This window comes from Achromobacter sp. ESBL13, from assembly GCF_036668755.1.
Classification (GTDB): Bacteria; Pseudomonadota; Gammaproteobacteria; order Burkholderiales; family Burkholderiaceae_B; genus Achromobacter.
This window is the reverse complement of the sequence record NZ_JAZEVT010000002.1, coordinates 450311-1188616: the sequence shown is the minus strand read 5'-3', so window position 1 is coordinate 1188616 and position 738306 is coordinate 450311. Positions and strand designations below refer to the sequence as shown.

Genomic DNA, 738306 nt, shown 5'->3' with positions numbered 1-738306 from the left:
CCGGCATCGTTTACGACGCGAAGTGGTTTGCGCTGTCCATCGTGATCGCCGTGGCCGCCTCGGGCGCTGCCTTGTGGATCACCTATCGCCTGCGCCACGACGGCCCGCGCGTGGCGTTCTCGCGCCCGCTGGCCTCGGTGGTCATGGGCATCGCCATCGTCGGGATGCACTACTCGGGCATGGAAGCCGCCGGTTTCCCGGCCGGCAGCATCTGCATGGCGGCCGACGGCGGCATCTCGGCGGGCTGGCTGGCCATCGCCGTCACCGCCGTCACGCTCAGCGTGCTGGCGATTGCGCTGGTGGTGGCCGTGCTGGACAACCGGCTTGAAGCCCGCACGTCGGCGCTGGCCTCGTCGCTGGCCGAGGCCAACGAAGAACTCGTGCAGCTGGCCTTGCACGACACGCTGACCAAGCTGCCCAACCGCATCCTGCTGGAAGACCGCATGGAGCAGGCCATTGAAAGCGCCGGTCGCCGCAAGGGCTATTTCGCAGTGCTGTTCTTTGATCTGGACGGGTTCAAGGCGGTCAATGACGCCTATGGGCATCACACCGGCGACGCCTTGCTGATCGACCTGGCACAGCGCATCCGCCAGGCCTTGCGGACGCAGGACACCGTGGCGCGTCTGGGCGGCGACGAATTCATCGTGCTCAGCGAAGTCATCGAGCCCACCGATGCCGCCAGTGTGGCGGACCGCCTGATCGAAGCCATCGCGCGGCCGGTCATGGTTTATGGCCACGAAGTGCTGGTGACTTCCAGCGTGGGCATTGCCGTCTACCCCAACGACGGCGAAGACACGCATTCCCTGCTGACCAACGCCGACGCCGCGATGTACCACGCCAAGCGTCTGGGCGGCACCGGCTACAGCTTCTTCGAGCCGTCCATGAACGCGGACGCCCACGAACAGATCGAACTGCTGCACGACCTGCGGCTGGCGCAGGAGCGCGACCAGTTCGTGCTGCACTACCAGCCCAAGTACGAAGCGCCGTCCGGTCCCATCATGGGCGCCGAGGCACTGCTGCGCTGGAACCATCCGACGCGTGGCCTGGTCGGCCCGGATCAGTTCATTCCCACGGCCGAGAAAACCGGGCTGATCTTGTCGATCGGCGAATGGGTCATCAACGAAGCCTGCCGCCAGATGCGCGAGTGGATCAACGCCGGCCAGGGGCACTGGACCATCGCGGTCAATATCTCGGCCTTGCAGTTCGCCCACGCCAGCCTGGTCGAAACGGTGCGTTCGGCGCTGGCCCGGCACGACGTGCCGCCCGCCTGCCTGACGCTGGAAGTGACGGAATCGACCGCCATGCGCGACGCCGAAGCCAGCCTGGCCGTGCTCAAGCGCCTGTCGGGCCTGGGCGTCACCATCTCTATCGACGACTTCGGCACCGGTTATTCCAGCCTGCTGTACCTCAAGCGCCTGCCGGCTACGGAATTGAAGATCGACCGCGGCTTTGTCAACCAGCTGGAAAACGACAACGAAGACGCGGCCATCGTGTCGGCGATTGTCGCCCTGGCCCAGCAGTTGAACCTGCGCATCGTGGCCGAAGGCGTGGAGACCGCCGCGCAGCAGAAATTCCTGACGGGGCTGGGTTGCGATTCGCTGCAAGGCTTCCTGCTTGGCCGCCCGATGCCCGCCACCGAATTTCTGGAACACGCGGCGACCTGAGCGGCACCGGGGTCGAACCGCAAAAAGCGGGGCTGCCCCAAGCGCCCTTCTTCAGGCAAGCGCCCGAATTTGCTACGCTTACGTCGTTCCGCGGGCCGACTTCCGGCCGCGCACCCACCGTAGCCAGCCCGAATGCCCGCCAGCCTGACCCTGATCGTCGCCTACTCCACCAACCGCGTCATCGGCCGCGACAACACGCTGCCCTGGAAGCTGCCGGGCGATCTGGCGCATTTCAAGCGCAGCACGCTGGGCCACCCGATCATCATGGGCCGCAAGACCTGGGATTCGCTGGGCCGCCCGCTGCCCGGCCGCGGCAACATCGTCATCAGCCGCAACCCCGATTTCACCGCAACGGGCGCCACCGTCGTTCCCAGCCTGCAAGCCGCCATCGACGCCTGCGGCGATGTAGACGAAGCGTTCGTGATCGGCGGCGCACAGATCTACGCCCAGGCGCTGCCGCTGGCGCAACGCGTGTTGGCCACGGACGTGCACGCCGACGTTGAAGGCGACGCGTTCTTTCCGTTGCTGCCCTCGTTCCAGTGGAAGGAAACGGCGCGCGAACCGCAGCCCGCTGAAAACGGCTACGACTACGACTTCGTGACGTATCAGCGTCAGGCCTAGCGGTAGGGGCTATCCCCGCATTCGCTTCACGCCGCGCCCGCGTTCCTGATAAAGCGCCACAACGCCGGCGCTTCCGAATACGCCACGTTAAAGCGCACCCAGGGCGTGTCGGCTTCGTCCACTTCAAAGTAAGACCCCGGCGCCAGCCAGATGCCGTCTTTCAGCGCCAGCTCCGCCAGCCCGTTGGCGCCGCGTTCGCGCCACGTGCCGGCCACCTTGGCCCACAGGAACAGCCCGCCCTGGGGCCGCCCATGGATTTCAAAACCGTGTTGCCGCATCTGTTCGGCCACCACGACGTGCGCCTGGGCCAGCCGTTCGCGAGTGCGCGCGATGTGCGCGCGGTAGCGGCCTTCGCGGATCACCTGGTGCACGATGCGCTCCATGATCTCGGGCGAGGTCAGCCCCACCGCCATCTTGGTGCGCGCAATGTCACGCACCAGATCGCGGTGCGCCACCACGTAGCCCACCCGCACCGACGGGCTGATGACTTTGGAATAGCCGCCCAGGTAGACCACCCGCTGCCCGCCGTCCAGCGCGGCCAGCATGGGCGTGACGCCGGGCGCGAGTTCGCGCGAGATATCGTCTTCGATCACCCATAGCCCATGGCGCTCGGCCGTTTGCAAGATGCGAAAGGCGTTGGCCATGCCGATGCTGGCGCCCGAGGGGTTCTGCAATACGGTGTTGATGAACAGCGCGCGCGGCCGGTGCTGCGCCGCCACCGCTTCCAGCGCCTCGCAGTCCAGGCCATCAACCGTGCGCGGCACCGACACCACCCGCAGCCCCGCCAGGCGCAGCAACTGCAACAGGTTGGCGTAGGCCGGCTGCTCGACGACCACGGTGTCGCCCGGCCGCAGCAAGGTGCGGATCACCATGTCCAGCCCGTGCGTCACGCCCTGTGTCAGCAGCACCTGCGAGGCATCCACCTCCATGCCTTGCGCGCTGAGGCTGGCCGCGATGGTTTCGCGCAGCGGCGCGTAGCCGTACGGGTGTCCGTAATTGGCAATGCGCATCGCCGGCACGCGGCCCATGTGGCGCAGCGCAACGTGCAGGCCTTCTTCGTTGAGCCATTCGCCGGGCAGCCAGCCGCAGCCGGATTTGATGGGGATGGAATGGTCGGCAAAGATGTCCGACAGCAACCAGCCGGCGTTCAGGCGCGGCGGTTCCCAGGACAGGGGCTCGCCCCGGCGCGCGGGCGCGTCCGGCGACGCCACCCGATAGCCCGCGCCCGGCCGCGCCGCCAGCCAGCCCAGCGACACCAGCCGGCTATAAGCGCTGGCAACGGTGAAGGTGCTGACGCCGTACTGGCGTGCAAACTCGCGCACCGACGGTAGGGACATACCCGGACGCAGGGTGTGTTCCTCGATGGCGCGCAGGATGGCCGCCACCAGTTGTTCCACCAGGGTGGGCGCCAGTCCGCGAGCGCGGTTGGGCTGAAAATCGATCACGGGGATAACTGTACAGTTGAGCCACTTGTGACTATACAGTTAGCGGGCTTTGCGCAGATCGTATATTTTCATTCCCCGCGCGACAGACCAGAATCATTGAATCCCGGCGGCCGCGCTTTTCCTTCTGTTGCGGCGCCGCCGTTTCGTTCTACTGGAGCCGCCATGAACGCCCCCGCCAATTTGCCCGACCTGTCCCATCTCTGGATGCCGTTTACTGCCAACAAGCAGTTCAAGGCTCATCCGCGCATGCTGGCAGCGGCCAAAGGCATGTATTACACGTCGGCCGATGGCCGCCAGATCCTGGACGGCACCGCCGGCCTGTGGTGCGTGAACGCCGGCCACGGCCGCCAGGAAATCGTCGAGGCCATTTCCCGCCAGGCCGGCGTCATGGACTACGCCCCCGGCTTCCAACTGGGCCACCCGCTGGCTTTCGAGGCCGCCACCGCCGTGGCCAGCCTGATGCCGCAGGGCCTGGACCGCGTCTTCTTCACCAACTCGGGTTCGGAATCGGTCGACACGTCCCTGAAAATCGCGCTGGCTTACCACCGCGCGCGCGGCGAAGGCCAGCGCACCCGCCTGATCGGTCGCGAACGCGGTTACCACGGGGTCGGCTTCGGCGGCATTTCGGTGGGTGGCATTTCCACCAACCGCAAGACGTTCTCGGGCGCGCTGCTGCCCGCCGTGGACCATCTGCCGCACACCCACAACCTGGAACAGAACGCCTATTCCAAGGGCCAACCCGCCTGGGGCGCCAACCTGGCCGACGAACTGGAACGCATCGTGGCGCTGCATGATGCGTCCACGATCGCCGCCGTGATCGTCGAACCCATGGCCGGCTCGACCGGCGTATTGATCCCGCCCAAGGGCTACCTGGAAAAGCTGCGCGAAATTACTTCCAAGCACGGCATCCTGCTGATTTTTGACGAAGTCATCACCGCCTACGGTCGCCTGGGCGCCGCCACCGCATCCGAGTTCTTCGGCGTCACGCCCGACATCATTGCCATGGCCAAGGGCGTCAGCAACGCCGCCGTGCCGGCGGGCGCGGTCGCGGTCAAGCGCGACGTGCACGACGCCATCGTCAACGGTCCGGCGGGCGGCATCGAATTCTTCCACGGCTATACGTATTCGGCGCACCCGCTGGCCGCCGCCGCCATTTTGGCGACGCTGGACATCTACCGCCGCGAAGACCTGTTCGGCCGCGCCCGCAAGTTGTCGGGCGCCTTCCAGGAAGCCGCGCATGGCTTGAAGGGCGCGCCGCACGTCATTGACGTGCGCAACCTGGGCCTGGTCGCCGGCATCGAACTGTCACCGCGCGCCGGCGCACCCGGCGCACGCGCCGGCGAGGTCTTCCAGAAGTGCTTCGACAGCGGGCTGATGGTGCGCTATACCGGCGATATCATCGCCGTGTCGCCCCCGCTGATCATCGACGAAGCCCAGATCGGCCAGATCTTCGACCAGATCGGAAAGATCCTGAAAGAAGTCGCCTAACCCCGATGACGACGCAGCCCTTGCGGCCGCGCCGCTCTTGATGACACCTCTTGCGGGCGGCCATGTGCCGCCCGCAAGAAGTTTTGAAGAATCCCGCAGAGAAGCCCCCGCACCATGAAGAAGATCCCCCATTTCATCAACGGCCAGCATTTCGATGGCCGCAGCAGCCGCTACGCCGACGGCTTCAACCCCGCCACCGGCGAAATCTGCTCGTCCATTCCGCTGGCGTCCAACGAAGACGTGGCGCTGGCCGTTGCGGCCGCCAAGGCCGCGTTCCCGGCCTGGTCCGAAACGCCCGCGCTCAAGCGCGCCCGCATCCTGTTCAACTTCAAGGCGCTGCTGGATCAGCACCAGGACGAACTGGCCGAGCTCATCACCCGCGAACACGGCAAGGTGTTCTCGGATGCCAAGGGCGAAGTCATGCGCGGCATCGAAATCGTCGAATTCGCCTGCGGCATTCCGCAGTTGCTCAAAGGCCAGTATTCCGACCAGATCGGCGGCGGCATCGACAACTGGAGCATGCGTCAGGCACTGGGCGTGGTGGCCGGCATCACGCCGTTCAACTTCCCGATGATGGTGCCGTGCTGGATGTTCCCCGTGGCCATCGCCTGCGGCAACACCTTCGTGCTCAAGCCTTCCGAACGTGATCCGTCGGCGTCCCTGCGCCTGGCCGAACTGCTGACCGAAGCCGGCCTGCCCCCCGGCGTGTTCAACGTGGTGCACGGCGACAAGCTGGCCGTGGACGCGCTGATCAATCACCCGGACGTTGAAGCGCTGTCGTTCGTGGGGTCTACGCCCATCGCCGAATACATCTACGCCGAAGGCACCAAGCGCGGCAAGCGCGTGCAGGCGCTGGGCGGCGCCAAGAACCATCTGGTCGTCATGCCCGACGCCGACCTGGACCAGGTAACCGACGCCTTGATGGGCGCCGCGTATGGTTCGGCCGGCGAGCGCTGCATGGCGATCTCGGTTGCCGTGGCGGTGGGCGATGTGGCCGACAAGGTCGTTGAACGCCTGACCCCGCGCGTCAAGGCGCTAATCGTCAAGGACGGCATGAACGCCGACGCCGAAATGGGCCCGCTGGTCACGGCGCAGCACCGCAACAAGGTCATGGGCTACATCGAAGACGGCATCGCGGCCGGCGCCGATCTGGTCGTGGACGGCCGTGGCCTGAAAGTGCCCGGCAACGAAAAGGGCTACTTCCTGGGCGGCACGCTGTTCGACAACGTCAAGCCCACCATGAACATCTATCGCGAAGAGATCTTCGGCCCGGTGCTGTGCATCGTGCGCGTGCCCGACTTTGCCAGCGCCGTTGAGCTGATCAACGCGCACGAGTTCGGCAACGGCGTGGCGTGCTTCACGTCCGACGGCGGCGTGGCGCGCGCGTTCGCACGCCAGATCAAGGTCGGCATGGTCGGCATCAACGTGCCGATTCCCGTGCCGATGGCCTGGCATTCGTTCGGCGGCTGGAAGCGTTCACTGTTTGGCGACCACCACGCCTACGGCGAAGAAGGCATCCGCTTCTACTCGCGCTACAAGAGCGTGATGCAGCGCTGGCCGGACAGCATCGCCAAGGGCGCCGAATTCACCATGCCCGTGGCGAAGTAAACCCGCCCGCTTCACGACTTCAATCACCCGCTTTCCAGAAGGACGCATTACCCGGCTTTGCAAGGGCGCGGCTTCGGCCGCGCCCGGCCAGTACCACGACACAGCAACATCACATGACACAAGGGGATGCCCGATGCGCATCGGTATAGGCGGCTTTCAGCACGAAACCAATACGTTCGCGCCGTCGCGCGCGACGTGGGAAGATTTTGCCGAGAAAGGCGGCGGCTGGCCCAAGCTGGTCAGCGGCCCCGCAATGTTCCAAGCCGTGGCAGGCGCCAACATTCCCGTGGCGGGCTTCATCGAAGCCATGAACCAGCACACGCTGGTGCCCACTACCTGGGCCGCGGCCAGCCCGTCCGGCCCCGTCACCAAAGACGCTTTTGAACGCATCAGCGCGCTGATCCTGCAAGGCCTGTCCGACGCACTGCCGCTGGATGGCGTATACCTGGACCTGCACGGCGCCATGGTCACCGAACACCTGGACGACGGCGAAGGCGAACTGCTCAAGCGCGTGCGCGAGCTGGTCGGCCCGGACGTGCCCGTGGTGGCCAGCCTGGACCTGCACGCCAACGTCACGCGCGCCATGGTGCGCCATGCCGACGCGCTGGTCTGCTACCGCACGTATCCCCACATCGACATGGCGGAAACCGGCCAACGCGCCGCCGCGCTGCTAGCCCTGCGGCTGGCCGGCATGCCGCGTCCCTATGTGTCGTTGCGCGCCCTGCCCTACCTGATTTCGCTGTGCTGGCAATCGACCGACATCGAACCGTCGCGCAGCCTGTATGCGCTGGTGGGCGAGATCGAAGCGCGCGGCGCCACCAGCCTGTCTTTCGCCACCGGATTTCCCGCTGCCGACTTCCCCGAATGCGCGCCCACCGTATGGGCTTACGGCACCACGCAGGCCGAGGCCGACGCGGCCGCCGCCGAAATGGCGCGCGCCGTGTTGAATGCCGAACGCGACTTTGGCGGCAAGCTGTACACGCCCGACGAAGCCGTGCAGGAAGCGATGCGAATCGCGCACGGTGCGGACAAGCCGGTCGTGATCGCTGACGCACAAGACAACCCCGGCGCGGGCGGCAGCTCGGACACCACCGGCGTGCTGCGCGCGCTGATCCGCCACGACGCGCGCGACACCGCCATCGGCCTGATCGTCGACCCGGCCGCCGCGCTTGCCGCGCACCGCGCGGGCGTCGGAAACAAGGTACGGATTGCACTAGGTGGACACTCGGGTATTCCCGACGACGAACCGCTGGACACGGAGTTCATCGTCGAGAAAACTTCAGATGGACGCTTCGATACGCACGGCGCTTTCTACCGCGGATTCCACATGGATCTGGGCCCCAGCGCCTGCCTGCGTATTGGTGGCGTGCACATCATCGTCGCCTCTAACAAGGTGCAGATGGCGGACCAGGAAATGTTCCGGTTCGCGGGCGTCGAACCCACGCGCGCCGCAATTCTGGTGGTGAAGAGTTCCGCGCATTTCCGCGCGGATTTCACATCCATCGCGCAAACGATCCTGGTGTGCGCCGCCCCTGGCTCCATGCTGATGGATGCGGCAAAACAACCATGGACACGGTTGCGTCCCGGCATCAGAATGGCGCCTTGCGGGCCGGTGTTTTCGGGCCGACCCGCAACCGCCTGACCCTCCCACGCCGCCATCGAGCGGCGCGTTAACGACGTAGCGGCCAACCGTGCCGCTCACACCGCTTCAAGGGGAATCTCCATGCTCAAGTTTGTTCGAGCGGCCGCGTTGGCCGGTGCAACGTTGATGATGGCTCACGGCGCTTACGCCGAAACCGTCATCAAGTCCGTCATGCACTCGCCGTTGCGCTTGACCGACCCGCACGCCACCACCGCATACATCACGACGTGGCACGGCTACATGATCTACGACACCTTGCTGGCCACCGACGCCGACAACAAGATCCAGCCGCAAATGCTTGAGAAATGGGAAGTCTCGCCGGACGGCAAGACCTACACGATGACCTTGCGCGACGGCCAGAAGTGGCACGACGGCAAGCCCGTCACGTCCGAAGACTGCGTGGCCTCGATCAAGCGCTGGGCCGCCGGCGACGGCATGGGCCGCACGCTGCTCAAGTTCACCGACAAGATCGAAGTCATCGACGACAAGAATTTCCGCATCGTCATGAAAGAACCCACGGACCTGGCGCTGCGCGCGCTGTCCAAGCCGACGGGCACCGCGCCGTTCATGATGCCCAAGCGCATCGCCGAACAGGCCATCGGCCAGCCCATCACCGACATGACCGGCTCCGGCCCGTTCAAGGTCATCGAATTCAAGCCCGGCGTGAAAACGGTGTATGCCAAGAACGCCGACTACGTGCCGCGCAAGGAACCGGCCAGCGGCCTGGCCGGCGGCAAGGTCGTGAACGTGGACAAGGTCGAATGGGACGTCATGCCCGATGCGCTGACCACCGCCAACGCGCTGCTGGGCGGCGAAATCGACTTCGTCGAACAGTTCCCGTATGACCTGTTGCCGATGATCGAAGGCAACAAGGACTTGAAGGAAGAGTCCCTGAGCCCGGTCGGCTACTTCACGATGTACCGCTTCAATTTCAAGTACCCGCCCTTCAACAACAAGAAGATCCGCCAGGCCGCGATGTACGCCATCGGCCAGGAAGACGTGATGAAGGCGCTGGTGGGCAATCCCAAGTACTGGAAGACGTGCGCGTCGCTGTGGGGCTGCGGCACGCCGATGGAAAGCGACATCGGCAAGGAAGTCGTGGTGCCGTCGAACATCGAAAAGGCCAAGGCCTTGCTGAAGGAAGCGGGCTACGACAACACCCCCATCCTGGTCATGCACGCCACCGACGTGGGCACCCTGTCCGCGCAACCGGTGGTGATGGCGCAGGCGCTGCGCAAGGCCGGCTTCAACGTCAACCTGGCCGCCATGGACTGGCAAAGCGTGGCCACCCGCCGCGCCTCCAAGGCCGCGCCGGCTGAAGGCGGCTGGAACATCCACAACACCAACTGGTACGCCACCGACGTGATGGACCCCGTGCGTTCCGCGCCCGCCGCCGCCAACGGGGACAACGCCTGGTTCGGCTGGCCCGACATGCCGCAAGTGGAAGAACTGCGCACCAAGTTCGCGCTGACGTCCGATCCGGCCGAGCAAAAGAAGATCGCCGACGAATTGCAGCGCATCGGCATCGACGAAGGCCTGTACGTGCCGCTGGGCCAGATGTCCGTGCCCACCGTCTACTCGACCAAGCTCTCGGGCCTGGTGCATGCACCGGTCTTTGCGTTCTGGAACGTCAAGAAAGCTCCTTAAAAGAGCAAGCAGTTCAGGGGGAAATACATGCTGGCATTTGTCTCACGCCGGCTCCTCGCGACCATCCCCGTTCTGGTGATGGTCGCGGTGGTGGTCTTCGCGATATTGCGTTTCAGCCCGGGCGATCCGGCCATCATCATGGCGGGCGACGGCGCCACGCCTGAACGTATCGTCCAGATACGGCAGACGATGGGCCTGGACCAACCGGTCATCAAACAGTTCTTCATCTGGGGCGGCAAGCTCCTGCAAGGCGATCTGGGCACCTCGCTCATGTCCGGCGTGCCGGTCACCAAACTGATCGCGCAACGCCTCGAACCGTCCTTGAGCCTGGCGGTGCTGACCCTGGTCTTCACGCTGCTCGTCGCCATTCCGCTGGGCATCCTGGCGGCATGGCGGCAAGGCAAACTGCTGGATCGGGCCGTGATGGGCTTTTCGGTGCTGGGCTTTTCGGTGCCGGTGTTCGTCACGGGGTATCTGCTGATCTGGCTGTTCGCCATCAAGCTGGGCTGGTTCAACGTGCAGGGCTATGCGCCGCTGGAAAAGGGCTTCTGGCTATATCTGCACCGGCTCATCCTGCCGTCGCTGGCCTTGTCCACGGTCTATGTGGCGTTGATTGCGCGCATCACGCGCACCAGCGTCATCGAGGTCATGGGCGAGGACTTCATCCGCACGGCGCGCTCCAAGGGCCTGGGTGAAACCGGCGTGCTGCTGGGCCACGCGCTGCGCAACGCGGCGGTGCCCATCGCCACCGTGGTGGGCCTGGGCATCGCGCTGTTGATCAGCGGCGTGGTCGTGACCGAATCGGTGTTCAACATCCCCGGCCTGGGCCGTTTGGTGGTGGAAGCCGTGCTGGCGCGCGATTATCCCGTCATCCAGGGGCTGACGCTGTTCTTCGCGTTCGTCTACGTGTTCATCAACCTGATCGTCGATTGCGCCTACACGGTGTTCGACCCGCGCATCCGCTACTAGGGAAGAGCCATGCACACGCCAACCGATGCCGCCGCGCAAGCGGCCGCCGACCTCCCCGGAGGCGGCAACCCTCAAGTCACCGCCTGGCGGCAAGTGCGCCAGGGCCTGAAAAGCTGGCCGGTCATGCTGGCGCTGGTGGTGCTGGTCACCATCGTCGCCATCGCCGTGTTTGCGCCGCTGCTGGGCACGGTGGACCCCACCTACATCAACCCGGGCGCGCGCCTGAAGCAGCCCTTTACCGACTACCTGTTCGGCACCGACGCCTTTGGCCGCGACGTCTGGTCGCGCGTGGCCTACGGCGCGCGCATCTCCTTGATCGCGGGCTTGGGCGCCGCCGTCGTCAGCGTGGCCATCGGGCTGGTCATCGGCGTCATTGCCGGTTGGTTCCGTTCGCTGGACGGGCTGATCATGCGCACGATGGACGCCATCATGGCCATTCCCGGCATCCTGCTGGCAATTGCCCTGGTGTCCGTTACCGGCGCCAGCATCACGACCGTGCTTGTTGCCATCACCATCCCGGAAATTCCCCGTGTGGTGCGGCTGGTGCGCGGGCAGATCCTGACGGTGCGCGGCGAACCCTATGTGGAAGCCGCGCTGGCGTTGGGCACGCCGCTGCCACTGCTGCTGTGGCGCCACATGGTGCCCAGCACCATCGCGCCGCTGACGGTGCAAGGCACCTACGTGTTCGCGTCGGCGATGCTGACCGAGGCCATCCTCAGCTTCCTGGGCGCGGGCATCCCGCCCGAGATCGCGTCGTGGGGCAACATCATGTCCGAAGGCCGCATGTATTTCCGCATGCTGCCCGGCCTGATTCTCTTCCCTGGCCTGCTTCTGTCGCTGACCGTGCTTAGCGTGAACATCCTGGGTGACGCCCTGCGCGATGCGCTGGACCCGAAAATGGTGCGCAGGATCTGATGCCGATGACCTACTCTCCTACTCCCCCCGCTGGCGACACCTCGTCCGCCATCCTGGCGATCCGCAACCTGTCCGTGGAAGTGGCCGGCGCCGGCAACCGCGTCGTGCGCAATCTGAGCCTGGACGTGCATGCCGGTGAAACGGTGTGCGTGGTCGGTGAATCCGGCTCCGGCAAATCGGTCACGTCGCTGGCCGTGATGGGCCTGTTGCCGCAAGGCATCCTGTCCATCAGCGCCGGTTCCATCCGCGTGGAAGGTGAAGACGTCGCCACCGCGTCGCAGCGCCGCCTGCGCGAGATGCGCGCGACCCGCATGGCCATGGTGTTCCAGGAACCCATGACCGCGCTAAACCCCGTGCATACCGTCGGCAAGCAGGTTGACGAAGTGCTGCGCCTGCATCGCAAGGGCATGAGCGCCGCCGAACGCCGCGCCAAGGTGCTGGACATGTTCCAGTCGGTGCACCTGCCCGATGTGGAACGCATCTTCGAGGCGTATCCGCATCAGCTGTCGGGCGGCCAGCGCCAGCGCATCGTGATTGCGATGGCGCTGATCCTGGAGCCCAAGCTGCTGATCGCCGACGAACCCACGACCGCGCTGGACGTCACCACGCAAAAGCAGATCCTGGCGTTGATCAAGGAATTGCAGGTCAAGCACAAGACGGCCGTGCTGTTCATCACGCATGACTTCGGCGTGGTGGCCGAGATTTCGGATCGCATCGTGGTGATGAACCGGGGCGACCTGATCGAAAGCGGTACCCGCAACGAAATCCTGGCCGAACCCAAGCAGTCGTACACGCGACGCCTGGTGTCGTCCGTGCCCAGCCTGGTGCCCAACCGCCGCGACGCGCCGGACGGCCAGCCCGTGCTGCACGTCAAGGGCCTGGGCCGCACCTATGCGGGCAAAAGCTCGATGTTCTCGCGGCGCGCCGCGCAGCACGTGGTGGCCGCCACCGACGTCAATCTGACGCTGCGCAAAGGCGAAATCCTGGGCATCGTGGGCGAATCCGGCTCGGGCAAGTCCACCGTGGCGCGCTGCATCGTGCGCCTGATCGAGCCCACCGCCGGGCACATGATGATGGGCGGTGAAGACTTGAGCACGTTGTCGGGCTCGGCGCTGCGGCCGGTGCGCCGCCGCATCCAGATCGTGTTCCAGGACCCGTACCGGTCGCTGAACCCGCGCCGCACCGTGGGCGAATCCATCATCGAAGGCTTGCTTAACTTTGGCATGCCGCGCGATCAGGCCCTGAAACGCGCGGGCGAAACGCTGACCGTGGTGGGCCTGAGCCCGGACGCCATGCAACGCTACCCGCATCAGTTTTCAGGCGGACAGCGCCAGCGCATCTGCATCGCGCGTGCGCTGGTCATGGACCCGGAGATCCTGGTGGCCGACGAAGCCGTATCGGCGCTGGACGTATCGGTGCAGGCGCAGGTGCTTGAACTGCTGGAGCAAGTGCGCCAGCGCACCGGCGTGGGCGTGCTGTTCATCACGCACGACCTGCGCGTGGCCGCGCAGATCTGCGACACCATCATGGTCATGCAGCGCGGCAAGGTGGTCGAGACCGGTTCGGCAGAGACCGTGCTGACCGAGCCGCGCCACGAATACACGCGCGCGCTGATCGACGCGGCTCCGGGACGCGACTGGGACTTTCGCAACTTCCAGCCCGTCGCCGCCACCTTGGCGCAAGCGGCCGCGGCCGCATCATGATGTGCTGATGTGCTGATGCCCTGAACACCCGAATTGCCTTCCTTTGCAACACAGGAACCCAGATGTCACAACCGCACGAATTGTCCGCCCAGGAACTGCTGCAAGCGTATCGCGACAAGACTTTGTCGCCCGTTGAGGTCACGCGCTCGGTGCTTGACCACATCCAGCGCTGGGAACCGCACCTGAAGGCCACCTACGCGCTGGACCCCGAGGGCGCGCTGGCAATGGCGCGGGCCTCGGAAGCCCGCTGGATGAAGGGCCAGCCGCAATCGGCGGGCGGCTACAGCCTGGACGGCGTGCCCGCCACCATTAAGGAAAACATCGCCACGCGCGGCACCCCCGTGCCGCTGGGCACCGCCGCCACCGACCTGACCCCGGCCGCCGCCGACGCGCCGCCCGCCGCCCGCATGCGGGAAGCGGGCGCCGTGCTGCTGGGCAAGACCACCATGCCGGACTTCGGCATGCTGTCCTCTGGCCTGTCCAGCTTTCACGAACTGACGCGCAACCCCTGGGACCTGAGCAAGAACCCGGGCGGCTCCAGCGCCGGCGCGGGCGCGGCGGCGGCGGCCGGATATGGCCCGCTGCATATCGGCACCGACATCGGTGGCTCGGTGCGCCTGCCGGCCGCGTGGTGCGGCATCGCCACGCTAAAGCCCAGCCTGGGCCGCATTCCCATCGACCCGCCCTTCATGGGACGCTGCGCCGGCCCCATGACGCGCACCATTACCGATACCGCGCTGATGATGGGCGTGCTGTCGCAGCCCGACGCGCGCGACCACATGAGCTTGCCTTTCCAGGACTTCGACTGGCTGAACCTGGCGCAAGACGTCAAGGGCCTGCGCATCGGCCTGCTGATGGATGCGGGCTGCGGCCTGCCGCTGGACCCGGAAGTGCGCGATGCCGTGCAAGCGGCCGCGCAGGCCTTCGAAGCCGCCGGCGCCATCGTCACGCCGATGCTGCCCTGGATGACGCCCGACATGCTGGATGGCGTGGACCGCTTCTGGCGCACGCGTTCGGCCATCGACCTGGCCGCGCTGCCCGAGGCGCGCCGCGCCAAGATCCTGCCGTTCATTCGCACGTGGGCAGAAAGCGGCGGCGGCCAAAGCGGCGAAGCCGTCTTCAAGAGCTACTACGAAACACTGAACGTGCGCGCCAAGACCGTGGCCGCCTGCGCGCCGTTCGACTACGTGCTGTCGCCCGTGGCGCCCGTGGTGGCCTACAACGCCGAGTGGCCGTCGCCCACCAATGAAGTGGCCACGACCATGCACCACATCGGCTTCACGCTGCCCTTCAACATGAGCGAACAGCCCGCCGCGTCGGTCAACTGCGGCTATACGCGCGCCGGCCTGCCCATCGGCCTGCAAATCGCCGGCGCGCGCTTTGACGACCTGGGCGTGTTGCGCGTGGCGCGCGCGTGGGAACAGATGCGGCCCGCGCAGCACCCGTGGCCGCAGCCGCCCAAGACGAACTGACTTTCCACAGCAACCACAGGAATTCCCATGCGTTGGCTATTGGCAATGATCAAGCACGAGACGAATACCTATTCGCCCGTGCCGACCCCGCTTGAACGCTTTTTCCGAGGCAGCCCCGACATCCTGGCCGGCGATCTAGCCATCAAGGCCTACGAAAACACCGACAGCGGGCTGGGCGGCTATATCGAAGTGGCGCGCCGCGAGGGCGCGGAGATGGTCGTGCCCGTAGCGGCCGAGTCCTGGCCCAGCGGCCCCACCAGCGCCGAGACCCACGAACGCCTGTGCAAGCTGGTGCTGGACCAGGTCAAGCTGGGGGGCTTTGACGCCATCTTGCTGGACCTGCACGGCGCCATGGTGGCCGAAGGCGTGGAAGACGCCGAGGGCGACCTGCTGCGGCGCCTGCGGGAAATCGACCCGACGACGCCGGTGGCCGTCACGCTGGACATGCACGCCAATATCTACGACGACATCGTGCGCAACGCCACCGTCATCAGCGGCTTTCATACGTATCCGCACGTGGATATCCGCGCGGCCGGGGTGCGTGCCGCCAACGTCATCGCGCGCACGCTCAAGGGCGAGATCAAACCCGTCATGACCTGGGCCAACAAGCCCATGCTGCCGCACATCATGTGCCAGGGTACCCATGCGGCGCCCAACGGGCCCTTGCAGGAACGCTGCAAGGAACTGGAAGCGGGCGGCGTGCTGGCGGCGTCGGTCTTTGTGGGGTTTCCGCATGCCGACATCCGCGAAGCGGGCCTGAGCGCCGTCGTCTGTACGGACGGTAATCTGCAACAGGCCGAGAAGCACCGCGACGAACTGCTGGAACGCGCCTGGGCCGGTCGCGCCGATTGGGTGTTTCACCCGGAGCCCCTGGCCCCTACCATCGCGCGCGCCAAGCAGATCGAACAAGGCCCTGTCGTGCTGCTGGACCACTACGACAACACGGGCTCGGGCGGCACCATGGATACCACCGCCGTGCTGGCCGAAGTGCTGCGCCAGGAATTGGACAACGTGGTGTTCTACGCCATCTGCGACCCCCAGGCCGCTGAACAGGCGGCCGCCGCGGGCGTGGGCAAGACCATCACGATCAAGCTGGGCGGCAAGCTGGCCATGCCGGCCATCAAGGAACCCAGCGAACCGCTGGAAGTCACGGGCCGCGTCAAGCTGGTGTTCGACGGCGTGTACCTGAGCCGCGGCCCGATGTACCGGGGCGTGCGCAACGACACCGGGCTGACGGTGGTGATCGATACCGGCCGAGTCGAAATCGTGGTGGTATCGCGCCACCAGGAACCCTTCGACATCAATTGCCTGTCGTCCGTTGGCGTTGACCCGTTGCAAAAACGCTATGTGGTGCTGAAAAGCCGGGTGCACTGGCGCGCGGGCTTCTCGGCAATGGCCACCGAGGTCATCGAATGCACCGGCGTGGGCGTCACCACGTCGGACTACAGCCAGCTAGAGTTCAAGCACGTGCGCCGGCCGATATACCCGCTGGACCCGCTGTAACCCCACATTCAGCAAAATTGTCGACAAAAAGGCCGGCGTGGTTCGCCGGCCTTTCATTTTGAAATCTTCAGTAACTGCGCGCACGGTCGGGCGTCGCACCGCGTCGGTATACTCCGGCGCGGGCCCTTACAGGCCGATGAATACGTGTATGCCGGCAGCCGCGTCTGGAAGACCAGCCGCGACGGCGCAAAGCGCTGTCTGCCGGATATGACTCGATAATCAACGAAAAAAGCAGACGATGAAAAAGAGCGTAGCGATCACCCTCGGTGTGGTCATAGTGGGAGCGGGAAGCTGGGTTGGCGCCACGTGGTACACCGGCAAACGCATTGAGGAAAGCTCGCAACGCCATCTGGCAGAAGCCAACGAAAAACTGGCCAAGCTGACGCCGCTGTTCGGCCTGCGCATCGACCAGCTCAAGTACGACCGCAGCCTGTTCTCGACGCAGGCGCGCTATGGCCTGTCGCTGGTCAAGAACGACAAGAGCCCGGACGCCATGCCTGCCGGCATGATCGAATTCGATGCCGTCATCGAGCACGGCCCCTTCCCCAAGACCGCCCTGTCGCAAGGCGCGCTTGCGCCCAAGCTGGCGTTCGTGCACGCGGAAATCGCCAAGACCGACAACCTGAAGGAAGTGTTCGCACTGACCAAGGATGTGTCGCCGCTGATCAGCGACGCCATGGTGAGCTACAGCGGCACGACCACCTCCACGGCGAAGATCGCGCCGGTCTCGACGGCGCTGCAAGGCAACGCCATCGACTTCAGCGGCATGGTCATCACCGGCAGCTTCGACCGTACGCTGCAAGCCGTCGTCGCGCATGGCGTGATGGACAAGCTGGCCATCGACGGCTCCAAGAGCAACGACCCCGTCATCATGTCCATCGCCGGCCTGACGATGGACGTGAACAGCCGCATGGGCAAGTTCGGCGTGTCGATGGGCGATTCGGACCTGAAGATCAAGCGCGTCGACGTGACGCGCAAGGGTGACGACGTCAAACTGTCGCTGGATAACTTCGGCTACGGCGTGAAGCTGTCCGAAGACGACAAGTCCATCAACGTGCAGGCCGCCTATCAAACCGGCGACATCACCGTCAACGACGTGGCGCTGGGCAATGGCCAGGCCGTGATCAAGCTGGCCAAGCTGGACGGCCAGGCCGTCAAGCAACTGTCGGACACGTACAACCAGCTGTTGCGCCAATACATGGCGCAAACCGAAGACGAAGGCCTGAAGGACGAGCAGTTCCAGACGATGCTGGACAGCGCCGGCAAGTTGTTGGCGGGCAACCCGTCGTTCAGCATCGACCCGATCAGCTGGAAAACCGCCAAGGGCGAAAGCAAGCTGAACTTCACGCTGGACCTGGCCAACCCGCCCGACGTCAAGAACCTGACGCCGCAGGAAATTGCCGCCAAGGCCATCAAGCGCATCGACGCCACGCTGATCATTTCCAAGCCGATGGTGCAGGACCTGGTCGCACAATACGCCGTCAAGAAAGAAGGGCTGACCCCGGAGAAGGCCGCCGAGGACGCCGACCAGACCGTGCGCCAGATGTCGGGCATGGCTGAAATGTTCAACGTGGGCAAGAACGACGGCGACAACATCGTTGGCAAGTTCACGTTCGCGGACGGCATGGGCAACTTGAACGGCAAGGAAATTCCCGCCGACGAATTGTTCAGCGGCCTGCTTGGCGCCGCCGGCATGAATTCCATGGACGACGACGAAGAAGAGTCCATGCCCGGCATGAACGAGCAAGAGCCGGCCGACGGGGCAACGCCCGCCGTCGGCGTGATGCAGGACTTCAGCCTGGACACCGTCAGTGCCCTGCTGGACGACATGGGCATCACCGCCAACAAGCAGGATGGCGACGAAGGCCCCGTGCTGATCCTGGACCCGGGCACGACCGGCGCCAGCGATCTGCGCCTGGAATTCCTGTGCAACGACTTCACTGAAAAGTGCCTGGACCTGGTCATGACGGCCACGTACAAGACCAAGAAGCCGATGTCGCTGAAGACGCTCAACAGCTGGAACCAGGAATACCGCTGGACCCGCGCCTACCTGGACAACAAGAACCAGGCCGTGCTGCAAATGGACATGAACGCGGAAGGCGGGATCGGCAAGGACAACCTGCAAATCCTGTTGAACACGTTCATCAGCATCGCCGAAGACTTCAACGCGGCGGCCCAGGCGGCGCCGGCCAAGTAAGACGCACGGCCGATATCGATACGGGCAAGCGCCCAACAAAAAGCCTCCATCGCAAGATGGAGGCTTTTTTTATTGCCGGGCGCCAGGGCCCGGCGTGACGTCGTTACGCGTAATGCACTACGCGTAGGCTTCGATCGGCAAGCACGCGCAGACCAGGTTGCGGTCGCCGTAGGCGTTGTCCACACGGGCCACCGGCGGCCAGTACTTGGCCTCGCGCAGCGACGCCACCGGGTAGGCGGCCTGCTGGCGCGGGTAGTCGTGCAGCCATTCTTCGGCCAACAGCATCTGCGCGGTGTGCGGCGCGTTCTTCAGGACGTTGTCCTCGCGGTCGCGTTCGCCGCGCTCGACCTGGGCGATTTCTTCGCGGATGGAGATCATCGCGTCGATGAAGCGGTCAAGCTCGGCCACGCCTTCGGATTCCGTGGGCTCGACCATCAGCGTGCCCGCCACCGGGAAGCTCATGGTGGGCGCGTGGAAGCCGTAGTCCATCAGGCGCTTGGCGATGTCCTCGGCGCTGATGCCGCTGGTTTCCTTCAACGGGCGCACATCCAGGATGCACTCGTGCGCCACGCGGCCATTGCGGCCCGCGTACAGCACCGGGTAGTGGTCGCGCAGGCGGGTGGCGATGTAGTTGGCGTTCAGGATGGCCACTTCGGTGGCGCGGCGCAGGCCGTCGGCACCCATCAGCGCGATATACACGAACGGAATTGGCAAAATGCCGGCCGAACCGAAAGGCGCGGCCGACACCGGGCCGACCTTGGCTTCGCCGGGCAGCTTGCCCTGTTCGTTCACCACGCCCGGCAGGTACGGCGCCAGATGCGCGCGCACCGCCACGGGGCCCACGCCGGGGCCGCCACCGCCGTGCGGAATGCAGAACGTCTTGTGCAGGTTCAGGTGCGACACGTCGGACCCGAACTTGCCCGGCTGGGCCACGCCCACCATCGCGTTCATGTTGGCGCCGTCCAGGTAGACCTGCCCGCCGGCCTGGTGGACCAGTTCGCAGATTTCAGTGACGGCTTCCTCGAACACGCCGTGCGTGGACGGGTAGGTGATCATCAGCGCGGCGAGCTTGTCGCCCACTTGTTCGATCTTGGCGCGCAGGTCGGAAAGATCGACGTTGCCGTTGGAATCAGACGCCACCACCACCACGTCCATGCCGGCCAGTTGGGCCGACGCGGGGTTGGTGCCGTGGGCCGAGGCCGGGATCAGGCAGACATTGCGCTGATGCTGGCCGTTGGCCTGGTGGTAGCCACGAATGGCCAGCAGGCCGGCGTATTCGCCTTGCGCGCCCGAGTTGGGTTGCAGGCTGATGTTGTCGTAGCCGGTAATTTCGCACAGGGCGGCGGACAGGCGGTCGATCAGTTCGTTGTAGCCCTGGCTTTGCGAGGCGGGCGCAAACGGGTGGATCAGCGCGAATTCGGGCCAGGTGATGGGGATCATCTCGGCCGTGGCGTTCAGCTTCATGGTGCACGAACCCAGCGGGATCATCGTGCGGTCCAGCGCCAGGTCCTTGTCGGCCAGCTTGCGCAGGTAGCGCAGCATGTCGGTTTCGGATTGCACGCTGGAGAAGACGGGGTGCTTCAGGATGGCGCTTTCGCGCGCGACCGATGCGGGAATGCCGCCGGCGGCGGCCGCGTCCAGTGCATCGATGTCCAGTTCGACATCATCGCGTTCCAGGCCGGCGGCAAACACGTTGACCAGCGCTTGCAGGTCGGCGACGGTGACGGTTTCGTCCAGCGACACGGCCAGGCGCGCGCCATCGACGCGGCGCAGGTTGACGTGCTCGCACTCGGCGGCCGTCAGGATGGCCGGGGTGGCGGCGCCCGTTTCCAGCAGCAGCGTGTCGAAGAACGTGTCGTTGACCACCTTCACGCCCAGCTTGATGAGTTCACCGCGCAAGATGGTGGTGCTGCGCTGCACGCGCTGCGCGATGCGGCGGATGCCTTCGGGGCCATGCCACACCGCATACATGCCGGCCATCACGGCCAGCAGCACCTGCGCGGTGCAGATGTTGGACGTGGCCTTCTCGCGGCGGATGTGCTGTTCGCGCGTTTGCAGCGCCAGGCGCATTGCCGGGTTGCCTTGGGCGTCTTTCGACACGCCAACCAGGCGGCCGGCCATGTTGCGCTTGAACGAATCCTTGCAGGCCATGAAGCCGGCGTGCGGGCCGCCAAAACCGAACGGCACGCCAAAGCGTTGCGCCGATCCGATGGCGATGTCCGCGCCCCACTCGCCCGGGGCGGCCAACAGGGCCAGCGCCAACAGGTCGGTGGCGCAGGCGACCACGGCGCCTTGCGCGTGGGCGGCTTCTGCCAGCTTGCGGTAGTCGGACACCGAGCCGGTGCTGTGCGGGTATTGCAGCAGCACGCCGAAGCATTCCGGCAGGCCCTGGGCTTCGTCGCCCACGGTGATTTCCAACCCCAGGCCTTCGGCGCGCGTGCGCACGACTTCGATGGTCTGCGGATGCACGTGGCGCGAAATGAAGAACACCGGGCTTTGGGACTTGGCGCCACGGCGGGCCAGCGTCATGGCTTCGGCGGCGGCCGTGCTTTCGTCCAGCAGCGAGGCGTTGGAGATGTCCAGCCCGGTCAGGTCGGCGACCATGGTCTGGTAGTTCAGCAGGGCTTCAAGGCGGCCTTGCGAGATCTCGGGCTGGTAAGGCGTGTAGGCCGTGTACCAGGCGGGGTTCTCAAGAATGTTGCGCAGCACGACGTTGGGCGTCTGCGTGCCGTAGTAGCCCTGGCCGATGTAGTTGCGATAGACCTTGTTGCGGCCCGCGATCTGCTTCAGTTCAGCCAGCACGTCGGTTTCGCTGCGCGACGGCGGCAGCGCCAGGGGGGCCTGGCTGCGGATCTTGGCGGGAACGACTTCGTCGATCAGGGCGTCCAGGCTGGGGCTGCCAATTACTTGGAGCATGGCGGCCTGGTCGGCGTCGGACGGGCCGATGTGGCGGGGAATGAAGTCGGTATGGGTGTCTAGGGCGCGCGACATGGGGACTCTCGGGTGGTGGTGCATCAGGCCGGCGCGCCACGAGGTCGGCGCGCCCGGCTCGAACCGGCTTCTTAGCCGTTGGCGACGGCTTCGTAGCCGGCGGCGTCCAGCAGCTTGTCGGCATCGGCGGCGTTGACCGGCTTGATCTTGAAGATCCAGGTGGTGAAGGCCGATTCGTTGATCAGGCTGGGGTTGTTTTCCAGCTCGTCGTTGAAGGCAACGATTTCACCGTTGACGGGTGCGTAGATGTCCGAGGCGGCCTTGACCGACTCGACCACGCCGGCGGTTTCGCCTGCGTTCAACTTGGCGCCAACCTTGACGTCGCCAACAAAAACCAGGTCGCCCAATTGGTCCTGGGCGGTATCGGTGATGCCGACGACGAACACGTCGCCTTCAGCTTTGACCCATTCGTGGGACTGGGTGTACTTGCGATCGGTGGGCAGGCTCATGGGAAATCCTCTAGGGAATGCGGGTAGATGAATGGTGTTGCGCGCCTCGTGCGAGCGGCGTGTGCATCAACTGGCAAGGCCGTTCGCGCGAAGCTTCGAGTTTACGAGTGTTCGACGGCTTTGCCGTTACGCACGAAGGGCAGCTTGCAGACCAGGGCGGGCACCCATTTGCCGCGGATGTCGACTTCGACCGTGTCGCCCGGACGCACGCCTTGCGGCAGGCGGGCAAAGCCGATCGACACGCCCAGCGTGGGCGACATGGTGCCGCTAGTGAGTTCGCCCGTGCCTTGCGCGCAGCGCACGGCCATGTGGGCGCGCATCACGCCGCGCTCTTGCAGCTTCAGGCCGACAAAGGCGGCGTGGGTGGCGAATTGTTCCAGCGCCTCGCGGCCGATGAAGCGGCGCTCGGCGTTCTTGAGCGACACGGTCCAGGTCAGGCCGGCCTGGTCGGGCTGGGTCAGCTCGTCCATGTCCTGGCCATACAGGTTCATGCCGGCTTCCAGGCGCAGCGTGTCACGCGCGCCCAGGCCCGCCGGGCGCACGCCCTGGGCGGCAAGGTCGCGCCACAGTTGCACGACGTCAGAGGCGGGCAGGACAATTTCAAAGCCGTCTTCGCCGGTGTAGCCGGTGCGGGCGACCAGCGTGTCGTCGCCCACGCGGGCGGCGACAAACGGCGTCAACGCTTCGGAGGCGGCTTGCCAGGCCGGGCGGGCGGCCCAGACCTTGGCGCGGGCGTTCGGGCCCTGCACGGCCACCATGGCCAGATCGCGGCGCGGGGTGATGGTGACATCGAAATTGCCGGCCTGCTTCACGCGCTGCATCCAGGCCACGTCTTTGTCGGCGGTGCCGGCGTTGACGACCACGCGCCATTCGTCAGCGGCAAAGAAATAGATGATCAGGTCGTCGATGACGCCGCCCTGCGGGTTCAGCATGCACGAATACAGCGCCTTGCCCGGCACGGTCAGCTTGGCGACGTCGTTGGCGACCAGGCGTTGCAGGAAGGCGTAGGCGTCCGGGCCGGAGACGTCGACATTCAGCATGTGCGACACGTCGAACATGCCCGCATCCTGGCGCACCGCGTGGTGTTCCTCAAGCTGCGAGCCGTAGGCCAAGGGCATGTCCCAGCCGCCGAAATCGACCATTCGGGCGCCGGAGGCGATGTGTTCGTCGGCCAGCGGGGTGCGTTTCAGGGTTGCGGACATGCGCGGAAACTCCGGGACGGCAATGGCTTGCCAGGGTTACGGAATGCCGGTCGTGACAAGCGGACTGCGCCCGCACGGCATCGGCTGAATCTTCCGCCCCTCTGTCCTTTTGCCTGAGAGTTGCCCCGCGCGTGGCGGGTTTGCACCTTCGGCGCCTGGGCTGCTCGCTGTGTCCCGAATTCGGGGCGGCGCCAGGTCTCTCCAGAGTACTGTTTTGCCGCATCCACACGGTAAAACCGGGACGGGGCAAGCATGTGCGATATCGGTTACCTGAGCGATTCTGGGCGAATTGCGCCTTCGGCGGCGACCCTGCTGGCAGGGGCGCTCTCTCCCGCAAACATGCGTGACAGCGGCGCCAAGCATACAACGAAAACAAGCACCGGAAAAGCGCGATTTCGGGGCCCGGCCCCTTGGTAAACCGCTGCCGGGAACGCGCGCCAAGCGTGGCGCCAGCGCCGGAACTAGCCCAGCGCCGTGTCCAGCAGCATCATCAGCACAAAGCCCAGCATCAGCCCGCAGGTGGCGTAGACCTCGTGCCCCTTGCGGTGCGATTCGGGAATGATTTCGTGGCTGATCACAAACAGCATGGCGCCCGCCGCAAAGCCCAGCCCCCAGGGCAGCAGCAAGACGGACCAGCCGACGATGGCGGCGCCAAGCACCGCGCCCAGCGGCTCGACCAGACCCGACAACATGCCCAGCGCCACGGCGAAGGCCCGCTTATAGCCGGCGGCCAGCAGCGCCACCGCAACGACCATCCCCTCGGGAATGTCCTGGATCGCGATGCCCGTGGCCAGGGCGGTGCCCGCCACCGGGTCGCCCCCCGCGTAGCCGACCCCGATGGCCAGGCCTTCGGGCAGGTTGTGCAAGGTGATGGCGATGACAAACAACCAGGCGCGCCGCATGCGGCGCGCCTCGATGCCTTCGCGTCCCTTGATGAAGTGTTCGTGCGGCAGCGTGCGGTCCATGATGAGCAGCACCGCCGCGCCCAGCAGGATGGCCGCCCCCACCGTCAGCCCGGCGCCCCAGGGGCCCATGCCCTGCCTTTCGGCCGCCTCGATGCCCGGCGCCACAAGCGAAAACGCGCTGGCCGCCAGCATCACGCCCGCGCCGAAGCCGAACATGCTGTCCTGGACCTTTTGCGGGATGGTGCGGGCGAACAGGATGGGCACGGTGCCCAGCGCGGTGGCGCCCGCCGCCACCAGCCCGCCCAGCAGGGCATCGGCGACGTGCGGCGCGCGCACGTCCAGGTAGGCCCACAGCTGGTGCATCGCCAGGCAGGACACCAGCACGGCCAGGGTCCAGACGCTGATGCTGGTGGCCGCGGGACGCACGCGGTGACGGCTGAATGTGTTCATGGGGCCGATGCCTCCATCACAAAGCGGGCTTAACCCTTTGCGGCCGCATAACGGCGAGCCACCTCGGGCCAATTCACGACATTGTAGAAGGCGCCAATGTATTCAGGGCGACGGTTTTGGTACTTGAGGTAATAGGCGTGTTCCCAGACGTCCAGGCCCAGGATCGGCGTGTTGCCCTGCATCAGCGGGCTGTCCTGGTTGGCGCTGCTTTCCACCACCAGCTTGCCGGCGGGCGTGACCGAGAGCCAGGCCCAGCCGCTGCCGAAGCGGGTCAGGGCCGCTTTGGTGAAGGCCTCGCGGAAGGCAGCCAGGCCACCCAGTTCGGATTCGATAGCGGCGGCCAGCGCGCCATCGGGTTCACCGCCGCCCTGGGGCGACATCACGGACCAGAACAAGCTGTGGTTGGCGTGGCCGCCGCCATGGTTGCGTACCGCGCCACGGACGGCCTCGGGCAGTTGATCCAGCCGGGCCACCAGGGTTTCAACAGGTTCGTCGGTACTGATGCCCGCCCCATCCAGCGCCGCATTCAGGCTGGTCACATAGGTTTGATGATGCTTGCTGTAGTGAATCTCCATCGTCATGGCGTCGATGTGAGGCTCCAGGGCGTCGTAGGCGTAGGGCAGCGTCGGCAGGGTATAGGGCATGAGCGTCTCCGAAACGGGAAACACAAATGATATGTATTTTTATTTGATAAAACAATCGCGGCGTTTCTTGTGCGCCATCACCGCGCCATTGCTTCGTTGAAGACAGCGCGCCTACAGCGCCTTGCCGCAGGCCACGCCGGATGCCCAGGCCCATTGGAAGTTGTAGCCGCCCAGCCAGCCGGTCACATCCACGGCTTCACCAATGAAATACAGGCCGGACGTAGTCTTGGCCTGCATGGATTTCTGGTCCAGGCCGCGTGTATCGACGCCGCCGCGCATCACCTCGGCCTTTTTGTAGCCGGCGGTGCCGCTGGGCACCAGCGTCCATTGATGGATGTCTTGCGCCAAGGCCCGCAGCGTTTTGTCCGGCGCGTCGGCCAGGCGCATCGCGGCCAGGCCGGGCTTGCCGCCCTGCTCCGCCAGATGCAGCCAGCGGTCGGCCAGGCGCTTGGGCCACAGGCCCGCCAGCACGGTATGCAGTTGCTGCCGGTTGCCCGACTTGGACGCCAGCAATTCTTCGGCCAGGTCGCGGCCCGGCGCCAGGTCGATCACGATGGGTTCGCCCGGCTTCCAGTAGCTGGAAATTTGCAGGATGCCCGGGCCGGACAGGCCGCGATGGGTAAACAGCAGGTCTTCCAGGAATTCACCCCGCGCCTTGCCCTGCCCCGTGTGCAGGCCCACTTCCAGCGCTACGCCCGACAGCTCGGACAGCGCCTGCCATTGCGCCGGGTCAAAGGTCAGCGGCACCAGCGCGGGCCGGGGCTCGACCACCTTCAAGCCGAATTGGCGCGCGATCTTCAGGCCAAAGTCAGTGGCGCCCAACTGCGGAATCGCCATGCCGCCCGTGGCCACGACCAGCTTGGCCGCGCGGATCACGCCCTGGCTGGTATGCAGTTCAAAGCCCTGCGCGCCATGGCTGATCTCGGCCACCGAACAGCCCATGCGCCATTGCACATTGCCTGCGTCGCACTCCGCGCGCAGCATGTTGATGATGGATTCGCTGGAATCGTTGCAGAACAGCTGACCACGGTGTTTCTCGTGCCAGGCGATATGGTGACGCTGCATCAGCGCCAGAAAATCCTGCGGCGTGTAAGCCGACAGTGCCGAGCGGCAGAAATGCGGGTTTTCGGACAGGAAATTGGCGGGTCCGGTGCCGATGTTGGTGAAGTTGCAGCGGCCACCGCCGGAAATGCGGATTTTCTCGGCCAGGCGCTCGGCATGGTCGACCAGCACCACGCGCAAGCCGCGCTGCCCGGCCACCGCTGCACACATCATGCCAGCGGCGCCGGCGCCGAGTACGGCTACATCAAACATCAGGACTCCAGACCCGCCGGGTCTTACTCTTCGATCAGGCAATCAACGTAGTAGCGCTTTTCGCCATCCGGACCCGCTTCATCGGCCAGGCCGTGAATATAGGTTTCGAAGCCGGGGAAGCGCTCGTTGAATTCACGCGCGAATTGCAGGTACTGCACGATGGTGCGGTTAAAGCGTTCGCCCGGAATCAACAGCGGAATGCCCGGGGGATACGGCGTCAGCAGCACGCCCGTGACGCGGCCTTCCAGCTTGTCGATGTCGACACGCTCGACCTCGCGGTGCGCCATGCGGGCGAATGCGTCCGACGGCTTCAACGCCGGCACCATGTCGCTCAGGTACATCTCGGTGGTCAGGCGGGCAACGTCGCGGGCGCGGTAGGCTTCGTGGATTTCCTGGCACAGATCGCGCAGGCCCATGCGTTCGTAACGGCGATGCACGCGGCAGAAGTCCGGCAGGATGCGCCACAGCGGCTGGTTGCGGTCGTAGTCGTCCTTGAACTGCTGCAAGGCGGTCAACAGCGTATTCCAGCGGCCCTTGGTAATGCCGATGGTGAACAGGATGAAGAACGAATACAGGCCGGTCTTTTCAACCACAACGCCGTGCTCGGTCAGGTACTTGGACACCAGCGCGGCCGGGATGCCGGTTTCGCCGAAGCTGCCCGACATGTCCAGCCCGGGCGTGATGACCGTGGCCTTGATCGGGTCCAGCATGTTGAAGCCTTCGGCCATTTCGCCGAAGCCGTGCCAATGGTCGTTGGCTTCCAGGATCCATTCGTCGCGGTTGCCGATGCCTTCGGACACCAGGCGGTTCGGGCCCCAGACCTTGAACCACCAGTCGTTCTTGCCGAATTCGGATTCCACCTTGCGCATGGCGCGGCGGAAGTCCAGCGCTTCGCGGATGCTTTCCTCGACCAGCGCTGTGCCTCCGGGCGGCTCCATCATGGCGGCGGCCACGTCGCACGACGCGATAATCGCGTACTGCGGCGAGGTCGACGTGTGCATCAGGTACGCCTCGTTGAAGACGTTGCGGTCCAGTTTGCGGGTCTCGGATTCCTGCACGATGATCTGCGAGGCCTGCGAAATGCCGGCCAGCAGCTTGTGCGTGGAGTGCGTGGCGAACACCATCGCGTCCTGGCTGCGCGGGCGGTCCTGGCCGATGGCGTGCATGTCCTGGTAGAACTCGTGGAACGAGGCGTGCGGCAGCCAGGCTTCGTCAAAGTGCAGCGTATCGACATAGCTGCCCAGCTGTTCCTTGATCATTTCCACGTTGTAGATGACGCCGTCGTACGTGCTTTGCGTCAGCGTCAGGATGCGCGGATTCTTGTTCACCGCTTCGCGCGCAAAGGGGTTGGCCTCGATCTTCTTGCGGATGTTGTCCGGGTGGAATTCTTCCAGCGGGATCGGGCCGATGATGCCCAGATGGTTGCGCGTGGGGCGCAGGAACACCGGGATCGCGCCCGTCATCGTGATGGCGTGCAGGATGGACTTGTGGCAGTTGCGATCCACCACGACCACGTCGCCCGCGGCCACGTTGGCGTGCCACACGACCTTGTTGGACGTGGACGTGCCGTTGGTCACGAAAAAGCAGTGATCGGCGTGGAAGATGCGCGCGGCGTTCAGCTCGGACTCGGCCACGGGGCCGGTGTGGTCCAGCAGCTGGCCCAATTCGTCCACGGCGTTGCAGACGTCGGCGCGCAGCATGTTTTCACCGAAGAACTGGTGGAACATGCGGCCCACGGGGCTCTTCAGGAAGGCGACGCCGCCCGAGTGACCCGGGCAGTGCCAGGAATACGAACCGTCTTGCGCGTACTTGACCAGCTCGCGAAAGAACGGCGGCGGCAGCGAATCCACGTAGCTGCGTGCTTCGCGGATGATGTGGCGCGCCACGAATTCGGGGGTGTCCTCGAACATGTGGATGAAGCCGTGCAGCTCGCGCAGGATGTCGTTCGGAATGTGTTCCGACGTGCGCGTCTCGCCATACAGATAGATGGGGATATCGGCGTTGCGAAAGCGCAGTTCGCCGATGAACATGCGCAGGTTCTTGATGGCGCTGGCCACGTCTTCGGGCGAGTCCACGTCGAACTCTTCATCGTCGATCGACAGGATGAAGGCGCTGGCCCGGCTTTGCTGTTGCGCGAACGAACTCAGGTCGCCATAGCTGGTCACCCCGATCACCTCGACGCCCTCGGCCTCGATCGCTTCAGATAAGGCACGAATACCCAAACCGGACGCGTTCTCGGAACGGTAGTCCTCGTCGATGATGAAAATGGGGAAGCGAAATTTCATGCAGGCGCTCCTGGGGGCATGGCGGGTTCGGTCGCATAACGCGGCGCGAGTGTACTGCTAGTAAAAATCCGCCTGATGACAGACGGCGCGAGCCCCCGCCGACAGGCGGGAATGGCGGAATTGTAGGGCTGTTTTTCTTTCAGTCCTACGGGAAATCCCCAGATAGCCCGAACAGCCGTTGTCATGGCGCCAAAAGCCGGGCTTTCAGCACAGCGACAGCAACGGCGGCACAGAGCAAACCTAGCGGATGGTGCGAGCTTCGCCGGCTTCCAGGGCCAAGGTGAACTGCTCGAAGTAGGCGGGGATGGACTCGGCGGCCCCGTCCCGGATCCGGCGTTCTACCTTGGCGATGGCGCCAAAGCAGACTTCGGCCCCCGGTTCGCCGCACACGAGCACGACCGGGTCTTCGTCGTCGCAGACCTCGTACAGCCCGCCGTGCGCCCGGCGGCCGACCTCGTAGAGGTAGGCGGCGGCGCCAACGGTTTGCATGGGGGTAAGCGGCAAGGTGCCCAGGTGGGCGGCTTCCAGCGCGGTATCCAGCGCGTGGATGCTGGACAGCGAGTAGTCCAATATGGCGCCGGTGGATTCGGCGGCTTGTACAAAGTCTTGCGCGGCGTCTGCCACCCGTTCGACAAATGCGTCCTGCACTTCATCAAGGGTGGCTTCCTGGTTTGTCTTGAGGAAACCGAACATCGTTGGCTCCTTTGTGAAAACCGCAAGCGGCAATAGGGCCATTATAGGCAAGCGTGTTACCTATAATCGGCGGGAAACCCCTCAACGTTTCCTATTCCCAACACTTGCCGCCCATGATCGAACCGCTAGTCAGACGCCTGACCGCCCTTGACGCCCCGTCATTGCGACGTTTGCGCCTGGACGCGCTGGTTGAAACGCCCGAATCGTTCGGATCGAGTTACGAAGAGGAACACACGCTGACACTGGACGACATCAAAGGCTGGGTCACGCCCCAGGACGACAGCGCGATGTTCGGGGTGTTCGTGGGCGATGCGCTGGTGGGCATCATTGGCGTGGGCCGCCAGCGCAAGCTGAAGATGCGGCACAAGGCGCATATCTGGAGCGTCTACGTGGCCCCCGAACAGCGCGGCCAAGGGCTGGGGCGGCTGCTGCTGCAAGCGGCCATCGCGCATGCACGCACCATGCGCGGCATCCGCCAGGTGCAGTTAAGCGTCACGTCCAACAACACGTCGGCCGCCGCCTTGTACGCCGGCCTGGGCTTCGTGGAATACGGGCGGGAGCGGGAAGCGCTATGCGTGAATGACCGGCTTTACGACGAAACCCTGATGGCGCTGCCGCTGGCGGACAAGTAGACGGGCAGGCAACCTGCCCTACGCCGCCGCCCCGCGCCGCCGCGTGCCGTAGGCGCACACCTGATTACGGCCACCGTCCTTGGCTTTGTACAGCGCCTGGTCGGCCGCCTTGATGACCGCGTCCGGTGCACGCAGCGCGTCGCCCCGCTCGGCCACCCCGATGCTTACCGTTACCCGCAGCGGGCGCGGATTACGCGCCCCGCGCGCGCCACGCCGGCGCTGGCCCAGCTGGTCTGCCTTGGGCCGCGCGGGCTTGTCGCGCAAGCGCATCTGATAGGCCTCGATTGCGCGGCGCACCGCTTCCAGGTGCGGCAGGCTTTCCGCCGCCGTCTTGCCCGGAAACACCAACGTGAATTCTTCTCCGCCGTAGCGATACGCCTGCCCACCGCCCGGCACGCGCCGCAACTGCGACGCCACCATGCGCAGCACCTGGTCACCCACGTCATGCCCGTGCGTATCGTTGAACGCCTTGAAATGGTCCACGTCGGCCATCGCCAGCGTGTACACGCGGCCCATGCGTTGCAGGCGTTCGTTCAGCGCGCGCCGCCCCGGCAGGCCGGTCAGCTCGTCACGAAACGCCATGTGAAAGCCTTCGTGGGCCAGCGAGATGCAAAGCGCCGTCAGCGCGGCGGCCGACATCAGGGCCAGTTCGATCGGCTGCTGCGCGCCGCGCGGCAATGCCCATGCCATGCACACGAAACCCAGCCATTGTCCGGCCTGTTGCGGGCGCCCATAGCGCAGCAGCAACAGGGTCAGCGTCAGGCCGGTGCCCAGCAGCGCCACCAGCGCCTCGATGGGGACGCCCAGCCGCGCCAGCTTGCCTTGCACGGCCAGCGTGCCAAAGACGTCCATCAAACCTTCTTTGCCGATCAGCGCAATGCCGGCCATGCCGACCGCGATCAGGCCGATGCGCAGCGCCAGGTCCAACAGCATGCTGGACCGTTCGGCCCACAGCGCATTGATGGTGTAGGCAATGGCCCACCACGCCAGCGCGGGCCCCAACGCCCACGGCGCCTCGCGCGCCAACGTCGGCCACAGCGCCGTGGCCGCCAACACGCACAGCATCAGCGCCATGGTTTGCGAACGTTGATACATCAAACAGATGGCCGCGCCGATCAGCGCCATCACCCACGGCACGAACGGCACGATCAAGGTCAGCGCGGGCGGCCATTCGCGCCACAGCATCAGGCCCACCGCGGCAGCCACTGGCAACGCGGGGTAGAACAACAGGGGCAGCCAGGGGATATGGGGGTAACGCACGGTGGGGGCCTTGCTCGCTTGCAGAGATGACGTCGCCAAATCGGCAAACACATATATCCTTTTTACGGTCGCGGGCGGGGGTTCTTTAGCGCGGTTACCGCTGTGTCGCCGGCCTTCGGCGCGCGTGATATGTTTTCATCCCGCGCCGAAGGAATGCCGCCATGCAGCTGCTTGTGAACATCGATGTGCCCGACCTTGAACACGCCATCGTCTTCTATCAACGGGCCTTCGGCCTGACGTTGCACCGGCGGCTGGGGCCGAAGGCGGCTGAAATGCTGGGCGCCAACGCCCCCATCTATCTGCTGGAAAAGGCCGCCGGAAGCCCTGCCGCGGGTGCTGCGGGTGCTGCGGGCGGGGCGGCGCCATCGCGCGATTACGCGCGCCATTGGACGCCCGTGCATCTTGATGTTGTCGTGCCGGACGTGGACGCGGCCGTCGATCAGGCCGTCGCGGCCGGCGCCATTCTGGAAGGCCCCGCCGCCGCCCACGCCTGGGGCCGCATCGCGCACCTTAGCGATCCGTACGGCCACGGCATCTGCATCCTGCAATTTTTGGGACGCGGCTATGACGAAATTACGGACGATCATGTGCGGACCCTGCCCGTATCGGCGTCGGACTTCGACGCGCTGGCCGACATCCGCGTGCAGGCCATGCGCGACAGCCTGGAACGAGTGGGCAGATTCGACCCGGCGCGTGCCCGGGAACGGCTACGCGCCAATTTCCATCCGGATTGCACCTGGTGGATCGAACATGCCGGACAACGGGTGGGGTTCTATGCCCTGCGGCCGGACGGCCAGGGCCTGCGGCTGGACCACCTGTACCTGGTGCCCACCGCGCAAGGACAGGGCCTGGGCGGCCGCGTCCTGCAAAGGATTCTGGATGACGCCGACAGCCAGGGGCGGCCGGTCAGTGTGGGCGCGCTGCGCGGTAGCGATTCGAATCGGTTTTATCGCCGGCACGGGTTTGTGCAGACGGCCGAGTCCGAATGGGATATCGATTACCTGCGCCCGGTGCCGGAGCACGCGGGCTGAGCGTTCAGTCCGCTATCACCGGACCATGGCCCGGTAGCCGGCGCCAGCGGCCAGACCCGCCAGCGCCGCCCGATCAGGTGCGCGGCAGGGTCACGCCGCGTTGCCCCTGATACTTGCCGCCACGGTCCGCGTACGAGGTTTCGCAAACCTCATCGCTTTCCAGGAACAGCATCTGCGCGCAGCCTTCGCCCGCGTAGATTTTGGCGGGCAGCGGCGTGGTGTTGGAGAATTCCAGCGTGACGTGGCCTTCCCATTCGGGTTCCAGCGGCGTCACGTTGACGATGATGCCGCAGCGCGCGTACGTGCTTTTGCCCAGGCAGATGGTCAGGACGCTGCGCGGAATACGGAAGTATTCCACCGTGCGGGCCAACGCAAAGGAATTCGGCGGGATGATGCAAACATCACCCTTGAAGTCCACGAACGAGCCTTCGTCGAAGTTTTTCGGGTCGACGATGGTGGAATTGATGTTCGTGAAAATCTTGAATTCATCGGCGCAGCGCACGTCGTAGCCGTAGCTGCTGGTGCCGTAGCTGACGATGCGCCCGCCATTGGCCGTGCGGACCTGGCCCGGTTCAAAGGGTTCGATCATGCCGGCGTCGGCCTGGCGGCGGATCCAGCGGTCGCTTTTGATGCTCATGGTGGGAATGGTGCTAAAGGGGGGAAGTGGCCGTCATTTTACTCAGTTCCCCCAGAACGTCCGGTACACCAGCGCGATGCCGTTGACCGACCCGCCCTTCAGGTCCACCGACAGCCCGCGCGCCAGCCGATAACTGGCCCGGCCCACGGTGTCGCTGCCGGCCAGCGCTTGCTCCACGCTTAGCGTAATGCCGTTGGCGAAGGACTTGCTGGCCACCAGGAACTGGGTCGCCAACTGGCTGTCACTGTCCCGGTTTACGTCGCCGGCCACGGTCCGGTCGGGCAGGATGCTGCCCGAACTGCCGATATTGCCGGTGCGCACGCTGACATCGTCCAGCCCGAACTGCTTGTAGAACGGCTGCCCGCCGCCCAGCAGCGCAGTGCCCACCGACACCAGCAAGGCCGCGTCGCTGCCGCTTTCGTCGGGACCGCGCCCCAGAAGCAGCCAAGACAGCTTTTCAACATCGCTGACGTCGGGGTACGACACCAGGTCGATACGCGGGCGCTGCGCGGTGCCGACCACCTTGACGCCGGCCTCGACCTGTTCGCCCGTGCGCAGCGCCTCGATATCCAGCAATGGGTTGTCCAGGCGGCCCTGGAACGTCAACGTCCCCCGGCTCAGGCGCAGCTTCTGGCCATAGGCTTCGATACCGCCGCCCCGCGTGCGCAATGCGCCCACGCCGGTCAGCCGGCCGTCGTTCAGCAGGATCTGGATGGAGCCCAGCAGCCCGGCGTCCAGCCCCATGCCGGTGATGTAGAAACGCGGCCCCATGTCGAACTTCAGGTTCATGCTGGTTTGCAGCGGCGTCGATACGGTGGCGCGGTCCTGGCCCGGCTGGATGACTTTGACGTCCTCATCCAGCGACGGCACGCCTTGCAGAATTTCCAGGCTGAACCAGCCGGCGTCGGCCTTGAGGTCGCCCACGATGTCGATGCGCGGCATGGCGGCCGTCAGCGTGACCGTGCCGGAAACCATGGCGTAGCGGTCTGAACGCTGCAAGGCCGGAAAGCGGTACAGCGTCAGCTTGATGTCGCCGCCGCCGTCCATGATGTTCCACTGCCCGCGCGCCTCGGCGTAGCCGCCCTTGGCCTCGGGGTTGGTCGTGATCCATTCCTTGGTGCGCCATTCGGCCGGCATCACGCGCAGCGATGCCGGAAAACGCAGGCTGTCCAGCACCAGCCGCTGGCCGTCCAGCCGCGCCGACAGCGTGCCGTCCACCAGGCGCACGCCGTCGTCAATGCGCACCAGGCGCAGCTTGTCGCCCCGGATGTTGCCCGTGGCCGACCATTTTCCGGCCAAGGTGCCTTGCACGTCGACGTTGGCCTTGACGGCGCCGCCCACTTCCATCGAATCGCCCACGAACAGACCAACCCAGGCCAGGTCGGCGATGTCGGCGTCCAGCTTGGCGCGCAGCGGCTGGCGCTCGTCCAGCGCCATGCCGCCCTTGGCGTCCACGCGCAGCACGGCGGTGCCGGTGCCGCTGACGGTGCCCATCTTGGCGGTGGCCAGGTCGATCCGGGCGTCCAGACGGCTGGCGTTGGGCGACGTGGGCGTGGCGGTCAGGTCCAGCACCAGCGCCTTCAGCCCCAATGGGATAGGGGGGTCGCCCGGGATCAACAGGTCGCCTTCACGGCGGGCAATGCGCGCCTTGCCCGCCAGACGGCCGTCGAACTTCAGGTCCCAAAGCAGGTCCAGCGCAATGCGGCGCTGGCCCTCGGGCACCATGGCGTTCACGCGGGATGGGCCCTTGCCCAGCTTGCCGGCAGCCTCGGGGTCCAAGGCGCCGATCACCTGGCGGGCCATGGCGGCGGTGATGACAAGGTTGTCCGCCTGGCCGGCGGTTTCCCAGCGCTTGCCGCCGCCGCGCGAGCCTTGATGCGCCAAGGCCAGGCGTTCCTTGCCGGGCAGCGTCACGCTGATAACGGTTTGGCCGACCTGCCATTGCCATTGCGGGTGCACGGCCGACGGCAGATAAGCCAAAGCGACCGGGCGGTCAGCTGCCACGCCGAACCCGGCGCTATCGGCCGTCAGCTTGGAAAAGGTGCCGCGCCAGCCGACCAGCGCTGCGTCGGGCTGGCCCGCCGGGCCCTTGCCCCAGCCGCCGGCGAAGACGATATTGGCCTTGGCCGGCGCTTCGCCCAGCACGCCCGCGCGCGGTTTGGCGGGGGTATAGCCGGCGTTCAGCTCGCCGCGATGCGCCGCGATATTGCCGGCCAGCTTGCCCTTGAGCTCAGCGCCGCCCGGGATGCCGGGCCAGAAGGCGTCCAGTTGCGGCGCCTGCGCGTCCAGGGTCAGCGCGCCGTCGGTGGCGTCCATCTCGCCCATTGCGCGGATGCGGTTGCGACCCAGCTTCAGGTCCACGTCCAACCCGTGAATGCGCAGGCCGGAAAGCGGGTCGGATGAAGAGGCGGGTGCGGGTGCGGTGGCGGGTGCCGGTGCGGTGGCGGGCGCCGGTGCGGTGGCGGTGGCGGTGGCGGGTGCGGGTGCGGCGGCCGTTGCGGGCGTCGTGGCCGGCGCCGGTGCGGCGGCCGGTGCTGATCCGGGGTCGGTGGCGGCGATGTCTACCTGCGCTTTCACGCCGCCCGTCAGCGGCTGCTTGTTCCAGCGCGTGCCCTCTTCGAAACGCAGGTCAATGGCGGCATGGCGCAACTGGCTCAGGTTTTCGATGTCGGCCTGCACATCGCCGCGCACGGTCAGGATGGCCGGGGGTATGTCCTTGCCCAACCACGGCGCCAGATCCAGGCGCTGCGCGCTGATCGTGCCGGTGATGCGGTCGCGGCCGGCAACTTGGCCGGCGCCCGATTGCAGGTCGAACTGGGCGGCCAGCGTCGACTTATCCGGCAGTTGCGCGCTGGCCCGGGCGCTGCGCAGGATCAGCGCGGTGCGCGGGGCCAGGTCGGCCACCACGTCCAGCAGCATCCCGGACCCGGCACCGTCCAGCTTGGCCTGGATGCCATCCATCGACCCCGCCGCGTCGGCGCGCAGCACGACTTGGCAGGCAGGCGCGGGCGGGCCGGCGATCTCGGAGGCGGCGGCTTTGGGGCCGCTGCTCGCGCCCGCCCCCGCCGCCACATTGGCATCCGCCTTAGGTTTGGCGTTTACCTGTGCGCTTGCTGTGGTCGCCCGCGCATCGGCTTTGGAACTCACCTGCGCGGTGGGTTTGGAGTTCGTCTGCACGTTCACGCCGGAATTCGCCGAGGCGTTGGTCGGTGCGCTGCCGCGAGGTTTCGCCGGTGTTCCGGATTGCGGCGCAGTCCGTGCGCCCGGTTGCGTCGTGCGTTCGCCGCCAGTGGCGGGCTTGGCTTGCGAAGTCGTATCCCCCTGCTTGCCCGCCGCCGCCGGGCCCGCCGCGAATACGCCCCCTAATCTGTCCGCCTGACACAAAGGAGATTCGGGGCCGGACCCGCGCGCCGTCACGTCCAGGCGCGCGGCGAACGGCCAGGGGTCGGCCATGCCTTGCAGTTCCGCTTCGCCCGACACCTGCGCCTGGCCGACCTCGTGGCCGATCCGCAACGACGCGATGCGCAGCTGCGCGCCTTGCTTGCCGGCCGCGAATGTCGCGCTAAGGTCGCCCAGGGTCACGGGCAATGGCTGGCCGCCCTGCTCCAGTTGAAACTCACCCAGGGCCAGACGGTCCACGGCAATATCCACGGGCAGGGACGGCAGCGAGAACGGCTCGTTATCGTCCGGCGCGGCAGGCGCCTCGGCCGACGGCGCCAAGGCCACCCGCACCGATTCCGCGGACACGTCGCGCACATGCAGGCGCCGCTGGCCCAGCGCGCGCCAATCCACATTCAGATGTAGCTGCCTGATATCGACGCGCGTGCCGCCCGCGTCCAGGTCCAGCTTGCCCACGGTCACGCCGCGCAGCAACGATCCGGTCACGTCCAGCGCCTGACCGTTCAACTGCTGGGCGGCGGTGGTCAACAGTAGCCGCGTGCCGCTTTGCGACCCCACCAGCCAGAACAGGAACCCGGCGGCCAGCAACAGCAGCATCGCCAGACCCGGCAGCCACCACACCAGCACCTGCCGCAGGAATTTGCGCAACAGCTTCAAAACGCGATCCCCAACGAGAAGTGCAGACGCAGGTCGCGCTCGCGCTGGCCGTAGGCCACGTCCAGGAACAAGGGGCCGGCGGGGGTGCGCACCCGCGCGCCGACGCCGTAGCCCACCGCCAGCGACATGTCACCGAAGGACTCGGCGGCGTCGCCGGCATCCACGAACACGCCCATGCCCCAGCGTTCGTTGAAATAGTGGTCGTATTCCACGCTGCCCACCACCAGCGTCGGCGCGCCGACCACCGCGTTGTCGCGTTTCACGCCAATGCTTTGATACTTGTAGCCGCGTATGGACCGCGCGCCGCCCGTGCGAAAGCCGAAGTCGTCCGGCACCTGCACTTTGCTGTTGGACCACACACGCCCGACCTCACCGCGCACGGTCAGCACGTCCAGCTTGCCGATGGGCCACCATTTCTGCGCACGCAGGCGGGCGCGGGTATAGGGTTCGCCGGTGTCCAGCGTCACGCCCACGCCGCCGCCCACGGCGATCAGGTTGCCTTCGCGTGGGTCGTATTTGTTGTCGACGTCGCGGCGCAGCCATTCGGCCGTGGCGGTCAGCGTGGGCAGGGTGTATTCCTCGCCCCCGTCGATTTTTACGTGGTCCTGCGCCAGCAGCAGACCCCAACGCGTTTCATATTCGACGCGGCTATCGCCCGCGCCCTTGCGCTCTTGCAGGCGCGTGGCGCCCAGGGCATAGCGGGTCACATCCAGGCCCTGGATGTCGGAATGGTCGGCCAGCACGCCAAACGAATCCTTGTAGCCGCGCTCGGTCGGCGGCAGCAGGAAGTCGGCGTACGCGCGCTGGCGCAGGCGGTCCACGCTGAAACCGGTTTCCATGGTGACGGGTTGGCCGAACACCACGTTCTGGCGGTATAGCGATTCCACGCGCACGCCCGCCTCGTCGTCCACGCCGATCGAGGCCGTGAAGCGCTTGGGCGGCGCTTCAACCACGCGCACCTGCACCGGCAAGGTCACTTCGCCGTCCGAGTCATAGGCTGGCGGCGGGGGCGGCACGGCGCCCGACACGGTCGGGTCGCCCGCGGGCGTGGCGGCGGCCACATCGGCGGAGCCGGGCGCGCGGGCGCGATCGGATTTCACATCGGCAGCTTGCGGCGGCGTGCTGCCGGGCTGCTCCAATGACACGAAGGCGCCGCGAAAGAAGGCCGTGGATTGCAGGTCCTGCTGCCAGGTATCCAGCCGGTTCTGATCGTAGGCAGCCCCGACCGAATAACGCACGTAGCGCTGCACCAGCTTGTCCGGCACGCGTTTCAGGCCTTCGGTGGTCAGCTCGCCCATGCGAACCTGCGGCCCGCTGTCGATGGTCACATGCAAGGCGGCCGAGGCCGTGTCGGCCATGATTTCGGCCTGCGATGCCGTCATGCGCGCCAGCATGAAGTCGCGCGTCGAGACCTCGTCCAGCAGATTCGACTTGGCCCGGTTCCAGTCGCTATTGATGAAGGGCTGGCCGGCCTTGAGCTGCCAATCGTCGCGCAGCTTCTGCACGCGCTGGGCGAACTCTGGGCGCGTGATGCGGCCGGTGAACTTCAGGTCCACGGAAGAGACGGTCGTGCGCTTGCCCGGCACGATGCCGATATCCCAGGTTTCCCCGCCGATATCGGTGCCGGACTCCAACGTTACCGTGGGTGAAAAGTAGCCCTGCGTGGCCAGCGCGGCCAACGTGGCGTCACGGGCCCGCCGCCGCAGCCGGTTGATTTCGCCCCCGTCCTGGTCTTCCGCCAGCCGTGCAATCGCGTCAACGGCCTCGGTGATGGCCGTCAGCGCGGCCGGCGGCACCCCGCCCGGGTCCACGATGACTTCCGGCCGCTTGGCCAACGCCTCTGCCGAAAATACGCATAGTCCTGCCAGAATGGCGCGGGCTGCCCATTGCATGTGTCAGGTCGGCTGCTGGACGACGATAGACGGGAATTTTCCGGCCATATCGCGCGGTAGCGCGGCCACCCCGGCGGCCAGCTTGCGGGCGATACCACGATAAAGCCCGGCGGCTTCGCTCCCGGCGTCCGACACCACGGTGGGCTTGCCGGCGTCCGTCTGTTCGCGGATGGCAAGCGTCAACGGCAGGCTGCCCAGCCAGGGCGTCTGATACTGCTCGGCCATGCGCTGGCCACCGCCTTCACCAAAAATGTGTTCGGCATGACCGCACTGCGAGCAGATGTGGATGGCCATGTTTTCGACCACGCCCAGAATCGGCACTTCAACCTTCTGGAACATGCGCAGGCCCTTGCGGGCGTCCAGCAGCGCGATGTCCTGCGGCGTGGTAACGATGACGGCGCCCACCACCGGCACCTTCTGCGCCAGCGTCAGCGCCACGTCGCCCGTACCGGGAGGCATGTCGACGATCAGGTAATCCAGGTCGCGCCAATTGGTCTGGCGCAGCAGTTGTTCCAGTGCCTGCGTCACCATCGGGCCGCGCCAGATAGCGGGCGAATCGGCGTCGATCAGGAAGCCGATGGAGTTCGCCTGCAAGCCGTGGCCCGTCAGGGGTTCCATGCTTTTGTTGTCCAGGCTTTCCGGGCGGCCGGAAATGCCCAGCATCGTCGGCACGCTGGGGCCATAGATGTCGGCGTCCAGCACGCCCACCTTGGCGCCCTCGGCCGACAAGGCCAGCGCCAGATTCACGGCGGTGGTGCTCTTGCCCACGCCGCCCTTACCGGACGCGACCGCGATGATGTTGCGCACATTGGGCAGCGGCTTCAGACCTTTCTGCACCGCGTGGGCCGCAACCTTCCAGGTAATGGTGATGCGGGCATCGGGCGCGCCGGCCTGGGCAAGCGCAGCGGCCGCCACGGCGGCCACCTGTTCCCGCACGCCGTCCGCGGGGTAACCCAATTCCAGGGTGACGGCCACGCGGCCGCCCGTCAGGTCGATGTCACGATCTTTTACAGAAACGCCCAGATCCAAACCCGTGTTCGGGTCGCGCGCCGCGCGCAAAGCGGCGCGGATGTTTTCTATCGTTATACTCATGTCACTATGGTTCCGTAGGCAGCGCGGCTTCTGCGGGCCGCCGTCCCCTAAAGGATAGCGGATACGCGGGAACCTTTCGCTGCGTTTTGCATCCGACCTTCATGACCAACACACTTATCCGCTTCTTCCGTGCCGTCCTTTTCGCCGCCCTGGCCTTGATCGGTATGGCGATGGCGCTGGTCTTCATGCTGTCCACGGCGCTTGCCGTGGCGATCCTTTACGTGGTCGCCAAGGTGCGCGGCAAACCTTTCGGCGTCCGCGCCTACTGGAGCCAGCGCCAAGGCGCCCGACCGGGACCCTTCCAGACCGCCACCGCCCCCTTCGCCACGCAGCCGCGTGGCGATGTGATCGACGTCGAAGCCCGCGAAGTCCGCTAACGTCGGCATGACGTAAACGCTTGCGCCGCGTGCGGCGCAAGCTTGCCGTTGCCCTTGCCCTCGCGCGGCACGACCGCCCGGTCTGCCGGTGCCGGGCACTGCCAGCGCCTGCCGGCCGTCACCCATTCCAACCCGCCCGAATCGCGCCTGTGCGATCGGCGGGTTGTGTCGTTATCGGGCCGCGCCGGGGCAAGTCCCCGCCATTGTCCTAAAATGGCCCGCCAAACCCTTTTTCCCTCCACCTCTGTCGACAACCATGTCTCGCACCCTATTTGTCACCACAGCGCTGCCCTACGCCAACGGATCCTTCCACATCGGCCACATCATGGAATACATCCAGGCTGATATCTGGGTGCGTTCGATGCGAATGGCGGGCCACACGGTGCATTTCGTGGGTGCCGACGACGCGCATGGCGCGCCGATCATGTTGAAGGCCGAAAAAGAGGGCATCACGCCGCAGGCGCTGGTGGCTCGCTATGCCGCTGAACGCCCGCAGTACCTGAACGGTTTCCACATCCGTTTCGACCACTGGCATTCCACCGATTCGGCGGAAAACGTCGCGCTGTCGCACGACATCTACCGCGCGCTGCGCGAGCAGAACCTGATCGAAACGCGCTCCATTGAACAGTTCTATGACCCCGTCAAGGGCATGTTCCTGGCCGACCGCTACATCAAGGGCGAATGCCCCAAGTGCCACGCCAAGGACCAATACGGCGATTCCTGCGAGGTGTGCGGCGCCGTGTATGCGCCCACCGAACTCATCAACCCGTACTCGGCGCTGACCGGCGCGACGCCCGTGCTGAAGTCGTCCGACCACTTTTTCTTCAAGTTGTCGGACCCGCGCTGCGTGGAATTCCTGCAGCAATGGACCACCGGCTCCAACGCCAACGGCGGCAAGCACTTGCAGCCGGAAATGCTGGCCAAGACCCGCGAGTGGCTGGGCGCCGAAGACGGCGAGGCCAAGCTGGGCGACTGGGACATCTCGCGCGATGCGCCCTACTTCGGCATTGAAATCCCCGACGCGCCGGGCAAGTATTTCTACGTGTGGCTGGACGCACCGGTCGGCTATCTGGCGTCGCTGAAGTCGTACTGCGCGGTCAAGGGCCTGGATTTCGACGCCCTGCTCGACCCCAACGGCACCACCGAACAAGTGCACTTCATCGGCAAGGACATCGTGTATTTCCACGCGCTGTTCTGGCCCGCCATGCTGAAGTTTGCCGGGCGCAAGACGCCGGACGCGGTCAATGTGCACGGTTTCATCACCGTCAGCGGTGAAAAGATGTCCAAGAGCCGCGGCACCGGCATTTCGCCGCTGCGCTATCTGGAACTGGGCATGAACGCCGAATGGATGCGCTATTACATCGCGGCCAAGCTGAACGCCCGCGTCGAGGACGTGGACTTCAACCCCGAAGATTTCATCGCCCGCGTCAACAGCGACCTGGTCGGCAAATACGTCAACATCGCCAGCCGCGCCGCCAGCTTCATCACCAAGCATTTTGACGGCGTGCTGGGCTATTCCGGCGACACCGCCGCGTTGTCGGCCGAATACGCCGAACAGGCCGAATCCATCCGCGCCGCCTTCGAGGCGCGCGAATACAACCGCGCCATCCGCGAAATCATGGCCTACGCCGACCGCATCAACCAGGCGTTCGACACGGCGCAGCCGTGGGTACTGGCCAAGGGCCTGGCCACCGCCGACGACGCGCAAAAGGCCGCGTTGCAAGACATCTGCTCGCGTTCACTGGCCGGCTTCAAGGCCTTGTCCGTGATGCTGGCGCCGGTGTTGCCGTCGCTGGCCGAGCGCGTGGCGCTGGAGCTGTTTGGCGCGCAGGCGCCGTTTACCTGGGCCGATGCCGCCGTGCTGCCGCAGCGCGTGGCGCCCTTCAAGCACCTGATGCAACGCGTGGAACCGCAAATGCTGGAAGACCTGTTCGAACCGCCCGCCGCCCCCGTCGTTGTGCCCGGTGGCGAGCCCGTCGCCGAGACCATTTCCATCGACGATTTCGCTCGCGTCGACCTGCGCATTGCGCAGATCGTCAACTGCGAACACGTCGAAGGCTCGACCAAGCTGTTGCGCCTGACGCTGGACGTGGGCGAAGGTCGCCACCGCAACGTGTTCTCGGGCATCAAGTCGGCCTACAAGCCGGAAGACCTGATCGGCAAGCTGACCGTCATGGTGGCCAACCTGGCGCCGCGCAAGATGAAGTTCGGCGTGTCCGAAGGCATGGTGCTGGCCGCCAGCCATGCGGACGAATCCGTGGACGCCGGCATCTATGTACTGGAGCCCTTCCCCGGCGCCAAGCCCGGCATGCGCGTGCGTTGATCGGCGCATCCGTCTGACGAAAAAAAGCCCGCCGGGTAGTAAATGGCGGGCTTTTTTTTTGCGTCAGACGCCCCGGGCCAGGGCTACGGCTGGGTGGGCGCCAGCTCCGGGTCCAGCGAATGGCGTTCGTCAAAGACGAAGCATTTGCCGTCATACCCCACGCCACCGGTTTCCTCGAAATACTTCAGGATGCCGCCGTCCAACTGATATACGTTTGGAACGCCCGCCTCGTTCATGTAGATGGCGGCTTTTTCGCAGCGGATGCCGCCCGTGCAGAAGCTGACGACCGTCTTGCCTTCCAGTTCTGCGCGATGGGCCTGTACGGCGGCCGGAAACTGCGTGAAGCGCTCGATGCGCCAATCGATGGCGTTCTTGAAAGTGCCTTCATCAACTTCAAACGCGTTGCGCGTGTCCAGCATGACGACCGGGCGGCCGGCATCGTCGGTGCCCTGCTCAAGCCAGCGCGCCAGCGTCTTGGCGTCCACCCCCGGCGCACGGCCTGCTTCAGGGCGAATGGTGGGGTGATCCATGCGGATGATTTCGCGCTTGATCTTGACCAGCAGCTTGCGAAACGGCACGCCTTCGCTGTGGCTGAATTTCACTTCCAGATCCGCAAAGCGCGCATCGGCGCGCAGCGTTTGCAGAAAGGTATCGATGCCCTCGGCGGCACCCGCCAGGAACAGGTTGATGCCTTCTTCGGCCAACAGGATGGTGCCCTTGAGCCCGCAGTCGCCCGCCACCGTCAGCAGGTGGGCGCGCAAGTCGGGCAGAAGATCCAGGGAAACGAATTTATAGGCGGCGATATTGACAACGGCAGTCATGGCAAAGCAGTGCAAAGCGGTGGGCGAAGCCCGTAATAGTAAACGCTGAGCAGCTTGCCCCGCAGCGGCCAACGCCGTGCAGGCCACGCCGCCCAGCGCCCGGATTGATCCGCGTCAACGGCTGACGACTTCCTGCTCGATCACCGCGTCCAGCACCCAGCGCACGGTTGAAGCGCCCGGCGGGGGGGTCGGGTCAGTCACTTCAACCACCCGCAGGCGGTAACGGATGCCCGGCTGAAACTGAAAGCCCGTAATGTCGCCATACCAGTATTGCCACGGCTGCGAGGCGCTGTCGCGCACCTGATAGCACAGGGCGCGGCCGGCGCCCCCGTCGCAGGGCACGCGCTCGGCATTCACATAGACCAGCTTGGTCGGCCCGGCTTGCCCGCCCGCCACCGGGTCCACGCGCCGGCCAAAGTCCAGCGTATCGCCGCTGGCAAGCACCCACGTCATGCGCTGCGGGTTGTTGGTGTTGTCCAGCGACGTCGCGGTGACGCGCGTCAGGCCGGCCAGAAAGTCCTGCTCCAGCTTCATGTTCCGCGGCGCGCACGCCATCATCGTGGCGACGGGATTCGCCTGCACGATCAGTTGGCCGTTGGCGACGGTATAGGGCGCGTTGTATTGGTTGCAACCCGCAAAGCCCGATATCCGCGGCGCACCCTGCACATGCACGAAGCTCACGGTCAGCGGACGCGAATTCGACGTGGGATGCGGAATTGTCCGCAGGCCGCCGCCAGGCAAGGTCCAGCGCGCCAGGTCCCAGCTGGTTTGCGCCAGGACGTCGGATTTCGACGCCGGTTGAAAGCGCGGGTCTTGTCCGTCGGCCGCGCGCGGGGACGGGCCGGCACAGGCGGCCAGCGCGATGGACAGCGCGCACGGCGCCATCCAGCGCAAGGAAGCAATAAAAGGCATTAGCGGTCTCCGGAAATCAGCCAGCCACGCCGCGCCGCCGCGTCATGCAGGGCGTGGAACGGCCACATTATCGCGCCGCCAATCGTTTAGGGCGTGGGGGGATCCTGGCGGCGTTCAAATTCCAGCACGTCGCCGCCGCGCAGGTTGAACGTCAGATGCCGGGGCGCGCCGCCGCTGTCCAGCGTGAAGGTATCGATGGCGGTCAGCCCGCGCAGGTAGTCGGCTTCAAGCTTGGCGCGTTCGGGCGGCACGCAGGCCATGCGCGTGGTGGCCGGCGCGTCGATGAACAGCTTGCCGCTTTGCAGCTTGTACGAACCCATATAGCGGTTGCAGCCGGAAAAGCCGTTGACGCGGTACTGCTTGCCTTGCGCCAGAAAGGTCAGTTGCACCGGCTCGCCGTTGTCGCCGTGGGGGATGTCGCGCTGGGCGCCGCCCGTCTGGGTCCAGCGCACCAGTTCCCAACTTGTCTGGGCCAGGGAATCGGCGCTGGTGGCGGCATTGGCCGCGGCGGCGCCTTGCGGGCGCGCGCCTCCGGTGGACCCCGCGCAACCCGCCAATGCCACGGCCAGCAAACCTGCGCAAAGTAGCTGACAACGCGAAGACAGAGGGCTAGGCATGAATAGGTCTCCTAAAGGTTTCACAGCCCCAACTGTAACCGGCACAGGCCTGTAACGTCCTGCTCTCTAAACCCTACAGCCGTATCCAAAAGCAGCACGAAAGTGCCTCGTCCATCACGCCGAAGATGCAGGGTGCTGCATCGAATGCCGCATGGCGGCGCCTTCGGCCGACGCGCAGAATCAGTCCAGACCTCGCATCTGGCCACCCTGGCAGCACAGGGTAAAGAAGCCGATCGCAACGTAACGAACGACGCATGCGTCGGCCGCTTCTGGCCGTCCATAAAAAGATTAACGGGAGACACGGCGATGGGCTTTTTGAGAACTCTACTGGCGCTATCAGTGGTGCTGGATCACCTGGGCGGCGGCTATGCCGATCATCTTGTCGGCGGCCGCCTGGCGGTGCAGCTTTTCTACGTGATTTCAGGCTTCTTGATTTCATACGTGCTGACCGCCACGGACAACTACCAGGGCGCCACGGGCAAGTTCTACGCCAATCGCTTCTTGCGCCTGTTCCCCATCTATCTGGCGGTGGCCGGCCTGACCCTGCTGGCGCATGTATTAAGCGGCGGCGCGTTCTTCCGCTTCTATGCAGCCCTGCCGTTTTCAGCCGACCTGTTCCTGGTGCTGTCCAACCTGTTCATCTTCGGACAGGACTGGTTGATGTTCTTCGGCATCGAACATTCGGCGCTGGCGTTCACGGGCAGCTTCGCCAATAGCGAAGTGCCGCTCTACCAGGGGCTGCTGGTGCCGCAGGCCTGGACGCTGGGTGTCGAAATGAGCTTCTACCTGGTCGCGCCCTTTGTATTGGGATCGCCGCGCAGGCTGTTGGCCCTGCTGGCCGCATCGTTGGCGCTGCGCGGCGTCTTGATCGTGACCGGCATCGGCGTGACGGATCCCTGGACCTATCGATTCTTTCCCACCGAACTGGCGTTGTTCTTGATCGGTTCGCTATCGCACCAGGTACTGCTGCCGCGCTTCAAGGCCTGGACGCGCCGGTTTCACCGGCTGCCTGAAGCGGGCACCGTGGCGCTGTTCATCTACACGCTGCTGCACTTTTCCATCGGCATCAATCCGACGGTGCGTGATGGGTTGGCGGTGCTGCTGTTTGCCGCGCTGTTGCCGCTGGCTTTTCTGTTCCAGTCGCGCCACCGCCTGGACAAGGCCATCGGAGAACTCAGCTATCCCATCTATATCTGTCATTCGTTGGTGATTCTGTTCTTCAGCTGGCTGCTGAACGACGTTGAAATGCACCAGCCCATGCTGTTCTCGGCGTTGGTAGTCGCGGGCTGCATCGGGTTTTCGGCGCTGTTGAATGGCCTGGTGGCGGACCCTGTGGAACGCTTGCGCAGCCGCCTGCGCCGCAAGCCGCAATTGGGCGAGGCCATGCCCGCGCCGGACCCGCATCGCCGCCCGCAAAGCGCGGTGCCGCCCAGCCCGGCGCAACCCATGGGGCCTATTCGCCGCGTGCCTTGATGTAGGCGGCAAGCACGAGTTCGATCTGCCGCTTTTCCTGCGAGCTCAAACGTGAATAGGTAGCGTAGGACACCGATTCAAAAGGCCATGCGGGTGGTACCGGCAGCTCGCCAACATGGTCGTTGGCCACGGATGGCTCGGCATAGCCGGAGCTAAGCATGGGCCCTTCGCCGGTGCTGAGCCACATCGGGCTGACCCGCAGGGCGCGGGTCAATTTGATTAGCGCATCGCTGGAGGGCTGCTGGCGCTGCCCGCTTTCGTAGTTGCCGATAGCGCTTTGCGACAGGTTGCTTGCGACCGCCAAGTCCTTTTGAGTCCATCCCTGAAGCATTCTTGCGTTGCGCAGACGATGGCTAAACGTGTCCAATCGATCAACCTGAGACATTAATATGAAATTATTTATTTGATTAAAACATCTCAACACTGGGGCCAAATAAACGGATTGCACCCCAATTTCAGGGTTAATCCGTAAATCGCAATATGCGCGTGCTTGCCTGCCGCGTGAGCCGGCGCCGGCACGGCTTTATCGAGTCGGTCACACCTGAAAAAACCCAAGCTGGCCAGCCACTTACCGCAATAATCCGGCGTGCGCGCAAAAGGGTAGTCGCACCGGGGTACAACCCGCAAGCCCGACGTTAAAGCCGCCCGAGTTTATGGGCAATTCCGTATGCAAAATAGAAAATAATGTATCGGTAATACTTAATAATCATGGGATACAGGGGCACGAAGTCATGGCAGCGCCGCCCTTTCCGGCAGTGAAGCCCGGGCTTCTCCGTTACCATCAGAAACTACAGAAACGTATCTTCACAAAAAAACACGCCCGTGTTTAAATGAAACACGGGCGTGACTTCAAGGCGGCATAGTCCTCGCCGCCGGCGGCCAGCATCGAACAGGAAACCGGCCGAAACCCGTGCCCACATTCAAAAAAACACCGCCAGACGGTCTCGTCATGGCGCGACGCTCCGTGCCGCGCCGGCTCATTGGAAGCATCAATGAATAACACGCTGGATGTCATTTTCCTTGGCAATGACGATGCCAAGCACGCCAGGCTTGTGGATGCCTTGTCTCATCTGGGTTTCTGCGTACGCCGTTGCCATGACTTGATCGACGTCTACGACCGCTATTCCCGCCGCCCCAGTCCGCTGGTCGTGCTGGACGCGCCGCTTTCCGACATCCACAACGCCGCCGTACGCTTGCGCGCGGTTGACCGCGGCCTGGGCATTGTGGCCATCGCCGCCTTTGCCGACGCCGAAAGCCGGATCCGGACGCTGCTTTGCGGCGCGGACGCCTGCCTGCCTCCCGATGTGACGGGGCTGGAGCTGGCCGCGGCATTGCAGGCGCTGGTGCGCCGCGCCGTGGGGCTGGACGGCATGGAAGCCCCGGCGGACACGCACGCCGAAGAACCGGCGCAGGAAACCTGGCGCCTGGCCAACAAAGGCTGGACGCTGATCAGCCCCGCCGGCCGCACACTGGGGTTGACCACCGGCGAACGCGATTTCCTGTCGCGGCTGGTGACGGCGCCCGACCGCAAGATCAGCCGCGACGCGTTCTATGCGGATGGCGCCGACGACGCGGACAGCGGCATCACTCGCCGACGCTTCGTCGACGTCATGATCAGCCGCTTGCGACGCAAGGCCGCCGCCAATCAAATGACATTGCCGATCCGGGCCGTGCACGGCTGGGGCTATATGTTCGCGGCGGATATCGCGCTGGATCCGGACTATCGGGCTTCGGGCGAGGACAGCCGGCAGGACGGGCTGGAAGAATGGGGCCGCGAGACCGAAGACGCCGGCGCGGCAAACTGATCTGGGCGCAACGCCCATGGCGCGTTCAGATTGAACGGGCGAAAAAAACGCGGCGCTGCCCCCGAGAGGTAAGACGCCGCGCTAAAACAACACGTGAACCCGGAGTCATCAGCCGGCACTGATGCCTTCTACCTGGATCACGCGATTCCAACATTCGTGCCTCATACTGCTCACGCACGGTCCGACCGTGAACTTTTGCGTGGTCTCTAGTCCCCGCACAAGCTGCAACGTGATCAACGCCTGGGTGCTTGTCGGCCCCGACTTCTGGCTGACTTTCACCCGTATCAGCGGTTTTCCCACTTGGATAGCCGCGTGATGAACGAAGTTTATGACTTGGCACCCGAATCCAGTAATTCTTTGTTGATAGCCTTCTATACCTATTTGATATAGCGCAGCCCTTTGTGTCATCGTCCTAAAATGCGGACTAAAGGACAGCTCCAATGCCGCCAACCTCTGTGTCGCTGATGCGCCTGCACAAGAAAGTGCTGGCGGTGTTTCCCCCCAACTGGTGCCTGGCCATCCTGGTTGCGCTGGACGGCTATGCCTTCATGCACCCCGTGCTGCGCGAAGTGCGCGCGCGCGAATATTCGTTCTGGCTGGCGCTGGACAATTGGCATGAAGTGATGCGGGTGGTGGGCCTGCTGGAAATCCCCCGCCTGGTGCTGGGCGTGGGCCTGCAAGTCATTGCCATCGGCCTGATCCTGAAGGCGCGCATCGCCTGGGCTTTCTCGCTGGTGCTGCTGATCGGCATCGGCACCTTTGCGATTCTTGGCGACAGCGGCCGCGCGGGGCTGGGCATCTACACGATGGTGCTGGTGATCGCGCTGGTGGTGTATTGGCGCCGCTTTGACCGCGCGAGCGTGACGGCGGGTTCGCTGTTCGCGCTGGTCAGCGTGATGTCCCTGTTGATCTACGCCGTCTTCGGCACGCTATACCTGGGCGAAGAATTCAACCCGCCCGTCAAGGACGCGGGCACCGCGTTCTACTTTTCCATCGTGTCGATGTCGACGGTGGGCTATGGCGACATCACGCCGCACAGCACCACCGCCAGGCTGTTCACCGCGTCGATTATCATCCTGGGCATTACCGTGTTTGCCACGTCCATCAGCGCCATCGCCGGCCCGGTGATCGGCGGCAACTTGAAACGGCTGGTCAAAGGCAGGTTTTCCACCGCCATGAGAAAAAACCACATCATCATCGCGGGCGCAACGCCCTTGGCGCTAAGCGTCTACGCCGGATTGCGCCGGCGCGGCGACGAAGTCACGGTGATCGTGCCGGCGGGCACGCCGCATGAATACCCCGCTGCCACCGATTTGATCGAAGGCGACCCGTCAAGCGTGGACGTGCTGCACAACGCGGGCGTCGCCCGTGCGCGCTATGTGCTGGCGCTGCGCGACGACGACGCCGAAAATGCATTCATCGTGCTGGCCGCCAAAGAAGCCACGGCGCAGGGCGGCGCCAAGACGGTGGCGCTGGTCAACACCAGCAAGCACCTGGAAAAGATCCGGCGCGTGCAGCCGGACCTGGTGTTCTCGGTGCAACTGCTGGGTGCCGAATTGCTGGCGCGCGCCATCAACGGTGAACCCATGGACGGTCAGGCCATCACCGACCTGTTCTTCGCCAAGGCAGAGCCGCGGGCCAAAGCGTCCTGATCGTTACGCCGCCGTCGCGCCCGGCGGCTCCTCCTGCGCCAACACGCCGGCCGCCACGCCACCGGACGATGGCGGCGCCGCCCCCGGCGGCGAGTGCTTTGCGTACCAGGGGATGAATTCAGCGGACGGCATCGGCCGCGCAAACAGATAGCCCTGGATGAACGCCACGCCGCGCGCCGTCAGATAGTCGAACTGCACCTGCGTTTCAACGCCCTCGGCTACCACCGCCAGATTCAGCCGATGCGACAAGGTGATGATCACGTCCAGCACGGGCGCCTCTTCACCGGTCGGCAGAATCGATTGCACAAAGCCCTTGTCGATCTTCAGGTAGTCCACCGGAAACTTCTGCAGGTACGACAGCGAGCAATGTCCCGTGCCGAAATCGTCGATCGCCACGCGCACGCCCGCCGCCCGCAACGCATCGATGTTGCGGCGCGCCTGGCCGCTGTCCTGAATCAAGCTGCGTTCGGTGATTTCCAGCACCAGCAGCGGCCGCCGCGCGGCCACATTAGCCAGGAACGCCTGCATGTCAGGCACCAGCAGGTTGCTGGACAGGTGCTCGGGCGCGATGTTCACGCCGATGTGAAAGTCCGGCGGCGTGCGCCACGTTTGCAAATCGCGTTCAATCAGCCTCAGCAGGTGCTGGGTCAACGGGATGATCATGCCCTCGGCTTCGGCGGCTGCAATGAAGATGTCCGGCCGCACGAAACCCACGCCGGGCCGGTTCCACCGCATCAACGCTTCCACGCCTTCGCACTGCCCGGTCAGCTGCCCATACACCGGTTGGTAATGCACCTGGAACTCATTGGCCAGCATGGCGCGGCGCAACTGCTCTTTGAACGACAGGCGGTTCAGCTGGAGGCGATACGCCGCAAACGCCAGGCCCGCGCCGATCAGCAAGGTGGCCGGCAGGTAACTCAGCAACAACTGCTTCCAGGCCTGCATCAGGCTTGCCGTGGGCGCCCTGACGTTGATCGCCAGCGCGACCCGCCCGTTGTTGCGCGTGATCTCGTCATACACGGGCTGGATGCCGGCGTCGTCTTCATTCCAGGAATCGCTGTGTATGGGCGCGCCCTTGCCCACGATCAGTTCGATACGGTAATCGCCCAAGGTGCCGACGGCATTCAGCAGGTCCAACACGTAGCGGCCGTCAAGCGCGACCGCGCCGCTAAAACCCGGCGCGCCGGGCTTGCCCAGCAAAATTGCTGGGCGATCCGGCGCCAGCGGCGTACCCGCCACCGAAAACAACCACCGATCGGGCGTGCCGTCGATGGGCCATTTGCGGAAATCGCCCAACTCGAAATCCACCTCGCCGACGACCGACGAACAATAGATGTGGCGATCGTTGGCCAGCACCAAGGCGCGGAAATACGGATTCAGCGTGCCCCAGCGGCGCAGTTGCGGCAGCACCTGGGCACAGGGCCGCGGCGTCAGGTCGGCCACCTGGTCCAGCACCGGCCAGGCTTGCGCAAGCATGTTCTCGATCTGTACGCGGACGATGTGCGCGGCGGCTTCGGCCTCGGTGCGCTGCTGCTTTTTGGCGTGGATCCAGGTACCCGCCAGGCACAGTAGCGCGGGAAGCACCAGGGCAAGCGCCACCGGCAGGTACCGCCAGGACGGCACGCGAACCGTTATTCCTGATGTGGTCACAACTGCCTCGCTGAATAGTCGGTGCAGCGCCAGTGCCGCTTCGACGCATGACACACCAAGCCCGGGGTAACGTCAAGTTACTTCGCAGGCACAAATACACGGCGCACGCGGGCTGGTGCTGCCGGTCCGCGCTGGGCTATTGTTGACCCACGCCATCCCATGGCGCTGCCGCCACTTGCCCCGACGGCTTACAGGACTGATTCGTTACCCCTTTCCACTTTGACAAGGACGGATGATGAAGAAACCTACTGCCCCCATGCCCCAGGGAATTGCTGGCGCCAATGCCGCCTACTACCAGCGATTGACTCAACTTGCCCAGGAGAGCCAGCAGCGCTGGATCGAACTGGGCCGCAACCTGGCTGATCAACACACCGCTAACACACTGTCCACGCTCGCCCCGCTGCAACAAGGCGGCGATTGGCAATCCCTTGCGCCGGCGTTGGGCGAGATCACCCGCAAGCAATGGCAATCCCAGCTGGAAGCCAGCCAGGCCATCACTCACGCCGCGCTGCAAGAGCACGCCGCGCTGACCGCCGGCCTTGGTGAAGCAATGAGCGGCTGGTTCAAGCTTGCCACCGGCGGTGGCATCGCGCCGGCGCCTTTTCCCATGACGCAGATCTGGTCCGCCATGTCGGAGCAGATGTCCGCCGCATGCGCCGCCATGCGCGATGCCAACCAACCAGGGGGCCGCCATGACGGCTAAACGCACCGCGCTTGTCACCGGCGGCTCGGGCGGCCTGGGCCAGGCCATCGCCCTGGCGCTGCACGATGCCGGCCACGACGTCATCGCCACCTACCACTCGAACGAGGGCGCCGCCCACGCCTGGGCCGAACAAGAAGCCTCGCGCGGACGCCGCTTTGCGCTGTACCAGGTGGACGTAGGCGACTACGCATCGTGCCAGACGCTGATGCGACGGCTGGACCACGACGGGCGCCAGATCGACATCCTGATCAACAATGCGGGCATCACGCGCGATGCCCGTTTGCGCAAGATGAGCCTGGAATACTGGAACGAGGTCATGCACAGCAACCTGGATTCCATGTTCCACATGACGCAGCCGCTATGCGGCGGCATGGCAGACCGTGGGTGGGGCCGCATCGTCAACATTTCTTCGGTTAACGGCAGCAAGGGCGCGTTTGGCCAGACGAACTACGCGGCGTCCAAGGCGGGCATCCACGGCTTCACCAAGGCGCTGGCGCTGGAGCTGGCCGGCAAGGGCGTCACCGTCAACACCGTATCGCCGGGCTATCTGGACACCCGCATGGTGCAGGCCGTGCCCGAAGACGTGTTGAAGGAAAAGATCCTGCCGCAGATACCGGTCGGCCGCTTGGGCCAACCCGAGGAAGTGGCGGCGCTGGTGGCGTTTCTGTGCGGCCCGCACGCGGGCTTCATGACCGGCGCCAACGTCGCCATCAACGGTGGCCAGCATATGTGCTGATCTGATTGCGGCACCACCGGCCCGCCCGGCGCAGCCCGGCGGGCCTTTTTAATCGTCCTCCCGCATGCGGTACATGGCGACCAGGTTTTTCTTGGTCTCGATAATGTGCGTCTCCACCAGACGCGCGGCCAAGACGCCGTCTTGCTGGCGGCAAGCTTCCAGGATGCGGGCGAGGTCCGTCAGAAGACCTTCCTTGCCCCTTGCCTGCGACATCGTCTCGTGCGTGTACCGATCGGTGTTCAGCCCGTACTCCTCGATCAGCCGACGCAGTCGCGTGTTGTTTGCCGGCGCGCAAAGCGCCAGGTGGAAACGGCGGTTCAGCTCGGCCCATTCCGACACCGAATCAGCCTCGTCGTAAGCCTTCAAAATGGCTTCCAACGCGTCCAGGTCGGCGCGCGCCATGTTCGGCACGGCCGCGCGCACGGCATAGCCTTCCAGCGCGATGCGGATGTCCAGCAGTTCGCAGATCTGGTCCACGTCCATGTGGATGACAACCGCGCCCCGGTTCAGGCGATACGCCACCAAACCCTCGGTTTCGAGCTGGCGCAGTGCTTCGCGCACCGGAATCCGGCTGGCCTGGAATCGCGTGGCCAAAGCGTCCTGCTTGAGCGGCGTGCCCGCGGGCAAGGAGCCCGTCAGGATTTCGTAGCGCAGCTGATCGCGGATCCGATGTGGCAAGGCCTGGGCTTTTGCGGACGTGCCCTTCGTGTGGGGGATGCTCATGACTCTCGGGTATCTCGGGCGCGCGGGCGGCGCAACCAACAGCGGCCTGCGGCGAACGTCGATGAAAGGGGATCCAACGGCGGGCTCCCATCGTAGCCGAATGAACTCGAATGGGTCGGCACGGCCGGACCCGACGCGCCGCGCCTGCCCCGCCCGCCGCCCATCCGGCCCGATGGATTCCCCGGCGACCGGCCTGAGCCGCTTATCGGGGCCATGCACGCCGTCCGCGCGATGCCCTGGCGCAGGCCCCAAACGCTTGCCTTGCCTGGGTTTATCCGCCGCCGCATTCAAACTGATCCGCTTTTTTATTCGGTTTCTGAATCTGTACTGCATCTTGCTGCGGATCTACCGTTCGTCAGGTAGGACACCCGTTTATCAGGAAGACCGCTATGCATGGCGACGCGCTATTGCTTGCCCGAATACAGTTCGGGTTCACCATTTCATTCCACATCGTTTTTCCCGCCATCACGATCGGCCTGGCCAGTTACCTGGCCGTGCTGGAAGGCTTCTGGCTGCGCACGGGCAAAACCGTCTACCGCGACCTGTATCACTTCTGGACCAAGATCTTTGCCGTCAACTTCGGCATGGGCGTGGTGTCGGGCCTGGTGATGGCGTACCAGTTCGGCACCAACTGGAGTTTTTTCTCGGACTTCGCGGGCAGCGTAACGGGGCCGCTGTTGGCGTACGAAGTGCTGACCGCCTTTTTCCTGGAAGCCGGCTTCCTGGGCGTGATGCTGTTCGGCTGGACACGCGTGGGGCCGGGCCTGCACTTTTTCTCGACCATCATGGTGGCGCTGGGCACGCTGGTGTCGGCCACGTGGATCCTGGCGTCAAACAGCTGGATGCAGACGCCCGCCGGCTACCAGATTCTGGACGGGCGCGTCGTGCCCACCGACTGGCTGGCCGTGATCTTCAATCCGTCGTTTCCGTATCGCCTGGCGCACATGGGCATCGCCGCCTTCCTGGCGACCGCGTTGATGGTGGGCGCCTCGGGCGCGTGGCACTTGCTGCGCGGCGATCGCAGCCCCGCCGTGAAGAAGATGTTCGCCATGGCCATGGGCATGCTGCTGCTGGTGGCGCCGCTGCAAGCGGTGGTGGGCGACTTCCATGGCCTGAATACCCTGAAGCACCAACCCGCGAAGATCGCCGCCATTGAAGGCCATTGGGAAAACGAACCGGGCGCGGGCGTGCCGCTGACGCTGTTCGGCATTCCCGACATGGAGCGCGAAGAAACGCGCTTTGCGCTGAACGTGCCGCGCCTGGGCAGCCTGATCCTGACGCATAGCTGGGACGGCCAGTTCCCCGGGCTGAAGTCGTATCCGCCCGAAGACCGCCCCAACGCCACCGTGGTGTTCTGGTCGTTTCGCATCATGGCCGGGCTGGGCATGCTGATGATTCTGTTGGCCGGCTGGGCGCTATGGACCCGCTGGCGCGGGCGTCTGTACGAGTCGCGCGCGCTGCAACGCTTTGCGTTGTGGATGGGGCCGTCCGGCATTGTCGCGATGCTGGCCGGCTGGTACGTGACCGAGATTGGCCGCCAACCCTGGATCGTCTACGGCGTGATGCGCACGGCCGACGCGGCCACGCCACATGGCGTCGGCGAACTGACGTTGACACTGGCCTTGTTCGTGGCGGTCTACCTGCTGGTGTTCGGCGCCGGCGTGTCGTACATGCTGCGCTTGATCCGCATGGGGCCCAGCCCCGCCCCCGGCCACGCGCCGCTGTCTGGCGGCCCGGGCGAACCGCGCCAGCCGTCCCGCCCGCTGTCCGCCGCGTCCACGCTGGCGGGGGTGGAACCCGCGCCGCACAACCCTTCCGGAGTCTGACGCCATGGGCATCGACCTTGCATTGATATGGGCCGTCATCATCCTGTTCGGCGTGATGATGTACGTGGTGATGGACGGCTTTGACCTGGGCATCGGCATCCTGTTTCCGCTGATCCGCAACCGCGACGAACGCGACGTCATGGTCAACACCGTGGCTCCCGTGTGGGACGGCAACGAGACCTGGCTGGTGCTGGGCGGCGCGGGGCTGATGGCGGCGTTTCCGTTGGCGTACTCGGTGATTCTCAGCGCGCTACACCTGCCGCTGGTGTTCATGCTGCTGGGGCTGGTGTTTCGCGGCGTGGCATTTGAATTCCGCTTCAAGGCCGACGAACATCATCGGCCTTATTGGGACCTGGCCTTTGTCTTCGGCTCGGTCACCGCCACGTTCTTCCAGGGCGTGACGCTGGGCGCCTACATTGAAGGTATTACGGTGGTGGGGCGCGCCTATCACGGCGGCGCGTGGGACTGGATCAGCCCGTTCTCGCTGTTCACAGGCGTAGGGCTGGTGGTGGGTTATGCCTTGCTGGGCTGCACCTGGCTGATCATGAAAACCGAAGGCCGGCTGCACCGCCACATGTGCGATATCGCACGGCCGCTGACGCTGACCCTGCTGGCCGTGATCGCGGTGCTTAGCGTGTGGACGCCGCTGGCGCAGCCGCGGATCGCGCAGCGCTGGTTCAGCCTGCCCAATATGTTCTGGTTTTTCCCGGTGCCGGTGCTGGTGGCCGCCGCCGGCTTCGAGCTGATCCGACGCGTGCGCGCCATGCCCGCCGCCGGGCCGTTCATGCTGTCGCTGGCGCTGGTGTTCCTGGCCTATACCGGTCTGGGCATCAGCATCTGGCCCGCCATCATTCCGCCTGACGTCTCCATCTGGACGGCTTCCGCGCCGCCGCAAAGCCAGGGTTTCGCACTGGTCGGCGCGCTGCTGATCATTCCGATTATCCTGGCCTACACGGCCTGGTCGTACTACGTATTCCGCGGCAAGGTCCGCACCGGCGAGGAGTTCCATTGATGCGTATCTGGACAACATCTGCTTGGCCCCGCCGTCTGCTGTGGCTGGCGCTGCTGTGGGCCGCCAGCGTCGCCACCTTGGGCGTGGCGGCCTACGCGCTACGGCTTCTGATGCGCGCCATCGGCATGTCGACATGACCGCGCCCCATCACCACCGCGCCACCCACCCCGCCCCCCTTCCCCCTTTAAAACGACACCGCCATGAAGCGCTATGAACGTCTGACCGAAGACATCACCGCCTCCATCCGTTCCGGCTTGCTGCAAGTGGGCGACCGGCTGCCGTCGGTGCGGCAGACCAGCACCAGCCGGGGCGTCAGCCCCTCAACGGTGTTCAAGGCCTATTACCTGCTGGAAGCGCGCGGCCTGATCCGCGCGCGCGATCGGTCCGGCTACTACGTGCTGCGCGCCCCGCACGCCGGGCTACCGGAGCCCGACGCCCTGTCCAGCGCCACCGCCGGACGCCACCCGGTGGACGTCAGCGACAATGTGCTGAAGGTGCTTAACGCCACCTTGCGCCGCGACATGGTGCCATTTGGCTCCGCCTTTCCCAGCCCCTCGCTGCTGCCCTACGCGCGGCTGGGCAAGTTCATGGCGTCGGCAGCGCAGCGGCTGGACCCCTGGGGTTCCATTGACGACCTCAGCCCGGGCGACGCGGCGCTGCGCCGCGCCATTGCGTTGCGCTATCTGGCCGATGGCCTGACGGTGCCGGTGGACGACATCATCATCACCAACGGCGCGCTGGACGCGCTGAACCTCAGCCTGGCGGCGGTGACCCAGCCAGGAGATGCGGTCATCGTCGAATCCCCCACCTTCTACGCCGCGCTGCAATCGCTGGAACGCAACCATCTGCACGCCATTGAAGTGGCCACGCATCCGCGCGAAGGCATCGACCTGCAAGCACTGGAACATGCCATCGTGCAGCACCGTCCGCGTGCCTGCTGGCTGATGACCACGTTTCAGAATCCGCTGGGCAGCCTGATGCCCGACAGCAAGAAGGAAGCGCTGGTCAAGCTGCTGACGCGCCACGGCGTGGCGCTGATTGAAGACGACGTCTGCGGCGAACTGTACTTTGGCGAACACCGGCCGCGCCCGGCCAAGGCGTTCGACAAGGAAGGCATCGTGATGCATTGCTCGTCGTTTTCGAAGACGCTGGCGCCGGGTTATCGCGTGGGCTGGGTGGCCGGCGGACGCCATACCCGGCAGATCATGCGCAACAAGCTGACCACCAGCCTGGCCACCGCCGCGCCCACCCAGGCCGCCATCGCGGCCTATCTGGAAAAAGGCGGCTACGACCGCCACCTGCGGCAGTTCCGGCAGGCGCTGGCCTTGCAGCAGGGCGAACTACTACAGGCCGTGGCGCGCTACTTTCCCAAAGGCACGCGCGCCACGCGCCCGGCCGGCGGCTACTTCGTGTGGGTAGAGCTGCCCGAGCATATCGACACGCTGAAGGTGCATCGGGCGGCATTGGATCACGGCATCAGCATTGCGCCGGGGCCGTTGTTTTCGTCATCGGGCGCGTTCGGAAATTTCATGCGCCTTAACCACGGCCACCCCTGGAGCGTCGACATGGAACAAGGCATGGTGACGCTGGGCAAGCTGATGGCTGGCGGGTAATGCGGCGTGCCGGTTGAGAACTACCGGCAGGCGCTCAGCGCCGCGTGTCGGCGCCCGCGCGCGCGGCTTCGACGTCCTGCATCAGGCTGGCTGCTTCGTGACGCAAAGGCATCACCACCCGGCCTTGGCGGTCGATAGCGCCCCATTGGCCGCCCGCCATGTAGTAGTGCTCGCCCCCGGCGGTAAGGACCTTGCGGCAGCCTTCGCATACCACGGCCAGCCCGCCGTCAAAGCGGTCGACCCAATCGTAAGGCGTCGTGATGACGCGATTGAGTTGGGCGTCGTAAAACGCCATGCCGCCCGACCACGGCCCGCGCGTCAGCCCGTCTTCAAAGTCGTCGGCGAAATTGTCGTACGTGACCACGGCCACGGACTTGCCGTCGGGCCGTACCCATCGCCATGACCCGTGCGTGTATGCAGGCGACAAGCCGTCCGCATTGAAATCCATGCGAGCCAGCGCCTGGGCAGCGAAGGACAGCGTGTCGCCGTCAACGCGCGCGCAATGGTCGTCGGATTCCAGCGTGCCGCCTTCCTGCTTGGCGGCGTACAGGCATTGCAAGGGATAGGACGAAGCCGGGTCGGCGGCAGGGGCGGCGGGCGCGGCAGCCAGCAGGGCAAGCAACAGGGTCGTCAACATGGCGGCGATCCTAGCATGCTGGCCGCAACCCGCAAGCCCCGGCGTGCGGCCCGCGCCGGGAAGGCCAGGCTGTGAATCGCGGGCGCTATCGGCGGCCCGACGGCCCGTATCCGCCCCCGGTGCGTCAGTTCGCCGTCGCGCCTGAATCCTTCACCGCTTTTGCCCAGGCCGCGATCTCGCTCTGGATGAACGTGCCGAACGCGGCGGTGTTCAGGGTGGACGCGGCGGCGCCTTCTTCCATCAGGCGTTGCTTGACCGCCGGCGCGGCCAGCGCACCGCTTAACGCCGCGTTCAGCTTGTTGACCACGTCGGGCGGCGTGCCGGCCGGCGCAACCACGCCGTGCCACGACACCGCCTGGAAGCCGGGCAGGCCGGATTCAGCCATCGTCGGCACGTCCGGCATGGCCGGCGAACGCGCGGGCGAGGTCACCGCCAGCGCGCGCAGCGTGCCCGCTTTCACGTGCGGCAACACACCGGGAATGGTGGTGAACATGAAGTCGATCTGACCGCCAATCAGATCCGTGATGGCTGGGCTGCCGCCCTTGTACGGTACGTGCGTGAATTGCAGCTTGGCCGCGCTTTTGAACATCTCTCCGGCCAGATGGCCGGGCGTGCCGGCGCCCGCCGACCCCATGTTGGTCTTGTCGCCCTGCGCGCGTATGTACGTGATCAGTTCCCGCACGTTGGCGGCCTTGACGTTGGGGCCGATGACCAGCACGTTGGGCACCGTGGCCAACAGCGTGACGGGCGTGAAGTCCTTCACCGCGTCATACGAAATGCGCGAGTACAACGACGGGTTGATGCCATGCGTGCTGGCCGTCGCCAACAGCAGCGTGTAGCCATCCGGCGCGGACGAGGCCACCTGCTTGGCCGCGATGGTGCCGTTGGCGCCGCCCTTGTTGTCGATGACGATGGTCTGGCCCAGCGTCTTGGCCGCCTCCGCCGCGACCGTGCGCGCCAGGATGTCCGACGTGCCTCCGGCGGAATGCGGCACCACCAGCGTGATGGGCTTGGTCGGAAAGGATTGCGCGTGCGCCACCGGCAACGCCGGCAGCAAACAGGCGGCCAGCGCAACGCGCGCCAGCAGTCGGGGTTGGATCATTGAAGTCTCCTCGTTTGTAATCGGATGCGGCGCCCTCGGCGGGGCGCCGTCATGCCCGCGTGGCGCGGGTGGGGTCGGGTCAGATCAATCGGCACCCAGTTGCAGCTTGTTCGGCTGGCGCTTTTCGATAGACCATTTCAGCAGCGCGGCCGAGCGGTAGATACCGTGCGCGAACTTGCCGTAGGGCAGCGTCAGGAACAGCGCCATCACCACGCCCAGGTGTATGGCCAACAACAGCGCCATCGCTCCGCCATCGCGCCCGGCCAGCAAGGCCAGCCCCGTGGCGCTGGTCAGGAACAGCAGCACGATGAAGCCGCGATCCATCGGCTTTTGTGCCGCGTCGCCCTGTAGCGGATGGCGCTTGATGTTCAGCCACAGCAAACCCGCCGGCCCGATCAGCAAGCCGATGCCCCCGGCCGTGCCCAGCAACACCGGCGCGCTCAGCAACGGATACGGCGCCTGCTGGTTCAGCAGATAGTGGTACAGCGTGGCCACGCAGGTGGCCGCAAAGCACAGCATGAAGCCGTAGAAAGTGAAGTGATGAAAACGCCGCCGCCACAGCGTGAACGCATCGTCGGCGTTGTTGCAGCCCTTGCCGTGGCCGCCGTCCAGATAGCGCAGGCGCAGCGCATCGTGCGCAGCCTCGGCCACCGCCGCGCCGGATGCCGCCCCCGGGCTGACGTTGCGCCAGAAGCGCGTGACGCCCACGCCCAAGGCCAGCATCGAAAAACCGAACACCACGCCGAACATCAGCGCCAGCGTGTTGTGCGGGAACACGGCGTAGAAATTGCCGGCCATGGGTTCATGGAACAAGCCGCCCGCCATCAACACCGCCAGCACCAGGAACAGCGCCAAGCCGGCGGCAGTGGCCAGCGACAAGGCCAGGCCGTTGCGCTTGTATAGCGAGCCCAGCGCGGCCGGCCAGGCGTAGTCGGTGTAGGTCTGCACCCGCACCTTGGCCATCGCCTGCGGCACGTTCACCGCGAATTCATGCGGCGGCGCGTACTGGCACGCGTGCAGACAGGCGCCGCAGTTGTGGCACAGGTTGGCCAGGTAGTTCAGGTCGGCCTTGCCAAATTCCAGGCGGCGCGTCATGGCCGGGAACACCGCGCAAAAGCCTTCGCAATAGCGGCAGGCGTTGCAGATCTGCATGACGCGCGCCACTTCGGTTTCGTCTTCGGTCAACGCGTCCGCCTGCGGCTTGGCGTTCTTGCCGCGCCACTGGACGGGGTGTTCGACCATGGCGGCGGGCATCGCGGGTTGCTCGGCCACGGCGGGGCCGCCGGGCGTCGATGCATGCGGGGTGGAAAACGACTGGGCCTCGCGGGCCAGGGCTTCAAGCTGCTTCATGTCGTGCTCTTTGCAAGGGTCTGGGCGCGCGCGGCGGCGGCGGCCCGGGTGCCGGCAATGCGGCCAAACGCCGTGCCGATGGACATGCCCACGCCGGCCGTATAGCCCTTGCCCAGCACGTTGCCGGCCATCATTTCGCCGGCCACGAACAGGTTGTCGCTGGGCACGTCGTTAAAGCGCACGGCGGCGGTGTCGTCCACCTTCAAGCCCAGATAGGTAAAGGTGATGCCGGGGCGCAACGCGTAGCCGTAGAACGGCGCGGTGTCGATGGGACGCGCCCAATGCGTCTTGGCGGGTGCAATGCCTTCTGTGTGGCAGTCGTCCAGCGCGGTGTGGTCAAAGGTGCCGACGCGGCACGCGGCGTTGTAGTCGCGCAAGGTCTGTTCAAAGGTTGCGGGGTCCAGCCCCAGCTTCTCCGCCAGTTCGGGCAGCGTGTCCGCCTTCACGCCAGGAAACACGGGCGGCATGAAACGGCCGATGGCCTTGGCGTCGATGATGGAATAGGCGATCTGCCCGGGCTGCATGGCGGTCAGCCGGCCCCAGATGGCATAGCGCTTGGGCCAGAAGTCTTCGCCTTCGTCGTAGAAGCGCACGGCGTCGCGGTTGACCACCACGCCCAGCGACACGCAATCGATGCGCGTGCAGATGCCGCCGTCGTACAGCGGCGCGCGCGCGTCGATTGCCACGCAGTGCGATTGCGAGGGGTCGCCGATGCCGTCCGCACCGGCGTCCAGCATGAATTTCAGCAGCACGCCCATGTTGAAGCGCGTGCCACGGATCAGGAAATTGTCGGCCGGCCATTCGCCGCGTTCGTTCTGGCCCCAGGCCTCGCGCAGCCATTCGCGGTTGGACTCGAAGCCGCCCGCCGCCAGCACACAGGCGCGCGCCTCGATGCGTTCGTCTCCGATGCGGGCAGCCTTGAAACGGCCGTCTTCCAACTCCAGCGCATCGACCGGCGCGTTGTAGCGGATCTGCACGCCCAGCGCTTCGGCGCTGCGGTAATACGCGTTCATCAGCGCTTTGCCGCCGCCCATGAAAAAGGCGTTGGTGCGCGCCACATGCAGCGCGCCCGACAGCGGCGGCTGAAAGTTCACGCCATGGCGGCGCATCCAGTCGCGGCACGTGGACGATTCGCGGATGACCAGGCGCGCCAGATGTTCGTTGGTCTGCCCGCCCGTGACTTTCAGCAGGTCTTGCCAGTATTCCTCTTCGGGATAGGCGTCGATCAACACGTCTTGCGGCGCATCGTGCATGCAGCGCAAATTCCGCGTGTGCTGCGAATTGCCGCCACGCCATTCGCGCGGCGCGGCTTCCAGCAGCAACACGCTGGCCCCGGCCTCGCGCGCCATCAGGGCCGCGCACAGCGCCGCATTGCCCCCTCCCACCACCAAGACGTCCACCATGCCATCGTCCCCAATTGAATGGGCTGACTGTACTGACGGGGCGGCGTCCGCGATATCAGGCGGGCGTCAACAGGTCTTCACGAATCGTGAAGAGCTACGACGGCCCATTTGCCCTGTTGCGCCAGCGTGCGCGAGACATCGGCCAGCACCAGCCGTGCGGCAAGCGCGGCGGGCGACAGTTCATCGTCGGACAGGCTCACCAGCAGATTGGGGCGGAACAAATGCGCGTCGTCGATGCGGGCCATGTGCAGTTGCCCGGGCGCAATGCGCGCCGTGGCGGAGCTGGGCTGGATGGTGGCGGCGCTGCCCAGCTGCACTACGTCCATCAACAGCGACAAGCCATCGACCTCGGCCACCACGCGCGGCGTCTGGCCCAGTTGCAGAAAGGCGTTGTTGACCAGCGCACGCAGCCCATGCCGCCCGCTGGGTAGCACCAAGGGCAGGTGCGAGATGTCGGCCAGCCGCGTCGTGTCGCCGCCCGGGACGCCGGGCATGTCACGGCGGGCGCACAGGAACAGCGGCTCGTCCAGCAGGGGCATGATGCTCCAACGGCGCGCGGATTCGGCCTGGAACACGATGGCCAGGTCCAGCAACCGGCCGTTAAGCATGTCGGCCAGATGGCCCGACAGCGCCTCGACCAGATGCAGCCGGATGTCGGGATAGCGCTCGTTCATGGCTTGCAGAAACGGCGCGCCCAGAATGGCGGCGGTGGTTGACGACAGGCCCACGCTGACGTGGCCGGCCAGCCGCGCCTGTTGCGCGGCCTGCACGGCGTCATCCGCGTGGCGCAAGGCCAGCTGGGCTTGCCGAAAAAACGCCAGCCCCGCGTCGGTTGGCACCACGCCGCTGGCGCTGCGCTGCAACAGCCGCGTCGACAGTTCGCCCTCTAACCGGCTGATCTGCTGGCTGAGAGCCGACGTGACCATGCCGATGGACATCGCCGCGCGGCCGATGCTGCCTGCCTCGACCACGCGCACGAAGTAACGCAGCTGGCGCAGTTCCATGCCTAGCTCGGAATGGTCAAGCCCCGCACCACGGCCGGGCGCGCGACAAACGTTTCCAGCACGCGGGCCACGTTTGCAAACTGCGGGAAACCGACCAGCTCGCCCGCTTCGTAGAATCCGACCAAGTTGCGTACCCACGGAAAAATGGCGATGTCGGCAATGGTGTATTCGTCGCCCATGACCCAGTCGCGGCCTTCCAGGCGCTGGTCCAGCACGCCCAGAAGGCGCTTGGCCTCGGCCACGTAGCGGTCGCGCGGGCGCTTGTCTTCGTAGTCCTTGCCGGCGAATTTATGAAAGAAGCCCAGTTGGCCGAACATGGGGCCAATGCCGCCCATCTGGAACATCAGCCATTGCAGCGTCTCGTAGCGTTCGGCCGTGTCCGTCGGGATGAACTGGCCGGTCTTGCTGGCCAGGTAGATCAGGATGGCGCCCGACTCGAACAGCGCCAGCGGCTTGCCGCCCGGGCCGTTGGGGTCAAGGATGGCCGGGATCTTGTTGTTGGGGCTGAGGGACAGGAATTCCGGAGAAAACTGGTCTTGCTTGTCGAAGGCGACCCGATGGGGCTCGTAGGGCAGGCCGATCTCTTCCAGCAGGATCGACACCTTCACGCCGTTGGGCGTGGGCAGCGAATACAGCTGGATGCGGTCGGGATGCTGGGCGGGCCACTTCTTGGTGATGGCGAACGAGTCTAGGGAGGTCATGCGGGGTTTCTCCAGAGGAGGCGGAAGTCGTGACGGGGAATTGCGCCGACAATCCTAGCGCATACGAGCAGAAATCCGGCTGAAAGTTACCGGCGGGCGGGCGCCGCGTGTGCCGCCCGGCTTGGCTGCCGGCTAGCGCGCCCGGTGGTTCGACAAGCGCCGCAGCGCCCAACGCGCCGCCGTCGTCAACAGGGCAATGGGCAGCACCAGGGGCCATTCCGCCAGGAACAGTTCTCGCGTGGCCTCGCCCGGCGCCCAGGTGTTGCCGAACACGATCGGCGCGGGCGGCGCCAGGTAAAGCGCCACCAGCGCCGCCGCAAAGGTCGCCGCAAGCGTCGCCACCGCGCGGCCGGCCCCGGTCATGCGGGCGCCGGCCAGGCGCTCGGCAAGCGTCAACAGCAGCAGCCCGGCCAGACCCGCCAGCACGGCGTCGGCGTAGAAATCGCGAGGTCCGTAGAGGTAAGGCGCGTCGGGCACCGCCCAGCCGTAGGCGCCCGTGGTCAACAGCGACGTCAGGCAAGCGCCAAAGAGCGCGGCGGCGCCGGCCAACAGCAGGAAATCGCAGAGTCGGGGTAGAAATTTGAGCATGAAGGCTGGGGTCGGATTGGTGGGAAAACGGCGAACGGGCGCAGCATGCCACAGGTGGTGGCGGGTCGGCCGGGTCGGCCGGGTCGGATCGGTCGGATCGGTCGGATCGGATCGGTCGGATCGGTCGGATCGGATCGGGCCGGTCGGGGCGGGTCGGTTGGGGCGGGTCGGCCGGGTCGGATCGGTCGGATCGGTCGGATCGGGCCGGTCGGGGCGGTCGGTCGGATCGGTCGGGTCGGCTTCGCGGTGGGACGGTCGGCGGCGACCTCTGCAACTGCGCTACATTGATCGGCGTTCCGCCTTCGCCACGTCCCATCCATGCGCGCGCCCTGCTTGCTGTTGTCCTTGTTGGTGGCCACCGCCCTGCCCGGGCCGGCCATGACCGTTTCGTACGCCGCGCCGATAGCCACAGCCCCCACGTTTCCGGCAGCCGTGCTGGCCGATCAGCGCTACGGCCCCGACCCCGCCCAGATTGCCGATGTCTATCTGCCCGATGCATCGACACCGCGCGCCCGACCCGCGCCGGTGCTTGTCGTGGTGCATGGCGGCTCATGGAAAGGCGGCGACAAGGCCACGCCCGACGTCGTGCAGGACAAGCTGGCCTACTGGCTGCCCCGGGGCTACGCCGTGATCTCGGTCAACACACGGCTGATGCCGCAAGCCCGGCCGGCCGCGCAAGCCGAAGACCTGGGGCGGGCCATCGCGTGGATCGCCGAGCAGGCTGGCCGCTGGCAGGTTGACCCGGACAACCTGTTCGTCATGGGCCATTCATCAGGCGGCCACCTGTTGACCTTGCTGGGCGCCGACGCCGCGATGCGCCAGCGCACGGGCGCCCCCTTGTGGCGGGCCAGCATCATCCTGGACGGGGCGGGCTTCGATCTGCTGGACGTCATGCCGCGCCCGCACGCCCCGTTTTACGACGAAGCCTTCGGCGCGGACCCCGCCGAATGGGCGCAGGCGTCGCCCGCCGCGCAACTGACCGGGCCGCAACCGCCCGCGTTATTCGTGTGTTCCACATTGCGACCGGACCCATGCCGACGCGCGCAGCGCTACGCCGACCTGTTGACGGCACATGGCGGCCAAGCCGCGCTGTTCGGCGTTGCCCGCAACCACGCGCAGGTCAACGCCGACGTCGGTGCCGACAACGAGGCCACCCGCGCAATCAACGCCTTCATCACCGCACGACTACAGCGGTAGAAGCCGTAAGCGCGATAGGACGCAGGTGGAACCGTCCGGCGACGATCGGTGGCCATCGAAAAACGGTCGACAGCGATAGGGACCGACGAGCAACAGGCCGCGCGTTCGTGACACAATCTGGCCCGCCTCAATGACGGGCGGGCCGCCATCGTGCCCGCCACCTCCATGCCCCTGTTCACCCTGCACCGCCTGACCTCGCTGATCCTGACCGCCGCCGGTCTGCTGGCCTTGGCGGGCGCTCACGCCGAACCCGCGACGGTAGGCGATATGCCGCCCCGTATGCCGCCCCGTATGGCGCCCCGTATGGCGCCCGCCGTGATACCCGGCGATTCTGAAGCTGCCACACCCCCCGCGCCTGCCGCAGCCGCCCTCACCGAGCCCCCGCCCGGCATGGCCCAGTACGGCCGGGGCACCCATGGCCAGACCCTGACCCTGACACTGCCGAGCGACCACCACAGTGCGCCGCGCCGCACACGCCGTATCGTTTGTTCCTGACGGGCAAGCAGGAATCCATTGAAGACACGCCCAGCCAGGACGGCATCCTGCACGGCGTCACCGACGACCAGGGCCGTACCGCCTGGGTCTGGACCGCCAAGGCGCACGCCCCGGACGACTTCACGCTGATCCGCCGCGTCGGCGACGGCGCGTGGGGCCACTTCTTCCAGTTGCATTCCAGCAGCAGCACCAAAGAACCCGTGCCCGCGTGGCCCTACATCCTGACCATGCGCCAGCGCTGGGGCGAACAATGGGTAGACCTGGGCTACACCACGCGCCAAGGCGCCACCGCCTACTTCAGCCACGACAAGCCGGCCGTGTCCATATCCCTGTCCATCGAGGGGCCCGCTATCGACAACCGCGCCTGCTTTGACGAGCTGGACGCCGTCAACCGCAAATTCAGCCAGGGCGACGTCGACGGCGCGAATGCGCTGATCAGCGGGATGCGCTGCGCCGCCACCCCGCAACAACAGCTGGACCTGGCGCAACTGCTGTTGATGGTCGGTCGGCAGGACGATGCCCGCCACTGGCTGATGCGGGCACGCGAATGGCGGTTTCCGCAATCCCTGAAACCCGTCGACACCGATTTGCTAAGCGACCGGCTGGACGTAGAGCGGCTGCTGGGCATGCCCGACCTGGCGCTGGCCGATGCGCAAACGCTGCAACAGCGTCAATCCAGGCTCGGCCGTGCGGGGCGGGCCAGCGACACGGACTGGGCCAACAACATCGCTTATTTTCTGGCGGACTTTCCGGACTACCTGCCCCAAGCCGAAGCCCAGGCGCGGCAATCGATCCGCGAGATGGGGCCGAACGCGTTCAACCAAGGCACCCTGGGCTGGATCCTGAGCCTGCAAGGCGACAGCGAAGAAGGGCTGCGCCTGCTGCATGTGGCGTATCGGGAGTTGTCTCGCAATGAAGAGCTGGTGGCCGACTATGGCCTGGCGCTATGGCGACACGACCGCCCCGAGCAGGCGGTTCGCCTGTGGGACGAGGCGCAGGCGCAATGCGTGTGGGGCCCCCGCCTGCACGACGCCATGCGCGAGGCGCGGTACCCGCATCCCTACTTCCAGCCGGCGGATTCCGACGCGGTCAAGGCGTATCGCCAACGCTGCGACGCGCCTCGGACCAAACGCAAGACCGTGGCCGGAGTCGCGCATAACGGCGCTGTCGTAACCGGACGCCATTAGGCGGGCACGGCTAGCGGGGTTCTCTAGCGCGGCTCCGCCTTGCCCGGCGCCTCTTGCCGGGCGCCCCTCGGCGGGCGCCCCTCGGCGGCCCCCGCCCCGTATCCAGGGCCGCATCGCGGCCCCGGCAACCGTCTTACTTCTCGTCCTTCATCTTGACGTCGCTGGCGGTGTCGGCCTTCAGGCCGCTGGTGTTGATCTTGCCGGGCGGCGGCGCGTCGATCTCGTCCAGGTTGGCGGCGGCGGGCGCGGCGGCTGCCGGTGCGGCGACCTCATCCAGGTTGACCGCATCGGCGACAGGCGCCGTGGGCGCGGCGGGCTTGGCCTTGGGCGGCGCCTTCGGGCGCGGCTTGGCTGGCACGCGGGGCTTGGCCACTTCCAGCGGACGGGTGTACAGGTTGCCGTCCTGATAGACCAGCATGTAGGGCTTGCCGACAGCCGGCTTCACGGTCTGGCGGGCCGTCCACTGGCCGTTGGACACGTTGAACGCCAGCGGGCCTTCGCAGCTGCGATAGCTGTTCTGCCACTTTGACGACTGCGCGCCCGATACGCGGTAGACGTGATAGACGTGGTTGCAGCCCAGCTCCGGAACGTCCAGCGTGATCAGCGTTGCGCCCGGCACTTCGGACACGTTCGCCACCGTCATGGCTGCGCCCTTGACCTCAAGTTCCATCACCTTCTTCTGGCCATAAAACTTGATGTCGTACGAATCGTTGTAGTAACGGCGCAGCGCGGCGCGTTCGCCGTTAACGGAGAAAACCTGTTGTTCCTTGGCCAGGACTTCGCCAAAATCCAGGCCCATCTTGCCCGAACCCGTGCTGACGCAGCCGCCCAGCGCAGCCGTTGCGACCACGGCGGAAATCGTGACTATTGCGCGAAATGCACGACTGACATCGGACCCGCCTGCCGCTTTTTCTGAAAACCATCCGATGAAAGCTGAAGTCACGCCATAACCCCTTGATAATATTGCATTAAATAGTGGTTAGGAACATTCCTAAGCCACGTATCATTTAATGTCAAATGATTCGCAATGTTATACTGTAAACCAAAGCGTACAGGGCGAGGCTGAAAGCATGAAGAAGGTTTGCGTGGCCGCGGCAATTGCCGCAAGCGTTGGCAGCCTGCCAGCACACGCCGAGGCGTATCGCCTGGCATATTCCAAAGCGGAAAACATCGAGATATTCATCGATCACGCCGCCGGCTCGCCGTGGTGCAGCGCCCATCTGGACTTGCGCGCCGTGTACGGCGCCGCGCCCGACGCCGCCGCGCTGGGCCGCCTGCTTCCCAAGATCGGGGTTTTGCTGGGCAAGCAATGCGCGCAAGCCGTCGATCTGCGTTGGGCCAGCTACACCAGCGCCGGCGCACGCGTCGCCGACGGCACCAGCACAAAGGCCGCGGCCTGGGCCATGCAAGCGTCGGCTGCCGCGCAGCCCGCCGCCACGGCGGCATCCGCTGCCGCACCGACGGCGCAATCGCCCGTCACGCCAGCCGCCCCCGCGCAGGCCCAGCCCGCGACGCCGACACCAGACCCCGCCTCCGTGGCCTCCGTGCCCGCCGCGCCGACGCCGCCAAGCCCGGCTGTCGCGCAGGCCGACGTCGCACCTGTTGCCGCCCCCGCCGCAGCACCGGCTGCCGCTACCCCCACCACACCCGCTGACGAACCCGCAGCCGCAGTCGCACCGGCCACCGCTGCACCGGCCGCTGCTGCCCCCAACGCTGTTGCACCCGCTGCCGCAGCATCGGCTGCCGCAGCACCGGCTGCCGCAGCACCGGCTGCCGCAGCACCCGCCGCCCCTGCACCCGCCGCCCCTGCACCCGCTGCTGTTGCTCCGGCCGCCCCCGCCGCTCCCGTACAAACCGCGTTCGCCGTCAACGGCTGGACGCCGCCGTTGCCCGCCGCCGCGCTGGCGGGTAACCCGCTACTCCAGACGCTGTCCGACCAGAACGGCTGCAAGGTCGTTTCGACGTTCCGCCTGGGCGACAACGCGCAATACATCTCGCTGAAAACCGACGGCCTGTCCTGCGGCCCCGACGGCTACGCCACCGGCAAGGGCCGGCTGCGGCTGGAACGCTCGGACGGCGCGCGCATCGCGCAAAGCAGCGACGTCTGGCTGATGTCCGGGTTTCCCTTCACCGCGCCTGTCGCCGCCGCCCGCCTGACCCATGCCGACGCCGACGGCACGCTGTGGTTCCACCTGGACAGCGACCCGGCCACCCGCTCGCACTACCTGCTGCGCGGCGACCGCTTGTCCTACGGCAACGGCCTGGACGTCTGGCGCCCCAACCGCGTCGACGTCGTGACCGAAAGCGCCGATGTCTTCCGCAATGCCGCCAACATCAAAGTCGCCGTCGACAGCGCACTGCGTGTGCTGGAACGCACCGCCCTGCCTGATGCCGGCAACATCCGCATCGTGTTCTCGGACGATTTCGAACAAGGCGCCATCGGCGACAAAGTCGAGCACCTGCTCTACATGATCACCGCCGACCGCCCGACCGACTGGCGCACCGGCAAGCCGCGCGGCGAATGGCGCTACAACCTGCAATACGCGCAGAACTACCTGTTCAAGCGTGACGAACTGCTGGCACGTAAAAAGCGCGAAGAACAGATGCGCCTGGCCAACAAGGAACGCGACAACCTGCGCCAATATCAAAACCTGGTCGAGCAGGCAAAGAGCGACCCCAAGGGAATCCTGGGCCGCATGCAGCGCGACGTGCGTTACGACGTGATGACCGGCGGCGACTACCGCGCGCTGATGGCGGGCCGCAAGGCCGGCGTGCGCATGGTCATCCACGTAGACGACCACGACGGTAACGACGCCATGGCTGACTGGCCGTACGAAATCCGCCTGCCCGGCCAGAAGGCCATGAAGGAAGGTTGGTATCTGGCGCCCGGCGAACTGTCGCTGGACCCCGCGCGCCAAGACGACAAAGGCTTGCCGCTGACGCTGCTGGCGTTGACTCCCGGCGCATCCGTGGCGTGCCAGAAAGAAGGCTGCGCCGACTTGAACGATCCCCTGGTGGGTGCGCGGATGATGTTGGGCCTGCCCGACTGGACGCCCGAACAAGCCCAGGCAGTCATCGATCAAGCGTCCCAACCCTAATCGCCAGACGAGCAAGCAATGATCAAACAAAAGAATGGCCTGATCGCAGGCGGTGTGGTGGTGGTGCTGGCCTGCGCCTGGTGGGGCCTGGGCGCGTACGCCTCGGGCAAGGCCGAAGACGAAATCGTGGCCTTGCTGGACAAGACCGGCCAACGCGACAACGTGCGTTGGCAGAGCATTTCGGCGTCGCCCTTCGGGTCGGCCAAGCTGAAGCAGGTGTCCATCGGCCCGGCGGCAGCGCCCGTGGCCCTGATCGACACCGTGAAGATCAGCGGCCTGCGCAACACCGACGACCGCCGCAGCGGCGACGTGACGATTGAAGGCGCGGCCTTGCCCAACGGCTCCAGCGTCCTTAGCCAGACGGATCTGGCGCGCCAGGCCGGCAAGTTGAACCTGCCGCCCGCCAACCTGCGCGTGCGCTGGGACTACCAACGCGACGACGACAACGCCGAGATCCAGTTGAACCTGGAACAACCCGACGCGCTGAACGCCGACTTGTCACTGAGCCTGGAACGCGTCAATGGTGCCGTCGCGATGGCCGAAGACGGCTCGGGCCTGGCCGCCGTGGGCATGATGGGCATATTCGGCATGGGCCGCATCGACCGCGCGCTGGCCCCGCTGGCGCAAGTGCGCATTCAAAGCGGCAGCCTTTCCATCAAGGACGACGGCTACGTCAAGCGCAGCGTCGAACTCTTCAAGCGCTATAACCTCACGCCCGTTCCGGGCGACGGCGATCCGGAAAAGCAGCGCGCCAAGCAATTCGAAAAATTCGTCGATGACGGCAAGAAGCGTTGTTTTGACCAGAAGACGCTAGCCGGCTTCAAAGACAACGAAGACGCCTGCAAGGCCATCGCCAATTTCGCCAGCGGCGACAAGCGTTCGATCACCCTGACGCTGAACCCGCGCAATGGCGTATCGCTGGCCGAATTGTTTGCCGGCGCCGGCAACCAGGCCAAGGTTTTCGCGCTGCTGGCCCCCACGCTGGACAATTAAGCGACGCCTATAATCTCCTGCACACGCTGCGCATCACGATCACGCGCCTGCTCTGGGGCAGCCGCAGGAGACCACCATGAAATCGACGTTGATAGCCTTGCTGACCACGCTTGCCCTCTCCGCTTTGGTAAGCGCTTGCACCAACAGCCCAGGCGGCCCGCCGCACCCCGGCGCCGTCAATCCCTACAGCAGCGGCGGCTTTCACGACGCCGGCCCGGACTACCCCGACACGGGCCGCTGACCAATTTCCTTCCCGGCTTCACTGCGGCCCCCGGCGCGCCTCCGTGCCCGCCGCAGTGCCCGCCGCAGTGCCCTCCTCCGTGCCGCGCCCCCTCGCTCTTCCGAGCGGGTCGGTGCCAAAACGCATAACAGCTTTGTGCCCCGGGTGCATCCCGCCGCAAGCCGGAAATCCTAGACTACCTGCACATCACAGGAGTCAAGGAGAAGGCTTTGCAGCCGCTGTTATCAAACGTGAAAGTGCTGGACCTGAGCCGCATTCTGGCCGGCCCCTGGGCCAGCCAGATCCTGGCCGATCTGGGCGCCGACGTCATCAAGGTCGAGCGGCCGGGCCTGGGCGACGACACCCGGTCCTGGGGCCCGCCCTTCCTGAAAGACGAACACGGTCAGGACACCACCGACGGCGCCTACTTCATCGCCACCAACCGGGGCAAGCGATCCATCACGCTGGACTTGCAGACGCCTGAAGGGCAGGCGCTGGTCAAGGACCTGTGCCGCGACGCGGACGTGGTGCTGGAGAACTACAAGGTCGGCACGCTGGCGCGCATGGGGCTGGACTACGACTCGCTGGCCAAGATCAATCCGCGCCTGGTGTATTGCTCGGTCACCGGCTTCGGGCAGACCGGCCCGCGCGCCGCCGAGCCCGCGTACGACTTCCTGATCCAGGCCATGGGTGGCCTGATGAGCGTCACCGGCGAACGCGACGACAAGCCCGGCGGCGGCCCGCAAAAGGTCGGCGTGCCCATCGTGGACCTGACCACCGGCGTCTACGCCGCGCTGGGCATCGTGGCCGCGCTGCTGCGGCGCTCGCAGACGGGCCAGGGCGAATACATCGACGTCGCCATGCTGGACGTGCAGGTTGGCTTGCTGGCCAACCAGGCAATGAACTTCTTGCTGGGCAACCGCGTGCCGCGCCGCACCGGCACCGCGCATCCGAACATCCAACCGCAACGCACCTTTGTATGCGCCGACGGCGACATCGTCATCGTCGTGGGCAACGACGCGCAATTCGCCGCGCTGTGCCGCCTGCTGGGCAAGCCTGAACTGGCGCAAGACCCCCGCTACATCACCAACAGCCAGCGCGTGACGAATCAAGACACGCTGGACCCGATCCTGGACGCCATCTTCCTCACGCAGCCGCGCGCGCACTGGCTGGCGGCGCTGAAGACCGCCGGCGTGCCGGCCGGGTCGATCAACACCGTGCCTGAAGTGTTCGACGACCCGCAGGTGGCGCACCGCGCCATGTTGCGCCGCCTGCCGCACCCCACCGCCAAGAGCGTGCCGCAAGTGATGAACCCCCTGCGCTTCGCCACGGCGGACCTGCGCGCCGACCGCGCACCGCCGCTGCTGGGGCAGCACACCGCCGAAGTGCTTGCAGAACTGGGCATGAGCGCACAGCAAATTGCCGACCTGCGCCAGCGCAAGATCATTTGAACAAGACGGAGACACGGACATGACCATGCCCGAAAACTTGACCGGCCCCTACACCGCGCTGGACGTCACGCTTGAGGACGGCGTGGCCGTCATCCTGCTGGCCAATCCGCCGGTGAACGCGCTAAGCACCGACATGATGAACGAGCTGTCCTGGGTGCTGGACCGCATCTCGGAAACGCCCGAGGTGCGCGCCGTGGTGTTGTCCGGGCAAGGCAAGATATTCTGCGCCGGCGCGGACCTGAAGAACCGCGCCGCCACCATCAAGGGTCCGGGCGACCTGCCGCAGCATTCACGCCGCACCCGCGAGTGCTTTCATGCCATTCGAGAATGCGCCAAGCCCGTCATCGGCGCCATCAACGGCGCGGCGCTGGGCGCCGGGCTGGCCATCGTGGCCTCATGCGACATCCTGCTGGCGGCATCGACGGCCGTGGTCGGGCTGCCCGAAATCAACGTCGGCCTGCTGGGCGGTGGACGCCATGGCATGCGGCTGTTCGGCCATTCCCGCTTGCGCCGCATGATGCTGACCGGCTTGCGCGTGGACGGCGACGAACTCTATCGCCTGGGCATCGTCGAAGCGTCCGTGCCCGCCGACGCCTTGATGGACCGCGCCCTGGAACTGGCGCGCGAGCTGGCGTCCAAGAGCCCCTTGGCCACCGTGCTTGCCAAGCAGACGCTGAACGCCATCGAAGACATGAGCCTGCGCGACGGCTACCGCTACGAACAGGACATGACCGCCGCCATCGGCAAGACCGAAGACGCCCAGGAAGCGCGCCGCGCCTTCCTGGAAAAGCGCGCACCGGTGTTCCAGGGCAAATAAGGGGAAGACCGATGAGCCGTGCATTAGAGGGCGTAAAAGTCCTGGATTTAAGCCGTGTGTTCTCCGGCCCGTGGGCCGCGCAGATGCTGGCCGACTTTGGCGCCGACGTCATCAAGGTGGAACGCCCGGGCCGGGGCGACGACGTCCGGCACCAGGGCTATCCAATGCCGGATCGCCATGGCGAACCCAGTCGGCAGACCTCGTCGTTTGTCGCGATGAACCGGGGCAAGAAATCGCTGACCATCGACATTTCCAAGCCCGATGGCCAGGCGCTGGTTCGCCGGCTTGCCCAGCGCGCCGACATCGTCATCGAGAACTTCAAGGCGGGCGACTTGCGCCGCTACGGGCTGGATCACGACGCGCTGTCCAAGGTCAACCCCCGGCTGGTGATTTGCTCGATCACCGGCTTCGGGCAATCCGGCCCATACAGCCATCTGCCCGGCTACGACCCCATCTTTCAATCCATGAGCGGGCTGATGAGCGTGACCGGGGTGCCCGATGGCGAACCCGGCGCGGGGCCGGTCAAGGCGGGGTATTCCGTGTCGGACATCACGGCGGGCTTTTACGCGGTGGCGGCCATACTGGCAGCGCTGCACCATCGGGACCAGATCTCCGGCGTAGGCCAGCATATCGACCTGGCGTTGCTGGATGCGCAGATTGCCGCCATGTCGCACATCGGCATGAACTATCTGGCCAGCGGCCAGGTGCCCGCGCGCATGGGGTCGGCCTCACAGATCACTGCGCCCTTTCGCGCGTTTGCCTGCCGCGATGGCCACTTGATGGTGGCGGTGGGCAACGACACGCAGTTTCGCGCCTTCTGCGCGGCGATCGGACTGCCCGCGCTGGCCGAGGACGCGCGCTTTACCAGCAACCCCAAACGCGCCGCCGCGCAAGCCGAGTTGTCGCGCCTGATCGAGCCGGCCATGCAGGCTCGCACCGTCGGCGAATGGAACGACGCGCTGGCCTCGGCCAACGTGCCCTGCGGCCCGATCTACACGATGGACCAGGTATTCGAAGACCCGCAGGTGCGGCACCGCCAGGTGCTGGGCCGCATCGCGCATCCTGAACTGGGCGACATGCCCGTCATCAACAACCCCATCCATTTTTCCAAGACGCCAATCACATCCGGGCTGCCCCCGCCCCTGCTGGGCGAACACACCGCCGATGTGCTGCGCGCCGAACTGGGCCTGTCCGACGAAGAGATCGCGCGCCTGCACGCCGAGGGCATCGTATGAGCAGCGTGGACCCTGCCTTGATCGAAGAGATACGCGACAGCGCGCGTGACTTTCTGTCGCGCCGCGACCAGCGCCAGCGCAAGCGCTCGGCAAGCGGCGTCGATCGCGCCTACTGGCGCCAGATTGCCGACGCCGGCTGGCTTGGCATGAGCGTGCCGGAAACCTTGGGCGGGCTGGGACTGGGCTGGCACGCAATGGCCGCCGTCATTGAAGAAGCCGGACGCGCGCAATTGCCCGAACCGCTGGTGGGCGCGGGCGTGCTGGGCGCAACCTTGCTGTCGAACATCGCGCCGCTGCCTGGCTCGCCTTTGCGCGACACCCTGCTGCAAGCGGTGTGCGACGGGACGCGGATGATTGCGCTGGCCTGGCAAGAAACCGAAGGCCAGCTGGAAGCCGGCGAGGCCGCGGGCGTGTTCGGCGTCAGCGCCACCCCGCGCGAAGGCGCCTATGTCTTGAACGGCGAAAAGCGCCACGTCATTGCCGACGCCGCCGCGGACGGCTGGCTGGTAACGGCCGATAGCGAAACAGGCACCCTGCTGTTCTACCTGGCCGCCGACACGACAGGCGTCACCGTGCGCCCCCATGCGCGCGCCGACGGCACGCCTGCGTGCCACCTGAGCATTGAATCGGCCATCGTGCCGGCCGACGCGCTGCTGTCCCAGCACGAAGTCCTGGACGCCGTGGACCATGCCTTGGATTACGGCCGCCTGATGCAATCGGCCGAATTGATCGGCGTGGCGCGGCAGGTGCTGGCCGATACGGTGGTCTACCTGAACACGCGCCAGCAATTCGGCAAGCCGCTGTCATCGTTCCAGGCGCTGCAACACCGCCTGGTGGACGCGGCCATGCAGGTGGAGCTGGCGGCCAGCAGTTTGCAGGACGCGTTAAATACACTGGCCGACGCAACGGGCCCGGACCCTGTCACCGTCCGCAAGGTAGCCGCCAGCCGCGTGAAGGCCCGCGCGGCGCGGGCCGGCCTGGACGCCACGCGCCTGGCGATCCAGCTGCACGGCGCCATTGGCTACACCGAGGAATGCGACGTCAGCCTGACCTTTCGCAGCGCCTTGCACCTGGCCGCGTGGCTGGGCAACGCCGCCGCGCATCGTCAACGCTACGGCGCGCTGGCCGATGCGCCCGCGCCCCCGGCCGACGACACCGCCGCGCCGTCATCGCCGGCGGAATTTCCCCGCGACGCCGACTGGAACGGCATGCCCGAAGCCGACTTCCGTGCGCTGTTGCGCCGATTCTTTCACGCGCATTATCCCCAGCACCTGCGGCATGTGCCTTGGCGGCTGCATTGGGATGAGATCAAGCCGTGGTACTTCACGTTGTCGCGCCAGGGTTGGATTGCACCGTCGTGGCCGCGCGAGCATGGCGGCATGGCCTTGTCGCCCGCGCGGCAGATCGCTTTCATCGAAGAGGCCGAGCGCCATGGCGTGGCGCGCGCGCCCGACCAGGGCCTGGTCATGCTGGGCCCCATCCTGATCCGCTACGGCACCGAAGAACAACGCGCGCGCTTCCTGCCGGGCATCCTGTCGGGCCAGGCTGTGTGGGCGCAGGGATATTCCGAACCGAACGCGGGCTCGGACCTGGCGGCGTTGCGATGCGAAGCCGTGATCGATGGCGACGACCTGATCGTGACCGGCCAAAAAACCTGGTCCACGCTGGCGCAGGACGCCACGCACATGTTCATGCTGGTGCGCACCGACAAGACGGTGAAGAAGCAGGCGGGCATCAGCTTCCTGCTGGTGGACCTGGCCAGCCCCGGCATCAGCCGCCGCCCCATCCGCACGCTGTCCGGGCACGAAGAATTTTGCGAAGTGTTCTTCGATCAGGTGCGTGTGCCGCGCGCCAATGTCGTGGGTGAACTGAACGCGGGCTGGGGTATCGCCAAGGCGCTGCTGGGCTTTGAACGCTTGTTTTCAGGCAGCCCGAAACACGCCAGCCACGCACTGCAACAGATCTTCAGCATCGCGCGGCAACGCGGTTTGTTGTCCGACCCGGCTTTCACGGATCGCCTGGCTGAACTGCGGATGGACAGCGCCGACCTGACCGCCATGTACCGCGTGTTTGCCGATATGGCGCGGGCCGGACGGCCGCTGCCGCCCACGCTGTCGCTGCTGAAGATCTGGGCCACTGAAACCCATGAGAGGCTGGGCGCGCTGCTGATCCAGATTGCCGAGGAATACGGCGGCGCCGACATGCGCCTGGGCTACGGCGATGGCGATGGGCATGGCGATGGGAATGGGATTGGCGGCGTACAAGCGCTGGCGCCCTACATCAACGCGCTGGCCGCCACCATCTTCAGCGGCACCAACGAGATTCAACGCAACATCTACGCCAAACAGGTCCTGGGCCTGGACGGCGCATAACAACATCGCGCCGGCACGACTAGGCGCCATCAGGAGAGGGACAATGAAAAACGCACCCGCATTGACGGTGGCCGCGGTATTGCTGGCCGCAACGATGGCGCCCGTGGCCCAGGCCGCGCAGCCCTGGCCCAGTCAGCCCATCCGCTTGATCGTGCCATACCCGCCCGGCGGCTCGGTCGACAACCTGGCCCGCCTGCTGGCGCCCGCGCTGGGCAAGCGGCTGGGCCAGACCATCGTCATCGAGAACAAGGCAGGCGCCAGCGGCACCATCGGCGTGGACGCCACCGTGCGCGCCGAGCCGGACGGCAACACGTTCGGGTTCGGCGTGCCGGGCGCGATCACCGGCCTGCCGCACGTCATGAAGGTGCCTTACAACGTCAGCACCATTCAGTATGTGTCGCTGGTGGCGCGCATTCCCCAGGTGGTCATGGTGAACCCGTCGCTGCCCGACACCACGCTGGCCGCCTTCGTCGCCAGCGCCAAGCAGCATCCGGGCAAATACAACTACGGCTCGGCCGGCAACGTGACCACGCCCCATCTGGGCGGCGAACTGTTGAAGCAGCAAACGGGCATCGACATCATGCACGTGCCGTACAAGGGCGCCGCGCCCGCCGTCACGGCCTTGCTGTCCAACGAAGTGCAGATGTTTCCCGGTGACGCGTCGGCCGCCTTGGGCTTCATCAAGGCAGGCAAGCTGCGCGCGCTGGCGGTGGCCAGCCCCGAACGCTTCGAGGGCCTGCCCGATGTGCCGACGACCCGCGAGGCGGGTTTTCCCGGCGTGATCGTCGAATCGAACTACGGCATCATCGCCCCCACCGGCACGCCCAAGGACATCGTCGACAAGATGGCGGCGGCCATCGCCCAGTCCCTGGCGGAACCCGCGTTGCGCAAGAAGATGATCGACCAGGGCGCCATTCCGGCGGCAAGCTCGCCGGACCAATACCGCACGCTGATGGAAACCGAATCCAAGAAATGGGGCGACGTGATCCGACGCGGCAAGCTTGGCCTGGAATGACCCGCTGCCACGCGCTTTGCCGTACGCTTATGCCGTTCCTTCTGCCTGCGACCCCGCCCCGCCATCATGCCTTTCGCCAAAGCCACCGGGCTAAGCCTGGACCTGACCGCCGACCTGAACAAATGGAGGGCGTTCCTGGCGATTGCGGAACTGGGCAGCATCACGCGCGCCGCGCTCTATCTGGACCAGGACCAATCCGTGCTCAGCCGCCGCATCAACGCACTGGAGCGCGAGTGCAATGCGCGCTTGTTCAACCGCACGGGTCGCGGCGTGAATCTGTCCGAGGTGGGCCAGCGGCTGTTCCCCTTGGTGCAAACGTTGCTGGGCGACGCGGAAAGACTGGAACTTGAGCTGAACGGCCAGGCGCGCGAGCCCGCGGGCGAAGTCACGCTGGGGCTGTTGCCGTCCACCGCGCATCCGCTGATCCGCCGCCTGTTTTCGCGCTTGCGCAAACACTTTCCGAAGGTGCATTTGAAGATTCTTGAAGGCTCCAGCGGCCAGATCGAAGAGTGGCTGACGGACAGCCGCGTGGACATCGCCATCCTGTACCGCTATGGCGACAAATGCCCGCCGGGCGAGCAGGCGCTGGCCTACGTGGATTCCTACCTGGTGGGCGCGGCGGGCGATACGCGCACCGCATCGGGCGAAGTCACCTTCGACCAGCTGAACGACCTGCCCTTCATCCTGCCGGGCGCGCCGAATGGTTTGCGCAATGCGCTGGACGGCCTGGCGCGTGCGCGCAAGATCACCATCGCGCCGCTGATCGAAGCGGACTCATTGCCGCTGATGAAGTCGATTGTCGAGCACGAGAACATGTACACCGTGCTGCCGCTGCATGCCGTCTGGCAAGAGGTGCAGGAGGGCCGGTTAAGCATCGCGGCGCTGCGTGACCCGACGATGGGCCGGATTATTTCCATGGCGTTTTCCAGGTCCAAGGGACCGGGCCGCACCGTCATGGAAGTGGCGGCGCAGATCGAAACGCTGGTGCGGGAAATCGGCGGCGAAGGCGTGTGGCACGCGGAACCCTGAGGGGGGCAGGATCGCCTGCCGCAGGATCGCCTGCCGCAGGATCGCCTGCCGCAGGATCGCCTGCCGCAGGTCCGCCTGCCGCAGGTCCGCCTGCCGCAGGATCGCCTGCCGCAGGTTCGCCTGCCGCCCTTATCCAAACCCGTACAAGCGGGCTGGGTTGTCCACCCATACCTTCTTGCGCAAGCCGTCGTTGCCCAGCCATTCATAGGCCACGTCCACCAGCGCATCGGCCGATGGCGCGGCCGCGCCCATGCGCACGAACGGCCAGTCCGATCCCCACAGCACCTGATCGGGGTTGGCGGCCGTGAACGCGTCGTGGATATAGCGGGCATTTTCATAGTCGGGCGCAGCGCCCACGCGGCACAACGTCAGCTTCATCCAGATTCGCCCATCCGCCAGCAAGCCGCGCAGCAGCTGAAAGGCCGCGTCCTGCTCGCCACGCGCCGGCACCAGGCTGCCCAGGTGATCGATCACAATCGGCACGTCCAGCGCGGCCAGCGCCGGCAGATGCCGCACATACGCATCGCAAGGCGCCCACAGCTGGGCATGCAGGCCAAACTGCTTCATGCGCGGCGCCATCGCGGCGACCTGCCCAAAGCCCACGCTGCCGGGAAACAGATTGCCGGCCGGGTCGCGCGCTTCCAGAAAGCGCAGACCGCGCACGCCGCCCTCCACCAGCGCCTGCAACTGCGCATCGGACACCGACGGATCGGCCACGGCGATGCCGCGCAGGCGGTCGCCGCCTTGCGCCAAGGCGTCCAGCAACGCGGCCGGGTCCACGCCATAGGGCGCGGGCTGCACCAACACCCCGCGCGCCGCGCCCAGGGTATCCAGCATGTGCAGGTAGCGCGGCGCAGGCGCGTCCGGCGCGGCATACGACGAAGCGTGTTGCAGGGGAAAGCGGTCATACGGGCCGAACACATGGCAATGCGCATCGCAGGCCAAGGCGGGCAGCGCGTGCCTGGGCGCAACGGGCATGCGCGGCATCTCGGGTGTCATGGCTGCTCCTTGCGCGGCAGCGCCGCCAAGCGGCTCAAGGCCGGCGCGCCGTCTTGCCGCGGAATATCCAGCGGCGCGGGGGCCTCGTCCGGCATGGGAATGTCGTGCGCGTTCAAGGTCATGGACACCATGGTGTAGTAGCCGATCACCGCCGTCAGCTCCACCACGCCCACCGCCTGCCAACGCGCTACCGCTTCGGCATACAGCGCGGGATCGACCTGGCCGGTTTCCTGCAACTGGCGCGAGAACTCGTAGACGACTTCATCGTCGCGCGTATCGAACGCCGGCGCCTTGCGCGCCTGGATGGCGTCCAGCACGGCGTCTGCAATGCCGGCCGCCCGCGCCGCCTGCGCGTGAATATGCCATTCGATCTGGCTGTTCCAGCGGCGTGCCGTCACCACAATCGCCAGCTCGCTGACACGCGGCGGCAGGCTGGTGCCAAAGCGCAGCAAGGCGCCCAACGCCTGCCAGCGTTCGGCAAGCTCGGGGCTGTGCAGCGCCGCGCGCAAGGGGCCGACGAGACGCCCGCGCGGGCCCGAGACGATCTTCTCGTACACGCGTTTCTGGTCGTCGGTCATGCTGTCGGGGGAAGGCAGCGGGATACGGCTCATCATCATCCTCGGTTCAAGTTATGGCGCGGCCCCGGGCAGGCAACGCAGCGCGCAACCACGCGCACGTCATCGGGCCGGGTTGGATACGGCGTGTTCAAGGCGATTCGTCCGGCTGGCTGCGCGCCACCGACGGGCGCACGCAAAAGCCCTCATGCCAGGCGGCAAGCGTCGGATGCCCACCACGCCAATCGATATCCGGAAAACGATAATCCATGTACGACAGCGCGCAGCCGATGGCAATCACCCCCAGGTCAAAGCCGCTGGCCGACAACGCGGCCGCCTCGACTTCCAGCGCGGCCAGCACGGCACGCACCTTCAGCGCAAACGCGTCCAGCCACGCCGCTGTCTGCCTTTCCACCGGCTTGTTGCGCTCTTGGCGGTACAGCAGCAACGCATCCAGAAACCCATCACCCAACGCCTGCCGGCGTTCGGCCACCAGACGCGCGGTGGGATCGCCGGGCATTAACCGGCCGCCCGTCAGCCCATCCAGATACGCGCAGATGACCCGCGAATCGTACAAGGCCGTGCCATCTTCCAACACCAACGTGGGCAGCTTGATCAGCGGGTTGTCGGCCACCAGATCCAGATTGGGCTTGTCCATTGCGACGGGCGTGCGCACCAATTGCACGCGGTCTTCGATACCGCCTTCGTAAAGAACGATCATCACCTTGCGCACAAACGGCGACCGGGGCGACCAATGCAACTTCATCGTGGTTCTCCTTGGGGTTGCGCGACGGGGCGCGCATCAATGCCCTTGCGCGGGCAGCACCGACGGATCGTTGGCTGCGGCGGGCGCAAGCATCTGGAACAAATCACTTGTGTGCGCGTACCACCCCGCGCCATGCATGCGGCCCAGCAAGCCCAGCGCGGGCGTGTCCACATGAAAGCGATCGCGGTTCAGCAACGCATCGTCGCGCAGATACATGCCCACCACGCGCGCCAGCACGATCACGCGATGCGGCGCGGCCTCGATCACCTGCCACACCTTGCACTCCAGCGCTGCCGGGCTTTGCGCAATGCGCGGCGGCGCAATCAGCGTCGATGGCTGCGTGGACAAGCCCACGCGCGCCAATTCATCGACACTGGCGTCGTAGTCCAGGCTGGTCTGATTCATCTGCCGGGCCAATTCCCTGGACACCACATTGATCACGAATTCACCCGTGTCCATGATGTTGCGCGACGAATCCTTCCACTGGCCGGCGCGCGGGCCGATGCCCAGCGCCACGATGGGCGGGTCACTGCTGACGACGTTGAAAAAAGAAAACGGCGCGGCGTTCAGATCGCCGCGCGCCGACTGCGTCACCACCCAGGCAATCGGCCGAGGCACGACGACGCTGGACAGCAGCTTGAACGCATCGGCGGATGCCAGTTGGCTGAAATCAAAATTCATGGCGGCATCGCCCCGCGGCAGCGTTACGAAGGTTAATCATTTTGCCAGCAGCCCCAGCGAGCCCAGCAGCCGCTGCATGTCGGCGCGATCACGGCGCACGTAGGCGTCGGCCTGGGCGGGCGACAAGGACATGATTTCTATTGCCTGCTCTTGCATCACGCGCCGGTATTCCGGGTCGTCGTTCACGGCCTGGACCGCGCGGCTCAAGCGCTGCACGATGTCGGGCGGCGTGCCGGCGGGCACGGCCAGGCTGTACCACGTGGCGGCTTCGGCGCCCGCCACACCGGCTTCAGCCAGCGTGGGCACGTCGGGCAACAACGCCGAACGCTTGTCGGCCGCATACGCCAACGCCACCAGGCGCCCTTGGCGGATGAACGGCAGGCTGGCCGACAGGTTCAGCATGGCCAGGTCGATCTGGCCGCCCACCACATCGTTGATGGCGGGCGATGCGCCGGCGTAGGGAATGTGATTGAGCTGCACATGCGCAGCTTGCTGGAACTGTTCCGCGCCCAGATGCGTGGCGCCGCCCACGCCCGCCGACCCGTAGCTGAGCTTGCCGGGTTCGGCCTTGGCGCGGTCCAGCAGCTGCGCCACCGTGGTGATGCCGCGCGACGGGTTCACCACCAGCATGATGGGCTGCACCGCCACCACCGAACAGAACGCGAAACCGTCCACGCCGTCGTAGGGCGTTTTTTGCATCAGCGGCGTCACCACGTGGCCGGCGGACGTGCCCAGCAGCAAGGTGTAGCCGTCCGGCTTGGCGCGCGCCACAAAACCCGTGCCGATGGACGCGCCGCCGCCTGGTTTGTTTTCCACCACCACCGGTTGGCCCAGCCGCTTTTCCAAGGCACGCCCCAGGCTGCGCGCGACCACATCGGCCGGCCCACCCGCCGCGTAGGGATTCACCAGCGTCAAAGGGCGGTCAGGATAAGACGCGGCCTGGGCGGCAGGCAGCAGCAATGCGGCCAGCGCCGTAATCATGGCCGCCCTTGCCAGCCGAAATCGATTCATCGATGTCATGGAATTTCCCGTTGAGGGGCGATCAACCTCGCGCCCATGACCAGCCGGCGCTCAGTCCGCCTTGGCGCCGGACTGCTCGATCACCTTGGCCCACTTCGCCGTATCCGTCTTGATCTGCGCGGCGAACTGCTCGGGCGTGCTGTGCGTGGTCTGGATGCCGTAGGCCGCCATGCGCTCGACCATTTGCGGCGACGTCATCACCGCCGCGATGTCCTGGTTCAGCTTGTCGATCACCGCGCGCGGCGTACCTGCCGGCGCCAGCACGCCTGACCACAAGCTGACTTCGTATGACGCAAAGCCGGGCGTTTCTGAAATCGACGGCACATCGGGCAACACGGGCAGGCGCTGCCGGCTGGTCACGCCCAGCGCGCGCACCTTGCCTTGCTTGACCTGTTCGATGAAGTTGGATGACGTGTCGATCATCATCGATATCCGGCCCGCCAGAAAATCGTTGATGGCGCCCGACGTGCCCTTGTACGGGATATGGCGGATATCCACGCCCGCCGTGGACTTGAACATTTCGCCGGCCAGATGGCTGGTCGTGCCGTTGCCCGATGAGCTGAACGTCAGTTCGCCCGGCCGCGCCTTGGCCAGCGCCGCCAGTTCCGCCACGGAATTCACGTTCAGATCGGGACTGACCACCAGCAGGTTCGACGTCAGGTTGGTCATCGAGATCGGCGCAAAGCTCTTTTGCGGGTCGTAACGCAGCTTGGAGTACAGCGACGGGTTGATGGTCAACACGCCCATCGTCGAGTAAAGCAAGGTGTAGCCGTCGGGCGCCGCGCCGGCCACGGCTTCCGCGCCGATCGTGCCCCCCGCGCCACCCCGGTTTTCCACCACCACGGTCTGGCCCAGCTTCTCGCCCAGCCCCTGCGCCAGCGCCCGCGCCATCAGATCGGTTGCGCCGCCCGCCGGAAACGGCACCACCATCCGGATGGGGTGGTCGGGATAGGCGCCCGCCACGGCCGGCGCCATCATCCCGACGGCGGATACCACCACCCCCGCCCCCAGCCACAGACCGACCGAGGTCAGCGCGCTTGCAATCTTCATGCTGTCTCCAAACCTTGTGATTTTTGTGTTTGAAGCATGGTATGCGGCGGGCCGGGCCGGCGCTATGCGCGGTATCGCATATCTGCTTTGCGCGGCGCATGGGCCATTCGATCGGGTCAGCCCGGTTGCGCCAGCAGGCGCTGGATCTCTGCCTCGGTCTCGGCATACCGCCCTTCGCCAAAATGGCGATACACAATGCGGCCCTGCTTGTCGATCAGGTAGAACGCCGGCCAGTACTGGTTGCGATACGCGTCCCAGGTGGCATAGCGGTTGTCCTGCGCCACCGGGTAGGTGATGCCAAAGCGCTCCAGCGCCTTTTGCACATTGGGCGTCGAGCGCTCGAACGGAAACTCCGGCGTATGCACGCCCACCACCGCCAGGCCCTGGTCCTTGTACTTCTGATGCCAGCCGGTCACGTAGGGCAGCGTGCGGATGCAGTTGATGCAGGTGTAGGTCCAGAAGTCCACCAGCACCACCTTGCCACGCAGCGACGCCAGGCTCTGCGGGCCGCCATTGAGCCAGTGCTCGATCCCCGTGAATTCCGGCGCGGGTGTGGGGTCGGGCTGAGGGGCGGCAGACGCCACCGCGGTCGCCAACGAGGTCGCCAACAGCGCGCCCAATGCAATTTTCTTGAACATGGCAAACATGGTCGATCTCCTTGATCGGGTCAGTTGAAAAGGTTGCTGATCCAGGCATACGCCAGGACGTCGTACTGGGAATGGATGGCCACGGCGGTCAGGATCAGCAGCACGCCAAAGCCTTGCTGCAAGCGCTGCGTGTAGCGCGACAGCCCACGTACCCGCGCGACGATGGCCTGCCCGCCATAGGCGATGACCAGCATCGGAATGCCCGCCCCGATGGCAAACGCCAACAGCAAGGTGCTGGACTGCGTCAGGTTCTGCGCCTTGGCGGCCAACACCAGAATCGAGGCCAGCACGGGGCCTGCGCACGGCGTCCATACCGCGCCCAGCGACAGCCCCAACACAAAGCCCCCGGCATTGCCGCTGCCCGCGCCGCCGGCGCTGAAGGCCAGCTGCTGCAAGGGGCCGCCGATACGGGCGATCAGCCGGTCGTAAGGCTGCGGCCAGATGCGCACCAGCCCGAACAGCACCAGCAGCGCAATCGACGTGGACCGCACCGCGTCGTGCACCGATGCGTTCAGGTTGGACAAAAGGCTCAGGGCGATGCCCAGGCCCGCAAAGGCCAGCACGAAGCCGGACACGACAAACAAGGGGCGCCAGCGGTCCGGGCGTTCCAGCGAGGTGCCCAGCAACACGGGCAACAAGGGCAACACGCAGGGCGACGCAATGGTCAGCATGCCGGCAAGCAATGCGATGGGGGTGTTGATCAGGTCCATGGGCAGTCCTTTGGAAAGAGGTCCCATTGCACCCGCGCCGCGTATCCGGCTTGTGCCGGTTTGGCGCCTTTTTCCCCGGCTTTTGTATCCGCCAAGGCGGCGTATACAGTACGACACACTTGCGGCGATGGCCGGCGCTATAACCGGGTCACCCCCACTCTTTGGAGCAATCCATGAAGCGCATCCTGGCTGTCCTGCTGCTGATGTTCGGCGGCTTCAGCGCTGAAGCCGCCAAGCCGTTTCAATGCCAGCTGATCAGCAATACGCGGCCGGGCGGCACGCCGGTTCCGCCCGTCGGCCGAGGGGGCCGCCGCCTTGGATAAAATCCGTTTACCCCGCGCCCTGCCGCCCTTGCCTGAAGGCCTTTGAAGATGGATCAATTGGATCACGTCATGATCGTCGACGACGATCGGGAAATACGCGAGCTTGCCGGCAACTTCCTGAAGAAGAACGGCCTGACCGTGACGCTGGCGGCCGACGGGCGGCAGATGCGGTCGCTGCTGGAGAACCTGTCCGTCGACCTGATCGTGCTGGACATCATGATGCCGGGCGACGACGGCCTGGTGCTGTGCCGCGAACTGCGCAGCGGCAAGCATCGCCGCATTCCCATCCTGCTGCTGACCGCGCGCGGCGACGACATGGACCGCGTGCTGGGCCTGGAGATGGGCGCCGACGACTATCTGGTCAAGCCCTTTGTCGCTCGTGAACTGCTGGCGCGCATCAAGGCGATCTTGCGGCGCACGCGCATGCTGCCGCCCAATTTTCAGGTAACGGAACCTGGTCGTGACATCGCCTTTGGCGACTGGCGGCTGGACACCACCGCGCGCCATCTGCTGGATAAGAGCGGCACCGTGGTGTCGCTAAGCGGCGCCGAGTACCGACTGTTGCGCGTGTTTCTGGACCATCCGCAACGCGTGCTGAATCGCGATCAATTGCTGAACCTGACGCAAGGGCGCGACGCCGATTTCTTCGGCCGCTCGATCGACCTGCTGGTCAGCCGCCTGCGCCAGCGCCTGTGCGAAGACGCGCGCGAACCGCGCTACATCAAGACGGTGCGCAGCGAAGGCTATGTGTTCGCGGCCGCCGTCGACATATCGGAAGGCGAATGAGGGCGCGCGCCGCGTTGCCGCGTTCCGCGTGGCCGGGCACGCTGGTCGCGCGGCTGTTCCTGATTTTTCTCATCGGTCTGGTGCTGGCCTACGGCCTGTCGTTTGCCGCGCTGTTCTACGAACGCTATAACGCCACGCGCTCCATGATGCTGGGCGACCTGGAGCGCGACGTGGCCATCGCCATCGACGTGCTGGGCCGCCTGCCCGCCAACGAACGCGCCGCCTGGCTGCCCCGCCTGTCCAGCGGCAACCGCGTCTATGAATTGGGCAACGGGCAGGCCGACCAGCCGTTGCAACTGGACGTGGCGCGCACGGCCGCGCGGTCGATTGAAGCGGCGCTGGGCGGCGCGCGGCCGTTGACCGTGCGCGCCATGGCCGACGACCCGCGCCACATCCAGGCGCGCGTCGTGTTGTCCGATGGGCAGCCGGTGGTGCTAAATATCCATCTATCGTCCATGCGCCCCGCCCCGTGGCTGCTGGCCGTGCTGGCGGTGCAACTGATTTTGCTGATCGCTTGCGCATGGCTGGCGGTGCGGTTGGCGGTGCGGCCGCTGACGCGCCTGGCCCACGCCGCTGAAACGTTGGATCCCAACGCCAAGAGCCCGCTGCTGCAAGAAGACGGCCCGGCCGAAGTCGCGCATGCCGCCACGGCATTCAACGCCATGCAGGCTCGCATCGCGGCCCACGTGGCCGAGCGCATGCAGATCCTGGGCGCGATCTCGCACGACCTGCAAACGCCGATCACCCGCATGAAGCTGCGCACTGAATTCATGGACCCGTCGGAAGATCGCGACAAACTGGCGCAAGACTTGAACGAGGTGGAACGGCTGGTGCGCGAAGGCATCGACTATGCCCGGAGCGCGCATGGCAAGGTCGAACCCCCCGTACGCGTGGACCTGAACGCGTTTCTGCAAAGCCTGGTCTACGACTATCAAGATACCGGCAAGCCCGTCAGCCTGGAGGGCGACAGCGGCGCGCCACTGATGGCGCGCCCGCATGCACTTCGCCGCATCCTGGGCAACCTGATCGACAACGCGTTGAAGTTCGCGGGCGCGGCCCAGGTACAAGTGGCGACACACGATGACGCCACGCTGTCTATCTTCGTGCTGGACCGTGGCCCCGGGATTCCGGACCACGAACTGGCCGCCGTGCTGCAACCTTTTTATCGCCTGGAAGGATCGCGCAACCGCGACACGGGCGGGACCGGGCTGGGTCTGGCTATCGCGCAGCAGCTGGCACAGGCGATGGACGGGGCGCTGATCCTGAGCGCGCGGGAAGGCGGGGGATTATCGGTTGAGTTGCGGCTGGCGCGTCAGTGATGCGGGTCGATTCGGTAGTGGGGATCGGCGTTGCTGCCCGACCGCCGGCCAGCCCAATGCGCGCTACGCCACGTACCCCAATGCCGCGCTGGCGGCCGCGGCTTCTTTTTTTACCGCCGCCACCACCTTGCCGTTGGGCGACACATCAAAGCCACCCGTCGCGCCCAGCGCCGTCAACACCGCGCAGGGCCGGCCCGTGTGGTCATACAAGGGCGCCGACACGGCGCTGATGCCGCGCAGGTTCGTATCCTTGACCGTGGCACAGCCGGCCGCTTGCACCTGGCGCCGCAGCCCGCCGATGGGATCGTCGCGGTCCAGCAAGGCGCGCAAATCATCGGGCGCCTCGGCCAGTTCGGCCAGCGCCATCCGCTGAATCGGGGCTTCGTCCAAGGCCCCCAGAAATGCGCGCCCGGTCGCGGACCACAGCATCGACAGTACCGAACCCACGCGCACGTTTACCGTGACGGGCAGCGCCGGTTCCTCAAAGCGGACGATGGTCGGCCCCTTGTTGCCCATCACCGCAATGAAGCACGTCACCGCCAGGCTTTCGCGCAGCCGGATCAACACGGGTTCGCTGATGCGCAAGGGATCAGCCTGGCGCATGGCGGCCACGCCGATCATCAGCGCTTCCAGACCCAGGTGGTACTGCTGCGTGGCCACTTCCTGATCCACCAGGCCCTCGGCAATCAGGCTCATCAGGTAGCGGTGCACCTTGGCGGGGCTTTCGTCCACATGCGCGGCCAGCGCGGTCAGGCTGGCGCGCCCGCCCATCCGCGCCAAGCCTTTCAACACCACCATGCCGGTCTCGGCGGCCTGCACGCGCTGGCGCCGTTCGCGCGGACGGGTATCCGAGTCCAGATCGACCTCCCGCTTCGTGGATGCCTTTGCAGATGCCTTTGCAACGGCCTGGTTATCCGTTCGTACGGATTTGGCGGACTTGGCGGGCATCTTCTTGGACGGCTTGGACGGGGTCATATCGGCGGCGATTCCTGGCGAATACGGGCGCGCGGGCGGCTGGGGGCCTGCCGGCGCGGATCCAAGGTTAACCCTTCTTGAAAAATTACGCATTGCGTATATGATTTACGCAAAAGAAGGGATGCCATCAGGTCATCCCAATACGGAGACAGCCTATGCGCGCCCTGAAACACCCCCTGCTTGCCGGCCTTTTGGCCCTGCCCCTGCTGGCCTGTGCCAGCGCGTTCGCCCAAACCGCACCGGCCAACTACCCGTCCAAACCCGTGCGCTGGGTGGTGCCGTACGCGGCGGGCGGCGGGTCCGACTTCCTGGCCCGCAGCATCGGCCAGGGCCTGACCGGCCGCCTGGGCCAACCCGTCGTCATCGAGAACAAGCCGGGTGGCAACACGGCGATTGCCGCCTCGGAAACCGCGCGCGCCCCGGCCGACGGCTACACCATGCTGTCCGCCGACAACGGCACGCTGGTGTTCAACCCGGCGCTGTACAAGAAGCTGTCGTATGACCCGGTCAAGGACCTGGCGCCCGTCACGCTGATGGGCCGCTTCCCCATGATTCTTGTGGTCGGCCCGTCCATGAAGGTCAACACCGTGCAGGAATTCCTGGCCGAGGCCAAGTCGCGTAAGGAAGGCCTGGACTACGGTTCCGCTGGCGCGGGCAGCCCGCACCACCTGGCCATGGAACTGCTGAAAGTCGAAAGCGGCCTGACCATGACCCACGTGCCGTATCGCGGCGCATCGCCCGCGCTGGCTGACGTGGCGGGCGGCCAGATTCCCGCGATGATGGTCGACCTGGCGGCCGGCGCGGGCTTCATCAACGGCGGCAAGGTCCGCGCGCTGGCCGTCGCCAACCCCACGCGCCTGCCGCAATTGCCCAACGTGCCCACCTTTGCCGAGATCGGCCTGAAGAACGTCGAGGCCGCCGCGCAGGTGGGCGTCGTGGTGCCGGCGGGTACGCCGCCCGCCGTCATCGATGCGCTGAACAAGCAGGTGGTCGCCACCATCAACGACCCGGCCACGCGCCAGCGCCTGGTGGAATTCGGCATCGAGCCGGTCGGCAACACGCCCGCCGAATACGCCGACATGCTGAAAGGCGAGCGCGCCCGCTGGCAAAAGCTGATCAGCGATCTGAAGATCACGCTGGACTAAGCGCTGCCCTCACCACCCGCGGCCTGCCGCCCACGCGGCAGGCCGATGCATCACGAATACACGGAAAGCATCATGAGCCAATCGCCCTCTACTTCGCGCCCGTCGGGCTGTCCCATCGATCACGCGGCGCTTGCCGCGATGCCAAGCCCCACCGGCTGCCCCGTCAGCGCCCGCGCGGCCGAGTTCGACCCCTTTGGCGATGGCTATCAGCAAGACCCGCCTGAGTACGTGCGCTGGGCGCGCGAGCAGGAACCCGTGTTCTACAGCCCCAAGCTGGGCTACTGGGTGGTGACCCGCTACGAAGACATCAAGGCGATTTTTCGCGACAACATCACTTTCAGCCCGTCCATCGCGCTGGAAAAAATCACCCCCACCGGCCCCGAGGCCAATGCCGTGCTGGCGTCGTACGGCTATGCCATGAACCGCACGCTGGTCAACGAAGACGAGCCCGCCCACATGCCGCGCCGCCGCGTGCTGATGGACCCGTTCACGCCCGAAGAGCTCAAGCACCACGAGCCCATGGTGCGCCGCCTGACTCGCGACTACGTTGACCGCTTCATCAACGACGGCCGCGCCGACCTGGTCGACCAGATGCTGTGGGAAGTGCCGCTGACCGTGGCGCTGCATTTCCTGGGCGTGCCCGAAGAAGACATGGACCTGCTGCGCCAATATTCCATCGCGCACACCGTCAACACCTGGGGCCGCCCCAAGCCTGAAGAACAGGTGGCCGTGGCGCATGCCGTGGGCAACTTCTGGCAGTTGGCCGGCAAGATCCTGGACAAGATGCGCCAAGACCCGTCCGGCCCCGGCTGGATGCAATACGGCCTGCGCAAGCAGCAGACGCATCCGGAAGTCGTCACCGATTCCTACCTGCATTCCATGATGATGGCCGGCATCGTCGCCGCCCACGAAACCACCGCCAACGCATCGGCCAACGCCATCAAGCTGTTGCTGCAACACCCCGACGCCTGGCGCGAAATCTGTGAAGACCCCGACCTGATTCCCAACGCCGTCGAAGAATGCCTGCGCCATAACGGCTCGGTCGCGGCATGGCGCCGCCTGGCCACGCGCGACGTCGAAATCGCCGGTGTGCCGATTCCGGCAGGCTCCAAGCTGCTGATCGTCACGTCGTCCGCCAACCACGACGAAGGCCAGTTCAACGACGCCGACCTCTTCGACATCCGCCGCGAAAACGCCAGCGACCAGCTCACCTTCGGCTATGGCTCGCACCAATGCATGGGCAAGAACCTGGCCCGCATGGAAATGCAGATCTTCCTGGAAGAACTCACCCGCCGCCTGCCGCATATGAAGCTGTCGGAACAGGCGTTTACCTATGTGCCCAACACCTCGTTTCGTGGGCCGGAGCACTTGTGGGTGGAATGGGACCCGAAGCAGAATCCGGAACTGGCATCGCCGGCATTGCTGAATAATCAGCACCCGGTGCGCATCGGCGAGCCTTCGTCGCACGCCATCACGCGGCCCGTCGTCGTGCAGAGCGCGGTCGAAGCCGCTGACGGCATCCTGCGCCTGCGTTTGGTGTCGCCCGATGGCAAGCCGCTGCCGCGCTGGACGCCGGGCTCGCACATCGACGTGGAATGCGGCGACACGGGCTTGTCGCGCCAATACTCCTTGTGCGGCGATCCTTCGGAAACCGGTGTATTTGAAATTGCCGTGTTGAAGGAAACAGAAGGCCGAGGCGGTTCCGCGTGGATGCACGCGAACGCGGTGGTCGGCGCGCGCCTGCGCATCCGTGGGCCGCGCAATCACTTCCGCATGAATGAAGCGGCCGACAAGCTGATCTTGATTGCCGGCGGCATCGGCATCACCCCCATCAGCGCCATGGCGCGACGCGCCAAGGAACTGGGCCTGGATTACCAACTGCATTACAGCGGGCGGTCACGCAGCTGCATGGCGATGCTGGAGGAACTTGTCGCGTTGCACGGCGACCGCCTGCACGTCCACGTCAAAGACGAAGGCACCCGCGCGGATTACGCGGCGCTGTTGTCCCAGCCGGACGCCGGCACGCAGATTTACGCCTGCGGTCCGCAAGGCCTGCTGGATGGCTTGGCGGCGTGCTGCGCCGCGTGGCCGGAAGATGCGCTGCGCGTGGAACACTTCCATTCCACCTTGGGCACGCTGGACCCGTCCAAGGAACAGCCGTTTGAAGTCGTGCTGAAAGACTCGGGCATCGTCATCAACGTGCCCGCGGATCAGACCTTGTTGACCGCATTGCGCGGCGCCAATATCGACGTGCAAAGCGATTGCGAGGAAGGCCTGTGCGGATCGTGCGAGGTGCGCGTGCTGGAGGGGCAGATCGACCACCGCGACGTCGTGCTGACGCGCGCGGAACGCGACGCGAATAATAAGATGATGGCCTGCTGCTCGCGCTCATGCGCGGGTGGCAAGGTGGTGTTGGAGTTGTGACGGTGAACTGATCGACCCGGCTACCAACCGCGCCATTGTGGATACCATCCGCCTGCACGGCGGATGGCTACACATTCATTAGTTCGTTTATCCCCCCTTCCCGCCCCGCCTGCGCCCAAGCGCCCGCGCCGGCGTTTTTGCGTCCGCCACCCCTAGTAAAAAAAGCGGTGTACATGCCGCCAGCAGGGAAACCACGCGGGCGGCAAACCCGTAACCCGCGTGATAGCGTGCCTCACGCGGGCGTCATCCCAGCCAGCAGCAGATGTATCGCAAGACTCGATCTGTGGGGAGCCGAGCATGCAGAAGAATCTGGCCATCTTCTTTGACGGTACGTGGAACGAACCCAACGACCGCACCAACGCCTACGAGCTTTACAAAGCCGCGCCGGAAACCAGCACGCAGGAAACCCTGTATATCGAAGGCGTCGGCACGCAAGGCCAAGGCCTGTGGGCCGCCATCGACAAATTCGTTGGCGGCGCCTTCGGCGCCGGTCTGTCCGCCAATATCCGCCAGGGCTACCAATGGCTATGCCAACGCCAGGAACCAGGGGACCACATTTTCCTGTTCGGCTTCAGCCGTGGCGCGTACTCGGCACGCAGCCTGGCCGGCATGGTGCGCAAATGCGGGCTGCTTAAAAGCCCCACTGACGACAACGTTGCTGAAGCGTACGCGCTATATCGCGATGATTGCCTGCCCTCGTCCATCGACGCCATTTCGTTTCGCGCCCAGTTCTCGCGCGACACCGACCTGCATTTCGTTGGTGTCTGGGACACCGTGGGCAGCCTGGGGATACCCGTCGGCGGCATTTCGTTTCCCGGGTTTTCAAAGTTCTATAACTTCCACGACACCGAACTGAGCAACCACGTCCGCAACGCCTATCACGCCATCGCAACGAACGAATACCGCGAACCGTATTTCCCAACGCTATGGACAAGGCTGGCAACATCCGAACCGCGCCCGCCGGACAGGCCGGTTGAACAGCGCTGGTTCATCGGCGCGCACTCGGATATCGGCGGAGGATATCGCGACGGGAGTTTGCAGACACTACCGGCAGCGTGGATCCAGGAAAAGGCGCGGCAGGTGGGGTTGGAAGCCGGCACCGCGCAGCGCATCTCCACCGACTATGACCAGTGCAATCCGCACGACTCGTACAAGGAGTTCACCGAGAAGGTGCTGATCCATGTGAAAAAGCAGGCGCGGATTTGGGATGGCGAGACCGTGTTGAATCTGACGGTGGATGAAAGAGTGGTGAGGCGGGTGGAAGGGAACGCGGAGTATTTGAAGGAGTTTCCGAATTTCAGAGAGGCGGTGGCGGGCTTGCCGGTGGGGCGGGGGTAGCCCAGGCGCTTGCCTCGCACATCCAAATTATTAAACCTATCCAAGACTGGCTAGGTCCCGAAGTGATAGTTCGGGGCGCATTCGCGCAGCGCCGGAGCCACTTCCGGCGGCTCGTTCGGACTCGGAAGATCACGCTTCCATCCTGCGCAGGGAGGATTGAGCGTCGATCTGGGCATCACGCTTCCTCCGTCATGCTGATGCGGACGTAGCTGTTAAGGTCACCCCTGTCAGGCGCAATCGTGATTGATCTCATCACCGCCCTCTCCCCTGCACTCCAACCCACGCGAACCTTCGCTAGATCGCGACTCCCAATCCATCTCCTCTGGCCACTCCACTTGAGGCGCCCAGCGCAGCGCCAGGTTGTACGCCGGCACATCGTTCGCGTCGCGCGGTTCGATGTCGCACGGCGGCAAGGCTTGCGGGCCTTGTTGCATATAGGTGCAGACGTAGGCCCAGAGGTTGTCCAGGTCGTGGTTGTAGGTGCTGAGGTGAAAGCGTTCGATGACGTCGTTGGTACCGGGTTTGACGATGGCGAGGGACACGCCCCACTTGATCATCAAGCCCCCGCCGGAGGAGACGCCCCATTGCTCCCAGACTTCGGCGCGCACGTCGTCCCAGGGGTAGCTGGCGGTGGTGACGTACCAGCGGGTGAACGGGTTCCACCAGACCATGTGGAAGCCGTAGACGTAGATGCGGCGGCGGGCGCGGTTGAAGCGGATGGGGAGGTCACGTGGGGGGGAGACGTCGGCCAGATACAAAAATGCGGTCATCCAGACACCAATTGCCAAAACGAACACAGCAATCCACAGCGTCGACCAATCGCTCGTAGTGAACGCTCTGGGATGATCCACCAGCAAACTCCAAATGACGCCAGGTACTCCGATGATCGTCGCATAGAGCATAAATGGGATAAGCAGCAACAACACCCCACGTATGCGGGATGATCGACGAGACAGTTCCATGTAGACATCATCAACATGATTGGGCGCGTTTTCACGCAAGCTAGGAATTGCATCGGGACGATCATTTGGGCCGGGCAAGTCGCGTTTCCATCCCAAGCAGGCCGGGCTGAGTTTGGGTTGAACCATTACGCTTCCTCGGTCATGCTGATGCGGGCATAACCGGTAAGGTCATCCCTGTCAGGCCAGAACGTGATCTCGATCGTGGCGCTCTTGATACTGTGCATGGGTCCGAGCCAGTATCGACAACTCAAGACGGGAGATTCTCGGGTTGGCAAACTCTGATCTTGTGGCAGCAAGTATTTATACGAATCCAATCCAGGGGCCCACCGCATGCTGTTGTGGTGCATTGCCGCAAGCACGCCCTCTGACAGTTTTGGACCTCGCCGTCCGCTTCTTTCCACGCCAAAGCTCTCTAAAAGCAGCCTGAATTCGAAGCGCGATATCGTGGGGTCGAACCCTGGCAACACGATCCGATAGGCCAGTTCAATTCCCGATTCGACTCCGCCCGTTGCCTGGATCTGCAGAGTGTCTGACGTTAGAAGCGAATCGGTATCCATTACCCGCTTGGCGGAATGAAAGCCCAGGGTTGCATCCATTCCTATGACCGCAGCGTTCAACGCCGAAATCGCCGCGTCCATTTGGTCAGCCCCCTCCCAACGACGTTCTTGTTCTGCTTTGCCAAAGTAGGACCGACGGGCCCACATTTCCAGACTGTCCGACTCAAGAGACTTGGCGTTTTTTCCGACAACGAAAGCGGCCAGTCCAAGCACGATTCCAAGGCCCAGTGGCCCTAACAAGGCTCCGTCCACCAAGATGCCAAAGATGCTCGCGGCAGCACCGAAGAGTGAAATGAAGCCACTCAACTTGTACTGTTTTCCCGCGTCGACATCTCCCAATAAATCCGTCCGAACTTCCGCCGCGAAACTCCCCACCCCATCGGCCACCCCTCCCAACGCCGTGATCACCCCTCCCGCCTTGATCAGCGTCTTCCCCATCCCGATCGCCCGCGTCACAGCACCGCCCTCCGCCGCCGCCACTCGTCGCATGAACGGCTGCACACTTTCCGCGCCAATTCTCAGCGTCAACCCACCCGCCTCCACACCCGCCCCCAGCAACCCCACCCCTGCCCCATACAACGCGGCCATCGCTTCAGGATGCCTTGCGCCAACGGTCTCCCGCGCCGCCTCCAGGCTGGTACGCACGCTGTCATGCAGGAAATACAAGCTGACCAGTGACAGCGCGCCATAACCCGACCCGACAGACAATCGCTTCAGACTCGTCAGCCCATTCTTCGCGAACTCCCGCGCGTGGGCCGCGCTTAACTCCAAACCCTTTAGCAGTTGCGCAGCCGGGGCTTCCAGGTTCTTCATGCCGACCGAGATCTTTCGCATCGCGCCATGCGACGCCTCGCGCGCCGCATCTTCCGCTTGACGGACCATAGCTTCCACCTGGCGCGCCACATTTTCTACTGGATCGCCGGTTACTTTCTCAAAGGCGTTGATTCGCTTCCGGATGTCTTCCGCGCTGCCTTCCATCCACAACGTCACGTCAATCAGCGTATTGCGCACCGCCGGGTCCGGGATGCTGATCAAGCCGGCGAACACAAACGCGCGCAGGCGCCGGCTGGCGTCTTGTTGCAGGGACTCACCGACGCGTTGCAGCTCTTCGGCGCAGATGGACAGCAGTTCCCCCACCGTGAGTTGAATCACCACCTGCGTCATCTGCGCCTTGCGGTACAACCACGCGCCGCCCACGTGAACCGCATCGACGGCGGCTTTGGAACCGGAGTTCAAGTGTTGATTCAGGCGCTTGCTGGCGCCGTGCATGGCGGTCAGCAGTTGGTCGGCGGCGTCTGCCGCTCGGCCTTCTCGCCATGCACCGATTTCTTTGCTGCCGATAATGCTTTTGACGGCGTCGAAGTATTTTCTTCCGGCGTCGTTGGCAACCGCCCCGGCGCCGAACAGAGGGATAAAGGTGGTCTGCAAAAAGGTCTGATGGCCGTTCAAGGCCAGATAGGCGGCGCTGTTGGGATCACTTAGCAACGACTGCCACGCGGTGCCGGTAGGCCCCAGCGTTTCGGGTTCCGTCGACGCGGCATCAGGCGCAGGCATCGCATCGGTGATCCCGCCGTCCAAACACGCACCGACCGTAATCAAGCGCAGCAGACGCGATCGTTCATCGGTATCGGAATAGTCCATTGCCACGATGCGCTTCCACGCCGCGCTGCCCACTACCTGCGCCCAATCCTTGCCATACGCATCGATATCTTTTTCAAACCGCTTGATGTCGCGGTCATACCGCGCCTGAAAGCTCGCCCGGCCATGGCGGCGCGGTTCAGCGGGGGGATTGGTTTCCCAGTAGCGTTCTTTCAATCGTTCAATGCGATTGGTGATCTTGGCTTGCACACGTTCTTGCCGTTCACGCGCAGGGTCCCAGAACACGGGTGGCGTGCCGGACTCGCTGGGCATGATGTCGAGCAAGGGTGTCGGGCTATCCATTGTCTCGGCGTCGGCCTGCACGGCGTACATATGTTGAATCGCCAGCAGGCATTGCGAGGTCAGGTAGGCATAGCGGCGAGTCGGCTCTTCGGACCACAAGCGCTTCTGCGTATAGGCGGCCAGGCGGACGTTGTTGAGTTCTTCGGCCATGCCGATCGGGTCGGGCAGAACCAGCCCGGTCACGCCTTGCGGCAAGCGGTGCTGCCGTTCCATCAGTGTCAGGTAGTTACGCATGCCAGTGGCTTGCGTCACGCGCGATGACCAGCCGTGAACACTGCCGAAGTCGTCGACACCGCTGACATACTCCGCCACGTGTTTGTTCAACGGATGCGCATGTTCCAGCGCCAGCGCGGTGCCACCCGCCGTGGGATCGTCCCGCAACTTGGGCAGATCCACGATGACAAACCGTAGCGGGTAATTGGCATTCAAACCGTCGCCTGACTTGTACGCATCCAGCACGGCCGTCGGCCAAGGGTCTTGCAAATACGCGATCCAGGCCAGTTTGTACTGATCAATGTCGATACCGATGAACGACGCGGGCAAGTCGTGGGCGGCCTGAACGCAGCGCTCGGCCAGCGGAGCAGGCTCGTCGCGCGCCATCTCGTAGGGATTGAAATGCCGCATATGGCCCGCATCGGTCACTTGATAGGCATGCCATACCCTGCGGTCCAGCAGCACATACACATAGCCCTTGCGCATGATGCGCAGCGATTCTTGCAGACCAGGATGCGACAGCGCACCGCGCGCATGTAAGAACGGGCTCTTAGCCACCACCGCCGGGCGCAGCAGCAGAATCGGCACGCCGTTGCGTTCGCAGGCGTTGCAACCGCCGGGTGGCAGCGCCAGGGTCTCTTCGACGATGTCGATAAGCGATTGGCTGAGCGTCATGCGAACACTCGAAGGCCAAGGGTCTTGCTGGCAATGCAAAACGTCGCGGGGGTAGGCATGACGGGCTCCGTCGTCGTGTCGGCCATGGCGGCCGGGAGGCTTCCGAAGGAAGCGCTAGCCGGACTCATGCAACATCCATGCCAAGCGTCACGTCCTGTCAATAAGCTCCATGGAATCAATGGCTTGCCATGCGGCTAAGACACTTACGACGGAGCTCTGATCGGAATCCCTACGAAACCGCCGTTTTCCCCCAGAAAACGGGCCAGTTCTGACCCGATAAAAAAATATCGCTATTGAATCAATGGCTTGTAGCGGGTCAAAATTGGCCCGATCGGGCCAAATCTGGCCCACGCTGTGAAGAATGACCGCACGCCCCTCTTCCCTAAGGATGCGCACCATGGCTCTTGATCTGTCATCGCACTATGTTTTGCTGGATGCCGCCGGGGCAAGAGGAACAAGCCCTGTACGTAGCGCACGCCCAAGGCCAGGCCCATGATGATGCCGCCCGCCAGCACCAGCAGCCACAAGCGTGCAGGATCGGCACGTGGTTGCTTCTGACACCTCCGCTTGCCTTGGTTCATGTCTTTCCGCAAAAAAAACCCCGACGATTGCTCGCCGGGGGAGTCCCTGCACACACAACACAGCTTGCTCAGTTCGAATACACCTTGATCTGGTCGCTTTTCAAGACGTCCGGGGTGAGGTTCTTTTCAATCCAGCCCATCGACGTGTCTTCCACCCCCGGCGTCACCAGTTCGGCCGGCACGATCGTAATGTCGGCCAGCACCTTGAACGGGTACTTGTCGCTCTTCTTGGTCACGCCGAACAATTGCGCTTCCAGGCCCTGGCCGTCAGCACGGTGCATTTTGACTTCGCGGCCGTAGCCCTTGAAGGACACGTCGTGCATGGCGGCGGCCACTTGTTCCGGGGTGGGCCAGGCGCCGTTGTTGTCCTTGATGGCTTTCTCGTAGCCTGCTTTCAGGCCCTGGATGGCTTGCACCATGTGGTAGACCGAGTAGATCGGATAGGCGCCGGTCTTGTCGTGGAATTTCTTCACGAAGGCCTGGTGCTTCGGATCGTCCTTGGTTTCCGGGTGCAGGAAGTAGTGATCGCCGCGTGCGCCGACGTAAACGCCTTCGGGCAAGGCGTTGCCCAGGCGTTCCAGCGAGCTTTCGGCCAGCGACAGCACGAAGGTAGAGTTCTTGAACAGGTTGCGCTGCGAGGCCTGGCGCACGAAGTTGTCCAAGTCGCCGCCCCATGACGTGGACACGATGACGTCGGGGCGCAGCGCTTGCAGGCGGCTGATTTCCGTGGAGAAGTCGGCGGCGCCGAACTTGGGGAACATCTCGGCCACGACCTTTACGTCGGGCTTGAACTTCTTCAGCGCGGCCAGGAAGATGTCGCGCGAATCGCGGCCCCAGGCGTAGTCCTGGTTGACGATGGCAATCGTCTTGAAGTCGGGCTTGACCTTCATCAGGTACAGCACCTGCGCGACCATTTCGGTGGTGGCATTGGCTTGCGTGCGCACCACATACTTGTACTTCTTGCCTTCCAGCGCCTTTTCCGTGCCGCAGTCCCACAGTACGTTCAGCACCTTCAGGTCTTCGGCAACGGGGGCCACGATGTTGCAGTGGCCGCTTGAAATAGCCGACAGCATCACGCGCGTGCCGCCCTCGGCCAGGCGGCGGTATTCGGACAACAGCTTTTCGCCACCGCCGCCTTCGTCGATGTAGCTGGGCACAAGCTTGACGCCGTCGATGCCGCCCGCGGCATTGATGTCCTGGATCAGGATTTCGGCCGCATCGCGCGCCGGCACGCCGAACACGGATGCCGAGCCCGACAGGAAGGTCGAGATGCCGATGTTCAGTTCCTTGGGCTTGTCGGCGGCGCCGGCCAGCGCCGCGAAGCCGGACAGCAGGGTGGCGCCTAACAGCGCGGCCAGTCTTGAGGTTTTCATGGTTGTCTCTCCAGTGTTGTAGTCGGGTCTATGCCCTTAGAAAACGATGGCGTCGCGCAGGCTGCCGCCGGTGGCGAGGTGATCGAACCCCTCGTTGATCTGGTCCAGCGAAAATGATTTGCCCATCATCCGGTCCACCGGCAGGCGGCCCGCCTTGTACAGGTCGATATAGCGGCCGATGTCGATGGCGGGTACGCCGGAACCCAGGTAGCTGCCGCGTATGTCGCGCTCTTCGCCGACCATCTGCGAGAGCGATAGCGGGAAGCTGAACTTGGGGTTGGGCAGGCCCGAGGTAACGGTCGCGCCGCCGCGCCGGGTCAGCTTGTAGGCGGTTTCAAAGGCGGGCACGGCGCCCGCCATGTCAAAGCCGTAGTCCACCCGGCCGCCGGCCAGATCGAACAGGTCGTCGTCGGTCTTGACCTGCTTGGGGTTGACGACGTGGGTGGCGCCCAGCTCTTTGGCCAGCGCCAGTTTTTCGTCGCTGAGGTCGATGGCCACCACGCGGCGCGCACCGGCCGCTACCGCAGCCAGCAAGGCCGACAGGCCCACGCCGCCCAGCCCGACGATGGCAGCGGTGTCGCCCGCCTTGATGCGCGCACGGTTCAACACCGCGCCCGCGCCCGTCAACACGGCGCAACCGAACAGCGCGGCTTCGCGATGGCTGAGTTCAACGTTGACCTTCACGCACGACCGGCGCGACACCACGGCGTATTCTGCAAAGCAGGACACGCCGGTGTGATGGTTCAAGTATTCGTCGCCGATGTGCAGGCGGCGGTCGCCACCCAGCAAGGTGCCTTGCGTGTTGGCGGCGGCACCGGGTTCGCACAGCGCGGGGCGGCCTTCCATGCAGGGGTTGCAGCAGCCGCAGCTGGGCACAAACACCATGGCCACGTGATCGCCGGGTTTCAGGTCGGTGACGCCGGGGCCGGTCTCGACCACTTCGCCGGACGACTCATGCCCCAACACGATCGGCACGCCGCGCGGGCGGTCGCCGTTGATGACGGACAGGTCGGAATGGCACAGCCCGGCCGCCTTGATGCGCACCAGCACCTCGCCCGTGCCGGGCGGGTCCAGATCGACCTCGGTGATGGTCAGGGGCCGGGTCTGGGCATAAGGGCCGGGCACCCCTACGTTACGCAACAACGCCGCTTTGATTTTCATGCGCTGACATCCAAGTAGAAGCAATACGGGCTAGAAGCAATACGGGCTAGAAGCGATGCGGAGCGAAAGCAATACGGACCAGTAGCCATGCCGACCGGCAACCGGCCCGCAGGCACCGGCCCGATCACAGCCTTACACCGTGCGTCCGCCGTCCACGGGGAACTCCACGCCGGTGATGAATTCCGCTGCGTCGCTGGCCAGGAACAAGGCCGCCGCCGCCACGTCCGACGGCTGGCAGAAACGGCCCAGCGGAATGGTGGACACGAACTTGGCGCGGTTCTCGGGCGTGTCGGGCAGGCCCATGAACAGCTCGAACATGCCGGTGATGCCCATCACCGGGCAGATGGCGTTGACGCGGATGCCGTCGGGGCCCAGCTCCACGGCCATCGATTTGGACAGCACGTTGACCGCGCCCTTGGACGCGTTGTACCAACTGAGGCCGGGGCGCGGGCGGATGCCGGCAGTCGACCCCACGTTAAGAATCACGCCGCGCTTTTGCTTGCGCATCACGGGCACCACGGCCTGCGCCATGTGGTAGATGGACTTCACGTTGATCTCGAACATGCGGTCGAACATGGCCTCGTCCACGTCCAGCATGGGCTGGTTCTTGTGGGTGATGGCGGCGTTGTTGACCACGATGTCGACGGAACCGAATTTTTCTTGGCAGACGCGCACGACGTTGTCGATGTCGGCGCGGCTGGACACGTCGGCCTTGACCGCCAGCGCGGCGGCGCCCACTTCGGCGGCCACGCGGTCGGCGGCTTCCTTGTTGATGTCGGCGATGACGACTTTGGCGCCCTCTTTCGCATACAGCTTGACGATGCCTTCGCCGAAACCGCTGCCACCGCCCGTGACGATGGCGACCTTACCCTGCAACTGACTCATGACTTGACTCCGATATGCGTGGCGATCATTCGCCGTAGAACTGGATCAGCGTTTTGGTCGTGCTCATTTCTTCCAGCGCGATGAAGCCCTTCTCGCGCCCGTGGCCGCTTTTCTTGACGCCGCCAAACGGCAGTTCCACGCCGCCGCCCGCGCCAAAGCCGTTGATGTAGACCTGACCGCACTTGATGCCGCGCGCCACGCGCTGCTGGCGTCCGCCGTTCTCGGTCCACACGGCGCCCAGCAGGCCGTAGTCGGTGGCGTTGGCCAGCCGGATGGCGTCGGCTTCAGTGTCAAAGGGCAGCGCCACCAGCACCGGCCCGAAGATTTCTTCGGTCAGCAAGGTGCTGTCGTGCGAGGGCGCGGAAAACAGTGTCGGCTTCACGAAGTAGCCGCCAGAAGGCACGCCGTCGGCAATGGCGCCTTCGGCCGCCACGGTCAGCCCATCGGCCAGGCCCTTGGCGATGTAGCGGTTGACGCGGTCGAACTGCGCCTTGTTGACGACCGGGCCGCAGGTCAGGTCCATGTCCGGCGTGCCCGCGCGCACCTTGGAAAATTCGGCGGCCAGCGCCTTCATGAAATCGGCATACACACCGCGCTGCACCAGCAGGCGGCTACCCGCCGTGCAGGTCTGCCCGGTGTTGTGAACGATGCCTTTGACGATGGCGGGAATGGCCAGTTTGTAGTTGGCGTCGTCGAACACAATGTGGGCCGACTTGCCGCCCAGTTCCAGCACGCACTTGACCGCGTTGACGGCGGCGGCCTGCTGGATCAGCACGCCCACTTCGTTCGAGCCGGTGAAGGTGATGAAGTTGATGTCGGCGTGACGCGACAGGCTGGCGCCCGCCTCTTCGCCCAGGCCCGTCACGATGTTCAGCGCGCCCGGCGGAAAGCCCACTTCCAAAGCCAGTTCGGCCACGCGGATGATGGACAGGCAGGCGTCTTCGGCCGGCTTGACGACGCTGGCGTTGCCCATGGCCAGCGCCGGGGCAACGCTGCGGCCGAACATCTGCGCCGGGTAATTCCACGGGATGATGTGGGCGGTCACGCCCAGCGGCTCGCGGATCAGCTGGACGGAATAGTCCTTCTGAAAAGGAATGGTCTGGCCGTGCACCTTGTCGGCCGCGCCGCCGTAAAACTCGAAGTAGCGTGCCAGCACCGTGATGTCGCCGCGCGCGGTGGACATGGGCTTGCCGGTGTCACGCGATTCCAGACGCGCCAGTTCTTCGTGATGCGCCAGCACGGATTCACCCAGGCGCAGCAGCAGGCGGCCGCGCTCCAGCGCCGTCATGCGGCCCCAATCGCCATCCAGCGCGGCGCGCGCGGCACCAACGGCTGCGTCCACGTCGGCTTGCTGACCACGCGGTATGGTGGTGAACACGTCGCCGTCCACCGGCGACACCACCTCTATGGTGCGCCCGTCCAGCGCATCGACCTGACGGCCGTTGATAATCATCTGCGTCATGCAAAGTCTCCGGTAATCAATTCAAGGTGATCGAGCCGCGCTCGATCGTCCAGATCTGGTCTGGGATATCGCCCAGCAGCTTCACGTTGGATTCCGTGATGACGACGCAAAGGTCGGGCTGCAATTCCTTCAGGCGCCCCAGCGCTTCGGTGTAGTCGCGCGCAAGCTTGGGGGCCAGGCCCTGGAACGGTTCGTCCAGCATCAACAGCCGCGTGCCGACCATGATGGCGCGCGCCAGCGCCACCATCTTTCCCTGCCCGCCAGACAGCGCCGAACCGGACCGGCCCAGCATGGGTTCCAGCTGCGGCACCACCTTCAGCACGGTCTGGATGCGGGCGGCGATTTCGGTCTTGGACTGGCCTTGCACTTCGCAAGGCAGGTTCAGGTTTTCGGCCACGGTCATGGTCGGGAAGATCACGCGGTCTTCGGGTGCATAGCCCACCTTCAACGCCGCGCGTTTGTGGCCGGGCATGGCCGTCAGGTCGGCGCCGTCGAACGCGATCTTGCCGGACTTGATCTTGGTCAGGCCCATGATGGCGCGCAGCAACGTGGTCTTGCCCGCGCCGTTGCGCCCCACGATGCCGATGGTTTTAGATGATTCAAAACTGGCGTTGACGTCGCGCAGGATGCGGTTGCCTGCCAGGTCTACGTTGATGGCCGATAGGTTCAGCATGGTTCAGGCCCCCAGCACTTCGCTTTTGATCTGCGGGTTGTTCAAGACTTCGTCCGGCGTGCCGTCGGCCGCCACCTTGCCGGCGATCCAGGCGGCCACGCGCGTGGCGTAGCGCGACACGATGTCCACGTCGTGCTCGACAAACCAGCTGGTCACGCGGCGCTCGTCCAGCGCGTGCATCACGGTTTCCATCAAGGCGAATTTGTCTTCGGACGCGACCCCGCTGGTGGGCTCGTCCATGATGAGCAGCTTGGGGCGCAGCGCCAGCGCCATGGCCACGTCCAGCAGCTTGCGCTTGCCCTCGGGCAGTTCGATGGAAGCTTCGTCGGCTTCGGGCAGCAGGCCCACCAGGTCCAGCGTGGCGTCCACTTCCTTTTCGTCGATGGTGCTTTCCAGCGAACGGAACCAGCTCAGTTCCTTGTTGCGGCGCGCGGCGGCGATCTGCACGCACTGGCGCACCGTGTGCTCGGTGAACAGCTGCGGTAACTGAAACGAGCGGCCCAGCCCCAGGCGCACGATCTTGCGCGGCGCCATGGCGGTGACGTCGCGCCCGTCGAAAACCACGCGGCCCTTGGACGGCGCCAGGTAGCCCGTGCAGATGTTGATGAAGGTGGTCTTGCCCGCGCCGTTCTGGCCGATGACGGCCAGACGTTCGCCTTCGTGCAACTCAAAGTTGATGTTGTCGGCCGCGATCACGCCGCCGAAGGCCAGGTAAAGGTCTGTGGTTTGAATAAGCGGTTTCATCATCAGTTCCTGACCGGCGCTTGCGTATTGGCGGAAACGCGCGCTTGCAAGCTGGCGTTGGCGCGGGCGCGGGCCCGGGCCTCATCGCGCTTTCGCGTGGCGATGCGTTTCATGATCTGGCCGACAAACCCGGTGGGAAACATGAAGATCACCAGGATCAGCGTCAAACCCAGCAGGAACTGCCACAGGCCGGGGAAGTAAGCGGCCGACACCAGCTTCACCGTTTCAAAACCGACGGCGCCCAGGAACGCACCGGCCGCATGGCCCGCGCCGCCCAGGATGGTGATGAACACGAATTCGCCCGAGCGCAGCCACGACCCGATCTCGGGGGTGACCAGGCCCTGCATCAAGGCCAGGATCGCGCCCGAGAAGCCGACCACCACGGCCGACAGCAAATACCCCTTCCACATGATGAAGTAGGCAGAAAAGCCCAGGTATTCAATGCGCGTTTCGTTGGTCTTGATAGCCGACAACGCCTGCCCGCTGCCCGAACGGAAGTAGCGCTGCACCCACCAGGCCAGCACCAGCGACAACACCAGCGTCAGCACCAGCAACGCACGCTCGAAGGACTCGCGCTCCATCAGCACGCCGGCCATTGTCGGGCGCACGATGCGCATCCCGTCCGAGCCGCCGGTCAACGTGTACAGCTTGCCCAGCAAGGCGAACAACACCATGCTCAACGCCAGGTTCAGCATGCCGAAGAAGATGCCGCGATAGCGCACCACGAACAGGCCGATCACGATGGCCGCCAGGAAGCTGGCGACGACGCCCGCCATAATCAGCAGCAGCGCGTCGGTGCCCGGCATGGCGCGCGCCAGGAACGCGACCGTGTAGGCAGAGATGCAGGAATACATGGCATGGCCGAACGAGATCTGCCCGGCCCGCGCCATCACCGACACGCCCAGCGCCGCGATGGCGTAGGTCAGGCCGATGACGATGGGGGTGATCGTCCAGGAAAGGCTATAGCCAAGAGCTAGCGTGGCAATCGCGGCCACGAGGCTGAGTACGACGACTTTCATCAGATCCTCCGGGCTTGGGCGACGGTGAACAAGCCATGCGGCCGGATGATCAGCACCAACACCATGATGATGTACGGCACCGCCACTTCCAGTTCGGGCGCGGCGTACACGGCAACGGCGCGGATGACGCCGATCAGCAGCGCTGCGATCAGCGCGCCGGTGATCTGGCCCAGCCCCGCCGTGGCCACCACCGCGAACGACAGCACCGTCATGTCGGTACCGGCGCCCGGCACCAGCGACGTGGTGGGCGCGGCCAGCGCGCCGCCCAGCGCTCCCAGGATGGTGGCGATCACAAAGGTGACGTAGCCAATCTTCTTGGCGTTGATGCCCAGCGAGGTGGCCACTTCACGGTTGTGCGTGGTGGCGACGGTCTGCTTGCCCAGCTTGGTGTGGCGCAGGAAATACTCCAGGCACACGTAGGCCAGCACGGCCGTCACGGGCACCACCACCAGTTGGTAGGTGGTGTAAGTGATGTCGCCGATTTCGATATTGCCCAGGCGGTTCACGACTTCGCTGGCGCTGTAGGGCTGCGCGCCCCACAGCAGGCGCTGGATGTCTTCCAGCATCAGGAAGCCGCCAAAGGTGATCAGCAGTTTCAGGATGGGGTCGTAGTTCTGCGCGCGGCGGATCAGCACGAACTCCATGATGCTGCCCAACGCCAGGCCGACCGCGATGGCAGCCGCGAACAAGGCGGCGAACAGCAGGAAGGGGGAATCGGTTTTGGGCGCCAGGAACATGACGAGGCTGGCCGCGGCATAACCGCCGAAAGCGTAGAAGGCGCCATGGGCAACGTTCAAGATGCCCATCACGCCGAACACCAGGGTTAACCCCATCGACACCAGAAATAGCAGACTGGCGTACGCCACGCCATCCACCAAGGCGAGAGGCAGTAGATCCAAGGTCAAGCGTCTTCTCCCAATACGCTAAACACCTGCCCCGTCCGCGATGCGTTGCCGGGGCAACGGGCATCGCCGGCAAGGCGGCGTGGGCACATGGCCCGGGCGTGCGCGTGGCGCGCCCTTGTCTCGTTATCAACCTTGCCGCCTTGGCTTCGAACGCGAATCGAAGCGGGACGGAAGGCACTTTTAGGGACCGGCGCGATCACTGGCAAGCGCCACTTTTCGTACTAGTCCGATGTGCAGCGAAGTATAGGGACGCCCCTTTTGAGCGCCTATTTATCTTTGCGCAAGCCGGGTTTCACAAGCGATAGAGAGGCCGTGCTCGCCGTGTCGGGCGCATGCGGGTTTACCTGAATCATCGCGGCCATCGGCGCGCGCGTCTGGTAATCGGGGATGATGCGCAGGTGCGGTTCATCGGGCAATTGGACGTAACGGCCTAGTCCATCTGGCGTGAGCGCGCCGACGTCCATCCGGGCTAGCGCCGCGCCTTTGTCGTCGTCGATGGCGATGCGCAGGCCGGACGGATTCAGGCCATACGATTCGCCGGGCTGCGGGGTTAGCACGCGATCGCTGCGAGCTTGCGAAAACAGCGACAGGAAGTCGTCTGCGTCGAAGGCGGGGGGTGTGGTGGGGGTTGCACTGCCCGGCATCGCGGCCCAACCCTGCGCGGCGCGTGTGTACGTCGCCGTGGATGCGGGCGTGGACAGCGTGATGCGCGCCGCCTGCGCGGCGTTCCACGCGTACAGCCGCGTCGGCTTGCCGGTGTCGTCATGCAGGTGCGTGTGGCCGCCGTGCGCGGCGGGCGACTCCACGGCCTCGTGCCATTGCCAGGCGGACAGCGCAACGCCCGCCGCCAGCAACATCAGCCAGCCACGCCCCGCGTTCATCGCCGCCTCCACCACAGCAGCAGGCCCGTCATCAAGGCCAGCAATGGCAAGGCCACGGTACTGGTCCAGAACACGGTGCGCATCTGGCGATTGGTCAGTTCAACGCGGCGGTTTTCGTAATGGCGCGGGCGTATCGTCAACAAGGCGTCTTCACCGGCCAGCAGCGTGACGGCGCTGGTAAAGAGCGCACCGTTGCCCAGCGTGGCGAAATGGCGGTTGGTGGCGAAATCGCTATCGCCCGCCACCAGCAGCGTGGGCCGCGCCGACCCGTCCGCGCTGGCGGCCTGCGCGTTGCGCGTGGCCAGCGCCATCAAGGTGTACCGCCCCACCTGCTGCCCGGGCAATTGCGCCTGTGCCGACGTCTGCGCCAGCGGCGTGACGGTCACGCCCTGCGGCAACGCATCGCCCGCGGGCTCCAGACCGGCCGCGCCGGGAAAGAAACTTAACGGCAGGCCGCGCGTCATCTTGTGGCGCGTGTAGTCGCTGACGGCCGGGCTGCCGGGATCGTTGCGGTAATGGCTGCCGGGGTCGAGCAGCGCGCCCATCGGCCGCGCGATACCGAAGTCGGCCAGCAGCGCATCCAGCCCGTGGCGCGTGTCCGGCTCCAGCAGCAACAGGGTCTTGCCGCCGCCGGCCGTCCAGCGGCGCAGCGCATCTGCGTCGTCGCCACCGAAGGGCGTGCGCGGCCCCGCCGCCACCACCACGGCGCAGGACGGCAAGGCTTGCGCCAGGCTGCCCGCGTTGATACCGCGGGTGGCAAAGCCCAGCGTTTGCAAGGCGTTGCGCGCCATCGCCATGCCATGCTGCTCGTGCACCTCGACGCGCGCCACCAGGTTTTCATCGTCGCCGTGGTCTTCCAGATCGTCCAGCGACGTCAGGCTGTCGAGCATGGCTTCGCGATGCCCTTGCGTAAAGCACACCGTTTGCGCGCCACGCTGGCTGATGCGGATCAGCGCGTTAGTGAAGTCGGTTTCGGTGCCGCCATTGATCGTCATCTTGCGCGCATCGGCCGCCAGCACCGCGCTGCCGGCGAACTGGATTCCCGCTTCGCGCGCCTCGGCCGGACGCAGCGCCGGGTCCACGCCGCGCACGCGAATCAGCGGATTGGTATGTTCGTACTGGCGCAGCAGCTCCAGCGCGTCCACCATGCTTTTATTTCGCAGGTCGTAGAACCACGTCACGTCCACCGGCTGTTTGATCTGGCGGGCTACTTCGACGCTTTCCGGCGACAGGCTGTAGAGGCGCTGCGCCGTCAGGTCCAAGCGGCCCAGATGGCGCGAGGCCCACAGGTTCAGCGCCAGCAGCAAGGCGGCAACGGCCAGCACCGGCAACCATAGCAGCAGGCGCCGGCCTGCGCGAAGCACGCGCGGGTTTGCGTTCATCGCAGCCTCCAGCGCTTTAGGTTGACGGCGGCCACCATCAAGGCCAGCAACGCCACGCTGGCCAGCGTGACCGTGGCCGGACCCGGCAACACGCCCCGGATGAAATCGACGTGTTGCGCCGACAAGGACAGCGCCTGAAAGAACGGCGACAAGGCGGGAAAGGCGTCCAGCGCGGCGGGGTAGTCGATGAACCACAACAGCACCAGGATGCCCCACGTGGCGCTGGCCGCCACGATCTGGTTGGTGCAGGCGCTGGACACGGCAATGCCGATGGCCAGGAACAGCGCGCCGTACAGGAACACGCCGACGTAACCGCCCACGATCGGCCCGTAGTCGGGCTGCCCGTACCACGCCAGCGGGAGCACGGCGGCGGTCGTGCCCGCCAGCATCAGGGCCAGCACGGTCAACCCGGCCGCGTATTTGGCCGCAACCAAAGTCGCGTCGGACAAGGGCAAGGTCAGCAGCAATTCCAGTGTGCCCTGACGCGCTTCCTCGGCAAACGCGCGCATGCTGACCAAGGGCATCACCAGGATCAGGAGGATGGTCATGTTGTGAAACGCGGTGACCATTTGCCCCGTGCTGACAAAGAACAGATTGAAGCTGAACAGATAGCCGGACAGTGCCCAGAACACGGCAACCACCACCAGTGCCACGGGCGAGCCGAAATCGGTGCGCAGTTCTTTTCGGTACAACGCCAGAAAGCCCTTCATGCCCGCCTCCGCATCACCGGGTCGTTAGGCGCCAGCGCGGCAAGCAGGCGGGCTTCCACGGCGTCATGCAGCGACAGCACCGCGCGCACCTGGGCGTGCGCCAACACGATGCGCAGCACGCGGTCGCACATGGCAACGGACGGTTCGCCGCCCGCCGCCGTATCCCAACCGATGCGCCACTTGCTCAGCGCGGCGTCCTGTACGGTGGCGTCCACGCCGCGCACCCCGTCGCAGGCCAACAGCGCGGCGCGCAAGGCAGCGTGGGCGGCCGTTGGCAAGGCCAGCTGCAATTGCAGCGCGGCCTGCGCCTGCCCCAGCACCGCGTCTTCCACCAGCCGCCCCTGCTGCAAGATGACGATGCGGGTGCACAAGGCTTCCACCTCTTGCATCAGGTGGCTGCTGAACACCACTGCCCGGCCTGCTGCGCAGCGGCGGATCATGGCGCGGGCCTCGACGATCTGCACGGGGTCCAGGCCATTGGTGGCTTCGTCCAGCAACAGCACGGGCGGGTCGTTCAGCACCGCTTGCGCCAGGCCGACGCGCTGGCGCTGGCCCTTGGACAAGCGGCCGATGGCACTGCGCGCCACGGCTTGCAGGTCGAAGCCGTCGATGGCGCGTTCGATGGCAAGACGCCGCGCGCCCGCCCCGCCCGCCACCTTCACCCCCGCGCCGAATTGCAGGTATTGCGTGACCGTCAGCGCGTCGTACAGCGGCGCGCGTTCGGGCAGGTAGCCGATGTCGGCGTTGCCCCGGCCCGGCGCGGGCTGCCGGCCGCACACGGTGACGCGGCCGCTATCGGGCGTGTAGAACCCGGCCATCAGGCGCAGGGTGGTGGTCTTGCCACTGCCGTTCGGCCCCAGCAGGCCCACGATTTCCCCGGGTGCCACGGACAGGCTCAGGGAATGCAGGACCTGCCGGGGCCCGAACGACTTGCAGACCTGGTGCAAAGCGACGGCCGGCTGCATGGGGCGCCTTGGGTTGGGCTTGCGTTGGTCGTGGTCAGTCAAAGACCTTGGTCTTGGCGTTTTGGGCGTGCTGCTCGGCGTCGTGGCTGTACCAGAGCTGGCCCTGGCGCGCATCGCGGATCTGCTTGAGCCGGTCGATGGCCTGCATGGACGCCGCGGTGTTCCAGGTGATGCCCGGGATGACGCCCGCCTCATTCTCGGCGGTGTAGATGGCGTCGGCCGCCAGCAGCACGGTGCCGGTGTTCTTCAGCTTGACCTGCAAGGACTGGTGGCCTTGCGTGTGGCCCTTGGTGTCCAGCAGCACGATGGTGCCGTCGCCGAACAGGTCGAAGTCGCCTTCCACCTGGATGAAGTCGTAGTCGCGCGTGGTGTCGAAGTCTTTCATGACATAGGCGGCGCGCTGGAATTTCTCGGGCCACCAGGCGGCGCGCAGTTCGGCCTTTTGCACGACGTGCTTGGCCTTGGGAAACATCTTGATGTTGCCGGCGTGGTCCAGGTGGAAGTGCGAATACACCACGTACTTCACGTCGCTGACGTCAAAGCCGGCGGCCTTGAGCTGGCGGTCGACGACTTCGTCGCGGCCCTGGATGGAATTGAACGCGCCGCACAGGCCCTGCCCCCAATAGTTGGCGCAGTTGCCGTCGGCGGTGGCCTGGTTCATGCCGGTGTCGAACAGCACCAGCCCGCGCGGGTGCTCGATGACATAGGCGGGCACCGGGATCTTGATCTTGGTGCCCACGTCGACCATGGCGGTCATGAAGCCCTTGTCCAGTTCGATCTTGCCGACCGACAGCTGCATCAGCTTGATGTCGGGCGGCGCGTCGGCGGCCTGCGCGCCCGCCCCCGCCAACACCGCCACCATGCCCACCGCCCCTGCGAACTTCTTCCAGCTCTTGCTCATTGTCGTCTCCTCGGACCCACGGGTAACCGCCGCCGGAGGGCGACGGTCGATAGCAAGCCACCCGGTGTGTCCCGGGTTTTCTTTCGATAGGGTTCTGCTGTGCGGGGGAATGGCGCGGCGGATCGGTTCGCCGGCCCGGACGGCATCTGACGGCCGTTTTCTCTGTTGCGCACTCTGACGCAGCGCCGGGAGGCTGCCAATTAAGGATTTATTAAGCTGGGCTTCACGGCGGCCGAAGTGGTGACAACCCTAGGCCCGAGGCGATGTCGCCATCGACCCAGGGCGGCTACAGGCAGACGGCTATCGGCAGATGGCGGCGGATGTGGGCGGACCGATGGGGCGGACCGATGGGGCGGACCGATGGCGCGGACCGATGGCGCGGCGATGCGGCGATGCGGCGATGCGGCGGTGCGACCGGGGCGATCAGCCCGCGTGACGCGCCTGCAATTCCGCGAACGATATCAGGGTGCCCGCCAATGCGCTGGCCATCACGGTGGGTGGGCTGGCCAGCCATACGCTGCCGGGGCCCGACCGGCCGGGAAAGTTGCGGTTGATGGCGCTGACCGTTACCTGCCCGGGGTCGGTGGATGAACCCGGCCCGCAGTTGGCGCAGGCGCCGCATGAGGGTTGCAGGATGCGGGCGCCCACGGCGGCGAAGGTGCGGTCGTAGCCCCGCGCCACGCAGTAGTCGCGCACGGCCGTGGTGCCGTATTGCAGATACAGCGTCACGCCGTCGGGCAGGCGCAGGCCACGATCCACCGCCCAGGCCAGCACCTGGTGATAGGCGTCGAAGTCCTCACGCTTGCCGGCCGTGCACGAACCGCCGTAGGCGATGTCGATGCGCGGCCGCATGGCCAAGGTGGACAGGGCCACGCCGTTACCCGGGTCGCCCGGCGCCGCCACCATCGGCGACAGCTGCGTACAGTCCACGCGCAAGCGGCCGGCGTACGCGGCATCGGGGTCGCTGTGCATCCACGGCTGGATGGTCACGTCCACGCCACGGCGTTCGCGCAGAAAGCGCACCGTCTCGGCATCCGGGGCGACGATACCCGTCAGGCCGCCCAGTTCGGCAGTCATGTTCGTCAAGGTGGCGCGTTCGTCGATGGACAGCGCGGCGACGGCATCACCGGTGAATTCAAACACCTTGCCCACGCCCGCGCCCGAGCGGATGTCGGGCAAGGCCAGCAGGTGCAGCACCACGTCCTTGGCCGTGACGCCCGGCGGCAAGGCGCCCGCCAGCTCCACGCGCAGCGACGCGGGCAAGGTAAGCCGCACGGCGCCCGTGACGAACGCGTTGGCCATGTCGGTAGTGCCCACGCCAAAGGCCACGCAGCCCAGCGCCCCGCTGTGCGGCGTATGCGAATCGGTGCCCACCACCACTTGGCCCGGAAGCGCGTAGTGTTCGGCCATCATCGCGTGCGAAATGCCGGCGACGTTGCCACCGGCATCGCGCGCGGCCTGGGCTTCGGTCAGGGTGCGGTGATGCCGCAAGCCGTAGGCGTCGACAAAATCACGTTGCGCCTGGCACATGACGCGCACATTGGGCACGATGCCGGCCTTGACGTGATTGGGGCTTTCATCGACATACGACGTGTGGTCTTCGAACACCACGATGCGCGCGGCGTCCACCAGCCGCAGCGGGTGTCCGAAGCGGGCGTGCAGCATGTGCGCGGCCATGCCTGTGTAGTACTCGTGAATGAAGCGCCAGTCGGCGCGAAGAAACACGCCCGCGCCTTGCCTTGCATTGGCGGCCGTGACCGGCGTGGACAGTATGTGGCGCTGGATGATTTTCTCGAACAACGTGCAGGGCGCGGCGGCTGGCGGATGCGCCGGCTTCTCATCTGCCGTGGCGACGTCTTGCAGATGCGCCTGCCCGAACGCCAGCAGGCCACCCGCGCGCACGATGGCGGCGGCCAGGTCGTCGCGCCCCGCCACGATCTCGTCCACCGTGATGGATTCGCCCCGTTCCAGGCGCGCGACCAGGCCCAGGTCGGTGCTGGTGTACAGCCCGATGTTGTCGGCGTTCTGACGGTAGATGCGTTCAAAGCTCTCGGCGATAACGAGCCGCACGCCCGCCGATTTTTCCGCCATGGGGCTGTGTTCGCGCGACGATCCCTTGCCATAGCGCTTGCCCGCCACCACCACATTGATGCCCGCGCGCTTGATCGCATCGACGCCGATGGGTTGCGCGTCCGCAACCCGCAGACCGGTGTAGGGATAGCGCCCCAGCTTGTCGTCAAAGTGCGTCAGGATGGGCACTGGCGTGATCTCGTCGGTGGAAATATCATCGCGCAGCGGCGCGGCCGATGACGCGGCTACCGCCGCCCCTTGCAACTGCGCGGCGATACAGGCCGCGTCTTGCGACAGAAACAACAGGCGGGGCGCCGCGTCCAGCACGCGAGGCATTGTGGGAGGTACAACCGTCATGGCAATTTGTAGATATCCAAAGGTTATTCAGCCATCACCGCGGCGGCCTTGACCAGCGCCTGGCTCTTGGTGATTTCCGCGTTCAGCGTCTGCACCGCCTGCTCGGTGGTGCTGCCCTGCGACACAAAGCCCTGGGGCGTCAGGGTTTTCAGCACGGCCGGATCGGCCATGGTGCGCTGCGTGGCCGCTTGCAGGGCGCGCACGATGTCGCCGGGCAACCGGGCCGGGCCGATCAGTGAAATCCACGCATCGTAGGCGTACCCCTTCACGCCGGATTCATCCAGCGTGGGCACATCCGGCAACGCCGCCACACGCTCGGGCGTGCTGACGGCCAGCGCGTGCAGCTTGCCGGCCTGCACCTGTGCCAGCACCGACGGCACGGCAAGGAACGCCACCTGTATCTGCCCCGACATCACATCCGTGATCAGCGCATTGCCGCCCCGATACGGGATGTGCATCATATTCACGCCCGCCTTGGACTTGAGCAGTTCGCCCGCCAGATGCAGCACGCTGCCATTGCCCGATGACCCATAGTTGATCTTGCCCGGCTGCGCGCGCGCGGCGGCCAGCAGGTCGCCCACGCTGCGATACGGCGAATTCTCGGCCACGACCATGACGAGCGGCGTGGTGCCGATGACCGATATCGGCGTGATGTCCTTGACCGAGTCGTACGGCATGCTCTTGTACAGGCTGGGGTTGATGGCGTGGTTGGACGACACGATGGCCAGCGTGTAGCCGTCCGGCTTGGCGGCCACCAGTTGCCTAGTGCCGGGTATGCCCGCCGCGCCCGCCAGGTTTTCCACAATCAGCGGCTGCGCCAGGGTCTTGCCCAGGTTCTCGGCCACCACGCGCGCGACCACGTCGGCGGTGGAACCGGGCGAGGTCGGCACGATCAGGCGGATGGGGTGGTCGGGATAGCCGGGCGCTTGCGCGTGGGCCGTGGGCAACGCGGCGCTGAACGCCAGCGCACAGGTCGCCAGGAATCGAGTGGTGGGGGTCATGATGTCTCCGTATCGTCGCAGCGGGGTCTGATTGCCCCGGCTTGGGTCCCACGCCCGATGTCACGTCAAGGGCGCGGTTTGACTATAAGGAGCGCGTGGCGATTGCCGAAGTGTCGTCTGGGCAGGCCAGCCATCGCAAACCGAGATGCCGGGTCAGGCTTGCTGCGCCAGGAACTTGACCAGTGTTGCGGCGGTGGCCGACAGCTGCTGTTCACCGGGAAAAACGATGCACAGCTGGCGCCGCGCCCACTCGTCGGACAGCGGCCGTACCACCACATCCAGCGACTGAAGATAGAGTTCGGCCACTTGCTGCGGCATCACGGCAATGCCCAGGCCGGCATGCGTCATGCGGCATAGCGCGTCCAGGCTGGCCACGCGGATCTTCACGGCCAGCGTCGCGCCGATTGCGCGCGCCTGCGCCGCCAGCAATTGGGTCAGCGCGCTGTGTTCCCCCAGGCCCACGAAGGTTTCGCCCGCGATGTCCTGCAAGCTGAGCTGCCGCGCGCCGGCGCGGGGATGCTGCGACGGCAGCATCACCGCCAACCGGTCGCGACGGTACGGCAACTGTTCCAGCCCTTCGGCCCCCGCCACGCGGTTGCAGATGCCGAAGTCGAAGGCGCGTTCGCGTACCAGGCGCAGCACGTCGGGGCTGTGCTGCTCTTCCAGGTCGATGTCCACTTCGGGAAACAGGCGCTGAAACGCCGCCACGTCTTCAGGCAAAAACTGCACGATGGCCGACAGGTTGGCCACCACGCGCACGCTGCCTTTCACGCCCGCATAAAAGCGCGACAGCTCGGCGCCCATGGACTCGACGTTGCCGATGATCTGTTGCGCGTAACGCAGCACCGTCTGTCCCGCCGGGGTGATCGACACGCCGCGCGTATGACGCTCGATCAGCGGCAGGCCGATCAGCGATTCCAGATCGGCAATGCGGCGGCTGACCGCCGAGGGCGCGATGAATTCGCGTTCGGCCGCCCGCGCAATGCTGTTCTCCTGGCACACGGCCACGAACAGGCGAAGCGAGGTCAGGTCAAGTTTGCGTAGCAGGTTTTCCATGGCCGAACGGCGGGCGAAAAGCGAAGGCGAACGCGGCGGGCGATCCGCGTTGATGGGGGATCGTACACCAGCCGCTCCCCCGCCTTTGGCGGTGCAAGCATGGCCGCACGGCGCCCCCCACGCGGCGGCCCCGGCCAGGGCCAGGGCCGCCCAAGCGCGGCCTGCCGGCCGGCGCGGCTACGCCGCCAGCGATCCCGCTTCCGGATGGCGATAACGTTTCAGCAAACCGGCCTGCCGCTCGCGTGCCGCCGCCACGCTTTTCTCCTTGACGTGCCCGTAGCCACGGATCGAATCCGGCAGCATCGCCAGGTCCAGCGCGGCATCGCGATTGGCGGACGTCAGCGTGCGCGAGAACTCGTCGGCCAGCGCCAGGTAGTCCGTCGCCAGCTGGCGTTCCATGCGGCGCTCTTCGGTCTTGCCGAACACGTCCAGCCACGATCCCCGCACGCGCTTCATCGGCGCCAGCAACTTGAAAGCCCAGCCCATCCACGCGCCGAACGCACGCTTTTGCAGACGGCCCTGCGCGTCGCGGCGCGCGAAGGCCGGTGGCGCCAGGTAGTAGCGCACGCGATAGTCCCGGCCCGGCTCGCCTTCAAACTGCGCTTGCAGCTTGGCCTTGAACGCCGGGTCGGTGTATAGACGCGCCACTTCGTACTCGTCCTTGTAGGTCATCAGCTTGGCCAGGTTTGCCGCCACCGCGCGCGTCACCTCCCCGCGCTGCCCGCCGGGCAATGCCGCTTCGCGCGCACGCACCGCCTCTAGCGCCGCCAGATACCGCGCGGCATAGGCCTCGTCCTGGTACGCGCGCACATGCGCGGCCAGGCGCTGTATCAGGCCGTCCAGCGACTCGGGCAGCGCCACCACTTGCGCCGCCCTGGCCGGCCGCAGCGCGTCGACCCCCTGATGCGCCGCCCGGCGGCCCAGCTCGAAAGCGGCCAGGTTCTTTTGCACCGACACACCGTTGATCTCGATGGCGCGGCGCAGGCTGTCGCGGCTTAGCGGCAGCCCGCCGCGTTGCCACGCGTAGCCCAGCAGCAAAGGGTTGGCGTAGATCGTGTCGCCCAGCAGCGCCTCGGCCAGCGGCCCGGCTTCGATGAAGTCGCAATTGCCGCCCGTGCTTTTCGCCACCGCGGCTTCGGCTTGCGCACCGGGAAAGCGCCACGACGGTTGCGACAGAAACGCAGCCGTGGGCGCGGCGGCGCTGTTGACCACGGCGCGCCCGCGATCCGGGCGCAGGCGGGACAGCACCTCGGGCGATGCCGACACCAAGGCATCGCAGCCGATGACCAGGTCCGCTTCGCCCAGCGCCACGCGGGTGGCGTGCAGGTCTTGCGGCCCGTTAGCCAACTGCACATGGCTAAGCACCGCCCCGCCCTTTTGCGCCAGGCCGGCCATGTCCAGCACCGTCACGCCCTTGCCCTCGATGTGGGCCGCCGCGCCCAGCAGCGCCCCCACCGTCACTACGCCCGTGCCACCCACGCCCGCGACCACCACGCGAAACGCGGCGCCCGGCGCGATGTGCGCGGGGTCCGGCAACGGAATATCGGGCGCGGTATCCGGCAAGGCCGATGCTCCGCCCGCCACGACGGGCTTGCGCAGCATCGCGCCTTCAGCCGTCACGAAGCTGGGGCAAAAGCCTTCCACGCAGGAAAAGTCTTTGTTGCACGAAGACTGGTTGATGCGCCGCTTGGTGCCCATGGGCGTGTCCAGGGGCTCGACGGACAGGCAGTTGGATTTGACCGAGCAGTCGCCACAGCCTTCGCACACGGCATCGTTGATGAAAGCGCGGCGCAGGGGGTCGGGATAGTCGCCCCGCTTCCTGCGGCGACGCTTCTCGGTGGCGCAGGTCTGGTCGTAGATCAGCACCGTGGTGCCGACGATATCGCGCAGCGCGCGCTGCACGTCATCCAGCGCCTTGCGGTGGTGCACTTCGACGGACGCGGGCAGCGCGGCGGCACCGGTGTATTTATCGGGCTCGTCGGTGACCACCACCGTCTTGACCACGCCTTCGGCCTGCATCTGCGCCGCAATCCGCGGCACCGTCAGCACGCCGTCCACGGGCTGCCCGCCCGTCATGGCGACAGCGTCGTTGAACAGGATCTTGTAGGTGATGGAAGCTCGCGCCGCCACCGCCGCGCGAATCGCCAGCAGCCCGGAATGAAAGTAGGTGCCGTCGCCCAGGTTGGCGAAGATGTGGCGTTCGCTGGTGAAATCCTTCTGCCCCAGCCACGCCACGCCTTCGCCGCCCATCTGGCTGAAGGTGTCGGTATTGCGGTCCATCCACATCGCCATGTAGTGGCAGCCGATGCCCGCCACGGCGCGCGAGCCTTCCGGCACGCGCGTGGACGTATTGTGCGGACAGCCGGAACAGAACCACGGTTTGCGTTCTTCCACCAGCGTGGGGCGGGCGGCCTCGCGTTCCTTGGCGTCGATCACGGCAAGGCGCGCCGCGATGCGCGCCCGCAATGCGTCAGACAGGTCGGCTCTGTCCAGGCGCGCGGCGATGGCGCGCGCGATCAGCGCGGGCGACAGCTCATAGCGCGCGGGCAGCAGCCAGTTGCCACGCGGGGATGACCATTCGCCGCCGCCGTGTTCGCGTTCGTCGAACTTGCCGAACACGCGCGGGCGTACGTCGTCGCGCCAGTTGTACAACTCTTCTTTCAGTGCGTATTCCAGAATCTGGCGCTTTTCCTCGACCACCAGGATTTCCTTCAAGCCGGTCGCGAATGCGCGCGCATCGCTGGCATCCAGCGGCCAGATGCAGCCCACCTTCAGCACCCGGATGCCGGCTTCCTGACAGGCGGCGTCGTCCAGCCCCAGGTCGTTAAGCGCCTGGCGCACATCCAGATAGGCCTTGCCCGCCGTCATGATGCCGAAGTGCGCGCGCGGGGAATCGATCACCACGTGGTTCAGCTTGTTGGCCCGCACGTAGGCCAGCGCGGCATACCACTTGTGGTCCAGCAGGCGCGCCTCTTGCGCCAGCGGCGAGTCCGGCCAGCGGATGTTCAGCCCGCCTTCGGGCAGCGCGTCTTGCGGCAGGACGATCCGCACGCGGTCGGGGTTGACGTCCACCGACGCGCTGGATTCCACCACGTCGGTCACGCATTTCATGGCCACCCACAAGCCCGTATAGCGGCTCATCGCCCAACCGTGCAGGCCGTAGTCCAGGTACTCCTGCACGTTGGACGGGTACAGCACGGGGATGCCGCTGGCGATCAGGACGTGTTCAGACTGATGCGCCACCGACGAGGACTTGGCCGCATGGTCATCGCCCGCCAGCATCAGCACGCCGCCGTGCGCGGCGGAGCCGGCCGAATTGGCATGTTTCAGCACGTCCACCGACCGGTCCACGCCCGGCCCCTTGCCGTACCACATGCCAAATACGCCGTCGCGCGTGGCGCCCGGAAACAGGTTGACCTGCTGCGTGCCCCAGACGGCGGTGGCGGCCAGATCTTCGTTCACGCCCGGCTGGAACACCACATCGTGCGCGGCCAGGTGTTGCTTGGCCTTCCACAGCGCCTGGTCCAGGCCGCCCAGCGGCGAGCCCCGGTAGCCGGAGATATAGCCGGCGGTGTTCAGGCCCGCCTGCTGGTCGCGCTGCTTTTGCATCAAGGGCAGGCGCACCAGCGCCTGGGTGCCGCTGAGATAGACGCGGCCGGTGTCCTGCGTGTACTTGTCTTGTAGCGACAGGCCATGGGTCTCGGCCGCGCCCGGGGGTAAGGGGGCATTCACGCGTTTGTCTCCTGCGGATGGCGGGGTTTTTTCAGTGTTTTCCGCAGTGTAGGAAGCGCGCTGGCTATCGTATATTCATAGTTTCAGGTAGCAGGTATTCGAAAAACAGATGGCAAACGATGTCACCCTGCGGCAGTTGCGGTACTTTGCGGCGGCCGCCCGCAGCGGCCGGTTTTCCAGGGCGGCCACCGACGAACACGTGTCGCAATCAGCCGTCACGAATGCGGTTCTTGCGCTGGAGGCGCAGTTGGGCGTGCGTCTGTTCGACCGCCACCCGCACGGGGTGACGCTGACGCCGGAAGGCCACAACTTTCATCGGCGCACGCAAGACATCCTGGATTCCCTGGATGACGCCATCCGCGAACCCGGCTTTCAGCGTTATGCCCTGCGCGGCTCGGTGCGCATCGCCGCGTCATACACGGTGCTGGGTTACTTCCTGCCCGACCTGCTTGCCCGCTTTCGCCGCCGCTATCCCGATGTGACGCTGGACCTGGTGGACATGGACCGCCCGGATATCGAGGCTGCCGTGGCCGGCGGCGATGTCGAGTTGGGCATTGCGCTGCTGTCCAACGTGGACAAGCGCGATCGCTTTGCGCATCAGGTGCTGGTGCGGTCGCGGCGGCAGCTGTGGACGGCGTCGGGCCACCCCCTGCTGAATGCGTCGGCGCCGTCGCTGGCGGACATCGCCCGCTACCCCTACATCCTGCTGGAAGTGGACGAGGGTGAAAGGTCCACGCTGGGCTATTGGCGCACGCATGGCCTGACGCCCGACATCGCGCTGCGCACGCGGTCGATGGAGGCGCTGCGCGGGCTGGTCGCACACGGGTTCGGCGTGACCGTGCTGTCGGACATGGTGTATCGACCGTGGTCGCTGGAAGGCCGCAAGATCGAAGCGGTGCCCATCACCGACGCCGTGCCGCCCATGGAAGCCGGCCTGCTCTGGCACCCGCGCGCGGCCATGGCCAAGCCCGCCACCGCGTTTCGACAATTCATGATGGTGGCCTGCGGCGTCTGAGCGCCGTGCCGTCGGCCGGCTACACCAGCGCTGCACCCTTGCGGCGCGTGAACTGCGCCAGCGACCGCAAGGCCAGCGCATGCATGGCCGCCACCGAGGGCAACAAGGTTTCTTCCCTGCGGGTCAGCACACCCACGATGCGCTCGACCGTCGGCTCGCACAGCGGCACGAACGCCAAGCCGCTACTGACGGACGGTCGCGCCAGCACCGGCAGCACCGTCACGCCCAGCCCGCTGATTACGCTGGCCAGCAACGACGCGCGGTTCGACACCACCATGGCCGGGTCATCGATGGCGCCGCCCAGTTGCCGGTTCTTGAGCGTGTCGAAGGTGGCGTTGCCGATCAGGCGTTCACCCTCCAGCGCCGCCCACGGCACGGCCCCGCGCCGCCGCGCCAGCGGATGCGATTTGCGGCACACCAGCCCGAAGGCATCTCGCGCCACCGGGGTGAACGCCACCTCGGCCGTGCGCGGTACCTGGCCGGCAACGCCCACCTGCACCTCGCCGGTCAGCACCAGCCGGTGCACGTCCTGTGACGATTCATCCACGGCGCGGATGCGGATATCGGGGTGGCTGCGCGCGTAGCGTTCCAGCAGGCGTGGCAACCATTCATCGGCCAGCGACGGCATCACCGCCAGCGACACCGGCCCCGTATTGCCCATGCCCAACTGCCGCGCCGCATCCAGCACGCGGTCATGCGTGGCCAGCAATTCGCGCAGCAGGGGCGCCACCGCCAGGCCTAGTGGCGTCAGTTGGGCCCGCTTGCCGGCTTCGAACAGCGGCGCGCCCAATTGCTGTTCCAGGTCCTGCATGGCGGCGGACACGGCGGCCTGCGAGCGGTGCGTGCCCTCGGCCGCCAGCCGGAAGCTGCCATGGTCGGCCGCCAACAGGAATTGGCGCAGGTGCTGAATCTTCAGGGGTGTGGGCATGGCGGGTGTGGGTTGACTTCAGGTTTTCCGAAATTAACTTGAGTTAATTTGGATTGTCAAAATTCCGCCCTGGCTTGAACAATAGGTCCATCGTCAGCCCTTATGCATTGGAGCAATCGAATGGCCCTGCAAGTCCGAAAGATCATCAGCTACGTGGAAAAGACCTGCATCGAAGGCGGCAAGCCGGCCGAGCGGCCGCTGGTCATGATCGTGGCGGCCGCCGTGATCAGCAACCCCTGGGCGGGCCTGCCGTTCCAGGAAGACCTGCGCCCGCGGATTCTGGAAAACGCGCCGCCGCTGGGCGAACTGCTGGTGGCCGAAATACTGCGGCAAGCGGGGTCGGCCGACCAGATCGAAGCCTATGGCAAGGCGGCGGTGGTGGGCACGTCAGGCGAAGTCGAACACGCGTCCGCGCTGATACACACGCTGCGCTTTGGCAACGCCTATCGCAACGCGGTGGGCGGCACCAGCTACCTGGCCTTCACCAACACGCGCGGCGGCCCGGGTTGCGTGATTTCCGTGCCATTGATGCACAAGGAAGACGAAGGCTTGCGTTCGCACTACCTGACCGTGCAAACCAACATCAACGACGCCCCCGCCCCCGACGAAATCGTCATTGCCCTGGGCGCGGCAACGTCCGGCCGGCCGCACCACCGCATCGGCAACCGCTATTCCGATTTGCAGGAACTGGCGCAAGAGGCGCAAACGAAATGAGCACGCCACGTCGACGATCCGGCCGTGGCGCGCCGCTGGTGCTGCTGCACGGCGTGGGGCTGGACCACACGCTTTGGGACGATCTGGCGCCACAGCTGGAAGCCCGCTTTGACGTGCTGCGTTACGACTTGCTGGGCCATGGCGCGGCGCCCGGCATCCAGGGCGCCGCCAACATCGCACAATTTATCGCGCAGCTGGATGCCGAGCTGGATGCGGCGGGCTGGGGCGAAGCCAACGTGCTGGGCTATTCCATGGGCGGCCTGATCGCGGGCGCCTACGCCGCCGCCCGGCCTGAACGCGTAACCCGGCTGGTGCTGCTCAGCACGGTGTTCCAGCGCACGCCCGACGAGGTGCGGGCCGTGCAGGCGCGCCTGGTGGCCGCTGCCACACAGGACGTGGCGGCGTCGGCGGCGGTGTCGTTGCAACGCTGGTTCACGCCCGCGTTCGAAGCTGCCCGCCCAGAGCGCGTCGCCGCCATCGGCCATCGCTTGATAAAAAACAACCGCGCCAACTTCCTGGTGGCCTATCGTCTGTTTGCGCATGGCGACCCGCTGCTGACGCAAGCCGCGCCCGATATTGCCTGCCCCACGCTGGTGATGACGGGCAGTGATGACGTCGGGTCCACGCCCCGCATGTCGCGCGCGCTGGCACGGGCGCTGCCCGACGCGCGAGTGCGCGTGCTGGACGGGCAACGGCATATGCTGCCGGTGGAAGCGCCCGAGGCGCTGGCCTCGGCGTTGCACGGCTTTTTATTGCCGGGGGGGCAATCGGATGCACCACTGGACGGTATGCCCGACCGGGCGAATGACCCGGCGGCCCAGCCATTGCGCAGCCCGTCATCAAGCCCGTTTCCTGGCCATAGGATGTAGAAAGCCCAAGCCCAACGCCGTCCGCCACGCCCACACCACCGACCACGCAGACCCGCGCTGAATCGCCCGCCCGACAGAGGCGATCGGCCAACGCTCTGAAGACGGAGCGCAGATGGAGACAAATGCATGAATCGCAGAACCGTTTTGAAGCACCTTGCCCTGGGCGCAACGACGCCGCTGGCCGCATCGTTGGGCTTGTCGTTGGGCTTGTCGCTAAGCCGGAATGCCGCCGCGCGCGAGGCGCCACTGCGCGTCATCGTGCCGTTTCCACCGGGCGGCGGCACCGATGTGCTGGGCCGCGTCATTGCCGCCACGCTGGAAGGCGCGCTGGACCGCCCCGTGGTCGTCGAAAACAAGCCCGGCGCCAGCGGCATGCTGGGCGCCGACTACACCGCCAATGGCGCCAAGGACGGCAGCGTACTGCTGTTTGCCGGGCTGGTGCCCTCCGTGCGCTACTACGCGCGTCCGCCTGAAGAGGTGCTCAAGCAGCTGGCGCCCGTCTGCCCCATCGCACGTTCTCCCTACATGGTGGCCGTCAATGCCGACCTGCCCGCCAAGACACTGGCGGACCTGGTGGCCCAGGCCAAGCGCGATCCCAAGGGCTTGACGTTCGGGTCGCCCGGCAACGCCACGCCGCAACACCTGGCGACCGAACTGCTGCAAGCGGCGTGCGGGATCGACATGCTGCATGTGCCGTATCGCGGCACGGGCCCAATGATGACGGACCTGCTGGGCGGCCAGATCCAGTTGGTGGTTGCCACGGTGGCCGCCGTTGAGCCGTATATGAAGGGCGGACGGCTGCGCGTGCTGGCCGTTACCAGCCGTGAGCGGCTGGCGAAATATCCCGACATTCCCACGGTTGCGGAAAGCGGCTACGCCGGGTTCGACGCGCAGATCCAGTTCGGCACGTATTGCGCGGCCGGCACGCCCGACGCGGTGATTGCCGCGTTGAACCAGGGCATCAACCGCGGACTGCAAACCGAGGCCGTAAGCGGCAAGCTGGCCGAACAGGGCTTTGCCCCCACAGGCGGTACACCCGCGCAGTTGCAACAGTCGCTGCTGGCCGAGATCCGCAACGTGGCTGGCCTGGTGCAGGCGGGCAAGGTCCGCGTGGACCTGTAGCGATTGTTTCCGCGCCGGTGCAATCGGCAGAGTTCGGGCTGACCTGTAGCGATCTGTAGCGGGCGGTAGCGAAGGGGCGCGCCACGAACCAGTGGCGTGATTAGAATTCGGACTTCCTCCATTCCGCCCGCCCGCCATGTTCCGTCCCCATTCGCGCCTGCCCGCCGCCCTGCTTCTGTCCGCCGTGGTGGCCTGCGGCGCCGCGCAAGCCGCCAGCGGACCTTGCCCGCAGGCGGCCGGCATCGTGCGAACGGTCTACAGCAATACCGACACGCCGGACGCCCAAGGCCGCATCCGCTTGAAGGAAGGGCACGCCATCGTCACGCTTTCCGACGCGGACGTGGGCGCGCCGTTTGCCGTGGCATGCAAGGCATGGCCCGCCAATCCGGACCTGTTGCTGGTGGCGGTGCCGCTGATGCAGGACACCCCCGACCCCGAGAACGGCCACGTCGGCGATCTGGACGTGCTGGTGCTGGACAAGCAAACGTTGCAAGTGCGCCAACGGCGGCGGCTGGTGGGCCTGATGTCGGACGATGCGGTGCGCATCGCCGGGCTGGCGTTCGACACCGCTCGCTACGACGTGGCAACCGACAAGCGCGCGTTCGGCATCCGCATCGAACGCGAAGGGGCATCGCGCGCCAACCCGTTCGATGAAACCAGCTTGCGGTTATTCACCGTGCACGACAACGAGTTGCGCCTGGTGCTGGACGGCATGTCCGTCAACCGCTCGTCGGGCGTGTGGGACACCACGTGCGCGGGCGAATTTTCGGAAAGCGCCGTCAGCCTGGCAATAGGCGACACGCAACGCCGCGGCTACCGTGACCTGATCGCCACCGAATCCCACTCGACCAGCCGCGCTTCGGCGCAGCAAGGCGACTGCAAGGAAAAGACCGTCAAGCAAGGCAAGACCCGCCACACGCTGAAATTCGACGGCAAGCGCTACCGCATCCCGGCCGCGCTACGGTCCATGGATCGCGACAGCGCTGGATAAGCCAGATTTGCCGCGGCGCGATTGACAACCCAGCAGGCGGCAACAGCGCCGGTGGCCGGCCACACCGCTATCAGGCCGGCCCGCTTGATCCCCGCCCCGCTTCGGCGTTCGCATATTTCCAAGTTGTCCCCTTCAGTATTCTTAGTCGTCCTATAGCCGTACGCTGACCCGCTGTCCAAGATGTGCCGCATGACGCACTCAATGGGGGGCATCGTGAGTCACAAGCATGACTTCCGATTCAGCTTTGGCATCGTAGGCGGCATGGATTTTGACGTCGTCGAGTTCACGCTGGACGAGGGCTTCGGCGATCTGAATGATGCGGCAGGGTTAGCAGCCGATGTTCTGAACGTGACATTACAGATCAACAGAGCGGCGTTGCACTTAAACAATAGGGTCAAGTATTTCTCTAACGCATATCAGGCCGTATCAGACGACATCCTGGTGACCCTACCGGAGGGGAGCATTCGGCCATGATCGTGAAGATGGTGTTGATCCCGCTTTTCATAGTCGGCAACGTTTTCTTGTCCTGCGCCTACGCGACGGGTTCGAAGATCTTTTACGACCTGTCGTCGGCTTGCGGATACACCGTCGAATCCGATAGGCCACTGTCCAGTCACTTGCACGATTGCTCGATGCTGTATGAAGACCCCGTAAATAGCCCCTTCTTCTACGGAGGCATAGTCTCCTTTAAAGCGCGCGATCTTCCCTTTACCCAATTGGAGTTTCTGAAATTTGCGGACGGTCAATTAACCTCGTCAAGGCGCGACTATTACGATGCCGCCCGGGACACACGGCAGCGGATCCTTGCCAGGCATCGCTATTCATTCCCGAAAAGCAACGATAGGGACGCCACCATCATCACGCGGCTCGAAGTTCAATATCTGCGCGAAACACCAGACTCGTTGGAAATAATGCCAACCAAAGAACGATACGATTGTTGGGACGGGGTCGCGCTCGGCAAAACTTGGGCCGTGCAGTATTCGCTCTGCTCATTGGTGAGCCACCACAAAGACCCGCTTTTCTCACGTGCGCGCTGGCAGTACCAAGTAATAAAAAGCCTCAACATCCGCTGACCCCCCAGCCGTGACTGCCCTAGATTTTCAAGCGGGCGTCGAACCAAAGCCGGACCCGCCGCACGCTGTCGCTTGGCCGCAAGCCCTGCGCTCCACGCCCCCCGCCGCCAACCAAGCCCCCCCACCGCTGGATAACCACCATTTACAAGCCGATTCGTCTCTGTGCATGCTGCCGTGTTGATCCGGCACAGATCGGGCGCAACCTGGAGACGACATGCCTAGTCAGGAATCCCCGCATACCGCCCACATTCGCGAGATCGAACAGGTGGGCCAAGGCCGGCCTACGCAGCGCGACGCGCATGTGGTGCGTAGTTGGCTGCGCTGCCTGGATCAGTACCAGCTCGATCCGGCGCAGGCTTGTGAAGCCTATATCGTGCCGGATGGCCGGTTGCGAGAACATCGGCAGCAATCCGAAGCGTTGATCCGCATTGCGCGCAGCGGGCTGGACCATCTGTTCCGGCAGGTGGCGGGACAAAACTATGTGTTGTTGCTGGCCGACCGGCAAGGCGTCACCGTGGAATTCCTGGGAGACCCCGCACAGACATCCAAGCTGCGCAAGGCGGGCCTGTACCTGGGGTCGGAATGGTCCGAACCGCGCGCCGGCACCTGCGCGGTGGGCGCCTGCCTGGAGACGGGCGAGGCGCTGACCATCCACCAGACCGACCACTTCGACAATACGCACACGCCGCTGTCCTGCACCGCCGCGCCCATCTATAACGCCGACGGGGAACTGGCCGCCGTGCTGGATATTTCCCTGCTGAGTTCGCCCAGCCTGAAGACCAGCCAGAACCTGGCGCTGCATCTGGTCAACAGCACGACGCGCCGCATTGAACTGGCCAACCTGATGGCGCGCACGCGCAACGAATGGGTGCTGCGCTTTGCGCGGTCTCCTGAGTTTTTGGACGTGGACCCGGAAGCGGCCATCTCGCTGGACGGCGCGGGCCGCATCCTGGGCATGACGCATTCGGGCGCCAAGCTGCTGGCGCGGGCGGCCGGGCTGGACTGGCGCCAACCGGCCGGGCTGATCGGACTGCCCGTCACGCGTTTTTTCGACGTGCAGTTGGACGATCTGCCGCGGTACACGCGCGGCCATGCGCCCCAAGACCGCCTGATCGTGGCGCGCGACGGCAACGCCCTGTTCGCCCACGCTATCGAACCGAACCGCAGCACGCGCGGCGCCACCGTGGCCGTGCGCGGCACGCCATCCGCACTGCGCGGGCTGGACGGCGGAGACGCCAGGATGGCGGCGTTGCAGAGCCGCGCCGCCAAGCTTGCGCGGCAAGGCCTGCCTATCCTGCTGCAAGGGGAAACGGGGGTGGGCAAGGAATATCTGGCGCGCGCGATTCACGAAGACAGCCGGCGGCCGGGCCGCTTCGTGGCGGTGAACTGCGCGGCCATTCCCGAATCCTTGATTGAAAGCGAGCTGTTCGGCTACCTGCCGGGCGCTTACACCGGCGCCGCGCCCAAGGGCCGCAAGGGGCTGATCGAAGAGGCGGACGGCGGCACGCTGTTTCTGGACGAAATCGGTGATATGCCGCTGGCGCTGCAAAGCCGGCTGCTGCGCGTGCTGGCGGAATCCGAAGTCACGCCCATCGGCGCCAATGCGCCGCGCGCGCTGCGTCTGGCGTTGGTGTCGGCCTCGCACCGCGACCTGGGCGCGCTGGTGCGCGAGGGGCGTTTTCGCGAAGACCTTTACTACCGCATCAACGCCGCCACGCTGACCGTTCCGGCGCTGCGCGAACGCCAGGATCTGGACTGGCTGATCGCGCGCATGCTGGCGCGTCACCAGGATGAGTCGGGTGCGCCCGTCCTGTCGCCTGGCGCCTTGCTGGCGTTGAAGGCGCACACCTGGCCCGGCAATATTCGCGAACTGGCCAACGTGATCGCCGTGGCCGCCGCACTGTGCGAACACGGCGTCATCGAACCGGGCGACCTGCCCGACGCACTGGCCCCGGGCGGCGTGGCGGTGACGGCCGAGGAAGCGGCGCTGCGGTCCACGCTGGCCAGTTGCGCGGGCAATGTTTCCGAAGCCGCGCGGCGCCTGGGCCTGGACCGTTCCACGGTGCACCGCCAGATGCGCCGCTACGGATTGGGGCCGAGCCGGCGACGCTAGGTTTTTCCGCCAGGCGGTTCCCGCCCCTTTCAGCCTCCACCGCTTTCTGCCCCCGCCGCTTTCTGCCCCCGCCGCTTTCTGCCCCCGCCACTTTCTGCCTCCGCCACTTTCTGCCCCCGCCACTTTCTGCCCCCGGCGCACCGCACAGCCGCACCCCAAACAGTCGCCCCCCGCAGTCGCCCCCACAGGCGCGCCGCACAGTTGCACCACAGTCGCACCACAGTCGCACCACCACCGCGCCACACTGCCGCGCCACAGGTGTGGCGCCGCGCCACGCCGGATTGGTGCGGCGGGCTCTGCGCCACGGGGCTGCCGCGCTCAACACAAGCTGGCACGACATTTGCATGAAGAAGCTCAGGCAGCCACTGGCCGGTACAGGCCGGGGCGGCTTGCGGACGCATGCGTCCGCCCCCCAACCACGCCCACCATGGGCAAGGAGACAAGCTATGCAGACCGCCCCCGCCGACGCCGCTTTGGACGCCGTGCTTGCCCGTCTGAACACCGCGCTGGGAAACAAGGACATGGCCGCCATCGCCGACCTGTTCCAGGAAGAATGCTATTGGCGCGACTTGGTGCTGTTCAGCTGGAACCTGCGTACGTTCGAAGGCCATGCACAGATTCGCGACATGCTGACCCAACAACTGTCTCAAGTCGAACCGGTGCGCTTCACGCGCGACGAACGTGAAGCGACGACCGACGACGACGGCCTCTTGCAGGGCTGGCTGCACATCGATACGAACCTGGCGCGCGGCTACGGCCACATCCGCGTGAAGGAAGGCAAGATCTGGACCCTGCTGACCACCATGTCCGAGCTCAAGGGCCACGAGGAACCCAGCGGCACGCGCCGCCCCATGGGCGCCGAACACGGCAGCCGCCGCGAACGCCAGACCTGGCTGGAAAAGCGTGAGCAGGAAGCCGCCGAACTCGGCTACAAGACTCAGCCCTATGTGCTGATCATCGGCGGCGGGCAAGGCGGCATCGCGCTGGGCGCGCGGCTGCGTCAACTGGACGTGCCCACCATCATCATCGAAAAGAACGAGCGCGCGGGCGACAGCTGGAGAAAGCGCTACAAATCGCTGTGCCTGCACGACCCGGTCTGGTACGACCACCTGCCCTACATCCCCTTTCCGGAAAACTGGCCCGTGTTCGCGCCGAAAGACAAGGTCGGCGACTGGCTGGAGATGTACACGAAGGTGATGGAGCTTAATTACTGGACGTCCAGCGTCTGCGAATCTGCGCGCTATGACAAGGCGAAAAAGGAATGGGAAGTCACCGTGCTGCGCGACGGCCAACCCGTGATGCTGCGGCCCAAGCAGCTGGTGCTGGCCACCGGCATGTCCGGCAAGCCCAACGTGCCGCGCTTTCCCGGGCAGGACGAGTTTCAGGGCGAACAACAGCATTCGTCCCAGCATCCCGGCCCCGACGCCTATCGGGGCAAGAACGTGGTGGTGGTCGGCGCCAACAATTCCGCGCATGACATCTGCGCGGCGTTGTGGGAAGGCGGCGCCAATGTGACGATGGTGCAGCGTTCGTCCACGCACATCGTGCGGTCGGACACGTTGATGGACATCGGCCTGGGCGGCCTGTATTCCGAAAAGGCGCTGGCCAGCGGCATGACCACACGCAAGGCCGACCTGACGTTTGCGTCGCTGCCGTACAAGATCATGGCGCAGTTTCAGATCCCGCTTTACAACCAGATGCGCGAACGCGATGCCGAGTTCTACAGCAAGCTGGAGAAGGCCGGCTTCATGCTGGACTGGGGTGACGACGGCTCGGGCCTCTTCATGAAATACCTGCGTCGCGGCTCGGGCTATTACATCGACGTGGGCGCCTGCGACCTGATCATCGACGGCAGCGTGAAGCTGCAATCCAATACCGACGTCAGCCACCTGGCGCGCGATGCCGTCGTATTGAAAAACGGCGTGACCTTGCCGGCGGACCTGGTCGTCTATGCCACCGGCTACGGCTCCATGAACGGCTGGGCCGCCGACCTGATCAGCCCGGAAGTTGCCGACAAGGTAGGCAAGTGCTGGGGCCTGGGGTCGGACACCACCAAGGACCCCGGCCCGTGGGAAGGCGAACAGCGCAACATGTGGAAGCCGACGCAGCAGGACGGGCTGTGGTTCCATGGCGGCAACCTGCATCAGTCGCGGCACTATTCGCAGTATCTGTCGCTGCAACTGAAGGCGCGCCACGTGGGCTTGCCGGTGCAGGTGTACGGCATGCAGACGGTGCACCACAGGCGCTAGCCCGGCGTCCATGGGCCCGGCGCAAGCGGTTTCCGGTCGCTTGCGCCCTGCGCGCCCCGCAGCTTGCGCCCCGCCTCGCTGCGGGGTAAATTGTTGACAATTCAGCGTTCACATCACGCTTTAGCCCGATATTCTCCCCGTAATTCGGACGTATTGTTGACACCATGAGCAAAGTGCTAACGCTGCCAGGGGCGGCGCCTGGGGACGGCGAGACGCTGTCGGATCACATTTTCAAGAAGATCCAGGCGGCCATCGTCAAGGGCGAGATCGCCCCGGGCAGCAAGATTTCCGAACCCGAACTTGCGCGCATCCACGGCGTCAGCCGTGGGCCGCTGCGCGAAGCGCTGCATCGCCTGGAAGGCCAGAAGCTGCTGGTGCGCGTGCCGCATGCGGGCGCGCGGGTAGTGTCCTTGTCGCAGCAGGAATTGTCCGAGCTTTATGAGATTCGCGAATCGCTGGAAGGCACCGCATGCAGGCTGGCCGCCGAGCGCATGCCGCCGTCTGAAATCTCCGAGCTGCGCGAGGTGCTGCACGCCCACGAACGCGATGCCGCCTTTCAGGCCGGCGTGGGCTACTACCAGCAGGAAGGCGATTACGATTTCCACTACCGCATCGTCAAGGGCAGCGGCAACCAGATGCTGTTTCGCATGCTGTGCGACGAGCTTTACCAACTGGCGCGCATGTACCGCATCCAGTACTCGACAACGCCCAACCGCCCCCGGCAGGCCTACGCCGAACACCACCGCATTCTTGACGCCATCGCCGACCGCGACGGCGAGCTGGCTGAAATCCTGATGCGCCGCCATATCCGCGCGTCACGTATCAACATCGAACAACAGATCGCGCAAAGCACGCTGACGCGCACGGAGGCATGATGAACCACTCGTACCGCAAGACCCTGCCCGGCACCCGCCTGGATTATTTCGATGCGCGCGCCGCCGTCGAAGCCATCGCGCCCGGCGCCTACGCCGGCCTGCCCTACACGTCGCGCGTACTGGCTGAAAACCTGGTGCGCCGCTGTGACCCGGCGATGTTGACGGATGCATTGAAGCAGCTGATCGAGCGGCGCCGCGACCTGGACTTTCCGTGGTTTCCCGCGCGTGTGGTGTGCCATGACATCCTGGGCCAGACCGCGCTGGTGGACCTGGCGGGCCTGCGCGACGCCATCGCCGAGAAAGGCGGCGACCCGGCCAAGGTCAACCCGGTGGTGCCGGTGCAACTGATCGTGGACCATTCGCTGGCGGTGGAATTCGACGGTACCGACCCCGATGCCTTCGCGCGCAATCGCGCGGTGGAAGACCGCCGCAACGAAGACCGCTTCCATTTCATCGACTGGACCAAGCAGGCTTTTCGCAATATCGAAGTGGTGCCCCCGGGCAACGGCATCATGCACCAGATCAACCTGGAACGGATGTCGCCCGTGATCTACACGCAGGACGGCGTGGCGTTTCCCGATACGCTGGTGGGCACCGACAGCCACACGCCGCACGTGGACGCGCTGGGTGTGATCGCCATCGGCGTGGGCGGGCTGGAAGCCGAAAACGTGATGCTGGGACGCGCGTCGTGGATGCGCCTGCCGGACATCATCGGCGTGGAACTTACCGGCCGCGCGCAGCCGGGCATTACCGCCACCGACGTGGTGCTGACGCTGACGGAATTCCTGCGTAAAGAGAAGGTGGTGGGCGCGTATCTGGAATTCTTCGGTACGGGCGCCGCCAGCCTGACCTTGGGCGACCGCGCCACCATTTCGAACATGGCGCCCGAGTACGGCGCCACCGCCGCCATGTTCTCGATTGACCAGCAGACCATCGACTACCTGCGCCTGACCGGCCGCGAAGACGAACAGATTGCGCTGGTGGAAACCTATGCCAAGACGGCCGGCCTGTGGTCCGACAGCCTGGAGACCGCCGAATACGAACGCGTGCTGCGCTTTGACCTGTCGACGGTCGTGCGCACGCTGGCCGGCCCGTCCAACCCGCACCGTCGCCTGCCCGTCTCGGACCTGGCCGATCGTGGTATTTCCGGTGTGGTCGAAAACGAACCGGGCTTGATGCCCGACGGCGCCGTCATCATTGCCGCCATCACCAGCTGCACCAACACCAGCAACCCGCGCAACGTGATTGCCGCCGGCCTGTTGGCACGCAACGCGCGCCGCGCCGGCCTTGCCCGCAAGCCCTGGGTGAAGAGCTCGCTGGCACCCGGCTCCAAGGCCGTGCAGCTGTACCTGGAAGAAGCCGGGCTGTTGCCCGATCTGGAAGCGCTGGGCTTTGGCGTCGTCGCCTTCGCCTGTACTACGTGCAACGGCATGTCGGGCGCGTTGGACCCCGTCATCCAGCAGGAAATCATCGACCGCGACCTGTATTCCACCGCCGTGCTGTCCGGCAACCGCAACTTCGACGGCCGCATCCATCCCTACGCCAAGCAAGCCTTCCTGGCGTCACCGCCGCTGGTGGTGGCCTATGCCATTGCCGGCACCATCCGCTTTGATATCGAACGCGATGTGCTGGGCATGGATGGCAACGGCAAGGAGATCCGCCTGAAAGACATCTGGCCCAGCGATGAAGAGATCGACGCCATGGTCAAGACGGCGGTCAAGCCAGAGCAGTTTCGCAAGGTGTACGCGCCGATGTTCGGCATCCAGGAAGACCGCAAAGCAGGCGTCAGCCCCTTGTACGACTGGCGCCCGCAAAGCACTTACATTCGCCGTCCGCCGTACTGGGAAGGCGCGCTGGCCGGCGAGCGCACGCTGCGCGGCATGCTGCCGCTGGCGGTGCTGGGCGACAACATCACCACCGACCACCTGTCGCCGTCCAACGCCATCCTGATGGACAGCGCGGCCGGCGAATATCTGCACAAGATGGGCCTGCCCGAAGAGGACTTTAACTCTTACGCCACCCATCGCGGCGACCACCTGACCGCGCAGCGCGCCACCTTCGCCAACCCCAAGCTCTTTAACGAGATGGTGACCAACGAAGACGGCACGGTGAAGCAAGGGTCGCTGGCGCGCGTGGAGCCGGAAGGCCGCGAGATGCGCATGTGGGAAGCCATCGAAACGTACATGCATCGCAAGCAACCGCTGATCATCGTGGCGGGCGCCGACTACGGGCAGGGTTCGTCGCGCGACTGGGCGGCCAAGGGCGTGCGGCTGGCGGGCGTGGAAGCCATCGTGGCCGAAGGCTTTGAACGGATCCACCGCACCAACCTGATCGGCATGGGCGTCTTGCCGCTGGAATTCAAGCCGGGCGTCAACCGCAAGACCTTGGCGCTGGACGGCACCGAAAGCTATGACGTGATCGGCGAACGCCAACCGCGGGCGGACCTGACGCTGGTGATTCATCGCCGCGATGGCCAGACCGTGCAGGTGCCGGTGACGTGCCGTCTGGACACGGCGGAAGAAGTGTCCATCTACGAAGCCGGCGGCGTGCTGCAACGCTTTGCGCAGGACTTCCTGGAAGCGGAATCCGTTGCGGGCGAAACCAAGAAGGCCGGCTGAACCGGGCTGCGCACCGCCGCCCTAACCATCACAGACACCAGGACATCCCCATGGCCCATGCCCCTCAGACCAGAATTACCGCCACCTACATGCGCGGCGGCACCAGCAAAGGCGTGTTCTTCAAACTTGACGACCTGCCCGAATCCGCGCGTGTGGCGGGCGCGGCGCGCGACGCGTTGCTGTTGCGCGTGATCGGCAGCCCCGACCCCTACGGCAAGCAGATTGACGGCATGGGCGCGGCCACGTCCAGCACCAGCAAGACCGTCATCGTCGGCAAAAGCACGCAGCCGGATCACGACGTGGACTACCTGTTCGGCCAGGTCTCCATTGACCAGCCGTTCGTGGACTGGAGCGGCAACTGCGGCAACCTGTCGGCGGCCGTCGGCCCCTTCGCCATCACCAACGGCCTGGTTGACCCGGCGCGCGTGCCGGACAACGGCGTGGCGGTCGTGCGCATCTGGCAGGCCAACATCAAGAAAACCATCATCGCCCATGTGCCCATGACGGACGGCGCGGTGCAGGAAACCGGCGACTTCGAACTGGACGGCGTGACGTTTCCCGCCGCCGAACTGCGCCTGGAATTCATGGACCCGGCCGAAGACGGCGACGGCGGCTCGATGTTCCCCACGGGCAATCTGGTGGACGATCTGGAAGTGCCGGGCGTGGGTACGTTCAAGGCGACGATGATCAATTCCGGCATCCCGACCATCTTTCTGGAAGCCGCTGCGCTGGGCTACACCGGCACGGAATTGCAGGACGACATCAATAGCGACGCCGCCGCGCTGGCCCGCTTCGAGACCATTCGCGCGCACGGCGCGCTGCGCATGGGCCTGATCGAAAAACTGGAAGAAGCCGCCGGCCGCCAGCACACGCCCAAGGTCGCTTTCGTGGCGCCGCCCAAGGCCTATGTGTCATCCAGCGGCAAGCAGATCGGCGCGGCCGATATCGACGTGCTGGTGCGCGCGCTGTCCATGGGCAAGCTGCACCACGCCATGATGGGCACGGCATCCGTGGCCATCGCCACCGCCGCGGCCGTGCCGGGCACGCTGGTCAACCTGGCCGCCGGCGGCACGGAACGCGACAACGTCAACTTCGGCCACCCCTCCGGCACGCTGCGCGTGGGCGCGCAAGCGCAGTTGGTGGACGGCGAATGGAAAGTCACCAAGGCCATCATGAGCCGCAGCGCGCGCGTGCTGATGGAAGGCCGCGTGCACGTGCCGCGAATCGGGTTCTAAGGCGGGGCGGCGCAATCAGGCAGGCGCGGGCTTCGCGCCTGGGCCTGGGTCCAGCACTTTCAACACCGCCGCCCCCGTCGCCAGCACCTGCCCGGCGACGCTTAACTCCCCCCGCATGAACACCAGGCTGGACGTGGCGCGCAGGACGTCTCCGCGCACTTCCAGGAACTGGCCCGCGCGTGCCGCCGTGAGAAAGTGCGTGTCCAGTTGCACCGTGACGCACGCGCGGCGGTCCAAGGCTTGCCAGGCGATGGCGCTTAAGCCGTGGTCCAGCAGCGCGGTCAACAAGCCGCCATGTACGACGCCAGCCGGGTTCAGGTGATTCTCGGTAGCCAAGAGTCCATAGGCCCACGCCTGCCCTTCCTTGCGCACCCACAAAGGGCCGATCAGCCCGGCGAAACCGGGCAGTGATTTGCGGTGCCAGCCATCGGCGGCAAGGGATTCGGGGCTGGGTGGATGCGACATGGCATCAGTTCCGCGTGGACAACAGTTGCGACAGCGTGTGCGCTTCGGCTTGCAGTTCCTTGGCCAGCGCATGCGCGCGGGCGTCGTCCAGTTGTTCGGCCAGGCCCGCCGCCACCAGTGAATGCGTCATGCGCTTGTGGCTGTTCAGCACGGGCACGGCGATGACGACGACGCCATTGATGTAGTGGTTGCGATCCAGGCTGTAGCCGTCGCGCCGCACGGCGTCGATGTCGGCCTTCCATTCCGCGTAGGCGGGCGCCTGGTCCCAGCGCAGCGCCTTGAAGCGGCGTTCCAGTTCTTTGTCCGACAGGTCTGAAAACGCGGCCACCAAACGGCCCGTTGCGCTGATCAGCGCGGGAAAGCGGCTGCCCACGTCCACGTGCAGCCGGAACGGCGCGGTCGAGCGCGACAGCGCCAGCACCACCATGTGTTCACTGCCCGCGACTTCCACGCCGATGGCCGTGACGTTCGCGCTGCTGGACAGCTTGTCCAGCACCGGCTGCACCAACGCCGGGAAGGGACTGCTTTCAATCACGCTGCGCGCCAGTGTCAACATGCCCACGCCCAGGCTGTAGCGCTTGGTACCGGTGTCGACCTTCACCAAGCCTTCTTCCACCAGCACACGAAGTATGTGCAGGCAGGTGCTGGTGACCATGCCGAGCTCCTGCGAGATGGCCTTCAAGGTCATGGCCTCGCCGCCACGGCCCAGCAATCGCAAGATGGCGATTGACCGCGTTACCGCTGGCACGGGGCGCACGCGCGGCCCCGCCACGGCGGCGGATTCCTGGGAACTGGCTTCACTCATCGGGCTCTCCGGTTTTTATTGCGGCAAGCATACCTTGCGCGGCGCGAAACGCGTCCCGTAATTGCCGCCCGTAATTGCTGCCAGTAATTGTATATATACAATCGATAAACGTAATTGACAATTTAAAAGCCGGCGCGCATAGTCTGTTCAACGGCTTGCCGACCCACACAGGTACGACGACATGACGATGCTGACGCAGACCACCTCCTACGCGGACGCCCAGGCGCTCTGCTCCGCGGACAAGCTTTGGGAATTGTTCGACGGCAACCGCGAGCGCATGAACATTGCGCACGAATGCATCGACCGGCACACGGGCAAGGACCAGCCCGCCATCATCCTGGTGCGCGCGACCGGAGGTGATGAAACCTTCAGCTTTCAGCAGATAGCCCGGGCGTCCTCGCGCTTTGCGCACTACCTGGCGGATCAGGGCATCGGCGCGGGGGACCGCGTGGCCGTCATGCTGGAACCGTCGCTGGCGTTCTATGTGGCGATGTTCGGTGCGATGAAGCGCGGCGCGATTGCGGTGCCGCTGTTCACCCTGTTCGGCCCCGACGGCATCCGGCTGCGCGTGCAGGACTGCCAGCCGCGCATGCTGGTCACGAACGCCGACAAGGCGCCGATGGTGCCGGCCGCGGACGACATGCGCGTGGTGATCGCGGACGACGCATTCCTGGCGTCGCTGGACCGCTTCCCCGCGCAGTACGACTGCGATACGCGGGCCGATGACCTGGCCATCTTTCAGTACACATCGGGCACCACGCGTGAACTGCCCGACGCCGTGCGCCACACGCATCGCGCGCTGGTCACCTTGATGTTGGCCGCGCTGTACGGCACCGGCGTGCGCCCCGGCGACCGCTACATGTGCCCGTCATCCCCCGCTTGGGGGCATGGCTTGTGGCACGGCACGCTGGCGCCCTTGGCGATGGGCGTGACCATCGGCGCCTATGCCGGCAAGTTCAACGCCGAACGCCTGCTGCAAGCCTTGCAGGACCACGCGTTCAACAACATCTCGGCGGCCGCCACCCATTACCGGATGATGCGCAACTGCGGCGCGGCGGGCCAATATCGCTACCAGATCGACAAGGTGTCGTTCACCGGCGAACCCATCGATAGCGAGACCTCTGCCTTTGTCCAGGCAACCTTTGGACGCCCCGTGTGCAGCATGTACGGCACGACCGAAATCGGCGTGTGCCTGGTGAACTACCCGGGCGCGGCGGACTTCACCGTCAAACCGGGCTCGCTGGGCAGGCCCGTGCCCGGCCTGCGCGTCGAAGTGCAGGACGCCAGCGGCGCACCCTGCCCGCCCGGCGTGACGGGCGAACTGAAACTGTGGCGACGCGATGCCTGGGTAGCCACCAAGGACCTGGGCCGCGTCGATGAAGACGGCTACTTCTGGCATGGCGGCCGCGCGGACGACGTCATCATTTCCGCAGGCTGGACGATGAGCGCCGTTGAAATCGAAGACGCCATCCTGAAGCACCGCGACGTGACCGAAGCCGCCGCCATCGGCGTGCCCGACACGCTGCGCGGCCAGGTCGTCAAGGCGTTCGTGGTGTCGGCCCGTCCGGGTGACGACGCCTTTGTGGAAGAGATTCAGAACACCGTGCGCAGCCAGTTGGCGCAGCACGAGTATCCGCGTCAGGTGGTGTTTGTGCCCGAGCTGCCCAAAACGCCGGCCGGGAAGATTCATCGCCGCAAACTGCGTGAACAGGAACTTGTCGCCGCGCCATCGGCCGACGGCGACGCCGCCACGTCCCCTGACACCCGCACCGACACCCGCACCGACACGCCCACCGACACGCCCACCGACACCCCCACCAACAAAACACCCGCCGCGCCCGCCGCGCACGTATGACCCATCCCGAGGAGACATCATGCTGACCGAGACCAAACCGCAAGCGCAGTCCCAAGCCCAGGCACCCGCCAAGACCGAACGCAGCTTCCCGAAGATCACCGAGCGCGGCCTGGACGAACTGCGCGCGCGGATCGGCGTGAAGATCGGCGCCACCGCCGAGCCGTGGTGCTACGAAGCCACGCGCGACAACATCCGCCACTACGCGCACGGCATCGGCGACGACAACCCGCTGTGGTCGGACCCCGACTACGCCGCCAAGACGCGGCATGGCGGCATCATCGCCTTGCCCAGCTTTTTGTTTTCCACCAGCCGCATCGTGTCCGGCTACGTGGGCGGCCTGCCCGGCGTGCACGCCATGTGGTCAGGCGCCGACTGGACCTGGCACAAGACCGTCAAGCGCAACGACGTGATCTCCACCGAAGCGCACCTGAAAGACCTGGTGGAACACCAGACGCGCTTTGCCGGCCGCGCGGTGCAACAGATCTATCACGTGGACTTCTTCAACCAGGACGGCGACAAGGTGGCCGAGGCCGACAGCTGGTGCTTTCGCACCGAACGCGACCACGCCCGCGAACAAGGCAGCAAGTACAAGGAAGTGCGCGCCCGCGAACCGCGCCGCTACAGCCCTGAAGAAATCAAGGAAGCCTACAAGCTGTACGCGCAGGAAGAAGTGCGCGGCGCCACGCCTCGTTACTGGGAAGACGTGAAGGAAGGCGAAGAACTGCCCGTGATGTTCAAGGGCCCCATGACGGTGACTGGCTTCATCGCCTATGCGCAAGGCTGGGGCGGCCTGTACATCCGCGCCAACAAGCTGGCCTGGCAACTGATCGACGCGCATCCGGGCGTGGGCATCACCAATCGCTTCGGCATTCCCGACGTACCGGAACGCGTGCACTGGGAAGAAGAATTCGCGCTGGAAGTGGGCGCGCCCGGCGCCTACGACTACGGCCCCGAGCGCAACTCGTGGTTGACGCATCACCTGACGAACTGGATGGGTGACGACGGCTTCCTGCGCAAGTCCACGTGCAAGATCCGCCGCCACAACCCTGAAGGCGACATGCTGTTCTTCAAGGGACGCGTCAAGCGCAAGTACGTGGAAGACGGCCGGCACCTGGTTGAAATCGAACAGGAAGCGCGCAATCAGGACGATGAACTGTCCGTGCTGGGCTCGGGCGTGGTTGAATTGCCCACCCGTGCGTAAGGCGCATCCCGCGCATCGCGCACTTGGCCCTTGCGGCTGCATGATGCATGGGCGGCGCGGGCGCATCGCGCGCCCCGCACCCTGATTTCCGACGGCTGACCGGCCGCCGCTGCTTACCATGATCGCGCGCGGGTTTGCCGCCCGCGCGTCCGACATGACCAAACCGAGGTCAATGATGTCTGGTTCATCGGAGCATGCCGCACACGCCCCGCCCGCCCGCGCCGCCGGCGCGCTGGAAGGCATTCGGGTCATCGATCTATCCAGGGTGCTGGCCGGGCCGCTCTGCACCCAGATGCTGTCGGATCAGGGCGCCGGCGTCATCAAGGTCGAGCCGCCCGGCGGCGACGAAACGCGCGCGCTGGGCCCGCCGGTCAACGCGGACGGCGACGCGGCCTACTTCACCGCCGTCAACCGGGGCAAGCGCGCCATTGGCCTGGACTTGTCTTTGCCAGACGGTCGCGACGTGCTGCTGCGGCTGCTGCAAGAGGCCGACGTACTGGTCGAGAACTTCATCCCCGGCACCATGGCCAAGTGGGGCCTGGATTACGAAACAGATTTGAAGCCGCGCTTTCCCCAGCTGATCTATTGCGCCATTTCAGGCTTTGGCGAAGACGGCCCGCTGGGCGGCCTGCCCGGCTACGACGCCATCCTGCAAGCCATGTGCGGCTTGATGAGCGTGAACGGGGACACGGCCAGCGGCCCGACGCGCATCGGCATCCCCATCGTTGACCACCTGACCGGGTACACCGCGCAGTCGGGCATCTTGCTGGCGCTGTACCACCGTGCGCGCACGGGCCAGGGCCAGCGCGTGGACGTGACCTTGTTCGACACCGCGTTAAGCCTGCTGGTGCCGCACGCCGCCAACTGGATGCACACGGGCAAAACGCCGGGGCTGATGGGCAGCGCACATCCGAATATCGCGCCTTACGACCGGTTTGCGTGCCACGACGGCGAGATCTTTTTGGGTGTGGTGAACGACCGCCAGTTCCGCAAATTCTGCGACTACGCCGGTCTGGGCGCCTTGCTGGAAGATGCGCGCTTTGCCACCAACCGCCAGCGGCTGGAACACCGCGACGCCTTGCGCGCCGCCATCGAGGAAGCGCTGGCCCACCGCACACGCGCCGAACTCTGCCACGACCTGATGGGGCTGGGCGTGCCGGCCGGCCCGGTCAACAGCGTGCCCGAAGCGTTTGAACAGGCGCACGCGGTGCATCGCGGCATGCGCGTGTCGCGCGACGGCTACCAAGGCATTGGGCCGGCGACGCGCCTGTCCGAAGCGCCCGCGCGCATTGGCCGTCCCCCGCCCGGATTTGCAGAACACACCGATGAAGTCTTGCGGCAGGCGGGCTTTGACGAGGCGCGGATCGCCAGCTTGCGTGAAGCCGGTGCCTTACCGCGCGCGCCGGCGCAAAAGCGATAGCAGGCAGCAGCAGCAGCAGCAGCAGCAGCACGATCACGACCCTATAAAAAAATCCAGGAGACCACCATGAAACCCTTACGCATGATCGCCGCGCTGGCGGCATCCGTTCTGTTCACGCAGCCGGTCTGGGCGGCGGACAGCTATCCATCCAAGCCGGTGCGCATCATCGTGCCCTACCAGGCGGGCCAAGGCACCGATGTGGCTGCCCGGTATCTAGGCGAGTATCTGGCGCGCAGCATGGGCCAGCCGTTCATCGTCGAAAACAGGCCCGGCGCGGGTGGCAACATCGGCGCGTCCGAGGCGGCTCGCGCCGCGCCCGACGGCTACACCTTGCTGATGGGCACCAACGGCACCCACGTGCTGAATCAGTACATCTATGCGTCCACCAACTTCGACCCCGCGAAAGACTTCACGCCCATCATGCTGGTCAGCTCGTTTCCGATGGTGTTGCTGACCGCGCCCGGCTCGCCCTACAACAGCCTGTCCGACCTGCAAGACGCCGCGAAGTCCAAGGCCGACAGCATCAATGTCGGCATGCCCAGCACCACGGCGCGGCTGGTCTTTGAATTGCTCAAGCAGCAAGGCGTGGCCAGCATCCGGGGCATTCCGTACAAGGGTTCGGCAACCGCCACCACGGACTTGATGGGCGGTCAGGTGCAGCTGGGCATCGACACCGTCAGCGCCGCGCGCTCGTTCATCACCAGCGGCAAACTGCGCGCGCTGGCCGTTACGTCGTTGAAGGAATCCGCGTTGCTGCCGGGCGTGAAACCGGTGTCGGCGCAAGGCCTGCCCAACTTCCAGGTGATTGCGTGGAATGGCCTGTACGCCCCCAAGGGCACGCCGCCCGCCGTGGTGCAAAAGCTGAACGCGGAACTTGCCAAGGCCTTGGCGCAGCCCGAGGTGCGCCAGCGCCTGCTGGAGCTTGGCCACGAGCCCGGCGGCGGCACGCCCGCCGAACTGGAAGCCTTTGCGCGTAGCGAGCGGCTGAAGTGGCAACCGCTGATCATTCAAGCGGGACTGAAAGCGGAATAACCCGCGCCGCACCTGCTTTGACTCCACACGTCCGGGCCTTGCGCCCGGGCGTTTTGCATGGCCGCTCGCCCCACGGGTTAACCCCAGCAGAATAAATACCTATAACCTCAGAGAATATAACTATCGCTAGCCCGCCCGCTAGACACCCAAATCAAAACAACCCTTCCGGAGACAAACCATGGCGCTGCCCACCCTCAAGCATTTCATCAACGGCCAGTACTTCGAATCCAAGGGTTCTGAATATTTCGACCTGATCAGCCCCGTCACCGCGCAGCCTATCGCTCGCTCGCCCAACGCCAACGCCGCCGACGTCGACGCCGCCTATGCGGCCGCCAGCGCCGCCTTCAAGACCTGGGGCCGCAGCACACCGTCCGCGCGCCAGCAGGCGTTGCTGAAGCTGGCCGACGCCGTCCAGGCCAACAGCGACCGCCTGGTCGAAGCCCAAAGCCGCAACACCGGCCAGCTCAAGCACCTGATTGCCTCGGAAGAAGTCGCCGTCTGCGTAGACCAAATCCGCTTTTTTGCCGGTGCCGCGCGCTTCCTGGAAGGCAAGGCCACCGGCGAATACATGGAAGGCTTGACGTCCAGCATCCGCCGCGAACCGCTGGGCGTGGTGGGCCAGGTCACCCCCTGGAACTACCCCCTGATGATGGCCGTCTGGAAGATCGCGCCGGCGCTGGCGGCGGGTAACACGGTGGTGCTCAAGCCCAGCGACACCACGCCCGAAAGCACCTTGTTGCTGGCCGAACTGGCCGCGCCCTTCTTCCCCGCCGGCGCGTTCAACGTGGTGCTGGGCAACGCTGCCACCGGCGCCAAGGTGGTGTCGCACAAGACCCCCGCGCTGGTGTCCATCACCGGTTCGGTGCGAGCCGGCCTGCAAGTGGCTGCGTCCGCCGCCGCCAACCTGACCCGCGCGCACCTGGAACTGGGCGGCAAGGCGCCGGTGGTCGTCTTTGAAGACACCGACCTGGACCGCGCCGCGCAACACATCGCGCTGACGGGCTTTTTCAATGCCGGGCAGGACTGCACCGCCGCCACCCGCGTCATCGTGGCCGAATCCGTGCATGACGCCTTTGTTGCCAAGCTGGTGGCCGCCGCCATCGAAACCCGGTTCGGCGACCCCGACGATCAGGACGCGCTGTATGGCCCGCTGAACAACGCCGCGCAGCTGGAACGCGTGCAGGGCTTCATCACCCGCCTGCCCGCGCATGCCCGCGTCGAAACCGGCGGCCGCCAAGCCGCCCGCGCCGGTTACTACTTTGAACCCACCGTCATCACCGGCCTGCAACAGCAGGACGAAGCCATCCAGACCGAAGTCTTCGGCCCCGTCATCACGGTGCAGAAATTTGCCGACGAAGAACAGGCCATTGCCATGGCCAACGACGTGGAATACGGCTTGGCCGCCAGCGTCTGGACGCGCGATCACGGCCGCGCGCAGCGCCTGTCGCGCGAGTTGGACTTCGGCACGGTATGGATCAACACGCACATTCCGCTGACCGCCGAAGCCCCGCATGGCGGCTTCAAGCGGTCGGGCTATGGCAAGGACTTGTCCGCCTATGGCTTCGAGGAATACACGCGCGTCAAGCACGTGATGAGCGCACACGACTGACCGGGGAAACATCATGAGCACCCAACACACGCCCACCACGCAAGCCGACGCCCTGCGCGAACGCGTTGCCCGCGCGCACCACGAATTGTTCACGCTGCGTGACACAGCCGCGCTGGAACGCTATTTCTCACCGCGTTTCATCGAGCATTCCCCCTTGGTCAAGAACGGGCTGGACGGCCTGTCCGTTCTGATCCAGGAACATCCCAACCTGAAGCACGAGGCCCATCGCGTGCTGGTGGACGGCGACCTGGTCGCCATCCACGGCCGCTACACCGGCCTGGGCGAACAGCCGCTGGTGGGCTTTGACATCTATCGTGTGGCGGACAACCGCATCGTTGAGCATTGGGACGGCCTGGTGCCCGAAGCGCCGCCCAACGCCAGCGGCCGCACGCAGCTTGACGGGCCGACGCAGCCGCGCGCCGACCAGGACGTTGATGAAAACCGCGCGCTGGTACTGGGCTTTTTCACACGCGCGCTGATCGAAGGCGACTACCAGGCGTTCATCGACGACTGCAACGGCGATGCCTTTCATCAGCACAGCCCCGACATCGCCGACGGCGCATCAGCCGTGGTGGACTTTCTGAACCAGCTACGCGAATCCGGCCAGGGCCTGCAATACAGCCGCATCCATCGCTGCGTGGCCGAAGGCGACTTCGTGCTGACGCATTCCGAAGGCAGCATCGCCGGCCAGCGCCACGCGTACTTCGAGCTGTGGCGCGTGCAAGACGGCAAGGTCGCGGAACTGTGGGACGCCATCGCGCCCGTGCCCGACGACAGCCAGGCGCTGCATCGCCACGGCATCTTCTAGCGCCGTGGCATGATGCACGTTTTCTCTTTGCGCCGGAGCCCCCCATGACCGCCCACGCCATCGTCTACGCACCGATCGGCCAAGGCACCCGCTCGGAGCAGGTCGTCGAACGCCTCAGCAATGCGATCGTCGCCGGCCTGCTGCATGCCGACGAGCAACTGCCCAACGAAAACGAGTTGTCGCGCCTGATGGGCGTGTCGCCCGTGACGGTGCGCGAGGCCCTGAACACCTTGCGCGCGCGCCAGCTGATCGACACCCGGCGCGGTCGCAATGGGGGCAGCTTCGTGTGCCCGGTGCCGGCGCAGATGATGCACGACCGCCACCCGCTGCGTCTGGCCACGCCGGGCGATCTGGCCGACCTGGGCGAACTGCATTGCGCCGTGATCGGCCACAGCGCCAAGCTGGCTGCCCAGCGTTCAACGGCCGACGATCACCGGCGCCTGGCGCAAGAGATCGATCAATTCGAAGCGGCGGTGGCGGCGCAGGCGCGCGCCCAGGCGGACATGCGCTGCCTGCTGTTGCTGGCCACCCAAGCACAGTCGGCCCGGCTGGCCAACCAAGAGCTTGAAATCCAGGCGGAATGGGCGCCGCTGGTTGCGGCGCTGTATCCGCACGGGTCGGTGCACGCCGCGATGGCGGCGGCGTACCGCCGGCTGCAAGCGGCGCTGCATGATGGCGACGAGCACGCCAGCAGCGCGCTGGCCCTGGACATGATCAGTACGCAGACGGACCACCTGCTTGAACACAAACTGCGGTTGGACGCCACGGCGCCGCCGCCACAACAGACCTAGGGCCGCTGAACGCCGGCGGCAACCTTGGCTACAGGAGACGGCAGATGAACGAAGACGTGCATATCGACCGGGCCCACGGCATTCTGGACTGCGTTGTGAACGACGCCCGGAACACCGCCGCCGCGCTGGCCGAGGCCGCCGCGCAGATTCTGTCGGGCCAGACCCCGGTGCCCGGTAGTGGCCTGCGGCTGTCGGCGGACCATCGCCGCGCGTTGCAAACCCACATCCAGGTGGCGCTGCAACTGAACCCCTGGTGCAACGGCGCGGGCTTCGCCAGCTTTGAAGCGCACGCCGACAGCGATGACGGCTACTGGACGCTGGAATGGTGGCAGCAAGAGGGCCGTTCCCTGCAACACGTGCCACTGGAACGCAACCAGGAAACCCGGCGGCGGCTGGATTTTCGCGCGTTCGCGTGGTTCGACCAGCCCGCCCGGCGCCACCTTCCCGTCGTCGAAGGCCCCTACGTGGACTACATCTGCAACGGCGCCTACACCATCACCGCCGCGCATCCGGTGCTGGTCCGCCAGGCGTTCGCCGGCGTGGCCGCCGTGGATGTGCTGGTCTCAACGCTTGACCGCATGCTGCTGCCCGCGTTGCGTCGCATCGGCAAGACCGCGTTGGTGTTGAACGCCGATTCGCGCGTGGTCATGTCCACCGCCCACCGCATTCGTACCGGCAGCCTGTGGCAGCCGCAACACGGCGACCGCCTTATCGGCGCCCCCGGCGCACTACGCCTGGCGGTGCTGCCCTTTCCGCCGCCACACGCGGCGGGCGGCCATGCCGGCCCGCCCAGCCTACCCGGGCTGGCGCACCGCCCCGGCAGCTGACGGGCTCGGCGCGCCGGCCTGCCGCGCGCCCTCGCCTTTGCCCTTCGCTTAATTCTCTTCAATCCCTTGGCGCCCCCGCGCGCCGATGACGCCGCCCGCGCTCACGCCCGGCGCGGATGGCGCACATCTTTACAAACCAGGAGACCCCCCATGAAGTGGTATCTGCAAGCCCTCAAACACTACGCCGTCTTCCAGGGCCGCGCGCGGCGTCGCGAATATTGGTACTTCGTGCTGTTCCAGTTGATTGCCGTGCTGGCGATCTCGGCGGTGGAACGCGCGCTGGCCATCGCCAACCCCGAAATCCTGTTCGGCTGGTACACGGCGGGCTTCCTGCTGCTGACGCTGCTGCCCGCGCTGGCCGTCTCTATCCGCCGCCTGCACGACACGGGCCGCAGCGGCTGGTGGGGCTTGCTGCATGCCGTGCCCGTGTTGGGCACGTTGTTGCTTCAGCCCTTCATGCTGCCCGCCGGCGCCCCCGGCCGCAACCGCTTCGGCCCGGCCCCCACGGCCTGAGCCATTCCCCGATTCCAGGAACATCGACATGACATTGAATCGACGCGAATTCATCCTCAAGACAGCGGCGGCCTCAACGGCCGCCACCGCGGCCACCGCCGCCGGCGCACTGGGCTTGTGGCCCGCGACCTCGCGCGCCCTGACCACTGCCAACGCCACCGTGCCGCCGCGCGACGCCATGCTGCCACCCGCCCAGTTGCTGCACGATGCGCAGCCGACGCCTACCCGGCTGGGCATTGATCCGCGCATCTGGAACTGGCGGCGCGACGCCAAGCCCACCGATCCCATGCCCGCCAACTACTACGAAGCCTCGCTGTCCGAGTGGCCGGCCTTTGGCCCGCTGCCGGGCGATGTGGACTGCGACGTGGTCGTCATCGGTGGCGGCCTGCTGGGCGCGTCCACCGCCTTGCACCTGGCCGAAGCCGGCGTCGACGTGGTGCTGATCGAAAAAGACCATATCGGGTCGGGCGCATCCGGCCGCAACGGCGGCCAGATGACACCCGGCTTGGCGCGCTGGGAAGCGGGCACGATGCTGGACAACCTGCCTTTGGACGACGCGCGGCGGCTGTGGCGATTTGCCTCGGTCGAAGCCATGGAAACCGTGGACGGCCTGCGCGAACGCTACGGCTTCGATTGCGACCGCAAGCGTGGCCACGTCACGGCGGCGGTGCACGCGGGCCATATGGGCGCGCTGGTCGAAAACGCCGATGCGCGACGCCGCCTGGGCGACGAGGCCGTCAAGATCATCGGCCGGCACGAATTGAAAGAGCAGTACGTGAAGTCCGATATCTACTTCGGCGCGGCCGTCGACAGCGGTGGCGGCCAGGTACAACCGCTGGCGCTGCTGCGCGGGCTGATCCACGCCTTCGTCAAGCTGGGCGGTCGCGTGTACGACAACACCGCCGCGCACGCCATTGACGAATCGCCGGGCAATACGCGCGTGACCACCGCGCAGGGCGCCATCAAAGCGCGCCGCGCCGTGGTGCTGGCGGTGCACAGCGCCACGTTCCAGTTCATGCCGGGCAGCTCAACCACCGTGCCCTTCTTCACCTACGTGGCCGTTACCCCGCCGCTGGGCGATACCCTGAACGCGTTGATTCCGTCCGGCCTGCCCATCTACGACACGCAGCTGCAAATTGACTACTACCGCCCCGTGCGCAACAAGCGGCTGCTGTTCGGCGGCCAGGGCACCGGTAACTCGTGGTCGCCGCGCGACGTCAACAACTACCTGCTGGATCGCATCAAGACGGTGTTTCCGCAATTGGAAAACCCGGCGCTGGAGTATTCCTGGAGCGGCATCAGCGACCTGACGCTGAACGGCGCCACCGACAGCCGCAAGAGCGCGGGCGATGTGCCCGTGTACATGGTGCACGGCTGGAGCGGCCACGGCGTGGCGCAAACGGTGCGCATCGGCCGCGCCATCAGCGATAACGTCACCGGACGCAACACCGACTACGCCATGCTGACGCGCTTTGACCACGCGGGCATTCCGCTGGGACGGCATTTGTCGCCGGTGGCCATACCGCTGATCAAGGGTGCGCTGGGCGTGATGGGCATCCTGAACCCGGCCGACATGGTGTCGTTCTAGTGGCGTGTCGAGCTAGTGGCGCGTCATTCTAGGCAGGCGGCCGCGCGCGGTCGCGGCCGGTGGCGGCCACGGCCACGGCGGCCAACAGCAGCACCACGGCCAGCGCGTAGGTCCACCGCATGCCCGCCGCCAACGCGGCGGGCGACGCCATCCCCACATCGGCAACGCCCGCGCCCCAGGCAAACACCGCGCCCATCAAGGACGCGCCGGTAATGAACCCCAGGTTGCGCGACAAGTTCAACAAGCCCGACACCGCCCCGCGCTGCTCCGCCTGCGCGCTGCCCATGACGGCGCTGCTGTTGGCGGCCTGGAACAGCGCGTAGCCGCTGGTGATCACGGCCAGGGGCGCCACATACCCTGCAATGCCGAAAGCCGCGGGCACCCAAGGCAGCAGCGCCGCGCCGACCGTCGTCGCAAACAAGCCGGCCAGCATCACGCGTTGCGCGCCAAATCTATCCACCGCGCGCCCAGCCGGCACCCCCGCCAACGCCGCGACGACAGGGCCGCAAGACATCACAAGCCCCACCCCCGCGGTATCCAGGCGCAGCGCGCCGCCCAGGTAAAACGGCCCCACCACCAGCGTCGTCATCATCACGGTGGACACCAGCCCGTTCGTCGCCACGCCCGCGCTTAATACGGGTTGGCGAAATAGCGACAGCTGGATAAGTGGAGACGCAGCCCGGGCTTGACGCCACACGAAGGCCCCGCCCGCCGCGGCCGCGGCGGCAAGCAGCAGGGCATTGGCGGCCCCGAAGCCGCCACCGGCGGTCATCGCCAATGCGTAGGTGGCAATACCGATTGCCAGTAAGGCAGAGCCGGGCACATCGAAGCGCGCGCCTGAGGGCACGGCGGGAGGTGACTGCCGCTGGCCACGCTGCACGCCGTCTTTCGGCAAATGAAACCACGCCAGCCCGAACGCCAACACCCCCAAGGGCACGTTGATCAGGAAAATCGACGGCCAGCCAAAGGCCCCGATCAACAGCCCACCCAACGTCGGGCCCAGCGCCGTACCAATAGCCGACATCGTCCCCATCAAGCCCATGACGCTGCCCGTTTTCTCCTTGGCGACGGCTGCGCTGGCGAATGCCATGGTCAGCGCCATCATGATGGCGGCGCCCAAGCCCTGCACCGCGCGCGCCACGATCAGGCCGCCCAAGCCGGGCAACGAGCCACATGCCAGCGACCCGACGGTGAACAGCCCGATTCCCATCAACATCAGGCGCCGGCGTCCCAGCAGATCTCCCAGCCGCCCCACGCTGACAATCAGCGTGGTGATGGCAAGCAGGTAGGCCAGCACAATCCACTGCACATCCTGAAACCGCGCATCCAACGCCACCGATAGCGTCGGCAAGGCAACGTTGGCAATACTGGCGCCCAGCGCGGGCAACAACATGCATAAAGACAGGCACATCAGCAGCCGTGGGGCGGGTCGGGGCGGCACAGGAAGTGATAGGGAAGCGCTTGGCATGATCGGGCCTGCAAGAAAGGCGGGACACCAACACGGCGCCCTTTCGCACATCCTAGGCGTGTGCGAGACCCAGCGGAAGACGCAGCATTTGCACTGAATACCTGCACCGAACGCCATGCCAAAACCCCTGCGGCACCGCGCGGCATGCTACGTTTGCCAAATGAGCCATCCCGATCTGAACCTGCTTATCACGCTGGACGCGCTGTTGGACGAAGGCAGCGTCGCGCGCGCGGCGCGGCGTTTGCGCCTGAGCCCGTCAGCCATGAGCCGCGCCCTGGCGCGGCTGCGCCACACCACCGGCGACCCGCTGCTGGTGCGCGCCGGACGCGGGCTGGTGCCCACGCCGCGCGCGCTGGAACTGCGCGGCACAGTCCATGGGCTGGTGCAGGATGTGGAAGCGGTACTGCGTCCGGCAACGCAGCCTGACCTGGCGCGGCTGACGCGCACCTTCACGCTACGCGCCAGCGACGGTTTCGTCGAGAATTTCGGGTCTCGCCTGCTTGCGCGCACCGCCCGGGAAGCCCCCGGCGTGCGGCTGCGCTTTGTACAGAAGACCGACAAGGACAGTGCCCCGCTGCGCGACGGCGACGTCGATCTGGAAACCGGTGTGGTCGGCGACGCGGCCAGCCCGGAACTGCGCACGCGCGCACTGTTTGAAGATCGGTTCGTCGGGGTGGTGCGCAAGGGGCATCCGCTGGCGGTCGGCAAAGTCACGCTTGCCCGCTATGCCAAGGCGCGCCACATCCAGGTATCGCGGCGCAACCGGGACAGCGGGCCCGTTGATGCGGCATTGGCCGCCGCAGGGCGCGAACGCAGCATCGCCACCAGCGTGAGCGGCTTTTCGGCCGCGCTGGCGCTGGCGCGCGGCTCAGACCTGATCGCTACCGTACCCGAGCGGCACACGGGCAGCCTGCGCACCGGCATGCACACTTTCACGCTGCCCTTTGCGATGCCGCCCTTCACCGTGTCCATGCTGTGGCATCCGCGCATGGACGCGGACGCCGCGCATCGCTGGCTACGCGGTTGCCTGCTGGACGCCGTCCAGCACGACACCGCGCGATAACGCTCGCTACTTCGCGGCGCTGGCGGCCAGCGCGTCAAACGCCTTGTCCAAGCTGGCCAGCGACTGGTTGATGTGATCGCGGCGGTCCTTGATCCATTTTCCTTGCGCCGCCAGCTGTTCGCGCGCGGCCTTCAGCATGCGTTCCATTTCCGCGGGTTGCGGGCCGCCGATGGTCGCGCGGTTCTTCACGATGGCCACGGGGTCCAGCGTGGCGCGGAACTCGGCTTCGCTCATGGGCAGCTCGTTGCCGTATTTGGAATCCTTCATCGCGTCGGCGTAGATGCGGCGCGCCTGGTCGTACGGAAAATCCAAGGGCTTGATGTTGTTGGTCTTGGCGTAGCTGACCACTTCGGACGCAAAGTGATGGCCATCGCGGAACGGCAGCTTGTATTTGCGCATCAGCACGTCGGCCAGTTCCTGCGACGCCGTCCAGTCGCTGTTCAACTCTTCCAGCGCGCGGTCGGGGCTGATGACCATGGCGCGTAGCACGCGGTCCCAGCGCTTGAGCGCCGACATGCCGCTATCGACCATCGCTGAATTCTGCTTCACGTCTTTCGGGTCGCTCATGCCGGGCGTGATGTTGTGCGTCTGGATCACGGGTCCCATCGCCAGCGTGATGGCGGTGGACGCGTCGCTGCGCGTGTCGTTCAACAAACCGGGGTTGCGCTTTTGCGGCATGGCGCTGGACACGTAGGTATTGCCGCCGCCCTCTTCCAGCAGGATCCACGGGCGCGACTGCGCGTACTGCGTCATGACGTCTTCAACAAAATTGCCCGTGCGCAGCGCGATGCTGGTCACGATAGACGCCACCTCCACCGGCTGGTCCATCGACGAAATCTGCGACGCGTCATACGCGTTGTCCACCAGCGCTTCAAAGCCCAGGTATTGCGCCATGCGCTTGCGGTCCAGCGGCCAGCTGGTGCCGTTCAGCACCGTGGTGCCCATCGGCGAACGGTCAATGCGGGCATAGGCCTCGCGAATGCGTTCTGCGTCGCGCGCCAGTCCGGCGGCCTGGCCCAGCAGGTAGTGCCCATAGCTGTTGGGCTGCGCGGCCACGCCATTGGTGTAGTTCGGCACGACGGTGCCGGCATGCTTGGCCGCCAGTTCAACCAGCGTGGTGGACGTCTTGTTCAACTGGTCCGCCAGGTCCAGCAGCTTGTCTCGCAGGATGGCGCTGCGGTAGGTGGCGTGCATGTCCTGGCTGGAGCGGCCGGCGTGCAGCAAGGTGATGTCTTCGCCCGCCGCCTTGATCAGCAGCGGTTCGAACGTGATGACGGTAGCGGGACGCTTGGCGCCCGGCTGGTTACCGTCATTGATGACCTTGGCCACGCCTGCCGCCAGGCGCGGCGCCATGGCCTTGTCCAACAAGCCTTCGTCGGTGTTGATGACGGTGGTGGCCTTGTTGATTTCTCCCAGCCAGAAGAAGGGGTCGCGCGGGGTCGCGGCGGCGGCCGGGGCGGATGCAGCGGCAGGGGCGGTGCCGCCGGCGGCGGGGGCTGCCTGTGCCAGCGCGGCCTGCGCGCACACTGAAAGAACCAGGGCGGCGCCCAGGGTGGGAAGACTCTGTCTCATGGCGTTCTCGTTATGGGGTGGGCCGATCAGTTTATGGAAAAGCCCCCCACTGGAAAACCCGGAGTTCTACGAACGTTGCCGTCACACCGCGAATTCGGGCCGGATACCGCTTTGCAAGGGCAGCCCCAGGATCTGGCGCGCTTCGGCGGGCGTGGCCGGTTCCATGTCCATTTCGCGGATGATGCGCACGATGCGCTCGGTCAGCTGCACATTGGTGGCCAGCTCGCCGTGGCGGTAATACAGGTTGTCTTCCAGGCCCACGCGCGCATGGCCGCCCAGCAGCAAGGCGCTGATGTTGGCTTCCAGTTGCGACGGGCCGATGCCGCTGACGCAGAAGATGCTGTTCTTGGGCAGCAGGTCCACCATCATCTGCAAATGGCGCGGCGAGAACGGCATTGCGTTCTGAAAATTGCGGTGCACGTTCATGACCAGGTTGATGAAATGCGGCCCTTCGTCCAGGCCTTCATCGATCAGCGTGGTGGCGTCTTGCAGGATGTGCGTGGGGCTAAAGACTTCCCATTCGGGCTTGATGCCGCGCGCCTTCATGCCTGCCGCCAGTTCGCGCGCCTTGGTCAGCGGCGTGTTCATCAGGTATTCGCGGTCGCCAAACGCCAGGTTCAGCGTGGTGGCGTCCAGCGTGCACATTTCGGCGCCGGCATCCATGCCTTTCAGGCGCTCTTCCCACAGGATCTCCCAGGTGCCGGGCGACGTTTCCCTGACCATGTCGCCATGCACGCCGCCGCCGGTGGAGTTGTTCAGCACGATGTCGCAGCGTTCGCGGATGCGTTGGTTCATGTCGCGATAGATCGCCGCATCGCACGTCGCCTGGTCGTCGGGCCGGCGCGCATGCAGCGCCACTACGCTGGCGCCCGCGTTGTAGCAGCGGTAGACGTCCTCGGCGATCTCTGCCGGTTGCGTAGGCAGATGCGGGTTCTGGGTCTTGAATGCCATGCCCCCGGTCGGGGCGATGGTCACGATGACTTTGCGTTTGGCCATGGCGGTCTCCGGTTTATTTCCACAGCGCGCAGCGGCTTTCGGACTGCTTGGTGAAGGCCTCGTTGCCGTCGATGGTTTGCAGCACCTTGAAGTAGTCCCAAGGCTGCTTGGACTCGTCCGGGGTCTTCACTTGCAGCAGGTACATGTCGTGCACGACACGGCCGTCGGGGCGCACGACGCCATCCTTGATGTAGATGTCGTTCAGCTTGTTCTGGCGCAGATACGCCAGCACGCGGTCGGCGTCATCGGTGCCGGTGGCCTTGACGGCGCGCAGGTATTGCAGCGCGGCGGAATAATCGGCCGCTTGCAGCGACGACGGCATGGCGTTGCGGCGTTCAAAGAACTTCTGGGCCCAGGCGCGCGTGGCGTCCGACGCATTCCAATACCAGCTGTCGGTCAGGTACATGCCCTGCGTGGCGGGCAGTCCCATGGCGTGGATGTCGTTGATGAACATGATCATGCCCGCCAGCCGCATCGTCTTGGTCACGCCGAATTCGTTGGCGGCCTTGATCGCATTCGTAGCGTCCGCGCCGGCATTGGCCAAGGCAAGGATGTCGGCCTTGCTGGCCTGCGCCTGCAACAGGAACGACGAAAAATCGCTGGCCGACAAGGGGTGCTTGACCGAGCCCACGACCTTGCCGCCGCCCGCCTCGACCACCTTCGTCGTATCGGCTTGCAGCGCATTACCAAAGGCGTAATCGGCCGTCAGGAAGTACCAGCTTTTACCGCCCGCTTTGACCACGGCGGCGCCCGTGCCCCGCGCCTGCGCGACGGTGTCGTACGCGTAGTTCAGCGTGTAGGGCGTGCATTGCTCGTTGGTCAGTGCGGGCGCGCCGGCACCCACCACGATGATGGGTTTCTTCTTGTCGGCCGCCACCTGCGACATGGCCAGCGCGGTGCTGGAATTGGTGCCACCGATCAGCATGTCCAGGCCGCGCTGATCGAACCATTCGCGCGCCTTGGCCGAGGCGATGTCCGCTTTATTCTGATGGTCCGCCGTCAACAGTTCGATTCTCTTGCCGTTGATCTCGCCGCCCATTTCTTCGATTGCCATCTTGATGGCTTCAGCGCCCCCCGGGCCATCGGGGCCCGAGTACACGCCGGACAGGTCGGTGATGAACCCGATTCGAATAACGTCGTCCGAAATCTGGGCGTGTGCGGCGCCGGCGTGCAGCAGCGACACGGCGACGCCCCAGGCGAGCGCGCCGCCGGACATGATGCGTGGCATTGACAACATACCTGTCTCCTCTTATGTTTTTTGGCTCTTGATGCCTCAACTATTCTGGGACCGCCCACTGGCCCGTACAGTCATCATGGTGACAAAGCGGCCTAGGGTTTACCTGAGCGCCTTTTCTCCTTTTCGCCTTTTTCCCTTTTGGCCTTTCCCCCTTTTGTCGAACGGAGCAACCATGCGTGCATCCACCGCAAGCACAGGCAGCCAGACCGGCGTCCCCGCGTGCAAGCCGGCCGCATGTCCGGTGGACAGGATGTTGAGCGTTGTGCCCTGGTACAACGGCTTGCCCGAACTGGAACGCAATCTGGTCCGCTCGGAATTGCGCACGGTGTCGCTGGCCACCGGCGAATATCTTTTTCGCGCGGGGTCGAAGTCGCTGGGGTGGTACGGCGTGGTCGAAGGGCTGGTGAAATGGACGTCGCCGGGTGCGAACGGCAAGTGCCTGTCGCTGGCCGGTTTCAGCATCGGCAGCTGGTTCGGCGAAGCCACGATGCTGCGCCGCGAGCGCTTCGAATATGAGGTCGTGGCGCTGCGCCCCAGCCGCATCGTGATCCTGCCGCGCGACACTTGCGAACGGCTGTGGAATCACAATATCGAATTCACCAAGGCCGTGACGATGCATTTGGCGCAGCGCGTCAATTGGCTGATGGCCTGCTATACCGGCAACGTATTGCTGGACGTCGACACCACCGTAGCCCGCGCCGTGGCGGCGCAATTCGATGCCGAACGCCATGCCGATACGCAGGGGCGTTTGAAGATATCCCAGGAAGAAATCGCCAGCCTGTGCGGCGTGTCCCGCCAACGCTGCAACGCCGCGCTAACGCGGCTGGCGCGCGCGGGCGTGCTACGAACGCACTACGGCGGAATGACGATATTGGATAAGGATGCGCTGTATCGGCGGGCGATGATCGAGGATGATGCCGGCAATCGATAGCAGCCTGCCGAGGCTGGGCAATGCCTTCATAGAAATGCCGGCTCAAAATCCGTCAAGCCGGAGCGTTGCATGCCCAGCCCCTTTGCCACCTCGCGCCAGCTATCCACCGCCTGAGCCACCTCTGTCCAGATTGCAGCTGCTTTCTGCGCATCCAGCCTGAAATAGGCGGCACCCTCCATCAGCATGGCGCGGCTGTCGATTGGCCCCGAATCCTCGGTCAGCCATGTCTTGCTCTCGCGACGGTCGCCAGGCATCGGATTCAAGTCAAACGCCGGCGACAATCGCCATCCATGGTTGCGCGCGTCGTACAGCAGACCCGTATTCCGCAAATGATCATCGGTATTGCAGATCAGAAAATTGAAAGCCAGGCGTCGCCACAACTGATGGATATCGGCAATAGGGTTGGCGCCGCCCTGCAACAGAACATCCACCAATTCGGTATACGCATGCACCGTGTCCCGACCATCGGATTGCAGCATTCTCGCGGCGGACACGTAGGGGATGCGCCCGCCATTGTCGGTACGGGCAAAACGCCGAATAATGGCCACCGCCGTTCCGTCAACAACCGCCACACGCGCAACTGCCGTATTGACGCCAGCCTTGCTGGCAAGATGCATTGCCATCACTTCGCCACGGATAATGTCGCGCTGATCCGCCTGACTAGGAAACTTGCCCAAGGCTAAACGTCCATCGTGGTCTAACACCGTCGATTTGGGCCGGGCTCCGCCAAGCGAGGTGCCCTGCCCCAGCAGGTATTGCAGGTCCTGCTCGCTCTCCGTTCCGGCCTCTAGCGCTCGGGCGGCTCGCACAACGTTATCCAGCTTCAGCAATGGCGGCACTTTTCCATGCGTGTCGTCGGCGCGAAGATAGATTTGAGCGGAAGGGTCAAACAAACGCAGCGCCCCGACACGGGCCTCGTCGTCAACCCATAGCAAGAAGTCGACAGGCTCGAGCGCAGGCGTGTCCCGGTCTTTCTGCCGGAACCTCGCATGCGCGCGCCGGATTACACGCTCGCCCCAGGAGTCGGGCGCAGTGTCTTCCAGCGCGCGAAAAAACGTCTGTTCAGGATGTTGGATGCCCGAGACGGGCAACAGGTCGGGCGATAGCGTGAAAAAACGCGGGCTTTGCAGCCAACGCTCGTCGTACTGGAACGCGCTGCGCTTGCCGTTACCCAAATACAGCCGTCCTACCACTTGCCCGCTGGACCCCAGATGAACCTCCAGGTCTCCACGCCGGATCACCTTCGGCGCCATCAGAAACCCTCCAGCTCTTCGTTGTCATTCGTCGATTGGGTTTGACCGGGCTGAGAATCGGACATGCCCAATTTTCGGCCACGCGATGTGCGAACCCGCTGCGGCAAATTTTCACGCATCAGCGCCATGCCAAGCGCGTCCTTTTCCATGGCCAAAACCTCGGCCACGGCGTCCAGGCGACCAAGCACATGCAACGCGCGCAGGAAGGTGTGCAGGGCGGTGCCGGGATAGCCGTCTTCCATGCGCCTGACGGTACTTAGTGAGGTGCCAATGCGCTCGGCCAAGTCTTCCTGACTTAGCCGGCGCATACGGCGAGCGGACGAGATGTCCTGTCCCAGGCGATGCAGTGCACGCTCGACGGGGCGCGGCATAGCGACACGGTGCTCGGCAGATTTTGGGGTGGAAGGCATGGGGTGCTTGGTCAAATATGAAGGCAAATTGCCCATAGACGGTCATATATGAACATATCGCGATTTGCCAGACAAGCAAGTCCCGTTAACTATTCAAATATGACGTTTAAATTGATTCACGGATTCATATTTGGCTGACTGCGCGTGCGACGGTTCGGTTTGGCGATATGACAACTACGCCTTCAACGTGCCGCCGGACGCAAGGGGCGGGCACGAGCGTCGACGGGCGTCAAACAGACGGGATCGATCGTCGCGCGAATAGCGTGCAAGCCTGAGAGTTGGAGCGGGTGAAGGGAATCGAACCCTCGTATGAAGCTTGGGAAGCTGCCGTTCTACCATTGAACTACACCCGCTCGGGTGTCGTGCCAGAGCGCGGGTCCCTGGCAGAGTCGGCGATTATAGCGCGGCTTTTTTTGGATTCGGGCAGGAATTTTGGCTGGCCGCCGCGCTTGCGCGTCATGGCGGGTTGATATGTCCCTTATTTAGTGCATCCGGCTGACTCCGCGGGTCGGCACCTGCCACTACAATTCGGGGCTATGAATACGAACAACCCCGCGGACAAGCCCGCGACGCCCCCCGTGAACACCTCCGACACGACCGCCGATTCCTCTGCTTCGGCGCCCGCCGCCGCCGCCGTTTCCCCCGAGACGCAGGCCGCGCTGGCCAGCACCGCCCACGCGCCGAACAGCCCCGGCGCGACGCACATCCGCAGCTTTGTGCACCGCCGTGGCCACATCACCCAAGGCCAGCTGGCCGCGCTGGAACGGTTGATGGGCGAATGGTCCATTCCGTACGCGCCCCGCCGCCTGGACCCCGCCGCGGCATTTGGTCGACAAGCGCCGACGGTGCTGGAGATTGGTTTCGGCATGGGCGAGACCACCGAGAAGATCGCGCTAGCGCGTCCGGACGACAACTTCCTGGGCGTGGAAGTGTTCAACGCCGGCGTCGGCTCGCTGCTGCGCCGCATTGAAGATTCCAAGATTCAAAACCTGCGCATCGTCCAGCACGACGCGGTCGAGGTCGTGCGCGACATGATCGCGCCGGACTCGCTGGCCGGCGTGCACGTGTACTTTCCGGACCCGTGGCCCAAGAAGCGCCATCACAAGCGCCGCTTGCTGCAACCCGCGTTCGTGTCGCTGCTGGCCAGCCGCATCGCGCCGGGCGGCTACATCCATTGCGCCACCGACTGGGAAGACTACGCGGTGCAGATGCTGGAAGTCCTTAGCGGCGAACCGCTGTTGGCCAACACGGTCGATGGCTACGCGCCGCGCCCCGATTACCGCCCCCTGACCAAATTCGAGACACGCGGCCTGCGCCTGGGCCATGGCGTGTGGGACCTGATTTTCAAGCGAGTCGCCTGATGCTCTATCCGCCGATCGAACCGTACCGCCACGGCATGCTGGATACCGGAGACGGACACCAGATCTATTGGGAGATGTCGGGCAATCCGAACGGCAAGCCCGCCGTGTTCCTGCATGGCGGGCCGGGCAGCGGTTGTTCGCCCGTGCATCGCCAGTTGTTCGATCCGCAACGCTACAACGTGCTGTTGTTCGATCAGCGTGGTTGCGGGCGATCCAAGCCGCATGCCAGCCTGGACAACAACACGACCTGGCATCTGGTGTCCGACATCGAACGCCTGCGCACCGAAATCATGGGCGCCGAAAAGTGGCTGGTGTTCGGGGGATCGTGGGGCTCGACGTTGGCGCTGGCGTATGCGCAGACGCACCCGTCGCACACCAGCGAACTGGTCGTGCGCGGCATCTTCGGTTTGCGACGCGCGGAAATCCAGTGGTTCTACCAGGAAGGCGCTTCGTGGCTGTTTCCGGATCGCTGGGAAGAATACCTGGCGCCCATTCCGGAAGCCGAGCGCGGCGACCTGGTCGCGGCGTATCACAAGCGGCTGACGGGCGATGATCCGGTCGAGCAGTTGCGCGCGGCCAAGGCCTGGAGCAAATGGGAAGACAGCACCATTACGCTGCTGCCCAGCCCGCGGCACCAGCAAAGCCACGCCGCCGACCGCGCCGCGCTGGCGTTTGCGCGCATCGAAAACCACTACTTCGTGAACGCGGGCTTCATGGAAGAAGGCCAGCTGATACGCGACGCGCACAAGCTGCGCGGCATACCCGGCACCATCGTGCAGGGCCGCTACGACGTCTGCACGCCCGCGCGCACGGCCTGGGACCTGCATCGCGCCTGGCCGGAAGCGGACTTCCACCTGGTGCCCGACGCGGGCCACGCCTTTGATGAACCCGGCACGCTGGCGCGCCTGATCGCCGCCACCGACGCTTACGCAAAACAGTGAGGACACCCTGACATGCACATCACCCTGAACGGCGACGCGCGGGAATTTCCGTTGAACACGACCGTGATCGAACTGCTGCAAACGCTGGGCTATGCCGGCAAGCGCGTGGCGGTGGAGCGCAACGGCGAGATCGTGCCCAAGAGCCAGCACGAGCAAACCACGCTGAAAGATGGCGACCAGATCGAGATCGTGGTGGCGGTGGGCGGAGGCTGAGCGTCCGCTATGCACTGACTTGCACGCAACGACAGAGGGCCGCTGATGATCAGCGGCCCTTTGCGTTTGCGCGGATGTTGGCGTGGCGCCGGGGGGTGGCATGGCGCGGGATGGTGGCGTCAACGTGGTGCCAATACCTTTCTTCATTGCACGGCTTGCCCGATGAGGTTTGCGCCAAGCGCGCGAGTCACCGTGCAAAGTGACGAGCATTGTTGCGTAGTCTGGCGCGCTCCTAGCAACCTGTTACACCATAACCCCTCGTCTGGCGGCAATTGCGCGAGTAATAATCGTTGCTGTTGGCTCGATACGCGGCAAATTGCGGGGCAAGCGGGGCGCCTTTGCGTCACCCCGTCACCCCGTCACCCCGTCACCCCTTCACCCGCCGGATTCCACGGCATGTTGCCCGCCGCGCGCGCTCGTCAGGGACTTGGTTTTCTCACCGCAGCACAGATAAAGGAAACACTATGGGTCTGCTCAATTTCATCAAGGACGTAGGCGAAAAGCTTTTCGGCGCCAGCGAGGCCAAGGCCGCGACGGCTGACGAACTGAAGAAAGAGCTGGATAAGCACGGCCTGAATGCCGATGGCCTACAGATCACCGTGGACGGCGACAAAGTCACGGTAGCCGGCGAAGCGCTAAGTACGGAAGACGCCGAGAAGATTTCACTGGCGCTGGGCAACACGGTGGGCGTGGCGGCGGTGGACAACCAGTTGAAGGTCAAGCAGGCCACGCCGGAAGCCAAGATGTACACGGTGCAAAAGGGCGACAACCTGTGGAAGATCGCTGAAGCGCAATACGGAAAGGGCCAAGGCGCCAAGAACACGCTGATCTTCGAGGCCAACAAGCCGATGCTGACCAGCCCGGACAAGATCTATCCGGGCCAGGTGCTGCGCATTCCGCCGCTGTCGTAAGCGGCCGCTGAACTCGACAAGCCGGAGAACACCCATGCGTTTTCCGGATTGTGTCGCGGCACGGCGCCCCCTGCTTGCCGCGATCGCTTGGCCAGACGCAACGTCTGGCCATTTTTTTGCCTACTTCATGCCAAAGCGGCCCAGGCCTTTCATGCCGCCCATGGCGCGCATCATCTTTGCCATGCCGCCCTTCTTCATCTGCTTCATCATCCCCTGCATCTGCTCGAACTGAGCCAGCAGGCGGTTGACTTCCTGGACCGGCACGCCGGATCCAGTGGCGATGCGGCGCTTGCGGGACGCCTTGATCAGTTCGGGCTTGGCGCGTTCGGCGGCCGTCATGGAGTTCAGGATGCCCTCCGTGCGGCGCAACTGCTTTTCAGCCTGGCCGCCTTGCAGCTGACCCGCCGCCTGCTGGAACTGGGCCGGCAGCTTTTCAAGCAGCGAACCCATGTCGCCCAGCTTCTTCACCTGGCCAAGCTGATCGCGGAAATCGTTCAAGTCGAACTTGTTGCCCGACTTGATCTTGGCGGCCAGCTTTTGCGCATCGGCGATGTCGATGTTCTTTTGAGCCTGCTCGACCAACGAAACGATATCGCCCATGCCCAGCACGCGTTGCGCCATGCGGTCAGGGTAGAAAGGTTCCAGCCCGTCCAGCTTTTCGGACACGCCGACAAACTTCAGCGGCTTGCCGGTAACGTGGCGCACCGACAGGGCCGCGCCGCCCCGGGCGTCGCCGTCCAGCTTGGTCAGCACCACACCGGTCAGGGGCAGCGCATCCGCGAAGGCACGCGCGGTGTTGACCGCGTCCTGGCCTTGCATGGCGTCCACGACGAACAGCGTTTCCACCGGCTTGACCAGATCATGCAGCGCGCGGATTTCGCGCATCATGGCTTCGTCGATACCCAGGCGGCCGGCCGTATCAAGAATCAGCACGTCGTAGTGGTGACGGCGCGCATGGTCCACCGCGCCGCGCGCGATGTCTTCGGGTTTCTGACTGGGGTCGGACGGCAGGAAATCGACGCCGACCTGAGCGGCCACGCTTTTTAGCTGGTCGATAGCGGCGGGGCGATACACGTCGGCGGACACCACCAGCACTTTCTTCTTGCCGGTCTTGCGGCCGTGCTGCGTGTGCTGCCCTTCGGACAACCAGCGGGCCAGCTTACCGGTGGTGGTGGTTTTACCCGCGCCTTGCAGGCCGGCCATCAGGATGACGGCGGGCGGCTGCACGGCCAGCGACAGTTCGTTGGAGTCGGCGCCCAGGTCACCGCCCATCAAGGCGGTCAGTTCCTTGTGGACGACGCCGACCAGGGCTTGCCCCGGGCTGAGGCTGGCGGCCACTTCCTCGCCCAGCGCTTTTTCCTTCACGCGGGCGACAAATTCGCGCACGACGGGCAGCGCCACGTCGGCTTCCAGCAGCGCCATGCGCACTTCGCGCAGCATCTCCTGGGTGTTGGCCTCGGTCAGGCGGGCTTCACCGCGCAGCGTCTTGACGACACGCGATAGGCGTTGAGTTAGGTTATCGAGCATGAGAGGCGTTTCCGCTTAAACTAGTTGATTGAACGGTGGCCGCAGGCGCGGATTCTGCGCTTTCGGGTGGCACGCACCCCAAGGCCCCATCCAGACAACGGTTTCTATGTCACTCGGCATTGTATTTCACACAGCGGCTGCCTTGGCGTATGCAGTGCTAGGGGGGTCACTTTGGATCCGCCTGGCCGGCGCCGGGGAAGTTGAGCAGACAGGCAAAATCGGCCGTCTGTGCCTGCTGGGGGCCCTGGTTCTACAGGGAATCGGCCTGCAACAAGCGATGCTGGGCGCCCAGCATCTGTTCATTGGGTGGGCACTGGCCCTGTCCGCCGCCATCTGGTTGGGCATGGTGGTGTTCTGGCTGGAAAGCCTGCTGGTGCGCATTGACGGCCTGCAATTGCTGCTGCTGCCCGCCGCCGCCCTGGCCAGCGCCCTGGCCGCCCTTTTTCCGCAAGGCCAGTTCGTGCCGCACGCGGACGACGCCTGGCTGCGTGTGCACCTCTTGATTGCGCTGGCCGCCTACGGCCTGATCACCATCGCCGCGCTGCACGCCATGATGATGGCCCTGCTTGACCGTCACCTGCACCGCCCGCTGGACGCGCCCGCCGAACGCAGCATCATCGGCCGCGTGCTGGACTCGCAGCCGCCGCTGCTGGTGCAGGAACAGCTGCTGTTCCGTATTATCTGGATCGGTTTCATCGTGCTGACCCTGGCCGTGGGCTCGGGCTCGGTGGCGTCCATGAAGCTGACGGGCAAGATCCTGCCGTTTGACCACAAGACCGTCTTCACGCTGCTGTCCTGGCTGACGTTTGGCGTGCTGCTGGTTGGCCGCCACGTGTGGGGCTGGCGGGGCCGCGTGGCGCTGCGCTGGACGCTGACGGGTTTTGGTTTTTTGATTCTGGCGTACACCGGCAGCCGGTTCGTGCTGGAAATGATTCTGCATCGAGGCTGACGTGGGCAAGTTGTTGTTCTGGATCGTTCTGATCATCGCGGTGCTGTTCGTGGCCCGCATCGCGGCCCGCATGGCGGCCGCCCGCCAGGCCGGCGAGCCCGCCCAAGGGCGCGGCAAGGCGGCACGCTCGGCGCCCGCGCCGGCCGCCCCCGAATCCATGGTGCGTTGCGCGCATTGCGGCATCCACCTGCCCCGGTCCGAGGCCGTGCTGGTGAACGGCATGACCTGGTGCAGCACCGAACATTCCACGCTGGGTCCCGCCAGGAAGTAAGCCGGAAGCGGGGAAGCGGAAACCGGGCGCCCGCGACGGCGCAGGGGCTGCGTTTTACGTACGCCCCCCGGCAAAAACGCCAATTTGGGAGGCGGCGGCGACCACGGCATAATGCCCGTTGGATTCAACACGCATGTTCTCTCTTATGGCTCTGCTTCTGGATCGACATGGCTGGCTGGCGCCGGCCGCCGGCGTCACCCTGCTGCCTTCGCCCAACCGCGACGCGCGCCCCGACGGCGCGCAGGTTTCCTTGCTGGTGTTGCACAACATCAGCCTGCCGCCCGGTCAATTCGGCGGCCCGGAAGTCGCGGGGCTGTTCACCAACACACTGGACCATTCCTCGCACCCCTGGCTGGAACGCCTGCGCGGCCTGCGCGTGTCGGCCCACTTCTTTATTCGACGCGATGGGCGCATCATGCAGTTCGTGTCCACCGACCAACGCGCGTGGCACGCGGGCGTGTCGCGCTTTGGCCGGCGCGAACGCTGCAATGACTTTTCCATCGGCATTGAGCTCGAAGGCACGGACACCCTGCCGTACGCCGACGAGCAATACCTGGCGCTGCGCAAGCTGACGCCGGTACTGCGCGCGCGTTATCCGCTGGCTGCGGCCTGGGGTCACGAACACATTGCCCCCGGGCGCAAGACGGACCCCGGGCCTGCTTTCAACTGGACGCGTTTTTCGCGCGACAGCGGCTTTGCGCGGCGGCAGTTGCCGCCCGTCTGACACTACTCAAGGACTGGTTATGTTGAAGATCTGGGGACGCCTTACGTCCGTCAACGTGCAGAAGGTAATGCTGGCCGTGCGCGAACTGGCCCTGCCGCACACCTTTACCCAGGCAGGCGGACCGTTCGGCGTGGTGGATACGCCCGAATTCGCCAAGCTGAACCCGAACCGCACCGTGCCGGTGATCGATGACGGCGGCTTTGTGCTGTGGGAATCGAACGCCATCGTGCGTTACCTGGCCGCGCGCTACGGCGTGGGCACCTTGTGGCCGGAAGACGCCTGCATGCGCGCCGACGCCGACCGCTGGATGGACTGGCAGGCCACCGAATGGCAAGCCGCGATGGGCCCTGCATTTCTGGGCCTGATCCGCACGTCCGAAGCCAAGCGCGACCACGCCGCAATTGAAAATTCGGTCAAGCGTTCCAACGTCCGCGCCCAGATCCTGGACCAGGCGTTGCAAGGCCGCGAGTTCATTGCGGGCCGTCACCTGACGATGGGCGACATTGCACTGGTCAGCTCGGCGCACCGCTGGCTGGCCCTGCCCATCGAACGCCCCGACACCCCGGCGCTGTCCGCCTGGTATCGCCGCGTGATGATGCGCCCTGCGCCGCAAGGCGTGCTGACGCTTCCGCTGGAATAAAGCTTGCCGGACCGCGTCAGCCGCGGTCCACCTTCCAGCCCATTTCCGCCGAAATGCCGGCAGCGGCTTCCTGCACCACGGGCACCATGTCGCGCATGCGTTCAAGTGACATATACGGCACGGTGCTGGACACGCTGATCGCCGCCACGATGCCGCTTGACGCATCGCGCACCGGCGCCGCCACACAGCGGATCGACGGCTCGTTGTCTTCCAGATCAAACGCATAGCCCTGCGCCGCATAGTCACGCATGCGGTCGCGGAACGCTTCCCAGCTTTGCTGGCCGCCGGGTGCGCGCGAGGACACCGGCGCGCCGATGCGATGCAGCGCCTTCCATTGCGGTTCTTCGGTATCCAGCAGCAGCGCCTTGCCCACGCCCGTTGCCGCCAGCGGCATCCGGTGTCCCACGCGCGAGCGCATTTCCAGCCCCTTCTTGCCGGGAATTTTTTCCAGGTACAGCACTTCGTCGTTGTCACGCACGGCCAGATGTATGGTGTCGCCCGTCTGCACGGCCAACGCATCCAGGTAGGGCCGCGCCAGCGTCGCCATGGGAAACGCCTCACGCGCCTGAAAGCCCAGTTCGATCAGCTTGGGTCCCAGCACATAACCCACCCCCGGCAAGGCACGCAAATAGCGCTCTTGCACCAGACAGCTGGCAAGCCGGTGCGTGGTGCTGCGCGCCACGCCGATGCGGGCGCAGATTTCCTTCAGGTCACGCGCGCCGTCGGCCACCGCCTGCACGACGGCCAAGCCGCGCATCAAGGTCTGCGTGCCGGCGGGCGCGGCGGCGTCGGGGTCCAGGGTGGGAATGGGGTTTGCGGTCAAGGGGAAGGTCATGAAACGTGGATGCAACAGCAGAAACGGGGCAAGCATACCTGGGATGGCGGGGTCAGGGCGGGACGCGGTACCAGGGCAGTTCCCTTCGCGGACCGGCCAAGCCGATGCACTTTGCCACGCCCGTATTCCCTATATGTGGGATTTAATTCTATATTTTGAGATTTTTCAAGCTCTGATCTAGAATTTTTTCCGACGCGCGCCGCGCTTTGCACAAGCCCGGTGCGCACCGACACAACAAGGCTTCCCAGCCGCACCCGTCCCGCGCATTTCCGGCGCCGGGCGGGCGCAGCAGGCAGGGCAGCCAACGATGAGACACATCAGATGACACCTGCAACGCCCGCCCGCGCGGCGCTTATCGCGCTGGACTGGGGCACCTCTTCGCTACGCGCGTATCGGCTGGACGGCACGGGCCGCACGCTGGACGCGCGGCATCTGCCCTGGGGCATCATGCGCCTGCCGCAACCCTTGCAGGATGGCGCGGCCAGCACCGCCCTGTCCGGTTTCGACCTGGCGTTCGACCAGGCTTGCGGCGACTGGCTGCGCGCGGAACCGACCTTGCCGGTCATCGCCTGCGGCATGGTCGGCAGCGCGCAAGGCTGGCGTGAGGCGGCCTACCTGGACGTGCCCGTCGACCTTGAGCGCATTGGCACCTTGCTGACGGTGGTGGAACGCACCAGCGCCGGCCCCGACGCCACGCCAGTGCACATCGTGCCCGGCCTGATCCAGCGCCACGGCCTGCCCAACGTGATGCGCGGAGAAGAAACGCAGGTCTTCGGTGTGATGTTCGACCAGGCCCAGGAATCCAGCGCGGACCCGGCAGACAGCGTGTTGATCGGCCTGCCCGGCACGCATTCCAAATGGGTCACCGCCCGCCGCGGCCGCGTCACCCACTTCGACACCTTCATGACCGGCGAGGTCTACGCCGCGCTGCGCGGCCACACCATCCTGGGCCGCACGATGAGCGATGCGCCCGCCGCCGACATGGCCGCCTTCGAACGGGGCGTGAAGGTGGCCGGCGCCCCGGTCGGCCGCGCCGGCGTGTTGTCCACCATTTTCAGCACGCGCGCGCTGGGCCTGACCGGCGAACTGGCGGCCACGTCGCAAGCCGACTATCTGTCCGGCCTGCTGATCGGCCACGAAATCGCCGCGCTGGCCCAGATGCTGCACCAGCAAGGCGAGCTGCCCCGCATCGTGCTTTGCGGCGACCCGGCGCTGTGTGAGCGCTACATCCTGGCCATGCAGCACTACGGCCTGGGTACGCCCGAACAAGCGCGGAACGCCACCGAACGCGGCTTGTGGCACCTGGCCGTCTGCGCCGGGCTGGTCAAGGCCGAACCGGGCGCGGCCGGACAGCGCCACGCCACCCCCACCCCTTCGGCATCCGTCTAGGAACCCCCCATGAACCACACCGGACTGCAAACCGCCATGGCCCACTGCGGCCTGATCGCCATCTTGCGCGGCATTCAGCCGCAGGAAGCGGAAGACATCGGCAATGAACTGTACGCGGCGGGCTTTCGCCTGATCGAAGTACCGCTGAATTCGCCAGACCCCTTGGCCAGCATCCGCGCCATGCGCGCCGCGCTGCCCACCGATTGCCTGATCGGCGCCGGCACCGTGCTGGACCCCGACGACTGCGCGCGCGTACAGGACGCGGGCGGCGAACTGATCGTCATGCCGCACAGCGACGCCGCCGTCATCCGCGCGGCCAAGAAACTGGGCATGGCGTCCTGCCCCGGCGTTGCCACGCCCACCGAGGCATTCGCCGCGCTGGCAGCGGGCGCCGACGTGCTGAAGATGTTTCCCGCCGAACAGCTGGGCCCCAACGTGCTGCGCGCATGGCGCGCCGTGATGCGCGCGCCGATCGCGCTGGTGCCCGTGGGCGGCATTACGCCCGACAACCTTTCCGACTTTGCCCGGGCGGGGGCCAGCGGCTTCGGCCTGGGCTCCGCTTTGTACAAACCCGGCCTGACGGCCACCGAAGTCGGCCAGAACGCGCGCGCATTCGCCGCCGCCTGGCAACGCGCCTATTCCGCCCAGGAGACCCAAGCATGAAGATCACCAAGCTAACCACCTACATCGTGCCGCCCCGGTGGTGCTTCCTGAAAATCGAGACGGATGAAGGCATCGTCGGCTGGGGCGAACCCGTCGTGGAAGGCCGCGCGCATTCGGTGGCCGCCGCCGTTGAAGAACTGTCCGACTACCTGATCGGCAAAGACCCGCGCAACATCGAGGACCACTGGACGGTGCTGTACCGGGGCGGCTTTTATCGCGGCGGCGCCATCCACATGAGCGCGCTGGCCGGCATCGACCAGGCGCTGTGGGACATCAAGGGCAAGCATTTGGGCGTGCCGGTGTCGCAACTGTTGGGCGGCAACGTGCGCGACCGCATCCGCGTGTATTCGTGGATCGGCGGCGACCGCCCTGCCGACACCGCCGCCGCCGCCAAAAGCGCCGTGGACCGCGGCTTTACCGCCGTGAAGATGAACGGCACGGAAGAACTGCAATACATCGATTCGTTCGACAAGGTTGAAAAGTGCCTGGAGAACGTGGCCGCCGTGCGCGATGCCGTCGGCCCCAACGTGGGTATCGGCGTGGACTTCCACGGCCGCGTGCACAAGCCCATGGCCAAGGTCCTGATGAAAGAGCTGGACCCGTTCAAGCTGATGTTCATCGAAGAACCCGTCTTGAGCGAACACTACGAGGCCTTGAAGGAACTGGCGCCGCTGACGTCCACCCCCATCGCGCTGGGCGAACGCCTGTTCTCGCGCTGGGACTTCAAGCGCGTGCTGTCCGAAGGCTATGTGGACATCATCCAGCCCGACCCGTCCCACGCGGGCGGCATCACCGAAACGCGCAAGATCGCGGCGATGGCCGAGGCCTATGACGTGGCGCTGGCGCTGCATTGCCCGCTGGGTCCCATCGCGCTGGCCACCTGCTTGCAGATCGATGCGGGTTGCTACAACGCCTTCATCCAGGAACAAAGCCTGGGGATCCACTACAACGCCGCCAACGACCTGCTTGACTACGTCAGCAACCGCGAAGTCTTCAAGTACGAAGACGGCATGGTCGCCATTCCGCAAGGCCCGGGCCTGGGCATCGAGGTCAATGAGGAATACGTGAAGGAACGCGCCGCCGTGGGCCACCGCTGGCGCAACCCGATCTGGCGTCACGCCGACGGCAGCTTCGCCGAATGGTAAGGCGGGCGCGCCCGCTCTGACTGACCGCCGCGCGGCGACTCCTGGCTTTGTCACGAGCGCCGCGTTTTTTTCCCTATATCGATAACCCAAAGGCATCCAAGCCGATGGCCCCCGCCCCTTGAAGGGCGCACGAGGAGACAATCCGTGTCGACCGCCACCCATACCGGCCTGCAAGGCGCCCAGCGCCCCACGCGCAGCCGATACATCATCATGGTGATGTTGTTTATCACCGTCGTCATCAACTACCTGGACCGCAGCAACCTGTCCATCGCCGCGCCCGCGCTGAAAGATGAGTTTGGCCTGGACACCTGGCACGAAGGGCTGATTTTGTCCGCCTTCGGCTGGACCTACGCCGCGATGCAGATCCCCGGCGGCTGGCTGGTGGACCGCGTATCGCCCCGCGTGCTGTACGCGGCCGCGCTGATCCTGTGGTCGGCAGCGACCTTCTTCATGGGCTTTGCCAGCAGCTTCATCATTCTGTTCGTGTTGCGCTTGGCGGTGGGAGCGCTGGAGGCGCCCGCCTACCCCATCAACAACCGTGTCGTCACCACCTGGTTTCCGGAAAAGGAACGCGCCACCGCCATCGGCTTCTACACGTCGGGCCAATTCGTGGGCCTGGCCTTCCTGACGCCCGTGCTGGCCTGGTTGCAACACCATTACGGCTGGCACATGGTGTTTGTCAGCACCGGTTTGCTGGGCATCGTGTGGGGCGTGCTGTGGTACCTGGTCTATCGCGAACCGCGCCAGTTCAAGGGCGCCAACGCCGCCGAAATCGAATTGATCCAGCAAGGCGGCGGCGTGGTCGACCTGGACCGCAACGCGCGCGCCAAAAAGGCGCCGTTCAACTGGAACGACCTGGGCCTGGTCATGTCCAAGCGCAAGCTGTGGGGCGTGTACCTGGGCCAGTTCTGCCTGACGTCCACGCTGTGGTTCTTCCTGACGTGGTTTCCGACTTACCTGGTGAAGTACCGCGGCATGGACTTCATCAAGTCGGGCTTCCTGGCATCCGTGCCCTTCCTGGCCGCGTTCGTGGGCGTGTTGTGCTCAGGCGTGCTGTCCGACTTCCTGGTGCGACGCGGCGCCACCGTGGGCCTGGCGCGCAAGCTGCCCATCATCCTGGGCCTGCTGATTTCCACGTCGATGATCGGCGCCAACTTCACCGATTCCACGCCCTGGGTCATCTTCTTCCTGGCGCTGGCCTTCTTCGGCAACGGCCTGGCATCGATCACGTGGTCGCTGGTGTCAACGCTGGCGCCGGTGCGGCTCCTGGGCCTGACGGGCGGCGTGTTCAATTTCGTGGGCAACCTGTCGTCCATCTGCACACCCATCGTCATCGGCTTCCTGGTGTCCAAAGACAACTTCGCCCCCGCCATCGTCTATGTATCGTCGCTGGCCCTGCTGGGCGCGCTGTCGTACATCCTGCTGGTCGGCAAGGTGGAGCGGATAGAAGCGTGATTGATGTGTGTTGGTGAGATGAAGGGTGCCGGACGAACGGCACCCTTTTTTTGTGCGCGATATGCAGCCCGAGAGCACAGAGCAAGGGCTAAAAACGTCACTTCCACGTTTTCCCTTTTGCAGCGGATCAAGGACCATCACGCCATGTGAGTCACATCCGCCGATGACGAGACGGCAGGGATAAGCAACTTGACTACTTTTCGTCGATAAACGAATATGGCCATGTTTGAAATTGAACACTACGTGACCGCCGATGCCGGGGTCGACCTTTATGTGGCGTGGTTGAAAAGCCTGCGTGACAACCGCGCAAGAGTGGCGATCATCCGCCGAGTCTTTCGCATCCACCAAGGCAACTTCGGCGATCACAAGTTCTGCCGCGAAGGAGTCTGGGAACTACGAATAGATATCGGCCCGGGGTATCGCGTGTATTACGGGCTAGCCGGACGGCGTGTGGTGCTGTTGCTTTCCGGCGGCGACAAACGTTCGCAAACTGACGACATCGAGCGCGCGGTACGCGCTTGGCAACATTGGAACCAGAGAACACCATGAAAAGCAGACCCCATGATGAAGCGATGGCCGAGCTGTACCGTGATGACCCCGCATTGGCTGTTGACCTGATCAACAGCGTGCTGGAAGACGGAACCCAGGCTGAGCTCTTGATCGCGCTGCGGCAACTGACGCAGGCTTTTGGTGGCGTACAGACCGTGGCGGCGCAGGCGCACCTGAATCCCACCCAGCTCTACCGCACGCTGTCACCCAAGGGCAACCCCGCGCTGAGCAGCCTGACGGCAATCCTGAAAGCCCTGGGCCTGCGGCTGGCGGTGCAACCGCTGACACCCGCGGGCGCCAGATAACGTTAATGGGCGGGTTGGGCGACAACGCCCAAACCCGCCCAGCTAGTGCTCAACGCGCCCCTCAGCAGCCCTGCATCGCCAGCTTGCGGCGGCGCACGTTGCCTGCCCGCTGCACCAGCACCAGCGCCAACCCGGCCACGGCGATGACGGCGCCGGCGATGGGTACCGCCGCGTAGCCCAGCCCGGCCGAGATCACCGCGCCGCCGGCAGCCGCGCCGACCGCGTTGCCCAGGTTGAACGCACCCACATTCACCGAAGACGCCAGCCCGGGGGCCGCCGTGGCGGCGCGCATCACGCCCATCTGCAAGGGCGGCACCACGGCGAAGGTGGCGACGCCGAAGATCAACAGGGAAATGGCCGCACCGATCTGGGTGGAGGCGATCCACGGGAACGCCAGCAGGTCGATGATGACGATCACCAGGAAGGTGATCAACGTGCCGTCCAGCGAACGGTCAGCCATGCGGCCACCCAGGCCGTTGCCCAGCGTGAAGCCCAGGCCAATCAACACCAGCATGCCGGTAATGAAGCCGGGCGACGCGCCGGTGATCTCGGCCAGCGTGGGCGCAATGTAGGTGTACAGCGTGAACATCGCCCCCGCGCCCACCACCGTGGTCAGCAGCGCCAACAGCACGACGGGGCTTTTCAGCACGGCCAGTTCATGGCGCACGTCGGGGCGGCGTCCGGCTTCGCCCGCGGGCAACGCGAACCACAACGACAACATCGCGATCAGGCCCAACACGGCGGTGGCGGCAAACGACATGCGCCAGCCGATCACCTGCCCCAGCCACGTCGCGGCCGGCACACCGCCCACGTTGGCGATCGTCAGCCCCATGAACATGGTGGCCACCGCGCTGGCCTGCTTGTGGCGCGGCACCACGCTGGCGGCCACCAACGAGCCCAGCCCAAAGAACGCGCCGTGGTTCAGGCTGGTGACCAGCCGCGCCAGCAGCAGCGTCGTGTAATTGGGCGACAGGGCCGACAGCACGTTGCCGATGGTGAAGATCAACATCAACAGAATCAGCGCCTTGCGCCGCGACCAGCGCGAAAACACCAGCGTCATCAGCGGTGCGCCCACCATCACGCCGATGGCGTAGGCGCTGATCAGCATGCCGGCGCTGGGAATGGAGACGTTCACGCCCTCGGCAATAACGGGCAACAGGCCCATGGGAGAAAACTCGGTCACGCCGATGCCGAACGCACCGACGGCCAGCGCCAACAGCGGCAAGCCGGACTTCACCGGCGGATTATCTTGCAGGTTCATGCGAATTCCTTGGAGCACGTCGGAAAGACAGGCGTGCAGTATGACGGCGCCATCCTTGCGGAAAAAGCCGTCTGGCGGGCAAACACTTTTGACTTGGGGTCACGAATCGATCCGGGGTTGGGTTCAGGGATGCCCAGCCCCCGCGCTAGGTCAGCCCCAACAGGCGCTCCGTCTCGCGCGCCAGCGCCACCAGTCGGGGGCCGATATCCGCCGCGCGCTCGCGAAACGGTCCGTCCCCGGAAGGCACGCCACAGTTAAAGACGTAGGTCAGCGACTGATACGGCCGCCATAACGGGGCCGCAAAACCATACGCGTCGGGTCGCCATTGCACGTTGTTGCCGCAATACCCCTTGCGCTCCAGGTCGCGCGCGGCGGCCGCCAGGGTGGGAAAGTGTTCGGCGTAATGGCGCGCGTCGGCCACGCGCAACTGGTTCAGCACCACCGCGCGCTCGGCATCCGGCACGCGGCACAACCAGGCCTTGCCGGCCGCGCTGGACAGCAGCGGCAGCGACGCGCCGATATCCGGTCGGGTCTGCAAGGCGTCGTTCGAACGGGCGGTTTCCACGTACACCATTTGCAGCCGGTCGCGCACCACCAGCGACACCGCGCCGCGTGCGTGGTCGGCCAGCTGCTTCATCAGCGGCCGCGCCAGCTGGCGAATCTGCATGCTGGCCAGCAAGGGGTAGCTCAACGCCAGCACCGCCGCGCCCAGCCGGTAGCGCGCGGGCGCACCCACGCGTTGCAAGAAGCCCAGTTCCACCAGCGTGTGCGTCAAGCGCGCCACGGCGCTTTTCGACAGGCCCGTCTGCTGCGCGAAATCCTTGTTGGCCAGCTCGGGCCGGTCCGCCCGAAAGCAGCCCAGGATATCGATGCCGTGCGCCAGCGTGGTGGCGAAGTCGCGGTCGCGGGTAGGGTCGACGCCGTCCCGGTGTTGGCTGCCGTCCCGATGTGCGGAGCCGTCCCGATGTTGGGAGCCGTCCTGATGTTGGCCGCCGTCCCCAAGGGGGTCGCGCTTGCGGTCACGGCGGGGCTCGTGGCCACCGTCAAGTTCAACCGGCATCCGAATGCTCCAGCATTTTTTCCACGCGCGCCACCAGCGTCAGCAAACGGGGGGCGATGCGCCGCCGCAGATCGCCCGCGCGCAATCGCCGCGTGGGAACCCCGCAATTGAAAACGAATACCTGGCCATCCACCCGGCGCCGCATCGGCACCGCTACCGCGTGCACGTCCGCGTGCCACTCACCCTCGGCCACGCAATAGCCATGCGCGGCGTAATCCCGCTGCGCCTCTTCCCAGCCGGGTGCATGCCGTTGCCACGCAGCGGGGTCTTGTTCGCGCAGCTGATGCAACAGCGCTTGCGCCTCGGCCGGGTCCGCCTGCGCCAGCCACGCGCGGCCCATTGCGGACGCCAGCAATGGCAGCATGGCGCCGATGTCCGGCCGAAACGCCACGGCGTCATGGCCCCGACACGTTTCCACATAGACCATGTGCGTGCCGTGATGCATGCCTAATGACGCCGACCCGCCCGCCGCGTTGGCCAGCCGCGTCATCAGCGGACGCGCCATCTGCCGCAGCTTGATGCTGGCCAGCAAGGGATAACTTAGCGACAGCAGCGCCGTGCCCAGGCGATAGCGGCGCAGGCCGGCGTCATAACGCAACAGCCCACGCTGCACCAGCGTGTACGTCAGCCGCGAAATCGTGGCTTTGGACAGCCCGGTGCGATCGGCAAGCTCGCGGTTGCTTAGCGCCGGCTCGCCATGGCGAAAGGTTTGCAGCACCGACAGGCCGTGGGCCAGCGTGGTGGCGAAATCACGGTCGGGGTGGCGGCCGCCCAAGGGCGTGGTCATGGTCGCAATCCGGGTGGAGATTCCGCGCTGAATAGTGACAGGCGGAACGTGAAAGGCGAGAAATGAAAGGCGCGCAGTAAAAGCGAAAAAGCGAGAAATGTTGATGCCGATGATAGAGCAAGCGCGGCCCATATCGAGCAATAGGCGTTCAAGATAGCAAAACACTTGTCTCGCATTTCGCTTTGCTTTGCTAGCCTGGGTTCCATGTTGCCCCGGCGCGGATTCCTCCGCCCGCAGGCCAGACAATCAAAAAAATCGGAGACAACCCATGATCAGGGACCCTGACGGCTTTCCCGCCTTCATCGAATCGCTGCGGCGCTTCGTCCGCCAGCAACTGGTTCCGCGCGAAGCCGAAGTGGCGCGCCTGGATGCAGTGCCCGACGACCTGGTGCGGGCCATGGCCGACCAAGGCATGTTCGGCTATTCCATCCCGGAAGCCTATGGCGGCGCGGGCATGAGCACCGAAGAACTGATCCGCGCGGCGATTGAGCTGTCGCAATGTTCCGTGGCGTTTCGGGCGCGCGTGGGCACCAACACCGGCATCGGCTCCGAGGGCCTGGTCGCCGACGGCACCGCGCAGCAGAAAGACCATTACCTGCCCCGGCTGGCGTCAGGCGAATTGACCGGCTGCTTCGCGCTGACCGAGCCGCAAGCCGGGTCGGACGCCACCGCCCTGCGCACGACCGCCGTGCGCGACGGCGACAGCTATGTGCTGAACGGCGAAAAGTGCTTCATCACCAACGCCCCGCTTGCCGGCCTGTTCACCGTCATGGCGCGCACCGACCCCGACGCGCCGGGCGCCAAGGGCATATCGGCCTTCATCGTGGAACGCGGCACGCCGGGTTTATCCACCGGCCAGCCCTACGACAAGATGGGCCAGGCCGGTTCGCCCGTGTCCACCGTCCACTTTGAGGATTGCCGCGTGCCCGCCGCCAACCTGATCGGCGGCCAGGAAGGCATGGGTTTCAAGACCGCCATGAAGGTGCTGAACAAGCAGCGCATTCACCTGGCTGCCTTGTGCATCGGCCCGGCGATTCGCATGCTGGACGACACCCTGCGCTTCGTGGCCGAACGCCAGCAGTTCGGCAAAGCGCTGATGGACTTCCAGCTGATCCAGGCCATGATCGCCGACTGCCAGACCGACATCCAGGCGGCGCTGGCGCTGGTGCTGCAAACCGCGCGCGAACGCGACGCCGGCCAGGACGTGACCATGAACGCGTCGATCTGCAAATACTTCGCGTCGGAAATGTGCGGCCGCGTGGCCGACCGCTGCGTGCAGATGCATGGCGGCTACGGCTACATCGCGGACCAGGGCATTGAACGCTTCTACCGCGACGTGCGGCTGTTTCGCCTGTACGAAGGCACCAGCCAGATCCATCAACTGACCATCGCGCGGCACACGCTGGCGCAGGCCGGCTACACGCCCGGCCGTTAGGTCCGAGCGTTTTCGGGACCGCCGCCACAAGAAGCGCGCGGCCCACAACCCCAAGGAGACTGACATGCTGCACAAGCACCTGCCGAAATGGATCGGCGCCATCGCCGCCGCATTCACCTGCGCGGCCCTGCCGCCCCAAGCGGCCGCCGCCTACCCCGACAAGCCGATCCGGCTGATCATCCCGTTCGCCCCCGGCGGATCCACCGACATCCTGGGCCGCCTGCTGGCCGAAGCGCTGCACCCCATCCTGGGCCAGCCGGTCATCGTGGAAAACAAGCCGGGCGCCGGCGGCAATATCGGCGGGGACTTCGTGGCGCGCGCCGCGCCGGACGGCTACACGCTGCTGCTGGCGGCGGCCGGCCCCACCGTCATCAACCCCAGCCTGTACGCCAACATGCCGTTCGACCCCGCCCGGGACCTGACCGCCATCACCTGCCTGGAACGCGAACACAATCTGATGGTGGTGACCAAGTCCATGCCCGTGAAAACGCTGGAGGAATTCCTGACGTACGCGCGCAATAACCCCGGCAAGCTGTCGTTCGGTTCGCCCGGCAATGGCTCGCCCGCGCAACTGGCCGGCGAACTGCTCAAGCAAAAGGCCGGGCTGCAAGCCGAACACGTGCCCTACAAAGGCAGCGGCCCCGCCATCACCGACCTGGTCGCCGGCCATATTGATTTCATGATCGACAACATGCCCGCGCTGCTGCCGCAAGTGAAAGCGGGCAACCTGCGGGCGCTGGCCGTGCCCAGCGATGCACGCGCGACCGCCTCGCCAGGCATCCCCACCTTCAGCGAAGCCGGCATGCCGGGCTTTGAGGTCATGGCCTGGAAAGGGTTGATGTCGCCCGCCAACACGCCGCCCGCCGTGGTGGACCGCTTGCACGCCGCCGCGGCCAAGGCCTTGCAAGACCCCGTGTTGCGCGCCCGTTTCCAGGAATTGGGCGCCGAGCCGCTGGTCAACACCCCCGCTGAATTCGCCAAGCAGATCGCCGACGAGACCTTGTGGTGGAGCAAGCTGGTGAAGTCCACCGGCACCCGCATCCAGTAAACCTCTAAAAAGAGACCACCATGCCCGCCCAGCCCACCGGCGACGCCGCCATCGAAGACCTGTGCGAACGGGTCCGCCGCTTTGTCGATGACATCGCCATTCCCGAGGAATCTCCCGCTATCGCCCGCAACGTGGCGGCCTTGGACGCATGTGTAGCGCGCTTGCGCGTGCAAGCCCGGGACGCCGGCCTGTACGCGCCGCAACTGCCGGTGGAACTTGGCGGGCTGGGCCTGGGTTGGCGCGCGCTGGCGCAGGTGTTGGAAGCGGCCGGACGCGGTTTTCTCGGACCGGCCGCCTTGAACTGCGCCGCGCCCGACCAGCCCAACATGCTGACATTGCTGCGGCTGGGCACCCCCGCCCAACGCGAGCGCTTTCTGCTGCCCCTGATCCGCGCGGAACAGCGCGCCTGCTTCGCCATGACCGAACCCGCGCCGGGCGCGGGGTCCGACCCATCCATGCTGCGCACCCGCGCGACCCGGCGCGGACAAGGCTGGGTGTTGAACGGGCACAAGCAATTCATCAGCGGCGGCGTCGGCGCGGACTTTGCGCTGGTGCTGGCGCAGGCCGATGCCGGCGCCACGCTCTTCGTCGTGCCCGCCGACACGCCGGGATACCGCGTGGTGCGCGACATCGGCATGGTCACCGGCTACCAGATCGGCGGCCATGCGGAAATTGAATTGAACGGCTGCGAGGTCGGCGACGACGCCGTGCTGGGCGAACCCGGCCGTGGCCTGGAATACGCGCAACTGCGGCTGGAGCCCGCGCGCCTGTCGCACTGCATGCGCTACATCGGCCGCGCCCGCCGCGCCCTGGAAACCGCGCAAGCCTACGTCAACACGCGCGAGTCTTTTGGATCGCGCCTGGCCGATCTGCAACAGATCCAGGCCATGGTGGCCGATTCACACATCGACCTGCACGCCAGCCGCTTGATGACGCTGGATTGCGCGGGCCGCATGGACGCGGGCTTGTCCGTCAAGCAGCACAGCGCCATGACCAAGGTATTCGTATCCGAAGCCGTCAACCGCGTGGCCGACCGCGCCGTGCAAATGATGGGCGCATCGGGCCTGTCCGACGACACCCCCGTGGCAATGATCTGGCAAGAAATGCGCCCCTTCCGCATCTACGACGGCGCCAACGAATTGCACCGCGCCACCCTTGCGCGCCGCCTCTTGGCGCGCGGCTGACCCATCCCAGGAGACCCGCATGCCCATCCCCACCTTCCAGGCCTACCGACTGCATGGCGGCGCCGACGGCGCGCGCCCTGAAGGACGCTTCGACACCTTGTCGGAAGATGACTTGTCCCCCGGCGATACGCTGATCAAGGTCGCCTACGCCGGCCTGAACTACAAGGACGCGCTGGCGCAGGCCGGACGCGGCAACGTCGTGCGCCACTACCCCCGCATCGGCGGCATCGACCTGAGCGGCACCGTGGTGCGCTCCGCCGACCCCGCGCTCGCTCCCGGTCAGGAAGTCGTCGTGCATGGCTTTGGCATCGGCGTGGATTGCGACGGCGGCTATGCGGAATACGCGCGCGTGCCGCATGACTGGGTGCTGCCCTTGCCCGCCGGCATCACACTGCGCGATGCCGCCGTGCTGGGCGCCGCCGGGTTCACCGCCGCGCTGTCCCTGCACTGGATGGAACACTGCGGCCTGGCGCCTGACCAAGGCGAAGTGCTGGTCACCGGCGCCACCGGCGGCGTGGCGGGTATCGCCATCGACATCCTCAGCCAACGCGGGTATCGCGTCTGCGCCATGTCCGGCAAGGCGAATGCCGCCGACTACCTGCGGTCGCTGGGCGCCGCCGAGGTCATGGCCCCGCCCGACCTGTCCGCCCCCATCAAACCCTTGATGAGCGCGCGCTGGGCCGGCGTCATTGATTCCGTGGGCGGCCCCTTGCTGGCCCACGCGCTGGCCAGCGTGCGCCCCGACGGCGTGGTGGCCGCGTTTGGCAACGCGGGCGGCGCGGAGCTGCCCACGTCCGTCATCCCCTTCATCTTGCGCGGCGTGAAGCTGCTGGGCATCAACGCCAACAGCCCCATGCCGCTGCGCCGCGCGCTGTGGCAACGGCTGGCCTCCGACTACCGCCCTCAGCGCCTGGACCTTGCCGCGCGCGTCATCACCCCCCAAGACTTGCCGCAAGCGCTGGCCGCCATGCTCGAACGCGGCAGCACCGGCCGCAGCGTCGTGCGCTTTTCCTGAACCTACTCGCCCGCAAATCATGACTACGCATTCCGACCCCACCCTGTCCCGCCTGTTCACCCCGCGCAGCATCGCCATCGTGGGCGCGTCCGCCACCCCCGGCAAGATCGGCGCCATGCCGGTCAGCCTGCTGCGCCAACATGGTTACGACGGCCGCATCCTGCCCATCAACCCGCGCGCCGATAGCATCCAGGGCTTGCCCGCCGCGCCCGACCTGGCCGCGCTGGATACCGACGTGGACCTGGTCATCCTGGCCGTGCCCGCCGCGCATGCCGCCCAGGCGCTACAAAGCGCGCGCCCTGGTCAGGTTGGCGGCGCGGTCGTATTTACGTCAGGCTTTTCGGAAACGGGCGCGGAAGGCGTCGCCATGCAAGAGGCGCTATGCGCCATCGCGCGCGAGCGCGGCATCCGCCTGCTGGGACCCAACTGCCTGGGCTACATGAACGTGCGCCACAAGGTCTACGCCACGTTCTCGCCCGCGCCCGCCAACGGCGCCGTGGCGTTGGGCGGCATCGGCATGGTGTCGCAAAGCGGCGCGTTCGGCGCCTATGCCTATTGCATGGCGCGCGAACGCGGACTCGGCCTGTCGCACTGGATCAGCACCGGCAACGAAGCCGACATCGACGTGGCCGACTGCATCAACTGGCTGGCGCACGACGCGGACACGCGGGTCATCATGGCCTACATGGAAGGCTGCCGCGACGGCGCCAAGCTGCGCGGCGCACTGGCCGCCGCGCGCGACGCCGGCAAGCCCGTGGTCGTCACCAAGATCGGCCGCACCCAGGCCGGCGCGCAGGCCGCTGCGTCACACACCGCCGCGCTGGCGGGCGATGACGCCGTCTACGACGCGCTGTTTCGCCAATACGGCGCGCTGCGCGCGCGCAGCATCGAAGACTTCTTCAACCTGGGCTATGCGCTGGACACCTGGCAGCAACGCCCCAAAGGCAAGCGCCTGGGCATCTTCACGATATCCGGCGGCGTTGGCGCCTTGATGGCGGACGAGGCCGAGGAAGCCGGCCTGTCGCTACCCGAACCCGACGCGGCCGCGCAGGCCCGGCTGCTGGAACGCGTGCCCTTCGCCGGCCCGCGCAACCCGGTCGACGTCACCGGCCAGGTGGTGTCCGAACCCGGCCTGCTGCTGGCCACCGCCGACGACATGCTGGCCGACGGCCGCTACGATGCGCTGGCGGTCTTCCTGGCCGCCGCCGGGTCGTCGGAAGCCTTGTGGCCCACCTTCGAGACCTTTGCCCGCGAGATGCGCGCCCGCCACCCCGACGTGCCACTGGCCTTCTGCGCGCTGTTCCCGCCTGAGCGCCGCCGCGAGCTTGAACGGCTGGGCACGCTGGTGTTCGAAGACCCCAGTGCCGCGATACGGACGATAGGCGCGGTGGCGGGCTCGGCTGCGGCGTCGGGGGCCGCGTCGGATGCTGCATCGGATGAAAGCAAGACTGGAAGCACGAACAGCAGCACGAATGGAAGCACGACAGGAACCACAAGCGGCAACACTGACGACACCTCCAACGCCGGCCCGTATGCCCACGCCTCCGTGCCGACTGTTAATGCAAGCACCGAGCCGCTGCGCGACACCTACAACGAAGTGCAGGCGATGGACGTCCTGCGCCCAGCCGGCCTGCCCGTGCCCGACTGCACGCTTGCCACCGACGCCGACTCCGCCGTGGCCGCCGCTGCCCGCGCGGCCGGCCCCGTGGTCTTGAAAGTGGTGTCGCCCGACATCCTGCACAAAAGCGATGTAGGCGGCGTGAAGCTGAACCTGTCGGGCGAAGACGCCGTGCGCCACGGCCACGCCGCAATCCTGGACAGCGTACGCACGCACTGCCCCACTGCCCGCATCGACGGCGTGCTGGTCGCGCCCATGGCGCCCAAAGGCGTGGAGTGCATCGTGGGCATGCACAGCGACCCGGTCTTCGGCCCCGTCGTCATGTTCGGCCTGGGCGGTGTCTTCGTCGAAGTACTGAAAGACGTCAGCTTCCGCCTGGCACCCTTTGACCACGCCCAGGCCCTGTCGATGATCCGCGAAATCAAGGGCTACGCGCTCCTGCAAGGCGCACGCGGCGCACCGCCTTGCGACATCCATGCGCTAGCGGATGCCTTGGTGGCGCTGTCGCGTTTCGCGGATGCGCGCCGGGAAGATTTCAGTTCCGTGGAGATCAACCCGTTGTTGGCGCTGCCGGATGGGCAGGGGGTGCTGGCCTTGGATGCGGTGCTTATTCCCAGCGCTGGGCGTGCCGGCGTGCGTTCGTCTTGATCCAATTGCCCAGGCGTTCGATCAACGTGCGTTCGGACCCGGCGGCGGACTGCGCAAGCAGGCTCGCCTGCACAGCCTCCAGTGCCCCGGGCAACGCGGTCATCAACGACCGCGCCACCGTCACGCCGTAGCGCGGGTGAAAGCCCAGGTCCGTGGCCATGGCCTCGATCTGTTCGCGTCCGATGCTGCCCGGGGTCATCACGCCGCCCACGGAAAACGCAAAGCGGCGGGAAAGCCCCGGGTACATCGCGGTACACATCAGGTCATAGAACGGTGCCAGCCGGTATTGCCCGTTCGGCGACTGGAGCACGGACAGGTTCTTGGCGTGGCTGTCGTTGTTGCCCACATAGAGATTGAAAATCACCCATTGCAAGAATCGCTTATGGTCGCCCGCGCCCACGCCCATGCCGGCCAGCAAATGGCGGCAATCCGCCAACGTGGGGCCGCCGTCCGCTTCGTACTTCACGTCCGACGGCGTGCCCGCCAATTGGCACAGGTCCAACTGATGCAAGCGCAGCAAGCCGCCTTGACCATCGTCCAAGCGGTCATAGCGCTTGATCAGGCAGGCGTGGGTGTCGCGTTGATAGTGCGCGTCTGCCACACCCAAGCCAAGCTGCGTCGCCAATTGCATCACCAGGGTTTCGTTCAATGCCGACGCCCACACTCCTTTCAGGCCGCGAATGTCGGGCTTCAAAATATGCGATGACGGCGCCGAGCCTTCGGGCATCGCGGGCGAGCCGTCCGGCAACACCGACAGCAATAGCTTGTCTTGCGCGCCTGCCAGGGATATTCGCGCGCCCTCGTCACTTTCGGCTACCAGCGCGGGCACCGCGCCGTGCTTCAAGCGTTCGGCAATGGCTTGCCACGTCGTGGGCCGATAGTGAGCAGGCGCGGGCTTTTCCCCTCGCGGCAATATCGTCAGCCCGCTGGCCGTGTCGCCGCCCACGCTGCGCAGCAGCCCGAATACCGTCGTCGCGTGGCGGCTAACTTGCAAGAACTTGCGTACCTGCCCTTCAGGCAGCAGGTTTTCAAAGAAGGCATGAACGGCGTCGCCGGCGTGATCAGCCTGCGTCAGCGGCATCGTCGGGGAAATGGCCTGCGCGTCCGAACCTTTCCGCCACGACTCGTCGTACACAAAGCGCAACGGCCGCTCGTCATACAAGCGGCCTACCTTGCGCAACCCTTGATAAAGATCCAACGCCTCCGACGCTGTCATGGCAGCCTCGGGCGTTTCGGCGCAACTTGCACTTCAAGGCCAAGCAGATCCAGCATGTCCAACACCTTCTGCAATTGCAGCGTGGGCTTGCCGCGCTCAAGGTCCCCCACAAAGCGGTTACCCGAACCAGACAGGCCGGCAAGATCGGCTTGAAGCAAGCCTTGATCGCGTCGCATGGCTTTCACCAGTTCGCCCAGGTCGGCTGCGGTGCGTATGGTTGCTGGCAACGTGGGCTGGGCGTGGTCAATAGGCATGGATGCCTCCAAAATTACCGTTCGGTAAGTTTATGGTGTTTCGGCCACGAATCCAATTGAATATTCCCGATCGGTAATATTCCGCGCAAAACACTGCGATTTCATTGGAATATTACCGATCGGGAATATTTGGCTTTTTGGTAGATTCGCGCAAAAAAAGAGCGCCCGGTTTCCCAGGCGCCCTCTCATCCCACCACCCCGCCGCTTACTTCAGCAGCAACGCATTCAAGCGCTTCACAAACGCGGCCGGGTCGGCGATTTGCGCGCCTTCGGCAAGCAGGGCCTGATCCAGCAGCAGACGCGCCCACTGATCAAACTCCCCATCTTCAGCCGCACGAATGCGCGCCAGCAGCGGGTGTTCCGGGTTGATTTCCAGCACCGGCTTCACGTTCGGCGCTTCCTGGCCCGCGGCCTTCAGCATGCGCAGCAGGTGCGGGCTGAGTTCGTTTTGGCCCACCACCACGCACGCCGGCGAATCCACCAGACGCAGCGTCACGCGCACTTCCTTGACCTGCTCTTCCAGCGTCTTTTGCAGGCGCTCGACCAAGGGCTTGAAGTCTTCAGCCACTTCGGCTTGATGCTTCTTTTCTTCTTCGTCGGCCAGCTCGGCCAGGTCCAGCCCGCCCTTGGCGACCGACACCAGCGACTTGCCGTCGAATTCGCGCAGGTAGGACAGCATCCATTCGTCAACGCGGTCGGACAGCAGCAGCACTTCGATGCCCTTCTTGCGGAAGATTTCCAGATGCGGGCTGTTGCTGGCGGCGGCAAACGTGTCGGCCGTGACGTAATAGATCTTGTCCTGGCCTTCCTTCATGCGCGACACGTAGTCGGCAAACGAGACCGTCTGCGCCTGGTCGCCCGAATGCGTGGACGCAAAGCGCATCAGCTTGGCGATGCGTTCCAGGTTGGCGGAATCTTCGCCCGCGCCTTCCTTCAGCACCTGGCCAAATTCCGTCCAGAAGGTGGCGTAGTCTTCCGGCTTGTTCTCGGCCAGGTCTTCCAGCAGCGACAGGATGCGCTTGGCCGAGCCTTCGCGAATGGCGCGCACGTCGCGGCTTTCTTGCAGAATTTCGCGCGACACGTTCAACGGCAGGTCGGCGGAATCGATCACGCCGCGCACAAAGCGCAGGTACGACGGCAGCAACTGATCCGCGTCGTCCATGATGAAGACACGCTTCACGTACAGCTTCACGCCGTGGCGGCCGTCGCGGTCCCACATGTCCATGGGCGCGTGCTTGGGCACGTACAGCAGTTGCGTGTATTCGCTGCGGCCTTCCACGCGGTTGTGCGTCCAGGCCAACGGGTCGTCGTAGTCGTGCGACACCGTCTTGTAGAACTCGCGGTACTGCTCGTCAGTGACTTCCGACTTGTTGCGGGCCCACAGCGCATTGGCCTGGTTCACCGTTTCCAGTTCTTCGGTCTTGACCTGCTCTCCCTTTTCCTGGTCCCACTCTTCCTTGGCCATGCGGATCGGCAAGGAAATGTGGTCGGAATAACGACGCAGGATCTCGCGCAGCTTCCAGCCGTTCAGGAATTCGTCTTCGTCGGCACGCAGGTGCAGCGTGACGTCGGTGCCGCGCGTGGCCTTGTCAGCGGCGCCAATCGTGAATTCGCCCTGGCCGTCGGACTCCCACTGGATCGCGTCCGTGCTGCCGGCGCGGCGGCTGACCACCGTGACCTTGTCGGCGACGATGAACGACGAGTAAAAGCCCACGCCGAATTGGCCGATCAGCTGCGCGTCTTTTTGCTTGTCGCCCGTCAGCTGGGAGAAGAATTCCCGCGTGCCGGAGCGCGCGATGGTGCCCAGGTTGGCGACGGCTTCGTCGCGCGACAGGCCAATCCCGTTATCCGAGATGGTGATGGTGCGGGCAGCCTTGTCGTAGCCGACCGTGATGGCAAGCTCGCCATTGCCTTCCAACAATTCGGGCCGGTCGATGGCTTCAAAACGCAGCTTGTCGCAGGCGTCCGAGGCGTTCGACACCAGCTCGCGCAGGAAAATTTCCTTGTTGCTGTAGAGCGAATGGATCATCAGGTGCAGCAGTTGCTTCACCTCGGCCTGGAACCCCAGGGTTTCGGACGTGGAAGACGTGGCGGTTTGGCTCATGGTTCTACGTGAAGTAAAAAATTAGGGACAAATAAAAAGGAAAGCGAAACAGGGAACGCGATATAGGGAACCCAAAAAGGGAGCCCAAATACCGAAATTCCGGGGCGACGTGCCCACGCGGTATCCGGGAAACCCTACTGAGGTGGGGGCTATCGGGAACTTTTCAAGGCCCCGTCGCGGCAGCGGCGCGATCCCCGCTAAAATCCCGCACTTTCTCCTACCCCGGCCGGCCTTCCGCCCATGCAACCCGCCTCCCTGTCCCAACCCGCCCCCCACGCCGCCGACGACGCGCCCAGCCATGACCTGGTCTACGGCCCCGACGACCGCCCCGCGCCGCCCGTCGCCTTCGTCGCCGCGTTACAGCACCTGCTGGCCATCCTGGTTCCCATCGTCACCCCCGGCCTGTTGATCTGCCAGGCGCTGGGCGTCAGCAGCCGCGACACCACGCTGATCGTGTCCATGTCGCTGGTCATCTCCGGCATCGCCACCTACGTGCAATGCAAACGCTTTGGCCCGCTGGGCGCCGGCTTGCTCATCGTGCAGGGCACGAGCTTCAACTTCGTGGGCCCGCTGATCGCCGGCGGCTCGGTCATGGTCAAGCAAGGCACGCCCGTCGAAGCCGTCATGGCCGCGATCTTCGGCGTGGTCATCGCCGGATCGTTCGTGGAAATGGGCATCAGCCGCATCCTGCCCTTCGTCAAACGCCTGATCACCCCGCTGGTGACCGGCATCGTCGTGCTGTTGATTGGCCTGACCTTGATCAAGGTCGGCCTGATCAGCATGGGCGGAGGTTTCGGCGCCATGGCCAACGGCACCTTCGCCAGCGCCGAGAACCTGACGCTGTCCGGCCTGGTGCTGGGCACCATCATCCTGCTGAACCGGGTGCCCGTCGTCTGGATCCGCAGCACGGCGCTGGTGCTGGCGCTGGCCGTCGGCTACATCGCCGCCGCGTCCATGGGCCGCCTGGACTTCACCGGCGCACGCGAAGCCGCCCTGTTCCAGATCCCCGTGCCGTTGCACTTCGGCCTGGGCTTCTCGTGGGCGCTGTTCGTGCCGATGCTGATCATCTACCTGGTCACGTCGCTGGAAGCCATCGGCGACGTCACCGCCACCAGCAAGGTGTCCAAGCAGCCGGTCGAAGGCCCGCTGTGGATGCAGCGCATCAAGGGCGGCGTGCTGGTCAACGGCGCGAATTCGCTCCTGGCCGGCGTGTTCAACACCTTCCCCAGCTCGGTCTTTGCGCAGAACAACGGCGTGATCCAACTGACCGGCATCGCCAGCCGCCACGTCGGCGTCTGGATCGCCGGCATGCTGATCCTGCTGGGCCTGTTCCCCGGCGTGGCCGGCGTGCTGCAAGCCGTGCCCGAACCCGTCCTGGGCGGCGCCGCCATGGTGATGTTCGGCGCGGTGGCCGCGTCCGGCATCAACATCCTGGCCGGCATTCAGCTGGACCGCCGCGCGCTGCTGATCATCGCGGTATCGCTGGCCTTAGGGTTGGGCGTGTCGCAAGTGCCTGAAATTCTGTCGCACCTGCCGCACGCAGTGAAGAGCGTGCTGGAATCCGGTGTCGCCACCGGCGGGATCTGCGCCTTGGTGATGAACTGGTTCTTGCCGGAAAAGAAGTAGGTCGTGCTTGAGGGCTGGGTCCGTTTTCGGCTGGATGGCCGGGCGGATCCGGCCTTGATCAGGGGCTGGATTTGAGGCCGCCTGACAATTTTTGAAAGTACGCATATAATCGCTGTCTTCGTTCTCCCGCAGCCGTCATCTGGACGTGTTCGCGACCCCCTTGCCCGGGTGGTGAAATTGGTAGACGCAGGGGACTCAAAATCCCCCGCCGCAAGGCGTGCCGGTTCGATTCCGGCCCCGGGCACCAGAAAGCTCTCAAGCATCCGCCGGTTTTTTTAGACCGCGCAACGCAAATTTCTCAGCATTTACTGCACCATACGTTCCGCCTCTTGATGGCGTAGAGCGATGTGGTCGTGAACGAGATATTCGTTTGATGAGCCGAGAATGCGCTACCGAAGATTCCAAAGCCTCTGCGCACGCAGAGGCTTTTTTTGTTGATGAGCTTGGCGGGGACAAAGCAAGCCGCACGTTGAGCTACTCGTGCACGGCCGCTTCCAAAGATACCCAATTTGGGTACAATCAAACCCAATATGGGTATAACGATCGAAGCCCCTCTCACGCACAGCGGTCTCGCCGACGCGCTTTTTCCTGGCACCAAACAACGCGTGCTGGGGTTGCTGTTCGGCCAGCCGGATCGCAGCTTCTATGCCACGGAAATAATCGGCCTCGTTGCCAGCGGATCCGGATCGGTGCAACGCGAGTTGGCCAACTTGGCGCAGACCGGCTTGGTTACAGTGAAGGCGGTCGGCAATCAGAAGCACTACCAAGCCAATCCCGACTCGCCCATCTTCGCGGAACTATGCGCCATCGTGCAAAAGACGATCGGCCTGGCCGGACCGCTACGCGAGGCGCTCGCCCCTCTGGCCCCGAAGATCATGGCGGCGTTCGTCTACGGCTCGGTTGCTAAAAATACCGACACCGCCCGCAGCGATATTGATTTGATGCTGCTTGGTGACGACATCAGCTACGGCGATGTGTTTGCGGCGCTGGAGGATGTGGGCAATAAGCTTGGCCGGCCGGTGAACCCGACCATCCTCACGCGCAAGGAATTCACCAAGCGCATAGAGGCACAAGAGTCTCTCCTGACTCGAGTTCTGGCGCAGCCCAAGATCTGGATCATAGGAGCCGATGGTGACCTCCCCGCTTGAAAAAGCTGAGTGGCCCGGGAAAATCGCTGAAGGCTGAGCCTCCCGATACCAAAGAATTTGAACGCCTGAAACGTTCAGGGCACGCAAGGCTGCGCGACGCCTGCAACGTGTCGCTTTCAATAGAGAGCCGCTTCGACTTGGCCTACAACGCCGCGTGACGCGCGTTAAACACGCTTCGTCCAGCATCGCATCATCCCCTCCAAGCATTGCCCTCCTCGGGCTTAGACGGCCATACGCCCCCGGCTAATGCCCCGCGCGTGGGGCATGGTACGCACTGCAATGCAGTGCTCACGCACCCAGCTAAAAAAGAGCGCCATGAAATAGCGCACCTACTTTTTATCTCCGGTCAGAGCCATGTAGCAGCCCGCGTAGCCCAAGTTCTCGAACTCATCTACAGCTTTCGATTTCCGTTCGGCCGACTCGTAGGACGGAACCCGGAACGCCTGCTCAATGAAGAGCGTTTTGATGCCCTTCATGTACTCGTCCTCTGTTCTGGATGCGTCTTCCATAAGCTGCCTCATGGATGCGCCATGCTGACGCTTTTCCATAATTCCTCGCGCAATAGATGATGAGATTGCGCACTCCTTCATGATCTCGTCAGACGAGGGGGCCGCGACAGCGTTCGAAGATAAAGCAACCGCACACGCGAGCTGGGCGAAGAACCAATTATTTATTTTGACCATTGATGGCCTCTCCTTGTGAGGCGTCGAGTTTACCTAGTCGCAACCTGCTAAACGAAAACCCCTTACGGAGACCCCACGCAAAGCTTCGCTCTGCTTTTTAGCCGCTAAAACCGCTGTTGCGATAAGCTTGCCTCCACTCGCCCACCGCACCGTGGACATTCATTTTGACAAGCACCGGGGGCCCTCCGATGGCGATCAAAGCCGTAGCGTTTGATGTGTTTGGGACATTGGTCCATATCCAGCGGCCTACTCGCCCGTTTCGAAAGTTGGTCCGTCTGCTGCATGAAGCCGGTCGTCGGCGGCAGCGTGACGACGGGATTCGGGCGATGAGCAATGTGTTGGACCTCAGGCAAGCGGCAAGCTTGTTTGGCGGGATGGTTAGTGAAGAAGATTTGTGTGGGTTGGAGGCCGAGTTGCATGAGGAGATCCAGTCGATCTCACTCTTTGACGATGCCATTCCCACCCTGACTGCTCTGAAAGACCGAGGCATCAAAGTAGCGCTCTGCTCAAACCTCGCCGCGCCGTATGGGCCGCCGGTGCTGAAACTGTTGCCCGTCCAGCCGGACTTTTGCGCCTGGTCGTACGAAGCTAGCGCAGTGAAGCCGCAGCCGCAGATCTATCAATACCTTTGTGAGGGTATTGGCTGCCGGCCGGATGAGGTCTTGATGATCGGTGACACCGTCGACGCCGATATGATCGGCCCGCGAAAATTCGGTATGCAGGGATACCACTTGAATCGCCAGGCAGCCACGCCAGCTAGCAGCGATTCTCTGCGTTCGCTAAGTGATGTGCTGAATTTTGTTTAACTGATTCTTTTCAACTGATCGGCCGCATCCCCTCCCAATGACCACCACCCCCTACCGGGATTACCTCTTCGGCCTGATCATCTCGATTGCCCTGGCCGGCTGGCTGGCATTCCTTGGCCTTACCGCCGCGTTAACTCCCGACCTGGGCTGGGGCATCGTCGCCCTTCTTACTGCCGCAATCTGGGTGGGCGGGCCACTGGCCACTGGCCATCCTGCTGATCATCGTCTGGCTCTACTACCTTTCTCGCGACCGCGGCCGGGTGCCGGGCCGGGTCCATGCCTGGTTGTTCTTGCCTACGCTGATCGCCATGCTGATTTACCCGGCCAGCGAATCGTTCGAAAAATCCAAGCGCGAGCGCTTTAGCGATGCGCATCCCTATATTGCTGAAACGCACGTCAACCTTAGCGGCAAAGATCTGTGGATTGACACCACCCCTTACGCCACCACGTCGTCCGGTGCAGGACCAAGAATGCCGTTTGCGGCCGCTGAATCGCAGCAGTTCATGGTGTTCAATCGATATCCCAGCCCGGCCGCGACCCAGCCTTTTCCGTATGACGGCGCGCGCTTGCGCGAGGATATCGCGCAGTACAGATATCTTTCTGCGTCGGGCGATGCTGTCGCCGCATCGTTGCCGTTGACGCGTCTTGCTTACCCGGACGTGGCGCGCTTTTCATCGGCGCTGAATAAGCCGGATAGATCGATGTTGCGGTATCTGTATTTTCATTATCCGGACCGCGTTGAGGTTGCGCCTGCGCTGAACCGTTTGGCGGGGATGACGGAGCAGCGTCTTGATCGACAGGGGCAGCACGGGCTGGTGTTGCTCAGTGCGGTGAACTACACGACCGGCGCTATCGCACGGCTTGAAGTGAATGGCCAGACGGTGGATATCGGCGACCGCGCGCTTGTGTCCGTCGCGCCGCTGCCGGCCGCCTGCCATGAGTTTGCGCAGCCTATCGGTGCGGCGTTTATTATGCTTAGCCGGCCGCTGGCGCTGCGGTGGCAAACGACTGGCGCGGTGGATGCGGCTGGGGCGGCGGCGATGGCGGCCGGTACGATAACCCCGGCCGGAGACATCGGCGCTACCGGCGCGCCGGAAGCGCCGGTCGCGCCGGGAACGCCGGAAACGCCAAAACCGCCGGGCACACCAGGAACGCCCGACACGCCTGAACCCAGCAGCACTGCCAACGCCGCCCACCCGTGGCACACCGCAACGCTGCACGCGCCCGCATTTCGACATCCTGAACCCGTTGACGGAGAATCCACGCTGATGCGTCTACAGCTGTATTTCCTGCCCGACGGCACGGTCGAAGTGGAACGTTTCGTGCAGGTACATATGCCCAAAGACAAACTAGGCATACGCGCCACCGGCATACCCGCACGCGCGGCCCCTTATGCAAGCTGCGGCGGCGCATACAACACCTACAACCCGCAAACCGTCCCGCTGCTGGCAAACTAGACATTCCGTCAAACGGCATCCCGTTGATAAAAATCATCATGACCCATGCATTGCTTCGGATAGGCTTATGCGCAATATGAAAGGCAAGTCCTCGTCCACCACGGAAGGCTATTTGTTTTCTGATCAGATAGGTCACCTGCTGCGGCGTGTCTATCAGCGTCACACCGCTTTGTTTCAGCACTACATTCCCGACTCTCAGCTCACCGCCGCGCAGTTTGTCGTGCTGTGTTCGGTGCGGGATAACGGTGCAAGTTCACTGGCGGATCTGGTCAAGGCGACGGTCATTGACCAAGCTACGGTGCGCGGCGTGGTAGACAGGTTGAAGCAGCGCGAATTGGTGCAGGTGGATCACGACCCGGTTGACCGGCGCAAAGTGGTGATCAACCTGACGCCCGTCGGGCAAGCGCTGGTTCAAGAAATGGAACCGTTCGCCAAGCGGATCACGGAAAGCACCTACGGCAATCTGAACCCGGCCGAGCGCGTGGCGCTGCATTTTCTGCTGACCAAAATGTTGAACGGCGACGAACAGGCCTGAGCTGTTCGCCGCCGTTCCTGGCAGCACGCCGGCGCTATGCACGCCGGCGGCACCCGCGATTTACACCACCATCAATCCAGCGCGCGGTTGCGCGACTCCACGTCTACCGACCAGATTGACACGGCTCCCGCCAGCAACATGCTGGACAGCACGACCAGCGATAGCGTGAAGTGGCTGGTCATGATGGGCGCGATGATGGCCGGGGCGAACAGCCCGCCAAAACGCGCCACCGCGCCCGCCATACCCATGCCGCTGGCGCGCAAGTCCGTTGGGTAGACCTCGGGCGTGAACGCATACAGCGCGCCCCACGTGCCCAGCAGCGAAAAGCTCATCAGCAAGGTAGAACCGATCACCACGGCGGGGTCGGTGCCCAGGCTGTACAGCATGCAGCCTACCGCGCTCAAAATCAGGAAGCCGACCAGCGTGGGCTTGCGGCCCCAGCGTTCCACGCCATAGGCCGACAGCGCAAAGCCGGGCAATTGCACCAACGCCAGCAACACCAGAAACTCCTGGCCGCGCATAAACGCAAAGCCGGCGGTGCTGAGCTTGATGGGCAAGTACACGAAGACGCCGTAGTACGCGATGGAGATCAGCGCCCATGCCAGAAGCAACCCGATGCTGCGGCGGCGGTAGCTGGGCGAGAACAGGGCGAACATGGATTTGTTGACGGGCGTTTCCGGTTGCAGCGCGGGCACTTCGATGTTGCGCTGGTTGACGCGCGCGACGCGTTCCAGCACTTTGCGCGCCTGGTCGGATTTGCCGTTTCGGTTCAGGTACATCGGCGATTCCGGGATGTAGAACCGCAGCACCACGCCGATCAAGGCAGGCAAGCCCGTGACGAAGAAGATCACGCGCCAGGCGTCATCGCCCCACGACACCGCCGCCAGCGCCAACAGCGCCAGGAAGATGGTGCCCACAGCCCAGAACGATTCCAGCAGCACCAGCCAGCGGCCACGGCGATCGCTGGGCAGGAATTCGGCCATCATCGTGTAGTCCACCGGCAGCGTACCGCCGACGCCGATGCCGGTCAGGAAACGCAAGACCAGCAGCCACGTGAACTCGGGCGCGAAAGCGGAAGCCACGCCCGCGCAGGCGTCGATGACCACCGCGATCATCAGGACGGGGCGCCGGCCGATGCGGTCAGCCATCCGGCCGAAGACGAACGCGCCGATCAACATGCCGATGAAGAAGAACGTGCCGCTTTGCAGCGCCTGGGGCACGGTGATGCCAAAGGTCTTGGCGATGGACGGCGCGGAAAAACCGATGGACAGCACCTGCATGGCGTCGGCCATCCAGACCAGGCCGAATATCACAAAGAGCCGATACTGGAACTTGCCGACGCCCGCCACCTGAATGGCCTTGTCCACGGATACCAATGAAGCTGACATAGATGAAACCCCTTGATGTGATCATCACTAAAGCCGCACGCGTTATGGCCGCGTTTTCCTTAATTCAGCTCCGCATGGTTGCGTAGCTGTTTAATCGTCGTGCCGGGATCGGCCCAGGCCTCTTTGTCCGGCGCAAAACGTTCCCGCAAATAACCCAGCAGATCGGCGACCTGCTTGTCGTCCAGGCTGTCTTTGAAGCCCGGCATGTACCCCAGCGCGTCGTCGGCGGGTTCCTGGATGCCGTGCAAGATCACCTGGATCAGGTTGTCAGGCGTGTCGGCGTGCAGGTTGGTGTTGGCGGCCAACAAGGGCTTGGCGCCAAACAGCGTGGGCCCGCTTCCGGCTTCGTGGCACACCGCGCAGGCGTTCTGATAGATGCGTTCACCGTTGGCGCGCCGGCCTTGCAGGGATTGGATCGTTGCAGCGGCGGGCGTGGTGGCCGAGGCAGACGCCGAGGCGGTCTTGGGCGCAGCCGCGGTGTTGATCGTGGCCTGGGTCTTGGGCGATAGCGAGGACAACGAGGGCGAAGGCGACGCTGTCGCCGAAGCCGAAGCCGAAGCCGAGGCCGATGCCGATGCCGCCGACGCAGCATATTCGGCATTGCCGTCGCCCTGCCGCTTCGGCAGGTCCAGCAAATACGTGGTGATGGCCTTGAGGTCGCTGTCCGGCAATTCTGCCAAGCCGTGGATCACGGGCGCCATTGGTCCGGCCGCCACACCGTGGCTCGGCGAATAACCGGTGCGCAGATATTGGAATAGTTCATCACCCGACCAGGCGCGTGGTCCGCTGGCCAGTTGGTTCAAGGCGGGCGCGGTCCAGCCTTCTGCCTCGCCCCCTGCCAGGTAATGCACGCCCTTCTTCTCCGCGCCCAGGCGGTTGCGCGGTGAATGACAAGCGGCGCAGTGGCCAACGCCCTCCACCAGATACGCGCCACGCAGCCACTGCGCGCTGCGCGACGGGTCCGGCGTGAAGGGCGTGGCGTCGTGAAACAGCGCATTCCAGCCGGCCAACAGCGGGCGCATATTGAAGGGGAAGGCCAACTGCGTCTTCGGCGGCTCGGACTTAACGGCGGGTTGCGACATCAGGTAGCCATACAACGCCTGCATGTCCGCTTCGCTCAATTTGGCATAGGCCGTGTAGGGAAACGCGGGATACAGCTGACGGCCGTCCTGGTGCACGCCCTGGCGCATGGCGCGCTCGAACGCGGGGTAGGACCAGCGGCCGATGCCGGTGTCGTTGTCGGGCGTGATGTTGGTGGAATAGATCGTGCCAAAGGGGGTGTCCAGCGCCAGACCGCCCGCGTTGGCTTGGCCACCGGGCGCGGTGTGGCAGGCGATGCAATCTCCGGCAGCGGCGACCAGGCGGCCCCGTTCGATGGCCCGCATGGAATACAGGGAAACGTCGGGGCCGGCCGTCAACGGCAATGCGGATTTCACCGGCCACAGCGCGGCGACCATGCCGGCCAGACCGGCGACGCCGGCCGCGAGCCACACGCCGGCTCGCGCCAGACGGCCGCGCGCGGACGTGCCCCACTTTGGACGACGCCGGTCTTGCAACGCCAAGCGCAACGCCTCGGTATCGAACGGCGCTTGCCGCAGGCGCACGCCGGTTGCCTGATGGATGGCGTTGGCGATGGCGGCGGCGGCGGGCAAGGTGACCACGCCGTCCACGGCCAAACGACCTTGTGTGACGTTGCCGTCCGCGACGTCTCCCGCCGCGCGGGGCCGCATCGCGCCGTCGCCACCTTCGTAGGGGCGCACGGCCCGGTCTGCCGCGTCATCCTTGAACGACGGGCTGACCCAATCGTCAAACGCCGGCGGCCCCGCCAGCAGACGGCGCGCGTTATCCAGCAACCATGGCGTTTGCTGTTCGATATGGGCGTGTACGGGCGCGCCTTGCGCCGGTTGCAGGCGCTGGCTGTCGTGGCCGGCGACCACGCGGGTGACTTCGACCTGACCGGTTTGGGCGCGCACGGAGACCTCGGCCACCCACGCGCTCCAGACCATGCGGGCGGCGCCATCGTCATCCACGCATTGCACCTGCGCAGTGGCGAAACCCGTGCCGTGCAGCAAGCCCGCGCTGGGCGCAGGGGCGGCGTCGGCGTTTGCGTTTGCGTTTGCCTTTGCGTTTGCCTTTGCGTTTGCGTTTGCGTCTGCGCCTGCGCCTGCGTCTGCGTCTGCGTCTGTGTCTGCGTCTGCGCCTGCTCCGGCGCCGGTGTTTAATCTTGCGCGACCCACGACTTGGCGCGCCAGTTCGCGGCCCTTGCCTTCGGGCAGCTGTTCCACGCGCCACGCGATGGGATCTTTGCCGTGGGCCAGCGCGGCTTCATGCCATTGGCTTTCTTGCGCAAAGACTTGCGCGGCGTTCAGTTCGTCCACACTGGTGCGCAACGGGGGCAGCGCGCGCCGGGGCGACGTTACCGATGCGCCGCATACCGTCGCATGTGCCGACGCCCCTGCCTGCGCGGGCTGGCTCAACAGCCGCGCCAGGCTCGGGCGCACCGCCCAGCGCGCTTCGGACCGCAACGACGCGGCGCCGGCAGCGGCGCGCGAGTCGGGTTGTGGCGTGAAGGCAGTGGCGTTGGTGGCCGAGCCGTCGGAGGCGAACGCGTTTGAGGCGTCGGCGTTTGAGGCACCCGCATCCGAAACAGCAGCGTTCGAAGCACCCGCATCCGAAACAGCAGCATTCAAAGCACCCGCATCCGAAACAGCAGCATTCAAAGCAGCAGCATTCAAAGCAGCAGCATTCAAAGCATCAGCGCCGCCACCAGCCGACCCAGCCGTCGCATCATCGACCGGTACACGCAGCACCAACTCTTCCGCAACACCGGACCGGCAGACCACGCACACCGGCCGGCCCACTGCTTGCGACAGCAGCGCGGCGTCGGCGGCGGCGTCCATCAAGTCCAGCGGATGCGCCGCATCGCCGCCTTCGGAGTCCGCACCGTCGATCGTGGCATGCACCGTTACGCGGATCGTCTCTACCGCCTGTTGCAGCAGCGCCGCCAGCTCCCGGCGGATCTGCGCTTGCGTGCCGGGCGTGCATGCCGGCAGCCACACGCCGGCGTGCCCGTTCAGCGCCCATACCGTCGCCCGTACGCCGACCGGCGTATCCGAGGGCGGCAGGCGCAAGCCATAACGAATCTCGTCCGAATCCGCGGCATCATCAGGCGGCGTCTGGACGGCATCCGAGGCTTGCCATACGGGTGCCAGGACCATTGCCGCCTGCCTGGCATGAACCGCCGACACGGCGACGACGCCCGCGAAGTGTGTGTGCCGAACCACCGTCACAACGCCCGACAGCACGCGCGCCTGATCCCACTGCGCCTGCTGCAACACGCTGCCGCGATACCGCGCGCCATCCCACAGCACGGCAGGCGGACGCAAGGCCACGCCGTGCAGCAAGTCCGCGGGCAGGTCCAGGTGAAGCAGCGGTGACCCCAGCGCGTCCTGGCTCATCGCGTGGGTCCGCCGTCCGCAAGGTCAACACCGCCCGCAACAGCCGCAACAGCCACAACAGCCACAACACCCGCAACGCCCGCGCTTTTCGCCCGCAGCTCAACCGCCCGCAGCGCCGCCTGCATGATTTCCACATGCGTGCCGCAGCGGCACAGGTTGTGATGCAGTTCGCGGCGCAGCGCGTCTTCCGTGGGGTTAGGATTGCGGCGCAGCAGCGCCTCGACCGTCATGATCATTCCGTTCAGGCAGTACCCGCACTGCGCTGCCTGGCAGTCGATAAATGCCTGCTGCGTCGTGCCCGGTTGCTGACGTGTGCCCAAGCCTTCCAGCGTGACCACCGCCCTGCCCTGCGCGGCCCGCACCGGGATCACGCACGACCGCGCGGCCACGCCGTCAATCAACACCGTGCACGCACCGCACTCGCCCAGGCCGCAGCCGTACTTCGGCCCGTTCAGCGCCAGGTCATTGCGCAGCACATGCAGCAGCGCCGTGTCGGGCGCGGCCGGCACGGCGCACTCCCCGCCGTTGACGTTCAAGCGGATCGGCTGGGTAACGCGGCAGGAATTGACGGTGGATCCCATATGGCGTGGCGCGGTGGTCGCAGTTCGAAAAGTACGAAGGTTGCCGCGACACGGGACTAGGGGCAAGCCCCCACGCCCGCGCGGCGGACAGATCCTCAGGCCGCGGCTCGCGTCTTGGGGTCTACCAGCGGTTCGTTGAACACGTCGTAGCCGAAGCACCAGGACGGGTCCTCATTCGTGCGCAGCCAGGTGTTGTCGTGCGATATGCGCTGCACCTTGCTGGCGCGTTCAGCGCGGTTGGCCTCGTACAGCGCAAAGGCCAGTTCATGGTTCTGCACGCCCACTTCCTGGAAGCAGCGCGCCAGCATGGCGCCATCTTCAATGGCCATGGCGGCGCCTTGCGCCATGTGCGGCTTCATGGGGTGGCAGGCATCGCCCAGCAACACCAGGCGGCCACGGCTCCAGAGCGGCAGCGGGTCGCGTTCCAGCAGCGACCACTTGGTGACGTCTACCGTGGCGTCGATCAGCGCCTGCACGGTGGGGTGCCAGCCGCTGAAGGCTTCGCGCATTTCATCCTTGCTGCTGGGCAGCCAGCGGTCGTTCAAGTCCCAGTGTTCCACCGGCACGCCGGTGACGTAGTAGAGCTCGTCGGCCTTGCTGGTGACGAAGTACACCATCATGTGGCGGTCATCGCTCCACCATTTGACGCAGGAATCGAAGGGCAGCATGCCGGCCTTGGTCCGCGGCGTGGGGAACACGGCGCGGTGCGCCAGATAACCCGCGTACTTGGGCAGTTCTGGCCCCAGCAGCTCTTCGCGAATGCGGGAATTGACGCCGTCGGCGCCGATCACGATGTCGGCCTCTTCCGAGGTGCCGTCGGCAAAGTGCATCAGCACCACGTCGCCGCGATCTTCCACGCGAGTCAGGCTCTTGTCGTACGCCACCACGTGCCTGGGCAAGGCGTCGACCAGCAAGGCATGGAAGTCGCCCCGGTGCACGGTCAGGTACGACGCGCCGTATTCCTTGACGGCGTAATCGCCCAGCGGAATCCGCGCCAGGATGTCGCCGGTTTCCCAATGGCGGCTGTACCAGAAGTCCGGGTGCGAACCCTGCGCGTTCAGGGCATCTTCGATACCGATGCGGCGCAGGATCTTCATGACGTTCGGCCCCACGTGGATGCCGGCCCCCAAGCGCGAAAAACCGGGCGCCTGCTCGTAGACGCGAACGTTAAGCCCTTGCTTGAGCAGCAGCGCGGCGGTGGCGGCGCCGCCCAGGCCCGCGCCGACGATGGCGATACGAGGGGATGTAGACACGGAACTTCTCCTTGCAAGATGGTGAAAGACTGGTGCAGCCAATTCAGAAAATTATGGAGTACACGCTTAAGTTATGGATACATAAAAAGGTGACCCTCTCGTAAACCCGAAGAGGAATCACCAAAATAGTGCATGCACTGCCTACACTTAGGTGAAAACCACTACGAAAACCGGGCTGGTCATCCGCGCTGCTCTTTGCAAGAATAGAGCGTATACGCTTCTTTTGAATTTATCGAAAACCCTAGGCCCGCCCCTTTTCAAGGCTTCTCCATGACGAAGACATTCCGTATCGGCCAGATCGTTCCCAGTTCCAACACCACGATGGAAACCGAAGTGCCCGCCATGTTGCAGGCGCATTCGTCGCTGCGCCCCAACGACCGCTTCACGTTTCATTCCAGCCGCATGCGCATGAAGAAGGTGCAGAAGGAAGAGCTGGCCGCCATGGACGCCGAAAGCGACCGCTGCGCACTGGAACTTAGCGATGCGCGCGTCGATGTGCTGGGCTACGCCTGCCTGGTGGCCATCATGGCGATGGGGCGCGGCTACCACCGCGTGTCGCAGAAACGTCTGAAGGAACGCACCGCCGAGAACGGCGCATCCGCCCCCGTCATCACCAGCGCGGGCGCGCTGGTCGAGGCCCTGCATGTGATGGGCGCCAAGAAAATCGCGCTGGTCGCGCCCTACATGATTCCGCTGACCGAACTGGTCATGGACTACATCGCCGCCGAAGGGTTTGAAATTGTGGATTGGCGCGCGCTGGAGATTCCCGACAACCTGGACGTGGGCCGCCACGACCCGGCCAAGCTGCCCGGCATCGTCGCCGGCATGAACGTGGCCGACGCCGATGTGATCGTGCTGTCCGCCTGCGTGCAGATGCCGTCGTTGCCCGCCGTTTCGCAAGTGGAAGCGGAAACCGGCAAGCCCGTTCTCACGGCGTCCATCGCCACCACCTACGCCATCCTGAAAGAGCTGGGGCTGGACCCCGTGGTGCCCGGCGCGGGCGCCCTGCTCTCGGGCGCTTACCCCTATACCCGGAGCGCACAATGACCCAAGCCCAAGCCCAAGCCAATAGCACTTTTCTGTACGGCGCCAACGTGCACGCCAACGGCATCCGCCAGCACTACCTGCGTTACGGCGGCACGGCGGGCGAACGCGCCGGCCGCCCCGCCGTCATCCTGATTCCCGGCATCACCAGCCCGGCCGTCACCTGGGGCTTTGTGGCTGAACACCTGGGTCGCCAATTCGACACCTATGTGCTGGACGTGCGTGGCCGGGGCCTGTCGGCATCCGGCCCCGGGTTGGACTACGGCCTGGACGCGCAAGCGGCTGACGTCAATGCGTTTGCCCAGGCGCTGCAACTGGCCCACTACGCGCTGGTCGGCCATTCCATGGGCGGCCGCATCGCCGTGCGCGCCGCGCGCAGCCCACCCCAAGGGCTGACTCGCCTGATCATCGTGGACCCGCCCGTGTCCGGCCCGGGCCGCCGCCCGTATCCGGCCAATCTGCCGTGGTACGTGGACTCCATTCGCCAGGCCACGCACGGCATGAGCGCCGAGGACATGCTGGCTTTCTGCCCCACCTGGACCGAGGCCCAGCGCCAACTACGCGCGCAATGGCTGCACACCTGCTTTGAACCGGCCATTGTGCAGAGCTTTGAAGACTTCGGCCGCGACGACATCCACGCGGACCTGCCCGCCATCAAGATCCCGATGCTGCTGGTCACCGCTGAAAAAGGCGGCGTCGTCGGCGATGACGATGTGGCCGAATGGCAGGGCCTGGCGCCGCAGACGCAGCACGTGCGCGTACCCGGCGCGGGCCACATGATTCCGTGGGACAACGAAGCCGGTTTCTACGCCGCCTTCGGCGACTTTCTTGGCAGCAAGATCGACTGATCCGCCCTTTTCCCAATCCGCTGATTCAAGGAGCCCGCCATGTCCGTCAGCGATATCGATTTGATCCACGCCTGGAAGCAGGTGCTGACGTTGTCGCGGCTTCAAGCCGGACAGATCGTCACCGTGCTGACCGGCGCCGACACGCACCCGCAAACCTTGCGCTGCGCGATCGCCGCCGCCACCGACCTGGGCGCCCGCGTCAACCGGCTGGACCTGCCACCCGTCAACGCGGAAAAGTCCATCAGCCGCGACGCGCTGGCGTACCTGGGCGCCACGCCGCTGACGGGCAACCCGGCCGCCATCGCCGCGCTGAACGCCAGCGACCTGGTGCTGGACCTCATGACGCTTCTGTTCTCGCCCGAGCAGCATGAAATCTTGCAGACCGGCACCAAGATCCTGCTGGCCATCGAACCGCCCGAAGTGCTGTGCCGCCTGGTCCCTACCGAGGCCGACCGCACGCGCGTACAAGCCGCCGCGCGTCGCATCGAAGCGGCCAGGCAGATGCACATCACGTCCGACGCCGGCACCGACCTACGTTGCCAACTGGGCGAATTTCCCGCGATATCGGAATACGGTTTCGTGGACGAACCCGGTCGCTGGGACCACTGGCCCAGCGGCTTCGTTTTGACGTGGCCCAACGAAGGGCAAAGCCAAGGCCGCGTGGTGCTGGACCGGGGCGACATCCTCTTGCCCATGAAAGACTACGTAACCGACCCGATTGAACTCGTCATCGAAAACGGCTACGTCACCCGCATCAACGGCGGGCTTCAGGCCGACATCCTGAAGGAATACATGGCCGCCTATGAAGACCCGGAGGCGTATGCCGTGTCGCACATCGGCTGGGGCCTGCAACCGCGCGCGCAGTGGTCCATGCTGGCGCACTACAACAAGGAAGCGCACATCGGCATGGACGCGCGCGCCTTCGAAGGCAATTTCCTGTGGTCCATGGGCCCCAACAATGAAGCGGGCGGCAGCCGCACCACCGCCTGCCATATCGACATCCCCATGCGCCATTGCAGCGTGGCGCTGGACGGCCAGCCGATGGTGACGCGCGGCGTGGTGCAAGACGAACCCGGCCGGGCGCACGCCGCCCGCCGCAAGGACAACAAATGAATGCCTCTACCCAAGCCATTCCCGCCGACGCCGTCGCGGGTGACATCTCGGCCTATTCACGCCAGGGCTTCGGCACGCCGTTGCCGCTGAAGGCGCCCTTCGGCCTGCTGATCGTGGACTTCGTCAACGGCTTTGCCGACCCGGCCGTGCTGGGCGGCGGCAACATTGCGCCGGCCATCGCGCAGACGCGGCACCTGCTGGCCCACGCGCGCGAACGCGGATGGCCGGTGGCGCACAGCCGCATCGTGTTCTCGGATGACGACGCCGACAGCAACATTTTTTGCTTGAAGGTGCCCGCCATGCTGGCTTTGAAAGAACACAGCCACAACAGCGCCATCGTGCCCGAGCTTGCCCCCGCGCCCGGCGAATACGTGGTGCGCAAGAGCACGCCGTCCGCGTTTTTTGGCACCATGCTGGCGCCGTGGCTGGCGCAGCGTGGCGTGCAGACCTTGCTGGTGGCGGGCTGCGTGACCAGCGGCTGCGTGCGCGCCAGCGTGGTGGATGCCATGCAGGCGGGCTTTCGGCCCCTGGTGGTGTCCGACTGCTGTGGCGACCGCGCGCTGGGGCCCCACGAGGCCAACCTGTTCGATATGGCGCAGAAGTACGCGGCCGTGATGCCGCTGGACCAGGCGCTGGCCGACACGCGCGCGTTGGTGGATGCCCCACTGCCGGCCGCCCGCTAAGCGCGACATAATCATCGACCGGCCCGGCCCCATCCCGTTCCCTGACCTCATGACCTTGCCCCAGCCCCACCTTTTGCCTGGCGCGCTGCTTGCCCACCCCGACGCCTTGCTGGTGGTGCGCCAGCCGACGGCGCCGCCCAAGCCGGCGCCGGGCCAACCGGGCTCCGCCACCGAATACGTCCAGCCCACGCCCGAAATATTCGTGGCCATCGTGCGTGATGCCGACCTGGTCGCGGGCGACACGCCGTCGCCCGGTTGGCGCGTGCTGGCATTCAACGGGCATGTGGACCTGGGCACCGGCATCCGCACGTCGCTGGCGCAGATCGTTGCCGAAGAGCTGGACGTGCCCCTGTCCCGGCTGGACATGGTGCTGGGCCACACCAGCGCGGCGCCCAACCAGGGGCCGACCATCGCCAGCGCCAGCATCCAGATTTCGGCCGTGCCCTTGCGCCGCGCCGCCGCGCAAGCTCGCGAACATCTCCTGATGCTGGCGGCGCAGCGGTGGAATCTTCCGCGTGATGCGCTGTGCGTGCGTGATGGCGTGGTGCAGGCGCAGGACCTGGATGATCGCAAGCGACGCCAAGGCCGGCACGACGACGGCGATACGACGCATCACAACAATGCCGCGCCACACTGCCCGCAACCGCTCAGCTATGGCGATCTGCTTGCCGGCCAGCACATCCGCTTGACGCTGGCCGCGCCCGACGCAGCCGTCCGCCTGAAACCCGCCAGCGAATATCGCATCGTCGGCCAGGGCGTGGCGCGCGTGGACATTCCCGCCAAGGCCACGGGCGAACTGAGCTTCGTGCACGACGTGCGTGTGCCGGGCATGCGGCATGGCCGCGTCGTGCGTCCGCCGCATCCCGGGCGCGATGCCGGCGACTTCATCGGCCGAACCCTGATCGATGTGGATCGCGCCTCCGTGGCGCATCTGCCGGGCAATGTGCAGGTGGTGGTGCAAGGCGATTTCATCGGCGTCGTGGCCGACCGCGAAGAGCAGGCCATTGCCGCCCTGCGCGCCCTGAAAGTGCGATGGCAGCCTATTCCGCCCGCGCCCGACCTGAGCGACGTGGCCGCCGCCATCCACGCCAACCCGGCGCGCGCGCGGCCGCTGATCGAAGACGGTGACGTGGACGCCGCCTGCGCCCGGGCCACCACGCACCTGCGCCGCCGCTACGTCTGGCCGTACCAGATGCACGCGTCCATCGGCCCATCCTGCGCCGTGGCGGATTTTCGTGACGGCCGATTGACGGTGTGGACCGGCACGCAAAACCCCCACATGCTGCGCACCGATCTGGACCGGCTGCTGAACCTGGGCGAAGGCCGGATCGACCTGATCCGCCTGGAGGCCGCCGGCTGCTATGGCCGCAATTGCGCGGACGACGTGTGCGCCGACGCGGCGCTGCTGTCGATGGCGGTGGGCGCCCCCGTGCGCGTGCAGCTGACGCGTGAACAAGAACACCAATGGGAACCCAAGGGCACCGGCCAGTTGATGGACGTGGGCGCCGCGATCGACGCGCAAGGCAATTTGCTGGCGGTCGACTTCGCGGTGCGCTACCCGTCCAACGATGCGCCGCTGCTGGCCTTGCTGTTGACCGGTGCCGTCTCGGGCGAACCACGCACGCTGGAAATGGGAGACCGCACCGCCGCGCCGCCCTATCGCTACGCGGCGCGCCGCGTCGTCTGCCACGACATGCCGCCGATCGTGCGTTCGTCGTGGTTGCGCGGCGTCTCGGCCTTGCCCAATTCCTTTGCGCATGACTGCATGATCGACGAGCTGGCCGAGGCCGCCAGCGCCGACCCGGTCGAGTACCGCTTGCGCAATCTGGACGACGCGCGCGCCGTCGCGCTGATCGATGCCACGGCCAGGCAGGCGGGATGGCAAGCGCGCGCCGCCGGCACCCGGGGCAAGCCGGACGCCGACGGCTTACTGCGCGGGCGGGGGATTGCCTATGCGCGCTATGTGCACAGCAAGTTCCCCGGCTTCGGCGCCGCGTGGGCCGCCTGGGTCATCGACCTGTGCGTGGACCCGACCACGGGGCGCGTTCGCGCGGAACGCATCGTCGTCGGCCAGGACACGGGCATGATCGTCAACCCGGCGGGCGTGCGGCATCAAGTTCACGGCAACGTGATCCAGACCCTTAGCCGCTGCCTGATCGAAAAAGTGGCCTTTGACCAGGCCGGCGTGGCCAGCCGCGAATGGGGGGGCTACCCCATCATCGGCTTCAAGGACGTACCCGCCATTGACGTCTTGCTGATGCCACGCCAGGACGAACCGCCGATGGGCGCGGGCGAATCCGCGTCCGTACCCGGCCCCGCCGCCATCGCCAATGCCTTGTTCGACGCCACCGGAAAGCGCTTCTACGAAGCGCCATTCACGCCCGACGCCGTGCTGGCGGTGTTGGCGGCGTAGCCGACACATCAGCGCCACACATCAACGCCACACATCAACGCCACTTATCAACGCCACTTATCAACGCCACTCATCAACGCCACGCAAGCATCAGCCCCATGACGGACATCAACATCCTGGTATTACGCCAAGCCTTGGCCTGGCAACAAGCGGGCATCCCGGCCTGGCTGTTCACCGTGGTCCGTACGTGGGGGTCGTCGCCCCGGCCCGCCGGGTCGATCATGGCGATGAACGCGCAAGGCGCGGTGGTGGGGTCGGTGTCTGGTGGCTGCATTGAAGACGACTTGGCCGATCGCGTTCGCGCCCTGGGCGATGACGCCCACTTGCCGGTGCTGATGCGCTACGGCGTGCTGGCGGACGATGCACGCCGCTTCGGCATCCCTTGCGGCGGCACGGTGCAATTGTTGATGGAACGCATCGGCGCGCACAGCCTGCTGCCAGAACTGCTGCAAGCCTGCGTGGAGCGGCGCTGCGTCACGCGCACCGTCGACCTGTCATCCGGGCATGCGCTATTGCAAGGCGCACAGCCCGACATCCCGCCGCAATTGACCGACGCGACACTGACGGTAGGCTTTGGTCCCACGGCGCGGCTGATCGTGATCGGCGCGGGCGACACCAGCCGATATCTATGCCAGATCGCACTGACCCTGGGCTTTGAAATCACCGTTTGCGACCCGCGTGAATCGCATCACGGCGACTGGGCGCAGGACGGCATAACTTTCACGCGCGAGATGCCGGACGACGTCATCCTGCGCGTGCAACCCGATGCGCGAACCGCCGTGGTCGCCTTGACGCATGACCCCAAGCTGGATGACCTGGCGCTGATCGATGCGCTGCAATCCAACGCCTTCTATGTGGGCGCCATCGGTTCGCGCAAGAACAGTGACCAGCGCCGCGCGCGGCTGCGGCAGTACTTTGAACTTAGCGACGCCGACCTGCACAAGCTGCACGGCCCGGCCGGCGTATTCATCGGCAGCAAGACCCCCGCCGAGATCGCCTTGTCGATCATGGCGGAAGTGGTGGCGGCAAAGAACGGGGTGAGCTTCCTTGCCGCCGCCCCCCTCACACGCTGTCCAGCCCCGATCGATCAACCGCCGCCGCCGCCGCTTGCGCAGCCTGCATTTCCTCAATGAACACAGGCGTGCACATGCCCGCGATCAAGGCCGCCAGATCCCGGTCGGCATGGTCATAGGCCTTACGGCCGGCCAGCAGGTTCAGCGACCCGATCACCCGGCCTTGGTAGCGCACCGGAATATTCAACGCCGATTGCAGGCCGCGCTCGATCAGCATCGGCGCTTCGGAAAACACCGATCGCACGTCGTCTTCATCGCTGGCCACATACAGCAGGCCCTGTTCCAGCACACGGCGTGACCACGGCCCGTTGCCCGTGGCCTTGAAGCCGCCCAGCGGGCTGATGCTCTCGTCCGACGTGTACAGCCGCTTCATCAGCCGATGCTCTTGCAGATACAGCAGCGCGGTGAACAGTTGATGCCCGAAAGCCTCTGCCAGCAAGGCCGACACGACCTGCCACTGCGCCGCGCGGTCTTCTGCCTGAGCCAGGGCCCGCGCGTGCGCCGCCCACGGCGCCAAGGTTGATGTCTGGGTCATCAGTGAATCGCCTCCAGCACCACGCCACGCGTGTTCTTGCCAAAGAACAGAATGCCCAGCCCGCCCACCAGCAAGATCGCCGTCATCATGGCGAACACGCCGGCAAAGCCCAGTACGGGATACGCCACGCCGACGATGGTGGGCGATGCAATCGAGCCGATGCGCGCAAAGGCCGATGCCGCGCCCATGCCGGTTGCCCGGATCGACGTCGGATAGATCTCGGCGGTGTAGGTGTATTGGCCGGCAATCACGCCATTCATGCCGAACGACAGCAACATGCTCAGCATGATGATCTGCTGTTCACCGCTGGCCAGCGCCAGGCCCAGCGCCGACAGGCAAGACAACAGCATGTACGCCAGAATCGTGTACTTGCGGCCGATCTTGTCGTTGAAATAGGCGGCGGAAAAATAGCCGGGAATCTGCGACAGATAGATCAGGATGGTGTACGAGAAGCTCTTGGTGATGGTGAAGCCACGCTCGACCAGCAAGCTGGGAATCCACACCAGGAAGGCGTAGTAGCAGAACAGCACGGTGATCCAGAACACCCACACCAGCACCGTCGTGCCCAGATAGGTTTTCGAGAACAAGGACATCAGCTTGTCCATGGCGCTTTGCGGATTTTCGGCGGCGGTGGCGGCACGGCGTGTCGCGATGGGCGTGGGCAGCGGGCGGCCAAGCCTTTGCTGCACTTCGGCTTCGATGGCCGAGCAGATGCGGTCAGCCTCGGCGGTCTGGCCGGTGTGTTCAAGCCAGCGCGGCGATTCGAACAGCGATTTGCGCCACCACAGCAAAAACACTACCGGCACGGAAGCAATCACCATGATCCAGCGCCAGCCGTCGTCGCTCATTGGAACGATGAAATAGCCCAGCAACGCCGACAGCACGAAGCCGAACGAAAAGAACCCCGCCAGCGCGCCCGTGAAGCGTCCACGATATTTGCTGCTGACAAATTCGGCCAGGTACGGCGCGATGATGGCGCCTTCCGCGCCCATGCCGATGCCGGCGATCATGCGCAGGATGTAGAACTCGTGATAGTTGCGCGCAAACGCGTTGATAAAGGTGGCGACGCAGAACAGCATCAGCGCCCACATCATGATTTTCTTGCGGCCGTAGCGGTCGCCCAGGATGCCCGAGAACAGGGCGCCCACCAGAAAGCCGACGTAGGTGCTGCTGGCGATCCAGCCGATCTGGCCGGTGGATAAGCCCCATTGCGTACGCAGCGAGGGGATGATGAAGGCGATAATGCCGGCGTCCAGCGCTTCAAACGCCAGCCCCAGGCCGCCGATCATCAGCAACCTGAAATGGAAGCTGGAGAACGGCAGCCGCTCCAGGCGGTCCGATACGGAATACATGGTGAAGATTTCCGGGAGTAAGGGTGAAAGAACGTCAGCAGGCGTTCGGTGAAAGAACGTCAGCAGGCGTTCTTGTGCAGCAAGCCGCGGTTCATGATGAGCTTGATGGAATCGGGCTGAGTCAGCAGAGAGATGTCGTCCAGCGGGTTGCCGGCGACCAGCAGCAGGTCGGCATGCGCGCCTTCGCGGACTTCACCCAGCAAGCCTTCCTGGTTCAGGATTTCGGCGCCGATCAACGTCGCTTGCTGGATTACCTTGGCATTGCCCAGCACGCGGGCGCGCAAGGGCAGTTCGTCGGCCTGCATGTAGTGGGTTTCGCCCAGCAGGTCGCTGCCGTAGCCCATCTTCACGCCGACGTCGTCCAGGATTTCCAGCGCCTTCAAGCCCTGCGTGCGCACGGTAGCGATCTTCTTGACCGAGTCGGCCGGCAGGCCATAGCGCTCGCCGTCGTTGGCCAGGCCTTCGTAGGTGATCAACGTGGGCACCATGTAGGCGCCGTGTTCCTTCATCACCTCGGCCGCCTCGCGGTCCACCAGGTTGCCGTGTTCGATGGTGCGCACGCCGCAGCGCACGGCGCGCGTGATGGCGCGCGGCGTGTAAGCGTGGGCCATCACATAGGTGTTTGCGTTGCTGGCTTCTTCAACGATGGCGATCAGTTCGGATTCTGAAAACCCCAGGTTCTGGATCGGGTCGTTCGGCGACGCCACGCCGCCCGAGGCCATGACCTTGATCTGCGTAGCGCCCTTCAGGATCTCTTCGCGCACGGCCAGGCGGCAATTGTCGACGCCGTCGACGACGCGGCCGATGTTGCCGATCTTGACCGAGCACGGGCAGGGGTCCAGTTCGTCGTTACGCGGCCGGAAGTCGCCATGACCGCCTGTCTGCGACAGGGCCTTGCCCGAGCAGAACAGGCGCGGGCCATCGACCACGCCGTCCAGCACCGCTTGCGCCAAGGCCCAATCCGCCCCGCCGGCATCGCGCACCGAGGTAAAGCCCCGGTCCAGCATGCCTTGCATGATGGGCAAGGCGCGCAGCAGCGCCAAGGCATTGGGCAAAGCGGCCACGCGACCCAGGTTGAACGACGAGGCCACCACGTGCACGTGGCAGTCGATCATGCCCGGCATCAAGGTCATGCCCTTGGCGTCAACGACTTCGGCCTCGGGCGCCGTCAGGTCGTCGGCGCTGATGCGGGAAATCATTCCGTCTTCAATCAGTACGTTGGCCGCGTCTTCGAGGACCAACGATCGGGTATTCAAGATCTTGCAATTCTTAACAACAACCGGCTTCATAAATAAATCACGCTATCTGTTCAACATGCAGGGAATTCAGCATGGCGAACTCTACCGGTACAATCCAAACGTCCGATACCGGGTCTCCCCTTAGGCGTTCGACACAAAATTGAACAGCCTTATGAGCTTTACTCATACCCCTCTTGGGAAGCGCTCCCACGCCGCTTTCGATCCACATTCCTTATCCGCGATTCATAGCCGGATTCCGCACACCACCATGAGACGCCGCTGCCCCACCCTTTCAGAGTTGAACGCGTTCACCGCGGCGGCGCGTCACTTGTCGTTCTCCAAGGCGGGCAAGGAACTGTTCGTGACGCAAAGCGCGATCAGCCGGCATATCGCCACGCTGGAAAGCTATCTGGGCCACGCGCTGTTCATCCGCGCCACCAATGGCTTGCAGCTGACTCGCATGGGCGCCACGTACCTGAGCCTGATCCGCCCGGCCCTGCACACGCTGGAAAGCGCCACGTCGCAGGTCATGGCGACGCAGCAGTCGGCCAAGTCGTTGAACGTATCGGCCGCGCCCACCTTCGCCGCGCAATGGTTGTTTCCCCGCCTGAAGACGTTTCGCGCCTTCAACCCGGACATCTCGGTCAATTTCGTGCGCTACAGCGTGGCGGATTACAAAAGCACCGAACTGGATTTCGACGCATCCATTCAGTATGGCTACGGGGATTGGCACGATGGCGACGCCAAGTACCTGACCGGGCGCGAAACCCGTTTGGTGTGCTCGCCCGATTATCTGGAACAGCATCCCATCAACAGCCTGGAAGATATCAAGCAGTGCACGCTGCTACAGCACATCGAGATTCCGCTGTCGTGGGAATACTGGTTTTCAACGTATATCGGCGATTATGACCGTGCGCGTTTCGGCCCTGGCTTCAATCTGTTTTCGATGATTATCCAGGCGGCCTCGTCAGGCTTCGGCGTGGCCTTGATGCCGCATTGCCTGATCGAAAAAGAACTGGCAACGGGGCAGCTGGTGGACGTGTTCGACCGCACGTTTGAAAGCCCGCTGGGTTATTACCTGTGCGCGCCGAACTGGCGCAGCAATATGGAAAGCTATGACCGCCTGAGCCAGTGGCTGTCACATGAATGCCTGCATGGCGCGGCCGTGGAAGGCGCCATGGTGCAAACCGCCAAGCCGGATGCCGATTGCCCCTATTGCGTGGCGGGGCTGGCGCCAACGGCTGGATAGCGACAGAAGACGAATAAGGGCAAGGGCCGGCATCCGCACGCCCCGCCCACGCCATCAACTCACCCGATTCGGCAATACCGCGCGCATCCACCGACTTAATCGCGGCCGGATGCGCTGGTTGTGCAACAGCACCGCGCCCAGCACCCCGATGAACGCGCCAATGACCGTATCCACAAAACGCGCTTCAATCACGTCGGCCGGATAGCCCTGGCCCAGGTGCGGCGCTTCGGCCAGAAATATGGTCAGCGGCGTAATCAGCGCCACCGCGCTGGCGTAGTGGCGGACCACCAGCGTTTCAATGCCGAACGACAGCGCCATCATCACCAGGCTAAGCGTCCACACATTCAGCGGCAGGCTCAACAACGCCCACGCCACGCACAAACCCAGCGCCGTTCCCAATATCCGATGCAGCTGACGATTCCAGGCTGCCCACAGGCTTGCGCCCTGGATAATCGCCAGGCAACTGACCGGCACCCAATACGGACGTGGCAGTTGCAATAGTTCAGCGACCAGCAATGAAATTCCCACGAACAGGCCGATGATGACCGAGTCGTACACAACAAAATCAAAGGTCGGTCTGGGCGGCGCTGCCTCGGGCGGAGGCGGCGCCACGCGCGTCATGTGCAGGGAATACGCAAACGCCACCAGGCAGGCCACCAGGCAACCCAGCGCCACCATGCCGACGCGCAACGGCACATCTTCAATATGCCCAGGCGTATACGCGGCAATCGCGGTGGCCATAATGAAGAACAGGCTGCCCGGCGGCCCCAGCCGATAGCAGCGGCACACCATGTTCACCAGAATGGCAATAACCGTCAGCGCGGCAATCATCGCCGTGGGCCAGAACTGCGTCAGCGCACCGACGGCGTAGCAGGCGACCATGCCGAACGAGGCGGCCAGCAACATCATCATCCGCTGGGCAAGCGAGGTATTGGGCAGGCTTAGAAACACCATGCCGCCCAAACTGGACATCAGGCCATAGTCCATGCGGCCAAAATACGCGCCCACCATTAGTGGCAAGCCGGAAGACAGCGCGGCGGCCAGCGGCATTTCCCAGCGCCGGTCGCTGGTGTTGACGCGGATCAGTTCACGCCACGTGCCCTGCACCTGCTGCTTGACGAAGCCAGGCCCGGGCCGGGGTCGGCCGCCGTGGCCCGTCTCTTTCGGTTGATCTTCTTGGTTCATCCGTTGCCCCTGTGTCGCCCCGGCAAGAATTATCCCCCGTAAATTCCGCCAAGTGGATTTAACGGGAATTCCCTGATATTCCCGCCCAGGCGGCGTGGCTACCATTCCGCGCACCTCGGCCAGCGGCCGACAGAATACCAATGCGCCCATCGCGCGGAGACACCATGAAAGCACTCAAACACGTTGCGGCAGGCACCGCCTTATTTCTTTCGTCCTGGGCCGCCACGGCGGGCGTGACTTTCGACAGCGTCAAGAACAAGGGCTTTGTCCAGTGCGGCGTCTCGACCGGCGTGGCCGGCTTTTCGGTCAATGACAGCAAGGGCGGCTGGGTCGGCCTGGACGTGGACCTGTGCCGCGCACTGGCCATCACCATGTTTGGCGACCCCGCCAAATCCAAGATCATGGCCGTCAGCGCCGTGCAGCGTTTTACCGCGCTGCAATCCGGCGAAGTGGACGTGCTGCCGCGCAACACCACGCTGTCGCTCACGCGTGACACCACGCTGGGGCTGATCGGCGTGGGCGTGAACTACTACGACAGCCAGGGCATCATGGTGAACAAGTCCCTGAACGTGAAAAGCGCCAAGGAACTGGACGGCGCCACCGTGTGCGTGCAACCGGGCACGACCACCGAACTGAACCTGGCGGACTGGTTCCGTTCGCAAAACATCGCGTTCAAGCCCGTGGTGGTGGAACGCCTGGACGAAATCATCCGCGCGTTCGCGGTTGGCCGCTGCGACGCGTTCACCGGCGACAAGTCGCAGTTGGCGGCGGCGCGCAGCAATCTGGAAAACCCCGGCCAATACGACATCCTGCCCGAGAACTTCTCGAAAGAACCGTTGGGCCCCATGGTGCGCCAGGGCGACGAGCAATGGTTCAACGTCGTGCGCTGGACCATGTTCGCCATGCTGGAAGCCGAGGAATACGGCGTTACGTCCAAGAACGTGGACGAGATGCTGAAAAGCACCAACCCCAACGTGCAGCGCCTGCTGGGCGTGACGCCCGGCATGGGCAAGAATTTGGGCGTGGACGACAAGTGGGCCTACAACATCATCAAGCACATCGGCAACTACGGCGAGAGCTTCGAGAAGAACCTGGGGCCCAGCAGCCCCTTGAAACTGTCGCGCGGCCTGAACGCGTCTTACCGTGACGGCGGCCTGATGTACGGGTGGCCGGTGCGCTGATCGGGGCAAATCCGCATCCTACCTTCGCTTCCCTGTAGTCAGGGTCTGAATGGCCGGCAGGCGCCGCAAGCGCCCGCCGGCCATTTGCGTTGCGGATCCGATTTTTGGAATCGTTACACTGGCGGCTTCCGCTGCGACATTCTGCTCGCGCCTTTTTTGCCTAGATGACCACAAACTCCCCTGCCCCCCAGTTCTTCCCGTCCGGATTCGTTCCCACTGAGGAACAGTCCCGGATTCAGACCTCGCGCAGCCGGACCAGCCTGGTCATCGCCAACGCGGGCGCCGCCAAGACCACCACGCTGGCCCTGCGTATCGGCGAAGCGCTGACGCGCGGCCTGCCGCCCGAAGACATCCTGGCGCTGACCTTCACGGATGAAGCCCGGCAGGTGCTGCAAACCCGTTTGGTCGACGTCGGTATCGCCTACAACACGGCGCGGCGCGTCAATGTGCAAACGGTTGAAGAGTACGCGCAGCGCGTATTGGCCAAGATCGAAGACGGCAAGCCCGAAGTGTTGCCGTCCACGCGCGAGCAGCAAGCCTACGCGTTGTACGCGTTGGAAAACGTGGCGGCGAATAATCCGCAATATGCCGAGCTGCTGGATATTCGTACGCACAACACGGCCGTCAGCCAGTTTCTGGATAACCTGCTGAAGCTGAAAGCCACGATGCAGATCGCGCCGGATGACGAGGCGGACGCGCTGTCCATCGCCGAAAGCGCGGGCGTGACGATTACCGATTATCTGTGGGCCGTTGAATACGAAAGGCAGCGCGTTGATGTTTTCGGTTATGTGGACGCTCGGGGTTTTTTTGACGCCACATACGACCTGGCGCGCCTGCTGCGCTCTTCATCCGACCCGCGCGACGTGCTGGCCCCGTACAAGCTGGTGTTGTGCGACGAGCTGCACGACATCAACGAAGCGTCGTTCTGCATTATCGAAGCGCTGCTGAATGTGGACGTTACGTATTTTGTAGGCGTGGGCGATAAAGACCAGGTGATTTATTCACACCTGGGCGCGGACGAATCTTTCCTGCAAAGCCGCATCCGGGCCAGCTTCCCGGATTGCGCAAACTACCCGCTGACGATGACGTACCGCCATGGCCCGCACCTGGCCTACGCGATGGAGGCGTTCAAACAAAAGCCGGTGGATTCAAACCTGCCGCTACGCACCGAGATTCATGAAGCCGCGTACGCCGACACGCCGGGCGCGTGCGGCGAGCAGGTGGTCAAGGCCATCCTGCAATGGAAGCAGGACCGCAAACCGCTGGACCAATGCTGCGTCCTGCTGCGCGATGCGCATCAATCCATCGAAATCGAAAACGCCTTGATGAACGCCGGCCTGCCCTACCGCACGCTGACGATGAAGAGCTACCTGCTGCGCGAAGAAATTCTGTTTCTGCGCGGCATGCTGGCCATCGCGCTGGACGACTTTCACCACGTGGGCGCGCCCGCCACGCGCGAAGCCATCGTGGACGCGCTGACCACCTTTGCCGAAGTGCCGCTGACGCCGCAGGAACTGCGCGAAGCCCAGACCACGCTGGCCAAGGAGCCGTCCGCGCTGAAGCATTTTTTCAGCGGCCAGATCCAACGCGTCGGCAGCCCCGCCGCCCGCGCCCGCATCACCGATGCGGTGGAACACCTGCGCGCGTTGTCCACCGACACCCCCGCCTACCTGGCGCTGGAGTCCGTGCGCGACGGAATGGACATGGAAAAGCTGGCCAAGCGCCTGTACGTGCACCCCTACGAGGCGTCGGTCGTCACGCGGTCCATCAACGGTTTCATCGCATCGGCCAAAGCGTCGGCCAAGACGCTGCGCGAGTTCTCGGAATGGATCGGCGCGGCGGAAGCCTTCGTCGGCGCGCGGCCCGGCAAGCATACGGTGCAGATGGATTGCATCGTCAACGTCAAGGGCAAGGAATTCGAACACGTCGTCCTGCCCTTCATGGACGCCGACGCATTCCCCGACCCGCTGCGCAAACGCCGCGAAGAAGAGAACTTGTTTTATGTGGCGGCAACACGAACCAAATCGCGCCTGACCTTGATATCAACGCAGGACGCCGCCCGCCGCAGCGCGTTCATCGACCAGATGCAACTGGCCGCCACGCAAAAACGCGCGGACACGGCGCTACGCCGAAACATGGCAGCGCCGGTGCAAGCGGTGGGCCACCGGGATTTGAAAGTGGCCTACGCGAACCGGGACGTGGTCAAGGCGCTGGGCGCGCAATGGGACAAGACCCGCAAGGTTTGGTATGTGCCCAGCGGGATGGATTTGGGGCCGTTTCGGGAATGGTTGGCGTAACGTCGGGTTAATAACCGCAACAGGGCCGCCATGAAAGCCAGTTTATGATGGCACCGTAGTGAGCACGCCCAAATGCGTTACTCTCCCCTCCCCAATCTATTCCGCAAGGAGCCTCCACATGGCACAAGCCTCCGCCCGTCACATCCTCGTTTCCACCGAAGACAAGTGCAACGAACTCAAGACCGCCATTGAAAACGGCGCTGACTTCGCTCAAGTCGCCAAGGAAAACTCCAGCTGCCCGTCGAGCCGTGACGGTGGCAACCTGGGTACGTTTGGCCCGGGCCAGATGGTTAAGGAATTCGATACCGTCGTGTTCAGCGCCCCCGTCGGCGTGGTGCAAGGTCCGGTGAAGACGCAGTTTGGTTATCACCTGGTTGAAGTGACCAGCCGCCAGGACTAAGCTGCGCCGCTGCACGATAAAAAGCCGCCGCCAGGGGAGACCCGGCGGCGGCTTTTTTTATGCATCGGGCGTCAATGCTGGCGCGCCCGCCAGAATCAGTCTTTACCCGTCATCACCCGGTGCGCCAGGGCGTCGGCGTCCAGGCCGGCGATATCGCGTTCGATTACCTTGATGCCACCTTTGAGGATGGCGACGCGGTCTGCCAGGGCGACGACGTCTGCCATGTTGTGGCTGATGAGGATGACCGTGCGTCCTTCCTCACGCAGCTTGCGCACCAGGTTCAGGACCAAAGCGGTTTCCTTGACGCCCAGGGCGGCGGTGGGCTCGTCCATGATGACGACGCGCGCGTCCCAGCGCAGGGCGCGGGCGATGGCGACGGCCTGGCGTTGGCCGCCCGACATGCGTTCGACGGGGCGGTCCATGTCGTCGATGGGCACCGACAGGCGCTGGAGGTAACCGCGCGCCTGCTCGGCCATACGGCGCTTGTCCAGCACGCGCAGGGGGCCGACGCGGCGGACCAGCTCGGCACCCATGAAGACGTTTTCCCAGATGGACAGGCGCGGCGCCAGGGCCAGGTCCTGGTAGATGGTGGCAATGCCCTGGACCAGCGCGTCATGCGGCGAACGGAAGGCGACGGCGCGGCCGTTCAGGCTGAGCTCGCCGCCGGTGGGCTCCTGCGCGCCCGAGATGATGCGGATCAGCGTGGATTTGCCCGCGCCGTTGTCGCCGCAAATGGCCATGACCTTGCCTTCGGGCACGTCCAGGTCGACGCCTTTCAGGGCCTCGACCGCACCGTACGATTTGCGGATCTGGCGTAGCGACAAGGCGGCGGTCATGGGCGCCACGGGGGGCATGGGCGTCGCGGGCGTCATGGGAGTCACTGGCGTCATGCTCCTACCCCATTCACTTGGCCCCCGGCTGCAAGAACTTCTGCACGTTGGAGGCATCGACCAACACCGAATCCATGAACAGGTACGGCCCCGAGGCCACCGTTTCCTTGGGCTCTTTCTTGACGACGATGCGGTCGATGGATTCGATGGCGCTGGTGCCCAGTTGCTCGAACGGAATCATCATCGTGGCGGTGATCAAGCTGTTGGGGTCGGCAATGCGGCGATAGGTTTCAGGGCCGCCGTCTACCGATACCAGCGTAATGTCGCCCTTCTTCATGCCTTGCGATTGCAGCAGGTCGTCGATGACATAGGCTTGCCCGTCGAACGATGCCCACACGCCCTTGAACTGCCCTTGATGGCGCAGGAACAGCGCCTGCATGCCGTTGCGCACGTCGTCGCGCCAGCTTTGCGTGCGGGCCATGCTGAACTTGGCCAGGTCCTTGACGGCGGTGTTCTCCGTCAGCACCGCGTCCAGCATCTTGCCGCGAATGCGCGTGCCCGAATTGCCGTCAAAGCGCGCCGACAGGATGTTGCCCTGATAGCCCATCTTGCCCAGCAGGTACAGGACCGACTGCGCGCCCGTGGCGTATTCGTTGACTTCCACGTCGAACAGCATGTGCGGGCTGGCGCCGGACATCACGCCCACCACCGGGATGCCCTTTTCCTTGGCGGCCTGCAACTGCGCGTCGGTTTCCACCGGCTTTCCCATCGCCACGACGATGGCATCGACCTTCTTGTTGACCAGCGTGTCCAGCTGTTCGGCCAGCTTGGGCAAGGAGCCCTCGGCGTTCAGTTGCGTGACGGTCCAGCCCTTGGCGCGCGCGGCCTGGGCGGCAGCGTTCGCCACGCGGGCGTGCGTCTCGGACGACATCTGGAACGCAACGATGCCCACGTCAAAGGCGTGGGCGGCGCTGGCGGCCAGCGCTTGCGCGGCGAAGGCGCCCGCCAGCAACGTGCGCTTGATCAATGTCTTCATGGTGGTTTCCCCTTCGGATCAGAATTTGAAAGCCGCTTTCTTCAGCACGGCCGACGACACCGCGACGGATGCAATCATGATGAATCCCAGCACGATGTCCTGCACGTAATATGGCGCCCCCATCAGCACCAGACCGTTGCCCAGCACCTTCAGGATCAACGCGGCCACCAGCGTGCCGCCGATGTTGGCGTGGCCGGGGTTGAACATCGTCATGCCCAGCAGCACGGCGGCGATGGCGTACAGGAAGTAGTCGCCGGCCATGTTGGGCGCGGCGGACGACAGGCTGGCGGTCAGCAACACGGCGGCGATGCCGGCGCACAGGCCCGACAAAGCCAGCCCGATGCTTTTCATGGCGCGGATGTTGATGCCGGCCAGGCGCGCGGATTCTCCGGCCTCGCCCGTGGCCGTCATGCGGGCGCCGGTGCGCGTCCACTTGATGAGGAAATACGCGACCAGCACGATGCCCAGCATCCACGGCACCAGCGCCGGGATGCCGAAAGGCTTGGCGCGGGCCAGGTCGGTGAAGGCTGCGGGCCAGCGGCCCACGTAGGACACGCCGTCGGTCAGCATGAAGGCGAAGCCGCGCGCCATGGCGGCCATGCCCAGCGTGGCGATCAGCGATGGCACGCGCAGCCGCGTCACGGCGATGCCGTTGGCCAGGCCGCACAGCAGGCCGACGCCCAGGCCCGCCGCAATCGCAACGATCACCGGCTGGCCGGTATGCACCAGCGCGCCCGTGACGACGGCGGCCAGGCTGGCGACGTCGGCCACGGACAAGTCCAATTCGGCCGTCACCAGCGCCAGCGTGAAGCCGATGGCAATGATGGCCAGGAAGCTGGTTTCCTTGGCGATGTTCAACAGGTTGTTGGGCGCCGCGAAATTAGGGGCGGCAATTGCGAAGAAGCCCACCAGGACCAATCCCGCGATTGCCGTGCCGTACTTTTCCAGGATGCCGCGCATCGACTCAACCCTTGCTGCGTTGGTGTTTGTTGTAGTGCAAGGGGTATCCACCGCCTGCCGGGCGTTCGCGCCCTGATGGCGTAGCAGTTTATACCTGGGCAGCCCCCGGCAGGGCGGCTTTGCGGCGTCGCCGCACTTAGGGTTTTTACGGCAGGCGCAGTGACGCCAAGGCGTGCGAGACCGGCGTCAAGGCGGCTTCGGCGGCGCGAAATTGCGCGTACAGGCGGTGATAGGCGTTGCGTCGGGAAGCGTCGGGATCGTAGCGGTGCGCGGGGCGTGCCAGGGTGGCCTGGGCCTGCGCGAAGCTGTCGTAATGGCCAAGCGCGGTCCACGCGGCGGCGGCCGCGCCGATGACGCCCGGCTGGTCTGCCTGCCCGACCACGACGGGGCGTTCGCAAATGTCTGCCTTGACCTGGCACCAGTGCGGGTTGGACGCCGCCCCGCCCCCGAAGCGGATTTCGGCTACGGGTGCGCCCAGTGCGGCTTCGGCGCGTTGCAGCACCGTGCGGTTCAAGAAGGCCACGCCTTCCAGCACGGCCCATGCCAGGTCGCCGGGCCCGTGCCGGCGATTCAGGCCGATGAAGGCGCCGCGCAACCGCGGGTCCCAATAAGGCACGCGCTCGCCTTGAAGGTAGGGCAGGAACAGGGCGGGCTGCGGGTCGCGGGGCGCGTCAAGCAAGGCGTTCATGGCGTCGCTGACGGCGGACAGGCCGCCGGCCTGCAAGCCGCCAAACCGGGCCACTTTGCCCAGCAAGGGCAGCAGCCAGGCGATGGTGTCGGCACCGTTCTGGCCGGGTCCGCCGATCTGGTGGTTGCCGTTGCCCCAGTTCACCGTCATCAAGCCCTCGGCCTGCACGGGCTCGGCGCCCACCGCGCCAAAGACTTCGGTGGTGCCCGAGATGTTGTAGGCGTAGCCAGGCCGCAACGCACCCAGCCCGGCCACGGCGGCCCAGGTGTCGTTCGAGCAGGCGACCACGCCGCGTCCGGCCAGACGGGCCAGCGAACCCGGCAGGCCAGGTTGCACCGGGCCGACGATGGCAAGGGGGTCCAGCAAAGGCGGCACCCAGCCGGGATCGGCGCCGACGGCAGTCAGCAGATCGAAGGCTGGGGATTGCCGCCCGTGTGTCGCTTGTGTCGCTTGTGCCGCTTGCGGCCCTTGCCCCCCTCCCACACCTTGCCCCCCTTGCGCGCCGGGCAGGTCTTGCAGGTGTTCCGCCCCTTGTGGACCGTGTGCCCGCGCCGCCGCCGCCAGTCTCGCCATCGACACGGTGTCGCTGGCGGCCCGGCCGGTCAGGCGGAAGTTCAGGTAGTCCTTCGGTTCCAGCACGACGCGTACGCGCGCGGCGTGCCGCGGTTCCGCGCGCAGCAGCCAGGCCACGCGCGCCCAAGGGTGGAACGCGTTGATCTGCGCCGCCTCGGGGTGATCGGTGGGCATCGCGGCCAACCATTGCGCCACCTGCCCCGCCGTGCGCGTGTCGCGCCATGTGATGGCGGGTCGCACGGGCGCGCCCCGCGCGTCCACGAATACCTGCGTCCGGGTGACGCCGCAGATCGCAAGGGCGGCGATGGCGTCAAAGTCGGCGCCCGCCTGCCGCGCCAAGGTGTCGGACAGCACTTGCAGGCCGCGCCACCACTCGTCGGCATCGATCTCGTCCCAGCCGGGATGCAGGTCGGTGCCCGCCGGGCTGTCGATGGCACAGGCGTGCGCGATGCCGCCCGCCTCGTCAACCAGCGCGGCCCGGAAGCGGGTACCGCCCAGATCCACGGCAAGAACGTAGCGCGGGCCGGCAGGGCCAGAAACTTGGGGGTCGGCGGGTGGGCGGCGGGACATAGCGGCAGATTGTATTTCAGGGGGGCCGCGCCCGTCCGCGTGGATGACGCCAGATCACGCTGCGCCGCAGCACCGGAAACCCTATCAGTTGATAATTTCTGTTCAGGTGACAAGGCCGGACGCCTGCGACAGAATGGGCCGCACCCGGAGGAGACAGCCGGGGCCACGATAAAACATCAAACGTCCAAGGCCCATGAAAAAATCCAAGAGCAACGTGATCATCACGTGCGCCATTACCGGCTCGGTGCACACGCCGTCCATGTCGCCCTATCTGCCCGTGACGCCCGACGAGATCGCGCAGGCCGCGCTGGACGCCGCCCAGGCGGGCGCGGCCATCGTGCACCTGCATGCCCGCGACCCGCAAACCGGCAGGCCCACTCAGGACCCGGACCTGTACGCGCAATTTCTGCCACGCATCAAGGCGGGCAGCGATGTCGTCATCAACATCACCACCGGCGGGTCGCCCGTGCTGCCCGTCAGCGAACGCATGCTGCCGGCCACGCGCTTCAAGCCCGAGGTGGCGTCGCTGAACATGGGGTCGATGAACTTCGGCATGTACGAACTGCTGGAGCGCTTCAAGGACTTCAAGCACGACTGGGAACGCCCGTATCTGGAAGGCAGCAACGACCTGGTCTTCAAGAACACGTTCAAGGATATCGAGCACATCCTGACGTCCTGCAACGACAACGGCACGCGCTTTGAAATCGAGTGCTATGACATCGGGCATCTGTACACGGCGGCGCATTTCGTGGACAAGGGCTTGCTGAAACCGCCGTTTCTGATCCAGTCGGTGTTCGGCATACGCGGCGGCATCGGCACGCACCCTGAAGACGTGATGATGATGCGCCGCACGGCAGACCGGCTGTTCGGCGATGACTACCGCTGGTCGGTGCTGGCGGCCGGGCGCAAGCAGGCGCCGCTGGCCACCATGGCCGCCACGATGGGCGGCTTTGTGCGCGTGGGGCTGGAAGATTCGCTGTGGGACGGACCCGGCGAACTGGCGCATTCCAACGCCGACCAGGTGCGCCGCATCCGCCGCATTCTTGAAGACCTGTCGCTAACCATCGCAACACCCGACGAGGCGCGCCAGATTCTGCAACTGAAGGGCCGGAACAACGTCGCGTTCTGACGACGGCACGGCATCCAAACCAACACCCCAGGCGGGAGACAAATCATGAACAAGACCTTGAACGCGGCGGTAGCCTCGGCACTGCTGGCCTTTGGCGGCACAGCCATGGCCGACGACAACGTGATCCGCATCGGCTTCATCACCGACATGTCGGGCCTGTCGGCCGATGCCGACGGCCCGGGCGGGGCCGAAGCCATCAAGATGGCGGTGGCGGACATGGGCGGCGAAATCGCCGGCAAGAAAATCGAAGTGCTGGTGGCCGACCATCAAAACCGGGCCGACATCGCGTCTTCCCGCGCGCGCGAATGGCTGGATCAGAAAGGCGTGAACATGCTGATCGCCGGCGCCAATTCCGCCGCCGCGCTGGCCATGGCGAAGGTGGCCGAAGAAAAGAAGACGCCGTTTTTCGTGGTTAGCGCGGGCGCCTCGGAATTGACCAATGCGCAATGCACGCCGTACACGGTGCACTACGTTTACGACACGGTGTCGCTGTCGCGCGGCACGGCGCGCGCGATGCTTAAAGAAGGCAACAAGGACTGGTACTTCCTGACGGTGGACCACGCCTTTGGCCACGCGCTGGAACGCGATGCGTCGGCCGTGGTGCAGGCGAACGGCGGCCAGGTAAAGGGCCGCGTGCGCCATCCGCTGAACACGTCCGACTTCTCGTCCTACATCTTGCAGGCGCAGGCGTCGGGCGCCACGGTGCTGGGCCTGGCCAATTCCGCCGCGGACACCAGCAACGCCGTCAAGGCCGCCGCCGAATTCGGGCTGACGCCGAAGATGAAAATTGCCGGCCTGCTGGTGCTGATCACCGACATCCACGCGCTGGGCCTGGCGGCTGGGCAAGACATGTACCTGACCACCGCCTGGTACTGGGACCAGGACGATGCGTCGCGCAAATGGGCCGCGCGCTTTGAAGAGCGCATGAAGAAGAAGCCGTCGATGCTGCAAGCGGGCGACTACTCGGTCACCACCACCTACCTGAATGCGGTGAAAGCCACCGGCACCACGGACGGCGAAGCCATCATGAAGTGGGTCAAGAGCAATCCGGTAAACGACTTCTTCGTAAAGAACGCGACGGTGCGCGCCGACGGCCTGCTGGTGCACGACATGTATTTGATGCAGGTGAAAAAACCCGCCGAATCCAAGGGACCTTGGGACTATTACAAACTGGTCGCGAAAATTCCGGGTGACGAGATCTATACCTCGCCGAAGGAATCCAAGTGCAGGCTGATGACGCAATGATCCGATGACGCAATGACGCATTCGCGCAAACCCATAACGCCTTCCAAGGAAACCGCATGAACCCGCAAGACTTGACCGCCCTGCCCGTGGACCTGAGCGGCCGCCGCGTCATCGTTACCGCCGGCGCGGCGGGCATCGGCGCGGCGCTGGCCGACGCCTTTGCCGAACGCGGCGCGCGGGTGCACGTGTGCGACGTGGACGAAGGCGCGCTGTTCGAATGCCGCCATGCCCACAGCCGCGCCGATGTGCGCGTGCGTGAAGACATCGACCGCTACATGGAGACCGCGCTGGCGCATCTGGGTGGCCTGGACGTGCTGGTGAACAACGCGGGCATCGCCGGGCCCACGGCCGGCATCACCGACATCCAGCCGGATGACCTGGCCGCCACGCTGGACATCAACCTGGCGTCGCAATTCCATACCGTGCGGCACGCCGTGCCCGCGCTGCGCCAGGCAGGCGGCGGCTCCATCATCAACATCAGTTCGGTGGCGGGGCGCATCGGGCTGCCCTTGCGCACGCCCTACGCCGCGTCCAAATGGGGCGTGGTGGGGTTGACGCGGTCGCTGGCGGTGGAGCTGGGCAGTTACGGCATCCGCGTCAATGCGCTACTGCCCGGACTGGTGGCCGGCCCGCGCATCGACCGCGTGATCGCCGCGCGCGCCAGCGCGATGGGCCTGACGATAGAGGAAGAGACCAAGCTGGAATTGTCCGGCGTCAGCCTGCGCCAGTTCGTGCGCGCCGCCGATATCGCAAACATGGCGTTGTTTCTGGCCAGCCCGTTCGGCGCCATGGTCAGCGGGCAGGCCATCAGCATCGACGGCGACTTGCAGTCCTTGCCGTGGCAACCGCCAGCGGATTGAATAAGCGGGGCGGTTCGTTACGCGACCAGCTGGATCGTATCCGCGAACACCCCGCTGCGCCGCGCCTGGGCAGTGGCGTGCAGCGCACCCAACAGGCGCTCGGCAAGTTCGTGGTTCTGCGCGTCGCGGCGGGTGATCAATACGAACTCAAACCACTGCCGCGACGCCAGCGGCAGCGCGACCAGATCCGGGTAGACCGACACAATGTCCGACGCCGACAGCGCATTGACCAGGCTGATGCCCTTGACCGCGCGCACCGTGCCCGGCACCAGCGTCATGTGCGCCTGCATGCCGGAATCCAGTGCGTCGGAATCGGTGACGTCGCCCTGCGCCACCACGTAATCGGACCACAGCGGCTTGACGAAGGACTCCGGCGGTATGTCGGACACCGCGACCACGTCGCGCCGCGCCATAGGGTGGTCGCGGTGGACGATGGCCATGACATCGGTGCGCACGAACGTGGTGAAGTTCACGCGCGAACTGTCGCGGCCCACCGCGCCCAGCCCGAAGTCGGCCCGCATGGTTTCCACGGCGCTGATCACCTGCACCGAGGATTCCACGTCGATCGAAAAAGGCCGCGTGCCGTGCACGTCCAGGTAGCGTTTGACCGCCTGCGGTGCATACACCAACGCCAGCGCGGGCGATGAGGCCACGCGCAAGCCGCGCCCGCCAAACTTTTCGATGCTGTGCAGGGCCTCGTCGATCCGCACCAGCTCATCCAGCACCAGCTTGGCTTCCGTGTACAGGTACCGCCCCGCTTCCGTGGGGCGCAAGGTCTTGTGGGAACGGTCGAACAACTGCACGCCCGTGGCGCTTTCCAGCCGCGACACCGCGTGGCTGATCGCGGGCTGCGTCAGGCTCATGACCTGGGCGGCCTGGCGCGTCGACCCGGTCATGACGACCGTATAGAAGATGCGCAGATCGTGAATATTGAAGTTGCGCTTCATGCCGCTAGCGCGCCACGCGTTCGATTTCCGGCGTGACCCACTTGCCCTCCAGCAGCGCCGGCTTGGGCCAGTAATAGCGCATCGTCACCATGAACGGGCCATCGGGCGCCGGCAGCCAGTTTGATTCACGGCTCTTGCCCGGCGACTGCGCCTGGATGTGTAGGGTGACGCCACCGTCGGCGTCTTTTTTCAGCGACGGCAGCATGGGGGAATTGATCAGGTAGCGGCCCAGCGGGTTGGGCGCCAGCAGTTGCTCGGGCAAGCGATACAGGGTCATGGACCAGAACGCGTTGACGGGCGGCAGGCTACGCGGCGCAAAACGCATGGTGTAGGCGTATCGGCCGTCCAGCTCTTGCCCACGGCTATCTTTTTCAAGCACCGGGTACAGCGCTTCTTCGCGGCTATTGGCGCCGATGCCGATCTGCGTGCCGGTGGCGCGCGACAGGTAATCGTTCTTGAGCTTGGCGCGATCGCCAAACAGCGTATCGGTCTTGCCGGCCAGCGCGGCGCGGTTCTTGTCGATGTCGTTCTGCGCGGTGTGCATCCCTTCTTGCAGCGCACGCCGCAGGCGCGGGTCCAGCTTGTCCACCGGATACGGCTGGCCCGGCTTGATGCCGATGCTTGCCAGGCGTTCGCGCAACCATTTTTCGGTGGGGTGCGTGGGGGCAAACTGAAGCAGGAAGGCCAGTTGGTTATAGAACTCAAGCGACGTGCGCATTTCGTGCGGCGGCACGGGGGCAATCCAGTCGATGGGCGCGGGTGCGGGCGGCGGCGCGGTGCGTGTGTACGCGGACAGCGGCTGCACCTTGTAGCGCGCCTGGATGCGTTTGACGTTGTCCAGGTCGGCCGGGTTGAAAAGCTGCGTGCGGCCCACCAGATTGACCAGTTCGGTTTCTGACTTGATGACCCGCGTGATGCCCTTGGGCGCCTTGCCCTTCCAGCGCGGCCCCGCCACCAGGAAGTTGCCGCCGCCGTTGCCGGTTTCGCGGCTGCCGATATAGGCGAAGTTATAGGTGTACAGGTCCATCAATTGCAGCACGAAGTAGCGCCGCTTTTCCATGGGCGGCACGCTGATGACCACGGGTTCGGCGCGCAGGTCCAGCATCGCGAAGGAGTACGGCGTATCGGAATTCGGCGTGACGAACGCGGTGTCTTCGGGCGTGAAGACGCGCGCGATGTTGGTGATGGTGTTGGGCGGGCCCTTGTACTGGGGGTTGGCCTTGTCCAGGTTGAAGGCGTACATGGTCTGGTAGCTGGCGACCATGGGCGTGCCGTACAGATACGCTTCGCTGGCGATGCTGCGCGCCTGCTGCGCGGTAACGCCGTGAATGCCCACGGATTGCGAGCCCGTTGCCTCGTCCGGAGACGTGAAGCTGCATCCGGCTACGCCAGCGGCCAGCATCAAGATGGCAAGCCCGCCCCAAACGGGGTGCCGGGCGGGGGACGACAAGCCGGTGCTACTCTGGCGATCATGCATACATTTGCTCCAACACATTCTGATGTTGGCAACGCCCTGTTGGCGGCAGCGTCGCGGGCAAGGACTGCAATTCCCGGGGGATTCTGGCATATTTCCCGTCAATCAAGAAGGCTCGGCCAACCGCAGCCACACCGCGGCCATACCCCACCCACACCGCAACAACCCTCGCTTGCATGCCCACCACCCCGACACCCCCCGACGCGCCCTTGACCATTGACGCCAACCTGCGCGCATCGTCGTACTTCGTTCTGCGGGCAACGCACGCCTGCCGCCACTGCCGGCACGCCACCCCGGTTTACGCGCTGGCGTTGCCGCCGGGGCACGAAAGCACCGAAGCCGAGATCGAGTGGGACGACGATGGCGACAGCCGGGGCCTGGACCCGGGCGCGTTCCACGACTGGCTGTTCAGCCCGCCGACCTGGCAACGCGTACCCGGCCCGGCGCTGATCTCGCAAGTGGGAATATTGGCGGCGGACGTGGCTGCGCGCTTGCACCAGGCGGCCCCGGCGCTGCGGCCGGACGCCGATGGCCAGGGTCAGTGGACCAATTTTTGCGAGCATTGCGGCCACGCGATATGGGAAGGCGACTTATACCCGACCGTGGGCCAGCCCTTTTGCCCCAAGGACGATGCCGCCGCCGAGCAGGTCTCGGTACAGACCGTGGCCGCGCCCTTCGCGGCTTATGCGTCGATGATCTGGTCGGACGGCTATCGCAACAAATGGCCGCTGTTCAAGCGGCTGGGCGTAGCGTGCGGCGAGGCCGATTGAGTCAGCGTCGCGCCGCGCAGGCCGGGCCGCGCAGGTCGGGCCGCGCGGGTCGGGCCGCGCGGGTCGGGCCGCGCGGGTCGGGCGGGCCTGCCGACCGTCAGCGCTCAGGCATCCACCGCCTGTTCGCGTTCCGCCACGCCTTCCAGCTGATGCGTGGCAATCGACGCGATGGCGCTTTCTGACGCGCGTGCTTCGGTGGTCAGGTGCTGGATCAGGTCCAGCGTGGTGGACCTGCGCGTCAGCATCAGGCAGGTCACCTCGGCGCCGATCACGCGCGTTGCATGCCAGCAGCCGGGCCGCATGCAGATGCCCTGCCCTTGCGGCACGCGAAAAGCGGCCAGCGTCGTCAGGTCGGGGCTGCCGTCGGCATTGCTGCTGGCCACCACCTGAATGATCGTGCCGGTCAGCGGCACGATGGCCTGCTGCGTCAGCAGGTGCTTTTCCAGGCTGGCGATGTCGGTCGCGCGGCTGCGGTAATTCACCCACAGCACTTCGGCGTCGCCCCCCGCGCCCGTGTTGAACACGTGTTCCTGCCAGAAGTCCGTGGCGGCGTTCGAGAACAGCGGCACGCCGTTGCCATCCGGAATCGGCTTGCCCAGCATCCAGCCATAAGGCGTGAACGCCTGCGGCGTCAGGTCATTGACTTCCAACTGCGTGTTGCTTGTCATGCGGAACCCTGTGTTGGCTTGGGCGGCGTGGCGCGTTTGGGGAATTCAGCGGCGTAATCGAAATCGCCGCGCGCAATGGCTTCGATGATGGCGGCGCGCCGGTCGGCGGCGCGTTTCAGATTGGCGGCCGTGGGCTTGACGCGGATGCGTTCCACGCAATGCCGGCCGTTATAAAAAAAGCCGATCTCGATGGACGATTCCGACGCGGGCCGGACGCCTTCGAACCCCTGGCTCATCGCCTTTCCCGTGATGGTTACTGTTGGGCGACATGATAAACGCTACGCGATGACGAGAAAAAGGCGCGACGCGCCTTCGGTGAAACCAAGCCGCGATGACGCACCGACGCACCGATGCACCGATGCACCGATGCGCCGATGCGCCGATGCGCCGATGCGCCATCGCGGCGACCTGCTTAGCTTTCCAGCGGTTTGCGCCAGTCGTCCGACGCTTCAGTGCCGGCAATTTCGTGCGTCCACGTGATCTTGCGGTAGGCCATGGCCACCTTGATCAACTGCGTGAAGTCCGATTTGCTGGGATCCTGCGCGTGCGGCAGCACGCTGGTGATGTCCACGATGGTGGCGTCTTCCAGTGCCGTCGTGAAGAAGTGTTCCTGCTTGCCGTCGATGGACGTGCGATACCACTTCACTTCCACTTCGGGCAGCATTTCGCCCGAGGCCAGCGCGTGGTACAGCAAGGGCGTGGCCTTGTTCAGCGCGCTGGTGAAGATGAAGGGCTTGTGCACGCGCTGGCCCGAGGGCTGACCGCTTTGCGGGTCGGTCGGGGTGTTGACGCGGTGTTCGATTTCCTGGACCAGGATCTGGTCTTCGTGGCCTTCGACGTACACGTTGCCGACCGAATCCGCGGTGAAGGCGCCTTCGGTGATGTTGCCCTGGGTTTTGCCGGAAATGCTGATATAGGCGGGAGTAGGCATGTCGATTCCTAAGTCGTCGTAGTGGGTGGCCGTGGTGGCCGGATGCCTCCCGGGGGAAGCGCTACGAGGGACTAATGCAACATCCATGCCAGGACGTGAAATAAAAAAAACTTCGCCATGGAATCAATGCCTTGCGAGGCATTTACGATAAACACAAGGCGCCGCTACCCGCGCGCTATCCCTGGTTTTCCGAGTTTTCAGGGTCGATACGGGCCAGAACTGGCTCGCTGGAAAATAAAGGCTTATAGATCAACGCGTTGCAGCGGGTCAGATTTGGCCTGATCGAGCCAGATCTGGCCCAGCTCGCTACCATGGCCGATCAACGCTGTTTTGCACTACCTTGTCTTCCTGCCCCGCCCCGCTACAAGGACGTGGCCGATGACGCCTATGTCATACCGAAGGGCGCGTGGCACACCGTGAAGGTGATGGAACCCTGTCGGATGTTGCACATCACGATGGGCGCGGGCACGCAGCATCGGCCGGTCTAGCGTGCGCGCGCAGGATCTGGCGGTCGTCGATGGGCCAATGCAGTAGCGCCGACAATACGCCCAGCGCCATCGCGCCCAGCCAGATCAAGTCGTAGGACCGCGTCGCCTCGAACACCACGCCGCCCAGCCACACGCCCAGAAACGACCCCAGCTGATGGCCGAAGAACACGAAGCCGAACAGGGTGGTGATGTAGCGCACGCCGAACACCTGCGAGATCAGACCATTGGTCAGTGGCACCGTGCCCAGCCACACAAAGCCCATGATCGCGGCGAACGCGTAGACGGTCCATGTGGACAGGGGCAGCAACAGAAACAGGGCGATGGCGGCCGTGCGCAGCAGGTAGATGCCGGCCAGCAGATATTTGCGGCGATGCCGCGCGCCGAGCACGCCGCAGACATAGGTGCCCATCACATTGGTCAAGGCGATGATGGCCAGCGCGGCCACCGCGTCGGCCGCGCGCAGGCCCTTGTCCATCAGGTACGCGGGCAAGTGCGTGCCGATGAACGCCAACTGGAAGCCACACGCCAGAAACCCCAGGTTCAATAACCAGAAGCCCGGCCGGGTGAAGGCTTCGCCGATGGCCGCGCGCAGCGACAAAGCGGCGTCCGGCGCGCCGGCGTCCCGCGTGGCGCCGGCCGGTTCGCGCAGCGGTCGCGCCAGGGGCAGCAACAAGGCCAGCAGCACCGAGAACACCAACAACGCGCCAACCCAGCCCCAGCCGCCGATCAACCACTGCGCGGCGGGCACCATCGCAAATTGCCCAAGGCCGCCCACGGCCCCGGCCACTCCCAATGCCCACCCCCGACGCTCGGGCGGCACCAGCCGGCTTAGGGCGCCATAGACCGCGGCGAACGCGGTGCCGGACAGCGCGATGCCGATGCACACGCCGGCGCTCAGCATGAAGGCCAGGGGCGTGGCGGCGTGCGCCATGCCAAGCAGGCCCAGCGCGTAGAACACCAGCCCGGCGGCAATGACCTTGGCGGACCCATAGCGGTCGGCCACCATGCCGGTAAACGGCTGCGCGATGCCCCACGTCAGGTTTTGCACGGCCAGCGCCATCGCGAACGTGTCGCGGTTCCAGCCCCGGTCCATCGAGACCGGCAGCAGGAACAGGCCCTGCACATGGCGCACGCCCAGGGCCAGCCCCATGATGATGCCGCCGGCAAGCACCAGCAGCCATAAGTAGGAAGGGTCATGGGAAGGATCGGAGAAAACATCGCGGGTAGACGAAGCAAGCGGCGCTTGCATGGGGAGCCTCTTCGGTCGGCTGCTGCGCCCCGGCACAGGGGGCATCGCGGTTCTATTACAGAGTCGTCGCCAGTTGGCTTCAAGCGATTATTTTTTGCCGCCTGCATGCGGCGCGGGAATGCGTGGATGCGCGGCGGTGCCGCCGAGTAGCCGCCCAGTACCCCCCCAAAGCAGCGCCCCAAGTGGACACCCAAGCGGATACCCAAGTGGACCCCCAAGCGGACACCCAAGTAGCCACCCGAGTAGGGACGCATTAACGCTTCGTTTTTTATCGTTACATTTACCCCTTTATTGGCTGCTACTGCTGGTTACAGTGCTGCCTTCGCATAATTTGGCAAGGCACCCGACCATGTGGCACGTCCGGCTTGGCTTCCCCTTTTTCGCGGCGCTTGTCCGCGCCTTCGTATGATGCGCGCCGCGATCAAGCCGCTGGCGCTGGCCCTGGCGTTAGCCCTGCCCGCGTTGCCCGTGACCGCGCGCGCGGATTCGTGGCTGGACCAGTGCACTACCTCCTACTACGGACAGGGCTCGGACACGGTCTGCCACCAGGCTTTCAGTGAAGGGCTGGCGGCCGTGCTGACGGGGTCGCGCAGCGATGATGCCGGCGCCTGGGGCTACATCGACAAGCAAGGGCGCATGGCCATCGCGCCTGCCTACACGCAGGCCATGCCATTTCAGAACGGCGTGGCCGCCGCCAGCCAGGGCGACTTGTGGGGCTATATCGACACCAAGGGCCAGTGGGTCATCAAGCCGCGCTATACCAACGCCACGGGTTTCAATGCCGAAGGCACCGCGCTGGTGGAAGACGACGAGCGCGACGTCCTGATCGACCGCCAGGGCAAGGTCGTCAAGACCTTCCCGCTGGGCACGCGCACATGGGGATTCATGCCCGGCCAGAAGCTGGCGTCGATAGAGATGCCCACGCCGCCGCGTCTGATCAACACCACGACGGGCGCGGCCGCCGAGCTGCCCGAAGGCGTGATGATGCTGGCCGCGCCGTCGGCCGGCTACCTGCCCGCGCAGGTACGCGGGTCGCGCTATTCCGGGTGGTGGGGCTTGCTGGATGCGCAGGGCCGCTGGGCCGTGACGCCGCAGGTGCTGCGTTCGCGCGAAGCGCCCATGCGCGACGGCGACGTCGTGGCCGTGCGCCGCGATGAGAAGTGGACGTTTGTGAACCCGCGCGGTGAAGCCATTTCGTCCGCCGCCTACGAGCGCGTGCAGTGGCTGGCGCCGGGCGTGTGGCTGGTGGCCACGGACGACGGCAAGTCTACGTTGCTGGATGCACGCCTCAAGCCGACACATGTATTCACGACGTCGTACATGGGGGTGCAGCAGCGCGAAGGCTGGCGCTACCTGTCCGACGCATCGACCACGCTGTTGATCAGCCCCGCCGGAACGATGCAGAAGCTGGCGGTACGCGATGGCCGCGTCGACATCGTGCAGGGCCGCGCCTGGGTCTATGGCATGCCGGCCGACGGCGTGCAAGCCTCGGACGGCAACGTCGATATTGCCGCTGAAGCGGTGGCGGTGGATGCTGGGGAAAATGCGGCAGCCGCTGCGGAAGGCGCCTCCGACGCGTCCAAGCCCGGCGCGGACGCGGTGGCGGCGGTCGAAACCGCGGCGGTCGACACCGCGGCGGTCGATACCGCGGCCGCCGACACTACCGCGGCCGACTCCGCCACCGTCGTCACCGACGTCGCCGAGACCGTCGGTGCGGACCAAGCCGCGGCCGGGGCCGACGTGGCCGACATCCTCAGCTCGGAAGACGCCGCCTCGTACGCCGCCACGGCCGCCAGCGCCGATGGGTCGCTGGTGCAGGTCTACGCGGCCGACGGCAAGCCTTTGCTGGATGCAAACACGGCGCAGCGCCTGCGCGGCTATGACGTCAGCGCGTTTTCGCCGCGTAAGTCGGCCCCGCGCACGCCGGGCAACGCGACCATGCCGCTGGGGCTGCTGCGCGCGCTCAACGGCGATCAGGCGCTGGCCATCCTGACGGTCACCGGCAAGATCGTGTCGAACCCGCAATGGGTCAACATCGACACCTATGACGTGACGATGCCGCTGGTGGTGCGCGCCAAGGACGACAAGGTGGGCGCCATCGACGGACAGGGCAAATGGGCGGTGCCGCCCGAATACAGCGAATTGCGCCCCTTCAACGGCCCCTACACCTGGGCGCGCACGCCCGACATGCTGCGCCGCGACGCCATCCTGATCGATGCGCAGGGCAAGCCGGCGCGCGTGCCGGACGAAGTGGGCGCGGCGGCCTCCGATCTGGACGGCGAGCTGCTGGTCTACCGCGCGGCCGACGATAACCGCGAGCGCCGCTGGGGCCTGTGGAACGTGCGCCTGAACGCGCCCGCCCTGAAGCCCGACTATGAGCGCATCGAGGAATTCGACGACGACTGGGTTCGCGTCCAGGACAAGGACCGTTGGGGCGTCGTCAACCGCCTGGGCCAGTGGGTCGTGCCGCCCACGCACGACAGCGCCTACAACATGGAATACCTGGGCAACGGCGTCATGCTGGTGAACGAGCCCGAAGGCAAGGGCCTGGCCGGCCGCTATGGCGACAGCCCGTACCGCATGGTCAACCTGCGCACCGGCAAGCGCAGCGACATCATCTACGGCAAGCCCGACAAGCTGGCCGAAAACCGCTACATCGGCCAACTGGCTGACGGCAGCGCCGTGCTGTTCGACGCGCAAGGCCGCGCCACCAAAATTACCGACGGGCGCCCCGAAAGCAAAGAGCAGCACGGTGACTGGCTGATCGTGCGCCAGGACGAACGCGAAGGCGCCATCGACGCGCGCGGCACCCTGCAAGTGCCCGCGCTATATGGCGAATTCAACCCCTTCTTTGTGCAGCCCGAAGGCCTGGCGCGCGCCAATCAGGGCTCCGGCTATCGCGTCATCGACCAGCAGGGCAAGACCGTGCTGGAAAAGCGCGGCGACGGCTTCCCGCTGGCGTCCATGCGGCGCGTGCTGTTTACCGATGACAGCGCGTCCAACACGGTGCTGACAGACCTGCAAGGCCGCGAAGTAGCGCGCTTGTCCGGCCGCTATCCCGTGGAATACCGCCACGCCAGCGAAGGCGTGGTGCCGTACAGCGAGGACTACGGCAAGTACGGTTTCCTGGACGCGGCGGGCAAGCGCGTCGTGGGCGCGTACTTCAGCGTGCTGGGCCCGTTGAAACATGGCCTGGCACGGGCGCAACGACTTGATCGCACCGGCAAGCTGTATGGGTTCATCGACCTGACCGGCCGCTACGCTATCCCGCCCGCCTACACCTGGGCGCAAGACTTCCAGGACGAACGCGCCATGGTGTTTCACGACCACCTGGTCGAATTCATCGACACACGCGGCAAGACCACCACCACCTTCGGCGTGCTGTGCGACCAGATCGTGATTTTTGACGCGGAAGAAAACCAGAGCTGGCCGCGCGAAGCCCTGACCTGCTCCGATGCCAAGCGCATCGATCCCCCCGCCCTAGACTCCGCCAAAGCAGAATGACCATGACGTCACGCGTGATCCGCACCACCCGTATCGCCTGCGCCCTGGCCGCGCTGGGCGCATCCCTGTCCGCGCAGGCGCAGACGGGCCATGTGTTTTGCGTCGATGAAGCCCGCTCGCGCAACGACGCCGCCGTCGACGACATTTCCAATCACACGCCCTACACCAACGGCTGCATCCGCAACCTGGCGGACGGACGCGCCGCCGTGCTGCTGCCGTCGGCGCTGGAACCCATGCGCCGCGTGCCGTCGGACGAGTCGCTGCGCCGCCATGCCTGGGGCTTTCTGGACCAGAACGGCCGGCTGGTGATTCGCCCGATCTTTGAATCCGTGCGCGACTTCCGCCACGGCCTGGCCGCCGTGAAGTGGCAAGGCAAATGGGGCTTCATCAACCCGCAGGGCCGCATGGCCGTGGCGCCGCGCTATGACAGCGTGGGCGACTTTGCCCAAATCGGCCTGGCCGTGGCCACGCTGGACGGCCGGCACCTGTTCATCAACCGCCAAGGCGAACCGGTCGGCGATCCCCTGGACCCGGGCATCGACAGCCTGGATCTGGCTGACGGCCTGCCCGCGCGCGCCGCCGTGGCCTTCAAGCCGGAATACCGCTCGCCCACCGGCGAACGCCGCTTCGCCACGCCCGGCGTGGCGGTCAAGCAAGCCTATGGCCCGGACTTGTACATCGCCACCGACGGCGAGTATCGCCAGGGGCTGGTGGACCGCGATTGGAACTGGGTGGTCGAGCCCGTGTACCACGACATTTCCTCGGACCGCGACGGCAGGCTGGCCGTGGCGGATGGGCCCGACGGCGTGGTGCTGCTGGGCACGGACGGCAAGGTGATCGGCGCGGACCAGCACTACGAATCGATGGGCCCCGTGGGGCGCCAATTCTGGAGCGCGCAGCTGGCGGGTCGCAAAGGTTATGCGCTGCTGAACGCGGCCGGCCAGCTGGTCGCCACCCTGAGCTCGGAGCAAGCGCATGCCTCACAGCGCTTCAACGACACGATCGTGTACCCCTCGGGCGAGACGACCATGGCGCTGGTGCCCGGCCAGGACAAGCCGCTGACGCTGGGCGCGGGCCTGTCGCCCAGCATCGATGAAGAAGGCTTCGTGCTGTTCAGAAGCGAGGCGGGCGTGGGCCTGCTGACGCCCAAGGGTGCATGGCTGCACGGCGAATCGGCGCCCGCATGGCTGGCGGATATCGGCAACATGGAAGTCCGCCAAGGCCGTCTGTGGGTCAAGAGCCGGGAAAACGCATTGCTGAATGTCGTGGACGCCGACGGCCGCGCGCTGCTCAAGCCCGAAGCCGTGGAAGCCGCGCGGAACATGGAATTGAAGCCGTTGCCGCTCAACCTGCCGGGCGCGCCGCTGGGCATGCTGGGCCAGTCGCACTGCCATTGCGGCCCCGCGGGCGCCGGCTTGCTGCTGGCCGACGGCAGCATCGTCGCCGATGCGGCGTGGACGGACCTGGCGCTGCTGGACGCAGCCGACGAGCGGGACGGCGATGCGGCGGTCCTGGACAAGGCCCTCAAGGCGGACCAGCTACGCTACGCCGCGACCACCGCCGACGGCATCCGCCTGCTGGACGCGCAGGGCCGCGTGATGGACCTGCCGCTGCAACAACACATCGGCGCCTTCAACGACGGGTACGCGCTGGTGTACGCCAAGGGCGTGAACAAGATGATCGACCGGGCCGGCAAGCAGTACGACCTGCCCGGCGACGTGTTCGATTCACAGGTGGTCGCGCCCGGCGTCATCCGCTATGTGAAGACCGCCAGCGCTGACGCGCCGTGGGGCCTGTACGACTTTGTGGCGGGCAAGGAATTGGCCGCGCCCGCGTTCCAGGAGATCGGCGCGTTCCAGCACGGAAAGGCCGCCGCGTCGCTGGGCGCGGGCCGCGTGGGCGTGATCGACCTGCAAGGCAAGTGGATCGTGCCGGCGCGCCATTATGCCGTCGAGCGCGTCAACGACAAGCTGTGGAAGGTGATGCAGGCAGGCGGGCAGGACGAGGACTACACCCGCCCCGTGGCGCTGTTCAACGACCAGGGTCGCGCGCTGACACCCTTCATCAGCCGGCTGCAAATCGGCCGCGCGCAAGACGGCAGCGTGACGGCCGACAGCGATCAGCAACGCTGGGTTTTTTCAGCCGATGGCACCAATGCCCTGGACCTGGAAGACGCGCTGTACACGCGGCTGGGCGACTGGCTGGAAATTCGCCGCGCGCCACGCTATGGCTACCTGAACGATCAAGGCCGGTGGCAGATCGCGCCTCGCGCTGCCGTGGCGTCGAACTTCCAGGGCACGCCCGCGCGCGCGCTTGCCTCCGACGACAGCGGCACCCGCCTGATCGATACGTCGGGCAAGACGGTGGCGACGCTGCCCGCCGGCGAATGGGATTGGCCACAAGGCTCGCCGCTTTTGCTGCGGCACTACGAGGTTAATGGCCGGTTGCGCACCGACTATGTCGAACCCGGCGGCAAGACGCGATTGACGGCCGAGGGCGCAACGTCCGCGTTTTCGGAAGGCCAGGCGGTGTCGCTGCTGTCCACGCGCGCAATGCGAGCGCTGGACACCAACGGCACACTCACCGGCCCGGCGTTTAACGCGCTGGGCACGCTGCGCGACGGCCTGGCGCCGGCCCTGGCCGACATGAACTTCGGCTTTGTGGACCGCCGCGGCGAATTCGTGATCGCGCCCGACTACAGCGCCGTGACGCCGTTCTTGAACCAGCGCGCGGTAGTGTCCAAGACGGACGCGTCGGAAATCATCGACCCGGCCGGCCGCGCGTTGGCCCGCGTGCAAATGGTGTGCGGCGTGCGTACGCTGTACGGCAGCGCGGGGCAACGTTTGTGGCCGAACACGATGCCGGCAAGGTGCGATCGCTAACGCGCCACGGTACTGCTGGCGTGCGGGCCGGGCGTTGGACGCTTACTGCGTGTCCAACGCCAGATAGCGCTCTGTCTGCACGATGGCCTCGCGTTCCTTGAAGCTGGTCAGCCGGTCGGCCAGCGCGCTGCTGTCGCCGGTTTGCTTGATGGCCGCCAGCGTGGCTTGCATGGCGTGGATGGCGGCGCGCTGCAAGTCCGACGGAATGATGGCCAGGCGATAACCCATCGCGGCCAGATCGGGCAAGGGCACCAGCGGCGTCTTGCCACCGTAAAACATGTTGATGAGCTTCAGGCCGGGCAGGCGGTCGGCAATGGCGCGGATCTGCTCCCGCGTTTCGGGCGCTTCCACGAAAATCATGTCGGCCCCTGCCTTCAGGTAGCGCTCGGCACGGGTGATGGCGGCGTCAAACCCTTCCACCGCGATGGCGTCCGTGCGCGCGATGACCAGCGTGTCGGCGTCGCTCAAGGTCTGGCGGGCGATGTGCACCTTGCGGCACATCTCGTCGGCGTCCACCAGGCTTTTGTCGTCCAGGTGCCCGCAACGCTTGGGAAACGACTGGTCTTCAATATGAAACGCCGCCACGCCCGCGCGTTCCATGATGCGCACGGTGCGCTCCACATTCGCGGACCCGCCAAAGCCCGTGTCCGCGTCTGCCACTACCGGCAGCCCGCTGGCGTCGACGATCTTTTCCACGCGGTCCATCACTTCCGTAAAGCTCAGCAGGCCGATGTCCGGATATCCCGCCGCGCGGGCGATGGCGCCCCCGCTGGCATAGACGGCGCCAAAGCCCGCCGCCGCGACCAGCCGCGCCGACAGCCCGTCGTAGGCGCCGGGCGCGACCACGATGTCGTGGGCCAGTTGCTGGCGCAGCAGGGCGCCGGGGGTCAGGGAGGGGTTTGCGGAGCGCGTCATGGAAAGCCTTGATCGTTGGGGCAATGTCCGCATGATCGGCCCAGGCGAATAGAATGTCCAATATATGAAATGTTGATAATCAGTACATAAAAGGTATCGATATGGAATTGCGTCATCTGCGTTATTTCGTGGTGACGGCCGAGGCGCAGCACTTCACCCGCGCCGCCGAAATCCTGGGCATGGCGCAGCCGCCGCTAAGCCAGCAGATTCGCCAGCTGGAACAGGAAGTGGGCACGCCGCTGTTTGACCGCACGGGGCGCGGCGTGGTGCTGAACGACGCGGGCCGCGCTTTTCTGACGTGCGCGCATGACATCCTGGCGCGCGCCGACGCTGCGGTGCAAACGGCGCAGCGCGCCGCGCGAGGCGAGGTGGGGGAATTGGCGTTGGGGTTTACCGAGTCGGCGTCGTTCAACGGCGTGGTGACGGAAGTGATACGCCAATATCGCCAGCGCTATCCCGACGTGGATATGACGCTGTCGCAAGGCGATAGCGAAACGCTGGTGGCGCAGCTGCGCGAAGGCACGATTGATGCCGCTTTCGTGCGGCCGCCGTTTGCGCTGGATGGCGGCCTGACGTTCACGCAGTTGACCGAAGAACCGCTGGTGGTGGCCTTGCCGCTGGGGCATGCTCTGGCGCGCCGCAAGCGCCTGGCGCCGAAGGATCTGACGCAGGAACGCTTCATCCTGTATTCGCGCAAATCGGGCTATGGCCTTAGCGCGGACATCATGGCGGCGTGCCGCCAGCATGGCTTGAATCCGCTGATCGGCCAACGCGCGCCGCAGCTGTCATCGGCGGTGAACCTGGTGGCAGCGGGCATGGGCGTGGCGGTGGTGCCGGCATCGTTGCGCCACCTGCGCCCGGACGGCGTGGTGTATCGCCCCTTTGCCCTGGACTGGCCACGCGCGGTGCTTGGGCTGGCGGTGCGCGAAGACGGGGCGGGAGGCCGCGTGGAAAATCTGCTGAGTCTGGCGCGCCAGACATGAAAGACGCCGGCCAGGCGGCGACGCTAACGTGACTGCCCTCGCGCCATGCCGCAATCAGTCTTCATGTGACTCGTGCACCGCGACCGCGCCACGCTTCCAATAGCTTGCGGCGCGGATGCGGGATTTGTCGATGGCGTGCTGCGACACCATGATCTCGCGCACGGCCTTGGCCACCGCGGATTCGGCGGCCACCCAGACATAGCCCTCGCCCGACGGCAACGTCAGTTCGCGCGCCGCTTGCAATAACAGCGTGCTGTAGCCCGCCGCCGTGCCGTTGCGGTGCAGCCAGCGCACCGACGTTTTCGCGTCCGAGGCCAACGGGATCTCGCTATCGGAAGACGGCACTTCGATCAACACGATCGCTTCGGCGGCGGCGGGCAGTTCTTCCAGGCGGCGGGCGATGGCGGGCAGCGCTGTTTCGTCGCCAATCAGCACATGCCAGTCAAAGCCCTTGGGCACCACGAACGACCCACGCGGGCCGCCGATACCCAGCTGCTGTCCGGGCTGCGCCTGTGCCGCCCACGTGCATGCCGGACCATCGCCATGCAGCACGAATTCAATTTCCAGCTCGCGGCGCGCGGCGTCGAAGCGGCGCGGCGTGTAATCCCGCGCGGCGGGCTTGGGCGCGCCTTCGGGAAACTTCACGCCATCGGGGCCCACGCTGGGCAAGGCCGGCGCTTGCGTCGGGTCGGCCGGAAAGAACAGTTTGACGTGGTCGTCGAATGACGCCGAGACAAAGTCCTGCAGGTCATCGCCGGTAAAAGTGACGCGGGCCAGAAGGCCGGCCACGGGTTCGACGCGCACGACGGTCAGGACGCGCATTTTCAGGTTGTGGCGCACGCGCTCCACGGTCAGGTCGCTACGGTTCATCAACACTCCAGATTCGGGAAAAGGACAAGATCAAGCACAGGGCTTGCCGTTGATCTCGTCGGTGGCGCGCGCCAGGATGGCGGCGATCCGGCGTTGTTCGGCGGGCGAGGCGTCGGTGCGTTCCATCAGCGCGCGGCGCATCGCGTGGCGCGCTTCTACAAATTCCGGCACCCAGCCGGTGCGTGCGTCCTCGCCTTCAGGGCCCACGCTGCGCGGCTCGCCGCTCCAGGCCTGGCGCATCCAGTCCATTTTTTTGGCGATGTGCTTGAAGCGGTTGAACATCAGCGCAACGCGGTCGCGGTTCGCGTCCAGATGCGCCTTGCCGGCGTCCGCCAGGTGGTAGCGCTTCTTGGCCCCGTCTTGCTCGACGGTGGCGTAGCCCAGTTCTTCCAGATAGGTCAGCGCCGGGTAGACCATACCGGGGCTGGGCGTGTAGAAGCCATTGCTCAGGGCGCCGAACGCCTTGATCAGTTCGTAGCCGTGGCTGGGGTTTTGTTCAAGCAGGCCCAGCAGCATCAGTTGCAGGTCGTCGGCCGACACGCGGCGGCCGCGCGTGAAGCCACGGCCATCGCCACCAAAACCATCGGCGTCGCCGCGCCCGTCATCCGGCGGGCCGGAAAACCAATCGCCGCGCGAGGCGGCGTGGTGCGAAGGATGGTGATGGGGGTAGGGGTGGTGATGATGGCGGCGGTGATGGCCACCGTGGCCGGGTGTCTGGAAGTCGGGATGGCGCATGAATGCCTCTTACGATGTATCTTTAGATATAGCTCTTACGATACATCCGCGAAATCCCCGGCGTCAACGTCTACGTTGTGTTGCGTGCCTTCAACCATTGGGCAAACGCTTCCGCCCCTGGCTCGTCCGGCGCCACCGCATAGACCACCAAGCGCAGGTGGCGGCTTTCATCCACGGTCAGCGTGGTGTGCTCAAAGGCAATGTCGCCCAGCGATTCGATATGCAGCCTGCGCTGGCCCATGCAGGCGCCGTGCACGTCGTGCTCGCGCCACCACGCGTGAAAGTCCGGCGACACGGCTTGCAGTTCGTCGACCAGTTCGGCGATGTCGGGCACGCCTGCTGCACTGGCAAAGTCACGACGAAATGTGGACAGCATTGCGGGCGCCTGCGCGGACCAATCCGTAAACAAGTGCCGCATCGCGGGAACGACGAACAACATCCACAACAAGTTGCGCCGCCCCGTCGGCTGCGCCGAAAAATCGAACACGCTGTCCGCGGCGGCGTTCCACATCACCACATCCCAGCGCAGGTTCAGGATGTACGCGGGGCGGGTCGGCAGGTCGTCCATCAGGCGGCGCACCTGCGGCGGCACCGTGCACCACGTGCGGCCTGCTTCGGCAGGCGGGCGCTGATGGGCAAGCAGGTACAGGTGGCGGCGTTCGGCGGCGTCCAGCTTCAGCACGCGCGCCAGGTTTTCCAGAAACGTCGCGGACACGCTGATGTTGCGGCCCTGTTCAAACCACGTGTACCAAGCCAGCCCCACGCCAGCCAGCGCCGCCACTTCTTCGCGGCGCAATCCGGGGGTGCGGCGCCGGCCACCGGCGGGCAGGCCAAGGTCGGTCGGGCTTAATCGTTCGCGCCGCAATCGCAGGAATTCAGCCAGGTCGGCGCGCGTGCGGTCCAGTCGTTGAGGGGCGGGAGATAGGGTCATGGGAAGTGGCTATTGCCGGTAGTAACAGCATAAACAGCTAAATTGTATAAGGCTCAAAACATGGCCAGAATAGCGCCGATCCCCCTCCAATCGGCACTCCCATGACCGCTAACGCCCTGCCTTCCCCCTGCGCCACACCGCCCTGCCCCGACACCCGCGTGTTGGGCCCGCTGGGTCTTGGCGTGCTGCTGTCAGGTGGCTTTATCACGATCTTTGACCTCTTTGTGGTGAACGTGGCCATCCCCAGCATGCAGACCACCTTGCCCGCGTCGTTCGCGCAGATCAACTTCATCATCGCCGCCTACGAAATGGCGTTCGGCGTGCTGTTGATCGCGGGCAGCCGCCTGGGCGACCGCCAGGGTCGCCGGCGCTTGTTCAGGCTTGGCATGGCGGGCTTTGCGCTGGCCTCGGGGCTGTGCGGGCTGGCGCCGGACGCCAACACGCTTATCGGCGCGCGCGTGTTGCAAGGGGCCGCCGCCGCGCTGCTGTTTCCACAGGTCTATGCGCTGATACGCGTCAGCTACGACGGGCATGAGCGCCGGCGCGCGTTCGGCTTGATGGGTATGACGCTGGGGCTGGCCGCGATTGCCGGCCAGGTGCTGGGCGGCTGGATCGTGCATGCCGATTTCCTGGGCCTTGCATGGCGCACCGTCTTCCTGGTCAACGTGCCGCTGGGCCTGGCGGCGTGGGCGCTGGCACGCCACATACCTGAATCCCGCGAGGCGCAGGCCGCGTCCATGGACTGGCCCGGGGCCGCGTGCCTGGCGGCAGGGCTGGCCTTGCTGCTGCTGGCCTTGATCGAGGGGCCCGCGCGGCATTGGCCTGCGTGGACCTTGGCATGCGGGGCCGCATCCGTTGCGGTGCTGCTGGCGTTCGCGCGCATGCAACGCAGCGTCAAGGCGCGTGGCGGCGCGCCGCTGCTGGACATGGGCTTGATCGCGCAGCCGGGCTTTGCGGCCGGATGCCTGCTGGTGATGCTGGTGTTCTCCACCGCCAGCGCCATGTTTCTTTGCTACGCGTTGTTGGTGCAAACCGGCTTCGGGCTGGACGCGTTGACGGCGGGCCTGATCTTCGCGCCCGCCAGCGTGGGCTTCGTTGCCGGGTCGATGGCCGCGCCGCGCCTGGTGAACCGCTTCGGCACGCCGGCCATTGCTGTTGCGGCCTTGCTGTACGGCGGGGCCACCGCGGCCTTGATGGCGAAGGTGGGCATGGCCGGCGCGGCGCTGTCGCCGTGGTCGCTGGTGCCTGCGCTGGTGTGGCTGGGTGCCGCGCAGGGCGCAGTCAACACGCCGCTGGTCAACGTGGTGTTGGGCCTGGTTCAAGACCGTCATGCCGGCATGGCGGCGGGGGTCGTGTCCACCTTGCAACAAGTCGGCGCTGCGCTGGGCGTCTCGGCCGCCGGCATGCTGTTTGGCGGCGCCTTGCAAGCGCATGCCGACGCCGATGCGCCCGACCGCTACGCCCACGCATTCGCGACCGCCATGCAGTTCAACGTCGCGGCCATCGCCGTGTCCGTCGCATTGCTATGGTGGCTGGGGCGACACCGCGACACGGCCTCACTGGGCTGAGATCAGCCCGCCGACAGTTCCCGTGCGCGCTCTTGCGCCTTGTGCACGGCGGCGCCGATGGCGTCGGCCACGCCGGCTTCCCGCAAGTGCGTCAGGGCCGCATAGGTGGTGCCGCCCTTGGATGTGACGCGATCCTGCAATTCCATCAGGGGCACGTCTTCGCTTGCCGCCAGGCCTGCCGCGCCGCGAAAGGTGGCGACCGCCAGGCGGCGCGCGTCTGCCTCGGAAAAGCCCAGCTCGACCGCGCCCTTTTGCAGCGCCGCCATGAAGTAAAAGACATAGCCCGGGCCGCTGCCCGTCACGGCGGTGACAGCGTCGATCATGCCTTCGTTGTCGGTCCAGATGCGCTCGCCCACGGCGGCAAACAGGGCGTCGACGCGGTCGCGCTCGGCGGCGCCGCACGCCGCCGTGGCGTACAGCCCCGTCATGCCCAGCCCCACCTTGGCCGGCGTGTTCGGCATGGCGCGCACAATGCGCGCGTGGCTGCCCAGCCAGTCCGACAGCGAGGCCAGGTCCACGCCCGCCGCGATGCTGACGACCGTGGCGCTGGCGGGCAGATATTCCCGCACCTGGGCGCAGGCGTCCTGCAAGCCTTGCGGCTTGGTCGCCAGCACGCACAGCGTGGCGTCAGCGACGGCCGGTCCCACGCTTTCCTGGCTGGTCAATCCGCGCGCCACAAGAGCGTCGCGGGTGGGCGCGTAGGGCTCGATCACCAGGAACTCGGCCCGCTCACGGCCTTGGCCTAGCAGGCCGTCAATGATGGCGGAGGCCATGTTGCCGCCTCCGATAAAAACGATCTTTTCGCGCATGGGAATTCAGTTCCAAAGAGGCAGGGAAGGCGACGCAGACAGACCGCATATCGCACGATACGATTGTATTTCGCTCATTTGGCGGGCGACAAGCCGTATGTTCCCCGCCCGCCCCGACTAGAACATACCCTAAATTCGATTGCTATACGATTGATCAAATCGAAAAGCGATTTAAGTGATCGTATGCTGTGCCTCAATGCGCTCGGGTTCGTGTGATCTCCGGGCTTCATTCGGGACCACAGACATGACCTACGGCACCACCCTGCTAGACGCGTTGACCCAGGCCCTGGGCGCCGACGCCATCCTTCATTCCGAAGCCGACATGGCCGGCTACACCGAAGACTGGCGCGGCCGGTACAAGGGCCCGGCGCTGTGCGTTGCCCTGCCCGGCAGCACGCGGCAGGTGGCCGACATTGTGCGGCTGTGCAACGCCCATGCCACGCCCGTGTTGCCGCAGGGCGGCAATACCAGCCTGTGCGGCGGCGCGGTGCCGGATGCCGGCGGCACGCCGCCCGTCATCGTGAACCTGGCGCGCATGCGCCGAGTGCGCCGCGTGGATGCCGCCAACAATTCCATGGAAGTAGAAGCCGGTTGCGTGCTGGCCACGGTGCAGGACGCAGCGGCCGCCGAAGGCCGCTTGTACCCGATCAGCCTGGGCGCGGAAGGCTCGTGCCAGATCGGCGGCACCATCGCCACCAACGCGGGCGGCACGGGCGTGCTGCGCTACGGCAATACCCGCGACAACATCCTGGGCCTGGAAGTGGTGCTGCCCGACGGCGCCATCTGGAACGGCCTGACGGCGCTGCGCAAGAACAATACCGGCTTTGATCTGAAGCACCTGTTCATCGGCGCCGAAGGCACCATGGGCATCGTCACCGCCGCCGTGCTCAAGCTGCATCCGCTGCCCACCCGCCACGCGGTGGCCTGGCTGGCGCCGGACAGCCCGCAAGCCGCGCTGGAAATCCTGGGCAGGTTCCAACGCGCCTGCGGTTCGCGCCTGTCGGCCTTTGAAATGATCGACCGCAATCAGCTGGACATCGTGATGGCCCACGTGCCGGGCCGCAAGAACCCGCTGGGCGACACGCACCCGTGGCATGTGCTGGTGGAACTGTCTGACACGGGCAGCGGCGACGAACTACAAGCGCTGTTGCAGCAGACGCTGGAACACGCGTCGGAACTGGGTCTGCTGCACGACGCCGTGCTGGCCAGCAACGACAGCCAGCGCGCCGCGCTTTGGGAAGTTCGCCACAGCGTGTCCGAAGGCAATAAGAAGGCCGGCGTGGGCCTGACCACGGACAGCGCCGTGCCCGTCTCCAGCGTGCCGCGCTTCATCGACGACGCCACCGCCGCCGTGCGCCGCCTGGTGCCCGACCTGCCGGTGCTGATCGTCGCCCACCTGGGCGACGGCAACGTGCACTTCATTCCCTTCTTCACCTTCGATGCCTGGAACGCCCTGCCCGACCGCGACGCGATGGCCGCCGCTATCCGCCGCGCGGTCAACGATGTGGCCGACGCGCTGGGCGGCACCTTCAGCGCCGAACACGGCGTGGGCCGCACGTCGCTGGCCGAAATGGCGCACTACAAGTCACCCGTTGAACTGGCGATGATGCGCGCGCTGAAGTCCACCTTCGACCCCGCCAACCTGTTCAACCCCGGCCGCCTGCTGCCATGAACGAAGCGCAGCCGCAGCCGCAGCATTAGATCCCCCCCTTGATCCGCAGTCCCTGACCCGACCCGCAGGAGTCTTCCATGAAATCGATCCCCCACAACGCCTCGCGCCGCGCCGCGCTGAAAACCGTGGCCGCCGGCGCCGCCGCGCTGGCCATGCCCATGATCTGGACGCCGTCGCGCGCCGCCTCCAAGCGCATCGTCGTGCGTGATGACGGCGGCATCTACAGCAAGGCCTATGGCGCCGTGTTCTACAAGCCGTTCTCGGAAGCCACCGGCATCCAGGTGGTGGGCGTACAGGCCAACGCCGAACCCACCGCGCAGATCCGCAGCATGGTCGACACCGGCAACTACACCTGGGACATGGCCAAGATCAGCCAGCCCGCCATCCTGATGCTGACCGAAGGCGGCAAGGTCTATCTGGAAAAGCACGGCCTGGAATCCGATCCGGTCGTTGCCACCATCCCCCCGCAATACATGTCGCCCTACGGCGTGGGCAACAACGTCTACACCACCGTGCTGGCGTACCGCACCGACGCCTTCAAGGGCCGCCGCGCGCCCGCGTCGTGGGCCGACTTCTGGAACGTCAAGGACATCCCCGGCCGCCGTGGCCTGCGCAAGCATCCGTTCGACACCATCGAAGAAGCCCTGATGGCCGACGGCGTACCGACCGACAAGGTCTACCCCTGCGACATCGACCGCGCGCTGGCCAGCCTGGACAAGGTCAAGCCGTCGGTGGACGTGTGGTGGAACACGGGCGCGCAGGTCGAACAGATGCTGGGCTCGGGCGAAGTCGACATGATCGCGACCTGGGTATCGCGCGCGCAATCGGCCATCGCCAACGGCGCGCCGGTGCAGATCGTGTGGGACCAGAACATCTGGGGTTGCGACAGCTGGTCCATCCTGAAAGGCACGCCCAACGCCGACGCTTGCCGCGAGTTCATCAAGTTTGCGTCCGACCCCAAGCGCCAGGCCGCGCTGGTCGAGTATTTTGCCGCCGGCGTCACGCAGCCCGCCGCCTTCGACCACATCAAGGCCGACGTGGCGCGCAATTGCCCGACCCACCCCGACAACATCAAGACCGGCCTGCACATCAACGCCGCGTACTGGTTGGACAAGCAGCGCGACGTGCTTGAACGCTTCAACGGCTGGGTCCTGAAATAAGCCATCGGCCGCGCGCCACCGCCGTGGCGCGCGCCGCGCGAATCCTAATGTGCTGAACACCATGTCTTCTTCCAATCTGCAAATCTCGGGCCTGGGCAAACGCTATGGCGATTTTGTCGCGTTGGCGCCCACGCACCTGGACGTCGCTCGCGGCGAATTCCTGACTCTGCTGGGCCCGTCCGGGTCCGGCAAGACCACCTTGTTGAGCCTGATCGCCGGCCTGGCGCAGCCCGACGAGGGCCGCGTGCTGATCGACGGCGCCGACGTCACCTATGGCGCGCCCTATGAGCGCGACATCGGCATGGTGTTCCAGAACTACGCGCTGTTTCCACACATGAGCATCGAAGAGAACATTGCGTTTCCCTTGAAGATGCGCAAGGTGCCGGCAGCCGAAGCGCGCCGCCGCGCGCACGAAGCGCTGGAGATGGTGCGCCTGCCGCACGTAGCCACGCGCCTGCCGCGCGAACTGTCCGGCGGCCAGCAGCAGCGCATCGCACTGGCGCGCTGCATGGTCTATCGGCCCGCCATCATCTTGATGGACGAACCGCTGGGCGCGCTGGACAAAAAACTGCGCGACCAGATGCAGCTGGAAATCAAGCGCATCCACCGCGAACTGGGCACCACCATCGTGTACGTCACGCATGACCAGGAAGAGGCCATGACCATGTCCGACCGCATCTGCCTGATGAACGGCGGCGCGATCGAGCAGCTGGGCGCGCCGGCAGATCTGTACTTCCGCCCCCGCACGCTTTTCGTGGCCGACTTCCTGGGCGAATCGAACCTGCTGCAAGGCGAGGTCACGGCGGTGGACGGCGACGTGTTGAGCGTGACGCTGGCGCATCAGGGTGTTACCGGCCAGGCGCTGTCCAACGGCGCTCCGATTAAGCACGGCCAGAAGGTCACCGTGATGTTGCGCCCCCAAAACCTGCGCGTGGCCACCTCGGGCGCCGGCCTGACCGGCAAGCTGCTGGACGTGATGGTGACGGGCAGCCTGACCAAGCTGTACCTGGACTCGGGCGTGGCCGACGCCGCCCCCATCGTCGTGGCCTACCCCACGCAGCGCCAGGCCGAGCAATACGCCATCGGCCAGCCGCTGACCGTCAGCTGGCAAGCCGCCGACGCGGTGGCCATTGCGGAGTAAACGCATGACATCCCTTGCTACTCCCCGCAAGCGCATGAGCCCCGGCCGCCGCCATTTCCTGATGGCCGCGCCGCTGGTCGTGCTGCTGCTGGTGCTGCTGATCTATCCGGTGGGCCAGCTGCTGTTGCTAAGCGTCGTCGACGACAAAGGCTTTTCGCTGGCGCAGTATCACCGGCTGTTCGAATCGTCGGTTTACGTAAACGTGCTGCTGATCACGTTGAAGATTTCGTTGTGGACCACGTTCTTCTCCGTGCTCGCGGGCTACCCGGTCGCCTATCTGATTTCCAGCCTGTCCGCCAAGCGCAAAACGTCGCTGCTGTTCTGGGTGCTGCTGTCGTTCTGGACCAGCTTCCTGGTACGCACGTTTGCGTGGGTGGTGCTGCTGGGCCGCAACGGCGTGGTCAACCAGCTGCTGCAAGCGCTGGGCATCCTGGATGCGCCGGCCAACCTGCTCTACAACTTCGGCAGCGTGCTGGTGGGCATGGTGCACGCGCTGATGCCGCTGGCGGTGCTGACCATGCTGTCCGTGATGGAGAACATCGACCGCAACCTGCCGCGCGCCGCCTCCACTTTGGGCGCGCGCCCCGGCACGGCATTCTGGAAGATCTATTTCCCGCTGTCGATGCCCGGCGTGGCGGCCGCGGCCATCATGGTGTTCGTGACGGCCATCGGCTTTTTCATCACGCCCGCGCTGCTAGGCGGACGCAAGGAAACGATGATCACGCAGATCATCATCGACCAGGTGCAGCAGACCATGAACTGGGAGTTCGCCGGCGCGGTGTCGGTGTTGCTGTTGGTGGTGGTGCTGGTGGTGTTCGCCATCTATGACAAGGTGCTGGGCCTGTCCACCATGACGGGCGGCGCATCCACGCGCGTGCGCGCATCGGGCAAGGAAAGCTTGTCGCGCCGCGCGGGCGATGCGGTGTTGACGGTGCTGGCGAATGCGTCGGACGCGCTGTTCGCGCTGCTGCCCAAGCGGGTGCGGCGGTCGGTGTCGGGCACCGGCCAGTCGCGCACGCTGTGGTGGATTGTGCTGGGCGTGCTGGCGTTTCTTAGTGCGCCCGCCTTCCTGATGATCCCGCTGTCGTTCGATTCCGGTTCGGGCCTGACGTGGCCGCCCAAGGGCTTTTCGCTGCAATGGTACGAACAGATGTTCACGTCGCCCGTGTGGATGCAGGCGATCACCCGGTCGTTGATCGTGGGCGTGGGCACGGGTTTCCTGGCGATGCTGATCGGCACGCCCGCCGCCTTCCTGCTGGTGCGCGCCAACATGCGCGGCAAGTCCGCGATGCTGGCCTTCGTGCTGTCGCCGATTGTGGTGCCGCGCATGATCATCGCCGTGGGCATGTTTTATTTCTTTGCGCGCGTGGGGCTGGTTGGGTCCACCATCGGGCTCATCCTGGCTCACACCGTGGTGGCGGTCCCCTACGTGGTGATCACCATGATGGCCGTGCTGCGCAACTACGACACGCGGCTGGACCTGGCGGCGCAAAGCCTGGGGGCCGGGCCTTGGGCCACGCTGCGCTTCGTGACGTTTCCGATTCTGGGCGCGGGGCTGATGTCGTCGTTCCTGTTCGCGTTCGCCACGTCGTTCGACGAATTGACGATTGCGCTGTTCGCCTCCGGCGGCCTGAACGCCACGCTGCCCAAGCAGTTCTGGGACGAGGTCACGCTACAGATTTCCCCGGTGATTGCCGCCGTCTCTACCTGCCTGTTCATTTTCATTGCCGCGCTGATCTGGCTGGCCGACCGGCTGCGCCGCCGCAGCCTGGCCAATTAAATCCGACGCATCTGATTTAGATTTATTTTCCTGGATACGCAACATGCTGAACGCAACCCAATTGCGCGGTGTTTTCCCCGCCATCCCCACGCCGGTCAACACCGACGACACCATCAACGTCCCTGCCGCCAAGGCGCTGGTTGCCTACCTGATGCAGCAGGGCATCGACGGCATCGTGCCGTTGGGTGGCACGGGCGAATACGGCGCGCTGCCCCGCGCCGAGCGCATCCGCATGTGCCAGTTGACGGTCGAGGCCGTGGCGGGCCGCGTGCCGGTGATTCCCGGCGTGCTGGACCCCGGCTATCACGACGCGCTGCAAGCGGGCCGCGAATTCGCCGAGGCGGGCGCCGACGCATTGATGGTGCTGACGCCCTACTACACGACGCCCACGCAAGCCGGCATCCGCGACTACTTCCTGCGCTATGCGGATGCGTCGCCGCTGCCCGTGATGATCTACGAAATTCCGTACCGCACGCGCATCGCGATTGCGCCCGAGGTGCTGCATGAACTGTCGCGCCACCAGAACATCATCGGCATGAAGGCCTGCAACACGGACATGTACCACTTCCTGCGCACGGTGGCGGGCGTGGACGAGTCGTTTGCGGTGTTCAGCGGCGAAGACACGCTGCTGCCGGTGCACCTGGCCGCCGGCGCGCGCGGCGGCATCGTGGTCACGGCCAGCTTGCTGCCGTCGGCCTGGCGCCAGGTCTACAAGCTGGCGTCGGAAGGCCGCACGCGGGAATCGATGGAACTGCATCGCCGCCTGATCCCGCTGATGGACCTGGCGTTTGCCGAGACCAACCCGGGCCCGATGAAGTCCGTCATGGACCTGATCGGCGTGAACGCGCCCGCCGTGCTGGACCCGCTGGTGGCCCCGGCCGATGCGTTGCGGTCGGCCCTGCGTGAAACGCTCAAGCCGCTGCTGGCGGAATTCGAAGGGGTGAAGTAAGCCGAGCCTATCTGGAATAGCCCGCGAATTTGGACTTTGAAATCGACGTGGCCGCCACCTGCACATGGGGCGCCAGTTCGGCTTCAACGCGGGCTACCGTCCAGCGGGTCGTGGGCACCGAGATATTGATGGCCGCCACGGCCAGGCCGCGATGATCGGTGACCGGCGCGGCCACCGAGATGTCGCCCAGCACCGTCTCGTTCACGATAATCGCGTAGCCCTTTTCGGCCACGCGCTGCACGCGTTCCATCAACTTGTCAGGGTTCACTTCGGTGTAGGGCGTGATGGGGTCCAGCCGCGTTCGCGCAAGGATTTCGCGGCGGTGCTCGTCGGTCAGACGCGACAGGATCGCGGTGCCGGACGCCGTGAAGAACGCGGGCAGACGGCTGCCGACGGCAATGTCCACGTTGACCAGGTGATGGCCCGGAAAGCGTGCGACGAACACGATTTCATGGCCGTCCAGTTCTTGCAGATTGGTGGTCTCGCCCAGCGTGCGGCTGATGTCCAGCAGATACGGCGAAGCCTTGTCGATCAGCTCGTTGGCGCGCACATAGTTGTACGAAAATTGCAGCACCTTGGGCGTCAGCCCGTAATTGCGCGTATCGGGAATGCGGCGCAGATAGCCCAGCGTTTCCAGCGTGTAGACCAGGCGCTGCGTGGCGCTGCGGTCCAGCCCGGAAGCGCGCGCAATGTCGGCCAGCGTCATGTGGCGGCGCGACCCGTCGAACGCGTGCAGCACCTGGAAGGCTTTTTCAGTGGAACCCACAAACAGTGATGAACGGGTTGCGCTGGGCGCCTGCGATGCTTGCGTGTCGTCGTCGATCTTTGTTTTGGGCACGGGAAACAGCCTGTTCAGTTCCAGGGAGGGTCAGGCAAGAAGCACGCGATGCGGGTTTTGCCGGCCCCGGCATCGCGTATTCATCTTGTCGTTCTGCGTAGTACGGTTGAAATAATTGTAATTCAATTATTTGTCGCGGATATCAATCGATAACGGCTGCCCAGACGGCCGCGCCACCCAATCACTTACCCATCCAACGGCACGTCCGGCTGCGACGCGGAACGCGTGCCCGCGATGGGGTGGCAGGACGCCGGATGATAGGTGTGCACCAAAGACAGTTTCACGCGATCGCTGCGATTGCCCGGCGCGGCATGCAGCGTGCGGCAATGGAAGAACACCACGTCGCCCGCCTCAAGCGTGGGACTGACCGCCTGCGCGATCCAGTCGGCGTTTTGTGGCGCGTCTTCGCGAAAGAACTTCTTTTCATCGAATTGTTCAGGCGCGAAAGACGCCGTGTGCGACCGGGGGATGAACGACAGGCCGCCGTTGCCCGAACTCTCGGGCACCAGCGCCAGCCAACAGGACACCAAGTCAGTATCGGAAAAAGACCAGTAGCGGATGTCCTGATGCCAACCGGTCAGGCTGCCGTAGGCCGGGTGCTTGGTCATCACGCAGTTGTGATGCACGGTGGACAGCACGGCGGGTTCGCCGAAATAGCGCGCCAGCCATTGGCCGATGGCCGGGTCGGTGGCCCACTGCGCAAACAGCGGGTCGCGCGCATAGGCGTTCAACAGCCGGCGCACCGTCAAGCCGCCTTGCGCGTCGCGGGATTCGGGCGCGCCGGGATAGCGCAGGTCGGCTTCGTATTCGATGGGCGCCGCGTGCTCTTGCAAATGGCGCTCGGCCAGGGCGCGCAGCGCGGCTACCCGGGCGGGGTCCGCGAATTGGCGGGCCACCACAAAACCCTGCTGGCGCAGGACGGCAATTTGATCATCGTGCAGGAACCCGGACATCTCAATCCTCACACCCCGCGGCGGTTGCGAAGCGTCTGCGTGCGGGGCAGGCGCGTACCGGTCAGGCGCCGGTAAACGCGGGGATGGCTAGATTACCAAAGCGGGCGGGCCGCGCGTCAGGAAGAAGGCGTTTTTTCAACGCGCGGCGTCACAGGCGGCAGCGGCGGGCGAGCCCGCTCGGCGTCGCGCTCCTGGACTTCGTGGTGCACCCATTCGCGCCACACGGCCACCAGCAAGGCCATCAGCACCGGCCCGACGAACAGGCCCACGATGCCCATTGTTTTCACGCCGCCCACCAGCCCGAAGAACGTCGGCAGGAACGGCAGCTTGACCGGGCCGCCCACCAGGCGCGGGCGCAGGGTTTTGTCCACGATGAACAATTCAACGCTGCCCCAGACCATCAGCGCGATGCCCGCCACCAAGTGGCCGGAACCGACCAGGTACAAGGACACCAGCGTGAATGACAGCGGCGCGCCGCCGGGTATCAGGGCCATGAAACCGGTCACCACGCCCAGCAGCACCGGCGACGGCACGCCCGCCACCCAGTAGGCGATGCCCAGCACCAGGCCTTCGCCCAACGCAATCAGGCCCATGCCGGTCACGGTGGAATTGATGGTGGCCGGCACCACGCGGGAAAACCGCTGCCAGCGCGCGGGCAGGATGCGTTCGCCCAGCACGTCCAGCTGCGCCACCATGCGGATGCCGTCCTTGTAGACGAAGAACAGCGTGATCAGCATGAACAGCACGGTCAAGAGCAGCTGGAACACGTTGCCCGTAGCCGCCAGCACCATGCGGTAGATGTTGCCCAGGTGTTCGCCGCTGACGGCTTCGACCAGCGCGCCCAGCGCGTGGGGCTGGCCGATATACGATTCCCAATACTGGCCCAGGCGCTCGCCCAGCATGGGCATCGACGTAATCCAGTTGGGCACGGCCACGCCGTGGCGGTTGGCCGCGATGGCCCAGGCGAAAAAGGTGCTGGCTTCCTTGATGGCGTAGGACAGCGCCAGCGACATCGGCACGATCAGCACCACGATGACCATCAGCAGCGCCAGCGACGCGGCCACGGCCGTGCGGCCGCCGCAGCGCACCACCAGGCGCTGGTACAAGGGCCAGCTGGCCAGGCCAATAATCAGGGCCGCAAGAGCAGGAACGAGAAAGCCGCTAAGGAAGTACACCCCGGCCAACAGCACGAGCAAAAGCAGCCAACGGGCCATCAAATAAGCGGGTAGAACAGGCTGCATAGCGCGGATCGACAGTAAGGGCGTTGTAGGCTTTGACTGTCGGACTATACAGACGTTTCAAGATATACGAGGGACGCAAGCCCTGTATTTACTACGGGGATTCCCGTGGTCTTTCGGCGTGGCACGCACCCGGCGCGCCACGCCGCACGCTTACAGCGCGTACTCGGCGGCCTCTTCGCGCGGGCTGCGGCGACGCGGCGGCGTCTGGGCCAACACCGGTTCGGCCAGCGGCTGGGCGGCGGGCGCCCCCATCGTCATGGCGCTGGGCATGCCCAACTGACGCTGATAGACACCGCAGCTGGCGGCTGCCGGATCGGTTTCGTCGCGGCCGCTCAATAGCGGGCATCCGGCGAACAATTCAGCCACCCAATCCGTAAACGCGCGTACCTTCGGCGACAACTGGCGGCTTTGCGGATACAGCACGGAAATCGGCGTAGAGCTAGGCTTCCACTGCGGCAGGATTTCGATCAGCTCGCCCGATTGCAGGTGCGGCAGGGCCATGTAGCGGGCCACCTGGATCAGGCCGAAACCCTTCAGCCCGCAATCCAGATAAGCGCCGGCTTCATTCACCGCCACCGTGCCCTTCATGTCCACTTCCTGGTGCTTGCCGTCCACCTTGAAGTCCCAGGTGCAGTTACGGCCCGTGCGGCTCATGAAGTAATGCACCGCGTGGTGATCGCGCAGCGATTCGATGGTTTGCGGCATGCCGTGGCGCGCCACGTAGGTGGGCGATGCGCAGGTGACGGTCTGCAAGGTGCCGATGCGGCGCGCGACCAGGCTGGAATCTTCCAGTTCGCCTCCGCGAATCACGCAGTCGACGGCCTCTTGCACCATATCCACAGGCCGGTCGCCCAGGCCCAGCACGAGCTCGACGTCGGGGTATTTGTCGTGGAAATCACACAATGACGGGATCAGGATCAGCCGGCCGATGCAGGTCGGCACGTCAATGCGCAGCCTGCCCTTCAGGCGCAGCGCTGCTTCCTGGAAACAGGCCTCGGTTTCCTCGACGTCCGCCAGAATGCGCACGCAGTGCTGGTAATAGCCCGCGCCGTCCGGCGTCAAGCCGATACGGCGCGTGGTGCGGTTCAGCAGTCGCACGCCCAAGAGGCGTTCGAGGTTCTGGATGATGGTGGTGACGGTGGTGCGCGGTAGCGAGAGGCTGTCGGCCGCCCGCGTGAAGCTGTTGGCGTCCACGACGCGCACAAACACCTGCATAGCCTGAAAACGGTCCATGGCGGCGGTGTCCTTTTAGGCAAATAAGTCGGGGTGAACGGAGCATAACCCGATTTCGACGCTGATTAGTCATCCGTACTGAACAGTGTTGCCGGATTAACTGTGTTTATCCGGCCCCACAAAACACTCAGAATGCGAACCATCTTGAAGTGCCCTTGCCTCCCGGCGACCCCACAGGGCATGTCAATCCTCAGCTTCCGTCCTCGCAGAGCCCGCCCCCGGCACTCTGACTGGGATCCGCAACCCCGCTGGATGTTGCGTTGCAGCATAAGCATATAAGCCTATCCGCAACGGATGCTGAGGACTGACATGGCCAGACCCGCCGCAGCCGCCCCCGCCCCGGGCTCCAAAAGCAAGCGCGCTTTCGCACCTAAATCTTTCAAGGAAACATCATGGTTTCGCGTAAACGTATTGCTGTGCTCGTTGTATTTGCCGCCGTGCTGGCGGCTGGTGGCGGTTATGCCCTGACCCGTGGCCCGGGTGGCGGCAACGTCGCCGTGGCCCAGGGCGCGCCCGCCGCAACCCCGGTCGAAGTGGCCGAAGTCGTCAACAAGACCATCGTGGACTGGCAGCGTTATTCCGGCCGCCTGGAAGCCATCGACCGCGTTGACATCCGCCCGCTGGTGTCCGGCACGCTGACGCAAGTGCACTTCCAGGACGGCAGCATCGTCAAGAAGGGCGACGTGCTGTTCACCATTGACCCGCGCCCGTACGCGGCCGAGGTTGACCGCGCCGCCGCCGCCCTGACCGCCGCCAAGGCGCGTGCGTCGTACACCGCCACCGAACTGGCGCGCGGCCAGCGCCTGCTGGGCGACAACGCCATCGCGCGCCGCGACTTCGAGGAAAAGCAGAACGCCGCGCGCGAAGCCGCCGCCAACCTGCAAGGCGCGCAGGCCGCGCTGGACTACGCCAAGCTGAACCTGGGCTACACCCGCATCGAAGCCCCCGTGGCCGGCCGCGTGTCGCGCGCCGAAGTCACCGTGGGCAACGTGGTGGCCGCCGGCGCCGCGTCCGTGCCGCTGACCACCCTGGTGTCGGTATCGAAGATGTACGCATCGTTCGACGTGGACGAACAAACGTTCCTGAAGTACGTGAACCCGGCGCGCAACGGCAAGGCCGGCTCGGTGCCGGTTGAACTGGGCCTGGCGAACGAAGAAGGCTATTCGCGCACCGGCGTCGTGCAGTCGGTGGACAACCGCCTGGATGCCACCTCGGGCACGATCCGCGTGCGTGCGGAATTCGACAACGCCGACGGCTCGCTGTTGCCCGGCCTGTACGCCCGCGTCCGCCTGGGCGGCAGCGACCCGCGTTCGGCCGTGCTGATCGACGAAAAAGCCATCGGCACCGACCAGGACAAGCGCTACGTGCTGGTGCTGGACGACAAGAACCACGCCGTCTACCGCCAGATCAAGCTGGGCGCCAACCAGGAAGGCCTGCGCGTCGTGGATTCCGGCCTGAAGCCCGGTGAACGCATCGTCGTCAACGGCCTGCAACGCATCCGTCCCGGCGACGCCGTGACCCCCACCGTCGTGCCCATGGTTGCCGCCAAGCGCGCACCGGTGCAGACCGCCGCGGCCCAGGTCCAGTAAGGCCCGCGCGTCTACAGAGAACGCTCATGAATATCTCAAAGTTCTTCATCGACCGGCCGATCTTTGCCGGTGTGCTGTCCATCCTGGTGCTGCTGGCCGGCCTGTTGGCCATGTTCCAGCTGCCCATTTCCGAATACCCGGAAGTCGTGCCGCCGTCGGTGGTGGTGCGCGCGCAGTATCCGGGCGCCAACCCCAAGGTCATCGCCGAAACCGTTGCGTCGCCGCTGGAGGAATCCATCAACGGCGTTGAGGACATGCTGTACATGCAGTCGCAGGCCAACAGCGACGGCAACCTGACGCTGACGGTCAACTTCAAGCTGGGCGTGGACCCGGACAAGGCGCAGCAGTTGGTGCAGAACCGTGTGTCGCAAGCGCTGCCGCGCCTGCCGCCGGACGTGCAGCGCCTGGGCGTGACCACCGCGAAAAGCTCTCCGACGCTGACGCTGGTGGTGCACCTGATTTCGCCTAACGACCGCTACGACATCACCTACCTGCGCAACTACGCCATCCTGAACGTCAAGGATCGCCTGGCCCGCATCACGGGCGTGGGCGAAGTCACGGTGTGGGGCTCGGGCAACTACTCGATGCGCGTGTGGCTGGACCCGCAAAAAGTCGCCCAGCGCGGCATGACGGCGTCTGAAGTCGTTGCCGCCATCCGCGAACAGAACGTGCAGGTTGCCGCCGGTGTGATCGGCGCATCGCCCACGCAGGGCGACGTGCCCTTGCAGCTGAACGTGAACGCGCGTGGCCGTCTGCAAAGCGAAGAAGAGTTCAAGGACATCATCCTGAAGACCTCGTCCGACGGCGCCGTGACGCACCTGTCCGACGTTGCACGCGTGGAATTGGACGCGCAGGAATATGGCCTGCGTTCGCTGCTGGACAACAAGCAGGCGGTGGGCATGGGCATCATGCAGTCGCCGGGCGCGAACGCGCTGGACGTGTCGTCCAAGGTGCGCGCCGCCATGGCCGAGCTGGCGCAAGACTTCCCGCCGGGCGTGGAATACCGCATCGAATACGACCCCACGCAGTTCGTGCGTTCCAGTATCGAAGCCGTGGTGCATACGCTGCTGGAAGCCATCGCGCTGGTCGTGCTGGTGGTGATCCTGTTCCTGCAAACGTGGCGCGCATCGATCATCCCGCTGCTGGCCGTGCCGGTCTCCATCGTGGGTACGTTCGCGCTGCTGCTGGTGTTCGGCTATTCCATCAACGCCTTGTCGTTGTTCGGGATGGTGCTTGCCATCGGGATCGTGGTGGACGATGCGATCGTGGTGGTGGAAAACGTGGAACGCAACATCGCGGCGGGCTTGAGTCCACGCGACGCCACCTACCGCGCCATGCGCGAAGTCAGCGGCCCCATCATCGCTATCGCGTTGACGCTGTGCGCCGTGTTCGTGCCGCTGGCGTTCATGACGGGCCTGACCGGCCAGTTCTACAAGCAGTTCGCCATGACGATTGCCATCTCGACGGTGATCTCGGCCTTTAACTCGCTGACCCTGTCGCCCGCGCTGTCTGCCCTGCTGCTGAAAAGCCATCACGACAAGCAGGACTGGCTCACCCGTGGCATGAACCGCGTCTTCGGCCGCTTCTTCAACTGGTTCAACAACATGTTCGGCCGCGCGTCCGAGTCCTACGGCACGGGTGTGTCCAGCGTGATCCGCCGCAAGGCCGGCGCGATGGGCGTGTACGCCGTGCTGGTGGCGGCCACGATCGGCGTGTCGTACCTGGTGCCCGGCGGCTTCGTGCCCGCGCAGGACAAGCAGTACCTGATCGGCTTCACGCAGTTGCCCAACGGCGCGTCGCTGGACCGCACGGAAGCGGTGATCCGCCGCATGAGCGACATCGCCTTGAAGGAACCCGGCGTGCAATCCGCCATCGCGTTCCCGGGCTTGTCCATCAACGGCTTTACCAACAGTTCCAGCGCCGGCATCGTGTTCGTCACGCTCAAGCCATTTGACGAACGCAAGGGTGCCGAGCTGTCGGGCAACGCCATTGCCGCATCGCTGAACCAGAAGTTTGCCGCCATCCAGGATTCGTTCATCGCCGTGTTCCCGCCCCCGCCCGTGATGGGTTTGGGCACGCTGGGCGGCTTCAAGCTGCAACTGGAAGACCGCGCGGCGCTCGGCTATGCCGAGCTGGACAAGGCCAAGCAGGCCTTCCTGGAAAAGGCGCGTCAAACGCCTGAACTGGGCCCCTCGTTCTCCAGCTACGAAATCAACGTGCCGCAGCTGGATGTGGACCTGGACCGCGTGAAGGCCAAGCAGCTGGGTGTGCCGGTGACGGAAGTGTTCGACACCATGCAGATCTACCTGGGTTCGATGTACGTGAACGACTTCAACCGTTTCGGCCGCGTGTTCCAGGTGCGGGCGCAAGCCGATGCCCAGTTCCGCGCGCACGCCGACGACATCCTGCAACTGAAGACCCGCAACGCCGCCGGCGACATGGTGCCACTGTCTTCGCTGGTGACGGTGAATCAGACGTTTGGCCCCGAAATGGTGGTGCGATACAACGGCTACACCGCCGCCGACATCAACGGCGGCCCGGCGCCCGGCTTTTCGTCGGACCAGGCGCAAGCCGCCGCCGAACGCGTGGCCGCCGAAACGCTGCCGCGCGGCGTGAAGTTCGAATGGACCGACCTGACGTATCAGCAGATCCTGGCGGGCAATGCCGGCTTGTGGGTGTTCCCGATCAGCGTGCTGCTGGTGTTCCTGGTGCTGGCCGCGCTGTACGAAAGCCTGACCCTGCCGCTGGCCGTGATCCTGATCGTGCCGATGAGCATCCTGGCTGCGTTGACGGGCGTGTACCTGACGGGCAACGACAACAACATCTTCACGCAGATCGGCTTGATGGTGCTGGTGGGGCTGTCCGCGAAGAACGCGATCCTGATCGTGGAATTTGCCCGCGAGCTTGAAATGAGCGGCCGCACGCCGCTGGAAGCCGCCATCGAAGCCAGCCGCCTGCGTCTGCGTCCGATCCTGATGACGTCCATCGCGTTCATCATGGGTGTGGTGCCGCTGGTGCTGTCGTCGGGCGCCGGTTCCGAAATGCGTCATGCCATGGGCGTGGCGGTGTTCTTCGGGATGTTGGGCGTGACGCTGTTCGGCCTGTTCCTGACGCCGGTGTTCTACGTGCTGCTGCGTTCGCTGGGCGGCAAGCCGCTGCACTCGGCGGCCCAGCATGAAGCGCCGGAGTGCGCGCCGCACATCGACCCGCATGCGCCGCACGCCCCGCAGACTCACGCGTAAAGCCGGCAGACCCACAGAGAAGCCAGCGCGCCCTGCCCCACCGGGCGGGGCGCGCGACAAAGAGAATTCATCATGATCCAAAGACTGACCCGCGGTTCCGCCCTGCTTGCCGTCCTGCTTGTGCTGGCCGGCTGCGCGGTGGGCCCCACCTATGAAAAACCCTCCGCCGCCGCGCCGGCGGCCTTCAAGGAAGCCGCCCTGCCCGCGTCCGAGGCCGGCACCTGGAAGCCCGCTGAACCGTCCGAAGACGCGTTGCGCGGCGCCTGGTGGAAGATATTCGGCGACGACGGCCTGAACCAATTGCAGGAAGAGGCGCAGCAGGCCAACCAGAACCTGCAAGCCGCCGCCGCGCGCCTGGCGCAGTCGCGCGCGCTGCAACGTGAAGCCCGCGCCGGCTTCTTCCCGACGCTGGACGCGGCCTTCGGCCCCAACCGCCAGCGCCCGTCCGCCGTGTCGCAAGGCTTGCCCGATGGCACGTCGACCAGCCCCGTGACGACGTGGCGCGCACAAGGCGCGGTGTCGTATGAAGCCGACCTGTTCGGCCGCGTGGCTTCCTCCGCCGACGCCGCCACGGCCGACGCGCAGCAAAGTGAGGCGCTGTACCGTTCGGTGCTGCTGGCCTTGCAGGCCGACGTGGCCACCACGTATTTCCTGGTGCGCGAACAAGACGCCGAATCGCAGCTTTATCGCCAGACGGTCAAGCTGCGTACCGACACGCTGCAACTGATCCAGCGCCGCTACGACGCGGGCGATATCAGCGAACTGGACCTGGCACGCGCCAAGGCCGAGCTGGCATCCGCGCAATCGGAAGCGCTGGGCATCGACCGCCGCCGCGCCGCCGCCGAACATGCGCTGGCCGTGTTGCTGGGCCGCGCGCCGTCGGACTTCACGATGCCGCCGCAGCCCATCCAGAAGGTGGCGCTGTCGATTCCCGCCGGCCTGCCGTCCACGCTGCTGGAACGCCGCCCCGACATCGCCGCCGCCGAACGCGCCATGGCCGCCGCCAATGCCCGCGTGGGCGCGGCCAAGTCCGCGTTCTTCCCGCGCCTGGACATCACCGGTGCCTTTGGCTATGAATCGTCCGACCTGGGCAACCTGTTCCAGTGGTCCAGCCGCACGTTCCTGTTGGGTCCGCTGGTGGGCGCCGCCTTGTCGATGCCGATCTTTGACGGCGGCCGCCGCCAGGCCGGTCTGGACCGCGCCCGCGCCGTCTACGAAGAAGACGTTGCCGTGTATCGCCAAACGGTGCTGAACGCCTTCCGCGAGGTTGAAGACAACCTGGCCAACTTGCGCATCCTGGCCGACCAGACCAAGGCGCAGGACGCCGCCGTTGACGCCTCGGCACGCGCCGCCAAGCTGTCGCACACGCAGTACCGCGAAGGCTCGATCAGCTATCTGGACGTGATCGAAGCCGACCGCAGCGTGCTGCTGCAACAACGCGTTGCCGTGCAATTAAGCGGTGAACAGGCACGGTCGGCAGTGGAACTGATCCGCGCCATCGGCGGCGGCTGGGATAACCCGGTGCCGGCCGACACGATCGCATCGCGATAGGGCGCTAAGCCGCTAAGCCGCTAAGCCGGCAAGGCGGGGATGCCCGCGGCGCCAAGCCAGGCGCCTGGCGCAGAGTGCCTGGTGCCACGCGCCTGGCGCCCGTTGCCTGGATGCCTATGCATAAGCCATCACGGTGCCCGTCACCGGTGATGGCTTATTTGTTTTGGCCGTGGCCGCCGGCCACCACGCGCAGCGCCACGCGATATCCCGCGAATACGTAGAACGCCGCGCTGTTCACCACCAGCCACGCGCCCAAGCCGCCCAGCAGCGCCACCACCGGCCCCACGGCGCGCACGCCGCCCAGCGCCCAGGCGGCAAGGCCCATCGCGCCAATCGCGATCAGCGCCAGCACCAGCCGCCTGATCAGCACCAGGCCCGCGCATCGCCCCGCCATCACCATCACCACGCCGATCGCCAACGCCAGCGCCGTACCCGCGCAAACCGCCACCAGCGCAAACGCGGCCAGCGCCGCGCCCGCGGATCGCAGCAGCAGGCTCAGCACTTCAATCCCGACGCCCAGCCCGCCCGTCATCACCAACACCGACAAGACCAGCGGCGACCACATGCCGGGCGGCATGCGGCGCGCGTCCATGTCGGCCACAAAGCGATGCATGGCCGTCGATGCGGCCGGGTCGCCCGAGCCGGCCAGCGCGGCCTCTACCTTGCGGCACTGCGCGATCAACGCTGCCAGCCCCGCGCCCGGCGCTGCCATCAAAGCCTCGTCACACCGGGCGCATGTTCCGCGACCGTGTTGCGCAACGCCGCCATCGCCTCTTGCACGGCCATCGGGCGGAACGCGTCTTCGCGCCAGTACATTGCCACCGAACCAAAGCCCGACAAGCGCACGGGGATGATGCGCATCGCGCGCATCTGCGAAAAGCGCAGTGCCGCGCGATGCGAGGCCACGCTGATCATGTCGCTGTTGTTGATGAGCGTGAGGTTGATGGTGACCGAGTTCGATTCCACGTGATCGGCGGGCGGCGCCTGGCCGGCAGCCGCCAGCGCCGCGTCCACCGCATTGCGGATCGGCGTGCCCTTGGGCCAGAGAATCCAGCGGTACGACAGCAGGTCCGGCCAGGTCGGTTGTTCAATGGCGAACAGCGGATGGCGCGGGCGCGCCACCAGGTGGATGGGCTCCAGGTACAAGGCCTCGAAGCGGATGGCGGGGTCGTGATGTTCGGGCGCCGAGCGGCCCACCACGATATCCAGATCCCCTTGCGCCAGCTGCGCCAGCAGCCGGTCGGTAGTGCCTTCGACCAGTTTCACGCGCGCTTGCGGCATGCGTTCCAACAGCTTCATCACGGCCAGCGGCACGGTGTCGGAAGCCGACGCGCCGGATGCGCCGATCACCACTCGCCCGCCGCCGCCTTCACGCAGCGCGGCCATGTCGGCGCCCGCGCGGTCCAGCTGCGCTTCCAGCCGCTGCGCATGCGCAATCAGCACGTCGCCATGCGGCGTGGGCCGCAGCCCGCGCGCATGGCGCTCGAACAGCGGCAGGCCGATGTCGTCTTCCAGGTCTTTCAGCCACTTCGACAGCCCGGGCTGCGTCGTGTTCAGCATGGCCGCCGAATGGCTGATGTTGCGGGTCTGCGCCAGACTTAACAGCATCTTCAGGTTGCGCAGCCGCAGGCGATGGGTCCAGTCCATGCAGGCCCTCGTGCGTGGGAGGTTGTCTCGTATGTATATATTTATTCGTATGGATAATAAGATAATTTCATTTCAAAACACATAGCTGCTTACGCATAATCGTCTTCGAATCTGGACCAGCCGCGAACCACGTGGCGGCCACCTGTAGAAGCCGGCTTCAGCCGGACATACCGGAGACAAACATGCCCGACGGCCACACCCCCGGCGCAAACCCCGACGCACACCCCGGCGCGCAGCCCAGCGCCGACCGTGCGCAGTACTACGCCCGCATCGCCAAGAAACACATGGCTCCGCTGTGGGAGTCCCTGCATAACCTGGTGCCCCGCCAGCCCTCGCCGCGCTGCGTACCCGCCCTGTGGAAATACGACGACGTGCGCGACGACGTCATGGCGTCCGGCTCGTTGATTAGCGCCGAAGAAGCCGTGCGGCGCGTGCTGATCCTGGAAAACCCCGGGCTGCCCGGGCAAGCCAGCATCACGCAAAGCCTGTACGCCGGGCTGCAACTGATCTTGCCGGGTGAAGTGGCGCCCAGCCACCGCCACACGCAGTCGGCACTGCGTTTCATCGTGGAAGGGCGCGGCGCCTACACCGCCGTCAACGGCGAACGCACCACCATGCACCCGGGCGACTTCATCATCACGCCGTCCTGGACCTGGCACGACCACGGCAATGCCGACACCGTTGAAGGCGGCGAACCGGTCGTCTGGCTGGACGGCCTGGACATTCCGCTGCTGCGCTTTCTGGATGCGGGCTTTGCCGAAAACTATCCGCAGGCCGCGCAGCCCGTGACCCGCCCCGAAGGCGACAGCATGGCGCGCTTTGGGCACAACATGGCCCCGGTGCGCCACCAAGCCACCAGCGGCACGTCGCCCATCTTCAACTACCCCTACGAACGCAGCCGCGAGGCGCTGGACGCGCTGTATCGCCATGGCGAGCTTGACCTTTGGGACGGCGTGAAGCTGCGCTACCTGAACCCGGCCACGGGCGGCTACCCGATGCCGACGATGGCCACGTTCATGCAGCTGCTGCCGGCGGGCTTCCAGGGCAAGGCGTATCGCAGCACCGATTCCACCGTGTACAGCGTGGTGGAAGGCCGGGGCATCGCACGTATCGGCGACGAAGAATTCCACTTCGGTCCGCGAGACGTGTTCGTCGCGCCGTCGTGGATGCCGGTGCAGTTGGCGGCGCTGGATGACGCCACGCTGTTCAGTTATTCCGACCGCCCGGTGCAGGACGCGCTGGGCGTGTGGCGCGAAGAACGCATCGGCTGATCCCGGGCGCGCGGTGTAAGCGCAGTGCAAGCGCGGTGATTGCGTAGTGGGGTTTGAACCCTGCGCCTTGCGCTTTGCATTTCCGTTGCATCCCCTTTGCGTTTCCCTTTTTTCTTTTCCCTTCCGTCTTTCCAGGGTGATTCATGCCTTTCGTGTTTGCTCCCCCCGCGCCCGTTGCCGTGCCCATCGCCGGCAGCCAGGACACGTTTCCCGTACGCCGCGTCTACTGCGTCGGCCGCAACTACGCCGCCCACGCGCGCGAGATGGGCTTTGACCCCGACCGCGAACCGCCCTTCTTCTTTTGCAAGCCCGCCGACGCCGTCGTGCCGGTGGCAGACGGCCAGACGCTGGATCTGCCCTACCCACCCGAAACCGCCAACCTGCATTACGAAATCGAACTCGTCGCGGCCATTGGCCAAGGCGGCGCCGACATTGCCGTGGACGACGCGCACAAACATGTCTGGGGCTACGCCGTGGGCCTGGACATGACGCGCCGCGACCTGCAAATGAAAATGCGCGAAGCCGGCCGCCCGTGGGAATTGGGCAAGGCATTCGATCGCAGCGCACCCATTGGCCCGCTGCATCCGGCGGCATCGACCAGCGGCATTGAACACGCCGGCATCTGGCTACAAGTCAACGGCGCCGACACGCAACGCAGCAACATCGAAAAGCTGATCTGGTCAGTGGCCGAAACCGTGGCCTACCTGTCCCGCTACTTCCGGCTGGAGCCGGGCGACCTGATCTACACCGGCACCCCCGAAGGCGTCGGCCCCGTCGTGCGCGGCGACCAGATGCTGGGCGGCGTGGATGGGCTGGGCACACTCAGCGTAAAGATGGTCTGACCAGGAGGCCGCATGCAACTGCACAGCTTTTTCAATAGCTCTACGTCGTACCGCGTGCGCATCGCGCTGGCGCTCAAGGGCCTGCCCTACGACTACGTGCCCGTGAACCTGCGCAAGCAGGAACAGCGCGCGCCCGACTACGTGGCGCAGAACCCGTCGGCCGGCGTGCCGCTGCTGACCGATGGCGACGTCCAGCTGTCGCAGTCGCTTGCCATCATCGACTACCTGGACGCCACGCATCCCACGCCGCGCCTGATCCCCACCGATACCCTGGCGCGCGCCCGCGTGCTGGAACTGGCGGCTGCCATCTCGTGCGATATCCATCCCGTCAACAACATGCGCATCCTGCGCTACCTGCAAGACGTGCTGGGCGCAACCGACGCGCAAAAGAACGACTGGTATCACCACTGGATCAAGGAAGGGCTGGGCGCCGTCGAGCAATTGCTGGCACGCCATGGTCATGGCGCATATTGCTTTGGCGACGCGCCCACGCTGGCCGATTGCTGCCTGGTGCCGCAAGTGGCCAATGCGCAGCGGATGGGCTGCGACCTGTCGCCGTATGCCCGCATCCTGCGCGTTTACGACCACTGCAACGCGCAACCCGCCTTCCAGCAAGCCGCGCCCGCGCGCCAACCCGACTACACGCAATGACCACGCCCATGCAAGAGCCCGACACCCAAGGCGCGCCCCTGCGCGAATACACCGACCCCGCCTACCAGCCGCTGTGCGCCACGCTGGCCGATGTGCGCGCCAACATCGATCGCCTGGACGACGAGATCGTCCGCTTGATCGCCGAGCGCGCGATGTACGTGAAAGATGCCGCGCGCTTCAAGCGCGACGCCTTCCAGGTCAGCGCACCCGCGCGTCAGGCGCAGGTCTTTGACAAGGCGCGCGCGCTGGCCACGCGCCACAACCGCGGCTTTGCCAACCTGGAACAGGTGGTGGACGCAACGTATCGCGCAATGGTCGCCGCCTTCATCGCCAACGAACAAACCTATTTCGACACCATGAAAAACGTGGGAGACACGCATGACTAAGTTGTTGCCCCAAGGCCTGACGCACGCATTGGGCCGGGGCCTGATGGGTCTGTTGGCCCTGTCCGCCGCCGCGCCGCTGACGTCCGCGCGGGCCGCCGACGCCTGGCCTGCCCAACCGCTCAAGGCCATCGTGCCCTTTGGCCCCGGGTCCAGCCCGGACCAGGTGGCGCGCATTGTCAGCGAGAAGGCCGGCGCCATCCTGGGGCAAACCATCGTCATTGAAAACAAGCCCGGCGCCAGCGGCAACATCGGCACCTTCGCCATCGCCAACGCCAAGCCCGACGGCTATACCTTCGGCGTGTCCATTACCGGCCCGCTGGTGAACAACACCTTGTTGTTCGACAAGCTGCCCTATGCACCCGCCACCGATTTGGCGCCGCTGACGCTGGCCGTGCACCAGCCCAACGTACTGGTGGTGCCCGCGTCCGCCGGCATCGCCAACGTGGCGCAACTGCTGGAGGCATTGAAGAAAAATCCGGACAAGTACAACTTCCCGTCGCCGGGCGCCGGCACGGTGTCGCACCTGGCCGTTGAACTGCTGCTGCAACAGATCGGTGCACGCGCCACGCACGTGCCCTATCCGTCGTCGCCCGCTGCGTTGACGTCGCTGTTGTCGGGCGACACGCAGTTTGCCGCGCTGCCGCCCATTGCCGTCATGCCCATGGTGAAAGACGGCCGCTTGAAGGCGCTGGCGGTGACGTCGTCCAAGCGTTCCGCCTTGCTGCCCGACATTCCGACCTTGGCGGAAGTGGGCGTGCCAGGCATTGAGGGGTCGGCATGGATCGGCTTCGTGGTGTCGTCCAAGGTGCCGGCCGACATTCAGAAAAAGCTGTCGGACGCGTTGATCCAGGCCATACGCGACCCGGAAGTCGCCAAGCGGCTACAAGCGCAATTCATGGACCCGGTGGGCAGCACGCCCGCTGAGTTTCGCGCCTACATGGACGACGAACTCAAGCGCTGGGAACCGCTGATCAAGAAGCTGGGCATCAAGGGCCAGTAAGCGGTAATTCGTGGCGCACCGCTTGGTGGCGCAACGCAGGGTGGCGCACCGCTTGGTGGCGCACCGCATGGTGGCGCACTGCAAGGCAAGCAAGGAGATTTTCGATGGTCATTACCGAACCCGCCCGCCAGGTCCCGCTGTATGGCGAATTTGATGTTGTGGTGCTGGGCGGCGGCCCCGCCGGCGTGCTGGCCGCCGCCAGCGCTGCCCGCAACGGCGCGCGCGTGCTGCTGGTGGAACGCTACGGCTTCCTGGGCGGCATGGGCACCGCCGCCGGCGTATCCAACTTCTGCGGCCTGCACGCCAACATCCACGGCGACATCCGCCAGGTGGTGCACGGCATGACCGACGAATTGTTGGACCGCATGCGCGCGATGGACGGCTTGAATGATCCGCACCTGATCCTGGGCAAGATCCACGCGCAGGCCTACGACATATCCGCCTTCAAGTGCGCGGCGGACGGCATGGTGCAAGACAGCGGCGCGCAGATCTTGTTCCACGCCCTGGCCACGGGGCTGACACGCGACGAACACGGCCGCGTCGACGCCCTGTTCCTGGAAACCAAGTCCGGCCGCTGCGCGGTACGCGCCAAGGTCTTCATCGACTGTTCCGGCGATGCCGACATCGCACAATGGGGCGGCCTGCCTTTTGAAAAAGGCGACGCCCACGGCCACATGCTTTACCCCACGCTGATGTTCAAGGTGGGCAACGTGGACGGCGCGCGGGCGCAGGAAGCGTGGAAGACGATACCCCTGCTGATGGACGAAGCCGCCGCCAGCGGCGAGTTCACGTTCCCCCGGCGCGGCGCCATCGTCCGCCCGCAAAAGCACGACTACGAATGGCGCGTCAACGTCACGCAACTGGCCAATGCCGATGGCAGCGCGGCCGACGGCACCGACGCGGGCTCGCTGTCGGCAGGCGAGCTGGAAGGCCGCCGGCAGATCATGCAGTACCTGGCCTTTCTACGCGCCAAGGTCCCGGGCTTTGAACAGGCTTACGTGCTGGACATCGCGCCGCAGCTGGGCATCCGCGAAACGCGTCGCATCGTCGGCGAAGCCGTGCTGACGCAGGAACACGTACTGGGCTGCGCCGACTTCGAAGACAGCATCGGCGTGAACGGCTGGCCCCTGGAAATGCACACGGCGGGCGACGTCAAATGGGTGTGGCCGCCCATCCCAGAATCGCGCGGCTACAACCAGCTGCCGTTTCGCATGATGGTGCCCAAGCGCGGGCCCGGCGTGGCCGACAACGTGCTGGTGGCGGGCCGCTGCGCGTCAATGACGCACGAGGGTCAGTCGGCCGCGCGCGTCAGCGGCAGTTGCTTCGTCATGGGCGAAGCCGCGGGCACAGCGGCGGCAATGGCGCTGCGCGACGGCATCGCACCGGGCAACGTTTCCATCGCGGCGCTGCAAGCGCAACTGAAACACCAAGGCGCCTTCCTGGGCGGCCAGGATTGAACCCGCGGGAGCCAACATGAACGCATCTTCACTTTCAGCCAAGCCGACGCGGTCCGTGATCGTGGTGGGCGGCGGCATCGGCGGCCTGGCCGCCGCGCTGGCGCTGACGCGGCAAGGCATCGCCGTACAACTGCTGGAACAGGCCGCGCACATTGGCGAAATCGGCGCGGGCATACAGCTGGGGCCCAACGCGTTCGCGGCGCTGGACGCGCTGGGCGTGGGCGAGACCGCACGGGCACGCGCCGTCTTCACCGACCACATCATCATGATGGACGCCGTCGACGCCAAAGAAGTCGTGCGCATCGACACGGGCGACGCCTTTCGCGCGCGCTTCGGCGGGCCGTATGCCGTGATCCATCGCGCCGACATTCACCTGTCCATTCTTGAAGCCGTGCAGCAAAACCCGCTGATCCGTTTTCGTACGTCGACGCAAATCGCCGCAATGTCGCAAGACGCGCAAGGCGTGGAAGTGGTGGACACAAACGGCAACCGCTATCGCGCCGACGCGTTGGTGGGCGCGGACGGCGTCAAGTCCGTCATCCGCGCGCAGACGGTGGGCGACCCGGTGCGCGTGACCGGCCACGTGGTCTACCGCGCCGTCGTCGAACGCGAGAACATGCCAGACGAACTACGCATCAACGCGCCCGTGCTGTGGGCCGGGCCGCACTGCCACCTGGTGCACTACCCCTTGCGCGGCGGGCAGCAATACAACCTGGTCGTGACGTTTCACAGCCGCGAACAAGAGGAATGGGCCGTGCGCGAAGGCAGCAAGCAAGAGGTGCTGTCGTACTTCGAAGGCATTCACCCGCGTCCACACCAGATGCTGGATCGGCCCACGTCCTGGAAGCGCTGGGCCACCGCCGACCGCGAACCGGTCGCGCATTGGGGCCAGGGCCGCGTCACCTTGTTGGGCGACGCGGCGCATCCCATGACGCAATACATGGCGCAAGGTGCCTGCATGGCGCTGGAAGACGCGGTCACGCTGGGGGTCGCGGTGCAACAGTGCGGCGACGATCTGGACGCCGCGTTCCGCCTTTACGAATCGGTGCGCATTCCGCGCAGCGCGCGTGTCGTGTGGTCCACGCGTGAGATGGGCAGGCTGTATCACGCGCGCGGTGTGGAACGCACCGTGCGCAACACGCTGTGGACGGGCCGCAGCCAGTCGCAGTTCTATGACGCGTTGCAGTGGCTGTATGGCTGGAAGGTGGAAGGCTGCCTGGCGTCCACTTAGGGCATATCAATACAAAGCAAAAACACCGCAGCACCACTGGGAGACAACCATGACAAGCCACATCCTACGGGGCGCCGCCGCCCTGGCGTTAACGCTGACGGCATGCGCCGCCGGCGCGCAAGGCAAGCCGCTGGACATCGGTTTCATCGGCACCTTGTCCACCCCCGCCGGCTACATCGGCGAAGACGAGCGCGACGCCTTCATGCTGGCCGTGAAGGAAGGCGGCGGCAAACTGGGCGGCGTGCCCGTCAACGTGCGCGTGGAAGACGACGCGCTAAAGCCGGCCAACGCCAAGCAGACCGCCGACAAGATGGTGCAGGACGGCGTGCGCCTGTTCACGGGCGTCAACTTCTCGAACGTGATGGCGGCCGTTGGCCCCACGGTGCTGAACGCGGGCGGCTTCTATGTCAGCTTGAATGCGGGGCCGTCGAACTACGCGGGCAAGGCCTGCAACCAGAACTATTTCGCGGTCGCATTCCAGAACGATTCCTACGCCGACACGGCCGGCATCGCCGCCAACGAACTCGGCGTGAAGCGCGTCGTTGTCATGGCGCCCAACTATCAAGCCGGGCGTGATGCGGTCGCCGGTTTCAAGCGCGCGTACAAGGGCGAGATTGCGGAAGAGATCTACACCAAGCTGGACCAGTCGGACTTTTCGGTAGAGCTGGCGCGCATCCGCTCGTTGAATCCCGACGCGATTTTTCAGTTTCACCCGGGCGGTGCGGGCATCAACCTGACCAAGCAATTCGCCAACTCGGGGCTGTCGGACAAGATCAAGATGATTACGCCGATCTACTCAATGGACGACCGCATGCTGGCCGCGACGGGCACGGCCAGCAAGGGGTTTTATCTGAGTTCGCTATGGAGCGCCGACTTGGACAACGCGCAGAACAAGCACTTCGTGCAGGCGTTCACCAAGGCCTACAACCGCCCGCCCACTGCGTATGCCGCACAGGCGTACGACACCGCCAACCTGATCGCCTCGGCCCTGAAAGCCGTGAACGGCGACATCACCGGACGCCCGGACGATTTTCGCAACGCGCTACGCAAGGCGGACTTCGCCAGCGTGCGTGGCAAGTTCAAGTTCGGGCCAAATCAACATCCGGTTCAGGACTGGTATCTGCTGCACATCGAGCCCGGCAGCGACGGCAAGCTGGTCTACAAAAACCTGAAGGTGCTGGCGCGCGACCACACCGATGTGCACGCGGCGGATTGCAAGATGTAGGCGGGGGAAGTGGGGGTGCGGGAACGGATCGGCCGGGAACGGATAGACCGGCGATAGGGGCGGCGTAGATAAGCACGCCGTAGATCCGTACGTGGTAGATCCACACTCCGTAGGCCCACACTCCGTAGATCCGCACGCCATAAATGAAAGGGGGCAGCTTACGCTGCCCCCAAAACTGCCGTCGCGTTGAATCAACGATCCATCAATTCAAGCTCGCGCCAGAAATCTTCACGATTTCCTGGTACTTCGACTTCTCGCTCTTCACGAAGTCAGCAAAGGCTTCCGGCGTCATCGGCGCGGCTTCCGAACCCATCGTCAACAGGCGTTGCTTCACATCCGGCTGCTGCATCGCGTCGGCATACGCCTTGTTCAGCTTGGCCACCACCGGCGCGGGCGTGCCACCCGTCGTGAACACGCCAAACCACGTGCCCAGATCAAAGCCCTTCACGCCCGACTCTTCAACCGTCGGCACATCCGCCAGCAACGACGAACGCTTGGCCGTCGTCACCGCCAGCGCCTTCACCTTGCCGTCCTTGATCAACGGCGCCGACGCCGCCAGATTGTCGAACATGAAATCCGACTGACCCGACAACAGCGCCAACTGCGCGGGCGCCGCGCCCTGGTAAGGAATGTGTTCGACGTTGATGCCGGCACGCGCCTTCAGCAGCTCGCCCGACAGATGGCCCGCGCTGCCGTTGCCGCCCGAACCGTAGTTCAGCTTGCCCGGATTCTTCTTGGCGTAGTCGATCAGGTCGGCCAAGGTCTTGATCTTGTTCTTGTCGGCGAACTCAACGTTCATCACCAACACGTTCGGCACCGACGCCACGATCGTCACGGGCGCGAAATCCTTGACCGGGTCGTAGGGCAGGTTCGCGAACAACCACGGGTTGATCGCATGCGTGGCCACCGCGCCCATCACCAGCGTGTAGCCATCGGCGGGCGCCTTGGCCACCAGGTCGGCGCCAATGTTGCCACCGGCTCCCGAGCGGTTTTCCACGATCACGGGCTGACCCAGCGAACCGCGCACCTTCTCGGCCAACATGCGGGCCATGGTGTCCAGCGGACCGCCAGGCGGGTACGGCACAACAAAGCGGATCGGCTTCGTCGGAAAATCAGTCGCCTGCGCCAGCGCGGGCGCACCAAACGGCAAGGTCGCGGCCAGCGCCACGGCGCCCTGCAACAAGGCACGGCGGACCGCGCTACGGGGGGTGTTCGTCATGATGTTTTTCTCCTCACTCCAGATCTATGGCGGTCAGTAGCATACCGCAGGGAGGAGATTGGCGTAACAAAGAGATACTGGGTGCGGATGCCCTAGTTTGGTCAACCTTGGGCGCGGAGATCGTGTTTTCTTTTGACCAACGCCCGTCATAAATAAAGCGCCAGATTGCAATATCATCGATACCCCTCCGAGGAAACCGACATGACATCGCAGCCACAACGCTTCCTGGATCATCTCGCCGCTCGTGGCTGGACGGTGCTGCGGACCACACCCACCTCGACGCCCGCGGCCGCCCCGTGCGACGCGCACGGCTATGGCGCTTTCCTGGCGACATTCACCGAATTGCACAACGCGGACCAGACACGCTGGTTCCTGAGCGCAGCCGACCATGACTGCACGGCGGACAGCGCCTTTCCCTGGCACACCCTGCGCGATATCAGCCTGGAGGCCGCGCTGGACGACGCCGGCCGGCAGGCGGTCCTGGACTTCTGGCAACAGCACACGCCGATCTACATGAGCGTTGCCGGCGCGTACGAATTCCTGGCGATAGAACGCGACTCGGGCCGCATCGTGCACGGCATCGAGCCGGAATTCGAGGACACGCGCGACGTTGCTCCAAATCTCGCGGCCCTGTTCGAAGACATGATTGCGGGCCGCACCATGGCGGCGGCTACTTTGGCCGGCAGTTCAGTTGCCGCGCCAGATCAGCTTTCACTCTAACCACTGCGGATTCCAGACAATTTCCCAGAGATGTCCGTCGGGGTCCTGAAAGTACCCCGAGTAACCCCCCCAGAACGTTTCATGCGGTGGCTTGACGATCGTTGCCCCAGCCGCACCGGCCTGCGCCATGACAGTGTCCACTTCGAGCTTTGATGAGACATTGTGACCCAGCGTCATCTGGGTCGGATTGAACGGCACTGACGTCAATCCTGTGTCATGAGAAATGCTGCTCTGCGGCCAAAGCGCCAAGCGCACGCCGGACTGCAAATCCAAAAACGCAACGGCGCCATGCTCGAATTCCCTGCCTACAATGCCGTCGCTGGAAAGGCCTAACCCATCCCGGTAGAAGCTCAACGACACGTCAAGATCTTCAACGCCCAGGGTGATAACGGTAACTCGTGGCTTCATGTTCGTGCCTCCGTCTGAATTGCGAGTTTATCGCGGCGGTTTCTAGGTGATGAGGGACGCCTTTCCGCCCACAGCGGTCCTACGTGCGATCAGGGTGTACAGATTGAAAGCCGAGGCCAACGGTGGCCAAATCGCTTGGAATGCACGCGATGCATAAACGTTGAGACGCTCGCCCGCCGAGGGTTGTGCCGAACTCGCAGTTCAAACAGGTCATTCAATCCGTACGGCGCTATGACCTTCAATGATTCATCATCGTCCAGGTAAATGCCAACGCAGGTGGCAAACTCTGGCCAAGTGGCCAGCCCATCGTCCAAAGACGTCAGGGGTGAAACCGCTTGGCCGAGCGCTTCTGCGAACCACTCATGCACTGTTGCCTGGTTTGTCACTTCCCAAGTTAGCGAGGGAAGGAGCAACTGCAACCGCTCTTGAAGTTCGGCATCCAGCGCTAGAGGCGCGTCGGCATCAAAGTACGCAACGTCCACGTCATCCAAGTTCGAGGGCTCCTGAAAGCCATGCAAACTATCCCAAACCAAAGATCTGATGGCCCCTGCACCAATGCACCAGGAGGGCAAACCAAGGCAGCGAACCGCCCGCAGCGCAGCCATCAGTTGCTCAGAGGATTCGACGAGATCGCATAGTTGCTGCTCATAGCCCGCTCGAACGTTCGTCATCATTTCGCCAGGAACCAGAATTTCGGGTTGCTTGTATGTGGGAACAGCATATCCAGAATCGTCGGCCGACCGCTTCTGGCCGTACGTCGTCTTTTGGGAAACTACGCTCCCGCACACGATAGGCAGCATTTCGACGGAACTTGTGGCTGCGTTAAAGCCCCGTTAGCATCGGCGCACCTGCATTCCCGTTCTGCGCCCACATCCATGATGGAACCGACCGTGACCGAACCCACCGCCATTGAAGTGTCAGGCGAAGCCGCATCGCATAAGGGAAAATTTTTCCTGATTGACGCCAGCTTCTTGGGAAACGGCAGGGTTCCCGGCATAGAAATTGGCAACGAACAGACGCTGATCGATCCGGGGATGAATGTCGTCTCGCGTCCCAATGGAATGCCAGATCAGTATCCGGAGCGTCCGCACCTGGTTCATGTACCGGAGAAAGGCGGAATGCCACGCGATCTGGAAGAGCTCGCTGGCATATGGATTGTGTCGGAGCCGTTGAAGCAACTGTTTGAGCAATTGGACGCCGAGGCGTTTGCCTTTGTGGCATGCGACTTCAGCCATGCTGACGGCAGCCCCGGTCCTCAGTACTACCTTGGGAATGTGCTGCGCAGACTCGATGCCCTGGATGAAGCCGCTTCTCGCGTCAGGATCAAGCTCGACCGCAATTATCAGACAGGCCAGGACGAGAAGCTCTATAGCCTCGTTGGCGGAGCCAGCTTGGTGTTCAAACAGGATGTTGTGGGAGACGCCCATATCTTCCGCCAGGATCGCATGGGAGCACCTCCTATCTGCGACCGCGCGATGTTTGATGCATTGCGTGCGGGCAACTTTTCCGGCGTACGGCTGCGCGATGTAGCCGATATTTAGAGCTGACACGGGAGGGGGAGGGTTATGGCCGCTGCGCGGCCACGCGCGGATGTCGGTACGGTGACGCGCATGCTCGCTTTTCGCCGAAACCGCCCGCATATCGAAATGCCGCGGCGCTACACACTACGCCCCGAACGCATCGAACTTCCACCGACCCAACCCGCGCTTCATCAGCCCCCGCATACCACCCCAATAAAAAAAACACCCCAACAGTCGGACCAAAATCCGACTCCTGGGGCGCTTACCTCAAACGACTTTTCTAATCTTCAGCCGATCAATGCAAGATCTGGCTCAAGAACAGTTTCGTCCGTTCGTTCTGCGGATTATCGAAAAATTCATCCGGGTTGTTCTGTTCGATGATCTCGCCGCGGTCCATGAAAATGACGCGGTTGGCGACCTTGCGGGCGAAGCCCATTTCGTGGGTTACGCAGATCATCGTCATGCCGCTTTCCTGGGCCAGCGACACCATTACGTCCAGCACTTCCTTGACCATTTCGGGGTCAAGCGCCGAAGTGGGCTCATCGAACAGCATGATCTTGGGGTTCATGCACAGCGAACGGGCGATGGCCACGCGCTGTTGTTGGCCGCCTGAGAGCTGGCCGGGGAATTTCTTGGCCTGTTCCGGAATGCGTACGCGTTCCAGGTATTTCATGGCCGTGGCCTCGGCTTCCGCGCGCGGCTTTTTCAGCACCCACATGGGGCCCAGCGTCAGGTTTTCCAGCACGGTCAGGTGCGGGAACAAGTTGAAGTGCTGGAACACCATGCCGACGTCCTTGCGTATCGTCTCGATGTGCTTCAGGTCATTCGTCAGCTCCGTGCCGTCCACGATGATGTGGCCTTTCTGGTGCTCTTCCAGACGGTTGATGCAGCGGATCATCGTGGACTTGCCCGACCCCGAAGGGCCGCACACCACGATGCGCTCGCCTTGCGCCACGTCCAGATTGATATTGCGCAACACGTGGAACTGCCCGTACCACTTGTTCACGTCCTGCATACGAATAATGGCATCCGACATGCCTGTACTCCCGTAAATATCGCTGCGCGCGCCCACCGGCAGGCGGGCGCGCGCCAGTGGCTAGCGTTTGTGATCAGTCGCAAGACGTTTTTCAAGCGCCTGACTGTACTTGGACATGGAAAAGCAGAACACGAAGTAGATCGCCGAGATGAACAGGTAGGCCTCTACGCCGAATCCACGCCATGCCGCATCTGACAAAGCCGCCTTGGCTGCCAGCGTCAAATCGAAGATACCGATGATGACGACCAGCGACGTGTCTTTGAACAGCGCAATGAAAATGCTGACCAGCGGCGGAATCACGATCTTCAGCGCTTGCGGCAAGATGATCTTGCGCATCTGCTGCCAGTAGTTCAGGCCCAGCGAATCCGCGCCTTCGTACTGCCCTTTCGGGATCGCCTGCAAGCCGCCACGCACCGTTTCCGCGATGTAGGCCGCGGCGAACATGATGATGGCGATCTGCGCGCGCAGTAGCTTGTCGATCGAAAAGCCTTCCGGCAGGAACAAGGGCAGCATCACCGACGACATGAACAGCAGGCTGATCAGCGGCACGCCACGGATCAGCTCGATGTACACGACGCACAGCGCCTTGATCGCGGGCATTTTTGAACGCCGGCCCAGGGCCAGCAGCACGCCGATGGGGAACGCAAAGGCGATGCCGAACGTGGACAGGATCAGCGTCAGCGGCAGGCCGCCCCAGCGGGCGTTCTCGACGTAGGTCAGGCCGAACACGCCGCCCCACATCAACAGCGCCACGGCGGTCAGGCCGACGACCCAGATGACTGCCAGCTTCCAGTTCCAGAAACGACGGATGCCGCTGCAAACAATGACCGCCACCAGGATGATGGTGGCGATCAGCGGACGCCATTGCTCGTCGAACGGATAGGTGCCGAACAGGATCAGCCGGTGCTTCTCGATGATGAACGCCCAGCAGGCGCCACCGGAAGCGCGGCATTCCTGGGCGTTGGCCGCGTTGAAGTCGGCCTTGAAGAACGCCCATTCCAGCAGCGCCGGCACCGACATCAACAGGAACCACGCCAGCAGTACCGTGATCAGGATGTTCAGCGGCGACGAGAACAGGCGGGATCTAAGCCAGGGCCACGCGCCCACATGGGTGCTGGGCGGCGGCATGGCTTCGGTGGGGGTATGCGTAGTGCTGCTCATCTCAACGCTCCACCAGCGCGATGCGCTTGTTGTACCAGTTCATGAATATCGAGATCGACAGGCTGACCGTCAGGTACGCGCCCATGATGATGAGAATGCCCTCGATGGCCTGGCCCGTCTGGTTCAGCGTGGTGTTCACGACCGACACGATGTCGGGGTAGCCGATGGCGACCGCCAGCGAGCTGTTCTTGGTCAGGTTCAGGTACTGGCTGGTCATCGGGGGGATGATCACGCGCAGTGCCTGCGGCAGGATGACCAGGCGCAGCACCTTGGCGCGCGGCAAGCCCAGCGAACCGGCGGCTTCCCATTGGCCGTTGTTGACGGCCTGGATGCCCGAGCGCACCACTTCGGCAATGAACGCCGACGTATAGATCACCAGGCCCGCCAGCAATGCGGCGAATTCCGGCGACAGCGTCAAGCCGCCCGAGAAGTTAAAGCCCTTGAGTTCCGGCATGTCCAGCGTCAGGGACGCGCCGCTGACCAGCCAGCCGATGAACGGCAGGCCGATAAGCAAACCGATGGCCCAGCGGCCCAGCGGGAACATGTGGCCGGTGGCTTCGTGGCGCTTCTTGCCGTAGTGGCCAAGAAAGATGATCGCGACGATGGCAAGGCCCAGGCCCGCCAGCATCCAGTCCAGCGAGTTGCCTTCCAGCCCGGGCACTTTCAGGCCCCGGTTGGAGATGAACACGCCGGGAAGCGGGTTGTGCGCCTGGCGCGGGCCCGGCATGTTTTCCGTGATCAGCGCGTACCAGAAGAACAGTTGCAGCAAGAGCGGCACGTTGCGCATCACTTCGACGTAAACCGAGGTGATCTTGGCGACGAGCCAGTTCTTGGACAAGCGGCCGATACCGATCAGGGTACCAAGGATGGTGGCCAGCACGATGCCGATGACGGCAACGCGTAGCGTGTTGAGCAGGCCGACCAGGATGGCGCGGCCGTAATCATTGGCGGGGGTGTAGGCGATGGCGGTTTCACCGATCGCAAACCCGGCTTCACGGCTTAGAAAACCGAAGCCCGTGGCGATGTTGCGCACGGACAGGTTATGCAGCGTGTTGGAAACCAGGAACCACACGGCCCAGGCTACCGCGGCCAGCGCAAGCACCTGGTAGACCACGGAGCGCACTCCGGGGTCATTCCAGTTCAGCCGCCGGCGAGGAGCCGAAATTGGGGCGTTTCTATTGGAAGTCGTCATGATGAATCTACAGAAGTCGTACACCGGGTGGCAACGCCGGCAAGGCCACGCCCCCCACTCCTGCCGCCCGCTCGGTGGCGGGCTAGGCAAAACGGAGCGCTAAGGCTCCGTTTTGCCGGGCAGCCGTGTGTTAGCGCACCGGCCAGCCGTACATCAAACCGCCTTGCTTGTACGACGCGTTCAAACCACGCTCCAGCTTCATCGCGCTGTTCTTGCCCAGCGTGTTTTCGAAGCTTTCACCGTAGTTGCCCACGTTCTTGATGATGTTGTAGGCCCACTTATCGTCCACGCCCAGGTTCTTGCCCATGCCCGGGGTCACGCCCAGGATGCGCTGGATGTTGGGGTTGGGGCTCTTGGTCATTTCATCGACGTTGGCCTTGGTGATGCCGTATTCCTCTGCTTCCAGCATGGCGTTCAGCGACCAGCGCACGATGTTGAACCATTGCTCGTCGCCCTGGCGGACCATGGGGCCCAGCGGCTCCTTGGAGAAGTCTTCCGGCAGGATGACGTACTTGTCCGGGTTCTCGAGCGTGGTGCGCGTCGAAGCCAGTTGCGACTTGTCGGTCGTGAAGGCGTCGCAGCGGCCGGCCGAGAAGGCGCGGATGATTTCGTCGTACTTGTCGATCACAACCGGCTTGAATTCGATCTTCTGGCCGCGGAACCAGTCAGCCAGGTTCAGTTCGGTGGTCGTGCCCGGTTGCACGCAGATCGTGGCGCCGTTCAGTTCCTTGGCGCTCTTGACGTTCAGATCCTTCGAGACCATGACGCCTTGCGAGTCGTAGTAGTTCACGCCCACGCCGATCAGGCCCAGCGTCGTGTCGCGGGTCAGCGTCACGGTGGTGTTGCGGGTCAGCACGTCGACTTCGCCGGATTGCAGCGCGGTGAAGCGTTGCTGCGTGTTCAGGGGCGTGAACTTGACCTTGGTGGCGTCGCCAAACATGGTCGAGGCGATGGCGCGGCACAGGTCCACGTCGATGCCCTTGTACTCGCCCTTGCTGTCAGCAATCGAGAAACCCGGAATGCCCGTTGAAACCCCGCATTGGACAAACCCTTTCTTTTTAACGTTATCGAAGGTCGCGCCCGCATTGGCAGCCGTGGATGCGGCAAACAGTGCCGCGCCAATTGCAGCGAGTTTCAGTACTTTCATCGTGATCTCCGTGTGGGACAAATCGAGCCTTGCCTCGACCGGGTTGGGCCGACGCATGGGGCGGATGGTAGCGTCCACGCAGCGGCCGGCACATCCGGGAATTCCCTTGAAATTTAGGGACACTGGCGAAATCAATCGGCGTTTTCGTTCGAAAACGGGGACGCCTTTTTTCGATTGCGTGGGGTCCGAAGATGCGTTTGTTTCGTTCTGCTCAAAACGTGTCCATCCGGTCACACCGAAACGCTTTTTCACAGCCCGGGCACGAAACGCCTTACGCCCCGATCCTGTCCCCGAGTTACTATTGCGGCTTCATCCGACAGCCGCCATGATCGAATTCCAGCACGTATTCAAATCATATGGTCGCGGCCGAAATATCCTGGCCGACATCAACTTCCGCGTAAGCGCGGGAGAATTCGTTTTCGTATCCGGGCCGTCAGGCGCCGGCAAATCCACGCTGCTCAAGTTGATCGGCGGGTTGGAGCCCGCCAGCCGCGGGTCCATCCAGGTCAACGGACAACGGCTGGACAAGCTGCCTGCCCGCGCGCGCCCTTACCTGCGCCGCGCCGTGGGCGTCATCTTGCAGGACACGCACCTGTTGTTCGATCGCAGCGCGTTCGAAAACGTGATGCTGCCGCTGGCGGTGCAGGGCCACCCCTGGGATTCGGCCGCCGCGCGCGCCCGCGCCGCGCTGGACAAGGTGGGCCTGTCGGGTAAAGAAGACCTGAACCCCATTGAATTGTCCGGCGGCGAACAGCAGCGCCTGGCGATTGCGCGGGCCATCGTGAACCGGCCCGCCATCCTGATCGCCGACGAACCCACCGCCAACCTTGACCATGACAACGCGCAGCGCATCATGAACGTGTTCCGCGATTTCAACCGCGTGGGCGTCACGACGCTGATCGCTTCGCACGACCAGGAACTGATGGCGCGCTACGCCACGCGCACGCTGCGCATTGACCCGGGCAAGTTCGCCGATTCGCACGGCCCGTCGCAACCGCCCGACGCCGGGCAACCCGCCGCCGCCACGCCGCGCACCGGCAGCCGCGCCGAACCGGGCATGGGCTTTCCGGGAGAACCGGCATGAACGCCTGGCTGCGGCAACACCGCTATGCGTTGATGGTTACCGTGCGCCGCCTGGCCAAACAACCATTTTCGTCCTTGGCCAACCTGCTGGTGATGGCGCTGGCGCTGGCCCTGCCCCTGCTGGGCAGCGCCATCCTGGTGTCGGTGCAACCGGTGGCGCGCGAAATGTCCGTCACGCCCGAAGTCACCGTGTTCATGCGCGTGGACGCCCCCGCCGGCGCGGCCGCCGATGTGGCCAAGCGCATCAAGGACGATTACCAGAACGACGTGCGCGCGGTGCGCGTGGTGGGGCGCGACGCCGCCCTTGCGGACCTGCGCGCCAACCCGGCGTGGCAGCAGGCGCTGGCGGTCCTGCCCGGCAACCCGCTGCCGGACGCCGTGGTCGTCACGCTGGCCGATGGCGACAACCTGGCCGGGCGCGCCGACAAACTGGCCGCCGACTGGAAGCAATGGAACCACGTTGACCTGGTGCAGCTTGACAGCGCCTGGGTGCAGCGGCTGGAGGCCATTCTGCGCTTTGCCCGTATCGGCCTGGGCTTCCTGGCCGCCTGCGTGGCCGTGGTGGTGCTGGCCACGGTGTTCAACACCGTGCGCATGCAAGCGCTGTCGCAACGCGAGGAAATCGCCGTCGCCCGGCTGGTTGGGGCCACGGAATCCTTCGTGCGGCGTCCGTTCCTGTACCTGGGCGCACTGTCCGGCGCCGTGGCGTCGCTGCTGGCGATCGGGGTGTCCGCCATCGCCCTGTCGCCCTTGAACGAGGCGCTGCTGGGGCTGGCCCGCAGCTACGGCGCCGAGTTCGCGCTGCACCTGCCCGGCACGCCGGTGCTGGTGGCTGCCGTGGTGGCATCGGCCGCGCTGGGCGCCTTGTCGGCGCGCTGGTCGGTCACGCGCAGCACCCGGTTCTAAAACCGCCCTGCCCAATCTCTAAAGCTACGTATAAAGCCGGAACGTCCCCGTGATCCGGGGAAAGACCGCGCGCGCGCCTGTGTACGATGATTTCCAGGCGTCGTTGCTGACGCCCGCCCGCGCCGCGGCGTCATTCGCGTCGTGGCGGGTCGCCGCCATGGAGGCAAAGCGCGTTATGAATCAGGGACGTATCGTTCGCCGCCGTTACAAGCATTTCCCCCGTTGTCTCGCGGGATATGTAAGAATAAAGCGAAATTTTTCTATACTTTTTGAAACATTCAACGTTTTGCCGAGCACCGTCCTTCGTGTCCCAATCGCCGTTCTTGCCTGATAAGTCCCATGGTCGCCCGTCTTGAAGCCCGTGCAACGCGCCACTATTTCGATAGCGCGTTCCAGTGTCAGGCGGTGAAGGTACTCCCCAACGAGTACTACGTCACCGACGAAGACCTGATGATTTCGACCGTACTCGGGTCGTGTGTTGCCGCCTGTATTCACGATCCGGTTACCGGCGTGGGCGGCATGAACCACTTCATGTTGCCGGAAGGCGACATGCAGTCGCCCGCCTCGGCGACGATGCGCTACGGCGCGTTCGCCATGGAAGTGCTGATCAACGAATTGCTCAAGGCCGGCGCCTCGCGCGACCGACTGGAAGCCAAGGTGTTCGGCGGCGGCGCGGTGCTTAGCGCCATGCAGCAGATGAACATCGGCGAACGCAACGCCATCTTCGTCTTGAACTATCTGAAGATGGAAGGCATTCCGGTCAAGGGCAAGGACCTGGGCGACGTGCACGCGCGTCGCATCAATTACTTTCCCCGCGATGGCCGCGTGATGGTGCGCAAGATGGCGCCGCACCACCAGCGCGCCGAAGAAATCATCGCCAAGCGCGAACAGGCCGCCGCCCAAAGCGTGCAAGCCAAGACGCAAACCCCGCAACGCGTGGAACGCTTCAACCGCCCAGGCGTCGAGCGCTTCGATGCGCCCGCCCGACCGGGGGTGGAACGATTCGACAAGCCGGCGCGACCCGGCGTGGAACGTTTTGACCGCCCTGCGCGCCCGGGCGTCGAACGCTTCGACACCGCGCTGTCACGCCTGCGCAAGTCGGAAAACACCGGCAGCTGACCGGCCGCCCGACGCCCGTCCGAAAGCGCGGGGCGAGGGGCGCTCGGCGCAGGTTGGACGGCGCAGGTCGGACGGCGAACGGCAGACAGCAGACCGCAGACGGCGCGCCTACAATCGGCGCATGTCCACCGTCCGCCTTTTCTACGCCCTGTGGCCGTCACCGCAACTGGCAGCATCGCTGGCCCAGTGGGCACAAGCTGCCCGCCCCGCTAGCGGCGGGCGCATCATGCGCACCGAAACGCTGCATCTGACCCTGGCGTTTCTGGGCCCGGTCGAGGCGCAATTGGCCGACGAGTTGGCGGCCGCCACGCCCGCCTATTGCATCGCGCCGGGCGAGGTGCCGCTGGACCACCTGGGCGTCTTTCAGCGCCCGCGCATTCTGTGGGCCGGGCCGCGTGACACGCCGCCCGCGCTGCAAGCGGTGCACGACGGTCTTTGGCAACGGCTGGCGGGATACGGCCTTGCCAAGCCGCCCCAACCCTTTCGCCCTCACGTCACGCTGCTGCGCAACATCGAACGCGCGGAGCCGCCTCCGCGCCCACCCGACAACGCCGCTGACGGCGTCCGGACACCGCTGATCTGGCGCTATGACCGCCTGGTGCTGGTGGCGTCGGAGTCCCTGTCGGGCGGCAGCCGTTACCGGATCGTTGCCCAATCCCGGCCGCTGGACGCGTAGCCGCGCTCTGGCACAATCGCTGGGTTGCAACCCCTGGGATCGCCATGATCATCCTGCTGGACCAAGACGGCGTGCTGGCCGATTTCGAACACGCGTTCATCGACGCCTGGCGCGTGCGCCATCCCGATATCGCCCCCATTGAATTCGAAGACCGCAAGTCCTTCCACATCCGCGAAGACTATCCACCCGAACTTCGCGGCATGGCCGAAGCCATCTATACGGCGCCCGGCTTCATCCGCAACCTGCCGCCCGTGCCCGGCGCGCTGCAAGCCGTGCAAGAACTGCTGGCCTTGGGCATGGACGTGCGCATCTGCTCGTCGCCGCTGTCGCAGTTTGAAAACTGCGTGGCGGAAAAGTACTTGTGGGTGGAAAAGAACCTGGGGCGCGACGCCACCGCCCGGCTGATCCTGACCAAGGACAAGACGCTGGTGCACGGCGACCTGCTGATCGACGACAAGCCGCATATCGAAGGCGCCGTGAAGCCGCGCTGGAAGCACATTCTGTTTGACGCGCCCTATAACCGCCAGGTCACCGACCGCCCCCGCATCACCTGGAAAAACTGGCGCAACGTGCTGGCCGGTGAGCTCTATACGGCGGACGAATGAGTCCGGGCGGCTGCTGTTCAGCCGTCATGATTTAGGACTATTCTGTGTTGGCTGTACCCCCACCCCGGAGGAGCCCGCACCATGAATCTGTACCGTCTGCTCAAGCAACGAGAAGCCGATCACAAGCCTTTGCGTGTTGCATTGCTGGGCGCCGGAAAGTTCGGCGCCATGTTCATGAGCCAGGCCCCACGCACGCCGGGGATGCGGCTGGTGGCGGTGGCGGACCTGGCGCCCGACCGCGCCCGGGCGGCGCTGACGCGGGTGGGCTGGCCGGCCACGGCGCTGAACGCCGCCAGCACCAATGACGCCCTGAAAAACGGCAAGGTCTTCTTCAGCGACGACCCGCTGGCGGTTATCGCCAGCCCCGAGGTCGACATCGTCATCGACGCCACCGGGCAGGCCGCCGCCGGCATCACCCACGTGCTGGCCTGCTGCGAATACGGCAAGCACATCATCATGGTCAACGTCGAAGCCGACGCCCTGGCCGGCCCGCTGCTGGCGCGCCGCGCGCGCGAGGCGGGCATCGTCTATTCGCTGGCCTATGGCGATCAGCCCGCGCTGATCTGCGAAATGGTGGACTGGGCGCGTGCCTCGGGCTTTGAAGTCATGGCGGCGGGCAAGGGCACCAAGTACCTGCCGGAGTTCCACACGTCGACACCCGACACCGTCTGGCCGTACTACGGCTTCACCGCCGAAATGGTGGCCGCCGGCGACTTCAACGCGCAGATGTTCAACAGCTTTCTGGACGGCACCAAAAGCGCCATCGAGATGGCGGCGGTGTCCAACGCCACGGGCCTGTTGCCGTCACCGTCCGGCCTGCACTTTCCGCCGTGCGGCGTGGACGATCTGGCACGGGTGCTGCGCCCGCGCGAGGACGGCGGCATTCTGCATCACCGCGGCCAGGTGGAAGTCATTTCATCGCTGGAACGCGACGGCCGCCCGGTGTTTCGCGACCTGCGCTGGGGCGTGTACGTGACGCTGGCGGCCGACAGCGACTACGTGCGCCGCTGCTTCCAGGAATACGGCCTGGTCACCGACCCCAGCGGCAACTACACCGCCATGTACAAGCCTTATCACCTGATCGGTCTTGAGCTTGGCATCAGCGTGGCCAGCGTGGGCTTGCGGCGCGAACCCACGGGCGCGCCCGCCGGCTGGCACGGCGACGTGGTGGCCACCGCCAAGCGCGACTTGCAGGCCGGCCAGATCCTGGACGGCGAAGGCGGCTACACGGTGTATGGCCGGCTGATGCCGGCGCGCGATTCCGTCGAAGAAGGCTATCTGCCGCTGGGCTTGTCGCATCAGGTCAAGCTCAAGCACCCGGTGCGCCAGTCGCAGGCAATACGCTGGCGCGACGTGGAATATGACGAGCGGTCGACGGCGGTGCAGTTCCGGCGCGAAATGGAGCAGACCTTCGCGTAGTAGCGGCCGAAAAGTGTGGCCCGAAACGGGCGAAGCCGGCGCCGTTGCCCGTAACCGCCCCGCCGCTTACACCGGCGCGGGGCGCTCGGCCTGGAATAAACGCAGCCGGTCCGCCGCGTTGCGCAGATGCTGTTCGGCGGCGCGGCCGGCGGCGTCGGGGTCCGAGCCTTCGATGGCCACGAAAATGGCCTGATGCTCGCTTTGCACAGCGGCCATCCGTTCGGCATAACGGCGCGCCGTGTTGTTACGCGCGCTGCGGATCACGCGCCGCACATTGGCTTCCAGATAATCATTGAGGGACACCAGATGCGGGTTGTGCGTGGCCTGCACGATGGCCTGGTGAAACTGGTAGTCCTCTTCGTCGCCCAGCTTGTCGTTGATCAGCGCGTATTCCATGCCGACCAACGCCTGGCGCATCTTCTTCAGGTCTTGATCCGTGCGCCGCTGCGCCGCGTAGCGCGCGGCGGTGACCTCGATGGACAGCATCAATTCCAGGATGTGTTCCAGGTCTTCGGTGTCGCCGGGCGTGGGCGCGGCGATGCGAAACGCGTTGCGCTGGAAGTTGGGGTCCACGAACACGCCGCTGCCTTGCTGCGACGTGATCAAGCCTTCGGACTTCAAGCGCGCCAAGGCCTCGCGCACCACGGCGCGGCTGACCGAATAGGTTTCGGTCAGCTGCTTTTCGGTGGGCAGGCGGTCACCCGGGGCTAGCACTCCCTGGCGTATCTGTTCAGCCAATGCATCTCCCAAGGCGGCGGAAAGCGAGCTCTTGGGCGGGTTGCGCGGCGTGTCCTGATCGTGATTCGTCGACATGGGAAATCGGGAAAAGGTGATGGCGGCGTCCTTCACTTTAAGCGATGTAGATGCCGCCGTTGACCTGCATGACTTCGCCCGTCACGAAACCGGCCAGCGGCGAACACAGGAACGCGATCGATCCGGCAATTTCCTCGGCGGTGCCGAAGCGGCGCAGCGGCGTGCTTTCCAGCAGATGCGTGCCCTTCTGGCCAATCAGGTCGTGCGTCATGGACGTGGCGATGATGCCTGGGGCCACCGCATTCACGCGGATCTGCGGCGCCAGTTCCAGCGCCAGGCTGCGCGTGAAGCTCTGCACCGCGCCCTTGGACGCGGAATAGGCCGCGTGCGCGTAGCTGCCGCGCTGCGCCGCCAACGAGGTCAGCAGCACGATGGACCCGTTGTGGCGCAGGTGGCGCTGGGCGGCGCGGCATACGTAGAACGTGCCGTCCAGGTTCACGCGCATCAGCGTGCGCCACGCCTCGTCGCTGGTGTCCTTGACCAGCTGCTCGGGATAGATGCCGGCGCAATGCACCAAGTGGTCCAGCCCGCCAAAGTGCTTGGCCGCCGCTTCGAACACGCGCTCGCATTCATGCGACACCGACACATCCAGCGCATGCGTGTAGACACGTTGGCCCGTCGGGTCCAGCTCGGCCGCGATCTCTTCCAACCGCGCGCCGTCGATATCCGTCAACACCAGCCGGGCGCCATGGGCGGCCATCAGGCGCGCCGTCGCCAGGCCAATGCCATTGCCCGCGCCCGTGATCGCGGCCACCTGCCCTTCAAATGAAATCATCCTGTCTCCAACATGTGTAAGTGGGCGCGCCTTGTGTCCCGGCCGCCACGGCCCTGCGATTGGACTCATGAATCCGCCGCTTGACACGAGAAAAACGCTTGCCCTATTATTTATCAGACAACTTAATAAAGTTACCTGACAACTTGTCCGGAAAGCGTAAATCAAGTCGCGTTTTCAGGCAAGCCAGTCAGAAAAAACAAAGGCCGAAGCGCCGCAAAAACAGGACGGAGACAACAGGGCGGACACCCCCGGCAGCACGACGGTGTTCGTCCCCATCTTGCGATATCCCCTTCCCCGATTTGCGCGTTCACGGCCATGGAATAGGCGCCACCAAGCGCGCTTGCTAGGGCGGTCGCACGCATCTTTACGTACGCACACACCACTCCCGTTCCACGGAGGAGACACGCATGAAATTGGCTTTTACCACCGGCCTGCTGTGCCTGGCCGGCATCGCCGCATCGGCGCACGCCGCACCCGTCAAGGTCGGCCTGATCGAGACGCTGTCGGGCCCGCAGGCCTCGACCGGCCTGATGTTCCGGGCCGCGGTCAAATATGAACTGGACCGCATCAACGCCGCCGGCGGCTGGAATGGCCAACCGCTGGAATTGGTCGAGTTCGACAACCAGGGCGGCCCGGTGGGCGCGTCCGACCGTTTCCGCGCGGCCGCCGCCGAAGGCGTGCAGGTGCTGGTGCAGGGCTCGTCGTCCGCCATTTCCGGCCAGCTGACCGAAGACGTGCGCAAGCACAACCTGCGCAACCCGGGCAAGGAAGTCGTCTTCTTGAACGTGGGCGGCGAAGCGCTGGAACTGACCGGCCAGAAGTGCCACTTCTACCACTTCCGTTTCACCACCAACGCCGATTTGCGCGTGAAGTCGCTGGCGTCGGTGATGTCGGCCGACGGCACGCTGGGCAAGCGCGTGTACGCCATCAACCAGAACTATTCCTGGGGCCAGGACATGGAAGGCGCCACCGAGCGCTTTGCCAAGCAGTACGGCTATGAAGTGGTGGGCAAGACGCTGCACGAAGTCAACAAGATCCAGGACTTCGCGCCCTATGTGGCGCGCATCCGCTCGGCCACGCCCGACACCGTCATCACCGGCAACTGGTCCAACGACCTGCTGTTGTTGATGAAGGCCACGCAGTCCGCCGGGCTGAAGGTGCGCTTTGCCACCGTGTTCCTGGACCAGGTGGGCAACCTGGCCAACGCCGGCGACGTGGCCCTGGGCCACTACATCGCGCACCCGTACAACATCGAAGCCGCCGGCGACGAAGGCGCCAAGTTTGCCGAGGACTACAAGTCCAAGACCGGCCACTACCCCAGCTACACCGAACCGCAGACCGTTATCGGCGTGCGCTTCCTGGGCGAAGCGCTAAAGCAGGTCAAGCCCAAGGACGGCAAGCTGTCCGTGCCGGACCTGGCGCTGGCGCTGGAAAAGGTCACCTACACGTCTGCGCTGGGCACCTACACGATGCGCGCCGAAGACCACCAGGTGCAGCTGCCGATGGTGGTGTCCAAGGTCAGCAAGAACGCCAAGTACAAAGCCGACGGCACTGACATGGGCTTTGAACCGGTGAAGGTGCTGGCGGCGGCGGATGTGTCCGCCCCGGTGCAGGCCACCTGCAAGATGCAGCGTCCGCAATAAGACGCCCGGCAAGGCGGCGCGCGACCTGCGCGCCCGCCTTGTTCGTCGCCTGACAAAAAAGCGCACCGCCGGCGCGGGCCGGAAAAACAAGGTGCGCAATGGATCGCGCAAGCCACGGGCTTGAACGCGAAAGAATTATGGAGCGGACATGGAATACTTTACCGTCTCGCTGTTGAACGGCGTGATTTACGGCCTGCTGCTATTCATGGTGTCGGCGGGCCTGACACTGATTTTTGGAATGATGGGCGTGTTGAATTTTGCACACGCCTCGTTCTACATGATCGGCGCATACGCCGCCTACACGCTGACGCCCGTCACGGGCTTCTGGACGGCGCTGGTGCTGGCCACGATCATCTCGGGCGTGCTGGGCATGGGCGTCGAACGCTTTTTCCTGCGCCGCGTGCACAAGTTCGGCCACGCGCAGGAACTGCTGGTGACCTTTGGCCTGGCCTTCATCGTGGCCGAGCTCATCAAGCTGTTCTACGGCGACTTTCCGGTTGATTACCGTGTGCCGCCCTTCCTGAACTTCGCGGCCTTTCGCGTGTTCGACGCGGACTACCCCTTCTATCGCCTGCTGATGGGCGGCGTGTCGCTGGCGATGTTTGCCGTCATCTACCTGCTGCTGTCGCGCACTCGGGTGGGCATTGTCGTGCGCTCGGCCATCTATCGGCCGCGCATGGCCGAAGCGCTGGGCCACAACGTGCCGCTGGTTTTCATGAGCGTGTTCGGCGTGGGCGCGGCGATGGCCGGGCTGGCGGGCGCGGTGGCCGGCGCGTTCTACACCACCAACCCGAACATGGCGCTTGAATTGGGCGTGCTGGTGTTCGTGGTGGTCGTCGTAGGCGGCCTGGGTTCGCTGGAAGGCGCCATGATCGCCTCGCTGCTGATCGGCCTGATCAGTTCGTTCTCGGTGGGTATCGACGCCAGCCTGGCGTCCCTGTTCGGCCTGTTCGGCGCGGGCGAATGGGCCGAAAGCGTGGGCGGTTTGATGACCGTGAAGATTTCCAGCCTGGCCGCCACCCTGCCCTTCCTGCTGATGCTGGTGGTGCTGCTGGTCAAGCCGTCGGGCCTGAAGGGAGAACAGGCATGAGCCAGACCCGTACTGCGTCCGGCGCGCTGCTGCTGATCGTTTGCGTGGCGGCGTTATGCGCCTTGCCGTGGCTGCTGCCGCCCGGCCAACTGGTGGCGGCGGTGCAGATGTTGATCGCCGCGCTGTTCGCCTGCGCCTTCAACCTGCTGGCGGGCCAGGGCGGCATGCTGTCCTTTGGCCACGCCGCGTACTTCGGCGTGGGCACCTTTGCCACCATTCACGCCATGAACGCGCTGGGCGGCGCGGGCTTGTTGCCCACGCCGTTGATGCCGCTGGTGGGCGGGGTGGCCGGGCTGCTGTTTGGCCTGGTCGCGGGCTGGTTCGCCACCATGCGTTCCGGCGTCTACTTTTCGATGATCACGTTGGCGCTGGCAGAACTGCTGCACGCCCTGGCGCCGCATTTGAAAGGCGTGTTCGGCGGCGAAGCGGGCGTGTCCGCCATGCGCATGCCGGCCTGGGGCTTCACCTTCGGATCCGACATCGAGGTCTATTTCCTGGTGCTGGCCTGGGTGCTGATATCGCTGGCCGCGCTGTATGGCCTGACCCGCACGCCCTTGGGCCGGCTGACGCTGGGCCTGCGCGAAAACGCCAACCGGCTGCGTTACCTGGGCTATCGGCCGCATGCGCTCAAGACCATGGTGTTTGCGTTGTCGGCCATGTTCGCGGGCATCGCGGGCGGCTTGCAGGCGCTGAACATCGAAGCGGGCAACTACGTGCTGTTCGAGGTCAAGCTGTCGACCGACGCGGTGCTGTTCGCCTACATCGGCGGCGTCAACGCGTTCCTGGGCCCGGTTCTGGGCGCGGCGATGCTGACGTTTCTGTCGCAAACGCTGGCCGACATTACCCGTTCCTGGTTGCTGTACCAGGGCATTCTGTTCGTGCTCGTGATGCTGTTCGTGCCGGACGGCCTGGTCGGGCTGGTGCAGCGCGCCGCCAAGTCGCTGCGCGAACGCGGCCTGGCCAACTGGCTGCCGCGCGCCGTCGTGTCCGTGGCTGCCGGCCTGCTGCTGACCGCCGCCACCGTCTTCCTGGTGGAGCTGCTGCAACGCATGTTCGCGCGCGACTATCGCGCGCTGCTGGCCATGAACCCGGACGCCGGCTGGCCCGCCATCCCCCTGTTCGGTCACGACTGGGCGCCGCTGGCTTTGTCTACCTGGTTGGTGCCCTTGGCCTTGTTCGCCGTGGGCCTGTTGGCGTGCCGCTGGGCGCTGGCCCTGTGGCGCGACGACGGCGATGCCGCCCCCGTGCTGGAGCCCGCAAAATGAGCCATTCCATCCTGACCCTGACCGACGTGCGCAAGTCCTTTGGCCAAGCGCAGATCATTCGCGGTGTGAACCTGGCCATTGAAGCCGGTGAACGCCATGCGGTCATCGGCCCCAACGGCGCGGGCAAGTCCACCCTGTTCCACCTGATGTCGGGCTCGTTCGCGCCCACCTCGGGCGACATCAACCTGCGTTCGCGCGCCATTGGCGGTTTGCCCCCCGAAGCCATCAACCGCCTGGGTCTCGCCCGCTCGTTCCAGATCACCAACGTGTTTCCGCGCCTGTCGGTGCGCGAGAACCTGCGCCTGGCGGTCTTGCGCATGCATGGGCTGGTCTACAACTTCTGGCGACCCATTGCGCGGCACCGCGCCGTCAATGAAGACGTGGACCGCCTGCTGGAAAAAGTGCGGCTGACGGCCAAGCAGCAAACGGCCGCGGGCGACCTGAACTATTCCGAGCAGCGCTCGCTGGAAATCGGCATGACGCTGGCCTCGCGCCCGAAGGTCATCTTGCTGGACGAGCCCATGGCCGGCATGTCGCAACACGAAGTCGATTACACGGTGGAGCTGATCAAGGACGTTACGCGGGACTGCACCTTGCTGATCGTCGAGCACGACATGCAAGTGGTGTTCTCGCTGGCCGACCGCATCAGCGTGCTGGTGTACGGCGAAATTCTTGCCACCGGTACGCCCGCCGACATCCGTGGCGACGCCCGCGTGCGCGAAGCGTATCTGGGAGAGGAAACGGTATGACGACGCAAGCCTCACTGCAAGCGCCCCTGCTCAGCCTGCAAGGCGTGCACGCGCACTACGGCAAGAGCCACATCCTGCACGGCATCGATCTTTCCATCGGGCGCGGCGAAGTCGTCAGCCTGCTGGGGCGCAACGGCGCCGGCCGCTCAACCACCATGAAGAGCATCATGGGCCTGGTGGACGTAACGGGCGGGCACATCGCCATCGAAGGGCGCGACATCACCAACAAGCGCCCCTTTGAAATCGCGCGCGCCGGTGTGGGCTTCGTGCCCGAGGAACGCGAGGTCTTCGCCAACCTGACCGTGGACGAAAACCTGCGCATGGGCGAACAGCCCAAGCGCGACGACGCGCCCCATTGGACGGTGGCGCAGATGTTCGACTACTTCCCGCGCCTGAAGGAACGCAGCAACACAAAGGCCGGCAACCTGTCGGGCGGCGAACAGCAGATGCTGACGATGTGCCGCTCGCTGCTGGGCAATCCCAAGGTGATGCTGATCGACGAACCCACCGAAGGGCTGGCGCCGAAGATCGTGGAAGTGATCGCCGACGTGATCCGCGATATCCACAAGCGCGGGGTGTCGGTGGTGCTGGTGGAGCAGAAGCTGACGATCGCGCTGAAGGTATCAACGCGCGTCAGCGTCATGGGCCACGGCCGCATCGTGTTCGAAGGACCGCCCGCGCAGCTGCACGAGCGCCAGGACGTGGTCCAGGAATGGCTGGCGGTCTGACCCCGCCGCAACGCACAACCTTTACAGGCATCTACCTTGGACCACACCACAGAAGTCATCCATAGCGACCTGCGCGGCCAACGCGTCGTCATTACCGGCGGCGCCAAGGGCATTGGCCTGGCCACCGCCCACGCGTTCGTGCGCCAGGGCGCGCGCGTGGCCTTGCTGGACATGGACGCCGCCGCGCTGGAGGCCGCCGTGACCGAACTGACCTCGGCCGGCGGCCAGGCCATGGCCGTGCAGGCGTCCGTCACCGACGCCGACGCCGTCGAGCGTGCATTTGCCCAGGTCGAACAGGCCTGGGGCGGCATCGACGTGCTGGTCAACAACGCCGGCATCTCGGCCAACAAGCCCACGCTGGAAGTCACCGTGGACGAATGGCGCCGCGCCGTGGACATCAACCTGACCGGCGTGTTCCTGTGCGCGCAGGCGGCCGGCCGCCGCATGGTGCCGGCGGGCGCGGGCAGCATCATCAACCTGGCATCGATGTACGGCGTGGTGGCCGCGCCCGACCGCGCGGCGTATTGCGCCACGAAGGGCGCGGTGGTGCTGCTGACCGAAACGCTGGCCGTGGAATGGGGCCCGATGGGCGTGCGCGTGAACGCGCTGGCCCCCGGCTACGTCGAGACCGATCTGGTACGGGACCTGGCCGCGCGTGGCCGCCTGGACCCCGAACGCCTGAAGCAGCGCACCCCGCTGCGCCGCATGGCGCAGCCGGCCGAAATGGCCGACCTGGCGGTCTTCCTGGCATCGCGCCAGGCCGCCTACATCACCGGACACACCCTGGTGGCCGACGGCGGCTGGAGCCGCTACAGCTACCTCTAACCGCACCGACGCTTAAAAACATTCTGGAGATTCACTCATGGCCACCTACCAACCGCTTGAGCCCCAGGCGCCCTGGCGGCAACTGACGGTCGAGGCGCGTGACTGGCAGCAGGCGGACCCCGCCCTGCTGGGCACGATGCTGACCCAGCTGCACTGGATCCGCGCCTTTGAAGAGGCCGTGCTGGACCTGGCCGCCGAAGGCCTGGTGCACGGCCCCGCGCATTCGTCCGTGGGCCAGGAAGGCGGCGCCGTCGGGTCGGTGCTGGCGCTGGGCGCGGGCGACCAGATCAACGGCTCGCATCGCGGGCACCATCAATTTCTGGCCAAGGCGCTGCAACACGTGGCGCCGCTGGGCCTGGACCCGCGCAACCCGATCACGCCCGCCATCGACGACGTGTTGCAAAAGACGCTGGCCGAAATCATGGGCCTGGCGCAAGGGTTCTGCCGGGGCCGTGGCGGCAGCATGCACCTGCGCTGGCTGGAAGCGGGCGCGCTGGGCACCAACGCCATCGTGGGCGGCGGCGTGCCGCTGGCGGCCGGTGCGGGCTGGGCACACAAACACGCCGGCACCGACCGCGTGGCCGTGACTTACTTTGGCGACGGCGCGGTGAACATCGGGTCCGTGCTGGAAACGATGAACCTGACGGCCGCATGGAAAACGCCGCTGTGCTTTTTCATCGAGAACAACCGCTACGCGGTGTCGACCACGGTGGAAGAATCCACCGCCGAACCGCGCCTGTCCGCACGCGGCCTGGCGTTCAATATTCCGTCATGGAAGGTTGACGGCATGGACCCGCTGGCCGTGCACCTGGCCATGTCCGAAGCCGTGGCGCACATGCGCGCGGGCAACGGCCCGACGATCGTTGAAGTGGACGTGTACCGCTTCTTTCACCAGAACGGCCCGTTCCCCGGCAGCGCCTTTGGCTACCGCACCAAGGACGAAGAATCCCAGTGGCGCCAACGCGATCCGCTGGACAAGATCGCTACCGAAATGATCGGCCGCAAGTTGATCACGCAAGCCGAGGTGGACGCGCTGCGCCAGCGCTGCAAGGACGTCATGAAAGACGTGTGCGGCCGTCTGACCGAAGCCGCTGACGGCGGCAAGCGCCGCGTGCGCGCCGACCTGTGGCCGCGCCCCGACTTCCGCGACGTGGGCCTGCGCAGTGACGGCGCCGAACTGGCCGGCCTGCGCTACCAGGACGCCGACGACCACACGGGTGCGAAAGTCGAACGCAAGTTTGTCGATGCCGTGGCCGACGTGCTGGACCGCCGCATGGAAACGGACGCCGGTGTCGTGGTGCTGGGCGAAGACGTGCACCGCTTGAAGGGCGGCACCAACGGCGCCACGCGCGGGCTGAAGGACAAGTACCCCGACCGCGTGCTGGGCACCCCCATTTCCGAGAACGCGTTCGCCGGCCTGGGCGGCGGCCTGGCGATGGACGGGCGCTACAAGCCTATCGTTGAATTCATGTACCCCGACTTCATGTGGGTGGCGGCCGACCAGATCTTCAACCAGATCGGCAAGGCCCGCCACATGTTCGGCGGCGACATCGACGTGCCGTTCGTGCTGCGCACCAAGGTTGCGATGGGCACGGGCTATGGCTCGCAGCACTCGATGGACCCGGCCGGCATCTTCGCCACCGCGCCCGGCTGGCGCATCGTGGCGCCGTCCACGCCGTATGACTACGTGGGCCTGATGAACACCGCGCTGGCCTCGAAAGACCCTGTGCTGGTAATCGAACACGTGGACCTATACGCCTCGACGGGCGAGGTGCCCGACGGCGACCTGGACTACGCCATTCCTTTCGGCAAGGCGCGCGTGCGCCGCACGGGCGGCAAGGTCACCATCCTGACGTACCTGTCGATGGTCAGCCGCGCGTTGAAGGCGGCCGAGGAAGCGGGCGTGGATGCCGAGGTGATCGACCTGCGCACGCTGGACCGCGCCAGCCTGGACTGGGACACCATCGGCGCCAGCATCCAGAAGACCAACAACGTGCTGATCGTGGAGCAAGGCGCGCGTGGCACGTCCTACGGCGCGATGCTGTCCGATGAAATCCAGCGCCGCTATTTCGACTGGCTGGATCAGCCGATCAAGCGCGTCACGGGTGGCGAGGCGTCGCCCAGCATCTCGAAGGTGCTGGAACGCGCGGCATTCGCTGACACCGAGGAGGTGCTGGCCGGGCTGGCCGACGTGCTGGCCGATCTGGGGGAACAGGCATGAACGCGCTACACATGACCGTGCCGATGGAAGTCGGCATCTGCTGCCGGGATCTGGACGCGCTGCTGGCGTTCTACACCGACGTCGTCGGCCTGAAGCTGGTGAACCGCGTCAGCGTGCCCGCCGACAAGGCACGGGCCACGGGCCTTACCGCGCATGGCTACGACGTGGCGCGCTTGCAGACGCCGTACGGCGAACGCATCAAGCTGCTGCAACCGAACGTGGCGCCGGAACCCGCCGTGCGCGGCGCGGCCATCCTGGATCGCCAGGGCGCCACCTACCTGACCTTCATCGTGCGCGACCTGGCGGGCGTGGTGCGCAACCTGCAAGCGCGGGGAGTGGTCTTTGACAGCGCGCCCGCGCCCATGGAAGTGCGCCCCGGCACGTGGCTGGCATTCTTCCGCGACCCCGAAGGCAACGTGCTGGAACTGGTCGAATACGACGACCCCGCCGACTACCGGCCCGATCTGGCCGGCGCCGCCAACTAGGACGAACATCGTGGCTCACCTAATCAAGCTCCCCTCTGTTGCCGCCGATACGTCGGGCGGCAACCTGCACCAGTGGCTCAAGCAGGAAGGCGACACCGTCGCCGTCGGCGATGCGCTGGCGGAAATCGAAACCGAAAAGGCCATCGTCGAAATCAACGCCGAGCATGCGGGCGTGCTGGCCCGCATCGTGGTCCCGGCCGGCGCGGCGTCGGTGCCGATCAACACGGTAATCGGCGTGCTGCTCGCCGAAGGCGAAGATGCCTCGGCGGTTGATCGCGCGTTGGCGGAACATGGCGGGGCGGCCGCGGCGGTTGCTGGAGCGCCGACCGCAACGGCCGCCCCCTCTCCGTCTGATGCGGCTCCCGCCTCCACCGCCCCCGTTCCCGGCGGTCGCTTGTTCGCCAGCCCCCTGGCGCGCCGTTTGGCCGCGCAGTGGCATGTGGACCTGTTGGGCGTGACCGGCACCGGCCCGCATGGCCGCATCGTGCGCCGCGACGTGGAGGCCGCGCGCGACCGTGCGCCCGCGCCCACCGCTAACGCCACGCCACCATCCGGCCGCCCCGCCGCGCGCCGCGTGCCGCACACCGGCATGCGCCGCGCCATCGCCCGCCGCTTGACGGAAAGCAAGCAGAACGTGCCGCACTTCTACCTGTCGGTGGACTGCAAGATGGACGCGCTGCTGGCCCTGCGCGCGCAAGCGAATCATGGCGGCGCGGTCAAGCTGTCGGTCAACGATTTCATCGTGCGCGCGGCCGCGTTGGCGCTGCGCGAAGTGCCCGAAGTGAATGTCAGCTGGCATGAAGACGACATCGAATACCACGCCGGCGCCGACATCTCGGTGGCCGTCGCCACCGACGGCGGCCTGGTCACGCCCATCGTGCGCGACGCGGACATCAAGTCCCTGACTTCCATCGCGAACGAAATCGTCGAGCTGGCCGGGCGCGCCAAGATCAACCGTTTGAAGCCCGAGGAATTCACGGGCGGCTCGCTCACGGTCAGCAACCTGGGCATGTACGGCATCAGCCAGTTTGCCGCCATCATCAACCCGCCGCAGGCCGCCATCCTGGCGGTGGGCGCGGCCCAACGGCGGCCTGTCGTAGGCGACAACGGCGAACTGGTCGCCGCCACCGTCATGACCGTGACCTTGTCCGCCGACCACCGCGCGGTGGACGGCGCGGTGGGCGCGCGCTGGCTGGCCGCCTTGCGCACGCTGATCGAAAACCCCGTGCGCATACTGCTGTGAGCCCGACGATGACGAAGAACGTGTTTGATGTGGTCGTCGTTGGCGGCGGCCCCGGCGGCTACGTGGCCGCCATCCGCGCCGCGCAGCTGGGCATGTCGGTGGCCTTGGTGGAACGCGCCGAGTTGGGCGGCATCTGCCTGAACTGGGGTTGCATACCCACCAAGGCCTTGCTGCACAGCGCAACGGTGCTGCGCGCCTGCCAAGAAGCATCGCACTACGGCGTCACCGGCACCGGTGAGGCGCGCGCCGATCTGGCCGCCATGGTCGCGCGGTCGCGCAAGGTGGCGGGCCGGCTGGGCCAGGGCGTGGCGCATCTGATGAAGAAGAACGGTGTGACGGTGTTCGCCGCGCGCGCCCAATTGGCCGGCGCCGGCAAGCTGGCGCTGGACAACGGCACAACGCTGTCCGCCAAGCACATCATCCTGGCAACCGGTGCGCGTGCCCGCGAACTGCCCGCGTTGCCGCTGGGCGAACGCATCTGGGCCTACCGCCAGGCCCTTGCCCCCAACGAGATCCCGAAGACATTGCTTGTGGTGGGTGCGGGCGCCATCGGCGCGGAATTCGCCAGCTTCTACCGCGCCATCGGTTCGGACGTGACGCTGATCGACATGACGCCCGAAATCCTGCCGCAAGAAGACGCGGAAATTTCGCAGCTGGCGCGCAAGGCGTTCGAAAAGCAGGGCATCCGCGTGCTGACGCAATGCGCCGTTACGGCGTCGTCGCTGTCTGCCAAGGGCGTCAGCGTCACGCTGGAACAGCAAGGCAAGACCACGCAGCTGGAGGTGGACCGCGTTATCGTCGCGGCCGGCATCGTCGGCAACGTTGAAGACCTGGGCCTGGAGAAGACGCGGGTGAAGGTCGAGAAAACCCACATCGTCACCGATGCGCATTGCCTCACCGGCGAACCCGGCGTCTACGCCATCGGCGACGTGGCCGGCGCGCCCTGGCTTGCCCACAAGGCCAGCCATGAAGGCGTGCTGTGCGTGGAAGCCATCGCGGGCAAGACGGTGCACGCCATCGACCCGCTGCGCATCCCCGCCTGCACGTATTCATACCCGCAAGTGGCCAGCATCGGCATGACGGAAGCCCGCGCGCGGGAACACGCCAAGGCCCACGGCGGCGAGATCCGCGTCGGCAAATTCACCTTTGCCGGCAACGGCAAGGCCATCGCCATGGGCGAAGACCAAGGGCTGGTCAAGACGGTGTTCGATGCGAAGTCAGGCGAACTGCTGGGCGCGCACATCATCCATCCCGAAGCGTCCGAGCTGATCACCGGCTATGGCGTGGCGGCGTCATTGGAAGCCACCGAGGAAGACTTGATGCACACGGTATTCGCGCATCCGACGTTGTCGGAAACACTGCACGAATCGGTGTTGGCTGCGTTTGGACGGGCACTGCACGCGTAAGCAGCAGAAGGCGGCGTGCGGGCGGGGCCGCCTTCAGTGGGACCTTCGCGCGGCGTGCACGGCCCTGCATGCGGCGCGTCAAGAGCGCGTCAAGAACGCTTCAAGAACGCATCAAACCCGCTGCGCAAAAAAATCCAGGAAGCACGCGATGCGCCGCGACAGCTGCGTGTTGCGGTGGTACACGGCGTGCATCGGTTGCAGGTGATCGCTGTACACGCCTTCCATCACCTTCACCAACCTGCCCGCCGCGATATCTTCGCGCACTACGAAATCCGACAGGCAGGCGATGCCCACGCCGCGTAGCGCCAACTGGCGCTGCGTTTCTCCGCTTGATGTGGCCAGCGTCGGCGTCGCTTGAAAACTGGACCCGCCCGCGTGCTTGAGCGGCCACAGGTTCAGGCTTTCGGGCTGCGTGAATCCCAACACTTCATGCCGCGCCAAATCCTCAACCGTTTCCGGCGCGCCGCGCCGCGCGATGTAGTCGGGGCTGGCCATCATCCAGCGCGGCGACGGCCGCAACACGCGCGCATGCAAGGTGGAATCCGTTAGCGGTCCCATGCGGATCGCGATGTCGGTGCGGTGCTCTATCAGGTCCACGATGCGATCGTTGCTGGTCAGTTCCAACGTGATCTCGGGATACTCACGCCGGAATTCCCCCACGTGCGGCACCACGCAATGCAGCATCACCGGCACCGACGCATCCACCCGCAATCTGCCCGCCGGCCGCTGATGCACCATGCGCATGCACTCTTCGGCCTGGTCCAGCGACGCGACAATCTGCCGGGCCTTGGGCAAGAAGTGCGCGCCCTCTTCGGTCAGCTCCATGCGCCGCGTGGTGCGGTTCAGCAGCATCACGCCCAAGTCATCTTCCAGCCGTGACAAGGCCCGGCTGACTCCGGATGCCGTCTGCCCCAGCAGCTCGGCCGCGGCGCTAAGCGACCCGGCGTCAACCACGCCGAGAAACACGCGCAATGCATCGGAATTCAAAGCCATGTCGGGCGTCCTTGAAGCCTAAAAAACAGCCTATATGTTGTAGATCGAATTTACCGCTTTAACCCTGTATTTCGCAGTATCCCGCTACATTGCGCGGTGTCTTGCGACCCCAATGGCGCCGCACCGCGCAAATAAAACGGCGCCCCACGGGCGCCGTTCTTCCCAGCCCTGCGCCGCGATCAGCGCTTGGCTTTTTGCTTCAGCTGCGACAGGTCGCGCACCGCGCCGCGGTCGGCCGACGTGGCCAATGCTGCGTAGGCTTGCAGGGCTTGCGACACCACGCGTTCGCGGCCGACCGGCTCCCAGCCGTCGGCGCGCGCGTCCATCGCGGCGCGGCGGCGGGCCAGTTCTTCGTCGGAGACCGCCAGGTGCATCTTGCGGTTGGGGATGTCGATTTCGATGATGTCGCCTTCTTCCACCAGGCCGATCGTGCCGCCCTCGGCCGCTTCCGGCGAGGCGTGGCCGATCACCAGGCCGGACGAGCCGCCCGAGAAACGGCCGTCGGTGAACAGGGCGCAGGTTTTGCCCAGGCCCTTGGACTTGAGGTACGACGTGGGGTACAGCATTTCTTGCATGCCGGGGCCGCCCTTGGGGCCTTCGTAGCGGATCACGACGACGTCGCCCGCCACGATCTTGTCGCCCAGGATGCCTTCAACGGCGTCGTCCTGGCTTTCGAACACGCGGGCGCGGCCCGTGAAGACCCATTGCGATTCGTCCACGCCGGCGGTTTTGACGATGCAGCCCTTCTCGGCCAGGTTGCCATACAGCACGGCCAGCCCGCCGTCCTTGGAATAGGCGCTTTCCTTGCTGCGGATGCAGCCCGTCTTGCGGTCGGTGTCCAGCGTCAGGAACGTGGCGTCCTGGCTGAAGGCGACCGTGGTGGGGATGCCACCGGGCGCGGCGCGATAGAACTTCTGCGCTTCTTCGCTTGCGTCACCGGCCACGTCCCACTTCTGGATGGCGTTGCCCAGCGTACCGCTGTGCACGTTGCCGCAAGACAGGTCCAGCAGGTCGGCGCGCGCCAGTTCGCCCAGGATGCCCAGGATGCCGCCGGCGCGGTGCACGTCTTCAATGTGGTACTTGTCGGTGGCGGGCGCCGCCTTGCACAGGCACGGCACCTTGCGCGAGATGCGGTCGATGTCGGCCATCGTGAAATCCACGCCTGCTTCCTGCGCGGCGGCCAGCAGGTGCAGCACGGTGTTGGTCGAGCCGCCCATGGCAACGTCCAACGCCATCGCGTTCTGGAACGCGCTCTTGGTGGCGATGTTGCGCGGCAGGACCGATTCGTCTTCTTCGACGTAGTAGCGGCGGCACAAATCGACGACCAGGCGGCCGGCTTGCTCGAACAAGCCCTTGCGCCAGGCGTGCGTGGCGACGATGGTGCCGTTGCCCGGCAGGGCCAGCCCGATGGCTTCGGTCAGGCAGTTCATCGAGTTGGCGGTGAACATGCCGGAACAGGAGCCGCACGTGGGGCAAGCGCTGCGTTCGACTTCGGCCACTTCGGCGTCCGACACGTTGGGGTCGGCGGCCTTGATCATGGCGTCGATCAGGTCGATCTTGGCGATGACCTTGCCGTCGGTGGGCGACTTGACCTTGCCCGCTTCCATCGGGCCGCCGGACACGAACACGACCGGGATGTTCAGGCGCATGGCGGCCATCAACATCCCCGGGGTGATCTTGTCGCAGTTGGAAATGCAGACCATGGCGTCGGCGCAATGCGCGTTGACCATGTATTCGACCGAGTCGGCGATCAGTTCGCGCGACGGCAGCGAATACAGCATGCCGCCGTGGCCCATGGCGATGCCGTCATCGACGGCGATCGTGTTGAATTCCTTGGCGACGCCGCCGGCGGCTTCGATCTCTTTGGCGACCAGCGCGCCCAGGTCGCGCAGGTGCACGTGGCCGGGCACGAACTGCGTGAACGAGTTCACTACCGCGATAATCGGCTTGCCGAAATCACCGTCCTTCATGCCAGTGGCGCGCCACAGGGCGCGGGCGCCGGCCATGTTGCGGCCGTGGGTCGATGTGCGGGAACGGTAGTGCGGCATGATTTGTCTCGAGTGCTGTTAGCGTGGCGGCAAAACGGTAAATAATACGCTGGATCGGGCGCAGGCGTGCCGGCGGCCTACGCCTTCAACGCCAGCAACGCGTCCTGCAAATGGCGCAAGCCCCGGCTCAGGGGCTTGTCGCGCCGCATCACAATCGCCAGTTCGCGCGACAGGCGCGGCGTCAGCGTACGCACCGCCAGCGCATCGCGCTGCCCCGCGCCCGACACGGCCAGCTTGGGCAGCACCGCGCAGCCCAGGCCCGCCGCCACGATTTCCTTCATGGCTTCGGTGCTGCCCAGCTCCATGACGGGTTTGGCCGCGACGCCCGCCGCTTCGAACCAGTCGTCCACCAGCCGCCGGGTACGCGCGCCCGGCTCGAACAGCACCAGCGGCCACGGCGCCAGGGCCTGCGGGGTGATCTGGGCGGGAATGGCGGCGGCGTCGCGCGCCGGGAAAATGGCCACGAACTCGTCTTCCATGACGGGCGTCACCTGCAACATGCGGCCGGGCGCGGGCAGGGTCACCAGCCCCATGTCCAGCGTGTTGTTCTCCAGCCCGCGCAACATATCGACGGTGTTGCCGGTGCTGGCCACGATATCCAGCGCGGGAAAGCGCCGGCGCAACTGCGCCAGGATGGGCGGCAGCAGATACGTGCAAGCGGTGGCGCCCGTGCCCAGCCGGATGCGGCCGGACACCTGCGACGCGTGCGCGGTCATGGCTTGCTCGGCCTGCGCCAGCGCCGCGTCGATGACCCGGATATGCGTCAGCAGTTCCAACCCCGCCGCCGTCGGCCCGGCACGGCGGCCGACGCGTTCGACCAGCTTCAAGCCAAAGCGCCGTTCCAGCTGGCGGATTTGCAGGCTCACGGCGGGCTGGGTCACGCCGCCGCGTTCGGCGGCGGCTGAAAAACTGCCCAGCTCAATCACCTGCGCAAAGGTGCGCAAATGGTCCAGATTCAGGCCACGCATGACGTTTACCCAAAGTTTTGCTTATGCAAATCATAACGGACCAAAGCTTTATTAATGATTGGGCTTGCGCCACACTGGCGACTGGTTTTTTTCCCTTGTCCCGCTCTTGGCTTCCCATGTCGCCCAACACCCCTACCGTTCTCATCCGCGACAGCGCGGACGCTGACCTGCCCGCCATCAAGACCATCTACGCGCACCACGTTGAACACGGCACCGCGTCCTTCGAGCTGGAGCCGCCTTCCATCAACGACATGCGGCTGCGCCGCGCGGGCGTGCTGGAAAAAGACATGCCCTACCTGGTGGCCGAGATCAACGCTGAAGTGGTCGGCTACGCCTACGTCACGCCGTACCGCCCGCGCCCGGCCTACCGGCACACGGTTGAGGACTCTGTCTATGTGAAGGCCGGCCGCTCCGGCTTGGGCATCGGCGGCAAGCTGCTGGCCGCGTTGGTTGAACGCTGCACCGCCGCCGGCTGGCGCCAGATGCTGGCGGTGGTGGGCGACAGCCGCAACGCCGCGTCGCTGGCGCTGCATGCCCGCCAGGGTTTTCATCCGGTGGGCACGCTGCGATCCGTGGGCCACAAGCATGGCGAATGGCGTGACACGGTGCTGATGCAGCGCAGCCTGGGCGAAGGCGACACGACGCCACCGCAGCGGCCGTGATTGCGCCGCGCGCCGTCGTCTGCCTGGGGCTGACCCAGCTGGTCAACTGGGGCGTCACGTTCTACCTGATCGGCGCGTTCGGCCCGGCGATGACGGCCGACCTGGGCTGGAACGCGTCCGTCGTCTATGGCGGGTTTTCGGCCGCCATCGTCACGATGGCGCTGGTGTCGCCGCTGGCCGGCCGCGCGGTGGACCGCTGGGGCGGGCATCGCGTGATGCCGTTGGGCGTGTTGATCGGGGCAACGGGCTGCGCGCTGCTGGCCGCCGCGCACGCGCTGGCCGCTTATTACCTGGCGTGGCTGGTGCTGGGCGTGGGCATGCGGCTGTGCCTGTACGACGCGGCGTTTGCGTCGCTGGCGCGCGCCGCCGGGCCGACGGCGCGCCGGGCCATGTCGCAGATCACGCTGTTTGGCGGGCTGGCATCCACCGTGATGTGGCCGGCCGGACACGCGCTATCCGGCTGGCTGGGGTGGCGCGGCGCGGTGCTGGTCTACGGCGCGCTGGCGTTGGCGACCTTGCCGCTGTACCTGGCGCTGCCTCGCCAACGGTATGCCGCGCCCGCCGCTGTCGCCGACCGACCGGCCGCCGGCTTGACGCGCAACGCCTCCGAACGCCGTCTGGCCGGCACGCTTTACGCGGTGATCGCCATGCTGACCAACTTTCTGGCCGCCGGCAACGCCGCGCATTTGATCGCGCTGATGACGGGCATGGGCGTGGCCGGCGCGTCGGCGGCCAGCGTGGCGGCCTTGTGGGGCGTCGGCCAGTTCGCCGCGCGCATGGCCGACGTAACGTTGGGCGCAAGGCTGCATCCGCTGACGTTGACGTGGGTCGTCACCACCTTGATGCCCCTGTGCTTTGTGCTGGCGTGCTTGTCCAACGGCAGCGTGTACGCCATTGCCGCCTATGCCCTGCTTTACGGGGCGTGCAACGGCCTGTTGACCATCACGCGCGGCACGCTGCCGCTGGCCTTGTTTGACTTTCGCAGCTACGGCACGCTGGTCGGTGCGCTGCTGGTGCCCAGCTTTTTGCTGACGGCCACGGCGCCCGTGGCGTATGCGTTTTTAATCGAGACGCAGGGCGCGCGCGCGGCCATGGCGATGTCGGCGGCAATGGCGGGCGTGATCGCGGCGGCGGCGTATGTATTAAGACGACGGTTTATCGGCAGGGTGACGGCTGTGCCCGATTCGAGGCGGGCTCAGGCCTGAAGGGCCGGGCGCGCCGGCTTGCACCGACTACGCCTGCGCAACCCCAGCCCGCATCAGCCCCCCGCAACTGCCCCCCGCCGCCAGCATCAGCCTTCCGCGGCCGAGGCCACCACCCACTTTTCCCAGCCGATCTTGCGCAGCTTGCACGCCGGACATTCGCCGCAGCCGTAGCCCCAGTCGTGCCGCGCGCCGCGCTCGCCCAGATAGCAGGTGTGGCTTTCTTCGACGATGGTTTCCACCAGGGCGTCGCCGCCCAGCTGATAGGCCAGCGCCCAGGTTTCCGATTTGTCGATCCACATCAGCGGCGTCTCGATCGTCACCCGCGTGCCCAGCCCCAAGCCCAGCGCCACCTGCTGCGCCTTGATGGTGTCGTCGCGGCAATCGGGGTAGCCGGAAAAATCCGTTTCGCACATGCCGCCCACCAGCACGTCCAGCTGGCGCCGATAGCCCAGCGCCGCCGCCAGCGTCAGGAACAGCAGGTTGCGCCCTGGCACGAACGTGTTGGGCAGCCCGTTGGCCTGCATTTCGATGGCGCGGTCGCTGGTCATGGCGGTGTCGCCCACCTGGCCCAGCACCTTCAAGTCCAGCAAGTGGTCTTCGCCCAGGCGCGGCGCCCAATCCGGAAAGTTGGCGCGAATGTCGCGCAGCACATTCAAGCGCGCCGACAGTTCGATGTGATGGCGCTGACCGTAATCAAACGCCACCGTTTCCACATGGGCATAGCGGTCCAGTGCCCACGCCAGGCACGTGGTGGAATCCTGGCCGCCCGAGAACAGTACGAGCGCGCGACGTTGATGATTTTGCATAAAGGGGGCTTCTACAAAGACGAAGGGACATCACGGACTTTAACCGAGAGATACCGACGTTCCCGTAAGGAACGCTGCGTAAAATCAATCGGTCCGATTTTCCCGGTAGTGCCGCAACGCCCACGTCTTTTCTTTCTTCCTTCAGCCTGACGGAACCCCCGCCCGATGAAAGCCAGCCGCCCGCAGTCCGAGTCCGCAGAACCCTTGCGCCACGATATCCGCCTGCTAGGCCGTTTTTTAGGCGCCGTGATTGCGGAATGCGAAGGCAAACGGGTGTTCGACACTATTGAAACGTTGCGCCGCACTGCCGTGAAATTCCGCCGCGAAGGCAACGAGGCGGACAGCAAGCTGCTGGAACAACGCGTCAAGCGGCTGCAAGGCAACGACCCGAATTCCGTGGCGCGCGCCTTCAGCTACTTCCTGCATCTGGCCAACATTGCCGAAGACCGCGACCAGAACCGCCGCCAGCGCACCCGCGCATTGGCCGGCGACACCGCGCCGCGTGGCAGCCTGCGCGATGCCGTGCTGACGCTGGGCAAGCAAGGCGTGGGCGTGGCGCGCATCCGCCGTCTGCTGGCCGACGCCAGCGTGGTGCCGGTGCTGACCGCGCACCCTACCGAAGTGCAGCGCAAGAGCACGCTGGACGTGCACCGCGAAATTGCCCTGGCGCTGACCCAGCGCGATAGCCCGCTGACGCCCGAGGAACTGGCCGAACTGGACGCCGCGCTGCTCGGCCGCGTGGCCACCTTGTGGCAGACGCGCATGCTGCGCTACACGCGCCTGACGGTGGCCGACGAAATCGAGAACGCGCTGTCGTACTACCGCAGCACCTTCCTGCAAGTCATCCCGCGCTTGTACGCCGACCTGTCCAAGCTGTTGAACCGCGAGCCGGCCAAGCCGTTCGCCGCGCCGCCCGCGCCGCTGGAACCGTTTCTGCGCATGGGCAGCTGGATCGGCGGCGACCGCGACGGCAATCCCAACGTGGATGCCGCCACGCTGGAGCGCGCGCTGCTGCGACAGGCCACCGTGCTGTTTGAACACTATCTGCAAGAGGTTCACGCGCTGGGCGCGGAACTGTCGATCACCACCCTGCTGATCTCCGCCAACCCGGAACTGCTGGCGCTGGCCGACAGCAGCGGCGACGATTCCCCCCACCGCAGCGACGAGCCCTATCGCCGCGCGCTGGTCGGCGTCTATGCCCGACTGGCCGCCACGGCGCAAGCGCTGACGGGGCAAAACCTGGCGCGCCGCAGCACCGTGGCGGCCCCCGCGTATCAAGCGCCGCGGGAACTGTCCGCCGACTTGGCCGTGATTGCCGCGTCGCTGGCCGCGCATCACGCCTCGCCCATCGCCAAGCTGCGCCTGTCCGGCCTGCAACAAGCCGTGGAGGTATTCGGCTTTCACCTGGCCACCGTGGACCTGCGCCAAAGCTCCGACGTGCACGAACGCGCGCTGGCCGAACTGTTCGAGCGCGCCGGCACGCTGCACGAAGGCAAACCGCTGGACTACCTGGCGCTGGACGAAGACGCCCGCGTGGCGTTGCTGCGCGCCGAACTGGCCCAGGCGCGCCCGCTGGCTTCGCCGTGGATCGCCTACAGCGAAGACACCACGCGCGAACTGGCCGTGCTGCGCGCCGCCGCCGCCGGCCGCGCGCGTTATGGCAAGCAGGCCGTGCGCCAGACCATCGTGTCGCACACCGAAACGCTGAGCGACCTGCTGGAAGTCATGGTGCTGCAAAAGGAAGCGGGCTTGATCGCCCCGGCGGGCCAGGACCTGGACCCCGACGATGGCCTGATGGTCGTGCCCTTGTTCGAAACGATTCCCGACTTGCAGCGCGGCGCCGACATCATGGCAGCCTGGCTGGATTTGCCCGAAGTGCGCCAGCGCGTGAAGCAGGCGCAGAACGGCGCGCAGGAGGTCATGCTGGGCTATTCCGACAGCAACAAGGACGGCGGCTTCCTGACGTCGAACTGGTCGCTGTACCAGGCCGAACGCGCGCTGGTGGATGTGTTTTCGTCGCGGCACGTGCGCTTGCGCCTGTTTCACGGGCGCGGCGGGTCGGTGGGGCGCGGCGGCGGCTCCAGCTTTGACGCCATATTGGCGCAGCCGCCCGGCACCGTCGCCGGGCAGATCCGCCTGACCGAGCAAGGCGAAGTCATCCAAAGCAAGTACAAGGACGCCGAGGTCGGCCGCTGGCACCTGGAACTGCTGGTGGCCGCCACGCTGGAATCCAGCCTGGCCCCGCGCGCCGAAGCGACCAGCGCGGAAGACGCGCACATGGCGCAGCACGGCCCGGCCATGTCGTTCATGTCTGAAACCGCGCAGCGCACCTATCGCGGCCTGGTGTACGACACGCCCCGCTTTGCCGAATATTTTTTTGCCGCCACGCCCATCAGCGAAATCGCCGGCCTGAACATCGGATCGCGCCCCGCCTCGCGCAAGAAGGGCCAGCGCATCGAAGACCTGCGCGCCATTCCGTGGGGCTTTTCGTGGGCGCAATGCCGCCTGATGCTGACCGGCTGGTACGGCATGGGCTCGGCCATCGAGGCCTATCTGGAAGTGGGCGCCGAAGGCGGCCCGCGTTCGCGACGCGCGCGCTTGGCGCAGCTGCGCGAGATGGCGCGCGACTGGCCCGCGTTCCGCACGCTGTTGTCCAACATGGAAATGGTGCTGGCCAAGTCTGATCTGGCCATCGCGGCGCGCTACGCGCAGTTGGTGCCGCAACGCGGCCTGCGCGAACGCGTCTTCGGGCTGATCAGCGCCGAACATGGCCGCACGTTGGCCATGCTGAAGCTGTTGACCCAACGCGAACTGCTGGCCGACAACCCCATGTTGCAGGATTCGCTGCGCGAACGCTTTGCGTATATCGACCCGCTGAACTATTTGCAGATCGACCTGATTCGCCGCCACCGCGCGGCGCAGAACAATCCAAAGGCGGAAATAGACGAACGCGTGCAGCGCGCCATCCACCTGACCATCAACGGCATTGCCGCCGGGCTGCGCAATTCGGGCTAGGCGGCAGCGTCCACCTGCCGAACACCGCTGAGGGGCCATTTGTCCACCCCTGGAGACTTTTAGTACTATCCCTGACAGAAATTCTATACACGCACAAATGTTCGTATATAGAACAAAACGATTTTTCTGGCCGCGCCGCACAGAAAGGCACCTGAGGACGAGACAGAGACCACCCTGGTTCCCCGCGTGCCCGCCTGCTACGCCCGGCTGCAAGCAGCCCCAAGCGAACTGTCATGGATACTCCCCTCAAAAATCTCGCCGTCATCGGCGCAGGCGCCATGGGCAGCGGCATTGCCGCCCTGTTCGCCTCGAAGGGACTGAACATCGTCCTGATCGATCCCGTGCCCGGCGCGCTGGACCGCGCCCGCGCCGTCATCGACCGTCAGCTGAACGTCTACGCGCCTGAGCAGGTGCAGGAATCCCTGGCGCGCATCCGCATGGATGCCGGCCTGGAGGCCGCGGCCGACGTCGAACTGGTGATCGAGGCCGTGCCGGAAAACCTGGAGCTCAAGCGCGGCATCTTTGCCAAGCTTGACGCGCTGTGCCCCGCGCACACGCTGTTCGCCACCAACACGTCGGGCCTGTCCATCAACGCCATCGCCAGCGCCGTCACGCGCCGCGACCGCTTCGTGGGCGCCCACTTCTTCACGCCGGCCGATGTCATCCCGCTGGTGGAAGTCGTGCGCAATGACGACACCTCGGACGCCACCGTCGCGCAAGTCATGGCAACGCTGCGCTTTGCCGGCAAGCGCCCCGTGCTGGTGCGCCAGGACATCCCCGGCTTCATCGCCAACCGCATCCAGCATGCGCTGGCGCGCGAAGCCATCTCGCTTCTGGAAAAGGGCGTGGCCAGCGCCGAGGACATCGACGAAGTGGTCAAGTGGAGCCTGGGCATCCGGCTGGCCCTGTCCGGCCCGCTGGAGCAGCGCGACATGAATGGCATCGACGTGCACTACGCGATTGCCAGCTACCTGTACAAAGATCTTGAGAACCGCACCGAACCTTCCGACCTGCTGAAAAGCAAGGTCGACAGCGGCCAGATCGGCGCCAAGAGCGGCCAGGGTTTCTACACCTGGAGCCCCGAGCGCCGCGAACGCGTGCTGCGCGAGAAAAGCGCGGCGCTGGGCGAACTGGCGGCGTGGCTGAACAGCAAGGCCGACGACTCCTGACGGCGTTTCTTACCCGAATCCACAACAGATAAGGCGCGGGGCATTGCCCACCGCGCCAGCGGGCCACGAGCCCCACCACACAAAGAAAACCAATCGTCGATCCCCGTTACGCATCGCCACCCGATGGCGCGCGGGGCGCGGCACTAGAGAACCCGCCTACGGAGTTGTTGGAGGCACCATGAATAAACTGGCTTCATTCTTTACCGAGCTGATGCGCAAGTATCTGCCGGATCCTTTTGTTTTCGCGATTGCACTGACGTTGCTGACCGTGCTGCTGGCCATGGGCATCGAAGGCCAGAGCATCGGCGACGTGACCCGCGCCTGGGGCAAGGGCTTCTGGAGCCTGCTGGCGTTCACGACGCAGATGGCCGTGATTCTGGCAATGGGCTACGTGCTGGCCACCGCGCCGCTGACCGACCGCCTGCTGAACCGCATCGTCAGCCACGTGCACAAGCCGCACACCGCCATCATCGTCGCCACGCTGGTCGGCGGCGTGGGCAGCTACCTGAACTGGGGCTTTGGCCTGGTCATCGGCGGCATCGTCGCCAAGAAGCTGGCGCTGAAGGTCAAGGGCGTGCACTACCCGCTGATCATCGCGGCCGCCTATAGCGGCTTCACGATGTACGGCCTGGGCCTGTCCGCCAGCATCCCGGTGCTGGTCGCCACCCCCGGCCACCCCACCGCCAAACAGATGGGCACCATCCCGCTGTCGGAAACCATTTTCTCGGTGCCCATGCTGATCACCAGCTTGGTCATCATCATCACGCTGCCGCTGCTGAACGCGTGGCTGCACCCCAAGAAGGGCGAGAAGATCGTTGAAGTGGACCCGGCCATCGACCGCGACGCCAACGCCTCCAACGCCAGCGAAGACATGCTGGAAAAGGGCACCATTGCCTCGAAGCTGAATAACAGCCGCATCCTGAGCCTCTTGATCGGCGCGCTGGGCATTGCCTACGTTACGTTCCACTTCATGGACGGCGGCTCGCTGGACCTGAACCTGATCAACTTCATCATCCTGTTCCTGGGCATCATCCTGCTGGGCACGCCGGCCGCCTACGTGGCCAAGCTGACCGAAGGCATCAAGACGATTTCGGGGATCATCCTGCAATACCCGTTCTACGCCGGCATCATGGCCATCATGGCCGCGTCGGGACTGGTGACGTCGATCTCGCAAGTGTTCGTTGATTTCGCCACGCCGGCCACGCTGCCGTTCTGGGGCCTGATCAGCTCGTTCTTCATCAACTTCTTTGCGCCGTCGGCCGGCGGCCACTGGGTCATCCAGGGTCCGTTCATGATTGACGCCGCCAAGGAAATCGGCAGCGCGATGAACCAGACGACCATGGCCGTCATGCTGGGCAACGCCTGGAACGACCTGGTGCAACCCTTCTGGATCCTGCCGGCGCTGGCCCTGTCCAAGCTGAAGCTGCGCGACGTGATGGGCTACACCGTCATCATGATGCTGTGGGTGGGCGTGATCCACATCACCGCCGTGCTGGCCTGGGGCTACGCCACGCACTGATACCCACGCGCTTTCATAGAACAGACTGGAAACCGATATGAGCAAACCCACTGCGTATCTCGTCACCGGCGGCAGCGCCGGCATAGGCGCCGCCATCATTCGCATGCTGCTGGATGCGGGCCACAAGGTGGTCAACATCGACTACCGACTGCCCGAGAATCCGCCGGCCGGGCTGGTCTCGTATCAGGCCGACCTGACCGATGAAGCGCGCACCAAGGAAGTGGCCGCCGAAGTCACCGCCGCCTACAACATCGTGGGCCTGGTGAACAACGCCGGTGCAACGCGCCCGGGCACGGCCGACACGGCCACCCTGGCGGATCTGGACTATGTGGTGAACCTGCATCTGCGCACCGCGCTGATCCTGGTGCAGGCCGCGCTGCCCGCCATGCGCGAAGCCGGCTTTGGCCGCATCGTGAACATGTCGTCGCGCGCGGCGCTGGGCAAGCCCGAACGCGTGGTCTATTCGGCCACCAAGGCCGGGCTGGTGGGCCTGACGCGCACGCTGGCCATGGAACTGGGCGGCGACGGCATCACCGTCAACGCCATCGGCCCGGGCCCCATCGCCACCGACCTCTTCACCAAGAGCAATCCGGCGGGCGCTCCGCAAACGGAACGCATCATCAACAGCATCGTCGTCAAGCGCCTGGGCACGCCGGAAGACGTGGCGCGCGCCGCCATGTTCTTCCTGTCGCCCGACAACGGCTTCGTGACGGGCCAGATGCTGTATGTGTGCGGCGGCACGACGCTGGGCGTCGCGCCCATCTGAGCCCGCGCGCCATGCTGAACCGCCCTGACCTTCGTGCCTGCCCGCCGCAATCAGCGGCGCAGCAGCGCGTGGTTGATCTGGTCGGCGGCGTGGCGCAAGGGCGGCAGGAAGGCGTCCAGCATGGCCTCGCGCGTAAAGCGGTTGGACTGCCCGCTGACGTTCATCGCGGCGATCACCCGGCCGCTGCGGTCCACGATGGGCACGGCCACCGATTGCAGGCCGGGTTCAAGCTCCTGCGCCACGCACGCGTAGCCATCGGCGCGCACGCCGGCCAGCAGGCGCTTGAGGTCGGCGATATCGGTCACGGTTTGCGGGGTATAGGCCTGGATCTGGCTCATGGCCAGCACCCGGTCCAGTTCCCCGTCCGGCAGGCCGGCCAGCAGCACGCGGCCCATCGACGTCACCCACGCCGGCAGGCGGCTGCCCACGGCCAGGTTGATGGTCATCACCTTGTGCGTGGACAGACGCAGGATGTACACGATGTCGGCGCCTTCCAGCACCGACACCGAGCACGATTCGCGCGTCTGCTCGGCCACTTCTTCCATGTACGGCAAGGCCAGGTTCCACAGCGGCGTGCCGGACAGGTAGGCGTAGCCCAGCTCCAGGATGCGCGGGGTCAGTTCGAACTTGCGGTCGGTGACGGTGACGTAGCCCAGGTGTTCCAGCGTCAGCAGGATGCGGCGCGCGCCGGCGCGAGTCAGCCCCGTCACGGCGGCCACTTCGGACAGCGTCATCTGCGAACGGCCCGGGCCGAATGCCCGGATCACCGACAGGCCGCGCGCGAAGGATTGCACGTAGCTGTCGCTGGGCTGCTGGGGGTCTTGCTCGGCCATCCGGTAGGTCCCAAGAGTAAAAAGCTCGCCGCTGGCGAGCCGTTCGTTGCCATTGCGGGCAACGCCAAACGATGGAGGATCGCCGTGCGTCGGGTTGTCTTGACGCTGTGCGGTCCCCATGAAACGATGTTCTTCAGAAGAACGAAAGTTCTAGTGAAGAACAAATTATGACACGCCACCTATGAGCGAACATCATGATCTCTAAGCTTGTTGCAAGCGCGGCGGCCGCCCTGGCGGACGTACCCGACGGCGCCACCGTCATGATCGGCGGCTTCGGCACTGCCGGCCAGCCCATGGAATTGATCGACGCCCTGCTCGAACAGGGCGCGAAAGACCTGGTCATCATCAACAACAACGCCGGTAACGGCACCACCGGCCTTGCCGCCCTGCTGGGCGCGAACCGCGTGCGCAAGATCATCTGCTCGTTCCCGCGCCAGGTCGATTCGCAGATTTTCGACGGCCTGTACCGCAGCGGCAAGATCGAACTGGAACTGGTGCCCCAGGGCAACCTGGCCGAGCGCATCCGCGCCGCCGGCGCCGGCATCGGCGCGTTCTTCTCGCCCACCGGCTACGGCACCCCGCTGGCCGATGGCAAGGAAGTGCGCGAGATCAATGGCCGCCACTACGTGCTGGAATATCCGCTGCATGCGGACTATGCGCTGATCAAGGCCGAGCGTGGTGACCGCTGGGGCAACCTGGTCTACCGCAAGACCGCCCGCAACTTCGGCCCCATCATGGCCAGCGCCGCGCGCGTGGCCGTGGCGCAAGTGCGCGAAGTGGTTGAACTGGGCACGCTGGACCCCGAAACCGTCGTCACCCCCGGCATCTTCGTGCAGCGCGTCGTCCAGATCGACGCCGCCCCGGCCGCCAAGGAGCAGCAATGAGCACCAAACTGACCCGCGACCAGATCGCCGCCCGCGTCGCGCAGGACATTCCCGAAGGCGCCTACGTCAACCTGGGCATCGGCTTGCCCACGTTGGTGGCCAACCACCTGCCGGCTGACCGCGAAGTCATCCTGCATACCGAAAACGGCATGCTGGGCATGGGCCCCGCGCCCGCCAAGGGCCAGGAAGACTACGACCTGATCAACGCCGGCAAGCAGCCCGTGACCGAACTGCCGGGCTGCTCGTTCTTCCATCACGCCGACTCGTTCGCGATGATGCGCGGCGGCCATCTGGACATCTGCGTGCTGGGCGCCTTCCAGGTGTCGCAACACGGCGACCTGGCCAACTGGCACACCGGCGCGCCCGACGCCATCCCCGCCGTGGGCGGCGCGATGGACCTGGCCATCGGCGCCAAAGACGTCTTCGTGATGATGGAACTGCAAACGCGCGAAGGCCAGAGCAAGCTGGTCGAGGCCTGCACGTATCCGCTGACGGGCGTGCGCTGCGTATCGCGCGTGTACACGGACGTGGCGGTGTTCGACATCCGCGCCGACGGCGTCACCGTGACCGACATGTTCGGCGACGTCACCGCCGACGAACTGTTGGCCTTGACCGGCCTGCCGTTGAAGTTTTCCCGCTAATCAGGAGTCCCCATCATGTTGTTCATGGTTCAAATGCAGGTCAATCTTCCCGTCGACATGCCGGCCGAACGCGCCGACAAGCTCAAGGCGGACGAAAAGGCGCTGGCCCAACAACTGCAACGCGACGGCAAGTGGAAAGAGCTGTGGCGCGTGGTGGGCCGCTACGCCAACGTCAGCATTTTCGACGTCGAAAGCAATGACGAACTGCACACGCTGCTGTCGTCGCTGCCGCTGTTTCCGTACATGGACATCAACGTCACGGCGCTGGCGCGCCATCCCTCGGCGATCTGACAGGAGCACTTCATGCCCTACATCATCGAAACGTTCGACAAGCCCAACCACCAGGAAGTGCGCCAGCAACATCGCGCGGCGCACCTGGAATACCTGGACGCCAACAAGCAGCTGCTGCTGGCGTGCGGCGCCAAGCTGCAAGACGACGGCAAGGACGCCGGCGGCGGCCTGTACATCGTTGACCTGGACACGCGCGAAGCCGCGCAGCAGTTCATCGACGCCGACCCGTTTTCGCAAGCCGATCTGTTCGACCGCGTGACCATCACGCGCTGGCGCAAAGCCTACGTCGACGGCACCTGCCACCTGTAATCCTGTCGCGGCCGCCCTTGCGCGGCCGCGTTCTCATCCGAGGTATCCCCACATGGCTTACGCCGATCTCAGCCAGGCCCGGCTGTTCTACGTCATCGATGGCCCCGCCGACGCGCCGGTGCTTGTGCTTTCCAATTCGCTGGGCACCTGCTCCGACATGTGGGCGCGCCAGATTCCCGAACTGACCAAGCACTTTCGTGTGCTGCGCTACGACACGCGCGGCCACGGCAAGTCGTCGATTCCCGACGGCGAATACACGTTTGAGCAGCTGGCCGGCGACGTCGCCGAACTGCTGGCGCATCTGAACATCAAGCGCGCGCATTTCTGCGGGCTGTCGATGGGCGGCCCCACCGGCATCGCGCTGGCGCTGGCCCACCCGGAACTGGTTGGCAAGCTGATCCTGTGCAACACCGCCGCGCGCATCGGGTCGGTGGAAGGCTGGAGCACCCGCATCGCCGCCGTGGCTGATCAGACCCTGGAAAAGATGGCGCCCACGCTCGTGGAACGCTGGTTGACCGACGACTACCGCGCCGCCGAACCGGGCCTGACGCAAGTGCTGATCGACATGCTGCGCCGCACGCCAGACGCCGGCTATTCGGCCAACTGCGCCGCGCTGCGCGACGCCGACTACCGCGATCAAGTGTCGGCCATCACCGCGCCCACGCTGGTCATCAGCAGCTCGCACGATATGGCCGCCACACCCGTGCAAGGCCGGGAACTGGCCGCCGCCATCGCCGGCGCCCGCTATGTCGAATTGAACACCTCTCATATTTCGAACTGGGAGCAACCGGAAGCCTTCACCCGCGCGGTCGTCGACTTCCTGACGGAGTAACCGCATGCAGCGCTGGAAACATCGGCCCGAAGGCTCCAACTGGGGCGACTTCGGACCCGACGACCAACTGGGCCGTTTGAATCTCATTACCGAAGAACAAGTGCTGAAGGGCGCGCGCGAGATCCGCGCGGGCAAGACGTTCTGCCTGTCGCTGCCGCTGGACCTGCCCGGCGGCAACGTGCTGAACCCGCGCCGCCACCCGCCGCAACTAAGCCCGACGCGGCTGGCCGACACGCCGTACCTGAACTTTCCCCTGCGCAACGTCAACCCGGATGCGGTGGACGTGCTTAGCGACGACCAGGTGCTGCTGTCGATGCAATATTCCACGCAGTGGGACGCGCTGGCGCACGTGGGCGCGCTGTTTGACGCCGATGGCGACGGCACGCCGGAACTGCGCTACTACAACGGTTTTCAGGCGGGCGTGGACGTGGTCGGCCCGGCCGACAGCGAACATACCGGCTGCGGTTGCTCAACCGGCGGCCCGTCCGCCGCGCTGAAGCTGGGCGTTGAAAACCTGGCGCAAAAAGGCATGCAGGGGCGCGGCGTGCTGGTGGACCTGTTCCGCCACTACGGCCCGGGCCGCACGCTGATCGGCCACGCCGAACTGATGCATGTGCTGAACACGGACGGCATCACCGTCGAACGCGGCGACATGCTGGTGCTGCGCACGGGCTACGCCGAGGCCGTCGTCGCCATGAACGGCACGCCGGCCCCCGAAGTGCTGCACACCTACGGCGCCGCGCTGGACGGCACCGACACGGCCTTGCTGCAATGGATCACGGACAGCGGCATCGCCGCAATCTGCGCCGACAACTACGCGGTCGAAGCCTATCCGGCGCGGGAAAAGACCGGCCCGCGCGCCATGCTGCCGCTGCACCACCACTGCCTGTTCAAGCTGGGCCTGCCGTTGGCGGAGCTTTGGTATTTGAAGGATCTGGCGGACTTTCTGCATGCCAACGGTCGCCACCACTTCATGCTGACCGCCCCGCCGCTGCGCCTGCCGCACGCGATCGGCTCGCCGGTCACGCCGATTGCCACGGTGTAAGTCCACGGCAGTGGACCACGCAAAAAAAGCGCCAGACGACAACCTGGCGCTTTTTTTATTCGTGGAAGGATTTCAACCCTTCAGGCAGGTGCTCATGAAGGTCTTGCGCGCATCGCCGGTCAGCTTTTGGTCGCCGGCCTTGGCGTTGCAGTCCTTCATTTTCTGCTGCTGCGGCGTCAGCTTCTTTTCGGCCGCGGGGGCCTCGCCCTTCAGGCAGCTGCTCATGTAGGCCTTGCGGTCATCGCCCGTTTTACCGGTGGCGGACTTGTTGCAGTCGGCCATGCGCTGCTGTTGCGGCGTGGGCGTCTTGGCGGGCGCGGGCGCGGCGGGGGTCTGGGCATGGGCCCCGAAAAAACATGCGGACAACACAATGGCCGAGGCCAGCTGGCTAGTACGGGAAAGCATGAGTTTCTCCCTTGCGTTAGGCGCCCGTTTGCGTGGAAGCATGCACCCGGACGAGCGACCGGCCACGTGCCGGCCCCGCCATCATCGAACAAACCGCCCCACGCGGCAAGCATCGAAAAGTTAGGAAAAGACAACGCCGAAAGATCTTAATTTGGAGACATTCCGACGCATCCTTGTCAGTAAGCGACGATTATGGGAACAACCCACGCAACCTGTTACCGATTCATCCTTTTGACCCGTTGTGCGTGGACGGGGAAAGGAGTGAGATAGCCCTGTCCGCTTGATGCGCGGACGGCGCAAACGGCGGCGCGGACAGTCAAGCGCCCCCTACGCCGGCACACCAGGAGACCGCCATGAAACTTGCCCATGCCTTTGTTCTTTTGCTTGCCGGCCTGTCCGGCGCCGCGGGGGCGCAAAGCCTGACTTACGGCGTCACGCTGGGCAATGTGCAGGCGGTGCGCGACACCAATATGAACATGTCCACCATCACGGGTTCGCTGGCCAACCTGTCCGGCAGGCCGGTGTCCAGCGCGGTGCTGACGTATGTGCTGTACGACGCCCAGGGACGCGAGGTGGGCCGGGTGAACGACGACGTGATCGGCCCGATTCCCCCGGGGCAGATCCGCCTGGTCAAGGCGATGACGCCGCTGAAATTCACCAAGGTCACGGTGCTGGACGTGCGGGCGCAATAGTCGATGACGGAGACAACGCCAAAAAACCCTGATCTGATCAGGGTTTAGACAGGGGGTTGTAGGGACAAATATGGGAAAATTCCGCTTGTCGACTCGATAACAGGGGCTTCCAAACGAAGCCCCTTATTGCGTCTGTCGGCGTGCCAGCAAGCCTGGCCCTGTTCCTAGGAAGTGACCATCATGTTCCCCAAAAGACTCACCGAAGGCTATCAATCGTTCCTGGACGGCCGTTTCCACTCGGAAAGCAGCCGTTATCAGAAGCTGGCTGAACTCGGGCAAAGCCCGGAAATTCTTCTTATTGGCTGCTGCGATTCCCGCGTGTCGCCCGAAGTGATCTTTGACGCCGGCCCCGGCGAGATGTTCGTCGTGCGCAACGTGGCCAACCTGGTTCCGCCCTGTGAGCCGGATTCGGAATCGTCCTATCACGGCACCAGCGCCGCGATCGAATTCGCGGTCAATGGCCTGAACGTCAAGCACATCGTCGTGCTGGGCCACGCCTCCTGCGGCGGCATCCGCTCGTTCTTCGACGACGCCAAGCCGTTGTCCAAGGGCGACTTCATCGGCAAATGGATGTCGCAGATCGAACCCGTGGCCGAACGCCTGGGCCCCGGCAGCGGCGACCGCCAGACCAAGCTCAAGCGCCTGGAACTAGCCGTGGTCGAACACAGCCTGAACAACCTGATGACGTTCCCGTCGATTCGCCGCCGCGTTGAAAAGGGCGAACTGGAATTGCATGGCACGTACTTCGGCGTGGCCACCGGTGTGCTGTTCCTGCGCGATCCGGAAACCGGCGAATTCAACCCCTGCCTGGAAACCGGCGTCACCGAATAAGCCTCATATCCGGTACGCTTGCGGCTGCTTTTCGCTTTCCTTAAAGACGTTACGCAACCCCAAGGACCGATATGAAATTGTTCTTCTCGCCGGCTTCGCCCTTCGTGCGTAAATGCATGGTCATTGCGCACGAATTGGCCCTGACCGACCGCATCGAGAAACTTCCCAGCGCCGCCGGCCCCGTCGCCCGCGACAAAAGCATCATTCCCAGCAACCCGCTGGGCAAGGTGCCCACCTTGATCACGGACGACGGCCAAGTGCTGTACGACAGCCGCGTCATCTGTGAATTTCTGAACGACCTGGGCGGCGGCACGCTGTTCCCTGCAAACGGCCCCGCGCGCTGGCAGGCCCTGGCCGACCAGGCCTTGGGCGATGGCGTCATGGACGCCGCGTTGCTGGCGCGCTATGAAGTGGCGCTGCGCCCCGAAGCCCTGCGCTGGACCGACTGGGTTGATGGCCAACTGAGCAAGGCGCACGACGCCCTGGCCCAGCTGGAAAAAGACGTGGTCCGCCTGGACGGCCGCATGGACATCGGCACGATTGCCATCGGCTGCGCCCTGGGCTATCTGGACTTCCGCTTTGCCGACTACGACTGGCGCGCCACGCACCCGGGCGTTGCCGCCTGGTTCAAGACCTTCAACGCCCGCCCCTCCATGCAGGCGACGCTGCCGCCCGTCTGACGCGGTTACGCCTTGACTCCTAGTGCGACGGGCTGACACGACGCCGCGCCCGCAACGCGGTAAATTTTCCCCATGTCAGCCCCCGGCAGACCCGACGAATCGGGTCTTGTCGACTTGCACAGGGAGCAACAATGAACGTCTCCGCGATCTCGTCCATTACCCGTGTTGCCGCGCCCTATCCGGCGCGCGTGCCGCTGGTGGACGACACCCGACCCACGTTTGAAGCCGAGCGCGTGGCACGGGAAGCCGCCGTGCGAGAGGCTGCGCTTCGCGAAGCCCAGCGCAGCAAGCAGGCCCAAGCCGCCTGGGAAGCGCAACGCCTTGCCCGCGCGCGCGAAGCCACCGAGGCCGCGCGGACCCGACCGGCCGCCAATACCCATACCGACACCACTGCACACACCGGCCTGCGCGCCGACGCGCGGGGGCCGTTGGCGGTGGACGCGCCACTGGCGGCCGACGTATTCAACCCCGATATCCTGCGCGATCAATTCGCCGATGCGCGTTTGCGCCGCGCGCTGGACGCCTATGCGGCGCAATCCGATCCTGTCGCCCAGCGCGCCGGCAACCCGAACGATCTGGGCACCATCGAAGGGCTGACGCCGTTGCAGCCGTATCGCGTTGCGATGGCCAACCCGCAGGTGGAATTGCAGGCGGCCGTGGCCGTGAAGGCCGCCGCCGTCGCCGTGCCGGCGGTCGCCAACATCGGGCCGACGGAAAACGTCACAGACAACGCGCGCTATCGCTCGGGCACCGCCCCACGCCTGTCCTGAGACGCCATCGCGGGCGGGTGCCGGGGCCCCGCCGCCGCGCGCTTGGCAACCCGCGCCTGCCCACGGCCCCAACGAAACACGCCGCGCGCCCCCAACGAAAAAGCCGCCTGACAATGCCAGGCGGCTTTTTCGTTCGCGATTCAGCGCGGCACCATCGGCGCCGCCCCGCGCGGATCGATCAGTGGAAGAATTCCGCGATCATCGTGGCGCCCATGAAGGTGCCGGCGTTGGCGGCCAGGGACACCACCACGATCTTCCAGCCCAGCTTGCGAAATGCCGGCAGGTCTTTCAGGATCGACAGCCCGGCCATGGCCAGGATCACCGTGGTGAACGGCAGGAAATTCACCTTGCCGACCAGCGCGATGATCTGGTCCGAGTACGGCAGCACGCCGGGGCACCCGGCCGTCATGGCGATCAGCGACAGCACGAACACCGCCGGCAGCTTGGGCACGACACGCAGGACCAGGTCGGTCAGCACCACCAGCAGGATGATGATGCCCATGCCCGGCAACGCGTCCATGAACGGCACGTTGTAGCCCAGGCGGTTGCCCACCAGCGCGAACAGGCCGCAGATGACGTAGGCGGTCAGGCGGTCGCCAAAACCCATCTTGGCGTTATGCGCCGGCACGTCCTCGGACACGCTGTTGTCCACGACCGATTCGGACGCCTTGCCGCGCGACCAGCGGCCCAGCACCGGCTCCAGCTTGCCGTACAGGAAGATCGTGGTCGGCAGCGAGATGAAGAGGGTGAAGTACACGCCCACCACGGTCGTCAGCAGGTTGGCGGCGGCGGCCAGCGCGGCCACCTGATGCGCCATTTCAGGCGTCTGCTGAGAGGCGATGGCGCCCACGCCCGCGGCCATCATGCTGCCGGAGCCCACGCCGGCGCCCATGGCGAGCGAGCGCGGATCAAAAATGTTCAGGCTGGTGATGAAGCCCGCCATCAACGCGACGAACAGCGCGCCGATCACCGTGCCGGTGATGTACTCGGCCATCACGCCACGGCCTTCGGGCGAATTCATGCCGTAGCGTTCGCCGATGATGGCCAGGCTGGGCTCGCGGCCCACCGAGAACGTGGCGCCGATGGCCTCGCGCTTGATGCCCAGCAACAGCGCCAACGGCAAGCCGATGGCCATGGTGCCGAAGAAATGGCCGAATTCCTGGAACACCAGCGCCCAGCCGGCTTCGCGCACCTGCGGCAACGCGCCGCCCACCATCAGGCCCAGCTTGGCCAGGAAGGGCAGCAAGGCGTATTGCAGATAGCCGCTGATGCGGGTCTGCATGGCCTTGTCGATGCCGGCGCCCACGGGCAGCCGCTGGCCAAAAGCCGCCACGATGGCGCCGATGAAGATGGCCCAAAGCATCGGTTGCAGAACGATCTTGCCCGGGCCCACCGAAAACGTGACGCTGCCGATCGCTTCGGAAATGCCCACCACCAACAAAATGGCGGCAAGCATTCGAACGCGGGCGGATAGCGACATGGAAGGCGCGGCCAGACTGGGGCTGGCGAGAGACATCAATTTCCCCTGATGAACGTGAGTAGATTTTGTGCGCGTGCCGGGCAAAGCCACGCCGCGGCGGCAGGCGGGATTTTCGCCGGGGGGGTTGCAGGCAACCATGACATTGCCCGCGCATAAGCGTTGCGTAAAATGCAACGAAGGGGCTTATCCTGGGAAAATTTTGCACGACATTGACGCTTCCAAGGGTAAACCCTAGGCCCGACTGTGGGTCTGCCGCCGCACCCGCCAGCCTGGAACCCGACATGGACGAAAAACTCGACGCCCGCCGCACCCACTATTTCATGCAGGTCATGAGCCGGGGATCCGTGCGCGGCGCCGCCGAAGTGCTGGACATGGACCCGTCCGCCGTCAGCCGCGCCATCGCCGCGCTGGAACGCGACTGCGGCATGGCGCTGTTTGAACGGCGCGGGCGCGGCGTGGTGCCGACCGACGCAGGCCACATCCTGGCCCGCTATGTAAAACGGCAGCAGAACATCCAGGAGAGCTTCTTCTCTGAAATCGACAGCCTGCGCAAAGCCGAACGCGGCCATATCGACCTGGTGCTGGGCGAAGGCTTCGTCGAATTGATGTTCGACCGCGTGCTGCCGGGGTACTGGCGCAGCCACCCGGAAGTCACGCTGGATATCGACGTGGCGCGCACATCAGAGATCGTGCAGCGCATCGTGGACGACCGCGCCTATATAGGGTTGGTGTTTCAGCCGCCCAACGACGCGCGGCTGCGCACGCATTACTCGCGGCCCGAGCCCATCCGCGCCATCGTCCGGCAGGACCATCCGCTGACCCGGCTGGGCCGCCCCCTGCTGCTGACGGACCTTGCGGATCACCCCGGCGCATCGATGCAGGAAGGCTTTGGCGTGCGGCAACATATCCAGGCGGCCGAGATCAGTGAACAGGTGCGCTTGCGCAACGTGCTGACGACGTCGTCGTTCAAGGCGTTGTGGCAGTTCGCGGCGGCGGGCATCGGTTACGCGCTGACGCCGCCCATCGCCGTTACCGCCGACATGCGCGCGCAGCGCCTGGCCAGCCTGCCGCTGGCCAACCCGATCCTGAACCAGGGCAGCCTGCACGTGCTGAGCCGAGCCGGCCGCCACATCTCGCCCGCCGCCCGCGAATTGCTGGAACACATCGTGCGCGGCATCGGCACCCCGGCGCCGCCGCCAACTGATACGGTCGCCTGACGCGAATCTGCCTCTGTTTGGCGTGCCGGCCAGCGCCTACAGTGCCTGTTCCCCTCATCCGCCACGAGGCGCATATGCTTAGTTTCCTGCGCACGGTCCGTTCCGTGCTCTGGGGTTTTTTCGGCGTGCGGCGCGGCCGTGGCTACCACGCCGACATCGCCCACAACAAACCCGGCCCGCTGATTGCAACGGGGCTGCTGCTGGCGGCGGTGCTGGTGATCCTGCTGGTTGTGGTCGCGCGCTGGGCAGTGACTGCCGCCTTGTAATAGCGCTGCGCGGGGGCCCTTTCCTCTTGCCGGGCCGCCCCAAGGGAGGAAACGCCCCCTTGGGGGGCAGAGAGCGCGCGAAGGGCGCGAAGCGTGGGAGCCTTATTCCTCCCGCCGGGCCGCCCCAAGGGAGGAAACGCCCCCTTGGGGGGGCAGAGAGCGCACGAAGGGCGCGAAGCGTGGGGGCCTTATTCCTCCCGCCGGGCCGCCCCAAGGGAGGAAACGCCCCCTTGGGGGGCAGAGAGCGCACGAAGGGCGCGAAGCGTGGGGGCCTTATTCCTCCCGCCGGGCCGCCCCAAGGGAGGAAACGCCCCCTTTGGGGGGCAGAGAGCGCCGAAGGCGCGAAGCGTGGGGGCCTTATTCCTCCCGCCGGGCCGCCCCAAGGGAGGAAACGCCCCCTTGGGGGGCAGAGAGCGCCGAAGGCGCGAAGCGTGGGGCCTTATTTCTTTATTACGAGAATGACTTAGACGCTGCCGTCTGCTGGCTGTTACGGTTATGAATCCCCTTTTCCGACGCTGCGCGCCGGACGCTACAGGGCATAGACCGAGAAGACCACAAGGGCAGTAGACATGTACGTGTATGACCCCGTCGACCAGCAGCTTGTCGAGCAGCGAGTGGCGCAGTTTGCCGATCAGACGCGCCGCTTCCTCGACGGCCAGCTCACCGAAGATGAATTCCGCGTTCTGCGCCTGCAGAACGGCCTGTACATCCAACGCCACGCCCCCATGCTGCGCGTGGCTATTCCCTACGGCATGCTGGCGTCGCGCCAACTGCGCACGCTAGCTCACATCGCCCGCAAATGGGATCGTGGCTACGGCCACTTCAGCACCCGCCAGAACATACAGTTCAACTGGCCCCGCCTGGAAGACGTGCCGGACATCCTGGCCGAACTGGCCACCGTGCAGATGCACGCCATCCAGACCAGCGGCAACTGCATCCGCAACACCACCACCGACCACTTCGCCGGCGTCGCGCCCGATGAACTTGTCGACCCGCTGGTGTGGTGCGAGATCATTCGCCAGTGGTCCACGCTGCACCCCGAATTTGCCTTCCTGCCGCGAAAATTCAAGATTGCCGTCAGCGGCGCCGTGCAAGACCGCGCGGCCGTCGGCGTGCACGACATCGGCCTGCAAGCCATTGAACGCGATGGCAAGCTTGGCTTTCGCGTGTGGGTCGGCGGCGGCATGGGCCGCACGCCCATCGTCGGCAAGCTGATCAACCCGTTTGTGGAATGGCAGCACCTGCTGACCTATCTGCAAGCCGCGCTGCGCGTCTATAACCTGCACGGCCGCCGCGACAACAAGTACAAGGCGCGCATCAAGATCCTGGTCAAGGACCTGACGCCCGAGGTCTATGCACAGCAGGTCGATGAACAGTGGCAGCTGATCAAAGACGGCCCCGACACCATCACCCAGGACTTCGTGGACAGCATTAAGGCCCGCTTCGTGTGGCCGCAATACGATGCCGCCGCCGCGCAAGATGCCGACAACACCGACGCGCTGGCCGCCGGCGACAAGCGCTTTGCGCGCTGGTTGCGCACCAACGTGCACGCGCACAAGGTCGCGGGCTACGCCGCCGTCACCGTCTCGCTGAAACCCACCGGCGTGCCGCCCGGCGACATCACCGCCGACCAGATGGACGCCGTGGCTGATCTGGCCGACGCCTATGGTTTCGGCGAACTGCGCGTGTCGCATGAACAGAACCTGATCCTGGCCGACGTGCGCCGCGCCCGCCTGCACGAGCTTTGGCAAAAGCTGGAAGCGCTGAACCTGGCCACGCCCAACGTCGGGCTGTTGACCAACATCATCGCCTGTCCGGGCGGCGACTTCTGCGCGCTGGCCAACGCCGTATCCATCCCCGTTGCCGAAGCCATCCAACGCCAATTCGACGACCTGGACTACCTGTTCGAAATCGGCGAACTAGACCTGAACATTTCCGGCTGCATCAATTCCTGTGGCCACCACCACGTGGGGCACATCGGCATCCTGGGCGTCGATAAGGCCGGCGAAGAGTGGTATCAGGTCACGCTGGGTGGCCGCCAGAACGGCGCGGCCAAGCCCCTGCCCGACCTGGAATCCACGCGCGGCGGCGGCGCTGCCGTGGGCCGCATCATCGGCCCCTCGTTCGCACGCGACCAGGTGCCCGGCGTGGTCGACCGCCTGATCCGCACCTACCTGGGCCTGCGCGACAGCGAAACCGAACGCTTCATCGACGTGGTGGACCGCGTCGGCATCGACCCCTTCAAGCAGGACGTCTACGCCGATCCCGCCTTCGCCAAACCCGTACAAAGCGCCGAACCCGCCCATGCCTGACCTCTACGCCCACGACGCCCCCGGCCCGCACCTGATTCGTGACGGCCGCCTGCAAGCCGACACCGCGCGTCCCTTCGTGCCCGAACCCGAAGTGGCCGCCGAGGGTCAGGTGCCCACCGACGAGCCCGGCTGGATCGTGCCGCTTTCCATCTGGAAAACCTCGCGCGCCACCTTGCGCCGCCACAAGCATCCCGTGGCCGTGCTGCTGGAACCCGACGCCGACCTGCGTGACCTGGCTGAGCCCGACGGCACGCTGGACCCCTCCGGTATCGCCTTCATCGCCGTGGACTTTCCCAACTACACCGACGGCCGTGGCTATTCGCTGGCGCAGCTTTTGCGCACGCAATACCACTGGACGGGCGAACTGCGCGCGGTGGGCGACGTGATGATCGACACCATCCACTACCAGGCGCGCGTCGGCTTCAGCAGCTTTCTGGTCAAGCCGGGCCACGACCCCAAAAAGGCGCTGGACGCGTTCAATACGTTCACGGTGCACTACCAGAAGACGTATCGCGCGCCGACCCCGGCCGCGGCTTGATGTCGTCTTGCGCCAGCTGGCCGCGGATCAGTTCCGCAATGCTGCGCTGGCGCGGCGCCTGCATCCGGTCGATCAGGCTGGATACGCTGACCGCCAGTCGCGGATAACCGTTGGCGTCGCACACGGCGACGCCAACACCCAGCACGCCGGGCACCGCCGCGTTGCCCACCACCGACCAACCCCGGTCGCGCGTGTTCTCGACCAGCCGCCGCATCTGCACACCCGTCATGCCGCCATAGGCGCGCAAGGCCTTTTCGTTTTGCGTCACCACTTCATCGGCCTCGGCCGGCGGCAGTGCCGCCAGCAACGCCAGGCCGGCCGCGCCCACGCCCAACGGCTGGCGGTGCCCCACCGTTACCGCCAACACCTGCACCGGGTAATTGCCCACTTCGCGATGCAGGCATAGCGAATCGTTTGCCGCGCGGCAAATCAGAAATGCGGAATCCCCCGTTACGTCGCTGATCTGGCGCAGCACCGGCCGCAGGCCCCGCACGGCCTGCGCATGCGGGTCGCCCGCCATCATCACGCCCAGTTCCGCGATGCGCCAGCGCGGCGCCTCGGACTCGCGCAGCGCATAGCCTTCCTGCACCAGCACTTCCAGGTAGCGATACGCGGTAGAGCGCTGCATACCCGCCGCGCGAGCGATGTCGGTGACGTGCATGCCCCCCGCCCCCGCTTGCCGCAACACCCCTAGCACCCGCAGGCCCCGGCGCAAGACCACGGGCCCCGAGGACTGCAATGCCGACTCCGATTCCGCTTTGTTCATATTTTGGACACCCTGCGTTGCTGACGCCTGCATCAAAGCCCAATATCAAAACGGGCAGACGAAGATCTGTCCAAATATTAGACAAAACAGGACGGAGACATTCATGAAGACTGCATTCACAAGGCGGCTTGCCGCCTTTGCGGTGACCCTGGGCAGCGCGCTGGTCGCCGGCGCCCCTGCCGTGGCCGCCAAGCCCTACCCCGACCGCCCCGTCACGCTGGTGGTGGGCTACGCGGCCGGCGGCGCCACCGATATCGTCGCGCGCTTGATGGCCAAGTCGCTGTCCGAGGCGCTGGGCCAGACTTTCGTCGTGGAAAACAAGACGGGCGCCAACAGCAATATCGGCGCGGAGATCGTGTCGCGCGCCGCGCCTGATGGCTACACCTTGTACGTGGGGTCCATCGCCAACACGATCAACCGCAGCCTGTACAGCCAGCTGAACTACGACTTCATCAAGGACTTCAAACCGGTCGGGCTGGTCGCGACCATTCCGAACATTCTGGTGGTCAATCCCAAGGTGCCGGTCAAGACGGTGCAGGAATACATCGCCTATGCCCGCGCGCATCCGGGCAAGCTGACCTGCGCATCGTCCGGCAGCGGCTCGTCCATCCACCTGTCTTGCGAGCTGTTCAAGATGGAAACGGGCACCGACATCCTGCATGTGCCGTATCGCGGCAGCGGCCCGGCCGTGGCCGACCTCTTGGGCGGCCAGGTCGATTCCATGTTCGACAACCTGCCCTCGTCCTTGCCGCACGTGCAGGCCGGCAAGCTGCGAGCAATTGGCGTGACATCGCCGCAGCGCCTGCCCGCCACGCCGGACGTGCCCACGCTGGCTGAATCCGGCTTGCCGGGCTTTGACGTGGAATCGTGGTTTGGCCTGGTCGCACCCGCCGGTACGCCGCAGGCGGTCATCACGCGGCTGAACGAGGCGCTGAACCAGGCACTGGCCAGCCCCGCCTTGCAGGCGTCCTACAAGCAGGCCGGTTTCTACGCGCCGGCCACGCCCAACACGCCGGAGACCTTCGCCAAGAAGATCGACAGCGAAATCGACAAATGGGCCGCCGTCGTCAAACGCGCCGACATCAAGGCCAACTAGTTTTCAGGAGCACAGGGTGTACCCGATCGATTTCTTTTTCCGCGCGGCCGAGCAGTATCCCGAACGCATTGCGCTGGACGGGCCCGAAGGCACGGTGACTTACGCCGAACTGGCCGCCCGTACCCGCGCCCTGGCGGCCGCGTTGCAAGACCTGGACCCCGAACCGCAAACGCGCGTGGCCCTGTGCGCGGGAAATTCCGCGCGGCACATCCTGGCGCTGCTGGCCGTGCTGGCCAGCGGCAAAATCTGGGTTCCGCTCAACTATCGCAGCACCGCGCGCGAGATCGGGCGCATCCTGGATGCCACCACGCCGTCCATCGTCATCGTGGACGCCACCGGCGACCCGCTGGCGCCGTGGGCGGACGGCGCACGCATCCATCTTGACGATGAAGGGGCGGACGCTGACATGGGGGCAGCCACTGACGCCGACGCCTCCACGGGCAGCGACCAGGGCACGAGCAACCGCACTGGCGCAAGCCCGCGCCTGAACGCGCTGCTGCGTCGGTACGCCGGACACGAGCCCACGCGCCACGCCCTGTCCCGTGACGCCACGCAGGCCATCAAGTTCACGGGCGGCACGACCGGGCTGCCCAAGGGCGTCATGCAACCATACCGCGCGTGGAACGCCGGCATCATCAACCAGATCGCCAGCTGGCAGCTGACGTGCGAGGACCGCTACGTGGTGTCCGCGCCCATCACGCACGGCACCGGCACCTACATGCTGCCCATACTGGCCTGCGGCGGCGCGCACCTGCTGCTGGACAGCGTGACCCCGGCCACCATCACCGCCGCCTTTCGCGAGCGCGGCGGCACGCTCAGCTTCATGCCGCCCACGCTGATCTACATGATCATGGCGCAGGACGGCGTGACGCGCGCCGACTTTCCCAAGCTGCGCAACCTGATCTACGGCGGCGCGCCGATGCCGCCCGAAAAAATAGACCGCGCGCGCGACTTCTTCGGCCCCGTGCTGGGCACCACCTATGGCCAGACCGAAGCGCCCCAAATCGCCACCGTGCTGCGCCCGTCGGACTTGAACGACCCGCGCAACCGCGCCTCGGTCGGGCGGGCGACGTGGCTGTCCGACGTGGCCATCATGGCGCCCGACGGCACGCTGTTGCCGCGCGGTGAAATCGGCGAAGTCGTGGTGCAGGGCGACCTGACGATGACGGGCTACTGGCGCCTGCCCGAGAAAACCGCCGAAACCCTGGTGGACGGCTGGCTGCACACCGGCGACACGGGCCTGATCGACGCACGCGGCTATCTGTTCCTGAAAGACCGGCTGCGCGACGTCATCATCACCGGCGGCTTCAACGTGTACCCGGTCGATGTCGAGAACGCGCTGTCGTCGCACCCGGCCGTGTACGAATGCTCGGTGTTCGGCCTGCCCGACGACAAATGGGGCGAAGCCGTGCACGCCGCCGTGCAGTTCCACCCCGGCACCCAGGCCGATACCGACGCGCTGAAGGCGCATGTGCGCGCGCTGTTGGGGCCAGTCGCCACGCCCAAGCAATTCCATATCCACGACAGCCTGCCACGCTCCAGCGTAGGCAAGGTCCTGAAGAATGCCGTGCGCGACGCCGCACAAAAGGAGACGCCATGAACACGCCCGAAACCCGCCTTTGCGCCCATCACCTGACCGGCATGTCGTATCGCGACGTCGATCTGGTTGACGACCTGATCGGCGAGAAGACCTTTACCGAAGTCATGATCATGCAGATCCTGGGCCGCGACGCGCGCCCGGTGGACATGCGCATCGTGGACGCGGTGCTGGTCACGCTAATGGAACATGGCATGACGCCCAGCGCCATCGCCACGCGCCTGATCTACATGAGCGCCCCCGAAAACCTGCAAGGCGCGGTGGCGTCCGGCTTGATGGCGGTGGGCAGCCAATTCGTGGGCACCATGGAAAATTGCTCGCGCCTGTTGGACCGCATCAAGCAGGCGGCGGACGGCCGTGCCGAAGCGCTGGCCATCGCGCGCGAATTCCGCGAACAGCGCCAGGCGCTGCCCGGCTTTGGCCACCATCTGCACAAGCCCGACGACCCGCGTTCCATCAAGCTGCTGGCGCTGGCCGAGGCCGAGCCGGACCTGGAGGGCGCGTCGCTGAACGCGCTGCGCCTGCTGGCCGCCGCCGTGGACGAGACCTATGGCAAGCACATCACCATCAACGCCACGGGCGCGGTGGCCGCGTTGCTTAGCGAAATCGGCGTACCCACGAATCTGATGCGCGGCTTTGCCGTGATCTCGCGCGCGGCCGGCCTGGTGTCGCACGTGGCGGAAGAACAGCAAAGCCCGTCGGGCCGCTACATCTGGGAAACCATCGACCACGCCATCCCTTACGTCGGCAAGGGCAAGACGCATCAGCACGAGGACGGGGAACCGGCATGACGGCGGCGCAGGGCACCGATACCCGACTGGCGGGCAAGGTTGCGCTGGTGGCCGGCGCAGGCGCGTCCGCCAGCGGCTGGAGCATCGGCCGTGCCAGTTGCGTGACGATGGCGCGGCAAGGCGCAGCCATCGTGGCGCTGGACGTGAACCTGGCGGCTGCGCAGGATGCCGCCCATGAAGTGGAAAAAATCGGCGGCAGCGCCCTGGCCGTGCAGGCGGACGTGGCCGACCCGGACGCCATGCAGGCAGCGGTGGACGCCGCGCTGCGCCGCTATGGTCGCATCGACATCCTGCAAGCCAATGCGGGCATCGGCAAGGTGGGCGGGCCCGAGGATATTTCGCTGCAAGACTGGGACCGCATCCAGCAGGTGAACGTGACCAGTTTGCTGATCGCCACGCGCCTGCTGGCGCCCGTGATGCGGCAACAGGGCGGCGGCGCCATCGTCACGGTGTCGTCCATTGCAGGCATCCGGTACACCGGTTACCCGCACCTGGCCTACAGCGTCAGCAAGGCCGCCGTCATTCACTTTGCGCGCATGGCGGCGCAGCAATATGCCGCTGACGGCATCCGTGTGAATACCGTGATCCCCGGGCTGATCGACACGCCGCGCGTGGCGCAGAACGTGGCGCGCATGTTCGACCCCGACAACCTGCAAGCCGCGCTGGCCGCGCGCGACAAGCAAGTGCCGATGGGCCGCATGGGCACGCCGTGGGAAGTGGCGAAAGCAGTGGCTTTTTTGGCGTCGGACGAGGCGTCGTACATCACCGGCACCGAGCTGGTCGTGGACGGCGGGCTGACGGGGAAATACGCCTGATTGCCGACGCCGCGCCCGGGCGCAGGACGCAGGACGCAGCCGCTACGCCTTACCAGGAGGTGGAGTAGGCTCCCGGAAACTGCTTGGCCACAAACGCCTTCACCTCGTCCGACTGGTACGCCTTGATGAAGCGCGCAATGCGCGGGTCGCTCTTGTTGTCTTCACGCGCGGCGATCACCACGGCGGCAAAGGGCGCGTCCTTGCTTTCCAGCGCCAGCGCGTCCTTGGCGGGCGACAGCCCCGCCGGGATGGCGTAGGCCGAGTTGACCGCCGCCGCGTCCACGTCCGACAACGAATGCGGCAGCTGGGCCGCTTCGATCTCGATGAACTTCAGCTGCTTGGGGTTCTCGACGATGTCGAACAGCGACGCCGTCACCGTCACCCCGTCCTTGAGCTTGATGAGCTTGGCCGCCTGCAACACCAGCAGCGCGCGGGCGCCGTTGGTGGGGTCATTGGGTATCGCCACCTTGCCGCCTTGCGGCAGGTCATCCAGCGACTTCAAGCGCTTGGAATAGACGCCCATCTGCTGCACCACGGCGGTGGCCACCGGCACCAGCTTGTAGCCGCGCGCCTTGTTCTGCGAGTCAAGAAAAGGCTTGTGCTGATAGATGTTCAGGTCAAGTTCCTTGGCGTCCAGCGCGGCGTTGGGCTGGATGAAATCGCTGAATTCAATCAACTTCACTTTCAGGCCCTGCTTGGCCGCCACCTGCTGCACGACTTCGCCGATCTGCGCGTGCGGGCCGACGGTGACCCCTACCTTCAGTTCGGCGTCCTGCGCCATGGCTTGGGTGCCGGCAAAACCGAGCACGGCGGCGAATACGGCGAGGGAATGGCGAAGGCGCATGTGGCGCATAGGGATCTCTGGAAGTAGAAAGAATGACCCGCGATTCTATGCAGCGCCCTACAAAACCGGAAGCGATGAATATTCATATTGATATGCGCGAAATCGTATAAAGCACCGCGCCATGACAAGCCCGCCTCATGCGGACACAATAGCGGCTGCCATCAATCACCCGCATTCACGCCATGTCCACATCCGCCGAACTTCACCCCCACGCGCGCGCGCTGCTTGCCGACCACTACCAGGCCATCGACGCGGACTTGCCCGCGTTGCTGGACTTGCTGTTCGCCCGCAGTGCCGGTGAAGACTGGCACAAGGCCGGCACCTTCAAGCACCATCTGCTGGGCGTGTACCGCACGCTGGCCTTGTGGAACCAGCCGCGCGAAGTGCGCATGCTGGGCTTGTTCCACAGCGTATATGGCAACGAATACGTGGACCTGACCTTGTTCGACCGCGAGCGCGAACGCGAGACCTTGCGCAACGTGCTGGGCGACGAAGCCGAGGAATGGGTCAGCCTGTTCTGCGCCATGCCCCGCACGACGTTCGTGCAGACCGTGCTGGCGGGCCAGGGTACGGGCGGTGCAGGCATGACGCTTGAAGGCGCTGACGGGCACGTGTTTACGTTGACGCCGCGCCAGGTCGCCGCGTTCATCGTCGTGTCCGCAGCCGACATCGGCGAACAGTGGCACAGCTGGCAAGACGAGATCTTTGCCGGTTATCCGAGGCAGCAGCGGCGTGATCTGAAAACCAACTGGGCATCGTCGTTGTGGCCGGGGCCGCTGAAGCCGCCGTCAAACATCCTGTCGATGCTGTCGCACTTGCTGGCGCCCTTGTCCGGCATGCCGGCCGATACCGGCATCCCCGTTCCGCCCGCCTTCGACGCGTGCCGCGCCACGCTCAGCCCGCGCGACGAAGCCGCCGCCAGCGCGCTGTATTGGCAGGTCATCACGCGCATGCACCCGCCGACGGAAATGGACAGCGCGCGCCATCTGCTGGAAGCGGCCGCGGCGCATAACCCGTGGGTGGGCGAACCGCGTTTGCTGCTGGCGCAACTGGCGCTGACCACGGGCGATTTCGACGCGGCCCAAACGCATGCCGCGGCGGGCCTGGCCGCCTTGCAGGCGTGGGGCACGGCGTGGGACAAGCGCATCGAATGGTCGGGCTGGATGGCCTGGGCGCGCATCGAATTGCAAAACGCCCGGGCGCGCCATTGGCCGGAAAACCTGGCAGCGCTCAATGGCTTGGGGCTGGTCGAGTAAGCCCGCGCCGCCGCCACCATGCAAAAACCCCCGAAGGTTGGATTTCGTCCAACTTTCGGGGGTCAGTTCACATGCGGGGCTGTTTCACTTCACGCGGCACACTGGCAGCAACTTGCCTACTTCATGCCTTCCCAATGCGGGCCGGGCACGATGATGTCGAACAATTCCAGCACGCGCGCCACGGTGTGATCCACCATTTCTTCAATGGACGACGGGCGGTGATAGAAGGCCGGCAGCGGCGGAAACACGATGCCGCCCATTTCGGTCACGGCGGTCATGTTGCGCAGGTGCGCCAGGTTGAAGGGCGTTTCGCGCACCAGCATCACCAGCCGCCGGCGTTCCTTCAAGGTGACGTCGGCCGCGCGCGTGATGAGGTTGTCGGACAGGCCATGCGCCACTGCCGCCAACGTGCGCATCGAACACGGCACGATCACCATGCCGGCGGTCTGGAACGCGCCGCTGGCCAGCGTGGCGCCCACGTCGCGCACCGAATGCACGTGGTCGGCCAGCGCGTAGACATCGTGGCGGCTGACATCAAGCTCGTGCTTGATGTTCAGCACCCCCGAGGCGGACACCACCAGATGCGTCTCGACATCTTCCACGCCGCGCAAGGCTTGCAGCATGCGCACCGCGTACAACGCGCCGGTGGCGCCGGTGATGCCGATAACAAGCCGCCGCATCGCGGCGTTAAGCCGTGGCGCCGGATTGCTCCAGCAGCGTCTTCAGTTCGCCGGATTCATTCATCTCGTTCATGATGTCCGAGCCGCCGATGAATTCGCCGGCCACGTACAGCTGGGGAATGGTGGGCCAGCTGGAAAATTCCTTGATGCCCTGGCGGACTTCGTCGTCTTCCAGCACATTGACGGTGACCAACTTCTTCACGCCACAGCCCTTCAGGATTTGAATGGCCTTGCCGGAAAAGCCGCACTGCGGGAATTGGGCGGTGCCCTTCATGAACAGCACAACGGGGTGCTGGGTCACGGTTTCGCGGATGAATTCTTGAACGTCGCTCATGGTGGTCTCTTGGACAGGCATAACGGAATACGCCAATTATAGGTACAGCGGAAAAATCCGCCCGAAATCCCCGGAAGCGGGTCAGGCCAAACGCGTTTTCCGCGCCAAACTCTTGTAACAGACGGCCCGGCTCAACCGCGCGCGGCAGGCCGGCGTCCGCCGGAAATTCGTTCGATGCCGGCCAGGTCATGGCGGCTGTGCACGTTCTCGAACCCGGCATCGGCCAGCAAGCGGCGTACCGCCTGCGCCTGGTCCCAGCCGTGTTCCAGCCACAGCGCGCCACCCGGCCTGAGGTGCTGGCCGGCGCCCATCACGATGCGGTTAAGGTCTTGCAACCCGCTCGCGCCGTCGGTCAGCGCACCGCGAGGTTCAAAGCGCAGATCGCCCTGGTCCAGATGCGGGTCGTTGCTGGCCACATAGGGCGGGTTGGACACGATCAGATCGAAACCCTCGCCGGCCGGCACCGCATCGAACCAGCTGCCTTCCACGAAACGCACCGATGCGGTCAGATCCCACGCGTTGGCCGCCGCCACCTTCAGCGCGGCGGCGCTGACGTCGGACGCCATCACGCGCGCATCGCGTCGGGCCAGGGCGATGGAAATGGCGATGGCGCCGCTGCCCGTGCCCAGGTCCAGCACGGCAGGCCCGGCGATACCCGCCACGCACTCCAGCGCGGTTTCCACCAGCACTTCGGTGTCGGGACGGGGAATCAGCACGTCGGGCGTCACGGTGAATCGGTGACCCATGAACTCGCGGTGGCCCAGCAGATATGCCATCGGTTCGCCCGCCAGCCGGCGCACCAGCAACGCGTTGAAGGCGGCGGAAACGTCGGGGTCCAGCGGGTCGGTGTCGTGCGCCAGCAGCCATGCACGCGGCTTTTGCAGCACGTGCTCAAGCAGCATCCGCACTTCCAGGCGCGGCAGGCGGGTGTCGAGCAGCAGGCTTTTGAGCTGGGGCGTCGTCATGGCGCGCGCGTCAGAGGTCGTCGCCCAGCGCCGCCAACTGCTCGGCCTGATGCTCGGCGATCAGCGCGCCGGTCAGCTCTTCCAGGTCGCCTTCCATGATCTGCTGCAACTTGTACAGCGTCAGGTTGATACGGTGGTCCGTCACGCGGCCCTGCGGAAAGTTATAGGTGCGGATGCGCTCGGAGCGGTCGCCCGTGCCGATCAGGCTCTTGCGCTCGGCGGCTTCCTTGCTTTGGCGCTCGCGCGTTTCCTTGTCTTTCAGGCGCGCGGCCAGCACCTGCATGGCCTTGTCCTTGTTACGGTGCTGCGAGCGATCATCCTGGCATTCCACCACCAGTCCGGTCGGCAAGTGGGTGATGCGCACCGCCGAATCGGTCTTGTTGATGTGCTGGCCGCCCGCACCGCTGGCGCGGAACGTGTCGATGCGCAGGTCGTTGGCGTTGATGACGATTTCCGACATCTCGTCGGCTTCCGCCATCACGGCCACGGTGCAGGCCGACGTGTGGATGCGGCCTTGCGCTTCGGTGGCCGGCACGCGCTGCACGCGGTGTGCGCCGGATTCGAACTTCAGGCGGCCGTAGGCGCCGTCGCCGTCAATGCGCGCAATCACTTCCTTGTAGCCGCCCAATTCCGAGGCGCTTTCCGACATCAGCTCGACGCGCCAGCCGCGCGCTTCCGCATAGCGGGTGTACATGCGCAGCAGGTCGCCCGAGAACAGCGCGCTTTCGTCGCCGCCCGTGCCCGCGCGGATTTCCAGGAACACGCTGCGCCCGTCGTTGGGGTCGCGCGGCAGCAACAGCAACTGCAACGCGCTTTCCAGGCCTTCCAGCTTGCCTCGGCCCGATTTGATTTCCTCTTCGGCCATGGCTTTCATGTCGGGGTCGGACAGCATTTCCTGCGCCGTCGCCAGGTCTTCTTCGGTGCGGGCGAACGCGGTGAACGCTTCGACCACGGGCTCAAGCTCTGCGCGTTCGCGCGAGAGCTTGCGAAAACGGTCCATATCGGACGCGGTTTCCGGTTGGGCCAGCAACGCGTCCACCTCGGTCAGGCGGTTACACAGATGCTCCAGCCGGCTGCGCATGGAAGATTTCATGGGGGAATGACCAAAGAGAAAACGGGAATAGCGGGCGCCCACAAGACGAACGCCCGCCAGGAGGCGGGACGTGGGGCAGATTCGCTAACGGCGGGAATCGCGGCCGGGGAACAGGCGCGGCATCCAGGCAAGCAGCTGCTTGCGGTCGTCGCCTTCGCTGCGGTTCAACGCCGCCAGCGGGCCGTGCAGGTATTTTTGCGTCAACCCGTGCGCCAGCTGTTCCAGCACGGCTTCGGGCGATTCGCCACGCGCCAGCAGGCGGCGCGCGCGTTCCAGTTCAGCGGCGCGGACGTCTTCGGCGGCCTGGTGCAGGTCGCGGATAACGGGCACCACTTCGCGGGACTGCATCCAGTGCATGAAGCCCTGGACGCGGGTTTCGATAATCGCTTCGGCCTGCACCACGGCGGCGCGGCGCGCGTCGGTGCCGGTTTGCACCAGCCGGCCCAGGTCGTCCACCGAATACAGATAGACATCATCCAGGCGGCCGACTTCAGGTTCGATGTCGCGGGGCACGGCCAGGTCGATCATGACCATGGGGCGGTGGCGGCGCAGGCGCGTAGCCCGTTCCACCATCCCCAGGCCGAGGATGGGCAGGGAGCTTGCCGTACAGGAGACGATGACGTCGAACTCCGACAGGCGATCCGTCAGGTCGGACAGCTTCATGGTGCTGGCCGAAAAACGGTTGGCCAGGATTTCGGCGCGCTCGGCCGTGCGGTTGGCCACCACCATGCTGCGCGGGCGTTGCGCGGCGAAGTGAGTGGCGCACAGTTCAATCATTTCGCCCGCGCCGATGAACAGCGTGCGGGCCTGGTCCAGGTTGCCGAACACGCGCTCGGCCAGGCGGACGGCGGCGGCGGCCATGGACACCGATTGCGCGCCGATGGCGGTCTGCGACCGCACTTCCTTGGCCACCGAGAACGTGCGCTGGAACATCTGATGCAGCAAGGTGCCCAGCGAGCCGGCTTCGCCGGCGGCGCGCACGGCGTCTTTCATCTGCCCCACGATCTGGGTTTCACCCAGCACCATGGAATCCAGCCCGCTGGCCACGCGAAAAGCGTGACGGACGGCGTCGTCTTGATGATGGCGGTACAGGTGCGGGCGCAGCGTGCCGGCGTCCAGGCGGTTATGTTCAGCCAGCCAGGCGGGCAATTGATCAGCGACGTGACCGTCGGCCGCGCAATAGATTTCGGTGCGATTACAGGTGGACAGGATGGCGGCTTCACGAACGGAACCGCCGAATGCCGAACGCAGGCCTTCCAGCGCAGGCTTGACCAGATCGACGGGCATGGACACGCGTTCGCGAACCGAAACCGGCGCGGACGTGTGGTTCAGACCGAAGGCAAGGACAGCTACCGACATGTGGATGCGTAAAGAACTGCCACGAAATTAACTGGAAGATTATACCCCTGCGGGTTATCCCCAGCCCACTTGCGCCCGCTTGCGCGACCCTGCGTCGCACCTTCCGTTCCATTCACCCAACAGTTGGCAGGCGCGGCGGGGCGAAAAATAGTTGGCGGATCTTCCCCTGCGGCTGGCGTGGGCAAAAAAAATTGTGTATAGTTGCGGACTTCGTTGGCCTGGTAGCTCAGTCGGTAGAGCAGAGGATTGAAAATCCTTGTGTCGGTGGTTCGATTCCGCCCCAGGCCACCAAAAGAATTATTGGGATTTCGATAGCAATATCAAGTCCCAAAAAAAGCCCAGCCGCCGCGCTGGGCTTTTTGCACCGAGTACGTGTTGGCCTGGTAGCTCAGTCGGTAGAGCAGAGGATTGAAAATCCTTGTGTCGGTGGTTCGATTCCGCCCCAGGCCACCAGCCCTCCTGATCTCCACCGCTGTGGGGATTTTTTTACGTCCAAATTCTGGCGTTTACCCCCGCCTCGGCGCCCGCTTGCAAAATATTACATGCCGGCAAAAAAGCCGGGCACGAGGTCTACAATCGTCGGTATGAAACCGGCCGCCAATCTTCGCTTCGCTGTGCGCGACCGCATCAACGGCGTTGATGTGGGCCCAAAGGCTGTTCCCTTGAGCCTGCTTGGCGAGTTTCAAAAAGACGTCAGCGACTTTCTGCAAGGGTCCACTCGAGAGGTCAACCCGGCCGCAGTGCTGGTGTCGATAGAAGAAGGGTCGCTGGTTTTAGTCGCCGAAGGGTTGTTGGCGGCATCAACGCTCTGGGCCGATGTGGAACGCTTAGCCGTCCCGAATTCTCTCGAAGCCATTGATCCCCGGCGCGCGGCGGTCATCGAGCGCTGGCAAGCCCAGGCACGCAACAATCCCGATCGTGTTTACGCCCTTGAAGACAACACGCGGCGCGCGCTGACGATCGTCAATGCCCAGTCAGACTTCAAACAATCCGTCGATATTTGGGTAACCGTGGAAAAGTACTTACACGGCAAAATCGTGGACTGGGGCGGCAAGACCAAAGCGAACGTTCACCTTGTGCTTGAAAATGGCAAATCGCTTACGGTAGCCGCCACTCAGCAATTACTGGCACAGGAGAGCGAAAATCGCCTCTATCGCCCAGCCTTGCTGCACGTGACCGCTGAAGAGAATTTACGAACCGGTGAATTGCGCAATTTGAATCTGCGCTCGTTTGAGGTGCACCACCCCGCGTACGACGACGATGAATTCCAGCGAATGGTACGCAAAGGCACCGCGGCCTGGGCGGACGTACCCGACGCAACACGATGGGTTGAATCACTGCGTGGCGACGACTCATGACGGCAGCAGTGTTGCTGGATACCAGCTATCTGATCTCGCTCGTCGACGCGACTCGCCCCAACCACCAAATTGCCACCCGGTACTTCCGGCAGATGCTCGACGAGTCTCTGCCGATTTATTTTTCGGCAGTCGTTGCAGCAGAATTCGGCATCAAGCAAGGACTGACCGACTTACCACTGCAAAAGTTTCGCCACCTGCCGTTCAACATCCCGCACGGGCAGCGAGCCGCCCAATTGTGGAATGCGCTGGGCCCAAGGGGCGATGGCACCGGGCGCGCAGTTGCGCGTGATGACATCAAACTCATTGCCCAGGCTTGTCACGAGCGCATTCCCTTTGTCCTCAATGAGGACGCTTCCTCGCTGCACAAATACTGCGAACGGCTACGCGAGGCTGGCGTATGCCAGGTGCGTTCCATCGTCCTGGCCAGCGGTTATGACCCCGCAGCCTTCCGAATGGATGGTCAGCAAGGATTCGACCTAAGCGGCGAACCCTAGAGCGGGTTAACATTGCCTTCGCTCCGGGGTGCACGCCAGTGCTGAGATTCAGACCCGCGAACTTGACCCGGTTCATGCCGGCGTAAGAAGAGCAATCGTCCGACCCTGCCGCGCCTTTGCGCCGCTTGCGCGGGCGGGCTTCGGAGCTTCCTTGTACCGGAATCCACGAACGCCCATGAACAACGCTGCCCCGCCCGTCGCGGAAATTCTTGAATTCATTGCCCAGGACGGCTGCACCGACGCGCAGTTCGACCAGTTGGCGCTGCGGCTTTTTGCGTATCAATATGGCGCCAACGCGCCGTATCGCGCGTTTTGCCAGCGGCGCGGCGCCACCGTGCGCAATGTGAAGACCTGGAGCGACATTCCCGCCGTGCCCATCGACGCCTTCAAGGCGATGGAGCTGCGTTGCGAGGCGCCACGGCCCGACGAGCGTGTCTTCATGACCAGCGGCACCACGCGCGCCGATATGCGCGGCCGGCACTTTCACCCGCATCTGGACGTCTACGACCTGTCCATGACGCGCAATTTCGCCGCGCGCGTCATGCAGGGCACGCCGCGCCTGCCGATAGGCATTCTGTTTCCGGACGAAGTCGCCATGCCCAATTCGTCGCTGGCGCATTATCTGGCGCTGGCCATGACCGCGTTCGGCACCGAAGACAGCCGCTATTTCATGTCGCCGCAGGGCATCGACCTGGATGGGTTGTTGCGCCGCCTGGAAAAGGCCGAAAGCGATGGCCGGCCCTACGCGCTGCTGGGCGCCAGCTTCAGCTTCGTGCATGTGATCGATGCGCTGCGCAAGGCGGGCCGCACGTTCCGTTTGCCGCCGGGCAGCCGCATTCTGGATACCGGCGGCTACAAGGGCCAGTCGCGCGAGCTGCCGCTGGACACCTTTTATGCCGAGCTTTCCGAGCTGCTGGGCGTGCCGCGAGCGCTGTGCATCAACATGTACGGCATGACCGAACTCAGCACTCAGTTTTACGACGACGGCAATGCCACGGTCCCGTCCGTGAAATCGGGGCCGCACTGGATCCGCTCGCGCCTGGTCGACCCGGCGACCGGCCGGACCGTTCCCGCGGGCGAACGCGGCATTCTGGCGCACTGCGACCTGGGCAACTTCAACTCGGTCAGCACCATCCTCACCGAAGACGTCGGGCAACCGGCCGATGGCGGCTTTTTGCTGTTGGGCCGTGCCGAAGGCGCGCAAGCGAAGGGCTGCTCGCTGGCCGTCGAAGCATTCATTCAGTCTGCGCGGCCATGAGCGTGCAACGGGTCCATGCGGGATACCTGCCGGGGCTGGCTTCGGCCGATGTCCAATGGCAGACCCTGCCTTTCGAGCAGAACGGCCGGCGCGTGGACGTGGCCGTGCCGGTGCTGACCGCGTCACAGATGCAAGCGCTGGCCGAACGCGTCAAGCAGGCCAGCGCCCGGCATCTGAAGACGATGACGGTGTCGGAAATCATCAACGTGATTGATCGCGCCATTGCCCGGCTGCTGGATCCTGACGACCCGGTCCGGCAACAAGCCGACGCGCTGTTGCCGATCGTCAGCGGCTATGACGCGCAAATGGTGCGGCTGGGCCTGACCGGCTTTTTCAAGACCTTCCGCGCGCCACAGCTGCATCGCTTTGTGGCCGAGGACTTTGCCAACCCCAAGGTGCTGGACGGCTTTCAACCGGCGGCCAAGGGCGGCGCGGTGCGCGCCCACGGCCCGCAATTGCTGGTGCACAGCTGGGCCGGCAACGTGCCCGCGCTGGCGTTATGGAGCCTGATCTGCGGTCTGCTCGTCAAGGCCGGCAATATCGGCAAGCTGCCCAGCGCCGAACCGCTGTTTGCCGGCTGGTTCGCGCACCTGTTGGCCCAGGTGCACCCGCCGCTGGCCGACTGCCTGGCCGTGGTCTGGTGGCGCGGCGCGGGCGAGGACGACGCCGCCGCGCTGTACGCGCAGGCCGATACCGTGGTGGCGTATGGCGGCAACGACGCGCTGCATGCCATCCAGCGCCGCCTGCCCGTCACGACGCGCTTTCTGCCGCATGGCCACAAGCTGGGCTTCGGCGTGGTCAGCGCAGCCGCGCTGGACGCCCAAAAGGCCCCCGCTCTGGCACGCCGTGCGGCATGGGATGTGATGCGCTACGACCAGCAAGGCTGTTATTCGCCGCAGATTTTTTACGTGCAGCGCGGCGGCCAGGTAGCGCCGCGCGACTTTGCGGCTTACCTGGCGGGCGAGCTGGCCAATCTGCATCGCCGCTTTCCCCGCCGCCCATTGGACCTGGCCGAATCGGCTGCGGTGGCCAAATGGCGGCAGTCCATCGAATGGCACTTGCCGTCCCACGATGCCGACGCGTTGATCGGCGACCCCGACGCCGCTTGGGCAGTCTCTTATGTTGATGCCGCCCCCACGCTATCGCCGACGGCCCTGCAACGCAGCATCGTGGTGGCGGGCATCGACGCCCTGGATGACGTGGCGGCGCACGTGGCGCCCCACCGCCACTACCTGCAAACGGCGGGCGTGGCCGCGACGCCCGAAGAGCTGTATCGCCTGGCCGATCAACTGGGCGCGGTGGGCGTTACCCGCGTCAGCGCGATTGGGGCGATGAGCATGCCCGAGGCCGGCTGGCATCACGACGGCCGCTTCAACTTGCTGGACCTGGTGCGCATGACCGAAATCGAACAGTCCGCCGAAACCGCCGCCGACCCCTACGCGTCGTACGAACCATGATTGCGGACGCGTCCCGCCCCTTCCTGCACATCGACGGGGCGGTCTACACCTACCCCGGCCGCGCGCCCATCGTGCACGGTATCGACTGGCGCCTGCAAGCCGGCGGCTTTCATTGCCTGGTTGGCCGCAGCGGCTGCGGCAAGACCACGCTGCTGAAACTTGCCGCCGGTTTGTTGACCCCGCAGTCCGGCCGCGTGGTGCTGCAAGACGGCACGCCCGCGGCGCCCGGCCCGCAACTGGGCTATGTATTCCAGGCGCCGACGCTGCTGGATTGGCAACATGTGATCGACAACGTGCTGCTGCCCGTGTCGTTGCAACGCCGGCCGCTGCCTGAAGACACCCGGCGCGCGCACGATCTGCTTTCCATGCTGGGCCTGTCCGACCACGCGCAGCACTATCCCCGCCAACTGTCTGGCGGCCAGCAAAGCCGCGTGGCGCTGGCCCGCGCGCTGATCCTTGAACCCGCCTTGCTGTTGCTGGACGAACCCTTTGCCGCGCTGGACGCCATCACGCGCGGCGAGTTGCAAGACGACCTGCTGCGCATGTGCCGCCTGCGCAATACCACCGTGCTGTTCGTCACGCACGACATCAGCGAAGCCGTCTACCTGGGCGACCGCGTGGCCGTCATGCACCAGGGCCGCATGCTGGCCGACCTGCCGGTGGACCTGCCCGCGCCCCGCACGCAAGCCATGCGACACGGCGCGGCGTTCAACGCCACCTGCGCGCAGGTGTACGAATTCATGACCGGGGCGCGCCCATGACGCCGGCCTTCCGATTCCGCCTGCTGGCGGTGGCGCTGCTTATCGCGCTGCTTGGCGTCTGGGAATTCACCGTGCGCCAGGCCGGTATCTCGGCATTGGTGCTGCCGGCCCCATCCGCCATCGCGCAGACCTTGTGGACCAGTCTGGCCACCGGCTACCTGTGGCCACACATCGGCGCGACGCTTGCCGAGATGCTGCTGGGCCTGGCGATCGGCGGCGCGGCGGGCCTGGGCATCGGCATTGCATTGGCCGAATCGGCCCTGCTGGACCGCGTGCTCAAGCCCTACGTGATCGTCAGCCAGGTTGTCCCCAAGCTGGCGCTGGCGCCGCTGTTCGTCGTGTGGTTCGGTTTCGGCATGGCGCCCACGGTGGTCATGACCGCGCTGATCTGCTTTTTCCCCTTGATGGAAAACACGCTGACCAGCTTGCGTCAGGTCGATCCGAACCGGCTGCAACTGTTTCGCATGCTGGGCGCCACGCGCGCGCAAACCTTGCTGCGGCTGAAGCTGCCCGCCGGCCTGCCGGGCATTCTGGCGGGCCTGCGCGTGGCGCTGGTGCTGGCATTGGTCGGCGCCGTGGTGGGCGAATTCATAGGCGCCAGCCGGGGTTTGGGCGCCGTCATCATTGCCGCGCAAGGCATGATGGACACGCCCCTGATGTTCGCCGCACTGACCGCCATTGCCGCCATCGGGCTGCTGGGCTATCAGGCCACGCTGATGCTGGAACGACGCCTGCTGCGTCCCTATGCCGATCAATCATGACTTTCATCCGGACCCCACCCATGCTTTCGTCCCCTGCCCGCCGCAGCTTGCTGACCGCCGCCGCCGGCCTTGCCGCCACGTCCCTGGCGCCGTGGGCGGTGCACGCCCAAGGCGCGCCGACCGGCACCATCACCCTGGCTGGCTGGAGCAAGCCCATCAGCGAAATCACCAACCTGCTGGCTGAGCCGGACAAGGGCTTCTTCAAGGCGCAGGGCGTGAACCTTGTCTACTTGCCCGGGGCGGGCGGTGGCGACGCCATCCGCAACCTGCTCAGCGGCCAGGCCGACGTGGCCTTTACCGACCCCGGCTCGTTTTTCATGGCGTTGGACAAGGGCGAAAAACTGCGCGCCATCTACGACATCTATCCGCAAAACGTCTTCAACGTGGTGTCGTTGAAGTCGGCCAACATCACGCGGCCGGCCGACTTGAAGGGCAAGCGCATCGGCGTCTACAGCCTGTCCAGCGGCACGCGCCAGAACCTGCTGGTCATGCTGCATCAGGCCGGGCTGACCGAAGCCGACGTTGAAATCGTCGTCACCGGCGTGCTGAACTTTGCGCCGCTGCTGCAAGGCCAGGTGGACGCCACCGCCGCCACCGACACCGGCTTGCTGGTGGGGCGCAAGCGCGGCCTGGGCGAGGTCAACGTGATGCAGGTCAGCGACACGTTGAACGTGTCCAGCGACCTGTTCGTCGTGCGCGAGTCGGCATTGCCGCAAAAACGGCCGCTGCTGCGCGCCTTCCTGAAGGCTTATCGCGACAGCGCCGCCTGGATGATCGCGCATCCCGAAGAAGCGGCCCAACTGGCCGGCAAGCGCGCCCTTGACGGCACCGACCTTGCCGTCAACCTGGAAGTGATCCGGCTGCGCAACGCCGCCTCCCAGGCGTCCGGTGGCAGGCCGTTGGGCACCATCGATATCGGCTTGCTGCAACAGGCGGCGGACGCTTACCGCGCGTTGGGCCTCATCAAACAACCCATCGACATCGCCGCCGTTGTCGACACCCACTTGCTGCCGGAGGCATGACATGAATGCTGCGTTGAAGTTTGCAGGCAAGGTGGTGCTGGTGACGGGCGCCAGCCGGGGCATCGGCGCCGAAATCGCGCGCAGCTTCGCGCGTGAAGGCGCCACCGTGGTGGTCAATTATTTGCGCAACACGGCAGCGGCCGACGGCGTGGTGGCGCAATGCCAGGCCGCCGGCGGCGATGCCTGGGCCGTGCAGGCTGACGTCGGCGTGCCCGACGCCGTGCGCGCCATGGTCGATGGCATCGTGCAAGACGCCGGCCGCCTGGACATCGTCGTCAACAATGCCTTGCGGCCCTACGCGTTCGACCCCCGCCAGCGTACCGCTTTCGATGCGCTGCAATGGCAAGACTATCAATCGCAGTTTGATGGCGCCGTGGGTGCAGCGTTCAACGTGTGCCGTGCCGCAATGCCGCATTTCAAGCAGCGCGCGCAGGGCTGCATCGTCAACATCGCCAGCAATCTGGTCGAGCATCCGGTCGTGCCGTACCACGACTACACCACTGCCAAGGCCGCGCTGGTGGCGTTCAGCCGCAACCTGGCGGTCGAGCTGGGGCCGTATGGCGTGCGCGTCAATTGCGTGGCCCCCGGCCTGGTCTACCCGACCGACGCCAGCGGCGCCACGCCGGAATCGTTTCGTGAACAGCTGATCGCGGCCACGCCGCTGCGGCGCATCGCCCGCCCCGAGGACGTCGCCGGGCCGGTGCTGTTCCTGGCGTCCGACTGGAGCGGCTTCATGACGGGGCAAGTGCTGTTCGTGGACGGCGGACTGGTGATGCGCTAGAGTGGATTGCCCCCCGCCTCGCAGCATCCCCACGGAGTCGCGACATGCGCGTCCGAGCCAGAGTCCTCAAGTACCTGTTCGGATGTTCCCTAGGCTTGCTGGCCTTGGCCGCCGCCCGCATGGCGGTCGCCGACCCGCCTTCCCCATCCCCACCTGCCCCACCCGCCGCCATCCAGATGGCGGACATTCCCCTGCGGGCCGATAGCGACACCCGCTATGCCGAAGGGGTGATGCAGCGCGTAGCGGTGGCCGACCCCGACGCCACGCTGGGTCCCGCGCTTGAAGCCATCGGCAAATCCGCCGACGAGAAACTCTACGAATTCCAGCCTGCCCAACTGCGCACGCTGCCCATCATGCGCGTGGAAAGCCTGGAGCGGCATTGGGTCTTTGACGCCAACCGGCTGGCGCACTGGCAGACAGACCTGCGCCAAGCCACCGCCTGGTACGCCAGCGACGCCGCCGAACTGCTGCGTCGCCGCGCCGCGTGGCAAGCCATCAAGGACTCTTCCTCGGCCGCCGGGCTGCCGCCGGCGTTGGCCGACCGGGTGGATGCCGTCCAGGCACAGCTGACGGCGGCGGCGCAGGCCTTGTCCGGCCCGCTATCGCGCCAGGCCCAGCTTGAGCAGCGCGCCAACGCCATCGAAGAACGCATCAAGGCGGGCCAGCGCGCGGTCAGCGATGCCATCAACGATATCGACGCGCGGCTGATGCGCATCGATTCGCCGCCACTCTGGGATGCAGGCAGGACGCAGGACGCGGGCGAAGACACGCTGGCCCTGCTGCGCACCGGCCTGGACATCGAAGTGCGCTTTGCGCGCGACTACGGCGCGGCCGGCAGCGGCAACCAGCGCGCGCTGCATGTGCTGCAACTGTTGCTGCTGCCGCTGCTGCTGTGGCTAGCCAGAAAAAGCCGGGACGCCATCCGCGCGGGCGTCATGAGCGAGACCGCCGCCGGCGTGTTGGGCCGCCCCTGGTCCACCTGGTTGCTGCTGTCGATGCTGGGCGTGCTGGCGCTGGAGCCCGACGCGCCCCTGATGGTGCAGCAGGTAGCGCTGGTGCTGGCCGCCGCGCCGGTGCTGCGCCTGCTGCCGCCTTCGGCGCGCCGCCAGCTGGACCAGTGGCCGCACGTGATCACCGCGCTGTTCCTGGCCGAGCGCCTGGGCTTTCTGTTCCTGGCCAACACGCTGTTCTACCGCCTGTCCACCGTGGCGCTGACCGCGCTGGCGCTGGCCGCCATCCTGTGGCTGCTGCGCCGCACGCGCGACCAGGTTCACCCCGCCGCCTCGGTCCGGCTGGCCGCTATCTTGCGCGCCATCGCGTGGGGCGCCGCGGCCTTGCTCTGCGTATCACTGGTGGCGAACGTGTTCGGCAACGTGTCGCTGGCGGAAATGCTGACCAGCGCGGTGATCGGCTGCGGCTACTTCGGGCTGGTGCTGTACGCCGGCGTGACGGTCATCATCACCCTGCTGCAATTGCTGCTGACCCGGCAAGGCATCTCGCGCTTCCGGCTGGCGCGCGAACACGCGCCGCCGCTGGTGCAGTTGCTGATCCGCCTGTTGACCGCAACGGCCGCCGTGGGCTGGGCGGTCTACGCGATGGACCGCTTTCGCATCCTGCGCGCCACGTATGCCTACGCGACCGAAGTGCTGTCCTACACGCTGACCATCGGTGAAATCACCATCAGCCTGGGCAATGTGCTGCTGTTTTTTATTTCGGTGATCATCGCTTTCTGGGCCGCGCGCACCATCCGCCTGATTCTGCGCGACGAAGTGCTGACCCGCATGGCCTTGCCGCGTGGCGTGGGCAACAGCGTTGCGTCGCTGTCGTACTACCTGGTGCTGCTGCTGGGCCTGGGCATTGCGCTGTCGGCGGCGGGCTTCCAGACCAGCCAGCTGACCATCGTGTTTGGCGCGCTGGGCGTGGGCATCGGCTTCGGCTTGCAAGGCGTGGTGAACAACTTCGTATCGGGCCTGATCCTGATGTTCGAACGGCCGATCCAACCGGGCGATGTGGTCGAGATCAGCGGCACGTCCGGCCAGGTGCGCGACATCGGCATGCGCGCCACGCGCATCAAGACATTCGAAGGCGCCGACGTGATCGTGCCCAACGGCACGCTGCTGGCGGACAAGCTGACCAACTGGACCATGCTGGACCGCAGCCGCCGCATCGAAGCCGGCATCGGCCTGGCCTACGGCACCGACCCTCGCCAGGCGATCGCGCTGCTTGATGCCGTCGCCCGCGACACACCCGGCATCGTCGCCGACCCGGCGCCCACGGTACTGTTCATGGGCATCGGCAGCAGCACGCTGGACTTCAGCGTGCGCGCGTGGACGTATGACTTCGACCGCTGGATCGACATCCGCAGCGACCTGTTGACGCGCATGTACGACGCGCTGCGCCAGGCCGGCATCGAAATCGCCTTCCCGCAGCGCGATCTGCATCTGCGCACGGTGTCGGAGGAAGCGGGCGCGGCGTTGGTGCGCGGGTGCGCGCCCGTCGCATCGGCGGCGCCGCGGCCGCCGGCGCCTTAGACCGGCATCGCCGCTTTCACCAGTTCCACCCAGTAGTGCGCGCCCAGCGGCAGAATGTCGTCATTGAAATCGTAATAAGGGTTGTGCACAGGCGGATTCTCCACGCCTGGACGCCCGGCGCCGACAAACACATACGCGCCCGGGCGCTGTTGCAGCATGTACGCAAAATCCTCCGAGCCCATGCGTGGCGTGCAAGCCGCATCGACCTTGTCCGCGCCCACCACGCGTGCCGCCGCGTGGACCGCCAGCCCCACCTCGGTTTCCGTATTCACGCACGCCGGATAGCCGCGAAACATTTGCACATCGATACCGGCGCCGGTACTCACCGCCACGCCCGCGCACACTTCGCGCAGGCGGCGCTCGGCAAGGTCGCGCGTGGCCGCGGTCAGCGTGCGGCAACTGCCGCGCAACATGACGCTGTTGGGCACCACGTTCCAGGTATCGCCGGCATGAATCTGGGTGATGCTTAGCGCCAATGCATCGGTGGGCTTCACATTGCGGCTGACGATGGCCTGCATGGCGGTAACCAGCTGGGCGGCCGCCACGATGGGATCAATGCCGTGCTCGGGTTGCGCGGCGTGGCAGCCCTTGCCGGTGATGTTGATTTCATAGGTGTCGCAGTTCGCCATCACCGTGCCCACCCGCGTGGACACGGTGCCGAACGGCAGGTTGGGCGAGTTGTGCAGCGCGTACACCGCGTCGCAGGGGAAAAGCTCGAACAAGCCGTCCTGCACCATGGCCAGTCCACCGCCCGCGTGTTCCTCGGCCGGCTGGAAGATCAGGTGCAGCGTGCCGCGCCAGCCCGGGTCGGCGGCCAGGTGATGCGCTGCGCCAAGCAGCATGGCCGTATGCCCGTCATGGCCGCAGCCGTGCATCTTGCCGGCAATGGTGGAACGGTGCGACGCGTCGCCCAATTCCTGCATGTCCAGCGCATCCATGTCGGCGCGCAGCCCGATCACAGGCCCCGTGCCCCGCGCCAGCGTGCCCACCACGCCGGTCTTGCCCAGCCCCCGATGCACCACGGCGCCCGCGCGCTCGAGTTCGCGCGCCACCACGTCGGCCGTGCGGAATTCACAGAAGGCGGTTTCGGGATGGGCGTGCAGGTCGCGACGCCATACGCGCATATTGCGCAGCAGTTCCGGGCTGATGGGCGATGGGACGTTAGCCATGTTGCGGTCTCTCCGTAGACAAGCTTGGGGGAAATACGGCTATCGACTATAGACAGGCGCGGGTACAAAGCCGATAGCAATGATCGCGCCTTATCGATGCGGTTTTTGCAACGATCCCGCCTGGCCGACTACGCGGGGTACGTCTTTCCTGGAAGCCCGTCATGGAAATCAATCATGGATGATGTCCTGGAGTTCAAACGGACGCTCTGCTTGCTGCAGGTCATAGAAACCGGCACATTGCGCGCCGCCGCCGATCAGCTCAATACCGACCCGTCCGCCATCAGCCGCGCCATTGCCAGGCTGGAGGCAGACACCGGGTTGACGCTGCTGGAACGCCGTGGGCGCGGCGTCGTACCCACCGACGCCGGGCGCCTGGTGGCGCTCTTCGCCCGCCGCCAGCAGGACCTGAACGAATCCTTCCAGGCCGAAGTCAACAATCTGAAAAGCGCGACGCGTGGCCACGTGGAACTGGCGCTGGGCGAGGGCTTTGTCGACATGGTGCTGGAGCCCGTGCTGCTGTCCTTCGTGCGCAAGCACCCCGACATCACCTACAGCATCCATGTGGCGGGCACCAACGAGACGGTGCGCTGCCTGGTGGAAGAGCGCGTGCAGATTGCGCTGGCCTTCCAGCCGCCCAACGATGTGCGCTTGCGGTCGCACTATTCGCGCGCCGCGCCGATGCGCGTGCACGTGCACAAAGACCATCCGCTGGCGCGGTCGCGCCGGGCGTTGCGGCTGTCGGATCTGGCGCCCTACGGCTGGGCCGCCATGGACGAGTCGTTTGGCGTGCGACAACACATCCAGGCGGCCGAACTGGACGAAAACGTCAAGCTCAAGCCCGCGCTGCTGACCAATTCCTTCAAGATCCTGTGGGAGTTCGCCAGCCAGGGGCTGGGCTATGTGGTGAACCCGCTGTCCGTGCCGCTCAAGGGCGCGCAGTTCCGCCAGATGGTGTCGCTGCCGCTGGCCAACCCCATCCTGAACAACAGCCGCACGCACGTCATCAGCCTGGCCGGCCGGCATCTGCCGCCTGCCACGGCCAGCATGCTGCGCCACATCCTGAAGACCTTTCCCGCCTTGGAGTCCCGCCGCGCCTGAGCTGGCCGCGCCTGAGCTGGCCGCGCCTGAAACCGGGCCGGCCGCGCCTGGGCCGGCCACGTCCATCGATGCAGAAATCACAATGATCCGACCTTCCGCCCGTCATTGATGCGAACAATCGCCGCTGCCTAGACTGCATACGGCAGACCGGACAACCGGCTGCGCGCCAACAGAAATGACAAGGGAGAAGCAGCATGCGTTGGAATCTACCGGCCCGGATGGCCGCCGTTTGCCTTGCCGCTTGTGCCATGACGCCGCTGGCCCACGCGGACTACCCGGCCAAGAAGCCGTTGAGCCTGGTGGTGCCGTATCCGGCAGGCGGCGCCAGCGATGCGTCGGCGCGCCAGTTTGGCGTACATATCGCCCACGCACTCGGGCAACAGGTGGTGGTGGAAAACGTGGGCGGCGGTGCGGGCATGCTGGGCGCGCGCCGCGTGTTGACCAGCGCGCCGGACGGCTACACGTTTTTGCACGGGTCGCCCAACGAGGTCATCCTCAGCCCGTTCCTGAACGCCGCCGCGCATTACAAGCCCGAAGACTTCCGGCTGACGCAGCCCATCAGCGAAGCCACCATCGTGCTGCTCGCGCGCGCGGACCTGCCGGTCAATACCGTGGATGAATTCATCGCCTACGCCAAGCGGCCGGGCGCCAGCCCGCTGACCTTCGGCAGCGTGGGCGTCGGCTCGCTGTACCACATCATGACGGAATACCTGGGCCGGCGCGTGGGCGCGGAATTCCTGCACGTGCCCTATCGCGGCGCAGCGCCCGCGCTGCAAGACCTGATCGGACGCCAGGTTGATTTCGCGGTACTGCCCTACCAGCAAGCAATGGAGGGCATGGCCGCGCAACAGCAGTTGAAGATCCTGACCAGCTTTTCGGACACGCTGCCCGCTCCGCTGGCCAAGCTGCCGCTGATATCGCAAAGCAAGACCATCCCCGACTTCGTCTACACGATCGCGGGCGGTTACTACGTGCGTCAGGACACGCCCGCCGCCGAAGTGGACACCCTGCGCCGTGCCGTGGGCTATGCGCTGGAACAGCCCGACCTGCGCGCCCGGATGGAAGCCGAGGGGCGCCGCTTACTGGCGCCGATGAGCCAGCCCGACGCCGATGCCTACGCCAGCGCGCAGGTCGCCAAGTACCGCCAGATGATCCAGACGCTGGGCCTCAAGCCGATGTAGCCAGCGGCACCGTCAACGTGTTCTTCACCTGGTTCATCACCACCAGGGTGGAAAAGCGCTTCACGTTGGGGTTGCCCCAGAGCTGACGCTGGGCGAAGGCGTCGTATTCCGCCATGTCCGTCATGGTCAAGGTCAGCACGAAGTCGACTTCGCCCGTTACCGCCAGGCATTGCATAACCTCGGGCGCGCCCTGCATGGCGCGCTTGAACAGGTCCAGCTTGTCGGCACGCTCGCTTTCCAGCGACACCAGCACCACCATCATGATGGCGCGCCCCACCGCGGCCGGGTCCACCACGGAGACGTCGGCCGTCACCACTTTCGATTCGCGCAGCCGCTTCATGCGGCGCAGGCACGACACGGGCGACAGGTTCACGCGTTCGGCAACGTCCTGACTGGTGCGCTGGTTGTCCTCCTGCAAGCTTTGCAGGATCTGGAGATCAAAATCGTCTAGTTCCATGAGGGTCTCGGAACGCGGGGGTGGTCGGAACGCGGGGGGCGGCTTGGGCTGGCGGGGCGGATGGCGACCGGTCGGCGACCGCACAGCGGCCAGGTTCGGGTTAAGTCGGGGCTTGCGAGAGATTCTAATCCCGGGCGCGAACAGGTCCGGCCCCAATTCGACGGGAAACTTCATTTGGCAGCCGCCGGACGCAGGAAAAAATCAGCGGGCGTGCGTACACTGAGAGCCCTCCGCCCGGGCGCCCCGCCGTGGGGCATGCCAACCAGCCGCCGTCGCAATGCCGTCGCTCCAGCTTTTTCTGCTTTTTCTTGCCGCCGACGCGGCGCTTAAACTCACGCCCGGCCCGGACATGGCGTTGACGCTGTCGCGCGGCATGACGCAGGGGTTTCGCCCGGCTTTCCATAGCGTGCTGGGAAACGTGGCGGCCGGCTTCATCCAGGTTCCCGCCGTGGTGCTGGGCCTGGCGTCGGTGCTGCAAGCGTTTCCGACAGTGTTCGTGGCCATCAAGGCGGCGGGCGGTCTGTACCTGGGCTATCTGGGCATCAAGGCAATGGTCCGCTGCGCGCAGGCCGCCGACGTGTCCTTGTCGGCGCGGCCGGGCGATGCGCGCGATGCGTTCTGGCAGGGCTTCATGACCAATCTGCTGAACCCGAAGGTGCTGCTGTTCATGATCGCCTTCCTGCCACAGTTCACCTCGCCGGAGAACGGCCCCGTGTGGGTGCAGATGCTGGTGCTGGGTATCACCATGAAAGTACTCAGCCTGCCTTACGGCAGTTGCTTTGCCTATGGCGCGTCGCGCATTCGCGGCTGGGTCGGGCGCAACCCGTGGTTCCTGCGCATGCAGCAAGGCTTGCTGGGCGCCGTGATGCTGGGGCTGGCGCTGTATGTGCTTTACTCCACGGCCGCCACGCTGGCGCCTTGAACCTTCGTTTTTCGTTGCGCCTCCGCGCGTTCCTGCATTGAGCGTTACCTAGCACCCATGACCGCCGCCACCTTGAACACCGGGCACAACGCCTCGGGCTCGACCCTGCTTCCCACCCTGTCGCTGATCGGCGCGATGGCGTCGCTGTGCATCGGCACGTCGTTCGCCAAGTCCCTGTTTCCCGAAGTGGGTGCGCAGGGCACGACCGCCTATCGCATCGTTATCGGCGCCATCATCCTGATTGCGTTCTGGCGCCCGTGGCGCTTTGCGCTGACCCGGCAAAACGCCGCCAAGATCGCGCTGTATGGCGTGACGCTGGCCTGCATGAACCTGCTGTTCTACATGGCGCTACGCACGTTGCCGCTGGGCATCGCCATTGCCATCGAATTCACCGGCCCGCTGACATTGGCCGTGCTGATGTCGCGGCGTGCGATCGATTTTGTGTGGATCGGATGCGCGCTGGCGGGGCTGGTGCTGTTGATTCCCACCGGCCAGTCGCTGCACGATCTGGACCCTGCCGGCATCGCCTACGCATTGGCCGCCGCCGTGTGCTGGGCGCTGTACATCGTGTTTGGCAAGATGGCCGGCAACGTGCATGGCGGCCAGGCGACGTCGCTGGGCTTGCTGGCGGCCACGATGGTGGCCTTGCCCGTGGGCGTCGCGCATGCCGGCATGGCCTTGCTGGACCCCAAGCTGATCCTGGCCGGCATCGGCGTGGGCATTTTGTCCAGCGCGCTGCCCTACTCGTTGGAAATGATCGCGCTGCGGCGCCTGCCGCAAAAGACGTTTGGCGTGCTGCTCAGCATGGAACCCGCCATGGGCGCGTTGGCCGGCGTGATCGTGCTGAACGAACATTTGTCGCAGACCCAATGGCTGGCAATTGCCGGCATCGTCATCGCGTCGGCGGGTTGCGCGGCCACGGCGCAGCGCGGCAAGAAGCGCCGCGCTGCGGTGCGCGACTAAGCGCCCCGGGCGCGACTGATTCCGCGCTAGTCGGCCGAAATTCCCTTGTGCCGGATCACCGCGCCCCAGCGTTCGTTTTCCGCGCGCGCATAGTCGGCAAAGGCGTGCGGCGTGCTGCCCGTGGGTTCCATGCCTTGCAGCGTCAACTGTTTGACCACGTCTGGCGACTTCAACGCGGCGACGATGGCCTGGCTGAGCTTATCGACGATGGGCGCGGGCGTGCCGGCCGGCGCCACCACGCCTTGCCAGGCTGCCGCCTCGAACGTGTGCCCGCCCACTTCCGCAAAAGTCGGCACGTCGGGTAACTGGGCTGACCGCTGCGCGGCCGGCACCGCGATGGCGCGCAGCTTGCCGGCCTGGATCAACGGCCGCGCGGCGGCCAGGTCGGCCATCATCATCGGCACCACGCCCGACGCAACATCCTGCAAAGCGGGTGGCGTGCCCTTGTACGGGATTGCGGTGGCGCGCCCACCGATGGATTCCAGGAACAACTCCATGGCCAGGTGATGCGGGCTGCCGACGCCCAACGACGCATAGCTGCCCGGCTTGTCGCTGCGCAGGTAGCGCATGACGGCGGGCATGTCGGACAGGTCGGACGCGGGCGATGTGACCAGCACAATGGGCAGGGACACCAACGTGGACACCGGCGTCAGGTTGCGGGCGGGATCGTAGGGCAGGTTTTTGTATAGCCAGGGGTTCAAGGCCAGCGTGCTCATGCCCGCGGTCATCAAGGTGTAGCCGTCGGGCGCGGCGCGCGCGGTCTCTTGCGCAGCGACAATGGTGGCGGCACCCGGCCGGTTCTCGACCACGACCGTCTGCCCCAGCGATTCGCCCACATGCCTGGCAACGATGCGCGTGGCGATATCGCTGCCACCGCCCGCACTGAACGGCACCAGCCAACGGATGGGATGATCGGGGAATTCGCCCGCCAAGGCGGCGGTGCATGCAAGGCTGAACCATGCAGCGGCGCTGGTAAACGCCACGGCCCGCCACGTGCGCGGCAAGATACTTGTCGTCATGTCCCGGCCTCCTCGACCTTGGTTCGCGTTTATTTTAATTAACATATTAACTATTTTTTTCACGACTGCAAGCCCGAGGTTTCGGGGGGCCATTCAAGGTGAAATGAGGCGCAAAAGAAAGGGACGGGGGCTGCGCGGCGATCAGCCGCGCGCCGCGTTCAACCAACGCAAGCCTGCCGACGTATGCCCCGCCGGCCGGTACTCGCAGCCGATCCAGCCGCTGTAGCGCAGTTCGCGCAGCACGTTGAAAACCCAGCCGTAATCGAGTTCGCCGCGATCCGGTTCGTGGCGGTGCGGCACGCCGGCGATCTGCACGTGGCCCACGCGGCCGGTCGGCAGATATTCGTGCAGTTTGGTGGTGACGTCGCCTTCGACGATCTGGCAGTGGTACAGGTCCATCTGCACCTTCAGGTTCGGGGCGTTCACGGCTTGCACGATGGCGTGGGCCTCGTCCTGACGGTTCAGGATGTAGCCCGGGATGTCGCGTGTGTTGATGGGTTCGATCAGCAACGTGACGCCCGCCGATCGCGCTTGGCGCGCCGCCCAATCCAGATTCTCGCGGTAGCAATCCAATAGCGATTCGCGCGCCACGCCGTCAGGCGCCAGACCGGCCATGACGTGCACGTTCGAACAAGACAGCGTCGTCGCATACGACAAGGCCTGTTCGATTCCCGCCTGGAATTCCGCCTGCCGGCCCGGCAACGCCGCCAGGCCGCGTTCACCGCGCGCGGTCACGCCCGGCGGTGCATTGAACAGCACTTGCGACACGCCCACCGCGTCCATCCGTTCGCGCACGAAGGCGGCGGGTTCGGCGTACGGAAACATGCATTCGACGCCCGTGAATCCATCCGACGCGGCGGCGGCATAACGGTCCAGGAATGGATATTCCTGATACATCATCGATAGGTTGGCGGCGAATTTCAGCATGGCGGGTCTTTGGGATTCCGGGCGGGAATTCCGGCAACTTAGCACACCGCCAGCCGGTTTCGTGCAATCGATTTGCACACGGGGATCACGCCAGGCGATGCGCGCGATCCGCGTGTGTTGTGACGCAGTGCATCAATACGTCATGCGCACGCCCAGCATCACGCTGCGGCCCGGCAGCGGCGCTACCGAAGAAATGAACGAGGCGTGGTTGTAGGCCAGCTTGTTCAACAGGTTGGTGCCGCGTACATACACTTCGTAGCCGGTGTCGCCATAGCGGCCACGATAGGCCACTACCGCGTTCACCATGTTGTAGCCCGGCGTGCTGTCTTCGTACGACGCAATGTCCTTCTGCGAGAACACGCGTGCGTATTCCACGCCGCCCGACCACTGATCCCACTTCACGTTGCCGCGCACGCCGGCGCGCGCCGCCGGAATGCGAGGCAGGTTGCCGTCGCCGCCCGTCAGCTTGCCACGCACGTAGTCGCCGAACACGGCGGCCGAGAACACGGGCGTGAACTGGTGCCGCAGCTCGCCTTCCACGCCGGTGAATTCCGCATCGCGTTGCGTGTACTCGATCAGGCGAAAGTCTTCGTAGCGGTCCAGCGTGTTGGCATAGATGTAGTTCTTGACGCGGTTGTGGAACACGCTGGCGGAAAACGTGGTGTCGCCGGCATGCTTGCGCAAGGTCAGGTCGATGTTGTGCGACGTTTCGCGGCCCAGGTCCGCGTTGCCCAGTTCATACGTATTGGTGGCAAGGTGAACGCCATCGGCGTACAGCTCTTGGGCGTTGGGCAAGCGTTGCGAGCGCGACAAGGACAGTGCCACGGAATACTGCGGCGCAAAATCCCAGATGGCGGCGGCCGACAAGGACGTGCCGGACAGGCTGCTGCGCGACGCGCCGCCTTCGGGCGAGATGCGTTGCCAGTCCTGCCGCGCGCCCACTTCAAAGCGCCAATCGTTCAGCTGGTATTCCTCAAGCACGAACAAGCCGTTGGACCGGGTGCGACTGCGCGGCAGGAAGGCTTCTTCGCCCTCGGCGCTGAAGTCGCTATAGGCGTTTTGCATGCCGATCACGCCGCGCCAGCCGGCGATGGGCTTGTGCTGCAATTCCACGCGCAGGTCATAGCCCTTGTTCTTGAAACGCGTGCCGACTTCGCCGCCTTCGATCTCGTCGTGCTGATAGTCCGTCAAGCCACCGCGCACACGGATTTTCTCGAAGCCGGCGAAGGGGTCCTGATATTCGGCGCGCAGGTCCAGGCGGTTGCTGCGCAGCTTCACGTACGGCACGCCGCCATGTTCGTGATCATGATCGTGATCGTGGCCTTCTTCTTCGTGGTCATGATCGTCGTGGCCGCCGCAATGCAGATGCGTGCCGTGCGGGTGGCAGCCTTCGTATTCATGGTTGTGGCCAGGCAGGCCGTACTTGCTTTCCAGATGCGTGAACGCCAGGCCGACATAGCCGCGCGGCGTAATCCACGACATGCCGACGGAGCCTTGCGCGGATTCGCTGTACGAGCCTTCCAGCTTGCCGCCCGGCCAGTCGGGCACGTCGTAATCGCTGGTGCGGCGCTTCATGCCTTCCACGCGCACGGCAAACTGGCCCTCGCCCGCGGTGATGCCGACGGCGCCCGAACGTTCTTTCGTGCCTGTCGCGCCGCGCAGCTCGGCTTCGGCTTCGATGCCTTTTTCCGGCACGGCCGTCGGCACTTTCTTGTCCACCACGTTGACCACGCCGCCGATCGCACCGCCACCGTACAGCAACGTGGCCGGCCCGCGCAGCACTTCAATGCGCTCGGCCAGCAGCGGTTCCACGGTAACGGCGTGATCCGGCGAAATGCTGGACGCGTCCATCACTTCGGATCCATCGGACAACACCTTCACGCGCGGCGCGGTCTGGCCCCGAATCACGGGACGGCTGGCGCCGCCGCCAAACGTATCGCTGTTCACGCCGGGCAGGTTCTTCAGCGTTTCGCCCAACGTACCGGTGCGCTGTTCAATCAACGCATCGCCTTCCAGCACGGACGCCGGCAGCGTGGTGCTGTTCAGGTCCAGACCCAGCGGATTGGCCGACACGGTAATGGGCGCCAACGTCTTGGCGCGGCTGACGTCCGCATCGCTCTCGGCCTGCGCCACCGGCGCGATCAGCATCAACGAACACACCAACGGTTTCAGGCTTCCCCGACGCGGCGCGCGCGCCTCTGCTGCCACCTGGCTTACCTTCTTGAACCCCAGCTTCTTGCCTTTCATCTACGTTCTCTCGGATGTTATATCATTACAAACGGCGGACGAATGATATAACATTTCAGAATCAATGCGATGAAGTTTTGGGGGGCGGTCGCGAATAGCGCGACGCAGCGATGTCAGGCGCGATCCAGCGGCCACCGCTGTGCGGCGTGCAGGACGCGCAAAATTGTCACAGCGCGTGAGGACTCCGCGTAAACCACCAGGTAGTTGGGCTTCACCACCATCTCCCTGGTTCCAGCGACCCGCCCCGCGCGATAAAGCCGTGGACGCCGGCGCAATTTGGCCACCTACTGCTCAATCTCATCAAGCAAGCGAAGCGCAGCCGCCGGGCTGTCGTCCGAAATGTATTCAACAATCGCCAGCAGGTCTTCGCGAGCCGTCTGGCGCCATTCAAGAACCGGCACGATGCTTCTTTTTGCCGATCAAGGCACGCGCCTCGGCCATCACCTCCTGGTGGGAAACCGCTGGACGCGTATCGACGAGTGCCTCCTGGACCTTTGCGCGAAACCACGCATCGTAGCTCTTGGCATCAACCGCCAGCCCGGCAGGCAAACCGCCCTCTTTTGCCACCCTGGTCAGCAGGATGCGCACCGCATCCGAGATCGTCAACCCGACATTGGCGAGTTTTTTCGCCGCTTCGGCCTTGAGCTCTTCGTCTACACGAACATGCAGCATGGACGTCGGTGCCATGGCGAGTCTCCGGTAAAGAAGCGGCCATTATGTATCTCAATTGAGATACGCAAAAATCTGGCTTGAATCGCCCCGTGAATCTGACAGTTGAAACGGGATTTAGCGACCGCCAATCCTGCCCTGCAACCGAGTATTCTCGACATCACGAGACCCTGCACGCGATGCGCGCCGGTTGTTCGGACGCCAGGCGTCAACGGGTTCTCATCCCACCAGGAGACCCCCGATGATTCCCAAGAACACCATTTGCCTTTGGTTCGACGGCGCCGCGCTGGAGGCGGCGCGGTTCTATGCGCGGACGTTTCCCGATAGTTCGGTCGACGCGGTGCATCATGCGCCGTCCGATTACCCGTCGGGCAAGGAAGGCGAAGTGCTGACTGTGCAGTTCACCGTGATGGGCATCCCGTGCCTGGGCCTGAATGGCGGGCCGGCGTTTCAGCACAACGAGTCGTTTTCGTTTCAGGTGGCGACCGACGACCAGGAAGAAACCGACCGCTATTGGAATGCCATCGTCGGCAACGGCGGGCGGGAAAGCGAGTGCGGCTGGTGCAAGGACAAGTGGGGCTTGTCCTGGCAGATCACGCCGCGGGTATTGACCGAGGCCTACACGGGCCCGGACCGCGCCGCCGCCAAGCGCGTATTCGAGGCGATGATGACGATGAGCAAGATCGACGTCGCGCGGATCGAAGCGGCGCGGCGGGGATGAGTGCGGCGGGCGGGGCGACGGGCGAGGCGGGTGCCCGGCCCGGCCGTCAAATCATCCACCCCATCAACCGGCCTTGAATTCCTTGTTCCAGAATTCCAGGATGTCGGCCTTGCGCTCGGTCAGCCCCTTCAGGTCGTACGCGTGCAGCAGCTTCACCTCGGCATCGGTGAACCCGACGCGCTTCAGGTTTTCCGGCAGCGTCGCGTTGGTCACCGTAGGCGCGTAACCCATTTTTTCGGCGAAACCGATCTGGCCTTGTGGGTCCAGCATGGCGTTCAGGTATTCCCAGGCCGCGTCCTTGTTGCGGCTGTTCTTGGCCACGCCCGCTTCAAACGACACCGGCACCGAGCCTTCCTTCGGGATCACGAAACCCAGCGGCAGGCCGCTGTCCTTCCACTGCAATGCGCGCGCCTTCCACATGCATGCGATGGCGATTTCGCCGGACTTGAACGCGGACGCCACCGCCTCGTTGGACGGATAGATGCGCGGCGCATTGGGCTTGAGCTTGGCCAGGAAGCGCTTGCCGCCGTCAAACGTCTTGGTGTCGCCACCCGCGCCCAGGCCGACGAAGACCGCGTTGTACAGGTACAGGATGTCCGAGAAGCCCACCTGCCCTTTCCACTTCGGGTCCAGCAGCACTTGCAAGGAATCCGGCGGCGTCGGGAATTTCTCGGTGTTGTACACCAGCGTCATCGCGCTGAAGATGTGCGGAATCGAATACGGCGTTTTCAGCGCGGCAATGGCGTGCGCCAGGTTTGGCAGCTTCTTGACGTCGATGGGCTCCAGCGTGCCGGAACGTTCGGCGTCATACATATCGACTTCGCCCAGCAGGGCCACGTCCATGCTGCCGCGCCGCGAGTTCTTTTCCGCGCGCAGCTTGGTCACGCGGCCCACGGCGTTGCCGGTGTCGTACACCACCTTCACGCCTTGCTTGTCGACGATGGGGTTGATGATCTGCTGCAACAGGTTTTGGTAGTCGCCGCCCCACGTGCCCACGACCAGGTCTTTTTCGGCGGCGTGCGCCATGCCGGGCACCCAGCCCAACGCGGGGGCCAGGGCCAGGCCGGAGGCGGTCTTGATGAAGCCACGGCGAGTCAGGTTTTTCTCTTGCATAACAACCTCGTATCGAAGGGGAACTGACGACTTGCTACGGTGGCGCGCAAGCGGCTGTGCCCGCCCGTGCGCCTTGGGGTTATCAGAACATTCAGGCCAGCATCTCGACCGGCGCGTCCGGCGCCAGGGCGCGAATGTCGTTCGCGTCGATGTCGCGGGCGATCACAATGATGGCGTCGCGGGCATCGGGCAGGCGCGTCAAGCGCTGCGGTGCACTGAAGGTCGTGCCTACCGACTGGATCAGGATGGGCTCGGCGCATTCCGTCACGCGCACGATGGCCTTGAGCCGCAACAGCCGTTCACCGCACAAGCCGGCCAGGTTATCCAGCCATTCAGAAAAATCGGTCCAGCTGATGCCGTCTCGGGCACGCGCCGCCATCACGCGGATGCGCGGGTGCGCGGCGCTGGCACCGGCGCCGCCAGCCATCAGCATGCGCGCGGCCAGCCCGGCCAAGTCGGCCACTCCTTGCGACGGCGCGAACGCGGCCTGCACGGCGCGCCGGCGGTCCGGTTGGGCAATGACGTCGGCCAGCGGATTCAGCGCGGCGGCACGCGCGGCGCGGCCGGCAAGCTCGGATGCCGGCAGCAGATCGGTCTTGGTCAGCACGATGCGGTGCGCGGCGCCAAACTGCGCCATGGCCTCGTCCATCTCCGCCAACGCGTCAGGGTCGCGCGCGCAATCGTCGGTGCACACCACCGTCAGCCTCAAACCCCGGCTGGCCAGTTCCGGGTCGGCCAGCGACGCAATGATCGGGCCGGGCCGCGACAGCCCGCTGCATTCCAGGATCACGCGTTGCAACGGGCCTTCACCGTGCGGACGCGGCGCATCCAGCAACGCCGACAAGGTGTAGACCAAGTCGCTGCGCAACGAGCAACACACGCAGCCATTGGCCATCAGCGTCATCGGCACGTTGTCGCTGTCGTTTGCAACGATGGCGCCGTCCACACCGATTTCGCCTGCCTCGTTGACGATCACGCCGGTGTCGCGGGATGCCGGATCGCGCAGGTAATCCACTAGCAGCGTGGTCTTGCCGCTGCCCAGGAAACCGCACAACAGGAACAGGTCAACGGCCATGTCAGCCCGCCTCGTCCGGGCTGTCGCACGGCGAACCCGACGGCGCGCCGCCAAACGGCGGGCGTTCGCCATCCGCGTCTTCCGCCCAACTGTCCTTGACCATCTTGCGCACGTCGGCCAGCAGTTCGGCGGTGTCGTACACCACGCCGGACTTGATGGTGGTGCGCAGGCAGCGTTGCCATTGCACCTTGGCCGTCTCGTCGTTCAGGCGCATGGCGCCGGTGCCGAACAGCAGCTTGAAATCGGTCAGCGGGTTCTGGTCGTGGATCAGCAGGTCGGCGCGCTTTTGCACATCGATCGAGCCGGTGTCGTCATCGATGCCCAGCAATGCGGCGCTTTGCGAGGTAGCGGCGCGCAGCACTTCAATGGGATGAAAGCCGGCTTCCTGAAGCAGTTCCAGTTCACGCACGAAACCAAAGCCGTAGATCTGGAAGATGAAGCCGGAATCGCTGCCCGCGCACACGCGCCCGCCCAGGTTCTTGTATTCGTTGATGAACTGCATCCACAGCCGGTAGTTTTGCTTCCATTCGATTTCGTTGGTGGTGCTCCAGCGATACCAGTAGGCGCCGTGCCCGCCGCGCTGCGGCTGGAAGTACTTCCACACGGCCTTCCAGGTGTAGTCGTCGTGCCAGTCCGCGCGGCGCGCGCGCATCAGGTCGCGGTTGGCGTCGTAGATGTTGAAGGTGGGCACGAAGGTGTGGCCCAGCTCCAGGAACTGGTCCATCACCTGGCGCCACTTGGCCGATCCCGGCTGCGCGGCCTGCATGAAGGTCTGGCCGGCGACGGCAAAGCGGTAGTACTCGTCGCTGTAGTTGTAGTCGGTGGGAAACGACTGCACCACGCGGTCTTCGAACAGCGCTTCGGGCAGGCCGTAATAGTGTTCGGAACTGGTCAGCCCCCAGCGCGCGGACTTCAACGCGTTTACACGGGTGACGGCCATCTGCGCGTGGTGGCAACCGGAACGCAGCCCCAGTTGCGCGGCTTCATCCAGCGCCGCTTCCATGATGGCGGGCGGCGCGCCGAAGAACTTGATGCCGTCCGCCCCGCGCGCCGCCAGCTTGCGCACCCATTCGCGGCCCTGGTCGGGCGTGTGAATGGTCTTGACGCGGTCGTTCACGGCGGGAAACACGCTGTGCACGACCATGCGCGGCGCGGCGATCTTGTTGGCGGCGGACAGCTCACGCTGCTCCATCGTCCAGCCCAGCCCGCCCATCGCACCCATTTCGCGCACCGTGGTCACCCCGTGCGCCAGCCACAGTTTGTAGATGTAGTCAGCGGGCGGAACGATGCCGCTCATGGCGTGATACGGCGTGCCGATGTGCGCGTGCGCATCCACAAAGCCGGGCGTGACGAACTTGCCGTGGCAATCGATTTCGTGGTCGCCCGGCCCGGGGCGACGCTTGGGGTCGATGGCCTTGTGCGGCGTGCCCACGTTGACCAGCGCGGTGATGCGGTCGTTCTCGATCACGATGTCGACCGGCCCCCACGGCGGCGCGCCGGTGCCGTCGATGATCGTTGCGCCGCGCAGAATCAGCCGGGGAAACGGCCCCAGGCCACGGTCGCGCGACACCGGGGCGGAAGGCGGATGCCAGCCCTTGGCCGCGTTGACGTCGCGGGACTCTTCGCCGACTTCCGATTGCGAAAACGTGGGATCGCTCATGGCGCTTACACCCCCAGTCCGTTATGTTCGATTTCGCCGCCCTTCATGATGAGCGCAATGTGCTCGCCCTGCCCCAACAGGCAAGACAAGTCCCGATACGGGTTGCCGTCCACCAGCAGCACATCCGCCAGCGCGCCCGGCTGGATACGGCCAAGCTGACCTACCTGGTTCAGCACCTCGGCCGCCGTGGTGGTGGCGCACTGGATCACTTCCTGCGTGGAAAGCACTTCGTTGCGGATACGGAATTCATCGCTTTGCAGGCGTTGCGACGGCCCCAGCAGATCCGAGCCGTAGCCGATCTTCACGCCCGCCTTCTTGTAGATTTCCAGCGAGTGCAGGCCGGCGGTGCGCACCGTGGCGATCTTGGCGACCGAATCCGCCGGCAGGCCATAGTCGGCGCCTTCGTTGGCCAGCGCTTCGTAGGTCACCAGCGTGGGCACCACGAAGGCGCCCTTCTCGGCCATGAAGCGCGCTACGCGCTCATCCACCAGGTTGCCGTGCTCGATAGTGCGCACGCCGTTGCGGACGGCGCGTTCGATGGCATCGGCGGTGTAGGAATGCGCCATCACGTAGGTCTGGCGGCTGGCGGCTTCGTCGACGATGACGCGGATTTCTTCTTCCGAATAACCGAAGGACGCGATGGGATCGGTGGGCGACGCGACGCCGCCCGAGGCCATCATCTTGATCTGGTCGGCGCCCATCTGGAGCTCCTGACGCACCGCCTTGCGCACGTCGTCGATGCCGTCGGCCACGCGGCCGATGTCGCCCGCGCGAAAGCAGCAGCCGCAAAAGCTCATGGGGCGCAGATGGTCCGAACGCGGGCGCGGATCGCCGTGCCCCCCCGTCTGGCTGATCGCGCGACCCGAGATGAACAGGCGCGGCCCCTTGACCGTGCCTTCGTTGACGGCGCACTTCAGGCCCCAGCCCGCGCCTCCCGCATCGCGCACCGTGGTGAAGCCGCGGCGCAGCATCGCCGCCATGATCGGCACCGCGCGCATCATCACCAGCGCATCGGGCAGCACGCCCTGCGTGCTCAGGTTCAACTGCGTGGCCAGCACGTGCACGTGCAGGTCGATCAGGCCAGGCATCAGCGTGCGGCCGGCAGCATCGATCACCTGCGCCGAGGCGCTGCTGATGGGCTTGTCCGACACTTCCTTGATGACGCCGTCCTCGACCAGCACATGGTGGCCCTCCAGCAATTCGGCCTGCAAGGGATCAAGCAGGTTCGCGTTCTTGAACAATACGGATGCCATGAAATTTCCTTGTTGTGACTCGGGCTCAAGACGCCATGGTCTTGATGTAGCGCCGATGGATCAGCCAGTTCGAAATCAGTGCGATGACCAGCGTGCCGCAGACCAGGATGACGGCCAGCGCGGCGCCGAACGGCCAGTTCGATGCGCGGGTGATCTGGTCGTACAGCGCGGGCGCCATCATCGTCAGGCCTGAGCCGCCCAGCAGCACCGGCGTGGCGTAGGCGTTCATGCAAAGAATGAAGACCAGCATCGTGCCCGCCGCCACGCCTGGCGCGGCAATCGGCAACACGATGCGGCGGAACGTCGTGAAGAAGCTGGCGCCGACATTGCGCGCCGCCTCTTCCACCGACAGGTCCATGCCTTCCAGCACGCTTTGCAAGGTCAGGATCAGGTACGGCATGACAACGGCCGTGGTGCCGATGACCACCGCCGTGGGCGTGTACATCAGCGTGATGGGCTTGTCGATCACGCCCAGCCCCTGCAACACCGCGTTGACCACGCCGGCGTTGCCCAGCGCCACCATCCAGCCGGCGGCGCGCACCACGTTGCCCACCATCAGCGGGAACACCAGCAGGATCACGAACAGGCTTTTGTATCGGCTTTGCGTGCGCGCCAGAAAATACGCCACCGGAAAACCCAGCACCAAGGCCAGCACCGTGCAAAGCGCCGCCACCCCAAGGGTGGTGAAGAAGATGTCGCGGTAGTAAGGGTCGCCAAAGAACTTGGCGTAGTTCTCGAAGGTGAAGGCGGTTTGCATCAGCTCCGCCGGATCGAAATGGTTGAAGCTGTAGCGGGCCAGTTGCAGGATGGGCACCAGGATGATCACCAGCACCACCAGCGATGCGGGAAAGGCCAGCCCGGGCCCCAGCCAGCGGCTGGGCCGCCCGTCTACGGTTGCGGTCGTCATGGCGGCTCCTATTGCGTGAAGGCCACGCAGTCTTCCGGCTCGAAGCACGCGTACACGCGCGAGCCGGTGGCCGGTTGCGCGCGGCCCGCGCCACCATTGGCGATCTGGCTGATCATGCGGTTGCCGCCTTCCAGCTGCACGCGCACTTCCAGCACCGACCCCAGATACAACGAAGACTCCACCACGCCCGCCAACGCATTGCCGCCCAAGGGCTGCTCGGCCAGCCGAACGCGTTCAGGCCGCACACCCACATGCGTGGCGCCGGCGCCGCCCGGCGTGGCGATGCGCTGGCCGGCATCGGTATGGAACTGGTTATCAGCCTGGCCGCGTCCGGTGAACACATTCATCTTGCCCAGGAAGTCGGCCACGAAAAGATTCGCCGGGCGCTCGTACAGCGTGGCGGGCGCGCCCACCTGCTGCACGATGCCGTCATGCATGATCGCCATGCGGTCGGCAATGGCCAGCGCCTCTTCCTGGTCGTGCGTGACGAACACCGTGGTCAGGCCCAGGCGCTGCTGCAACGACCGGATTTCCTCGCGCACTTCCAGCCGCAGCTTGGCGTCCAGGTTGGACAGCGGCTCGTCCAGGAGAAACACCTTGGGCTCGATGGCCAGCGCGCGGGCGATCGCCACGCGCTGCTGCTGTCCGCCCGATAGCTGGCGCGGATAGCGGTCGCGCAATTCCGTCATGCGCACCATGTCCAGCACGCGGCGGATCTTGGCGTCGCGCTCGGCCTTGGGCACCTTGTGCATCTCCAGCCCGAAGGCCACGTTTTCAGCCACCGTCATGTGCGGAAACAGCGCATAGCGCTGGAACACCATGCCGGTGTCGCGCTTATGCACGGGCAAGCGCGTGACGTCGGTATCGCCGATGCGGATGCGCCCGGCCGTGGGCGTGATGAAGCCGGCAATCATGCGCAGCGTGGTGGTTTTGCCGCAGCCGCTTGGGCCCAGGAACGTGACGAGTTCGCCTTCGGCGATCTCCAGGGAAAAGTCGGACACCGCCACCGCCGCGCCGAACTGCTTGCGGATATTCTCGATTGAGACCTTCGCCATTTCTTACACCACCTGACTGAGTTTCACATAGCGGTCGGTCACAAGCATGATGATGCCCAACAGCAGGATTTGCACCGAGGCCACCGAAGCGATGGTCGGGTCCAGATTGAATTCCAGGTACTGCATGATGGCGATCGGCAACGTGGTGCGCCCCGGGCCGACCAGCGACAGAGACAGCTCCAGGTTTTCGAACGACACCACGAAGCTGAATAGCGCCGCCGCCACGATGGACGGGCGCAGCATCGGCAGGGTCACGCGCATGAAGGCCCTGGGCGCGCTGGCGCCCAGGTTGCGCGCCGCTTCCTCGATGGAGCCATCCAGCCCCGCCATGCCGGCGGTGACCAGGCGCACCGTCCACGGAATCGTCAGGCAGACGTGCGCGATGACCAGGCCGCCGAAGGTGCCGATGATGTCCTGGTCCAGCATTTCCTCGGCACGCAGATAGAACAGGTAGATGCCCACGCCCGCCACGATGCCGGGTATCAGCAGCGGCGACAGTAGCAAGGTGTTGATGCCCTTGCTGCCCTGAAAGCGGTAGCGTGCGATGCCGACGGCGGCCAGCACGCCCATCACCACGCCGATGGCGGCGGCCACCAGCGACACTTGCAGGCTGAACAGGAAGCCGTTGGCGAACGCGGGGTTTTCCCACGCCTTGACGTACCAGGACAGCGTGTAGCCGGACGGGGGGAAGTAGAGAATGGCGTCCTTGAAGAAGCTCAGCCAGACCACCAGCACGATGGGGCAGAGCATGAACGCATACATCAGTACGACGAAAACTCGATGCAGCCACGTTGCCCAGGGGATCACGCGTATGGGCTTGACCCGGGCGGCCGTGACGGCCGAGTTCAAAGGAGGCGCGCTATGCAAATCCTGTTTCCTTGTCAGCGAGGTGCCGGCTCGGTTTGAAACTCCTCCGGTTGGAACTCTTCGGTTCTCTCGGTTAACCGAAGCATATCGATGGGTTGCTGCGCGGCTCAACTAGGGATTACCCAACAACAGCCTCACAACGCCGGGCCGGCGCGGGTAATTCCCGACGCGCGCGCCGCGAGCAGGTGCAACCTGTTGCCGGGTAAAAACGGCGACAGGTGCAACCCGGGGTTTCAATGGAAACGAGGGCGCCGATGCATCGGCGCATCAGCGCATCAGCGCGCCGCCTCCAGCCCGCACAGCGCTTGCAGCACCGCCACGCGGCTTTGCCCCAAGACCATGCCGTGCCAGTCGTAGGCGTGGCAATAGAACGCGTCCTGCGTGGTTTGCAGGATGTCGCGGCGCAACGCGGCCGGGGCGTCGGGGTTGGCGCGCAGCCAGTTGCGGCCGCGCAGCGCCAACACGATGTCATCGAACGGCACGGTGCCGTATTCCAGCGCCATCAGCGTGGGCGACGACTGCGGGCAGGCCTGATAGATCAGGCTGGCAAGATGCCCCGTGATGTCCACGGAAGCCGAGGTTCCCTGGAAAGGCACCGCAATGTCCAGGCCCCACCACTGCCGCGCCCGCGCCACTTCGGCGTCATCGCGGCGGCCGGCGTAGATTTTTTCGCCATGCCCACGCGGCCCCAGGCCGGTATGCACATCGATCCAGCCGATATGCGCATAGGGGCTGGCGTGCGTTTGCAGGATGCGGCGCAGGTTGGAAAGCGACGCGGCGGGCGCGGCGCCGCCATAGAACAAGCCGTCGGCGTGCGTGTACTGGCCACGCGACACGGCTTGCGCAAAGGCGGCCTGCCCATGTTCGGCGACGTAACGCGCCAGATCGCGCTGGTTGTCGTCGGACGGCGGCCATTGCTCGGGCAGCAGCAGCGGATGCAGCGCGCCGTAGCCCGCGTTGACCGGCAGCGGCGTGCCGTCAAAGGGTTGCGCGTTGCGGTTCAGGTCCACGTTGCCTTCATCGGTACGCGCCATCCACGAATACCCGTACGGGTTTACCGCGTGGACCAGCAGCAAGGCCACGCCCGCCTGGCGCGCGCGCTTGAGCATCGGCGCGTCGTCCATCAGCGAAAACTGGCAGCCCGCGCCGCAAAAGCCTTCAACGCCATGCGTGGCGGACGTCATGATCAACAGGCGCCTGGCATCGGGCGCACCTAACAGCGCAACGTCGGTGGCCAAGGCTTCGCCCTCGCTGCCCACCGCCTCGATCGGGTAGGACGCGACGGATGCGCCCAGGCGCTCGGCGTCCGCCAGAAACCGCTCGCGCGATTCGGCGTAACTGCGGGGGAAGTAGCTCGTACTGCTGGGCATCATGCCTCCTGAGTGTCGATTGCATGGCCGGTGCGGTCCTGAATCCAGAACAGCACCACGGTGGAAAGCGTGACGGTCACCATCAAATACCAGGCAGGCGCCATGGGGTTGCCGGTAACGTGCAACAGCCAGGTCACGAAGAACTGCGCAAAGCCGCCAAAGACCGAGATGCCCAGACCATACACGACCGACATCCCGGTGGTACGCACGGCCTTGGGAAACAGCTCGGGCAGCATCGTGATGACGGGCGCGGTCTGCAAGGCCAGCAACACGGCAAGCAGCGCAATCACCGTCATCAGCCGCGCCGTGCTGGGCGCAGACACCAACCATTCAAAGCACGGCAACAGGGCGCACACCGTGGCCGCGCGCGACCAGAAAATGACCTTCTTGCGCCCGACGCGGTCAGCAAGCATGCCGACAAACGGGGCGATCAAAAAGCCGATGGCGCCCAGCACCACGCTGGCAAACAGCGTGGACGTGGCGGGCAGGCCGAGCTGCTTGTTGGCGTAGGCGGGCATGTAAAAGCCGATGATCTGCGCGCACACCATGCCGCCGATGACAAGCAGGATGCCCTTGACGACCAGCGACTTGTGCTCGGTGAACACGCGGCGCAGCGGTTGATGGGACGGCGTGGTGGAGGCCGCCGGGGTGACGCGCGAGTCGGCCGCCCTGGCCGGGGAATGCGCGGCGGGGGTGGAATGCCCCGCCTGCACCGCCTGGCGGGCGTGATTCCCCGGAGACGATTCCGGCGCCTCCAGCGTTTCTTCCAGGTTGCGGCGGATGTAGGCGCCCACCGGTACGGTCAGGATGCCGATTACGAACGGCACGCGCCAGCCCCAGGTCTGCATCTGCTCGGCGCTCAGGCTGGCGGTCAACAGCGCCACCGTCAGCGCGCCCAGCATCACGCCCAGCGACTGGCTGCCAAACTGCCAGCTGGAATAAAAGCCGCGCTGGTTGGCCGGCGCGTGTTCCACCAGCAAGGTGGTGGACGCGCCCACCTCGCCACCGGCGGCAAAGCCCTGGATCAGCCGCGCCAGCACCATCAGCACCGGTCCGGCCACGCCCATCTGCGCGTAGGTGGGCGCGGCGGCGATCAGCGCGCAGCCCAGCCCCATCAGCCACAGCGTCAGCGTCATGGCGGCGCGGCGACCGTGGCGGTCGGCGTACGACCCGATCAGCATGCCGCCCACGGGCCGCATCAGGAAGCCCACGCCGAAGGTGGCCGTGGTCAACAGCAACTGGCCGTAGCCGGAGGCAGCCGGAAAGAATAGCGGGCCGATGACCAGCATCAGGAACGTGAAGACGGTGAAGTCGAAGAACTCCAGCGCGTTGCCGATGGTGGTGCCGGCGATGACGCGCCGACGCATCGTCGATGAATGCAGGTGCTGCCGGCCGGATCCGGCGGCGATGGCGATAGACATGATTTCCCCTTGATGTCCGTTGTCGGGGCGATGGTCACGCGTCACGCAGTGACCGCGCCGTGTTGGCCTGATGGCCGCCGGGCCTTCCTGTCCCGGCCGCTTTGCCTGCCCCGTCCGCGTGAATATACGGATGGCGGACGATAAGGAAAAGACAGTATTTTTGTTCCAGTGAAACCTTTTTGTTATAGCCCCACCCCATCCCAGCCCCGGCACCACCCCATCCCCTCTCCATCCCCACGCCATGAATCTTCGCCAATTGCGCGCCTTTGTCCTGATCGCCGAGCACGGCAGCATCCGCGCGGCGGCGCGCGCCCTGTTCGTGACGCAACCCGCCGCCACCCGCAGCCTGCGCGAGCTTGAGCAAAGCGTGGGCGCCGAACTGGTGCGCCGCAGCGCGCGCGGCGTTGAACTGACCCCGTACGGCGACGCGCTGTACAAGCGCGCCGTGGTGATCCTGCAAGAAGCGCGCCGCGCCCAGGAAGAGATCGGGCAAATGCGCGACGGCGAAGGCGGCAGCTTGAACCTGGCCATCAGTTCGGCCGCGCTGACGGTGCTGCCCGCCGCGCTGGCAGCCTTCCGGGCGCGCATGCCGCGCGTATCGGTGGCGTTCAACGAAGTGGCCCCGCCCTTCAGCCACGAACAGCTGGAGTCGGGCCGCTATGACTTCCTGGTGCAAACGGAATACGACGGCGACATCGACGACGGCTTTGCCCGCACCACCCTGTTCACGCTGCCGCTGGCGGTAGGCGCCCGCGCCGGTCATCCGCTGCGCCACGCCCGCACGCTGGCCGATCTGCACGAGGCCCTGTGGCTGCTGCCCGGCAACATCCAGGCGCCGGCAAACCTGCTGCGGCTGGCCTTCGCGGCGCAGCAATTGCCAGCCCCACGCGACGTGATTCCGTGCCAGTCCATCGCGGTAGCCCTGGCCATCATTGCCGACAGCGACGCGCTGGGCATCTTCGTGCGCAATCTGTTCGACCACCGGCTGCTGCCGCGCGACGTACGCATGCTGCCGCTGGCGCACGAACTGCCGGCCGCGCGCGTGTCCATTCTGACCCGAGCCGACTCGCCACCCACGCCCGCCGCCCGCTGCTTTATCGACTGCCTGCACGACGCCCACGCCCGGCCCCGCCCGCCCCGCCGATAGCGTCGGTGGCACCGGTCTACCGGTTATCATTGCCGCCGGGCCTCGCCACGCGCTGCCGTCAACATCAGCGTCAGCGTCCACACGCGGCGACGACGTCCAACATCGCCATCCGCGACCGGCGTCGTTGCCCCGCACCCGCCTTACTCCAGCCTTTGATACCCATGGTGTTCCCCCGCCTTCCCTCCCCGCCCACGCTGACCGACACGGTCACCAAGCGCCTGCTCGCCGAAATCGACGAAGGCCGCGTGCCGCCGGGCGAAAAACTGCCCACCGAAGCGGCGTTGGCCGAGCAGTTCGGGGTCAGCCGCACAGTGATCCGCGAAGCGGTATCGCGGCTGCGGCAGGACGGCATCGTGGAAGCGCGGCAAGGCAGCGGCGTGTTTGTTACCGGCCTGACGGGTAACCGGGCGCTGCGAATCGATGCGACGGAACTCACGTCACTGGACGCGGTGCTGCACATCGTGGACCTGCGGCGCGCGCTGGAAACCGAAATCGCGGCGCAGGCGGCCGCCATGCGCAAGAAGCGCGACATGACGGATATCGACAACGCCCTGGCCGCCATTTCGCAGGCGGTGGCGGACGGAGGCGACGGCGTCAAGGAAGACGTGGCGTTTCACCGCAGCATTGCACGCGCCACGGGCAACCCGTACTTCCTGACCACACTGGCCTTTGTCAGCCAGTTTCTGGAAGCCGCCACGCGGGTCACGCGCGGCAACGAAGCGCGCCACGCCGACCTGATGCGCGACGTGCTGCAGGAACACGTCGCCATCGTCGAGGCCATCCGCCGGCAAGACGTGGAAGGCGCGCGCGAAGCCGCGCGCATCCACATGGTCAACGCGGCCAAGCGACTTAGCCGGGCGCACCGCTGACCTGCAAGCGGCGCCCGCCGGTGCCGATGCCAAAGCGCTGCGCAACCAGCCCCATCACAACAATCACGCCCGCCAGCAACGACGTGTAGGCCACTTCATTGCGGTATGTGCCTTCGACCACCATGGTGATCAACGCGGCGATGATGCACACGATGACGCCATAGGTCAGCCACGGAAACAGCCACATCTTGAAGCTCAGTTCCACGCCTTGCGCCTGCAAGCGGTAGCGCATGCGCAGCTGCGACAAGGCGATCGCCAGGTACACGAACAGCGCGATGGTGCCGGTGGCCTGCATCAGCACGTCGTACAGATCCATCTTGGACGTCGCCATCATCCAGATCGCCACGAAGGCGAACACGCTGGACACCAGCACGCCGACGTAGGGCGTGCCGGTGCGCCGGCCGGTTACCTGCATGATGCGGTGCGCATCACCGCGCCGCGACAGCGAATACAGCATGCGCGATGCCGCGTACAACGCCGAATTGAAGCAGCTGCACACCGACGTCAACACAATGAAGTTGACGATGGCTTGCGCGTGCGGCACGCCCAGCCGGCTCAGCGCCACGTTGTAACTGCCGTGCGTGGGCTGCGACAGTTGCGGATCGTTGTACGGCACCAGGCACACGATGATGAAAATGGACCCCACATAGAACAGGCAGATCCGCCACACCACGGACCGCGTGGTCTTGATGATCTCGCGTGCGGGGTCGGCGGATTCAGCGGCGGCCACGGTCACGATTTCCGCCCCGATGAACGCGAACATCACACCCAGCATGGCCACCACCACCGACTTGACGCCGTTGGGCATGAAACCCTGCGCCGTCAGTTGCGACACGCCGCGCGCCTGGCCCCAGGGCCACAGGTGCACCACCGCCAGGCTGCCGATAACCAGGAACGCCACAATGGCGATCACCTTGATCAGCGCGAACCAGAACTCGAATTCACCGTAGTTCCGCACGTTCATGAAGTTGACGATGATGAGCGACACCGTGATGAAAAGCGCGTAGCCCCAATCCGGCACCTGCGGAAACCAGCCATGCAGGATCTGCCCGGCGACGTAGGCTTCCCAGCCCATCAGCAATGCCCAGAAGTACCAGTACAGCCAGCCGATGGTGAAGCCTGCCCAGCGCCCGATGGCGCGGTCGGCGTAGGTGGAAAACGAGCCCGTGTCCGGCTGCGCCACGGCCATTTCCCCCAGCATGCGCATCGCCAGGATGACCAGGATGCCGCCACCCAGGTACGCCAGGATGACGGCGGGGCCGGCCAGCGCGATCTGCTTGCCCGAGCCGACGAACAGCGCCGCCCCGATCACCCCGGCGATGGACATCATCGTCAGGTGCCGCGATTTCAAGCCGCCTTTCAGCGCATTGTTCTGTTTGCTGGCCACTGCCTGCCCTCCTGCTTGTGTGTATGGCTGAACCGGCGTCAGCGAAACGCCTTGATGAAGAAGTCGCGCGATCCAAAGTTGCCTGACTTCAGCGCGATGCTGACGTCTTCCTTCGCCACGGGCGTATGGCCGGCGCACCAGGGCACGCCCGGGTCGATCTGCGCGCCGATGGTGATCTGGGCCAGCCCCAGCGCCTGAACCACCGCGCCCGACGTTTCACCGCCCGCAACGATCAGTTGGCGCACGCCGCGTTCCACCAAACCAACCGCGATGCGCGCAATGGCCGCCTCGATCATCTCGCCCGCGCGCGCCACGCCCAGCGCGCCTTGCGCGGCTTTCACCGCATCCGGTTGCGCGGTGGAATACACCAGCACCGGGCCGTCCTGCATGCGCGGTTCGGCCCATGCCAGCACCTGTGCCACCACGTCGTCGCCCGATGCCAGCCGCATTGGGTCCAACGCCATCGCCGGCCGCCCGCTTTCAATGAACGCGGCCACCTGTGCATTGGTGGCGGTAGAGCAGCTGCCCGCCACCACGGCTTGCAAGCCGGGCGCGCGCACGTCGACAGCCACGGTGCTGGGCGCCAAACCCCAGTTGCCGGGCAGGCCGATGGCCACGCCGGACCCTGCCGTCACCAACGGCATGTGGCGCAGCGCGGGGCCCAGGGTCAGCAGGTCGTCGTTGGACACGGCATCCACGATGGCGATTTCAATGCCCTCTTGCTGCAAGGCCTGGATGCGCGCGCGGATGGCATCCGCGCCCGCCGCCACCACGCTGTAATCGATCAGCCCGACCTTGCGCGAGGTTTGCGCCTGCAACACGCGCACCAGATTGGGGTCGGTCATCGGCGTCAGCGGATGATGCTGCATGCCCGATTCGTTCAGCAGCACGTCGCCCGCGAACAGATAGCCCTTGAAGACGGTGCGCTTGTTGTCGGGAAACGCGGGCGTGGCGATGGTGAACGGCGTGCCCAGCTGCGTCATCAGCGCGTCCGTGACGGGGCCGATGTTGCCCTGCGGCGTGCTGTCGAACGTAGAGCAGTACTTGAAATAGATCTGCTGGGCGCCCTGCTGCTGCAACCAGTGCAGCGCGGCCAGCGATTGCGCCACGGCCTCGTCGGCCGGCAGCGTGCGGGTTTTCAACGCCACGACCACGGCGTCCGCATCGGCGCGTAACGGCTCGCCCGGCACGCCAATGGTCTGCACGGTGCGCATGCCCGCGCGCACCAGGTTGTTGGCCAGGTCGGTGGCGCCCGTGAAGTCGTCGGCGATGCAGCCAAGCTTGATGTTGATGCTCATGTTGCCTCCGGCAAGCTGATGCCCGGAAAAATCTTGATGACGGCGCTGTCGTCCTCGCGGCCATGCCCGGCGGTGGATGCCTGCATGAACATCTGGTGCGCGGTGGACGCCAGCGGCAGCGGAAACTTGCTGTGCCGCGCGGTGTCCAGCACCAGCCCCAGGTCCTTCACGAAGATGTCCACGGCCGACAAGGGCGTGTAGTCGCCCGCCAGCACATGCGGCATGCGGTTTTCGAACATCCAGCTGTTGCCCGCGCTATGCGTGATGACCTCGTACAGCGCGTCGGCGTCCACGCCTTCGCGCAGGCCCAGCGCCATGGCTTCGGCGGCGGCGGCGATGTGCACGCCCGCCAGCAACTGGTTGATGATCTTGACCTTGCTGCCCGCGCCGGCGCGGTCGCCCAGCCGGTAGACCTTGCCCGCCATGGATTCCAGCACCGCGCCGCAGGCGTCGTAGGCGGCGCCGGCGCCTGCCGTCATCATCGTCATCTGGCCGGCGGCGGCCTTGGCCGCGCCACCGGAAATCGGCGCGTCCAGGTACAGGACGCCCTGCTCGGCCAGGCGCGCTTCCAGCGCGATGGACCAGTTGGGGTCCACGGTGGAACACATCACGAACACGGCGCCGGGACGCAAGGCGGCGGCGATGCCACCGTCGCCATACAGCACCGATTCGGTTTGCGCGGCGTTGACCACCACGCTGATGATGATGTCGCAGGCAGCCGCCATGTCGGCCAACGTGGCGCAGGCCACGCCGCCGTCTGCGGCAAACGAGGCGGTGGCTTCGGGACGGATGTCGTACACGTGCACATCATGACCGGCGCGGCGCAGGCTTTGGGCGATGCCCGCGCCCATGGCGCCCAGGCCGATGACGCCGACGCGGCGGGGAGTGGATTGCGGAAGGCTCATGGCGGGTTCGTCCGGAATATTGAAATGAGGGCGCCGCGCATCAACGCGGCAAGTCGTCGGCCATGTACGCGCGGACGATGTCGGCAAAGCTGTTGTCGCCCTTCAAGCCCAGGCGGCTGGCGCGCGTGGTGTCCCAGCGGCCGGGCCAGCTGCCCACGATGCGTTCAACGCGTTCGTCCGGGCGCCACGTGATGCGGTCCGCGACGTCATCGCCCGCGACCTCGCGCAGCGCCTGTTCCATGTCGGCCACCGTGACGGACACGCCCGGCAGGTTGATGGGAGCGCGGTCGGCCACGGCGTCCGCCGGCAGCTCGCAGCCGGCAATCAAGGCCTGGATGGCGGCGCGCGGCGACAGCAGCCACAGGCGCGTGTCGGCGCCCACGGGGCAGACGGCGGTTTCGCCGTTCAGCGGTTCGCGGATGATGCCGCTGGCAAAGGACGATGCCGCCGCGTTGGGGCGGCCCGGGCGCACGCTGATGGTGGGCAGGCGCAGCACGCGCCCGTCGACAAAACCGCGCCGCGTGTAGTCGGCCAGCAGCAGTTCGGCAATGGCCTTTTGCGTGCCGTAGGACGACTGCGGATTCAACGCGGTGTCGTCGCGCACGGTGTCGGGCAGGTCGCCGCCGTACACGGCTACCGAGCTGGTGAAGAGGACGCGCGGTTGGTGGCCCAGCGCGCGGCACACTTCCAGCAAGGCGCGCGAGGCGTCCAGATTGATGCGCATTCCCAAGTCGAAATCGGCCTCGGCCTGCCCGCTGACGATGGCCGCCAGATGGAAGACGGCGCACGTGTCCGTGTCGATGGCCTGGCGCAGCACGGCCGGGTCGGCAATGTCGCCAACTTGCGAATGCACACGCGGGTCAGTGAACGCGTCGGTCTTGACGACGTCCAGCAGGTCGATCCGGGTGATGGGTTGCGGGCCGTTGGCGTCCAGTGTCAGCGTGCCCTGCTCCAGCAGTTTGCGAGCCAGCCGCTGGCCCAGGAATCCGGCGCCGCCGGTGATCAGGATTTTCATGGTGGGGTCTCAGTGGTGTGCGGTTCGATGGTGTGCGGTTCGGTGGTGTGCGGTTCGGTGGTGTGCGGTTCGGTGGTGTGAACGTGGTGTTCATCCACGCGGCGCGATGCGACTCAACGCCGGGAGAGATAGGGTCGCGCCCAGCCCAGGCCCGCGCGCGTGCCCGCTTTTGGGCGGTACTCGCAGCCGATCCAGCCCGTGTAGCCCAGCGCGTCGATGCGGTCGAACAGATACGGATAGTTCAGCTCACCCTCGTCGGGCTCGTGGCGGTCGGGTACGCCGGCAATCTGGATGTGGCCGATGCCGGCCATGTCGCGCTCCAGCTTTTTGGCGATGTCGCCTTCGACGATCTGGCAGTGATAGCAATCGAATTGCACTTTCAGGTTGGCGGCGCCCACTTCCTGGCAGATGGCTTGGGCGTCGTCTTGCCGGTTCAGAAAAAAGCCGGGGATGTCGCGTGTGTTGATGGGTTCGATCACCACGGTGATGCCGGCCGATGCCGCGATGCGGGCGGCGGCGGCCAGGTTCTTCACGTACACCTCGCGATGCGCCGCGCGGTCCTGGTCCGGCCGGATCAACCCGGCCATGACGTGCAGGCTGCGGTTGCCCAATTGCGCCGCATATCCCAGCGCCTGGTCCAGTCCGCGCAGAAATTCGTCTTCGCGGCCGGGCAAGGACGCAATGCCGCGCTCGCCCGCCGCCCAGTCGCCGGGCGGCGCGTTGAACAGGGCCTGGGTCAAGCCCTTATCGCGCAGCCGCGCCTGGATATCGGCGGCGGCGTAGTCGTAGGGAAACAGGAATTCCACCCCTTGAAAGCCATCGCTGGCGGCGGCTGCAAAGCGATCCAGAAACGGATGCTCGGTGTACATCATGGTCAGGTTGGCGGCCAGGCGCGGCATGGCGGGTCCTTTCTTCAATAACGTGTTCAATAACGGTTATCTACGCGGCAATAACGCTTTAGCGGTTGACCAGCTTGGCGGGCGTGAACCACACCGCGATGGCCCCGGTAACCAGCACGGCGGCCAGCACGTACATGCCGGACGCAGTGGAATTTGTCAGGTCTTTCAGGTAGCCGATCATGTAGGGGCTGGCGAAACCGGCCAGGTTGCCCACGGAGTTGACGATGGCGATGCCCGCCGCCGCCGCGGTGCCCGACAGGAATGCCGTGGGCAACGACCAGAACAACGGCGCGCAGGTCAGCACGCCGGCGGCGGCCAACGACAGGCAGATCAGCGACACCACGGTGTTGTCCGCAAAGGATGCGGCGGCGGTAAAGCCGATGGCGCCCGCCAGCGCCGGCACGATCAAATGCCAGCGACGCTCACGCCGCTTGTCCGCCGAATGGCCCAGCAGGTTCATCACGATGATGGCGCAGATGAAGGGAATGGCCGACAGCAGGCCGATGTTCAGCGCCCCGGTCACACCGGTGGACTTGATCAGCGTGGGCATCCAGAACGTCAAACCGTATTGGCCGGCGACGAAGGCGAAGTAGATCAGGCACATCCACCACACGCGCTTGTCGCCGAACACGGCACGCAGCGAGTGCTTTTGCGTGCCGGTCTGCTTCTGGTCCTGTTCGATTTCCCGCGTCAGCAGCTGCTTCTCGTCGGGCGTCAGCCACTTGGCGCTGGCGATGCCGTTGTCCAGGTACATGATGGTGACCACGCCGATCAGCAGCGCGGGAATGGCTTCGATCAGGAACATCCACTGCCAGCCCTGCAAGCCGTGCGTGCCGTGAAAGGCTTCCATGATCCAGCCCGACAACGGGTTGCCGAAGATGCCGGCCACCGGAATGGCGGACATGAACAGCGCGATGATCTTGGCGCGGCGATGCGCCGGGTACCAGTAGGTCAGGTACAGGATCACGCCGGGGTAGAAGCCCGCTTCGGCCAGGCCCAGCAGGAAGCGCAGGATGTAGAAGCCGGTGGGCGTTTCCACAAACATGAACATGCCGGACAGGATGCCCCACGTGATCATGATGCGCGCGATCCAGATGCGCGCGCCCAGGCGATGCATCAGCAGGTTGCTGGGCACTTCAAACAGGAAGTAGCCGATGAAAAAAACGCCCGCGCCCAGCCCGAACACGGTTTCGCTGAAGCCCAGGTCTTGCGACATCTGCAACTTGGCGAAGCCGACGTTGACGCGATCCAGGTAGGCAATGACATAGCACAGCATCAAGAACGGCACGAGCCGCCAGAACACCTTGGCGTAGGCGCGCGCGGTGTCGCGGGATTCAGGTTGGGATGCCGAAGCGGCAGCGGGGTTGGCGCCGGACGCCAGATCCATCGGGGGCATGAAAAGTCTCCAGGAGTATGCGCCGCACCGGTCCGCGCCAAGGCGGCCAGGCGACTTTATTTGCGGTTGACGGGCTTAGAGGCGCGCGCCGAACGTTGTGCGCAATTCTTCGATGGCATCGGCAGACAAGGGCGTGGGACGCGGCTGGCTCATCAGCCACAGGCGCGCGGTTTCTTCCAGCTCTTCCAGCGCATACGAGGCATGCGCCACCGAGCGTTCCCACACCACCGGCCCCAGCCGTTCGAACAGCGCGCCGCGCACCTGGCCGGCCACGGCTGCGACCTCGGCCGCGGCTTGCGGGTCACCGGGCCGGCGATACGCAATCAGCGGAATGCGGCCCACCTTCATCACTTGATAGGGCGTGATGGGCGGCAGCACTTCGTCCGCCTTCCACACGCCGGCCAGCGTCAGCGCGACCAGATGCGTGGAATGCGTGTGGATGATGCCTCGCGATTCGGGGCTGGCCCGATAGATGCCCTGGTGCAGCACCAGCGTCTTGGACGGCTTGGCGCCTGACACCCAATTGCCGTCCAGGTCGACCTTGGCCAGTTCAGCGGGGTCCAGGCGGCCCAGGCAGGCGTCGGTGGGCGTGATCAGCCAACCGTCGTCCAGCCGCGCGCTGATGTTGCCGGCGGCGCCGACCGTGTAGCCGCGCTGGTAGAGGCTGGCGCCGACGACGCAGATTTCTTCGCGGATGCGGCTTTCGTCAGTCATGAAAAACCCCTGGGACGCAGGGGCGGACGGGCGCTGAAACCCTATGGAAAACGGCAGGGAAAAGCGCAAGGCTAAGCGCAGCGATCGGGAATGGCCGGGACGGCATGATGACTTGTCTCATGAATCTAAGTTATCGGGTCATCATACAAATTTCGGACAGCGAACCATACCGGGTAAACCCTAGACAAAAAGAAAAGGCCCGGGCAACGCCCGGGCCTTCGCTACGTGTTGGCCAGGCCGGGCAGCGCTTATTCCAGCACGCGGCCCTTGGTTTCCGGCAACAGCAGCGCCGTCACGATCACCACGGCGTACGCGCCCGTGGCGAAGGCGCCAATGGCCCAACCCAGCCCGTGCGTCTGGCTCAAGAAACCGACCAGGCTGGGAAACAAGGCGCCGATGCCACGGCCGAAGTTGTACGCAAAGCCTTGGCCCGAGGCGCGCACGCCGGACGGGAACAGCTCGGTCAGGTAGGCGCCGATACCGCTGAAAATTCCCGACGCGGCAAACCCCAGCGGAAAGCCCAGGAACAGCATCTGGTGATCGGTCAACGGCAGCTGCGTATAGGCGTAGACGCTGATGGTGGACAGCACCGAGAAGATCAGCAGATTGGCGCGCCGGCCCAGGCGGTCGGCCAGATAGGCGCCCGCAATGTACCCGCAGAACGATCCCAGGATGATGACCATCAGATAGCCGCCCGTGTTCAGCACCGACAGCTGTCGCTCGACCTTCAGGTAAGTGGGCAACCACGTCGTGATGGCGTAGTAGCCGCCCTGCACGCCCGTGCACAGGATGGCGGTGATGACGGTGGTCTTGATCAGCGCCGGCGAGAAAATCGTCCAGAACGAGGCGCGCTCCTGGCCGGCTTGCACCTTGGCCTGCGCGCGCTGGAACACCTCCGGCTCGGGCACGTTCTTGCGGATATACAGCACCAGGAACGCAGGCAGCACGCCGATCCAGAAGAGGCTGCGCCAGGCCCAGTCGGACGGCAACACCGAGAACGCGATCGTGTACAGGATTGCCGCCGCGCCCCAACCCACGGCCCAGCCGCTTTGGACGGTGCCCACGGCCTTGCCGCGATGTTCGGCGCGCACGATTTCGCCCATCAGCACCGAGCCCACGGCCCATTCGCCGCCAAAGCCCAGCCCCTGCAAGGCGCGCAGCACGAACAGCTGCTCGAAGTTCTGCGCGAAGCCGATGGCCACCGTGCAGGCCGAGAACCACAGGATCGTGTATTGCAGCACGCGCACCCGGCCGTAGCGGTCGGCCAGGATGCCGGCCAGCCAGCCGCCGATGGCGGAGAACAGCAGCGTCACGGTGCCCAGCATGCCCGCCTGGCCCTTGTCGATACCCCACAGGGTCATCAAGGTGGCGATCACGAACGTGAACACCATGAAGTCCAGCGCGTCGATGGCCCATCCGCCGAACGCGGCGATGAAGGTACGGCGTTCGGTCTTGTTCAGCTCTCTATACCATTGCATGGCTTGTCTCTTGTGTTGTTGTTCGGGCGATGCGCGGCTATCGCGTCGGGGCGAATCCGTACAGGCGTTCGGGGTTGCTGACCAGGATGCGATGGCGCACGTCGGGGTCCGGCGCCCACAGCGCCAGCTGGTTGCGCAGGCGTCCCGTATTGACCATGCGGGTCTGGTGCACGTGCGGCCAGTCGCTGCCCCACAGCATGCGGTCGGGCGCCGCGTTGATCAGCGCCTGCGCCCACGGCGTCACGTCGCTGAAGTCGTCAAAGCGTTCGCTGATGCGATAGGCGCCCGACAGCTTCACCCACCAGCCGTGGTCGCGCACCAGATGGTCCAGCGCCTGGAAGCCGGGGCTGCCCAGACCGTCGGCGACCGGCATGTGCCCCATGTGGTCCACCACGCCGGGCACCGGCAGCTTGCGCATGCGCGGCAGCAGCTCGGGCAACTGGCGCGCGTCCATCAGGAACTGCATGTGCCAACCCAGGTCGGCGATGCGATGCGCCAACGTTTCCATGGCGTCAAAACCGATGCCGCCGCCAAACAGCACATTGATGCGCAGGCCGCGCACGCCGGCCGCGTGCATGGCTTCCAGTTCGTGGTCGGTGACATCGGGCGATACGACGCCAATGCCGCGCAGCGTGTCGGGGTGGCGGGCCAGCACCTCAAGCATGTAGCGGTTGTCGGTGCCGTAAACACTGATCTGCACCAGCACGCCGCGCGTCATGCCGGTTTTTTGCAGCATGGCCAGGTAGGCCGATTCCGGCGCGGGCGGCGGCGTGTAGGTGCGCTCGGGCACCAGCGGATAGGCCGCGGTGTTGGCGGCCACTACGTGTGCGTGCGTGTCGCAGGCGCCGGGCGGGATGTCGAAGGTAGCGGCGTCCATGTCGGGCAGCGGGGGCAGGCACAACGGCGGTTCGCCCGCGATCGGGGTGGTGTTCAATGTTGTCTCCTCAAATGGCCTATTGGATGGTCTATGGCCTATTGGATGGCCTATGGCCTATTGAACGGACCATTCAACGGCCCATCCGGTGGCCTTACAGCGAATACCGATATTCGCAGTTCAGCGTCGCCGTCAGTGCCGCCGGGGTCTGCGCCCCCGTGGCCGAGCGCGGCCGGGGCGCCTTCAGCTTGGCCTGAAACTTGCCCGACATGTCACCGCTGTCGCTGGTCTTTTCCACCGCCATGGTGGACGGCAGCGCGTAAAGCGTCAGCGCCGTGCCTTGCGAAGGCACCAGCAACAGGAACACGGACTGCGGAAAGTCCGACACCACATAGCTGCCCTGGGTCGTCGTGTCGTCAAGGGTCAGCGTGGCGTCGAAGTAGCTCAGCGTAATGTCCAGGTCTTCGGAGGACGGCGACGGGATCGTGCCCTTTACCGCGACCTTGCCGCTATCGGACACGCATGAGAGCTCGGCCGGTGCCGATCCGGCGTGGGCGGCGCCTGCCAGCAGCAGGCAGGACAAGAACGAAATCGCGCGGGCGTGCATGGGGCTTCCTTGCGGCGGGTGAACGGAAAATTTTGCCGTTCAGTGTATGCCCAAACCCCGGCGTTTCAACCCCCGACGGCGCGGCAGAATGCCTGCGCGTCGCCGTCGATGATCACGCCCGACGGCAGGTAGCCTTCGCGCTGCCGTGTCGCGCGCAGTTGCTGCGCCAAGGCCGCATCGCCACCCACCGCGTAGACAAAGACGCGCACCGACTGCGCCGCCGCGTCACGCAGCAATTGCGGGTTGGCGGCCAGCGTCATGGCGTCCACATGCACACCGACGGGCGCGCCTACCGTCCTGGCAAGATTGGCCAGCCATGGGCGGTCAAGCGTGGGCGCGGTGGCGCGTTGCGACACGTACTTGCCCAGGGGGTTCGCGCTGACGGCGTCTGCGTGGCGCGGGTCGAACACGATCAGGCCCAGATAGCCGTCGGGGTCCGTGCCGCGCACGCAGCGCAGCGCCTCGGGGAATGCCGAGGTGATCATCCAGTTGCCGTGCGGCAGCGCGCGCTTCATGCCGGCTACCAGCTTGCCCACCGGCGCGCAATCGCGGTAGACAACCTTGAGTTCGGCGTTGAAGGTCTTGGCCGGCTGCGTGGCCGCCACTTGCAGCGCGTCGTCCAGGAAAGGCGGCGGCTGCCCGCCGCCCTGCCCGGCCAGCTTGGCGCCGCGCCAATCCGCGCTGCTCAGTTGCAGCACGGCGCGGCGTCCGACGCCGGTGACCGACCTGCCGGTCAGCACATCGTGGTGCAACACCCAACGGCCGTCCTTCAGACGCTGCATGTCGATTTCAACGCCGTCCCACTGGCCCGCATACGCCGCGCGGATGGACGCCAGCGAATTCTCCGGCAGCGTGGGCGCGCCGCGATGCGCGTGCACCTGCATGCCCAGGCACGCGGCGCCGGCGCCGGACCAGGGCAACGCGGCGGCAAGCAGCGCCGCCATCCAGCGTTTAGCCCGCATCGCCGTGATATCCATACTTGATGCCGCCCAGCAAGCCGGTGCGCACCGCTTCGTTAAAGGGATAGGTGTACGCCTGGCCCACCACCACCACGTGCGCCACGTTGGCCAGCACGCGGCGGCGCAGCGCCTGCCCGATCGACTCATCATCGCGGCCGAGTTCCGCCCGCGACATCTGCTGGAACAGTTCGCTTTGGGTCACGCTGTTCTGCATGAACGAAAACGCCGTCCACACACACACCAGCGTCAATACCAAGGCCAGGCCGGCGGCGCGCGTGGCGGTGCGGCCGGGCTGTTGGCCGGCGGGGGTGCGCAGCCACACCAACAGCTTGGCGATCAGGTACAGCAGCTTGGCAAAGTGGCCCACCGCGCCCAGCAGCGAACACAGCAACGCAACCGGCGGCACAATGGCCGCGCGCGCCGCGTCCTCGCCCAGCTGTTGATGCTGGCCGCCGCGCTGAAAGTCGGACGCGCTGGCGGAAAAGCGCGGCATCGCCTCGTCAACGGCGCGGTCCAGCATGCCGTCGTACAGGCGCTTGAAGCTGGCGGGATCGGTGTAGTTGGACGCCACGTTCATGCTGGCCGGCACCATCAGCGTCTGGCGCAGCAGCTTTTGCACGCCGGGCCGCGCCACGAAATCCTCGTAGGACAGGCCGGGCGGAATGGCGTCGCCTTCCACGTGCACGGTGCGGCTGCGCATCGTCTTCCAATACTGCTGGGCCACGGCCTCGTTGAACGTGGCGCGGTCATGCGGCTGCCAATCGCCGGGCACCGGAATGCGCTTGCGCACATCTTGCGTGACGCGGCCCTGGTAGCGGGCGGGCACGCGTTCCGGCGTCCAACCGCGCCGCGACAGGCTATTGCGGTAATCGGACCACGCGCGGTCCTGCTCGCGCGCCAGCCCGATGTCGGACGCAACCGGCACGCCGGCATATTTCTTCCAGCGGTCGGCCACCGACTGCATCACGCTGGTGTAGACCTGGTGATAGCCACGGATGCCGGGCGCCGTCATGCGCACATCGCGGCCGTCGAACGAAAACGTCTTCATCTGGCGTTGCAGATCGCTGCGGATGACCTGGCGTTTCTTGGGCTCGACCTTTTCATCCAGGTTGTCGATGTTGGACAGCAGCACCTGGAACACGGCCAGGAACGCCTTGCCCTCGGGCCGCGCATAGACGCCGTCGTCCACCAGGCCATCCAGGTGCAGATCACCCTGCACCAGCGACCGCTGGAGCAAACCGGCGTTGGTGGCGACGCGACGAAAGTCGGCCTCGCGCGTGTCCACCAGTACGTTCACCAGCATCTTGATGGCGCCGAACACCACCAGCGCGGTCACCGCGCAGGCCACGGCGATCTTCAGGAACGACGGCTGGCCACCGGTGCGCAGCCGGCGCGTCCACAGCACTTGCAGCACCACCAGCGCGGCGGCGATGCCCGACAGCGTGCGGCCGAAAAACTCCAGCTCTTCGATGTCGTGCGGCGTGGCGCGGCTGCCGACCACGTCCAGCAGGCGGGCGTTGAAACCCAATTCAAAGCTCAGGTAAACAACGGTCAGCGCAATCAGGATAAGGATTTGGCGAATCTGGGCTTGCCGCACGTCAATCTCTCAGGTCGATTCGGGTCGAGGTGATTTCCTCGTCGGGCAGGTCCAGCTTGGCCGGCACGCGCGACGCCCCGCCACGCGGTGGTGGGCTGGCGGCGGCGGCGGGCGTGTCGCTGCCGGGCATGCGCTGCACAGGCGGCGGCACCATGCGGCCATTGCCGGAGGCCGGCGCGGCAACCGCCGTGGCCGGTGCCGAATCGGGCGGGGCGGCGGGCGCGGACTTGCCCGGCCTGGGCGCCTTGGGCGACCTGCCGGGCTTGGGCCTGGCGGGCGCGGCGGGTGGCGGATAGACGCCGTACTGGCGCAAGGAATCGTGGTAACCGGACGGGTAGAGGGATTCGTCGGCGAAGGGCTTGGCGCGCGGATTCATGCCGGCTACCGACTTCACGTCGCCACGGCGCATGCGGCCGTCTTGCGTGTAGACAAAGCGTTCGATGCCGGCCCCCTTCGGGAAGTCCAGCGTCAGGGCGGCGCGGTCATCCTGCACCAGCACGGCGGGCCGGTCGCGGCAGTTGCCCACGTCCCAGGACAGCACGTCCGAACCCTGGATGGCCAGCACGGTATAGCGGTAGTCGCAGTTGCGCCGCTGGGTCTCGATCACCACGACGGTACGCGCGCCGACGTTCTCGGTACGCGCGATGCGGGCCGAGTCCACGTTGTTCAGGGGCACCACGCGTTGGTTGCCGGACAGCTTGACCGAGAAGTTCTTGCCTTCGCGCCGCAGCGTACCCTCGCCACCGTCCTGCAATGGGAACTGGCCGATCTCGGTGCCGAACAACGCCGCCGTGTCCACGCCGTAGACCAGCTTGCCCCGCGAGTTGGTCTGGACCGCGCACGCGCTCAACCCTCCCAGCAGCAACAGCATGGTTATCAGGCGCAAGGTCAACGAACGGAATAAGAACGGGTGCATCGAAATCATCAAGGTGTCGGGAAACCGGCCCCGCAATGTATCTCAAGGTTACAAGGCAGGGCCAGGCTTGTTTCAATTCCGCTGGGCGGTTGGGGGCCGAAAGAGCCCTTAGCCGGCGGCGCGTTGCTTGTGTTCCAACGCGTCCTTGACCAGTTCACTCGCCGCATGGCGGATGACGCTGACGCAGCGCGCCACGACGCCGCGCAGCAGCGCTTCGGCCGGCTGCGAGTCGGGCCCCGCCACAAAGCCTTCCACCGAGGCGGACATGCGCCCGGCCTTGTCGGCGCGGTCCTGCCCCAGGCTGAGCTTGACGGCCTTGCAGCGATGCGTGACCGCGTTCATGACTTCCAGCAGTTGCTCGCGGGTCAGGCCCAGTTCATTGGCGTCGACAAAGCTGGGATACACCAGGCGCAGAAATTCCGGGTCGGCGTCGCTCACGCTGAAGAACATGGTGCCCAGGTCGGGATAGCGGAACATCACGTCGCCGTCTTCGTCGATGCGGGCGACCAGGCCCAGTTCGTCTTGGACCACGGTTTGATACAGGGCGGCCAGGGCGGTGGGGTTGGACATGATGGGGTTCTCCGTGTGGATGATTGGCAGCGGGGAAATCCGCGCCCTTGCCTCTTGCTACGCACGGCATCGAAAAAGGTTCGAAAAAAGATCAAACAAAGAACGAAAGAAAATTCCGTCAAAAATAAATCGAACCTTTTTGCCCGCCGCGCATAGCCATTGGTACAGGCATCCATTTGCCGCAACCGAAAAGGAATGACCATGCAAGGTAAAGAGCTGCGCGACGTATTGACCCAGGCCAAGACCCACGGCGGGCGCTGGGCCGCCACCGCCGCCGCCCGCGTCAACCGTGGCGACGCCGTGGGCGCGCTGCTGTTCCTGTTGGCCACCACCGTGTTCTCGGTGCTGACCGTACGCATGATGGGATCGAACGCCAGCCTCAGCTTCTATGACCTGCTGCGTTTGCAGAACGGCGGCGGCATGCAAGGGTCGATGGGCGGCCAGGCGCCGGGCGCGGGCATCTATGCGCTGTTGTGGCTGCTGGCCGTGGTGGGCCCCCTGCTGCCGTCGCTGATGCCGCAACGCGCGGCGCGCCTGGGCTATTTCATGCCGCTGGCGTTGTGGCTGATCGCGCTGATGGGCGTGGTTTCGCAGGTGCGTGAATTGATGGCGGCCACCCGCCAGTTCGCCGGTTTCATGGGCGGCTCGCGCGCCAGCCGCGGCATGGCGGGCGATATGGCGTCCGGCCTGTGGAACAACATGAGCTTTGGCTTTGGCTTCTACCTGTCGCTGGCGATCGTGATCGGCTTCACCATCCGTGGCGTTGCCATCCTGCGCCGCCGCGCTTGATTTTCCGCCCTTGCACGGCTAAGGTGCCGCTGCCCTGGGTTTGCAGGGCGGCGGCGTTCCCTGCCGATGGGCTGACGTTTACTGCGTCCAGTTCGACAACAAGAAACTGAACCATGAACACGCTCGACCCCAAGCGCTACGTCATCAACAACGTCGACGCGCTGCTGCGCATCATGCATGCAGACCCGCGCTACGCGCTGGATTTCCGCAACAAGGCCGAACAGCACATCACGCTGAAGCTGCGCAAGAAATTCTTCAACGCGTCGCCGGAAGGGGTGGTCGACGCCTTCAACAACGCGCTGATGAAATTCCTGCAAACGCGCACGTTCAAGGACGAAGGCTTTCTGCACGGCCAGCCGCCCGCCGGCTGGGCGGCGCACGAGCTGGCCGTCAGCAAGCTGGGCGGCTACCTGTACCGGGGGTCCTTGCACGAGCTGATCCAGATGCATCGCCGAACCCGGCACGAAGTGCCATGGACCGGGCCGGACGCGGATGCTCAGCACGAGGACAACGTCTTTGACGACGCCGAAGACGTGGGCGACCCATCGCCCTTCTCGGACCCCGCCAAAGCGTACGAGCACCTGTCCGTCGTGCAGCGCATGCGCGACTGCCTGAACCAACTGAGCGACACCTTGCGCGCCACGATGTTCCTGTATCTGGACGAAGTGCCGATGGAACAGATCGCCAAGCAGCAAGACCTGCACGTGCCCACCGTCAAGAGCCGGCTGCATGCCGCGCGCAAGCTGGTGGCCGACTGCACGCGCAAAGGAATGGACTAATCATGTCTGAAGACCGCGTACTGTCCTACCTGTCCGGGGAACTGGACGCCGACGCGCGCCGCGCGTTTGAAGCCGAGCTGGCGCGCAACCCCGAATTGCAGGCCGAGATCGACGAATGGCGCCTGTTGGCGCAAGCGCGCCAGATTGCGCATAACGAGATCGGCCAGGCCGAGCGCGACACGCAGTTTCTGCGCGCGCTGGCCGAACAGTCGCGCCCCGCGCCCGCCCCGCTTTCGTCGCGCGCGCGCCTGTGGCAATGGTTGTGGCCCACCCCCGCCAGCCCGTTGATGCCGCTGGGCTGGGCGTTGGCCATCGCCTTGTCGGCGGTCGTGCTGCTGCAAGCGCCGCGCGATGGCTTGCTGTCCGACGGCGTGCCGGTGCAGGACGGCACACTGACGCGCGGCGGCGGCGCTTGCCCGCGCCTGGTCGTGGACCTGCCCGACGCCGTCAGCGCCAAGCAGTTGCGCAACACCCTGGCGCAGTACGCGGTGTCCATCGTGGCCGGGCCCGACGAAGACGGCCGCTTTGTGTTGAGCGCCGCGCGCGTATCCTCGCTGCACGACGCCGCCACGGCGCTGGGCGCGGTGGGCGTTGCGGCGGCACTGCCCGGCCCTTGCCCCGCGCCATGAAGCCATGCCGATCCGCCGTGTCCACCGTGCCCGCCATGTCCGCCACATCCGCCATGTCCGCCAAGTCCGCCCCCAGCCTTAGCCGGACCCGCCGCCGCCTGGTCACCGCCCTGTTCGGCGCCGGCCTGCTGGGCGCCGCCCCACCAAGCCTGTCCGCGCCGGGCGCCGCCACCGCCGCGCCCACGCCCACTCCCGTTTTGGCCACCCGCCGCTATGCGCTGGTCATCGGCAACGCCCGTTACGCCGTGCCCACCAATGCGTTGGCGAATCCGGTCAACGACGCGCGCCTGGTTGCCGACACGCTGCGCCGCCGCAACGTCGACGTCACCTTGCTGACCGATCTGACCACCGCCCAGATGGAAGCGGCCGTCGACGAATTCGCCACCCGAGCAAACGGCGCCGATCTGGCGCTGGTGTACTTCGCCGGCCACGCGGTGGCGGTGGATGACGTGAACTACCTGTTCGGCGTAGAACTGCCCGTGGCCTTGGCCGACGTGCGCATCCGCACCGCGCAACAGGGCTCGTTAAGCCTGAAGCGCGTGTCGCAGGCGCTGCGCCGCGCGCAAGTGCGTGCGCGTCTGCTGGTGCTGGATGCCTGCCGTACCAACCTGACGCGTGGCGCACCGTCGGTAGGCCTGGTTCGCGCTGTGCCCGCGGGCGGCGAGCTGATTGCGTTTTCGACGCAGCCCGGCGCCACGGCCGAAGACGGCTTTGGCAATGACGGTCCGCGCCACAGCCCCTATGCGTTTTATTTCGCGCAAGGGTTGGCCGAGCTGCCCGCGTCCGCGCCGGTTGAAACGTTCTTCAAGCAATTGACGGGCGATGTGCAGGTAGCCACCGCCTACCGCCAGGTTCCGCACTACGCCAGCAGCCTGGTCGGCACCGTCACGTTCACCAGCCTGGCCGACGGCCAGACGCCCGCCGCGCCCCCCGCCCAACCCGGCCAGCCGGGCCAGGCGGGGCGTGGCCCTTCCCCCACGCTGGGCCGCGATTTGATCAAGGCGCGCATCAGCGCGTGGGAATACGAAGTCGAACGCGGCGCGCAATACCTGGACGAACCCCGCCTGGCCTCGCTGCAAGCACGGGCGCAAGCGGGCGACGTCGTAGCCATGACCACCTTGGGGCTGATCCTGGAGAACGGCGAACACGTGCAGCAGGACTACAAGGCTGCCGCTCGCTGGTATCAGCGCGCCGCCGACCAGGGCTTTGCGCCCGCGCAAACCTATCTAGGCGAACTGGCCGGGATGGGGCGCGGCGTGCCAAAGAACTACAACGTGGCCGAACGCTTGTTTCGTGACGCCGCCGAGGCCGGCCACCGCCGCGCCGCGCTGGACCTGCTGGACTTGCGCGTGCGCATGGGCGAACCGCTGGACCCGCGCGAGTGGGCCACCGTGCTGCAAGACGTCACGCGCAACCCCATGGGAATGGCGCTGCCCGGCATGCCGCCCATCCAGGGGCTGCCGGACACGCCATGGATGCGAGCCCTGGGCGTGCGCCCGGCCGGCCAGCCCTGACGTTAACGGGGCACGCGACTTCGGCTAGGATATTGGCGTTGTCCAACAGAAGGAGTCCGCGATGCCCCTAATGAGACACCTGATCCTGGCCGTGGCCGCCGCCGTGGCGATGCCGCTGGCCGCGCACGCCGAAAGCGTCACCTTGCAAGCCCAGCGCGCCACCGCGTCATTCGACCCGAACACCGGCGCGCGCGTGGTTGATATTGAACTCAAACCCGACAGCCGCAAGGCCCTGGCCGACTTCACCCGCGACCGGGTCGGCAAACGCATCCAGATCCGCTCGAACGGCATCCTGCTGTCGTCGGCCACGCTGATGAGCCCCCTGGAAGGCGACAGCTTTCGCATCACGGCAGGCGAACATGGCTTTGCCGGCAAGTCGGCGGAAGACATCGCCCAGGGCATCATGAAAGAAGGCGGCTTGTCGATTGACGACGAGAACGTCGCCAAGTAAGCGCCGGCGGGATCACCCCGCGATTTCAAACAGGCCGGCCGCGCCCATGCCACCGCCCACGCACATCGTGACAACGGCATAACGCACCCCGCGCCGCCGGCCTTCTATCAACGCGTGCCCGGCCATGCGCGCGCCCGACATGCCATACGGATGCCCGATGGCGATGGCGCCGCCATTGACGTTCAGGCGGTCGTCCGGGATGCCCAGCTGGTCGCGGCAGTACAGCACCTGACACGCGAACGCTTCGTTCAATTCCCACAAGCCGATGTCGTCAACGGTCAGCCCGTGCCGCGCCAGCAGGCGGGGCACGGCATGCACCGGCCCGACGCCCATTTCCTCAGGGCCGCAACCGGCCACCGCCATGCCGCGATAAGTACCCAGCGGGGTCAGACCGCGCCGTCGCGCCACGCCCGCTTCCATTACCAGGCAGGCCGACGCGCCGTCCGACAATTGCGATGAGTTGCCCGCCGTGATGTACTGGCCGACATCCAGCCGCTGGCCGTTCTTGAACACCGGCTGCAAGGCCGCAAGGCTTGCCAGCGTGGTGTCGGGCCGGTTGCCCTCGTCGCGCGCAAGCGTGACGGGCTGGGCGGTGGTCTGGCCCGTAGCCCGATCGGTGACCTGCATGACGGCGGAAAGCGGCACGATCTCGTCATCGAAACGGCCGGCCGCCTGCGCCGCGGCGGTCCGCTGCTGCGAACGCAGCGCGTATGCGTCCTGCGCGGCGCGGGGGATACCGTAGCGGCCGGCTACGATTTCAGCGGTTTCCAGCATGCTCATGAAGATCTCGGGCTGCTCGCGCATCAACGCGTCGTCCAGCCAGCGGTTGCGATTCATGCTGGCGTTCTGCACCAACGAGATCGACTCCAAACCGCCCGCCACCACGATGTCCATGCCTTCCTGCGTGACCTGCCGCGCGGCCGTGGCAATGGCCATCAGCCCGGACGCGCACTGCCGGTCCAGCGTCATCGCGGCCACGTGTACCGGTAGCCCGGCGCGCAATGCCGCCTGCCGCGCCACGTTCATGTGCGTGGTGCCCTGCTGCAACGCCGCGCCCAGGATCACGTCTTCGACTTCGCCCGGCGCGACGCCCGCGCGGGCGACGGCATGCGATATGGCATGGCCGCCCAGGGTCGGCGCAGTGGTGTCGTTGAACGCGCCGCGATACGCGCGCCCGATGGGCGTACGGGCGGTGGAGACGATGACGGCTTCTCTCATGATGGGTTCCTGATGTGACGAAGGCGGGTGACGGCAAGGTGCTGCGGACTGGGGGTGATGCGGACCGCGTTGCTGCGGCATCAGGCGCGCCAGACGGTGTGGCTTTGTTCGCGCGCGAATTGGGCGACGTAGTACGGGCCCAGCCCGCCCTTGCCCGTCATGCCCGAGCCCTTCCAGCCGCAAAACGTCTGGATGCCCGGCCACGCGCCCGTCGTCGCGCCGCTGGCGCGATTGACGTACAGCGCCCCGGCCTGGGCGCGGTTCAGAAACGTGTCGATCTCGGCTTGCTCGCGCGCGTAGCAGCCGGCGGCCAGCCCGTACATCACGGCGTTGCCGTCGTCGATGGCGGCGTGCAATTCATCGAACGGCAATACCGACACCAAGGGCAGGAACAATTCCTGGCGGTTCAAGCGGTGATCGGCCGGCAAGCCCGCAACGACAGTGGGACGCACATAGTGTCCGTAAGCCAATTCGCCGGCGTTCAGGCGGCGTCCACCGGCCAGGACTTGACCGCAGGCGTCGGCGTCTTCGCACGCGGTGCGGTAGCGCCGCCACGCGGCTTCATCTATCAGCGGCCCCATGAATACGGCTCGGTCACGCGGGTCGCCCACCACAATGTCGTCGGCCGCCGCGCACAGGCGCTCCACGAACGCGTCGTACACGGCCGTGTGCGCGTAGACCTTGGACCCGGCCGAACACTTCTGCCCTTGCAGGCCGAACGCGGATCGCAGCACGCCTTGCACCGCCACGTCGATATCGGCGCTGGCGGTAACGTAGGTGGGATTCTTGCCGCCCATCTCGGCAATGACGGGCCGCGCATGACGGCCGGCCGCTACGGTTTGCAGCAGGTCCATGCCGACATCAAGACTGCCGGTGAATGCGTAGCCGTCGATGGCAGTGTGATGCGCCAGCAACGCGCCCGTCTTCGCGCCGCCCTGCACGCCGTTGACGCAACCGGGCGGCAGGCCGGCGGCGTCGCAGGCGCCCAGCATCAATGCCCCGGTCAGCGCGGCGCGCGGCGACGGCTTGTAGACCACGGTATTGCCCGCCAGCAGCGCGGCGCACACCATGTTGACCGACAGGGCCAGCGGGAAATTGAAGGGCGCGATGACCGCGAAGACGCCATAAGGGCGCAACACGTCCAGCGTGCTTTCGTTGTCGAATGCGCGCGCCAGGGGGTGCCGGTAGCCATCGCTACGTTCGGCCTGATCGCAGTAGTAGCGGATCAGGTCCACCGCTTCCTCGGCTTCGCCCAACGCTTCCAGCCGCGATTTGCCGATTTCAATCATCGTGGCCATGGCGAAGTCGAGCTTGCGTTCGGACAGCACCATCGCCAGGCGCCGCAACACCGCGATGCGGGCCGTCCAGCCTTGCGCATCCCAGGCCGGCTGCGCACGCTTGGCGCACGCGATGGCGCGGTCGACCGTGTCGGCATCGGCGCATGGAAAGCGGCCGATCATCAGCCAATGGTCGATGGGTGAATACACGTCCTGCAACGCTTCGCCCGCCACGAATTCGCCGTTCAGACGGTGACGATGGTCGCGGCCCAGCATGCGCGTTTCAAAGTCGGGAAGGCGCAGGTCCAGCAGGTCGTGTACCGAAGAAAAATCCGCGTGGATATTCGAATACGTGACGCGAGGCAGGGTGTGGGCGTTCACGGGGGCTCCCGGGCAGCGTTGTGGTCAGCGTGGCCACGCAAGGCGGCGCATCACGCCGCCCCGACAAGCAAGGGTTCCAGCGCGCGGCGCAAGGCCGACGGCAAGGCAACCGGTTGGCTGGTGGCGCGGTCAACGTAGGCGTGGGTATAGCTGCCCTGCGCGGCGGCGGTCTCGTCGTCACCCCGGAACAGCGCGAATTCATAGGTGACGCTGCTGCGGCCCAAGCGGCCCACGCGCAGGCCCAGCACGACGGAATCCGGAAACGACACCGGGCGGAAGTAGGACGTCTGGCTATGCACGACCAGCCCGATCACCTCGCTTTGGCGCAGGTCCAGCACGCCAAGTTCGATCAACGTCTGGTTGACCGCGGTGTCGAAATACTCGTTGTAGACGACGTTATTCATGTGGCCGTAGACGTCGGTATCGCGCAACCGTGTGGTCATCGGCATCAAGCGCGGGTAGTCGCTGCGGGCGTGCGGCGTGGCGCGTTGCGGGGCGGGGCCGGACGCGGCTTCATTCTCGTTTGCGCTCATGCCGCCTCCTGCGCGCGCTTCAGAATGCGGGCAACATGCGCAAGCCCTTCGGGCGGTTCGATGAGGTTGTCCAGGCTGGCGATCTCGTCGAAGTGCGCGGCGATGCTTTCCGGCGTGCGGTCGCTCTCGGGGAAATACATGCCCGCGCTTTCCACGATGGCCAGGCGCGCGTAGGTGCCGGCGCCCGCCAGCAGGGCCGTGCGGCTGGGCGCGCTTTCTGCCACCAGGAACAGCGCCGCCGGGGTCACGAACGCGGGGTCCAGCGCGCGCAGCGCGTCGGCATCGAACATCTCGGCCGTCATGCGGGTGGCGGCGGTGGGCACCAGTGCGTTCACATGGATACCGTGCTTCTGACCTTCCAGATGCAGCACGTTCATCAGCCCCACCACGCCCGCCTTCGCCGCGCCGTAGTTCGATTGACCGAAGTTTCCGTACATGCCCGAGGTGGACGTTGTCATCAGGATGCGGCCGTAGCGCTGCTCGCGCATGATCGGCCACACGGCGCGCGCGCAGTTGGCCGATCCCAGCAGGTGCACATTGATGACGGCGTTGAAATCGTCGGCGCTCATCTTGGCGAAGGTCTTGTCGCGCAGGATGCCGGCGTTGTTGATCAGAATGTCGACGCGGCCCCAGGCCTGCACGGCGCGCGCCACCATGGCGTCGACGGCGGCGCTATCGCACACGTTGCCATCGTCGGCAATCGCCTGGCCGCCGGCGCGGATGATCTCATCGACAACGGCTTGCGCGGCGCTGGTCTGCACCGCGCCGGTCTGCACCGCGCTGGTCTGCACCGCGCTGGTCTGCACCGCGCTGGTCTGCACCACGCCGGTCTGCACCACGCCGGTCTGCACCGCGCTGGTCTGCACCACGCCGGTCTGCACCGCGCCGGTCTGCACCGCGCCGGTCTGCACCGCGCCACCATAGTCGTTCACGACTACTCGGCAGCCGCGCGCGGCCAGTTGCAGCGCGTGGCTGCGGCCCAGCCCCTGGCCCGCGCCCGTCACGATGGCGACGCGATCATCAAAGCGTATGGTCATGGCATTCATCCTTCAAGCACGGTCATGGTGATCCAGTCCGCCACCAGCGCGGGGCGCGCGGCGCCCTCGATCTCGACGGTGACGGCATAGCGGGTGATGAATTCGCGGTCATTGCGCGGCGTGAATTCGCTGAGCACGAAGCGGCCGCGCACGCGCGCGCCGACGGGCACGGGGGTCAAAAAGCGGACCTTGTCGAAGCCATAGTTGACACCGATGGCGCCTGCAAATACCGGCAGCACCTGCAAGCTGAAGGCAGTCAGCAAGGACAAGGACAGAAAGCCATGCGCGATGGGGCCACCGAACGGGCCTTCGCGCGCGGCGCGTTCCGGGTCTACGTGGATGAACTGGTGGTCGCCGGTGGCATCGGCAAACAGGTCCACCCGTTCTTGCGTGACGGTCAGCCAGTCCGACACCCCGATTTCCTGCGACACCCGCGCGGCCAGTACCCGCGGGTCGATAAGGGATTCTTGAACGAGGTCTGGGGTCATGGGCGGCCGTTGTTGAAAGGGGAAGACGATGAAGGCGTGAACCACGGCAAGCACATTTGCGTGCCGAAGCCGAAAAACATACCGAGTAGTATAAACTTCGGTTTTTAGATTTGTATAGGCCGTGCGAACGATGCGGCGCGCCCTGCCCAGCGCTGCGGCACGCCGCCCGGCCCCGGGCGATTGGCTAAACTGGGCGCTTTGCCGCGACGCATGGATGGAGAAACGCGCATGAATGGGGAACCTACGGTGACGGCTGCACGCGATGACGGCATGGGCAACATTGAACTGCTGACCGCGGCGGCCGAGTGCTTCATGGAGCAAGGGTTCCACGCGTCCAGCATCGACGATGTTGCGCGCCGACTGGGCGCCACCAAGGGCCGCGTCTACCACTACTACCGGTCTAAGGCGGACCTGTTCTTTGACGTGCACCGCGAAGGCATGCGGCGTAATTTCGAGGCGGTGCGACCGGTCATGAAGGAACCGGGCACGGCGGCCCACCGGCTGGCGCTGATGCTCAAGCACCATGCGCTGTCGATGATGGAAAACCTGGCGTTCGAGACCGTTGTGGTGCAGGGTGTGCACATGCACCGGCTGGGCGCGACCACGCCCGCCCAGCGGCAGACGCTGGCCGAGCTGATGACCATCCGCGACGATTTCGAAGCCCTGTTCAAGCGGGTGGCCTACGAGGGCGTGGAGGATGGATCGCTGGCCATCGACGACGTATCGGTGGCCATCAAGGCGGCGCTGGGCGCCATCAACTGGCTGGCCGTCTGGTATCGCCCGCGCCTGGGCGAAACGCGCGATGACCGCGAGATCCTGGCCAACAAGGTCGTGCACACCATCATCGCCGGCCTGGGCACGCGCGCCTGAGCGCAGGGCGGCGCGGGATGTCGCGCCATGTATCGCGCGCCATATATCGTCCGCAATGTATCGCCCGCCATGTATCGCCCGCCATGTATCGCGCGCCATGTACCGCGCGCCATTCATGGCGCCCCGCGCAGCCCGCCACCCAATCAAGCCAGCCGTTCGCGGCGCAGCTTGATGCCGGCCGCTTCGCGATCCCACGTGCCGTCGGCAAGGCCTTCGCTGCGCAGCACATGCTTTTGCAGCTTGCCGCTGGCCGTCTTGGGCAGATCGTCCACCACGCGCACGTAGCGCGGCACCATGTAGTGCGGCACGCGTTCGGCCAGCCATGCGATCAGCGCGGCCTCGTCCACCCGCGCCCCGTCCACGGCGGTGACAACCGCCAGCACTTCGTCTTCGCTGTGTACGCTGGGCACCGCCACGGCCACGGCTTCGCGCACGTCCGGGTGGGCGCAGATTTCCCCTTCCAGCTCGAACGACGAGATGTTCTCCCCGCGCCGCCGAATCACGTCCTTCAAGCGGTCTACGAAGAAAAACGTGCCGTCGGCGTCGCGGCGGAACGCGTCGCCCGTGTGGAACCAGCCGTTGCGCATGGACGCGGCGGTGGCCTCGGGGTTGCGGTAATAGCCCGAGAACAAGGCCCATGGCCGATGCGAGCGTATCAGCAGCTCGCCCACCGTGCCGTCGGGCACCGCGCGGTCTTGCGCATCGCCCACGCGCAGCTCGAACCAGGGTCGGGGCTTGCCGCAGCGCCCGGCTTCGGTCAAACCCGGCCCGGCGCTCAAGGGGCTGGCGATTTCGGTCATGTTGTACACGGTGTACAGGTCGACCCCGAAGCGAGCCTGAAACGCGGGCGCGTCCTCGCCGAACGGCACGATGAAGACGCCGCGCAAGGTGTGTTCGCGGTCACGCGGAGACGGCGGCTGCTTGAGCAGAAAGTTCGCCATCACGCCCAGCAGCAGCACCACCGTGCTGTCGGTGTCGCGAATGGCGTCCCAGAATTGGTCGGTGCGAAATTCCGGCACCATCGCAATCGACCCGCCGTAGGCCAGCATGGCGTACACGTACAGCGTGCTGCCGCAGTGAAAGATCGGACCGGCGATCATGCAGCGATCGTCAGGCGTGATCCAGTCGAACGCGTCGGGCCCCATGGTGTAAATCTGCACGTAGGACGTGACCACCCCCTTGGACAAGCCGGTGGTGCCGGACGTGTACATGATGGACTGCGTATCCCAGGGTTCGATCGGCGCGTCCAGGTCCAGCAGCGCCGGCGGGCGTGCGTCGGCCGCGTCAGACAGGGGCGCAAAGGACACCCCGGCGGGCGGCTGCAACGGCGCGTCACCCTGTTCATCACCGGTGAGCAGCACACGCGCCAGCGCCCCCGGCGCCACGTCATGCAAGCGGCCCGCCAGTGCGCGATGCGCCACCATCAAGGCCGCCTGCGCATTGTCCAGCACGTGCGCCAACGGCCGCCCGCGCAAGGCCGTGTTCAGCGGCACATATACCGCGCCCAGGTAATTGATGGCGAACCAGCTGGCCAATAGTTCAGGCCCATTGCCCATCCAGCACAGCACGCGGTCACCCTGCCTGACGCCTTCCCGACGCAGGGTGGCCGCCCGCTGCTGAACACGCGCCAGCGTCTGGGCGTAGGTCCAAGTCGGGCCTCCGTGGAAGCGGACGAAGATTCTGTCCGGTATCTTTTCTGCTTGCGCCTCCAGCAAGTAGCGCAGCACGCAAGCCTGGCGGTCCGGAATCTCCGCCCGAGCGTCGTCGTTCATCAATCGTCTCCTTCCTTGTTATTTGCCTTATTTTTCATGACTTTCCCCCGGCTATCCAGCACTGCCGGATACGGACTTACCCGCAGGCCCACCTCGATGCGCCACGGAAGCCTTGCGGGTTTCAACATACTTGGTAGTATATCCAGCAGATTTTCCCAAACAAGCACGGAAGAACCCCATGAGCATGGTTGCAATCGAGCGGGATAACGGCGTGGCGATCGTGCGCTATGACCGGGGCGGCAAGGCCAATGCCCTGAACCTGGCCGCCATGGACGCGCTGATCGACGCGGCGACCGAGCTGGCGCGCGACGACCACATCCGCGCCGTGGTGCTGACCGGCACGCCGGCCGTCTTCAGCGCCGGCATCGACTTGAAAGACCCCGCGCTATGGGGCCATGACGATCCGCTGAGCACACAACGCGCCTTGGCGCGCGGCGAAGCGCTGTGCCGCGCCTGGAGCGAATTGCCGCAAGTTACCGCCGCCGCCATCGACGGCGCGGCGGTGGGCGGCGGCGCGGTGCTGGCGTTGGCCTGCGACTGGCGCGTGCTGGCGGCCAACGCCTTGCTGCGCTTTCCTGAAGTGCGGCTGGGTTTGCCGCTGGCCTGGGGCGGCCTGCCCCGCCTGGCCGCGCTGGTCGGGCCCGCGCGCGCCAAGCGGGCGCTGTTTACCGACCTGGCATTGCGCGCCGACATCGCGCAGGCCTGGGGCTTGGCGGACGCCGTCGCCGCGCCAGGCGATGCGCTGGCCGCCGCGCTGGCCTTGGCGCGCGAGGCCGCCGCCTGCCCGCCCTGGGCGCTGCGCCTGACCAAGCGCGCCATCGATGCACAGTTCGACGCCAGCCACCTGGCGCACGCGCAAACCGATCAATTCCTGTTGTGCCACCTGCTGTCCCCCGCCACCGCCGTATCGACCCCGCCGCAAAGATCCGCCTGAAAGAGCGGACGCCCACCTGGAGGAAAGACATGAACCAACTACTTGGCGCCTTGCTTGTTGCCGGCGCATTCGCCTTGCCCAGCGCGCACGCGCAGTCCGACAAGCCCATCCGCATCGGCGTCCTGACCGACCTATCCGGCATGAACGCCGACCTGTCCGGACAAGGCTCCGTCGAGGCGGCGCGCATGGCGGTGGAGGACTTTGGCCCGACCGTGCTGGGCCGCAAGATTGAAGTCATTGCCGCAGACCATCAGAACAAGGCGGACGTCGGCTCCGCCACGGCGCGCCGCTGGATCGACCAGGAGAACGTGAAGGCCATCGTTGACGTGCCCACCTCGTCCGTGGCGCTGGCTGTGCAAGAGATCACGCGCACCGCCAACATTGCGTTCCTGGCATCCACCGCCGGCACGTCGGACCTGACCGGCAAGGCATGCTCGGCGTCCACCGCGCAATGGACCTACGACACCTACGCGCTGGCCAACGGCACCGGCCGCGCGCTGACCGAATCCGGCATCAAAAAATGGTATTTCCTGACGGCGGACTACGCGTTCGGCCATGCCTTGCAGGCCGATACCGAAAACGCGGTCAAACAGGCTGGCGGCCAGACGCTGGGCTCGGTCAAGCACCCGCGCGCCTCCAACGACTTTTCTTCATTCCTGTTGCAAGCGCAGGCATCGAAAGCCGAGATCGTGGCGTTGGCGAATTCATCCGGCGACACCACCATGGCGATCAAGCAGGCCAACGAATTCGGCCTGATCAAGGGCGGCCAGAAGCTGGCCGGCTTGTTGATGTTCATTACCGATGTGGACGGCGTGGGACTGGAACAGGCGCAAGGGCTGGTGCTGACCAGCGGCTTCTACTGGGACATGGACGAGCGGACGCGCGCCTGGTCCAAGCGCTACGCCGAGCGCACGAAAGGCCGCGTCCCGACCATGGCGCAAGCCGGCGTCTATTCCGCCGTGCTGACGTTCCTGAAAGGCGTGAAGGAAAGCGGCAAGCTCGAAGGCGATGCGGTGATGACGCAGATTCGCGGCATGAAGATCGACGACATGTTCGCGCGCAATGCCTATTTGCGTGAAGACGGCCGGCTGGTGCACGACATGTACCTGGTCGAAGTGAAAAAGCCGTCGGAATCCAAGGCGCGTTGGGACTACTTCAAGATCCTGCGCACGATTCCCGGCGACAACGCGTTCCGCCCGCTGGACCAGGGCGGCTGCCCGCTGGTCAAGTCCAAGGCGGTCGCCACCAAATAAGCGCGTCGGCATGCGCCCGGCCGGCCCCGTGCAAACGGCGCCGGCCGTTTGTTTGCGCGCCGTATGCCCGATATCGCATTCAGCCATCTGTCATTAACCTTTCATTTGCGACTTCTAGTATTGCTCGTCCCATTCAGGCACAGCCCCCAAGCCAGGAATCCACATGAGCAAATCCATCTCCGACAAAATCGTCCGCAACCCCAGCCAGAGCAGCCCTTTCAGCGAAATTCTGGAAAAGAACCTGTCGCGCCGCATGGTGATGCGCGGCGGTCTGGCCGCTGCCTTCGCCACGATGACCAGCCTTGGCCTGGCCGGCTGTAACAGCAGCGATGACGATGACGAACCCGTCGGCGGCGGTGAACCCAACCCCACGCCCGAGGTGCCCGGCGGCGGCACCGAGACCCCGGCCCCGACCCCGCTGAAACTGGGCTTTGATTCGCTGCCCACGTCGATGACGGACGCTTGCGTCGTGCCGCAGGGCTATGTGGCCCACGTGTTTGCGCCGTGGGGCACGCCGTTGAACGACAACGCACAGCCCTGGGATCAGAACGGCAACAACACGTCGAACGACCTGCTGAACTCCACCGGCATGCATCACGACGGCATGCACTTCTTCCCCATCGAAGGCAGCTCCACGGAAGGGCTGCTGGCCGTCAACCACGAATACATCGATCAGGCCGCGCTGCATCCGAACGGCCCGACGCTGGTGGCGGGCAAGCGCCCGGCCGAGGAAGTGCGCAAGGAAATCAACGCGCATGGCGTGGCGATCCTGCATGTGCGCCGCGAAAACGGCCGCTGGAACATCGTCAACAACTCGCGCTACAACCGCCGCTTTACGTCGGCCACCGCCATGAAGCTGGCCGGCCCGGTGGGCGGCACGGACTGGGTCAAGACGCCCTTTTCCCCCAACGGCACGCAAGTGCGCGGCACCAACAACAACTGCGGCAACGGCTACACGCCGTGGGGCACGTACATTACCGCCGAAGAAAACTGGGCGGCCTGCTTCGTCAACACGGGCACGCGCCCCGCGCATCAACTGCGGGTTGGCGTGTCGGGCGGCCCCGCCGGCCGCTACCAATGGGAAACCGCCGCGGGCGACGCGTCGGAAGTGCTGGGCGAATTCGCGCGCTTCAACATCACGGAGACCGCCCTCAGCGCCACGCAAGACTGGCGCAACGAAGTGAACGGCTTCGGCTATCTGGTCGAGATCGACCCCTATGACCCGTCCAGCATCGCCACCAAGCGCACCGCGCTGGGCCGCTTCGCGCACGAAGGCTGCGCGTACAGCAAGCCCGAAGCCGGCAAGCCGCTGGCGTTCTACAGCGGTGACGATTCGCGCTTTGAATACATCTACCGCTTCGTGTCCGAGGCGGTGTGGGACCCGAAGGATGCCGAGCGCAGCGACCGCCTGGCCGTCGGCGCCAAATACCTGGACAAGGGCACGCTGTACGTGGCGCGCTTCAACGCGGACGGCACCGGCGAATGGCTGCCCCTGATCGGCACCACGCCCGGCGTGGGCGGCCGCACGCTGGCCGACGAGTTCGGCAGCCTGGACGCCATCCTCATCAACACACGCGGCGCGGCCGACTTCGTGGGCGCCACCCCGATGGACCGCCCCGAGTGGACCGCCACCCACCCGACCAACGGCGACATCTACCTGACGCTGACCAATAACAGCAGCCGCAATGCCGGCACCGGCACCAACCCGCCCAACCCGCGCCTGAACAACGTCAACGGCCACATCATCCGCTGGCACGACGAAGCGGGCTCGACCAAGTTCGAGTGGGATATCTTCGTGTTCGGTTCCGACGCAGGCGCCAACGCCGACACCAACCGTTCGGGCCTGACCGCGCTGAACCAGCTGGCCAGCCCCGACGGCATCGGCTTCGACACGCGCGGCATCCTGTGGATTCAAACGGACAACGGCATCGACGGTGGCCGCAACAACAACGTGGCCCGCGCCACCAACGACCAGATGCTGGCCGTGATCCCGGGCGCGCTGGCCGACAGCACCGGCACGGGTCCCGCCATCAACCCGTCCAACCAGGCTGACCTGCGCCGCTTCTTCGTTGGGCCGAACGAAGCGGAAGTGACCGGCTTTGCGTTCACGCCCGACTACACCAGCATCTTCCTGAACATCCAGCACCCGGCCAACTGGCCGGCGTATGGGACGGACGACGCAACGGTGGCGACCACGGGTACGGTGCGCCCGCGTTCATCGACGGTGGTGATCCAACGCGCCGACGGCGGCCCGATCGGGGTGTGATGAGCGGGCCGGCGCTAGCCGGCCAGCGGCCACATGCCTTCGGTGTGCAGCAGGCGTGCCATGGCGTTTTCCAGGATGCCGCGGGCCTGGCCCGCGGCCTGCTGCAACGCCAGGTGCAATTGCGCGTCGGCTTCGGTGCGAATCGTGGTGCTGGCACGGAAGCGGTAGAGCACCACCACGGCGCTCGTCTCGGTGGCGTCGCGCGCGCGCTGGATAGGCGCAAGCGCATCCACGTCCAGCTCGGAAATCTCAACAATCAGCACGTCGGCATGGCGCGGCAGAGACCCCGCGTCGTCCAGGCGCGCGCAGCCGCCGACCACGTGAACGTCGCATCGGAAACGGTACAGGACCGCCATCTGGCGGCTTTGTGCCTTCCGGACAAGCCCGTCAATTTTCTATGGTGCCCCTGGCGATAAGAAGCAGTGAAGCAGAAAGAGGTGCTTATGGACACGCAAGAATTGGTCGCGCAGATGATTGTCAGAACATCTCCCGCGCGACGCTTCGAGGACTGGCGGAAGTCCTGGCCGCGTACGCCGCCTGCATTGAGTCGATTCAACATAAGCTCAGCGTGCAGGAGCGGGAAGACCTGATCGATTTGGGCGCGGACTTTTACCGGACGCTGGCCCGTGCCGAAGGCTACCGGCGAGGACGCGAATGACGTAGTTTTCCCCCGCTTGCCCGCGCCTGTCGCATTTGGGATGGGCGCGCTGTCGCTTCCCGGTTTGGCCCTCACGTCTGTGATCCCTAGACTTTGCCTCTGCCGTGAACCACACAGGCAGCAAAAAAAAGGGGAAACATGCAGACCACCGAGTACGAGCGCCTGGACGGCCTTGGGCTGGCCGCATTACTTGAGCGGGGCGAGGTCACCTCCGCCCAGCTCATGGATTGCGCCATTGAACTGGCCACGCAACGCAATCCCGCGCTTAACGCCATCACCTACCCGCGCTTTGACGAGTCGCGGCGCATCGCGGCCGAATGGACGCACCGCGGCCCCTTTCGCGGGATTCCATTTCTGCTGAAGGACTCCGGGTTCGCCCATCCGCGATTCCCTTCCAGCCTGGGGTCGGCGCTGTTCAACGACGCCACCTACGCATACTCGGCCACGGTGGCTGACCGCTTCGAGGCAGCGGGCTTTATCCCCTTCGCGCGCACCACGGTGCCGGAATTGTGCATGGCCGGCACCACCGAGGCCCTGCGCAACGGCGCGGCCACGCGCAACCCATGGGATCCCAGCCGTTCCGCCGGCGGCTCCAGCGGCGGGGCGGCGTCCGCCGTCGCCGCGCGCATCGTGCCCGTGGCGCATGGTAGCGACGGCGGCGGCTCGATCCGAATCCCGGCGGCCTGCTGCGGCGTGTTTGGACTGAAAGCATCCAGGGGCCGCGTCCCGATGGGCCCGATGCGAGGCGAAGGCTGGGCCGGCATGTCGACGGACGGCGTGTTGAGCCTGTCCGTGCGCGACACGGCAGCGTCGCTGGACATGATCGATGCCTATGAGCCGGGCGCGCCGTACGCCTCGCCGCCCAAGCCGCGGTCCTTCCTGGACGCCGTTCGCGAGCAAGAAGTCCGCCCGCTGCGCGTGGGCATTTTGCGCACCGCCTGGAATGGCATCCCTATCGCCCCCGAATGCGACGCCGCCGTCACGCGTTCGGCCTCGCTGCTGGAAAGCCTGGGCCACCACGTCTTCGAGGCCCGCTTGCCGGAGATCGATTACGACGGCTTCGTCCATGCCCACGGCAGCATCCTGGCCAGCAACATCGTGGTGGCGGTGGATGCGCGTCTTCGTGTGCTGGATCGCGCCTTGCGCGACGGCGATCTTGAGTCCGTCATTCTTGACGGTTATCACGTCGGCAAGACGCTGGACGCCGTGGCGTACATCGATGCCGTCTCGCGCCTGCATGCGGTGGGGCGGGCTTTCGCCGCCGCCATGACCGACGTGGATGTATTGCTGACGCCCACGCTGGCGCAGCTTCCCTGCAAGCTTGATTACCTGGCATTGAATTCCTCGGACGGGCTGGGCTTTCGCGACTACCGAGCTCGCGCCTCGACGTATTCCACTTTTCTCCCCGTCATCAACGGCGCGGGCTTGCCCGCCGCCAGCCTGCCGCTGTCATGGACGGACGAAGGCCTGCCCGTGGCCACGCAATTGATCGGCCACTTCGGACGCGAAGACGTCTTGCTTGAACTCTCGGCGCAGCTGGAGCGCCTGGCCCCGTGGGCCGCGCGCAGACCGCGGTTCGGCTGATCGGCGGGGCTTGTCGACCAGCCTCGCCCCGTTTCGCCTGAGTCACCCTCACCTTTGAAGGTATCGGTATGAAAAAAATGATCCCTGGCATGGGCCGCGTTCGCGCGCCCGCTGCTTTTGCCCCCGCCCTGCTTTGTTCCGCCGCGCTGATGGCAACGCTGGCGCCTGTCAGTCCGTTGCACGCCGAAACGACTGCCAAGATCGTCATGCAGGCGCCGCTGCGCGTGATCGACCCGATCTTGACGAACGCCTACATCACCCGCAACCACGGCTACATGGTTTTCGACACCTTGTTCGCCTTGGACGCCACCGGCAAGCCGCAGCCGGAAATGGTGGAAAGCTGGCAGGAAAGCCCCGACCGCCTGACGGTTACGCTGACGTTGCGCCCGAACCTGAAGTTCCATGATGGGTCGCCTGTCACGGGCGAAGACGTCGTCGCTTCGATCAAGCGCTGGGCCGAGCGCGACGTGCTGGGCCTGCGCTTGATGGCCGTGACCCGCAGCCTGGAAAGCCCCGATGCCAGCACGGTGGTGTTCCAACTGAAGCAGCCGTTCGGCATGCTGATCGAGGCGCTGGCCAAACCTGCCTCGCCCGTGCCCTTCATCATGCCCAGGCGCATCGCTTCGGTGCCCGTCTCGCAGGCGATCACAGAGGTTATCGGCTCAGGTCCGTACAAATTCGTCGCGGCGGACTTCCAGCCGGGCGTCAAGGCCACCTACGTCAAGTTCACGGACTACGTACCGCGCAAGGAGCCGTCCAGCGGCTTTGCCGGCGCCAAGGTCGCCATCGTGGACCGGTTGGAACTGGTCAACATCTCGGACGCCCAAACCGCCGTGAATGCACTGCGCCGTGGCGAGATAGATTTTGTGGAAGACGTGCCGCCCGACCTGATGCCGCAGCTGGAAGGCGTCAAGGGCGTGGCGCTGAAATCCTACGGCGACAGCACCAACATTTTCACGATGCGGATGAATTGGCTGCAACCGCCGTTCAACAACGTCAAGGTGCGCCGCGCTGTGCTGGCGGCCGTGTACCAGGCCGATTATCTCGATGCGCAAATCGGCGACCCGAAGATGATCAAGTTGTGCGGCGCCGTTCTGAGCTGCAACTCGCCGTACGCGTCCGAAGACGGCGCCACGCAAACGAAGCAGCCGGACCTGGCGCATGCCAAGGCGCTGCTGAAGGAAAGCGGCTACGACGGGAGCAAAGTTGTGATTCTGCACCCAACCGACCTGCCCGTTCTTGCCAGCCTGGCGTCCGTGACGGCGCAAGCGCTCAAGACCATCGGGATGAATGTCGAGATCCAGTCGATGGACTGGGCGACGTTGCTGTCCCGCTATTCCAAGAAAGATCCCGTGGCCCAAGGCGGCTGGAGCATTTTCCAGACCGGTTTTACCAGCCTGGACCTGATGAACCCGCTGACCAATCCGAATCTGGACGGACGGGGCACGGCGGGCTACGTCGGCTGGTCGAAAAGCGAGCAGATGGAAACGCTGCGCGATCAGTTCGCCGAGACCGACGATGCAGCCCGCAGGAAGGAAATCGCCCTGGCGATCCAGAAGCTCAATTACGAGCAGGTGTTCTTCATCCCGCTGGGCACGTATTCCAAGATGAAGGGCTACAACGCCGCCAAGCTGGGACGCATGACGGACGCGCAGATTCCGCTGTTCTGGTAGCGCGCCATGATTGAACTGATCCTGAAGCGGCTGTTGGCGGCAATTCCGGTGATGCTTATCGTCGCCACGGTCGTGTTTCTTTTGCTGAGAATGGCGCCGGGCGATCCCGCCCGCGTCATCGCGGGCGACATGGCAAGCGAAGCGTCCATCGCGCAGATCCGCACCGAAATGGGCCTGGACCAATCCTTGGGCACGCAGTACCTGCGCTGGATGGCGGCGCTGGTCCAGGGCGACCTGGGCCACTCCATCCAATCCAAGCAGCCCGTCACCTCCCTCATCAAGGCGCGGCTCGGCCCCACGTTTTCCTTGGCGGCATGGGCCATCCTGCTCACGATAGCCACGGCCATACCGCTTGGCGTGCTTGCCGCATGGCGGCATCGGGGCCTGGCGGATCGCGGCATCATGGCCGCGGCGGTATTGGCATTCTCGGTGCCCGCCTTTGTCGTGGCGTATCTGCTGATATTGCTGTTTTCGGTCACGCTGAACTGGCTGCCGGTGCAGGGATATTCACCGCTTGAAGCCGGGGTGGGCCAGTACGCGCAGCACCTGTTGCTGCCCACGGTGACGCTGGCGATGGTGTTTGTGGCGTTGATCACGCGCATTACGCGGGCCAGCTTGCTGGACGTGCTGGGTGAGGACTTCGTGCGCACCGCTCGCGCCAAGGGCGTCACCGAACGCGTCGTGCTGTTTCGCCATGCGCTGCGCAATGCGGCCATTCCCATCGTCACCATCGTCGGCGTGGCCCTGACCACGCTGATCAGCGGCGTAGTCGTGACCGAGACGATCTTCAACATCGCAGGCGTCGGTCGCTTGATCGTGGACTCGGTGCTGGCGCGCGACTATCCCGTGGTGCAAGGGACCATTCTGTTCTTCTCGTTCATCTACGTGTTCGTAAATCTGCTGATCGACATGGCTTACGTCCTCCTCGATCCCCGCATCCGCTACTGACGCGGACGACCCGGAGCTACCCGATGTCCACCTCACCTGTCTCTATCCTGCCGGCCGCGCCGCCGCCCCCCCGCTGGCGCCAGGCCGCCCGCGCCGTCCTGCATGACCCCGTCATGCTGGGATCGCTGCTGCTGCTTTTGCTGCTGGTGGCGCTGACCATCGGCGCCCCGCTCCTGGCATCGCACGACCCCGGCGCGCTGACACCCCGAGCACGTCTGCAAGGTCCGTCCGACCTGTATTGGCTGGGCACGGACTCGCTGGGTCGCGACCTGCTGTCGCGCGTGCTGTACGGCGGACGCTTGTCGATCACGCTGGCCGCGCTGGTCAGCGCCATCTCGGTCGTGGCCGGCCTCGCCATCGGCCTGGCGGCCGGCTATGTCCGGCGACTGGATGCGCCGGTGATGCGGTTGATGGACGGCATCATGGCCATCCCCGGCCTGCTGCTGGCCGTGGCCATGGTCGCGCTGGGCGGCGCCAACATCCTCACCATGGTCATCGCTATCTCGATCCCCGAGATACCGCGCGTGGCGCGGCTGGTGCGTGGCGTGGTGCTGTCCGTGCGCGAAGAACCCTACGTTGAAGCCTCGGTGGGTTCGGGCACGCCGGCGCTGAAGGTGTTGTGGCGGCACATCCTGCCCAGCACCATCAACCCGCTGGTGGTGCAAGCCACCTTCGTCTGCGCCGCTGCCATCCTGACCGAAGCCGTGCTGGGGTTTCTTGGGCTGGGCTTTCCCCCGGAAATCCCCAGCTTGGGCAGCATCATCGCGGAAGGGCGCCCGTTCTTCCAGCGCGCGCCGTGGATCGTGCTGGTGCCCGGCGTGTTTCTTGCGCTGCTGATCCTGGCCGTCAACATGTTCGGCGACGCACTGCGCGACCGGCTTGATCCCCGTCTATCACGTAAAACCAAGGGCTGACGCCATGAACCCAGTATCCCGGACGCAAGCCATGCCCGACGGCAGCGCCGCCGCCCCCATCCTGGACGTTCGCAACCTGAAGGTGCGGCTACCCGGCGGGGGAGATCGCCGCTATGCGGTGGACGACGTGTCGTTCACCGTCCATGCCCGCGAAATCGTGTGCATCGTAGGCGAATCCGGCTCGGGCAAATCCGTGACGTCCAGCGCCGTCATGGGCCTGTTGCCCAAGGGGGTGCTGGCCCTGGAAAGCGGCCAGATCCTGCTGGCGGGTCGCAACATCACACATGCCGGGCGGGACGAACTGCAAAAGCTGCGCGGCAACCGCATGGCCATGATCTTCCAGGAACCCATGACGGCGCTCAACCCGCTCATGCGTGTCGGCGACCAGATCGCGGAAGTGTTCGAGTTCCATGCCAAGGAACTCGCCCGCGAGACCGTCGACAGCCGTGTGCTGGCGCTGCTGTCCGACGTACGGCTGCCGCATCCCGAGACGCTGCGGCATGCCTATCCCCATCAGTTGTCGGGCGGTCAGCGCCAACGCGTGATGATTGCCATGGCCTTGGTGATGGAGCCTGGCCTGATCATCGCCGATGAACCGACCACGGCGCTTGACGTGACCTCGCAAGCGCAGGTGCTGCGCCTGCTTAACGACTTGCGCGGTCGCCACGACAACGGCGTGCTGTTCATTACGCACGATTTTGACGTGGTCGCGGAGATTGCGGATCGTGTGCTGGTGATGCAAGCCGGCCATATTGTCGAACAAGGCACCGCCGCCGATGTGCTGGAACGCCCCCGGCACCCGTATACGCAACGGCTGCTGGCGGCCCGTCCGCGCGGCGATTTCCGCGCCAAGGCGTTGACGCCGTCGCAGCCGCCTGTGCTGGAAGTGCGCGACCTGACCCTGCGCTTCGAAACCAAATCGCTGTTCAAGTCCAAGCGCCGCCGCGTCGACGCGCTGGGCGGTGTATCGCTGCAATTGGAACGCGGCGAAACGTTGGGCATTGTTGGCGAATCCGGGTCGGGCAAGACCACGCTGGGCCGCTGCCTGGCACGCTTCGCCAAGCCCACGTCGGGCGAGATTCTGATCGACGGCAATGCGGTGGGCAAACTTACCGGTCGCGATGCGCGCGGCTATTGCAAGCGCGTACAAATGGTGTTCCAGGACCCGTTCCGTTCATTCAATCCACGTCGCAAGGTCGGCCGCACGCTGGCGGAAGGCCCGCTTAACTTCGGCGCGGATGCCGGGGACGTCCACGCGCGGATGCTTGAAATGCTTGAGCTTGTCAGCATGGACGCCGGCGCGCTGGAGCGGTTTCCGCACGAATTTTCGGGAGGCCAGCGGCAGCGACTGTCGATTGCGCGCGCATTGATGATGGAACCGGAAATCCTGATCGCGGACGAAGCGGTCTCTGCGCTGGATGTGTCGGTGCAGGCGCAGATACTGGATTTGCTGGAATCGATACGGGATCGGCTGGGCGTAAGCATCCTGTTCATTACGCACGATCTGCGCGTTGCGGCGCGGCTTTGCCATCGCATCGCCGTGATGCAGCGGGGCAAGGTGGTTGAGATCGGCACGGCGCGCGACGTGTTCCTGCGCCCGTCCAGCGACTACACGCGCGAGCTGCTGGCGTCCATTCCCGGCTATGCGCCCGCGGCGTCCGCCTAGGGTTCCACCGCGCGCAGCAGGCGGCCCAGGTGTCCGCTACTGGAAAACCCCAGTTCGGCGCTGACTCTTGCCACCGGTTCACCCATCGCGATCCGTTGCCGTGCCGCCTGGGCCAGCACCCTGCGTCTCAGGGCTATAGGCGACTGGCCATAAGCGTCCAGGCAAGCCCGCTGCAGGGTGCGGGTGGTGGCGCCCAGCACGCTGGCGGACTCCGAAATGGCCGGCAGCGGCTGTCCTTCTTCCAGGCGGGTGCGCAACAGTTCCATCCATTGGCGAGCCAAGGGCAGCGGCGCCGTCGACACGCTAGCCTGAGCCTGCTGCCGATGATTGGCGTCAAGCTGGGCGATCAACGCCTGGATCAACATGGGCAACGCCGATGCCGACAACGCGGGTTTCCACAGCGCATCCAGCATGGCCTGCGCCGCGCCATCCAGCTGCAACACGCCGCCTGCCTGGCAGGCGCGCAACAATTCGGGGGCCAGGTAAAGCTCTCCGTGTTGCTGCGCGACGCTCTCGGCGCGCGTGCTGTGTTCGACGTGAGACGGTAGCAACAAGGCTTGCCCGCGAACAAGACGGCACCGCCAACGCGCCCCTTCTTCGTCCTGCCAGGCACTATCGAGCGCCCCTGCGCGCGGCCACAGCAGCATGGCGCAATCGTGCTCGTGCCAATGAAAGGCGTAGCGCGGCTGGCGACTGGCCGCCAGGGCGAAGCCGGTCTGCGCGATCAAATCCTGTTTGGACGAAAGTGGGACGGAACGCTTCATGAAGGGCGAGCGGGACGTAATGTGCGCCGGGGGGATTCCCGGCAGCGGCAAGAATGGGCGTTGGGCCAGTATCCGCGCGCGACCGCTTTGGCGCAAGCCCGACGCCGGCGGGGTGTTCTGGCTGTCGCATGCGGGATCAGCCGATGTCGCACCGTGGTTCGCCGGTGGCCCGGCGCCTTTCTACGATCTGGTCATTCAAACATTACAAGGGGAACTTCATGAATCGCGTCATCACATCCGCACTGCTGGCCAGCGCGCTGCTGGCCTTGTCGCCTGCTGGCGCGTGGGCCGACTCGACGTGGCCCGACAAACCCATCACCCTGATCGTGCCCTTTCCCGCCGGCGGCGGAACCGATCTGGTGGTGCGCACGTTGCAACCGGCCTTGACGCGCCAATTGCAGCAGTCCGTCATCATTCAGAACGCCGGCGGCGCGGGCGGCACGGTGGGTTCGGGCCAGGCGGCCCGCGCCAAGCCCGACGGCTATACCGCCCTGGCGGTAACGACCAGCACCACCGCGCTAAGCGCCAGCCTGTACAAGAACCTGCCGTACAAGCCGCAGAAGGACTTCGACTACGTGGGCTTCATCGGCACGTCGCCCTATGTGCTTGCCGTGCAGCCTGCCTTGAAGGCAAGCAGCGTCGCCACGCTTGTCGACGCGTTGACAGCGCGACGCAGCGGCACGTATGCCTCGGTGGGCGCGGGCACGGTATCGCACCTGCTGGGCGAGATGTTCAAAAAAGACAAGCAGCTGGACCTGACCCACGTACCGTATCGCGGCGCGGCGCCCGCCTATACGGACCTGATCGGCGGACAGGTCGACATCATGTTCGATAACCCCGTGGGGCTGGCGCCGTTCGTCCAAAGCGGCAAGTTGATTGCCGTGGCCACGACGCGCGCTACCCCCATCCTGCCGTCCGTACCCACTTTTGCCGCCCAGGGCATGCCCGGCTATACGCAATCGCTGTGGTACGGGTTGGCTTTTCCAAAGGGAACGCCCCCGGCAATCGTGCAAAAGATGAACGTTGCCCTGAACGCCGTGCTGCGCGATCCGGCCATTGCGGCCGACCTTGCGGCCAAAGGCGTCGATGTCCGCCCCGACACGGCCGAGGCGTTGACCCAGACCGTCTCTCACGACCTTGCCTTCTGGGGCAAGCTCATCACCACTACCGGAGTCCAGTTTGACTGACCACCTTTGCATCCGCGCACCCGCGCCGCCAGCCGCCGGCGATGCAGTCCTGCTGCGTGTATTCGTTGATCCCTTACAGGGACTGGAAGGCGGCAACCCCGTGCCCCTGGTACTTGACGCGCAAGAGATGGCGGCAAGCGATATGCAGGCGCTGGCGGCCCATCACGGCCATGAGTCTTCCTTTGTGGTGCCCACCGTCCGCGAGGATCACCTGTGCCGGTTGCGCTTTTTCGTGCCTGGCCACGAAATGGAGATGTGCGGCCATGCAACGGTCGGTACGTTGTGGGCGCTGCGGCAATGGGGGTTGTGGACCACGCCATGTACGCGAGTGCAGACTCTTAGCGGCAGCGTGGATGTCGAATGGGACGCCACCCGCAACCGCGCCTGGATATCGCAACCCGCCGTGAAAACCTCCGTATTGCCTGAGGAACAATGCCGCGCGATCGCATCGGTGCTGCGGATTGATTCAGACCTGGCCGGGCTGCCTGTGATCAACGCCAGCACGAGCCGCGTGAAGACGCTTATCAGGCTGCCCGACGTGGCGGCGCTGAACGCGCTGTCGCCGGACTTCGCCGCCATGCGGGACCTGTGCGAAGCCATTGGTTCGACGGGCCTGTATCCCTATGCCCTGACCGACGACGGCGCGAGCGCGCGGCAATTTCCCAAGGCGTCGGGCTACCCGGAGGACGCCGCCACGGGCATTGCGGCAGCAGCCTTGTGGGGTTATCTCAATGAAACCGGCAGCGTGCCGCCGGATCAGGTGTATACGGTGCGGCAAGGCGTGGCCATGGGTTCGCCCTCGGCTATCCAGCTGCGTGCCCGGGACGATGGCGCGGGCTGCTGGCTAAGTGGCGATACGCGATGGATGGCATGAAGGAGCGGTGACGACCCGGCCTTGGACGGCCTGACCTTGAACGGCCCGACCTTGGACGGCCTGACCTTGGACGACCCGGTGTTACACCGGGCGGTTCGCTCTTTCGGTTGGGGCATCGACCCGCAAGATGCAAAAAAGCCGGCGTCGCTGTCGCGATTCCGGCTTTTGCTGCTGTTGGTGTCGAGAACACCACCAAAAATTCGACCACCAATCAGTGGTCGGGGCGAGAGGATTCGAACCTCCGACTCCTGCGTCCCGAACGCAGTACTCTACCAGGCTGAGCTACGCCCCGATTCAGTGAATTTGCCACGCTGAAAAACCGCGCTGACAAACTCGTACTACCAACTTAGCGGCGCTCAGTGCTACCAAGTTTTTTCTTTCCGCTGCATGTCTCGCGACTGCTCCGGCGGCTATGTTCTGGTGACTTTGCTCTGGTGACTTTGCTTTCGCTTTCCACCTTCGCTTTCCGTCTTCGCTTTCCATCACCGCCGTTTCAACAGCGACCGCTATTAGAACCTATATTCCGCTTTTTTGAAAATCAGGTTTTGCTTTGGCTTCTGCGTTTAGCTTTTGCTTTTAGCTTCAACCATTCACCCGCTTTCAAACCAGCTTGCTACGCCCCAACTTCAGCGCCGCTGTGGATATCGGCTTCAGCGATCTCTATTCACCGCGAAAGCGCAGAATTCTAGCAGAGAATTTAGAAAAGGCGAAACGGGGTAGATCGACAGCGCTTCGCGAGCCCGATCCGCTTCGGCCACGGCGGCCAGGCGGGCGTGTTCCAGCGCGTCGGTGGCCTGGATGGCTGCGGCCACGGCGGCGAAATCGGCGTCGCCCGTCTTGATGGCGTCGCGGATCAGTTGTTGTTGTTCGGGCGTGCCCACTTCCATCACGCGGATCAGCGGCAGCGTGGGCTTGCCTTCGCGCAGGTCGTCGCCCACGTTCTTGCCCAGCGCGGCGGCGTCGCCGCTGTAGTCCAGCACGTCGTCAACCAGCTGGAACGCGGTGCCGACGTGGCGGCCATAGGCGGCGGCAGCGGCTTCCTGTTCGGGCGTGGCGCCTGCCAGCACCGCGCCCACCTGGGCGGCAGCTTCGAACAGCTTGGCGGTCTTGTAGCGCACCACTTGCAGGTAGCGGTCTTGCGAGACGTCGGGGTCGTGCACGTTCAGCAACTGCAAGACCTCGCCTTCGGCGATAACCGTGGTGGCTTCGGACAGGATGCTCATGATGCGCATCGAGTCGGCTTCGACCATCATCTCGAATGAACGCGAATACAGGTAATCGCCCACCAGCACGCTGGCGGCGTTGCCGAACACGGCGTTGGCCGTTTCGCGGCCACGGCGCAGGTCGGATTCGTCGACCACGTCGTCATGCAGCAATGTTGCGGTGTGGATGAATTCCACGACGGCGGCCAGCAGTTGGTGATGCGTGCCTTCGTAGCCCAGCGCGCGCGCCACCATCAACACCATGGCCGGGCGCATGCGCTTGCCGCCCGCGCCAATGATGTAGTCGCCGATTGTGCGGATCAGGACTACGTCCGAATTCAGCCGTTCGCGGATGACCGCGTCGACAGCCTTCATATCGTCAGCAATGGGGGCAATAAGCGCGGGGAGATTCAAGACGTATCCGACAAGTGAAACGAGCCGCATGGGCTCTTACCGCTGGGCCGCCAGGAATGGCGGGGGATTCGACCAGCGATTATACGGGGTGTGACGGCGTCGGGGCGGCCCGCTGCCGCCCCGAAGTTCGCAAGAAGCGCGCGGGCCGCCGCCCTATCGAACCAGGCCGCGCCTGGCCAGGTTGGCGTACAGCGCCCGCACGCCGAACGTCCACGGCGTGATCTCGGTGGCCAACTGCACATCATTGACCAGCGCGCCAATACGCTCGGAAGCGATCTGGACGCGATCGCCCAGCTTGTGCGTGAAACCCGTGCCCGGGCCCTTGCGGTCCTGGCTGGGCGAGAACATCGTGCCCAGGAACAGCATGAAGCCGTCAGGGTACTGGTGATGCGCGCCAAACGCCTGGCGCACCAGGTCCTGGGGGTCGCGGCTGATTTCGCGCATGTGGCTGACGCCGTCCAGCGCGAAGCCGTCGGCCCCGTCGATGCGCAGCGACACATCGGCGTGGCGAACGCTGTCCAAGTCGAAATCGCCATCGAACAAGCGGATGAAGGGGCCGATGGCGCACGACCCGTTGTTGTCCTTGGCTTTGGTCAGCAGCAAGGCGCTGCGGCCTTCGATGTCGCGCAGGTTGACGTCGTTGCCCAGCGTGGCGCCCACGATCTCGCCGCGGCTGTCCACGGCCAGCACGATCTCGGGCTCGGGGTTGTTCCACTGCGATTCAGGCAGCACGCCGATCTGTGCGCCGTATCCCACCGATGCCATCGCGGGCGTCTTCGAGAAGATTTCGGCGTCGGGGCCGATGCCCACTTCCAGGTATTGCGACCACTGCCCGCGTTCGACCAATTCGGCTTTCAGCTTGATGGCTTCGGCGGACCCGGGACGCAAGCGGGACAAATCCGAGCCGATCAAGGCCTGCATCCGCACACGGATTTCATCGGCGCGGCTGGCGTCGCCGCCCGCCTCTTCCTCGATCATCCGCTCCAGCAAGCTGATGGCGAACGTGACGCCCGCCGCCTTGATGGGTTGCAGATCGCACGGCGCCAACAGGCGCGGTCCGTCCTGCCCTTGCAAGGTGGCGGCCATCAGCGCGCGCACGTCGCCCAGCGATTCGCCGGCGGCGCCCTTGGCCAGCGTGACGCGATCAGGGCGATCCAGCAAATCGGACACGGTGGGCGTCACGGCGGTGATGTCGAACACCTCGCCGTTGCGCACGACCACGACGCTGGGGCCGTCCACCGGCGCCGGCCGCCACACACGGCCCACTAGTAATGCGCCCGCCAGGTCGGCGGGCAATGCGTTGTCTTGGTTCATAAGTCTCCACGCTTCATGCCGACTGGGCGGCATTTCAATAAAGGTGCAACGAGTCTAGAAGAAGGTCGTTATCATGTCCAACATTCTGAATTGCAGTCCAACAGGTTGGAATAACAAAACGATGACCGCCGAGTACGATGTGCCCGCCATCCGCCGTACCCACGACATCCTGCGCGTGCTGGCCAGCCGCCGCACCCCCGTCAAGGCCGCGGAACTGGCGCAGGCCTGCCAGCTGCCCAAAAGTACGCTGTACCTGTTGCTGGACTGCCTGGAACAACGCCGCTGGGTCGAACGCAAGGACGGCGGCTATCTGATCGGCATCGAGTTGATGTCGCTGGGCTTTGCCTACTTGCGTCACGACGGCCTGCAAGCCGCTTTCCACGAGGCGGCCGGCGAATTCGTGACCCGCTGCAATGAAGTCGTGCAGCTGGCGGCGCTGGATGGCTTTGACGTGGTCTATATCGCCCGCGAGGACGCCCGCCGCCCGGTGCGGCTGGTCTCCGACTTAGGAATGCGCCTGCCTGCCCATGCCTGTGCACTGGGTAAAGTGCTGCTGGCCAGCCTGGAACCCGACGCCCTGGCCGCCAGCGTGCCCGACCCGCTGCCCCGCGTGACGGACCGGACGCTGGCCACACGCGATGCGCTGTATCAAGAATTGGACAAGGTGCGCCAGACGGGGCTGGGCCACGATCAGGAAGAACTGGCCACTGGCCTGGTCTGCTACGCCGCGTACGTGGGCGTCACCCCAACCGGCAAGCGGGTGGCGGTCAGCACGTCGATACCCACCGACCGGCTGAACGACGCCCACCGGCGCGATGTCATGGAGGGCATCCGCCGGGTGGCGCGCCACGTCTGCCAACGCGTGGTGGCGCCCGTCTGAAGCCACGGCGCCACACCTAAGCCCTTAGCCCACAACAGGTTTTTGACTTTTGAAAAGTCACGCGCTAATATTGCGGATTCGGTCAGCAATGCCCGAATTACGTCGGTTGTTCGCGTAAACCCTTTGGGTGCCTAGTCCGGGATATTTCCACCCGGTACCTGGCAGTCAGGCCCCTTTCCTTCTGGCCCGCCGCATGTCAAATGCCGGCACACGGACTGGAAAGCACCTTCCAAAGTGGCAATCCCACCCAGCAGGGCGGGCCGCGCGAATGAACCCATTTACCTATTTAAGGAACACCCCATGTACGCGGTCGTAAAAACCGGTGGCAAGCAGTATCGCGTTGCCGCTGGCGAAAAACTCAAGATAGAACAGATACCGGCAGACATTGGGCAAGAAATCACCCTGGACCAAGTGCTGTCCGTGGGCGAAGGCGACCAACTGAAAGTTGGCACGCCCCTCGTCTCCGGCGCTGTGGTCAAGGCAACGGTTCTTGCGCAAGGCCGCCACGACAAGGTCAAGATCTTCAAGATGCGCCGTCGCAAGCACTATCAGAAGCGTCAGGGCCACCGTCAGAACTACACCGAAATCCGCATCGAAGCCATCACGGCTTAAGTAGCGACTCGGTACCACTTAGCAGGAGCTAAACATGGCACAGAAAAAGGGCGGCGGCTCTACGCGAAACGGACGCGACTCAGAATCAAAGCGTCTGGGCGTCAAGACTTTCGGCGGTGAACTGATTCCCGCTGGTTCGATCATCGTGCGTCAGCGCGGTACTCGTTTCCACGCTGGCGTGAACGTCGGCATGGGCAAGGACCACACCCTGTACGCGCTGATCGACGGCAAGGTTCAATTCGGCTTCAAGGGCGCGTTGAACAAGCAAACCGTTTCGATCATCGCTGCCGAGTAATCGGACTAGCCACGGTCAGCGCAACGCGGTTTACCGCGTTGCCGAACGGCAAAAGCCCTGTCGCATGCGGCAGGGCTTTTTTGTTTTAAGCTTTTTTGTTTATGGTAATTGGCGAGTAAAGTTTCCAATGCCACCTGGCAGCGTCCCATCGCGGACCGCTGTCCTATTACCCACCACACGCGCAGACACCATGAAATTCGTAGACGAAGCCACCATTGAAGTGGTCGCCGGCAAAGGCGGCAATGGCGTGGCGAGCTTTCGCCGCGAAAAGTTCATCCCCAAAGGGGGCCCGGACGGCGGCGACGGCGGCCGCGGCGGCACCATCTATGCCGTTGCAGACCGCAATATCAACACGCTGATCGATTTCCGCTACGCACGCCTGCATCGCGCCAAGGGCGGCGAGAACGGCCGCGGCTCGGACCAGTACGGCGCAGCGGCCCCGGACATCACCCTGCGCGTGCCCGTGGGCACCGTTATCCATGACGCCGAAACCGGCGAAGTCCTGTTCGATATGGACACGCATGACCAAAAGGTCGTGCTGGCTGCCGGCGGCCAGGGCGGCATGGGCAACATTCATTTCAAGTCCAGCTTGAACCGCGCTCCGCGCCAGTGGACCCCCGGCAAGGAAGGCGAACATCGCTACCTGCGCATGGAATTGAAGGTGCTGGCGGACGTGGGCCTGCTTGGCATGCCCAACGCCGGCAAGTCGACGCTGATCACGCGCATCTCGAATGCAAAGCCGAAGATCGCCGACTACCCGTTCACCACCCTGCACCCGAACCTGGGCGTCGTGCGCACGTCGCCGTCGCGCAGCTTTGTCGTGGCCGACATTCCGGGCCTGATCGAGGGCGCTTCCGAGGGCGCCGGCCTGGGCCACCTGTTCCTGCGCCACCTGGCGCGCACCCGCGTGCTGCTGCACCTGGTTGACGTGTCCACGCCCGACCCCGATGCGGATCCGGTCGAGCAAGCCGTGGTCGACGCGCGCGCCATCGTTGAAGAACTGCGCCGCTACGACCCCGAACTGGCCGACAAGCCGCGCTGGCTGGTGCTGAACAAGCTGGACATGGTGCCGGACCCCGAAGACACCAAGCGCCGCTTCCTGGAACTGTATGACTGGAAGGGCCCCGTGTTCGCCATTTCGGGCCTGACGGGCGAAGGCACGCAAGACCTGTTGTACGCGCTGCAAGACTACCTGGACGCCGAGCGCGAAAAGGAACACCTGTCGCGCGACCAGGCGGACGGCACCTATGTGGCGCCGGACCCCCGCTTTGACGACACGCGGTCCGACGCCGACAAGCCTGCCGCGCCGCGCGGCGGTGACGAATAAGCCATAATCGCAGTCCTTTCGATTACGTCTTTTTTCGCCGCAGCCGGCGCCTACCATGTCTGCTGAAACACCCGCCGTTTCCGTCGTCACCCACGCCCAGCGCCTGGTCGCCAAAGTTGGCTCGTCGCTGGTCACCAACGAAGGCCGCGGCCTGGACCGCGCCGCCGTCGCCCACTGGGCCTCGCAAATCGCCGCCTTGCACAAGCAGGGCAAGCAGATCGTGCTGGTCTCCAGCGGCGCCATCGCCGAAGGCATGGCGCGGCTGGGCTGGCGCAAGCGCCCTTCCGTCATGCACGAACTGCAAGCGGCCGCCGCCGTCGGCCAGATGGGCCTGTGCCAGGCCTACGAGGCGGCGTTCGCGGAATACGGCCTGCGCACCGCGCAGATTTTGCTGACGCACGAAGATCTGGCCGATCGCCACCGCTACCTGAACGCTCGCAGCACGCTGTTCGCGCTGCTGCGCCTGGGCGTGGTGCCGATCGTGAACGAAAACGACACGGTCGTCACCGACGAAATCCGCCTGGGCGACAACGACACGCTGGGCGCGCTGGTCACAAACCTGATCGAAGCCGACACGTTGATCATCCTGACGGATCAGCGCGGCTTGTACGATTCCGACCCTCGCAAGAACCCCGGCGCCACGTTCATGTCGCACGCGCAGGCGGGCGACCCGGCGTTGGAAGCCATGGCGGGTGGCGCGGGCAGCGGCATCGGCACGGGCGGCATGCTGACCAAGGTGCTGGCGGCCAAGCGTGCGGCGCACAGCGGCGCGCACACCATCATCGCGTCGGGCCGTGAACGCAACGTGCTGACGCGATTGGCGCAGGGCGAGTGCATCGGCAGCGAACTGCGCGCCGTGCTGCCCGTGTGGTCCGCCCGCAAGCAGTGGCTGGCCGATCACCTGCGCCTGCGTGGCCGCGTGGTGCTTGACGACGGCGCCGTGCAGGCGCTGATGCGCGAAGGCAAGAGCCTATTGCCCATCGGCGTGACGGACGTGCAAGGCGAGTTCGGCCGTGGCGACGTGGTGGCTTGCGTGGACAGCCAGGGCATCGAATGCGCGCGCGGGCTCATCAACTATTCGTCGGTTGATACGCGACGCATCCTGCGCCAGCCTTCCTCGCAGATCGCTCGCATCCTGGGCAGCATGACCGAACCCGAGCTCATGCATCGGGATAACCTGGTCGTTCTCTAATCCTGCGGTTCTTGCGGCGGGCTGTGCTGCAACAGGATATAGCCCCATCCGCGCACGGCCAACACCGGCAATTCAATATCGAAGCGGCGCGCCTTGGTGCGCAGCCGCGACACCAGCACGTCCACGCTGCGTGCGCCCTCGCGGGGATTGCACGGAAAGAAGCGATCGCGCCGCAGGCATTGGCCGGGCGCCCTTAACAAGCGGACAAAAAAGTCGCGTTCGGTCAGCGTCAACGGAAGGCGCTCGCCGGCCGGGCCTGACAGCACGCGTTGGTCCAGGCGCCAAGCGGGGCCGTCGGTTGAAGGCGGCAAGAGCCGGCGCCGCACATTGCGCAGCAGCGCATCCCATTCCTCGGGCTCCATGCGGGCCGAACTATAAAAGTCCACGCCTGCCTCCAGCGCCTCGACCCGTTCGCGCGCCGAAGCCACGGGCGACTGCCAGACCACCGCCGCGTCCGGCGCCGCACGGCGCAAGGCCGCGATCAGCTTGGGGACCTCGGCGCCCTGCCCACGCAACACCATCGCGTCGACATCATCTGTGCGTAGCCGTTCGAACAGCTCGTCCGGCGACGCGCACGCGCTGACCCGCCATTGAAAATCACGCAGAGCAGCGACAAAATGATTGCTCGTCATTTCATCAAGTTGCACGACGAACACGTTGCCTCGTTCATGCATGTGTCCTCGCCTCCAAAACTATCACCCAGGTAATGCTTATAACCACCAAAGTAAATCATGAGCAAGCTTCAATCGACTCGTGAAGACATTTTCAGACCGATTGAAGCAAGCCCGTCTTCTGCGTGGTCACACGCAGAAGACGCTCGCTCGTCTTGCGCGAATCTCGCAAAGTGCAATCGCCAGTTACGAAAACGGGCTTCGGCATTCCAGCCGGTCCGTCCGTAAGCTTGCGCAGATTCTCAAGATTGAGCTTGAGTGGCTGGAGACCGGCAAGGGTCCCATGGAATTGCCCATGGAAGGCTATGACCTGTCAGATACGCTGCCCGCAGCGGGCGTTGCCGAGACCATGCCGCGCATGGTCCGACGGCCCCGTCCGCAAGCGCCCTGGCCGTTTCCCAACATTGCGCCGTCGCAATTCGACGGCCTGACACCCGATGACCGCGCCATGCTGGAAGCCCTGACGCAAACCTTCATCGAGACCGCCCAAGCCCGCCGCACGGTCAAACCGCGCGGCCGAAAAATCGGCTGATTCATCCCGCCAATCCGATGCGCGCGACTGCCGCGTCGCCCGTCGCGGGCAAAAAAATATCCGCACCTTTCGGTGCGGATATTTTTCATTCAAGTCCCTGCGATTAGCTGATTTTGCCGTTTTTGCCGCTTCGGCTTATTCGCAGGAAGATCAGCGATCAGGGCTTGGGGGTGGGTGCGGGCGCGGCGCCACCGGCAGCCGGAGCGGGCGGTGCGTCGCCACGGATCTTGGCGGCGATTTCGGACGCGGCTTGCGCCGAGGCCACGCCAAAGGCCAACACGCCACGGTTCAGGGGTTCGGCGATGCTGGGCGCGGCGACCAGTTCCTGATCGATCACCAGTGCCAGGCGGTTGCCGACGTTCTTGGTGCTGACATCCGTCAACTTGCGCGCGCCGGCTTCCGAGAACCGCAGGCCCACGAAGTTCTGGCCTTGGCGGTCTACCAACGCGGCCGCGTCGGTGAGATCCGCGCGCGTCAGCACGGGCACTTCCTGCATGTAGAGTTTGCCGTCGGGCAGCGCGATTTCGCGCAGGCCGGGGCCGGGTTGTTGTTGCGCCAGGTAGAAGTCCACCGAGGATGCGGTGGCCGGCTGGGTCGACTGCTGGCCGGCTTCGGGCGTGGCCGCGGCGCCGGACGATTTCGTCGGGGCGGTCTTGCAACCCGCCAGCGCCAACGTCACGACAACCAGGGCGGGCGCCAATTTGCGTAGGGTCAGTTGCATGCTCGATTCCTTCTTTTAAGTTAGCTATGCCCGGCGAGTCGATGGCAGGCCGGGCGTTTTGGTTGAAAAAAGTGTACCGAACCTAAATGACGGTGTCGCCGCAGACTGAATCCAAATGTAAAGCAGTAATACCAGCTCTCGGCAGCGAACGATCTTTGAATGATTTCATGCGCGCAAATCATCACATGCGCCGGGCGACGTTGGCGCGATCTATACTTCGGGCTCGCGCAGGGGTACTCGTCCCGCCTTTTCAGGCGGCGCCGGGTTGAGAGAGTCCCTTCGTACCAGTACGGATAATGCCGATGCTGGGAGCCGTATTTCCGCCTGGCGTCGCTGCACGCCAGGTGGAAGTCCATTCCCGATCGGCTCCAACCACTTGCTTGGAGCTTTCCATGAACGCCAATCCCAAATTCCTGGCCGCTACCGCCGAAGTCGACGCGGCGGCCGTCGCACCGCTGCCCAGATCGCGCCGTGTGTACGAGACGGGCTCGCGCCCGGACATCCGCGTGCCATTTCGCGAGATCGAGCAGGACGACACGCCGACCATGTTCGGCGGGGAAAAAAATCCGCCGCTGACCGTCTACGATTGCAGCGGCCCCTACACCGACCCCGACGCCAAGATCGATATCCGCCGCGGCCTGCCCGAGCTGCGCCGCGCCTGGATCGAGGAACGCGCCGACACCGAAGTGCTGTCCGGCCCGACCAGCGATTACGGCAAAGAACGCCTGACCGATCCGAAGCTGACGGCCATGCGATTCGACCTGCAACGCCCGCCACGCCGCGCGAAGGCAGGCGCCAACGTGTCGCAGATGCACTATGCCCGGCGCGGCATCATCACGCCCGAAATGGAATTCGTGGCGATCCGCGAAAGCCTGCGCCGCGAGCACTACCTGCAAACGCTGCGCGACAGTGGCCCCGATGGCGAAAAGATGGTCAAGCGCCTGCTGCGCCAGCACCCGGGCCAATCGTTCGGCGCCGCCATCCCCGCCGCCATCACGCCGGAATTCGTGCGTGACGAAATCGCGCGCGGGCGCGCCATCATCCCGGCCAACATCAACCACCCTGAAGTCGAGCCCATGGCAATCGGCCGCAACTTCCTGGTGAAGATCAACGCCAACATCGGCAACTCGGCCGTCAGCTCGGGCATCGGCGAAGAAGTCGAGAAGATGACGTGGGCGATACGCTGGGGCGGCGATACGGTGATGGATCTGTCCACCGGCAAGCACATCCACGAAACGCGGGAATGGATCATCCGCAATTCGCCGGTGCCCATCGGCACCGTGCCGATCTACCAGGCGCTGGAAAAGGTGGACGGCAAGGCCGAGGACCTGACGTGGGAGATCTTTCGCGACACGCTTATCGAACAGGCCGAGCAAGGCGTGGACTACTTCACGATCCACGCGGGCGTGCGCCTGCCGTTCATTCCAATGACGGCGGACCGCATGACGGGCATCGTGTCGCGCGGCGGGTCGATCATGGCCAAGTGGTGTCTGGCGCATCACAAGGAGAGCTTCCTGTACGAGCGCTTTGAAGACATCTGCGACATCATGAAAGCGTATGACGTCAGCTTTTCGCTGGGCGATGGGCTGCGCCCGGGCTCGGGCTACGACGCCAATGATGAAGCGCAATTCGCCGAGTTGAAGACGTTGGGCGAACTGACGCAGGTGGCGTGGAAGCACGACGTGCAGGTGATGATCGAGGGGCCGGGTCACGTGCCGATGCACCTGATCAAGGAAAACATGGACCTGCAACTTGAGCACTGCCATGAAGCGCCCTTCTACACACTGGGCCCGCTGACCACCGACATTGCGCCGGGCTACGATCACATCACGTCGGGCATCGGGGCTGCGCTGATCGGTTGGTACGGCACGGCGATGCTCTGCTATGTGACGCCGAAAGAGCACTTGGGCCTGCCCAACAAGAAGGACGTGAAGGACGGCATCATCACGTACAAGATCGCGGCGCATGCGGCGGACTTGGCCAAGGGCCACCCGGGCGCGGCGATCCGCGACAACGCGTTATCAAAGGCGCGCTTTGAATTCCGCTGGGACGATCAGTTCAACTTGGGCCTGGACCCGGACACCGCCAAGGAATTCCACGACGAGACGCTGCCGAAGGATTCGATGAAGGTAGCGCACTTCTGCTCGATGTGCGGCCCGCATTTTTGCAGCATGAAGATCACGCAGGACGTGCGCGATTATGCGGCGGCGCAAGGCGTCAGCGAGAAGGACGCCTTGCAGAAAGGCATGCAGGAAAAGTCGGTGGAGTTCGTGAAGAAGGGCGCCGAGGTCTATCACCGGCAATAGGCGCGGGTGGCAGCCGCAGCGCGGCCGGCTCCGGGAAGGGAGCGCAGGCCGCGCGCGCGGGAACCGGCGCGGATCAAGACAGTGCCAGTGTTGCCTTACAGCAATTTGCCCGGGTTCATGATCCCGGCCGGGTCCATTACCTTTTTAATGTCACGCATCAAGCGCAGCTCGATGGGGTCCTTGCTGTGCAGGAAGTGGTCGCGCTTGAGTTGGCCGATGCCGTGTTCGGCCGAGATGCTGCCGCCGTAGCGGTTGACCTCGTCCAGCACCGCGTCGGTAATTGCCGCGCCATTCACGGCGACCCAGTCACGCGCCGCGCCGGCGGGGCGGGACAGGTTGTAGTGCAGGTTGCCGTCGCCGAAGTGGCCGAAGATGAACGGGCGGATATCGGGAAACAGCGCGCGCACGCGGGCCTCGGCGGACTCCATGAATTCGGGAATGCGTTCGATGGGCAGCGACACGTCGTGCTTCAAGTGCGGGCCATCGGCACGCTGCGCTTCGGAGATTTCCTCGCGCAGCTTCCACAAGGTCTGCAATTGCGCCATCGATGCCGACACGGCGGCATCCAGGCACAAGCCGCGTTCCAACGCCGTGCCGATCACGTTTTCCAGCAAGGCCGTCAGTCCGGCTTCGTCGGCGGTGTCGGCAAGCTCGATCAACACGTAAGCCGGGTAGCGCTGATCAAAGGGTTCTTGCACGCCTTCGGCATGCGTCAGCACCAGGTCCAGGCAGTCGCCAGAGAAATACTCGAACGCCTGCAAGCGCGCGCCGCACTGCTCGAACAGAATCTCGAACAGTTGCAGCGCCTGCGCGGGCGACTCAACCGCCGTCAGCACCACGGAACGCACGTCGGTACGCGGGAACAGCCGCAAAGCCACCGCCGTGATCACGCCCAGCGTGCCCTCGGACCCGATCAGCAACTGCTTCAGGTCGTAGCCCGTGTTGTCCTTGCGCAGCGTGCGCAGGCCATTGAAGATTTCGCCGGTGGGCAGCACGGCTTCCAGGCCCAGCACCAGCTCGCGCGCCATGCCGTAGCGCACCACGTTCACGCCGCCGGCATTGGTGGCCACGTTACCGCCGATCTGGCTGGAATCTTCCGCCGCCAGGCTTAGCGGTAACAAGCGGCCGGCGTCTTGCGCGGCGCGGCGCAGGTTGCCCAGAATGGCGCCCGCTTCGGCCACCAGCGTGTTGGCCACCGTGTCGATGGAACGCACGGCGTTCATGCGGTCCAGACTTAGCACGACGTTCCTGGCGCTGCCGTCGGGCGTGGCGCCCCCGCACAGGCCGGTGTTGCCGCCGCGCGGCACGACCGGCACGCCTTCCTGCTGGCACAACGCCAGGCAGGCAGCCACTTCGGCCGTGTTGCGCGGGCGCACGACGGCTTGGGCGTGTCCGTTATACAGGCCGCGCCAATCGGACAACCAGGGCGCGATGTCGGCTTCGGCGGTGAACACGGTGTCGGGGCCCAGGGCTTGGACCAGGCGTTGCGAAAAGTCGGATGCGTTCATGAGTTGGGCGTGGCTGCGGGAAAAAGTTGATCGAGTTGCAGGCGGGTGGCCGCCTGCTGCAAATGACGGACGGCGGCTTGCCGGGCACGGTCGGGGTTGCGCGCGCGGATGGCTTCGAACACGGCGACATGTTCCTGGTGCACGGCAGCGGTCAAGCCGTCGTGCAAGCGGCTGTTGGATCGCGCGGTGCTGACGGCCAGGCGCAGCTGGCGGTTCAGGTACTGCAACAGGTCCTGATAGCTGCGGTTGTGCGTGGCGGCGGCAATGGCGACGTGAAAAGAGATGTCGTGCTCAACGCCATGTTCGGGGTGCTCAAGGTGCGCTTCAAGCGAAGCCAGCGCTTGCGCCATGGCGGTCAGGTCGGCGGCGTTGCGCCGCAGGGCGGCCAGCGCCGCCGCGCCGCCTTCCAGTTCCATGCGCAGTTCATAGACGTTGGCCAGTTGCTCGCGATTGACGGCGATGCCGCTCGACACCTGGAACCCCTGCCCGCCGGTACGCGATACGACGGTGCTGCCCGACCCCTGGCGGCTTTGGATCAGGCCCTGCGCCCGCAGCCGTTCGGTGACTTCGCGGATCACGGCGGCGCTGACGCCGTATTGGTCCGCCAGCACGCGGCCGGGCGGCAGCTTGGCGCCAACAGGATGCACGCCGTCGGCGATATCCGTGGCGATCTGCTGGGCGACTTGTTCAGTCAGGGTGAGGCTTTTGGTGAGCATCGGCCCATTATAGACAACCTTTCAGGTTATCTGATAACTTCTGGCCGCGGGCAGGATAGCGGCGCGCGATGCCGGGCTGCCGGTGCGGCAAGCGCTGCTGCGGCTCTTGCCCGCCCTCAGGCTGCCGCCGTCGCGCTGTCGTCGCCGGCCACGGTGGCTTCGCTCATCGGCGTCACCCCGCCGTCGACTTCGCAGCAGCGGCCCCCCCTGGCTTTGGCGCGGTACAGCGCGGCGTCGGCGCAATCCAGCACCGCCTGCGGGTTGCGATTGCCGGCCGAAATGATCGAAATGCCGATCGACATCCCCACAATCACCCGCGTACCGTCCGCCAGCGCAATGGGCTGCAAGGCGTCCAGCAGCAGATGTTCGCCCAGCCGCAACGCCGCCGTGGCGTCGATGCCAGTCACCAGCACGATGAATTCATCCCCGCCGATCCGGGCCGCTACGTCGTCCACCCGCAGCATGGCGCGCATGCGCCGGGCGATCGTGGTCAACACCAGGTCGCCCGCGGCATGCCCGTAGGTGTCGTTGATGCGCTTGAAGTCGTCCATGTCCATGTAGAGCAGAGCCGCGTCGCTGTCGTGCCCGCGCGCACTGGCGCAGACGCGCTCCAGGGCCACTTGAAGGCCGGTGCGGTTGGCCAGCCCGGTCAGCGCGTCTTCATTGGCGCGGCGTTCGCTGGCGCGTTCGGCCAGCATGGTGGACACCAGGATGCGGTTCAGCCGATGTGATGCGATGGTCATGCTGACCAGGTAGAACGGAATCTGGATAAAGACGATGGCCGTAACGATTTCGCCCGTGAACAAAGCGCCCAGGCACATCGGGCCCAGGCTCAGGAAGATCATGGCGGCCACCAGCCGGGGCGCGCCATAGTTGCGAAAGCAGATGCCGCCCGCCATCGCGCCGCAAGATATGCCCGCCAGCGTTGCGGCCAGCCAGTCGCCGTTGATGAAGGTGATGAAGACGCCATAGCCCACGCTGAACGCCCACAGCAGCGCCAGCAGAATGTAGAGGTCGGTATGGGTGTTGCCGCCCTTGGGCGCGGCGCGCAAGGCCGCGCGCAGGATCGTGACGCGCACGATGGCCAGCACCACTTCCAGCAGCAGCCAGGATACGTACAGGGGTTCGGGCCGCCGCCAGGTCACCACGCCCGAAATCATCAGGGTGTTGATGACGCCGCCGGCAAAGATGGGCAGCGTGCCGAACAGGCTGGCGATCAGCGCGGCGCGGATGTCCGCGGGCGTATCCGGCCCGGAATGGGTAAGCCAGCGCGTCAGGCGCCACTTGGGCAAGCTGAACTTCAGTCCTGTTTCCACGCCGTCACGTCCACATTGCCGCCTTTGATTTCGGTAGGCTGGCTGGCGTTATAGCAGGTATTTCAGGCCTTTAATATTGTCCGCAAGGGCAATAAGGGCACACCGGGCTGCGGAATTCGCGTTGCGAAAAAGCCCGTTTCAGCGCCCGCGATGGCCGCAAACGGCGCATTCCGGGTCCCGCTGTACGTTGACGCTGCGCCATTGCATGGTGCGCACATCCAGCCAAAGCAGCCGACCCGACAGGCTTTCGCCTACGCCGGACAGCAGCTTCAGGGCTTCGGCGGCCTGCATGCTGCCGATGATGCCCACCACCGGGGCAAAGACGCCCATGGTGGCGCAGTTGGCTTCCTCGACGTCGTCGGCTTCCGGGAACAGGCAGTGGTAGCACGGCGCGTTGTCGTCGCGCAGGTCGTACACGCTGACCTGCCCGTCAAAGCGGATGGCGGCGCCCGACACCAGCGGCTTGCGATGCTGCACGCAAGCGCGGTTGATAGCGTGGCGGGTGGTGAAGTTGTCGGTGCAGTCCAGCACCAGGTCCGCCGCGGCAACGGCGTCGGACAACGCATCGCCTTGCAGCCGTTCGACCCGGGCGTGCACCCGCGCCTGCGGGTTGAAGGCGGCCAGCATGTCGCGCCCCGACTCGGCCTTGTGACGGCCGACGCTGGAGGTGGTGTGGAGAATCTGGCGTTGCAGATTGCTGAGCTCGACGGTGTCGTCGTCAGCAAGCGTGATGTCGCCTACGCCGGCAGTCGCCAGGTAGAGCGCGGCGGGTGAACCGAGTCCGCCCGCCCCCACGATGAGCACACGCGCCGCCAGCAGTTTTTCCTGCCCTTCGATACCCAGCTCGTCCAGCAGGATGTGGCGGGCGTAGCGCAGCAGTTGCTCGTCGTTCATTTGTCCTTGTTGGGCTCGACTCCGGTCGGCGTGATCTTCATGCGCGTGGGAGTGCCGCCACCGGCCTTGGCATCAGCCTTGGCCTGGGCGCGCGCCGAACCCTTCTGCACCGGCTTGCCGGCCAGCACATTCAGCGCTTGTTGCAGTTGGAAGTCGTCCTTGCCGCCGAATTCAAACACCTTCGTCGGCACGTCCACGTTGTCTTGCGCCGAGTTGGACTTCACCTCGTTGGCGGTCTCGGGGTTGGACAGGTGGCGTTGCAGGTCGGCTTCGCGCGGCAGGCGGAACAGGTCGCCGTCGGCTGTGTCGGCAACAACGTAGTCGGGTTCGATACCGGTGGCCTGGATGGAACGGCCGCTGGGCGTGAAGTAGCGCGAGGTCGTCAGCTTGACGGCGGTGGATTCGGACAGCGGCAGGATGACCTGCACCGAACCCTTGCCGAACGTGCGATTGCCCAGCACCTTGGCGCGCTTGTGGTCTTGCAGCGCACCGGCCACGATTTCCGAAGCCGAAGCCGAACCGACGTTGACCAGCACCACCATCGGAACCGTCTTGGTCCAGGCCGGCAAGCCGGACAGGTAGTTGCTTTCACCGCGAGCGTATTCCGACGGCGTGGCCAGATACTTGTGGCGAGCGTCAGGCGTACGGCCGTCGGTGGACACCACCAGGGCATCCGGCGGCAGGAACGCGCCCGACACGCCGATGGCGCTGGTCAGCAAGCCGCCCGGATCGTTGCGCAGGTCCAGCACCAGGCCCTTGGGGGCTTCTTTCGCGCCCAGTTCCTTCAGTTGCCTGGCCAGGTCGGAACCGGTCTTTTCCTGGAATTGGGCAACGCGGACGTAGCCGATGCCGTTGTCCAGCATCTTGCTGCGCACGCTGCGAACCTTGATGACGTCGCGAACGATCTTCAGCACGATGGGCTGGGGACGGTCGGCGCGCATGATGGTCAGCGTGATGGGCGACTTGGGCGCGCCACGCATGAGCTTGACCGCATCGTTCAGGGTCATGCCCTTGGTGGGCGTGTCGTCGATCTTGATGATGAGGTCACCGGCCATCACGCCGGCGCGCGCGGCGGGCGTATCTTCGATGGGCGAGATGACCTTGACGAAGCCGTCTTCCGCGCCGACTTCGATACCCAGGCCGCCAAACTCGCCTTGGGTCGCCGTCTGCATTTCACGGAACGCGTCGGCATCCAGATAGGCCGAATGCGGGTCAAGGTTTGAAACCATGCCCGAGATCGCGTTGTCGATCAGGGTCTTGTCATCGACCGCTTCGACATAGTTGTTCTTGATGGCCGCGAAAACATTGCTCAGTTGCCTGAGCTCGTCCAAGGGCAAAGGGCTGCCGCGCTGGGCAACTGCCGTCACCCCTACGCTAAGCAATACGCCAGCCACCGCACCGATGGCAATCAGACCGAAACCGCGAAACTTGCGAGTGCCCATGCACACTTCCCGAATTTTGTTTTCGCCGATGGGGGTTTGGTAATTTACCAACGACTTGTACCTACCAACCTACTGGGCCAGCCACTGGGCCGGGTCCACAGGAGCGCCACGATGGCGAATTTCAAAGTATAGGCCGGATTCCACTTGGCCGCCGGTTGCCCCTACCGTAGCAATAGTATCGCCACCTGTCACCGAATCCCCCACCCGTTTGAGCAGACTTTGGTTGTAAGCATAGACCGTCAGGTATTGCTGCCCGTGATCCACAATGATGAGGTTGCCGAAACCGCGCAGCCATTCGGCGTAGACCACCGTGCCCGGCGCCACCACTTTGACCGGTGTGCCCTCGGGCGCGCGCAGCACCACACCGCGCCAGACGCCGCCGTCGGGGCGGTCGACCCCGAAGCGGCCCTGCACCTGGCCACGCACCGGCATGGCCAGGCCATGCTTCAGGCCGCTGCCGCCGCCCACGGGCGGAGCGGCGCGGGTCTGCTGCGCCGATGCGCTGCGGGTTGGAGTGGTCTCGGCCTCTGCGGGTTCCGCCTTTTTTGGAGGATCTTCCGATTTGGCGGATGCCTGGGCCGGCGCCTGGCTCGGCGTCTGGTTCGGATCCGTCAGGCGCGTGTGTTTGTGTTCAGCAGGACGTAATCCGGCGGCGTCCGGATCGGCGACCGCGACCGGGCCACGGCTTTGGCGCGACGCCGCTTCGACCTGTTCGCGCGCCCGGGCGGCATCGCTGGCATCGCGGCTATCGCGATCGCGGCGGGCGGCGATTTCGGCGGCCCGCTTGCTATCAGCCTCGGCTTTCTTGCGGGCCTCTTCGGCGCGGCGCTCGGCTTCGGCGCGCTTGCGGGATTCTTCAGCGGCGCGGCGCGCCTCTTCAATGCGGCGGGCCTCTTCGGCCTTCTTGCGCGCCTCTTCCGCCTTGCGGGCCTCTTCGATCTGCTTGGCAATGGCCGCGTCCAGATCGGTGATCAGGCGCGACAGGCGCTGGTCATCACGCCCCAGCTTGTTGGCTTCGGCGCGCTGGGCGGCGATCTGCCCTTCCAGTTGCGCCAACAGCGTGGCGCGTTCTTTTTGCTGCCCCACCAATGCAGCCTTCTGCTCGGACGTTTCCGCCACGACTTTTTCAATCTCGGCACGACGGGCGTCGGCGCGCGTTTGCAGCGCGGCCAAGCGGTCGATGTCGGCCCGCAGCGCCTTCACGGCATTGGCCCGCGCCTGCGACACGTAGTCCAGGTAGCCCAGATTGCGACCCAGCACCTGGGGATCGTCGCCGGACAGCAGCGCCGTCCAGGGCGACAGTCCGCTGGTGTATTGGGTACGAAGCTGATCGGCCAGCTCGGTACGGCGCTTGGCCAGCACCGTTTCCTGCACGCCGATCTGCTTTTCAAGACTGCTCAGATCCGTCTGCGCCTGCCGACCGGCATCGGCCAGTTCCCGCAGGCGCAGATTGATCTTCGAGATGGCCGATTCCGACTGCTTGAGCGCGTCGGCGGCTTCCTTGCGGGCGGCTTCGCGCCCGTCGATCTCTTTTTGCAGATTCTCGATGCGGTCGCGCAGTGCCGCCTGCTGACGCTCGGCGTCAGACTGGCGGCCGGCAAGGTCGTTGGGCGCGGCGCGAGCCGATAGCGCCCCACCGGTCAACATGACCGCCAACAACAACCCTGCCGTGCGACGCATAGAGATATCAGTCCTTCTTAGCCTTGCCTTGAGCGGCAACCGCAGCCATGGCCGCCTCGATCTCGGCGGCATCGCCCAGATAATAGTGGCGGATCGGGCGCAGGTCATCATCCAATTCGTAGACCAGGGGTTGGCCGGTGGGGATGTTCAGGTTGACGATGTCGTCATCGGACACGTTGTCCAGATGCTTGATCAGGGCGCGCAGGCTGTTGCCATGGGCGGCGATCAGCACGTTGCGACCGGCGCGGATGGCCGGGGCGATGGAATCGTTCCAGAACGGCAGCACCCGGTTCACGGTGTCTTTCAGGCACTCGGTGGCGGGCAGCTGGTCGGCCGGGATCTTGGCGTAGCGGCTGTCGAAACGCGGATGGCGTTCGTCGTCCAGTGACAACGGTTCCGGGGCGATGGCGTACGCGCGGCGCCAGATCAGGACTTGCTCGTCGCCGTACTTCGCGGCGGTTTCAGCCTTGTTCAGGCCTTGCAGCGCGCCGTAATGGCGTTCGTTCAGGCGCCAGTTCACGCCCACCGGGGTGTACATCGCGTCCATGGCGTCCAGCGCGATCCACAAGGTGCGGATGGCGCGCTTGAGCACCGACGAGTACGCCAGGTCGAAGGTATAGCCCTCTTTCTTGAGCAGTTCGCCGGCTCGGCGAGCCTGTTCGCGGCCGGTTTCGGTCAGGTCGACGTCGGTCCAGCCGGTGAAGCGGTTTTCCAGATTCCACTGGCTTTCGCCGTGGCGCATCAGAACAAGTTTATGCATGGTTTGGCACGCTTTCCGCGCGGGTTAAAGTTAAAGGATGGTTAAAGAATGCGCTCATTTTATAATTGAGTGATTTTGCCCTTGATTTTGCCCCGGCGCACTCGTCCAATTTCCTGGCGCGGCGCCCGCGGGTTGGCCGAGGGTTCGCCCATATCCGGCTAGCTGCCGCACTTCAGGATGACCCGTGGATCTTTTGCAATTCTTGCTCGATAAAAACAACGTCTTCATCGTCGGCGTCGCCGTGATCTCCGGCGTGATGCTGGCGATTCCCGCCCTGCGCAAGGGGCGCAGCGGCTCGGCCGTCAGCACTGGCGAGGCCATCCAGATGGTGAACCAGCGCAACGCCGTGTGGGTGGACGTGCGTCCCGTCGAACAATTCCAGGCGGGCCACATCGCCCAGGCACGAAATGTGCCGGCAGCCGACATCGAACAGAAAGCCGCCTCGCTGCCCAAGAACAAACCGCTGGTTGTGGTTTGTGACAACGGCCGCGATTCGGCCCGCGTGGCCGCCAAGCTGCGCGCCCAAGGCTTTGCCGACGCGGTGCCGCTGGACGGCGGCATGCGCGCCTGGTCGGCCGCCAGCCTGCCGGTCACCCAAAAGGGCTGAACCGGCGCTGTCCCATCATCAATCTTGAATCTATCGAGGAGCGCCTATGAATAAAGTCGTCATGTACAGCAAGGACTACTGTCCCTATTGCTCACGCGCGAAGGCCCTGCTCGAGCAGCGTGGCGTGACCGACCTGGAAATCATCCAGATCGACCGCGATCCGTCACAGCGCGATGTCATGATCGAACGTACCGGCCGACGCACCGTGCCGCAAATCTTCATCGGCGATACTCATGTCGGCGGTTGCGACGACCTGATGGCCCTGGACCGCTCGGGTGGCCTTGCCCCCCTGCTGAACGGCTAATCGCCTCTACTTTTGCCCCCTCCACCAACGGAATCACTCATGGCTGATCAAGACCAAAACACCCAGCAAGAAGGCGGCAACGACGCGCCCTCGTTCAACCTGCAACGCGTCTACCTGAAAGACCTTTCGCTGGAAATGCCGAACGCGCCTCACGTCTTCCTGGAGCAAGAAGCGCCCCAGGTTGAAGTCAGCATCACCGTGGGCGGCCAGCGTCTGGCCGACACCGTGTTCGAAACCACGGTCACCGTCACCGTCACCACCCGCATCAACGACAAGGTCGTGTACCTGGTCGAAGGCACGCAAGCCGGCATCTTCGAAGCGGCCAACATCCCTGAAGAACAGCTGGATCCGCTGCTGGGCATTGTTTGCCCGACGATGCTGTACCCGTACCTGCGCGCCAACATCGCCGACGCGATCACGCGCACCTCGATGCCGCCGCTGCACCTGACCGAAGTGAACTTCCAAGCGTTGTACGAACAGCGCCTGGCCGAGTTGCAACAGCAGCAGCAAGGCGCCGCCAACGGCAACGGCAACGGCAATGGCAGCGATTCGGGCATCATCCTGCCCGCCAGCGCTACCCGCCAGTAAGCGCGTCCGCCCCGATGAACCATCCCGCTCTGCCGCGCTTGCGCGTTGCCGTCCTGGGTGCGGGAAGTTGGGGCACCGCGCTGGCGGCGGCCGCCAGCCGCCGCCACCCCACCGTACTTTGGGCGCGCGACGCCGCGCAGGCCGCCGATATGGCCGCCTCGCACGAAAACGCGCGTTACCTGCCGGGCATCACCCTGCCCCAATCCCTGAATTTTTCGTCCGATCTGGACGCCACGCTGCGCAGCCTGCAAGCGGACGACGCGCGTCGGCTGATCGTGCTGGGCGTGCCCGTGGCCGGCCTGGCCGCGACCTGTAGTGAATTGGCCCGCCGCCTGCCGGTCCTGGGCCTGCAAGACACCCCTATCGTCTGGACGTGCAAGGGCTTTGAAGCCGACACGGCCAGGCTGCCCCATGAGATCGTGCGCGAGGCCCTGCCCGGCGCTATCGGCGGCGCCTTGTCCGGCCCGTCCTTTGCGCGCGAAGTGGCCCAGGGCCTGCCCGTGGCGCTGACCGTGGCCAGCACCCATACCGCCTTGCGCGATGCCACCACCGCCGCCTTGCACGGCGCGGCGCTGCGCGTCTACGCCAGCTCGGACCTGGTTGGCGTGGAAGTGGGCGGCGCCCTGAAGAACGTGATCGCCGTGGCCTGCGGCATCGGCGACGGGCTGGCGCTGGGCACCAACGCGCGCGCCGCCCTGATCACACGCGGCCTGGCGGAAATGACGCGCTTTGGCGTCGCGCTGGGCGCGCGCGGCGAAACGTTTGCCGGGCTGACAGGCCTGGGCGACCTGGTCCTGACCGCCACCGGCGAACTGTCCCGCAACCGCCGGGTGGGTCTGGAAATCGGCGCCGGACGCAAGCTGGCCGACATTCTGGCCAGCGGCATTACGGCCGAAGGCGTGCGCTGCGCGCGCGCCGCGCGTGACCGCGCCCGGGCCATCAATGTCGAACTGCCCATCACCGAAGCCGTCTGCGCCGTGCTGTTCGACGGCGTCGCCCCCATGACCGCCGTGTCGGCCCTGCTGGCGCGCGACCCGCGCGATGAAAGTGCGGACGCCAGCGGCCCCCTGGACGAATCGCTGGGCGGCCATCTTTGATTTCTTCCTGACAACAAAAAACCTGCCCCATCCGAGGAGACATCCTTCATGACGCAAACCCGACAATTCCGGGTCGGCCCGCTTCTGCGCGGCCTGTGCCTGAGCCTGGCCGCCGTGTTGCCGGCCGCCGCCCACGCCGACTGGCCGGATCGCCCCATCCACATGGTGGTGCCGTTTCCGCCGGGCTCGTCCCCGGACATCCTGGCGCGCACGATTTCCGAGCCGCTGTCGCAGGCGCTGGGCCAGCCCATCGTGATCGACAACAAGCCCGGCGCGGGCGGCAACATCGGCACGCGCGTGGTCTCGCAGGCCAAGCCGGACGGCTACACGCTGCTCTACACGATCAACGGCCCGCTGGTCACCGCGCCCACGCTGTACAAGAAGACGCTGGGCTACGACCCGATCAAGGACCTGGCGCCGGTCAGCCTGGTGGGCACCAGCCCCAATGTGCTGGTCGTGCCGGGCAGCCTGAAAGTCGACAACGTCCAGGACTTCGTCAAGCTGGTCAAGGGACGCGGCAATTCGCTGAACTACGGGTCGGTGGGGCCGGGAAGTTCGGCGCATCTGGCGATGGAGATGTTCAAGGAAAGCGCGGGCGTGGACCTGGCGCACATCCCCTATTCGGGCTTCCCCCAAGTCATTACCGCCATCATCGGCGGCGACGTGCAGGCCGGCTTCATGGTGCCGGCCATCGCGGTGCCGCAAGCGCGCGACGGCAAGGTCAAGCTGTTGGCGGTGACCAGCCTGCAACCCAGCGAGGCGCTGCCGGGCGTCCCGACGATGGCCTCGCAGGGTTATCCCGACTTTGAAGCCATTTCGTGGAACGCGGTGCTGGTTCCGGCGGGCACGCCCACGCCCATCATCGAACGGCTGAACAGTGAACTGGCGCGCGTCATCAACAGCGACGCCGTGCGCAAACAGTTGGCGTTGCAATACTTCACCCCGGCCCCGTCCACGCCCGAAGCCCTGACCACGCGCATCAAGAATGAAAAAGCGCGCTGGGACCAGGTGATTGAGAAGCTGAAGCTGTCGCTGGATTGAAGCGTCGGTGGCCGGGCCGGTGGGGTCCGGCCAGTCCTGATGACCGGCCCACGTCGCGCGGGCCACAACGGGGTCCCCTGCCACCCCGAGACGGTCGGAATCCGGCCCCGGTCTTTGCGCTTGGCGCCGCCGGCTTACGAGCCGCCTTCGAATCCCTGCTGACGCCAGGCTTCGAACACCGTCACCGCGACGGCGTTGGACAGGTTCAAGCTGCGCTGGCCGGCGCGCATGGGCAGCCGCAAGCGCTGCTGGGGCGGAAACATCGCCTGATGTTCGTCCGACAACCCGGCCGTCTCGCGGCCAAACACGAACACATCTCCCGGCTTGAACGCCACGTCCGCCACGCTGCGCTGGGCGTGCGTGGTCAGCGCGTAGATGCAAGACGTGTCCGCGCCGGTGTCATCCAGCGCATCCTGCAAGGTGTCGTGCACCCGCACGGGCTGCCACTCGTGATAGTCCAGCCCGGCGCGCCGCATGCGGGCGTCATCCAGTTCGAATCCCAGCGGGCGCACCAGGTGCAATTGCGCGCCCGTGTTGGCGCAGAGCCGGATGGCGTTGCCGGTGTTGGGGGGAATCTCGGGGCAGACGAGGATGACGTGGAACATGGCGGTAGGAAGCTGAAGCTAAGACGACTGGCCGCGCCAGAGTGGCGGCGTGGCGGAATTGTCGCCGATTTGGGCCCGGCAAGCCTGCCGCTGGTGATCAGGGCGTGCGGGCGGCCACCAGCACCGTCACACCGGCCGCGCCGGCTGCGATCAAGGCGGTGGCGGCGGCTTGCACCGTGCTGCCAGTGGTCATCACGTCATCCACCAACGCCACGTGCCGGCCGCGCACCATCGGGGTAGCGCCGAACAGGCCCGCCACCACGCGCCGCCTGGCGCGGCGACCCAAGCCCGTCTGCCGGGGCGTCTCGCGCAGCCGTCGCAACGCTTGGCGCGCCAACGGCACATCCAGCTGCGTGGCCAGGCTGCGCGCGATCTCTGCCGCGGGGTTCATGCCGCGCGCGCGTAGCGACGCGCGGCTGGCCGGCACCGGCGCCAGCAATGCGCCTTGCGGCAATCCGCCATCGCGCCGGATGGCGTCGGCCAGCAAGCGCGCAAGCACCGGCGCCATGCTCAGCCGCAGTTGGGTCTTCAGCATGCGGATCAGCGCATCGGCGGGCGGCGTGTAGTCAAAGGCCGCAATGGTCCGCCCGTAGGCGCGCGGCGCCCCCAGGCATGCGGGGCATGCCGACGCCGCTATCGGCAGCCGCAACGCGCAGCGCGGACAACGCGGCCGGGCGCCCGGCGGCGGGGCGGTGATATCCGCCGCACAGCCGCTGCACAGGCGCGCGCCCGTCACCCTGACCCCGCATAGCGGGCAATCACAGCCCACGCGGGACCGAAGACGCCGCCCCAAGGCCAGTAGGGGCAATCGAAGACGGCGGCCGGGATGCGCAATAATGGATGCCATCCCTTATGTAATCATGTTCCGCCCCGTGGCCAAGACGCGGGCGCGACCGAAATGTCCCTTCCAGAATCCGCACCGCTACCCTCTCTACCTATCGTCAGCACCGACGTGCCCAAGCAATTTGCCCGCCGTGGCGACTTGTCCGACGCGCAATTCCTCTACGGTGAAGTGGCGCGCCGCATGTTGGGCCGCCTGCAATACATCCGGGTGCAGCCGCAGGCGATGCTGGACGCGGGCTGTGGCGCGGGCGACAACCTGCCGCTGCTGCGCGAACGCTATCCCGACGCGGTCTATACCGGCCTGGACAATTGCGAACCGCTGCTGGAACTGGCCAGAAAGCGCCACGCCCCGGCCGGCCTGGGCGCCTGGATCGGGAAGCTGGCGCGGCGCGGGCCGGCCGCCCCGACGTTCGTCAACGCCGATCTTGCCGAAACGCGGTTGCCCCCGGAATCGCTGGAACTGGTGTGGTCGAATTTGGCCATGCACTGGCACCGCGCGCCACACGCCGTCCTGGCCGAGTGGCGCCGCATCTTGAAGGTGGGTGGGCTGGCGATGTTTTCCTGCCTGGGGCCGGCCACCTTGCGCGAACTGCGGCAAGCGCTGACCGACGCCGGCTTATCCACCGCCACGCCTTCCTTCGTGGACATGCACGACTTTGGCGACCTGCTGGTGGAAAACGGCTTTGCCGACCCGGTCATGGACCAGGAAATCCTGACGCTGACGTATCGCAGCCCCGAAAAGCTGTTGGCTGACGTGCGAGCGCTAGGCGGCAACCCGGCAGAAGGGCGTCGCGGTGGGCTGGTCGGCCGCGACTGGCGCGACCGCCTGTGCGCCGCACTGGAAGCGCAGCGCAATGCGGACGGCTTGATCAAGCTGAGTATCGAAGTGGCCTACGGCCACGCCTGGCGCGCCGCCGCGCACCGGACCGTAGCCGGAGAAACCCGGCTATCGGTCAGCGCAATCGGTGGCCGGCAACGCGGCAACCCCTGACATCCCGCTATCAGTGCAAGCGCTCCGGCAACGGCACGCTGACGCCGGGTTCCGATGCGGACAAGGGCTGCATCGGCTCGGAGTTTGCCCGGATGCGACGGCGCAACACCGCCGTGGGTTCGGCCGGTGCCGCAGCGGGCGCATCCCCGCGCCACGCATGCGTCATGGCATCCACCATCAGCGGCAGATCACGCAGACGATGGAACTGGCTACGCAGCCAGCGCGCATCGTTGCCACTGCGCATGGCGTCGTCGCGCAGCGCGGCGATCATGTCGCCCGTGCCCAGCTCTTCCGCCACCGGCATCAGGCGCTGGAACAGCGAACGCAGATGGTCCATCAGGCGCAGGCGCTGGCCGTCCGGCGTTACGTAGCTGCCTTGCAGGCCAAAGCGGCAAGCCTGGAAATGGTTGCTGCGGTAGGACAGCCAGGCGTTGTCGCTAGGGTCGTCCTCGCGCATCAGCAGCACGGCCAAAGCCTGCGCGAACGCGGCGATCTGGCAGGCGCGCTCCACCGTCAACGGCGTATCGCAGACGCGGATTTCCACCGTGCCAAATTCCGGCTTGGGACGGATGTCCCAATACAGATCCTTGATGCTCTCGGCCAAGCCGTAGGCACGCAGTTGCGACAGATGGGCCTCGAACTGGTACCAGTCCTTGACGTCGGGCGGCATGTGACCGGCCAACGGGAAGCTGTTGACGGCGTTCAAACGCGAGCACGAGAACAACGTATCCACACCCTCGCAATAAGGCGAAGACGCCGACAGCGCAATGAAGTGCGGCACGTAGGGCGACAGCCGGCGCAGCAGTTTGATGGAATCGTCGCCGCTTTGGACGCCCAGGTGGATGTGCTGCCCGAACACCGTGAATTGACGCGCCAGGTAACCGTACATTTCGGCCAAATACTGGAAACGCGGGGTGTCGGAAATGGAACGCTCTTGCCAGCGCATGAAGGGGTGGGCGCCGCCGCCGGCGACGGACACACCGACCGCATCGGCCGCTTCGACCAGCGCGTCGCGCATTTCGCGCATTTCGGCCAACAGGCCCATGGGGTGTTCGTGCACCGAAGAATTCAATTCGATCATGGACCGCGTGATCTCGGGTTTGACGCGGTCGGCAATGGGGTGATTGGCCATTTGGGCCAGCAGCTCATCAGAGGCTGCGGTCAGGTCAAAACTGCGGGGGTCGATCAGTTGCAACTCTAGTTCGATGCCCAGGGTGTTGGGGGCCGACGAAATGAACGGGATCGGTTCCATTCCGGACTCCTTTGAATGTTTGATGAGGGGGTGCGCCGTTCGACCTTGAAGCCCGGAGACATCCCGGGGGGCACTAGACGGCAGCTTGTGAAATGGATGATAGCCGCAGGTTTGTGGCAAAACGATTGAAAATCGTGACATTTGTGTGCAACATCGCGACGCACTTGGTTTTTCCCTCTGAGGATAAGTGAGCAAGCGCTTACAACTTAGGAACGGCGCGGGTCCCCGGCCGATGCGCGGCGCATCGTCAGGAAATACGCGGGATTCGAGATGGGGTGGGATTACCCTGGATCGGGTTATCCCTGATCAAAAAGCGGGGCCAGCGCCCCTTATTTGCGCCAGAAAATCGGCGTGAAAAGCACCAGCACGGTCAGCAATTCCAGGCGCCCGATCAGCATGGCGAAGGTGCACACCCAGATCTGAAAATCAGACAACACGGCAAAACTGCCCATGGGACCCACCGGCCCCAGGCCCGGGCCCGTGTTGTTGATGCTGGCAAAGATTGCCGAGAACGCCGTGATGGGGTCCAGCCCCGACAGCAGCAGCAGGCTGGTGAATACGGCGATGGACAGGCCGTAGAACAGCATGAACGCCAGCACCGACGACATGGTCCGCGTTTCCACCGCCCGCCCGTTGATCCGCACCGGGCTGACCGCGTGCGGATGCAGCATCGTCACCAGCTCATTGCGCGCCTGTTTGACCAGCAAGATCGCGCGGATCATCTTGATGCCGCCCCCGGTAGACCCGGCCGACGTGGCAAAGCCCGACAACAGCAGCATGGTCAGCGGGGCAAACAGCGGCCACTGGGCAAAGTCCGTGTTGGCATAGCCGGTGGTGGTGGCCATGGAAATGGTGTTGAACATGCCGTAGCGCAAGGCTTCCAGCGGCTCGGCGTAGACGCCCTTGATGTACAGGAACACCGAAATCACCACGCCCACGCCCAGCACCACGACCAGGTAGGGGATGGCCTCGGGGCAACGCACGTACGCGCGCGGGCTGCGCTGCCGGAAGGCGTTGAAGTGCGTGGCGAAGTTGATGCCGGCGATCAACATGAAGACCATGGCCACCATCTCGACTGCCACGGAATCAAAGTGCGCGAAGCCGTCGTCCCAGGTGGAAAACCCGCCCAGGCCCATCGTGGTGGCCATATGGCACCAGGCTTCGAACCAGGAAAGCCCTACCGCGCGGTAGGCCAGGAAGCACAGGATGGAGAACACGAAATACACCGCGTACAGCGCCTTGGCGGTGCTGGCGATGCGCGGTGTCAGCCGTTCGTCTTTCATCGGCCCCGGGGTTTCGGCCCGCACGACCTGATGGCCGCCCACGCCAAGCAGCGGCAAAATTGCCACCGCCAATACCAGGATGCCCATGCCGCCGATCCAGATCAGCGTGGCACGCCACAGGTTGATGGACGGCGGCAGGGTGTCCAGATGGGTCAGCACCGTGGCGCCGGTGGTCGTCAGGCCGGACATGGCCTCGAAGTAGGCGCCGGTGAACGACAGCGGCAATCCAGCCCGGTGGAAGTAGAGCATCAATGGGATCGACGCAAGCAACGGCAGGCCGGCCCACACGGCCGACACCAGCACGAAGCCATCGCGGGCGCGCAGTTCGCAGCGGCTGCGCCGGGTCAACGCGGCAAGCGTCCCCCCAATGCCCAGCGAAATCAGAAAGCCATGCAGGAACGCGTCGCGCGCGGCGTCGCCGCCCACATACGCGATCAGCAATGGAATCAGCATGGTGAGCGCGAACATCACCATGGTCAGACCCAATATGTACAGGGTGCCCAGGACGCGTTTCATGACAGCCTACCCGGCGGCGCCCGGCTCTTGGCGGAGCTTGATAAGTGCGGGCATCAGAAGAAGGACGCCGAAACTTGAAACAACTTTTCCACGCGCGGCATCTGCCGACGCGACGGCACGAAGACGATCACGTGGTCGTCCGTTTCAATGACGGTATCGGCGTCGGGCAGGATGATCTCGTCGCCACGCACCAGCGCGCCGATGCTGGCGCCCTTGGGCAGGCTGATCTGGCCCACCGGCCGCCCCACCACCTTGGACGTGGAACGGTCGCCGTGGGCAATGGCCTCAAGGGCTTCGGCCACGCCTTGGCGCAGGCGGTGCACCGCCGCCACGTCGCCGCGCCGCACGTGGCGCAGCAGTTCGCTCATCGTGGCTTGCGAGGGGGATACGGCAATGTCGATATGGCTGCCTTGCATCAGTTCGCCATAGGCCTGGCGGTTGATCAGCGCGATAACCTTGCGCGCGCCCAGGCGCTTGGCCAGCAGCGACGACATGATGTTGTCCTCGTCGTCGCTGGTCAGCGCGAGCCAGGTGTCCATGTCTTCAATGTTCTCGCGTTCCAGCAGGGCCTCGTCGGTGCCGCTGCCGTGCAGGACCAGCACGCTGTCGGGCAACTGGGTCGCCAGGTATTCACAGCGCTTCAGGTCGCGTTCGATGATGCGAACGCTGTATTTTTCTTCGGCCAGCTGGCGCGCCAGCCGCAAACCGATATTGCCGCCACCCGCGATCATGACGCGTCGCACGGCGCGCTCGGCGTCGCGCAACTGGCGCACGGCACGGCGCGCATCGCGCGAATCCACCACCAGCACGACCTCGTCGCCCGGCGCAATGACGGTGCCGCTGCCGGCCCGTAATGGACGCCCGCCCCGCAGCACGTCGATGACGCGCGCCTTGACGTCCGGCCACACGTCGCGCAGCTTGTCCACGGACGAATGCGCCATCGGGCTGCCATGCCCGACCCGCACGGTCACAACACTGACCCGCCCTTCAGCAAATTCCACGACCTGTAGCGCTTCGGGAAATTCAATCAGGCTATGCAGGTAGGTGGTGACGCTGCGCTCGGGGCTGATCAGGGCGTCGATGCAAAAACCCTCTTCGCTCATGAGTTCCGGGTGTTCCGGGAATTCAGCCGAGCGGATGCGGGCAATGCGGCGGGGGATGTTGAATAGCTGGCGGGCGATCTTGCACGCCACCATATTGGCGGCGTCAGAGGCCGCACAGGCGATGAACAGGTCGGTATCGGCAGCGCCGGCGGCTTCCAGCACCGACACTTGCGAGCCGTCGCCATGGACGACACGCAAGTCAAAATGTTCCTGCAGGTACCGAAGCTGCGTGGGATCGGTATCGACCACGGTGATGTCGTTTTGCTCGGACACCAGGTTTTCGGCCACGCTGGTGCCTACGCGACCAGCGCCCATGATCAGGATTTTCATGTGCTGCGCTTGCGCGCCGACTCGATGCCCAATTGCTTGAGCTTGCGATAAAGGTGAGTGCGTTCCAGCCCGGTGCGCTCGGACACACGCGTCATGCTGTGGCTTTCGCGTACCAGGTGATATTCGAAATAGATGCGTTCGAATTCGTCCCGCGCTTCGCGCAGGGGCTGGTCCAGCGAAATGCTGCCCAACTGGCCGTTGGACGTGACCGGCACTTCGTTGGCCGGCGCCGTCGTCAGCACCGGGGGGTCAAGCTCGTCTTCCAGCGCCACAGCCGGGCTGACAGCCGCCGGATGCACGGCGACGGGCGCCGGGTGCGGGGCGCGCCCACGAGCCAAACCTGCCGCCACGGTCTTGAGCAGACGTTGCAGCGTAATGGGCTTTTCCAGGAAATCCATGGCGCCGATGCGCGTCGCTTCCACTGCCGTGTCGATGGTGGCATGGCCGCTCATCATGATCACCGGCATATCGAGCAGCCCTTGCGAGCCCCACTCTTTCAGCAGACTTACGCCATCGGTGTCCGGCATCCAGATGTCCAGCAACACCAGATCAGGACGCATGCGAAGGCGAGCGGCGCGCGCTTGCGCCGCGTTTTCGGCCAGTTCGACCGTGTGTCCTTCGTCGTAAAGGATCTCCGACAAAAGCTCGCGTATACCAACTTCGTCGTCAACCACCAGAATTCTGGCCATAAAGCATCCCACCTATTGCGTAGCCGCATTATCCTTTTCTTGCGCGGTCGCGTCCATAGTGTCTGCCCCGGTGGTCAACGCCAACCGGGTCAACAAGATGGAAATCCGCGCCCCCCCTTCCTTGCGGTTAGCAAGGTCGATACGCCCGCCGTGCTCTTCAACGATCTTGCGCACGATTGCCAATCCTAACCCAGTCCCGTGGGACTTTGTGGTTACGTAGGGCTCGAAAGCGCGCTGCATCACCTGCGCCGGAAAGCCCGGCCCGGTGTCCGCAACGGTAAATCTCAAGGCCTGTTGGTCGGCCCGATCCGGCTGCTCGCTGCGCATCAACTGCGTCGTCACGCTGACCCGCCCCTGGCCGCCCGACTCGGCGATCGCGTCGCGGGCGTTGGACAGCAGGTTGTGAATGACCTGGCGCAGCTGGGTCGGGTCGCCCTCGATTTCGGGCAGCCCCGGCGCCAACGTCACATCCAGATTCAATGCCTTTTCCGTCGCGCGGGATGCGCCGCCGTCCGGCTCCCAGCCGTACAGCGACAGCACGTCGGCCACCAGCGCGTTGAAGTCGATGCGCTGCATGACGGCCGGCGGCGTCCGCGCGTATTCGCGGAAGTCGTCCACCATCTGCTTCAGCGAAGCCACCTGGTTGACGATGGTGTTGGTGGACCGCTGCACGATCTGCGCCTCGGCCGGTTGCAGCTTGCCTTCCAGCTTCATGGCCAGCCGTTCGGCGGACAACTGGATCGGCGTCAGGGGATTCTTGATTTCGTGAGCCAGGCGGCGCGCGACTTCGCCCCAGGCAACGGTACGGTTGGCGGAAATCACTTCGGTAATGTCGTCGAACACCACCAGATAGCCGTTGCCACGCCCGTCCACGCGCAGATGGGTGCCACGCGCTAACAGCGTCAAGGGCTGCGGCGCGGTGGGCGCATCGGCCTGGGCCGGCCCAATCTCAAACTGCTGCTGCCAGTGCTGGCGCTCGGAACCCACCGCCGCGTGCGTCGAGAACGCCTGCCGCACGATGTTCGCAAATTCCAGCATGCCGTCCACGGTTTCCAGCGGTCGGCCGATGACCGAACGCAGATCGACGCCCAAAATCGTCTGGGCGCCCTGGTTGACCGTCGTCACGCGGAACGACTCATCAAACACCAGCACGCCGGACGACAGGTTCGACAACACGCTTTCCAGATAGACGTTGGACCGCTCCAGCTGCTGACGATTGCTTTCCACCATGCGGCGCGCCTCGTCCAGCTGGCGCGTCATGGCATTGAACGACCGCGTCAGCTGGCCGACTTCGTCGCGTTCCGGGGGTTCGGGCAGCGGCCGGTAATCCCCCACGCCCACCGCCTGCGTGCCGCCGGCAAGACTCAGCAGCGGGCGCACCAGGCGCTTGGATAGGGACAGCGCCACCGCAATAGCGCCAAACGCGGCCAGCAGCAGCGCCAGGGTCAGGGTGATGCCGTACAGCTTGCGCAAACCCAGCCGCGACAAGGCCAGTTCCTGATAATCCCGAAAGCCCTGCTGCACCAGATTGGCGTTATGCGCAATCTGTTCCGGCACGGGCTGCAAGAGTTGCAGCCAGCGCGGCTCGGAGGTGGCGCCCAGCAGATTGTCGTAACGGTCGGGTCCCGTCAGCGGGATCACGACCCGCAAATGCAGCCCGCCCTCGGCGCCCGGGGTGACGGGATCGTCGGCTTCGGCCGCGGAATAGCCGCGCGACAGGCGCAACTGATTCATGACGGTGGACGGCGGCATCGCGGGCAGTAACTGGCCGTACTGGCTGGTGGAAAACGCCACCATGCGGCCACTGCCCGTGAAGACCATGGCCTCTTGCACGCCGTTGGCCTCGCGCAGACGGGTCAACGCCAGCGTCACGCCGCTATCGGTATTGCGATTCAGTTCGACGGCCATGGAGCGCGCCCGCGCGTCCAGGTCGGCCAGCAGCGAGTCCAGGGCAGCGCGGCCCAGGTTCAGGCCGGCTTCCAAGGCGGTATCGACCCGCACGTTGAACCAGGATTCGATCGAGCGGGACATGAACTGCACCGACACGGTGTAGATCAGCGCCCCCGGCACGACGCCAATCAAGGCGAAGGCCAACGAAAAACGCGCGGTCAACCGCGCGCCAAATTGCCGCCGCCGGATCTGGCGCGCCAAGCGCACCGTCAACGCCACCACCCAGATAAACAGCGCCAGCGCGAAAATGCCGTTCAGCACCAGCAACGTATCGTAGTAACGCGCAAAGCGCGACGCATTGCCCGTGGACCACGCCAGCAGGCCCAGCAACGCCAGGCCACTTACGGCCCCCACCATCAGGGCCAGCCGAAGCAATCGCCTCATGAGGGATCTTTCTCCTGGTCGCTCAACATGAACGAAAATTCCATCCAGGGCGTGCCTTGCGCCCACGAACTACTATTTAGCGCATTCACCTGGAACGGCCGGGGCAAGAGCGAGGTATCCAGGCGCAGCCTCAGCTGCCCGCCGTAAAGCACGCCGGCGTCAAAATCGGCGGCGTCCGCCACCGACCAGTTGCGGATATGGCGGATGACGCTCATGGCGTCGTCCAGTGAGGCCACCGGAAAGGAGAGTTCGCCGACCCCCGCGCGCCACTGCCGCGTCAGCGCGTTATAAACGACCCGCCAAGTGCGGGAGGTGTCCACCAGCGACTTGTCGAACCAATACCAGCGCTCTTGCGTCATGGTCAGGTCAGCCGTGAAATACAAGGGGACGCCGCGCTGGGCGGCGTCCCGCAACTGCTGATTCAATTCGAATTCGATGTCGGCATCGATCTCGAGCTTGCCGTTGCGTACCGCGGGCTCTACCCGCGTCACCCGGGGCTCGGCGGCATGAGCGTCGCCGCCCGGCACGGAACAAAGCAAGGTAGATACCAGCAACAACCCTAGAAATACACGCGAAATAGTGGACATACGACACCGCAACACCGTCATGCCCCTATTCTTGGTGATTCAGGACTGCTTGGCAAACAAGGCGTAGAAAAAGCCGTCATGTTGCTCGGCCGGTGTTGCTTCGAGCGCAACTGGCAGCAACTGACCCGGTGCATCCAGCCGCTGGGCCTCGGGGTGTCGTTGCAGGAATTCAAGCGCCTGGCGCGCCCCTTCGATCGGGAAAACCGAGCACGTCACATAGAGCAGCCGACCGCCGGGCGCCACGGTCTTCCACAGGGAGTCAAGGATCCTGGCCTGCAAGGTGGCGGTGCGACGTACGTCGTTTTCGCGACGCAACCAGCGGATGTCGGGGTGGCGGCGCACGATGCCCGATGCCGTGCAGGGCACGTCGGCAAGCACGGCGTCGAAGGGCTTGCCGTCCCACCAGGCGTCCAGGTCGGCCGCGTCAGCCGCCTCCAGACGGACGCGCTTGCCGGCCAGCCCCAGGCGGTCCAGGTTTTGTTCCACGCGTTCCAGCCGTTCGCCATCCGCGTCCAGCGCAAGCAGGTCGATATCGGCCAGTTCCAGCAGGTGCGCGGTCTTGCCGCCCGGCGCCGAGCAGGCGTCCAGCACACGCATGCCGTCAGTGGGCGCCAGCAGTTCGGCCGCCAACTGCGCACCCGCGTCCTGCACCGACCACCACCCTTCGGCAAAGCCGGGCAACTGTGTCACGGGTTTCGGGCTGCCCAGCACCACGCCGGCCTGACCGACGGGTTGCGCCTCCAGGCCCGCGTCCTGAAACGCCGCCAGCACCTGTTCGCGGCTGGCGCGCCGGCGGTTGACGCGCAACGTCAGCGGCGCCGGCACATTGGCCGATTCCAGAATCCGCTGCCAATCCTGCGGATACGCGATTCCCAATTGCTTGACCCACCAACCCGGGTGGTTCCACTGCGCCTCGGGGCTATCGGCCACCGCAGCCTCAAGGGCCGCCCGCTCGCGCAGGAAGCGGCGCAGGCAGGCGTTGAGCATGCCCTTGAACGACGCAAGGCTGCGCGTATTCGACGCCGCGGTCACCGCCTGGTCCACCACCGTGTGGGCCGCATAAACCGGCATGCCCGGCAACTGCGCGGCGGCCTCGCCCTCTTCTTTCAGCAGCGTCAGCGACACCAGCAGCATCGATTCGAACAACACGCTGGGGTAACGCTGAACCAACTCACGGCCCACGGCATCGGCCCAGCCCAGGTATCGCATCGCATGAAAAGATACCGCCTGGGTCGCCGGGCGCAAGGCGACGCTGACATCGGTTAACGCGTCCGTCAGGGAACGGCCGTCCAGCACACTCTCGACCACCCCCGCGCTGGAAAGAAGTACGGAGGAAAGCGGAGGGGCAAGATGGGGGGAGTCGGAACGCGTGGACATGGTGGGAATTCTGAGAATAAGACCGATATGGTAGCCGGACCTGGACGATTGGCGCTGGCCAGATCAAACTGGCCGCTGCCTAGGAGCCCGCTTTATGTCCACCGCCACCTTGCTGTTGTTCATCCTGGCCTCGGCCGTCGCCATCATCACCCCAGGCCCCACCACGCTGCTTGCCATGAGCAACGGCTCGCGCCACGGCGTGCGCGCCGCCAGCTGGGGCATGGCCGGCGCGGTACTGGCCGACTTGATTCTGGTCGGCTCGGTGGCTTCGGGTTTGGGAGTGGTGCTGGCCGCGTCTGAAGTCGCATTCCAGGTTATTAAATGGGTGGGCGCCGCGTATCTGGCCTATCTGGGCTGGAAGATGCTGCGGTCGGATGGCGCATTGGTATTGCCGTCCGCGGCTACGGATATAGAGCGACCGGCCGGCTTGGCGCTGGGAATGCGTAGTTTTCTGGTGGCGCTGACCAATCCCAAGGCGCTGTTATTCATGTCTGCGTTCTTGCCGCAGTTTATTGATCCTCAGGCACCGCTATTGGTGCAATACGCGATTGTGGCGGGGGTACTGGCCACGATTAATGTGCTGACGATGCTGGTTTATGCGGTGTTGGGTGCGCAGATGGTGCGGGTGTTCAGAGGGTCGGGGTTACGGTGGCTGAACCGAGTTTGTGGCGGCGTGATGATTGGGCTGGCGGGGATGCTGGCGGTTTATCGGCGGGGGGCGGGGTAGGTTTTGGGGGGGCGGAAGCTGCGGCTAGGATGGACCGCCGAGGCGGCTTGCATGGGGTCGTGCGCGTTGACTGGCGGCCGAGCTTTTCTGAAATGTCTTACGAGTTCCCTCCGATCGGAAGCGGAGTCCTGTCCACGTTGACGTTTTCGCATCCTTGTATTTCTTCACGGCGACGGGCTTGGTACGTACCGCGCCATTCACAACGACAAGCTCACGCAGGATCGCACTCGGATGCCGATAAAGCGTCTCATAGTCCTTTCCCGCCTCAAGAACCGCAGTAATCGCATCGCCGAATACCGAGCTATACATAGATACGCCAATTGCATTCGGGTGGCCCCACCCGCCGCCACGTGAGTAGACGTCAATAGAGATTCCTGTCGTGACGACGTACTCGGAATAGGACTTTTCACCAATGGCCAGCAAGAGCATGCCGATCACTGTATTGCTAATCGCGTTCCTGCCCGCAACCAGAAAGCCCGATACGTCCACCAGAACTGTCAGCCCAGTTAAGACCGCTAACAACATCGAATAACGCGGCCACTACTCTCTGACGACATTTTCACCGCGCAGAAACGAAATTTTCTACTGGCAGCATTCGACCACTTGGCCAATTATTTCTCGAATTTGTTCTTCTTTAAAAAAACCTTGGGCCTGCAATGCCTGCTCAGTCTCCCGATACCAGTCTCCAAACGTGTCCTGCTTTTCGTGGCTATTCCTGCGCCAACAATACGTACAACATCTCCGTGCGTAACGCCAAAAAAACCGCGCCTGTGCTAGTGCTTCACGGCCAACATGGCTTTGAAAGCACCTTCCTTAGGGGCTTCAAAGAACTCGCTGTTCTCGGGGAAAGATACAAGCGCATTGCTGTCGTCCAAAAATACGGATTCCACATTTAAATTCGCCGTAACAATCTTGTCCGGCGAGGCGGGTAAGGGACTTATTGGCTTCGGTAACGGACTCTTCACCGCACAAACGGTACCCAACAAGGCCGGAGACATGGTTCATCGTGGGATGAACACCGAATATAAAATTTTCGATAATATTGCCGGCCACCAGGGGAATAATACGTCGATACGAGGAACAGTAAATATACTGACGGAAAGGGCTGCTTGTGCGAGTTGCCTTAATGTTGTCGAGCAGCTCAGGGCAAAGTATCCGAATGTCGAAGTAAATATTTTTTGACGATCAAGGAGTTATGCTCCGTCCGCCAAGGAAGACGCAGTGATGGAAGAACGTGTGACCTATGGTGAAATGCGGGCCTGGTTTTTAGGTTGTTATTACGATTATTGCAGGACCAAGATTGGTCATGGGGGTGCGTGGGTCGAGGGCGAAAGCGAAGTGGGCTATGCCTATAGTGAGCTTGAGAACTCGTTTGATATGCCGATTGAAAAATTAATGCTAGAGGTTTTGGCTCTTGTGCTTTCGGCCGGGAGGTCTTCGGAGCATGTCAGAAATTACCACATGCGTATTATCGGAGAACTGCTTTCCGAAATAGATATATCCTCTCTTTTGGATGGTTTGCCATTTGAGGAGGCGACGGAGCTGAGGTCCGATCTTAAATGTTTTGGCTTATATTAGTTGCGAAAATTCGCGTAATTAAACAGATGCGGATGGTGTTTGTGTCGGGGGGGGTATGTATCAACCTGTGTGTTCTCATGGGGAACTCGGCACCGCAGGTGGTTTTGAGCTTTACGCAATTGCAATGTCTCTGCTTCAGTCTCTGGCGGATTGTCGAGATCACTTTTCGTCCGCGCCTAGCAGGGGCTGCGACTTTTTTTCCGGCGCGCGGCTCCAGCGTCGCCTCACAATACGCCTCCTGAAGGTCTTGATTTGGCGCTCGTACTGCTGGCGCATGTCCTGTTGGAGTTGAGTCGGCTGCTTGGGGGCAGGCTCGACCAAGAATTGCAAGGGGCCGGGCCGGCTGCGACCTGACGATCATCGCGGCGGGCAAGGCCGATCAATCCGACATCGTCGTGGCCGGCTCCGACCTGGCCGCGGGCCGCAACATCCTGCTGGACGCACAGGGCGACATCCTGCTTGCTGCCCAGCAGAGTACCGCCAGCCAGAAGACTGACGGCAAGAGCGGCAATGCCAGTGTCCGGGTGGGCTTTTCGATCGGTGGAACCCAGAACGGCGTCAGTCTCAACCTGGGGGCAGGCGGCGATGGCCGGGATACGAAGTGGAACAACACTCATGCCCAGGCCGGCGGCAACCTGACCATGAACTCCGGCGGCGACACGCTCTTGCGCGGCGCGCAAGGCAGCGCCGACTGGATTATGGCGACGGTGGGCGGCAACCTTGTTGTCGAAAGCCTGCAGGACATCAGCCACTACGCCGCACGCGACCGCAGCGTGGGCGTGCAGGTAAGCCCGCGCATACCGCCCCTGTGCTACGGCGCCAGCTCGGTCAGCGGCAACTACGGCCACAGCAAGATCAACAGCCGGTACGCCAGCGTCACGGAACAGACGGGCCTGTGGGCAGGCGACGGCGGCTTCCAGATTGATGTGGCGAAGAATACGGGCCTAGTCGGTGGCGTCATTGCCGGCAGTGACAAGGCGGTCGTCGATGGCAAGAACGTCCTGGCCACCGGCGCCCTGACCAGCCGCGACGCCAAAAGCCGCGCCAGCTACGAAGGGCAATCCGTTCAGTTGGGCGGGGGCGTGAGCTTTGGCGGCGGCAAGGATGGCGGCAAAAGCGGCGGGAAGGACGCTGGCAGGGACCAGAGCAATATCGGCGCCGACGGCAAGGGCGAGGTCGCAGGCGGAAGCAAGGCGACGCCGAACTCGAAGCTGGCCAGTGCTAACGGCCTCAGCATGGGCTTACCCGTCGTCATGGGCGTCAGCGGCCTGTCCAGCTCTGCCACGCTTGGCGGTATCAGCGGCGGAACGGTCGTTATTCGCGACGAGGCGGGGCAGAAGGCGCAAACAGTGCACACGGCGGCCCAGGTGATCGCCGGACTGAACTGCGGCACCAAGGATACGTTGAACAGCCTGGAGCCGATTTTTAATGAGAAGGAGATTCGGGCCGGGTTCGAGATCGTGGGGGAAGCTGGCCGGCAAATGAGGCAGTTTTTGGTGAATCGGGGCAAGGAAATTCAAGACGCGAGGGAGCGTTCAGTTGCGCTGCTTGAACTGAGTCAATGCTCGGCGCTGCTGCGGCGGCTTTCGATACAGCACAAGCCGGGTTTGCACTGGGCAAGAGCGGATCATTTGTTGTTCGCCAAAATCCTTAGGGCGAGAACTGGCGGTTGCATGATCCGCCGTGCAACGCCGCCACGGCCCGTCGCCCGAACGCAAAAACGTGCGCCCGCGGATGCGCCCCACCCAGTACCAGCCTGTTGATTCAGATAGGTGCAAATTTTTTGCGATTCACTAATAATTAATAGCGTTACTTTTTAGTCACAAGCAACCATCTTGCGTAAATAAAATTAGAAAATTAATCCATACCGCTCTTTTTGCCGCTACGAAGCGCCATACAGTTTAAGTGTTTTCCAGTCGGGATCGACCAGATCACCATCACCCCAGCGAATCAGCTCCAACTCCAAAAGTCGACCATTCTGATCTGCGAAAAGGAGCAGGCCCACTCTTGTCCCGTCCCTGTCTAATAACTCGCCCTCAACCCCAAAAGAGTGCTGTCCAGCATACGGCGGGCGGTCATAGCCAGCAATGCTAAATTTTATTACCGAGTGATCCGGCAGCACTGAATGCGCCGTGGCAAGTTCAAGGTCACCCAGAAGCTGACGTTGATTTTCTAACGGCAGCAAATCTGCAATCGCACGGATCACATTCCATTCACACTCAGTCAGCGAGCGCATCATTATTTCACCGGAAAAATTGTTCCGACATTCGCCGTGCCATTAGGTAATAGCGTGACCCGGTATTCCACGAGAACGCCATCAATTGTCATTCGCCCGCTAATAGGGGCATTGGTGATCATGTTTGGCCGCATCGTGTTTACAGCTTCCGCAACCTGAGCCTCAGCGCGTACCACGTTTACGCCCATCGCCTAGAGTCTAGGAGCATAGTGAGATGTCCTGAAGGTCGTCGATCCCACCGCAGTCGCTGGCGCACTTCCCTGCGCCGCGAGGAATGCTTGCGCTTTTGCGGCGGCGGCATTTGCTCGAAGCGTCGTAATAGCTCCGCCCAATGCGAAGCCGGTCGCATCAATCGCCCAAGCCTCCGCAACGCTCGCGGCAAGAGTGTAATGGAACGTTCCATCCCTAGGATCAGGCGTGACTAGGATGAAAGGCGAATCCGCAGGAACTGCAGTTAGCTTTCCCTGTTTATCGAAGAGCACCACATTGCCGCTCGCCGCCACCAATCGCACCGCAGCACGGCACAACGAAGAAGCAGCGATGACACATGCGCTCGCCAGCTCTTTGTCCCTCTGATCGGATATGCCGGCAAGCTCGCGCGCCCGGGCGCAGCTCTCAGGATTTCCAGGACCGCAAGAAGCAATCGCCGCATCAAATTGCCTTTGTTCGAACGCCCTGAAACCCTCGGATTTTGTCCGAAGTAGTTGTTCTCGGTCTCGATCTGGGCGGCCAGTGTCGCGACAGCCCTATCTCCACCGAGTGCTGCATTAAGGCCGGCGACGAGACTAGCGACCAATTTGACCCGCGCCTGGATCTGGGCGCTTGCGGCTTCCTTTTGCGCTGTGGTCGCCTTCGAGCCCTCTGCCGCGTCTATCATGCGGTTGGCCTGCACCGCTTGATAGGCGGCCTGCCCGACCCTGACGGCTGCCCGCTGGCAGCTCGGCGTCGTTGCACACTTAGCCGCCGCCGCGCCAACCGCAGGGATTGCGAGCTGCGCCCCGTTCTGCGATGTCCCCAGCCCCGCCGCGGTACCCGCCGTGGCCGCACCCGGTCCCGCAACGCTCGCTATGCCCGCCACCAGACTTGTGACCAGATTGCGCCGCGCTTCGACTTGCTTGGAGGTTAGGCCCTCGGGCGAGGCCATCAGGCTGTTGAGGATCCCGCCCGCGCTCGCGCCCAAGGCGCCCGAAGCGCAGGCTGCACCCTGGCCTGCGGCGCCCGCGCATCCCACGATGCCGTGCAACGCCGCGCGTGCAGCCTCCGCTCGCGGATCCCTGCCTAGGCTATCGGCGATCTGCTTGACCTGAGCGGCCCCAAGGCCTTGAAGGTAGTTCACCGCGGCCGACTGCACGAATGCGCTGGTCGATCCCGTGACGTTTGCGCCGGCCGCGCCCGGCAACGCTAACAAGACCAAGCCATACTTGCCGCCTGCCTCCAATCCTGAGTGCGCTGCACTTGAGCCATGAGCGCGCTTATGCTTGCCGCGTCGTTGGCACCGCCGGTCTTGATCGCGTCGGATAGCGCCTTCTCTCATTAAAGGACGGCGACCTATTCGTTATGAAAACCTCCGATACTGACAGCTCAAATTCGTTAAATACAGTTCAACAGGGTAGTCACCACCACTTGGGGAACGAATCAAAAACATTTCTTATCGCGGAAATCTCATCCTCATTTATGGGTATTTCCACAAATGAACTCGTCGAAAATGAGAACGAGCCTTCTAGCTTCCATGACCAGCGGAAAAAAATCCCCCTATCATTTTCCACTATTTCAAGCAAAAATCTCTCGTCAATACTTGCCAATCTCGACGGCCTTTCACCTTCCACAAGCCCACTGAGGAAGCAATCAAATGCACTGCAAGTTATCCAAATTTCACCAGAGCAATGTAGTGAGCTTGCCATTCGAGCCGTGTCGACACAGAACCTGAACTTCACAGAAGGCAACCTATCATCACTCTCAAGCAAATCGAACTCTACTTGAATCGGTGCTGATATTTTTATATCCATTTTTGTCACTTTTTAGACAACGCGTGAATCAAAGCCGGTAGCCCTCCCGACGCCCTCGGCGGTGAAAATATAAGTTCCCATCCTTCCACATTGATGACTTTTCCGTAGGGGACTCCTCCTTTGGTAGCAGAATCCACAGCGGCCTGCAGACTCGTCAACTGTTGCTGTGAAGAAAGTCGAACAGCTTCAGGAGTGAAATTTATAGCCTTCATTTTCGCATATTCAGCCATATGCTCTGTAGCATTCCCATGCACCCAAATTTTTTGGCCGCTCGACAGAGAAAGTTCGAAAGACTTTGGAATCACAGAACCAGGATATGGGGGTTGAGTCGCCTTGATAGAATCCCATACCGTACCAGTGCCGTTTCCGGCGTTTATCAAGGGATTCGGACTTACTGCATCATATTTTCCAGTGATGGGATTCTGCCGCGCCAGCACGGTCTTCCCGTCCGCAGCCAACACCTCAGCATTGCGCACTGTCCAGGAAGCGCCATCCGCATAGGCTATTTTCGCCGCTGCCATCTCCAGCGAGCCCCCGGCAGCTCGCGTCGCGCTCATTCGGACCGCATCGAAAACCGGACCTCGAATCACACCACCAACTCCACTGGTAGCGAGATCGAATATCATCAGCGCAGCATCGACCTTTGGCGTCAGTTCGCTTTGCCTCTTGTACTGTGCAAGAAGGCTATCCAGTTCCTTGATCGAGTTTTTCAGTTGCAATGCGCAAGCCGGTACTTGGCCGCATGCTGAATTTCCACCAAGCATTGCTTCCAGTTCTGCTCGTGTTGCTTCCAACGACTCAGGGCCGAACACGCTCTTCATTTGATCCAGCGCTTGCTGCGTACCCTCCGCGTTTGCGGCTTTCATTCGCTGGATGAGGTCCTCGTACTCCTCCGGTTGTAGCTGGTCGCTCAGAGCAAAACGGTTGATCAGACTCTCGTGAAGCTTCGGGTCAAGCGAGTTATTGTCCAACTCGGCAATCGCAGCGCTTGTAATCGTGGCAATTCCGTCAGCACCTGCCACTGCTGCTGCGCCGGCAATAAGCGAAGCCACCAAGTTGCGTCGCGCCTCACGCTCTTCATTCGAACTCCCCTGAGTGTTATCAAGCAGAGCATTGATGAGCACAGCCGCAGCGCCGCCTGTAGCGCCGGCCGCGCAGCTTTGGCCACTTGCCGCGGCGGCAGAGCAACCGACTATGCCCTGCAAGGCAGCATGTTCCGCAGAGCCATCGCGGATGATGCCGCTACTGACCCACTTGCCAACCTCGGCAGCACCCAACTGCTGAACGTAGCTCACGAGCGCCCGTTGGGCGATATCCGCGGCTGCCCCGGTCACATTGCTGCCGGTTGCGATCATGACGGCATTCGCAATCCGACGATAGGTTCCGCCCGGGAGCCAAAGTTTGGCATCCTTGTACTGGCTCTCGAGTTCAGCGTATCTCGTCGGATCGTTTTCAGACTTCATCGCTTTCTCAAGCGCATCAGCCTCCTTCGCCCGATTCGTCAAAAACTGCCCCACTTGCCGCTGGGCCTCTGACGCAATCTCAAACCCCGCCTCGATCTTCTCCTTGTCAAAGATCGGCTTCAGCGCATTCAACGTATCGGACGTATCCCGGTTCAACGCCGCGATCGTCTCCGCCGCAGTCTTGCCGGTCAGGGCAAGTTGGCCAGCCCCATCACGAATGGCTACGCTGCCGCCGCTGATAGCGCTGTATGTAGTCGAGTTGGCATTCCCGGAAGCCGCGACAACCACGGGCAGACCGGCGGAAGCTCCGTTGCTGCTTGTCGGCAAGCTCGTACCTGGCACTTTGTCCGCGCCGCCAGCCGCCTGGCCTTTCGAGTTCGTCCCGACATCGCCCTTCTTCGCGTCTCCTTCCCCGCTGCCGCCCCAGCTATATCCGCCGCTCAATGCGACCTGATCTGCCTTGTAGCGCGCCGTGTTCTGCAAGTCTTTGACGACAAGCGTGCCGGTGGACAGTTGATTCAGGCCGTCTGCCACAGCCTGTTCACTGCTCGATATGACGCCACCAGTTAACGTGGTGTTCTGGCCAACGTTGACCAGAAAGCCGCCCTCACCCGCCTTCATCCCCGCCTGCTGTGTGGCGGATTGGAAATTGCTTTCCATCCGGCCTTGCGAGACGTTGCCGGAGACGGAGCTTTTGCAGTAGCGGTAGATGCAGATACTTGCTTGGACGCCAGCACTTTGCTGCTTGGAAACGTAGGTGCTGGTATCTTGCAGAGTCTCAATTTGAAGATTCTTGCCGACCGAGGCGATGATCTGATCGGCGCTTGCTATCGCGCCGATCAGCGAGGTATCCCCGCCCGATTGCAATGCCAGCACGTTGCCAGCAGTGACATCGGTATACGTCCAATTAGCGTCTTTGCCGTCTGCGCGCCCTCGGCCCCCACCGGCACTAAGGTTCAGCATCACGCCTATACCGTCTTCGCTGTTCGCTGAGACGCCAATGCCGACGCTACCGCTGTAGCTCTTGTTCTTCGTGTGTTGTTCAAAGGTGTTTTGCGCAGCTTGCAGCAGAATGTCGCCATCTGCTTTGATGATGGCGTTGCTCCCCGCTGACCGGCGTGAAACTGTGACGGTAACGTCGGACGCGGAGCCGACCTCTTGGCGACGATGGTGAGGTCATTGCCCGCCGCTAAGGTAGATCCCAAAACGGAAAACGACGCGCGATCTGTCGTGCCTTAGCTCTTGCTCACTCCAAGCCAGCGCCACGCTAGCTTGGTGCCGTGGTCCACGGGCGAATTGCGCGCCGTTGGCAAAGAGCCGCTTGGCCAGCCCCTAACTCGCAAACTGCTGCCCGCGTTTCGAATTCACATCAGATCTAGAACGCCCAACGGATGGTGCAATGGCGAAGCCACGTCTTCGCGGCCAGCTCACAGAGCGCCAGCCTCCACGTTCTGCATCATTTGCCGTACGAATCTCGTGGCTCAGCAAAGCGCAGTTCTCCAAACTTCCCGCACTGATATGGGTACTTCTCAGTGCATCGCCTCAACATCGTACGCGCGAGCTTATTCGCCAGGCTAGCCGCAATTTTCTGCCCTTCTGCTGTAGGGCCGCGATTCGAGAAATCGCGCAGAGATATCCGATACGTTTCTTCGGCCATGGCTCGATATTCTCCAGATACGGCGTCGTACAGACGAATGATGACGCCCACGCTGGGAGGATATTGTTGATAGCCTGCGAATCCATTGGCCCTACCGACGACCACCACGTACCTCGCCCCGATAGACGCTGCGTCCTCTTTCATCGTTGGAGGCCTGACTGTGGCGGCCTCCGCAGGGCGGGCTTTAACAGTTGCTTTGACGCCCGCAGCGTCCATAGCATTTGGGAGCTCGCTATTCAACGCCTTGCTTCGGCGGCGTACGAGGCAGATTCGAGATCACCTAAAAATGATCATTAACGTAGCGATCAAATCCAACCGTTCGGGCTGGGGAAACCGTTTTCTGGAATTTATTACCTTACAGTAGAAAGCCTGCATTAAAATTCATGCAAAGCATCAAGGTACGTTTGCGTCTGTTCAAAAAAGAGCAGGTGGATATTTTTTCTACCAACCCACTGCATTCCCCTGCATAGACACTTAGATACTGACGAATGATTGAGGTGCTAGAGCGACAACCTTCCAATTCATCTTGAAGGCTTTCCGATATTTCCATGGCGCTCACTTCATCCTTACTGATTGGATATGCCCAACCTGCCTGCCATAGCGCTATAAATAACTTCTAAACCGCCATTCTTAAACCACGTAGTCTGACTACCTTAAATTTTACTTTTACCAACCTTCTAGGCTAGGTTATCCAGAGTTTTGCTCCCCCTACACTCGACATAAGAAAACAGATTTATTAAGTCCACCTTGCACCCGGAATACCCCCCCACCAAAAACCCCCCGCTCTTGTGTGGGCCGGCACTAGATCGACGCCATTGAAAATCAGCCGGATAGATGATCCATGCCATCAAGCACTGAACCAAGCGCCTGAAGCAAATTCGTTGCAAATTCTAAATTCACGCCAATTCGCGTGTCAAATTCAAACACATCTATCCCATTACATATTTCATTTAAAGCAGCATGCAAGACGACGATCTCGTCTCGGCTAAGGCCAACATTCGCTAAATTACGCGAAGAACTGATCATTTCCATAATAATCACCTCAAACCATCAAAGTAAGCTTTCCCATTCACAGGACGGAATGCCGTACCACCATCAACCGCCTTAGGGTTTCTAATAACGACTGTACCACTGACATTATCCCAGTATGCAGTGCGCCCACCACTTAGCTCACGAAATGCAGTTGGTTTATTAACGACACTTTCGATATGCAAGGCAAACTGTTCGCGAGTAGTTATGCCAAGATCTTTATATTCGCCCTTCTGAATAACATGCTTTTCAAACGCATGACCGCCAGATATCTCTCGCCCAGTAAGTTGCCCACTGAGCTTCGCGACATTCGCTAGGCTTGCTGCATCACCTGCGCCCTTTGCAGCAACAGCAATTTCGGCCACCCCAGGTCTAAATAGACCACGGATGGCAGAACCAATTCCACTCAGTGCCCCGCCACCACTATCAATCGCCAACCCTTCAGCAACACTGGCAGCGATGGTGTAGTGCCAAGTCCCGTCCCGCAGGTCGGGCGTCGCTTGGATCATAGGAGAACCCGCCGGAACAGCAAGCGGCTTACCCTGCTTATCAAAGAACACGACGTTGCCGCTAGCTGTCGCCAGCTGGATTGCTGCGCGGCACAGGGAAGCTGCTCGATCTACGCAAGCGCTTGCCAGCTCTTTGTCGCGTTGCGCCGACATGCCGCTCAGCTCTCGAGCCCGGGCGCAGCCATCAGGGTTTCCAGGACCGCAAGAAGCAATCGCCGCATCAAATTGCCGTTGTTCAGACGCCCTGAAACCCTCGGATTTTTGCCCGAAGTAGTTGTTCTCGGTCTCGATCTGGGCGGCTAGGGTCGCAACAGCACTATCTCCACCCAGTGCTACGGTAAGGCCCGCGACGAGACTGGCGACCAGATTGGCTCGTGACTCCTTCTCCTCCGCCGTCAGGTCCTTGGCACCATGCCCCGAAAGACCCTGAATGAGGTTGTTAAGTACGACACTCGCCGCAGCCCCCGCTGCGCCGGCGCCACAATGGCTTCCTTGACCGAAGGCTGCAGCGCAACCAACCAATCCCTGTAATGCCGTCCGCGCAGCCTCACTGTCCAAAGTGTCCGCAATCTGCTTCACCTTGCCGGCGCCTAACGCCTGCAGGTAGTTCGCCGCGGCAGATTGCAAGAATTGCCCCGCACTTCCCGTGACATTTCCCCCCGCGCCTGCTGAAATGGCGGTCACTCCAAGCCGATACGCGCCGTTCGGCCCCCACTTTGCTGCTTCGTCATACCGGGCCTTGAGATCGTCTTTGAGCGCGGGATCCGTCTCGGCATCTATCGCCTTCTTCAGTGCATCAGCCTCCTTCGCCCGATTCGTCAAAAACTGCCCCACTTGCCGCTGGGCCTCTGACGCAATCTCAAACCCCGCCTCGATCTTCTCCTTGTCAAAGATCGGCTTCAGCGCATTCAACGTATCGGACGTATCCCGGTTCAACGCCGCGATCGTCTCCGCCGCAGTCTTGCCGGTCAGGGCAAGTTGGCCAGCCCCATCACGAATGGCTACGCTGCCGCCGCTGATAGCGCTGTATGTAGTCGAGTTGGCATTCCCAGAAGCCGCGACAACCACGGGCAGACCGGCGGAAGCTCCGTTGCTGCTTGTCGGCAGGCTCGTACCTGGCACTTTGTCCGCGCCGCCAGCCGCCTGGCCTTTCTAGTTCGTCCCGACATCGCCCTTCTTCGCGTCTCCTTCCCCGCTGCCGCTCCAGCCATATCCGCCGCTCAATGCGACCTGATCTGCCTTGTAGCGCGCCGTGTTCTGCAAGTCTTTGACGACAAGCGTGCCGGTGGACAGTTGATTCAGGCCGTCTGCCACAGCCTGTTCACTGCTCGATATGACCCCACCAGTTAACGTGGTGTTCTGGCCAACGTTGACCAGAAAGCCGCCCTCACCCGCCTTCATCCCCGCCTGCTGTGTGGCGGATTGGAAATTGCTTTCCATCCGGCCTTGCGAGACGTTGCCGGAGACGGAGCTTTTGCAGTAGCCGTAGATGCAGATACTTGCTTGGACGCCAGCACTTTGCTGCTTGGAAACGTAGGTGCTGGTATCTTGCAGAGTCTCAATTTGAAGATTCTTGCCGACCGAGGCGATGATCTGATCGGCGCTTGCTATCGCGCCGATCAGCGAGGTATCCCCGCCCGATTGCAATGCCAGCACGTTGCCAGCAGTGACATCGGTATACGTCCAATTAGCGTCTTTGCCGCCTGCGCGCCCTCGGCCCCCACCGGCACTAAGGTTCAGCATCACGCCTATACCGTCTTCGCTGTTCGCTGAGGCCCCAAAGCCGACGCTACCGTTGTAGCTCTTGTTTCTCGTGTGCTGCTCAAAGGTGTTCTGCGCAGCTTGCAGCAGAATGTCGCCGTCTGCCTTGATGATGGCGTTGTCCCCTGCTGACAGGCGTGAACCTGTGACGGTGACGTCGGACGCGGAGCCGGCCCCCTTGGCGACGATGGTCAGGTCTTGGCCCGCTGCCACGGTAGAACCCAAAACGGAAGACGACGCGCGATCTGTCGTGCTTTGGCTCTTGCTCACTCCAAGCCAGCGCCGCGCTAGCTTATGCCGTGGTCCACGGGCGAATTGCGCGCCGTTGGCAAAGAGTTGCTTGGCCAGCCCCTAACTCGCAAACTGCTGCCCGCGTTTCGAATTCACATCAGATCTAGAACGCCCAACGGATGGTGCAATGGCGAAGCCACGTCTTCGCGGCCAGCTCATCAAACGCCAGCCTCTACGTGCTGCGTCATTTGCCGTACGAATCTCGTGGCTCGGCGAAGCGCAGTTCTCCAAACTTCTCGCACTGATATGGGTACTTCTCAGTGCATCGCCTCAACATCGTACGCGCGAGCTTATTCGCCATGCTAGCCGCAATTTTCTGCCCTTCTGCTGTAGGGCCGCGATTCGAGAAATCGCGCAGAGATATCCGATACGTTTCTTCGGCCATAGCTCGATATTCGCCAGATACTGCGTCATACAGACGAATGATGACGCCCACGCTGGGAGGATATTGCTGATAGCCTGCGAAGCCATTGGCCCTACCGACATCCACAACGTACTTGGCCCCGATAGTCGCTGCGTCCTCTCGCATCGTTGGAGGCCCGTCTGTGTGGGCATCCACAGGCCGGGCTTTAACAGTTGCTTTGACGCCCGAAGCGTCCATAGCGTTTGCGAGCTCGCTATTGAACGCCTTGCATACCGCTTCGGCGGCGTACGAGGCAGGATACGCCGTTCTCGCACCCAAAACCCCAACGCCGTCGATTTTCTCTTTGAAATCACAATCGGAGGTAAATATCAGAACGGGACTGATTTTCTCCTGCGGCCCAGGGTTCGACGTTAACGCCTTGGGTGGTGAACCCATGATGAACGAGCAACCGGAAGACGCCAACAACAAGGCTACCGCGAAGATTTTGCGTGATTGCATAAGCTTAGTATTCTGCAAATTTTTAAAATTACGCAACTTTATATAAAAACCAACAAGCATGCTAACGCGCCACCCCCTACTTAAATTCGCAATTAGAGGTTTCAAAGTGCTCGCGGCCAATTGCGTTTAGGGCACGGAACCCACCAGGAGCGCGGGTAGCCGCGAACCAATGAGAAATGTGTCACCAGTGGAGGGCGAGGCACCTATCGACAAATGTTGATTCCACTAGCACCACGGAACACGCGCCTTACATTTATTTTTTTCAATACATTTTTCAAATTCTCATTTGAGCCCAGCAGCAACTTCCCGAGGCTCGCAGTTATCTACGGCTTATAGTCTTCATACTCCCATGCACCCATACGAGACAATTTTTGGGCAACCCCCAAAAATCTTCCCCTGAGCAAGCACCGACATAGTTTGAACTTTCTTTAACTATGAGACTTGTATCGTATTCAAAAACTATCAGCATATGTCGCACCACAGCGCCATGGTAGTAATACTCGCTTTTGATCCAGTTAGCCTGCACCCCTGTCGGATTATATTTAGCCGGAGTATTAGGCTTTTTCGTTGGCGGTCTGTACACACGTGCCCCATCAGCACTAATAAAGCCCCCAGGAACACCGGAGATAGGCCTAGCATCATCACCGATCCAGATTTTTCCTAATTGATTATCTTCGAAAGATGTGCCTTGACCTATAGAAAAGTTCGGATTTTTCGTTCCACTACCGTTCACAGCAGCCGCCAACCTTGAGTCCTGCGACGCAAAATTGCTCAGATTTTCTTTCACCAACTGATCTTTCTACTGGTTTTGTTGGGTACCCTGCTGGTTCAAAATCAGCAATCATCTTAGACTGACTTTTAGGAAGATCCCCTGCAGAGATATGACTAATTGACCCCGCATTTGCCGCTGCGCCAACAAATAGATCTTATCTTCCTAACTTGTTCTTCACATATTGATCCAGATATTCTTCTAGAGGCTTGGCAGTCCCTAGAACATGAAGCTCCCCTGTTTCTTTATCAATTAGGAACGGTCCATTTCCAGCCAGCTGAGCCGAAAAACTCCCTGTCTCTAAATACTCTTTAGATTGATAGCAAAAGAACCATCCCTCAGAAAACTCTCCCTCATGCGTTAACTGCAGAGGAATATCTGAGTCTTTTAAATACGCGTTAGCTCGCTCCAGCGCACTCTCATAGGTAATCATTAGTTAGTTCTCAGCAACTGTAGCGTCTTAAAATTATTCATATTAGCCGGCTTCCCGGTCTGCCCATCTAGATATCGGATAACCCCATTCTGATTAACGACGTTGAAAACATGGCCTGGCTGACCTGGACCATAGGAACCGAACACAATCCCGCGCGCGCCGTCCCCGCCACCGACCATATGTTGGGTAATAGTCTCGGGGGAAGACACGCCGCTAAACTTAGCGCCATATTGCTTCTCCAGCACTGTCAACGGAACACGCTTGGTGGAATTTATCGGCAATGCAGATGCCGGGTTACCCGTCAGTGTTGCATCGGTAGCAATCGAACAATTAACACAGTTATGGGTTCGTCCAGCATCTGGATAACCTGGGTTGACGTTCCTAATTGAACCTGCAGTTTCATCCGCAACGCCTGTCGCTTTTGCACCAAGCGCCTTCCCCGGCACATTACGCAGGCCCACTAAAACAGAAGTTGGTAGAACAGCCCCACTTTGAATAGCCGCGGCTGTTTCTGCGGATATGACGCCAATGGTTACGGCATCAGCGGGATTTGCAAACGCCCAAGAAATAAGTGTCGGTGGAAGCCCCGCCAACGCCAAAGCGGCAGAAACTCCGCCCGCAGTGAATGTCAAATTAGACATCAAGTTCAGGCTTTGCGCATTCCTGGTTGCCGCGTCCACCACTTTGCCTTCGGCAGGAAACTGAAGCCCATTTTTCGCGTAGAAGTCAGCGAGCATAGGCAGATTCTCTGCATACATTGCTGAATCGTTCCGCTGAAACGGAGGCGCGTAAAACATGTACCCGCCGTCGGGCAACATGCCGTGCGCCTGCTTTAAAAATGCCTGCGCTTCTGCATCCCAAGCTCCCTCTGTCCCCGTCTGCACTTGCCGATAGGCTTGGGCGGCTAATTGCTTTATCGCATCCTCCTCGGGTATCCCCTTCCTCGACGCGTAGAGCTTGGCGTTCTTTTCAATCCATTCAGTCTCAGAGGGATGCAGTTGGCGGTTGAACATGTTCGATGCGGCTGCACCTCCTGCTCCGCTTAGGCCGCCTGCAAGTCCCCCCGCCGCACTCGCGACCACGTTCGTAATGACCTTGGAGACCTGACTGCGGAGTTCGACAGGCAAATCTGCCACCGCCAGAGCGATCTGATCCTGCACAAGGTTGCTCGCCAAATCCCCCGCGATCGTCCCCGCAATCGCACCTGCGACATTTCCTCCCCCCAATGCCGCACCAATACCCGCAACAGCCGCGTGCACGGCAATCGCCCCTGCCTTGCCCTCTCCCCAAAGGTCAGGGTCATCCTTCTTCAGATCCTTCAGCACGTCCCCCGCAATCTGCATCCCCAACTGGCCAAACGCCTGTTGGAACTCCAGTTGCTCGCGGACCTTATCCTTGTCGAAGATCTGGCCGATGCTGCCATTCGCGCTTGCGGTGTCGCGGCTTAGGCCCGCCGTGCTATCGCGGCCGGTTTCCTTGTCCGAGCGCACCTCGATCGTGCCCGGCGCAATGGCGGCGTAGGTCGTGCCGGAAGCGCTGCCCCTGGTGTGACCCAAGCTCAATCCCGAGGGACCGAGCCCATTCGCACCGCCCTTATTTGCGACGTCGAACGCACCCGACATGCCGAGGTTCAGACCGACAGTCGTGGACTTGTATGCGGCCTTGTTCTGCAAATCGGTAAAGCCGAACGTCTCCGTGGACAGCTTGTTCTTCGCCGCTTCCGCGTCGCTGGCGATAACGGCCCCGTCACGGCTGCCGATTGAACAAACTGAGTCGCTCCCCCGGTGACGTTGCCACCCGCAGCCGCACGTATTGTCGAAACGATAAATCGATACTGACCATCGGACACCTATTTAGCGGCCTTGGCGTGTTGCGCAGCAAGCTGCCTTTTGCGCGGCCCAGGCTCAGCCTCCATCTCGTTCTTCAACACACCATCCTCGTGCGCCCGATACGACAGAAACTACCCAACCTGCCAGCTAGCTTCCGACGCAAACTCAAACCCCGCCGGGATCGTCTCCTTGTCAAAAATCGGCTTCAGCGGCTCACCTCCCGGTGTTACCGCTCGCGCGAGCGGCCTCCCACGCGTTGGCGTCAAAATCAAAATCCGACTAAATACTTGCCACTGAACAGCGATCCGAGAACTCGGCTAGACACGTTATATTTTTTATGTGTTCTATCTCTATCTAGGCCATACAGTACTGTTAATTGTCAGTGCTTCTTTTACCGCATCTTGCCAGTCCTCCCATGCCCCTGGATCTGCGGGGCCTTGCCCTTGCGTCATCTCCCACGACAAAGAACTTAGCAAGCCACCGATCTCGTCCGCCCCGGTTCTTGCATATTCTTTTTCCAGAAATACAAACATAGCTCTATAGGCTTCTTCGACACTCAGAATCTTTTCATTCATTGTTTCCAGCCCGGTTTATTTATCGCAGCAAGACCTGTTTCTGAGTTATACGACAAGGGGCTTTTGTTTACCCCTCCATTCTAAATTTTCCCATTTCGAGTTTGAACCCAAACCTGTGAACCGTCAGATTGAATTTTCGCCGACCACGTCGAACCGAACCTATCCAAACCCAAAACAGATTTCGGATCATTAGCAACCCCAAGCAGCAGCGCGCGATTTTCCGCAGTATCCATGATATGTCCTTCACGAACTCCGAATATCTTCGCCACTCGATTTTCCGTCAGCTCTACCCTATTTGAACGATTCCCTCCACCACCCGCCGCATTGCCAGAACTCTTCGGCACCTTGCTGCCTACGCCATCACTGTCCAGCGAAGATAGCCCCTTAACCGCCGCAAACACCACCGGTGACGACATCATCGCCTCGACGACGAACCGATCTGCCTCGCTCGTGTAGTCTGGCGTCCCCGACTGAAAACGAACCAACGCGCCTTTCAGCGTCAAACGATCATAGAGACCCTTATTGCGCGCATCCAGCAAATCCATACCCGCTATCAGCGGATCCTTCAATCGGCCGATAGCCGTTGCCAGCCCCGCCGTATAGGCGTCCCGCTCGGCCAGCCTGTTTTGAATGCAGATCCCATCCCCCCCCCGCAGGCGGGAAGCTCTCGCTCATCAATAACCCGAATCCAGCCTTCAAAGTGGCCCGCAGCGGTCTGGCATGGCCGTTCTCCCTCGCAGTCCGCCAAGGCCTTCACCTTCTCGTCGAACCTCGCCGAATGAACCTGCGTGTGATCCCGAAGCGTATTGTTTTCCGCTTCGAGACGAGCAGCATTCGCAATCGTCGCCGCTTGTTCCGGCGATAACGCGCCCGCAATGCCCGCGATGATCGAAACCAACTGGTTGGCGCGTTGGTCCTTATCCTCGGCACCGAGCAGCTCCGAGTCTTTGCCCGAGATCTTTTGCAGGAGGCTGTTGACCACGATGCTGGCCGAGGCACCTACCGCGCCGGCTGCGCAGTTTGCACCCTGAGCAGCTGCGCCCGAGCAGGCAAGCACTGCATGCAGCGCGATATGCCCGGGGGAACCTTCCCCGCCCACACTGCCCGAAAGATCCTTGATCTTCGACGCGCCCAGACCTTGCAGATAGTTCACGGCTGCCGATTGAACAAACTGAGTCGCTCCCCCGGTGACGTTGCCACCCGCAGCCGCGCCTATTGCCGTAGCGATCAAACGATACTGGCCGTTGGACGCCCATTTAGCGGCTTCGGCATGTTGCGCAGCAAGCTGCCTTTTGCGCGGACCCTCAGGCTCAGCATCCATCTCCTTCTTCAGCGCATCAGCCTCCTGCGCCCGATTCGTCAAAAACTGACCAACCTGCCGCTGAGCTTCCGACGCAATCTCAAACCCCGCCTCGATCTTCTCCTTGTCAAAGATCGGCTTCAGCGCATTCAACGCATTCGTCGTATCCCGGTTCAGCGCGGCGATCGTTTCTGTTGCCGTCATCCCGGTAAGGTCTTGCTGCGCGGCTTCATTTCGGATCACGATCGTGCCGCCGCTGATCGCGCTCTTCGTAGTCGAGCTGCTGTTGCCGCTGGCCGCCGCCACCACCGGCGTGCCCATGCCAAAGCCGCTGCTGCCAGTAGAGACCGAAGTACCGTGGTCCTTCGTCGCGCCGCCAGCCACCTGACCGCCCTTGGTCGTGCCCAGGCCCGAGTCGCTCGCCTTGGCATTGCCGCCAAATCCGAAACCTCCCCCGATCGACACCTGGCTGCCGCTGTACTTGGCGGTGTTCTTGATGTCTTCCGTAACCAGCGTGCCCGTGGTCAGCTTGTTCAAGCCATCGGCCACCGCCTGGTCGCTGCTGGCGATGACGCTGCCTACCAACTTGGTGTTGTTCTCGACATCGATCTGGTAGCCGCCGTCACCCGCCCACAAACCCGTCTGTTCCGTGACGGACTTGAAGTCGCTGTGCATCTTGCCGGTGCTGGCGTTGGCTGAGACGCTGCTTGAGCCCACGCAATACGGCGGAATGCAAAGACTTATCCCAAAGCCCGCGCTCTTGTTCTTGGAGTCGTACTTGCTGCTGTCCTGCAAGCTTTCCAGCAGCAGGTTGCCACCCACCGATGCGATGATCTGATCAGCGCGGCCTGCCGCGCCCTTTAGCGTGGTGTCGCCGCCAGACTGCATCGCCAGCACATTGCCTGCCGTGATATTGCTGTTGGTCCAGCTTTCGTCACGGCCGTTGGCCTTTCCGCGTCCGACCGAGGCGCCCAGTTCAAGGGTGAATCCGTTTTGCTGGCCGCCCGTGGAATAGCCGATGCCGATGCTGGCACTACTGCTCTTGCTATCGGTTTTCTGCTCGAACGCGTTGCGGGCAGCCTGCAAGAGGATGTCGCCTTCGGCCTTGAGCACCGCGTTGTTGCCCGCCGACAGGTTCGATCCCGTGACGGTGATGTCCGAGTCCTTGCCAGCACCTTGGGCGACGATGGTCAGGTCTTTGCCGGCCGCCACCGTCGAACCCAAGGCGCTGGACCAACTACGGTCCGTCGTGCTGCTGCTCTTGCTGGTACCCAAGCTGAGCTTGATGCTCACGCCACCCGCTTTGTCGAGCGCGTTGGATGAGCCGGGCTTGACGGCTTCCGCCGCCGCGGCAGCCTTAGCGGACGCCTGCACGGCGTCGTAGGCGTTGGCGGCCGCCAGGGCTGTCGTGGCACCTGCCAAGCCCTTCATGACGGCGTTGTCCGTCCTGCCCGCAGCATCAGCCATCCGCGCGCCTGTCTGCACGGCGCTGACAATGGGATTGCTCGCGGTGAGCGTCAACCCCGTCTGCTTGATCTCATGGAATTCCTTCTCTTTCGTGGTGTCCAGCGCCGCGCCGATGTTGACTTCCTTGCCGATCAGCGTGATGTCGCCCTGGCGCGCGATGACGTTGCTGCCCTTGATATTGAGAGCGCTGCCAGCGTTGATCAGCACATCGCCTTCGACGCTTCCGACGGTGCTGGCGTTGTGGAAAACCTTCTTGCTATCAAGCGAATCCGTCTGCTTGCTGGTGCCATAGCTCAAACCGCCCATGGCGCCAAAGCCTGACTTCTTGACCATCTTGTAGTCGTAGCCGTCCTCGGCGTTCTGGCCGGCCAGAATGTTGACGTCGCGGTCGGCCGACATCACCAGATCCTTCTGCGCACCAACGTTCGAGCCTGCAACAGTCAGATCGCGTCCAGCCATCAGCACGGCGGTGTCGCCGGTGAAGGTAGTGGCCAGGGCCTGTTCCCAGTCAAGGGCCGTCTTGGTATGCGTGGTCTTCGAGGACAGGAAGCCACGGGTCTTGTAATGCGTTTCGTCGTAGGCCGAGCCGCTTTGCACGCCGGCGATCAAGTTGATGTCGCGGCCGGCGCCAACGGCCAACTGCTCACCGGCCGTGACATCCGCCGCCCGCGCATTAACGTCCTGCCCCGCGATCATCGTGACCTTGCCGTCCGCGTCGATGCTGGAACCGATCTCCTTGCTGGTGGCGAGGTCATGCCGATTCTTCTTGTTCAGCACCAGCGATTCGCCGTGGCTTTCCTCAAGCGTGGCCAGATTGATATCCCGGCCTGCCTGCACGCGCACGTCGTCCTTGGCGGCCACCTGTGCCGCCGTCAACGTCACGTCGCGACCCGCCTGCATGCTGAGGTTGCCGGCATCCACGCGCGAGACGCCCGAGAGGTACGAGCCCCAGGTCGCGCCGTTGTTTTCCGACGCCGCCGTCGAGGCCAGCGCGATGTCGCGCCCCGCCTTCAGCGTGACGGAATCGCCCTGAATCAGCGAGGCAAGGTTGGTCAGGTCTTCGCGCGCGGCCAGATCCACGACCGCCCCCTGCACCAAACCACCCGCCCGGTTGACGATATTCGACGCGCTCATCACCGTGGCATGGCGTGCGCCGATCGTGCCGCTGTTGACGATGTCGCCGTCGGCCGCAAGTTTGACGTCGCGGCCGGCCATCAATGTGCCGTCGCCCTTCAGGTCGCCTTTGCGCACAACCAGGTAGACCTTGGGCACCAGCACGGTATCGTTGCTGCCGTCCGGCAGGGTGACGGTTTGTTCGACCAGCCACACAAGATCGCTGGTCAGCCGGCGTTGTTGCTCATCGGTCAGCGCCACGCCGACCTGGACGTTGTTGGCCCGCGCGAACTTGGCGCCTTCCGCCATCAAGGCCTTGTATTGGCTGTCGTTGTCGCCGAAGCGGTCCAGGAACCGTAGTCCAGTCGTGGACAGGATTTGGTCAGATACGAGCTTTTGCTCGTAAAAGCCATCGCCCAGACGCTTGGGTTGGCCCGAGGGCGTCAGGAACTTGGCGCCGGGGGGCAACAGGGCGTCCCAGCCGGGCAGCCGCGCGCCGGACAGCGTCTTGCCGCCTGGCACGGCGTTGCCGGCAATGGTGCCGCCGCCGTCCAGCGCGGCGTTACCCACGTTGGCTGCAGCCGGGGCGTGCAGACGCTGCGCGTCCACGCCGGAACCTGCGCCCACGGCAGGGCCTGCCGCTGCTTGCTGCGCGACGGCGCCATTGCCGATGGCGACGTGCACACGATCGGCGTCAGCAGGCTTGTCGGGGCGCGGGCCGGCAAGCCCGGCGCCCGCGCCCGCCCCGCCCGCGACCGTGGTGCCCGGCAATGCGTCGGGCTGGCGCAGCAGATCGAACAGGTAGTCGCTGGATACCGTGGGCCGTTGGCCGATAAAGCGCGGGTCGGTCGCGACGAGGTACGGCGCGTCGGGGCGCTTGTCTACGGTGAACAGCTGGTTGTCGGGAATGCTGGCGGGGTTGGAAACGGTGCGCACCACCGTGCCGCCGGGCAGTTCCAGGCTGGCGACCAGCACTGGGCCGGGCTTGCCGATACCCGTGTTGCCCGGCGCCGATCCGGCCAACGCGACGTTGGTGTGTCCGCCCGAGGTTCCCACGGGAAGCTCGATGGCTTGACCGGCCAGGGTGGCCGTGTAGCCGGAGGAGTATTCCTTGCGGTCCTTGGACCGCGCCTGCGAGACCGTGGCCGTGCCCTCGCGCACGACGGTGCGCTGGCCGCCCGCGCCTATGTTGTGGATGGCGGGGCCTGCCACGTGCAGCGCGCCGCCCGCGGCGATCTGACTCTTGTCGTTGGTAACGGAACCGGCCAGCGTCATCGCGCCACCGGACAGGATCTTGCCCGGGTCCGACGACAGCGTGCGCGTTTCGGTGACGGTTTCGTTGACTTGGTAGTAGGTCAGCGTGCCGACCAGGCGGTTGCCGAAATCGGCGTTGAATTCGCGGATGCGGGCGTCCAGCGCCATGAACGGCGCCTTGTACGCGGCATAGGCCGCTTCATAGGCTTTGCGGCGGGCGCCTTCTGCAAGGCACTCCGGACTGTTGGTAAAGCAGGGCGCTTCCGGGGGAACCCAGACAGGCAAAGTGCCTGTCGGCGGGGTGACGCCAAAAACGGACCATATGCGCGCGTCGGAGGCATAGCCGAAGCCTTCGGGGATGTCCCAGCATGCGGTATCCGCGTCGCCGCCGCTGCATACGTAGTCGGCAGGGTAATAAGCCAACGCGATCGGCGAACTGACACCCGCCTTGCGTTTTCCACCCGGGGTGTAGTCGAACGGCGGGCCGTAGCGCGCCGCCGGATATTTGTCGGACGGCAGCAGGAACATGCGCTCGGGATCGTCGTCCAGCCAAGCCGGGTCCTTGCTGCACTGAGGGGTAACCTCGTCACACAGCCAGTTGGTCTCGGCGTCGTACATGTCGGTGCTGCCCGCCGGGGTGAAGTACACCTTGGGCTGGGACGACACCACTACCGTCTGGCTGCTATAGCCGGCGTTCTGGTTCAACAACGACGCCGCGGAAATGCGGGCGTTGCCCGCCGCTTCGATGGTGGCGCCCGAGTTCAACAACGACCCCGCGTATCCCGCCGCGTTGCCGCCGGCATCCAGCGCGCCGCCAATGGCAAGGTCCGCGCCGGCGTAGATCAGCGCATGATCGCGATTCACCAGTGAAGCCACGCCCAGGTCCATGGCGCCACGGGACGCGATGACCGCGCCCCCGCCCACCCCGGCGCTGTTGACCATTGTGTGGGTCTGAATCGCGACCTTGTCGCCGTAGATGCGGGCCAGGTTGTCCACGCGGCCGGCGTTGATGCGCGTGATGGCGCCGTCGATCAGGCCCGCGTTGGTCAGGCCGTGCGTGACGTCAAGGGTGTTGCCGCCGCCCGCCAAAAGTTGGCCGGTGGCATGGTTGACCAGCGAATCCGCCTGGATGCTCAGGTCGCGCCCAGCGCTGATGGTGGCGCTGTTATCCAGCGCCCCGCCCAGCGACAGGTTCAAATCGCGACCGCTGGACAGGTCGCCCGTCTGGTTCAACGCGCCCGCGTAGTGAAAGCTGAGATCGCCCGCCGATTGCAGCGTGCCCAGGCCATGCAAGACCTGCGCGATGACGGTCAGGCTGTTGCCCGCCAGCAGCTTGCCCTGGCCATTCTTCAAGGTGTCGGCCACGATGCGGGCGTTGCCTTGCGCGGCCACCTCACCGCCCTGGTTATCCAGTTCCCGCGTGGTCAGGGTCAGATCCTGCCCCGCCTGGATGGATCCGCCTTGGTTGTCGACGCGGTCCGCCACGATGGCAACCACCTTGCCCAGCACGCCCTTCGGTGCTCCGCCCGCCACCGCAAGCGTGGCGCTGTTATCCAGCGACCCTGACGTCAGCGTCAGTGCGTTATCGGCCTGGATCAAACCGGCGCGGTTGTCGACGGTGGCACTGGCTTTCAGTACAAGATTGCCGCCCGCCAGCGTGCCCTCGCGGTTGACGATCGTGGTGGCGGCGATGTTCAAGTCCCCCGCGGCGGCGATAAGCCCGTCGGTGTTGTCCAGCGTGCCCGCCAGCGTCAGGCTGCCCGCGCCGGTCGAGGTCAGTTTGCCTGCCTGGTTGTTCAGGTTGGCGGCCGAGATTTCCACGCCGCCGCCCTGTACGACGGCATGACGGGCATCGATGTCTCCCGGCGTGGCCAGCGTGACGTTGCCCACTGCGGACAGCGCGCCATGCGCAAGGTCCAGCTTGCCTGCGGCAAGCGTCAGGTCCTTGCCGGCCAGGCTGGTGCCGCGATGAACGATGTGGCCGGCCTTCAGCGTGAGGCTGCCCGGCTGGTTAAGGGCGCCTTCGCCGTCCATGCCGGCGACCAATCGGCCTGCGTTGTCGAGCACGCCCGGTGTGGTGACGAGCAGGTCGCCGCCTGCCAGGACGGAACCCTGGTTCAGCAACGCGGCGCCCGCGCTGACACTGGCGCCGTCATTGGCCGACACCACGCCCGCGTTGGCCAGTGTGCCGCCCGCTTTCAGGTTCAGCGCGCCGGCAGATTGAAGGCGGCCGTCTGCCGCAATGGTCATGTTGTGCGCGGCGAAGACGTTCAAGTCGCCCGCCTGCGTGGCGGTGACGCCACCCAGCGCGGCATCCGTGCCTGTGCGCAGGGTCATGCCATGGCCTGCGGCCAGCGAACCCTGGGCGCGCAGCGCAGCGCCGGCATCGGCCGTCAACATGCCGCTGGACTGCACGGTCGATGCCGCGCCCAAAGCTACGTCGCCTTGGCGCGAGGTCATCGTCAGGTCGCCGTTCAGCGCGGCCACCGTGCCTTGCACCGTCAGGGCGTTACCCGCGATCAACGATTGCGAATGCCCCGCCAACATGCGCCCAGCCACCAGCACGGCCTCTTGGGCGGTGGCGGCAAGCGTGCCGCCTGCTTGGGCAAGACCGGTTGCGGCAACGGTCAGGTTGCGTCCGGTCAGCGTCAGGTTGGCATCGGAAGCCACGGTGCCGTCCACGCGCACATCGCGCGTGGCAGTCAGTGCCATGTCGGCAACCGAGCTCAACGCCCCCAACGCGCTCAGGTCTTGGCCTGCGTGCGCGCTTAGCGCACCGGCAGCCTGGACGTGTCCGCCTTGCTTGATGGTCAGGTCGTGTTGCGCGGAGATCTGCGCATCCCCGGCCGCGCGCTCGCCCAACGCTGCCACAACGCCGCCCAATCGGGCGCTACCGCCCGCTGCCAGCGTGAGGCCGCCGCCCGCCGCAATGACGCCGTCGGAATCCACATCAGTGCCTGCGCTTGCGGCAAGGGTGTCGGACGCTTGCATCCGACCCGAGGCGCCCACTTGCAGCTTGGCGCCGGCGTCGGCGTGCAACGTGCCCGCAAGGGCTGTGGCGATGCCGTCGATGTTGATGTCACGAACGGCTTTCAGTGCAATGGGGGAACCCGCGGTGACCGTGCCGGTGTCCGTGATGGACAGATCGCGACCGGCCTGTGCGCGAAGCGTGCCCCCGGTGGTAGCTGCTTTCTTGGTGCCCGCGCTTCTGGTGCGGACGCCTTGAGAGCCAGTGCCTTCGAGGTCTGTGCCTTCGGTGTCCGTGCCTTCGGTGTCTGCCCGCTTGGCTTCTGCGCGCTGGGCGGCATCGCCCCCAGCCGCCGCGCCCCTGGCCTCCGTGCCCAAGTTGCCCGCGTCCTCTGCCGTGCCCGCCGTACCTGCGATGCGCAGGTCTTGGCCTGCGGTCAGCAGCAAGTTGCGGCTGCCCTGTGCCAAGGCTTTGTCCGCAACCGTCAGATCCCTGCCAACATTGATTTCAAGCGTACCGTTGGCGACCGTCTTGCCGCTCAGCTCGGCATCCGACTCCGCTTGCATGACGATGTCGGTTTCACCGGATAAGGTGCCCGCCGCTCGTAACTTCCCGCCCGCCTGCGCCAGCAATTTTCCGCCGGCTTGCAGTTCGCTTGCGCTGCCCAGCGTCATATCGCCACCACTGCTGGCGGTAAGCGTGCCCGCGTCGGCCAGCACAGTGCCATCCACCGTCAGGTCCCGCTGTACGCGCAGCTGCGCCGATTGTCCGGCCACCAGCGTGCCCGACAACGCCGCGCTGTCTGCGTGGACGTCGACAGATCCATCCGCCTGCAACCGCGAGCCCGCCAAGGCGGCCAAGACGCCGCCGGCGTTTGCGGTGATAGCGCCCGTCGCCAGATTCTGGCCCGCCAGCGTTATGTTGGAGCCGGCATCCAGGACCACATCGGCCAGCGATGACAAGGTGCCGGCCGCCATCAACGATGCGCCCGCGCGTGCCAGCAAAGTGCCCCCCGCCAGCGCGCGGCTGTCGGACGACAGCGACAGGTCTTGTGCGGCGATCAACTGCAACGGCCCCTTGGCCGATGCCGCGGTGCCGGTCACGGCCATCGCGCCGCCGCTCTGTATCAATGCGCCGTGATCGCCGCGCACCGCGCCCGCAATCGTTGCGGCACCCGCTGCCTGGATACGCGCGTTGGCGGACGCTTCAAGCTGCCCGGTCGCACCGACGCGCACGTCGTTCATGGCGACCAGATCCAGCGAACCGTCCACGCCAACCTTGCCGTCGACCGCGATATCCCGGCCGGCCTGCCATTGCGCATCGCCCTTGGAAACGAGCACACCACTGGCTGCAAGGTCGCGCCCGGACTGCGCCTGCACGCCCTGCCCTTGAAGCTGGCTCGCCGAGCCCAGCAGCACATCGTTGCCGCCCTTCAAGGCCAGCGTGCCACCGTAGGCCAGCGCATCGCCATCCACACGCAGGTCGCGCGCGGCCGTCAGCGCCATGCTGCCTTCGGACATCGCCGTGCCGACGATATTCAGATCCTGGCCTGCCTTCAGCGCCATCGCGCTGTCGGACTGAAGCTGTGCGCCGCCCGCCACGGTCAGCGTGTGGCCGGCCTGCACATCCAGCGCGCCACCCGCGTAAAGCTGCTTGCTGATGCGGGCATTGCGCGCGGCCTGCAAGGTCAGCGCGTTCAATGAGCTGACGGTGCCGGCCACCAGCAGGTCGCCGTCTGTTGTTGCACGCACGGGCCCCGCCGCCGCGATGCGCGCCAGCGCGCCCACCGACAGGTTTCGCCCCGCGCTCAGGTTCAGGCCGCCCACGCTGGCGGCCAGTTCGCCATCAAGGGTCAATGCGCCGACGGCGGCCAGCGACATGTCGCCATTGCCCCGCCACGCGCCGGACAACGTCATATCGTTACCCGCCGTCGCACGGGACGCGCCTTCGGCTTGCCATTGCGCCGTCCGCCCCATGCTCAAGTCGCGTTGCGCAACCAAGGAAACATTGCCGCTTGCCGACGCGGTGCTGTCCACGCGAACGTCGCGGCCCGCAGCCAAATCGATAGCGCCGCGCGACCCCGTCGTGCCCGCCGCGTGAAGGTCACCACCCGCCCGTGCCGATATGCTTGCCCCTTGCGTGCCGCTGGACGCGCCCAGCCGCAGTGCGTTGCCCGCGTTCATGGTCAGTGCGCCGTCATAGGCTCGCGCCGTGCCATCGATGCGCAAGTCGCTGCCTGCGTCCAACGTAATACCGGCGTTGGCCAGCGCTTCGCCCGACAAAGCCACATCCTTGCCGGCCGACACCCTGATGTCGCCTTCCGAATGCAGGCGCGCATCCGCGCCCGCCGTCACCTTGCCGATGGCATCAAGCAACAGGTTTCCGCCCGCCGACAGCTTGCCGTCTACCCAGGCGTCACGCGCGACCTGCGCCGTCAGCGCCGCCATTGACGACACCGTGCCCGCCGCGCCGAGTGCGCCGCCGACACGCAAGGCCACCGGCCCCGCCGCGTGCACGTGGCCACTGGCACCTATGGTGAGGTCGCTGCCCGACGCCAGGGATACGGCGCCCTGCACCGCACCAACGGCGCCAGTGATATCCAACTTGCGCGCCGCGTCCACCTGCGTGCCCAGGTTGCTGCGCAGGCTACCTGCCAGCGCAACCTCTTCGCCGCCCGACAGGGACGCACTGCCCGTCGCTTCGAATGCGCCGGTAAGCTGGGCCGCGCCCGCCGCCCGCAGCGTCAGTTCGCCATCGGCCGCGAGCTTGCCGCCCAGCACTGCGCGATCACCCGCCGTCAGCAGCGCGGAGCCTTCGGCAAGGATTTCGCCGTGGGTATAAAGGTCACGGGAAGCAGCCACCGCCACGCCTACCCCTTGCGCCTGGCTGCTTGCACCCAGGCGCAGATCCTTGCCGCTTGTCAGGTCAAGTGCGCCCCCGTAGGCCAGCGTTGCGCCCAGCACGTTCAGATCGCGCGTCGCCTGCATCGTCATCGCGCCGTCACTGACCGCCGTGCCCGCCAGATTGGCATCGCGGCCGGCATTCAACGTTGTGGTCGTGGTGGATTGCACTTGCGCGGCCGCGCCAATACCCAGGTCTAGACCGGCGCGCAATGACAGCGTGTCGCCGGACAGCAGTTGGCCGCCTATCGCAATGTCGCTCGCCGCCGTCAACCTCTGTGCATTCCTGCTGGACAGCGCCCCGTCTACCGTCAACGCGCCGCCGCTTTGGCCTAGCAATGTGCGTGCCGCCAACGCCTTGCCATGCTTGCCGACCGACAGATCACCGCCCGCCAACAGCTCAAGCGCGCCTTGCGCCGCAGACGTTTCGCCGTCCAGGCGCAATGCGCCCCGGGCTTCGACACGGTTGCCTTCGTTGCTGCGCAGCGCGCCGGCAATCACGATGTCTTGCCCCGCCGTGACGGCCGCGCTGCGTTCCGCGTCTAGGCTTGCACCCTTCGCAATCGTGACGTCACCCGCGCCGTGCAAATTCAGCTTGCCCGTGGCTTGTGCCTGGCCGCCGACGCGCACGTCCCGGCCCGCCGCTACTGCCATGTCGCCCCGTGAAGCCATCGAGCCATCAGCGACCAAGTTGCCGCCCGCCCGCACGGATACGCCGTCGCCCTGCACGCGGCTGGTCTTGCCCAGCTGCAATGCGTTGTCCGCGTTCAATGCAACCGCGCCGGTGTAGGCGCGCGCCGCCCCATCGATGCGCAGGTCACGCCCGGCGTTCAGCTTCAAGGCCGCATTGGTTTCGGCTTCGCCTGCCAAGGACAGATCCTGCCCGGCCAGCAGCGTCATTGCCCCTTCCGATTGCAGCCGCGCGTTCGCGTCCGCCACCACATCGCCCGCCGCCTGAAGCCGCATGGGGCCGCCCGACAAGAGCTTGCCGCTGACCTTGGCGTCACGCGCTGCTTGGGCCGTCAATGCAGCCATGGACGACACCGTGCCCGCTGCGTTCAACGCCCCCTTGGCGTGCAACGCGACCGGGCCACGCGCTTGCACGCTGCCAGTGCCGGTAACCGAAAGGTCAGCGCCCGACGCCAGCGTCACGGCGCCCTGGGCGGCGTCCGCCGCGCCGGAGACACTTAGCGCACCACCCGTCCGTGCGTGTATGCCTTGCTTGCCGTTCAACGTGCCCGCCAGCAGCGCACTGCCGGCCGCCTTCACGTCAATGGTTTCCCCGGACACCATGTCACCGCCGACGCGGACATCTCCACCGGCGTCCACCGCGATGCGGGCACCTTGCGCGCGGCTGGCCTGACCCAAGCGCATATCGTTGCCGCTCTTTAGCGCCAAGCCGCCGCCGTAGGCCAGGGCGCTGCCGTCCATGCGCAGATTTCGGCCTGTGCCGATCGACAGCGCGCCGTCCGTCAAGGCCGCGCCAGCCAGATTGGCATCCGCGCCTGCGCGCATCGTCATGCCCTTGGCCGACTGTGCCTGCGCGCCCACTTCCGAGACCATGTTGGCGCCTGCCTGGGTCAACAACGTGCCGGACGTGTATATCTGTTGCGGCAGCACCAGGTCGCGCCCCGCTTGAAGCGTGATGCCGGACTTGGCGGAGATGACGCCGGGCGCTTGCGACGCCCCGCCGGCCGATGCGCCCGTCGCGAGCGCATCGACAATCGCGTTGGCATTGCCAGTGCCAGTGCCAGTGCCAGTGCCGTCGCCGATGCCGATGCCGACGCCGATGCCGTTGCCGTTACCGCTACCGTTGCCATTCCCCACACCTGCGCCAGGCTGAACAACGGCAAGCGGCAAGCCCGCCATCTTCATGTTGCGGCCCGCCACCGCGATGATGTTCTGATCAGCCGTCAGCAAGTGACCCGACAGCGCCAGATCCTGGCCTGCCGACACGCGCAACGCGTCTTGGGTACGCAGGCCGCCTTGCGCGCCCACGACCACGCTCTTGCCCGCCGTCACGTTCAACGGCCCGCCGGCCGCGACTGCGCCCTGTATGTCTGCATCGCGACGCGCGGCCAATGTGGTCGCGCCCGCTGCCTGCGCAACGCCTTGCACGGCAAGGTCCCGGCCGCTATCAACGCGCAGCGCGCCGGCCGCCTGAACGGTGCCGCTGGGCGTAATACGCACGTCGCCGGCCGCGTTCACGTGCAGGTCCCCCGTCAGCGCCACCAGGTTGCCGCCTATGTTCACGCCCACCCCGGACTCGGTACCGATCAGCCGGATGCTGTTTGCATACATGCCGCCCAGCGCAGCCGTGTCCAACGCCACGTCGGGCTTGGCGCCTTGGCCGCTTTGCGCGGTGACGATGCCGGTGTCGTAATCGACGCGCGCAGCGCCGGCCGTGACGTTAAGCCGATCCGCCCACACACCTGCGTTGATTTCCAACGTGCGCGCCAAGAGGTCGACCTGGCTGAGGCTGGCGCCGTTCAAGCCGGCGCCATCCACGCGGATGTTGCCCGATGCGATGTCAAAGCCGATACGCCCGTCAGCACCGATCAGCGGGCGGCCGGTCGTCAACGAGGCGCGGTCGGCGTTCATGAAGCCGCAGCCGTTGCAAGTGATGCCGGCGGGGTTGGCGACGATGACGTTGGCCCGGTTGCCGGCCACTTCCAGCGTGCCCAGCAATTGCGACGGGTTCGGCGCGGTGACCTGGTTGAGGATGGTGGTGGCGCGCTGGTTGCCCAGCATGATGTTGCCGCCCACCTGCCCCGCCAACTGCGTCTGGCTGGCGCCGCCGCTGTTGTTCAGCACCGCGCCGGAAGGTCCCACGTTGAACTGCGTGTAGCGGTTGTTCGACACCCCGCCCGCCGTGGGCGGCGCGATATTGATCACCGGCACGCCGTTGGTTGCGCCGACGGAAGGCTTGGCGCCCGCAACGCTCTTGTCGACCGTGATCGGCAACGTCTGTGCCAGCACCGGCGACCAGACCTGCAAGAAAACGACGGACCAGACAATCATCGAACGAAGCTTGGACATCATGCGTACCCGGGTAAGGTAAATGTCGACGGCGGCACAAGCTGCGCGGCACCGGGGGCAAGCCCCGGCGTCTTGTCGACCAGATCAATCAGGAAAGCCGGCGAAGCAAAGCGCCGGATCAGAACTCGAACATCACGGCCGCGGCAAACACGGTGGATGCCGTCTTTATCGATTCCGGCTTTTTCAACGGCCAGCCGGCAGACAGGTCATAGCTGGCATCGACATAAGGAAGGGATAAGCGCCCGCGCAGCCCGGTCACCGCGCCCACCAACGTGCGCCCGGTCAACCATCGCGCCGACTCGCCGCCCACGCGCCCGGCGTCCACGCCCGCATACAGTTGATGGCCGGGGCCGCCAAGCAGTTTGTCCAGGCCCAGCGACAAGTCGTTGCGCAGCGTCCAGCCGTCTTCGGCCGCCAGCGTCATCTGCCCGTCAAAGCCGCGCACCGCATAACGATTGCCGATGGTGAAGTAGTCCGACGGCACGACCGGCGTCTTGGCGTGCTGAATCTGCCAGCTGACGTGGTACGCCCAGGGCTGGTCCGCCAATTGAAACGGCAGGTAGAGCCCGGCATTGGCCAGCGCGATGGTGCTGCGGCCATTCCAGTCGGGGTCGCCATAGACGTAGCCGGGCTGGTCGGACAGGCCGGCCAGCGTGCCGCGCAGGCCAACGCCGGCGTCCAGCACCGCGCGGCCCACATAGTGACGATGCGCCACGTTGATGTCGTAGCCCGTCACGTCGCGCCGCTGGACTTCAATGGCGACGTCGTTCAACGTGCTGCCGACGCGCTTGCGCAGCATCGCCAGCGTCGCCGTGCCTTTGTAGTCCGTACCGCGATAGGGCACGACCGACACGCCCGCCTGCAACTGCTTGGTGGTGCCGCCGTAGACGATGGGTTCGTCAAAACCGGCCACGGTTTGGCGATAGGTGGATTTGCTGGCGCCGGCAAAGGCCGTCCAGTAGCCAAAAGGGATGCTGTAGTTGATGGACGCTGCGCGCGTGTTCGAGTCCGCATCGCGCCAGCGCGCATTGCTGTTCCACGACACAGACAGCTGGTCGTAAAGGAACAAGGGGGAATCCAAGGTCAGCCCGGCGTTGACCTGATACTTGCCGATGGCGTCCAGGCCGCCGTTGTCGCTGCCCACGTAACCATGCCAACGCTTGCCCGTGCCTGGACGCAGAATAATGTCGGAGTCACCCAGTTCGGGGCCGGGCCCGACATCGATGGTGGCATCCGCCTGACCACGAAGCCGGCGGATATTTTCCAGCGCCTGGTCCAGATCGCGCTGATTCAATTCGCCGCCAGGGCCGGTGGGCAAGGCGGTGCGCCACCATCCAACGGTATTCGCGTCTTGCACGGCCGAGATGCGGCCGGGCAGAAAGCGCAGCGTCAGCGCGCCTAACGCCAGCGATTGTTCAGGCACGACGACGCGTGCCGTGATCTGGCCGTCCTGGATCAGCCAGCCGTTCAGATATTCCTGAAACGCCCGCAGCCCTTGTCCCCCGACGCATTGGCCGATGACAGCGCGAGCGGCCCCGGCCAAGTCAGAAGGGGGTGGCGCGTCATCCCAGGCCAAATTGCCGATGACGAAGCATGGCGTTTCAACGGGCAGGTCCAGCCCGCTTCGGCCGCGCGCGGCATCGGAGGACAAGACATCCGGGCGCTCGGCCGAGCGGGCACGCTGGGCGTCCAGCTCTTGCTCTTGCCTGCGTTCGATTTCGGAAGGGCGTGATACCGCCTCGGGCGGGGTCTGCGCGAAGGGCTCGGTAGGGCAAGCGCCCGCCGCGATCAATACCACTGCGGCGACTCGCCGGCACCAATAGGAATTCATAACGGTTTCGCGCCCGCAGCAAACCGAGGGCGCGTGCTATCTCGTTGAAACTAAATGTTGAGGCAGTTTGCGTGACGAGATAGTCAAAAACAATGGAAACCGGCGCGAATAATCAAAATCTGATTTTTACTAGAATTTGAACGCCGTATTAATGTCATTGGCCGGCGTTAGGAGATTTTAGTAATTGTCTGATTTCTAACCGCCGGATTTGCGTACCGCATCGGGGCAACGCGTGGCCGACGCAAAGCAGCGCACAGGCGACACACCACGCTATGAATGCGCCGCGTTTCCCCTAAAATAACGGCCCCCGCTCCGCCGCGCTAAAATTGCGCACGTTTTGATCATTGGCGCCGGCTCGCGCCCACCGAGGTATTCCATGTCTTCCCCCAAAGTCGGCTTCGTCAGCCTGGGCTGTCCTAAAGCCCTGGTCGACTCCGAACGCATCCTGACCCAACTGCGCACCGAAGGGTACGAAGTCACGCCCGAATACAACGACGCGGATGTTGTCGTCGTCAACACCTGTGGGTTCATCGACAGCGCCAAAGCCGAATCGCTTGAAGCCATTGGCGAAGCGCTGGCCGAGAACGGCAAGGTCATCGTGACCGGCTGTATGGGCGTTGAGGAATCGGTGATCCGCAAGGTGCATCCCAGCGTGCTTGCAGTGACCGGCCCTCAGCAATACGAAGAGGTGGTGCGCGCCGTGCATGATGCCGCGCCGCCCAAGCAGGACCACAACCCGTACCTGGACCTGGTGCCGCCGCAAGGCATCAAGCTGACGCCGCGCCACTACGCCTATCTGAAGATCTCGGAAGGCTGTAATCACCGCTGTAGCTTCTGCATCATTCCGTCGATGCGCGGCGACCTGGTCAGCCGTCCGGTGGGCGACGTGCTCAGCGAAGCCGAACGCCTCGTCAAGGCCGGCGTAAAGGAACTGCTGGTGATCTCGCAGGACACCAGCGCGTACGGCGTGGACGTCAAGTACCGCAGCGGTTTCTGGAACGGCCGCCCGGTCAAGACGCGCATGACGGAACTATGCCTGGCGCTGTCCGAAATGGGCGTGTGGACGCGCCTGCACTATGTGTACCCGTACCCGCACGTGGACGAAGTGATTCCGCTGATGGCCGAAGGCAAGATCCTGCCGTACCTGGACATTCCGTTCCAGCACGCCAGCCCGCGCATCCTGAAGGCCATGAAGCGCCCGGCGTTTGAAGACAAGACGCTTGCGCGCATCAAGCGCTGGCGCGAAATCTGCCCCGACCTGACCATCCGTTCCACGTTCATCGTGGGCTTTCCCGGCGAGACCGAGGAAGACTTCCAGTATCTGCTGGATTGGATGCAGGAAGCGCAATTGGATCGCGTGGGCTGTTTCCAGTATTCGCCGGTGGAAGGCGCGCCCGCGAACCTGCTGGACAACCCCGTGCCCGACGACGTGAAGCAAGACCGTTGGGAACGCTTCATGGAATTGCAGCAAGGCATTTCGACCGCGCGCCTGGCCCGCAAGGTGGGCCGCGAGATCGACGTGCTGATCGATGAAGTGGATGAAGACGGCGCCATCGGCCGCAGCAGCGCGGACGCGCCGGAGATTGATGGCTGTGTGTACGTCAGTTCCGACAAGCCCCTGAAGGCGGGCGATCTGGTGCGCGTGCGCGTTACCGAGTCGGATGAATACGATCTGTGGGGCGAAGCCCTCTGATAAGGCAAGGGCGCCCGAGTTTCAGGCGCCCTTGCCGTGCGGCCACTACCGTATAGCGGCTACTTTTACAGGAAGTCCGCCAGATCGTCGGCGTGTTCCTCTTCAACCGCCAGGATCTCTTCCAGCAAGCGGCGCGTGGTCGAGTCCTGTTCACCGATGTATTCAATCATCTGGCGATAGCTGTCAATGGCGATGCGTTCGGCGATCAGGTTTTCCTTGATCATGTCTTGCAGGGATGTCCCTTCGACATATTCCGAATGGCTGCGCTCCAGCAGGCCCTTCGGCGACAGGTTCGGTTCGCCCCCCAGCTGAACAATACGTTCAGCCAGACGGTCGGCGTGTTCCTGTTCTTGCGTGGCGTGCTCGGCGAATTCTGCCGCCACCGGTTCGGCATTCAAGCCGCGAGCCATGAAGTAGTGGCGCTTGTAGCGCAGCACACAGACCACTTCGGTGGCCAGTGCCTCGTTCAGCAGCTTCAGCACGGTTTCCCGGTCTGCGCGATAGGTGTCCGTAACGGCGCCTGACTCAATGTCCTGGCGCGCCTTGGCGCGGATCGCCTTCACGTCCATGTCGAATGGGCGGCTGGCCTTCTCGGGGGTTCGGGTCGTTTGTTCCATATCGTTCGCTCCTCTGTTAGTGAAAGCCCTACGACGCTGGATTTCCAGTCGTACCGAACGACTCAGTCTACCGATCGCAGCAGAAGTTGCTGTGTCCAAACATTGCTCCTGCCACCAATTTGCACGGCGCCGGGGCCCCCAAACGCACCCGCTGACGTTCTCGTAAACTATCGACTTCCCGGAACGCCCGTGACGCAATCTGTAACGGGCCCGGCCTTCACGAACCTGTTATGAACCTGAAGAACATCTGCGTGTATTGCGGCTCGAACCCCGGCACCCGGCCGGATTACATCGAGCAGGCCCGCGTGCTGGCCCGCGAATTGGTCAAGCGCGACCTGGGGCTGGTGTACGGCGGATCGGTCGTCGGCATCATGGGCGTGGTGGCCAACGAAGTGCTGGCCGCCGGCGGCCGCGTGATCGGCGTCATCCCGGAATTGCTGCAAAAGAAAGAACAGGCGCATCGTGGCCTGACCGAATTGCACCTGGTGCAGAACATGCACGAGCGCAAGGCAATGATGATCGACAAGTCCGACGGCTTCATCGCATTGCCTGGCGGCGCGGGTACGCTGGAAGAGTTTTTTGAAGTGTGGACGTGGGCGCAGCTGAACATGCATCAGAAGCCCTGCGGCCTGTTGAACGTCGCGGGATACTACGACGCGTTGGTGCAGTTCGTGGATCACGCCGTCGACGAAGCCTTCATCCGGCCGCAGCATCGCGACATGCTGGTGGTGGAAGAAGACCCCGCCCTGCTGCTGGATCGCTACGCCATCTACGAGCCGCCCAACGTCTCGAAGTGGTTCGACCCCATCACGGCCTGATGGCCCTCTTGCCCTGTTGAGCCCATGACGCCCGTTCTTGAAATGACTTCCGATTCCTTGTCCCCCGCCAGCACCGAGTCCGTGCTGCGCGACTATTTCCACGCCAAGGATGAAAACCGGCCGCATCATCTGGCGCGGGCATTCGCGTCGGACGCGGTCCTGAAAATGGCCTTGCGTACCCAGGCCATCGCATTCCCGCCCGAATCCCACGGGGTCGCGGCCATTGCGGACACCCTGGTGCGCAAGTTTGGCCAGACCTACGAAAACGTCTACACGTTCTACCTGTCGCGTCCCGCGCCCGAGGCGCGCTTGCCCGACTACCAGTGCGACTGGATCGTCGGCATGACCGAAAAGGCCACCGGCAATGTGCGCGTAGGCTGCGGCCGCTACGACTGGAAATTCCAGGCGCAACCGTATCGCGCCACGGACCTGACCATCACCATCGAAACCATGGTCACGCTACCGCCCGGCGACATGCCCGCCGTGTTCGGCTGGCTGCTGGGCCTGGACTACCCCTGGACCAACGCCGCGCGCGTGGTGGCCAGCGCGCCGCCGCTTGAAGCGCTGGCGCCGGTCGTGCACTATTTGCTTCACCCCAACGGCTTGTAGCCCCGCCAGAAGCCGGCAAACGGACTGATTACTTGAAATACGACATCGCTGCATTCGACTTTGACGGAACCTTGGCGGACACCATGCCCTGGTTCAATTCCATCCTGAACACGGTGGCCGACAAGTACGGCTTTCGCAAGATCGACCTGACCGAGCGCGAAAACCTGCGTCACCGCGAGGCCTCGGAAATCTTGAAGTACCTGGGCATCCCGCTGTGGAAATTGCCGGCCATCATGACGCACGTGCGCACGCTGATGCAGGACATCGACCCCAGCGTGCACTTGTTCGACGGCATTGCCGACGCGGTGGCGCGCATCAAGGCAGGCGGCGTGCGCCTGGCGGTGATTAGTTCGAATTCCATTGAAAACGTGCAGCGCGTGCTGGGCGCGGACACCTGCGCGCTGTTCGACGACTATGAATGCGGCACCGATCTGTTCGGCAAGGCCGCCAAGATCGACCGCCTGATGCGGCGCCATGAAGTCGCGCCCGAACGCTTCCTGCTGGTGGGCGACGAAATGCGCGACATCGACGCCGCCCGCAAGGCCGGCGTGCGCGTGGGGTCGGTCGCCTGGGGTTATAACCATGTGGACGCCCTGCGCGAACGCAAGCCCGACGAACTATTTTTGACCGTAGCCGACCTACCCGCCATCCTGGCCTGACGCTGCCAACCGGAACCCGCCATGCACATCGACCCCGCTCATCTCGTCACCGACGCCGCCGCGCTGCAAGGGTTGTACGGCGCGCCCGGCGAGGCCTCGCTGAAGAAGGAAGTGGATCACGTGCACCCGCATTACCGCGCGTTCATTGAAGCGGCGCCGTTTGCGATGTTGGCAACATCAGGCCCGGACGGGTTGGACGCTTCGCCGCGCGGCGACCCCGCCGGCTTTGTCGTGGTGGAAGACGAAAAGACGCTGCTGTTGCCAGACCGCCGCGGCAACAACCGCATGGACAGCTTGCTGAATGTTCTGGTTGACCCGCGCGTGGCGCTGTTGTTCCTGGTGCCAGGCGTGGGTGAAACACTGCGGGTGAACGGCACGGCGCGCGTCAGTGTCGACCCGGCGCTGCTTGCGCGCTTTGCGATGGACGGCAAGCTGCCGCGCTCGGTGCTGATCGTGGACGTGCAGACGGTGTATTTCCAATGCTCGCGCGCGCTGCTGCGATCGCGGCTATGGGACCCGACCACGCAGGTGCCACGCAGCGCGCTGCCCAGCACGGGACGCATCCTGTCCGACCTGACGGCCGGTACTTTCGATGGCGCGGCTTACGACCGCGACCTGCCCGCGCGGGTGGCGGGCACGCTGTATTGATGCGGTATCCGTGCGGTATCGGTGCCGTCTGCATTCATCTTGCGCGAGGGTAACGCCATGGCTCGCAACGTTGAAATCAAGGCACGGGTCGACAACCTGGCCGTGCTTGAACCCCTGGCCGCCGCGCTGTCGGGGCAGGAACCGGTGATTCTTGACCAGGACGACACCTTTTTCACGTGCACGCATGGGCGCCTGAAGCTGCGCGCCTTTGGCGACGGCACCGGCGAGCTCATTTTTTATCGTCGCTCGGACGAAGCCGGCCCCAAGGAGAGCTTCTACGCCATTTCACCGACGGATTCGCCCGACACCCTGCGCCAGACGCTGACGCTGGCCTACGGCGCAATCGGCCGCGTGAAAAAGCACCGCACCGTATTCATGGCCGGACGCACGCGCATCCATCTGGATCGGGTCGAGGGGCTGGGCGATTTTCTGGAACTTGAAGTGGTGCTGCGCGATGGCGAAAGCCTGGACGCCGGCAGCGAAGAAGCCCGCACGTTGATGGCCGGGCTGGGTGTCGCGCCCACGCAGTTGGTGGCGGGCGCGTATCTGGATTTGTTGGCGGCAACTCGTCCGTGACCGGCGTGGGGTGCAGGCGGGGGCTGTGATCCGCCCGGCGCGGCGCAGCCGCGGCGTAACCCGCCATCAGGCCGGTTGCCAGCCCCGCACGAACACGTCCACGGGCTGGCGCTTGCCGCCGGCTTTTTGCAATTCCAGTAACCGCAGCACGCCGTCGCCGGTGGCGATGTCGATGCCGTCCGCCTCGGCGCGCAGCACGGTGCCGGGCTCGGCCGCCAGGGCCGCCGATGCGTCTTCAAGCGCCTGCGCGCGCCAGACCTTGACGGGGTCGGGCAGGCCAGGCAGCCGGATACTGGCGCCCGGCACGGGGTTGAAGGCGCGCACGCGGCGCGCCAGCAATGCCGCCGCTTGCGTGCAGTCCAGCGCGGCTTCGGCCTTGTCCAGTTTGGCGGCGTACGTCACGCCGGCCTCGGGCTGTTTGGTCGGCGTCAGGCCGCCTTGTTCCAGCGCATTCAGCGCGTCCACAATGGCCTGCCCGCCCGCCAACGCCAAGGCGTCGTGCAATTGCGCGGCGTTGGTGTCGGCCGAGATGGGCACCACGCGTTCCAGCAGCATATCGCCCGTGTCCAGGCCCTGATCCATCTGCATGATGGTCACGCCCGTTTGCGCATCACCGGCTTCGATGGCGCGCTGGATGGGCGCGGCGCCGCGCCAGCGCGGCAACAGACTGGCGTGGATATTCAGGCAGCCCAGGCGCGGCAGGTCCAGCACCCATTGCGGCAGGATCAACCCGTACGCGGCCACGACCATGACGTCGGGCGCAACCTGTTCCAGCAGCGCGCGCGCTTCGGCGGCCTCGTCGGGATAGCGTCCGTCCAGCCGCAGGCTGCGCGGTTGGGCAACGGGTATGCCGGCGTCAAGCGCGGCTTGCTTGACCGGGCTGGGCGTCAGCTTCAAGCCGCGTCCAGCGGGCCGGTCAGGCTGGGTCATGACCAGGGCGATGTCGTGACCGGCGGCCCGCAAGGCGTCAAAGGCGATACGGGCAAATTCCGGCGTGCCGGCAAAAACTAGGCGCATGGGGTTCTGACCAAAAAATCAAACAACAGGGAATCAGTCGCGCAGCGCTTCGCGCTCGGCCTTCTTCAGCTTGGTCTTGATGCGGTTCTGCTTCAGGTTGGACAGGTATTCGACGAAGACCTTGCCTTCCAGGTGGTCAAGCTCGTGCTGGACGCACACGGCTAGCAGGCCGTCCGCTTCAAATTCGAAGGGTTTGCCGTCGATATCCAGCGCCTTGCAGCGGATGCGCGAAGCACGTTCGACTTCGTCGTAGATGCCCGGCACCGACAGACAGCCTTCTTCGTAGATCTTGTAGTCGTCGCTGCGCCAGGTGATCTCGGGGTTGATCAGCGTGAGCAGGTCGTTGCTGTCTTCGGACACGTCGATCACGACCACGCGTTCGTGCACGTCAACCTGGGTTGCGGCCAGGCCGACGCCCGGCGCGTCGTACATGGTTTCGGCCATGTCGCGTACCAGTTGACGGATACGGTCGTCGACTTCGGCTACCGGCTTGGCTTTCTTGTGCAAGCGCGGGTCCGGATAGCGAAGGATAGGAAGTAAAGCCATTGAAAAGGGTTCGCCAGTAATTGATGCGTAGGCAAGAGTTTAATTCATTAGAGTATTGATTTCTAATAGTTTTCGGCTAAGTCGAGCATTGCCGGCGTGCTACGTCCCCGCTTCTTTGGCTGGTAAGCAAGCGGACAAGAGAGATTGAAACGACACGCACGCACCGGCACCGGCTGCGCCTTGCATGCGACACTTGCCACCCTTGACGCCATCGCGCCTGCCTCATGCCGCTTACGCATACGTCCGCCGAACTGTCCGCCTGGTTGCGGCTGTCCCTGGAGCCCAACGTGGGTTCCGCCACTGCCTGTACGCTGCTGAGCGCGCTGGGCCTGCCCGAGCAGATCTACGCCCAGCGCGCCACCGCCCTTGCCCGCCACCTGCCCGATGCGCTGGCGCGCCAGTTGGCAGCCCCCATGCCGGCGGAGATGGCGGCGCAGGTGGACGCCGCGCTGCAATGGGTGGACGCGCCGCACCGCCACATCGTGACGCTGGCCGACCCGACTTATCCCCAAAGCCTGCTGACCATTGCCGACCCGCCCATTCTGCTGTACGTGGCGGGCGACCCGGCTTATCTGCAAGGCCCGTCGCTGGCCGTGGTGGGCGCGCGTAACGCCACGCCCGGGGGCCAGGAAACCGCGCGCGCCTTTGCCCGCCACCTGGCCGGCCACGGCTGGCGCGTCATCAGCGGCCTGGCGCTGGGCATCGACGCGGCGGCGCACGAAGGCGCGCTGGACGCCGGGCCCGAGGGCGCGGGCACCGTCGCCGTCATGGGCACCGGCATTGACCGCATCTACCCCGCCCGCCACCGCGATCTTGCCCACCGCATTGCCGGCCACGGCGCGCTGGTGTCTGAATTCCCCCTGGGCACCGGCGCCTTGCCGCCCCACTTTCCCAAACGCAACCGCATCGTGGCGGGCCTGGCTCGCGGCGTGCTGGTGGTGGAAGCGGCCAAGCAAAGCGGCTCGCTCATCACGGCGCGGCTGGCCGGCGAAAGCGGGCGCGAAGTGTTCGCCATTCCGGGCTCGATCCACTCGCCCTTGTCGCGCGGCTGCCATGCCTTGATCCGCCAGGGCGCAAAGCTGGTGGAAACCGCAGCGGACATTACCGATGAATTGGGCGGCGGGCCCACGCCCGTCAACCGCCGTGCACCGCCCCCGCCACCGTCATTGCCGGACCACCCCGTGCTGGACGCGATGGGTTACGACCCGCTGCACGTAGATGCCATCCAGACGCGTTCGAACATCGCCATCGGCGACCTGCAGGCGCAGCTGGTTGAACTGGAACTAGAGGGCCGGCTCGCCCGTCTGGATGACGGGCGCTACCAACGTTTGAAGTAGGGTCATCCAATGGCCCAACACCCGCGTAAGCGCGCAGGCCCGGCGCGCGGCGATGGCGCTAATATTGGCGATGGCGCCGCAGTGTTGCGCGACGCGTCACCCAAATCGAACCAGGAAGAGACATGGCTTTGCCCTCCCGCGTGAAGATCGTCGAAGTGTCGCCCCGCGACGGTCTGCAAAATGAAAAGGAATTCGTGCCGACCGACATCAAGGTCGAGCTGGTCAACCGCCTGTCCGCCGCGGGCTTCCCCAATGTGGAAGCCGCGTCGTTCGTGTCGCCCAAGTGGGTGCCGCAGATGGCCGATGGCGCCGACGTCATGGCGCGCATCGAACGGCGCCCGGGCACGATTTATTCCGTGCTGACGCCGAACATGAAGGGCTTTGAAGGCGCGCTGGCCGCCGGCGCGGACGAAATCGTCATCTTCGGCGCCGCCAGCGAAGCGTTTTCGCAAAAGAACATCAACTGCTCCATCGCCGAATCCATCTCCCGCTTCGAACCCGTGGTGCAAGCCGCGCGCGACGCCGGCATCCGCGTGCGCGGCAGCATCAGCTGCGCGCTGGGCTGTCCGTATCAAGGCGAGGTTCCGATTGCATCGGTGGTGGACGTGGCGCAACGCTACCTGGCAATGCAGGTCGATGAAATCGACGTGGCCGACACCATCGGCGTGGGCACGCCGCAGTTGGTGCGCGACGTGATGACGGCGGTTACCCGCGTGGTCGACCCGGCGCGCGTGTCCGGCCATTTCCATGACACCTACGGCCAGGCGCTGGCCAACATCCTGGCCGCGTTGGAAACCGGCATCTCGATCTTCCATACGTCGGTTGCCGGGCTGGGCGGCTGCCCCTACGCGAAGGGCGCCACGGGCAACGTCGCCACCGAAGACGTGCTGTACATGTTGCGCGGGCTGGACATCGACACGGGCGTGGACTTTGACGCCGTGGTCGACATCGGCCAGTGGATGTCGGCCAACCTGAACCGCAAGGGTTCCAGCCGCGCGGGCAATGCCATCGCGGCCAAACGGGCGGCATGACCTCGCCTGGCCCCGCCCCTTCTATTGAAGATCGCGCGGCCGTGCTGCGCGAGATCGGCCCATTGCCGTTGTCGGGCCAGGCCTGGCCCGACTGGGTTCGCATTCTGGCCTGGGTGATCCTGGCGGTGCTGGGCGTGCAGGTGGTCACCACCGCAATTCGCGCCCCCGCGCAGCCGTTCGACACCGTGCTGGCCGTGGTGGTGGTGCTGTGCTTTGTGGGGCTGCTGTTCGTGTCCTGGCACATGCAAACGTCGATCACCACGATCGACGATCGCGGGCTGCGCCAAACCTGGTTCACGCGTCGCGAAGTGGCCTGGGAAGACGTACGCTATGCGCGCTTCGTGCCCATGCTGTTTTCCAAACGTCTGGTGATATTCACGCACCGAGGCAAACCCGTCATCATCCAGGGCGGCACGCGGGAACTGCGCGCGGCCTTTGTGAAGATCGCGCAGCTGTATCGGCGCGGATGACGGGCTTGGAGCCGGGGTGCGGCGTTACCGCAACCCTGTAACCCCGCCGGTCAGCGGATCGGCAACGCGTACATCAAGCCGCCTTGCGTCCATTGCGCATTCAGGCCGCGCTTGATCTTCAGCGGGCTGCCTTCGCCCACGTTCCGTTCAAAGCTCTCGCCGTAATTGCCCACCTGCTTGACGATGTTGTAGGCCCATTTTTCGTCCAGGCCCAGGTTCGCGCCGCTGCCGGGCGTTACGCCCAGAATGCGCTTGATGTTGGGGTTGGCGCTTTTCAGCTGCTCGTCCACGTTCTTGGACGTGACGCCGTATTCTTCGGCTTCTATCATTGCCGACAGCGACCAACGCACAATGTTCAGCCACGTATCGTCACCCTGGCGCACGAACGGGCCCAGCGGTTCTTTAGAAATGATCTCGGGCAGCACGACGTAGTCGTCGGGATTTTGCAGTTTGGAGATACGGATCGACGCCAGGCCCGACGCGTCCGTCGAGAACACGTCGCAACGGCCCGCGGCGAAGGCGTTGACCACTTCGTTGAAGGTCTCGATCACCACCGGCTTGTACGTGACGTTGTTGGCGCGCGCCCAGTCGGCCAGCGTGTTTTCGTTGGACGTGCCCGTTTGCAGGCAGATGGTTGCGCCGTTGATATCCTTGGCGCTTTTCACGCCCAGCGACTTGGGCACCAGAAAGCCCTGGCCGTCGTAGAAATTGATGCCGGCATGGATGATGCCCAGCGCCGTGTCGCGCTGCTGTGTGACGGTGGTGTTGCGCGTCAGCACATCCACTTCGCCCGATTGCAACGCGGTGAAGCGCTGCTGCGAGTTCAGCGGCACCACCTTGATCTTGTTGGCATCGCCAAAGACCGCCGCGGCGATGGCGCGGCAAAGGTCTACGTCCAGCCCTTGCCACTTGCCTTGCGCGTCGGGCGCGGAAAAGCCGGCAAAGCCCGTGGTCGTGCCGCAAGCCACGGCGCCACGCTGGCGCACGACGTCTACCGTTGCCGCCTGCGCGCCCTGCGCCGCCGCTACCAATAGCGCCGCGCCCACCAACCCTTTTGCAATGTTCATGACCTGGATTCCTGTTGTACCGGGCGCGCGGACGCGCCGAGGCAAGAAGCTTATAGACATGAAGCGCCCGCGCCAAATAACAAGCGCTCATTAAGGTATGCGCGGCGGCGACCGGGTGCCTGGGCCCCTACGCCGCCAACGAAATCGACACCGGCTCGTTGGCTACGCAAGCGTCCAGCGCGCGACCCAAACGCACCATGCCCTGCGCAATTTCCGCTTCATTCATGGTGGCAAACGACATGCGCATGGCGAACAGGTCGGCCTGTTCGACGTTGGCGTAGAACGCCTTGCCGGGTACATAAACCACTTCGTGTTCAATCGCGTACGGCAACAGGCGCGTCGCGTCCACATCGCCCGTCAGCCGTGCCCAGAAGAACATGCCGCCTTCGGGCTTGCTGAAGCTGACGCGGCCGTCCAGTTCGCGCGCCAACGCCTGGGCCATCGCATCGCAGCGCTGGCCATAGGCGGCGCGAATGCGCGGCACGTGTTCGTCATAGCGGCCGTTGGCCAGGTATTGCGCCACCACTTCCTGGATCCACGCCGACGAGGCCATATCGTCGGCCGCCTTGGCGCTGACGCAGCGGCGACGGATTTCAGGCGGGGCGATCAGCCAGCCGATGCGCAGCGCGGGCGCCATGGTCTTGGACATGCTGGCCAGGTATACGGCCCAGTGGCGGGCTTCGCCTTCCGCCAGGGCCGCGATGGGCGGCACGGCTTCGCCGGCAAAGCGCAGTTCGCTGTACGGGTCGTCTTCAACGATCAGGAAGCGGTGCTTGACGGCCAGTTCCAGCAAGCGCAGGCGGCGCTGGCGCGAAATGGTCGCCCCGCAAGGGTTCGAGAACGAGGCCACGACGCAAACCATCTTCGGCTTGATCCGCGCGGCCAGCTCGTCCAGCGCATCCACGTCGATACCGTCCGGGCCGGAGGCCACCGTGTGCACCGTGGCCCCGGTGTAGCGCAACGCCTGCACGGAATTGGGGAACGCGGGCGATTCGATGATGGCGTGGTCGCCCGGTTGCAGCATCACCCGCGTCAACAGCGCCAGCGCCTGCTGCGACCCGCCCGTTACCACCAGTTCGGTGTCGGCATTGCAATGCAGGCCACGCGCGGCGGACAGGCGGGCCAGTTCGTTACGCAGGCTGGCCTGGCCGTCGATATTGGAATATTGCAGGCAGGCACCCAGCCGCGACATGACCTGGGTGGACGCCACCGACAAGCCCTCGACGTCAAACAGTTCCTGCGCGGGGTAGCCGCCGGCCAGCGAAATGGTGCCGGGACGCAACGCGTACGGCATCAGCGATCGGATGGGGGAAGCGGGGGGATTCAGGAAAGGCGTGGCAAAGGCGTATTCTGGCGCAGCGCTGGACATGGCGGGAGACTGGGGAAGGTGGGAAACCGTGTCGCCCGCTGGGGCGGCGCCGGAGGGCATAGAACATTGAAATATAAACAAATCTCCGCAAATTCTAAGCCTGCGTATTACGCAGGGTCAACGACTGGCGCGCATCGTGTGGCGAAACGATCGCGCGCAGTCCTACACTATGGGACATCCTGTTCCTGCAAGAGAGCTGCATGACCGTCGAAGACACCATGGCCGGGCGCATTGCCCACATCCACCAACGCATTGCCGACGCCTGCGCGCGCGCCGGGCGCAGCCCGGACAGCGTGGTGCTGCTGCCCGTCAGCAAGACCTTCGAGGTGGACGCGATCCGCGAAGCCATGGCGCTGGGCATGACGCGCTTTGGTGAAAACAAAACCCAGGAAATCCGGCAGAAGGCGGCTGCCCTGGCCGGCCAGGGCCTGCAATGGGTGCTGATCGGCCATTTGCAGACCAACAAGGCCAAGGACGCCGCGCGCGACGCCACCGAAGTGCAGTCGCTGGACCGCGTCGACCTGGCCGAAGCCCTGCATCGCCGCCTGCTGAATGAAGGCCGCACGCTGGACGTGCTGGTGCAGGTGAAAACGTCTTCCGAGCCCAGCAAGTTCGGCATGGCGCCTGAAGACGTGTCGGCCTTCCTGCGGCGCATCGCGGCCGAATTTCCCACGTTGCACGTCAAGGGGTTGATGACGCTGGCCGTCAATTCGCCCGATCCAGAACAGGTCCGGGCCTGCTTTCGCGCCCTGCGCATGCTGCGCGACAGCCTGCTGTCCGAAAACATCGAGGGCGTGTCGCTGGACCGGCTGTCGATGGGCATGAGCGGCGACTTCGAACTGGCCATCGAGGAAGGCTCGACCGAAGTGCGCATCGGCACGGCGATTTTCGGCGCCCGCACCTACCCCGACCCGCAATAACGGGGTAGCGCGATGCGGGAAAACAGGGGGCCGGGCGGCCCCCTTTTCACGTCGAACGCGAGCATAATAGCGGCGCAAAAAATAGCGGCGCGAACCGACGGCGCAGAACACGACCGCCCGCGTCGCGCTCAAACTTTGATCCCGCACGAGGAGACACCCCATGCAACATTCCGCACGGCGCCTATTGGCGCTGGCCGCCCTGTCGTTGGCCGCCGCCACGGCATCCGCCCAATCGTGGCCCACGCAACCCGTCCGCTGGATCGTGCCGTACCCGGCCGGCGGCGGCACCGATGTGGTGGCGCGCACCGTCGCCAGCGGTCTGGAAAAATCGTTGGGCCAGACCATCGTGGTGGAAAACCGCCCCGGCGCGGCCACCATCATCGGCGCCACCGCCATCGCGCAGGCAGAACCCACCGGCTACATGGTGGGCACGGCGGACTCGGGCACTCTGGCGTTCAACTCGTCGCTGTACGCCAAGCTGTCCTACGATCCGGCCAAGTTCACCTACATCGGTGGCATTGCCAAGTTTCCGCTGCTGTTGGCCGTGAACGTGAATTCGCCGTACAAGACGGTGCAGGACGTGCTGGATGCCGCCAAGAAAGAGCCCGGCAAGCTGACCGCGGCGTCGGCCGGCGCGGGTTCGCCGCACCATCTGGCGCTTGAGCTGTTCAAGCAGCGCACCGGCGCCAACCTGTTGCACGTGCCCTACAAGGGCGCGGCGCCCGCCATCCAGGATCTGCTGGGCGGACAGGTGGACGTGATGTTCATTGACCTGGCCTCGGGCCTGCCCAACGTCAAGGCGGGCAAGCTGCGCGTGCTGGCCGCTGCCACACCGGAACGCGTGTCGGTCTTGCCCGACACGCCGACCATGGCTGAACAAGGCGTGGCCAACTTCACGGCCTACGCCTGGCAAGGCCTGGTGGGCCCGGCCGGCGTGCCGGAAGCGGTGGTGAAGAAGCTGTCGGCTGATTTGGACGCCACGCTGAAAAGCCCCGCCGTGTCGCAAAAGATGCTGGACATGGGGGTGATCCCGATGCCGATGTCCGCGCAGGACTTCAAGGCCTATGCCGAACAAGAGCGCAGCGCCTGGGCCGACGTGATCAAGAAGGCCAACATCAAGCTGGAGTGATCCGTCATTCGGCCAGGCGATAAAAAACCCGCGTTCATCGCTGAACGCGGGTTTTTTCATGGGGTCAGGCGGGGGCCGCTTTACACCAGCACGCGCTCGATACCGCCGGCGTTGGCGCGTTTCACGTAGTCTTCCATCCAGCCTTCGCCCAGGATGTGGCGGGCCATTTCGACGACGATATAGTCGGCTTCCATCTTGACGTCGCCTTCATAGCGCGACAAGCCCTGCAAGCACGACGGGCAGGACGTCAGCACCTTCACGTCGCCCGCAAAGCCGTCGCCGCGCAGCGCGGCATCGCCCTTGAGCAGCTCTTCCTGCTTGCGAAAGCGCACCTGCGTCGAGATGTCGGGCCGGCTGACCGCCAAGGTGCCCGATTCCCCGCAGCAGCGGTCGCTCTTGATGGCTTCGTCGCCGACCAGGGCGCGAACCGTCTTCATCGGCTCTTGCAGCTTCATCGGAGTGTGGCAAGGGTCGTGATACATGTAGCGCACGCCCTTGGCGCCTTCTAGCTTGATGCCCTTTTCCAGCAGGTATTCGTGGATGTCGATCAGGCGGCAACCCGGGAAGATCTTGTCGAATTCATAGCCCGACAGCTGGTCGTAGCAGGTGCCGCAGCTGACCACCACGGTCTTGATGTCCAGGTAGTTCAGCGTGTTGGCAACGCGGTGGAACAGCACCCGGTTGTCGGTGATGATCTGCTCGGCCTTGTCGGTCATGCCGTTGCCGCGCTGGGGGTAGCCGCAGCACAGGTAACCCGGCGGCAAGACCGTTTGCACACCGGCGTGCCACAGCATGGCTTGCGTGGCCAGGCCCACCTGCGAGAACAGGCGTTCGGAACCGCAACCGGGGAAATAGAACACGGCTTCGGTGTCGGCGGTCGTGGCCTTGGGGTCACGAATGATCGGCACGTAGTTCGCGTCTTCGATGTCCAGCAGCTTGCGCGCCGCCTGCTTGGGCAGTCCGCCGGGCATCTTCTTGTTCACGAAGTGAATGATCTGCTCGCGCAGCGGCGGCTTGCCGACGGTGGCCGGCGGCTTGGCCGTCTGCTTTTTCACCAGGCCGGAGAACAGGTCATGCGCCGCGCGCTGCACCTTGTAGCCCACGCCCACCATCGCCTTGCGCGTCGCGTTGATGGTGGCCGGGTCCTTGGCGTTCAGGAAGAACATGGCGCTGGCCGTGCCCGGGTTGAACGACTTGCGGCCCATGCGGCGCAGCACGGCGCGCATGTTCATCGACACGTCGCCAAAGTCGATATCGACCGGACAGGGGTTGTAGCACTTGTGGCAGACCGTGCAGTGGTCGGCAACGTCTTCGAATTCTTCCCAGTGCTTCAGGCTGACGCCGCGGCGGGTCTGCTCTTCGTACAGGAACGCTTCCACCAGCAAGGAGGTGGCCAGGATCTTGTTGCGGGGCGAATACAGCAGGTTGGCGCGCGGCACGTGGGTGGCGCACACCGGCTTGCACTTGCCGCAACGCAGGCAGTCCTTGATGGATTCCGAAATGGCGCCGATGTCGCTTTGCTGCATGATCAGCGACTCGTGGCCCATCAGGTTGAAGCTGGGCGTCCAGGCGTGGCGCAGGTCGGCGCCCGGCATCAGCTTGCCGGCGTTGAAGTGGCCGTTGGGGTCCACGCGACGCTTGTAGTCCTGGAACGGCGCCAGTTCGGCTTCCGTCAGGAATTCGTACTTGGTCAGGCCGATGCCGTGTTCGCCCGAGATCACACCGTCCAGGTCGCGGGCGATCTGCATGATGCGGTCGACGGCCTGATGGGCCTCGCGCAGCATTTCGTAGTCGTCCGAGTTGACCGGGATGTTGGTGTGCACATTGCCGTCCCCGGCGTGCATGTGCAGCGCGACAAACACGCGGCTTTTCAATACGCGGCCGTGGATGGCGACGAGTTCGTCGACGATCTTCTTGTACGACGCGCCCGAGAACGTGCGCTGCAAACCCGCCAGCACTTCGGTCTTCCAGGACACGCGGATGGTGCGGTCCTGCACCACGTCGAAGACGCGCGCGGTGGGCTGCGCGGCCAGGCGGTCGGTCAGCGTGGCCTGGACGTCGCCCAGGCCCAGCGCTTGCAGTTCGGGCAGCGCCTGCGCCAGCGGCAGGTCCAGGTTGTCCAGCAGCCATTGCCAGCGCTGGCGCACGCTGCCCAGCAGCTCAAGCGCCTGGCGCGTGCGGTCGGCCAGCACTTCGGCGCGGGTGCTTTCGATATCGGCGTCGTCGGCCTTGCCCACCGGCAGCGGCGTGCACAGGTAGGCATCCAGCGCGCCCAGCAGCTTGAGCTTGTTGCTGGTCGACAGTTCGATGTTGATGCGTTCGATGTGATCCGTGTATTCGCCCATGCGGGGCAGCGGGATCACCACGTCTTCGTTGATCTTGAAGGCGTTGGTATGGCGCGCGATGGCGGCGGTGCGCGAGCGGTCCAGCCAGAACTTCTTGCGCGCCTCGGGGCTGACGGCCACGAAGCCTTCGCCATGGCGCGTGTTGGCCAGGCGCACGACTTCGCTGGCGGCTGCCGCTACGGCATCATCGTCGTCGCCGACGATGTCGCCGATCAGGACCATCTTGGGCAGCACGCCGCGCTTGCTCTTGGTGGCGTAGCCGACCGCGCGCAGATAGCGTTCGTCCAGGTGTTCCAGGCCGGCCAGGATGGCGCCACGCGCCTTGCCTTCGCCGTCCAGATAGCCCTTGACCTCGACAATCGACGGGATGGCGTCGCGCGCCTGCCCGAAGAATTCCATACAGACCGTGCGCGTGTGGCGCGGCATGCGGTGCAGCACCCAGCGTGCCGACGTGATCAGGCCGTCGCAACCTTCCTTCTGAATGCCGGGCAGGCCCGCCAGGAACTTGTCGGTAACGTCCTTGCCCAGGCCTTCCTTGCGGAACACCCGACCCTTGATTTCAAGCAACTCGGTTTTCAGCAGGCGCTCGCCGGGCTTGCCCTTGCCGTCGAACCACTTGAGTTCGAAGCGCGCCGTTTCCACGTCATGGATCTTGCCCATGTTGTGTTCCAGGCGGGTGACTTCCAGCCAGTTGCCGTCCGGGTCCACCATGCGCCACCAGGCCAGGTTATCCAGCGCGGTGCCCCACAGCACGGCCTTCTTGCCGCCGGCGTTCATGGCGATATTGCCGCCCACGCACGACGCTTCGGCCGAAGTCGGGTCCACGGCAAATACGAAACCGGCGGCCTCGGCCGCTTCGGAGACGCGCTTGGTGACGACGCCGGCGCCGGCATGGATGACGGCCACGGGCTCGGTCAGGCCGGGCAAGATACAGGACTCGACCTTGCCCAGCTTGTCGAATTTTTCGGTGTTGATGACGGCCGACTTCCAGGTCAGCGGGATGGCGCCGCCGGTGTAGCCGGTGCCGCCGCCGCGCGGCACGATGGTCAGGCCCAGTTCAATACAGGCGGTGACCAGCGCGGCGATTTCGTCTTCGGAATCGGGGGTCAGCACCACGAACGGGTATTCCACGCGCCAGTCGGTGGCGTCCGTCACGTGGGATACGCGTGACAGGCCGTCGAACTTGATGTTGTCGCGCGCGGTGATGCGGCCCAGCACCTTCTGCGCCTGCTTGCGCATCATGGTGGTCTGGTCGAATTCCCCTTCGAAGGCAGCAATCGCGGAACGGGCGCGGGCCAGCAGGCCAACGACCTTCTCGTCGCGATGCGGGTCGTGGCCTTCTTCGGTGGGCGAACCCGGCTCGCGGCGGCGATCGATTTCGCTCAGGCGATGATGCAGGGCGTCGATCAGCTGCTTGCGGCGCTTGGGGTTGTCCAGCAGGTCGTCTTGCAGGTACGGGTTGCGCCGCACCACCCAGATATCGCCCAGCACTTCGTACAGCATCCGCGCGGAGCGGCCGGTACGGCGTTCGCCGCGCAGGTCGGACAGCAGGCTCCAGGCGTCATCGCCCAACAGCCGGCCGACAATCTCGCGGTCGGAAAACGACGTGTAGTTGTAGGGGATTTCGCGCAATCGCGCGGGAGCGGCGGGCGGCATCGCCCCGTTCAAGATGTGGCTAGCGAGTGGGGCGTTCATGGCGGCAAGAGGGGCCCATAAAAAATTATTTTATGCCATTGGCCGGACTTGACCCCTAATACCCCTAGGAAGCCGGCCCATGGCGCGGGGAAAACGGCATGTACCGTCCCCGATTAAACGAAAGTTGGTGCTTAGATCTGGCCAGGGAAGAACCACAGCAGGCTGGCCGTCATGGCCAGGTAGCGCAGGAATTTGCCGATAGCCATATAGACCACGCACGGCCAGAACGACAAACGCAGCCAGCCGGCCACGGCGCAAAGCGGATCGCCCACGGCGGGCAGCCAGGACAAGAGCAGCGCGGGCGGGCCCATGCGGTGCAGCCAGTCATGCGCGCGTTCGTTCCAGCGGCCGCGCATGCGCCCGCCTTCGGTGGCGTCCGGATGCGGATGCGGGTGCTTTTCCTTCCACCGTTGCACGGCTTTTTCAGCGCCTACGCCCATCCAGTAGCTGATTGCCCCGCCCACGGTGTTGCCGGCGGTGGCCACCAGGATGGCGGGCCAGAACATATCGGGCGCCAGCTTGATGAAGCCGAACACCGCCGGCTCGGAGCCCAGCGGCAGCAAGGTGGCGGATATCAGCGACACCGTGAAGATGGCGGACAGGCCCACCGAGGGCAGCGCCAACATTCCCAGCAACCAGTGAACAGCGGATAAGAGGCTTTCTTCCATGAGGAGCGAGTGTAGCCGCGCGCAGTGAAATGACGATCAGGAATCGAACCGGCCCGCGTGTCCACGTCGCGGCATCGCAACCAGAAACCTGACGGGCGACGCGGCTTTCCCTGCAATAATCTCGCCCAATCCTCACTTTTGCTTCTTTGCGCGGCCCCATGTCCACTGATTATCTGAAACGCATCCTGACTTCGAAGGTTTACGACGTGGCGGTGGAATCGCCGCTGGAGGCCGCGCCCCAGCTGTCCGCGCGCATGTCGAACACGGTGCTGCTCAAGCGTGAAGACACCCAGGCAGTGTTCAGCTTCAAGCTGCGCGGCGCCTATAACAAGATGGCGAACCTGCCGCCGGCTGCACTGAACCGGGGCGTGATTGCCGCCTCGGCCGGCAACCATGCCCAGGGCGTGGCGCTGGCCGCCAGCCGGCTGGGCTGCCGCGCCGTCATCGTCATGCCCACGACCAGCCCCCAGGTAAAGGTGGACGCGGTGCGCCGCCTGGGTGGCGAAGTGGTGCTGGCCGGCGAGAGCTTCACCGACGCCTTCGCGCACGCGCAAACCCTTGAGAAGAAAGAAAAGCTGACCTTCGTCCACCCCTTTGACGACCCCGACGTGATCGCGGGTCAGGGCACGGTGGGCATGGAGATCTTGCGCCAGCACCCGGGCCCCATCCACGCCATCTTCGTGGCCATCGGCGGCGGCGGCCTGATTTCCGGCGTGGCTGCCTATATCAAGCAGTTGCGCCCCGAGATCAAGATTATCGGCGTGCAGACGGAAGACTCCGACGCCATGCTGCGCAGCGTGCGCGCCGGCCGCCGCGTGCAGCTCAATGACGTCGGGCTGTTCTCGGACGGCACCGCCGTCAAGATGGTGGGCGCCGAAACCTTCAAGCTTACGCGGCAGTACGTGGACGACTTTGTCGTGGTCAACACGGATTCGATCTGCGCCGCGATCAAGGACGTGTTCCAGGACACGCGCAGCGTGCTGGAACCGGCGGGCGCCATGGCCGTGGCCGGCGCCAAGCAATACGCCGCCGAACACAACCTGAAGGGCAAGACGCTGGTGGCGATCGCCTGCGGCGCCAACATGAACTTCGACCGCCTGCGCTTCGTGGCCGAGCGCGCCGAAGTCGGTGAAATGCGCGAAGCCGTCTTTGCCGTGACCATGCCAGAACAACGCGGCAGCTTCCGCCGCTTCTGCGAACTGGTGGGCGAACGCAGCGTGACCGAATTCAACTATCGGATATCCGACGCGGACCGCGCGCATGTGTTCGTGGGCATCCAGGTGTCCTCGGCCGCCGAGCCTGACAAGATTGCCGCCAATTTCCGCCGCCACGGCTTTGACACGCTGGACCTGACGCACGACGAAATGGCCAAGACGCACTTGCGCCACATGGTGGGCGGCCGGTCGGCGCTGGCGCGCAACGAACTGCTGTACCGCTTTGAATTCCCGGAACGCCCGGGCGCGCTGATGCGTTTTTTGAACGCGATGAATCCGGACTGGAACATCAGCCTGTTCCACTATCGCAACCAGGGCGCCGACTATGGCCGCATCCTGATCGGCATCCAGGTGCCGCCCGCCGACAAGAAACAGTTTCGCGCGTTTGTGGCCGAACTGGGCTACCCGCACTGGAACGAAACCGAGAACCCGGCCTACAAGCTGTTCCTGTAGACGACGCGCCACCACACCACGCGCCGCCCCAATGCGAGAGGGCCTCCATCTGGAGGCCCTTCCCTTCTGTCCGTCAAAGACGCCCGGCCGAACCCAAGGGGGGCTCGCTGTCACTCGGCGGCCTACGGAGATAAGCCGCGCATTCAGCAGGGTTCAGCCAGACGTCCCGCCGATTAGAAGCGGTGGCGCAAGCCCACGGCGACGGCGGTGTCGCGTGCGTCGTGCTGGAACGCGTAGTTGTCGCCGTAGGACGCGTACGCGTACAGGTTGGTGCGCTTGGTGAAGTCGTAGGTATAGCCCAGGCTGTACACGTTGAACGTGGCGTCATCGCCCGTCAGTTTGTCGTTGCCGGGGGTGGCGCGCTGCCACGAACCGAACACGGCGTGACGGCCCAACGGAACGGTGGCGCCGATCATGTACGAATTGGCGCGAAAGCCGTCGGCCAGCTTGAACGAACCCAGGTTGTTCATGCCTTCCGGCGTGGTGCCCATGTTCTGGCCAACGAACCAGCCGTCGCGCGTCTGGCCGAATGCGGCAGCCAGCTTCACCACTTCAAAGTCGTACGAACCGCCGACGATGTATTCCTGAATGCGCGCGGCACTCTTGCCGCCAACGCGATCGTTGGTCGGGTCGAAGCGGTCATACGCGGCGGCCAGGTTCAACGGGCCGTTCACGTACTGCGCGCCTACGGTCAGCACGCGGTTGTTGTTGCCGGTGGCAAAGCCGGTCTGCGTGGTGTCGCTGACGGTGTCATCCGCGCTGAACGAATAGCCCACGCCGGCCTTGAAGCCGCCCAGGCTGGGCGTTTGATACAGCACCATGTTGTCCAGGCGCATCGTATTGGCGCTGCCGAACGTCGTACCCATGTTGGCGGTGTTGTAGCTGATCGAGAACGGGTCGATGGAGCCGAAGTACTTGGACGCCAGGTTCGTTTGACGACCGAATTCCAGACGGCCCCAGGAATCGCTGTCCAGCCCGACCGTGGCTTGACGACCGAACAGGCGGCCGTTCTGGGCCGACTTGCCGTTCATCGGGCCAAAGCCGCCTTCCAGGGTGAACACGGCGCGCAGGCCGTCGCCCAGGTCCTCCGTGCCGCGCAGGCCGAAGCGCGAGCCGCTGCTCACGCCCTGCACGCCGCCAATACGGCTTTGCTTCACACCGTTGAATTTCACTTGTTCGTAGCCGATACCGGCGTCGATCAAGCCGTACAGCGTCACGGAGTCGGCGGCTTGCGCGGCGCCGGCAAAGCCTGCCAGCAACGCGACGGCCAATAGCGTCTTCTTCATAACAGTTACCCCAAAATGGCGAGATGAAAAGGCATGCGCAGCGGCCGCGCCCAAGCGGCGGGCCTGCTGCGTGCCGCTGCGATCCGCATGCGGCGTCTGCACTGACGCTAGTGTCCGGCGGGCTGCAACGCGAAGTAACACGGATTTCGACGAACTACTTTCCATGGTTGGGATAATCCCGCCGCGCAAGCCTGGCTTGGCGACATCGCGCCACGCTTAAGGCCTTGAAAATAAATGCGAATGTTTGCTCGCCATTGCGTCGCGCGCGGCGCGGACGACTTCGATGTGGCGGAATTTTCCGACAGCACTTGTTGTGCGCCTCGACCAGTTGTGCGGCAAAAACGCCACAGTGTGCGGGGCTTCCCACATGCCGACAAAAATGGCCGGCAAATAAAAAACCCCTTGGCGTCTCAAGGGGTTCTTCGTGACCAGCGGGCAGTGCAATAAAACAATAGGTGGGCTTACTTGCCCTTGGGCGGGTAGTCCAATTCGCCAAAGGTGTATTCGCCGCGCGCCTTGGCTTCGGCCAGTTCCTGGCGCACCTGTTCGCGCGTCTTGCCACCGGATTGCGACACGGCGGCGCGAGGCGGGTAGTCCAGTTCAGCGGTGGTGACCTGGCCGGCGGCCTTGGCGCTTTGCAGTTCTTGCTGAACCTGATCGCGCGTCAGACCAGTTTGCTGCACGGTGGCGGGCGGGTAGTCCAGTTCACCAAACGTGACCTGACCGGCGGCCTTGGCGGCTTGCAGTTCTTGTTGGACCTGTTCACGCGTCTTGCCATCGGCGTGGGCGGCGGACATGCCAACCAGGGTTGCGGTAACCATGAGTGCGGTTGCTAGGGCTTTCATTGTGATGACTCCATCCTAAACCTTGCACAGCGTGCGGCGCCAGAATGGCGGCCGCGATGTGACTGTTTGATTGCTGGGACGAAGTATCTGGAAAATCGCGCCTAGTAAAAACCCTTAATTTGGGGAACATATTTGCACGGATGGGACAATCGCAGAATGTATCCGGCCGCCGCTGTGCAACGGTTGCGCAATTGGGTGGGGTGTCTTAAGCGTGACAGCGGCGCCAAGGCGCCGCAAGCCGTGCGGGCATTCAGCTTCCCGCAAGCCAACGCAGCGAAATCGGGAAGCGCCAACAAGGAAGCGGACCTTCAGCGCAAGGAAATAGACATTTCAGCTGGCGGGACAATAAATCCATTTATCATACAAACCTGCCAGAAATGGAATTTAGAGAGTCGAGGACCCCATGGATATCCAGCTTAACGACATCGCGCTTTTTGTCGAAGTCGCCAAGCGCAAGAACTTCAGCCACGCCGCCGAAGCCTTGAATATTCCAACGTCCACGCTGTCGCGCCGCGTCAGTGAACTGGAACGCAGCGTTGGCATGCGGCTGCTGAACCGCAGCACGCGCAAGATCGACCTGACCGAAGCCGGCGCCATTTACTTCGAGCGCTGCCGGCACATCGTTGAAGAAGCGCGCATCGCGCACGACCAGTTGCTGGACATGGCGGTGCAGCCCAAAGGGCGCCTGCGTATCTCGCTGCCGACCAGCCTGGCCCAGCTTTTCCTGCCGGCCGTCATCAGCGAATTTCGCGAGCAGCATCCCGACATCGAATGCGATTTCGATCTGAGCATGCGTCCGATCGACCCGATCAGCAATCCGTTTGACCTGATCCTGCGCTTTGGGCAGCAACCCGATTCCAGCTTGATTTCGCGCAAGATCGTACTGATGGCGCACCAGCTTTACGCGTCGCCGGATTACCTGGCACGCTATGGCGAACCGCGTGTGCCGGGCGACCTGACCCACCACGAATGCCTGCGCCCCACCATGCGCGAGGAATCATCCTTCTGGATGCTGCATTCGGGAGACAAGGTGGAACGCGTGCAGGTGTCGGGCAGGCTGTCCGCCAACAACGTCGGCATGTTGGGGCGGCTGGCCAGCCAGGGGCTGGGCATTACGCCGCTGCTGGTGTTCGACGCGATGGAACGCGCCATCAAGCAGTCCGGGCTGGTGCGGGTGCTGCCCGACTGGAGCCTCACGCCGCTGCCGTTGTTTGCGTTGCTGCCCTCGCGCATGCTGCCCGCCAAGACCAAGGCGTTTCTGGATTTCATCCAGCCCAGGCTGTCGGATTCCTAAGCGCGACCTAGGTTTAGGGCGTGGCCGCGCCGTACTGACAGACGGTGAAAAGCGGCGTGCCGGTTTCGGCCACTTTGCTCGAGCCCCCCAGATCGGGCAGGTCGATAATCGCGGCGGCCTCGACCACGTTGGCGCCCAGTCGCTGCAACAGCTTGATGGCCGCCAGCATGGTGCCGCCCGTGGCGATCAGGTCGTCGACCAGCAGCACGCGCTGGCCGGTGCGCACGGAATCCGTGTGCATCTCGACGGCGGCATTGCCATATTCCAGCGAATATTCCTCGGCCACGGTGCGGAAAGGTAGCTTGCCCTTTTTGCGCACGGGCACAAAGCCCAGGTTCAGCTCGTAGGCCAGCACGCTGCCCACGATGAAACCGCGCGCGTCGATGCCGGCCACCAGGTCAAGGCGTTGGCGCATGTAGCGGTAGACGAACAGATCGATCAAAACCCGGAACGCCCGCGGGTCCTGCAGGACGGGCGTGATGTCGCGGAAGATGACACCAGGTTGGGGCCAGTCCGGAACGCTGCGGATGGTGCGCCGGATGGTCTCGGCGTTGTCGGTCTGCATGAAAGGCGGGCCTGAAGAATTGAAGCAAGGCGAACTATAACCCTGCCACCGCGCTTAAGCCAGGATTGCCGCCTGCGGTGACAAGTCATGTAATTGACCATTGCACAATTGCAGGCTGCGGTGCACGGCGCCGGGGGGTAGCGCGGCGTGCGTCACCAGCACCACCGAGCGGCCGGCTACCGCGCGTTCCAGGTCATTGAAGAAGCTGGCCTCGGCAGCGGCGTCCAGCCCGGCGGTGGGTTCGTCCAGCACAATAACGGCCGCCGGCGACAACAGGGCGCGCGCCAGACACAGGCGGCGCGCCTGCCCGGCCGACAACTGCGACCCCGTTTCACCTGCCCAGGTGTCCAGCCCTTCCGGCAGCGCGCGAACAAAGTCGCCCAGGCGGGCGGCGTCCAGCGCGCGCCACAATGCCGTGTCGTCGGCGTCGGCATCGCCGATCAACAGATTGGTGCGCAGCGTGCCCAGGAATACGGGAGCATCTTGCGACAGCAAGGCGATGCGGCGGTGCCAATCACGTTGCGTGCACGCGCGGGCGTCCACGCCACCGAAACGCACCTGCCCGGCTTGCGGATCTTCCAGCCGCAGGATCAGGTGTAGCAGCGTGGACTTGCCCGCGCCGCTGGCGCCCAGAACGGCCACGCGTTCGCCCGGTTCGACATGCAACTGGATGCCGTCCAGCACGATCGGGCTGTCGTCAGCCGACCGCGCCGGGTAGCGGAACGTGACCCCGTCCAGCGCCAGCGCGCCGCTTTCGGGCAAGGCGCGTGGGTGGGTGGGGTCTTGCATGTCGGGTTGGGCCTGCGTGACTTCGCGGATGCGGGCGGCGGCAGTCATGGCGGAGCCCATGCGCGACGCCCCTCGCATGATGGGGCCGGCCACCTCAAAAATGCCTATCACCGCCAGCAGTAGCCCGACCAGTACGGGGCCGTCGATACCGCCTGCTTCGTGGGTGCCCAGGCCGAACCACAGCAATGCCAGCACCGACACGCCGGCGGCGACCTGCAAGAACCACTGCCCGCGCGCGGCCACACGCGCCTGGCTGCGCCGAGCTTGCGCGCTGGCCTTACACAGGTGCTGAAAATGTTCGGCGGTCTGCGCCTGCGTATGCAGCGCGACCATGTCGGCGTGACCTTCCACGGCGTCCAAGGTTGCCGCGCGCAACCCGGCGGCGCTTTCCTGGGCGGCCGCGCCGGGTTTTTTCGCGGCCCGCAGCAACCACAGCGGCACCAGCACGCAGGCGGTCAGCAAGGCCAGCGCAAACGTCAACGCCGCTGCCGGCACCCACATGCCCAACACGGCGGTCAGGACGGCGCCGGCCAACACGGCCGTCGCCAAGGGCGCCAGCACGAACAGGAACACCGTATCCAATGCGTCGACGTCACCCGTCATGCGCGCGACCAGGTCGCCGCTGCGATAGCGGGCCAGTTGCCGTGGCGTCAAACGGATCAGTGCGGCAAACACCATGGCGCGCAAGTCGGCCAACAGGCGCAGCGTGGCGGAATGGCCCACCACGCGATCGGCGTAGCGGGACACGATGCGCAGGAATGACAGCCCACGCACCAGCGCGGACGGCGCGAACAGGTTGAACACACCGCCCGCCCCCGCCAACGCCGCGCCCGTCAGGAACCAGCCCGACACGCCAAGCAAGCCGACGCCGGCAGCGACGGTGGCCAGCGCACAGAATAATGCGAGTAAAAGCCCGCTTTTTCGGCGCGCGTATAGAGGGAGCAGTAACAGCAGGTTCTTCATGCAGCTTCCAATCTTCCGTTCGCAAGCCGAAGCACCTGGCCCACGCGCGCGGCCACAGCCGGCGAATGCGTGGACAGCAACAAGGTGCGGCCTTTGGAAAATTCAACGATCTCGTCCAGCACACGCGCCTGCGTCGTTTCGTCCAGATGCGCGGTGGGTTCGTCCAGCAGGACCAGTCCCGGGTCGCGCAGGAACAAGCGCGCCAGCGCCACGCGCTGGGCTTGTCCGCCAGACAAGCCATGGCCGCGGCTACCCAGCCGCGTATCCAAGCCCTGCGGCAAGGTGTCGGTAAACGCCAGCACGCACGCGCGGCGCGCGGCCTCGTGCACGTCTTCATCGGACGCGGCCGGGCGGCCCAGGCGGATGTTGTCGGCGATGGACCCGGCCAATAGCTGCGGCGTCTGGCCGATCAACGCTACCCGCCCGCGCAATGCGGCTTCGTCCCACGCTTCCAGCGGCTGGCCGTCGATGAGGATATTGCCCTGGCAGGGACGCAGCCGGGCGACGGCCTCGATCAGCGTGGACTTGCCGATGCCGCTGGGCCCCATCAAGGCGGCGTGTTCGCCGGGCGCGAGGGTTAGCGAGGCATCAGACAGCACCGGTTGCGTTCGGCCCGGGGCCAGAACGGTCAGCGCAGACACCGACAGCGCGACGCCGGACGGGTGGGATCGGACAGTGGCGTGCGGCAGGGTCTGCGATTGCGGCCGCGCCGGCTCGGCGGCGCCATCCGTGGGCAAGCCGTCGAACAGCACCGCGATCTGCGTCACGGCGGCCAGCGCCGTGGCGCGGTCGTGATAGTGCGCGGCGAACTGGCGCAGCGGCGCGTAGACTTCCGGCGCCATCAGCAGGCAGAACAAACCCGCCTGCAAGGTCAGCGGCGACCAGCGCACATCCAGGAAACCCAGGTACGTCAGACCGATGTACACCGCCACGCCCGCCACGCCCAGCGCGGCGAAGAATTCCAGCACGGCAGACGACAGGAACGCGATGCGCAACACCGACATCGTGCGCTGGCGCAGCGCATCGCTGGCGGCGACAACCGAGGCGGCCTCGGCGTCGGCGCGGCCGTACAGCTTCAACGTGGACAGACCGCGCAAGCGATCCGCGAAAAAGCCCGACAAGCGCGCAAACGCGCGCAGGTGCCGGCGGCTGGCGCCTTGCGCGCCCCACCCCACCAGCGCCATGAACAAGGGAATCAGCGGCGCGGTGATCAGCAGCACCAGGCCGGCCACCACGTCCACCGGCAGCAGCACCACCGAAAACGCCACGGGCAACAGCGCGGCGGCGGCCATGGCGGGCAGGTACTTGGCAAAGAAGCCGTCCAGCGCTTCCACCTGGTCCACGACCGCGCTGGCCAATTCGCCCGAGGCCTTGCCACGAGTCCAGTAAGGCCCCTTGGCCACCATGCGGGAAAACAAGGACTGGCGCACGTGGCGCTTAATGCGTTCGGCGGCATCCGCGCCGGCACGTTCGCCCGCCCAGGTGATGGTGGCGCGCAGCAGCATCAACGCCGCAATGGCCAGGATGCTGGTCAGCAGTTGCTGGCGCGGCACGTGCTGAACGATTGCGGCGTCCAGTACACGCGCCAACAACCACGCCTGCACCACCAGCAACGCGCCGCTGACCAGCGGCGCGGCGCCTGCGAGCATCAAACCGGGCCTGGCCGCGTTGGCCAGCGTCATCAACCACCGCGATTGTTCGCGCGGTGGTTTCTGCAAACTGGCCGACGGGTCGTGCTCCAGGCTGCTTGCGCCGCCGCTCACTCGTCGTTACGGCTGACGCGCGGGTCGTGCGAGTGACCTTCGCGCAGCTCGAACCACATGGCGTTGAGGATGGCAAAAGCGCATGCCAGGCCCAGGCCGAGTATCCATGAGAAATACCACATGAGGCGGCTCCTTTTAGTACGAATTGGGCGTGCCGCCCACGGATTCATGGGTGACCTTGCCGCGCATGACGCGATACACCCAGGCGGTGTACAGCGTCACGATCGGCAGGAACACAGCCACGGCAATCACCATGATCCACAGCGTCAGGTGGCTGGACGAACCGTCCCAGATGGTCAGGCCGGCTTGCGGCTTGGTCGAGGACGGCATGACGAACGGGAACAGTGCAAAACCCACCGTCAGGATGACGCCCGTGATCGACAACGCCGACGCCAGGAACGCCAGCATGTTGGCGCGCGCCGTCAGCAGCAGCACCACCAGCAGCGCGCCGCCCACGCCCAGCGCGGGCGCGATCCACATCAACGGCCACGTCGCATAGTTGGCCATCCACGCGCCCGACTGCACCGCCACGGTCTTGAGCATGGGGTCGGACGGGCCACCCATGTTGACCGCGCTGGTGATGGTGTGGCCGCCAATGCCGCCGGCCACCCAGAAGCCGCCCGCCACGAACAACGCCGCGGTCAGCAGGCCGGCCAGCCGGCCCCAGTTGCGGGCACGCGAGGACACGGGATCGTCCGTGCGCCAGGCCAGCAGCACCGCGCCGTGCATCGCCAGCATCACCACGCTGAGCACGCCGGCCAACAAGGCGAACGGCGCGAACAGCTGATAGAAGTGCCCTTCGTAGATGGGCCGCAACGTCACGGGGTCAAAGGTGAACGGCACGCCCAGGATGATGTTGCCCATGGCCACGCCGAACACCAGCGAGGCCACCACGCCCGAAAAGCACAGCACGCCATCCCAGCTGTTGCGCCAGCGCGTGCCTTCCATCTTGCTGCGGTACTTGAAGCCCACAGGACGCAGGATCAGCGCAATCAGCACCAGCATCATCGCCAGGTAGAAGCCCGAGAAGGATGCTGCGTATAACAGCGGCCAGGCGGCAAAGATGGCGCCGCCCGCCGTGATCAACCACACCTGGTTGCCTTCCCAGACCGGGCCGACAACGTTGATGACGATGCGGCGTTCGGCGTCCGTCTTGGCCACCACGGGCAGCAAGGCGGCCACGCCCAGGTCAAAGCCGTCCATGACGGCAAAACCAATCAGCAAGGCGCCCAGCAGCACCCACCAGATGACACGCAAGGTGCCGTAATCAAAAGGAATCAGGGTATCCATGTGCTTGTCTCCGCTTAGGCGCGCACGGCGGCGCGCACAGGATCGGCGGCGGCGTCGCTTGCCACCGGCCCATCGGATTTCGGACCCGCCTTGATGGCGTGCAACATGACCTTCACGCCGATGATCAGCAAGACGGTGTACAGCACCAGGAAGATGGCAAGGCTGATGGCCAGGTCGGCAATCGTCAGGCCGGATGCCGCGTAATACGTGGGCAGCACGCCTTCGATCACCCAGGGCTGGCGGCCGTACTCGGCCACGAACCAACCGCTTTCAATGGCGACCCAGGGCAGCGGCAAGCTCCACAGCGCCACCTTCAGCAAGCCACGGCGGCTGTCCAGGCGGCCGCGCGAGGCCAGCCAGAACGCCACGCCGAAGAACAGGATCAGGTACATGCCCACCGCGACCATGATGCGGAACGCCCAGAACAGCGGCGCCACGTTGGGCACGGTATCGATCGCGGCCTGCTTGATGTCGGCCTCGGTCACCTTGGTCATGTCTTCCTGATAGCGCTTGACCAGCAAGGCGTAGCCCAAGTCGGGCCAGGTCTTGTCAAAGACCATGCGCGCGTCCGTATCCTTGGGGTTGGCGCGGATCTTCTGCAAGGCGTCATACGCCACCATGCCGTCGCGGATGCGGTTTTCGGCGCGCAGGATCAGGTCGTCGATACCCAGCAGCGGCGTGGTCAGCGAACGCGTGCCGATGATGCCCATGACGTACGGGATCTCGATGGCGAAGTCGTTCTTGCGTTCGGCCTGGTTGGGAATCGCGATCAGGTTGAAGGATGCGGGCGCCGGCTCGGTGTGCCACATTGACTCCATGGCCGCGATCTTCATCTTCTGATGCTCGGTGGTCAGGTAGCCGCTTTCGTCACCCAGCACCACCACCGAGAGCGCGCCCGCCAGACCGAAGCTGGCGGCCACGGCCATCGAACGCTTGGCCAGGTCGGTATGACGGCCCTTAAGCAGGTACCACGCGCTGATCGACATCACGAACATGGCGCCCGCGACGTAGCCGGCGCTGACCGTGTGCACGAACTTGGCCTGCGCCACCGGGTTGAAGATCACCGCCGCGAAGTCGGTCATCTCCATGCGCATGGTGTCGGGGTTGAAAATGGCGCCCACCGGATTCTGCATCCAGCCGTTGGCGATCAAAATCCACAGCGCCGAGAAGTTTGTGCCGAACGCCACCAGCCAGGTCACAACCAGGTGGCTGACCTTGGACATGCGGTTCCAGCCGAAGAAGAACAGGCCGACGAAGGTGGCTTCCAGGAAGAAGGCCATCAGCCCTTCCAGCGCAAGCGGCGCGCCGAAGATATCGCCCACGTAGTGGCTGTAGTAGGACCAGTTCATGCCGAACTGGAATTCCATCACCACGCCGGTGGCTACACCCAATGCAAAGTTGATGCCGAACAGCGTGCCCCAGAACATCGTCATCCGTTTCCAGATGGGGCGGCCGGTCATGACGTACACGCTTTCCATGATGGCCAGCATGAACGACAGGCCAAGCGTGAGGGGAACGAACAGGAAATGGTAAAGCGCGGTCGCGGCAAACTGGAATCGCGACAGGTTGACGACGTCTAGATCAATCATTGGGGCGCTCCCAAGCAGTCAAGACACCGTGGCAACCGGCGTGGTTCCCCGGCCGACTCTGGCGCCATGTTACGGGCGATGAATACAACGTCATAGCAATTTCCTGAAAAATCGGGGCGCATGGAAACTCAGTCCTTGCCCCGCAATTTGCCGGCGAAGCCCAGCACTTTCTGCACTTGCGAACCCAGTCGCATGAGCTTTTGCACGGTCTCCGGGGGCAGGCGTTGAACCTCATCGAACCATCCGGACGACAGCTCGATGAGTTCCAGCATTTCGGTCATGCGTTGTTGCGCGTAGGCGTCGTTGGGGCCTGACGGGGTCTCCAGCAAGGTGTCGCGCAGCAGGGTCATCGTGGGATTGATTTCGCGTTTGCGCTTTTCTTCCATCAGGATGCGGAAGATTTCCCACACGTCTTTGGGCGTTTCGAAGTAATCGCGCCGGTCGCCCACTTGGTGGACCAGCTTGACCAGGCGCCACGACTGCAATTCCTTCAGACCCAGGCTGACATTCGAGCGCGAAAAACCCAGCGTATCGGCAATCTCGTCGGCGTTCAGGGGGTCGGGGTGCAGGAACAGCAGCGCGTAGATCTGGCCAACGGTGCGATTCACACCCCAGCGGCTGCCCATTTCGCCAAAGTGCAAGACGAAACGTTCGTTTTGAGGGGTAAGAACCATGTGTTTATTGCGCCGTAGGACAAGTGCACGGAGTTTTGGACGTATCTAGTTACACCGTTTTCAGAAATTACTGAAATTATCGAACAAACTGTGCGATTGCGCAAACCACAATATCGGCAGGGGCAAAGACGCAAGCGACGCATCGTGGCAGGAAAACGACGGCGGGAAAGCGACGTTCACGGGTGGGGATGACAGGCAACGACAACAGCCACCGGCCCGGAGGGCGCGGTGGCTGCGAGGACAGGGAAAATACGGGCGGCTATTTAATAGAGCCGGGGGGCCCAATGGACCCGGGCGGACATGCCCGTGCCTCAGCCCGCCTTGACGGTGACCGCGGCGCAAACGCGCTTGGCCTTGGCGCGCGCGGCGGCCACGTCGTCGGCCACGGCCAGGCCCACGCCCATGCGGCGCTTGACGAAGGATTCGGGCTTGCCGAACAGCCGGATGTCGGTGCCGGGTTCGGTCAGCGCGTCGGCCACGTTATGGAAGGACACGGCGGCGGCGTCCACGCCGCCATAGATCACGCTGCTGGCGCCGGGCTGGCGCAGGCTGGTGTCCACCGGCAGGCCCAGCAAGGCGCGGGCGTGCAATTCAAATTCGTTCTGGGTTTGGGTAATCATGGTGACCATGCCCGTGTCGTGCGGACGCGGGCTGACTTCCGAAAACCAGACCTGGTCCCCCGCCACGAACAGCTCGACCCCGAAGATGCCCAGCCCGCCCAGGTCCGAGGTGACGGCCAGCGCGATTTCGCGGGCGCGTTCCAGCGCGGCGGGCGACATGGGATGCGGCTGCCAGCTTTCAACGTAGTCACCGTCAACCTGCTTGTGGCCGATGGGCTCGCAGTAACGGGTTTCGACCTTGCCGTCGGCGCCGCGCGCACGCACCGTCAGCAGCGTGATTTCGTAGTCGAAGCGGATGAATCCTTCAACAATCGCCCGGCCGCCGCCCACCCGGCCGCCTTCCTGGGCGTAGCGCCACGATTGGGCGACGTCATCCGCGCTTTTGATGACGGATTGGCCCTTGCCGGACGAGGACATCACCGGTTTGATGACGCAGGGGTAGCCGATGCCGCCGTCGATGGCGGCGCGCAGTTCTTCTTCGGTGTCGACAAAACGGTAGGGAGAAGTGGGCAGGCCCAACGTCTCGGCCGCCAGGCGGCGAATGCCCTCGCGGTTCATGGTCAACTGGGCGGCGCGCGCGGTCGGTGTCACGCGGGCCACGCCCGCCGCTTCCAGCTCGACCAGCAAACTGGTGGCAATGGCCTCGATTTCGGGGACAATAACGTGCGGCTGTTCCTGCTGGATGATCTTTTTCAGGGCGTCCGCGTCGGTCATGGACACCACATGCGCACGGTGCGCCACCTGATGGCCCGGCGCGTCGGCGTACCGATCCACCGCAATGACTTCCACGCCCAGCCTTTGCAGGGCAATGATGACCTCTTTGCCCAATTCGCCCGAACCGAGCAGCATGACTCGGGTGGCCAGGGGGGACAGGGGCGTGCCAAGGACGGGGCTGGAAATGCTGGACATGGAGCGGGCCTGGATAAGAAGAATTGAAAGCCGTTGAAAAGAGCCGCCAGAATGCCATACGGCCCTGGCGGGGGCAAACCCGCCCACTGATATTAAAATCCCCGCATGACTGATCATCCCATCACTTCGTCCGATGCCGCGCTGGCATCCGCCCGCCGCACCTTGCAAGTCGAAAGCCAAGGCCTGCTGGACCTGTCCGCGCGGCTGGACGACTCGTTCACCCAGGTTGTCGCGCTGCTGCTGGCCTGCCGTGGCCGCGTTGTGGTCACGGGCATCGGCAAGACCGGGCACATTGCCCGCAAGATCGCCGCGACCTTCGCCTCGACCGGCACGCCCGCCTTCTTCGTGCACGCCGCCGAAGCCGTGCACGGCGACCTGGGCATGATCACGAAAGACGACGTGGTCATCGCCATCTCTTATTCAGGGGCCGGGCAGGAATTGCTGACCATCCTGCCGGTGGCGCGCCGCATGGGCGCCAAGCTGGTGGCCATTACCGGCAACCCGCAATCCGAACTGGCGCGATTGGCGGACGTGCACCTGGACGGCAGCGTGGCGCAGGAAGCCTGCCCGCTGAACCTGGCGCCCACTGCCAGCACCACGGCCGCGCTGGCGCTGGGCGATGCGCTGGCGGTTGCCTGCCTGGAAGCGCGCGGCTTCAGCCCGCAGGATTTCGCGCGGTCCCACCCCGGTGGCGCCCTGGGCCGCCGCCTGCTGACTTTGGTGCGCGACGTGATGCGCCACGGCGATGCCCTGCCCATCGTGCTGGCCGGCACCCCCGTATCGCAAGCGCTTGAGGTGATGTCCGCCAAGGGCATGGGCATGACGGTCGTGACCGACGCGCAACACCGCCCGCTGGGCATCTTCACCGACGGCGACTTGCGCCGCCTGATTGCCCGGCACGGCGACATCCGAAGCTTGACCGTGGAGGCGGGCATGACCCGATCGCCACGCAGCATTCCCCCCGACGCACTGGCCGTCGAGGCCGCGCAGCAGATGGACGAGCTTCGGCTCAGCCAGATGCTGGTGTTGGACGCAGACGGCGCCCTGCTGGGCGCCTTGCACATGCATGATCTGATGGCCGCTAAAGTGGTATGACTATGACTCTTCCTGCATCCGTGACTCACCCGGCCGAAGCGCTGGTTCTTGCCCGCATCCCCGCTACCGTGCGCGATCGCGCCGCCGCCGTGCGCCTGATGGTGTTCGACGTGGACGGCGTGCTGACCGACGGCAGCCTCTATTACGGTGAAGGCGGCGAACTGCAAAAGCGCTTTCACGCCCTGGACGGCCACGGGCTGCGCCTGCTGATGGAAGGCGGCCTGACGGTGGCGCTGATGACGGGCCGCTCTGGCCCCATCGTGGCCCGCCGCGCCGCCGAATTGGGCATCTCGGAAGTGATGCAGGGCGTGCGCGACAAGGGTTCGGCGCTGGCAGAACTTGCGCAGCGCTCGGGTGTCCAACTGAATCAAACCGGCTACATGGGCGATGACATCATCGACCTGCCGGCCATGCAACGCGCGGGTTTCGCAGCCAGCGTGCCCAACGCACCCGGCTATGTCAGCCAGGCCGCCCATTGGGTTTCCACGCAGGCCGGCGGCAGCGGCGCGGTGCGCGAATGCTGCGACCTGCTGTTGGCTTCCCAAGGACGCCTGGGCGCGTTCCTGGCGGCGCCCGGCCTGCTGGGCCCCGGCGCCATCCAATGACGGCCACGAACTTCGACACGCCCTGGCGGCGACACTGATGAAAGAACGTTTTCCTTCCCTGATCGCGCTGTTCCTGCTGCTGGTGCTGGTCACCAGCTCGTGGTGGGCCGCCGATTACGCGCAGCGGGCGATCCAGGTCGACCCGCCGCGCCGCATCACCCACGAAATGGACGCGTGGTCGCGCGATTTCGTCATGCTGCGCACTGACCCGACGGGCCGTCCGATCAACCGGCTGGAAGGCGAATACGCCGAGCATTTCCCCGACGACGATTCGTATCACATCACCGCGCCCCGCGCGGTGGGCCAACGCGAGGCCAACCCCGTGACGGTGGGCGTCTCGAAAACCGCCGTGATGGAACAAGGCGGCAAGCGCATCGTCATGAATGGCGATGCGCACGTGCATCGCCAACCCGACGCCAACAACGACGTGCTGGACGTACGCAGCCAGCAGCTGATCATCCTGCCCGACGAAGACGTCGTGTATACCGACCTGCCGGCGGAAGTGCTCAAGGGCCGCTCGCGCATGAACGGCAAGGGCATGCACTACAACAACAAGACGCGCCAATTGCAGGTGTCCGCGTCGACGGATGTTGAAATTGCCGGTTCCGAAGGCAAGCAACAGCGCCGCACCGAGATACCCGCCAACAACACTGACCAAAAGAAACCATGACCGACCTTCGGACTCTCTTTGCCCCGACGACTCGCCTGCTTGGCGCCGTCCTGCTGACGGCCTCGGTGTTCGCGCCCACCCACGCGGCGGAACCCGCGGCCAAGCCGGCCGAAGAGCCCAGCACCCTGATCCTGTCGGACACGCTGCACTATGACGACGTAAAGAAACAAAGCGTTTTCACTGGCAACGTCAACATGACGCGCGGCCTGATGACGCTGACGTCCGACACGCTGGAAATGCACGAAGACGCACAGGGCGGCCAGTACGGCACGGCCACCGCCAACAAGGGCAAGGTCGTGACCATTCGGCAAGAGCGCCCCGAGACGTTCGAGTTGATCGAAGGCAAGGGCCTGCGAGCCGAATACGACGGCACCAAAAGCACGTTCGACCTGATCGGCCAGGCCGTTGTGGTCCGTTACGTCTGTGGCAAACCGTTCGACACGATTCGCGGCGAACGGGTACGCTACAACGAAAAAACCGGCACCTATGAAGCGCAGGGCGGCCCCAACTCCGCCGCTGCCGGCGGTCGCGTGCGTTCGGTTGCCGAGCCTCGCGCCAAGTCCGATGCCGCCGTGGCCGAATGCCGCAAGCAGCAAGCCGCCAAGAAAGGACGCTAAAGCGTCCCCCATGCAACACCACTCGCAGCCACGATGAACCAACCTTCTGTGCCCACACCCGTGACCTCCGCCCCCTCGGGGGTCAAGCAGGGCAGCCTGCGCGCAACCGGCTTGCGCAAGACCTATAACGGCCGGACCGTGGTGCAGGATGTGTCCCTGTCCGTGGTCAGTGGCGAAGTCGTGGGCCTGCTGGGCCCGAACGGCGCCGGCAAGACCACCAGCTTCTACATGATCGTGGGCCTGGTGCCCGCCGACGCGGGACGCATCGAGATCGACGGCGCCGTCATCACGGCGATGCCGATCCACAAGCGCGCGCGCATGGGCCTGTCGTACCTGCCGCAGGACGCATCGGTGTTCCGCCGCCTGACCGTCGAGCAGAACATTCGGGCCGTGCTGGAATTGCAGCTGGGTCCCGATGGCCGCGCGCTGTCCACGCCCAAGATCAACGAGCAGATGGAATCGCTGCTTGAAGAGCTGCAGATCGGCCACATTCGCAGCAATGCCGCCATTTCGCTGTCGGGCGGCGAACGCCGCCGCGTGGAAATCGCGCGCGCGCTGGCCACCAGCCCACGCTTCATCCTGTTGGACGAACCCTTTGCCGGCGTGGACCCCATCGCCGTCATCGAAATCCAGCGCATCGTGCGGTTTTTGAAGGGCCGCGGCATCGGCGTGCTGATCACCGACCACAACGTGCGCGAGACGCTGGGCATCTGCGATCGCGCCTACATCATCAGTGAAGGCAAGGTGCTGACCGACGGTCACCCGGACGAAATCGTGGGCGATCCGGCCGTGCGCCGCGTGTACCTGGGCGAGCACTTCCGCATGTAACGGGCACCCTGGGGAAGACCCCTAGACGCCTCTCGGGCGTAGGCAAATACGCCCTAGGGGTTCAGCCATAAAAATGCCATGTTCTTGCGCTAGGTCAGCTTGTTTTCTCGGCCCGAGTCTATACACTAGTACTAAACGCACCCACCAATCCAAGGAGAACGCCTAACGACCTCACCGCGCATTTTGCGCACCCATTTTTCTCTTTTAGAAGGAGAGCACACTATGAACCTGAGCATCTGCGGTCGTCACCTCGACGTCACCCCGGCAATCCGGGAATATGTCATGAACAAACTGGCGCGAGTGCTGCGGCATTTCGATCACGTCATCGATACCCAGGTCATGCTCTCAGTAGAGCCCCTGCGGCACAGAGCCGAAATCACCATGCGTCTAAGCGGTAAGGATATTCATTGTGAAGCGACCGATGAAAATCTCTACGCAGCCATAGACCTTCTTGCTGACAAAGTCGACCGTCAGGTCATCAAGCACAAGGACAAGGTACGAAGTCACTCAGCGGAGTCCGTGAAGCGGCAAGCGGCGAGCCTCTCGCCACCCCAGCAGTAATGCGCTTCATGATCACTCGCCCTGCGCGATAAGCTAAACAGCGATTGTAAAAATCCTGCCTAAGTCCCGGTGTCCCGCTAGACGTCAGTCCAGCCGGGGCATCGGCAAAACTCCCCCGCTCTACCCCCTCTCGCGCATTCCCCAATCCCCCTGTTTTTGCCATGCCTGGCCGTGTCCACGGGCTGGACGCTGTGTGTGAACGCCCACAACGCGCCGCGATCAGACTATGCTGTCGCTCTTGCCACGCCGTTCGCCGCCTGTCCACCGGGCGGGGCGCCAGGCCAATTTATTGCACTGCGTCATATAACCATATAATGATCCGATGAATCATTTGTCGCGCATCCTACCCGCCGGCAACGTCGTGCTCGATATGCTCGCAACGAGCAAGAAACGGGCGTTCGAACAAGCTGGCCTTCTCTTTGAAAACAACCATGGCTTGGCACGCGCGCTCGTGTTCGACAGCCTGTTTGCCCGGGAACGTTTAGGCTCCACTGCCCTTGGGCAGGGCGTGGCCGTTCCGCATGGCCGCGTGAAGGGGCTTGAGCAGGCATTGGCGGCGTTTATCCGCTTGAGCCAGCCGATCTCGTTCGACGCGCCCGACGGGCAACCGGTGTCGATGCTGCTGTGCCTGCTGGTGCCCGAAACGGCTACGCAACAGCACCTGGACATCCTGGCCGAACTTGCACAGCTGATGTCGAACAAGGCATTGCGCGAGGCCCTGGCCACCGAGCCCGACCCGGCCATCGTCCACCGCATGCTCACCACCGGCCAACTCTGATCCTCGCGGAAACGCTGCCATGCTCACGGTGCAGGAACTCGTCGACGACAACGCCGACAAAATCCCCTTTAACTGGATTTCGGGCCAAGGCGCCGCTGACCGCGCCATTCCCGATGACGGCATGGCGGCCGCCGATCTTGTCGGCCACCTTAACCTGATCCACCCGTCGCGCATCCAGGTGTTCGGCCAGGAAGAACTGGCGTATTACACGCGCTTCGACCTGCGGCGCCGCATGCACCACATGGACGAGCTGCTGATCGGCGGCGTGCCGGCCATTTTGCTGGCCGATGGGCTGACGCCCCCGCAAGACCTGGTGGACCAGTGCGACCAGCATCAGGTGCCGCTGCTGTCCACGCCGGTCGCCGCCGCGCAGTTGATCGACCTGCTGCGCATCTACCTGGGCAAGAAGCTGGCGCCCACCACCACCGTGCACGGCGTGTTTCTTGATGTGCTGGGCCTGGGCGTGTTGATTACCGGCGAGTCGGGCCTGGGCAAAAGCGAGTTGGCGCTTGAACTGATTTCACGCGGCCACGGTTTGGTGGCTGACGACGCGGTGGAGTTTTCCCGCACCGCGCCCAACATGATCGAAGGCCACTGCCCCCAGCTGCTGCAAAACCTGCTGGAAGTGCGCGGCCTTGGCCTGCTGGATATCCGCACCATCTTCGGCGAGACCTCGGTACGCCGCAAAATGCGCCTGAAGCTGATCGTGCATCTGGTGCGCGCCACCGCGCAGGACAAGTTCGAACGCCTGCCCCTGCAAGACATCACGCAAGACATGCTGGGCCTGCCCGTACGCAAGGTGATGCTGCAAGTGGCCGCGGGCCGCAATCTGGCGGTGCTGGTCGAAGCCGCCGTGCGCAACACCATACTGAAGTTGCGCGGCATTGATACGCTGGGCGAATTCATGGAACGCCAGGCCATGGCGATCCTGCAAAGCAGCAAATGAACGCGCGCGGTCTCGCGGCATCGTGAGCCTGTACGAAACCCTGGCCGACGAGATCGCCAAATCGATCCGAGACGGCGTCATGCGTGTGGGCGACAAGCTGCCCTCGGTACGCGACGCATGCGCGGCGCGCGGGGTCAGCCCGTCCACGGTATTCCAGGCGTACTACCTGCTTGAAGCGCGCGGCCTGATCCGCGCGCAGCCGCGTTCAGGCTATTACGTGCATGCCCCCGCCGAATCCCTGCCGCCTGAACCCGGCACGTCGAACCCGGACGGCGAATCCACCGAGCTTGCCATCAGCGAGCGCATCTTCGACATCCTCGGTTCCGTGCGCAACCGCGACGTGACGCCGTTGGGGTCTGCCTTTCCGTCGCCCCTGCTGTTTCCGCTGCCCCGATTGGCGCAAGCCATGGCCGCACACCTGAAACGCCAGGACCCGCTGGATACCGTCGAAGACCTAAGCCCGGGCAATCCCGGGCTGCGGCGGCAGATCGCCCTACGCTACCTGATCGGCGGCATGAACGTGCCGGCCAGTGACATCGTCGTCACCAATGGCGCGCTGGAAGCGTTGAACCTTTGCCTGCAAGCCGTGACGGAAGTGGGCGACACCGTCATGGTCGAAGCCCCCACGTTCTACGGCGCCTTGCAAGCCCTGGAGCGCCAGGGCCTGAAAGCGTTGGAAGTGCCGACGCATCCGCGCACGGGCGTGGACCTGGACGCTATGGAGGCCGCCATCAAGCGGCACGCGCCCCGTGCCTGCTGGCTGATGACGCAATTCCAGAACCCGCTGGGCAGCCTGATGCCTGACGACAAGAAGCGTCAGCTGGTGGAAATGCTGGCGCGCCACGGCATTCCATTGATCGAAGACGACGTCTACGGCGAGCTCTATTACGGCGCTGCGCGGCCCGTGCCGGCCAAGGCCTACGACACCGAGGGGCTGGTGCTGCATTGCTCGTCTTTTTCGAAATGCCTGGCGCCTGGCTACCGCATCGGCTGGGCATCGGCGGGCCGCTATTCGCGGCGGGTGCAGCGGCTGAAACTATCCTCCACGCTATCCGCGTCGGGCCCCGCACAAGGCGCTATCGCCGAGTATCTTGAGCAAGGCGGATACGACCGCCATCTGCGCCGCTTGCGGCAAACATTGCAGGCACAGCAAGACCGCATGGCCGATGCGATAGCGCATGAATTTCCCGCGGGCACGCGCGTGACGCGTCCGCAGGGCGGCTTCTTTTTGTGGGTAGAGTTGCCGGCGGCGGTGGACGCACTGGCCATGCATCGCGATGCGCTGGCGCGCGGCGTCAGCGTGGCGCCCGGCCCGATTTTTTCTGCCAGCAGCCAATTCGCCAGCGCTTTGCGCTTGAATTACGGCCATCCCTGGGATGCCGCGCACGAAGCTGCCATCCGCGTGCTGGGCGAACTGGCCCGCCAGGCTTGCGCGCGGGCCAGCGCGAAACGATAGACCCGCAGCAATCGGCATCAGTTCAGCGTCGACGCCGCGCGCGCGCGCTTGACGTCCAGCGCGGTCACGCCGCCCGCTTCATTGCCCCAGCTATTTCGGATGTAGGACACCAGCATGGCGATATCACTGTCGTTCAGGATCTGGCCGAACGGCGGCATGCCGTGCGGCCGGGGATTGGCTGCCGTGGCGGGCGCGTACCCGCCATCGAGCACCATGCGGATAACGTTGGTGGGCACGGGCGCCGTCACGGTCGGATTGCCGGCCAATGCCGGCCACGCCGTGCCGCTGCCCTGCCCCTGTGGCTGGTGGCATTGCGCGCATTGCTGGCTGTAGATCTTGCTGCCCAGTTCCATGGCCGCCGGCGCCGCCGCCGATTGCTGACGCGGCGTAGAAGCCGGCGTGGCCGGCAAGGACTTGATGTACACGCCGATAGCCAGCGCATCGTCATCCGTCAGGTGCTGGGTGCTGCCCAACACCACTTCGGCCATCGGACCGCTGGCGCTGGAATGCGCCGAGATGCCGGTCTTGAGCAACGCGGCGATATCGGCCGCCGTCCAGCGGCCCATGCCGGTCTGCATGTCGTTGGTGAGCGGCGGTGCGTACCAATCCAGCACCGGGATCACGCCACCGGTCAGGGCCTCGGACGTCTTGGTGGCGCCCAGGCGATTGCGGGGGGTATGGCAGGCCGCGCAGTGACCCAGCCCTTCAACCAGATAGCGGCCGCGATTCCATTGCACCGACTGGCCCGGGTCGGCCTCTTGCACGCCGGGCTTGAAATACAACGCGCGCCAGGCGGCCAGAAGCTCGCGCTGGTCGTACGGAAACGCCATGTCGGCCGGCCGATTCGGTTGTTCGACCGGCGGCACGCTACGCAGGTAGGCGTACAAGGCATTGGCGTCGGCGCGGCTGACGCGGGTGTATTCCGTGTAGGGAAACGCGGGATACAGCAAGGTGCCGTCCTTGGACTTTCCGTTGTGCAGCGCCTGCCAGAAATCGTCGGCCGTCCACGAGCCAATGCCCGTCTTGTCGTCGGGCGTGATGTTGGGCCCGTAGACGGTGCCGAACGGCGTCGGTATGGGCGTGCCGCCCGCCAACGCCTTGCCGCCCCGGCTGGTGTGGCAGGCCATGCAGTTGCCCACTTGCGCCAGATAGCGGCCGCGGTCGACCAGCGTGGCCGCGTCGGCCGCGGTGGCGGCGGGTCCCGTGCTGGTGTCCTCGCGCGTACCCAGCCAATACAGGCAGCCCACGGCGACGATCAGCGCGACGAAGACGAAGGTCAGGATTTTCTTGAACAGTTTCATGGTGGCCCCAGGGTCAGCGTTGCGCCTGGCTGCCGCATTGCGCGGGCAAGGTCAGCGAGGCCGCGGCGTCGGGCACATAGGGCTCGATAACGGGTTGCGACGACAGCCACGCCGCCAGGGCGCCGATGTCGGTGGGGGTCAGCTTTTGGGCGATGTCGGCCATGCAATCGGGCGCAGCCGCGCGACGCAGGCCATTCTTCCAGCTGCCGATCTGCGAACCGATATAGTCGCGCGGCAGACCCAGCAAGCCGGGAATGGCGGGCATCAAGCCGCCCAGCGCGGCGCCATGACAGGACGCACAGGCGGGCAAGCCGCGCGCCGCGTCGCCCTGCAAGGCCAGCACGCGGCCGGCTTCCAGCGTGGCGCTGGAGACGTCCGCGCGGATGGGCGGCGGATACGGCACATGCTGCTGCGAGAAATACTGGGCCATCTCGCGCAGATAGTCGTCGGGCAGGCCCACCAGCAGATGCGACATGGGCCGGTACTGGCGGCGCTCATCGCGAAAGTTCAGCAGCTGATGATAGAGGTAGTCCTGAGGCTTGCCGGCCAGACGGGGGTAATAGCCATCGGTGCCGGCCCGGCCCTGCGCGCCGTGGCAGGCCGTACAGGCCGCAACGCGTGCCGCCATGGTGTCGGGGCGCAGCGTGTCCGGCGCTGCCGGCTGGGCCTGTGCAACGCTTGTCGTAAAGACAACAGCGGCGGCCGCGAGCACGCGGAAAATCGCCCTAAACCGCGGCAGTGAAACACTACGAATGGAAATGAGGGCTAACATCTACGTCGAATTCCTATCCGCCGAAAGCATGACGGCGGGGGTGTCGTAAGTGAATCGAACCAGTATCCGACCCGCAAGCTTACGCGACCGGGCAAGAAAGGGTACAGAACCAGATTCCCGAATTGCAGCCATATCAGATGCCATCCCGCCCGCATCGTCCCGGAAAAAGCGTGCCACAATCATGTCCATGTTGAAAGTCGTCCTTGTCACCGGCATCTCAGGTTCAGGCAAATCCGTTGCGCTTCGCATGCTGGAAGACGCCAGCTACACCTGCGTCGATAACCTGCCCGTGCGGTTCCTGACGGAATTCATCGCCAATGCGCGCGACGAAGGCCTGGAACGCGTGGCCGTGGCTATCGACGTGCGCTCGCCCGGCGAACTGGCCGAACTGCCCGATGTGGTGACCGCGCTGCGCGCCATGGGCACCAGCCTGCGCGTGGTTTTCCTGGACGCCAACACCTCGACACTGGTGCAGCGCTATTCCGAATCGCGCCGCCGCCATCCGTTGACCGACCGCCTGCAACGCGGCGGCACGCCGCCGTCGCTGACGGACTGCATCGCGCTTGAACGCGAACTGCTGGCGCCGCTGCGCGAACAAGAACACGTCATCGATACCTCGGACCTGACGCCCGGCCAATTGCGTGCCTGGATCCGCGACCTTATTCAGGCCGACCGCGCACCGCTGGTGCTGACGTTCGAATCCTTCGCCTACAAACGCGGCGTGCCCGGCGACGCCGACCTGGTGTTTGACGTGCGCTGCCTGCCCAATCCCCACTACGATCGCAACCTGCGCCCCTTGACCGGCCGCGACGAACCCGTTGCCACCTGGCTGGCCGGGTACGAGCAGGTGGGGCAGATGATCGACGACATCGCCGGCTTCTTGAACCGCTGGTTGCCGCTCTACACGCAAGACACCCGCAACTACCTGACCGTGGCGATCGGCTGCACGGGCGGCCAGCACCGCTCTGTGTATGTGGTCGAACAGCTGGCGCTGCGTTTTGCCGACCACGACCCCTTGCTGGTGCGCCACCGAAACCAACTGCCCACCGAATCCGCATGACCCTGTCCCGCCCGCTCCACCTGGTCCTGATGTTGCTGCTGGCCATTGCCGTGGCCGGCTGCTCTTCCACCGGAGGTCGCAAGAAGGGCGGCGGGTACTACAAGGATGACGGCCCGGACGCCAATCCGCCGGCAAACCTGGACCAGGTGCCGGATGCGGTGCCGCGTATCGAACCCTATGCCAGCGGCGCGAACCGGCCCTACGTGGTATTCGGCCAGCGCTACGTGCCGGATACCAGCGGCCAGCCGTACAAGCAACGCGGCATTGCGTCGTGGTACGGCAAGAAGTTCCATGGCAATTCCACGTCCATCGGCGAGTCCTACGACATGTACGCCATGACGGCCGCGCACACGACGCTGCCGATTCCCAGCTATGCGCGCGTCACCAGCCTGGTCAACGGCAAAACGATCATCGTGCGTGTGAACGACCGCGGGCCGTTCCACAGCGACCGCATCATGGATCTATCGTACGTGGCGGCCTACAAGCTGGGCATCATCGGGCCGGGTAGCGGTCAGGTCGTGGTCGAGAGCATTCCGCAAGAAGAGATCCGCCGCCTGGCCTCGCAAGGGACGCCCGCCGCGCCCGCACCGGAACCGGCGTCGGCCACCGGCTCGCTGCCGATCCAGGCCCCCGTGTCCGCCGAGCCGGTCGCGTTGACGGCCGAGCCCATTCCCGGCCCCGCGTCCGGTTCAGCCCCGGTACGCCAGGGGCCGGCCGCCGGGCTCGGCAGCGTGTATCTGCAAGTGGGCGCGTTCAGCCAGCCCGGCAATGCGCAGTCGCTGGTGGCCCGCATCAATTCGCAGCTAAGTTCGGCGGGCGCGCCGCCCGCGCAGGTGGAACAATCGAACAACCTGTATCGCGTGCGGATCGGCCCCTATCCCGACCGCCAAAGCGCCTTGAACGCCGTGCCGCTGGTGTCGGACCGCATCGGCATCCTGCCCAGCATCGCTACGCAGTAGACCCGTAAGCCCGGCCGCGCTCTACCAGGGCAGCTCCGCCTGCCCGTCGCAAATCCGCCGAGCCCGCGCGGTGCGGCTGACGTAGCGGTTGCCTTCGTGCGCCAGCAGCGCCTGCTTGCGCGGCAGGCCGCCGCCAAACCCCGTCAATGAGGTATCGGCGCCGATCACCCGGTGGCACGGAATGATGATGATGATGGGATTTCGCCCCACCGCGCCACCGACCGCCTGCGCTCCCTTGGGCCGCCCCACGGTCCGGGCCAGATCGCCATAGCTGGCAAGCTTGCCGAACTCCAGCGCGCACAGCGCGTGCCAGACCTTGTGCTGGAACGTGGTGCCGATGGGGTCCAGCGCCACGTCGAAGCCACGACGCTTGCCCGCGAACCATTCGTCCAGCTCGCGCCGCGCCTGCTCCAGAATCGGGTCGGCATCGGCGTGCGTCCAGCCTTCAGAAGACGGCAGTAATTCCTGGTCGGTGAACCAGGCGCCACGCAGGCCCTTGGGGCTGGCGACCAGGCGCAGTTCGCCCAGAGGGGTCTCGATGTCGCGGTACGCAAGCGGCTCAAGCGGGTCGGCCGGCTTGTTCGACACAATGGTTGAATACGCCATGGCTTTACTCCGCCGATTTCTTGCGCGACAGCGCCCGGTTGTACAACACGTCGCGCGCCTGGCCCGTGACCTTGGCGGCGACCCTGGCGGCATCGCGCACGGACATCGATTCCAGCAGCGCGTCCAGCAGCACGTCGGTGCGCGGGTCGGCGTCCTCGTCAATTTCCTGCGCCGCTTCGGCATGGGCGATCAAGACGAACTCGCCTTGCTCGCGATGCGCGTCGGCAGCCAGCCAGGCGGCGGCTTCACCCATCGTCAGCGTGGCGATTTCTTCAAAGCGCTTGGTCAGTTCGCGCGCCACCGTCAGTTGACGGTCGGGCCCGCAGACTTCCAGCAGATCCGCCAGCGTGGCGGCCAGCCGATGCGGCGATTCGAACATCACCACGGGCGCGGGCAAGGCGCACCAGGACCGTAGCCATCGCTGGCGGGCCACGGCCTTGGGCGGCGGGAAGCCCGCAAAGGCGTAGGCGGGGTTTTCATCGGTGGTGACGCCGCTGCCCATCAGCGCGGCGATGACCGCGCTGGGGCCGGGCACCGGCATCACGGCAAAGCCGGCTTCGCGCACGGCGCGCACTACGCGGGCGCCGGGGTCGCTGACCGCGGGCGCGCCCGCATCCGACACCAACGCCACGCGCTGGCCTTGGGCCAGGCGTTCGCAGATGGCTTGGGCGGCGGCGGCCTCGTTGTGGCGGTGCGCGGCCATCAGCGGCGTATTGACGCCCCAGGCGTCCAGCAAGGTGCGGCTGGCGCGCGTGTCTTCAGCGGCGATCACGTCGGCGCGTTGCAGGGCGTGCCACGCCCGCAGCCCCAAGTCGCCCAGGTTGCCGATCGGCGTGGCCACGACGTACAGCGTCGAAGCGGGCCAATGCTGCCCGGCAACGCGATCCGCCACGCGGCTCCAGGCGTCGCCGGTGGGCGGGGGTGAGACATTTTGATTCATTGCAGCCTACTGACACGGGAAACCATGTCAGTGTAGCCGCCAACCCCGCCATCCCAGGAGCCCGCATGACGGACGACACCCTGCGCCTGGCCTGCGATCTGGCGCTAGCTGCACGACACCGCGCGGACAGGCGCCGCCGTCGGGCGGGCTCTCGGCGCCCGGCTGCCGAGCGGCGCGCTGACCGAGGTGTCGACCCGGGCACCGGCCAGCACGGCGGCATGCCCGCAAACACACCGCAGCGCCGCTCGCCCATGCAGCGCAGGGGCGATCAGCACGAAGACACGGCGTTGCGCTGGCTACAGGCGCGTGGCCTGGTGCTGTTGGCGCGCAACCTGTGGACGCGCGCCGGCGAGCTGGATCTGGTGATGCGCGACGGCGGCACGCTGGTCTTTATCGAAGTGCGCGCGCGTGCCCTGTCCCGTTTTGGCGGCGCCGCCGCCAGCATCGGCCCCGCCAAGCAAGCCCGGCTGGCGCGCGCGGCGGCGCACTGGCTGCCCGAACTTGCCCGGCGCCACTTCCAGGGCGTGACGCCGCCCGCCCGCTTTGACGCGGTGGTGTTCGACGCCGGCCGGCCGCAATGGCTGCAAGACGCTTTCTCCCTTCCGTAGACGCAGGCGGCGCCGCCGCGACCCGGGCGGTAACGCCCTGCCGCACAGTCGTTACGCCTGGACAGAACAGCGCGACTGCCGCGTGAGATAATCGCGCCCATGGATATGACCTCTCGTATGACGTCGCACTTTCGCGACGCCATGGCTGCTTGCGAACAAAGTATGAACGTCCTGGCGGAACCGCTGGCAGTGGCGGTCGACGTGCTGTTCGGCGCCCTGGCGAACAATGGCAAGATTCTGGCTTGCGGCAACGGCGGCTCGGCGGCCGACGCGCAGCATTTCATCGCCGAACTGGTGGGCCGCTTCGAACGCGAACGCCTGCCCTTGGCCGGCATCGCGCTTAATACCGACACCTCGATCCTCACCGCCGTCGGCAACGACTACGGCTTTGACGAGATCTACGAACGCCAGGTCAACGCGTTCGGTCAGGCCGGCGACGTGCTGGTCGCGATTTCCACCAGCGGCAATTCGCCCAACGTCGTGCGCGCCATGGAAGCCGCCAGCTCGCGCGAGATGCACGTGCTGGCCCTGACCGGCAAGGGCGGCGGCGTCATGGGGGAACTCATCACGCCGATGGACGTCCATCTATGTGTTCCCAGCGACCGCACCATGCGGATCCAGGAAGTCCATATTCTGCTGCTGCATGCGCTGTGCGACGGCATCGACGCTCTTTTGCTTGGAGACACCGAATGATTTCTGACGTCAGAACCGCAGTTCGCCCCCTGATGCTCGCCGCGGCGCTGTCCACCGCGGCGCTTTCGCTGACGGCCTGCGCGCCCCTGATCGTAGGCGGCGCGGCCGCCACCACGGCGGTCGTGGTCACGGACCGCCGCACTTCCGGTATCCAGCTTGAAGACCAGAACATGGCCTTCAAGGCGCAAAGCCAGATCTCGCAAAAGCTGGGCGACACCGCCCGCGTCAACGCCATGGCCTATGGCGGCCACCTGCTGCTGACGGGCGATGTGCCCACGGAGCAGGCCAAGGCCGAAGCGACCACCATCGCCCAGGGCGTCGAGAACGTCAAACAGGTCATCAACCAATTGAACGTCGGCCCCATCGCCTCGTTCGGCACGCGTTCGAACGACACGTGGCTGACGTCCAAGGTCAAGACCGCGCTGATCAACACCAAGTACGTGCCGTCGGGCACCATCGCCCTGACCACCGATCACAGCGTCGTCTACCTGATGGGCAAGGTCACCCAGGCCGAAGGCGAGTACGCCGCCAACGCCACGGCGGATGTCGGCGGCGTGGCCAAGGTGGTTAAACTGTTCGAGACCATCAGCCGCGAAGAAGCCATCCGGCTGTCCAACAGCAGCACCCGGGACGCCTCCACAGAAACCAAAGCGCCTATTCAAAGCGGCGCCGGCGCAGCACCCAGCGACAACAACGCGGCCGGTAGCAGCAATGGCGTTGAAGCCATGCCCATCAAATGAAAAAAGCCATCGTAGCCCTCGCCGTCCTGGTGGCGGTCGGTATCGGCGCCTGGTTCGTCTGGCGCCCCGCGCAAACGGCCCCCGACGTCTCGTTCACCACGCTGGAAGGCAAAACCTTCTCGATGCAGGACCTGCGCGGCAAAGTCGTGCTGGTCAAGTTCTGGGCGACCAGCTGCGTCACCTGCGTGAAGCAGATGCCGGAAACCATCGCCGCCTATAAGGAATACGCCGCCAAGGGCTACGAGGCCATCGCGGTCGCCATGAACTACGACCCGCCAAATTTCGTCTTGAACTTCGCGGACCAGCGCAAGCTGCCGTTCCCCGTGGCGCTGGACACCAAGGGCGACATCGCGCGCGCCTTTGGCGACATCCGGCTGACGCCCACTGCCTTCCTGATCGACAAGCAGGGGCACATCATCAAGCGCTACCTGGGTGAATACGACGTGGCTGAATTCCACGCCACCGTGGAAAAGGCGCTGGCGGCGGGCTGATTGCCGGCTCTGCGACCTTCCCGGCTTCAATGAAAAACCGCCCACAAGGGCGGTTTTTTATTGGCAGTGATCCATTGGCGATGATTCATATCCGGCCACCCGGAACCATTCGCCCGGCGGGCAAGCTGGAACCCGGAACGGAACCAGGAGCCGCCTCTCAGGCTTAGAACGCCGGAATGACGGCGCCCTTGTACTTTTCCTGAATGAATTTCTTCACGTCCGCCGAGTGCAGCGCGTCGACCAGCTTCTTGATTCCGGTTGCGTCCTTGTTGTCGGAACGCGTGACCAAAATGTTGGCGTAGGGCGAATCGGCGCCTTCGATGAACAGCGCGTCCTTTGTGGGCACCAGGCCGGCTTCCAGCGCGTAGTTGGTGTTGATCAGCGCCAGGTCCACGTCGTCCAGCGAACGCGGCAGCATGGCGGCTTCGAGCTCGCGGAATTTCAGCTTCTTGGGGTTGTCCACCACGTCGGCGGCCGTGGCCAGGATGTTGGACGCGTCCTTCAGCTTGATGATGCCCTGCTTTTGCAGCAGCACCAGCGCACGGCCGCCATTGGACGGATCGTTCGGGATGGCGACGGTGGCGCCGTCCTTCAGGTCGGCCAGGCTCTTGATTTTCTTGGAATAACCGCCGAAGGGCTCGACGTGCACCAGCGCGACCGGCACCAGCGTGGCCTTGCGGTCTTTGTTGAACGTGTCCAGATACGGTTTGTGCTGGAAGAAATTGGCGTCCAGCTGCTTGTCTACCAATTGCAGGTTGGGTTGCACGTAGTCGCTGAACACCTTGATGTCCAGCTCGACGCCCTGCTTTGCCAGCTGCGGCTTCACCACTTCCAGGATCTCGGCGTGCGGGACCTGCGTGGCGCCCACCACCACTTTTTCTGCATGGGCAGCGTTGGCCGCCACCAGGAAGGCCGATGCCGCCAGGGCGGCGCGGACGATGTTCAAACGCATGGCTTGCCTCTTTTATGGAAAGAAAATGGGGGCTGATGCCCCGACCGGTGCGGATTTGCCACCCTTTTGCGGGGGCCTCGCGTCTCGAAAACGCCCCAATTTACCTGAATGCCGGTTATTTGTCGGGCATATGGACATGGGTTTTAGGCATATGAAACGCGTGGGTACTACAATCCGTCGTATGCTTGCGCTACCGCGTTTCCAACGCGATGTTGTGCAGGCATTTTTTCTAACCACTCATACTTATTTGCCGACTTAGCTGCCATGACCGACACCCCCGACCCTGCTGCCGTTTCGTCCCCCGCTGTCAAAGCCGCTGTGCTGTCTGAAGCACTGCCGTATATCCGACGATTCCACGGCAAGACCATCGTGGTCAAGTACGGCGGCAACGCCATGACGGAAGAGCGCTTGCAGCGCAGCTTCGCGCACGATGTCGTGCTGCTCAAGCTGGTGGGTCTGAACCCGGTGGTGGTGCACGGCGGCGGTCCGCAGATCGACGACGCGCTGCGCCGCATCGGCAAGCAGGGCACCTTCATCCAGGGCATGCGCGTGACCGACGCCGAGACCATGGAAGTGGTCGAATGGGTGCTGGGCGGCCAGGTCCAGCAAGACATCGTCATGATGATCAACGAGGTCGGCGGCAAGGCCGTGGGCCTGACCGGCAAGGACGGTGGCTTGATCCAGGCTCAGAAAAAACTGATGGCCAACAAGGACAACCCCGCCGAACCCATCGACATCGGCTTCGTGGGCGACATCACGCTGGTTGAACCGGCTGTGGTCAAGGCCCTGCAAGACGACCAGTTCATTCCCGTGATCTCGCCCATCGGCTATGGCGAAGACGGCACCGCCTACAACATCAACGCCGACGTCGTCGCCGGCAAGATGGCCGAAGTGCTGGGCGCTGAAAAGCTGTTGATGCTGACCAACACCCCAGGCGTGCTGGACAAGGCGGGCAAGCTGCTGCGCAGCCTGTCGGCCCAGACCATCGACGAACTCTTCGCCGACGGCACCATCTCGGGCGGCATGCTGCCCAAGATCTCGTCGGCGCTGGATGCCGCCAAGAACGGCGTTAACTCCGTTCACATCGTCGACGGCCGCGTGCCGCACTGCCTGCTGCTCGAAATCCTGACCGACCAAGGCGTGGGCACGATGATCAGCTCGCATTGATGCGAGCTCAACGTCTGCTGTTACGGCCGGCGGTGCGCATGCGCCGCTCGCGCCGCATGGCCACGGGCGTTTCCGAACGCCTGTGGCTGTTTGACCTGGACAACACGCTGCACGACACCTCGCACGCCATCTTCCCGAAGATCGACCTGGGCATGACCATGGCGGTGGCCGAGGCGCTGAACGTGGACGTGGACACCGCCAACGACCTGCGTCGCAAGTATTGGCAGCGTTACGGCGCCACGATGATCGGCATGGTGCGCCACCACGGCGTCAACCCGCACGACTTCCTGCACCGCAGCCACGACTTCGACGTCAACCCGCTGGTGCGTGGCGAAAAGGCGCTGGCCTATAAGTTGCGCCAGTTGCCCGGCCGCAAGGTACTGCTGACCAACGCACCGCTGCGCTACGCGCGGTCCGTGCTGGAACGCCTGGGCATCCTGCGGCAGTTCGACAGCCTGTGGGCCATCGAACATATGCGGCTGCATGGCGAATTCCGGCCCAAGCCGTCGCCCGCGCTGTTGCGCTATGTGCTGGCCCGCGAAGGCGTGCCCGCCCACCGCGCCGTACTGGTCGAAGACACCCTGGCCAACCTGCGCGGCGCGCGCCGCGTCGGCGTGCGTACCGTGCACGTGTATCACCCCGGCACCCCCTTCTCGCGCGGTCGTTCGCATCGTCCGCCCTATGTCGACTTGCGGGTAAACTCCGTCAGTGATTTGTTGTTACGCCGGCGTCCCCTGCGGGGATAGCGGCGCGCTCCTCCCCTCCCCCCCTTCACCGTCAAGCCTGCGCGAGAGCAGTCCCTTCCATGGCGAGCAAACCCGGCGAGCGCAAGACCCAGATTCTGCAGACCCTGGCCGAAATGCTGGAGCAGCCGCACGCATCCCGCATCACCACGGCGGCGCTGGCCGCGCGTCTGCAGGTGTCGGAGGCCGCCTTGTACCGGCACTTCGCCAGCAAGGCGCAGATGTTCGAAGGGCTGATCGAATTCATCGAGACCAGCATCTTCACGCTGGTCAACCAGATTGCCACCGTGGAGCCCTACGGCGTGCCCCAGGCGCACAAGACCGTGGCCATGCTGCTGACGTTCTCCGAACGCAACAAGGGCATGACACGCGTGCTGACCGGCGATGCGCTGGTCACGGAAGACAACCGGCTGCAAGAGCGCATCAACCACATCAATGACCGCATCGAAACGTCGCTGAAGCAGTCGCTGCGCATTGCGATCACCGATGGCGGGCTGCCCCCCGACGCCAATGTGGCCGCGCACGCCAGCCTGCTGACGCATCTGGTGCTGGGACGCTGGCTGCGCTATGCCCAAAGCGGCTGGCGGGTGGCGCCCACGCTGCATCTGGACGAACAACTGCGCCTGGCGCTGGGATGATTGCCGGCGCGGTGCGCCCTGGCGTGCTTGCGGCGCAACACGGCGCGCGAGCATAATGCGCCGGATGGGTTTACTCAAGCCGAAATCCTTATCGGTTTGATCCATATCAATGCGGGTTTTCCTCAATGCCGTCACGATCGTCCTGTAGCGTCGACACATAGAATTGAATAAACCCGTGCTCGCGGGAAGTGTGTCGACGGTTTGACCTCAACCGGAGATGGATATGACCGCGCCAGCCGCCGTCCCTGCCTCGCAGGCACCCCAAAAAGCAAAAATTCCCATCGGACTGATCGCCGGTTTCGTGGTGATGATCGGGGTATTGTTGATGCCCCTGCCCGCCGACCTGCCGGTCGCGGGACACCGCATGCTGGCGATCCTGGCATTCGCCGTGGTGGTCTGGATTACCGAAGCCGTGTCTTACGAAGCCAGCGCGATCATGATCACGACGCTGATGGCTTTCCTGTTGGGCACGGCTCCGACAATCAAAGACCCCAACGTGCTGTACGGCACGTCTGCCGCCATCAGCATGGCGCTGACCGGCTTTGCCAACTCGGCGCTGGCGCTGGTGACCGGCGCCTTGTTCATTGCCGCCGCCATGACCTTTACCGGGCTGGACCGGCGCATTGCGCTGGTCACGCTGTCGCGGGTGGGCACCAGCACGCGGCGCATCCTGATCGGATGTATCGCCGTGACGATCGTGCTGAGCCTGGTGGTGCCCAGCGCCACCGCGCGCAGCGCCGCCGTGGTGCCGATCATGATGGGCGTCATCGCCGCGTTCGGCGTGGACAAGCGCTCCAACATCGCCGCCGGCATCATGATCATCGTGGCGCAGGCCACCAGCATCTGGAACGTGGGCATCCAGACCGCCGCCGCGCAAAACCTGCTGACGGTCGGCTTCATGGAAAAGATGTTGGGCGAACGCGTGGCGTGGTCGGACTGGCTGATCGCGGGCGCACCGTGGTCGCTGATCATGTCGGCCGTGCTGATCGTGGTGGTGCTCAAGTTGCTGCCGCCGGAAAGCGACAGCATCGCCGGGGGCAAGGAAGCCGTCGAAAAGTCGCTGATTGAACTGGGCCCGATGACCGGCGCGCAAAAGCGCCTGATGGCCGTGTCGATCATGCTGCTGCTGTTCTGGTCAACCGAAGGCAAGCTGCACAAGTTCGACACCACGTCGACCACCTACTTCGGCTTGGTTCTGTTGATGCTGCCGCGCTTTGGCGTGATGACGTGGAAGGACGTGCAATCACGTATCCCATGGGGCACCGTGATCGTGTTCGGCGTGGGCATCAGCCTGGGCACTGCCCTGTTGACGACGCAAGCCGGCCAATGGCTGGGCAACCAGGTCGTGGCGCACACCGGGCTGGATCACCTGGGTCCGCTCGCCATCTTCGCCGTGCTGGCCGCCTTCCTGATCGTCATCCACCTGGGTTTTGCCAGCGCCACCGCGCTGACGTCGGCCATGCTGCCCATCCTGATTTCGGTGCTGGCCACGCTGCCGGGCGATTTCAGCCGGCTGGGCATGACGATGCTGCTGGGTTTTGTCGTCAGCTATGGCTTCATCCTGCCGATCAACGCGCCGCAGAACATGGTGTGCCTGGGTACGGAAACCTTCAACGCCAAGCAATTCGCCAAGGTCGGCATCATCGTCACCATCGTGGGCTACCTGCTGATGCTGCTGATGGGCATGACCTACTGGCGCTGGCTTGGCTGGCTGTAAGGAGTGCGCATCATGAAACTCTCTTTAGCCCAAGCCAATGAATACGGCCGCCGCGTGCTGATGGCGCAAGGCGTGCCGGAAGATATCGCGCGCGACGTGGCCGAACACCTGGTGGAGTCCGACCGCGTCGGCTACACCAGCCACGGCCTGTCCATCCTGACGAACTACCGCCGCGTGCTGTCCGAAGGACTGGCGCGGGCCGACGGCCGGCCCGAGCTGGTCAATGACCGTGGCGCCATGCTGGCCTATGACGGCCATCACGGCCTGGGTCAGTACGTGGGCAAGGTCGTCATCGAAAAGGCCATCGAACGCACGCAGGAACACGGGCAATGCATCGTGACGCTGCGCCATAGCCATCACCTGGGCCGCATGGGCCACTTCGGCGAAATGGTGGCTGCACAGGGCCTGGTCCTGCTGGCCTTCACCAACGTGATCAACCGCTCGCCCACCGTGGCGCCCTTCGGCGGCGCGCAGGCGTGCCTGACGACCAACCCGCTGTGCTTTGCCGGCCCGCTGCCCGGCGGCCGCCCGCCGTTCATCGTGGACATGGCGACCAGTTCAATCGCCGTGAACCGCGCGCGCGTGCTGGCGGCCAAGGGCGAAAAGGCCCCACCCGGGTGCTTGATCGATGCCGAGGGCAACCCCACGACGGACCCGAATGCCTTGTTCGCCGACCCGCCGGGCGCCCTGCTGCCGTTCGGCGGACACAAGGGTTATGCGCTGGGCCTCGTGGCCGAGTTGCTGGCGGGCGTGCTGTCCGGCGGCGGCACGATCCAGCCGCAGCACCCGCGCATTGGCGTGGCGACGAACAATATGTTCGCGCTGCTGCTGGACCCCCAGGTGGATTTCAATACCGACTGGCGGTCGATGGAAGTCGGCGCGTTCATTGATTACCTGCACGCCTGCAAGCCGCAACCCGGCGTGGAAAGCGTGCAGTATCCGGGCGAGTACGAAGCGCGCAACCGCGCCGTCAATGCGGATTCAATCGAGTTCGACAGCCGTATCTGGGACGGGCTGACGACGCTGGCGGTTGAGCTGGGCGTGCCGGACGCATTGCCCGGCTAAGCGGAACAGGCGCGTTGCCGCAGGCCGGGCAGCGCGCCTTGCTCCGATATCGGATCCGGCCTCGGGCCTCAGGCCTTAGGCCTTCACCGAACGATGCCGGCTGATGCTCATCATGATGCCGAACGCGATGCCCATGGTGAACAACGCCGTCCCGCCGTAACTCATGAATGGCAAGGGCACCCCCACCACGGGCAGGATGCCCGTGACCATTCCGACGTTCACGAACACATAGATGAACAGCATCATTGTCAGGGCGCCGGCCAGCAGCCGCCCGAACTGTGACGCGGCCCGCGACGCGATCGTCAGCCCGCGCGCCATCATCAGGCCGTACAGCACCAGGATGGCAATGCCGCCGTACAGGCCGAATTCCTCGGCGTAGACGGCGAAGATGAAGTCGGTGGTGCGCTCGGGGATGAAGTCCAGGTGGGTCTGCGTGCCCTTCATGTAGCCCTTGCCATACACGCCGCCCGAGCCCACCGCGATCATGGACTGGATAGTGTGAAAGCCCTTGCCCAATGGGTCCGAGCTGGGGTTCAGCAGCGTGCACACGCGGTGCTTTTGATAATCGTGCAGCACCACCCAGCTTACATCCGGCTCGCACAGCTGGTCTTCGTAATACACCAGCGTGCCGATGGCGATGATGCCGGCCAGCATCACGGGCACCAGCAGCTTGAACGACAGCCCCGCAAAATAGATGACGAAGAAACCCGCGCCGAACACCAACAGCGCGGTGCCCAGGTCGGGTTGCAGCACAATCAGCCCGAACGGCGCGGCCAGCATCGCGGCAGCGGCCAGAAAGTCACGGATGCGCACAGCGCCTTCGTGGCGCTGGAAATACCAGGCCAGCATCATCGGCACGGCGATCTTCATCATCTCGGACGGCTGGATGCGGGTCACGCCCAGGTTCAGCCAGCGCGTTGCACCCTTGCTGGTTTCACCAAAGAACTCCACACCCAACAGCAGCACCACGCCCACGACGTAGAAGGGCAACGCCAGCTTCATCAGCCATTTGGGCGGAATCAAGGCCATGATCCACATCGCGAAGAACGCGATGACAAAGTTGCGCGACTGCTCGGCGAACCGCCAGTCCGTGCCGCCCACGGCCGAATGCATGACGGTCAGGCCCAGCGCCGCGAACATCATCAGGATGGCCAGCAGCGGCCAGTCGAACGCCGTGAAGACGCGTAGCAGGATAAGGCCCAGGCGCTTCATTGTTGGCGCACCACGTCAGAAGTAATGGTTTCAACCGAGGCCAGCGGGTCGGCGCGCTCGGGGCGCACGATCTTGTCCTGGCGGTCCTTGGCCAGCCAATAATCGAACACCTTGCGCGCGACCGGTGCGGCCACGCTGGCGCCCCAGCCGGCGTTCTCGACGATCAGCGACAGGGCGATGCGCGGGTGTTCCAGCGGTGCGAATCCCATGAACAGCGCGTGGTCGCGCAGGCGTTCATCAATGGCGCTGGCGCGGTAATGGCCGCCACGCAGGCTGAACACCTGCGCGGTGCCCGTCTTGCCGGCCGCTTGGTACGGCGCATTGGCAAACGCGCGGCGTGCGGTGCCCGCCCGCACCACGTCCGCCATGGCATTCTTGATGACATCCACATTGGCCTGCTTGAGCGGAATACGGTAGTCAGGCGTGGACTCGGTGGGTTTGGCCACACCGCTGCGCGGGTCGCGCACCGCGTGCACCAGGTGCGGCCGACGAAACAACCCGTTGTTGGCCAACGTGGACGTACCTTGCGCCAGTTGCAACAAGGTGAACGCGTTATAGCCCTGGCCCACCGCAACCGAAATGGTTTCGCCCGCGTACCAGCGCTGACGGTCCTTGTCTTTGTAGGCCGCGCGCTTCCAGTCGGTGGACGGCAGCACGCCGCGCTTTTCGCCTTCCAGATCGATGCCGGTGATCTGGCCAAAGCCGAACTGCTTGGTGAAGTCGTGCAGCGCGTTCACGCCGATCTCGGGGCCCAGCGAATAGAAATACGTGTCGGACGACACCACGATGGCCTTGTGCATGTCGGTCATGCCGTAGGCCGCGCCGCCCGCGTTGCGGAATTTCTGTCCGCCGAATTCGAAGTAACCAGGGTCCGAGATGCGATCCGTGGCGCGGCGCTTGCCCAGTTCCAGCGCGGCCAGGCCCACGAAGGGCTTGTAGGTCGACCCGATGGGGTAAGTGCCGTACAGCGGGCGGTTGATCAGCGGGTGGTCGGGCGATTCGTTCAGCATGCGCCAGTTGTCCACGTCGATGCCGTCCACGAACAGGTTCGGGTCGAACGACGGCTGCGACACAAAGGCCAGCACTTCGCCCGTGTCGGGGTCGATGGCCACCAGCGCGCCGCGCTGTCCTTCAAACGCTTCCTCGGCCACCTTCTGCAGGCCCAGGTCAATGGACAGCATGATGTCGGACCCGGGCACCGGGTCGATGCGCCGCAGCGTGCGCATCGGCCGGCCGCCCGCCGTGACTTCCACTTCTTCAAGCCCGGTGCGGCCGTGCAGCTGCTCTTCCCAGGTTTTCTCGATGCCTTTCTTGCCGATGACGTCGGTGCCGCGGTAGTTGCCCAGTTGCCCGGCGCGTTCCAGCTCTTCGTTGTCGCCTTCGGCAATGCGGCCGATGTAGCCCACCACGTGGGCGGCCGACACGCCTTGCGGATATTCGCGTACCCAGCGCGCGCGCAACTCCACGCCCGGAAACTGGAAGGCGTGCGCGGCGAACCAGGCGGCTTCGGTTTCGTTCAGGTTGTTGCGCAGTTGCAGGCTGGCGTAGCGGCTGGATTCGGCGGCGCGGCGCTTGAAGCGGCGCTGGTCCGTCGGGCTGATGTAGACCACTTCGGTCAGTCGTTCGAACAATTCGTTCATGTTGCCGGCGTGAGCGGGCACGACTTCCAACGTGTAGGTGCGGTAGTTGCGCGCCAGCACTTCACCGTTACGGTCCAGGATCTCGCCGCGCCTCGGCGGAATCGGCACCACGGCGATGCGGTTGCGATCGGCGCGTTCGGACAGGCCTTCGTAGCGATCCACCTGCAAATACCAGAACCGGCCCACCAGCACGCCAAAGCACAGCAAGGCGAACACGCCGCCCACCCACGCGCGCAGGCGGAAGCGCTGCTTTTGCTGCTGGCCGGTTTTCTTGAATTCAAACATGACGCGACGCCGCCATCAGGCGGAGGAAGATTCGGCGTCGTCGGCACCGCGCTGCGGCAGGTGCAGGACCCAACCCGCCAACGGCCACAGGGCAGCCGTGATGGCCACGCTGATGCACCAATCCCAGCCCGGCCACTTGCCCGCGACCCAGGCATGGATGATCTGCGTAAGGAAGCGCGCCACGAAGAACACAGGCAGCATGTGCATCGCCTGGCTCCAGAGGTCGAACCGTTGCAGCCGGCGATGCAGCACCACGGCGCCATAGGCGACCAGCGTGTAGGACAACGCGTGTTCGCCCAGCATGCCGGCGTCGTGCACGTCCATCAGCAAGCCGAAGAAAAACGCCGTGAACAGGCCGACGCGGCGCGGCTCATGCACGCACCAGAAGGCGATGATCAGCAGCAGCACGTCCGGCGCGCCCTGCCAAAGCCGCCACGGCAGCAACGACACCAGCCACACCAGCAGTACCGTGCCCCACACGAACACGCCGTGCGCCGGACCGGACAGCCGGTCGGGGTGCACGTTGCTGGGCGTACCCAGGCGGCGCCTGGGTTGCGAAGAATTAGTCCGATCCACCGGAATCGACCTCCTGACGGTTGGACTCGGCGCGCGCCACATCCACCTGCAAGACCAGGAAGTGGCGATAGCGTTCGGGATGGGCCAGCGGTTCACACACGGCGCGAGCGAAACCGGAGGCGGTGTCGCGTTCGACCGAGGTCACTTTGGCCACGGGCAGTCCGGCGGGGAACAAGCCGCCCACGCCGCTGGTGACGATAGTATCGCCTTCCTTGATGTCGGCATTGGCGGCAAGGTAACGAACTTCCATCTTGCCGGGCGAATTGCCGCCGAACGCAATCAGGCGCAAGCCATTGCGCAGCAGCTGCACGGGGATAGACACCTGCTCGTCGGTGACCAACGCGGCTTCGGCCGTCATCGGCGTTACGCGCACGATCTGGCCGACCACGCCGCCTTCGTCGATCACCGGCATGCCCGGCGCCAGGCCGGCCTTGCTGCCCTTGTTGAACACCAGCCGCTGCGTGAACGCATTGGTGGGTTCGTACATGACTTCGACCACCACGGCCGATTGCGCCACGGTATCGGTCACGCCAAGCAGGCGGCGTAATTGGGCGTTTTCGGCGGCCAACTGGGCAGCGTGCGACGCCACCTGGGCCAGCTCGATGCGCTGACGCTGCAAGGCTTCGTTTTCACTACGGATAAGATTGGCCGCGTTGACCCATTCGTTGACCTGTTGGACCAGGTCACGCGGCGCCATGACGGCGCGCTGGAAGGGGTAAAGCGCCACGGCGATCGTACGGCGCGCCGGTTCAAGCATGCGCCATTGCGAATCGATGATGATCAGGGCCAACGCCAGGACGACCAGGACGACCAGCCGCACCTCCGCGGGTGGGCCGCGCCTGAATAAAGGGGGGGTCCCTTGTCGTTGCATGAATCTCAGCCCGGGCGCCCGCGTCCGAAGCCCCCGCAGCGGCCGGAGCCGAAAAAAAGCGGGGCTCCGGGCTGGCGGGCGGTATTAATCGTTGATGAAGATGGCGCCCAGTTTCTCAAGGTGTTCCAGCGCTTCGCCGCAACCGCGCACGACGCAGGTCAGGGGATCGTCGGCCACCACGACGGGCAAGCCGGTTTCTTCCTGGAGCAGGCGATCCAGGTCGCGCAGCAGCGCGCCGCCACCGGTCAAGGCGATGCCCTTGTCGGTGATGTCGGCGCCCAGTTCCGGCGGGGTCTGCTCAAGCGCGATTTTCACCGCGGACACGATCTGGTTCAGCGGGTCGGTCAGCGATTCCAGGATCTCGTTGGACGAGACCGTGAAGCTGCGCGGCACACCTTCGGCCAGATTGCGGCCCTTGACTTCGATTTCGCGGACTTCGGAACCCGGAAATGCCGAGCCGATTTCCTTCTTGATCAGTTCAGCCGTGGGTTCGCCGATCAGCATGCCGTAGTTGCGGCGGATGTAGTTGACGATGGCTTCGTCGAACTTGTCGCCGCCCACGCGCACCGAACCCTTGTAGACCATGCCGCCCAGCGAGATGACCGCCACCTCGGTGGTGCCGCCGCCGATGTCGACGACCATGGAGCCGCTGGCGTCGGACACGGCCAGGCCGGCGCCGATGGCCGCGGCCATGGGTTCTTCGATCAGGAACACGTGCGAAGCGCCCGCGCCCAACGCCGATTCACGGATGGCGCGACGTTCGACCTGGGTGGAACCGCAAGGCACGCAGACGATGATCCGCGGGCTGGGAGCCAGCATGTTGCGGGGGTGCACCATGCGAATAAACTGTTTGAGCATCTGTTCGGTGACCGTGAAGTCGGCGATAACGCCGTCCTTCATGGGCCGAATGGCCTCAATATTGCCGGGAACTCGGCCGAGCATCTGCTTGGCTTCGTGGCCGACGGCCTGGATGATCTTTTTGCCGTGAGGCCCGCCTTCATGACGGATTGCGACCACGGAGGGCTCATCGAGCACGATGCCCTTGCCGCGGACGTAAATCAGCGTATTGGCGGTACCGAGGTCAATCGCCATATCGCTGGAAAAATAACTGCGCAGGAATCCGAACATGGGAGCTCAGCTAAATTCTGGGGGGAATTGGGTTCATGCCATGGGGCGTTTGGCCCGAAAAAGGTCGGGTCCGCCTGTCATCACGGCGATTAAACCGTGAATCATAACTTATAATTTCACCGGAAATAGCGCATAAATGCAGGCTATTCAAGCTTTGTAACGGGATCGGCGCATACATACTGCCCGGTCCCGCCCTTCGGCCTTCGCTTATCGATTTTGCAATCCCTATGGCGCTCAATGACACAGATGTGGCCCGCATTGCCCGGCTGGCCAGAATCGAACTGACCCCCGACCAGCGCACCCTTGCGCAGGCCGAACTCAACGGCATTCTCCACTTGATCGAACGGCTTCAGTCCGTCGACACCCAAGGCGTCGAACCGCTGGCCCACCCCCTGTCCGCCCATGAGGACATCGTGCTGCGCCTGCGTGAAGACGCCGTGACCGAGGCCAGCTCGGAAACACGCCGCGAGGCGCTGCTGGCCAACGCCCCCGACGCCCAGGAAGGCTTGTTCCTGGTCCCCAAAGTCCTCGATTAAGCCATGACAAAACCCGCCTTGCATACCCAATTCGAGGGGATCGCCGCCTTGCGCGCGGCCCTCGCCCAACGCCAGGTCAGCGCCGTCGAACTGGCGCAAAGCGCCCTGGCGGCCGCCGATGCGGCCAGCGGCCTGAATTGCTTTTTACATATTGACGCTGAATTGACGCTGGCCCAGGCGCGCGCCGCCGACGCCGCATTGGCCGCGGGTTCGGCCGGCCCCTTGGCCGGCGTTCCCATCGCCCACAAAGACGCGTTCGTGACCCGTGGCTGGCGCACCACCGCCGGCAGCAAAATGCTGGACGGTTACGTCAGCCCGTTCGACGCCACCGTGGTCGAACGCCTGGGTACGGCGGGCGCCGTGTCCATCGGCAAGCTCAACTGCGACGAATTCGCCATGGGTTCCGGCAACGAGAACTCGGCGTACGGGGTGGTGAAAAACCCCTGGGACCACGCGGCCGTGCCGGGTGGTTCGTCCGGTGGCTCGGCCGCTGCGGTCGCCGCGCGATTGGTGGCGGCCACCACCGGCACCGACACCGGCGGTTCGGTGCGCCAGCCCGCCGCGCTGTGCGGCGTCAGCGGCATCAAACCCACGTACGGCACCGTGTCGCGCTACGGCATGGTGGCGTTCGGCTCCAGCCTGGACCAGGCCGGCCCGCTGGCGCAAAGCAGCCGCGACCTGCTTGAGCTGCTGGATGTCATCAGCGGCTTCGATCCGCGCGATGCCACCAGCCTTGAAAAATGCGATGGCGCCGTCAACGAGCCGGGCCGCGTGCGCCGCGACTTCGACGCCGCGCAAACCGCGTTCGACGGCGCCGGCAGCCAGCCGCTGAAAGGCCTGCGCATTGGCGTGCCTGAAGAATATTTCGGCGCCGGCCTGGCAGCCGACGTGGCCGCCGCGGTGGAAGCCGCGCTGGCGCAGTTCGAAGCGCTGGGCGCCGTTCGCGTGCCCGTGTCGCTGCCGCGCACCGAATTGGCCATTCCCGCCTATTACGTCATTGCCCCGGCGGAAGCGTCCAGCAACCTGGCGCGCTACGACGGCGTGCGCTACGGCCACCGCACCGAGCAGTACGGCGACCTGAACGAGATGATCAGCCGCTCGCGCGCCGAAGGCTTCGGCGACGAGGTCAAGCGCCGCATCCTGATCGGCACTTACGTGCTGTCGCACGGCTACTACGACGCCTACTACCTGCAAGCGCAACGCCTGCGCCGCCTGATCGCGCAGGATTTCCAGCGCGCTTACGCAGGCCAGTGCGACGTCATCATGGGCCCGGTCACGCCGTCGGTCGCCAAGAACATCGGCGACAACCGCGACGACCCCACCGCCGACTGGCTTGCCGACGTCTACACGCTGGGCGTGAGCCTGGCCGGCTTGCCCGCCATGTCGATTCCGTGCGGGTTTGGCGGCGACAACGGCAAGCGTCCCGTGGGCTTGCAGATCATCGGCAATTACTTTGACGAAGGCAGGCTGCTGGCCATCGCCGACCGCTACCAACAAGTGACGGACTGGCACAAGCGGTCCCCGCTGTGATGATGCCCCCACGCCTCCTGCGCTCGAGGCTCCCGAAAGGGGCTGCCGGCGCCTGGGGCGGCCCGGGGCCGCTGGCATCGCAGCCGCGGCTCTACTGATTGGAACTACAGATAATGAACTGGGAAATCGTCATCGGCCTGGAAACGCACACCCAGCTTTCCACCGACTCCAAGATTTTTTCGGGCAGCAGCACGCAATTCGGCGCGGCGCCCAACACGCATGCCAACGAGGTCGACCTGGCGTTGCCGGGCAGCCTGCCGGTCATGAACCGGGGCGCGGCTGAACGCGCCATTCGCTTCGGCCTGGCGGTGGGCGCGACCATCGCGCCGCGCTCGGTCTTTGCGCGCAAGAACTACTTCTACCCCGACCTGCCCAAGGGCTATCAGATCAGCCAGTACGAATTGCCCGTCGTGGTGGGTGGCTCGCTGTCGTTCTTCGTCGGCGAAGAAGAAAAAACCATCAACCTGACGCGCGCGCATCTGGAAGAAGACGCCGGCAAATCGCTGCACGACGACTTCACGCTGGCCAACGGTTCGCCCGCCAGCGGCATCGACCTGAACCGCGCCGGCACCCCGCTGCTGGAAATCGTGACCGAGCCCGAAATGCGCTCGGCGGCCGAAGCCGTGGCCTACGCGCGCGCGCTGCACAGCCTGGTTGTCTGGCTGGGCATTTGCGACGGCAACATGCAGGAAGGCTCGTTCCGCTGTGACGCCAACGTGTCCGTGCGCCCGGTTGGCCAGAAAGAGTTCGGCACCCGCACCGAGATCAAGAACGTCAACTCGTTCCGCTTCCTGGAACGCGCCATCGTCTACGAAGCGCGCCGCCAGATCGAACTGATCGAGGACGGTGGCACGGTGGTGCAGGAAACGCGCCTGTACGACGCCGACCGCGACGAAACGCGCAGCATGCGCAGCAAGGAAGACGCGCACGATTACCGCTACTTCCCCGACCCCGACCTGCCCACGCTGGTGATCTCCAGCGCCTGGGTGGATGAGGTGCGCGCCGCCATGCCCGAACTGCCGGCCGCACAGCGCGCCCGCTTCGAATCGGAATACGGCCTGCCCGCCTACGATGCCGCCCAGCTGACCGTCAGCCGCGATCTGGCCGCGTACTTCCAGGCAGTGGCCAACGCCCTGCCGGCCGGCCAGGCCAAGCTGGCCGCGAACTGGGTCATGGGTGAAGTGTCCGCCGCCTTGAACAAGGACGAAAAGACCATCGCCGAATCGCCGGTGCAAGCGCCGGCGCTGGCGGCACTGATCAGCCGCATCATCGACGGCACGATCTCCAACAAAATCGCCCGCGAAGTCTTCGGCGCCATGTGGGCCGGCGAGAACGGCGGCGACGCGGACGCCATCATCGACGCTCGCGGCCTGAAGCAGATCAGCGACACGGGCGCCATTGGCGCCATGATCGACGAAGTGCTGGCCGCCAACCCGGCCATCGTGGAAGAGTACCGGGCGGGCAAGCAAAAGGCGTTCAACTCGCTGGTGGGCCAGATCATGAAGGCCGCGCGCGGCAAGGCCAACCCGCAGCAAGTAAACGACCTGCTCAAGGAAAAGCTGGGCGGCTGATACCCATACAGGGATCAGCCCTACAAAAGGCCGCGGCGCATTGCCGCGGCCTTTTGTTTTGCGGCGTTCCGATATTCGGCCAGACGCACGGCATCGCGGAACCCATGGTGGCCTATGGCTGACAAGGCGGCGCACCGCGCCACCGTTGCCGCTACCGGCCGGGCGCCGCCTTACTTCACCCCGTATTTGGTCCGATACGCCTGCACGGCATCGCGGTTTTCCGCGAAGGCGGCGTCGTCTTGCAGCAGGGCCATGATGTCCGACAGCGATGCAATCGCCACCACCGGAATGCCGTAGGTCTTGGCCACGTCCTGCACGGCGGAATGCGGCGACAGCGCGTCGTCGGGGCCCGCGCGTTCCATGCGGTCCATGGCGATCAGCACGGCGGCCGGCTCGGCGCCCGCGTTGCGGATGATCTCCACCGATTCGCGCACCGACGTGCCGGCCGTGATCACGTCGTCAATGATCACGACCTTGCCGTTGAGCGGCGCGCCGACCAGCGTGCCGCCTTCGCCGTGGTCCTTGGCTTCCTTGCGGTTGTAGGCAAACGGTACGTCGTTGCGCCCGTCCATCGCCGGGTGGCCCGCCAGCGCCACGGCCGTTGCGGTGGCCAACGGAATGCCCTTGTACGCAGGGCCGAACAGCATGTCGAACTGCACGCCGGAATCCAGCAGCGCCTGCGCGTAGAACTGCGCCAGTTTGCCCACCGCGCGGCCGCTGTTGAACAGGCCGGCATTGAAGAAATAGGGGCTGATCCGACCCGACTTGACCTTGAAGCTGCCAAAGCGCAGCACGCCTTCGTCGAGCGCGAAGCGAACAAATTCCAGGGAAGTGGGGCGAGACGGAGAGGGGGAAGCGGCGGCGGGCATGCGAGTGGGTCCGGTGGATGGCAAACCCCCGCATTTTATCCGTTGTCGGGGCTATTTCCTGCCCCCGCCGCGCAGTCGGTTAAATTCCTGGGCATTGTTCCGGCCCCTGGCGGCCGCTCTAGAGGAGTTTCGCTTTGCTGCGCATCACGTCGATCAATCTCAACGGCATCCGGTCCGCCTTTCGCAAGGGCCTGCAACCGTGGATGGAAAAGCACGCCGCTGACGTGCTTTGCCTTCAGGAAATCAAGATTGCCGACTCGGACCTTACCGAAGATCTGCGTCACCCGCCCGGCTACACCGGCCACTTCCACCATGCCGTCAAGAAAGGCTACAGCGGCGTGGGCATCTACCTGCGCGACGCCGCCGAACGCGTGAACATCGGCCTGGGCTGCGAAGAATTCGACCCCGAAGGCCGCATCATCCGCGCCGACTGGAAGAACCTGTCCGTCATCAGCGCCTACCTGCCCTCGGGCTCCAGCGGCGACGAGCGCCAACAGGCCAAGTACCGGTTCCTGGACCGCTTCGGTCCCTGGATCGACGCCCTGATGCATGAACACAAGACGACGGGCCGCGAATTCGTCATCTGTGGCGACTGGAACATCGCGCACAAGGAAATCGACCTGAAGAACTGGAAGGGCAATATGAAGAACTCGGGCTTCTTGCCCGAAGAGCGCGCATGGCTGACCGACGTGTTCGACAAGCGCGGTTTCGTGGACGTGTTCCGCACCATCGACGACCGGCCCGACCAATACACCTGGTGGAGCAACCGCGGCCAGGCCTGGGCCAAGAACGTCGGGTGGCGGATCGACTATCAGATCGCCACCCCGGGCATTGCCGCCCGCGCACGCAATGTCGCTATCTATAAAGACGAGCGTTTCTCGGACCACGCACCGCTGACGATCGATTATGACGCCACGCTGTAATGCCTTGGGGCGGCTCGCGCCAGGCGCGTCCGCCCTGCCGGCCTGGCCCGAACCGCATTCGGCGCCGCCCCTTACGAAAAAATTAATTGGGGACGCATAAACGCATTGGGCCGCGTTCGATATCCCGTCGCCACGCCTCAAACCCCTTTGTTTGCACGGCTTGGCGATGCTTCCGCCCCCGCCATCCCTGCCCGATAAAACAGGGACACATGCAAATACCCTGGGAAATCAATGCCCAGGCAATTCGTGGTGCATATTTTGACGCGAAAACGCCACGCCGCCGAATTATGCGTCCCTGTTTATTTGCGGAAAATTCGCTTTCTTTTCAAGGCCCTACAGCCGGTGCGACCCTTTGCGCAGGGCAACAAATTTCCCATACACTTGCGCACCATGACGGTGCAGCCAATGCACCAGAACAAGTAAACCGCGCCCCACAATGGCGCAAGACGCACCTATTCGTAGCACCCCGAGGAGATCAAGTTGAAAGTGCAGAGTCTGGACGACTTCCTGCGTGGCGTCGCCGCGCGCGACCCGCAGCAGCCCGAGTTCATGCAAGCCGTCCAAGAGGTGATGCTGAGCCTGTGGCCTTTCATCGAAAAGCACCCTCATTACGCCGAGCACGCCCTGCTTGAGCGCCTGGTTGAGCCGGAACGCGTAATCCAGTTCCGCGTGTGCTGGACCGATGACCGCGGCCAGGCGCAGGTCAACCGCGCCTTTCGCATCCAGCACAGCTCGGCCATCGGCCCCTTCAAGGGCGGCATGCGCTTTCACCCGTCGGTGAACCTGTCCATCCTCAAGTTCCTGGCGTTTGAGCAAACGCTGAAGAATTCGCTGACCACGCTGCCCATGGGCGGCGGCAAGGGCGGCTCGGACTTCGACCCCAAGGGCAAGTCCGACGCCGAAGTCATGCGTTTCTGCCAGGCGCTGATGATCGAGCTGTATCGTCACCTGGGTCCGGATACCGACGTGCCGGCCGGCGATATCGGCGTGGGCGCGCGCGAAGTCGGCTTCATGGCCGGCATGATGAAAAAGCTGTCGAACTCGACCGCCAGCGTCTTCACGGGCAAGGGCCTGACCTTTGGCGGCAGCCTGATCCGCCCGGAAGCCACCGGTTACGGCACCGTGTACTTCGCCGAGGAAATGCTCAAGCGCGTGGGCAAGTCGTTTGATGGCCTGCGCGTGTCGGTCTCGGGCTCGGGCAACGTGGCGCAGTACGCCATCGAAAAAGCCATGTCGCTGGGCGCCAAGGTCGTGACCGTGTCGGATTCGAACGGCACCGTGGTCGATGACGCCGGCTTCACGCATGAAAAGCTGGTGGCGCTGATGCACATCAAGAACGACCTGCGCGGCCGCCTGGACACCTATGCCCGGGAATTTGGGCTGAAGTACGAAGCGGGCAAGCGCCCGTGGCACGTGCCGGTCGACGTGGCGCTGCCGTGCGCCACCCAGAACGAACTGGAACTGGCCGATGCGCAAACGCTGATCAAGAATGGCGTGCTGTGCGTGGCGGAAGGCGCCAACATGCCGGCCACGCTGGATGCCGCCAAGGCCTTCATCGCCGCGCGCGTGCTGTACGCGCCGGGCAAGGCCACCAATGCGGGCGGCGTCGCGGTGTCGGGCCTGGAAATGGCGCAGAACTCCGCGCGCCTGGCATGGACGCGCGAAGAAGTGGATGCGCGCCTGCACGCCATCATGCGCGACATCCATGAGAACTGCGTGCGCCACGGCCACAGCGAGCGCGAATACGTCAACTACCTGGACGGCGCCAACATCGCCGGCTTCGTCAAGGTTGCCGACGCCATGCGTCAGCAGGGCTTGTACTGAACCGGGTGTGTCGGCGGGCGTCGCGCTTAGTGTTTCATCGCGCCGTGATCGTGGCTCATGCCGGGGTTATGTGACGCCGGCTTGACCTTGAATTGCACGGCGACTTCACCGGCCTTTTCAAACTTCAACGTGGCGGGCACGGTGGCGCCGTCCTTGAAAGGCGCGCGCAGCTTGATGAACATGACGTGATAGCCGCCCGGGCTCAGCTTGACCTCGGTATCGGCGGGCAGCGCGATGCCGCCTTCCACCTGACGCATCTTGGACACGCCGTTCTCGGTCTGCACCGTATGCAGCTCGACCCGCTCGGCGGCGTCGGACGTCACCGACACCAGGCGGTCCTCGGACTTGGCATCGTTGTCGATGTCCATGTAGCCCGCCCCATTCGACTGGCCCGGCGCCGACGCGCGCACCCAAAGGTCGTCGATCTCGATCTGGCCAACCTTGTAGTCCTTGGCCCACGCCGAGCCGGCCGTGCACAGGCCAATGGCGGCAATGAGTGCGAACTTGCGGATGTTCATGGGGTGTCCTCCTGGTGGGTTAACGCCGCCGTACCAAGCTGCGGGCGGCTGACAGAACCGAATCGGTCAAGGCTTCCATCGCCTCGGAGTTTACCCGCCAATGTTGCCAATACAGCGGCACATCCTCCCAGGCGCGGCCGCGAAGCATCATCAGATGACCGGCATCAAGGTGTTCCTGCACAAGCGGCAGCGGATTCATCGTCCAACCCAGTCCGCCCAGCGTGGCCTGCACGAACGCACGGGTGGACGGCACCCACCACACCGGCGGCTGCCACGGCGCCGGGTCCGAGATCTTGTGGGCAAACCGCGCCTGCAAGGCGTCCTTGCGGTTAAAGACCAGCACGGGCGCTTGCGCCAGCGTTTGCGCATTGACGCCCTGGGCGAAATAGCGCTTGTGGAAATCCGGCGTGCAGGTCGCCACATATCGCATGCTGCCCAGCGAATGGATACGGCAACCCTGAACCGGATCCGCCAGCGTCGTCACCGCCCCCAGCACCGAACCGTTGCGCAGCAGCGCGGCGGTGTGGTCCTGGTCTTCGGACAACATGTCCAGCGTGGCCCGCGTGCGTTGCGAGAACTGCAAGGCGGCGTCGACAAACCAGGTTTCCAGGCTGTCATGGTTGACGGCGATGGGGATGCTGGCGTGCGGCACGTCGTCGTCCGACACGCCCAGCCGGTTCAGCGCGTCGTGTTCCAGCAGCGCCGTCTGCTCGGCCAGTTGCACCAGCACCTGGCCATCGGCGGTGGCGGCGGCCGGCACGGTGCGCTGGACCAGCAGCCGGCCCATGCGGTCTTCCAGCGCCTTGATGCGCTGCGAGACGGCCGAGGGCGTCACGCTGAGCGATAGCGCCGCCCGCTCGAAGCTGCCTTCGCGCACCACCGCAGCCAGCGCCCGCAAGTTGCCATGATCAATTTTCACGGATTAGATTTCCTTAATTTAGTGAAGGAAAATTAGCTGTATTTCATTCGCCCGACAAGGGAAAATACGCTTTCGCCGAACTGCGCAATGCGGTCGGCGCCCTTCATAAAACGCCGCCACAGGCGTAGCAGTCACAGGTATTTGCATCATGTTCGCCACGTTGTCATCCCCCCTCTTTCTTACTGCCTGGGCCAGCGGAACGGCCACCGGGCTGGGTTTGTTCGCCGTTGTGGGCGCGCAAAGCGCGTTCATCCTGCGACAGGGCTTGATGCGCGCGCACCTGTTCAGCGTGGTCGCCATCTGCGCGTTGATCGACGCGGTGTTCATCTTTGCCAGCGTCTCCGGCCTGCAAGCCCTGACCGCCTGGTTTCCCTGGCTGACCACCGCCGTCCTGTGGTTCGGCGTGGCCTTTCTGTCGTGGTACGCATTGCAATCGGCTCGCCGCGCGTGGACGGCCACGGGCGGCCTTGCCGCCGCGCGTGACGTCGTGCCCTCGCGCCGCGCCGCGATGCTGGGCGCGCTGGGGTTTTCGCTGTTGAACCCGCACTTCTGGCTGGACATGGTAGTGGTGGGTTCACTGGCCCACGGCTTTGACGACGCGCGCATGGCATTCGCGGCGGGCGCCTTCACGGCCAGCCTGCTGTGGCTGGCCGTGCTGGGCATCGGCTCGCGCGTGTTCGCGCGTTTTTTCGCCAACGCATCGGCTTGGCGCGTGCTGGACGGCGTCATCGCCGTGGTCATGGCGGGCCTGGCGGCAAGCCTGGCGATCAAGGGCATCTGAACGGGGCCGGGCCGCGGGCGCGGCAGCTCCGCTTCACTCCGGGCGCGGCGTACGCCCTTCACTTCAGGGGCGTCGACCACGCTACCCTTCAGGCGCGGCGACCGCGCTTCACTTTTATAATGCGCCGTTGCCACTCTTTCGTCGGGCGCACGGCCGGCCCGCCAGACGATCATGCGCGGACCTTCCCCTTCCAAAGATGTGCGGCTGCCGCCCTTGGCCGCCATCCAGGCGTTTGAAGCCGCGGCGCGGCTGGGTTCTTTTGAACGCGCCAGCGAAGAACTCTTTGTCACCGCCAGCGCCATCGGCAAGCGCATCGCCGCGCTGGAAGCGATGCTGGACGTGTCGCTTTTCATCCGCAGCAGCCGGGGCGCTACCCTCAGCGCGGCCGGGCGCGACTACCTCAGCCAAGTCCGCACGGCTTTGGACCTGCTGTCCGACGCGTCGCTGCATCAGCGTGGCGAACCCAAACCCGAACCGCTGCGCGTGGTGTCCACGCCCACATTCGCCCGCCAGGTGCTGATCCCCTATCTGCCCGGCTTTACCGCCGCGCATCCCGATGTGGAATTGGAAATCCTGCTGTCCATTCCGTATCTGGACATCATGCCGCCCAACGCCGACGCGTGGGTGCGGTTCGGCAGCGGCAAATACCCCGGGCTGCACGCGCGCCAACTTACCGACGACCCGGTCTTTGCCGTGTGCTCACCCGCCTACCTGGCCTCGCGCGGGCCCTTCAACCGGCCTGAAGACCTGGCACGCGCCGAGCTGTTGCGCTGCCCGATGGAGCCCTGGCGGCCGTGGCTGGACGCCGCCGGCCTGGACTGGCCCGAGCCCTCGCGCGGCGTCTGGCTGGTGGACCTGGGCATGATGCTGGCCGCCGCCCGCGCGGGCCAGGGCGTAGCGCTGACGCGACGCAGCCTGGCGGCCGAATGGCTGGACGAAGGCAAACTGGTGCGCGTCACCCGCATCACCATCCCCGGCGAATCGCAGTACTACCTTTGCACCGAAGCGTCCCGCGCGCCGCGCAGTGCCGTCCAGGCGTTTTCCCTATGGCTGCAAGACGTCTGCAAACTGGCGGCCCAGGAACCGCGCGGCGTCCAGGCCGGCCAGGAATAAATTTCCAGTCGCGTGCGGAATGAATTTCCGCACGCCGACATCTCTCGCTGGCTAGGATGCCGCCAGCACCCGCTATCTGCCCGCTACCCCAACGACAACTTGCGCGCGCTGCATCGCGACGGCCGCCGGGAACCCGTGCGCACGTACTAGATGCGTACTAGGTATTTACGCGCAAAAGCCTCGCGCGGTCAGATTCCCGTAAGCGATTAAGCAGACAGTCACAACACGCAACACAGGAGAGCGCCGCATCACGCAACACGCCGATCAGCGCCGGCACACGGTTTTCCACGCAGTTCACTAATTACTACAACGGAGACATCCATGGATTTTCGTTTGAAGCTGCTAGCAGGAACCCTTGCATTTGCTGCATCGGCCGCGTCGTACGCCGCCGACCCCATCAAGATCGGCGTGGCCGGCCCGTACACCGGTGGTTCGTCCTCCATGGGCGTCAGCATGCGCGATGGCGTGCGCCTGGCCATTGAAGAGATCAACAAGAACGGCGGGGTGCTGGGGCGCCAGCTGGTTGCCGTCGAACGCGACGACGAAGCCAAGAACGAACGCGGCGTGCAGATCGCCCAGGAACTGATCAACAAGGAACAGGTGGCCGCCACCGTCGGCTACATCAACACCGGCGTGGCCCTGGCTTCGCAACGCTTCTACCAGGACGCCAAGATCCCCGTCTTCAACAACGTGGCTACGGGCAGCGTGATCACGCACCAGTTCAAAGCGCCGGAATACCCCGATAACTACGTGTTCCGCAATGCGGCGCATGACAGCATCCAGGCCCCGATGATCGTTGAAGAAGCGATCACCCGCCGTGGCTTCAAGAAAGTCGCCATCCTGGCGGATTCCACCAACTACGGCCAACTGGGCCGCGAAGATCTGGAAAAGGCGTTGAACGCCAAGGGCATCAAGGCCGTGGCGGTTGAGAAGTTCAACATCAAGGACGTCGACATGACGGCCCAGCTGTTGAAAGCCAAGGCCGCCGGCGCCGAAGCCGTGCTGACGTATGGCATCGGCCCCGAACTGGCCCAGATCGCCAACGGCATGACCAAGCTGGGCTGGAAGGTGCCGATCATCGGTAGCTGGACCTTGTCCATGGCCAACTACATCGACAACTCCGGCGCCAACGGCGAAGGCGCGCGCATGCCGCAAACCTTCATCCAGGACCCCGACTCGCCCAAACGCAAGGCGTTCATCGACGCCTACCTGTCCAAGTTCAAGCCCAAGAACAACCGCATCGACTCCCCGGTGTCGGCGGCGCAAGGCTATGACTCGGTCTTCCTGTTGGCGGCCGCCATCAAGCAGGCCAATTCCACCGACGGCGCCAAGGTGCGCGAAGCGCTGGAAAACCTGCAAACACCGGTCGAAGGCGTGGTGATGACCTACAACAAGCCGTTCACCCACGACAACCACGACGCCATCACGGCCAAGGAAGTGGTTATCGGCGAGGTCAAGGGCGGCCGCGTCGTCAAGGCCAACTAAGTGTGAAACAGCAGGAAGGCGGCGGCTGACCGGCCGCCGCCGCCCGTGCCCGGGCCATCGGCGCGGGGCATGCAGCCGCCTGAAAACAGCGTTCTGCCCAAGGGGGTTGGGACGGAACACAGCGCATCAAGACACACACCATGATTCTTCTACAGCTTATCTATAGCGGTATCGCGCTAGGCATGATCTATGCCGTGATTGCGTTCGGATACCAGCTCACCTTCGCCACGTCCGGCACACTGAACTTCGGTCAGGGTGAAGCCCTGATGCTGGGCGCGCTGGTCGGGCTGACGCTGGTCGGCCTGGGCGTGAACTACTGGGTCATGATTCCCATCGTCTGCATCTTCGGCTTCGCGCAGGGCGCACTGGTCGAACGCGTGGGCGTGCGGCCGGCCATCAAGACGCGATCGGAATTCGGCTGGATCATGGCCACCATCGCGCTGGGCATCATCTTCAAGAACGTGGCCGAGAACATCTGGGGCCGCGACGACCTGCGCTTTCCGTCGCCCCTGCCCGAAGCGCCCATCCAGGTGCTGGGCGCCAACGTGCTGCCGATGGAACTACTGGTGGTGTTCGGCGCGCTGGGCATGATGATCCTGGTTGAAATCTTCAACCGCAAGTCCATTTACGGCAAAGCCTTCGTGGCCACGTCGAACGATCGCGACGCGGCCGGATTGATGGGCATCAACACCGGCATGGTGATCACGTTTTCGTATGCGCTGTCGTCGCTGACCGCCGCGTTTGCCGGCGTGCTGGTCGCGCCGCTGACGTTGACCGGCGCCACGATGGGCGCGGTGCTGGGCTTGAAGGCGTTTGCCGTGGCGATCATCGGCGGCCTGTCCAGCGGCATGGGCGTGGTGGTGGGCGGGCTGATTCTGGGCATCGCCGAAACCACCACCGGTTTCTATCTGTCGACGGGGTACAAGGACGTGCCGGGATTGGTATTGCTGCTGCTTGTGCTGACCTTCAAGCCCGCCGGCCTGTTCGGCAAGACCGCGATCAAGAAGGTGTAAGCGATGAAACCCCTGCACCTCTTGCTGTCCGTCGTGGCCGTGGCCTGCCTGGCCGCCGTGCCCCTAGGCGTGACCAATACGTATTACCTGCACCTGATCGAAACAATCATGATCTATTCGATCCTGCTGTTCGGGCTCGATATCGTGGTGGGCTACACCGGCCAGGTGTCGCTGGGCCATGCCGGCCTGTTCGGCATCGGCTCGTACGTGGCCGGCGTGCTGTTCTTTCATCTGCAAATGCCGATCTGGGTGATTCTGCCCGCCGCCATCCTGATCGCGGCGGCCTTTGGCGCGGTGCTGGCGTTGCCGGCGCTACGCGTGACCGGGCCTTACCTGGCGATGGTGACGCTGGCGTTCGGCACCATCATCCAGATCCTGATCAACGAGATGACCTTCATGACCGAAGGCCCCTTGGGCATCAAGATTCCCAAGCCGTCCATCGGCGGGCACATCCTGACCAAAAGCGAGTACTTCTGGCTGGTGGGCGCGCTACTGGTGCTGTCGCTGATCGTCGTGCACCGCATCTTGAAGTCGCACCTGGGCCGCTCGTTCGAAGCGCTGCGCGACAGCCCGATTGCGTCCGACTGCATGGGCGTGTCGGTCTACCGGCACAAGGTGTTCGCGTTCGTGATCAGCGCCGGCTTTGCCGGGCTGGCGGGCGCGCTGTACTCGTATTCGGAACAGTACATCTCGCCCAACACATACAACTTCGAACTGACCATCCTGTTCCTGCTGGCCATCATCATGGGCGGGCGCAAAAGCCGCACGGGCGCGCTGCTGGGCGCATCCATCATCGTGCTGCTGCCCAAGATGCTGGACGACATCGGCACCTTCCGCCTGATCGCGCTGGCGGTCGCCATCCTGGTCACGGTGGGCAGCATCGTGGCCGTGTCCAAGGGCCGCGCCGAACCACGCCGCGTGGTCGTGCCCGTGGTGGGCACCATCGTGCTGGCCATTTTTTCGTACTGGCTGGAAGCCGTGACCGACTGGCGCCTGACGATCTTCGGCGCGATGATCCTGTTCGTGGTGTATTACCTGCCCGACGGCATCGTGGGCTTTGTGCGCAACCTGTTCTTCTCGAACCGCCGCGCGGCGCTGTCGGTGAAGACCGACCTGGTCAAGGAACAGGACGCGGTGCCGGACGCCGTGGTGGCGGGCAAGGGCGAGACGCTGCTGTCCGCCAAGCGCGTGCTGATGCAGTTTGGCGGCCTGAAGGCGCTGAACGAAGTGGACCTGACCATCAAGCGCGGCACCATCCACGGCCTGATCGGCCCGAACGGATCGGGCAAGAGCACGATGATGAACGTGCTGACCGGCATCTATGTGCCGACCGCCGGCGCGGTGGAATTTTCGGGCAAGTCGCTGGTGGGCCTGCCGCCGGCCGATATCGCCGCCACCGGCATCGCGCGCACGTTCCAGAACGTGCAGCTGTTTGGCGAAATGACGGCACTGGAAAACGTGCTGGTCGGCCTGCACCACACCTTCACCACCGGCCTTGCCGGCATTGCGCTGCGCACGCCGAAGTGGAAGGGCGAAGAGCAAGGCGCCCGCGCTCGCGCCATGGCGCTGCTGGAATTCGTGGGGCTGGAATCCCTGGCAAGCGAAGAAGCCCGCAACCTGCCCTACGGCAAGCAACGATTGCTGGAAATCGCGCGTGCGCTGGCGCTGGACCCGCAGCTGCTGCTGCTGGACGAGCCCGCCGCCGGGCTTACCGCGCCCGACATCGTCGAGCTGCTGGCCATCATCCGCAAGGTGCGCGACCACGGCATCACGTTGATCCTCATCGAACATCACATGGATGTGGTGATGGGAGTGTGCGACACCGTATCGGTGCTGGACTTTGGCCAGAAGATTGCCGAAGGCCTGCCGAACGAAGTGCAAAGCAACGCCAAGGTTATCGAGGCGTATCTGGGCGGCGCGCCCGCCTGACGCCAAGAGGACGACAAGATGCTATCGATCAAGAATCTGGAAGCGGGCTACGGCAAGGTCAAGGTGCTGCATGGCATCAGCATGGAGGTGCCCAAGGCCAAGGTGGTGACGCTGATCGGCTCCAACGGCGCCGGCAAGACCACGACGATGCGGGCGCTGTCGGGCATGATCCGGCCCACGGCGGGCGAGGTCACGCTGAGCGGCAAGCGCATTGATGGTCTGGAATCGCACCGCATCGCGCGGCTGGGCCTGGCGCATTCGCCCGAAGGCCGGCGCGTGTTTCCCACGCTGTCGGTGACCGACAACCTGCTGTTGGGTGCGTTTCCGCGCCTGACGGGCAGCCGCCCCAAGGGCGATGTGCAGGCCGACCTGGGCCGCGCCATGGATCTGTTTCCGCGCCTGAAGGAACGGCGCGATCAACTGGCCGGCACCTTGTCGGGCGGCGAACAGCAAATGCTGGCCATGGCGCGCGCCGTGATGCTGAACCCGGAACTGGTGTTGCTGGACGAGCCGTCGATGGGGCTGGCGCCCATCTTGGTGGAAGAGGTGTTCCGCATCATCGCGCGCTTGAAGGATGAGGGCGTGACGATGCTGCTGGTCGAACAATTTGCCGCGGCCGCCTTGCAGGTGGCCGACTACGGCTACGTGCTGGAGAACGGCCGGATCTCGGTGCACGGTAGCGCCGACAAGTTGCGCGACGACCCGGCGGTGGTGGCGGCGTACCTGGGCGGCGGGCATTAACAACGAAAAACGCGACGGGCCGTGCGTTCAACACGGAACCGTCGCGTCTGCTTCCGCCCGCTTCTATCCGGGCGGCTGGCGCGGGGTGCGCGTCGCAGCGCGCAACGACGCTTAGACGATGGTCAGCGTCACGTCGATGTTGCCGCGCGTGGCGTTCGAGTATGGGCAAACAATGTGCGCTGCCGCCACCAGCTTTTCGGCCTGTTCGCGGTCCATGCCCGGCAGGGAAATCTTCAATTCGACTTCGATGCCGAAGCCGGTCGGGATGGCGCCGATACCCACGATGCCGTTCACCGACACGTCGGCCGGGATGGCGATCTTGTCGCGGCCGCCAACGAACTTCATTGCGCCCAGGAAGCAGGCGGAGTAGCCCACTGCGAACAGCTGTTCAGGGTTGGTGCCGGCGGCGCCCGCGCCGCCCAGTTCACGCGGCGTGGTCAGCTTGACGTCCAGGTTGCCGTCGTCGCTGACGCCACGGCCTTCACGGCCACCGGTGGCGGTTGCATTGGCGCGGTAGAGGACTTTTTCGATAGACATGATGCGTTTCCTTTGTAGGATGAAAGTTGAACTGCCTGGGCCGGGCGGGCCTTCCCGCATCGGCGCTTACTGATGGACTGCTAACCCACTGCAAACCTGCTTCAGACCTGCTTCAAATCGGTTTCAATTCCATTTACATCGCACACTACTATATCGTGCACTATTTATTAGATCGGATGATGACACGCATCACCCCACACTTCAAACACTATCAACCAGCTTTTCCCGCAATGCGTGCAGCGCCTTCATCATGCCCTGGGCTTCGTCCAGCGAGCACTGGGCGGCGGCAGCCACGGAATGCGGCACGGCTTCGGCCTGCTCGCGCAGATCACGGCCTTGCTGCGTCAGCCCCACGATCACCTGGCGTTCGTCGTCCACCGCGCGCTTGCGGGTCACCAGACCGGCGGCTTCCAGACGCTTGAGCAGCGGCGTCAGCGTGGCCGAATCCAGGAACAGCCGGGCGCCGATATCGGTCACCGTGATGTCGTCCCCTTCCCACAGCACCAGCATCACCAGGTACTGCGGATACGTCAGGTCCAGCCCGCGCAGCAGCTTGCGGTACACCTTGTTCATCGCCAGCGAGGTCGAGTACAGGGCGAAGCACAGTTGGCTGTCCAGCAGCAGCGGGTTGAACGCGCTTTTGGCTTTGGTGGGCGCTTTCGCTTTGGATTTCATTGCGCAATATTAAATAGCGCACTATTTAACGTCAAGGCTTTTTTGAATATTTTTTGAGGGCTTCGGAACATCACACCGCCCTGCCTTCAGGCCGCGTGTTCGCCTTCCACGGTACTGCGGTCCGACCCGTATTGTTTCAGTCCGTCCAGATCCAGCACGCGTACCGCGCCGTATTCCACGTTCAACAGACCCGCCTCTTCCAGTTTGCGCAGCGCCTGATTCGCACGCTGGCGCGACACCCTGGCCAGATAGCCGACTTCTTCTTGCGTAATCGTCAGCCGCATTCCCATGCCGGGATACAGCAAAGGATTGAACAGTTCAGCCAGACAGCGGGCCACGCGTGCATCAGGATCCAGCAAGCGGTCGTATTCGGCCTTGCCGATGAACTGCGCCACGCGCTCGTTCAGCTGATGCAGCAGATAACGGTTGAACGGAATGCTGGTGTCCAGCAGCCAGTCGAATGTGGGCGCCGGCAGCCGCGCCACGACGGAATCGCGCAGCGCGACGATGTCATATTTGCGGACTTCGCGCTTCAAGAGCGACCCTTCGCCGATCCAGCCGCCGGCGGGTACGCCCGTCAACGAGGCGACCTTGCCTTCCGCGTTGCCCACCGACACTTTCACCAAGCCGGCCAATACACCAATCCAAGCCTGTGCGAGTTCCCCTTTGCGCTCTATGATCGATCCGGCAACGACTTGCTGCACGGACAGGTCCCGCTCGACGCGCGATTGTTGCTCGGCGTTGAGCACGCGAAACCACGCCGCGGCAAGTTGAAGGGAGTCGGATAGCTGCATCGGGAATACCCTAAAAGTTCCTTGAATGTCGCGATGGTGACAGTTGGTAGCAACCCAACCTTATACCTTAAGTCCTGCCGTAAATCTAAAACCAACTGGTCAAGCCCCTACTCGCCAATGCCGCATCCGCGGCGCGCCGGCGCGGTGTGCCCAAACCGGAGGAGACAACGTGGCACATTCATCGCCCGCATCCGCACAGGTGCCGGCGGCGCTGGACACCTTTCCAGCGCTGCTGTTCGCGCATGCCAATGTACGTGGGTCGCGGCCCGCGATCCGAGAGAAAGACCTGGGGATCTGGCAAACCCTGACGTGGTCCCAGGTGGCCGAGCATGTACGCCATGTGGCCAATGGCCTGGCGGCGCTGGGCATTCGGCCTGGCATGCACGTGGCCGTCATCGGCGAGAACCGGCCGCGTCTGTACATGGCGATGATGGCCGCGCAATCGTTGGGCGCGATTCCCGTGCCGCTTTATCAAGACGCCGTCGCGCAGGAAATGGTCTACGTGCTGCAAGACGCCGAGATCAGCGTGGCGGTGGTGGAAGACCAGGAACAGGTCGACAAGATGCTGGAAGTGCGCGAGCAATGTCCGGCCTTGAAGCACGTGGTGTTTGATGACCCGCGCGGCCTGCGCCATTACTCCGATTCCATGTTGCAGTCGTATGAACAGCTGGAGAAGCTGGGCCAGGACTACGCGGCCCAACATCCCGACTTTCTTGACCGCGCCATCGCCGCCGTGCAGCCGCACGACCCGGCCGCCATGTTCTATACGTCGGGCACCACCGGCAAGCCCAAGGGCGTGGTGCTGACGCACCATGCGCTGATCGACCGCGCGCGCGCCGTGTCCGACATGGAAAAGCTGACCGACCAGGAAGACGTGCTGGCGTATCTGCCTCCCGCCTGGATCGGGCAGAACATGTTCTCGTATACGCAGCTGCTGGTCACGGGCTTCACGGTCAACCATCCCGAATCGCCGGACACCGTGTCGATCGACATGCGCGACATCGGTCCCACTTACTACTTCGCGCCGCCGCGCGTGCTGGAAGGCCTGCTGACGCACGTGATGATCCGCATGGAAGACGCGGGCTACATCAAGCGCAAGCTGTTCGGCGCCTGCATGAAGCTGGCGCGTCGCGTGGGCACCAAGATCCTGGACGGCGAATCCGTCAACGCCTGGGATCGCCTGCGCTATGCGCTGGGCAATGCGTTGATCTACGGCCCCTTGCGCAACGCGCTGGGCATGAGCCGCGTGCGCGTGGCGTATACGGCGGGCGAAGCCATCGGCCCGGACCTGTTCGTGTTCTATCGGTCTATCGGCATCAACCTGAAGCAGTTGTACGGCTCGACGGAAACGTCCGTGTTCGTCTGCGTGCAACCCGACGGCAAGGTGCGCGACGACACCGTCGGCCCGCCCGTGGCCGGCGTTGAAATACGCGTGGCGGACAACGGCGAAATTCTGGTCAAGAGCCCCGGTCTGTTCAAGGAGTACTACCGCAACCCGGACGCCACGGCGGAAGCGCGCAGCGCCGACGGCTGGTTCCACACGGGTGACGCGGGCTACCTGGACACCGACGGCCAGTTGAAGATCATCGACCGCGCCAAAGACGTGGGCAAGCTGGCCAACGGCAGCCTGTTCGCGCCGAAGTACATCGAGAACAAGCTCAAGTTCTTCCAGCACATCAAGGAAGCCGTGGCCTTTGGCGCCAACCGCGACGACGTATGCGCCTTCATCAACATCGACCTGGAAGCCGTGGGCAACTGGGCCGAGCGCCGGGGCCTGCCGTATGCGGGCTACACCGACCTGGCCGCCAAGGAAGAGGTCTACCAGCTGATCGCCGAATGCGTTGAGCAAGTCAACGCCGATCTGGCCACCGACCCCAAGCTGTGCGCGTCCCAGGTCAGCCGCTTTTTGATCCTGCACAAGGAACTGGACCCGGACGACGACGAGCTGACCCGCACGCGCAAGGTGCGCCGCGCATTCATCGCGCAGAAATACGGCGTGCTGATCGACGCCCTGTTCAGCGGCAAGCAGTCGCAGTTCATTGAAACCGAAGTGAAGTTCGAAGACGGACGCACCGGCAAGATCTCAGCTGACCTGAAGATCTGGCCCGTCAAGACGTTTCCCGCCATCACAGCCCGAGCCGCGTAGAGATCATGAGCAACAACGACCGCGACCAGCGTATCGGCGACGTCATGCTGGACATGCAGAACATCTCGTTGTCCTTTGGCGGCGTGAAAGCGCTGACGGACATTTCCTTCAACGTGCGCGAGCACGAGATCCGCGCCATCATCGGCCCCAACGGCGCGGGCAAGAGTTCCATGCTGAACGTCATCAACGGCGTCTACACGCCGCAGAAAGGCGGGATCGCATTCCGTGGCGAGAGTTTCTCGAAGATGAACCCGCGCCGCGCCGCCGAAATGGGCATCGCGCGCACGTTCCAGAACCTGGCGCTGTTCAAGGGCATGAGCGTGCTGGACAACATCATGACGGGCCGCAATCTGCGCATGAAGTGCGGGCTGCTGTCGCAAGCTTTCCGCCTGGGCCCGGCCGAACGCGAAGAGACCCAACACCGGGAATTCGTCGAGAACATCGTCGACTTCCTGGAAATCCAGGCGTATCGCAAGACGCCGGTGGGCCGGCTGCCCTACGGCCTGCAAAAGCGTGTGGACCTGGGCCGCGCACTGGCGATGGAGCCGCGCCTGTTGTTGCTGGACGAACCCATGGCCGGCATGAACATCGAGGAAAAGCAGGACATGAGCCGCTTCATCCTGGATGTGAATGATGAATTCGGCACCACCATCGTGCTGATCGAGCACGACATGGGCGTGGTGATGGACATTTCCGACCGCGTGGTGGTGCTGGACTACGGCAAGAAGATCGGCGATGGCCGCCCGGACGAAGTCCGTGCGAACGAAGACGTCATCCGCGCCTATCTCGGCGTGTCGCACTAAGGCGGACAGACATGGGATTTTTTCTAGAGACCTTATTCGGCGGCTTGATGAGCGGCATGATGTATGCGCTGATCGGCCTGGGCTTCGTGTTGATCTTCAAGGCGTCCGGCGTCTTCAACTTCGCGCAGGGCGCGATGGTGCTGGTGGCCGCCTTGTCGATGGCGCGTTTCTCGGAATGGATACCGCGCTGGCTGGGCTTTGACAACATGATCCTGGCCAACGTGCTGGCGTTCATCGTCAGCGCCATGGTGATGTTCCTGCTGGCCGTTGCGATTGAACGCTTTGTGCTGCGCCACCTGGTCAACCAGGAAGCCACCACGCTGTTGATGGCGACGCTGGGCATCAGCTACTTCCTGGACGGGCTGGGCCAGATCACGTTCGGCAGCTCGGTGTATTCCATCAACGTGGGCATGCCGAAAGACCCGCTGATGATTCTGGACACGGTCTTCGAAGGCGGCTTGCTGATCAACCTTGAAGACCTGACAGCGGCTGTCATCGCCGCGCTGCTGGTGGCCACGCTGGCGCTGTTCTTTCAATACACGTCCACCGGCCGCGCCCTGCGCGCGGTGGCCGACGACCACCAGGCCGCGCAGTCCATCGGCATTCCGCTGAATCGCATCTGGGTCATCGTGTGGTGCGTGGCGGGCCTGGTGGCGCTGGTGGCGGGGATTATCTGGGGCTCGAAATTTGGCGTGCAGTTCACGCTGTCCACCGCGGCGCTGCGCGCGTTGCCGGTGGTGATCCTGGGCGGCTTGACGTCGGTGCCGGGCGCCATTCTGGGCGGCTTGATCATCGGCGTGGGGGAAAAGCTGTCCGAGGTCTACCTGGGGTCGCTCGTGGGCGGCGGTATCGAAATCTGGTTCGCCTATGTGCTGGCGCTGGTGTTCCTGCTGTTCCGTCCGCAAGGGCTGTTCGGCGAGAAGATCATCGACCGCGTGTAAACCACAGGCCACTAGGATAAAAACATGTTCTATCGTGAAAACGGCCAGTTCAAGACCACGTACCGGGCGGACCAGCAGATCTTCCCGATCCGCCAGGACCGCATCTTCATCTGGTTACTGCTGGCGGTGGCGTTCATCGCCGTGCCCGCGCTGTCGTCCGACTACCTGCTGCGCGCCATTCTGATTCCGTTCCTGATCCTGTCCCTGGCGGCGGTCGGCCTGAACATCCTGGTCGGCTATTGCGGGCAGATCTCGCTGGGCACGGGCGCCTTCATGGCGGTGGGCGCGTATGCAGCCTGGAACTTCGGCGTGCGCTTTCCGGGCATGCCGCTGATCATCCAGATCTTGCTGGGCGGCTGCTTCGCCACGCTGGTCGGCGTGATCTTCGGTATCCCCAGCCTGCGGATACGCGGGCTATACCTGGCGGTGGCGACACTGGCCGCGCAGTTCTTCGTGGACTGGGCGTTCCTGCGCATTCCGTTCTTCACCAACTATTCGTCTTCGGGCAACGTGTCGGTGCCGCCGCTGACGGCGTTCGGCCTGCCGGTGCAATCGGCCATGGAAAAGTACCTGTTCGTGCTGATCCTGGTGGTGATCTTCAGCCTGCTGGCCAAGAACCTGGTGCGCGGCGCGATCGGCCGCCAATGGATGGCGATACGCGACATGGACGTGGCGGCGTCGGTCATCGGCATCCGCCCCATGTACGCAAAGCTGACGGCGTTTGCGGTCAGCTCGTTCATCGTGGGCGTGGCGGGCGCGCTGTGGGGCTACATCCACCTGGGTTCGTGGGAACCGCTGGCGTTTGACCTGACGCGCTCGTTCCAGCTGCTGTTCATGGTCATCATCGGGGGGCTGGGCTCGATCATCGGCAGCTTCTTCGGCGCGGCGTTCATCGTGCTGGTGCCGGTGGCGCTGTCGAACATCCCGCATGCGCTGGGCATCCCGCTGTCGGTGGACACCGCCGCGCACATCGAGCACATGGTGTTCGGCGCGCTGATCGTGTTCTTCCTGATCGCCGAACCGCACGGGCTGGCGCGCTTGTGGAGCATCGGAAAAGAAAAGCTGCGCATCTGGCCGTTCCCGCATTGAACGAGATGCCCCCCCGAAGCGCCGTTGGCGCTTGCCATCAAGGGGCCACTCGGAGGTACTGAGGCAACACGCGATAAGAGCTTATTGATCAACGGCTGTCGGGGCGGCACAAGCGCCACGGCGACCATCCTGAATACCCGGCTCAAGACCGGGCCAATCCCGGTGTCCCAGGGTTTACTGACCCAAGCACCACGCAGGAGGTAAATGGAGATGAAGCGTCTTAACCTGAAGTTGGCGGCAGCCCTGGTGGCCGCAGCCGGCGCCCTTGGCGCCGTGGCCACGCCGGCAATGGCGGCCGAAGAGCAGTTCGTTCCGTTGCTGGTGTATCGCACCGGGTCGTTCGCGCCGCTGGGCATTCCCTGGGCCGATGGCAAGCTGGACTACCTGAAGCTGGTCAACGAACGTGATGGCGGCGTCAACGGCGTCAAGATCACCTACGAAGAATGCGAAACCGCCTACGCCACCGACCGCGGCGTGGAATGCTATGAACGCCTGAAGGGCAAGGGCACCGGCGCATCGGGCTTTGACACCCAGTCCACCGGCATCACTTTCGCCGTCAGCGACAAGGCCATGGTCGACAAGGTGCCGGTTGAAACGATGGGCTACGGCCTGTCGCAGTCGGTGGACGGCAGCGTGTTCGAATGGAACTTCCCGCTGCTGGGCACCTACTGGACCGCTGCCGACGTGATGATCCAGGACATCGCCAAGAAAGAGGGCGGCATGGACAAGCTCAAGGGCAAGAAGATTGCCCTGGTCTATCACGACTCGCCCTACGGCAAGGAACCGATCCCGCTGCTGCAAAAGCGCGCGGCCAAGGAAGGCTTCGAGCTGGTGCTGTATCCCGTGACCGCCCCCGGCGTGGAACAGAAGTCCACCTGGTTGCAGATCCGCCAGGCGCGCCCGAACTACGTGCTGCTGTGGAGCGCGGGCATCATGACGCCCACCGCCATCCGCGAAGCGCAGGCCAGCGGCTATCCGCGCGACAAGATGTACGCCATCTGGTGGGCCGGCTCTGAAGGCGACGTCAAAGACCTGGGCGATGTCGCCAAGGGCTACAACGCCATCACCGTGCACAACAGCGGCGCCGACCACGACAAGGTCTACGACGACCTGAAGAAGTTTGTCTACGACAAGGGCCAGGGCGCGGACAAGACCGGCAAGACCACGCTGGGCACCATCGCCCACACGCGCGGCATGATGATTTCGATGCTGCAAGTGGAAGCGATCCGCACGGCGCAGGAAAAGTACGGCAAGGGCAAGGCGTTGACGCCCGAGCAGGTGCGCTGGGGTTTTGAAAACCTGAACCTGACGCAGGACAAGCTGGACAAGCTGGGTTTTGGCCAGATCATGCGCCCCGTGAAGACCTCGTGCAGCAACCACAAGGGCGACGACTGGGCCCGCATCGTGCAGTGGGACGGCGCCAAGTTCAAGGTGGTGTCCGACTGGTACCAGGCCGACAAGACGATTCTGGACCCGATGGTCAAGGACGCCGCGGCCAAGTACGCCAAGGAAAAGAACATCACGCCCCGCACTTGCGAGAACTGATGTGAACCGACGGCCGGCGTCCTTGGGGATGCCGGCCGCCACCACGCCGCAGGAATCGTCATGACCGCTGCATCTTCCGCTGCATTCTCCGCCGCACCTTCCGCAGCAACCCCGGTTGCCGCCCCTGCCGCCGCGCCCTCGGTGCTGCTGGACGTCAACGGCATCGAGGTGATCTACAACCACGTGATCCTGGTGCTCAAGGGCGTGTCCCTGCAAGTGCCGGAAGGCAAGATCGTGGCCTTGCTGGGCGCCAACGGCGCCGGCAAGACCACGACGCTGCGCGCGATTTCGAACCTGCTCAAGGGCGAACGCGGCGACGTCACCAAGGGCCATATCCAATACCGGGGCCAGCGTATCGAACGCCTGTCGCCGGCCGAGCTGGTCAAGCGCGGCGTCGTGCAGGTGATGGAAGGCCGCCACTGTTTCGCGCACCTGACCATCGAGGAAAACCTGCTGACGGGCGCCTACACCCGCAGCATGAGCCGCGCCGATACCGCCGCCGCGCTGGAACGCGTCTATCAGTATTTCCCGCGCCTGAAGCAACGTCGCACCAGCCAGTCGGGCTACACGTCGGGCGGTGAACAGCAGATGACCGCCATCGGTCGCGCGCTGATGGCCAACCCCAACATGATCCTGCTGGACGAGCCCTCGATGGGGCTCGCGCCGCAGATCGTGGAAGAAATTTTTGAAATCGTGCGCGACCTGAACCAGCGTGAACGCGTGAGCTTCCTGCTGGCGGAACAGAACACCAACATCGCGCTGCGTTATGCCGACTACGGCTACATCCTGGAGAACGGACGCGTCATGATGGACGGGGCCGCGCTGGATCTGGCCCAGAACGAGGACGTGAAGGAGTTCTACCTGGGCATTTCCAGCGGAGAACGCAAGAGCTTTCGCGACAACAAGTTCTATCGCCGCCGCAAACGCTGGCTGGCCTGAAGAGAGGGTGCGATCCCATGTCCGAGTTTTTCGATGTACTGGAAACCCGTGCGCCCGAGCAACGCGAGCGCGAATTGATGGCGGCCTTGCCCGCCGCGATTTCGCGCGCCATTGCGCGTGCGCCGGCAATCGCCGAGCAGCTGCGCGGCGTTGACCCGGCCAGCATCACGACGCGCGCGGCCCTTGCCCGCCTGCCGGTGCTGCGCAAGCACGAACTGCTGGAACGCCAGCAGCACAGCCGCGACGACGACGCCACGCCCGCCGGCCCCGGCAAGGCGTTCGGCGGCTTCTCGGCCATTGGCTGGGGCGAGGCGATGCGCGTGTTTGCGTCGCCCGGCCCCATCTACGAACCGGAAAGCGCGCGCGCCGATTACTGGCGCTTTGCCCGCGCGCTGTACGCGGCGGGTTTTCGCGCGGGCGAGCTGGCCTACAACTGCTTTTCCTATCACTTCACGCCGGCCGGCTCCATGATGGAAACGGCGGCGCACGCCGTGGGCTGCACCGTGTTTCCGGGCGGCACCGGCCAGACCGAGCAACAGGTGCGCGCTATTCAGGACCTGGCGCCCAGCGGTTACACGGGCACGCCAAGCTTTCTGAAAATCATCTTGGAAAAGTCGGACGAACTGGGCGTGAAGCTGGGCTCGTTGCGGCGTGCGCTGGTGTCGGGCGAAGCCTTCCCGCCGTCGCTGCGCGACTGGCTGGCGGCGCGCGGCATCGACGGTTATCAGGCGTACGGCAGCGCCGACCTGGGCATGATTGCGTTTGAAACTCCCGCGCGCCAGGGGCTGGTGCTGGGCGAAGACATCATCGTGGAAATCGTGCGCCCGGGCACGGGCGAACCGGTGCCAGACGGCGAGGTCGGCGAAGTGGTCGTCACCACCTTGAACCCGGACTACCCGCTGGTGCGCTTTGGCACCGGCGATCTGTCGGCGGTCATGCCGGGCATCTCGCCTTGCGGGCGCACCAACACGCGCATCAAGGGCTGGATGGGCCGCGCCGACCAGACGACCAAGGTGCGCGGCATGTTCGTGCACCCCTCGCAAGTGGCGGACGTGGCGCGGCGCCATCCCGAGATCCTGCGCGCGCGGCTGGTCATCAGCGGCAGCACGGGGTCGGACCGGATGGTGTTGAAGGTGGAATCGCGCGTGCGCGGCGAAGACCTGTCCAAGCGCATCGCGGAATCGGTGCGCGATGTGACCAAACTGCGCGCCGACGTGGAATGGGCGGATGCCGACAGCCTGCCCAACGACGGCAAGGTCATCGACGACGTGCGCACGTACGAGTAACGCGAAGGCCGCGACGGCCTAGCGCTGTCGGGTCTTTTCGATCACCGCGAAGATCGCCATGCCCGCGATCATCGCGGCCAGAACGATCAGCGCGTCCGGCACGGGGTAAAGGCGGACCAGTCCAGGTTCATGTGAGTGACGCCATCGCGCGGCCGCAGTACAAACTGGATAGCGTTTTCATGACCTGGCTGACTTCAAGGCTGGCCATCTGGTAGTAGACGTACTTGCCATCACGGCGCGTGGCCACCAGGCCTTCGTCGCGCAGCACGCCCAGCTGCTGCGACAGGGTCGGCTGGCGGATCCCCGTTAGCGATTCCAGTTCACCCACATTGCGTTCGCCTTGCACCAGCTGGCACAGCAACAGCAGCCGGTCTTCGTTGGCCAACGCCTTGAGCAGCGTGCAGGCCTTGGCGGCAGAGGCGCGCAAGGCGGCAAGTTCGCAGTCGGTCAGGGGGGAGTTCATGAGCCAGGGGGGTGACAAAGAAGGCGGGCGGTCATTATATTTATGTATAAACTATCGAACAATATTATTTAAAAATATATATTGAATAAGTATTGTTTGTTCGTATGAAGTTGTCTCCACGGCCGGCCATGAATCCACACATCCAAGCGTTTTTCGACTCCGTCACCGCCACCGTCACTTACGTCGTGCATGACGGCAGCGCCTGCGCCATCATCGATTCGGTGCTGGACTACGACCCGAAGTCCGGACGCAGCAGCACGGCCAGCGCCGAGCGCGTCGTGCAGTACGTGCGCGAACAGGGGCTGCAAACGCAATGGCTGCTGGAAACGCATGCGCATGCCGACCACCTGTCGGCCGCGCCCTATCTGCAACGGCAGTTGGGCGGCGTAATCGCCATCGGGCAAAGCATCCGTACCGTTCAAGGCGTGTTCAAGCAGGTCTTCAACCTGGAACCCGAATTCCAGCTGGACGGCTCGCAGTTCGGCCGCCTGTTCGCCGACGGCGAGACCTTTTCGATCGGCCAACTGGCGGCCACCGCCATCCACGTGCCCGGCCACACGCCCGCCGACATGGCCTACCTGATCGGCGACGCCGCGTTCGTGGGCGACACGATGTTCATGCCGGACGTGGGCACGGCGCGTTGCGATTTCCCGGGTGGCGACGCGCACGAACTGTACCGGTCCATCCAGCGCCTGCTGGCATTGCCCGGGGGCACGCGCCTGTTCATGTGCCATGACTATCCGCCGGCTGGCCGCCAGGCCCACTGGCAGACGTCGGTGGCCGAACAACGGGCGTCCAACATCCATGTGCGCGACGGCATCAGCGAGGATGAGTTCGTGGCCATGCGCACGCGGCGCGACGCCACGCTGGGCATGCCGACGCTGATCCTGCCGGCCATCCAGGTCAATATCCGCGCGGGGCATTTTCCGCCGCCCGAAGACAACGGCGTGCGCTACCTGAAGATTCCGGTCAACGGGCTGTAGGCGGCGCGGCGTGGCCGGCGCCCCCCGAGCGCAATGACCGTACTTGCGCGGCACGGGCGAATCCCGCAAGATCGGCGGACTTACCGATAGCCGACCAGACGGAACCCCATGTTCGCAGAAGCCGAAGCCGACCCCAGCCTGCCCAAGGACGAGTTCAAACCGCTGGAAGCCCGCTTGCGCGTCGCCCTGCTCAACGCGCAGTACCGGCGCCTGGAACAGGCCGACAAGACCTTGCTGGTGGTGGTGGCCGGGATTGACGGCGCGGGCAAGGGCGCCACGATCAATCAGTTGAACGAATGGATGGACCCGCGCCACATCAAGACGCTGGCGTATGGCCCGCCCGAAGGCGAAGAGCTGGACCGCCCGCCGTTCTGGCGGTACTGGAAGGACCTGCCGCCCAAGGGAAAAACGGGCATCGTGTTCGGTTCCTGGTATGCGCCCTTGATCATCGAGGCCGCCAGCAAGAAGCCCAACCAGGAATACATCGCCGCGCAATCCGCCGCCATCCTGCGCTTTGAAGCCATGCTGGCCGCCGAGGGCGTGCAAATCGTAAAGCTGTGGTTCCACCTGTCGGCCAAGGCGCAGACCGAACGCGCCCAGCGTTTGATGGCCAGCCCCGAGACGTCCTGGCAGGTCAGCCCGGTGGACTTGAAAGTGGCCAAGCGGTTCGACCGCATTCGGCATGGCGCGCAGATCGTGCTGAACCATACCGACAGCGGCCACGCGCCCTGGGTCGTCATCCCCAGCGCCGACGAAAACATGCGCGCGGCCCGTACGGCCGAATCCGTGCTGGCCGCGATGCGCCAGCGTGGCGTGCCGCGCATACCGGCATCGTTTCACGCGCATGCGCGCCCGACGCGCGTCGTCGACCGCCTCGGCGAACTGGACTACGACGCCAAGATCGACAAAGACGATTACGAATCCGAGCTGGGCCTGTTGCAGGGCCGCCTGGCGCGCGCGGCGCGTTCGCGAAAATTCCAGGATCGTTCCTTGATCCTGGTATTTGAAGGCCAGGATGCCGCCGGCAAGGGCGGCGCCATTCGCCGTGTCACGCACGCGCTGGACGCCCGCCAGTTCGACATCACTCCCGTTGCCGCACCCACCAGCTATGAGTTGTCGCGTCCGTACCTGTGGCGTTTCTGGCGCCACCTGCCGCGCCACGGCCGCGTCGCCATCTTTGACCGGTCCTGGTACGGCCGCGTGCTGGTCGAGCGGGTGGAAAAATTGATCGCCCCCACGCAATGGCGGCGCGCCTACGGCGAGATCAATGACTTCGAAGAGCAACTGGCGGCCAGCGGCGCGCTGGTGCTGAAGTTCTGGTTGGCGGTAACCGAAGACGTGCAGCTGGAACGCTTCAAGGAACGCGAGAAATCGCCCTTCAAGAATTTCAAGATCACGCCGGACGACTGGCGCAACCGGGAAAAATGGAAGGACTACGCCGCGGCCGCCAACGAGATGATGACCCGCACGGACGTGGCCCATGCGCCGTGGCATCTGGTGTCGGCCAACGACAAGCGTTACGCTCGCCTGCAGGTGCTGCGACACATCGTCCAGGCCCTGGAAGACCAACTTTGAATTCGACCGTGTAGGAGGCCTCGCGCCATGAGTACCGCTGAAATCCGCCCCATCGGCGCCGCCGACTTCGACATCTGGCTGCCGCTGTGGAAGGGCTATCAGGCGTTTTACCGCGTCAGCATCGACGATGCCGTGACGCGCAACACCTGGGCGCGCCTGCTGGACCCCGCCGAACCCATGCACGCCGCGCTGGCGTTTGACGGCGGCCGCGCCATCGGCATGGTGCACTGGATCTTCCATCGCTCCACCTGGACGGCGGGCGACTACTGTTACCTGCAAGACCTGTACGTGGACGCGGACGTGCGCGGCACCGGCGCGGGCCGCAAGCTGATCGAACACGTCTACGCGGAAGCCACCGCCGCCAACGCCGCGCGCGTGTACTGGCTGACGCACGAAACGAACGCCCCCGCCATGCAGCTGTACGACCGCATCGCCGACCGCTCGGGCTTCATCCAGTACCGCAAGGTGCTGACATGAGCGCGCGCGACCCGAACTGCCCCTTGTGCCAGGAAGACGGCGGCACGGTGCTGTGGCGCGGGCCGCATCTGCGCGTGATCGAGGTTGACGATGCCGACTACCCCGGCTTCACGCGGGTGGTCTGGAACGGCCATCTGGCCGAGATGACCAGCCTGTCCACGCACGGGCGCGACCTGCTGATGCGCGCCGTTTACGCGGTGGAAGAAGCGCAGCAGGCCGTGCTGGCGCCGGACAAGATCAACCTGGCGTCGCTGGGCAACATGGTCCCGCACCTGCATTGGCACGTGATTCCCCGGTGGCGCGGCGACCGTCATTTTCCGGACCCGATCTGGGCCGCGCCGCGCATTGCCGCCGGCGCGGAGCCGGCACAATGGGCCGACCGCCAGGCGCGCACGCAAGCCTTGCTGCCGCGCTATCGCAATCGCGTCGTCGAAGCGATGAATGCGCTGCTGATGCACTGATGCACTGCTGATGCACGCGGCCGGTGTGCATTGACCGCGCCGTGGGGCATTGCGTGGTGAATTGCGCAGTGCATTGCGCAGTGCATTGCGCAGTGCATTGCGCACACTGTCAGGCTTTGAAACTCGCTACCGGGCTAGGCCGCGCGGGCGCCGTGGCCCCGTTCTGCCAGCCACGATGCGTACACGGTTTCCACCTGCTGGGCGGCGCGTTCGGCGCAGAACAAGCCCTGGTCCCGTATCCGCGCCCTGCCCGCCACGCCCATCCGGCGACGCAAGGCGGGGTCTGCCAACAACGTGGCCAATGCCACCCCCAACGCGGGCGGGTCGCGCGGCGGCACCAGCAGGCCGGTCACGCCTGCCTGCATGGTTTCGGGTACGCCCCCCACGTTCGTGCCCACCACGGGCACGCCCATGGCGGCGGCCTCGATGAAGACGGTGCCCAGCGCTTCGCGGTGCGTTGCCAACGCAAAGATGTCCAAGGCCATCAACACGTTGGCGATATCGTGGCGCCGGCCCGTGAAACGCACCCGCGCGTCCAGCCCCATCGCCTTCACCTTGTCCTGCAACTGCGCCATCAACGGCATGCCGTCGCCGACCAGCACCAGATGCGCGGCGGGAAAACGGGCAGCAATCTGGTCAAAGGCATCGATCAGGTCGGCATGGCCTTTTTCAGCGCGCATCACCGCCACGCATCCCACCACCAACGCATCTGCCGGCAGGCCGAGCTCGCGCCGGACGCAGGCATGTTGCGCGGCGTGCGGCAGCACGATGGGCGAATGAATCGTGGCCACAGAGCCGGGCCGCGCGCCGCCATCCAGCAACTGCTGCTGCACATACCGGCTGACGGCAATGACGCGATGCGCAAGCCAGGTGTAGGCATAAAGCGAACCGATGGGCTTGGCCAGATGCCGCGTGCGCACGATTAGCGGCGCGCCGGCCAGCCTTGCGCCCCACGCGGCCAATACGGTGTCGCGGCGGCTGTGCGTGTTGACCACGTCAAAGCGCCCGCGCCGAAGCAAGCGACGTACAAAGAGCACGCCGCGCAGAAAATTGCCCGGGCCGTCCATGACGATGCGGTGCACCGTGAACCCTGCCTCGCTTGCCCGGTCGCCCAGTTCCGCACCGGGCTGGCACAGCAGTTCCAGATGATGGCCGCGGTCGCGCATCGCAACCATTTCCTTGTAGACGCAGAATTCCTGCCCGCCGAATGAGGTGGCGGCTTCGGTATGCAGGATGCGCAGTCGGCCACCGACATCAGCGGCCGGAGTATCAACGGGTGGGGCAGTCATTGCGGCAGGCGGGCGGCGTTCGTGTCGTCGTTCGTGTCGGCGTTCGTGTCGGCCCGGTGCCAGGCTTGACCCAGAACCAGCAGATAGGCTTCCAGATACGCCACATCTTCCGGCGCCAGCGGCAGCACGCCCGGCTGGCGGCATTCATGCGGGCATTCAGAGGCGGCCAGGCGTGGGCCTGCCCATACCTGGATGCTGCCGTGGCAAGACATGTCAAAGCGCGCGCCGTCACCGTGCCAAGCCAACAGGCGCATGCTGGGAGCCAGGTGCATTACCTGGTAATGACCATGGGCGTCTGACGACGGGAGTGCGCTCACCGCGCTGCCGATATCGACCAGCCGGGGAGCCGCGCCGGGCCTGGCGGGCTGGTAGGTCAGCACGGAAAGCGGGTGGAGGGGCTGTGGGGACTGAGGAGGCTGTGGGGGCTGTGGGGGCTGAGGTGGCATAGGACGCATAGGGCGCAAGCAAGGACTAAGCTCGGCGATGCTAGTCAGGAACGCGCGCTAAATGCCCGAGAAAATTCTTACTTTCCCCGGGACAGCATTGCAGGACCGACATATACGACAAATCCGACCGAACACCTGCCCACGTCCCTTTCAAGAATTACTGAGAATGCATGGAAATTCGCCGACGTTGAACTACAGTTGGCTCACTTTGACGGTGCCGCGCTGACTGCGCCGCACGGCATTGCCTTGCCTGTTCAGGTAAAATTCAGCAAATTTTTCGACCCCTCTTTTTCAAGGACGCTCTTTGACACAGCCGGCCACGCCCCATCGCCCCGCCTCTTTTCTTCAGGCATTCCTGCGCTCGGAAGCGCTGGGCGGCTATGTGCTGATGGCCGCCGCGCTGGTCGCCTTGATCGTCGCCAACAGTCCCGCCGCCCCGGTCTATTTCGACGTGCTGGGCACCAAGCTGGGCTTCACGGCCGGTCCCGTGGTGCTCAAGGAAACCGTGCTGCACTGGATCAACGACGGCCTGATGGCCGTGTTCTTCCTGTTGGTGGGCCTGGAAATCAAACGCGAAGTGTTGGACGGCCAGTTGCGCGGGGTATCCCGCATCGTGCTGCCGGGCGTGGCGGCGGTGGGCGGCATGGTGATGCCGGCCCTGATCTACGTGCTGCTCAACCTGGGCACGCCTGACACCTTGCGCGGCTGGGCCATTCCCGCCGCTACCGACATCGCCTTCGCGCTGGGTATCCTGGCGTTGCTGGGAAGCCGCGTACCGACATCGCTGAAAATCTTCCTGACTGCGCTGGCCATTCTTGACGACCTGGGCGCCATCGTCATCATTGCGCTGTTCTACACGTCTCAATTGCAGGTGTTTGCGCTGGCCATGGCCGGTGCGCTCCTGGCCTGCCTGTTCCTGCTGAACCGCGCCGGCGTGCTGCGTCTGACGCCTTATCTGCTGCTGGGCGCCCTGCTGTGGTACTTCGTGCTGAAGTCCGGCGTGCACGCCACCCTGGCCGGTGTCGCTTTGGCGCTGACCATCCCGCTGCGCCCGCGCAACCAGGGCAAGCCCGAGGCCCATTCGCCCCTGCACGATCTGGAACACGCGCTGCACAAGCCGGTCGCCCTGCTGATCGTCCCCATCTTCGGCTTTGCGAACGCGGGCGTGTCGTTCGCGGGCATGGGCCTGGCCAGTCTGGCGCAACCTGTACCGCTGGGCGTGGCGCTGGGCCTGTTCCTGGGCAAACAACTGGGCGTGTTCGGCTTTGCCTGGCTGGCGATCAAGACCGGCATGGCCAGCCTGCCGCGTCATGCCACCTTCAAGCAGTTGTACGGCGTAGCGCTGTTGTGCGGTATCGGTTTCACGATGAGCTTGTTCATCGGCGCGCTGGCTTTCACCGACGCGGCGACGGTCGACGCCACCAAGATCGGGGTGCTGACCGGGTCGCTGGCGTCCGCCGTGGTCGGTTTCCTGCTGCTGCGCTCAAGCGGCGCCCCGGCCACCGAAGCCGCCCCCGCTCCGGCGCGCCCGGGCTGAAGCGGCACGCGACGGGCGTTCAGCCGGCGCTCAAGCTGAAGGACTACCATCGGATCAATTCCTGGCGAATCGCCGGCGCGACACCGGCCGGTCATTCGCCAGGCCTGTCTGTCGCCGGCCATCGCGCCCCTGGGCGCATTCACGGGCCGGCAATCCTAGTCCGGAGGTAGCAGCATGTCCCAGTTGAATGGAAAAGTGGCCGTCGTCACAGGCGCGGCCAGCGGCATCGGCAAGGAAATTGCGCTGACCCTGGCGCGCGCGGGCGCCACCATCGCGATTGCCGATTTGAACCAGGCGGGCGCGGACGCGGTCGCGCAACAGATCGAAAAAGCCGGCGGCAAGGCGATGGGAGTTGCCATGGACGTCACCAGCGAAGACGCCGTGAACCAAGGCATCGACAAGGTGGCGGCCGCCTACGGCAGCATCGACATCCTGATCTCGAACGCCGGCATCCAGATCGTCAACCCCATCGAGAGCTTCACGTTTTCCGACTGGAAGAAAATGCAGGCCATTCACGTGGACGGCGCCTTCCTGACCACCAAGGCGGCGCTCAAGCACATGTACAAAGACGATCGCGGCGGCGTGGTGATCTACATGGGATCGGTGCATTCGCACGAGGCCTCACCGCTCAAATCCGCCTATGTCGCCGCCAAGCATGCGCTGCTGGGGCTGGCGCGCGTGCTGGCCAAGGAAGGGGCCGCGCACAATGTGCGTTCGCATGTCATCTGCCCCGGTTTCGTGCGCACGCCGCTGGTGGAAAAGCAGATCCCCGAGCAGGCCATGGAACTGGGCATCAGCGAAGAAGAGGTGGTCAAGAAAGTCATGCTGGGCAACACGGTGGACGGTGTTTTCACGACCGTCGAGGACGTTGCGCAGACCGCGCTCTTCCTGTGCGCCTTCCCCAGCGCGGCCCTGACCGGCCAGTCGTTCCTGGTCAGCCATGGCTGGGTGATGCAGTAGGGAAGCTCGCAGCCGGCGGCGCTATGCCAAAATCGCGCCCATGCCGATCGATAACCGCCTGACTCCCAACGCCCTCGCCGCCCAGACGGCCGCGCTGCCCGCCGCCTGGGCGGCCGTATTCAAAGACTCGGCCGTGGCCGATGCCCTGGCGCGGGCCACCGCTCACGTCGAAAAGCGCCTGGTGGAAGGCGCCGTCGTCTACCCCGCCACGCCGCTGCGTGCGCTGCACGGCATGGCGCCGTCCGACGTACGCGTGGTGATCCTGGGGCAAGACCCGTACCACGGCCCGGGCCAGGCCCAGGGCTTGGCGTTTTCGGTGCCCGACGACTGCAAGCGCCCGCCCAGCCTGCGCAACATCTTCAACGAAATCGCGCTGGAATATCCAGGCGCCGCCATCCCCACCGGCAATGACCTGAGCCCTTGGGCGGATCAGGGCGTCTTGCTGCTGAACACCTGCCTGACGGTGGAGGACGGCCAGCCCGCATCCCACGCCAAGCGCGGTTGGGAAACGGTGACGGATGCATTGATCGCACTGGTCGCGCAAGATCCCGCCCCCAAGGTCTTCATGCTGTGGGGCGCCCACGCGCAGGCCAAGCGTTTGTTGCTGCCGGACAACAACGGACACCTGGTGCTGATGGCGAACCACCCCTCCCCGCTGTCCGCCCGCAGGCCGCCCATCCCGTTCCTGGGCTGTGGGCACTTTCAGATGACCAATGCGTGGCTGGTGAACCAAGGGAAAAACCCTATTGATTGGGGGCTGTACAAAAAAATAATTCCCTTGCAAAGCGAAATCGGGTTATGATCGCCGCACTGCACAAAACGAGTTCGGCATTTACCGCTTTGATTTAGCGGAATTTTTTGCAGTCTGCCAGGCAAGCTAGCCTGGCCCCCATGCCGAACTATCATCGATTCCTGACCTCCTTTCCTTTCGCCCTGCGTTCCAATCTGTATAAGAGAACGCGCCACGCGCACGGTTGATTCGGTCGGCACGATGCTCCATCAACCGTCGCCTGGATCCGGCCGCCTACTCCCCTGGCCCGACCAAGCACTGCGTCGCATTGTCTGCGGCAAGGGAAAGTAATGTCTTTCGAAACTCTGGGTCTTGCACCCGCTCTGTTGTCGGCCGTTCAAGAAGCTGGCTTCAATACCCCCACCTCGGTCCAAGCCGCTGCCATTCCGCAAGCGCTGGCCGGTCACGACCTGATGGTTTCCTCGCAAACGGGCAGCGGCAAGACCGCCGCCTTCATGCTGCCGGCCCTGCACCGTATTGCCCAGATGCCCGCCAACAAGGGCGTCGGCGTGCAAGTGCTGGTGCTGACCCCCACCCGCGAACTGGCCCTGCAAGTGACCGAAGCCACGGCCACCTACGGCCGCAAGCTGGCTGACCTGCGCACTGCCACCGTCGTGGGCGGCATGCCCTACGGCGCCCAGTTGAAGGCCCTGTCGCGTCGCGTTGACGTGCTCGTCGCCACGCCGGGCCGCCTGATCGATCACCTGCAATCGGGTCGCGTCAAGCTGAACACCGTGCACACGCTGGTGCTGGACGAAGCCGACCGCATGCTGGACATGGGCTTCATCGAAGACATCGAAACCATCGTCAGCCGCCTGCCGGAAGATCGCCAGACGCTGCTGTTCTCGGCCACGCTGGACGGCACGATCGCCAAGCTGGCTGCGAAGATGATGCGCGACCCGCAGCGTATCGAGATGGCCGGCGCCAAGGAAAAGCACACCAACATCACGCAAAGCCTGCTGTACGCGGACGACGCCAGCCACAAGATGCAATTGCTGGATCACGTGCTGCGCGACGCCAAGCTGGATCAAGCCATCGTCTTCACGTCCACCAAGCGTGGCGCTGACGACCTGGCCGATCGCCTGGCCGACCAAGGCTTTGCCGCCGCTGCCCTGCACGGCGACATGAACCAGCGCCAGCGCACCCGTACGCTGTCGCAACTGCAACGCGGCCAGCTGCGTATCCTGGTTGCCACCGACGTTGCCGCTCGCGGCATCGATGTGCAAGGCATCAGCCACGCCGTTAACTTCGACCTGCCGATGCAAGCCGAAGACTACGTGCACCGTATCGGCCGTACCGGCCGCGCCGGTCGCAGCGGCCTGGCGTTCACGCTGGCTACGCACTCCGAGCGCCACAAGGTTCGCCGTATCGAGCACTACATCGGCCAAACGATTACGCCGGAAACCATCGCCGGTCTGGAACCCAAGCGCACGCCGCGTCCGTCGGCCGGCGGCAGCGGCGCCCCGCGTGGCGGCAAGCCGTTCGGCAAGCGTCCTGGCGGTTTCGGTGGTTCGCGCCATGAAGGCGGCGGCTACCAAGGCAACCGCGAAGGCCGTTCGTTCGGCGGCCCGCGTGAAGGCGGCGCACCCCGTGGCGAATTCAAGCCGCGTGAAGGTGGTTACCAAGGCAACCGCGACAGCGCCCCGCGCGAAGGCGGCTACCAAGGCAATCGTCCCTTCGGCGACCGCCCGGCCCGTTCGTTCAGCGATCGTCCCAGCTTCGGTGATCGTCCCCAGCGCGAAGGCGGCTACCAGGGCAATCGCCCGTTCGGCGACCGTCCCCCGCGTGAAGGCGGCTTCCGTGGTGGTGACCGTGATGCCCGCCCCAGCTTCGGCGGCGACCGTCCCAGCTTTGGCGACCGCCCCCAGCGCGATGCCCGCCCGTTCAGCGAGCGTGCTCCCCGTGAAGGTGGTTTCCGCGGCGCCGACCGTGACGCCCGCCCCAGCTTCGGCGATCGTCCTGCCCGCGAAGGCGGCTTCCGTGGCGGCGACCGTCCGGAAGGCGGCTTCCGCGCCAAGCCCGCGTTCGACAAGCGCCCGGGCGGCCCCGCCAAGCGCTTTGCCAAGCCGGCTGACCGTCGCGGCTAAATCGCCCGATTAAGCCCGCAGTGAAAAACCCCGCGTTCGTCGCGGGGTTTTTTTTATGTCGCCGCCAGACACGCGCCTCCGCCCGGACGGCTGCGCCTTTTTTTGGGAAAATGCCGTCATGCCTACGCCAGAACCCGCCATGCAACGCCCTGCCCCCGCCAATCTTCCTCCGTTGCCACCCGCCGCCCAGGCGCACAGCGACGCCGCCGCCGCCCAGCTGCGCGCCGCCATCGTCGCCAATGGCGGCTGGTTGCCGTTCGACCACTGGATGGCGCAGGCCTTGTACGCGCCGGGGCTGGGCTATTACGCGGCGGGCAACGTCAAGCTGGCTGATGGCGACGACGACGCCAAGGCGCCGGCGGGCGATTTCGTCACCGCGCCGCAACTGACGCCGCTGTTCGCCCGCACCGTTGCCCGTCAGGTCGCGCAGGTGCTGCGTCAGACGCAGACACAAGCCGTGCTGGAATTTGGCGCGGGCACGGGCGCGCTGGCCGAAGGCGTGCTGCGCGAACTGGATGCGCAGGGCCTGGACCAGACGCAATACCTGATCCTGGAAGTGTCGGCCGACCTGCGCGCGCGCCAGGCCGACCGCTTGGCCGCTTTTGGTGACCGCGTGCAATGGCTGGACGCCTTGCCCAACGCCTTCGCCGGCTGCGTGCTGGCCAACGAGGTGCTGGACGCCATGCCCGTATCGCTGTTTTGCTGGAGCGCGGACGGGGCCGTGATGGAGCGCGGCGTGGCGCTGGACCCGCAGCAGGGCTTCGTCTGGGCTGACCGGCCGGCGCCCCGCGCTTTGGCCGAAGCCGTCGCCGCGCGCATGCCGGCGCTGCCCGGCTACGTGTCCGAAATCAATCTGCAAGGCGAGGCGTGGATTGCCGCGATGGGCGGCTGGCTTGAACGAGGCGCGGCGCTGTTGGTGGACTATGGCTTTCCGCGCAACGAGTTCTACCACCCGCAACGCGCGGGCGGCACGCTGATGTGCCATTTGCGTCATCACGCCCATGGCGATCCCTTTGTCGCACCGGGCTTGCAGGACATTACCGCGCACGTGGACTTCACCGCCATGGCCGATGCGGCGCTTGAGGCCGGCCTGCAAGTGCTGGGCTACACGTCGCAGGCGCGCTTCTTGATGAACGCCGGGTTGATGGATTTGCTGGGCCAGCTGGACCCGTCGGACGTGCAGCAATACGCGCAGGCCGTGGCGCCGGTGCAAAAGCTGCTGTCCGAGGCGGAAATGGGCGAACTGTTCAAGGTGCTGGCCCTGGGCCGTGGCATCACGCAACCGCTGACAGGATTTTCCCGCGGCGATCGTTTGGGCAAGCTGTAACGGCTGGGCAAGCCGTCCCGCGGCGCGCCGACCTATCCGGCTCGCAGCCGGTCCAGCCGTGCTTGCCGGACGCTGTCCTTGATGCGGGCCGGGTCGCCCGCGCAAGCCTTCGCAATCGCGCCTGCGTCCACGCCGCGCACCGCATCCACTCTTGCCTGCCAGGCGCCCATGTCGACCGGGCGCAGGATGGCTGCGGTTTTCAACAGGTCGAAGAATCGTTCGGGCTTGCGCAGCGCGTCGGCGCGTTCCATCAGCGCCAGTTGCGCTTCGGTGGCCTCGTCGTTGCTGGCGGCCTGTTCCGCGGCGTCCAGGCCCAGCAACACCTCGGGCAACAAGCGCGCATAGTCGTTGCATTCGGTGGGCACGCGCATACGGCGGCCCAGCGCTTCGCGTTCTGGCGTCAGGCGGCACAGCAGCGCGTACCGGCCGGCCATCGACACCCCCAACCCCGCCGCGCGGTCCACGTCGGCGCCCACGTCGGCAACGCCTTGCAATTCAGGCATCACGCGTGCCAATGCGCCAGAATCTTGCAGCACATCCAACATCCGCGACGGCTTTTTAGCCATCAGCCCGCGCGACAATTCCTTCCATACCCGTTCGGCGACCAACGCGTCGGCCTCGCCCGCGTCGACCATGGCGCGGCAAAGCGCCATCGTTTCGGGCGCCACGGAAAAATCATCAAAGCGCGCCGCGAAACGGCCCAGCCGCAGGATGCGAACCGGATCTTCCTGAAAGGCCTCGCCCACGTGGCGAAACACGCGCGCCTGCACGTCGGCCACGCCGCCCAACGGGTCCACCAGCGTGCCGTCCCGGGTCTGGGCGATGGCGTTGACGGTGAGGTCACGTCGGCGCAGGTCTTCTTCCAGCGTCACGTCGGCGCCGGTGTAAAAGGTGAAGCCCTTGTAGCCACGGCCCGACTTGCGCTCGGTGCGGGCCAGCGCGTATTCCTCTTTGGTGCGAGGGTGCAGGAACACGGGGAAATCCCCGCCGACGGGGATGAAACCCCGGCGCACCATATCTTCGGGCGTTGCGCCCACCACCACCCAATCGTGGTCGCCCGGCGTCAGGCCCAGCAAGGCGTCGCGCACCGCGCCGCCCACGATATACACCTGCAAGCCGTTGATGGCGGGGTCCTGCGTCATGGAATCGAGGTGCTTTCGGCGCCCAGCGGCACGATGTTGCCCAAGCGCTCTTTCAGGGATTGCGGCTGGCCGGTGAACATTGCCGCGTAATACACCGAGTTCGACATCACGTTCTTCACGTACGTACGTGTTTCGTTGAACGGGATGGTCTCGGCAAAGATCGCGCCTTCAACCGGATGCGAGAACGTCGAGCGCCAATTGTGCGGACGCCGCGGCCCGGCGTTATAGCCGGCGCTGGCCAGCATCTGCGACCCGTTCAGGTCGCGCAGCACCATGTTCAGGTAGTTGGTGCCCAGTTCGGTATTGGTGTCGAAATCGTTCACGCTGGCAGGCGTGAAGTCCGTCATGCCGATCTTGCCCGCCACCCACTTGGCCGTGGCCGGCATCAGCTGCATCAGGCCCGAGGCGCCCACGTGCGAACGCGCGTCCATGATGAAGCGCGATTCCTGGCGGATCAGGCCGTAGACCCAAGCCGGGTCCAGCGCGATGGCGTTGGCCTTGGCGGTGACGCGGCCTTCAAACGGCGCGATGAAACGCTGGCTGAAGTCGAATTCTTTTTCGGTGCGGTCCGACGTGTTGACGACGCGATCGTAGATGTTCTCGGCGCGGGCCAGCTCGGCGGCCGCCATCAATTGGCGGTCGCTCATGCCGCGCAGCGTGAAGTTCCATTCGGGCACCGCCTCGGCACGCCAGCCCAGGCGGAACAGCTGCACGGCGCGCTGCAAGCCAGGGTTGGCGCGGGCCTCGGCGATTTCGCGGTCGTTGATGGGCGCCGGACGCGGCGGCACATTGATGCGGCGGCCCAGCTCTTCGGCCGACAACTGGCCGTAGAAATCGAAGCGGTCGGCAATGCTGGCGTACATGGCATTGGCCTGGTCCTTGCGGCCCGTGGCGGCCAGGCCGCGCGCCTTCCAGTACACCCACGACGTGTCGTTGCGCTGCGCGGGCGGCATCTCGTCGATGGATTCGATCACCCACTTCCAGTCGATCTTCGGCTGGCGCAATGCAGCGCGCACCTTCCAGCCGGCGTTGTATTCCGTCATGCGGATGTGGCCGGCTTCGTGATACCAGTCGTCGGCGCGGCTATCGAGCTTCAGCGCGGCCATCAGGGCGTATTGCCCGCGCACCCAGGCCAGGTTGGGCTTGGACATGGACTTGGCCCATTCGCGGCGCAGGTAGGAATCGGCAACGCTGACGTCCGATCGCGCCAGCCGCGCCAGGGCGATGGTGACCAGTTCTTTTTCGTTGCGGCCCACCGGCATGCGGTCTTGCCGGGTCAGCCATTTCATCGGGTCCTTCATCAGGACGTCGTACGTTTTCAGGTCGCGCGGCTCGAACATGTACTGCACCAGCTTGCGCGCGTCCGTCGTCTTGTCGGCCTCGATGGCGTCGCGCAGCTGCGGTTCCAGCTGTTCCCAGCCCAGGATGCCGTCGGCCACCAACTGGTCGTACAACGCCCAGCAGGCGCTGCCGGGCGCGAACACCGACATGGCCTGCGCGGCGGTCGCGCGCTGGCCGGTCATGTGCTTGGCGTCAAGGATGGCGCATTCGATCTGGGCGTTGCTGTTCTTGACCGGCGCCAGCTTGCGCACCGTGTCGAAATCGCCACTGCGGGCGGCGGCCAGCAGCCAGTCGCCACGCAGCCGGTCAGCCAGGTAGGCGTCGCCGTTGCTGCTGATGAAGCGTTGCAGCTCGGCCGTGGGGCGGCCGGTCGCCGGCGGCGTCCAGAGCTGATAGCGCAGCAGCCAGTATTCGGGATACATGCCCAGCGTGTCGGACTTGGCCTGCGGCACCAACGCGCCCAGGATGGACCACTGCTTGCGGTTCATGGCTTCGCGCGCGGCCACGACGGCGGCCAGCGCGGGCGTGTCGGCGGTGGGCGGCATGCCGGCCAGCACGGCGGGCGGGACAGCGATAAGCGGTTGCGCGGCCGACTGCGCGGATTGCACGGGCGGCTGGGGTTGCGTGTTGATGGCGGCGCTGCGCTGTTGGGCGTCCACCGGCGCACAGGCTGCGGTGAACAGCGCCAGCAACGGCAGCCAGCGGCGCAGCCCAAGGCGGGTGTCGGACGTGTCCATGCCGTGCGGGGATTTCCGTTGGATTTTCTGATACCGTCCAGATTGCTGCGAACGTGTCATGCCGCGTCCCTGATTTGCCGTCATACGAAGGCCTTGCCGCACAGCCGCACGACACTGCCCGACGGCAGCATGTCCGTACACCTGCCTTGATTCCGCATGCCCCATTCCAGCACGTTCGCCTTCATTGTCCACCCCCCCATTACAGCCACCGCATGACTACGCAAAATACTCCAAAGGATACCGCAGTCCAGCACCGCACGCGATTGCGGAAACTGCGTGCCGAAATGCCTGAAGACCAGCGCAGCCGCGGCGGTTTGCTGATGCGCGCGCGCCTGTTCACCTGGCTGAATGTGGCCCGTGACGAAGCTGTGCGCGCCGGCCGCCCCGCCCCCGCCACCGTCGCCGCGTTCTGGCCCATGGACGACGAGCCCGACCTGCGCCCGCTGCTCACGCAATGGGTCGAAAACGGCGTGGGCGTGGCGCTGCCGGTGGTGCGCGAGCGCAATGCGCCGCTGGCCTTCCTGTCCTGGACGCCCGAGGCCGAGCTGCGCGCCGGTCCCTACGGCATTCAGGAACCCGTTGCCGGCCCCGACGTGCTGCCCGACGTGGTGCTGGTGCCCACCCTGGGCTACACCGAACACGGTGACCGCCTGGGCTACGGCGGCGGCTACTACGACCGCACCCTGGCCGCGCTGCGCGAGCGCGGACACCCCTTCATCACCATCGGCATCGCCTGGAGCTGTGGCGAGCTGGACGCCGACTATCAGGCCGCCCCCCACGACTTCCCGCTGGACGCCGTGCTGACGCAAGACGGCTGGGTGCCCCAGGCGCCGCTGGCCCAAGGCGGCCCCGGCGGCACCACCTTGCATACGTTCCGCATGAACTGACGCACCAGTTGCGCCCGGTGGCGCGCACCAAAGCGGTGCCATCGGCCGCAGCGGGGATGGCGTTTTTGCGCCCTTCAGAGGATATTGTGCCCAAGGGCCCTGTGTCCCCAAAAGCTGGCATGCAGGTTGCTTATTGTTTGTGACCGGCCAATCATCGGCCGGGTTGACCGCGTGCAAGCCGGCCACCACAAGCCGGCAGCAGGCACAGCATCGGAGGAGCCATGAAGGACAGACCATCCCGTCCCGCCGCTTATGACGAAATGCGCGACAGCGCAGGCGGCATACGCTCCCAATACCAGGCGTTCGAACGCTGGCACCAAGAGCAGTCGGCCGAGGCCATGGCCGTGCGCCGGCTGGAAGCCGACCTCAGCTTTCGCCGGGTCGGCATCACGTTTTCCGTCGCGGGCGACGCCGCCGGCACCGAACGCCTGATCCCGTTCGACCTGATCCCGCGCATCATCCCCGCCGACGAATGGCGCCACCTGGAAGCCGGCCTGAAGCAGCGCGTGCGCGCGCTGAACATGTTCATTCACGACATCTACCACGGCCACGACATCGTGCGCGCGGGCATCGTGCCGGCCGAACAGGTATTCCTGAATGCCCAGTACCGCCCCGAAATGCAGGACGTGGACGTAGCCGAGGACATCTACTGCCACATCGCCGGCGTGGATATCGTGCGGGCCGGCGCGGGTGAATTCTATGTGCTGGAAGACAACCTGCGCGTGCCCTCGGGCGTGTCGTACATGCTTGAAAACCGCAAGATGTCGATGCGGCTGATGCCCGACGCGTTCAGCCGCATCAAGGTCGAACCGGTGGCGCACTATCCCGACCTGCTGCTGGACAACCTGCGCGAAGTGGCCCCGCATGGCGGCGACGATCCCACCGTGGTGGTGCTGACGCCCGGGATGTACAACTCCGCCTACTTCGAACACGCCTTCCTGGCCCAGCAGATGGGCGTGGAACTGGTCGAGGGGCAAGACCTGTTCGTGGAACAGAACACCGTCTACATGCGCACCACGCAAGGTCCGCGCAAGGTGGACGTTATCTACCGCCGGCTGGACGACGATTTCCTGGACCCGCTGTCATTCCGGGCCGACTCGGCGCTGGGCGTGCCCGGCCTGCTGTCCGTGTACCGGGCCGGCCGCGTCACGCTGGCCAACGCCATCGGCACCGGCATCGCCGACGACAAATCCACCTATCTCTACGTGCCGGACATGATCCGGTTCTATCTCAGCGAAGAACCCATCCTGTCCAACGTGCCAACCTGGCGTTGCGGGCGGGCTGATGAACTGTCGCACGTGCTGGCCAACATGCACGACCTGGTAGTCAAGGAAGTGCATGGCGCCGGCGGCTACGGCATGCTGGTGGGGCCGTCCGCCAGCCGCGCCGAAGTCGAGGCCTTCAAGGAACGCGTGCGCGCCAACCCGGCCAACTACATCGCGCAGCCCACGCTGGCGCTATCCACCGTGCCCACATACGTGGAATCGGGCGTCGCGCCGCGCCACATCGACCTGCGCCCGTACGTGCTGTGCGGCAAGGACATCCGCACCGTGCCCGGCGGCCTGTGCCGCGTGGCGCTGACCGAAGGCTCGCTGGTGGTCAACAGCAGCCAGGGCGGCGGCACCAAAGACACCTGGGTTCTGGAGGACTGAACATGCTGAGCCGAACCGCCGACAACCTGTTCTGGATGTGCCGCTACATAGAACGCGCCGAAAACACGGCGCGCATGCTGGACGTGAACCTGCAAATGTCGCTGCTGCCACAAGACCCGCAAACGCGCGAGGGCTCGTGGCTGGGCGTGCTGCGCATCTCCGAGCTGCAAGGGCTGTATCAGACCAAGTACGCGTCCATCTCGCCCAACGACGTGTTGCAGTACATGGTGCGCGATCCGGAAAACGCGTCGTCGATCTATTCCTGCATGCGCGCCGCCCGCGAAAACGCGCGCGCCGTGCGCGGCAGCCTGACGACCGAAGTCTGGGAAACCTACAACACCACCTGGCTGGAACTGCTTAAACACCTGCATACCGGCCTGCTGGAACGCAACCCCGGTGAATTCTTTGAATGGGTGAAGTTCCGCTCGCATCTGGCGCGTGGCGTCACCATCGGCACGATGCTGGAAGACGAGGCGCTGTATTTCCTGCGCATCGGCATGCACCTGGAACGCGCGGACAATACCGCCCGCATGCTGGACGTGAAGTTCCATGAGCGCGGCAGCCAGGCCACGGCGGAAGCGCGCGGCGAAGGCTCGGGCACCGCGGCGCTGCAAAGCGAGTTCTATCGGTGGTCGGCACTGCTCAGTTCGGTGTCCGGGCTGGAGATCTACCGCAAGGTGTACCGCGACGTCATCACGCCGGATCGCGTGGCCGAGCTGCTGATCCTGCACCCCGACATGCCGCGTTCGCTGTTGTCGTCGATGCGTGCCGTGTCCGAAGACCTGGCGCGCGTATCGAACCAGCGCTCGACCGAGACCCAGCGCCGCGCGGGCATGCTGTGCGCCGAGCTGCAATTTGGCCGCGTCGAAGACATTCTGGATAGCGGCCTGCACCAGTACCTGGACCATTTCCTGGACCGCATCAACGATTTGGGCAACCGGATCAGCCAGGACTTCCTGGTCCCGCTGTCGGCATAACACGGAGACAGCCCCATGAAACAGTTCATCACGCACGTCACGCACTACCGCTACACGGCGCCGGTCACCTACAGCATCCAGACGCTGCGCATGACCCCCCGCGACGACGAACACCAGCGCGTGCTGCGTTGGCACATCGAAGCGCCCGGCGCGTTGGAAAAGCAGGTAGACGCGTACGGCAACATCACGCACACGCTGACGCTGAACCGGCCGCACACCGATATCGAACTGCGTGTGGTCGGACAGGTGCAGGTGGCGCCGCTGACGCGCGGACTCTTGGGCGGCGAAGACAGCCGCCTGCCCGTGCACGCCTATTGCGTGCAGACGCCGTTGACCCAGGCGGACGACACCATTCTGGCCTTCGTGCGCGGCGTGCTGCCCAACGGCCTGGGCACCCAGGACGACATCCTGGCGCTGGCCAACGCCATCAGCGACCGCGTGGCTTACGAACCCGGCACCACCGACGTCACCACGGCCGCCAACCAGGTGCTGGCGATGGGCCATGGCGTCTGCCAGGATCACGCGCACCTGTTCCTGGCCTGCGTGCGCGGGTTGGGCGTGCCCGCCCGCTACGTCAGCGGTTATGTGCACACCACCACCGAGCACTCGGCCAGCCACGCCTGGGCCGACGTCTTTTTGCCCGACGTCGGCTGGACCAGCATCGACGTCACCAACCGCCAGTTCGCCTCCGACAGCCATTGCCGCCTGGCCGTGGCGCGCGATTACGATTCCGCCTCGCCCGTGCGCGGCGTGCGCAGCGGCGGCGGTGAGGAATCCATGGAGATCAGCGTGCAGGTGCAGACGTCCGGCCAGCAATAACCGCCGCGCCCACGCCGCAATACAATGCGGCGTGGTTTCTTTAATTGATTGATCATGACCTACTGCGTAGCCGCCCGCCTTGATGCCGGCCTGGTTTTCCTTTCCGACTCCCGCACCAATGCCGGCGTCGACCAGATCAGCGTCTTCCGAAAAATGACCGTCTTCGAGCGTCCGGGCGAACGCGTCATGGTCCTGATGACTTCCGGCAACCTGGCCGTCAGCCAGGCGGTGCTGCACGCCCTGGCGCGCCAGCACGACGAAGGCGGCGACACCATCTGGAATGCGCCCGACCTGTTCGAAGCCACCCGCTGCGTGGGCGGGGCGGTGCGCGAGGTCTACCGCCGCGAGGCGCCCGCGTTGCAGGAACAGGGCGTGGAATTCAATGTCAGCCTGATATTCGGGGGACAGATTGGTAGCGAAGGCTGCCGGCTGTTCCAGGTCTACGCGGCCGGCAACTTCATCGAAGCCGGCCAGGAATGCCCGTACTTTCAGATTGGCGAAGCCAAGTACGGCAAGCCCATCCTGGACCGCGTGCTGCGCCCCGACACGTCGCTGGACGAGGCCGCCAAATGCGCGCTGATCTCCATGGACTCGACCTTGCGGTCGAATATCTCGGTGGGGCTGCCGCTGGACCTGCTGGTCTATGAAAGCGGCTCGCTGCGCGTGACCCACTTTGCCAGCATCGACGAACGCAACGAGTACTTCCGCATGATCCGTGGCACCTGGGGCGAGCGCCTGCGCCAGGTCTTTGCCGAAATCCCGGACCCGCTGTGGACCAATCCCAACGACCCCGGTTCGCTGGTGCCGCCCAGCCGCGTACACCAGCCGCTGCGGGTGGAACCGGCCCATGCGCTGCCGCCCGCCAGCTACCCGACGCCGCAAGTGCTGGCCGAGGACCCGGGCAAGGACCAGCCGAATTAAGCGTCAACCCGCATCAAGCAGTCCGCTTCAAAGAATCCGCATCGAGCAATCCGCATCAAGCGCGGCAATCCGCGTTGATCAAGCAGCAATCCGCGTTAACCCGCCTTTCCGTCGGCTGAAACCCGGCTTGAAAAACGGCGAATTCTCATCCTTGTTCCGGCGGGCCACACTGGGGTCCGACAGAAAATCACAAGGAGCGAGACATGCCCCATTATTTCGCGCGCGCGGCCGCGTGCGCCGCCTGGCCGGTACTGGCCCTGTCCTGCCTTGCCTGGGGGTCCGCCAGTGCGCAAGGCGCCTATCCCAACCACCCCATTTCGCTGGTCGTGCCGTTCGCCGCCGGCGGGCCGACCGACGTGGTGGCGCGCAGCCTGGGCGCGTCGATGGCCAAGACGCTGGGGCAAAGCGTCATCATTGAAAACCGCACCGGCGCGGGCGGCACGCTGGCCTCGCAGCATGTGGCGCGCGCGGCGCCGGACGGCTACACGTTCCTGATCCACCACAACGGCATGGCCACCGCGCCGGCCCTGTATCGCAAGCTGTCGTTCAACCCGCTGACCGACTTCGCCTACGTCGGCCAGGTGGCGGACGTGCCCATGACGCTGCTGGGCCGCAAGGACTTGCCGGCTGATGGCATGGCGGGCTTTATCAAGTACGCGCGTGAAAACGGCAACAAGATCAACCTGGCCAACGCGGGCCTGGGCGCGGTGTCGCAGCTGTGCGGCATGCTGTTGCAGGAATCGCTGGGCGTGCAGTTCACCACCGTGCCCTATGCCGGCACGGCGCCCGCGATGACGGCGCTGCTGGGCGGCCAGGTAGACGTGCTGTGCGACCAGACCACGCAGACCATCCCGCAGATCAAGGCCGAACGCGTGAAACTGTTCGGCGTCACCACGCTGGACCGCATCAAGACGCTGCCGGACGCGCCGACGCTACAGGAAGGCGGCTTGAAGGGCTTTGAGGTGAAGGTGTGGCACGGCGTCTATGCGCCCAAGGGCACGCCGCCGGAAGCCATCAACAAGTTCAACGCGGCGTTGCGCGCGGCGCTGAAAGACCCGGCGTTCTCGCAAAAAATGGCAGAGCTGGGTGCCGAGATCGTGCCGGAATCCAAGCAGACGCCCGAAGGCCTGCAAACCTGGTTGCAAGCCGAGGTGGACAAGTGGGGCACCGTCATCCGCAAGGTAGGGGTGTACGCGGACTAAAAAAAAGGGGGGCATTTCTGCCCCCCTTCTGCTTGCCGGATACCGCTTAGCGCTTACCGTTTACCGTTTAACGTTTTACCGTTTACCGTTCACAGCGCCAGTTCCTTCCACACCGCCAGCGGGGCTTCCGCGTGGTTCAAGGTGTAGAAATGCAATCCCGGCGCGCCGTTGTCCAGCAGCGTCTGGCACAACTCGGTCACCACATCCACGCCAAAGGCGCGGATGGATGCCTTGTCGTCGCCAAACTCAGCCAGGCGCAGGCGGATCCAGCGCGGCACTTCAGCGCCGCACATTTCAGAGAAACGCAGCAGCTGGGTGTGGTTCGTGATGGGCATGATGCCCGGCACGATCGGCACCTTCACGCCCTTGGCCTGGGCCCGGTCGACAAAGTCGAAATAGGCATCGGCGTTAAAGAAGTACTGCGTGATGGCTGCATTGGCACCCGCGTTTACCTTGGCCACGAAATGGTCCAGGTCAAGCGAGGGGTTGGCGGCCTGCGGATGCATTTCGGGATAGGCCGCCACTTCGATGTGGAACCAGTCGCCCGTTTCCTCGCGGATGAACGACACCAGTTCGTTGGCGTAGCGCAGTTCGCCCGCATCGCCGCCCATGCCCGAAGGCAGGTCGCCGCGCAGCGCCACCACGCGCCGCACGCCTTCGTTCTTGTACGTTTGCAGAATGTCGCGCAGATCCTGCCGCGTGGCGCCCACGCAAGACAGGTGGGGCGCGGCATCGCAGCCCAGGTTGCGCAACGTGCGCACGGCGTCGGCCGTGCCGGCGCGCGTGGAACCACCCGCGCCGAAGGTCACGCTGACGTACTTGGGCTGGATGGCCAGCATCTGCTTGGCCGCGCGAACCAGCCGTTCCTGACCGGCCAGGTCGCGCGGCGGAAAGAACTCCAGGCTGAAAGCTGGGGAAGTCGAGTCAGACATTAGGGGATCAGTTTGGTAAGCAGGCCAGAGATGATGCTGTACAGAATGGCACCGCCCACGGCCCACCAGAACCCGTTGACCTGGAAGCCCTTCAGCACGGAGCCGACGAACCAGAACAACAAGGCGTTGATGACGATAAGGAAGAGCCCAAGGGTGACGATCGTGATGGGCAGCGTCAGCAGCACCAGCACCGGCTTGACCAGCATGTTCACCAGACCCAGCACCAGCGCCGCGATCAGCGCAGATCCGAAACTGGCCACGGCAATGCCGGGCAAGAGGTAAGCAACAGCCAGCAGGGCCACCGCGTTCAGAATCCAGACGAGTATCAATGTCACCATGTTCGAACTCCTGTATTGACGCTCCGCGGCCCTGCCTTCGACAGACAAAAACAGAGGAATCCGCGGTTCGAAAAATCCGCGCCAACATGGCGCGGGTATTTCCTATTGTGCTTTCAACCCATCAATAACGGTAGTGCTCGGGCTTGAAGGGGCCTTCGACCGGCACGTTGATGTAGTCGGCCTGATCCTTGCGCAGCGTCGTCAGCTTCACACCCAGTTTCTTCAGGTGCAGGCGGGCAACCTTTTCGTCCAGGTGCTTGGGCAGCACGTAGACTTCGCCCGACTTGTAGGCTTCGTTGCGCGTGAACAGTTCGATCTGGGCGATGGTCTGGTTGGCGAACGAGGACGACATCACGAACGACGGGTGGCCGGTGGCGCAACCCAGGTTCACCAGGCGGCCCTGGGCCAGCAGGATGATGCGCTTGCCGTCCGGGAAGATCACGTGATCGACTTGCGGCTTGATCTCTTCCCACTGGCAATCGGCCAGGCCGGCAACGTCGATTTCATTATCGAAGTGGCCGATGTTGCAGACGATCGCCTGGTCCTTCATGGCGTCCATGTGCTCACGCGTGATGACGTGGTAGTTGCCGGTGGCGGTGACAAAGATGTCGCCATGCGCGGCGGCTTCGTCCATCGTCACGACCTTGAAGCCTTCCATCGCGGCTTGCAGGGCGCAGATCGGGTCGATTTCGGTGACCCAGACCTGGGCGCGCAGCGCGACCAGCGCCTGGGCGCAGCCCTTGCCCACGTCGCCGTAGCCGGCCACGACGGCGATCTTGCCGGCAACCATCACGTCGGTGGCGCGCTTGATGCCGTCAACCAGCGATTCGCGGCAGCCATACAGGTTGTCGAACTTGGACTTGGTGACCGAGTCGTTGACGTTGATGGCGGCAAAGGCCAGCTCGCCCTTTTGCGACATCTGGTACAGGCGATGCACGCCCGTGGTCGTTTCTTCGGTCACGCCCTTGATCTGCGCCAGACGGGTCGAATACCACTTCGGATCACGCTTGAGCGTTTCCTTGATGGCGGCAAACAGAATGCGTTCTTCGTCGCTGCCCGGGTTGGCCAGCACCGACAGATCTTTCTCGGCCTTGGTGCCCAGGTGCAGCATCAACGTGGCGTCGCCGCCATCGTCCAGGATCATGTTGGCGTGCTGGCCATTGGGCCATTCGAAGATCTTGTGGGTGTACTGCCAGTACTCTTCCAGCGTTTCGCCCTTGACGGCGAAGACGGGCGTGCCGGACGCGGCGATGGCGGCGGCGGCGTGGTCTTGCGTGGAGAAGATGTTGCACGAGGCCCAGCGCACTTCGGCGCCCAGGGCTACCAGCGTTTCGATCAACACGCCGGTCTGGATGGTCATGTGCAGGCTGCCCGCGATGCGCGCGCCCTTGAGCGGCTGCGCGGCGGCGAATTCTTCGCGGATGGCCATCAGGCCCGGCATTTCGGTTTCGGCGATGGCCAGTTCACGACGGCCCCAGCCTGCCAGCGACAGGTCGGCAACCAGGTAATCGGAGAAGGATTTATCAGTTACAGCGTTCATGGTGTGTAGGCTCCACGTGAATATCGAACGGCGCACGATATGGCCGGACAACGCGAATACACCACGACAGTCGAGTGCTCGCCTTTCCCGCCATATGCGACAAAGGTGAGCGCCGTTGCTGTAGCGACGCGCAAGGCGCGGCGCTTGAACAAGGATTCCTGAGCCTGGCGAGCCGGGTTCCGCGTCAATGTGCACGATGCCGTGCACGGCGGTAACCGCGGGGTCGTCGCAACGCTCCTCAGGATTGCCGGGGATTGTACCGGTTTGGCCGGGGGTGCGGAAACCCGTCCGTGAAAAAAACTATGCGTCACCCCGCCTGCGCGGGCGTGGGCCGGGACGTGGATTCCGGCGGCAGCGGCTTCAGTGGCACCAGGGCGTCCAGCAACGAGGCCGCCACGGCGTCCCAACTGCGGGACAGCGCGTGCGCGCGCACCGCGTGTCGGTCCAGCGGCAAGGCGGCACGGCAAGCGCGGGCCAGATCGTCGTCCAGGCAGCCGGTCACGCCGGGGGTCACTACCGCCAGCGGCGCCTCGCTGCGAAAGGCCGCCACGGGCGTGCCGCAGGCCATCGCTTCCAGCATCACCAGGCCGAACGTATCGGTCAGACTGGGAAAGACGAACACGTCGGCGGCGCCATACAACGAGGGCAGCGCATCGTCCTGTTGCATCCCCAGGAATACCGCATCGGGAAAGCGTTTTTTCAGCCGCGCCTCATCCGGGCCGGCGCCCACTACGACCTTGCTGCCGGGCAGGTCCAGCGCCAGGAACGCATCCAGGTTCTTTTCCCGCGCAACGCGGCCCACGCAGAGGAAAACCGGGCGGGGCAGATGGGCGAATGCCTGGCTGGCGCTGGGTTGAAATTTGCGCGGGTCCACGCCGCGCGACCAGATGCGCAGGTTGGCCAGGCCGCGTCGCACCAGCACATCGCGCACCGTGGGCGTGGGCACCAGCACGCACCGCGACGGCCGGTGAAACCAGCGCAGATACCGCCACGGCAACGCGGCGGGTATGCCCATGCGCGCTTGCAGGTAGTCGGGGAACATGGTGTGGAACGACGTCGTGAATGCCCAGCCGCGCGACAGGGCCATGCGGCGCGCCGCCAGGCCCAACGGGCCTTCGGTGGCGATGTGCAGGGCGTCGGGGATGGTATCGCCCAGAATGCGGCGCAGTTGCCGCCCGGGTTGCAGGCAGAGCCGCAGGTCGGGCTCGGATGGTGCCGGCACGGTGCGGCTGCCTTCGGGGCTGACCACGATCAGTTCGTGACCCCATTCCTGCAGGATCTGCCGCATGGTCGTCCAGGTGCGGACGACGCCGTTGACTTGCGGATGCCAGGCATCCGTGACCAGGACGATGCGCATGATAAGGCCGGAAGTGGGCGATACCGCGATTTAGCCCGCTTCATGTGACATGACCAAGACGGCGGCGATGATCGGCCCCCGGGCGTGGTCACCCGCGCCGCAACGCGCCGTTCAGTTATTGCGCCGGGGGTACCCCTGCGCCTTGATGCGCACCCAGACGTCGCGCTTTTCCTCTTCCGTCATGAAGACCCAGTTGGCCACTTCCATGGCCGTGCGGCCGCAACCCCGGCAGATGTCATCGAACAGCGTCGAGCACACGGCCACGCAGGGGGAGTCGGTTGCCGTGAAGACGCGTTGCGCGTCGTCGGGGTCGGGTAGTTCGGAAAGGTTGGCAAAGTGGCGATTCATGGGGCGAAGGTTACCACCAGGGTTGTGTCCCTTTTTGGATAGCCCTATCGCCCGCCAAGGCTTGATTGACGGCCGCCGCCTAGCGCCATCCGAAGAACGCGCCGGCCTCTTGCAACAGCGCGTCGGGGCACTCTTCGGCCAGGTAATGCGCCCCCGGCAAGGGGCCGCCCGACACGTCATCGGCGATGGCGCGCCACAGCGCCAGCACGTCAAAATTCCTGCCCACCGCGCCGCGCTCGCCCCACAGCGCCCGCACCGGCATGCGCAGCCTTTCGCCGTTGGCACGGCCCGCGCGGTCATGCTCCAGATCCACGGTGGCCGACGCGCGATAGTCTTCGCAGATGCCGGTCGCCCAGCGCGGCAGGCGCGCCGCGCGTTCGTATTCCGTCATTGCCTCGGCGGAAAAATGCGCCAGCCCACCGGGCCGGCCGCCCATCACCGACCGCAGGTAGAACACCGGGTCATGCTCGATCATCGTCTCGGGCCCCGGCGTGGGCTGAATCAGCCAGAACCAATGGAAGTACGCCTGCGCGAAGGCGCGTGTGGTGCCCTCGTACATGTCCAGCGTCGGCGCAATATCCAGCAGCATCATGCGCGACACCGCGTTGGCATGGTCCAGCCCCAGCCGGTGCGCCACGCGCGCGCCGCGGTCATGCGCCAGCACGTCGAAACGCGCATGGCCCAGCGCCTGCATCACGCCCACCATGTCGGCCGCCATCTCGCGCTTGGAATGCGCAATGTGGCCGGGTGAGGCCGCGGGCTTGGTGCTGTCGCCATAACCACGCAGGTCGGCCGCCACGCAGGTGCGATGCTGCGTCAGCGCCGGCCATACACGGTGCCAGATGGCGTTCGTTTGCGGGTGGCCGTGCAGCAGCAGCAAGGGCGGGCCCGACCCGTCGATGCGCGCGGCGATCTCAACGCCATTGGCCTGGATACGACGCACCGGCAAGTCGAAGAATGCGGTCATGGATATTGCCTCCTGGTGGATTTATTGTGCCGCCCGATCCAGGCGGTCGCGCACGGTGCGCGCCACATCCTTCATCCACGGATGCCGCGCCCAATGCGTCGCCTCGAACCGTTCTACCTCGGGCAATTGCAGCAGCGACGCGCCGACCATGTCCTGGCCCTGCGCAAACATGCGGCGATGGCGTTCGGGCAGCGCAAAGCTTGCCGTCCAGCCATCCGCCGTGCGCACCTGCCCCGCCATGACGTCGATGGTCACGCGATTGCCGCCCGATTCCTGCGTATTGGACACCCTTGCGAGCAAGGCGTCGACTTCCAAGGCGGGCAGGCTGACCAGCAGCAAGCCGTTGTTGACCGCGTTGAAGTAGAAGATCTCGCCAAAGCTGGGCGCGATCACGGCGCGGATGCCAAATTGCTGCAAGCCCCACACCGCGTGTTCGCGGCTGGACCCGCAGCCGAAGTTGGGGCCGGCCACCAGCACCGACGTGCCCGCGTAGGCGTCCTGGTTCAACACAAAGCCGGAACGCGGCGCGCCATGCTCGTCAAAGCGCAGGTCGTACAGCAGGCCACGGTCCAGCCCCGCCTTGTCGATGATGCGCAGAAACTGCTTGGGCATGATCTGGTCAGTGTCCAGATTGGAAAACGGCAGCGGCGCGGCCACGCCTTCGATCAACGGGTTCATTTGGCAAGGCTCCATTCACGGACATCAACAATGCGGCCGGCCAGCGCGGCAGCGGCGGCCATGGCGGGGCTCATCAGATGCGTGCGCCCTGCCCGCCCTTGTCGCCCTTCGAAATTACGGTTGGTGGTGGACGCGCAGCGCTCGCCGGGCCGCAGCACATCGTCGTTCATGGCCAGGCACATCGAACAGCCGGGTTGCCGCCACTCGAAGCCCGCTTCGATCAGCACCGCCGCCAGCCCTTCGGCCTCGGCCTGCGCGCGCACCGCGCCCGAGCCCGGCACGACCATGGCGCGCACGCCGTCGGCCACTTTCCTGCCGCGCGCCAGTCCTGCCACGACACGCAGGTCTTCGATGCGGCCGTTGGTGCAGGACCCGATGAACACGCGGTCCACCGGCACGCCCGCAATCGGCGCTCCCGGCGCCAGGCCGATGTAGTCCATCGCCTTTTCCAGCGCCAGCCGCGCCAGCTGGTCGGGTTCGGCTTGCGGATCGGGCACGTGGCCCGTAACCGGCAGGGCCTGGTCGGGGCTGGTTCCCCAGGTGACAAACGGCGCGATGTCGGCGGCGTTGAACACGTGCTCTACCTCAAAGGCCGCATCCGGATCGCTGCGCAACGTGGCCCAGTACGCACGCGCCTGGGCCAGCAGGTCGCCATGCAGTTGCGGCGCGTGCGCGGCCACGTAGGCGTCGGTGGTGGGGTCTGGCGCGATGAGCGCGGCGCGCGCGCCGGCCTCCACCGTCATGTTGCACAAGGTCATGCGGGCCTCGGCGGACAGCGCATCGATGGCCTGACCGCAAAACTCCACCGCGTGTCCGCGCGCGCCTTGCGCGCCGATCCGATGCACCAGACAAATGACCAGATCCTTGGCGGACACGCCTACGCCCAGGGTGCCGTCCACCCGGATGCGCATGTTGCGCGCCACGCGATACACCAGCGTCTGCGTGGCCAGGATGTGTTCAACCTCGGACGTGCCGATGCCAAAGCCCAGCGCCCCCAGCGCGCCGTAAGTGGTCGTATGGCTGTCGCCACACAACACCACCATGCCGGGCAGGATCATGCCGTGCTCGGGCGCAATCACGTGTTCAATGCCCTGCAACGGGTCGGTCGTGTCGAACAGCGCAATGTGCTGGGCGTCGCAATTGCGCTTCAGGTTCACGGCCTGGCGCGACGACGCTTCATCGGCAATCACCCGCAGCGCCGACGGCACGGGATGTGTGGGGATGATGTGGTCCACCACCGCCATCTGCTGGCCCGGCCGCAACACGGCGCGGCCGCGCGCAGCCAGCCCGCTGAAAGCTTGCGGGCTGGTGTATTCATTCATGATGTGCAGATCGACGTACAGCAGGATGTGCTCGTGGTCGATGCGGGCCACCTCGTGGCTGGCCACCAGTTTGTCGTACAGCGTCATGCCGGGCATGTCTTGCTTCCTTATGTCTTGCCTGCTTGCTTGATTGCTTGCTTGATTGCTTGCCTGTCTGAAGCGGGGCGCCCGCCTTGCCGACGGACGGGCCTTGCTGCGTCTTGCTGCGTCTTGCTATGCCTTGCCGTGTCTTCTGTGCCGGCTCGATCGGCCGCATCAGTCAGCCGACTCAGTTCGCCTGGATGCCGGCGTCCTTCACCACCCCCGCCCAGCGCGTCATCTCGGCGGCCACCATGTCGTCCGTCTTGGCGGGCGTGGACACCAGCGGATCAAAGCCCTCGCGCTGCATGCGCGCCTTGAGCTCCGGCGATTGCAGCGCCTGGGCCAGCTTTGCGTTCAGGGTGTCGATCACCGGCTGCGGCGTACCGGCCGGCGCGCTGATGACGAACCAGGTGTTGAATTCATACCCGGGCAAGCCGGATTCCGCGATGGTCGGCACATCGGGTAACAGCGGCGAACGCGTGCTGCCCGTCACGCCAAGCGCACGCAGCTTCTTGCCGTCCACCTGCGGCTTGGCGGCGGACAGCACCGGGAAGCTCATCTGCACCTGCCCGCTGATGGTGTCGACCATGGCCGGCCCGCCGCCCTTGTACGGCACGTGCAGGATCTGCGTCTTGGACACCGACTTGAACAGCTCCGCCGCCATGTGGAAGGTGCTGCCCGTGCCGGCCGACCCAAAGCTCAGATCGTTGGCGGGCCGCGCGCGCACATAGGTCAGCAGTTCACCGACGGTTTTCACGGGCAGGGTGTTGGTCACCGTCAGCACATGTTGCGACGTACCCACCGTGCCCACCGAACGAAGGTCTTTCTTCGTGTCGAACGGCATGTCCTTGAACAGCGCCGGGTTGATGGCCAGCGACATCGTGTTGATGGCCAGCGTGTAGCCGTTGGGCTGCGCGCGCGCCACGGCGGCCATGCCGATATTGCCGGACGCGCCCGCGCGGTTTTCAACGATCACGCTTTGGCCCAACGCGCGCGCCCACGCGTCCGAGATCAACCGCGCGGCGATATCGACGCTACCGCCCGGCGCAAACGGCACAATCAACGTCACAGCGCGGTCGGGAAAGGCGTCGGCGGCGGTAGCCGGAAGGCTCCAACAGGAGCCAGCAACGAGCGCCGCGCACCACGCGCGGGCGGTGGGTCTGATCTTCATGGGTTGTCTCCTCGGTTGGCCGCGTTGATGGGAGATCCCGTGCGGCTCTGGTTGGGTAAAGCCAGTGTATAAGCCGGGTAGATTCTTATAATTCGCGGTACACCGAATTCTTTAATAAATTAAATTTATAAATCTCCCCTCGCGCGCCCCACCGCGCCCCTGCCATGGACGCCCTTTCCGATCTCGCTTTCTTTTCGTTGGTGGTCAAACACGGCAACCTGTCCGCCACCGCGCGCGAACTGGGCCTGACCCCGCCCGCCATCAGCGCGCGCCTGGCCCGGCTGGAACAGCGGCTGGGCGTGCGGTTGCTTAACCGCACCACGCGCCGCGTCAGCGTCACGCAAGAAGGCGAGCTATACCTGGCCGAAGGCGGCCGTATCCTGGCCGACCTGGAAGCGCTGGAACGCTCGGTATCCAGCGCCCGCGCCCAACCCCAAGGCCTGCTGCGGCTGAACGCCACCTTCGGGTTCGGCCGCGCCCACATCGTGCCCGCCGTATCCGACTTCGCGCGGCAGTATCCCGACGTCGAAGTGCTGATGCGCCTGACAGACCGGCCGCTGAACCTGATCGAAGAAGGGTTCGATGTTGCCGTGCGCTTCGGCGACCTGCCCGACGCCCGCCTGACGGCCCGCAAGATCGCCTCTAACCGCCGGCTGCTGTGCGCATCGCCGCGCTACCTGGACGCCTACGGCGAGCCCCGCACGCCGGGCGACCTGCAACGCCACCGCTGCATCGTCGTCCGCGAAAACGACGTCGCCTACGGCACCTGGCGCCTGCAAGCCGGCCAGCGCACCGAAACCGTGAAGGTGCGCGGCCCGGTCAGTTCCAACGACGGTCAAAGCGCGCTGGAATGGGCACTGGACGGCCACGGCATCGTCATGCGCTCGGAATGGGAAACCGCCGCCCACCTGCGCGACGGCCGTCTACGCGAAGTGCTGGCCGACTGGCGCACTCCCCCCGCGGACATCCATGCGCTCTACCCGGAACGTCTGAACCTGCCGGCCAAAACGGTGGCGTTCGTGGACTTTCTGGCCCAACGGTTTGCGCGGTATCTGAAGGCCCCGGGCGGAGCGGGAGGAACGTGGTGATGCAGGCTGCCAACACGGCCAACCGCGCCGGGTCATCGGACGGTCCGACGGGCTGGCCCCGCCACGGCGGGCGTAGCCGCCCCCCCGCTCAGATTTCATCAATCGCCGTACTTGCCGTTGTTCCCGCCGGGGCTTCCCCCGCGCCGATGGCGTAGCGGTCGCGGGTGGTGACGTAGAAGCTGGCGCCGAAGCGGCCTACCGGGAAGTAGTCTTGCAGGCGCACACGCCAGGTGTCCGTGTCGATCAGGCCGTCGCGGGCGTGCAGCCAGCGGACCTGGCCGATGAAGATCTGGCGGCTGGCGGTTTCCATGGTTTCGTAGAGCGTGCATTCGAAGGCCACCGGCGCCTGCACGATACGCGGCGGCTTGACGTGGTGGCTGGGCGCGGCGTCCAGGCCCGCGTGAGCAAGCTCGCTGACGTCGGCGGGCAGGCGGTCGCCGCAGCGGTGCATCTTTTCGGCCATGGCTTCGTCGGTCAGGTGCACCACGAATTCCTTGTCGCGGGCAATGTTGCGCGCCGTGTCCTTCAAGCCGCCGTCTTCCAGTCGGTTGATGCTGACCATGACGATGGGCGGATCTTCGCCCAGCATGTTGAACATGCTGAACGGCGCGGCGTTGACCACGCCGGTTTCCGACAAGGTGGTGATCAGCGCGATGGGCCGGGGCACGATCAGGCTGGCCATCAGCTTGTAGCGCTGGTATTCGGTGATTGCGTCGAAGTCGATTTCCATATCAGGCCAGTCCCAGCATCTGGGCAAGGGTTTGCGCGGGCTGCGGGCGTTCAAGGCTGATGCGCCGCTCCAGGTCCGCCAGGTGGTTGTCATTGATTTTCACGGCCTCGGCCACGTCGCCGCGTTCCATCAGGTCCACGATCAGCACGTGTTCGCCGTGTTCGCAGGCGGCGTTGCCGGGCGGTTCATACAGGGCCACGATAAGCGAGCAGCGCGACACCAGTTCCGCCAGATAACCGTGCAGGATGGCGTTGCCGGAAAGCTCGCCCAGACGCACGTGAAAGGCGCTGGCCTGGCGCGCCCAGGCGGGCTGGCCCGCGCGATGCAACAGCGCGTGTTCATCACGCAGCTGCTTGCGCAGCGATGCGTAGTCGGCCTTGGTGGCGCGCGCGACGGCCAGCGGCAACAGCGCGGCCTCCAGCGCGCGGCGTGCCTGAAAGATCTGGCGCGTGTCTTCGGGCGTGGGCTCGGCCACCACGGCGCCCCGATTGTGGTGCAGGTCCACCACATGCTCGTGCGCCAGCCGCTGCAAGGCCTTGCGCGCCACCGAGCGCGACACGCCGAACAATTCGCAGATGGCCGCTTCGGGCAGCTTCGTGCCGGGCGTCAGCCGCTGGCTCATCACGCTTTCATAGACGGCTTCGCAGATGCGGCGTTCCATGTCGCTGTCGGGCGCTCCGTCGGGAAGGACGGCGCCCGGGTCGGGCGTGGCGTCGATCCTGTCACGGGCGGCGGGTTTGGCGCGGGGTTTGGCGGATTGTCGGGTTGGCATGCTGGACTCGGGCAATGGGCTCGGGCAATGAAAAGGTAAGAGGGCGGCGGACAAGGGGTCGAGGGATGGCGCAACCGGTGGCCGCTCTGGATGGCCGATCCGGATAGCCGACCTGGATGGCTGCTCAAAGCGCCGCGATCACCCCCGGTGGCAGGCCATCCACATGGCGGCAGATTTCGCCGGGCGTGGTGAACCAGATTTCGCCACGATCGCGCGCGGCAGCCAGCGGTTCCAACGCCCGCCGCAGATGACGCAAGCGGTACGGCTGCCCGACGATATAGGGATGCAGCGCAATGCCCATCACCAGCGGCTGGCGGGCGGACTGCGCGCGCATCTCTTCGAACTGGTCAAGAATCATATCGGCAAAGTCGCGCGCGTCCATCTTGCGGCCCATGATCATCGGGATGTCGTTGAGCTCTTGCGGGTAAGGAATGGCCCACAGGTCGCCCGCGCGGGTGCGCATGCGCATGGGCTGATCGTCATGGCACCAGTTCAATGTATAGCGGTAGCCGGCCTCGGCAAGCAGGTCGGGCGTGGCGTGGCTTTCAGATATCCACGGCGACAACCAGCCCGCCGGCGCCTGCCCGACATGCCGTTCGATGCGGTCGCGGCAATGCGCCAGCAGCGCGCTTTCCTCGTCTTCCGGCAAGCCGCCCTGGCGATGTGCGTTGCTATAGCCGTGGCCGATCAGTTCGTCGCCGCGCGCGCGAAACGCCTCGACCAGTTCGGGGCAGTGGTCATACAGCGCGGTGTTGATCAGCACGCCCGCCGGCAAGCGCAGTTGGTCGAACAGATCCAGGCAGCGCCACGCGCCAACGCGGTTGCCGTATTCGCGCCAGGCGTAGTTCAGCACGTCGGGATGCGGTGACGCGGGCCCCAATTCGGCTCCAAGCCCCTCGCCAAACGCAAAGTGTTCGATGTTGAAGCCCAGATACACGGCCAGGCGCGCACCGTTCGGCCAGGTGTAGTCGGGCCGGCCGGCGATGCCCTGATAGGTGAAACGGCCGTGGCAGGCCAACGCGTCGGGCGTCCACGCATCGGCGTCGTTACGCCCCGGATTAGTGCTTGCGAGCAAGGTTGGATTCATTTTGGTGCAAATCCTGATGCATGATTGTTAACAAAATTCCAGAAGCTTTGGAAACAAAACTAGGCTTTGACGCGGACAAACCACGTTCAAAGACGCTGCTTGCCCCACGTGGCGCAGTGATCGACACCCCCGGCGGCCAGGCCGGCACAGATGGCATGGATCTTGCATGGGCTACGCAAGCAGCACCTATCCCCATGCAAGATCCGTTCCACTTTTTCAGGAGTGCCCCGATGGTCCCGACCCGCCGTTCCTTCCTGCTTCGCGCCACCGCCGCCGCCCTCTTCACGGCTGGCCTTGCCTTGCAACCGGCGCTTGCCGCCGACCCCATCAAGATCGGCCTGATCACCGCGCTGTCGGGTGAGTCGGCGCGCGCCGGCGAAGCGCTGACGCGCGGCATGAGCATCGCCATCGACGAGATCAACGCCAAGGGCGGCCTGCTGGGCGGACGCCAGATCGTGCTGGTGCGGCGCGATGACGAAGGCAACCCCGCCAAGGGCATGGCCGCCGCGCGCGAGCTGATCTTCAAGGAAAAGGTGGCCGTGCTGTTCGGCGGCCTGGACACGCCGGTGTCGATGGCGATCGTGCCCATCGTGAACCAGGAAAAAGTGCCGTTCATGGGTCCGTGGGCTGCGGGCACCGCCATCACGCAGAACAAGGGCAACCCGAACTTTGTGTTCCGCGTGTCGGCCATGGACGAGATCGTTGACAGCGCCATGCTTCAGTACGCGCAAAAGACGTTTCAGACGGCCAAGCCCGGCTTGATCCTGGTGAACAACCCCTGGGGCGAATCGAACGAAAAAGGCCTGAACGCGGCCATGGCCGCCGCCAAGGTCACGCCGGCCGGCACTGAAAAATTCCAGCCCAACGACCTGGACGTAGTGCCGCAGCTGAGCCGCCTGAAGGCGGCCGGCGCCGACACGCTGTTCCTGGTGGGCAACGTGGGCCCGTCGGCGCAAGTGGTGAAGTCGCTGGACCGCATGGGCTGGAAGGTGCCGATCGTGTCGCACTGGGGCCCGGCGGGTGGCCGCTTCACCGAGTTGGCCGGCCCCAACGCCAAGAACGTGCACTTCGTGCAGACCTACAGCTTCTTTGGCACGCAAGGGCCCGTGGGCGACAAGGTAATGCAGGCGCTCAAGACCAAGTATTCCGACATCAAGGGCCCGCAGGACATCACCCCCGCCGTGGGCGTGGCCAACGCGTACGACGGCATGCAGCTGGCGGCGCTGGCGATTGCGCAGGCCGGCTCGACCGATGGGGATGCAGTGCGCCAGGGCTTCTACAAGATCGGCAAGTACGACGGCCTGATCAAGACGTACGAACAACCCTTCACGCCGACCTCGCACGACGCGCTGCGCGAGAACGACTACGTGTGGACGCACTTCATCGACAACCGCATCCTGCCCGTCAAGGGCACGCAATAAGGCGACGCGGCCCGGCATCGCCGGCCGCCACGCAAACCAGCATTTGAATCACGCGGGAGACGCGCATGTTGTTGATGTCCGCCATAGTCAGCGGCCTGGGTCTGGGAAGCATGTACGGGCTGATGGCCCTGGGCTTCTACCTGACCTATGCCGTGTCGGGGACGGTGAATTTTGCCCAGGGCAGTTCCATGATGTTGGGCGCCGTGCTGACCTATACCTTTGCGCAGACGCTGGGCTGGCCGCTAGCGCCCGCGCTGTTGGTGGCGCTGGCTTTGTGCGGCGTATATGGCCTGGTGGTCGAACGCCTGGCCGTGCGGCCGTTCGCCAGCCGGGGTTCCAACGCATGGTTGATGTCGACGGTGGCGCTGGGCATCGTGCTGGACAACGTGGTGATGTTCACCTTCGGCAAAGAGCCGCGCAGCCTGCCGTCTCCGCTGGCCCAGGCCCCGCTTGAAATCGGTGGCCTGGGGCTGGGCATCTATCCGCTGCAATTGCTGATTCCGCTGGTCGGGCTGGCGCTGGCGGCCGCCCTGCATACCTTGTCGCGTCGCACGCGCTGGGGCGTGGCGCTGCTGGCCGTGGTGCAAAACCCGAACGCCGCGCGCCTGATGGGCATCCCGGTGCGCCACGCCATCATGGCCGCGTTTGCCGTGTCCACGCTGTTCGCGGGCGTGGCCGGCGCACTGGTGGCGCCGCTGTTCAACGTGCAGGCGGACATGGGCACGCTGTTCGGGCTGAAGGCGTATGTGGTCGCCATCCTGGGCGGCATCACCAGCGCCTGGGGCGTGATGATCGCGGGCCTGCTGTTCGGCGTGGTCGAAGCGCTGATCACCGTGGCGCTGGGCTCCGGATACACCCAGATCATCAGCTTCACGCTGGTGATCGTCATGCTGGCCGTGCGTCCCAACGGACTCTTCGGCCGCGCCGATGTCAGGAAGGTCTGATGAATAAGCAACTTGCATCGCGCTGGCTACCGCTGGCGCTGTACGCCGTGCTGGCCGTGGCGGCGCTGGCTCTGGCAGCCACCGTCAATGGCTACTACGTCTTCGTGCTGGGCAACGTGGCCTTGCTGGCGCTGGCCGGCATCGGCTTGAACGTATTGCTGGGCCTGACGGGGCAGATGTCGTTCGGACACGCGGGCTTTTACGCCATCGGCGCCTACACCGTGGCCATCCTGACCGGCCAGGCGGGCTGGAGCTTCTGGTTGGCGTGGCCGGCGGCGGCGGGGGTGGCGGGCGCCTTTGGCCTGCTGCTGGCGCTGCCGGCGTTGCGCGTCAAAGGTCCGTACCTGGCGATGATCACCATCGCGTTCGGCTTCATCGTGGAACACGCGCTGATTGAAGGCGGCGATATCACCGGCGGCCAGAACGGGCTGATGGGCATCGCGCAGCCCTCGCTTGCCGGTATCGGCGGCGACCGGGGCGTGGCGATGCTGGCCATCGTTGCGGTGTTCGTGGCGTTGGCCGCCTACGCGTTGCTGTCGCGCGGGACCTGGGGCGCGGCGATGCGCGCCGTCAAGGACAGCGAGACGGCCAGCGAATCCATCGGTATCAACCCCTTGATGGTCAAGACCGTGGCGTTCATGGTGTCGGCCGCCGTGGTCGGCCTGGCGGGCGGCCTGGTTGCGCCGCAAGCCGGCATGATCACGCCGCACAACTTCAACTTCATGCAGTCGATCCTGTTCGTGCTGGCGGTGACGCTGGGCGGCGCGGGCTCGTTGGCCGGCCCCTTGTTGGGCGCGGTGGTGGTGGGCCTGCTGCCCGAACTGCTGTCCAGCCTGGAGGAATACCGGCTGCTGTTCTTCGGCGCCTTTCTGTTGGTGGTGTTGTGGGCTGCGCCGGACGGCGTGGCGGGCTTGCTGTCACGCTGGCGGCGCCGCGCGGCGAACCATGCGCTGGCGCCACGCCAAGGTGGCGGCATGGCGGCCGCCGCGCGCGACCGGCGCGTGTTGCGCGCGGACGCGCTGACGATGACATTTGGCGGCGTGCGCGCGGTGCAGTCCGTGTCGTTCGACGTACCACCGGCCGCCGTCACCGCGCTGATCGGGCCCAATGGCGCGGGCAAGTCCACCGTTATCAACATGCTTAGCGGCTATTACCAACCGACCAGCGGCGCGGTGTCGCTAGGCGATGCGCCGCTGGCCGCGCTGCCCGCCTACCGCGTGGCGCGCAGCGGCATCGCGCGCACGTACCAGACGTCGCAGCTGTTCGACACGTTGACGGTGGAAGACAACGTGGCGCTGGGCATGGTGCGCGGCCGGCTGGGCGGTTTGCTGGCCTCGCGCCGCTACCTGGCGGCCGACGTGCGCCAACGCGCCCGCGCGCTGCTGGCCTTCTGCGGCTACGAGGGCGCGCTGGATGTGCCCGCCGCCGACCTGCCGCACGTAGACCGGCGGCTGGTCGAGATTGCGCGCGCGCTGGCCACGGATGCCGACATCCTCTTGATGGACGAGCCCGCCGCCGGCCTGTCGCGCGAAGACAAGACGCGCCTGGCGGGCCTGCTGCGGCGCATCGCCGATGCGGGCGCCGGCGTGCTGCTGGTGGAACACGACATGGCGCTGGTGATGGGCGTGTCCGATCACATCGTGGCGATCGACGCCGGTCGTGAATTGGCCAAGGGCAACCCCACGCAGATCCAGCAGTCGCCAGCCGTGCGTCAGGCGTACCTGGGCGATGAAAACGCCCGGCGCGCGCCCGCCGCCCGGCAGCGCCCGGCCGGTGCGGCCATCGGCCCCGAAGTACTGGGCGTAGGGAATCTGGTGACGGGCTACGGCGCCAACCCCGTGCTGCACGGCATCGACCTGCAAGTGCGGCAAGGCGAAATGGTGGCATTGCTGGGTGCAAACGGCGCCGGCAAATCCACGCTGATGCGCACGCTGGCCGGGCTGCATCGGCCCGCCGAGGGCGGCATGCACCTGCAAGGCACCGAGCTGAACGGCCTGGCCGCCGACCGCATCGTTGCGCGCGGGCTGGTGCTGGTGCCCGAGGGGCGGCAGGTGTTTCCCGGCCTTAGCGTGCTGGACAACATCCGGCTGGGCGCGTTCCTGCATCCGCAAGACCGCGAGGCGCGCGTCGAGGAAATGCTGACGCGTTTTCCGCGCCTGCGCGAACGCCTGCATCAACGCGCCGGCCTGTTGTCGGGCGGCGAACAACAGATGCTGGCGATTGCACGCGGCTTGATGTCCAAACCGGTGATCCTGCTGCTGGACGAACCGTCGCTGGGTCTGGCGCCCAAGATTATCGACGAACTGTTCGAAGCGCTGGACCGCCTGCGCGCGGAGTCCATGACGATACTGCTGGTGGATCAGATGGCGGCGCTGGCGCTGTCCCTGGCCGACCGGGCCTATGTGCTGGAATCGGGACGCGTGGCGGCGCACGGCACGGCAGCGGAAATTGCGCAGGACGGCGCGCTGGCTCGGGCGTATCTGGGCGCTTAGCGGGGCATCAGGCCGCTTGCCGTACCGCCACGCTGCCCGGGTCCCAGCGGCGGCCGGGTACGGCGGCCAGCAGCGCTTGCGTGTACGGATGCGTGGGGTGTCTGAAGACGTCCGCGCAGCCTCCCTCCTCCACGATCTTTCCGTCTTTCATGACGGCCACGTGATCACAGACCTGCGCCGCCACCCGCAGATCGTGCGTAATGAACACGATGGACAAGCCCAGTTGCTGGCGCAGCCGCGCCAGCAACGCCAGCACTTGCGCCTGCACCGACACGTCCAGCGCCGAGACGGGTTCATCCGCGATCAGCACGCGCGGCCGCATCGCCAGGGCGCGCGCCAAGCCCACGCGCTGCCGCTGTCCGCCCGAAAATTCATGCGGATAACGCCTCACCGCATCCGCCGACAGGCCGACCAGTTCAAATAGCTCTTGTGCCAACGCCCATGCCTCGCGCCGGGGCATGCCGTGCACCATCGGGCCTTGCGCCACGATTTCACCCACGCGCTGGCGCGGGTTCAACGACCCATACGGATCCTGAAACACCATCTGCACGCGCTTGGCATGCGTGCGGCGCGCGGTGGCTCCCTTGAACGCCAGCGGCTCGCCCGCCAGCACGATGCTGCCCGCATTAGGCGTCTGCAAGCCCAGCAGCGTGCGCGCCAGCGTGGATTTACCCGATCCGCTTTCGCCGACGATACCCAGCGTCTGACCCTCCCGCAGCGTCAGGCCGACGTTGTCCAGCGCATGTGTCACGCGGTCCGGACGCCAGAACGCGCCGCGCTTGCGATACGTCTTGGACAGCGCCCGGGTCTGCAAGATGACCGGCGCATCGGCGTCCAGCGTCGCGCGCACGGCGGCGGGTTCCAACGGCGGCACGGCGGCAATCAGCGCGCGCGTGTACGGATGCTGTGGGCGCTCCAACACCTGCTCGGCGGAACCGCTTTCGACCAAGACGCCCTGCTGCATCACGGCCACCCGATCCGCAATCTCGGCCACCACGCCGAAGTCGTGCGTGATGAACAATACCGCGGTGCCTTTGCGCCGTTGCAGGTCGTGTATCAAGTGCAGTATCTGCGACTGCGTCGTGACGTCCAGCGCGGTCGTCGGTTCATCGGCGATAAGCAGCGCCGGTTCCAGGGCAAGGGCCATGGCGATCATCGCGCGCTGGCGCTGGCCGCCAGACAATTCATGCGGATAGGCGTGTACGGCCTGCTTGGGATTCGGCAGGCGGACGGATTCCAGCAGGTCCAGCGTGCGCCGCGCGATTTCAGCGTTTGGCAGACGGGTGTGGGTGCGAAAGACCTCGCCTATCTGATCGCCGACGCTGCGCAGCGGATTCAAAGCCGTCATGGGCTCTTGGAAGATCATGCCAATACGCCGGCCCCGCAAACGGCGCAAGGCCTCGGGCGACATTTGCAGCAGGTCCTGGCCTTCCCAATGAATCTGTCCGTCGCTGGCCCGCACGCCCTGCGGCAACAGGCCCAGGATGGCGCCGGCCGTCAACGATTTCCCGGACCCGCTTTCGCCCACCACGCACACGATCTCACCCGCCTTCACGCTAAGCGTCAGGTCTTTCAATGCGTGCGGCCGGTCGGCGCCCGGCGGAAGATCCACCGTCAAATTGTGAATGTGCAGCAATTCGGTCATGTTGGTTCAAGCCTTGCGCCGCCTAGGTAGACCCGCACAGGCATGCCGGGCTGGCAAGGCGACGTGATGGTTCTGCCGGGGGGAAGCCGCCGATAGTAGGCCCGCGCCATGCGCACGGCGAAATGCCGATTTCTCATTTGTTCATATTGGTTCAGGCACGCCGCGCGTCGTACGGGCCATGAAATGAAAACCAGATATCCACATGCGAATTCAATCGTTCAAGCGCGCCGCCGCGTGCGACAGACTTCAGGTCTTCCCAACGCGAATCCAGGAATCCCGATGTCTCTTCCCTCAGTCACCGGCCTAGACCACTACATCATCCGGGTCAACGATCTGCAGGCGGCGACGGACCGCTACGTGAAGCTGGGATTCAGCCTGGCACCGCAAGGCAGGCACCATCGCGGCACGCGCAACCAGACCATCATTCTTGATGCGAACTATCTGGAACTGCTTTATTTCCCAGAAGAACTGAAAGCCGAGTCGCGCTTCAGCGGTTACGACGATGCCTACGAAGGCCCCGTCGCCACCGCGCTGCAAACCACCGACAGCACGGCCGTGCACAAGGAACTGGCGCGGTTGGGCATCAGCGCCGACGATCCGCAAAGCGGCGGACGCCCCGTGCATCTTCCCGAAGGCAGTGAAGACGCGGCATGGATCAACACGAATTTTCCGGCCGGCTTGTTGGGCGTGCCCGACTTCTTCACGTGCGGCCATCTGACGCGCCATCTGGTGTATCGGCCGCAATGGCAGGACCACGCCAATGGTGCGCGCCGCATCGAATCGCTTGTCGCCGTGCATCCCGACCCCGCCTCTTTGCGTGCCGGCTATGAACGTGTGTTCGGGCCCATCGCCATCAGCGCGCTGCCTGACAACGGCCTGCAAGTGCGTCGCGGCAGCCTGCGCATCGACTTCCTCAGCCCTGCCGCCTTCGAGCAGCGTTACCCCCGCGTTCGCGTTCCGGCCGGTTTGCCGGCATCGGCGGGCGGCGGCTGGTTTGCCGGTTCGGTCATCGGTGTGCGCGACCTGGCAAAAACGCGCGCGCTGTTCGACGCCAATCAGGTGAACTATCGCGCCAACGCCCAAGGCGAACTGGTGGTGCCGCCGGAAGCAGGCGCGGGTGCGCTGCAAGTTTTTGTGCAAGAGGCGGCCTGAAATGAGCGACGCCCTGCCCGATTATTGGGACTGCTTCAGCACCGACTACGCGGCGGCGCGCGACGCCTTTGTGGCGATAGCCCAAGCGCGTGGCGCGGTGCTGTCCCGCCATGAACATCCCACGTTGAAAGACCCACACGGGCGCGCGCTGAGCGTGGATGTGGCCGTGCTGGGCCGCGCCGACGCTCCCCGCACGCATCTGGCGATCAGCGGCACGCACGGGCTGGAAGGCGCGGCGGGCTCCGCCGTGCAGATCGGCTGGTTGCGCGCCGATGGCGGCACGCCCTTGCCGGACGACGTCAACCTTGTGCTGGTGCACGCGTTGAACCCGTATGGCTACGCGTACGACTCGCGCACGACTGAAAACAACGTTGACCTGAATCGCAACTTTATTGACCACACGCGTCCCACACCGGCCAACCCGCACTACGCCACGCTACATCCGCATCTGATCCCGGCCGCCTGGACGGAGTCCGGCCTGGCGGCGGGCGCGCGCGAGGTCGAGAAATTCCGTGAAACTCACGGCGCCGACGTGCTGTTCAACACAACGGCGAGCGGCCAGTACACGCATCCGGACGGCCTGGTCTACGGCGGCACCGGCCCCGGATGGTCCAACCGCATCTTGCGCCGCATCGTCGACGAACATCTGGCCGCCAGCCAACGCGTGTCGTTTATCGACTGGCACACCGGCATCGGTGAATACGGCGAGCCGTTCTTCCTGTGCTTCAACGACGAAGGCAGCGCAGAACAGACGCAGGCCGCCCAATGGTGGGGCGCCGAGCGCGTGCGCGACCAGCGCCCGCATGGCCTGGCGCGACCTGACTACCAGGGCCTGGTGTTTCGCGGCGTGCAGCAGGCGTTGGGCAACCGCCCCTTGGCGGGCGCCGTCGTGGAGTTCGGCACGCGTGGCTTGCAGATGCGGGCCGCGCTAAGGCTGGACCAATGGCTGCGTTTCAAGGCCCCGCTGGCGCCCGATGCCGCGCGCGACAAGCAGTTGCGCGCCGACCTGATTGACGCCTTCGTGCCGGTATCCAGCGTGTGGCGGCGCAGCGCCCTCGCCCATGGCCTTGCCATCACCCGCCAGGCGATTGCCGGCGTGGCGTCCTGGTAAGCCCGCGTCCTATTTGTTCCTATTTCTTCCTATTTTTTCCTATTCCTTTTTCCCTCAAGCATTCATGAAAGCAATCGTATTGCGTGAACACGGCGGCAACGACAAGCTCCGCCTGGAAACCGAATTCCCTGACCCCGTCGCCGGGCCGGATGACGTCGTCATTCGTGTGCGTGCGTCATCCTTGAACTACCACGACGTATTCACGCGCCGTGGCATGCCCGGCATCAAGCTGCCCTTTCCCGTGATCATCGGCCTGGACGTCGCCGGCGAGGTCGTGCAGACCGGCCGGAATGTCCACGACTGGAAAGCCGGCGACCGCGTGCTGGTGGACCCGATCGACCGGGTGGACGGCGGGCTGGTGGGCGAAACCATCCATGGCGGCCTGGCGGAGCTTTGCCGCGTACCCGCGCACCAGTTGATTCGGCTGCCCGACGAGGTCAGCTTCGAACAGGCGGCGGCGCTGCCGGTGGCCTATGGCACCGCGCTGCGCATGATGAACCGCATCGGCCAGATCCAGGCCGGCGAAAAAGTGCTGATCCTGGGTGCCAGCGGCGGGGTGGGCGTATGTGCGGTGCAACTGGCCAAGCTGGCCGGCGCCGAAGTCATTGCCTGCGCGGGCACGCCGGAAAAAGGCGAGGCGCTGCGCGCGCTGGGCGCCGACCACATCATCCTGTACACCGAGGAAGACTTCCTGAAGGCCGTGCAGGAACGCTTTGGCCGCCCTGCCCGCCGTCGCGGCGCAAAGTCGGGCGGGGTGGACGTCGTGGTGAATTTCACCGGCGGAGACACGTGGGTGAAATCGTTGCGCTGCCTGCGCCTGGGCGGCCGCCTGCTGACCTGCGGCGCCACGGCGGGATTCGACCCCAAGGAAGACCTGCGATACATCTGGACGTTCGAACTTCAGATACGCGGCTCGAACGGATGGGATCGCGACGACCTGCTTGAACTGCTGGAGCTGGTGCGCAGCGGCAGGCTGCACGTGCAGGTGGACCGTACCTGGCCGCTGGCGCAAGGCGCGCAGGCATTGGCATCGCTGGAAGATCGCAAGATCGTCGGCAAAGTGCTGGTGACCTCATGAGCGACGTGCTGAACGCCAGCCAGATCCAGGCCAAATTCGACGATTCGCCCTTCATCGCATGGCTAGGCCTGACGGTCAGCGCCGTGGATCACGAGCGCGGCGAACTGACCGTGCTGGCGCCGATGCGGCCGGAGTTCGAACGGGGTGCCGCCAGCGGCCAATGGCATGGCGGCCCGTTGGCCGCCGTGATCGACACGGTAGGCGATTTTGCCGTCGGCATGCTGCTGGGCCGTGGCCTGCCCACCATCAACTTTCGCGTCGACTACCTGCGGCCCGCCATTAACACCGGCCTGACCGCCGTGGCGCGCGTGCGCCGCAATGGCCGCAGCGTCGGCGTGGCGGATGTGGATCTCTACAACGATCAGGGCGCGCTTGTCGCCATCGGCCGCGCCACCTACGCCACGCTCAGCCAAGGCTGATAGCGCAACACCATAAGGATGTCCATCATGACTCAAGCCCCGCGCCTCGGAAGGCGCGCCTTCCTGACCCGAACCGCCGCAAGCGGCCTGGCCGCCAGCGCGCTGGGCGCGGTGCCGCGCACGCTGCTCGCCGCCACCGCCCAAGCGGGTACGGACGCCGGCCCGGCGCGCAAGGGTGGCACGCTGGTCGCCAGCTGGGGCGGCCTGGAGCCACAAGCCTTGTTCGTGCCCGGTGGCGGCGGATCCAGCCCTTTTCAGACGTCAACCAAGATTCTGGAACGACTGCTCAAGCTGGATGCCGACTTGAAATTCCAACCGGCGTTGGCGCTAAGCGTGACCCCGGCGGCGGACTTTCGCAGCTACACCATCAAGCTGCGCGAAGGGGTCACCTGGCATGACGGCACGCCCTTCACATCCGCCGACGTGGTCTACAACGTGTTGCAGCACTGGAAGCCGATTTCCGCCGGCATCGCGCTGAAGTCGTTGACGGACGCCACTGCCCCGGACGCGCACACGGTTGTGCTGACGTTCAACGCACCGGTGCCGGAGTTCTTTTTGAAGTCCACGTTGTCCGGCCAGTATCAGCTGCTGGTTCCCAAGCATCTGTATGACGGCAAGGACCTGATCACCAATCCGCTGAACAACACGCCCATTGGCACGGGCCCATGGAAATACGGCAAATGGGTGCGCGGCAGTCACGTGGAATACCTGCGCAACGACAAGTATTGGAAGCCGGGCGAACCCAATCTGGACAAGCTGATCATCCGCTGGTGGTCCGACCCGGCCTCGCGCGGCGCGGCGTTGGAAACAGGCGAGCTGGGCCTGGCCTATTCCAACCCGGTGCCGGCGCGCGACATCGACCGCCTGGTCAAGACAGGCAAGGTCGTGGTGGACACGCGGGGCTACCAGAACACCGCGTGGACCGTCACGGTGGAATTCAATCAGCGCCGCGACATCGTCAACCGACGCGAAGTCCGCCAGGCCATTCTTCATGCCATCGATCGACAGTTCATCGTCGACACGATCTACTACGGCCGAGGCAAGCCCGCCATCGCCCCCGTCTTCAGCAGCAACCCGCTGTTCTACACCGAGGACGTGCCGCGCTACCCCTTCGATCCGAAGAAGGCCGCCGCCTTGCTGGACGCGGCGGGCCTGCCCGTCAAGGACGGCAAGCGCTTCACCGTGAACCTGGTGGCAGCGGCGTGGTTTGAAGAGAATGCCAAGCTGGGCCAGTACCTGAAGCAGGCGCTTGAAGACGTGGGTATTGCCGTGAAGCTGGATTCGGTGGACCGCGCCACGGCGCTCAAGCGCATTTATGGCGATTACGACTACGACATCGCGGTGGCCAACTTCACGTCGCCGCTGGAGTTGGTGCCGACCGTGACGCAGTTCTTCACCACCGACGGCATCGTGAAAGGCGCCGCCTTTCGCAACGCCACGGGTTATTCGAACCCCGAGATGGACGCCGTGGTGGCCAAGCTGGCGGTCGAGACCGCGCCCGAGGCCCGCAAGGCGCTGGCCGCGCAATTCGCGCGCCTGGCATCGACCGACGTGCCGCTTGTGCCGCTGGTGGAAATCCAGTCGTTCACGCTGGCCGGCAAGAACGTACGCAACTTCACCACCGGCGCCAACGTCCAGGGCGAAACCCTGGCCGACGTCTGGCTGCAAGCGTAAGAGGCCCGCCATGCCCGTGCGTCTGATCTTGCGCCGCCTGCTCCAGGCCATTCCGCTGCTGCTGGGCGTGGTGGTGCTTAACTTCGCCCTGATCCAATCCGTGCCCGGCACGTTTCTGGACGTGATGACGGCCGAGCAGCAGGTCACCGACCCGGCGCTGATCGAGCGGCTGCGCGTGACGTACGGGCTGGACCAGCCGCCCACGGTGCAATTGCTGAAGTACATCGGATCGGTCGCCAGCCTGGACTTCGGCTACTCGTACCGGCATAACTTGCCGGTGCTTGACGTGATCCTGGCGCACCTGCCGGCCACGCTGGTGCTGATGCTGGCCAGCATCGCCATCGCCGTGCTGGTGGGCATGGCGGCGGGCATTGTGTCCGCCATCAAGGTCAACACGTGGTGGGACAGCGCGGTGTCGGCGTTTGCCGTGCTGTGCTTTGCCGCGCCCAGTTTCTGGCTGGGCATCATGTTGATCATTCTGTTTTCCGTGAAGCTGGGCTGGTTTCCCGTGGGCGGCATGGTCACCATAGGCTTGGATGGCGGATTCTGGACGCAGGCGCTGGACGTGCTGCACCACCTGGCGTTGCCGGCCATTGCGCTGGGCCTGTTCTATTCGGCGGCGTATGCGCGGGTGATGCGGGCGTCGATGCTGGAAGTCAGCCGCATGGACTATGTGCGCACCGCCCATGCCAAGGGCCTGACCCGTACCGCCGTGGTGCTTCGGCACATTCTGCGCAACGCGATGCTGCCCATCGTTACGCTGCTGGGCCTGCAACTGGGCGCGGTGCTGGGCGGCAGCATCGTGGTCGAAGCCGTGTTCAGTTGGCCGGGCATCGGCGGCGTGCTGTTCGACAGCGTCATGAGCCGCAACTACCCGGTGGTGCTGGGCATTCTGGTGCTCAGTTCCTTCGTGGTGGTGGTTGCCAACATCATCGTCGACCTGCTTTACAAGCGGATGGACCCGCGCATCAAGGCTGCCTGATATGTCCACATCCCCTGCATTTTCCGCCCCGCCCGCCACCCGGCTTGCACGCCCGCCCGCATCGTTCGCGGCCCGATTCATGCGCAATCGCGGCGCGGTGGCCGGCGCGATCGTCCTGCTGCTGGTGGCGCTGCTGGCCGCCGGCGCGGGCTGGCTGTATCCGACCAATCCGCTGCGTATTGTGGCTGCGCCGGAGATCTGGCCTTTTGAATCCTGGCGTTACCCCCTGGGCACGGATTCCATGGGGCGCGACATTGCCGCCCTGGTCGCGCATGGCGCGCGCGCCACGCTGTTGATCGGTCTGGTCGCGGCCGCCGCCGCCACGCTGATCGGCGTGAGCATCGGCGCGGCGGCCGCCTGGTTCGGCGGCTGGGTTGACGAAGCGCTGATGCGCGTCACCGAGCTGTTCCAGATCATTCCGAACGTGTTCTTCGTGCTGACGGTGGTATCGATTCTGGGACCGCATATCGAAGCCATCACGCTGGCCGTCGGGCTGGTGTCCTGGCCGCCCATTGCCCGGCTGACGCGCGCCGAATTCCTGTCATTCAAGGAGCGTGAGTTCGTGCAGGCGTGCCGCGCTGTCGGCATGAACCCCTTGCGCATCGTGGCCGGCGAGATCCTGCCCAACGCGCTGCCCCCCGTCATCGTCATGTCGTCGCTGGTGGTGGCGGGCGCCATTCTGTATGAATCCGTCGTGTCGTTCCTGGGGCTGGGCGATCCCAACATTGCAAGCTGGGGCCGGCTGGTCGGCGAAGGCCGCAGCCTGATCCGATCTTCCTGGTACATCTGCGCCGTGCCGGGCGTGGCGATCATGCTTGCCGTGCTGTCGCTGAACCTGGTTGGCGACGGCCTGAACGACGCGCTTAACCCCAAGCTGCATAAGCAGTAAGCCCCCACCGCCGGAACATTTTCATGACGCATACCCTGAACAATCTGGGCGACCTGACGGACCCGAGCGTGCCCGCCGATCTGCCCGCCATCGTAGACCTGCGCATCCCCGATGCCCCCGTCCATTACTCGCACGGGCAGATACGCGAACGCGCCGGCGGCGTGGCCGCATGGCTGACGGCACGCGGGCTGCCGGCGGGTTCGCGCATTGCCATCGCGGCGTTGAACCGCGCCGAATATCTGATTGCGTATTTCGGCATCATGCGCGCCGGCTTCGTGGCCGTGCCGATCAACATCAAGCAGACGCAAGAGAACATCGATTACGTGATCCGCGACGCGGGCATCGCGCTGGCCTTTGTTGATCGCGCCCGCCGCGCGTCGTTCGAGGACACCGTGCCCGTGCTGGACTTCGACGACGCGGGGCCAGAGGGCTTTGCCGCGCAGATCCAGCCCGCGCACTTTGCCAGCGTCACGCCCGCTTCCGAAGACGTGGCGCAGATGCTTTACACGTCCGGTTCCACCGGCAAACCGAAGGGCGTGCCGCTGACGCATGCGGGGCAGTTATGGGCGCTTGCCGCCACCTCGGGCGCGGCGCCGCGACGCGATCGTCAAGAGCGCTATCTTTTGGCACAACCCCTGTTTCACATGAATGGGCTGTTCATGGCCAAGCGCGCGTTCGCCGGCAACAGCCTGCTGGTGATCCAGCCCGCGTTCGACGTCAGCGCCTATGCCGACGCGCTGGAACGCTATCGCATCACCGTGCTGACAGCCGTGCCGACGATGTTCGCGCGGCTAGTCAAAGAGCCCGGCTTGCTGCGTGACCGCGACTTGTCGGCCCTGGGGCGCGTCATGCTGGGTTCCGCGCCCATGACCGTCGCGCTTTATCAGCGCATACAGGAAGCGTTGCCGCAGGCCACCATCACGCATGGCTACGGCACCACGGAAGCCGGACCGGCCGTGTTCGGCCCGCATCCCGCCGGCCTGCCCACGCCGCCGCTATCGGTGGGGCACCCCCTGGACCCGTCGCAAGTGCGGTTGGCGGACGGCCCAAGCGCCGATGAAGGCGTGCTGCTGATGAACAACCCGGCCGTGCTGTCCGGCTATCACAACCTGCCTGAAAAAAGCGCGCAGGTGCTGCAAGACGGCTGGTATTACAGCGGCGACGTCATGCGCCGCGACGCGGACGGTTTCTATTATTTTGTCGGGCGCGCGGACGACATGTTCGTATGCGGCGGCGAGAACATCTATCCGGTTGAAGTGGAAAAGCTGCTTGAGTTGCATCCCGATGTGCGCCAAAGCTGCGTGGTGCCGCTGGCCGACGAAGAACGCGGCCAGATCCCGGTCGCCTTTGTCGTGCGCCGCGACGGCAGCGCGTTGGATGCCGACGGCCTGAAGCAACATGCCCTGGCCAATGGGCCCGCCTACCAACACCCGCGTCGCATCCGATTCGTCAGCGAATTGCCGTGGGCCGGCACCAACAAGGTGGATCGCAACGCCTTGCTGTTGCAGGCGCGCCGGCTGGAAACGCACCAATCATGGACAAGCTACGAAACGGAGGCCGCATGAGCCAGAGCCAGAGCCAGAGCCAAGCATCGGACAGTCTTATCGGCAAGACAGCACTCATCACCGGCGCCAGCCGAGGCATCGGCCGCGCCATTGCGCTGGCGCTGGGCAGGCGCGGCGCGCATGTTGCCGTTCACTACCACGCAGCGGGCGACGCCGCGATTGAAGTCGCCGGCCTGATCCAGCGCCAGGGCGGTCAGGCCTGGACGCTGCAAGCCGATCTGTCCCAGGCGGACGGGGCCGCAACGCTGGCGCGCGATCTGCGCCGCACCTTGCTGGAACGCAATGGCACGGACGGGCTGGACATTCTTGTGAACAATGCGGGCGTGGGGCTGCGCGCGCTGCTTGCAGATGTCACGCCGCAAGACTTCGACCGCGTGCTGCAAGTGAATCTGAAGTCGCCCTTTTTTTTGATCCAGCAGACCCTGCCGTTCCTGCGCGACAACGGCCGCATCATCAATATTTCGTCGATGGGCACGCGGGCTGCCTACCCGGAAATGAGCGTCTATGCGCCTGCCAAGGCGGGGCTTGAAGCGTTGAGCCTGCTGCTGGCCCAGCAGTTGGGCGAGCGCGGCATTACGGTGAACGCGGTCCTGCCCGGCGCCACCCGCACGGACTTGAACCCGCGTGCACGCGACCCGGAGCTCAGTCGCGTCATCGCCAAAAGCGTGGCGCTGGGCCGCGTGGGTCAGCCCGAGGATATCGCCGACATCGTCGCCTTCCTGGCGTCGGACGAAGGGCGCTGGATCACCGGGCAACGCATCGACGCCACCGGCGGGCAGCGGCTGTAAATCTGGCGAGCGCGGCGCGCCGCTTCAATCCCCGCCGTCGCCGTTGCTGGCCAGACGCGCGCCCGCGCGCACGATGCCGCAACGCTTGTGCGCCCGCATCACCACGCCGACTTCACTGTTGAGCACGCCGTCCAGTTCGCCCAGGCGGCGTGTCGTCACTTCCCACAGATGCAGGCTGTCGCGGCACAGCACGTGCCAGAACAACTGCGACGCCCCGCTGGTGCCGAACAGGCAGCGGGTGTGCGGGTCCAGCGCCAGATGCGCCGCCATGGCGTCGACGGCTTGCGGCCGCACCTGCACCGAAATCACCGCTTCAACCGGAAAGCCGACCAACGCGGGTTCGACCTCGACGCGAAAGCTCAGTGCCCGGCGCTCGACCAGATGCTGAAGCAGGCGCTGCGCGGTGGGCTCGCTGACGCCGGCCTGCTCGGCCAGTTCAGCCAGGCTGGCGCGGCCGTCGCGCATCAGATGCGCCACCATGCGCGACTCTGCATCGCTTAACGCGGCGGGCGGCTGGGCCCGCGGCGCGTCCGGCACGGCGTCCGGTTGCGCCTGGATGCGCCACTGCCCGGCACGGCGAAACGGCCGCAGCACCAGCCGCGCTTCCACATGTTCAACGCCGTCGATCGACGGCAGCACGCGCGTGACCACGTCGGGCATATCCGCCGCATCGGCCAGGGTCAGTTCGGCCATCAAGTCGGCCGTGCCGGCCAGCGTGACGACCAGCTGGCTGATGTCCAGGCGCGCCAACTGTTCCGCCACCTCGGGCACGCGGCCGGATCGGCAGCGCACCCAGGCATGCAACACCACGCCCCGGCCCATGGCCAGCGGGTCCGGTTCGGCAATGACGCGCAGCGCGTCGGCGTCCATCAGGCGGCGGATGCGGCGCGCCACGGTACGTTCGGCGATACCGGTGGCCGCGCCCAGCTCGCGCCAGGACGCGCGGGGGTCTGCCTGCAACGCGATCAGGCAGGCCAGATCGGTGTCGTCCAGCGCTGGCATTAGGGGCTTACCCTTACTTGACGTGACTATATTCATTAATCTAACGTTCGCGCATTGATAAAAACACAAAATTAAACGGTCTTTTTGACCAAAAATAAATTCTTATTCTGAGGACGTCATGAGCAGCCCATCCGCGACCTTGCGCAGCAAGCAAGGGGCAAGCGCCGCGCCCGCCGCCGCGCCCATATCCCGGTCACGCACCATCCTGGCCGGTAGTGTAGGCAATGCGGTCGAATGGTTCGATTGGACCATCTACGCGTCGTTCGCCATCTTTTTTTCGGGCCAGTTTTTTCCCGAAGGCAATGAAACCACCGCGCTGCTTGCCACCTTCGGCATCTTCGCCGTGGGGTTTTTCATGCGACCGGTGGGTGGCTGGGTGCTGGGCATCTTTTCCGACCGCTATGGCCGCAAAGCCGCGCTGGGCCTGACGATTCTGATGATGGCGGGCGGTTCGCTCATCATTGCCATCACCCCCACCTACGCCACCATCGGACTGGCTGCCCCGCTGCTGCTGACCGCCGCGCGCCTTTTGCAAGGCTTGTCGCTGGGCGGAGAGTATGCCTCGGCCACGACCTTTCTGGCTGAAATGGCGCCGCCGGAAAAGCGCGGCTTCTATTCCAGCTTCGTTTTTTTCAGCGCCGCCGTGGGCATCCTGGCCGCGTCCGCCGTGGGCTGGCTCCTGACGTCCACGCTGACCAAGGCCGACATGGCCTCGTGGGGCTGGCGCATCCCGTTCCTGATCGGCGCCTTCGGTGGGCTGGCCGGCATGTGGATACGCCGTTCGGTACCCGAAACCGAGGCGTTTTCGCACGCCAAGAAGACCGGCATCGAAAAGCAGCCGCTACGCACGCTGCTGCGCGACCATCCGCGTGAAGTGCTGCGCATCGTGGGCTTCTCGGTGCTGACCACGTTTGCGTTCTACATCTTCGTGGCCTATGTGCCCACGTATGCCATCCGCCAGGTAGGCGCGGACCCCAAGACCGCGTTCGCCGCCAATACCGTGGCCTTGATCGTGTTCATGCTGGTGCAGCCGCTGTTCGGCATTTTGTCCGACCGCATCGGCCGCAAGCCGCAGCTGATCTTCTTTGCGGCCGGCTACCTGGTGTTCTTCTATCCACTGATGACCACCCTGGGCCCCTCGTTTGGCTCGATCCTGGCGGTGGAACTGTTCGGCCTGGTGCTGTACGCGATGTACACCGCAATTGCACCCGCCATCATGTCGGAACAATTTCCCACCAGCGTGCGCGCTGTCGGCATCGGCACGCCGTACAACCTGGTGGTGGCGTTGTTGGGCGGCACCACGCCTTACCTGCTGACCTGGTTGCAAAGCCGTGGCATGGAACGCTGGTTCTTTTATTACGTGCTGGCCGGCGCCGTGATCACGTTGATTACCTTCATCCGCATGCCTGAAACAAAGGGCCAGACGCTGAAATAGCCGCAACGCGCGCCCTGCAAACGCAACAGCTTTCCGGTCCCGACAGGACCGGAGAGCTTTTCCTTTTTGAAAGAGACCCATGCCCGCACAAGACCACACCGACCTGCATTTTCGAGACGCCCGCGAACTGGCGCGCGCCATCCGCGAAGGTGAACTGAGCGCCCGCCAGGTCGCCACGCATTTCCTGGACCGCATCGAACGCGCCGCACCGCTGGCCGCGTTTAGCGAAGTCACCGCCGAACGCGCGTTGGCACAGGCCGACGCCGCCGATCGCTTGCGGGACGCCGGCCTGCTGCTGGGGCCCTTGCATGGCGTGCCGGTGGCCGTCAAAGACAGCGTGCAGTGGCAAGGCATACCGACCACGGGCGGATCAGAAGCGCGACGCGGCGTGATCAGCGGCGAAACGTCCACGGCGGTGCGCAAGCTGGCGGCCCAGGGCATGGTGATTCTGGGCAAGACGCGCATGACGGAATTCGCGTTCGGGCTGTCGGGGCAAAACCCCACCCAAGGCACGGCGCGCAACCCTTGGGACGCGAAGGTTGCGCGCGCGCCGGGCGGTTCGTCCAGCGGCGCGGGCGTGGCCATGGCGGCGGGGCTGACGGCTATCGCGCTGGGCGGGGACACCGGCGGTTCGGTACGCGCGCCGGCTGCGCTGAACGGCGTGGTGGGCTTCAAGCCGTCTTCCGGCCTGATCAGCCGCGCGGGCTGCCTGCCGCTGTCGGACACGCTGGACGTGTTGGGGCCGCTGGCCCGCAACGTGGCGGACGCGCGCCTGCTGACGCAATTGCTGGCCGGGCCCGATGTAGACGACGTAGCCACCTTGGCGCTGCCCGCGTCCTGCGTGACCGCGCTGCGCCACCCCGCGCCACGCCGGTCCGCCGCCATCGCCGTGCTGGCCCCGCAGGCGTGGCCCACGCCGCTGTCGGATTCCGGCCTGGATGCGTGGCATCGGGCCCAAGAGCGACTGGCGCAAGCGGGCCTTGCGCCCACCGCCTGGCATCCGCCCGCAACGCTGTCGTTTGCGCGCATGGCCGATGACAACTCGCTGGTGCTGGCGTACGAGGCCTATGCCTATTACGGCGCGCTGGCCGAAAACCCCGCCGCGCCCTTGTGGGACGTGGTGCGGGCGCGCATCGCAGCGGGCGGGCGCATTACGCGGGCGGACTACGAAGCCGCGCTGACCCGGCGCCAGGCCGACATGGCCGCCTTCGCCGCCGCCATGCATGGCCTGGACGGGCTGTTGATGCCCGCGTGCGATCAGGCGGCGCAAGCGCTGGACGCCGAAGACGTACGCCACGTGGGCTTGGGCAAGCTGCTGCGCCCCGCCAACTTCCTGGGCGCGGCCGCCATCGCGCTGCCGGCAGGCGCGGACCCTGAAGGCATGCCGATGGCCGTGCAGCTGCTGGCCCCCGCCGGTGGCGATGCCGCCTTGCTGGACTGCGCGGCGGTGCTGGAGCCGGTGCTGGCGCCGACGCGGCGCACGCCGGACCTGTCGGCGTGGGGGTTGTAGGACCACGGGCCGCGGGTGCAACGCTGCGCAATGCAGCAATGCAAAAAAATGCCCCGCCGGGATTCCGGGCGGGGGCATTTTTCGTTCAGGGCCGGGCGGTGAAGCCCGGGTCGCCAAAGGAGGCAGATAAAAGGCGGCTGATAAAGCAGCCAATCAGGCGCGGCCGACAGAGAAGCCGACCGGCTGCCGTCGCTTACAGCGCCTTCTTCAGTTCCTGAACCTTGTCCGTGGCTTCCCACGAGAATTCCGGCTCGGAACGGCCGAAGTGGCCGTACGCGGCGGTCTTCGCGTAGATCGGACGCAGCAGATCCAGCATATTCACGATGCCCTTCGGACGCAGGTCGAAGTGTTCGCGCACCAGCTTGGCGATCTGGTCGTCGGGGATGACGCCCGTGCCTTCGGTGTAGACAGTGATGTTGATCGGTTCGGCCACGCCGATGGCGTAGCTGACCTGCACCTGGCACTGGCGCGCCAGGCCGGCGGCCACGATGTTCTTGGCCACGTAGCGGGCCGCGTAAGCAGCCGAACGGTCAACCTTGGACGGATCCTTACCCGAGAACGCGCCGCCACCGTGCGGGCATGCGCCGCCGTAGGTATCGACGATGATCTTGCGGCCGGTCAGACCGCAATCTCCTTGCGGGCCGCCGATGACGAAGCGGCCGGTCGGGTTGACCAGAAACTTCGTTTGCGGCGTGATCAGGCCTTCGGGGAAGCTCGGCTTGATGATGTCTTCGATCACCGCTTCGCGGATGGTTTCTTGCGTGACTTCAGGCGCGTGCTGCGTGGACAGCACCACGGTATCGACTTCCGCCGGGCGGCCGTCGATATAGCGGAACGTGACCTGCGACTTGGCGTCCGGGCGCAGCCACGGCAGGCGGCCGTCCTTGCGCAGTTCGCTCTGGCGCTGCACCAGCCGGTGCGCGTACCAGATCGGAGCCGGCATCAGGTCGGGCGTTTCGTCGCAGGCATAGCCGAACATCAGGCCCTGGTCGCCCGCGCCTTGGTTCAGATAGTCTTCCGAGCTTCGGTCCACGCCCTGGGCGATGTCGGGCGATTGCTTGTCGTAAGCAACCAGCACGGCGCAACCCTTGTAGTCGATACCGTATTCGGTGTTGTCGTATCCAATGCGGCGGATGGTGTCCCGGGCGACCTGGATGTAATCCACGTTGGCGGTGGTGGTGATTTCACCGGCCAGCACGACCAGGCCCGTGTTGCACAGCGTTTCGGCTGCGACACGCGCATTCGGGTCTTGCGTGAAGATGGCGTCCAGGATCGAATCGGAAATCTGGTCGGCAACCTTGTCGGGATGCCCTTCGGAGACGGATTCGGAAGTGAAGAGAAAATCGTTATTGGCCACAGATGCGTCCTTGGTGTCCGGCGTTGCCGGCGCATAGGTTCATGAGGCGCGTTGCACCCCGGACCGCATGAAATACGCTATCTGGGCGCGACGCTTTAGCGGATTTGGCAAAGGGCGCGCCATGCGCTGCACCCTTGCCGTCGCCCCGCAAGTTGTCGGTTAACTCGGCGACTGAGCGGATTTTAAGCGAAAATGCCGTTCTTATGCTCGCGGCGGGGGTGTAAACATATTCCCGAATACCGGCATAACCCTGCCCCACCTTTCCTATTTGCTGAATGCTGCTCGCCCTGTTCCGACTCTTTGCCGCCTTGCCGCTACCGGTTGCGCACGCCCTTGGGCGCGCGGCGGGGCTGGCCGTGTACGCCTGGCCCGGCAAGTATCGACGCCGCCTTCAGGCCAATGCCGCTCAGGCCGGCTACCCCGGCGCGGCCTTCGCGCGCCGTGCCGCGGCCGAAACCGGCGCCATGATTCTTGAAAACCCCCGCGTGTGGTTCAAGAACGAGCAAAGCCTGGCGCAGGTGGTTTCCGACGACAACGCCGTGGTGGACACGGCACGCGCCGAGGGGCGCGGCATCTTGTTCCTGACCCCGCACCTGGGCTGCTTCGAGATCACCGCCCGCTATCTGGCCCGCCAGATGCCCATGACGGTGATGTTCCGCCCCCCGCGCAAAGACGTGCTGGCCCCGCTGCTGGAGACCGCGCGCAACAGTTCCGCCGTCAACGCCGTGCCGGCCACCATGCAGGGCGTGCGGGAATTCGTGCGGGCGCTGCGGCGCGGTGAATCGGTGGGCATGCTGCCTGACCAGGCGCCCAGCGTGGGCGACGGGGTGTGGGCGCCGTTCTTCGGCCGCCTGGCCTACACGATGACGCTGCCCAGCAAACTGGCCACGCAGACCAACGTCCCCATCATCCTGACGGCGGGCGAACGCCTGCCCCACGGCCGGGGCTGGCGCATCCACTATGTGCGCGTGCCCGAGCCGCTGCCGGCCGATCCCACGGCGCAGGCGGCGTTGATCAACGCCGCGATGGAAACTCTGATCCGGCGCTGTCCCCAGCAATACCTCTGGAGCTATAACCGCTACAAGACCCCGCGCGGCGCGCCCCCGGCGCCCGACGCCGCCCCGTCGGCTCGCTGACATTTTCTGGTTTCCGCCGCCCGGTCCACCCCCGACACGATGAAAGATTCAAAGACGCGTACGCTGGTTTCCCTGTTGAAATGGTTCGGCCGCATCAAGCCGTCGACGCGCTTGCGCATCGGTGCCGTGCTGGGCTGGCTGGCGCCACGGCTGGCCAAATCCCGGGCGCGCATCGTGCGGCGCAATCTGGAATTGTGCTTTCCCGATCAGCCCGAGTCGGTGCGCGAGCAATGGGTGGCGGAACACTTCCGGGCGCTGGCGCAATCCATCGTCGATCGCGGCGTGCTGTGGTACGGCACGCCCGAGGCCATCAAGGACATGGTCACGCAAAGCGGGGCCGAGCGCATCAACGAACTGATCGCGCAAGGCCGTTCGGTGATATTGCTGGCGCCGCATTTCATTGCGCTGGATGCCGCCGCCACCCGCCTGACCATGGAAGTGCCCAGCGCCGCCACCATGTACACCCCGCAAAGCGATCCGCACATCGATGCGGTCGTGGCTGCCGGGCGGGCGCGCTTCAACGAGGTTTTTCTGGTCAGCCGCAAGGACGGCGTACGCGACCTGATCCGCCACCTGCGCGCGCCGCGTCCCGTCTACTACCTGCCCGACATGGACTTCGGCCGCCAAGGGGCCGTATTCGTGCCGTTCTTCGGCGTGCAGGCCGCCACGCTGCTGGCCACCGCGCAACTGGCCCAGAAATGGAACGCGGCGGTGCTGCCTATCGTGGGCTTCTGGAACCCCGAGACCGGCCGCTACCATGTGGACGTGCTGCCCGCCCTGGCGGATTTTCCGGGCGACGCAACCCTGGAAGACGCCACCGCCCGGCTGAACCGCGAGCTGGAATCCTGGGTGCGCCGCTGCCCCAGCCAGTACTACTGGGTCCACCGCCGCTTCAAGACCCGTCCGCCCGGCGAGGCAAAGTTCTATTGATCGCGGCCGGCTGTCCGCGCCCCAATAATGGGCGATAATCGCCCGATGAACTGGAACTTCACCAAAATGCATGGCGCGGGCAACGACTTTGTCGTGCTCGACGGGGTCCGCCAGACCATCGAAATGACGCCCGAGCGCGCCCGAGCGCTGGGCGATCGGCACTTCGGCATCGGCGCCGACCAGATCCTGCTGGTCGAGCGGGCCACACGCCCCGACGCGGATTTCCGCTATCGCATTTTCAATTCCGACGGCAGCGAAGTCGAACACTGCGGCAACGGCGCGCGCTGTTTTGTGCGCTTTGTGCACGAACAAGGGCTGTCCAGCCGCAACCCGCTGCGCGCGGAAATCGCCACCGGCATCCTGGTGCTTGACGAAGGCGACGACGAACAAGTCACGGTCGATATGGGCGGCACCCGTTTCGACCCCGAGGCCCTGCCCTTCGACACAGCCGGCCTGCCTTCGATGCGCGAAGGCGAAGACACCCTTTGGGAGCTTGAGCTGGACGCCCCCACCGGCGTTGCCAACAAGGTGTGGCTGTCGGCCGTGGCCATCTCGAACCCGCATGCGGTTCAGGTGGTGGATAACGTGGACACCGCGCCCGTTTCCATTCAAGGCCCCCTGATCGAAACCCACCCGCGCTTTGCCCGCCGCGTGAATGCGGGCTTTCTGCAAGTCATGGACCGCCACAACGTCCGCCTGCGCGTTTTCGAGCGCGGCGCGGGCGAAACGCTGGCCTGCGGCACGGGCGCCTGCGCCGCCGTGGCAGCCGGCATCCGCCGTGGCCTGCTGGAATCGCCGGTGCGCGTGCAAACGCGCGGCGGCGTGCTGACCGTTGCCTGGAATGGCGACCAACTGCGCATGACGGGCCCGGCCGAATCCGTGTTCACGGGGCAAGTCGACATCGACAAGCTCGTCTTCTCCATGGCGCTGAACCGCTAACCCTATGACTGATACCGCTTTCACCGCCCAAGACATCGCCGCCTTCCTGCAAGACCACCCCGGCTTCTTTGACGAACACGCCGACGTGTTCGCCACCATGCAGGTGCCGCACCCGCATGGCTCGCGCGCCATCTCGCTGGGCGAACGCCAGATCCTGACCCTGCGGGAACGCAACCGCGAACTGGAATGGCGCTTGAACGAACTGGTGCGCAACGCCACCGCCAACGAAAGCATCGGCACGCATGTGGCCAAATGGTGCAGCCGCCTGCTGTCTGAAAACGACGCGCAGCGCGTGCCCGGCGAGATCGCGTTGGGTCTGGCCGAACAATTCGACCTGAACCACGTGGCGCTGCGCCTGTGGGATTTGTCCGAGTTGGCCCCCACCGGTTATGGCGAGCCCGTTTCGCAAGATGTGCGCACGTTCACCGACAGCCTGAAGACGCCGTACTGCGGCACCGACACCGGTTTCGAAGCGGTGGGCTGGCTGGACAGCAAGCCCAAGTCGCTGGCGCTGGTGCCGTTGCGCCTGGAAGCCGACGGCCCGGCCGTGGGCCTGTTGGTGCTGGGGTCCGATGACCCGGAACGCTTCACGCCCGAGATGGGCACGGCGTTTCTGGAATCCGTCGGGCAACTGGCATCGGCCGCGCTGCACCGGCTGAATCCGGCCTCGCCCAAGGCCTAGCGCAACGCGACGGCGGGCGGACATGGACCAGAACTTGCACAACGCGCCCCCGCCCGGCAGTGCCCAGGACGGCCCCGATGCTGCGCCTGCGTCCGACAGCAAACGGTCCACCGTCGGCACCGTGCCCCCGCCCGACGAAGCACGGACCACGGCCGGTCCCTCGCAGCCCGACGCCGGCGACCCCGCGCTGCCCGAACCGATGCGCGCGTGGTTGCGCCATCTGGAAACCAACCGCCGCTATTCGCCGCACACGCTGAGCGGCTATCAGCGTGAGCTGCACTTTCTGCACCAACTGGCCGACCGCGCCGGCCTGCCGCTGGACAAGATCGCCAACGGCCATATTCGCCAATTCGTCGCACGCCTGCATGCTCAGGGCCGCGGGCCACGCAGCCTGGCGCGCACGCTGGCCGCCTGGCGCGGCTTCTACCAATGGTGGGCACCCGCCGCCGACCTGGCCGGAAACCCTGTGGCCGGGGTGCGCGCGCCCAAAGCGCCGCGTGGCCTGCCCAAGGCCTTGTCCGTGGAACAGACCCAGGCCCTGCTGGACCGCGCGCCTGCCAAAGTGGCCAACGAGCCCGTCGCGCTGCGCGACCAGGCCATGCTTGAACTGCTGTATTCCAGCGGGTTGCGCTTGTCGGAACTGGTCGGCCTGGACTTGCGCTACACGCGCACCCCCGATTACGAATCCGCCGGTTGGTTGAAGCTGGAAGAAGCCGAGGTCGAAGTGCTGGGCAAAGGCGGCAAGCGCCGCGCGGTGCCGGTGGGGCAGGCAGCGATTGCCGCCTTGCAGAAATGGATTGCCGCGCGCCCGCAGCTGTCGCCCCCCCACCCGCTTATTCAGGACGCCTGCGCCTTGTTCCTGGGCGCGCGCGGCAAGCGCATTTCGCCGCGGGTCGTGCAGCTGCAACTGGCGCAGATCGCCCAAACAGCGGGCCTGCCCACGCATGTGCATCCGCACGTGCTACGCCACAGTTTCGCCAGCCATGTGCTGCAATCGGCGCAAGACTTGCGGGCCGTGCAGGAAATGCTGGGCCACGCCAATATCTCGACCACGCAGGTCTATACCCGCCTGGATTTCCAGCACCTGGCCAAGGCCTACGACCAGGCGCATCCGCGCGCGGGCCGCAAATCCTGAACGGGCGGGGCTTACCCGCCGCCCGCCAACATGCCGCCCAGCAGCATGACACCCAATAACAACACCGCCGTCGCGGCCAGTGCCTCTACGCTGTAGCGCAACCGCGCCGCGCCCTTGCTGGACAAGCGCTGGCCAACGCGCGTGGCCACCCCGCCGGCGGCCACCGCCAGGCAGGCCAGCGCCGCCACGGTCAACCCCGTGCCTGCGCCCATGGCCAGCGCCGACGCCACGCCGGCCATGAAAAAGCCTTGCGACAACGCGAACACCAGCACGATCAACGCACCACTGCACGGTCGCAAGCCCACGGCAAGAATCGCCGACGCGGCACGACGCCAGCTCAAGCTGCCCGCCACCTGCTCGGGCGCCGGCACATGCGCATGTCCGCAACCGCAGTCGTCATGATGATGGTGATGGTGATGTAGGTGGTGATGCGACAACCCCACCGTCACTGACGCGGCGGACGCATACACCGGGATCGCATTCAACGCCGCAGCGCCCTTTGGCGGGGCGCCCTTTGGCGAGGCGCCCTTTGGCGAGGCGCCCTTTGGCGGCGCGCCCTTTGGCGGGGCGCCCTCCGGCGGGGCGCCCTCCGGCGGGGCGCCCCTCGGCGGCAATGCACCCGTCGTCGATGCGGCACCCGCCATCGGCACAGCGTGCGTGGACGCGGTGGCCGGAACCGTTCCTGCCACCGCCCCTTGGCGCCTGCCTGGCAGCAGCGGCCGAATCGCCTTGATCCAGACCAGCCACGCGCCCAACAACGTCACCAGCGCATACGACGCCAGCTCAAGCCAACGCGTCGCCTGGTTCATCGTGGCGGCGGTGGCGTTGAACACCAGCGCCAACACCGCGACCAACACAATCGCCACCAACGCCTGGATCAATGCGGACGCCAGCGCCAGCAGCGCGCCATTGCGCGCCGTCTGCCGATTGGCCAGCACGTAAGAAGAAATCACGGCTTTGCCATGGCCGGGGCCCAGCGCATGGAACACGCCGTAGGCAAACGACAGGCCGATCAACGTCCAGGCCGCGCCGCCATCGGCCTGCCAGGCGCGCACCGCGCCCGTCAGTTGGCGATAGAAATGGCTTTGCCAGACAGACACCTGACCGAAGAAACTGGCTAGCCAGCCGGGGCCGCCCATGCCCGCCCCACTTTCCGGCACGCCGAAAGGATGCGCGCCCTGCGCCGCCGCCGCGCCCATGCCGCCCAGCAGCAGCAATAACGCAAATCCCAGCGCAACCCGGGCTCGGAACAGCGCTACGGGCATTGCACCTCGATGCGGTGCGTCAGCCCTTTGGTGATGGCGAAAAGTTCGTCCGGCAGCGCCTCCGGATCGGCCGGGATCGCGGCCAATTGCTGCATGGTCTTCCAATCCAGTTCCTTGGGCTTGCGATAGTCGGATGTGCAGGCGGACGCCTTCGGGCCGGCCAGCGACACCGCGCCTTTCTCGTCGAACGCGTAAGCGACGAAATAGGTAGGGTCGTAAATGTCCACTTGCGCGCCCTCGGCGCCGACGGGCAGCGGGGTCGCCAGCGGCAAGGTGAACGACAGCGTCAGGCGCGTCGTCTTGGGGTTCCAGTCGACACGCGCGTCGCGCGGAGCCGCGAACGTGGCGGTCTGCCCACCCACCGTAACGCGGGTGAAGTAGTGCGAGATCGGTTCGCCCAAGGACTTCATCCAGTCGTCGGCCATGCCCTTCAAGGTGGCGGCGGGCAAGGCGCCGCCCTTTCCCTTGGCCATGCCCTGCGTGGCGTAAGCGCCGAACATTTCGTCAAACAGCCATACCTGGCGCACGGCGGTGACGCGCTGCTGCGCGTCGAGGTCGACGACCGCCCGCGCGTCAATCCACATATGCGGGTGCGCGCCGGCGGAGCCGGCCACCAGCATGGCCGTCGCGGCGGTCAGGGCTGCAAGGCCGCGGCAAGCTGACGTACGTTCCATTCAAACATTTCCATATAGGTCGCGCCGGGCTGTCCGGGCTTGGACAGGGCGTCGGAATAAAGCGTACCACCCACCTTGGCGCCCGTTTCCCGCGCAATCTGCTGCACAAGTTTGGGGCTGGAGATGTTCTCGACGAACACCGCGGGCACCTTGTCGCGCTTGACCTGTTCGATGATGCGGGCCACTTCGCCGGCCGACGGTTCGGCGTCCGTGGACACCCCCATCGCGGGGATGAACGACACGCCGTAGGCGTCGCCAAAATACCCGAACGCGTCGTGCGACGTCACCACCTTGCGACGGTCGGCGGCAATGGCGGCGAATGTCTTTTTGGCCGCGGCGTCCAGCGCTCCCAGGCGGGCGATATAGGCGGCGGCGCGCTGACGATAGGCGTCGGCATGGGCGGGGTCGGCGGCGGCCAGGCCGTCGGCCACGTTGCGCGCATAGATCACGCCGTTGGCCAGGCTTTGCCATGCATGCGGATCGGCGTCGCCGTGATGATGATGGCCATCGCCGTGGTTGTGGCCATCGTCGTGATCGTGATCGTGATCGTGGTCGTGGTCGTGCTCGTGCTCGTGGTCGTGGTCGTGGTCGCCGGGCTTGTGGCCCCCGCCCGCCTGCGCGAACTTGCGCGGCGTGACGCCCTGTGAGGCCACGACCGTCTTGCCTGCAAAGCCCGACGCCTTCGTCAGCTTGGGAAGCCAGGTTTCGAAATCCAGCCCGTTCACGAACAGCACCTGCGCGGCGGACAGCTTCTTTGCGTCGCCGGGCGTGGGCTCATATTCGTGCGCATCACCATCGGGTCCCACCAATGTGGTCAGGCTGACATCGTTGCCCCCGACTTCGCGCACGATGTCGCCCAGGATGGAAAAGCTTGCCACGGCCTTGAGCGGTTCCGCGGCGTGCGCTGCGCCAAGGACAGCCGACAGGCACAGGCCCGCCACGGTCAACAGGGCGCGGCGGCGCAACGGCAGAATGGAACGCATGGCGAATTTCCTTGTGAACTCAGGCTTGGCGCGTACGGCGCGGCGCCCGCAGCAGCCCGCCTTGCGGGCCGCCAACGATGGAAAGCAGATAACAGGCGCCCGCCGCCAGGATGATCGACGGCGAGGCGGGTACGTTGAAGTGGTAGGACACGAGCAAGCCGCTGATGGACGCCAGCACACCGAAGCCGGCCGCCAGCGGAATCTGCCGGGCGGCCGAGCGAACCCAGAACCGCGCGGCGGCGGCGGGCAGCATCATGATGCCGACGACCATCAAGGTGCCCAGCACCTGGAAACCCGCCACCAGATTCACCACCACCAGCACCAGGAACCCCATATGCACCCAGCCGCCCCCGCCCCCACTGGCCCGCAGGAAACCGGGGTCCAGGCATTCGGCCACCAGCAGGCGGTAGATGGCGGCCAGCACCAGCAAGGTCACGCTGGCCGTGATGGTCACCAGCAGCAACGAGGCATCGTCCAGCCCCAGCACCGTGCCGAACAGCACGTGCAGCAAGTCCATGTTCGAGCCGCGCAGGGACACCAGCAGTACGCCCAGGCCCAGCGATATCAGATAGAAGGCGGCAAAGCTGGCGTCTTCACGCAGCGGAGTCAGGCGCGCCACCAGGCCCGCCAGCAAGGCAACGGCCAGCCCGGTGACGATGCCGCCCAGCATCATGGCGCCCAGCGACAGGCCGGACAGCAGAAAACCCGCCGCCACCCCCGGCAGGATCGCGTGCGACATCGCGTCGCCCATCAGGCTCATGCGCAGCAGCACCAGGAACACTCCCAAAGGCGCGGCCCCCAGCGACAAGGCGCACGCCCCCGCCAGCGCGCGCCGCATGAATCCATAATCCATGAAAGGCGAAAACACCCATTGCGCCAGGCTCATTCGTAGGCCCTCGCGTGCCATTGGCGCGCCATTTTCAGATTTGCGTCGCTTAGCGCGGTCGCGGTGTCGCCCCACGAGACAACAGAGCCCGACAGCAGCAGGGATTCCGGGAAGTGGCCGCGCACCAGGTCCAGGTCATGCAGCACGGCGATAACGGTGCGGCCTTGGCCGTGCAGCCCGCACAGCAGGGCCATCAGGTCGTCGGCGGTATGGCTGTCGACGGCGGCGAAGGGTTCGTCCAGCAGCAGCACGGGCGCGTCCTGCACCAGCATCCGCGCAAACAAGGTGCGCTGCATCTGGCCGCCCGACAAGGTGTCCACGCCGCGCCCTGCGGCATCCGCCAGGCCGACGGTTTCCAGCGCGTGCATGCAGCGGTCAAGCTCGTCGCCAGGAAAGCGACGCCAGGCGCCGACCCGGCGCCAGGCGCCCATCGCCACCAGGTCCAACACCGTCACGGGAAACGCCCGGTCCAGTTCGGCCGCCTGCGGCAGCCAGGCCAGTTCGGACCGCCCGGCCCCGCTGATGCGCACGCTGCCCGTCATGGGACGCAGCACCCCCATGATTCCCTTGATCAGCGTCGACTTGCCGGCACCGTTGGGTCCGACCACCGCCGTCATCCCACCGGCGGCGAAGCGGCCCGACACGGCCTTCAGCGCGGGATGCCCGTGCCAGCCGAAGGACGCCTCGGACAGTTCGATCGTGACCGGCGCCGCGCTCATCTCGGCCACCAATCCAACGCCCAGCCCGTCAAAGCCCACAGCAGGGTTGCGGCCACCAACGAGGCCGCCATGCGGCGCCAGGCGGATACGAGAAATGCAGAGCGGGGAGGCTTGCCGTGCCGCGGCGCGGTGCCGGACCGTGCGGGCAGAAGCGTGAAGTGAGACATGGGAAAGCGCAAACACCACAAAGGACAAGCCGAAATCAAAGCAAGACGCCGCAAAATGCGGCGCCAGCCATTTTTACAATGTTATATCATAACTAAACCTGCTTGATTCCGGTGGCACTGCCCGCATATACGACTTTTCTGCTACCTTCCAGGCATCTCACGCGCGTCGCGCGCGTCTTTCATTCAGATAAAGCCCGCCATGCCCGCTCCGCCCGGCCCCCCCCGCAGCGACACCGTAGGCGCCCAGCTCAGCGTCGCCGAGACGCTGTGCGAGCAGCGCGGACGCCGCCTGACGCCCATCCGCCGCAAGGTGCTGGAACTGCTGCTGCGCCATGGGCGCAGCCTGAAGGCGTACGAGCTGCTGGACGCCATGCGCGACGTGCACCCGGGCGCCGCGCCCCCCACCGTGTACCGCGCGCTGGACTTCCTGATGGACGAAGGGCTGATTCACCGGCTGGACGCAGTCAACGCCTGGAGTGCTTGCCACGACGCCGGCGGCGCGCCCCACGACCTGCTGGTGGTGTGCACCGGTTGCGGCGCGGTGGCCGAAGTGTCCGACCCCGCCATGAGCCGCCAACTGGCCGAACGCGTCGCCCAAACGGGCTACGCCCTGGCCACACAAGAAACCGAGATCCGGGCGCTCTGTCCCCAATGCCAGCAAAAGCAACCCGCTGACGCCGGCCATCATCACCACCACCATTGAACCGGCTGCGGCGCGGCGCCCGCGCTGCCATGCCGCGTTGCCCACGTCTGCCGGCCCGTGTCCGTGTCGACGTTGCCGGCCCCCCCGCTTGCCGCAACGCCAATTTGCCAGCCACCGGATAAGGGCGGGTCGCGACCAAGTCGCAACGGCTCTTGAAATCCGGAAAACCGCCCCAAAATAGTGATATCGCCGGATACTTTCCGGGCTACAGACGCGATCCGGCGGGCTTCGGCCCCTGGGTTGACCCGGGGTTTGCCCCCTGCCCCCGACTGTGCTGTAATCCTGCGTCCGGCCGCTGTTGGCGGCCCACGCAGCCTGTGGCAAACATCATCCTGCACGGGGCAAAACACCCTGTCAGGGCCTGTGTTGAATGCCTAGACTTCAGCCTTGACTTCACGCTAGCAGCTTCGCCATGAACACCCCGCGCAGTTTGGACAAAATGGTTCCCGTCACCATCCTCACCGGCTTTCTCGGTGCGGGCAAGACCACCCTGCTCAAACGCATCCTGACCGAATTTCACGGCCGCCGCGTGGCGGTCATCGAAAACGAATTCGGACCGGAAAGCATCGACAACGACCTGCTCGTGCAAGACAGCGATGAAGAAATCATCGAACTGTCCAACGGCTGCGTCTGCTGCACGGTGCGTGGCGACCTGATGCGCACCCTGTCCGAGCTGCGCGTCAAGCGCGAAGCCGGCGAACTGACATTTGAACGCGTCATCCTGGAAACCACCGGCATGGCCAACCCCGGCCCCGTCTGCCAGACGTTCTTCATGGACGACGACATCGCCGAGTACTACCGCCTGGACGCGGTGGTGACCGTGGTTGATGCCAAGCACGGCATGTCCACGCTGGACGAGCAACCCGAAGCCCAGAAGCAAGTCGGTTTCGCCGACCGCATCCTGATCTCCAAGCGCGACCTGGTCAACGAAGTCGACTACGAAGCGCTGCGCCACCGCCTGGTTCACATGAACCCGCGCGCGCCGATCACGCCGGTCAATTTTGGCGAAGTCGACCTGAAGTCGATCATCGACATCAGCGGCTTCAACCTGAATTCCATTCTGGACATCGACCCGGAATTCCTGGCCGATGAGCACCCCGACGCCGCCCACAGCCACGCCCACGACCATGGGCATGACCACGGGCACGATCATGGCCATGGTCACGACCATGACCACGATCACGACGGCGATTGCGGGGCGCATTGCGATCACGCCCACCATCACCACCCCAAGCACGACGACGAAATCGGCGCGTTTGTTTTCCGTTCCAACAAGCCGTTCGATCCCGCGCGCCTTGAGGAATTCCTGGGTGGCGTGGTGCAGGTCTATGGCCCCGACCTGATGCGCTACAAGGGCATCCTGTACATGAAGGGCATCAACCGCCGCATGTTGTTCCAGGGTGTGCACATGATGATGGGCGCCGAACCCGGCAAGCCGTGGACCGCGGCCGAAAAACCGTCCACCAAGATGGTATTCATTGGACGTAAGCTGCCCCAGGAGATTTTCACCCGGGGCTTGGAGCAGTGCCTGGCGGGGTAATCCCCCTTCCCGACGTGACGCGATGCGACGAAGGCAGTACTGTGAGGTACGAGTAACGTAGTCAGCAAGCAGCACCAACCGGGAAAGGATGCCCGCGCCAGGATCGATTCATAGTGGAGTGTTTTCATGGCTACCAAGGCAGCAACTAAAAAATCAAGCAAGTCGACGAGCGATACGGCGATTGATCTGCCCAGCGAGAAGGAATTGCTGGCCATGCCCGAGTCCGACTATATGAACGAACGCCAGCTGGCTTTCTTCAAGGAACGGCTCAAACAACTCGAACAGGACATCCTGGCCAACGCCGGCGAGACCACTGAGCACCTGCGCGAAACGCAGTTCGTGCCCGACCCCGCCGACCGCGCCACCATCGAGGAAGAACACGCACTTGAGCTGCGCACCCGCGATCGCGAGCGCAAGCTGCTGAAAAAGGTGCAACAGTCCATCGCCCGCATCGACAGCGGCGAATACGGCTGGTGTGAAGAAACCGGCGAACCGATCGGCGTACCCCGCCTGTTGGCCCGCCCCACGGCCACCCTGTCGCTGGAAGCCCAGGAACGCCGCGAGATGCGCCAAAAGCTGTACGGCGACTGATCCGTCCCGTTTTCACGCCATGCCCTGAAAGGCTATGCTGGTTTCCAGCATGGCCTTTTTTATTGGCCGTCGCGCCCCCCGCTTGATTTCCTTGGAACCGCCCCCAGCTAGTCCTTTCAAAGGAAGGAACGCATGGAACAATTTCACGCCACCACCATCGTGTGCGTGCGCCGCGGCAACCGCGTCGCACTGGGCGGCGATGGCCAGGTCACCCTGGGCAACATCGTCGTCAAGGGCACGGCCCGCAAGATCCGCCGCCTGTATCACGACAAAATCCTCGCTGGCTTTGCCGGCGCTACCGCCGACGCGTTCACGCTTCAGGAACGCTTCGAGGCCAAGCTGGAAAAGCACCAGGGCAACCTGATGCGCGCCGCCGTCGAGCTGACCCGCGACTGGCGCACGGACCGCGTCCTGCGCCGTCTTGAAGCCATGCTGATCGTGGCCGACACCGAGCACACGCTGGTGCTGACCGGTAACGGCGACGTGCTTGAACCCGAACATGGCCTAGCGGCCATCGGATCCGGCGGCGCCTACGCGCAATCGGCCGCGTTAGCCCTGCTGCGCAACACCGAGCTGTCGCCCGAGGCCGTCGTCAAGCAATCGCTGGAAATCGCCGGCGACCTCTGCATCTACACCAACCAGAACCACGTCATCGAAACGCTGGGCGACTGACGCCGCCACGTGGCGCATGGGGCTCCCCCGCGCCGCCGCCGCTTCCCCAGCCCGCCTCAAGCTTCAAGGATTCGCCCTCATGTCCGCATCCAACATGACGCCCGGAGAGATCGTCTCCGAACTCGACAAATACATCGTCGGCCAGAACCGCGCCAAGCGCGCAGTGGCCGTCGCCCTGCGCAACCGCTGGCGCCGCCAGCAGGTGGCTGAACCCCTGCGCCACGAAATTCACCCCAAGAACATCCTGATGATCGGCCCCACCGGCGTGGGCAAGACCGAAATCGCGCGCCGCCTGGCTAAGTTGGCCAACGCGCCCTTCATCAAGATCGAAGCCACCAAGTTCACGGAAGTGGGCTATGTCGGCCGCGACGTCGACACCATCATCCGCGACCTGACCGAATACTCGATCAAGCAAACGCGCGAACTGGAAATGCGCCGCGTGCGCACCCAGGCCGAAGACGCCGCCGAAGACCGCATCCTGGACGCCCTGGTGCCGCCCGCCCGCGGCGCCTCCGGCGAACCGGAGCGCGGTGAAGACAACAGCGCCCGCCAGACCTTCAGAAAGCGCCTGCGCGAAGGCAAGATCGACGATCTGGAAATCGAGATCGAGGTGTCCCAGGCCGCGCCGCAGATGGACGTCATGACGCCCCCCGGCATGGAAGAAATGGCCGAGCAACTGCGCGGCATGTTCGCCGGCATGGCTCGCGACAAAAAGAAGCCCAAGAAAATGAAGGTGCGCGAAGCCTTCAAGCTGATCATCGACGAAGAAGCCGCCAAGCGCGTCAACGAAGAAGACCTGCGCACCGTGGCCATCAATAACGTCGAGCAGAACGGCATCGTCTTCCTGGACGAAATCGACAAGATCGCCGCGCGCCAGGAATCCGGCGGCGCCGACGTGTCGCGCCAAGGCGTGCAGCGCGACCTGCTGCCGCTGGTTGAAGGCACCACCGTCAACACGCGCTACGGCATGGTCCGCACCGACCACATCCTGTTCATCGCGTCCGGCGCCTTCCACCTGGCACGCCCGTCGGATCTGATCCCCGAGCTGCAAGGCCGTTTCCCGATCCGCGTGGAACTGGAATCGCTGACCGCCGAAGACTTCGTGCGCATCCTGTCCGACACGGACGCGTCGCTGACCAAGCAGTACACCGCCTTGATGGCGACGGAAGACGTGCAGCTGGAATTCACGGATGAAGGCGTACGCCGCTTGGCTGAGTTGGCTTTCGACGTCAACGAAACCACCGAGAACATCGGCGCCCGCCGTCTGTACACGGTCATGGAGAAGCTGCTGGACGAGTTGTCGTTCGACGCGACGTCCAGCCAGGACAAGCACGTGAAGATCGACGCCGCCTACGTCAACTCGCAACTGGCCGAAGCCGCCAGCAGCCAGGATCTGGCTCGCTACGTGCTGTAAATCGGGGGGCTTTGGGGCTGGCGACACGTTCGCGCCCCTAGCCTTGCCGGCAAAAAAGCCGCTTGCCGCCTGATCGCGGAAGCGGCTTTTTCTTTGGGATCTGTGGATTGCGAGCTGCGGGCCGCGAAGTCCGGAGTTCGGCGGCCTGAGTTCGGCGTCCTGAGTTCGGAGTTCGGGTTCCGGGCTTGGGCTTCGAACCGAGATCGTCGATACCCGAGCTGGCTCAGTGCCCAGCAGCAGGCAAACTTCAGTTCGTGATCGCCGTCACGACGTATTTGCCATCCTTGCGGGTCGCCGTGAAGCGCACCTTGTCGCCCGCCTTGATCTTGGCCAGCAGCGCCGGGTCGGCGTCATACACCAGCGTCATTGCCGGCAAGTCCAACGCCTTGATTTCGTCGTGCTTGATCGTCACCTTGCCCGCGGCCGGGTCCACCCGCCGCACTTCGCCGCTGGCGTCGGCCTGCTGAGCGAACGCCAGCGGCGTCGCCAGCGATACAACGGCCATCGCGGTCGCGACGGCCATGGGCATTGCATATTTGCGGTCAAAAGCCATACAGGCATCCTCCATTGACAGCGAAAGCTGCTGCGGCGGCACAGCGCCCGACCAACTTTCCACAGTGCTAGGATACCGCCGTTAAGAAACAGTTCCTGCGGCAGAACGCAACAATCCTGACGGTTGATTGCGAACCGGCCCCCTCTCTCCTGGGCGCCCGCTTACCGCTGGACGCAACCCCCCACATTTATCCAATTCAGGACGTTTCCCATGGCCAACCGCTTATCTGTCATTGCCACCCGCACGGGAGACGACGGCACCACCGGGCTGGGGGATGGATCACGCACTCCCAAGGACGCGCCGCGCATCGCCGCGTTGGGTGATGTGGATGAGCTGAACAGCGTCATCGGCGTGCTGCTGGCGGAACCGCTGCCGCCCGAGATCTCGATTGATCTGATGGCGATCCAGCACGACCTGTTCGACATGGGCGCGGAACTCTGCATCCCGGGGCACACGGCTGTCAGCGACGAACAGGTCGCCCGCCTGGACGCGCGCCTGGCGCATTACAACGGGTCGCTGACGCCCTTGCGTGAGTTCATCCTGCCCGGTGGGACCCGGGCCGCAGCGCAGGCGCATGTTGCGCGGACGGTTTGCCGAAGAGCCGAACGGGCCGTGGTGGCGTTAGCGGGAGTTGAAACGGTGAACCCGCCGGTGCGGCAATATTTGAACCGGCTGTCGGATCTGATGTTTGTGTTGGCGAGATGTATAAATAGTGCTGCGGGCACCGGCGATGTGTTCTGGGCTAGCCCGAACGCGCGTAAGGCCACGTAACTCGTGAGATGAATTGCAAGGGGTACGACGATCACTGGCGCTTAACGCTGTTGTAACTCGACTATTTCATACCACAATTTGTTGCATCTTCTAGGTTGGGTATAAAGAGTTGCGGCATAATGGCAGGTTATCGAGCGGGTTTGTGCACCGTCCTCAAAGCTCAAGGATCCAATAAAGAATGAGTATTATTGTCACTGGCGGAGCCGGCTTCATCGGTTCGAATTTTGTCCTGGACTGGTTCGATTCCAGCAACGAACCGATCATCACGCTCGACAAGCTGACCTATGCGGGCAACCCCGAAAATCTGGCGTCGCTCGCCGGCAACCCGCACCATCAATTGGTGCACGGGGATATCGGCGATGCCGCATTGGTGGCCAGCTTGCTTGCCAAGCACAAACCTCGCGCCATCCTGAATTTCGCCGCAGAGTCCCATGTCGACCGGTCGATTCATGGCCCAGGTGAGTTCATTCAAACCAATATTGTTGGCACCTTTCATTTGCTGGAAGCGGTGCGCGCATACTGGTCGGAGCTGCCCGAGCAGGAAAAGCGTGACTTCCGCTTCTTGCACGTCTCGACCGACGAAGTCTACGGTTCCCTTGAAAAAGAGGACCCCGCGTTTCGCGAGACCAACCAATACGAGCCCAACAGCCCGTATTCCGCCAGCAAGGCCGCCAGCGATCACTTGGTCCGCGCCTACCATCACACGTACGGAATTCCAGTACTAACCACCAACTGTTCGAACAATTACGGCCCCTATCATTTCCCAGAGAAACTGATTCCGCTAGTTATCCACAATGCGCTGGCCGGCAAGCCGTTGCCAATTTACGGCGATGGCCAACAGATTCGTGACTGGCTCTACGTGAAGGACCACTGCAGCGCCATTCGGCGCGTATTGGAGGCCGGCGTCGTAGGCGAGACCTACAACGTGGGCGGTTGGAACGAAAAAGCTAACTTGGACGTCGTGGGCACACTGTGCACACTGCTCGACGAGCTCAGCCCACGCGCCGACGGCAAGTCATATAAAGACCAGGTGACGTTCGTGAAAGACCGTCCTGGCCACGACCGCCGCTACGCCATCGACGCCGGAAAGCTGGAACGTGAATTGGGATGGCGCCCTGCCGAAACGTTCGAAACGGGTATTCGTAAAACAGTTCAGTGGTATTTGGACAATGCTGACTGGGTCGCCAACGTGACCAGCGGCGCGTACCGTAATTGGGTCAGCACTCAATATTCGTCGTGATGAGATTGAACCGGTTGCTGCCGATAACAACAATGCGGTTTATCCGCTAATTAATCAGCTGCAACCCGTTCTCCATTTTCGGAGGACATTCGGAACGTCTAACACTCCAATAGGAATGGGCTCCGAAACCATCACGCCTCCCTTGCCTTTACCAGGCTTGCCAATAGATCCGTATCAGTACAGGTGGCCCAGTGAGCCAAAAAGTCGCCATTCTCTTGTGCACTTACGACGGCCAGCAATATTTGCCTGAGCAGTTGGAATCTTTCGAAGCGCAAACTCACACCGATTGGATCGTTTGCGCATCGGACGATGGTTCTAAAGATGACACGCACGCCATTCTGGCCCGCTATCAAAGCCAATGGCAGCCGGACCAGTTGCAAGTATTCAGCGGGCCTCGCAAGGGCTTTGTCGCCAACTTTCTATCGCTGACATGCAATCCGGCAGTCCACGCCGATCTCTATGCCTATTCCGATCAGGATGACGTATGGCATGCGGAAAAGCTGGAACGGGCGGCGCATTGGCACGCCTCGATCCCTGCGGGCGTGCCGGCGCTGTACTGTACTCGCACCGCGCTCATCGACGGATCCGGCGCGCCGATCGGCAAGTCACCGCTTTTCACGCGGCCTCCGTCGTTCGCCAACGCCCTGACACAGAACGTGGGTGGCGGCAACACCATGGTATTCAACGACGCGGCCCGCCAATTGTTGTTGGTCGCTGGCCCACAGCCTGAAGCGGTGGCGCATGACTGGTGGGTGTACCTGCTAATCAGTGCCTGTGGAGGAAGGGTGCATTATGATCCCCGCCCCTCACTGCTGTATCGCCAGCATGGCGGCAACCTGATAGGAGCCAACGCAAGTTTTGCTGCCCGGATAGAACGGATCCGCATGCTGATTGCCGGTCACTTGCGGGACTGGAACGACCGTAACATCCGGATGCTGACCCCCCTTCAAGCGCAGTTGACAGAGCAGAACCGCGAGACGTTCAATCGGTTTGTAGCGGCAAGAAAAAAAGGCCCGGTCGGTCGGGTCATCGGCGTGGTGAAATCTGGCGTATATCGTCAGACCGCGCTGGGCAACTTTGGCCTGCTGGTAGCGGCCGCCTTCAATAAGATCTAAGCCACTATGCGGATTGTTCTACTAGGCAAGAATGGGCAAGTGGGTCACGAGTTGCAACGCGCGTTGCTGCCGCTGGGTCCCGTGTGCGCGTTTGGGCGCGAGGAATGCGACTTGGGGGATCCGGCGCTGCTGGCGTCGACGCTGCGCCGCGTCAACCCTCAAGTAATCGTCAATGCCGCCGCTTATACCGCGGTGGATAAAGCGGAAAGTGAGCAAGATACCGCCCGCCGCATCAATACCGACGCCGTAGCCGAAATCGCTGAATTTGCACGAGAAACCGGCGCATTATTGGTGCATTATTCAACCGATTATGTATTCGATGGCCAAAAACACGGCCCGTATACCGAAGGCGATATCCCTCATCCCCAGAATGTTTATGGCGCCACCAAACTGGCTGGTGAGGTCGCGATAATCGCTTCCGGCTGCGATGCACTGATTTTTCGCACCAGCTGGGTTTTTTCCAACCACGGCGGCAATTTCCTGAAGACGATGCTGCGTCTGGCGCGCGATCGCGAGACCTTGAATGTTGTGGCTGACCAGCATGGCACGCCAACCAGCGCTGAACTCATCGCCGATGTCACGCTGCTGGCCATCGCTGCCCAACGACAAGGACGGCTCAACAATGGCGTTTACCATATGACCGCTGCAGGATCGACGTCCTGGCATGGCTTTGCCAAGCACATCATCGGCCGCGCGCGTGCGAACGGCGCCGCGCTGAAATTGACTCCCGACAACATCCGCGCGATCAGTACTGCTGAGTACCCCACCGCCGCGCAGCGTCCGAAGAACTCCACATTGAGCACCGCTGCGCTAAAGCACGCGCTTGGCGTGGAACTGCCTGATTGGACCTCGCACGCGAACCGCGCCATCGATCAACTGACGAAACTGGAAACTCCCACATGAAACGCAAAGGCATCATTCTGGCAGGCGGCTCCGGCACACGCCTTCACCCCGCGACGCTCGCGATCAGCAAGCAATTGCTGCCGGTTTTCGACAAGCCGATGATCTATTACCCGCTGACGACGCTCATGTTGGCCGGCATCCAGGACATCCTGATTATTTCGACGCCGCAAGACACGCCGCGCTTTCAGCAGTTGCTGGGCGACGGGGCGCAATGGGGCCTGAACCTGCAATACGCGGTCCAGCCCTCGCCCGACGGCCTGGCGCAGGCGTTCATCATTGGCGAAAAATTCATCGGCAATGACGTGTCGGCTCTGGTATTGGGCGACAACATCTATTACGGCCACGATTTCCACCAGTTGCTGGATAACGCCAATGCCCGCGCCGATGGCGCCAGCGTGTTCGCCTACCACGTGCACGATCCGGAACGCTATGGCGTCGCGGAATTCGACGAAGACGGCAAAGTACTGTCTCTGGAAGAAAAGCCCAAAGCGCCGAAGTCCAACTACGCCGTTACCGGGCTGTATTTTTATGACCGCCAAGTCGTCGAGATTGCGAAGAGCATCGAGCCGTCGCCGCGGGGCGAGCTCGAAATCACGGACGTGAACCGCGCTTATCTCGAGCAGGGCAAACTGTCGGTAGAAATCATGGGCCGCGGCTACGCCTGGCTCGATACCGGCACGCACGAATCGCTGCTGGAAGCCAGCCAATTCATCGCCACGCTTGAAAACCGCCAGGGCTTGAAGGTCGCTTGTCCGGAAGAGATTGCATATCGCCGCAAGTGGATCTCGGCGCAACAGCTGGAAGCACTGGCCGCGCCGCTGGCCAAGAACGGGTATGGCAAGTATTTGCAGCGCCTTCTGGTCGAGAAGGTTTATTGATGAAAGCGACTCCTCTTGCCATTCCTGATGTGCTGTTGATCGAACCCAAGGTCTTTGGTGACGCGCGCGGTTTCTTCTACGAAAGCTATAACCAAAAGGCCTTCGAAGCCGCCGTCGGAATGGCGGTCGACTTTGTACAGGACAACCATTCCCGATCGGTGAAAGGCGTTCTGCGCGGCCTGCATTATCAAATCCAACAGGCCCAGGGCAAGCTGGTGCGCGTGGTCCAGGGCAGCGTATTTGACGTGGCCGTGGACATTCGCAGGTCCTCGCCGACGTTCGGGCAATGGGTCGGCGCCATGCTGACGGAAGAAAACAAGCACCAACTCTGGGTGCCTGCGGGTTTCGCCCATGGCTTCCTAGTGCTGAGCGACACCGCCGAGTTCCTCTACAAGACCACGGACTACTACGCGCCCGAACACGAGCGCTGCATCGCCTGGAACGACCCAGACCTCAACATTGACTGGCCGATGGGTGTCGAGCCCACGCTTTCGGTGAAAGATGGGCAAGGACAATCCCTTGCCGACGCGCATGTTTATCCCTGAATCGACCACACCTCGTGCGAACGCGACGGCAGACGCCCTCAAGGCGTCAATCGTGATTCCAATGAAGAATCCCGGCCCAGTTTTCCGTGAGGTACTCGCGGCGGTATGCCGGCAGCACACGTCGTTTGCGTACGACGTGCTAGTTGTGGATTCCGGCTCCACCGATGGCAGCGTTGAATTCGTGCAGACGTTCGGGGACCCGCGCGTCCGGCTGATTCAGATCAAGCCCGCCGAATTCGGCCATGGCAAAACGCGCAACCTGGCGGTGGCGAACACCACGGGCGAGTACGCCGTCGTCATCACGCACGACGCCCTTCCCGTGGACGAGTACTGGCTCCAGGCGATGGTGCAGACGGCGGAGGCCGATCCCCGGATCGCCGGCGTTTTTGGGCGCCACATTGCCTATCCCAGCGCCAGCCCCTATACCAAGCGGGACCTGGAAGCGCACTTCGCAAACTTCGCCCCGGAACCGGTGGTGGAACTGACCGACCGTGCCCGCTACGACCAGGATGAATCGTATCGGCAACGGCTGCATTTCTTTTCCGACAACAACGCTCTGCTGCGCCGTTCCGTCTGGCAAGTTCATCCTTACCCCGACGTCGACTTCGCCGAAGACCAGATCTGGGCCAAGCACATCGTCGAAGCCGGGTGGAAAAAGGCCTATTGCGCCGACGGTGCTGTCTATCATTCTCACGACTATGCGCTGATTGAAAAGCTGCAACGCAGTTTTGATGAATCCTATGCGCTGTATCGCCTGTTCGGCTATGTGCTATCGCGGAGCATCACACATATGCTCAAGAGCTGGATGGCACACACCATGAACGACCTGCGCTACGCGCGACGCATCGGCATGCATCGCACCCATCTGTCGCTGGTCCTGAAAACGCCGCTGGATAATCTTGCGCGCGCACTCGGCCATTACCTGGGATCTCGCGCAGACAAGCTGCCTCAGAAGTTGCGGCATTGGCTATCTCGCGACCGTCGCCTGCTGCTTGGGCTTCCCATGTCCAATTCGGGGGGAAAGCCGTCGTGAACCTTGCAAGAATTCCCCGGTTGCTGAAGGCCGCCAACCGTTATCGCACGCAACATGGCCTGATCCCGATGTGCCGCCACGCCGTCAAGGCGATGCGCCGCCAAGCACTGGGGCCATCGGACATCGTCCGCCAATTTTCGTTTGTGCTGGAAATGCCCGTCGGCAAGCCATTTGTGGCCGGGGATGCCGCGCCAAACACCGTCAACTGGTTCATACCGGCCGTGGGTCGGGGCTCAGGCGGCCATCTGAACATTTTCCGCTTCGTGCGCTACCTGGAACAGCTCGGCTTTGAATGCCGGATCATTATTACGGATGCGCCCGGGCAGGATCCCACCGTGGTCAAGCGAGAGATCGCGTCCTGGTTCTTTCCGCTGGCGGCGCGCGTCTACATAGGTACGGATCAGGCTCCCCCTGCGCATATCACGCTGGCGACCGCATGGCACACCGCCTACGACGTCAGGAACTTCCAGTCCACGCGGCACAAGTGCTACTTCGTTCAGGACTTCGAGCCCTGGTTCTTCCCGTCGGGCTCCGCCAGCACCTTCGCCGAGGAAACCTATCGATTCGGCTTTACCGGCATCACCGCCGGCTCGTGGCTGGCCGATGTTCTGCATCGCGATTACGGCATGCCCACGCACGCAATCGGATTTTCGTACGACCGCGAGCTGTACAAGCCACTCCCGCGAAGCGCCCCCGAGCAGAAGCGCGTGTTTTTTTATGCACGGCCCAACACGCCTCGTCGGTCGTTTGAGCTGGGGATCCTGGTGTTGGCCGAGGTTGTACGGCAACTTCCCAGCACGCACGTCGTGTTGGCAGGCGCCGACCTCAGTGAATTCAAAATTCCGTTCGCCTATGAAAACCCGGGCATCGTTGATATCGCTGACCTGCCCGAGCTCTATTGCCAATGCGATGTCGCGCTGGTGTTGTCGTTCTCGAATCTATCATTGCTTCCGCTGGAACTGATGGCCTGCGGCGTTCCTGTGGTCAGTAATCGCGCGCCGTATACCGAATGGCTGCTTACTGACGACAACTCACGGCTTGAGCGCCCCACCGTACCCGCGCTTTCCGGCGCGATCTGCGACCTACTCCAGAATCCCGAACTGGCCGAACGCCAGCGCGCCGGGGGCTTCAAGACCAGTGCCGCGACCGACTGGGCTGAAGAGGGTCGCCGGCTCGGTGCTATTCTGTCCGGTTTGGCCGGCACCGCTCCCGCCCAGCCCTCAACAAGGATCGACAGTTGACCGAACCGTTGCCACAACTCTCGCAGATGCGCTGCGCCGTACTGGGTGCGGGCGGATTCCTGGGCACAAATCTGTGCCGGGAGCTGCAACCTCAGGTGGCATCGGTACGCGCCTTTGGCCGGCGGCAATCGTTTCCCTCCGCCTTGATCGGTGTCGAGTGGATTCCCGGAGACTTTACGGAGCCCACCAGCGTTGCCACGGCAATTTCAGGATGCGATACGGTCTTTCACTTGGTCAACGCAACAACGCCGGCCAGCGCCAACATCGACAAGCTTGCGGATCTGCAATCCAACGTCGCGCCCACGCTGCGCCTCTTGGAGGCCTGCCGTGAAGCTGGCGTGAAACGGGTTATCTTCATCTCGTCTGGCGGCACAATTTACGGTTTGCCGAAGCAGGTCCCAACGCCCGAATCGGCGCCGACCGACCCGATCACCGCCTATGGCATTTCCAAGCTGGCGATCGAAAAGTACCTGGGCCTGTACGAATACCTGCACGGACTGCAGTATCGCGTGTTGCGCGTCGCCAATCCGTTCGGCCCCTACCAGACTGCGCTGAAGAGCCAAGGCGTCATCGCCGCCTTCATGCACCAATGCGCATCTCGCGAACCCATTCATATCTGGGGCGACGGCAGCTCGGTGCGCGACTACGTCTATGTCACTGACGTCGTTGACGCCATGCTGGCGGCCGCGCAACACCAGGGGCCCTCGCGCGTGTTCAATATCGGCGGCGGACAGGGCCGCAGCCTGCTCGACATCCTTGATGTCATCAAGCGCGTCTCCGGCACCACGCCAGAAATCCAATTCTCGCCCAGCCGCTCGGTCGATATTCCGCGCAGTATCCTGGACATCAGTCTTGCCAGCCAAGAACTGGGCTGGACGCCACAGACGACGTTTGACGAAGGCATGCAACGGACCTGGGCATGGGCAATCGCCCAATATCAAGACGGAACCCCCAACTGACCATGGCGTTCAGCAAGTACCTATCCGCGTTGCAACGCGCCCGCCGCCTTGCCGCTTCCGAAGGCGGCGTCCTGCCGGCCGCAGCCAGAGCGATACGCCTGTTCAAAAGCGGCGGCCTGCGGGGAATCAAGCAAGCCTTGTCGGCGCCTGATGCTGCGGCAATCGCAGCGGCAGCGGCGGCAGCGAGTCGTGGCAACCGACCTGACGACAACGACGACTTTGCATTCGAAATCCCGTTTGCGCAGCCAATTGAGCGCGATGAGCGCCGCGCCTGCGCCATCATCCACGCGTTCTACCCCGAACTATGCAGCGAAATGCGCGGCTACCTGGCGAATGTTCCCGGCCAGTTGGATCTATACATTTCAACCACCTCAGAACAAAAGCGCCAGGAAATCACGGCGGCTTTTGCCGGCTACTGCAAGGGTTCAGTCGAGGTCCGGGTTTTTGAAAATCGCGGCCGCGATATCGCGCCAAAACTGTACGGGTTTGCTGACGTCTACGATCGTTACGATCTGGCCCTCAGCCTGCACACCAAGAAGTCCCCGCACGGCGGCACGCCGTTAGCCGACTGGCGGCACTATCTGTACGAGCACTTGCTAGGTTCGCCGCAAATCGTGGCATCCATCTTTGAACTGCTCAAGCACGACCGTGTCGGCATGGTCTTCCCGCAGCATCTGTTCTATCTACGCCCGATCCTCGGCTGGGGCGCAAACTTCGCGTCCTGCCGTGCTCTTCTGCGCAAGATGGGGGTAGAGATCCACGAGGGAATCTACCTGGAGTTTCCGACGGGTTCGATGTTTTGGTGCCGGACCGATGCGCTGCGGTCCCTTCGCAATCTGAACCTCCGCTTCGAGGACTTCGATGGCGAAGCTGGACAAATCGATGGCACCCTGGCTCATGCCGTTGAGCGAGCCTTCCTGTACGCCGTGGAAGCCAGTGGCTACCAATGGGCGAAGGTCGCACTGCGGGAACAGTATCCATTGCCCGACACATTAATTCCCGTGAACACACCTGCGGACCTGTCACCGGGCCTGAAACGGGTGCATCGGCCCTTGCTGTCTGAACGCCCATGACGATCCTGCCGCGCTGCCCGCACTCGTTGCTCACGCTGTTCCCCTATTGACCCGCTAACGCGCCTACTAAGTCTTTAACCCCAAAATGTTTATAGTCAACGCCCTCGCAGACATCGCCACGGCACTGAAGCGTTACTCGCTTGTCGGCACGCTAGGTTGGCAGGATGTACGCCAACGCTATCGGCGTTCATCGCTTGGCCCCTTCTGGCTGACAATCAGCATGGGGGTCATGATCGGCACCATCGGCATCGTCTTCGGTCAGATCTTCAAGTCACCCACCGACGAGTTCCTGCCCTTCCTGGCCATCGGCCTTATCTTGTGGGGATTCATCTCAACGGTCATCACTGAGGGTTGCACGAGCTTCATCGCTGCTGACGCGGTGATCAAGCAGTTGCCCATCCCCCTCACCGTGCACGTGTTTCGTCAGTTGTGGCGCAACATGATCATCCTGGCACACAACATCGTGATATTCCCGCTGGTGTTGATTGCGGTCGGAAAGCCCCTGACATGGGACGCCTTCCTCGCCATTCCGGGATTTCTGTTGTTGCTTTTGAATCTGACGTGGATATCCCTGCTGCTGGGTGTGCTCTGCGCCCGCTATCGTGATATTCCGCAGATTATCTCCAGCCTGATGCAGGTGATTTTCTACCTGACACCCATCATGTGGCTGCCCAGCCTGCTGCCCCAACGCGCTGGCACCTACATGCTGACAATGAATCCGTTCTATCACCTGCTGGAAATCGTGCGAGATCCTCTGCTGGGTCACGCACCTGATGCTCAAAACTGGCTGGCGTCCCTGGTCCTGGCGGTGGTCGGCTGGCTGGTCACGCTAATGCTCTATGGCCGTTATCGCCGCCGCATCGCCTACTGGCTTTAAGCTCTTTTTTACAGATTCTGGCTACCATGGCAACTATCCATTTCGACCAGGTATGTGTCGACTTTCCTATCTACAACGCCAGCGCGCGATCACTGAAGAAGCGCCTCTTCCAGGTCGCGACCGGAGGCCAGATCAGTGCAGACCAATCGGGTCGCGTGGTCATCAGGGCGTTGGAAAACCTGAGTTTCAATCTGAACCACGGTGATCGCGTCGGCCTGTTAGGCCACAACGGCGCGGGCAAGAGCACGTTGCTGCGCGTGCTAAGCGGCGTGTATGCGCCGTCCAGAGGTACGGCGAAGATCGACGGGGAAATCGGTTCGCTGATTGACATCGGTTTCGGTATCGATGCTGAATCCACCGGCCGCGAGAACATTTTCTTGCGTGGCGCGTTGCTTGGGCTCGATCGCGCATCCATCAAGGACAAGGTAGAAGAAATCGTCGAGTTCTCGGAACTCGGCGACTTCATCGACATGCCCATCCGCACCTATTCCGCCGGCATGCACTTGCGCCTGGCATTTTCGGTATCGACCGTCATCCGCCCGGAAATCCTGTTGATGGATGAATGGCTGTCTGTTGGTGACGAAGGGTTCAAGGCCCGGGCCGAGCAACGCCTGAATGAACTGGTTGCCTCTACCAGCATCCTGGTCATCGCCAGCCATTCCAAGGACCTGATTTGCCACACTTGTAATCGTGTTCTATGGCTTGAGCATGGCCGGATCAAGATGGACGGAGCGCCGCAGGAAGTCACCCAGGCCTACTTCGGCTATTGATCCGTTCAACAAGGACCTACGCGCCTCGGCGCTCACGCATCGTCTAGATGATCATGCCATTAACGCGAAAACTCAAGAGCATTGCCCGCGGCTTTGTGAACAAGCTGACGGCGAAGGCTAAGGGCCCAGCCATTGCCGACTTTTTCGATGCCGATTGGTACCGCACTCAGGCACCCGGTCTTGATTGGGTAAAGGATCCGCTCGCGCATTATTTGGCCAAGGGCGTAGAACTGAATCTGAATCCCCACCCGCTCTTTGACACCGGTTGGTATCTGCGGCAGTACCCCGATGTTGCAAGCGCCGGGCTCAACCCGCTTTTGCACTATATCGATTCGGGTGCAAAAGAAGGCCGCAGCCCCAGCGCGTATTTCGATGCGCCGTGGTATGCACGCAAGTACCCGTTTGCGAGCTTGACAAAGGGCGGTGCGCTCGCGCACTTCCTGCACTCTGGCGCCCGCACAGGCTGCAATCCGAACCCTTACTTTGATACGACGTGGTATCAGGCCAGGTATCCCGAAGTTGAGAGCTTTGCCCGAGATGCATTGAGCCATTTCGTCTTGGTGGGCGAACGCGCAGGCTATCAGCCGGGGCCGTCGTTCGACCCCCGGTGGTACGTCATGCGCAACCCGGACGTGGCGCAATGGTCGGGGACACCCTTCACGCACTACTTGATGACAGGCGCGCGCGAGAATCGCGCGGCAGTACGTGGCGCCTTTGACTTTCAAACAGGCGCGGCGCTCGCCAGGCAGTTGGCTGCACCCATCGTGTCGGCGGAGAGCATTCGCGCCACGTTGGAACTGCCTGTCGGCAGCGTCCAGGACCTGATCGGCAAACCTGACGGCGCCAAACTAATCTATCTGGCTACTGCACGCAGTGCCGAAGGCCTCTCTGACACGCTCGGGTCTTACCCCGGACTGCCCTATGTCGCATTGCTGCATGACGCCCTGGCTCTGGGCGGCACCCGATACATTGTGGCAGGAGAGAAAATCCGCCACGACGAGACCGCGGCGTTCCGCAATGTAAAGGACGCGGCAATCAAGTATCACCGCGCCAACGTGACGTCTACCGGTAATCTGATGTTGAATTTTCAGCTGAAGCCCGCCAATTGGGTGGACGCCGGAATCGACCTCATGCACGAGTACTCCAACAATTATTTTCACTTTGTGGCCGAGACACTGCCCAGAATGATTCTGGCGGAAGAAGCAGGGCTGCCCGCGGATGTGCCTTATATTGTGGAACGCGACCTGCACGACAATATGTCGATGCTGCTTGCCATGGCCAACCCGTCTGCCCGGCCAATTCTTCCCGTCGAATCCGACACCATGTATCGTGTTGGGGCGTTATATATTCCGTCGGATGTGACATCCGTCGTGGACTCTTACGAGGCGGGCGATGCTGGCCGCTTGTCGTGCCTGGATGTGCCCCGAATCCGCACCGCCGTCGCACGTTGCAAAGCGGCCGTCCCGTCGCGCGGCGCGGCGCGGAAGCGCAAGATCTATGCGGGACGTAGTGGTGGTCTGCGCCAATTGACGAATCAGCAGGAATTGGAAGGGGCCCTTGCAGCGCGCGGGTTCGAGATCATTCGCACCGACGGCCTGGACATCAAGACGCAGATTACGATTTTCCGTGACGCCGAAGTCATCATCGCCCCGACAGGCGCACAATTGACCAACGTAGTATGGGCCGAACCCGGCACTCAGGTCATTGTGCTGGCGTCTGACCACCCCAGTCACCAGCTCTATTTATGGGAGCTGCTGGGCAGGGTTTCACAAGCCCATGTGACATGCGTTGTCGGCCCCCGTGCTTTTGTCCGCAACGACAAGTACAGCGTGCATGACGATTATTCGATTAACGTTCAGAACGTTTTCGATCTGATCTAGGCCTAATCGTAGCAATACAAAACTGATGCTATAGACACAAGAGACACGATATGATTTCTAAACCCTCGCAGTCGCTTGATGATGCAATCCAGCTCATCGATCTTACGAAAATTTCGGATCCTCGGGGCAACCTCACGTTCGTCGAGGCGAACAAACACGTTCCGTTCGATATTCAGCGCGTCTATTATCTGTACGACGTGCCAAGCGGCGAAATGCGAGCCGGGCACGCGCACTACAATCTGCAGCAGCTGATCATCGGCATCTCGGGCAGTTTCGACCTGCTGCTGGATAACGGCTACGAGAAACGCACCATTACGTGCAATCGCCCTTTCCAGGGCGTACTGATGAAATCGCTGGTCTGGCGCGAATTGAATAACTTTTCTTCGGGCGCGGTGTGCCTGGTGCTGGCCTCGATGCATTACGAAGAATCCGACTACATCCGCAACTATGCGGACTTCCTGAAAGTTGTCGCTGAGAAAAACCCATCATGATCTCTTTTTTCGATATCAATGCCGGCCACGCAGAGCTGGGCAATGGCCTGCATGACTCCTTCAAGCGCGTGCTGGAAAGCGGCAGCATCATCATGGGCGCCGAACTCAAGGCCTTCGAAGACGAGTTCGCCGCCTATTGCGGCGTGAAGCACTGCATCGGCGTCGGCAACGGGCTGGATGCACTGGCGCTGGCGCTGCGCGCGCGCGGTATCGGCGCTGGCGACGAAGTGCTGGTGCCGTCGCAGACGTTCATCGCCAGCTGGCTCGCCGTGTCCATGACGGGTGCCACGCCGGTGCCGGTTGAGATCGACATCAACACGTACGGCATCGATGCCTCGCTGCTGCGCCGCCACGTGACGCCTCGTACCAAAGCTATCATGCCGGTGCACTTGTATGGATCTCCTGCCGACATGGATGGCATCAATGCCGTGGCCAAAGAGTTCGACCTCTTCGTCCTGGAAGATGCAGCACAAGCGCATGGCGCCTATTACAAGGGCAACCGCGCGGGCGCACTCGGGCATGCAGCAGGTTTCAGTTTCTACCCCAGCAAGAACCTCGGCGCGTTGGGCGACGGCGGTGCGATTGTCACCAATGACGATACGCTGGCAGACGAGATGCGTCGCTTGCGCAATTACGGCTCGACGAAGAAGTACGTGCACGAAGTCGCAGGCGTGAATTCCCGCCTGGATGAATTGCAAGCGGCAATCCTGCGCTTGAAACTGCCCGTGCTGGATCACGGCAACGAACGTCGCCGCGCCATTGCAGACCGCTACACCGCCGGCCTGCAAGGGATTGCCGATCTGCACACGCCCAAATCGGTCGACGGCGCAACCTCGGTCTATCACCTGTATGTAGTCCGCACCAGCAAGCGCGACGAGTTGGCGGCCTATCTGAATCAGCAAGGCGTCACCTGCCTTATCCACTACCCAATCGCTCCGCACCGGCAGGGGGCTTACGCCGACTTGAAGATTCCGGCCGACAGCTTGCCATTGGCCAATCAAGCGGCTGCCCAGACGCTGTCGCTGCCGATCTGGCCGCAAATGCCCTTCGCCGCTGTGGATGAAGTCATCGAGTACATCAAGAAATTCATGGGCTGAACGGGTATTCCATGAACGCCCCTCTCGTCTCGGTGATCATCCCTGTGTTCAATCAGGGAGAGCTGGCGGTGCAGGCCATTGATAGCGTGTTGTCGCAGCGCTATCCGCACATCCAGACCATCGTCGTGGACGATGGCTCGACGGACGGCACCGCCGATCTGATAGCAGGTCAGTTCGGCGACCGCATCACGCTGATCCGTCAGGCCAACAAAGGGCCCAGCGCAGCGTCGAACGCCGCGCTCGCTGTCGCAAAGGGAGAGTTCATCGCTCTGATGGGCGGAGACGATATTTCCACCCCCGACCGCCTGGCGCACCAGGTTGAAATACTTACGTCGGGTGAATGGGATATCGTTTTTTCCCAACCGACGCTGATAGACCAGGAAGGCAAGACCCTTGATGACGCGGGATATCCGGTGTTTTTCCAGCCACGCCGGCATAAGCCTGTCTTCGTTAGCCTGTATTTCGACGACAACTATTTCTGCGCCCCATCGGCTACCATGCACCGCGCTGTCGCAGAGGCAGTGGGTCCGTTCCATGAAGGGCTGATTCAGCTGCAAGACTATGATTACTGGCTGCGCGCAAGCGGCCTGGGCTACCGCATTGGCTTGTTCGACCATCGGGTCGTGAAGTACCGTCGGCACGTCGGCAATCTCTCAACGAACCAACGTGATTTCGCCAGTCGCGCTGAAATTCCGGTCGTCCTTAAACGCGCGTTGCGCCTTGCGCAGCCCGAGGTCATCCGTCCGCAGTTTCCCGGCCTGCTGCTGCCCGTCGTGAACCCCAAGCAGCCGCTGTCGCCCTTCGAGCAAAGCACGCTACTGCTGGCCCATCCGCGTGAAGAAGTCCGCCTGGCAGGTATAGATCGCGCAATTTCCTTGTTGGACGATCCCACTGAAACCCCATCCCTGCACGGCGGCGTCGACCTATTCCGCTTTATCTATACAGCCGGACAAGAACAGCATTGACGCGTCTGGGTCGTCGCACCCCATCCAATCCTAGCTTGGCCCTCGCTTCACCTTTCTGCAGCGTGCTCACGCTGTTCACGGCGATTTCTTACACCACTATGAAAACGCCCGTCAACGACACGTTTCGTGACGCTATCCGCTGGCATCTTCGCGGGTGGCCACGCTATACTCCGCAAAAAATAGACTGGCATGACAAGTGCTGGCGTGCATTTCCGCACCGGCGCGGGCTGCAGCCGCAGCCGAAGCATCCTTTACCGCCGACGCCTTATGAATGCATTGCAATCCCTACGCATGCTTCGAGACAAACTCCTGGGTCTCGGACAAACGACGAACAAACTGGATCGGCTGGATGCGCAAGTGAACCAGCTCACGGACCAATTGAACACGGTCGCCGCTCGGCTCAACCAAGTCCCGGATCAGCTAAGCTCCATGGCGGATCGACTGAACTCGTTAGCGGACCAGCTGCGTGCGGTTGATGAACGCGCAGCGCTAGCCCAAGATCAGATCGCGGCGGTGCAAGCAGACGTCTCACGATTGCCCCAGCAACAAGACACCGCGCTGGACGTGCTTGCCAATCGCATTGGTACAGCCACTGGCGCATTATTCGGGCGGCATGCAAACCTGTTTCACGCTCGGCCTCCCCGGGCGCCCGAAGCGCGTCACACCGACGCCAACATTATTGAACGCGTTGCCTTCCTGGTGCATTCGAAAGAGCTGCTCAATCACTATGCCTGCATCTGGGACCTGATGCCCGAAGGCAGCTTCGATGTGCTACTGCATGGCAATGAGGGCCTGCCAGACGACGCCGATCTGGCGCGTTGGAATTGCGGCGTCAAGACCACGCAGGTCTTGCTTGATGAGGGCAAGGCCTACCGCTATCTGGTCTCCAACCATCCTGTGTCGGATGACGGCGAACCGTTGATCAAACGCCTTGCCGAAAACAACATCCGCTTTATGTACGCTGCCGGAAAATCCCGGTGGAATCTATCTAGCTGGAATCAGCTGTACGAAGTCATTTTGTGTTTTGGCCCCTACCACGCGATCAACTTTTCGCATGCGAGCAACGCAGCCATCGTGCAGATGGGTTATCCGCGATTCGACCGTTATTTCAATGACAATGTCGACCATGAGGCTTTAGCCCGGTCGCAGGGCTGCGACCCCGCCAAACAGACTGTCGTCTGGCTGCCCACGCAAGGCGCTCTCACGTCTCTGGGGCACTTCGATGCCGAGATCAGCGCGCTCACGAATCGCTATAACGTCATCGTGAAGGTGCATCCGCTGACTCCTATCGCAGAGCCCGAACGAATTGCCGCGCTGAACCAGCTGAGCTTTACCCGGATCATCTCCGACTCTGAAGATAATCTGCCGCTGTACCAACTGGCGGACTATATGTTGTTCGACTACGGCGGCCCGCCGATGGCGGGCATTTATGCCGACAAACGCATGGTGCTGTTGAACGTGCCGGACGCCGCCGACGACGCTCTGACAGGAGATGACTCCCCGGACGTCACGATCCGCAAGCAACTGATCAACGTCAACGCGGAAGATAACAGCCTGGCCACGCTACTGGCAGACGATAGCGTCTGGAGCACGCAACAGCATGCTCGGCGCACGCTACGCAGCTTGTACTTTGCGCCTCACTACGGTTTTTCGTCGCATGTCGCGGCGCAGACGCTTCTCAATTTGGACAAGCTCCTGCCGAACAGGTATCTGACATGGTGATTTGGCTAGTGGGGTTATCTGGGTCGGGAAAGACGACGCTGGGCCGCGAAATGGCGCGGCAATGGAGAGCCGCCAAGGCAAACACGGTGCTGCTCGACGGCGATGAAGTACGCGAAGTCTTCGCCCATGACCGCAATGATGACGCCTACACCGTAGCCGGCCGGCGAATCAACGCCGAACGTATAGCCGCGCTATGCGAGATGCTGGACCGGCAAGGCATCAACGTCGTGTGCTGCATCCTGTCCCTGTTCCCCGACATGCGCGCGGCCAATCGCCACCGTTTCAGTCGGTACTTCGAAATATTCATGGACGCCGACATAGAGGCGTTGACGTTACGCGACACCAAGGGGCTGTACCGCGCAGCAAACGTTGGGACACAGCGCAACGTTGTTGGTGTCGACATTCCCTTTCCTCGCCCTGCCACCGCCGATCTGACCATCTGCTCATCGGGCGATTGTCCAAACATCGTCGAGCTGGCGCGCCGTACCTTGGAACAGGCAGGCGCACTATGACATCTCCAAACGCCCTGCGCTACGAATACGCTACCGGCGAGCTGCTGGACTCGCGCAATACGTACTCGTACACGGCTTATCACGGCACCGATTTCCTGGTGGCCTGGCGTCAACATCGCGACATCTCCCTGCGATCATCCTCGGATGCTACGGCCCCCAACTGCAAGCCACAACCACACGGTGCGACGGCACTGCTGTTGCGGAATGTGCAAACCCGGCTCACCGACGGGGAGGCTCGCGATCAAGCGCTTGCGACGTTGAACCATGTTTTGCAACGATTCGAAGTCACCAAGCGCATCCACAGTGAGTACAACGCAAATTGGCGGCCAGTGAACCCGCAGGATTACCACGATCTGGACCTGTACCTGCTTTTTGCGCAAGCCCTCGATCAGGCCTACGCCCTGACCCGTGGGCTGCAGTATCTGAACGGATTGTTGAAGTGCCTGGATACGCTGACCGCCTACCTGCCTGCGCTGAATAGCAAGCAGATAGGGAACCTGCAAGCGCTAGTGCGTGCAGAGCGGGCGCACGTGGAGACACTGCGCCTTCGACTAGACGGGAGGGCAGCATGATTCTCAACAAGGTCGTAATGCTGGCCGCGCACACTGCCAGATCCCAGGCCTATATCCAGACCTTGGTGGCCCAGGATCTGCTGCCTGCCAAGGTGATCCTGCTGGCGCCTCCGGAGAATACGTCACCCAAACAAGCCAAGCCCCAACCAGACGTGCCCGGCTTGATGTTGCCGAATCTGGATGAGTCCATCATCGCCACTTGCGCACGCGCCAGCATCCCCACCGTGGAAATCGGCACGCGCGACATCAATAGCATGGAGGTCGCGGAAGCGACCTCCGCCGCACAGGCGGACGTCGTCATCTACTCCGGCTACGGCGGACAGATTGTCGCGGATCATGTGTTGGCGTTGGGACCAGTATTCCTGCATATGCACTCAGGGTGGCTACCTGCTTATCGGGGCAGCACCACGTTGTATTACGCACTGCTCAATGGCGACCCCCCGGCCGTTTCCGCCCTGCTCTTAGACAAGCATATCGACACTGGGCCCGTAGTGGCTCGTCGGGAGTACCCCAAGCCCCCTGCGAACATTGACGTCGACAGCGTCTACGACGCCGCGATACGCGCGGACCTGCTTGCGCGGGTGCTTAACGATTACGCCACATCGGGTGAGCTTTCTGGCGAACGCCAGCAAGCAACGCCCGACACAAGCCCCTACTACGTCATTCATCCTGTGCTTAAGCACCTGGCCCTACTCTCCCTCGCTTCGCAGCACTCCAACGATGGTTGAACGCCCAACGTCCCACGCCAGTCCGCCCACCCTGTTCGCGTTCGGCACGAAAGCGGAAACGCTACAGCGGCTGCAAGCAATGCTGCAGCATGCTCGCGTTCCTGACTTTCTGTTCTTTTCGTTGAAAGAATGGCACACCAAGCGGGATGCCGTCGTCGCGCGCGTGCTATCAAAATTCGATGGCGTCCCGCTGGCCGTGCGCAGCAGCGCATTGATCGAAGATGGCGCTCGTCATTCGATGGCAGGAGCGTTCCTGAGCTTGCTAGACGTGGACGGCTCGTCGCCGGATGCGGTGGCAGACGCTATTGACCGGGTAGCGCAATCCATGACGGGCGATTCGCGCGATCAGGTCCTGGTGCAGCCGATGATCGGTGATGTCGCGGTCAACGGCGTCATCATGACCTACGACATGGTCCACGGCACCCCCTACTACTGCATCGATTTCGATGATGAAAGCGGTCGCACGGATACGGTTACTGGCGGTAGCGCCATCAACAAGGGGCTTTTCGTCTACCGCCATACCGCGCCAGAGTATCTGCGCTCATCCCGCGTCTCACGCTTTCTTGAACTAGCGCGCGAGCTGGAAACTCTCTGCCAATACGCCGCGCTGGATATTGAGTTTGGATTGAGCCGCGACGGACAGCTTTATCTATTCCAGGTCAGACGCATGTCAATGGCCGGCCAATGGCACCCGGTGACTGAGCGCCGCGTGGAGCGGCAGTTGGCTTTCGTTGAGGAATTCGTCCGCGATTGCTCGTTGCCCCGGGCGGGCATCGTAGGTGATACGACCGTGCTTGCGATAATGCCGGACTGGAACCCCGCCGAGCTTATCGGCACAACGCCCAAGCCGTTATCTGCGTCGCTGTACCGCGAGATGATTACGCGTTCGACCTGGCATAAGGCGCGCACAGCGATGGGCTACCGCCAACTGCATGACGCGGAATTGATGGTGCAGATCAATGGCCATCCGTATATCGACGTGCGACTGAGCTTCAACTCATTTCTGCCTGCCGCTGTCAGCGATGACATCGGCACCAAGTTGGTGAACGCTTGGTTAACCCGTTTGAAGAACAATCCGGAGTTTCATGACAAGGTCGAGTTTGATGTCGTGCCGACCTGTCTGGACTTTTGTTTCGATCAGGATTTCACCGACCGCTACCCGTCGGTGCTGGACGCAATTGAGCTGCAGCAGTTTCGCACGGCCTTGCAGGCTCTTACACGGCAGGCCATTGTTCCGGGGCCTGCGTCCACGTTAATCCAGGCGCTGGAAACCACGAGGGGTCTCGCGCGGAGCGAAGCACCGGCGCTGCGCGGGGCATCCGCACGCACCGCGCTCGCAAGTGCTGGCCGGCTGTTGAATACATGCCGTCAGCAGGGTGTGTTGCCGTTCGCCATTGCAGCACGCCACGCGTTCATCGCTGAAAGCCTGATGCGTTCGGCCGTCCGGCGCGGTGCGTTGACGGCCACACGCCTTGAAGCGTTCAAACGCAGCATCCACACAGTCACCGCCAATATCGTTGGCGAGTACGCCCAAGTCTGCCTCGGCGAATTGTCGCGCGCCGACTTCCTGAGCCGATTTGGTCACTTGCGGCCAGGCACTTACGAGATCACATCGCTACGCTATGACGAGCGCGACGACTTGTTCCAGAACGAAACCCCTACGCTTCCAGAAGTGTGCGTGCGCGAATTCCACCTTGACGAGCAAGAGCGCGAAGCCCTGAATGCGCTGTTGCAGGAAAGTGGATTGGATGTGTTGAATGCAGATCAGTTGTTGGATTATGCGCGCACTGCAATCGCTGCTCGTGAATCGGTCAAATTCACGTTCACGAAGGTACTTTCCGACGCGCTATCACTCCTGATCTCGTGGGGTGAGCAAGTCGGTCTGTCGCGCGATGACCTCGCCTACCTGGACTGGAACGCCATCCAGGACTGCCTCACGCAGCCGCCTATGGACTACCTTGATCGGCACTATCAGCTTTTGGCTGCGAATGCCCGCCTTCACGCGGAATCGGCACACGCGTTCAAACTAGCCCACATTATCTCTGGCGTGCAGGATATCTATGTGGCCACGCTGAACCGTAGCGTTCCCAACTTCGTCGGAACCGGTGCCGCGTCAGGCACTATTGTCGAGGTGACGGCCAAGATGTCGGCACATGCCGATATCGATGGAAGAATAATCTGTATCGAAAATGCCGACCCCGGTTTTGACTGGATTTTCACGCAGCGCCCCGCCGCATTGATCACACGTTTTGGCGGCGCCAACTCACACATGGCGATCCGTTGCGCGGAGTTCGGCTTGCCTGCAGCTATCGGCTGTGGGGATCAGCTCTACTCGCGCTTGGTCGCCGCAGGCACGGCAGAACTCAACTGTGCCGAGAAAATACTGCGAGCGCTTCATGAAAAATGACCGAAGAATCGGCATCTCCATGCGAATTGTGCAAGCCGCAGGCTATATCGAGCCGCGAGACGCCTTGTCCCAGCAGTGGGCCGGCTTCATGGCACAAGCGCTTCCAGACGCGCGCTGGCTACCCATTCCGAATCTCGGTGCTCAAGCCGTGACCACGTTCTGCACGCAATGGGAATTGAATGGCCTGATCCTGAGCGGTGGGGACGACATCGGACACTCGCCAGTGCGTGACGATACTGAGCTTGCACTGTTGGACTGGGCTGAACGGCAGCATGCACCCGTGCTGGGTATCTGCCGAGGCATGCAACTGATGTGCCTACAAGCGGGTGCCGAGCTGGTTCCAGTGCAAGGCCATGTGTGCACGCGGCACGTCGTGTCAGGGGAACGCAGCGGTGAAGTGAACAGCTTTCATGCGTGGGCGCCAGACCGTTGCCCCCCAGGCTTCCGCCCCCTGGCACATACCCCCGATGGCGTGCTGGAGGCCGTTGCACATGACACCATGCGTTGGGAAGGCTGGATGTGGCACCCCGAACGCGAGCCTTCGATAGACGAGCTGGACGTACAACGTCTGCAAAGGATATTTGAATGAGAGCCATCATCCTGGCGGCGGGACGCGGCAGCCGCATGGGCGACATGACGGCGGACCAGCCAAAATGCCTGACCAAACTGAAGGGCATCGCGTTGCTGGACCGACAGCTGGCTGCATTGCGAGAGGGGGGCGTAGATGAAATAGGTATTGTGACCGGATACCGACGGGAGGCCTTGACCGATCGCGGTCTGCACGAATTCTACAACCCCGATTGGAGCCACACGAACATGGTTTCGTCCCTGGCCTGCGCCCAGCCGTGGTTGCTGGACGGCCCGTGCATTGTTAGCTATTCAGATATTTTCTACGACGCCCAGGCGGTCCGATCGCTGATCAATAACGGCAGCGCGTTGGCGCTCACCTACGATCCCAATTGGCTCTCTCTGTGGGGCGCCCGCTTCAGTGACCCGCTATCCGACGCGGAGACCTTCCGGCTGGCTCCGGATGGCACACTGCTGGAGATCGGCGAAAAGCCCCGTACGACGGAAGAGGTACAGGGGCAGTACATGGGGTTATTGCGCTTTACGCCCGACAGCTGGAGCGCCTTGGACGCAATGCGTGGCGCGCTGCCAGCTGACGCGCGCAATCGGATGCACATGACCGGTGCATTGCAGCGTTTGATTCAAATGGGCGGTATAACGATTCACGCCGTGCCATACACCGGCACGTGGGGCGAAGTGGACTCGCAGGAAGATTTGTCCGTTTACGAGTCCGCCTGACTGCTGCAGTAACCCCGCCCGCCCTACGGGCGGGGCACGCTTAACGGTCACGCATTTCCAGCACCAATATAAAACCCTAGTCAGGAATCGGGCAGCCTTCCGTGAATTTCTTTTTCCCGTCAGCATAGATATACACCAGGCAGCTATTCAAATATCCGTTGGACATTTGTGCCTCCCAGACGCTGACGCCGCCACCTGCCAACGAAATAACCGTCCCCTTGGTGTAAAGCCCTGGCTGAAAGTAGATCTCGGCATATTGATTGTCTTGCAACGTACCGAGGTCAAAGGATTGCCGTATCACTTGACCGGTCACTGACTGCAATTGCAATTCACCAGTGCCCTGGTTCGATCGCGCATAGGTCCCAAAATTAATTCCCAAACCGACCAGCTCGCGTGGGTCATTGAGGTGGCGCTGACTCATCTCTATTGCGATTGGACTCTCCGGACCAAGCGGAGGCGTTGCTCGGACCGCCGCAGTAACGGGCTCGATCGGATTAAACGTCTGATAGTAGCGATTTAGCAGCAAAGACAATGTTGATGTAATGGAAACATAGGCAAGCAGCAGCAGGCCAGCAGTGGCAACTTTCCGAGCGTAACCTTGAAATGTGCCCATCCCCGCAGCCAGAGCATAGGCGATCAGCACCATCGGCAATGCAAAATAGCGGCCCTGTACACCCAAGATCTGATGGGCCGGATGCTTGTTCCACGTCACCAACAGCGCGATGAATGTCAAAAGCACGGCGCTGGCTGCGCATGCTAGCAACAACGCCCGGGCTAGCCACTCGGTACACAGGTTCTTCCCGGAAATGGAAAGCACGCCGATGCCGATAATTAATACGCCGTACAGTCCATAGGCCTCAATGGTAAATGAGGTGTCGAGCCACCCCAAGACACCCACGAACGAATGCCAATAGAATCTTATTAAATCGCGGTCGACCAGTGTGGCGTGCAAAACCCTGAGAAACTGAATCGGGTGTTGCAGATAAAAGCGGATGACCTCCCCGGCACCCGCGCCGACAGCCACACGCTTGTCGAGCGTCGTGCTCATCGCCACGCAGAGCCACGCACCGATAACCGCCAGAGATAATGCGAAAAGGATGAATGCCACCCGCCGTCTGGAATAGAAACCAGCTGCAAGCAACAAGGCCACCATCGGCAGCATGTGAACCCGGCTTGAAATCAGCGCGACCAGTGACAAGGCTAATGCGTACAACAACCATGCGGGCGTCTGCGTACGCTCCCGAGCGATCCGTAAAAATGCCGAAACCGCAAAAATCGTCAGGCTCAGCGAAAGCCCATCAATTGTGGCGGAAGCGAACTGGAAAAGGCTCATCGGTAGCACGAGCAGTGCCAGCACCCAAGGATTGGTGGGATAAAGCCGGAATGCCGCAAGGAGCAACAACGCGCTGCACACAATATTCAGGATGCGTGCAAGGTCGTACGAGTCAGCAACGGTCAGATTAGCCATCTCGCCAATACTTAAACCGATTGCCTGGGGCACATAAATAAGCGGCAAGTAATAGCCTGTCCCTGGTGCAGCACTGAATTCGGTTTTTCCGCTCCATTTGACGCCATCGGCGGTATACGTCTCTTCTTGCGAGAGCTTGCGCGCGGGCTGGTACGGCAACATGCCATAGGCGCGGAAATACGACAGAAGCCCCGTGTCGACGTGGCCGCCGGAACCATGGCCGGCCGATGGCTCAAGCACAAGCACACCCTTGCTTAGCAGATAGGCGCGCTTGACATGGTCAAACTCATCGGGCGACTGCATCGGGGGTATGACTTTGGCGAACACAATGCATATCAGCACGAATAGGGCCACAAGCCAACGCTGGGTGGTCCTTGCGTTTTGACTGGCTTCAGATTCCAGCATTACTGCACTGCCTCCCAGCGGCATATCAGGACCTCACTGCAATAACAATGCCGGCAGCTATCAACGCGACGCCAACAAAATACTGGGGGTTGAACCTTTCCCCCAGAAATAAATAACTGCCAATCGGCACCAAGACGAATGCCATAGCCATCAAGGGATAAACACGCCCAAGCTCTGCCTTTTGCAGCACCCAAACCCACGCAATAGTCGTCAGCCCATACAGCGCAAATGCCGAACATAGCAGGGTGAGTGTTCCAATATCAAAGAAGCTGCCCGTCTTATGCAGTGACTGGGCACTGAGTTTGAAAAGAATTTGGCCGACCGCGATGCCAATGACACAGATGATAGCTACCAGGATAGTCATTCTGACTCCAATTTCGAATTGGCTTTCCTCGCGATAGCCTTATTGCGCCGATGAAATGGCCGCTTGGGAACGGATGCTATGTCGTACCCGATGAATGCCAAAATAAATTGGACGCCCAGAATCACCGGCAATGCCGCCAACATGACCGTTCCGGCGGGAGCTGACACGCCTGCGTGTGCGTTCCAATTCAGCACGCCGTATCCCAACCCCCAAACCAGCATAACCAACCCCAGGGGTAGCTCAAAAGAGGCCAAAGACATATCACGTAGGTAATAGTTATAAAAAACCCGCTTCCAAAAATTTCGGAAGTGCTTGAGCGCGAATTCACCAATGATTTTGGAAATTTTCAGATTGCTGACCTCGTCACCATACTTTGCATCCATGGGAATATCCACAACCACGGCACGCAATGTATTTAGGCGGAACAACATGTCAGTTTCGAAAAAATACCGATTACTGATCTTTTCGAATGGCAGGTGCTTGACGACATCTCTATGTATCGCCGTATATCCGTTAGTCGGATCAAACAAATCCCAGTAACCTGATGACAGCTTGGTCATGAACGACAGCATGGCGTTGCCAAATGAGCGAATTTTCGGCATTTCGCGAATTTTCTCCAAGTCGAAGAAGCGATTGCCTTTGGCATAATCCGCCTCACCCGCTTGAATGGGGCCAATAAAGTCTGGTATCAACGCCGGATCCATCTGGCCGTCACCGTCGATTTTGACAATGATCTCCACGCCTTCATCCAAAGCAGCTTGGTAACCCGTCAAGACGGCGCCCCCCACCCCACGATTCACGGGGTTACGAAGCACACGCACCCGCGGATCTTCACAGTGCTTTTCAACAAAAGTACCTGACGCGTCAGGACAGCAGTCGTCTACGACATAGATACGCCCCACCTCGGGGCCGATTCCGCCAATAACTCCCAAAATATGCGCGCACACCTTATAGCTAGGAATGACAACGGCGATCTGAGGAACCGAAATCTGCATATACACGCTTAGTAGTCCCCGGCGGAAAATTCTCAATGTTTGCAAAACCGATTGCGACACAAAAAGCTAGCAGTCGCTCTTATCTAGCTCGGTTCTGGAAAAGGCAGTGCGGATTCTAACGTAGCAGGCTACCCGAATTGCGCACATCAAGGCCGTTCATAATGATTTTATGAAGTGCTGAAATGAAACAAGGGCAAGACACAGCGCGTCCCGCCCTTGTTTAGACCCTGAATTTATAACGGATCAATTCACCCCAGCCGCATGCGCCTGTTCATCCGCATGATACGAAGACCGCACCATCGCCCCCACCGCCGCATGGGAAAACCCCATCGCATAAGCTTCACGTTCAAACATCGCGAACGTATCCGGGTGCACATACCGCAGCACCGGCAGATGATGCTCCGACGGCTGCAGATACTGCCCGATCGTCAGCATATCCACGTTGTGCTCACGCATATCGCGCATCACCTGCAAGATCTCTTCATCCGTCTCGCCCAATCCCAGCATCAGTCCTGACTTGGTGGGCACTTCCGGATGCAACTTCTTGAATTCGGCCAGCAGCTTCAGCGAATGCATGTAGTCCGAACCCGGACGCGCCTGCTTGTACAAACGCGGCACGGTTTCCAGGTTGTGGTTCATCACATCCGGGGGGCCGGCATTCAGGATGGTCAACGCGCGGTCCAGGCGGCCGCGGAAGTCGGGGACCAGCACTTCGATGCGGGTGGTGGGCGACAGTTCGCGGATGTGGGTGATGCAGTCCACGAAGTGGCCGGCGCCGCCGTCGCGCAGGTCGTCGCGGTCCACCGAGGTGATGACGACGTACGACAGCTTCAACGCGGCGATGGTGCGCGCCAGGTTTTCGGGTTCTTTGGTGTCCAGCGGGTCGGGGCGGCCATGGCCCACATCACAGAACGGGCAGCGGCGGGTGCACTTGTCGCCCATGATCATGAACGTGGCGGTGCCCTTGCCGAAGCATTCGCCGATGTTCGGGCAAGACGCTTCTTCGCAGACCGTGTGCAGGTTGTGCTCGCGCAGGATGCGCTTGATGTCGTAGAAGCGCGAGCCTGGCGCGGCGGCTTTCACGCGGATCCACTCGGGCTTTTTCAGGCGCTCGGCCGGCACGATCTTGATGGGGATGCGCGCCGTCTTGGCTTGCGACTTCTGCTTTTGCGTCGGATCGTAGACGGCTTCCGTGGTGGCGGGAGCGGCGGCGGATTCGTTCGGGGGAACAGCGGACTCGGCAAGCGTAGACATTGGACACCTTCGCAACCGGCGCGCAGGACGGCCCGGTTTAAGACAAAAATGGCATTTTACCCCCGCCGCCGCCTCACGCCTCAAGCGCCGCCTGCCGCACCAACCCGCCCGCCGCTTTGCCCTGGGCCGGCTGGCTGCTTGTCCGCATCGCGCCTTGCAGGCTGAGTTATCGTCTTGCCTGGCAATTTCGCTGAATTTCCCCTAAGCCCTTCTCCATGTCCCTTATTTCCCCGCCCCGCCTTGTTGCCCTGATCGCCCCCCGCCTGGATACCGGCCCTGTCGGTCGTGCCGTTCAAGCTTCTGCGGAGCGGCTGGCGGGCGAAGGCTATTTTCTGGCGGCGGGGCCGTGGCACGACGCCGCCACGTTGCCGCAGTTGGCGGCCTTGCAGCCGGCCGCGGCGCTGGTCATGGGCCCGCTGGACGAGCCCATTCTTCGCGCCGGCCTGGCCGCTATGGAAATTCCGGTGGTGGAAACGTGGAGTGCCTCGGTGCACCCGCTGGATACGGCCGTTGTGATCGACAACGAAGAGGCCGGCCGCATGGCCGCGCGCCATCTGGCGGAAAAGCGGCATGCGTTGGTCGCCTGCATCAGCGCGGACAACCCTTGGGAACGCGCGCGACGCCAGGGGTTTATCAGCGCGGCGGCGGCGCTGGGGCTGGATCGGGTTGCGGACATCGTGCAGCCCGAAGTGCTGCAAATGAACGACGGGCGGATGGCGTTTTTGCGACTGCTGGCCACCAACACGATCTTTGACGCGGTGTTCTGCACGTCGGATCTGCTGGCGGCGGCCGCAGTGTCCGAGGCGCACAACCGCGACCTGCACGTGCCGCAGGATGTGGCGGTGCTGGGTTTCACGGATGACGGCAGTGCGGCGCAATGGGCGCAAGGCCTGACGACGCTGGGCGTAAACGCGGCGGACCTGGGCCGCCGGGCAGCGCAGGTGTTGCTCGACCGGCTACAGGGCGAACTGGCTGCCGGCCAGCATCAGACCTTGGAAGTGACGTTCGAAGCTCGGCTAAGCACGTAGAAAAGCGCGGCGCTGGGCGCATTATCGGGGCGATACCGCTGCTATACCGCTGCTATACCGCTGCGATACCGCCCTACCTTTTCGGCCTGCAAACAACGCGGCAAGCCGATAGTCTGTCGACACCTTCACGCCAGCAGAAACCCCAGACCCTTCAGACCTCGTACAACGCCGGAAAGCCCGCGTCTTCCAGCATGGCGTTGGCTTCCTTCAAGAACCCCGGCGTGGCGGTTTCAGGCACGCGGACCAGCCATTGAACGGCTTCCTGCTTCTTGCCGCGCAGCAGCAGCAAGCGCCCCAGGTGGAACATGCCGCGGAAATCACCGCCCTCGGCGCAGCGCTGATAGCAATCGAAAGCGCGGTCAATGTCCTGCTCGACCACCTCGCCCGCTTCATAGAACCGCCCGACCACGCCAATCGATTTCACATGGCCGCCTTGCGCGGCTTGTTGGTACAAGGCCAGCGCCGCCGCCTTGTTTTGCGTGACGCCGCCCCGGCCGGCGCGCAGCATGTGCGCGTAGTTGTACATGCCCCAGTCCAGGCCACGGTCGGCGGCCAGCCGGAACCAGTACGCCGCGACGGTGTCGTCGGCCGGCACGCCCCAGCCGTTTTCATAGCAGCGGCCCACCATATTGATGGCCATCGGATGGTCGGCATTGGCGGCGCGCTTGAACCAGGCCAGCGCGGCGTCGGGCTGGCGCGCCACGCCCACGCCGTCCAGCAGCATCTGGCCGTAGATGGTCTGGGCTTCGACCATCCCCATGTCAGCCGCGGCGCCGATCCATGCGGCATAGGATTCCGGCGGCCCTTCGCGCAGCTGGGCCAATTGTTCAGGCGTGGTGGCGGCGACATCTGCGGCGGTGTAGGTCTTCAAATCGTGCTCCTTCTACGGCGCCAGGCGTCCGCCAGATTTTGCGCCAGCGCGTCGCCCACGTCGGTCGGCGAGCCTGGCGCGCCACAGGCCGCCATATCGACGGTGCGCAAACCTTCGTAGCCGCAGGGGTTGATGCCCAGGAAAGGCGCCAGATCCATGTCCACGTTCAGCGACACACCATGGTAGGCGCGGCCGTTGCGGATCTTGATGCCCAGCGCGGCAATCTTGGCAAGCTCGCCACTGTCGGGGCCCAGGTCAGGATCGGGCACATACACACCCGGCGCGCCGGGTTTGCGACAGGCGCCATTCACGCCATGCTGGGCAAGCGTGTCGATCACCGCGCTCTCAAGCAGGGTGACGTATTCCTTCACGTACATGTCCACGCGACGCAGGTCGAACAGCGCGTACGCCATGACCTGCCCCGGCCCGTGATAGGTCACTTGACCGCCACGATCGCAATGCACGATGGGGATGTTGCCGGGGTTCAGCACATGTTGCGGCAGGCCGGCCTGGCCCAGCGTATAGACCGGCGCGTGCTCGCAAAGCCAGATCTCGTCAGGCGTATCGGCGCCGCGCAGCGCGGTGTACGCCTGCATGTCCTGCCAGACCGGCAGGTAGTCCGCCGGCCGCGCGAGCCACTTGATCACGGCGATTCCGATTGCACGATTACAGAACGATGGACACCATCGGATGGCCGTGCAAGGCCTTGTACAGGTTGTCCAACTGCTCGCGCGAGGTGGCGCGCACGATGAACGTCAGGCCCATGTAGTTGCCGCCCTTGCTGGGACGCATTTCGACCGTGGCGGCGTCAAAGCCGGGGTCGAATTGCAGCACGACGTCAGTCAGCGTCTGGGCAAATTCGGGATGCTGCTTGCCCATGACCTTGATGGGAAAGTCGCTGGGATATTCGATAAGCGATTCTTCGGGCGGAATATGCATGAGAGTTACCTAGAGAGGTGGTTGCCCCTGAATGTTCTTATATGGGGGCAAGCTGCGCACAGGCAAGGCCGGCCGAAAGAGCGACGGGCGGCTGCGGCAGCCGCCCGGGACAACGGTTTACAGCACGGCGATGCGGGCATCATAACCCGCTCGCAACTGCTCAAAAACAGGGCCGGGCTTGCCCGAACCCACCGGCTTGCCGTCCAGCGAAACGATGGCCAGCACTTCCTTGGTGGCGGAAGACAGCATCAGTTCGTCGGCCGATTCCACCTCTTGCTGGGTGATGCGGCGCGACTCGAACGGGATGCCCGCCGCTTCGGCCAGCTCGCCCATCAGGCCATAGCGAATGCCTTCCAGGATCAGGTTGTTCTTGGGCGGCGCCAGCAGCTTGCCACCCGACACCACCCAGATGTTGGTGGACGACCCCTCGGTCAGGTAGCCATCGCGAAACTGCACGACTTCGTCGGCGTTCGCATCCACCGCCTGCTGCTTGGCCAGCACATTGCCCAGCAGCGACACCGACTTGATCTCGCAGTGCAGCCAGCGTTCGTCGGGAATGCTGATGGCGGTCAGGCCTTGCGCGCGCTGCGCGGCGGGCGGCGGGGACCACGCCGAAATCATCCCAAACACGGTCGGCGCGATGGCGGTAGCGGGAAACTGGTGGTCGCGCTTGGCAACGCCGCGCGTCACCTGCAAGTACACGATGCAGGTGTCCAGATTGGTGCGCGCCAGCAACTGTTCGACCAGATCGACCCAGCCCGCGCGGTCCATCGGCGGCGTGATGCGCAAGGCGGCCAGGCTGCGGTCCAGGCGGTTCAGGTGCTCCGCCATGCGGAACGCCTTGCCTTGGTACACGGGAACGACTTCGTAGATGCCGTCGCCAAAAATAAAACCGCGGTCCAGGACAGAGACTTTCGCCTCGTCGACACGCAGGAACTCGCCGTTGAGATACACCTGGCTTTCGCCCGGCACGCCCGGAATCATGGGGTACTCCTGAAGGATCAAACGTCGCGGACAAGCCCGATGGGCTTGCCTGAAAATGGAAAACGGGCGTTTCGCACGAAACGCCCGCTGCTAGCTTACACCCGTGGCCGCGCGCGTGGCACGGCTCGGTGCGCTTACTGGAACCAGCGCTTGACGGTGTCGACCATACGGCCAAAGAAGCCGGCGCGTTCGACCGCGTCCTGCACGACCAGCGGTTCGGTGCGCAGCACCTTGCCGTCCAGCGTGAATTGCAGCGTGCCCACCTGTTGGCCCTTGGCCAGCGGCGCGATCAGCGGATCGGTGCGCTGGGCAACCGGCTTCAGGTCGCCGGCCTTGCCGCGCGGCACGGCAATCGACACGGGCTTGGGCGGACCCAGCTTCACGTTTTCAGCCGTGCCTTCCCAGACGCGCGCATCGATGCCGGGCTGGCTCTTGTCGAACAGCTTGACGGTGTCGAAGTTCTGGAAGCTCCAGTTCAAGAGTTTCAGGCTTTCTTCGGCACGCGTGGCTTCGCTGTCCGTGCCCACTACCACGACCAGGATGCGGCGGTCGCCGCGCACGGCGGTCGACACCAGGCAGTAGCCGGCCGAATCGGTATGGCCGGTTTTCATGCCGTCCACCGACGGGTCGGCCCACAGCAGGCGGTTGCGGTTGGGCTGCGTGATCTTGTTGTACGTGTAGCTCTTTTGCTTGTAATAGTGGAAGAAGTCCGGGTGATCGGTGATCAGGTGCGCGGACAGCGTGGCCAGGTCGCGCGTGGACGTCATGTGCTGCGGGTCGGGCAGGCCGGTGGCGTTCATGAAGTGCGTGTTCTTCATGCCAAGGCGTTCGGCTTCCTGATTCATCAGCGCGGCAAACGCCGATTCGCTGCCGCCCACGGCTTCGGCCAACGCCACCGAAGCGTCGTTGCCGGACTGCACGATCATGCCCTGATTCAGTTCGTCGACCGTGACGGGCTTGCGCGGTTCGATGAACATGCGCGAACCACCCGTGCGCCAGGCGTGCTCGGACACCGGCACGGTCTGTTCCAGCGTCAGGCGCTTTTCTTCCAGCGCGTTGAACACGACGTAGGCCGTCATGATCTTGGTCAGCGATGCCGGCTCGACCTTCGTGTCGGGGTTGGAAGCGGCCAAGGTCTGGCCGCTGTTCACGTCGATCACGATCCATGCCTTGGCGGCGATGGTGGGTGCCGGCACCGCCGACACGTCACCCACCGGCACCGCGCCCGAGGCTGACGGCGCCGGCGCGGTGGTGCCCGCGGCGGCAGGGGCAGCGGCGGGCGCTTGCTGCGTCCAGGCCGGCATCGAGGCCGCAAGCAGCGCCGACAATACCGCGCCCGTCAGCAGACGGCGGGTAAAGACAGCGGGGGATTGAGCGGAGTAAGGCAAATTCTTCATCGGCAACGTGGGTCCAGGAAAGACGCCCGCCGGCGCGGGGCTAATGGCTGACAATTATAGGCAGGCGATTGGACCCGGCCGGTTCGCGCGGGGTTCCCGGTGCATTTAAAACATGCAACCTGATGCAACCTGCCGTCTTCGTATGGTCGATTCAGTCCAACGCGACCTTCAGCCGCGCCTGGATCAACTGGCGCAGCACCAGCAGCTTGCCGTGAAAGAAATGCGATGCGCCCGGCACCACCACCACCGGTATCGAACGCGGACGCGCCCAGTCCATGGCTTCGGACAGTGGCACCACCTCGTCTTCTTCGCCGTGGACCATCAGCGTGTCGTCAGGAACCTGGACTTCATGCGACTGAAACCGGTTCACCGCCGGCCCCATCAACATCAGCGCGGACGGCAGCTTGGCATCGCCCGCATCCGCCAGCGCCGCGTAGGTTTGCGCCGCGACCGCGGTGCCGAACGAAAAGCCGGCCAGCACCCAGGGTGCCTCGGCCAGTTCGGGATGCAGCTCGCGCATTTGCGTCACCACGGCAAGCATGTCATGGGTTTCGCCGACCGACTTGTCGAACACGCCTTCGGACTGCCCGACGCCGCGAAAGTTGGGGCGCACCGCCACCAGGCCATGCTGCACGCAGGCGCGCGACACGGTGGTGACCACCTTGTTTTCGCGCGCGCCGCCTTGCAGCGGATGCGGATGCAGGACCAGGGCCCAGCCTCGCGGCGTGCCGGCAGGCCAATCGACGGCGCAATCAATGCGGCCGGCGGCGCCGGTGAAGGCGTGGGTATCAGTGCGTGCGGACATGGTTCAACTCAACGTGCAAAAAAGGAAATGGGGAAACGAGGAAACGACGAAACGGATTCAATTGCCGGGCCGTGACCCGGCAGAGGGATTGAATGCGGGCTCGAAGTTCGGTCCGGGCCGGGGGCCGAATCCGCGCCGGGGCGCGGTTTCTGACGTAGCACCGGATGCCACCGCGGAGGCGGGTCCGGACGTGGCGGCGGAGGCGCTTCGCACCGTCGCCGCCAACCATTGCGCCAGCTGATCCGAGGCCTCGTCCGTGGCTTGCCGCAGCGCCGCGACGCCGCCGGCGGCGTCTTGCGTCGGCGTCGGCACGCGCACCGGGATGCGCTTTTGATCGACCACGTTGCGGCCATTGAGCAGCACTGCCTGCAACAGGATGCGCCCTTCGCTGGACCGCCCGTCATCGGCATACACCTGCTCGAACTGCATCAGCGTCAGTTGCAACTGCGGCATCTGAAGATTGACGCGGTCGGCCAGCACGGCGCCCTGACGAGACAAGCGGTCGGTGATGCGCTGGCGCACCAGCTCCGACGGCGACGAGGCCCAGCGGAACGTGGCATACGCCCGGGGCGCGGCGCTGTCGCCCACGCGCCAGATCATGCTGGTGTCAGACAAGGCGGGCGGCGCTTGCACGCTCATGGCGATCGGTGCGCGGGCCGGCAGCGCCGGCACGGGCTTGGCGTCCAACCCCAGATCAAACACCGAAGGCGGCGCCGGCACGCGGCCGATGCCGCAGCCCGCCAAGGTCAGAGTCAGGGTCAGGGTCAATAACAGTACGGCGCTGCGCATCTTCATTTGGGCTGTCTCCCGAATCCGGCAAAGCCGGCTTCGCCGGGCCCGGGCGCAACGGGCGCCGGGCCGAACAAGAACGATTGCGGCGTGCTGTCGACACGGCGCAGGGTGACGGTCGCGCCACGCGCGGCGGCGCTGACGTTGGTGGCCATATTGGTAACGGCGGGCAGGGTTTCGCCGTCCAGGCGCGCGGCGGCCAGCGCAATGTCGTTAAGGCTGCGCGTGGCGACCGACAAGGGGCCGTCGGGCGCATTCAAGCGCGCCAGCGCCTGCCGCGCCTGTTGCGCCAGGTCGGCGATTTCGCGCGCGGCGCGGTCCGCCTGGCGCGACGTCGTGCCCAGCGAGTCGATCAGCGGTCCCAGCTTCGCCATGGTGGGCGCGAGGTCGCGGCTGGCTTGCCGCAGCGACTGCGTGATGTCGGTGGCGTTCTGCAAGGTGGCGGTCAACGCTTGCACGTTCTGTTCGCTGAGCACGCGGCGCAGCTGCTCGGTGGCCTCTTCCACGTTTGATATCAGCTTGCCGCCCCGCTGCTCGATGCGGTCAAGAAAACCGGGGCGCAGCGGAATAGCGGCGGGATGCTCGGCGGACGAGGCCAGGCGCTTCAGCGACGAGCCGTCGTCGCGCAGTTCCACGTTGGACATCCCCGTCACGCCTTGTACGCCCAGCTCTGCCCACGTTGATTCGGTGATGGGCGTATTGGGCGCCACGCCGATGCGGATGCGCACCTGCCCCGGCTTGTTCGGGTTCAGCGCCAAGGACTGCACCTTGCCCACGGGCACGCCTTGATAACGCACCGCCGATTGCGGGTTCAGCCCGCTGACGGCGGTGGCCGACACGATCTCGTACGTTTGCAGCTTGGTGCGGTCCCGCCCGATCCACACGGCGATCAGCGCGGCGGCGGCCAACAGGACCAGCGTGAAGATGCCGGCCATGAGCGCATGACTACGGTTTTCCATGATGCAACCCCTTCGGCGCCAGGTCTCCAAGCGCGCGCAAGCCGCGTTCGCCCAGAAAGAATGTATGAATGAACGGGTGATCGACCTTCAGGACTTCCTGCACCGTGTCGCACACAATCACCCGTTTGTCGGCCAGCACGGCGACACGCGTGGCCAGCGCCAGCAGCGTGTCCAGATCGTGCGTCACCATGACGACGGTAAAACCCAACTGCCGGTGCAGGCTGCGCACCAGGTCCACGAATTCGTCCGAACGCAGCGGGTCCAGCCCGGCGGTAGGTTCGTCCAGGAACAGCAATTCGGGGTCCAGCGACAACGCGCGCGCCAGCGCCACACGCTTGACCATGCCGCCGGACAGGTCCGACGGCCGCTTGTCGGCATCCTTGGCGGATAGGCCGACCATGGCCAGCCGGCACATGACCACATCGCACACCAGGTCTTCGGGCACCGTTCGCAGCTCGCGCAGCGGCAGCGCCACGTTGTCGAACACGGACAGCGCCGAGAACAACGCCCCCGCCTGAAACAACATGCCCCAGCGGTAAGACAGGCGCCGGCGCTCGCCGGGCGACAGGTCGAACAGCGAATGCCCCAGCACTTTGACGGAACCGGCGGCAGGCTGATCCAGACCGATGATTTGCCGCAGCAGCACCGTCTTGCCCGTACCCGATCCGCCCACCAGCACCAGGATTTCGCCGGGGAAGACGGTCAGGTCCAGGTTGTCGTGCACCACATGGTCGCCAAATGCCGTGCGCAGCCCGCGCACCGTGATAACGGGCTCGACGGTGACGCTGTCGTCGGTGAACAGGCGGTTCTGCGTGGCGCTGTTCATCAGATGCCCACCGAACTGAAGATGATGGCGTAGAAGGCGTCCAGCAGGATCACGCCGGTAATTGATGTCACCACGGAGGTGGTTGTGCCCCGACCCAGGCTTTCGGTATTGGGCTGGATGCGCAAGCCAAAGTGACACGCGATCAGCGCGATCAAGATGCCGAAGGTCACGCCCTTGAGGATGCCGATCCAGTAATTGGTCAGCGAGATGGCGTCGGGCAGCGACGTCAGGAACCACTGCGGCGAGATACCCAGCTGCATCTGCGCGGCCAACATGCCGCCCAGCAAGGCCATGGCATCCGTCCACAAGACCAGCAGCGGCATGGTCACCGCCAGCGCCAACACACGCGGCAGGATCAGGCGCTGCCCGTGCGAGATACCCATGACGCGCATGGCGTCCAATTCCTGCGTGACGCGCATCACGCCAATCTGCGCGGTGATTGCGGAACCGGACCGGCCCGCCACCAGAATGGCCGCCAGCACCGGTCCAAGCTCGCGCACGATGGACACGCCCAGCAGCCGCACGATGAAGCGGTCGGCGCCGATCATCTGTAGCTGCTGCGCTGACAGATACGACAGGACCACGCCAATCAGAAACCCCACCAGCGCCGTGATGCCCAGCGCCTGCGCGCCGGTGCGATACACCTGCGCCGAAATCTCGCGCCACGGCCCCAGGCGCGGCCTGCGCAGCATGGCGCCCAGGTCCAGCATCAATTGGCCCAGCATGATCAGCAGCGCCCGGCCGTTTTCGGCGGCTTGCAAGATGGCGCCGCCCAGGCCGCGGATCCAGGCAAAGGTTTCGGGCTTGGGCGGGGCCGTCTGGGCCTCGCCCTTGTTCATGGCCAGCGCGTTGAAAACATCCTGCTGGCCGGCCGACCAGCGCACCCGTTCGGGCAGCTTTTCGCCCCAGGCCTGCCAGATCAGCAAGGCGCCGATGGTGTCCAGCCGGCTGATGCCGTGCAGATCCCAGCGCACGCCTTCCTGGGCCGCGCGGGCCATGGCGGTGCGCCGGCGTTCGACTTCGCCGGCCTGTGCCAGGGCCAGGACGCTCCAGTCGCCCGCCACATGGCAGACTTTTCCGTCCAGACGGAAAGGCGCGGCGGCGGACGCGGACGAAGCGGAATGCGGCATGTAGGCGGGGCACCGGATGCAAAATGTATCGCCAATGATAAACGCTTGCGCCCCGAAAGACCGCGCGTGCCGGCCGCGTGCCCTACAATCGCCGCCATGTCCGAACACGTCCGCCCTATCGACCTGCCCGCGCCGGAAGCCCTGGCCCGCGAGCTAGGCCAGCGCCTGCCTGTATTCCAAGACATCAGCTGGACCGGCAACACCGGGTCGACCAATGCCGATCTGCTGGCGCGAGCCCGCTCGGGGCTTGGCGCGGCCAAACCCTGGCTGTTGGGCACCCATCTGCAAAACGCCGGCCGCGGCCGCGCCGGCCGCCCTTGGCAAAACCGCGCGGGTTCGACGCTAATGTTTTCGTGCGCGTACGACGTGCACCTGCCCGCCGCGCAATTGCCTGCGCTATCTCCCGTGGCCGGCGTCGTCGCCTGCGAGGCGCTGCGCGCCGTTGCCGGGCCGCGTGCGAACGGCCTGTGCATGAAGTGGCCGAACGATGTGCAGTGGCACGACGCCAAGCTGGCCGGGGTTCTGGTGGAAACGACCCGCAATCCAGGTGGCCGCGAGGCCGGTTACACCGTTGTCATCGGCATGGGTGTCAATTTGCGCGACGCGGCCGAGCTGTCCCGCGCGCTGGATCGCGATGTGGCCGACTGGACCCAGGTGCAGGCCGATTCTGACCGCCTGCCCGACGCCGCGGACCTGATCTGCGCCAGCGCCACCGCCTGGCATGACGCGGTTCAAACCTTGGAACGCGAGGGTTTTGCCGCGTTTCAGCATCGTTTTGACCGGGTCGACGCGCTGGCGGGCCGGCCGGTGAACGTGCTGGAAAAAGGCGATATCCTACTTAGCGGCACCGCCTGTGGCGTGGACGCACATGGCCGCCTGCTGGTGCAAACGCCCCAGGGCGCCACACCGATCTCGATCGGTGAAATTTCGATTCGACGCCAAGCATGATTATTCTTATTGATTCCGGCAACAGCCGTTTGAAGGTGGGTTGGCTGGACGCCAGCAACCGCGATATGCCGCGCGAGCCGGCGGCGGTCGCCTTTGACGGCCTGGACCTGGATGCGCTGGATGGCTGGCTGGCCGCACTGCCACGCCGCCCCTTGCGCGCGCTGGGCGTGAACGTGGCCGGCGAAGCCCGCGGCACGGCAATCGCCACCATCCTGCAAAAACACGGTTGCGCCGTGACGTGGTCGCCCTCGCAGGCGACGACGCTGGGGCTGGTCAACAGCTACCGCGTGCCGACGCAATTGGGCGCCGACCGCTGGGCCTCGCTGCTGGGCGTGCTGTCGCGCCTGCCCGGCGCGCACCCGCCCTTCGTACTGGCCAGTTTCGGCACCGCGACCACCATCGACACCGTCGGCCCCGACAACGTGTTCGCGGGCGGCCTGATCCTGCCGGGCCCCGCGATGATGCGCAACGCGCTGGCCCACGGCACCGCCAACCTGCCGATCGCCAACGGCCAGGTCGTGGCCTACCCCGTCGACACGCACGAAGCCATTGCCTCGGGCATTGCCGCCGCCCAGGCGGGCGCGGTGGTGCGCCAATGGCTGGCGGGCCGCCAGCGCTATGGACAGACCCCGCAGATCTACGCGGCGGGCGGCGGCTGGCCCGAAGTGCATCAGGAAATAGAACGCCTGCTGGCCGATGCCGGCGGCGCATTCGGCGCCGCGCCGGTGCCGGTGTACCTGGACCACCCCGTCCTGGACGGCCTGGCCGCGGTCGCCCGCGCCACCCTGGACCTCAACGCCTGAACAAGGCCCGCCATGCGAGTGCTCTTCATCCTGATCCTCTTGGCGAACCTGTGGGTGCTGGCGCTGGGCCAAGGCTGGATCGGCGTGCGCCCGGAAGACGAAGGCCGCGATACAAGGCGGTTTGGTCAGGAATTGAATGCGGATGCGGTGAAGCTGGTGGGGCGGGCGAATTCGTAATATTGCAGGTCGGCGCGTAGAATTGCGCCGCCCCGGGCAAGCCCGCTGGCAGCACGCCCTATTGCGCGACCTGGCCTCCCATCGACGGCCCGCATCGCCGACCAGATTTGAAGGAATGAAATGACATCTGCAGTGCCGATTAGCCAGAAGCCCGCGATGCCCTTCATCGTCGTGTTCCTGGGCTATTTCCTGATCCTCGCGGCCTACGTGAGCTATATGAGTCACCCTACCGGACAGGTCGACGCATTCGCCACTACGGCCCGGGACCTGCTCAAGTTCATCCCGTTAGACCCCGGCAGTTTCATGACCGGCGCAATGAACATCGCCGACAAGGGGTGGATCTCGCCGGAGAACAACTGGATCACCAGTTTCTGGCCGCCCGGCTTCCTGCTGGTTGAAGCGGGGCTGATCAAGCTGATTGGCCTGGACACCCCCTATTTCGTGTACACCATCCAATTGCTGGCGTGCGCCGCATGGGCGGGGGTGCTGGGCAAATTCAACAAGGTGCTGCGCACGTTCGTCGGGGCACCGCTCGCATGGCTGCTTCCGCTGCTGCTCTTCGCGCCGTCCGTTGCCCGGTCCTTCCTGCTAGAGCCCGGCCGTGTCATATATGGCGAAACGTTTTCCATCGCATTTTTCTTCCTGGGCGTGCTGTGCGCACTGCAGGCATGCGCCGTGGCCCAACCGCGCAAGCTCGCCATTGCTGCGGGCGTCAGTATCGGGCTGGCGGCTTACTTCCGATCACAATTCGAATTGTTTGTGCTCGGCCTGACCTTTTGGCTGCTAGTGGCATGGCTATGGAGCCTCGTACGCGCCAAGCACCGACCGGCGAAGAGCCGATGGATGGGTATCGCCCTGACGGTGTTCATTTCTGCCCACGTCGTCATGGCGCCCTGGCGGATTTATCATCAAGTCACCATGGGCAGCCCCAAATGGGTCTACACCGAAACACTGTCGTTTTCGACGTCGGTCATGAGCCGCGAGCACCTGCTCAGCCAGGGCGGCGAATTCATCATCGAGGGCGGTGGCGGCCTGACCTGCCGAATCGACCCCACGACGTGCGGGCGACTAGAGGAAGCGCCCCAACTTTTCGTGCGCACCTTGCTGAGCCACCCGCTGGAATGGCATGCGATCAAATTCGGCATCATCGGCAACTATTTCTACGCCAGCCAGCAAGACATGGGGCGGGCCACAACGCAAGCCACGGGATGGGACACGGTCACGAACATCTTCTTCCTGATCGCCATCATCGTCGCACTCCTGGCGGGCGTGGCGCTGGCGCGCCGGCGGTCGATGTATGCCCCGGTGCTCAATTGGGCCAACGCCACCATCGTGTCTGCGTACTATTTAATCTTTATGGTGCACCAGTATGAGGTCCGCTACTTCTACTTCGGCAAACTGTACGCCACGCTGATCGCTTTGATCGGGCTGACCCTACTTTTCACGCAGCAAAAACACAAGACCAACTAAGCCGATATCGCCATGACAAGCGCAACTGGACATCACCCCGCAGACCCGCCCGAAACTGGCGGAGGCAGCCTGGAAGTCTCCATCGTCATCCCGGTTTATCGCAGCGAATCAATCCTGCCCAAGCTTGTCGCAAAAGTGGCCGAGGTAATGGGCGCGCTACAGATGACGGATCGGTTCGAACTTGTACTGGTCAATGACTGCAGCCCCGACAACAGCTGGAAGGTCATTACCGAGCAAGCAGCGCTACATCCGTTTATCAAGGGTATTTCGCTACGCAAAAATTTTGGCCAGCACAACGCGGTTATGGCCGGCCTGCATCACACGAACGGCCGATACGTAATCCTGATGGACGACGACCTGCAACACCCGCCCAGCGCAATCGGCAAGCTGCTCGACGCGCTGCGTTCGGGCTACGACGTCTGCTACACCAACTATGTCGGCCGGCAGCATGCCTTGTGGAAAAAGGTGGGCAGCAAGTTCAATGATCTTGTCGCCACCTATGCACTGCGCAAGCCCAAAGGCCTGTACCTGTCGTCCTTCAAGGCGCTGCGCCAGGAAGTGGTGCAGGAAGTGATCCGCTACGACGGCCCCTACGCGTACGTAGACGGTCTGATCTTGGACGTCACAAATTCCATCACGTCAGTGGATATCGAGCACCAGGCGCGGCTGGAAGGCGAAGGCAACTACAACCTGCGACGGTCGTTGTCGCTGTGGATGAAGATGCTAACCAGCTTTTCGATTCTGCCTCTGCGCTTTGCCACCTGCGTCGGTTTTTGCATGTCCGCATTCAGTTTAATCATGATCCTGGTGATCACCGTGCAAAAGTTCATGCACCCGGATTACCCCCGCGGCTGGACCTCACTGATCGCCACCATCCTGCTAGTTGGCGGCATCCAGACGTTGTGCTTGGGCATGATCGGTGAGTATCTGGGCCGCGCCTACCTGAAAATCAACCGCAAGCCGCAGTTCGTAGTGGCTCGCACGACCTTCAAGAAAAGCACACCGGCCGCCGTCCTGCCTGCCGCTCAAACCGATCATCATGTCTAGATGGAAAAACGAGGTGGGTCGATTGATGCGCTACGCCATCAGCGGTGGCCTAAACACAGTGGTCGGGTTTGGCATCATCTTCGCATTGATGGGGTTGGGCGTCTCTGCTGTGCTCGCCAACATCATCGGCTACACCGTAGGCTTCATTCAGAGCTTTTTCTTTTCCAAAAAGTTCGTTTTTCGAAGTGATGGAAAGATGGCTAGCGAAGGGCTGCGCTATCTTTATATGTTCGTGATCTGCTTTTTGTTGAACCTGGCGGTCCTGAAGATTTTGCTGGCTTACGACGTTAGACCTTTGCTGGCGCAGCTGGCCGCCGCTTGCACGTACAGCGGCTTCATGTATGTGCTGTCTGCCTGGCTGGTATTCCGCCCGAAACGACAGGACGACATCTAGCCCGGCCGCTGACCTTTTCTGGCATTGCCAACGTAGCATTTCCCCAGGAGATAATAATGATTCACCCATCCGCCATTGTGTCCTCAAAGGCAAAGATCGGCAGCAATGTCACGATCGGCCCCTTCACCATCATTCACGACAACGTCCAACTGGGCGACGGCACGAGCATCGGCTCGAATTGCGAGATCGGGCACCCGACACCGCTTGCAAAGGGCCAACCCCTAGTGATCGGAGCGAACAGCTTGATTCGTTCGCATAGCGTGTTCTACGAAGGATCTACCTTCGGCGAAAAGCTGGTTACTGGCCATCGCGTTACGGTGCGTGAAGGCACTCAGGCTGGCAAAAACCTGCAGATTGGCACCCTGAGCGATATCCAGGGCACATGCCAGATCGGTGACTACGTCCGCTTCCATAGCAATGTGCACATCGGCCAGCAGTCGAAGATCGGTAACTACGTATGGATCTTTCCGTACGTCGTGCTGACCAACGACCCCCATCCCCCGAGCGACATCATGCAAGGTGCCACGCTTGAAGACTATGTCGCCATCGCAACCATGTCGATCATTCTGCCCGGGGTCACCGTCAAGCAAGGCGCGCTGGTGGGTGCCCATAGCTCGGTCAACCGGGATGTGGAACCGGATACCGTTGTAGCTGGCAGCCCGGCCAAGCTGATCTGCGAGACCAGCAAGATCAAGCTGAAGGATGGCTCGCAGGCCAGTGCTTATCCTTGGCGCAGGCACTTCCATCGCGGCTACCCGGAGGCGGTCGTCGCCGCATGGTTGAATGAGTTTCCCCGCGACGCGAGCTGAGCGTCATCGTCGCCAGGCGCGTAACGGTCAGCACAACCAGGGAGTGAGCGCCTGCATCGTGCGGGCGGTCGCTCCAGCATGCCGCGCAGACCACCGTCGAGCTGCTTGGCCGGCTGCCTGACGCGACCCACTATTGACGAGCAGCGCCAAAGCCGTATCGACAGCAGTTGAAGCGTTCTCTGTTCGCAGAGCGGCGCCCGCCGCAATCGCGTCTTCGGCCGCTTGCAGGAAATTAAACGTGTGCGGCCCTACGATGACCGGCACTCCCGCCGCACACGCTTCGATCAGATTCTGGCCGCCCAGCGGCGCAAAGCTGCCTGCCACGATGGCCACGTCTGACGCCGCGTAGTAGAAGGCCATCTCCCCCAGCGTGTCGCCAAGCAGCACAGACGTTTGCGCCTCGGGTTCGCTGCCGCTGCTACGCCGGACGAACGGCAATTGCGCGTCGCTCAACTGTTGAGCCGCCTCGTCAAAACGTTGCGGGTGACGCGGAATCAGGACGAACAGCGGCGCGCCCGGCTGGCCGCTACGGCGTTTAATGGCCTCGATGAAGAGCGCGTCCTCGCCCTCGCGCGTGCTGGCAATTGCGATCACCTGGCGGCCCAGATGGGTGCGCCATGCCTTACCCGCCTGGACCTGTGCCGCGGGCAACACCAAGTCGAATTTCAGGTTTCCGGTGACGATGGGCTCGGGCGCGCCCGCGTGCTTCAGACGCCCCGCGTCTTCGGCGGTTTGCGCCAACACCAAATCCAGCCCGGCCAGCGCTTCGCGCATCACGCTGCCCATGCGCCCAGCCTGCCGCAATGACGACGCGGAATAGCGGGCGCTGACCAGCGCCATGGGTACCAGCGCACGTCGTGCGGCGGCCAGCAGGTTCGGCCATATCTCGCGTTCGATGAGCAAGCCGCAGCGCGGCTGATAGCCCTGCATGAATCGGCGGGTCGCGCCTGGAAAATCGTAAGGCAGCCAAACCTGACGCAACTGCCCCCGCGCGATGGCATCGGCGAACAAACGCTGCCCCTCAGCACGGCCGGTGGCGGTCATATGGGTCAAGAGTACGGGCAGACCACGGTCAAGCAAGGCGTGCAGCAGCGGCTGTGCGGCACGCGTCTCGCCCAGGCTGACGGCGTGCACCCAGACGGGCGTTGACCAGGAGAAACGGGCAGAAATGGGATCAGAAGCGGACGCGAAACCGACCGAAGTTGAAGCAGAAGCCGACGCCGGAACTAAACCTGAAGCTGAAGGTGGTGATTCAACCGCGTGGCCGAAACGTTCACGCGAGAACACGCCCCACTCGCCGCCGGCACGCTTGGCGCGACGCGCCATCCATAACCAGAGCAGCGGGGCCAACGCCCGCAGTGCCAGCGTGTAGACGCAGCGGTTCATGTCACTGCGCGGCCAGCGCCTGCTCAACCGAGGCCATCACCGCTTCGCGCGATGGGGACGCACCGCGGTCGCCCAGGCTGGCCGTGTAGTTCGACCCGACCAGCGGGGTGCGAACGGGGGTGGAAGCGCGGTAGATGCCGATGGTCGGGCGGCCCAGCGCCGCCGACAGATGCGTAAGCCCGCTGTCCAGGCCCACCATCAGGCGCGATCCTGCCAGCAGCCGCGCCACGTCGGTCAGATCCATGCGCGGCATCACTTCGGCGCCTTCCATGCCGGCCACGAGCAGGCTTGCGCGCTCGGCCTCGGCGTCATTGCCCGCCAGCAGTTTCAGGGTGCAGCCGGCTTCGCGCAGGCGGCGGAATACCGCGCGCCAATCCTCTTCGGGCCAGAGTTTGTCGTCGCGGCTGGCCGACGGCATGATCACCGCGTAACCCCGGTCATTGTCCAAATGATGCAGGCGCGGCAGTTCGGCGGCGTTCAGGCCGTCGCTGCCGACTTCAACCACGGGTTCCACGGGCTGACTGGCCTGCCGCACGAAATTCTGCAATCCAAAGTCCGGCAGCCCGGCATGCTGGTAGCCAAAGGTCAGCGCGGCCAACTTGCGCTGTCGGATCACGGCAGGCTGCCAGAATTCCACGCGGTGCCGCACGTTGTAGAACAGCGACGCCAAGGGCTCACGCGCCGACCGCCAATCCAGCCCGTGCCGCACGCCGCGCGCCTGACGCACCAGCCAAGCAGATTTCAGCAGCGCCTGCATATCCAGCACGATGTCGTATTGCGTGGACCGCAGGCGTTCTTTAAGCGCGCGGCGCTCGAAGCGCACCTGCGACGACCACCACGACTTGCGCCAGCGCCGATGGGCGACCTTGATGACTTCATTGACGGCCGGATGCCACGACGGGATCTCGGCAAACGCTTCCTCGACGATCCAATCGATCTGTGCGTCAGGCACATGCCGGGCAATATCGGTGATTGCCGGAAGCATGTGGACGAGGTCGCCCAAGGAGGAGGTGCGAACGATGAGAATTCGTGTGGGCATAATGATTCGAGCTTGGCGCCGCCCTCGACCCGATGTTGGCAGGCGCCGTTCAACGCAGCCCGCACTGTACAACAACATTGCTGGTTACAGCGACGCCCGCTCCAGCCAACCCATTGCCCCAAATTCCGGGCAGTGGTGGTTAAGGAAACCGGTGCCGGTCAATGGCGCTTTTTCTTCTTTACGATCATCCACTTGGGCATGCGAAACAGCACCAGGCGGCGATAAAGCACCACATAGGTGGTGGAGAAAACTGCCGTGAAGAACATTAACAGATAGGGCTGCTGCCAGAACAATACGGCGGGTATGACCGCCAACGACGAAAGCAACCACAGGTACGGCGACGTCATGGAATTGCGCTGCGTCTGATGCCGCATTTCGCGCGAGCCGATGGCCCAGCGCACAAGGCGCTTGTAGACCAGCATATGCAGGTGCACCCCGTCCGGAGCGCCGGGCGAGCGGCCACGCAGCCACTTTTTGCGATAGATGGAAAACAGGGTTTCGAATACCGGATAAATACACAGCAGCAACGGAAACCATGCCGACACTTCCGGGTGACGCGCCAACATCAGCACTGACAACTCACCGATCATGAACCCCAGGAAGTAAGCACCGCCGTCCCCAAGGAATATGTGCCCGTGCGGGTAATTCCAAACCAGGAATCCAATAATGCCGCCCAGCGTGCTCAATGCCACGATCAACAAAAACCGATCGCCGAGATAAAACGAGACGTAGGCAAACCCGGCCAAGATCATTGCGGACACCACGGCCGCCAGGCCGTTATACCCGTCGATAATGTTTATGGCATTGGCGGCACCCCCGATGGCAATGGAGGTAAAAATCAACGAAATAAGGCCGAACTGCAACAGCCAGTCGATTCCGATAATGTCGACACGCGTCACGGCCGCGCCAAGCAGATAATAGGCAAGAGCACCCGACATTATGGCAAGTCCAAGCCGCACCAAAACCCGCACTTGTTTGGTCAGATCCTCGGCGAAGCCCCCTAGAAATGCCGGCATCGAGGCCGCCAACAGCAGCACCATGTTCGGAAGGACGTCCGGCTCGCGCACTGCCACCAAGGCGCACGTGACGCCGCTGGCGATCAGCAAGGACAGTCCGCCGATGCGGGGCACAGGCTTCGAATGGTACTTCTGCACGCCCTCCAGATCGTGGTCAGCCGTCAGGCCGTCGTGCCAGGAACGGTAGCGAACGATCAGCAAGGTCGAAAACAACGAAACCAGAAACGCTACAAGAACGTACAGCATAAAAAACCGCGCCGGAGGGAGAATCGCGGAATTGTAGCGTCAGACGCAGACAAGGCATGAAAACAATATGGACAGCTTTGCAAAAGAATGGAAACGCGGCTTGCAAAATAAAAAGGGCCTGTTTAGCGCCTGATCAACCGGCTAAACTCGCGCATCTGCAGAATTGCGCGCACCGCGCCCGCCTCCGACTGACGAGACGCGTCTGGACTTGGACATCAGTATCAAGACGTATTTACAAAAAAATATGCTGCCTTTAAAACCCGTTGAACTTGCGAAGCTACCGCGCCTTCCCGAATGGCAAGCGTTCTGTCAGGCCGTCCAGCACGGCTCGATCTGCACTGACGAACTACGCCTGTTGCACGCTGCCGGACTAACCATCGACCTCAGCGCGCAGGTCTCATCCCCAGACGCCCGCGCTGCGGCAACCGCCCTGCTCCAAGCCCGTGGTTTCGACCAGGCACGCGCGGCCCTGCTGGCCGGCGACCACGTCAATAAGACAGAAGACCGCGCCGCCTGGCACACCATGCTGCGCGCGCCGGAACCCATTGAAGCCGTCGCCTGCGAACACCAACGTGTTCGGGAATTCGTGGAACAGGCGGACGCTCAGGGCAAATGGAAAGCGGTGATCCATATTGGTATCGGCGGCAGCGACTGGGGCGTGCGCTTGGCCACGGACGCGTGCAGCGGTAGCGGCGCTCGCAGAGCCCTGAAATTCGTGGCCAATATTGACGGGCATGCCCTTGAAGACGCCATCCTGGGCCTGAATGCCCAAGACACTCTTTTGGTCGTCACATCCAAATCCTTCACGACGGCAGAAACGCTGGCCAACCTGCGGCGCGCCGTGGACTGGCTGGCACAGGCGGGCGTGGAACGGCCGTATGAGCAGGTTGTGGCGATCACCGCCCGCCCCGACGCCGCCCGCGCGCTGGGAATTCCGTCTTCGCAGGTCTTCGAATTCTGGGATTGGGTGGGCGGCCGATATTCCTTGTGGTCCGCCGTGGGCTTGCCAGTGGCCATGGCGGTCGGGATTGACGTCATCGAAGGCATCCGTGCCGGCGCCGCCACCATGGACGAGCACTTCGCCCAGGCGCCCATTGCGGAAAACGCGCCCGCGCAGCTTGCGCTGGCCGGCGTCGCGAACCGCAGCGTGCTCGGATATGGGTCACTCAGCATCGCCGCGTATGACGCGCGCCTGCAATTCCTGGCGCCCTATCTACAACAGCTGGACATGGAATCGCTGGGCAAATCCGTGGATATGGCCGGCGACCCCGTGGGCGTGCCCACCGGCCCGTCGGTGTGGGGCATGCCCGGCACCGACGGCCAGCACACCTTCTTCCAGTGGCTGCACCAAGGCACGGACGGCGCGGCGGTGGATTTCATCATGTGCCGCGAAGCCGACCACCAATGGACCGAAGAACACGCGATGCTGCTGGCCAATTGCCTGGCCCAACGCCAGACGCTCCTGCGGGGTACGTCGCTGGATGCGGATCGCGACGCCATGCTGGCCCAAGGCATGCCCGCGGACAAGGCCGAATGGCTCGCGCGCCATCGCCGACATGAAGGCGGCAGGCCTTCTACGCTGATCGTGTTGCCGCGCCTGACGCCGTACGCGCTGGGCGCGTTGCTGGCACTGTACGAGCACAAGATCTTCGTACAAGCGTTGATCTGGGGGATCAACCCCTTCGATCAATGGGGTGTCGAGGCGGGCAAGAAAATGGCCAGCGGCATCCTGCGCGAATTGCATGGGCAAGGCCAAAACGCCGATCACGATCTTTCGACCCAGCATTGGATTTCGGTTCTGACGCAGGGGCGCTAATACCTCCGTACCGGCATCGGCGCAGGGCCCCAAGTAGCCAAACCTGCTGTTTGGGAAGAGAATGTGCACATAAAGCTTCTAAAAGGAGACAGCCATGCGCATTGCCGATGCCCAATGGATTCCTTCGACGCAGCACCAGACATGGGATGCGTTGACGGACCCGAGAGTCTTGCAGAAGTGCATACCGGGTTGCGTGGAAGTTGCGATGCGCAGCCCTACCGAGTACGCCGTCACCCTGCGTGCCAATATCGCGGGGATCGACACCGACTACGAGGGCGAGATCCTGCTCTCGGACGTCAACGCCCCCGACAGCTGCACCCTGGTGTTTGAAGGCAAGGGCCGTGCGGCCTGCCTGGCCATCGGCACCGCCCAGGTCAATCTCAGCACCAAGGACCAGGGCACCCGCGTGGCCTATACCGTGGCCGGCATGGCGGGCGGCAAGTTGGCTGAATGTGGCGAAGGGCTGCTGCTGAAAGCCGGCGAGAAGATCATCCAGAAGTTCTTTGCCGCGTTCATCGACCACATGGCCGTCCAGCCGCGGATTGCGCCGCCGCCCCCTCCCCCCGAACCTGAACCTCGCGGCGTGTCCAATTCCCGCTGGTCATGGCTGCTGGTCGTGGTGATCATTGCGGTTTTCTGGGGCTACCACTCGTTTTACAAGTGAAAACCCTAGTGGGCCGGTGATATCCTAGGCGGCATGACTCCGCCGCCGACACCGACCCAGCCCGCCGCCGATCCCACCCGCTCCAAGAGGGATTTGCTGATGGCCATGGCGGGGGTCTCGGCAACCGTGGTGCTGGCCGCGCTGGATTCCACCATCATCAGCACGACGCTGCCGCGCGTGGCCGAGGCGCTGAACGGCATGGCCCTCTATGCCTGGGTCGGCACCGGCTACCTGCTGGCCACCGCGGCGTCCATCCTGATCTTTGGCCGGCTGGGCGACATGTTCGGCCGCAAGCCGCTGATGCTGGTTTCCGTGCTGATCATCGCGCTGGGCTCCATTGCGTGCGGGCTGGCGCAGTCCATGACCCAATTGATCGTATTCCGCACCCTGCAAGGGGTGGGCGGCGGCATGATGATTGCCACCGCTTTCGCGGCGCCGGCCGACCTGTTTCCCGATGCCAAGCAGCGCGTGCGATGGATGGCGCTGGTGTCCGCCGCCTTTGCCATGGCCAGCGGTATCGGCCCGGTACTGGGCGGCGCGGCCACCCAGGCGTTGGGCTGGCGGGCGGCATTCTTCATATCTCCCGTTGCGGCCGCAGGCGCGTTTTTCCTGTTGGCCCGCTACTTTCCCCGTATTCGCCCCATCCATGACGGCAGCCGCAAGATCGACTGGGTGGGCGCCATTTTGCTGGTTCTGGCCGTGGGCGCGCCGCTGGCCGCGCTTGAACTGGCGTTTGCGCGCGGCGAACATGCGCACCCGCTGCTGGGCGGCATGCTGGCGCTGGTGGGCATCGCGGCCATTGCCATCCTGATTCCTACCGAGCGCCGCGTGAAGTCGCCCATCTTTCCGCTGCGCGTGCTGGCCGGACAAGAATCCAAACTGCTGAACCTGGCCGCGATGATGGTGGGCGCGGTGATGTTCGTGCTGATCTTCTACAGCCCGCTGCTGTTGCAGCAGGTGCTGGGCTACACCCCCAGCGAAGCCGGCCTGCTGCTGACGCCGCTGGTTGCCGCGATCTCGGTGGGCAGCATCATTAACGGGCGCATGTTCCCCAAGCAGACAGAGCCGCAGCGCCTGATGGTGTTTGGCGGGCTGCTGCTGGCCGCCGGGACGCTGATGGTGTTGTTGATTTCACCCGGTACGTCGGCGTGGTGGATCCTGGCCGCCTTCTTCGTCAACGGATGCGCGCTGGGCTTTCTGCTGCCCAACCTGACGCTCTTCATGCAGATGCTGAGCGAACGCCGGGACGTGGGCGTGGCCTCCGCGCTGGTGCAGACCACACGGGCCATCGGCAGCGCGCTGGGCACCGCGCTGGTCGGGATCATGATTTCGCATGGCACGGTACTAAACGGAGTGCGGGCCGGGCTGGTGTTGTGTATTGTCCTGTCCCTGTCCTGTGCGCTGCTGGCGTACCGGGTCAAGATGAAGAACCTGGTCACCAGCCGCAAATAAGGCTCACCGAGACACACCATGCGTCAACGCAATTTGCTGGACCTGCTGCTGCTGGCAGGGGTCTGGGGCGGTTCCTTTCTGTTCATGCGGCTTGCCGTCAACGATTTCGGGCCCGTCGCCCTGATCGAACTTCGCGTCGGCCTGGCCGCGCTGTTCCTGCTGCCCGCCGCGATGTGGCGCGGCAAGCTGCCCATCATTGCGCGGCACTGGAAGGCCCTGCTGGTGGTTGGCACCCTGAACGCCGCCGTGCCGTTCCTGTTGTATGCCTATGCGGCGCAATCATTGGGCGCCGGGTTCTTGTCCGTGGCCAACGCGGTAACGCCCGTGTGGGGCGCCGTGGTGGGATGGCTGTGGCTCAAGGACAGGCTGCCGTGGATGCGGTCGCTGGGGCTGCTGATCGGCTTCGTGGGCATCATCGTGCTGGTGTGGGACAAGCTCAATTTCCAGGCCGGGGGCACCGGCCCCGCCGTGCTTGCCGCCGTTTCCGCACCCGTTTTCTACGGCCTTGCCGCGAACTGGACGAAGCGTTTCCTGACGGGCGTGGACGCGCTGGCCAGCGCCACGGGCAGCATGATCGCGGCCTCGCTGGTGCTGCTGCCGTTGGCCGTGTCCGCCTGGCCGGAGACGCCCGCGTCGATGACGGCGTGGATATCCACGGTGCTGCTTGCCGTGGTGTGCACCGGCGCGGCCTACATCATTTTTTTCCGCCTGATCGCCAACGTGGGCCCGACCGGCGCGGTCAGCGTCACGTTCCTGGTGCCGATCTTCGGCGTGGTGTGGGGCGCGTGGTTGCTGGACGAAAGCATCACGCCGTCCATCGTGGTGGGCGCCGCAATCATCCTGGTCGGCACCGCATTGGCACTGGGACTCGTCAAGCGGCGGGCGTGATCCGCCGCGTCAGTATTTATCCGACGAGCCCGTCAGCGCCACGCCGATGCGCAGCAGCGTGTAGGACGCCGCATCCACCCAGCGTCGCAGCCAGCCCCGGCGCTGATAGTCCAGCGGTCGAATGAAATTGCCGCCTTCGCGGATGGCCGTTTCCAGGCGCTCTTGCAGGTCCCAGGCAAAGGGCTGATCGTCGACGACGACGTTGGCCTCGCGCGCCAGCAGCAGGCTGAAGGGATCCAGGTTCGACGAGCCCACCGTCGCCACGTTGTCGATCACGGCAACCTTGGCGTGCAGGTAGCTGGGCATGTACTCGTAGATTTCAATGCCGTCGCGCAGCAGCTGATCGTACAGCGAGCGCGTGGCGTGATACTGCATGCGGTATTCGACCTTGCCTTGCAACAGCAGGCGCACGCGCACGCCCCGCGCGGCGGCCTTGGCCAGGGCGCGGCGAAACTGCCGCCCCGGAAAGAAATACGCGTTGGCGATGAGAATGTCGCGCCGAGCCTGGGTGATGCCATACAGGTAAGCGCGTTCAAACGTCTGGCGAAAGCGCAGGTTGTCGCGCAGCACCAGCGCGGCGCGCAGCGTGCCGCAAGGCTTGACGTGCGCGTGGTGCGGCTTGGTCAGCCGCATGCGGTTCCAGTCGCGCGGATGGCGGCGTAGCCGCGCCCAGTTCAGGCGTACCCACAGCAGGTCTTGCGCATAGGCCGCCTCGGTGACCAGCGGCCCTTCCACTTGCACCGCGAAGTCAAAGCGCGGGCCGGGGATGCCGTCGGTGGGGTCCAGGTCATCGTAATCGTCCACGACATTGATGCCGCCGATGAATGCGATGCTGCCGTCCACCACGGTCACCTTGCGGTGCAGGCGGCGCAGGCGGCTGCGCGAGGGGATGTAGCGCGCAAACCAGCGCGGTTCGGGTCGGAAAACCCGGCATTGCGCGCCGGCTTCAAGCAGGCGGGCGCGCACGGCTTCCACGTGCATGGCGCTGCCGAAACCGTCCAGCACCACCCTGACCTTCACGCCGCGCCGCGCTGCCGCCATCAGGCTTTCCAGCACCTGGACGCCTGTGCGGTCCAGCATGAAGATGTAGGTTTCCAGATGCACGCTGACCTGCGCGGCATCGATGGCCGCGCAGAGCGCGGGGAAAAAGTCGGCACCGTTCTGCAACAAGCGAATGCTGTTGCCGTCCGTCCATTCAAGCTTGACCTGCTCGGCCTTCACGGGAGTTCCAGCTCCGCCAGCAAGGGGGAATGATCGGACAGCCGCGCCCATTCCCGTCCGCGCAATACGCGCGCGCTGCGCACGGCGAAACCGCGCTGATAGATGCGGTCGAGGCGAAACCACGGGAACACGGCCGGAAAGGTACGGGGCGGCGGCAGCAGTGGTGGCGCGCTGCCACCCATGCCCAGCTGATTGGTGCGTTCCATCACGGACAAGCCGCCGTTGGGCAAGCCACGCAGCGCGTTGCTCAGGCGCTTGACCGAATCGCGCAAGCGCGGCAATTCACCACCATGGCTGCGCGGCGCGTGCGAGAACACTTCGTACAGGCCCAGCTGCTGCACGAACAGCGGGGCCAGGCGGTCGTTCCAGTCGTTGAAATCACCCGCGATCAGGATGGGTTCGCCATCGGGCACCATGCGGCGAATGCGCTCGGTCAGCGCCAGCACCTGGCGCGTACGGCTGCCGGCGAACAGGCCCAGGTGCACAACAAAACAATGCACCGGCCGGTCATCGACTTCAATGCGCGCATGCAGCAGGCCGCGTTGTTCCAGGCGGTGATCCGAGATGTCGACGTTCTCGTGGTCAAGAATGGGAAAGCGCGACAACAGCGCGTTGCCGTGATCCGTGGCATGACGGATGGCGTTGCGGCCATAAGCCACATCCAGCCGCAGGGCAGCGGCAAGTGATTCGTGTTGAGCGTCGAGCAAGGATTTTTGCTCGTTGCGGCCTTGGACTTCCTGCAGAAAGACAAGATCAGGGCGCAGGCCGTAAAGACCTAAGCGCAGTTCATTCAAGGAGTCGCGCCGGCCTAATGCCGAACGGCCCTTGTGAATGTTGTAGCTGACGACACGGATGAGCGACATAAAAGCGATGGCGCCTTTTGAAAGCAGAGGAACCACTGGCCAGACCCAAGGGCAGCTCCGGCAAGCACCGTCAACAAAGCGGCGTCTGCCAGATTACTCCAATTCAGCCACGCCTAGCCGCAACAAAAACACACTTATCGCAAGCCATGCCGCCAAAGAACGCAACCCGCCGCAAGCCCATGCCGCCCCACAAGCCGGGCCGCCGAGGATCCGGCTCCGCCGGTCCCGCGAGGCGCCCCCCTGGGGGGGAGGCGCCCCCGGCGCCTCGGGGGGGGGCTTACTTAGCCTCGACGTTACGCAAGCGGATGTGCAATTCGCGCAACTGCTTTTCGTCGACTTCGGAAGGCGCTTGCGTCAGCAGATCCTGGGCGCGTTGCGTCTTCGGGAAGGCGATTACGTCGCGAATCGATTCGGCGCCGGTCATCATCGTGACAATGCGGTCCAGGCCGAATGCGATACCGCCGTGCGGAGGCGCGCCATATTGCAGCGCGTCCAGCAGGTAGCCGAACTTTTCCTGAGCTTCCTCGGCGCCGATCTTCAACGCGCGGAACACCTTGCTTTGAACTTCTTCGCGGTGGATACGGACCGAGCCGCCGCCAATTTCCCAACCGTTCAGCACCATGTCGTAAGCCTTGGCGAAGGCCTTGCTGGGATCGGTTTCCAGGAAGTCTTCGTGGCCGTCCTTCGGGCTGGTGAACGGGTGGTGGGCGGCGGTGTAGCGGCCGTCTTCCTCGTCATATTCGAACATCGGGAAGTCAACCACCCACAGCGGCTGCCAACCGGCCTCGAACAGGCCCGTCTTCTTGCCAAATTCGCTGTGGCCGATCTTCACGCGCAGCGCGCCGATGGCGTCGTTGACGACCTTCTCGCGATCCGCGCCAAAGAAAATGATGTCGCCGTCTTGCGCGCCGGTGCGCTTGACCAGTTCGGCCAAGGCAGCGTCGTGCAGGTTCTTGACGATGGGCGATTGCAGGCCGTCACGGCCCTTGGCCACTTCGTTGACCTTGATGTAGGCCAGGCCCTTGGCGCCGTAGATGCCCACGAACTGCGTGTAGCCATCGATTTCGCTGCGGGACATTTCGGCGCCGCCCGGCACCCGCAATGCGACCACGCGGCTGCCGGGCGCCGTGGCGGCGGCGGCAAACACTTTGAAGTCCACATCGCGCATGACGTCGGTCATGTCGGTGAATTCGAGCTTCACGCGCAGGTCCGGCTTGTCGGAACCGTAACGGCGCATCGCTTCGGTCCACGGCATGATCGGGAACGGCTGGGCCAGGTCAACGCCCTGCACCACCTTGAACACGTGGCGGATCAGGTTTTCGAAGATTTCGCGGATCTCGAATTCGTTCAGGAACGAGGTTTCGCAGTCGATCTGGGTGAATTCGGGCTGGCGGTCAGCGCGCAGGTCTTCGTCGCGGAAGCACTTGGTGATCTGGTAGTAGCGGTCAAAGCCCGACACCATCAGCATCTGCTTGAACAGCTGCGGCGATTGCGGCAGCGCGAAGAAGTGGCCGGCGTTCACGCGCGAGGGCACCAGGTAGTCACGCGCGCCTTCGGGCGTGCTCTTGGCCAGCATCGGGGTTTCGATGTCGATGAAGCCCAGCTGGTCCAGGAACTTGCGCGTTTCGATCGACACGCGGTAGCGCAGCATCAGGTTGCGCTGCATTTGCGGGCGGCGCAGGTCCAGCACGCGGTGCGTCAGACGGGTCGTTTCCGACAGGTTGTCGTCGTCCAGCTGGAACGGCGGGGTGACCGACGCGTTCAGGATTTCGACTTCCTTGCACAGCACTTCGATCTCGCCCGAAGCCAGCTCGCTGTTGGCGGTGCCGGCCGGACGCTCGCGCACCAGGCCGGTGACGCGGACGCAAAATTCATTGCGCAGGCGCTCGGCGGTGGCGAAGGCGGCGTTGTCCGGATCGAACACGATCTGGGCCAGGCCCGCGCGGTCGCGCAAGTCGATGAAGATGACCCCGCCGTGGTCGCGGCGGCGGTTCACCCAGCCGTACAGGGTGACGGTCTGGCCGAGATGGTCACGGCAAACCTGGCCGGTGTAGCAGGTACGCATGCGGGATGACTCCGTTGTGTGCTTAGTTTGAGCGTAAGGGTTACGAATCGGCGCGCGGCGCGTCTTGCACGCCGGTTGCCGGAGAGAGCGGGGCCGGTTGACCCTCGGGCGCAAGCGCCTGGGTCGGGGCGACCACGCCCATGGAAACGATGTACTTCAATGCCGCGTCCACACTCATCTGAAGATCGATCGCGTCGGCGCGAGGCATCATCAGAAAGAAGCCGGACGTGGGATTTGGTGTCGTGGGCACATACACGCTGATGTGGTCGCCCGGCATCAAGCCGGCCACTTCACCGCTGGGCGTGCCGGTGACGAAAGCGATGGTCCAGGAGCCGGCGCGCGGATACTGCACCAGTACCGCCCGACGAAACGCCTGGCCATTGGGGGCCAGCACGGTATCGCTGACCTGCTTGACCGAGTTGTAGATGGAGCGCACCAGCGGAATACGGCCCAGCAGGCTTTCCCACTGGTCCACCATGGTGCGGCCGATGAGGTTTGCCGCGAATATGCCCGTCAGCAACACCACCACGATGACCAGGACGAAGCGGAAGCCCGGGATGTCGATGCCGAACAGCGATTCGGACGACAGGAAGCCGGGCACGAACCCTTCCAGGGTGGCGACCAGCAAGCCCAGTACCCACACCGTGATGACCAGGGGAACCCAGATCAGCAAGCCGGTGATGAAGTACTTCTTGATAAGGCGCATCCGCATCGCAAGGGCTCTAGGCGGGCGTACCGCCGGCCGGCGCTGCGGGGCTGGCCGCGGGCGCGGCTGCCGGTGCGGGCGCGGTGCTGGCGGCGGGTGCCGCCGGCGTAGCCGTTGCACTGCCTTCCGAAGGCGCCGTGGCGCTCGTGGCGGCGCCGCCACCCGATCCATTGTTGCGGAAGTCGGTCACGTACCAGCCGGAGCCTTTCAGCTGGAATCCAGCCGCGGTCACCTGCTTGGAGAACGTGCTTTGGCCGCATTCGGGGCAAACCGAAAGGGGCGCATCGGAAATCTTCTGCAAGACGTCTTTGGCATGGCCGCAGGCGCTGCACTTATAAGCGTAGATGGGCATCAGGGGCTCCGAGGCACACGCCCGGAAAATCAAAGCCGTCAAACGCCAGACACAAGGTGGTCAGGAGCGACGGGGGGGCTAGGCCGGAAAAAATTCGGGGAAAGTCTTGAATTTTAGCGGTTTTTCGGAAACCCTCGGTGTCCGGTGCCGCCCCGGGGGGCCGAGGCGGCGTCCCGGGGCGCCCGGCCCCGGCGTTGCCGGGCTTTTCTAGACCGGCAGCAGGAACATGATGGCGGCGATCAGCGTCGGCCCCAAGGCGGACAGAAACAGCCGCCCCGACGAAATCGTGCCATCGGGGAAGTGGTTTTTCAGAATGGCGAAACCGGCCGGGTTCGGCGCGTTGGCAATCACCGTCAGGCCACCGCCCGTCACCGCGCCGGCCACCAGCATGTAGCGCCAGGCTTCGTTGGTACCTTCGACCAGCGACCCCAGGTAGGTCAGCGCGGCGTTATCGGTAATGGCGGTCAGCGCCGTTGCGCCCCAGAACAGCACGAACGGCTGCAAGCCGCCCAGCAGATCCTGCAACCACCACTTTTGCAAACCGCCCAGCACGACCAGGCCGGCCAGGAAGAAGCCCACCATCAGGCCTTCCTTGATCAACAGGCGGTTCTGATGGCGCTTGTAGGCTTCGGAAAAGCCGATGAACATCATCAGCAGGCCCATGAAAATGGCCGGATGATGCGCGGTGAGCACCACGGCCACCAGGAAAACCAGATGCACGGCGATAACCAGCATCGGCACCGGCGGTCGGGAATCCGACCCCTGTGCGCCGTCGACACCGCCGCCGGTGCCCACCGAGCGGTCCATCAGCGCCTTGCGGCAGATAAACGTCAACAAGCCGGCGTTCAAGCACACGGCCACCGCCGCGCGCCAGCCGAAGTGCTGCGCCATGAACGCGGAATCCCAGCCGAAGGTGGACGCCACCATCAGCACCGGCGGCGCCGCGTAGGCGGTCAGCACCCCGCCGATCGACACGTTCACGAACAGCACGCCCAAAGTCAGGTACTTGAAGCCGGCGCGCCCGCTCGTGCGGAAATAGGCGTCGCGCAGCAGGATTGCCGCCAGCGTCATCGCGGCGGGCTCGGTGATGAAAGAGCCGCCCAGCGGCACCAGCGCCATCACCACGAAGAAGGTGGCCAGTTCGCGCGGCAGGGGCAGCACACGCGCCACGACGCGCACCAGCAAGCCGACCAATTCCAGGATGGGCCGGCTGGCGGCCACCACCATGATGACGAAAACGAACAGCGGCTCGGTGAAGTTTCGCGTGTCCATGTAGCTGACGGCGCTGGCCGGACCGGTCAGCGCGGCCATCGCGACGATCAGCGCAAACGCCCAGACGCCGAACACCGCTTCAACTTCGGCGAACAAATGCCAGATGCCGGCATGCGGCCCGCCGCGATGCGCAAGGCGCGCAAAAACGGGAACGGAAAACGTATGAAGAACCGCCACCGCGAACAGGATGGTGGCAATGACTTCAATGGGCTGGGGCATAAGAGGGACTTCCGAAATAGGGAATCACGCAACGGAAAAACCCGCGATGCGGGGCGCAAACCACGCGCGACGCAATCGCGATCCGGCGCTGCTTGCCGAACAAGGCAGGCAATATAACGCAGCCCTATTTCCGTGTAACGCAGGGTCTACACCAAGTGACGCCCCAAGACGCGCCGCTGCCCGGGCCCCTTTCTAGCTGATCGGCGCCGGCGGCTCCGCGCCCTGTTGCGCGGCCTTCATCTCCATCAGCAAGCTGTGCAGCATCTCGGTGGACAGGCCGTGCAACACCAGTCGATAGCCCGCCCGCAAGGTCGACATCGGCACCAGCGGATGGCTGTTGTTGACCAGGATCAGGTGCTGCGGCGCGCCCAGCAATTTGGCCGCGTAGATGCCGATGGTCTCGTCCAGCTGCAACGAATTGGCGGCGCGCCAGAAATCGTTGTCGGTCAACATCAGCTGGTACAGCGGCGTGAACAGTTCGATGGCGCTTTGCAGGTCCAGGAAGTTCAGCCTGCCTTGCGGCATGTCTTCCAGCTTCAGCGGTGGGTCCTCGATCATCGAGAAATCGACCGACTTGGGCGCGTGCATTTCCACGCCTGCCTCGCGCAGCGCCTGGTTCAGGCGAATCACGAAGTTAAACAGGTTCAGGTCGTGCTTGACGAAGAGTTCGTCCTTCAGGTCGTCAATGACCAACGGCTTGAGCGGCGTGGTCGTTATCGGCACCGGCGAGTTCGCGCCGATGAACGCCAGCGCCTGCGCGCCCAGGTGAAAGTGCCGCAGAATCAGCCAGTTGGCCTCGGGCGACACAAAGCGCTTCAGGCCCCAGGCCAGGATGCGATGCAGCAGCCGGGAATGCGACCAGCGGCGCGGCAAAAAGGTCTTCACCACCTGGATCACGATGATGAAGGCGCGCGCCAGCGGACGCAGGAACGGCAGCAGGTACTGACGCGACGCGCAGCTGGAATCGGTCAGCCAGGCCTTTTTGACCTTGTCCGGCAGCGGTGTGCTGCGGTCCAGGTACAAGGCCAGCCAAGGGCTGGGGTCGGCCGGATCGTGCGCCTTGGTCAGGAATTCGGGTTCCTTGCTCATGCGGCGTCGCCTTCCATGACATGGTGGAACTGCATCAGGTACAGCGCGGCGGTGCGGCGGGCGGTGTCCACGATGCGCTGCTCGGCGCGGCCGTCTTCGTCGCAGTCCAGAGCCAGTTCCACCGCCGACAGCCAGCGCGCCAGATGGTGCTCGTCGTTGTGGCCGTGGTATTCAAGAAAGCGGAAGGCGTCGGGCGGCAGCGTCAGGCTGGCCTTGAGCAAGGGCAATAGCGCCGGCACGATGCGCTGGCCCGTGCCTTCGATGATGTAGATTGCGCCCAGCAGTCCGATCGGGTCACGCGTGGCGGCCAGGCCGTGCAGATAGGCGTTCAGCGCTTCGCCGCCGGGGTTGCGGCGCAAGGCGTCGATGTTGTCCACCGTGCCGCCCGCCGTGCGGTAGTCCTGAAACAGGATCTGGAAATCGTTCTGCTCTTCGCCGGCGTGCATGTCGATCAGCGCGGCCAGCGGCGCGTATTGCTCGGTCAGCGAAGCCGCGCCCTCGCGCATCCACTTGCTGCCTTCGCGCACCTGGGGGATCCAGTTTTCCATCCAGTTCAGATAATCGCCCGTCTGGAATTCCCGGCGGCGCAAGCGGCGCACCACCGGCGTGCGCCACACGCGCGAACGGTAGTCGTGCCAGATGGCGGCCAGCTCGGTCAGCAACTGCCCCAGGCCCTGCGGGGCCATGTCGGGGTCATGCGGCGGCGCGATGGCGTCGGCGTCATCGCTCTGCGTGTCGATGCGGGCGGTCGGATTCGCGCCCGGGTTTGCCGCCGGATTCACAGGATGATCCGCCGTGGACCGCGGCGCCCCAGCCACGGCCGGCGCCTGCACCGCTTCCGCTTCCAGCAGCATGTAGGCGGCCATGAAGCGCCCCGATTCGGGGATATAGCAAAAAATCTGTTCGCCGGGTTTGATCTCGCGCGTTTCCAGGAACTCGGCCAGCATGATCAGGATCGAGGCCGCGCCCGTATTGCCGCGCCATGCCAAGTTGCTGAACCAGCGTTCGCGGGGAATCACCAGCCCGGCCTTTTCCATCAGGTCTTCAACCACGGGGATGAATTTTTCCGACGAGTAATGGCACAGGAAATGGTCGACTTGATCCGGGTCCACCCAGCCGTCGCGCACCAGCTTGGCGTATTCATGGATGCCGATGTCGAACAGATGCGGCAACAGCCGGATGTCCTGGCGCAGCGACAAGGCACCATCCGCTTCGGCTTCGTTCCAGGATGGATAGTCCAGATGGCCCTTTGCGCGGTCGGCGGACAGGCCCAGCTGCATGCACACCGGATAGTCGCCCGAGAACGACCGTTGATGCACCCACTTCAGTTTCAGCCGGACGTTCCTGGACGCCCCGGCCAGCGCGCGGCCGCTGTTGCCCAACAGCAGGGCACCCGCGCCGTCAGACAGCATCCAGCGCAGGAAATGCGCATCGAAATCGGCGTCGTATCCGCGCGCCGCAAAGCGCGATCGCTTGAACAGGCGCGACGGCAATTCGCTGGCTACGGCCAGCGCGCTGGCGTGTCCGCCCATTTCGACGCCTTGCGCCGCCGCCTGGATCGCCGACACCCCCGCCGCGCAGATGCCGTGCACCGACAGCGTTTCCATCGGCTGGGCAGCAAGCTCGCCCTGAATCATGTTGGCGAAACCCGGCATCAAGGCGTCGCCGCCCGACGACCCGCTGGTCAGCATGGACACGGCCGACAGGTCGCTGTCGGCACGCCGCAGGCAGTCGCGGATGGCGTTGGCGGCCAGCTGCGCGTTCGTGTAGACCGTCTGGCCTTCCGGGTCGATGGCGTAGTAACGGTGCTTGATGCCGTTCTCGGCAAGGATGCGGCCTTTGATGCGGCTGGACATGCGGTTCAGCGGCGCGATGTAGTTGTCCATCGCCTCGTTGGACACGGGTTCGCCCGGCATGAAATAGCCGGCGCCTTCCAGGTAGACACGATTAAACGCGATAGGCATGTGACGGGCCTCGAGTGGTAATGGGTAAGGCGCTAGCGAACATGCTCGGGCGCCATGCAGGAACGGCTGCGCAGGCGCGGCAGGATAGCGCTCAGCACGAAGACACGGAACATATAAGGCACCAGCCCCGCTTCATTCAGCGCCGGGTTGACGCGCGCGCGATAGTGTTCGCGATGCAGCCGGGTCAGTTCGGACCAATGCGCGCGCGGGTGCTCGTGATGCGCGGTGTGCAGGCCGATGTTGAACAGCAACGGGTTGACCAGCCCTTCAAAATTGCGCGCGTAGTTCAAGCCGGCAACGTCGCGCGGCCCACCGTCGGCATGGGCGTGCTGCAAGTAGTTCGTGGCCAGCAGCCAATGCAGGCCATGCAGTTGCGGCACGATCACGAACACCAGCGCCTTGACGGGGTTCACGGCCAGCAGCCCGCCCCACAAGCCCAGCCACGCCCCGTATTGCGCCATGCTGTAGCGCCACGCGCCCGGCCAGTGGCGGCGCAGCCGGCCCAGCCACGCGAAAAACATCGGATACAGCACCCAGCCCGCTTGAAACGGGTGCAGCACATAGCCCCACAGGTGGTTGGTATCGCCGCCAAAACGATAGGTGCGCGCGGCGTCGCGCGCGCCATGCTTGTAGCGATGATGATTCGCCACATGGGCCGGGTAAAAGACGAAGGTCGGATGCCCTTGCAGCAGCGTGATCCAGAAATCAGTGGCGCGGTTGGTCCAGCGGCCGCGCCACATGCGGATGTGCGTGTGGTTGTGGTGGATGACGCCGATGCCCAGCGTCAAAAACAGCATCAGCGCGTAAAGCGGCCACCAGAATCCGTACAGCCATTGCCAGGCCGCCAGCGCGGGCAACGCGGCCAGGTAGGCCAGGCTTTGCCAGTCGCGGCGGTTGCGCAAGGACGGCAGGCGCCGCCGGGCGTCAGGCTTTGCCGCCAACAGCGTCTCTGCGCTGGAATGCATCCAGCTGGTTTGCCGCGGCCTCGGCTTTCAGGCGCGTCCGACACAGGCGATCCATAAACGTGAACTGAAAACCGTAATTGCCGTTGTAGCAGGCGTGATGCAGATGGTGACGCCGACTGGCGGCGAACCAATGCGCGTAGGACACCTTGGGGAAAAAGTCGTAGTTGGCGTGGCCGATGCAATTGAAGAACAGGCTGAACAGCGGCACCGACGCCAGCGCCCAGAAGCTGAAATCATGCAGCACCATCGGCAGCATGATGACGTTGCCCAGCATCAGCGCTTCGATGGGGTGAAAGCTGTAGGTCGAGAACGGCGTCGTGACCACGGACCGGTGATGCGGCAGGTGAAAACGACGCAACAGCTTGGTGTGCAGCAAGCGGTGGTTGACCCAGAAATGGACATCGTTCCAGGCCACCAGCACCAGGATTTCGACCACGACTTTTTGCCAGCTGGGGTCAGGGTCCAGATGCGCCCAACCCAGTTGCAGCAGGCCCCACGGGAAAATCATGCCGGTGCCGAACAGCAGGATCGACAGGCCGGATTGCGCCAGTTCCCGGCGTAGCTGGCCCGGGCCCAAGGGGCGCGGATCCAGCGGCTTGCCGATGCCCAGTGCGGGCAACACGTGCTGGGTCAGCAGCCAGGTAGCCGCGCCGAAGACCAGATAGATGCCGCCGAAAAACAGCAGCCCCGCCAGCATCACCTGCCAGGCGGACAAGGCTTCAAAAGCTTGGGCCATGAACGTTTTGTTTCACCCCGAAGAATGGCCGCATCATAAGCAATCCGTCAGCATCCCGGTAGGGCTTTTATTACCAAATGAATCCGGGCAACACAAAGCTGAGGGACCGCAACGTCATCGCGCCCTAACTTCCGTCTACTGGCAAGGAAACTGGCGGTTCAGGCCCGCAACGGCCGCGTCCAGGCGCGCCGCCAACGCCGCGCTGGCGGCCGGCATCGGCTGCCGCAATTCGTCGATCAACAGGCCTTGGCGACTCAGCTGCGCCTTCAGCGGCCCGGGGTTGGGTTCTTCGAAGGCCAGGCGGATCACCGGCGCCAAGGCGTGAAACAGCCGACGCGCCAGATCCAGCTGCTGCGCGCGCACCGCCTGGTACATCGCCACGAACAGATCGGGCCGTACATGCGCGGCCGCCGCGATCATGCCCGACCCGCCCAGGCACAGCACCGGCAAGGTTTGCAGGTCTTCGCCCGCCAGCACATTCATCTGCCCGTCGGCTATCAGCGCCAGCGTCTTGTCCAACGACCCGCCGCAATCCTTGATGGCCGCCACGTTGGCATGCGCGGCCAGCGACAGCAACGTCGATGTCTCAAGTGTTGTGCCCGTGCGGTAGGGAATGTCGTACAGCACCAGGGGAAAGCGCGAAGCATCGGCAAGGCGGCGGAAATAGGCGGCGGCCCCTTCCTGCCCGGCCCGCACGTAGTACGGCGCGGGGGCCAGGATGCCGGCCAGCGGTCGCGTGCCAAAGGCGGCCAGGCGTTGCAGCACGTGCCCTTGATGGTTGCCGGCCAGCCCCATGATGACGGGCAGGCGGCCGGCTTCGGCCAACACGGCGTCCAGCACCGCCAATTGCTCGGCGTCGTCCAGCGAGGCGGCCTCGCCCGTGCTGCCGCACACGACCAGCCCGTCAACCCCCGCCGCCGCGTAGTGGCGCACCAGGCGGCGCAACGCGCCCCCGTCGACGGCACCGCCCGAAAACGGCGTCACCAGCGGCACCCAGACGCCTTGGAACACAGATTGTTGAATGGACATGAGAACACTCCTTCGATGTAAGCGGACCGCGGTTGGACCGTACAGAAGTGCTCGGGATATCAGGGGTGCGCAAGAGGCGCCAAAGCGCCGCCAGAAGGCCGCTGTTCCGTCGCCCATCTGACGGAACAGCATGCTCCGGTCAGATGAGCGGCTGTTTTTTGGATTTCAGGCCGACGGCAGCCGGCACCGCGCCCAGGGCGCGGATGCAGGAAGCGAATTGGATGGCCTGATGAATCATGAATGAACAAAAAATTAGGCGCACGTCGGCGGCTGATGCGCAAATCTACCGGCCGGCCGTTGACGTGTCAACGGCCGCCGCTTAGCGCAGGCTGGACAGGAACACGGCGCACAGCGCCTGCATGCCTGCGCGGTCGTCTTCGTCAAAGCGGTCCGGCACGGGGCTGTCCACATCCCAGACGCCGATCAATTCGCCTTGATGCACGAGCGGCACGACGATTTCGGAGCGCGAGGCGGCATCGCAGGCGATGTGGCCGGGAAATGCGTGCACGTCCGGCACCAGCTGCGTCTGGCGCTGGCTGGCGGCCGCGCCGCACACGCCGCGATTCAGCGGGATACGCACGCAGGCGGGCTTGCCCTGGAACGGGCCAAGAACCAGTTCGGTGCCGTCAAAGAAATAAAAGCCCGCCCAGTTCAGATCGGGCAAGGCTTGGTAGGCCAGCGCGCTGAGGTTGGCGGCGTTGGCGATGCGGTCGGGCTCGCCCTCCAGCAGCGCGCGGGCCTGCGCGACCAATTCGGCGTACAGGGCGGACTTGGACTCGGCGACGATCGGGGCGGCTTCGAACATGGCGATAAATGTAACTGTACAGGCGGTTTTCGATGCAGGTGATTTTAGGGGTTCCGCGCGTTAAAGGGGCCGGGCTGCTACCGTATGGGACAATACTTTTTTGTCGCAGTCCCCTACACAAGCCTCTCCCTTTACCCTTCTTCTTCAAGAAGCAATCCATGGACAAGCCTCTCGAACCTGCGTTTTCCTTTTCGGAACGCGCCCAGCAACTTACCAGCTCCGCCATCCGCGAGATCCTCAAGGTCACCGAGCGCCCCGAAGTCATTTCGTTCGCTGGCGGCTTGCCGGCGCCCGGCGGCTTCCCGGTAGAAGTGGTACGTGCTGCGTTCGACAAGGTACTGTCCACCAACGGCCGCGCGGCCCTGCAATACGGCCCCACCGAAGGTTATGCGCCGCTGCGCCAATGGGTTGCCGACGACCTGAACCGCGCGGGCGCCAACGTTGCCGCCGACCAGATCCTGATCGTCTCCGGTTCGCAGCAAGCGCTGGACCTGCTGGGCAAGGTACTGATCGACAAGGACAGCAAGGTGCTGGTCGAAGACCCCAGCTACCTGGGCGCGCTGCAATCGTTCAGCCTGTACCAGCCGAAGTTCGTGCCGGTGCCCACCGACGAAGGCGGCCTGATCCCCGAATCCATCACGCCCGAACTGGCTGACGGCGCACGCTTCCTGTACGCGCTGCCCAACTTCCAGAACCCCACGGGCCGCACGCTGAACCTGGAACGCCGCATCGCGCTGGTCAAGCGCGCCGCCGAACTGAACCTGACCATCGTCGAAGATGACCCCTACGGCGAACTGCGCTACGCAGGCGAACCGCAGCCCGGCCTGGTGGCGCTGGCCGCCGAGTACGGCGCCAACGTCGTGCGCCTGGGCACGTTCTCAAAGGTGCTGGCACCGGGCCTGCGCCTGGGCTATATCGCCGGCGCCCGTCCGCTGATCAACAAGCTGGTGCAGGCCAAGCAAGCCACCGATCTGCACACGCCCACGCTGACGCAGATGGCCGTGTACGAAATCGTCAAGGACGGCTTCCTGGAAGAGCACCTGCCCAACGTGCGCGAAATCTACCGCGCCCAGGGCAGCTGCATGCTGGAGGCCATCAAGCGCGAATTCCCGTCCACGGTGACGTGGACCAAGCCGGAAGGCGGCATGTTCATCTGGCTGACGCTGCCCGAACACATGGACAGCACCAAGCTGCTGGAAAAGGCCATCGCGCAAAACGTGGCCTTCGTGCCGGGCGCGCCGTTCTACAGCGGCGTGGGCAAGCAGAACACGCTGCGCCTCAGCTTTGCCACCGTGCCGGAAGACAAGATCCGCACCGGCATCGCCATCCTGGGCAAGCTGCTCAAGGAATACACGGCCTGAATCGTGCCGGCTTGAAAGCTGCTTGAAGTTCCACGGCCGGGCGCAATGCCCGGCCGTTGTTTTATGCTGTCGGCTTTCCCGACCAAATTCTGACCGTGACAGTGAGCGCCTCGCAACAACCTCCCGTCGACCTCAGCGACATCGTTTTCACCGACTGGGTCGAACGCTGGCTTCCGAAATCCTGGCGGCCCTACGCGCGCCTGTGCCGGCTGGACCGGCCTATCGGCACGTGGCTGACGCTGCTGCCGGCCGTGGCCGCGCTGGTGCAGTCAGCCGGTGGCCTGCCCGACCTGCAACGGCTGATCGTCTTTTCGCTGGGCGCTTTGCTGATGCGCGGCATCGGCTGCACGGTCAACGACATGTGCGACCGCAACTTCGACAAGCACGTCGAACGCACGCGCTTCCGGCCACTGACCAGCGGCCAGCTGTCGATGAAGAACGCAGTGTGGTTCCTGCTCGGGCAACTGCTGGTGTGCGGATCGCTGCTGTTTTTCCTGAACGAAATGAGCCGCTGGCTGGCCCTGGCCGTGCTGCCCTTCGTGTTCATCTACCCGCTGTGCAAGCGCGTCACGTACTGGCCGCAAGTGGTGCTGGGCATCTGCTTTAACTGGGGCATGCTGATGGCCTGGTCCGACACGCAGAACGTCGTGCCGCTGGCCGCCATCGCCATGTGGTTGGGCGCGGTGCTTTGGCAGGTGGGCTACGACAGCATCTACGCGTACGTCGACGTGCGCGACGACCGCAGCCTGGGGCTGCATTCCACGGCCATGCGCTTTGGCGACCAAGGCAAATTGTGGATCGGCGGTTTCTACGCCGCGACCGTCGTGCTGTGGGCCTGGGGTGGTTATGCCATGGGCTTGTCGTGGGCGTACCAGGTTGGCATGGCCGCCGTCGCCGTGCATCTGGCGTGGCAGCTGAAGGTGTTCGACATCCAGCGCCCCGACCGCAACTTCATGCTGTTTCGCGCCAACCTGTGGCTGGGTGCGCTGCTGGTGGCGGCGGCGTTGGCGGGCACGCTGATCCGGTGATCCGTTGGTCCGTTGGTCCGTGGGTCCGTTGGTCCGTTGGTCCGCTAAGGACGACGGCCAGGGCGGGCCGCAGCGCACCGCCGGCGCCGGCCCGGCCGCGAACCGCGGGGCGCCGCATTGCCGCTCGGGCCAGATCAGGCCATCATGGCGTTTCCGCAACGCCTTACGGAGACACCGCATGCCCTCTTTCGTTAAATCCTTGGCCGCAGCCGCCGCTGCGTGCGCCGTGTTCGGCACCCTGCCCGCTCAGGCCGCCACCGATTGCTCGGCCCAACGAGGCTGCGCCGCCAAGTTCTGCGAAATCGAAAACGACATTGCCGCTGCGCAAGCACAGAACAACACGCGCCGCGAAGCCGGCTTGAAGAAGGCCTTGGCCGAAGCCAAGGCACATTGCACCGACAGCCGCCTGCAATCCCAACGCGAAACAAACGTGCGTGAGAAGCAGTCCAAAGTGTCCGAACGCGAACAAGAGCTGAAGGAAGCCCGCGCCAAGGGCAAGCAGGACAAGATCGATAAGGCACAGCGCAAGCTGGAGGAAGCCCAATCCGAGTACAACGCGGCGCTGGTGGAACTGAATCGCTAAGCGGCGTCGGGCACTGACAGCCACCGTCGCCACGTAAAGCCCCGGTCCAAAGCCGGGGCTTTGCTTTTCGGCGACCCCGACCACTTCTCGGGGCGTACGCGGATGTGAATGGTCAACGGCGGCCGCCGCCGACCACAACCTATCGTGTCATCAGACGGAAATATCGCCATCTATGGTGCCATCTGGTGGAATCCACATCGATTAGTACATTTTTTGGAAAGATGTTTTCAGGTAATAAGGGTTTATCCCGAGGTTGTTTGAGCACAGAATGCATCTCATCGGGACACAGCAAGCGAACCCCAGGCAATGACGTCAGAGGTTCGAATCCCAAGCTCACAAGACACCGGAGGTCTGCTATGAAAACCCTTGCTACCGCATTGATGCTGTCCATGTCCGTCCTGGCCGCTGGCGCGCAAGCCGCCGAAGCCGACCAAGCCCCCACCCGCGCTCAAGTGCAAGCTGAACTGCAACAAGCCAAGGTTTCGGGTCAATACACGTTTGGCGAAGAAGGCTACCCCGCCCCCATCGCCCAGAAGTCCAGCCTGAGCTCGCAACAAGTTCAAGCCGAACTGGCCCAAGCCAAGAACGCCGGCGAAGTCACCTTCGGCAACCTGGACTACCCGCCCGTCGCCGCTGCTGAACACGCCACGTCGCTGAGCCGCGCCCAAGTTGAATCGCAACTGGCTCAAGCCAAGGCAGAAGGCCTGGTGACCTTCGGCAACATGGACTACCCCCCCATGGGCAGCTGATCCACTGGCCTGAAAAGGCCGTGACAGCCCCATCGAAAGCCCCTCGGCGAAAGCCGGGGGGCTTTGTTTTTTGACGCTTCGACTACTTATTAAGTCGTTATGTCGATAACTAAAGCCGTTACGACACTTTCGGTTCTACAAATCGACAGCGCTCCCGCATAGGATGAGGCCACCCCATCCCCTATCCGCAGGAGCAGCCCCATGTCCATGTCAGCCACCCGTCCCATCGTTTTGCTGGGCGCCGGAAAAATCGGTTTCGCTATCGCCTTGATGCTGGAACGCAGCGGCGATTACTCGGTGCTGGTTGCCGACCAGGACCCCGCCCGCCTGGGCGTGTTGGCTGAATTGGGCTGCGAGACGCGCCAGATCAGCGATGACGACTCCGTGGCGCGTTGCATCGAAGGCGCTTACGCCGTCGTCAACGCCTTGCCGTTCCATCGTGCAACCGCCGTGGCAGGACTGTGCGCGCGCGCGGGCGTCCACTACTTTGATTTGACCGAAGATGTCGCCAGCACCCACGCCATCCAGGCGCTGGCGGGCGATGTGCAAAGCGTGCTGATGCCGCAATGCGGCCTGGCCCCCGGCTTCATCGGCATCGTCGGCAACGCGTTGGCCCGCCGCTTCGACACCTTGCTGGACCTGCGCATGCGCGTGGGCGCCCTGCCGCGCTACCCGTCCAATAGCCTGCGCTACAACCTGACCTGGAGCACCGAAGGCCTGATCAACGAGTACTGCAACCCTTGCGAGGCCATCGTCGACGGCAAGCTGACCAGCGTGCCCGCGCTGGAAGGCTATGAGACTTTTGCGCTGGACGGGGTCGAATACGAGGCCTTCAACACGTCGGGAGGCCTGGGCACGCTACCCGCGACGCTGTTGGGGCGCGCCCGCAACGTGGACTACAAGTCCGTGCGCTATCCCGGCCACTGCAACATCATGAAGTTGCTGCTGAACGACCTGCGCCTGCGAGACCGCCGCGATCTGCTCAAGGATATTTTCGAGTCGGCCATTCCTACCACCGAGCAGGACGTCATCGTGATCCAGGCGTCGGCATCCGGCCATCGCCACGGCAGGCTGGAAGAAGAGTCCTACCCCATCCGCGTGTTCGGCGCCGATGTGGACGGCCACCGCCTGAGCGCGATCCAGCTGTCCACCGCCGCCGGCATTTGCGCCGCGCTGGATCTTGTGGCGCAGGGCGTCTTGCCGCAAAAGGGGTTTGTGGGGCAAGAAGCGATCGACCTGGACGCCTTGCTGAACAACCGCTTTGGCCGCGTCTACGCCGGCAAGCCGCTGGCACTGGCCGGCTGCGCGACGGCTGATCGCTAGCGCGCAATTCCCGTCGGGGGCCAAGCCCGCTCGCCTGCCTCCGCCCGCGCCAGCGCGGCGCTACGTCCAGCCTTCCAGACGCAGCGTCGCGCGCACCAGGCGCTGCTCTTCCTGCTCGATATCCGACAAGCTCTGCCGTACGCTGTCCACATGGTCGGCGGCGGCTTTGCGCGCTTGTTCGGGCTGGCGCCCCGTCACCGCGTTGTACAGCCGGGTGTGCTGACGGTCGATCTGCCGCTTTTCCGGTTCGCGGTGATACAGGTTGTTGACGCACGCGAATACCGAGCCCAGCAGCAGGTCGGTCAGTGATTGCAGCGTGTGCACCAACACCGGGTTGTGCGAGGCCTCGCAGATCGCCAAGTGAAACGCGTGGTCCAGATGGGCGTGCGTGGCCGTGTCGGTGGCCGTGCCCTGCGCGGCAACCATGTCGTCATAACGTCGGCGGATCATGATGAAGTCGGCTTCGGTACCCCGGATGGCAGCCAGGCGCGCGGATTCCGCTTCAAGCAGCGAGCGCACTTCCAGCAAGTCGTACAGCGTGCGCGGCTGCGAATTGAACAGGTGCATCAACGGCCCGGCGTCCACCTTCGAGATGTGCGCCACGAAGGACCCCTTGCCTTGCGCGGTGTGAATGATCTCGCGTGCGCGCAGCAGCTTCAGCCCTTCGCGCAGCGCCGTGCGCGACACGCCCAGCTTTTCGGTCAGCCGCCGTTCGGACGGCAAGGCCTGCCCCGCCTTCAGCACGCCATCCAGGATCAGGCGTTCGATCCGCTCGGCCACTTCATCCGCCACCTGGCGAGGTTTTTCTTCTGTTTCCGCGTACATGCAATCTCCGCACCAGTGGTATGACCAAGCCGGCCATGGGGTTTCGGCTGTCCGCCACACCTCTGTAAGGTGCTGATATAAAACCATAAAAATCACATTCCTGTCTTACGGCCACGAAATAAACTGGTATGACCAGCTGGTTTTCGGGTAGACATCAGGGCGGGTGGGAACGATGATGTCAGGACAGATTCACCCGGCGCCCGGCGCCGGCCAGCCCTTCTTACCGCTAGAGACCCGCATGACTCAACGCACCCAGCAACACGGCCTGCAAGTGGCGGCCAATCTCACCCAATTCATCGAACAGGAAGCCCTGCCCGGCACCGGCCTGGATGCAGACAGCTTCTGGCAGGGTTTCGCGGCGCTGGTACATGACCTGGCGCCCAAGAACCGCGCCCTGCTGGCCGAACGCGACCGTCTGCAAGCCGAGCTGGACGCCTGGCACCGCGCCAACCCCGGCCCCATCGCCGACCCGGCCACCTACCGCAAGTTTCTGGAAGGCATCGGCTACCTGCTGCCCCAACCGGCCAGCGTGCAAGCCACCACCGACAACGTCGACACTGAAATCTCGCAGCAGGCCGGTCCGCAGTTGGTCGTGCCAATGTCCAACTCGCGCTATGCACTGAATGCCGCCAACGCGCGCTGGGGCAGCCTGTACGACGCCCTCTACGGCACCGACGCCATCCCCGCCACGCCCGGCGATACGGGCAAGGGCTATAACCCCGAGCGCGGCGCCGCCGTCATCGCGCGCGCACGCAGCTTTCTGGACACGGCCGCCCCGCTGGCCAATGGTTCGCACATCGATGCGCAGCGCTACACCGTTGAAGGCGACCAACTGCGCGTCAACCTGGCCAAGGGCGTGGTGACCAGCCTTAAATTCGGCTCGCAATTCGCCGGCTACCAAGGCGACGCGTCCGCCCCCACGGCCATCCTGCTCAAGAACAACGGCCTGCACTTTGAAATCCAGATCGATCGCGCCAACGCCATCGGCGGCACCGACGCCGCCGGCGTGAAAGACGTGCTGGTCGAAGCCGCGCTGACCACCATCATGGACTGCGAAGACTCGGTTGCCGCCGTCGACGCCGACGACAAGGTGCACATCTATCGCAACTGGCTGGGCCTGATGAAGGGCGACCTGACCGAAGCCGTCACCAAGGCCGGCAAAACCTTCACGCGCAAGCTGAACGCCGATCGCCAATACACGCGCCCGGACGGCGGCGTGCTGACCTTGCACGGCCGGTCGCTGATGTTCGTGCGCAACGTGGGCCACCTGATGACCAACCCGGCCATCCTTGACCGCGACGGCAATGAAATCCCCGAAGGCATTCTGGACGCCGTCGTCACCAGCCTGGCCGCGCTGCACGACCGCACCGCCAAGCTGAATTCGCGCACCGGGTCCGTCTATATCGTGAAGCCCAAGATGCACGGGCCAGCCGAAGCAGCCTTTGCCAGCGAACTCTTCGATCGCGTCGAAGACCTGATCAAGGTGCCGCGCAACACCTTGAAAATGGGGATCATGGATGAAGAACGCCGCACCAGCATTAACCTGAAAGCGTGCATCGGCGCCGCCGCATCGCGCGTGGCGTTCATCAACACGGGCTTTTTGGACCGCACCGGCGACGAAATGCACTCCAGCATGGAAGCGGGCCCGATGCTGCGCAAGGGCGACATGAAATCCACCGCCTGGATCACCGCCTATGAACGCAACAACGTGCTGGTGGGCCTGGACACCGGCCTGCGCGGGCGCGCCCAGATCGGCAAGGGCATGTGGGCCATGCCCGACCTGATGGCCGCCATGCTGGAACAGAAAATTGCGCACCCGAAGGCCGGCGCCAACACCGCCTGGGTCCCGTCGCCCACCGCCGCCACGCTGCACGCGCTGCACTATCACCAGATCGACGTGCAAGCCGTACAGAAAGAACTGGAGCGCACCAAGCTGGACAGCGTCCGCGACGATCTCTTGGGCGGGTTGTTGAGCGTGCCGGTGGGCGATCCGTCGAAGTGGTCCGCCGCCGACATCCAGCAGGAACTGGACAACAACGTGCAGGGCATCCTGGGATACGTCGTGCGCTGGATCGACCAGGGCGTGGGTTGCTCCAAGGTGCCCGACATCCATAACGTCGGCCTGATGGAAGACCGCGCCACGCTGCGCATTTCCAGCCAGCACATCGCCAACTGGCTGCGCCACGGCGTGACCAACAAGGAACAGGTCACGGAAACCTTCAAGCGCATGGCCAAAGTGGTTGACGGCCAGAACGCCGGAGACCCGCTCTACCAGACGATGGACGGCAACTTCGATACGTCGCTGGCCTTCCAGGCGGCGTGCGCGCTGGTGTTCGAAGGCTTGACGCAGCCCAACGGCTACACCGAACCGTTGCTGCACAAGTACCGTCTGCAATTCAAGGCCGCCGCGCAGGCCTGACCGCCCATCGCGCGGATCATTGCACTCCAAACCCGGGCAGCCTGAGCTGCCCGGGTTTTCTTTGGCTCTGCATCAGCACGGCCCCCGCGCATGCCGACCGCCCCAAAAAAACAACCGACCAATTTCGCACGACCGTGCTAAATTTCGCTTCATGACTGCCAAAACGGAAAAAAGCGAGCTGACCTTCGCGGCCATTGTGGACGCGGCCCTGGACATGGCCGCCACCCAGGGCATGGAAAGCCTGTCGTTAGGTCAGGTCGCCAAGCGGCTGGGCATCAGCAAAAGCGGGGTTTTTTCCCGCGTGGGCTCGCTTGAAGCCTTGCAACAGGCAGTGCTGGACGAATATGACCGGCGCTTTGTGGCGGCCGTTTTCACGCCCGCCATGGCGTACCCGCGCGGGCTGCCCCGCTTGAACGCGCTGGTGTCCTTGTGGGTGGAACGCGCCAGCAACGTTGAAATGGCGACAGGCTGCGTCTATGTGGCCGGCGCGTTCGAATACGACGATGTTGAATCGCCGCTGCGCGCCTTGCTGGAAGACAACCTGCGCCGATGGCGCGCGGCCATGGTCCGCACGGTGCGCCAGGCGCTGGACGCCGGCCATCTACGGCCGGATACCGACCCCGAACAACTTGTCTTCGAGGTCTACAGCCTGATGATCGGGCTGATGCATGACGCGCGTTTCCTGCGCGATCCGCAAGCGCCCGCGCGCGTGCGAGCGGCCTATGACAGGCTGATATCAACGTATCGCAGCTTTACGGTTTTGGAATGACGGGTGGCTTCACGGGTGGGTGATCGCTTGTTCACCCATCCCACCTGATATGACGCAGGCGGAATAGTCCGCCCATTGCCGGCCAGTGCCGGCGTTTTAACCCTTCAATTTCGCACGACCGTGCGAAATATGGACAGGAGCTTGTCATGGGGATACTGATCGCGCTGGCCGTCGTGGCCATCATCGCCTACCTCTGGCGGCAGTGGACGGCGCTGCTGCGTCAATTGCCCGACCGCGCCGAACATCTGGTTCTGTTCTAGTGAACAACGGCGATCCCGGTCTATATTCCGGTTTAGCCCCAAACAAGTTCCGCCATGCCGCGTTCCGTCCATCTACTGATCGTCGATCCGCAGAACGATTTCTGCGATTTGCCCGAGCCCTACCTGCCGCGCGACCCGCTGACTGGCCACGTCACGCAACCCGCGCTGCCCGTGCCCGGCGCGCATGCCGACATGCAGCGGCTGGCAAGCTTCATTGACGCTACGGCTTCTGCATTGACCTCGATCACCGTAACGCTGGATTCGCATCACCGCGTGGACATCGCGCACCCCACGTTCTGGCAGACGGGCGAAGGCAAGCCCGTCGCGCCCTTCACGCCGATAACAGCGGCGCAACTACGGGCCGGTCAGTTTTTGCCGCGCCATGCCGACGACCTGCCCCGCACCGCCACCTATCTGGACGAGCTTGAGGCGCGCGGCCGCTACACCTTGATGGTGTGGCCCGTGCATTGCGAGATCGGCACCTGGGGACACAACGTGCATCCCGACGTGCGCGCCGCGTACAACCGATGGGAAGACGCCGGCCAGTTCATCGTGCGCAAGGCGCCCAAGGGCACGAACCCCTGGACTGAGCACTACAGCGCCTTGATGGCCGAGGTGCCAGACCCCGACGACCCGCGCAGCCAATTAAACCGCGCGCTGCTGGGGTCGCTGGATCGCTCAGACCTGATTCTGGTCGCGGGTGAAGCCGGCAGCCATTGCGTGCGCGCCACCGTGGAACATCTGGCGGAGCACCTGCCCGGCGGCAACCTGTCACGCATTGTCCTGCTGACCGATTGCATGAGCCCGGTCACCGGATTCGCCGACGCACAAACCGCGTTCTTGCAACGCATGCGAGACCTGGGCATGCAAGAACGCACCAGCGTGGACATGGCGCGCGCGTTGCAACACTGATCGCGCAATGACAACGGCCGCCTGCAAATGCCGGGCGGCCGTGATGGGAAATCGGATTCACTGCTGACTGCTGGCTGCTCACTGCTGGCTGCTCACTGCGGACCGGCGCGAAAATCCGCGCCGTCGCGCTTTTACGTCTGGCCGCCGTTACTCGCCGGAAGCGGTGGCGGGTGCGGATTGGGATGCGGCTGCGGCGGGCTTGGCTGCCTTGTCGCACTCCACATATAACGCACGGATGGCCTCGCACAATGCGGGCGGCTGCTGGAACAGCCGCGACACCAGCAGGCAACCTTGGACGGTGGCAAACACCGCGCGGCCGGCCGCATCGGCCGTACCAGAGAACTTCAGCGTCCCCTGCGCCGCACCTTCGGCCAGCACACGCGCCAGCCATGCTTCGTGGGCACGGAAAAACCCTTGCAGCGCACCGCGTACACGGTCGGACAGGCTCATGATGTCGGCGGCCAACATGCCACCCAAACACAATTCGCCCGAGCCGCAAGCCCGCGATTCCATCATCGACAGGTATTGCTCCAGCTGCGCCTGGGCAGGCTGCGCGGTATCAATGGCACGGACGGCGCCCAGCGCGCGCGCGCTGTAGGCTTCGACTGCTTCATACAGCAGGTCGTCCTTGCCCGGAAAGTAGTAGTGGATGCTGGACGTCTTCACGCCCACATGCTCCGCCAGATCGCGGTAGCTGAAACCGTTGCATCCGCGCGTGCGGATGAGCTTCTCGGCATGCGCCAGCAGCAGGTCTCGGGTGGTGTTGGGGGTCGGGGTGTCCATGGCTGAATATTACCTACTAATAGGTCGGTCCGTCATTGGTGGCCGCCCTAGGATGTGGGCCTTGGCCCGTGCGAACCCCGGCCGGGAAACATCCCGCCCCCCGGGGTTCGCATGTGCCGGCATCGGCTTAGCCTTGCACGGGCGGGTAGTCCAGTTCGCCGCTTTCGGTCAGGCCTTGAGCGCGGGCAGCGGCCAGTTCCTGCTTGACCTGTTCGCGGCTCTTGTCCGCGCCAACCGACGCGAATGACGTGGCGGCGTAGCCTTCTTCGCCCGACACCAGCTGCCCATTCGCGCGGGCGGCGGCCAACTCTTGCTGCACTTGGGCGCGCGTCACGGTGCTGGCGGTGTTCAGTTCAGGCGGGTAGTCCAGTTCGCCGGCTTGGGCGGCGGCACCGATGAACGAGGCGGAAAGAATCAGGGCGGATACGAGGGTCTTCATGGTCAATCTCCAGTAGAAAGGGATGCTGCGTAATGCGGATAGGGGTACGTAACGTTTGTGCAGCTATCTATGACTAGATAGACAGGTACTTAAAAAATCAGCCTTGAACGGGCGGGTAATCCAGTTCGCCGCTTTCGGTCAGGCCTTGAGCACGGGCAGCGGCCAGTTCTTGCGTGACTTGGGCACGGGTCTTGTCGGCACCGGCCGAAGCGAACGTGGTCGCGGCGTAGCCTTCTTCGCCGGACACCAGCTGGCCATTTGCACGGGCGGCGGCCAGTTCTTGCTGCACTTGAGCACGGGTCACGGTGCTGGCGGTGTTCAGTTCGGGCGGGTAGTCCAGTTCGCCGGCTTGAGCGGCGGCCCCGATGAACGAGGCGGAAAGAATCAGGGCGGATACGAGGGTCTTCATGGTTGATCTCCAGATGAATAAACGAGGCTTGCGTTGATTCGATTAAGCTACGGTCTTTGGTTTAGCTATCTACTTGTAGGTAGACAGCCGGGGAAATAAAAAAGCCTTCCTACTGTATTTCTGGCTTCGGCGTCAGCGGGGTGTTGTGTGTGCTGCGTCGATGGATGAATCTTACCTACTACTAGATAGACAACGCAAGCGGGTTTTGTGAAACCAAATATTTCGGCCTACCGGGTCGCCGCCACCAGCACCATCATCGGCCGATCCATCTCTTCGGCCAGCGCGGGCTGGGCGGCCAGTTGTTCCTGGGTAGGCGCCCACTCTTGCACGTGCGTGATGGTGAACCCGGTCTGGATCAGCAGGTTCAGATAAGCGCCCAGCGTACGGTGCTGCTTGATGACGCCCTTCGCCAACCAGTCCGTGGTGCGCGGCCCTTGAACGGCGTACTGGTTCAGCGGCCAGATGCGCCGGCCCGAGGCGTCCTGCACGAAGGCGGGGCTGGCGGGCGCCGTGTAGATCGGGTGTTCGGCTGAGAAAACAAAATGACCGCCAGGCGTCAACGCTTGATGCACGGTGGCAAAAAGCCCTGCCAGCCGCTCGATGTAGTGCAGCGTCAACGAGCTATAAGCCAGGTCGTAAGCCGCCGGCGGCAATTGCAGTTGCTCCAGGTCGGCGCGCTGATACACGATGCCGCCGGCGGGTGCCGTGGCGGGTGCGCTGCCGCGGGCCCGGTCCAGCATGTTTTGCGACACATCCACGCCCAACACTTCACTGGCGCCCTGCGCCTGCGCCCAACGGCAGAACCAGCCGAAGCCGCAACCCAGGTCCACGACGCGGCGGCCCTGCAACGGTGGAATCAGCGCGCGCAACGCCGGCCATTCGGGCGCGCCGTCCAGGCCGTGCACCGACCGCGCCATCTGGCTGTAAGCCTGGAAAAACTCAGCGGTGTCGTAGATGTTTTGCGTCATGGTGGTTTGCCCTTTGCGATGCGCCAGCGCCGGCCGAGCCGGGCTTGGCTGCGTTGGACATGCCGGCGTCGGTGCACCTTACCAGGATCGGGGCGACGCGCCATAGCGCGCCTTGAACACCTTGCTGAAATGGCTAAGGCTGGAAAAGCCGACCTCGCCCGCGGCTTGCGTCACGCTCATACCCGTTTGCAGCAGATCCGACGCGCGCGCCAGCCGCATTTCGCTTAAATACGCATGCACCGATCGGCCCACGCATTCACGCATCAGCTGCTGAAGCCGCTTTTCAGACAGGCCCACTTCGCGGGCAAGGCGCCCCGGCGGCCAATGCTCGGCGCACCGATCGCGCAATAGCTCGCAGGCGCGGTGCACACGTTGATGTTCGTGCGCCAAGGGGCCCGCCAGCGCGTCGGGCAGCGACAGCAGCTGTACAAAGGCCGACAGCATTTCCAGCGACTTGGCGCAATACCAAAGCCGCCGCGCTTCCGGCGCGGGTGGGGCCTCGCCGGTCAGGCTGCCCGCCAGCGCCAGCAAGCGGGTCGGCGCATCCAGCGATGCCACCAGGGACCCTTGCGCCGGCACGCTGACGTCGCGGTGAAACCGCTTGCGCAGCAGCGCAACCGGCATCGAACCGCTTGCGCGAGCCAGCGCGTCGGGCGTGTAGCGCAGGTCTATCATCCGCACGCGGCCGAGGGCCGGCAGATGTGTCGCCCAGCCGACGGCGTGTTCGTGGTTGAACAGAAGCGCCGCGCCACCGGCCACCTTCAGGGGCTCGCCGCCTTCCACCGCCAGCACGGCCTCGCCTTCCAGCCAGACCTGCATGCCGAAGACCGGGGCGCCAGGCGCCGGAATCGTCAGCGTCCGGCGCGGCGCCCCGTCCAGCACCACCAGGCTGACGCCGTCGTCCACCCTCAGCACGCGCTCGATCACGTCTTCCCAGTCGTCCGTGGCCGGTACGGTCGGCAGCGTGCCGCGCCACCACTCGTGCTGCTTGGGCGGTGTGGTGCAGGGTTCGGGAAGAGACAGGATGGGCAAGGGCGCGGCGGCGCTGGCGGGCATGGGAAAGGGGCGCAAAAACGGGGCAGCAGCAAAACCGTCAAACGGCGCCGAAAAATCGTCAGACAGCAAAAGCCGGATCTGGAATCATGCCGACGCACAGAAATGATTCTTGTTAATTATAAATTGATCCAGGGGTAACACCGTGTCCTTTTCAGTCAAGCCGCTGCCGCTGGCGCTGTTGGCCGCCCTAGCGGCGTCCGCCTCCGCCTCTGCCCTGGCGCAAACCGCCCCGCCGGCCCAAGGCGGCGGTAACGGCGTCACCACGCTGGCGCCCGTCGTGGTGCAAGGCGCGCGCGACGCGTCGCCGACTGCCGGCGCGGACTACGTGGCCACGCGCAGCCGCTCTGGCACCAAGTCGGACGCCGAGCTGATCAACACGCCCCAGACGATCAACGTCATCACCCGCAATGAAATGGACGAGCGCGGCGTCACCTCGGTGGCGCAAGCCGTGCGCTATACCCCGGGCGTCTTCGCGCAATACGGCGACAGCGACGTGCGCTATGACTGGCTGACCGTGCGCGGTTTCACGCCGTCGCGCTATCTGGACGGGCTGCTGCTGCCCTTCGGCGCGCGCGGCTATTCGCAACCGCGCATCGACACCTACGGGCTGGAACGCATCGAAATCCTGAAAGGCCCGTCGTCGGGGCTGTACGGTCAAAGCGCCCCCGGCGGCCTGGTCAACATGACCAGCAAGCGCCCCACCGCCGAAGCCATCAACGAAGTGGTGTTGCAGGCGGGCAGCTTCAACCGCTATCAGGGCGCGTTCGATTTCTCGGGCCCCGCCGACGAAGAAGGCAAGTTTCTGTACCGCTTGACGGGCACGCTGCGCGACAGCGACACGCAGTACCAGCACGTAGACGACGAACGCCAATTCATCGCGCCCAGCTTCACGTGGCGCCCGTCATCCGACACCAGCTTGAACGTCAGCGCGCAATACCAGAAGATCACCAGCCACGGCGGTGGCGGCGCCCCCGTTCTGCCCGTTATCGGCACGCTGGAAAAAAGCGCCACGGCCGGCTACATCCCGCGCGACCGCTTCGTGGGCGAGCCCGGCTACGACATCTTCACCAACGAACAGGCCATGGTCGGCTACACGCTGGACCACCGCTTGAACGACACGTGGAGCCTGCGCCAAAGCGCCCGCTACACCAACGTCGACACCAACACGCGGCGCGTGCAGATCGGCGCGATGGTGTCGGACACGCAGGCCATCCGCTACGCCTGGGCGTTTCCGGAAACCTCGCATACCTTCCAGATCGACAACCAGTTGAACGCCAAATTCAACGCAGGCCCGACGCGCCATGACGTCACCTTCGGCCTGGACTATCTGCGCGAAAAATCCCGCTACAACGAGAGCAGCCTGGGCTTGATGCTGCCCCCGGCTTCGCCGCTGTTCAACGTGTTCGACCCCGACTACGGCACATCCGTGACGCGCCCGGCCACGGCCACCAAAATCAACATGACGCGCAGCCAGCTGGGCCTGTACGCGCAAGACCAGATCGAACTGGACCGCCTGCGCTTCACCTTCGCCGGCCGTTATGACTGGACCGAGGGCACCACCAACAACGGCGTCGCGGGCAGCGGCGGCCAATGGGGCTGGACGTCGCGCACGGCCGATGCCGACCGCTTCACCGGCCGCGCCGGCGTGACCTATCGCTTTGACAACGGCATCGCGCCGTACTTCAGCTACTCGACCTCGTTCCAGCCGATGACCGGCATTACGCGCGACGGCTCGCCGCTCAAGCCCACCACCGGAGAGCAATACGAGGCCGGCGTGAAATACCAGCCCGACGGCTACGACAGCTTTGTCACGCTGTCGGCCTTCCAGATCACGCAGAAAAACGTCAGCACGCCCGACCCGGTCAACACTAGCTTTGTGGTGCAGACGGGCGAAGCGCAGGTGCAGGGCATCGAGTTGGAAGGCAAGGCCAGCTTCGACAGCGGGCTGGACCTGACGATGTCGTATGCGCTGAGCGATAGCGAAGTCACCAAGACCAACGTCGCCGCCCAGCGCGGCAACCAGATGATTTTCGTGCCACGCCACCAGGCCGCGCTGTGGGCCGACTACACCCTGCGCGAAGGTCCGCTGCAAGGCGTGGGCGTGGGCGCGGGCGTCACGTACCGTGGCGGCTTCTACGGCGACTTGAACAACCGCTACGCCCTGCCCGCCGTCACCTTGGTGGACGCCGCCATCCGCTACGACCTGGGTCGAGTCAGCCCCACCCTGGCCGGCGCGCAAGTCGCGCTGAACGTGTCCAACCTGTTCGACAAGCGCTACGTCGCCAACTGCCTGGGCACGGCCGTCAGCTGCTACTGGGGCGCCGAGCGCACGGTGATGGCGACGCTACGGTATCGCTGGTAAATCGGACGTGGATCGCGGGGAGTTCGCTGGGGGATCACGGGTGACCCGCGGAGGGTTCGCCGGTGATTCTCCGGCAAACCCCATACGGCCGCGGCCTACGCCGACAATTGCCGCATGACGGTGATCAGATCCGACTTGCCTTCAAAACCGATGCCGGGCAGCTCCGGCATCGTGACGTAACCGCCGTCCACTTTCACGCCGTCGGGAAACCCGCCGAAGGGCTGGAACAGGTCCGGGTAGCTTTCGTTGCCGCCCAGCCCCAAGCCCGCCGCAATGTTCAACGACATCTGGTGACCGCCATGCGGAATGCAGCGGCTGGCCGACCAGCCGTGTTGGCGCAGCATGTCCAGCGTGCGCAGGTACTCCACCAGCCCGTAGCTCAGCGCGCAATCGAATTGCAGCCAATCGCGGTCCGGGCGCATGCCGCCATGGCGGATCAGGTTGCGCGCGTCCTGCATGGAAAACAGGTTCTCGCCCGTCGCCATCGGGTTGTTGTAGTAGTTGCGCAGGGTGGCCTGCAACTCGTAATCCAGCGGGTCGCCCGCCTCTTCGTACCAGAACAGGTCGTACTGCGACAGCGCCTTGGCATACTGGATCGCGGTGTCCAGATCGAACCGGCCGTTGGCGTCCACCGCCAGCTTCTGCCCGTCTTGCAACACGCTCAAGATGGAATCGATGCGGCGCAGGTCCTCGTCCAGCGACGCGCCGCCAATCTTCTTCTTCACCACCGTGTAGCCACGATCGATGTAGCTGCGCATTTCATCCTTGAGCTTGCCGTGGTCCTGGCCCGGGTAGTAATACCCACCGGCCGCGTAGACAAACACGCGGCGGTCGGCTTGCCCGTTGCCGTAGCGATCCGCCAGCAACTGGAACAGCGGCTTGCCTTCGATCTTTGCGACCGCATCCCACACCGCCATGTCGATGGTGCCAATCGCCACCGAACGCTCGCCATGGCCGCCCGGCTTCTCATTCGTGAACATGGCGTCCCAGATCTTGTGCGGGTCCAGGTTCTTGCCCGTCGCGTCCACCAGCGACTCGGGATCCGCCTCCATCACGCGCGGAATGAAGCGTTCGCGCATCAGCTTGCCCTGGCCGTATCGGCCATTCGAATTGAAGCCATAGCCCACCACCGGCTTGCCGTCGCGGATCACGTCGGTGATCACGGCGACCAGGCTCAGCGTCATCTTGCTGAAATCGATATAGGCGTTGCGGATGGGCGAGCTGATGGGCAGCGTCTGTTCGCGGATCTCGACGATTCTCATGAGGTGTCTCCTGATGCGCCGGCTATGGCGGCACGGGTAAGTTCAGAACCCCTAGCGTAGAGGCGAACACCCGCACTAAGATTCACCCATATTCATTTGATTATTAACTTTCAGTGAAAACCGACATCGCGTCCGAATTGGAGTTTTTCATCCATCTGGCCCGTCTGGGCAGCCTTTCGGCGGCCGCACGCGAACTCGACCTGACGCCCCCCGCCGCCACCAAGCGCCTGGCGCTGATGGAACGGCGGTTGGGCGTGCGGCTGGTCAACCGCAGCACGCGCAATCTCAGCCTGACTCCCGAAGGCGAGACCTACCTGTCGCACGCGTCGAAGATCCTTGATGACCTGCGCGCGATGGAAGACGCGGTCTCCAGCAGCGGCGGCACACCGCGCGGCGCGCTGAAAGTGAACGCCACCTTGGGATTCGGCCGCACCACCATCGCCCCGCTGGTCTCGGACTTTGCCAAGCGCTATCCCGACGTCCAGGTCCAACTGGAAGTCACGGACCGGCCTGTCGACCTGGTGGAACGCGGGTTCGACCTGGCGATCCGTTTCGGCGAACTGCCCGACCGCCGCCTGAGCGCCCGACGCGTCATGTCCAACGGTCGCTTCCTGTGCGCGTCCCCCCGCTACCTGGACAAGCACGGCACCCCCGCCACGCTGGCCGATCTGGCCTCGCACCGCTGCATTCTGCATACGCAGAACGACGAAGCACACGGCGTGTGGCGATTCACCCGCGCGGGCGAAAGCGTGGCAATCAAGGTGGATGGGGCGCTGTCCAGTAACGACGGGGATATCGTGCTGGGCTGGGCATTGGACGGCCATGGCATCTTGATCCGCTCGGAATGGGATCTTGCCAAGTATTTGAAAAGCGGGCGGCTGCGAGTGGTATTGCCTGACTACACGCTGCCATCCGCCGACCTCTTTGTGTATTACCCGCAACGCAGAAATCAAACTGCGCGGGCCAGGGCATTTATCGATTATCTGGTTGAGGTGTTTCAAGCGCCGAACAAATAAAAAGCCCCCGCTTTTGCGAGGGCTTTTCCTGGCTACGTAGCCGTTCGGAAAACTTAGAACGGAATATCGTCGTCCATATCCGCCAGATTCGCACCGCTGCTGGCCGGGGCCGCTGCGGGAGCCGGGCGCTGTTGCGGCGCCGGGCGTTGCGCCGGGGCGCGTTGTTGTTGCGGGCGCGACGGGGCGTCGTCGTAGCCGCCACCGCCACCGTAGCTGGCGCCACCCCCACCGCCGTCTTCGCGGCCGCCCAGCATTTGCATCTGGTCCGCGACCACTTCGGTGCTGTAGCGGTCTGCGCCGGTGTCCTTGTCTTGCCACTTGCGCGTCTTCAGGCGGCCTTCGATGTAGACCGAGCGGCCCTTCTTCAGGTATTCGCCGGCGATTTCAGCCAGGCGGTTGTACATCACGACGCGGTGCCATTCGGTTTCTTCGCGGCGTTCGCCGGACGCCTTGTCCTTCCACGTGGAGGTCGTGGCGATGGACATGTTGCAGATTGCAGCCCCTTCCGGGCTGTAGCGGACTTCCGGGTCGCGACCCAGGTTGCCCACGAGAATGACTTTGTTAACCGATGCCATGCCGATGTCCCTCAGTTGTTGACAGCCTGCGTCTGCGCGTTGCCGCGAGCGCGCCGGCAACAACATAAAAAGCGATGTTGAAGACCGGCTTCATGAAACACGCCGGTCATCATGACAATGACCGGCGACGCCTGGGATCCTATGACCCCCACTTCCGTGAAGCCCTAATTTGGTACGTATTATCGACGAAAAGACCCCGCCACGCCAAACGCGTTTCGTGACAAAGCGATCCACCCCGCGAATCGATTTAGGGGCTATTGAGCGCCATACGCAGCGCGATAGGCGACGGTTGGCGCTTAGTCGGGGACGCATCAGCAGGCCAATCGCCAGGCTGCTCAACCGCAGCCGACGCGCCTTGCCCCCCTGCGCCTGCGCCAGCTGGTTACTCGCCTTACGCCAGCGGCCGCAGCGCCCAGGTTACCGCCAGCCACACCGCCGACAGAATCGCCGCCCCAATAAACACCGCGCTGGCGCCTGAATGGGCCGCCAGCCAGCCACCCAGCGCACCGCCCGTAAACAGCCCAGCCGCTTGCGCCGTGTTGTAGAAGCCCAGCGCCAGCCCCTTGTACGCCTGCGGCGCCACGCGCGACACCAGCGAAGGCTGCAAGGCCTCCAGCACGTTGAAGGCGACAAAGAAACCGGTCAGCGCCACGGCCAGCGTGTAAAAACCGTGGCTGGCCGCCGGCAGCAGTGCGCACACCAGCACCAGGCCCGCCACGGCGGCGCGCAAGGCCCCCCGGTGGGCACGACGCTTTTCCGCGACGAACACCACGGGCACCATCAGCACGAACGACACCAGGATGACGGGCAGATAGACCTTCCACAGCTCGCGCGCGTCCAGCCCGCCCACCTTGGCCAGCAAGGCCGGCACCACCACGAACAGCGAGACCTGAATCAGGTGCAGCACGAACACACCGAAGTTCAGCCGCAGCAGGTCACGGTGGGTCAGCACTTCACGCGGCCGGGCGGCCTGCATGGTGCGGGCCTGGGTGCGCGGCACCACCGGCACCACAAAGCGCGCCACGCCCAGGCAGATCACGCCCAGGCAGGCGATGGTCCAGAACAAACCCGACAGCCCCCACCAGCCCACCAACACGGGCGACAAAACCAGCGACACCGCGAAAGACAGACCGATCGACCCGCCCACCATGGCCATGGCCCGGGTGCGCACTTCGTCGCGGGTGGCGTCCGCCAGCCAGGCGGTGACGGCGGCCGAAATCGCGCCCGCGCCCTGGATGGCGCGGCCGATGGTGATCCAGTACACGTCGGTCGCCTGCGCGCAGACGATGCTGCCCGCCACGAACAGCAGCAGCCCGAACAGCACAACAGGGCGGCGCCCCCAGCGGTCCGAGGCCAGGCCGAAAGGAATCTGCATGAATGCCTGGGTCAAGCCATACATGCCCAGCGCCAGGCCGACGCGCGCGGGGTCATCGCCACCCGGCAGGCCGGCCGCGGCCACGGCAAACACCGGCAGCAACAGGAACAGCCCCAACATCCGGGCGGCGAACAGGCCGGCCAACGCGACGCTGGCGCGGCGTTCGGAGGGGGTCAATTTCAGCTTGATGTCTGCCGGCATGCGAAAAATTCAACAATGACAAGGGCGGTGCGCGCGCGTGGATGTCACACGCTCACAGTCTGATCTGGCGGTGCGGCGCCGAACCCGCTTCAGTCCAACTTCGTGGACGGCCTTGAACGCGGGAGGTTTCGGCGCGCTATAGTAACAAGTTGGCCTTTGAAACCGCTTAAAAGAGCCTGATGGACACCCGATCGACGTGACAATACGCATACGGGGTGCACGCACCCACAACCTCAAGAACGTTTCGCTGGACCTGCCGCGCCACAAACTGGTGGTCGTCACCGGCTTGTCCGGCTCCGGCAAGTCTTCGCTGGCGTTCGATACGCTGTACGCGGAGGGCCAACGACGTTATGTGGAAAGCCTGTCCGCGTATGCCCGCCAATTTCTCCAGCTGATGGACAAGCCGGACGTCGACCTGATCGAAGGGTTGTCGCCGGCCATCTCTATTGAGCAAAAGGCCGCGGGCCACAACCCGCGTTCCACCGTCGGCACCATTACCGAAATCCACGACTACCTGCGCCTGCTGTATGCGCGGGTCGGCACGCCCTACTGCCCCGATCACGGCCTGCCGCTACAGGCGCAGTCCGTCAGCCAGATGGTTGACGCGGTGCTGGGCTGGACGCCCGAAACGCGGCTGGCCGTGCTGGCGCCCATCGCGCGCGGCAAGAAAGGCAGCTTCGAGGACGAATGCGCCAGCTTGCAGGCGCAAGGCTATGTGCGGCTGCGGGTAGACGGGCAACTGATGGAAATCGACGGCATGGCGCCGTTGAAGAAAACCGAAAAGCACGACATCGACGTCGTCATCGACCGGCTGCGCATCAAGCCGGAAAGCAAGCAGCGCCTGGCGGAGAGCTTTGAAACCGCGCTCCAACTGGCGGATGGGCGCGCGCTGGCGCTGGACATGGACAGCGAACACGAGCAGGTTTTCTCCAGCCGCTACGCCTGCCCGGTGTGCAGCCACAGCCTGCCTGAACTGGAACCGCGCCTGTTCAGCTTCAACAACCCGATGGGCGCTTGCCCCAGCTGTGACGGCATCGGCCAAGTGGGTTTTTTCGACCCCAAGCGGGTCGTGGCTTTCCCCGAACTAAGTCTGGCCGCCGGCGCCATCCGTGGTTGGGACCGCCGCAACGCCTTCACGCATTCGCTGCTGACCAGCCTGGCGGCGCATTACGAATTCGACATTGAAGCCCCGTTTGAAGAGCTGCCCGAAACCCTGCGCGACAAGGTGTTGTACGGGTCGGGCGAAGAAGAAATTTCGTTCCTCTACCTGAACGAAAAGGGCCGCAGCACCGTCAAGCGCCACACCTTCGAAGGCGTCATCCCGAACCTGGAACGCCGCTGGCGCGAAACGGATTCCGCGACCGTGCGCGAAGAACTGGGCAAGTACCGCAACATCAAGACCTGCCCGGACTGCGCCGGCTCGCGCTTGCGCCCCGAAGCCCGCAACGTGTTGATCGGCCACGATCCGCGCGGCGGCGAGCGCCACGGCCAAGCCATTTATGAAGTCGAGGCCATGCCGCTGTCCAGCTGCCTGGCCTGGTTCCGTGACCTGAGCCTGACGGGCGCCAAGCAGGAAATCGCGCAGCGCATCGTGCGCGAAATCGAAGCGCGGCTCAGTTTCCTGAACAACGTGGGCTTGAACTATCTGTCGCTGGACCGCAGCGCCGACACCATCTCGGGCGGCGAGGCCCAGCGCATACGCCTGGCCAGCCAGATCGGTTCCGGCCTGACGGGCGTCATGTACGTGCTGGACGAGCCATCCATCGGCCTGCACCAACGCGATAACGACCGCTTGATCGGCACCCTGCAACACCTGCGAGACCTGGGCAACAGCGTCATCGTGGTCGAGCACGACGAAGACATGATCCGCATGGCGGACTGGGTGGTCGACATGGGTCCGGGCGCGGGCGAGCACGGCGGCGAAGTCGTGTCGCAGGGCGATCCTGAAACGGTGCAGCGCGATCCGAACTCGCTGACGGGCCAGTACTTGAGTGGCGCGCGCGAGATCGCGATTCCGCCGCGCCGCCCGGTCAACGACGAACTGCCGTGGCTGACCTTGACCGGCGCCAGCGGCAATAACCTGAAAGACGTGGAACTGCGCGTGCCGGCCGGCCGCCTCGTCTGCGTCACGGGCGTGTCCGGTTCCGGCAAGTCCACGCTGATCAACGACACGTTGGCGGTCGCGGTATCGCGCCAGCTGCATCACGCGCAAAGCGAACCCGCCCCCTACGTGTCGATGCAAGGGCTGGAGAACTTCGACAAGATCATCAGCGTCGACCAAAGCCCCATCGGCCGCACGCCGCGCAGCAACCCGGCGACTTACACCGGGCTGTTCACCCCCATCCGCGAACTCTTCGCGGGCGTGCCGGAAGCGCGTACGCGGGGCTATGACCCGGGCCGGTTCAGTTTCAACGTCAAGGGTGGCCGCTGCGAAGCGTGCCAGGGCGACGGCGTGGTCAAGGTTGAAATGCACTTTCTGCCCGACATGTACGTGCCTTGCGACGTGTGCCACGGCAAGCGCTACAACCGCGAAACGCTTGAAATCCGCTACCGGGGCCGCAACATCAGCGAAGTGCTGGATTTGACGGTCGAACAGGCGCTGGAATATTTCGAGTCCGTGCCGGCGATCTCGCGCAAGCTGCATACGCTGATCGATGTCGGCCTGTCTTATATCCGGCTAGGCCAAAGCGCCACCACCTTGTCGGGCGGCGAAGCGCAGCGCGTGAAGCTGTCTTTGGAACTGTCGCGCCGTAGCACCGGGCGCACGCTGTACATCCTGGACGAACCCACCACCGGCCTGCATTTCCGCGACATCGAACTGCTGTTGCAGGTGCTGAACCAGCTGGTCGACAGCGGCAATACCGTACTGATCATCGAGCACAACCTGGACGTCATCAAAACGGCGGACTGGCTGATCGACATGGGCCCGGAAGGCGGCGACGGCGGCGGCTATGTCGTGGCACAGGGCACACCCGAGGATGTTGCCAACACGAAGGCCAGCCACACGGGGCAATATCTGGGCAAGCTGCTGCGCCGCAACGCAGGCAGGTAAATCGAAGCGCACCTAATCGAAGCACACGTTACGGCGGAAACCGCACTATGTACACCCTGATCATCGGCAACAAGAATTACTCATCGTGGTCCTTGCGGCCGTGGCTGGCGCTACGCGCGGCAGGCATCGCATTCAGTGAGCAAAAGCTCGGTTTCTTCACGGAGGCGTTTACGCGCCAAGTGGCGGCGGTGTCGCCCGCCGGCCTGGTGCCGGTGCTGCTGGACGGTGACTTCGCCGTGTGGGATTCGCTGGCCATCTGCGAATACGCGGCTGAACAGCACCCCGACGCGGCCCTGTGGCCGCGGGAGGCTAAGGCGCGCGCGCGGGCGCGGTCGATTGTGGCGCAAATGCACAGCGGCTTTACGGCGCTGCGCAACACGATGCCGATGAATATCGAAGCGCGTCTGCCGGACATCGACGTGCCCGAGGCCGCGCGGCAAGACATCGAACGCGTGCAAGCCATCTGGCGCGACACGCGCGCGCAGTTCGGCCAGGGTGGGCCGTTCCTGTTCGGTCAGTTTTCAATTGCCGACGCGTTCTATGCGCCGGTGGTGTCACGCTTTACCACGTACAACGTGGCCGCGACGGGCGCCGTGCGCGATTACATGGACGCGGTGATTGCGCTGCCGGCCATGCAGGAATGGATACGCGACGCGCGCGCGGAAGCGACGTTCGTGCCGGAAGACGAGCCGTACCGCACGCATCGCTGAGCAGGCGCAATGCGGCGCGGGCCGCGGTACGGCGGCCCGGCAACGCCAGCGGCACCGCTTAGCCCATTTCAAACAGCCGTTTATGCTCGCGAATGGCGTAGCGGTCGGTCATGCCGGCGATGTAATCCGAAATGGCGCGGGCCTGTTCATTGAATGCCTCACGCCGGTAGTCGGGCGGCAACAGACGCGGATCATCCAGGAACGCCGCGAACATTTCGCGCACGATACGGCGCGCCTTCGCGGTCATGCGCAGCACCTGGTAATGCCGGTACAAGTTGTCGAACAAGAACTTCTTCAGCGCGTCGGCCTCGCGCCGGATCTCGTCCGAAAAACCGGCCAAAGGCGGTGCGCGGCGCACATCGTCAACGCTGGTCGGGGCCGCGTCACGAATGCGGGCCAGCGACGTCTGCGTCAAGTCGACAATCAAGGTGTTGATCATGCGGCGGATCGTCTCGGCCACCGCGCGGCGCGGCGCCAGGCCGGGATAGCGGTCCAGCACTTGGGCATGGTGGCGTTCAAAGATCGACACGTCCTGTAGCTGCTCCAGCGTGATCAAGCCGGAACGCAGGCCGTCGTCGATATCGTGGTTGTTGTAGGCCACTTCGTCGGCCAGGTTGGCCAGCTGCGCTTCCAAGGACGGCTGCGTGCGGTTCAAGAAACGCTCGCCCACATCACCCAGCTGGCGCGCATGCGCGGCCGAGCAATGCTTAAGGATGCCTTCGCGCGTTTCAAAGCAAAGGTTCAGGCCGTTGAAGTCCGCATAGCGTTCTTCAAGCTCGTCCACCACACGCAGGCTTTGCAGGTTGTGCTCGAAGCCGCCGGCCTCGGGCGCCAGCTCGCGCATGCAGGCATTCAGTTCGTCCTGGCCGGCGTGGCCAAAGGGTGTGTGGCCAAGATCGTGCGCCAGTGAAATGGCTTCGGTCAGGTCTTCGGACAGCCCCAGGCTACGAGCCAGCGTGCGCGCGATCTGCGCCACTTCCAGGCTGTGCGTCAGACGCGTGCGGAACAGATCGCCTTCATGGTTGACGAAGACCTGCGTCTTGTATTCCAACCGACGAAAGGCGCCGGAATGGACGATGCGGTCACGGTCACGCTGAAACTCGGTCCGGTTTTCGGGCGGTGGTTCGGCATAAGCCCGACCGCGCGATTGGGACGGGTCGGATGCGTAGGAAGCCAGCTCTTTCATCTGCAACACCGTCTCCATCGCGGTTACTGGGTGGTTCGGGACAAGACGGCTCGCACCGCTTCGTCCGGGGCCGCGCGCATCAGCGCTTGGCCTATGCGCGGCATGAGCACGTAGCGGATCGAGCCGCCTTCGGTCTTCTTGTCGACCTGCATCAGGTCCAGCCAGCGGTCGGCGCCCAGGTCGGGCGCCACCACGGGGCAGCCGATTGCGGCCACCAGCGCGCGCACGCGTTGCACGTCGTCCCGCTTGAAGCCGGCCACATCGGCCGACAACTCAGCCGCCTGCACCATGCCGCAACCCACGGCCTCGCCATGCAGCCAGGCGCCATAGCCCAGGCCGGACTCAATGGCGTGACCAAAGGTGTGGCCCAGGTTCAGGATGGCGCGCAGGCCGGATTCGCGTTCGTCCTTGCCCACCACCTGCGCCTTCAGTTCGCAAGAGCGGCGAATGGCGTAGGCGACGGCCTGCTGGTCCAGCGCGCGCAGTTTTTGCACGTTATCTTCGCACCAGGTCCAGAAGTCCGGGTCAAGGATCAGGCCGTACTTGATGACTTCGGCCAGCCCGGCGGAGACTTCGCGCGCGGGCAGCGTGTTCAGCACGTTGGTATCGATCTCGACGGCAACCGGCTGATAGAACGCGCCGATCATGTTCTTGCCCAGCGGATGGTTCACGGCCGTCTTGCCACCCACGGATGAATCCACCTGGGCCAGCAGCGTCGTGGGCACTTGCACGAAGCGCACGCCGCGCATGTACACGGCGGCGGCAAACCCCGTCATGTCGCCGATGACGCCGCCGCCCAGCGCCACCAGCACACAGCGGCGGTCCAGGCGATGGCTCAGCAGGGCATCAAAAATCAGGTTCAGCGACTGCCAGTCTTTGTAGGCCTCGCCATCCGGCAGTTCGATGCGCAACACGCGCTTGCCGGTGCGGGCCAGCGCGGCCTCGGCACGCTCGCCGTACAGGGCGGCCACCGTCGGGTTGGTCACGACCGCGATCGCGGTGGCGTCGGCGGGTATGCACTGGTCCAGGGCATCAAGACGGCCAGGGCCGATGTGGATCGGGTAGCTTCCGCCCGGGGTGTCGACGTCAACAACGTTCATATGCGCTTCTCGAAGGCTTGTAATTGCGGCAGCAGCGCCTTGACCAGCGTGTGGATGGGCATGGCCCCGGTTTCCACAACCAGATCGGCGACTTCTTTATAAAGGGGCTCCCGCAGGGTCATCAGGTCCCGCAGGGTGCCGCGCGGGTCGGCGGTGGCCAGCAACGGGCGATTGCGGTCGCGGCAGGTACGGCGGAACAATTCGTCCACGCTGGCCCGTAAATAGATGACGATTCCGCGCTCGCGCAGGCGCTGGCGGTTTTCACTTGCCAGGATGGCGCCGCCACCGGTGGCAAGAATAATGTTGCGCCGTTGGGTACACTCCTCCAAGGCGGCGGACTCTCGGCGACGAAAACCGGCTTCGCCCTCAATTTCGAAGATAACCGGCACCCGAACGCCGCAACGCGCCTCGAGCTCATGATCCAGATCCATAAACTCGCGCCCCAGCGCACGCGCCAGGCTTCGGCCTATGGTGGTCTTGCCCGCGCCCATCATTCCCACCAGGAACACGGGCAGGTCATGCGGCAATGGCACGGTCTTGCCTGTGCACTCGATGGCGCAAGGCACGTGGTCAGGCCCCTGGTCGGAGGGCGCTGGGTCCGGGTCAGCCTCCGGACATGAATGGGCGGAAAAGTTCATGTCGGCATTATCACATCTGCCGCCAGTTGCCCGCGCACCACACAGAACAATCTTGTTACAGAAACCGATCCCTCTCGCTGAGATGGGACCGGAGATACCCGTAAAATCGCCGCGATGAGCAAGCCCCAGAATTCCTCCAAGAAAGACAAACCCGCCAAGAGCGGCTCCCCGATCCTGCGATTCTTCGTAAAAACCGGCATCCTTTTTGCCGGCCTGTTCCTGTGCGGCGTACTGCTGGCCGGAATGGCGCTGGCGCTGGCCTGGCCGAACCTGCCCGACTTGAACGCCATGACGGACTACCGCCCGCGGGTGCCGCTGCGCGTGTACACGGCCGACCGCGTGCTGATCGGGGAATTCGGCGAAGAACGCCGCAACGTGCTGCGTTTCAATGAAATTCCCGACGTCATGAAGTCGGCGGTGCTGGCGGCGGAAGACGACCGCTTCTACCAGCACGGCGGTATCGACTGGACGGGCGTGGTGCGGGCGGGCCTGACCAACCTGATCAACATGTCCAAGACGCAGGGCGCCAGCACGATCACGATGCAGGTGGCGCGCAATTTCTACCTGTCGTCGGAAAAGACCTATTCGCGCAAGTTCTACGAACTGCTGCTGACGTTCAAGATTGAGTCCGAGCTGACCAAGGACCAGATCCTTGAGCTCTACATGAACCAAATCTACCTGGGCCACCGCGCTTACGGTTTCGCCGCCGCGTCGCGTACGTACTTCGGCAAGCCCTTGTCGGAAGTGACCCCCGCCGAAGCCGCCATGCTGGCCGGCATCCCGAAGGCGCCTTCGCGCTTCAACCCGATTTCGAACCGCCCGCGCGCCGAACTGCGCCAGCGTTACGTGCTGGGGCGGATGCAGTCGCTGGGCTACCTGACCGAGCCGGAATACAAGCAGGCCATGGCGCAGCCCATCATCATGAAGTCGGCCGAAGGCACGCCAGCGGGCGGCTATTCGATTCACGGCGAATATGTGGCGGAATTGGCACGCCAGCTGCTCTATAACGTGTACCAGGACAACGTCTATTCGCGCGGCATCAATATCTACACGACCGTGCAGTCCAAGGACCAGGAAGCCGCCTATCGCGCCGTGCGCGAGGGCGTGCTGGAATACACGCGCCGCGCGCCCTACCCCGGCCCCGAAGAACAGCTGGACCTGCCCCCGGGCACCGAGAACAACCCGGCCGCGCTGGACGAATTCCTGGACGGCGTGTTCGACAAATTCAGCGACAGCGGCGACCTGCTGACCGCGCTGGTGCTGTCGGCCAGCCCCACCGAAGTGAAACTGGCGCGCAGCTCGCGCGAGATCATCACCGTCACCGACAAGAAAGTGCTGGGCGTTGTTGCCCGCGCACTGAACGACAAGGCCAAGCCCGAACAACGCATCAAGCGCGGCTCGGTGGTCTACATCCGCAAGTTCGGCGACAACTGGGAAATCATCAACCTGCCGTCGGTGCAGGCAGCCTTCGTGGCGCTATCGCCGCAGGATGGCGCCATCCGCGCGATGATCGGCGGTTTCGATTTCTATCGCGGCAATTTCAACCGCGTGACGCAAGCGTGGCGCCAGCCGGGCTCGAACATCAAGCCCTTCATCTACGCGGCTTCGCTTGAGCGGGGCCTGACGCCGGCCACGCAGATTTCCGACCAACCGTTCGAACTGACGGCGGCGCAAACCGGCTCGAAAGCCTGGAATCCCAAGAACTACGGCAATCAATACGAGCCCATGCTGACCTTGCGCCAGGGCCTGTACAAGTCCAAGAACATGGTGTCGATCCGCATCCTGCAAGCCATTGGCCCGCAGTACGCACAGGACTACCTGACCCGCTTCGGCTTCGACAAGGCGCGTCAGCCTGCCGTGCTGCCGCTGGCGCTGGGCGCAGGCAGTGTCACGCCACTGCAACTGGCCGGCGCGTTCTCGGTGTTCGCCAACGGCGGCTACCGCGTCACGCCCTACCTGATCGACCGCGTCACCGACAGCAGCGGCAAGGTCATCATGCAGTCCAAGCCCGTAGTGGCTGGCGACGCGGCGGCCCGCGCCATTGACCCGCGCACCGCCTGGGTCATGGACGACATCCTGCGCGGCGTGGCCACCTACGGCACGGCCGCGCGTGCCCGCGCGCTGCTCAAGCGCAACGACATCGCCGGCAAGACCGGCACCACCAACGAATCCGTGGACGCCTGGTTCTCGGGCTACACGCCGAACCTGGTGGCAACGTCGTGGCTGGGCTTTGACCAGCCCAAATCGCTGGGCTCACGCGAGACCGGTGGCGGCGTCGCCATGCCGATCTGGGTCGACTACATGCAAGACGTGCTCAAGGGCGTGCCGGAAGAAAAGCCGCGCCCCCGCCCCGATGGCCTGATCGTGGAAAACGGCGAGTTCTACTTCTCTGAATTCCCGCCCGGACAGGCCGTGGCCCGCCTGGGGCTGGCCGAAGCCGACACGCTGGGCGAATTCCTGAACGGCCTGGGCGGCAGCAGTAGCCCGGATACGAAGATCAAGGTGGCGCCGGGCGTGGGAACGCAAAACGCGGCCCCGTGGTCGCAGAAGATACCGTTCTGATGAAAAAAGGCCGGCCTGTATAGGCCGGCCTTTTTATTTGCCGTGTGCCGGATCAGCAGCTTTATAGTTTCAGCGTAACCGGCACCCCGGCCGCACCCGAGCAGATTTGCGACAGGGCGTCCGGCAGTTGCGGGCCGCCACGGGTGTCGTTCCAATGTTGGCCGTCGTAGCGGTAGTGGAAGCCGCCGGTGCGGGCGGCTACCCACAGTTCCTGCATGGCGGCCTGGCTGTTCACGACGACATGGGTGTTGTCTTCGAAAACCATGGTCAGGACATTGCCGCTGCGGGTGGTTTCCACGTCGACGTCGAGCGAAGCCGCCCAGTCGTCGGCCTGGCTTTCGATGCTGTCCAGCACCTGGTCGATCAACGCAAGAAATTCGGTTTCGGTCATAATCGAGCCTGCAAGAATTACGGAGTTCCCAGTGTTCCAATTGGCATTCAGCCGCATGGCTCTTCGCATTGTAGCCACGCTTGTGGCCTCCGGCATGGTGGCGGCATGCGGCTACAAGGGGCCTTTATACATGCCGACGCCCGACGGCAAGCCGCCGTCGCGTTCGCAGCCCGCGCCGCAGATCCCTCCTCCTCCTTCGATCCCATGACGACAGCCTTTCCCCTGCCGCCGGAGTTGGCCGGCCATCCCTATTTCCAGTACCGCAATAACGTACTGTACGCCGAGGATGTGCCGCTGGACCATCTGGCGCATGGGCTAGGCACCCCGCTGTACGTCTATTCCCGCGCGGCGCTCAAGGCCGCTTGGGAAACCTATCGCAGCGCCATCGGGCCGCTGCCCGTGCTGGTTTGCTACGGGATGAAGGCAAACTCGAATCTGGCGGTGCTCAAGGAATTCGTGCGGTTGGGCGCGGGCTTCGACATCGTTTCCGGCGGCGAGCTCAAGCGCGCGCTGGCGGTGGGAGCCGAGCCCTCCAAGATCGTGTTTTCCGGCGTGGGCAAGCAAGCCTGGGAAATGCGCGACGCGCTGGTCGCGGGGGTGAAGTGCTTCAACGTCGAATCGGAAGACGAATTGCGCCGCCTGTCCGAGGTGGCGCAGGATATGGGCTTGCGCGCGCCGGTGTCACTGCGCGTGAACCCGGATGTGGATGCGCAAACGCATCCCTATATATCCACCGGCCTGAAAGAAAACAAGTTTGGCATCGCCATCGAATCGGCGCTGGACGTTTATCGCGTCGCGCGCGAGTTGCCTGGCCTGGACATCGTAGGCGTGGACTGCCACATCGGCTCGCAGCTGACCGATATCAGTCCCTATTTCGATGCGCTGGAAAAGCTGCTGGACCTGATCGACGCGTTGGATCGCGAAGGCATCCGCATCGCCCATCTGGATTTGGGCGGTGGGCTGGGCATCCGCTATACGGACGAGACGCCGCCGTCACCCAAGGCGTTGCTGGACCGGGTATTCGAACGGCTGAACGCGCGCGGCCACGGGCATCTGCATCTGGTGCTGGAGCCCGGCCGTTCGCTGGTGGGCAATGCGGGCATGCTGCTGACCACGGTCCAATATCTGAAGCATTCCCGGGCGCGCAATTTCGCGGTCGTCGATGCCGCCATGAACGATCTGCTGCGCCCCGCGCTTTACGAGGCCTATCACGGCGTACAGCCGCTACGCCCGCGCGCCGGTGATCAGGTGGAATACGACATCGTCGGGCCAGTATGCGAAAGCGCGGACTGGCTGGCCAAGGGGCGCGCGTTGGCCATCCAGCAAGGCGACGTGCTGGCGGTGGAATCCGCAGGCGCCTACAGCATGGCCATGGCCAGCAACTACAACACGCGCGCCCGTGCGGCCGAAGTCATGGTCGATGGCGACCACTACCACGTGGTGCGCCAGCGCGAGACGCTGGACGACCTGCTCAAGGGCGAGTCCACGCTGCCTTGAACGTACGCCCGGGCGGCGGGAGGCGTCCCGCCGCCCGGGCGCTTGTCATCCGTCTGGGCGGTTTCCATTACACCGGACCGATGCGTGTCACTTGAACTCGTGCGAGATCGCGGCCGGCTTGTCCGCCGCAACCGTCAAGGTCATGCGATGCTCACCCGCCGACGCATTGCGCACCGTGACCTGATAGCGTCCTGGCGTCAGGGACAGCTCCCGCAAGGGCGGACTAACCCCGCGTGAACGGCCGTTGATCAGGACTTCTCCCCACGGACGCACGGCAACGCGCACCGAAACAGGCGCGGCCTTCGGCGGCGCGGCCGGGGGGGGCGTGGCAGTGGTGGGCGCGGCTGTGGATGCGGCTGTGGATGCGGCTGTGGATGCGGCTGTGGACGCGGCTGTGGATGCGGATGCGGCGTCGATATTGCTCGCACTGCCATCAGACGCCGAGGTAGGCGCGCCGCCACTGGAGGCCGATTCCACACCGGGCGACGGCGTTGCAGGCGTGGGCTGAGAAGCCGGCGATGGCTCATTCGAGGGCGCGGGCTGAGGTATCTGCGGTGGCTCAGTTGCTGGCGCAGGATGAGACACCCGCGGCAGTTCAGTGGCAGGAGCTGGCGGAGACGCCTGCGCTGCCTGGGTCGCAGGCGCGGGCTGAGGTACCTGCGGCGGCTGAGGCGTCGCCGCCAGAGGTTGCTGCGGCGCCGGCACCCGGTCCGGGGTCGGCGCAGGGGCAGGCGCTGGAGCGGAGGCTGTCACGGTGGGCGACGCCTGGGGCGTTGGCGCCGAAGCTTCGGGCGTACCGGCCAGATCAATAGGTGTGGACGTCATGCGAACCCAGGCGTATCCGCCGCCCACCAGCAATAAGACGCATGCCGCGATCCACGGCAAGACGCGCGGACGGTGACGTGGAAGCTCGCGCGCCGTCTGCGCGACACGCGGGCCTGCCTGCGCTTCGAGAGGAGCCGACCGCGACACAGGCATCGTCGCGTCTACCGCAGGCGCGGCCGTCTGCGTCAAGGGCGCGGTCGCCTCTGGCGTCGGCGCGGTCGTCGGCGGCGGCGTGTTGACGTCGGCAGGCGTGGTCATCGTCGGCGACACGACGGGCAATATCGGCGACGTGCGTAGCGGTTGCGCTCCTATTGCTGCCGCGAACGCTTGCGCCGTTTGCGGTCTTGCGTGCATCGCCATCGCCAAGCCGCTATCCACTGCGTCGCAAAACGCGCCGTCGTGGTCTCTGGCGCCCCATTCCTCCAGCGGCAGGCAATCATCGCGTACGCGGCGCGCCAGCGCGCTTGGTGGCGCGCTGCCGGTGGCCAGGAAGTAGGCCAGCGCCGCCAGACCGTACACATCGGTCCACGGTCCGCAGGCATACGCCGGATCGTCCGTGTACTGCTCGAAGGCCGCATAACCGGCATGCCGGGGCGCGTCCTCGGCATCGGGCGCGAGCGCCAAGGGCGCCGTCGCCAACATGGCCACGCCCATCGCAGCGCTACCGATGGTCGGGTC

General features: G+C 64.8%; 658 protein-coding genes, 5 tRNA genes, 3 pseudogenes and 4 riboswitches (1 of these 670 running past the window's edge). Of the genes and pseudogenes, 362 read left to right on the top strand and 304 right to left on the bottom strand.

What is annotated here, in order from left to right:
- Both V6F88_RS14200 and V6F88_RS14195 read left to right on the top strand, forming a co-directional pair.
- Window positions 1–1664, top strand: a 1664-nt coding sequence (locus V6F88_RS14200) for a putative bifunctional diguanylate cyclase/phosphodiesterase (protein WP_332610221.1), incomplete at its 5' end; no start/stop codon positions are given.
- Between the two features lie 132 nt (window positions 1665–1796).
- Complete coding sequence (locus V6F88_RS14195) at window positions 1797–2285, top strand: dihydrofolate reductase (RefSeq protein ID WP_332610219.1); 489 nt, start codon at window positions 1797–1799, stop codon at window positions 2283–2285.
- Between the two features lie 26 nt (window positions 2286–2311).
- On the opposite strand, the gene V6F88_RS14190 is transcribed toward V6F88_RS14195, so the two are convergent.
- Complete coding sequence (locus V6F88_RS14190; protein WP_332610218.1) at window positions 2312–3730, bottom strand: aminotransferase-like domain-containing protein; 1419 nt, start codon at window positions 3728–3730, stop codon at window positions 2312–2314.
- A 162-nt stretch (window positions 3731–3892) separates the two neighbouring features.
- On the opposite strand from V6F88_RS14190, the gene V6F88_RS14185 reads away from it, so the two are divergent.
- From V6F88_RS14185 to V6F88_RS14140, 10 genes are all read left to right on the top strand, one after another.
- The gene (locus V6F88_RS14185) at window positions 3893–5218 is read left to right on the top strand and encodes an aspartate aminotransferase family protein (protein ID WP_332610216.1); all 1326 of its coding nucleotides are present in this window, start codon (window positions 3893–3895) and stop codon (window positions 5216–5218) included.
- A gap of 114 nt (window positions 5219–5332) precedes the next feature.
- Window positions 5333–6826 carry a CoA-acylating methylmalonate-semialdehyde dehydrogenase gene (locus V6F88_RS14180; RefSeq protein WP_332610214.1) on the top strand — a complete coding sequence of 498 codons (1494 nt, stop codon included), beginning with the start codon at window positions 5333–5335 and terminating at the stop codon, window positions 6824–6826.
- A 133-nt stretch (window positions 6827–6959) separates the two neighbouring features.
- Window positions 6960–8468 carry a M81 family metallopeptidase gene (locus tag V6F88_RS14175; RefSeq protein ID WP_332610213.1) on the top strand — a complete coding sequence of 503 codons (1509 nt, stop codon included), beginning with the start codon at window positions 6960–6962 and terminating at the stop codon, window positions 8466–8468.
- Window positions 8469–8549: 81 nt separating this feature from the next.
- Complete coding sequence (locus V6F88_RS14170; protein WP_120156992.1) at window positions 8550–10115, top strand: ABC transporter substrate-binding protein; 1566 nt, start codon at window positions 8550–8552, stop codon at window positions 10113–10115.
- A 27-nt stretch (window positions 10116–10142) separates the two neighbouring features.
- Entirely contained in the window at window positions 10143–11084 is a 942-nt protein-coding gene (locus V6F88_RS14165) for an ABC transporter permease (RefSeq protein WP_332610212.1), read from the top strand.
- A 9-nt stretch (window positions 11085–11093) separates the two neighbouring features.
- Window positions 11094–11999: an ABC transporter permease gene (locus V6F88_RS14160; protein ID WP_332610211.1), complete on the top strand. Its 906-nt coding sequence runs from the start codon at window positions 11094–11096 to the stop codon at window positions 11997–11999.
- A 5-nt stretch (window positions 12000–12004) separates the two neighbouring features.
- Entirely contained in the window at window positions 12005–13702 is a 1698-nt protein-coding gene (locus tag V6F88_RS14155) for an ABC transporter ATP-binding protein (RefSeq protein ID WP_332610210.1), read from the top strand.
- A gap of 62 nt (window positions 13703–13764) precedes the next feature.
- Window positions 13765–15174 carry an amidase gene (locus V6F88_RS14150; RefSeq protein ID WP_332610209.1) on the top strand — a complete coding sequence of 470 codons (1410 nt, stop codon included), beginning with the start codon at window positions 13765–13767 and terminating at the stop codon, window positions 15172–15174.
- Between the two features lie 27 nt (window positions 15175–15201).
- Window positions 15202–16677 carry a M81 family metallopeptidase gene (locus V6F88_RS14145; RefSeq protein WP_332610207.1) on the top strand — a complete coding sequence of 492 codons (1476 nt, stop codon included), beginning with the start codon at window positions 15202–15204 and terminating at the stop codon, window positions 16675–16677.
- Between the two features lie 238 nt (window positions 16678–16915).
- Window positions 16916–18874, top strand: a complete 1959-nt coding sequence (locus V6F88_RS14140; RefSeq protein ID WP_332610206.1) for a DUF945 family protein — start codon at window positions 16916–16918, stop codon at window positions 18872–18874.
- A gap of 117 nt (window positions 18875–18991) precedes the next feature.
- On the opposite strand, the gene gcvP is transcribed toward V6F88_RS14140, so the two are convergent.
- From gcvP to V6F88_RS14100, 8 genes are all read right to left on the bottom strand, one after another.
- Window positions 18992–21865, bottom strand: a complete 2874-nt coding sequence (gcvP, locus tag V6F88_RS14135; protein ID WP_332610204.1) for an aminomethyl-transferring glycine dehydrogenase — start codon at window positions 21863–21865, stop codon at window positions 18992–18994.
- Between the two features lie 71 nt (window positions 21866–21936).
- A complete protein-coding gene (gene gcvH, locus V6F88_RS14130) occupies window positions 21937–22314 on the bottom strand; it encodes a glycine cleavage system protein GcvH (RefSeq protein ID WP_046805102.1) in 378 nt (125 codons plus the stop codon).
- A gap of 101 nt (window positions 22315–22415) precedes the next feature.
- Window positions 22416–23516: a glycine cleavage system aminomethyltransferase GcvT gene (gene gcvT / locus V6F88_RS14125; RefSeq protein WP_332610202.1), complete on the bottom strand. Its 1101-nt coding sequence runs from the start codon at window positions 23514–23516 to the stop codon at window positions 22416–22418.
- A 91-nt stretch (window positions 23517–23607) separates the two neighbouring features.
- A riboswitch (glycine riboswitch) is annotated at window positions 23608–23731 on the bottom strand.
- Between the two features lie 32 nt (window positions 23732–23763).
- Window positions 23764–23860, bottom strand: a riboswitch (glycine riboswitch).
- A 117-nt stretch (window positions 23861–23977) separates the two neighbouring features.
- The gene (locus V6F88_RS14120) at window positions 23978–24871 is read right to left on the bottom strand and encodes a ZIP family metal transporter (RefSeq protein ID WP_332610200.1); all 894 of its coding nucleotides are present in this window, start codon (window positions 24869–24871) and stop codon (window positions 23978–23980) included.
- Between the two features lie 29 nt (window positions 24872–24900).
- Complete coding sequence (locus V6F88_RS14115) at window positions 24901–25515, bottom strand: superoxide dismutase (protein WP_332610198.1); 615 nt, start codon at window positions 25513–25515, stop codon at window positions 24901–24903.
- A 111-nt stretch (window positions 25516–25626) separates the two neighbouring features.
- On the bottom strand, window positions 25627–26829 hold the full coding sequence (locus tag V6F88_RS14110; protein ID WP_332610196.1) for an NAD(P)/FAD-dependent oxidoreductase: 1203 nt from the start codon (window positions 26827–26829) through the stop codon (window positions 25627–25629).
- A 23-nt stretch (window positions 26830–26852) separates the two neighbouring features.
- Window positions 26853–29114 carry an arginine/lysine/ornithine decarboxylase gene (locus V6F88_RS14105; protein WP_314355552.1) on the bottom strand — a complete coding sequence of 754 codons (2262 nt, stop codon included), beginning with the start codon at window positions 29112–29114 and terminating at the stop codon, window positions 26853–26855.
- A gap of 240 nt (window positions 29115–29354) precedes the next feature.
- The gene (locus V6F88_RS14100; protein ID WP_332610194.1) at window positions 29355–29807 is read right to left on the bottom strand and encodes a hypothetical protein; all 453 of its coding nucleotides are present in this window, start codon (window positions 29805–29807) and stop codon (window positions 29355–29357) included.
- Between the two features lie 113 nt (window positions 29808–29920).
- Between V6F88_RS14100 and V6F88_RS14095 the strand changes: the two genes are divergently transcribed.
- Window positions 29921–30439 (top strand): GNAT family N-acetyltransferase, encoded by a 519-nt coding sequence (locus V6F88_RS14095; RefSeq protein ID WP_332610193.1) that lies wholly within the window; start codon window positions 29921–29923, stop codon window positions 30437–30439.
- Window positions 30440–30457: 18 nt separating this feature from the next.
- On the opposite strand, the gene V6F88_RS14090 is transcribed toward V6F88_RS14095, so the two are convergent.
- Entirely contained in the window at window positions 30458–31699 is a 1242-nt protein-coding gene (locus V6F88_RS14090) for a GGDEF domain-containing protein (protein WP_332610191.1), read from the bottom strand.
- Window positions 31700–31860: 161 nt separating this feature from the next.
- Here V6F88_RS14090 and V6F88_RS14085 point away from each other — a divergent pair, with 161 nt between their 5' ends.
- Window positions 31861–32730, top strand: coding sequence for a GNAT family N-acetyltransferase (locus tag V6F88_RS14085; protein ID WP_332610189.1), 870 nt, complete (start codon window positions 31861–31863; stop codon window positions 32728–32730).
- Window positions 32731–32803: 73 nt separating this feature from the next.
- On the opposite strand, the gene dcd is transcribed toward V6F88_RS14085, so the two are convergent.
- The 4 genes from dcd to apbC are packed head-to-tail and all read right to left on the bottom strand — an operon-like array spanning window position 32804 to window position 40407.
- Window positions 32804–33367 carry a dCTP deaminase gene (dcd, locus tag V6F88_RS14080; RefSeq protein WP_006221748.1) on the bottom strand — a complete coding sequence of 188 codons (564 nt, stop codon included), beginning with the start codon at window positions 33365–33367 and terminating at the stop codon, window positions 32804–32806.
- A gap of 42 nt (window positions 33368–33409) precedes the next feature.
- Window positions 33410–37423: a translocation/assembly module TamB domain-containing protein gene (locus tag V6F88_RS14075; RefSeq protein ID WP_332610187.1), complete on the bottom strand. Its 4014-nt coding sequence runs from the start codon at window positions 37421–37423 to the stop codon at window positions 33410–33412.
- Window positions 37420–39315 (bottom strand): autotransporter assembly complex protein TamA, encoded by a 1896-nt coding sequence (locus V6F88_RS14070; protein ID WP_332610185.1) that lies wholly within the window; start codon window positions 39313–39315, stop codon window positions 37420–37422. Before V6F88_RS14070 ends, V6F88_RS14075 begins: the two co-directional genes overlap by 4 nt.
- A 3-nt stretch (window positions 39316–39318) precedes the next feature.
- Window positions 39319–40407: an iron-sulfur cluster carrier protein ApbC gene (gene apbC / locus V6F88_RS14065; protein ID WP_332610184.1), complete on the bottom strand. Its 1089-nt coding sequence runs from the start codon at window positions 40405–40407 to the stop codon at window positions 39319–39321.
- A 101-nt stretch (window positions 40408–40508) separates the two neighbouring features.
- On the opposite strand from apbC, the gene V6F88_RS14060 reads away from it, so the two are divergent.
- Together V6F88_RS14060 and metG are read left to right on the top strand one after the other, a co-directional pair.
- On the top strand, window positions 40509–40784 hold the full coding sequence (locus V6F88_RS14060) for a hypothetical protein (protein ID WP_006221752.1): 276 nt from the start codon (window positions 40509–40511) through the stop codon (window positions 40782–40784).
- A gap of 202 nt (window positions 40785–40986) precedes the next feature.
- On the top strand, window positions 40987–43107 hold the full coding sequence (metG, locus tag V6F88_RS14055; protein WP_332610277.1) for a methionine--tRNA ligase: 2121 nt from the start codon (window positions 40987–40989) through the stop codon (window positions 43105–43107).
- An 83-nt stretch (window positions 43108–43190) separates the two neighbouring features.
- Here metG and V6F88_RS14050 read toward each other — a convergent pair whose 3' ends face one another.
- The 3 genes from V6F88_RS14050 to V6F88_RS14040 all read right to left on the bottom strand — a co-directional run bounded on the left by V6F88_RS14050 (window position 43191) and on the right by V6F88_RS14040 (window position 45457).
- The gene (locus tag V6F88_RS14050; protein ID WP_332610183.1) at window positions 43191–43928 is read right to left on the bottom strand and encodes a sulfurtransferase; all 738 of its coding nucleotides are present in this window, start codon (window positions 43926–43928) and stop codon (window positions 43191–43193) included.
- Window positions 43929–44042: 114 nt separating this feature from the next.
- Window positions 44043–44840, bottom strand: coding sequence for an META and DUF4377 domain-containing protein (locus tag V6F88_RS14045; RefSeq protein WP_332610182.1), 798 nt, complete (start codon window positions 44838–44840; stop codon window positions 44043–44045).
- Between the two features lie 86 nt (window positions 44841–44926).
- Window positions 44927–45457: an META domain-containing protein gene (locus V6F88_RS14040; RefSeq protein WP_332610181.1), complete on the bottom strand. Its 531-nt coding sequence runs from the start codon at window positions 45455–45457 to the stop codon at window positions 44927–44929.
- Between the two features lie 306 nt (window positions 45458–45763).
- On the opposite strand from V6F88_RS14040, the gene V6F88_RS14035 reads away from it, so the two are divergent.
- Window positions 45764–46930, top strand: coding sequence for an acyltransferase family protein (locus V6F88_RS14035; RefSeq protein WP_332610180.1), 1167 nt, complete (start codon window positions 45764–45766; stop codon window positions 46928–46930).
- Here the strand turns inward: V6F88_RS14035 and V6F88_RS14030 are convergent.
- A complete protein-coding gene (locus tag V6F88_RS14030) occupies window positions 46911–47276 on the bottom strand; it encodes a helix-turn-helix domain-containing protein (protein ID WP_332610275.1) in 366 nt (121 codons plus the stop codon). The genes V6F88_RS14035 and V6F88_RS14030 overlap by 20 nt on opposite strands.
- 646 nt (window positions 47277–47922) lie before the next feature.
- Here V6F88_RS14030 and V6F88_RS14025 point away from each other — a divergent pair.
- Window positions 47923–48735 (top strand): winged helix-turn-helix domain-containing protein, encoded by an 813-nt coding sequence (locus V6F88_RS14025; RefSeq protein WP_332610179.1) that lies wholly within the window; start codon window positions 47923–47925, stop codon window positions 48733–48735.
- A 440-nt stretch (window positions 48736–49175) separates the two neighbouring features.
- Complete coding sequence (gene kch, locus V6F88_RS14020) at window positions 49176–50387, top strand: voltage-gated potassium channel protein (RefSeq protein ID WP_332610178.1); 1212 nt, start codon at window positions 49176–49178, stop codon at window positions 50385–50387.
- A 3-nt stretch (window positions 50388–50390) separates the two neighbouring features.
- Here the strand turns inward: kch and V6F88_RS14015 are convergent, their stop codons facing one another.
- A complete protein-coding gene (locus V6F88_RS14015) occupies window positions 50391–52010 on the bottom strand; it encodes an EAL domain-containing protein (RefSeq protein WP_332610177.1) in 1620 nt (539 codons plus the stop codon).
- 262 nt (window positions 52011–52272) lie between these two features.
- Between V6F88_RS14015 and V6F88_RS14010 the strand changes: the two genes are divergently transcribed.
- Together V6F88_RS14010 and phbB are read left to right on the top strand one after the other, a co-directional pair.
- Complete coding sequence (locus V6F88_RS14010) at window positions 52273–52740, top strand: hypothetical protein (protein ID WP_332610176.1); 468 nt, start codon at window positions 52273–52275, stop codon at window positions 52738–52740.
- Window positions 52730–53476: an acetoacetyl-CoA reductase gene (gene phbB, locus V6F88_RS14005; protein WP_332610174.1), complete on the top strand. Its 747-nt coding sequence runs from the start codon at window positions 52730–52732 to the stop codon at window positions 53474–53476. The genes V6F88_RS14010 and phbB overlap by 11 nt, the downstream gene beginning before the upstream one ends.
- A 48-nt stretch (window positions 53477–53524) precedes the next feature.
- On the opposite strand, the gene V6F88_RS14000 is transcribed toward phbB, so the two are convergent.
- Window positions 53525–54199: a GntR family transcriptional regulator gene (locus tag V6F88_RS14000; RefSeq protein ID WP_332610173.1), complete on the bottom strand. Its 675-nt coding sequence runs from the start codon at window positions 54197–54199 to the stop codon at window positions 53525–53527.
- Between the two features lie 389 nt (window positions 54200–54588).
- Between V6F88_RS14000 and V6F88_RS13995 the strand changes: the two genes are divergently transcribed.
- The 4 genes from V6F88_RS13995 (at window position 54589) to V6F88_RS13980 (ending at window position 58650) form a co-directional block, all read left to right on the top strand.
- Window positions 54589–56025: a cytochrome ubiquinol oxidase subunit I gene (locus V6F88_RS13995; protein WP_332610172.1), complete on the top strand. Its 1437-nt coding sequence runs from the start codon at window positions 54589–54591 to the stop codon at window positions 56023–56025.
- A 4-nt stretch (window positions 56026–56029) separates the two neighbouring features.
- Complete coding sequence (gene cydB / locus V6F88_RS13990) at window positions 56030–57037, top strand: cytochrome d ubiquinol oxidase subunit II (protein WP_332610170.1); 1008 nt, start codon at window positions 56030–56032, stop codon at window positions 57035–57037.
- Window positions 57037–57174: a DUF2474 family protein gene (locus tag V6F88_RS13985; protein WP_332610168.1), complete on the top strand. Its 138-nt coding sequence runs from the start codon at window positions 57037–57039 to the stop codon at window positions 57172–57174. Before cydB (V6F88_RS13990) ends, V6F88_RS13985 begins: the two co-directional genes overlap by 1 nt.
- Before the next feature lie 63 nt (window positions 57175–57237).
- On the top strand, window positions 57238–58650 hold the full coding sequence (locus V6F88_RS13980; RefSeq protein ID WP_332610167.1) for an aminotransferase-like domain-containing protein: 1413 nt from the start codon (window positions 57238–57240) through the stop codon (window positions 58648–58650).
- Window positions 58651–58684: 34 nt separating this feature from the next.
- On the opposite strand, the gene V6F88_RS13975 is transcribed toward V6F88_RS13980, so the two are convergent.
- From V6F88_RS13975 to V6F88_RS13945, 7 genes are all read right to left on the bottom strand, one after another.
- Window positions 58685–59287, bottom strand: coding sequence for a WG repeat-containing protein (locus V6F88_RS13975; protein ID WP_332610166.1), 603 nt, complete (start codon window positions 59285–59287; stop codon window positions 58685–58687).
- A 124-nt stretch (window positions 59288–59411) separates the two neighbouring features.
- A complete protein-coding gene (locus V6F88_RS13970; protein ID WP_332610165.1) occupies window positions 59412–60389 on the bottom strand; it encodes a Bug family tripartite tricarboxylate transporter substrate binding protein in 978 nt (325 codons plus the stop codon).
- Window positions 60390–60473: 84 nt separating this feature from the next.
- Window positions 60474–61739, bottom strand: coding sequence for a tricarballylate utilization 4Fe-4S protein TcuB (gene tcuB / locus V6F88_RS13965; RefSeq protein WP_332610163.1), 1266 nt, complete (start codon window positions 61737–61739; stop codon window positions 60474–60476).
- Window positions 61736–63142 carry an FAD-dependent tricarballylate dehydrogenase TcuA gene (gene tcuA, locus V6F88_RS13960; protein ID WP_332610162.1) on the bottom strand — a complete coding sequence of 469 codons (1407 nt, stop codon included), beginning with the start codon at window positions 63140–63142 and terminating at the stop codon, window positions 61736–61738. Before tcuA ends, tcuB begins: the two co-directional genes overlap by 4 nt.
- Before the next feature lie 77 nt (window positions 63143–63219).
- Entirely contained in the window at window positions 63220–64146 is a 927-nt protein-coding gene (locus V6F88_RS13955) for a LysR family transcriptional regulator (protein ID WP_332610161.1), read from the bottom strand.
- A gap of 2 nt (window positions 64147–64148) precedes the next feature.
- Complete coding sequence (locus V6F88_RS13950) at window positions 64149–64847, bottom strand: glutathione binding-like protein (RefSeq protein ID WP_104141892.1); 699 nt, start codon at window positions 64845–64847, stop codon at window positions 64149–64151.
- A 132-nt stretch (window positions 64848–64979) separates the two neighbouring features.
- The gene (locus V6F88_RS13945) at window positions 64980–65435 is read right to left on the bottom strand and encodes a hypothetical protein (protein ID WP_332610158.1); all 456 of its coding nucleotides are present in this window, start codon (window positions 65433–65435) and stop codon (window positions 64980–64982) included.
- Window positions 65436–65753: 318 nt separating this feature from the next.
- Here V6F88_RS13945 and V6F88_RS13940 point away from each other — a divergent pair, with 318 nt between their 5' ends.
- Together V6F88_RS13940 and V6F88_RS13935 are read left to right on the top strand one after the other, a co-directional pair.
- Entirely contained in the window at window positions 65754–66632 is an 879-nt protein-coding gene (locus V6F88_RS13940; protein ID WP_332610156.1) for an alpha/beta hydrolase, read from the top strand.
- A 485-nt stretch (window positions 66633–67117) separates the two neighbouring features.
- Window positions 67118–68314 (top strand): tetratricopeptide repeat protein, encoded by a 1197-nt coding sequence (locus V6F88_RS13935; RefSeq protein WP_332610155.1) that lies wholly within the window; start codon window positions 67118–67120, stop codon window positions 68312–68314.
- Between the two features lie 133 nt (window positions 68315–68447).
- Here V6F88_RS13935 and V6F88_RS13930 read toward each other — a convergent pair whose 3' ends face one another.
- Window positions 68448–69164 carry a hypothetical protein gene (locus V6F88_RS13930; protein WP_332610154.1) on the bottom strand — a complete coding sequence of 239 codons (717 nt, stop codon included), beginning with the start codon at window positions 69162–69164 and terminating at the stop codon, window positions 68448–68450.
- Between the two features lie 220 nt (window positions 69165–69384).
- Between V6F88_RS13930 and V6F88_RS13925 the strand changes: the two genes are divergently transcribed.
- The 9 genes from V6F88_RS13925 to V6F88_RS13885 all read left to right on the top strand — a co-directional run bounded on the left by V6F88_RS13925 (window position 69385) and on the right by V6F88_RS13885 (window position 80544).
- Window positions 69385–71412 carry a hypothetical protein gene (locus V6F88_RS13925; RefSeq protein WP_332610153.1) on the top strand — a complete coding sequence of 676 codons (2028 nt, stop codon included), beginning with the start codon at window positions 69385–69387 and terminating at the stop codon, window positions 71410–71412.
- An 18-nt stretch (window positions 71413–71430) separates the two neighbouring features.
- Window positions 71431–72405 (top strand): hypothetical protein, encoded by a 975-nt coding sequence (locus V6F88_RS13920; RefSeq protein WP_332610152.1) that lies wholly within the window; start codon window positions 71431–71433, stop codon window positions 72403–72405.
- A 76-nt stretch (window positions 72406–72481) separates the two neighbouring features.
- Window positions 72482–72646 (top strand): hypothetical protein, encoded by a 165-nt coding sequence (locus tag V6F88_RS13915; RefSeq protein WP_332610151.1) that lies wholly within the window; start codon window positions 72482–72484, stop codon window positions 72644–72646.
- A gap of 209 nt (window positions 72647–72855) precedes the next feature.
- Window positions 72856–74076 carry a CaiB/BaiF CoA transferase family protein gene (locus tag V6F88_RS13910; protein WP_332610150.1) on the top strand — a complete coding sequence of 407 codons (1221 nt, stop codon included), beginning with the start codon at window positions 72856–72858 and terminating at the stop codon, window positions 74074–74076.
- A gap of 19 nt (window positions 74077–74095) precedes the next feature.
- Complete coding sequence (locus tag V6F88_RS13905; RefSeq protein ID WP_442880302.1) at window positions 74096–74893, top strand: enoyl-CoA hydratase/isomerase family protein; 798 nt, start codon at window positions 74096–74098, stop codon at window positions 74891–74893.
- Window positions 74894–74904: 11 nt separating this feature from the next.
- Entirely contained in the window at window positions 74905–76128 is a 1224-nt protein-coding gene (locus V6F88_RS13900) for a CaiB/BaiF CoA transferase family protein (protein WP_332610148.1), read from the top strand.
- The gene (locus V6F88_RS13895) at window positions 76125–78500 is read left to right on the top strand and encodes an acyl-CoA dehydrogenase (protein ID WP_332610147.1); all 2376 of its coding nucleotides are present in this window, start codon (window positions 76125–76127) and stop codon (window positions 78498–78500) included. Before V6F88_RS13900 ends, V6F88_RS13895 begins: the two co-directional genes overlap by 4 nt.
- A 43-nt stretch (window positions 78501–78543) precedes the next feature.
- A complete protein-coding gene (locus V6F88_RS13890) occupies window positions 78544–79515 on the top strand; it encodes a Bug family tripartite tricarboxylate transporter substrate binding protein (RefSeq protein WP_332610146.1) in 972 nt (323 codons plus the stop codon).
- Between the two features lie 66 nt (window positions 79516–79581).
- Window positions 79582–80544: a LysR family transcriptional regulator gene (locus V6F88_RS13885; protein WP_332610145.1), complete on the top strand. Its 963-nt coding sequence runs from the start codon at window positions 79582–79584 to the stop codon at window positions 80542–80544.
- 27 nt (window positions 80545–80571) lie between these two features.
- Here the strand turns inward: V6F88_RS13885 and V6F88_RS27915 are convergent.
- The 9 genes and pseudogenes from V6F88_RS27915 to V6F88_RS13845 form a co-directional block, all read right to left on the bottom strand.
- A pseudogene (locus tag V6F88_RS27915) lies at window positions 80572–80658 on the bottom strand (pentapeptide repeat-containing protein); the annotation flags it as partial.
- Window positions 80659–80673: 15 nt separating this feature from the next.
- Window positions 80674–81543, bottom strand: coding sequence for an amidohydrolase family protein (locus V6F88_RS13880; RefSeq protein WP_332610144.1), 870 nt, complete (start codon window positions 81541–81543; stop codon window positions 80674–80676).
- Window positions 81540–82154, bottom strand: a complete 615-nt coding sequence (locus tag V6F88_RS13875) for a carboxymuconolactone decarboxylase family protein (RefSeq protein ID WP_332610143.1) — start codon at window positions 82152–82154, stop codon at window positions 81540–81542. The genes V6F88_RS13880 and V6F88_RS13875 overlap by 4 nt, the downstream gene beginning before the upstream one ends.
- Window positions 82155–82248: 94 nt before the next feature.
- Window positions 82249–82863 (bottom strand): glutathione S-transferase N-terminal domain-containing protein, encoded by a 615-nt coding sequence (locus V6F88_RS13870; RefSeq protein WP_332610142.1) that lies wholly within the window; start codon window positions 82861–82863, stop codon window positions 82249–82251.
- A 36-nt stretch (window positions 82864–82899) separates the two neighbouring features.
- Window positions 82900–83544: a flavin reductase family protein gene (locus V6F88_RS13865; protein ID WP_332610141.1), complete on the bottom strand. Its 645-nt coding sequence runs from the start codon at window positions 83542–83544 to the stop codon at window positions 82900–82902.
- Window positions 83545–83580: 36 nt separating this feature from the next.
- Window positions 83581–84564 (bottom strand): tripartite tricarboxylate transporter substrate binding protein, encoded by a 984-nt coding sequence (locus V6F88_RS13860; RefSeq protein ID WP_332610140.1) that lies wholly within the window; start codon window positions 84562–84564, stop codon window positions 83581–83583.
- Between the two features lie 51 nt (window positions 84565–84615).
- Window positions 84616–85614, bottom strand: a complete 999-nt coding sequence (locus tag V6F88_RS13855) for a Bug family tripartite tricarboxylate transporter substrate binding protein (RefSeq protein WP_332610138.1) — start codon at window positions 85612–85614, stop codon at window positions 84616–84618.
- Between the two features lie 116 nt (window positions 85615–85730).
- On the bottom strand, window positions 85731–86261 hold the full coding sequence (locus tag V6F88_RS13850; RefSeq protein WP_332610136.1) for a thioredoxin family protein: 531 nt from the start codon (window positions 86259–86261) through the stop codon (window positions 85731–85733).
- A gap of 20 nt (window positions 86262–86281) precedes the next feature.
- Complete coding sequence (locus V6F88_RS13845; protein ID WP_332610135.1) at window positions 86282–86971, bottom strand: cytochrome c biogenesis CcdA family protein; 690 nt, start codon at window positions 86969–86971, stop codon at window positions 86282–86284.
- Between the two features lie 173 nt (window positions 86972–87144).
- On the opposite strand from V6F88_RS13845, the gene V6F88_RS13840 reads away from it, so the two are divergent.
- From V6F88_RS13840 to V6F88_RS13830, 3 genes are read left to right on the top strand one after another with little or no spacing between them, the layout of a single operon-like run.
- Complete coding sequence (locus V6F88_RS13840) at window positions 87145–87294, top strand: hypothetical protein (RefSeq protein ID WP_332610134.1); 150 nt, start codon at window positions 87145–87147, stop codon at window positions 87292–87294.
- A 48-nt stretch (window positions 87295–87342) separates the two neighbouring features.
- Window positions 87343–88080, top strand: coding sequence for a response regulator (locus V6F88_RS13835; protein WP_332610133.1), 738 nt, complete (start codon window positions 87343–87345; stop codon window positions 88078–88080).
- A complete protein-coding gene (locus V6F88_RS13830; protein ID WP_332610131.1) occupies window positions 88077–89399 on the top strand; it encodes an ATP-binding protein in 1323 nt (440 codons plus the stop codon). The genes V6F88_RS13835 and V6F88_RS13830 overlap by 4 nt, the downstream gene beginning before the upstream one ends.
- Window positions 89400–89462: 63 nt before the next feature.
- Here the strand turns inward: V6F88_RS13830 and V6F88_RS13825 are convergent, their stop codons facing one another.
- On the bottom strand, window positions 89463–90374 hold the full coding sequence (locus V6F88_RS13825) for an IclR family transcriptional regulator (protein WP_332610130.1): 912 nt from the start codon (window positions 90372–90374) through the stop codon (window positions 89463–89465).
- Between the two features lie 155 nt (window positions 90375–90529).
- Here V6F88_RS13825 and V6F88_RS13820 point away from each other — a divergent pair, with 155 nt between their 5' ends.
- From V6F88_RS13820 to V6F88_RS13810, 3 genes are all read left to right on the top strand, one after another.
- Window positions 90530–91519 (top strand): Bug family tripartite tricarboxylate transporter substrate binding protein, encoded by a 990-nt coding sequence (locus V6F88_RS13820; protein ID WP_143215587.1) that lies wholly within the window; start codon window positions 90530–90532, stop codon window positions 91517–91519.
- Between the two features lie 72 nt (window positions 91520–91591).
- Entirely contained in the window at window positions 91592–93943 is a 2352-nt protein-coding gene (locus V6F88_RS13815) for a cytochrome P450/oxidoreductase (protein WP_332610127.1), read from the top strand.
- Between the two features lie 297 nt (window positions 93944–94240).
- Window positions 94241–95281: a DUF2235 domain-containing protein gene (locus tag V6F88_RS13810; RefSeq protein WP_332610125.1), complete on the top strand. Its 1041-nt coding sequence runs from the start codon at window positions 94241–94243 to the stop codon at window positions 95279–95281.
- A gap of 227 nt (window positions 95282–95508) precedes the next feature.
- Here the strand turns inward: V6F88_RS13810 and V6F88_RS13805 are convergent, their stop codons facing one another.
- From V6F88_RS13805 to V6F88_RS13715, 19 genes are all read right to left on the bottom strand, one after another.
- Window positions 95509–96369 carry a DUF6708 domain-containing protein gene (locus tag V6F88_RS13805; RefSeq protein WP_332610124.1) on the bottom strand — a complete coding sequence of 287 codons (861 nt, stop codon included), beginning with the start codon at window positions 96367–96369 and terminating at the stop codon, window positions 95509–95511.
- Window positions 96369–99629, bottom strand: coding sequence for a T6SS effector BTH_I2691 family protein (locus V6F88_RS13800; RefSeq protein WP_332610123.1), 3261 nt, complete (start codon window positions 99627–99629; stop codon window positions 96369–96371). The genes V6F88_RS13805 and V6F88_RS13800 overlap by 1 nt, the downstream gene beginning before the upstream one ends.
- Before the next feature lie 649 nt (window positions 99630–100278).
- Complete coding sequence (locus tag V6F88_RS13795) at window positions 100279–101583, bottom strand: ABC transporter substrate-binding protein (RefSeq protein WP_332610122.1); 1305 nt, start codon at window positions 101581–101583, stop codon at window positions 100279–100281.
- Between the two features lie 36 nt (window positions 101584–101619).
- The gene (locus tag V6F88_RS13790; protein WP_332610121.1) at window positions 101620–102744 is read right to left on the bottom strand and encodes a zinc-dependent alcohol dehydrogenase family protein; all 1125 of its coding nucleotides are present in this window, start codon (window positions 102742–102744) and stop codon (window positions 101620–101622) included.
- Between the two features lie 132 nt (window positions 102745–102876).
- Window positions 102877–103629 (bottom strand): glucose 1-dehydrogenase, encoded by a 753-nt coding sequence (locus tag V6F88_RS13785; protein ID WP_046807567.1) that lies wholly within the window; start codon window positions 103627–103629, stop codon window positions 102877–102879.
- 25 nt (window positions 103630–103654) lie between these two features.
- On the bottom strand, window positions 103655–105091 hold the full coding sequence (locus tag V6F88_RS13780) for an aldehyde dehydrogenase family protein (protein ID WP_332610120.1): 1437 nt from the start codon (window positions 105089–105091) through the stop codon (window positions 103655–103657).
- Window positions 105092–105107: 16 nt separating this feature from the next.
- Window positions 105108–105764 carry an ABC transporter ATP-binding protein gene (locus tag V6F88_RS13775; protein WP_332610118.1) on the bottom strand — a complete coding sequence of 219 codons (657 nt, stop codon included), beginning with the start codon at window positions 105762–105764 and terminating at the stop codon, window positions 105108–105110.
- A gap of 3 nt (window positions 105765–105767) precedes the next feature.
- A complete protein-coding gene (locus tag V6F88_RS13770; RefSeq protein ID WP_332610116.1) occupies window positions 105768–106508 on the bottom strand; it encodes an ABC transporter ATP-binding protein in 741 nt (246 codons plus the stop codon).
- A 2-nt stretch (window positions 106509–106510) separates the two neighbouring features.
- A complete protein-coding gene (locus V6F88_RS13765; protein ID WP_332610114.1) occupies window positions 106511–107527 on the bottom strand; it encodes a branched-chain amino acid ABC transporter permease in 1017 nt (338 codons plus the stop codon).
- Window positions 107527–108432 carry a branched-chain amino acid ABC transporter permease gene (locus V6F88_RS13760; RefSeq protein WP_332610113.1) on the bottom strand — a complete coding sequence of 302 codons (906 nt, stop codon included), beginning with the start codon at window positions 108430–108432 and terminating at the stop codon, window positions 107527–107529. Before V6F88_RS13760 ends, V6F88_RS13765 begins: the two co-directional genes overlap by 1 nt.
- A 266-nt stretch (window positions 108433–108698) precedes the next feature.
- Window positions 108699–109313: an electron transporter SenC gene (locus V6F88_RS13755; RefSeq protein WP_332610112.1), complete on the bottom strand. Its 615-nt coding sequence runs from the start codon at window positions 109311–109313 to the stop codon at window positions 108699–108701.
- The gene (locus V6F88_RS13750; RefSeq protein WP_332610111.1) at window positions 109310–110695 is read right to left on the bottom strand and encodes a GldG family protein; all 1386 of its coding nucleotides are present in this window, start codon (window positions 110693–110695) and stop codon (window positions 109310–109312) included. The genes V6F88_RS13755 and V6F88_RS13750 overlap by 4 nt, the downstream gene beginning before the upstream one ends.
- Window positions 110692–111405: an ABC transporter permease gene (locus V6F88_RS13745; RefSeq protein ID WP_332610110.1), complete on the bottom strand. Its 714-nt coding sequence runs from the start codon at window positions 111403–111405 to the stop codon at window positions 110692–110694. Before V6F88_RS13745 ends, V6F88_RS13750 begins: the two co-directional genes overlap by 4 nt.
- Window positions 111402–112370: an ABC transporter ATP-binding protein gene (locus V6F88_RS13740; protein ID WP_332610108.1), complete on the bottom strand. Its 969-nt coding sequence runs from the start codon at window positions 112368–112370 to the stop codon at window positions 111402–111404. Before V6F88_RS13740 ends, V6F88_RS13745 begins: the two co-directional genes overlap by 4 nt.
- A gap of 34 nt (window positions 112371–112404) precedes the next feature.
- On the bottom strand, window positions 112405–113271 hold the full coding sequence (locus tag V6F88_RS13735; RefSeq protein WP_332610106.1) for an N-acyl homoserine lactonase family protein: 867 nt from the start codon (window positions 113269–113271) through the stop codon (window positions 112405–112407).
- A gap of 423 nt (window positions 113272–113694) precedes the next feature.
- A complete protein-coding gene (locus V6F88_RS13730) occupies window positions 113695–115698 on the bottom strand; it encodes an aconitase family protein (protein WP_332610105.1) in 2004 nt (667 codons plus the stop codon).
- A 23-nt stretch (window positions 115699–115721) separates the two neighbouring features.
- Window positions 115722–116699, bottom strand: a complete 978-nt coding sequence (locus V6F88_RS13725; protein ID WP_332610103.1) for a Bug family tripartite tricarboxylate transporter substrate binding protein — start codon at window positions 116697–116699, stop codon at window positions 115722–115724.
- Window positions 116700–116852: 153 nt separating this feature from the next.
- The gene (locus tag V6F88_RS13720) at window positions 116853–117755 is read right to left on the bottom strand and encodes a LysR substrate-binding domain-containing protein (protein ID WP_332610101.1); all 903 of its coding nucleotides are present in this window, start codon (window positions 117753–117755) and stop codon (window positions 116853–116855) included.
- A 177-nt stretch (window positions 117756–117932) separates the two neighbouring features.
- A complete protein-coding gene (locus V6F88_RS13715) occupies window positions 117933–121487 on the bottom strand; it encodes an indolepyruvate ferredoxin oxidoreductase family protein (RefSeq protein ID WP_332610099.1) in 3555 nt (1184 codons plus the stop codon).
- Between the two features lie 109 nt (window positions 121488–121596).
- Here V6F88_RS13715 and V6F88_RS13710 point away from each other — a divergent pair, with 109 nt between their 5' ends.
- On the top strand, window positions 121597–122502 hold the full coding sequence (locus tag V6F88_RS13710; RefSeq protein ID WP_332610097.1) for a LysR substrate-binding domain-containing protein: 906 nt from the start codon (window positions 121597–121599) through the stop codon (window positions 122500–122502).
- 19 nt (window positions 122503–122521) lie between these two features.
- Here the strand turns inward: V6F88_RS13710 and V6F88_RS13705 are convergent, their stop codons facing one another.
- The gene (locus V6F88_RS13705; protein ID WP_332610095.1) at window positions 122522–123430 is read right to left on the bottom strand and encodes a LysR family transcriptional regulator; all 909 of its coding nucleotides are present in this window, start codon (window positions 123428–123430) and stop codon (window positions 122522–122524) included.
- Between the two features lie 120 nt (window positions 123431–123550).
- Between V6F88_RS13705 and V6F88_RS13700 the strand changes: the two genes are divergently transcribed.
- The 11 genes from V6F88_RS13700 (at window position 123551) to prpF (ending at window position 137289) form a co-directional block, all read left to right on the top strand.
- The gene (locus V6F88_RS13700; RefSeq protein ID WP_332610094.1) at window positions 123551–124144 is read left to right on the top strand and encodes an amino acid synthesis family protein; all 594 of its coding nucleotides are present in this window, start codon (window positions 123551–123553) and stop codon (window positions 124142–124144) included.
- Window positions 124141–125013 carry an alpha/beta fold hydrolase gene (locus tag V6F88_RS13695; protein ID WP_332610093.1) on the top strand — a complete coding sequence of 291 codons (873 nt, stop codon included), beginning with the start codon at window positions 124141–124143 and terminating at the stop codon, window positions 125011–125013. The genes V6F88_RS13700 and V6F88_RS13695 overlap by 4 nt, the downstream gene beginning before the upstream one ends.
- 126 nt (window positions 125014–125139) lie before the next feature.
- A complete protein-coding gene (locus V6F88_RS13690) occupies window positions 125140–126135 on the top strand; it encodes a Bug family tripartite tricarboxylate transporter substrate binding protein (protein ID WP_332610091.1) in 996 nt (331 codons plus the stop codon).
- Window positions 126136–126271: 136 nt separating this feature from the next.
- Window positions 126272–127126, top strand: coding sequence for a hypothetical protein (locus V6F88_RS13685; protein WP_332610089.1), 855 nt, complete (start codon window positions 126272–126274; stop codon window positions 127124–127126).
- Between the two features lie 189 nt (window positions 127127–127315).
- Window positions 127316–127600, top strand: a complete 285-nt coding sequence (locus tag V6F88_RS13680) for a hypothetical protein (protein WP_332610088.1) — start codon at window positions 127316–127318, stop codon at window positions 127598–127600.
- Window positions 127597–128199 carry a hypothetical protein gene (locus tag V6F88_RS13675; protein ID WP_332610086.1) on the top strand — a complete coding sequence of 201 codons (603 nt, stop codon included), beginning with the start codon at window positions 127597–127599 and terminating at the stop codon, window positions 128197–128199. Before V6F88_RS13680 ends, V6F88_RS13675 begins: the two co-directional genes overlap by 4 nt.
- 214 nt (window positions 128200–128413) lie before the next feature.
- Complete coding sequence (locus tag V6F88_RS13670) at window positions 128414–130312, top strand: sigma-54-dependent Fis family transcriptional regulator (RefSeq protein WP_332610084.1); 1899 nt, start codon at window positions 128414–128416, stop codon at window positions 130310–130312.
- A 446-nt stretch (window positions 130313–130758) separates the two neighbouring features.
- Window positions 130759–132561, top strand: a complete 1803-nt coding sequence (locus tag V6F88_RS13665; protein ID WP_332610083.1) for an NAD(P)/FAD-dependent oxidoreductase — start codon at window positions 130759–130761, stop codon at window positions 132559–132561.
- A 164-nt stretch (window positions 132562–132725) separates the two neighbouring features.
- A complete protein-coding gene (locus tag V6F88_RS13660; protein ID WP_332610082.1) occupies window positions 132726–133436 on the top strand; it encodes a GntR family transcriptional regulator in 711 nt (236 codons plus the stop codon).
- Window positions 133436–136054: a Fe/S-dependent 2-methylisocitrate dehydratase AcnD gene (acnD, locus tag V6F88_RS13655; RefSeq protein ID WP_332610080.1), complete on the top strand. Its 2619-nt coding sequence runs from the start codon at window positions 133436–133438 to the stop codon at window positions 136052–136054. Before V6F88_RS13660 ends, acnD begins: the two co-directional genes overlap by 1 nt.
- 50 nt (window positions 136055–136104) lie before the next feature.
- The gene (gene prpF / locus V6F88_RS13650) at window positions 136105–137289 is read left to right on the top strand and encodes a 2-methylaconitate cis-trans isomerase PrpF (RefSeq protein ID WP_332610079.1); all 1185 of its coding nucleotides are present in this window, start codon (window positions 136105–136107) and stop codon (window positions 137287–137289) included.
- 15 nt (window positions 137290–137304) lie between these two features.
- On the opposite strand, the gene V6F88_RS13645 is transcribed toward prpF, so the two are convergent.
- The gene (locus V6F88_RS13645; RefSeq protein WP_332610078.1) at window positions 137305–137754 is read right to left on the bottom strand and encodes a PaaI family thioesterase; all 450 of its coding nucleotides are present in this window, start codon (window positions 137752–137754) and stop codon (window positions 137305–137307) included.
- Between the two features lie 4 nt (window positions 137755–137758).
- Window positions 137759–138559 carry an IclR family transcriptional regulator gene (locus V6F88_RS13640; protein ID WP_332610077.1) on the bottom strand — a complete coding sequence of 267 codons (801 nt, stop codon included), beginning with the start codon at window positions 138557–138559 and terminating at the stop codon, window positions 137759–137761.
- A 181-nt stretch (window positions 138560–138740) separates the two neighbouring features.
- Here V6F88_RS13640 and V6F88_RS13635 point away from each other — a divergent pair, with 181 nt between their 5' ends.
- The 10 genes from V6F88_RS13635 to V6F88_RS13590 all read left to right on the top strand — a co-directional run bounded on the left by V6F88_RS13635 (window position 138741) and on the right by V6F88_RS13590 (window position 150203).
- The gene (locus V6F88_RS13635; protein ID WP_332610076.1) at window positions 138741–140414 is read left to right on the top strand and encodes an acyl-CoA synthetase; all 1674 of its coding nucleotides are present in this window, start codon (window positions 138741–138743) and stop codon (window positions 140412–140414) included.
- Between the two features lie 19 nt (window positions 140415–140433).
- Window positions 140434–141615 (top strand): FAS1-like dehydratase domain-containing protein, encoded by a 1182-nt coding sequence (locus tag V6F88_RS13630; RefSeq protein WP_332610075.1) that lies wholly within the window; start codon window positions 140434–140436, stop codon window positions 141613–141615.
- A gap of 172 nt (window positions 141616–141787) precedes the next feature.
- A complete protein-coding gene (locus tag V6F88_RS13625) occupies window positions 141788–143035 on the top strand; it encodes a CaiB/BaiF CoA transferase family protein (RefSeq protein WP_332610073.1) in 1248 nt (415 codons plus the stop codon).
- Window positions 143036–143101: 66 nt separating this feature from the next.
- A complete protein-coding gene (locus tag V6F88_RS13620) occupies window positions 143102–144067 on the top strand; it encodes a Bug family tripartite tricarboxylate transporter substrate binding protein (protein WP_332610072.1) in 966 nt (321 codons plus the stop codon).
- 178 nt (window positions 144068–144245) lie between these two features.
- Window positions 144246–145676, top strand: coding sequence for a gamma-aminobutyraldehyde dehydrogenase (locus V6F88_RS13615; protein WP_332610071.1), 1431 nt, complete (start codon window positions 144246–144248; stop codon window positions 145674–145676).
- Window positions 145677–145689: 13 nt separating this feature from the next.
- Window positions 145690–146484 (top strand): nuclear transport factor 2 family protein, encoded by a 795-nt coding sequence (locus V6F88_RS13610; protein ID WP_332610070.1) that lies wholly within the window; start codon window positions 145690–145692, stop codon window positions 146482–146484.
- A 44-nt stretch (window positions 146485–146528) separates the two neighbouring features.
- The gene (locus V6F88_RS13605) at window positions 146529–147275 is read left to right on the top strand and encodes a FadR/GntR family transcriptional regulator (RefSeq protein WP_332610068.1); all 747 of its coding nucleotides are present in this window, start codon (window positions 146529–146531) and stop codon (window positions 147273–147275) included.
- Between the two features lie 44 nt (window positions 147276–147319).
- Window positions 147320–148102: a cache domain-containing protein gene (locus V6F88_RS13600; RefSeq protein WP_332610067.1), complete on the top strand. Its 783-nt coding sequence runs from the start codon at window positions 147320–147322 to the stop codon at window positions 148100–148102.
- Between the two features lie 150 nt (window positions 148103–148252).
- Window positions 148253–148615, top strand: coding sequence for a DUF805 domain-containing protein (locus tag V6F88_RS13595; protein WP_332610066.1), 363 nt, complete (start codon window positions 148253–148255; stop codon window positions 148613–148615).
- A gap of 178 nt (window positions 148616–148793) precedes the next feature.
- On the top strand, window positions 148794–150203 hold the full coding sequence (locus V6F88_RS13590; RefSeq protein WP_332610270.1) for an NAD(P)/FAD-dependent oxidoreductase: 1410 nt from the start codon (window positions 148794–148796) through the stop codon (window positions 150201–150203).
- Window positions 150204–150231: 28 nt separating this feature from the next.
- Here V6F88_RS13590 and V6F88_RS13585 read toward each other — a convergent pair whose 3' ends face one another.
- Complete coding sequence (locus V6F88_RS13585) at window positions 150232–151596, bottom strand: MFS transporter (RefSeq protein ID WP_332610064.1); 1365 nt, start codon at window positions 151594–151596, stop codon at window positions 150232–150234.
- 235 nt (window positions 151597–151831) lie between these two features.
- Here V6F88_RS13585 and V6F88_RS13580 point away from each other — a divergent pair, with 235 nt between their 5' ends.
- Complete coding sequence (locus tag V6F88_RS13580) at window positions 151832–152734, top strand: LysR family transcriptional regulator (protein ID WP_332610063.1); 903 nt, start codon at window positions 151832–151834, stop codon at window positions 152732–152734.
- 6 nt (window positions 152735–152740) lie between these two features.
- On the opposite strand, the gene V6F88_RS13575 is transcribed toward V6F88_RS13580, so the two are convergent.
- From V6F88_RS13575 to V6F88_RS13565, 3 genes are all read right to left on the bottom strand, one after another.
- Window positions 152741–154306 carry an argininosuccinate lyase gene (locus V6F88_RS13575; protein ID WP_332610062.1) on the bottom strand — a complete coding sequence of 522 codons (1566 nt, stop codon included), beginning with the start codon at window positions 154304–154306 and terminating at the stop codon, window positions 152741–152743.
- A gap of 81 nt (window positions 154307–154387) precedes the next feature.
- On the bottom strand, window positions 154388–155302 hold the full coding sequence (locus V6F88_RS13570) for a 3-keto-5-aminohexanoate cleavage protein (RefSeq protein ID WP_332610061.1): 915 nt from the start codon (window positions 155300–155302) through the stop codon (window positions 154388–154390).
- Window positions 155303–155315: 13 nt separating this feature from the next.
- Window positions 155316–156530 carry an ABC transporter substrate-binding protein gene (locus tag V6F88_RS13565; RefSeq protein WP_332610269.1) on the bottom strand — a complete coding sequence of 405 codons (1215 nt, stop codon included), beginning with the start codon at window positions 156528–156530 and terminating at the stop codon, window positions 155316–155318.
- Window positions 156531–156711: 181 nt separating this feature from the next.
- Here V6F88_RS13565 and V6F88_RS13560 point away from each other — a divergent pair, with 181 nt between their 5' ends.
- Window positions 156712–157470 (top strand): Crp/Fnr family transcriptional regulator, encoded by a 759-nt coding sequence (locus tag V6F88_RS13560; RefSeq protein WP_332610060.1) that lies wholly within the window; start codon window positions 156712–156714, stop codon window positions 157468–157470.
- Between the two features lie 26 nt (window positions 157471–157496).
- Here the strand turns inward: V6F88_RS13560 and V6F88_RS13555 are convergent, their stop codons facing one another.
- The 3 genes from V6F88_RS13555 to V6F88_RS13545 all read right to left on the bottom strand — a co-directional run bounded on the left by V6F88_RS13555 (window position 157497) and on the right by V6F88_RS13545 (window position 159486).
- A complete protein-coding gene (locus V6F88_RS13555) occupies window positions 157497–158723 on the bottom strand; it encodes a type II toxin-antitoxin system HipA family toxin (protein ID WP_332610059.1) in 1227 nt (408 codons plus the stop codon).
- The gene (locus V6F88_RS13550; RefSeq protein ID WP_223264725.1) at window positions 158723–159133 is read right to left on the bottom strand and encodes a helix-turn-helix domain-containing protein; all 411 of its coding nucleotides are present in this window, start codon (window positions 159131–159133) and stop codon (window positions 158723–158725) included. Before V6F88_RS13550 ends, V6F88_RS13555 begins: the two co-directional genes overlap by 1 nt.
- 279 nt (window positions 159134–159412) lie before the next feature.
- Window positions 159413–159486 (bottom strand) — tRNA-Gly (locus V6F88_RS13545).
- Between the two features lie 183 nt (window positions 159487–159669).
- On the opposite strand from V6F88_RS13545, the gene trmB reads away from it, so the two are divergent.
- The 4 genes from trmB (at window position 159670) to lysM (ending at window position 162559) form a co-directional block, all read left to right on the top strand.
- A complete protein-coding gene (gene trmB, locus V6F88_RS13540) occupies window positions 159670–160494 on the top strand; it encodes a tRNA (guanosine(46)-N7)-methyltransferase TrmB (RefSeq protein ID WP_332610058.1) in 825 nt (274 codons plus the stop codon).
- A complete protein-coding gene (gene pip, locus V6F88_RS13535) occupies window positions 160494–161435 on the top strand; it encodes a prolyl aminopeptidase (protein ID WP_332610057.1) in 942 nt (313 codons plus the stop codon). Before trmB ends, pip begins: the two co-directional genes overlap by 1 nt.
- Window positions 161436–161447: 12 nt before the next feature.
- Window positions 161448–161648, top strand: a complete 201-nt coding sequence (gene thiS / locus V6F88_RS13530; protein ID WP_332610056.1) for a sulfur carrier protein ThiS — start codon at window positions 161448–161450, stop codon at window positions 161646–161648.
- A gap of 464 nt (window positions 161649–162112) precedes the next feature.
- Window positions 162113–162559 carry a peptidoglycan-binding protein LysM gene (gene lysM / locus V6F88_RS13525; RefSeq protein ID WP_046806676.1) on the top strand — a complete coding sequence of 149 codons (447 nt, stop codon included), beginning with the start codon at window positions 162113–162115 and terminating at the stop codon, window positions 162557–162559.
- 120 nt (window positions 162560–162679) lie between these two features.
- On the opposite strand, the gene ffh is transcribed toward lysM, so the two are convergent.
- Window positions 162680–164086 carry a signal recognition particle protein gene (ffh, locus tag V6F88_RS13520; protein ID WP_046806677.1) on the bottom strand — a complete coding sequence of 469 codons (1407 nt, stop codon included), beginning with the start codon at window positions 164084–164086 and terminating at the stop codon, window positions 162680–162682.
- A gap of 106 nt (window positions 164087–164192) precedes the next feature.
- Between ffh and V6F88_RS13515 the strand changes: the two genes are divergently transcribed.
- The 4 genes from V6F88_RS13515 (at window position 164193) to V6F88_RS13500 (ending at window position 166670) form a co-directional block, all read left to right on the top strand.
- A complete protein-coding gene (locus V6F88_RS13515; protein WP_046806678.1) occupies window positions 164193–165035 on the top strand; it encodes a cytochrome C assembly family protein in 843 nt (280 codons plus the stop codon).
- Window position 165036: 1 nt separating this feature from the next.
- On the top strand, window positions 165037–165306 hold the full coding sequence (locus V6F88_RS13510) for a PP0621 family protein (RefSeq protein ID WP_332610055.1): 270 nt from the start codon (window positions 165037–165039) through the stop codon (window positions 165304–165306).
- Between the two features lie 145 nt (window positions 165307–165451).
- The gene (gene ampD / locus V6F88_RS13505) at window positions 165452–166030 is read left to right on the top strand and encodes a 1,6-anhydro-N-acetylmuramyl-L-alanine amidase AmpD (protein ID WP_332610054.1); all 579 of its coding nucleotides are present in this window, start codon (window positions 165452–165454) and stop codon (window positions 166028–166030) included.
- Window positions 166031–166049: 19 nt separating this feature from the next.
- The gene (locus V6F88_RS13500) at window positions 166050–166670 is read left to right on the top strand and encodes a glutathione S-transferase family protein (protein WP_332610053.1); all 621 of its coding nucleotides are present in this window, start codon (window positions 166050–166052) and stop codon (window positions 166668–166670) included.
- Between the two features lie 16 nt (window positions 166671–166686).
- Here the strand turns inward: V6F88_RS13500 and V6F88_RS13495 are convergent, their stop codons facing one another.
- Complete coding sequence (locus tag V6F88_RS13495) at window positions 166687–167505, bottom strand: IclR family transcriptional regulator (protein WP_332610052.1); 819 nt, start codon at window positions 167503–167505, stop codon at window positions 166687–166689.
- Window positions 167506–167826: 321 nt separating this feature from the next.
- On the opposite strand from V6F88_RS13495, the gene V6F88_RS13490 reads away from it, so the two are divergent.
- The 6 genes from V6F88_RS13490 (at window position 167827) to V6F88_RS13465 (ending at window position 173011) form a co-directional block, all read left to right on the top strand.
- A complete protein-coding gene (locus tag V6F88_RS13490) occupies window positions 167827–168894 on the top strand; it encodes a 2-dehydro-3-deoxygalactonokinase (protein WP_332610051.1) in 1068 nt (355 codons plus the stop codon).
- A gap of 9 nt (window positions 168895–168903) precedes the next feature.
- Window positions 168904–169557 carry a 2-dehydro-3-deoxy-6-phosphogalactonate aldolase gene (locus tag V6F88_RS13485; RefSeq protein ID WP_332610050.1) on the top strand — a complete coding sequence of 218 codons (654 nt, stop codon included), beginning with the start codon at window positions 168904–168906 and terminating at the stop codon, window positions 169555–169557.
- Window positions 169554–170702, top strand: coding sequence for a galactonate dehydratase (gene dgoD / locus V6F88_RS13480; protein ID WP_054427537.1), 1149 nt, complete (start codon window positions 169554–169556; stop codon window positions 170700–170702). The genes V6F88_RS13485 and dgoD overlap by 4 nt, the downstream gene beginning before the upstream one ends.
- Window positions 170703–170846: 144 nt before the next feature.
- A complete protein-coding gene (locus tag V6F88_RS13475) occupies window positions 170847–172157 on the top strand; it encodes an MFS transporter (protein WP_332610049.1) in 1311 nt (436 codons plus the stop codon).
- 222 nt (window positions 172158–172379) lie between these two features.
- Window positions 172380–172706, top strand: coding sequence for a type II toxin-antitoxin system RelE/ParE family toxin (locus tag V6F88_RS13470; protein ID WP_198158136.1), 327 nt, complete (start codon window positions 172380–172382; stop codon window positions 172704–172706).
- Entirely contained in the window at window positions 172703–173011 is a 309-nt protein-coding gene (locus V6F88_RS13465; RefSeq protein WP_050445682.1) for a helix-turn-helix domain-containing transcriptional regulator, read from the top strand. Before V6F88_RS13470 ends, V6F88_RS13465 begins: the two co-directional genes overlap by 4 nt.
- A 61-nt stretch (window positions 173012–173072) precedes the next feature.
- On the opposite strand, the gene V6F88_RS13460 is transcribed toward V6F88_RS13465, so the two are convergent.
- The 3 genes from V6F88_RS13460 to V6F88_RS13450 form a co-directional block, all read right to left on the bottom strand.
- Window positions 173073–174272 carry an MFS transporter gene (locus tag V6F88_RS13460; protein ID WP_332610048.1) on the bottom strand — a complete coding sequence of 400 codons (1200 nt, stop codon included), beginning with the start codon at window positions 174270–174272 and terminating at the stop codon, window positions 173073–173075.
- 145 nt (window positions 174273–174417) lie between these two features.
- Window positions 174418–175332 carry an IclR family transcriptional regulator gene (locus V6F88_RS13455; protein ID WP_332610047.1) on the bottom strand — a complete coding sequence of 305 codons (915 nt, stop codon included), beginning with the start codon at window positions 175330–175332 and terminating at the stop codon, window positions 174418–174420.
- Window positions 175322–176119 carry an IclR family transcriptional regulator gene (locus V6F88_RS13450; protein ID WP_332610046.1) on the bottom strand — a complete coding sequence of 266 codons (798 nt, stop codon included), beginning with the start codon at window positions 176117–176119 and terminating at the stop codon, window positions 175322–175324. The genes V6F88_RS13455 and V6F88_RS13450 overlap by 11 nt, the downstream gene beginning before the upstream one ends.
- A 268-nt stretch (window positions 176120–176387) precedes the next feature.
- Between V6F88_RS13450 and V6F88_RS13445 the strand changes: the two genes are divergently transcribed.
- The 5 genes from V6F88_RS13445 to V6F88_RS13425 all read left to right on the top strand — a co-directional run bounded on the left by V6F88_RS13445 (window position 176388) and on the right by V6F88_RS13425 (window position 183067).
- Window positions 176388–177554, top strand: coding sequence for an acyl-CoA dehydrogenase family protein (locus V6F88_RS13445; RefSeq protein ID WP_332610045.1), 1167 nt, complete (start codon window positions 176388–176390; stop codon window positions 177552–177554).
- Window positions 177555–177618: 64 nt separating this feature from the next.
- A complete protein-coding gene (locus tag V6F88_RS13440) occupies window positions 177619–178602 on the top strand; it encodes a Bug family tripartite tricarboxylate transporter substrate binding protein (protein ID WP_332610044.1) in 984 nt (327 codons plus the stop codon).
- A gap of 20 nt (window positions 178603–178622) precedes the next feature.
- A complete protein-coding gene (locus tag V6F88_RS13435; RefSeq protein WP_332610043.1) occupies window positions 178623–179786 on the top strand; it encodes an acyl-CoA dehydrogenase family protein in 1164 nt (387 codons plus the stop codon).
- A gap of 19 nt (window positions 179787–179805) precedes the next feature.
- Window positions 179806–180801, top strand: coding sequence for an acrylyl-CoA reductase family protein (locus tag V6F88_RS13430; protein ID WP_332610042.1), 996 nt, complete (start codon window positions 179806–179808; stop codon window positions 180799–180801).
- A 19-nt stretch (window positions 180802–180820) separates the two neighbouring features.
- The gene (locus V6F88_RS13425; protein WP_332610041.1) at window positions 180821–183067 is read left to right on the top strand and encodes an acetate--CoA ligase family protein; all 2247 of its coding nucleotides are present in this window, start codon (window positions 180821–180823) and stop codon (window positions 183065–183067) included.
- On the opposite strand, the gene V6F88_RS13420 is transcribed toward V6F88_RS13425, so the two are convergent.
- From V6F88_RS13420 to htpG, 3 genes are all read right to left on the bottom strand, one after another.
- Window positions 183027–184283 carry a type II toxin-antitoxin system HipA family toxin gene (locus tag V6F88_RS13420; RefSeq protein ID WP_332610040.1) on the bottom strand — a complete coding sequence of 419 codons (1257 nt, stop codon included), beginning with the start codon at window positions 184281–184283 and terminating at the stop codon, window positions 183027–183029. The two genes, V6F88_RS13425 and V6F88_RS13420, sit on opposite strands and share 41 nt — an antisense overlap.
- A complete protein-coding gene (locus V6F88_RS13415; protein ID WP_332610039.1) occupies window positions 184280–184537 on the bottom strand; it encodes a helix-turn-helix domain-containing protein in 258 nt (85 codons plus the stop codon). Before V6F88_RS13415 ends, V6F88_RS13420 begins: the two co-directional genes overlap by 4 nt.
- A gap of 205 nt (window positions 184538–184742) precedes the next feature.
- The gene (htpG, locus tag V6F88_RS13410; protein ID WP_332610038.1) at window positions 184743–186641 is read right to left on the bottom strand and encodes a molecular chaperone HtpG; all 1899 of its coding nucleotides are present in this window, start codon (window positions 186639–186641) and stop codon (window positions 184743–184745) included.
- A gap of 240 nt (window positions 186642–186881) precedes the next feature.
- Here htpG and V6F88_RS13405 point away from each other — a divergent pair, with 240 nt between their 5' ends.
- From V6F88_RS13405 to V6F88_RS13390, 4 genes are all read left to right on the top strand, one after another.
- Entirely contained in the window at window positions 186882–188267 is a 1386-nt protein-coding gene (locus V6F88_RS13405) for a uracil-xanthine permease family protein (protein ID WP_332610037.1), read from the top strand.
- Between the two features lie 162 nt (window positions 188268–188429).
- Window positions 188430–188514 (top strand) — tRNA-Leu (locus V6F88_RS13400).
- Between the two features lie 283 nt (window positions 188515–188797).
- Complete coding sequence (locus tag V6F88_RS13395; RefSeq protein ID WP_332610036.1) at window positions 188798–189415, top strand: nucleotidyltransferase domain-containing protein; 618 nt, start codon at window positions 188798–188800, stop codon at window positions 189413–189415.
- A complete protein-coding gene (locus V6F88_RS13390; RefSeq protein ID WP_332610035.1) occupies window positions 189412–189573 on the top strand; it encodes a hypothetical protein in 162 nt (53 codons plus the stop codon). The genes V6F88_RS13395 and V6F88_RS13390 overlap by 4 nt, the downstream gene beginning before the upstream one ends.
- Before the next feature lie 171 nt (window positions 189574–189744).
- On the opposite strand, the gene V6F88_RS13385 is transcribed toward V6F88_RS13390, so the two are convergent.
- Entirely contained in the window at window positions 189745–190098 is a 354-nt protein-coding gene (locus V6F88_RS13385; RefSeq protein WP_332610034.1) for a hypothetical protein, read from the bottom strand.
- A gap of 188 nt (window positions 190099–190286) precedes the next feature.
- Here V6F88_RS13385 and V6F88_RS13380 point away from each other — a divergent pair, with 188 nt between their 5' ends.
- From V6F88_RS13380 to V6F88_RS13365, 4 genes are all read left to right on the top strand, one after another.
- Window positions 190287–190904, top strand: a complete 618-nt coding sequence (locus tag V6F88_RS13380) for an HAD family hydrolase (protein ID WP_332610033.1) — start codon at window positions 190287–190289, stop codon at window positions 190902–190904.
- A gap of 37 nt (window positions 190905–190941) precedes the next feature.
- Entirely contained in the window at window positions 190942–191268 is a 327-nt protein-coding gene (locus V6F88_RS13375; RefSeq protein ID WP_332610032.1) for a hypothetical protein, read from the top strand.
- Entirely contained in the window at window positions 191213–192361 is a 1149-nt protein-coding gene (locus V6F88_RS13370; RefSeq protein ID WP_332610031.1) for a hypothetical protein, read from the top strand. Before V6F88_RS13375 ends, V6F88_RS13370 begins: the two co-directional genes overlap by 56 nt.
- 67 nt (window positions 192362–192428) lie before the next feature.
- Window positions 192429–192896 (top strand): MarR family winged helix-turn-helix transcriptional regulator, encoded by a 468-nt coding sequence (locus tag V6F88_RS13365; RefSeq protein ID WP_332610030.1) that lies wholly within the window; start codon window positions 192429–192431, stop codon window positions 192894–192896.
- A 71-nt stretch (window positions 192897–192967) separates the two neighbouring features.
- On the opposite strand, the gene V6F88_RS13360 is transcribed toward V6F88_RS13365, so the two are convergent.
- From V6F88_RS13360 to V6F88_RS13345, 4 genes are all read right to left on the bottom strand, one after another.
- The gene (locus tag V6F88_RS13360; protein ID WP_332610029.1) at window positions 192968–194284 is read right to left on the bottom strand and encodes an MFS transporter; all 1317 of its coding nucleotides are present in this window, start codon (window positions 194282–194284) and stop codon (window positions 192968–192970) included.
- A gap of 59 nt (window positions 194285–194343) precedes the next feature.
- Window positions 194344–197742, bottom strand: a complete 3399-nt coding sequence (locus V6F88_RS13355) for a c-type cytochrome (protein ID WP_332610028.1) — start codon at window positions 197740–197742, stop codon at window positions 194344–194346.
- The gene (locus V6F88_RS13350) at window positions 197739–198323 is read right to left on the bottom strand and encodes a (2Fe-2S)-binding protein (protein WP_332610027.1); all 585 of its coding nucleotides are present in this window, start codon (window positions 198321–198323) and stop codon (window positions 197739–197741) included. Before V6F88_RS13350 ends, V6F88_RS13355 begins: the two co-directional genes overlap by 4 nt.
- Before the next feature lie 95 nt (window positions 198324–198418).
- Complete coding sequence (locus V6F88_RS13345) at window positions 198419–199576, bottom strand: FAD-dependent monooxygenase (RefSeq protein ID WP_332610026.1); 1158 nt, start codon at window positions 199574–199576, stop codon at window positions 198419–198421.
- Window positions 199577–199846: 270 nt separating this feature from the next.
- Here V6F88_RS13345 and V6F88_RS13340 point away from each other — a divergent pair, with 270 nt between their 5' ends.
- The 6 genes from V6F88_RS13340 to V6F88_RS13315 all read left to right on the top strand — a co-directional run bounded on the left by V6F88_RS13340 (window position 199847) and on the right by V6F88_RS13315 (window position 206810).
- Complete coding sequence (locus V6F88_RS13340) at window positions 199847–200623, top strand: maleate cis-trans isomerase family protein (RefSeq protein ID WP_332610025.1); 777 nt, start codon at window positions 199847–199849, stop codon at window positions 200621–200623.
- The gene (locus V6F88_RS13335) at window positions 200620–201468 is read left to right on the top strand and encodes an alpha/beta fold hydrolase (protein WP_332610024.1); all 849 of its coding nucleotides are present in this window, start codon (window positions 200620–200622) and stop codon (window positions 201466–201468) included. Before V6F88_RS13340 ends, V6F88_RS13335 begins: the two co-directional genes overlap by 4 nt.
- Before the next feature lie 39 nt (window positions 201469–201507).
- On the top strand, window positions 201508–202581 hold the full coding sequence (locus V6F88_RS13330; RefSeq protein ID WP_332610023.1) for a 2,5-dihydroxypyridine 5,6-dioxygenase: 1074 nt from the start codon (window positions 201508–201510) through the stop codon (window positions 202579–202581).
- The gene (locus tag V6F88_RS13325) at window positions 202578–203264 is read left to right on the top strand and encodes an isochorismatase family protein (RefSeq protein ID WP_332610021.1); all 687 of its coding nucleotides are present in this window, start codon (window positions 202578–202580) and stop codon (window positions 203262–203264) included. The genes V6F88_RS13330 and V6F88_RS13325 overlap by 4 nt, the downstream gene beginning before the upstream one ends.
- A gap of 49 nt (window positions 203265–203313) precedes the next feature.
- A complete protein-coding gene (locus tag V6F88_RS13320) occupies window positions 203314–205677 on the top strand; it encodes a xanthine dehydrogenase family protein molybdopterin-binding subunit (protein WP_332610019.1) in 2364 nt (787 codons plus the stop codon).
- A 98-nt stretch (window positions 205678–205775) separates the two neighbouring features.
- On the top strand, window positions 205776–206810 hold the full coding sequence (locus tag V6F88_RS13315; RefSeq protein WP_332610017.1) for an XdhC family protein: 1035 nt from the start codon (window positions 205776–205778) through the stop codon (window positions 206808–206810).
- Here V6F88_RS13315 and V6F88_RS13310 read toward each other — a convergent pair.
- The 3 genes from V6F88_RS13310 to V6F88_RS13300 are packed head-to-tail and all read right to left on the bottom strand — an operon-like array spanning window position 206740 to window position 209926.
- Window positions 206740–207285 (bottom strand): GAF domain-containing protein, encoded by a 546-nt coding sequence (locus V6F88_RS13310; protein ID WP_332610015.1) that lies wholly within the window; start codon window positions 207283–207285, stop codon window positions 206740–206742. The two genes, V6F88_RS13315 and V6F88_RS13310, sit on opposite strands and share 71 nt — an antisense overlap.
- Window positions 207285–208637: an MFS transporter gene (locus V6F88_RS13305; RefSeq protein WP_332610014.1), complete on the bottom strand. Its 1353-nt coding sequence runs from the start codon at window positions 208635–208637 to the stop codon at window positions 207285–207287. Before V6F88_RS13305 ends, V6F88_RS13310 begins: the two co-directional genes overlap by 1 nt.
- Window positions 208638–208696: 59 nt before the next feature.
- The gene (locus tag V6F88_RS13300) at window positions 208697–209926 is read right to left on the bottom strand and encodes a metal-dependent hydrolase family protein (protein WP_332610013.1); all 1230 of its coding nucleotides are present in this window, start codon (window positions 209924–209926) and stop codon (window positions 208697–208699) included.
- A 247-nt stretch (window positions 209927–210173) separates the two neighbouring features.
- Here V6F88_RS13300 and V6F88_RS13295 point away from each other — a divergent pair, with 247 nt between their 5' ends.
- Window positions 210174–211124 (top strand): LysR substrate-binding domain-containing protein, encoded by a 951-nt coding sequence (locus V6F88_RS13295; RefSeq protein ID WP_442880309.1) that lies wholly within the window; start codon window positions 210174–210176, stop codon window positions 211122–211124.
- 54 nt (window positions 211125–211178) lie between these two features.
- On the opposite strand, the gene V6F88_RS13290 is transcribed toward V6F88_RS13295, so the two are convergent.
- Window positions 211179–212309, bottom strand: a complete 1131-nt coding sequence (locus V6F88_RS13290; RefSeq protein ID WP_332610011.1) for an FUSC family protein — start codon at window positions 212307–212309, stop codon at window positions 211179–211181.
- A gap of 164 nt (window positions 212310–212473) precedes the next feature.
- On the opposite strand from V6F88_RS13290, the gene V6F88_RS13285 reads away from it, so the two are divergent.
- The 3 genes from V6F88_RS13285 (at window position 212474) to V6F88_RS13275 (ending at window position 216187) form a co-directional block, all read left to right on the top strand.
- The gene (locus V6F88_RS13285; RefSeq protein ID WP_314355445.1) at window positions 212474–213490 is read left to right on the top strand and encodes an amino acid ABC transporter substrate-binding protein; all 1017 of its coding nucleotides are present in this window, start codon (window positions 212474–212476) and stop codon (window positions 213488–213490) included.
- Window positions 213491–213654: 164 nt separating this feature from the next.
- On the top strand, window positions 213655–215787 hold the full coding sequence (locus tag V6F88_RS13280; RefSeq protein ID WP_332610010.1) for an ATP-dependent helicase: 2133 nt from the start codon (window positions 213655–213657) through the stop codon (window positions 215785–215787).
- A gap of 118 nt (window positions 215788–215905) precedes the next feature.
- Window positions 215906–216187 (top strand): peptidylprolyl isomerase, encoded by a 282-nt coding sequence (locus tag V6F88_RS13275; protein WP_104141761.1) that lies wholly within the window; start codon window positions 215906–215908, stop codon window positions 216185–216187.
- A 95-nt stretch (window positions 216188–216282) separates the two neighbouring features.
- Here V6F88_RS13275 and V6F88_RS13270 read toward each other — a convergent pair whose 3' ends face one another.
- The 4 genes from V6F88_RS13270 to V6F88_RS13255 all read right to left on the bottom strand — a co-directional run bounded on the left by V6F88_RS13270 (window position 216283) and on the right by V6F88_RS13255 (window position 220844).
- Window positions 216283–217023 (bottom strand): ATP-binding cassette domain-containing protein, encoded by a 741-nt coding sequence (locus tag V6F88_RS13270; protein ID WP_046807261.1) that lies wholly within the window; start codon window positions 217021–217023, stop codon window positions 216283–216285.
- Between the two features lie 67 nt (window positions 217024–217090).
- The gene (locus V6F88_RS13265) at window positions 217091–218053 is read right to left on the bottom strand and encodes a sugar ABC transporter substrate-binding protein (RefSeq protein ID WP_104141760.1); all 963 of its coding nucleotides are present in this window, start codon (window positions 218051–218053) and stop codon (window positions 217091–217093) included.
- 18 nt (window positions 218054–218071) lie between these two features.
- The gene (locus V6F88_RS13260) at window positions 218072–219013 is read right to left on the bottom strand and encodes an ABC transporter permease (protein WP_332610009.1); all 942 of its coding nucleotides are present in this window, start codon (window positions 219011–219013) and stop codon (window positions 218072–218074) included.
- A gap of 145 nt (window positions 219014–219158) precedes the next feature.
- A complete protein-coding gene (locus V6F88_RS13255; protein ID WP_332610007.1) occupies window positions 219159–220844 on the bottom strand; it encodes a xylulokinase in 1686 nt (561 codons plus the stop codon).
- Between the two features lie 193 nt (window positions 220845–221037).
- Between V6F88_RS13255 and V6F88_RS13250 the strand changes: the two genes are divergently transcribed.
- Genes V6F88_RS13250 through V6F88_RS13240 form a run of 3 tightly spaced genes read left to right on the top strand, consistent with a single transcriptional unit; the run spans window position 221038 to window position 224078 of the window.
- The gene (locus tag V6F88_RS13250; RefSeq protein ID WP_332610006.1) at window positions 221038–221973 is read left to right on the top strand and encodes a 3-keto-5-aminohexanoate cleavage protein; all 936 of its coding nucleotides are present in this window, start codon (window positions 221038–221040) and stop codon (window positions 221971–221973) included.
- Window positions 221974–222018: 45 nt separating this feature from the next.
- Window positions 222019–223218 carry an ABC transporter substrate-binding protein gene (locus V6F88_RS13245; RefSeq protein ID WP_332610005.1) on the top strand — a complete coding sequence of 400 codons (1200 nt, stop codon included), beginning with the start codon at window positions 222019–222021 and terminating at the stop codon, window positions 223216–223218.
- Between the two features lie 56 nt (window positions 223219–223274).
- A complete protein-coding gene (locus tag V6F88_RS13240) occupies window positions 223275–224078 on the top strand; it encodes an SDR family oxidoreductase (RefSeq protein ID WP_332610004.1) in 804 nt (267 codons plus the stop codon).
- 17 nt (window positions 224079–224095) lie between these two features.
- Here V6F88_RS13240 and V6F88_RS13235 read toward each other — a convergent pair whose 3' ends face one another.
- Window positions 224096–225025 carry a LysR family transcriptional regulator gene (locus V6F88_RS13235; protein ID WP_332610003.1) on the bottom strand — a complete coding sequence of 310 codons (930 nt, stop codon included), beginning with the start codon at window positions 225023–225025 and terminating at the stop codon, window positions 224096–224098.
- Between the two features lie 4 nt (window positions 225026–225029).
- Window positions 225030–226502, bottom strand: coding sequence for a DUF1254 domain-containing protein (locus tag V6F88_RS13230; protein ID WP_332610002.1), 1473 nt, complete (start codon window positions 226500–226502; stop codon window positions 225030–225032).
- 173 nt (window positions 226503–226675) lie between these two features.
- Between V6F88_RS13230 and V6F88_RS13225 the strand changes: the two genes are divergently transcribed.
- Entirely contained in the window at window positions 226676–227269 is a 594-nt protein-coding gene (locus V6F88_RS13225; RefSeq protein WP_332610001.1) for a hypothetical protein, read from the top strand.
- A 104-nt stretch (window positions 227270–227373) separates the two neighbouring features.
- Here V6F88_RS13225 and V6F88_RS13220 read toward each other — a convergent pair whose 3' ends face one another.
- The 4 genes from V6F88_RS13220 to V6F88_RS13200 form a co-directional block, all read right to left on the bottom strand.
- Window positions 227374–227937, bottom strand: a complete 564-nt coding sequence (locus tag V6F88_RS13220; protein WP_332610000.1) for an ureidoglycolate lyase — start codon at window positions 227935–227937, stop codon at window positions 227374–227376.
- Window positions 227934–228173, bottom strand: a complete 240-nt coding sequence (locus tag V6F88_RS13215) for an Arm DNA-binding domain-containing protein (RefSeq protein ID WP_332609999.1) — start codon at window positions 228171–228173, stop codon at window positions 227934–227936. The genes V6F88_RS13220 and V6F88_RS13215 overlap by 4 nt, the downstream gene beginning before the upstream one ends.
- 176 nt (window positions 228174–228349) lie before the next feature.
- The gene (locus V6F88_RS13210) at window positions 228350–228868 is read right to left on the bottom strand and encodes an Hcp family type VI secretion system effector (RefSeq protein WP_046803329.1); all 519 of its coding nucleotides are present in this window, start codon (window positions 228866–228868) and stop codon (window positions 228350–228352) included.
- Window positions 228869–229318: 450 nt separating this feature from the next.
- Window positions 229319–230605, bottom strand: a complete 1287-nt coding sequence (locus V6F88_RS13200; RefSeq protein WP_442880299.1) for an MFS transporter — start codon at window positions 230603–230605, stop codon at window positions 229319–229321.
- 405 nt (window positions 230606–231010) lie between these two features.
- On the opposite strand from V6F88_RS13200, the gene V6F88_RS13195 reads away from it, so the two are divergent.
- Window positions 231011–234109 (top strand): WG repeat-containing protein, encoded by a 3099-nt coding sequence (locus V6F88_RS13195; RefSeq protein ID WP_332609996.1) that lies wholly within the window; start codon window positions 231011–231013, stop codon window positions 234107–234109.
- Between the two features lie 2 nt (window positions 234110–234111).
- Window positions 234112–236991 (top strand): WG repeat-containing protein, encoded by a 2880-nt coding sequence (locus V6F88_RS13190; RefSeq protein WP_332609995.1) that lies wholly within the window; start codon window positions 234112–234114, stop codon window positions 236989–236991.
- A 42-nt stretch (window positions 236992–237033) separates the two neighbouring features.
- On the opposite strand, the gene V6F88_RS13185 is transcribed toward V6F88_RS13190, so the two are convergent.
- On the bottom strand, window positions 237034–237906 hold the full coding sequence (locus V6F88_RS13185) for an isocitrate lyase/PEP mutase family protein (RefSeq protein WP_332609993.1): 873 nt from the start codon (window positions 237904–237906) through the stop codon (window positions 237034–237036).
- 101 nt (window positions 237907–238007) lie between these two features.
- Between V6F88_RS13185 and V6F88_RS13180 the strand changes: the two genes are divergently transcribed.
- Window positions 238008–238889: a LysR family transcriptional regulator gene (locus V6F88_RS13180; RefSeq protein WP_332609991.1), complete on the top strand. Its 882-nt coding sequence runs from the start codon at window positions 238008–238010 to the stop codon at window positions 238887–238889.
- 54 nt (window positions 238890–238943) lie between these two features.
- Here the strand turns inward: V6F88_RS13180 and V6F88_RS13175 are convergent, their stop codons facing one another.
- The 3 genes from V6F88_RS13175 to V6F88_RS13165 all read right to left on the bottom strand — a co-directional run bounded on the left by V6F88_RS13175 (window position 238944) and on the right by V6F88_RS13165 (window position 241425).
- Window positions 238944–239759: a siderophore-interacting protein gene (locus V6F88_RS13175; RefSeq protein ID WP_332609990.1), complete on the bottom strand. Its 816-nt coding sequence runs from the start codon at window positions 239757–239759 to the stop codon at window positions 238944–238946.
- 30 nt (window positions 239760–239789) lie between these two features.
- Window positions 239790–240494, bottom strand: coding sequence for a PadR family transcriptional regulator (locus V6F88_RS13170; RefSeq protein ID WP_332609989.1), 705 nt, complete (start codon window positions 240492–240494; stop codon window positions 239790–239792).
- Between the two features lie 70 nt (window positions 240495–240564).
- Entirely contained in the window at window positions 240565–241425 is an 861-nt protein-coding gene (locus V6F88_RS13165; protein WP_332609988.1) for a helix-turn-helix transcriptional regulator, read from the bottom strand.
- Window positions 241426–241526: 101 nt separating this feature from the next.
- Here V6F88_RS13165 and V6F88_RS13160 point away from each other — a divergent pair, with 101 nt between their 5' ends.
- Complete coding sequence (locus V6F88_RS13160; protein WP_332609987.1) at window positions 241527–242993, top strand: MFS transporter; 1467 nt, start codon at window positions 241527–241529, stop codon at window positions 242991–242993.
- Between the two features lie 2 nt (window positions 242994–242995).
- Here V6F88_RS13160 and proC read toward each other — a convergent pair whose 3' ends face one another.
- Window positions 242996–243802 (bottom strand): pyrroline-5-carboxylate reductase, encoded by an 807-nt coding sequence (proC, locus tag V6F88_RS13155; protein ID WP_332609986.1) that lies wholly within the window; start codon window positions 243800–243802, stop codon window positions 242996–242998.
- A 244-nt stretch (window positions 243803–244046) separates the two neighbouring features.
- On the opposite strand from proC, the gene V6F88_RS13150 reads away from it, so the two are divergent.
- The 5 genes from V6F88_RS13150 to dapA (V6F88_RS13130) all read left to right on the top strand — a co-directional run bounded on the left by V6F88_RS13150 (window position 244047) and on the right by dapA (V6F88_RS13130) (window position 250504).
- Window positions 244047–245474: an FAD-binding oxidoreductase gene (locus V6F88_RS13150; RefSeq protein WP_332609985.1), complete on the top strand. Its 1428-nt coding sequence runs from the start codon at window positions 244047–244049 to the stop codon at window positions 245472–245474.
- 77 nt (window positions 245475–245551) lie between these two features.
- Complete coding sequence (locus tag V6F88_RS13145; protein WP_332609984.1) at window positions 245552–246634, top strand: ABC transporter substrate-binding protein; 1083 nt, start codon at window positions 245552–245554, stop codon at window positions 246632–246634.
- A gap of 61 nt (window positions 246635–246695) precedes the next feature.
- The gene (locus tag V6F88_RS13140) at window positions 246696–247775 is read left to right on the top strand and encodes an ABC transporter ATP-binding protein (protein ID WP_332609983.1); all 1080 of its coding nucleotides are present in this window, start codon (window positions 246696–246698) and stop codon (window positions 247773–247775) included.
- Window positions 247776–247779: 4 nt separating this feature from the next.
- The gene (locus V6F88_RS13135; protein ID WP_332609982.1) at window positions 247780–249555 is read left to right on the top strand and encodes an ABC transporter permease subunit; all 1776 of its coding nucleotides are present in this window, start codon (window positions 247780–247782) and stop codon (window positions 249553–249555) included.
- Between the two features lie 43 nt (window positions 249556–249598).
- Window positions 249599–250504: a 4-hydroxy-tetrahydrodipicolinate synthase gene (gene dapA / locus V6F88_RS13130; protein ID WP_332609981.1), complete on the top strand. Its 906-nt coding sequence runs from the start codon at window positions 249599–249601 to the stop codon at window positions 250502–250504.
- 7 nt (window positions 250505–250511) lie between these two features.
- Here the strand turns inward: dapA (V6F88_RS13130) and V6F88_RS13125 are convergent, their stop codons facing one another.
- The 4 genes from V6F88_RS13125 to V6F88_RS13110 form a co-directional block, all read right to left on the bottom strand.
- A complete protein-coding gene (locus tag V6F88_RS13125) occupies window positions 250512–251342 on the bottom strand; it encodes an IclR family transcriptional regulator (RefSeq protein ID WP_332609980.1) in 831 nt (276 codons plus the stop codon).
- A gap of 185 nt (window positions 251343–251527) precedes the next feature.
- Window positions 251528–252295: a phytanoyl-CoA dioxygenase family protein gene (locus tag V6F88_RS13120; RefSeq protein WP_332609979.1), complete on the bottom strand. Its 768-nt coding sequence runs from the start codon at window positions 252293–252295 to the stop codon at window positions 251528–251530.
- Window positions 252296–252411: 116 nt separating this feature from the next.
- Window positions 252412–253536, bottom strand: coding sequence for an AI-2E family transporter (locus tag V6F88_RS13115; RefSeq protein ID WP_332609978.1), 1125 nt, complete (start codon window positions 253534–253536; stop codon window positions 252412–252414).
- A gap of 150 nt (window positions 253537–253686) precedes the next feature.
- A complete protein-coding gene (locus tag V6F88_RS13110) occupies window positions 253687–254769 on the bottom strand; it encodes a LysR family transcriptional regulator (RefSeq protein ID WP_332609977.1) in 1083 nt (360 codons plus the stop codon).
- 392 nt (window positions 254770–255161) lie between these two features.
- Here V6F88_RS13110 and V6F88_RS13105 point away from each other — a divergent pair, with 392 nt between their 5' ends.
- The 3 genes from V6F88_RS13105 to V6F88_RS13095 all read left to right on the top strand — a co-directional run bounded on the left by V6F88_RS13105 (window position 255162) and on the right by V6F88_RS13095 (window position 261151).
- A complete protein-coding gene (locus V6F88_RS13105; RefSeq protein ID WP_332609976.1) occupies window positions 255162–256358 on the top strand; it encodes an efflux RND transporter periplasmic adaptor subunit in 1197 nt (398 codons plus the stop codon).
- A gap of 26 nt (window positions 256359–256384) precedes the next feature.
- A complete protein-coding gene (locus V6F88_RS13100) occupies window positions 256385–259600 on the top strand; it encodes an efflux RND transporter permease subunit (protein ID WP_332609973.1) in 3216 nt (1071 codons plus the stop codon).
- A 72-nt stretch (window positions 259601–259672) separates the two neighbouring features.
- Complete coding sequence (locus V6F88_RS13095) at window positions 259673–261151, top strand: efflux transporter outer membrane subunit (protein WP_332609972.1); 1479 nt, start codon at window positions 259673–259675, stop codon at window positions 261149–261151.
- Between the two features lie 154 nt (window positions 261152–261305).
- Here the strand turns inward: V6F88_RS13095 and V6F88_RS13090 are convergent, their stop codons facing one another.
- Together V6F88_RS13090 and V6F88_RS13085 are read right to left on the bottom strand one after the other, a co-directional pair.
- A complete protein-coding gene (locus V6F88_RS13090) occupies window positions 261306–261863 on the bottom strand; it encodes a hypothetical protein (RefSeq protein WP_332609971.1) in 558 nt (185 codons plus the stop codon).
- Window positions 261863–262798, bottom strand: a complete 936-nt coding sequence (locus tag V6F88_RS13085; protein WP_332609970.1) for a LysR family transcriptional regulator — start codon at window positions 262796–262798, stop codon at window positions 261863–261865. The genes V6F88_RS13090 and V6F88_RS13085 overlap by 1 nt, the downstream gene beginning before the upstream one ends.
- Window positions 262799–262980: 182 nt before the next feature.
- Between V6F88_RS13085 and gtdA the strand changes: the two genes are divergently transcribed.
- The 8 genes from gtdA (at window position 262981) to V6F88_RS13045 (ending at window position 270861) form a co-directional block, all read left to right on the top strand.
- Complete coding sequence (gene gtdA, locus V6F88_RS13080; protein WP_332609969.1) at window positions 262981–264069, top strand: gentisate 1,2-dioxygenase; 1089 nt, start codon at window positions 262981–262983, stop codon at window positions 264067–264069.
- A 143-nt stretch (window positions 264070–264212) separates the two neighbouring features.
- The gene (locus V6F88_RS13075) at window positions 264213–264911 is read left to right on the top strand and encodes a fumarylacetoacetate hydrolase family protein (protein WP_332609968.1); all 699 of its coding nucleotides are present in this window, start codon (window positions 264213–264215) and stop codon (window positions 264909–264911) included.
- A 12-nt stretch (window positions 264912–264923) separates the two neighbouring features.
- Window positions 264924–265562 (top strand): maleylacetoacetate isomerase, encoded by a 639-nt coding sequence (gene maiA / locus V6F88_RS13070; RefSeq protein WP_332609967.1) that lies wholly within the window; start codon window positions 264924–264926, stop codon window positions 265560–265562.
- On the top strand, window positions 265559–265948 hold the full coding sequence (locus V6F88_RS13065) for a chorismate mutase (RefSeq protein WP_219991264.1): 390 nt from the start codon (window positions 265559–265561) through the stop codon (window positions 265946–265948). The genes maiA and V6F88_RS13065 overlap by 4 nt, the downstream gene beginning before the upstream one ends.
- Entirely contained in the window at window positions 265941–266948 is a 1008-nt protein-coding gene (locus V6F88_RS13060) for a Bug family tripartite tricarboxylate transporter substrate binding protein (protein WP_332609965.1), read from the top strand. Before V6F88_RS13065 ends, V6F88_RS13060 begins: the two co-directional genes overlap by 8 nt.
- A 104-nt stretch (window positions 266949–267052) precedes the next feature.
- Window positions 267053–268405 (top strand): FAD-dependent oxidoreductase, encoded by a 1353-nt coding sequence (locus tag V6F88_RS13055; RefSeq protein WP_314355418.1) that lies wholly within the window; start codon window positions 267053–267055, stop codon window positions 268403–268405.
- A 16-nt stretch (window positions 268406–268421) separates the two neighbouring features.
- A complete protein-coding gene (locus tag V6F88_RS13050) occupies window positions 268422–269636 on the top strand; it encodes a 3-hydroxybenzoate 6-monooxygenase (protein ID WP_332609964.1) in 1215 nt (404 codons plus the stop codon).
- Window positions 269637–269685: 49 nt separating this feature from the next.
- Window positions 269686–270861 carry an ABC transporter substrate-binding protein gene (locus V6F88_RS13045; RefSeq protein WP_319307790.1) on the top strand — a complete coding sequence of 392 codons (1176 nt, stop codon included), beginning with the start codon at window positions 269686–269688 and terminating at the stop codon, window positions 270859–270861.
- A gap of 202 nt (window positions 270862–271063) precedes the next feature.
- Here the strand turns inward: V6F88_RS13045 and V6F88_RS13040 are convergent, their stop codons facing one another.
- Window positions 271064–272080: a Bug family tripartite tricarboxylate transporter substrate binding protein gene (locus tag V6F88_RS13040; protein ID WP_104141720.1), complete on the bottom strand. Its 1017-nt coding sequence runs from the start codon at window positions 272078–272080 to the stop codon at window positions 271064–271066.
- A gap of 201 nt (window positions 272081–272281) precedes the next feature.
- Between V6F88_RS13040 and V6F88_RS13035 the strand changes: the two genes are divergently transcribed.
- On the top strand, window positions 272282–272800 hold the full coding sequence (locus V6F88_RS13035) for a hypothetical protein (RefSeq protein ID WP_332609963.1): 519 nt from the start codon (window positions 272282–272284) through the stop codon (window positions 272798–272800).
- Here V6F88_RS13035 and V6F88_RS13030 read toward each other — a convergent pair.
- A complete protein-coding gene (locus V6F88_RS13030; protein WP_332609962.1) occupies window positions 272792–273208 on the bottom strand; it encodes a VOC family protein in 417 nt (138 codons plus the stop codon). The genes V6F88_RS13035 and V6F88_RS13030 overlap by 9 nt on opposite strands.
- Before the next feature lie 89 nt (window positions 273209–273297).
- Window positions 273298–273882, bottom strand: coding sequence for a nucleotidyltransferase family protein (locus V6F88_RS13025; RefSeq protein ID WP_442880298.1), 585 nt, complete (start codon window positions 273880–273882; stop codon window positions 273298–273300).
- Between the two features lie 216 nt (window positions 273883–274098).
- Here V6F88_RS13025 and V6F88_RS13020 point away from each other — a divergent pair, with 216 nt between their 5' ends.
- Complete coding sequence (locus V6F88_RS13020; RefSeq protein WP_332609961.1) at window positions 274099–274749, top strand: imm11 family protein; 651 nt, start codon at window positions 274099–274101, stop codon at window positions 274747–274749.
- Window positions 274750–275023: 274 nt separating this feature from the next.
- Here the strand turns inward: V6F88_RS13020 and V6F88_RS13015 are convergent, their stop codons facing one another.
- From V6F88_RS13015 to V6F88_RS13000, 4 genes are all read right to left on the bottom strand, one after another.
- Window positions 275024–275764: an amino acid ABC transporter ATP-binding protein gene (locus tag V6F88_RS13015; protein ID WP_046803291.1), complete on the bottom strand. Its 741-nt coding sequence runs from the start codon at window positions 275762–275764 to the stop codon at window positions 275024–275026.
- Between the two features lie 60 nt (window positions 275765–275824).
- On the bottom strand, window positions 275825–276925 hold the full coding sequence (locus V6F88_RS13010; protein ID WP_046803290.1) for an amino acid ABC transporter permease: 1101 nt from the start codon (window positions 276923–276925) through the stop codon (window positions 275825–275827).
- Window position 276926: 1 nt separating this feature from the next.
- Window positions 276927–278117: an amino acid ABC transporter permease gene (locus tag V6F88_RS13005; protein ID WP_332609956.1), complete on the bottom strand. Its 1191-nt coding sequence runs from the start codon at window positions 278115–278117 to the stop codon at window positions 276927–276929.
- Window positions 278118–278247: 130 nt separating this feature from the next.
- Window positions 278248–279264, bottom strand: coding sequence for an amino acid ABC transporter substrate-binding protein (locus tag V6F88_RS13000; RefSeq protein ID WP_332609954.1), 1017 nt, complete (start codon window positions 279262–279264; stop codon window positions 278248–278250).
- A 325-nt stretch (window positions 279265–279589) separates the two neighbouring features.
- Here V6F88_RS13000 and V6F88_RS12995 point away from each other — a divergent pair, with 325 nt between their 5' ends.
- From V6F88_RS12995 to V6F88_RS12970, 6 genes are all read left to right on the top strand, one after another.
- A complete protein-coding gene (locus V6F88_RS12995; RefSeq protein WP_104141708.1) occupies window positions 279590–280348 on the top strand; it encodes a cell division ATP-binding protein FtsE in 759 nt (252 codons plus the stop codon).
- Window positions 280345–281253: a cell division protein FtsX gene (locus V6F88_RS12990; RefSeq protein WP_332609952.1), complete on the top strand. Its 909-nt coding sequence runs from the start codon at window positions 280345–280347 to the stop codon at window positions 281251–281253. Before V6F88_RS12995 ends, V6F88_RS12990 begins: the two co-directional genes overlap by 4 nt.
- Window positions 281254–281592: 339 nt before the next feature.
- Complete coding sequence (gene cheD, locus V6F88_RS12985; protein WP_332609951.1) at window positions 281593–282372, top strand: chemoreceptor glutamine deamidase CheD; 780 nt, start codon at window positions 281593–281595, stop codon at window positions 282370–282372.
- Between the two features lie 121 nt (window positions 282373–282493).
- Entirely contained in the window at window positions 282494–283048 is a 555-nt protein-coding gene (gene thpR, locus V6F88_RS12980; protein WP_332609950.1) for an RNA 2',3'-cyclic phosphodiesterase, read from the top strand.
- A gap of 44 nt (window positions 283049–283092) precedes the next feature.
- A complete protein-coding gene (locus V6F88_RS12975; RefSeq protein WP_332609949.1) occupies window positions 283093–283653 on the top strand; it encodes a 5'-3'-deoxyribonucleotidase in 561 nt (186 codons plus the stop codon).
- Between the two features lie 81 nt (window positions 283654–283734).
- Window positions 283735–285072 (top strand): NAD(P)H-dependent oxidoreductase, encoded by a 1338-nt coding sequence (locus V6F88_RS12970; RefSeq protein ID WP_332609947.1) that lies wholly within the window; start codon window positions 283735–283737, stop codon window positions 285070–285072.
- A 66-nt stretch (window positions 285073–285138) separates the two neighbouring features.
- On the opposite strand, the gene V6F88_RS12965 is transcribed toward V6F88_RS12970, so the two are convergent.
- Together V6F88_RS12965 and V6F88_RS12960 are read right to left on the bottom strand one after the other, a co-directional pair.
- Window positions 285139–285885 (bottom strand): FadR/GntR family transcriptional regulator, encoded by a 747-nt coding sequence (locus tag V6F88_RS12965; RefSeq protein WP_046803355.1) that lies wholly within the window; start codon window positions 285883–285885, stop codon window positions 285139–285141.
- Window positions 285886–285922: 37 nt separating this feature from the next.
- Window positions 285923–286660 (bottom strand): SDR family NAD(P)-dependent oxidoreductase, encoded by a 738-nt coding sequence (locus tag V6F88_RS12960; RefSeq protein ID WP_046803282.1) that lies wholly within the window; start codon window positions 286658–286660, stop codon window positions 285923–285925.
- Window positions 286661–287067: 407 nt separating this feature from the next.
- Between V6F88_RS12960 and V6F88_RS12955 the strand changes: the two genes are divergently transcribed.
- From V6F88_RS12955 to lpdA, 10 genes are all read left to right on the top strand, one after another.
- Window positions 287068–288303 (top strand): branched-chain amino acid ABC transporter substrate-binding protein, encoded by a 1236-nt coding sequence (locus tag V6F88_RS12955; protein ID WP_219991281.1) that lies wholly within the window; start codon window positions 287068–287070, stop codon window positions 288301–288303.
- A gap of 148 nt (window positions 288304–288451) precedes the next feature.
- Window positions 288452–289393: a branched-chain amino acid ABC transporter permease gene (locus V6F88_RS12950; protein WP_319302296.1), complete on the top strand. Its 942-nt coding sequence runs from the start codon at window positions 288452–288454 to the stop codon at window positions 289391–289393.
- Complete coding sequence (locus V6F88_RS12945) at window positions 289390–290658, top strand: branched-chain amino acid ABC transporter permease (protein WP_332609941.1); 1269 nt, start codon at window positions 289390–289392, stop codon at window positions 290656–290658. Before V6F88_RS12950 ends, V6F88_RS12945 begins: the two co-directional genes overlap by 4 nt.
- Window positions 290655–291407, top strand: a complete 753-nt coding sequence (locus V6F88_RS12940) for an ABC transporter ATP-binding protein (RefSeq protein ID WP_332609939.1) — start codon at window positions 290655–290657, stop codon at window positions 291405–291407. Before V6F88_RS12945 ends, V6F88_RS12940 begins: the two co-directional genes overlap by 4 nt.
- Window positions 291404–292135, top strand: a complete 732-nt coding sequence (locus V6F88_RS12935; protein WP_332609937.1) for an ABC transporter ATP-binding protein — start codon at window positions 291404–291406, stop codon at window positions 292133–292135. The genes V6F88_RS12940 and V6F88_RS12935 overlap by 4 nt, the downstream gene beginning before the upstream one ends.
- Before the next feature lie 36 nt (window positions 292136–292171).
- A complete protein-coding gene (locus V6F88_RS12930) occupies window positions 292172–292960 on the top strand; it encodes an SDR family NAD(P)-dependent oxidoreductase (RefSeq protein ID WP_332609935.1) in 789 nt (262 codons plus the stop codon).
- Between the two features lie 37 nt (window positions 292961–292997).
- Complete coding sequence (locus V6F88_RS12925; protein ID WP_332609933.1) at window positions 292998–295181, top strand: alpha-ketoacid dehydrogenase subunit alpha/beta; 2184 nt, start codon at window positions 292998–293000, stop codon at window positions 295179–295181.
- Window positions 295178–295666, top strand: a complete 489-nt coding sequence (locus V6F88_RS12920; protein WP_332609931.1) for a VOC family protein — start codon at window positions 295178–295180, stop codon at window positions 295664–295666. Before V6F88_RS12925 ends, V6F88_RS12920 begins: the two co-directional genes overlap by 4 nt.
- A gap of 10 nt (window positions 295667–295676) precedes the next feature.
- Entirely contained in the window at window positions 295677–296909 is a 1233-nt protein-coding gene (locus V6F88_RS12915) for a pyruvate dehydrogenase complex dihydrolipoamide acetyltransferase (RefSeq protein WP_332609929.1), read from the top strand.
- A gap of 8 nt (window positions 296910–296917) precedes the next feature.
- On the top strand, window positions 296918–298315 hold the full coding sequence (gene lpdA / locus V6F88_RS12910) for a dihydrolipoyl dehydrogenase (protein ID WP_332609927.1): 1398 nt from the start codon (window positions 296918–296920) through the stop codon (window positions 298313–298315).
- 111 nt (window positions 298316–298426) lie between these two features.
- On the opposite strand, the gene V6F88_RS12905 is transcribed toward lpdA, so the two are convergent.
- From V6F88_RS12905 to V6F88_RS12895, 3 genes are all read right to left on the bottom strand, one after another.
- Window positions 298427–299308, bottom strand: a complete 882-nt coding sequence (locus V6F88_RS12905) for a LysR family transcriptional regulator (protein ID WP_332609925.1) — start codon at window positions 299306–299308, stop codon at window positions 298427–298429.
- A gap of 179 nt (window positions 299309–299487) precedes the next feature.
- A complete protein-coding gene (ilvD, locus tag V6F88_RS12900) occupies window positions 299488–301356 on the bottom strand; it encodes a dihydroxy-acid dehydratase (RefSeq protein WP_046803270.1) in 1869 nt (622 codons plus the stop codon).
- Between the two features lie 77 nt (window positions 301357–301433).
- Window positions 301434–302324 (bottom strand): LysR family transcriptional regulator, encoded by an 891-nt coding sequence (locus V6F88_RS12895; protein ID WP_332609922.1) that lies wholly within the window; start codon window positions 302322–302324, stop codon window positions 301434–301436.
- A 116-nt stretch (window positions 302325–302440) separates the two neighbouring features.
- Between V6F88_RS12895 and V6F88_RS12890 the strand changes: the two genes are divergently transcribed.
- Together V6F88_RS12890 and V6F88_RS12885 are read left to right on the top strand one after the other, a co-directional pair.
- Window positions 302441–302986 carry a GNAT family N-acetyltransferase gene (locus tag V6F88_RS12890; protein WP_332609920.1) on the top strand — a complete coding sequence of 182 codons (546 nt, stop codon included), beginning with the start codon at window positions 302441–302443 and terminating at the stop codon, window positions 302984–302986.
- Window positions 302983–304191 carry an MFS transporter gene (locus tag V6F88_RS12885; RefSeq protein WP_332609919.1) on the top strand — a complete coding sequence of 403 codons (1209 nt, stop codon included), beginning with the start codon at window positions 302983–302985 and terminating at the stop codon, window positions 304189–304191. The genes V6F88_RS12890 and V6F88_RS12885 overlap by 4 nt, the downstream gene beginning before the upstream one ends.
- 86 nt (window positions 304192–304277) lie before the next feature.
- On the opposite strand, the gene queC is transcribed toward V6F88_RS12885, so the two are convergent.
- Window positions 304278–304997 (bottom strand): 7-cyano-7-deazaguanine synthase QueC, encoded by a 720-nt coding sequence (gene queC, locus V6F88_RS12880; protein ID WP_332609918.1) that lies wholly within the window; start codon window positions 304995–304997, stop codon window positions 304278–304280.
- A gap of 165 nt (window positions 304998–305162) precedes the next feature.
- Here queC and ppc point away from each other — a divergent pair, with 165 nt between their 5' ends.
- The 4 genes from ppc (at window position 305163) to V6F88_RS12860 (ending at window position 311466) form a co-directional block, all read left to right on the top strand.
- Window positions 305163–308012 carry a phosphoenolpyruvate carboxylase gene (gene ppc, locus V6F88_RS12875; RefSeq protein ID WP_332609917.1) on the top strand — a complete coding sequence of 950 codons (2850 nt, stop codon included), beginning with the start codon at window positions 305163–305165 and terminating at the stop codon, window positions 308010–308012.
- A 233-nt stretch (window positions 308013–308245) separates the two neighbouring features.
- The gene (locus V6F88_RS12870; RefSeq protein ID WP_332609916.1) at window positions 308246–309181 is read left to right on the top strand and encodes a 3-hydroxyacyl-CoA dehydrogenase family protein; all 936 of its coding nucleotides are present in this window, start codon (window positions 308246–308248) and stop codon (window positions 309179–309181) included.
- 178 nt (window positions 309182–309359) lie between these two features.
- A complete protein-coding gene (locus V6F88_RS12865) occupies window positions 309360–310700 on the top strand; it encodes a short-chain fatty acid transporter (protein WP_332609915.1) in 1341 nt (446 codons plus the stop codon).
- Between the two features lie 37 nt (window positions 310701–310737).
- On the top strand, window positions 310738–311466 hold the full coding sequence (locus tag V6F88_RS12860; protein ID WP_332609913.1) for an SDR family NAD(P)-dependent oxidoreductase: 729 nt from the start codon (window positions 310738–310740) through the stop codon (window positions 311464–311466).
- 50 nt (window positions 311467–311516) lie between these two features.
- Here V6F88_RS12860 and V6F88_RS12855 read toward each other — a convergent pair whose 3' ends face one another.
- The gene (locus tag V6F88_RS12855) at window positions 311517–312299 is read right to left on the bottom strand and encodes an IclR family transcriptional regulator (RefSeq protein WP_332610266.1); all 783 of its coding nucleotides are present in this window, start codon (window positions 312297–312299) and stop codon (window positions 311517–311519) included.
- Window positions 312300–312493: 194 nt separating this feature from the next.
- On the opposite strand from V6F88_RS12855, the gene V6F88_RS12850 reads away from it, so the two are divergent.
- Genes V6F88_RS12850 through V6F88_RS12825 form a run of 6 tightly spaced genes read left to right on the top strand, consistent with a single transcriptional unit; the run spans window position 312494 to window position 316301 of the window.
- Window positions 312494–313183: a 3-oxoacid CoA-transferase subunit A gene (locus V6F88_RS12850; protein WP_046803261.1), complete on the top strand. Its 690-nt coding sequence runs from the start codon at window positions 312494–312496 to the stop codon at window positions 313181–313183.
- Entirely contained in the window at window positions 313180–313824 is a 645-nt protein-coding gene (locus V6F88_RS12845) for a 3-oxoacid CoA-transferase subunit B (RefSeq protein ID WP_046803260.1), read from the top strand. The genes V6F88_RS12850 and V6F88_RS12845 overlap by 4 nt, the downstream gene beginning before the upstream one ends.
- A 15-nt stretch (window positions 313825–313839) precedes the next feature.
- Complete coding sequence (gene catC, locus V6F88_RS12840) at window positions 313840–314115, top strand: muconolactone Delta-isomerase (protein ID WP_315526967.1); 276 nt, start codon at window positions 313840–313842, stop codon at window positions 314113–314115.
- 12 nt (window positions 314116–314127) lie between these two features.
- Complete coding sequence (locus V6F88_RS12835) at window positions 314128–314424, top strand: YciI family protein (RefSeq protein WP_332609909.1); 297 nt, start codon at window positions 314128–314130, stop codon at window positions 314422–314424.
- Between the two features lie 52 nt (window positions 314425–314476).
- Window positions 314477–315256 carry a 3-oxoadipate enol-lactonase gene (pcaD, locus tag V6F88_RS12830; protein ID WP_332609907.1) on the top strand — a complete coding sequence of 260 codons (780 nt, stop codon included), beginning with the start codon at window positions 314477–314479 and terminating at the stop codon, window positions 315254–315256.
- A 4-nt stretch (window positions 315257–315260) separates the two neighbouring features.
- Entirely contained in the window at window positions 315261–316301 is a 1041-nt protein-coding gene (locus V6F88_RS12825) for a cyclase family protein (protein WP_332609905.1), read from the top strand.
- Between the two features lie 72 nt (window positions 316302–316373).
- On the opposite strand, the gene V6F88_RS12820 is transcribed toward V6F88_RS12825, so the two are convergent.
- Window positions 316374–316706: a PsiF family protein gene (locus V6F88_RS12820; RefSeq protein WP_332609904.1), complete on the bottom strand. Its 333-nt coding sequence runs from the start codon at window positions 316704–316706 to the stop codon at window positions 316374–316376.
- Window positions 316707–317059: 353 nt separating this feature from the next.
- Here V6F88_RS12820 and V6F88_RS12815 point away from each other — a divergent pair, with 353 nt between their 5' ends.
- From V6F88_RS12815 to V6F88_RS12800, 4 genes are all read left to right on the top strand, one after another.
- Window positions 317060–317398, top strand: coding sequence for an FxLYD domain-containing protein (locus tag V6F88_RS12815; RefSeq protein ID WP_046803256.1), 339 nt, complete (start codon window positions 317060–317062; stop codon window positions 317396–317398).
- A gap of 180 nt (window positions 317399–317578) precedes the next feature.
- Window positions 317579–318229, top strand: coding sequence for a carbonic anhydrase (locus V6F88_RS12810; protein WP_332609903.1), 651 nt, complete (start codon window positions 317579–317581; stop codon window positions 318227–318229).
- A gap of 71 nt (window positions 318230–318300) precedes the next feature.
- Entirely contained in the window at window positions 318301–318909 is a 609-nt protein-coding gene (locus tag V6F88_RS12805) for a glutathione S-transferase (protein WP_332609902.1), read from the top strand.
- A 131-nt stretch (window positions 318910–319040) separates the two neighbouring features.
- Window positions 319041–319679, top strand: a complete 639-nt coding sequence (locus V6F88_RS12800; protein WP_332609901.1) for a hypothetical protein — start codon at window positions 319041–319043, stop codon at window positions 319677–319679.
- A gap of 178 nt (window positions 319680–319857) precedes the next feature.
- On the opposite strand, the gene V6F88_RS12795 is transcribed toward V6F88_RS12800, so the two are convergent.
- Window positions 319858–321195, bottom strand: a complete 1338-nt coding sequence (locus V6F88_RS12795; RefSeq protein ID WP_332609900.1) for a DUF3100 domain-containing protein — start codon at window positions 321193–321195, stop codon at window positions 319858–319860.
- A 245-nt stretch (window positions 321196–321440) separates the two neighbouring features.
- Between V6F88_RS12795 and V6F88_RS12790 the strand changes: the two genes are divergently transcribed.
- The 4 genes from V6F88_RS12790 to V6F88_RS12775 all read left to right on the top strand — a co-directional run bounded on the left by V6F88_RS12790 (window position 321441) and on the right by V6F88_RS12775 (window position 325492).
- Window positions 321441–322376 (top strand): LysR family transcriptional regulator, encoded by a 936-nt coding sequence (locus V6F88_RS12790; RefSeq protein WP_104141679.1) that lies wholly within the window; start codon window positions 321441–321443, stop codon window positions 322374–322376.
- 74 nt (window positions 322377–322450) lie between these two features.
- Window positions 322451–322642 carry a DUF2970 domain-containing protein gene (locus V6F88_RS12785; protein WP_332609899.1) on the top strand — a complete coding sequence of 64 codons (192 nt, stop codon included), beginning with the start codon at window positions 322451–322453 and terminating at the stop codon, window positions 322640–322642.
- A gap of 569 nt (window positions 322643–323211) precedes the next feature.
- Complete coding sequence (locus V6F88_RS12780; protein ID WP_332609898.1) at window positions 323212–324954, top strand: nitrite/sulfite reductase; 1743 nt, start codon at window positions 323212–323214, stop codon at window positions 324952–324954.
- Window positions 324947–325492, top strand: coding sequence for a DUF934 domain-containing protein (locus tag V6F88_RS12775; RefSeq protein ID WP_332609897.1), 546 nt, complete (start codon window positions 324947–324949; stop codon window positions 325490–325492). Before V6F88_RS12780 ends, V6F88_RS12775 begins: the two co-directional genes overlap by 8 nt.
- On the opposite strand, the gene V6F88_RS12770 is transcribed toward V6F88_RS12775, so the two are convergent.
- Window positions 325440–326258, bottom strand: coding sequence for an IclR family transcriptional regulator (locus V6F88_RS12770; protein WP_332609896.1), 819 nt, complete (start codon window positions 326256–326258; stop codon window positions 325440–325442). The genes V6F88_RS12775 and V6F88_RS12770 overlap by 53 nt on opposite strands.
- Window positions 326259–326361: 103 nt before the next feature.
- Between V6F88_RS12770 and V6F88_RS12765 the strand changes: the two genes are divergently transcribed.
- From V6F88_RS12765 to V6F88_RS12750, 4 genes are read left to right on the top strand one after another with little or no spacing between them, the layout of a single operon-like run.
- Window positions 326362–327354: a Bug family tripartite tricarboxylate transporter substrate binding protein gene (locus V6F88_RS12765; protein WP_332609894.1), complete on the top strand. Its 993-nt coding sequence runs from the start codon at window positions 326362–326364 to the stop codon at window positions 327352–327354.
- A 16-nt stretch (window positions 327355–327370) separates the two neighbouring features.
- Window positions 327371–328954, top strand: a complete 1584-nt coding sequence (locus V6F88_RS12760) for a class I adenylate-forming enzyme family protein (protein WP_332609893.1) — start codon at window positions 327371–327373, stop codon at window positions 328952–328954.
- Window positions 328951–329742, top strand: coding sequence for a citryl-CoA lyase (locus V6F88_RS12755; protein ID WP_332609891.1), 792 nt, complete (start codon window positions 328951–328953; stop codon window positions 329740–329742). The genes V6F88_RS12760 and V6F88_RS12755 overlap by 4 nt, the downstream gene beginning before the upstream one ends.
- Window positions 329739–330557, top strand: a complete 819-nt coding sequence (locus V6F88_RS12750) for an SDR family NAD(P)-dependent oxidoreductase (RefSeq protein ID WP_332609889.1) — start codon at window positions 329739–329741, stop codon at window positions 330555–330557. The genes V6F88_RS12755 and V6F88_RS12750 overlap by 4 nt, the downstream gene beginning before the upstream one ends.
- Before the next feature lie 49 nt (window positions 330558–330606).
- Here the strand turns inward: V6F88_RS12750 and V6F88_RS12745 are convergent, their stop codons facing one another.
- Window positions 330607–331401 (bottom strand): MetQ/NlpA family ABC transporter substrate-binding protein, encoded by a 795-nt coding sequence (locus V6F88_RS12745; RefSeq protein ID WP_332610265.1) that lies wholly within the window; start codon window positions 331399–331401, stop codon window positions 330607–330609.
- Between the two features lie 182 nt (window positions 331402–331583).
- Here V6F88_RS12745 and V6F88_RS12740 point away from each other — a divergent pair, with 182 nt between their 5' ends.
- Window positions 331584–332657, top strand: a complete 1074-nt coding sequence (locus V6F88_RS12740; RefSeq protein WP_332609887.1) for a DUF6817 domain-containing protein — start codon at window positions 331584–331586, stop codon at window positions 332655–332657.
- A gap of 116 nt (window positions 332658–332773) precedes the next feature.
- Here V6F88_RS12740 and V6F88_RS12735 read toward each other — a convergent pair whose 3' ends face one another.
- From V6F88_RS12735 to hemA, 5 genes are all read right to left on the bottom strand, one after another.
- Entirely contained in the window at window positions 332774–333337 is a 564-nt protein-coding gene (locus V6F88_RS12735) for a UbiX family flavin prenyltransferase (protein ID WP_332609886.1), read from the bottom strand.
- 7 nt (window positions 333338–333344) lie between these two features.
- Window positions 333345–333671 carry a Grx4 family monothiol glutaredoxin gene (gene grxD, locus V6F88_RS12730; protein WP_006227137.1) on the bottom strand — a complete coding sequence of 109 codons (327 nt, stop codon included), beginning with the start codon at window positions 333669–333671 and terminating at the stop codon, window positions 333345–333347.
- 131 nt (window positions 333672–333802) lie between these two features.
- Window positions 333803–334636 (bottom strand): peptide chain release factor N(5)-glutamine methyltransferase, encoded by an 834-nt coding sequence (gene prmC / locus V6F88_RS12725; RefSeq protein WP_332609885.1) that lies wholly within the window; start codon window positions 334634–334636, stop codon window positions 333803–333805.
- A gap of 10 nt (window positions 334637–334646) precedes the next feature.
- Window positions 334647–335729 (bottom strand): peptide chain release factor 1, encoded by a 1083-nt coding sequence (gene prfA, locus V6F88_RS12720; protein ID WP_332609884.1) that lies wholly within the window; start codon window positions 335727–335729, stop codon window positions 334647–334649.
- Window positions 335730–335813: 84 nt separating this feature from the next.
- Window positions 335814–337088: a glutamyl-tRNA reductase gene (gene hemA, locus V6F88_RS12715; RefSeq protein WP_046803238.1), complete on the bottom strand. Its 1275-nt coding sequence runs from the start codon at window positions 337086–337088 to the stop codon at window positions 335814–335816.
- 215 nt (window positions 337089–337303) lie between these two features.
- Between hemA and V6F88_RS12710 the strand changes: the two genes are divergently transcribed.
- The 11 genes from V6F88_RS12710 to V6F88_RS12660 all read left to right on the top strand — a co-directional run bounded on the left by V6F88_RS12710 (window position 337304) and on the right by V6F88_RS12660 (window position 347511).
- Window positions 337304–337379: transfer RNA gene (locus V6F88_RS12710), tRNA-Phe, on the top strand.
- Window positions 337380–337465: 86 nt separating this feature from the next.
- A tRNA-Phe gene (locus V6F88_RS12705) sits at window positions 337466–337541 on the top strand.
- 131 nt (window positions 337542–337672) lie between these two features.
- Complete coding sequence (locus tag V6F88_RS12700; RefSeq protein WP_219991299.1) at window positions 337673–338446, top strand: hypothetical protein; 774 nt, start codon at window positions 337673–337675, stop codon at window positions 338444–338446.
- Window positions 338443–338940 (top strand): hypothetical protein, encoded by a 498-nt coding sequence (locus V6F88_RS12695; RefSeq protein WP_332609883.1) that lies wholly within the window; start codon window positions 338443–338445, stop codon window positions 338938–338940. Before V6F88_RS12700 ends, V6F88_RS12695 begins: the two co-directional genes overlap by 4 nt.
- Before the next feature lie 14 nt (window positions 338941–338954).
- A riboswitch (TPP riboswitch) is annotated at window positions 338955–339046 on the top strand.
- 69 nt (window positions 339047–339115) lie between these two features.
- Window positions 339116–340198, top strand: a complete 1083-nt coding sequence (locus V6F88_RS12690) for a LuxE/PaaK family acyltransferase (RefSeq protein WP_332609882.1) — start codon at window positions 339116–339118, stop codon at window positions 340196–340198.
- Entirely contained in the window at window positions 340195–341655 is a 1461-nt protein-coding gene (locus tag V6F88_RS12685) for an acyl-CoA reductase (RefSeq protein ID WP_332609881.1), read from the top strand. Before V6F88_RS12690 ends, V6F88_RS12685 begins: the two co-directional genes overlap by 4 nt.
- Window positions 341652–342416: an ABC transporter ATP-binding protein gene (locus tag V6F88_RS12680; protein WP_332609880.1), complete on the top strand. Its 765-nt coding sequence runs from the start codon at window positions 341652–341654 to the stop codon at window positions 342414–342416. Before V6F88_RS12685 ends, V6F88_RS12680 begins: the two co-directional genes overlap by 4 nt.
- Window positions 342413–343177: an ABC transporter permease gene (locus V6F88_RS12675; RefSeq protein WP_332609878.1), complete on the top strand. Its 765-nt coding sequence runs from the start codon at window positions 342413–342415 to the stop codon at window positions 343175–343177. The genes V6F88_RS12680 and V6F88_RS12675 overlap by 4 nt, the downstream gene beginning before the upstream one ends.
- Before the next feature lie 20 nt (window positions 343178–343197).
- A complete protein-coding gene (locus tag V6F88_RS12670) occupies window positions 343198–344199 on the top strand; it encodes an ABC transporter substrate-binding protein (protein ID WP_332609876.1) in 1002 nt (333 codons plus the stop codon).
- Window position 344200: 1 nt separating this feature from the next.
- On the top strand, window positions 344201–344980 hold the full coding sequence (locus tag V6F88_RS12665) for a 3-oxoacyl-ACP reductase (RefSeq protein ID WP_332609874.1): 780 nt from the start codon (window positions 344201–344203) through the stop codon (window positions 344978–344980).
- A 44-nt stretch (window positions 344981–345024) separates the two neighbouring features.
- Window positions 345025–347511, top strand: coding sequence for a mechanosensitive ion channel family protein (locus V6F88_RS12660; RefSeq protein ID WP_332609873.1), 2487 nt, complete (start codon window positions 345025–345027; stop codon window positions 347509–347511).
- Here V6F88_RS12660 and V6F88_RS12655 read toward each other — a convergent pair.
- Window positions 347508–348680, bottom strand: a complete 1173-nt coding sequence (locus tag V6F88_RS12655; RefSeq protein ID WP_332609872.1) for a M20 aminoacylase family protein — start codon at window positions 348678–348680, stop codon at window positions 347508–347510. The genes V6F88_RS12660 and V6F88_RS12655 overlap by 4 nt on opposite strands.
- Window positions 348681–348854: 174 nt before the next feature.
- Between V6F88_RS12655 and V6F88_RS12650 the strand changes: the two genes are divergently transcribed.
- Both V6F88_RS12650 and V6F88_RS12645 read left to right on the top strand, forming a co-directional pair.
- Window positions 348855–349778, top strand: coding sequence for a LysR family transcriptional regulator (locus tag V6F88_RS12650; RefSeq protein ID WP_332609871.1), 924 nt, complete (start codon window positions 348855–348857; stop codon window positions 349776–349778).
- A 194-nt stretch (window positions 349779–349972) separates the two neighbouring features.
- Window positions 349973–350959, top strand: coding sequence for a Bug family tripartite tricarboxylate transporter substrate binding protein (locus V6F88_RS12645; RefSeq protein WP_332609869.1), 987 nt, complete (start codon window positions 349973–349975; stop codon window positions 350957–350959).
- On the opposite strand, the gene V6F88_RS12640 is transcribed toward V6F88_RS12645, so the two are convergent.
- Window positions 350946–351416 carry an Lrp/AsnC family transcriptional regulator gene (locus V6F88_RS12640; RefSeq protein ID WP_332609868.1) on the bottom strand — a complete coding sequence of 157 codons (471 nt, stop codon included), beginning with the start codon at window positions 351414–351416 and terminating at the stop codon, window positions 350946–350948. The two genes, V6F88_RS12645 and V6F88_RS12640, sit on opposite strands and share 14 nt — an antisense overlap.
- A 277-nt stretch (window positions 351417–351693) precedes the next feature.
- Here V6F88_RS12640 and V6F88_RS12635 point away from each other — a divergent pair, with 277 nt between their 5' ends.
- The gene (locus tag V6F88_RS12635; RefSeq protein ID WP_332609867.1) at window positions 351694–352338 is read left to right on the top strand and encodes a LysE family translocator; all 645 of its coding nucleotides are present in this window, start codon (window positions 351694–351696) and stop codon (window positions 352336–352338) included.
- Between the two features lie 57 nt (window positions 352339–352395).
- Window positions 352396–353301, top strand: coding sequence for a DMT family transporter (locus V6F88_RS12630; protein WP_332609865.1), 906 nt, complete (start codon window positions 352396–352398; stop codon window positions 353299–353301).
- Window positions 353302–353327: 26 nt separating this feature from the next.
- Here the strand turns inward: V6F88_RS12630 and V6F88_RS12625 are convergent, their stop codons facing one another.
- The 5 genes and pseudogenes from V6F88_RS12625 to relB all read right to left on the bottom strand — a co-directional run bounded on the left by V6F88_RS12625 (window position 353328) and on the right by relB (window position 358181).
- Window positions 353328–354320: a Bug family tripartite tricarboxylate transporter substrate binding protein gene (locus tag V6F88_RS12625; protein WP_332609864.1), complete on the bottom strand. Its 993-nt coding sequence runs from the start codon at window positions 354318–354320 to the stop codon at window positions 353328–353330.
- Window positions 354321–354461: 141 nt separating this feature from the next.
- Window positions 354462–355247, bottom strand: a complete 786-nt coding sequence (gene otnI / locus V6F88_RS12620; RefSeq protein ID WP_332609863.1) for a 2-oxo-tetronate isomerase — start codon at window positions 355245–355247, stop codon at window positions 354462–354464.
- 132 nt (window positions 355248–355379) lie between these two features.
- A complete protein-coding gene (locus V6F88_RS12615) occupies window positions 355380–357395 on the bottom strand; it encodes a TonB-dependent receptor domain-containing protein (RefSeq protein ID WP_332610263.1) in 2016 nt (671 codons plus the stop codon).
- Window positions 357396–357607: 212 nt separating this feature from the next.
- Window positions 357608–357895, bottom strand: a pseudogene (locus V6F88_RS12610) (type II toxin-antitoxin system RelE/ParE family toxin).
- A complete protein-coding gene (relB, locus tag V6F88_RS12605; protein WP_332609862.1) occupies window positions 357882–358181 on the bottom strand; it encodes a type II toxin-antitoxin system RelB family antitoxin in 300 nt (99 codons plus the stop codon). Before relB ends, V6F88_RS12610 begins: the two are co-directional and overlap by 14 nt.
- Window positions 358182–358404: 223 nt before the next feature.
- Between relB and V6F88_RS12600 the strand changes: the two genes are divergently transcribed.
- Window positions 358405–358884: a VOC family protein gene (locus V6F88_RS12600; protein ID WP_332609860.1), complete on the top strand. Its 480-nt coding sequence runs from the start codon at window positions 358405–358407 to the stop codon at window positions 358882–358884.
- Between the two features lie 63 nt (window positions 358885–358947).
- Here V6F88_RS12600 and V6F88_RS12595 read toward each other — a convergent pair whose 3' ends face one another.
- From V6F88_RS12595 to V6F88_RS12555, 9 genes are all read right to left on the bottom strand, one after another.
- Window positions 358948–359997: an ABC transporter substrate-binding protein gene (locus tag V6F88_RS12595; protein WP_332609858.1), complete on the bottom strand. Its 1050-nt coding sequence runs from the start codon at window positions 359995–359997 to the stop codon at window positions 358948–358950.
- Between the two features lie 91 nt (window positions 359998–360088).
- Window positions 360089–361072 carry a CobW family GTP-binding protein gene (locus V6F88_RS12590; RefSeq protein WP_332609857.1) on the bottom strand — a complete coding sequence of 328 codons (984 nt, stop codon included), beginning with the start codon at window positions 361070–361072 and terminating at the stop codon, window positions 360089–360091.
- Window position 361073: 1 nt separating this feature from the next.
- Window positions 361074–362732 carry an amidohydrolase family protein gene (locus V6F88_RS12585; RefSeq protein WP_332609856.1) on the bottom strand — a complete coding sequence of 553 codons (1659 nt, stop codon included), beginning with the start codon at window positions 362730–362732 and terminating at the stop codon, window positions 361074–361076.
- A 5-nt stretch (window positions 362733–362737) separates the two neighbouring features.
- A complete protein-coding gene (locus V6F88_RS12580; RefSeq protein WP_332609855.1) occupies window positions 362738–363985 on the bottom strand; it encodes a metal-dependent hydrolase family protein in 1248 nt (415 codons plus the stop codon).
- Window positions 363986–364010: 25 nt separating this feature from the next.
- Window positions 364011–364892 (bottom strand): ABC transporter permease, encoded by an 882-nt coding sequence (locus tag V6F88_RS12575; protein ID WP_332609854.1) that lies wholly within the window; start codon window positions 364890–364892, stop codon window positions 364011–364013.
- Between the two features lie 8 nt (window positions 364893–364900).
- The gene (locus V6F88_RS12570; protein WP_332609853.1) at window positions 364901–365947 is read right to left on the bottom strand and encodes an ABC transporter ATP-binding protein; all 1047 of its coding nucleotides are present in this window, start codon (window positions 365945–365947) and stop codon (window positions 364901–364903) included.
- Window positions 365948–365950: 3 nt separating this feature from the next.
- On the bottom strand, window positions 365951–366814 hold the full coding sequence (locus V6F88_RS12565; protein ID WP_332609852.1) for an ABC transporter permease: 864 nt from the start codon (window positions 366812–366814) through the stop codon (window positions 365951–365953).
- Between the two features lie 275 nt (window positions 366815–367089).
- The gene (locus V6F88_RS12560; protein WP_332609851.1) at window positions 367090–368187 is read right to left on the bottom strand and encodes a M14 family metallopeptidase; all 1098 of its coding nucleotides are present in this window, start codon (window positions 368185–368187) and stop codon (window positions 367090–367092) included.
- Window positions 368184–369605, bottom strand: a complete 1422-nt coding sequence (locus V6F88_RS12555) for an MFS transporter (protein ID WP_332609850.1) — start codon at window positions 369603–369605, stop codon at window positions 368184–368186. The genes V6F88_RS12560 and V6F88_RS12555 overlap by 4 nt, the downstream gene beginning before the upstream one ends.
- A gap of 241 nt (window positions 369606–369846) precedes the next feature.
- On the opposite strand from V6F88_RS12555, the gene V6F88_RS12550 reads away from it, so the two are divergent.
- Both V6F88_RS12550 and V6F88_RS12545 read left to right on the top strand, forming a co-directional pair.
- The gene (locus V6F88_RS12550) at window positions 369847–370752 is read left to right on the top strand and encodes a LysR substrate-binding domain-containing protein (protein WP_332609849.1); all 906 of its coding nucleotides are present in this window, start codon (window positions 369847–369849) and stop codon (window positions 370750–370752) included.
- Window positions 370753–370913: 161 nt separating this feature from the next.
- The gene (locus tag V6F88_RS12545) at window positions 370914–371621 is read left to right on the top strand and encodes a FadR/GntR family transcriptional regulator (RefSeq protein WP_332609847.1); all 708 of its coding nucleotides are present in this window, start codon (window positions 370914–370916) and stop codon (window positions 371619–371621) included.
- Here V6F88_RS12545 and V6F88_RS12540 read toward each other — a convergent pair.
- From V6F88_RS12540 to V6F88_RS12475, 14 genes are all read right to left on the bottom strand, one after another.
- Window positions 371602–372951, bottom strand: a complete 1350-nt coding sequence (locus V6F88_RS12540; RefSeq protein WP_332610261.1) for an amino acid permease — start codon at window positions 372949–372951, stop codon at window positions 371602–371604. The two genes, V6F88_RS12545 and V6F88_RS12540, sit on opposite strands and share 20 nt — an antisense overlap.
- Before the next feature lie 95 nt (window positions 372952–373046).
- Window positions 373047–374306, bottom strand: a complete 1260-nt coding sequence (otnK, locus tag V6F88_RS12535) for a 3-oxo-tetronate kinase (protein WP_332609846.1) — start codon at window positions 374304–374306, stop codon at window positions 373047–373049.
- The gene (ltnD, locus tag V6F88_RS12530) at window positions 374303–375211 is read right to left on the bottom strand and encodes an L-threonate dehydrogenase (protein WP_332609845.1); all 909 of its coding nucleotides are present in this window, start codon (window positions 375209–375211) and stop codon (window positions 374303–374305) included. The genes otnK and ltnD overlap by 4 nt, the downstream gene beginning before the upstream one ends.
- A gap of 40 nt (window positions 375212–375251) precedes the next feature.
- A complete protein-coding gene (denD, locus tag V6F88_RS12525; protein ID WP_332609843.1) occupies window positions 375252–376226 on the bottom strand; it encodes a D-erythronate dehydrogenase in 975 nt (324 codons plus the stop codon).
- A 113-nt stretch (window positions 376227–376339) separates the two neighbouring features.
- Window positions 376340–377125, bottom strand: coding sequence for a 2-oxo-tetronate isomerase (gene otnI / locus V6F88_RS12520; protein ID WP_332609841.1), 786 nt, complete (start codon window positions 377123–377125; stop codon window positions 376340–376342).
- Between the two features lie 58 nt (window positions 377126–377183).
- Window positions 377184–378521 (bottom strand): MFS transporter, encoded by a 1338-nt coding sequence (locus V6F88_RS12515; protein ID WP_332609840.1) that lies wholly within the window; start codon window positions 378519–378521, stop codon window positions 377184–377186.
- Between the two features lie 75 nt (window positions 378522–378596).
- The gene (gene otnC / locus V6F88_RS12510; RefSeq protein WP_332609839.1) at window positions 378597–379235 is read right to left on the bottom strand and encodes a 3-oxo-tetronate 4-phosphate decarboxylase; all 639 of its coding nucleotides are present in this window, start codon (window positions 379233–379235) and stop codon (window positions 378597–378599) included.
- Window positions 379236–379483: 248 nt separating this feature from the next.
- Window positions 379484–380713 (bottom strand): MFS transporter, encoded by a 1230-nt coding sequence (locus tag V6F88_RS12505; protein WP_332609838.1) that lies wholly within the window; start codon window positions 380711–380713, stop codon window positions 379484–379486.
- A 37-nt stretch (window positions 380714–380750) separates the two neighbouring features.
- Window positions 380751–381647, bottom strand: coding sequence for an amidohydrolase family protein (locus V6F88_RS12500; protein ID WP_442880297.1), 897 nt, complete (start codon window positions 381645–381647; stop codon window positions 380751–380753).
- A gap of 94 nt (window positions 381648–381741) precedes the next feature.
- Window positions 381742–382194, bottom strand: coding sequence for a hypothetical protein (locus tag V6F88_RS12495; RefSeq protein ID WP_332609837.1), 453 nt, complete (start codon window positions 382192–382194; stop codon window positions 381742–381744).
- 65 nt (window positions 382195–382259) lie between these two features.
- On the bottom strand, window positions 382260–383156 hold the full coding sequence (locus tag V6F88_RS12490) for a glycerophosphodiester phosphodiesterase (protein ID WP_332609835.1): 897 nt from the start codon (window positions 383154–383156) through the stop codon (window positions 382260–382262).
- Complete coding sequence (locus V6F88_RS12485; RefSeq protein WP_332609834.1) at window positions 383146–384750, bottom strand: hypothetical protein; 1605 nt, start codon at window positions 384748–384750, stop codon at window positions 383146–383148. The genes V6F88_RS12490 and V6F88_RS12485 overlap by 11 nt, the downstream gene beginning before the upstream one ends.
- A gap of 1 nt (window position 384751) precedes the next feature.
- Window positions 384752–385666: a hypothetical protein gene (locus V6F88_RS12480; protein ID WP_332609833.1), complete on the bottom strand. Its 915-nt coding sequence runs from the start codon at window positions 385664–385666 to the stop codon at window positions 384752–384754.
- A gap of 108 nt (window positions 385667–385774) precedes the next feature.
- On the bottom strand, window positions 385775–386236 hold the full coding sequence (locus V6F88_RS12475) for a hypothetical protein (RefSeq protein WP_332609832.1): 462 nt from the start codon (window positions 386234–386236) through the stop codon (window positions 385775–385777).
- 201 nt (window positions 386237–386437) lie between these two features.
- Here V6F88_RS12475 and V6F88_RS12470 point away from each other — a divergent pair, with 201 nt between their 5' ends.
- The 5 genes from V6F88_RS12470 to V6F88_RS12450 all read left to right on the top strand — a co-directional run bounded on the left by V6F88_RS12470 (window position 386438) and on the right by V6F88_RS12450 (window position 390398).
- A complete protein-coding gene (locus V6F88_RS12470; protein ID WP_332609831.1) occupies window positions 386438–387025 on the top strand; it encodes a hypothetical protein in 588 nt (195 codons plus the stop codon).
- Between the two features lie 113 nt (window positions 387026–387138).
- A complete protein-coding gene (locus V6F88_RS12465) occupies window positions 387139–387804 on the top strand; it encodes an RNA polymerase sigma factor (protein ID WP_332609830.1) in 666 nt (221 codons plus the stop codon).
- A 2-nt stretch (window positions 387805–387806) separates the two neighbouring features.
- A complete protein-coding gene (locus V6F88_RS12460) occupies window positions 387807–388433 on the top strand; it encodes an anti-sigma factor family protein (protein WP_332609829.1) in 627 nt (208 codons plus the stop codon).
- A 35-nt stretch (window positions 388434–388468) separates the two neighbouring features.
- The gene (locus V6F88_RS12455; protein ID WP_332609828.1) at window positions 388469–389947 is read left to right on the top strand and encodes a caspase family protein; all 1479 of its coding nucleotides are present in this window, start codon (window positions 388469–388471) and stop codon (window positions 389945–389947) included.
- A 61-nt stretch (window positions 389948–390008) separates the two neighbouring features.
- The gene (locus tag V6F88_RS12450) at window positions 390009–390398 is read left to right on the top strand and encodes a SecDF P1 head subdomain-containing protein (RefSeq protein ID WP_332609826.1); all 390 of its coding nucleotides are present in this window, start codon (window positions 390009–390011) and stop codon (window positions 390396–390398) included.
- A gap of 12 nt (window positions 390399–390410) precedes the next feature.
- On the opposite strand, the gene V6F88_RS12445 is transcribed toward V6F88_RS12450, so the two are convergent.
- From V6F88_RS12445 to V6F88_RS12425, 5 genes are all read right to left on the bottom strand, one after another.
- Complete coding sequence (locus V6F88_RS12445) at window positions 390411–391616, bottom strand: acetyl-CoA C-acyltransferase (RefSeq protein WP_332609825.1); 1206 nt, start codon at window positions 391614–391616, stop codon at window positions 390411–390413.
- A gap of 80 nt (window positions 391617–391696) precedes the next feature.
- Window positions 391697–393274 carry an aldehyde dehydrogenase family protein gene (locus tag V6F88_RS12440; protein ID WP_332609824.1) on the bottom strand — a complete coding sequence of 526 codons (1578 nt, stop codon included), beginning with the start codon at window positions 393272–393274 and terminating at the stop codon, window positions 391697–391699.
- Between the two features lie 50 nt (window positions 393275–393324).
- On the bottom strand, window positions 393325–393807 hold the full coding sequence (locus V6F88_RS12435) for an acyl-CoA thioesterase (protein ID WP_332609822.1): 483 nt from the start codon (window positions 393805–393807) through the stop codon (window positions 393325–393327).
- Window positions 393804–394844, bottom strand: coding sequence for an SDR family NAD(P)-dependent oxidoreductase (locus tag V6F88_RS12430; RefSeq protein WP_332609821.1), 1041 nt, complete (start codon window positions 394842–394844; stop codon window positions 393804–393806). Before V6F88_RS12430 ends, V6F88_RS12435 begins: the two co-directional genes overlap by 4 nt.
- Window positions 394845–394849: 5 nt before the next feature.
- The gene (locus tag V6F88_RS12425; protein ID WP_332609819.1) at window positions 394850–395332 is read right to left on the bottom strand and encodes a MaoC family dehydratase; all 483 of its coding nucleotides are present in this window, start codon (window positions 395330–395332) and stop codon (window positions 394850–394852) included.
- A gap of 228 nt (window positions 395333–395560) precedes the next feature.
- On the opposite strand from V6F88_RS12425, the gene V6F88_RS12420 reads away from it, so the two are divergent.
- Entirely contained in the window at window positions 395561–396202 is a 642-nt protein-coding gene (locus tag V6F88_RS12420; RefSeq protein ID WP_332609817.1) for a TetR/AcrR family transcriptional regulator, read from the top strand.
- Window positions 396203–396345: 143 nt separating this feature from the next.
- On the opposite strand, the gene V6F88_RS12415 is transcribed toward V6F88_RS12420, so the two are convergent.
- Window positions 396346–397974 carry an AMP-binding protein gene (locus V6F88_RS12415; protein WP_332609815.1) on the bottom strand — a complete coding sequence of 543 codons (1629 nt, stop codon included), beginning with the start codon at window positions 397972–397974 and terminating at the stop codon, window positions 396346–396348.
- Between the two features lie 178 nt (window positions 397975–398152).
- Here V6F88_RS12415 and V6F88_RS12410 point away from each other — a divergent pair, with 178 nt between their 5' ends.
- From V6F88_RS12410 to V6F88_RS12400, 3 genes are all read left to right on the top strand, one after another.
- Window positions 398153–398908: an enoyl-CoA hydratase/isomerase family protein gene (locus tag V6F88_RS12410; protein ID WP_332609813.1), complete on the top strand. Its 756-nt coding sequence runs from the start codon at window positions 398153–398155 to the stop codon at window positions 398906–398908.
- Window positions 398909–398937: 29 nt separating this feature from the next.
- Window positions 398938–400161 (top strand): ABC transporter substrate-binding protein, encoded by a 1224-nt coding sequence (locus V6F88_RS12405; protein ID WP_332609811.1) that lies wholly within the window; start codon window positions 398938–398940, stop codon window positions 400159–400161.
- 163 nt (window positions 400162–400324) lie between these two features.
- Window positions 400325–402427 (top strand): PhoX family protein, encoded by a 2103-nt coding sequence (locus tag V6F88_RS12400; RefSeq protein WP_332609810.1) that lies wholly within the window; start codon window positions 400325–400327, stop codon window positions 402425–402427.
- Window positions 402428–402441: 14 nt separating this feature from the next.
- On the opposite strand, the gene V6F88_RS12395 is transcribed toward V6F88_RS12400, so the two are convergent.
- A complete protein-coding gene (locus V6F88_RS12395) occupies window positions 402442–402783 on the bottom strand; it encodes a hypothetical protein (RefSeq protein ID WP_332609808.1) in 342 nt (113 codons plus the stop codon).
- A gap of 440 nt (window positions 402784–403223) precedes the next feature.
- Between V6F88_RS12395 and V6F88_RS12390 the strand changes: the two genes are divergently transcribed.
- From V6F88_RS12390 to V6F88_RS12370, 5 genes are all read left to right on the top strand, one after another.
- Window positions 403224–404669, top strand: coding sequence for an amidase (locus tag V6F88_RS12390; RefSeq protein WP_332609806.1), 1446 nt, complete (start codon window positions 403224–403226; stop codon window positions 404667–404669).
- Between the two features lie 68 nt (window positions 404670–404737).
- The gene (locus V6F88_RS12385; RefSeq protein ID WP_332609805.1) at window positions 404738–406342 is read left to right on the top strand and encodes an ABC transporter substrate-binding protein; all 1605 of its coding nucleotides are present in this window, start codon (window positions 404738–404740) and stop codon (window positions 406340–406342) included.
- 6 nt (window positions 406343–406348) lie between these two features.
- On the top strand, window positions 406349–407290 hold the full coding sequence (locus V6F88_RS12380; RefSeq protein WP_332609804.1) for an ABC transporter permease: 942 nt from the start codon (window positions 406349–406351) through the stop codon (window positions 407288–407290).
- Between the two features lie 23 nt (window positions 407291–407313).
- On the top strand, window positions 407314–408204 hold the full coding sequence (locus V6F88_RS12375) for an ABC transporter permease (RefSeq protein ID WP_332609802.1): 891 nt from the start codon (window positions 407314–407316) through the stop codon (window positions 408202–408204).
- Window positions 408205–408208: 4 nt separating this feature from the next.
- Complete coding sequence (locus V6F88_RS12370; protein ID WP_332609801.1) at window positions 408209–409870, top strand: ABC transporter ATP-binding protein; 1662 nt, start codon at window positions 408209–408211, stop codon at window positions 409868–409870.
- On the opposite strand, the gene V6F88_RS12365 is transcribed toward V6F88_RS12370, so the two are convergent.
- Entirely contained in the window at window positions 409867–410634 is a 768-nt protein-coding gene (locus V6F88_RS12365) for an AraC family transcriptional regulator (protein WP_332609800.1), read from the bottom strand. The two genes, V6F88_RS12370 and V6F88_RS12365, sit on opposite strands and share 4 nt — an antisense overlap.
- Before the next feature lie 218 nt (window positions 410635–410852).
- On the opposite strand from V6F88_RS12365, the gene V6F88_RS12360 reads away from it, so the two are divergent.
- The gene (locus V6F88_RS12360) at window positions 410853–411821 is read left to right on the top strand and encodes a Bug family tripartite tricarboxylate transporter substrate binding protein (protein WP_332609799.1); all 969 of its coding nucleotides are present in this window, start codon (window positions 410853–410855) and stop codon (window positions 411819–411821) included.
- On the top strand, window positions 411814–412695 hold the full coding sequence (locus tag V6F88_RS12355) for a PhzF family phenazine biosynthesis protein (RefSeq protein WP_332609798.1): 882 nt from the start codon (window positions 411814–411816) through the stop codon (window positions 412693–412695). The genes V6F88_RS12360 and V6F88_RS12355 overlap by 8 nt, the downstream gene beginning before the upstream one ends.
- 215 nt (window positions 412696–412910) lie before the next feature.
- Here the strand turns inward: V6F88_RS12355 and V6F88_RS12350 are convergent.
- The 3 genes from V6F88_RS12350 to V6F88_RS12340 all read right to left on the bottom strand — a co-directional run bounded on the left by V6F88_RS12350 (window position 412911) and on the right by V6F88_RS12340 (window position 415625).
- Window positions 412911–412987: transfer RNA gene (locus tag V6F88_RS12350), tRNA-Pro, on the bottom strand.
- 358 nt (window positions 412988–413345) lie between these two features.
- Window positions 413346–414311 carry an octaprenyl diphosphate synthase gene (gene ispB / locus V6F88_RS12345; RefSeq protein WP_332609796.1) on the bottom strand — a complete coding sequence of 322 codons (966 nt, stop codon included), beginning with the start codon at window positions 414309–414311 and terminating at the stop codon, window positions 413346–413348.
- A gap of 153 nt (window positions 414312–414464) precedes the next feature.
- Complete coding sequence (locus V6F88_RS12340) at window positions 414465–415625, bottom strand: fumarylacetoacetate hydrolase family protein (RefSeq protein ID WP_332609794.1); 1161 nt, start codon at window positions 415623–415625, stop codon at window positions 414465–414467.
- Between the two features lie 121 nt (window positions 415626–415746).
- On the opposite strand from V6F88_RS12340, the gene V6F88_RS12335 reads away from it, so the two are divergent.
- The 5 genes from V6F88_RS12335 (at window position 415747) to proB (ending at window position 419931) form a co-directional block, all read left to right on the top strand.
- Window positions 415747–416505, top strand: coding sequence for an IclR family transcriptional regulator (locus V6F88_RS12335; protein WP_332609792.1), 759 nt, complete (start codon window positions 415747–415749; stop codon window positions 416503–416505).
- A 300-nt stretch (window positions 416506–416805) separates the two neighbouring features.
- On the top strand, window positions 416806–417117 hold the full coding sequence (gene rplU, locus V6F88_RS12330) for a 50S ribosomal protein L21 (RefSeq protein WP_006216228.1): 312 nt from the start codon (window positions 416806–416808) through the stop codon (window positions 417115–417117).
- A gap of 34 nt (window positions 417118–417151) precedes the next feature.
- Window positions 417152–417412, top strand: a complete 261-nt coding sequence (rpmA, locus tag V6F88_RS12325; protein ID WP_046803173.1) for a 50S ribosomal protein L27 — start codon at window positions 417152–417154, stop codon at window positions 417410–417412.
- A gap of 190 nt (window positions 417413–417602) precedes the next feature.
- Window positions 417603–418739, top strand: coding sequence for a GTPase ObgE (gene obgE / locus V6F88_RS12320; protein ID WP_332609790.1), 1137 nt, complete (start codon window positions 417603–417605; stop codon window positions 418737–418739).
- A gap of 55 nt (window positions 418740–418794) precedes the next feature.
- On the top strand, window positions 418795–419931 hold the full coding sequence (gene proB / locus V6F88_RS12315) for a glutamate 5-kinase (protein ID WP_332609788.1): 1137 nt from the start codon (window positions 418795–418797) through the stop codon (window positions 419929–419931).
- Here the strand turns inward: proB and V6F88_RS12310 are convergent.
- Window positions 419928–420605, bottom strand: coding sequence for a transcriptional regulator (locus V6F88_RS12310; RefSeq protein WP_332609787.1), 678 nt, complete (start codon window positions 420603–420605; stop codon window positions 419928–419930). The genes proB and V6F88_RS12310 overlap by 4 nt on opposite strands.
- 79 nt (window positions 420606–420684) lie before the next feature.
- Here V6F88_RS12310 and V6F88_RS12305 point away from each other — a divergent pair, with 79 nt between their 5' ends.
- Entirely contained in the window at window positions 420685–421134 is a 450-nt protein-coding gene (locus V6F88_RS12305) for a helix-turn-helix domain-containing protein (RefSeq protein WP_442880295.1), read from the top strand.
- A gap of 157 nt (window positions 421135–421291) precedes the next feature.
- Here the strand turns inward: V6F88_RS12305 and V6F88_RS12300 are convergent, their stop codons facing one another.
- Window positions 421292–421855: a SecDF P1 head subdomain-containing protein gene (locus V6F88_RS12300; protein ID WP_332609785.1), complete on the bottom strand. Its 564-nt coding sequence runs from the start codon at window positions 421853–421855 to the stop codon at window positions 421292–421294.
- Window positions 421856–422247: 392 nt separating this feature from the next.
- On the opposite strand from V6F88_RS12300, the gene thiC reads away from it, so the two are divergent.
- The gene (thiC, locus tag V6F88_RS12295) at window positions 422248–424161 is read left to right on the top strand and encodes a phosphomethylpyrimidine synthase ThiC (RefSeq protein WP_332609783.1); all 1914 of its coding nucleotides are present in this window, start codon (window positions 422248–422250) and stop codon (window positions 424159–424161) included.
- A 95-nt stretch (window positions 424162–424256) separates the two neighbouring features.
- Here thiC and V6F88_RS12290 read toward each other — a convergent pair whose 3' ends face one another.
- The 7 genes from V6F88_RS12290 to gpmA form a co-directional block, all read right to left on the bottom strand.
- Complete coding sequence (locus V6F88_RS12290) at window positions 424257–425669, bottom strand: FAD-binding oxidoreductase (protein ID WP_332609782.1); 1413 nt, start codon at window positions 425667–425669, stop codon at window positions 424257–424259.
- Complete coding sequence (locus tag V6F88_RS12285; protein WP_332609780.1) at window positions 425666–426385, bottom strand: FadR/GntR family transcriptional regulator; 720 nt, start codon at window positions 426383–426385, stop codon at window positions 425666–425668. Before V6F88_RS12285 ends, V6F88_RS12290 begins: the two co-directional genes overlap by 4 nt.
- A 116-nt stretch (window positions 426386–426501) precedes the next feature.
- On the bottom strand, window positions 426502–427701 hold the full coding sequence (locus tag V6F88_RS12280; RefSeq protein WP_332609778.1) for a GGDEF domain-containing protein: 1200 nt from the start codon (window positions 427699–427701) through the stop codon (window positions 426502–426504).
- Between the two features lie 138 nt (window positions 427702–427839).
- A complete protein-coding gene (locus tag V6F88_RS12275; RefSeq protein WP_046803163.1) occupies window positions 427840–428595 on the bottom strand; it encodes a HesA/MoeB/ThiF family protein in 756 nt (251 codons plus the stop codon).
- Entirely contained in the window at window positions 428592–430037 is a 1446-nt protein-coding gene (locus tag V6F88_RS12270) for a S41 family peptidase (RefSeq protein ID WP_332609777.1), read from the bottom strand. The genes V6F88_RS12275 and V6F88_RS12270 overlap by 4 nt, the downstream gene beginning before the upstream one ends.
- Window positions 430038–430106: 69 nt before the next feature.
- Window positions 430107–431717 carry a murein hydrolase activator EnvC family protein gene (locus V6F88_RS12265; RefSeq protein ID WP_332609776.1) on the bottom strand — a complete coding sequence of 537 codons (1611 nt, stop codon included), beginning with the start codon at window positions 431715–431717 and terminating at the stop codon, window positions 430107–430109.
- Window positions 431718–431724: 7 nt separating this feature from the next.
- Window positions 431725–432477, bottom strand: a complete 753-nt coding sequence (gene gpmA / locus V6F88_RS12260; RefSeq protein WP_046803160.1) for a 2,3-diphosphoglycerate-dependent phosphoglycerate mutase — start codon at window positions 432475–432477, stop codon at window positions 431725–431727.
- 184 nt (window positions 432478–432661) lie between these two features.
- On the opposite strand from gpmA, the gene V6F88_RS12255 reads away from it, so the two are divergent.
- The 5 genes from V6F88_RS12255 to V6F88_RS12235 are packed head-to-tail and all read left to right on the top strand — an operon-like array spanning window position 432662 to window position 436114.
- Complete coding sequence (locus tag V6F88_RS12255; protein ID WP_046803159.1) at window positions 432662–433084, top strand: rhodanese-like domain-containing protein; 423 nt, start codon at window positions 432662–432664, stop codon at window positions 433082–433084.
- Window positions 433085–433130: 46 nt separating this feature from the next.
- Window positions 433131–433388 (top strand): glutaredoxin 3, encoded by a 258-nt coding sequence (gene grxC, locus V6F88_RS12250; RefSeq protein WP_006216244.1) that lies wholly within the window; start codon window positions 433131–433133, stop codon window positions 433386–433388.
- A gap of 39 nt (window positions 433389–433427) precedes the next feature.
- Entirely contained in the window at window positions 433428–433976 is a 549-nt protein-coding gene (gene secB / locus V6F88_RS12245; protein WP_219991339.1) for a protein-export chaperone SecB, read from the top strand.
- Window positions 433977–433990: 14 nt separating this feature from the next.
- Window positions 433991–435073, top strand: a complete 1083-nt coding sequence (locus tag V6F88_RS12240) for an NAD(P)H-dependent glycerol-3-phosphate dehydrogenase (protein ID WP_332609774.1) — start codon at window positions 433991–433993, stop codon at window positions 435071–435073.
- Window positions 435074–435121: 48 nt separating this feature from the next.
- Window positions 435122–436114, top strand: coding sequence for a Bug family tripartite tricarboxylate transporter substrate binding protein (locus V6F88_RS12235; RefSeq protein WP_332609773.1), 993 nt, complete (start codon window positions 435122–435124; stop codon window positions 436112–436114).
- Between the two features lie 134 nt (window positions 436115–436248).
- Here V6F88_RS12235 and V6F88_RS12230 read toward each other — a convergent pair whose 3' ends face one another.
- Entirely contained in the window at window positions 436249–436719 is a 471-nt protein-coding gene (locus tag V6F88_RS12230) for a tRNA (cytidine(34)-2'-O)-methyltransferase (RefSeq protein WP_046803156.1), read from the bottom strand.
- Between the two features lie 97 nt (window positions 436720–436816).
- Window positions 436817–437254: a ComF family protein gene (locus tag V6F88_RS12225; RefSeq protein ID WP_332609772.1), complete on the bottom strand. Its 438-nt coding sequence runs from the start codon at window positions 437252–437254 to the stop codon at window positions 436817–436819.
- Between the two features lie 363 nt (window positions 437255–437617).
- On the opposite strand from V6F88_RS12225, the gene V6F88_RS12220 reads away from it, so the two are divergent.
- Window positions 437618–438553 carry a methyltransferase domain-containing protein gene (locus tag V6F88_RS12220; protein WP_332609771.1) on the top strand — a complete coding sequence of 312 codons (936 nt, stop codon included), beginning with the start codon at window positions 437618–437620 and terminating at the stop codon, window positions 438551–438553.
- Window positions 438554–438563: 10 nt separating this feature from the next.
- On the opposite strand, the gene V6F88_RS12215 is transcribed toward V6F88_RS12220, so the two are convergent.
- The 7 genes from V6F88_RS12215 to rsmB form a co-directional block, all read right to left on the bottom strand.
- Complete coding sequence (locus V6F88_RS12215) at window positions 438564–439805, bottom strand: YbdK family carboxylate-amine ligase (RefSeq protein WP_332609769.1); 1242 nt, start codon at window positions 439803–439805, stop codon at window positions 438564–438566.
- A 329-nt stretch (window positions 439806–440134) separates the two neighbouring features.
- Window positions 440135–441604: a TrkH family potassium uptake protein gene (locus V6F88_RS12210; RefSeq protein WP_332609768.1), complete on the bottom strand. Its 1470-nt coding sequence runs from the start codon at window positions 441602–441604 to the stop codon at window positions 440135–440137.
- A 53-nt stretch (window positions 441605–441657) separates the two neighbouring features.
- Window positions 441658–443037, bottom strand: a complete 1380-nt coding sequence (trkA, locus tag V6F88_RS12205; RefSeq protein WP_332609767.1) for a Trk system potassium transporter TrkA — start codon at window positions 443035–443037, stop codon at window positions 441658–441660.
- A complete protein-coding gene (locus V6F88_RS12200) occupies window positions 443034–443726 on the bottom strand; it encodes a response regulator (RefSeq protein ID WP_046803151.1) in 693 nt (230 codons plus the stop codon). The genes trkA and V6F88_RS12200 overlap by 4 nt, the downstream gene beginning before the upstream one ends.
- Window positions 443727–443738: 12 nt before the next feature.
- Window positions 443739–446060 (bottom strand): sensor histidine kinase, encoded by a 2322-nt coding sequence (locus tag V6F88_RS12195; protein ID WP_332609766.1) that lies wholly within the window; start codon window positions 446058–446060, stop codon window positions 443739–443741.
- Window positions 446057–446668, bottom strand: coding sequence for a DUF4390 domain-containing protein (locus V6F88_RS12190; protein ID WP_332609764.1), 612 nt, complete (start codon window positions 446666–446668; stop codon window positions 446057–446059). Before V6F88_RS12190 ends, V6F88_RS12195 begins: the two co-directional genes overlap by 4 nt.
- Window positions 446669–446686: 18 nt before the next feature.
- Window positions 446687–448024 (bottom strand): 16S rRNA (cytosine(967)-C(5))-methyltransferase RsmB, encoded by a 1338-nt coding sequence (gene rsmB, locus V6F88_RS12185; protein WP_332609762.1) that lies wholly within the window; start codon window positions 448022–448024, stop codon window positions 446687–446689.
- 94 nt (window positions 448025–448118) lie between these two features.
- Here rsmB and V6F88_RS12180 point away from each other — a divergent pair, with 94 nt between their 5' ends.
- The gene (locus V6F88_RS12180; RefSeq protein WP_332609760.1) at window positions 448119–448751 is read left to right on the top strand and encodes a LysE family translocator; all 633 of its coding nucleotides are present in this window, start codon (window positions 448119–448121) and stop codon (window positions 448749–448751) included.
- 24 nt (window positions 448752–448775) lie between these two features.
- Here V6F88_RS12180 and V6F88_RS12175 read toward each other — a convergent pair whose 3' ends face one another.
- On the bottom strand, window positions 448776–449276 hold the full coding sequence (locus V6F88_RS12175) for a hypothetical protein (protein ID WP_332609759.1): 501 nt from the start codon (window positions 449274–449276) through the stop codon (window positions 448776–448778).
- Between the two features lie 267 nt (window positions 449277–449543).
- Between V6F88_RS12175 and V6F88_RS12170 the strand changes: the two genes are divergently transcribed.
- The 3 genes from V6F88_RS12170 to V6F88_RS12160 all read left to right on the top strand — a co-directional run bounded on the left by V6F88_RS12170 (window position 449544) and on the right by V6F88_RS12160 (window position 452092).
- On the top strand, window positions 449544–449933 hold the full coding sequence (locus V6F88_RS12170) for a deaminase domain-containing protein (RefSeq protein WP_120157189.1): 390 nt from the start codon (window positions 449544–449546) through the stop codon (window positions 449931–449933).
- Window positions 449934–449975: 42 nt separating this feature from the next.
- Window positions 449976–450329: an Imm2 family immunity protein gene (gene imm2 / locus V6F88_RS12165; RefSeq protein ID WP_332609756.1), complete on the top strand. Its 354-nt coding sequence runs from the start codon at window positions 449976–449978 to the stop codon at window positions 450327–450329.
- Window positions 450330–450652: 323 nt separating this feature from the next.
- A complete protein-coding gene (locus V6F88_RS12160; protein ID WP_332610257.1) occupies window positions 450653–452092 on the top strand; it encodes a hemagglutinin repeat-containing protein in 1440 nt (479 codons plus the stop codon).
- Between the two features lie 119 nt (window positions 452093–452211).
- Here the strand turns inward: V6F88_RS12160 and V6F88_RS12155 are convergent, their stop codons facing one another.
- From V6F88_RS12155 to V6F88_RS12090, 14 genes are all read right to left on the bottom strand, one after another.
- Window positions 452212–452568, bottom strand: coding sequence for a DUF6984 family protein (locus V6F88_RS12155; protein WP_314355329.1), 357 nt, complete (start codon window positions 452566–452568; stop codon window positions 452212–452214).
- A 188-nt stretch (window positions 452569–452756) separates the two neighbouring features.
- The gene (locus tag V6F88_RS27910) at window positions 452757–453209 is read right to left on the bottom strand and encodes a DUF6862 domain-containing protein (protein ID WP_442880307.1); all 453 of its coding nucleotides are present in this window, start codon (window positions 453207–453209) and stop codon (window positions 452757–452759) included.
- Between the two features lie 1367 nt (window positions 453210–454576).
- The gene (locus V6F88_RS12145) at window positions 454577–457126 is read right to left on the bottom strand and encodes a hemagglutinin repeat-containing protein (protein ID WP_332610256.1); all 2550 of its coding nucleotides are present in this window, start codon (window positions 457124–457126) and stop codon (window positions 454577–454579) included.
- A gap of 1387 nt (window positions 457127–458513) precedes the next feature.
- Window positions 458514–458723 carry a hypothetical protein gene (locus tag V6F88_RS12140; protein ID WP_120157196.1) on the bottom strand — a complete coding sequence of 70 codons (210 nt, stop codon included), beginning with the start codon at window positions 458721–458723 and terminating at the stop codon, window positions 458514–458516.
- A 5-nt stretch (window positions 458724–458728) separates the two neighbouring features.
- Window positions 458729–460297 carry a DUF6862 domain-containing protein gene (locus V6F88_RS12135; RefSeq protein WP_332609751.1) on the bottom strand — a complete coding sequence of 523 codons (1569 nt, stop codon included), beginning with the start codon at window positions 460295–460297 and terminating at the stop codon, window positions 458729–458731.
- A gap of 84 nt (window positions 460298–460381) precedes the next feature.
- A complete protein-coding gene (locus V6F88_RS12130; protein ID WP_332609749.1) occupies window positions 460382–461260 on the bottom strand; it encodes a hemagglutinin repeat-containing protein in 879 nt (292 codons plus the stop codon).
- A gap of 205 nt (window positions 461261–461465) precedes the next feature.
- The gene (locus tag V6F88_RS12125; RefSeq protein WP_332609748.1) at window positions 461466–462203 is read right to left on the bottom strand and encodes a hypothetical protein; all 738 of its coding nucleotides are present in this window, start codon (window positions 462201–462203) and stop codon (window positions 461466–461468) included.
- A 259-nt stretch (window positions 462204–462462) separates the two neighbouring features.
- A complete protein-coding gene (locus V6F88_RS12120) occupies window positions 462463–462930 on the bottom strand; it encodes a hypothetical protein (RefSeq protein WP_332609746.1) in 468 nt (155 codons plus the stop codon).
- 139 nt (window positions 462931–463069) lie between these two features.
- On the bottom strand, window positions 463070–463345 hold the full coding sequence (locus V6F88_RS12115; protein ID WP_332609745.1) for a YrhB domain-containing protein: 276 nt from the start codon (window positions 463343–463345) through the stop codon (window positions 463070–463072).
- Window positions 463345–465018, bottom strand: a complete 1674-nt coding sequence (locus V6F88_RS12110) for a toxin glutamine deamidase domain-containing protein (RefSeq protein ID WP_332609744.1) — start codon at window positions 465016–465018, stop codon at window positions 463345–463347. Before V6F88_RS12110 ends, V6F88_RS12115 begins: the two co-directional genes overlap by 1 nt.
- Before the next feature lie 506 nt (window positions 465019–465524).
- Complete coding sequence (locus V6F88_RS12105; RefSeq protein WP_332609742.1) at window positions 465525–465749, bottom strand: hypothetical protein; 225 nt, start codon at window positions 465747–465749, stop codon at window positions 465525–465527.
- Window positions 465750–465829: 80 nt separating this feature from the next.
- A complete protein-coding gene (locus tag V6F88_RS12100; RefSeq protein ID WP_332609741.1) occupies window positions 465830–466294 on the bottom strand; it encodes a hypothetical protein in 465 nt (154 codons plus the stop codon).
- 20 nt (window positions 466295–466314) lie between these two features.
- Window positions 466315–479790: a two-partner secretion domain-containing protein gene (locus V6F88_RS12095; RefSeq protein ID WP_332609740.1), complete on the bottom strand. Its 13476-nt coding sequence runs from the start codon at window positions 479788–479790 to the stop codon at window positions 466315–466317.
- Window positions 479791–479908: 118 nt separating this feature from the next.
- Window positions 479909–481621, bottom strand: coding sequence for a ShlB/FhaC/HecB family hemolysin secretion/activation protein (locus V6F88_RS12090; protein WP_332609738.1), 1713 nt, complete (start codon window positions 481619–481621; stop codon window positions 479909–479911).
- Between the two features lie 376 nt (window positions 481622–481997).
- Between V6F88_RS12090 and rimO the strand changes: the two genes are divergently transcribed.
- A complete protein-coding gene (gene rimO, locus V6F88_RS12085) occupies window positions 481998–483314 on the top strand; it encodes a 30S ribosomal protein S12 methylthiotransferase RimO (RefSeq protein WP_332609737.1) in 1317 nt (438 codons plus the stop codon).
- A gap of 65 nt (window positions 483315–483379) precedes the next feature.
- Here the strand turns inward: rimO and V6F88_RS12080 are convergent, their stop codons facing one another.
- Complete coding sequence (locus V6F88_RS12080) at window positions 483380–483931, bottom strand: ferritin-like domain-containing protein (RefSeq protein ID WP_332609736.1); 552 nt, start codon at window positions 483929–483931, stop codon at window positions 483380–483382.
- A 230-nt stretch (window positions 483932–484161) separates the two neighbouring features.
- Between V6F88_RS12080 and V6F88_RS12075 the strand changes: the two genes are divergently transcribed.
- The 5 genes from V6F88_RS12075 to V6F88_RS12055 are packed head-to-tail and all read left to right on the top strand — an operon-like array spanning window position 484162 to window position 487241.
- The gene (locus V6F88_RS12075) at window positions 484162–484749 is read left to right on the top strand and encodes a TIGR00730 family Rossman fold protein (protein WP_332609735.1); all 588 of its coding nucleotides are present in this window, start codon (window positions 484162–484164) and stop codon (window positions 484747–484749) included.
- 42 nt (window positions 484750–484791) lie between these two features.
- Window positions 484792–485358 (top strand): hypothetical protein, encoded by a 567-nt coding sequence (locus V6F88_RS12070; RefSeq protein ID WP_332610255.1) that lies wholly within the window; start codon window positions 484792–484794, stop codon window positions 485356–485358.
- Window positions 485359–485390: 32 nt separating this feature from the next.
- Entirely contained in the window at window positions 485391–486017 is a 627-nt protein-coding gene (locus V6F88_RS12065) for an HAD hydrolase-like protein (protein WP_046803107.1), read from the top strand.
- 21 nt (window positions 486018–486038) lie between these two features.
- Entirely contained in the window at window positions 486039–486665 is a 627-nt protein-coding gene (locus V6F88_RS12060; RefSeq protein ID WP_332609733.1) for a pyridoxamine 5'-phosphate oxidase family protein, read from the top strand.
- A 57-nt stretch (window positions 486666–486722) separates the two neighbouring features.
- Window positions 486723–487241, top strand: a complete 519-nt coding sequence (locus V6F88_RS12055; protein WP_332609732.1) for a class IV adenylate cyclase — start codon at window positions 486723–486725, stop codon at window positions 487239–487241.
- A 66-nt stretch (window positions 487242–487307) separates the two neighbouring features.
- Here the strand turns inward: V6F88_RS12055 and fmt are convergent, their stop codons facing one another.
- Both fmt and def read right to left on the bottom strand, forming a co-directional pair.
- A complete protein-coding gene (gene fmt, locus V6F88_RS12050; RefSeq protein ID WP_332609730.1) occupies window positions 487308–488258 on the bottom strand; it encodes a methionyl-tRNA formyltransferase in 951 nt (316 codons plus the stop codon).
- A gap of 33 nt (window positions 488259–488291) precedes the next feature.
- On the bottom strand, window positions 488292–488804 hold the full coding sequence (gene def / locus V6F88_RS12045) for a peptide deformylase (RefSeq protein ID WP_332609728.1): 513 nt from the start codon (window positions 488802–488804) through the stop codon (window positions 488292–488294).
- Between the two features lie 224 nt (window positions 488805–489028).
- Between def and dprA the strand changes: the two genes are divergently transcribed.
- From dprA to V6F88_RS12030, 3 genes are all read left to right on the top strand, one after another.
- On the top strand, window positions 489029–490141 hold the full coding sequence (gene dprA, locus V6F88_RS12040; RefSeq protein ID WP_332609726.1) for a DNA-processing protein DprA: 1113 nt from the start codon (window positions 489029–489031) through the stop codon (window positions 490139–490141).
- A gap of 122 nt (window positions 490142–490263) precedes the next feature.
- Window positions 490264–491172, top strand: coding sequence for a hydroxymethylglutaryl-CoA lyase (locus V6F88_RS12035; RefSeq protein ID WP_332609724.1), 909 nt, complete (start codon window positions 490264–490266; stop codon window positions 491170–491172).
- Window positions 491169–491642, top strand: coding sequence for a hypothetical protein (locus V6F88_RS12030; RefSeq protein WP_332609722.1), 474 nt, complete (start codon window positions 491169–491171; stop codon window positions 491640–491642). Before V6F88_RS12035 ends, V6F88_RS12030 begins: the two co-directional genes overlap by 4 nt.
- A gap of 50 nt (window positions 491643–491692) precedes the next feature.
- On the opposite strand, the gene V6F88_RS12025 is transcribed toward V6F88_RS12030, so the two are convergent.
- Both V6F88_RS12025 and V6F88_RS12020 read right to left on the bottom strand, forming a co-directional pair.
- Complete coding sequence (locus V6F88_RS12025; RefSeq protein WP_104142648.1) at window positions 491693–492709, bottom strand: amino acid ABC transporter substrate-binding protein; 1017 nt, start codon at window positions 492707–492709, stop codon at window positions 491693–491695.
- Window positions 492710–492836: 127 nt separating this feature from the next.
- Window positions 492837–494078, bottom strand: a complete 1242-nt coding sequence (locus V6F88_RS12020; RefSeq protein ID WP_332609719.1) for an aminotransferase-like domain-containing protein — start codon at window positions 494076–494078, stop codon at window positions 492837–492839.
- A gap of 200 nt (window positions 494079–494278) precedes the next feature.
- On the opposite strand from V6F88_RS12020, the gene V6F88_RS12015 reads away from it, so the two are divergent.
- Both V6F88_RS12015 and V6F88_RS12010 read left to right on the top strand, forming a co-directional pair.
- Window positions 494279–494998 carry a YggS family pyridoxal phosphate-dependent enzyme gene (locus tag V6F88_RS12015; RefSeq protein WP_332609717.1) on the top strand — a complete coding sequence of 240 codons (720 nt, stop codon included), beginning with the start codon at window positions 494279–494281 and terminating at the stop codon, window positions 494996–494998.
- A gap of 160 nt (window positions 494999–495158) precedes the next feature.
- Window positions 495159–496127 carry a Bug family tripartite tricarboxylate transporter substrate binding protein gene (locus V6F88_RS12010; protein ID WP_332609715.1) on the top strand — a complete coding sequence of 323 codons (969 nt, stop codon included), beginning with the start codon at window positions 495159–495161 and terminating at the stop codon, window positions 496125–496127.
- 80 nt (window positions 496128–496207) lie between these two features.
- On the opposite strand, the gene V6F88_RS12005 is transcribed toward V6F88_RS12010, so the two are convergent.
- Both V6F88_RS12005 and V6F88_RS12000 read right to left on the bottom strand, forming a co-directional pair.
- The gene (locus V6F88_RS12005; protein WP_332609713.1) at window positions 496208–500167 is read right to left on the bottom strand and encodes an FAD/FMN-binding oxidoreductase; all 3960 of its coding nucleotides are present in this window, start codon (window positions 500165–500167) and stop codon (window positions 496208–496210) included.
- Window positions 500168–500298: 131 nt separating this feature from the next.
- Window positions 500299–500835: a YqaA family protein gene (locus V6F88_RS12000; RefSeq protein ID WP_332609711.1), complete on the bottom strand. Its 537-nt coding sequence runs from the start codon at window positions 500833–500835 to the stop codon at window positions 500299–500301.
- Between the two features lie 158 nt (window positions 500836–500993).
- Here V6F88_RS12000 and ilvA point away from each other — a divergent pair, with 158 nt between their 5' ends.
- On the top strand, window positions 500994–502502 hold the full coding sequence (gene ilvA / locus V6F88_RS11995; RefSeq protein ID WP_332609709.1) for a threonine ammonia-lyase, biosynthetic: 1509 nt from the start codon (window positions 500994–500996) through the stop codon (window positions 502500–502502).
- A 173-nt stretch (window positions 502503–502675) separates the two neighbouring features.
- Here the strand turns inward: ilvA and V6F88_RS11990 are convergent, their stop codons facing one another.
- Window positions 502676–503788 carry a porin gene (locus V6F88_RS11990; protein ID WP_332609707.1) on the bottom strand — a complete coding sequence of 371 codons (1113 nt, stop codon included), beginning with the start codon at window positions 503786–503788 and terminating at the stop codon, window positions 502676–502678.
- Between the two features lie 461 nt (window positions 503789–504249).
- The gene (locus V6F88_RS11985) at window positions 504250–504633 is read right to left on the bottom strand and encodes a DUF4148 domain-containing protein (RefSeq protein ID WP_332609705.1); all 384 of its coding nucleotides are present in this window, start codon (window positions 504631–504633) and stop codon (window positions 504250–504252) included.
- Window positions 504634–505036: 403 nt separating this feature from the next.
- On the opposite strand from V6F88_RS11985, the gene V6F88_RS11980 reads away from it, so the two are divergent.
- Window positions 505037–505927, top strand: a complete 891-nt coding sequence (locus tag V6F88_RS11980) for a LysR family transcriptional regulator (RefSeq protein WP_046803091.1) — start codon at window positions 505037–505039, stop codon at window positions 505925–505927.
- Window positions 505928–505940: 13 nt separating this feature from the next.
- On the opposite strand, the gene V6F88_RS11975 is transcribed toward V6F88_RS11980, so the two are convergent.
- From V6F88_RS11975 to purT, 8 genes are all read right to left on the bottom strand, one after another.
- Window positions 505941–506492: an adenine phosphoribosyltransferase gene (locus V6F88_RS11975; protein WP_332609702.1), complete on the bottom strand. Its 552-nt coding sequence runs from the start codon at window positions 506490–506492 to the stop codon at window positions 505941–505943.
- A 54-nt stretch (window positions 506493–506546) separates the two neighbouring features.
- Entirely contained in the window at window positions 506547–508244 is a 1698-nt protein-coding gene (gene cydC / locus V6F88_RS11970; protein ID WP_332609700.1) for a thiol reductant ABC exporter subunit CydC, read from the bottom strand.
- Entirely contained in the window at window positions 508241–510007 is a 1767-nt protein-coding gene (gene cydD / locus V6F88_RS11965) for a thiol reductant ABC exporter subunit CydD (protein ID WP_442880290.1), read from the bottom strand. The genes cydC and cydD overlap by 4 nt, the downstream gene beginning before the upstream one ends.
- Window positions 510004–510129 (bottom strand): cytochrome bd-I oxidase subunit CydX, encoded by a 126-nt coding sequence (gene cydX, locus V6F88_RS11960; protein ID WP_046803087.1) that lies wholly within the window; start codon window positions 510127–510129, stop codon window positions 510004–510006. The genes cydD and cydX overlap by 4 nt, the downstream gene beginning before the upstream one ends.
- A 13-nt stretch (window positions 510130–510142) precedes the next feature.
- Window positions 510143–511297 carry a cytochrome d ubiquinol oxidase subunit II gene (gene cydB, locus V6F88_RS11955; RefSeq protein ID WP_104142637.1) on the bottom strand — a complete coding sequence of 385 codons (1155 nt, stop codon included), beginning with the start codon at window positions 511295–511297 and terminating at the stop codon, window positions 510143–510145.
- Window positions 511298–511311: 14 nt separating this feature from the next.
- The gene (locus V6F88_RS11950) at window positions 511312–512886 is read right to left on the bottom strand and encodes a cytochrome ubiquinol oxidase subunit I (protein ID WP_332609696.1); all 1575 of its coding nucleotides are present in this window, start codon (window positions 512884–512886) and stop codon (window positions 511312–511314) included.
- A gap of 128 nt (window positions 512887–513014) precedes the next feature.
- Window positions 513015–513560 (bottom strand): GbsR/MarR family transcriptional regulator, encoded by a 546-nt coding sequence (locus V6F88_RS11945; protein WP_332609694.1) that lies wholly within the window; start codon window positions 513558–513560, stop codon window positions 513015–513017.
- Between the two features lie 311 nt (window positions 513561–513871).
- Window positions 513872–515089, bottom strand: coding sequence for a formate-dependent phosphoribosylglycinamide formyltransferase (purT, locus tag V6F88_RS11940; RefSeq protein ID WP_332609693.1), 1218 nt, complete (start codon window positions 515087–515089; stop codon window positions 513872–513874).
- Between the two features lie 105 nt (window positions 515090–515194).
- Here purT and V6F88_RS11935 point away from each other — a divergent pair, with 105 nt between their 5' ends.
- The 9 genes from V6F88_RS11935 (at window position 515195) to V6F88_RS11895 (ending at window position 522645) form a co-directional block, all read left to right on the top strand.
- Entirely contained in the window at window positions 515195–516184 is a 990-nt protein-coding gene (locus V6F88_RS11935; RefSeq protein WP_332609691.1) for a KpsF/GutQ family sugar-phosphate isomerase, read from the top strand.
- Window positions 516181–516789, top strand: coding sequence for a KdsC family phosphatase (locus tag V6F88_RS11930; RefSeq protein ID WP_082134343.1), 609 nt, complete (start codon window positions 516181–516183; stop codon window positions 516787–516789). The genes V6F88_RS11935 and V6F88_RS11930 overlap by 4 nt, the downstream gene beginning before the upstream one ends.
- 37 nt (window positions 516790–516826) lie before the next feature.
- Complete coding sequence (gene lptC / locus V6F88_RS11925) at window positions 516827–517459, top strand: LPS export ABC transporter periplasmic protein LptC (protein WP_046803080.1); 633 nt, start codon at window positions 516827–516829, stop codon at window positions 517457–517459.
- Window positions 517456–518076 (top strand): lipopolysaccharide transport periplasmic protein LptA, encoded by a 621-nt coding sequence (gene lptA, locus V6F88_RS11920; protein WP_332609688.1) that lies wholly within the window; start codon window positions 517456–517458, stop codon window positions 518074–518076. Before lptC ends, lptA begins: the two co-directional genes overlap by 4 nt.
- Window positions 518077–518109: 33 nt before the next feature.
- A complete protein-coding gene (gene lptB / locus V6F88_RS11915) occupies window positions 518110–518904 on the top strand; it encodes an LPS export ABC transporter ATP-binding protein (RefSeq protein WP_332609686.1) in 795 nt (264 codons plus the stop codon).
- 222 nt (window positions 518905–519126) lie between these two features.
- Entirely contained in the window at window positions 519127–519465 is a 339-nt protein-coding gene (gene hpf / locus V6F88_RS11910) for a ribosome hibernation-promoting factor, HPF/YfiA family (RefSeq protein WP_006216296.1), read from the top strand.
- Window positions 519466–519787: 322 nt separating this feature from the next.
- A complete protein-coding gene (locus V6F88_RS11905) occupies window positions 519788–520243 on the top strand; it encodes a PTS sugar transporter subunit IIA (RefSeq protein ID WP_104142633.1) in 456 nt (151 codons plus the stop codon).
- Between the two features lie 19 nt (window positions 520244–520262).
- Window positions 520263–521189, top strand: a complete 927-nt coding sequence (hprK, locus tag V6F88_RS11900; protein WP_006216298.1) for an HPr(Ser) kinase/phosphatase — start codon at window positions 520263–520265, stop codon at window positions 521187–521189.
- A 22-nt stretch (window positions 521190–521211) separates the two neighbouring features.
- Window positions 521212–522645, top strand: a complete 1434-nt coding sequence (locus V6F88_RS11895) for an aminotransferase-like domain-containing protein (RefSeq protein ID WP_332609684.1) — start codon at window positions 521212–521214, stop codon at window positions 522643–522645.
- Between the two features lie 17 nt (window positions 522646–522662).
- Here V6F88_RS11895 and V6F88_RS11890 read toward each other — a convergent pair whose 3' ends face one another.
- Both V6F88_RS11890 and V6F88_RS11885 read right to left on the bottom strand, forming a co-directional pair.
- Complete coding sequence (locus tag V6F88_RS11890; protein WP_332609682.1) at window positions 522663–523946, bottom strand: cytochrome c; 1284 nt, start codon at window positions 523944–523946, stop codon at window positions 522663–522665.
- Between the two features lie 13 nt (window positions 523947–523959).
- Complete coding sequence (locus V6F88_RS11885) at window positions 523960–524718, bottom strand: c-type cytochrome (RefSeq protein ID WP_332609681.1); 759 nt, start codon at window positions 524716–524718, stop codon at window positions 523960–523962.
- 187 nt (window positions 524719–524905) lie between these two features.
- Here V6F88_RS11885 and rapZ point away from each other — a divergent pair, with 187 nt between their 5' ends.
- Both rapZ and V6F88_RS11875 read left to right on the top strand, forming a co-directional pair.
- The gene (gene rapZ / locus V6F88_RS11880) at window positions 524906–525778 is read left to right on the top strand and encodes an RNase adapter RapZ (RefSeq protein WP_046803145.1); all 873 of its coding nucleotides are present in this window, start codon (window positions 524906–524908) and stop codon (window positions 525776–525778) included.
- The gene (locus V6F88_RS11875; protein ID WP_332609680.1) at window positions 525775–526737 is read left to right on the top strand and encodes a septal ring lytic transglycosylase RlpA family protein; all 963 of its coding nucleotides are present in this window, start codon (window positions 525775–525777) and stop codon (window positions 526735–526737) included. Before rapZ ends, V6F88_RS11875 begins: the two co-directional genes overlap by 4 nt.
- Window positions 526738–526758: 21 nt before the next feature.
- Here V6F88_RS11875 and V6F88_RS11870 read toward each other — a convergent pair whose 3' ends face one another.
- On the bottom strand, window positions 526759–527343 hold the full coding sequence (locus tag V6F88_RS11870; RefSeq protein ID WP_046803072.1) for a methylated-DNA--[protein]-cysteine S-methyltransferase: 585 nt from the start codon (window positions 527341–527343) through the stop codon (window positions 526759–526761).
- Between the two features lie 4 nt (window positions 527344–527347).
- Window positions 527348–528283, bottom strand: a complete 936-nt coding sequence (gene rsmI / locus V6F88_RS11865) for a 16S rRNA (cytidine(1402)-2'-O)-methyltransferase (RefSeq protein ID WP_332609676.1) — start codon at window positions 528281–528283, stop codon at window positions 527348–527350.
- A 65-nt stretch (window positions 528284–528348) separates the two neighbouring features.
- Between rsmI and V6F88_RS11860 the strand changes: the two genes are divergently transcribed.
- The 4 genes from V6F88_RS11860 (at window position 528349) to V6F88_RS11845 (ending at window position 530815) form a co-directional block, all read left to right on the top strand.
- Window positions 528349–528891, top strand: coding sequence for a YraN family protein (locus tag V6F88_RS11860; RefSeq protein WP_332609675.1), 543 nt, complete (start codon window positions 528349–528351; stop codon window positions 528889–528891).
- A gap of 99 nt (window positions 528892–528990) precedes the next feature.
- Window positions 528991–529584 carry a phosphoheptose isomerase gene (locus V6F88_RS11855; protein WP_006216307.1) on the top strand — a complete coding sequence of 198 codons (594 nt, stop codon included), beginning with the start codon at window positions 528991–528993 and terminating at the stop codon, window positions 529582–529584.
- On the top strand, window positions 529581–530324 hold the full coding sequence (locus tag V6F88_RS11850; protein WP_332609674.1) for a BON domain-containing protein: 744 nt from the start codon (window positions 529581–529583) through the stop codon (window positions 530322–530324). Before V6F88_RS11855 ends, V6F88_RS11850 begins: the two co-directional genes overlap by 4 nt.
- On the top strand, window positions 530321–530815 hold the full coding sequence (locus V6F88_RS11845; RefSeq protein WP_046803068.1) for a peroxiredoxin family protein: 495 nt from the start codon (window positions 530321–530323) through the stop codon (window positions 530813–530815). Before V6F88_RS11850 ends, V6F88_RS11845 begins: the two co-directional genes overlap by 4 nt.
- A 163-nt stretch (window positions 530816–530978) precedes the next feature.
- Here the strand turns inward: V6F88_RS11845 and V6F88_RS11840 are convergent, their stop codons facing one another.
- A complete protein-coding gene (locus tag V6F88_RS11840; protein ID WP_332609671.1) occupies window positions 530979–531767 on the bottom strand; it encodes a MetQ/NlpA family ABC transporter substrate-binding protein in 789 nt (262 codons plus the stop codon).
- 264 nt (window positions 531768–532031) lie between these two features.
- Between V6F88_RS11840 and argB the strand changes: the two genes are divergently transcribed.
- The 5 genes from argB (at window position 532032) to V6F88_RS11815 (ending at window position 537097) form a co-directional block, all read left to right on the top strand.
- Window positions 532032–532934 (top strand): acetylglutamate kinase, encoded by a 903-nt coding sequence (gene argB, locus V6F88_RS11835; RefSeq protein WP_006216311.1) that lies wholly within the window; start codon window positions 532032–532034, stop codon window positions 532932–532934.
- Window positions 532934–533680, top strand: a complete 747-nt coding sequence (locus tag V6F88_RS11830; RefSeq protein ID WP_104142624.1) for a pyrimidine 5'-nucleotidase — start codon at window positions 532934–532936, stop codon at window positions 533678–533680. The genes argB and V6F88_RS11830 overlap by 1 nt, the downstream gene beginning before the upstream one ends.
- Before the next feature lie 59 nt (window positions 533681–533739).
- Complete coding sequence (slmA, locus tag V6F88_RS11825) at window positions 533740–534315, top strand: nucleoid occlusion factor SlmA (RefSeq protein ID WP_332609670.1); 576 nt, start codon at window positions 533740–533742, stop codon at window positions 534313–534315.
- 223 nt (window positions 534316–534538) lie between these two features.
- The gene (locus V6F88_RS11820; protein ID WP_332609668.1) at window positions 534539–536032 is read left to right on the top strand and encodes a DASS family sodium-coupled anion symporter; all 1494 of its coding nucleotides are present in this window, start codon (window positions 534539–534541) and stop codon (window positions 536030–536032) included.
- A gap of 12 nt (window positions 536033–536044) precedes the next feature.
- Window positions 536045–537097: an Ldh family oxidoreductase gene (locus V6F88_RS11815; RefSeq protein WP_332609667.1), complete on the top strand. Its 1053-nt coding sequence runs from the start codon at window positions 536045–536047 to the stop codon at window positions 537095–537097.
- A gap of 75 nt (window positions 537098–537172) precedes the next feature.
- On the opposite strand, the gene rodA is transcribed toward V6F88_RS11815, so the two are convergent.
- The 5 genes from rodA to V6F88_RS11790 form a co-directional block, all read right to left on the bottom strand.
- Window positions 537173–538309: a rod shape-determining protein RodA gene (rodA, locus tag V6F88_RS11810; protein ID WP_332609666.1), complete on the bottom strand. Its 1137-nt coding sequence runs from the start codon at window positions 538307–538309 to the stop codon at window positions 537173–537175.
- Window positions 538306–540234 (bottom strand): penicillin-binding protein 2, encoded by a 1929-nt coding sequence (gene mrdA, locus V6F88_RS11805; protein WP_332609664.1) that lies wholly within the window; start codon window positions 540232–540234, stop codon window positions 538306–538308. Before mrdA ends, rodA begins: the two co-directional genes overlap by 4 nt.
- 15 nt (window positions 540235–540249) lie before the next feature.
- Window positions 540250–540810, bottom strand: coding sequence for a rod shape-determining protein MreD (gene mreD / locus V6F88_RS11800; protein ID WP_006216318.1), 561 nt, complete (start codon window positions 540808–540810; stop codon window positions 540250–540252).
- Window positions 540797–541681, bottom strand: a complete 885-nt coding sequence (gene mreC / locus V6F88_RS11795) for a rod shape-determining protein MreC (protein ID WP_039882480.1) — start codon at window positions 541679–541681, stop codon at window positions 540797–540799. The genes mreD and mreC overlap by 14 nt, the downstream gene beginning before the upstream one ends.
- A gap of 84 nt (window positions 541682–541765) precedes the next feature.
- The gene (locus V6F88_RS11790) at window positions 541766–542809 is read right to left on the bottom strand and encodes a rod shape-determining protein (protein WP_006216320.1); all 1044 of its coding nucleotides are present in this window, start codon (window positions 542807–542809) and stop codon (window positions 541766–541768) included.
- 227 nt (window positions 542810–543036) lie between these two features.
- Between V6F88_RS11790 and gatC the strand changes: the two genes are divergently transcribed.
- From gatC to gatB, 3 genes are all read left to right on the top strand, one after another.
- Window positions 543037–543345 (top strand): Asp-tRNA(Asn)/Glu-tRNA(Gln) amidotransferase subunit GatC, encoded by a 309-nt coding sequence (gatC, locus tag V6F88_RS11785; RefSeq protein WP_046803060.1) that lies wholly within the window; start codon window positions 543037–543039, stop codon window positions 543343–543345.
- Between the two features lie 3 nt (window positions 543346–543348).
- A complete protein-coding gene (gatA, locus tag V6F88_RS11780; protein ID WP_332609661.1) occupies window positions 543349–544875 on the top strand; it encodes an Asp-tRNA(Asn)/Glu-tRNA(Gln) amidotransferase subunit GatA in 1527 nt (508 codons plus the stop codon).
- A gap of 113 nt (window positions 544876–544988) precedes the next feature.
- A complete protein-coding gene (gatB, locus tag V6F88_RS11775; protein WP_046803058.1) occupies window positions 544989–546446 on the top strand; it encodes an Asp-tRNA(Asn)/Glu-tRNA(Gln) amidotransferase subunit GatB in 1458 nt (485 codons plus the stop codon).
- A 170-nt stretch (window positions 546447–546616) separates the two neighbouring features.
- Here the strand turns inward: gatB and pyrE are convergent, their stop codons facing one another.
- Window positions 546617–547315: an orotate phosphoribosyltransferase gene (pyrE, locus tag V6F88_RS11770; RefSeq protein ID WP_332609659.1), complete on the bottom strand. Its 699-nt coding sequence runs from the start codon at window positions 547313–547315 to the stop codon at window positions 546617–546619.
- Between the two features lie 134 nt (window positions 547316–547449).
- On the opposite strand from pyrE, the gene V6F88_RS11765 reads away from it, so the two are divergent.
- Together V6F88_RS11765 and gdhA are read left to right on the top strand one after the other, a co-directional pair.
- Window positions 547450–548238, top strand: coding sequence for an exodeoxyribonuclease III (locus V6F88_RS11765; RefSeq protein WP_332609658.1), 789 nt, complete (start codon window positions 547450–547452; stop codon window positions 548236–548238).
- A 480-nt stretch (window positions 548239–548718) separates the two neighbouring features.
- Window positions 548719–550062, top strand: a complete 1344-nt coding sequence (gdhA, locus tag V6F88_RS11760; RefSeq protein ID WP_332609657.1) for an NADP-specific glutamate dehydrogenase — start codon at window positions 548719–548721, stop codon at window positions 550060–550062.
- A gap of 26 nt (window positions 550063–550088) precedes the next feature.
- Here the strand turns inward: gdhA and V6F88_RS11755 are convergent, their stop codons facing one another.
- The gene (locus tag V6F88_RS11755) at window positions 550089–550580 is read right to left on the bottom strand and encodes a copper chaperone PCu(A)C (RefSeq protein ID WP_332609656.1); all 492 of its coding nucleotides are present in this window, start codon (window positions 550578–550580) and stop codon (window positions 550089–550091) included.
- A gap of 19 nt (window positions 550581–550599) precedes the next feature.
- Window positions 550600–551499, bottom strand: coding sequence for a LysR family transcriptional regulator ArgP (locus V6F88_RS11750; protein ID WP_332609654.1), 900 nt, complete (start codon window positions 551497–551499; stop codon window positions 550600–550602).
- Window positions 551500–551647: 148 nt separating this feature from the next.
- Between V6F88_RS11750 and V6F88_RS11745 the strand changes: the two genes are divergently transcribed.
- The 6 genes from V6F88_RS11745 (at window position 551648) to V6F88_RS11720 (ending at window position 558561) form a co-directional block, all read left to right on the top strand.
- On the top strand, window positions 551648–552280 hold the full coding sequence (locus V6F88_RS11745; protein ID WP_332609652.1) for a LysE/ArgO family amino acid transporter: 633 nt from the start codon (window positions 551648–551650) through the stop codon (window positions 552278–552280).
- A 171-nt stretch (window positions 552281–552451) separates the two neighbouring features.
- Window positions 552452–553393: a LysR substrate-binding domain-containing protein gene (locus tag V6F88_RS11740; RefSeq protein ID WP_332609651.1), complete on the top strand. Its 942-nt coding sequence runs from the start codon at window positions 552452–552454 to the stop codon at window positions 553391–553393.
- Window positions 553394–553714: 321 nt separating this feature from the next.
- The gene (locus tag V6F88_RS11735) at window positions 553715–554878 is read left to right on the top strand and encodes an ABC transporter substrate-binding protein (protein WP_332609648.1); all 1164 of its coding nucleotides are present in this window, start codon (window positions 553715–553717) and stop codon (window positions 554876–554878) included.
- A 140-nt stretch (window positions 554879–555018) separates the two neighbouring features.
- Entirely contained in the window at window positions 555019–555891 is an 873-nt protein-coding gene (locus V6F88_RS11730) for a branched-chain amino acid ABC transporter permease (protein ID WP_006216335.1), read from the top strand.
- A gap of 3 nt (window positions 555892–555894) precedes the next feature.
- Window positions 555895–557820 carry a branched-chain amino acid ABC transporter ATP-binding protein/permease gene (locus tag V6F88_RS11725; protein ID WP_332609646.1) on the top strand — a complete coding sequence of 642 codons (1926 nt, stop codon included), beginning with the start codon at window positions 555895–555897 and terminating at the stop codon, window positions 557818–557820.
- 18 nt (window positions 557821–557838) lie between these two features.
- On the top strand, window positions 557839–558561 hold the full coding sequence (locus tag V6F88_RS11720; protein WP_046803048.1) for an ABC transporter ATP-binding protein: 723 nt from the start codon (window positions 557839–557841) through the stop codon (window positions 558559–558561).
- 111 nt (window positions 558562–558672) lie between these two features.
- On the opposite strand, the gene V6F88_RS11715 is transcribed toward V6F88_RS11720, so the two are convergent.
- The 3 genes from V6F88_RS11715 to V6F88_RS11705 all read right to left on the bottom strand — a co-directional run bounded on the left by V6F88_RS11715 (window position 558673) and on the right by V6F88_RS11705 (window position 560567).
- Window positions 558673–559098, bottom strand: a complete 426-nt coding sequence (locus V6F88_RS11715) for an organic hydroperoxide resistance protein (RefSeq protein ID WP_006216338.1) — start codon at window positions 559096–559098, stop codon at window positions 558673–558675.
- Between the two features lie 201 nt (window positions 559099–559299).
- Window positions 559300–559773 carry a MarR family winged helix-turn-helix transcriptional regulator gene (locus tag V6F88_RS11710; protein WP_332609645.1) on the bottom strand — a complete coding sequence of 158 codons (474 nt, stop codon included), beginning with the start codon at window positions 559771–559773 and terminating at the stop codon, window positions 559300–559302.
- 86 nt (window positions 559774–559859) lie between these two features.
- Entirely contained in the window at window positions 559860–560567 is a 708-nt protein-coding gene (locus V6F88_RS11705) for a Crp/Fnr family transcriptional regulator (protein WP_332609644.1), read from the bottom strand.
- Window positions 560568–560736: 169 nt separating this feature from the next.
- Between V6F88_RS11705 and V6F88_RS11700 the strand changes: the two genes are divergently transcribed.
- From V6F88_RS11700 to V6F88_RS11670, 7 genes are all read left to right on the top strand, one after another.
- Window positions 560737–562713, top strand: coding sequence for an AMP-dependent synthetase/ligase (locus V6F88_RS11700; protein ID WP_332609643.1), 1977 nt, complete (start codon window positions 560737–560739; stop codon window positions 562711–562713).
- 5 nt (window positions 562714–562718) lie between these two features.
- The gene (locus V6F88_RS11695) at window positions 562719–563516 is read left to right on the top strand and encodes an ABC transporter ATP-binding protein (protein ID WP_046803043.1); all 798 of its coding nucleotides are present in this window, start codon (window positions 562719–562721) and stop codon (window positions 563514–563516) included.
- Window positions 563517–563527: 11 nt separating this feature from the next.
- The gene (locus V6F88_RS11690; RefSeq protein ID WP_046803042.1) at window positions 563528–564457 is read left to right on the top strand and encodes a branched-chain amino acid ABC transporter permease; all 930 of its coding nucleotides are present in this window, start codon (window positions 563528–563530) and stop codon (window positions 564455–564457) included.
- A gap of 24 nt (window positions 564458–564481) precedes the next feature.
- Window positions 564482–565546, top strand: a complete 1065-nt coding sequence (locus V6F88_RS11685; RefSeq protein ID WP_006216344.1) for a branched-chain amino acid ABC transporter permease — start codon at window positions 564482–564484, stop codon at window positions 565544–565546.
- A 204-nt stretch (window positions 565547–565750) separates the two neighbouring features.
- Window positions 565751–567091, top strand: a complete 1341-nt coding sequence (locus V6F88_RS11680) for an ABC transporter substrate-binding protein (RefSeq protein WP_332609640.1) — start codon at window positions 565751–565753, stop codon at window positions 567089–567091.
- A 60-nt stretch (window positions 567092–567151) separates the two neighbouring features.
- A complete protein-coding gene (locus V6F88_RS11675) occupies window positions 567152–568030 on the top strand; it encodes an ABC transporter ATP-binding protein (RefSeq protein ID WP_332609639.1) in 879 nt (292 codons plus the stop codon).
- A gap of 17 nt (window positions 568031–568047) precedes the next feature.
- Entirely contained in the window at window positions 568048–569316 is a 1269-nt protein-coding gene (locus tag V6F88_RS11670) for a phenylacetate--CoA ligase family protein (protein WP_332609638.1), read from the top strand.
- A gap of 127 nt (window positions 569317–569443) precedes the next feature.
- On the opposite strand, the gene V6F88_RS11665 is transcribed toward V6F88_RS11670, so the two are convergent.
- The gene (locus V6F88_RS11665; protein WP_332609637.1) at window positions 569444–569779 is read right to left on the bottom strand and encodes an ArsR/SmtB family transcription factor; all 336 of its coding nucleotides are present in this window, start codon (window positions 569777–569779) and stop codon (window positions 569444–569446) included.
- A gap of 128 nt (window positions 569780–569907) precedes the next feature.
- Here V6F88_RS11665 and V6F88_RS11660 point away from each other — a divergent pair, with 128 nt between their 5' ends.
- The 4 genes from V6F88_RS11660 to V6F88_RS11645 all read left to right on the top strand — a co-directional run bounded on the left by V6F88_RS11660 (window position 569908) and on the right by V6F88_RS11645 (window position 573275).
- On the top strand, window positions 569908–570762 hold the full coding sequence (locus tag V6F88_RS11660; protein ID WP_332609635.1) for an MBL fold metallo-hydrolase: 855 nt from the start codon (window positions 569908–569910) through the stop codon (window positions 570760–570762).
- Window positions 570763–570870: 108 nt separating this feature from the next.
- Window positions 570871–572337, top strand: coding sequence for a polyphosphate:AMP phosphotransferase (gene pap, locus V6F88_RS11655; RefSeq protein WP_332609633.1), 1467 nt, complete (start codon window positions 570871–570873; stop codon window positions 572335–572337).
- A gap of 27 nt (window positions 572338–572364) precedes the next feature.
- Window positions 572365–572814: a GNAT family N-acetyltransferase gene (locus tag V6F88_RS11650; RefSeq protein WP_046803034.1), complete on the top strand. Its 450-nt coding sequence runs from the start codon at window positions 572365–572367 to the stop codon at window positions 572812–572814.
- A complete protein-coding gene (locus V6F88_RS11645) occupies window positions 572811–573275 on the top strand; it encodes an HIT family protein (protein WP_046803033.1) in 465 nt (154 codons plus the stop codon). Before V6F88_RS11650 ends, V6F88_RS11645 begins: the two co-directional genes overlap by 4 nt.
- A gap of 134 nt (window positions 573276–573409) precedes the next feature.
- Here V6F88_RS11645 and V6F88_RS11640 read toward each other — a convergent pair whose 3' ends face one another.
- The gene (locus V6F88_RS11640; protein ID WP_332609630.1) at window positions 573410–574564 is read right to left on the bottom strand and encodes a glycosyltransferase; all 1155 of its coding nucleotides are present in this window, start codon (window positions 574562–574564) and stop codon (window positions 573410–573412) included.
- Window positions 574561–574944 (bottom strand): hydrogenase, encoded by a 384-nt coding sequence (locus V6F88_RS11635; protein WP_332609629.1) that lies wholly within the window; start codon window positions 574942–574944, stop codon window positions 574561–574563. The genes V6F88_RS11640 and V6F88_RS11635 overlap by 4 nt, the downstream gene beginning before the upstream one ends.
- A gap of 370 nt (window positions 574945–575314) precedes the next feature.
- Between V6F88_RS11635 and nhaA the strand changes: the two genes are divergently transcribed.
- From nhaA to V6F88_RS11610, 5 genes are all read left to right on the top strand, one after another.
- Window positions 575315–576547, top strand: coding sequence for a Na+/H+ antiporter NhaA (nhaA, locus tag V6F88_RS11630; protein ID WP_332609626.1), 1233 nt, complete (start codon window positions 575315–575317; stop codon window positions 576545–576547).
- A gap of 174 nt (window positions 576548–576721) precedes the next feature.
- On the top strand, window positions 576722–577507 hold the full coding sequence (locus V6F88_RS11625; RefSeq protein ID WP_332609625.1) for a 3-hydroxybutyrate dehydrogenase: 786 nt from the start codon (window positions 576722–576724) through the stop codon (window positions 577505–577507).
- A gap of 40 nt (window positions 577508–577547) precedes the next feature.
- A complete protein-coding gene (locus V6F88_RS11620) occupies window positions 577548–578309 on the top strand; it encodes a uracil-DNA glycosylase (RefSeq protein ID WP_332609624.1) in 762 nt (253 codons plus the stop codon).
- 278 nt (window positions 578310–578587) lie between these two features.
- A complete protein-coding gene (locus V6F88_RS11615; protein ID WP_046803027.1) occupies window positions 578588–580384 on the top strand; it encodes a DEAD/DEAH box helicase in 1797 nt (598 codons plus the stop codon).
- A 139-nt stretch (window positions 580385–580523) separates the two neighbouring features.
- Window positions 580524–581711, top strand: coding sequence for a class I SAM-dependent methyltransferase (locus tag V6F88_RS11610; RefSeq protein WP_332610252.1), 1188 nt, complete (start codon window positions 580524–580526; stop codon window positions 581709–581711).
- A gap of 32 nt (window positions 581712–581743) precedes the next feature.
- Here V6F88_RS11610 and V6F88_RS11605 read toward each other — a convergent pair whose 3' ends face one another.
- Window positions 581744–582853 (bottom strand): CCA tRNA nucleotidyltransferase, encoded by a 1110-nt coding sequence (locus V6F88_RS11605; RefSeq protein ID WP_332609621.1) that lies wholly within the window; start codon window positions 582851–582853, stop codon window positions 581744–581746.
- Entirely contained in the window at window positions 582850–584991 is a 2142-nt protein-coding gene (locus V6F88_RS11600; protein WP_332609619.1) for a lytic transglycosylase domain-containing protein, read from the bottom strand. Before V6F88_RS11600 ends, V6F88_RS11605 begins: the two co-directional genes overlap by 4 nt.
- Before the next feature lie 152 nt (window positions 584992–585143).
- On the opposite strand from V6F88_RS11600, the gene V6F88_RS11595 reads away from it, so the two are divergent.
- The 6 genes from V6F88_RS11595 (at window position 585144) to V6F88_RS11570 (ending at window position 591389) form a co-directional block, all read left to right on the top strand.
- Window positions 585144–585818 carry a 5-formyltetrahydrofolate cyclo-ligase gene (locus V6F88_RS11595; protein ID WP_332609618.1) on the top strand — a complete coding sequence of 225 codons (675 nt, stop codon included), beginning with the start codon at window positions 585144–585146 and terminating at the stop codon, window positions 585816–585818.
- A gap of 221 nt (window positions 585819–586039) precedes the next feature.
- Entirely contained in the window at window positions 586040–587470 is a 1431-nt protein-coding gene (locus V6F88_RS11590) for a circularly permuted type 2 ATP-grasp protein (RefSeq protein ID WP_332609616.1), read from the top strand.
- Window positions 587471–587472: 2 nt separating this feature from the next.
- A complete protein-coding gene (locus tag V6F88_RS11585; RefSeq protein WP_332609615.1) occupies window positions 587473–588447 on the top strand; it encodes an alpha-E domain-containing protein in 975 nt (324 codons plus the stop codon).
- A 15-nt stretch (window positions 588448–588462) separates the two neighbouring features.
- On the top strand, window positions 588463–589266 hold the full coding sequence (locus V6F88_RS11580; RefSeq protein ID WP_332609614.1) for a transglutaminase family protein: 804 nt from the start codon (window positions 588463–588465) through the stop codon (window positions 589264–589266).
- Between the two features lie 54 nt (window positions 589267–589320).
- Window positions 589321–590187, top strand: coding sequence for a proteasome-type protease (locus tag V6F88_RS11575; RefSeq protein ID WP_332609613.1), 867 nt, complete (start codon window positions 589321–589323; stop codon window positions 590185–590187).
- Window positions 590188–590390: 203 nt separating this feature from the next.
- Complete coding sequence (locus tag V6F88_RS11570) at window positions 590391–591389, top strand: tripartite tricarboxylate transporter substrate-binding protein (protein WP_332609612.1); 999 nt, start codon at window positions 590391–590393, stop codon at window positions 591387–591389.
- Between the two features lie 89 nt (window positions 591390–591478).
- Here V6F88_RS11570 and metF read toward each other — a convergent pair whose 3' ends face one another.
- The 9 genes from metF to V6F88_RS11525 all read right to left on the bottom strand — a co-directional run bounded on the left by metF (window position 591479) and on the right by V6F88_RS11525 (window position 600123).
- Window positions 591479–592321: a methylenetetrahydrofolate reductase [NAD(P)H] gene (gene metF / locus V6F88_RS11565; protein ID WP_332609610.1), complete on the bottom strand. Its 843-nt coding sequence runs from the start codon at window positions 592319–592321 to the stop codon at window positions 591479–591481.
- A complete protein-coding gene (locus tag V6F88_RS11560) occupies window positions 592321–592656 on the bottom strand; it encodes a phage holin family protein (RefSeq protein ID WP_006224804.1) in 336 nt (111 codons plus the stop codon). Before V6F88_RS11560 ends, metF begins: the two co-directional genes overlap by 1 nt.
- A gap of 124 nt (window positions 592657–592780) precedes the next feature.
- Complete coding sequence (ahcY, locus tag V6F88_RS11555; protein WP_332609609.1) at window positions 592781–594199, bottom strand: adenosylhomocysteinase; 1419 nt, start codon at window positions 594197–594199, stop codon at window positions 592781–592783.
- A 100-nt stretch (window positions 594200–594299) separates the two neighbouring features.
- Window positions 594300–594445, bottom strand: a riboswitch (S-adenosyl-L-homocysteine riboswitch).
- A gap of 61 nt (window positions 594446–594506) precedes the next feature.
- A complete protein-coding gene (locus V6F88_RS11550) occupies window positions 594507–595556 on the bottom strand; it encodes a glycosyltransferase family 4 protein (protein ID WP_332609608.1) in 1050 nt (349 codons plus the stop codon).
- A gap of 111 nt (window positions 595557–595667) precedes the next feature.
- Window positions 595668–595904: a DUF1289 domain-containing protein gene (locus V6F88_RS11545; RefSeq protein WP_332609607.1), complete on the bottom strand. Its 237-nt coding sequence runs from the start codon at window positions 595902–595904 to the stop codon at window positions 595668–595670.
- 79 nt (window positions 595905–595983) lie between these two features.
- Window positions 595984–596871, bottom strand: a complete 888-nt coding sequence (locus V6F88_RS11540; protein WP_332609605.1) for an alpha/beta hydrolase — start codon at window positions 596869–596871, stop codon at window positions 595984–595986.
- Between the two features lie 21 nt (window positions 596872–596892).
- Window positions 596893–597549, bottom strand: a complete 657-nt coding sequence (gene leuD, locus V6F88_RS11535) for a 3-isopropylmalate dehydratase small subunit (protein ID WP_332609604.1) — start codon at window positions 597547–597549, stop codon at window positions 596893–596895.
- Window positions 597546–598967, bottom strand: coding sequence for a 3-isopropylmalate dehydratase large subunit (gene leuC, locus V6F88_RS11530; protein WP_332609603.1), 1422 nt, complete (start codon window positions 598965–598967; stop codon window positions 597546–597548). Before leuC ends, leuD begins: the two co-directional genes overlap by 4 nt.
- A 172-nt stretch (window positions 598968–599139) precedes the next feature.
- Window positions 599140–600123 carry a tripartite tricarboxylate transporter substrate binding protein gene (locus V6F88_RS11525; protein WP_332609602.1) on the bottom strand — a complete coding sequence of 328 codons (984 nt, stop codon included), beginning with the start codon at window positions 600121–600123 and terminating at the stop codon, window positions 599140–599142.
- 164 nt (window positions 600124–600287) lie between these two features.
- On the opposite strand from V6F88_RS11525, the gene V6F88_RS11520 reads away from it, so the two are divergent.
- The gene (locus tag V6F88_RS11520) at window positions 600288–601211 is read left to right on the top strand and encodes a LysR family transcriptional regulator (RefSeq protein ID WP_332609600.1); all 924 of its coding nucleotides are present in this window, start codon (window positions 600288–600290) and stop codon (window positions 601209–601211) included.
- An 88-nt stretch (window positions 601212–601299) separates the two neighbouring features.
- Here V6F88_RS11520 and V6F88_RS11515 read toward each other — a convergent pair whose 3' ends face one another.
- The 3 genes from V6F88_RS11515 to V6F88_RS11505 form a co-directional block, all read right to left on the bottom strand.
- Window positions 601300–601941 (bottom strand): flavin reductase family protein, encoded by a 642-nt coding sequence (locus tag V6F88_RS11515; protein ID WP_046803011.1) that lies wholly within the window; start codon window positions 601939–601941, stop codon window positions 601300–601302.
- A 1-nt stretch (window position 601942) separates the two neighbouring features.
- Window positions 601943–602713 carry a GntR family transcriptional regulator gene (locus V6F88_RS11510; protein ID WP_332609598.1) on the bottom strand — a complete coding sequence of 257 codons (771 nt, stop codon included), beginning with the start codon at window positions 602711–602713 and terminating at the stop codon, window positions 601943–601945.
- Window positions 602714–602837: 124 nt separating this feature from the next.
- Window positions 602838–603800, bottom strand: coding sequence for a polysaccharide deacetylase family protein (locus V6F88_RS11505; protein ID WP_332609597.1), 963 nt, complete (start codon window positions 603798–603800; stop codon window positions 602838–602840).
- Window positions 603801–604030: 230 nt separating this feature from the next.
- On the opposite strand from V6F88_RS11505, the gene V6F88_RS11500 reads away from it, so the two are divergent.
- The 3 genes from V6F88_RS11500 (at window position 604031) to V6F88_RS11490 (ending at window position 608657) form a co-directional block, all read left to right on the top strand.
- Window positions 604031–605221, top strand: coding sequence for an ABC transporter substrate-binding protein (locus V6F88_RS11500; RefSeq protein WP_332609596.1), 1191 nt, complete (start codon window positions 604031–604033; stop codon window positions 605219–605221).
- 65 nt (window positions 605222–605286) lie between these two features.
- Window positions 605287–606165, top strand: a complete 879-nt coding sequence (locus V6F88_RS11495) for a branched-chain amino acid ABC transporter permease (RefSeq protein ID WP_046803008.1) — start codon at window positions 605287–605289, stop codon at window positions 606163–606165.
- Window positions 606165–608657 (top strand): branched-chain amino acid ABC transporter ATP-binding protein/permease, encoded by a 2493-nt coding sequence (locus tag V6F88_RS11490; RefSeq protein ID WP_332609593.1) that lies wholly within the window; start codon window positions 606165–606167, stop codon window positions 608655–608657. Before V6F88_RS11495 ends, V6F88_RS11490 begins: the two co-directional genes overlap by 1 nt.
- Window positions 608658–608664: 7 nt before the next feature.
- On the opposite strand, the gene V6F88_RS11485 is transcribed toward V6F88_RS11490, so the two are convergent.
- Complete coding sequence (locus tag V6F88_RS11485; RefSeq protein WP_332609591.1) at window positions 608665–610302, bottom strand: ABC transporter ATP-binding protein; 1638 nt, start codon at window positions 610300–610302, stop codon at window positions 608665–608667.
- Window positions 610303–610581: 279 nt separating this feature from the next.
- On the opposite strand from V6F88_RS11485, the gene V6F88_RS11480 reads away from it, so the two are divergent.
- The 9 genes from V6F88_RS11480 to V6F88_RS11440 all read left to right on the top strand — a co-directional run bounded on the left by V6F88_RS11480 (window position 610582) and on the right by V6F88_RS11440 (window position 619960).
- On the top strand, window positions 610582–611454 hold the full coding sequence (locus V6F88_RS11480; protein ID WP_332609590.1) for a VOC family protein: 873 nt from the start codon (window positions 610582–610584) through the stop codon (window positions 611452–611454).
- Between the two features lies 1 nt (window position 611455).
- Window positions 611456–612565, top strand: a complete 1110-nt coding sequence (locus V6F88_RS11475; protein ID WP_332609589.1) for a M14 family metallopeptidase — start codon at window positions 611456–611458, stop codon at window positions 612563–612565.
- 64 nt (window positions 612566–612629) lie between these two features.
- Window positions 612630–613643 (top strand): quinone oxidoreductase family protein, encoded by a 1014-nt coding sequence (locus V6F88_RS11470; protein ID WP_332609588.1) that lies wholly within the window; start codon window positions 612630–612632, stop codon window positions 613641–613643.
- A complete protein-coding gene (locus V6F88_RS11465) occupies window positions 613640–614062 on the top strand; it encodes a PaaI family thioesterase (RefSeq protein WP_332609587.1) in 423 nt (140 codons plus the stop codon). Before V6F88_RS11470 ends, V6F88_RS11465 begins: the two co-directional genes overlap by 4 nt.
- 27 nt (window positions 614063–614089) lie before the next feature.
- On the top strand, window positions 614090–615736 hold the full coding sequence (locus tag V6F88_RS11460) for an ABC transporter substrate-binding protein (RefSeq protein ID WP_332609586.1): 1647 nt from the start codon (window positions 614090–614092) through the stop codon (window positions 615734–615736).
- A 10-nt stretch (window positions 615737–615746) separates the two neighbouring features.
- On the top strand, window positions 615747–616718 hold the full coding sequence (locus V6F88_RS11455) for an ABC transporter permease (protein ID WP_332609585.1): 972 nt from the start codon (window positions 615747–615749) through the stop codon (window positions 616716–616718).
- 1 nt (window position 616719) lies between these two features.
- The gene (locus V6F88_RS11450; protein ID WP_332609584.1) at window positions 616720–617607 is read left to right on the top strand and encodes an ABC transporter permease; all 888 of its coding nucleotides are present in this window, start codon (window positions 616720–616722) and stop codon (window positions 617605–617607) included.
- Window positions 617608–617630: 23 nt separating this feature from the next.
- Window positions 617631–619172 carry a class I adenylate-forming enzyme family protein gene (locus V6F88_RS11445; RefSeq protein ID WP_332609583.1) on the top strand — a complete coding sequence of 514 codons (1542 nt, stop codon included), beginning with the start codon at window positions 617631–617633 and terminating at the stop codon, window positions 619170–619172.
- A complete protein-coding gene (locus V6F88_RS11440; protein ID WP_332609581.1) occupies window positions 619169–619960 on the top strand; it encodes an SDR family oxidoreductase in 792 nt (263 codons plus the stop codon). Before V6F88_RS11445 ends, V6F88_RS11440 begins: the two co-directional genes overlap by 4 nt.
- Before the next feature lie 24 nt (window positions 619961–619984).
- Here the strand turns inward: V6F88_RS11440 and V6F88_RS11435 are convergent, their stop codons facing one another.
- Window positions 619985–620998, bottom strand: coding sequence for an Lrp/AsnC family transcriptional regulator (locus tag V6F88_RS11435; RefSeq protein ID WP_332609580.1), 1014 nt, complete (start codon window positions 620996–620998; stop codon window positions 619985–619987).
- 82 nt (window positions 620999–621080) lie between these two features.
- Between V6F88_RS11435 and V6F88_RS11430 the strand changes: the two genes are divergently transcribed.
- Both V6F88_RS11430 and V6F88_RS11425 read left to right on the top strand, forming a co-directional pair.
- Window positions 621081–622397, top strand: a complete 1317-nt coding sequence (locus V6F88_RS11430; protein WP_332609579.1) for an MFS transporter — start codon at window positions 621081–621083, stop codon at window positions 622395–622397.
- 79 nt (window positions 622398–622476) lie between these two features.
- Window positions 622477–623907, top strand: a complete 1431-nt coding sequence (locus V6F88_RS11425) for an amidase (RefSeq protein WP_332609578.1) — start codon at window positions 622477–622479, stop codon at window positions 623905–623907.
- A 193-nt stretch (window positions 623908–624100) separates the two neighbouring features.
- On the opposite strand, the gene metK is transcribed toward V6F88_RS11425, so the two are convergent.
- Window positions 624101–625264: a methionine adenosyltransferase gene (gene metK / locus V6F88_RS11420; protein WP_046802994.1), complete on the bottom strand. Its 1164-nt coding sequence runs from the start codon at window positions 625262–625264 to the stop codon at window positions 624101–624103.
- A gap of 275 nt (window positions 625265–625539) precedes the next feature.
- Here metK and V6F88_RS11415 point away from each other — a divergent pair, with 275 nt between their 5' ends.
- The 5 genes from V6F88_RS11415 (at window position 625540) to xerC (ending at window position 630086) form a co-directional block, all read left to right on the top strand.
- A complete protein-coding gene (locus V6F88_RS11415) occupies window positions 625540–626400 on the top strand; it encodes a lysophospholipid acyltransferase family protein (RefSeq protein ID WP_104142578.1) in 861 nt (286 codons plus the stop codon).
- A 39-nt stretch (window positions 626401–626439) separates the two neighbouring features.
- Window positions 626440–627330: a lysophospholipid acyltransferase family protein gene (locus V6F88_RS11410; protein ID WP_332609577.1), complete on the top strand. Its 891-nt coding sequence runs from the start codon at window positions 626440–626442 to the stop codon at window positions 627328–627330.
- Window positions 627331–627357: 27 nt separating this feature from the next.
- Window positions 627358–628269, top strand: a complete 912-nt coding sequence (dapF, locus tag V6F88_RS11405) for a diaminopimelate epimerase (RefSeq protein WP_332609575.1) — start codon at window positions 627358–627360, stop codon at window positions 628267–628269.
- A 4-nt stretch (window positions 628270–628273) separates the two neighbouring features.
- Window positions 628274–628951, top strand: coding sequence for a DUF484 family protein (locus tag V6F88_RS11400; RefSeq protein ID WP_332609574.1), 678 nt, complete (start codon window positions 628274–628276; stop codon window positions 628949–628951).
- Between the two features lie 199 nt (window positions 628952–629150).
- On the top strand, window positions 629151–630086 hold the full coding sequence (gene xerC / locus V6F88_RS11395) for a tyrosine recombinase XerC (protein ID WP_332610250.1): 936 nt from the start codon (window positions 629151–629153) through the stop codon (window positions 630084–630086).
- A gap of 11 nt (window positions 630087–630097) precedes the next feature.
- Here the strand turns inward: xerC and V6F88_RS11390 are convergent, their stop codons facing one another.
- Genes V6F88_RS11390 through V6F88_RS11370 form a run of 5 tightly spaced genes read right to left on the bottom strand, consistent with a single transcriptional unit; the run spans window position 630098 to window position 634613 of the window.
- On the bottom strand, window positions 630098–631351 hold the full coding sequence (locus tag V6F88_RS11390) for a nickel/cobalt transporter (RefSeq protein WP_332609572.1): 1254 nt from the start codon (window positions 631349–631351) through the stop codon (window positions 630098–630100).
- Window positions 631342–631935 (bottom strand): DUF1007 family protein, encoded by a 594-nt coding sequence (locus V6F88_RS11385; RefSeq protein ID WP_332610249.1) that lies wholly within the window; start codon window positions 631933–631935, stop codon window positions 631342–631344. Before V6F88_RS11385 ends, V6F88_RS11390 begins: the two co-directional genes overlap by 10 nt.
- A 50-nt stretch (window positions 631936–631985) precedes the next feature.
- Window positions 631986–633008, bottom strand: a complete 1023-nt coding sequence (locus tag V6F88_RS11380) for a metal ABC transporter substrate-binding protein (protein ID WP_332609571.1) — start codon at window positions 633006–633008, stop codon at window positions 631986–631988.
- Window positions 633009–633027: 19 nt separating this feature from the next.
- Window positions 633028–633894, bottom strand: a complete 867-nt coding sequence (locus V6F88_RS11375) for a metal ABC transporter permease (RefSeq protein ID WP_332609569.1) — start codon at window positions 633892–633894, stop codon at window positions 633028–633030.
- Window positions 633891–634613: a metal ABC transporter ATP-binding protein gene (locus V6F88_RS11370; RefSeq protein WP_332609568.1), complete on the bottom strand. Its 723-nt coding sequence runs from the start codon at window positions 634611–634613 to the stop codon at window positions 633891–633893. The genes V6F88_RS11375 and V6F88_RS11370 overlap by 4 nt, the downstream gene beginning before the upstream one ends.
- Before the next feature lie 366 nt (window positions 634614–634979).
- Here V6F88_RS11370 and V6F88_RS11365 point away from each other — a divergent pair, with 366 nt between their 5' ends.
- The 5 genes from V6F88_RS11365 (at window position 634980) to hslU (ending at window position 639700) form a co-directional block, all read left to right on the top strand.
- The gene (locus V6F88_RS11365) at window positions 634980–635483 is read left to right on the top strand and encodes a Fur family transcriptional regulator (RefSeq protein WP_332609567.1); all 504 of its coding nucleotides are present in this window, start codon (window positions 634980–634982) and stop codon (window positions 635481–635483) included.
- Window positions 635484–635895: 412 nt separating this feature from the next.
- Window positions 635896–637023 carry a CobW family GTP-binding protein gene (locus V6F88_RS11360; protein ID WP_279994267.1) on the top strand — a complete coding sequence of 376 codons (1128 nt, stop codon included), beginning with the start codon at window positions 635896–635898 and terminating at the stop codon, window positions 637021–637023.
- 126 nt (window positions 637024–637149) lie between these two features.
- Window positions 637150–637614 (top strand): RNA polymerase-binding protein DksA, encoded by a 465-nt coding sequence (gene dksA / locus V6F88_RS11355; protein WP_006216410.1) that lies wholly within the window; start codon window positions 637150–637152, stop codon window positions 637612–637614.
- 132 nt (window positions 637615–637746) lie between these two features.
- Window positions 637747–638286, top strand: coding sequence for an ATP-dependent protease subunit HslV (gene hslV, locus V6F88_RS11350; protein ID WP_006216412.1), 540 nt, complete (start codon window positions 637747–637749; stop codon window positions 638284–638286).
- A gap of 79 nt (window positions 638287–638365) precedes the next feature.
- Entirely contained in the window at window positions 638366–639700 is a 1335-nt protein-coding gene (gene hslU, locus V6F88_RS11345; RefSeq protein WP_332609565.1) for an ATP-dependent protease ATPase subunit HslU, read from the top strand.
- A 247-nt stretch (window positions 639701–639947) separates the two neighbouring features.
- Here hslU and V6F88_RS11340 read toward each other — a convergent pair whose 3' ends face one another.
- Complete coding sequence (locus V6F88_RS11340) at window positions 639948–640253, bottom strand: copper-binding protein (RefSeq protein ID WP_006216414.1); 306 nt, start codon at window positions 640251–640253, stop codon at window positions 639948–639950.
- Window positions 640254–640463: 210 nt separating this feature from the next.
- Here V6F88_RS11340 and V6F88_RS11335 point away from each other — a divergent pair, with 210 nt between their 5' ends.
- From V6F88_RS11335 to V6F88_RS11225, 23 genes are all read left to right on the top strand, one after another.
- The gene (locus V6F88_RS11335) at window positions 640464–641024 is read left to right on the top strand and encodes a cob(I)yrinic acid a,c-diamide adenosyltransferase (protein WP_332609563.1); all 561 of its coding nucleotides are present in this window, start codon (window positions 640464–640466) and stop codon (window positions 641022–641024) included.
- Between the two features lie 178 nt (window positions 641025–641202).
- Window positions 641203–642264, top strand: coding sequence for a dTDP-glucose 4,6-dehydratase (gene rfbB, locus V6F88_RS11330; RefSeq protein ID WP_332609562.1), 1062 nt, complete (start codon window positions 641203–641205; stop codon window positions 642262–642264).
- A gap of 191 nt (window positions 642265–642455) precedes the next feature.
- Window positions 642456–643379 (top strand): glycosyltransferase family 2 protein, encoded by a 924-nt coding sequence (locus V6F88_RS11325; protein ID WP_332609560.1) that lies wholly within the window; start codon window positions 642456–642458, stop codon window positions 643377–643379.
- A 6-nt stretch (window positions 643380–643385) separates the two neighbouring features.
- Window positions 643386–644282: a dTDP-4-dehydrorhamnose reductase gene (gene rfbD, locus V6F88_RS11320; RefSeq protein ID WP_332609559.1), complete on the top strand. Its 897-nt coding sequence runs from the start codon at window positions 643386–643388 to the stop codon at window positions 644280–644282.
- Window positions 644279–645160, top strand: a complete 882-nt coding sequence (rfbA, locus tag V6F88_RS11315; RefSeq protein ID WP_332609558.1) for a glucose-1-phosphate thymidylyltransferase RfbA — start codon at window positions 644279–644281, stop codon at window positions 645158–645160. The genes rfbD and rfbA overlap by 4 nt, the downstream gene beginning before the upstream one ends.
- Complete coding sequence (rfbC, locus tag V6F88_RS11310) at window positions 645160–645705, top strand: dTDP-4-dehydrorhamnose 3,5-epimerase (protein WP_104142565.1); 546 nt, start codon at window positions 645160–645162, stop codon at window positions 645703–645705. The genes rfbA and rfbC overlap by 1 nt, the downstream gene beginning before the upstream one ends.
- The gene (locus V6F88_RS11305; protein WP_223264741.1) at window positions 645662–646738 is read left to right on the top strand and encodes a glycosyltransferase family 2 protein; all 1077 of its coding nucleotides are present in this window, start codon (window positions 645662–645664) and stop codon (window positions 646736–646738) included. Before rfbC ends, V6F88_RS11305 begins: the two co-directional genes overlap by 44 nt.
- A complete protein-coding gene (locus V6F88_RS11300) occupies window positions 646735–647979 on the top strand; it encodes a glycosyltransferase family 4 protein (protein WP_223264740.1) in 1245 nt (414 codons plus the stop codon). The genes V6F88_RS11305 and V6F88_RS11300 overlap by 4 nt, the downstream gene beginning before the upstream one ends.
- Window positions 647976–648938: an NAD-dependent epimerase/dehydratase family protein gene (locus V6F88_RS11295; RefSeq protein ID WP_332609555.1), complete on the top strand. Its 963-nt coding sequence runs from the start codon at window positions 647976–647978 to the stop codon at window positions 648936–648938. The genes V6F88_RS11300 and V6F88_RS11295 overlap by 4 nt, the downstream gene beginning before the upstream one ends.
- Before the next feature lie 2 nt (window positions 648939–648940).
- Window positions 648941–650011 carry a rhamnan synthesis F family protein gene (locus tag V6F88_RS11290; protein WP_189371414.1) on the top strand — a complete coding sequence of 357 codons (1071 nt, stop codon included), beginning with the start codon at window positions 648941–648943 and terminating at the stop codon, window positions 650009–650011.
- 85 nt (window positions 650012–650096) lie between these two features.
- The gene (locus V6F88_RS11285; RefSeq protein ID WP_104142563.1) at window positions 650097–650888 is read left to right on the top strand and encodes an ABC transporter permease; all 792 of its coding nucleotides are present in this window, start codon (window positions 650097–650099) and stop codon (window positions 650886–650888) included.
- Between the two features lie 26 nt (window positions 650889–650914).
- Window positions 650915–651658: an ABC transporter ATP-binding protein gene (locus V6F88_RS11280; RefSeq protein ID WP_332609553.1), complete on the top strand. Its 744-nt coding sequence runs from the start codon at window positions 650915–650917 to the stop codon at window positions 651656–651658.
- Window positions 651659–651705: 47 nt separating this feature from the next.
- Window positions 651706–653538, top strand: coding sequence for a glycosyltransferase family 61 protein (locus V6F88_RS11275; protein ID WP_332609552.1), 1833 nt, complete (start codon window positions 651706–651708; stop codon window positions 653536–653538).
- 50 nt (window positions 653539–653588) lie between these two features.
- Window positions 653589–654029, top strand: coding sequence for a sugar 3,4-ketoisomerase (locus V6F88_RS11270; RefSeq protein ID WP_104142560.1), 441 nt, complete (start codon window positions 653589–653591; stop codon window positions 654027–654029).
- Window positions 654026–655126, top strand: coding sequence for a DegT/DnrJ/EryC1/StrS family aminotransferase (locus V6F88_RS11265; protein WP_332609550.1), 1101 nt, complete (start codon window positions 654026–654028; stop codon window positions 655124–655126). The genes V6F88_RS11270 and V6F88_RS11265 overlap by 4 nt, the downstream gene beginning before the upstream one ends.
- Before the next feature lie 11 nt (window positions 655127–655137).
- Window positions 655138–656091, top strand: a complete 954-nt coding sequence (locus V6F88_RS11260; protein ID WP_332609549.1) for a glycosyltransferase — start codon at window positions 655138–655140, stop codon at window positions 656089–656091.
- A gap of 267 nt (window positions 656092–656358) precedes the next feature.
- The gene (locus tag V6F88_RS11255; protein ID WP_332609548.1) at window positions 656359–657813 is read left to right on the top strand and encodes a CDP-glycerol glycerophosphotransferase family protein; all 1455 of its coding nucleotides are present in this window, start codon (window positions 656359–656361) and stop codon (window positions 657811–657813) included.
- The gene (locus V6F88_RS11250; RefSeq protein ID WP_332609547.1) at window positions 657807–658325 is read left to right on the top strand and encodes an adenylyl-sulfate kinase; all 519 of its coding nucleotides are present in this window, start codon (window positions 657807–657809) and stop codon (window positions 658323–658325) included. Before V6F88_RS11255 ends, V6F88_RS11250 begins: the two co-directional genes overlap by 7 nt.
- On the top strand, window positions 658322–658897 hold the full coding sequence (locus V6F88_RS11245) for a hypothetical protein (protein WP_332609546.1): 576 nt from the start codon (window positions 658322–658324) through the stop codon (window positions 658895–658897). Before V6F88_RS11250 ends, V6F88_RS11245 begins: the two co-directional genes overlap by 4 nt.
- Entirely contained in the window at window positions 658894–659625 is a 732-nt protein-coding gene (locus V6F88_RS11240; protein ID WP_332609545.1) for a formyltransferase family protein, read from the top strand. The genes V6F88_RS11245 and V6F88_RS11240 overlap by 4 nt, the downstream gene beginning before the upstream one ends.
- The gene (locus V6F88_RS11235) at window positions 659618–662032 is read left to right on the top strand and encodes a PEP/pyruvate-binding domain-containing protein (protein ID WP_332609544.1); all 2415 of its coding nucleotides are present in this window, start codon (window positions 659618–659620) and stop codon (window positions 662030–662032) included. Before V6F88_RS11240 ends, V6F88_RS11235 begins: the two co-directional genes overlap by 8 nt.
- On the top strand, window positions 662022–662621 hold the full coding sequence (locus tag V6F88_RS11230; RefSeq protein WP_104142551.1) for a gamma-glutamyl-gamma-aminobutyrate hydrolase family protein: 600 nt from the start codon (window positions 662022–662024) through the stop codon (window positions 662619–662621). The genes V6F88_RS11235 and V6F88_RS11230 overlap by 11 nt, the downstream gene beginning before the upstream one ends.
- Window positions 662618–663337, top strand: coding sequence for a phosphocholine cytidylyltransferase family protein (locus tag V6F88_RS11225; RefSeq protein WP_332609543.1), 720 nt, complete (start codon window positions 662618–662620; stop codon window positions 663335–663337). The genes V6F88_RS11230 and V6F88_RS11225 overlap by 4 nt, the downstream gene beginning before the upstream one ends.
- Window positions 663338–663413: 76 nt before the next feature.
- Here V6F88_RS11225 and V6F88_RS11220 read toward each other — a convergent pair whose 3' ends face one another.
- The 4 genes from V6F88_RS11220 to lipA form a co-directional block, all read right to left on the bottom strand.
- Window positions 663414–665210 carry a DUF2142 domain-containing protein gene (locus V6F88_RS11220; protein WP_332609542.1) on the bottom strand — a complete coding sequence of 599 codons (1797 nt, stop codon included), beginning with the start codon at window positions 665208–665210 and terminating at the stop codon, window positions 663414–663416.
- A 25-nt stretch (window positions 665211–665235) separates the two neighbouring features.
- Window positions 665236–665574 carry an EamA family transporter gene (locus tag V6F88_RS11215; RefSeq protein WP_332609541.1) on the bottom strand — a complete coding sequence of 113 codons (339 nt, stop codon included), beginning with the start codon at window positions 665572–665574 and terminating at the stop codon, window positions 665236–665238.
- On the bottom strand, window positions 665571–666569 hold the full coding sequence (locus V6F88_RS11210; RefSeq protein ID WP_332609540.1) for a glycosyltransferase family 2 protein: 999 nt from the start codon (window positions 666567–666569) through the stop codon (window positions 665571–665573). The genes V6F88_RS11215 and V6F88_RS11210 overlap by 4 nt, the downstream gene beginning before the upstream one ends.
- A 243-nt stretch (window positions 666570–666812) precedes the next feature.
- On the bottom strand, window positions 666813–667823 hold the full coding sequence (gene lipA / locus V6F88_RS11205) for a lipoyl synthase (RefSeq protein ID WP_332609539.1): 1011 nt from the start codon (window positions 667821–667823) through the stop codon (window positions 666813–666815).
- A gap of 215 nt (window positions 667824–668038) precedes the next feature.
- Here lipA and V6F88_RS11200 point away from each other — a divergent pair, with 215 nt between their 5' ends.
- Complete coding sequence (locus tag V6F88_RS11200) at window positions 668039–668851, top strand: LacI family DNA-binding transcriptional regulator (RefSeq protein WP_332609538.1); 813 nt, start codon at window positions 668039–668041, stop codon at window positions 668849–668851.
- A gap of 151 nt (window positions 668852–669002) precedes the next feature.
- Here V6F88_RS11200 and V6F88_RS11195 read toward each other — a convergent pair whose 3' ends face one another.
- The 10 genes and pseudogenes from V6F88_RS11195 to V6F88_RS11150 form a co-directional block, all read right to left on the bottom strand.
- A complete protein-coding gene (locus tag V6F88_RS11195) occupies window positions 669003–669722 on the bottom strand; it encodes a tetratricopeptide repeat protein (RefSeq protein ID WP_332609537.1) in 720 nt (239 codons plus the stop codon).
- Window positions 669719–670369: a lipoyl(octanoyl) transferase LipB gene (lipB, locus tag V6F88_RS11190; RefSeq protein WP_332609536.1), complete on the bottom strand. Its 651-nt coding sequence runs from the start codon at window positions 670367–670369 to the stop codon at window positions 669719–669721. Before lipB ends, V6F88_RS11195 begins: the two co-directional genes overlap by 4 nt.
- A 19-nt stretch (window positions 670370–670388) precedes the next feature.
- On the bottom strand, window positions 670389–670661 hold the full coding sequence (locus tag V6F88_RS11185) for a YbeD family protein (RefSeq protein ID WP_006216435.1): 273 nt from the start codon (window positions 670659–670661) through the stop codon (window positions 670389–670391).
- A gap of 117 nt (window positions 670662–670778) precedes the next feature.
- On the bottom strand, window positions 670779–671645 hold the full coding sequence (locus V6F88_RS11180; protein ID WP_332609534.1) for a D-amino acid aminotransferase: 867 nt from the start codon (window positions 671643–671645) through the stop codon (window positions 670779–670781).
- Window positions 671646–671779: 134 nt separating this feature from the next.
- Complete coding sequence (locus tag V6F88_RS11175) at window positions 671780–673042, bottom strand: D-alanyl-D-alanine carboxypeptidase family protein (protein ID WP_332609533.1); 1263 nt, start codon at window positions 673040–673042, stop codon at window positions 671780–671782.
- Between the two features lie 151 nt (window positions 673043–673193).
- A complete protein-coding gene (locus V6F88_RS11170; RefSeq protein ID WP_332609531.1) occupies window positions 673194–673847 on the bottom strand; it encodes an alpha/beta hydrolase in 654 nt (217 codons plus the stop codon).
- Between the two features lie 195 nt (window positions 673848–674042).
- Window positions 674043–674642 (bottom strand): annotated as a pseudogene (locus V6F88_RS11165) (ABC-type transport auxiliary lipoprotein family protein); the annotation flags it as partial.
- Window positions 674639–675595 carry an MlaD family protein gene (locus V6F88_RS11160; protein WP_332609529.1) on the bottom strand — a complete coding sequence of 319 codons (957 nt, stop codon included), beginning with the start codon at window positions 675593–675595 and terminating at the stop codon, window positions 674639–674641. The pseudogene V6F88_RS11165 and the gene V6F88_RS11160, both read right to left, overlap by 4 nt.
- Window positions 675582–676421 (bottom strand): ABC transporter ATP-binding protein, encoded by an 840-nt coding sequence (locus V6F88_RS11155; RefSeq protein ID WP_046802952.1) that lies wholly within the window; start codon window positions 676419–676421, stop codon window positions 675582–675584. Before V6F88_RS11155 ends, V6F88_RS11160 begins: the two co-directional genes overlap by 14 nt.
- The gene (locus V6F88_RS11150; RefSeq protein ID WP_120157284.1) at window positions 676421–677551 is read right to left on the bottom strand and encodes an MlaE family ABC transporter permease; all 1131 of its coding nucleotides are present in this window, start codon (window positions 677549–677551) and stop codon (window positions 676421–676423) included. Before V6F88_RS11150 ends, V6F88_RS11155 begins: the two co-directional genes overlap by 1 nt.
- A 96-nt stretch (window positions 677552–677647) precedes the next feature.
- Between V6F88_RS11150 and V6F88_RS11145 the strand changes: the two genes are divergently transcribed.
- The 7 genes from V6F88_RS11145 (at window position 677648) to V6F88_RS11115 (ending at window position 683199) form a co-directional block, all read left to right on the top strand.
- A complete protein-coding gene (locus V6F88_RS11145) occupies window positions 677648–678499 on the top strand; it encodes a biotin--[acetyl-CoA-carboxylase] ligase (protein ID WP_332609527.1) in 852 nt (283 codons plus the stop codon).
- Window positions 678496–679302 (top strand): type III pantothenate kinase, encoded by an 807-nt coding sequence (locus V6F88_RS11140; protein WP_319307564.1) that lies wholly within the window; start codon window positions 678496–678498, stop codon window positions 679300–679302. The genes V6F88_RS11145 and V6F88_RS11140 overlap by 4 nt, the downstream gene beginning before the upstream one ends.
- Window positions 679303–679314: 12 nt before the next feature.
- Window positions 679315–679479, top strand: coding sequence for a hypothetical protein (locus V6F88_RS11135; RefSeq protein WP_332609525.1), 165 nt, complete (start codon window positions 679315–679317; stop codon window positions 679477–679479).
- Between the two features lie 156 nt (window positions 679480–679635).
- A complete protein-coding gene (locus tag V6F88_RS11130; protein WP_332609524.1) occupies window positions 679636–680949 on the top strand; it encodes a hypothetical protein in 1314 nt (437 codons plus the stop codon).
- A 12-nt stretch (window positions 680950–680961) separates the two neighbouring features.
- Window positions 680962–681996, top strand: a complete 1035-nt coding sequence (locus V6F88_RS11125) for a glycosyltransferase family 2 protein (RefSeq protein WP_104142534.1) — start codon at window positions 680962–680964, stop codon at window positions 681994–681996.
- 25 nt (window positions 681997–682021) lie between these two features.
- The gene (locus V6F88_RS11120; RefSeq protein ID WP_189371405.1) at window positions 682022–682390 is read left to right on the top strand and encodes a GtrA family protein; all 369 of its coding nucleotides are present in this window, start codon (window positions 682022–682024) and stop codon (window positions 682388–682390) included.
- 56 nt (window positions 682391–682446) lie between these two features.
- Window positions 682447–683199, top strand: coding sequence for an acyltransferase (locus V6F88_RS11115; protein WP_104142531.1), 753 nt, complete (start codon window positions 682447–682449; stop codon window positions 683197–683199).
- A gap of 27 nt (window positions 683200–683226) precedes the next feature.
- Here the strand turns inward: V6F88_RS11115 and V6F88_RS11110 are convergent, their stop codons facing one another.
- The 3 genes from V6F88_RS11110 to V6F88_RS11100 form a co-directional block, all read right to left on the bottom strand.
- Window positions 683227–684585: a 3-deoxy-D-manno-octulosonic acid transferase gene (locus V6F88_RS11110; protein WP_332609521.1), complete on the bottom strand. Its 1359-nt coding sequence runs from the start codon at window positions 684583–684585 to the stop codon at window positions 683227–683229.
- 1 nt (window position 684586) lies between these two features.
- The gene (gene waaC, locus V6F88_RS11105) at window positions 684587–685624 is read right to left on the bottom strand and encodes a lipopolysaccharide heptosyltransferase I (RefSeq protein WP_332609520.1); all 1038 of its coding nucleotides are present in this window, start codon (window positions 685622–685624) and stop codon (window positions 684587–684589) included.
- Window positions 685625–685782: 158 nt separating this feature from the next.
- On the bottom strand, window positions 685783–686886 hold the full coding sequence (locus tag V6F88_RS11100; RefSeq protein WP_219991416.1) for an MraY family glycosyltransferase: 1104 nt from the start codon (window positions 686884–686886) through the stop codon (window positions 685783–685785).
- A 244-nt stretch (window positions 686887–687130) separates the two neighbouring features.
- On the opposite strand from V6F88_RS11100, the gene pgi reads away from it, so the two are divergent.
- From pgi to V6F88_RS11080, 4 genes are all read left to right on the top strand, one after another.
- Window positions 687131–688702: a glucose-6-phosphate isomerase gene (gene pgi, locus V6F88_RS11095; RefSeq protein ID WP_332609517.1), complete on the top strand. Its 1572-nt coding sequence runs from the start codon at window positions 687131–687133 to the stop codon at window positions 688700–688702.
- A gap of 94 nt (window positions 688703–688796) precedes the next feature.
- The gene (locus V6F88_RS11090; RefSeq protein ID WP_332609516.1) at window positions 688797–689366 is read left to right on the top strand and encodes an SRPBCC family protein; all 570 of its coding nucleotides are present in this window, start codon (window positions 688797–688799) and stop codon (window positions 689364–689366) included.
- A gap of 33 nt (window positions 689367–689399) precedes the next feature.
- Window positions 689400–690818, top strand: a complete 1419-nt coding sequence (locus tag V6F88_RS11085; protein WP_442880286.1) for an MFS transporter — start codon at window positions 689400–689402, stop codon at window positions 690816–690818.
- Between the two features lie 18 nt (window positions 690819–690836).
- Window positions 690837–691706: a DMT family transporter gene (locus V6F88_RS11080; protein ID WP_332609514.1), complete on the top strand. Its 870-nt coding sequence runs from the start codon at window positions 690837–690839 to the stop codon at window positions 691704–691706.
- A 9-nt stretch (window positions 691707–691715) separates the two neighbouring features.
- Here V6F88_RS11080 and clsB read toward each other — a convergent pair whose 3' ends face one another.
- From clsB to V6F88_RS11020, 12 genes are all read right to left on the bottom strand, one after another.
- Window positions 691716–692927 (bottom strand): cardiolipin synthase ClsB, encoded by a 1212-nt coding sequence (gene clsB, locus V6F88_RS11075; RefSeq protein WP_332609513.1) that lies wholly within the window; start codon window positions 692925–692927, stop codon window positions 691716–691718.
- Window positions 692924–693790 carry an endonuclease/exonuclease/phosphatase family protein gene (locus V6F88_RS11070; RefSeq protein WP_332609512.1) on the bottom strand — a complete coding sequence of 289 codons (867 nt, stop codon included), beginning with the start codon at window positions 693788–693790 and terminating at the stop codon, window positions 692924–692926. Before V6F88_RS11070 ends, clsB begins: the two co-directional genes overlap by 4 nt.
- Before the next feature lie 277 nt (window positions 693791–694067).
- The gene (gene aspS / locus V6F88_RS11065) at window positions 694068–695855 is read right to left on the bottom strand and encodes an aspartate--tRNA ligase (protein ID WP_046802942.1); all 1788 of its coding nucleotides are present in this window, start codon (window positions 695853–695855) and stop codon (window positions 694068–694070) included.
- A 40-nt stretch (window positions 695856–695895) separates the two neighbouring features.
- Entirely contained in the window at window positions 695896–696561 is a 666-nt protein-coding gene (locus V6F88_RS11060) for a DUF502 domain-containing protein (protein ID WP_046802941.1), read from the bottom strand.
- A gap of 16 nt (window positions 696562–696577) precedes the next feature.
- Window positions 696578–696913, bottom strand: coding sequence for an FmdB family zinc ribbon protein (locus tag V6F88_RS11055; protein WP_332609510.1), 336 nt, complete (start codon window positions 696911–696913; stop codon window positions 696578–696580).
- A gap of 207 nt (window positions 696914–697120) precedes the next feature.
- Window positions 697121–698404 carry a putative Na+/H+ antiporter gene (locus V6F88_RS11050; protein WP_332609509.1) on the bottom strand — a complete coding sequence of 428 codons (1284 nt, stop codon included), beginning with the start codon at window positions 698402–698404 and terminating at the stop codon, window positions 697121–697123.
- Between the two features lie 192 nt (window positions 698405–698596).
- Window positions 698597–699493 (bottom strand): DUF6999 family protein, encoded by an 897-nt coding sequence (locus V6F88_RS11045; RefSeq protein WP_332609507.1) that lies wholly within the window; start codon window positions 699491–699493, stop codon window positions 698597–698599.
- Window positions 699490–701457, bottom strand: coding sequence for an iron-containing redox enzyme family protein (locus V6F88_RS11040; protein WP_332609506.1), 1968 nt, complete (start codon window positions 701455–701457; stop codon window positions 699490–699492). The genes V6F88_RS11045 and V6F88_RS11040 overlap by 4 nt, the downstream gene beginning before the upstream one ends.
- 32 nt (window positions 701458–701489) lie before the next feature.
- The gene (locus tag V6F88_RS11035; RefSeq protein WP_332609504.1) at window positions 701490–702422 is read right to left on the bottom strand and encodes a fatty acid desaturase; all 933 of its coding nucleotides are present in this window, start codon (window positions 702420–702422) and stop codon (window positions 701490–701492) included.
- A complete protein-coding gene (locus V6F88_RS11030; protein ID WP_332609503.1) occupies window positions 702382–703158 on the bottom strand; it encodes a sterol desaturase family protein in 777 nt (258 codons plus the stop codon). Before V6F88_RS11030 ends, V6F88_RS11035 begins: the two co-directional genes overlap by 41 nt.
- Window positions 703159–703293: 135 nt before the next feature.
- Complete coding sequence (gene dapA, locus V6F88_RS11025) at window positions 703294–704187, bottom strand: 4-hydroxy-tetrahydrodipicolinate synthase (RefSeq protein WP_332609501.1); 894 nt, start codon at window positions 704185–704187, stop codon at window positions 703294–703296.
- Window positions 704188–704506: 319 nt separating this feature from the next.
- Window positions 704507–704992, bottom strand: a complete 486-nt coding sequence (locus V6F88_RS11020) for a GAF domain-containing protein (protein ID WP_332609500.1) — start codon at window positions 704990–704992, stop codon at window positions 704507–704509.
- A gap of 158 nt (window positions 704993–705150) precedes the next feature.
- Here V6F88_RS11020 and V6F88_RS11015 point away from each other — a divergent pair, with 158 nt between their 5' ends.
- The 5 genes from V6F88_RS11015 (at window position 705151) to V6F88_RS10995 (ending at window position 710036) form a co-directional block, all read left to right on the top strand.
- The gene (locus V6F88_RS11015) at window positions 705151–706353 is read left to right on the top strand and encodes an aminotransferase-like domain-containing protein (protein WP_332609498.1); all 1203 of its coding nucleotides are present in this window, start codon (window positions 705151–705153) and stop codon (window positions 706351–706353) included.
- 101 nt (window positions 706354–706454) lie between these two features.
- Entirely contained in the window at window positions 706455–707381 is a 927-nt protein-coding gene (gene ubiA / locus V6F88_RS11010) for a 4-hydroxybenzoate octaprenyltransferase (protein ID WP_332609496.1), read from the top strand.
- Between the two features lie 178 nt (window positions 707382–707559).
- Window positions 707560–707964, top strand: coding sequence for a DUF1090 domain-containing protein (locus V6F88_RS11005; RefSeq protein WP_332609494.1), 405 nt, complete (start codon window positions 707560–707562; stop codon window positions 707962–707964).
- Window positions 707965–708320: 356 nt separating this feature from the next.
- Window positions 708321–708713, top strand: coding sequence for a DUF4148 domain-containing protein (locus V6F88_RS11000; protein ID WP_332609493.1), 393 nt, complete (start codon window positions 708321–708323; stop codon window positions 708711–708713).
- Window positions 708714–708914: 201 nt separating this feature from the next.
- Window positions 708915–710036: a saccharopine dehydrogenase family protein gene (locus V6F88_RS10995; protein ID WP_332609491.1), complete on the top strand. Its 1122-nt coding sequence runs from the start codon at window positions 708915–708917 to the stop codon at window positions 710034–710036.
- A gap of 60 nt (window positions 710037–710096) precedes the next feature.
- Here the strand turns inward: V6F88_RS10995 and glcC are convergent, their stop codons facing one another.
- Window positions 710097–710861 carry a transcriptional regulator GlcC gene (gene glcC, locus V6F88_RS10990; protein WP_046802929.1) on the bottom strand — a complete coding sequence of 255 codons (765 nt, stop codon included), beginning with the start codon at window positions 710859–710861 and terminating at the stop codon, window positions 710097–710099.
- 238 nt (window positions 710862–711099) lie between these two features.
- Between glcC and V6F88_RS10985 the strand changes: the two genes are divergently transcribed.
- The 3 genes from V6F88_RS10985 (at window position 711100) to V6F88_RS10975 (ending at window position 715221) form a co-directional block, all read left to right on the top strand.
- Window positions 711100–713280: a malate synthase G gene (locus V6F88_RS10985; protein WP_332609490.1), complete on the top strand. Its 2181-nt coding sequence runs from the start codon at window positions 711100–711102 to the stop codon at window positions 713278–713280.
- 151 nt (window positions 713281–713431) lie between these two features.
- The gene (locus V6F88_RS10980) at window positions 713432–714049 is read left to right on the top strand and encodes a TetR/AcrR family transcriptional regulator (RefSeq protein ID WP_332609488.1); all 618 of its coding nucleotides are present in this window, start codon (window positions 713432–713434) and stop codon (window positions 714047–714049) included.
- Between the two features lie 314 nt (window positions 714050–714363).
- Complete coding sequence (locus tag V6F88_RS10975; protein WP_332609486.1) at window positions 714364–715221, top strand: cysteine hydrolase family protein; 858 nt, start codon at window positions 714364–714366, stop codon at window positions 715219–715221.
- Window positions 715222–715368: 147 nt separating this feature from the next.
- On the opposite strand, the gene V6F88_RS10970 is transcribed toward V6F88_RS10975, so the two are convergent.
- The 5 genes from V6F88_RS10970 to V6F88_RS10950 form a co-directional block, all read right to left on the bottom strand.
- The gene (locus V6F88_RS10970) at window positions 715369–716004 is read right to left on the bottom strand and encodes a TetR/AcrR family transcriptional regulator (protein ID WP_332609485.1); all 636 of its coding nucleotides are present in this window, start codon (window positions 716002–716004) and stop codon (window positions 715369–715371) included.
- Window positions 716005–716131: 127 nt separating this feature from the next.
- Entirely contained in the window at window positions 716132–716443 is a 312-nt protein-coding gene (locus tag V6F88_RS10965) for a DUF4148 domain-containing protein (RefSeq protein ID WP_046802924.1), read from the bottom strand.
- A 97-nt stretch (window positions 716444–716540) separates the two neighbouring features.
- Window positions 716541–716852 (bottom strand): DUF4148 domain-containing protein, encoded by a 312-nt coding sequence (locus V6F88_RS10960; protein WP_332609484.1) that lies wholly within the window; start codon window positions 716850–716852, stop codon window positions 716541–716543.
- 227 nt (window positions 716853–717079) lie between these two features.
- Window positions 717080–717820 carry a class I SAM-dependent methyltransferase gene (locus V6F88_RS10955; RefSeq protein ID WP_332609483.1) on the bottom strand — a complete coding sequence of 247 codons (741 nt, stop codon included), beginning with the start codon at window positions 717818–717820 and terminating at the stop codon, window positions 717080–717082.
- A 78-nt stretch (window positions 717821–717898) separates the two neighbouring features.
- Window positions 717899–718876, bottom strand: coding sequence for an AraC family transcriptional regulator (locus tag V6F88_RS10950; RefSeq protein WP_332609482.1), 978 nt, complete (start codon window positions 718874–718876; stop codon window positions 717899–717901).
- Between the two features lie 142 nt (window positions 718877–719018).
- Here V6F88_RS10950 and V6F88_RS10945 point away from each other — a divergent pair, with 142 nt between their 5' ends.
- Complete coding sequence (locus V6F88_RS10945) at window positions 719019–721238, top strand: TonB-dependent siderophore receptor (RefSeq protein WP_332609480.1); 2220 nt, start codon at window positions 719019–719021, stop codon at window positions 721236–721238.
- Between the two features lie 95 nt (window positions 721239–721333).
- On the opposite strand, the gene V6F88_RS10940 is transcribed toward V6F88_RS10945, so the two are convergent.
- Window positions 721334–722500, bottom strand: a complete 1167-nt coding sequence (locus tag V6F88_RS10940) for a mandelate racemase/muconate lactonizing enzyme family protein (RefSeq protein ID WP_332609478.1) — start codon at window positions 722498–722500, stop codon at window positions 721334–721336.
- 113 nt (window positions 722501–722613) lie between these two features.
- On the opposite strand from V6F88_RS10940, the gene V6F88_RS10935 reads away from it, so the two are divergent.
- Complete coding sequence (locus V6F88_RS10935; RefSeq protein ID WP_332609476.1) at window positions 722614–723516, top strand: LysR family transcriptional regulator; 903 nt, start codon at window positions 722614–722616, stop codon at window positions 723514–723516.
- Window positions 723517–723569: 53 nt separating this feature from the next.
- On the opposite strand, the gene ssb is transcribed toward V6F88_RS10935, so the two are convergent.
- The gene (gene ssb, locus V6F88_RS10930) at window positions 723570–724091 is read right to left on the bottom strand and encodes a single-stranded DNA-binding protein (protein WP_046802916.1); all 522 of its coding nucleotides are present in this window, start codon (window positions 724089–724091) and stop codon (window positions 723570–723572) included.
- 391 nt (window positions 724092–724482) lie between these two features.
- The gene (locus tag V6F88_RS10925; RefSeq protein ID WP_332609474.1) at window positions 724483–725667 is read right to left on the bottom strand and encodes an MFS transporter; all 1185 of its coding nucleotides are present in this window, start codon (window positions 725665–725667) and stop codon (window positions 724483–724485) included.
- Window positions 725668–725863: 196 nt separating this feature from the next.
- Between V6F88_RS10925 and uvrA the strand changes: the two genes are divergently transcribed.
- Together uvrA and V6F88_RS10915 are read left to right on the top strand one after the other, a co-directional pair.
- The gene (gene uvrA, locus V6F88_RS10920; protein WP_442880283.1) at window positions 725864–728719 is read left to right on the top strand and encodes an excinuclease ABC subunit UvrA; all 2856 of its coding nucleotides are present in this window, start codon (window positions 725864–725866) and stop codon (window positions 728717–728719) included.
- 47 nt (window positions 728720–728766) lie between these two features.
- On the top strand, window positions 728767–729429 hold the full coding sequence (locus tag V6F88_RS10915; RefSeq protein WP_332609472.1) for a glutathione S-transferase family protein: 663 nt from the start codon (window positions 728767–728769) through the stop codon (window positions 729427–729429).
- 58 nt (window positions 729430–729487) lie between these two features.
- Here the strand turns inward: V6F88_RS10915 and V6F88_RS10910 are convergent, their stop codons facing one another.
- The 3 genes from V6F88_RS10910 to V6F88_RS10900 are packed head-to-tail and all read right to left on the bottom strand — an operon-like array spanning window position 729488 to window position 732353.
- Window positions 729488–730633 carry a deoxyguanosinetriphosphate triphosphohydrolase gene (locus tag V6F88_RS10910; protein WP_104142497.1) on the bottom strand — a complete coding sequence of 382 codons (1146 nt, stop codon included), beginning with the start codon at window positions 730631–730633 and terminating at the stop codon, window positions 729488–729490.
- 5 nt (window positions 730634–730638) lie between these two features.
- Window positions 730639–731715 (bottom strand): 3-dehydroquinate synthase, encoded by a 1077-nt coding sequence (gene aroB, locus V6F88_RS10905; RefSeq protein ID WP_332609470.1) that lies wholly within the window; start codon window positions 731713–731715, stop codon window positions 730639–730641.
- Complete coding sequence (locus tag V6F88_RS10900) at window positions 731712–732353, bottom strand: shikimate kinase (protein ID WP_046802911.1); 642 nt, start codon at window positions 732351–732353, stop codon at window positions 731712–731714. Before V6F88_RS10900 ends, aroB begins: the two co-directional genes overlap by 4 nt.
- 114 nt (window positions 732354–732467) lie before the next feature.
- On the opposite strand from V6F88_RS10900, the gene V6F88_RS10895 reads away from it, so the two are divergent.
- Entirely contained in the window at window positions 732468–734915 is a 2448-nt protein-coding gene (locus tag V6F88_RS10895; RefSeq protein ID WP_332609469.1) for a penicillin-binding protein 1A, read from the top strand.
- 61 nt (window positions 734916–734976) lie between these two features.
- On the opposite strand, the gene cyaY is transcribed toward V6F88_RS10895, so the two are convergent.
- Entirely contained in the window at window positions 734977–735306 is a 330-nt protein-coding gene (gene cyaY, locus V6F88_RS10890; protein WP_332609467.1) for an iron donor protein CyaY, read from the bottom strand.
- On the opposite strand from cyaY, the gene lptM reads away from it, so the two are divergent.
- Window positions 735257–735514 (top strand): LPS translocon maturation chaperone LptM, encoded by a 258-nt coding sequence (gene lptM, locus V6F88_RS10885; protein WP_332609465.1) that lies wholly within the window; start codon window positions 735257–735259, stop codon window positions 735512–735514. The genes cyaY and lptM overlap by 50 nt on opposite strands.
- Entirely contained in the window at window positions 735511–736803 is a 1293-nt protein-coding gene (gene lysA, locus V6F88_RS10880) for a diaminopimelate decarboxylase (protein WP_332609463.1), read from the top strand. The genes lptM and lysA overlap by 4 nt, the downstream gene beginning before the upstream one ends.
- An 87-nt stretch (window positions 736804–736890) precedes the next feature.
- Here the strand turns inward: lysA and V6F88_RS10875 are convergent, their stop codons facing one another.
- Window positions 736891–738306 carry the 3' portion of a hypothetical protein gene (locus V6F88_RS10875; RefSeq protein WP_332609461.1) on the bottom strand. It continues 234 nt past the right edge of the window, so 1416 of the gene's 1650 nt are visible here — the last part of the coding sequence; its start codon lies beyond the right edge, outside the window; its stop codon occupies window positions 736891–736893.

Bases quoted from the DNA above. Each gene is read 5' to 3' on its own strand.
- V6F88_RS12410 (WP_332609813.1), top strand. From the start codon at position 398,153: ATGAGCATGGTTGCAATCGAGCGGGATAACGGCGTGGCGATCGTGCGC.
- V6F88_RS13735 (WP_332610106.1), bottom strand. From the start codon at position 113,271: ATGAGCAAGAGCTGGAAGAAGTTCGCAGGGGCGGTGGGCATGGTGGCG.
- V6F88_RS11525 (WP_332609602.1), bottom strand. From the start codon at position 600,123: ATGAAGATCAGACCCACCGCCCGCGCGTGGTGCGCGGCGCTCGTTGCT.
- grxC (WP_006216244.1), top strand. From the start codon at position 433,131: ATGAATAAAGTCGTCATGTACAGCAAGGACTACTGTCCCTATTGCTCA.
- V6F88_RS10970 (WP_332609485.1), bottom strand. From the start codon at position 716,004: ATGGACACCCCGACCCCCAACACCACCCGAGACCTGCTGCTGGCGCAT.
- V6F88_RS11615 (WP_046803027.1), top strand. From the start codon at position 578,588: ATGTCTTTCGAAACTCTGGGTCTTGCACCCGCTCTGTTGTCGGCCGTT.
- gcvT (WP_332610202.1), bottom strand. From the start codon at position 23,516: ATGTCCGCAACCCTGAAACGCACCCCGCTGGCCGACGAACACATCGCC.
- V6F88_RS12420 (WP_332609817.1), top strand. From the start codon at position 395,561: ATGAATGGGGAACCTACGGTGACGGCTGCACGCGATGACGGCATGGGC.
- V6F88_RS11450 (WP_332609584.1), top strand. From the start codon at position 616,720: ATGTCCACATCCCCTGCATTTTCCGCCCCGCCCGCCACCCGGCTTGCA.
- V6F88_RS11130 (WP_332609524.1), top strand. From the start codon at position 679,636: ATGCCCTTCATCGTCGTGTTCCTGGGCTATTTCCTGATCCTCGCGGCC.
- V6F88_RS11875 (WP_332609680.1), top strand. From the start codon at position 525,775: ATGACCCTGTCCCGCCCGCTCCACCTGGTCCTGATGTTGCTGCTGGCC.
- V6F88_RS11370 (WP_332609568.1), bottom strand. From the start codon at position 634,613: ATGAGCGCGGCGCCGGTCACGATCGAACTGTCCGAGGCGTCCTTCGGC.
- V6F88_RS11240 (WP_332609545.1), top strand. From the start codon at position 658,894: ATGATTCTCAACAAGGTCGTAATGCTGGCCGCGCACACTGCCAGATCC.
- hprK (WP_006216298.1), top strand. From the start codon at position 520,263: ATGCTCACGGTGCAGGAACTCGTCGACGACAACGCCGACAAAATCCCC.
- V6F88_RS11830 (WP_104142624.1), top strand. From the start codon at position 532,934: ATGCGAGCTCAACGTCTGCTGTTACGGCCGGCGGTGCGCATGCGCCGC.
- apbC (WP_332610184.1), bottom strand. From the start codon at position 40,407: ATGAGTATAACGATAGAAAACATCCGCGCCGCTTTGCGCGCGGCGCGC.
- V6F88_RS13260 (WP_332610009.1), bottom strand. From the start codon at position 219,013: ATGCGCGGCATCCTGGAAAAGTACGGCACGGCAATCGCGGGATTGGTC.
- ahcY (WP_332609609.1), bottom strand. From the start codon at position 594,199: ATGAACGCTGTAACTGATAAATCCTTCTCCGATTACCTGGTTGCCGAC.
- V6F88_RS12210 (WP_332609768.1), bottom strand. From the start codon at position 441,604: ATGAAACGCGTCCTGGGCACCCTGTACATATTGGGTCTGACCATGGTG.
- V6F88_RS13015 (WP_046803291.1), bottom strand. From the start codon at position 275,764: ATGTCGGATGCCATTATTCGTATGCAGGACGTGAACAAGTGGTACGGG.
- V6F88_RS13975 (WP_332610166.1), bottom strand. From the start codon at position 59,287: ATGTTGACGACCCTGTTGCTTGCCCTGCTGGCTGCCGCGCCCGCCGCC.
- V6F88_RS13725 (WP_332610103.1), bottom strand. From the start codon at position 116,699: ATGACCCCCACCACTCGATTCCTGGCGACCTGTGCGCTGGCGTTCAGC.
- V6F88_RS13570 (WP_332610061.1), bottom strand. From the start codon at position 155,302: ATGGCCAAACGCAAAGTCATCGTGACCATCGCCCCGACCGGGGGCATG.
- V6F88_RS11080 (WP_332609514.1), top strand. From the start codon at position 690,837: ATGCGTCAACGCAATTTGCTGGACCTGCTGCTGCTGGCAGGGGTCTGG.
- V6F88_RS11110 (WP_332609521.1), bottom strand. From the start codon at position 684,585: ATGAACCGCTGCGTCTACACGCTGGCACTGCGGGCGTTGGCCCCGCTG.
- V6F88_RS10940 (WP_332609478.1), bottom strand. From the start codon at position 722,500: ATGAGAATCGTCGAGATCCGCGAACAGACGCTGCCCATCAGCTCGCCC.
- V6F88_RS11060 (WP_046802941.1), bottom strand. From the start codon at position 696,561: ATGCGCCTTATCAAGAAGTACTTCATCACCGGCTTGCTGATCTGGGTT.
- V6F88_RS12475 (WP_332609832.1), bottom strand. From the start codon at position 386,236: ATGTCCAACCCCACCGCCCTGGCCGCCCTGTATCAAACCGTGGTCCAA.
- V6F88_RS14110 (WP_332610196.1), bottom strand. From the start codon at position 26,829: ATGTTTGATGTAGCCGTACTCGGCGCCGGCGCCGCTGGCATGATGTGT.
- V6F88_RS13450 (WP_332610046.1), bottom strand. From the start codon at position 176,119: ATGACCACGCCCTTGGGCGGCCGCCACCCCGACCGTGATTTCGCCACC.
- V6F88_RS11100 (WP_219991416.1), bottom strand. From the start codon at position 686,886: ATGCTGTACGTTCTTGTAGCGTTTCTGGTTTCGTTGTTTTCGACCTTG.
- V6F88_RS13790 (WP_332610121.1), bottom strand. From the start codon at position 102,744: ATGAAAATCAAAGCGGCGTTGTTGCGTAACGTAGGGGTGCCCGGCCCT.
- V6F88_RS11220 (WP_332609542.1), bottom strand. From the start codon at position 665,210: ATGCTGGAATCTGAAGCCAGTCAAAACGCAAGGACCACCCAGCGTTGG.
- prpF (WP_332610079.1), top strand. From the start codon at position 136,105: ATGGCCCATGCCCCTCAGACCAGAATTACCGCCACCTACATGCGCGGC.
- V6F88_RS13395 (WP_332610036.1), top strand. From the start codon at position 188,798: ATGGGTATAACGATCGAAGCCCCTCTCACGCACAGCGGTCTCGCCGAC.
- V6F88_RS13440 (WP_332610044.1), top strand. From the start codon at position 177,619: ATGCTGCACAAGCACCTGCCGAAATGGATCGGCGCCATCGCCGCCGCA.
- V6F88_RS13635 (WP_332610076.1), top strand. From the start codon at position 138,741: ATGACGATGCTGACGCAGACCACCTCCTACGCGGACGCCCAGGCGCTC.
- proB (WP_332609788.1), top strand. From the start codon at position 418,795: ATGTCTGCTGAAACACCCGCCGTTTCCGTCGTCACCCACGCCCAGCGC.
- V6F88_RS12495 (WP_332609837.1), bottom strand. From the start codon at position 382,194: ATGCACGCCCGCGCGATTTCGTTCTTGTCCTGCCTGCTGCTGGCAGGC.
- V6F88_RS12275 (WP_046803163.1), bottom strand. From the start codon at position 428,595: ATGAACGACGAGCAACTGCTGCGCTACGCCCGCCACATCCTGCTGGAC.
- V6F88_RS14145 (WP_332610207.1), top strand. From the start codon at position 15,202: ATGCGTTGGCTATTGGCAATGATCAAGCACGAGACGAATACCTATTCG.
- V6F88_RS12390 (WP_332609806.1), top strand. From the start codon at position 403,224: ATGCAGACCACCGAGTACGAGCGCCTGGACGGCCTTGGGCTGGCCGCA.
- V6F88_RS12945 (WP_332609941.1), top strand. From the start codon at position 289,390: ATGAGCCAGACCCGTACTGCGTCCGGCGCGCTGCTGCTGATCGTTTGC.
- V6F88_RS12545 (WP_332609847.1), top strand. From the start codon at position 370,914: ATGGTGTTCCCCCGCCTTCCCTCCCCGCCCACGCTGACCGACACGGTC.
- V6F88_RS11545 (WP_332609607.1), bottom strand. From the start codon at position 595,904: ATGAATCGCCACTTTGCCAACCTTTCCGAACTACCCGACCCCGACGAC.
- leuC (WP_332609603.1), bottom strand. From the start codon at position 598,967: ATGCCCGGCATGACGCTGTACGACAAACTGGTGGCCAGCCACGAGGTG.
- V6F88_RS11860 (WP_332609675.1), top strand. From the start codon at position 528,349: ATGACGGACGACACCCTGCGCCTGGCCTGCGATCTGGCGCTAGCTGCA.
- dprA (WP_332609726.1), top strand. From the start codon at position 489,029: ATGCCGCTTACGCATACGTCCGCCGAACTGTCCGCCTGGTTGCGGCTG.
- V6F88_RS11695 (WP_046803043.1), top strand. From the start codon at position 562,719: ATGAGCAACAACGACCGCGACCAGCGTATCGGCGACGTCATGCTGGAC.
- ffh (WP_046806677.1), bottom strand. From the start codon at position 164,086: ATGCTCGATAACCTAACTCAACGCCTATCGCGTGTCGTCAAGACGCTG.
- V6F88_RS11410 (WP_332609577.1), top strand. From the start codon at position 626,440: ATGAAAGATTCAAAGACGCGTACGCTGGTTTCCCTGTTGAAATGGTTC.
- V6F88_RS11185 (WP_006216435.1), bottom strand. From the start codon at position 670,661: ATGCATATTCCGCCCGAAGAATCGCTTATCGAATATCCCAGCGACTTT.
- V6F88_RS13030 (WP_332609962.1), bottom strand. From the start codon at position 273,208: ATGAAGCCACGAGTTACCGTTATCACCCTGGGCGTTGAAGATCTTGAC.
- V6F88_RS12470 (WP_332609831.1), top strand. From the start codon at position 386,438: ATGCAAGGTAAAGAGCTGCGCGACGTATTGACCCAGGCCAAGACCCAC.
- V6F88_RS12075 (WP_332609735.1), top strand. From the start codon at position 484,162: ATGAACCTGAAGAACATCTGCGTGTATTGCGGCTCGAACCCCGGCACC.
- acnD (WP_332610080.1), top strand. From the start codon at position 133,436: ATGAACCACTCGTACCGCAAGACCCTGCCCGGCACCCGCCTGGATTAT.
- V6F88_RS14025 (WP_332610179.1), top strand. From the start codon at position 47,923: ATGAATAACACGCTGGATGTCATTTTCCTTGGCAATGACGATGCCAAG.
- V6F88_RS12070 (WP_332610255.1), top strand. From the start codon at position 484,792: ATGACTTCCGATTCCTTGTCCCCCGCCAGCACCGAGTCCGTGCTGCGC.
- V6F88_RS12820 (WP_332609904.1), bottom strand. From the start codon at position 316,706: ATGCTTTCCCGTACTAGCCAGCTGGCCTCGGCCATTGTGTTGTCCGCA.
- tcuB (WP_332610163.1), bottom strand. From the start codon at position 61,739: ATGAAGCAGCTTGAAGCCCTGGCCCGCGAGGCCCAGTCGTTTTCCACC.
- V6F88_RS10980 (WP_332609488.1), top strand. From the start codon at position 713,432: ATGACTGCCAAAACGGAAAAAAGCGAGCTGACCTTCGCGGCCATTGTG.
- V6F88_RS12835 (WP_332609909.1), top strand. From the start codon at position 314,128: ATGCCCTACATCATCGAAACGTTCGACAAGCCCAACCACCAGGAAGTG.
- V6F88_RS12775 (WP_332609897.1), top strand. From the start codon at position 324,947: ATGCCTGACCTCTACGCCCACGACGCCCCCGGCCCGCACCTGATTCGT.
- V6F88_RS12825 (WP_332609905.1), top strand. From the start codon at position 315,261: ATGCAGCGCTGGAAACATCGGCCCGAAGGCTCCAACTGGGGCGACTTC.
- V6F88_RS11365 (WP_332609567.1), top strand. From the start codon at position 634,980: ATGCCCGCTCCGCCCGGCCCCCCCCGCAGCGACACCGTAGGCGCCCAG.
- V6F88_RS12285 (WP_332609780.1), bottom strand. From the start codon at position 426,385: ATGCTCACCAAAAGCCTCACCCTGACTGAACAAGTCGCCCAGCAGATC.
- V6F88_RS11930 (WP_082134343.1), top strand. From the start codon at position 516,181: ATGACTATGACTCTTCCTGCATCCGTGACTCACCCGGCCGAAGCGCTG.
- metF (WP_332609610.1), bottom strand. From the start codon at position 592,321: ATGTCTGACTCGACTTCCCCAGCTTTCAGCCTGGAGTTCTTTCCGCCG.
- V6F88_RS13375 (WP_332610032.1), top strand. From the start codon at position 190,942: ATGACCACCACCCCCTACCGGGATTACCTCTTCGGCCTGATCATCTCG.
- V6F88_RS11155 (WP_046802952.1), bottom strand. From the start codon at position 676,421: ATGAACAGCGCCACGCAGAACCGCCTGTTCACCGACGACAGCGTCACC.
- V6F88_RS12680 (WP_332609880.1), top strand. From the start codon at position 341,652: ATGATTGCGGACGCGTCCCGCCCCTTCCTGCACATCGACGGGGCGGTC.
- V6F88_RS14040 (WP_332610181.1), bottom strand. From the start codon at position 45,457: ATGCCTAGCCCTCTGTCTTCGCGTTGTCAGCTACTTTGCGCAGGTTTG.
- V6F88_RS13900 (WP_332610148.1), top strand. From the start codon at position 74,905: ATGAGCCGTGCATTAGAGGGCGTAAAAGTCCTGGATTTAAGCCGTGTG.
- V6F88_RS13355 (WP_332610028.1), bottom strand. From the start codon at position 197,742: ATGAGCCAGGACGCGCTGGGGTCACCGCTGCTTCACCTGGACCTGCCC.
- V6F88_RS13460 (WP_332610048.1), bottom strand. From the start codon at position 174,272: ATGAACCTGCAAGATAATCCGCCGGTGAAGTCCGGCTTGCCGCTGTTG.
- V6F88_RS11520 (WP_332609600.1), top strand. From the start codon at position 600,288: ATGGACGCCCTTTCCGATCTCGCTTTCTTTTCGTTGGTGGTCAAACAC.
- V6F88_RS11890 (WP_332609682.1), bottom strand. From the start codon at position 523,946: ATGAAACTGTTCAAGAAAATCCTGACCTTCGTCTTCGTCGCGCTGATC.
- V6F88_RS11140 (WP_319307564.1), top strand. From the start codon at position 678,496: ATGATTATTCTTATTGATTCCGGCAACAGCCGTTTGAAGGTGGGTTGG.
- V6F88_RS11575 (WP_332609613.1), top strand. From the start codon at position 589,321: ATGACCTACTGCGTAGCCGCCCGCCTTGATGCCGGCCTGGTTTTCCTT.
- V6F88_RS12015 (WP_332609717.1), top strand. From the start codon at position 494,279: ATGACCGTCGAAGACACCATGGCCGGGCGCATTGCCCACATCCACCAA.
- V6F88_RS13950 (WP_104141892.1), bottom strand. From the start codon at position 64,847: ATGACCTCCCTAGACTCGTTCGCCATCACCAAGAAGTGGCCCGCCCAG.
- V6F88_RS12090 (WP_332609738.1), bottom strand. From the start codon at position 481,621: ATGAATTCCTATTGGTGCCGGCGAGTCGCCGCAGTGGTATTGATCGCG.
- V6F88_RS13240 (WP_332610004.1), top strand. From the start codon at position 223,275: ATGAACCCGCAAGACTTGACCGCCCTGCCCGTGGACCTGAGCGGCCGC.
- V6F88_RS12265 (WP_332609776.1), bottom strand. From the start codon at position 431,717: ATGCGTCGCACGGCAGGGTTGTTGTTGGCGGTCATGTTGACCGGTGGG.
- rpmA (WP_046803173.1), top strand. From the start codon at position 417,152: ATGGCACAGAAAAAGGGCGGCGGCTCTACGCGAAACGGACGCGACTCA.
- V6F88_RS13560 (WP_332610060.1), top strand. From the start codon at position 156,712: ATGCGTGCATCCACCGCAAGCACAGGCAGCCAGACCGGCGTCCCCGCG.
- V6F88_RS12615 (WP_332610263.1), bottom strand. From the start codon at position 357,395: ATGCTGATCGCGCCGGTGGCGCAGGCCGAGAGCGATGCGGACGTCAGC.
- V6F88_RS13805 (WP_332610124.1), bottom strand. From the start codon at position 96,369: ATGGTTCAACCCAAACTCAGCCCGGCCTGCTTGGGATGGAAACGCGAC.
- V6F88_RS13470 (WP_198158136.1), top strand. From the start codon at position 172,380: ATGTTTGAAATTGAACACTACGTGACCGCCGATGCCGGGGTCGACCTT.
- V6F88_RS12765 (WP_332609894.1), top strand. From the start codon at position 326,362: ATGAAGACTGCATTCACAAGGCGGCTTGCCGCCTTTGCGGTGACCCTG.
- rfbD (WP_332609559.1), top strand. From the start codon at position 643,386: ATGCGGATTGTTCTACTAGGCAAGAATGGGCAAGTGGGTCACGAGTTG.
- V6F88_RS13490 (WP_332610051.1), top strand. From the start codon at position 167,827: ATGACACCTGCAACGCCCGCCCGCGCGGCGCTTATCGCGCTGGACTGG.
- V6F88_RS13750 (WP_332610111.1), bottom strand. From the start codon at position 110,695: ATGAACGCAAACCCGCGCGTGCTTCGCGCAGGCCGGCGCCTGCTGCTA.
- V6F88_RS11085 (WP_442880286.1), top strand. From the start codon at position 689,400: ATGACTCCGCCGCCGACACCGACCCAGCCCGCCGCCGATCCCACCCGC.
- V6F88_RS13430 (WP_332610042.1), top strand. From the start codon at position 179,806: ATGCCCATCCCCACCTTCCAGGCCTACCGACTGCATGGCGGCGCCGAC.
- V6F88_RS13825 (WP_332610130.1), bottom strand. From the start codon at position 90,374: ATGACCCCGTCCAAGCCGTCCAAGAAGATGCCCGCCAAGTCCGCCAAA.
- V6F88_RS11150 (WP_120157284.1), bottom strand. From the start codon at position 677,551: ATGCCGCATTCCGCTTCGTCCGCGTCCGCCGCCGCGCCTTTCCGTCTG.
- V6F88_RS12375 (WP_332609802.1), top strand. From the start codon at position 407,314: ATGTCCACCTCACCTGTCTCTATCCTGCCGGCCGCGCCGCCGCCCCCC.
- V6F88_RS11685 (WP_006216344.1), top strand. From the start codon at position 564,482: ATGTTCTATCGTGAAAACGGCCAGTTCAAGACCACGTACCGGGCGGAC.
- V6F88_RS14070 (WP_332610185.1), bottom strand. From the start codon at position 39,315: ATGCAATGGGCAGCCCGCGCCATTCTGGCAGGACTATGCGTATTTTCG.
- phbB (WP_332610174.1), top strand. From the start codon at position 52,730: ATGACGGCTAAACGCACCGCGCTTGTCACCGGCGGCTCGGGCGGCCTG.
- V6F88_RS13500 (WP_332610053.1), top strand. From the start codon at position 166,050: ATGTTGAAGATCTGGGGACGCCTTACGTCCGTCAACGTGCAGAAGGTA.
- V6F88_RS13165 (WP_332609988.1), bottom strand. From the start codon at position 241,425: ATGACCCTATCTCCCGCCCCTCAACGACTGGACCGCACGCGCGCCGAC.
- V6F88_RS10900 (WP_046802911.1), bottom strand. From the start codon at position 732,353: ATGAACTTTTCCGCCCATTCATGTCCGGAGGCTGACCCGGACCCAGCG.
- gatA (WP_332609661.1), top strand. From the start codon at position 543,349: ATGACAAAACCCGCCTTGCATACCCAATTCGAGGGGATCGCCGCCTTG.
- V6F88_RS11475 (WP_332609589.1), top strand. From the start codon at position 611,456: ATGAGCGACGCCCTGCCCGATTATTGGGACTGCTTCAGCACCGACTAC.
- V6F88_RS12540 (WP_332610261.1), bottom strand. From the start codon at position 372,951: ATGATGTCCATCGCCGGGGTGATCGGGGCGGCGCTGTTCGTCGGCTCG.
- V6F88_RS13645 (WP_332610078.1), bottom strand. From the start codon at position 137,754: ATGTCGCATCCACCCAGCCCCGAATCCCTTGCCGCCGATGGCTGGCAC.
- V6F88_RS11200 (WP_332609538.1), top strand. From the start codon at position 668,039: ATGTCCCTTATTTCCCCGCCCCGCCTTGTTGCCCTGATCGCCCCCCGC.
- V6F88_RS12595 (WP_332609858.1), bottom strand. From the start codon at position 359,997: ATGCAAGAGAAAAACCTGACTCGCCGTGGCTTCATCAAGACCGCCTCC.
- V6F88_RS10985 (WP_332609490.1), top strand. From the start codon at position 711,100: ATGACTCAACGCACCCAGCAACACGGCCTGCAAGTGGCGGCCAATCTC.
- V6F88_RS12200 (WP_046803151.1), bottom strand. From the start codon at position 443,726: ATGGCCAGAATTCTGGTGGTTGACGACGAAGTTGGTATACGCGAGCTT.
- V6F88_RS12465 (WP_332609830.1), top strand. From the start codon at position 387,139: ATGAACACGCTCGACCCCAAGCGCTACGTCATCAACAACGTCGACGCG.
- V6F88_RS11470 (WP_332609588.1), top strand. From the start codon at position 612,630: ATGAAAGCAATCGTATTGCGTGAACACGGCGGCAACGACAAGCTCCGC.
- V6F88_RS12025 (WP_104142648.1), bottom strand. From the start codon at position 492,709: ATGAACATTGCAAAAGGGTTGGTGGGCGCGGCGCTATTGGTAGCGGCG.
- fmt (WP_332609730.1), bottom strand. From the start codon at position 488,258: ATGCGCCTAGTTTTTGCCGGCACGCCGGAATTTGCCCGTATCGCCTTT.
- trmB (WP_332610058.1), top strand. From the start codon at position 159,670: ATGAATACGAACAACCCCGCGGACAAGCCCGCGACGCCCCCCGTGAAC.
- V6F88_RS10955 (WP_332609483.1), bottom strand. From the start codon at position 717,820: ATGACGCAAAACATCTACGACACCGCTGAGTTTTTCCAGGCTTACAGC.
- V6F88_RS13330 (WP_332610023.1), top strand. From the start codon at position 201,508: ATGTCCGTCAGCGATATCGATTTGATCCACGCCTGGAAGCAGGTGCTG.
- V6F88_RS13405 (WP_332610037.1), top strand. From the start codon at position 186,882: ATGCAACCCGCCTCCCTGTCCCAACCCGCCCCCCACGCCGCCGACGAC.
- V6F88_RS11790 (WP_006216320.1), bottom strand. From the start codon at position 542,809: ATGTTCGGATTCCTGCGCAGTTATTTTTCCAGCGATATGGCGATTGAC.
- V6F88_RS13195 (WP_332609996.1), top strand. From the start codon at position 231,011: ATGATGCGCGCCGCGATCAAGCCGCTGGCGCTGGCCCTGGCGTTAGCC.
- V6F88_RS11180 (WP_332609534.1), bottom strand. From the start codon at position 671,645: ATGATTCCGGGCGTGCCGGGCGAAAGCCAGGTGTATCTCAACGGCGAG.
- V6F88_RS11340 (WP_006216414.1), bottom strand. From the start codon at position 640,253: ATGGCTTTTGACCGCAAATATGCAATGCCCATGGCCGTCGCGACCGCG.
- V6F88_RS11425 (WP_332609578.1), top strand. From the start codon at position 622,477: ATGCCCGCACAAGACCACACCGACCTGCATTTTCGAGACGCCCGCGAA.
- V6F88_RS13710 (WP_332610097.1), top strand. From the start codon at position 121,597: ATGGCAAACGATGTCACCCTGCGGCAGTTGCGGTACTTTGCGGCGGCC.
- V6F88_RS14175 (WP_332610213.1), top strand. From the start codon at position 6,960: ATGCGCATCGGTATAGGCGGCTTTCAGCACGAAACCAATACGTTCGCG.
- V6F88_RS13185 (WP_332609993.1), bottom strand. From the start codon at position 237,906: ATGACGCGCTCCGCAAACCCCTCCCTGACCCCCGGCGCCCTGCTGCGC.
- V6F88_RS13860 (WP_332610140.1), bottom strand. From the start codon at position 84,564: ATGACATCGATGAATCGATTTCGGCTGGCAAGGGCGGCCATGATTACG.
- V6F88_RS11640 (WP_332609630.1), bottom strand. From the start codon at position 574,564: ATGACTGCCCCACCCGTTGATACTCCGGCCGCTGATGTCGGTGGCCGA.
- V6F88_RS13640 (WP_332610077.1), bottom strand. From the start codon at position 138,559: ATGAGTGAAGCCAGTTCCCAGGAATCCGCCGCCGTGGCGGGGCCGCGC.
- V6F88_RS11840 (WP_332609671.1), bottom strand. From the start codon at position 531,767: ATGCGTTTGAACATCGTCCGCGCCGCCCTGGCGGCATCGGCCTTCCTG.
- V6F88_RS13785 (WP_046807567.1), bottom strand. From the start codon at position 103,629: ATGAGTCAGTTGCAGGGTAAGGTCGCCATCGTCACGGGCGGTGGCAGC.
- V6F88_RS11460 (WP_332609586.1), top strand. From the start codon at position 614,090: ATGACTCAAGCCCCGCGCCTCGGAAGGCGCGCCTTCCTGACCCGAACC.
- V6F88_RS11035 (WP_332609504.1), bottom strand. From the start codon at position 702,422: ATGCATTCCAGCGCAGAGACGCTGTTGGCGGCAAAGCCTGACGCCCGG.
- V6F88_RS11285 (WP_104142563.1), top strand. From the start codon at position 650,097: ATGTTTATAGTCAACGCCCTCGCAGACATCGCCACGGCACTGAAGCGT.
- V6F88_RS13685 (WP_332610089.1), top strand. From the start codon at position 126,272: ATGTTCCGTCCCCATTCGCGCCTGCCCGCCGCCCTGCTTCTGTCCGCC.
- V6F88_RS13090 (WP_332609971.1), bottom strand. From the start codon at position 261,863: ATGGCAGCGCCGGGCGCGGGGCTGGCAGCGTTGATCGCGCAGTGCCGC.
- V6F88_RS11225 (WP_332609543.1), top strand. From the start codon at position 662,618: ATGAGAGCCATCATCCTGGCGGCGGGACGCGGCAGCCGCATGGGCGAC.
- V6F88_RS13670 (WP_332610084.1), top strand. From the start codon at position 128,414: ATGCCTAGTCAGGAATCCCCGCATACCGCCCACATTCGCGAGATCGAA.
- V6F88_RS11335 (WP_332609563.1), top strand. From the start codon at position 640,464: ATGGCCAACCGCTTATCTGTCATTGCCACCCGCACGGGAGACGACGGC.
- V6F88_RS14000 (WP_332610173.1), bottom strand. From the start codon at position 54,199: ATGAGCATCCCCCACACGAAGGGCACGTCCGCAAAAGCCCAGGCCTTG.
- V6F88_RS11255 (WP_332609548.1), top strand. From the start codon at position 656,359: ATGAATGCATTGCAATCCCTACGCATGCTTCGAGACAAACTCCTGGGT.
- V6F88_RS11375 (WP_332609569.1), bottom strand. From the start codon at position 633,894: ATGAGCCTGGCGCAATGGGTGTTTTCGCCTTTCATGGATTATGGATTC.
- V6F88_RS12995 (WP_104141708.1), top strand. From the start codon at position 279,590: ATGATCGAATTCCAGCACGTATTCAAATCATATGGTCGCGGCCGAAAT.
- V6F88_RS12990 (WP_332609952.1), top strand. From the start codon at position 280,345: ATGAACGCCTGGCTGCGGCAACACCGCTATGCGTTGATGGTTACCGTG.
- V6F88_RS13315 (WP_332610017.1), top strand. From the start codon at position 205,776: ATGACGGACATCAACATCCTGGTATTACGCCAAGCCTTGGCCTGGCAA.
- rimO (WP_332609737.1), top strand. From the start codon at position 481,998: ATGTCTTCCCCCAAAGTCGGCTTCGTCAGCCTGGGCTGTCCTAAAGCC.
- V6F88_RS13830 (WP_332610131.1), top strand. From the start codon at position 88,077: ATGAGGGCGCGCGCCGCGTTGCCGCGTTCCGCGTGGCCGGGCACGCTG.
- V6F88_RS13555 (WP_332610059.1), bottom strand. From the start codon at position 158,723: ATGGCGCCGAAGGTGATCCGGCGTGGAGACCTGGAGGTTCATCTGGGG.
- V6F88_RS11430 (WP_332609579.1), top strand. From the start codon at position 621,081: ATGAGCAGCCCATCCGCGACCTTGCGCAGCAAGCAAGGGGCAAGCGCC.
- otnI (WP_332609841.1), bottom strand. From the start codon at position 377,125: ATGCCGCGCCTGGCCGCCAACCTGACCATGATGTACACCGAGCATCCG.
- V6F88_RS13220 (WP_332610000.1), bottom strand. From the start codon at position 227,937: ATGACAAGCAACACGCAGTTGGAAGTCAATGACCTGACGCCGCAGGCG.
- lptC (WP_046803080.1), top strand. From the start codon at position 516,827: ATGAAAGAACGTTTTCCTTCCCTGATCGCGCTGTTCCTGCTGCTGGTG.
- V6F88_RS13800 (WP_332610123.1), bottom strand. From the start codon at position 99,629: ATGACGCTCAGCCAATCGCTTATCGACATCGTCGAAGAGACCCTGGCG.
- V6F88_RS13290 (WP_332610011.1), bottom strand. From the start codon at position 212,309: ATGAACCAAGAAGATCAACCGAAAGAGACGGGCCACGGCGGCCGACCC.
- rsmB (WP_332609762.1), bottom strand. From the start codon at position 448,024: ATGTCCACGCGTTCCGACTCCCCCCATCTTGCCCCTCCGCTTTCCTCC.
- V6F88_RS12445 (WP_332609825.1), bottom strand. From the start codon at position 391,616: ATGAGAGAAGCCGTCATCGTCTCCACCGCCCGTACGCCCATCGGGCGC.
- V6F88_RS12750 (WP_332609889.1), top strand. From the start codon at position 329,739: ATGACGGCGGCGCAGGGCACCGATACCCGACTGGCGGGCAAGGTTGCG.
- def (WP_332609728.1), bottom strand. From the start codon at position 488,804: ATGGCTTTACTTCCTATCCTTCGCTATCCGGACCCGCGCTTGCACAAG.
- pyrE (WP_332609659.1), bottom strand. From the start codon at position 547,315: ATGCCCGCCGCCGCTTCCCCCTCTCCGTCTCGCCCCACTTCCCTGGAA.
- V6F88_RS13255 (WP_332610007.1), bottom strand. From the start codon at position 220,844: ATGTCCCGCCGCCCACCCGCCGACCCCCAAGTTTCTGGCCCTGCCGGC.
- V6F88_RS11730 (WP_006216335.1), top strand. From the start codon at position 555,019: ATGATTCTTCTACAGCTTATCTATAGCGGTATCGCGCTAGGCATGATC.
- V6F88_RS11550 (WP_332609608.1), bottom strand. From the start codon at position 595,556: ATGCGCATCGTCCTGGTCACGGATGCCTGGCATCCGCAAGTCAACGGC.
- V6F88_RS11055 (WP_332609510.1), bottom strand. From the start codon at position 696,913: ATGCCCATCTACGCTTATAAGTGCAGCGCCTGCGGCCATGCCAAAGAC.
- imm2 (WP_332609756.1), top strand. From the start codon at position 449,976: ATGGAAGAACGTGTGACCTATGGTGAAATGCGGGCCTGGTTTTTAGGT.
- htpG (WP_332610038.1), bottom strand. From the start codon at position 186,641: ATGAGCCAAACCGCCACGTCTTCCACGTCCGAAACCCTGGGGTTCCAG.
- lptM (WP_332609465.1), top strand. From the start codon at position 735,257: ATGCTGTCCAGCACCTGGTCGATCAACGCAAGAAATTCGGTTTCGGTC.
- V6F88_RS11170 (WP_332609531.1), bottom strand. From the start codon at position 673,847: ATGTCCGCACGCACTGATACCCACGCCTTCACCGGCGCCGCCGGCCGC.
- V6F88_RS12560 (WP_332609851.1), bottom strand. From the start codon at position 368,187: ATGATGCCCAGCAGTACGAGCTACTTCCCCCGCAGTTACGCCGAATCG.
- V6F88_RS12230 (WP_046803156.1), bottom strand. From the start codon at position 436,719: ATGTTCCACGTCATCCTCGTCTGCCCCGAGATTCCCCCCAACACCGGC.
- V6F88_RS11885 (WP_332609681.1), bottom strand. From the start codon at position 524,718: ATGTTAGCCCTCATTTCCATTCGTAGTGTTTCACTGCCGCGGTTTAGG.
- V6F88_RS11735 (WP_332609648.1), top strand. From the start codon at position 553,715: ATGGATTTTCGTTTGAAGCTGCTAGCAGGAACCCTTGCATTTGCTGCA.
- V6F88_RS12625 (WP_332609864.1), bottom strand. From the start codon at position 354,320: ATGACGACAAGTATCTTGCCGCGCACGTGGCGGGCCGTGGCGTTTACC.
- V6F88_RS13850 (WP_332610136.1), bottom strand. From the start codon at position 86,261: ATGTTTGCCATGTTCAAGAAAATTGCATTGGGCGCGCTGTTGGCGACC.
- gcvH (WP_046805102.1), bottom strand. From the start codon at position 22,314: ATGAGCCTGCCCACCGATCGCAAGTACACCCAGTCCCACGAATGGGTC.
- V6F88_RS12000 (WP_332609711.1), bottom strand. From the start codon at position 500,835: ATGGAAGAAAGCCTCTTATCCGCTGTTCACTGGTTGCTGGGAATGTTG.
- V6F88_RS10995 (WP_332609491.1), top strand. From the start codon at position 708,915: ATGTCCATGTCAGCCACCCGTCCCATCGTTTTGCTGGGCGCCGGAAAA.
- V6F88_RS13435 (WP_332610043.1), top strand. From the start codon at position 178,623: ATGCCCGCCCAGCCCACCGGCGACGCCGCCATCGAAGACCTGTGCGAA.
- V6F88_RS13075 (WP_332609968.1), top strand. From the start codon at position 264,213: ATGCCTTTCGTGTTTGCTCCCCCCGCGCCCGTTGCCGTGCCCATCGCC.
- V6F88_RS12480 (WP_332609833.1), bottom strand. From the start codon at position 385,666: ATGCACCCGTTCTTATTCCGTTCGTTGACCTTGCGCCTGATAACCATG.
- V6F88_RS11440 (WP_332609581.1), top strand. From the start codon at position 619,169: ATGAGCCAGAGCCAGAGCCAGAGCCAAGCATCGGACAGTCTTATCGGC.
- V6F88_RS13820 (WP_143215587.1), top strand. From the start codon at position 90,530: ATGCGCGCCCTGAAACACCCCCTGCTTGCCGGCCTTTTGGCCCTGCCC.
- V6F88_RS11030 (WP_332609503.1), bottom strand. From the start codon at position 703,158: ATGGCCCAAGCTTTTGAAGCCTTGTCCGCCTGGCAGGTGATGCTGGCG.
- V6F88_RS13485 (WP_332610050.1), top strand. From the start codon at position 168,904: ATGAACCACACCGGACTGCAAACCGCCATGGCCCACTGCGGCCTGATC.
- V6F88_RS13040 (WP_104141720.1), bottom strand. From the start codon at position 272,080: ATGACGAACACCCCCCGTAGCGCGGTCCGCCGTGCCTTGTTGCAGGGC.
- V6F88_RS14140 (WP_332610206.1), top strand. From the start codon at position 16,916: ATGAAAAAGAGCGTAGCGATCACCCTCGGTGTGGTCATAGTGGGAGCG.
- grxD (WP_006227137.1), bottom strand. From the start codon at position 333,671: ATGAGCGACGTTCAAGAATTCATCCGCGAAACCGTGACCCAGCACCCC.
- V6F88_RS13035 (WP_332609963.1), top strand. From the start codon at position 272,282: ATGACATCGCAGCCACAACGCTTCCTGGATCATCTCGCCGCTCGTGGC.
- ampD (WP_332610054.1), top strand. From the start codon at position 165,452: ATGGCTCTGCTTCTGGATCGACATGGCTGGCTGGCGCCGGCCGCCGGC.
- V6F88_RS13665 (WP_332610083.1), top strand. From the start codon at position 130,759: ATGCAGACCGCCCCCGCCGACGCCGCTTTGGACGCCGTGCTTGCCCGT.
- thiC (WP_332609783.1), top strand. From the start codon at position 422,248: ATGAACGCCAATCCCAAATTCCTGGCCGCTACCGCCGAAGTCGACGCG.
- V6F88_RS14195 (WP_332610219.1), top strand. From the start codon at position 1,797: ATGCCCGCCAGCCTGACCCTGATCGTCGCCTACTCCACCAACCGCGTC.
- V6F88_RS13770 (WP_332610116.1), bottom strand. From the start codon at position 106,508: ATGAAACCGCTTATTCAAACCACAGACCTTTACCTGGCCTTCGGCGGC.
- V6F88_RS13300 (WP_332610013.1), bottom strand. From the start codon at position 209,926: ATGAAGCCGGTTGTTGTTAAGAATTGCAAGATCTTGAATACCCGATCG.
- ilvA (WP_332609709.1), top strand. From the start codon at position 500,994: ATGTCCACTGATTATCTGAAACGCATCCTGACTTCGAAGGTTTACGAC.
- V6F88_RS12425 (WP_332609819.1), bottom strand. From the start codon at position 395,332: ATGACCCCAGACCTCGTTCAAGAATCCCTTATCGACCCGCGGGTACTG.
- V6F88_RS12905 (WP_332609925.1), bottom strand. From the start codon at position 299,308: ATGGCTTTGAATTCCGATGCATTGCGCGTGTTTCTCGGCGTGGTTGAC.
- V6F88_RS13270 (WP_046807261.1), bottom strand. From the start codon at position 217,023: ATGACCGCCGCCTTGTCGCTACGCCAGATCCGCAAATCGTACGGTGCG.
- maiA (WP_332609967.1), top strand. From the start codon at position 264,924: ATGCAACTGCACAGCTTTTTCAATAGCTCTACGTCGTACCGCGTGCGC.
- V6F88_RS14155 (WP_332610210.1), top strand. From the start codon at position 12,005: ATGACCTACTCTCCTACTCCCCCCGCTGGCGACACCTCGTCCGCCATC.
- lipA (WP_332609539.1), bottom strand. From the start codon at position 667,823: ATGTCTACGCTTGCCGAGTCCGCTGTTCCCCCGAACGAATCCGCCGCC.
- V6F88_RS12795 (WP_332609900.1), bottom strand. From the start codon at position 321,195: ATGTCTCTCGCCAGCCCCAGTCTGGCCGCGCCTTCCATGTCGCTATCC.
- V6F88_RS13660 (WP_332610082.1), top strand. From the start codon at position 132,726: ATGAGCAAAGTGCTAACGCTGCCAGGGGCGGCGCCTGGGGACGGCGAG.
- V6F88_RS12515 (WP_332609840.1), bottom strand. From the start codon at position 378,521: ATGCCCCCGATGGATCTGGCGTCCGGCGCCAACCCCGCTGCCGCTTCG.
- ppc (WP_332609917.1), top strand. From the start codon at position 305,163: ATGAAAGCCAGCCGCCCGCAGTCCGAGTCCGCAGAACCCTTGCGCCAC.
- V6F88_RS13010 (WP_046803290.1), bottom strand. From the start codon at position 276,925: ATGAGCAGCACTACGCATACCCCCACCGAAGCCATGCCGCCGCCCAGC.
- V6F88_RS13875 (WP_332610143.1), bottom strand. From the start codon at position 82,154: ATGAGCCGTATCCCGCTGCCTTCCCCCGACAGCATGACCGACGACCAG.
- V6F88_RS11975 (WP_332609702.1), bottom strand. From the start codon at position 506,492: ATGCAGACCGACAACGCCGAGACCATCCGGCGCACCATCCGCAGCGTT.
- aroB (WP_332609470.1), bottom strand. From the start codon at position 731,715: ATGAACGTTGTTGACGTCGACACCCCGGGCGGAAGCTACCCGATCCAC.
- rfbC (WP_104142565.1), top strand. From the start codon at position 645,160: ATGAAAGCGACTCCTCTTGCCATTCCTGATGTGCTGTTGATCGAACCC.
- V6F88_RS12920 (WP_332609931.1), top strand. From the start codon at position 295,178: ATGAACGCGCTACACATGACCGTGCCGATGGAAGTCGGCATCTGCTGC.
- V6F88_RS13210 (WP_046803329.1), bottom strand. From the start codon at position 228,868: ATGCCTACTCCCGCCTATATCAGCATTTCCGGCAAAACCCAGGGCAAC.
- V6F88_RS13885 (WP_332610145.1), top strand. From the start codon at position 79,582: ATGCCTTTCGCCAAAGCCACCGGGCTAAGCCTGGACCTGACCGCCGAC.
- V6F88_RS12755 (WP_332609891.1), top strand. From the start codon at position 328,951: ATGAACACGCCCGAAACCCGCCTTTGCGCCCATCACCTGACCGGCATG.
- pip (WP_332610057.1), top strand. From the start codon at position 160,494: ATGCTCTATCCGCCGATCGAACCGTACCGCCACGGCATGCTGGATACC.
- V6F88_RS12415 (WP_332609815.1), bottom strand. From the start codon at position 397,974: ATGAACGACGACGCTCGGGCGGAGATTCCGGACCGCCAGGCTTGCGTG.
- V6F88_RS11820 (WP_332609668.1), top strand. From the start codon at position 534,539: ATGACCGCGCCAGCCGCCGTCCCTGCCTCGCAGGCACCCCAAAAAGCA.
- V6F88_RS13275 (WP_104141761.1), top strand. From the start codon at position 215,906: ATGGCACAAGCCTCCGCCCGTCACATCCTCGTTTCCACCGAAGACAAG.
- cydX (WP_046803087.1), bottom strand. From the start codon at position 510,129: ATGTGGTATTTCTCATGGATACTCGGCCTGGGCCTGGCATGCGCTTTT.
- V6F88_RS11015 (WP_332609498.1), top strand. From the start codon at position 705,151: ATGGACAAGCCTCTCGAACCTGCGTTTTCCTTTTCGGAACGCGCCCAG.
- V6F88_RS12655 (WP_332609872.1), bottom strand. From the start codon at position 348,680: ATGGCTAACGTCCCATCGCCCATCAGCCCGGAACTGCTGCGCAATATG.
- hemA (WP_046803238.1), bottom strand. From the start codon at position 337,088: ATGTCGGTAGCTGTCCTTGCCTTCGGTCTGAACCACACGTCCGCGCCG.
- V6F88_RS11620 (WP_332609624.1), top strand. From the start codon at position 577,548: ATGCCGATCGATAACCGCCTGACTCCCAACGCCCTCGCCGCCCAGACG.
- V6F88_RS13340 (WP_332610025.1), top strand. From the start codon at position 199,847: ATGACGAAGACATTCCGTATCGGCCAGATCGTTCCCAGTTCCAACACC.
- V6F88_RS12225 (WP_332609772.1), bottom strand. From the start codon at position 437,254: ATGCTGAAGACCCAACTGCGGCTGAGCATGGCGCCGGTGCTTGCGCGC.
- V6F88_RS12555 (WP_332609850.1), bottom strand. From the start codon at position 369,605: ATGTCTATCGCCATCGCCGCCGGATCCGGCCGGCAGCACCTGCATTCA.
- V6F88_RS11745 (WP_332609652.1), top strand. From the start codon at position 551,648: ATGTTCGCCACGTTGTCATCCCCCCTCTTTCTTACTGCCTGGGCCAGC.
- V6F88_RS11990 (WP_332609707.1), bottom strand. From the start codon at position 503,788: ATGAAGAAGACGCTATTGGCCGTCGCGTTGCTGGCAGGCTTTGCCGGC.
- V6F88_RS13150 (WP_332609985.1), top strand. From the start codon at position 244,047: ATGACCTACGGCACCACCCTGCTAGACGCGTTGACCCAGGCCCTGGGC.
- hpf (WP_006216296.1), top strand. From the start codon at position 519,127: ATGAACCTGAGCATCTGCGGTCGTCACCTCGACGTCACCCCGGCAATC.
- V6F88_RS13705 (WP_332610095.1), bottom strand. From the start codon at position 123,430: ATGCCCACACCCCTGAAGATTCAGCACCTGCGCCAATTCCTGTTGGCG.
- V6F88_RS13160 (WP_332609987.1), top strand. From the start codon at position 241,527: ATGACCGCTAACGCCCTGCCTTCCCCCTGCGCCACACCGCCCTGCCCC.
- V6F88_RS13365 (WP_332610030.1), top strand. From the start codon at position 192,429: ATGCGCAATATGAAAGGCAAGTCCTCGTCCACCACGGAAGGCTATTTG.
- V6F88_RS13135 (WP_332609982.1), top strand. From the start codon at position 247,780: ATGACATCCCTTGCTACTCCCCGCAAGCGCATGAGCCCCGGCCGCCGC.
- V6F88_RS12675 (WP_332609878.1), top strand. From the start codon at position 342,413: ATGACGCCGGCCTTCCGATTCCGCCTGCTGGCGGTGGCGCTGCTTATC.
- V6F88_RS10950 (WP_332609482.1), bottom strand. From the start codon at position 718,876: ATGCCCGCCAGCGCCGCCGCGCCCTTGCCCATCCTGTCTCTTCCCGAA.
- V6F88_RS11855 (WP_006216307.1), top strand. From the start codon at position 528,991: ATGGATATGACCTCTCGTATGACGTCGCACTTTCGCGACGCCATGGCT.
- V6F88_RS11600 (WP_332609619.1), bottom strand. From the start codon at position 584,991: ATGACACGTTCGCAGCAATCTGGACGGTATCAGAAAATCCAACGGAAA.
- dcd (WP_006221748.1), bottom strand. From the start codon at position 33,367: ATGAGCATCAAAAGCGACCGCTGGATCCGCCGCCAGGCCGACGCCGGC.
- V6F88_RS13350 (WP_332610027.1), bottom strand. From the start codon at position 198,323: ATGGGATCCACCGTCAATTCCTGCCGCGTTACCCAGCCGATCCGCTTG.
- V6F88_RS13680 (WP_332610088.1), top strand. From the start codon at position 127,316: ATGACGCACTCAATGGGGGGCATCGTGAGTCACAAGCATGACTTCCGA.
- glcC (WP_046802929.1), bottom strand. From the start codon at position 710,861: ATGTACGCGGAAACAGAAGAAAAACCTCGCCAGGTGGCGGATGAAGTG.
- V6F88_RS12385 (WP_332609805.1), top strand. From the start codon at position 404,738: ATGAAAAAAATGATCCCTGGCATGGGCCGCGTTCGCGCGCCCGCTGCT.
- V6F88_RS13415 (WP_332610039.1), bottom strand. From the start codon at position 184,537: ATGCCTATTGACCACGCCCAGCCCACGTTGCCAGCAACCATACGCACC.
- V6F88_RS13175 (WP_332609990.1), bottom strand. From the start codon at position 239,759: ATGAACCGTAGCGACCTGACCGTGGAGCGCGTGCGCCACAACCTGAAA.
- V6F88_RS12955 (WP_219991281.1), top strand. From the start codon at position 287,068: ATGAAATTGGCTTTTACCACCGGCCTGCTGTGCCTGGCCGGCATCGCC.
- otnK (WP_332609846.1), bottom strand. From the start codon at position 374,306: ATGAGCATCAACATCAAGCTTGGCTGCATCGCCGACGACTTCACGGGC.
- V6F88_RS11050 (WP_332609509.1), bottom strand. From the start codon at position 698,404: ATGCCCCAGCCCATTGAAGTCATTGCCACCATCCTGTTCGCGGTGGCG.
- hslU (WP_332609565.1), top strand. From the start codon at position 638,366: ATGTCCGCATCCAACATGACGCCCGGAGAGATCGTCTCCGAACTCGAC.
- mrdA (WP_332609664.1), bottom strand. From the start codon at position 540,234: ATGTTTGAATTCAAGAAAACCGGCCAGCAGCAAAAGCAGCGCTTCCGC.
- lptA (WP_332609688.1), top strand. From the start codon at position 517,456: ATGACCGACCTTCGGACTCTCTTTGCCCCGACGACTCGCCTGCTTGGC.
- V6F88_RS11905 (WP_104142633.1), top strand. From the start codon at position 519,788: ATGAATCATTTGTCGCGCATCCTACCCGCCGGCAACGTCGTGCTCGAT.
- V6F88_RS12030 (WP_332609722.1), top strand. From the start codon at position 491,169: ATGACCTCGCCTGGCCCCGCCCCTTCTATTGAAGATCGCGCGGCCGTG.
- V6F88_RS13840 (WP_332610134.1), top strand. From the start codon at position 87,145: ATGAAGCGCATCCTGGCTGTCCTGCTGCTGATGTTCGGCGGCTTCAGC.
- cydB (WP_104142637.1), bottom strand. From the start codon at position 511,297: ATGGATACCCTGATTCCTTTTGATTACGGCACCTTGCGTGTCATCTGG.
- V6F88_RS12785 (WP_332609899.1), top strand. From the start codon at position 322,451: ATGCTTAGTTTCCTGCGCACGGTCCGTTCCGTGCTCTGGGGTTTTTTC.
- V6F88_RS12195 (WP_332609766.1), bottom strand. From the start codon at position 446,060: ATGAGGCGATTGCTTCGGCTGGCCCTGATGGTGGGGGCCGTAAGTGGC.
- V6F88_RS13945 (WP_332610158.1), bottom strand. From the start codon at position 65,435: ATGCTCAAATTTCTACCCCGACTCTGCGATTTCCTGCTGTTGGCCGGC.
- V6F88_RS14160 (WP_332610211.1), top strand. From the start codon at position 11,094: ATGCACACGCCAACCGATGCCGCCGCGCAAGCGGCCGCCGACCTCCCC.
- V6F88_RS14050 (WP_332610183.1), bottom strand. From the start codon at position 43,928: ATGACTGCCGTTGTCAATATCGCCGCCTATAAATTCGTTTCCCTGGAT.
- V6F88_RS13055 (WP_314355418.1), top strand. From the start codon at position 267,053: ATGGTCATTACCGAACCCGCCCGCCAGGTCCCGCTGTATGGCGAATTT.
- V6F88_RS14120 (WP_332610200.1), bottom strand. From the start codon at position 24,871: ATGAACACATTCAGCCGTCACCGCGTGCGTCCCGCGGCCACCAGCATC.
- V6F88_RS12290 (WP_332609782.1), bottom strand. From the start codon at position 425,669: ATGAACGCATCCGACTTTTCGCAACGCCTGGTCCAAGCCCTGGGCCCC.
- V6F88_RS13940 (WP_332610156.1), top strand. From the start codon at position 65,754: ATGCGCGCGCCCTGCTTGCTGTTGTCCTTGTTGGTGGCCACCGCCCTG.
- V6F88_RS13630 (WP_332610075.1), top strand. From the start codon at position 140,434: ATGCTGACCGAGACCAAACCGCAAGCGCAGTCCCAAGCCCAGGCACCC.
- V6F88_RS13455 (WP_332610047.1), bottom strand. From the start codon at position 175,332: ATGCCGGTTGAACTTGACGGTGGCCACGAGCCCCGCCGTGACCGCAAG.
- V6F88_RS11120 (WP_189371405.1), top strand. From the start codon at position 682,022: ATGCGCTACGCCATCAGCGGTGGCCTAAACACAGTGGTCGGGTTTGGC.
- V6F88_RS11090 (WP_332609516.1), top strand. From the start codon at position 688,797: ATGCGCATTGCCGATGCCCAATGGATTCCTTCGACGCAGCACCAGACA.
- V6F88_RS12190 (WP_332609764.1), bottom strand. From the start codon at position 446,668: ATGACGGTGTTGCGGTGTCGTATGTCCACTATTTCGCGTGTATTTCTA.
- V6F88_RS11040 (WP_332609506.1), bottom strand. From the start codon at position 701,457: ATGCCTATCGCGTTTAATCGTGTCTACCTGGAAGGCGCCGGCTATTTC.
- V6F88_RS12735 (WP_332609886.1), bottom strand. From the start codon at position 333,337: ATGCGGCGGCTTGTTATCGGCATCACCGGCGCCACCGGCGCGTTGTAC.
- V6F88_RS11005 (WP_332609494.1), top strand. From the start codon at position 707,560: ATGCCCTCTTTCGTTAAATCCTTGGCCGCAGCCGCCGCTGCGTGCGCC.
- obgE (WP_332609790.1), top strand. From the start codon at position 417,603: ATGAAATTCGTAGACGAAGCCACCATTGAAGTGGTCGCCGGCAAAGGC.
- V6F88_RS12665 (WP_332609874.1), top strand. From the start codon at position 344,201: ATGAATGCTGCGTTGAAGTTTGCAGGCAAGGTGGTGCTGGTGACGGGC.
- V6F88_RS13145 (WP_332609984.1), top strand. From the start codon at position 245,552: ATGAAATCGATCCCCCACAACGCCTCGCGCCGCGCCGCGCTGAAAACC.
- kch (WP_332610178.1), top strand. From the start codon at position 49,176: ATGCCGCCAACCTCTGTGTCGCTGATGCGCCTGCACAAGAAAGTGCTG.
- V6F88_RS13105 (WP_332609976.1), top strand. From the start codon at position 255,162: ATGGTTTCGCGTAAACGTATTGCTGTGCTCGTTGTATTTGCCGCCGTG.
- V6F88_RS13445 (WP_332610045.1), top strand. From the start codon at position 176,388: ATGATCAGGGACCCTGACGGCTTTCCCGCCTTCATCGAATCGCTGCGG.
- V6F88_RS12155 (WP_314355329.1), bottom strand. From the start codon at position 452,568: ATGATGCGCTCGCTGACTGAGTGTGAATGGAATGTGATCCGTGCGATT.
- V6F88_RS12575 (WP_332609854.1), bottom strand. From the start codon at position 364,892: ATGACGACCGCAACCGTAGACGGGCGGCCCAGCCGCTGGCTGGGGCCC.
- ilvD (WP_046803270.1), bottom strand. From the start codon at position 301,356: ATGCCGCACTACCGTTCCCGCACATCGACCCACGGCCGCAACATGGCC.
- pgi (WP_332609517.1), top strand. From the start codon at position 687,131: ATGCTGCCTTTAAAACCCGTTGAACTTGCGAAGCTACCGCGCCTTCCC.
- V6F88_RS12340 (WP_332609794.1), bottom strand. From the start codon at position 415,625: ATGAACCAAGACAACGCATTGCCCGCCGACCTGGCGGGCGCATTACTA.
- V6F88_RS13170 (WP_332609989.1), bottom strand. From the start codon at position 240,494: ATGCGCCATCCCGACTTCCAGACACCCGGCCACGGTGGCCATCACCGC.
- V6F88_RS12970 (WP_332609947.1), top strand. From the start codon at position 283,735: ATGAATCTGTACCGTCTGCTCAAGCAACGAGAAGCCGATCACAAGCCT.
- V6F88_RS13810 (WP_332610125.1), top strand. From the start codon at position 94,241: ATGCAGAAGAATCTGGCCATCTTCTTTGACGGTACGTGGAACGAACCC.
- rapZ (WP_046803145.1), top strand. From the start codon at position 524,906: ATGTTGAAAGTCGTCCTTGTCACCGGCATCTCAGGTTCAGGCAAATCC.
- V6F88_RS13420 (WP_332610040.1), bottom strand. From the start codon at position 184,283: ATGACAGCGTCGGAGGCGTTGGATCTTTATCAAGGGTTGCGCAAGGTA.
- V6F88_RS13200 (WP_442880299.1), bottom strand. From the start codon at position 230,605: ATGCAAGCGCCGCTTGCTTCGTCTACCCGCGATGTTTTCTCCGATCCT.
- catC (WP_315526967.1), top strand. From the start codon at position 313,840: ATGTTGTTCATGGTTCAAATGCAGGTCAATCTTCCCGTCGACATGCCG.
- V6F88_RS14010 (WP_332610176.1), top strand. From the start codon at position 52,273: ATGAAGAAACCTACTGCCCCCATGCCCCAGGGAATTGCTGGCGCCAAT.
- V6F88_RS13580 (WP_332610063.1), top strand. From the start codon at position 151,832: ATGAGCCATCCCGATCTGAACCTGCTTATCACGCTGGACGCGCTGTTG.
- V6F88_RS11260 (WP_332609549.1), top strand. From the start codon at position 655,138: ATGAACGCCCCTCTCGTCTCGGTGATCATCCCTGTGTTCAATCAGGGA.
- V6F88_RS13625 (WP_332610073.1), top strand. From the start codon at position 141,788: ATGATGTCTGGTTCATCGGAGCATGCCGCACACGCCCCGCCCGCCCGC.
- V6F88_RS11675 (WP_332609639.1), top strand. From the start codon at position 567,152: ATGACCGCTGCATCTTCCGCTGCATTCTCCGCCGCACCTTCCGCAGCA.
- V6F88_RS11725 (WP_332609646.1), top strand. From the start codon at position 555,895: ATGAAACCCCTGCACCTCTTGCTGTCCGTCGTGGCCGTGGCCTGCCTG.
- V6F88_RS13600 (WP_332610067.1), top strand. From the start codon at position 147,320: ATGAACGAAGACGTGCATATCGACCGGGCCCACGGCATTCTGGACTGC.
- V6F88_RS11845 (WP_046803068.1), top strand. From the start codon at position 530,321: ATGAAAAAAGCCATCGTAGCCCTCGCCGTCCTGGTGGCGGTCGGTATC.
- hslV (WP_006216412.1), top strand. From the start codon at position 637,747: ATGGAACAATTTCACGCCACCACCATCGTGTGCGTGCGCCGCGGCAAC.
- V6F88_RS12170 (WP_120157189.1), top strand. From the start codon at position 449,544: ATGGCTTTGAAAGCACCTTCCTTAGGGGCTTCAAAGAACTCGCTGTTC.
- V6F88_RS11235 (WP_332609544.1), top strand. From the start codon at position 659,618: ATGGTTGAACGCCCAACGTCCCACGCCAGTCCGCCCACCCTGTTCGCG.
- V6F88_RS12935 (WP_332609937.1), top strand. From the start codon at position 291,404: ATGACGACGCAAGCCTCACTGCAAGCGCCCCTGCTCAGCCTGCAAGGC.
- V6F88_RS12505 (WP_332609838.1), bottom strand. From the start codon at position 380,713: ATGCAATGGTATAGAGAGCTGAACAAGACCGAACGCCGTACCTTCATC.
- V6F88_RS11490 (WP_332609593.1), top strand. From the start codon at position 606,165: ATGAATAAGCAACTTGCATCGCGCTGGCTACCGCTGGCGCTGTACGCC.
- V6F88_RS13585 (WP_332610064.1), bottom strand. From the start codon at position 151,596: ATGTTGTTGCCCGCGCTGGGCGCCAGTATTGCCAACGTTGCCTTGCCG.
- V6F88_RS10975 (WP_332609486.1), top strand. From the start codon at position 714,364: ATGCCGCGTTCCGTCCATCTACTGATCGTCGATCCGCAGAACGATTTC.
- V6F88_RS12870 (WP_332609916.1), top strand. From the start codon at position 308,246: ATGGATACTCCCCTCAAAAATCTCGCCGTCATCGGCGCAGGCGCCATG.
- V6F88_RS13595 (WP_332610066.1), top strand. From the start codon at position 148,253: ATGAAGTGGTATCTGCAAGCCCTCAAACACTACGCCGTCTTCCAGGGC.
- V6F88_RS12690 (WP_332609882.1), top strand. From the start codon at position 339,116: ATGAACAACGCTGCCCCGCCCGTCGCGGAAATTCTTGAATTCATTGCC.
- V6F88_RS13620 (WP_332610072.1), top strand. From the start codon at position 143,102: ATGAAACCCTTACGCATGATCGCCGCGCTGGCGGCATCCGTTCTGTTC.
- V6F88_RS13025 (WP_442880298.1), bottom strand. From the start codon at position 273,882: ATGATGACGAACGTTCGAGCGGGCTATGAGCAGCAACTATGCGATCTC.
- V6F88_RS12335 (WP_332609792.1), top strand. From the start codon at position 415,747: ATGACCGCCGAGTACGATGTGCCCGCCATCCGCCGTACCCACGACATC.
- V6F88_RS11595 (WP_332609618.1), top strand. From the start codon at position 585,144: ATGACTACGCAAAATACTCCAAAGGATACCGCAGTCCAGCACCGCACG.
- V6F88_RS13605 (WP_332610068.1), top strand. From the start codon at position 146,529: ATGACCGCCCACGCCATCGTCTACGCACCGATCGGCCAAGGCACCCGC.
- V6F88_RS11455 (WP_332609585.1), top strand. From the start codon at position 615,747: ATGCCCGTGCGTCTGATCTTGCGCCGCCTGCTCCAGGCCATTCCGCTG.
- V6F88_RS12865 (WP_332609915.1), top strand. From the start codon at position 309,360: ATGAATAAACTGGCTTCATTCTTTACCGAGCTGATGCGCAAGTATCTG.
- V6F88_RS11650 (WP_046803034.1), top strand. From the start codon at position 572,365: ATGAGTACCGCTGAAATCCGCCCCATCGGCGCCGCCGACTTCGACATC.
- V6F88_RS13225 (WP_332610001.1), top strand. From the start codon at position 226,676: ATGCCCACCACCCCGACACCCCCCGACGCGCCCTTGACCATTGACGCC.
- V6F88_RS13755 (WP_332610112.1), bottom strand. From the start codon at position 109,313: ATGAACGCGGGGCGTGGCTGGCTGATGTTGCTGGCGGCGGGCGTTGCG.
- V6F88_RS14185 (WP_332610216.1), top strand. From the start codon at position 3,893: ATGAACGCCCCCGCCAATTTGCCCGACCTGTCCCATCTCTGGATGCCG.
- V6F88_RS13995 (WP_332610172.1), top strand. From the start codon at position 54,589: ATGCATGGCGACGCGCTATTGCTTGCCCGAATACAGTTCGGGTTCACC.
- V6F88_RS12860 (WP_332609913.1), top strand. From the start codon at position 310,738: ATGAGCAAACCCACTGCGTATCTCGTCACCGGCGGCAGCGCCGGCATA.
- rodA (WP_332609666.1), bottom strand. From the start codon at position 538,309: ATGAAGCGCCTGGGCCTTATCCTGCTACGCGTCTTCACGGCGTTCGAC.
- V6F88_RS12125 (WP_332609748.1), bottom strand. From the start codon at position 462,203: ATGCTTGTTGGTTTTTATATAAAGTTGCGTAATTTTAAAAATTTGCAG.
- V6F88_RS12360 (WP_332609799.1), top strand. From the start codon at position 410,853: ATGAATCGCGTCATCACATCCGCACTGCTGGCCAGCGCGCTGCTGGCC.
- V6F88_RS12455 (WP_332609828.1), top strand. From the start codon at position 388,469: ATGTCCGCCACATCCGCCATGTCCGCCAAGTCCGCCCCCAGCCTTAGC.
- prmC (WP_332609885.1), bottom strand. From the start codon at position 334,636: ATGACGACGCCCCAGCTCAAAAGCCTGCTGCTCGACACCCGCCTGCCG.
- pcaD (WP_332609907.1), top strand. From the start codon at position 314,477: ATGGCTTACGCCGATCTCAGCCAGGCCCGGCTGTTCTACGTCATCGAT.
- V6F88_RS11570 (WP_332609612.1), top strand. From the start codon at position 590,391: ATGCCCCATTATTTCGCGCGCGCGGCCGCGTGCGCCGCCTGGCCGGTA.
- dksA (WP_006216410.1), top strand. From the start codon at position 637,150: ATGGCTACCAAGGCAGCAACTAAAAAATCAAGCAAGTCGACGAGCGAT.
- V6F88_RS12600 (WP_332609860.1), top strand. From the start codon at position 358,405: ATGATTCCCAAGAACACCATTTGCCTTTGGTTCGACGGCGCCGCGCTG.
- V6F88_RS12310 (WP_332609787.1), bottom strand. From the start codon at position 420,605: ATGCATGAACGAGGCAACGTGTTCGTCGTGCAACTTGATGAAATGACG.
- V6F88_RS11715 (WP_006216338.1), bottom strand. From the start codon at position 559,098: ATGTCTATCGAAAAAGTCCTCTACCGCGCCAATGCAACCGCCACCGGT.
- V6F88_RS12570 (WP_332609853.1), bottom strand. From the start codon at position 365,947: ATGGCGAAGGTCTCAATCGAGAATATCCGCAAGCAGTTCGGCGCGGCG.
- V6F88_RS13245 (WP_332610005.1), top strand. From the start codon at position 222,019: ATGAACAAGACCTTGAACGCGGCGGTAGCCTCGGCACTGCTGGCCTTT.
- V6F88_RS12940 (WP_332609939.1), top strand. From the start codon at position 290,655: ATGAGCCATTCCATCCTGACCCTGACCGACGTGCGCAAGTCCTTTGGC.
- V6F88_RS12790 (WP_104141679.1), top strand. From the start codon at position 321,441: ATGGACGAAAAACTCGACGCCCGCCGCACCCACTATTTCATGCAGGTC.
- V6F88_RS11945 (WP_332609694.1), bottom strand. From the start codon at position 513,560: ATGGTTCTTACCCCTCAAAACGAACGTTTCGTCTTGCACTTTGGCGAA.
- V6F88_RS11625 (WP_332609625.1), top strand. From the start codon at position 576,722: ATGTCCCAGTTGAATGGAAAAGTGGCCGTCGTCACAGGCGCGGCCAGC.
- V6F88_RS12635 (WP_332609867.1), top strand. From the start codon at position 351,694: ATGCCGTCGCTCCAGCTTTTTCTGCTTTTTCTTGCCGCCGACGCGGCG.
- V6F88_RS13925 (WP_332610153.1), top strand. From the start codon at position 69,385: ATGAAGAAGGTTTGCGTGGCCGCGGCAATTGCCGCAAGCGTTGGCAGC.
- V6F88_RS14115 (WP_332610198.1), bottom strand. From the start codon at position 25,515: ATGCCCTATACCCTGCCGACGCTGCCCTACGCCTACGACGCCCTGGAG.
- V6F88_RS12080 (WP_332609736.1), bottom strand. From the start codon at position 483,931: ATGGAACAAACGACCCGAACCCCCGAGAAGGCCAGCCGCCCATTCGAC.
- thpR (WP_332609950.1), top strand. From the start codon at position 282,494: ATGTCCACCGTCCGCCTTTTCTACGCCCTGTGGCCGTCACCGCAACTG.
- V6F88_RS13890 (WP_332610146.1), top strand. From the start codon at position 78,544: ATGAAAAACGCACCCGCATTGACGGTGGCCGCGGTATTGCTGGCCGCA.
- V6F88_RS13870 (WP_332610142.1), bottom strand. From the start codon at position 82,863: ATGAAGTTGCATTGGTCGCCCCGGTCGCCGTTTGTGCGCAAGGTGATG.
- V6F88_RS13100 (WP_332609973.1), top strand. From the start codon at position 256,385: ATGAATATCTCAAAGTTCTTCATCGACCGGCCGATCTTTGCCGGTGTG.
- V6F88_RS11210 (WP_332609540.1), bottom strand. From the start codon at position 666,569: ATGCAGATTTCGGTTCCTCAGATCGCCGTTGTCATTCCTAGCTATAAG.
- V6F88_RS13045 (WP_319307790.1), top strand. From the start codon at position 269,686: ATGACAAGCCACATCCTACGGGGCGCCGCCGCCCTGGCGTTAACGCTG.
- V6F88_RS11485 (WP_332609591.1), bottom strand. From the start codon at position 610,302: ATGACCGAATTGCTGCACATTCACAATTTGACGGTGGATCTTCCGCCG.
- V6F88_RS11250 (WP_332609547.1), top strand. From the start codon at position 657,807: ATGGTGATTTGGCTAGTGGGGTTATCTGGGTCGGGAAAGACGACGCTG.
- V6F88_RS13050 (WP_332609964.1), top strand. From the start codon at position 268,422: ATGAACGCATCTTCACTTTCAGCCAAGCCGACGCGGTCCGTGATCGTG.
- V6F88_RS11680 (WP_332609640.1), top strand. From the start codon at position 565,751: ATGGAGATGAAGCGTCTTAACCTGAAGTTGGCGGCAGCCCTGGTGGCC.
- V6F88_RS13000 (WP_332609954.1), bottom strand. From the start codon at position 279,264: ATGAAAGTACTGAAACTCGCTGCAATTGGCGCGGCACTGTTTGCCGCA.
- V6F88_RS13880 (WP_332610144.1), bottom strand. From the start codon at position 81,543: ATGACACCCGAGATGCCGCGCATGCCCGTTGCGCCCAGGCACGCGCTG.
- V6F88_RS14165 (WP_332610212.1), top strand. From the start codon at position 10,143: ATGCTGGCATTTGTCTCACGCCGGCTCCTCGCGACCATCCCCGTTCTG.
- V6F88_RS12855 (WP_332610266.1), bottom strand. From the start codon at position 312,299: ATGGCCGAGCAAGACCCCCAGCAGCCCAGCGACAGCTACGTGCAATCC.
- V6F88_RS13980 (WP_332610167.1), top strand. From the start codon at position 57,238: ATGAAGCGCTATGAACGTCTGACCGAAGACATCACCGCCTCCATCCGT.
- V6F88_RS13855 (WP_332610138.1), bottom strand. From the start codon at position 85,614: ATGAAGATTGCAAGCGCGCTGACCTCGGTCGGTCTGTGGCTGGGGGCG.
- V6F88_RS13700 (WP_332610094.1), top strand. From the start codon at position 123,551: ATGGCCCTGCAAGTCCGAAAGATCATCAGCTACGTGGAAAAGACCTGC.
- slmA (WP_332609670.1), top strand. From the start codon at position 533,740: ATGGCGAGCAAACCCGGCGAGCGCAAGACCCAGATTCTGCAGACCCTG.
- cyaY (WP_332609467.1), bottom strand. From the start codon at position 735,306: ATGACCGAAACCGAATTTCTTGCGTTGATCGACCAGGTGCTGGACAGC.
- rsmI (WP_332609676.1), bottom strand. From the start codon at position 528,283: ATGAATCAAAATGTCTCACCCCCGCCCACCGGCGACGCCTGGAGCCGC.
- V6F88_RS13120 (WP_332609979.1), bottom strand. From the start codon at position 252,295: ATGTCCGGGTTCCTGCACGATGATCAAATTGCCGTCCTGCGCCAGCAG.
- V6F88_RS13865 (WP_332610141.1), bottom strand. From the start codon at position 83,544: ATGAATTTTGATTTCAGCCAACTGGCATCCGCCGATGCGTTCAAGCTG.
- V6F88_RS11465 (WP_332609587.1), top strand. From the start codon at position 613,640: ATGAGCGACGTGCTGAACGCCAGCCAGATCCAGGCCAAATTCGACGAT.
- V6F88_RS13215 (WP_332609999.1), bottom strand. From the start codon at position 228,173: ATGAGCCAGGGGTTCGAAGGCGTCCGGCCCGCGTCGGAATCGTCCATC.
- V6F88_RS14060 (WP_006221752.1), top strand. From the start codon at position 40,509: ATGACCAACACACTTATCCGCTTCTTCCGTGCCGTCCTTTTCGCCGCC.
- V6F88_RS11265 (WP_332609550.1), top strand. From the start codon at position 654,026: ATGATCTCTTTTTTCGATATCAATGCCGGCCACGCAGAGCTGGGCAAT.
- V6F88_RS11390 (WP_332609572.1), bottom strand. From the start codon at position 631,351: ATGCCCGTAGCGCTGTTCCGAGCCCGGGTTGCGCTGGGATTTGCGTTA.
- V6F88_RS11160 (WP_332609529.1), bottom strand. From the start codon at position 675,595: ATGGAAAACCGTAGTCATGCGCTCATGGCCGGCATCTTCACGCTGGTC.
- V6F88_RS13740 (WP_332610108.1), bottom strand. From the start codon at position 112,370: ATGCAGCCGGCCGTCGCTTTGCACCAGGTCTGCAAGTCGTTCGGGCCC.
- V6F88_RS13005 (WP_332609956.1), bottom strand. From the start codon at position 278,117: ATGACGACTTCCAATAGAAACGCCCCAATTTCGGCTCCTCGCCGGCGG.
- V6F88_RS12630 (WP_332609865.1), top strand. From the start codon at position 352,396: ATGACCGCCGCCACCTTGAACACCGGGCACAACGCCTCGGGCTCGACC.
- V6F88_RS13565 (WP_332610269.1), bottom strand. From the start codon at position 156,530: ATGCCACGCATCATGTCCGGCGGCGCGCTCGCCTGGGGCGTCGCCGTG.
- V6F88_RS12740 (WP_332609887.1), top strand. From the start codon at position 331,584: ATGTCCACATCCGCCGAACTTCACCCCCACGCGCGCGCGCTGCTTGCC.
- argB (WP_006216311.1), top strand. From the start codon at position 532,032: ATGACCGACACCCCCGACCCTGCTGCCGTTTCGTCCCCCGCTGTCAAA.
- V6F88_RS13745 (WP_332610110.1), bottom strand. From the start codon at position 111,405: ATGAAGGGCTTTCTGGCGTTGTACCGAAAAGAACTGCGCACCGATTTC.
- V6F88_RS11710 (WP_332609645.1), bottom strand. From the start codon at position 559,773: ATGAAATCCAAAGCGAAAGCGCCCACCAAAGCCAAAAGCGCGTTCAAC.
- V6F88_RS11385 (WP_332610249.1), bottom strand. From the start codon at position 631,935: ATGTGGATTGACGCGCGGGCGGTCGTCGACCTCGACGCGCAGCAGCGC.
- V6F88_RS12585 (WP_332609856.1), bottom strand. From the start codon at position 362,732: ATGAGCGATCCCACGTTTTCGCAATCGGAAGTCGGCGAAGAGTCCCGC.
- V6F88_RS13180 (WP_332609991.1), top strand. From the start codon at position 238,008: ATGGAATTGCGTCATCTGCGTTATTTCGTGGTGACGGCCGAGGCGCAG.
- lptB (WP_332609686.1), top strand. From the start codon at position 518,110: ATGAACCAACCTTCTGTGCCCACACCCGTGACCTCCGCCCCCTCGGGG.
- V6F88_RS13235 (WP_332610003.1), bottom strand. From the start codon at position 225,025: ATGAAGCGCAACTTCAATATTCACGATCTGCGCATCTTCTATACGGTC.
- V6F88_RS12810 (WP_332609903.1), top strand. From the start codon at position 317,579: ATGTTCCCCAAAAGACTCACCGAAGGCTATCAATCGTTCCTGGACGGC.
- V6F88_RS13970 (WP_332610165.1), bottom strand. From the start codon at position 60,389: ATGATCCAACCCCGACTGCTGGCGCGCGTTGCGCTGGCCGCCTGTTTG.
- V6F88_RS11360 (WP_279994267.1), top strand. From the start codon at position 635,896: ATGAACACCCCGCGCAGTTTGGACAAAATGGTTCCCGTCACCATCCTC.
- rplU (WP_006216228.1), top strand. From the start codon at position 416,806: ATGTACGCGGTCGTAAAAACCGGTGGCAAGCAGTATCGCGTTGCCGCT.
- V6F88_RS12105 (WP_332609742.1), bottom strand. From the start codon at position 465,749: ATGAATGAAAAGATTCTGAGTGTCGAAGAAGCCTATAGAGCTATGTTT.
- V6F88_RS13250 (WP_332610006.1), top strand. From the start codon at position 221,038: ATGAAAAAATCCAAGAGCAACGTGATCATCACGTGCGCCATTACCGGC.
- V6F88_RS13320 (WP_332610019.1), top strand. From the start codon at position 203,314: ATGACCTTGCCCCAGCCCCACCTTTTGCCTGGCGCGCTGCTTGCCCAC.
- V6F88_RS14150 (WP_332610209.1), top strand. From the start codon at position 13,765: ATGTCACAACCGCACGAATTGTCCGCCCAGGAACTGCTGCAAGCGTAT.
- queC (WP_332609918.1), bottom strand. From the start codon at position 304,997: ATGCAAAATCATCAACGTCGCGCGCTCGTACTGTTCTCGGGCGGCCAG.
- gtdA (WP_332609969.1), top strand. From the start codon at position 262,981: ATGCCCGACGGCCACACCCCCGGCGCAAACCCCGACGCACACCCCGGC.
- V6F88_RS10915 (WP_332609472.1), top strand. From the start codon at position 728,767: ATGTACACCCTGATCATCGGCAACAAGAATTACTCATCGTGGTCCTTG.
- V6F88_RS14105 (WP_314355552.1), bottom strand. From the start codon at position 29,114: ATGAAATTTCGCTTCCCCATTTTCATCATCGACGAGGACTACCGTTCC.
- V6F88_RS11720 (WP_046803048.1), top strand. From the start codon at position 557,839: ATGCTATCGATCAAGAATCTGGAAGCGGGCTACGGCAAGGTCAAGGTG.
- V6F88_RS13720 (WP_332610101.1), bottom strand. From the start codon at position 117,755: ATGGAAAACCTGCTACGCAAACTTGACCTGACCTCGCTTCGCCTGTTC.
- V6F88_RS10965 (WP_046802924.1), bottom strand. From the start codon at position 716,443: ATGAAGACCCTCGTATCCGCCCTGATTCTTTCCGCCTCGTTCATCGGT.
- V6F88_RS12845 (WP_046803260.1), top strand. From the start codon at position 313,180: ATGAGCACCAAACTGACCCGCGACCAGATCGCCGCCCGCGTCGCGCAG.
- V6F88_RS13920 (WP_332610152.1), top strand. From the start codon at position 71,431: ATGATCAAACAAAAGAATGGCCTGATCGCAGGCGGTGTGGTGGTGGTG.
- V6F88_RS12965 (WP_046803355.1), bottom strand. From the start codon at position 285,885: ATGTCGACGAATCACGATCAGGACACGCCGCGCAACCCGCCCAAGAGC.
- V6F88_RS13780 (WP_332610120.1), bottom strand. From the start codon at position 105,091: ATGACGCAGATGATTATCAACGGCCGTCAGGTCGATGCGCTGGACGGG.
- V6F88_RS12450 (WP_332609826.1), top strand. From the start codon at position 390,009: ATGCCCCTAATGAGACACCTGATCCTGGCCGTGGCCGCCGCCGTGGCG.
- V6F88_RS12240 (WP_332609774.1), top strand. From the start codon at position 433,991: ATGAACCATCCCGCTCTGCCGCGCTTGCGCGTTGCCGTCCTGGGTGCG.
- V6F88_RS11445 (WP_332609583.1), top strand. From the start codon at position 617,631: ATGACGCATACCCTGAACAATCTGGGCGACCTGACGGACCCGAGCGTG.
- V6F88_RS12700 (WP_219991299.1), top strand. From the start codon at position 337,673: ATGAAACCGGCCGCCAATCTTCGCTTCGCTGTGCGCGACCGCATCAAC.
- V6F88_RS12650 (WP_332609871.1), top strand. From the start codon at position 348,855: ATGGATGATGTCCTGGAGTTCAAACGGACGCTCTGCTTGCTGCAGGTC.
- V6F88_RS11585 (WP_332609615.1), top strand. From the start codon at position 587,473: ATGCTGAGCCGAACCGCCGACAACCTGTTCTGGATGTGCCGCTACATA.
- cydB (WP_332610170.1), top strand. From the start codon at position 56,030: ATGGGCATCGACCTTGCATTGATATGGGCCGTCATCATCCTGTTCGGC.
- dgoD (WP_054427537.1), top strand. From the start codon at position 169,554: ATGAAGATCACCAAGCTAACCACCTACATCGTGCCGCCCCGGTGGTGC.
- V6F88_RS12815 (WP_046803256.1), top strand. From the start codon at position 317,060: ATGAAACTTGCCCATGCCTTTGTTCTTTTGCTTGCCGGCCTGTCCGGC.
- trkA (WP_332609767.1), bottom strand. From the start codon at position 443,037: ATGAAAATCCTGATCATGGGCGCTGGTCGCGTAGGCACCAGCGTGGCC.
- V6F88_RS13985 (WP_332610168.1), top strand. From the start codon at position 57,037: ATGCGTATCTGGACAACATCTGCTTGGCCCCGCCGTCTGCTGTGGCTG.
- V6F88_RS11580 (WP_332609614.1), top strand. From the start codon at position 588,463: ATGAAACAGTTCATCACGCACGTCACGCACTACCGCTACACGGCGCCG.
- V6F88_RS13360 (WP_332610029.1), bottom strand. From the start codon at position 194,284: ATGTCAGCTTCATTGGTATCCGTGGACAAGGCCATTCAGGTGGCGGGC.
- V6F88_RS14180 (WP_332610214.1), top strand. From the start codon at position 5,333: ATGAAGAAGATCCCCCATTTCATCAACGGCCAGCATTTCGATGGCCGC.
- V6F88_RS12095 (WP_332609740.1), bottom strand. From the start codon at position 479,790: ATGTCCAAGCTTCGTTCGATGATTGTCTGGTCCGTCGTTTTCTTGCAG.
- V6F88_RS11645 (WP_046803033.1), top strand. From the start codon at position 572,811: ATGAGCGCGCGCGACCCGAACTGCCCCTTGTGCCAGGAAGACGGCGGC.
- V6F88_RS12580 (WP_332609855.1), bottom strand. From the start codon at position 363,985: ATGGCATCCGTATTGTTCAAGAACGCGAACCTGCTTGATCCCTTGCAG.
- V6F88_RS12960 (WP_046803282.1), bottom strand. From the start codon at position 286,660: ATGATTTCATTTGAAGGGCAGGTGGCCGCGATCACGGGCGCGGGCAAT.
- V6F88_RS11740 (WP_332609651.1), top strand. From the start codon at position 552,452: ATGCGCGGACCTTCCCCTTCCAAAGATGTGCGGCTGCCGCCCTTGGCC.
- xerC (WP_332610250.1), top strand. From the start codon at position 629,151: ATGCGCGCGTGGTTGCGCCATCTGGAAACCAACCGCCGCTATTCGCCG.
- V6F88_RS11705 (WP_332609644.1), bottom strand. From the start codon at position 560,567: ATGCAGCTATCCGACTCCCTTCAACTTGCCGCGGCGTGGTTTCGCGTG.
- V6F88_RS11230 (WP_104142551.1), top strand. From the start codon at position 662,022: ATGAAAAATGACCGAAGAATCGGCATCTCCATGCGAATTGTGCAAGCC.
- V6F88_RS12300 (WP_332609785.1), bottom strand. From the start codon at position 421,855: ATGCAACTGACCCTACGCAAATTGGCGCCCGCCCTGGTTGTCGTGACG.
- V6F88_RS11510 (WP_332609598.1), bottom strand. From the start codon at position 602,713: ATGCCAACCCGACAATCCGCCAAACCCCGCGCCAAACCCGCCGCCCGT.
- gcvP (WP_332610204.1), bottom strand. From the start codon at position 21,865: ATGTCGCGCGCCCTAGACACCCATACCGACTTCATTCCCCGCCACATC.
- V6F88_RS11480 (WP_332609590.1), top strand. From the start codon at position 610,582: ATGTCTCTTCCCTCAGTCACCGGCCTAGACCACTACATCATCCGGGTC.
- pap (WP_332609633.1), top strand. From the start codon at position 570,871: ATGTTCGCAGAAGCCGAAGCCGACCCCAGCCTGCCCAAGGACGAGTTC.
- V6F88_RS13765 (WP_332610114.1), bottom strand. From the start codon at position 107,527: ATGAAAGTCGTCGTACTCAGCCTCGTGGCCGCGATTGCCACGCTAGCT.
- V6F88_RS14095 (WP_332610193.1), top strand. From the start codon at position 29,921: ATGATCGAACCGCTAGTCAGACGCCTGACCGCCCTTGACGCCCCGTCA.
- V6F88_RS12950 (WP_319302296.1), top strand. From the start codon at position 288,452: ATGGAATACTTTACCGTCTCGCTGTTGAACGGCGTGATTTACGGCCTG.
- V6F88_RS13230 (WP_332610002.1), bottom strand. From the start codon at position 226,502: ATGCATGATCGCCAGAGTAGCACCGGCTTGTCGTCCCCCGCCCGGCAC.
- cydC (WP_332609700.1), bottom strand. From the start codon at position 508,244: ATGAAGAACCTGCTGTTACTGCTCCCTCTATACGCGCGCCGAAAAAGC.
- gpmA (WP_046803160.1), bottom strand. From the start codon at position 432,477: ATGCATAAACTTGTTCTGATGCGCCACGGCGAAAGCCAGTGGAATCTG.
- V6F88_RS13380 (WP_332610033.1), top strand. From the start codon at position 190,287: ATGGCGATCAAAGCCGTAGCGTTTGATGTGTTTGGGACATTGGTCCAT.
- proC (WP_332609986.1), bottom strand. From the start codon at position 243,802: ATGCGCGAAAAGATCGTTTTTATCGGAGGCGGCAACATGGCCTCCGCC.
- otnC (WP_332609839.1), bottom strand. From the start codon at position 379,235: ATGACTGACGAAAGCCGCATCCGCGAAGAAATCTGCGTCGTCGGCGCC.
- cheD (WP_332609951.1), top strand. From the start codon at position 281,593: ATGGTCGCCCGTCTTGAAGCCCGTGCAACGCGCCACTATTTCGATAGC.
- V6F88_RS11935 (WP_332609691.1), top strand. From the start codon at position 515,195: ATGACTGATCATCCCATCACTTCGTCCGATGCCGCGCTGGCATCCGCC.
- V6F88_RS13845 (WP_332610135.1), bottom strand. From the start codon at position 86,971: ATGGACCTGATCAACACCCCCATCGCATTGCTTGCCGGCATGCTGACC.
- V6F88_RS11245 (WP_332609546.1), top strand. From the start codon at position 658,322: ATGACATCTCCAAACGCCCTGCGCTACGAATACGCTACCGGCGAGCTG.
- V6F88_RS13310 (WP_332610015.1), bottom strand. From the start codon at position 207,285: ATGACCCAGACATCAACCTTGGCGCCGTGGGCGGCGCACGCGCGGGCC.
- V6F88_RS13190 (WP_332609995.1), top strand. From the start codon at position 234,112: ATGACGTCACGCGTGATCCGCACCACCCGTATCGCCTGCGCCCTGGCC.
- V6F88_RS13265 (WP_104141760.1), bottom strand. From the start codon at position 218,053: ATGAAGACATTGATCAAGCGCACGTTGCTGGCGGGCGCCTTCGCCGCG.
- V6F88_RS13915 (WP_332610151.1), top strand. From the start codon at position 72,482: ATGAAATCGACGTTGATAGCCTTGCTGACCACGCTTGCCCTCTCCGCT.
- V6F88_RS12490 (WP_332609835.1), bottom strand. From the start codon at position 383,156: ATGCGGGCTAAACGCTGGATGGCGGCGCTGCTTGCCGCCGCGTTGCCC.
- V6F88_RS11605 (WP_332609621.1), bottom strand. From the start codon at position 582,853: ATGACGCAGGACCCCGCCATCAACGGCTTGCAGGTGTATATCGTGGGC.
- V6F88_RS11540 (WP_332609605.1), bottom strand. From the start codon at position 596,871: ATGACCGCATTCTTCGACTTGCCGGTGCGTCGTATCCAGGCCAATGGC.
- V6F88_RS12235 (WP_332609773.1), top strand. From the start codon at position 435,122: ATGACGCAAACCCGACAATTCCGGGTCGGCCCGCTTCTGCGCGGCCTG.
- V6F88_RS13695 (WP_332610093.1), top strand. From the start codon at position 124,141: ATGAGCACGCCACGTCGACGATCCGGCCGTGGCGCGCCGCTGGTGCTG.
- V6F88_RS12695 (WP_332609883.1), top strand. From the start codon at position 338,443: ATGACGGCAGCAGTGTTGCTGGATACCAGCTATCTGATCTCGCTCGTC.
- V6F88_RS11690 (WP_046803042.1), top strand. From the start codon at position 563,528: ATGGGATTTTTTCTAGAGACCTTATTCGGCGGCTTGATGAGCGGCATG.
- V6F88_RS12550 (WP_332609849.1), top strand. From the start codon at position 369,847: ATGAATCTTCGCCAATTGCGCGCCTTTGTCCTGATCGCCGAGCACGGC.
- thiS (WP_332610056.1), top strand. From the start codon at position 161,448: ATGCACATCACCCTGAACGGCGACGCGCGGGAATTTCCGTTGAACACG.
- V6F88_RS13280 (WP_332610010.1), top strand. From the start codon at position 213,655: ATGACCACAAACTCCCCTGCCCCCCAGTTCTTCCCGTCCGGATTCGTT.
- V6F88_RS11515 (WP_046803011.1), bottom strand. From the start codon at position 601,941: ATGGAAATCGACTTCGACGCAATCACCGAATACCAGCGCTACAAGCTG.
- mreC (WP_039882480.1), bottom strand. From the start codon at position 541,681: ATGCAACGACAAGGGACCCCCCCTTTATTCAGGCGCGGCCCACCCGCG.
- V6F88_RS12035 (WP_332609724.1), top strand. From the start codon at position 490,264: ATGGCTTTGCCCTCCCGCGTGAAGATCGTCGAAGTGTCGCCCCGCGAC.
- V6F88_RS11985 (WP_332609705.1), bottom strand. From the start codon at position 504,633: ATGAAAGCCCTAGCAACCGCACTCATGGTTACCGCAACCCTGGTTGGC.
- V6F88_RS13115 (WP_332609978.1), bottom strand. From the start codon at position 253,536: ATGCAGCCTGTTCTACCCGCTTATTTGATGGCCCGTTGGCTGCTTTTG.
- V6F88_RS13515 (WP_046806678.1), top strand. From the start codon at position 164,193: ATGTCACTCGGCATTGTATTTCACACAGCGGCTGCCTTGGCGTATGCA.
- V6F88_RS11495 (WP_046803008.1), top strand. From the start codon at position 605,287: ATGTTGTTGATGTCCGCCATAGTCAGCGGCCTGGGTCTGGGAAGCATG.
- dapA (WP_332609501.1), bottom strand. From the start codon at position 704,187: ATGTCCATTCAACAATCTGTGTTCCAAGGCGTCTGGGTGCCGCTGGTG.
- V6F88_RS13590 (WP_332610270.1), top strand. From the start codon at position 148,794: ATGCTGCCACCCGCCCAGTTGCTGCACGATGCGCAGCCGACGCCTACC.
- V6F88_RS12590 (WP_332609857.1), bottom strand. From the start codon at position 361,072: ATGGCCGTTGACCTGTTCCTGTTGTGCGGTTTCCTGGGCAGCGGCAAG.
- V6F88_RS13095 (WP_332609972.1), top strand. From the start codon at position 259,673: ATGATCCAAAGACTGACCCGCGGTTCCGCCCTGCTTGCCGTCCTGCTT.
- V6F88_RS13835 (WP_332610133.1), top strand. From the start codon at position 87,343: ATGGATCAATTGGATCACGTCATGATCGTCGACGACGATCGGGAAATA.
- V6F88_RS12370 (WP_332609801.1), top strand. From the start codon at position 408,209: ATGAACCCAGTATCCCGGACGCAAGCCATGCCCGACGGCAGCGCCGCC.
- lpdA (WP_332609927.1), top strand. From the start codon at position 296,918: ATGACGAAGAACGTGTTTGATGTGGTCGTCGTTGGCGGCGGCCCCGGC.
- V6F88_RS12645 (WP_332609869.1), top strand. From the start codon at position 349,973: ATGCGTTGGAATCTACCGGCCCGGATGGCCGCCGTTTGCCTTGCCGCT.
- V6F88_RS13550 (WP_223264725.1), bottom strand. From the start codon at position 159,133: ATGCCTTCCACCCCAAAATCTGCCGAGCACCGTGTCGCTATGCCGCGC.
- V6F88_RS12365 (WP_332609800.1), bottom strand. From the start codon at position 410,634: ATGAAGCGTTCCGTCCCACTTTCGTCCAAACAGGATTTGATCGCGCAG.
- V6F88_RS13895 (WP_332610147.1), top strand. From the start codon at position 76,125: ATGAGCAGCGTGGACCCTGCCTTGATCGAAGAGATACGCGACAGCGCG.
- V6F88_RS11145 (WP_332609527.1), top strand. From the start codon at position 677,648: ATGTCCGAACACGTCCGCCCTATCGACCTGCCCGCGCCGGAAGCCCTG.
- V6F88_RS13335 (WP_332610024.1), top strand. From the start codon at position 200,620: ATGACCCAAGCCCAAGCCCAAGCCAATAGCACTTTTCTGTACGGCGCC.
- V6F88_RS11280 (WP_332609553.1), top strand. From the start codon at position 650,915: ATGGCAACTATCCATTTCGACCAGGTATGTGTCGACTTTCCTATCTAC.
- V6F88_RS12895 (WP_332609922.1), bottom strand. From the start codon at position 302,324: ATGCGTGGCCTGAATCTGGACCATTTGCGCACCTTTGCGCAGGTGATT.
- V6F88_RS11275 (WP_332609552.1), top strand. From the start codon at position 651,706: ATGATCATGCCATTAACGCGAAAACTCAAGAGCATTGCCCGCGGCTTT.
- V6F88_RS13305 (WP_332610014.1), bottom strand. From the start codon at position 208,637: ATGTATTCCGTATCGGACCGCCTGGAGCGGCTGCCGTTCTCCAGCTTC.
- V6F88_RS13060 (WP_332609965.1), top strand. From the start codon at position 265,941: ATGACTAAGTTGTTGCCCCAAGGCCTGACGCACGCATTGGGCCGGGGC.
- V6F88_RS13325 (WP_332610021.1), top strand. From the start codon at position 202,578: ATGAATGCCTCTACCCAAGCCATTCCCGCCGACGCCGTCGCGGGTGAC.
- V6F88_RS14045 (WP_332610182.1), bottom strand. From the start codon at position 44,840: ATGCCTTTTATTGCTTCCTTGCGCTGGATGGCGCCGTGCGCGCTGTCC.
- V6F88_RS12850 (WP_046803261.1), top strand. From the start codon at position 312,494: ATGATCTCTAAGCTTGTTGCAAGCGCGGCGGCCGCCCTGGCGGACGTA.
- V6F88_RS13085 (WP_332609970.1), bottom strand. From the start codon at position 262,798: ATGGACTGGACCCATCGCCTGCGGCTGCGCAACCTGAAGATGCTGTTA.
- rfbB (WP_332609562.1), top strand. From the start codon at position 641,203: ATGAGTATTATTGTCACTGGCGGAGCCGGCTTCATCGGTTCGAATTTT.
- ssb (WP_046802916.1), bottom strand. From the start codon at position 724,091: ATGGCATCGGTTAACAAAGTCATTCTCGTGGGCAACCTGGGTCGCGAC.
- V6F88_RS12685 (WP_332609881.1), top strand. From the start codon at position 340,195: ATGAGCGTGCAACGGGTCCATGCGGGATACCTGCCGGGGCTGGCTTCG.
- V6F88_RS11380 (WP_332609571.1), bottom strand. From the start codon at position 633,008: ATGCGTTCCATTCTGCCGTTGCGCCGCCGCGCCCTGTTGACCGTGGCG.
- V6F88_RS13425 (WP_332610041.1), top strand. From the start codon at position 180,821: ATGACTACGCATTCCGACCCCACCCTGTCCCGCCTGTTCACCCCGCGC.
- V6F88_RS11115 (WP_104142531.1), top strand. From the start codon at position 682,447: ATGATTCACCCATCCGCCATTGTGTCCTCAAAGGCAAAGATCGGCAGC.
- lysM (WP_046806676.1), top strand. From the start codon at position 162,113: ATGGGTCTGCTCAATTTCATCAAGGACGTAGGCGAAAAGCTTTTCGGC.
- V6F88_RS12780 (WP_332609898.1), top strand. From the start codon at position 323,212: ATGTACGTGTATGACCCCGTCGACCAGCAGCTTGTCGAGCAGCGAGTG.
- V6F88_RS12115 (WP_332609745.1), bottom strand. From the start codon at position 463,345: ATGATTACCTATGAGAGTGCGCTGGAGCGAGCTAACGCGTATTTAAAA.
- V6F88_RS12380 (WP_332609804.1), top strand. From the start codon at position 406,349: ATGATTGAACTGATCCTGAAGCGGCTGTTGGCGGCAATTCCGGTGATG.
- V6F88_RS11660 (WP_332609635.1), top strand. From the start codon at position 569,908: ATGAATCCACACATCCAAGCGTTTTTCGACTCCGTCACCGCCACCGTC.
- V6F88_RS13690 (WP_332610091.1), top strand. From the start codon at position 125,140: ATGAATCGCAGAACCGTTTTGAAGCACCTTGCCCTGGGCGCAACGACG.
- V6F88_RS10895 (WP_332609469.1), top strand. From the start codon at position 732,468: ATGAGCAAGCCCCAGAATTCCTCCAAGAAAGACAAACCCGCCAAGAGC.
- V6F88_RS10910 (WP_104142497.1), bottom strand. From the start codon at position 730,633: ATGGAGACGGTGTTGCAGATGAAAGAGCTGGCTTCCTACGCATCCGAC.
- lysA (WP_332609463.1), top strand. From the start codon at position 735,511: ATGACGACAGCCTTTCCCCTGCCGCCGGAGTTGGCCGGCCATCCCTAT.
- aspS (WP_046802942.1), bottom strand. From the start codon at position 695,855: ATGCGTACCTGCTACACCGGCCAGGTTTGCCGTGACCATCTCGGCCAG.
- V6F88_RS12770 (WP_332609896.1), bottom strand. From the start codon at position 326,258: ATGAACAAAGCGGAATCGGAGTCGGCATTGCAGTCCTCGGGGCCCGTG.
- V6F88_RS13370 (WP_332610031.1), top strand. From the start codon at position 191,213: ATGCTGATTTACCCGGCCAGCGAATCGTTCGAAAAATCCAAGCGCGAG.
- V6F88_RS12805 (WP_332609902.1), top strand. From the start codon at position 318,301: ATGAAATTGTTCTTCTCGCCGGCTTCGCCCTTCGTGCGTAAATGCATG.
- V6F88_RS13110 (WP_332609977.1), bottom strand. From the start codon at position 254,769: ATGGACCGTTTTCAGGCTATGCAGGTGTTTGTGCGCGTCGTGGACGCC.
- V6F88_RS12010 (WP_332609715.1), top strand. From the start codon at position 495,159: ATGCAACATTCCGCACGGCGCCTATTGGCGCTGGCCGCCCTGTCGTTG.
- V6F88_RS11665 (WP_332609637.1), bottom strand. From the start codon at position 569,779: ATGAACTCCCCCCTGACCGACTGCGAACTTGCCGCCTTGCGCGCCTCT.
- V6F88_RS11070 (WP_332609512.1), bottom strand. From the start codon at position 693,790: ATGTCGCTCATCCGTGTCGTCAGCTACAACATTCACAAGGGCCGTTCG.
- V6F88_RS11135 (WP_332609525.1), top strand. From the start codon at position 679,315: ATGCGAGTGCTCTTCATCCTGATCCTCTTGGCGAACCTGTGGGTGCTG.
- V6F88_RS11000 (WP_332609493.1), top strand. From the start codon at position 708,321: ATGAAAACCCTTGCTACCGCATTGATGCTGTCCATGTCCGTCCTGGCC.
- tcuA (WP_332610162.1), bottom strand. From the start codon at position 63,142: ATGGTGGACGTCTTGGTGGTGGGAGGGGGCAATGCGGCGCTGTGCGCG.
- V6F88_RS11950 (WP_332609696.1), bottom strand. From the start codon at position 512,886: ATGATTGATCTAGACGTCGTCAACCTGTCGCGATTCCAGTTTGCCGCG.
- V6F88_RS13140 (WP_332609983.1), top strand. From the start codon at position 246,696: ATGTCTTCTTCCAATCTGCAAATCTCGGGCCTGGGCAAACGCTATGGC.
- V6F88_RS12180 (WP_332609760.1), top strand. From the start codon at position 448,119: ATGTCCACCGCCACCTTGCTGTTGTTCATCCTGGCCTCGGCCGTCGCC.
- V6F88_RS10925 (WP_332609474.1), bottom strand. From the start codon at position 725,667: ATGCCGGCAGACATCAAGCTGAAATTGACCCCCTCCGAACGCCGCGCC.
- V6F88_RS13905 (WP_442880302.1), top strand. From the start codon at position 74,096: ATGACCATGCCCGAAAACTTGACCGGCCCCTACACCGCGCTGGACGTC.
- V6F88_RS10960 (WP_332609484.1), bottom strand. From the start codon at position 716,852: ATGAAGACCCTCGTATCCGCCCTGATTCTTTCCGCCTCGTTCATCGGG.
- relB (WP_332609862.1), bottom strand. From the start codon at position 358,181: ATGGCACCGACGTCCATGCTGCATGTTCGTGTAGACGAAGAGCTCAAG.
- V6F88_RS12890 (WP_332609920.1), top strand. From the start codon at position 302,441: ATGTCGCCCAACACCCCTACCGTTCTCATCCGCGACAGCGCGGACGCT.
- V6F88_RS12020 (WP_332609719.1), bottom strand. From the start codon at position 494,078: ATGTCCAGCGCTGCGCCAGAATACGCCTTTGCCACGCCTTTCCTGAAT.
- V6F88_RS13285 (WP_314355445.1), top strand. From the start codon at position 212,474: ATGAAAGCACTCAAACACGTTGCGGCAGGCACCGCCTTATTTCTTTCG.
- V6F88_RS12460 (WP_332609829.1), top strand. From the start codon at position 387,807: ATGTCTGAAGACCGCGTACTGTCCTACCTGTCCGGGGAACTGGACGCC.
- V6F88_RS12745 (WP_332610265.1), bottom strand. From the start codon at position 331,401: ATGCGCCTTCGCCATTCCCTCGCCGTATTCGCCGCCGTGCTCGGTTTT.
- V6F88_RS13730 (WP_332610105.1), bottom strand. From the start codon at position 115,698: ATGACGGTTGTACCTCCCACAATGCCTCGCGTGCTGGACGCGGCGCCC.
- purT (WP_332609693.1), bottom strand. From the start codon at position 515,089: ATGTCCAGCATTTCCAGCCCCGTCCTTGGCACGCCCCTGTCCCCCCTG.
- V6F88_RS11755 (WP_332609656.1), bottom strand. From the start codon at position 550,580: ATGAACATCCGCAAGTTCGCACTCATTGCCGCCATTGGCCTGTGCACG.
- V6F88_RS11175 (WP_332609533.1), bottom strand. From the start codon at position 673,042: ATGAAGAATTTGCCTTACTCCGCTCAATCCCCCGCTGTCTTTACCCGC.
- V6F88_RS11290 (WP_189371414.1), top strand. From the start codon at position 648,941: ATGGCGTTCAGCAAGTACCTATCCGCGTTGCAACGCGCCCGCCGCCTT.
- V6F88_RS12175 (WP_332609759.1), bottom strand. From the start codon at position 449,276: ATGTTGTTAGCGGTCTTAACTGGGCTGACAGTTCTGGTGGACGTATCG.
- secB (WP_219991339.1), top strand. From the start codon at position 433,428: ATGGCTGATCAAGACCAAAACACCCAGCAAGAAGGCGGCAACGACGCG.
- V6F88_RS12435 (WP_332609822.1), bottom strand. From the start codon at position 393,807: ATGAGCGCAAACGAGAATGAAGCCGCGTCCGGCCCCGCCCCGCAACGC.
- V6F88_RS12395 (WP_332609808.1), bottom strand. From the start codon at position 402,783: ATGGCGGTCCTGTACCGTTTCCGATGCGACGTTCACGTGGTCGGCGGC.
- V6F88_RS11870 (WP_046803072.1), bottom strand. From the start codon at position 527,343: ATGGCGTATTCAACCATTGTGTCGAACAAGCCGGCCGACCCGCTTGAG.
- V6F88_RS12640 (WP_332609868.1), bottom strand. From the start codon at position 351,416: ATGGAACTAGACGATTTTGATCTCCAGATCCTGCAAAGCTTGCAGGAG.
- V6F88_RS12925 (WP_332609933.1), top strand. From the start codon at position 292,998: ATGGCCACCTACCAACCGCTTGAGCCCCAGGCGCCCTGGCGGCAACTG.
- V6F88_RS11215 (WP_332609541.1), bottom strand. From the start codon at position 665,574: ATGACTATCCTGGTAGCTATCATCTGTGTCATTGGCATCGCGGTCGGC.
- V6F88_RS12055 (WP_332609732.1), top strand. From the start codon at position 486,723: ATGGCTCGCAACGTTGAAATCAAGGCACGGGTCGACAACCTGGCCGTG.
- V6F88_RS14085 (WP_332610189.1), top strand. From the start codon at position 31,861: ATGCAGCTGCTTGTGAACATCGATGTGCCCGACCTTGAACACGCCATC.
- V6F88_RS11045 (WP_332609507.1), bottom strand. From the start codon at position 699,493: ATGAGCAAGGAACCCGAATTCCTGACCAAGGCGCACGATCCGGCCGAC.
- V6F88_RS12670 (WP_332609876.1), top strand. From the start codon at position 343,198: ATGCTTTCGTCCCCTGCCCGCCGCAGCTTGCTGACCGCCGCCGCCGGC.
- V6F88_RS14100 (WP_332610194.1), bottom strand. From the start codon at position 29,807: ATGTTCGGTTTCCTCAAGACAAACCAGGAAGCCACCCTTGATGAAGTG.
- V6F88_RS13465 (WP_050445682.1), top strand. From the start codon at position 172,703: ATGAAAAGCAGACCCCATGATGAAGCGATGGCCGAGCTGTACCGTGAT.
- V6F88_RS11305 (WP_223264741.1), top strand. From the start codon at position 645,662: ATGGGCAAGGACAATCCCTTGCCGACGCGCATGTTTATCCCTGAATCG.
- V6F88_RS11125 (WP_104142534.1), top strand. From the start codon at position 680,962: ATGACAAGCGCAACTGGACATCACCCCGCAGACCCGCCCGAAACTGGC.
- waaC (WP_332609520.1), bottom strand. From the start codon at position 685,624: ATGCCCACACGAATTCTCATCGTTCGCACCTCCTCCTTGGGCGACCTC.
- V6F88_RS13495 (WP_332610052.1), bottom strand. From the start codon at position 167,505: ATGACCTTCCCCTTGACCGCAAACCCCATTCCCACCCTGGACCCCGAC.
- V6F88_RS13955 (WP_332610161.1), bottom strand. From the start codon at position 64,146: ATGGAACTGCGCCAGCTGCGTTACTTCGTGCGCGTGGTCGAGGCAGGC.
- leuD (WP_332609604.1), bottom strand. From the start codon at position 597,549: ATGAACCCGTTGATCGAAGGCGTGGCCGCGCCGCTGCCGTTTTCCAAT.
- dapA (WP_332609981.1), top strand. From the start codon at position 249,599: ATGCTGAACGCAACCCAATTGCGCGGTGTTTTCCCCGCCATCCCCACG.
- gatC (WP_046803060.1), top strand. From the start codon at position 543,037: ATGGCGCTCAATGACACAGATGTGGCCCGCATTGCCCGGCTGGCCAGA.
- rfbA (WP_332609558.1), top strand. From the start codon at position 644,279: ATGAAACGCAAAGGCATCATTCTGGCAGGCGGCTCCGGCACACGCCTT.
- V6F88_RS13615 (WP_332610071.1), top strand. From the start codon at position 144,246: ATGGCGCTGCCCACCCTCAAGCATTTCATCAACGGCCAGTACTTCGAA.
- V6F88_RS13815 (WP_332610127.1), top strand. From the start codon at position 91,592: ATGAGCCAATCGCCCTCTACTTCGCGCCCGTCGGGCTGTCCCATCGAT.
- V6F88_RS12660 (WP_332609873.1), top strand. From the start codon at position 345,025: ATGCGCGTCCGAGCCAGAGTCCTCAAGTACCTGTTCGGATGTTCCCTA.
- ltnD (WP_332609845.1), bottom strand. From the start codon at position 375,211: ATGAGCCTTCCGCAATCCACTCCCCGCCGCGTCGGCGTCATCGGCCTG.
- V6F88_RS13065 (WP_219991264.1), top strand. From the start codon at position 265,559: ATGACCACGCCCATGCAAGAGCCCGACACCCAAGGCGCGCCCCTGCGC.
- V6F88_RS12430 (WP_332609821.1), bottom strand. From the start codon at position 394,844: ATGACCATACGCTTTGATGATCGCGTCGCCATCGTGACGGGCGCGGGC.
- V6F88_RS13385 (WP_332610034.1), bottom strand. From the start codon at position 190,098: ATGGTCAAAATAAATAATTGGTTCTTCGCCCAGCTCGCGTGTGCGGTT.
- V6F88_RS12220 (WP_332609771.1), top strand. From the start codon at position 437,618: ATGTCCCTTCCAGAATCCGCACCGCTACCCTCTCTACCTATCGTCAGC.
- V6F88_RS12800 (WP_332609901.1), top strand. From the start codon at position 319,041: ATGAACGTCTCCGCGATCTCGTCCATTACCCGTGTTGCCGCGCCCTAT.
- V6F88_RS11590 (WP_332609616.1), top strand. From the start codon at position 586,040: ATGAAGGACAGACCATCCCGTCCCGCCGCTTATGACGAAATGCGCGAC.
- V6F88_RS12140 (WP_120157196.1), bottom strand. From the start codon at position 458,723: ATGGAAATGATCAGTTCTTCGCGTAATTTAGCGAATGTTGGCCTTAGC.
- V6F88_RS11415 (WP_104142578.1), top strand. From the start codon at position 625,540: ATGCTGCTCGCCCTGTTCCGACTCTTTGCCGCCTTGCCGCTACCGGTT.
- V6F88_RS11815 (WP_332609667.1), top strand. From the start codon at position 536,045: ATGAAACTCTCTTTAGCCCAAGCCAATGAATACGGCCGCCGCGTGCTG.
- denD (WP_332609843.1), bottom strand. From the start codon at position 376,226: ATGAAAATCCTGATCACCGGCGGCGCCGGATTCCTGGGCCAGCGGCTG.
- V6F88_RS11980 (WP_046803091.1), top strand. From the start codon at position 505,037: ATGGATATCCAGCTTAACGACATCGCGCTTTTTGTCGAAGTCGCCAAG.
- V6F88_RS11020 (WP_332609500.1), bottom strand. From the start codon at position 704,992: ATGTTCGAAGCCGCCCCGATCGTCGCCGAGTCCAAGTCCGCCCTGTAC.
- otnI (WP_332609863.1), bottom strand. From the start codon at position 355,247: ATGCTGAAATTCGCCGCCAACCTATCGATGATGTATCAGGAATATCCA.
- V6F88_RS12405 (WP_332609811.1), top strand. From the start codon at position 398,938: ATGAACCAACTACTTGGCGCCTTGCTTGTTGCCGGCGCATTCGCCTTG.
- V6F88_RS14170 (WP_120156992.1), top strand. From the start codon at position 8,550: ATGCTCAAGTTTGTTCGAGCGGCCGCGTTGGCCGGTGCAACGTTGATG.
- V6F88_RS12975 (WP_332609949.1), top strand. From the start codon at position 283,093: ATGATCATCCTGCTGGACCAAGACGGCGTGCTGGCCGATTTCGAACAC.
- V6F88_RS13775 (WP_332610118.1), bottom strand. From the start codon at position 105,764: ATGCTGAACCTATCGGCCATCAACGTAGACCTGGCAGGCAACCGCATC.
- V6F88_RS12400 (WP_332609810.1), top strand. From the start codon at position 400,325: ATGAGCAAATCCATCTCCGACAAAATCGTCCGCAACCCCAGCCAGAGC.
- V6F88_RS13575 (WP_332610062.1), bottom strand. From the start codon at position 154,306: ATGAGACAGAGTCTTCCCACCCTGGGCGCCGCCCTGGTTCTTTCAGTG.
- prfA (WP_332609884.1), bottom strand. From the start codon at position 335,729: ATGAAATCTTCCATGCGCAGCCGGCTGGAGCATCTGTGTAACCGCCTG.
- V6F88_RS12005 (WP_332609713.1), bottom strand. From the start codon at position 500,167: ATGAACGCCCCACTCGCTAGCCACATCTTGAACGGGGCGATGCCGCCC.
- V6F88_RS14035 (WP_332610180.1), top strand. From the start codon at position 45,764: ATGGGCTTTTTGAGAACTCTACTGGCGCTATCAGTGGTGCTGGATCAC.
- V6F88_RS13795 (WP_332610122.1), bottom strand. From the start codon at position 101,583: ATGAAAACCTCAAGACTGGCCGCGCTGTTAGGCGCCACCCTGCTGTCC.
- gatB (WP_046803058.1), top strand. From the start codon at position 544,989: ATGAACTGGGAAATCGTCATCGGCCTGGAAACGCACACCCAGCTTTCC.
- V6F88_RS11850 (WP_332609674.1), top strand. From the start codon at position 529,581: ATGATTTCTGACGTCAGAACCGCAGTTCGCCCCCTGATGCTCGCCGCG.
- V6F88_RS11435 (WP_332609580.1), bottom strand. From the start codon at position 620,998: ATGAATATAGTCACGTCAAGTAAGGGTAAGCCCCTAATGCCAGCGCTG.
- V6F88_RS11670 (WP_332609638.1), top strand. From the start codon at position 568,048: ATGTCCGAGTTTTTCGATGTACTGGAAACCCGTGCGCCCGAGCAACGC.
- V6F88_RS13610 (WP_332610070.1), top strand. From the start codon at position 145,690: ATGAGCACCCAACACACGCCCACCACGCAAGCCGACGCCCTGCGCGAA.
- V6F88_RS11500 (WP_332609596.1), top strand. From the start codon at position 604,031: ATGGTCCCGACCCGCCGTTCCTTCCTGCTTCGCGCCACCGCCGCCGCC.
- V6F88_RS13675 (WP_332610086.1), top strand. From the start codon at position 127,597: ATGATCGTGAAGATGGTGTTGATCCCGCTTTTCATAGTCGGCAACGTT.
- V6F88_RS12100 (WP_332609741.1), bottom strand. From the start codon at position 466,294: ATGGATTTGCTGGATGCGCGCAATAAGGGTCTCTATGATCGTTTGACG.
- V6F88_RS12215 (WP_332609769.1), bottom strand. From the start codon at position 439,805: ATGGAACCGATCCCGTTCATTTCGTCGGCCCCCAACACCCTGGGCATC.
- V6F88_RS11505 (WP_332609597.1), bottom strand. From the start codon at position 603,800: ATGAATCCAACCTTGCTCGCAAGCACTAATCCGGGGCGTAACGACGCC.
- V6F88_RS12270 (WP_332609777.1), bottom strand. From the start codon at position 430,037: ATGGGCACTCGCAAGTTTCGCGGTTTCGGTCTGATTGCCATCGGTGCG.
- V6F88_RS11610 (WP_332610252.1), top strand. From the start codon at position 580,524: ATGCAACGCCCTGCCCCCGCCAATCTTCCTCCGTTGCCACCCGCCGCC.
- dapF (WP_332609575.1), top strand. From the start codon at position 627,358: ATGGGCGATAATCGCCCGATGAACTGGAACTTCACCAAAATGCATGGC.
- V6F88_RS11270 (WP_104142560.1), top strand. From the start codon at position 653,589: ATGATTTCTAAACCCTCGCAGTCGCTTGATGATGCAATCCAGCTCATC.
- V6F88_RS12060 (WP_332609733.1), top strand. From the start codon at position 486,039: ATGCACATCGACCCCGCTCATCTCGTCACCGACGCCGCCGCGCTGCAA.
- V6F88_RS11400 (WP_332609574.1), top strand. From the start codon at position 628,274: ATGACTGATACCGCTTTCACCGCCCAAGACATCGCCGCCTTCCTGCAA.